Below are 922746 nucleotides of genomic sequence, written 5' to 3'. Positions count from 1 at the left end.
TGCGCACCCGCCTACTGGAGTCCGCCCCCGCCGACACCACCGGATCTTGAACACCTCCCGGACGACAAGAGGACGCGGAAGACGGAGTGGTCGTTCGTCCCAGGAATCCCCCTGCCGTTGCCACGAACCGGCCGGGACCGTCGGCGCCGGCGTGGCACGCAGGGGACACGATGGCACCGCTTGACGCCATCATGCGCCACTCGACACCATCCCGATGCCACTCCGGCATCACTCCGTGCCACTCCGCGCCAGCAGAAGCGCCCGGGCGCGCATGGCGCCACCATCACGCAGGCCGCCCTTGCCGCATTTCCGCAGATCAGAGCGGCCATCCCAACGCCTACCCCCCACAAGGCGCCATTCGGGCTTGCACATGGCGCCATCGTGGTGCCATAGTGGCGTTATGGACCTCACTCCGTATGTCGACACCCTCCGCCGCGAACTCGCGGTGGCCGCCGAAGCCGGCGGTGGCGAAGCCCGCGAGCTGGCCGAGAGGCTCACCGCTCCCCTGGAGTCGGCGGCCCGGCTGACCATGCTCAACGTGCTTTCCGCCGCGATGGACGAGATCACCCGCGAACTCGCCCCCGGCTCGGTCGACGTACGGCTGCGCGGGCTCGACCCCGACTTCGTGGTGACACCGCCGGCCGGCGGCGCCCCCGCGGAGCCCGCCGCGCCCGCCGAACCGCTCAGGGCCCCGGTCCCGGCCGACGGCGACGAGGGCGGCACCGCCCGCGTCAACCTGCGCCTGCCGGCCCACCTCAAGGCCCGCGCCGAGGAGGCCGCGAGCCGCGAGGGCCTGTCGGTCAACGCGTGGCTGGTGCGCGCCGTGTCGGCGGCGGTCGACGGCGGCAACCGGCCGCGCACGACGGAGAAGACCCAGACCATCGGGCAGAGCTTCACGGGCTGGGTGCGCTAGCAGCACCCGGCGCCCACACCACATCACCCACACCACGTCCCACCAGCGGGGACGCCTTGAAGACCCAAGAGGACGGGACAGCCATGCCTTCTTTCGACACCCCCGAACCGATCACGGCCACGGCGCACGTGGAGGCCGGTTCCATCCAGTTCACCGCGGGCGACCGCCCCGACACCGTCGTCGAGGTGCGGCCCCGCGACCCGAAGCGGGACCAGGACGTCCGGGCGGCCGAGCAGACCGAGGTCACGTACGCGAACGGCGACCTGACCGTCAGGACGTCCAAGCAGCGCTATCTCGTCGGGCGCACCGGCACCGTCGATGTGACGGTCGAGCTGCCCGCGGGCTCGCGCGTCGGCGTGACCGGCGCCTGGACCCAGGTGCTCGGCGAGGGCCGGCTGGGCGAGGTCCGGGTGAAGACCTCGTCCGGTGACGTCCGTCTCGACACGACCGGCCCGCTGCGGTTGACCGCCTCCCACGGCTCGATCACCGTCGACCGGGTCGAGGGCACGGCCGAGATCACCACCAGCTCCGGCAGCCTGCGCGTCGGGCTCGTCGACGGTCCCGCCGTCCTGAAGAACTCGCACGGCACCACGACCGTCGGCGTCGCGACCGGCGACCTGCGGGTGAGCGGCGCCAACGGCGACATCGACATCACGCGCGCCGGAGGATCGGTCGTCGCCAAGACCGCCCACGGCACCCTGCGCGTCGGCGAAGTGGCCCGCGGCACCGTCCATCTGGAGACCTCCTACGGCGCCATCGAGGTCGGCATCCGCGAGGGCACCGCCGCCTGGCTCGACGTCAACTCCGGCCACGGGCAGGTGCGCAACACCCTCGCCGTCTCCGAGACCCCGGAGAAGACCGAGGACACCGTCGAGGTCCGCGCCCGCACCCGCTACGGCAACATCGACGTGCGCCGCGCCCGGGCCTGAACACCGGCCCCCATTCGCCCGCCCGCCCCGCCCACTTCCGCCTTCGCAAGGGAGAGCTCCATGGGTACATCTGTCATGTCCACATCCAATCCCCGGTCGGCCGCCGCCGTCTCCGCCGCCGGTCTGCGCAAGTCGTACGGCGACAGGACCGTGCTCGACGGCATCGATCTGCGCATCCCGGCCGGGTCCGTGTTCGCCCTGCTCGGGCCCAACGGCGCCGGCAAGACCACCGCCGTCAACATCCTCTCCACCCTCATCACCGCCGACGCCGGCGACCTGCACGTCGGCGGTCACGACCTGGCCACCGACCCGCAGGCGGTGCGGGCCGCGATCGGTGTCACCGGCCAGTTCTCCGCCGTCGACGGCCTGATCACCGGCGAGGAGAACATGCTCCTCATGGCGGACCTGCACCACCTCTCCCGCCGCGAGGGCCGCCGCACCACCGCCGAACTGCTGGAACGCTTCGACCTCATGGATGCCGCGAAGAAGCCCGCCGCCACCTACTCCGGCGGCATGAAGCGCCGCCTCGACATCGCCATGACCCTGGTCGGCAACCCGCGGATCATCTTCCTCGACGAGCCGACCACCGGCCTCGACCCCCGCTCCCGGCACACCATGTGGCAGATCATCCGGGCATTCGTCTCCGACGGCGTCACCGTCCTCCTCACCACCCAGTACCTGGAGGAGGCCGACCAGCTCGCCGACCGCATCGCCGTGCTCCACGACGGCAGGATCGCCGCCGAGGGCACCTCCGAGGAACTCAAGCGGCTGATCCCCGGCGGGCACATCCGGCTCCGCTTCTCCGACCCGTCCGCCCACCGGAGCGCCGCCCGGACGCTGAGCGCGGCGGGCCTCCCGGAGGCTCCCGACTCGACCGGGACCACCCGGGGCATCACCGCCGACGAGTCCCTCACCCTCCGGATACCCAGCGACGGCACCCCACGCGAGCTGCGCTCCCTCCTCGACTGGCTGGACTCCGCCGGCATCGAGGCCGACGAACTGACCGTGCACACCCCCGACCTCGACGACGTGTTCTTCGCCCTGACCGGCGGCACCGGCACCGACCAGCCCTCCGAGGAGGCCGTCCGATGAGCTCCCTGTCCCTCGCCGTGCGCGACTCGTCCACGATGCTGCGCCGCAATCTCCTGCACGCGCGGCGCTATCCGTCCCTCACCCTGAACCTGCTGCTCACCCCGGTCATGCTGCTGCTGCTCTTCGTCTACGTCTTCGGGGACGTGATGAGCGCGGGCCTCAGGGGCGGCCGGGCCGATCGCTCCGAGTACATCGCCTACCTCGTGCCGGGCCTTCTGCTCATGACCATCGGAAGCACCACGATCGGCACCGCGGTGTCCGTCTCCAACGACATGAGCGAGGGCATCATCGCCCGCTTCCGCACGATGGCGATCCACCGCGGCTCCGTGATCACCGGGCACGTCGTCGGCAGCGTGCTGCAGTCGCTCATCAGCGTGGTCCTCGTGGGCGCCGTCGCCGTGGCCATCGGCTTCCGCTCCACGGACGCCACGGCCCTGGAGTGGATCGCGGCGCTCGGGCTGCTCACCCTGTTCTCCCTGGCGCTCACCTGGATCGCCGTCGGGATGGGCCTGGTCAGCCCGAACGCGGAGGCGGCCAGCAACAACGCACTGCCGCTGATCTTCCTCCCGCTCATCTCCAGCACCTTCGTCCCGGTCGACGCGATGCCGGGCTGGTTCCAGCCGGTTGCCGAGTACCAGCCGTTCACACCGGCCATCGAGACGCTGCGCGGGCTGCTGCTCGGCAGCGAGATCGGCCACAACGGGTGGCTGGCGGTCGCCTGGTGCCTGGGGCTCGCCGTGCTCGGCCACTTCTGGTCGAAGGCGGTCTTCCACCGCGATCCGAAGTAGCGGGCAGGGCGGCCCCCGGGCCGCCCCAACTCCTCCCGCCCCGGGCGGCGTACTCCGGCACCACGCCGGCGCGCGCCGCCCGTCCGCGTTCTCAGGGGAGTGCGTCCTGGGGGCCTGGGGCGGGGTGGTCCCTGCTCCTCTTCCTCCGGCCGTTCCTCCTGAGGGCGCCAAGGCAGCCAGGTGAAGGGGTCGTCAGTGGCGAGCGGGGCGTGAAGGGCGCCCCGATGCCGGGCGTCCGGGCGACGCGCCGGATCGGTCTGCCGGGGCGCAGCCACCGGACGTGAGCCGCCGCGGCGTGACGTCCCGCGCCCGGGGGCCCCGGCGGCGCGGTGCGCCGCCCTCCGCGCCGGCAGCGAGCCGCTCGGCCGGCATTCGGTTCGCGAACCGCAAAGGCACGTCACAGATGACACGACGTCGATGGAAACACTCATTTCCTCCTCCTGACACAGGACCGGATGGCACGGCATTTCCGAATCGGGCCGGACCGAGCGATCCGCACAGGCCGCGGTGTGCTTTTCTCCGCTTCCCCCGCTCATGGCATTTCCTGCACAGCATCGGTCGGCGGGTCTGCTCCGGAATGGGCGAACAAAAGACTAAGTCAACCCCAAGTACGGCACAAGGCTCCCTCAGGCGTCCGGAATGCCCGCGAACGGTCACGCGCTGCCGCCCGCGAACGGGTTTCCTCTTCCAATGCCGTCACGGAAAAGTGCAGGACAGTGCCACCCAAACGAAAACGACGACTTTGCCGCCGCCGGCGAACGCAATTTCAGCCGTGCCCGTATGCCCTTGCCCGGGGACCGATTCGTGCCCGCTTCGCCTGCCCGCCGGGTGAATCGGCGGGTGGCGATATCGGCCCGCTCGGGGCCGGGCCGGCCGGGCGAACCGCCGCGTCCCGGCGGTCCGCCCGGCACAGCGGGTCCGCACAGCACAGCGGGTCCGCACGGGCCGCTGTGCCGCGCGGTCCGCGGGCGCCGGGGTCCCGTGGCCTCACCGGGAGGTGGGCAGCGCGTCCACCGAGGACTGATCGGCCGGAGCCAGCCGGCAGTCGACGCTCCGCGCCGCACGGATGGTGACGCCCGTCTCCAGCGGCACCTCCTCGGCCACCCCGGTGAAGCGGTAGCGCTGCAGGAGCACCGCCACGGTGAGCTTCATCTGGAGCATCGCGAAGTGATTGCCGATGCAGGAGCGCGGTCCGCCGCCGAGCGGGAACCACGCGTAGCGCGACCGGCCGCTCTCCCGCTCGGGCCGGAAGCGCTCGGGGTCGAAGCGCTCGGGCTGCGGCCAGTAGGAGGGATGGCGGTGCGTCACCCAGGGCGACACGTAGACATAGGCGCCCGCCGGTATGGGACGCCCCTCGACGACGGTGGCCCGCACCGCCCTGCGGATGAGGACCGGTGCGGCCGGGTAGAGGCGCATGGCCTCCTTCAGCACGCGCTCCAGGCCGGGCAGTGCGTCCAGGTCGGCGGGGGCGGGCCGGCGCCCGCCCAGCACGGACAGCACCTCGGCGCGCGTGGCGTCCTGGACCTCCCGGTGCCGCGCCAGCAGATACAGGGCGAACGTCAGCGACGTCGCCGTCGTGTCCGACCCGGCCAGGAGGAAGACCAGTACCTGGTCGCGCAGTTCGCGGTCGTTGAGCGGGGTGTCCTCGTCGCTGCGCGCGTTGATGAGCAGGGTCAGCAGATCGTCCGCCCCCTGCTCCCCGACGGTGCCGCCGCTCCTGCGGCGCTGCTCGATGAGCCGGTCGCACAGTGCGTGCAGCTCCGCCTGCGCCGCCCGCGCCCGGCGGTTGGCGGGGGTGGGGACGGACCGGGGGAGCTTCACCGGCATCAGGCCCCGCCGCAGGGTGTACGTACTGAGCGCGGGCATGCAGCGCCGCACCACCTCGGCGGCTTCCTCGGCGTCCGCGCCGAACAGGATGCGGGTGATCATCCGTACGGTCAGCCGGCTCATGTCCTCGTTGAGGTCGGCCCCCGCGCCTCCGTCCGCCTCCCACTGGCCGCACAGGGCGTCGACCTCGTCACATATGGCGTCGGCGTAGTCCGCCACCTTCTTCTTGGTGAAGAGCGGGGAGAGCAGGCGGCGCTGCCGCAGGTGGTCGTCGTCCAGGCTGCTCAGCAGACCGTTGCCGAAGGTCTCCCGCATCTCCAGGGAGAAGGCGTCGTCCTTGCGGAAGTTGGCGGACTGCGAGGCGAGCACCTGCTGGGCTCCGTCGGCGGAGAAGACGAAGTAGATCTTCGTGCGCAGACCGGGGAGCCCGGCCACGATCCGCACCAGGTCGCCGTGCTCCTTCCGGGCTCGTTCGTAGGTTCCCAAAGGATCACGCCGCAGGTCCAGCATGGAGCCCAGGAGCGGCAGTCCGCTTGCCGTGGGCACCTCGGTCGGATTCGTCTGCATGGCCCGCACCCCTCTCAGTAGCTCGGCGGGGCGGCCTTCCCCGCGGAGCTCGGGGGCGCCGGCCTGCCGTTCTCACCGTCCATTCCACGTCGGGCCGGCCGGGTCCGGTAGGGCTGCCGGGCGGGTGCCTGCCGTGCGCGACTCACGCTTGTGCGCTTGTGTGCTCCACGGCGGGCAGGCCAGGCCACCGGTGCGCGGGCTCGGGTCCGGCACCGGAGGGGAAGGCCCGGGGACGGTCTACAGCGCGAGGCTCGCCGGAGGGTTCTGGTAGGCGGAGTAGCCGTCCACGCGGCTGATGGCCGACCGCACCAACGGCCTCCGCACATGGGGCAGCAGCCTGGTACGCAGGCCGCGGAGCCGGCCGGCTGTGCGGGGGCAGCGGATGCGGCCGTAGTTGTCGAGCAGGCGGTCCGTGACCCCGCAGGCGCTGTCCACCCGGCCGTCCAGCAGGAGGACCTCGCCGAGCTGGGCGAGTGTCAGTGCGCGAGCGCGGTGGGCGCGGCCGGGCCGGTGCCGCAGCGAGGCGGCGAGCGCGTTGGCCGCTTTGTCGTAGTCGCCGAGGCTCTGGTAGACGTGACCGCGCTGGTAGTGCAGCGCCGCCACGGGATAGCCGCTGAAGGGAGCGGCGGGATGCTCGTCCCGCCCGCCGTGCAGCTCCATGGCGTCAGAGAGAGCCGTGAGCGACTGGCGCCGCATGCCGGCCGTCGCGTGCACCACGGCGAGATGGCTCTTCAGAAACGCCTTGATGGGGGACGGCGCGTCCTCGGGCACGGCCGACCAGGCGGAGACCCCGAGATACCCGCCCCGGTGGCCCAGTTGGCACAGCTGCGCGCTCATGGCCCGGAGGGTGACGGCGTACAGGGTGCGGTCCCCAGCCTCGATCGCCAGCTGTGCGGCGACGTTGAAGTACTGCTGGGCCGCGCCGCTCTGACCGCAGTCGACGCACATGCGGGCCAGCAGATGCGTCAGCCGGGAGAGCCTGCCGAGCAGCTGTGCGTGGGTCCGCGGGTCGGTCCGGGCGGCGAGGAACGCGGCACCGTCGGTGGCGAGGTAGGCGGCCAGCGCGGTGCGCGCGTGCGCGCCGCCGTAGGTGTCGATGGACTCCGCGTAGTAGGTGATGCTGTGGGTCAGGGCGGCCAGGTCGCCCGCGCCGAGCCGCCAGTCGCCCGGTGTCGGCTGCGGCTCGGCGTCGGTCCAGGCCGGAGGGGTGTTGGCCAGCCGGAAGGGGAGCGCGCGAAAGGCTCCCCGGGTGGCGGCCCCGGTGTCGGCCGCAGTCAGCGTCGCCAGTGCCGCCCGGCCGCTGCCGCCGGTGGTGCGCAGCACGTCGGCAGGTTCGTCGGGGACGAGCGCCAGGCCGGTCTCCTGGATGCTGACGTGCCGTCCGATACGCCGGGTGAGCGTCTCGGCCACCAGCGCGGGAACCGGGGCCGGAGGCCGTGAGCCGGCCAGCCAGCCGGCCACGGACTTGCGGTTGTAGTGCAGAGTTCTGTGATTCTCGGCGGCGGCGAGGTTGATGGACCGGGCGAGCGCTTCACCGGACAGCCCGGCTTCCGCTAAGAGCCGTTTCAGCTTGTGATTCGGATGACTGCGCGCCATGGCGGCTCCTTGGAGTTCGAGTGGGGGGAGGCAGGAAGGGAAACCCGGTGACGGCTCCGGACCCGCGGTTCCGTCGCAGCGGCGGGGGCCCGGCAAGCCTGCACCACGAACTGAAACCCCTTATGCGGCTTACCATGCCCCGGGACACAAAACCGATTGTTTTCGGCCGCACCACGATCCGGGACCAATCCCCGGCCGGAGACCGCACCCCGCAATCACGCATTCACGCTTTCACAAGAAAGCGACTCGTCGGACATCGCCACCGGCAATAGCCCCTTGGCCCGCCGGCACGGCGGGTGTTTGACTGACGGTGTCAGCAGATCGGCGAATCAACCTTCCCGGCACACCGGCGACACCTGAGCGCACACGGGCGCATCGAAGACAAGTCCGGTTTTCCGAATCCTCACACATTCCATAAGAAGAATTCACTGACGCAAAGGACTGCCCTCACCTGTCCGCGGCGCCCCCGGGAAGCGCCGGGGGGCGGAGAGCGCACGACGCCGGGGTGCGGCGTGTTCGGCGCACCCGCCGCACGCGGGCGCCGCACCCGTTCAGGAACCGACGACCGTGGGAGTGGGAGAGAACACCCATGAGCGATGGAACGGTCCTCAGCGACACGGCTGCGGACGTCGTCAAGGAGATACTGGCCGAGTGCCGGGCGGCCACTCTTCCCGCCCTGCGTGAGGCGGTCGGGGAACTCCACCCCCGGCTGGCCCGCATCAGCGCCTACCACCTGGGCTGGTGCGAACCCGACGGCAGGCCCACCGGCGTCCACGCGGGCAAGATGCTGCGCGCCGCCCTGGCCGTGCTCGCGGCCCGGGCGTTCGGCGCGAGCACGAGGACCGCGGTGCCCGGTGCGGTGGCCACGGAGCTCGTGCACAACTTCTCCCTGCTGCACGACGACCTGATGGACGCCGACGAACTGCGGCGGGGCCGGCCGACGGCCTGGGTGGTCTTCGGGCACGGCCCGGCCGTACTGGCGGGCGACGCGCTGCTGAGCAAGGCACTGCGCATGACCGCCGAGATGAAGGGCACACCGGAGCAGCCGGCCGGCAGGATCCTGACGGGAGCGGTGAGCACGATCATCCGGGGCCAGGCGGCCGACCTGGGGCTGGACGGCTTTCCGGTGGACCGGGTCGCCGTCGACGACTATCTGGCGGCCTGCGCCAAGACCAGCGGGCTGCTCGGCGGCTGCGTCGCGGCGGGCGCCTCCCTGGCGAACGCCCCCGCGACCGGGGTGCGCACGCTCCAGGCAGCGGCCTGGGACCTGGGGGTGGCCTGGCAGGTGGCCGACGACGTCGAGAGCATCTGGGGCGATCCCGCCGCCAGCGGCAAGCCCGCCTTCGGCGACCTGCGGCGCGACAAGCGGACGTACCCGGTGATCGCCGCGTTGCGCTCCGGTACCGCGGCGGGTTCCCGGCTGGCCGGGCGACTGAGCTCCTCAGGGGCCCGCGGGGAGGACGAGCTGGCTGAACTCGCCCGCCTCGTCGACGAGGCGGGCGGACGCGCGAAGGCCGAGCGGATCGCACGGGAGCACCTCGACCGCGCCTTGCACCTGCTCGGGAAGACGGGGGGCGACCCGGTGGCCGTGGACGGCCTCGCCGCGCTGTTCCGTCATGTACTGGACCGGCACGGCCGGCGGACCTCGGCGCCCGCGGCCACCCCCGCCATGAGGGGAGCGGCACGGTGACGACAGCAGGCGGAACCAGGACGCGGACCGCGACGGGAGCGGGCACGGCGACGGAACCCCCCGGCGACGCCGGGCCGGAGACCTGGCTGCGCCACGCCAGGGAGGTGACCGATCCGGTGCTGCGCCGAGCGGTCCGCACCCTCCACCCGCAGGCCCGGACCGTCGCCGGTTACCACTTGGGCTGGTGGGACGCGCAGGGCCGGCCCGTCTCGGCCGGCTGGGGCAAGGCCGTACGCCCCGCACTCGTCCTGCTCGCCGCACGGGCCGTCGGAGGCCGCCCCGGCGCGGCCCGCAGCTCCGCCGCGGCGGTCCAGCTCGCCCACGACTCCTCCCTGCTGCACGACGACATCATCGACCGGGACGCCACACGACGGCACCGGCCCGCCGCGTGGCGGGTCTTCGGCCTCGCCGGTGCGCTCCTGGCGGGCGATGCCATGCTCGCCCTGGCGGTCTCCCTCGTCCGGGAGGACGGTCGCGGCACGCCGGCCGGCGCGGCGCTCAACGAGGCCGTGCAGCAGTTCATCGGCGGGCAGTTCGAGGACATCGGCTTCGAGGAGCGCGCCGACGTCTCCCTCACCGAGTGCACCACCATGGCCTCACGCAAGACCGGCGCCCTCATCGGGGCCGCCTGCCGGCTCGGTGCCCTGGCCGGCGGCGCGGACGAGACCCGGGCCGCGGAGCTGGACGCCTTTGGCCGGTCCCTGGGCCTGGCCTTCCAGCACGTGGACGACCTGCTCGGCATCTGGGGGGATCCCGGGGCGACCGGCAAGCCGGCCGGCGCCGACCTCCACGCCCGCAAGAAGAGCCTGCCCGTGGTGGCCGCCCTGAGCTCCGGCACCCCGGAGGCGGCGGAACTGGCCGCGCTCTACGCCCGCGACCCCTCCCTGGACGACGCGGAGACCCTCCGGCGCGCCGCCGCACTGGCCGAGCGCGCGGGCGGGCGGCGGCGGTCCGCCGATCTCGCCCGCCGGCACTTGTCCGAAGCACTGGACCACCTGGACGGGACCGGCCTGCCGAGACCCGGCACACGGCCGCTGCGGACGCTCGCCCAGTGGCTGGCCGGCCGCGACCACTGACGCCACCGGCCCCGGCCCCGGCCCCCGGCCTCCCGGGCGGGCGCTGCGCGGCGTCTCCCCGCGACCTGCGGGCTCCCTCCCGCACCTCCGCGGCGGTCCCCTTCCGGACCCGTCCACCCGTCCACCCGGCCCCGTCCCCTCTTGTCCCCTGTGTCTCCTCTGTTGTCCGCGCCCCTGTCAGTCCCCGGCCGGCGCTCGCCTCACCGGCGGGAGCGAAAGGAGAACCACCGTGCACAGCCCCGTCTCCGATCCGGTCCTCGAGACCGTTCTGCCCCGATGGCCCTTCCCCGCCGCGCCCTCGCGGGACCCCGACGACATCGCGGCCGTCGAGAGCGGCGGTGAGGAATGGGCCCGGCGGTGCGGTCTCATCAACTCCGGCGACGCCCGGCACCCGCTGCGCCGCCTGTGCGCGGGTGAACTGGTCAGCCACGGCTATCCGCACGCGGACACGGGCATACGCGTGCTGATCACCCAGTGGACGATGTGGTACTTCCACCTCGACGACCACTTCGAGGACGGCCCCGCCGGCACCAGCGCCCGTGCCGCCGAGGAGGCGGCCGAGCCACTGCGCCGCATGGTGGACGCGGCCGGGCGGCGCGAGCCGCTGCCCGCCGCCGAGGACTCCCTGCAGCGCGCCCTGTCCGATCTGCTGAGCCGGACCGCGCAGTTCATGGCGCCGGTGCAGTTCCGCGGGTTCCTCGCCCACCTGGACGACTACTTCACCTCCCTGGTGATCGAGTCGGACTACCGGGCGCGCGGCAACCTGCCGGGCGTCGACGCCTACATCGCGCTGCGCCGGGACACCGGTCCGGTGCTTCCGCTGCTGGACTTCGTCGAGCAGGCGGAGTCGGTGCGGCTCCCGGCGCGCTTCTACGGCACACCCGAGTACACCGAGATGATCGGCTGCGCGGCCGACATCGCCTCCTGGATCAACGACCTGTGCTCGGTGTCGAAGGAGCTGGACCGGCCGGACGCCTACAACCTGGTGGTCCTGCTGCACCGCCTGGAGCACAAGTCGCTGCAGGACGCCGCGGCCGAGACGCTGGAGCGGATCGAACAGCGGGTGCGGTCGCTGAAGGCGGCACTGGACCGGGTCAGCGGCCCCTCCGGCCCGTACAACGACAGCGAGACCGCGGCCATCCGGATCTGGGCCGACGGCCTGCTGTCCTTCCAGAACCACGTCGAGTGGTATCTGCGGCACGGCCGGTACGACCGCGACGAACCGCACCCGGAGGTGCCCGCATGAGCGGCCCGGTTCCCGCCCCGCGGCCGGCCGCCGGACCGGACGGACGGCCCCACGTCATCGTGGCCGGCGCAGGCATCGCGGGCCTCACCAGCGCCTTCCTCCTCCAGCGCCGCGGCTGCCGGGTCACCGTGCTCGAAAGCGCGGGGCCGGAGAACGTGGGCGGCCGGATGGGGTCGGTGCGGCACGGCGGCTTCTTCGTCGACACCGGCGCCTCGCTGCTGTCCCGGCGCTACCACGCGATGCTGCGACTGGCCGGGATGGCGGGGGTCGGCGACCGGATCCTGCCGTCCTCCGACACGGTCGGGCTCATGCGCGACCGCCGGGTGCACCACGTACGGGTGGGCTCCCTGCCGCGCATGGCGGCCGGGCTGCTGCGGTTCGCGCCGTTCCCGTCCGACCTGCCCAAGCTGATGCTGGACCACGTCCGCATACGGCGGACGCTGGACTGGTACGACATGTCGGCGGCAGCCCGCCACGACGGGGAGTCCGTAGCGGGTTACGCGGTCCGCCGCGGGCTGCGGCCGGGCACCGTCGACCACCTGCTGGACCCGCTGTGCATGCTCGCCTCGCTGCAGGACGTCGAGCGCACCTCGTCGGTCGCACCGTTCATGCTGCTCAACTCCCTGCTGGGCGGCGGCGGGCTGTTCACCTTCCGCGACGGCGTCGGAATGCTGCCGCGGGCCCTCGCGGCGCAGCTGTCCGTGACCCATCACGCGCGGGTGTGCCAGGTCGAGGAGGACCCGGCCGGGGTCTCGGTCACCTGGCGGGCCCGCGACGGCACGAGCGAGCGGACCGAACGGGCCGACGCCTGCGTGCTGGCGGTGCCCGCCGTGCAGGCACCGGACCTCTACGGCCAGATGGAGGAGCCGTTCGCCGAGTTCTTCCGGCGCGTGGAGTACACCGGCAGCGTCCACGTGGCCTTCGGCCTGGACCGGCCCACGGCCGAGCGGGCCGTGATGGTCAACGTCCCGCGGGCGGAGCACCCCGCGCTGGTGGGCGTGATCCTGCCGCACAACACCGCTCCGGGCCGGGTCCCCGCAGGGCGGGGGCTGGTCATGGCGCACTTCCGCGGCTCCTGGTCGGACCGGCACCGCAACCTGCCCGAGGAGCGGCTCGTCGACCACGCCCGTGAAGCACTGCGGGCGCTGCGGCTGGTACCCGAGGTCGAGAGCCACACCACGATGACCCATGTCCTGCGCCCCGGGCAGTGCGTGGTCTTCCGGCGCCCGGGTGACTACCGCGAGCTGGCCCGGCTCAGCACGGCGTGGCCGAGCTCCTCCCGGGTCCGGCTCGCCGGGGGCGACTTCTTCACCCAGTCCAGTACCCACCACAGCATCTGCTCGGCCGTTCAGGCGGCCCGTCAGCTTTCGGGCCTGCTGCTGCCGGCACACCTGCCGGACCGGTCGGGCGAACTCATCCCCGCCTCCGCTCGGACGAAAGGACAGCCGTGAACGCCACGGGCACCAAGGAACCGATCATCGTCATCGGCGCCGGCATCGCCGGCATGACCGCCGCCTTCCGCCTTCAGCAGGACGGGCATCCGGTCCGGGTCCTGGAGGCCGAGGACCGGGCCGGCGGCCGGATGCGCACGGTGGAGCGCCGGGGCTACCACATGGACCTGGCCGCGATCCTGCTGATCGAGAACTACACGCAGATGCGGGCCCTGGTCCGCGACCTCGGCATCGAGGGAACCACCCAGCGCACCAACAACGTCGTCGGCATCCGCCGCGGCGGACGCATCCATCGCATGCGGGCGAACCGGCCCACCGACCTCAAGCGCTCGGGCCTGCTGCCCTGGTCCTCGCTGCCGGCCATGCTGCGGCTGCAGGCGGACCTGGGCAAGTACGGGAGCCGGCTGCGCTGGGACAGCGACATGGGGGAGGCGGCGGCGCTCGACACCGAGACCGCCGCGGCCTACGCGGACCGCCGCCTCGACGCGGAGTTCCGCGACTGGGTCGTGGACCCGATGAGCGCGATGTTCTTCAACTCGCCTCCCGATCTGTCGGTGGTCAACTTCCTGTTCTCGATGCCGGCCGTCAACGCCGAGTGGTTCAACTTCCACGACCGGGTGGACACCCTCACCACGGCGCTCGCCGCCCGGCTGCCCGTGGAGACCGGCGCCGAGGTCACGCAGGTGGAGGAGACTCCGGACGGGGTCCGGGTGCACTGGCGGCGGGAGGGCGAACCCGAGCACACGGAGGAAGCCGCCGCCGCGGTGGTCGCCCTGCCCGGCCCGGTCGCCGCCCGCCTGTGCCCCGGCCTGGCGCCCGCGGCGCTGGACTATCTGGCGAACGTGCCCTACGTGCCGGACATCCACGTGTACTTCGGCGTGGACCGCCGGCCGAGCGAGACGGCCACCTGCGTGCTGTTCCCGCAGCGGGAACACCCCGACCTGGGCGTGGTGACCTTCAACCACAACTTCGCCCCCGGCCGCGCCCCGCAGGGCCACGCCCTGCTGACCAGCTACTACCGCTACCCGTGGGCGATGCGGCACTGGGACGCGGACGACGAGAAGGTCGTGGAGCTGACCCACGAGGTGCACCGGCAGGCGTGGCCGGAGCTGGCCCGGCACATCGAGGCCCACCAGGACATGGCGTACGTCCAGCGGTGGAAGAACGCGGTCATCCTGCGCAAGCCCGGTGACTACGCGCGGCTGCGCGATTTCAACCGCGGTCTGGACCCCCGCTGCCGCATCCAGCTCGCCGGGGACTACCTGGCCTTCAGCGCCACCAACTCCAGCCTCGTCACGGGCGAACGCGCGGCCGAGCGCGTGCGTGACGTCGTCACCACCGGCGCGGTCTCCGCGGGCCGCGGCTAGCGCCGCGACCGGAGGCGCGCACCGGCTCGCGACGCCCGGCACGGCGGCGGGTTCCGGCCGCTGCGCCCGCCCGGTCCCCGCCCGGCGGGCGCCGGCGGGGAGAGCGGGGCCGGCCTCGACGGGTCCCCACACCATCCGCCCCCGACACGAAGGGAAACCCGGATCATGTCCACGCAATCCGCGTCCGCGACCGAGGCGCGGCGCGTCGCGACGGGCGGGGCGCACGGCAAGGCCATCCTGCTCGGCGAGCACGCGGTGGTCTACGGTGCCCCCGCGCTGGCGCTCCCGCTGCCGGCCCTGAACTGCCGGGCCACCGTACGCCGTTCGGAGCGAGCCCGGCCGGGACCGCTCCGCCTGCGCCGCACCGTTCCCGCCCCCGCCCCACGGGGACTCGCCGAGGAGACGGAGGAGGACGCCCCCGAGGAGTTCCGGCTGCTCCTGGACGCCTTCGCACGCCGGGCCGGCCTCCGCGGAACCCCCTCCCTGGAGGTCCTGCTCGACAGCGGCATCCCCGCGGCCCGCGGTCTGGGCTCCAGCGCGGCGAACGCCCGCGCGCTCGTCCGCGCCCTGGACTCCCTCTTCGCAACCGGCCTGGGCGAACGGGACGTCTTCGAGCTGGTGCAGGTGTCCGAACAGTCGGCGCACGGTCTGGCCAGCGGCGTCGACGCGCTGACCACCGGCAGCACGGGACCGGTGCTGCTGGCGGAGGGCCGCCGCGGCACGCCGCCGGTGGGCACCGGATTCCAGGTCGTGGTGGCGGACAGCGGCAGCGGCTGCGCCACCAGGAAGGCCGTCACCATGCTGCGGGGCGCCTTCGCACGGGACCCCGGCAGCCGTGCGCGGTTCGTGGACCGTTCGGCCGCACTGACCCGGGCCGCGCTCGGCGACCTGGCGGACGGACGGCTCACCGCGCTGGGCCGCCGGCTCACCGCCGCCCACGAACTCCTCGCCGGACTCGGCCTGACGACGGAGCGCACCGACACCCTGGCCGGCGCCGCGCTCGGCGCGGGGGCACTGGGCGCCAAGATGACCGGCGGCGGACTCGGGGGCTGCGTCCTCGCCCTGACCGCGGCCCCGGAGGAGGCCGAGGCCGTGGCCGGGGCGCTCAGCCGCGGGCACGGCGCACGCACCTGGACCGCCCCAGTGGCGAAGGGGGCCGGCCATGGCGGTTTCTGAGCCGGCGTTGGCGGTCGCGCACCCGAACATCGCGCTGGTCAAGTACTGGGGCAAACGCGACGAAGACCTGGTGCTGCCCTTCGCCGACAGCCTGTCGATGACCCTCGACGTGTTCCCCACCACGACGGCCGTCCGGCTCGATCCGGCCGCCGGGGCGGACCACGTCGTCATGGACGGCGCCGCCGCCCGCGGCGAGGTGCTCCACCGGACCGTCCGCTTCCTGGATCTGGTGCGCGAGCGGGCCGGGCGCGGGGAGCGGGCCGTGGTGGACACCCGCAACACCGTGCCCGTGGGGGCCGGACTCGCCTCGTCCGCCAGTGGTTTCGCCGCGCTGGCCCTGGCCGCGGCCCACGCCTACGGCCTGCCCGGCGACTCCCGGGCGCTGTCCCGGCTGGCCCGCCGGGGGTCCGGTTCGGCCGCGCGGTCGGTCTTCGGCGGCTTCGTGGTCTGGCACGCCGGCACCCCGGACGCCCCCGACCCCGACCGGGGCTCCTACGCGGAGCCGGTCACGGACGCCCACCTGGACGCCGCGCTGGTCGCCGTCGTCCTGGAGTCGGGCCCCAAGCCCGTTTCCAGCCGGGAGGCCATGCGGCACACGGTCGCCACCTCCGCGCCGTACCGGGACTGGCTGGCCGACTGCCGTGCCGCCCTGGTCCGGATGCGCGAGGCACTGCGCAGGGGCGACATGACGACCGTGGGTGAGATCGCCGAGCACAACGCCCTCGGCATGCACGCCGCGATGGAAGCGGCACAGCCCGCCGTCCGCTACCGCACGGCCGCCTCGGACGCGGTGCTCGGCCACGTCCGCGCCCTGCGCGAGGAAGGCGTGGGCGCCTGGGCGACGATGGACGCCGGGCCCAACGTCAAGGTGTTGTGCGCCGGCGCCGACGCGGAGAGCATCGCCGACCGGATGCGCGCCGTGACCGGCGCCCCGGTGGTCGTGGCCCGCAGCGGTCCCGGGGCCCGGCTGCGGGCGGAGGACCGGTGATGGCGGGCCGGGCCGTCACCCGCCGGGCACCGGGCAAGCTCCTGGTGGCCGGGGAGTACGCCGTCCTGGAACCGGGGCAGCCGGCCGTGGTGGTGGCGGTGGACCGGTACGTCACCGTCACCGCCCGCCCGGCCGAGGACGCCGGGGTCGTCGTCGACTCCGACCTGCTGGACCACGAGGTGCGGTTGTGCCGCGGCGACGAGGGACTGCGGGCCGTGTCTCCGCAGGACCCCGGCCTCGTCCGCGGTGTGCTGGCGCACCTGGTCTCCGTCGTGGAGACCGTCGAAGGGCTGCGGACGGAACAACGGCTCGGGCTCGCCCCGCTGCGGCTCACCGTGCGCAGCGACCTGCACCACGACGGCGTCAAGATCGGGCTGGGGTCGAGCGCGGCGGTGACCGTCGCGGCCACACGGGCCGTGGCGGACCACTACGGGATGCGGTTGTCCCCGCAGGAGCTCTTCCGGCTCGCCCTGCTGGCCGACATCCGGGTCGACGCGGGCCCCTCCGGCGCCGATCTCGCGGCCGCGGTCCGGCACGGCTGGGTCGCCTACCGGGCACCCGACCGGCACGTCCTGCGACACAGCCTGCACCGGCACGGGATCGCGCGGACGCTGCGCGCCCACTGGCCGGACTTCGCCCTCCAGGAGCTGCCGCCACCGCCCGGCCTCGTCCTGCACGCCGGCTGGAGCGGCAGCCCGGCGTCCACCTCGGACCTGGTCGCCGGCCTCGCCGCGAAGCGGTGGTGGCACGGCTCCGCCCGGAGCGGCTTCCTCACCGACAGCGAGCAGTGCGTGACGGCCGTGGCGGGTGCTCTCCGGCGAGGTGAGCCGGAGGCCCTGCTCGACGCGGTGCGGACCGCCCGCCACCTCCTCGCCCGGCTGGACACCGAAGCCGCCCTCGGCATCTTCACCCCGTCGCTGCGGCGGCTGTGCGAGGTGGCCGAGTCCTGCGGCGGAGCCGCCAAACCCTCCGGCGCGGGCGGTGGCGACTGCGGCATCGCCCTGCTCCCGTCCCACCGCTCCCCCGCGCTCCTGCGGCAGCGCTGGAGCGCGGCCGGCATCACCCCGCTGCCACTCGACGTGACCGCCGGCACCGCGCCGGACTCCGGACCGTACGAAGCCGGTCCCGGCACCCGGCCGGGCTCCGTCTCCCCTTCTCTGCGAGGACACACCTGATGACCGCACACCGGAAGGATGAGCACGTACAGCTCGCCCACGCCCAGTACGCACCGGGGAACCGCGCGGCACCCCCCGGCGCACCGCGGCCGGCGAGCCAGTTCGACGAGGTGCACTTCGTGCACCACGCCCTCGCCGGCACCGACCGCGAGAAGGTCTCCCTGGAGACCCGGTTCGCCGGACTGCACTGGCCGGTCCCGCTCTACATCAACGCCATGACCGGCGGCAGTGCGAAAACCGGGGAGATCAACCGCGACCTGGCCATCGCCGCCCGGGAGACCGGACTCCCCATCGCCACCGGCTCCATGAGCCCCTACCTCAAGGACCCCGGCACCGCACCCACCTTCACACCCGTCCGCCGCGAACACCCCGACGGCTTCGTCCTGGCCAACCTCAACGCCACCGCCACCCCCGAACAAGCCCGGCGCGCCGTCGGCCTGTTGCAGGCCGACGCCCTGCAGATCCATCTCAACACCGTGCAGGAAACCGTCATGCCGGAAGGCGACCGCTCCTTCGGCCACTGGGCCTCCGGCATCGAGCGGATCGCCGCCGCCGTCGAGGTGCCGGTGATCGTCAAGGAAGTCGGCTTCGGGCTGAGCGGCCGGACGGTCCGCGAACTGGCCTCGCTCGGTGTCCGGATCGCCGATGTGGCCGGCAGCGGCGGCACCGACTTCGCCCGCATCGAGAACGGCCGCCGCTCCCGGCCCGACTACGCCTACCTGGAGGGCTGGGGCCTGAGCACTCCGGCCGCGCTGCTCGACGCCCGCGGCTGCGGCCTGCCCCTGCTCGCCTCCGGTGGCGTACGCCACCCCCTGGACGTGGCCCGCGCCCTCGCTCTGGGAGCCGGGGCCGTCGGCGCCTCCGGTCCCTACCTGACCACGCTGCTCGACGGCGGCGTGGACGCCCTGGTGCGGCACATCACCACCTGGCTGGACCAGCTCACCGCCCTGATGACCCTGCTCGGCGCACACAGCCCGGCGGAACTTGCCGACTGCGACGTACTGCTGTCCGGCTCACTGCGCGAATTCTGTCTGGACCGCGGCCTGACCACGGCCGCGGCGAAAGGAGTCACGGTATGACCGTCACGGCCGAGCCACGGACCGACCTCACGACAGCGGGCGTTCCCCTGCGCTGGGCAGGCCCGCTGCGCATCTCGGGCAATGTCGCCACCACCGAGACCGAGGTCCCGTTGGCCACCTTCGAATCCCCGCTGTGGCCCTCCGTCGGCCGCGGTGCGAAAATCTCCCGGCTGGTCGACGGAGGCATCCGCGCCACCCTGGTCGACGAGCGCATGACCCGTTCCGTCCTGGTCGAGGCGGACGACGCCGCCCATGCCTGCACCGCCGCCCGCGCCGTCCACGACCAGTTGCCGCAGCTGCGGGAGATCACCCGCCGCAGCAGCCGCTACGCCCAGCTGCTGGACCTGCGCCACGAGATCACCGGCCCGCTGGTCTTCCTCCGGTTCGAGTTCGCCACCGGTGACGCGTCCGGCCACAACATGGCCACCCTCGCCGCCGACGCCCTCCTGGCCCATCTGCTGGCCACCGTCCCCGGCATCCGCTACGGCTCCATATCCGCCAACTACTGCACCGACAAGAAGGCCACCGCCGTCAACGGCATCCTGGGCCGGGGCAAGAACGTCGTCGCCGAGATCCTCGTCCCCCGGCACATCGTGGCCGAGCGCCTGCGCACCACCGCGGCCCGCTTCACCGCGCTCAACACCAACAAGAACCTCGTCGGCACGCTCCTGGCCGGCGGCATCCGCTCGGCCAACGCCCACTACGCGAACATGCTCCTCGCCTTCTATCTGGCCACCGGCCAGGACGCGGCGAACATCGTGGAGGGCTCACAGGGCGTCACCTACGTCCAGGACCGCGACGGCGACCTGTACTTCTCCTGCACCCTGCCCAACCTCATCCTCGGCACCGTGGGCAACGGCAAGGGGATCGGCTTCGTCGAGGCCAACCTCGCCCGTCTGGGCTGCCGCGAGGACCGTCCCGCCGGCGAGAACGCCCGCCGCCTCGCCGTCCTGGCCGCAGCCACCGTGCTGTGCGGCGAGCTCTCCCTCCTCGCCGCGCAGACCAACCCCGGCGAACTGATGGAAGCCCACACCCGTTTCGAGCGCGCCAACGGAGACACGCATGCCCAGTGACCTCGCCATCGGCATCCACGATCTGTCCTTCCGCACCACCGGCCTCGTCCTCAGCCACACCGAGCTCGCCCGCTGCAACGGCACCGACATCGCCAAGTACCACAAGGGCATCGGGCAGCGCGCGATGAGCCTGCCCACCGCCGACGAGGACATCGTCACCATGGCCGCGGCCGCCGCCGCCCCTCTGGTCGAGCGGCACGGCACCGACCGCATCCGCACCGTCGTCCTCGCCACCGAGAGCTCGGTCGACCAGTCCAAGGCAGCGGGAATCTACGTCCACTCACTGCTCGGGATGGAGCCACACGTCCGCGTCGTCGAGATGAAGCAGGCCTGCTACAGCGCCACCGCCGCCCTCCAGTTCGCGGCCGGGCTGGTGCACCGGGACCCGCAGGAGCAGGTCCTCGTCATCGCGAGCGACATCTCCCGCTACGACCTCGACAGCCCCGGCGAGGCCACCCAGGGGGCGGCGGCAGCGGCCATGCTGGTCTCGGCCGACCCGGCGCTGCTCGAACTCACCCGCCCCTCGGGCCTGTTCACCACCGACGTGATGGACTTCTGGCGCCCCAACTACCGCACCACCGCCCTGGTCAACGGCAAGGAGTCGATTGCGGCCTACCTCGAGGCCGTCGAGGGCGCCTGGAAGGACTACCAGCGCCGTGGCGGCCTGCCGCTGGAGGAGTTCCGCGCCTTCTGCTACCACCAGCCCTACACCCGGATGGCCTTCAAGGCCCACCGCCAGCTGCTGGAGACCTGCGGAGCACCGGCGGACGAGGAGGCGCTGGGCCACGCCCTCGCCGCCACGACCGGCTACAACGAAACGGTGGGCAACAGCTACACCGCCTCCATGTATCTGGCCCTCGCCGCGCTCCTCGACGACGCGGACGATCTGACCGAGCAGACTCTGGGCCTGTTCAGCTACGGTTCGGGCAGCGTCGCCGAGTTCTTCGCCGGCCGGGTCCGCGCCGGCTACAAGGCGCACCTGCGGGGCGAAGCCCACAGGGAAGCGATCGGCTCACGACGGGCCGTCGACTACGGCACCTACCGGGAACTGCGCGAGCAGACCCTGCCCACCGACGGCGGCTGGTACGAACTCCCGCACGAGACGCGGGGCCCGTACCGGCTGGCGGCCCTGCGTGACCACCAGCGCGTCTACGAAGCCGCCTGACCGCCCCGGCCCTTCTCCCCGGCATCGCCCCGGGCCGGGCGCCCACCCCGCGGCCGTGCCGCCGGCACGGGGCCCGCCGGAAAAGCCGCAGGGGATCCGTGTTCCGGGAAGCCACAGCGGTTCCGGGCACCGACCCCCGACCCCACGGTTCCGCGCACGGCCCCGGCCAACGGCCCCTCGTCATCCGCTGAGCCCCGGGCGGCCGGACGCCTTCCTCCCTCTCCCCGGAGGGTCCGGGCCCCGGGGCCTGCTCCGTACGGGAGGCCGGCTGCGGGACCGGGGCGGCGCGGTAGTGCGTTCCGCCCCGGTCCCCGCCCCGGGCCACCGCGGCCGGCGTGCGCCACGGACGCGGCCCCGGGCTCCGGGCCCGCCCGTTCCGCCCCGACATGCCCCGCCCCGACACGCCCCGACACGAGAAGAGGGATCATGACCAGTCGTGCAGCCGCGTCCTCCGCCGAGAGCGCCGTCGGAGTACTCGGCACCGGTTCCTGCCTGCCGGGCAACGTCGTCACCAACGAGGAGGTGGGGGCACCGGCCGGGGTCACGAACGAGTGGATCGTCCAGCGGACCGGCATCCGGGAACGCCGCTGGGCCAAGCCCGACGAGGTGACCTCCGGCCTCGCCGCCACGGCCGCCCGCACCGCGCTGGCCGACGCCCGCGTCCGCGCCGAGGACATCTCACTGATCATCGTGGCGACCTCCACCCCGGACTCCCCGCAACCCCCACCGCCACCGCCGTCGCCCTCGAACTGGGTGTCCCGGCGGGCACGCCCTCCTTCGACATGAACGCGGTCTGCAGCGGTTTCGTCTTCGCCCTGGCCACCGCGGAGCGGATGCTGCACGGCACCACGGGACACGCTCTCGTCATCGGAGCCGACGTCTACTCCCGCACCCTGAAGCCCACCGACCGCCGCACCGTGGTGCTCTTCGGTGACGGCGCGGGCGCGGTCGTCCTCGGACCCGCCCGGGGCCGGGGCGTGTTCGCCACCCGGCTGGCGACCTTCCCCGACAAGCGGGACCTGATCCGGGTCCCGGCCGGCGGCTCCCGCATTCCCCCCTCGCCGGAGTCCCTCGCGGAAGGGCTGCACTACTTCACGATGGACGGCCGGGCCGTACGCGCCTTCGTCGAAAGCCGGGTCGGGCCGATGATCCGCGGCTTCCTGGACGAACACCGCCTCCGTCCGTCCGGCGGCGGGCCGCGCACCCACCTCATCCCGCACCAGGCCAACGGCTGCATGATCGGCACACTCGCGGCAGACCTCGGATTCCCGGCCGCGCGTACCCATACGACGGTACGGGAGTACGGGAACACCGGAGCGGCTTCGGTACCCCTCACCCTCGACCACGCCACCGGCGGCCTCGCCCCTGGCGACCTCGTACTCCTCGCCGGCTTCGGCGGGGGCATGGCCGCCGGCCTCGCCCTCCTCGAGTGGGAACCCCGTGCCCCGGACCCCGGGCTCGACGCATCGCGACCGGTCGGGTGACCGCTCGCAAAGCCGGCACCGGTCCCGGACGAAGCCTCGCCGGCCGCCGTCGGTACGCAGCCGCTGGTCACGGGCGGGAACCTCGCGCACGAGGTGTGCGGCGGGCCGGGCCGTCCGCCTGAGCCGGGCCGGGTGGTCCGGTGTGTGGCGGTGCGGCCCGCTCAGTGTCGGGCAGCGCGGCGGCGCCGTGAGGGTTGTGTCAGGTCAACGAGGACTCCGGCACCCAGACCAGGGGTCTCGTCCCAGGTGCGGATCTTGGTCGCGACCTGTGTCAGACGCGGGTCGCCGGGACGCACGGTGAGGTAAAACAGACCCTCGTACGGGCGACGGTCGTCGCCACCCCACCGGACGACGCCTCCGGTGTCGGCCATGATGTCCCGGATGAGCAGGTGTTGCCCCCCGGTGAAGCCGCCCCGCACGCCGGGCGGGTAGGAGTCCGGCCGGATCACCACGGCTGTGCCCGAGGCCTGATTCGACTCCGGGAGGCCGGCGTCGCGCACCTTCGACGGTGCCACCCAGCCCTCGACCGGCCTGGGCTCTTCCCGCAGGCCGAGGGCGTCGATCTCGTAGTGGAAGCGGCGGATCACATGCACGAGGACCGTTTCCACGTCGCCCTGGCGTACCGAGACCTTCAGCCCGGTGCCGGGCACGGGACGCGTGACGATGTCTCCGCCCGCGTCGACGGCCTTCTGCATCTCCCACCGGTTGGCGGACGGCCGCCCCGTGAGGAGGCGACGGCGTCGGGCTTCGAGACGGCGCAGTGCTTGCTTCAACTCATCGTTCGCGAAGGGCCGAGGTGCCGCGACGGCCGGTACGGCGAGGAGGCCCGTGGACGCGAGGCCCGCGGCGGCGGTGACACCGGCCGTGGTCGTGAGGACGTGTCTGCGAGTCGGACCCGTGTGCCTCAAGAGGTCATCCTTTCCTTGTTGCCGCTGCTCCGGCGCTGTCTGCGGTACAGCAGAGCCGCGGTGATCACGGATGCCAGAGCGAGTGTCAGGAGGGCCGCGATGGACGGGTTGATGTAGCCGGGGATCACGACGGGGTAGCTGCGGCCGTCCGGCAGATGGCACGCGAGCCGCAGGGGGATGAAGTCGGCGGTGATTCCGTCGATGTCCGCCGGACCGCCGGGGTGCGCCCTCGCGCACTCCACGTACCGTTCCTGTCGTCCGAGGACGAGCAGGTGAAGACATCCCCACAGGTAGAGGGCGAGCGACACGGCGACCGCCGCCAGGGATACGTCCCGGCACAGCGCAGCGGGGGTGCAGCGCTTCCTGACCTCTCGTGTGAGCCGTGAGCACAGGTACGCGGTGAGGCTCAGCAAGGTCACCGCGTCGAGAAATATGAGGGTGAGGAGCACTGCGGGATTGTGCTCCTGCCATGGCCCGGATGCCGTGATCACCATTTATCGAGACTCGCGGATGATGCGGTTGTACTTCTCGAAGATCGCATAGAGGGGCATACGCAGTTTCGCGTGAGCCTCGGCCTCGGGTCCGAACCCCTGGTACCGACGCAGTACTTCGTAGATCTCGGTCTCGGTGTAGTCGAGCGCGGGTCGGCGGATCACGGTCTCCTCATGGTCGCCCTTCTTGCCGCCGGCCCCCCAGATGTGCAGATGCGGGACGGTGCTCAGGTTGAATGCGTTGTTCTGGTTGAGTTTCTGCCACATCGCCCACCGGTCGGATTCCTCGGCCGAGTCAAGGGTCTTCCCGTCGAGGATCCCGGACCGGATGGAATGGTTGCGGGAGAGGATGCAGGTGCGTCCGGATATCTTGGCGACACCGGTGCTGCTGTCCACCAGTTTGCTGACGCCGGGAAGATCCTTGCCCCAGTCGGGAATTGCCCCGGTGTGGTACCAGACCACCCCCGCGTCCTGCACCACGTCCACCTGGCTGTAGTGGCAGAACTCCCAGAAGGCCGAGGTCTGGATGAGGGCCTTGCGCATGCGGTACCGGCGGGCCGCCGATGTGATCACATCGTCGTGGGAGATAACCGTTTCCAGACACTGCTTCCTGGTGTACACGTAGCCGTTGCCCGACTCGGAACCCTCGGCCGGCTTGCCGATGGACTCCATGTAGCCATCGGCTTCGTTCAGCAGGGACTCCCAGTAGTCCAGGCTGAAGCCGATATCAAGCTTCCCGGACGGAGCGGGGAGGAAGTCGCCCTGGCCGGTGTCGCGGCCGGAGGCGATGTTGTTGTCGATCTCGATTTCCCCATCGCCGGAACCGATCGTCTTGGTGACGATCTGGTCGAAGGACCAGTTCTCCGGCATCGCGTAGCCCAGGTTGCCGGAGAAACCCGACGACATGTCGGACACGAAGCTCGTGTCCGCGTATCCGGCGGCGGAGACGCGGGAGCACGCGTTGCGCGGCCCGTAGATACCGATCTTGTACGGGCTCCCCATCCGGGTCATCCGCTCCCTGATGCTCTTGAAGTACGGCAGGATGTGCGATGTGACCTCGTGATCGACGGCGTCGTAGTCGACCGCAAAGTAGATCCGGGTCCCGGATCCGAACCCGTGCTCCTCGGCCTTGTACGCGGCGTTCATACAGTCGGTGACACCCTGCTCGACGCTGTAGTAGTCGACCGACCGCGCCCACGTCTGGTAGATCGGGAAGCAGCGCAGCCCGTACTCCTTGATCGTTTCCAGCTCGCCCGGCTGGATCTCCTTCTCCGGAAGGGATGTGGTCGACGGGTTGTAGAGGTAGCGGCCGATGTATTTGTAGCCGGCATCCTTCAACGCCTGCGCACGGGCCGGCGTGACCTTCGTGACTCCGTCGCAGGCCTCTCCCTCACGGGACTGGTCCCCATAGGAGACCAGCAGGGAGGCCCAGGTCTGGAAATCGCCCTTGCCGGTCACCGGCAGCTTGACGAACGACTGGAACTTCCGGACGGCGTCTTCCAGAACACCCTGGAAAGAGCCCGTCATGGCGACCGGTCGCTTGTTGAGCTCCATGGCCGCTGAGAAGAGTTGCACCCACACGCCCGAGTCGCCGGTGGACAGCGTGTGGTTCTTCAGTCCCGCCCGAGTGCCGGGCCCGAAGAATCCGTTGGCGACTCCGTCGGCCATCCCCAGTTCGTACTGGACGGCCAGCAGCAGCGACGTGGCCACGTCGCGGGAATGGTGACCGTCGCACGGGATGACGTAGAAGTCCTTGCGAAGCAGATACTGGCCGTTCAGCCACTGCTGGATGAGGCGGATTCCGTCCGAACCGTTGTTGACGGTGACGTAGGCGTCCATGTTGAACAGCCCTTTGGCCACCTTCGGCCACAGCGCATCATCGGGGTAGGGAACGTATGCGCCCATGTTCTGCTTCAGCTTCACCACGGCGGCCTTGACGCGGGAGTTGTACTTTCCGTCGATCTCGCCGCCGTCATAGCCCTTGCAATATAAGGCGGACTGGATGATCCGGCAGAAGTTCGCCGAGGGGACTGTGGTCTCGTCCAGCTTGCCGTACTTCTCCCGGAGCGCTCCCAGTGTGGCCGGTCCGAAGTTGTTCGAGAGGTTCGTGATACCCATCTCGTACTGCAACGCCCTGGTGAGGGCATACATGACGGTCCAACTGGTCCGCCCGTTCTCCTCCAGCTTGGATATGCCGAGTGTGGCGCCGTCGCCGTACGTGGTGTTGATGAATCTCTGGGCGCGACGAACCATCTCGTCAGCCATGGTGCTCCTTCCACGGGAGGTGCGGCATCAGCGGCCGCCGGCACGTCCTGGCGCGCCGCCGGCGCGCAGGCGGGGGAGTCTCACAGGGGCAGCGGGTGGCCTCACGCGCACCTCGGGGGTTTCGCACAAGGCCCGGCGGGCCGGATCCCGGACGGAAGCGTCCCTGGCCCGTTCCTCCCGGCCGCCCTGCGCAAGCTTCTTGCGGGCAGTGACGAGGGACGCGGCCGCCGCGAGAGCGGAGAGTGCGCGAAGCTCCGGTTCCCCGCGTTCTTCGTCAGTTGCAGGGGAACACGTAGTCGGACTTGTAGTTGATGTAGAAGGTACTGCTGGAGGTCTTGGCCATCTTGGCCGTCACCGGGGCACAGACGAAGTTGGAGACACGGACCGGCCCCGCGTACTGGCTGAAGTTGCCGGCGTCGGTGTCGCAGCTGCCGCCGCCCATCTTGCAGACCTTGAGGTACATGTACTCGGTGTTGCCGACGTTGTTGTCGAGGATGAGGCAGCCCTTCCCGCCGTTCCCGTAGGAGAACAGAGTCGCCAGCCGCTCACTCGGGTCGGTCCCCTTGGGCAGGGGGATGCCCCTCTGCAACTCGTAGCCGGATCCGCACACGTTCGCCGCCGCGGCAACGCTCCCGGGGTCGGCCCGCGCGAGAGCGCGGGTCGCGGGGTCGGCGTTCGCTGCTATCCGGACGGCGGGCTCCTCCACGGCCACGGCCTGGGGAGCGGTCACCACCACCGTGGCCAGTACCGAAGCGGCAAGAGCCGCGCACTTCACACCTATGGATTTGGGCATGACAAACAACCTCTCCGACGGGTGCTCGACGACTGCGCGAGGGGCGGCAGCCCTGCCCGGACGCATCCCGGCCCTCGCGGAACCCGGCCAGCGTAGGCCGGTCCAGACCTCCCCCGGCGACCGGCACGAGCGGGGGGCCTGATCCATCCGCGGACCGGAATGAAGAGGAAGCCCGCGTGATCCGCGCGCGGATCACGCGAACGGCACGGGAGAACGACGGAACGGAATGCTCCCACCTGTCCGAGAATGGCCTGATCATGCCGCCCGGCATCGGCCCGTCCCGGAGACGGGACAGCCGCCACCACCACGCGGGCGCGTGCATGCCAGTTGCAAGCAGGTCGCTTGCAATAGTTAGCATTCGGGTGCACGATGGGGCCATGGCTTCACTCAAGGTCGGCAATCTCGGGGAGTTCCTGCGGGAGCAGCGGCGCAGTGCGCGGTTGTCACTGCGACAGCTCTCCGAAGCCGCCGGGGTGTCGAACCCGTACCTCAGCCAGATCGAGCGCGGGCTGCGCAAGCCGAGCGCGGAAATCCTGCAGCAGCTCGCCAAGGCCCTGCGGATCTCCGCGGAGACGCTGTACGTCCAGGCCGGAATCCTCGACGAGCGGGACCGCGACGAGGTCGAGGTCAAGAGCGCCATCATGACCGACCCGTCGATCAACGAGCGCCAGAAGCAGGTGCTCATCCAGATCTACGAGTCCTTCCGCAGGGAGAACGGGCACACCGCGGACGCCGATGCCCCCGACGGCACCCCCGCCGCGCCGCCGTCCGGTCCGCCGTCCGGTGCCGGCTCGCGGGCCGGTGCCGACGACGACGGCGACAGCGGCGAAGCCAAGCAATCAAGCTGACCGACCGATCCGGGAGGATCCCGCCATGGCCACCACCGACGAACTCCGCAAGACGATCCAGGAATCCACCCCCTTCTACGCCGCCGTCGGCACCGCGGACCTCGCCGCCGAGAAGCTCCGGGAGTTCCCGGCGCTCATCGAGAAGCTGCGCGCGGAGGCCCCGGAGCGGTTCGCCGCCGTCCGGACCACCGACCCCAAGGTGGTCCAGGAGAAGGTGAGCCGGCAGGCCAAGGAGGCCCAGGTCACCGTGCAGACCAAGGTGAACGAGGTGCTCGGCACGCTCGACGGCGACCTCAGGAAGCTGCGCGAGAACGCTCAGCACCTGGCGCTCCAGGGCGTCGGCCGGGCCGCCGAGTACGCGGTCAAGGCCCGCGAGACGTACGACGAGCTGGCCGACCGCGGCCGCGGCGCCGTGCAGACCTGGCGCGGTGAGGCGGCCGAGCAGATGAGCGACATCGCCATCGCCGTCGAGCCCGAGCCGGAGCCCGCCGCGAAGCCGGCCCCGGAGAAGAAGGCCGCCGCCGAGGCGAAGCCCGCCCCGGCCGCCAAGCCGGTCACCGAGGCCAAGCCCGCTGCCGAGGCCAAGCCGGCCGCGGCGAAGAAGCCGGCCGCCGCCCGCAAGGCCCCGGCCAGGAAGACGGCGCCGAAGTCCGCCGAGTGACATCCGGACACACCGGGTGAGGCGACAGCGCCGGACAGCAGCCGGGAGAACGGTCCGGGCACAAGCGACGTGCCCGGACCGTTCTCCCTATACGGTCTGTACGGTGGCCGTCATGCCACCGGCCGCCGGGACCGGCCGCCGGAACGGCGGCACCGACGGACGATACGACGTGACCGACGCGCGCGATAGGACTGGGTGGTGGACGGCGTGCTGGTGCAGGGCTTTCACAACATTCTGAGCTTCCTCTATCTGGCGATTCTGCTCTTCACGGTGTTCGCCTTCATCGACGCCGTGATCCGGCGCGAGGACGCCTTCCGCGCCGCCGACAAGCAGACCAAGCCGTTCTGGCTGATCATCCTGGGCATTGCGGTGGTGGTGAACGTGCTGCCGCTGGGGCTGTTCTTCCTCACCATCATCGGGCTGATCGCCGCGATCGTGTACGTCGTGGACGTACGGCCCGCCGTGCGGGCGCTCTCGGGCGGCGGTGGCGGTGGCCGCGGCCGGCGCGGCAGCAGCTCCGACGGCCCGTACGGCCCGTACAACGGCGGCCGCTGAGCCGTCCCGGCCGGCGCGCCCCGATCGCCCGCCCACCGGGCGCCGGGCCGTCCCGAACCTCCGCCGAGCCACCCGCCGCCGACCGGTCGCGCGGCTCCGGGCCCCGTCATCGCCCCCAGGGCGGACGGGGCCCGCTGCGTGGAGCGGCGGCGGGAGGGGACCACGGGCGCGGCGGAGTATCCGGAACGGACATCCCGGCGAGCCCCACCCGGGCTACCGGCCCCGGGCCCCCGCCCCTGCCCCGGTCCGGGCCCTGGTCGCGGCCCCTGCCCCGGTCGCGGTCCAGCAGGAGCACCGCCACGTCGTCCGTCAGCTCGCCGCCGTTGAGCTCCCGCACCTCGGCCATCGCCGCGTCCAGCAGTTCCTCGCCGCCCAGCCCCCTGTCCCGCAGGCCGCCGATCACCTCGACGATGCCCTCCTGGCCGAGACGCTGCCGGCCCGGACCGACCCGGCCCTCGATCAGCCCGTCGGTATACATCATCAGGCTCCAGGTGCCGCCGAGCTCCACCTGCCGGCGCGGCCAGCGGGCGCGCGGCAGCACGCCCAGCGCGGGCCCGCCGTCGTCGTAGTGCAGCAGCTTCACCCGCCGTCCCTCGCGCACGACCAGCGGCGCCGGGTGCCCGGCGAGGCAGAGCCCGGCGCGGCGGCCGTCGGGGGCGATGTCGAGGGTGCAGAGGGTCGCGAAGATCTCGTCGCAGGCGCGCTCGTTCTCCAGCACCTTCTGCAGCGTGCCGAGGAGTTCGTCGCCGCAGAGCCCGGCCAGGGTCAGGGACCGCCAGGCGATCCGCAGCAGCACACCGAGCGCCGCCTCGTCCGGGCCGTGCCCGCAGACGTCGCCGATCATCGCGTGGACGGTGCCGTCGGGGGTGCGGACGGTGTCGTAGAAGTCGCCGCCGAGCAGGGCGCGGCTGCGGCCGGGCCGGTAGCGGGCGGCGAAGCGCAGCTCGGAGCCCTCCAGCAGGGGCTTGGGCAGCAGCCCGCGCTCCAGCCGCCGGTTCTCCTGGCCGCGCAGCCGCGACTCGGTGAGCTGACGCTGTGCGGCGTCGGCGCGCTTGCGCTCGACGGCGTAGCGGATGGCCCGGCCGAGGGCGCGGCCGTCCAGCTCGTCGCGGAAGAGGTAGTCCTGCGCGCCGACGCGCACGGCCTCGGCGCCCCGCTCCGCGTCCGCCTCGGCGGTGAGGACGAGGACGGCGTGGCCGGGCGCGAGCCGCAGCACCTGGCGCAGGGTGTCCAGCTCCTCGCCGGCCTGCCGGATGTCCAGGGCGAGGTCGAGCAGGATGCAGTCGACGTCGTCGGTGAGCAGCCGTTCGGCCTCGGTGAGATTGCGGGCGGTCCGGACGCGGACCCGGCGGCCCCCGGTGTCGAGCTTGTCCGGAACGGAGAAGGCCACCGACGGATCGTCCTCGATCACCAGCAGGGTGAGCGGCGGTGCCTGCGCGGGCCCGGAGGCCGGCGGCGCCGACGTGGAGGCGGAGGCGGAAACGGATACGGCCGGGGAACCCTCCGCGGAGCGCGGTGAGGGGGCAGCCGGAGCACCTCCCGCGGCCAGGGTTTCCCCCTGCCGAGGCGCGGGTACGGGCATCGCTCTGTTCCTTCCCTCCCCCCGAGGGCAAGACGGCCGCCGGATCGGCACGCCGCCAGGCCCGGCCCACCTGACGGGTCGGCGGTCACACTGTGCCGGGCGCTGAGAGGCGACCATAGCGGCACGCCCTGCCGGAGCGGAATGCCGGGCAACCACTCTGTGATGTCATATGCCAAGCAGAGGTGGCCATTTGCCCCTCTCTGGGCCAAAGCGCCGATGATGAACATCACGCGCTGCGGTTGCCCGCCCGGATCCCGGCGGCCGTACGGCGCTCCGGCCGGCCGTCCGCGGAACGGCACCCGGTGTCGTCGGCCGACCGCTCCGGGTCACGCCCGGCGCCGGTGGGGGACGTGCCGGGGCACCGGGCGGCCCGGCGCCCCGGCGCCCGGCGCACCGCGGCGCCCGCTCTCCGGCCTCACCCGCAGGCGGCCTGCCGACCGCGAGCGCCCGCCCCGCACCGGGACGCCACTGCACCCGCCCGCGGGCCCGCCCACGGCCGGCCCACGCCCCGCGGGCCTACTCCCCGGCCTGCTCCCCGGCCCGCTCGCCCGCCCGCTCGTCCGGCCGTACGACGCCCAGGATCCGCATCGAGCCCGCCCCCGTGACGGTGATCTGCCGGCCCGGACGCGGCGCGTGCACGATGTCGCCGTCCCCGATGTACATGCCGACATGGCTGGCGTCCGAGTGGTAGATGATCAGGTCCCCCGGCCGCATGTCCCGGACGGCGATCCTGGGGAGCCGCTTCCACTGCTCCTGCGAGGTCCGCGGGATGGTCCGGCCGGCCGCCGCCCACGCCTGCGAGGTCAGTCCGGAGCAGTCGTAGGTGTCCGGGCCCTCGGCGCCCCACTCGTAGTCCTTGCCGAGCTGCCCGGTGGCGTACGCGATCGCCTTCTTCCCCTCCGCGGAGGCCCGGGCGTCGATCTCCTCCAGCACACCGGAGTCCAGCCACGCGGCCTGGGCCTTCCGCGCGGCCTCGGCCTCCAGCTCGCGCAGCTTCTCCAGCTCCTCCGCCTGGAGCCGGGACTCCAGCTCCTCGGCCGCCTCGATCCTCGTCTCGACGGCTTTCTTGGCGACGGCCTTCTTCTTCTGCTGCGCGCGGAGCCGGCGGTACTCCCGGTCCGCGTTGTCGGCGTACTCGTCCAGCCGTTCCCGGGTGTTCTCCAGGCTCTTCATGAGGCCCTGCTGCGCCTGCCGGCCCTTGCGGGCGGTGTCGGCGTCGTGCAGAAAGTCTCCCGAGCCGCCTTCCAGGAGCAGTTTCAGGGTGTCGGGCATGCCGGCGCCCCGGTAGTGGGAGCGGACCATCGCGCCGGCCTGGGAGCGCAGCAGCTTCATGCGCTTCTCCGCGGCGGCGCTCTTCTTCTCGATCCGGGCCAGCTTGCGCGACTGCTCGCCCGTCTTCTCCCGCGCGGCGTTGTAGGCTTCCGTCGCGGCCTCCGCCTTGCGGTAGAGGGTCTCGATCTCCTTGCGGATCTCTTCCAGACGCGAGGCCGGTACCGGTTCGGGGTCGTTCGGAGCGGCCAGCGCGGCGCCCGGCGTCAGCAGGCCCCCCACCGCGCACACCAGTGCCGTCGCCGTCACGATCGTCCGCTGCCGCCCCACCGGCCACCTCCGTCTCGTCCACACACCGTCAACTGTCTTGCTGACGCGATGTCTCTCAATCGCGGATGGTCGCACGACTGAGCGGAATACGACAGAGGGGGGCGAGTTCGCGCCATTGCGCAAGAGCCGCCGCTGTGCCGGGGAGGCATCACGCCGACGAAATCCTCACCCCATCCGCCACACCCGTCACTCGGCGTGCCGTACGCCTGAGCGGGTTGCCGCACTGATAGGCGAGGTTCACCCGGTGTTCACCCTCTCCCGTCGATCGATTCACCTGATCTGCCTAATTTCAGCCTTACCGGTCGGCGGGCAGCCGGCGGGTGAACGCAGATCCAGCAGAACCACCGACCTTGCTTCGCCGTCGCCGGCGGGCCCCAGGAAGGAACACACAAAGGTGAAGCTTCAGCGTAGGAACGTCCGCGGTCTGCGGGCCCTCACCGTCGGCGCGGCCGCTGTTTCGACGGCACTCCTTCTCACCGCGTGCGGCTCGGACGACAACACCCAGCCGGGCGGCGAGGACGCGACCAAGGCCGCCGGGAACATCAAGTGCGGCGGCGAGGGCAAGCTGCTCGCCTCCGGCTCCTCGGCCCAGAAGAACGCCATGGACCTCTGGATCAAGAACTACATGGCCGCCTGCCCGGACGTGCAGATCAACTACAACCCGATCGGCTCGGGCGGCGGCATCACCCAGTTCAACCAGGGCACCACCGCCTTCGCCGGCTCCGACTCCGCCCTCAAGGAGGACGAGGTCGAGGCGTCGAAGAAGATCTGCAAGAACGGTCAGGGCATCAACCTGCCGATGGTCGGCGGACCCGTCGCCATCAGCTACAACCTCTCCGGCGTGGAGGACCTCGTCCTGGACGCCCCCACCATCGCCAAGATCTTCGACTCGAAGATCAAGAAGTGGGACGACGCCGCGATCAAGAAGCTGAACCCGGACGCCGAGCTGCCGTCCACCGACATCCAGGCCTTCCACCGCTCCGACGAGTCCGGCACCACCCAGAACCTGGGCAAGTACCTGGCCGAGGCGGCCCCGGACGACTGGAAGTACGAGGCCGAGAAGTCCTGGCCCGCCAAGGGCGGCCAGTCCGCCAGCGGCTCCTCCGGTGTCGCCGCGCAGGTCAAGCAGGTCGAGGGCGCCATCGGCTACTTCGAGCTCTCCTACGCCACCAGCAACAACCTCAAGTCGGTGAAGATCGACACCGGCGCCGCCGAGCCCGTCGAGGCCACGTCGGACAACGCCTCCAAGGCCATCGCCGCCGCGAAGGTCATCGGCAAGGGCGACGACCTCGCCCTGGAGCTCGACTACGCCACCAAGGCCGAGAGCGCCTACCCGATCATCCTCGTCACCTACGAGATCGCCTGCGACAAGGGCAACAAGGCCGACTCCCTGGAGGCCATGAAGTCCTTCCTGACCTACACCGCCAGCGAGGACGGCCAGAAGATCCTGTCCGAGGAGGGCTACGCCCCGATCCCGGCCGAGATCGCCTCCAAGGTCCGCGAGATCATCCCGACCCTCTCCTGACCCGAGCCGGCAGGCCCCGCGGAACCCCGCGGGGCCTGCCGGACGAACCCATCCGGTGCACCGCCGCCAGGGGAATCTCCCCACCCAGACCGGAGCCATCATGACTACCGCATCCAGCGCGTCGACACCGCCGCCGGCGCGCCTCACACCAGAACCGGCCGCGAAGGGAAAGGCCACCCGCCCCGGAGACAAGATCTTCATCGGGATGTCCCGGGGCTCGGGCATCTTCCTGCTGGTCGTCATGGCCGCCATCGCGGCCTTCCTCACCTACCGCGCGTACATCGCGATCTCCGAGAACGAGGCCAACTTCCTCACGGCCTTCGAGTGGAACCCGCAGGGCGACCCCCCGCGGTTCGGCATCGCGATCCTCGCCTACGGCACCGTCGTCTCCTCGATCATCGCCATGGTCATCGCGGTGCCGATATCCGTGGGCATCGCGCTCTTCGTCTCCCACTACGCCCCGCGCCGGCTGGCCGGCCCGCTGGGGTACGTCATCGACCTGCTCGCCGCCGTCCCCAGCATCGTCTACGGCCTGTGGGGCGCGCTGGTGCTCGTGCCGTACCTCGACGGCATGAACATCTGGCTCGACCAGTACTTCGGCTGGACCTACATCTTCGACAAGTCCGGCAGCGGCCCCGCGCGGAACCTCTTCACCGTCGGCATCCTGCTCGCCGTGATGATCCTCCCGGTGATCACCAACGTCACCCGTGAGGTCTTCCTCCAGGTGCCGAAGATGCACGAGGAGGCCGCGCTCGCTCTCGGCGCCACGCGCTGGGAGGTCATCCGCATGTCGGTGCTGCCCTTCGGCCGCTCCGGCATCATCAGCGCCTCCATGCTGGGCCTGGGCCGCGCGCTCGGCGAGACGATGGCCGTCGCCACCGTCCTCTCCCCCAGCTTCCTCTTCTCCGGCCATCTCCTGGATCCCGGCGGCGGCACCTTCGCCCAGAACATCGCCGCCAAGTTCAACGAGGCCAACGAGTTCGGCCGGGACGCGCTCATCGCCTCCGGCCTCGTCCTCTTCGTCATGACGCTGCTGGTGAACGGCGCGGCCCGGCTGATCATCGCCCGCCGCAAGGAGTACTCGGGGGCCAACGCATGAGCCACACCGTCATCGACCACAAGCCCCGGACCGGCGAGGCGCCCCCCGCCCGCAGCCTGGCCCACCGCAGGATGCCCCGCTGGGCCCCCGCGGGGATCGCCCTCGTCTCCGTCGCGCTGGCCTCCGGCATCGGTATGGCCGTCGGCTGGGAGAGCCGGGTGCAGTGGGGCATGATCGCCGCGTTCTTCTTCGTCGTCGGCACCTACGTGATCACGACCGCCGTGGAGGGCTCCCGGCAGGCCAAGGACCGGATCGCCACCAGCGTCGTCTGGGTCTGCTTCGTCCTCGCGATCGTCCCGCTGGCCTCCCTCGCCTGGACGACCGTGGAGCGCGGCTCCCGCATCCTCGACGGGTACTTCCTGTCGCACTCCATGGCCGGGCTGAACCAGAACACCCCCGGCGGCGGCATCTACCACGCGATCATCGGTACCCTGGAACAGGTGGCCATCGCCACCGTGATCGCCGTCCCGATCGGTCTGCTCACCGCGATCTACCTGGTCGAGTACGGCCGGGGTTCGCTGGCCAAGGCCGTCACCTTCTTCGTGGACGTCATGACCGGCATCCCGTCGATCGTGGCCGGTCTGTTCATCCTCTCCACCTGGGTGCTGACCTTCGACATGGGCCCGTCCGGCTTCGCCGGCTCGCTGGCCCTCACGATCCTGATGATGCCGGTGGTCGTCCGCTCCACCGAGGAGATGCTCAAACTCGTCCCCAACGAGCTCCGCGAGGCCTCGCTCGCCCTCGGCGTGCCGAAGTGGCGGACCATCCTGAAGGTGGTCCTGCCCACCGCCATCGGCGGCATCACCACCGGCGTCATGCTGGCGGTCGCCCGTATCGCCGGTGAGACGGCCCCGGTCCTGCTGCTGGTCCTGGGCAGTTCCTTCATCAACAACGACCCGTTCGACGGCACGCAGGCCTCGCTCCCGCTGTACGTGTACCAGGAGTACATGCTCGGCACCCCGCACTCGTACGACCGGGCCTGGGGAGCGGCGCTCGTCCTGATCATCTTCGTGATGGTCCTCAACCTGGTCGCCCGCGGCATCGCCCGCTGGAAGGCACCCAAGACCGGCCGCTAAGGCACCGATATGCGGCTCCGTGCCCGGGGCCATCCCACACGATTGCGAGCAACACCATGGCCAAGCGCATCGACGTCAGCGGCCTCAGTGCCTACTACGGCGGCCACAAGGCGATCGAAGACATCTCCATGACGGTCGAGCCGCGGTCCGTGACGGCCTTCATCGGCCCGTCCGGCTGCGGCAAGTCCACCTTCCTCCGCACCCTCAACCGGATGCACGAGGTCACCCCCGGCGGCCGCGTCGAGGGCAAGGTGATGCTGGACGACGAGAACCTCTACGGCTCCCAGGTCGACCCGGTCGCCGTACGCCGCACCGTCGGCATGGTCTTCCAGCGCCCCAACCCCTTCCCGACCATGTCGATCTACGACAACGTCGCGGCCGGCCTGCGCCTCAACGGCTCCCACAAGAAGCGCGAGCTGGACACGATCGTCGAGAAGTCGCTCAAGGGCGCCAACCTCTGGAACGAGGTCAAGGACCGGCTCAACAAGCCCGGCTCCGGCCTCTCCGGCGGCCAGCAGCAGCGGCTCTGCATCGCCCGCGCCATCGCGGTGGAACCGCAGGTGCTGCTGATGGACGAGCCCTGCTCGGCCCTGGACCCCATCTCGACCCTCGCCATCGAGGACCTGATCTGCGAGCTCAAGGAGCGCTTCACGATCGTCATCGTGACGCACAACATGCAGCAGGCGGCGCGCGTCTCGGACCGTACGGCCTTCTTCAACCTGTCGGCCGTCGGCCAGCCCGGCAAGCTCATCGAGATCGACGAGACCGAGCGGATCTTCTCCAACCCCTCCGTGCAGGCGACCGAGGACTACATCTCCGGCCGCTTCGGATAGCCCGTCTCGCGGTGCTGCATGGCGGTGCCACCGCAAGACGTGGGGCCCGCTCCCGGCTTCCCGGGGGCGGGCCCTGTTTCCTGTGGCGGGACGGGAGGGGCGCGTGCGGGCGGGCGGGCCTCGAGCGGGCGGGCCTCAGCCGAAGAAGAGGCTCACGGCCCAGAAGGAGACCGCCGCGACGAGCGCCGCGGCCGGCATGGTGATGAACCAGCCCATCACGATGTTCTTGGCCACGCCCCAGCGGACCGCCTTGAGCCGCCGGGTCGAACCCACGCCCATGATCGCCGAGGTGATGACGTGGGTGGTGGAGATCGGCGCCTGGAACATGAACGAGGCGGTGTACATCACCGAGGCGGCCGTGGTCTCCGCGGCGAAGCCCTGCGGCGGGTCGAGCTCGATGATCCGCCGGCCCAGGGTCCGCATGATCCGCCAGCCGCCCGCGTAGGTGCCGAGCGAGAGCATCAGGGCACAGGAGACCTTCACCCAGACCGGAATCTGGTCGCCGTAGTCCTCGACATCGGCGATGACCAGCGCCATCACCACGATGCCCATGGTCTTCTGCGCGTCCTGGAGGCCGTGGCCCAGCGCCATGCCGGCCGCCGAGACCGTCTGCGCGATCCGGAAGTGGCGCTTGGCCTTGTGCGGGTTGGCGCGGCGGAACGTCCACAGGATGGCGGTCATGGCCAGATAGCCCAGAGCCATGCCCACCAGCGGCGACAGGAACATCGGGATGACGACCTTCTCGACGACCCCCATCCAGTAGACGGCGATGGAGCCGGCGAGGGCGGCGCCCACCATGCCGCCGAAGAGCGCGTGGCTGGAACTCGACGGCAGCCCGAAGTACCAAGTGATCATGTTCCAGACCACGGCACCCACCAGGGCGGCGAAGAGGATCGCCATCCCGCGCGAGCCGCTGGGCGTCTCGATCAGGCCCTGGCTGACGGTCTTGGCGACCCCGCTGCCCAGGAAGGCACCGGCCAGGTTCATGACGGCGGCCATCAGCAGCGCCGCCCGGGGGGTCAGCGCGCGCGTCGAGACGGAGGTCGCGATGGCGTTCGCGGAGTCGTGGAAACCGTTGGTGTAGGTGAAGCCGAGCGCGACCCCGATGGTGACAATGAGTGCGAAGATGTCCACCGGGGGTCAGGACTCCTTGACGGCGATGGTCTCGACCGTATTGGCCACGTGTTCGAAAGCGTCCGCGGCCTCCTCCAGCACGTCCACGATCTGCTTGAGCTTCAGCACGTCCATGGCGTCGTACTTGCCGTTGAAGAGCTGGGCCAGCAGCTTGCGGTGGATCTGGTCGGCCTGGTTCTCCAGGCGGTTGACCTCGATCCAGTACTCGGTGAGGTTCGTCATGGTGCGGAGGTTGGGCATCGCCTCGGCGGTCAGCTCGGCGGCCCGCGCCAGCACCTCGATCTGCTGGTCGACACCCTTCGGCAGCGTCTCGATCTGGTACAGGACGACCAGGTCGACGGCCTCCTCCATGAAGTCCATGATGTCGTCGAGCGAGGAGGCCAGGGAGTAGATGTCCTCGCGGTCGAACGGGGTGATGAAGGAGGAGTTCAGCTGGTGAAAGATCGCGTGCGTGGCGTCGTCCCCGGCGTGCTCCGCGGCCCGCATCCGGTCGGCGATCTCACTCCGCCCGGCGGGCTCGGCGCCGAGCAGTTCCATCAGGAGCTTCGAGCCGGTGACGATGTTGTCCGCGGAGGCGGCGAACATGTCGTAGAAGCTCGTCTCCCGGGGGGTCAGACGAAAGCGCACGTCGGGTTCCTTGGGGTGCATCGGATGTCGGCCGGAGCCGATGCTAAGCGCATCGATCCGGCCACGGTTAACCGGTCGTCCTCCGCCCGGCACCGGACAGCGTACCCAGCCCGCAGTCCGGGAACCCGCTTCCAAATCCGGTACCCTATACCGGGCAGGGGTATATGTGCCGGTTGCGCCGGTTCCGCCGCCTTGCCCGGTTCACCACCGATGAGGCCGAGCGCCTCGCGCCACCACGGGAGGACGCCATGACAGCCACGGAGACCGGCGTGCACGGCTACAGCCAGCAGAAGGACCAGCACCTCAAACGGCTCCGCCGGATCGAGGGCCAGGTCCGCGGCCTCCAGCGGATGGTCGAGGAGGACGTCTACTGCATCGACATACTCACCCAGGTCTCCGCCTCCACCAAGGCGCTCCAGTCCTTCGCGCTCCAGCTCCTCGAAGAACACTTGCGGCACTGCGTCGCCGCGGCCGCCGCCGAGGGGGGCCCGGAGATCGACGCCAAGGTGGCCGAGGCGACCGCGGCCATCGCCCGCCTGCTCCGCACCTGAGAGCCGGCCCCCGGAGCCCGAGGAGTCCGAGGAGCCCGAGGAGCCCGAGGAGAACGTACGGGATATGCGCCCGGCGCAGGGAGCGCGTACGGGGACGACCGTCCCGGCCCTGGCGCATCCGGGGCGCCGCGCCGGGAGCCGCGCGTGCGCCCGGAACCCCGCCGGGGACCGCCCCGCCCGGGGAGACGGCTCAGTCGCCCCGCGGGGCGATGCACCGGCCCCGCCGGCCCGGCGGCTTCCCGCCCACCTTCAGCACCTCGTCGATGCGGTCCGGGCTGAGCCGCTCCTCCACCGCCGCCGAAGCCGCGATCATCAGCTCCCCGCACAGCTCGATCTCGGCGAGGGCCAGATGGTCCTGGACCCTCCGGGTGATATGGCAGGACATCGACACCCGTGTCACCTCCTCCTCCACGAGCTCCGACCGCTCGTCCTCGCGCACAGCCCAGCGTAGGGAGCCGGACACATAGCGCGCATGGCACGGACGGACCATTTACCCCCGCCCCACCGGGTACCCCCGCCGGTGCGCGGGGCGTACCCCCGGGCGCACTCGGGGCTCTAGGCACCGGTCACGGCGACCGCCCCCGAGTAGATGTCCCGCTCCGGCGGCAGCTCCACGTCCACCCGCGCCCCGTAGGCGTACAGCACGGTCGTGGAGACCACCTGCAACTCCGCGCCGCCCCCGAGATTCCGGGAGAAGGTGAAGCGGTGCCGGACCTTCCGCAGCCGCCCCCGCTCGTCCAGGAAGACGTCGAACGGCACCGAACGGATGCGGAAACCGCGCGCCGCGGCGCGGAGGGCCCCGCGCACGTGCGCCGCCCGTGCTGCGGCCCGGCGGATGTCCGCCGTGCCCCGGTAGTGGCGTACGAGCGTGCCGTCCCGCTCCGCCCGGGCCTCGCCGACATACGTCACCTCGCGGGCGCCGCGCAGGAGCTCGGCCGCCGCCAGGGGGTCCGTCGCACCGCCCGTCACCAGGTTCCCGTCGGCCAGCGCGGCGGTGTGGATCCGCACCCACTTGTCGGCGGGCACCCCCGCGCCGCGGTTCTTCAGATACAGCTCGCCGGGCGCGAGGACTTCGGTGACCGGCCGGTGCCCCGTCTCGCCCGCCGCATCCGCCGGCAGGATCACCGTCAGCCGGCCGAGCCGGGCGCCGTAGTCGAAACCGCCCGCACCCCGGATGGTGACCCGGGTACCGCCGTTGGCGGTCTCCAGGGACGTACGGGCCCGGGAACTCCCGGACCGCACCAGCACATCGGCCGTGCGCTGCACCAGGGCGAGATGGCGGGCCGCCGACCGCTCGTCGGCGGCCACCACTCCCGGGCCGGAACAGCCCGCCGTCAGGCCGGCCGCCAGGCCGAGCACGACAGCCCCGACCTTGCGTCGCTGCACCACCATCGGCTGCGCACCCCCAGGAGACCCGCGGTAACTCGGTGAATTGCCAACGACCGCGCCCGGCCGGTCGTTACGGCGGTACCGTGGCGGGGTGCGCCGGCAAGCTCCTGAGGACCGCTCCGTGCGGGATGAGGACCATCTGACCGAGACCACCGAACGAGGGGCGTTCACCCTGGCCCGCTGCTCCTGCGGCTGGGCCGGCCCCGCGAGACGGGCCCGCGCGAAGGCGCGGGCGGACGCCGCGTCGCATCCGGGGAACACCGCGGCGCGGGATGTGTCCGGGCCGGCGGCCTGACGTCCGCAGCCGTCCCGTGGCGCGCGGCCGGGCCGGGTCCCCGGCGACGGTGGCGCGTGCGGCCCGTACCGGTTCCCCGTACCGGTTGCGGTGACAGGGGGCGCAGGGGCTCGGGCTCGCGCGGGTGTGCGGGTTCGCGCGGGGGCTCAGGCCGCGAGGTTGCTCTCGTGGTCCTCGGCCGGGTGCGTGCCCGTCGAGCCGCCCCGGGGCCCGGCAGCGCGGGCGGCGCGGCTCTGGACGAGCCAGCCGGCCCGCGAACCCGCGACCGTGCGGGTCAGCGGGGTGAGCATGGCCATGGCCAGCGGCGCGAGCAGCAGGGTGACCGCCGTGCCGAGGGCGAAGCCGCCGATCACATCGGTCGGGTAGTGCACGCCCATGTAGATCCGGCAGAAGCCGGCCAGCACCGCGAGGAAGATCGCCGCCAGCCCGAACCTGCGGTGCACGACGAAGACGCCGACCGCCATGGCCATCGCCATCGTGGAGTGGTCGCTGACGAAGGAGTAATCGGTCTTCCCGTCCACCAGGACCTCGAGGCCCTGGTGGTCGAGGAAGGGTCTGGGGCGTTCGACGAAGTTGCGGATGGGGATGTTGACCAGCAGCGCCAGACCGGTGGCGAGCGGCGCCCAGACCAGACCGGCCACGGCGAGCGGCGCGTCCGGCCGCTTCCTGACGGACCACCAGCACCAGACGGCCAGCAGCAGCAGCGCGAAGACGGTGCCGTACTCGCCGGTCCACTCCATGACCCGGTCGAACCAGTGCGGGGTGCCGGCCGTCAGGCCGTTGATGTCGTAGAGCAGGTCCACATCGGGGCCCGGCTCTCCCGTGGTCTCCGACACCGGTGACCCCGCCTCCAGTCCAGCCATGTGCCACGGCCCCTTGTCTCTAGCGCTTGCTGATGTCCGTCGATCCGCCGCCCCCGTCAGAAAGAGGAGTCGCCTCCCGCTGTCCCGGCCGGAGAACGGCGGGGACCGGCCGGGTGTTCCGCTCTCCACCGAACGGGCATCGGGCTGTTACCGAAGGGTGACCCGTCGTCGCAGTTCAACGACGCGGACTCGCGGGGAGTCCGGGAGGCGCGACCTCATCCGTCACTCTACGGGCCGTCAGCCACGGCCCGGCGGCCAGCCGCCGGCCGGCCGGGCCCGCGCGTCGCCGCCGCGCCCGCTAAGCGGAATCCCGCCGGGGCAGGGCCGCCGCGCCGTCCTCGGTCACTCTGGTGGCACCGAAGTAGTCCGGGCTGTCGATCTTGTCGTAACGGATCTCGGCGCCGGTGTAGGGCGCATTGATCATATAGCCGCCGCCGACATAGATCCCCACATGCCGGATCGCCCGCGAGTCCGTCAGATCGTCGGAGAAGAACACCAGATCGCCCGGGAGCAGCTCGTCCCGCGACGGATGGGCTCCGGCGTTGTACTGGTCGTTGGCCACCCGGGGCAGCTCGATCCCGACGCTCGCGTAGGCCGCCTTCGTCAGCCCCGAGCAGTCGAACCGACCGCCGTCCTCCGCCGTCCCGTCGCCGCCCCAGAGATACGGGGTCCCCAGCTTGTCCTTCGCGTAGTAGATCGCCCCGGCCGCCCGCCCCGACGCCGGCACCCTGGCCGCCGGCGCCTCGAAGCTCTTGGCGAGGGTCGTGATCCGCTTCACATAGTTCTGCGTCTCCCGGTACGGCGGCACACCGTCGTACTTCAGGACCGCGTACGGGCCCGCGTTGTACGCCGCCAGCATGTTCGCGGTCGGGTCCCCCGGAGCGTCCTTCACGTAGGAGGCCAGTTTGCAGTCGTACAGGGCGGCCGACGGAATGGCGTCCTCCGGGTCCCAGACATTGGCCCGGCCGTCGCCGTTGGCGTCCACGCCGTGCGTCGACCAGGTGCCCGGGATGAACTGCGCGATGCCCTGCGCGGCCGCGGGGCTCTGCGCCTTCGGGTTCCAGCCGCTCTCCTGGTACAGCTGCGCCGCCAGCAGCGACGGGCTGATCTGCGAGCAGCGCCGGCCCCACTGGTCCACCAGCGCCCGGTACGCGGCCGGGACGGCGTTCTCGGCCAGGCCCCGCACGCTTCCGCCGCCGACGAGGTTCGACGCCGCGGTGTAGACCCCGATCACCAGCAGCCCGAGGAAGCACGAGAGCAGCCCGAAACCGACGCCGACGCCCAGCCAGACCTTCCGCATGCCTCCACCATTCCCCAAAACCCGGCATTCCAGCGGCTGTTCGACGCTGAACGGTACAGCCGGCACCCCGGTGCCCGCGACGGCGCACCGGGGGTCACGCTCGAACACCCGGGCGCATGGCCGGGGGCACGGAGGCAGACCCACGGGTCGCCCTTGACCTGGGAGCGGCGGCGCGGTCCCATGCGAGGGAGACCGGGACCCGCGACCGGGACGCCGGTTCCGGGCCCGATGGCACGTCAAGGAAGGACATCATGCCGGAACTCGACTGGCAGCGGCCGAGCTTCGTGGAGGACGGGCAGGAGGAGTACCTCGAAGTGGCCGTCGGGCCGGACGGGATGGTCCACATCAGACAGAGCACCAGCCCCGAGAAGATCGTGACCACCACCCCCGCCAAGTGGGACGCCTGGGTGAAGGGCGTCAAGGCAGGTGAGTTCGACCACTTCGTGGAGTGATCGTCCGTCAAAGGCCGTTGCCGGACGTCACCCAGCGTGATACACAGAGTGACAAAACACGGCTCGGCCGGTACGGCGGGTGACCTCCGGTGGTGCAACTCCCGCAGATCCGCGCGGGATCCGCCAATAAATGCCACCAAGGCGACGCCCGGCGGAGGAATCGTCGGTGAAGATAGAGAGCGGACCCGTGCCATCCGGCAGGGGCGCACAACTACCCACTAGGGGCGGTGAGTTTCACAATGTTCCTGGCAGCCGAAAAGGGCGACATCACCACCATCATCGGCGGCATCGCTCCCGACTGGGGGCCGTTCGGGAGTCTGGGCAACGAGGCCCGCATCATGATCGAGGTCGTGATGGCGATCGCCATCCTGCTCTGCCTGGGCATCGCGATCTGGGGCGCGGCGAAGCAGCGCATCGGAGCCACGGCACTGCGCGACACCTTCAGCGCGGAACAGGGCAAGGGACTGATCGTCGCCGGGCTCACCGGCGTCTTCATCATCGGCTCCCTCGGCACCCTGTTCACCATCGTCTACGGCATGGCCGTGTAGCGACGCCGGCCCGCGCGTCCGCGACTCCGGCGCCCGCTCCCCGGCCCCTCGACGGGAGCGGTGCGTCCCGATGCCCCGTCCCACCCGTCCGTCGTGCCCACCGGCAGAGGTTGCGTCCTTCTGATGTCCACTCACCACACCCCGCCCCGGCGGAAACCATCGGGGCCGGTGCCGCACCCCCACTCCTCCGGCCTTGCCCGCGGCACGTGCCCCCGGGCCGCCTCCGAGAGGTCGTACCCCGCATGAGCCACGGCGACGGCGGATACCGCGGCGACCACCCGGGCGACGGACCCGGCGGCCACCAGACCCGCACCCGGCTGCCCGACGAGCCGGGCACCGGCACCTACGGCGGCGGCAGGCGCTCCTCCCGCTCCCCGCGCGGGCTCGTGGGTGTCGTCGGCGTCGTCGTGCTGCTGATCGCCGCCATCGCCTTCGCCAACCGCGGCGACGGCGGCGGGGAGAGCCCCGGAAAGGACGGCAAGGGCGGCCCGGCCACCCGGGCGACGGACCCCACCGGCGAACGCCCCGTGACGGGCTCCGAGGCCGGCATCGCCACGGGCTTCCCCCGCACGGAACAGGGCGCGGAGTCGGCGGCGGCCAACTACGTCGTCGCCTTGAGCGGGGACGGGATGTTCGACGCGGAAACCCGCCGGGACATCGTGGAAACGGTCTACAGCCCGCGCGTGGCGAGCGAGCGCCGGACCGAACTGGACAGGGCGTACTCCCGCGAGAAGTTCCTGGCCGGCATCGGCCTGGAGTCGGACGGCAGCGCGCCCGAGGGCATGACGTTCGTCGCTCGCGCCAACCCGGTCGGCACGAAGGTGGAGAAGTTCGGCAACGACTCCGCCACCGTGGCCGTCTGGTACTCCCAGTTGTTCGGCCTCGCCGGTGAGGGGTCCAAGAACCCGGTAACCGAAGGCTGGTACACCAACACCCTCGAACTCCAGTGGCTCGACAACGACTGGAAGGTGGCCGACTTCCAGGAGAAGGACGGTCCGACACCCGTCGGCCGTGACCAGGTCGCGTCGTCGGCCGAAGAGATGGCCGAGGCCGTCGAAGGGTTCGGAGGGTTCACCTATGCCCGGTAATCCCCGCCGCGTGCTCACCTTCGCGGCAGCACTCACAAGTGCTCAAGCTCTCTTCGCCCTCACGGCGACCCGGGCGCTCGCCGAGCCGTCACCCGGCCCCACGGAAGACGGCGATGCCTGTGAAGGGCTGCGCGGCGGAGCCGCGGAGTTCTGCGAACGCGAGGACGGATCGGGCGGCAGCACCCCCGCCGATTCCCTCTCCAACCCCTCGACCCCTCTCCTCCCTCGCCAAGGGTTGCGCCGACGCCGCCGCCTTCGTCGTCGACAAGCTGTCCGAGGCGGTCGAGAAGACCACCGAGGTCGACTTCACCAACACCGAGTTCCTCAAGCAGTACGCGGTCGTCTTCGCCGTCTCCGCCGTCCTCACCCTGCTGCTCTGGCTGTTCGCGGTCGCCAAGCGCGCCATCCGCGGAGTGCCGTTCACCGAGGCGGTCACCGAGGCCGTCGGCTTCCTCTGGCTGACCGTCCTGGCCTCCGCCTTCACCCCGCTGATCCTCTACACGGTGGTGTCCGCGACCGACGGCCTCACCGAGGTGATCGCCTCCGGCACCTCCGACGACACGAACACCTTCTTCGGCTCCTTCGCCGAGGCGCTGAAGAAGGGCGAGGACATCGGCGGCGGACCGATCATGCTGATCATCGTCAGCCTGGTCTCCGTGCTCGCCGCGGGCATCCTCTACCTCGAACTCGTCATCCGGGCCGCGCTCCTCTACGCGGGCGCCCTGCTCGGCGTCGTCGTCTACGCCGGGCTGGTCGACAAGAACATGTGGGGCCATGTCCGCCGCTGGGCGGGCATCATGATCGCCGTCATCCTCGTCAAGCCCGTCATCGTCATCGTGCTCGGACTGGCCGGCGCCCTCAGCGCCAGCGAGGACGGCCCCAACGCCTTCTCCGCGGTCGTCTCCGGGCTCGCCATCATCCTGCTGGCCATCTTCGCCAGCGCGATGATCTACCGCTTCGTCCCCGGCTTCGGTGACGACATCGTCTCCGCCCGCACCAACCGCAAGACGGCCACCGACGGCTCCCAGGCCGCCGCCCTGATCTCGTCCCCGGCCGCCCTGGTCAAGCAGGGGATCAAGACCCACAGCACCCGCGGCGGCGGAGGCGGCGGCGAGGCGGCGGCCCCGTCCCGGCCCGAGCCCCGGCCGGCCTCCGCGGTCTCCGGCGGCGTCGCCGCCCACAGTTCGCGCGGCGGCTCGTCCGGCGGGACGGGCGGCGGTACGCCGGCCGCGGCCGTGCCCCGCGCACGCGACCGGGCCACCGGCAATTCCTCAGGAGGTGAGCGGACGTGACGACCCAGTCCCATCCGATCGCGCCGCGGCGCACCTATCTGATCGGCAGAGCCCGCCCGAACGCGATCATCGGCAAGAACCGGGAGACCGGCGAGATCGCCCTGATCATCGCGGGTGCGTTCCTCGGCATGATGTGCGGTCTGCTGGTCCCCGTGCTGTCACTGCGCATCACACTGCTCACCGGCTTCCCGGCGCTGGCCCTGGCCGCCGTCTACGTGCCGTACAAGCACCGGACGTTCTACAAGTGGTTCGAGATCCGGCGCTCCTACAAGCGGCAGGTGAAGAAGGGGGCCACCTACCGCTCCGCCGCCGCCGAGGCGGGCATACGGTTCGACGGGCGCGAGGTCGAGGTGGGCCCGCCCCCCGGCATCGGCCGGATCAACTGGCTCTCCGCGCCGTTCGGCCCGGACGAGATCGCGGTGCTGCTGCACGCCGACCGCCGCACCGTGACCGCCGCCATCGAGATCGAGGGCCCGGGCGTCGGGCTCCGCGACAGCGAGGACCAGGAGGCGCTGGTCGACCGCTTCGGCACGCTCCTCAAGCACGTGGCCAACGGCGACGGCTTCGTGACGCGCATCCAGATGCTCGCCCGCACCCTCCCCGCCGACCCCGACGCACACGCCAAGGACGTCGAGCGGCGCGGCGACCGCAGGGCCCCGCACTGGCTCCAGGACTCGTACGACCAGCTCCAGTCCATGGTCTCCACCTCCTCCGAGCAGCACCGGGCCTATCTCGTCGCCTGTATGCACTACAACCGCGAACTGGCCGCCGAGGCGCACGCCATGGCCCGCGCGGCCCGCGCGGCGGGGGGCAGGCGCCGGCTCGACAAGGACGCCGGGCTGGCCGTCGTCATGGCCCGGGAACTCACCGACATCTGCGCCCGTCTCGCCGAGGCCGACATCCGCGTCCGGCAGCCGCTGGGCCAGGCGCGGCTCTCCTCCCTCATCCACTCCATGTACGACCCGGACCACCCGATCGACCACATCCAGGCCATGACGAAGCGCAACGCCTGGCCGGCCGAGCTGGACGCCACGGAGCCGACGTACCTCCAGGCCAAGACCCGCGAGTCGGTCACCCGGGCCCCCTGGTGCCACGCCACGGCCTGGGTGAAGGAGTGGCCGATGACCCCCGTCGGTGTCAACTTCCTCGCCCCGCTGCTCGTCCACACCCCCGATGTGATCCGCACGGTCGCCGTCTGCATGGACCTGGAACCCACCGAGGTCGCCATCGAGCGGATGCTGACGGAGAAGACGAACGACGAGGCCGAGGCCAGCCGCGCGGCCAAGATGAACCGCACCGTCGACCCGCGCGACATCGCCGCCCACGGCCGTCTCGACCAGCGCGGCGAGGATCTCGCCAGCGGCGCGGCGGGCGTCAACCTCGTCGGCTACATCACCGTCTCCTCCCGCTCCCCCGAAGCGCTCGCCCGCGACAAGCGCACCATCCGCGCCTCGGCCGGCAAGTCCTATCTCAAGCTGGAGTGGTGCGACCGGGAACACCACCGGGCCTTCGTGAACACGTTGCCCTTCGCGACCGGCATCCGACGTTAGGGGCACTGCCGTGTTCGATCCGCTGTCCGCCGTGACCGAGGCCTTCACCAGCTTCCTCTTCGGGAAGGTGGAAACCACGCGTCTGCCCGTGCGCACCTCCACGGGCCAGGCCCAGGCCGTCTACCTGCCGACCGCCGCCCCCGGCCTCGGCGACTCCGGAGTGATCATCGGACGCGAGGTGTACTCGGGGAAGGGGTACATCTACGACCCCTTCCAGCTCTACGGCCAGCAGCTCCCGGCCCCGCACTGGCTGGTGCTCGGCGAGTCCGGCAACGGCAAGTCGGCGCTGGAGAAGACCTACGTCCTGCGCCAGCTCCGCTTCCGCGACCGGCAGGTGGTCGTCCTGGACGCCCAGGGCGAGGACGGCGTCGGCGAGTGGAACCTCATCGCCGAGCAACTGGGGATCACCCCCATCCGGCTCGACCCCACCTCGGCGATCAACGACGGCATACGGCTCAACCCGCTCGACCCCTCGATCACCGCCACGGGCCAGCTGGCCCTGCTCCGCACGATCATCGAGGTCGCGATGGGGCGCGGGCTCGACGAACGCTCCGGCTTCGCCCTCAAGGTCGCCCACGGATTCGTCACCCGGACGATCACCGACCGCCAGCCCGTCCTCACCGACATCGTCGAGCAGTTGCGGCATCCCAAGCCGGAGTCCGCCGAGGCCATGAACGTCGCCCTCGACGACGTCCGCGCCTGGGGCCTGGACGTCGCCCTGGTCATCGACCGGCTCGTCGACGGAGACCTGCGCGGCATGTTCGACGGGCCGACGACCGTCGGCATCGACCTGGACGCCCCGCTCATCGTCTTCGACCTCTCGCACATCGACCGCAACTCCATCGCCATGCCGATCCTGATGGCCATCGTCGGCGTCTGGCTGGAGCACACCTGGATCCGCCCCGACCGGGTCAAGCGCATCTTCCTGGTGGAAGAGGCCTGGCACATCATCAACTCCCCGTTCGTGGCACAGCTCTTCCAGCGACTGCTCAAGTTCGGCCGCCGACTCGGCCTCTCCTTCGTCGCCGTCGTCCACCATCTCTCCGACGTCGTCGACGGCGCAGCCGCGCGCGAGGCCGCGGCCATCCTCAAAATGGCCTCCACCCGCACCATCTACGCCCAGAAGACGGACGAGGCGCGGGCCACCGGCCGGGTACTCGGCCTTCCCCGGTGGGCCGTCGAGATCATCCCCACCCTCACCCCCGGCATCGCCGTCTGGGACGTCAACGGCAATGTGCAGGTCGTCAAGCACCTCATCACCGAGACCGAACGCCCCCTCGTCTACACGGACCGCGCGATGACCGAGTCCTCCTCCCTGAGCGACGAGGCGCTGGCCCTGGAACAGGCCGCCGAGGCGGAGGCCGAGGAGCGCGCGGCGCTCGCCGTCGAGCAGCACCTCGAGGACGAGGTGGTCGGCTCCTCCGAGTCCACGGTGGCCTGAGCATGGCGGCAGGGAGCAGGGGCGCCGAGCGCCGGCCCGGGAGTGACGGAAGCGGCGGAAGCGGCGGCATCCCGGACGGGCTCCTCGTCGGCCTGCTCGGTTTCCTCGTCACCCTCACCGTGCTGGTCTGGTCGGCCGCGGGCCTCTCCGGACTGCTGGCCCACGGCTCCTGGCCCTCGGGCGCCGGCTTCACCGAAACCCCCCTCGCCATGCGGCACCTGCTGACGGACCCGGGCGATCTGGCCGCCGCCTGGCCCCGGGCCGCGGGAGAACTGTCCGGGCCCGGCCTCTTCTGGGGCCTCCTCATCGGCGAGATCATGGTGCTCACGGTGCTGGCGGTCTTCGCCATCGGCACCGTCGCCCGCTGGCGCGCCACCCGCCGCAGACCCCACACGGCCGGTCCGGACCACACGGGCCGCACCGGCCGTACGGACGGGCAGCACGGCCCGAACGGGCGGAACGGTCCGGACGGACCCAAGGCCCGCGCCGGGGACGCAGCCGCCCGTGACCTCTCCGCCGGCCCGCCGCACCCCGCGAACGGGCAGACGAACGCCCCCACCGGTGCCGCGCCCACCCCTGGCGGACACCCGGCCGGGCTCGGCTCACCGGCCCCGGAAGCCACCCCCACCGGCAAGACGCCCCCGCAGGGTCCCGGACCACCCGGCCCGGGCGCCCCCACCCGCCGCCGCCCCAAACGGCACACCGAGCCACGCCGGTGCCGGTGCCCCGTACGGAACGCGCACCCCAGCCGCCGCCCCGCACAGCCCGGCCCCTCGGCCCCGGCTCCCGGCCGCCACGGCCCGAGCACAGCCTCCCCGGGCCCTGCGACCGCCCCGCACCCCTCACCGCCCGCGCCTGTCCAGGGCATCGCCACCCCGGGACACCGGGCACGATCACCCCGGGCGACCCCGCCGCAGAGAACCTCACCGGTATCCCCGCATGCCGTGAGACCGCCGCTGCCCAGCAGAGTCCGGCCGCATCCGGCACCACCCGCCCGGGAACGGCGTACGGCCCGCAGAACGGCGGCCCGCACCCCACACTCCCCGGCGCCCCGGCTGGAGTTGACGCCTCCGCCCACGTCACCGACGGCCTCCACTTCTTCGGCATCGACGGCACCCGGGACCGCCTCCGGCTGGCCCTGCGCGCCGTCGCGGACGCCGAAGGCCCTCTCCTGGTCGTCACCTCGGACCCGGCTCTCTGGACCGAGAGCAAGGACGCCCGCGCCAAACTGGGCCCCACGCACGTCTATGACCCCGGGCAGCAGCTCGACACCCCCTCCCGGCTCCGCTGGTCGCCCGTCAGTGGCTGCGAGACACGCGGGACCGCAGCGTCGCGCGCGGCCGCCCTGCTCGCCCCCGTACGGCCGCAGCACGCCCTCGACTCCGCCACCGCGGACGCCGCGGAGACCCTGCTGCGCTGCTGGCTGCACGCCGCCGCCGTGGACGACCGTCCGATCCGCCAGGTCCACCGCTGGGCCTCCGGAAGCTCCGCCCATGAGCCGGTCCGCATCCTCCGCACCAACCGACGCGCCGCCGCCGGTTCGGCCGGCGAACTGGAGGCCACGCTCACCGCGCACCCGGAACGCCGGGACATGGCCCTGCAGCTGACGGCCCGTGCCCTTTCGGCGCTCTCCTCTGTCCACATCCGCAACGCGTGTAACCCGACCCGGGCGGATTCCCTCGCACTGGAGTCATTCGTCGCCGAAGGGGGAACGCTTTACGTCATGGGCGAAGCGATCGAGGACCCGCGGACCCACCCGGGCGCGATGCCGTTCCTCACCGCACTCGCCTCGAACGTGGTCGAGCACGGCCGGAGCATGGCCGAACGGTCATCCGCCGGCCGGCTCGACCCACCACTTACCGTCGTCCTGGACGACGTCGCACGGGTCGGCTCCCCTCCCGCAGCTCCCCGGGCTCCTGAGCTCGGGCAGCGAGCGGGGCATGCCCACACTGGCCCTGCTCCGCTCCAAGGAGCAGGCCCGAGCCCGCTGGCCCCGGCACTTCCCGGCCGGCTGAGACCGCCGGGGCACCGGCGACGGGACCTCTCTCCGGAGAAACCACCAAACCTTCTCATCACCCGGGCGGGGAAAGGTCCTCAAACGTGAGAAAGCCCTGTGGGGAACCGGAGTCCCCCACAGGGCTTTCTATCTCAAGAATTGTTCGGCGGCGTCCTACTCTCCCACAGGGTCCCCCCTGCAGTACCATCGGCGCTGAAAGGCTTAGCTTCCGGGTTCGGAATGTAACCGGGCGTTTCCCTCACGCTATAACCACCGAAACACTATGAAACTGCACGAACCGGACGGCAACACAGTTCGTTGTTTCAGAACCAACACAGTGGACGCGAGCATCTGAGGACAAGCCCTCGGCCTATTAGTACCAGTCAACTCCACACCTTGCGGTGCTTCCATATCTGGCCTATCAACCCAGTCGTCTACTGGGAGCCTTAACCCCTCAAGGGGGTGGGAGTCCTCATCTCGAAGCAGGCTTCCCGCTTAGATGCTTTCAGCGGTTATCCCTCCCGAACGTAGCCAACCAGCCATGCCCTTGGCAGGACAACTGGCACACCAGAGGTTCGTCCGTCCCGGTCCTCTCGTACTAGGGACAGCCCTTCTCAAGACTCCTACGCGCACAGCGGATAGGGACCGAACTGTCTCACGACGTTCTAAACCCAGCTCGCGTACCGCTTTAATGGGCGAACAGCCCAACCCTTGGGACCGACTCCAGCCCCAGGATGCGACGAGCCGACATCGAGGTGCCAAACCATCCCGTCGATATGGACTCTTGGGGAAGATCAGCCTGTTATCCCCGGGGTACCTTTTATCCGTTGAGCGACGGCGCTTCCACAAGCCACCGCCGGATCACTAGTCCCGACTTTCGTCCCTGCTCGACCCGTCGGTCTCACAGTCAAGCTCCCTTGTGCACTTACACTCAACACCTGATTACCAACCAGGCTGAGGGAACCTTTGGGCGCCTCCGTTACCCTTTAGGAGGCAACCGCCCCAGTTAAACTACCCACCAGACACTGTCCCTGATCCGGATCACGGACCCAGGTTAGACATCCAGCACGACCAGAGTGGTATTTCAACGACGACTCCACCCGAACTAGCGTCCGGGCTTCACAGTCTCCCACCTATCCTACACAAGCCGAACCGAACACCAATATCAAGCTGTAGTAAAGGTCCCGGGGTCTTTCCGTCCTGCTGCGCGAAACGAGCATCTTTACTCGTAGTGCAATTTCACCGGGCCTATGGTTGAGACAGTCGAGAAGTCGTTACGCCATTCGTGCAGGTCGGAACTTACCCGACAAGGAATTTCGCTACCTTAGGATGGTTATAGTTACCACCGCCGTTTACTGGCGCTTAAGTTCTCAGCTTCGCCATGACGAATCATGACTAACCGGTCCCCTTAACGTTCCAGCACCGGGCAGGCGTCAGTCCGTATACATCGCCTTACGGCTTCGCACGGACCTGTGTTTTTAGTAAACAGTCGCTTCTCGCTGGTCTCTGCGGCCACCACCAGCTCACACCGCAAGGGCGATCACCAGCAATGGCCCCCCTTCTCCCGAAGTTACGGGGGCATTTTGCCGAGTTCCTTAACCATAGTTCACCCGAACGCCTCGGTATTCTCTACCTGACCACCTGAGTCGGTTTAGGGTACGGGCCGCCATGAAACTCGCTAGAGGCTTTTCTCGACAGCATAGGATCATCCACTTCACCACAATCGGCTCGGCATCAGGTCTCACCCTTACACGGAGGACGGATTTACCTACCCTCCGGGCTACACCCTTACCCCGGGACAACCACCGCCCGGGCTGGACTACCTTCCTGCGTCACCCCATCACTCACCTACTACCCCCTTGGATCGTCGGCTCCACCACTCCGACCTCGTCCGAAGACTCAGCCGGCGGCTTCACGGACTTAGCATCAGAAGGTTCAGCGCTGGCGCTTCAAAGCGGGTACCGGAATATCAACCGGTTGTCCATCGACTACGCCTGTCGGCCTCGCCTTAGGTCCCGACTTACCCTGGGCAGATCAGCTTGACCCAGGAACCCTTAGTCAATCGGCGCACACGTTTCCCACGTGTGTATCGCTACTCATGCCTGCATTCTCACTCGTGAACCGTCCACCACTGCCTTCCGGCGCGGCTTCACCCGGCACACGACGCTCCCCTACCCATCAGCACCCCCGTTAGGGGTATATGTGCCAATGACACGACTTCGGCGGTACGCTTGAGCCCCGCTACATTGTCGGCGCGGAATCACTTGACCAGTGAGCTATTACGCACTCTTTCAAGGATGGCTGCTTCTAAGCCAACCTCCTGGTTGTCTCTGCGACTCCACATCCTTTCCCACTTAGCGTACGCTTAGGGGCCTTAGTCGATGCTCTGGGCTGTTTCCCTCTCGACCATGGAGCTTATCCCCCACAGTCTCACTGCCGCGCTCTCACTTACCGGCATTCGGAGTTTGGCTAAGGTCAGTAACCCGGTAGGGCCCATCGCCTATCCAGTGCTCTACCTCCGGCAAGAAACACACGACGCTGCACCTAAATGCATTTCGGGAGAACCAGCTATCACGGAGTTTGATTGGCCTTTCACCCCTAACCACAGGTCATCCCCCAGGTTTTCAACCCTGGTGGGTTCGGTCCTCCACACGGTCTTACCCGCGCTTCAACCTGCCCATGGCTAGATCACTCCGCTTCGGGTCTTGAGCGCGCTACTGAATCGCCCTATTCGGACTCGCTTTCGCTACGGCTTCCCCACACGGGTTAACCTCGCAACACACCGCAAACTCGCAGGCTCATTCTTCAAAAGGCACGCAGTCACGACGCACCGGACAAGTCCGATGCGCGACGCTCCCACGGCTTGTAGGCACACGGTTTCAGGTACTATTTCACTCCGCTCCCGCGGTACTTTTCACCATTCCCTCACGGTACTATCCGCTATCGGTCACCAGGGAATATTTAGGCTTAGCGGGTGGTCCCGCCAGATTCACACGGGATTTCTCGGGCCCCGTGCTACTTGGGTGTCGCACAAGCAAGTTGCTGACATTTCGGCTACGGGGGTCTTACCCTCTACGCCGGGCCTTTCGCATGCCCTTCGCCTACACCAACAATTTCTGACTCGCCCGATGGCCGGCAGACCATCGAAGTACGATCCCACAACCCCGTAAGCGCAACCCCTGCCGGGTATCACACGCCTACGGTTTGGCCTCATCCGGTTTCGCTCGCCACTACTCCCGGAATCACGGTTGTTTTCTCTTCCTGCGGGTACTGAGATGTTTCACTTCCCCGCGTTCCCTCCACATACCCTATGTGTTCAGGTATGGGTGACAGCCCATGACGACTGCCGGGTTTCCCCATTCGGACACCCCCCGGATCAAAGCTCGGTTGACAGCTCCCCGGGGCCTATCGCGGCCTCCCACGTCCTTCATCGGTTCCTGGTACCAAGGCATCCACCGTGCGCCCTTAAAAACTTGGCCACAGATGCTCGCGTCCACTGTGCAGTTCTCAAACAACGACCAGCCACCCGCCACCCCACCCCACACGGAATGAGTACACCGGGACCGGCACCAAAGGACACAAGCTTCACAGCCCGTACCCTCAGACACCCAACAGCGCGCCCGGCACACCCCGACCCCCACCGCGTTCCACACTCCGAAGAGCAGTACTAGCAGCAGCAACCGTGATGCGCCGAATAGTCAACGTTCCACCCATGAGCAACCAGCACCGGACACTCGCCGGTGTTCTGGCCTCTGGACCACCAGGAGTTACCCCCTGCCGGCCGAGAAGTGCTCCTTAGAAAGGAGGTGATCCAGCCGCACCTTCCGGTACGGCTACCTTGTTACGACTTCGTCCCAATCGCCAGTCCCACCTTCGACGATTCCCTCCCTTACGGGTTGGGCCACCGGCTTCGGGTGTTACCGACTTTCGTGACGTGACGGGCGGTGTGTACAAGGCCCGGGAACGTATTCACCGCAGCAATGCTGATCTGCGATTACTAGCGACTCCGACTTCATGGGGTCGAGTTGCAGACCCCAATCCGAACTGAGACCGGCTTTTTGAGATTCGCTCCACCTCGCGGTATCGCAGCTCATTGTACCGGCCATTGTAGCACGTGTGCAGCCCAAGACATAAGGGGCATGATGACTTGACGTCGTCCCCACCTTCCTCCGAGTTGACCCCGGCAGTCTCCTGTGAGTCCCCATCACCCCGAAAGGCATGCTGGCAACACAGAACAAGGGTTGCGCTCGTTGCGGGACTTAACCCAACATCTCACGACACGAGCTGACGACAGCCATGCACCACCTGTACACCGACCACAAGGGGGCGACCATCTCTGGCCGTTTCCGGTGTATGTCAAGCCTTGGTAAGGTTCTTCGCGTTGCGTCGAATTAAGCCACATGCTCCGCCGCTTGTGCGGGCCCCCGTCAATTCCTTTGAGTTTTAGCCTTGCGGCCGTACTCCCCAGGCGGGGAACTTAATGCGTTAGCTGCGGCACGGACGACGTGGAATGTCGCCCACACCTAGTTCCCAACGTTTACGGCGTGGACTACCAGGGTATCTAATCCTGTTCGCTCCCCACGCTTTCGCTCCTCAGCGTCAGTATCGGCCCAGAGATCCGCCTTCGCCACCGGTGTTCCTCCTGATATCTGCGCATTTCACCGCTACACCAGGAATTCCGATCTCCCCTACCGAACTCTAGCCTGCCCGTATCGAATGCAGACCCGGGGTTAAGCCCCGGGCTTTCACATCCGACGTGACAAGCCGCCTACGAGCTCTTTACGCCCAATAATTCCGGACAACGCTCGCACCCTACGTATTACCGCGGCTGCTGGCACGTAGTTAGCCGGTGCTTCTTCTGCAGGTACCGTCACTTGCGCTTCTTCCCTGCTGAAAGAGGTTTACAACCCGAAGGCCGTCATCCCTCACGCGGCGTCGCTGCATCAGGCTTCCGCCCATTGTGCAATATTCCCCACTGCTGCCTCCCGTAGGAGTCTGGGCCGTGTCTCAGTCCCAGTGTGGCCGGTCGCCCTCTCAGGCCGGCTACCCGTCGTCGCCTTGGTAGGCCATCACCCCACCAACAAGCTGATAGGCCGCGGGCTCATCCTGCACCGCCGGAGCTTTCCACCACCATCGGATGCCCGAGATGGTCGTATCCGGTATTAGACCCCGTTTCCAGGGCTTGTCCCAGAGTGCAGGGCAGATTGCCCACGTGTTACTCACCCGTTCGCCACTAATCCCCTCCGAAGAGGTTCATCGTTCGACTTGCATGTGTTAAGCACGCCGCCAGCGTTCGTCCTGAGCCAGGATCAAACTCTCCGTGAATGCTTCACGCAAGAGCGGCGCAGCCCGGAGGAATAATCCAGGCTGCGCACAGCGTCCTCGCTGTAAGATTGCCTCCCGACCGCCACCGAAACGGTGGCACGGGAGGGCTTTTTCAAAGGAACCTCATCCCGGCAGCGAACAAAGAGTTGCCGCCCGGACGGGGTATCAACATATCTGGCGTTGACTTTTGGCACGCTGTTGAGTTCTCAAGGAACGGACGCTTCCTTCGGCCCCGTCTCCGGGCCCTCCGGGCGCTTCCCTTCGGTGTTTCCAACCCTACCAGACACTTTCCGAACCGATTTCCCGATCCGAATTCCGTTTCCGGTCCCCGTTGGAGAGGGTTTCCGCTGCGCCTTCCGGCGCGGCCCCTACGTTAGCGGATTTCCCGGCCGGCTCATAATCGAGCCTTTCGGTATCGAATTCCGGCATGCCGGAACCAATCCCCGATCGGGGAGACCCTGCTTCAGTGGGTGCCGCCGGACGCGGCGGGAAGTGGCCGCCGGGATCCACGGGGATCCGTGGCAACCCGGAGAACACTACGGTCGGCCCCGGAAGGTGTCAACTCGCCTCAGCCGAGGTCGCTGAGGCGACCTTCCGCGTCGGGCTGGGCGTCCTCGACCCGACGGAGAAGGCGCGTGAGCAACTCTCCCAGCAGGGCCCGTTCGGCTGTCGTCAGGTCCTGCAGCAGCCCCTCCTCGAAGACGGTTGCCAGGCGCATCGCCTCAAGCCACTTCTCCCGGCCGGCGGCCGTCAGCTCCACGATGACGCGGACACGGTTGCTCTCGTCGCGTTCCCGGGTGACGAGCCCTTCCCCCACCATGCGGTCGATCCGGTGGGTCATCGCGGCCGGCGTGAGGCCGAGGCGCTTGGCCAGGTCTCCGGGGCCCAGTCGGTACGGCGCGCCGGAGAGGACCAGGGCCTGGAGAACCTCCCACTCGGCGTTGTTCATGCCGAGGGTGGCGGTCTGCCGGCCGTAGGCGACGTTCATCCTGCGGTTCAGCCGCTGCAGCGAGGAGACGACCTGCTCGACCTGGGGGTCGAGGTCGCGGAACTCCCGCTGGTAGGCGGCGATCTGTTCCTCGATGCTCGGCTCGTCCTCGGTGGCGTTGTCAGACATGGCGGGCAGTATGGCACGTATCTCTTTGGCGTCGAAGGCTTCGGACGTGTAGTCTTCATCATCGAAGTTTAGGTTCAAAGTCTTCAGGGCTGGACTCCGCAGGTCCCGCCCTCGCCTTCTTCTCTCTTCCTCCACGACCTGGGCAGGTGAGTGTGACCACCGCAATGAGCGCCGCGCTGCGCCGGATTCAACTGGGCAGTGCGCTGAGCGCGTTCGGCAACGGCTTCACCGTTCCGTATCTGTTCCTCTATGTGGCGCGGGTGCGGGATCTCGGAGCGAGCACCGCGGGGGTCGTGCTCGCCGTCTTCGCCCTGGCCGCCCTGGTGGCGCTGCCGTTCACCGGCCGGATCATCGACCGGCGGGGCCCGCTGCCGGTGGTGGTCGTGGGTTCTGCCGCCGCGGCCGCCGGGTCCGCCGGGATGGGCCTGGCGTCCACCGAGGCGCTGGTCATCGCGGCGGCCGCGCTGCTGGGCACGGGGATATCGGTGATCCAGCCCGCCCTGGCCACGCTCATCGTCTGGTGCTCGTCCCCCGCCACCCGCTCGCGGGCGTTCGCCACGCAGTTCTTTCTGAACAACCTCGGGCTGGGCATCGGCGGTCTGCTCGGTGGGCTGATCGTGGACATCTCGCGTGCCGGCAGCTTCCTGGTGCTGTTCGGGATCGAGGCGGTGATGTTCCTGGTGCTCGGCGCGGCCGTGGCGTCCGTCCGTCCCGCGAACGCCGCAGGCGCGGGGGCGGGATACGGGGAGGCGGTTCCGGCTGCCGACGGTGGCGGGAGCGGCCTGCGGGTTCTCCTCCGGGACCGGTCAATGGTGGGCCTGTGTGTGCTGGGTTTTGTGCTGTTCTTCGCCTGCTACGGCCAGTTCGAGTCGGGGCTCTCCGCCTTCGCGGTCGATGTCGCGCGCATATCGCCCGCCACCCTCGGGGTGGCTCTGGCCGCCAATACCGCGGTCATCGTGCTGGCGCAGTTCGTGGTCCTGCGGCTGGTGGAACGGCGGCGGCGGAGCCGTGTGATCGCTCTGGTGGGGCTGATATGGACCCTGGCCTGGGTGGCGGCCGGTGCGTCAGGACTGCTGAACGGCCGTCACGCCTGGGCAGTGGCGGCGATCATCTCGACCTACGCGCTGTTCGGGCTGGGCGAGGCGATGCTGTCGCCGACCGTGGCCCCGCTGGTGGCGGACCTGGCTCCGCGAGGGCTGATCGGCCGGTACAACTCCGCTTTCGCGCTGGTGAAGCAGCTGGCGCTGGCCGTCGGGCCGGCGGTGGGCGGGCTCATGGCCGGCGCCGGGGCGTACACCGCCTACATCGCGATGCTGGTCGTCTGTTCGCTGGGGATCTCGGTGCTGGCGCTGCGGCTGGGGAGACGGCTCACACCGGAACAGGACAGCCCGCTGCGGGCGACCGCACCGCCGGTTCCGGCAGTGGCCGACGCGGAGACGCACTCTGCGCCACCGGTGCCCGTGGGTATCTGACGGCTCGCCGGTACTCCCTGCTCGGCCGGTGGTTACGGGTCCCCGGGGCGTCGAGGTTGCCGGCCGCGGTCGCGGTTTCCTGCGCCGGCGGGCTCCATCAGGGATGCGGTGTACGGCAGCTGTCGGGGAGAGCGAACTCGCACCAGACGGCCTTGCCTCCGCCCGGGGTCCGCCGGGAGCCCCAGGAGGAGGCGATGGTCGCGATGATCGAGATGCCGCGGCCGGACTCGTCCGCCGGTTCGGCGCGGCGGCGGCGCGGGAGGTGGTCGTCCCCGTCCGTCACCTCGACGATCAGGCGGCGGTCCGTACGGCGCAGCCGGAGCCGCATGGGCGGGATGCCGTGCTGGAGGGAGTTGGCGACCAGTTCGCTCGCGGCCAGGACGCCCAGGTCGTGCAGCTCGGTGGGGAAGCGCCAGCTGGTGAGGACGCCCGAGGCGAACGCGCGGGCGCGGGGAGCCGCTTCGACACCGCCGAGGAGGTCGAGGGCGGCGTTGTGGAAGAGCTCCGCGTCGTGTCCGGTGCGCGCGGGGTGCTGGAGGACGAGGACGGCGACGTCGTCGTCGTGGTCGGCGGTGACGCCCAGGGCGCGGATCAGCCGGTCACAGACGGCCTGCGGGGTGCCGTCGGCGCCCGCGAGGGCTTGTTCGAGCGCGGAGACGCCGTCGTCGATGTCGGCGTCGCGGCGCTCGACGAGGCCGTCGGTGTAGAGCACGGCGGTGGCGCCGGGCTCCAGCGGTACGGAGCCGGAGGTGTGCACCCAGCCTCCGGTGCCGAGCGGAGGGCCGGTGGGTTCGGCGGCGCGGTGGACCCTGCCGTCGGCGTCGCGGACGATGATCGGCAGATGGCCGGCCGAGGCGTGGACGAGGCGGTTCTCGTTGGGGTCGTGGACGGCGTAGAGACAGGTGGCGATCTGGTTGGGGTCGATCTCGGCGGCGAGTCCGTCGAGAAGCTGGAGCACCTCGTGCGGAGGCAGGTCGAGCCGGGCGTAGGCCCGTACGGCGGTGCGGAGTTGGCCCATCACCGCCGCGGCGCGGACTCCGCGGCCCATGACGTCGCCGATGACCAGGGCGGTGCGGCCGGCGCCGAGGGTGATGACGTCGTACCAGTCACCGCCCACCGCTTCGTCGGTGCCGCCCGGCTGGTAAGTGGCGGCGACGCGCAGGTCGTCGGGCTGTTCGAGCTTCTGCGGGAGCAGGCTCCGCTGGAGGGTGACGGCGGTCTCGCGCTGTCGGCGCTCGCTGGTGCGCAGCCGCTCGGCCGCCTCGACCTGGTCGGTGACGTCCGTGGCGAAGACCATGACCCCTTTGCGGGGTGAACCGGGCCGGGCCGGGCGGCGGTCTGCGGCTCCCGCCGCGCGCAGGACGGCCCGGGCCGCCGCGCGGTCGCGGGCGCCGTCGGGTTGACCGTCGCCGCCGGCCGAAGCGGTGCCGCCGGGGGCGGAGCCGGGAGCTGTGCCATCGGGGGACGTGCTGCCGGGTGACGCGCCGTCGGGTGACGCGCCGTCGGGTGACGCGCCGTCGGGTGACGCGCCGTCCGGGGGAGGGCCCGGAGCCGTGCCGGTGGCGCCAAGGGTGGTCGCTCCGTCGGTGTGCGGTTTCCCCTCCGGTCCGTCCGCGGGTGAGAGTTCGACGGGGGTGCAGGTGAAGGTGTAGTGGCCCGAGCGGGACAGCCCGCGGGCGCGGCGGGCCTTGAGGGTGCGGGGCTTCCCGCTGCGCAGGACCTGGTCCATGAGCGGCAGCAGACCGAGCTCCGTGAGCTCCGGCAGCAGCTCACGGGCGGGGCCGCCGAGGGAACGGTCCCCGAAGACGGTGGTGTAGGCGTCGTTGACGTAGGCGATGCGGTGCTCCGGGCCGTGGACGACCGCGACCAGCCCGGGCACCTGGTCGAGGACGTCCCGGGCCAGCAGCTCCCGCCCGGGCGGGCGCCCGCCCGGGGATCCGGCCGGTGGTGGCGTCTCGAACGGCTCCGGCGGCTCCTCCCTGGCGGTGGGCACGGCGCTGCCCGGCGCGGACGGAGCCTGGGGACTGCCGCCGCGGTCGGACCGCACCGCGGCGCGTCGCTGTGTACCGGGGAGCCGGGCGCTCCAGCGCGTGAAGTTCACTGAGATTTGCCTCGTGATGTCGCTTCGGATCAGCGGGACGGCCGGGGAATGCCGCTGGTTTCCTGGTTCGGGAAGGGGAGCGGGGCCCGGCGGTGCCGCCGGTCGCCGCTGTCCCGGGACCGGGAGGCAGCGGCTCTCTCGACGGGTGCGAGCCCACCCTTGATGGTCACATGCCCAGTGTGGCGGACCGGGCTGACATCCGTCAGACGAGGCCGCCGATCGCGTAGTTCCGGCTTCCTTCGTCTTCCGGTCATCTGCCGTCGGACGGGTGATCCGTCCCGGCCGCGAGTTCGAATTCGGCGCGGGGGTGCTCCAGAGAGCCGAGAGAGACGATCTCGCGTTTGAAGAGTCCGGCGAGGGACCATTCGGCGATCACCCGGGCCTTGCGGTTGAAGGTCGGCACCCGGCCGAGGTGGTAGACGCGGTGCATGAACCAGGCCGGATAGCCCTTGATCTTCCTGCCGTACACATGTGCGACACCCTTGTGGAGGCCCAGGGAGGCGACCGATCCGGCGTGCGCGTGCTCGTAGTCCTTGGTCCCGCCGCCGCGGAGGGAGGCGACGAGGTTGTCGGCGAGGGTCCGCGCCTGGCGCACCGCGTGCTGGGCGTTGGGGGCGCAGAGCGCGTCCGGTGTGCCCGCGGCGAGATCCGGTACGGCGGCGGCGTCCCCCGCGGCCCACGCGTGCTCCGTGCCGTCGACGCGCAGGGCCGCCGTGCACCGCAGCCGGCCCCGGTCGTTGAGCGGCAGGCCGCTCGCGGCGAGTACCGGGTGCGGTTTGACGCCCGCCGTCCACACCAGGGTGCGGGTGGGGAAACGGGAGCCGTCGCTGAGCACCGCGACCCGCTTCTCGCAGGATTCGAGCCGGGTGTCGAGGCGGATGTCGATGTTGCGGCCGCGCAGCTCCCGGACGGCGTAGGTGCCCATCTCCTCGCCGACCTCGGGCAGGATGCGCCCGGTCGCCTCGACGAGGATCCATTTCATGTCCTCGGGTTCGACGTTGTGGTAGTAGCGCAGGGCGTAGCGGGCCATGTCCTCCAGCTCGGCGATCGCCTCCACACCCGCGTAGCCGCCGCCGACGAAGACGAAGGTGAGGGCGGCGGAGCGGACCGCCGGGTCGCGGGTCGAGGAGGCGATGTCCAGCTGCTCCAGGACATGGTTGCGGAGCATGATGGCTTCCTCGACCGTCTTGAATCCGATGCCGAATTCGGCCAGGCCGGGGACGGGGAGGGTGCGGGAGACGGACCCGGGGGCCAGCACCAGTTCGTCGTAGCCGATCTCGACCGGGTCGGTGCCCTCCTCCTCGGTGGCGAGGGTCCGTACAGTCGCGGTGCGCGCGGTGTGGTCGATGGCCGTGGCCTCGCCGACCACCACCTGGCACTTCCTCAGCACCCGGCGCAGCGGGACGACGACATGGCGCGGGGAGATCGAGCCCGCCGCGGCCTCCGGGAGGAACGGCTGGTACGTCATGTAGGGCTCGGGGTCGAGCACGGTGATCAGCGCCTCGCCGCGTTTGAGCCTCCGCTGGAGCCGCAGCGCGGTGTACATCCCGACACAGCCACCGCCGACCACGAGAATGCGCGCCGGTTCCGTCACAGAGGGTCTCCTCGCGATGTCGTTCCGCCGTGCCCGCTCCCTGAAAGCGCGGCACCCTCCCATGACGCACCGGCGGCGGCCGTTTGTCCACAGGCCCCGCGAAATGTATGACCGGCGTGCCGCGGCGTACGGAACGGGCAATTCCGCTGGGACGGCCGCAAGCTGCGCAGGTCAGCGCGGGGCCGTTCGCCGTACGGGACATGCCGGCCGGAGCCGGGCGGTCCTCCGCACCGGCCGGAGGGCGGTCTGTGCGGAACTGCCCTCTTCTTTCCGGGCCTGGGCTCAACTATGTTCGTATCCCGTCGGGGGAGCCAGACCGTCTCCCGGCAGTCACGGCGGGGAGTCTCCGGGGGGAGACGTCATTTACCGGGGGAAAACACATGCATACGCAGAGTTCTCACTGGCCGGCCGCTCTCGCATCGGCACCGGACGGCAGCGCGCGGGCGACCGCGGACGGCTCCGACGTCATGGGTGCCGCGCGCTCGACGCCGTTGCGGGTGGACGCACAGCGCAATCTGGAGCACGTCCTGCGCGCGGCGCGCGAGGTCTTCGGTGAGCTGGGATACGGGGCGCCGATGGAGGACGTCGCACGGCGGGCCCGGGTCGGCGTGGGCACCGTCTACCGGCGCTTCCCGAGCAAGGACGTACTCGTCCGGCGGATAGCCGAGGAGGAGACCGCGCGCCTCACCGAGCAGGCGCGGGCCGCCCTGGGCCAGGAGGAGGAGCCGTGGTCGGCGCTCTCCCGCTTCCTGCGCACTTCGGTCGCGTCCGGAGCCGGCCGGCTGCTGCCGCCGCAGGTACTGCGGGTCGGCGTCGGCCCGGAGCCGGAGGGGGCGGGCGCCGCCCGGGTGCCGCAGCAGCGGCAGCCCGCCGTGCCGGGGCAGGGACAGCCGGATCTGCGGCTCGTCGAACGCACCCCGGAGCCGGCCGAGCACGACCCGGGCGCCGCGGTCCTGCTGGACGTCGTGGGGCAGTTGGTCGACCGCGCCCGGGCCGCCGGCGAGCTGCGCGGTGATGTGACCGTCGCCGACGTGCTGCTCGTAATAGCCACCGCGGCTCCGGCGCTGCCCGACGCGGCGCAGCAGCAAGCGGCCTCGGCGCGGCTGCTGGACATCCTCCTGGAGGGGCTGCGCCCGCGCGGGCTCTGAGGGAGGGACCGGCTCCGCGGTCCTTCGGGCACCGGGGCCGGTCCGGCCGGATGTCCGCGGGCCCGGCAGGCAGGGAGGTCTTCGCGGCTTTTTCCGCGAAGTCCCCCTGTCCGGAGGGTGGTTCTGGTTCCTTGTATGGGGCCGGGGCCGGGCATTGTGGCAGTCTTTCCCGGGGGCTCGGGTGTGTCGTCGGGTACGGGGGCTTCTGCCATGGGATCTGAGCAGCCGACGGGCGGACCGCCGCCGGCCGACGCGGATCTGCTCCGGCGGACCGCGGACGGGGACGACACGGCCTTCGAGGAGTTCTTCCGGCGCCACGCGGTGGCCGTCCGGCGCCACGCCCGCGACTGCTGCCACGACACCGACTCCGCAGACGACCTCACCACCGAGGCCTTCGCCCGTACGCTCCGCGGGATCCGCGGCGGTGTCCGCCCCGAGGCACCCGAGCGGATCCATCTGCTGACGACGGTCCGCCGGGTGGCCGCGGAGTGGAGCCGGACGGGGAAGGGCGAGCGGCTCCGCCCCGGATTCGCCGGCTTCGCCGTCCTCGCGGAGGCCACCGGCCCCGCCCGCCCCGCGGGAGGCGCCGGGGTGACCGGCGCGGCCTCGGCACCCGGCACGGCGGGCTTGCCCGGGTGTGCGGACTCGTCGGGGGTTCTCGGTGCGCCCGACTTCGCCGGCGCCCGTTCCGGGAGCGGCGCGGGCCCGGCCGGGCTTCCGGCCGGAGCCGGGGACCGGCGGGCGGAGGCGGCCGCCGGGGTCCGGGCGATGCGGGAGGCGGAGCACTCGGAGGTCGTCCGGGCCTTCCGCGGTCTGCCCGCGCCCTGGCAGACCGTGCTCTGGCACACCCTGGTCGAGGCCGAGTCCCCGGAGAGCGCCGCCCGGCTGCTCGGAATGAGCCCCGAGGCCGCGGCCGCACTGGCGCACCGGGCGCGCAAGGGGCTCGAACAAGCCTGCCTGAGGATCCGGTTGGCGGATGCCTCGGCCGGGGGCGGCGACTGCGCCCGCTCCGCTCCGCTCCTCGCCGCCTACGCCGAGGGCGGTCTGCGGGCGGGCACGGTACGGGGGTTGCGCCGGCATCTCGCGGCCTGCGCGCGGTGCCGCACGGCTGTACGGGACGCGGCCGACGCCGGCGTCCGGCTGCGCATGGCGCTGACCGTCGCCGTCCTCGGGCCCCTGGCCGCGGGATATCCGCGACAGGCGGCCGGGGCCGCCCCGGGGAGGCGTCCGGGTGGCGGAGCAGGAACGGACCGGGTCGTGCCCGAGGCCGGCGGTGCGCCGGTGCGGATGGGGCTGGCGGCCGGGGTGGCGGCCGCCACCGCCGCCGTTCTCGTCGCTCTGGCCGGGGGTGCCGGTGCGCCCGACAGCGGGCCGCGGGCCGGCCGGGCACCGGCGCCGGTGGCTCCCGGGGAGCCGGGTCCGGGCTCCGGAGCGGTCCGCGGCCCGGGGCCGGAAGCGCCCGGACCGGCGGCCACGCCCGCGCAGACGCGGCGGGAGAGTGCCGGCTCCCGGACTCCGCCCGGTTCCGCAGCGGGCGGGTCCACGGGCCCGGCGGGTTCCCGGGGCCGACGCGGTCCGGGGCACCTCCCCGGCCCCTTCCTCCCCGGGGCGGTCGCGTCCCCGTCCGGCGTCCCGTCCTCCCCGCCGGCATCCGCCTCCGGCTCCTCGCCGCCGTCCCCCGGTCCCGTCCCGAGTTCGTCCGGCCCCTCCGTCGAGCCGAAGCCGGCCCCGCTGGCGTACGACCTCGGCGAGCTGGCGTACGACACGCACGGCGACGGCACGGGCCCGGAGGTGCGCAGCGCGGAGAGCTCCTGGCTGTGGCCCCGTCGAGGGATCATGATCGGCCGGGAGCTGTTCCCGGAGGGGGTGACCGTGCAGACCCGGTCGTCGGTCACGGTCGACCTCAACCGGCCGTGCACGACGTACAGCGCACGGGTCGGGCTGGACGACCTGCGACCGGTGCCGGGGGCGGCCCTGTTCTCCGTCTACGGGGACGGCGTGCTGCTGTGGCGTTCGGACGTCCTGCGCGACGGGGACGCGGCTCTGCCGGTCCAGGTCTCGCTGGCGGGTGTCCGGACCCTCCGGCTGGTCGTCGAGCCGTACGGCCGGAGTCCGGAGGCTCTGGCGGACTGGGCCGGGGCGCGCATCAGCTGCCGGTGACCGGCGGCCCGGGAGCGTGCCGGCCGGTGAGGCGGACGCGGTGGCCGTCTGCCGGGCGGCGGCGAGCTCGGAGGCCGCCGGGCGCCCGGCGCGCGGGAAGGCGAGCCGGCCGGCGTCGGGCGGCCTCCCCCGGCGTGAAGCATGCGCACCGGCGCGCGCCCTCCCCCTCCGTGTACGGATCTCCGTACGGGCTTCCGTACAGGCCGGTGGCCCACAATCGTGCAGACGGCTCCCGGGGCCGGGGCCCCGGCCCGGGCCGGGGCCCCCCGGGCAAGCCCGTGGAACGGCTCAGCGCCTCACAGAGCCGGTCGTGAGGTCCCCGGCACTCCTCCGGACACCGCACGCTGCCGCGGCGCCTCCGAGCCCGTCCAGCAGCTCCCCCGGCGCGCGACCAGCCGGCGCAACCAGAGCTCGGTGGAGACCAGTTCGGCCAGGCCGTCCAGCGGTACCGGTTCGCCCTGGGCCGCCGCGCGCAGCGCCTTGCGCACCACCCGGGCCTCCACCAGCCCCGCGTCCGCCAGCAGCGGTGCGTCGAAGAGGGCCACGAGCCCGTCCACCGAGGCGCGCAGCCCGGCCCGGACGGAGGCCGCCTCGGAGGCCTGGGAGGGCGCTCCCCAGCCCGGAGGCAGGTCGTGGATGCCCGCACCCGCCAGCACGGTGCGCAACACCGAGGCGCGCGCCCCCGGTTGGACGCGGAGCGCCTCGGGGAGCGCGCGGCAGGCACGGACGACCTGGTTGTCGAGGAAGGGCGCGTGCAGCCGCTGGTTTCTGATCTCGGCGGCCTGTTCGAAGACCCGGTGGTCGGCCGCGTGCCGGGCGAGCGCGGCGTTGGCGCGCCGCTCGCCCGGGCGTTCCACGGTGCCGGGCCGGGATGCCGCGTCGTGCAGGCGGACCGACACCTCGGCGAGCGCCTCGCCCGTCAGCCAGCGCGCCGCCGGGCCGGGACGGCACCAGGCGAGCGCGGCCAGGGAGGCGTCGACGGCACCCGCGTCGGCGGCCGTCACCGGAAGGCCGCGGACCGGGCCGCCGTGGCCGCCCGCCTCGGTGAAGCGGCGTTCCAGGAGCATCCCCGCCACGTCGCGTACGCCCTCGCGGTAGGGCGTACGGGCGAGCCGGCGCGCCGCACGGTAGACGGTGAAGGGGACGAAGAGCGACTGGGCGCCGGGCCCGTCGGCCCGGACGAGGGCCGCCATCGGGCGGAGCAGCCGCCGCCGTTGGCGGTCGAGGAGCAGGTCGGCGAGGCGGGCGGGGTGGGCGTCGAGGACTTGGCGCGCGCCGTGGCCGACGATGTGGTCGGCGCTGCCCGCGGCGAGCCGGTACCGGTGGCGGGCGGCGGTGACGAGGGACGGGCCGGGCTCGTCGGTGAGGAAGACGGTGTCGAGGCCGGCGTACGGCAGGGCCTCCTCGCCCCCGGTGACGACGACGTGGTGGAGGCGGGGGTTGGCGGCCAGGCCGCGGGCCCGTTCCAGTTCGGCCTCGCGCTCCCGGCCGCCACCCGCGGCGAGGTCGTTGAAGGTGACGGCGAGGAGCCGCTCGCCGGCGCCGGTGCCGTGGTGGCCGAGGATCGTGCCGGGGTTGCCGGGGAGTCCGGCGGCGAGGAGGGCGAGGGTGGAGGAGGCGCTGCCGCCCGAGAGGTCGGCGCCTATGCCGGGGGCGGGGGCCCCGCGCGCCGCGCGGCGTTCCGCGGGGCCCATGCCGGGCACGGGCCCCGGGTCGGCCGGCTCGGCCTCCGGGGCGTGGCGGGGGGCCGCGAGGCGGGCGCGTACGGCTTCGACGAGGGCGTCGCGCACCCCGTCGATGGCCTGGCCGGGGTCGAGTTGGGGCGCCGCGACGGCGAGCGAGGCGGTCGGCTCGTAACCGGTGATCTCACGGGCTCCGTCGCGCAGGACGAGGGCGTGGCCGGGCGGCACCCGTCTGACGCCCCTGTAGGGGGTGCCGTCGCGCAGGGCCTCCGGGGAGTCGGGGCAGGCGAGCAGCGCGGCGAGGTGGCCGACGTCGAGCTGTGCCTCGACGAGGTCGGCGAGCGGCAGGGCCGCGGTGGCGTAGGCGGTGCCGCCGCGCCAGGGGGTGTGGAAGACGGGGCGGGCGCCGGCCAGATCGCCGGTGACGGTGATGCGGCGGCCGACCTGGAGGACGGCGGTGTACCCGCCCGGCCAGGCGGTGAGATGGCGCAGGGCGCCGCCGCGGGCGGCGAACAGCGCGACGCGCAGTTCCTCGTCGGTGGCGCCGCAGCAGCCGAGCACGGCGATCCGGGTGAACGGATCGGCCTGGACGACGCGGATCTCGTCGGGGCGCCAGTCACCGACGGCCCAGAGCGGATCGGGGCCGCTCCAGAGCGGCTGGGAGCCGACGGGGTGGACGGGGGTCTCGCCACCGTCGCCGGTCGTGCTCCACGCGCTGCGGGAAGCGCCTGCGGCGGCACTACTCCACCCCACCAACCACCGCATCGCCGCCTCCACAGCCCGAGGGCAACCCTGTACCCGCCGCACACAGTCATCGTGCACAGTAGTCCGACAGGTCCGGCATCGGCCCGGCGACGCTCCGGGAGCGGCGCGCCCGCCAACTGGCCGCGGGCCGGGGCAATGTGGGTCCCGTCAGGCTCCATGCTGCCACGGGAACGGCGCACAAGGGGCGGTTGAGGGAGCACGCACTCCCACGCCATGCGCCCCGTTGAGAAGGGCGAAAACAAGCCAACTTCGGGCGGCCGTACGGGTGGGCGCCACCGTCGGGAACGGTGCGGCCCGGGAGACGGTCAGCGCCTCCCGGACCGTCCCGCCGCCCGCGGGGAATGAGGCGACGGGGTCCCCCCGGCCCGCTGGATCCGGTGCGGCGGGCCGACCCACGCGCTCCTCATGGAAGCGCTCTCGCGCTGGCCGGGACAGCGCGCACATCCGGGCGCAGGGCGGCACACCCCCGGGGCACGGGCCCGGCCACGCTCCCCGTCACGGCCACATTCTCGCCATCCGGTACTTCGCCCCTTAACGGTCGGGATGTGGGCAACTACGCTGGGCTTACGAATGCCCCGTGCCTATGCCGGGGCGGCCGTCGGTGTGTCGAGGGGTGGCTCATGTCCAGGGAGCAACGCGGGCCGAACGAGAAGCTCGGCACCGTTCTCGCCCTCGCGGGCATCAGTAATGCCGGCCTGGCGCGCCGCGTCAACGACCTCGGAGCACAGCGCGGTCTGACGCTTCGCTACGACAAGACCTCGGTGGCCAGATGGGTCTCCAAGGGCATGGTTCCGCAGGGCGCCGCGCCCCATCTGATCGCCGCCGCCATCGGCAGCAAACTCGGCCGCCCCGTGCCGCTGCACGAGATAGGCCTGGCCGATGCCGATCCCGCACCCGAGGTCGGTCTCGCCTTCCCGCGTGCCGTCGGTGCCGCCGTCCGCTCGGCCACCGAGCTGTACCGCCTCGACCTCGCCGGCCGCCGGGCCGGCAGCGGCGGCATCTGGCAGAGCCTGGCCGGATCGTTCGCCGTCAGCGCCTACGCGACGCCCGCCTCGCGCTGGCTGATCACGCCCGCCGACAGCAACGCCGCCCGCGACCCGAAGGAGGCCGAGGCCGCAGCCGCCGACGGCCCGCCGCAGCGCGTCGGGCACAGCGACGTCACCAAGCTCCGCGAGGCCGCGGAGGACGCCCGCCGCTGGGACTCCAAGTACGGCGGCGGTGACTGGCGTTCGTCGATGGTCCCCGAGTGCCTGCGGGTCGACGCGGCGCCGCTGCTCCTCGGTTCGTACAGTGACGAGGTCGGGCGCTCCCTGTTCGGCGCGACCGCCGAACTCACCCGGCTCGCCGGGTGGATGGCCTTCGACACCGGCCAGCAGGAAGCGGCCCAGCGCTACTACATCCAGGCGCTGCGGCTCGCACGCGCCGCCGCCGATGTGCCGCTGGGCGGCTACGTCCTGGCCTCCATGAGCCTCCAGGCCACCTACCGCGGCTTCGCCGACGAGGGCGTCGACCTCGCCCAGGCCGCCGTCGAACGCAACCGCGGCCTGGCCACCGCCCGCACCATGAGCTTCTTCCGGCTCGTCGAGGCCCGCGCCCACGCCAAGGCCGGCGACTCGCACGCGGCCAGTGCCGCGCTGCGGTCCTCCGAGGGCTGGCTCGAGCGCTCCCGGCCGGGCGACCAGGACCCCAACTGGCTCGGGTTCTACTCCGAGGGGCGGTTCGCGGCCGACGCCGCGGAGTGCTACCGCGACCTCAAGGTGCCCCGGCAGGTACGGCGCTTCACCGAGCAGGCACTCTCGCAGCCGACGGAGGAGTTCGTCCGCTCGCACGGACTGCGGCTGGTGGTCGCCGCGGTCGCCGAACTGGAATCCGGGAACCTGGACGCCGCGTGCGCGCAGGGGACGCGGGCGGTGGAGGTCGCCGGGCGGATCTCCTCGGCGCGGACCACCGAGTATGTACGGGACCTCCTGCACCGGCTGGAGCCGTACGGGGACGAGCCGCGCGTGGCGGAACTGCGGGAACGGGCACGGCCGTTGCTGGTGGCGCCGGCCTAGGCGGAGATCGTCCGGAGCGGGGGGACAGCCGGGAACCCATGAGCGGGAGCCGGCCACCCGGGCACGGACCCGTACAGACCCGCACAGACCTCATCTCACGCTCGGGCGGACACCCGCGTGCGGAGGAAGTCCAGCAGGACGGTGTTGAAGCGCTCGGGCTGTTCGACTCCCGGCAGGTGCCCGGCTCCGTCGATCACGCTCAGCGTGGCGTGCGGGATGAGACGGCTGATGGCCTCGGCCTCGGCGACCGGGGTGTACACGTCGTCCGCGCCGACCACGACCAGGGTGGGGACCCCGACGGCGGCGAGGGTGCCGCGGTAGTCGGGGCGTTCCGCCCGCCCGCGCAGCGCGGCCGCGGCACCTCGGGGGTCGGTGGCGCGCATCATGCCCAGGACGTGTGCGGCCACGTCGGGGAGGGCGGTGACGTTGTAGGAGGCGAGCATCTTGTCGATGACGTCGTCCGCGTAGCCGTCCATGCCCTCGGCGAGCAGCCGGTCGGCCAGGCGGTTGCGGAAGCGTCTGCCCTCCGCCGTTTCCGGGGACGGCGAGGTGTCGGACAGCAGGAGCGCCCGTACCCTCCGCGGGTGGCGGCGGTGGAATTCCATGGCGATCTGGCCTCCCATGGACACGCCGCCGACCACCGCGCGCTCGACGCCGAGGTGGTCCAGGAGGGCGGCGATGTCGTCCGCGAAGCCGGAGAGCAACACCTTGCCCGGCGTGACGCCGCTGCAGCCGTAGCCGCGCAGGTCGGGGGTGATCACCCGGTGCCCGGCCGCGGTGAGCGCGCCGGCCTGGGGAGCCCACAGCGTGCGGTTGAACGGGTGCCCGTGCACCAGGACGACCGGTATGCCGTCCGCCGGACCGAGGTCGTCGTAGTGGAGCGTGGCGTCGTTCACCGTCAAGCAGCTCATCGGGGCACCCCTGGCGTCGGTCACCGGCACGGGGACGGAAGCCTACGCCTCCGGCCCCGGAGGCGGCGTGGACACCCTCCTGACGAACGTGGATCTCCGGATCTCGCCGATCTCGCCGATCTCACCCCCGGGGACCCGGCGGTGGAGCTCCGCCGGCAGGTTTCGGGCGGCTGTCAGTGGGCCAGGGCATCATCGGGAGAGGCGGAGCGCGAGCGGGGAGGTGTGGGGCGGTGTCGTACGACTGCGACGTCCTGATGATCGGCGGCGGAATCGTCGGGCTGTCGTCCGCGTACGCGATCACGCGCGCGGCGCCCGGCACCCGGGTGGTCGTGCTGGAGAAGGAGCCCGGCCCGGCGCTCCACCAGACGGGGCGCAACAGCGGCGTGATCCACAGCGGCATCTACTACCGCCCGGGCTCGTTCAAGGCGCGCTTCGCGGTGCGGGGTGCCGCCGAGATGGTGCGGTTCTGTGCCGAGCAGGGTCTGCCGCACGAGGTGACCGGCAAGCTGATCGTCGCCACCGAACGCGAGGAACTGCCGCGGCTGCACGCTTTGGTGCAGCGCGGCCGGGAGCACGGCATACCGGTGCGCGAGCTGGGACCGGCGCAGATCGCGGAGAAGGAACCGGCGGTGCGGGGGCTGGCCGCGATCCATGTCGGCTCCACCGGGGTGTGCGATTACGGGGCGGTCGCCCGCCGGCTGGCCCGGCTGGCGGAGGAGGCGGGCGCGAGCATCCGGTACGGCGCCGAGGTGCGGGCCATCGGCCGGCGCTCCTCATCGGTGGCGGTGCGCACCGCCGACGGTGCGGTGCTGCGGGCCCGGGCCCTGGTGAACTGCGCGGGGCTGCACAGTGACCGGGTGGCGCGGCTGGCCGGTGACGAGCCGGGCATGCGGATCGTCCCCTTCCGCGGGGAGTACTACGCGCTGGCGCCGAGCCGGGCCGGGCTGGTCCGGGGCCTGGTCTATCCGGTGCCGGACCCGGCGTTCCCGTTCCTGGGCGTCCATCTCACCCGGGGTATCGACGGCCATGTGCACATCGGCCCCAACGCCGTCCCCGCGCTGGCCCGCGAGGGCTACGACTGGCGGACCCTGCGCCCCGCCGAGCTGGCCGGGACGCTGGCGTTCCCCGGTTCCTGGCGGATAGCCCGCCGCCACTGGCGGTACGGCGCCGGTGAGCTGCGCCGCTCGCTCTCGAAGAGGGCCTTCACGGAGGCGGTGCGGAGGATACTGCCCGAGGTGTCCCCCGCGGATCTGGTGCCGGCGCCTGCGGGGGTCCGCGCGCAGGCGGTGCTGCCGGACGGCGGCCTGGTGGACGATTTCCTGTTCGCTGAGGCGCCTCGGACCGTCCATGTGCTCAACGCCCCCTCCCCAGCCGCCACGGCTTCCCTGCCGATCGGACGCGAGGTGGCGCGGCGGGCCCTGGCCGCCCTGGGCATGGTGCGGGTGTAGGGCCTGCCCGCCCCTGGGTGCGTCGGACCGGGCCACGGCGTCCGGTGCCGTGCACCGCACGGCGGAGGGCCGCCCGCGGGCGTGGGCCTGCTCGGGCGTGCGGGGATGCCGTGGGGAATGTCGTGTGGGGATGTGGGGAGGGCCCGGCAACGCGGCGAGGTGCGGCGCCGGGCGCCGCGGACCGATGGGAAGGGGCGGACAGGCCCCGCGCGCCGGCCCCGGGATCCCGGCGGCCGGGCCGGGGCGGGTGCGGGGCCGCCGTAGAATCGGAGGCATTGTGTCCGATTCCCGTAACCACACGTCCCCGCCGGTGCCCGATCCACACGGCGCCACCCGCGTCGAGGCCGCCCCGCCGGCAGCGAACCGCTCCGAGCGGAAGCTGCTGTTCCCCGAAGGCCCCGCGGTCGACCCGGCCGGGTCGCACCACGAGCGCCGGATCCGGAGCTTCCGGCCGCGCCGCGGGCGCGTGACGGCCGGGCAGGGGGAGGCGCTGCGCCGGCTCTGGCCGACGCGGGGCCTGGACATCGACGGGCGGTCCACGCTCGATCTCGACGCCCTGTTCGGCGGCCTGCCCGTGGTGCTGGAGATCGGCTTCGGCATGGGGGAGGCCACCGCGCGGATGGCCGCCGACGACCCCGGCACCGGCATACTCGCCGCCGATGTGCACACCCCCGGCCAGGGCAATCTGCTGGCGCTCGCCGAGCGCGAGGGGCTGACGAACATCCGGGTGGCCAACGGCGACGCGATCATCCTGCTGCGGGAGATGATCGAGCCGGGCGCCCTGGCGGGCCTGAGGGTGTTCTTCCCGGACCCCTGGCCCAAGAAGCGGCACCACAAGCGCCGGCTGATCCAGCCGGAGTTCGTCACGCTGGCCGCGGACCGGCTGCGGCCGGGCGCGCTGTTCCACTGCGCGACCGACTGGGAGCCGTACGCCGAGCAGATGCTGGAGGTGCTGACCGCCTGCCCCGAGTTGGAGAACACCGTGCCCGGCGGCGGCTACGCCCCCCGGCCCGCGTTCCGTCCGGTGACGAAGTTCGAGAACGCCGGTCTCGGCAAGGGGCACCGCGTCCACGACGTCCTGTTCCGCCGCCGCTGACCGAAGGCCGCCGCACCGCCGGGCCCGTCTCGTTAGGGTCGGTGGATGCACCCGTCCCCACCCCCGCAGCGGCCCGGTCCCGCGCAGCCGCCGGTGCCGGAGTACCAGCCGCGTCCCCGGTTCGACGCCGTGCCCGACCGTGCGCAGTGGCGCTACCGTCCGCGCCGCGCGCTCTGGGAGAGCAGAGCGGTGCGCGTCGGCGCCCTGGTCATCCTGCTGGCGCTGTGCGGCCTGGTGATCCTCGCGCTGGTCCGGCAGCAGACCGGCACCCGGGGCTTCGTGGTCGGTCTGGGCCTCGCCGTGCTTCCCGTTCCCCTGCTGGTCGCGGCGTTCTGCTGGCTGGACCGGGTGGAGCCCGAGCCCTGGCGGAATCTGGCGTTCGCGTTCGCCTGGGGAGCGTGTGCCGCCACCCTCGTGGCGATTCTGGCCAACGGTCTCGCGGTGCGGTGGATCGTCGCGCGGGCCGGGGTCTCCTCGGCCGGTGACGCGGACACCTGGGGGGCGGCGGTCGTCGCCCCGGTGGTGGAGGAGAGCGCCAAGGCCGCAGCGCTGCTGTTGTTGTTCGTCTTCCGGCGGCGGGACTTCCACGGCATCGTCGACGGTGTGGTGATCGCGGGGATCACGGCCACCGGCTTCGCCTTCACCGAGAACATCCTCTTCCTGGGCACCGCCTTCGGCGAGGACGAGGCGCTCGGCAACTCGGGGTTCGAGTCCGTGACCGCGCAGACCTTCATCGTCCGCATCGTGCTGTCGCCGTTCGCGCATCCGCTGTTCACGTCGCTGACCGGGATCGGTTTCGGGCTCGTCGCGCAGCTCACGCCGCGGGCACGCGCCGGCCGGGTGCTGCTGCCGCTCTCCGGGCTGGCGACGGCCATGGGCCTGCACAGCGTGTGGAACGGCTCGACGTCCCTGGGAGGCCACGGCTTCATCGCGGTCTACGCCCTGTTCATGGTGCCGCTGTTCGTGGTGCTGACCACCGTGGTGATCCGCTCCCGGGCGGGTGAGCTGCGGGCCGTCCGGGAGTACCTGCCGGCGTATGTGGCGGCGGGCTGGCTCGCGCCCGCCGAGCCGCACGCGCTGTCGTCGATGCGGGCCCGTGCGGTCGCCCGGCGTCTCGCGCGCCGTACGCACGGCGCTCCGGCCGCCCGAGCCGTCTCCGAGTACCAGTCCTTCGCCACGGCCCTGGCCTTTCTGCGGCGGCGGGCCCATCAGGGCGCGGCGGGCGCGGACTTCGCCGTCCGCGAGCAGGAGCTGCTGCACCATCTGTGGCAGCGCAAGGCCCTGGCCCGGCCCGCCCTGCTGCACGCCGCGGCGGTCACGGCACCGGTGGCACCACCGCGGTGGCAGCCGTACGGGCCGGGGATGCCGTACGGGCAGGGGCCCGGCGGACCCGGGGTCCCGTACCAGCCGGGGCAGCCGGGGGCGTGGACGGGACCGCAGCCGGGACCGTGGCCGCCGGGGCAACGGCCGCAGCCGGGGCCGTACGCACCGTACGGTCACGGTTCGTACGGCCCCGGCTCCCGCGGTCACTGAGCCGCCGTTACTGATCCTCCGTTACTGATCCGCGGTTACCGAGGCGCGGTTACCGAGGCTCGGCCACCGCTCCCCGGCCGGGGTTCACCGATCCGGCACGCGGCGCGGCACCGGCGTCAGCCCGCGGTACGGGGCGCCGGTCCCCCCGGGGGCCCCGCTCGGCTCGGCGGTCCGCTGGGAGAGCGGGGTGGCGATGTCCTCCAGCGAACGCCGCTCCGCCGGTACGGCGAGCACGGCGGCCACCACACCGGCCAGGGTCATCAGCGCGGCACCGATCTGGAAGGCCAGCACGGTGTCGCCGACGACGCCCGACCCGGTGAGCTTCGCGAAGACGAGCGGGCCGCTGATGCCGCCCGCGGCGGTGCCGATCGCGTAGAAGAAGGCGATCGCCATGGCCCGGGTCTCCATCGGGAAGACCTCGCTGACCGTCAGATACGCGGAGCTCGCACCGGCCGAGGCGAAGAAGAGCACCACGCACCAGCAGGCGGTGAGGGTCCTGGCGGTCAGATGGCCACCGTCGAAGAGCCAGGCGGTGATGAAGAGGAGCACACCGGAGAGGATGTACGTGCCGGAAATCATGATCTTGCGGCCCACGGTGTCGAAGAGCTTGCCGAGCAGCAGCGGCCCGAAGAAGTTGCCCAGCGCGATCACCGCGAAGAAGTAGCCGGTGGAGCCGGTGCCCACGTCGTAGAACGTGGTGAGGATCGCGCCGAAGCCGAAGGTGATGGCGTTGTAGAGGAAGGCCTGGCCGATGAAGAGCGAGAAGCCGAGGACGGCGCGCCTGCGGTAGTGCGAGAAGACGGTGCGGGCGATCAGCCCGAAGCCGATGCTCTTGCGCTGGTGGATGGTGATCTCGCCGGCCGGCTCCGGGAGTTCCTCGCCCTTCTCGGCGGTGACCTGCTCCTCGGCCTCCCGGACCAGGGCTTCCGCCTCCTCGCCCCGGCCGTGGATGAAGAGCCAGCGTGGACTCTCCGGTACGTGCCGGCGGACGAGGAGGATCACCAGTCCGAAGACGACGCCCAGCCCGAAGGTCAGCCGCCAGCCGAGGTCCTTGGGGAAGATGTCGGTGTCCAGCATGACGATGGACAGCAGGGAACCGCCGACCGCGCCCAGCCAGAAACTGCCGTTGATGATGAGGTCGACCCGGCCCCGGTAGAGGGAAGGGATCAGCTCGTCGATGGCCGAGTTGATGGCCGCGTACTCGCCGCCGATGCCGAAGCCCGTGAGGAAGCGGAAGACGAAGAACCACCAGCTGGAGAAGGAGACGGCGGTCAGCGCGGTGGCGGCCAGATAGACGGCCAGCGTGATGATGAAGAGCTTCTTGCGGCCGTAGCGGTCGGTGAGCCGGCCGAAGAAGAGCGCGCCCAGACAGGCCCCGGCGACGTAGAGCGCCGCGGCGACACCGGTGACCTGGCCGGAGCTGATGGGCAGACCGCTGCCCTCCTCCGAGAGCCGGCCCGCGATGTTGCCGACGACGGTGACCTCCAGACCGTCGAGGATCCACACGGTGCCGAGGCCGATGACGATGGTCCAGTGCCAGCGTGACCAGGGCAGTCTGTCCAGCCGGGCGGGCACGGCCGTGGTGACCGTGCCCGTTCCCGCTCGCGCGTCCAAGGGGTAGTCCGCCGCCATCCCCGCACCCTCCGCTCGGCTCCGGCCCGGGGCGGCGCCCCGGTGCTCATCCGTGCAGGCAGGTTCCCGGCGCCGTGCGATTCACGCCCCCGGGGTGGGCCGGCCGGAGGGATCAGGGGCCGGGCAGGCCGGCGGCCCTGGCGTCGGGGGACGCACCAGGGCTGCCGGAGCAGAGGCCCGCGCTGCGAGTGGGCGGGGCGATGCGGGGAGGCCGGGATGGGGGCGGCCGGGACCGTCGGTGGAAAGCCGCAGGGTACGGGGTTTGCGGCAGACGGGTGGGGCATACGCAGAAGCGGGACACGGGGTAACACCCGGGGGCCGGAGGGCGCGTCTGCGAGCGCGCCCTCCGCTTCCGGCCCCCGGACCGGGCCGAGCGGGCGTGGCCCGTCCGCGAGCGTGCCGCGGGATGCCGGAGGGTGAGGGCTTGGGCCGTGGTGCGATGTCGCGGTTCAGATGTTCTTGCCGTGGTCGCGGAGCCAGGCCGCGGGGTTGACCGGGTCGCCGCCACCGGGCCGGACCTCCAGGTGGAGATGCGGGCCGGAGGAGTTGCCGGTGGAGCCGACGCGGCCGATCGTGTCGCCGGTGGTGACCTCGCCGGAGGTGACGGTCATCGAGGAGAGGTGGCAGTACCAGATCTCCGTGCCGTCATCGAGGGTGAGGATGATGCGGTAGCCGTACGAACCGGCCCAGCCGGCCTCGGTGATCGTGCCGCCGTGCACCGCCTTGACGGGGGTGCCGGTCGGGGCGGCGAAGTCCTGGCCGGTGTGGCTGCTGGACCACATGGAGCCGGACTCGCCGAAGCTCGAGGTGAGGGTGTAGGAGGAGAGCGGAAGCGCGTAGCTGGCGGCCAGCTTGGCCAGCCGCTCCTCCTCCGCCTTGCGCGCGGCTTCCTCTTCCGCCTTGCGCTCGGCCTCCTCCGCGGCCTTCTTCTTGGCCGCCTCGGCCTCCGCCTTCTTGGCGGCGGCGTCCTCGGCGGCCTTCTCCCGCGCGGCCTGCTCGGCGGCCAGCCGCTCGGTGGTCTCGGCGACGCTCTGCTGCTGCTCGGCCTGGCGCATGATGCGGGCCCGCAGGGCCTCTCCGGCGTCGGCGCCCTGAGCGATCTCGTCCGTGGTGAGCCCGGCCTGCGACAGCGGGGCGCGGCTGGCGGTGGCGGAGACGTCGTTGGAGCCGCCGACCAGGGAGTCGATGGCGGGCAGCTTGTCCGTCACCGGGGAGAGGTCGGGCAGCGAGATGGGGGCCGGGGGGCGGTCCTTGGCCGTGGCCATGCCGCCGGCGCCTACAGCCGCGATCACCCCGACGCCCAGGACGGCGCCGCTCCGGGCCATGCCTCCGCCGCGCTGTTTGACGACGCGGTGCCTGCCCCGGACCGGGGCGGTGGAATCGGCGGTGGGGTTCCACTCACCGACGGGCTCTCCGTCGAAGAGGGGACCGGAGGTGGACGGACCGGCCCACGTCTCGGGGGCAGGGCTGCTGGACGCCACGGAGGCGCACTCCTTTCCTTCCTTCTCGCCTACCGGGTTAGCTGACGGGTTCGGAGCAGGAAGGTCTCCTACGGTTCCCTCCTCGCGGAGGGGCCCGATTCACCCCAAGGATTGGTTCCCCGGTTCCCTTGGTGCAGGTGGTGCTGTTCCGCGCATGCGGGATTCGGCGACTGCGCAGGCGGTGCCACCCTTGGTGGCGGCTGGGACGACCGCGCTGCGTTATCGAACGTTAATTGACGGAGCACCCGTATTCCAAGCCGTTCCGGCTGATCTTTTGGTAATGACCGCATGAAGAAAACGGACATCGGCCGCCAGAGCCGGGCGAGTTGACCGGGCGGCGGAAAACCTGTTTCCGCTGATCGTGCATCAGTTGTTATCGCCTGGACACCTGCCGTCACACAGCGTTGCCGTGGCCGGCGGCGGACGTCGGGTTGCGGGCGTGCCGGAGCGGACGGCGAGGGTCCGCGGCCCGCGGTCCGGCAGTCGGGAGATCCGGCGGTGGGGAGGTCCGGCGCTCAGGGGACCCGGCGGTCAGGAGCGCCGCTCGGGGATGTCCGTGACCGCGAGGAGCGCCATGTCGTCATGGGCGCGGCCGCCGGTGTGCAGGGCCACGTCCCCGACGATGGTGTCCAGCAGCTCCTCCGGGTCGCTGAAGGACCGTCCGGTCAGACTGAGTTGGGGATCGTAGAACTCACCGGCACGGTTGCGGGCCTCCGTGACGCCGTCGGTGAAGAGCAGGAGGGTGCACCCGCGCGGAAACACGATCTCCTCCACCCGGTCCGGCTCGGTCCGCAGCCACGCCAGGCCGAGCGGTACGGCGGGCACTAGCGGTTCGACGGCGCACACGGTCCCGTCACCGGTGAGCATCAGCGGGGCCGGGTGACCGCGGTTGAGCAGCCGCAGCCTCCGGGCCGACAGCCCGGAAGCGCTCCCGCCGGGAGCGCCGGATCCACCCGGGTCCGCCCCGAGGGAGCTCTCGTGCGGGATCTCGGCGAGCACGGCCGTGGTGAACCCCTCGCTCCGCTCCAGCCCTTCCCGGCGCTTCGCCTCCCGCACGAGCGCGCCCTCCAGCCGTTCCGCGATCCCCGTCAGCTCCGGCTCCTCCTCGGCCGCTTCCCGGAACGCCCCGAGGACGATCGCGACCGCGCCCACCGCCCCTATGCCCTTGCCGCGTACGTCACCGACGATGAGCCGCACCCCGTGCGGGGTGGACTGGACCGCGTAGAGGTCGCCACCGATTCCCGCGTCCGCCTGCGCGGCCTCGTAGCGGGCGGCGACGCGCAGCCCGCCGATGCGGCCGGCAGGGGCCGGCAGCACGGCCCGCTGGGCGGCCTCCGCGACATTCCGGACGGAGGCCAGCGCGCGGTGGCCGTGGCGCACCACGCGGTTGATGAAGACGGCGAGGCCCGCCACGGTGACCACCGTGGCCGTGTCGAGCAGCGACTGGTACTGCCCGAGCGTGTGGTGCAGCAGAGCGATCCCGAGCATCGCCAGGCTGGAGACGACGGCCGTCAGGATCGTGGCGGGGCCGGTGTAGAGGGCCGCGGCGACCATGGGCGCGGCTGCGAAGAACGGCGAGCCGGTCAGCTCCGGCGGTGCCAACAGGCCGAAGACCAGGCCGCCGACGATCAGGAAGCCCGGGATCCAGCAGGGGAACGGAGCACCGCGGAACCGTGTCCGGCCGTCGCCGCTGCTGCACAGCTGTCCTCGCTGCACCACCTGTGATCTCCTGCCCGGTCCCGGTCCGTCCGGTTACGGAACGACACCGCGCCCCCTGCCACCCTGGGCCGTTCCGGAGCGGAGGGCGAATCCGCGTGCGCCGTTCGGGTGACGGGCCGCGGTGGCAAGCGGTGGGGCCACCGGGCCTCACCGTCGGGCTCCGCCGGAGTCCGGTGACTCCGGGCCCGGTGGTTCTTGCCCCCTTTCGTGTAGCTTCGAAGATATGAGGAGCACATCGCGCAATGCCGTGCTCGGACCGGTGCTCGCCCTGCTAGCGGCCCTTCTGGTCGCGGCCGGGCTCCTCGCTCCGGGTGCCCGGGCGGCCGACGGCCTCGGCGGCGCCGCGGAAGCCCTGCGGAGCGGCCCGGTCTATGTGGATCCCCGGGCCTCCGGCCGGCTCTCCGGCGCCGAGGCCGAGGCACTGGCCGACACCATCGAGAACGCCGACAAGCCCGTCTTCGTCGCCGTCCTGCCGGAGGCCGCGGAGTTCGACCCCGACAGCCTGCTCCGGGATCTGCGGACCCGGGTCGGTGTCAGCGGCGTCTACGCGGTCGCCCTCGGCGACGGCTTCGACGCGGGCGCCGACAGCCGGGTCATGTCCCAGAACGCCGTGGGGAACCTGACCGGCGCCGTCGAGCGGGAACACGGCACCGACACCGCCGCCCTGCTCGACGACTTCGTCGGCCAGGCGGTCCAGCAGGCCAACGGTTCCGCGCCCGGCTCCTGGAGCGACGGCGGCGGCGACGGCGGGACGAACACCGTGGCCGGTGTCGTCACTCTGGTCACCCTCGGCGCTCTGGCGCTGGCGGGCGTCCTGGCGGCCTTCACCGTCTCCCGGCGCAACCGCAACCGCCGGGCGGAACGCGAGAAGGCCGAACTCGAGACCGTACGGCCCCTGGTGGACGAGGACATCACCGCCTTCGGCGAGGAACTGGACCGGCTCGACTTCGACCCCTCCGCGCCGGAGACCGACGAGGCCATGCGCCGCGACTTCTCCCACGCGCTGGACTCCTACGAGAAGGCGAAGGCCGCGATGGCCCGCGCCCACCACCCCGGTGACGTCCGCCAGGTCACCGAGGCCCTGGAGGACGGCCGCTTCTCGCTGGCCACCCTGGACGCCCGGCGCGCCGGCACTCCGCTGCCGGAACGCCGGCCGCCCTGCTTCTTCGACCCCCGCCACGGCCCGTCCACCGAGGACGTCGAGTGGGCGCCCGAGGGCGGAACGGCGCGCACCGTCCCGGTGTGCGCCGCCGATGCCGCCCGGATCGCCGACGGCCACGAGCCGATGGCCCGCACCGTCGAGACGGCGTCCGGCCGCCGGCCGTACTGGGAGGCCGGACCCGCCTACGCCCCCTGGGCCGGGGGTTACTTCGGCGGCGGAATGCTGCCCGGGCTGCTGGTCGGCACCATGCTCGGCAACATGATGTTCGCCCCTCACGCCTACGGCGCCGACGGCGGCGGTGACTACGGTGCGGGCGCCGAGGGCGGCGAGTACACCGGCTCCGACTTCAACCCGGGTGACTTCGGCGGAGGGTTCGACGGCGGCGGCTTCGGAGGCGGAGGGGACTTCGGCGGCGGCGGAGGCTTCTGACCACCCGCCGCCAGCGGGCCCGGGCGGTCCCGGCTGCGCGATCTGCGCGGACCGTCCGGGGTGTCCGGGACGTTCCCGGGGCCCGGGTTCCTCGGACCGTCCGGCGGCCACCCGGACCGGACGAACCCGGGCCGCCCGGCAGTCCGGTCGGCGGCCCGGACCGGCAACCGAGGCCGCCGGCCCGGATCGGCGGCCCGGGTTCGTCCGATGCCATGCCCCGGCCTGGTGTCCGGCGGACCACCGGACACCCCTCACCGCCGCGCCCCCTCAGTTCAGTCGCCGAGGTGCCGCTCGGCATACACCTTCATGGCGTCCCGGACGAACTCCGCGACTCCCTCACCATGCCGGTCGTAGTGGGCGGCGAACCGCGGATCGGCGACGTACATCTCGGCCAGCCCGATGAAGTAATCCTTGGAGGGATCCGGGGAGGCGTCCGACAGCCAGGTGTAGTGGCGCCGGGTGATCGCCTGCGCCTCCTCACTGTCCGGGGAGGCACCGGCCCGCGCGGTTTTGCCGAAGTCCAGGGCGATGTCCAGCTCCCGCTGCTGGAAGGACTGCCGGCCCTCGTCGCCGAGCGAGCGCCACCAGCGGTCGGAACTCTCGTAGGCGTCGCGCCCCCAGCGCTCGATCACCTCCTCCTTGTGCCGGTCGTGGTCGAAACCGTCGAATATTTCGTCGGCCATGAGCTCTTCGCCCTCCTCCGTCTTGCGCAAGGTGGTCCGCACCGATGCGATCTGCCGCCCGATCCGCTCCCGTTCGTGCTCCAGCAGCCGCAGATGCGTGCGGAGCGCGGCGGTCTCGTCGCGCTGTCCGGCCAGCACCTCGGCGATGGCGGGCAGCCCCAGGCCCAGCTCGCGCAGCAGCAGAATCCGCTGAAGCCTGACCAGCGCGGACTGGTCGTAGTAGCGGTAGCCGTTGCCGCCGATCCGGCTGGGCGGCAACAGGCCGATGTCGTCGTAGTGGCGCAGCGTCCGGCTGGTCGTCCCCGCACGGCGCGCGATGTCCTGGATCGACCACTCCATCGCGGCTCCCCCTTGCTGTTTCCACATCCCCGGGCGTCTCTCACCCGGTGCTCACGACCGTAGAACTTGACGTAGCGTAAAGGTCAACCCGAATGCGGACGAACGGCTCGGCTCCCGGCATACGGTCCGCCGGTCGGGCCGCGGCCGGTCCGGATCGCCGGGCCACAGCACCGCGAAAGCGACCGCGGAGGCGACCGCGGAGGCGACCGCGGAGGCGACCGCGGAGGCGAGCGGGACGGGAGACCCGGGCGGCGGGGCCGTACCGGACGGGCCGTGTGCGGCACCGTACGGCGGTGGTGGCGGCTGCGGTGGTGGCGGGGCGGGGCTGCGGCGGTTCCGGCGGTGGACGGCATGACGACGGGGACGGCGGTCCCACCCGCCGTCCCCGTCGCGGAGCCGTGACCGCACCCGTCCCCACGGGCCGGTCCGGAGACCTGCCGGACGTACGGTGCGCGCGGCACCCGGCACGGGTCGTATCCGTGCCCGGTCGCCCAACCGCACGTCCGGCTACCCCAATGTGTCCCGCCCCCACAGCAGGACCCGCATGACCCACCATCGCCGTATCGGCACACGGACGGCAGGGCCCGGTCGGCCCGGGAGAGGGACCATTGGTCCCCCCTCCTCCACGGTCCTCTCCTTCGGCCGGTGCCCGGCCTCCTCCCGCACGGCAATCCGGGACCTCTCCCGGTCATCGGGATCACCGCGATCCCCGGTGTCGTCGGGGTCATCGGTGCGCTGCCGCAGCCACAGCGGCCCCGGCCCCTGCTCGGCCACGGCCCCTGCCCCACGCAACCGCACATCGCCGGCTTCAGGACGGGCGGCGGCCCGGCAGTCCGCCGGCGCCCCAACCGGCGGGGCGGCGGACACAGTTGCCGCGAACGCCACCACCGCACACGCCAACTCGTCCTCCCGGTGCGGGGAGTGGCCGGAATGCCGTGAGGCCCGGATCGGCGTCGGTGCCGGTCCGGGCCTCGGTGGTAGGCCGTGTGGGACTCGAACCCACAACCAATGGATTAAAAGTCCACTGCTCTGCCAATTGAGCTAACGGCCCTTGGTCGTGCTCCCCCGAGCATAGCCCTCCGCGGGCCGCGAACCGATCGGGTATACCCCTGTTCGCCGACAGCGGCTCGGGATTCCGGGCCCGCGTCGCCGCGCCCCCCGTCGGCGCGGACCGGGCACGGTGGCGCGGGCCCGGACACGGCCTCGGGGCCCGTACGACGCAGTGCGTACGGGCCCCGAGGCACGGGTGTTCGGTCAGGTGCCGTCAGCCGTTGCGCTTCCAGCGCGGCTTGTCGGCACGGCGGTCGAACGGACGGCCGCCGGCGGTGTTGGTGCTGCCGCGGTGGTCGTCGCGGCGGGCCGGGCGGTCGTCGCGACTGAAGGGACGGTCGTCACGACGGTCGCGGTTGTGCGGGCGGTCGCCACCCCGGTGACTGAAGCCGGGGCGGTCGTCGCGGCGCTCGTGCGGACGGGCGGCGCCGAAGCCTCCGCGGTCGTCCCGGCGGTCACGGCTGTAGCCGCCGGCCGGACGGTCGTCGCGGCGGTCACGGCTGTAACCGCTGCCCGAACGGCCGGCACCGTAGCCACCGCTCGGACGGTCGTCGCGACGGTCACGGCTGTAGCCACCGCTCGGACGGTCGTCACGGCGGTCGCGGTTGAAGCCGCCACCCGGACGGTCGTCCCGACGGTCACGGCTGAACCCACCGCTCGGACGGTCGTCCCGGCGGTAGCCGCCGCCGGAGCGGTCGTCGCGGCGGTCACCGCGGTCGCGGTTGAAGCCGCCGGAGGAGCGGTCGTCCCGGCGCTCGCGGCCGTAGCCGCCGCGGTCGCCGTAGCCACCGCTGTTGCCACCGCGGTCTCCGTAGCCGCCGGACCGGTCGTCGCGACGGTCACGGCGGTCGAAGTTGCCCCGGTCGTCACGGCGCTCGCCCGCGGCCGCGGACTGGGCCGGCACGGACGCGGCGGCCCGCGACTCCTCCGCCGCGGCTTCCGCCGCCGCGGCGGCGACCATGGCCTCGGCGGCGGCCGCGACGGCCGCCTCCGGGTCCTCGCCCCGCTCGCGCGCGGCCCGCGCCACCAGCCGGTCGGCTTCCCCGCGCAGTTCGGCGGCGCGGCGCTGTGCGCGCTCCAGCTGACGGGTGAGGTCCTGGACCTCGCGCTCGGCCTGCTTCGCGGCGTTGCCGGCCGACTCGGCCTGCACCTCGGTCAGCGAACGGGCACCGGTGATCCGGGCGACGTCCTCGTCGAACGCGCCCGCTCCGCCGACGATGTGGCGCGAGGCGTCGACACCCGCGTCCTCCATCAGCCGGAAGATCTGCTTGCGCTGGTGCGGGAGCGCCAGCGAGACGACGGTGCCGCTGCGGCCCGCGCGGGCCGTGCGGCCGGAGCGGTGCAGGTAGTCCTTGTGGTCACCGGCCGGGTCCACGTTCAGGACCAGGTCGATGTCGTCGACGTGGATGCCGCGCGCGGCGACGTCCGTGGCGACGAGGCAGTTGACGCGACCGTCCTTGAAGTCGGCCAGCGTCCGGGTCCGGGCGCCCTGCGTCATGCCGCCGTGCAGCGCGTCCGCGCGCACCCCGGTGTCGAGGAGCTGCTCGGCGACACGGTCGGCGCCCATCTGGGTCCGCACGAAGATGATCGTGCGGCCCTTGCGGGCGGCGATGGCGGCCGTGACCGGCGCCTTGTCCTTCGGCTTCACGACGAGCACGTGGTGGCTCATGGTGGTGACCGCGCCCTGCGCCGCGTCGACCTCGTGTGTCACCGGGTCGACCAGGTAGCGCTTGACGAGGGTGTCGATCTCGTTCTCCAGCGTCGCGGAGAACAGCAGGCGCTGGCCGCCCGCCGGCACGAGGTTGAGAATCTCGGTGACCTCGGGCAGGAAGCCCATGTCGGCCATCTGGTCGGCCTCGTCGAGGACGGCGACCTCGACCTGGTCGAGCGTCGCGGCACCCCGGTCGATGAGGTCGCGCAGCCGGCCGGGGGTGGCGACGAGGATGTCGACGCCGCGCTCCAGCGCGTAGATCTGGTTGCTCATGGAGGTGCCGCCGCAGACGACCTTCATCTTCAGGCCGAGGACGTCACCGTAGGGCTGGAGGGCGTCGGCGACCTGCATCGCCAGCTCGCGGGTGGGGGTGAGGATCAGGCCGCGGGGGCGCTTCTTCTCGGTGCGGCCCTCGGCGAGGCGGGTGAGCAGCGGCAGACCGAAGGAGAGGGTCTTGCCGGAGCCCGTGCGGCCGCGGCCGAGGATGTCCTTGCCGGCCAGGGCGTCCGGGATGGTCGCGGCCTGGATCGGGAACGGGGTGACGACACCGTTCTGGGAGAGCTTGCGGACGATCGCCTCGGCGAGACCGAGGTCACCGAAGGTGACTCCGGGGTCTCGGGGTCTCGGGGTCTCGGCGGTGGCGGCTTCGGGGGCCGCGCCGATGGCGTCGGCGGTGGCGGGAGCCTCGTCGAGCTCGGTGCCGGCGAGGGCGGTGATCTCCGCGTCCTCGGGCATGACGGCGCGGTCAGTGGCAGAAATGGACATGCGAAATGCAAAACCTTCCGGAGTCTCGGCACGCGCCCAAACTCCGTGTATGCATACGCCCGCCTCTATGCGGTCAGCCACGGTTCGGTACAGGAACGCGCCACACGGCGCGTTCATCACCTCGGTCTGCGAGGAGATACGGTAGCGCCGGGCAAATGGGATCAAACGATCTGTCACCATACGCACTCGGAACCCCGGAGCGCAAATCGGCTCCGGCGGGGGATCCCGGGATGGATGTGGTGGTCGGTCGCGGGGTCGTCGTCGCGGCCTGAACCGCGCTGCACCCAGCGTACCGGACGGGCGCGGCCACCGGCTCTCCGGTGGTGCGGGTCCGGCTCCGAGCCCCGGCCGCCCCGGATGCCCGGGGCCGGAGCCCCGGCCGCGTCGCCCCGCCGGCCGCCTCCGGACGGGCCGCTGCCGCGTTCCTGGGCCGGACGGCGTGGTTGTCCGGCGCTGTCCGTGTCCTGCACGGCGCGGGCGGAGTTGAGCAGAGCGGCCTGCCCGCCCCGTACCCGGAGGTGCCCGCCTGTGCGCCCGCTCCCCATCCGTCTCCCCGGCCCCTCCTCCGTCGCCGGAAACCCTGCCGAGCCCGTGGCGGCCCCGGAGGGCGGGCGCGCAGGCCGTCCCGGCGGTCCGCCCGGCCCCGGCGGCGGCCGGGGCCGGAAACGGGAACGGGTCCGTGGCCGGGTACCCGGCCGGGACCGGGGCCGGGGAGCCCGCTCGGCCGGAGGGCGGGGCCGGGGCAAGGTCCGCAGCCATGCCCCGTACGGAGGGCCGCACGGGTTTCCGCACCCCCCTGCGCGTGGCCGCCGCCGCACTCGCCCTGGCCACCGCGACCGGGTGCATGAGCGTCAGCGACAGGACCGACCCACCCAAGCCCACCGGATCTGCCGGGCAGGAGGACGGATCGGGCGCCGGTCAGCGCTCCGCGGACGGCGAGGGCGTGGAGCAGCCCCACGGAGCGGAGGGCGGGCCGGAGGCGCGGGACGGGCGCGGCAAGGCCGATCGCGGCCGGGACAAGGACGGCCGTGCCGAGGCGGGCCGCCCGGGTTCCCGTACGGAGCGCGAGGCCGGTTCCGGCGGGGCGTCCGGCCGCCCGGACTCGGGCGCCGGGCACGCCTCCGCGCCCGGCTCCGGCCCGGTCACGGGCGGCGGCCGTGGGAAGGACCGCGGAGGGCCCGGCCCCCGCGCACCGCGGCAGCCGGGAGGAGAGGGGGATCCGACCCGCCCGGCACCGGAGCGGCCGTCCCCGGAACCCGAGCCCGAGCCGGAGCCGGAACCGCAGCCGTCGAGCCCGGACCCGGCGCCGACGGGTGAGGAGCCGAAACCCGAGCCCGGTGGCGCGGCGTCGGCGACGGGCGTGTCCCCGGAGTCGGCGCCCGCACCGCTCTCACCGGGCGTCCCGGCGCCGTGAGCGGGCCCGTGAGCAGGACCGTGAGCGGACCGTGGCGAGGCCGACCTTGCGAGCTGGGCCCTTGCGAGCTGAGCCCCTGCGAGGTGAGCCCGGCACCCCGCGCACTCCTCCCGCCACCGGCCGGGGCCGACCGGAGGGCTCAGCCCGGGCCGAGCCCTCCGGTCAGCCCCGCGCCCAGGACGTACGCCCCCAGCCCGCCCACCAGCGACAGGCCGATATTGGCCGCCGCGAGCCCCACGCGCCCCCGCTCGGCCAGCCGCAGGGTCTCGTACGAGAACGTCGAGTAGGTGGTGAGTGCCCCGCACAGCCCTGTCACGAGCAGCAGCCGGGCCTGGTCCGAGCCCGTTCCGGCTCCGAGGGCTCCGGTGAGCAGCCCGAGCAGCAGACTGCCCGTCACATTGACGACGACCGTGCCCCAGGGGAACACCGAGCCGTGCCGTGCCTGGACCGCGCGGTCGGTGAGATAGCGCAGGGGCGCGCCCACGGCGGCGCCCAGGGCGACCAGCAGCCAGTTCACCGGGCCCGCGCCCCCGTTCCCGTACCGTTCCCCGCCCCGGCCTCCGCCTCGGGACCCGTTTCCGCCGCCGCACCGCCGTGGAGGCCCACGGCTTTCCGGGTCAGCACGGCCGCCGCCCCCACGCCGGTCAGCGCGGCGGCGAGCGTGCCCGCCGCGTAGGCCAGAGCGGCCGCGGTCTCGCCCCGCGCCAGCAGCTCCGGCACATCGGCCGCGTACGTCGAGAAGGTGGTGAAGCCGCCGAGCACACCGGTGCCCAGGAACGGCCGCAGCAGCGGATGCGGAGAGACACCCGGCCGCTCGCTCACCAGGGTCATCAGGACGCCGATCAGCGCGCTGCCCGACGCGTTGACCACGAGGATCGCCCACGGGGCCGCGTCGTGCGGCGCGGGCCAGGCGAGCGTCAGCCCGTATCGGGCGCAGGCGCCGAGCGCACCGCCCGCCGAGACGACGGCGAGGATGCCCCACAGGGCGCGGCCGGCGGCCTCGGCCCGCTGTTCCGGTACGCGCAGATCGACGTCGGGGTCGACCGCCCGGGGTGCCCGCCTCGCGGGCGTGGCACCGGCCGCACCGGCGCGGTCCCCCGGGCCGCTGCGGGATCCCGGGGCCGCGCCCGGGCCTCCCGGGTCCCCCGGGCGGGACGGAGACGCCGGCCGCCCCGGACCGTGCCGGTCCCCCGGTGCGGCGGCGGAGCCGTCCCCGCCGGCGGAACCGCCCGCCCCGGCGTCCGTTCCGCTCATCCGTACCCCAGGGCGTGCAGCCGTTCGTCGTCGATGCCGAAGTGGTGGGCGATCTCGTGGACGACCGTGACCTCGGTCTCCTCGACGACCTCTTCCCGGCTCCCGCACATCCGGAGCGTCGGCCCCCGGTAGATGGTGATCCGGTCCGGCAGCACGCCCGCGTACCACTCCCCCCGCTCCGTGAGCGGCGTCCCTTCGTAGATGCCGAGGAGCTCCGGGTCCTCGGCGGGGGGCTCGTCCTCGACGAACACCGCCACGTTGTCCATGAGCCGCGTCAGCTCGGGCGGGATGCGGTCCAGCGCCTCGGCGACCAGTTCCTCGAACTCCTCACGCGTCATCTCCAGCACGCCGCCATTCTGCGCCACACCCGCGCCCCCCGCCGCCGTCCGGCCGGAGACGGCGACCGGGGACGCCGGCCGCGGCCGCGGCCGGCGGAGACCACCGATGGCGACCGGCGGGAACGAACCGGAGGCCGCGCCTGTTGACTTCTCGCATAGCGATCACCGCGGAAGGGCATACGGCTGCAATGGCACGCGAACCACTCCGCCGCCGCTTCCGCATGCCTTTCCGGGGCCGGAGCGGCGGCCTTCCTCCGAAGGGTCCGGCGGTACGGCCGCTCGGCCACACACCGCATCCGTACGCCCGTGCCCTCGGAATGGTGTCCGTCGTGCTGATCGGCGCGTGGCTGGGCCTTCTGGTGGTCGGCAGCGTGCGGACGCCGGTGGGTCCCATGGACACCAAGATGGCGCTGCGCCCGTCGGTCTCGGGCGGCACGAAGATCAACGTGTCACCGCTCGGCGCCCTCGAACTCGACAGCCACCACGCGCCCCTCCGCCTCGACGTGGACGTCGACCAGCTGAACCCGGAGCGTTCGCAGGCGCTGGTCAAGCATCCGGAGCGGCTCGCCGGGCTGCAGGAGGAGATTGCCGACGACGTGGCCGCCGGCACCATCGACCTGGGTGTGCGGTCGGTCGTCGCCGTGGTCTCCGGCGCCACGCTGCTCGGCCTGGCCGTCTACCGGCGCCCGCGGCGCGCGCTGACGGCGGGCGGTCTGGCGCTGGCGCTGCTGGTCACCTCCGGCGCCGCCGCGTACGCCACCTGGAATCCGAAGTCCGTCCTGGAGCCGAAGTTCTCCGGGCTGCTGAGCAGCGCGCCCAGTGTGGTGGGCAACGCCCGCAGCATCGTCAGCGACTTCGACATCTACCAGCAGGAACTCGCCCGCCTCGTCACCAATGTCACCCAGCTCTACGACGCCACGGCGAACCTGCCGACGTACCGGCCGGACCCGACGACCATGCGCGTGCTGCACGTCTCGGACATCCATCTCAACCCGGCGGCCTGGCACATCATCGAGTCGCTGGTCAAGCAGTACGACATCGATGTGATCATCGATTCGGGCGACACCATGGACCACGGCACCACCGCCGAGAACGGCTTCCTCGACCCGATCAGCGATCTGGGCGCCCCCTATGTCTGGGTGCGCGGCAACCACGACTCGGCCGCGACGCAGGAGTACCTGGAGGACCTCGACAACGTCCGGGTCCTCGACGACGGCAAGTCCATCACCGTCTCCGGCCTGCGGATCGCGGGCATCGGCGATCCGCAGTTCACCCCGGACCGCTCGGTGCAGCCGGCCGGTGACGACTCCGAGCGGGCCGTGGGGCGCAGGCTCGCCGCGGCGATGAACCGGCAGCGGGCCAAGGGTGAACCGGCCGACATCGCGGTGGCGCACAACCCGATGGCGGCCCGCGAGACGGCGGGGGCGGTCCCCCTGGTCCTGGCCGGGCACACCCACAACCGCAAGACCCATGAGCTGGACGGGGGGACGCGGCTGATGGTCCAGGGTTCGACCGGCGGCGACGGGCTCCGCGCGGTGGAGGGCGGCGAACCCGCCGACGTCCAGGCCTCCGTGCTCTACCTGGACCGGGAGAGCCGGAAGCTGCAGGCCTGGGACGAGATCACGCTCGGCGGCCTGGGCCTGTCGACAGCCGAGGTGAGCCGCAGGCTGCCGGAGGAGAACACTCCCGGCGGGGCGGAGTCGCCCTCGCCCTCGCCCTCGTCACCGTCCGCCGGACCGGGTTCCGGTACGGCCTCACCGCCCGCCCGCCGGACACCGTCGCCCTCCCCCACGGAGGCGCCGTAAACCGTTTTGGCGATCCCTCCCCGCATCCCATATGCTTCTCACGTCCCCGACGGTGCCGGAAGGCGCTGCAGGCGGGCCATTCAGCCCTCATCGTCTAGTGGCCCAGGACGCCGCCCTTTCAAGGCGGTAGCACGGGTTCGAATCCCGTTGGGGGCACGCATCACCATGTGCGAGACTGGAGAACGTCGCCGGTGCTCGCACGAGCTTGGTCCTGTGGAGCAGTTTGGAGTGCTCGCCACCCTGTCAAGGTGGAGGCCGCGGGTTCAAATCCCGTCAGGACCGCTGCAACCGCGAGGTTGCGTGGCTGGGTAGCTCAGTTGGTACGAGCGTCCGCCTGAAAAGCGGAAGGTCGCCGGTTCGACCCCGGCCCCAGCCACCGCCGCCCACCAGGGCAAAGCCCCCGCCGAGATCATTCGGCGGGGGCTTCTTCGTGCCGATTCGGCAGCGGGGCGTGCGCGAGGGAGCTCCCGGCCCGGCAGCCCCTACTCAGCGGCTGAGAGGAGGGCCAGCAGCCCCGCTCCGGCTCCCAGGACCACCAGTTGCACGATGCCGGGAATGCGCCACCGCAGGCGCAGGAGGCCACCGCCCGTGACGACCGCGCCGCCGGCCAGGATCCACACCCCCCGCAACGCTTCCCCGGGCGCGTCGGGCGGGTTGCCGGGGTCGTAGCCATCAGCCCATCCCGCCATGCCGTAGCGGAACAGCAGCCAGGCGATGACCATCAGGTCGATGACGAGTAGCGCCATGCTCACCCCGACCTGACGGCCGGTTGACGGCTCACTCCCGCTCCCCATCCCCACCACCGCTTCGCCCGCGAGTGACAGTCTTCGGTCGCATGCCGTCCAGCATGCTGCCGTGGCGGGCACCGCACATGAGTACGGCTACTCAGGCACGCGGCCGCTCAGTGGCGAGGCCGATGGCAAGGACACCGCAGGGCGACGGCGACGTCAGCGGGGCCCCGGCGGATACCAGGTCATCCGGCGGGGCCCTGTGCGGTGACCACTGTGCCCTCGGGCCTCGCCGACGGTGCAGGAACGGGGCAGGGGGACGACCCGGGCCTACTCCGCCCCGTGCAGGTCCGGGTCCGCCGGGCTCGTGGTGTAACCGGTGAACCGGACCCTCAGCCCTTCGCGCTCCGGTGAGCAGCAGAACGGGCCCGCCGTCGCCTCCGCGTCCGGGGGCAGGGGCACCAGCCGGAACATCCGCCACGGGCCGTCGGCGCACCGGGCCCGCAGCGTCAGGGCGTCGCCGGCGCGGCTGGCACGGACGGTGACCGGCCTGCCCGCCCACTCCGGCACCGGCGACTGCGACCAGTCCGAGAACTCGCGCGTCACGACGGCGCCCAGATGCGGGGCGCCGTCCGTGTACTCGATCCCCGCCTTGACCCAGTTCGCCTCGTCGACGCGGACCATCAATCCCGCTTGGTCGTACAGGTGTGTGAAGTCGGCCTCGAATGTCACTTCGACCGCGCCGCCCTGCGGGAAGGCGGTCAGCAGGGCGTGTCCGTCGTCGCGCACATAGCCGTAGCTCGTGCGGCGCCAGAAGTCGCTGCGGGCCCCCGTGGTCACGACGAGCGCGCCCGTGTCGTCCGGGGCCGCCTGCGGCGGGTGGTTCAGCCACCGCGCTTCGTCCCATGCCACGTTTCGGTGCTGTGTGTCCGCCACCGTCTCTCCTTGTGTCTGCCGGCTGCCCCGCCGTGCGTCATCCTGTCGGATGCGCCGGGTCCCGGCCAGGGATCCGGGCGGGCGGTGCGGGCCGGGAGTCCCGTGGGCGACCCGCGGGGCCGGTCCCGCGGAGGGAGCTCCCTCCGCGGGACCGGTCGCGCAGCGGTGTCCGTCAGCGGCGGCAGCGGCCCGTCAGCGCGGGTCGTCGGCGGGCGCCTTCCGGGACGGGCCGAGGGCGCTTCCGCCCCTCCGGCCGGATCGTCCTTCCCTTCCCGCCGCGCCCCGCCGTACGGCGAGCAGCGCGATGCCCGCGCCCGCCGCGCCCAGCAGGCCGAGCAGGACCTGGTCCGGTACGGCCGCGCCCACCCGCTGGGCCCACCGTTCCGCCTCGAACGAGCCGTCCACGCCGAGCAGTCCGGGCAGGGCCGTCGTCCCGTCGAAGGCCAGGAACATCGTGCCGAGGGCGATGAAGAACAGCCCGGAGAGAAGGGACGTGGTGTGCAGCTCCAGCCGGCCGACGCGGACGGTACGCCCGCGCAGCCAGCCCTTCCGTCCCAGTTCGAAGCGCTCCCAGAGCAGGGCCAGGACGAACAGCGGTACGGCCATGCCCAGCGCGTACGCCGCCAGCAGCACGCCCCCGTAGACCGGACTGCCGCTCACCGCGGCGACCGTCAGCACACTGCCGAGGATCGGGCCCGCGCAGAAGCCCGCGAGACCGTAGACCGTGCCGAGGGCGTAGACCTTCGCGGCGCTCGTCGGGCGGATGCGGCCGGACGCCTCCTGCAGGCGGCGCGAGGCGAAGCCCAGCCCGAGGATCTGCGCCACGCCCAGCGCGATGATCAGCCAGCCGCTGAGAGCGACGAGCAGATCGCGGTGGCCGTAGAACAGCCGCCCCGCGTACGAGCCGCCGACGCCGAGCGGCACCAGGGTCGTCGCCAGGCCCAGGTAGAAGATGCCGGTGCGGGCGACGAGGCGTGAGGTGCTGTCGATCGAGTAGGCGAAGAACGCGGGCAGCAGCAGTGCGCTGCACGGGCTGAGCAGGGCCAGCAGTCCGCCCAGGAAGGCGGCGAGGTAGCCGATGTCGGTCACTTGTCCGAGCCCTCGGCCGCCTCCGCCTGCTGCGCCGCCGCCTCGATGGCCTCGGCGAAGACCTCCGTCGGCTGCGCCCCGGCGATCGGCTTGCCGTTGACCAGGAAGGACGGCGTGCTGGTGGCGCCGATGCCGTACGCCTCCTCCTGGTCCTTCTCCACCGCCTGCTTCGCCGCGTAGCTCTCCATGTCGGTGTGGAAGCGGTCCATGTTCTTGACGCCGGCCTTCTCGGCGATCGCGTCGAGGCGCTCCTTCGAATACCCCTTCTTCATGTTGTCCTCCTCCGAGAACGCCACCTCGTGGAACTCCCAGAAGCGGCCCTGCTGCCCGGCCGCCCAGCTCGCGTAGGCGGCCTGTGCGGAGTCCTCGCCGAAGACCACGAGGTTGCGCCACTCGATGCGCAGCACGCCCTTGTCGACGTACTCCTTCACCAGTTCGGGCTCGGTGTCACGGGCGAACTTGCCGCAGAAGGGGCACTTGAAGTCGGCGTACTCGATCAGGACGACGGGGGCGTCCGCGCGGCCCATCGCCAGCTTGTCGTCCTTGTCGCGGCGGGCGAGCTCCGCGAGCCGGGCATAGGTGTCGGCGTTGGGGTCGGCCGAGCCCTCCCCGGGCGTCTCGACCGTCACGGCCGGGGAGTCGCCGGACGAGCCGCCGCCCGTCGCGAAGGCCGAGAGGACGCCGAGCACCAGGGCGGCGACCAGCACCAGGGCGCCGATCGCGATGCCGCGGTTCCTGCGGGTGGCCGGGGAGGGGCCGGAGGTGGGGTTGTCGCCGTTCGTGGGCATGGAGGTCTCTCCTGGGGAGCGGCGCGGGGCCGGCACAGGTCGGTGCGGTCCGCGCGTGTACGTGAAGACGGATGGACGGATGGGGAGTTGAGGTGGGCGGCGGAGGCCGGCCCGTTGCGGGCGGGCGCAGCCGGAAGGGGCACGGCGCCGGACACCGGCAGGACGCCGACCGAACGCCGACCGGGCGCTGACCCGGCGGAAGGCTCGGGCCGCGCACAGCACGCGTCTCTGCCGCACCGTGCGCCGTGCGTACCGGCCCAAGGAGCCCCATGGAGCCCCGGGAAGCCCCGCGTGCCGGTCAGCCGCGGCGTGTGTCGCGCGCGTCCGGTGCGGCCGACGGGCCCCGGGCGCCGGACACGGCCGCCGCGGGGGCGGCTCCCGGCAGCGCCCCGCAGGCGACCTCGCCCGCCAGCCGCTGCGCGGTCGCCACGGCCAGCAGCACCACCGAGGCGACCGCCAGCACCGGCTGGACCGGCGCCCAGACCGTCATCGCGCCGGAGGTTCCGAGCAGCAGCAGGACGACCTTGTTGCACACCGGGCAGCCCACGGCCAGGAACGACAGCAGTCCGCCCGCCGTGCCCAGCCGGCGGCGCCGGCGCTCCGGCCCGTCCGGTTCCGGCGGTTCGGTCCGGCGTTCGGCGCCGATCCGTACGTAGGTCGCGAGCAGCAGCCCGCCCAGGACGGCGGTGGCGGCGAGCACCGGGTAGGCCCACCAGGTGGTCGGCACGGTCCGGCCGAAGACCGGGTTCGGGATGACGGCGGTGGGCAGGCCGGCCGCCAGCGCGGTCAGTACGGCCGCGGCCAGGGCGGCGCCCCAGCGGGCGGGTGGCCAAAGGGCGGGGGCGCGCAGCGCCAGCCGCACGGTGGTTCGAGGGTCCTTCACGTCTGCTCCTGTCCGGGGACGGCGGATGCCGGGGCGCGGAGACCGGTGCGGAAGCCGTGCGCGCGACGCGCGGCGGACGACGCCCTGTCCGCGCACCGCGAGAACGGCGGCAGACCCTGCGCGGTGGCGCTACGGGCCGGCACCGGTCCGCGGCATCTACACGCGCAGCAGGACGGAGAGCGTCACAGGAGTGGCGGGGCCGCCCGTCGGACCGCGTACGGCGGGCAGCCCGCGGACCGCCTCGGACGCGTCGCCCTCGGCGTACGCCGGCCGCGCGCCGAGGGCGGGGCACTGGTCATGGGCGGAGGCGGCGGTCGCCGGCACGGCGGCGCCGGTTCCCCTGTCCTGCGGACGCTTGCAGTTCGAGGAGCCGTCGTCGTCCGCCGACCACGTCGGCGCTGCCTCGGCCGGGCCGGTGGTTCCGGGGCCGGCGAAGGCCCGCCCGGACGGCTGTCCGGCCTCGGGCTCGGCGTCCGCCGGTTCCTCGGCCGGTACGGGACTCCGGTCCGCCACCGGGAAGCCCTGTGCCATCGCCGCGGTTCCGCCACCGCCGGGCGCGGCGGCGGGTGCCGCCCGGCCCGGCAGGCACAGCAGCGCCGCCAGAACGGCCATCAGCGCACCGGTGACCGCGCCGGCCGCGAGGCGGCGGCGGTGCGCGGCGTTGCTGCTGATCACTGCGGGGCCTTCCGGAGGAGTGGACTCCACGCATCGTAACCGCCGGCTCGGCACGCCGGGACGGGCCGGGCCCGCCCGATCCGGACCCGGCGACCGGCACCACCGGCCGGGACTCCGGCACGAGACGGCTCGCGCCCGCCGGGGGGGCCTGCCCGGGCGCGGGTACGACGGGCACGGGCACGGCGAACGGACGGGATCGAGAACCGGGACGAGGACGGGCACAGCGTGAGCCGGGCAACGGGCACCCCCCGGGCCGGGTTCGGGCACGGCACCCACCCGCACGTCACCCCGGCCCTGCCCGCGTCACCCCGGCACCCCGCGCGACGCCCGCTTCACCGAGCCGGCGCCCCCGGCTCCCCACCCCGGCTCTCCGCCGCCGCCCCCACCGCCCGCGGGACTTCCGGCAGCACCGCGTAACTCGTTCGCCAGTCGCTTCCGCGAGGTGAGATCCTGGGTTCGGTATGTCTACTTCCTCTCCCCCCGCTTTCGCCGCCCTCCAGGCCCGGCTGCCCGAGCTGATGCTGCGTGACGAGCACCGGCTGGGGCGGCGCCTCGACGGTGCCCGCCGCATCCGCAAGCCCGAGGCCCGGCAGGCGGTGCTGGACGAGATCGCCGCCGAGATGGAGCAGGCCGAGGCGCGCGTGGCGCGGCGGCGCGCGGGCGTGCCGGCCGTGACGTATCCGGAAGCCCTGCCGGTCAGCCAGAAGAAGGACGCGATCCTGGCGGCGATCCGCGATCACCAGGTGGTGATCGTCGCGGGCGAGACCGGCTCCGGCAAGACCACCCAGATCCCCAAGATCTGCCTGGAGCTGGGCCGCGGGGTCCGCGGCCTGATCGGGCACACCCAGCCGCGCCGTATCGCGGCCCGCACGGTGGCCGAGCGGGTGGCCGAGGAGCTGAACACACCGCTGGGCGAGGCGGTCGGCTGGAAGGTCCGGTTCACGGACCAGGTGAGCCCCGCCACGCACGTCAAGCTGATGACGGACGGCATCCTGCTCGCCGAGATCCAGACGGACCGGGAGCTGCGCCAGTACGACACGATCATCATCGACGAGGCACACGAACGCAGCCTCAACATCGACTTCATCCTGGGTTATCTCGCCCAGCTGCTGCCGAAGCGTCCCGACCTCAAGGTGGTCATCACCTCCGCGACGATCGATCCGGAGCGCTTCGCCCGCCACTTCCGCACCCCCGTCCCCGGTGGCGCGGCGGACGCCGGCGACGGCGACGATGACGGCCGGGGCGCCGCCCCCATCGTGGAGGTGTCCGGCCGTACCTACCCCGTCGAGGTGCGGTACCGCCCGCTCCTGGAGGAGGGGTCCGAGGAGAGCGACCGCGACCAGGTCACCGCCATCTGCGAGGCCGTCGACGAACTGCAGGCCGAGGGCCCCGGCGACATCCTCGTCTTCCTCTCCGGCGAGCGGGAGATCCGCGACACGGCGGACGCCCTGGGCAAGCGGAGCCTCCGCTCCACCGAGATCCTGCCGCTCTACGCCCGCCTCTCGCACGCCGAGCAGCACCGGGTGTTCCAGCGGCACGCCGGCCGCCGCGTCGTCCTGGCCACGAACGTCGCCGAGACCTCGCTGACCGTCCCCGGTATCCGCTACGTCATCGACCCGGGCACGGCCCGTATCTCCCGTTACAGCCACCGCACCAAGGTGCAGCGGCTGCCGATCGAACGGATCTCGCAGGCCAGCGCCAACCAGCGCAAGGGCCGCTGCGGCCGGACGGCCGACGGCATCTGCATCCGGCTCTACTCGGAGGACGACTTCCTCTCCCGCCCGGAGTTCACGGACGCCGAGATCCTCCGCACCAACCTCGCTTCCGTCATCCTCCAGATGACCGCGGCCGGGCTCGGCGACATCGAGCGTTTCCCGTTCATCGACCCGCCGGACCGCCGCAACATCAAGGACGGCGTGCAACTCCTGGAGGAGCTGGGCGCCTTCTCCACCGGCCAGCAGGGTGCCGCCGGCTCGGCGCGGGACGCGGGTAAGCGGCTCACGCAGACCGGCCGCAAGCTCTCCCAGCTGCCGGTCGACCCGCGGCTGGCCCGGATGGTCCTCGAAGCCGACCGGAACGGTTGCGTCCGCGAGGTCATGGTGATCGCGGCGGCCCTCTCCATCCAGGACCCGCGCGAACGCCCGGCCGAGAAGCAGCAGCAGGCGGACCAGCAGCACGCCCGCTTCCGCGACGAGACCTCCGACTTCCTCGCCTTCCTCAACCTCTGGCGTTATGTGCGCGAGCGGCAGAAGGAGCTGTCCTCCTCCGCGTTCCGCCGGATGTGCCGCAACGAGTTCCTGAACTACCTGCGGATACGGGAGTGGCAGGACATCTACACCCAGCTCCGGCAGGTGGCCCGGAGCATGGGCATCCACACCGGCGCCGCGGACGAGCCCGCCGCGCCCGCCGACCGGGTCCACACCTCGCTGCTCGCCGGTCTCCTCTCGCACATCGGGCTCAAGGACACCGAGGCGAAGAACGAGTATCTGGGCGCGCGGAGCGCCAAGTTCGCGGTCTTCCCCGGCTCCGCGCTCTTCAAGAAGCCGCCGCGCTGGATCATGTCGGCCGAGCTGGTGGAGACGTCCCGGCTGTGGGCGCGGGTCAACGCAAAAATCGAGCCGGAGTGGGTCGAGCCGCTCGCGCAGCATCTGGTGAAGCGCAACTACAGCGAACCGCACTGGGAGCAGAAGCAGGCGGCGGTGATGGCGTACGAGCGGGTGACCCTCTACGGGGTCCCGATCGTCGCCCAGCGGAAGGTCAACTACGGGCGCATCGACCCCGAGACCTCGCGGGAGCTGTTCATCCGTCATGCCCTGGTCGAGGGCGACTGGCGGACGCACCATCAGTTCTTCCACGACAACCGGAAGCTGCTGAGCGAGGTCGAGGAGCTGGAACACCGCGCCCGCCGCCGCGACATCCTCGTGGACGACGAGACGCTCTTCGACTTCTACGACCAGCGGCTGCCCGACGATGTCGTCTCCGGAGCGCACTTCGACTCCTGGTGGAAGAAGAAGCGCCGCGAGGAACCGGAACTGCTCGACTTCGAGAAGTCGATGCTCATCAACGAGCGCGCCGAGGGCATCTCCAAGGACGACTACCCGGACACCTGGCGGCAGGGCAAGCTCAAGTTCCGCGTGACGTACCAGTTCGAGCCGGGCGCCGACGCGGACGGTGTCACCGTCCACGTTCCGCTCCAGGTGCTCAACCAGGTCACCGCCGAGGGCTTCGACTGGCAGATCCCGGGGCTGCGCGAGGAGCTGGTCACCGAGCTGATCCGCTCCCTCCCCAAGCCCGTACGCCGTAACTACGTACCGGCGCCCAACTACGCCCAGCGCTTCCTGGCCGCCGCCATCCCGGGGCAGGAGCCGCTGACGGCCGCCCTCGGCCGGGAACTCCAGCGGATGGTGGGCGTCCGGATCGACCCGGAGGACTGGGACCTCGCCAAGGTGCCGGACCACCTCAAGATCACCTTCCGGGTGGTGGACGAGCGCCGCCGCAAGGTCGCCGAGGACAAGGACATCGAGGCGCTCAAGCTGCGCCTCAAGCCGAAGACCCAGGCGGCGATCACCAAGGCCTTCGACCAGTCCTTCGAGGCACCCGCGTCCGGTGAACGCCCCGAGGGGGCACCGGCCGGCCCGGTCCAGCGCACCGGGCTCACCTCCTGGACGCTGGGCACCCTGCCGCGCACCTTCGAGACCCGGCGGGCCGGACAGCCCGTCAAGGCGTACCCCGCGCTGGTGGACGAGGGCGACTCGGTCGCCGTACGGCTCTTCGACACCGAGTGGGAGCAGACGGAGGCCATGTGGCGGGGCACCCGCCGGCTGATCCTGCTCGGCATCCCGGTCAACCCCGCGAAGTTCGCCCAGAACCAGCTCTCCAACCAGCAGAAGCTGGCGCTTTCCCGCAATCCGCACGGCAGCGTCCAGGCCCTCTTCGACGACTGCGTGACAGCCGCCGCCGACCGCCTCATCGCCGCCCGCGGGGGCCCCGCCTGGGACGAGGAGAGCTTCCGCAAGCTCTACGACGCCGTACGGGCCGACCTCGTGGACGCCACGATGGACGCCGTCCGCAAGGTCCGCGAGGTGCTGGCCGCCTGGCACGCCTGCGAGCAGCGGCTGCGGTCCACCACGTCCCCGGCGCTCCTCACCTCGGTGGCGGACGTCAAGCAGCAGTTGGCCGGACTGATCAAACCGGGCTTCGTCACGGAGCACGGGGTCGGACGGCTGCCGGACCTCATGCGCTACCTGGTGGCGGCCGACCGCCGCCTGCAGCAGATGCCCGCCCACGCCGAGCGGGACCGGACCCGGATGGCGAAGGTCCACGAAATGCAGGACGAGTACGCCTGGCTGCTGGAGCAGTTCCCGCCGGGCCGCCCGGTGCCGCCGGAGGCGCGGAAGATCCGCTGGATGATCGAGGAACTGCGGGTCAGCTACTTCGCCCATGCGCTGGGCACGGCGTATCCGGTCTCCGACAAGCGCATCGTGAAGGCCGTCGACGCGGCCGCGCCCTCCACCGCGCGCTGACCTCCGGCACGGCCAGGCTCCAGTTCGACTGGGTGCCTGACCTGCTGTAGAGTCTGCCTTCGCAGCGCAACGGAAGACAGCGCGGCAGCAAGGTCCTGTGGAGCAGTTTGGAGTGCTCGCCACCCTGTCAAGGTGGAGGCCGCGGGTTCAAATCCCGTCAGGACCGCACGGATTGGGAGGGCCCGCACCCTGCGAGGGTGCGGGCCCTCCTCCATTCCCGAGCCACCCCACGGCGGAGGCCGCGCCCGCGGCGACAGCCGCGGACCAGCACAGCAAATCCCGTCAGGACCGCACGGATTGGAAGGGCCCGTCCCCAGGGGACGTGCCCTTCCCCGTTCCCGAGCCACCACACGGGGCAGTCCGCGCCCGCGGTGAACGCCTGCCGCCCGCCGCTCACCCGGGTGGTGTAGCCGCCGGTAACTCAGCAAATCCCCTCAGGACCGCACACCGGGCTTCACGCGGGCCTTCAGCGGCCTCACACGCCCCTCTCGCCCCTCTGACCACTCCGGGGCCCGACCGTCTCCGTACGGGCCGCTCTCCGCGCCGCACATCCGCGCGTGTGGCCGGTCCCCGGCGTGGCGGCATCAACTCGGCCGGAACGGCCACAGGTTGGCCGACATGCGCCTGCCCGGCCGGAACTCGGGCCGCGCCGTCTTGACGGTGCCGGGCGCAGGGGGATACCCAAGCGGGGGAGACGGGGCGGCCCATGGAGGGACGGGACCGCAGAGGGCCCGTGGCGAGTCGCCGCCCAGCCGCCGTCCGCGAGGCTCCGGCAGAGGCGCGGGTGCCGCCCCCCGGCCCGCCGCCGACCGGTACGGCGCGGCACCCGGGCTCGGCACCCGGGCTCAACCGGTCCGTCCACGCCGTACCGCCCCGCGCCGGCCTGCCGCTGAGCAGCGGCGGGAAGACTCAATTCCCACTACCGCAAGCCAGTTGGGACGGGCAAGGATGCCGGACTGTGACGGGTGTCACTGAATGAGTTTTTCCACCAGGGGAACTCGGACACCGCTCACGGGCCGTCGATTTAATATGTGCAATTGCACCTACCTCACGGGACTGCGCGAAGGCTTCCCGGGGACCGTCCGAAGGGGCATCCGGAGCCCAACACGGACGCGCAGAACCGATCGCCCGCCACCCCCGCGAGAGCTCGGGACGAAGCCTCCCCGTACCCGCCTCCACCCCTCCGCGACCGCGGGTCCGGACGCCCGCCCCGCACAAACGAAAGATCGCGCTGGACCCGGCGGAGTCCAGCGCGATCGACGACGCGCCCTCAGGAACAAGGGACCGGAGCCTGAAGGGGCAGGCTCCTGTCGTGGGGTGGGGTGTGGGCTCGAACCGGACCGTGGGGGACCCGGAAATGCCCGGTTATGCAGGTGTTTCAGGCCTCGCTGCGCTGCTGCGGGATGCCCGCCAGCAGTGCGCGGACCTCCGCTTCGCGGTAGCGCCGATGCCCTCCGAGCGTGCGGATGGACGTGAGCTTGCCGGCCTTGGCCCAGCGCGTGACCGTCTTCGGGTCCACGCGGAACATCGTGGCGACCTCAGCCGGGGTCAGCAGCGGCTCGGCATCAGGGGTGCGAGCGGTCATGAGCGGCCTCCTCGGGAGAACCGAACCATCACGGTTCTTTCCTCTAAATTCTGCACCTTGACCCGCGTTGCCCGAAATGGCAGACGCGGGCCGAGTCGGTTATAGGACGAACGGCTTGTCCTCGGCACTACAACTACACCATCTGTCCAGCCGCGTCGGCCAAACCGATGGAATTGCCCTCCGAGGTGTCCAAGCTCGACGGATCCCGATGGACCGGCCCAGAACGGACAGTTACCCGCTCGTGACGATCAGTCACACCGTGATCAGTGACCACCAGCCCCACCAAGGAGCGCATAACAGAGCCATCCGCCCATACATGGACGGAAGGAGCCCTTGCGGGACTCCTTGTCCCATTTTGGCACGCAGGTGGGGGAAAAGAGCAAGGCCCTGATTAGTGCTCTCCGTCACGCTTGCACCAATGGCCCGGATCGGGCACTACGCCCGGGATGCCTCGCCCGCGCCGGTGAGGTCTCGATCAGCCGTACGGCCGGAAAGTGCCCGAGCTCCCGGCCCGTTCGCGCCGTTCGTCCCGGAACGCCGCGGAATGCGCCGGACGGCCGGCCCGACGCCCCGCGGGCACCGGCCCGGACCGCCGCGGGACCGGCCCGCCGGAGCGGAACGGGAACGCCCCGGCGGCGCCCGGGTGTCAGCTGGCGAACTCCCGTTCCCGGACCTCGCGCCAGCGCTCCACGAGCCGCTGGTACACCTCCCCGGCCCGCACGCCGTCCCCCGCGCGCAGCGCCTCCAGCCCCTCGGTGACGTCGGCGGCCGAGCGGTCCCCGGCCAGCCAGTCGTCCGTCAGGGCGTGCACCAGACCCCCGTAGTCCAGCTCGACCAGCGAGCGGGGGTGAAACTCCTCCAGCCAACGACCCACATCCTCCAGGCCGTCGATCAACGGACTCTCGTTCAACGCCTCACGCAGAACTCTAAGCCCACGCGCCACGCGCCGTCTCGCCTCGACCATCGGGGTGCGGTAGCGGAGCACCGGCCCCTCGGCCTTCTCCCCCTCGCCCGACCGCTGGACGTACTCCCGCTCCCCCTCCGTGAAGAGCGCGAACCACCGCACCGGCACATGCCAGGTCGCGGTCCGGATCCACGGCCGGGCGTCCGGATTGCGCTCCCGCCAGCGCTCGTGGTCGTCCGCCGCCTGCCGGCGCACCACCTGCGGCAGGGCCGCGTCCAGGACCGGGGCGGGCAGCAGCTCGGGGAGCGCCTCCAGCGCCTCCCAGCCGCGCAGCCGGGTCCGCCAGGGGCAGACGCAGGTGACGCCGTCCACGACCGCCACGAAGGCGTCCCCGCTCTCGTGCACCGGCACCGCGACCGGCGGGGTGGGCAGCAGGTCCACCAGCGAGCGGCGCAGCTCGTCCTGCGCGGTCGGGGGGTCGGCGCGCCCGGCGTAGCGGTACCAGTGCGAGCGCTCCGGCTCGGGAAACGCCGCCAGTGGCTCGTACACCCGCAGATACGCGGCGTACGGCACGAACAGCGATGACGCCAGCCCCACCCGTTCACTCCCGTCCACAAGCCCGGATCCGCCCGCGGGAGGGTCCGGAGCGTCCATGTCCGTTCCGCGTCAGAGCCTACGGACCCGGGGGCCGCCGCGGTCACGGTGCCCCGGAACGCCGGCGCACCACCCGGGGCGTCACCGGCGCGTCACCGGCGCACGACGGGCGCACCGTCGCGGCGGCTCCGGCAGCCCGCTCCGGTCCCCGCCCCGGTCCTCCGCCACGGCACTGGTGATCGGAGCCGGTTGAGGTTCTACTCTGTGCCTCACCGGCCCTCCCCACCCACAGGAGGGCACCCTTCGCGACTCCGGGAGTCACCACCGTGACCGACGCGTCCCACCCCACCGCCGCCGGCGACCTCGGCGCCCTCTCCACCCTCTTCCGCTCCGAGCAGGGCGGCCACGAGCGGGTCCTGCTCTGCCAGGACCGCGAGAGCGGCCTCAAGGCCGTGATCGCCCTCCACTCGACCGCCCTGGGCCCGGCCCTCGGCGGTACCCGCTTCCATGCCTACGCCTCCGACGAGGAGGCCGTGCTCGACGCCCTGAACCTCGCCCGCGGCATGTCGTACAAGAACGCCCTCGCCGGGCTGCCGCACGGCGGCGGCAAGGCCGTGATCATCGGCAGCCCCGCCCCGGTCTCCGAGGGCGGGCTGAAGAGCGAGGCGCTGCTCCGCGCGTACGGCCGCTTCGTCGCCTCCCTGGACGGCCGTTACGTCACGGCCTGTGACGTCGGCACCTATGTCGCCGACATGGACGTCGTCGCCCGCGAGTGCCGGTGGACCACCGGCCGCTCCCCGGAGAACGGCGGCGCCGGCGACTCCTCCGTCCTCACCGCCTTCGGCGTCTTCCAGGGCATGCGGGCCAGCGCTCAGGCGCTGTGGGGCGAGCCCAGCCTGCGCGGCCGGACCGTCGGCGTGGCAGGGGTCGGCAAGGTCGGCCACCACCTGGTGGACCACCTGGTGGAGGACGGTGCCCGGGTCGTCGTCACCGATGTGCGGCCGGAGAGCGTGGAGCGGGTGCGCGCCCGGCACCCGGGGGTGGTGGCCGTGCCCGACACGGAGTCCCTGATCCGCGCCGACCTGGACGTCTACGCCCCCTGCGCCCTCGGCGGTGCCCTGAACGACGAGACGGTGCCCGCGCTGACCGCGCGCGTGGTCTGCGGCGCGGCCAACAACCAGCTCGCCCACCCGGGTGTCGAGAAGGACCTCGCCGGCCTCGGCATCCTGTACGCGCCCGACTACGTCGTCAACGCCGGTGGCGTGATCCAGGTCGCCGACGAGCTGCTCGGTTTTGATTTCGACCGGGCGAAGGCCAAGGCGGCGCAGATTTTCGACACGACGCTGGCCATATTCGACCGCGCCAGGACCGACGGCGTCCCGCCCGCCGTCGCCGCCGACCGGATCGCCGAGCAGCGCATGGCGGAGGCCCGCACGGCCTGACGGCGCTCACCCGGGCACACACGCCGGTGGCCCGCCGGCGGGAGGCGACGAGAGAAGACTCACCACCCGTCGGCGGGTCGATCCGGAAGACTCGGTAAAATCGAGGCTGACCAGCGAGGACGATCCTCCTTGCGGACCCCGCCGCGGGGCGCGTCCTGCGGGCGACGTACCGTATGGCGGCGGAAGCAGGTACCGTTGAAGTCCTACGGGACGGCCTCTTCACGGAGAGTCCGCTCCGGATCATGAACGCGTGTCAAGACTCTGGGGCCGTCGAGCCCCGCAATCGAGGGGGTCGAGCCATGGGGCGCGGCCGGGCCAAGGCCAAGCAGACGAAGGTCGCCCGCCAGCTGAAGTACAACAGCGGTGGGACTGACCTCTCACGGCTGGCCGACGAGCTGGGCGCATCGACGACGAAACAGCCGCCGAACGGCGAGCGCTTCGCGGACGATGAGCCGGACGACGACCCGTACGCACAGTACGCGGAGCTGTACAACGACGACGAGGACGAGGACGAGGAGGCGCAAGCCTCCGACCATTCCTCACGCCGCCGCGCCTGACGCCGCGGCGTCCGCGTCCCCGGCACGCACACAACAGACCCGGTCCGAGGGCCCGCCCCCGGACCGGGTTCTGTGCTGTCCTCCGGCGTCGCCCGCCTCGCGGTACCGGCCATCATCACGACCGGTACCGCGAGGTGTTGCGCCGTTCCGGGGCGACCGTGCATACCGGGTACCGCCCGTCACACGGCGTAGTCGCCGGTCAGGGCCACCGCCTCGGCGTGCTCGCCGCTCTCCCCGCGGTCGGTGATCTCCCCGCAGATCCAGGCGTCCACGCCGCGGTCGGCCAGCGTGGCCAGGGCGGCGTCGGCTCCTTCCGGCGCCACCACCGCGATCATGCCGACGCCCATGTTGAGCGTCTTCTCCAGCTCGTTGCGCTCGACCGATCCGGCCGAGCCGACCAGGCCGAAGACCGGGGCCGGGGTCCAGGTGGCGCGGTCCACGGTGGCGTGCAGGCCGTCCGGGATCACTCGGGCGAGGTTGTTGGCGAGGCCGCCGCCGGTGATGTGCGAGAAGGCGTGCACCTCGGTGGTGCGGGTGAGCGCCAGGCAGTCCAGCGAGTAGATCCGGGTCGGCTCCAGCAGTTCCTCGCCGAGGGTCCGGCCGAACTCGGGGATCTCGCGGTCCAGCGCGTAGCCCGCCCCGTCGAAGAGCACATGGCGGACGAGCGAGTACCCGTTCGAGTGCAGACCGGACGAGGCCATGGCGATCACCGCGTCACCCGCGCGGATCCGTTCGGCGCCCAGCAGGCGGTCGGCCTCGACCACGCCCGTGCCGGCCCCGGCGACGTCGAAGTCGTCCGGCTCCAGCAGCCCCGGGTGCTCCGCGGTCTCCCCGCCGACGAGCGCGCAGCCCGCCAGCACGCAGCCCTCGGCGATGCCCTTGACGATGGCCGCCACCCGCTCCGGGCGGACCTTGCCGACGGCGATGTAGTCGGTCATGAACAGCGGCTCGGCACCGCACACCACCAGGTCGTCCACGACCATGCCGACCAGGTCGCGGCCGATCGTGTCGTACACGCCCATGCGGCGGGCGATGTCGACCTTGGTGCCGACGCCGTCCGTGGCGGACGCCAGCAGCGGGCGCTCGTAGCGCTTGAGGACGGAGGCGTCGAAGAGCCCGGCGAAGCCGCCGAGACCGCCCACGACCTCGGGGCGGGTGGCCTTCTTCACCCACTGCTTCATCAGCTCGACCGCGCGGTCGCCCGCCTCGATGTCGACGCCCGCCGTCTTGTAGGACGCCGTCGGACGGCCGGCAGCGGTGCTCTCGGACATGACGCCTCAGTCTTTCGTCGCTCGGTGGCTGGGGCTCGGGCTTGGGGCTCGGGCCGGGGCTCGGTGGACAAGCGCCCCGGTACGGGCGGGGCGGCGGAACGGCCGGACTACGGGCGGCGCAGGGCGTCCGCGCCGCCGACCCCCGCGGTCGGCGAGACCAGGCCGTCCGCGTCGGTGCGGCCGGGCTCCGCCGTCTCGGACTCCAGCAGGTGCTTGCCCAGCAGCTCCGGGTCCGGCAGGTCCATCGGGTACTCGCCGTCGAAGCAGGCCCGGCAGAGCTCGTTCTTCGGGATCGTCGTCGCCTCGACCATCGAGTCGATCGAGATGTACGCGAGCGAGTCGGCGCCCAGGGACTTGCCGATCTCCTCGACGGACAGCCCGTTGGCGATCAGCTCGGCCCGGGTGGCGAAGTCGATGCCGAAGAAGCACGGCCACTTGATCGGCGGGGAGGAGATCCGGACGTGGATCTCGGCGGCGCCCGCCTCGCGGAGCATCCGGACCAGGGCGCGCTGGGTGTTGCCGCGGACGATCGAGTCGTCGACGACCACCAGCCGCTTGCCGCGGATGACTTCCTTGAGCGGGTTGAGCTTGAGCCGGATGCCGAGCTGGCGGATGGTCTGGCTCGGCTGGATGAAGGTCCGGCCCACATAGCTGTTCTTGACCAGCCCGGAACCGTACGGGATGCCGCTGGCCTCGGCGTAGCCCACGGCGGCCGGGGTGCCGGACTCGGGTGTGGGTATCACCAGGTCCGCCTCGGCGGGGGCCTCGGCGGCCAGCCTGCGGCCCATCTCCACCCGGGAGAGGTAGACGTTGCGGCCGGCGATGTCGGTGTCGGGACGCGCGAGGTAGACGTACTCGAAGACGCAGCCGCGGGGGCGGGCCTCGGTGAAGCGGGAGGAGCGCAGCCCGTTCTCGTCGACGGCGATCATCTCGCCGGGCTCGATCTCGCGGATGAAGCTCGCGCCGCAGATGTCGAGGGCGGCGGTCTCGCTCGCCACGACCCAGCCGCGTTCCAGCCGGCCGAGGACCAGCGGGCGGACGCCCTGCGGGTCACGGGCCGCGTAGAGGGTGTGCTCGTCCATGAAGACGAGGGAGAAGGCGCCCTGGACCTTGGGCAGCACGATCGGCGCCGCCTGTTCGACGGTCAGCGGCTTGCCGTCCTCGTCGACCTGGCCGGCCAGCAGCGCGGTGACGAGGTCGGTGTCGTTGGTGGCGGCGACCTGGGAGGCGCGGCCGTTCTCCCGGGGCAGCTCGGAGACCATCGCGGCCAGCTCGTGGCTGTTGACGAGATTGCCGTTGTGGCCGAGCGCGATGGAGCCGTGCGCGGTGGCACGGAACGTCGGCTGCGCGTTCTCCCACACCGAGGCACCGGTGGTGGAGTAGCGGGCGTGGCCCACGGCGATGTGGCCCCGGAGGGAGCCGAGCGAGGTCTCGTCGAAGACCTGGGAGACCAGGCCCATGTCCTTGAAGACGAGGATCTGGGAGCCGTTGCTCACAGCGATGCCCGCGGACTCCTGTCCACGGTGCTGCAGCGCGTACAGCCCGAAATAGGTGAGTTTGGCGACCTCTTCTCCCGGGGCCCAGACACCGAAGACGCCGCAGGCGTCCTGGGGGCCTTTCTCCCCGGGAAGGAGATCGTGGCTGAGTCGTCCGTCACCACGTGGCACGTCACCGAGTCTAGGACAGGTTGCGGGTTCGTCCGAACCGGGGATTCCGGCGCAAGGGCTTTCCCGGACAGGACGGAAGCGGGGAGGGCTCGGCCGGGCCGCCGTTCTCCGCTGCTCCGGGGCGGGGAGCGTGCGGAGGCCGGCACATCGGCGGAGTCCCTGGTGGGAGAGGTGTACGAGCGCCCGGGCCGGGTGCGGACGGGCTCCGCACGGCCGGACGGGGACCGCTCGGGCCCGCCCGCCGGCGGGCCCCGCGGCCCGGTTCACCGTGGCCGGGAGCGGTGTCGAAGGTCACGGTCCGCCGGAGCCCGCGTCCCCTGCCGGGGGGAGGCACCGCGTGCGGCCGCGGGGGTGCCACCGGACGGCGGTGAGGCCGCCCCCGGCACAGCGGGGAGACCCGGCCGGAGGGTGCGGAGGCGGGCCCGGAGCGGCGGCGCGGGCCGGTCAGCCCAGGACCGGGAGCAGCCCGGAGAGATCCGCGCGCTCGCCGCTCGCGGAGACCTCGGCCGCGTCCAGCGCCTCGGCCCAGGGCCTGCGGCCGGTGGCCAGCCGGATCCAGGTCAGCGGGTTGGTCTCGACGACGTTGGGCGGGGTGCCCCGGGTGTGCCGGGGTCCCTCGACGCACTGCACGACCGCGAACGGCGGGATGCGCACCTCGACGGACCCGCCCGGCGCCTTCGCGGCGAGCGCGTCGGCGGTGAGCCGGACCACCGCGGCCAGCGCCTGCCGGTCGTGGGAGACGGCCGTGCCGGTGGCGGCCGTCAGGTCGTCACCGTGCACCACCGCCTCCAGCAGCCGGGTGACCAGGAAGTCGTCGACGGTCATCACCCCGAAGAGGGTGCGGACCGTGCTGCGGGCGTCCGTCTCCGCGACCGTCCCGGCCAGCCGGGCCGCCGCGGTGTCGAACCGGTCCAGTACGGCCGCGCCGGTGCCGGGCAGGGCGGCGGCCTCCCGCACCGCCGTCTCCGCGACCCCGGCGGCCAGGTCCTTCCCGTCCGACCCGAACCGGGCGAGGTAGCCCTGGAGGTCCAGGTCCGGCTTGGCCGGTCCCGGCTCCTCGGCCAGCCGGCGCGGGAGGAAGTCCAGGCAGACGGCGATGTGCACCACCAGGTCCCGGACCGTCCAGCCCGGCAGCCCGGACGGGGCCTCCAGCAGTTCGGGGGCGTCCGGAGCCGCGCAGAGGACGCGGACGGCCTCCCGTACGGCCCGTACCTCGGCGTCCAGCGCCGCACGGGTCCGGGCGGGGTCGTAGCTGCGGGGGCGTGGCTTGCGCGCTCGCGAGGTCATACGGGCGAGCCTAGAGCCCGGCGCGGGGGCCCCGCCCGGAGGCCGTTCGGATCCGGACCATCCGTCACGCCCCTCTCCGGCCTGCCCCGGACGCGCCCTTCGCCGCGCCGCCCCCGCCGCCTCCGCCGCCCCGCGGTCCCGGAACCGTGAAGACCTCGCCGTTCGCCGGCACACCTGTGCCGCGCCAGTGGAACGGGATGCCCCGGGCCTCCAGGGGGTCGGGGCGGTCCATCAGCTGGAAATGCAGATGCGGCTCGGTCGAGTTGCCGCTGTTGCCGGTCCCGGCCAGCCGCTGCCCGGCGCTCACCCGGTCCCCCTCGCGGACGGCCGCCGACCGGCGGCGCAGATGGGCGTAGAGGGCGTAGGTGCCGTCCCCCAGGTCGAGCACCACGTGGTTGCCGACGACGGCGGCCGGGGTGCCGCAGCCGCGGACCATGGCCTCGGCGAAGAAGTACAGCAGAGCGGGCCAGGAGGTGCGGCTGAGATGGTCGCGGCGCCCATCCCGGACCCGCACCACGGTGCCGTCGGCGACGGCCAGTACCGGCTCCCCGAAAGCGGGGAACTCCTGGTTCCGGCGGACGACGGGCCACCAGCCGAACCCCGGCCGGGCCGGCTCCCCGGGCTCCGCCTCCCGCACGAGGTCGATGGCGTGGGACTGCCCGTAGACGCGGGTGCCGTGGCTGGGCACCTTGTCCGCCGGGCTGTTGAGCGCCCGCCACCGCCCGGAGACCGGCGGCTCCACCTCGGCGGCCGGGGGTTCCCCCGGGTTCTCCCGCCGCTCGGCCCGGGGCCGTCGCTGCGAGCGGGCGGGAAGGAACTCGGCCGCGAGGCCGAACGCCAGGACCAGCCCGATGACCCACAGGGGGACGTCGCGGACGGCGTCGAGCCACACCAGGTCGAGCACGATGAGGAGCGCCAGCAGACCGTAGTAGTACGGCCGCACCTGCTTGAGCGCGTGGATCAAGGACATCGCCGGTTCCCCCTGCGGTGTGTCGGTTCGGTTCACGTGTCGTGCGGACAGCGGTCCCGTGCGGACAGCGGCACCGGCACGGATGCCGGTGCGGGCGGCGTCCCCGGCGTGCTCGGCGCCCGGCCGGACCGGGCCGTGGTCAGTGCCCGGCTGCGGCGAGCGCGACGAGCAGCGGGACCACCCGGCCGGCCGGGACCTCGTATCCCGCACGGCCCGACGACCGCAGCCATCCGGCGGCGGTCAGCTGCCGCAGATGGTGGTAGACCTGCCCGGTCGTGCCGACCTCCGCCAGCTCGGTCAGCTCCGCCGCCGTACGGCGGCCGCCGAGTATCTCCCGGAGCAGCCGCAGCCGCACGGGGCGTCCCAGCGCGGCGAACGCCTCGGCGGCGTCCTCCCACGAGTCCGCCAGCAGCTGTTCCGTGGGCAGTCCGTACTGCCACTCGTACTGCTCACCGGTGGGCAGCCGGACGGACCCGGTGAACAGCACGCCACCGCTCTCCGCTCCGGACTCCGGCAGCCGGGCTTTGAGCCCGTCCAGCGCCCAGAAGTCCGGGCGCTCGGTGACGGCCGGCCGGTCCTTCCGGCCCTCCGTCCCCTCCAGCTCGGCCAGCCGCCGCTCCAGCGCGGTGACCCGCTCCTCCAGTGCCATGGCTTCTCCGCCTTCCACGAGGCCCACCCTACGTAATTACGTAATCCTTGACAACGCTGGGCCGGGAAGGCGGAGGCGGGGACTCCGGCCCGCACGTCGCCCGCGCGCCCGCACACCCCGCCCCCGGACAGCGCGACGGCCCCGCCCACCGGAGTGGACGGGGCCGTGACAACCCGGGTGGCCGGGCGGCCGGGGCGACCGCGCGAAGCGGTTCCGGAGTGCGGGCCGGTCAGGCCAGCAGCGCCGGGATCGTCGCCTCGTGCGCATCGCGCAGCTCGGCCAGCGGGAGGGAGAACTGGCCCTGCACCTCCACCGCGTCGCCGTCGATCACGCCGACGCGGGTGGCCGGCAGGCCCCGCGCGCCGCACATGTCGGTGAAGCGGAGCTCCTCGCTCCGCGGCACCGCGACGATCGCGCGGCCCGCCGACTCGGAGAAGAGGAACACGAACGGGTCCTGACCCTCCGGGACGACCAGCCGGACGCCCTTGCCGCCCTTGAGGCAGGACTCGGTGACCGCCTGGATCAGGCCGCCGTCGGAGAGGTCGTGCGCCGCGTCGATCATGCCGTCGCGGGAGCCCGCGATCAGAATCTCGGCGAGCAGCTTCTCGCGCGCCAGGTCCACCTTCGGCGGAAGCCCGCCGAGATGCCCGTGGACCACCTGGGACCAGGCCGAGCCGCCCAGCTCCTCCCGGGTCTCCCCGAGGAGGTAGACGAGCTGGCCCTCCTCGGCGAAGGCCATGGGGGTGCGGCGGGTGACGTCGTCGATGACGCCCAGCACCCCGACCACCGGGGTCGGGTGGATGGCCGTCTCACCGGTCTGGTTGTACAGCGAGACATTGCCGCCGGTGACGGGCGTGCCCAGCTCCAGGCAGGCGTCGGCCAGCCCGCGGCAGGCCTCCGCGAACTGCCACATGACCGCCGGGTCCTCCGGCGAGCCGAAGTTGAGGCAGTCGGTGACGGCGAGCGGCTTGGCACCGGAGGCGGCGACGTTGCGGTACGACTCGGCCAGGGCCAGCTGGGCGCCCGTGTACGGGTCGAGCTTGGCGTAGCGGCCGTTGCCGTCCGTGGCGACCGCGACGCCGAGGTTGGTCTCCTCGTCGACGCGGATCATGCCGGAGTCCTCGGGCTGGGCGAGGACCGTGTTCCCCTGGACGAAGCGGTCGTACTGGTCCGTGACCCAGCTCTTCGACGCCTGGTTCGGCGAGGCCACCAGCCGGAGCACCTGCTCGCGCAGTTCCGCGGCGTCCGCCGGGCGGGGCAGCCTGCCGGCGTCGTCGGCCTGGAGGGCGTCCTGCCAGTCCGGCCGGGCGTACGGCCGGTGGTAGACGGGGCCCTCGTGGGCGACGGTGCGCGGCGGTACGTCGACGATCTGCTCGCCGTGCCAGTAGATCTCCAGCCGGTCGCCGTCGGTGACCTCACCGATGACGGTGGCGATGACGTCCCACTTCTCGCAGATCTCCAGGAAGCGGCCGACCTTGTCCGGCTCGACGATCGCGCACATCCGCTCCTGCGACTCGCTCATGAGGATCTCCTCGGGCGAGAGGCTGGCGTCGCGCAGCGGCACGGTGTCCAGCTCGACGCGCATACCGCCGGAGCCGGCGCTCGCCAGCTCGCTGGTGGCGCAGGAGAGACCGGCGCCGCCGAGGTCCTGGATACCGGCGACGAGGTCCTCGGCGAAGATCTCCAGGGTGCACTCGATGAGGAGCTTCTCCTGGAACGGGTCGCCGACCTGGACGGCCGGGCGCTTGGCGGGGCCGGTGGACTCGAAGGTCTCCGAGGCCAGCACGGAGACGCCGCCGATGCCGTCGCCGCCGGTGCGGGCGCCGTAGAGGATCACCTTGTTGCCGGTGCCGGACGCCTTGGCGAGGTGGATGTCCTCGTGCTTCATCACGCCCACGCAGAGCGCGTTGACCAGCGGGTTGCCCTGGTAGCAGGGGTCGAAGACGACCTCGCCGCCGATGTTGGGCAGGCCCAGGCAGTTGCCGTAGCCGCCGATACCGGAGACGACGCCGGGCAGCACCCGCTTGGTGTCCTCGTGGTCCGCGGCACCGAAGCGCAGCGGGTCCATGACGGCGACCGGGCGGGCGCCCATGGCGAGGATGTCGCGGACGATGCCGCCGACGCCGGTGGCCGCGCCCTGGTAGGGCTCGACGTACGACGGGTGGTTGTGCGACTCGACCTTGAAGGTGACGGCGTAGCCCTGGCCGACGTCCACGACGCCGGCGTTCTCGCCGATGCCGACGAGCATGGCGTCGTTCTCCGGGGCCTTCTCGCCGAACTGCTTGAGGTGCACCTTGCTCGACTTGTACGAGCAGTGCTCCGACCACATGACGGAGTACATCGCGAGCTCGGCGCCGGTCGGGCGGCGGCCGAGGATCTCCCGGATGCGCTCGTACTCGTCCTGCTTGAGGCCGAGCTCGGCCCAGGGCTGCTCGGTCTCGGGGGTGTCCGCGGCGTGCTTGGTGGTGTCGAGGCTCATGCGCTGACCAGCTTCTTCAGGATCGAGGTGAAGAATCCGAGGCCGTCCGTGCCGCCGGTGCCGACCATCGGGTCGACGGCGTGCTCCGGGTGCGGCATGAGGCCGACGACGTTGCCGGCCTCGTTGGTGATGCCGGCGATGTCGCGCAGCGAACCGTTGGGGTTCAGATCGCGGTAGCGGAAGACGACGCGGCCCTCCGCCTCCAGCATGTCGAGGGTGCGCTCGTCGGCGACATAGCGGCCGTCCACGTTCTTGAGCGGGATGTGGATCTCCTGGCCGGCGGTGAAGTCGGTGGTCCAGGAGGTCTCCGCGTTCTCCACGCGGAGCTTCTGCTCCCGGCAGATGAAGTGGAGGTGGTTGTTGCGCAGCATGGCGCCGGGCAGCAGATGCGTCTCGGCGAGCACCTGGAAGCCGTTGCAGATGCCGAGCACCGGGAGGCCGCCCCGGGCCTCGTCGATCAGCGTCTCCATGACCGGCGAGAAACGGGAGATGGCACCGGCGCGGAGGTAGTCGCCGTAGGAGAAGCCGCCGGGCAGGACGACGGCGTCGACCTGCTTCAGCTCCTTGTCGCGGTGCCAGAGGGTGACGGGTTCGGCGCCGGCCAGCCGGATCGCGCGCCGGGTGTCCCCGTCGTCGAGGCTGCCGGGAAAAGTGATGACTCCGATACGAGCGGTCACGATTCCGCCTTCACGGTTTCCTCGACCCGGACGGTGAAGTCCTCGATGACGGTGTTCGCGAGAAAGGTCTCGGCCATCTCCCGGACCCGGGCGAGCGCGGCGTCGTCGGCCGGTCCGTCCAGTTCGAGTTCGAAGCGCTTTCCCTGGCGTACGTCGGAGATTCCGGCGAAGCCGAGGCGGGGCAGTGCACGCTGCACCGCCTGGCCCTGCGGATCGAGGATCTCCGGCTTGAGCATGACGTCGACTACGACGCGTGCCACTGGCACTCCCGGTGGTGTGGTGGTGCGGCTGTGTCATTCCGGAGGCGCGCCATCGGGCCCAAAGTGATCCGGGGTACGGCCCCGGAGCCCCGAAGTCCTGCGGGGAGCTGACTCCCCGGACCCCCGGCTAGGTGTACCCCAGCCTACCCGGCCGGGAAATCTACGCGGGTAGATATCGCCTCGGCGGTCACATTCGCGTATCGGGCGCCGTAACTGTTGTGGAAAAACCGGCAGAGAAAACGTACGGTCTTGATTGCCCTGTGACGCCCGCATGGGAATTCACAGGGTTTCACCATGCAATGCCCATGCCTGTACAAATGAATTAGCCCTGTCCCCGATCACCACGGCGTACACCATCACCGCATGTCATGGTGGTGACGCCGGCAGAAAGGACCGATATCCGTGGCTCAGCGCGTAGTGGTCACACTCTCCGACGACATCGACGGCGGGGAAGCGGCGGAAACGGTCATGTTCGGTCTCGACGGCAAGACGTACGAGATCGACCTCAGCACTTCGAATGCGAAGAAGCTGCGGGGAGTTCTGGCGCCCTACGTCGAGGCCGGCCGCAAGCGGTCCCGGTCCGGCCGGACGTACCGCCGCACCGCGGTCGCCCCGGACCCGGCCACCGTCCGCGCCTGGGCCCGGTCCCACGGCATGGACGTCCCGCCCCGCGGGCGCATCCCGAAGAAGGTCTACGAGGCCTTCGAGGCCGCGAGCTGAACCGACTTGCGCTCCACCCCCGTTGATCGGCTAAAGTCTGGAGCACGCCGAGGGGCGAGGCCGGAAGGCCGGGCCCCGAGGAGCCACGCGGGTGTAGCTCAGTAGTAGAGCGCCCTCTTTCCAAGAGGGAGGCGCAGTGTGCGATCCCTGTCACCCGCTCTCATTACTCACCGGACCAGTCGACCAGTCGAATGGATCAGGTAGAGTAGTGCTCGCGCCGAGAGGTGAAAGCTTCTCGGAGGCATGCGGACGTGGCTCAGTTGGTAGAGCATCACCTTGCCAAGGTGAGGGTCGCGAGTTCGAATCTCGTCGTCCGCTCGGGTTGAAGGCCCCGGTCATCGCGACCGGGGCCTTCGTCGTTCCGTCTCGCGATCCCCCGCGGCCCGCCGGGGATGGATTCCCCGGTGCCCCGGCCCGCCCCTCATGGCATTTGTCATGCGCGGCGGTGACACCACGCACTTACCGCGCTCCGGCACCGCCGCGAGACTCGGAGGCATGGACAGCGACGCAAGAGTGATCGACGTCACGGACCTGCGGCGGCGGTACGGGCCCGCCGGACGGGGCGGATTCGACGCCGTACGGGGACTCACCTTCTCCGTGGCGCGGGGCGAGCTCTTCGCCCTGCTCGGCACGAACGGGGCGGGCAAGACCTCCACCGTGGAGCTGCTGGAAGGACTGGCCGCCCCCACCGGCGGACGGATCCGTGTGCTGGGCCGCGATCCGTACCGGGAGCGGCCCGCCGTCCGGCCCCGGATCGGCGTGATGCTCCAGGAGGGCGGCTTTCCCTCCGATCTGACGGTGGCGGAGACGGCCCGGATGTGGGCCGGCTGCACCACCGGCGCCCGGCCCCCCGGCGAGGCCCTGGAGATGACCGGGCTGGCGGGACGGGCCCGGGTGCGGGTCAAGCAGCTCTCGGGCGGTGAGCGGCGGCGGCTCGATCTGGCGATGGCCCTGCTCGGCCGGCCCGAGGTGCTGTTCCTGGACGAGCCCACCACCGGGCTCGACGCGGAGGGGCGGCGTGAGACCTGGCGACTGGTGCGCGGGCTGCGCGACGCCGGCACCACCGTCCTGCTCACCACCCACTATCTGGAGGAGGCCGAATCCCTGGCGGACCGGCTCGCCATCATGCGGCAGGGCCGGATCGTCGTCTCCGGGAGCCCGGCCGAGGTGACGGCCTCGCGGCCGTCCCGGATCCGGTTCCTGCTGCCGGACGGGGTGGCGCCGGGCGAGCTGCCGCTGTCGCTGCGCGCCGCCGTCGGGGACGACCGGTGGGTGGAGATCCGGACCGACGGGCTCCAGGAGTCGCTGGGAGTCCTGCTGCGCTGGGCCGGGGAGAAAGGGCTGGCCCTCGACGGGCTGGACGCGCGCTCGGCCTCGCTTGAGGAGGCGTTCCTCGCCATCGCGCGCTCGGACGCGGCGCCGGGCGCGCCGGAGGGCGCCGCGGCGGAAGCGGCCTCCGGAGCGGTGCACGGCGGGGCCGGTGCGAAGGAGACGACGGGGACGGGAGTGGAGCGGTGATGGCCTCGATGAGCGCGACGGCGGCGCGGATGACGGCCCTGGGACGGGCCGAGTTCACCCTCCTCCTGCGGAACCGGACGGCGCTCTTCACGGCGCTGCTGATGCCGATCGGCATGGTCTGGCTGATCAGCACCTCGGTCGCCGAAACGGATCTGGGCGGGACCGGGCTCAGTGCGGGCGGGGTGACGATGACCGGTGGCATCGGTGCCGTCCTGATTCTCGTCGTGTACACCAATCTGGTCGCGGCCTACGTCGCCCGCCGGGAGGAGCTGGTGCTCAAACGGCTGCGGACGGGGGAGCCGACGGACCCGGAGATCCTGGCCGGGACCGCACTGCCCACCGCCGGCCTGGCGCTCGCCCAGTGCGCCCTGCTCGTCGTCGCGGGAACCGCGCTGCTCGATCTCACGGCACCCCGGCGGCCGGAGCTGCTGGTGGCCGGGCTGGTCCTGGGCGTCGTCCTGCTGTCCGTGCTGGCCGCGGCGACGGCGACGGTGACCCGTACCGTGGAGAGCGCTCAGGTCACGGTGCTGCCGCTGATGATGGTGTCGTTCCTGGGCTCCGGGCTGGTGGTGCCCCTGGAGCTGATGCCGGACCGGTTGGCGGACGCGCTGGGTGTGCTGCCGTTCACCCCGGTCGTGGAGCTGGTGCGGACCGGCTGGCTCGGTGAGACCGCGGCGGGCGGCGGGACGGTCCGGGCGCTGCTCCTCGCGGTGGCCTGGACGGCCCTCGCGGGGTACGCCGTGCGACGGTGGTTCCGCTGGGAGCCGCGGCGCTGAGCGCTCGCGGCGCGGGGCGGGACGGGCGGGGCTGCTCCCGGGGACGGCCGGGGACGGCCGGGGACGGCTGCGGAACGACGAAGGGACCGGCGGGTGTTCGGGCGGGTGTTCGGGGCGCGGGGCCGTTGGGGAAGCGCAGCAGGATCGCGCAGGTCGATCTCTACACGCGCGGCTCGCTGTACGTCATGATCTGGCTGATCCCGCCGTACACGCTCTTCCTGCTGGCGGCCACCGCTTCCAAGGGCCTCGGCGGAGCAGTGGAGAACGGGGCGGCCGTCCTGCTCGCCCTGGTCGCGCCGGCGCAGGCGGTGTCCGCGGTGCGGCTGCTGCGGCGGGGGATCGACCAGTACCGGGGCCGGGGCACGGTGCCCCGCGGGGAGACGGTGGCCGGGGTCGCGCTGATGACCGCGGCGCTGGTGCCGGTGGCCGTCCTGGCGGCCGGCGACGCCCTGGGCGACGGGGGCCTGCCCGTGCTGCTGGCGTCCCTGACCGTGATCCCGTTCCTCGCCCCGTACGCGCTGCTGGCGCCGCTGCGCACCGTCGTCCTGGTGGAGGCGGGCTGGGTGGCCGCGGTGCTCGCCGGGTTCGCGGTCGCCGGGGTGGACCGGCAGCTGCTCGCCGGTACCGCCCTGGGGCTGGTCTTCTCCTGCGCCTGGTCCGCCTTCACAGTGCGCTGCTCGGTGTGGATGCTGGCCGTGATGTACGAGCTGGAGGAGTCCCGGACGGTGCAGGCCCGGCTGGCCGTCGCCGAGGAACGGCTGCGGTTCGCCCGGGACATGCACGACGTGATGGGACGGAACCTGGCCGTGGTCGCCCTCAAGAGCGAGCTGGCCGCCCAGTTGTCGCGGCGCGGTTCGGCGGCCGCCGTGGACCAGATGGTGGAGGTCCAGCGGATCGCGCAGGAGTCGCAGCGGGAGGTCCGGGAGGTCGTCCGCGGCTACCGGGAGGCCGATCTGCACACGGAACTGGTCGGCGCGGGCGCCGTGCTGCGCTCGGCCGGCATCGACTGCCGGATCGACGACCGGCATCCCGGCGGGTTGTCGCCGGCGGCCCGCTCGGCGCTGGGCTGGGTGGTCCGGGAGGGCACGACCAATGTGCTGCGGCACGCGGAGGCCCGGCACTGCGCGATCCGGGTACGGCCGGGGAGGGCTCCGGACGGCGGGCGGACGACCGTCCTGGTGATGGAGAACGACGGCGTGCCGGACGGCGGCCCCGGGGGCCCGCCGCGACCGGACGGCGGCCACACGGACACCTCAGCGGGCGCGGACGGTGGTGCGGGCTCGGGTCTCGCGGGACTGCGGCAGCGACTGGCGGAGGCGGGCGGTACGGTCACGGCCGGCCCGCTGGCCGGGTGCGGCTTCCGTCTGACGGCTGAAGTGCCGGACGGCGTGACCGGCCCCGGAGGCTCGGAGACCGGCGCCGCGGCCGGGACGGGCGCCGGTGCGGACACGGAGGCGGGGGTGCGCGGCGTGGACGGGGATTCCTCCGCCCGGACCCCTGCGGGAACCGGGGGGCCCGGGCGGACGTGGCCGTCCCGGCTCCGGGTCGGCCGGCGGCAAACACGATGGGACGGACAGGGGACGGAGGGGCGCGGTGACCGGGGCGGTGGACCCGGGAGCGCCGGTGGCGCGGGGCCGGAGGCGGGATCCGCGAACGCCGGGTCGGCGGACGCGGCGTCCGCCGGGGCGCCGGTACGGGTGCTGCTCGCCGATGACGAGCATCTGATCCGGGGCGCCCTGGCCGCCCTGCTCTCCCTGGAGGAGGACCTGCTGATCGTCGCCGAGGCGGCCACCGGGCCGGAGGCGCTGGCCATGGCCCGGGCGCACCGTCCGGACGTGGCGGTGCTGGATCTGCTGATGCCGGGCCTCGACGGTGTGGCGGTCGCCACATCGCTCCGCACCGAGCTGCCGGCCTGCCGGAGCATGATCGTCACCAGTTACGGCCGTCCCGGCCATCTCAAGCGGGCTCTCGCCGCCGGGGTGCGCGGGTTCCTGCCCAAGACGGTCTCCGCCCGGCGGCTGGCCGAGATCATCCGTACGGTGCACGCCGGACAGCGCTATGTGGACCCGGAGTTGGCGGCCGACGCGATCAGCGCCGGTGACTCGCCCCTGACCGCCCGCGAGGCGCAGCTGCTGGAACTGGCGGCCGACGGGGCGCCCGTCGCCGAGATCGCGCGGCGGGCCGGGCTCTCCCCGGGGACGGTGCGCAACTATCTCTCGGCCGCCGCCGCGAAGCTCTCCGCCGAGAACCGTCACACGGCCGTGCGCATCGCACGGGAGCGGGGTTGGCTATAGTGGGAGGCGCACCGCACGGCGATGTGCGGCGCAGGCGGACGTGGCTCAGTTGGTAGAGCATCACCTTGCCAAGGTGAGGGTCGCGAGTTCGAATCTCGTCGTCCGCTCGTTCCCCGAGGGCCCCGGTCATCACGACCGGGGCCCTCCGGCGTTCGGTTACGACCAGGCCGTGCCGGTCAGCCGCTCGTACGCCTCGATGTACTTCGCCGCCGTGCGCTCGACGATCTCGGCGGGGAGTTCCGGCGGCGGCTGCTCGCTGTGCCGGTCCCAGCCGGAGGCGGGGGAGGTCAGCCAGTCCCGGACGAACTGCTTGTCGAAGGACGGCTGGGCACGTCCCGGCTCCCACTGGTCCGCGGGCCAGAAGCGGGAGGAGTCGGGGGTGAGGACCTCGTCCGCGAGCAGCAGGTCCCGGTCGCCGACGAGCTCGTTGCCGCCCTCGTCGGCGGACCCGGCCCCGCCACCCGTCTCCACGAAGCCGAACTCGAACTTGGTGTCGGCGAGGATGATGCCGCGCTCGCGGGCCACCTCGCGGGCCCGGCTGTAGACGGCGAGGGTGGTCTGCCGCAGCCGGGCGGCGGTGTCGGCGCCGACCCGGCGGGCGGCCTCCTCGTAGCTGACGTTCTCGTCGTGGTCGCCGACGGCGGCCTTGGTCGCCGGGGTGAAGATCGGCGCGGGCAGCTCGGAGCCGTCGGTGAGGCCCTCGGGGAGGGCGAGCCCGCAGACCGTGCGGTCGCGCTCGTACTCGGCGAGGCCGGAGCCGGTCAGATAGCCGCGGGCGACGCACTCGACCGGGACCATCCGCAGCGAGCGGCAGATCGTGGTGCGGCCCTCCCAGTCGGCGGGGGCGCCCTCGGGGAGTTCGGTGCTCAGCACGTGGTTCGGGATGAGGTCGGCGAGGAGGTCGAACCACCACAGGGAGAGCTGGGTGAGGACGCGGCCCTTGCCGGGGATCTCGGTGGGCAGCACCCAGTCATAGGCCGAGATGCGGTCGCTGGCCACCATCACCAGGTCACCGGCCTCGTTCCGGTACAGATCGCGCACCTTGCCGGTGTGCAGATGTACCAGGCCGGGTACCTGCACCGGCTCGGGCTTCCCTACGAATCCGGACACACTGCCCTCCATCGGTCGGTCCTGGACAGCTTCCGATTCTTCCGCATAGGCGTCGGCGCGGCCCGTCCAGGGTGCTCCTGCGAACGGGAAGCCCGTCCGGGGCCGCTCCGGCCGTCCCTCTCCGCCTGCCCGGCGCACTCCGCCGTACCCGGCCGGTGCCCGGCCCCGCCTCAGTCCCGTTTGCAGATGCGGTCGAGGAGGTTGGCCGTGGCCCGCTGGACGCGCGGGTCCGTGTGGCCCGGCCGGTCGAGCGCCGGGGACCAGGCGAAGGTGCCGGAGGCGAAGACCAGGGCGCCGCTGGGGGCGCGGTAGATCGACGTTTCCTGGTGGCGGAGGGCGCCCGCCCCGTCCTCGTACGGGGAGTGGGCCAGGAGCTTCCGGTGGGTGTGCTCGGGCAGGGCGGTGCGGGGGAAGTAGCGGTCGGCCTCGCCCGCGACGAGTCCGGGGAGTTCCTCGCCCTCGCCGGCGCCGGTGGCCTCCCACAGCCAGTGCCCGGCGTTCCGCACGATCAGCGGATGGGGCTCGGGGACATGACCGAGGTACTGGATGCCGAGCAACTGCTGCTCGGGGGCGCCCTGTTCGCGCCAAAGGGCGGAGCGGCCCGGCCCTTGGCGCTTGCGGCAGGTCAGCAGGCGGTCGGGGACGCCGGAGGCCGACGGGGAGAGCTCCACCTGCCAGTACATGGTGTTGGCGGAGAGGAAGACGAGGGAGGTGCCGCCGTCCCGGGCGCGCTCGGCGGCACGGCGCATGGGGACGGTCCAGTACTCGTCGTGGCCGGGGAAGACCAGGCCCCGGTAGCGGCTGGGGTCGACGCGGCCGGCGTGCAGGTCGCGGGTGTCGGCGTAGGCGAGGTCGTAGCCGTAGCGCTCGGCCCAGCGGATGAAGTCGTAGGCGTGGCCGACGTGGAGGGGGAGCCCGGCACCGGCGTAGGGGCGGTCGAAGGAGATGGTGACCGCCGCGTCCTCCTCGCCCAGCAGCCGGCCCTCCTCGTCCCAGGCGTGGTAGAGGCTGGCGCCGGTGCGGCCGTCCTCCGGGAAGAGGTTGTACGCCTGCCAGGTGACCTCGGGCAGTACGAGCAGCAGGTCCGCGGGGTGGTCGTCGCGGACGGTGAACGGGACGTGGCTGCGGTAGCCGTCGGCGGTGGTGAGGACGGCGACGTAGGCGCCGGTGCTCCAGTAGCTGGGGACGTGGAGCCGCCAGGAGAGCCACCAGTGGTGGCAGGAGACCGTGCGGTCGGCGGTGAGCGGGGCGGGCTGGGCGATCCCGGAGAGCCGCGGGCTGGTGGTGATCTTCGCCGCGCCGTCACCGGCGTAGTGGCCGATGCGGTAGATGTCCACGCCGAACTGCTGGGGCGGGTTGACCGCGATGTGGAAGTCCAGGGCCTCGCCCGGGGCCACCGCGCCGGTGGAGACGAATCCCTTGATCTGCTGGTGGACGTCGTCGGCCGTGCGGGGGGAGGAACTGCCGGAGCCGCGGCGGGGCCGGGGGATGCCGGGCTCGTCGAGGGCGACGGCCGGATCGACGTACCAGGGGACGATGCGCCCCGTGTCGTCGAAGTAGTTCTCGCTGCCGCGGAGCCAGGGCAGCGGGCCCTGGCCGAACGGGTCCGTGACCGCGTGCGCGAGGGCCCCCGACTCCCAGCGCCGGATGTGATCGGTACCCATCGAACGTTCCCCTCCCCGCACCGCGTCTTCCGGACCGTGCTCCGCCGCTGCGCCCGTTATTCACGACATTCCCCGGCGCGGCGGGAGACACGGCCATACGTGACAGCACATCACATTCCGCGCGCATTGCGTCACCGGTCGTCGTGAATTGCCGTGTTCGATTCCGTGCGGCCGTCCGACGGCGCCGTACCACCGGCCCGTCAGACGAGGCGCACGGGCTTCTCCGGGCGCACCCCCGCCTCGTTCAGCCAGCTCCGCAGCTCGGTGTCGTCCCCCTCTTCGACGAGGCGCAGCACCGGACCGCCGAGGTCGGCCCCCCGGTTGTCGCCGAACAACAGCACGGGGCCGTCGAGCCAGTCAAGACCCGGTGCCGCGCCGGCGGTGTCCACCGCCGCGCAGCAGACCATGGCCGTCACATGGTCGACCAGCAGTTCCTTGCCGGAGCGCGGAACCTGGAGCGGGAAGAGCGGTACCGCGTCCGCTCCGCGGGGCTCCGCTCCCCCCGGGCCCTCCGCGGAGAGCGCCGGGCCGTCGTCCGCCGCGCCGCCGGGCGCGCCGGGCCGGTCCCGTTCCCGCTCCTCGCGGTGGAGTTCCGCGTCGAGACGCGCGGCCAGCCGCTCGCCCAACCCGCCGTCGTCCGCTGCCCGTCCGCCGGTGAGCCGGTCCAGCACGCGGGCGAGGGTGGGGCCGCCGAAGGGCGGTCCGGCGGCGGCCTCGGCGGGTGTCACCGCGGCCGCCTCCAGGGGCGCCGGCACGGGCGCCGTGTCGGCCGGTTTCCCGGCCGTCTTCCCGGGTGTCACCGCGGGCGCCGCCCCGGCCGCCGCGGGCACCACGTCGGGCGTCGTAGGTGCCGCCTCGGCCGTCACCGCGGCCTTCGGCCCGGCCGGTGTCCGGGGCGTTTCGGGGCCGTCGGCGGGCGGGAGTTCGTCGAGGACCCTCTGGAGGCGGGCGGCGTCCAGCCGCCACTTGCGGTCCACGATCTCCTCCGGGTACGTCTCCCAGTCGACCGGCGCCCAGCCGGGCCCGCGCTCCGCCGGGCCGCCGTGGAACAGCCGGGCCGCCAGCAGCGACGCCGCCTCGTCGACGAGCCCGGGCTCCTCCAGCAGATCGCAGGCCGGGCGCTCGCCCAGCCGGGAGGCGAAGCCCTCGGCGAGCCGGTCGCGCCGGGACAGCTCGGTCAGCGCGGAGACCACCCCGGCGTCGAGCCGGGACGGCCAGCGGCCCATCCGCCAGGCCGGGAGCGCCACCCGGGTCAGCAGCCGGTCCCAGCCCGCGTAGGCGAGGCCGACCTGCTCCTGGGCGACGATCCGCAGGCCGTAGTCGACCGCCTGGGCGCGGGCCGACGCGGCGGCGGCGACCCCGCGCTCCATCTCCGCCGCGTGGGCGCGGCAGGCGCGCAGCAGGGTCCGCGCCGCCCAGCCGGTGACGGCGAGCACACGATGGCGGGCGGCGACGGCCACGGCCGCGTCCAGACCGCGGACGAAGCGCCGGGCGGCCGCTATGTCCGGCTGCGCCGAGGGGCCCGTCCCGGCGACCACCGGCGCGAGCAGCGCCCGCAGTTCGGCCACCCGCATCCACCACAGGAACGGCGAGCCGATGACCAGCTCCGGCGGCTCGGGAGCGGGGCGGCGGAAGCGCCGGTCCCCCGGCGGGACCGCCGGGCTCCCCGGCTTCCCGCTCCGGCGGAGACCGCGGAGGCCGGGCCGGCCGAGGAGGGCGCGGAGGCCGCGGAGGGGCGCCCGGCGCGTGAGATGCGCCCGGTCCTCCAGCCAGCTGTCGCAGTCGGGGGTGGTCGCTATGGCCGACGGCGCGGGGACGCCGAGCCGGTCGGCGAGTTCACGGACGAGCCGGTAGAGATCGGGGGCGGTCTCCTCCCGGATCGCCACGGTCGGGCTGACCGCCGGCCGGGCCCGCGCCACGACGGCCGCGGTGACCACCGCCGGGAGCAGCACGGCCAGCGCCAGCGCGGTGACCGCCCAGCGGGCCGTGTCCCAGCCCGCGCCGGTGGCCAGGCCGGAGGCCGCGGCGGCGAACAGCACGATCGCGACGGCGGCCGGGAGCAGCACGGCGGCCACCGCCGTACCGCGGACGTGGAGGACCGCCAGGGCCCGGGTGCGCGCCACCCGCATTCCGGGCTCCGCACCGGCCGGTTCGGACGCCAACGAAACTCACTCCCTGCTGGTCTGCCGACTGTTCCCCACCCCCACTGTGGCACCGGGCACGGCCACCGCAACGCCGGTGGTCCGGTTGCCGCAACGGGCTACCGTCCGGTCGGGAACCGGTACGGGGCCGTCAGCGGGCACCCTAAGCGGCCGGGCGGGTGTACGTCAGCAGGACCTCCAGGCGGTCACTCGATGGAATGGCTTTGGTCAGAGCTCATTCCCCCGGGTTTGGTTTCCGGGACACTTGCGCGACACCGCGAGGGCCCCGGGCTCCTCCGGCCGCGCGCGGGGGGGCGCGGCGAAGGGGCCCGGGGCCCGTGGCTCCGGCGGCTGGACAGGTGCGTCAGCTCTCCGCGGCCTCCGCGGCCTCCGCCGCCGCCCCGGCCGCGATGTCCGTACGGTGGTGCGAGCCGTCGAGCTGGATCCGGGACACCGCGCGGTACGCCCGGTCGCGCGCCGCGGCCAGGTCCGGCCCCGTGGCCGTCACGGACAGGACGCGCCCGCCCGCGCTGAGCACCTGCCCGGACGCGTCGCGCCGGGTGCCCGCGTGGAGCACGTACGCGTGCTCGTCCTCGGCGGCCACCGCGTCCAGGCCCGTGATCGGGTCGCCGGTGCGGGGCGTGCCGGGGTAGTTGTGGGAGGCGACGACGACCGTGACGGCCGCGCCGCCGCCCCAGGCGAGGGGCGGGAAGTCGGCGAGGTCGCCGGTGGCGGCCGCCAGCAGCAGCCCGGCGAGCGGGGTGCGCAGCCGGGCCAGGACGACCTGCGTCTCCGGGTCGCCGAAGCGGGCGTTGAACTCGATGACGCGCACGCCGCGCGAGGTGATCGCCAGCCCGGCGTAGAGCAGTCCGGAGAACGGTGTGCCGCGGCGGCGGAGTTCGTCCACGGTGGGCTGGAGCACGGTGTCGAGCACCTCGTCGACCAGCTTGGGGTCGGCCCACGGCAGCGGCGAATAGGCGCCCATGCCGCCGGTGTTGGGGCCCTCGTCGCCGTCCAGGGCCCGCTTGAAGTCCTGGGCGGGCTGGAGGGGGACGACCGTCCGGCCGTCGGTGACCGCGAAGAGGGAGACCTCGGGGCCGTCCAGGAATTCCTCGATGACCACCCGGTCGCAGCTCAGCGCGTGCGCGCGGGCGGTCTCCAGGTCGTGGGTGACGACGACGCCCTTGCCGGCGGCGAGGCCGTCGTCCTTGACGACGTAGGGGGCGCCGAAGGCGTCCAGCGCGTCGTCGATCTCCTCCGGGGTGGTGCAGACGTGGCTGCGGGCGGTGGGCACGCCGGCGGCGGCCATGACGTCCTTGGCGAACGCCTTGGAGCCCTCCAGCCGCGCCGCCTCCGCGGACGGGCCGAAGACGGGGATGCCCCGGGCGCGCACGGCGTCGGCGACCCCGGCGACCAGGGGCGCCTCGGGGCCGACGACGACCAGGCCGGCACCGAGGTCCGCGGCGAGATCCGCCACGGCCGCGCCGTCGAGGGCGTCGACCGCGTGCAGCTCGGCGAGCTCCGCGATACCGGCGTTGCCGGGGGCGCAGTGGAGCGCGGTGACGTCGGGATCGAGGGAGAGAGAGCGGCACAGGGCGTGTTCGCGGGCGCCGCCGCCGATGACGAGGACCTTCACGCGGCTCAGGGTAGCCGCCGGCGGTGCGGGCCCGCCGGGCCGTCTCACGGACGCTCGCCCGGGCCGTCCGGGTCCGCGGCGGTACGCGCGCCCGTCCCGGCCCGCCGGGTGGCCCCCGGGACGGCCACGAGCCGTGCTCCACAGGTGAGTTGGGGGAATCCGGAGCCCCTCGGGCCCCACGCGGCACACGCACCGCACCCACGGCCAGCATCGCGGTGGCGCGCGGGGCGTATCCCGTCTTCCGGCGGCCACCACCCTTTCGGGTGATCGAATCGGGCTCTATACCTGATCACAGGCCTCATCTGTGGGTAAATCGAGCCGTATCGCAGGTGAGCCCCACCATTCGGCGGTATGAAGGGTGGCGCGCAGCAGCCGTCACGCGGTTCCCGCCCGTCCCCCGTGTCCCATCGGACGCGGAACGACGGCATCCTTGCGGGCAGCACCGCCGACCACAGAGCGACCACAGAGGGAGCACACGGGTGAGCCAGCCGGAAATGCAGCCCGAGGGGCCTCCCCCGAAGGACGGTGGGCGGCAGGGCGATCTGCTCGGCCGTCCTCTTCCGCTCGGTGACTGGGGAGAGCCCGCGGAACGGCTCGACGAGCTGTACCGCTGGGTGGAGGAGCGTGCGCTGCGCACCTCCGAGTGGTATCTCGCCGACCGCGGCTGGAAGCGCCGCGGCGCCAGACTGCTGCGGACCGGCAGCGCCCTGCTGGCCACGGCCGGCTTCTCGCTGCCGCTGCTGGAGCTGACCGGCGCGGTCGGCCACGGCGCGGCCTGGGGCTGTGCCGCGCTGGTCGGCGCCGCCGCCTGCGTGGTCTGCGACCGCTACTTCGGACTGACGTCCGGCTGGATGCGGAACGTCGCCACGGCGCAGGCCGTGCAGCGCCGGCTGGAGGCGCTGCAGTTCGACTGGGCCTCGGAGAGCGTCCGCGAGGTGCTCGGCCCGACCGAGGGCACGGCGAGCGAGGCCGCCGAGCGCTGCCTGTCGGTGCTGCGGCGCTTCTCGGAGGACGTGTCGGAGCTCGTGCGGTTCGAGACGGCGGACTGGATGGTGGAGTTCCGGTCCGGTTCGGCGCCGCTGCTCACCCAGTCGCTGGTGCCCTGGGGCCGGCAGGAGGGCCGTACGGTCACCCGCTTCCAGCTGCCGCCGGGCACCCGGCCCAACATGCCCCGGCAGCGACCGCCCGAGCCGCCGCGCTAGCGGGCGGGGCCGGGGGCGGCGGCCCGGGGCGGTGGCGCGTCCCCGCCGCGCGGGACGACCGCGGCCCGTACCGCCGGGCTGCGGTACGGGCCGGGCGGGCGCGGGGCCCGGGTGTCCGGTCAGCTGAAGACGATCATCGACCCCTGGCTGAGGCTCCGGGTCGCCGCCGCGTTCAGGCCCAGCCACACATGCCGTTCGCGGGCATACGGGCTGCTGTCCTCGTACGGGACGGTGACCGCGGGCTCCTCCAGGCTGGTGGGGCGGCCCGGCGGCGCGGGCGCCATCGGCGGGTTGACCGGGTCGATACCGATCGCCGGGGCGACCGCCTCCAGTTCGCGGAGCAGGCCGTGGGCGGAGCCCAGCGGACCTCCGCCGCCGAGGAGTTCCTCGTTCGACAGCGGCTGGGTGAAGTCGACCGGGACATAGGCGCCGGCGTGGTCGTAGTGCCAGACCAGGTGCGACTGCTGCGCGGTGGTCTCGAACATCTCCAGCAACTGTTCGTAGTCGCCGCCGAGTTCGTCCACCGGGGTGACCGGCAGTCCGCAGACCTGGAGCAGATAGGCGCGGCGCAGGAAGTGCAGCGCGTCGTAGTCGAAGCCGGCGACGGGGGCGACGTCCCCGCTCAGGCCGGGCATGTAGCCGAACACGGGAACGGGGGGCAGCCCCGCCTCGCGCAGGGCCTTGTCGTAGACCGCGATCTCTTCGGCGAAGGGGTTGTCGGGGCTCTGGCACAGCACATCGACGAGCGGGACGAGCCACAGATCACACGCCACGAGCACTCGCTCTCTGTCCGGGTCGGCACGATGGTCGGATCAGCGTAATGGGCGGGGCCGCCGCGCGGGCGGCGGCACGGGGTGGAGCGGGGCGGAACGGCCGGAAGCGTCGCCTCCGGGCCCCCCGTTGCCCGTTCTGCCCGTTTACGGGACGTCCCAGACCCAGGCGTCGCCGACCGGCCGTCCCGGCTCGTCGAGCAGCCGGTCGAGCGTGGCGCGCAGGGCCGTGTCGTTCGGCTGACGCTGGAGCACCAGGGCGCCCGCCCGCCAGAAGGCGAGGTCCTCGCGGGCGGCCCGGCGCTCCTCGGGTCCGATGGCGGGCACCCGGCCGCTCCAGCGCACGTCCCAGAGCATCTCGCCGGTCGGGCGCGGTACGGCTCCGTAGTAGCCGGGCGGGCTGCCCTGCCCCGGGATCCGCGGGCCGGCCGGACCCATGAAGTAGCCGGCGGGCAGCGGGAAGGCGAAGTCCGCCTCGATCTGCCAGCGCAGCGCGCTCGCCTCACCGGGCGAGGGCAGCGGTACGGGCACCAGCGACTCGCCGGGCTTCACATACGACCGCCAGGCGCCGCTCGCCACCACCGTCGGCACGGTCGGCCGTTCGGTGGTCTCCAGCGGCGTGGGTGCGACGGGCAGCAGCACGGCGCAGAGCGCCAGGGCGCCCGCGACCCGGATGAGGACGGCCCGGTCGCGGCGGGCCCGGTCGTCGGGCGCGGACGACGACGAACGGGCGGCCGCGGCGGCGTCCGAGACGGCGGTCCAGCCGAGCGCCAGCAGCATCCCGAGGGGCGGGGCGCACACCATCGCGTACCGGGACTCGATCACCGATTCGAAGAGCGGCAGTCCGTCGAGGAGCCGCCAGGGGCCGGGGACGGTGGCCGCGCCCTCGGTGCCAGCGAGGGAGATGTCCGAGCCGAGGGAGAGGGCCGCCGCGACGAGCACGGTGGCGGCCAGGGCCTTGACCACGGGGCGCCGCCACAGCGTCACCGTCACGACGAGGAACAGCACGGCCAGCGGCCAGCCGTAGAAGGCGTTCTGCTCGGTCGGGTTGAGGGAGAGCCGGTCGGCGGTCGCGGGGTCGCCCGCGAGGGAGCGTTCGGAGAACTCGACGAGCGCGAGCAGCGGGTTGCCGGTCGGGCCGTGGTTGATGGCCGCGTAGCTCTGCTCGCCGTAGAACTGCCAGTACAGCGGGAACGCCACCAGGGCCAGGCAGACGCCGGCGCCGGTCAGCAGACCGCGCGCCAGCGGGCCGGCGACGGCACGGGCGGCGCTCGGCCGCGCGCTGGCGTAGCCGACGGCGAAGACGACCATGCCGGTGACGGCGAGCAGCAGCGCCTCCTCGCCCAGGAAGATCTGCCAGGTCATCAGCAGACCGAGGACGACCCCGTCGTGGAGGACGCGGCGGCCCGCGCACAGCTTGAGCATCCGGTCGATGACCAGCGGCAGGACGAACAGCACGACCAGATTCGCGTGGGCGTTCGCATGGGCGATCATCGGCGGCGCGAAGGCCGCGACGGCGCCGCCGACGACCGCCGCCGTGCGGTTGCCCGTCAGATGGCGCCGGATCAGCCAGTACCAGGCGGTGGCGGTGGCGGCGAGGCCACCGGTGAGCACGGCGCCCCAGGTGACCGTGGGCCCCAGGACGGCCGTCAGCGGGGCGAGCGGGATGGAGACCCCGAACATGGCGGTGTTCGCCATCAGGTTCGCGCCGAGCGGATAGTTCTGCAGCGTGGTGAAGAGCGGGCTGTCGCCGCTGAGGACGTGGTGGGCGGTGACCGCGAAGAACCACTCCCACTGGTTCTGGTCCCGCCCGCTGTCGACGAGATAGCTCCGGTCGAGATCGGCCCAGAGCCCGGCGTACAGCAGCAGGGACGCCAGGAGGTAGCCGGCCGGCACGGCGAGCGCGGCGGGACGCGGCAGCCGGCGGCGCCGGGCGCTGACGCGCTCGCCGGCGCCGTCCGGGGTGCCGGTGGTGGCGGTGGCGCCGGTGGTGTCCTCGGACGGGCTTTCGGGTGAAGTTCCGGCCGGGGTTTCGGACGGCTCTTCGGATGGCTTCTCGGACAGGGTGTCCGGCCGCGCCTCGGACAGGGGTTCGGGCGACGGGCCGGACGGGACGTCCCCGGGCACGTCCGCCGGGGTGCTTCCCGGTGCGCTCTCCGCCGCGCCCTCCCCGGCCTCCCCGTCCCGGGTCGCGTACGTCTCGCTCACTGTCCTTCTCCCGTCGTGTCGTACCGCCCGGTGGGAAGGACCGGGACGTGGGTGCCGGAGGCCCGTGCGGTGCCGGATCCGTCGGTGGCGCGGTGCGCCGGAGCACCGGCGCGGGCGGTCGTCACGACGGTCCGTAGCGGGCCGTGAAGCGGTCGAGCAGCTCCAGGGAGTGGTCGTTGTAGCCCGTGATGATGAGCCGGGCGGCCTGCTCGTCGCGGGCGGCGACGGCGTCCGCCAGTTCCCCGTGCCCGCTCCACAGCCGCCCCGCGAGATCCGCCTCGCGCCGCAGGTACGGCACCGCGAAGACCCAGCTCTGCACCCGCACCCGGTCGAGCATGTCGCGGATGTACGGATTGCCGACGAGCTGGCCGAGCTCCCGCCAGAAACGCAGATCGTGCCCGATGAGCACGTCCAGGTCGCCCGCGCGGGAGGCGCGCACGGCCTCGTCGGCCCGGCGCCGCAGGGAGCGGAGGGCGGCCGGGGTGAGGGCGTCCAGGATGCGCTGCACCGCGTGCCGGAAGATGCCGTCGACGATCAGGGTGCGCGCCTCCACCATGTCGCGGAAGTCCTGCGGGGTGAACCGGTGCACCTGGAAACCGCGGTGGTGCTCCAGATCGACCAGGCCCTGCGCGGAGAGATCGACCAGCGCTTCGCGCACGGGGGTGGCGGAGACGCCGTACTGCTCGGCGATCTCCTTGACGGCGACGTGCTGCCCCGCGGGCAGACGGCCGGCCAGCACTTCGTCGCGGAGCGCCTCGGCGATCTGCTGCCGCAGTGTGTTGCGGGTGACTGCCGAGCCGCGGGGGTGGCTGCCGCTGCCGGGCATGGGGTCGGTCTCCTTCGCCGTGACACGGGGGGGGCGCTGGTCGCGCGGCCTCCGGGTCACCTTAGGCGACGGCGGGGCACCCGTCTCCGGCGGATTCACACCGTCCCCGCACGTGGGACGGCCCGGCCGGACGAACGGGGCCCGGCCGTGCGGACACGACGGGCCCCGTTCGCACCGTATGCGCGGAGGCGACCGGCGGCTCCTCGTCGAGAGCCGCCCGCCCTTCCTCGGCCTCCGCGGCGGTTGCACCCATGAATACGGGGCGGGGCGGCCCGTGTTCACCGGGCGGGGACGGAAATCCGCGATCCCTCCGGCGTGCACCGGCGCGCCGAGCTCCGCGCCCCCTTCCTCCCTCCGGCCCCGAGCCTGCCGGGCGGCGTTCCGTCCGGGAGGCGTCCCGTCCGGGCAGCGGGGCACCCGTACACCCTCCCTCGATTGACAGCGTGCTGACGAATTGACAGTGTGCTGTCCAAGGCGACCGAGTGCCGCGCGGCCCACGCGCCCACCGGCCCGCCACCGCCGCCCCGGTCCACCGGGTCCGGACACAGGAGAAGCCATGAGCAGCACCACCGTGCACCTCGCCGTCTACGACACCCTCGCCGACTGGGAGTTCGGCTACGCCACCGCCGTCCTCCGCGAGTCCGCCTACCACCGCGCGCCCCGCCGCCCCGTCGGGGTCCGGACCGTCTCGCTCGGCGGGGCCGGCCGCCCCGTCACCACCATCGGCGGCGTGCGGATCGTGCCCGACATGGCGCTGGAGGAGCTGCGCCCCGGTGACAGCTCGCTGCTGATCATCCCGGGGGCACGCCTCTGGGACGCGGGCGAGGAGCTGGCCCCGTTCGCCGGCGCGGCCCGCGCCTTCCTCGACGCCGGTGTCCCGGTGGCCGCGATCTGCGGCGGCACGGCCGGACTCGCCCGCACGGGCCTGCTCGACGACCGGGACCACACCAGCGCCGTCGCCGAGTACCTGGCCCACCAGCCCGGCTACGGCGGGCACGACCGGTACCGCGACGCGGACGCCGTCCGCGACCGCGGCCTGATCACCGCCGGGCCGACCGAACCCGTGGCCTTCGCCCGCGAGATCGCCACCGAGCTGGACCTCATGGAGCCGCATGTCCTGGACGCCTGGTTCCGGCTCTACGCCGCCTCGGACCCGACCGCCTTCCCCGTGCTGATGAGCGCGGCGGAGAGCGCGGCCGCGGACCGCACCGGCGACGACACCACGGGCGGCATCGTGAACGGCACGGCGGAGACGCCGTACCCGGGCGCGGAGTCCGGACGGGTGTCCGCTCCGGGAGACGGCGCCGCGTGAACGAGCCGAGGAGCCGGCGGGAGGGCACGGGGAGCCCGGAGGCCCCGGAAAGCCCGGACGCCGCCGGGGCGCCGACGGCGCCGGCGGAGCCGCAGGGACCGGCGGAGCCGGGGGTACCGTCCGAGCCCGAACTGCTGTCCCGTACCGCCCTGGCCGCCTTCCGCCTCAACGGGCAGTTCCTGGCGGCGGCCGAGGCCATGGCCCGCCCGGCCGGGCTCACCGCCGCCTGGTGGCAGGTGCTCGGCGCGGTGCTCCGCGAGCCGCTGCCGGTCGCCGGGATCGCCCGCGCCATGGGCGTCACCCGGCAGAGCGTGCAGCGCGTCGCCGACCTGCTGGCCGGCCGGGGCCTCGCCGAGTACATACCGAACCCGGCGCACCGGCGGGCCAAGCTGCTGCGCCCCACCGAGGAGGGCCGGGCGGCCGTCCGCCGCATCGACCCGGCGCACGCGGAGTTCGCGCGGCGGCTGGCGGGGTCCATGGGGCCCGGGGAACTGGAGGAAACGGTACGGGTTCTGGAACGGCTCGTGGACGCGATGGACACAATCGGGGGTCGCTGAGCGCGCTGTCGTCCCGCCACCGGACGTCCCGCCCTATTCTCCCCCTGTTGGGGAGAGCACCAGGGGGAAGGGCACGGGGCTTATGGATGAGCTGAGGGATGACGACCCGCAGCGGATCGGCGCGTACCGGCTGCTGGGCCGGCTGGGCGCGGGGGGCATGGGCCTGGTCTACCTCGCCCGTTCCGACCGGGGCCGCACCGTCGCGGTCAAGTTGGTACGGCAGGAGCTGGCGGCGCAGGGCGAGTTCCGGGACCGCTTCCGCCAGGAGGTGCGGGCGGCGCGCCGGGTGGGCGGCCGGTGGACGGCGCCCGTGCTGGACGCGGACACCGAGGCGGCGCTGCCGTGGCTGGCGACCGGCTACATCGCCGGGCCGTCGCTCCAGCGGCTGATCGGCGAGCACGGGCCGCTGCCGGAGCGGTCGGTGCGCATCCTGGCGGCGTCGCTGGCCGCCGCTCTGGAGGACATCCACGCGGCGGGGCTGGTGCACCGGGACCTCAAGCCCTCGAACGTCCTGGTCACCATCGACGGGCCGCGCGTCATCGACTTCGGCATCGCCCGCGCCCTGGAGACCGTCACGGACGGCGGGCTGACCCGCACCGGCGCGATGGTCGGCTCCCCCGGCTTCATGGCGCCCGAACAGGTGCGCGGCGAACGCATCACGCCGGCCTGCGACGTCTTCTGCCTCGGCTCGGTGCTGATGCACGCGGCGACGGGACGGCCGCCGTTCGGCGGTACGGAGAGCGGGGTGCCGGCGGTGCTGTACCGGATCGCGCAGGAGGAGCCGGACCTCACCGGACTGCCGGGCGGCCTGCGGGAGTTGGTGGCGGACTGCCTGGGCAAGGACCCGGCCGGGCGGCCCTCGCCCGCCGAGTTGCGGGAGCGTTCGGGCGCGGACGCGACGCTGGGCGACGGCCGGGCGCTGGAACCGTGGCTCCCGGGCCGGGTGGTGGCCCAGCTCGGACGGCACGCCGTACAGCTGCTGGAGGCCGAGAACCCGGCATCGGCCGACGGCGGCCCGGCCGCGACGGAGCCGGTGGCCGCTTCGGCGGCGGACCGCCCCGCGGCCGGAACCGGACACGCGTACGGGCACGGCCTGGCGCGCGGAACGGACCCGGCACCGGAACAGCCGTACGAGCCGGCGCCGGAGCACACACCGGTGAACGGATCGGGCGAAGACCCGTACGGCGCCGGACCGTACGGGCCCGGCCGGGAGAACGGATCAGGCGGCGGACCGGCGCACGGGGGAGCCCACGGCGCCCCGGGCGCGGGCCACGGCGACAGCCGGAACGGCCACAACGACCGCAACGGCGCGAGCGGGCACGAGGGCCCGACCGGACACGAGGACGGCCCCAGCGGCTGCGGCGGCCAGGGCGGACGGGAGAACCACCGCCACCACACCCCGCACACCGCGCCCACGGCGACCTCGGACGTCCCGGCCCCGCCTCCTCCTCCCCGCCCCGGGGTCCGCACCGCCCGCCTCCACGCCGTACTACGGCCCGCCGCCCCCGGGTTCCGGCTACGGATACGGCACGCAGCAGTACAACACCACGCCGGGCTACCTCCCCCCGTACCGTCCGGACCACGGACTCCATCACGACGGCTCCGCCCGGCCCACCCGCCACTGGCGCATAAGCGCCCTGGTCACCGTCGTGGCCCTGGCGGTGGCCGTCATCGGCGGCACGACCGTCTACACCCTGCTCAAGGACGCGGGTTCCGCAGCCGACCGGAGCCGGAACGGCGCCTCCGGTTCCCAGGGCACCCCGGACACCCCGAACAGCCCGAACCCGGACACCGACGACGCCTCTCCCTCGCCGCAGCCCTCACCCGGCGCCGTCCCGCAGGAGTACCTGGGAACCTGGGAGGCGGCCTTCGGCACGGCGGAGCAGGATGTCCGCCGCTTCACCCTGGTCCAGGGAAGCCCCGGCGACACGGTCTTCCGGCTGGACGCCGACGGCCCCGGCTACCACTGCGAGTTCAGCGCCCGGCTGCGGACCGGCGGCCCTCCGGTCGAACTGGAGGCGTCCACCGTGGAGATCGCCCAGCCGGACACGGCCTGCCAACCCGGCCCGGTCACCACCCTGGAGATGGAGTCCGGCGGCAGCCTCCGCCGCGTCTTCTCCGAGGGCACCGAGAAGCCCCTCGTCTACACGAGGATCGACTGACCCGGCCGAATCCGGGGGCACTCAAACGGCTGGTCCCACCATGACGTCGACGTCGCCGGACCAGGCATCGGCCCGGCGGGCGAGCACGTCTTCGGCGTCCTCCCGGCACGCCTCGGAGAAGTGGAGCTCAAGGGCTTCCGCAATCGCCGCCTTGGCCTCCGCGAGATCCTTGCCCCACCCACGGGCACCGGTCACCGGCTCCAGGGCGCTGTAGCCGCCGCCATCGGGCGTGTAGTGGACGCGGAAGGCAACGCGCTGATCATCAGCCATACGGATTCTCCCGAGGCACAGAGGACGTTCCCTCGACTGTAGGAGCGCTCTGCCCGCGCCACGGCCCGTGCCCAGACCCATGCCCCGAACCGGGCACTACGGCGCCGGCCGCGCGCGTTGAGGACCCATCCTGTCCGCAAGGGCCCATAGCGTGACGGCACGGGCGCGAGCGGAAGGATCTCGCGGTGACGGAAGGATCGACGGTCATGCTGCGAGGTCTCGCCACCGTCAGCTTCTGGGCGGACGACGTCGAAGCGGCGAAGAGCTGGTACAGCGATCTGCTCGGCATCAGGCCGTACTTCGAACGCTCAGGCCCGGACGGCAAGCCGGCCTACGCCGAGTTCCGCCTCGGCGACTTCCAGGCCGAACTCGGCCTGATCGACCGCCGCTACGCCCCTCCCGCCGCAGCGGCCGAAGGCCCGGGCGGCGCCGTCGTCCACTGGCACGTCGACGACGTGCCGGCCGCCGTGGAGCGCCTGCTGTCGATGGGCGCTGCGGAGTACCAGCCCGTCACCCCTCGCGGGGAGGGCTTCGTGACGGCATCGGTGACCGACCCCTTCGGCAACGTCCTGGGCATCATGTACAACCCCCACTACCTGGACGTCCTGGCACGCATCCCCGGCTTCGACCTCCCGGAGCCCGGGTGAGCCGTGCCCGCCGCACCGGGCCGGGGCTCCCCTTCCGGCCATGGCCGGGAACGGAGCGGTCCGGGCAGGGACGGGGGACGCCTGCCCGGACCGGTTCGAGGGCGGCCTACGAACGGCGCGCCGCCGCGTCCTCCCGTTGGTGGCTCCGGCAGTACGGCGTGCCGCCGGGCGGGGTGGTCACGGGCTCGTCGGCGAGGGCGTAGCAGAGCTGCGCGTGCAGCACCTCCGCCTCGGCGACGGAGGGCCGCAGAGCGAGGTCGGTGTCGAACCGGCCGTCCTGCCGCAGCCACAGATGGACGGCGAGCCGTCCGTCCGGCTCCCACGTCACCGGCTTACCGGGAACGCGGCTGACGCAGAGCCCTTGCGCGGGGCCGGAGCTGCCGGGGGTCCGGGTGCTCATCAGGCAGCCACCCCCGCGACGGGAGCCGTCCCGCCGACCGGGCCGTCGGCGCCCTGCGCGAGGAGCGCCGCCCCGAGGTCATAAGCCTGAACGGTCTCGGGGCAGGCGTGACCCCGTCCATCGCCAACGCGAGCGCGGCCCGGCGCCGTTCCTGGCGCCGCTCGTGGGCGGAGGGACGGAACCCCGCGGACGCGTCGGCCCGCCGCCCACCGCCGTCCCGAACCGGCCGTTCCACGGGCCGGTAGTACGGCTGGGGCTCCGGCCAGGGGTGCGGCCGGAGGCGCCCCAGCCGGTACGGCGGGTCACCGGCCCGGACGAGGATCCGCAGACCGGTGGCGGTACGTGCTTCTCGGGCAGGTGCCGGGGCCACGGCCGGTACGGCAGAGGGAACGGGCATGGCCCCGGTGGCGCGCCGCCACCTCATGGTGGGGGCGAGCGGCGCGCGGAGCCGGGCTAGTGCGCGCCGGAGGGCACGCCGGATACGGTGGTTCATGCTGACGCTCCTGGTAAGCGTTGGCCACGCCCCGGGGCGCTGCAACGCCGCCGGGGCACTTTGTGTCTGCGCGCAACGTGATCTCACGTTCCGCGAAGCCGTGAAAACGCTAGCGACAAACAGCAGCTACTTACAACGTGTTGTAATCATGAACTCGATATGGCATATGCCCTGCCCCACCAAAGGGGTAAAGAACGCCCGCCAGGGCGAACGCAGGTCCGGAAATCGATAACGCGAGTCAGAGAAGTGCGTCGAACTCTCCGGCTTTGACTCCCGCGACCAACGTACGAAGACGCTCGGGTGTGGTCGCGATGACCCCCTCCGGGGCATCGCTCTCTCGCATCAGGACCACAGCTTCGCCTGCCGCAAGCTCCAGGCAGTTACCTTCCGGCTGCTCCGAGAACGAAGACTTCTGCCACCGTATGTCCACTCTTGCCACGCTTTCATAGTTCCTGCGCCGCGTCGCGGATGAAGTCTCGCGACCGGCTCGGGCTGAGGGCGCGCTCTTCCATACGGTCCAACACCGAACGGTAGTTCGCCAGATGGGTCTCCGCGTCCAGGAACGACGACCCGACCGGAGTATCGGTCTGCACCGTGTCGAGCTGCGAGACCGGCCCGTGCGCGTACAGAGTCGAACTCGCCGCAGTGGGGAACCCGCCGGCGGCGAACGGCAGAACGCGGACTGTTACGTTCTCCCGCTCGGATTCCTCCAGCAAGTGCCGCAACTGCGTCCTGACCGTCTTGCGGCCACCGAACTCCATCCGCAGAGCCGCTTCGTGAATGATGAACTTGCACTCGGGCGGCTGCGGTTTGCCGAGCAAACCGGAACGTCTGAGCCGGAAGGCGAGCTTGCGCTCGAAGTCGTCCGGTGCCATGGGCGGGACCGCCTCGCCGAAGACGGCCCGCACGTACTCCTCGTGCTGGAGCAGCCCGGGCATGTGCGTGATCTGCGCCGCCCGGAGAGCCACGGCACAGTCCTCCAACTCCGCGAGGTCGAGCAGTGTCGAGACGAGGACGTCCCGATACTCGTCCCACCACTTGATGGCTCCGGCACGGCGCTCCCTGGCCATGTCGGCGAGCGCGTCGATGTATGCGGCTTCGTGGCACGAGTAGTTGGCGGCCCAGACCCGTACCCGATCGGCACTCACCCCGAAGCGGCCGGACTCGACGTTGCTCACGGTCGTCCGGTCCGTGCGGTGCATGACGGCGGCCTCGTTGATCGTCAGCCCCACCCGCTCACGCATCTTGCGCAGCTCCGCCCCGAGCCGCCGCTGCCGCTCGGTCGCTGGCTTCCTGACCGGCATCAGCGCTTCCCCTCCGTCATGGCGCCCCAGCGTAGGACGGCTGCCACGGCGCCGTGCCGAGTGACGGGGAGGCCACGATCAGCCGGACCAGGGAACCGGACCAGCCGGAAGCCCGGAATGCCGTGCCCGGCGGGGCAATGGACACCCCGCCGGGCACGGCGCACCGGGGCTCAGAGGAACGAGTTGATCTCGATCGTCTCCGTGCGGCCCGGGCCCACGCCGATGGCGGAGATCGGGGCGCCGGACATCTCCTCCAGGGCCTTGACGTACCGCTGGGCGTTCTTCGGGAGTTCCTCGAACGTCTTGGCCTTGCTGATGTCCTCGGACCAGCCCGGCAGCATCTCGTAGACCGGCTTCGCGTGGTGGAAGTCGGTCTGGTTGTACGGAAGTTCCTCGACGCGCTTGCCGTCGATCTCGTACGCCACGCAGACCGGGATCCGCTCCCAGCCGGTGAGGACGTCGAGCTTGGTGAGGAAGAAGTCGGTGAGGCCGTTGACGCGGGTGGCGTAGCGGGCGATCACCGCGTCGAACCAGCCGCAGCGGCGGTCGCGGCCCGTCGTCACGCCCCGCTCGCCGCCGATGCGACGCAGCGCCTCGCCGTCCTCGTCGAACAGTTCGGTCGGGAACGGGCCGGCTCCGACGCGGGTGGTGTACGCCTTGAGGATGCCGATGACCCGGCTGATCTTCGTGGGGCCGACTCCGGCGCCGGTGCAGGCGCCGCCCGCGGTCGGGTTGGAGGAGGTGACGAAGGGGTACGTGCCGTGGTCCACATCGAGCAGCGTGCCCTGGCCGCCCTCGAAGAGGACGACCTTGCCCTCGTCGATGGCGTTGTTGAGGACGAGGGTGGTGTCGGCGACGAAGCCGCGCAGCTCGTCCGCGTAGCCGAGCAGTTCCTCCAGCACCTGGTCGGCGGCGATGGCGCGCCGGTTGTAGAGCTTGACCAGCATCTGGTTCTTGAAGTCGAGGGCCGCCTCGACCTTCTGCCGCAGGATCGACTCGTCGAAGAGGTCCTGCACGCGGATGCCGACCCGGTTGATCTTGTCGGCGTAGGTCGGGCCGATGCCGCGCCCGGTGGTGCCGATCTTGCGCTTCCCGAGGAAACGTTCGGTCACCTTGTCGACGGTCGTGTGGTACGGCGTGATCAGGTGCGCGTTACCGCTGAGCAGCAGCTTCGAGGTGTCGACGCCGCGCTCCTGGAGCCCGCTCAGCTCGGAGAGCAGGACCGCCGGGTCCACGACGACGCCGTTGCCGATGACCGGGGTGCACCCAGGCGAGAGGATGCCGGAGGGGAGGAGATGCAGCGCGTACTTCTGGTCGCCGACGACGACGGTGTGGCCGGCGTTGTTGCCGCCCTGGTAGCGCACCACATAGTCCACGGAGCCGCCGAGCAGGTCGGTGGCCTTCCCTTTGCCCTCGTCACCCCACTGAGCACCGAGCAGCACAAGTGCGGGCACAGGCGTACACCCCTTCCGGGCGGGGCATGTCCAACGTGCACGGCGGCGATCGCGCGGCGTTCTCGGCGCGCGCCGTCCGCAGAGCCGTCGAACCGGTGCCCCGGATAGACGAAGCCCCTGGCGCAAGACAGCGACAGGGGCTCTTGCACCGAGAGATTACCTGAGGAAGGACCGAGGTGTCGGCTCCAGCACCCGGCGAACGCCCACTGCTCATCGTCATCGACCCCGTGGCCCGCCGCGACGACGCCGAATCGGTCCGCATCGTGCGGGACGTGCTGTGCGCGGGGGCGTCCGCCAAGGTCTGCCTCCCGGACGGGCCGGAGGACATGGCCCGGCATCTGGCGCACCGGGGGCGGCGGCATCCGGTGGTGGTCGGTGACGATCTCGCGCTGCGCCGGATCGTGGGGCTGCTGCACCGGGAACGGGAGCTGGCGGACGCGGCGCTGGCCTTCGTACCCGTGGGGGCCTCGGCCCGGTCGACCGCGCTGGCGCGCGAGCTGGGGGTGCCGCTGGGCGCGGCGCCGGCGGCGCGGGTGGTGCTGGAGGGCAGGGAGCGGCGGCTCGATCTGCTGATCGACGACAGCGACGGGGTGGTGATCGGCGGGCTGAGCATCCCGGGCAGGGACGGCGGGTTCCCGGGCCGTACGCCCTGGTGGCAGCCGGCGCTGCGCGGCTGCCGGGGACTGGTGCGCGGCCACCGCCGGACGAACGGCAGTGCGGGGACGGGGGCCGGGACGGCGAGGGGCGGGCCACCACCGGCTGCGCGTGGAGGCGGACGGGGTGGTGCTCGTGGACCTCGACCGGCCGGTGCGGGACGTGTCGGTGACGGTGTGCGGCGGCGCCTCCGGATTCCGGCCGGGAGCGACGGAGCCGTGGGGGCGGCGGCGCGGGGAGGGACGGGTCGCGGTGGGACGGGACCGGCGGGGACGGGATCGGCGGGGAAGGAGCGCGGCGCGCGGCGGGCTCCGGCCGGAACGGTCACGGACCGACCGGCCACGGCGCCCCTTCCGGTTCCGCTTCCGGCGCCGGGCAGGGCGGCGCGCCGCGGAACGGGTCCGGCGGTCGCGGGCCTGCCGGTACGGAGGACGGGGGCTGGGCGGGCCGGACGCGGGAGCCGGGCGCCGGGCGGCGGCGGGCGGCGGCCCGGGGCGACGGCGCACGGACCGGATTCCGCTTGCGGCGGGCTCGCGCACATCGTCATCCAGCCGGTGGACGGCGGCCGCGGCGGTGCCCCGGTCACGGCGCACGCGCGGGCGATCACCGTCTCCGGGGCCGACTTCCACTACCGGGCCGACGCGGTGGTCGGCGGACCGGTCCGCACCCGTACCTGGACGGTCCGCCCCGGGGCCCTGCGGCTGACTCTTCCGCATCCGGCTCCGCCCTCGGGTGGGTCCTGAGCAGCCCTGGCGTTCACCGGGGGTCCGGCAGCACCGGGCCGGGGGCACTTCATCCGGGGCACTCCGCCCGGGGAGCACCCCGCCCTCGGGAGCGCCCGGCCCGGCGACACCGCGTCAGCCGGCTCCGCCCTCCCTGCGCCGCTGGTCCCGGTGTTCGATCCAGCGGTCCAGCATCGAGGTCATCTCCCGGCGGAGGAACGCGAAGAAGTCCAGCGTCTCCTCCAGCCGGCGCCCCGCCGCGCTGTCGGTGCCGAGCGCTTCGACGCCCGTGCGCAGGGTGTTCTCCCAGCGGAGGAGGACTTCGTTCCGGCGGCTGAAGGAGAGGTACCACTGGTCGTCGTGGAGCCGGTAGCGCTCGCGCCGGGAACCCGGTTCGCGTTCCCGGCTGATGAGGCTGACCTGGGAGAGGTACCGGATCGCGCCGGAGATCGCGGCCGGGCTGACCTGCAGCTGCTCCCCCAGTTCGGCGGCGGTGAGCTGGCCCTTCTCGGAGGCCATCAGCGCCGCGAAGACCCGGGCCGGCATCCGCGGGACCCCGGCCTCGACGAGTTCCGAGGCGAAGCGCTCCACGAAGCGGGAGAGCCCTTCCGGATCCGGGTCCGTCCGCCGCAGCGGCTGCGGCTGCGGCTGCGGCTGAGCCTGCGCCCGGGTCTCCGGCTTCGCCTCCGGCTCCGGCTGCGTCTCCGGCTGCTGCGGCCACCCGGTCGGCTCGTCGATCACGTCCGCTCCATCTCCCTTGATCAGCATCCTGGGCGGTGAGGGCCGAGTTTATATGCTTCCTTAACTTCACAAGTTTGTGAAGTGCGCGTAGGTTCAGAACCATGACGAAGGCAATCTCCGTAGCCGGCCTCCACAAGTCGTTCGGCCGGACCCACGCGCTCGACGGCCTCGACCTGGCCGTCGAGACCGGCGAGGTGCACGGCTTCCTCGGCCCCAACGGCGCCGGCAAGTCCACCGCGATCCGCGTCCTCCTCGGTCTGCTCCGCGCCGACAGCGGCGCCGCGCAGCTGCTCGGGAAGGATCCCTGGCACCACGCCGTCGAACTGCACCGCCGGCTCGCCTACGTCCCGGGGGACGTCGAACTGTGGCCCAACCTCACCGGCGGCGAGGCCATCGACCTGCTCGCCCGGCTCCGCGGCGGCCTCGACAAGAAGCGCCGGGACGAACTCATCGAGCGCTTCGACCTCGACCCGACCAAGAAGGGCCGGGCCTACTCCAAGGGCAACCGGCAGAAGGTCGCGATCGTCGCCGCGCTCGCCTCGGACGCCGAACTGCTGCTGCTCGACGAGCCCACCGCCGGACTCGACCCGCTGATGGAAGTGGTCTTCCAGGACGTGATCTTCCAGGCGAAGGCCGCGGGCAAGACCGTGCTGCTCTCCAGCCACATCCTGGCCCAGGTCGAAAAGCTGTGCGACCGCGTGAGCATCATCCGGAAGGGCCGGACCGTCCAGTCCGGCACGCTCAGCGAGATGCGCCACCTCACGCGGACGACCGTGGAGGCCGAGACCGAACGGCCCGTCACCGGCCTCGCCGAACTGCCCGGAATCCACACGCCGGTGATCGACGGCACCCGGGTCCGCTTCGCCGTCGACGGCACCCACCTCGACGGCGCCATCCGCAAGCTGAGCGAGTTCGGCATCCACATCCTCACCAGCCACCCGCCGACCCTCGAGGAGCTGATGCTGCGCCACTACGGCGACGAGCTCGCCGCCAACGGCCACTCCAACGGCCACTCCAACGGCGACCTCAACGGCACCGGCAGCACCAGCGGCACCGGCACCGCCGGCGACGGAGGCGTCCGATGACCGGCGCCACCGCCACCGCCGCACCGCGGACCCCGTCACCGCCGCCGCCCGCCACCGCGCGGTCCGCCGCCCTGGCCGGCACCGGCGTCCTCCTCCGCTTCGGGCTGCGCCGGGACCGGATCCGGATCCCCGTGTGGCTGCTCTCGCTGACGCTCGGAACCATGCTCACGGCGAACAGCCTGAGCAGTCTCTACACCACCGAGGCCGAGCGCGCCTCGACCGCCGAGACCATGGGCAGCCCCGCGGCCCTCGCCACCTCGGGCCCGCGCCACTACCTCACCGACTACACCTTCGGCTCGATGATGGGCCACCAGATGCTCGGCTTCACGGCCGTCCTGGTCGGCATCATGAGCGTGCTCATCGTCTCCCGGCACACCCGGGCGGAGGAGGAGACCGGACGCGCCGAGCTGGTCCGCTCCACGGTGGTCGGCCGCCATGCCCAGCTGGCCGCCGCGCTGGGCGTCGCAGTCGTCGCCAACGTCGCCCTGGCCCTGCTGCTCGCCGCCGGGCTGGCCGTCATGGGCATCGAGTCCATCGGCTGGGGCGGCTCGCTCCTCTACGGCTTCGCGCACGCCGCGGCCGGGATCGTCTTCGCCGCGGTGGCCGCCGTCACCGTCCAGATCACCGCGCACGCGCGGGGCGCCTCCGGCATGGCACTCGCCGTGATCGGTCTCGCCTACGCCCTGCGCGCCACCGGCGACGTCGGCACCGAGGCGCTGGCGTGGCTGTCGCCGATCGGCTGGGTCCAGCGCACCTACGTCTACGTCGACGACCGCTGGTGGCCGGTCCTGCTGGCGCTCGCCTTCGCCGCGCTCGTCGCCGCCGTGGCGTTCCCGCTGAGCACCAGGCGGGACGTGGGCGCGGGGCTGCGGCCCACCCGGCTCGGCCGCCCGGCGGCCTCCGACCTGCTGACCCGGCCCGTGGGCTTCGCGCTCCGGCTGCACCGCGGGATGCTGATCGGCTTCGGCGCCGGCGTCTTCGCGCTGGGCGTGATGTACGGATCGATCCTCGGGGACGCCGAGGACATGCTCAAGGACCTGGAGGAGATCCAGGAGGCCATCGAGGCGCTGGGCGGGGCGACGATCACCGAGTCCTTCGCCTCGATCATCGCGCTCATCCTGGCCATCGTCGCCTCCATCTACGTGGTGATGGCCGCCCTGCGGCCGCGCGCCGAGGAGAGCGGGGGCCGCGCGGAACCCCTGCTCGCCACGGGGCTGTCGCGGACCCGCTGGGTGCTGAGCCACGTCACCGTGGCCGCCGTCGGCGGTGTGCTGCTGCTGGCCGTGGCCGGTTTCGGCTTCGGGATCGCGGGGGCGGCGGCGACCGGGGACAACGACCTGGTGGGGAAGCTGACGTGGGCCTCGATCGCCTACGCGCCGGCCCTCTGGTTCACCATCGGTTTCGCGGTCGCGCTCTTCGGCTGGGTGCCGCGGTACGGCACGCTGGCCTGGCTGATCCCGGTGTACTCGTTCGTCGTCGGCTACCTGGGGCAGATGCTCCAGTTCGCCGACTGGCTGAACAACCTCTCGCCGTTCGGCCATGTGCCGCAGCTCCCCGCCGCCGACCTGGAGTGGGCGCCGCTGCTGGTCCTGACCGCGCTCGCGGCGGGGCTGGTGTGGCTGGGGCTCCTGGGCTTCCGGCGGCGGGACCTGGAGACCAAGTAGGCGATATCTCCGCTCCTTGAGACGACGGCCCCGGCGGCTTCCCGCGCCGGGGCCGTTGCCGGGGCCGGTGCCGTTGCCGGTGTATGAGGACCGTCGCGGGGCGGTGATCTCGCGGGCGCCCGGTGACGATTTATCCTGGTTTGCCCTTGAGTGTTCGCGCCGTGCTCCGCAGCGAGAACAGGGCCGAGCTCTCGCCGGGATTCGCTGTCCACAGCCTGTGGACAGATTCCCCGGCTGCCGCGCACAGAACATCGGAAGTCGGTGCATAGCGGGGCGGCGAGGTGTCGGTGGCCGCCGCCCGTGCCGCCTGCGCCCTTTCCCTTTCACACCGGCGACGGTGATGGCGACCCGCCCCGGCTCACATGCTGCCGCCCGGGGTGACCAGGCCGATCTCGTACGCGAAAACGGCGGCCTGGGTGCGGTCCCGCAGGCCGAGTTTGACGAGGACACGGCTCACATGGGTCTTCACCGTCGCCTCCGAGACGGTCAGCCGCACCGCGATCTCCCCGTTGGAGAGGCCCTGCGCGATGAGGGCCAGCACCTCCGTCTCGCGCTCGGTGAGATCCCGGATGCGGTCCATGCGCGGGGCGCGGGGGGCGCCGAGACGGGTGAACTCGGCGAGCAGCCGCTTGGTGACGGTCGGCGCCAGCAGCGCCTCGCCCGCCGCCACGATCCGTACGGCGTCGGCGAGTTGGCGGGCCGAGGCGTCCTTGAGAAGGAAGCCGCTGGCCCCGGCGCGCAGCGCCTCGTAGACGTACTCGTCGAGGTCGAAGGTGGTGAGGATGAGCACGCGCGGGTGACCGCCCTCCTCGCGCTCGGCCGCGATCCGCCGAGTGGCCTCCAGACCGTTGGTGCCGGGCATCCGGACGTCCATCAGCACCACGTCGGGCCGCAGCCGCGCCGCCCGCACGGCCGCCTGCTCACCGTCCACCGCCTCACCGACCACCTCGATCCCGGGCTGGGCGCCGAGGAGCACGGAGAAGCCCTCGCGGACCATCGCCTGGTCGTCCGCGATCAGGACGCGGATGGGGGCGACGGAGTCGCGGGCGGGAACGGGGTGCTGTGCTCCGGGCCGGAGCCGGGGGTGGGGTGGCGTCGGCGTCGTTCACGAGCGCTCCCCGAACGGCCGGTTCCGCGGTCGGCGCTGTCCGGGTTTTCCGGGCTCTCCGAGCGCTCCGAGCGCTCCGAGCGCTCCGAGCTGTCCTCCCGGCTCTCCCGGCTCCCGGCCCGGTCGCCGGGGCCGGCGCTCTCGGAGCGGTCGGCGGTGTCCGCACTCGCGGTGGACGTCCGCCCCCGCGCCCGCCCCACCACGTCGGTCTTGGTCAGGCCCACCGGACCGTCCGGGCGCCGCGGCTCCGGCTCCCGCTCCCGCACCTGCCCCGGCCGGTCCTCCCCCGGGCTCGCGCCGCGCCGCCCGACGGGCGCCTCGCGCTCCTCGTCCTCGACCGGCCCGGCGGGCAGGAAGGCGGCGACCTCGTAGCCGCCCTCGGCGGTCGGTTCGGCCGTCAGTTCGCCGCCCAGCATCACGGCCCGCTCCCGCATCCCCGTCACCCCGTGGCCCATCCCGGGCGAGGGGGACACCGGTCCGGTCGGCGCCGTGTTGACGATGCGCAGCCCGAGGCCGGTCAGGACGTACGCCACCTCGACCCGCACCCGGGAACCCGGCGCGTGCCGCAGCGCGTTGCTCAGCGCCTCCTGGACGATCCGGTACGCGGACAGCTCCACGCCCTGCGGCAGCGGCCGCTCCGCACCCGTGCGGGCGATCTCCACGTCCAGACCCACCTCCCGTACGCCCTGGACGAGTTCGTCGAGGCGGGACAGGTCCGGCTGCGGCGCGTCCGGTACGCCCAGGGAGCCGGCCTCCTCGAACCGCAGCACGCCCAGCACCCGGCGCAGTTCGGACAGGGCTTCGACGGCGCTCTCCCGGATGGTGCCGAAGCTGCGGGTCAGCTCCTCCGGGGCGTCGTCGACGCGGTACGGGGCCGCCTCGGCCTGGATCGCGATCACCGACATGTGGTGGGCCACCACGTCGTGGAGTTCGCGGGCGATCCGGGCCCGCTCCTCCAGCGCGGTGTGCTTGCCGCGCACGTCCGCGACCAGCGTCTCCTGCTCCTCGACCCGGTTCCGCGCCAGCCACCAGCCGCGCATCGCGACCACCGTGCCGAGAACGCAGGCGGAGAAGATGGCCACCGGGAAGACCACATAGGCGTTCGCGGGGTGGAACACGAGGGCGGCCAAGCTCACGGACAGCACGCCGATGGCCCACATCTCCAGGGCCACCCGGGGCCGGGATCGCGTCGCGACCACGACCATCACGCCCAGAAGCGCCAGGACCCCCGGACCCTGCCAGCTGGACGTCACCGTCATGAAGAGGAAGACACCGAGCGACACCCACCAGGCCCCCAGCGGCCGGAACAGAGCGAGCACCAGCGGCACGGTCTGCGCCAGCCCGAGGATCAGCACCAGGAATGCGGGCCGGCCCCAGGGGGCCGCGGCCACGTCCAGCAACAGCAGGAAGACCGCCATGAACCCGGTGAACGCGTGCGCCAGCCAGCGGCCGCCCAGCCACGTCAGCCGCGGGCGCCGCCGCAGCCGCGCCTCACTGGCCGGGGGGAGGGGCCGGAACTTCCAGATGTCCTGGAGGAGGTCCTCCCGCAGGTTGCCCCAGACCGTCCGGGCTATCCGTGACTCGGTCCAGGCCGGCGTCGGCGTCGTCTCGTTCATACGGTGAACGCTACGCACGCGGGCCGTCCGCGTCGTCACCGTGAATGCGGACTTCCCGGCATACGACTTGAGGATGACCCGCGGTCCGGAGCGTCATCCCTGCTCATGGCCGGTTCACGCGGTCCGGGGCGCCGGGCTCGCACCACACCCTTTCGCGGCGCGCGTTGGCCCCGCGTCCCCGCGCCCGAGGAGCCGGGAGGGCAACCCGGGCGGGCCGCCGGGGAGGCACCACGTGGCCGCCCCGGCGGCACCCGGCTCGCGCCGGACGGCGGGTGTGACGAGTACGGGGTTTGACCGAGGTACGCGCCAAAGGGGTAACGCGATGATCTTGAAGCCATGAGTGCTCGGCCCCGTATTTCAGAGGGACACGCGCACTGTTCTGCCGGCGGCAGAACACCGGCCGGACCGGGCTCGACGATCACTACAGTCCGGTCTCATGACGACGATCACGACGCGCACGGTCGAGTACCCGGCGGACGGTTTGGCGATGATCGGGCACCTCGCGCTCCCGGCCGGTGTCGACCGCCGGCCCGCGGTGCTGCTCGGACCAGAGGGCATGGGGCTCAGCGACGTCGAGCGCCGCCGGGCCGATGCTCTCGCCGAGCTGGGATACGTAGCGCTGGCCTTCGACCTTCACGGCGGGCGCTATGTGGGCGACCCCGAGGAGATGCTGGCCCGTTGCCTGCCGCTGCTCGCTGATCCCGGCCGGATGCGGGGCATCGGCCATGCGGCGCTCGACGTGCTGCGCACCGAACCGCGGACCGACCCCGACCGGATCGCCGCCGTCGGCTACGGCACCGGGGGCGCCATCGCGCTGGAACTCGGGCGAGCCGGCGTCAACCTGCGCGCGATCGGGACAGTCAACGCGACTACCACGGGCCGACCGGGCGAGGCAGCGCGCATTCGCTGCCCGGTGTGGGCCGGCGTCGGGTCGGAAGACCCGATCATGCCGCCCGCGCAATGGAACGCGTTCACCGCCGAGATGCAGGCCGCGGGCGTCGACTGGCGCCTCGCGGTCTACGGCGGCGCCTTGCACGCCTTCCACCACCCGCCGGTCGACCACCCCACGGTCCCCGGCGTCGGCTACCACCCACAGCACGCACAGCGAGCCTGGCGCGACGTCGTCGACCTGCTCGCCGAGTGCCTGCCCGTGACGGAAGATCTGCGGGCATGACCCAGGCAAACAGCCTGGCGCCAGGCCTGGTCCGCGTCGGGCACTCACAGTCCCCTCCCCTCAAGTCCGCACAGTGGAACCACATTCGGGCGGATGCTCGACCGCGGAGACGCGTTCGCAACTGCCGCAGTAAATACCGGATTTACTGCGACGGAGCCCCTGCCGTGATCCTCGCGACCTGCGGCGGTCCGTTCCGGCCGCCGGGGCGAGGCATACGCATTCACTGCGGCTTCATTGTGCTGACCACTGCAAAGCCATATCAAGATCAACTCATTGCCTCTTTGGCGCGCACTCGGCTGGACCCCGGTACCGGCTCCGGACGGCGGTGTGACGAGTCCCCCGGGTGGCGCCGGACCGCCCGTCTCACCCGGGGGAGGGCTCCGGTGGGAGGCCCCGCAGCGCGTCCAGCAGCTCGCGGAAGGCGTCGGTGCCCGGCGTGAGCGGTGCGTAGTGCCCGCCGCCGGGGCGCTCCCGGAGCTCCACCCGCGCACCGGCCCGGCGCATGACGTCGGCGTACTCGCGGGAGAGGGCGAGGGGGACGTCCGGGTCGGCGGTGCCGTGCAGGATCGTCACCGGGACCACCGGGGGAGGCAGCAGCAACGGGTCGGCCAGCGGCAGGAGTTCCGCCACGGCACCGGGGCCGCCGAGCAGCCCGGCGACCGCTCCCCGGCTCAGGTCCCGCTCATGGGCCCGCCCCAGCGCGGCGACCGGCGAGACGGCCACGACACGGTCCGGGGCGTCCGGGGCTCCGTACGTCCCGGCTCCGCCCGCGGATCCCTCAGCCGTGCGCATGGAGGCCGCCCAGAGGGCGAGGTGCCCGCCGGCGGAGTGCCCGAGCAGGACGGGACGCCCGCGGCCGTCCCGTCCGGCGGCCGGAACGCCGGGGCGCCCCGCGCTCTCCGCGGCGGCTCCCCCGGCGCGGCCGGAGCGCTCCGGGCCGGCGCGCGGGGCGCCGTCGGGCCCGCCGTCCCGGGGGTCCTGCCCGCCCCATGCCGTGGCGACGATCCGGGAGACGTCCTCGAAGGTGGCGGGCCAGCCGCCGCCGCCCCCGACCCGGCGGTACTCGGCCAGCGCCACCGCGAAGCCCTCCCGGGCCAGCGCGGCGGCGAGCGGCGACAGATGCGTGCGGTCGTACGCCTCGCGCCAGAAGCCGCCGTGCAGGATCGTCACCCGGAGTCCGGGGGCGCCGTCCGGCAGGTGGTAGTCGATCAGCTGGGACGGGTGCGGGCCGTAGCGCACGGTGCGGTGCGGCGCCCGGGGCGCCAGGCCGAGCAGCGCGGCCTCCTCCGCCTCGGCGGCGGCACGGACGGCCTCGGCGCCGGCACCGACGGCCGCGTCGGCGGTGTGACCGGTGGCCTCGGCTCCCTCGTCGGCCCGGACGGCTTCCGCGGTACGGCCGGCCATGGCGGCCCGGACGGCGTCCGCGGATTCTCCGGGGGAGCGGCCGGCCGGGCCGTCGCCGGGGGCCGCCCCGGCGGGCACCCGGGGGCGCCCGCCGGAGCCGCTGTCCGGTGCGGTCATGCCCCGGAGCCGGTGCCCGGGCCGCCCGGGGTGGTCTGCGAACCACCCGGGGTGGTGTGCGAGCCGTCCGCGACGGTGTCCCGAGCGCCCGGGCCGTCGGCGCCGGGACGGCCGCCCCCGGTGCCCGACGCGCCGGGAGGGCCGCCCCCCGGGTGCCGTTCGGCGAGGACGTCCGCCAGGACCCGCGCCGCCCGTTCCGCGTCGGCGTAGCCCACGTAGAGCGGGGTGAAGCCGAAGCGGAGGACGTCCGGGCGGCGGAAGTCGCCGACGACCCCGCGCGCGATGAGCTCCCGCATGACCTCCTCCGCGTCCTCGCAGCGCAGCGCGACCTGGCTGCCCCGCTCGGCGTGCGCGGCGGGCGTCACGCACTCCACCCGCCCGCGTGGCACGTACGCGGCCACGCAGTCCAGGAAGAAGTCCGTGAGCGCCAGGCTCTTGGCCCGTACGTCCTCCACCGCGACCCCGTCCCACACCTCCAGCGCCGCTTCCAGCGCCAGCATCGACAGGATGTCCGGGGTTCCGACGCGGCCGCGCACGGCGCCGTCGGCGGGCGCGTAGGAGGGCGCCATCCCGAACGGGTCGGCGTGTGAGTTCCAGCCCGGCAGCGGGGAGTCGAAGCGGGACTGGAGCTCCCGCCGCACGTACAGGAAGGCCGGTGAACCGGGCCCGCCGTTGAGGTACTTGTACGTGCAGCCGACGGCCAGGTCCACGCCGTGCGCGTCGAGGCCGACGGGCAGGGCGCCCGCGCTGTGGCAGAGGTCCCACACCACCAGGGCGCCCGCCGCGTGCACGGCCGCGGTCGTGCCGGGCAGGTCGTGCAGCCGCCCGGTGCGGTAGTCGACGTGGTTGACCAGCGCCACGGCCGTGCGCGGCCCGCAGGCCGCGCCGATCTCCCCGGCGGGCACGGCGCGGATGCGGCAGCCGGTCATGCGCGCGGCAGACTCGGCGATGTAGCCGTCGGTGGGGAAGGTCTCCGCGTCGACGAGGATCTCGTCGCGCGGCGGCCCGGAGCCCTCACCGCCGGCCACGGCCCCGGCCCCGGCCGGCTGCGGCAGCGAACCGGCCCGCGCCAGCGGACCGTCGGCGGCCGGCGCGGACGGCAGACCGGCCTGCCCGTCCGCGGAGCCCGCCCCGCCCGGGGCACCGGCCGTGCCCGCCGCGCCGGAGCCGCCGAGGGTGCCCGGGGCGCCCTCCTGCGCGATCCGCACAGCCGCGACCAGGGCCTTGTAGAGGTTGACGCTGGTGGAGTCGCCGACCACGATCTGGCCGGGCGCGGCGCCGACGAGCGGGGCGATCCGGTCGCCGATCCGCTCGGGCGCCTGCCACCAGCCGCCCTCCGTCCAGGAGCGGATGCGCAGCCGTCCCCATTCGTGTTCGACGACTTCGGCGATACGGGCGGGCACACCGGCGGGCAGCGCACCGAGGGAGTTGCCGTCGAGGTAGACGGCGGCGTCCCCGTCGGAGGGCCGCTCCAGCAGGAAGCGGTCGCGGAGCCCGGCCAGCGGGTCTCCGGCGTCGAGCCGCGCGGCCCGCTCGGCGAACCCGCCCCGCGGCCCGGGGGCTTCAGGACTTCCGGGGCTCAGGGGGCTCGCGGCCCCGGCGGCGCCCGCCGCCCGGTGATCGGTGGTCTCGGACATGGCTTCCGTGGTTTCAGACATGGCTGCGGGCGGTCCACAGCTCGGGGAAGACGTTCCTCCGGGCCCGCTTCTCCAGCCAGGAGACGCCCGGGGAGCCGCCGGTGCCGGTCTTGGCGCCCATCGCCCGCCGGGTCGCCACCAGATGGTCGTTCTTCCAGCGCCACACCAGCTCGGCGACCTCGGTCAGCGCCTCGCCCAGCCGCACCAGTTCGTCCTGCTGGGAGCCTGCGTAGATCCGCGCCCAGACCTCCTCGACGGCCGGGTGGGCGTCATAGCGCAGCGTGAGGTCGCGTTCGAGGACCTCGGCGGGGACGGCGTGGCCGCGCCGGGCGAGCAGCCGCAGCACCTCGTCGTAGAGGCCGGGCTCGCCGAGCGCCTTCTCCAGCTCGGCGTGGACGCGGGGCGCGCCCCGGTGCGGCACGAGCATGGACGCCGACTTGTCGCCGAGCAGGAACTCCATCCGCCGGTACATCGCGGACTGGAAGCCGGATCCCTCGCCGAGCGCGCCCCGGTAGGCGTTGAACTGGGCGGGGGTGAGGTGCGCGAGCGGCTCCCAGGAGGCGTTGAGGGCGCGCAGCTCGTACTCGGACCGCTTGAGCGCCGCCATGGCAGCCGTCAGGTCGTCCCGGCGGAGGGCCTGCGCGGCCGTCTCCCACTCGTGGACGATCACGGTGAACCACAGCTCCATGACCTGGGTGGTCACCAGGAAGACCATCTCGCCCGGGTCGTCGGAGAGCGGGTGCTGCAGATGGGTGAGGACGTCCGCCTTGACGTAGTCCTCGTAGGGGGTGGTGCCCTGGAAGTCGAGGTTCGGGGTCTCCGGACCGGCTTCGGGCAGGTCGTGCTGTGCCGACATCGCTGTCTCCTCGTACTGCGTGCTCCCGGGTAGCGGTCCGCCCCTTCCTCTCGGCATCGGAGCCCCGGTCCCCTCTCGGGTCCGCCCGCACGGTCGGCGCGGAGCGGAACCCTCCGCGCATCATCCGTGGACTGGGGGCGCGACGGCAAGGGCCGGCCGTGTGACCACGGCCGGCCCGGGGGACGGAGGGTACGCGGCCCGCGCGGGGCCGCCGGGGCCGGACGCGGCCCCGGCCGGGCCGGTGCGGCCCGGTCCTGCTCGTCAGCCGAGAGTCTCGGCGGCGGTCGGGGAGGACTCACGCAGGAAGGTGCTGCACCGCTCGTACTCCTCCTGCTCGCCGATCGCCTGGGCGGCGCGGGCGAGGGCGTGCAGGGAACGCAGGAAGCCCCTGTTCGGCTCGTGCTCGAACGGGACCGGCCCGTGGCCCTTCCAGCCGTTGCGGCGCAGGGAGTCCAGTCCCCGGTGGTAGCCGGTACGGGCGTAGGCGTACGACTCGACGACGCGGCCGTTCTCGTACGCCTCGTCGGCGAGCTGGGCCCAGGCCAGCGAGGAGGACGGGTACTTCGCGGCGACCTCGGCGGGGGCCGAGCCGGAGGCGAGCAGTTCGCGGGGCTCCGGGTCGTCGGGCAGGCGGGTCGGGGGCGGTCCCCCGAGCAGGTTCTCGTGTGTGGCCATGGGCCCAGTCTGCCTGCCGGACGCGCGGAACGGACGGGCGCGGTGGTGTGCGTCCCGTGGTGCGCTCTCCACCGCGGAAGCTCCGGCACGCACGGAAGCCCGGTGGCCGTGACCTGGACGGTCGCGGCCACCGGGCTCCGGCGCGCTCCGCACCGCGGCGGTGCTGCTGCGGTGGTGCAGTGGCGCGATGGTGCTGTTGCGGTGGTGCCGGGGGTTACTTCAGCTTGGTGCCGGTGGAGCGGAGGTTGGAGCAGGCCTGCGCGACGCGCTGCGCCATGCCCTCCTCGGCCTTCTTGCCCCAGCTGCGCGGGTCGTAGGTCTTCTTGTCGCCGACCTCGCCGTCGACCTTCAGCACACCGTCGTAGTTGCGGAACATGTGGTCCGCGACGGGGCGGGTGAAGGCGTACTGGGTGTCGGTGTCGAGGTTCATCTTGACGACGCCGTTCTCCAGCGCGGTCAGGATCTCCTGCTCGGTGGAGCCGGAGCCGCCGTGGAAGACGAAGTCGAACGGGTCGGCCTTGCCGGCCTTCGCGGCCACACCGTCCTGGAGCTGGCGCAGCAGGTCGGGGCGGAGGACGACGTTGCCCGGCTTGTAGACGCCGTGCACGTTGCCGAAGGAGGCGGCCAGCAGGTAGCGGCCGTTCTCGCCGAAGCCGAGCGCGTCGGCGGTCCGCTCCACGTCGGAGACGGTGGTGTAGAGCTCGTCGTTGATCTCGTGCGAGACGCCGTCCTCCTCGCCGCCGGTCGGGGTGATCTCGACCTCGAGGATGATCTTGGCCTTGACGGCCTCGGCGAGCAGCTCGCGCGCGATGGCGAGGTTGTCGTCCAGGATCTCGGCGGAGCCGTCCCACATGTGGGACTGGAAGAGCGGGTTGCGGCCGGCGGCGACGCGCTCCTGCGAGACCTTGAGCAGCGGCCGTACGTAGCCGTCGAGCTTGCCCTTGGGGCAGTGGTCGGTGTGGAGGGCGATGTTGACCGGGTACTTCTCGGCGACGATGTGCGCGAACTCGGCCAGCGCGACCGCGCCGGTGACCATGTCCTTGCTGTACTGGCCCCCGAGGAACTCGGCACCGCCGGTGGAGATCTGGACGATGCCGTCGCTCTCGGCCTCGGCGAAACCACGGAGCGCCGCGTGCAGGGTCTGGGACGAGGTCACGTTGATGGCGGGGTAGGCGAACTTGCCGGCCTTCGCCCGGTCGAGCATCTCGTTGTAGACCTCGGGGGTTGCGATAGGCATCTGTCGGCTCCTTGTGAATGTGCCGGTTATTCGAGTAGGCCCTGACCGTGGGGCGACATCATCGTCTGGGGTCATCCTCCCAGATACGGCGTTCCGCTCCACACCACCCAAGCGGACGAACCGGACACGGGCGGTGCGGGTTTCACGTGAAACCCCTCTTCCCCCGGTGAACTCCCGTTCGTGCAGCGCATTTTCGTCCCTCCGCCCCCGGCCCGGAAGGGCCGAACGGGCCGGGGAGGGGATCGGACGGGCCGGACAGGGGCGGGACGGGGCGGCGCGGCCCACCGGCCGGCCGGAAGGGGCCATCGGCCTGCCCCCGCCGGCCCGGTCGGCCCGGCAGCCCCACCGGCAGGGGCTCAGAGGCCGAGGTCGTCCAGTCCGTATGCCTGGTAGTACGGCAGTCCGGCCTCCGCGATCGCGCCCGCCGCGCCGCGCTCCACGATCACCGCTACCGCCACCACCTCGGCCCCCGCCTCGCGCGCCGCCTCGACGGCCGTGAGCGGGGACCCGCCGGTGGTGGAGGTGTCCTCGACGATCAGCACCCGGCGGCCCTTGATGTCCGGGCCCTCGATGCGCCGCTGCAGCCCGTGGGCCTTGTTCGCCTTCCGCACGACGAAGGCGTCGAGCCGGCGGCCGCGCGCCGCCGCCGCGTGCATCATCGACGTCGCCACCGGGTCGGCGCCCAGCGTCAGCCCGCCCACCGCGTCGTAGTCCAGATCGGCGGTGAGGTCCAGCATCACCTGCCCGGCGAGCGGGGCGGCCTCGCCGTCCAGGGTGATCCGGCGGAGGTCGATGTAGAAGTCGGCCTCCAGGCCCGAGGAGAGGGTCACCTTGCCGTGCACCACGGCCTTGTCCTTGATCTGCCGCAGCAGGGCTTCACGCGCGTCGGTCATGGCCACGAGCCTATCCGGGGCCCCGGTACCCGCCCCGGGCAGCGGCGGTGCCGGCCGCCGGGGCCGGAGCCGGAGCCGCCCGGTCCGGCTGCCCCGGGCCGGTTGCGCGCCGCCGCCGTCCGGAGCCGGCTCAGAGCCGGCGCCATCGCCAGGTGGTGGAGATCTCCAGCGGGTCGATCGGGGTCACCAGGCGCGGGGCCGTGTTGAGGCCGTTGGGCGGACCCGACTGCGGCTCGACGCACACGGCCTCGTCCTGCTCGTCGTAGACCACGACCCACTCGGCCCGGCTGGTGATCCTCAGCTCCAGCCGCTCCGGCCAGGTGAGGGTGACGTCCACGCCGTCGGGCATGCCGAAGCAGTCGTCCCAGGGCCCGGGGCGCGGGTCGGTCCGGCGGCCGGTCGGGAGGTGGTCCTCGCCGCGCTCCTCCTGCCAGGCGGCGTCGAAGGAGATCCGCACGCCCTCGTCCGCGCCGTTTCCGCCACCGGCGAGGTGGCGGAGAAACCAGGGGTGCCACCCGGCCTGCGCCGGAAAGGAGTTGCCGTAGGTCTCGACGCCCATCTTCAGCGTCAGCGCGTCGTCGGCGAGCTCCACGAGCTGGGTGACGCGGCCGGTGTACGGCCAGGGGTCGCCCAGGTCGTAGGTGAAGACGGCCGCCGTGCCGTCCGCGCGGACGGTCCGCCACACCTGGTCGCGGCCGGTGCCGTGGATGGCGTGGGGCGGGGAGTTGAGCGGGAGTTCGTGCCGCTCGGCGCCGTCGCGGAACACGCCGTTCGCGGTCCGGCCGCACCACGGCACCATGGGGAAGGAACCGTATCGGGGGCCCTGTCTCAGCAGTTCGGTGCCGTCGATCCGCAGCGAACCGAGCCGGCAGCCCAGCTCGGGCCGTACGGTCACCTCGGCGTTGCCCGCCGCCAGCAGGACTCCGGCCTCCGGGGCCGCTTCGGTCGTCTCGTGAGTGCTCACACACCGACCCTATGCGAGTCCGGGCCCGCCCCGCGGCCCCGCCTTTTCCGCCACGCGCGCACCCACGGACGCGGGTTGACGCCCCCGCCCCCGCGACCGGGGCAGCGGATCCCCGCCGGAGCCTCAGCGCCTGCGGCGGAGGACGCGGTTGAGGATCACCGCCGAGGCGACCACGGCGGCGGCCACCGGGGCCGCCCAGCGCAGGGTCTCACCGGCCGAGGCGGGCTGGGGCGCCGGTACGGGGGCGTAGCGGCCCCGGGGCGGCGCGTGGTCCACCTCCTCGGCGCTGCGGCCGATCATGGTGCGGCGGGCGTGGGCCGCTTCGGCGGGCGGGGTGTCGCCGTCCGGTTCTGCGAGGTCGTCGGCGAGCGGATCGAGGGAGGAGGGCGGGACGTCGGTCTCGAAGACGGACGCCGCCTCGGGGGCGGTGCCGCCTCCCGCCTCGGCGGCGGCGCTCGCGGCCTCGGCCGTACCGGGCCGGGGCTCCTCGCCCTCGCCGCCGGCTCTCCCGGCTCCGGGCTTCCCGCCGGTGCCGGGCTTCGCGTCCGGCGCCCCGGCCGCGTCGGGGCCCGGCTCGGGCGAGGGGATGCCGGGGATGACGGGTTCGTTGTCGTCGGCCCGGCCGAGGCCGCCGGCCTCCCCGCCGCCGGCCGCTCCGGCCTCGTCCTCCGCTCCGGCCTCGTCCTCCGCGCCGCCGGAGCCGTCCGGGCCGTCGCCGCCGGCTTCCGGGCCGTCCGGGGCCGTGCCGTTGCCGCCGCTGCCACCGGTGCCGTGCGCGTCCTCCCGGCCCTGCTCCCCGGACCGCTTGCCGCCCGGGGCCTGCCCGCCGCCGTCACCACCGTGCTCGCCGCGCCCGGTCCTGCCGTCGCCGTTCTCGCCGGAGGCCGCGGGGGCCGAGGGGGGCGCCGGGCGGACCGGGGTCTCCTCCAGGTCGGCGGCGAGCGCCGCGGCGAACCGGTCGAGCAGGCGCCGCCCGGCGGACGCCGCCGCCTTGCCGTCCACCTCGGCGAGCCGCCCCCGGCTCCGTACGGTCCCGTCGCAGACCAGGGACGTACCGCCGTCGGCGGCGTTCAGCCGCAGGACGAGCGTGACTCCGGCGGAGCCGTCGCCACGCGCCTCCGATCCCTCCGCCTCGACGGCCAGCTCCCCGCCGTCCCGCTCGGTGACGCGGAGCGTGCCGTGGTAGGTGATGGTCGAGCCGCCGGCGCGGAGCCGCAGCCGGCCCGCCAGCGTGCCCGGACCCGAGCCGGCGTCCCACTGGAAACCGGGGACGCAGCGGGCGACGCGCTCCGGGTCCGCGAGCGCCTGCCGCACGGTCCCGGGCGGAAACGGAACGAACACCTCATGCTCCATGGGAGCCGAGCCTACCCAGCGGACGCGCTCCGGCACCCTTGTCCGCGCGAGTTCCGCGGGGCGCCCGGGTCCGCCGGGCGCGGCGCGCCCGTGCCCGGACCGCCCCGCCGGGCCCGTCGGCGGGCCCGGCCCCGCCCCGCGCGGGGCGAATCGTTCCGGCGGAACGGCGGGGAACGGAGGGCCTCAGTGCCGGGGGTGGGTCAGCGTGGACGCCCGCGCCCCCGGGACCCGCAACTCCTCGGCCGTGCGCACCGCGGAGCGCAGCGTGCCGGGGGTCAGCGTGAGCGGTACGGGCGCGTCGGGCGCCAGGCGCGGGCGCTCCGGTGCGCGGGCGGCGAGGAGGAAACCCCAGGTGCGCGGCGGGTGTTCGGCCGCCGCCGAGCGGTCCGGGCCGGCGGCGTAGGCCGACCGCCGGCCGCCGACCGCGTAGGGCGAGGTGCGCAGCCCGGCCGCCCGCAGGCTCGCGTCGACCGTCCAGTAGCTCCGGGGGTGGGTGTCCGGCGCGCCCGCGTGCACGGCCAGCCGTCCGCCCGGCGCGAGGGCGCGCTCCGCGAGCCCGTAGAACTCCTGGGAGTACAGCTTGGTGCTGGCCGTGATGCCGGGGTCGGGCAGGTCCGAGACGATCACGTCGTACGGGCCCGCGGCCGCCGCGCCCGTCCGCAGCCGGCCGAAGACGTCCCCGGTGACCGTCGTCACCCGCGGGTCGGCGAGGGAGCGCCCGTTCAGCCGGGAGAGCCCGGGATCGCTGCGCCCCAGCCGCAGCAGCCCGGGGTCGGGCGCGAGCACCGTGACCGAACGGACGTCCGGGTACCGCAGCACTTCGCGCAGGGCGAGGCCGTCCCCGCCGCCCAGCACGAGCACACGGGCGCGGGGGCCGGCCATGGCCGGGTGGACCAGGGCCTCGTGGTAGCGGCAGGCGTCGCGTCCGCTGAATCTCAGCCGGCCGTCGAGGAAGAGCGAGAGCGGGGCACCACCGCCGGCCCCGCCGGGACCCCCCGTGAGGACCACCTCCTGGTAGTCCGTTCGTATGGCGACCCGTACGTCCTCCCCGTAGACGGCCTGCCGCGCGGCCCGTTCGAAGGAGGGCACGAGGAACGTTCCGGCGGCCAGGACCGCGAGCACCGCGCCGTTCGCCGTGATCAGGACCCACCGGCCCCGGGCGGTCAGATCGCGGCCGAACAGCCACAGCACCAGCGCCCCGCCGGCCAGGGCGTTCACCGCCCCGGTCAGCAGGGCACCGCTCAACTGGCCCAGCACCGGCAGCAGAAGGAAGGGGAAGGCGAGCCCGCCGGCCAGCGCGCCGATGTAGTCGGCGGCGAAGAGGTCGGCGACGGCCCCGCCCGCGTCCTGCCGCCGGACGCGCTGGATGAGGGTCATCAGGAGGGGCACCTCGGCGCCGATCAGCACCCCGATGACGAGCGAGAAGCCGACCAGCACGGCATGGGAGCCGCCGAACCAGACGAAGGAGGCGTACAGCGCGATGGCCGAGCAGCCGCCGACCAGCGCGAGCACCGCCTCCACCAGTCCGAAGGCCACCGCGGCCCGGCACCGCAGCCGCTTGGCGAGCAGCGAGCCGGCGCCCATGGCGGAGACCATCACGGACAGCACGACGGACGCCTGGGTGACGGAGTCACCGAAGAGATACGAGGCCAGCGCCACCAGTTCGAGTTCGTACACCAGCCCGCAGGCGGCGCAGACGAAGACCGCGGCCAGCACCAGAAGTCGTCCCAGCCCGGCCGGTACGGGCAGCCGCACCGGGGTCTCCGGCTCGTCCGGCGCGACCGCGCGGGACAGGAGCCGTGGCTCAGGCGAATCGATCATGCGGGGAACGCTACGTGAGCCGCGTGAACGGCCCTGTCACCCACAAGGGTTGTCTCGAAGGGCGCCCGGGGGCGCACTACAGGGGGGCCATCGTCCGGGCGCCGACCTGGGTGCGCGTGGTGACGAGCGCCCCCTCCTGCGGATACGCGTGCCAGGTGCGCCACCGCACCCGGCCCTCGCACCGCTGGACCAGCATCGCCGTGAAGGCGTGCGGATCGCCGGGGAAGGTTCCGGCCAGGCCGTTGGGATGGTCGGCCACCAGGGCCAGCAGCTCCTGCGCCCGGCCGGCGAACGAACCGCGCGACAGCGTCTCGACGCGCGCCGCGAACTCGTACTCCCAGCCGCCGATGCTCTCGGCGGCTCCGAGGGGCAGCGGGGTGCTGCTGCCGGGTATGCAGGCGACCGTCTCGGAGCACTGGCTCTCCCCTTCCCTGAGGATCACTTGGTGGGAGGCCCCGAGCAGGCGCAACTGCACCTCCGCGGGGCCCAGCCGCAGATCGAGTACGGCCAGCGCGGGCAGTGGCTCCTTGCCGAGACACCAGGCGAGATCGGCTGCGCGGGTGTCGGAATAAGCGGTTTCGAGAGTGGTGAGCATGGGTCGGCTCCGCAAGCACGCAGTGGATGGTGGGCCGGCCCGCCTCGGAGGAGGACCCAAGAAAGATCACTCGCCGGCTCGTGCCCACGTGGGGTGTTCCGATGAATACGGAATCATGAAGTGCACGGTGCCCACAGCGTTTTTACCCATCTTCAACGGGTTTCCATGCCCCAGGGGGTTGTGCTGTTCACCAGTTCAAAAACCATGCGATAAAACGATGTTGGATACGGTCCACGGCATATGCGAGGTGGTATGGGCCGGACGCATGACCCGGCCGTGGCCGCGAAAGTGACGCCGACCGCCCCGTGCCGGTCGGCGTCACTCTCTCCCCCCGCACCCGGCGCGTGGCCGGGCGCCCCCGCGGTGCTCTCCCCGCGGTCAGCTGCCTCCGCCGCAGCCGCCTCCCCGCCGCAGGACGAGGAACCGCCCCCGCAGGACGAACCGCTGTCACCGGACGAACCACCGTCACCGGACGAACCGCTGTCGGCCGCCCACCAGGAGTTGCCGGAGCCGCCGGAGTCTCCCCGCCGCTCCGCCCCCGCGTCCGCTTGCGCTTCCGGTTGCGCCCGGACTGGCCCCGCGCCCCCGCGACCGCCGCCAGCACCACGGCGACCAGCACCCCGAACACCACGATTCCCATCACGCGACTCCCCTTCTCCTCCCCGAAGCGAGCCCCCCGCTCCGCGCTGTGCGGGGGAGATGCCCGTCGCGTCAGGAGGTGAAAGCAGAGTTGAGCAAATCCAGAGGTTCGGCGCCGGAGGACGCGCCCCGGCGCGGGCGCACGGGGTGAACGCCCCGCGGGACGAAGCCCCGTGGCAGCCCCCGGCGACGCCGGCCCGGCCGGCCGCACAGGTCCCACGCGCACGCGCCCGTGGGACCATGGGCCGCATGGGAAGACCACCGCTCAACCGCCGCCTGGCCGAGTTCGGGACGACGATCTTCGCCGAGATGTCGGCGCTGGCGCTCAGCACCGGCTCCATCAACCTCGGCCAGGGCTTCCCCGACACCGACGGCCCCGAGGAGATCCGCGAGGCGGCCGTCCGCGCGCTGCGGGAGGGGAAGGGCAACCAGTACCCGCCGGGCCCCGGCATCCCCGAGCTGCGGACCGCCGTGGCCGATCACCAGCGCGAGCGCTACGGGCTCTCCTGGGACCCGGACCGCGAGGTGCTCGTCACCGCCGGAGCCACCGAGGCCATCGCCGCCGCCCTCCTCGCGCTCCTCGAACCGGGGGACGAGGTGATCGCGCTGGAGCCGTACTACGACTCCTACGCCGCCTGCATCGCGATGGCCGGCGGCACCCGCGTCCCCGTCACCCTCCGCCCGGACGGCGGCGCGTACCGGCTCGACCTCGACGAGCTGCGCGCCGCCGTCACCGGCCGCACCCGGCTGCTGCTGCTCAACACCCCGCACAACCCGACCGGCACCGTCCTCGGCCGCGAGGAGCTGACCGCGATCGCCGAACTGGCCTGCGAGCGCGATCTGCTGGTCGTCACCGACGAGGTCTACGAACACCTGGTCTTCGACGGGGAGCACCTGCCGCTCGCCGCGTTCCCCGGGATGCGCGAGCGCACGGTCACCATCGGCTCGGCGGGGAAGACCTTCTCGTTCACCGGCTGGAAGGTCGGCTGGGTGACGGGCCCGCCGGAGCTGGTCACCGCCGTCCGCTCCGCCAAGCAGTACCTGACCTATGTCTCGGCGGGGCCCTTCCAGTACGCCGTGGCCGAGGCGCTGCGGCTGCCGCGGAGCCACTTCGACGGGCTGCGCGACGATCTGCGGGCCAAGCGCGACCTGCTCGGCGACGGCCTGGCGAAGGCGGGCTTCACCGTCTACCGGCCCGCGGGCACGTACTTCATCACCACCGACATCCGGCCGCTCGGCTTCGACGACGGCTTCGCCTTCTGCCGGGCGCTGCCGGAGCGCTGCGGAGTCGTGGCGATCCCCAACGCCGTCTTCTACGACCACCGCGAGGAGGGCGCGCCCTTCGTCCGCTTCGCGTTCTGCAAGCGGACCGAGGTCCTGGCGGATGCGGTCGAGCGGCTGGGGTGCCTGCGGGAGGGCTGAGACGGCGCGGGCCGCGTGCCGTGCGCCGGAGTGCGCGCCGCGCGAGGCTCGGGAACGCACGCGAGCCCGGCCGGAGGGCCGGGCTCGCGCGGTGCTGTGGTGCTGTGGAACTGCGGTGCCGTGGGGCGGCGAGGCGTGGTCAGGCCTGGCCGTCGTCCTTCTTGTCCTCCGGCTCGGCGGACTCGACCTCGGCCTCCAGGCCGAGCTGTTCGACGAGCCACTTGTCGAACTCGATCGAGGCGCGCACCCAGCTGACCGTGCTGGAGACGAAGTGCTCCAGGCTGACGCCGACGCCGATCAGCATCTGCGCCTCACCGATCAGACGGACGGTGCCGTCGTCATTGGTGTGGGTGTAGACCTTCGGCCACAGAGTGCGGCGGTTCCAGTCGTCGATCGCCTCCAGCAGCTGAGGCTTGGTGCCGATCTCGTGGGCCCGGTCGTAGAACGTCCGCACCGAGAAGACCTGCTGCTCCTCCTCGCCGCGGAACATGAAGTACGTGCGGAACTGCTCCCACGGCGCGGCGAGGTCGCCCTCGTCGTCGACTACGTACTTCAGCTCCATCTGTTCCAGAAGCTGCTTGACCAGGTCCTGATCGGGGACGACGGGACCGGGCGGCGGCCCCGACGGCTGCTGTTCGGGCTGCTGGCCCCCGAAATTCGGAATCGAGGACGGGTCGATGCTCACCGTGGATTTCCCTTCAGACGATTCCTGCCATCCTCCCCCACTGCGGGCGGGGGCTGGCAAGCCCGGGCCGCCGATCCGGCGCCCGGCGTGTCCGGCCGCGTGGCCCGCCCGCCCCCGCGCCCGCCTCCGGCGCGTGCGCGGGCTCGTCGCCCGGCCCTCCCGCGCCCGCCTCCGACGGGGCCCGGGAGGGCCGGGCGGAGGCGGGCTGAGGCGGGCGGCGGGCCGGGCGGGGCTCCGCGTCAGCCGTCCGTCCCGGTCCGGGCGGCCGCGCCGACGGTCAGGCCGCGGCCGTCCTCCGACACGTCGACCCGTACGGTGTCGCCGTCCCGGACGGTGCCGGAAAGGATCTCCCGGGCGAGCTGGTCGCCGATCGCCGTCTGGACCAGCCGGCGCAGCGGCCGCGCGCCGTACGACAGATCCGGCCCGGCCTCGGCGGCCCCGGCCCCCTCCGCACCGGCAACCTCGGCCTTCGGCTCGTGCCCCAGCCGGGACAGCCACTCCAGGGCGTCCTCGCTGACGTCCAGGGTGAGCCGGCGGTCGGTCAGCCGCTGCTGGAGGTGCTCGATCTGCAGCTGGGCGATCCGCTTGAGCTGCCCGGTGCCCAGTGCGTGGAAGACCACCAGGTCGTCCAGGCGGTTGAGGAACTCGGGCCGGAAGGAGGACCGCACGGTCTCCAGCACCCGCGCCTTCTTGTCCTCCTCGCTGATCGCCGGGTCGACCAGATAGTGCGAGCCGAGGTTGGAGGTGAGGACGAGGATGGTGTTGCGGAAGTCAACAGTCCGCCCCTGGCCGTCGGTGAGCCGTCCGTCGTCCAGCACCTGGAGCAGGATGTCGAAGACCTCGTGGTGGGCCTTCTCCACCTCGTCCAGCAGGATCACGCTGTACGGGCGGCGGCGCACCGCCTCCGTGAGCTGGCCGCCCTCCTCGTAGCCGACGTAGCCGGGGGGCGCCCCGACGAGCCGGGCCACCGAGTGCTTCTCGCTGTACTCGCTCATGTCGATGCGGACCATGGCGCGCTCGTCGTCGAAGAGGAAGTCCGCGAGCGTCTTGGCCAGTTCGGTCTTGCCGACACCGGTCGGGCCGAGGAAGAGGAACGAGCCGGTGGGCCGGTCCGGGTCGGAGATCCCGGCCCGCGTGCGGCGCACGGCGTCCGAGACCGCGCGGACCGCCTCCCGCTGCCCGATGAGACGCTTGCCGAGCTCGTCCTCCATCCGCAGCAGCTTCTGCGTCTCGCCCTCCAGCAGCCGGCCGGCGGGGATGCCGGTCCAGGCGGCGACGACGCCGGCGATGTCGTCCGGGCCGACCTCCTCGCCCACCATGCCGCCGCCCTGGAGGTCCTTCTGCGCGGCGGCGGCCTCCTCCAGCTCCTTGCGGGTCTGCGGGATGACCTCGGAGCGCAGCCGCCCGGGGGTGACCCAGTCACCGGTCTCGGGGGCCTTGCGCTCGGCCAGCTCCAGCTCCGTCTCCAGCTCGTCGAGGCGCTTCTTCAGCTCGCCGACCCGGGTGTGGATGGCCTTCTCGCTGTCCCAGCGGGCCCGCAGGGCGCGCAGCTTCTCCTCCTTCTCGGCGCGCTCCCTGCGCAGCTTCTCGAGCCGCTCCCGGGCATCGGGGGAGAGGTCCTTCTCGCGGTCCTGCTTCTTGAGGAACTTGCGCTTCTCGTCGCCCACTTCGGTGGCGAGCAGCGACTCCTCCTCCATCATCTGCCGGTCGACGGCGCGCTGGAGCTCGTCGATCTCGACGGGCGAGGAGTCGATCTCCATCTGGAGGCGGGACGCGGCCTCGTCGACGAGGTCGATGGCCTTGTCCGGGAGGAAGCGGGAGGTGATGTAGCGGTCGGAGAGAGTGGCGGCGGCCACCAGCGCGGAGTCCGCGATCTGCACGCCGTGGTGCGCCTCGTAGCGGCCCTTGAGGCCGCGGAGGATCGCGATGGAGTCCTGCACGCTGGGCTCGGCGACCAGCACCTGCTGGAAGCGGCGCTCCAGCGCCGGGTCCTTCTCGATCCGCTCGCGGTACTCGTCGAGGGTCGTGGCGCCGACCATGCGCAGCTCGCCGCGGGCCAGCATCGGCTTGAGCATATTGCCCGCGTCCATCGCCGAGTCGCCGCCGGCGCCCGCGCCGACGACGGTGTGCAGCTCGTCGATGAAGGTGATGATCCGGCCCTCGCTCTCCTTGATCTCGGAGAGCACGGTCTTCAGCCGCTCCTCGAACTCGCCGCGGTACTTGGCGCCGGCGAGCATCGCGCCGATGTCGAGCGCGACCAGGCGCTTGTCCTTGAGCGACTCGGGGACGTCGCCCTTGACGATGCGCTGGGCGAGCCCTTCGACGACGGCCGTCTTGCCGACGCCGGGCTCACCGATCAGGACCGGGTTGTTCTTCGTACGGCGGGAGAGCACCTGCACGACCCGGCGGATCTCGGCGTCACGGCCGATGACCGGGTCGAGCTTGCCCTCGCGGGCGATGGCGGTGAAGTCGGTACCGAACTTCTCCAGGGCCTTGTAGGTGCCCTCCGGGTCGGGCGTGGTCACGCGTCGTCCTCCGCGGTTGTTCTGGAAGGCGCCGAGCAGCTTCTCGGCGCTCGCGCCCTGCTGGTGGAGCAGCTCACCGGTGCGGCCGCCCTGGGCGGCGAGGCCGATCAGCAGATGCTCGGTGGAGATGTAGGCGTCGCCGAGCTCCTTCGCGCGCTGCGAGGCGTCGGCGGCGACCGCGAGCAGCTCGCGGTCCGGCTGCGGCGGGGCGACGGTGGAGCCCTGCACGGCGGGCAGCGCACCGAGCAGCCGCTCGGCCCCGGAGCGCAGGGCGGCCTGGTCGGCCTCGACGGCGGCCAGGAGGTCCTGGATGTTCTCGTTCTCCTGGCCTTCGAGCAGCGCGAGCAGCAGATGGACGGGGGTGATGTCCGGGTTGCCCGCCGACACGGCACGCCGGCCGGCCGCGCTGATCGCTTCCTGGCTCCTGTTGGTCAGCTCGGCATCCACGTGACCTCTGCTCCTCTCCTGCGGGTCCTGCTCTGGTTCACCTGAATTAAGTTGAGTCTACCCCACTCAAGGGTGGTGCGGGTGCGGCTTCCGGCCCGGATTGGCGGGGCGGCGGAGCACCTCGGCCCTCGTCAGCGGCTACCCGCTCCGCCCCACGATCGGGCGAACTCATCCGCTCTTCCGAACAACGGACCGCCACTGCCTCCTACGGTCGTCGCAACAAGACCGGTGCCACGAGCCGTGGCGCTGGTCATCGAGGAAAGGGAGGGGCAGCATGACGGTCATGGCATACGAGCCGACGCCCACGCAGGAAGAACTCCTCCTGGAGAGCTTTCTGGCCCTGGAGACCCCTGAGGGGGTCCGGGCCGAGCTCATCGACGGGGAGGTTGTTGTGACACCACCGCCGGACGGCGAACACGAGGACTACATCAGCACCATCACCAGGCAGGTGATGAGGCATGCGGCGAAGGACATGGACGTGTCGGGCAACAAGGGCCTGGTTCTGCCGCGCGGCGGACTGTGCCCCAAGAATTACGCGATCCCCGACGCGACCTTCGCCCCGCGAGACCTCCGGCTCTTCCGCGGCGCCGAACCCTGGATGCCCGCCGACGGCGTCGCCATGGTCGCCGAGGTGACCTCCGCCAAGCCGGACGGCGACCGCTTCGCCAAGCGGCACTGCTACGCCCGCGCCGGCATCCCCCTCTACCTCCTGATCGACCGGGAGAAGGGCACGGTCACGCTCTTCGAGGAACCGGAAGAAACCGACTACGCCGAGTCGCACTCCGCGTCCTTCGGCAAGCCCATGCCACTGCCCGAGCCGTTCGGCTTCGACCTGGACACCTCCGAGTTCGCCTGAGGCGAACTCTCGTCTTCCGGGGCCGAAGCGCCCGCCGGGCACCCCGCTCCGCAAGGCACGTCGCCTGGGCTCCTGCCGGTCCGCCGATGTGGTGGCGCCCAACCCGCTTTCGCCGCAACCGAATTGAGGTGCGCCCAAAGGTCCGGGGCACTACCGTCGCTCGTCGCGCCCGCCCCGCCCCCGTTTCCGCACCGCTCCCGCCACACCACAACCGCTCCCCCCCTCGACGAGCACCCGGAGACCCACGTCCCATGGCCATGGCAGCATCCGCCGAGGGGAGTGCCGGGTGCGGCGGCGGGGCAAGCCGTGGCGGGCCCGTGCTGATCGGGGCGCTCGTCGTCGACGCGGTCGGCAACGGGCTGTTCCTGCCGCTCTCCCTGGTCTACTTCCTGCGGCTCACCGACATCCCGGTCGGCCCGCTCGGGGTGCTGGTCAGCGCGGCCAACGTCCTCACCCTGCCGATCCCCGTGTGGACGGGGCTGCTCGCCGACCGGTTCGGCGCACTCCCCGTCGTCGTCGCCTCGCAGTTGCTGCACGGCCTCGGCTATCTCGCGTACGGCCGGGCCGACGGGCCGGTGAGCGTCTTCCTCGCCGTCACGCTGGTCGCGAGCGGCGTCCGCTTCTTCTGGTCGGCCGTCTTCACCGCGATCGCCGACTACGCGGACGGCAGCCGGTCCGCGCTGACGAAGGAGACCTGGTTCGGCTGGGCGACCATGGCCCGCACGGCGGGGTTCGGTGCGGGCGGGCTCCTCACCGGGCTCGTCATCGCCGATGGCCGGGCGGACGCCTACCGCGCCGTCGCGTACGGGGCCGCGGGGTGCTTCGCCGTGGCCGCCCTGGTGATCGCGGTCTTCGTCCGCGCGCCCGGGCCCCGGCACGGCGGCCAGGGGTACGGCAGCGGAGAGGGCGGAACGGGGAGGCGGAGGGGCGCGCCAGTGGGCGCGAGGACGGTACGGGAGCCCCCCGCGCCGGCTACCGCACCATGCTCCGGGACGGCCCCTTCCTGGCCCTGACCGGCGTCAACACCGTCTTCGCCATGACGACCATGATGCTCGCCCTCGCCCTCCCGACCTTCGTGGAGACCGGTCTGCACGGCCCTGCCGGGCTCACCTCGGCGGTCCTGGTCGGCAATACGGTGCTGGTGGCGCTGCTCGCCGCCTCCGTGGCGCGGCGGCTGGCCCCGTACCGGCGGACCCGGGTGCTGGCGGCCGCGGCCGTGCTGTGGGCGGTCTGGTCCTTCGCGTACTCCGGTCTCGTCCCGGACCGGCCGTCGTGGGTCTTTCCGCTGCTGGCCGCCGCCACGCTGCTCTTCACCCTGGCCGAACTGATGCACGCCCCGGTCTCGATAGGCCTGGCGACGGCGGTCTCCCCGCTCGCCGCCCGGGGCCGCTATCTGGCCGCCTACCAGTACAGCTTCACCTTCGCCGGGATCATCGCGCCCGCCTTCTTCACCACCCTGTTCGAGCTGCACCGCTCCCTGCCGTGGGCGGCCCTCGGCGCGGTCAACTGCCTGGCCGCGGGCGCCGTCCTGCTCCTCGAACGGCGCCTTCCGCCCCACGCCCTGCGCACCCGTCCTCCCTCGGACGTGCGGGAGATATCCCGGGAACCATAGGGAACCGGCCGTTCCCGGCCCGATGGGCGGAACCCCGGCCAACCGCCCTTCCCACCCCGGTTACGCTCTGCGGCATGGCCACCGACCTCAGCGCGCTGACCCCCGAGTACCTCGCCTTCTGGGGCGAGCGCCACCTCTGCACCATCACCACGCTCCGCCCCGACGGCACCCCGCACGTCGTGCCGGTCGGCGTCACGTTCGACGCGGAGCAGGGGATCGCCCGGGTGATCACCCGCAAGACCAGCCGCAAGGTCCGCAACATCCTGGCCGCCGGACCGGACGGCGCGCGGGTCGCGGTCTGCCAGGTCTCGCGCGGCCGGTGGGCGACGCTGGAGGGCCGCGCGGTGGTCCGTACGGAGCCGGAGGCGGTGGCCGACGCGGTGAACCGTTACGCCGTGCGCTACGAGCGCATGCCCACTCCGAACCCCGAGCGGGTACTGGTCGAGATCACGGTGGACCGGGCGATGGGCCACTGCTGAGCCCGGGCCGCTCCGCGGGGTGCCGGCCACCTGACGCCTGAATCCGGGGCTTGACCTCAACCAAAGTTGAGGTATCAGGATCTGCGGTATGAAGACCACCGCCTCTCTTCCGCACCCGGATCCCGACGCCCTCGGCCACCCCCCGCTGCACCATCTGCACCGTCTGATGGGCCTGATGACCGGTGACGAGAAGCACGGGCCCGCCGCGACCTCCACCCTCGACGTGCTGTGGGTGCTCTACGACCGGGTCCTGAGAGTCACTCCGGACCGCGTGGACGACCCCGGACGGGACCGGTTCCTGCTGTCCAAGGGGCATGGCCCCATGGCCTATTACGCGGTGCTGGCCGCCAAGGGCTTCCTGCCGGCCGCCTGGCTCCCCGCCTTCGGCTCCTACGACTCCCCGCTCGGCCACCACCCCGACCGCACCCTGGTCCCCGGCGCCGAGATCGGCAGCGGATCCCTCGGGCACGGGCTGCCGATCGCCGTCGGCACCGCCCTCGGCCTGCGGGCCCAGGGGCTGGACGATCCGGCCGTCTGGGTGCTGACCGGTGACGCCGAACTGGACGAGGGCAGCAACCACGAGGCCATCGCCTTCGCCGGCCCCGCCGGGCTGGAGCGGCTGCACACCGTCGTCGTCGACAACTCCTCCGCCTCGCATGCCCGTCCGGGCGGCATCGTCGCCCGCTTCGAGGCGGCGGGCTGGTCCGCCGTCACCGCCGACGGCCGCGACCACGAAGCCCTGTACGCGGCCTTCACGGCCCCGCACCCGGGGCGTCCGCACGTCGTCGTGGCGCGCGTCCAGCCCAAGCAGACCTGAGAAACCTCCCCGCAGCCCTCCGTGATCCGGAAGGACCTCCCCCATGGACACCATGCGCGACCGTTTCGCCCCGGTCGTCTCCCACCTGCTCGACGAGGACCCGCGCGTCGCGGTCGTCCTCGCCGAGATCGGCGTCGACGGCTTTGCAGGAGCCCGGCGGCGGCACCCCGACCGCGTGATCAACGTCGGTATCCGCGAGCAACTGCTCATCGGCACGGGCGCCGGTCTGGCCCTGACGGGCATGCGGCCGGTCCTGCACACCTTCGCCAGCTTCCTTGTCGAAAGGCCCTTCGAGCAGGTGAAGCTCGATCTCGGCCACCAGGGCCTCGGCGCGGTCCTGGTCAGCGCCGCCGCCTCCTTCGACTGGCCCGCCGGCGGCTACACCCACATGGCGCCGGGCGACATCTCTCTTCTCGACACCCTCGACGGCTGGACCGTCCACGTGCCCGGTCACCCCGACGAGGCCGAGACCCTGCTGCGGCACGCCGTCGCGGCCGGTGACGACAAGGTCTACGTCCGGCTGTCCGTCCAGTCCAACACCGACGCCCTGCCCGTCGACGGGGCACGCTTCCTCACCGTCCGCGAGGGCCGCTCCGGCGTCGTGGTCGCCGTCGGACCGATGCTCGACGCCGTACTCACCGCCACCGAGGGCCTGGACCTCACCGTCCTGTACGCCACCACCGTGCGGCCCTTCGACGGACCCGCCCTGCGCCGGGTGACCGAGGCGGCCGGCTCCGATGTCGTCCTCGTCGAGCCGTACCTCGCCGGGACCTCCACAGCCGCCGCGAGTGAAGCCCTCGCCGACATCCCGCACCGCGTACTCGGCCTCGGCGTGGCCCGCCGCGAACTGCGCCGCTACGGCACCGTCCCCGAGCACCTGGCCGCGCACGGCCTCGACCCGCACTCCCTGCGGGAGCGCATCACCGCGTTCCTGCGGGCAGCTTCCGGCGTGCCGGGCCGCCCGCAGACGTGAGCGCGTCTCGATCGAGCACGGCAGATGCCGCTCACGCCAACTGCGGATGAGTTGTGCGCGGCGGCATGGCCGTGCGCCCGAGGCGGGCTCAGCGGGTGCGTGCTGTGCTCAGTGCTGGCTGACCACGTCGAGGTTGATGAACCTCGGCTCATTGGTGCACAGTGCGCGCAGCCGTTCCGCGAAGCTCTGGGTCTCGGGCAGCGAGTTGTTCTTCATCGCCGCCTCGTAGGACGGGAACTCGACGACGTCCACGTAGTGGTTCGGGTTGTCCCGGTCGTGGGCGTGGAACTCGCGCGACAGGGTGCGCTTCCCCTCGGTCGCCTGCTCCCACTCGTCGAACAGCGGCTCCAGCTCCTGCTCGCGGGTCGTCTCGTACTCGATGATCTGCATGAAGGCCATGAGTTCTCAGCTCCTTGGATTTCGTGCGAACGGTTCTCCGGCCGGCTCAGCCCTCAGCCGGACTTGCCCTCAGCCGGACTTGGCGTACTCCGCGGCCATCCCGCCGGCGAAGTCGTACAGGACGACCGGCTCGTCGCCGACGACCCAGGCGTCGTGGCCGGGCGGGCAGACGACGACATCCCCGGGACCTGCCTCGCCCTCGGCGCCGTCGTCCATCCGCATCCGCAGGCGCCCCTGCACCATGTAGGCGTTGTGGTGCACCTGGCAGCTCTCGGTGTCCATCACCGGGCCGACCGACTCCGACCAGCGCCAGCCGGGTTCAAAGGTCGCCACGGCGAAGTCGAGCCCGGTCAGATGCAGGGCTTCGATGTGGCCGCGGGGGAAGTCCCGGCGTTCGTCGGGCTTGTCGACGGTCTTGATTTCCAGTTGCACGGCGGTCATCTCCATCCGGGTTGGGTCGATCCGTGCACGGACCCGGTCGGTTACCGCCGCCACCGGGGCATCGGCTCCGCTGCCGCAGCACGCCGACTGAGCCCCATACACATCCAGTATCGACCCATTTGGCCTATTACGCGACTTGAGCCCGGACGTGGCCAAACGACCGGGGTCCGCCGCTCCGATCGAGCGACGGACCCCGGTCACGCATGCGGCAGGCGCCTCCGCGGAAAGCCCGGAGAGCAGCAGCCCGGCGGTCAGTCGAGCGGCTCCCCGGTGATCTCCTCGGTGATCGCGAACCCCTTGGCCGGCCCGTCGGGGATCTCCACCGCCGTGCCGTACGGCACGCGGATCTCCGCCGCGTAGACGGCCTCCTTCGGGGAGGGGGAGGTCAGGACCGTGACCGTGCCGTGCCCGTCGAAGTCGTCGATCAGCACATAGACCGGAATCCCGGCCCGGGTATACGCCCTCCGCTTCCGCACCCGGTCCCGCTCGGTGACGTCCCGCCCGGACGAGACGACCTCGGCGACGAGGGCGATCCCTTCGGCCGAGACGCCCAGATCGTCGTCACCGGGCACATCGTCCAAGTCCTTGGGGCCGATGAAAAGATCCGGAATGAGGGCTTTCTTCTCGTGGAGAACGTTGCCGTCCTGGTAAGCCGCGTAGTCACTACCGGCCAGATGCGGCACGAGCGCGTCCCGCAGACGGTTGGCAACCATGGTGTGGCGGCGGCGGCCAGTGGGAGACACCTCGATGAACCCCTCGACGATCTCGGCGTGGAAGCCCTCGGGGAGTTCCAGGGTCTTCCACGCCTGCCACAGAGCCCCGTCGAGATCGACTTCGGCCTCACTCGTCATCATGGGAGCCTCGGTCCTCTCACACAGCACAGCGGTCACAGCGCAGCACCTCCTCCGCAAGTGTGGGCTGAGCGGCCTTGCGGCACAAGCAACACCGTCACGCTACGTAGACGATCCGACGCACGGCTCCCGAACGGGTCATCGCCACCCGTCCGGGTGACCCCTCAGCCGAGGCGCTCGAACTCGCCCTCCGTGATCCCGCGCATCAGCACCCGGAGCGACCCCGGTGTGGTCGTCACCACCACACCGGGATCACCGCTCTCCCGGATCCGTATTCGGCCGGCACCGATGACCATCTCCAGACACTCATTACCCGTGGTGCCGCCGGAGAAGGAACTCTTCTGCCACACCGATGAGTTCTCGGCCGCCCGCCGGTCAACCCCTGCACAGACCACGGAGAGAGCGGAACGGGAGAACGTCATGAGTGACACGCAGGCACAGCGGGACGGCACGGCTCAGCGGAGCACGGCGGGCGGGGCGCGGAAGGGACGCGCCATGGCGATCACGGTGCTGGTGCTCCGGATCGTCTTCGGCCTGTTCTTCGTCTTCGCCAGCGCGCTGCCGAAGCTCATCGCGCACCCCTCGGCCGCGGAGGGCTTCGACAAGATCGGCCTCGGCGACTGGTTCATGTACCTGACGGGGGTCCTGGAACTGGCGGGCGGGATCGCGCTGTTGATCCCGCTGCTCTCCGGACTGGCCGCGTTCTCGCTGGTCGCGCTGCTGATCTGCGCGTTCGGTATCACCATGACCGTCTTCGACGGGGAGAACGCCGCCTCACCGCTGCTCTTCGCGATACCGGTCGCCGTCATCGCCTGGCACCAGCGGCACACCGTGCCGGAGCTGTTCACCCGGCTGCGGAGTGCCCTCGGCCGGTGAGAACCGGGCCGGGCGAGCCGGGCCGGATGGGCAGCGGCGGGTCCGGAACGGATCAGAGCCGTTTCGCGGGGCGGGCCGGCGGGGTGCTGTCGCCGTCCCGCGGTGCCGGGGTCCGGGCGTCCGTGCCGCGCTTCGCAGCGGACTTGCCCAGGTGGTGGAGAGCCCCCAGCAGCAGGCCGATGTCGTCCAGGTAGATGGGGTCGGGCAGCAGGTCCACGGGAAAGACGGTGTAGACGATCGCGCCCCAGAACAGGAGCTTGTCGCCGGCCGGGGTGTCCTCGCTGCGCAGCATCCGGTACGTGCGCACCAGCTTCACCACGAGAACGACGGCGACGGCCAGCATCGCCACGGCAAGCAGCACCAGCACCCAGAACACAGGACCGCCGAGCTGGTCGATCACAGGCTTCCACCCTCGTAACGGCCCGGAGCATGCACCGGGGTTGGGACTCGTACCGTCTTGTCCGGATCCTAACCGTGGAGTCCGGTCGTGGCGGTGGTTGTGCCACTTCTTCCCGGGCGGGTGGCCACCACGCGCCTACGCCGTCCGGCGGATGCGGCACGGTACACCTGGGGCCCGCGAACGCCTCGGGCCCGGGAGCGGGATGCTCTCCGGGCCCGGGACGGTGCGCGTGAAGGCACGGGCACGCGGGAAGGACAGGGCCGGCGGCGCGGACGGGGCCGGGCGCGGCGGGACCTGCCGCAGGGTAATAACCCGGTCAGCCGGTGGGCGGAACGGTTCATCTCGTCACCCCCGCCGGGCCGCGGCCCTACTCGCCCCGCCGCTTCGGGCGCCAGACGACCAGCGCGCTGCTCTGCTGGACGTCCGAGTACGGCACCAGGTCCCGGCGGTACGAGGCGTGCACCGCGGCCTCGCGCTGACGCATGGCCATCGCCGCGCCCTCGACCGCCTGCTGGAGTTCGGCCACCCGCGCCTGGAGCGCCGCAACCTGGTTCTCCAGTTCGATAATGCGCTTGATCCCGGCGAGGTTGATGCCCTCGTCCTGGCTCAACTGCTGCACCTGGCGCAGCAGTTCGATGTCCCGGGCGGAGTAGCGCCGCCCGCGGCCCGCCGTGCGGTCCGGGGACACCAGGCCCAGCCGGTCGTACTGCCGGAGGGTCTGCGGATGCAGACCGGAGAGCTGGGCGGCGACCGAGATGACGTACACCGGTGACTCGTCCGTCAGCTGGTACGGGTTCCGGCTGCCGCGGCCGGTGCCCTCGCCGGCGACGCCACCGGAGCCTCCGGTGCCGCCTCCGCCCGCGTTCCCGGCTGCGCGCCCGCCTCCTCGGATGTCCATCTCATGCTCCCTTCGCGGCCTGGAACAGCTCCGCCCGCGGGTCCTCGCCCGCGGTGGCCTCGCGATACGCCTCCAGCGCTTCCCGCGCCTTGTCGCTCAGATCCCGGGGAACGGACACCTCGATGGTGACCAGCAGGTCGCCGCGGGTGCCGTCCTTGCGCGTGGCGCCCCTGCCCCGGGCGCGCATGGTCCGCCCGCCCGGCGTACCGGCCGGCAGCTTGAGCGTGACCGGCGGCCCGCCGAGGGTGGGAACCTTGATCTCGCCGCCGAGCGCCGCCTCCGTGAAGGACACGGGCACGGTCACGGTGAGGTTGTCGCCCTTGCGTCCGAAGACGGGGTGCTTGTCGACGTTCACCACCACGTACAGATCGCCGTTGGGTCCGCCGCGCTCGCCCGGCGCGCCCTTGCCGCGCAGCCGGATCCGCTGGCCGTCGCTGACGCCCGCGGGGATGCGCACCTGCATGGTGCGTGAACTGGTCGCCCGTCCGCTGCCCTTGCACACGTCGCAGGGGGTTTCGGCGATCAGACCGCGGCCCTTGCAGTCGGCGCAGGGATCGGTGAGCGAGAAGCCGCCACCGCCGCCGCGGGTGACCTGCCCGGTGCCGACGCAGGTGGGGCAGACCCGCGGCGTACCGTTTTTGTCGCCCGTGCCGGAGCACGCCTTGCAGGCGGCCGAACTGGACATCCGCAGCGGAACGGTGGCCCCGTCGACGGCCTCGGTGAAGCTGAGCGTCACCTCGGACTCGATGTCCTGGCCACGCCGCGGCTGGGTGCGGGTGCCGGGGCCGGCGCCGCCCCGGTTGAAGATCCCGCCGAAGACGTCCCCGAGGCCGCCGCCGAAGCCGCCGGCCCCCGGAGCGCCTCCGCCCTGGGCGCCCCCGAAGAGGTCGCCCAGGTCGAAGTTGAAGCCGGCGGGACCGCCGCCGCGGCCCCCGGCACCGGGGCGGAAACCGCCGTTGCCGAAGAGCGCGCGCGCCTCGTCGTACTCCTTGCGGCGCTTGGGGTCGGCGAGGACGTCGTTGGCCTCGGAGATCTCCTTGAAACGCTCCTCGGCCTTGACGTCCCCCTTGTTGGCGTCCGGGTGGTACTCGCGGGCGAGCTTCCGGTACGCCTTCTTGATCTCCGCCTCGGTCGCGTCCTTCGGGACGCCGAGAACCTTGTAGTAGTCCTTCTCGATGAAGTCCTTCGTGCTCATTCCCGGCGTCCCTCCTTCCGGTCCGTCATGACGTCAGCCCTCGTCCGGGCCACCGTTCTCCTCGTCGGCCGCCGGTGCCGCCTCCTGGCCGCCGTCGCCCTGGGCCTGGTTGGGCTGGGCGCCCGGCTGGGGTTCGGCGACCGCCACCCGCGCGGGGCGGATCGTTCGTTCGCCGACCCGATACCCAGGCTGGAGGATCGACACGCATGTGGTCTCGGTGACGTCCGGGGCGTAGGAGTGCATCAGCGCTTCGTGGATCGTCGGGTCGAAGGGCTCGCCCTCCTTGCCGAACTGCTGCAGTCCCAGCTTGGCCGCCACCGTCTCCACGGACTCACCGACGGCCTTGAAGCCGCCGACGAGTTCGCCGTGCTCCCGCGCCCGGCCGATGTCGTCGAGCACCGGGAGCAGCTCGGAGAGGAGGCTCGCCGTGGCGAGTTCCTTGACCGTGATCCGGTCGCGCTCCACCCGGCGGCGGTAGTTCTGGTACTCCGCCTGGAGCCGCTGGAGGTCTGCCGTGCGCTCACCGAGCGCCGTGCGGACCTGGTCCAGCTGGGCCGTCAGAGCCGTGATGCGGTTGGCCTGGTCGTCCGTCCCGGCGTCCCCGGCCTGGCCCGCCGGGCCCGCCTGGTCGGCGGGTCCGGCGGCCTGCGCCGCGTCAGGGGTCTGTGCGGCTTCGGCGTCGGCGGGGACGTCGGGCTCCTGGTCGAAGCCCGGGGTCTCCTCCGTCACGCGGCACCGTCCTGTCGCTTGTCGTTCTTGTCGTCGTCCACGATCTCGGCGTCGACGACGTCGTCGTCCTTGGCCTCGCCGCCGGCGGCACCGGCGTCGGCACCGGCCGCCCCGCCCTCGGCCTGGGCGTTGGCGTACATGGCCTGGCCCAGCTTCTGGCTGACCGCGGCGACCTTCTCGGTGGCCTCGCGGATGACGGCGGTGTCCTCGCCCTTCAGCTTCTCCTTGAGGTCCGCCAGGGCGGCCTCGACCTCGGTCTTCACATCGCCCGGGACCTTGTCCTCGTTGTCCTTGAGGAACTTCTCGGTCTGGTACGAGAGCTGCTCGGCCTGGTTGCGGGTCTCGGCGGCCTCGCGGCGCTTGTGGTCCTCGTCCGCGTACTGCTCGGCCTCGCGCATCATGCGGTCGATGTCTTCCTTCGGCAGCGCGGAGCCGCCGGTGACCGTCATGCGCTGTTCCTTGCCGGTGCCCAGGTCCTTCGCGGACACGTGCATGATGCCGTTGGCGTCGATGTCGAACGTGACCTCGACCTGCGGGACGCCGCGCGGGGCCGGCGGCAGGCCGGTCAGCTCGAACATCCCCAGCTTCTTGTTGTACGCGGCGATCTCGCGCTCGCCCTGGTAGACCTGGATCTGCACGGACGGCTGGTTGTCCTCGGCCGTGGTGAAGATCTCGGAGCGCTTGGTCGGGATGGTCGTGTTGCGCTCGATGAGCTTCGTCATGATGCCGCCCTTGGTCTCGATGCCGAGGGACAGCGGGGTGACGTCGAGCAGGAGGACGTCCTTGACCTCGCCCTTGAGCACACCGGCCTGGAGGGACGCGCCGATGGCGACGACCTCGTCCGGGTTGACGGTCTTGTTGGCCTCCTTGCCGCCGGTCAGCTCCTTGACGAGCTCGGCGACGGCGGGCATGCGGGTCGAGCCGCCGACCAGGACCACGTGGTCGATCTCGGACAGCGCGATGCCGGCGTCCTTGATGACGTTGTGGAACGGGTGCTTGCAGCGCTCCAGGAGGTCGGCCGTCAGCTGCTGGAACTGGGCGCGGGTGAGCTTCTCGTCCAGGTGCAGCGGGCCCTCGGCGGAGGCCGTGATGTAGGGGAGGTTGATCGTGGTCTCGGTGGACGAGGAGAGCTCGATCTTCGCCTTCTCGGCGGCCTCGCGCAGGCGCTGGAGCGCCATCTTGTCCTTGGAGAGGTCGACACCGTGGCCGTTCTGGAACTGCTTGACCAGGTACTCGACGACGCGCTGGTCCCAGTCGTCACCACCGAGGTGGTTGTCGCCGTTGGTGGCCTTGACCTCCACCACGCCGTCGCCGATCTCCAGCAGCGAGACGTCGAACGTACCGCCACCGAGGTCGAAGACGAGGATGGTCTGGTCGTCCTTCTCCAGCCCGTAGGCGAGAGCGGCGGCCGTCGGCTCGTTGACGATGCGCAGGACGTTGAGGCCCGCGATCTCGCCGGCCTCCTTGGTGGCCTGGCGCTCGGAGTCGTTGAAGTACGCCGGGACGGTGATGACCGCGTCGGCGACCTTCTCGCCCAGGTAGGCCTCGGCGTCCCGCTTCAGCTTCTGCAGGATGAAGGCGCTCATCTGCTGCGGGTTGAAGTCCTTGCCGTCCAGGGTGGTCTTCCAGTCGGTGCCCATGTGGCGCTTGACCGACCGGATGGTCCTGTCGACGTTGGTGACCGCCTGGCGCTTCGCGACCTCGCCGACCAGCACCTCGCCGTTCTTGGCGAAGGCCACGACGGACGGCGTGGTCCTGGCGCCCTCGGCGTTGGTGATGACGGTGGGCTCACCGCCTTCGAGAACACTGACGACGGAGTTCGTCGTGCCCAGGTCGATGCCGACCGCACGTGCCATGGTTGATTCCTCCAGCTGACTTGAGTGGAACTGACTCAAGGGTGCCGGACCCGCGCGGTTCTGTCAAAGGAGCTGAGCCGCCCCGGCTCAAGTCTTGTGCGGGGGTGTCTGTCACGCGCCGTACGGACCTCCGCGCGGCCGCCGCACGGCCTCTGCGGGACCGTCCCCGGGCCCCTCGCCCCCGGACATCCCCGGCATCCCCGGCTCCGCCGACGCCGCGCACCATGACACCGGCGCCGGCCGGAGGCCATACTTCCGCGTACCTCCGGAGCCCGCGGGGATGCGCGGGAGGGCGCGCCGGAGGGCGCCCGGAGGCCCGGTGAGCGATACAGATCACCGGCCAGCCGACTTCAAGCGGTCCTCGATCCTGGGTAATCTCAGGAATACCGATTAAGTTACCGCTTAGTAGTTACCGCTCTCGCAGGTCCGAGGAGCCCCTATGCAACTCGCCGCGATCATCGTGTCGCTGGTCCTCACGGCGGTCGGCGTTGCGCTCATCGCCCGTGCCGTCGTGCAGCTCTACCGCTTTGTCAAGATCGGCCAGCAGGTTCCCGCGGGCTCCCGCACCGACCAGCCGAAGCAGCGCACCCTCACCCTGGTCAAGGAGTTCCTCGGCCACACCCGGATGAACCGCTGGGGCATCGTGGGCGTGGCGCACTGGTTCGTGGCCATCGGCTTCCTCACGCTGCCGCCCACCCTGGCGCAGGCCTACGGCCAGCTCTTCGCCGCCGACTCCGTGCTGCCGGTCATCGGCGGCTGGCTGCCGTTCGAGATGTACGTCGAGTTCATCGGCCTCGCCACCGTCCTCGGCATCGTCACGCTGATGGCCATCCGGCTGATGAACCTGCCGACCCGGGCCGGCCGCAAGTCCCGCTTCACCGGCTCCAAGGCCTGGCAGGCGTACTTCGTCGAGTACGTCATCCTCACCATCGGCCTGGCGATCCTGGTGCTGCGCGGCCTGGAGGGCGCCCTGCACCACGTCGACGGCTACCAGGCGGCGTACTTCGCCTCGTACCCGCTGGTGCTCGCCTTCGACGGGCTGTCCGCGGCCTCGCTGCAGACCCTGGTCTACCTCTTCGCGATGATCAAGATCAGCGTCTCGATGATCTGGATGATCACCGTCGCGCTGAACACCAACATGGGTGTCGCCTGGCACCGCTTCCTCGCCTTCCCCAACATCTGGTTCAAGCGCGAGTCCAGTGGCGACGTGGCCCTCGGCGCCCTGCCCGTGATGGTGTCCGGCGGCAAGCCGATCGACTTCGAGGACCCGGGCGAGGACGACCAGTTCGGCGTCTCCCAGGTCGAGCACTTCTCCTGGAAGGGCATCCTCGACTTCGCCACCTGCACCGAGTGCGGCCGCTGCCAGTCGCAGTGCCCCGCCTGGAACACCGGCAAGCCGCTCTCCCCGAAGCTGCTGATCATGTCGCTCCGCGACCACGCCCACGCCAAGGCCCCGTACCTGCTCGCGGGCGGCGGCAAGGACGAGGAGGGCAACGAGAAGGCCACCGAGGAGCAGCTCAAGGACGTCCCGGCGGCCGCGCTCGCCGAGGCCGAGCGGCCGCTGATCGGCACCCTGGAGGAGAACGGCGTCATCGACCCGGACGTCCTCTGGTCCTGCACCACCTGCGGCGCCTGCGTCGAACAGTGCCCGGTGGACATCGAGCACATCGACCACATCGTCGACATGCGCCGCTACCAGGTCATGATCGAGTCGTCCTTCCCGAGCGAGGCCGGGACGATGCTCAAGAACCTGGAGAAGAAGGGCAACCCCTGGGGCCTGGCCAAGAAGCAGCGGCTGGAGTGGACCAAGGAGGTCGAGGCCGAGACCGGCTTCGCCGTCCCGGTCGTCGGCCGCGACATCGAGGACCTGAGCGAGGTCGAGTACCTCTACTGGGTCGGCTGCGCCGGCGCCCTGGAGGACCGGGCCAAGAAGACCACCAAGGCCTTCGCGGAGCTGCTGCACACGGCGGGCGTCACGTTCGCGATCATGGGCGGCGACGAGAAGTGCACCGGTGACTCGGCCCGCCGCCTCGGCAACGAGTTCCTGTTCCAGCAGCTCGGCCAGGAGAACGTGGCCATGCTGAACATGGCCTTCGGGGAAGACGACGAGGACGAGTCGACGAAGCTCGACAAGTCCAAGAAGAAGATCGTCGCCACCTGCCCGCACTGCTTCAACACCATCGCCAACGAGTACCCGCAGCTCGGCGGCGAGTACGAGGTCATCCACCACACCCAGCTGCTGCAGCACCTGGTGGACGAGGGCAAGCTCGTGCCGGTGCACCCGGTCGAGGGACTGATCACGTACCACGACCCCTGCTACCTGGGCCGGCACAACAAGGTCTACACACCGCCGCGCGAGATCATCGCCAACGTGCCCGGCCTGCGGAACGAGGAGATGCACCGGCACAAGGAGCGCGGCTTCTGCTGCGGCGCCGGCGGTGCCCGGATGTGGATGGAGGAGCGGATCGGCAAGCGCGTCAACAACGAGCGCGTCGACGAGGCCCTCTCCCTCAACCCGGACATCGTCTCCACCGCCTGCCCCTTCTGCCTCGTCATGCTGACCGACTCGGTCAACGGCAAGAAGAACGACGGCAAGGCGAAGGAGGAGCTGAAGGTCGTGGACGTGGCCCAGCTGCTCCTGGAGTCGGTGAAGACCCCCGCCGAGCCGGACGGCGCCGCCGAGACGACGGACGCGCCGGAGCCCGCGCCGGTCGACTGAGCACCACCCGCCGCGCGGCCCGCGCGGCGGACGGCCCAGGGCGTTCACGGGACGGCCGGTGGCGCAGCACCTCGTGTGCCGCGCCACCGGCCGTCGGCGTTCCTGTGAGCGTGTCTCCTGCCCAGCGCGCCCAGCCTGCGCGGCGAGGGCCGTGCGCGGGGCGCGGCCCGCCCCTCCCGTCCCGTACGACTCCTGACGTACAACCCTCACGCCCCCGCCACCGTCCAACCGGCACCGGGGAACGCCGGGCCCTCCCCGGCCACCCCCGCGCCGCCCGGCCCTGCTCGACGCTCGACCAAGGAGCCGTTCAGTGCACAAGAACCGTCCGGCCGCCGTCACGGCGGCCTCGTTACTCCTGCTGGCCGCCGCGGGGCTCGCCGCGGCCCCCGTGGCGCACGCGGGCGTCCACGACAGCATCCGTGCGGCCGACCGCAACTGCGACTTCAACGGCGACGGCCGCGACGACGTCCTCGTCGGCGCCCCCGGCGGCACGGTGAACGGTGACGCCGGCGCCGGGTACGTCACCGTCCAGTACGGCACCTCCGGCGGTCTCACGACCTCCAACGCCGTGGTCCTCCACCAGGACAGCGCCGGCGTACCCGGCGGGGCCGAGCCCGGCGACGCCTTCGGCCAGGCCCTGGCCACCGGCGACCTGGACGGCGACGGCTACGACGACGCGGCCGTCGGCATCCCGGACGAGGCCATCGGCACCACGGCCCGGGCCGGCGGCGCCGTCGTCCTCTGGGGCTCCCCGCAGGGACTGACCGGCACCGGCTCGGTCTGGCTGGAGTCCACCTCACCCACCAAGGACCAGGCCTTCGGCACCGGACTGGCCGCGGCACGCTTCTTCGACGAGGGCAACGCGGGCGACCTGCTCGCCGTGGTCGACCGCGACGGGCTGCAGCTGTACGCCTTCGAGGCCGCCCGCGACTTCTCCATCCGCAGCGAGGGCCGGGACGGCGCCGGCGCCAAGGCCCGCACACCCGTTCTGCGGAACGACGCCGTGCAGGGCCTCGGCCGCTCCGGCGGCTCCGGCTCCGCACGCCTCACCGCCGCGCCCACGCAGAACATCCGCCCCCGTGCCGTCACCACCGGCGACTACGACGGCAACGGCTGGGCGGACCTCGTCGTCACGGGCCTCGGCACCGGCGCGGAGCCCGGCCACGGCTGGTCGATGTACTTCGCGGGCGGCCAGGACGCCCTGGCGTACCAGCGCGAGCTGCGCGGCGGCCCCGCCGCGGCCTCCGGGGACATCAACGGCGACGGCCTCGACGACCTCGTCACCGGCGAGCCGAGCAGCCCCGACGACGGCGGCGACACGCTCACCGGCGGCCTCGTCGGCGTCTACTACGGCAGCGCGTCCGGTCCGGCCGGACAGGGCGGCGCCGCGGACCCGGAGACCCCGCCGCAGTGGTGGACCCAGGACTCGCCGGGCATACCGGGCGTCGCCGAACAGGGCGACGGCTGGGGCTCCGACCTCTCCGTCGCGGACACCGACGGCGACGGCTACGGGGACGTGGCCGTCGGCGCCCCGGGCGAGGACATCGGTTCCATCGCCGACGCCGGCGCGGTATGGGTGCTGCGCGGCGCGGCGGGCGGGCTGACCGCCACCGGCGTACGGGACGCCAACCAGGACACCGCGAACGTGCCCGGCGTCCCGGAGACCGCCGACCGCTTCGGCGGCCAGGTCCGCCTCGCCGACCCGGACGGTGACGGCCGGCACCTGCTGCTCGCGGCGGCGCCGGGGGAGAACACCGACGACGGCGTGGTGTGGGTGTTCCCGGCGGGCAGCGGCGGCGTGACGGCCGTTGGTTCCTGGACGTACGGCGCGGGCTCCGTCTCGGCACCGTCCGCCAACGCGCGCTACGGGGCGGCGATCGACGAGTAACCACGGCACGACGGCGCTCCGCCACGGCCCGGCCGCGCCCGGGAGCCCGGGACACCCGGACCGGACACCCGGACCGAAGGCCCGGGCCGTGGCGCGGCGCCGTCCCGCCCTCCGGCCCGCGCGGAAGCGCACGGGCGCCCGCTGCGGGACGGTGCGGGATGGTGCATCCCCCCGTGGAAGCACCTTCCCGCCGCCGACTCGCAGGGAGTCTGCCAGCCGCCACTGACACTCCCGCCCCTCGCGCCCGCCGCGTCACTCCGACCCCGGGAACACGGCCCCGGCACCCCTCGCGACCCACCCCGTACGCCCGTTCCCCGAGGCACCGGCAGATACCAACTCCCGTGCCCCTGCGGGCGGATGCGCGCCGGCGCCGCGCGGCGGCAACCCGTCCGTATCGCCATCACCCCTCCCCGCCTGGGGTTTTCCCCACCGGGTCCCCCTAAGGGATGTCACAGGTAGGCAGCAAAGAGGGGCCATTGGGGCCGTGGGCGCACCTCGTCCCCGCCGACCAGGTACGTTCGAATGGTGGCTGGATTCAGGATGGGACGCGGCCGGGACTCCCGCTCCGCGCAGCAGCAGGCCCCGCAGTACCGACAAGGGCAGCGGCAGCAGCCGTACGGACCGCCGTACGGCGGGCAGCCCGCGCCCCCGACCGCACCTCACGCCCCGCACCAGCAGTGGACGGGGCACGGCGGCGGCCAGGGCGGTCCGGGCGAGGGCCCGGAGTACTTCGGCGGTCACGATCCGCACCACGGTCACGGCCCGGTGCACGGCGCCCCCGGGCGGGCGGCGCACGGCCACGACCCGTACGCCAACAATCCGGGCCACACGCAGGCGTTCTCCCTCGGCGACGCCCCGGACGCGTACGGTCCTGGCCACGGCGACGGCTACGACCCGTACGGCGGGGAGCCCGCCCCGCCCGCCGGCCCGCGGCTGCACTGGAAGCAGCTGCTGAGCGGCATCGTGTTCCGCCCGGGCGCCACCTTCTGGCAGATGCGGGACTACCCGGTGTGGGGCCCCGCGCTCACCGTCACCTTCCTCTACGGCATGCTCGCAGTCTTCGGCTTCGCGGACGCCCGCGAGGACGTGCTGAACGCGACCCTCTCCAACAGCGTTCCGTGGGTCATCAGCAGTGGCATCGCGATCGTCATCAGCGCGCTGATCCTGGGCGCCGTCACCCACACCCTCGCGCGGCAGCTCGGCGGCAACGGCACCTGGCAGCCGACCGTGGGCCTCTCCATGCTGATCATGGCGATCACGGACGCGCCCCGGCTCCTGCTCGGGATGTTCATGAGCGGTGACAACACCGTGGTGCAGGTGGTGGGCTGGCTGACCTGGCTGGCGGCCGGCGCGCTGTTCACCTCGATGGTGAGCAAGTCGCACGACCTGCCGTGGCCGAAGGCCCTGGGCGCCTCGGCGATCCAGCTCGCGGCGCTGCTGGCGCTGCTGAAGCTCGGCACGTTCTAGGACGGGCGTCCGCCGGCACATCGCCGCCGGACGTACCGGAGGGCCCCGTTCCGCAACGGACCGGGGCCCTCCTGCATCCTCTGACCGGCTCACCGCGCCGGCGCACCCGCTGTCATCCGGCCGGCCCGGGCTGCGGCGGTACCAGTGCGGCGTCCGCCCGTGACGGGCTCTTCCCGCCCCCGGAGGCCACCCACCGGACCGCGCGCCGTCCCCTCTCGGCCAGGGCCCGGTAGAAGCGGTCCGGCAGGAACACGGCATCCGCGACGATCATCGCGCCGGAGAACAGCGGCAGCCCCATGAGCACGGCGATGCCCAGGTGCATGCCGAGCAGCATGACCAGGACGGGGTACTTGAACCTCCCGAACAGAACGAACGGCAGGGCCAGCTGCAGGAGCACCGTGAGGTAGCCGGCGACGGCGAGGAACAGCCAGCGCTCGTCCACCATCTGCGAGAGCACGGGCCAGGGCCGGAACAGGTCGAGGTTCACGACGTAGTGCAGCGCGGTCCCGTCCGCCCAGAAGCTGCCCTGCACCTTGTACAGACCGGCGGAACCGTAGAGCAGGCACACCTGGGCGGCGATGACGAAGAGACCACAGTTGTGCGCCACGGTGACCAGGAGCCGGCGAGCGGCGCCGAGCTGCGGCAGAAGACGGGACCCGTCCGCCTCCGCCCCGGCCGGCGGGGACCCGGCCCCGCTCGCGGAAGCCCGGAGCCGGCGCCTGCGCGCGTCGAGGGACCAGCGCCGGCCGCAGGCGGTGAAGCAGAGGTAGACGGCCATGAGGAGCATCAGATTGTCTCCCCCGTCCGTCATCAGGATGGCCCGCGCGTGGAAGGAGGCCACCACGACGGCGAACACCACGGACATCGCCCGGGTCCGCCAGCCGAGCATGAAGAGAGCGGAGGTGAGGAGAGCCAGCCCGTAGCAGAACTCGAAGTACACGCGGCTGTCGGACAGCAGGAGGATGCTCGACCAGCCCGTCTGCTCGAACAGCTGAGCCGCGAGGGCGGGGGTCCACGGGGAGCCGGGGCCCCAGATCTCGTGCCGGTGCGGGAACTCCCGCAGCAGGAAGGCGAGATAGAGGAAGCCGTACCCGATCCGCAGCACCGATGCCGCGTAGAGGGAAACCGGCCGCTCGGTCAGGGTGACGCGAAGCGCGGCGACGCGGCCGGACCACCGCCGTGCGCCCGCCCCGGTGGTCCCCGGGTCCGTACGGGACGACGGGGACGCGGGAAGAGAAGCCTGCTCAGCCGGCATGGTTCGTCACCTTCCACCACGGGAGATGCCTGGTGTTCGCGGGGGCGGGGGCGGGGCGGGCGCAGCCGCCGCGGGACCGCCCTCCGGCCGGGGCGGGACGATCGGCTGCGTGACGACCCTCAGCTGGATCGACGTGAAGTCGCCGGGCCCGGGCCGATGGGCGCGGACCCGCTCCACCGCGATGTTGCGCAGGTAGTCCCGGATCATCAGGGCCCGGTCCGAGCGTGCCTCGTCCTCGCCGCCGTATGTCTCGAGATAGGCGGTCCAGGCGCGGCGGAGAGTGTTCTGCGCCGTGTGGCTCGGGAACGGGTTGTGCTCGACGGCGGAGGCGTCGAGGGCCGTCAGGTCGAACCAGCCGCTGACGTCAGCGCCGCCGTCGGCGGAAGTCCGCAGGGTCCGCACCGAGATCCGGTGGTTGACGGACTCCGGGTTCGGCGCGAAGAGCCGCCAGTTCTGTTCGAAGAGAGGGTAGATCCAGGCGTTGATCTGCTTGCCGTAATGCTGCGAGATTCTGTTCGAGGGCGCGATGTGCAGAAACACCAGAAGCACATGGAGCAGGGACACCACCAGGCACAGGATCACCGCGCCACCGACGGCCGTTCTCACCGGCCGCGAGAGTCCCGCGAATCCTCGGCCGGATTCCCGCGGAGAGGGCCTCACGGGGTCCGCGGTGTGGTCTTCGCCGGCCGGTCCGCCGACCGGTGCACCGTCCGGTTCTCCGACGTGAACTGATGGGATGGCACTCGTCACGGCCGCACTCGGTCCTTCCGTCCTGACTGCTCTCGTTCTGCTGCTCGAAACCCCGGCTGCGCGCATCGCCCGACGGCTCCACGCCGAGGCCGTCCCCCTTCCGGGTTTCCGGGTTTCCGGGTTTCCGGGTGGTGCCCTCGAACGGTGCGCGGCGGTATCCCGGGGGATCCGCCGCGCACCGTCCGTCCCACCGCGCCGCGCGTGTGTCCGCGAGCCGCTGAGGGAGGGCAACTGCTCAGGGGGCCGGCAGAGGGGGTGGTGCGGGATGCCGCTTACGCCTTCCCGCTCTCCCGGCCCGAGCCGGGATCAGGCACGCCCCTCGTGATCATCACGCGTGGTTGCCGGTGTGGCCCTGATGGGCCTCATGACCTTGCCGGTCCTTGTGCTTCTCGTGCCCTTGGTGGCCGCAGTGCTGACCGTGGTGCTTGCCGTGGTGGGTGGCGTCCCCGGCCTTGTGCTCACCGTGATGCTTGCTGTGCTCGCCCTTCTGGGCGTGATGCTCGCCGTCGTGCTTGGCGTGCTTGCCGTGGTGCTCACCGTGCTTGGCCTGGTGCTCGCCGCCGTGCTTGCCGTGCTTGCCGGGGTGTTCACACTGCTTGCCACCGTGATCACCGTGGTGCTTACCGTGCTTGCCATGCTTGCCGTGGTCTTTGCCGCCGTCCCCACCACCGATGGTCTGACCGCCGTCGACGCCGCCCGTCGTCCCGGCGATGGTGCCGCCCGGGAACCCGCCCGCTGTGCTGCCCGCGGTGACACCCGTCGTGGTGCCTGTGGTGGCGCCCGTGGTGCCCCCGGTGAAGAGGCCGCCGATGAGGCCGCCGATGAGACCCGTGGTCGTTCCGCCCGTAGTGGTACCGGTGGTGGCACCACCGAGCACACCGCCCGGAGCGCCGCCGATGGTTCCACCGGTGGTGGTCCCGCCAGTGGTCGCCCCGGTGGTTCCCCCAGTGGTCCCGCCGGTGGTCCCGCCGGTGGTGGTGCCCGCGCACGACGGCCGCGTGATCCTGTTGTTGTCCATCGTCACGGAGCCGGTCCGCGCCAGTGCCCGGCCGTTGATGTTCGTCCCCGAAGTGACGGTGATCGACGCCTGGGCCAGGATCGTGCCGACGAAGGTCGAGTCGGTGCCGAGCGTGGCGGAACTCCCGACCTGCCAGAAGACGTTGCACGGCGAGGCACCGTTGACCAGGAGCACGCGGCTGGCGGACGCCGTTGTCAGCGTCGATCCGACCTGGAACACCCATACCGCGTTGGGGTCACCCTGGGCATCCAGCGTGAGTGTGCCGGTGAGCCCGATGGAGGAAGAGGCGTTGTAGACGCCCGGAGTCAGCGTCAGGCCGCCCAGGTCACCCGAGATGCTGGCATCCGGAGCCTGGCTGGCGGCGTTGATGTACGCGGTGGTCAAGTCGGTCTTGGCCTGCAGTGCCACGGCATCGGCGGAATGCACGCTGCCGATCACCAGGCCGGGAGGAAATCCGGTGATCGCCGTTCCCGGGCTCACTCCGAGGTCGCCGACCACCACGGTCGGACCGGTGTTGGTGACCGACTGGCCCGCCAGCACCGCGAAGGAGTCGGCGGTGCCGAGCGGGACGGCCGTTGCGATGGCGTGCGCTCGCGTCGGCATCATGGCCACCGCGAAGGTGGCGACTGCCACGGCGAGGGCTGCCGCGATCCAGGTGGAAAGCGTGCGCCAACGAGGCACACAAGAGATGTTCAGTGTCATGGAGAGCCCTACTCCTGCGCGGAAATATGAGGGATTTTCACGGCTCTTGGCCGGCACGCCGAACCGTTTTGCCTTTCCCCATAACGACGGCATCAGGGTTCAACGCTCTGTTCTTCGATCCCCCGAATCAAACGCCAGATCAGCCACTGAAGAACGTCACAACACGGTGCATATGAGTGAATTACGACAATAATGGCCATAGTGATCGAAATTCATCACATAACCACACGACCATATATGCCCGGCCGAAGATCTCTGTCACACCGAAAAAGCACCCACGAAGGGCCTCATGGCCGAGGCGAAAAGCAAGGGAAGCCCGCGCAAGAGCGATATTGCGCACAACCCGCCGAGAGGCGCGCTGTCACCGCATCAAGGCGGCGGAGGTCTCAGACCTGGGTCCGGTGGAAATTGAGATACGAGCGCGAAGGAGTCGGCCCGCGCTGCCCCTGGTAACGGGAGCCGTATGCGGCGGAGCCGTAGGGGTGCTCCGCCGGTGAGGCGAGCTTGAACATGCAGAGCTGCCCGATCTTCATCCCGGGCCAGAGCTTGATGGGCAGCGTGGCCATGTTGGAGAGTTCGAGCGTCACATGGCCGGAGAAGCCGGGGTCGATGAATCCGGCGGTGGAGTGGGTCAGCAGCCCGAGCCGGCCGAGGCTGGACTTGCCCTCCAGCCGGGAGGCGAGATCGTCCGGCAGCGTGATGACCTCATAGGTCGAGGCGAGCACGAACTCGCCGGGGTGCAGGATGAACGCCTCGTCGCCCTCGGGCTCGACCAGCCGCGTCAGATCGGGCTGTTCGACGGCGGGGTCGATGTGGGGGTACCGGTGGTTCTCGAACACCCGGAAGTAGCGGTCCAGCCGCACGTCGATGCTCGACGGCTGGATCATGGCGGGATCGTAGGGATCGATCCGCACCCGGCCGGCGTCGATCTCGGTCCGGATGTCCTTGTCGGAGAGAAGCACGGACCGAAGGTTACGCGGCCGACGCGGGCCCGGCCCAATCGCCCCGGGCCCACACCCCGCTCTCTCCTCCCGCCCGCGGGCCGCAATCCGCTCAACGACCGCTCACCGGCGGCCGGGAGGCCCCGGCGCCGAGCCCGGACGCCGAGCCCGGACCGGGCACCGGAGCCGAAGCCCGAGCCGGAGACCGCTCCCGCTAACGCTTCCCCTGCCCCACCGGCACCGAGTGACGCAGCCGGGCGCATCGCGGGCACCGCAGCAGCCGGCCGGGCCCGAGCCGGCCCCTGCCGAGGTTCTGCATCGGGAACGAAGCGGTGCTGAAAACGTGCCCTTCGGCACAGCGGACGACGGTGTGCTGCATCGAGTCCTTTTCCCCAATCCCCATGAAGCGTGGACGGACGAAGGCCACATTAGGGGATGGACCCGACGCCACCCGAGGCGGCTCTCCGCCCCACCGTATGCCCCAACTCCCCAGCCCGTAACCGCTCCCCGACGCCTCCCGCGCTCCCCGCCGCACCGAATCCCCGACCGGCCCCGCACACCGGACGCACCCCCTCCAAACAACGCAAAAGACCCCGCGGCTCCTACGCCGGGGGTCACGATGGGGTACAGTATGCGACGGTGAGGCGCCTCCAACGGCCCCTCCTCGCGGGTGTAGTTTAATGGTAGAACATGAGCTTCCCAAGCTCAGAGCGCGGGTTCGATTCCCGTCACCCGCTCCACGACGAAGGCCCAGGTCACAGACCCGGGCCTTGTTTGTTGTCCGCACCTCTCAGCCGTTCTCAGCGTCTCGTGCCAGATCCGTGCCAGAAGGGCCGTCGCCGGACCGCTCCCGCGACGCGCTATCACGTACCATCCGATCCAGCTCGGCGGCGGAGCCTCAAGCCCGGACCGTCTACGGCGCGCGACGACTTCGGTCGACGCCGTCCTCGGCGCGCCGGACTGGGCTCGTTTCAGGCGGCATGCGGAGTGAAGGTGACGGAGGAGTCACCCTCGTCGATGGCCAGGTTCAGGGTGCCGTCAAGCGCCTTGGCCAGGCGTCGCAGCAGCGGGAGAGTGGGCACGGTGTCGCCGCCCTCCATCCGGGATACCTGCGGCTGCGTCATCCCCGCCCGCTCGGCCAGTTCGACCTGGGACAGTCCGAGCTCGATCCGGCGGTCGTAGACCGCCTGTCCGAGATCGCCGGCCAGCCGCGCGTCGACGTACTCCTGGTCGTACTCCACGACCTCACCCGCAAGCTGCCGGGTCCGGCGCGTCCTCCATGTGCTGTGGTTCATCAGCTCTCCTTGCGCCGATCGTAGGTGTGCTCGGCCCGGCCGTGCTCGGCCTCGCAGACCTTCTGGGCCTGATGCGCACGCTCGACTTCCGCCGCCTCACGCATCTTCGTCTTGCGGAACACGGTCAGCAGAACGATGCGCTGCCCGGGGGCGAGCCAGTACGGGATGCGCACGGCGTCACCGTCCAGCTCGAAGCGCAGCTCACGCAGTTTGCCGCCCAGGTGACGCGAATACGGCTCACCAAGCGTCGTCGGCTCGTCCAAGAGACGTTCCGTCTTGTCCTCCACTCGTCGGTAGAGGCGGAACGGAAGCAGATCCAGCCAATCCCGTACCTCGGGCTCGATTTCAATCTCCCACCGCTCCGTCATGCAATCAACGATATATACCTCCGATTGCATAGAGCAAGCCGTCGTCGGTCCGCGACCGTCCGTGCCTCCCTCCTGCCGCGCCGCGCCCTGCGGCATGGCCGCGCCCGACGAGAAGGTTGCGGACCGAAGGTGCCCCGCGTGTCCGATGCGTGCCCGATCGGGGAGCGAACCGCGGTCAACCACGGTCGGCAACGAGTGGTGTCACGGCCACTGGATGGGATCGTTTCAGCAGGTCAGGCGCCGTTCTGCTGCCTAAGTGCCCGGTGATTCCCAAGCTGATGTCTCGCCACTGACTGGCCCGTCAGTCCAGCCAGACGAGCATCGCGTCGCCCACCCTGGCAGCAACCTCGAAGAACTGTGTGAGGCCGTCGTACCAAGGACGCCCCCACTCCAGCGAGCCGGACTCACTCCATCCGAGCGGATACACCTCGGCGCTGGTCAGTTCGGCAAGGTCCACACCGCTGATGAGCTGGGCATAGCTAGCAGCCCGCAGAGCTTCCGCCGCGAGCCGGACCCGCTCAGGCCGCAAGTACCTCGGAGACCCGTAGCCCCAATCCTCTTCTTCGGCGAACGGCTCCTCACCGTGGATCACGTTCACGGGGAACTCGGCGCGCGCCAAGAGGAAGCGGAGCATGTCCCAGGTCTTGTACGTGCTGAAGTGACGCGCTTCGGCCGGCGCGGGCTCCGACTCCTCCTCGGCGTCCTGAACCTCTTCGACGAACCCCAGCGCCCAGTCCGGGTCTCGGATCGCCCGGTCAAGCTCAGCAGCTGTGACACGCAGGTACTCGCCGATCATGCTCATGGCCGGAGACTAGGCGAGGCCACCGACAATGGCCGTCGGACAGACCCCAGGCACACGAGCTCACCGAGGCGCATCAGGACAAGGACAAGAGCGCCCGCGAGCTGCTCACCAACGTCCTCCTCGTGCTGCGGCACGGGCTGCAGCTCTACGACGCGGGACGCAAGGCCCACGTGGCCGACCACGGGAAGGACGTCATCCGCGCGCTGGCGCACGGCGGCCGGGTCACCATCCGCATCCCGGCCCTGGGCGAGGGCGAGTCGCCCACCGCGTTGACGGACTTCCTGGGCGTCACCCGGCCGGGGCAGGGGCGGCCCGGGGAAAGCGAGCTCGGAGAACACGTGAAGCCCCGGGGGTTCGCGACCCACCGCGTCTCCATCGATCCGAACACCGGGGACAAGCGAGGGAAGTTCGAGGAGAAGGGCGAGCTCCCCGCCACCCTGACGAACGCGCTCGCGCCGCCGGTCTCCGGCCTGGGCCCGGACCGTCCGGCTCTGCTGGGGCACGACATCTCCGGCGGCGGCCTCGGTGCCATGGACTGGAACGGCGACGTGATCCTGCCGGACGGGTCGCACGGTCACATGCTGCTGGTCTTCCACAAGCCGACCAGGAACAAGGACGGTGCCCTGATGGTCGGCATCGAGACCATCGGCCCGGGTGCCCCCAGCCCGGTCGGCTACCAACACGGCTTCCGCTCCAGCGAGGCCACGGCCAACCCCGAGAGCGTCCTCCACGGCCACAAAGGCGACAAGATCGGCGAAGGCGGCCTCCGGCAGAACCAACGCATGGTGGACCTGCAGGACATGGGCACCGGGCACGACAGCGGGAGCTGGCTCACGTTCCTGAACGAGATCAAGGAGGAGTGGGTCGACCGCCTGAAGCAGGCCGAGGAGCAGGGTTCGCCGCAGGTCGAGGCTCTGTACCGGGAACTCGTCGGACCGCGCCCGCAGCGGTAGCGCCGCCGGTTGTGCGGACCGCCGCTCCGGGCCCGCCCGAGGCCGCGGAACACCGGGGCGCCGGGATCCCCGGCACGGTCCCGGGGCGACGGGACCGCGTGCTCAGGGTGCCGGGTCCGGGCGGCCGCCGCGGCGCAGGACGCGGGTGCACCAGCCGATGATCGCGGCGTTGACCAGGGCCCCGAAGAGGATCGCCGCGACGAGCATCACGGCGCTCTCCGGCAGGACCAGCAGCACGAGGCTGCCCGGGGCGGCGGCGAAGATCGGGATGACACCCGCCATGGACTCACCCGAGTCGTCGGTCGCGGACACCACGATCGCCCACACGAGCAGGCCTATACAGAGCGCGAGGTAGGCGAGGCCGACGACGCCGAAGGCGCCGCGCAGGCGGTGGAGGACGGATCTGCCGGAAGCGGTACCGGTCACGGGGATGGGCTCCTTGGTTGCGGTGCTGTGCGGTGCTGTGCGGTGCGTTGGGGTGCGGTGCGGTGCGTGGCGGTGCGTTGAGGCGTGGCGCGTCGCGGTGCTCAGAGGTGGGTGCCCGGTGGGTTCGGGCGGGCGAGGCCGAGGTCGTAGGCGAGGATCGTCGCCTGGACGCGGTCGCGCAGCCCGAGTTTGCGGAGCACCGCGTTCACATGGGATTTCACGGTGCCCACGGTGATGCCGAGGTGCTCGGCGATCTCCGCGTTGGTGAGGCCGGACGCGACCAGGGTGAGGACGCCCCGCTGGCTGCCGGTCAGGCTGTCCAGCTCGGGGGAGCTCCCGACCGGGAGCACGGTGCGCGGTCCGGACGCGTAGTGGCTGATCAGGCGGCGGGTCGCGGACGGGGCGAGCACGCTCTCGCCGGACGCCACCACCCGGATCCCGTCCAGCAGTTCGGAGGGGTGGACGTCCTTGAGGAGGAAGCCCGAGGCGCCGGCGCGCAGGGCGTCGAAGACGTACGCGTCGAGGTCGAAGGTGGTCAGGACGAGGACACGGGGCGCGTCCGGCCGGCCGGTGATGATGCGGGTGGCGGCGATGCCGTCCAGTTCGGGCATGCGGACGTCCATGACGACGACGTCGGGTGCCAGTTCTTCGGCGAGCCGTACCGCGTGCGCGCCGTCGGCGGCCTCGCCGACGACCGTCATGTCCTCCTCGGCGTCGATCACGGCGGCGAACCCCGCCCGGACGATGCCCTGGTCGTCGACGACCAGCACCTTGAGGCTCATCGTTCCCTCTTCTCGTCGCCCGGCGCAGCCGCGAGGGGCAGCCGGAGGCGGACGGTGCCCCGCGGGCCGGTGGTCAGGGTGCCGCCGAGTGCCGTGACCCGCGTGGTCAGCCGCTCCCGTACGCCCGGGTCGGCGGCGCGGGGCACTCCGGTGGCCGTGAGCGTCAACCTATCCTCGTCCGCGTCGAGTTCGAGCACCGCCGGTTCCTCGCCGACGGCCGCGAGCACCGTCTCGGCGGCGTGGTAGGCGGCCAGGTCGACGGCGGTGGGCAGTCGTTCCGGTACGCGGCCGGTCAGCCGTATCTCGACGTCGCGGCCGGTGGCGCGGAGCTGGTGGGCGAGCAGGTCGAGTGCCTGGAGGGTGGGCTGCGGCCGCAGGTCGGGCCCCGTCTCGCCCTCCCGTACCGCGTCGAGCAGGGCGCGCATCGCGGCCAGGGCCTCGCGGGCGCGTTCGGCGGTCACGTCGAGCCGGCCCGCCTCCGCCTCCGCGACCATGTCGGCGGTGCGGGAGAGGACGGTGGTCTCCAGCCCGGCGGCGATCCTGCGGCGTTCGGCCCACGCGTCCCGTACGGCCTCCTCGGTCCAGGCGGCGAGGCGTTCCTCCCGCGTGCCCCGGGCGGCCCGGTCGCGCCGCCCGCGCAGGGCACCGGCCCGGCGGGCCGCGCCGACCGCCAGGGACGCCGCGGCCGTCGTCCCCGCGACGACCGCCCAGACGGGGACCGTCGTGCCCCGGTCCAGGACGGCCGCTGTCGCGGCCGCGGCGTGCGCTGCCACGGCCGCGACCGGGAGGGCCGGGAGGGCCGGGAGGAGCAGGCGCGGCCGGTTTCCGGCGGGGGACGGGCCGGCCGCCGTACCGGCGGCGTCCGCCGCGAGCGCCGCGCAGGTGGCCAGCAGGCTGAGCGCGGGGGGCAGCACCACCGGACCGGTGTAGCCGCCCGTGGCCATCGCCACCGGCCAGAGCAGGGCCAGACCGAACAGGATCCCCAGGGCCGCGCGGGGCGCACGGCGCAGCCACAGCAGCGCGACCGCCTGCGCCGCGACCAGCAGCGCGAAGAGCACGCCCGCGGACACCCGCCCACCGCTCGGCATCTCCTCCGCCCGGATGACCAGCAGGGGGAGCAGCGGCTGCACGACCAGGCCGGCGGCGGCCGTCAGCTGCGCCAGGCGATAGCTCCGCGGTAGGGACCGCTCCACCGGGGCCGCGGTCCGGCCGGGCAGGACCGCGTGCACGTCCCAGCCGCCCGCCGCCGTCGGGCCGGTGGTGAGGGTGCCGCCCGCCTCGCGGGCCCGCGACCGCAGGAAGGCCTGGCCGCGGCCGCCGCCGAGCCCCGCACCGTGCGCCACCGCGCCGGGCGGTGGTGCCGCGCTCGTGACCTGGACGTCCGTGCGGGTGTCGCTGTACCGGACGCGCACCCTCGTGTCCGCGCCGGGGGCGTGCCGTGCCACGTTGGTCAGCGCCTCCCGCACGATGCCGTACGCCGCGTCCGCGACGGTGCCGTCCGGCAGGGGGTCGATCTCGCAGTCCACCCGCTGGTCCAGGCGCCGGAACCCGGCGACCAGGTCCAGCAGTCCCTCCTCCGGTGACGGGGCGTCCTCGCGGGAGGGCGCCGGCGCCCGTACCGCGCCGAGCGCGCGGGTGACCTCGCGGCCGGTCTCGGCCGCGAACTCCAGCGCTTCGGCGGCCAGTTCGGGGCGGCGGTCGCGCAGCCCGAGGGCCGCCCCCGCCGTGACCACCACGGCCGTCAGATGGTGGGCGCTGACGTCGTGCAGCTCCCGCTCCATACGGCGCCGCTCGACCGCCGGGAGCCGGTGGCGCTCGGACTCCGCCCGGTGCAGCAGTCGCTCGGCCGCCTCCCGCGCGCGGCGGGCCCGCCGTACGAGGAGGCCGGCGCCGCACGCCGCGGCGTACAGCACCGAGGTCAGCACGAGGTCGAGTCCGTCGCGGTCGCTGAGCCCGTGCAGGCTGAGGTTGTACAGCAGCTGCCAGGCGGCGAGCGCCACCACGCTCAACACGGCGGTGAAGGCGTCGCGTTCGGTCGCGAGGGTGAACAGGGCGAGCGCGACGCCCGCGGTGCCGAGGACCGCCATCGCCCCGGTGGGCAGCGGCCCCGCGCCCAGCGCACAGGCCGCGGCGACCACGACGAGGGTGGTCACCGGGCGGGCACGGCGGAGCGCGAGCGCGGCCGTCACCACGCCGGCGACCAGGGCCGCCACGAGAAGGGCGGACGCGGGCGGGACGGCCCCGCGCACCAGCGCCGCCCCGGGCCACACCACGGCCTGGGCGCAGATCAGCAGGACCGGGAGCAGCCGGTCGTCGGTTCGCTTCATGTCGGAGCAAGGCTATGGCCGCAGGTGAGCGGCCCGGCTCCGGCTGAAGGCGGATTCCGGTCTCTTACCTGAGGTGCAGAGTCCCTGCCCGCGGTTCAACGCGCCGACCGTCCTGCGGCACGAGGACGGCGCCGTACCCCGGCCGGGTCCTCGTCCGGCCCCGCGGGTTCGAGGCTCGACCCGACCGAGGCGGAGCTCCGCTTCGTGGAGAACGCCGAGTGCCGGAACACCTCCGGCGGGACCGCTCGCCGCACCTACACGCTGAAGATCACGGAGCGGGACGCGGCCGGCATCGGAGGAGGGCACCCGGTACGTATCGGCGCGGGCGGAAGCCCAGGACGGGGACACGATGTTCGTGCCCCTGCCGCCACCTTCGACGTCACCCGCCGGGCCGCCTGTCATGAACCCCCGGGCCGTCCGGCCGGCGAGCCGGTCGGTGGTGCGGACTGCCGGCACCGCGTCTGCCCGCGCCGGCCTTACGCGCGTTCGGGGTGGCGGAAAGCCGGCGGAGAGATCACCGGAGGAGTGGAAACGCCTCTCCCGAGTGCGGCCCTTGAGCCGGCCGGGTCCGGAGGGCCCGGCCGACGGGGGGTCTCCTCACAGGCCGCAGGAGCCGCTGTCGAGCTGGAAGTAGCGGCCGTTGGCCCAGCGGCACAGCCGCATGCCGACGACGACGCCGGCGAGCGTGACCAGGGCGGGCAGATAGCCGCTGGAGACCTGGATGATCGGGATGGCCGGACATCCGCCCGAGATCGCCCAGCCCGTGCCGAAGAGCATCGCACCCGGGATCACTCCGGCATGGATGCGGCCCGGGGTGCGGCGGACCCGCAGCAGGGCGAACACGCACACGATGATGCCGACGGCGCCGGCGAAGGCGAGGAACATCCGCAGGTCCTGGAAGGTGAACATGCGGTTCAGTTCGGCGTAGTCGCCGAAGCCGATGTTGGTGACGGTGTAGCCGAGACCCAGTCCGGCGATGATGTTGGCCAGCAGCACGCCGCCCCGGGTACGCATCAGATCACCTTCCACAGGAGGAACGACACCGCGACGGCGGTGCCGAAGAACACGGCGGTCGCCACGAGGCTGACCGGGCGCAGCCGGCCGCAGCCGCTGAGTCCGTGGCCGGAGCTGCACCCGCCCGCCAGCCGGGTGCCGAAGCCGACCAGGATGCCCCCCGCGAACAGCACGGCGGTCATGATGAGCGGATCGGCCGTGACCAGGCTCTCGAAACCGGCGCCCATGTCGAAGCGGAGTTCGAACCGCCCGGAGGTGTACGCGGCGATCCATCCGCCGAGGAGGATCGAGACCAGCAGGGCGGCCTGGGTGGCCACCGGGGCCGGCCGCGGGGCCGCGACCGGGGTGCCGGCGGCCGTCGCCGGCCCGGGCTCGGCGGCCGGGGTCGGCGTGTCGTCCGGGGTGTACTGCACCGGGGGGTACTGCTCCTGGGGGAACTGCGCCGAGGGGTAGTGCTCCTCGGCGAACTGCGCCTGGGAGTACTGCGCCTGGGAGTACTGCGCGTGGGAGTACTGCCCCGGGGGGTGCTGCGGCCCGGCCGGCGCACCGGCGCCCGGCCCGAAGTGCTCCGCGGTGGCCGCGGCGAGCGCGTCGGCGAAAGCCTGTTCGTCGGTGAACTCTTCGTCCAGGCGCTCGAGTTCGCGTTCGCTGCGCCAGTGCAGGACGCGGTCCCACGCCGACGACACCCCGAGGGACCGGTCGGTGGTGAGGGTGTGGACGATGGTGACCAGGGCGAGCCCGGCGGCGCCCGCCCACCAGGGCCAGTAAGGACTCATGCGGGACCTCTCATCCATTCCATCAACCGCGCCCACCGGCCCCGCTTCGTGCCGGGTGCCTGACGGGTGCGCCGGGCGCGGTGGTCGGGTGTCGCGGGAGCTCGTCTGACGGGCACCTGGCCGGGCCGGGCCGGTTCCCACAGGGGTGCCGGTTCGAACCGGGCCGTGGTCTCCGGTGCCGCGGGTCCCCGGCCGTACGGCGCGTAGGGCTCATGGGGCCGCGGTTGTTCCTGTACCGGCGGCCGGAACCAGGGATCCGTTTCCGGTGCCCACGGATCACGCTGTACCGGCTGGGGCGGCTGTGTCTGCCGGGGCGGAGGCGGAGGTGCGTGCTGAGCCTGCCGGGGCGCCTGCTCCGGTATCGCCTCGCCGCACGAAGCGCTGTCGGCCGCGCGCCGCAGGTGGTGCGCGTGGCGTCCGTTGGGCAGCAGACTGATGGGCACGCGCTCGCCGGTGAGCGAAGTCTGGTAGCGCGCGCAGGAGCGCCACTGATGGTCACTGTCGCAGTAGTGGTCGCGCCAGCTCTGCATGCCCGCCTTCAGCAGCGGGAAGAGAGGGCACCCCACGGCGTGTGTGCAGCCCACGTCGCTCCCTTCGGGATCCGGGCGTACCGCCCCCTCGGGGGATGGTTGCCGTCCTCGGTTCTTGATTCCTGCCGCGCCCGTTAGGCGATTTCGAGCCATCCGGGAATTCGGGCACAGCGGTGTGTGCGACTTTCCGTCACCACGTTCATGCGCGACCCAATCATTCTTTCCGCATCGCAAGCAAGTGGCGATGATACGGCACCGTCCGGATTCCCGCCCGAGCAGGGAAAACAAACCCCTAGGGGTATTCTCGACGTAAACGCCTGGGGGTATCGTTCAGAAACGCCCGGGGGTATTGGATCGGACAGCGGGACGGTGAACGCCATAGAGCAGCACCATGCATGACGAACACCCCGCCCGCGCACGCGCCGATACGCGGGCCCGACGGAAAAGCAACCATTCGCATTTTCAACGAGAACACCTCATGGGGAGTTATGTGCCAACGCGCCATCTGTCCGACCTGCCAGAAGGTGACCCATACGGGCTGTGGCAGGCATGTCGAGCAAGTACTCGCGGGCGTGCCGGCGCCGCGGCGCTGCACCTGCGCGCCGGCGCAGGGCGGACGCGCGCGCGAGCGGGCGCCGGAAACGGCCGCCCTCCCGGACCCGGGTTCGTCCCGGCACACGGGAGCACCGGCGCACCGGTCGCGGAGCGGCCTGCGGGACCGGCTCGTCCGCTGGCTGAAAGGCCCCGCATGACGTGACGGCCGGGCGGGAATCCCCGCCCCATCCGGCCTCCCGGCCCCGCGCTTCCCCACACGCCGGACGGGCGGGCGCACACCCGCCCCCGGCCACAGCAGCACAAAGCTCCTGGCAGACACGGGTGTTCTCGGTGCGAGAACGCGTCTGCCAGGAGCTTCGCCGTGGCGTACGGCCTGTGCCCGGCTCCACCCCGCCGCCCTCGGGCGGGCGGGGTGCGCCGGTGATCAGGGCATGGGTCAGAGGGAGACGCTGACGCTGGCGTGGCCGTACTGGCCGACGGTGCCCAGGGCCTGGCCCTTGACCGCGCCGACCTGGGCGAGGACGTCCGAGCCGCTGATCGACGCGGGGCCGGCGGCGACGCTGACGTCCGGGCTCAGACCGCCGGAGACGTTGTCGAGTTCGGCGTCGGAGAGGTCAGCGGTCTCGATCCGGTGAGCGGAGTTCATGATGATATTTCCCTTCGTATGGGTTTCCACAGTGGGGGGGCGGCCCCGCTCGGCACAGATGGCGGGCCTCGGCCGCGGACGCACGGCATCCATTTCCGGAAATACTCGCGCGACTCCGGCGGCTGCCAAGGATCAAAGCACGGAGCTCCGCCGGGTATCCAATCGACTGAGACTCCCGTCACAGCGGTTCGACGCCGGGGTTATCCATTCGTGCAGATACGCACACACATTCGGGGCCGCTTCTTCACATTCCCTGCGGACCCGGTAACACCGCCGGGATTGACACCGCGAAATGGAGCGGGACATTCCGCAGAAACGGCATGCCCGGCGTGGAGTCCTCGCGCGCGGCCCGCGCGTTCCGTGCCGCAGCTGCGCATTCGGTGTGCAGATTCGCTGAAACCGGCCGGCCCGTTCCGCCCGGCCGGCCCACCGCTCGCCCGGCGGACTCCCCGCCCCGGTCGCGAAGTCCGGGCCGCCGCGCTATATTGGACAGATGACCAAGGCGGACGACCAAGGCATGAGCCCCGCACGGCCGACCGCCGCCGCACGGGGCCGGGAGGTGCGGCGGAAGCTGCTGGCCACGGCCGCCGTGCTGATCAGTGAGGTCGGCTGGAACGCGGTCACCACCCGGATGCTGGCCGAGCGGGCCGGTGTCCGGTCCGGGCTGGTGCACTACCACTTCGAGTCCCTGGCGGCTCTGCTCCGGCAGGCCGCGCTGGAGGCGATACGCCCCGCCCTCGACGAGGCCGTGTCCGTGTTCGCCGCCGCGGCCACCCCGGCCGACGGCGCCGAGGCCCTGCTGGTGTCCCTGGACCGGTTCACCGGACGTGACCCGGAGTCCCTCCTCTTCACCGAGACCTATCTGGCGGCCACCCGCGACGAGGCGCTGCGCACGCGGCTCCGCGAGCTGACCGGCGGCTTCCGCGCCGGTCTCACCGCCGGCCCCGGACTGGCCGGGCACCGGGACCCCGAGGCCGCGGCCACCGCTCTGATGGCCGTCCTCGACGGCTATCTCCTCCACAAGGCCGTGGACCCCGGCCTCTCCGCCGCGCGGATCACCCCCCTCGTCCGCGGCCTCATGGCCGACCCACCGAAGCCACCGAAGCCACCGAAGCCACCGAAGGGAGAACGCCCGTGAAGGCGCTCATCTGCGGAGCCGGCATCGCCGGACTGGCGCTCGCCGCGCGGCTCCTCGACCACGGCTGGGACGTCCACCTCGTGGACAAGGCCCCCGGCCCGCGCGGACAGGGCTACATGATCGATTTCTTCGGTCCGGGGTTCGAGGCCCTCACCGCGATGGGCCTCCAGCCCCGGCTCCGTCAACTCGGCCATCCGGCCACGGAGTTCTGCTACGTCGACGGAGAGGGCCGCCGGGTCGCCGGCGTGGACTACGACCGGTTCCGGAAGGCGACGGGCGGCGGACTCGTCAGCATCATGCGTCCCGACCTGGAGCTGCTTCTGCGGGAGGCCGTCGCGGACCGCGCGGTGCTCCAGTACGGCACCACCGTCGAACAGGTGGCGGAGGACAGCGGGTCCGTGACGCTCTCGGACGGCACCCGCACCACCGCGGATCTCGTCGTGGGCGCCGACGGCATCCACTCCCGGATCCGCTCCCTGGTCTTCGGGCCCGAGCGCGACCACTTCCGCTATCTGGGGATGCACACCGGCGCCTTCGTCTTCGAGGACGAGGAGGTGTTCCGGCGGATGCGCGACCGGTTCGCGCTCACCGACACCCTGCACCGGCAGATGGGCTTCTACGGACTGACCGACGGCCGCGTCGCCGTCTTCACCGTGCACCGCACCCGCGACCCGGCACTCCCCGCCGACCCCCGCGAGGCGCTCCGTCGGGAGTTCGGCGGCATGGGCCGGCTGGTCCGCCGGGCCCTGGACCGGTGCCCTCCGGGCGCAGAGGTGTACTACGACCAGGTCGCCCAGATCGACGCGCCCCGGTGGCGGAGCGGCAGGGTGGTGCTGCTGGGGGACGCGGCCCACGCGGTGTCGCTGATCGCCGGGCAGGGGGCCTCGCTGGGGGTCGCCGGGGCCTATGTGCTGGCCGAGCGGCTGCGCGCGGCCGGGGCCGCACCGTCCGCCGGGGTCGCCGGGGCCGCCGCGCCCGCCGGATCCGTCGCCGCGGCGCTCGCCGGGTACGAGGAGCGCTGGCGCCCCGTGGCGGGCGAGGTCCAGGCGCGGGCCCGGCAGCGGGTCGGTGAGTGGTTCCTGCCCACCTCGCCCTCCCGGCTGCTGCTGCGGCGCTGGGGGTTCCGCGCGATGCGGGTGCCGGGCCTGGACCGCCTGCTGACCGGCGCGCTCTTCCCCACGTCCCGCTCCACGGTGGCGCGGCTGAGCGAGTGACCTCCCCGGCCCGTGCGCCGCCGGTCCCGGGGAGCGGCGGCGCACGGGGCCGGGGAGGCGCCGGTCAGGCCGTGGTGCCGGTGACCGAGGTTCCGGTCCTGGTGACGTGGTAGGTGACCGTCACTCCGCTCCAGTAGTGGAAGGTGAGGGTCACCCGGGCTCCCTCCTGGACCTCGGCGAAGAACTCGGGCGTCAGGACGGTTTCGCCGGCGCTGTAGTCCGGCGCGAACGCGCGGTCGAACTCCTTGTAGGACGTCCAGTTGTGCGGTCCGGCGTTGCTGCCGTCGGCGTACCGGGCCTCCATGGTGGCGAGTTGGTCACCACGGAAGTCGGTCGGAACGGCGAAGGAGTCCGTCGTCCCGGTGGCGTCCCGCAGGACGGGTGTGTCGTGCGTGATGAGGCTGATCCGCCACGGGACCCCGGCCGAGAACCGCGCGGACAGCTCCGCGTTGGTGCCGTACTCCCGCGAGCCGCTCAGCCGGGTGAGGGCCGGTGCGGTCAGCGTCAGCTGGTCGCCCTGGACGATGTAGTCCGTGCCGCGCACCAGTTCGGTGCTGCCGTGGCGCAGCCCGGTGAAGGCGGTGCCGTTGAGGTTCAGCGTGAGCGTCTTGGCGGTGACGGGCCCGGAGCGGGCGCTGAACACCTGGTCGGACGAGGCCGTGCCCGACCGGGTCGTCCAGCTCGACCTGATCTGCGCGAACAGCTCCGGGTCGTTCCACCGGAAGCCGGTGCGCTGGAAGTGCTGGCCGTTGTCCCACAGCATGGTGGTGATCTGCCGGGTGCGGGCGTGGTGGCCGAGGTACTCGAAGAACTTCAGCTTCTCGCCCTGCTGGATGGTGCCGGTGTGCCGGTCGAAACCGAGCAGCCCGTACTCGCCGAGGATCACCGGGATGCCGCGGGCCACGAAGGTGTTGTGCACCCGGTCGAAGGCGTCGGTCAGGTCCTTCTGCGCGGTGGCGTCGAAGCGGGTGCCGCCCGCGACGTTGACGCTGAACGGCCAGTACCCGTAGTAGTGCACGGTCGCGGCGAGGTGAGGGTCGTCCAGGGCGTCGAAGGTGGCGGTCAGCTCGTCCAGCCGGGCCTGGTCGGCCGAGGTGTGCAGGGTCGGCAGGACGAGCAGCCTGGTCTCGTTGGCGCCGCCGGAGCCGCGCACGATGCGGTGGAAGGAGGTGTTGAGCTCGTCCAGCAGCTCCGCGTTCTGGGCGTCGCCCGAACTGCCGCTGAACTGGGGTTCATTGATGCTCTCGAACACCAGCTTGGACGAGGAGTCCCGGAAGGTGCCGGACAGCTGCGTCCAGATGGCGTTGTAGCGGGCGAGCACGCCGGCGCGGTCGGCCGGCATGTCCGCGATCCACTGCCAGGAGTCGTGGTGAATGTTGATCATGACGTGGAAGCCGTCGGCGAGCGCCCAGTCGGCCACCTCCTTGACGCGGTTCAGATAGTCCGCGTCCAGGGTGTACCCGGGGGCCGGGCCCTGGTGGCCGCTCCAGGTCACCGGGATGCGGATGCTCTTGAACCCCTGCGCCCGGACGTTGTCGAGCAGTTCCTCCGTGATGCGCGGGTTGCCCCAGGAGGTCTCGTCGCTGCCGGTGGCGTCGAGCGAGTTGCCCAGGTTCCACCCGGGCTGCATCGCGGCGACCTGCGCCATCGCGTCCCCGGAGTCCCGGGCTTCCGGTGCGGTGGCGGGCCGTGCCGTGGCGGGCTGTGCGGGGGTGGCCGCCGACGCGCTGCCGCCCGCGGCCAGCATGCTCAGCCCCGCGAGCAGCGCGACCGCCCATCTCGCCGGCCTGCGGGCCCACCCGCGGACCGTTCCTGTGGTGCCGTGTAAGACGTTCATCATGCTCCTTGTCGGCGCGTGCGCCGGAGTGGGGGAAAGGAACCGAACGTGTCCGGGGCCGGCCGGGGCGGGGCGGCCGACTCCGCTTCGCCGCGATGCTGGCAGTGACGACCCGGGGGCGCAAGAGTCCCGGCCCGCGCCCCCGGTCCGCGCCCCTGCCCCGCCGGCCGCCGGTGGAGGGCGGAGGGACGGCGTCCGGGGGGTGCCGTCCCCCGTCCGGGGTGTACTTGCGTACACCCCTGAACCGGGGTGCCCGGCGGTTGGTGGCGCCAGGGGTGCGCACAGGAGGGTTGTGGCATGACTTCACGACGCATCCGCACCGCGGCAATCGTCCCGGCCGCCGTTCTTCTCTCGCTCGGAGCGCTCGTCTCCGCGGCTCCCGCGCAGGGGGCGCCGGCCGCGCCGCAGACCGTCTCCGCGCAGGAGTCCGTCTCCGCGCGGGAGGGCACGTTCGCTCCGTCCTCCGCCTCCCGCTCCGGGGAGGAGCGGCGCGTTCTGCGCGCCCTCGAACGCGCCGCCCGCCCGCTGCGCTCCACCGAGCCGTACGGAAGCTCGCGGGATCTCCGTCCGCTGAGCCGCATGGTGGGAGACGCCCGGGTGGTGGGGCTGGGCGAGGCCACTCACGGCTCGCACGAGTTCTTCTCCATGAAGCACCGGGTCTTCCGCCACCTGGTGGAGGAGAAGGGGTTCCGCACCTTCTCCCTGGAGGCCCCCTGGAGCACCGGGATGCGGCTCAACGACTACGTCCTGCACGGCAAGGGCGACCCGCGGCAGATCATGGACGAGGAGTTCCAGGGCGTCTACAGGATCATGAGCAAGGCCGAGTACCTGGAGCTCTTCTCGTGGATGCGCGCCCACAACCGCAGCCATCCGCACGACCCGGTGCGGTTCATGGGCAACGACATGGGCCACGTCGGTCCGGAACTGTACGACCGCGTCACCGACTACGTGGCCGAGGCCCATCCGCGGCTGCTGCCGCGCGTCACCGAGCTGTACCAGGGCCTGCGGCCCACGACCTCGGCGGGCACCTGGATGACCGGCTACCCGTCCCTTCCCCTCGCCGAGCGCCAGGAGCGCGCCGAACGCACCGGGCGCGTCCTGGAGCTGCTGGAGAAGCTGCCCGCCGGCTCCGGCTCCGGCGCCGACCGCCGGGACCACCTGTGGGCCGTCCAGCACGCCCGTGCCGTCGACCAGATGACCCGGGGCTACGCCTTCGACGTCGAGGACAGCGAGCAGATCACCGCCATGATGAAGTACCGCGACCGGATCATGGCCGACAACGTGGCCTGGTGGCAGCGGCACACCGGCGACAAGATCCTGCTGTCCGCGCACAACACCCACGTCGCCTACGAAAGCTTCGACGTCTTCTACCCCAAGACCCAGGGCGCCGTCCTGAAGGACCGGTTCGGGCGGGGCTATGTGAGCATCGGCTTCACCTTCGACCGCGGGTCCTTCCAGGGCTTCGGCTCCGAGGAGGGGCCGACCTCGCCGGAGGAGACCTTCACCGTGGGCGCCGCCCGGCCCGGCGGCAACGAGCATCTCCTGGACCGGGTCCGCCACCGCGACTACATCGTGGACCTGCGCACCGCCCCCGCTCCCGCCCGCGCCTGGCTGGCTCAGGCGCGCCCGACCCGCAACATCGGCGCCGCCTGGCCGGTGCCCGAGCAGGACATCGCGCTGGGCGAGGCCCACGACGTCCTCATCCATCTGCACCGGGTCACGGCCGCGAAGCCGCTGCCCGCCTCCTGACGACGCCCGGCCGTGCCCTGGTCCATCCCCGGTCATGCCGCCCCAGGGCACGGCGGTGCCGGTTCGGGCGCACCCGGTGGCGGCCGGTGTGCGGCCGAGCCGGTGCGGAGGGGGCCGGGCGGTCCCGGCGCCCTCCGGCGGCCGGCTGTGGCGGAGAGCACAGCGCAGGCCGGAATCCGGGTCCCGGATCGGGAGTTCACCGAGGCATATACCCCTAGGGGTATTCAGGACTCCCGCTCTCCAAAAGGAGAAAGCCATGCTTCAAGCAGTGACACCGCCCCTCAGGAAAATCCTCCTGCCGGTTCTCCTTCTCACAAGCCTGCTGGCCGTGACGGCCGGCATCACGGCGCCGCGGGCCGCCGCGGCGACGACGGTTTCCGACGCCGTCGTCTACGTCGGGCAGGAGGGCGCCTCCGTCTACGAGCAGTCGCTCGACGGTGTCCTCTACACCGAGAACTCCATCGGTGTCATGGCCGACAGGATCCTGGCGACCGAGAGCGAGATCGGGGAGATGGCCGACCGCATCGTCTACGTCACCGAGGTCTCGCAGTACACCGGCCTCACCGTCGTCTACTACGCCTACGACGTCACGCTGACCGGCATCGAGGAGGCCGGTTACCTCTACGAGCTCTCTCTCGTACCGGTGGCCGCCCTGCCCACCGGCTGGTGACGGTCGGCCGGCTCTGACGGTGTGTCCGGGCCGCTTCCGGGCACCGGGCCCGGGCCCGGCATCGGAAGGTCCCCGCCGGACGACCGGCGGGGACCCTCACGTCCGGGCGGCCGGGGCCGCCGGCCGCGCCGTCAGCGGCGGCGGGTGATCTTCCAGGTACCGTCCGCGAGCGGCTTGTCGGGGTGCTGGACGCTGAAGAAGAGCGTCTTCGGGTCCTTGCCGAAGTAGATGCCGCTGACCTCCGCGCCCGGGTCCTTCAGAGAGGCGAAGAGCTCGGTGGAGTCGGCGGCGCCGTCCCGGTCACGGTCCCGGCCGGCGACCCAGATGTCGCTGGCGTAGTTGTCCTCGACGATCCACAGGCGGCCGTCGGGGCCCTGGGCCAGATTGTCCGGGCTCTTGAAGCCGGTGATGCCGGCGGCGCGGTCCTCGACGGGCGCGTTCACGCCGGCCTGGACGAACGCGGAGAGAACGTTCTTGCGCAGGTTGACCGCGACGACACGGTTCTCGCTGGTGTTGGCGACGTAGAGGGTGTCGCCGATGACCTCGACGTCCTCGGGACGGCCGAACTCGGTGGCGTTCACCGCGTCGGAGGCCGCGTCGGCGTCGGAGAGCACCTGCTCCTTGTCGAGCGGGACCCAGGTGAAGGCGCCGGTCTTCTCGCCGTACGTCTCCGGGTTCCACTTCTGCGCGGCGTCGGAGAGACCGTTGATCTTGAGCGCGTGGAGCCGGCCCTCGGAGAGGTCGCCGCGGCGGGTCGGCACGAACTTGTAGACCGAGCCGCCGTTGAGCTCGTCGATGACGAAGACGGTGCCGTCGGGGAGCACGTCGATGCCCTCATGGCGCAGGATGCCGAGCTGACGGCGCTCCTCGATGCGGGTCACCTCCGTGCGGTCCCTCCGGTCGAGGAACAGCTCGAAGACCCGGCCGCCGTTGGTCTCCTCGGTGACGAGCAGGCTGCCCCAGGGGGTCCAGCGCACGCCGTCGAGGCGGCGCCAGTCCGCGCGCTGCGCGATGACCTTCGCCTCGCCGGTCTTCAGGTCGACGACGGAGACGGCTCCGTTGGAGGAGACCTCGTGGGTGCGGTAGAGGTAGCGGCCCGCCTGGCGGCCGGTTTCGTTGACCGTGTTCATGTCGGTGAGGTCATCGGTGCCTCCCCCGTAGATGTCGAGGACGGTCTCGTCCGCCACGAGCTTCTGGCGGAAGCCCTGGGGGGCGACCAGCGGCTCGGACCAGTCGGCCGACATCCGGTCGTAGGCGGAGCCCTCGATCGGCTGGAACGCCATCGGCCCGCCGTGGGAGCGGCCGTGGCCGTGGCCGTGGGCGGAGGTGGGAGCGGCCGAGAGCAGACCGAGGGGCAGGCCCATGCCGACGGCGAGGGCTGCGGTGATGAGGCGGGTACGGCGGGTGCGGCGCATGGTGTGCGTCCTTCTGTGGGTGACCCTGATGTGCGGGGTGGCTGCGCCGGACGCTAAGAGGACTTCGTTAACGCGCGACCCTCTGGCGGTTACGGGTGGGGGTATCGGCCGGTGAACGTTGCCGTGTCCGGAAACGATCGGCCGGAACCATAGGTCCCGCTGTTGCCGCTCGGGGCCGGGCACGGAGACGCGCTTCGGCCGTGCGCCGTTCCGCGGGCGCTCAGTCCACCGGGGCGAGGGCCACCCAGACCGGGCCGCGGGCGAAGGGGAGGCGGCGGCCCTCGGTGTCGGTGAAGGTGGTGCCGGCGTTCCCCGAGGGGCGGCTCCACTCGGCCTCGTACTCCCGGCCGTCGCGCAGGACCAGGGCGCGGCCGGAGCCCACGGTCTCCGTGTAGGGGGTGACGCTGCCCGAGCGGTCGCCGTAGTCGGAGGGGCGGACCGTCACGTACTGGACGACGACGGTGGCCGCGCCCAGCCGGTCGCTGCCGTTCGTGCGGGCCGGTGACCCGTCCATGGAGACCAGCCAGCGCTTCTCCGAGGAGGACCAGTCGAAGGTGAAGCTCGCGGCCGGGAAGCGGACGGTGTGCTCCCCGGTCTTCCGGCCGCCGTCCGGCGCGGGGCCGAAGCGGAAGCCGATGTCGCGGGGCGCCGAGGCGCCGGACGCGGCGCGCAGGGCGCGGTCCGGGCGGAGATAGAGGTTGTGGGGCGCGGAGCGGCTCGGGTCGCGGACGTACCCGTCGCCGAGCTCGCCCGGCGGGAGGGGGATCAGCGGGGCGGCCTCCACCAGGGGGCGCAGCCTGCTCTGCACACCGGAGTACGCGAGTGCGGGGGTGCCGAACTGGCGCAGCAGTTCGAGGTCCGACTCGCGGGCGCTGCGCACCGGGCCGAGGGACTCGGGCAGGTCGGAGGCGAGGATCGCCAGTATCCGGGTGAGGCCGGCCTCGACCTGCTCGATGTAGACGATGTCGGCCTTGTCCAGGCCCGTGTGGGGCCTGGCCGCCCGCACATTGTCGATCTTGACGGCGAGGACCTTCTCGCCCGCGCCCCGTTCGCCGGTGAAGGGCGAGCGTCCGTCGCCGTCCCCGTCACCGTCCTCCGTCTGGCAGGCCGCTGCCAGCAGCGACAGCGCCGCTGTCAGCAGTACGGTCCGTCGCGTTGCCGTCCTGGCCATGGCTGCCCGCCTCCTCATCCGCGTACTCGAGTGTGCCTCCCCCGCCGCTGAACGGCATCGGCCCATCGGGGTAAAGAAAGGCCCCGGCTGCTTTCCGGGTTCCCGGGCGGGGGCGCCCGGCCCGCCGTGCGCGCGGTCCGCGGCCGGGGCGGGTGGGAGGGACCCGGCTCGGGCGGTCCGGTCGGACCGTACGAGAATCCACTCCTCCGGTCCGTACATACTTCGGCCGGTCTCATGAGTCATGAGTCGTGGAGAGAGTGGAACAGCGCCCGCCCGGCTGTCCGCTGCTGACAGATTCCCGCCGTTTCAGGCCGATTCGGAGCGTGTGAAGTGAGAACCCTCGACAAGGGCCCGCGTGCGCGCGGAGCCGGTGCGCCCCCGCTCGCGCGCGGACGCCGGGCCGCCGCCGTCGTCGTGACCGCCGGTGCCGTCCTGGCCGTACCGGCCGTGGCCACGCCCGCGCAGGCCGCCCCGTCCGGGCCGCCCGCGCCCTCCGTCAGCGCCAAGGGCGCGTTCCTGCTGAACCAGGCGGACGGCTCCAGGATCTACGGCAAGTACGCCGACACCAAGCGGCAGATGGCCAGCACCACGAAGATCATGACGGTCCGCGTGGTGCTCAGCCAGACCAACCTCGACCTGGACCGGAAGGTCACCGTCCAGCAGGCGTACCGCGACTACGTCGCCCGTGAGGGCGCCAGCACGGCCGACCTCAGGACGGGCGACAAGGTCACCGTCCGGCAGCTGCTCTACGCGACGATGCTGCCCTCCGGCTGCGACGCCGCGTACGCCCTCGCGGACACCTTCGGCAGCGGCACCACGCGCTCCGCGCGGGTGAAGTCGTTCATCGGGAAGATGAACAAGAAGGCCGACACCCTCGGCATGACCAACACCGAGTTCGACTCGTTCGACGGCATATCGACGACCGGCAACAACTACACCACCCCGCGCGACCTGGCGAAGCTCGCCCGCAGCGCGATGAAGTACTCGACGTTCCGCACCGTCGCGAAGACGCAGAAGACCGTGCGCTACGCCAAGACGAGCACCGGCGGCACCCGCACCTACACCTGGTACAACACCAACCGGCTGCTCGGCTCCTACTCCGGCGCCGTCGGCATCAAGACCGGCACCGGGACCGCCGCGGGACCGTGCCTCGTGTTCGCCGCGACCCGCGGCGGCAAGACCCTGGTCGGGGTCGTCCTGAACGGCAGCAGCCGCTACACCGATGCCGCGAAGCTGCTGGACTACGGCTTCGGCAGCGACAAGGCCTCCCGGATGACACTGCGCCGGCTGCCCTCGGGCGCGGAACAGGACTGACAGCGTGCCGCCCGCGTGGCGCAAGGCGGTGTACGCCAACCCGGCCGATGCCCTCGCCGACCGCTGACGGGCCCCGAGCCGGGCCGGCCTGCCGCCCCCGAAGGGGCCGGGCTGGACCGACCGGGTCCGGGCCCCTGACGATGTCGACTTCGATATCGGCTTATCGGACTTCTGAACCCTGACGCCCTGTCAGGGTGCTGCCGCAGTCAATGCCGGATTTACCGCGGCGGCCCCCCACCGTGACCATCGCGACCTGCCGCGGGGTGATCCACCGCGGATTACGTGACAACCCTTAGACGGCCTCCCGCTGGTCCAGCCACTTGAGAATGGTCTGGTTCGTTTCTTCCGGCTTCTCCTGCTGGATCCAATGACCGCAATCCAGACTGACCTCTTCCACATTCGGAACGAATTCTGCCAGTCTTTCAGACCTCGCGACCACATCGCGGTCGCCGTAGATCATGAGGGTGGGCTGTTGGATGATCGGGTCCACGTCCGCCAACAAGCGCCAGTTGCGGTCCAGGTTTCTGTACCAATTCACACTGGCCGTGAACCCTGATGATTCAAAAGCGGAGACGAGAACAGTCAGTTCACTGTCGCTCATCACGGGATCACCGAGTGGCGTTTCCGCTCTGGCGAGATCGATCAGCGCCATACCCGGCCGAGGCTCCCTGGGGGGCTCGTTCTTCCGGTACAGGTTGCGAAGGAACTGGAAGGTGTTGTCTTCGAACACGGCGTCCGCGACGCCTGGCTGCCGATTGAAGTGGACGAAATAGAAGTCGCCGCCGAACACATCTTCCATGAACTCGATCCAGGACTTCTCTCCGCGCTCCTGGTAAGGCAGGCTCAGGTTGATCACCTTGTTCACACGGTTCGGATGCAACAGGGTCAGTCCCCAGACCACGAACGCGCCCCAGTCATGGCCGACGAAAGTGGCGTCTTCGTATCCGTAGTGGTCGAGGAGCGCGACGAGGTCACCCGACAGATGCTCGATGTCGTAGTCCGCCACTTCGACCGGGCGGGACGAATTGCCGTAACCCCGCTGGTTCGGTGCGATGACGTGGTAACCGGCTGCGGCGAGGGCGGGCATCTGGTGGCGCCAGGAGAAGGCGTGTTCCGGCCAGCCGTGGCAGAGCACGATGGGCTTCGCCGCGTTCTCTCGGCCTGCTTCGAAGACTTCGAGTTCCACACCGTTGACCGGAATGAGGGTGGGCTTGGGAAAATCGGCTGGATCGAACACTGCATTTCCTCTCCGGGGGGTCGCTGGCGGTCGACCTCCTCGGTGAGGTCATGTCGCCATCCTGCGGCCCGAAACCGGTCACCCCACGACCGGTTTATGTGAGATTTTTGTCGGCATGCGAACCGACCGGCTGGTGGCCATCCTCCTCATGCTGCAACGGCGCGAGCAGGTGACAGCAGCAGAGGTCTCCCGAGAACTCGAGGTCTCCGAGCGCACCGCCCGCCGCGACCTCGACGCACTGGCCATGGCCGGGGTGCCCGTGTACTCCGTGCAGGGCCGAGGCGGCGGCTGGCGCCTCGTGGGCGGCGCCCGTACCGACCTGTCCGGGTTGACCGCCCGTGAGGCCCGCGCCCTGTTCCTGGCTGTCGGCCCGGCCTCGGCTGCGACGCCGGCCGTGAAAGCAGCTCTGCGCAAGCTCGTCCATGCTCTGCCGGAGCCCTTCCGGGTGCAGGCCGAGGCAGCAGCGTCGTCACTGGTCATCGACCCGCAACGATGGGGGGCGAGCCGGGTCGAGCACCGGCCGCCCCGCTTCCTGGACGAACTCCAAGACGCGGTGGTCCGCGGCGTCCAGGTGCGGCTCGGCTACGTCGACAGCAAAGGCGTCGAAACCCGGAGAACCGTCCACCCGCTGGGCATCGTCGCCAAAGGTCCGGCGTGGTACCTCGTCTCCAACACCGAGGCCGGCCGACGGACCTTCCGGATCGACCGCGTGTCGTCCGCCGACCCGACCGACGATCCCGTGCACCGACCCGAGGACTTCGACCTTGCCGAGAGCTGGTACGAGATCGCCGACGAGGTCGACCGCAAACGAACACCGCTGGAGATCCAGGCGGTGTGCACACCCCACGGGATCGGCATACTCCGGATGGCGCTCGGCGGCCGGCTCGACGTGGGAGGTTCCACGACCGACGGCGGCATCGAGGTCGTGATCCGCGGCCACAACGAGTACATGCTCGCCGGCGAGCTCGCCGGGCTGGTCGAATGGCTCGAGGTGACCGGCCCTCCGGGCGTCCGAGAGCACCTGGCCTCGATCGGCAACGCGCTCATCGAGCGATACGGCTGACCGCGCACCAGCGGAGACCTTCACGCTTCTTGAAGCGGACGAGACAGAGTTTCGAGAACAGTTCCGCTCAATAGCGTGGGTTTGTCCGTTCCGGCAGACGCCCGGTCACGACGTCGGCGGGTCCGCCGGCCTGGCTCGCTGCGGGTGGACCGTCTCGTGCCGGACGAGCATCGCCACGCACTCGGCGATCTCCGGGTGCGCGTCTCGGCCCGCTTGGCGGCATTGACCCGGCTGCTGAGGGCGAAGCGGTGGGTCTTGGTGAGCACCTCGAACATCGCCTGCGCCGCCGGGTCGGCGGCGATCGCAGCTCGCAGGTCGGCCGGCACCTCCGCTTCCGATGACGGCGCATAGGCGGCCGTCCACCGCCCGTCGGCCTTCGCGGCGTCCACCGCGGCGCGGCCGGCGGGCAGCATCAGGCCGGCCGCCTCCAACCGGGCCACGTTGGCGACGTTGCGCTGGGACCAGACGCTGCGGGGCCGGCGCGGGGTGAACCGCCTCCGGGGATGGCTCGACGGTCTCAGCGCGTGCTGTCGCCGGGCGGCCTTCCCGTGCCGCCCGGGCGGGCCGGGACGGGCTCGGCCTCCGCCGCTTCCGGGTGGGCCGGTTCTCCCCCGGCGGAATGCGGCACGGCTTCTTCCAGCGGGACGACTCCCAGCGGGACGGAATGGGCCGCCGTCACGGGCTCGGCGGGGTGCTCGGCCGGGCGGACCGGTACGGGCTCGGCCGGGCCCGTGCGGCGCAGCCGGCTCCGGAGGCGGGAGCCGGGCGTTCCGCCGCCGGACGCACCGGACGCACCGGACGCACCGGGCCCGCCGGACAGTCCGAGTTCCGCCGCGATGCTCTCCCAGAGGGCTTCCGGCGGCGCCGTCACCCTGTCGTCCGGGGAGACGTTCCGGGCGGCCCCGATGATCCGGCGCAGCGCGGCCAGGGTGTCCCGGCACTGCGGGCAGGCCGCGAGATGGCGCTCGGCGGCCCGTGGCTCCGTCCCGCCGTCGGCGGAGCCGGCGTCCGCCTCGGTTCCCTCCCCGGCGGACGGCCGGTTGCCGAGGGCCAGTTCGGCCAGCAGGGCCGGGTCAGCGTGCTCCGTCACCGTCCGTCTCCATTCGCGTTCTCAGCCGGCCCAGACTCCGGCGGACATGGGTCTTCACGGTGCCCAGCGGCAGATCCAGCCGTTCCGCGATCTGCGCCTGCGTGAAGTCGTGGTAGAAGGCCAGCCGCAGGATCTGCTGCTGCGGCTGCGGCAGGGCGCAGAGTTCGTCCATCACCAGCACGCTGTCGACGACCCCGTCCACCGGGTCGCCCACCGGCCGGTCGACGACCGCGCCCGCGGCCCGCCGGGCCTTGTCCTGGCGGCTGCTGCGGGCCCGCAGGGCGTCGGCGATCCGGCGGCGGGCGATGGCGAGCAGCCAGCCGGGCAGGGAACCCCGGTCGGGCGAGTAGCCGGCGCGGCCCCGCCAGGCGCTGACGAACACCTCCTGGGTGACGTCTTCCGCCTCGCTCGCGTCACCGAGCGCGCGGCCGGCGAACGTGTGCACCAGTCCGGCCCAGCGGCGGTACGCCTCCGCGAGGCAGCCCTCGTCACCGCGGGCGAAGCCTTCGGCCAGTTCGGCGTCGGTGCGGGTTCCGGTCACCCACGCGACGATAGGGAGCCGGGGGCCCCGATCCTCCGCACCACGGCTATCCGCTCACCCGGGTGGCGGTCACGATCAGGTTGTTCCGGTAGCCGCCCTGCTCGCGGTCGTACGGCAGCGTGCAGGTGATCAGCGTCAGCACCGGGGGGCCGTTGCGGCGGAACAGCTCGCCCGGCAGCCGGTCGCGGTCCCGGACCTCCTGGGACGCCACCGTGTAGCGGACCGCCGGCGCGCCCTTGCGGCGGACGATGACGGCGTCCCCCGCGCGGACGTCGTGGAGCGCGGCCAGCGCGCCCAGCCTGCCCGTGCGCGAGTCGACGTGGCCGACCAGAACGGCGGAGCCGGCGGGGGCGCCGGGGGCCGGGCCGTACCGGTACCAGCCGGTGCCGGCGGCGTCACCGGGCACCGCGACCGTGCCGTCCCGGGCCAGGCCGACCGGTTGGACCTCCGCGTCGACCCGCAGCCGGGGATGCGGAGCCGGACCGGCGGCGTGACCGCGGAGGCCCGCCGGTCCGGCTCCGCGCGGGCGATGCCGTCCGGTGCGTCCCGCGAACGGCCGGGGTGCGCCCCGTCGTCCCCGGGCCGCCGTCCCCGCCGTCCGTCCCTCCGGCGGACCGCCGGTCGCCGAAACCGGGTGGCGGCGCGCCCTCCCGGGTTTCCGGCTCCGGCACGGCCAGCAGGGCCGCCACCACCACGATCGCGGCCATCGCCGCGACGGCGCCGGCCGACAGCCAGGGGCGGAACCCGCGGGAGGCCAGGGCCCGCCGCACCGCCGTCCATGCTCGCGTTCCCGCTCCGGTCCTCACGTTCATCCCAGCTCTCGCCCCTGCTCTCGTCCGGTTCCTCGTCCGGTCCCTCGTCCGGGCTTCCCTCCGGGTTCTCGCCCGGGGTCTCGTCCGGTGGTCTTTCCCCGCGTGGGGTTCCGCTCGGGCCCCTGGCCCCGGGGGCACAGCACGGCCCGTACATCCGCGGCCCGGCCCCGCGCCGCGCGGGCGGCCGCCCGGCGCGCGGGCGCACGCCGGGCGGCCTTGCCGCACCTGCTCGTCCGGTCGCCCCGGTCACCGGTCACCGGCCATCCGGGCCGCGGGTCGCCCGCCATCCGCCGGCCGGAGCCGGCGGCGGGCACCGCGACGCCGAGGGGTGCCGGGGAGGCCGGGGCACGGGCCCCGCCCGGTGCTCAGCCCTTGGAGCGGCTGCCGCGCCAGGCCGTACGGGTGAGCAGCACACCCGCCGCGGCGACGGCGCCCGCACCCGACCAGGCCGCCCAGGCGGAGGCGCCGTCCGAGCTGTCCGCGCCGGCCTGCATCAGCGAGTCGCTCTGGCCGCCCTTGACGCCGCCCGGGGCGCTGTGGAGGCCGCTGAAGGTCTGGGTCTTGAGCGCGAGGTTCTTCTCCTCGGCGCTGCCCCAGGCGTAGACGACGTTGCTCGTGCCCTCCTTCAGGGCGAGCTGCGCCGGGCCGATGACGACATCGTCCGTCCCGGCCAGGGTGACGTCGGCGTTCACCGTGCCCGCGGGCACCGTGGTGGTGGCCTCCTTGGGGTTCTCCAGCCCCTTGACGATCGGTGTTCCGTCGGCCCGCACATCGACGGCCGGTGCGGCCGCGACATGGCGCACGGTGAGCCGGGCCTTGCCGGCGGGCACCTTCGACACGTCGTTGACGTAGGCGTTGAGGGTGGGCTTGCCGTCCGCGGTCAGGTGGGCGGCGACCGTGGCGTTCGCCCCGGCCGGAACCTCCACCGTCTTCTGGATGGCGGGCTCGCCCTCGGGGTCGGCGCCGGCCTCGAAGACCTCGATGTCGTAGCTGCCCGGGTCGAGCGCCTGCGGCGGTGTCAGGGTGCCGGGTTTGAAGTTCGGCAGGAGTTCCTTGCCGTTGGCGTACACATCGACGGTGAGGCCCGGAACGCCATGGAAGACGGATACCTGTGCCTTGCCCTCCCCGGTCTGCGCCGGCCCGGCCTGGGCGGGGGCGGCGGAGAGTCCGAGGGCGCATATGCCCACCGTGGCCGCGATGGCGGCGGCGCTGCGGCAATTCCTCATCGAAATACCCCTTCACGACGACGCTCCGTCCGATTGCGGAGCATTCATCACATATTTCGGGTTGAGGACCGTGTTCGGATGCAGGGAGAGCAGATCTTTCTGCGGGGCTTCTTCCGCGGCCGTCCTTCCCCCGCTCCCCGGCATCCGTTCCGGCATCCGTTCCGCCTCCGCCGGCTGGTCCGGCCCCGCTTCACGGCGTGCCACGCCGGCGCCCGCACCCCGGGGACCGGTGTCCCCGCTCCCCGGGCACCCCATCGGGTCCGGGAGACCGGCTGGTCACCGGTGCGGCGGCGCAGTCGCACCGCCCGGCACGCTCGGCCGGGGCGGCCGGGTGCGGGCGGTGGGGAAGGGTCCGGGACGCGCGGGCCGCGGTCACGCGGCTCAGCGGTCACGCGGCTCAGCGGTCACGCGGCTCAGCGGTCGCGCAGCCGGGCCACGGCCTCGCGGAGCGCGGGCAGCCGCTGGTACAGCGCCTCGCCGGGGCAGTCGGTCTCGTAGCCGTCGCGGTGCCCGGAGATGACGTTGAGTTCGGCCTTGTCGCCCTTGTCGTAGCGGCTCTCGTCGTTGCTGGAGGTCAGCCGCACCGTGCCGCGGGGGTCGGCCCCGGGCCGCAGCTTCCACGCGGCGACCTTCGCCATGCCCGCGATCAACTCCCCCGGCACCGGCACCCCCTCCGTGAAGGTGCCCAGCGCCGCTATGCCCACGGTGTGGGCGTTGAAGCCCTTGGCGTGCGCTCCGCGTACGGGGCGGCTGGCGCTGCCGGCCCGGCCCTCGTAGATGGTGCCGCACCGGTCCACGACGAAGTTGTAGCCGATGTCGTCCCAGCCCTCGTGGGTGACGTGCTCGGTCTGGAGCGAGCGCAGCAGTTCCGGGACGTCGGCGCAGTCGTAGCCGTTGGGGTGCCCGGTGTGGTGGACGAAGACGGCGCTGACGGCGCCGCTGTACGGCGCGCGCTCGCGGACCAGGTCCTCGTCCGCGTCCCACTTCTGTCTGCTGACGATCGCGGGACGGGGTGCCGCCGGGCGTATCGCGGCGGGTTCGTGTCGGCCGGGAGGGTCGGACCGTACGGCCGCGTCCCGCACCGCCAGCAGAGCCAGCGGGAGGACGACGGCCCCGGCGCCCAGGGCCAGTCGGCGTGACCACATGGGACCAGCCTGCGGGCACCGGCCCCCCGGATCCCGGGTAACTGCGCCGTTCGGGTGAAGCCACCTGCTCTGAGCTGCGGGTTTTCCCGAGCGCGCCAGGCGGGCGCCGGACAGCGGCGGCGCGGACGGGGCGGGAGACGCCCGGCTGGAGGGCGGGGACGGGCCGGGGCCCGGTCGTCGCCGACCGGGCCCCGGGTGTCACATGCCGTGCTGTCGTGCTGCTGCCGCGCCGAACGGCCCGCTCAGCCGGCGAAGTTGACGCCGAGGACCGGGGAGCCGGAAGCGGAGACCCCCACGGTGGAGGTGTAGATCGAGACGCCGCTGCCGCCGATCACGGATCCGTTGGACTTCAGCGCGTACACCGCGCCGTTGCCGCCGTTCTCACCCATGGCGCCGACCGTCAGGTCCGCCTTGCCGTCGCCGTTGAGGTCGGCGAGGTGCACGTCGGAGCCGAAGTTGTCGCCCTCCTCGTTGGAGTTGGGGACGCCCGCCGTGTTCTGGTGGAACATCTGCGCGCCGGCGCCGGTGATCCCGGAGCCGTCGGCGGCGCCGTAGAGCACGGTGGCGGCGCCGGTGGCGGCGAAGCCGTCGAGCGACTCACCGGGCGAGCCGACGACCAGGTCGAGGTGGCCGTCGCCGTTGACGTCGCCCAGGTCGAGCTCGGCGCCGAAGGCGTCGTAGCTCTCCGAGCCGCCGGGGACGCCGGGGCTGTCCTGGGTGATGGCGGTGCGGCCGCTGTCCGGGCCGTTGGCCGAGCCGTGGACGATGTTGACCTTGCCGCCCTTCGACGCGCCGGGCACGCCGGAGTCGGCGTCCCAGAACATGCCGATGACGATGTCGCCGTAGCCGTCGCTGTTGGTGTCGCCGATGTCCGTGATGACGCCCGCGGCCAGCTTCGAGCTGCCGGTGATGGTGAGGCCCGAGCCGCTGCCCGGCAGGTAGTAGTTGGCGTTCCAGTGGTTCTCGCCGTCGGACGCCTCGTTCTCGAAGCCGTCGGCCACGAGGTCGGCGATGTCGTCGCCGTTGACGTCACCGGAGTGCAGGTTCAGCGGACCGGTGTCGGAGCCGCTGAGCATGGCGGGACGGACGGAGTAGACGCCGCCGGTGGTGCCGGAGGTCTTGCCGAAGCCGCCGCGGTAGACGCGGATGGTGGCGGAGCTGGAGCCGATCGCCAGGTCGGCCTTGTCGTCGCCGTCGAAGTCGGCGCCTTCCAGGGTGTAGCCGAACCGGTCGTGCGAGGTGGACGCCGGGTCCTTGACGGTGGTGCCGCCGGACAGGCCGCTCGCGGAGCCCCAGACGATCTGGACGGTGCCGCCGTTGACGTCGTCACCGACCTTCTCGTAGGGCGCGCTGACGGCGAGGTCGGTGTAGCCGTCGTTGTTGAAGTCGGCGGCCGTGGTGTCGGCGCCCCAGCGGTCGCCCTTCTCCGAGACTCCGGGGACGCCCGCGCTGTCCTGGCTGAGCACGGTGCGCTTGGCACCCGAGATGCCGTTGGCGGTGCCGTAGAGGACGACGACCTGACCGGCGTGGGCCCGGCCGTTCACATAGGCGCCCGGGGCGGAGACCGCGACATCCAGGTAGCCGTCGCCGTTGAAGTCGGCCGTCGGGCGGGCGCCCTCGGCGGCGGCCGTGCCCGCCGTGGCCGCGAGCAGGCCACCGGTCAGCGCCGCTGCGGCAGCGGTGGCCAGGACCGTACGGAAGTGCTTGTGCATGCGGGGTTCTCCTGTGCATGCGGGATGCGCGACGCATCCGCAGTCGAGTGGGTGCCGAACCACGCGTTCCCTGCCCGGACGTTCCCCGGGCGGGCGGCAGTTGACGCAGAGAAGACCCCGGGTGAACTCGAAGGGTTGTACGAGAAAACGAGACGCCTGGTAAGTCCCTTTCCGCCGCTGCGGCACCACGCGGCACGGCCCGCGGGAGAGCCCCGGACGCGCAGGGGCCCGGCCGGGGCGTGGGGGTCGCGTCCCGGCCGGGCCGTCTTCGGGGTGTGGGTCATGGGCGGCTGCCCTCAGGTGTAGATGATCTGGGCGTTGGCGGCGAGGTTGTAGAAGTCGCCGACGGTGATGATGCCCTGGACCTCGTCGATGAGGTCCTCCTTGTCGAGTTCGAAGAGGTCCACGGACGCCTTGCAGGCGTAGAGGCCCGCGCCCGTGTCGCTGATCATTTCGATGAACTCGGGGATGGGCGGGATGTCGAGCTTGGCCATCCGGCGTTCCATGAGCCGGGTGATCATGTCCGGGGCGCCGGGGAGGGCGCCGACCACGGTCGGGAGGTGCAGTCCGGGGTTGCCGACGGTGGCGAACTTGATGTGCTCGTAGCGCTTCTTCGTGATCGCGTCGAGGCCGAAGAAGGTGAAGAAGAGATCGGCCTCGATGCCTTCGGCGCGGGCGCCGTTGGCCATGATGAGGGCCGGGTAGATCCCCTCCAGGGATCCCTTGGAGACGATGATCGAGACCTTCTCCAGCGTGGCGGTGGTCATCGCGGGTTCTCCTGTATCGGTGAGTCGGTGTACGGCCCGTGGGCCGGTGGAGCGGTGGGCCGTGGCCGCGCCGGCGGGCCGTGGCGCCGGCGCGGCGGGTGCGGGGCGTGGCGTCAGATGCAGCCCTTCGGCTTGGGGATGCCGGCGATCTTCGCGGCGGTCTTCGCCGGGCCCTTCGGGAAGAGCTGGTAGAGCTCCTTGACGCTCACGCCCGACGCCTTGCCGAGCACCCGGACCGTGGGACCGGTGCCCTTCTCGGCGTACTCGGCGCGCATGAAGGTGATGACCTTCCAGTGCCGGTCGGTGAGTTCGTCGATCGCGTGCTCCTTGGCGATCTCCGGCGCCATCGCCTCCGTCCACTGGTCCGGGTCGGCGAAGAAGCCCTCGTCGTCGAGCACGACCGGGGTGCCGGCGTAGGTGGTGGTCATGGCTGTTCTCCGTTCGGTGCGGTCAGGCGGCGGGGTGGGCGGCGTCCGCGGGTGCGGGCCGGGACTTGCCGTGCTCCGGCATGGCCGAGCCGATGCCGGGGAGATCGCGGCCGGGCAGCAGGCTGTGCCAGTAGAGCCATTCGAAGGCGAGCTTGCCGAGATGGTTGGCGCGCGACTCCTTGAGGAGCGGCAGGCCCACGGCGGCGGGGTAGTGGCCCGGCAGCGGTTCGGTCTCGTAGTTGAAGTCGATCAGCAGCGCCTTGTGGAAGCCGGTCTCGATGAAGCAGTTGGTGTGGCCGTCGTAGGAACCGTCCAGCGGTTCGCCCGCCAGATGGCGGCCGATGTTGTGGACGAGCACCTCGCCCTCGAAGTGGGCGACCGAGCCGGCCTTGGAGGCGGGGAGCCCGGCGGCGTCGCCGAGGGCGAAGACGTTCGGGCGGGCCTTGGACTGCAGGGTGCGCTGGTCGACGCGGACGAAGTTCAGCTCGTCACCGAGCCCTTCGGAGCGGCCCACATACGGGGCGCCGCCGTGCAGCGGGACGACCACGGCGAGGTCGAACGGCACCTCGGTGCCGTCGTAGGAGACCAGGCGGCCGCCTCCGCCGGGGCCGGTCTCCACCTCGTCCATCTCGACCGAGCCGAGGGTGAAGTCGGTGACGAGCTCGACGCCCTTCTCCTTCAGCAGCCCGCCCAGCGCCTGGGCCGCCACCGGCTTGGTGAACGCGCTGTCGAGCGGGGTGACGTAGGTGAGCCGCACCTTGTCCCGGATGCCGCGCCGCTGGAAGTACCAGTCGGCGAGGAAGGAGAACTCCAGCGGTGCGACCGGGCACTTGAGGGGCAGGTCGGCGACGTTGACCACCAGCCGGCCGCCCTCGAACTCCTCCAGCGCCCGGTGAAGGGCGGTGGCGCCGGGCAGGTCGTAGAAGGTATGCACCTGCTTGCCCCAGGCGGGGCCGGTCAGGCCCTCGGTCTCCTCGGGCAGCAGGACCGCGCCGGTGGCGACCACCAGGACGTCGTAGCCGAGGGAGTCGCCGTCCGTGAAGCGGACCCGGTCCGCCTCCAGGTCCACCTGGTCGATCTCGGCCCGGCGGTACTCGACCCCGTCCAGCAGCTGCCGTCCGCGGGGACGGACGAGGGCGTGGGGTTCGGCGAGGCCGAAGGGGACGAACAGCAGTCCGGGCTGGTAGACGTGCTCGTCGTTCTGGTCGACGACCACGATCTCGTACTCGCTCCTGTCGTACAGCCGCCGCAGCCGGTTGGCCGTGAGCGTTCCGGCGGTGCCGCTTCCGAGGATCACGATGCGCCTGTTCATGCCTCCACTGTCGTGCGGTGGCGGAGGCGGGGTCAGGGGCCTTTGGTCCCCGGCCAGTTACCCATAGGGGTATATCGGGAGGCGGTCGGTCCCGGGTCGGCGTACACGTACGGGCCGGCGCAGGCCTCGGACGCGGCGGGACGGGCCGGGCCGGGCCCGGCCGCGGGGGAGCGTGCCGTCGGGCGCCGACAGGGAGACGGGCCGACGCAGGGAGGCGGCCCGGACAAGAGGGCAACGGATGACCGGACGCTCCCGTGTTCCCCGGCACCGTCCGGCGCGCGACGATTGCGCCTGGTGGGCGGGGCGTGGGGGCGGGGCGACGACAGGGCTGTCCGAAGGGAACCCACCCCTTGAGGTAGCCAGATGGTAGAGACACGGAAAGCCATCTGTACATCGCGCCGACTGGTGCGAATGTCCTGACATCCGGTGCACTGCTGCTCGCCCCCCACGGCTACAGGTCCCCCCGGAGAGGCAGGCTGACGAATGGCGCACCACGGCGGATTTCTGAGAGTCCTCGGCAGAGGCGATGTCCTGGCACTGGCCTTCGGGGCGATGATCGGCTTCGGCTGGATCGTGCTCACCTCCGACTTCATCAGCGACGCGGGACCGCTCGGGGCGGCTCTGGCCCTCACGGCCGGCGGCGTGGTCGTCGGCCTGGTCGGCCTCACCTACGCCGAGCTGGTCTCGGCGATGCCGCACGCGGGAGGCGAGCACAACTACGCGCTGCGGGCGCTCGGCGGACGGGGGGCCTTCGTGGCCTCCTGGGCCATGGTCCTGGGGTATGTGTCGGTCGCCGCGTTCGAGGCCGTGGCGCTGCCGCAGACCATGCTCTACCTCTTCCCCGACATGCTGGCCGGGCATCTGTGGACCGTCGCCGACTACGACGTCCATGCGAGCTGGGTGGCCGTCGGCATGATCGCGGCGATCGCCGTCACTGTCGTGAACTACATCGGCATACGCCCGGCGGCCGTCTTCCAGACGATCGCCGTACTCTTCCTGCTCTGCGCGGGCGCCGCCCTGCTCGTCGGGGCGCTCAAGGGCGGCTCCGCGGAGAACATGCGACCGCTGGTCAGCAACGGCCTCGACGGAGTCTTCACGGTGCTGGTCGCGGTGCCCTTCCTCTTCGTGGGCTTCGACGTGATCCCGCAGTCGGCGGCTGAGATCAAGCTGCCGTACCGGCAGGTGGGCAGGCTTCTGGTGATCTCCGTGCTGTGCGCGACCGTCTGGTACGTCATGATCATGCTGACCGTGGGCTCCGGTCTGGATGCTGCCTCGCTCGCCGCCGCCGAACTGGCCTCGGCCGACGCCATGGCCGCCCTGTGGAACAGCCAGGCCATGGGCAACCTCCTCATCATCGGTGGTATCGCCGGCATCATGACCAGTTGGAACGCCTTCCTCATCGGCGGCAGCCGACTGCTCTACGCCATGGCCGAGTCGCGTATGCTCCCCGCCTGGTTCGGCCGGGTCCACCCCCGCTTCCGCACACCGGGCAACGCCGTGCTCTTCATCGGCGGACTGTCGGTCCTCGCTCCGCTGTTCGGGCGGCCGATGCTGGTGTGGCTGGTCGACGCCGGCGGCATCAACATCGTCCTTGCCTACGTCGTGGTGGTGCTCTCCTTCCTGGTGCTGCGCCGCCGCGAACCGGCGATGGAGCGGCCCTTCCGCACCCCGGCCGGCACCGTCGTGGGGATCGCCGCGCTGCTGCTGAGCCTGGGACTCGGCGTGCTCTACCTCCCCGGCATGCCCGCCGCACTGGTCTGGCCCTCGGAATGGGTGATCGTCGGCGCCTGGTGGCTGGTCGGCGCCTTCTTCCTGTGGCGGCTGCCCCGCATCGCACCGGGGGAGGACGCCGAACAACGCCTCGTCGAAGCCGTCGCCGCCCGCTGAGGCGAGCGCACTGGGCCGGCCCACGGCACACCTCGGCGTACGCGAGGGGCCCTTTCCGTACGGGAAGGGCCCCTCGACCCGCGGCAGCAGGAACGAGCGGGAGTCAGGTGGTGAGACCGGCTCTGTCGACCTTGCGGTGGAAGTGCATGCCGGCCAGTCCCCCGAGTACGGCGCCGAGCAGGCTGGCCACGGCGACAGCGATCAGCGTGATGATGCCGCCGAGGGTGAGGTCACCCTCGTTGAGCGGGAGGCGGGGCATGCCGTTCAACTCCGCGAGGACATCGTATTTGTTGCCGGCGATGGCCCCGAGTACGGCAATGACCACGGCGATGAGCACCGCCCACAGCCACACGGCCAGGCCCTGTTTGGCACCGTTGAAACGCGCCATCCGCCCGGCGACGTATCCGCCGCAGTAGTAGGCCACGAAGAGAATCACGGTCAGGGCGATGCCGCCGGCGATTCCGATGGTCTGGGGGTCGTCCGCCGCCTCGTCGGCGGCTTTCCCGATGTCGGTGTCCGTGGCGAGACTGAGGACGGCGCCGAGGGCACCGAGCAGGGCGGTGAGCAGGAGCGCCATGCCTGTGGCCGTGAGCCAGCCGAAGAATGCCGCGCCGAACTTGATACCGCCGTAACGTTCGCTCTCCCGGCTGACGACGCTTTCCCGGTCCCGCGCGTCGCCGGTGTCGCCGACCCCCGGGCGGTGGGGGGAACGCTCATGACTCATGGTGTCGGCACCTGGCCCTTCCTTGTTCCGCGGCCGGGGAGTTTTCAGCCGTTCGGTGGTTGCCTGTCAGGTGTGCGTGGCGGCCACTCCCTGCCCGAGCAGCCGCGGTGGTACATCGGACGGATCCGGAGCGGACGCGGGGTGCGCGCTCGGGGCCGGCCCGGCAGGAGGGCGGGTACCCCGAAGGGCTTGGGCCGACACAGGGACTTCCGGGTTCGGTCCCCGGTGGGTGCCGTTGAGATCGACATCTGCCGTTGAGATCGACATCACCCCCCGGGGAACATGAGGCCCACAACGCCCGCAAGCTCCGGCAGGCCGACGAGTGGACAGCCCGCCACAAGATCCGCGCAGGTGTCGGGGGAACCGTCTCCCCAGCAGTGAACGCCTGTGGCCTGCGCCGATCCCGCTACCGTGGGCAGGCGAAGACCAGCCTCCGGCACCAGTTCACCGGCGCCGCGCTCACCCTCCTCCGCATCGACGCCTGGCTCCCCGCCCACCTCCGAGCCCACACCCACCCAGCCCCTGGCAGCCGCCGCCGCAGAGCGGCGGGCGAAGCAGGCCCGGATCAACCAACGGCATCCGGGGAACGGCGGCCCCGGGGTCGTGCCGCGGCGGGCCGGCGGGGTGGGTGCGGGTGCGGTCCGCTGCGGCCGGCCGCCCGGCTCAGCTCTTCGCGCCGGGCTTGGTCGCGAGGTACCAGTCGGCGAGCTTCACGCTGTCGTCGGTGAGCCGGGCGTCGAGCTCGTCCTGCGTCCTCGGGGCGCCGACCACCACGTCGTCACCCGGCTGCCAGTTGGCCGGGCAGGACACCTGGTCGCGGTCGGAGGTCTGCAGGGCGTCGAGGAGGCGCAGGATCTCGGGGATCATCCGCCCGGCGTTCATGGGGTAGTACAGCACCGCGCGGACGGTCTGCTCCGGGTCGATGACGAACACCGCGCGCACGGCCGACGTCCCCGAGGTGTTCGGGTGGAGCATGCCGAAGGCGTGGGAGACCTTCATGTCCAGGTCGGCGATGATCGGGAAGGGGATGCGCACCCCCTGCTTCTCCTCGATGGCCCGGACCCAGGCCAGGTGGCTGAAGACCGAGTCGACCGAGTTGCCCAGCAGGGCCGCGTTGCGGGCCGCGAACTCGTCGGCGAGTTCGGTGAACGCGATGAACTCGGTGGTGCAGACCGGGGTGAAGTCCGCGGGGTGGCTGAAGAGGATCAGCCACTCCCCCGTGTAGTCGGTGAGCTTGACGGTGCCGTGCGTGCTGTCGGCCTCGAAGTACGGGGCCGGGTCGCCGATGAGGGGGAGCCGCCCCTCGGTCGCGGCGGGCGCCTGCTGCTCGGAGACGGTCATGGTCGGAAACTCCTTGTAGTACGGGACGGCATACGGGAATCCGGGCGGGACCGGGAGCGTTACCCCGAGTACTCCCAGCACCCTTCCCATACGGGGGAGGGTATTACCGTCCCAGCCGTGGGGGCAGGGCCGAACGGCCCTTTCCCCGGTACGCAAGGCCCCTGCCTGCCCCATCCCGGCCGGGGTGCACTGGAGAGCACGGTCCCCGGACCGGCCGGTCCGGTCCCACCCGCCCGTCCGGTTCCGCCCGTCCGGCCCAACCGGCCGGGCCGGCGGTGATTCCGGCCACGGCAACCGGTAACCCGTGCGGTGAACCGGTACCAACCGGCACCGGCCGGCCGCACGGTCCCCCGGATGCGCCCGGGGATCCGGCGCATCCGCGAGAAGACCAGGCGTTCAGCAGCACGGCGGAAGGAGACGTGGCCGTGACCCCCAGGACATCCGGCACCACCGCCCCCCAGCGGTCCGCCACCCCACGACAGTCCACCCCCACGGCGCTCCGCACCGGCACCGCGGTCCGCACCGGCACCGCGGAGCGCCCGGTCCGGAGCCGCCACCGCGCGCGACGGCGGCACCACCGGCACACACCGGGGCAACGGAGCCACCGGCACCAACCGCACCACCGAGCAGCCGACGGCGGCGGCCCGCCCCAGCTCCGTCGCCTTCTACGCGGCCCAGCACGGCCCGGCGCACCACACCGGCCACGGACTCAGACCGTGACCGCCGCGCCGCCCGCCCGGCGGTCCGGGCCCTCCGGGGACCCCGCACCCACCACGCCCCTGCTGGAGCGCGTCCGCCGGGGCATCATCGGCGACGACGAGGTGCTGGACGGCCCCTACGGCCCCCGCCGCCTGGTCTACGCCGACTACACCGCTTCCGGCCGGTCCCTCGGCTTCATCGAGGACTTCATCCGGGACCACGTCCTCCCCCGCTACGCCAACACGCACACCGAGAGCTCCAGCACCGGCCTGCAGACCACCCGCCTCCGCGAGGACGCCCGCCGCGTCATCCGCGACGCCGTGGGCGGCACCGAGGACGATCTGGTGATCTTCACCGGCTCCGGCGCCACCGCCGCCGTCAACAAGCTGGTCGGCATCCTCGGCCTGCGGGAACAGCCGAGCGCCGCGGTGCTGCCCGCCGAGCGTCCGGTGGTCTTCGTCGGCCCCTACGAACACCACTCCAACGAGCTGCCCTGGCGCGAGTCGGTGGCCGACGTCGTCGTCATCGACGAGGACGCCGACGGGCACATCGACCCCGCCCGGCTGGAGGAGGAACTGGTCCGGCACGCCGGGCGGCCGCTGCTGATCGGCAGCTTCTCGGCCGCCTCCAACGTCACGGGCATCCTCACCGACACCGACCGCATCGCCCGCCTGCTGCACGCCCACGGCGCGCTGTCCTTCTGGGACTACGCGGCGGCGGGCCCGTACGTGCCGCTGCGCGTCGCGGAGAGCGCGCCCGGCGCGGGCGACCACAAGGACGCGGTCTTCCTCTCGCCGCACAAGTTCGTCGGCGGCCCGCAGACCCCCGGCGTCCTCGTCGTGCGGCGGGAGCTGGTGCGCAATCCGGTGCCCACCGCGCCCGGGGGCGGCACCGTGGCCTTCGTCGGCCCGCTCGGCCACCGCTATCTGGACGATCCGGTGGTCCGCGAGGAGGGCGGCACCCCGGCGATCGTCGAGTCGATCCGCGCCGGGCTCGTCTTCGCGCTCAAGCAGGCCGTCGGCACCGATCTCATCCAGGCCCGCGAGGAGAGCCACTGGCAGTACGCGCTGGAGCGCTGGGAGCGCGACCCCGCCATCGAGATCCTCGGCAACCACCGGGTGCGGCGGCTGTCGATCGTCTCCTTCCGGATCCGGCACGGCGAGCGCTATCTGCACCACAACTACGTGGTGGCGCTGCTCAACGACCTTTTCGGCATCCAGGCCCGGGGCGGCTGTTCCTGCGCCGGGCCGTACGGGCACCGGCTGCTCGCCATCGACACCGCCGCCTCCGACGCCTTCCTGGACGAGATCACCCGGGGCTGCGACGGCGTCAAGCCGGGCTGGGTCCGGATCAACTTCAACTACTTCATCTCCGAGACGGTGCGCGACTACCTCGTCCGTGCCGTCGAACTGATCGCGGGCCACGGCCACCGGCTGCTGCCGGACTACCGCTTCGACCCGCACACCGGCGGCTGGCACCACCGCCGCGCCCCCACGGAGCCGCCGCTGCGGCTGTCCTCCTTCGGCTACGACGCGGAGGGCCGGCCGGTCGTCCGCGACGAGCGGCGCCGGGCGGGCGAGGAGTCGCTCGCCGGCCGGCTCGACGAGGCCCGGCGCCTCTTCGCCTCGCGTCCGGACGGCGTGGACGACGGCCCGACCGGACTGCCCGGGGACTTCGAACGGATGCGCTGGTTTCCCCTCCCGCCGGCGTGCCTGGACCGGGGCGCGGGCCCGGAATGAATCCGCCCCGCCCCCTGTTGGCAGGAATACCCGCCGCAATACCCCAGTGGGTATAGAGAGAAGGAGAGCCGGGCCCATGCCGACCATTGAGCTGACCAAGGACAACTTCGAGGAGACCGTCACGAGCGCGGGCATCGTGCTGGTGGACTTCTGGGCCGCCTGGTGCGGACCGTGCCGGATGTTCGCCCCCGTCTTCGAGAAGGCGGCGGAGAGCCACCCCGACATCGTCTTCGGCAAGGTGGACACCGAGGCGCAGCCGGAGCTCGCCGCGGAGTTCCAGATCTCCTCGATCCCGACGCTGATGGCCATCCGCGACCGCACCGTCCTCTACGCCCAGCCCGGCGCCCTCCCCGCCCCCGCGCTGGAGGAGCTGATCGGCAAGATCCGCGCCGTGGACATGGAGGACGTACGGCGGCAGCTCGCGGCCCGCGCCGGCCAGGGCTGAGCACCGGCCGGGCTGAGCACCGGCCGCCCTCCGGATCCGTCCCGCACGGGACCGGATCCCCCCGCACCACCGCAGCGCATCCGGAAACTCCCCCCCGATTCCGGTGCGGTGCGGTGTGTGTGCGTGCGTGATGCCCCACCGCACCGCGGAAAGCCCTCGCGGCCCATCGGCCCGGGGGCTTTCTGCCGCCCTTTTCACGGCGAACCCGGGCGCCGGTGACGGAAACACGCCCGGTGCCCCGCATCCGGTGGGCCGGCAACGGACCGCCGGAGAGCGGCTCGAACGCCAACGTCAACACCGGCCCGATGCTCCATCACACGGGCTCCTCAAGGGCAGTCCCCCTCGTCCGCCCGTCCGGCAGGCGGGGCCGCGGCCGCCGGGCCCGCGTAACCACGGCGGACTGACCTCCGTCCGGGGCATCGCGCGGACCGGGCCGGAAGAGAAAGGGAAGACGGGAGGCGCCAGTGGGAACGAGCGGAGGAACCATGCCGAAGCAGCCCGGAACGATCAGTTGCGCGCAGACCCGGTCAACAGGGCGGCGAAGAGCATCGATTGACCACCCCTTCACGTCACAACTGAATATCGCACCGCCACAGAAGCCTTCCATCCGTTTAACTGGCTCCGGTTCACGTCAACGGGGGAAGGCAGCGCGTCCGATGGGCAGACACAGCAGACAGACCTCCGCGGGGCACGTACGGAGCACGACCCTGCGGACGGTGGCGGCACTCGGCGTGGCCGGGACGATCGCCGTGGCGTTCCACGCCTCCTCCGGCGACGACAGAACCGCCCGGGTGCGCGCCGACGTCACCGCCCAGGACCGGGGGCCCGACCTCCCGGCGAGCCCCGCCGCATCACCCGGGGAGCCGGGGTCGCGGGAGTCCGGCGACCTCTCCCCCTCGTCCTCCACCACGCCCCGGCCGGTGACGGACGGCTCGGAGGCCGGCTCCCTGCGGAGCGGGGCCGCCGCCGCGGAGAGCACCCCGGACAGCCGTCCCGGCCGGGCCCGCGAGCACGCCGCCGCGGCACGGAAGGCGGAGGGAGCCGGCCGGAAGCCCGGCGGCGGCCCCGCACCCGGCGGTTCCGCGTCCGGTGCCGGCTCCGCGCCCGCCCCCGCCGGGACGGACACCGGAACGAACACCGGGCCGGAGCCCCGCGCGGCCGGGCCGGCCGGCGGCACGGGCGGGGAGAACCGCGACGGCGACGGCACCGCGTCGGCCGGCATCGTGGAGGGCGTCACCGGAGTCCTCGGCGATCTCACCGGGAACCTCACCGGCGGGCTCGGCTGGGGCGGGAACGGCCTGCCCACGGGCTGAGCAGCCGCGCCCGGCCGCTCTCCGCGGAGCCGCGCCGTGCCCCGATCCACGCGCCCCGCGCCGGACACAGGGCCCCCGCTCCCGTATGCCGCTGCCGTGCGCCGGAGCCGCAGGGGTCGGCGCCCCGGCGGCGCCGTCCACAGGGTGGGCACGCTTCCATGCGCCCGTCACCTGCGCGTTAGCCTGCTGTGCATGCGGAAGGACAGCGGGAGCGACGACGGCGGGAGCCCGGACACGGACGGTCACACGGCCACCGGACGGACCCCACCGGGCCCGCTCCTGCGCCGGGCACGCCTGGGGACGTTCGCGTACTTCGCGCTCAACGGCTTCGTGATGGGCGTGTGGGTGGTGCACATCCCCTCCGTCGAGGTCAGGGCGGGCATCTCCCACGCCGTGCTCGGCTGGCTGCTGCTGTGCATGGGCGGCGGCGCCTTCGCGGGGCTGCAGCTCGCCGGCCCGCTGAGCGACCGGTTCGGCAGCCACCGCACGCTGCCGGTGGCCGCGGTGCTGTGCAGCGGCTCCCTGGTGCTGCCCGGTCTGGCGGAGAACGTCTGGGCACTGGGCGCCGCCGTGGTCGTCTTCGGCTTCGGCAACGGCTGTATGGACGTCAGCATGAACACCCACGCGGTGCAGGTCGAACGCGGCTACGGACGGCCCGTCATGTCGGCCTTCCACGCGGTGTTCTCGATCGGCGGTGTCTTCGCGGCCCTGGCCGGCGCCCGCACCATCAGCTGGGGCTGGAGCGTGCCGCTCACGCTCGGCTGCATCGGTGCCCTGTGCGCGGTGGCCTCGGTGCTCACCGCGCCCACCCTGCTGCGGCCGGGCACGCTCTCCGCAGCGGACGCGCGCGACACCGGCACCGTCCCGCAGGAGGCCGGGAAGGCGTCCGGGGCGGCGGCTCCCGTCGAGGCGCCCGGGGCGGACGGCCCGGCGGATCCGCGGACGCCCCTGCCTCAGCAGACCGCAGTCCAGCAGCCCGCGCCCCCGCCGGAGGCACTCCCCGCGCCGCCGGTGAAGCGGCGGCCGCCCCGCCGCGTATGGGCACTGGCCCTGCTGGCCCTGATCCTGATGCTCAGCGAGGGCGTGGCCTACGACTGGAGCGTGCTGCACGTCAAGACGGTGCTGGACGCCCCCGCCGCCACGGCCGCCCTGGCGTACGGCGCCTTCGCCACGGCGATGACCCTCGGACGGCTGTCGGCGGACCGCGTCGCGGCCCGGTACGGCCCGGTCTTCGTGGTCCGTTACGGCGCGGGCCTGGCGGCGGCCGGGCTGACGACCGTGGCGCTGTCGTCCTGGGTGCCGCTCGCCCTGGCGGGCTGGACGGTCTTCGGACTCGGACTGTCCGGCTGCGTCCCGCAGTTCTTCAGCGCGGCGGGCCATGTGGACGAGGACGCCTCCGGGGCCAATGTCTCCCGGGTGGCGGGCCTCGGCTATCTCGGCATGCTGGCCGGACCCGCGATCATCGGGCCGATGACCGCGTTCATGCCGCTCAACCTGACGTTCTTCCTGCCGGTGGCGTTCTGCGTGACGGCCGTCTTCACCGCGGGCATCCTGCGCCCGCCCGCCGCCGCCCGGGCACCCGTCTCCCCCGCACCGGCCCGCACCGGCGCCTGACGGGGCCGTCCGGGGCCGGGAGCCGGGACCTGCGGACGATGGCCGCGGAGATCCCGGCCGGGGAAACTGCTGCCGTGGTCATGGCGACACCCCGCGGGGCTCGTCGGCGCAGGCCCTCCACCGGGCCTCGGCCGGCGGCTGGCCGGACCGGACACACCTCGGTGTCAGCGGCCTCCGGGCCCTCGTCCTGCCGCCGCCGCGGCCCGCTGGTTCCGCTGGGAGTGAGGGGCCGGGCGGGCGGGCGGCCGGGTCCGGGAACGGCGCGCGGCGGTCCGGGGTTCAGGACGCCTCGCGGTAGACGTGCGGGGCGACGCCCGTGACCTTGCGGAAGACACGGCTGAAGTAGGCGCGGTCATGGAAGCCGACGGCGCGGGCGATCGTCTGCACGCTGTCGTCGCTCTGCCGCAGCCGCTCCTTGGCGCGCTGGATGCGCAGCCGGGTGAGGTAGTCCCAGAGGGTCAGGCCGATCTCGCGGTGGAAGAGGCGGCCGAGGTGGTTCTCGCTGACCCCGGCCGCGCGGGCCATCTGGCGGCGGGACAGCGGATGCCGGTAGTGCTGCTCGATGTACGCGAGGGCGTGCCGCACGGGTGCGTGGGCGCGGTGCGCGCCCGGGTCGCCGCGGCGCGTCATCCGGGTCAGCAGGCCGGCGGTCTCCTCCTCCGTCAGGATGTCCCGGCCCAGCAGCATCAGCCCGGGGTGCGGCTCCGCGCGGCGCACGTCGTCGTGGGTGAAGCCCCGGTCGCTGAGCATCAGGACGGGGATCACGGGCTGTTCCGGGCCGCGGTCCTGGCTCGCGATCTCGTACATCCGCTCGACGATGTCGAAGCCGTCCATGTCGGCGGGTTCGCGCGGGACGACGAGCAGGCAGGGCACGTCCTCGGCGAACAGGGCGAGCGCCGCCGTGCCGTCGGCCGCCGTGCGGACGGGGTGGCCGGGCAGCGCTCCGCCGAGCAGCCGCCGGAACCGTTCGCGGGAGGCGGCGTCGCCGTCCACGACGACCACCGGGTCGGCCAGGCCGGGCGGGCGCAGCGCGTGCAGGGCCTGCGCGAGGTCGCGGCCGGAGACCGGCCCGTAGAGCAGGAACGGCGTGTGGCGGAGCGCCGGTTGGTCGTGCAGCCGCTGGACGGGGGACCACTCCTGCGGGCGGGTCCGGTCGGTGTCCCAGGCGACGGCCGCCGGGCCGTGGACGGAAGCGGAGCCGGGGCCGCCGCCGTCGCCGGGTGCGTGGCCGGCGACGAGGGACGCGATGTCGTCGTCCGGGTGCAGGCGGCGCGGATGCAGCCCGCACCGGCGTGCGATCGCGGCGATCTCGCGCGGCGGGGTGCCGGCGGCCGCGACGAGGAGGGTACGGCCGTCCGGGCCGCCGGGCACGGGCGCGGGACGGCGCCGGGCGTCCGCCGGGTGGGGAGCGGCAGTTCGAGCCGGAAGCCGTAACGGCCGCCGTCGGTACGGGCGGTGACCGAACCCCGTGCAGAACGGCGAGGCGGCGGGCGATGGCCAGCCCGAGCCGCATCCCGGGTGCCCCGGAGGCGAAGGGCTGGAACAGATCTTCGGCCTCGGCAGTCGGCGGGGCCGGGTCGGGGCGGGTGATGAGGACGCGGAGCAGCGGCGGCCGGACCTCGGCCTCCAGCGTCAGCCGGACGGTTCCGCTCCCCGGGCCGGTCCCGGAGCGCGGCCCAGGTCCGTCCGCGGGCCCCTCCGGGGGCCCGTCGGCGGCCGCGTTCAGCAGGTTGAGCAGGATCTGCCGGAGGCGCGGGCTGTCCGCGCTGACCGCCGGGAGCCGTCCGGGCAGCCGGAGCCGCCAGCCGTCGCCGCCCGGGCGGGCGCGGGCCGCGGTCTCGAACACCTCGACGAGCAGGGGGCGCGGGTCGAGCAGGTGCCGGGAGAGGTCGAGAGCGTCGATCTCGGAGCGGGAGAGGTCCAGCAGGTCGTCGATGAGCCGGAGCAGCCGCCCGGCGTGCTCGTGCGCGGTCCGCAGGGCGTCGGTCACCCCGGCGGGTTCCCGGCCGGACCGCGGGCCCGGGGACGGTGCGGGGCCCGGGCGGGTGTGGTGGAGGATCGCCTCGACCGGGGTGCGGAGTTCGTCGGTGGCGTTGTCGAGCAGCCGGGTCTTGAGCCGGTTGGCCTGCTCGGCCGCGTCCCGGGCGCGCCGTACCTCGTCGAACAGCCGGATGCCCTTGAGCGCCGCGCTGATCTGGTCCCCCAGCGCCCGGTACAGCGCGCCGTCCCGGTGTGCGGAGTGGCGGCGGCCGCCCGCGTCGAAGAGGGCGAAGCCGAGCTGCTCGTCGCCGATGTGGAGCGGTTCGGCGACCAGCGTGTAGCGCCGGTCGTCCGGCGGCAGCAGGGCGTCGGGGAGGAGGAGTTCGGCCCGGTACGGGGCCTGCGCCGGAGCGGCCGCGCCCGGGCCGGAGCCAGGGCCCGGGACCGCGCCGGAGGCCGCGCCGGCCCGGGCGGCGCGCGACGCCTCCAGTTCCTCGCGGGTGAGGACGGCCCGCGCCGCGCGGGAGACCTCCGGGGGGCCGGCCGGCCGGGAGAGGGCGGAGGGCGCCCCGGGGGCAGCCCGCACCGCGCGGATCGGGAATGCCCCGTCCTCGTACAGCACGAGACGGCAGCCGTTGACGCCGATGTGCGGCAGATGGCGGGAGAGCGCCCCGGTGAGCGCATCGATGTCGACGGCGGTGGTGAGTGCCGTGCCGAGTTCGCGCAGCCGGCGCGACTCCTGCTCCTCCGCCCAGCGCTCGCCCTCCAGCAGCCGGCGGGACTTGTCGGCGACCATCAACCGCGCCTGTCCGAAGAGGCGTTCGGCCCCGGCCGCCCCGTGGCCGCCCCCGCGCCCGGTCCGGTGCCGGCCACCAGGGCGCGGGCGCGCAGCAGCGCGCCGTCCCAGGCGGCGGCGTCCTCGGAGGTGCGGACCTCGCTCCCGATCAGCCGTTCGAGCAGCGGAAGGAACCCGCCGCCGAGCGCGGAGTCCGCACGGAGCGCGGCGGCCAGCTCCGGGCCCGCCCCGGGGAGTCCGGCGAACACCCGGGCCAGCGGCGTCCCCGGGTCCGGCGGGGTGTCCGTCTCCTGGGTCACCAGCGGGGACGGGCAGCCGCAGGACCGGCGCGTCACCAGCCTCCCCGGCACCACGCTCCGCGCCGGCGGGCGCGTACCGCGCAACCGGGCCAGCAGGGTGTCCACGGCCAGCTCCCCGAGCTCGGCGAAGGGCAGGGCCACCGAGGTGAGCGGCGGGTCGGAGAGCCGGGCCTCCGGGGAGTCGTTGAAGCTGATGACCGCCACGTCCTCCGGGACCCGGACGCCCCGGCCGGTGAGGAAGCGCAGGGCGTCGGCCGCCAGGACGTCGCTGCAGGCGACGACGGCGTCGAAGTCGCGGCCCGGGCGGAGCCCGCGGATGTCGAGGAGCACCCGCATCGCCGAGGCGCCCGCCCCGCTGCCGAAGTCGACGGCGGCGGAGACCAGCGACCGGTCGAGGCGGAGGCGGTGCCGGGCCAGGGCGTGGGCGTAGGCGCGGTAGCGGTCGAGGGAGACGGGGTTGGCCAGCGGGCCGCGGATGCAGGCGAGCCGGCGGCGGCCGTGGTGCCCGACGAGATGGCCGACCGCGTCCCGCATCCCCGCGTGGTTGTCGAGGAGCAGGGTCTCGTGGCCGTCGAGACCGCGGTTGAGGCTGACCACCGGGAGCCCATCGAGCCGCCGGGCCAGTCTTTCGGCCCGGTCGCTCGCGGCGGGGAGACCGAGGGTGGAGGTCCAGCAGATGACGCCGTCGAGCCGGTCCGGGCCGATCAGCTCGTAGAGCGCGTTGCGCGGGGCCCCGCCGGGACGGAGCGGGCCGCCGGGTAAGCAGACGAGGTTGACGTCGTTGCGCTCGGCCGCGGCCAGCACGCCGGACCACAGGGTGGCGCCGACGCCGAGGTGGATGTTCGCCGTGACGAGGCCGATGGTGAGGCGCCCTTCACCGGGACGACTGCCGGGATGACTGCTGGGACGGTTTCCGGGACGGCTGCCGCCGGGACGGTCCGGGCGGCCGCCGGGGCGGCTTCCCCGGCCGCCGTCCGGGCCGTCCGGTGGCCGCGCCCGTGGGGGCCCCTGTTCCGCCATGGTGCCTCGCTGGTCGTCGGAAACGACCCCGGGCCGCCGCGCGAGCGGCATACCGGCCGGGGGTCGTGGACGATAGCGGCGGGCCCGCGCCCGGACAAGGCCGGAGAGGTCTCCGGTCCTGCCCGGGCGTTGGCCCGGAGGCCCCGGGCGCGGGCACCGCGGGGTCGCGGTGCCCGTGGTGCCCGGTGGTGCCGCGGGCGGGGAACGGCGCGGTCGTCCCCTCCTCACCCCGCCCGGTGGGAGCTGAACGGCCGGACCGTACCGGCCCGGTGGGCCGGCCGGGTCAGATCTTCCCGACCCCCGCGCCCGCGGTCACGCTCGACTTGACGCTGTCCGCGTTCTCGGCCGAGTAGCCGTACGGGATCGGCGCCACGCTGCCGCCGCTCTGGCCGGCACCGGAGTTGACGAACCTGTTGTTCACGGCGCGGAGCGTGCCCGGTCCGGAGGACGCCTCACCCAGGTGGAAGGGGTCCTCGGTGTTCTCGAAGTAGTTGCCCTCGACGAGCACCCCGGCACCCTCGGTGGACGCCACGCCGTAGCTGCCGACGTTGTCGAAGTAGTTGTTCAGCACGTGCACCGGGTTGCCGAAGCGGACCCGCGGGTTGCGCTGGTTGGTGCCGTCGAACCAGTTGTGGTCGTACGTGACCCGGAGCTTGCCGGAGTCCTCGCCGCCGTTGCTGTCGGAGTGCCCGAGCAGCATGTTCTTGTCCTGGTCGTGGCAGCGGTTCCAGGAGACGGTGATCTGGTCCGAGGCCCGCTTGATGTCGACGCCGCCGTCCTTGGCGCCGGAGATGTCGTTGTGGTCGATCCACACCTTCGTCGAGTACTGGACGTTGATGGCGTCGTCGTTCGAACCCGTGAAGGTGAGGTTCTGGATGATCACGTTGGAGACCTTGCTGATGTTGAGCCCGCTGCCGGTGATCCGGCCGGAGGTGCCCACACCGACGACCGTCTTGTTCGAGGCCACCTTGGTCATGGAGCTCAGCGAGATGGTGCCGTTGACCCGTACGGTCAGCGGGCTGCTGCTCTGCACGGCGTCGATGAAGGCGCTCGCGCTGGAGACGGTGACGGTGGAGCCGCCCGCTCCGCCCGTGGTGCCCGCGCCGAAGCCGACGGGAGAGGCGGCGGCCGCGGGGGCGGCTTCCTTGCCGGCCTGCCGCTCGGCGGCCCCGCCGCTGCCGGCGGTCAGGCCGCCGAGGGCGACGACGGTCGCCGTCACGGCGGCGGCGCCGGCCAGTTTGTATCGCGCGCTCGTCCTGCGCATCGAAATCTCCGTCCGATGTGGGGGATGTGAGGGGGGTGTCGAACTGTTCCTGGGTGCACACCGGTGCCGCGCGGCCGGCATCTCCGACGATGCTAGGGCGGCTCCCGTGGACGATCAGGCGCCCCATGTGGACTATTGCGCGCGGCCGTTGCCCGCCCCGGCCGCCGGGGCCGGGCGGGCGCGGCGGGCCCGTGCGGGGCGGCACACCGGGCTTCCGGGCCGGTGTGCCGCCCGCGAGTTGTGGCGGTCAGCCGCCGTACGGGTGGCCGGCGCGGGCCTCGCGCAGGGCCCGGCCCCACCAGACGAGCTGGTCGAGCAGGGTCCTCGCGGCGGCGCCGGCGCTCTCGTCGTCCCCGTGCAGGCCGTCCTCGCCGAAGCGGTCCCAGGCGTTGTGGAAGCTGACGGTGTCCCGCACCGTCACGGCGTGCAGCTCGGCGAAGACCTGCCGCAGATGCTCCACCGCCCGCAGGCCGCCGGACATGCCGCCGTACGAGACGAAGCCGGCCGGCTTCGCCTGCCACTCCTCCCGGTGCCAGTCGATGAGGTTCTTCAGGGCCGCCGGGTAGCTGTGGTTGTACTCGGGCGTCACCACGACGAAGGCGTCGGCGGCCGCCAGCCGGGGGCGCAGCGCCTCCAGGGAGCGCGCCGTCCCGTCGCCGGGCCGTTCCGTGGGCCCGGTGACCTCCAGCGGCAGCCCGGCCGGGTCGATCACCTCGACCTCCAGATCGGGGCGCTGCCGCGCGGCACCGGCGAACCAGTGCGCCACGGTCGCTCCGAACCGCCCTTCGCGGACACTGCCGATGATGACCGCGAGCCGGAGCGGGGCAGACGAGGGAACAGCGGACGGCGCGACGGACGGGGAGGACACGGTGGTGAGGGACATCGGAGACTCCTCGGGCGAACTGATGGTCGGACGAAGACATGCGGGCCGGCGGCGGAAACCGTCCTCCGGCCCGCGACAACAGCCTCCAACCTCAACAATGGTTGAGGTCAACCGGTACCGGCCGCGGCCCCCGGGCTCCGGCCGCCGGGAGCGGCCCCCGGGGGCCCGGAACACCCGTGCGCTGCGCAAACCGGGGAAATGCCCGCACCCCGCGGCCCTCACGGGACCCGCAGATGCCGTTCAGCACCATCGGTCCCGTTTGCAGAGCAACCTTGCGCCGTGCTGCCCTTGGCGGCTGAACTCACGGAGAGGAGCGGGCGGATGACGAACCTGGAAGCGGTGCCGAAGGAGGCCGGGCCCCGGCGGAAGGCCGAGATCTTCGGCGCCACCCTCGATCTGCTGGCCGAGCGCGGATACGACGAACTCACCATCGAACAGGCGGCCGAGCACGCCGGGGTCAACAAGACCACCATCTACCGCTGGTGGGGCTCCAAGCCGGAGTTACTCCGCGACGCCCTGCTGGACTCCGGCGTCCTCCGCGTCACGGTTCCCGACACCGGAAGCCTCCACGGCGATCTGGCCGCGCTCGCCGACGCCGTGCGCGGCCTGCTCCGCGAGGAGCGCACCCGCGCCCTCGTCGAGGCGGCGCTCGTGGGGGCCGTGCGCCACCCGGCGCTGCGCGAGCTGGTGGTCTCCCTGCTGGACGGCGGCTTCACACGGCGGCAGCCGATCCTGGAACGGGCCGCGGCCCGGGGCGAGCTGCCCGCCGGCTTCGATCCGGGGCCCCTGGCCGACGCCCTGGCCGGAGCGCTGTGGGTGCAGCTCCTGCTGCGGCGGCGTCCGCCGACCGAGGAGTTCGTCCGGGCCCTCCTCGCCCTGCTGCTGGACGGCTGCCGGGCCCGCCACTGACCGGCCTCCGGCCGCGCCCCCCGGAACGTCCACGGCTGTCCGGCACGCGTGCGGGACCCGCCGCGCCCGGAGCCACCGCCCCGCCCAACGCACCGGCCGCGCGGGGGGAGTTTGGCGCGCACCGCCGGGGCAAGGTGCTCAGGGTGAGCGATACGAGCGAGATCCGGGTCGGCAGGCGGACCCTCACCCTTCACCGTCCGGACAAGGTCCTCTTCCCCGACGACGGCATCACCAAGGCGGACCTCGTCGAGCACTACCGTTCGGTCTCCCGGCGGATGCTGCCCCAGCTGCGGGAGCGTCCGCTGATGATGGTCCGCCACCCCGACGGCATCGGCGGCAAGCCACTGGTCCAGAAGAACATCCCGGACCACTTCCCGGACTGGGTGCACCGGGCCGAGGTCCGCCGGGAGAGCGGCGGCACCGTCACCCATGTGGTCTGCGACGACGCCGCCACCCTGGTCTACCTCGCCGACCAGGCCTGCGTCACCCCGCACCGCTGGCTCTCCCGCGCCGACCGGCCGGACCACCCGGACCGGCTCGTCATCGACCTCGACCCGTCCGACGGCTCCGGGTTCGAGGACGTGCGCTGGGCCGCCCACCGGGTGTGCGAACTGCTCGACGGACTCGGGCTCCCCACCCTGCTGATGACGACCGGGTCGAGCGGCCTGCACGTCGTCGTACCGCTGGACCGGCAGGCGGACTTCGGCACCGTACGGGCCTTCGCCGGCCGCGTGGCCGGGCTGCTGGCGGAGCGGCACCCCGGCCGGCTCACCACCGAGCAGCGCAAGGCCGAGCGCAAGGACCGGGTCTACCTGGACATCCAGCGCAACGCCTACGCACAGACGGCGGTCGCCCCGTACGCGGTGCGCGCGCTCCCCGGGGCGCCGGTCGCCACGCCCATAGCACGCCGGGAGCTGGACGACCCGGAGCTCCACGCCCGCCGCTGGACGCTGGCCACCATCGGCGAACGGCTGGCCGGCGACGACCCCTGGGCCGGGATGCCCCGCCGGGGGCGCACCCTGCGGACCGCGGAACGGCGGCTCGCGGAGATGTGACCGGCGCCGCGGCGGCCGCGCCGGCGCCGGGCGCGTGTGCGGCGGGGGAGAGCAACGCCGAGCGGCACCGGCGGGACCGTCTCCGGTCCCGCCGGTGCCGCTCGGTCGTACCAACTCAATTGGTGCCACAGGCCGTTCGGCTCCGCCTCACCGCTCGGCCCCTCCCCGCCGGTCGTCCCGGCCGCCTCCGCCAGGTATCGGCCGGACTGCCCCGCGGGGGTTCGCGTCCGCCGGCTCAGACGCCGATCGCGCCGCCGTCCGCGCGCCAGACGCAGACCACCGACGGGCGGACCAGCTTCCCGGGCCCGTCCGGCCACGCCGAGGCGGGGTTCTCGACCGTCGCGCCGTCCACCTCGCCCGGGTGCTGTACACAGACCAGCACCCGCTTCTCCTGCACGACCGGCCCGCAGGTCTCCGCCCCGGTCGGCACCGTCAGGAACTGCCGCACCTGGCCCTCGTTCCGGCCGCGGTCGGCCACGCCGAAGAGGCCGTCGTGGCTGCCGAGCGCGTTGCCGTCCGTGGAGAGCCACAGATTGCCGTACGGGTCGAAGGTGATGTTGTCCGGGCAGGAGATCGGGCTGACCTCGTCCTTGGGGAAGCCCGCGTAGTAGGTGCCCGGGTCCTCCGGGTCGCCGCAGACCAGGAAGAGCCGCCAGGCGAAGCGCTCGGCCGTCGGGTCGTTCCGGCGCTCGGTGAGTTCCAGCACCTGGCCGTGCTTGTTCTCGTTGCGCGGGTTGGCCTCGTCGGCGGGCGCCTTGCCCGCCAGGCCGCGCTCCTTGTTGTTCGTCAGCGCCACGTAGACGCGGCCGGTGCGCGGGCTGGCCTCGACGTCCTCGGGGCGGTCCATCTTGGTGGCGCCCATCTTGTCGGCCGCGAGGCGGGTGAAGACGTACACCTCCTCGGCGGTCATGCCCGGCACATACGAGGTGTCGCCCTCGGCCAGCTTGATCCACTCGCCGGAGCCGTCGAACTCGCCGTCCCGGGGCGGCTTGCCGCTGCCGTCGATCTCGCTCGCGGGGCTGTCGCCGGTGAGCTTGGCGACGTACAGCGCGCCCTCGTCGAGCAGGGTGAGGTTGTGCTCGCGGGCGGCCCGGCCGTGGCCGCGCATCATCCGCTTGCTCGAGACGAACTTGTAGAAGTAGTCGAACCGCTCGTCGTCACCCATGTAGACGACGGGGCGGCCGTCCCGGGTCAGCCGGGGCTGGGCCGCCTCGTGCTTGAAGCGGCCGAGGGCGGTCCGCTTGCGCGGCACGGAGTCCGGGTCGTACGGATCGAGCTCGACGACCCAGCCGAAACGGTTGGCCTCGTTGGGCTCCCGGCCCAGGTCGAAGCGCTTGTCGAACCGCTCCCACTTGCGCTCGCTGACCGCGTCGGTGATGCCGTAGCGCTTCAGGCGCGCGACGGTCTCCGGGTCGGTGACGGCGTCGGCGTTGCCGAAGTACTGGTTGAAGTTCTCCTCGCCGGAGAGGACGGTGCCCCACGGGGTGGTGCCGCCCGCGCAGTTGTTGAGCGTGCCGAGGACCGTGGTGCCCTTCGGGTCGGCGGAGGTGCGCAGCAGGCGGCTGCCCGCGGCCGGGCCGGTGAACCGGAACGGCGTGGTGGCGGTGATCCGGCGGTTGAGCCGGTGCCGGGTGACGGGGGTGAGCGCGCCGCCGCGGCGCTCCTCGTCCACCACGACGACCGACAGTCCGTGCGCGGCCCAGGCGATCTCGACCTGCTCGCGCGTCGGGTTCTCCGGGTCGTAGCCGGCGAACATCAGTTCTTCGTTGGTGTACTCGTGGTTGGCCACCATGACCTGACGGCACCGCTCGCCGGGCAGGTCCAGCAGCGTCAGATAGTCGTTGTTGTAACCGAACTGACCGGCCTGCGCCCGGGCGGTCTGCCGGTCCGGGTCAAAGGCCGGCGCCCCGCGCAGGATCGGTTCTCCCCAGCGGATGACGACCTGCTGGCGGTATCCCGGGGGGACGGTGACGGCGTCGGCGGTGTTCGGCGGGACCGGCGTGAACCGGAGCCCCCGCGCGGCCCGCCGGCCGTGGTCGTGATGGCCGGATCCCCGCGCCGCGGCGGCGGAGGAGGCGTCCAGGGGGGTGGCCCCGGCGCCGGGCGCCTGCCCCAGCGCCGTCGCTCCGACCGCCGAGGCGACGGTCACCACGGCGCCCGCCCGCAGCATGGAGCGGCGCGACAGGGCACCGGCGATGATGTCGCCCGCGTAGGCGTTGTCACTGGTGTTGGGCACCTCGTGGAAGCAGGCGTTCCCGCACCGGTAGCGGCAGGTCATGGCGGACCTTCCGCCCGGATGCGAACTGATCAGAGGCAGCAGTCTCCGCACGTGATTCTCCTCCGTAGGGTTCCTCCGGTCCCGGCTCCCGGCCGGGTACACGGACAGTCTCCGCGCGTTGACGCTAGGGGCGTAGACCCGCGCGCCGGAAACCCCCGGATGAACCCGGGGTGAAGCCGCGGAGACGGGGGCGGAGCACGGACCGCTGCGCCCGGCAAGCCCCGCACCGGCCGGAGCGGGGCGGAAACCGGACAACGATCCGTACAGGACCGGCTATCCGTGGGGACAAGATCTCGCCACACGCGGCGACTTCTGGGACGCTGTCGCAGAGCCGTACGCCCGGCCGGGCCGGCTCGGCCGATACGACGCGTGGTGCCGCGCGGCGGAGGCGCGAGGAGCACCCGTGATCGACGAACCCCCGACCCCGCTCGAACGGGCCGTTCCGTACGGCCCGTTGACGACGGGGCCGCGGACGGCGGGCACCCCGTTCCGCCCGCCGCGGAGGGCGCCCGCGCCCGGCCGGACCCCTGCTGGCTAGCCTTACATGTCCGTCCTGGTCAGGGACGAATCCCGCACCTCGGACATTCATCGCACCCGATACTTGTAAAGGGCTTCTCCCATGGGCATTCGGAGTCTGCTGCGGAATGTGTTCAGCCGGTCCCGGGCGGGGCGGGAGGAACAGGCACCCCCGGCGGCCGGTACGGCCGGCGCGACAGACGCCACCGGCACGGCCGCTCCGGCCGGCGGCGCCGGCGAGAGCGGCGGCCCGGCCGTACCGGAACAGTCCCGGGGAGCCGGGGAACCGGCGGGCGCCGAGGGCTCCGTCCCGGCACAGTCGCGCCGTACCACCGGGTCCGAGGGCACCGGCCCGGCCGGCAAGGCGGAGCCGGAGAAGGGGAAGGAGACCGGCGGCATCAGCGCCGACCTGATGTCGGCCTTCGACCAGCCCCGGACCCCCGAACAGCGGACGGCGGCATCGGAGGACGCGAAGGACCCGGCGTCCGGCAAGGGCACCGGCGGCGAGGCCGCTGAGCCCGCCGGCACCACCCCCGCCGATACCACCGCCGACACCGCCGCGACGAGCGGGGCCGGCCCCGCGGCCGAGGCCAACCGGGCCGCCGAGGAGGCCATCGCGGAGGCCGGCTCCCTCTCCGTCGGCGCCGTTCCGGACCCCGTCACCGGCCCCGCCGGCCAGGGCACCGGCGGTGCCGGTGACAAGACCGGGGGCACCGGCCGGGATCTGGCGGCGGAGGGTTCCGCCGAGGCGCAGGCGGAGGTCGACGCCGTGACGGCCACGGTCGCCGAACTCTCGGGCGACGCCCCGTCCGAGCCGGTGAAGGACGCCCGGGCCGAGGCCGACGAGGCCACCGAGGGCAAGCCGGCACCCGGCACCGAGGCCGGAGCCGGAGCCGCCGCCGACGAGGCCAGGGCGGAGGCCGCCTCGCTCGCCGGCGACAACGACCCCACGGCCCCGGACCCGGACGCCGAACCGGAGAAGACCCCGGCCGCCGCGGACGGCGCCGGGACCACGGCGAAGAAGGCGGCCGCCGCCAAGAAGACGGCCGCCCCGAAGACGGCCCCGAAGAAGGAGGCCGCACCGGCGGAGGCGCCCGAGCCTGAGCGGTCCGCGACGGAGGCCACCGGAACGGCCGGGAAGGACTCCGGCACGGCGGCCGGGAACGACCCCGCGGCCGGGGCCGTCTCGCCGGAGAGGCTCCGGAAGACCGCCCCCGGCCTGGTCAGCCTCTACAAGGCCGCGTCGGCGGCCCTCGACAAGGAGGGCCTGGCCGGACAGCGCGCCGCCGTCTACCTCGTCCTGGACCGCTCCGGCTCCATGCGCGGCTACTACAAGGACGGCACCGTCCAGCACCTCGCCGAGCAGGCCCTCGGCCTCTCCGCCAACCTGGACGACGACGGCACCGTCCCCGTGGTGTTCTTCTCCACCGACATCGACGGCACCGCCGACATCGCCCTGGACGACTACAAGGGCCGTATCGAGGCGCTCCACGCGGACCTCGGCCACATGGGCCGGACGAACTACCACCGCGCCATCGAGACCGTCGTCGAGCACTACAAGAAGTCCGGCTCCACCGCCCCGGCCTTCGTCATCTTCCAGACCGACGGCGCCCCCACGAGCAAGGCGGCCGCCGAGAAGGCGCTGTGCGAGGCGGCCGAGCTGCCGCTCTTCTGGCAGTTCATCGGCTTCGGCGAGACGGACGCCAAGGGTTTCGACTTCCTCCGGAAGCTCGACAACCTGTCCGTGCCGGAGCGGCGGAAGGCCGACAACGCCGGCTTCTTCCACGCCGGTCCGGAACCGAAGAAGCTCACCAACCGCAAGCTGTACGAGCAGCTGCTCGCCGAGTTCCCGAAGTGGCTGGAGGAGGCCCGGGAGAAGGGCATCCTCGGCTGACAGCCCCCGCACCCGGCGCGCGCCCGTACCCGGAGAACACGGGAGACGGGCGGCCGGCACGACACCGGGCGCGGCCCGGCCGGCTCACCCGCCGGCCGGGCCGCGCCCGTCCCGTCCCCTCCCGTTCCGGTGGCACGGCGCCGCGCCCGGGGTTTCCCGTGGCTCCTCCGGAGCCTTGAGATCCCCGGGCGCGGCTGTCCGCAGGGCGGCCGAGCCGCCGTTCAGCCGGTGACCTCGATCCGCTCCGCGCCCGGCTTGCCGTTCCCGCCGGCCGTCCCGGCGGACCCGCCTTCCGCCGCGGCCGTCCCGCTCCCGGTGTCCGTCCCCGGACCTCCGGCCGCGCCACCCGCCAGCCGGGAGAGCATCGACGCCAGGTCGATCCCGGTCGTGGAGCCCAGCAGTTCCATGCCCTGTGCGACGTTGTCCGCCACCGCACGCGGCAGCTTCCCGGCACCGTCCGTGGAGATCACCGTCAGCTTGTCGATCGCCGCCATCGGCTCCGCGGCCTTCGCGACGACCTGCGGCAGCACCTCGACGAGCATCTGCAGCACGGCCGCGTCGCCGTACCGCTCGAAGGCGTCGGCCTTCTTGTGCATCGCCTCGGCCTCGGCGGTGCCGTGCGCGGCGACCGCCGCGGCCTCCGCCTCGCCCTCCAGCCGTACCGCGTCGGCCAGCGCCGCACGCCGCTGCTTCTCGCCCTCACCGGTGAGCCGGGACTCCTCGGCCTGCGCCTCGGCCTGCTTCACCCGCGCCACCCGGTGCGCCTCCGCCTCCTGCTCGGCCTGGTACCGGGCGGCGTCGGCCGGCTTGCGGATCTCCGTGTCGAGCTGGCGGTCCTTCAGCGCGGCCTGCCGCGTGGCGACCTTCTCCTGCTCGGACAGCACCTCCTGCTGCCGCGCGGCCTCGGCCAGCGGTCCCGCCGCCGCGGCGCGGGCGGCCGCCGCGTCCGTCTCCGCCTTGATCTCGGCCTGACGGAGCGCCAGTACCCGCTGCGCGACCGCGATCTCCTCCTCGGCCCGCAGCCGCGCCTGCTCGGCTATGCGGCGGGCGTCGGCCTCGGCGGTGTCGGCCTCCTGCCGGGCGCGGGCGGCCTCGGGCCGGCCGAGGTCCTGCAGATAGCTGCCCTCGGCGGAGATGTCCTGGATCTGGAAGGTGTCGAGGACGAGCCCCTGGCCGGAGAGGCTGGCCTCGGCCTCCTCCGCGACCTGCCCGGCGAACGCCGCCCGGTCCCGGATGACGTCCTCCACGGACATCCGGCCGACGATGGAGCGCAGGGCGCCGGACAGCACCTCCTGGGTGAAGCCGACCACCCCGTCCTGCTGCTGGAGGAACCGCTGGGCGGCGGCGCGGATCGCGTCCTCGTCGCCGCCGACCTTGACGATGGCGACCCCGTCCAGGTCGACCTTGACGCCGCGCAGCGTCACCGCCCCGCGCACGGCGACCGGGATGTGCCGGCTGGACAGGTCCATCACATGGCGCTGCTGGACGAACGGCACCACGAAGACGCCGCCGCCGACGACGACCTTCTGGCCGCTGGTGTCGTAACTGACGCGGCTGGTGACCGCGTCGACGGACTTCTTGCCCCGGCGTCCGGTGATGATGAACGCCTCGTTCGGCCCGGCCACCTTGTAGCGCGAGATGACGATGACGGCCAGAAGAACAAGGAGTACGGCGACTCCGACCACGGCGACGAGCACTGGGCTCATGGGGTCCTGCCTCTCTGCGGACAACCGGATGATGCACAACAACTGGGGCGAGCCGAGGGCCGGTTCGCCCGTCCCCCCGTGGACGTACGAAACGGCGGCGCCCGGACGGCGGGACGACCCGCGGCGGGGCCGGGGACGGCCTGCGGGCGAGCGGACAGGCGGACGGACCGACGATCGGACAGGCGGACGGACGGGCGGACGGACAACCGGGCAGGATCGCTAGCGCTCCACGGCGCGCACCTCGACCGCCGTGCTGGACAGCGCGGCCGTCACCCAGATCTCCTCACCGAGCGGCTGCGCCACCTCGCTCCGCGCCGCGTACTTGAGGGGCTGGCCGCCGACCCGGAGCAGCACCTCGCCGTAGCCGCCCGGCGGGATGGGCGTCACCACCGAGCCCGGGGTGCCCACCAGGTCGGCGGAGCGGAGCGTCGGCGCGGTCTGGTCCCGCATCAGCGCCCGGCTCAGCCGGACCACGAGCCAGGCCGTGCCCAGCCCGGCGGCCGTCCCGGCCGCGGTCGCGCCGACGGGCCCGGCTCCGGTGGTGCCGAGGACGATGGCGCCGCCGAAGCCGAGCATCGAGACGAACCCGGCCAGGGCCGGCAGCGAGACCATCCCCCCGAAGGCCCCGTCCAGCACACCGTCCAGCACACCGTCGAAGACGAACGCGAGGACCAGCAGTACCAGCCCTGCCGCACCGAGTCCCAGAAACCACGCCATCCGGCCCCCCTCTCCCCGCGTGGAGCGGGACCCCGTACGCGCCCCGCACTTCCCGCGTTCCTGGCAGTCTCGCAGCCGGGAGGGCCCCGGCGCACTGCCGGGTTCCGGCAATCTTCACGCCGCCCTGATGCCGGGGACCGCCCCGGCCGCCCCGCGGTGCCCCGTCCCGCGCCCCGTCGCGTCCCCGTCCGGAGCACCCGGCCGCGGGCGGAGACGCCCGGTCACCGCCCGGCGTCCGCCCACCGGATAGCCGGACGGGTGGCGCCACCCGCTCCGATACGATATTGACCGCCCGCAGAACCCTCTCCATCACTCCGCGCATCCACCTGCTACCCGGGAGCAGCCGCAATGGCTCGACACCTCATCACCAGCGCCCTTCCGTACATCAACGGGATCAAGCACCTGGGCAACATGGTGGGGTCCATGCTCCCGGCCGATGTGTACGCCCGCTATCTGCGGCAGCGCGGTCACGAGGTGCTGTACATCTGCGCGACGGACGAGCACGGCACCCCGGCGGAACTGGCCGCCAAGGAGGCCGGGCTGCCGGTGGACGAGTTCTGCGCCGGGCAGCACGACGCGCAGAAGGCCGTCTACGACGGCTTCGGCCTGGAGTTCGACTACTTCGGCCGCAGCTCCTCCGAGCAGAACATCGAGATCACCCAGCACTTCGCGCGCCGCCTCAAGGAGAACGGCTTCATCGAGGAGCGCGCGATCCGCCAGGTGTTCTCCCTCGCCGACGACCGCTTCCTGCCGGACCGCTACATCGTCGGCACCTGCCCGCACTGCGGCTACGACAAGGCCCGCGGCGACCAGTGCGAGAACTGCACGCGCGTGCTCGACCCCACCGATCTGATCGAGCCCCGCTCCGCGATCAGCGGCAGCGCCGATCTGGAGATCCGCGAGACCAAGCACCTCTTCCTGCTCCAGTCGAAGCTGGCCGGCGAGGTCGAGGCGTGGATCGACGGATGCGGCGACGCGTGGCCGACGCTCGCCTCCTCCATCGCCCGCAAGTGGCTGACCGAGGGCCTGCACGACCGCTCGATCACCCGCGACCTGGACTGGGGCGTCCCGGTCCCGGCCGACACCTGGCCCGAGCTGGCCGCCGAGGGCAAGGTCTTCTACGTCTGGTTCGACGCCCCGATCGAGTACATCGGCGCCACCAAGGAGTGGGCGGACCGTGCGGGCGAGGGCGAGGTCCGGGACTGGAAGTCCTGGTGGTACGAGCCCGCGGGCGCGGACAACGTCCGCTACACCGAGTTCATGGCCAAGGACAACGTCCCGTTCCACACCGTGATGTTCCCGGCCACCCAGCTCGGCACCCGCGAGCCCTGGAAGAAGGTCGACTACGTCAAGGCCTTCAACTGGCTCACCTACTACGGCGGGAAGTTCTCCACCTCCCAGCGGCGCGGCGTCTTCACCGACGCGGCCCTGGAGCTGCTGCCGGCCGACTACTGGCGCTACTTCCTGATGGCGAACGCCCCCGAGTCGGACGACACCTCCTTCTCCTGGGAGCTGTTCTCCTCGGTCGTCAACAAGGACCTCGCCGACACCCTCGGCAACTTCGTCAACCGGGTGCTCTCCTTCTCCCGCAAGCGCTTCGGCGACACCGTCCCGGCGGGCGCGGAGGCCGGCGAGGCCGAGCGGAAGCTGGGCGGGGAGATCGCGGGCCTGCTCGCCGAGTACGAGCGGCACATGGAGGAGCTGCAGTTCCGCAAGGCGGCGCAGGCGCTGCGCGCCCTGTGGAGCGCGGGCAACTCCTACCTGGAGGAGAAGGCCCCCTGGCTGGAGATCAAGACCGACCAGGACGCGGCGGCGCTCACGCTCCGTACGGCCATGAACCTCATCCACCTCTACGCGGTGGTCTCCGAGCCGTTCATCCCGGCCTCGGCCAGGGCCATGCGGGCCGCGTTCGACCTGCAGGACGACACCGCCGCCTGGGTCACCGCCGAGGAGGCCGCGGCCCTGGCCGCCGTCCCGGCCGGCACGGCCTTCACCGTACCGCCGGTCCTCTTCGCCAAGATCACCGAGGACGACCTGGCCGCCTACCGCGAGCGCTTCGGCGGCGAGGAGTAACCCACACGGTCCGCGGACGGGCCGCGGAGGAACGGCCCTCCGCGGCCCGTCCGGCATGTTTCCCCGGTACGGCCTGTCAGGTGATGAGTTCCACGACGCACCGCGTGCCGGACCCCCGGGCCAGCCGCCCGTCGCCGGTCACGAGCGGCACGGTGAGATGCTCGGCCAGCGCCACGTACGCGGCGTCGTACGGCGTGTAGTTGTTGCGCAGTTCCCACATCCTCGGAATCAGGTGCTTGCAGGGCACCCGCTCGATGGGCAGGTCGGGCAGTACTCGCACCGCCCGCTCGGCGACTTCCACGTCGACTTTCCGGGCCCGCAGGAGGTTCCGCAGGGTGTTGAGTGCCTCGTAATCGATCACCCCGGGGGCGACCAGCCGCTCACCGGACATCCGGGCCATGCAGGCCTTGCCCGCCGGACCGGCGTCGACGAGGGACGAGATCAGTACGGAGTTGTCAACGACGATCATTCGCCCCGGCCTTCACGCTGTGCTTCGACAATGGCCTCCATCGGGACCTCCCGCACCAGGTCGGCCCGTACCGCGGTGAGGATGTCCTCGATCGGCTCGTGCGCCGCCTGGTCCTCCAGCATCTTCCGCAGGTACTCCTGGAGCGACCTCCCGGAGTCCGCGGCGCGCCGGCGCAGTATCGCGTAGGCCTGATCATCGACGTTTCTGATCTGAACGGTAGCCATGCATGCATAATAGCGCGACATCGGCGCCGAAGTAGCGCTTCGCCTTCCGAAAAGGAAGCCCGGGACCGCGCGGAACGCGGTCCCGGGCTCCTTACGGCCGCCTACCGCTCCTGCTTCACCTGCGGCTTCCGCAGGCTGAGGTGGAGCTCCCGCAGCCGGGCCTCATCGACCTCGGTCGGGGCGCCCATCAGCAGGTCCTGGGCGTTGCCGTTGAGCGGGAAGGCGATGGTCTCGCGGATGTTGGGCTCGTCGGCCAGCAGCATCACCATGCGGTCCACGCCCGGGGCGATGCCGCCGTGCGGCGGGGCGCCGAACTTGAAGGCGCGCAGCATGCCGCCGAACTCGCGCTCGACCTCGTCCCGCGAGTAGCCGGCGATCCCGAAGGCCTCGTACATGACGTCGGGCTCGTGGTTCCGGATGGCGCCGGAGGACAGCTCCACGCCGTTGCAGACGATGTCGTACTGCCAGGCGAGGATGTCCAGCGGGTCCTTCTCCCGGAGCGCCTCCAGGCCGCCCTGCGGCATGGAGAAGGGGTTGTGGGAGAACTCGATCTCGCCGGTGTCCTCGTTCTTCTCGAACATCGGGAAGTCGACGATCCAGCAGAAGCGGAAGACGTTCTCCTCGAAGTGCCCGGCCCGGCGGGCGGCCTCGACGCGGACGGCGCCCATGATCTTCGAGACCTCGTCGAACTCGCCGGCGCCGAAGAACACCGCGGTGCCGGGCTTGCCGCCGACCTCGGCGATCAGCCGCTCGGTGTCGTCCTCGGTGAGGAACTTCGCGATCGGGCCGGTGAGCTTCGCGTCCTCGCCGATCCGGACCCAGGCCAGGCCCTTGGCGCCCTGCTCGACGGCGAACTCGCCCATCTGGTCGAAGAACTTCCGCGGCTGCTCCGCGGTGTCCGGCACGGCCAGCGCGCGGACGTGCTTGCCGGCGAAGGCCTTGAAGCCCGAGTCCGCGAAGAGGTGCGAGACATCGGTGAGCTCCAGCCCGGCGCGCAGGTCCGGCTTGTCGCTGCCGTACTTGAGCAGCGCCTCGCGGAACGGGATGCGCGGGAACGGGGAGGTGACCTCGCGGCCCTGCCCGAACTCGGTGAACAGGTCGGTCATCACCTTCTCGATGACCCGGAAGACGTCCTCCTGCTCGACGAAGCTCATCTCGATGTCGAGCTGGTAGAACTCGCCCGGCGAGCGGTCGGCGCGGGCGTCCTCGTCGCGGAAGCAGGGGGCGATCTGGAAGTAGCGGTCGAAGCCCGCGATCATCAGCAGCTGCTTGAACTGCTGCGGGGCCTGCGGCAGCGCGTAGAACTTGCCGGCGTGCAGCCGGGAGGGGACGAGGAAGTCGCGGGCGCCCTCGGGCGAGGTGGCCGAGAGGATCGGCGTCGCCATGTCCATGAAGCCGAGGGCGGTCATCTCCCGGCGGAGGTAGGCGATGACCTGGGAGCGCAGGACGATGTTGCGGTGCATGCGCTCGCGGCGCAGGTCGAGGAAGCGGTATTCCAGCCGGCGCTCCTCGTTCACCCCGTCCTCGGTGTTGATCGTGAACGGCAGCGGCTCGGCCTCGCCCAGCACCTCGACCTCGTCGACCTCGATCTCGATCTCGCCGGTCGGCAGGTCGGGGTTGACGTTCTCGGCGCCGCGGGCGCTGACCCGGCCGTCGATCCGGACGACGGTCTCCTTGGTCAGCGAGCCCAGCGCCTCGTTGGCCGGCGTGCCCGGCCGGGCGACGAGCTGGACCAGGCCGTAGTGGTCGCGGAGATCGACGAAGAGGATGCCGCCCAGATCGCGACGATTGTGCAGCCAGCCGCTCAGTCGCACCTCGGTGTCGACGTCAGCGGCGCGGAGTTCGCCGCAGGTGTGGGACCGGTACCGATGCATCGCTCATCCAAGTCGTCGGATCGTCGTCGGATCGTGGTGGGGGGCGCCGGGCGCCCGTGGGACCGGGCCCGTCGGGGGCCCCGTCAAGGGTACCGGTAGCCACCTGCCCCACAGCCGGTCGTCAGAATGCCCCAAAGCTGCCTAAAGTGATGTAATGCGCTCCGAGGATGTCCTGTCCGCCACCGCGACCGGCCTCTGGCGCTGGGACACCGCCTCCAAAGCCCTGCGGGTGGACGCCGAGGCGGCCCGGCTGCTGGGGTTCGACGCGATCGACACCACGCTCTCCCCGGGGGCCACCCGGGCCCGCTTCCACCCGGTGGACTGGGTGGAGATGAACGAGGTCGTGAGCCTCGCCCTCACCGAGGGCACCCTGGCCGAGGTGCTGATGCGGGTGATCGGCGACGACGGCAGGGTGCTCCGCAGGATCCGTGTCCGCGCCCGGCCGCACCGGGACGCCGGGAGGGTCACGCTGATCGGCACCGTCCAGGAGCTCCCCGAGGAGCCGCGGCACGCCGACGACACCGCGGCGCCGCCCCGGGTCACCGGCGACTGGCGGCGGGCCCGCGAGGCCTTCCTGCTGGACGCCGGGCGGGCGCTGGCCGAGGCCCGGTCCACCTCCGAGGTGCTGCGGGTGGCCGGGAACCTCTCCATGCCGGGCTTCTCCCCGAACGGCCTGGTCGTCTTCACCGTCGAGGGGGACTGGCTGAAGATCGTGGGTTTCCAGGGCGACCGCCCCGACGACGAGGAGCCGCCCTTCGAGGAGATGCCGCTGGACACGCCCTACCCGGCCGCCGAGGTGGTGCGCACCGGCCGGGCCGTCTACCTCTCCTCGCCCGGGGAGTTCCGCGAGCGGTACCCCCTCACCTGGCCGCTGGTGTCCCGCTTCGACCTGCAGTCCTGGGCCTACGTCCCGCTGATCACGGCGGGCCGCACCACCGGCGCCTGGCTGGCCACCTTCGACCACCGCGTCGCCTTCACCCCGGACGAGCGGTCGATCCTGGCCACCGTGGCCCGGATGCTGGCCCAGGCGCTCTCCCGGGCCGGCACCCAGGAGTCCCAGCGGGAGCTGGCCGTGGGGCTCCAGCGGGCCATGCTGCCCCCGGTGCCGCCGGAGACCCCGGGGATGACGGTCGCGGCCCGCTATGTACCGACCGGCGGAGGGCTCCAGATCGGCGGCGACTGGTACGACATGATCCCGCTGCCGTCCGACCGCGTGGCCTTCGTCGTCGGCGACGTCCAGGGCCACGACGTGCGCGCCGCGAGCCTGATGACCCAGCTGCGGATCGCCCTGCGCGCCTACGCCTCCGAGGGACACCACCCCGACGCCGTGCTCTCCCGCGGCTCGCGCTTCCTGGCCGGGCTCGCCGACCGGCGGCCGGACGGCGAGGGCGGCGAGGACGACCCGCGCTTCGCCACCGTCCTCTACATCGAGGCGGACCCGGCGTCCGGGACCCTGGACATCGCCCGCGCCGGCCACCAGGAGCCCGTCACCCGGATGTACGACGGCACCATGATGACCCGGACCACGGCCGGCGGGCTGCCGCTCGGCGTCTCCCCGGACGCCGACTACCCGATCACCAGGATCGTCCTGGAGCCGGGGGAGCTGATGATGCTCTTCACCGACGGTCTGCTCGAAACCGGCGGGCACAATCTGGAGACCGGCTGGCAGCGGCTGCGCGAGGCGATCGAGGAGCACGTCTCGGAGGACATGGAGACCATGGCCGACAGCGTGATCCAGGCCGTGCACGGCCCCTCCTCGCACTACCGGCCCGGCCCGCTCTCCGACCGGCGCGAGGACGACATCGTCCTCCTGCTGCTCTGCCGGAACGGGCCCGGCTGCGGCGCCCCCGCCCTGTACCCGCTGCGTCAGATGCGCCGCACGGTCATGACCATCGCCCAGGCCGAGCCGGAGCGCATCTCCCTGGCCCGCCGCCAGCTGCGCGAGCTGATGCACGACTGGTCGGACCCAGAGCAGGTGGACTCGGCCGAGCTCATGCTCTCCGAGATGGTCACCAATGTGCTGGTGCACACGGACGGTGACGCCGTCGCGGTCGCGGAGATCACCGCACCGGAGGGGGACGGCAGTGTGGGCCGGCGGCTCCGCGTCGACGTGGCCGACAGCAGCGACGAGCTGCCGCACCGCCGCCGCCCGGGCGAGCTGGCCTCCTCGGGCCGCGGCCTGGTGCTGCTGGAACTGCTCGCCCACGCCTGGGGGGTCGATCCCCGGGGCGAGGGCAAGACCACCTGGTTCGAGCTGTACGAGAACCCCGGCCCGCCCGGCCCGGACGAGCCGGAGCCGCGCGGGCCGCTGTTCCCCGAGGCCGTCCCGGACTTCGCCGCCTGACCGGCCCGGCCGGCGGGACCGGCCGGCCCGTTCCCGACCGGCCCGGCCGGTGGCGGGGCGAAGGGGCGGGGCCCCGTCCCGGCCTACAGCCCGCCCTCGGACATCCCGTGCACGGCCGGGACCGTGCCCAGCCGCCCCTTCTGGAAGTCCTCGAACGCCTGCTGGAGTTCCTCGCGGGTGTTCATGACGAACGGGCCGTAGTGGGCCATGGGCTCACCGATCGGCCGGCCGCCGAGCAGGACGACCTCCAGATCCGGGGTGTGGGCGTCCTGCTTCTCGTCCGCGCGGACGGTGAGCGAGGAACCGGTGCCGAAGACGGCGGTCTGGCCCAGCCGGACCGGACGGCGCTCGGCCCCGGCCGTTCCGCGGCCCGCGAGGACGTAGGCGAGGCCGTTGAAGTCCTCGCGCCAGGGCAGGGTGATCCCGGCACCGGGGGCCAGCGTCGCGTGGACCATCGTGATCGGTGTGTGCGTGATCCCGGGACCGTGGTGTCCGTCCAGCTCGCCGGCGATGACCCGCAGCAGCGCGCCGCCGTCGGGCGAGGTGAGCAGCTGGACGCTGCCGCCCCGGATGTCCTGGTAGCGCGGCGCCATCATCTTGTCCTTCGCCCGGAGGTTCACCCACAGCTGGAGCCCGTGGAAGAGCCCGCCGGACATGACGAGCCGCTCCGGCGGCGCCTCGATGTGCAGCAGGCCGGCGCCGGCCGTCATCCACTGGGTGTCACCGTTGGTGATGGTGCCGCCACCGCCGTTGGAGTCCTGGTGGTCGAATATCCCGTCGATGATGTAGGTGACGGTCTCGAAGCCGCGGTGCGGGTGCCACGGGGTCCCCTTGGGCTCCCCGGGCTGGTACTCCACCTCACCCATCTGGTCCATCATGATGAAGGGGTCCAGGTGACGGTAGTTGATCCCCGCGAAGGCCCGGCGGACGGGGAAGCCCTCGCCCTCGAAGCCGCTCGGCGCGGTGGTCACGGCCAGCACGGGGCGGGCCGCGGCATCCGCCGGCGCGGCCACGCGCGGCAGGGTCAGGGGGTTCTCGACGGTGATGGCGGGCATGGGTTCCTCCTCGGGGCTTAGTTGAACAGTAAACAACAACCCGAGGCGCCGCCATTCCCGAGACCGGACATCGTCCGCCCGTCCGGCACCCCTTGTGCGGGGAGCATGCCCCATGCACGGCGCGGTGCGCGAGACCGCCTCCGGTCCGCGGCGGACGGCGGACGGAGCCGGCCGCGCCCTCTCATGAGGTCGCAGCCACAGCCCCGCGATCACCGCGCAGGCGGTCCCCTCCCGTCCGCCGCCCCGCCCCGCCCCGCTCCCAGGCGCCGGCCGGCGGGGGTGCCAGTTCGTCCGGAGATCCGTCAGAACGGCGACAGCGTGAGGGTGAAGCCGGTCGGGCGGGTGTCCTGGATGTAGGAGGCGAAGTCCGCGACGTCGTCGAAGGCGAAGCCGTACGCCTTGCCGTCCTCGGTCGCCGCGTGGACCGCCTTCGCGTAGTGGTTGGTCAGCTCGCCCCGGTAGAAGGCGGCCGGGTCGGTGGCCGGCTGGGCGGTGCCGGTGAGCAGGGTCGAGCGGTTGAAGCCCGCGCCGAGGACGGCGGCGACGGGACCGGTGGTGCCGTCGTTGGGCGCGGCGAGGTTGCCGTCGCAGAAGAACACGTCGCGGGTCGAGGGCTTGGCGAAGGACACGGAGGCCGGACCGTCGAAGGTGAACCGCTCACCGCGCACCCGGCCGGTGAACGTGCCGGCGTTGGTGGTGACCTTGAGGTCCTTGCCGGTGTAGGTGCTCCACACCTCGTCGATGTACGGGGCGAAGTAGTCCTCGGGGAAGAGGCCCGCGTCCAGACCGTGGCCGGGAGCGATGATGCGGGTGTCGTCCACGACCAGCCGTGCGAACTCCTCGGTCCGCCGGACGGCGGCGAAGGCGGCGGAGCGCCCGCCCTCGCGCAGGGCACCCGTCGTCTGGTCCTTCTCACCGGTGAGCCGGATGCTCATCGGCACACTGAACATGTCGACCATCGTGGTGTTGCAGAACATGCCGGCCGCGTTGTACGTGAACTCGGCGCAGTCGTGCAGGACGCCGTAGTTGGGGTCCGACTCGACCCACCCGGCCGGGTACTGCAGGGCCGCGTCGCCGTTGCCGTCGGCCACGGCCTTGAACTTGAGCTTCTCGCCGAGGGACACGTAGATGCGGCCCGACATGTGGGGGAGGGACAGCTTCGTCTCGCCGCTGCCCGCCAGGGGGATGGCGTAGTCGGTGAAGCCGTCGGCTCCGTTGTCCGACAGGGCGATGGGCACGACGGTGCCCTCCGGGGTGAGCCGTACCTGCCTGCCGTCGAGATTGCCGACGACGTAGAGGTGCACGGAGGTGTTGCGGAACGAACCGCTGTTGTTGGCGATGGTCACCGGGAGCGAGCCGGCGGCCGAGGTGCCGGCCTCGCCGCCGAGGGCGTACGGGGTGACGGTCGCGATCGCCGGGACGGCGACGGCCGCGCCGCCCAGGGCGAACAGCATCCTGCGACGGGTCAGGTTGCGCTGGTGACGGGGTGCCATGGGTACTCCTTGGGCCCCGGCCGGGGGCCGGGGCACTCGGGGGGATCGGGAGGAAGCGGGAGGCGGCCCGGCGCGGCGCCGCGGGTGCTCAGCCGATGGTCCACTTCTGGTTGGCGGCGCCGGTGCACGTCCAGATCTGGAGGCGGGTGCCGTCGGCCGAGGAGTTGTCCTTGGCGTCGAGGCACTTGCCGGATCCGGTGTTGACCAGGTCGCGGGCGGCGGTGTGGGTCCACTGCTGCGCCGCCGTGCCGTTGCAGGTGTAGAGCTGCACGGCCGCGCCGTCGTCGTGTGAACCGCCCTTGACGTCCAGGCACTTGCCGAGGGCCCGCACGGTGCCGTCGCTGCCCGCCGTCCACTTCTGGGCGTCGTGGCCCGTGCAGTTGTGCAGCTGAATCGGCGTGCCGTCGGCGCTGCTCGCGCCCGCGACGTCGGCGCACATGCCACCGATGCCCTTGATCGCGCCGGTGCGGGGCGTGCCGCCGCCGTCGCCGGAGCCGGAGGTGGTGACGTGGACGTAGTCGATGGTCATCGTCTGCGGGAAGGACGTGCCGGCGTCGGGGCTGCCGGGCCAGTTGCCGCCGACCGCGAGGTTCAGGATGAGGAAGAACGGGTGGTCGTAGACCCACTTGTTGCCGCCCACGTCCGCCGGGCCGCGGGTCTGGTACGCCTGGCCGTCCACGGACCAGGTGATCCCGGAGGGGCTCCAGTCGACGGCGAAGACGTGGAAGTCGTCGGCGAAGGACGCGCCGTTCGGCAGCGTGTACGCGGCGCCGATACCGCCCGAGCCCGAGTAGCCGGGGCCGTGGAGGGTGCCGTGGACGGTGCCGGGCTCGTGGCCGACGTTCTCCATGATGTCGATCTCGCCGCTGTCGGGCCAGCCGACGGAGCCGAGGTCGTCGCCCAGCATCCAGAAGGCCGGCCAGATGCCCCGGCCCCGCGGGATCTTGATGCGGGCCTCGAAGTGGCCGTACTTCTGGGTGAAGGTCTTCGCCGTGTTCAGCCGCGCCGACGTGTACTGGCAGGTGCCGTACCAGCACTGCAGGCCCGGGTCGCTGTTCTTGCGGGCGGTGATGACCAGGTTGCCCTTGCCGTCGAGCGCGGCGTTGTCGGTGCTGTTCGTGTAGTACTGGAGTTCGTTGTTGCCGTTGCCGCTGCCGCCCGTCTCCAGGGTCCACTTCGAGGAGTCGGGCGCGCTGCCCGCGGCGCCGTCGAAGTCGTCGGACCACGTCTGCGCCGCGGCGGCGTTCGCCTGGTTCGTGGCCGGGCCGGACGTGTTGAAGAGGATGGCGGAGGCGAGGGCGGTGGTGATCAGAAGCACCAGCCCTCCGAAGGACCATCGGCGTGCGCGATGAGCTGCCATGGCGTGGACACACCTCGTCTGTGGGGAAGGTTCGGCGTCGGGCGCCGGACGGTGCGCATTGAGCGCACGGACAGACGGACTCTTTCTGAGAGCGCTCTCTTTGTGCGCCGCGCGCCGCCGGTGGGCCACGACGATACGCACGACCAAGGGCCCCGCCAATCGGAAGGCGAAGCCCCAAAAGCCTCTGACCTGCGGATACGCGAGAAGGTGCGGGGAGCTGAGGAACGCTTGAGCCGCGCTTAAGCCAGGCTTAATGCGCCGGCCGCGGACCGTGACGCTTATGTCCGGGATGCGAACCGGACCCGCCCGGGGCCGGCTGCGGGCCCGGCGGGGCGGCGCCGGTCCACCGCGGAGGAGACAGGGACGGCCCTCAGCCGTACATCCGCCGCATCGCGAAGTCGACCATCTGCTCGACGGCCTTCGCGTCGAAGACCATCCGGTGCTCGCCCTCCATGTCCAGCACGAAGCCGTAGCCCGTGGGCAGCAGGTCGAGCACCTCGGCGCCGGTCAGCGTGAAGTACTTGGACTCCTTGCCGGCGTAGCCGCGCAGTTCCTTCAGCGAGGTGAAGAGCGGGATCACCGGCTGCTGGGTGCTGTGCAGCGCCAGGAAACCGGGCCCCTCACCGCGCGGGCAGTAGATCTTCGAGGTCGAGAAGATGTGCTGGAAGTCCTCGGCCGACATCGAGCCCGTGGTGAAGGCGCGCACCGCGTCGGCCAGCGACGGCGGGGACGGCTCGGGGTAGAGCGGCTGGCCCGGCTGGGCGCCGTAGCCGCCGCGCCCCTGCTGCGGGGGTGGCGGAGGGGCCGCGTAGCTCTGCCCGGCGCCCGGGTTCTGGTCATAGCCGTACATGCCCCAAAGGGTAACGAGTCACAGTTGACCGGCGGGGGCTTGCGTCTTATTACTGACGGGTAGCATCATGGCGGAACCACGTTTGGTACGCAGTAGAGGTATGCCGCCTCCCCGAAGCTACGGAGCCGTCGCCATGGGGCACTACAAGTCGAATCTCCGCGACATCGAGTTCAACCTCTTCGAGGTGCTCGGCCGCGACAAGCTGTACGGCACCGGCCCGTTCGCGGAGATGGACGTCGACACCGCCAAGAGCGTCCTGTCCGAGATCGCCCGCCTCGCCGAGAACGAGCTCGCCGAGTCCTACGCCGAAGCGGACCGCAACCCGCCGGTGTTCGACCCGGAGACCAACACCGCACCACTCCCCGAGTCCTTCAAGAAGAGCTACAGCGCCTTCATGGACGCCGAGTGGTGGCGGCTGGGCATCCCGGAGGAGCTGGGCGGCACCATCACCCCGCGCTCCCTGCTCTGGGGCTTCGCCGAGACCATCCTGGGCTCCAACCCGGCGGTCTGGATGTACTCCTCCGGCCCGGCCTTCGCCGGCGTGCTCTACGAGGAGGGCACCGAGGAGCAGAAGAAGATCGCGCAGATCGCGGTGGAGAAGCAGTGGGGCTCCACCATGGTGCTGACCGAGCCGGACGCCGGCTCCGACGTGGGCGCCGGCCGCACCAAGGCCGTCCAGCAGGAGGACGGCAGCTGGCACATCGAGGGCGTGAAGCGCTTCATCACCTCGGGCGAGCACGACCTCTCCGAGAACATCATCCACTACGTGCTGGCCCGCCCCGAGGGCGCCGGCCCCGGCACCAAGGGCCTGTCCCTGTTCATGGTGCCGAAGTACGAGTTCGACTTCGAGACTGGCGAGCTGGGCGAGCGCAACGGCGTCTACGCCACCAACGTCGAGCACAAGATGGGCCTCAAGGTCTCCAACACCTGCGAGATGACCTTCGGCGACAAGCACCCCGCCAAGGGCTGGCTGATCGGCGACAAGCACGACGGCATCCGCCAGATGTTCATGATCATCGAGTTCGCGCGGATGATGGTCGGCACGAAGGCCATCGCCACCCTCTCCACCGGCTACCTCAACGCCCTGGAGTACGCCAAGGAGCGCGTGCAGGGCCCGGACCTGGCCGCCTTCACGGACAAGACCGCCCCGCGCGTCACCATCACGCACCACCCCGACGTCCGCCGCGCCCTGATGACGCAGAAGGCGTACGCCGAGGGCATGCGCTCCCTCGTCCTCTACACCGCCTCGATCCAGGACGAGATCCTGGTCAAGGAGGCCGCGGGCGAGGACGCCTCCGCCATCCACCGCCTCAACGACCTGCTGCTGCCGATCGTCAAGGGCTACGGCTCCGAGAAGTCCTACGAGCTGCTCGCCCAGTCGCTGCAGACCTTCGGCGGCTCCGGCTACCTCCAGGAGTACCCCCTGGAGCAGTACATCCGGGACGCCAAGATCGACACCCTCTACGAGGGCACCACCGCCATCCAGGGCCAGGACTTCTTCTTCCGGAAGATCGTCCGGGACCAGGGCCAGGCGCTGACCGCCCTCTCCGAGGAGATCAAGAAGTTCCTGGGCGACGCCGAGGGCGGCGAGGAGCTGGCCGACGCCCGCGCCGAGCTGTCCAAGGCCGCGGTCGACCTGGAGGCCATCGTCGGCCACATGCTGACCGACCTGGCCGCCACCGAGCAGGACGTGAAGTCGATCTACAAGGTCGGCCTCAACACCACCCGCCTGCTGATGGCCTCCGGCGACGTCGTCGTCGGCTACCTGCTCCTCAAGGGCGCCGCGGTCGCCGCCTCGAAGCTCGCCTCGGCCTCCGCCAAGGACAAGTCCTTCTACGAGGGCAAGATCGCCGCGGCCAAGTTCTTCGCGCACACCGTGCTGCCGGGCGTCTCCGTCCAGCGCACCCTGGCCGAGAAGACCGACAACTCCCTGATGGAGCTGGACGAGGCCGCCTTCTGAGGCTCCCTCCCCCGGCTCCCCCGCATCCAGGTCCCCGTCCGCGGATGAGGCCCTGAAAACCTCGGCCCGCCCAGGCCGTCCGCGCCCCAGCGGCCGAGGTCCCGACCCCCGCCCGGCAGGTCCCACCGGGCGGGGGTCGTCTTCTGCGCACAGCGAGCCCGTTCGGGCCCCTCCGGGCCCTTCCATATGCTGAGAACCATGAGCCGATCTCCCCGCTTCTCCCGCGCCCACACCGACGACCTGATGTCCTACCTCGCGGCGAGCCCGTCGCCTTACCACGCGGTGGCCAACGCCGCGGGGCGGCTGGAGACGGCCGGGTTCCGGCGGGTCGAGGAGACCGAGGCGTGGGACGGCTCGGCGGGCGGCAGGTACGTTCTGCGCGGCGGGGCCCTCATCGCCTGGTACGTCCCGGACGGCGCCGGTCCCGAGACGCCGTACCGGATCATCGGCGCCCACACCGACTCCCCCAATCTGCGCGTGAAGCCCGTACCGGACACCGGCGCGCACGGCTGGCGGCAGATCGCCGTCGAGATCTACGGCGGCACGCTCCTCAACACCTGGCTCGACCGGGACCTCGGCCTCAGCGGCCGGCTCACCCTGCGCGACGGCTCCAGCCGGCTCGTCTGCGCCGACCGGCCGCTGCTGCGGGTGCCGCAGCTCGCCGTCCACCTCGACCGCGCCGTCAACGCCGAGGGCGTCAAGCTCGACAAGCAGCGCCACATGACCCCGATCTGGGGGATCGGCGATGTCCACGAGGGCGACCTCGTCTCCTTCGTCGCGGACGAGGCCGGGGTCGCCGCGGGGGACATCGCCGGCTGGGACCTCATGGTCCACAGCGTCGAACCGCCCGCCTACCTCGGCCGCGACCGCGAACTGCTCGCCGGGCCGCGCATGGACAACCTGCTGTCCGTGCACGCCGGCACGGCCGCCCTGACCGCCGTCGCCCGGGACGGCGGGAAACACCTCACCGCCATCCCCGTCCTCGCCGCCTTCGACCACGAGGAGAACGGCAGCCAGTCCGACACCGGCGCCGACGGGCCGCTCCTCGGCAGCGTCATGGAACGCTCCCTCTTCGCCCGCGGCGGCAGCCACGAGGACCGCGCCCGCTCCTTCGCCGGCTCGTTCTGCCTCTCCTCCGACACCGGCCACGCCGTCCACCCCAACTACGCGGAGCGGCACGAGCCCGGCCACCACCCGATGCCGAACGGCGGCCCGATCCTGAAGGTCAACGTCAACCAGCGCTACGCCACCGACGGCGCCGGCCGGGCCGTCTTCGTCCGCGCCTGCGAGCGGGCGGGGGTGCCGTGGCAGGCGTTCGTCTCGAACAACTCCATGCCCTGCGGCACCACGATCGGCCCCATCACCGCCGCCCGGCACGGCATCGCGACGGTCGACATCGGCGCCGCCATCCTCTCCATGCACTCGGCCCGCGAACTGTGCGGCGCCGAGGACCCGCACCTGCTCGCGGACGCGATCCGGGCCTTCCTGGAGGACTGAGCCGGGGCGGCGTTCCGGCCCCGGGGCGAACGCCCTGACGCACGAGGTACTTGACACACCGCCGGTTCCCCTCCCACCACGCGGCGCATGGAGCCCCCCGCCCCGGGTATCCGGAGGCTACGCACGAAGCCCAGAGAGCCAACGCTTGAGGAGGCGGATCCCATGGGTATCGGCGGATGCATCGGTCTGATGGCGGTGGGTGCCATCCTCACCTTCGCGGTGGACTGGGACATTGCCGGAGTGAACCTCGATCTGGCCGGCCTCATCATGATGGCGGTCGGCCTCATCGGGCTCGCGGCCTACGTGAGCATCCTGAAGCGGCGCAGGGTCCAGCCGCCGGCCCCCGGCGCCCCGGTGGTCGAGGTCGAGGACCACAACCGCTACTACAGGTGACGCGCAACGGCGCGGAGAACGACGGAGAAGCATTCAGCTGCGGGACAACGGCGTCCGCGGTCCCGCACCACCGGGGGCCGCGGACGCGTCCGTACGTCCCGGCGGGCTCACCCGGGCCCGGGCCGTGTCACGGCCGTCAGGGAGCGTCGAGTCCCGCCAGCACCAGGGGAAGCCGGTCCGCGCCGCCCTCGGCCACCGTCACCGGAACACCCCAGTCCTGCTGGTGCACATGGCAGGCCGGATACTCCTGCGCCGGGTCGTCGTCGCAGGACGCCGCCATCGCGGAGACGTGCAGCACGCCCTCGGTGATCCCCTCGGCCAGCGCCAGGTCCCGCCCGAGGCCGGTGTCCGTACCGGAGCCCTCCGCCAGCAGCTCCGGTGGCGTGGCGCTGACGACCAGCCGGGTCGCGGGGCCGTAGCGCTCGTCCAGCTTCTGCCCGGCGGGCGGCCGGAACACCACGTCCAGCCGGAGCCGCCCCGGCGCCACCTCGGTGGCAGCGCGCTGCGTCCGGTGCGCCACCGGCTCGACCCGAACCGCCTCCTCCGGCAGCCGCAGCCGGGTCAGCCGGTGCCGGGCGGACTCCACGACCACGATCGCGTCGCCGTCGAGCACGGCGTCCGAGGGCTCGCGCAGATCGGTGGCGAGGGTGGTCACCTCGCCGGTGGCCGGGTCGTAGCGGCGCAGCGCGTGGTTGTAGGTGTCGCTGACGGCGACCGAGCCGTCGGGGAGCGCGGTGACGCCCAGCGGATGCTGGAGCAGGGCCTGACCGGCGGGCCCGTCGCGGTGCCCGAAGTCGAAGAGTCCGGTGCCGACGGCCGTGCGGACGATGAACTCCCCGCCTTCGGAGCCGGGTTCGGCCGGCTCGGCCTGCTCTTCCGGGGCGGCCCGCTCGATCCAGCGGAGGGCGCTGGTCTCGGAGTCGGCGATCCACAGCCGGTCCCCGGCGGCGGCGAGCCCGGACGGCTGCGCGAACCACGCCTCGGCCGCTGAGCCGTCCACCAGGCCCTCGTTGGTCGTACCGGCGACGACCTCGACGGTGCCGCCGTCCCCGTCCTCGTCCCCGTCCGCCGGCGGGGTCCACGTCCAGAGCTGGTGGACGCCGGCCATGGCGATCCACAGCCGGTCCGCGAACCAGGCCACGTCCCAGGGCGAGGAGAGGTCCGTCTCCCGGGCCGGCCCGGAGGTCGCGGAGCCCTGCCACCACTGGCGGCCGGTGCCCGCGATCGTCGTCACCCGGCCCGTCTCCACGTCCACCGCCCGCAGCGCGTGGTTGACGGTGTCGGCCACCACGACCCTGCCGTCGGGCAACAGCGCCAGGCCCTGCGGCTCACTGAACCGGGCCTCGGCCGGACCGCCGTCGGCCAGGCCGCGCTCACCGCTGCCGATCCGGCCGACGACGGTCTCGCCGTCGGCGGCCAGCTCCACCAGCGCGTGCCGGGTGGAGTCCGAGACGAGGAAGGTGCCGCCGGGCAGCCGGACGGCCTTGCCCGGGAACCGCAGATCGGTCGGCACCGGCTCGGGCGCGACATACGGGCCCTCGCCGCGCCGCAGGGTGCCCTTGGCGGCGTGCTCCTCCTCCAGCTCCGCCACGAGCCGCTCGATGGCGTGGGCGTGGCCCTCACCGGCGTGCTGCGCGACGACATAGCCCTCGGGGTCGATGACGACCAGGGTCGGCCAGGCGCGCACGGCGTACTGCTTCCAGGTGGCCAGCTCGGGGTCGTCGAGGACGGGGTGGTGCACCTCGTAGCGCTCGACGGCGTCCACGACCGCCCGGTGGTCTGCCTCGTGGACGAACTTCGGCGAGTGGACGCCGATCATCACGACCGTGTCGCGGTGCTTCTCCTCCAGCTCCCGCAACTCGTCGAGCACATGCAGGCAGTTCACACAGCAGAACGTCCAGAAATCGAGAATCACGATCCGCCCCCGCAGGTCGGCGAGGGTGTACGAGGTGCCGCCGGTGTTGAGCCAGCCGCCCTTACCGGTCAGTTCGGGAGCGCGGACGCGTGCGTGCTTTGCCATCCGTCCATCGTGCCTGACAACGGGCGAGACCCGGACGCCGGGCACGGGCGTTGGCCGGGGTCGCCCAGAGGGCTCCGCTGAACCCCCGGGTGCGCCCCGGCGCGTAACGCCGGTCAGGCCCCCCGCGTGCCCGGGCGCGGGTCCGGAAGGCCGAGGACGCGGTCGCGGAGGACCGGGAAGTCGGCGCGGGTCTTCGCGACGCGGGAGAGATCGAGGTCGGCGGTGAGGATCTGCTCGTCCTCGCCCGCCTCGGCGATCACCTCGCCCCAGGGGTCGATGATCCGGCTGTGCCCGGCCTGTTCGACGCCGCCGTGCGTTCCGGCGGAGCAGCAGGCGAGGACGTACGCCTGGTTCTCGACGGCCCGGGCGCGGGCCAGCAGGGTCCAGTGCTCCCGGCGGCGGGCGGGCCAGCCGGCCGGGATGACGAGGAGTTCCGCGCCGGCGTCGGTGAGCTGCCGGAACTGCTCGGGGAAGCGCAGGTCGTAGCAGGTGGCCAGGCCGGCCACGGTCTCCGGGAGGCGGATGGTGGCGATCTCCTCGCCACCGCCCATCAGGGCGGCCTCGCCCTTGTCGAAGCCGAAGCGGTGGATCTTGCGGTAGGAGGCGCGGAGGCCGCCGTCGGGGCCGAGGACCACGGAGGTGTTGTAGAGGGTGCCGTCGGGGGCGCGTTCGACGACGGACCCGGCGTGCAGCCAGACCGACGCTTCGGCCGCGGCGGCGGCCATGGCGGTGACGGTGGGGCCGTCGAGGGTTTCGGCGTACTCCTCGAAGAGTTCGTAGGCGAAGGCGCCGGTCGGCCAGAGCTCGGGGAGGACGACCAGGTCCGAACCGGCCTGTTCCCGGACGAGCGAGGCCACCCGTTCCCGGCGCGCTGCGACCGTTTCGCCGGAATTGACGGCAATCTGCAACAGGGAGGCGCGCACGGTACCACCACTCTCGGCCTTCGGCCCGCCGTGACGGGCCTACGATCGTCATACGAAAGCACTGCCGGTGTGCCCACGCGCAGCGTAACTTAACTGCGTGAGCCGGTGGCTCAAGCACCCAGCCCGCGTACGAACCGCCGAGGGGTCACGTGACCGTCCACCCAAGCCTGCAGCCCTACATCGACGCCTGGACCCACTCCATCGAGGCGATATCCGAGCTGGTGACACCGCTCGTCGAGGGTGAGTGGAACCGCGCGACCGCCTGTCCCGGCTGGTCCGTCCGGGACGTCGTCTCCCATGTGATCGGCGTGGAGTGCGAGATGCTGGGCGATCCCCGGCCGATCCACTCGCTGCCGCGCGACCTGTACCACGTGACGGACGAGCTGACCCGCTACATGGAGGTCCAGGTCGACGTACGGCGCTGCCACACGGGGCCGGAGATGACCGCCGAGCTGGAGTACACGATCATCCGCCGCTCGCGGCAGCTGCGGAACGAGGGCCGCGACCCGGGTACGAAGGTCCGGGGTCCACTGGGCGGTGCGGAGATCACTCTGGAGCACTGCCTGCGGCTGCGGGCGTTCGACGTCTGGGTGCACGAGCAGGATCTGCGCCGCGCGCTGCGGCAGCCCGGCAATCTGGACTCGCCGGGCGCGCTGGTCGCCCGCGACCTGATGCTGGAGGGACTGCCGAAGGTCGTCGCCAAGGACGCGGGCGCGCCGCCGAACACGGCGGTGGTGGTCGATGTGCACGGGCCGGTGGAGTTCATGCGCACGGTGCGGGTGGACGGCGAGGGCCGGGCCTCGGTCAGCGGCAGCCCGTCGCTGGGCCCCGCGGTGACGCTCACCCTGGACTGGGAGACGTACGCGCTGCTGGCCTGCGGCCGGGTGAAGCCGGCGGCGGTGGCGGACCGGATCAAGACGGAGGGCGACCAGAAGCTCGCCGAGGCGATCCTGCGGAACTTCTCGACGACGCCGTAGGCGTCCCCGGCCGCCCTCGTACCGGCGGCCGGGGACGCGACCGGCTGCCGCAGGCCCCGTGGCGTCCGGACCGCGGCCCCACCCGCGGTCCGTCCCCGGGCCGGCCGCCGGGCTGCTCCCGCCGGTCCGGGCCGTTCCGGACGGCCCGTCAGCCCTGCCGGACGGCCGGCACGTGCACCGTCTCGACCCGGCTGGCGACGGTCCGTTCCCGCTCGCGCCGGTCCGCCCGGCTCCGGAGCCGCAGGATCTGTGCGACGCCCAGCGCCTGGAGGACGAACACGGAGGCGAAGGCGGCGCGGTAGTTGTCCCCGGTCGCGTCCAGCAGCACGCCGATGGCCAGCAGCGTCGTCATCGAGGCGGTGAAACCGCCCATGTTGACGATGCCGGAGGCGGTGCCGATGCGCTCCGGCGGGTTGGCCGGGCGGGCGAAGTCGAAGCCGATCATCGAGGCGGGGCCGCAGAGCCCCAGCACCAGGCTGAGCGCGACGAGCAGCCAGCCGGGTGCCGTGCCCGGCCAGGCCAGCGCGGTGCCCCAGAAGACTGCGGTCAGGCCGATCGTGCCCAGCGCGAGGGGCATCCGCGCCCGGTGGTGCCGGGCGATGAGCTGCCCGTAGACGAGGCCGACGGCCATGTTGGAGAGCACCACCAGGGTCAGCAGTTCACCGGCCTCCGGCCGGGTGCGGCCCTGGGCCTCGACCAGGAACGGCATCCCCCAGAGCAGCAGGTAGACCATGCCCGGGAACTGGGTGGTGAAGTGCACCCACATGCCCAGCCGGGTGCCGGGCTCGCGCCAGGAGTCGGCGATCTGCCGGCCGACGCCGAAGCGGGGCGCCGCGGCCCTCCCCTTGCGCGCACCGTCCTGCGGGGCGGGGGCGGCGCCCTCCGGGTGGTCCTTGAGGAAGACGAGCACCAGGGCGAGCACGGCCACGCCGCCGGCCGCGCTGCCCGCGAAGGCCGGGGTCCAGCCGAAGGTGTTCAGCAGTCTGGCCAGGACGAGTGTGGAGAGCAGGTTGCCGGCCATCCCGATCAGCGCCGCCACCTGCGCGATCAGCGGGCCGCGACGGGCGGGGAACCAGCGGGATCCCAGCCGCAGCACACTGATGAAGGTCATGGCGTCGCCGCAGCCGAGCAGCGCCCGCGAGGCCAGGGCCATGGCGTACGAGTCGGAGAGGCCGAAGCCGAACTGGCCGGTGGTGAACAGCGCGATGCCCATGATCAGGACGCGCTTGGTGCCCAGCCGGTCGACCAGCAGGCCCACCGGTATCTGCATCCCCGCGTAGACGAGGAGCTGGAGGATGGTGAAGGTCGAGAGGGCGGAGGCGCCCACCTGGAAGCGGTCCGCGGCGTCGAGCCCGGCCACGCCGAGGCTGGTGCGGTAGGAGACGGCCAGGAAGTAGACCAGGACCCCGATGCCCCAGACGAAGGCCGCCCGCCCGCCGCCGCGGGGGTCGGGCACGGCGGAGCCGGGGAAGGCGGGCGCGGGCCCGCCGGGACGCGCGGCGGAGCTCACCGGTCATCGCCTCCGGCCAGCTCCCGCACCCGGCCGATGTGCCGGCCGACGGCTCCGGCGGCGGCGTCGGCGTCCCCCGCGCGCAGCGCGCGGAGGATCTCGGTGTGCTCGGCGATGTTCTTGGCGATGCGGTCGGGGTGGGCGTGCATCACGGCGACGCCCATGCGCAGCTGCCGGTCGCGGAGCTGGTCGTAGAGGCGTTCCAGGATGAGATTGCCGGCGCTGCGCACGATCTCGGCGTGGAAGCAGCGGTCGCTGGCGGAGAAGGCCGGGAGGTCGCCGGCGGCCGCGTGGCGCCGCTGCTCGTCGAGGAGTTCCTCCAGCCGCTCCACCAGGCGCGGGCTCGCGGGAACGGCCTTGCGGGCGGCGTGCTCCTCGACCAGCAGCCGGGTCTCGACCACGTCGCGGATCTCCTGCGCGGAGACCGGGAGCACCAGGGCGCCCTTCTTCGGGTAGAGCTTGAGCAGCCCTTCGGCCTCCAGCCGCAGCAGGGCCTCCCGCACCGGGGTCCGGGAGACACCGGTCACCTCGGCGAGGTGGCCCTCGGTGAGCAGGGTGCCGCCCTCGTAACGGCGGTCCAGGACGGCCTGCTTGACGTGGGCGTAGACCCGGTCGGCGGCGGGCGGCCGCTTGTCGGGGGCGGTGGCGGGGGTGAGGGCGGACAGCATGGACACAGCTTAGATACATGAGATGAACGGGTTCCGAGCGGTCCGGGATGCGGACGGGACGGGCGGCTGAACGGCCGTGGGCGGCCGGAAGTCCGCGGTGGGCCGGGGCCGGGGTGCCCGGGAGAAGCCCGGACGCCGGCGGAACGCCGGGAAGCCCGGACGCGAACGGCGTCCGGGCTTCCGGGTGTTGAGCGGTGCGGGGCGGGCCGGGCCCGCGCGTCGTACGGGCCCCGCGCGGTCCGTATCCGTTCCGTCAGGCCCAGGTGATGAGCCGCTTGGGGTGTTCCAGGATCGCCGCGGTGTCCGCGAGGACCTTGGAGCCCAGCTCCCCGTCGACCAGCCGGTGGTCGAAGGAGAGGCCGAGCGTCGTCACCCGGCGCGGCTTCACCTTGCCCTTGTGCACCCACGGCCGCTCCTTGACCGCGCCGAAGGCCAGGATCGCGGACTCGCCGGGGTTGAGGATCGGCGTACCGGTGTCGACGCCGAAGACGCCGACGTTGGTGATGGTGACCGTGCCGCCCTGCATGGCCGCCGGGGAGGTCTTCCCCTCCCGGGCGGTGGCCACCAGCTCGCCGAGTTCCCGGGCCAGTTGCGGCAGGGTCTTGGCGTGCGCGTCCTTGATGTTCGGCACCATCAGACCGCGCGGGGTGGCCGCGGCGATACCGAGGTTGACGTACTCCTTGTGCACGATCTCCTGGTTGGCCTCGTCCCAGGCCGCGTTGACCTCCGGGTTGCGCTTGATCGCGACCAGCAGGGCCTTGGCGACCAGCAGCAGCGGGTTGACCCGCAGCCCGGCCATCTCCGGGTCCTGCTTGAGCTCCTGGACGAGCTTCATCGTCCGGGTCACGTCGACGGTGATGAACTCCGTGACGTGCGGGGCGGTGAAGGCGCTGCCGGTCACCGCTTGCGCGGTGGCCTTCCGGACGCCCTTGATCGGCACCCGGGTCTCGCGGCCGTCGGCGGAGACGGGCGCTGCGGCCGGCGCGGCGGCGGGGGCCGGAGCGGCCGGGGCCGCCTGCGGTGCCGCCGCGGGGGCGCTCGCCACGGCGGCCGCGGCGTGCACGTCCTCGCGGGTCACGATGCCATCCGGACCGGTCGGGGTGATCGATGCCAGATCGACGCCGAGGTCCTTGGCGAGCTTGCGGACGGGTGGCTTGGCGAGCGGCCGGGGAGCCTCCGGGACACCGGCCGGGACGGCCTGCGCCGGAGCGGCCGGGGTGGTCTGTGCCGGAGCGGACGCCTGGGGCTCCGCGGCGGGCACGGCCGGTCCGCCGCCCGCCTGCCCGGCGCCGGGCTGCGGCTTGCGCGCGCGGCGCTTGGTGGACGCGGCCGAGACGCCGTAGCCCACCAGCACCGGCTGCCGCTCCTGCGGCTGCTCCGCCCCTTCGGGGGCCGCCGCCTCCGCGGCGGGGGCGGGGGCGGGCACCGCTTCCGCGGCCGGCGCGGCGCCGCCGTCACCGTCCGGCTGGGTGTCGACGGTGATGAAGACGGAGCCGACGTCGACCGTCGCCCCCTCCTCGTAGTGCAGTTCGCGCACCACGCCGTCGAAGGGGATGGGCAGTTCCACGGCCGCCTTGGCGGTCTCCACCTCGCAGACGGTCTGCCCGTCGGACACGGTGTCGCCGGGCCCCACGTACCACTTGAGGATCTCGGCCTCGGTGAGCCCCTCGCCCACGTCGGGCATCCGGAACTCGCGGAAGCGCTGGGAAGTCGCTGTCATCGTCACTGTCCCCGTCCCTTCAGTACGCCAGAGCGCGGTCGACGGAGTCGAGCACCCGGTCCAGGCCGGGCAGGTACTCCTCCTCCAGCCTGGCCGGCGGGTACGGCGCGTGGTATCCGCCCACGCGCAGCACCGGGGCCTCCAGGTGGTAGAAGCACCGCTCGGTGATCCGGGCGGCGATCTCCGATCCCGTACCCAGGAATACCGGAGCCTCGTGCACGACGACCAGCCGCCGGGTCTTCTCGACCGAGCGCTGGATCGCGTCGAAGTCGATCGGGGACATCGAGCGGAGGTCCAGGACCTCCAGCGACTTGCCCTCCTCGGCCGCCGCGGCCGCCGCCTCCAGGCAGACCTTCACCATCGGGCCGTAGGCGACGAGGGTGAGGTCGGTGCCCTCGCGGGCGGTGACGGCCTCGTGCAGCGGGCCGGGGGCGGCGGCGGTGTCGACCTCGCCCTTGTCCCAGTAGCGCCGCTTGGGCTCGAAGAAGATGACCGGGTCGTCGCTCCGGATGGCCTGCTGCATCATCCAGTAGGCGTCCGCGGAGTTGGACGGGGAGACGCACTTGAGCCCCGCGACGTGCGCGAACAGCGCCTCGGGCGACTCGCTGTGGTGCTCGACCGCGCCGATACCGCCGCCGTAGGGGATGCGGATGACCACGGGCAGCTTGATCTTGCCGAGGGCCCGCGCGTGCATCTTGGCGAGCTGGGTGACGATCTGGTCGTACGCGGGGAAGACGAAACCGTCGAACTGGATCTCCACCACCGGGCGGTAGCCCCGCAGCGCCATGCCGATGGCGGTGCCGACGATGCCGGACTCGGCGAGCGGGGTGTCGATGACCCGGTCCTCGCCGAAGTCCTTCTGCAGGCCGTCGGTGACCCGGAAGACGCCGCCGAGCTTGCCGACGTCCTCACCCATGATCAGGACCTTGGGGTCGTCCTCCATGGCCTTGCGGAGGGACTCGTTGATCGCCTTGGCGATCGGGAGCTTCACGGTCTTCTCGGCAGCCATGTCAGTTGCCCTCCTCGGCGAAGGACGCCTGGTAGGCGGCGAACTGCGCGCGCTCCTCGTCGACCAGGGCGTGGCCGTCCGCGTAGATGTTCTCGAAGATCGCCATGGTGTCGGGGTCCGGCATCAGCCGGATCGCGTCGCGCACATGGCGGCCCAGCTCCTCGCTCTCCTGGTCCAGCCCGGCGAGGAACGCCGCGTCGGCGATTCCCTCGGCCTCCAGGTAGGCGCGCAGCCGCAGGATCGGGTCCTTGGCCTCCCAGGCCTCCCGCTCCTCGTCCCGCCGGTACTTGGTGGGGTCGTCGGAGGTGGTGTGGGCGCCCATCCGGTAGGTGAACGCCTCGACGAGGGTCGGGCCCTCGCCGCGGCGGGCGCGCTCCAGCGCGGAGCGGGTGACGGCGAGGCAGGCCAGGACGTCGTTGCCGTCGACCCGGACGCCGGGGAAGCCGTAGCCCTGGGCGCGCTGGTAGAGCGGGACGCGGGTCTGCTTCTCGGTGGGCTCGGAGATGGCCCACTGGTTGTTCTGGCAGAAGAAGACCACCGGGGCGTTGTAGACCGCGGAGAAGGTGAACGCCTCGGCCACGTCGCCCTGGCTGCTCGCGCCGTCGCCGAAGTAGGCGATCACGGCGGAGTCGGCGCCGTCCTTGGCCACGCCCATGGCGTAGCCGGTGGCGTGCAGCGCCTGCGAGCCGATGACGATCGTGTAGAGGTGGAAGTTGTTGCTCGTCGGATCCCAGCCGCCGTTGTTCACACCGCGGAACATGCCCAGCAGATTGGTCGGGTCCACGCCCCGGCACCAGGCCACACCGTGTTCGCGGTAGGTGGGGAAGACGTAGTCGTCGTCCCGCAGCGCCCGGCCGGAGCCGATCTGCGCGGCCTCCTGGCCCAGCAGCGAGGCCCACAGGCCCAGCTCGCCCTGGCGCTGGAGCGCGGTGGCCTCGGCGTCGAAGCGCCGGGTCAGCACCATGTCCCGGTACAGCCCGCGCAGCTCCTCGGGGCTGAGGTCGATGGAGTACTCGGGGTGCTCGACGCGCTTGCCCTCGGGGGTCAGCAGCTGCACGAGCTCCGGCTGCCCGGCTGCGCCGGCCGGTGCCGGTGGCTTCTTGGCGCCGGCGCGTTTCGCTGTGGTGCGGCGTGGCTTGCGCCCCGCGGTGCTCTCCACGGTCACGGTGTGCTCCTCCGTCTGTCCGGCCCCCGGGGTCGCCGGTGGCCCAGTAGGTCCCCTTGCCGACGGCAGGGGGGGCTCACCCGATTCGAAACGGCGCACGGGGTGGGTGCGGCCGCCGAACCGGGCGTGACAGGCGCCCGGCTCTGGCCGCAGGACGCACGTTACCCAGTGGTCCGCATTCCTGCGAAACCCCCTCTGACCTGGGATTTTGCTTGGATTTCCAAGTAAATCGGGAAAGCCGGGGAAGACCACTGGTCACAGCCCTGCGGAGCCGGGACAACGGCACGTTAACCCGGGGGGCAAGAGCACGGGAAGAGTTCGCGGGGATAAGCCGGAGCGGGAGCCCGTCTTGTTGAGGCCCCGGTTCCGGATCGAGTACTCAGCGTGATCTAACATTTGACGAGTGCCGCGCTCATCCGTTGCCCCCGCTCCACCGGACCCCGTCCCCGGCCCGGTCACCCCGGTCACAGCCCTCGCACCGGTCCGGCCGGACCCCGATCCCGGCGGCTCCGGCCCCTCCCGGACCGACGGGCCGGACAACACCGGCAACCCCGGCGGGCCCGGCGCGGACACCCCCGGCACGGACGCGCTGACCGTCCTGGTGCGCCGCTACGCCCTCGGCGAGCCGCTCTCCTGCGAACGGGTGACGCACGGCCTGCTCAACCGCGGCTACGCCCTGACCACCACCCGCGGCCGCTTCTTCCTCAAACACCATCTCGACGGCGACAGCCCCGCCATCGCCGGCCAGCACCGCGCGACCGCCCGGCTCGCCGCCCTCGGGCTGCCCGTCGTCCCTCCGCTGGCCGACACCGCCGGCTCCACCGTCACCGTCACCGGCGGCCGCTGCTTCGCCCTGCACCCCTGGATCGACGGCCGGCACCGCTACGGATCCCAGCTCACCCGCGCCGACTGCGGCCGGCTCGGCGAACTCCTCGGCCGGGTGCACACCGCGCTGGAGCGGATCATGCCGCCCGCGCCGGCGTCCGCCCCGGGGCCGGGCGGCACCGGGCCGGGCGACCGCCTCCGCTTACCCGGCCCCCGCCGCCCCGCCTCGCCCACCAGCCCGCCCGCCCTGGCCAGCGCCGAACCCGCCGACACCTACGCCCTGATCGACGAACTCCTGGCACGCGCCCGCCGCCGGCCGCAGCGCGACGCCTTCGACGAACTCGCCGAGCACCGGCTCACCGAACGGCGCGCCCTGCTCCGCCGCCACGCCCACCGCCGCCCGCGCCCCGGCGCCGAACCCGCCGCGGGCTGGGTGCACGGCGACTTCCACCCGCTGAACCTCCTCTACCGGGGCACCGAACCGGCCGCGATCGTCGACTGGGACCGGCTGAGCGTCCAGCCGCGCGCCGAGGAGGCCGTCCGGGCCGCGGCCATCTTCTTCGTCCGCCCCCGCGGTCCCCTCGCCCTGCCCGAGGTCCGCTCCTACGCGCGCGGCTACCGCCGGGCCTCCGGGGCGGACCCGGCCGAACTGGCCGCGGCCGTCCACCGCGTGTGGTGGGAACGGCTGAACGACTTCTGGATGCTGCGCTGGCGCTACGAACTGCGTGACCCGCGCGCCGACGCCCAGTTCCCCGCGGCGGCGGCCCTGGCCGTGTGGTGGACCGAGCACTACGACGCGGTGCGGGACGCGTTCACGGCCTGAGGGCCGGGGGGTACGGCAGCGGGCGGCCGGGGGCCGGGCGCGTCGGCCCGCGACGAAGGCCCCCGTCCGCACCGGGCAGATGGTCCGGTGCGGACGGGGCCGTAGCCATGTACTGCGGTGGGGCAGGGGAGGGGGCCCGGGCCGGTCAGTCTCCGGCGCCCCCGCCGTCGACCGCTCCCACGTCGCCACCGCCGCCGCCCGGGTCACCGCCGGCACCGCCCGGATCACCGCCCGGATCACCGCCGGGGTCACCGGTGTCGCCCGGGTCGCTGCCCGGACCGCTCGGGGTGGTCTGGGACGGGGTCGACGGCGAGGGCTGACTCGGAGTGGTGGAGGGGGTCTCGCCACCGGTCGGCTCCTGGGACGGGGTGTACTCGCCGCTCGGCTGTTCGGGCGTGTAGTCCTCGTTCTGCCCGCCGGTCCCGGGGTTCGTCTCCGTGTCCTGGGTGGTCTCGTCCTCCGGCGACTGAGAGGTCTCCTTGTCCTGGGTCTGGGAGACCGTCGGCGACGGCTTCTGGTCCGGCTCCCGGCCGTCGTTGCCCCTGTCGAGCGCGAAGATGATCCCGACGGTGACCGCGATCAGCGCCAGCGCCGCCACCAGCAGCAGCGGGCCGCGGCTCCGGCGGGAGCCGCCCCGGCCGCCGTCGTGCCGGGTGCCGTCGAAGCCGCCGTCGTCGCCCCGCGGCGGGCCCAGCAGCGGGGCCGGGATCTGCGAGGTGTCGCCGCCGCCCGCCGGCATCATGGCGGTCGTACCGGCCACGGGGGCCGCGCCCGCCATGGCGACCGTGCCGGTGTCCCAGGCGCCGGTGTGGCCGCCGTGCTCGGTCAGCATCTGCAGGGCGTACTGCGCCAGCCCGCGCATCTCCTCGGCGCTCTGGAACCGGTCGTCCGGGTCCTTGGCCAGCGACCGCATCACCAGCCCGTCCAGCTCCGGCGGCACCGCGTCCGACACCCGGGAGGGCGGCACCGGGATGTCCTGGACGTGCTGGTAGACCACCGACAGCGGGCTCTCGCCGGTGAACGGCGGGCGGTGCGCGAGCAGCTCGTAGAGCAGGCAGCCGGTGGCGTACAGGTCGGAGCGGGTGTCCACGGTCTTGCCGAGGGCCTGTTCCGGCGAGAGGTACTGCGGGGTGCCCATGACCATGCCGGTCTGGGTCATCGTGGACTGCGCGCCGTGCAGCGCGCGGGCGATGCCGAAGTCCATGACCTTGACCGCGCCCGTATTGGTGATGATCACATTCGCGGGCTTGATGTCGCGGTGCACGATGCCGTGGTGGTGGCTGTACGCCAGCGCCTCCAGCACCCCCGAGACGATGATCAGCGCCTGGTCCGGCGGCGGTGGCTCGGACTCGATCAGCAGATCCCGGATCGTCCGGCCCTCGACGAGCTCCATGACGATGTAGGGGACGGTGCTGCCGCCGATCACGTCCTCGCCGGAGTCGTAGACCGCGACCACCGCGTGGTGGTTCAGCCCCGCCACCGACTGGGCCTCGCGCGTGAAGCGGGCCTTGGAGACCGGGTCCTCGGCGAGATCGGAGCGCAGAAGCTTCACCGCGACCGTGCGGCCGAGCCGTACGTCCTCGGCGGCGAAGACCTCCGCCATGCCGCCGCGGCCGAGCCGGTGGGTCAGGCGGTAGCGCCCGTCCCCCACCAGTCCGCCGTCGCCCCACAGCTCGGGGGAGTCACCGGAGCCGCCGTTGCCGTTACCGTTGCCGCCGTTCGCCGGTTCGGATTCGGACGGGCCCCCGGAGCGCGTCTGTGCCATCAGTCCTCGCCGTAGTCAGTCTGTCCGCTGTACGCGGTCCGGGATCCCCTCACCGAATCCCCCGCCGCCGGCTCGGGGACCCAGGGGTCTTCCGGTAGGCACGCTACAGCCTCCGCGCGGCGCGCTGTTCCCCGGTGGACAGACCATCCAAACCGCCGGGGGCGCACGGAGGCAAATCCTCCCCCCGTCCATGGTGATGCTGTCACGCTTCCCGAACTCTTCTCGCCCATCCGGTCACGGAACGGGCACCCGGCTTGACGTGGCCGACCCCTGCGGCAGACTTGGCCGGTAATCAAGGTTGTTCGAGCAGCCGGCCAGGACGATCGGCCCGGCCGTCCGCACGGGGGGAATCAGTCACATGAGCGAGGACGGCGGGCAGGGCCGCTACCGGGGGCGCTCGGTCGCGGGCGGGCGGTACCAGCTGCGTGATCTGCTCGGCGCGGGCGGGATGGCCTCCGTGCACCTGGCGTACGACACCGTGCTGGACCGGCAGGTGGCCATCAAGGTCCTCCACACCGAGCTGGGCCGCGAGGAGGCGTTCCGCGAGCGCTTCCGGCGCGAGGCGCAGTCGGTCGCCAAACTCTCCCACACCAACATCGTCTCCGTCTTCGACACCGGCGAGGACGCCCTCTCCGACGCCGAGGGCGGCGGCAAGATGCCGTACATCGTCATGGAGTACGTGGAGGGCCGCCCGCTGCGCTCCGTGCTCGACGAGGACATCGCCCGGTACGGCGCGATGCCCGCCGAGAAGGCCCTGAGGATCGCGGGCGATGTGCTGGCGGCCCTCGAGGTCAGCCATGAGATGGGCCTGGTCCACCGGGACATCAAGCCGGGCAACGTCATGATGAACAAGCGCGACGTGGTCAAGGTCATGGACTTCGGCATCGCGCGGGCCATGCAGTCCGGCGTGACGTCGATGACGCAGACCGGCATGGTCGTCGGCACCCCCCAGTACCTCTCGCCGGAGCAGGCGCTGGGGCGCGGCGTCGACGCCCGCTCCGACCTCTACTCCGTCGGCATCCTCCTCTTCGAACTGCTCACCGGGCAGCTGCCGTTCGACGCGGACTCCCCGCTGGCCATCGCCTACGCGCACGTGCAGGAGGAGCCGCCCGTCCCGTCGTCCGTCAACCGCTCCCTGCCGCCGGCGGTGGACGCGCTCATCGCCCGGGCGCTGAAGAAGAACCCGAACGAGCGCTTCCCGACGGCGGAGGCGATGCGCCAGGAGTGCGAGCGGGTGGCGTCCGCGGCGCGGACCGGCGCCGCCCCGGCGATCGTCGACGGGGCGGGGGCCCGGGCCAGCGGCGCGGGGTGGGTTCGGCGGTCTTCCCGCCGCTGGACCAGCAGAACCCCGCCCTGTCCGCGCAGGGCGTGCAGGGCGTGCAGGGCGTGCAGGGCGTGCAGACGCCGTACCAGCCGCCGCCCGTGCCGGGTCTCGCGGGCCCGGGCGGCTTCGGCCCGTCCACTCCGCCGCCGCCGAGCTATCCGATGGGGCAGCAGGGCTATCCGACGCCCTCCCCCTACGGCCCCTCCGGCCCGGCCGCGCCGTACAACCTCTCGCCGCCGGCCGGCGGGAGCGGCACGGGCGGCGGCAGGAGCAGCAGCATGCCGGTGGTCGTGGGCGCCGTCGTGGTGGTCCTGCTGGCCATCGGCGGTCTGATCACGGCTCTCGTCCTCAACAACGGCGACGACGACGGGAAGCAGGCCGGCCCCGGAACCGGCGAGTCCGCGGACCCGTCCCCCACGGGCGGCGAGACGGGTGACGGCGAGGGCGGCGGCGCCGCGCCGGCCAAGGAGATCGCGGAGGACAAGAGCCGGACGATCGACCCGGAGAAGTGCACGGACGCGTACGAGCACTACGACGACAAGGACGCCGTGTCCATGCCGGATCTGCGCTTCCGCCACATCGCGTCGGTGAAGGACTGCATGAACCAGGCGGGCTGGAAGTACAACGACCTGGAGTACGAGGACTCCTCCATCTGGGGGAAGAACGCCGTCCTGGAGCAGATCCCCCGCAAGGGCGAGCCGTTCGACCCGGACAAGGACACGATCACGCTGACCGTCGCCACGGGCAAGCCCGAGTAGGCGGAACCGGTTCCGGGCGGGGAGTCCGGGCGGGGAGTCGCGGAACGGAGCCGGGAGAGGACTGGGCCGGGGACCGGCACGTACGGCGCGCGTCACACGCCGTACGTGCCGGTCCCCGGCCGTTGCCTGCGCAGCCCGGGGCACGGTAATCCCGCGAGAGGCCCCGCGAACCGTCCTCGAACCGTCCGCGGGGCGTTCCGGCCGATCAGAGATACGGGCCGGAGCGGGCGCCGCCGCCGGGACGGCCGCCCTCCTCCTCACCCTCCTGGTCCGGCAGCTGGACGCCGGGGGGCAGCGCGCGGCGCATCTGCTCCAGCTGGGCACGGGCTGCCATCTGCTGGGCGAAGAGCGCGGTCTGGATGCCGTGGAAGAGGCCCTCCAGCCAGCCGACCAACTGGGCCTGCGCGATGCGCAGCTCGGCCTCGGTGGGCACCACGTCGTCGGTGAACGGCAGCGACAGCCGCTCCAGTTCCTCCACCAGCTCCGGGGCCAGTCCGTCCTCCAGCTCCTTGACGGAGCTCGCGTGGATCTCCTTGAGCCGCACCCGGCTCGCCTCGTCGAGAGGAGCCGCCCGGACCTCTTCCAGCAGTTGCTTGATCATGCTGCCGATGCGCATGACCTTGGCGGGCTGTTCCACCATTTCCGTCAGCGGGGTCTCGCGGGACTCGTCCTGCTCTTCCTCGCCGGCGCCGGCGGCCTTTCCGAGAGCCATTCCGTCCGGCCCCACGACCAGGACATGGGAGCTCTCCTGCGACCGTTCATTCCTCGGCTTCTCCATGCGGCCATTCTCGCGCACACGGCGCGGGGCGGACGGTCAGGGGCCCGGGGAGACGATCCTCACAGACGGCGCGGAGGGGTACCGGATCGGACGGGGGCGCGCAGAGGCGGCGCGGGCGCCGGGCGGACCGCGCGGGCGCCGGGCGGGCGCCGCACGGGCGCGGACGGGGATCCGGTCCCGGACGGGGTCCCGGACGGGCGCGGTTCCGGACAGGAGCGGGTTCCCACGGGCGCGGGACGGGGCGCGGGCTCAGCCGCGGCGCAGGCGGAGGCCGATGAAGCCGAGCCCCAGACCGACCAGCACCAGGCCGGTGCCCAGCGGCAGCACCCGCATCGCCGGGCGGCCGGTCCGCACGGCGGCGGGAGCGCCCGTACCGGAGTCCGTACCGGAGCCCGGGCCGGCGTCCGTGGCGCCGCCGGTGCCGCCCGTTTCCGTGCCGCCGTCCGGCCCCTTCTCCGGCGGGCCCGGCCGGTCCGGGCTCCACTCGTACGGGCGCGGGCCGTACGGATACGCCTCGTCCTCGTACCGGTACCCGTACGGGAGGTCCGGGCGCCGCCCCCCGGCCGCCGCGCCGTGGTCCTCCGCGGGCGGGAACCAGGGGCCGCGCCACCGGGCGGAGGGTGTTCGGGACGGCCGGGCCGGGGCGGGGCGTGTTCCGGCCGGGCCGGGTGCGCCCTCGGCCGCCCGCCGTCCCGCGGCGGTCTCGCCGTCGCGCCGGGCGGTGGGGGAGGACGCGGCCCGCGGCTCCGCGTCGCCGGAGAGGCGGTCGTGCAGGAGGACGAGGGGCGCGGGGACGAGCACCGCGGCTGCCAGCAGTCCCGACGCGAGCCGTGCACGGAACACCGGAGTCACGGTCGGACACCTTCCCGGGCCGAAACGGTAGGACGGTGTCCAGCGTCACACGGGGGGACCCTCCCGGCATCCCGGCCGTCCCGGGCCTTCCCGGCACCGCGGCCGCCCCGGCACCGGCACCGCACCGGCGTCTTCCCGCCGCCCCGGCGGGGAGGCCCCGCTACGGCACCAGCAGGATCTTCCCGACGTGGCCGCCGGCCTCCATCGCCCGGTGCGCCCCGGCGGCGTCCCGCATCGGCACCGTGCGGTCCACGACCGGCCGCACCCGGCCCGCCGCGACCAGCGGCCACACGTGCTCGCGCACCGCCGCGACGATCGACGCCTTCTCCGCCTCCGGGCGGGCGCGCAGCGAGGTGGCGGTGACCGCGCCCCGCTTCGACAGCAGGGCGTTGAGGTTGAGTTCGCCCTTGACGCCGCCCTGCAGGCCGATGATGGCGAGCCGGCCGTTGACCGCCAGCGCCTTCACGTTCCGGTCCAGGTACTTGGCGCCGATGATGTCCAGGATGACGTCGGCCCCGGCGCCCTCGGTGGCCCTGCGCAGCTCCTGGACGAAGTCCTGCTCGTGGTAGTTGATCAGGATGTCCGCGCCCAGCTCCCGGCAGCGCTCCAGCTTCTCCGCGCTGCCCGCGGTGACCGCGACCCGGGCACCGGCCGCCTTGGCCAGCTGGATCGCCATGGTCCCGATGCCGCTCGCCCCGCCGTGCACCAGAAGGGTGTCGCCGGGCCGGAGATGGGCGATCATGAAGACGTTGGACCAGACCGTGCAGGCGACCTCCGGCAGGCCCGCGGCCGTCACCGCGTCGACCCCCTCGGGCAGCGGCAGCAGCTGCCCGGCCGGCACGGCCACCTTCTCCGCGTAACCGCCGCCCGAGAGCAGCGCGCACACCTCGTCACCGACGGACCAGCCCGCGACCCCCGGCCCCAGCGCCGCGATCCGCCCGGAGCACTCCAGACCGGGGTACGGCGAGGCGCCCCGCGGCGGGTCGTAGTAGCCCTGGCGCTGAAGGAGGTCGGCGCGGTTGACGGCACTGGCCGCCACCTCGACCAGCACTTCCCCCTCAGCGGGTACGGGATCCGGGACCTCGGCCCACACCAGGGCCTCGGGTCCGCCGGGTTCGGGGATGGTGATCGCGTGAATGGACATGCCCGCGAGGCTACTCCCGCGGCCGGCGCTCCTCCGGTTCCGCCGGGTGCGGCCGGGGGCGGGCCCGGACGATGGTGATGAGGCGGTCGGTGGAGCGCAGCGGGCTCGCGGTCGGGTCGTCGTAGGCCAGCAGCCGGTGCCCGCGGAGCACGGAGACCACCAGGTCGTCCGTCTCCCGCACGGAACGGCCCACTTCGGACTTGACCACCGGGCGTTCGACGAGGTCCAGTCCGCTGCCCTGCTGGATGAGGTCCTCCATGACCGTGCCCGCGCTCGGGCTGAGGGAGGAGAGGCCGAGCAGCCGGCCGGCCGCGCTGGCGCTGGTGATCACGGCGTCGGCGCCGGACTGGCGGAGCAGCAGAGCGTTCTCCTCCTCCCGGACGGCCGCGACGATCTTCGCCGCCCGGTTCATCTGACGGGCCGTCAGGGTGACGAGGACGGCGGTGTCGTCGCGCTGGGTGGCGATGATGATCTGGCGGGCCTTCTGCGCCTCGGCGCGCAGCAGGACGTCGCTGCGGGTGGCATCCCCGATCACGCCCACGAAGCCCTCGGCGTTCGCCGAGTCGATCACCTTGCTGCTCGGGTCGACGATGACGACCTGGTCCTTCGGCAGACCCTTGGCGTGCAGGGTCTGCACGGCCGAACGGCCCTTGGTGCCGTAGCCGATGATGACGGTGTGGTCGCGCAAGTGGGTCCTCCAACGGGCCAGCCGCCACTCCTCACGGGTGCGCTCCGTGAGGACCTCCAGGGTCGTGCCGACGAGAATGATCAGGAACATCACCCGCAGCGGCGTCACCGCCAGGATGTTGACGAGCCGGGCGCTGTCGCTGGCCGGGATGATGTCGCCGTAGCCGGTGGTGGAGAGGGTGACGGTGGCGTAGTAGGCGGCGTCGAGGAAGTCGACGCTCTCGTCGGTGTTGTCGGTGTAGCCGTCGCGGTCGAAGTAGACGATCAGAATGGTGGTCAGCAGGACCAGCAGCGCCAGCAGCAGCCGCCGCGCCACCTGGCGCAGGGGATGCGCGGCGATGCGGCGCGGCAGCTGGATGCGGAAGCCGGTGGCGTCCGGGGCATCCCGCGCGGCGACGTCGTAACTCGGCAGCTTCACTCGGTCTCCCCCTCGAACCAGGGGAGTTCGAGAATCTCCGCCATGGATCCGTCCTCGGCACCGCCCGGCGGGACGACGGCGAGCCCGTCGGCGGCGGCGATCCCGCGGAGCATAGCCGGTCCGTTGAAGCGCAGCGGCACCGCCCGGTGGCCGGTCTCCGCGCCGGTGTTTCCGCTGCTCCGGGCGCCGGTCCCCCGGCTGCCCGGGGCGCGTCCGCCGGGGTGCCCGGAGCGGCCGGACGGGGACGCCGCCGGGGTGCCGGTGCGGCGCACCACGGGCACCAGGCGGGTGTCCCGGGGGTGGCCCGGCGCGCCCTCCGCCAGCGGGACGTACACGGCGGTGCGCGGGGCGCGGCCGGAAAGCGCGCGGAGCAGCGGCTCGACGAGCGTCAGCAGCCCCGAGACGGCGGCGAGGGGGTTGCCGGGCAGGCCGACGAGGTGCCGGCCGGGCGCGAGCCGGGCCAGCAGCATGGGATGGCCGGGCCGCACGGCGACGCCGTCCACCAGCACCTCGGCCCCGGCCCGGCGGAGCACCGGGTGCACATGGTCGACCGGGCCGGCGGCCGTACCGCCGGTGGTGACGATCACGTCGGCGGCCGACGCGGTGACGGCGGTGTGCAGTACCTCGGCGTCGTCGCCGAGCCGGTACGTCCCGGTGACCTCCGCGCCGAGCGTCTCCAGCCAGGGGCCGAGCATCGGGCCGAGCGCGTCGCGGATGCGCCCGTCGCGGGGGAGCCCGGAGTGCAGCAGCTCGTCGCCGAGGACCAGCACCTCCACGCGCGGGCGGCGGACCGTCCGCAGCTCGTCGTAGCCCGCGGCGGCGGCGAGGCCGAGGACCGCGGGGGTGACCGCCGTCCCGGCCGCCAGCAGCCGGTCGCCGCTGCGGCACTCCTGGCCGCGCGGGCGGATGTCCTGGCCGGGCACGACGGTATGGCCGCCGGTGGTGTGGAGCCGGGCGTCGCCGGGGGCGGGGCTCCGGTGGTGCTGTGCTCCGAGCCGTGGGGGCCGCCGGTCGGGGGGTTCGTCGCGTCGCGGTCGCCGCCGCTGCCCGCGCCGGTGTTCCCGCCGTTGTGCCCGCCGGCCTCGGGGCCCCGGGCCGGGCGCCGGCGGATCTCGCCGTACTCGCTGCGGAGGACACCGGTGGTGCCCGGCGGCACCCGCGCCCCCGTCGCGATCCGGACCGCGTCGCCGTCCTCCAGCGGTACGAGCCCGTCGTCCCCGGCGAGGACACCGTGTCCGCCGGTGGCGATCCGCCAGGGGCCCGGGCCGGACACGGCCCAGCCGTCCATGGCGGAGGAGTCGAAGGACGGCAGATCGGTGAGCGCGGTGAGCGGCTCGGCCAGCACCGTGCCGAGTGCGTCCGGGAGTTGACGGACCTCCGGGGCCAGCGGCCCGCGCACCGCGCGGGCGGCGGTGGCGCGGGCCTCGGACCAGGGCATGGCCCCGTGCCGGTGCCCTGCGCGTGACCCCGGGGCCCCCGGTGCACGGCCGCCGGTACCGGCGGGGCAGCCGTGGTCGCGGTCGTGGCTATGGCTGTGGCCATGCCTGTGGCCGTGGCCGTCCTCCGGCTCTCCGCCGGAGGCCGCTCCTTCCGGGGAGGTCGCCGCCCCCTCGGGGGAGCCGTCGCCGTTGATCCGCTCCCACGGGTCCCAGGCGCCGTCGGCCCCGGCGAGCGGCCCGGCGGACGGTCCGCCGGACCCGCCGGGTGCCGCGGCGGCCGGTTCGGGGCGTGCCCCGGCGGGAGGCGCCGCCGGCTCCGCGACGGATCCCGCGGACGGTGCCGCGGCCGTACGCGGCGACGGCGGGCCGTCGTTGGCGATCGCGAGGGCCTCGTCGACGTCCCGGTCGGCGCCGGCGGCACCGCGGTCCGCTCCCCGGTGTGTCATTCCGTGTTCTTCCCCGGATCCTCGCCCGCCTCCTCGGCCCAGCGCGCGGCGAGTGCCGCGGCCCGGCGGACATTGGCCAGCACCTGCTCGGGACCGCCCCCGGAATGACCTGCCGCGTAGCCCACCAGGAAGGTGGTGAGCGGCGCGGCGGGCCGGGCCACCCCGTGGGCGGCGTCACGGGCGAGATCGAGAAGCGCGGCGGTGTCCACGTCCAGCTCGATGCCGAGTTCCTTCTTGACTTCGGAAATCCATTCGTCCAACACCCGCCCATGGTCCCTGATGCGGGCCCGTGCAGCGGCAAGGTGGTCCCAGGTGTCGCAGTCGAAGGCCGCGGCGGGGTCGGGGGCCGGCAGGCGGCGGAGCGACAGGTCCGCGGTGAGCAGGCGCAGCGGGAGGTGCGCGAGGCCGCCGTGTTCGGCCGCGATCAGGGCGAGTTCGCGGCGCAGCGGCTCGGTGCGGTAGACGGCGACGAGGGGCTGGTCCCGGCCGTCGGCGTCGGTCAGCAGCACGCCGTCGGGGCGGGCCGGGCGGCCGGGCGGTACGGGCTCTCCGGGCGGCGGGCCGGGCGGGCGGCTGCGGGGCGGCGGCCTCCCGGCCCGTGCCCGTCGCCGCGCCCGTGCCGGCCCCCGCGCCCGTGTCCGTCTCCGTGCCCGCGTCCGTGCCGGTGTCCGCGTACGGCACGTCGAGGGCGGTGAGCAGGGCTCGTACGGTGTCCGCCGTCAGAAAGGGGAGATCGGCGGAGAGGGCGAGCACGACCGGGGCGGTGGCGTGGCGGACGCCCGCGTCGAGCGCCGCCAGGGGCCCGCCGCCCGGCGGCTGTTCGAACGTCCAGCGCACAGGCCGTACGGTCGGTCGGCGCGAGCCCACGACGACCGTCCCGGCCGCGTCCGCGCAGGCGTCCAGCACCCGGTCCAGCAGGGGGCGGCCGCCCACCCGCAGTCCGGGCTTGTCGGCCCCGCCCAGCCGCTTCGCGGCCCCGCCGGCCAGCACCACGGCGTCGTACACCAGCACAGTCATGCCCCGAGTATCACCGGGGGCCGGCCGGCCCGGACAACCGGCCGGCCTCCGGCCCCCGCGGCCCCGCCCGGCGTCCCGTGTCCCGCGTGGCGCGTTCCGTTCCGACCGGCACGGGCCGCGTCAGAGCGTGCGCAGGAGCAGGGCCGGTTGCTCCACGCAGTCGGCCACGTGGCGCAGGAAGCCGCCGGCCGTGCCGCCGTCGCAGACCCGGTGGTCGAAGGTGAGCGACAGCTGCACCACCTGCCGCACGGCCAGCTCCCCCCGGTGCACCCAGGGTTTCGGGGCGATCCGGCCGACGCCGAGCATGGCCGCCTCCGGGTGGTTGATGATCGGTGTGGAGCCGTCGACGCCGAAGACCCCGTAGTTGTTGAGGGTGAAGGTGCCGCCGGTCAGCTCGGCGGGGGTCAGCCGTCCCGCGCGGGCGGACTCCGTGAGCCGGGCGAACTCCTCCGACAGCGCGGCGGCGCCGAGGGTGTGGGCGTCCCGGATCACCGGCACCATCAGGCCCCGGTCGGTCTGCGCCGCGAACCCGAGGTGCACGGCCGGGAGCCGGACGACCTCGCGGGCCGCGGTGTCCACGGTCGAGTTCAGCTCCGGGTACTCGGCGAGGGCCGCCGTGCAGATCCGGGCCAGCAGCGCGGGCAGCGACACCTTGGGGCGTCCCGGGGTGTTCATCGCCGACCGCGCCGCCAGCAGTTCGGTGGCGTCGGCGTCGACCCAGGTCGTGGCGTCCGGGATCTCGCGCCGGCTGCGGGACAGCTTGTCGGCTACGGCCCCCCGGATGCCGCGCAGCGGGATCCGCTCGGAGCGCAGGCCCCGCCCGGCCGCCGCGGTCGCCGGTGGGGTCCCCGTACGCGCCGCGGAGGACGGCGGCTCCCCGCCGCCTCCGGCACCGGTCCCGGCCGTGCGCGGCTCCGCGGGGGCCGGCGTCTCCGGTGCCGTGGCCGGAGCGACCGGGCCGGTCCGCCCGGCGGCCCGCCGCACCGCGCTCTCGACATCGGCGCGGAGGATCAGCCCCTCGGGACCGGAGCCCGCCAACTGCCGCAGGTCGAGGCCGTGTTCCCGGGCCAGCCGCCTGACCAGCGGGGAGATGACGGCCACCGGTCCGTCCCGCCCGTCCGTCCCGGCAGCGCCTCCGTCCGCGCCGGCGGCACCGGCCGTGCCGGGGCCGAGGGCAGCGCCGTGCACCGGTCCGGCGGTGGTACCGGGGCCGGTCTCCACCCCGGCTCGCGGAAGCCCGTCCCGCCGTACCCGGTGCGGCCGGAGCCGCCCGCGGGGCGGGAGCCGTTCCGGGAACGGGTGTCTCCCGGGGCCGCCGGGGCGCGGCCCGCCCCGTGGTGCCGCGGGCGCCGAAGCCCGTGGTGGGACGGACCCGGCGGCGGCGCGCGGGAGGCACGCCGGTGCCGTAGCCGACGAGGACGTTGCCGGAGCCTTCACCGGCCGCCCGTCCGTCGCCCGTCCCCGCCGCGGGCGCACGGGAGCCCTCCGGCCCCTGCTCCCCGGAAGCGGCCGGGCCGCCGGAACGGGCGGAGCCGCCGGAGCCCGCGCCGCCGCCCGCCGCGGGCCCCGCGCCCACGGCGACCGTCAGCAGCGCCGCGCCGACCGGGAGTTCCGTGCCCTCCTCGCCGAAGCGGGCCGTGACCACCCCCGCGTAGGGGCAGGGGACCTCCACCATGGCCTTGGCCGTCTCCACCTCGACGACGGGCTGGTCGACGGCGACGACGTCGCCCACCTCCACCAGCCAGCGGACGATCTCCGCCTCGGTCAGCCCCTCGCCCAGGTCGGGCAGCGCGAATTCACGGACGGCGGCCATCAGCGCGCCCCCTCGCGGCCGGTGAAGTCCGCCTCCCACTGGAGCCGGGCCACCGCGTCGAGGACGCGGTCGACGCCGGGCAGATGGTGCTTCTCCAGCATGGGCGGCGGATACGGGATGTCGAACCCGGTGACGCGGAGCACCGGGGCCTCCAGATGGTGGAAGCAGCGTTCGGTGACCCGGGCGGCGATCTCCGCGCCGGGGCCGGCGAATCCGGTGGCCTCGTGCACCACGACGGCCCGGCCGGTGCGGCGGACGGAGGCGGTCACCGTCTCGTCGTCGAACGGCACCAGGGAGCGCAGATCGACGACCTCCAGCTCCCAGCCCTCCTCGCGGGCCGCCTCGGCCGCCTCCAGGCAGACGGGCACGGACGGGCCGTAGGAGATGAGCGTGGCCGAGCGGCCGGTGCGGCGGACCGCCGCGCGGCCGATGGGGGCGACGGTCTCCGGCGACTCCGGCGACCAGTCGGCCTTGGACCAGTAGAGCCGCTTGGGCTCCAGGAAGACCACCGGGTCGTCGGAGGCGATGGCGGCGCGGAGCAGGCCGTAGGCGTCGGCGACCGTGGAGGGGGTGACGACGTGGAGGCCGGGCGTCGCCATGTAGTAGGCCTCGGAGGAGTCGCTGTGGTGTTCGACGCCGCCGATGCCGCCGCCGTACGGCACCCGCACCGTGATGGGCAGCGGCATGGCACCGCGCGTGCGGTTCCGCATCTTCGCCACATGGCTGAGCAGTTGTTCGAAAGCGGGATAGGCGAAGGCGTCGAACTGCATCTCGACGACCGGCCGCAGCCCGTACATCGCCATGCCGACGGCCGTGCCGAGGATGCCCGCCTCCGCCAGCGGGGTGTCGGCGCAGCGGTCGTCGCCGAACTCGGCGGCCAGCCCGTCGGTGATCCGGAAGACGCCGCCCAGCGGACCGACGTCCTCACCGAGGACGTGCACCGCCGCGTCGGCGGCCATCGCGTCGCGCAGGGCGCGGTTGAGGGCCTGCGCCATGGTGGCGGGCCTGCGGGTCGTCGTGGCCGGCCTCTCGGCGGCCGGTGCGGTGGTCACCGGTGGTCCTCCCCCGTCTGCTCCGTCTGCTCCGTCTGCTCCGTCCCGTCCGTCTCCTCGGCGGCTTCCAGCTCGGCGCGCAACTGCTCGGCCTGCTCGCGCAGTTGCGAGGTGCGCCGGGCGTAGACGTGCGCGAAGAGATCCATGGGGTCGGTCACCGGCTCCTCGTTCATCCGGGCCCGCAGGCCGGCGGCCATCTCCTCGGCCGCCTCCCGCGCGGCCGCCACGTCCGCGTCGCCGAGCTGCCCCGCTTCCCGCAACTCGCGTTCCAGCAGCGCTATCGGGTCGTGGCCGCGCCAGGTCTCGACCTCGTCCGCCTCCCGGTAGCGAGTGGCGTCGTCGGCGTTGGTGTGCGCCTCCATGCGGTAGGTGACGGCCTCGACGAGCGTGGGCCCGCCCCCGCCGCGGGCGCGCCGCACCGCCTCGTCCAGGACGGTGTGGACGGCGGCGGCGTCGTTGCCGTCGACCAGGCGGCCGGGGATGCCGTAGCCGACGCCCTTGTGCGCCAGGGAGGGCGCCGCGGTCTGCTTGGCGAGCGGTACGGAGATGGCGAAGCCGTTGTTCTGGACGAGGAAGACGACCGGGGCCCGCCAGACGGCGGCGAAGTTCAGCGCCTCGTGGAAGTCGCCCTCGCTGGTGCCGCCGTCGCCGACCATGGCGAGCGCCACGACGTCGTCCCCCTTGAGGCGGGCGGCGTGCGCCAGGCCCACGGCGTGCGGGAGCTGGGTGGCGAGCGGGGTGGAGAGCGGGGCCACCCGGTGCTCGCGGGGGTCGTAGCCGGTGTGCCAGTCGCCGCGCAGCAGGGTCAGTGCCTGAACCGGGTCGAGACCGCGGGACACGGCGGCGAGGGTGTCGCGGTAGCTGGGGAAGAGCCAGTCGCGCTCGGCCAGGACCTGTCCGGCGGCGACCTCGCACGCCTCCTGGCCGGTGCTGGACGGGTAGACGGCGAGCCGGCCCTGCCGGGTGAGGGCCGTGGCCTGCGTGTTGTAGCGGCGGCCGAGCACGAGGGCGGCGTAGAGGCGCTTCAGCAGCGCCGGGTCGGCGTCGCGGGCCGCGGGCGTGCCCAGCACGCGGAACGGCTCCTGGTCCGGCAGCAGGGGAGCGGGATCGGTGCGGGGCCGCCAGGCGGGCGGCGGGACCGGCCGGGCGGACGCGGCGGTCTGCTGCAGGACCGTCATGGACGAACACCTCCTGAACTGCCCCGGCGGGATGCGCCGGGGGCGGGCGGCTTCGAGCGCGGAGCGGGGTGGACTCCCCTACCGATTGTTCGGTCCGTCGGCACAGTTTGGCTACAGGCGGCCCCAGCCTGTGGACAAACGGTTTTCCACAACGTGGGATGTGTACAGGACGTCCAGGAGGGGGTGGCGCAGGGAAATGCCGGCTGAACAGATGGCCGCCGATGACGGGCCCAGACCCCCCGCGCGGCCGCTCGACTCCATCGACCGCGACATCCTGCAGATCCTGCGCGCGGACGGCCGTGCCTCCATACGGTCCGTCGCCGAGCAGGTGCACGTCTCGCGCGCCAACGCCTACGCCCGCATCAACCGCCTCATCGAGGACGGGGTGATCCGCGGCTTCAGCGCCCGGGTCGACCAGGAACGGGCCGGCCAGGGCGCGTCCGCGTACATCACCCTCAAGATCGTGCAGAACTCCTGGCGCCGGGTCCGCGAACAACTGCAGGAGCTGCCGGGTGCCGCCCACATCGCCCTGGTCAGCGGGGACTTCGACGTTCTGCTGCTGGTGCACACCGAGGACAACCGGGCGCTGCGGGAGCTGGTGCTCACGAAGATCCAGTCGATCCCGGAGGTGCTCAGCACCCGCACCCTGCTCGTCTTCGAGGAGACGGACCTGGGCCCGGAGCCGTAGGGCCCGTCCGGGCCCGGGCCCCGGCGCCCCGCGCGAGTCCGGCACGTCCGGCCGGAACCGGGGCCGGAGCCGGCCCGGCCGGTGCGCTCCGTTCAGGAGGTGCGCAGACCGCCGAAGGCCAGCAGCACCACCGCGTCCGCGACCCGTTCGCGCTCCGCCGCCCCGCCGCCGTCCGGGCGGTACCACTCCGCGATGGAGTTGATCATGCCGAAGAGGAGGCGGGTGGCGAGCCGCGCGTCGACGTCCTCGCGCAGATCGCCGTCCGCCGCCGCCTGCTTCAGCAGGGCCGCGACCCGCTGGTCGAACTCCCGGCGCCGCTCCATGGCCCAGCGCTCGGTGCCCGTGTTTCCGCGCACCCGCAGCAGCAGGGTGACGTAGGGGAGCTCCGCCATCAGCACCTCGGCGGTGCGCCGGGTCACGTGCTCGAGCCGCTCCACCGCCCGGCCCTCCCGGGCGCCCGGTTCGTCGAGCACGGCGAAGAGGCCGTCCAGCGCCCGGCTTATGGCCAGCCGCAGCAGCTCCTCCTTGCCGCGCACATGGTGGTAGATCGACGACTTGGAGATCCCCGCGGCCCGCGAGAGGTGCTCCATGGAGGTGCCGTCGTAACCGCGCTCGTTGAACACCCCGACGGCGACCGCGAGGAGCGATTCGGGCGTGTAGGTGTCGCGCTTGGTCATGGTCACGATTCAAGCAGGTTCTGTCCGGCGGCGGCCCGGCGGAGCAGGTACGGGGACGGGGCGTAGCGGCCGGTGGGGTACACCCGGTGGAGGTTCAGCAGGACGTCCCGCACCCAGCGGGCGCCCAGCGCGTCACCCCACTCCAGCGGCCCGCGGGGGTAGTTGACGCCCAGCCGCAGGGCGGTGTCGGTGTCCTCGGCGCTCGCCACCCCGCGGCCCACCGCGTCGGCGGCGAAGTCCACGAGCAGGGCGACCGTGCGGGCGACGATCAGGCCGGGTACGTCACCGACCACGCTGACCTGCTTGCCCAGCGCCTGGAACAGCCCGATGGCCGCCGCGACCGCCTCCGGACCGGCCCGCTCCGAGGGGGCGAGCGCGATACGGGCCGCGGTGCGGTAGTCCAGCGCGAGGTCGAAGGTGATGAGCGTGCCGGCGGTGTCGGTGGTGGCCGGGGAGCCGTCGGTCAGGGCGAGCCGGGTGCCGCCGGGCAGGGCGATGAACCCCGCCCCGGCGCCGGCGCGGGCGGCCTCGCCGCGGGTGATCCCGATGCCGGCCTCCTCGATCAGCCCGGGCAGCGGCGCGGCCGGGCCGAGGTCACCGTGGACCGTGACCTCGGCGGGGGCCTCGCACGGCGGCGCGGTGTGCGGGGCGGGCCGCTCGGCGTCCTCGCCGTACGCGTACCAGCCTCGGCCGGACTTGCGGCCGTGCAGCCCGGACTCCACCAGCCGCCGCTGGGCGAGGGAGGGCGTGAACCTCGGGTCCCGGAAGAAGGACTCCCACACGGAGCACGTGACGGCCTCGTTGACGTCCTGGCCGATGAGGTCGGTCAGTTCGAAGGGGCCCATCCGGAAGCCGCCGGACTCGCGCAGGACGGCGTCGACGGTGGCCGGGTCGGCGGCCCGCTCCTCGTACACCCGGAACGCCTCGGCGTAGAACGGGCGCGCGACCCGGTTCACGATGAAGCCGGGGGTGTCCGTGCAGCGCACCGGGGTCTTCCCCCAGGCGGCGGCCGTGGCGTACGCGCGGGCGGCCGCCGAGGCGTCGGTGGCGAAGCCGCTGACGACCTCGACGAGCGGCAGCAGCGGCGCCGGGTTGAAGAAGTGCAGTCCCAGGAAGCGGCCCGGCCGCCGCAGGGCGCCCGCCACGGCGGTGACGGAGAGCGAGGAGGTGTTGGTCGCCAGCAGGCAGTCGTCCGCGACGACCTCCTCCAGGGCCGTGAAGAGGCCCCGCTTGACCTCGGCGTCCTCGGCGACGGCCTCCACGACCAGTGCGGCGTCGGCGAGTTCGGCGATCCCGGCGGCGGGGGTGAGGCGGGCGCGGGCCGCGTCGCGGTCGGCGGGCGTCATGCGCCCCTTCTCCACCAGCCGGCCGAGGCGCGCGGCGATGCCCTCGGCGGCCTCTGCGGCCCGGCCGGGCACGGCGTCGTACAGCCGGACGGGATGCCCGGCCACGAGGGCGACCTGGGCGATGCCGGCGCCCATGGTGCCGGTGCCGACGACGGCGACCGTCCGGTCGGTGCCGAGGGGGCGGTGACAGGGGCGGTGCCGGCGGCCGGGGCGCCGGCGGCGCGGGACGGAGGCAGGGCGCGGGGCCGCGGGGCCGCGTCCCCGGAGGGCCGGACGGAGTCCGCCCGGGCCTTCCCACCGGGGGCCGGCGTCGGCTCGGCTGCGGTCATGCGCACATCCCTTTCACCCCGGGGACGAGGGGTTTCCGGAGTTTTCCACAGCCCCTTGTCCCGACCGATCGTTCGGTTACTCTAAAGCCGTTCCCGCATCCACGTCCCACCCGAGACCCCACCGTCCCCGCGGAGCGCTCACGCGCGCCGTCATTCCGGCTCGACGAGGAGTTGGTCAGACATGGCCCCCCATCTCACCGCACACCAGCTCGCCGAGAGGCACCGCCCCACCCTCGACCGGGCCCTGGAGGCCATCCGGACGCGGGCGTACTGGTCGCCCCACCCGGAGCATCCGAAGGCCTACGGCGAGAACGCCGCCGAGGAGGGCAGGGCCGCCTTCGAGGCGCTGCTCGGCCGCCGCCTGGAGCTGGACCAGCCGGGCACCGACGCCTGGACGGGCGGCGAGGTCTCGCCGTACGGCACCGAACTCGGCGTGGAGTACCCGCACCCCGACGCGGAGGTGCTGCTGCCCGCCATGCGGGCCGGCATGGGCGACTGGCGGCGGGCTGGCGCGGAGACGCGCGCCCTGGTCTGCCTGGAGATCCTGGCCCGGATCAGCGCCCGCACCCATGAGTTCGCGCACGCCGTGATGCACACCTCCGGCCAGGCCTTCCTGATGGCCTTCCAGGCCGGCGGACCGCACGCCCAGGACCGGGGCCTGGAGGCGGTGGCGTACGCCTGCGCCGAGCAGACCCGGGTACCGGAGCGCGCGGAGTGGTCCAAGCCGCAGGGCAGGCGCGACCCCCTCGAACTGACCAAGACCTTCACGCCCGTGGCGCGCGGCGTCTCGCTGCTCATCGGCTGCAACACCTTCCCCACCTGGAACGGCTACCCCGGCCTGTTCGCCTCCCTGGCCACCGGCAACCCGGTGCTGGTCAAACCGCATCCGCGCGCCGTGCTGCCACTCGCCCTGACCGTCGCGGCGGCCCGCGAGGTCCTGGCGGAGGCCGGCTTCGACCCCAATCTGGTGGCGCTGGCCGCGGAGCTGCCCGGGGAGGGCCTGGCGAAGACGCTGGCCACCAGGCCGGAGATCCGCATCATCGACTACACCGGCTCCTCCTCGTTCGGCGACTGGCTGGAGGAGAACGCCGTCCAGGCGCAGGTGTACACCGAGAAGGCCGGGGTCAACACGGTCGTCATCGACTCGACCGGCGACTATCGCGGCATGCTGGCCAACCTCGCCTTCTCCCTCTCGCTCTACAGCGGCCAGATGTGCACCACCCCGCAGAACCTCCTCATCCCGCGCGAGGGCATCACCACGGACGCCGGCCCCAAGTCCTACGACGAGGTGGTGGCGGACCTGGCGGCCGCCGTGGACAAGCTCCTCGGTGACGACGCCCGGGCGAACGCCCTGCTCGGCGCCCTCGTCAACCCGCAGGTGGAGAAGCGCGTCGAGGAGGCCGGCGGACTGGGCGAGACCGCTCTCGCCTCCCGCGCGGTCGCCAACCCGGAGTTCCCCGGCGCCACGGTCCGCACCCCGGTCGTGGTCAAGCTCGACGGCGCCCGGAAACGCTGGGAGGGCGCCGGGGACCGGCCGGCCTTCCTCGGCGAGTGCTTCGGCCCGGTGGCCTTCGCCGTCGCCGTGGACTCCACGGCCGACGGAATCGAACTGCTGCGCCGCACCGTCCGGGAGCACGGGGCGATGACCGTCGCCGCGTACACCACCTCCGAGGAGGTGGAACGGCTGGTGGAGGAGGTCTGCCTGGAGGAGTGCGCCCAGCTGTCGCTCAACCTGACCGGCGGGGTCTACGTCAACCAGACCGCGGCCTTCTCCGACTTCCACGGCTCCGGCGGAAACCCGGCAGCGAACGCCGCGCTGTGCGACGCGGCCTTCGTGGCGAACCGCTTCCGCACCGTCGAGGTGCGCCGGCCCGCCTGAGCGCGGAGTCCGGTGCCCCGGTAGGGCGCAGCTGCCGCCGGAGTCCTGTGACCCCGGCGGCGGCTGCGCCGCGGGCGGCCGTTCCCGGGCCGCCCGCGGTCCGCTCAGGTGGCGCGGAAACCGATCGTCGGGGTGGCACGCCGGAGCGGCCAGTCGGCGGTGCCCGCGGGCAGCAGATCGGCGAGGAAGCGGTAGCGCCGCATCACCTCGTCGCTCTGCCCGCCGCACTTGATGGCGTACTGCCACCAGGCGGCGACCTCGGCCCAGCCGGGGGCGGAGAGCGATCCGCCGAAGTGCTGTACGGACAGCGCGGCGGTGAGATTGGCGAAGGAGAGCCGGTCGGCGAGCGGCCAGCCGGCCAGGGTGCCGGTGATGAAGCCCGCCATGAAGACATCGCCCGCGCCGGTCGGGTCGAGGGCGTCCACCCCGAGGGCCGGCACATCGGCGCTCTCCCCGGTGAGGCCGTCGACGGCGACCGCGCCCGCGGCCCCCTTGGTGACCACCGCGACGGGCACCAGCTCGGCCAGCGCCCGCACCGCCGCCTCGGGGCTGTCGGTACGGGTGTAGTGCTGGGCCTCGGTGGCGTTGGGCAGGAAGGCGTGGCAGTGCGTCAGGTCCGCGAGGGTGTCCGGATCCCAGACACCGCTTCCATCCCAGCCCACATCGGCGAAGATCTTGCTTCCCTCGCCATGGGCCCGGCGCACCCAGTCGTCCAGCCGCCGGCCCGGGTCGAGCGAGGCCACACAGGCCAGGGAGCGCGGCCGTTCGGCGACGCTGACGCACGGGGTGGGCGCCTCGTGGCCGTGCGAGACCATCGTCCGCTCGCCCTCGTAGGCCATGGAGACGGTGACCGGCGAGTGCCAGCCCGGCGCGCGATGGGAGGGCCCGAGGTCGATGCCCTCGCAGTCCGCGAGGCTCTCCCAGCAGTAGTCGCCGTAGACGTCGTCGCCGAAGGCCGCCGCCAGTGACGTCCGCAGCCCGAGCCGGCGCAGCGCGGTGGCCATGTTGGCCGCGCCGCCCGGGCTGGACCCCATGCCGCGCGCCCAGGTCTCGGTGCCCCGCACCGGGGCGTGGTCGAGCCCGGTGAAGACGATGTCGAGGAAGACGGTGCCGGTCAGGAAGACGTCCGTCACCGGGTCGTCCTCGCGCCGTACGGAGGCCAGCGGGTCCATCGGCGTCCGCGACGGCGCCGGATGGGCGGTTCCGGTGTTACTCAACGCATTCGTGCCTCTCTCGCTGGACCTGCTCTCACTGGGGCCTGTCCGGCCCCGCCCGCCGGCCGGGCCGCGGCGTCCGGTGCCGTGGTGCACCGCACGGCGGAGGGCCGCCCGCGCACTGGGCGTACACGGGCGTGCCCGGCGGCGCGGCACGGCGCGGTGCCGGGCGTCACGGACCCGAGGGGGACCACCGGACAGGCCCTAGTGTGACGGACACCTTGCGTAGGCGATGGGGAGGTTGTCCAGGCATGAGGCTGACCGTGCTGGGCGGAGGCGGTTTCCGCGTACCGCTGGTGTACCGGGCGCTGCTCGACGACAGCGGTGACCCGGCGGGCCGCTGCACCGAACTGGTCCTGTACGACACCGACCGCGGCCGTCTCGACGCCATCGGCGCCGTGCTCGCCCGCCAGGCCGCCCGCCGCGCCGGGGACGGCCGCGGCACCGGCGGCCCCGCGCCCGCGGTCCGGCTCACCACCGAGCTGGACGACGCGTTGCGCGGCGCCGACTTCGTCTTCTCCGCGATCCGCGTCGGGGGTCTGGAGGGCCGGGTGCGCGACGAGCGGATCCCGCTGGCCGAGGGGGTGCTGGGCCAGGAGACGGTGGGCGCGGGGGGCGTGCTCTACGGGCTGCGCACCCTGCCGGTGGCGGTACGGATCGCGGAACGGGTCGCCGCGGTCGCCCCGGACGCCTGGGTCATCAACTTCACCAACCCGGCGGGCATGGTCACCGAGGCCATGGGCCGCGTCTTCCGCGAACGCGGCCTGCCGGACCGGGTGATCGGCATCTGCGACTCCCCGGTGGGGTTGTGCCGACGTGCCGCGCGCGCCCTGGGAGCCGACCCCGACCGCGCGGACTACGACTACGTCGGCCTCAACCATCTGGGCTGGCTGCGCCGGCTGACCGTGGACGGCCGCGATCTGCTGCCCGGTCTGCTCGCCGACCGCGCCGCGCTGGAGTCCTTCGAGGAGGGGAAGCTCTTCGGCGCCGACTGGCTGCGGGCCCTCGGCGCACTGCCCAACGAGTATCTGCACTACTACTACTTCAACCGGGAGACGGTGGCCTCCGTGACCGCCGCCGAGGCCACCCGGGGCGAGTTCCTCCACCGGCAGCAGGCCCGCTTCTACGCCGGCGAGGCCGCCGGCGGCGACGCCGCGGGGGATCCGTACGAGGCGTGGGAGCGCACCCGCCTCGAACGCGAGGAGACGTACATGGCCGAGAGCCGCGAGGCGACCGGCGGCTGGCAGCGCGACAGCTGCGACCTCGACGGCGGCGGCTACGACCGGGTGGCGCTGGCCCTGATGCGCGCGATCGCCCGCAACGAACGGACCAAGCTGATTCTCAACGTGCCGGGGCGCGGCGCGGTGCCGGCGCTCGACGCGGACGCCGTGGTGGAGGTGCCCTGCCTGGTGGACGCCGGGGGCGCACGTCCGCTGGCCACCGGGGCGGTGGCACCGGACCAGCTCGGGCTGATGCTGACCCTCAAGGCCGTGGAGCGGTCGGCGATCGGGGCCGCGGAGAGCGGCTCGCGCACCGCGGCCCTGCGAGCGCTGGCCCTCCACCCGCTGGTGGACTCGGTGCGGGTCGCGGAGCGGATCCTGGACGCGGCGGGCGGCTTCCGCGGCTGACCGCCGGGAGGACCGGGGACGGGGAAGAACCGGGGACAGGGAAGAACCGGCGACGGGGAAGGGGCGCGGTCGGGGAGGCGCCGCCGCAGCGGAGCCGGGGCGGGCCTCGCAGCCGCGTCACCGCGTCAACGAGGGGTGCCGGGTGGGTGCCCTCAGCCGAACACGTGCGTCTGGACCCAGGCGTGCATGGCGATGGCCGCGGCGGCGCCCGCGTTGATCGACCGGGTGGAGCCGAACTGCGCGATGGAGCAGACCATGGCGGCGTGTTTCCGCGCCTCCTCGGTGAGCCCCGGCCCCTCCTGTCCGAACAGCAGCACGCAGCGGCGCGGCAGGACGGTGGTCTCCAGCGGTACGGAGCCGGGCAGGTTGTCGATGCCGATGACGGGCAGGCCCTCGGCGGCGGCCCAGGCGGTGAGGTCCGCGGTGTCCGGGTGGTGCCGGACGTGCTGGTACCGGTCGGTGACCATCGCGCCCCGCCGGTTCCAGCGGCGCCGTCCGACGATGTGCACCTCCTTCGCCAGGAAGGCGTTGGCGGTGCGCACCACGGAGCCGATGTTGAAGTCGTGGGCCCAGTTCTCGACGGCGATGTGGAAGTCGTGGCGGCGGGTGTCCAGGTCGGCGACGATCGCCTCGCGCGTCCAGTAGCGGTACCGGTCGACGACGTTGCGGCGGTCGCCGTGCGCGAGCAGCTCCGGGTCCCAGCGGTCCCCGGCGGGCCACGGCCTCGGGTGCGGCCCGACGCCGACGGTCCCGGGCGCGTAGCCCTCGTCGTACTGCACGGGTTCGGAAAGGGCTTCCCGGCCGGTCTCCCGGCCGGTCTCCCCCTCGGCTTCCCTCCCGGGTTCCCGTACCGGCTCGTCCGGTGCCGCCGGTGGTTCCGTCCGGGAGGGGTTCTCGCTGCTCACCCGACGAGGGTACGGCGCCGCCGGTCCTCCGGGTCGCCGGCCGCCGGCTTCCCGGACGAGCCGTCCGTGCCGCCGCCGCGCCGCCGCTGGCCGGGCAGCAGCCGGCCGCGGGCCGGGCCGGTGATCCGTCCTGCGATCCGTCCCGCGATCCGTCCGGTGGACCGCAGGAAGCCGGTCGGCAGGAACACCGCGTCCGCCGCGATCATCGCCAGCGAGAAGAAGGGCAGTCCGAGGACGACCGAGATGGCGAAGTGCTCGGTCATCATCGCGGCCAGCAGGACGTTCTTGACCCGGCGGTTGAAGAGCGTGAACGGGAAGGCGACCTGGACGATCACCGTGCCGTAGGTGATGAGCATCACCATCACGCCGTTGGAACCGAGCGCCTCGGAGAGGGCGGGCCAGGGCGTGAAGTAGTCGAGGTGGAGCGGGTAGTGCAGCGCGGTGCCGTCCTGCCAGCGCGAGCCCTGCACCTTGTACCAGCCGGCGGTCGCGTAGATCAGGCAGACCTCGGCCATGATCACGAACAGGGCGGCGTTGTGGACGAGGTTGGCGGTCATGTCGAGGACGGCGCGGAGTTCGCCGCCGGGCACGTACCGGTTCACCGCCCACCACAGGGCGTGCACCAGCCAGAGGCCCCAGAAGACCACCGCCCAGCCGGTGGCCAGGCCGGGGAGGAGGGACGCCAGAGCGAGGACGAGGCCGAGCAGCGACCAGAGGACGACGCCCGTGACGTCCCGCGGGGCCCGGGGCGCCGCGGTTCGGGCGGCCGGAGTGGTCTCCCCGGCCTCCCCGGCCTCATGGACCTCCGCCGCCTCTCCGCCCGCGAAGCCGCTCTCCCGCTCCCGCCTCCGCCGCCGCTCACGGCGGGCGTCCAGCGACCAGACCCTGCCGCAGCGGGTCAGCACCAGGTAGATCGCCATGAGGTGGATGACGTTGTCCCCGCCGTCCCCCATGAAGACACTGCGGTTCTGCAGCGACAGCACGCCCACCATGAACAGCACGGAGACCGTGCGGGTGCGCCAGCCGAGCAGCAGCAGCGCGCTCGCCGCCACGGACAGCAGGTACACCGTCTCGAACCACAGCCGCCCGTCGGACCACATGAGCACCGTGAAGGCGCCGTTGCCGTCGGTCAGCTGCCGGGCCATGTCCCAGCTCCACGGCCCGTCCGGGCCGTACAGCTCCCGGCGGTGCGGCCACTCGCGGAGCAGGAAGACCAGCCAGGTGAAGGAGAAGCCGATCCGCACCACGGCGGACTGGTACGGGCCGAGGGCACCGCCCGTGACACGGGTGATGCCGCGCGCGAGGGCGCCGGCGAGACGGGAGACGCTCATGTGCCGCTCACCACCGCTGCCTGCCCGGGGCGGGCGCTGCCCGGTACGTCACCGGGGCCGACCGGCCACCACGGGAGTTCGCGGTGCACCGTACCGCCGTCCTCCCGCCCGGCCGTCCCGTCCTCGCCAGGGGCCCAGGCGGGCGGGGCCACCGGAGTGGTGGCGGAGCGCACCTGCACGCGGAGTACCTCGGTCCCGGCGGTCTCCGGGCCGATCCGGGAGAGGACGATGCGCCGCAGATACTCCTCGGAGAGCGCGCCCCGCAGCCCGTTCGGCCGGTTCTCGTCGTCGTGCGAGCCGGTGAAGAAGTCCCAGGCACGGCGGAGTTCGTTCTGGTGGACGTGGCTCGGGACGGGGTTGTGGCGGACGGCCTCCGCGTCGCGGGCGGTGAGGTCGGTCCAGCGGGTGACGGAGACGCCGCCGTCGGGCCCCATCACCTCCGCCCGGGCCTGCACGGCGATGTTCTGCTGGAGCGGGTTGGGGGCGAACAGCTTCCAGTTCTGCTCGAACTCCGGGTAGACGTAGCCGTCGATCGTTCCGCCGTGCCGGTCGGAGACCGTGTTCCCGGGGGCGACGTGCAGGAACACCATGGCCAGATGGACCAGGGCGGTCACCGTGACGCCCCCGAGGGCCACCGCGACGGCTATTCGCGCGGGCCACGACAGCGCCCCCACCCCGGCGTGCCCCGCCGCTCCCTGTTCGTGTGCGTCCATCGCGCCTCTCCCTGGCTTCCCCCCGGTCCCGGAGAACGGTACTCAGCGCGCTCCGGACCGGCACAGGCCCGTCAGGTTATCCACAGCCTTGACACCCCACAGCCCTCCCCGCACCATTGAACCGAACGATCGGTCGGTTGGCGGCCCGCCCGGGCCGGAGGACGGTGGCCCACTGGGGCCGGATGTCGGTGGCCGCTTGGGCCGGAGGACGGGAACGAGGGGTGGCATGACGGCGGCTGGGACGACAGCGGCGGCGCGGACCGGGGCGGCGCCCGGCCCGGCGGCGCCCGCCGGGAGGACGGCGCCGGAGACACCCGGCGCCGAGGCCGCGCGGGCGGTCTTCGAGGCGACGGTGGCGGCGGACGAGCGCATCGAGCCCCGCGACTGGATGCCGGACGACTACCGCGCCACCCTGGTCCGGCAGATGGCGCAGCACGCCCACTCCGAGATCATCGGCATGCAGCCGGAGGCCAACTGGATCACCCGCGCCCCCTCGCTGCGCCGCAAGGCGATCCTGATGGCCAAGGTGCAGGACGAGGCCGGCCACGGCCTGTACCTCTACAGCGCCGCCGAGACGCTGGGCGTGAGCCGCGCGGAGCTGCTCGACAAGCTGCACAGCGGCCGCCAGCGGTACTCCTCCATCTTCAACTACCCCACCCTCACCTGGGCCGACGTCGGCGCGATCGGCTGGCTGGTGGACGGCGCGGCGATCACCAACCAGGTCCCGCTGTGCCGCTGTTCGTACGGGCCCTATGCCCGCGCGATGGTGCGGATCTGCAAGGAGGAGTCCTTCCACCAGCGCCAGGGGTACGAACTCCTGCTCGCCCTCAGCCGGGGCACCGAGGCCCAGCACGCGATGGCGCAGGACGCCGTCGACCGCTGGTGGTGGCCCTCCCTGATGATGTTCGGCCCCCCGGACGCCGAGTCCTCGCACAGCGACCGCTCCATGGCCTGGAAGATCAAGCGGCACTCCAACGACGAGCTGCGGCAGCGCTTCGTGGACATCTGCGTCCCGCAGGCGGAGTCCCTCGGGCTGACCCTGCCCGACCCGGAGCTCGCCTGGAACGAGCAGCGCGGGCACTACGACTTCGGTCCGATCGACTGGCAGGAGTTCCGCGAGGTCCTGCGCGGCAACGGCCCCTGCAACGACCAGCGGATCTCCCAGCGCCGCCGGGCGCACGAGGAGGGCGCCTGGGTGCGCGAGGCAGCGGCGGCGTACGCCGCCAGGCACCGCGCGGACGGGCGGGAGCCCGGCGAGCGGCGGACCGGCGAGCAGAGCACCGGCGGGCCGCGGGCCGCCGCACACGGAGAGGCGGACGCATGAGCCACGACGACTGGCCGCTGTGGGAGGTCTTCGTACGGAGCCGGCGCGGCCTCTCCCACACCCACGCCGGCAGCCTGCACGCCCCGGACGCCGAGATGGCCCTGCGCAACGCCCGCGATCTCTACACGCGGCGCGCCGAGGGCGTCTCGATCTGGGTGGTGCCGTCCGCCTCCGTCACCGCCTCCTCCCCGGACGAGAAGGACTCCTTCTTCGAGCCCTCCGCCGACAAGCCGTACCGGCACCCGACGTTCTACGAGATCCCCGAGGGGGTGCGGCATCTGTGAGCACGCCACCGAACGCCCCTGCGCCCCCGGGCGCACCCGCGGCGGGGGACCCGGCCGCCGGACAGCTCCTCACGGGGGCGCCCGCCGCGGCGGCCCTGGCCCTCGGCGACGACGCCCTCGTCCTCTCCCACCGGCTGGGGGAGTGGGCCGGGCACGCCCCCGTCCTGGAGGAGGAGGTCGCGCTCGCCAATATCGCCCTCGATCTGCTCGGCCAGGCCCGGCTGCTGCTCTCCCTCGCCGGTGACGAGGACGAGCTGGCCTTCCTCCGCGAGGAGCGCGCCTTCCGCAACACCCAGCTCGTGGAGCAGCCGAACGGCGACTTCGCCCGGACCATCGCCCGCCAGCTCTACTTCTCCGCGTACCAGGAGCTGCTGTACGGACGGCTGGCCGAGGGCGGCGGGCCGTTCGCCCCGATCGCGGCCAAGGCCGTCAAGGAGGTCGCCTACCACCGCGACCACGCCGAGCAGTGGACCCTCCGCCTCGGCGACGGCACGGAGGAGAGCCACCGCCGCATGGCGGCCGGTGTGACCGAGCTGTGGCGCTTCACCGGCGAGCTGTTCCAGCCGGTGGAGGGGCTCGGTCTCGACGCGGCCGCGGCGGCGGAGCTGGAGGCGGAGTGGTCCGCCCGGATCACGGACGTGTTCCGGCGGGCCGCGCTCCCCCTCCCGGAGGGCCCCCGGCACAGCGCCTGGGCGGCCGGAGCCGGGCGGCAGGGCCTGCACACGGAGCCCTTCGGCCGGATGCTGGCCGAGATGCAGCATCTGCACCGCAGCCACCCCGGAGCGTCCTGGTGACCGCCACGGCGCTGGAGGAGCGGCTGCGCGAACTGGCCGGCTCCGTCCCCGACCCGGAGCTGCCGATGCTCTCGCTGGCCGAGCTGGGCGTCGTCCGCGGGCTCCGGCTGCTGGGGCCCGGCCGGGTCGAGGTCGAACTGACCCCCACCTACACCGGCTGCCCCGCGGTCGGCACGATGGCCGCCGACATCGAGCGGGTCCTCCGGGAGGACGGGATACCCGAGGTCACCGTCCGCACCGTCCTCTCCCCGCCATGGACCACGGACGCCATCAGCGCGGAGGGGCGCCGGAAGCTCCGGGAGTCCGGCATCGCGCCGCCCCGCCCCAGCGGGCCCGCCGCGGCCGGCGGGCCGGTGCCCGTGGAGCTGTCCCTGCGCTGCCCGAACTGCGGCTCGACCGACACGACCCTCCTGAGCCGCTTCTCCTCGACGGCGTGCAAGGCGCTGCGCCGCTGTGACGCCTGCCGCGAACCCTTCGATCACTTCAAGGAGTTGTAGATGACCGCGGCTGCCCGGCACGGCGCGTTCCATCCGCTGCGCGTGGCCGCGGTCGACCGGCTGACCGACGACTCGGTCACCGTCACCTTCGCCGTGCCACCCGGGCTCCGCCCGGCGTTCCGCCACCGCCCGGGGCAGCATCTGACCCTGCGGACGCGGTTCGACGGCGCGGAGATCCGCCGCACCTACTCGATCTGCGCTCCGGTGACCGGCCCGGACGGCCCCGACACCCTGCGCGTGGGCATCCGGCTGGTGGAGGGCGGCGCCTTCTCCACCTACGCCCTCAAGGAACTCTCCGCCGGGGACACCCTGGAGGTGATGACCCCGGCCGGCCGGTTCGTCCTCGACCCGCGCCCCGGGACGTACGCCGCCGTGGTCGGCGGCAGCGGCATCACGCCCGTACTGTCCATCGCCGCGACCCTGCTCGCGCGGGAACCGGAGGCCCGCTTCTGCCTCGTCCGCAGCGACCGGACCACGGCCTCGGCGATGTTCCTGGAAGAACTGGCGGACCTCAAGGACCGCCATCCGCGGCGGTTCCAGCTCGTGCAGACCTTCTCCCGGGAGCAGCAGCAGACCGGTCCGGTCTCCGGCCGGCTCGACGCGGAGCGGCTGACGGCCCTCCTCCCGGCGCTGCTGCCCGTGGACCGTGTCGACGGATGGTTCCTCTGCGGCCCGTACGGGCTGGTCGAGGGCGCCTCCCGGGCGCTGCGCGGACTCGGTGTCCGGCGCGACCGTGTCCATCAGGAGATCTTCCATGTGGACGGCACGGACGGCGTGGACGGCACGAACGGCACCGTGACCGCCGGGAAGGGAACGGCCGCCTCGGCCCCGGCGGCGCCGGGCCCCGAGGAGAGCACGCTGGCCGTGACCCTCGACGGCCGCTCCGGCGACTGGCCGGTCCGGAACGGCGAATCCCTGCTGGAGACGGTGCTGCGCAACCGCTCGGACGCCCCCTACGCCTGCAAGGGCGGCGTCTGCGGCACCTGCCGGGCCCTGCTGGTCTCGGGGGAGGTGCGGATGGACCGCAACTTCGCCCTGGAACCGGACGAGCTCGACGCCGGCTATGTGCTGGCCTGCCAGTCGCACCCCGCGACGGAACGGGTGGCCCTGGACTTCGACCGCTGACCGGCCGCCGGGGCAGAGGGCCTGGGGCAAGGGCCGGGCAGGGGCCGAGGGCTGACGATCCGAGCGCCGGGGCCGTACCGAGGGCCCGGGGGACGCGACCGGGCCTGTGCCGGGCTCCGTGCCCGGCGGCCCGCCCGGGTCCCGGGGCGGCGCCTCAGATCACGCGGGGCTGCCCGTCACCGTCCCCGGTCAGGGGCCGTCCGGCCGCCTCCCACTCCAGCATGCCGCCGTCCACGTTCACCGCGTCCACACCCTGGGCTAGGAGGTACTGCGTCACCCGGGCCGACCGGCCGCCGACCCGGCACACCACGTACACCCGGTCCGTCTCCGCCGCCGCCTCGGTCACCTCCCCGATGCGCGCGGGGATCAGGCCCATCGGAATGTGCAGCGCGCCCTCAGCGTGCCCGGCGGCCCACTCGTCGTCCTCACGGACGTCCAGCAGGAAACCGTCCTGCGGTACGGCCGCGGCGTCCACCGCGGGCACCTGGGCGAAGTGCATGATCAGCCTTTCGTCGAACCCTCGGACCGGTGAAACACCGGGCCGTTATCGAGCACCAGCACCCCGAACCGTCCGGCGCGCTACTCGGCGGCCAGCTTCGCCAGCGCGGCCTCGCGCTCGGAGACCTGTGCCAGCAACTGCTCGGCGATCTCCTCCAGCAGCTTGTCCGGATCGTCGGGGGCCATCTTCAGCATCTGCCCGATGGCGCTCGACTCCAGCTCCGCGGCGAGGCCGGACAGCATCTCCTTCCGCTGGGCGAGCCATTCCAGCCGCGCGTACAGCTCCTCGCTCCGGTCCAGCGTGCGCTCCGCGGGCGGCGGGCCGGACTCCCACTCCGCGGTGAGCTTCCGCAGCGCGTCCTCGTCCCCGATGGAGTACGCGGCGTTGACCCGGACGATGAAGTCGTCCCGGCGCCGCCGTTCGGCGTCGTCCCGGGCGAGGTCCGGGTGGGCCCTGCGCACCAGCTCGCGGTAGATCCGCCGGGCCTCCTCGCTCGGCCGCACCCGGGAGGGCGGACGCACCGGCTTCTCGTTGAGCATGGCCGCGGCCTCCGGCGGGATGCCCTCCGAGTCGATCCAGCCGTGGAACAGCTCCTCCACCCCGGGCATCGGCTGCACCAGGCCGCGCAGCTCCTCCGCCCGGCGCACGTCCTCCGGCTTGCCCGTGCGCGCCGCGACCGCCTCCGCGATCAGCGCGTCCAGCTCGTCCAGCCGGGAGTACATCGGACCGAGCCGCTGGTGGTGCAGCCGGGAGAAGTTCTCCACCTCGATGCGGAAGGTCTCCACGGCGATCTCGAACTCGATCAGTGCCTGCTCCGCCGCGAGCACCGCCCGCTCCAGACGCTGGGTGGCCGCCCGCTCGGCCTCGCGCTGCTCGGGCGTGGGCTCGGTCTGCTCGGCTTCCGGATTCGTCACCGGTACAGCCTACGAGCTACGCCGGCGCGCGTCAGACCCGCGGCCGCCCGCATTCCGCGGCCGTCCCCGCCCGGCGTGCCGCCCGGCCCGCCCGACCCCCTTCAGACCCCCGTCTCCGCCGCGATCCGGCCGCTCCGGACCGCCGCCACGAGGTCCGTGTGGTCCGCCTCCGTCCGGTCCGCGTACGCCACCGCGAACGCCGCCACCGCCTCGTCCAGTTCCTCACTGCGACCGCAGTAGCCCGCTATCAGCCGGGGGTCGGCACTGTGCGCGTGCGCCCGCGCCAGCAGCGCGCCGGTCATCCGGCCGTAGTCGTCGAGCTCGGCCGCCGTCAGCGCCGCCGGGTCCACGCTGCCCTTCCGGTTGCGGAACTGCCGTACCTGGAACGGCCGGTCCCGCACGGTGGACCAGCCGAGCAGGACATCGCTCACCACCTGCATCCGCTTCTGTCCCAGCACGATCCGCCGGCCCTCGTGGCCGGTCTCCGGAGCCGGGCGGCCCAGCCGCGGGTCCAGCGGGGTCTTCTCCAGATACGGCAGGAGCACCGACGGCCGCGCCTCCTTCACCTGGAGCACGAGGGGCGCCCCGCGGTGGTCCAGCAGCAGCACCACATAGGACCGCAGGCCCACGCTGCCGGTGCCCACCACCCGGAACGCCACGTCCTGCACCGAGAACCGCGCGAGCAGCGGCAGCCGGTCCTCCGGGAGCGTCCCCAGGTACTCGCCCAGCGAGCCCGCCACGGCGGCGGCCTCCTCGTCCTCCACCCGGCGCAGCACCGGTGGCGCGTCCGTGAAGCGCCGGGAGCCGTCGGGCAGCCGCTCCGTGGACTTGGCGGCGAACCGCGCGCTCGTGTTGCGCCGCGCCTTCTCCGCGACGCGCCCCAGCGTGCCCAGCAGATCATGGGCGTCGGTGTGCGAGACGAGCTCCTCGTCGGCGATGGCGTTCCAGGCGTCCAGCACCGGGAGCTTCGCCAGCAGCCGCATGGTCCGCCGGTAGGCGCCGGCGGCGTCGTAGGCGGCGGCGCGGCAGCTGTCCTCGGCGGCGCCGCTCTGCCGGCCCGCCAGCACCAGCGAGGCGGCGAGCCGCTTGAGATCCCACTCCCAGGGGCCGTAGGCCGTCTCGTCGAAGTCGTTGATGTCGATGACCAGTCCGCCCCGGGCGTCGCCGTACAGCCCGAAGTTGGCCGCGTGCGCGTCCCCGCAGAGCTGGGCGCCGATCCCGCTGACCGCCGTGCCCACCAGGTCGTACGCCATCAGCCCGGCGGAGCCGCGCAGAAAGGCGAAGGGACTCGCGGCCATCCGGCCGACCCGGATCGGGGTCAGCTCCGGCAGCCGGCCGGTGTTGGACTCCTCGACCGCGCGGACCGCGCCCGGCCGGTCCGGTGCCGTGCTCAGCCCGCCGTGCGCGGACCGTGGTACCCGCTGCCGCAGCTCCTTGCCCAGCCGCTTGGGGGAGACCGCGGAATCCGCCGGCCGGGGGGCGAAGCCCGGCACCGCCGGGATCCGGTGGTGCGGTCGCGCCCGCCCGCGCCGCCGGGCCCCGGCCCGGCAACGGCCCGTCCCGGCCCGGCAACGCCTCGTCCCGGTCCGGCCGCCGGACGGGACGCCCCGGCCCCGCCCGGCCCGGCCCCCGCCGCCCGCGTCTCCACCGGTCCGCCGGCACCCGTCTCCGCCATGTCCTGTCGCCTCCCCGCCGCCGCGCCGCCGTCCGATACGGCGGCCCGCCCTCGACTGCCCACGACCGTACCCCGGCCACCGGCACCGGGCACTCCCCTGTGGACAACTCCTCCACAGGGCTCCCGGCCCCGGTCCGACCTGCGCAAGGTCCTTCATCCCCGGATGCGCGGCCCCGGCTGCACCGCCGTCCCGGCCGCTCCCGGCGCCGCCCGCGTCCCCACCCCTTCCTCCCCGGCCCCGCCCCGCGCTCTACGCCCCCAGCCCCGCGTCCCGTGCGAGCAGCGCCGCCTGGACCCGGTTCTCGCAGTCCAGCTTCGCCAGGATGCGGCTGACGTAGGTCTTCACCGTCGCCTCGCTCATGTGAATCCGCGCGCCCGCGTCCGCGTTCGAGAGCCCCTCGCCCAGCAGGGCCAGCACCTCGCGCTCCCGCGCGGTCAGCGTCTCCAGGCGGCGGCGCGCCTCCTCCGCCCGTGCCGACGCGCGGCCCGCTCCCCCCGACGCCAGCGAGTCGACGACATGCCGCGTCGCCGCCGGCGACAGATAGGCGTCCCCCGCGGCCGCCGCGCGTACCGCCCGGATCAGCTCCCCGGGAGCCGAGTCCTTCAGCAGGAACCCGGCCCCGCCCGTCCCCAGCGTCCGCAGGACGTTCTCCCGCTCGCCGAAGGTGGTGAGTACGAGCACCCGCGCGTCCGGGGCGGCCCGCCGCAGCTCCGGGAGGGCCGACAGCCCGTCCATCACCGGCATCTGGAGGTCCAGCAGCACGACGTCGACGCCGTGCGCGCGGGCCAGTTCGACCGCTTCCCGGCCGTTGCCCGCCTCCGCCACGACGTCGATGTCCTGGTCCGAGGTGAGGATCATTCTGATGCCCGCCCTGATGAGCGGCTCGTCGTCCACGACGAGGACCTTGATCACAGCTCTCCTGTCCGACGGCCGTTTCCTCCGGCGGAGCCCCCGGGGCTCCGCACCCGGTGACGTGCGGGGAACGCTTCCCCCGAGCCGGGCGGAGCGGACCACGGGAGACCGGGCGGAGCGGCCCGCGCGGACGGACCGGCTACAACCGGGCGTCGTAGGACCGCTTCTGCACCAGTTTTCCGTCCCGGAAGCAGAAGCGGAACGCCGGATCGACATGCCAGTCCGCCGAGGTCTCGGTGGACAGCAGCGCCAGGCAGCGGGAGCCCTCCGGCCGGGGTGGCCCCTGCTCCTCCAGTCCGTCCGTCATCCACGAACGCCCCTCCGGCAGCTTCTTCCGCACCTCGGCCTCGGAATCCCCGACCCGCACCGACTGATAGGCCTTGGGCGTGATCATCGACGCCTCCATCGACCGGAACAACGTGACGGACCCCCAGCCGAGGAGCGCCACCACCACCAGCAGCACCAGAACGGCGATCCCGCAGCCGGTGGCCACGCCCCCGGACCTGCTGCCGCGGACCGCGCCGGACCCGCCCTGCGGCCGGTACGCCCAGGGGTCCGGGGGATCCCCGCTCACGGCGCCCGGTACGGGGAGGATGCCCAACCCGGCCGCCCCGCCCGGCCCGTGGAGCTCCGCAGCGCCCTCGGTGCCGTACACGCCCGCCGCACCGGAGCGGCCCTCCCCGGCGCTCCCGGGGTGTTTCCGCGCCGCTCCCTGCTCCGGCCCGTACGGCAGCACGCCCGCCAGCCGGAAGCCGCCGCCGTCCACCGGGCCGGCGTGCACCATGCCGCCGACCAGCCGGGCCCGTTCGCGCAGCCCCGGGAGCCCCTGCCCGCCGCTCACCTCACTGCCGACCGGGACCGCCGCCCGGACGGCCGCGCCGGCCGCCGCACCGTCACCGCGGCCGCCGCGCCCGCCCACCGCGGCGCCGACGGCCGCGGGAACGGAGACGGACCGGGCCGCCGGTACCGCGGCCGGGCCATTGGCGACCTCGACCACGAGCGAGTCCGGCTCATACCGCAGTTGCACGGTGATCGGCGCGCCCGGCGCGTGCTTGTGCGCGTTCGTCAGCCCCTCCTGCGCGATCCGGTACGCCGCGTGCCCGGCGGCCGGCGGCAGGTCCCGCGGCTCACCGGAGCGCACCAGTTCGACCGGTGTCCCGGCGCTCCGCGACGCCTCGACGAGCCCCTCGACGCCCGCCACGCCCCGGGCCGCCGGCCGCGCTTCCCCGGCCGGTTCCGGGCCCTCCGTGCCGTCCCGCAGAATGCCCACGGCCTCCCGCAGTTCGTGCATCGCCGCCACCGACGCCTCGCGCAGCACGCCCACCGCCTCGCGCTGCCGCCCCGTCAGTTCGCGGTCCACCTCCAGCGCCCCGGTGTGGACGGCGATCAGCGCGAGCTGGTGGCCGAGGCTGTCGTGCATGTCCTGAGCAATGCGCTGCCGCTCCCGCAGCCGCGCCTGCCGTACGACCATGGCGCGCTCGCGCAGCAGGTGGGCGTTGTGCTCGCGCAGAGTGTGCAGCAGGGTGCGGCGCTGCGACCAGTGGCGGCTGGCGAGACCGGGCACCACCGTCGTCGCCAGGAAGAAGGCGGCGGAGAAGACGAGCAGGGCCGGCAGCTCCGCCCCGAACCCCGGGTACTCCCTCAGCGCCCCCAGACCCGTGTTGAGGACGAACGCCGCGGCGAACGCCCCCAGGGCCCGGCCCGCCCCGGCAATCCGCCGCCCCCGGACCAGCCCGCGGCCATCAGCAGCAGCGCGAACCCGTCCAGCATCCCGGACCCGGCCCCGGTGACCACCAGCACCGTCGCCGGCAGGGCCCGCCGCAGCAGCGACAGCACCGCCACCGCCAGTGCGGTGGCGGCCACGCGGAGCCCACCGCCGTCCCCCAGCGCCTCCAATCCGGCCCCGGACAGCGCCAGCAGCGCGGCCAGCACCAGTTCCCCCGCGATGCGCCGCCCCGGCCAGTCGGCCCGTGCGAACAGCCGCCCCCGGACGTCCCGCACCCTCTCCCGTACATCCACGGGCCCACGCTAGGCAGCCCGGTGTCCCGGCGGCACCGTCTTTCGTCGCGGTCGCGCGCAACGAAAGTCGTCCTCGGGGGCACCGCGGGCCGGCCCGGCGGGCACCGCGGGGACAAGCCGGGCGGGCGGCGGATTCTGATTCGATGCACTTCTATGTTGACGTTCTTCGATTCAAGCACCACTCTTGATTCCACAACCGTCAATGCAGGATCGATTCCAGGGGAGTGCCCTCATGAACGACCAGTCCGAACTGCGCGAGACCGTCCGCGCCGGATACGCCGCCGCCGCACTCCAGGTGACCCGGGGCGGGACGGCGCGCTGCGGATCCGGGTCCCCGGAGACCGACGAGAGCTTCGGCGCCCGCCCCTACGGCGACGAGGACCTCTCGGCACTCCCCGAGGACGCCGTGGCGGCCTCCCTCGGCTGCGGCAACCCGCTCGCGGTCGCCGAACTGCGCGCGGGCGAACGGGTGCTCGACCTCGGCTCCGGCGGCGGCATCGACGTCCTGCTCTCCGCCCGCCGGGTCGGACCGGAGGGCAAGGCCTACGGCCTGGACATGACCGAGGAGATGCTGGCCCTCGCGCTGGCCAACGCGGAGAAGGCCGGTGCCCGCAACGCCGAGTTCCTCAAGGGCACCATCGAGTCCGTCCCGCTGCCCGCCGGCACCATCGACGTCGTGATCTCCAACTGCGTGATCAACCTGTCCGTGGACAAGGCCGCCGTCTTCGCCGAGATGTTCCGCGTCCTGAGGCCCGGTGGCCGCATCGGCATCTCGGACGTGGTGGCCGAGGACCACCTCACCCCCGCACAGCGCGCGGAGCGCGGCAACTACGTGGGCTGCATCGCCGGGGCGCTGTCCTACGCCGAGTACCGCGCGGGCCTGGAGGCGGCCGGGTTCGGCGAGATCGGGATCACGCCGGCGCACGAGGTCGCCGAGGGCATGCAGTCCGCCATCGTCCGGGCGGTCAAGCCCGCGGACGCTCCCGCGGTCCCGAGCGTCCGGAGCACTCCGGAGACCACCGCCGGCGGCTCCTGCTGCGGCTGACACCGGCCGCCCACGGCACCCGCCGCGCCGCGACGGCGCACGGACGGGCGGACCCGGCCCCCGGGGCCCGACCGGCTCCACGGACCCACGGACCCGCCTCGGGCCGGCACCCGCACGGGTGCCGGCCCGAAGGGATGCCGATGCCGGGGGGTTCGGCGGGCCGCGGCGTGCGGTCCGCTCGGGCCGCCGAGGGCGCTCAGGCCGCCGGTTCCGGGGCGATCTCGGCGATCAGGCCCTCGATCCGGGTCCTGATCTCGTCGCGGATGGGCCGTACGGCGTCGACGCCCTGCCCGGCCGGGTCGTCCAGCTTCCAGTCCAGGTAGCGCTTGCCGGGGAAGACGGGGCAGGTGTCGCCGCAGCCCATGGTGATCACGACATCGGAGGCCCGCACGGCGTCCACGGTCAGCACCTTGGGCACCTCCGCGGACATGTCGACGCCCACCTCGCGCATGGCTTCGACGGCGGCGGGGTTGACCTGGCCGGCGGGGGCCGAACCGGCGGAGCGGACCTCGACGCGGTCGCCCGCGAGGTGGGTCAGCCAGGCCGCGGCCATCTGGGAGCGGCCGGCGTTGTGGACGCAGACGAAGAGCACGGAGGGCTTCTCGGTCATCACGGGTTCTCTCTTGCGTAGGGGCGGACCGTGCGGGAGCACACAGGCGCGGCGAAGAGGGCCCGAGGCAACTGGCATCATCCGCCGCTGATGTGAGAGTATCAGCCCATGATGACGTCAGTCGACACTGAACTGATCCGGGTACTCGCGGACCCGCTCAGGCTGAGAATCGTGACGCTGCTCGCGAGCGAGACGCTGTGCACCACGCATCTGGTCCAGGAGACCGGCGCCCGCCAGACGAACCTCTCCAACCACCTCCGCGTGCTCCGCGAGGCCGGGGTCGTCGAGACCGAGCCCTGCGGCCGCTACACGTACTACAAGCTGCGGCCCGACGTCATCGAAGCCCTGGCCGGCTCGTTCGCCGAGCTGGCCCGCTCCGCCCGCGCCACCCAGGCCACCGACACGAAGAGGTCCTGCCCGTGACCCGCACCGACCCGCCTCCCGCGACGACCGCGGAGGACCCCGGCTCCTCCGTCGTCGCGAAGCTCTCCACCCTCGACCGCTTCCTCGCGGTGTGGATCCTGATCGCCATGGCCGTGGGGCTCGGACTGGGCCGGCTGGTCCCCGGAATGAACGACGCCCTGGCCGCGGTGGAGATCGGCGGCATCTCGCTGCCGATCGCGCTCGGCCTCCTGGTCATGATGTACCCGGTCCTGGCCAAGGTCCGCTACGACAAGCTGGACGCCGTCACCGGCGACAAGCGGCTGATGATCTCCTCACTGGTGATCAACTGGGTCGTCGGCCCGGCCGTGATGTTCGCCCTCGCCTGGATCTTCCTGCCCGACCTGCCCGAGTACCGCACCGGGCTGATCATCGTCGGCCTGGCCCGCTGCATCGCCATGGTCATCATCTGGAACGACCTGGCCTGCGGCGACCGCGAGGCCGGCGCCGTCCTCGTCGCCCTCAACTCGGTCTTCCAGGTCCTGGCCTTCGGCCTGCTCGGCTGGTTCTACCTCGACCTGCTTCCCGGCTGGCTCGGCCTCGGCGACGGCAGCCGCCTCGACATCTCCATGTGGGAGATCGCCCTCAACGTCGTCATCTTCCTGGGCATCCCGCTCATCGCCGGCTTCCTCACCCGCCGCATCGGCGAACAGCGGATGGGCCGCGAGTCCTACGAGGCGAAGGTGCTCCCGAAGATCGGCCCCTGGGCCCTCTACGGCCTGCTCTTCACCATCGTGGTCCTCTTCGCCCTGCAGGGGAAGACGATCACCTCCCAGCCGCTGGACGTCGCCCGCATCGCCCTCCCCCTGCTCGTCTACTTCGCGGTGATGTGGTTCGGCAGCTTCGCCCTCGGCAAGGCCATCGGCCTGCCCTACGCCCGCTCCGCGACCCTGGCCTTCACGGCCGCCGGGAACAACTTCGAACTCGCCATCGCTGTCGCCATCGCGACCTTCGGCGTCACCTCCGGCCAGGCGCTCTCCGGCGTCGTCGGCCCCCTGATCGAGGTCCCCGTCCTCATCGGGCTCGTCTACGTGTCACTGGCCTGGCGCAACCGGTTCGCTTCCCCCCTCCCGGCCGCCGGCCCGGAGGGAAAGCTGTCATGAACTGCCTCACCTGCACCCTGCACGGGGACACCGCCCCGGCCACCGGCCTCTGCCACACCTGCGGCACCGGAGTCTGCCGGGAGCACACCCGGACCGGACTCCAGCACGTCCGCCGCGGCCCGGTCACCGGCCCGGCGCTGTACGGCACCGAGCGCCGGCTCCTCTGCCCGGACTGCGCGACGGCCGGCGCCGAGACCTCGGTGGCGGTCGCCACGGCCGCGTAGCCGCGAGCGTCGGCATCACGGCGGCCCGCGGCGGGCGCACAGGCCCGCCGCGGGCCGCTGGCCGTTCAGCTCCGGGGCGGCCCGGCGGAGTGGAGCGTGTCCAGACGCCGCCGGTACTCCTCGTCGTCGATCTCGCCCCGTGCGAACCGTTCGGCGAGGACCTGCTCCGGCGACGGGGGAACGGACCGCTGCGGCTGCTCCGACCGGCTGCCCAGCGCACGGAAGAGCATCACCGCACCGGTGATGATCAGCACCCAGAAAAGGATCATCCCGGCGGACATCGCGAACCAGCCCCAGCCGCTGACATCGTGGTCGTACCAGAACATCATGATCTCTCACGCCCTTCGGATCCCGGGCTGCGAACACGGGCCGGTCGCCCAGGCCGTCCACCGCCCTCACCCTCCAGACTGCCTCTTCTCCCGGCCGCCCGCATGAGCCGGTGGGGGCCGTGACCCGGGACCAAATACCCCCACCCCGCAAGGGTGAATCCCCCCAAACGGGAGGCCGGGCCGAGGCCGCAAGCCCGCCCCGCCCCGGAACCCGGACGCACGGCCCGGGGACCGGCCGGGGGGCACCGGCCGGCCGCGGGACCCGACGAGCCCGGCCGGGCCGGCCGGCGGCCCCTCGTCAGGCGTCGATGACGACGGGAATGATGAGGGGCTTGCGGCGGTACGTGCGGAACGCCCAGGAGGCCACGGCGCGGGCGATGAGCTGTTCGAGCTGGTGGGCCTCTCCGACCCCTTCCTCCGCCGCCTTCGCCAGCGTCTTCTCGATGACGGGGACGACCGGCTCGAACGTGGTGTCGTCGTGGACGAAACCACGGGCGAGGAAATCGGGGGTCTCCGCCAGGGCTCCGGTGTCGGCGTCGACGATGGCCACGACGGTGACGACGCCCTCCTCGGCGAGCGTGACCCGGTCCTTGAGAGAGGCCTCGGTGGCTCCGCCGACCTCCATGCCGTCCACGTAGATGTTCCCGGCGGGCACCTTGCCGGTGATGGAGGCCCGCCCGTCCACCAGGTCGACGACCACGCCGTCCTCGGCGATGACCACACGGTCGGGGTCGACCCCGGTGCGGACGGCCAGATCGGCGTTGGCCCGCAGATGGCGCCACTCCCCGTGCACGGGCATGACGTTCCGGGGCTTGACGATGTTGTAGCAGTAGACCAGTTCACCGGCGCTGGCGTGCCCCGAGACGTGCACCTTCGCGTTGCCCTTGTGGACGACGTTGGCGCCCCACCGGGTCAGCCCGTTGATCACCCGGTAGATGGCGTTCTCGTTGCCCGGAATGAGGGAGCTGGCGAGCAGCACGGTGTCGCCCTCGCCGATACGGATCATGTGGTCGCGGTTGGCCATCCGCGACAGCGCGGCCATCGGCTCGCCCTGCGAACCGGTGCACACCAGCGCGATCTTGCTCGGCGGCAGCTTCTCCAGCTCCTTCACCGGCACCACCAGCCCCTGCGGGACCTTCAGATAGCCCAGGTCCCGGGCGATGCCCATGTTGCGGACCATCGACCGGCCCACGAACGCGACCTTGCGGCCGTGCTGGTGCGCCGCGTCCAGCACCTGCTGGATGCGGTGCACATGGCTGGCGAAGCTGGAGACGATGACCCGCCGCGGCGCGGTGCGCAGCACCTGCTCGATCGCGGGGTTCAGCTCCTTCTCGGAGGTGGTGAAGCCGGGCACCTCGGCGTTGGTGGAGTCGGTGAGGAACAGGTCGACGCCTTCCTCACCCAGCCGCGCGAAGGCCCGCAGGTCGGTGATGCGGTCGTCCAGCGGGAACTGGTCCATCTTGAAGTCGCCGGTGTGCAGCACCAGACCCGCGCCGGTGCGGATCGCCACGGCCAGGCCGTCCGGGATCGAGTGGTTGACCGCCACGAACTCGCAGTCGAACGGGCCGAAGCCCCGGCGGTCCCCCTCGCGGACCCGCACCGTGCGGGGCCGGATGCCGTGCTCCTTGAGCTTGGCCTCCAGGAACGCCAGCGTCAGCTTGGAGCCCACCACGGGGATGTCCGCCCGTTCGCGGAGCAGGTACGGCACACCGCCGATGTGGTCCTCGTGGCCGTGGGTGAGCACCACGGCCACGATGTCGTCCAGCCGGTCCCGGATCGAGGTGAAGTCGGGGAGGATCACGTCCACCCCGGGCTGGTGCTCCTCGGGGAAGAGCACACCGCAGTCGACGACGAGCAGCTTGCCGGCGTGCTCGAAGACCGTCATGTTGCGGCCGATCTCGCCCAGGCCGCCCAGAGCGACCACCCTCAACCCGCCGTCGGGCAGCGGAGGAGCGGCTTTCAATTCGGGATGGGGATGACTCATTATCCTGACGCTACCGGAGAGTCCGGCAGGCGGCTCCCCGCCCCCACCGCTCGGGCGACCGGGCACCGCCCGATCGGGTAAGGCCGGGGTGTGCGTCCGCCGCGGCGGACGGGGAGGCCGGCACCGCGGCATGCCGGGCGGGCCCGGGCGGTCTCCGTCCCGGCCCCTCCGCGCAAGCGCGGTCGCCACGCCGGCGAGGACGGCAACTCCCGTGCCGGCGTGGGGCGTTCGGCCGGGCCGCCGGAGGGACGCGGCCATGAGCTGCGCCGCCCCCTCGGGGGAAGGAGCGGCGCCGCCCGACGACGACGGCGGCCTGCGGGGCCGCCCTCGTTTCAGCGATTACCAACCTACCCTAACGTCAGGGTAGATTTGTGGCCGGCAAGCATGCCGGGCGGGCGATGCGAGGTGGTGGGCCGTGGGAGATCGGCTGATGCGGATCGGCGAGGTGTCCGAGCGCACGGGTCTGTCCCTGCGCACCATCCGCCACTACGAGGAGGTCGGGGTGGTGGCCCCCAGCGAGCGCAGCCTGGGCGGCTTCCGTCTCTACACCGAGGCGGAGGTGCGCCGGCTGGCGCTGGTGCGGCGGATGCGTCCGCTCGGCTTCTGCCTGGAGGATGTGCGGACGCTGCTGAACGTACTGGAGCGGTTGCCGGACACCGGCGGACCGCTGCCCGCGACCGAGGAACAGGCACACGAGGAACTGGTGACGACCTTGCGGAAGTACTGGGAGAGGGCCGATGCGCGGTGCGAGGACTTGCGCGGTGAGCTGAGGGCGGCCGAGGACTTCGCCGGTTCCCTGCACGGGCATCTCTCGCGGCTGCTGGAGGCCTCGGCGGCGTCCCGGAAGGCGGCCCGGTGAACGCGACCGCGCAGTGGGCGGCGGGTGAGGCGGCCCGGCGGCGGACCTTCGCCGTGATCAGCCATCCGGACGCGGGCAAGTCGACGCTGACCGAGGCGCTGGCCCTGCACGCGCACGCGATCACCGAGGCCGGGGCGGTGCACGGCAAGGCGGGCCGGCGCGGGGTGGCCTCGGACTGGATGGAGATGGAGAAGGCCCGCGGGATCTCCGTGACCTCCGCGGTGCTGCAGTTCGCCCACCGTGACTGCGTGCTGAACCTGCTGGACACCCCCGGGCACGCGGACTTCTCCGAGGACACCTACCGGGTCCTGGCCGCGGTGGACTGTGCGGTGATGCTCATCGACGCGGCCAAGGGCCTGGAGGAGCAGACCCGCAAGCTGTTCGACGTCTGCCGGCACCGTCGCATCCCTGTCATCACCTTCGTCAACAAGTGGGACCGGCCCGGCCGCGAGGCCCTGGAACTGCTGGACGAGATCGAGCGGGAGTTCGGGCTCCGCCCCACCCCCGTCACCTGGCCCGTGGGCATCGCCGGCCACCTGCGCGGGCTCGTGGACGTCCGCGAACCGGAGCGCATGCTGCGCTACACCCGCACCCCCGGCGGGTCCAAGGAGGCCCTGGAGGAACCGGTCTCCGCCGCCGAGGCCGCCTCCGCGGAAGGGACGGACTGGGAACAGGCGGTCGAGGAACTGGAGTTGCTGCAGGCGGAGGGGGCGGGCTTCGACCGCGAGTCCTTCCTGGCGGGGAAGTCCACCCCGGTCTTCTTCGGCGCCGCGATCTCCAACATCGGGGTACGGCTGCTGCTCGACGCCCTCGTCGACTTCGCACCGCCGCCCGGACCCCGCGAGCTGGAGGGCGGCGGCACCCGCCCCGTCGACGCCCCGTTCTCGGGACTGGTCTTCAAGGTGCAGGCCAACATGGACCCCGCGCACCGGGACCGGATCGCGTTCCTGCGGGTCTGCTCCGGGGTGTTCGAACGCGGGGCGACCGTCACCCGCGCCGCCTCCGGCAAGCCGTTCGCGACCAAGTACGCGCACAGCGTCTTCGGCCAGGACCGTTCCATGGTCGACACCGCCTACCCGGGCGATGTCGTCGGCCTGGTCAACGCCGCGGCACTGCGCGTCGGCGACACCCTTTACGCCGGCCCGCCCGCGGTGTTCCCGGCCATGCCCACCTTCGCGCCCGAGCACTTCGCGGTCGCCCGCCCCACCGACATCAGCCGCTCCAAGCAGTTCCGGCGCGGCATCGCACAGCTGGACGAGGAGGGCGTGGTGCAGGTCCTGGTGTCCGAGCTGCGCGGCGACCAGGCACCCGTCCTGGCGGCCGTGGGGCCCATGCAGTTCGACGTGGTCTCCGCCCGCATGGCGGGTGAGTTCTTCGCCCCGGTACGGCTGGAGCCGCTCCCGTACCACGTGGCCAGGGCCACCGACGCCGAAGGGGCCGAAGCGCTCAACGGCTCCCGGCTGGTCCGCGGCGAGGCGCTGACCAGGATCCGCGACACGGCGCACCTGGCCCTCTTCCAGGACCGCTGGCAGGCCAACTCCTTCCGCCGCGCGTTCCCCGACGCCCGGCTGGAACCCCTGCTGGCCGCCCACCAGTAGACCCCCGCCGGCAGCGGCGGAACGGAAACCGGGCCCCCTCGGCCCGGCCTTGCGCAAGGCCGGGACCGAAGGCGGCCGACGGCACCTGGTGGTGCTACTGAGGCGGGCGCCTGCGCGCCGTGCCGTCAGCCGTCCGCGTCAAGCCGCCGACGCAGCGTGGCGGCGAAGTCCTCGGCGGCCATCAGCTGGGCCCGCAGGGTCTCGCAGCGGGCGTCGGCCACTTTGCGGTACGCGTCCAGCCGCTCGCGCAACCGTTCCCTTTCTCCGCCCGTCGGCGGATCACCGGCGCCCGACAGGCGGTCGGTGATCTCCAGCAGGTCCCGCATCTCCTCCAGGGAGAAGTCCAGCGGCTTCATCCGGCGGACGACCATGAGGCGTTCGACGTCGGCGTCGGTGTAGAGGCGGAAGCCGCCCTTGCTGCGGGCGGAGGGGCTGACCAGACCGACGTCCTCGTAGTGGCGGATCGTGCGGAGTGACAACCCGGTCCGCTCGGCCACCTCGCCGATCTGCATCTGCCGCTCCGTCATCGCCGCGCCTGCTCCCTCTGCCGTTCCACCGCTTCGAACGTTCGCATCAATCCAGCCTACGTGTCTGGAATCACATGATCCGAGCGCTTGTTTGCCTGCATTTCACAGTTCCGATTCGCACCCTGCCCTCACGTCAGGGTAGGGTTTTGACGTGGACGCCCGCGCTGTACAGCTGCGGCCCGGGCCCCGCCGCCGGACTGCGGCCCCGACCGGGCCCCGCCGGCATCCGCAGACTTCCGGGCAATGATGCCCGACCGGCGGCCACGACGGCCGCCACCCCCTACCGGCAGGGCCCCCGTCGAGGCCGGGCCGCCGGGATTCCGCACCGGGTGCGGAGGAGAGCACGCGTGGGCATCCAGCGGTTGGACGTCTGCGCCCGAACAGAAACGGTTGCATGTCCTTCTCGCTGTCCGCAGTACCCAAGCTGCGCCTGTCCCGGCCCGACTGGCTCGCCTCCCCCAAGGTGTTCCGCACCGAGGTGCTGGCCGGCCTCGTGGTCGCCCTGGCCCTGATCCCGGAGGCCATCTCCTTCTCGATCATCGCCGGAGTCGACCCCGCCATCGGCCTGTTCGCCTCCTTCACCATGGCCGTGGTGATCTCCGTCGTGGGCGGCCGGAAGGCCATGATCTCGGCGGCGACCGGTGCCATCGCGCTGGTTATCGCACCGCTCAACCACGAGTACGGCCTGGGGCACCTGATCGCCGCGGTGATCCTCGGCGGCCTCATGCAGATCGCCCTCGGCGCGGTGGGCGTGGCCAAGCTGATGCGTTTCGTCCCGCGCTCGGTGATGGTGGGCTTCGTCAACGCCCTCGCGATCCTGATCTTCCTGGCCCAGGTCCCCGAGCTGCGGAACGTGCCCTGGGCCGTCTATCCGCTGGTCACCGGGGGCCTCGTGCTGATGGTGCTCTTCCCGCGGCTGACGAAGGCCGTCCCGGCCCCGCTGGTCTCCATCGTCATCCTCACCCTGATCACCATCGGCGCCGGCCTGGCCGTCCCCACGGTCGGTGACAAGGGCGAGCTGCCCTCCTCGCTGCCGGTACCGGGTCTGCCCGAGGTGCCGCTGACGCTGGAGACGCTCACCGTCATCGCCCCGTACTCCCTCGCCTTCGCGCTGGTCGGCCTGATGGAGTCGCTCATGACCGCCAAGCTGGTCGACGACATCACCGACACCCACTCCAACAAGACGCGGGAATCCATCGGCCAGGGCATCGCCAACGTCGTCACCGGCTTCTTCGGCGGCATGGGCGGCTGCGCCATGATCGGCCAGACGATGATCAACGTGAAGACCTCCGGGGCCCGCACCCGGCTCTCCACCTTCCTGGCCGGCATGTTCCTGCTGATCCTGGTCGTGGTCTTCGGGCCCGTCGTCTCCGACATCCCGATGGCCGCCCTGGTCGCCGTGATGATCCTCGTCTCGGCCGCCACCTTCGACTGGCACTCCGTCCAGCCCGGGACGCTGCGGCGGATGCCGCTGGGCGAGACGGGGGTGATGGTGGTGACCGTCGCCGTGGTCGTCGCCACCCACAATCTCGCCATCGGCGTGATCGTCGGCTGCGTCACCGCGATGGTGATCTTCGCCAAGCGCGTCGCCCACCTCGCCGAGGTCTCCGGCGTGGTCGACCCGGACGGCAACCAGGTGGTCTACGCGGTCACCGGCGAGCTGTTCTTCGCCTCCTCCAACGACCTCGTCTACCAGTTCGACTACAAGGACGACCCGGACGACGTCGTCATCGACCTCACCGACGCCCACATCTGGGACGCCTCCTCCGTCGCCGCCCTGGACGCCATCGAGACCAAGTACGCCCAGCGCGGCAAGAAGGTCACCATCGTCGGCCTGAACAAGCCCAGCGCCGAGATGCACACCAAGCTCGCCGGCCAGCTCACCGCCGGGCACTGACGCCGCCGTCCCGGCCCGCCGCGCCCCGGCGGGCCGGAACGGGCCCTCCTGACCACCGCGGCGGACCGGGACAGGCCGCGACTGACGGCCCCGGCCGGGCCCGTGGCCACCACGGGTACGGGACGATGGGCTGCGGACACCCTCTCGGCCCTCCCCGGCCGCCGGAGGCACGGCTCTGCGAGGACGGCCCCTGAACCGGCCCGCGGAACAAGCCCGTCCGGACGCCCCCGCGCACGCCCCCCACCACGACCGGCAAGCCCTTCCACGGCTGGCGCATCGTCGCCTACTCGGCGCTCGCCATGGCGATGACGGCCCCCGGCCAGACCGCCGGCATCTCCGTCTTCATCGACCCGCTCATCACCGGCCTCGGCATCGGCCGCACCGAGGTGCCCACGGCCTACCTCACCGGTACGCTCATCGGCGCCTGCGCGATGCCGCTGGTGGGCCGCGCGATCGACCGGTACGGCCCCCCGGCGGGTGATCGCCGCCGTCGGCGCCGTCTTCGGGGCGGTGCTCCTCGGCCTGTCCTTCGTCACCGGCCTCACCGGGCTGACCGCCGGGTTCGTCGGCGTCCGCATGACCGGCCAGGGCGCCCTCTCCCTCGTGGCCACGACCACCGTCGCCTACTGGCTCGACAAACGCCGCGGCAGCGCCCACACCCTCACCATCGCCGCCAACGCCTTCGGACCGCTCGCCATCTCCCTGGGCCACGATCTGACCGGCGGATACGGCACCGCGCTCGTCGTACTCACCGTCATCCCGGCCGCCGAGCGAGGGCGAAGGGGCGGGCGGCGCGGCCGCCCGCCCCCAGGTGCACGGACGGCGGATCAGGCCGTCGCGGGCCGGGGTTCCGCCTGCGGCGCGGGCCGTGCCAGGCGGCCACTGCGGTGCAGCCCGTAGAGGGCACCGGAGCAGGCCAGTCCCAGCGCGAGCAGCGCCATCCACGGCAGTGCGGACACTTCCGCCGCGCGGGCCGCGTCCAAGGCGGCACCGGTGAGCAGATTGCCCAGGGTGATCCCGATACCGCAGATGGTGTTGTACAACCCGTAGTGCGTGGCGACGAGACGGTCACCGGAGAGCCGGACGATGGTGTCCATCTCGAACGGGTAAGCGATCATCGTGCCGATGGCCAGCACCAGCGCGGCCAGCGTCGGCGGCACGGCGGCCAGCAGCCACAGCGCCGCACCGTCCTCCGGTACGGGAACGGCCGTGGCAGCCAGCAGCGGCGTGAAGGCGGCGCCCATGACGAGCAGTCCCCAGGTGAGAGCACGACCCGGCTCCATACGGGCCTTGCACCAAGCGGTCACCCTCGTCTGGAAGAGGATCGTGCTCAGCCCGGAGACGGCGAAGAGCAGCGCCACCGCCGCCGTGCCGGAGTTCCCGTCGCCGCCGAGGCGCCGGACCTCCATCGGCAGCGCGAGGTAGACCTGGAACTGCAGGACGTAGAAGCCGATCATGGCAGCGGAGAACAGCAGGAACGGCCGGTTGCGGACCACGCCGCGCCACTGGGACAGCACGCTCTCCCGCCGCTTTCCCGCGTTCTCCGTCTCCGTGCCGCCGGAGTCGCCGGCCCGGCGGGCGGGCAGGCTGCGGATCTGCACGATGCTCAGCACAGCGAAGATCCCTGCCGAGACCAGGCAGGTGACGCGGAAGTCGAACCCGGTCAGCACCATCCCCACCAGCGGGCCGAGCAGAATCCCGGCCTGGTAGAAGACGTTGAACAACGCGAACGCCTCCACACGGCGTTCCCCCGCGTCGGCGGCGAGGTAGGCCCTGACCGCGGGGTTGAACAGCGCCCCGGCGAGCCCGGTGGCCGCTGAAGCGGCCAGCAGGGCCGGGAGCGAGTCGACCAGCCCCAGCATCGCGAAACCCACCGTGCGCAGCACGCACCCGGCGACGATCAGCGGTTTGTAGCCGAGCCGGTCGGCCAGCGTCCCGCCGACCAGGAACAGGCCCTGCTGGCTGAAGTTCCGTACGCCGAGGACAAGTCCGACGATCCATCCGGCCAGCCCGAGCGTGCCCGAGAGATGCGCGGCCAGGTACGGCATCAGCATGTAGAAGCCGAGGTTGATGGTGAACTGGTTCACCATCAGCAGCTGGACGCTGCGCTCGTACGACCGCAGCTGCGTGACGACCGCCTTCACCGGCTCTCCTCCCCTGTTCCGGACCCGCCGTGGGCCTCGGTGCCGGCGCCGGGGGCCTCCGGCCGGTCCGCGGTGGCCCGCGGGGCCGCCGGTTCCGTCTCCCGCGGTTCGCCGGCGGTGAGGGTGAGGGGGTCGGTCACGGTGGTGCACCGCGTCCAGTGGGTGACCTCCTTCTCGTTCAGCCGGCCGATCACCTCCGGTTCGGCGGCCGGCGGGGTCTCCAGGAGTCCGTGGGCGGCGCAGTAGTCGTCGTCGTAGACGGTGCCGAGGTAACGCTGCGGGCCGTCGGGGAAGACCGCCGCGATCCTCGTGTCCGCGGGCAGGGTGCGGGCCAGCCAGCCGGCGACCAGGGCGACCGCTCCCACGCTCCATCCGCCGGTGGCGTAGTGCGAGGCCGCGAGCTGCCGACAGGCCCATACCGCCTCGGCCGGCGCCACCCAGTGCACCTCGGCGAAACTCCCGTAGGCGACGTTGCGGGGGTAGATGCTGGAGCCCAGTCCGCGCATCAGACGGGGACGGGCGGGCTGGCCGAAGATCGTGGAGCCGATGGTGTCGACGCCGACGAGCCGCAACCCCGGGTAGAGGTGCTGCAGCGTCCGGGACACGCCGGCGGAGTGGCCGCCGGTGCCCACGCTGCACACCAGGACGTCGATATGGCCCAGTTGGGAGGCGAGTTCGAGCGCCAGTGGGGTGTACGCGGTGGTGTTGTCGGGGTTGTTGTACTGGTCCGGGCACCAGGAGCCGGGGTGCCGCTCCATCAGCCGGGCGACCCGGTCGCGGCGGGCCTGCTGCCAGCCGCCGGTGGGGTGGGGGTCGGAGACGACGTTGACCTGGGCTCCGTAGGCGGTCAGCAGCCGTGTCATGGACGTTTCCAGGCCCGGGTCGGTGACCAGCGTGACCGGGTGGCGGTGGACCATGCCGGCCAGGGCCAGCCCCAGGCCGAGGGTGCCGCTGGTGGACTCGATGATCCGGCCGCCGGGCCGCAGATCGCCGCGGGCACGGGCTCGTTCCACCATGTGCAGTGCGGGGCGGTCCTTGATCCCGCCGGGGTTGAAGCCTTCCAGTTTCGCCCAGAAGCCGCGGCCCGCCGGAGCGAGCGGCTCGGACACGCGGAGCACGGGGGTGTTGCCGACCAGCCCGGGGAGGGCGGAGCCGGTGGGGGTGTCAGGTCGGTGGTCGGGGGGTTCATCTTCCCGCTCTCGGTCGATGGAGAGGTGCGTCGAGGGTTCGGTGTGCCGCCTCCTCGGCCCGGGCGGTGCCCGGGGGCCGGCCGGCGGCACGCGGCAGCCGGTCTCTCACGGCTGCGGGGCGGTCTAGATGCGCCACCGGCAGACGACGCGGAGCGTGGACCGGCCGGAGAGCGTTCTTCGGGCCTCGGGGGGAGCGGGCCACAGCGCCGTACCGCCGGGCGCCGTCTCCGCGGTCACCGCCGGCAGGGCGGCCGGGGCGGCCGGGCCGGGGACCGGTGACAGAGGACGGCTCTGGGGCACGGCGGCGGGCCCCGGCGGGGAACACGAGTCGCCGGGACGGGCCGGCTCGGCCGGATCCGGCCCCGCGCGCTCTGCTCCGACCGCGTCGTGGTCGGGGTCGGCGTCGGGATCGTGCGCGTCGCGGTGGTCCGAGGGGTGGTGCGGGGCGGGTCCGGAAACGGCGCGGGCCGCCGTGCCGTACGCGTGGCCGGGGCCGTGCAGAAGCACCGCGCAGTCGAAGGCGGTCAGCAGCAGCCCGCCGAGCACCAGCGAGAGAAGCCGGTACGGCCGGGGCCAAGCGGTGGAGACACGGGGTACGGGGGAGATCCGGGGGGTACGGAAGCGGGTCGGCACGGGTCCTCCGCGGAGCGGCCGCCTTCCCGGCATGCGGCCGGAAAAGGGGCGTACGGGCGGTGACGGACGGCTCGGGACACGACGCCACGGCCTACTCGCCCACCCCGCCGAGGGACGCGGGAGGAGAGTTGACGAGAAGCCGGACGCCGGTGACCGGAGGCGCGGAGCCCTGGGGCCGGAGGCGGCCGGGCCGCGGGATGCGGCGGACCAGGGCGTCGGCGTGACCGGTGGGAAGAGCGCCGGATGCTAGATCCGCAGTACGACCGTTCTGGAGGAATCCACCGGCGGTGGCTCGGCGGCCACCGAGCCACCCGGGAAGAGCCCGCTGGGCGCCACGTGCGGGATGTTCCCTTCACCGGCGGGCGAGGAGGCGCACGGAGCTCCCGACCCGGGGCCCTGCTGCGGCTGTCCGGGCACGCATTCCTGCACCGGGTGGGAAGGATCGTGGCCGTGACCACCGCCGGGGCGCTCCGGCGCTGTGCCCTCGATCACCTGCGGCCCGCTGCCGGCGCCGGGCCCCGTCCCGCTCACATGGCTCGCGGGGCTCATGGCGGCCGCCGCGGGCGCGGGTACCGAAAGGTGGCCCGTCACGCCCTCCGTGCTCACCGCGTGGGCGTACACCACGCCGAACACCAGCGCGGCCAACCACAGCACCCGCAGCGGTTCCGCCCAGGAGCGGAACCGCCGCGTACCGAAAGGCGGCCGGGCCGTAATCATGCCGTGATCCTAGCGACTTGACCGTTCCGGTACCGAACTCCGCCCAAGAACGGCGGGTTAACGACGGGTCAAAGGCGGCGGGTCCGGTCCCCCGGTCCGCCGGGAGGGCCCGGTGGCGTCCCCGGCCCCGGGGCCCGCGCGGGACGGGCCGGACGGGCCTCGCGCTCGCGGAGGTCGAGCACGGCCACCGCGTCGTCGTACACCGCGGCGGCCTCGACGGTGATGCCGTGCGGGCCGTCGCCGACCGCCGGGCTCGCCACGACGGAGAAGGGGCGCGAAGCCTGGGCGCGGCAGCCGGCCGGCGGCGGCCCTCCCCGGCCCGGGGCCACGCGTCACGTCCGGCGGCCGGCCGGAGGCCGCACGCCCTCTCGGGCCCTCCGCTCCCCGCCACCGCCGAACCGTCGAACCGTCGAGCGGTCATGCCTTCCTGCGGCCGGTACGGATCACGCCTGCCCGCCGCTCCCCGGCAGCCGCAGCCGTTTCAGGGCCAGGGCGTTGAGAGCCACGACGACGCTGGAGCCGGACATGGACAGCGCGGCGATCTCCGGCCGGAGGACCAGGCCGAACGCCGGCTCGAAGACCCCCGCCGCGATCGGCAGGGCCACGGCGTTGTAGCCGATGGCCCAGCCGAGGTTCTGCCGCATCTTGCGCAGGGTTCCGCGGCCGATGCGCAGCGCGGTGGGCACGTCGAGCGGGTCGGAGCGCATCAGTACGAGGTCGGCGGTCTCGATGGCGACATCGGTGCCCGCGCCGATGGCGATGCCGAGATCGGCCTGGGCGAGAGCGGGGGCGTCGTTGACACCGTCGCCGACCATGGCGACCTTCCGGTCGCCGCGCTGCAACTCGGCGATCCGGGCGGCCTTGTCACGGGGAAGGACCTCGGCGATGACGGTGTCGATGCCGAGTCGCCGCGCGATCCGTTCGGCGGTGGCCCGGTTGTCGCCGGTGAGCATCACCACCTCGACGCCCAGGTCGTGCAGTTCGCGCACGGCGGCGGCGGAGGTCTCCCGGGGCGCGTCGGCGATGCCGATCAGCCCGGCCGCCCGGCCGTCGACACAGGCGATGACGACGGTGCGGCCGGTGGCGGCCAGTTCCTCCCGCCGTGCGGCCAAGGGGCCCAGATCGACGCCTTCGCGTTCGGCCAGGCGGCGGTTCCCGACCGCGACCCGGTGGCCGTCCACGACGGCGGTCGCCCCGTGGCCGGGCACGTTCTCGAAGCCGCCGGCACTCGGGGCCGCCACGGCCCGGTCTTCGGCATAGCGGACGACGGCCTCCGCCAGCGGGTGCTCGGACTCCCGTTCCACCGCCGTGACGAGCCGCAGCAGTTCGTCCTCGCCGGACTCCTGCGTGGTGATGACGTCGGTGACCTCCGGTTCGCCCTTGGTCAGGGTGCCGGTCTTGTCCATGACCACGGTGTGGATCCCGGCAGAGGTCTCCAGGGCGGCGGCGTTCTTGAACAGTGCACCCCGGCCCGCTCCCAGTCCCGTGCCCACCATGATCGCCGTGGGAGTGGCGAGGCCCAGGGCGTCCGGGCAGGTGATGACCACGACGGTGATCGCGAAGAGCATCGCCGCGCCGAAGGTCCGGTCGGTGAGCAGCAGCCAGACGCCCAGCGTCGTCAGGCCGCCGATCAGGGCGAGGAGTACGAGCCAGAAGGCGGCCCGGTCGGCCAGCCGCTGGCCGGGCGCCTTGGAGTTCTGGGCCTCCTGGACGAGCTGGACGATCTGGGCCAGCGCGGTGTCGGAACCGACCCGGCCGGCCCGCACCCGCAGGGTGCCGTTGGCGTTGAGGGTGGCACCGATGACCTCCGAGCCGGGGGCCTTGTGCACCGGCAGGCTCTCACCGGTGACCATCGACTCGTCGACCTCGCTCTCGCCCTCCTCCACGGTGCCGTCGACAGCGATCTTGGCACCGGGGCGGACCAGCAGGAGATCCCCCACCACGACCTCGGCCGTGGGAATCTCCACCGGCTCACCGTCGCGGACGACGAGCGCCCTGGGCGGGGCGAGGTCCAGCAGGGTGCGAATGGCGTCGTTGGCGCCGCCCCGGGCGCGCGTCTCGAACCAGTGGCCCAGCAGCACGAAGGCCGCCAGGACGGTGGCCGCCTCGTAGAAGACCTCACCACCGCCGGTGAGCGTGACGATCAGTGAGTACAGCCAGCCCGAGCCGACGGCGACCGCCACCAGCACCATCATGTCCAGGGTCCGCGCACGCAGGGCCCGTACGGCGCCGCCGAAGAAGACCGTGCACGAGTAGAAGATCACCGGCAGGCTCAGCAACAGCGCCCACACGTCCTGCCGCAGCCCGAACGGCACGGGGGCGTGCAGGCCGAAGACCTCCTCACCGATCGGAGACCAGATCACGATGGGCACCGAGAACAGCACGGCCACAAGGAAGCGGTTGCGCATGCCGGCCGCCATCGCGGCCATGGACGTCTCACCCTGGCCGCCGTGTCCCATCGCCTCCCGCGGTGGACGCGTTTCCCCGGCCCCGGCGGGGGCCCCGGGCTCCGCGGGCCGGCCTGCGGCCCGTTCGGCGGGAGTCCGGCCTGGGTCGGTCAACGGGTCGCAGATGTGAGCGGGGACGGACTGACCCGCGCAGTGATATCCGCACTCGGTCACCCAGCGCCGCAACTCGGCCAATGATGTGCGTTCCCGGTCGAAGACGACGGTGGCCGTCTGCGCGACCGGGTTGGTCTCGACCTCCAGGACGCCGGGCCGGCGTTCCAGGACGGCGGTCACGGTGCTCTGCTGCGAGGCCCAGCGCAGGCCGCCCGTCTCCAGTACGACGGTGCCGTGCCTGCCGCTGTCGCCGGCCGGGCGGTCCGCGGCGTCACGGTGATCACCTGCCGGGTGGGACACGGCCGCTTCCTCCTTCGTTTCCTCAGCGGCCCGTCCGCCGGAGGGCCGCCGGGGACGCGTCCGCCGGAACGGTGAGGCAACCCCGCGGCCCGGCCGGAGCCCGGGCTCCCCACCGCCCGGACGGGCGGACGAGGCCGTCACAGGAGCGCTCCGACGGGATGTGAAGTCCGGCACCGGGCGCCCGTGTACCGGCCCCGGGCCTCCTGGTGACCGGCACCGTCCGAGTGTGGGACGACCACCGGGGCCCCCGGTCACTGACCCGCCGGGGCCGTGCGCCGTTCACCCCCGTGGCCGGGGATCCCGCGCTCCGCCTCCCCGCTCGCCGGTCCCGTGCCGGCGCGGACGGACTCGGTTGAGGTTCTTGAGCCGGCAGGCGGCGAGGGAGGCGGCGAGCAGCTCGGCGGGGCCGGGCCGTCCGGTCGGGGGCTGGGTCCAGCCGGCGTCGACGGGGACGGCCCGGTCGGCCGCCTCGATGCGGGCCGGGCCGTCCGGGGTGGTGCGGGCCCGCACCCGGTAGGGCGCGCGGGCCCGCGGCGTGGCGGTCACCGCCGGTCTCCGGTGAGGTCGGCCGGGCGGTGGCGGGGCCGTGGTGCGGTGCTCGTGGTGCGGTTCCCGCTGTGCTCGGCGTCGTAGCAGGTGGTGCAGGTGATGCGGCGCGCGGGCAGCGGCAGGGTGGCGAGCCCCAGGCCCGCGTTGCGGGTGACGAGCTCGGCGGTGGCGTGGGCGTGCTCGGTGCACACGGCGGCGCCGCAGTGCCGGCACACGGCCGTCGCCGGAACGGTCCGGTCTTCCCGGTCGCAGTCGTAGCAGTTCATGGTCGCCCCTTCTCTCCCTCTGGTGTGTCGGGCCGAAGGCGGCGGGCACCGCGGCGGACGCGACGCGCAGGCCGAGTACGCCGGAAACAGCGGACGTGACGAGTGGTCCCGTCGCCATGGCGAGCACAGTCCCGTCCACCGGAACACCTCCGGCTGACTTCGATGAACGTCGAAGTCACACTTCGATGCTCTGCCGCCCGTACGCGTGGCGGGAGAGCCGCATGGCCCCGGCGGAGGGCCGTTCGGCCCTGGCCACACCCCCCCTCCGGCCCGGGCGGACGGGCCCCCGGGGTCGCCGCGGACCGGCATCGGGCGCCGAGCGAAGGACCGACACGGTCACCCTGAAACAGGTTTCATCTATATAGATGACTAGCTATCATTCACGCCCAAGAGGGCCCTCGTACACCGCCAGTTCATATAGGCCAGCTTCGATCCAAGGGTTCGAACGGGGCGCGCTGCGCACCTGATCCAGACAGCCGGGGGATCCCGGCAGACACGAGGGTCGAGAGTCGTGAACATTTCCACTTCCCTGCGCCGGACCAGGACTCCCCTGGCTCTGACGGCTGCTGTCATGCTGGCCGCGAGCGCGTGCGGCGGCGCCGAGGCCGGCTCCGGTGGCGAAGGCGGCGACAAGCTGTCCGGGAGCGTCAAGGCCGACGGTTCGAGCACGGTGGCCCCGCTGTCCACGGTGGCGGCCCAGCTCTTCCAGAAGGCGAACCCGGCGGTCAAGGTCACCGTCGGCACCTCCGGCACCGGCGGCGGGTTCGAGAAGTTCTGCGCCGGCGAGACCGACATCTCCAACGCCTCGCGCCCCGTCAAGGACGAGGAGAAGGCCGCCTGCGACAAGGCCGGCGTCACGTTCGAGGAGTTCTCGGTCGCCAACGACGGCCTGTCGGTCGTGGTGAGCAAGGACAACGACTTCGTCGAGTGCCTGACCGTCGAGCAGCTCAAGAAGATCTGGGAGCCGGGCTCCAAGGTGAACAACTGGAAGCAGGTCGACCCCGAGTTCCCGGACCAGAAGATGGAGCTGTTCGGCGCGGGCACCGACTCGGGAACCTTCGACTACTTCACCGACGCGATCAACGGTGAGGAAGGCGCCTCGCGCACCGACTACAACCCGAGCGAGGACGACAACGTCACCGTCCGCGGTGTGTCCGGCTCCAAGGGCGGCATCGGCTACTTCGGCCTGTCCTACTTCGAGGAGAACAAGGACAAGCTGAAGGCCGTCCGGATCGACGGCGGCGACGGCTGCGTCGCGCCCAGCGTCGAGACGGTGCAGAACGGCACCTACAAGCCGCTCGGCCGGCCGCTGTTCATCTACCCGAACGCGGCCTCCCTGGACAAGCCGGAGGTCGAGGCGTTCGTCGAGTACTACGTCGAGAACAGCGCGGAGATCGCCGAGAAGGCGCAGTTCGTGCCGCTCAACGCCGAGCAGCAGAAGGAGCTGGAGAAGGACCTCGAGACGCTGCGGGAGCAGCACACGTCATGAGTTCCACCGCTCCTCCACGGCGGGCCGCTTCGGGAAGCCCCGGCTTCCTGAAGCGGTCCCAGCCGCGCTACGGCGAGAAAGCCGTCAAGGTCCTCCTGGTGGCCGCCTCGCTGGTCTCGGTGCTGACCACGATCGGCATCGTCATCGCCCTGATCCCCCCGGCCGGTGAGTTCTTCTCCGAGGTCGGCTTCGGTGAGTTCATCACCGGCACGGACTGGGCGCCGCTGTTCAAGCCACCGTCGTTCGGCGTTCTGCCGCTCGCCGGCGGCACCCTGATGGTCACTCTCATCGCCCTGCTGGTGGCCGTACCGCTGGGTCTCGGTGCGGCGGTGTACCTGAGTGAGTACGCGAACCGGCGCGTCCGCGAGATCTTCAAGCCGATGCTGGAGGTGCTCGCGGGCATCCCCACCGTCGTGTACGGCTTCTTCGCGCTGAAGGCCGTCACCCCGCTGCTGCAGGACGTCTGGCCCGCCGGTGAGGGGCCGCAGATCTTCAACGCGCTCGCCGCCGGCTTCGTCATGGGCATCATGATCATCCCGACGATCGCCTCGCTCGCCGAGGACTCGATGAACGCGGTGCCCCGCGCGCTGCGCGACGGCGCCTTCGCCCTGGGCTCCTCCCGGATGCAGGTCTCCACCCGCGTGGTGTTCCCCGCCGCGCTCTCCGGCATCGTCGCCGCCGTCGTCCTCGGCATCTCCCGCGCACTGGGCGAGACGATGATCGTCGCCATCGCGGCCGGCGGGCAGCCGAACCTGTCGTTCAACCCGCTCGAGGGCATGCAGACCATGACCGCCTTCATCGCCGCGGCCGGCATCGGCGACCTGCCCACCGGCTCGACCGGATACCAGACGATCTTCGCCGTGGGCGCGCTGCTGTTCGTCATGACGCTGGTGATGAACCTGCTCAGCATCCGTCTGGTGCGCAAGTACCGCGAGGTGTACGAATGAGTTCCGAAGTCGTCGACCGCGACGCACCCGTGCACGACGTCCCCGCACAACCCCGTCTCAAGGGGAGGGGCACCCCGCTGCGGGAGCGGTTCTTCCACCTGAGCCTGTGGGCCTCGCTCGCCGTCGCCGTCGTCTTCCTCGTCTCGCTGCTCGCCTACGTGCTCGCCGAGGGCTGGCCGCGGCTGGATCCGCGGCTGTGGACGAACTTCCCCGACTACATCGACCCGGGCCGGGGCGGTGCCCAGTCGGCGATCATGGGCACGGTCTGGGTCATCGGCTTCACCGCCGTCCACTGCCTGCCGACCGGCGTCCTCACGGCCATCTACCTGGAGGAGTACGCCGACCCGGAACGGTGGTGGAACCGCGCGATCGAGATCAACATCCAGAACCTGGCCGCCGTCCCCTCGATCGTCTACGGGATCCTCGGCCTCGGCGTCATCTCCCGCGGCCTGGGGTTCGGGCAGACCGTGCTGACCGCCTCCCTGACGCTGTCCCTGCTGGTCCTCCCCGTGGTGATCATCTCCTCGCGCGAGGCGATCCGGGCCGTACCGCAGTCCATCCGCCAGGCGTCACTGGCCCTGGGCGCCACGCAGTGGCAGACCATCTGGCGCCAGGTGCTCCCCGCCTCCGTGCCCGGCATGGCGACCGGTTCGATCCTGGCGCTGTCCCGCGCCATCGGTGAGGCGGCCCCGCTGCTGCTGCTCGGCGGCCTGACGTTCATCACGTTCAACCCCACCGGCGTGCAGAGCCAGTTCACCGTCCTGCCGATCCAGATCTTCAACTGGATCAGCCAGTCCCGCGCCGAGTTCGTCTCCCTCGCCTCCGCCGCCATCGTCATCCTGCTGGCCATCCTGCTGGTGATGAACTCCCTGGCGATCTGGCTGCGCAACCGCTACTCCCGCACCTGGTGACCGCCATGACCCCCCGGACCGACCGGTTCCGCCGGCCCGCCGACTCTCCGCATCCACAGGAGACCGCCATGACCCCTCCCTCCGACGCCCCGGGCGGCACCCGTTCCCCGCACGTCACCTTCCGCGAGGCATCCTCACTGGACAGCCCCGTCTTCGAGGTCGGCGGTCTCTCCGTCTTCTACGGCGACCACGAAGCGGTCCGTGACGTCAACATGCACATCGGGCACCGCCAGATCACCGCGATGATCGGCCCGTCCGGCTGCGGCAAGTCGACCGTGCTGCGCTGCTTCAACCGCATGAACGACCTGGTCCCCACCGCCCGCGTCGCCGGCAAGGTCCGCTACCACAACGAGGACCTGTACGGCCGGGACGTCGACCCCATCGAGGTCCGCCGCCGGATCGGCATGGTCTTCCAGAAGCCGAACCCGTTCCCCAAGTCGATCTACGACAACATCGCCTACGGCCCCCGCGTCGGCGGCTACAAGGGCAACCTCGACGACCTCGTCGAGGAGACCCTCACCCACGCCGCCCTGTGGGACGAGGTCAAGGACAAACTCAAGACGTCCGCCCTCGCTCTGTCCGGCGGTCAGCAGCAGCGCCTGTGCATCGCCCGCACCATCGCGGTCAAGCCCGAGGTCATCCTCATGGACGAGCCCTGCTCGGCCCTCGACCCGATCGCCACCGCCAAGATCGAGGACCTCATGGAGCACCTCGCCCAGGAGTTCACGATCATCGTCGTCACCCACAACATGCAGCAGGCCGCGCGCGTTTCCCACCGCACCGCCTTCTTCACCGCGGACGTCGACGACCAGGGTGAGCGCCACGGGCGCCTCGTCGAGTACGACGAGACCGAGCGCATCTTCTCCAACCCCTCCGACCAGCGCACCGAGGACTACATCTCGGGCCGCTTCGGCTGACATGCCCGTGTCCTCTTCGATGTCCCCGCCTTTGCGCCGCACGTGAAGGAGTCCCCCAGGGTGAACCCCGACGCACCCCCGCCGCCCAGCAGCACCGCACGACCGGAAGCGAACGGCACGGAATCCCGCAAGGCGCCCGCCCTGCTTCTGGCCGAGCCCGACGAGAAGCTCGCAGCCCGTGCCATGGCGCGCTTCGCGGCGGCCGGTGTCCCGGTGATCGCCTGTCACGACGGTGCCGAAGCCCTGCTCCAGGTCGGAGCGCAGCACCCGGGCGCGGTCCTTCTCGGTGCGCCACTGCCGGTGGTCGGCGCGGCGGTGGTCACCCGGCTCGTCGGGCGCCTCCACCCGGTACCCGTGATCGTGGGGGCCGGTCCGGACGGGGCGGAGGAAGCCACCGCCGCTCTGGCCGCCGGCGCGGTGGCGTATGTGGCCCGGCCCTACCGGACCGAGGAGATCCTGCCGCTGCTCACCGGTCTGACCCGCGGTGACGGGTCGGCCGGCATGCTGGTCGTCGGGGACATCGAACTGGACCCCGCCGGCTTTCACGTCCACGTCCGGGGCCGTTCGCTCCAGTTGCCGGTCCGGGAGTTCATGCTGCTGCGCTATCTGATGGAACACGCCAACCGGCTCGTCTCGCGCGGTGAACTGACCCAGGCCCTGTGGGGCACGGACAACCTGGAGAGCAACACCCTCACCGTCCACATACGCCGCGTCCGCAACCGGCTGCGGGAGGGCCCGGGGAGCTGCTGCACCATCGACGCGATCCGCGGCATGGGCTACCGCCTCGAGTGCCGCTCCTCCTGCCACCCGGGTTCGCAGACGCGGGCTCCCGGCCCGGCGCCAGCGCGGTAGGCACCGGGATCGCAGGGCGGGGGCCCACAGAACCCGGAGCGGTCTGCGTCCACGAACTCCGGCGGGAAGTGAACGGTCGGTGAATTCAGGGCGGTGAGGCGCTCGGGCCCGGGGCATGCCGCCCCCCGGCACTTATGGTGAATAGATGGCTATCACTGCGTTCGAGGCGACGGAGACGGTCGCGGAGGATGACGCGTCGACCTGCGGTTCTCATCTCGCATGCCTGCTGATCGACCGCGAAGAGGCCGAGCGCATGGCCACCGTCCTCAAGGCCATCGCCGATCCCACCAGACTGCAGATCCTGCGGCTGATCGAGCGCGCACCGGCCGGCGAGGCGTGCGTGTGTGACCTGACCCAATGCCTGGGGCTGCGCCAGCCGACGGTGAGCCACCATCTGAAGATCATGACCGATGCCGGTCTGCTCGACCGCGAGCGCAGGGGCACCTGGTCCTGGTTCTCCGTGAACCAGGAGGGCCTGCGCCACATCCGGGACATCCTCGAACCCGCCAGAACCTGAGCAGGCGCTCCCGGCGGTTCGCTCCAGCCCCGGTGACGGCGGCAGGTGCCGGCACCGCCGGCACTCGGTGGCATCATCCGCCACCGGTGTGGAAGCATCAGCCCATGCTGACATCATCTTGCGCTGAAACGACCCGGACCTCCTCGGTTCCGGCACGGCGCACGAAGTGCACGGCCCCGCGGCCGGGTTCATGACCCGGTCCGTTGACGTGGTGGTGATCGGCGGCGGCCAGTCGGGACTGGCCGCCGGTTACCACCTGCGCCGCCTCGGCATCGACTTCGTCGTTCTCGACGCGCAGTCGGCGCCGGGCGGCGCCTGGCAGCACACCTGGGGCTCGCTGCGTCTGTTCTCACCGGCCGAGCACTCCTCCCTCCCCGGCCGCCCCATGCCGCCGCAGGAGGGGGAGACCTACCCGGACGCCGGGCACGTCGTCGACTACCTGACCGACTACGAGACGCGCTACGAGCTGCCGGTCCGGCGCGGCGTCCAAGCCCACGACGTGCACCGCGACGGTGGTCACCGGTTCCGTGTGGAGACCGGCGGCGGCGACTGGTCGGCCGGGGCGGTCGTCAGCGCCACCGGGACTTGGACCCGCCCGTTCCTGCCCGCGGTGCCAGGGCGCGACACCTTCACGGGGCACCAGCTGCACACCGTCGGGTACCGCAGCCCCGCCCACCACGCGGGCCGGCGCGTCATCGTGGTCGGCGGGGGCAATTCCGGGGCACAGATCGCCGCCGACCTCGCCCTGGCCGGCATCGACCTGACCTGGGTCACCCAGCGCCCGCCCCGGTATCTCGCCGACGACATCGACGGCCGGGCACTCTTCGACGTGGCCTCCGCCCGTCGCCGCGCCCTCGATGAAGGCCGCACCGACACCAGGGGCGTCGCCTCGCTCGGTGACATCGTCGTCGTCCCACCCGTACGCGAAGCCCGTGACGCCGGGCTGCTCAAGGCCTCGCCGATGTTCGCCCGCGTCACGGCGAACGAAGTCGTATGGGCCGACGGCACCACCGCCGAGGCGGACGCCATCATCTGGTGCACCGGCTTCCGGCCGGCCCTGACCCATCTCGCGCCCCTCGGCCTGCGCACCGCCCGCGGCCGCATCCCCACCACCGGCACCCGCGCCACCGCCGAACCACGGCTCCACCTGCTGGGCTACGGCGACTGGACCGGCCCCGCGTCCGCCACCCTCATCGGCGTCGGCCGCACCGCACGCGACGCCGCCCGGGAGATCGCGGCGCTCGCAGGAGCCGGGGCGTGATCCCTGGGCCGGAAAAGCCCGCTCACCACCTGACGCACCCGTACCGCGACATTCTCCGGCAGCGGTGCGCAGTGGATACGGGCGAGGCCTTTCCGTCCTTCCTCGCTCGCGGTGTAGGCCAGGAAGGACTTGAGCGCCGGGAGAACATCGGACGGAGAGCCTTCAGCGCAGACGACCTCCTGGGTGACGAGCACGATCGGGTGGGCGCCCGGGGCTTTCCGGCCCTCGGACAAAAACCGCGGAGGCCGGAGAACTCCACCGGCCCCGGATCTCACCGGACACGGCGAAGCGGGCCTCTCCGAGCAACTTCCGTCACTTGGAGAGGCCCGCTTCGCCGGTACCTCTACGTGCGCGAGGGGGGAGTTGAACCCCCACGCCCTTTCGGGCACTGGAACCTGAATCCAGCGCGTCTGCCTATTCCGCCACCCGCGCATGGGTGCTGCCGAACGATTCTCTCACATCTCCCGGACCCTCTCGGGCCGGTGGTGTGTGAGCGCCTTCCGACATCCAGAAGATTAGCACGCCGGCCAGGGTGACTTCACATGCGTTCCGGGGCCCCCGCGCGACCCGGCGCAGGGCCCGCGCCGGCCGTGTTCCCCGCCCCGCGCGTCCGCTCTCTCCCCATCCGTCCCGCGATCTTCTCCCGGAGCTCCGCTTTCCCGCCCCCGACCGCCCGAGCACCCCGCAGGTTGCGGGACACTGTTGGCAGCCGCCTCTACGATCCTGTGAGCGGCGACACTGACAGGCAGGGGCGGGATGTGGAACCAGTCGTGTTTGCGGCTCGTGGATACGATCAGTAGGCAGTACCAGCGGCGGGTTGCGGCACGGGTCAGGGAAGGAGGTGCCCAGTGGGAGTACTGAAGCGCTTCGAGCAGCGTCTCGAGGGTCTCGTGAACGGCACCTTCGCCAAGGTGTTCAAGTCCGAGGTGCAGCCGGTCGAGATCGCCGGCGCGCTCCAGCGCGAGTGCGACAACAACGCGACCATCTGGAACCGCGAGCGGACGGTCGTGCCCAATGACTTCATCGTCGAGCTGAGCGCACCGGACTTCGAGCGCCTCAGCCCGTACTCCGGCCAGCTGGGCGACGAACTGTCCGGCATGGTCCGCGACTACGCCAAGCAGCAGCGCTACACCTTCATGGGCTCTGTCCAGGTCCATCTGGAGAAGGCCGAGGACCTCGACACCGGTCTGTACCGGGTCCGCAGCCGCACCCTCGCCTCCAGCGAGTCCCAGGCCCCGGCCGGCCGCCGCCCCGCCGCGGCGCCGCACCCCGGCGGCTATCCGGCGCAGCCCGGCGGTCCGCCGCCGATGCCGTCCTCGCCGCCGCCCGGACCTCCGCCCGGTCCGGCTCCGGTGTCGCGGCTGCCCGGCGCCGCGCCGCTGCCCGGCGCGCAGACCCGCCGCTGGATCGAGATCAACGGCACCCGCCACCAGATCTCCCGTCCGACGCTGGTCCTCGGCCGCAGCACCGAGACCGATGTCCGCATCGACGACCCCGGAGTCTCCCGCCGGCACTGCGAAATCCGGACGGGTACGCCCACGGTGATCCAGGATCTCGGGTCGACCAACGGCATCGTGGTGGACGGACAGCACACCACCCGCGCTACGCTCCGCGACGGCTCGCGAATCGTCGTGGGCAGTACCACCATCGTTTACCGGCAAGCCGAAGGGTGAAGCGGGGGCAATGTCAGAGCTGACCCTGACGGTCATGCGGCTGGGTTTTCTCGCCGTACTGTGGCTGTTCGTCATCGTGGCCGTACAGGTCATCCGCAGCGATCTGTTCGGCACCCGCGTGACGCAGCGCGCGGCACGCCGCGGCGCCGAACCCGGCCGCGCGGCCCAGGCGGCACGTCCGCCGCAGCCCCCGCGCCAGCAGACGGGCGGCCGCGGCGGGGGCCGGCAGCGGCGTGGCGCCCCGACCAAACTCGTCGTCACCGAGGGCACGTTGACGGGCACGACCGTCGCGCTGCAGGGGCAGACCATCAGCCTCGGCCGCGCGCACGACTCGACCATCGTGCTCGACGACGACTACGCCTCCAGCCGGCACGCCAGGATCTACCCGGACCGGGACGGCCAGTGGATCGTCGAGGACCTCGGCTCCACCAACGGCACCTATCTCGACCGGAACCGACTCACCGCGCCGACGCCGATTCCGCCGGGTGCGCCGATCCGCATCGGCAAGACCGTCATCGAGCTGCGGAAGTAGTAAGACAATGAGCGAGCGGAGCGAGCGCGCCCCGGCGGACACAGCCGCCGGGACCGTCCCGGCAGGGGACTCCCGCGCGCTCCCGACCGGAGGGTGGGCACCGTGCGGATGTACCCGGAGCCGACAGGCGAGGTGCGCATGAGTCTGTCACTGCGCTTCGCCGCCGGATCGCACAAAGGCATGATCCGCGAGGGCAACGAGGACTCCGGTTACGCCGGCCCCCGCCTCCTCGCCATCGCCGACGGCATGGGCGGCCAGGCGGCGGGCGAGGTCGCCAGCTCCGAGGTGATCTCCACCCTCGTCGAGCTCGACGACGACGTGCCCGGCTCGGACCTCCTCACCTCCCTCGGCACGGCCGTGCAGCGCGCCAACGACCAGCTGCGCGTGATGGTCGAGGAGGACCCGCAGCTGGAGGGCATGGGCACCACCCTCACCGCGCTGCTGTGGACGGGCCGCCGCCTCGGCCTGGTCCACGTCGGCGACTCCCGCGCCTATCTCCTCCGCGACGGCGTCCTCACCCAGATCACCCAGGACCACACCTGGGTCCAGCGGCTGGTGGACGAGGGCCGGATCACCGAGGAGGAGGCCACCACCCACCCGCAGCGCTCCCTGCTGATGCGCGCGCTGGGCAGCGGCGACCACGTCGAGCCCGATCTCTCCATCCGCGAGGTCCGGGCCGGCGACCGCTACCTCATCTGCTCCGACGGGCTCTCCGGCGTCGTCAGCCACCAGACGCTGGAGGACACCCTCGCCGGCTACCAGGGCCCGCACGAGACCGTGCAGGAGCTCATCCAGCTCGCGCTGCGCGGCGGCGGCCCCGACAACATCACCTGCATTGTGGCCGACGTCCTCGACGTGGACGGCACCGACACCCTCTCCGGCCGGCTCAACGACACCCCCGTGGTGGTCGGCGCCGTCGCCGAGAACCAGGCGCAGCTCGGCGACAACGGCGCGATGCAGACCCCGGCGGGGCGCGCGGCCGGCCTCGGCCGGGGCGTACCACAGCAGGGCCAGAACCCCGGGGCCCCGGCGGGCGGCTTCGGCCCGCCCGGCAGCGGCGACCCCGTCGGCGACCCGCCCGGTGACGGCGCCTACGGCGACTACGCCGGCGGTGATCTGAGCAAGCCGCGGCGCGGCAAGTGGCTCAAGAGATCCCTGGGGCTCGTCCTCGTCCTGGGCGTCCTCGGCGGCGGTCTCTACGCCGGATACCGCTGGACCCAGACCCAGTACTACGTGGGCACCGAGGGCGAGCACGTCGCGCTCTACCAGGGCATCAGCCAGGACCTCGCCTGGATCAGCCTCAACAAGGTCCACGAGGACCACCCCGAGATCGAACTCAAGTACCTTCCTGTCTACCAGCGCAACCAGGTCAAGGAGACCATCGCGGTCGCGAGCCTCTCGCAGGCCCGCGACAAGGTCGGCGACCTCGGCAAGCAGGCCACCGCCTGCCGCAAGAAGGCCGAACAGCAGGCCGCCGCCGAGGAACAGGCCGCCAAGGAGAAGGAAGCCGAGGAGCGGCAGAAGGAGGCCGGCGCCCCGGGCGACCGGACCGGCACCGAGGACCAGGACAACGACGCCAGCAGGGCCGCCACTCCGTCGCCGGGCCCCAGCCTTTCGGAGGAAGAGCAACGGCTGGCCAAGCAGTGCGACAGCACGCAGCCATAGGGGGCCAGCCATGAGCAGTTCAGCCAACACCACCACCATCGGGCCGATGGGCGCACCGAGCCGGCGCAACACCGAGCTGGCGCTGCTCGTCTTCGCCGTGCTCATCCCCGTCTTCGCCTACGTCAACGTGGGCCTGGCGAAGGAGGGCACCGTCCCCGCGGGGGTCTTCGGCTACGCCGCGGGCCTCGGCCTGCTGGCGGGCATAGCCCACTTCATGGTGCGCAAGTTCGCGCCGTACGCCGACCCGCTGATGCTGCCGATCGCCACGCTCCTCAACGGCCTCGGCCTGGTGCTGATCTGGCGGCTCGACCTGGAGCCGAGCATCACCACCCCGCGGCTCGGCGGCGCGATGGCGCCCGGCCAGCTGATGTGGTCCACCCTCGGCGTCGCCCTCTTCCTCGGCGTGCTGTTCTTCCTCAAGGACCACCGGGTGCTCCAGCGCTACACCTACATCTCCATGGTGGTGGCGCTGATCCTGCTGATCCTGCCCATGTTCTTCCCGGCCCGCTTCGGCGCCCGGATCTGGATCACCATTCCGGGCGTCGGCTCGCTCCAGCCGGGCGAGTTCGCCAAGATCATCATCGCGGTCTTCTTCGCCGGCTACCTGATGGTCAAGCGGGACGCCCTCGCCCTCGCCAGCCGCCGCTTCATGGGCATGTACCTCCCCCGCGGCCGGGACCTCGGCCCGATCATCGTCATCTGGGCGCTCAGCCTGATGATCCTGATCTTCGAGACCGACCTCGGCACCTCGCTGCTCTTCTTCGGCCTCTTCGTGATCATGCTGTACGTGGCCACCGAGCGCACCAGCTGGGTCGTCTTCGGCCTCACCCTCAGCGCCGTGGGCGCCGTCGCCGTCGCCTCCTTCGCCTCCCACGTCCAGAGCCGGGTCCACAACTGGCTGAACCCGCTGGAGCTGCAGGACGGCGGTGTCACGGAGACCGCGCAGGCCATGTACACCTTCGGCGCGGGCGGCATCCTCGGCTCCGGGCTCGGCCAGGGCTACTCCCGCCTCATCGGCGGCATCGCCCCCAAGAGCGACTACATCCTGGCCACCGTGGGCGAGGAGCTGGGGCTCACCGGCGTCATGGCCGTCCTGGTGCTCTACGCCCTGCTGATCGAGCGCGGGATGCGCACCGCTCTCGCCGCCCGCGACCCGTTCGGCAAACTGCTGGCCGTGGGCCTCGCCGGCGCCTTCGCCCTCCAGGTGTTCGTCGTCGCCGGCGGCGTCACCGGCCTCATCCCGCTGACGGGCATGACGCTGCCGTTCCTCGCCCAGGGCGGATCGTCCGTGATCGCCAACTGGGCGCTCGTGGCCATCCTGCTGAGAATCAGCGACACAGCCCGCCGCCCGGCCCCCGCCCCGGCACCGTCCACCGACGCCGAGATGACCCAGGTGGTCCGAACGTGAACAAGCCACTCCGCCGTGTAGCGATCTTCTGCGGCCTGCTGATACTGGCCCTGCTGGTCCGCGTCAACTGGGTGCAGTTCGTCCAGGCCGACGAACTGCAGAGCGACAAGCACAACCGCAGAGTCGCCATCGAGCGGTACAGCGTGCCGCGCGGCGACATCATCGTCGACGGCAAGGCCATCACCGGCTCCACCACCACCGACAGCGGCGACTTCAAGTACAAGCGCACGTACAAGAACGGTGAGATGTGGGCGCCGGTCACCGGCTACGCCTCCCAGGTCTACGACGCCAACCAGCTCGAAAAGCTCTACGACGGCATCCTCACCGGCAACGACGACCGGCTGTTCTTCACCAACACGATCGACATGCTCACCGGCAAGGAGAAGACCGGCGGCCAGGTCGTCACCACGCTCAACGCCAAGGCGCAGAAGGCCGCGTTCGAGGGCCTGGGCGACAAGAAGGGCGCCGTGGCGGCGATCAACCCGTCCACCGGCGCGATCCTCGCCCTCGCCAGCGCCCCGAGCTACGACCCGTCCGACATCGCCGGCATGAGCGAGAAGGAGGGCGAGAACTACCAGAAGCTCCTCAAGGACCCGGACAAGCCGATGCACAACCGGGCGCTGCGCGAGACCTTCTTCCCCGGCTCGACGTTCAAGGTGGTCACCGCGGCCGCGGCGCTCGAGCACGGTCTGATCGACGACATCGACGCCAAGACGGACACCCCCGACCCCTACATCCTCCCGAACACGCAGACCGAGCTGAAGAACGACGGGCCCCACCCGACGTGTGAGAAGGGCTCCCTGCGGGAGGCCCTGCGGGTCTCCTGCAACACGGTCTTCGGCAAGATCGGCGCCGATCTCGGCCGGGACAAGCTGGTCGAGACGGCCGAGAAGTTCGGCTTCAACAACTCCGAGATCGACACCCCGGTCCGGGCCGGCCGCAGCAACGTCTCCACCGAGATGGACAAGCCGCAGACGGCGCTCTCCGCCATCGGCCAGTTCGAGACGGCGGCCACCCCGCTCCAGATGGCCATGGTCGCCGCGGCCGTCGCCAACGACGGCAAGCTGATGCAGCCGTACATGGTCGACGAGCTGCGGGCGCCGAACCTCAATGTGATCGAGCAGACGAGCCCCGAGGAGATGAGCCAACCGCTCTCTCCGGAGAACGCGCAGAAGCTGCAGTCCGCGATGGAGACGGTCGTCGAGAAGGGCACCGGCCAGAACGCCCGGATCCCCGGTGTGACGGTCGGCGGCAAGACCGGTACCGCCCAGCGCGGTGTCGACAACAGCGAGAAGCCGTACGCCTGGTTCATCTCCTACGCGAAGACGGACGAGGGTTCCCCGGTCGCCGTGGCCGTCGTGGTCGAGGACTCCGACGCCGCCCGGGGCGACGTCAGCGGTGGCGGGCTGGCCGCTCCGATCGCGGAAGACGTCATGCGGGCCGTGCTCAAGAAGTGATCTCGGTCACCCCATGAAGCGATCCGCCCTTCTTGTCGTACCGGTCGTGTATCAGCTCGCCCTGACGCCCGGACCGCTTAAGACGCGCCGGGTACGGTATGCCCGGACAGCACACCGCCGGGCCCCATGTCGGTGCGGTCGGGAATGACGGAGAGGGCTGGAGAAGCTATGGAAGAGCCGCGTCGCCTCGGCGGCCGGTACGAGCTGGGCTCGGTGCTCGGCCGTGGTGGCATGGCCGAGGTGTACCTCGCCCACGACACCCGGCTCGGCCGTACCGTCGCTGTGAAGACCCTGCGGGTGGACCTCGCCCGCGACCCGTCGTTCCAGGCCCGGTTCCGCCGCGAGGCCCAGTCGGCCGCCTCCCTGAACCACCCGTCCATCGTCGCCGTGTACGACACCGGCGAGGACTACGTGGACGGCGTCTCCATCCCCTACATCGTGATGGAGTACGTCGACGGTTCCACACTGCGGGAGCTGCTGCACTCCGGGCGGAAGCTGCTGCCCGAACGGTCACTGGAGATGACCATCGGGGTCCTCCAGGCGCTGGAGTACTCCCACCGGGCCGGCATCGTCCACCGCGACATCAAGCCCGCGAACGTCATGCTGACCCGCACCGGCCAGGTCAAGGTCATGGACTTCGGCATCGCCCGCGCCATGGGCGACTCCGGTATGACCATGACGCAGACCGCCGCCGTCATCGGCACCGCCCAGTACCTCTCCCCGGAGCAGGCGAAGGGCGAGCAGGTCGACGCCCGCTCCGACCTCTACTCCACCGGCTGTCTCCTCTACGAACTGCTCACGGTGCGGCCGCCGTTCGTCGGCGACTCACCCGTGGCCGTGGCCTACCAGCACGTCCGCGAGGAGCCTCAGCCGCCGAGCACCTTCGATCCCGAGATCACGCCGGAGATGGACGCCATCGTCCTCAAGGCGCTCACGAAGGACCCGGATTACCGCTACCAGTCGGCCGACGAGATGCGCGCCGACATCGAGGCCGCCCTCGACGGCCAGCCCGTCGCCGCCACCGCAGCCATGGGCGCCGTCGGCTACGGGGCCTACGGCGCCGACCAGCCCACCACCGCCCTCCCGGCCCAGGGCGCGGGCGGCCAGACGAGCATGCTGCCGCCGATGCGCGAGGACGACGGCGGCTTCGGCTACGACGAGCGGCCCGACCGGCGCCGCGGCGCGGCCAAGAAGAGCAACACCTCGACGATCCTGCTCGTCGTCGCGGGGCTGCTGGTCCTCATCGGCGCGATCTTCATCGGCCGGGAACTCTTCGGCAGCAGCCCCGACGACGACCGCCCCGTCCCGAACCTGATCGGAAAGTCCTACGAGGAGGCGGAGGAGCGCGTCCTCAACTCCGATCTGGAGATCGCCAAGGGCGGCAGCGAGCCCTGCGAGAGCGGTGAGAAGGACAGCGTCATCAAGCAGTCACCGGAGCCGGATACCGAGGTGCCCAAGGGCGACACGGTCACCGTGACCGTCTGCTCCGGCCCGGAGAAGATCTCCGTCCCGGATGTCATCGGGGCCAAGTTCGAAGAGGCCAAGTCCGATCTGGAGGACAAGGGCTTCGAGAACATCCAGCGCAAGGACGTGGTCTCCGAGCGCACCCCGGGCACGGTCATCGAGCAGTCCCCCAAGGCGGGCAGCGAGCGGGCGAAGGACGTGACCATCACCCTCTCCGTCGCCAAGGAGGCGGAGCAGTCCACCGTCCCGGATCTCACGGGCAAGCGGCCGGACGAGGCCAAGACGATCCTCGAGGGCGCCGGTCTGGTGCTGGGCGAGCAGAGCGAGGTCGAGTCGGACGCCGAGCCGGGCACCATCGTCTCGCAGAGCTTCGCGCCGGGTGAGCAGGTCGCGGCGGGCTCGACCGTCAACATCCAGATCGCCAAGGCCGCCGAGCAGTTCCCGATGCCGGATGTGAAGGGCCAGAGCGTCAAGGACGCCAAGAAGACCCTGCAGGACGCCGGGCTCACCATCGGCGGCTTCACCGGACCGCAGGACGACAAGGCCGTGGTGATCAACACCTCGCCGGCCGCGGGCGAGCAGGTGAAGAAGGGCCAGGCCGTCACCCTGGTCACCATCGCCGCACCGGGCGGCAACGGCGGCAACGGCGGCGGTGACGGCGGAGACGGCGGCGGCTTCGGCGGCTTCTTCGGCGGTGCCGGCGGCGACGACTAGCCCCGGGCTCCGGAACCGGCCCTCCGGCCCCCGGCGGCCCGTTCCGTCACGCGGAAGTCCCCGGTGCCCCTCGCGGGTGCCGGGGACTTCTCATGAGCGACCGGCGGGACGACGGACCGGCGTTCCGGTGGTGTGCGGGCGCCCCCGCGGTCAGCGCAGTTCCGCCGGCGGGGTGCGGTCGGCGTCGACCTTCTCCGTGCGCTCCAGCTCGGCCCAGACGATGTAGCGGTAGTCCGAGGTGTAGATGGGGGTGCACGTCGTCAGCGTCAGATAGCGGCCGGCCTTCTTCTTCCCCGACACTTCGGGGACGTGGGCGAGCACGTCCACGTTGTACTTGGAGGTCTCCGGCAGCTTCTCGTAGACCCGGTACACGTACCAGGTGTCGCGGGTCTCGAAGACGACCGGATCGCCGTCCTGAAGCTTGTGGATGTTGTGGAACTTGGCGCCGTGGCCGTCACGGTGTGCGGCGAGCGAGAAGTTGCCCTTCTTCTTCCACGGCATCGCGGCCTTCACCGGGTCCGTGTAGTAGCCGGCGACACCCGCGTTGAGCTCCTCGGTGTCGGTGCCCTCGGTGACGAGGATCGCGTCCTCCTCCATCGCCGGGACGTGCAGGAAGCCGATGCCGTCCCCGGTGTCGAGGGCACCGGGGCCGCCCGCCCAGCGGTCCCGGATCTGCTCGCTCTTGCGGTCCGCCTCGCGGTCGGCCAGCACATTGGTCCACCACAGCGAGTAGACGACGAAGAGGGCCAGCACCAGCCCCGCGGTGATGAGCAGTTCGCCGAGCACGCCCACCACCGCCGCGATCCGCCCCCTCCGGCGCGGTCGGGCGGCGGGCCGCGGCGCCCCGGTCTGCTCGTCGTGTTCGGTCGTGGCTGCCACGGCGTCCCCGTTGTCCGTTCTGCTCGGTCCTCAGCCGACGAGCGCGTCGGGCTTGCCCTCGCTCCGCGGCCGTTCATCGACCATCTTGCCCCAGACGATCATCCGGTACGTACTGGTGAACTCCGGGGTGCAGGTGGTGAGGGTGACGTACCTGCCGGGTCCGGTGAAGCCCGACTGCTTCGGCACCGGGTCGATCACGCTGATGTTGGACGGCGGGGTCTGGGGGAGGATGCTCGCCATCGCGTAGATGTAGTACGTGTCCCGCGTCTCGACGATGATCTCGTCGCCCGGCTTGAGCTTGTTGATGTAGCGGAAGGGCTCGCCGTGGGTGTTGCGGTGCCCGGCCACCGCGAAGTTGCCCTTCTCGTCCCAGGGCATGGCCGTCTTCAGCTTGCCCTCGGCATAGTGCCCGGCCATACCGCGGTCGAGCACCTTGTGCTTGTCGATCCCCTCGGCGATCGGGACCTTCACGTCCAGCTTGGGGATGTACATGATCGCGAATCCCTCGCCGGGCGAGAAGACGCCCGGGTCCCGGTTCTCGGTCTTCTCGTCGCCGCCCTTGTCCCATTCCTCCTGGAGGTTGCTGGCGGCGCCGCCGGCCTGCTGGTTCGCCAGGACGTTCGTCCACCACAGCTGGTAGGTGACGAACAGCAGCATCAGCACGCCGACCGTGATGAACGTCTCACCGAGCACCCGGCTGGCGATCACCCCGGGGCTGTCCTTGCGGGCCCGCGCCAGCCGGCGGGCCTCGACCCGGGAACACGGCGCCGCGGCGGCACCGGAGCCGGCCGGAGCCGTGGCAGCGGCGGCGGCCGCTGCCGTCCCGCCGGCCGCGGCGGTTCCGGGGCGGCGGGCACGGCGGCCGCTCCCGTGCCGTCGGCCGCCGCTCTGTGCGGCCTTGCGCCGGGCCGCCCGGCCGCCGGTGGCGGGGACCCCGGTGGACGGGTCGGCGCGGCCGGCCCCGGTGTCCGTGGCCGGGATGTCGGCGATGCGCAGGGCCACCGTGGCCTCGTCCGCGGGCGGTTCCGGGGCGCGCAGGGTGACCGTACGGTCGTCGCCGGGGACCGCGGCGGGGCCGGGCGGAACCACCGGGTCCGGTGCGGCCGGGGTTTCCGGGGCGCCGGAGACGGCCGCCAGCCCGGCGGTGAAAGGGCTGGGGCCCCGCCGGTGCGTACGGGGCGCCTGAGCGCCCTCGTAGGGCTCCGCGGGGGCACTTCCGTAGCCGCTCTGCACCGGGCGGCCGGGGCGCCAGGGGTCCGCCACGGCCCGGAAGGCGGGGCTCCGGGGTACGCCTCGGCCGGGAACTCCTCGTGCGGGCGGGCGGCCGGCGGTGCGTACGGGTCGTCGTACCCCCGGAGTGGGCGGCCGCGGCGTGCGTCTCGCCGTAACCGGGCACGGTGCTTCCGCCGCCGGGACGGGCGTGCCGGGGAGCCGGGGAGGGGACCGTTCAGCGGGTCGGCCGGCCCGCCGTCCGCCGCGAACGAGGCGGGCTCGTCGTACGGCGGTGTCCCGCCGCCCTCGTACGGGGCGCGGGAGCTGTCCCGTTCGGGGCGGAGGGCGGTCACGCGGCGGCCTTGCCGACCACCGGCGCGAGACCCACCGACCGTTCCACCGCGCCGCCGTCCCCGCACTCGGCGAGCCAGTTCGCCAGCATCCGGTGCCCCCATTCGGTGAGGACCGACTCCGGGTGGAACTGCACTCCCTCGACCGGGAGTTCACGGTGGCGCAGCCCCATGGCGATGCCGTTCTCCGGGCCGTCCCCGCCCGTCCAGGCGGTGATCCGCAGCTCGGCGGGCACGGTCTCCCGCTCGACCGCGAGCGAGTGGTAGCGGGTGGCCGTGAAGGGTGTGGGAAGGTCCCGGAAGACGCCCTCACCGCCGTGGTGCACGAGAGAGGTCTTGCCGTGCAGCAGCTCGGGGGCCCGCCCGACGACGCCGCCGAAGGCCACCGCCATGGACTGCATGCCCAGGCAGACGCCGAAGACCGGGACGCCGGTGTCCGCGCAGTGGCGCACCATGTCCACGCAGACGCCCGCCTCTTCGGGGGTGCCGGGGCCGGGGGAGAGCAGGACGCCGTCGAAGCCGTCCCGGGCGTGGCCGAGCTCCACCGCGTCGTTCCGCACCACCTCGCACTCGGCGCCGAGCTGGTAGAGGTACTGGACGAGGTTGAAGACGAAGCTGTCGTAGTTGTCCACGACGAGGATGCGCGCGCTCACCGGGAACCACCCCCGTTGTCGACCGTCACGTCGCCGAACGGCAGCAGTGGCTCCGCCCACGGGAAGACGTACTGGAACAGCACGAAGACGATCGCCAGCACGAGCACGAGCGAGAGCAGTGCCCGCACCCATGTGTTCCCCGGCAGCTGCCGCCAGATCCAGCCGTACATGCTGACCCTTTCCGATCGGTGCACCGACCAGAGTAAGGGGATCCGGGCCCCGGCCGGGGGCCGGCGGGGGAAAGCACCTCTTCCGGTTGACGCCGCGGGACCGCGGCCCCGCGGCGGATCACCTCTCCACCGGGGTCGCGTGCTGGAGGTCGACGGTGCCGGCGTGGCCGCGCAGGGTCACGGCGTCGTGCCGCTCCACCTCCCAGCCCAGGCCGTACGCGTCGACGTAGCGCAGGTAGTTCTCGATCGCCGGGGAGTCGTTGAGCGCCTGCTGGAGGGACCCGGTGTCACCGACCGCGGTGACCACGTACGGCGGCGAGTAGACCCTGCCCTGCAGGATCAGGGTGTTGCCGACGCAGCGGACCGCGCTGGTGGAGATGAGCCGCTGGTCCATGACGCGGATGCCCTTGGCGCCGCCCTGCCAGAGGGCGTTGACCACGGCCTGGAGGTCCTGCTGGTGGATGACGAGATCGTTGGGCTGGGGGTCGGGGGCGCCGGGCGTGCGGGCCGTGGCGTCCGGCGGGGCGTCGGTGAGGGTGACGGTCAGGCCGGGGCCGCTGACCTTCTCGGTGCCGGCGGCCTTCTCCAGCGCGTCCAGCTTCCGGTCCTGGGCGTCGGTGCTGCCGTCGTCGCGCCGGGCCAGCCGGTCGATCTCGGCGCGCACGGCGGCGGACCGGTCGTCGAGCCGGGCGTTCTCCCGGCTGCGTTCCTGGATGAGATCGGAGAGTTCCAGCAGGGAGTCGTCGGTGCGGAGATTGGTACCCTGAGCGGTATTGAAACTGGTCCAGAACAGCAGGCCGGCCAGGGCGAAGATGCCTGCCGTGAGAAGCCGCACCGGATGCCATCCCGGCCTCCGGGGCGCGGGGAGGCGGGGTTCGGGGGCGGGATCCGCCGGATTGCTCACCGTACCCTTATCTCCTTCGAAGCCGCGGAAGCACTACGCTAACGGACGCGCCCGGGGGAGCAAGTGTCCCCGTCGCTCTCAACCGGCCGACAGCCCAGATCCCTGCGCGGCCGCACAGCGCATCGACAGGAGAGTCTCTCGTGCCGAAGTCACGTATCCGTAAGAAGGCCGACTTCACGCCGCCGCCGGCGAAGCAGACCACCGTCAAGCTGTCGAGCGGCCGCAGCTGGGTGGCGCCGCTGATGCTGGCCCTGTTCCTGATCGGGCTGGCCTGGATCGTGGTGTTCTATGTGACCACCGGTGACATGCCCGTCAAGTCGCTCGGCAACTGGAACATCGTGGTGGGCTTCGGGTTCATCGCGGCGGGGTTCGTGGTCTCGACCCAGTGGAAGTAGCGGTCGGTGACCGTACCGGTCAAGCTTTGCCCACACGTTGTCCACAGAGTTATCCACAGCGGGGGAAAAGATACTAAGAGCTGTGGATAACTCAGCCGGGCAGGCCGCCGATACGACTGCCTCGTTGTCGTACAATCCGCAGTCCGGTCCGTAAAAGTGCAGGTCAACCTGGTGTTGACGGAGGGTGCCCGCCCTCCCGCCAACACTGTGCACAAGATCCCGCACCCGCTGTGGACAACGGCCGTCACCCTGCGGAAAACCCCCGGTCCGGGAGTCGCTCAGCCCAGAAGCTGAAGGGTACGGACCCAGAGCACCACGGCGATCGCCAGCAGCACCGCCCCGCAGGTCAGCCACTGCACCAGCTCGCGCCGGCCTCGCGGGGCGTGCACCATGCCGAACGCCACCGCGGCACCGACGACCAGGCCGCCGATGTGCGCCTGCCAGGCGATGTCGGCCCAGGTGAAGGTGATGAACAGGTTCAGCACCAGCAGGATGACCACCGGCCGCATGTCCTGGTTCATCCGCCGCAGCAGCACGACGGTGGCCCCCAGCAGTCCGAAGATCGCGCCGGACGCGCCCAGCGACGGCTGGTTCTGGGCCGCGAGCAGATAGGACAGGGCGCTGCCGCCGAGCGCGGACAGCAGATAGAGCGCCAGATAGCGGACCCGGCCCAGAGCCGCCTCCAGCGGTCCGCCGAGCCACCACAGACCGAGCATGTTGAACGCGATGTGCATCGGCTGCTCGTGCAGGAACGCCGAGGTCAGCAGCCGGTACCACTCGCCGTCGGCGACGCCGACCACCTCTCCCGTACCGCGGTCCACGGCCAGGCCGAGCATGTCGAGGGAGTCGATGAACCGGTCCTGGATCACCAGGGCCGCGATCCAGACCGCCACATTGACGGCCAGCAGGATCTTCGTCACCAGCCGCGGATCGGCGGTCTGCACTCCGCCCGCCAGGGTCCGCGGCCGGTTGGCTCCGGGCGCGTGCCCCGTGCCCGAGCCGCTCCGCACGCAGTCCGGGCACTGGAAGCCGACCGAGGCACTGATCATGCAGTCCGGGCAGATGGGCCGCTCACAGCGGACACAGCTGATCCCGGTCTCACGGTCCGGATGCCGGTAGCAGCCGGGCAGGCCGCCCTCGGCCGCGGGCCGTTCCGGGTTTCCCGGCGCCTGCTCCATCGATCCCCCTCGGTCCTGCGGGCCCTGCGGTCCTGCGTCGTACGGTGCGGCGGCCGGCGGATCACCGGGACCGCCCCGGCCGGCGTTCGCGGACGGGCGGGGCGGTCCTCCGGCGACCTTGCCGGCCGTGGTTCAGCCCTCGCGGGTCTCCACGACGACCGACTCGATCACCACGTCCTGCGTCGGACGGTCGGTGCGCGGGTTGGTGGGGAGCGCCGCGATGGTGTCCACGACCTTCTGCCCCTCCGGGTTCGCGACCTCACCGAAGATGGTGTGCTTGTTCGTCAGCCACGCGGTGGGCGAGACGGTGATGAAGAACTGCGAACCGTTGGTGCCCGGGCCGGCGTTGGCCATGGCGAGCAGGTACGGACGGTCGAACGAGAGGTCGGGGTGGAACTCGTCCCCGAACTCGTAGCCCGGTCCGCCCGTGCCGTTGCCCAGCGGGTCCCCGCCCTGGATCATGAAGCCGCTGATGACCCGGTGGAAGACCGTGCCGTCGTAGAGACGGTCGCTGGTCTTCTTGCCGGTCCGGGGGTGCGTCCACTCACGCTCGCCCCGGGCGAGCTCGACGAAGTTCTTGACCGTCTTCGGGGCGTGGTTCGGCAGCAGCCGTACCTCGATGTCTCCGTGGTTGGTCTTCAGGGTGGCGTAGAGCTGCTCGGCCACGATCTGCCTTCCGTAGTTCTCACTGACGCCCCCGATCCTCGCACGCCCGGCCCCGCGGCGACGAGCAACCACCGATCCGGCCGCCCGCCCGGCCCCACCCGGATGCGCGTCACCGCATGCCGCGCCCCGGCGCCACGGGCATGATCTCTCTTCGGGTGGATAGGCGAACTGCGTCCCTACTGGGGGATCCCCCAGGCACCCGTGTTCCACCACCGAGGAGGAGGATCCCGTGACACGCATCGACAGCGTGCGCGCCGCGACCGACACCGCGAAGGAGAGCGTGCTGCACGCAGCGGAGGTGGTGGCGCCGTACGCCGGCACGGCCAGGCACCAGGCCGCGCACTACGCGCACGAGGCCCGGGTCAAGCTGGCGCCGAAGGTGTCGCAGGCCGCGCAGCAGGCCCGCACCACTGCCCGCGCGCAGTACGGCGCGCTGCAGCCCCGGATCGAGCAGGCCCGCGGCCAGCTGCCGCCCAAGGTCGATCTGGCGGCGCAGAAGGCGGTGGTCCGGGCGCGGGAGACCGCCCGCCAGGCCGCCGACTACGCCGTGCCGAGGGTCGAGCACGCCCTGGCCGACGCCATCGCCGCGGCCGAGCCCGCCCGCACCGAGGCCGCCGCGCGCAGTGCCGCCGCGGTGGCCGCGATTCGCGGGCAGGTCACCTCCGCGGAGATCCAGAAGCTGGTGAGGAAGCGCGAGCGCCGCGCCCGCAACGGCCGGGCCGCGAAGCGGCTGCTGATCCTGGGCGCCCTGGCGGGCGCCGCCGTCGCCGCCTGGAAGTGGTGGGACAAGCAGGCCAACCCCGACTGGCTGGTCGAGCCGCCCGCCGCGACCGAACTCGGCGAGCGGGCGCCCCTGGCGTCCGTGGACGGCAGCGAACAGGCCGAGCTGGACGCGGAGCTCCGGTCCCACCAGACCGGCGTCCCCGAGGGGGAAGCGGGGACCGGCGGCGCTACGGAAAGCGACGAAAAGCGCTGAACCGGTACCCGCGCGAGCGGCCGGGAACAGCGGAACGGCGGGAGACCACTGGTCTCCCGCCGTTCGTCGTGCGCGTGGAGCCTAGGGGAGTCGAACCCCTGACATCTGCCATGCAAAGACAGCGCTCTACCAACTGAGCTAAGGCCCCGGGCCGGTGAACCCCCGTCGCGCGAGCGCGCTCCGGTGTCCGCCGCAGACAAGAGTACCGGGTCCGCGGAGTGATCCCGGCAAAGGACGGGGACTCCCGATCCCCCGTCACGCTCCGTAGGATGGCGGCGCGAGGTTCGCAGCAGCGAAGGGGAGTCGCCATGGAAGCAGCACAGCAGGAAGCCACCGCCAGAGCCCGCGAGATGCAGCGGAGCTGGTACGGGGAACCGCTGGGGGCGCTCTTCCGGCGGCTCATCGACGATCTGGGGCTCAACCAGGCCCGGCTCGCCGCTGTGCTGGGACTCTCGGCACCCATGCTGTCGCAGCTCATGAGCGGCCAGCGGGCGAAGATCGGCAACCCGGCCGTCGTGCAGCGCGTGCAGGCGCTGCAGGAACTGGCCGCGCAGGTCGCGGGCGGCAGCGTCAGCGCCGCCGAGGCCGCGGAGCGCATGGAGGGGATCAAACGGAGCTCGGGCGGCTCGGTGCTCACCCCCACCGGCTCGCAGACGACCTCCAGTTCGGGCGCGCCCACCGTGCGACGGGTGGTGCGCGAGATCCAGTCGCTGCTGCGTTCCGTCGCCGCCGCCGGGGACATCATCGAGGCCGCCGAGGCGCTCGCGCCCTCCCAGCCCGAACTGGCGGAGTTCCTCCGGGTGTACGGTGCCGGGCGGACCGCGGAAGCGGTCGCCCACTACGAGGCGCACCAGAGCTGACCGGACGGTCCGCGAGGGGAGGCGGCACGATGGGTGAGGTCTTCGCCGGGCGGTACGAACTGGTCGACCCGGTCGGCCGGGGCGGGGCGGGCGCCGTCTGGCGCGCCTGGGACCACCGGAGGCGTCGCTACGTCGCCGCCAAGGTGCTGCGGCAGAGCGACGCCCACACGCTGCTGCGCTTCGTACGGGAACAGGCGCTGCGCATCGACCATCCGCATGTGCTGGCCCCGGCGAGCTGGGCCGCGGACGACGACAAGGTCCTCTTCACCATGGACCTGGTGCGCGGCGGCTCGCTGGCCCATCTCATCGGCGACTACGGGCCGCTGCCGCCCCGCTATGTCTGCCTGCTGCTGGACCAGTTGCTCTCCGGGCTGGCCGCGGTGCACGCGGAGGGCGTCATCCACCGGGACATCAAGCCGGCCAACGTCCTGCTGGAGGCCACCGGGGTCCGGCGGCCGCATCTGCGGCTCTCCGACTTCGGCATCGCCCTGCGCAAGGGAGAACCCCGGCTGACGGAGACCGACTACGTGGTCGGCACCCCCGGCTACTTCGCGCCCGAGCAGATGCTGGGCGCCGAACCCGACTTCCCCGCCGACCTGTTCGCCACCGGCCTGCTGGCCCTCTATCTGCTGACGGGGCACAAGCCCGACGCCCGGGCGCTCGTCGAGCGGTTCACGGCGCACGGTGTTCCGGGCGCCCCCGAGGAGGTCCCCGAGCCGCTCTGGCAGGCGCTGGCCGGCCTGCTGCAGCCGGATCCCGGCGCCCGGTTCCGTACCGCCACCGGCGCGCGCAAGGCGCTGGCCGCCGCCGTCGAACTGCTGCCGGAGGGCGCGGTGGACGAGGAGGCCGTGGAGGTCTTCGACCAACTCGGGCCGCTGCCCGAGGGGTTCGGACCCGATGGCCCGTTACGGCCGCGGCGTGCGGCACCGGCAGCCGACGGCGAGGGGGACGGAACCGGGCGTGCCCGGACTCCCGGGCCGGGCGGACCGGCGGCCACCACGACGCCCGGCTCCTCGCTGACGGACACCGGCAGTTTCACCCTGGCGCCTCCGGCCCGCTCCCCGGCGCACCCGGGACCGGCCGCACCGCCGGTTCCCGAGCCGCCGGCCACACCACCGACCCCGGTTCCGGTCCTGGCTCCCGCCCGGCCCCGCGTACACGCCCCCGCCCGGCCCGTTCGCCGGTACCCCGCTCCCCGGCGCCCCCGCCACGGCACGGCGGGGCCCGTGCCCCCGCGGCTTCCCCGGCTCCCCGGTTTCTCCCGGGCCACCACCGCCGACGTACCCGCGACTACGCCGCCACGGGCCCGTACACCGCGCCCGGCGCCCCCGCGGCCGCCGGGCGCCCCGGTGCCGCCGTACGCCGCCCGGCGGCTCACCGCGCTCCGGTGCAGAGGCGGCCGGGGCCGCCCGCGAAGGTGGCCGTTCCGGTGCTCGTTCTGGCGCTGCTGTGCTACGCCGTCGGCATCTGGGCCCTGACCGCCGGGTGAGCCGGTTCCACCGGGTGAGCCGGTGCCGGGGCGTGAGTCAGTGCCGGGGCGGCTGCCCGTAGCCGCCGTGCCGCTCCGGCGGCGTGCTCTCCGGCCCGGGGCCTCCCGGCAGCGGATGCTCCGGCCGCCGGCCCGGTGCCGGCAGGTGCGGAATTCCGCCGGACGCGGTGGTGACAGCGGGTCCGGCGGTTGTGGTGGCTGCGGCGGCGGGTCCGGCCGTACGGCGCCGGGCGGCCAGTGTCCACACCGCGAGCCCCAGCAGCAGCACGGTGCCCGCGCCGATGCCCGCGATCCCGACGGTCCGGAGCGCCCCGTCCCCGTCCGTCTCCCCGTCCTTCTCCCCGCCCGCCTGCTCCGGTGCCGTCGCCCGCCCTTCCGCCGCCCGTTCCCGGTCCTCGTCGGAGACGGCGAATCCGGCCGCGGCCGCGTCGCCGTCGTAGGCCGGCCCGGGCTGCGGTTCGCCCTCCACGGCCAGCCGGAGGGTGAGGTCCACGCCGCCCTCCATGTGCCCGGCCGCCTCCGGCGTCAGGGCCACCGACAGGTGGTACCAGCCGGCGAAGCGCATCTCCCCGACCTTGGCGGTGCCGCTGAACCGGTGGCCGAACGCGGCGGGCGCGGTGGAGAACCCCAGCCTCTTCGGCTGCCCGTCGAAGGCCGCGCCCTGCTCGTGGACGGGGGTGCGGGCCGTGTTGTGGAGCCGCAGCAGCACTCCGCTGCCGAGGTGAGGGGCGCCGCCGCCGGTGAGCTCGGTGCCGCTTACGTCCGCGGTGACACGGAGCCGCTGGCCCCAGTCGACCGGGATCCTGTAGAAGAGCGTCTCACCGGGCTCCAGCCGGTCCCTCCAGCCCCCCGTACCGGTGGCGGCCGCGTCGTTGAATCCGGTGCCGCCCCGCACCTTCCGCGGGAGGCCGCCCGCGTCGCCGGAGGCGGCGGGCGGCTCGGTGCTCCACTCGGCCCCGCCGGGCGCCTGGGTGGCCCCGCCGGTGACACCGGGCTCCGCCAGGAAGGAGATCTCCAGCGGCCAGTCCCCCGGCCCGGAGGCGGCGTCACCGGTGCGCTCCACCGTGAACAGGTACTCACCGGCCTCCTGGCAGCTCGCGTTGGGCCGGACGAGACGGGAGGCGGTGGCGGCGACCGGCAGGCCGAAGCCGCCGGGACCGGCTGTGCCGCGCATACCGTCGCACCGGGCCCCGTCCGCACTCCGCAGCGTCACCTCGATGCCGTCGCCGTAGGCCGTTCCGCCGGCGGGCGGGAGCGCGGCGACCGCGGAGAGATGGGCGTTGGACTCCTCGTCCAGCCGGACCCGGTAGTAGAGGGTCTCGCCGGCACCGATCGCGTCGGTGTAGTGGTGGCGGGCTTTCAGCTCCGGGGCGCCGGTGCCGCTCGCGGTGCCCTCGGTCCGCTCGGCGTCCTCGGCGGTCCGGTACGCCGGCGGGGGGTCCGCCCGGCCATCGGCCGCCGCGGCGGGCTGCCCCGGGACCGGTAACACCCCGCACAGCACCGCCGTGCACAGTGCCGTCACCGCGGCGAGCCGGGTCCCTCCCCCTGCGCCCTGCCTCATCGCACGACCGCCCTCCGTCGTCCCCGGCCGTCCCCGCCGGGCCCCGGACGTACGAGCACGCAGCGTACGGCGGTGCGGGGCGCCGCCGCGCGGCACGGCCGGGGTCCGTCCGCCGCGCCCCGTGCCCCCTCCCGGACCGGCCAGGCCTCTTTGCTTTTGCACCATATTTATTCGCTGGAGCAACAGCAAGAGGCCGCCGTGAGCGGCCGGACAGCACGGAGCCCCGGCCGCTCACGGCGGCCGGGGCTCGTACAGGCTTGGCGTCGGTCTCACACACCGGAACCCGAACCTGCGGGCACGGAGTCGGTCGCCTCCGTCCACAGATCCTGTTCGGCGCGGTCCGCCTGGATCTGGCGGTACACGAGGAGCCCGCCGATGGCGGCCAGTGCGACCAGGAGCAGCTTCTTCACCGCGCTACCTCGTCCTTCTTGACGTAGGGGACCTCTGCCGCCCGACTATACACACCGGCCGATACCCTTCGGTGACCTCCGGCGGAAGCGCCAACCGGCCGCCGGGACAGACGAGATCGGCCCGGACGGGATCCGTCCGGGCCGATGCACAGAGGTGGGGCTAACAGGACTTGAACCTGTGGCCTCTTCCTTATCAGGGAAGCGCTCTAACCGTCTGAGCTATAGCCCCGCGCGCTGCCCCTGAAGATTAGCGCACACCGGGCCCGGTCCCAAAATCGGTTCCGCAGGTGGTGAGGCGCCCCCGCCCGGCCGCTACTCGTCCTCGGCGAGCGTCAGCTCGACACCGCCGACGAACCCGGCGGAGAGGTTGTAGACGAAGGCGCCCAGCGTGGCCAGAGCCGTCGCCAGCACCACATCGATCACCGCGATGACCGAGGTGAACATCAGCACCCGCGGCAGCGACAGGAACGACTCCAGGTCGAAACCGCCACCGCCGCCCTCGCCGGACTGCGTCGCCTGCCCGATCGTCGTACCGACCGTGCTGAACACCCCCATGGCGTCCAGCACCATCCACAGCACCGCCACGGCGATGACGGTGCAGATGCCCAGCGCGATGGACAGCAGGAAGCCGACCTTCATCACCGACCACGGGTCCGCCTTGGCGACCCGCAGCCGCGCCTTGCGCGTCCGCGGGACCGTACGGGCCCCGGCGCCGGTGCGCGGTCTGCGCACCGGCTGCCCCGGTGCCTGGGCCGGGACCGCGACGGGCGGCTGCCCCGCCTCGGCGGGCGACGCGTAGGCCTGCGGCGGGTGGTACGGCTCCGCCGGCTGCTGCGGATAGGGCTGACGCGTGTCCGTCACAGCGGCGGTCCCCCCATGGTGTGTGCCTGCCGGATACGGGGCGGCGTGCGGGGGGCCGCCGGCCGCGGCGGGGCCGCGGGCACCGCCCGTCCCGGTGGCCCCCGGGGGGACGTGTCGCCCCTCGGCCTCCGCACCACCCGCGCCGGTGCCCGTGGCTCCACTCACGGCTTACTCCTCTTGGCTTCCGGCCGAGGACTCCTCGTCCCCGGCCGCCTCGGGCTCGGCCGCGACGGCTGCGTCGGCGATTTCCTCGACCTCTTCAGCCGCACGTCCGGCCTCGGCGTTCCGGGCGATACCGACCACGGCATCGCGCTTGCCCAGGTTGATCAGTTGGACGCCCATGGTGTCACGGCCCGTCTCCCTGACCTCGTTGACCCGTGTCCGGATCACACCACCGCTCAGCGTGATGGCGAGGATCTCGTCGCTCTCCTCGACCACCAGAGCGCCCACCAGCGAACCGCGGTCCTCCACGATCTTGGCGGCCTTGATACCGAGGCCGCCGCGGCCCTGGACGCGGTACTCGTCGACATTCGTCCGCTTCGCGTAACCGCCGTCGGTGGCGGTGAAGACGAAAGTACCCGGCCGGACGACATTCATCGAGAGGAGTTCGTCGCCCGCGCGGAAGCTCATGCCCTTCACGCCCGATGTGGCCCGCCCCATCGGGCGCAGCGTCTCGTCCGAGGCGGTGAACCGGATCGACTGGGCCTTCCTGCTGATCAGCAGCAGGTCGTCGTCGGCCGACACCAGCTCCGCGCCGATCAGTTCGTCCTCGCGGCCGTCCTCCGTCTCCCGGAGGTTGATCGCGATGACGCCGCCCGAGCGCGGCGAGTCGTAGTCCTTGAGCGGGGTCTTCTTCACCAGGCCGGACTTGGTGGCGAGCACCAGGTACGGCATCGCGTCGTAGTCGCGGATGGCCAGGATCCGGGCGATCTTCTCGTCCGGCTGGAAGGCCAGCAGATTGGCGACGTGCTGGCCGCGCGCGTCCCGGCCCGCGTCCGGCAGCTCGTAGGCCTTGATCCGGTAGACCCGGCCCTTGTCCGTGAAGAACAGCAGCCAGTGGTGGGTGGTCGAGACGAAGAAGTGGTCGACGATGTCGTCCTGCTTCAGCTTGGTGCCCCGGACGCCCTTGCCGCCGCGCTTCTGGGAGCGGTAGTCCACCGTCTTGGTGCGCTTGACGTAACCGCCGCCCGTGATGGTGACGACGATGTCCTCCTCGGCGATCAGGTCCTCGATGGACATGTCGCCCTCGAACGGCACCAGCTTGCTGCGCCGGTCGTCGCCGAACCGCTCGACCAGCGCGGTCAGCTCCTCGCTGACGATGTGCCGCTGCCGCGAGGGGGAGGCCAGGATCTCGTTGTAGTCGGTGATCTTGGCCTGGAGGTCGTCGTGCTCCGAGGTGATCTTCTGCCGCTCCAGGGCCGCCAGCCGGCGGAGCTGCATCTCCAGGATCGCGTTCGCCTGGATCTCGTCGATCTCCAGCAGGCCCATCAGGCCGCCGCGGGCCGTGTCGACGGTGTCGCTGCGCCGGATCAGCGCGATGACCTCGTCGATCGCGTCCAGCGCCTTGAGCAGGCCGCGCAGGATGTGCGCCCGCTCCTCGGCCTTCCGCAGCCGGAACCGCGTCCGCCGGACGATGACCTCGATCTGGTGGTCCACCCAGTGCTTGATGAAGGCGTCCAGGGAGAGCGTGCGCGGCACGCCGTCCACCAGGGCCAGCATGTTGGCGCCGAAGTTGGTCTGCAGATCGGTGTGCTTGTAGAGGTTGTTGAGCACGACCTTGGCGACCGCGTCCCGCTTGAGCACGATGACGAGCCGCTGGCCGGTGCGCGAGGAGGTCTCGTCGCGGACGTCGGCGATCCCGCCGACCTTGCCGTCCTTCACGAGGTCGGCGATCTTCTGCGCGAGGTTGTCCGGGTTGACCTGGTAGGGCAGTTCGGTGACCACCAGGCACTGGCGGCCCTGGATCTCCTCGACCTCCACCACTGCCCGCATGGTGATCGAGCCTCTGCCCGTGCGGTACGCCTCCTCGATGCCCTTCCGGCCCACGACGAGCGCGCCGGTCGGGAAGTCCGGGCCCTTGATGCGCTGGATCAGCGCGTCCAGCAGCTCCTCGCGGGAGGCCTCCGGGTTCTCCAGCGCCCACTGCGCGCCCGCCGCCACCTCGCGGAGGTTGTGCGGCGGGATGTTCGTGGCCATGCCGACCGCGATCCCGGCCGAGCCGTTGATCAGCAGATTCGGGAAGCGGGACGGCAGGACCGTCGGCTCCTGGTTGCGGCCGTCGTAGTTGTCCTGGAAGTCGACGGTCTCCTCGTCGATGTCCCGGAGCATCTCCATCGACAGCGGCGTCATCTTGCACTCGGTGTACCGCATGGCCGCGGCCGGGTCGTTGCCCGGGGAGCCGAAGTTGCCGTTGCTGTCGACGAGCGGCAGCCGCATCGACCAGTGCTGCGCCAGGCGGACCAGCGCGTCGTAGATCGAGGAGTCGCCGTGCGGGTGGTACGTGCCCATGACGTCGCCGACGACGCGGGCGCACTTGTAGAAGCCCTTCTCCGGGCGGTAGCCGCCGTCGTACATGGCGTACAGCACCCGGCGGTGCACCGGCTTGAGCCCGTCGCGGATGTCGGGCAGCGCACGCGACACGATGACGGACATCGCGTAGTCGAGATAGCTGCGCTGCATCTCCGTTTCGAGGCCCACCGGCTCGACCCGCATGCCCACGCCCTCGATGGCGACGGGCTCGCCCTCGGGGCTGACGGGAACGGGGACGGCGGGGCCGCCTTCGGAGGGAGGCGGGGTCACGTCGGCCATGGCAGTTCAGAAGTCCTTTCGAGGTACGGCGCGGAGCACCGGCCCGGATCGGGGCTGGCGCCGCGCCGGAGTCCAGAAGCGGATGCCGGAATGCGTCAGATGTCCAGGAATCTGACGTCCTTGGCATTGCGCTGGATGAAGGAGCGCCGCGCCTCGACGTCCTCGCCCATGAGCACCGAGAACAGGTCGTCCGCCTGGGCCGCGTCGTCCAGGGTGACCTGGCCCAGCACCCGGTGGTCGGTGTCCATGGTCGTGATGCGGAGCTCCTCGGCGTTCATCTCGCCCAGACCCTTGAAGCGCTGGACCGAGTCGTCCCTGATCCGCTTGCCGTTCTCCCGGCCGAGGGTGATCAGCGCGTCCCGCTCGCGGTCCGAGTAGGCGTACTCGAAGTCGTCGCGGCCCCACTTGATCTTGTAGAGCGGCGGGCGGGAGAGGTAGACGTGACCGGCCTCGACGAGCGGGCGCATGAAGCGGAAGAGGAACGTCAGCAGCAGGGTGTTGATGTGCTGGCCGTCGACATCGGCGTCCGCCATCAGAATGATCTTGTGATAGCGGAGCTTGGAGATGTCGAAGTCCTCGTGCACCCCGGTGCCGAAGGCCGAGATCAGCGCCTGCACCTCCTGGTTCTGGAGGATCTTGTCGATCCGCGCCTTCTCGACGTTGAGGATCTTGCCGCGGATCGGGAGGATCGCCTGGTATTCCGGGTTCCGGCCGGACTTGGCCGAGCCGCCGGCGGAGTCGCCCTCGACGATGAAGATCTCGCACTTGGTGGGGTCGTTGGACTGGCAGTCGCTCAGCTTGCCCGGCAGCGACGCGCTCTCCAGCAGGCCCTTGCGGCGGGTCAGATCGCGCGCCTTGCGGGCCGCGACCCGGGCCGTGGCGGCCTGGATGCCCTTGCGGATGATGTCCGCGGCCTCGTTGGGGTTGCGGTCCAGCCAGTCCATGAAGTGCTCGTGGACGATCTTCTGGACGAAGGTCTTCGCCTCGGTGTTGCCCAGCTTGGTCTTCGTCTGACCCTCGAACTGCGGCTCGCCCAGCTTGACCGAGATGATCGCCGTCAGACCCTCGCGGATGTCCTCACCCGTGAGGTTGTCGTCCTTCTCCCGCAGCAGCTTCTTCTCGCGCGCGTAGCGGTTGATCAGCCCGGTCAGCGCGGCCCGGAAGCCCTCCTCGTGCGTACCGCCCTCATGGGTGTGGATGGTGTTCGCGAAGCTGTAGACGCCCTCGGTGTACTGGGCGTTCCACTGCATCGCGATCTCCACCGAGAGCAGCCGCTCCTTGTCCTCCGCCTCGATGTCGATGACGGAGGGGTGGACCAGCTCGCCCTTGCGGGAGTTGAGGTACTTCACGAAGTCGACGATGCCGCCCTCGTAGTGGTACCGGACGGAGAGCGGCTTGCCCTCCTCGTCCACATGGTCCGCGCGCTCGTCGGTCAGCGAGATGGCCAGGCCCTTGTTGAGGAAGGCCATCTCCTGGAAGCGCCGCGCCAGCGTCTCGAAGGAGTAGTCGGTGGTCTCGAAGATGTCCGGGTCGGCCCAGAAGGTGACCGTGGTGCCGGTGTCCTCCACCGGCTCGTTCTTCGCCAGCGGCGCCGTCGGCACCCCGAGCTTGTAGTCCTGCGTCCAGCGGTGGCCCTCGGTGCGCACCTCGACGGCGACGCGCGTCGACAGGGCGTTGACCACCGAGACGCCGACACCGTGCAGACCACCGGAGACGGCGTAGCCGCCGCCGCCGAACTTGCCGCCCGCGTGCAGCACGGTCATCACGACCTCGACGGCGGGCTTCCCCTCCGACGGGACGATGCCCACGGGGATGCCGCGGCCGTTGTCGGTCACCCGCACCCCGCCGTCGGCGAGGATCGTGACCTCGATGGTGTCCGCGTGCCCGGCCAGAGCCTCGTCGACCGAGTTGTCGACGACCTCCTGCACAAGGTGGTGCAGGCCCCGCTCACCGGTCGAACCGATGTACATGCCGGGCCGCTTGCGCACCGCGTCCAGGCCCTCCAGGACCGTGATCGCGCTGGCGTCGTACGCGACCTCCTGTGCGGCCTCGTACACGGACGGCGGGCCGTCACCGGAAGCGGTGGGGGGAGCGGTGTTGGTCTCGTTGGGGTTGCCGGAATCGGCCACGAAGCGCCCTTTCTGGCACAGCACACGCCATCTCCCGGCGTGCAGGAGCGGCTGCGTCGTTCGACATGTTCCGCAAGTCGGCGGTATGGCCACCAGTCTACCGGTAGCGCTGACATGAATGGGGGTTTGCCGGTGCCTGGATCGTTGTGTGCCGCCCTGAACCGGCGTCTGCCGACTCCCCATATGCGGGCCCGGGCTCCGAGCGGCCCACAGGGGCACTCAGCGCTTCGGGCTGTCAACCCCCGACCACACAGCGGGACGCCCCGGGAGGCACATCCGTCACAGCGCCCCCGCGGCGCCGCGGGGGCGGTTCCCCAGCGGTTCCGGGGCCCTCCGCGGGGTGGTCGGGGAGGGCTCCGCGGAGGGTTCCGCAGGCGCTGTCCCGGACTCGGATGAACGTCAGCCGTAGGTGTCGCCCGGTCCTCTGCTTCCCGGCGCCCGCAGCGGACCGTAGCCCTGCCGGGGCCCGCCCCCGGGACCCAGGACCTTGATCAGCCGGACCGTTCCCCGGCCCAGGTCGCCATTGAGCCGGGCCACCAGCTGAGGTGCCAGGAGGCGTAGTTGGGTGGCCCACGCGGTGGAGTCGCAGCGCACCGTCAGCACCCGCGCCTCCTCGTCGTACCGCTCGGGCGCGCAGTGCTGCGCCACATCCGGGCCGACCATCTGCGGCCAGCGGCCCATCACCCCGCCCACCGCCGCCGGGGCCTCCCAGCCGCGGTCGGTGATCAGGCGGTCGATCGCCGCGCCCAGCGGCAGCGGATCCCGGCCGTCGGCCCGCGCCCCCGAGCGCAGACCACCGCGGCGGGCCTGCTTCTTCTGCTGGGCGGCCGCGCCCCGGGCCCGGGCCTGTTCCTTCGCCGCCCGCAGGGCGACGCGGGCGAGATCGACCCCGGATGACTGCGGCTCCGCGGGGCGCTCCGGCGGCGTCCCCGCCGGTACCTTGCCCGCGGATCCGGGCCCACCGCTTCCGGGCCCGCCGGAGCCCGGGCCCGAGCCACCGGTTCCCGGCCCGGCCGCGGCCGGGCCCGGCGCTCCGGGGCCGTCCCGGCGGGCCGGCCCGCCCGGTCCGCGCACTCCGCCGTTCGTCATGGCGCCACCCGCTCGACCGTGCCGCCGGCCACCTCGTACCGCGCTCCCGCCAGCACGCCCGGCACGTCCTCCGGCACCGCCGCCGTGACGAGCACCTGCTCCGCCGGGGCCACCAGCTCCGCGAGGCGGTCGCGTCGGCGGGTGTCCAGCTCCGCGAAGACGTCGTCCAGGACGAGCACCGGCTCGCCGGCCCGCCTCCCGCCCCGCCCTCCGGAGCCACCGGAACGCCTGGACCGGCCGGGCTCTCGGCGCGCAGCAGATCGTAGGAGGCGAGGCGCAGCGCGAGCGCGTACGACCAGGACTCCCCGTGGCTCGCGTAGCCCTTCGCCGGGAACCGGCCGAGCTTGAGCACCAGGTCGTCCCGGTGCGGCCCGACCAGCGTCACCCCGCGCTCGATCTCCTGTTTGCGGGCCTCCGAGAGCGCCGCCAGCAGCACCTCGTACAGCTCCTCGCGGTTGCCCGCCTCACCCAGCCGCTCACCCGCCGAGCCGCGGTACTCCAGCACGACCGGGCCGCCCCCGGGCGCCAGTTGCTCGTACGCCTTGTCGGCGAGCGGCTGCAGCGCGGCGATCAGATCCAGCCGCTGGGCCAGCAACTCCGCGCCGGCCCGGGCCAGATGCTGGTCCCAGACGTCGAGCGTGGAGAGGTCCGCCCCGCGGCCGCCGTGACGGCGGGCCATCGCGGCGCTCTTGAGCAGCGTGTTCCGCTGCTTGAGCACCCGGTCGTAGTCCGACCGCACCCCCGCCATGCGCGGGGAGCGGGCGGTGATCAGCTCGTCCAGGAAGCGCCGGCGCTCTCCCGGGTCGCCCTTGACCAGGGCGAGGTCCTCCGGCGCGAACATCACGGTGCGGGTGATGCCGAGGACGTCCCGCGGCCGCACCTGCGAGGAGCGGTTGATCCGGGCCCGGTTGGCCCGCCCCGGATTGAGCTCCAGCTCGACGAGCTGCTGCCGGTCCCCGCCGACCACTGCGGCCCGGATCACCGCCCGCTCGGCGCCCATCCGCACCAGCGGGGCGTCGGAGGAGACGCGGTGGCTGCCGAGCGTGGCGAGATAGCCGACGGCCTCCACCAGATTGGTCTTGCCCTGGCCGTTGGGGCCGACGAAGGCGGTGACGCCCGGGTCGAGGGGGACCTCGACCCGGACGTACGACCGGAAGTCGGCGAGCGACAGATGGGCTACGTGCATCGGGGCCGTCAGCCGCCCACCGGCGGTTCGACGTCCGCGCCCGGGGCGTCGGCGCCCTTCTCGTCCCCCGTTGCGGCCGTGACCGCGTGACCGCCGAACTGGTTGCGCAGGGCGGCGATCATCTTCATGGCCGGGGGGTCGTCCTGGCGGGAGGAGAACCGGGCGAACAGCGAGGCGGTGATCGCGGGCAGCGGCACCGCGTGGTCGAGGGCGGCCTCCACGGTCCAGCGGCCCTCGCCGGAGTCCTGGGCGTAGCCGCGCAGGGCGGTGAGGTGTTCGTCGTCGTCCAGGGCGCGGACGGCCAGGTCCAGCAGCCAGGAGCGGATGACCGTGCCCTCCTGCCAGCTGCGGAAGACCTCGCGCACATCCGTGACGGAGTCGGCGGCCTCCAGCAGCTCCCAGCCCTCGGCGAAGGCCTGCATCATGGCGTACTCGATGCCGTTGTGGACCATCTTGGCGAAGTGGCCGGCGCCGACCCGGCCCGCGTGGACGGCGCCGAACTCGCCCTCGGGCTTGAGGGCGTCGAAGACCGGCTGGACCTTGGCCACGTCCGCGGCGTCACCGCCGTACATGATCGCGTAGCCGTTCTCCAGGCCCCAGACGCCGCCGGAGACACCGCAGTCGACGAAGCCGACGCCCTTCTCGGCGAGCTCCCGGGCGTGCTTCTCGTCGTCCGTCCAGCGGGAGTTGCCGCCGTCGACCACCACGTCCCCGGGGGAGAGCAGTTCGCCGAGTGCGTCGATGGTCGACTGGGTCGCCGCACCGGCCGGGACCATGATCCAGACGACGCGCGGGCCCGTGAGCCGGCCCACCAGCTCCTCCAGGCTGTGGACATCGGCAAGATCCGGATTGTGGTCGAATCCGATGACGGTGTGACCTGCGCGGCGGATGCGCTCGCGCATGTTGCCGCCCATCTTGCCGAGACCGACGAGACCGAGCTCCATCAGTGACCCTCTTCGACGTAGTCGTTGCGATTGGTACCCGGCCGAGCCTACGCCCGGGCACCCGCCGCTCACCTGTGGGCTTCCGGTGCTCAGACGCACGTCGGAGGGGGCGACGGGGACAAAACGCCGGTCCCGGCGCGGTGGCCCGCGCGGACGCCGGCTCCCGCCGGGTACCCGCCGCTCAGCCGCTCAGTCGCACCGGCATGATCAGGTACTTGTAGGCGTCGTCCGCCTCCGCGTCCACGGCGGGCCTGCCGCTCAGCAGGGCGGGCTTCGTGGAGGTGGTGAAGGACAGCTGGGCCACCGGGGAGTCGATGGCGCTCAGTCCCTCCAGCAGGAAGCCGGGGTTGAACGCGATCGAGATGTCGTCCCCGTCGAGCTGGGCGTCCACCCTTTCCACAGCCTGTGCGTCGTCGCTGGAACCGGCCTCCAGGATCAGCACGCCCTGCTCGAAACTGAGGCGCACCGGGGTGTTCCGCTCGGCGACCAGCGCCACGCGCTTGACCGCGTCGACGAACGGAGCGGTCTCGATCACCGCGACGGAGTTGAACTCGGTCGGGAAGAGCGTGCGGTACTTCGGCAGATCGCCTTCGAGGAGGCGGGTGGTGGTGCGGCGGCCGGCGCCCTCGAAGCCGATCAGGCCCTCGCCCTTGCCGGAGCCCGCCAGCGCGATGCTGACGGTGTCGCCGCTGGTGAGCGATTTGGCCGTGTCGAGCAGCGTCTTGGCCGGCACCAGGGCGACGGCGGAGAGGTCGGGGATCTCGGGCTTCCACAGGAACTCACGGACCGCGAAGCGGTAGCGGTCGGTGGCGGCCAGCGTGACCGTGTCGCCCTCGATCTCGATCCGGACGCCCGTGAGCACCGGGAGGGTGTCGTCCCGGCCGGCGGCGATGGCGACCTGTGCGGCGGCCGCGGCGAAGACCTCGCCGGGGACGGTGCCGGTGGCGTCCGGCATGTCCGGCAGCGCCGGGTACTCCTCCACGGGGAGGGTGTGGAGGGTGAAGCGGGATGACCCGCAGACCACGGTCACCCGCACACCGTCCGTGGAGATCTCCACGGGGCGGTTCGGCAGGGCGCGGCAGATGTCGGCGAGCAGCCGGCCGGACACGAGGACCGTGCCGCCCTCCTCCACGTCCGCCTCGACGGAGACGCGGGCCGAGACCTCGTAGTCGAAGCCCGACAGGCTCAGGGAACCGTCCTCGGCCTTCAGCAGCAGGCCCGCGAGGACGGGCACCGGCGGACGGGCCGGGAGGCTGCGGGCCGCCCAGGCCACCGCCTCCGCGAGTACATCGCGCTCAACCCGGATCTTCACCGTAAGCCGCCTCCTGCTGTTGCTGGCTCGCCCTGCTGGCCTTCGTCGTCGGCTGTGTGCCGCCGGTCCAGTCTGACGCACACCACGGACACTCGGTGCGCTCCGGGGTCAAGTCGGGCCGGGAGGCGTGGCGCGGCCCGAGGGCGAGTTGTGCACAGGCCCCACTTCGAAACGGATTTCCCCCTGTAACTACGTGGTCGTAGTAGTAGGGCCTGTGGAAACCGTGGATAACCCGCTTTTCGCAGCTCAGCAGCTGTTTTTTGTCCACGGGCCCTGTGGGCGGGACCGGTGGACAACTCACCGGTCCTGTGGACGGGGAAGAGTTCTGCACACGCCGTACACAGGGAAGGGCGGGTTCTCCCCAGCGGCGTCCCCAGTTTTACCCAGGTTCTGCACAGCCCAATCCGGCGCGTTGATGTGATGCAGTTCACTCTTGGCGGTGACGAGGGGTGTTGTGTTGCCGAACAGTGGACAACGGTGTGGAAAGGCTGTGCACAACAGGGCCTTCCCTGTGGGCGGACGGTGGACAACCGGGCCGCCGCGCGCAGGCCGGGCTGTTCCTCCACAGTCTGTGGAGACCGGATAGCCACAAGTCCACAGGCGCTTGACCTCCCGGTGCCGCCTTCACCGGAGGCCGGCTGTGGACAAGATCTGGACAACTTCCCTCTCCCCAGGGTGTGGACAGCTCATTTGCCCATCCGCTGTGGAGAACCGCCCTGCGGCGGCACGTATTCGAACAGTGCCGGGATGCGCGGAGCACGGCCGCCGGGACGTGTGTGCGGTGTACGCACGTCCCCGGGGAGCCGGAACCGGCCCGGAGACGCGCGGGGAGAGGCAACGGAGACGCGCACGGAGAGGCCACGGAAGGCCACGGAGAGGCGCGCCCCGAGCCGCGGGGCGCGCACCGTCCGGCCCGGCCCGGCGGCTCGGGGCCGGCACAGGCCGGGGAACGCCGAGGGCGCTCCCCGGAGCCGTACTCCCGGGAGCGCCCTCTCGTACCGCCGCGGCGGCCGCGCGGTCCGTCAGCTGTTCTTGATGCGGTTGGTGAGCTCCGTGACCTGGTTGTAGATCGAGCGCCGCTCGGCCATCAGCGCGCGGATCTTGCGGTCGGCGTGCATCACGGTCGTGTGGTCGCGTCCGCCGAACTGGGCGCCGATCTTCGGCAGGGAGAGATCCGTCAGCTCCCGGCAGAGATACATGGCGATCTGGCGGGCGGTCACGAGCACCCGGCTCCGGGACGAGCCGCAGAGATCCTCCACGGTGAGACCGAAGTAGGCGGCCGTCTCCGCCATGATGGCCGAGGCCGTGATTTCCGGTGCCGCGTCCTCGCCGCCCGGGATCAGGTCCTTGAGCACGATCTCCGTCAGCCCGAGATCCACGGGCTGACGGTTGAGACTGGCGAAGGCGGTCACCCGGATTAGCGCGCCCTCCAGCTCCCGGATGTTGCGGGAGATACGGGAGGCGATGAACTCCAGGACTTCCGGCGGGGCGTTGAGCTGTTCCTGGACGGCCTTCTTCCGGAGGATCGCGATCCGCGTCTCCAGCTCGGGCGGCTGCACATCCGTGATCAGGCCCCACTCGAAGCGGTTGCGGAGCCGGTCCTCCAGGGTGACGAGCTGCTTGGGCGGCCGGTCCGAGGAGAGGACGATCTGCTTGTTGGCGTTGTGCAGGGTGTTGAAGGTGTGGAAGAACTCCTCCTGCGTCGACTCCTTGCTCGCCAGGAACTGGATGTCGTCGACCAGCAGGATGTCCATGTCGCGGTAGCGCTTGCGGAACGCGTCCGCCTTGCCGTCGCGGATGGAGTTGATGAACTCGTTGGTGAACTCCTCGGAGCTCACGTAGCGCACCCGCGTGCCCGGGTAGAGGCTCCGCGCGTAGTGCCCGATGGCATGCAGCAAGTGGGTCTTGCCGAGCCCCGACTCCCCGTAGATGAACAGCGGGTTGTACGCCTTGGCCGGCGCCTCGGCGACCGCCACCGCGGCGGCGTGCGCGAAGCGGTTGGAGGCACCGATGACGAAGGTGTCGAAGAGGTACTTCGGGTTCAGCCGCGCGGTGGGCTCACCCGGGCCGGTCGCGGGCGCGGGCTGGGCGGCCAGCGGCCCGGGCGCCCCGCTCGGCGCGGGAAGCCCGGCCGGTCCGCCGGGGCCCCCGTGGCTCCGGCCGGCCGGCGGCTCGGGGAGATCGCGGTGCTGGGAGCCGTACGGCGGGCGGTCGGAGGCGCCGGACCGGTAGTCGCCCTGCTGTGGCACGGAGCGCTGGGGGTCCTCGTAGCGCTGCGGTTCGTCGTAGCGCTGCGACTCGTCGTAGTGCGGGGCGTCCTCGTAGCGGTGCGGGCGGCCCTGCTGCTGGTCCCCGTGCGGGGAGGCATAGGGGTCGCGCTCCGGGAAGCCGCCTGACCGGGGCGGGCGCCAGCCGTAGTCCTCGCGCGGCCGGGGCCAGGCGCCGGGCTCGGGGCGGCCCCGCTGGTAGTCCGGGTAGGCGGGACGGGCCGTGGGCAGGCCGTCGGCGGGCCGGCCGTAGCCGTCGTATCCGCCGTCGTAGTCGTAGACGTCCCGCTGCGGATCCGGGTGCTGCGGCTCCTCGTAGTGCTGGGGGTCCTCATAGCGCTGGGCCTGCTGCGGTACCGGGTTCTGCGCCGGGGCCGGCTCCGCTCCGCCGGCCCCGGCGGCGCTGACGGTTACCGCCAGGCGCACCGTCTGGTTGCACTCGCGGCTGAGGGCCTCACTGATCAGCGGTGAGAGCCGGCCTTCGAGGACGCCCTTGGCGTATTCATTGGGGACCGCGAGCACCGCGGTCCCGGCGATCAGGACGAGTGGCTGGCAGTCCTTCAGCCAGCGGCGGTCCTTGGCCTCGATGCCCTGGGCGTCGTCGCCGAGAAGCTGATCGAGGACGCGGGGCCACACCGCGGCAAGATCAGCAGGTACGTCAGCCACAAGGCACGCTCTCTCACTCACTGGGTGGGTGGCGCCGACGGATCCCACGGATGTGTGGTTCTCGGGGCGGGAGGGAAGAATCCGGAGTTCCGCCACGGTAGTCAGGCCGACGCGCGGGGTTCAAGTCGTTGTCCACAGGGTGTGTACAAATGTGCCATGCTCGGCCCGCCCGCCTTTCCACGGCCTCGCCCGCAGCCTCGCCCGGGGAGACGTGCGGGGGGACGGGCCGCGGCGCGAGGCGGGGCCCCGGTGCCCGGCGTGGACCCGGTTTGACCGGGTGACGTGGCCGCGCGTACCGTGAGCAGGTCGAGTTGTCGATGGCTGCTGCCGCCTGCCTCCGATGGGCGAAGATCGCTTGAGTGTCGATCATGCGGTGCACTCGGGCGTGTGCGAGCTACTCGTGGGCGCACGGTGACAGCCAGATGACGTCACGCAATACCCGAGTCCTAGTGGAGCCCCCGAGTGAGCAAGCGCACCTTCCAGCCGAACAACCGCCGCCGCGCGAAGACCCACGGCTTCCGGCTGCGTATGCGGACCCGTGCCGGCCGCGCGATCCTCGCGACCCGCCGCGCCAAGGGCCGCACGCGTCTGTCGGCCTGAGCAACCAGAGCTCAGGGTCCATGTCGTGCTGCCTACCGAGAATCGGCTGAGGCGGCGCGAGGACTTCGCCACCGCGGTACGCCGAGGGCGCCGGGCCGGTCGCCCGCTCCTCGTCGTGCACCTGCGCAACGGTTCAACCGACCCGCACGCGCCTGGGGAGAAGGTTCCCCCGGTGCGTGCGGGTTTCGTTGTCAGCAAGGCCGTCGGCGGGGCCGTGACCAGGAATCTGGTGAAGCGGCGGCTGCGGCACCTGATGCGGGAGCGGTTGTCCGCACTGCCCGCCGGTAGCCTGGTGGTCGTAAGGGCACTGCCCGGGGCGGGAACGGCCGGTCACCACGAGCTCACCCGCGATCTCGACGCCGCGCTGAGGCGGCTGCTGGGTGGGGCCGTCCATGGCAAGGCCGAGGAGAAGGCGGAGCGATGAAGTATCCGCTGCTCTGGTTGATCAAGCTCTATCAGTGGACCATCAGCCCGTTGCTGGGTCCGGTCTGCAAGTACTACCCGTCGTGTTCACACTATGGCTACGGGGCCATCCGGGTGCACGGCGCGGTGAAAGGGACGGCACTGACCGCCTGGCGCATCTTGCGCTGCAATCCGTGGTCGCCCGGTGGCGTCGACCACGTCCCTCCCCGGAAGCATCCGGTCTGGCACCAACGGCTGCGGAACCGGTGGAGTACTCACTCCGCCGGGGCGCCCGAGGGACAGCCCGAGACTCAGCCCAACGCCCAAGGAGCCTGATTCGTGGACACGATCCTCGGTCCTCTCTATATCGCCGTCTCCTGGATCATCGTCCAGTTCCACTCGCTGTACAGCCTTGTCTTCGACGAGAACAGCGGCTGGGCCTGGGGTCTGTCCATCGTGTCGCTGGTGGTGCTGATCCGTATCGCTCTGATCCCGCTCTTCGTGAAGCAGATCAAGGCGACGCGGAACATGCAGGTGCTCCAGCCGAAGATGAAGGCGATCCAGGAGCGCTACAAGAACGACAAGCAGCGCCAGTCCGAAGAGATGATGAAGCTCTACAAGGAGACGGGGACCAACCCGCTCTCGAGCTGCCTCCCGATTCTGGCGCAGTCGCCCTTCTTCCTCGCGCTCTACCAGGTCCTCAACAAGATCGCGAACAATGAAGCGGTCGGCGTCATGGGCAAGGAACTGGTCGGCAGCGCCCGTAACGCGCACATCTTCGGTGCTCCGATCGCGTCCAAGTTCATGGACAGCGCGGCCAAGGTCGAGAGTCTCGGTGCCACCCTCGCCGACGTCCGCGTGGTCACCGTCATCATGATCGTCCTGATGTCGGCCTCGCAGTTCTACACGCAGCGCCAGCTGATGACGAAGAACGTCGACCTGACGGTCAAGACGCCCTTCATGCAGCAGCAGAAGATGCTGATGTACATCTTCCCGGTCATGTTCGCCGTCTTCGGCATCAACTTCCCGGTCGGTGTCCTCGTCTACTGGCTGACCACCAACGTCTGGACCATGGGTCAGCAGATGTACGTGATCCAGCGCAACCCCACTCCGGGCAGCATCGCCTTCCAGCAGCGCCAGGAGAAACTGCGCGCCAAGGGCAAGCTCAAGGAGGACCCGGCCCAGGCCGAGGCCAAGCGGGCGGTCGAGGAGGCGCGGGCCAAGCGGCAGCAGCCGAAGCGGCAGCCCAAGGCGAAGCGCCAGGCGGCCATTCCCCAGGGACCCGCCAAGCCGGGTACGGGCAAGCAGCCGGCGGGCGGTGAGAAGGCCCAGGAGAAGCCCTCGCTGGAGAAGAAGCCGGCTCAGGGCGACCAGCAGAAGCAGTCCGGGGGCGCGTCCGCCTCCCGCACCACCAAGTCCGGACAGCGCAAGGGCCGGCAGCGGCCCAAGCACCCGACCAAGAAGTGAGGAGCCACCCAGTGACGGAGGGCACCACCGCCACCGACGGCGCCGACACCCTGACCCGCCTGGAGCAGGAGGGTGATATCGCGGCCGACTACCTCGAAGGTCTGCTGGACATCGCCGACCTCGATGGCGACATCGACATGGACGTCGAGGGCGACCGGGCAGCGGTGTCGATCATCAGCGACTCGACCAGCCGTGATCTGCAGAAGCTGGTCGGGCGGGACGGCGAGGTGCTGGAGGCGCTCCAGGAGCTGACACGCCTCGCCGTGCACCGCGAGACCGGCGACCGCAGCCGGCTGATGCTGGACATCGCGGGGTTCCGGGCCCGCAAGCGCGAGGAGCTCGCGGAACTCGGCGCGCGGGCCGCGGAAGAGGCGAAGGGCAGCGGAGAACCGGTCAAGCTGAAGCCGATGACCCCGTTCGAGCGCAAGGTCGTTCACGACGCCGTCGCCGCCGCGGGCCTCCGCAGCGAGTCGGAGGGCGAGGAACCCCAGCGCTGTGTCGTCGTTCTCCCGGTCTGACCACACGCGGATGTGTGCCCCGGCCCCGCCTGTTCGCAGGCGGGGCCGTACTTTGTGAGCCTTGCAAGCCGGCGTCCCGCCGGGCGTCATAGGTCCGGGCAGCGGTGCTCCGGAAACCCGAGGAAGGACGGTCCCGTGACCGAGGCAGCAGAGCTTCCCCCGGCACCTCCCGCCGCGCAGACGGTGTTCGGCGAGCGCCTCCCGGAAGCGGTCCGCTACGCCGAACTGCTCGCGGACGCGGGGGTGCGCCGCGGGCTGATCGGTCCCCGGGAAGTGCCCCGGCTCTGGGAACGGCATCTGCTGAACTGCGCGGTGCTCTCCGAGGCCGTACCCGAGGGGGTGACGGTCTGTGACGTGGGTTCCGGGGCGGGGCTGCCGGGCATCCCGCTGGCGCTCGTCCGTCCTGACCTGCGCATCACTCTGCTGGAACCGCTGTTGCGGCGGACCACTTTCCTGCAGGAGGTGGTGGAACTCCTGGGCCTCGACCATGTCACGGTGGTACGCGGGCGGGCCGAGGAGGTGCTGGGCTCCCTGCCACCCGTGCACGTGGTGACGGCGCGAGCCGTGGCACCACTGGACCGGTTGGCGGGATGGGGTGTTCCACTGCTGCGGCCGTACGGCGAAATGCTGGCCCTGAAGGGGGACACGGCAGAGGAGGAACTCAAGGGGGCCAGGGCGGCGCTGAGCAAACTCGGTGTCGTCCGGACCTCCGTGCTCCATGTCGGAGAGGGCGTGGTGGATCCCCTCTCCACGGTGGTGCGGGTCGAGGTCGGCGAGAGCCCCGGCGGTGTCCGCTTCGCCGCCAAACGGGCCAAGGCCGCGCGGGTTGCCAGGCCCTCACGGAGTACGCGAAGGCGGCGCTGAAACCGTCATTGCTCCATACAAGCTGCCAAAACCACCCAAATCGGAGTGTCGTTGCGCCCGGGGAACCCGGGCGCGTGCATCGTGTTTCACGTGAAACGTCGCTCCCTGTTGCATGGAATCATTAGTCGTGGCCGGGCCGCCGTGCCCCGCCACCACGCCACACCCGAGAAAGCGGCAACCGACCCACCGTCGGACTCGCCCCGGCGGCGGGTCCGGTTTTCCACAGAGGGGTCGTCCGAGGCGGATTCATCCACAGGAGAACGGACCTCGCTGGTTCATAACCCCGAAAGCATGGCAGGCTCTGTCTATCGCGAGCCAGAAGTCGAGGAGAGTGAATCCTTGCGGTCCGACGCCAATATCGCGGGACCGATGACCGATCCGGTCCCCGGTCCCCGTGCCGCTGAGCCCTCCCGGGGGGTGACCTCCGACACCCCGCCACCGGGGGTTGATGTTTCACGTGAAACGCCGCCCTCCCTGGACGGCGCCCCCATCGGCCGCGCCGCTCAACTTGCCGTCGAAGCTCTGGGGCGCGCCGGTGACGGTCTGCCGCGCCCCGAGCAGACCCGGGTCATGGTGGTGGCCAACCAGAAGGGTGGCGTGGGCAAGACCACCACCACGGTCAACCTCGCCGCATCGCTCGCTCTGCACGGGGCGCGGGTCCTGGTGGTCGACCTCGACCCGCAGGGAAACGCCTCAACCGCGCTTGGTGTCGACCACCATGCCGAGGTGCCCTCGGTGTATGACGTCCTGGTCGACAGCAAGCCCCTCTCCGATGTCGTGCAGCCCGTGCCCGATGTCGAGGGCCTTTTCTGCGCCCCTGCGACCATCGACCTGGCCGGCGCGGAGATCGAACTGGTCTCCCTGGTGGCCCGGGAGAGCCGGTTGCAACGCGCCATCCAGGCCTATGAACAGCCGCTGGACTACATCCTCATCGACTGTCCGCCGTCGCTCGGGCTGCTGACCGTGAACGCGCTCGTCGCGGGGGCCGAGGTTCTCATCCCCATCCAGTGCGAGTACTACGCGCTGGAAGGGCTGGGGCAGCTCCTGAGGAACGTCGAACTGGTGCGAGGGCACCTCAACCCCAAGCTCCATGTCTCCACCATCCTGCTCACGATGTACGACGGCCGGACACGGCTCGCCTCGCAGGTCGCGGACGAGGTGCGCAGCCACTTCGGCAACGAGGTCCTGCGGACCAGCATCCCGCGTTCCGTGCGGATCTCGGAGGCCCCCAGCTACGGTCAGACGGTCCTGACCTATGATCCCGGCTCCAGTGGTTCTCTCTCCTACCTCGAAGCGGCCCGGGAGATCGCGTTGCGCGGGGTCGGAGTCAACTATGAGGGTCACAACGCCCACACCATGGGCGGCAACGCTCAGCACGAACAGCACGGCAGGCCGGAGGGGACGCAGTGAGTGAACGACGCAGAGGTCTGGGCAGGGGGCTCGGCGCGCTGATCCCCGCCGCGCCTCAGGGAGGCGACCAGCCGGTCTCGGCGGTGTCCCAGGGGGCCACCTCCCCCACGGCGGTCCCGGTCCTCACCCAGGAGCGCGGTGTGGCGGCGGCCAGGGTGACCGCGCTGCCGCAGAACGGTGCCGATGAGAGCGCGGAGGATGTGCCCGCGGCGACCGAGGTGGTGGCCGAGCAGCCGGCCGGTGCCCATTTCGCGGAACTGCCCCTGGACTCGATCACCCCGAACCCGCGCCAGCCACGGGAGGTGTTCGACGAGGACGCCCTGGCCGAGCTGGTGACGTCCATCCAAGAGGTGGGGTTGCTGCAGCCCGTCGTGGTGCGGCAGGTGGCTCCGGAGCGCTACGAGCTCATCATGGGGGAGCGCCGGTGGCGTGCCTGCCGTGAGGCGGGCCTGGAGCGGATCCCGGCGATCGTCCGGGCCACCGAGGACGAGAAGCTGCTGCTGGACGCGCTGCTGGAGAACCTCCACCGGGCCCAGCTGAACCCTCTCGAAGAAGCGGCTGCCTACGATCAGCTGCTCAAGGATTTCGAGTGCACGCACGATCAGCTGGCGGACCGCATCGGCCGGTCCCGGCCTCAGGTGTCCAACACACTGCGGCTGCTCAAGCTCTCCACCCCTGTCCAGCGTCGTGTCGCCGCCGGAGTGCTGTCCGCCGGGCACGCACGGGCCCTGCTGTCCGTGGAGGACTCGGAGGAGCAGGACCGCCTCGCTCACCGGATCGTGGCCGAAGGGCTGTCGGTGCGGGCCGTCGAGGAGATCGTGACTCTTATGGGGTCCCGGCAGGACAGCGCGGTGAAGCCCAAGGGGCCGCGAGCGGGAAACCGGGTGTCCCCCGCGCTCACCCAGCTGGCCTCGCGGCTCTCCGACCGCTTCGAGACCCGGGTGAAGGTCGACCTCGGGCAGAAGAAGGGCAAGATCGTCGTGGAGTTCGCCTCCATAGAGGATCTGGAGAGGATCCTGGGGACGCTCGCTCCGGGAGAGGACCGGGTTCTGGAACTCGGCCCGGAGGCGGAAGCCGGGAGCGCCGAGGGCAGGTGAACCGAGGCACAGGGCGGGTCACGCGGGTGGTGACCCGCCCTGTGCTCTGCCTTCGGTCCGGATCGGAGGCAGGCTGGTTACGATGCCCGAGGACACGGCGGGCGCTCGGCTTCGCTATCCGCGGGGAGCGCGTGGGACCGACGTGAGCCGCGCTCGAAGTGGTGGAGGGCGGGAGCGAAAGTGAGGAGCAGACTTCATGGGTCGTCGGCTCGTACCGCTCACCCTGGACAACCTTCCGGACGTTCCCAAGCGCTGCCGTACCTGCGTCTTCTGGGAGCTCGATCCGGTCAGTGGTGAGGCCGCGGTCCAGGCCGGCCGGCCGGAGTTGGAGAAGGAGGCCTGGATCTCCGCTGTCCTGCTGGAGTGGGGATCCTGCGGTCGCGTTCTCTACGTCGACGAGGTTCCCGCGGGCTTCGTTCTCTATGCGCCGCCCGCGTATGTGCCGCGGTCGACGGCCTTTCCGACAAGCCCGGTAGCCGCGGACGCCGTCCAGCTGATGACGGCCTCGATCATGCCGGGCTATCAGGGCCAAGGGCTGGGACGGGTCCTCGTCCAGACCGTCGCGAAGGACGTGCTGAGAAGGGGCTTCAAGGCGATTGAGGCCTTCGGTGACGCCCGCTGGACGGAACCGGCCTGCGTCCTGCCTGCGGACCACCTCCTGGCCGTCGGCTTCAAGACTGTGCGGCCGCATCCCCGCTACCCACGGCTGCGGCTGGAATTGAGGACGACGCTCTCCTGGAAGGAGGACGTCGAGATGGCGCTGGACCGCCTGCTCGGTGCGGTGCAGAAGGAACCGGCACTCCGACCGCTGTAGCTCTCTTCTCGGATGGTTCTCCCGTATCGGACGGATCTCCGGTGCCGGGGGTCACGAAGCGGAGAAGGAACAGGGCCTGCCCCCTTGAGAGGGCAGGCCCTGTTTCACGTGAAACCGGTGTGTCAGCCGATGAAGGGCTCCAGGTCGCGCACGATCGCCGCCTTCGGCTTGGCACCGACGATCGTCTTGGCGACTTCGCCACCCTGGTAGACATTGAGCGTCGGAATCGACATGACGCCGTACTTGGCGGCCGTCGCCGGGTTCTCGTCGATGTTCAGCTTCACGATCTCGATCTTGTCCCCGTGCTCCGCGGCGATGGCCTCAAGGGAGGGGGCGATCTGACGGCACGGACCGCACCAGGCGGCCCAGAAGTCCACGAGAACGGGCTTCTCGCTCTTGAGAACCTCTTCATCGAAGTTCGCGTCGGTCACATTCTTGAGGGCGCCGGCCATGGCGATCTCCTAGCTTTCTCGGGAGGGTAAGTGGGATGGTCAGACGGTGGCCGCGGCGGTCTTCTCCGGCTCCGGGGTGTGCTCAGCGGAGGTGTCGGAGAGGGCGGCGAGGTAGCGCTCGGCGTCCAGGGCGGCGGAGCAGCCGGTCCCGGCGGCCGTGATGGCCTGGCGGTACGTGTGGTCGACGACGTCGCCGGCGGCGAAGACACCGGGGAGGTTGGTGTGCGTGGAGGGGGCGTCGACGGTGAGGTAACCCTCGTCGTCCAAGTTCAGCTGTCCGGTGAAGAGCTCCGTGCGGGGGTCGTGGCCGACGGCGATGAAGAGGCCGGTGACGGGAAGCTCGCGGGTTTCGCCGGTCTTGGTGGAGCGCAGGGTGACGCCGGTGAGCTTCGGGTCGCCGTGGATCTCGGCGACCTCGCTGTCGTAGGCGAAGGTGATCTTCGGGTCGGCGAAGGCCCGCTCCTGCATCGCCCGGGATGCACGCAGTGTGTCGCGGCGGTGGATGACGGTGACGGACTTGGCGAACCGGGAGAGGAAGGTCGCTTCCTCCATCGCGGTGTCGCCGCCGCCGACCACGGCGATGTCCTGGTCCTTGAAGAAGAACCCGTCGCAGGTGGCGCACCAGGAGACACCGCGCCCGGAGAGTTCGTCCTCGCGCGGCAGCCCGAGCTTGCGGTGCTGGGAGCCGGTGGCGATGATGACCGCGCGAGCCTTGTGGACAGTGCCGGCGGAGTCGGTGACCGTCTTGATGTCCCCGGTCAGGTCGACAGCCGTAACGTCATCGGGAATGAGCTCGGCGCCGAAACGCTCCGACTGGGCCCGCATGTTGTCCATGAGGTCCGGGCCCATGATGCCGTCGCGGAAGCCGGGGAAGTTCTCCACATCGGTGGTGTTCATCAGCGCACCACCGGCGGTGACCGCCCCTTCGAAGACCAAGGGCTTCAACGAGGCCCGCGCGGTGTAGAGCGCCGCGGTGTACCCCGCCGGCCCGGAGCCGATAATGATCACGTTACGGACGTCGCTCACGGGTGTCTTCCTCGTCTCTGCTGACTGCTGTCCAGGGGTCAATCAGGGGCCCGTTCCGGAGTCCCACCCCACCCAACGGATCCTAGACGGCAGGCATTCCCACTGCTGACCCCGTGGGTTTCCAGGGGTCAGTGTCGGGCATAGACGCGGTTCAGAAGGACGTCGCCACGCGGCTCCGCGGTGGTGATACACGAGGAGTCGACGACGTAGGCGTCCACCCTGTCCTCATCCACGCGGTGGGGCAGGACGACGACGTAGACCCGCTTGCCCTCAAAGGTGCTCTCCCCCGCGGCCAGTGGTTCCGCCTGAGGATCGATGCCGTTCCGTATGCACGGAGGCAGCACCACATCGGCTCCGCTCAACGGCTGAGCAGGGCTCGACTGGGCTCCGAGCGTATCCGGCTCTGTGGTGGAGGGGTTCTCCGCCAGACCTTCCCGGCTCTCGCGGCCCTCGTCGAGCAGGCTCCGTACCTTGCTCTCCAAGGTCGCGGCGCTCAGCCCCGCCTCTTCGCTCTTCGTGTCGGAGGAGGTTTCGCCCGCGGCAGCTGCATCACCCTGCTGGGAGGAGCCCATGGACTGGACGAGGGCCGCACCGCCGACTCCCAGACCCAGGACACAGGCCACGCCGAGGGCCGCCGTCCGCCAGCGGCGCCGTCCGCCGGCCTGCCGTCCGGGACCCGTGCTGCCGTGGGGCCGCGTCCGCCGTCCGCCCGGACGCCTGAGCGGCGACCGGTCCTGCTCTGTTTCACGTGAAACAGGGGAGGGAGCGAGGGAGGCCGTTTCACGTGAAACGGTGCCGGGGGCGTTCGCATCGAGAAGGGACTCCGCGGCGATCGCCGCGTCGATCCGGCTTGCCACGTCGGCGGGCATGCGGGACGGCCCCGGCAGGGTGCCCAGCAGATCGCGGATCTCCTCCAGGGAGACCCGCACCTCCGTACAGAGATCGCAGTCATTGAGATGGCCGCGGACAGCGGAGGTGCGCTCCGGGGGCAGCACTCCTTCCGTGAGTGCGGAGATCTCCGCAACGTCCGGATGCTGGTCCGTGTCGATCGTGGATGTCACGCCCGCCTGCCTCCCTTCACGGCATCTGGATCCCGCGGTGGTGCCGCCGGTGGGACGGATGTCCTCGGCGCACGGTTCCTTCCCTTATTCGAATCCGTACTACCGCTTTCGCCACCGCGGAGATGGGAGAGCAGGGGGAGCAGGCGGGCCCGGCCACGGGCACACCGGCTCTTGACGGTTCCGCTGGGAACACCGAGAACCCGGGCGGCTTCTGCCACGGGGTACCCCTGCATGTCGACGAGCACCAGGGCGGCGCGCTGTTCCGGGGGCAGGGTGCCCAGGGCCTGCAGGAGTTCGCGGTGCAGATCCCCCCGCTCGGCGGGTGCGGAGGCCGATTCGTGGGGCTCCAGGAGTTGCTCCAGCCGCTCGGTCTCGGCGACCGGGGACGTTCTGCGGGAAGCGGTCTTGCGGGCCCGGTCCAGACAGGCGTTGACGGTGATGCGGTGAAGCCAGGTCGTGACGGCCGACTGGCCGCGGAAGGTGTGTGCGGCCCGGTAGGCCGAGACGAGGGCGTCCTGGACCGCGTCGGCGGCTTCCTCGCGGTCCCCGAGGGTCCGGAGCGCCACCGCCCACAGACGGTCACGGTGGCGTCGGACGATCTCTCCGAAGGCTTCCTGATCGCCGGCGATGTGTCGTGCGAGGAGATCCTTGTCGGTCATGGAGCCGCGCATGGCGTCGTCCACGTCGGGCCCTCCCCTCCGCCTCGGCTCCGGCTCAGCCTGTCACAGTGATCTCGGAAATACCGCCCCGGAACTGGTTCGCCGAACCGTCGTGCGGCAGCTCCGTGATGTGGATGAGTACGTACCGGGTCCGGACGGGCTTGCCGGTGCTTATCCTCAGTTCACTGCCGGCCTGCTCCCGCTTGCTGAGTTGCTCGGAGAAGTCGTCCAGTGAGGCGGGGGCGGAGGCGGATTCCGGGGCCGCCAGCACCTGAGCCGTCTGACCGCTGCGGTACATCCCCACCCGGACACCGGTCACGGCCTGCACACTGCCGAGATCGACGATGAGCCCACTGCCGTCCTTGCGGTTCGCGAGATTTCCGAAGTTGGCATAGCCCTTGTAGTGGGGAGTCACCCACGCGGTGCCCGGATCGCCGTCCACGGCGTTGGGCACCTTGCCGGCGGCCACGGGCGAGCCCAGGGGTGAGAACTCGGTCGCGGCCGAGATCTTCAAGGGGGTCGCCTTCTCCTTCTGCTGCGGTTTCTCCTCGGGTTCGCCGCCCTGGGCCAGGTCGGCATCGCCGGGCGCGCGCTGGTCGCGGTTCATCAGGGTGTCCGCGACCTGCCAGCTGCCGAGACCGAGCGCGGTGATCAGCAGGGCCGAGACGGTCCACTTCAGTGCCTTGCCCGTCCGGCTGTGCAGCGGCGGCGGAGGAGGCGGCGGGACGGGCTGGGCCGCCGGCGCCATACCGTTCCTGGAGGAAGTCTGCGGGTAGGCGGCCGGTGGCTGGTACGAGCCGGGCTGATAGGCCGGGGTGGCGAAGGAGGGCTCCGGGGGCCGGATGCGGGGAAGCGCCGCGACGGCCTTGCAGAGTTCTTCCGGGGTGGTGCACGGCTGCTCCAGGCGGAGCGGTGTGGAGCCGTTGTTGACCAGGGCCCGCATCGCGATGTCCGAGAGCCCGCGGTGGACCCCGGCCCGCACCTGGTCGGGAGCGATGAGCCCCGTTCCTCTGGGCAGTCCCGGCAGACCGTAGGCGTCTTCCTCGTACGGCCAGCGCTGGGTGAGGGAGGCGTAGAGGAGGGCGCCGATCGCCTCGGTGTCGTCGCGCTGGGGGTGCTGGGAACTGATGCCGCGCAGGGCGGCCATCACGGCCAGTCCCCGGATCCGGTACTGGCCGGAGTGGGTGCGCAGAACACAGCCGGGGGTGAGCCGCAAGTGGGCGAGACCTTCGCGGTGCGCGGCGGCCATGGCCTGGGACACCTGGGTCACGAGCTGGTAGGAGTCGTGCGGTTCCAGCGGGCCGGCGGCGAGGACGGCGGTCAGTTCGGTGGCATCGGGCAGCCATTCGTGAACGACATAGACCAGGTCGTTCTCCTCGACGGCGTCGAGGACCTGGACGAAGCGGGGGTCGCCCAGCAGGGCGGCGGAGCGCGCGGCGGCGAGGACGGGCCGGGCGCGCGGGTGGTCGGCGGGCAGCACATGCACGCCGACCGCGCGGCGGAGCTTCTCGTCCACGGCACGCCAGCTGCTGAAGCCGTCCAGACGGGTGAGGCACTCCTCCAGCCGGTAGCGCCCGGCGAGCTTGTGCCCGCTGTGCAGTTCGGGAGGGTCGACATCGGCCACGGACGCCGGCCGTGGTCTCGCCGCGTTCCTGGGGCCGGTGTCGGTGCGGGCGGCGTCCGTGTCCGCCGTGCCGGTCGTGTTCTGGGCTTTCACCTCGTCGGCGTTGGCATCTCCCGCCTGGGCGGTCAGCGGGTCCTCGCCGCTGTTGTCTGCCACGTCGACGGCAGCCGTGCTCCGTTCCGCCACCGTCGTTCCTGCCTCCCCATCCGTTGCACGCCGGTCACCACAGCTAAGCAATTGTGCCCACAGTCCGTCCCTCCGCACGACATGCGGCGTCGGACGATGGTTGTACGCGGTCAGCGGCCGAGGCGGCCGCGGACCATTCCGACCATGGCGGTCATCTCCTCGATCCTCATCCGCTTCGCAGCCAGGACGAAGACCGCCAGGAGCGCGATCCCGCCCGCGCCCAGCGACGCCAGCGAGGCGAGTCCGCCGTTGCCGAGAGCCTGTGTGATGCCATAGCTCGCCGCTCCTCCCGCGAGCGCGGCCGGGATACCGGCCCCTGCCAGCCGGGCGTAGGTCCGCGTGACGCGGCGCCCGTCGAGATCGCCGCCGAGCCGCCGGCTCAGCCTCTTCCATGCAACGCCTACCCCGACGATGTAGGCCAACCCATAGGACGCCCCCATGCCGACCACGGCCCAGCGGGCCGGGAGCAGAAGGAAGCTCGCTCCGGCGGCCGCGGCGTTGACCGTGGCGACGATGACCGTGTTGTAGAACGGCGTCCGCGTGTCCTCGTAGGCGTAGAAGCCGCGCAGGACCACGTACTGGACCGAGTACGGGATGAGGCCCAGGCCGAACGCCATCAGGGTGAAGCCGATGTTGCGTGCGCCGGACTCGCCGGAGGCGCCGTAGAGCAGGGTGGCCATGGGGACGCCGAGCGCCAGGAAGGCGAAGGCGCACGGGACGATGGCCACGGCGGACGTGCGCAGTCCGTAGGAGATGTCGTCGCGGACGGCTCCGGGGTCGTCGTCGGCCGCGGCACGGGAGATCCGGGGGAGGACCGCGGTCATCACGGAGACCGTGATGATGGCCTGCGGCATCTGCCAGAGCAGCAGGGCGTAGTTGTACGCGGTGATGCCGGTGCCGGGGTAGCCCTGCTTCTCGGCGACCGTGCCCGCCCAGGTGGCGAGCTGGGTGACCACGATCATGCCGAGCTGGTTGGCGAGTACGAAGAAGAACGTCCACTTGGCCAGCCGGGCCGCCTTGCCGAGGCCGTGGCCGCGCCAGTCGAAGCGGGGCCGGAAGGTGAAGCCCGCCGCGCGGAGGTAGGGGAGCATCGCCAGCGCCTGGACGGTGAGTCCGAGCAGGGTGCCGATGCCGAGGAGCCGGACGCCTTCCGGAGTGATGGTCTCCGCGTCCATGCCGGTACTGGTGAAGCCGCCGAAGGCCCAGATGAAGCCGCCGAAGGTGGCGATGACGACGACGTTGTTGAGAACCGGGGTCCACATCATGGCGCCGAACCGGCCACGGGCGTTGAGGATCTGCCCGAGGACGACGTGGACGCCCATGAAGAACAGGGTGGGGATGCAGTACCGGGCGAATGCGACGGCCACGTCCATCTGCGCGGGCTCGGAGACCCACTTCGCCGACATCATCCTGATGAGCAGCGGGGCGGCGAGCACACAGACGGTGGTGACGCCCGCGAGCAGGACGATGACGAGGGTGAGCAGGCGGTTGGCGTAGCCCTCGCCGCCGTCGTCGTCGTTCTTCATGGCCCGCACCAGCTGCGGGATGAAGACGGCGTTGAGCGCCCCGCCGCCGACGAGGATGTAGATCATCGTCGGGAGGGTGTTGGCGACCTGGTAGGCGTCGTTGAGTGTGCCGACGCCGATGGCTGCGGCCATCACCAGGGTGCGCAGGAAACCGGTGATCCGGGAGACCAGGGTGCCGGCGGCCATCACCGCGCTGGACTTCAGCAGTCCCGAGGCCCGCCCGGCGGACTTCTTCGCCGGCGCCGGTTCGGGATCCGACGGAAGCTCCGGGTTCGGGCCGGTGGCCGGGGCCGGGGCGGGGGCGGAGAGGACTCGGGGCCCGGAAGGCGGGGGACTGGGGCGGCGGAGGCGCTTGGACGGCCGGGGGCGCGTGGGGTGGCCGCTGCGGCTCGTACGGCTGCTGCTGGTCCCGGTAGAGGTGTGCGAAGGCGTCCTGCTGCCCGGCGGTCCCGCGCTCGGGACCGGGTGGGGGCGTCCACGGGGACGGCCCGGGCCCGGCGGGCCCGGCGGGCTGGTGGTCGTGGGGAGCGTCGCCGCCGGGGCCGGCCGAAGGGTCCGGGCCGGGCGCCGGGGTGTACGGGTCCCCGGTGTAGGGGCCGTGGCCGGTGTCCGGGGCGTACGGGTCGTGGCCGGCTTCCCGGGCGTACGGGTCGTGGGCGGGCGGCGGCGCCTGGGCGGCCGGGTCACCGCCCGGGTACCGGCCCCGGTCACCGTCGTACGGCGCGTTCATCGCTTCCCCACTTCATCATCCCGGGCCACCAGACCACGACTTCGCTCAACGCTCCACCCTCTCACCCGGATCGGGAGCTTCGCTCTTCTCCGGTCCGGCCTCCGCGCCCCCGGTCTCGCGCTTGCCGGGTGCCTCGGATCCGGCCGTGTCGTCCCCGCCGGCGGGCGGGGGATCCGCCGGGACGTCCTGCCCGGTCCCCTCCGCCTCCTCGGGCCCCCCGGCGTTCTCCGCGCCCGCGTTCCCGGTGGTCCCGGCGGGCTGCGGCTCGTCCTCCGCGGTCCCCGCTCCCCCGGCGGGCCCGCCCGCCTCCCGGGCCGCGGCCCGCTTGCGCTGCGTGTACATCCGGATGCCGGCCAGGACCAGGAGGAGCACCCCGCCCGCGATGACCAGCATGACGGTGGAGGTGATCTCGGTGACGTTCACCTTGAACGACATCGGGGCGCCGTAGGGCCGTCCGTCCTCCGTGTAGAGCTGGGCCTCGACCCAGACGAGCCCGTTCGCGTTGGCCGTGGTGTCGAACTTGACCGTCTGGCTGTGGCCGCTGCCGATCTCCACCGACTGGGGCTCGCCGGGGTCGAGCCGGTGCGGAGAACTGGACCGGAGCACCAGCTTGAGGTCCTCGACGCCCTGCAGGAGGTTGTTCTGCACGGTGACGGGAATCGTGCCGCTGCGCCCGGACAGCGTCAGCTTCTTCTGGGCCTTCTCGATCAGCTTCACTTCCTGGGTGAGACCCGCCAGATAGTCCTCCACGGACTCCCGGTAGGCCTCGGCGGCCCTGGGCTCGCCCCGCCAGGCGGTGGACATCTCGCGCAGGATCGCGTTGCCGAACGGGGTGATCACCCGGTCCGGCTCGGAGAGGATCACCGTGAAGCCGTTGAGCGCGTTCTGGGTCCGCTGGACGTCCTCGAAAGCCCTGGTGGGCAACTCCTGCTTGCGCAGCGCCTCGGGATAGGAGCGAACGCCCGGGACCCGGGTGGCCGCCCGCGGGTCGGGCTTCTCCTGGATGGCGTCCCGGAGTTCCTGCGGCTGGGTCCAGCCGCCGGCCCGCAGCCCTTCCAGTGCCTCGGCCATCGCCCGGGCCTGGTGCGCGGTGGGCCTGCGCTGCGGAGCGACGACGAGGCTGCGTTCCCGGCCCGGTGCCTCCCGGTTGACCATCAAGGTGTGGGCGAGGAACTCCTGCACGGCGAGTGTGGAGTTCTCCGCGCCGGTCATGTCGCCCTGGAAGGCCGTGGAGAGACGGGTGTCGGCCGCGAGGGCCGTGGTGCCGCCACCGATCGGCCGGACGGCACTGGTGGTGTAGGGCGGCTCGTCCTCCCCGCGCAGGCTGTCGCCGCGGGTGATGACGTTGCGTGCGCCGGCCGAGGTGGCGACGTCGATGACGGAGGTGTCGACGGCCCCGTTCACAGGCCAGGCGAAGTCGGCGCGCGGCTTGCGGCCGAAGATCGTTTCACCGGTCTTCACGGCGAGATCCGTGGCGGTCTTCAGATGACTGATCGATCCGGAGACCTTGGTCCCGCGGTGGGCGAGCGAGGCGAGGTCGGGATCGGCGAACGGCAGCGTGACCAGCTCCCGGCCCTCCACGGCGGCCAGCAGGTCGCTCATCCACTGGCGGGCAACCGCCTGGCCCTCCCCCTTGGTGACCGACCCGTCGGGTTCCCGGATCTCGTACTCCTTGGTCATCATCTCGACACTGACGAGCAGGTCGGGATCGACCACCCAGGTCACGGGGAGGTCCTTGCCGAGGGCCACGAGCTGCTGGAGCCGGCCGCCCGGTGCCAGTTCGGCGGCGAGGGAATCGTCGCGGAACTGCGGGGTCTGCTGCTGGTCCGACCCGGTCCGGGCCGTGAGGTGGGGGGTGGAGATGAGCGGCCAGAGGTACCCGATCTTCGTCGGCTTCCGTGCCTCCCCGGGCTGCCAGGGGAGGAAGGTCCGCTCGATGCCCAGTACCTGGTCGTACTGGCCCGCGGTGCGGCCGCTGAGGGCCACACCGAGCTGATAGACCCCCGCGTCTCCCAGGTTCAGATCCTCGGCGGGGAGCGTCATGCTGAACTTGCGGCTGGCACCGGCCGGCAGCTCGCCGAGCTTCACGGTGTGCTCACCGTCGACAGTGCGGCCGTCCTCCGCTGCGGAGAAGCCCTTGCGCTTGGCGACGATGCCGATGGCGCCCCGGCTGCTCAGAGGCGTCTGGCCGACACGGAGGCCCACGCGGGCACCGTCGACCGCGGATTTCCCGTCGTTGCTGACCCGGCCGGTGACGGTGATCGTGTCGTCTTCCGCGGGTACCACCGGGGTCAGCGAGTTGATGGAGACATCGACGGTCCGGGAGCCGGTGGCCGATGCCGCGGCCTCCGCTCCGGGCGCGGCGGGAAGCTGGACCAGCCCGGCGAGCAGCGGTGTGCCGGCCAGTACTGCGGCAGCCTTCCGCCACCACCGGCGGGCGGGACCGATAGTCGTCCCCTGGATTGCTGCCACCTCGGCCACGCGCTCGCCCGTCCCTCGTCATCGGTGGTGGTCGTCGGATGTGCGTCCACGCATGGTAACGATGCCCGGCCGGGCGAAGTGCTGGGGATGGCCTCACAAGATCCCCGGGGGAGCTGCCGCGGGAAACGTGGACGCCGCGGGGGCGCGGGGGCCGTACCCTGGTCTGTCGTGCCGAACGCGAAGAATGACAGCCTCAACCCGCAGGCCCCGCAGATCTCGAACGCCGCGCAGACGCTGAGCCGGGCGCAGCGCCGCGCTGTGGGGGAGCTGCTACGGGTGTCCCCCGTCGCCGACGACCTGGCGCGCCGTTTCCGGGAAGCCGGTCACGCGCTCGCCCTCGTCGGCGGATCGGTGCGGGACGCGCTGCTGGGCCGGCTGGGCAACGATCTGGACTTCACCACGGACGCCCGCCCCGACGACGTGCTGAAGATCGTGCGCGGGTGGGCGGACTCGGTCTGGGAGGTGGGCATCGCCTTCGGGACGGTCGGCTGCCGGAAGGGCGATTTCCTGATCGAGGTGACCACTTACCGCTCGGAGGCCTACGACCGCACCTCGCGCAAACCCGAGGTGTCCTACGGTGACGCGATCGAGCAGGATCTCGTCCGCCGTGACTTCACGGTCAATGCGATGGCGGTTGCCCTGCCGGAGAAGGAGTTCATCGACCCGCACGGCGGACTGGAGGACCTCGCGGCCCGGATCCTGCGGACCCCGGGCACCCCGGAGGAGTCGTTCTCGGACGATCCCCTGCGGATGATGCGGGCCGCGCGGTTTGCGGCACAGCTCGACTTCGAGGTTGCCCCGGAGGTGGTCGCGGCCATGACCGCGATGTCCGGGCGGATCGAGATCGTCTCCGCCGAGCGCACGCGCGAGGAGCTGAACAAGCTTCTGCTGGCCGACCGGCCGAGGAAGGGGCTCACGCTGCTCGTGGACACCGGCCTGGCCGCGCATGTGCTGCCGGAACTGCCGGCGCTGCGTCTGGAGCGTGACGAGCACCACCGGCACAAGGATGTGTACGAGCATTCGCTGACCGTGCTGGAGCAGGCCATCGAACTGGAGGAGAACGGCCCCGACCTGGTGCTGCGGCTGGCCGCGCTGCTGCATGACATCGGGAAGCCGAAGACGCGGCGGTTCGAGAAGGACGGCCGGGTCTCCTTCCACCACCACGAGGTGGTCGGGGCGAAGATGACGAAGTCCCGGATGGCGAAGCTCAAGTACTCGACCGAGATGATCAAGGATGTCTCGCGGCTGGTCGAACTGCACCTGCGCTTCCACGGCTATGGCACGGGTGAGTGGACGGATTCGGCGGTGCGCCGCTATGTGCGGGACGCGGGCCCGCTGCTGGACCGGCTGCACAAGCTGACCCGGTCGGACTGCACGACCCGGAACAAGAGGAAGGCGAACGCCCTCTCCCGGGCCTACGACGGTCTGGAAGCGCGCATCGCCCAGCTCCAGGAGCAGGAGGAGCTGGACGCGATCCGGCCGGACCTGGACGGCAACGAGATCATGGAGATCCTCGGCGTTCCTCCGGGGCCGGTGGTGGGCCAGGCGTACAAGCATCTGCTGGAGCTGAGGCTTGAGCACGGCCCGATGGAGCACGACGCGGCAGTGGCGGCATTGAAGGAGTGGTGGGCCACTCAGCGGTGAGGCGCCTCCGCGAGGGCCCGTGTTTCACGTGAAACGCGGGCGGGGCGGCGGCCGGTCCGGACCGAGGGCGGGGTGTGTTTCACGTGAAACACACCCCGTCTCTTGTGGTGCCGGCGCTCAGTGGGCCATCCGGAACCGGTGCAAGGTGAGGCCGGTCGCGCCGTAGAGCAGAGCGACCAGGCCGACCAGGAGGGCGGAACGCCCGTCGGGCGGCAGTATCACGGCGGCGAGCCCGGCTGCCCCGACGAAGGCGACGTTGAAGAGCATGTCGTAGACGGAGAAGACCCGGCCGCGGAATGCGTCGTCCACCGTGGACTGGATCACCGTGTCCGTGGCGATCTTGGCTCCCTGGGTGGTGAGGCCCAGGAAGAAGGTGGCGGTCAGGACCGGTACCGGCGCGAAGGTGAGTCCCAGGGCCGGTTCCAGAACGGCCGCCGCCAGCGCGCACGCCGTGATCCAGCCGGAAGGGCCGAGGCGCCCGGCCGCCCAGGGGGTGATGGCGGCCGCGGTGAAATAGCCGGCTCCGGACAGGGCGACCGCCAGGCCGAGCAGGGAGAGGCCGGCGGCGGCGTTCGATTCGTCGACCGGCCCTTCCGTGCCGTCGCCGGTCCAGGCGTAGCGGCAGAGCATGAGGACCATGACGGTCAGCGCTCCGTAGCAGAAGCGCATCAGAGCCATGGCGGCGAGCGCACGTGCGGCCGGACGGCGCCGGGACAGATGCGCGAGCCCGTCCAGGAGCCCGCGTGCCGTGCCGGCCACCGCGGCCCCGAACCGGATCCGGATGAGACCGCGGGGGCCCAGCTGATCGCGTCCGAGCCGGAGCGCCGTCAGGGCTGCCCCGAGGTAGACCGCGGCCCCGAGCAGGACGACTCCCGCGTCGGACTCCCACCCAGTGAGGCGCAGGGCGAAGACCAGGCCGCCCCCGGCGGTGGCGGCGATGGTGCCGGCCGTCGGGGAGATGGCGTTGGCGGTCACCAACTGCCCCTCGTCCGCGACGACATGGGGAAGCGCCGCCGAGAGGCAGGCGAGGATGAAGCGGTTCACGGCCGTGACGGACAGCGCCGAGAGGTAGAAGAGCCAGTCGGGCACCTCCGCGACGATCAGCGCGGCGGTGGCACCGGCCAGTGCCGCCCGCAGCAGATTGCCGTGGAGGAGGACCTGGCGGCGGCGCCAGCGGTCGAGGAGGACGCCGGCGAAGGGGCCGACGAGGGAGTACGGCAGGAGCAGGACCGCCATGGCGGAGGCGATGGCCGCGGCGGACGTCTGCCGCTCGGGGGAGAAGACGACGTACGCGGCGAGCGCGATCTGGTAGACGCCGTCGGCGGACTGCGAGACCAGCCGGACGGCCAGCAGTCGGCGGAAGCCGCGGAGCCGCAGCAGTGTCCCCGCGTCACGCAGAACAGCCATGCTCCACAGCCTCACACAGTGCGGGGACGCGGACGGACCCCGGGCGCGGTGCCCGGGGTCCGTACGGGGAAGCGGGTAAACCGTGCGGCAGAGGGCGCGGCTCAGCCACCGGTCAGTGATCGACCTCGCCGGCGATGAACTTCTCGACGTTCTCGCGGGCCTCGTCGTCGTAGTACTGCACCGGCGGGGACTTCATGAAGTACGAGGAGGCGGAGAGGATCGGGCCGCCGATGCCCCGGTCCTTGGCGATCTTCGCGGCCCGGAGCGCGTCGATGATGACACCCGCGGAGTTCGGGGAGTCCCAGACCTCCAGCTTGTACTCCAGGTTCAGCGGGACGTCACCGAACGCGCGACCCTCCAGCCGCACGTAGGCCCACTTGCGGTCGTCGAGCCAGGCGACGTAGTCGGAGGGGCCGATGTGGACGTTGTCCGCGCCCATGTCGCGGTCACGGATCTGCGAGGTGACGGACTGCGTCTTGGAGATCTTCTTCGACTCCAGGCGCTCCCGCTCCAGCATGTTCTTGAAGTCCATGTTGCCGCCGACGTTCAGCTGCATGGTGCGGTCCAGGATCACACCCCGGTCCTCGAACAGCTTGGCCATCACCCGGTGGGTGATCGTCGCGCCGACCTGCGACTTGATGTCGTCACCGACGATCGGGACGCCCGCCTCGGTGAACTTGTCCGCCCACTCCTTGGTGCCGGCGATGAAGACCGGAAGGGCGTTGACGAACGCCACCTTGGCGTCGATCGCGCACTGGGCGTAGAACTTGGCCGCGTCCTCGGACCCGACCGGCAGGTAGCAGACGAGCACGTCGACCTGGCGGTCCTTGAGCACCTGGACCACGTCGACCGGGGACTCGGCGGACTCCTCGATCGTCTCCAGGTAGTACTTGCCGAGACCGTCGAGGGTGTGGCCGCGCTGAACCGTCACACCGGTGGAGGGCACGTCGGCGATCTTGATGGTGTTGTTCTCGCTGGCGCCGATGGCGTCCGCGAGATCGAGACCGACCTTCTTGGCGTCCACGTCGAAAGCGGCGACGAACTCCACGTCACGTACGTGGTAGTCGCCGAACTGCACATGCATGAGACCCGGGACACGGCTGTCCGGGTCGGCGTCCTTGTAGTACTCGACGCCCTGCACCAGCGAGGCGGCGCAGTTGCCCACACCGACGATGGCTACACGAACCGAACCCATTCCGGTTACTCCCCTTGTTCATTCGACGAGGTCCCGCTGCATGCGGGCCTCACTTGGCGGTGTCGTCGGACGGATCCGGCCGGGAACTACCCCGGTTCCGGGGCAGGCCGCCCGTGTTTTCCGATGGTTCCTGAAACGACGCGCGAGACCGCGGAGGCCGGGATCGCTCCGGCGCGCGCTCTGCGGAGTCCGGCCCGGAGGCCGGTCCGGGCCCGGCCGGTGAGGCCGGCTCCGGTGCGGTGCCCGGCGCGGAGCCCGGCGTGGATTCCCCGGCCGCCGGGCCGGCGCCCGGCACGGCCCGGTTGCGGTCACGCCCGTACCGCTCGCTCTCGATCAGCTCGTTGAGCCAGCGGACCTCGCGCTCCACGGACTCCATTCCATGCCGCTGGAGCTCCAGGGTGTAGTCGTCCAAACGCTCCCGGGTGCGGGCGAGCGAGGCGCGCATCTTCTCCAGCCGCTCCTCCAGCCTGCTGCGGCGGCCCTCCAGCACCCGCATCCGCACATCCCGCGAGGTCTGCCCGAAGAAGGCGAAGCGGACTCCGAAGTGCTCGTCCTCCCAGGCGTCCGGACCGGAGTGGGCGAGGAGTTCCTCGAAGTGCTCCTTCCCCTCGGCCGTCAGCCGGTAGACAATCTTGGCTCGCCGGCCGGCGAGGGTGGCGGCGAGAGCGTCCTCCGGCGCGCTGCCGGACTCCTCGATCAACCAGCCCTGGCGCACGAGCGTCTTGAGGCAGGGATACAGGCTTCCGTAGCTGAAGGCCCGGAACACCCCCAGGGAGGTGTTCAGGCGTTTTCGCAGCTCGTAGCCGTGCATGGGGGACTCGCGGAGCAGTCCGAGAACGGCGAACTCGAGGACGCCGGAGCGTCTGCTCATGCGTCTCCTCCCTCGCCTTCCGCTGCTCCGTGGTCCGCGCTGCCGTCCGCGCTGTCTTCTGCTGCGTCTTCTGCTATGTCCAGTCGATGTATCGGATCGATACATCCAGACGATAGAACGGCGTCCCCGCCGTCACAAGAGGGGCTGGGGTGAACGGCGTCACATCACTGTTTTGACAGAGACAAGTTGCCTGTTATGTACGGAAGATGGCTGTCCAGCGGGTTTTGACCCTGCGTAGTCTGTGCGCCATGCAGACCACCGGGAACCGCGGGGCGCGGCGGAGCGTCCTCGTCCTGGGTGCAGTGCGGCCCGGCGCCCCTCCGGGGTGGCCGCCGGTCCGTACGTCGGGGGTACCGGAAGAAAACTGCCGCTTTCAGGCGATAGCGCCTGCCCGAGGAGTATCTGTTCCATGAGCGAGCACCGTCGCAAGCCACCGCAGTCCGCAGGTGGTGGACGCGCCGCGGCCCGACGCGGGGCGCAGGCCTCAGGCCGCCGTGCCGCGCCGAGGCGTGGAGCCACCGAACCCGAGTCGCCGCCGCCCGGTGAGGGGCGCCCCTACGGAGGGCGCGCCGAGGCCCGGCGGGCGGCGCAGCGCGGAGGCGGCGGACGCCGCCGGGCCGCCGAGGCCGGGGCCACCGCCACCGGTGCGGGTGCCGTGGGGCGGGGCCGCCGCGCGGCCGCGAACGGTCCGCAGAAGAAGCGCCTGATCGACTATCCGCGGTCGGGCCGGACCGGCGCCCGCCGGTGGATCCCGTCCTGGAAACAGGTCGCGGGCACGGCCGTGGGCTTCATGGGCCTGCTCGTGGGCGGCGCGGGGATAGCTTTCGCCGTGGTCGACATCCCCCAGGTCAAGGACGACTCCCAGGTCGAGAAGAACGTCTACTACTGGGCGGACGGCGAGCAGATGGTCGTGGCCGGCGCCGGTGAGTTCAACCGCCAGATCGTCAAGTACGACAGCATCCCCCCGGCGATGCGGAACGCGGTCATCGCCGCGGAGAACGCCTCCTTCGAGGACGACCCGGGCGTCGACCCGATGGGCATCGCCCGTGCCGTCTTCAACATGGCGAAGGGCGGCACCACCCAGAGTGGTTCCACCATCACCCAGCAGTACGTCAAGAACGCCATGCTGAGCCAGGAGCAGACCATCTCCCGGAAGGTGCGGGAGCTGTTCATCTCCATCAAGGTCGGCGCCGTCAAGGACAAGGAAGAGATCCTCGCCGGCTACCTCAACACGGCGTACTACGGCCGGGGCGCCTACGGCATCCAGGCCGCGTCCCGCGCGTATTACGGCAAGGACTGCGACGACCTGACGGCCAGCGAGAGCGCGTTTCTCTCCGCCACACTGAACGGCCCGAACCTCTACGACCCGGCCGGTGGCGTGGGCTCGGCGGCGACGCCGGAGAAGAACCGGAAGCGCGCGGAGGAGCGCTGGGCCTGGACCCTCAAGCGCGAGGTCGAGACCGGCCGGATGAAGGCCGCCGAGCGCAGCAAGTGGATCGCGGACGGCTTCCCGACACCGAACGACCCCAAGCCCGCCACGAACAAGGCCGGCCAGATCGGCTACCTCACCACGCTCGCCGACAACTTCATCACCTCCAAGAGCTCCATCTCCAAGGCCCAGCTGGACCGGGGCGGCTACGAGATCCACACCACCTTCGACAAGAAGAAGATGCTGCAGCTGGAGAAGGCTGTGCAGAAGGTGACGAAGGAGAATCTCAAGCCGAAGGAGCGCGACGAGGACAAGTACGTCCAGTTCGGCGGGGCGTCCATCGATCCCCGAAGCGGGGAGATCGTCGCCATCTACGGCGGCAAGGACGCCACCGAGCACTTCACCAACAACTCCGACTACACCGGCGTCCCCGTCGGGTCGACGTTCAAGCCGTTCGTCCTGGCCGCCGCGATGAGCGACGGTGTGCGCGACCCCGAGGGAGATCCCGACCAGGGGCCCGACCAGCGCACCCCGGTCTCACCCCTGAGCGTCTACAACGGCGACAACAAGGTGAAACTGCTCAACTACGACGGCTCCACCTGGCTGGACAAGGAGAACAAGGAGTGGCACCAGACCAACGACGGTGACAAGAGCTACGGCCAGGTCACCCTCCGCAAGGCGATGCAGCACTCCGTCAACACCCCGTTCATCCAGCTCGGTGTGGACGTCGGCACCGACAAGGTGAAGGAGACGGCGCTGGAGGCCGGTCTGGTCGAGGACCAGCTCGCCGCGACCGTGCCCTCCTTCTCGCTCGGTACCTCCTCCCCCAGCGCCATCCGGCTCGCGGGCTCGTACGCCACCTTCGCCGCCGAGGGCGAGCAGATCACCCCGTGGTCGGTGAAGACGGTCGAGAAGAACGGCCAGCCGGTGTACGAGCACAAGGCCAAGAAGACCCAGGGTCTCGACACCAAGGTCGCCAACAACGTCACCGACGTGCTGAAGAACGTGGTCGAGAAGGGCACCGGCACCTCCGCGCAGCTGCCCGACGGCCGGCCGGCGGCGGGCAAGACCGGTACCACCGACGGCAACAAGTCCGCCTGGTTCGCCGGCTACACCCCCCAGCTCTCCACCGCGATCGGCATGTTCCGGGTGAACGACCGGGCGGAGAAGCAGAAGTTCCTGGAGATGTACGGCACGGGCGGCCAGCAGAGCATCCACGGCTCGTCGTTCCCCGCCCAGATCTGGGCCGACTACATGGGCCGGGCGCTCAAGGGCGAGAAGATCGAGCAGTTCCCGAAGCCCGAGCCGATCGGCAAGAAGGTCTACGGCGACGGCGCCAGCCCGACCCCGACGCCCACCCCACGCCCACCCCGTCGGAGAGCGAGTCCACCGAGCCCTCGCCCAGCGAGACGCCCAGCGAGACGCCGTCCTCGTCGCCGAGCAAGACCTGTGGCTTCTTCGACCCGAAGTGCAAGGACGAGGACGAGCCCACGGGCGGTGCTGACGGAGGCACCGACGGGGGCGTCGACGGCGGAGCCGACGGGGGAGCCGACGGCGGGATCAGCAGTTCGCCGACGACGACGCCGCCGGGCGGCGGCAACGGCAACAACGGTGGCGGCGGCTGGCTCGGCGGCCCCGACGGAGACACCGGATAGGAACGGAGGGGCAGGGGCGCGCCGGCCGCAGGCCACCGGCGCCCCGCTCCTCCCGCGCCGTCAGCGGTGCCCCCGCCCCCATGGAGCGTCATGGGCGGGGGCACCGCCGCGTCCTGGCCCGTACGGCAGGATGGCCCCATGACGAGCGTGCGTGACGAGCAACCCGTACGGCCCACCCTCCAGGACGATGTGGCCGCCGCCGCCGGCGAGGTGATCGGGGGCCCGGCCGGGCGCCGGGCACGGTACGGCACCGGCTGGTGGACTCCCGTACGGATCATCGCCCTGCTCGCCATCGGGATGTTCGCACTCGGCATGGTCCAGAAGCTGCCGTGTTATGACGGCGGCTGGTTCCACGGCGCCGGCACCCAGTACACCCACGCCTGCTATTCCGACATCCCGCACCTGTACAACGCACGCGGCTTCGCGGCCGACCTCATTCCGTACTTCGACCGGCTGCCCGGTGACATGGAGTACCTCGAATACCCCGTGCTGACCGGGGTGTTCATGGAGGTCGCCTCCTGGCTCACCCCGCACGACGGCACGATCCAGCACCGCGAGCAGATCTACTGGCTCGTCAACGCCGGGATGCTGATGATCTGCGCGGCCGTCATCGCCGTCAGCGTGGCCCGTACGCACCGCCGCCGCCCCTGGGACGCCCTGCTGGTCGCCCTCGCGCCGGCCTTCGCCCTCACCGCGACCATCAACTGGGATCTGCTGGCCGTCGCCCTGACCGCCACCGCGATGCTCATGTGGTCCCGCGGCCGCCCGCTCCCCGCCGGTGTCCTGATCGGGCTGGCCACCGCCGCCAAGCTCTACCCCGTACTGCTTCTCGGGCCGCTGTTCCTGCTCTGCCTGCGCGCGGGGCGGATGCGGGCGTACGGCGGCGTGCTGGGCGGAGCGGTCGTGGCCTGGCTCGTGGTGAACGCGCCGGTGATGGCGCTGGCGCCGGAGGGCTGGAAGAAGTTCTACACGTTCAGCCAGGAACGGCCCGTCGACTTCGGCTCGTTCTGGCTGATCATCTCCCAGCGCACGGGCGACCCGCTGGAAGGGGCCAATTCCTGGGCCACGGCCCTGACCCTGCTGTCCTTCGCCGGCATCGCCGTGCTGACGCTCCGCGCGCCCCGCCGCCCGCGCTTCGCCCAGCTGGCGTTCCTGGTCGTGGCCGTCTTCATCCTGTTCAACAAGGTCTACTCCCCGCAGTACGTGCTGTGGCTCGTACCGCTCGCCGCGCTGGCCCGGCCGCGCTGGCGGGACTTCCTGATCTGGCAGGCCTGCGAGGCCGTCTACTTCCTCGGCATCTGGATGTACCTGGCCTACACCTCCAGCGGTGACGCGCACCGGGGGCTCCCGGCCGAGGGCTACCAGCTGGTCATCCTGGTGCATCTGCTGGGCACCCTCTACCTCTGCGCGGTCGTCGTCCGCGACATCCTCTTCCCCGAGCGGGACCCGGTCCGGCGGGACGGCTCCGACGACCCCTCCGGGGGCCTCCTGGACGGCGCCCCGGATGCCTTCGTCCTGCGCCGCCCCGCGCCGCACGCGGAGCAGCCGCCGTCCTTCGGCGGACAGCGGCTGCAGTGGGGCGTGGAGGCGGGCGGGACGGCGCAGCGGGGTGACCCCGGGCTGAGCGGGGTGCCGGGCTGAGCGGGGGTGACCGGGCGGGCAACGGCCTCAGCGGTCGACCATGCGGTCGAACTGGGTGGTGGTGTGCCGCAGATGGGCCACCAGTTCGTCACCCACCTGCGGCGGTGCCACCTCGGAGGGGACGAAGAGGATCGACACCTGCATGTGCGGCGGTTCCGCGAACCAGCGCTGCTTCCCGGCCCACACGAACGGCGACAGATTGCGGTTGACGGTGGCGAGCCCGGCCCGGGCGACGCCCTTCGCGCGCGGCATGACGCCGTGCAGGGCCTTCGGGGCCTCCAGACCCACGCCGTGCGAGGTGCCGCCCGCGACGACCACCAGATGGCCGTCGGAGGTGGCCTTCTGCTGGCGGTAGCCGAAGCGGTCGCCCTTGGTGACACGGGTGACGTCCAGGACCGCGCCGCGGTACTCCGTCGCGTCGTGGTCGCCCAGCCACAGCCGGGTGCCGATCCGGGCGCGGAAGCGGGTCTGCGGGAACTGCTGCTGGAGCTGGGCCAGTTCACCGGCCGCGAGGTGGCTGACGAACATGGTGTGCAGCGGCAGCCGCGCGCTGCGCAGCCGGTCCATCCACCCGAGGACCTCCTCCACCGCGTCGGAGCCGTCCGTGCGGTCGAGCGGCAGATGCAGCGCGAAGCCCTCCAGGCGGACGTCCTCGATGGCCGCGTGCAGCTTGGGCAGATCGTCCTCCACCACGCCGTGCCGCTTCATACTGCTCATCAGCTCGATGACGACCCGTGCGCCGACCAGCCCGCGCACCCCCTCCACGGAGGACACGGACCGCACCGCGCGGTCCGGCAGCGGCACCGGCTCCTCACCCAGCCGGAAGGGGGTGAGGACCAGCAGATCGCCGCTGAAGTAGTCCTTGATCCGGGCGGCCTCGTAGGTGGTGCCCACGGCCAGCATGTCGGAGCGGAAGCGGGTGACCTCCTCCGCGAGCCGCTCGTGGCCGAAGCCGTAGCCGTTGCCCTTGCAGACCGGGACCATGCCCGGGAACTGCTGGAGAACGGACTGCTGATGCGCCCGCCAGCGAGCGGTGTCGACATAGAGGGTGAGCGCCATGGCCGGTCCGGTACCTCTCTCGTGTTTTCGGTGGATGAGCTGTGAACGGCGGTCAGCGGCTGAAGCGGCGGCTGCGGCGGCCCGGGCGGGGTCAGCGCCGCGACATGTAGATGTCGAGCGCCTTGTGCAGCAGCTTGTTGAGCGGGAAGTCCCACTCGCCCAGGTACTCGGCCGCCTGGCCGCCGGTGCCGACCTTGAACTGGATGAGCCCGAACAGATGGTCGTTCTCGTCGAGGGAGTCACTGATGCCGCGCAGGTCGTAGACGCTCGCCCCGAGCGCGTAGGCGTCGCACAGCATCCGCCACTGCATGGCGTTCGAGGGCCGCACCTCGCGCTTGTGGTTGGCGGAGGCGCCGTAGGAGTACCAGACGTGGCCGCCGACGATGAGCATCGTGGCGGCGGCGACGTTCTCGCCCTCGTGCCGGGCGAAGTACAGGCGCATGCGGTTGGGGTCCTCGGCGTTGAGCGCCTTCCACATGCGCTGGAAGTAGCTCAGCGGCCGCGGCCGGAAGCGGTCGCGCTCGGCGGTGGTCTCGTACAGCCGCTGCCACTCGGCGAGGTCGTCGTAACCGCCCTGGACGACCTCCACGCCGGCCTTCTCGGCCTTCTTGATGTTGCGCCGCCAGAGCTGGTTGAAGGACTTGTGGACGTCCTCCAGGGAGCGGTTCTCCAGCGGTACCTGGAAGACGTAGCGCGGCTGGACGTCACCGAAGCCCGCGCCCCCGTCCTCCCCCTGCTGCCAGCCCATCCTGCGCAGCCGGTCGGCCACCTCGAATGCGCGCGGTTCGATGAACGTGGCCTCGACGTCCCGGAGCCGCTTGACGTCCGGGTTCTGGATACCGGCCTTGATCGCGGGGGCGTCCCAGCGGCGGATGACGACGGGCGGGCCCATCTTGACGGAGAAGGCGCCCGCCTGCTTGAGGTGGGCCAGCATCGGCTGCAGCCAGTCCTCGAGATTGGGCGCGAACCAGTTGATGACCGGGCCCTCGGGGAGATACGCCAGATACCGCTTGACCTTGGGAAGCTGCCGGTAGAGGACCAGCCCGGCGCCGACGAGGCGGCCGGATCCGTCGAACCATCCGAGATTCTCCGAGCGCCACTCCGTCTTCACGTCCGCCCACGCCGGAACCTGGCAGTGGCTGGCCGAGGGCAGGCTCTGGATGTACGCCAGATGCTGCTCACGGCTGATGGTCCTCAGGGTCAGGCTCATGCGGGGTGCTCCTCGGCAGGTTCGTCCCCAGGGGGTTGGGGCTCCGGCTCTCGCCGCGAAGCCTACTGCGCCGGGGCGGACCCCGTTCGGGCGTACGGCCCCGAGGGGCCGCGCCGGGAGCGGCCCCGGGCCGGCCCGCACCTGCCGGGGAGCGCGGGCTAACCGATCAGCCCGCCGAAGAGACCGCCGTTCGCCATGCCGAGGAAGAAGCCGAACCCCGCCGCTCCCAGACCGATGATCAGCGCAAAGCGCTCGGCGGTCGTCGCGGAGATCATCTGGCCCCAGGCCCCGCTGAGGATGCCGAGCAGGCCGGTCCAGGAGCTGACCAGGTGCAGGTCGTCGAATTGCGCGGTGATGAAGGCCACCACACCGAGGACCACGGTGGCGGCGACAAAGCTGTTCTCGACGGGGTGGGCCCTGCCGTCGCTGTTGAAGACGGAACTGACGGCGGAGAGGGGGTTGCGGTGATGACGTACTGGCTGCGCCATGAGACACCTCCTGGCGGAAAGCGGCGAACTGTAGCGCCGGTCACACCCGATGTACCCAGATTGCGGGGCCCTGCCACGGGATTTCAACCGGAAGCGGACTTGCGGGTAGGCTGAACGGTCTGCACCGGTGTCCACATGCCCGGCCCTCATCCCCGGCTCCTCCCGGATTCCCGCGGTTGTCAGTGCCGGCGGGTACCGTTGCGCACGCATCACGACCCTCCTGCCACGGAAAGACCGTGGCCGCTGAGTCCAGAGGAGGTGGGTTCCACATGCGTCACTACGAGGTGATGGTCATCCTCGACCCCGATCTCGAGGAGCGCGCAGTCGCGCCGCTGATCGAGAACTTCCTTTCCGTCGTCCGTGAGGGCAACGGCAAGGTCGAGAAGGTCGACACCTGGGGCCGTCGTCGTCTCTCGTACGAGATCAACAAGAAGCCCGAGGGCATCTACTCGGTCATCGACCTCCGGGCCGAGCCCGCGGTCGTCAAGGAGCTCGACCGTCAGATGAACCTGAACGAGTCGGTCCTCCGGACCAAGGTCCTCCGTCCCGAGACCCACTGAGCGCCCGCGCTCCGGCGCACGTTCAGCGGTGATGCCCGGGGCTGAACCGGGCAGCGCTGAGTAGTCCGGTCCACCAGCAATCCGCAGCCAGCAGAACCCGCCGAGAGGTACCCCTATGGCAGGCGAGACCGTCATCACGGTCGTCGGCAATCTCGTCGACGACCCCGAGCTGCGCTTCACCCCGTCCGGTGCGGCGGTCGCGAAGTTCCGTGTCGCGTCCACCCCCCGCACCTTCGACCGCCAGACGAACGAGTGGAAGGACGGCGAGAGCCTCTTCCTCACCTGCTCGGTCTGGCGGCAGGCGGCGGAGAACGTCGCCGAGTCGCTCCAGCGCGGCACGCGCGTCATCGTGCAGGGCCGCCTGAAGCAGCGGTCCTACGAGGATCGCGAGGGCGTCAAGCGCACGGTCTACGAGCTGGACGTCGACGAGGTCGGCGCCAGCCTGCGCAATGCCACGGCCAAGGTCACCAAGACCACCGGCCGCGGCGGACAGGGCGGCTACGGCGGTGGCCAGGGCGGTGGCGGTCAGGGTGGCGGCGGCTGGGGCGGCGGCCCCGGCGGCGGCCAGCAGGGCGGCGGCGGGGCTCCCGCCGACGACCCCTGGGCGACCGGCGCACCGGCCGGCGGCGGACAGCAGGCCGGCGGCGGCGGTGGCTGGGGCGGTGGCTCCGGCTCCGGTTCCGGCGGCGGCTACTCGGACGAGCCGCCCTTCTAAGCCGCGAGGCCCCGACCGGGCGGTCAGCGAAACTTTTTGATCACACTGGAGAGAGACAATGGCGAAGCCGCCTCCGCGCAAGCCGAAGAAGAAGGTCTGCGCGTTCTGCAAGGACAAGACCGCGTACGTGGACTACAAGGACACGAACATGCTGCGGAAGTTCATTTCCGACCGCGGCAAGATCCGTGCCCGCCGCGTCACCGGCAACTGCACCCAGCACCAGCGCGACGTCGCCACGGCTGTGAAGAACAGCCGTGAGATGGCGCTGCTGCCCTACACCTCGTCCGCGCGATAAGGGAAGGGTGACCGGACCATGAAGATCATCCTCACCCACGAGGTCTCCGGCCTCGGTGCCGCGGGCGACGTCGTGGACGTCAAGGACGGCTACGCTCGCAACTACCTGATCCCGCGCGGTTTCGCGATGCGCTGGACCAAGGGCGGCGAGAAGGACGTCGAGCAGATCCGCCGCGGCCGCAAGATCCGCGAGATCGCCACGATCGAGCAGGCGAACTCCGTCAAGGCCCAGCTGGAGTCCGTGAAGGTCCGCCTGGCCACCCGCTCGGGTGACTCCGGCCGCCTCTTCGGCTCCGTCACCCCGGCCGACATCGCCTCGGCGATCAAGCAGGCCGGCGGCCCGGACGTGGACAAGCGCCGCATCGAGCTCGGTGCGCCGATCAAGACCCTGGGCGCGCACCAGGTGTCCGTGCGTCTGCACGCCGAGGTCGCCGCCAAGGTGGGCGTCGAGGTCGTCGCCGCCTGATCGCGGCGCTCGACAGAGCGTGTACGGGGCCGTATCCCCTCCGCGAGGGGGTACGGCCCCGTGGCATGTCCGGGGCCGCGTGGCTTCCGAAGGATCCCGGTGGCTTCCCGGGGGTCCGGGCGGGCGCGGTCTGCCACGCGGCACCCGCCGGGACGGCCGTGCCGTGCCCCGGGCCGCCGTCTCCGTGCCGCCCAGCCCTCCCGGGCGTGGCGACCGGGCCTCCGGGGCGGCTCCGGGCCCCCGCGGGGCTCTCAGCCCCGTACGGCCCCGGTGACCAGCCAGCGGCCGGAGGCGGCGCGCAGGCCCAGGGTGACCAGCCGCACGGCCATCATCAGCCCCATCACCCACCACAGCGCGGTCAGGCCGCCGCCCAGTGCCGGCACGGCCAGGGCGAGCGGGGCGAAGACGGCGAGGGTCGCGAGCATCGCCCAGGCCAGATACGGCCCGTCGCCGGCACCCATCAGCACCCCGTCCAGTACGAAGACGACCCCGGACACCGGCTGGACGAGCGCCACCACCAGCAGCGCGGGCAGCAGCAGGCCGTGGACGGCCTCGTCCGCGGTGAACAGGGGGAGCAGCAGGGGCCGGGCCAGGACGAGGAGCAGGCCCAGGACGACCCCGGAGGCTATGCCCCACTGCACCATGCGACGGCATGCGGCCCGGGCGCCCGCGGTGTCCCCCGCGCCCAGGTAGCGCCCGGTGATGGCCTGCCCGGCGATGGCGATCGCGTCCAGCGCGAAGGCCAGCAGCGACCAGAGGGTCAGCACGATCTGGTGGGCGGCCACTTCCGTGTCCCCGAGGCGGGCCGCCACCGCGGTGGCGATCACGAGGATGGCGCGCAGCGAGAGGGTGCGGACCAGCAGCGGGGCGCCCGCCCGCGCGCAGGCGCGGATTCCCGCCGCGTCCGGCCGCAGCGAGGCGCCGTGCCGCCGGGCGCCCCGGACGACCACGGTGAGATAGGCGGCGGCCATACCGCACTGGGCGATGACGGTGCCCCAGGCGGAGCCGGCGATGCCGAGCCCGGCGCCGTACACCAGCAGGGCGTTGAGCGCCGCGTTCGCGGTGAATCCCCCGACGGCGATGTGAAGCGGGGTGCGGGTGTTCTGCAGCCCGCGCAGCACGCCCGTGGCGGCCAGGACCACCAGCATCGCCGGGATGCCGAGCGCGCTGATGCGCAGATAGGTGACCGCGTACGGGGTCGAGGTGCCGGAGGCGCCGAAGAGGCCGATGAGCCAGGGTGCGGCGGGGAGCGCGACGGCGACGACGGCGGCGCCCAGGAGCAGGGCGAGCCAGATGCCGTCCATGCCCTGCCGGATCGCGGCGGGGAGGTCGCCGGCTCCGACGCGGCGGGCCACGGCGGCGGTGGTGGCGTAGGCGAGGAAGACGAAGACATTGACGGCGGTCATCAGGAGCGCGGCGGCGATGCCGAGACCGGCCAGTTGGGGAGTGCCGAGGTGGCCGATGATGGCGCTGTCGGCCATGACGAAGAGGGGCTCCGCGACCAGGGCGCCGAAGGCGGGGACGGCGAGTGAGACGATCTCGCGGTCGTGGCGGCGGCCGGGCCGGGGCGGCGCGGGGGCCTGGGACATAGGCCGACGGCTCCAATCTTCCACAGGTAAGGGACGGAGTTTATCCCCAGCCCTTACCGGCTCGGTATCCCGGCGGTCCGCCGGGGCCTCTTTCCCGTGATCTCGGCCGGGTTGCGGATTTTTTTCTTCTGCACAGCCGGTGGATGACGAAGCAGCAGGTCAGGACGGTATCAATGGTGTGATTGGCGTACTGTCCACAGGGCTGTCCCCTGGCTCGTGCACAGGTTGGGGCGAGTTCTCCACAGGATGCGATCCGTCGTCCACACACCCTGTGGATAACTTTCTTGGTCCTCCGCTCCACCGGCCCTACGGTGGTCCGGCCACCGCACTGAACTCGACGCGCCGCCACGGCAGTCGAGCATCCCATTTGTCAGAGCCGTGCCGTAAGAAAGAGTCGCACGGCGAGGGGGTCTGCCGGGCGGTGAACAGTCCGCGTCGCGGACGGGAGGAGGTGCCGGAATGACCCAGCCGGACATGGAAGACACCTGGGCACCGGACGTCCGCCCGGGCGAGCGGCTGCCCGCGTCGCGCCCCGCACACCGGGGCGAGCGCGCCCGCACCGACCAGCACGACCGCGGCCGGGAGGATCCGTGGTCCGGCCCGGGCGGAGGGTCCGGCTTCGAGCGGGTGCCGCCCCAGGACCTGGACGCCGAGCAGTCCGTTCTCGGCGGCATGATGCTCTCGAAGGACGCCATCGCCGATGTGGTGGAGGTCCTCAAGGGCAGCGACTTCTACCGCCCCGCGCACGAGACGGTCTACCAGGCCGTTCTCGACCTCTACGCCAAGGGCGAGCCGGCCGACCCGATCACCGTCGCCGCCGAGCTGACCCGGCGCGGCGAGATCACCCGCGTCGGCGGCGCCTCGTACCTCCACACCCTCGTCCAGTCGGTCCCCACGGCCGCCAACGCCGAGTACTACGCCGAGATCGTCCACGAGCGCGCGGTGCTCCGCCGGCTCGTCGAGGCGGGCACCCGCATCACGCAGATGGGATACGCCGCCGACGGCGATGTCGACGAGATCGTCAACAACGCCCAGGCGGAGATCTACGCCGTCACCGAGCAGCGCACCAGCGAGGACTACCTCCCCCTCGGCGACATCATGGAGGGCGCGCTCGACGAGATCGAGGCGATCGGCTCCCGCAGCGGCCAGATGTCCGGGGTGCCGACCGGCTTCACCGACCTCGACTCGCTCACCAACGGGCTCCACCCGGGCCAGATGATCGTCATCGCGGCCCGCCCCGCGATGGGCAAGTCCACCCTCGCCCTGGACTTCGCCCGGGCCTGCTCGATCAAGAACAACATGCCGAGCGTCATCTTCTCCCTGGAGATGGGCCGGAACGAGATCGCGATGCGTCTGCTGTCCGCGGAGGCCCGGGTGGCCCTGCACCACATGCGCTCGGGCAGCATGACGGACGAGGACTGGACCCGCCTCGCCCGCCGGATGCCGGACGTCTCCCAGGCACCCCTCTACATCGACGACTCCCCGAATCTCTCGATGATGGAGATCCGGGCCAAGTGCCGCCGGCTGAAGCAGCGGAACGACCTCCAGCTCGTCGTGATCGACTATCTCCAGCTGATGCAGTCCGGCGGATCCCGGCGGCCCGAGAGCCGCCAGCAGGAGGTCTCGGACATGTCCCGGAACCTGAAGCTGCTCGCCAAGGAGCTGGAGGTCCCGGTCATCGCGCTGTCGCAGCTGAACCGCGGACCCGAGCAGCGGACCGACAAGAAGCCGATGGTCTCCGACCTCCGCGAGTCCGGCTCCATCGAGCAGGACGCCGACATGGTGATCCTGCTCCACCGCGAGGACGCCTACGAGAAGGAGTCCCCCCGGGCCGGTGAGGCGGACCTGATCGTGGCCAAGCACCGCAACGGCCCGACGGCCACCATCACCGTCGCCTTCCAGGGCCACTACTCCCGCTTCGTCGACATGGCACAGACCTGATCCGGCCTGCTGTAGTAGGCCCATGACTGCCTCCTTCGAAGATCTTCTGCCCGAGACGGCCCGTGCGCTGTACCACCGGATCGCCGTGGCCCAGACCGAGGGCCGGACGCCGTCCCTGGTGGCGGCCGTGGTGCGCGGCGGCCGGACCGTCTGGAGCGCGGGGCGCGGTACGGCCGCGGACGGGACACCGGGGGACGGGACGCAGTACCGCGTCGGGTCGATCACCAAGGTCTTCACCGCGGTGCTGGTGCTCCGGCTGCGGGACGAGGGCCTGATCGGGCTCGACGACCCGCTGGAGAGGCATCTGCCGGACACCGGCGTGGGGGAGGTGACCATCGCCCAACTGCTCTCCCACAGCGCGGGTCTGGCCGCCGAGGCGCCCGGGCCGTGGTGGGAGCGGAGCCCGGGGGAGCTGCGGCCCGGTCTCGCGGACGTGCTGGGGGACCGGCCGGTGCTGCATCCGGCGGGCCGGGTGCACCACTACTCCAACCCCGGCTACACCCTTCTCGGCGCCCTCGTGGAGAAGCTGCGCGGAGAGCCGTGGGAGGAGACGCTCCTCCGGGAGGTGCTGGAGCCGCTGGGGATGACGCGCACCGGCGTGCGGCCCCGCGCTCCCTACGCCAAGGGCTGGGCGGTGCATCCGTGGGCGGACGTCATGCTGCCCGAGCCGGCCGAGGACCTCGGGATCATGGCCCCTGCCGGGCAGCTGTGGTCCACCACCGCGGACCTGGGCCGCTTCGCCGCCTTTCTGATGCGCGGCGACGAACGGGTGCTCGACCCGGAGACGGTGGCCGGGATGCGCCGTCCCGCCACCGTGCCGGCACCCGGTGGCTGGGACGCCGGATACGGCCTCGGCCTGCAGCTGTTCCGCCGGAACGGACGGGCGTTCTCCGGACACACGGGGTCGCTGCCGGGCTATCTGGCAACCCTGTGGATCAGCACCGAGGAGGACGTCGCCGGACTGGTGATGGCCAACGTCACCTCCGGCCCCGCGGTCGGTCAGGTGGCGGCAGATCTGGTGGAGATCGTGGCGGAGCGCGAGCCGCCGATCCCGGAGCCCTGGCGGCCGCTTTCCGAGGCCGATCCGGCGCTGCTGGAACTGACCGGCCCCTGGTACTGGGGCCCCACACCCTTCGCGCTGCGGCTGCTCCCCGGCAGCGGGCTGGAGCTCGCCGCACTCGCCGGCGCGGGCCGCACCTCTCGCTTCCGAGCCGCCCAGGACGGTACCTGGACCGGACTGGACGGCTACTACCTCGGTGAAACGCTCCGGGCCGTCCGCCGCCCGGACGGTTCTCTCAGCCACCTGGACCTGGGCAGTTTCGTCTTCACACGGGAGCCGTACGACCCTTCGGCGCCGGTGCCGGGCGGAGTGGACCGGGAGGGCTGGCGGGCGGCCGAAGCCCACCCGCCGCGGTGATGCCCGGCGCGCGGTGCGGACGGGTCCGGAGACGGGTCAGAGCCGGAGCTTGAAACCGATGTGCGAGCCGGTGAAGCCCAGCCGCTCGTAGAAGCGGTGGGCGTCGGTACGGGTGGCGTCCGAGGTGAGCTGTACCAGCCCGCACCCCCGGCGCCGGGATTCATCGACGGCCCACCCGATGAGCCGGGTGCCGAGCCCGCTCCCGCGCTCGTCGGCATGGATGCGGACGGCCTCGATCACCGAGCGGGTGGTACCCCGGCGGGACAGTCCGGGGATCACCGTGAGCTGCAGGGTGCCGACCGGCCGGCCGTCCCGTACGGCCACCATGAGGTACTGGTTGGGGTCCGCGGTGAGCTGGTCGAGGGCGGCGCGGTACGGGGCCAGGTCCTCGGGGGATTCCCGTTGGGCGCCGAGTGGGTCGTCGGCCAGCATGGCCACGATGGGGCCCAGGTCGTCCGGGGTGGCGGGACGGATCGCAAGCGTGCTCATCATCAGGAGTCTAGAAGCGGGGATCACCTGGATCCGTTTCACGTGAAACTGCCTGTTTCACGTGAAACGGACCGGCCCGGAGGCCGGGACGGGGCCTGGGCCCGGGACGGGAGGGCTCAGCCCAGATCCGGCGCGTGAAGGGCCCGTACGCCCTCGATGTTGCCGTCCAGATAGTGCCGCAGTGACAGCGGTACGACCTCCACGGACGCCAGTCCGACGCGGGTGAACGGAATCCGCACGATCTCGTACTCCCCGCTCGGCTCCTCGATCTCGGGGCCGTGCCGCCGGGACGGGTCCATCGACTCCAGCCGGCAGAGGAAGAAGTGCTGCACCTTCACCCCGGCCGCCCCGTCCTCCGTGGCGTGCTCCACGGTGTCGACAAAGGCCGGGACCACATCCGTCACCTTCGCCCCCAGCTCCTCGTCCACCTCCCGGTGGAGAGCATCGACGACGGTGGCGTCCTCCTGCTCCACCCCGCCGCCGGGCGTGATCCAGTACGGGGGACGGCCCGGTTTCGTCCGCTTGATCAGAATCATGTGGTCGCCGTCGAGCAGAATGGCGCGGGCGGTGCGCTTGACCACCAACCGTTCGGTCATGGGGTTGATGTGGCCCAGGGCGGCCCGATCGAAACACCCGCGCCCGGACGCGCTCACCGGCCGACCGCGGGGTGCGCTCTCCCGCTGTCGCCGGCGTGCTGTGCGTCAGCGCCGGGGCGCACCGGCGCGGCACCGCGGGAAGGCGGGCGTCCAGCGGAGGGGCGGAGGCGTCGGGAGGACCGCGAGCCCGGCCGATTCCGGGCGAAACCACCCACGACGGGCGGGCGGCAGGTGCATGTGCCGTGAGGTTGGTGCCGTCAGGGTGATTGGACAATGACTGACTGTCAACTAGCCTTGTGGAAGCGGTTTCTCGCGCGCGGAACCGAGGACGGCTCGAACCATGAGGGGGGAGGTTCGAGCCGTCCGGCCGTCGCGGTCCATCAGCCCTGCGCCGCCGGGCCGGCCGCCTCGTCCAGGGCCCGCAGCACGTCGGTGAGCAGATCGTCCGTGTCCTCGACACCCACCGAGAAGCGGATGAAGCCCTCCGGCACGGCGTCCCCGCCCCACCTCCCGCGCCGCTCGGCCGTGGACCGTACGCCGCCGAAGCTCGTGGCCTCGTCGACCAGCCGCAGGGCGGCCAGAAAGCGTTCCGCGTGCGCCCGGCCGGGCAGGGTGAACGAGACGACGCAGCCGAAGCGCCCCGCACGCATCTGCGCCGCGGCGACCGGGTGCGCGGGATCGTCCGGCAGCCCGGGGTGGCGCAGCCCGGTCACCTCGGGACGTTCGCGCAGCGCCTCGGCCAGCGCCATGGCGGTCACCGCCTGCCGGTCGACCCGCAGCTGGAGCGTGGCCAGCGAGCGGTGCGCGAGCCAGGCCTCCATGGGGCCGGTGACGGCGCCCGCGGTCTTGCGCCACTTCCGCACCGCCGCGGCCCGCTCCGGATCGCGGCAGCAGACATAGCCCAGCAGCACATCGCCGTGCCCGGTCAGCGCCTTGGTGCCGCTGGCCACCGAGAAGTCGGCGCCCAGGTCGAGCGGGCGCTGGCCGAGCGGCGTGGCCAGGGTGTTGTCGACGGCGACGAGTGCGCCCGCCGCATGAGCCGCCCCCGCCAGCCGGCGGATGTCGCAGACGTCGAGGCCGGGATTGGACGGAGTCTCGATCCACAGCAGCTTCGCGCCGTCGAGCACCCCGAGCTGTGCGTCCCCCGCCGTCGGCGCGGTGCGCACCTCGACGCCATAGGCCTCCAGCCTCTCCCGCACCAGCGGCAGCGCCTGGTAGCCGTCGCTGGGCAGCACCACGGCGTCCCCGGAGCGCACCTGGGAGAGCAGCACGGCCGAGACGGCGCCCATCCCGGACGGGAAGACGACGGTCTCGGCCGCGGTGCCCGGGGATTCCAGCTCCCCGATGGCCTCCTCGAGCCGGGTCCAGGTCGGGTTCTCGTCGCGGCCGTAGGTATAGGGACCGACCGGTTCGCCCGGCAGGTGGTAGTGGGCGGCGAACACCGGCCCGGGCAGCGAAGGTTCGTACGCCACCGGCTCGGGAAGCCCGGCCCGGACGGCACGTGTTCCGTCTCCGGTCATCTCGCTCATCCGTCCATCATCGGTCAGTCCCGTCCGGTCCCGGTCAGCGGCCGTCGGGCAGCATCATGTTCACCGCCCAGGAGACGACGGAGATGATCAGGCCGCCGAGCACGGCGGTCCAGAAGCCCTCGACGTGGAAGGGGAGATCGACCAGATCCGCGAGCCAGGAGGTCAGCATCAGCATCAGCGCGTTCACGACCAGCGTGAACAGCCCGAGGGTGAGGACGAAGAGGGGCAGTGACAACAACTGCACCACCGGCTTCACCACGATGTTGACCACGCCGAAGATCAGCGCGACCAGGAACAGCGCCAGCGTCTTGCCGCCTGTGCTGTCCCCGGTGAGCGTGATGTCCTTGAGCAGCCAGATGGCCACGGCCAGAGCGGCCGCGTTGGCGAGCGTCTTGACTACGAAGTTCGTCATGGTGTGATCGTCCCAGATGGAACCGGCTGAGCCGAGGGGTGGAACGAGGGGTGGGCATGAAGGTCTTCCGGCTGGACGAACTGGACGCGGAACGCGCCGCGAACGAGGGCGCGTATCTGCAGTTCCTGCGCGAGCGGAACATGTCGGCGGGGCTGTACGCGCTCGACGCGGGGTCGATCGACCCGCAGCAGCCGCACCGGCAGGACGAGATCTACGTCGTCATCACCGGCCGGGCCTCGATCACGGTCGGCACCGAGACCACCACGGTGGCCCGCGGCAGTGTCGTGTACGTACCGGCCGGGGTGCCGCACAAGTTCCACCACATCAGCGAGGACCTCCGGGTCATGGTGGTCTTCTCTCCCCCGGAGAGCTGACCCACCGCCTCCGGGCCCCGTAGGGGACGGGTCAGGGAAGGACGGGGGCAGCGGCCCCTCCGCCGCGCTCCCGGCGCGTCTAGCATCGGAAGCAGCCGGAGATCCCGGCTCGGCAATCGGGAAGCAGGGGAACGACAGTGGCGGTCAAGGAGATCTTCGAAGGTCTGCCGTGGTGGGTGAAGTGGGTCGCCGTTCCGGTCCTGGCGCTCATCGTGTTCGGCGGCCTGCTCATGAACGTGGTCGGCTTCATCATCGGACTGCTGTTCAAGGTTCTGGTGTTCGTCGCCCTGGTGGCCGGTCTGGTCTACGTCGTCCGGAAGTTCGGCACCGCCTCACGGGACGGGTCCTCGCGCGGCGACTGGTGAAGCTCGCCGCCGGTGCCGGCCGGCGCCGTGGCCACCGGCCGGCCGGGATGCCCGTGTCCGGCCCGCGTCCGAGCCCCGGCCCGCCGGCCGGGGCTCGGCGCCGTCGCGTTCATCCCGTCGTCTTTCTCCGCCCCGACGCCATGGCGGTCAGCAACTCCTTGCGCCGAAACGGCTACGCTGCGCACTGGGCGGACTTCCCTGTGGCCCCGCCCGCACCTGAAACACCTGCACCACCACTCCTAGCGGTCCCGCCGGAGCGTTGAGCACCACGGCGCCGGGAGGACCGAGGAGGCTCCAGGACAGGCCACCCGAGCGACACGGGGCAGTGGACCATGCGCGACACGATTCAGGCAGAGCTGATGATGAGCTTCCTCGTCTCCGAGGAGCTCTCCTTCCGCATTCCGGTGGAGCTGGAGTACGAACCGGCCGACCCCTTCGCGGTCCGCTTCACCTTCCATCTGCCGGGCGACGCACCGGTGACCTGGGCATTCGCCCGCGATCTGCTGCTGGACGGGCTGAGCGCGCCCACCGGTGACGGTGACGTGCACATCGCTCCCGTCACCCCCGGCGTGCTCTCCGACGTCTTCATCCGGCTCCAGGTCGGCGAGGACCGCGCCACCTTCCGGGCGGGCGCGGCCCCGCTGGTGGCCTTCCTCGACCGGACCGACCGCATCGTCCCCATGGGACAGGAGCAGTCCGCAGGAGACTTCGACGACCGTCTGGCGGAGACACTCGACCGCATCCTCTCCCAGGCCCGCAACGCGGGCTGAGTTCGCGGGGCCGCACGGACGGCGGCGGGCCCGGCCGGCCACCGGCCCGGCACACCCGGCGCCTTCGCCCGCGCGGTTACGGCTTGCGGCGGCGCCCGCGCCCGCCCGCCCTCCGCGCGCCGCGGCTGCCCGTCTCCGTCCCCGCACCCGGCGCCGAGACGGCCGCCGCCGACCGGTCCGCCGAGACGACGAGCGCCGCGAGGCCGGTGGTGACCGGCACCGAGGCGATCAGCCCGATGCTGCCCACCAGCGTCCGGACGATCTCCTCGGCCACGACCTCGCTCAGTGCGACCGTGCCGACGCTGCTCCGCGCGATGGAGAACAGCAGCAGCAGCGGCAGGGCGGCACCCGCGTAGGCCAGCACCAGGGTGTTGACCACCGACGCGATGTGGTCGCGCCCGATCCGGATGCCCGCCCGGTACAGCCGCCGCGCCGACATCGTCGGGTCCGCCTGCTTCAGCTCCCACACCGCCGAGGTCTGGGTGACCGTCACATCGTCGAGCACGCCCAGCGAACCGATGATGACGCCGGCCAGCAGCAGGCCGCTCATCTCGATGTCCGGATAGAGGCCGTGGATGAGCCCGGTCTCGTCGGAGGTGTTGCCGGTCAGCCTCGCCCAGTCGATGAAGACGGACCCCAGGACACCGATCAGCAGCAGGGAGATCAGCGTGCCCAGGACGGCCACGGAGGTACGGGCCGTCAGCCCGTGGCAGAGGTAGAGCGCGGCCAGCATGATGGCGCTGCTGCCGATCACCGCGACGAGCAGGGGATTCTCCCCCTGCAGGATCGCGGGGAGGATGAAGAGCGTCAGCACCCCGAAGCTGACGACCAGGGAGACCAGCGCGAACAGACCGCGCAGCCTTCCCACCGCCACCACGGCGAGCGCGAAGAGCCCGGCGAGCAGCGAGATCGGGACCTCGCGGTCCACATCCGTCACCGAGTACTGCAGCTCCCGGGGCGCGTCCGGCGCGTACGCCACGACCACGCCCTGACCCTCGCTCAGCCGGCGGGTGGAGTCCGGCTGGACGATCTCCGTGAACTCGCGTCCCTTGTCGTCGCCGGTGGTGACGCGCACGGTCGCCTTCTCGCAGATGTCGCCGCGGGCTTCCCCCGGTGTGCCGGGCGTCTCCGGCTGCCCCTCGCCGGGCGGCTGTCCGCCTCCCGCGTTCACGTCGGAGCACCTCACCTTCTCGACGTCGACGACTTCGCCCTGCTCCATCTGCCGGTCCATGCCGACCCCGCTCGGCTCGTGCCCCGGCGCGCCACCGGGCCAGAGCACCAGCAGCCCGACGGCGACGGCCGCGGCGAACGGGATCAGCACCGCAGCGATGATCTTGCGCAGTCTCCGGGACACGGGGGCCGCGGGGCCGTGGGCGTGGGTGTGCGCGTGGCTTTCGGGAGTCGAGGTCACTGCCAGATCATCGCAAGAAGAGGGGCCCTCTGGTCATGAACACCGGGGCGGCGTTAGCGTGGGGGCTGCCTTTGCACACGCGGGAGCTCGGAGCACCGGGCTGAGAGGGCGCTGACCTCCGTACACGGAATGGCCGGGACCGGCCGTACCGTCGCGGAAGCCGCTGCGCCGACCGCCGAACCTGGTACCGGGTAATGCCGGCGTAGGGAGTAGGTCTCATGACCGTTCAGGACGCGCACACGTCTGCTCAGGAACCCGGCGGGAACGGGAACGGGCCGATCGGATGGCACAAGGACCATCTGACCGGCTCACGCCCGGACTTGCGGGTTCCGGTACGACGGGTGCACCTCACCAACGGCCGCGACGTCACGCTGTACGACACGTCCGGCCCGTACACCGATCCCACTGTCGACACCGATGTCCGGCGCGGCCTGGCGCCGCTCCGGGAGGGCTGGATCACCGGCCGCGGCGATACCGAGGAGTACGACGGGCGGCCGCCGCGCCCCGAGGACGACGGCCTCAGGGCCACCGGCCCCGGCGGCGGGCTGCGGAATCTCGACGCCGTCTTCCCCGGCGGGCCGCGGCGCCCCCGCCGCAGCCGGGACGGCTCCCCCGTCACCCAGCTCGCCTACGCGCGACGCGGCGAGATCACCGCCGAGATGGAGTACGTCGCGCTCCGGGAGAACGTCCCCCCGGAGACCGTCCGCGAGGAGATCGCCGCGGGGCGTGCGGTGCTGCCGGCCAACGTCAACCACCCCGAGACCGAACCGATGATCATCGGCAAGCGGTTCCTGGTGAAGGTCAACGCCAACATCGGCAACTCGGCCGTCACCTCCTCCATCGAGGAGGAGGTCGAGAAGATGACCTGGGCCACCCGCTGGGGCGCCGATACGGTCATGGACCTGTCCACCGGCCGCAACATCCACACGACCCGCGAGTGGGTGCTGCGCAACTCCCCCGTCCCCATCGGCACCGTCCCGCTCTACCAGGCCCTGGAGAAGGTCGACGGCCGTGCCGAGGAGCTGACCTGGGACATCTACAAGGACACCGTCATCGAACAGGCCGAGCAGGGCGTGGACTACATGACGGTCCACGCCGGGGTCCTGCTCCGCTACGTTCCCCTGACGGCCCGCCGGAAGACCGGCATCGTCTCGCGCGGTGGCTCCATCATGGCCGCCTGGTGCCTGGCCCACCATAAGGAGAGCTTCCTCTACGAGAACTTCGAGGAGCTCTGCGAGATCCTCGCGGCCTATGACGTCACGTTCTCGCTCGGCGACGGGCTGCGCCCCGGCTCGGTCGCGGACGCCAACGACGAGGCGCAGTTCGCCGAACTCCGCACCCTGGGCGAGCTGAACACCGTCGCCAAGGCCCACGGCGTGCAGACGATGATCGAGGGCCCGGGCCATGTCCCGATGCACAAGATCAAGGAGAACATCGACCTCCAGCAGGAGATCTGCGAGGAGGCGCCGTTCTACACGCTGGGCCCGCTGACCACCGATGTGGCACCCGGCTACGACCACATCACCTCGGGCATCGGGGCGGCCATGATCGCCTGGTGGGGGACGGCGATGCTCTGCTACGTCACCCCCAAGGAGCACCTGGGGCTGCCCGACCGCGACGACGTGAAGACCGGTGTCATCACGTACAAGATCGCGGCACACGCGGCGGATCTGGCGAAGGGGCATCCGGGAGCCCAGGAGTGGGACGACGCGCTGTCCGACGCGCGTTTCGAGTTCCGCTGGGAGGACCAGTTCAACCTGGCGCTCGACCCGGACACGGCACGGGCCTTCCACGACGAGACCCTCCCGGCCGAACCGGCGAAGACGGCCCACTTCTGCTCGATGTGCGGGCCGAAGTTCTGTTCGATGAAGATCTCTCAGGACATCCGCCGGCGGCACGGCGGGGAGATGGAGGAGATCGAGGCCGGTATGGCGGAGAAATCCCGGGAGTTCGCGGCGGCGGGCAACCGGGTCTATCTGCCGGTCACCGACTGACCGAACGGGTTCCCGTCCCGTCCGTCCCGCCCCTCCGGCGCGAACGCGCTTCCGGAGGGGCGGGACGGACGGCCGGCGGCCGGGGGCGGCGGCTACTCCGGCTGGTGCTCCGGGCCGCCGTAGTCCGGGCTGGAGAAGCCGGGGCTGTTGAAGCTGGGGCGCGTGCTGCCCCGCCCCGGGTCGTCGCCCGTGGCCGGGCTGCTGAATCCCGGCTTGCTGTAGCCGAGTTGGGGCGTGCGGGCCTCCGGAGCCCCGGCCGGGTCCGGGGCGCCGCCGTACGGGCTTCCGGTGGCCTGCCCGGCCGCCGGCGGCTCCTCCAGGGCCTCCCGCAGGAACGGCACGATGCCGCGGTCGAGCAGGGCTTGCCGCCAGGCCTCCCGGGCCCGGGCCAGCTCGCTCGTCCGGTCCTCCTCGGCCGAGGCCCGCAGGGAGCCGGCGCCGTCGCGCCGCGCGGTGAACAGCAGGCCGAACATCGCGATGACGATGCCCGCGGCGGTCAGCGCGAGGAAGATCCAGCCGGCAGTGATGATCGGTTCTGCCATCGGCTGCTCGGGGCTGACCAGATGGAGCAGGTAGCCGATCAGCAGGAAGATCGCCGCCGCGGCGCCTGCCAGTACCGGAGCCAGCACGGCGAAGACCGCGAGGAGTCCGGCACCGGAGCTCTCGGCGACCTCGCCGACGGCTCCGGCGAAGCCCGCTCCGTTCCCGCCCCTGCCGTCCTTCCCGCTCATCCCCGGGCCCCGCCCCGGCCGTCGTCCTGCGGCGGGACGCGGCGCGACTCGTCGCGGAGCTCGGTGTACTGCCGGTACTCGGCCGCGGCGCGGGCCGCGATCTCCGGGGCCGCGTCCAGGGCTCTGGTGCGCAGCTGCTCGGCGTTGAGCCGCCGGCCGACGGCGCCGAGTTCCGGGCGCCGGTGCGCATGACGCAGAACCTGGTCGAGGACTCGCGCGAAGTCGGGGCGGTCCTCGGGAAGCAGATGCGGTGCGCTGTTCATGTGCATCCCCCGATGCTCCGTAGGCCCTGGCACGCCGATTCTCACCGGGCGGAAGGGCGGAAACGGAGGAGAGCCTGCTGCGGATAAGCCGATGGTAGGGCGCCCACGGCACGCGGTGACAGGGTGTTGCCGGAAATTGACCCGACCGTGGACCTGACTACCTGCCCCCGCAGCGGACCGCGTAATCCTCAGCCCGGCAGCGGCAGTTGCGCGACCAGCATCTTTCCGGCCATGGTGACGCCGCCGTCCATGGCGATGGCCAGCCCGTCGGCGTAGACGTGCGGGCCGTCGACGACGGGCGCGCCGTCGTCCTCGCCGTCCTCGCTGCCCACCTGGCCGGTGAGATACGGGATCGGGCTGTGACCGTGGACGACGCGCCGGCCGCCGTACGCCCCGAGCAACTCGCGGACGGCCTCGGCGCCGCCCTGGTCGCGGAAGGCGAAGCGCTTGGTGAACTTGCGGAACAGGTCCCAGCACTCCTCGGCGTCGGCGCGCTGAAGGGCTTCGGTCACCGCGTCGTTGACGGCCTCGATCGAATCGCCGTAGTCGAGGTAGGCCGTGGTGTCCGAGTGGAGGAGCAGATGGCCGTCCTCCTCGGCCATCGCGTCGAGCCGGGACATCCACTGGACATGGTGGTCCTGCAGCCGGTCCATGTCGCTGCGCTGCCCGCCGTTGAGCAGCCACGCGGCGTGGAAGGACGCGGTTCCCGCGCCGGAGGACACCGGGGTGTCGCCGAAGCGCTTGGCGCCGATGAGCAGCAGCTCGTGATTGCCCATCAGGGCCTTGCAGTAGCCGCCGGCCGCGGCGGCCTCGGCGGAGAGCCGCATGACGAGATCGATGACCCCGATGCCGTCCGGGCCGCGGTCGGTGAAGTCGCCGAGGAACCACAGGCGGGCGTTGCCGGCGGCCCAGCGGTCCTGGGAGTCGATCAGCCCCTGGGCGAGCAGGGCGGCCCGCAGCTCGTCGAGGTAGCCGTGGACGTCGCCGACGACGTACAGCGGGCCGGGGCCGTCCGCGGGGGCGGTGGCGCCCGCCTCGGGTTCGGGTACCGGTGGCATGAGGGGCACCGTCGGCACGTCCGGGGTGGGCACGCGGCCGACCACTGGGAGGTTCCGTTCGGTGGGGGTGTAGCCCTCGTCGGCCGCGTACGGCGGAACCGCAGCGTTCACGGGCTCCACCGGCATGGCCATCATGCCCCGCACCGCGGGTCCCTGACCGGCCCCCTGGATCATCGACCCCTCCACCATCGCGCCGCCGTGCACCGGTCGGACCTGCCTCCCCGCTGCGGGCGGAGGCACTCGCCCCGCCTCAGGGTGGGGAGGCCCCTCGTGGTCAAGGGATCCGCGGTGTCGTGCGCCCATCATAGGAATGCCGCTCGTGGGTTGTGACGCACCAGGGAGCCGGCAATCACCGCGATGGCGTGAGCGCCGGGAGTTTGTGCCGGATTGCCCTGGTGGTCGCGGTGGTTGTGGTGACCGTCCTTCCCGGTGGCAGCGCCGGTCCCGCCGGTCCCGCCGACCGTCGGGACGGCCGGGTGCCCTCCGCGTCAGGCCGGTTCGGCGGGTGACCGGGGCGGGCTGACGGTAGTGCGCGAGGTCCGCGGCTGGGAGGAGGTGCGCACGATCAGCTCGGTCGGTATCACCTGCTCCACCGGCCGCCCCTCGTCCAGGCCCTCGATGGCGTCGATCAGCAGCTGGACGACCGCGGTGCCGATGCGGCGCGGTTTGAGGGAGAGGGTGGTGACGGGCGGCTCGGTGCTGGCGTAGACGGTGGACTCGCTGCAGCAGACCAGCAGCAGGTCGTCCGGGACCCGCAGGCCGTAGCGGCGGGCGGCGGCGAGGAGATCCGTGCCGTTGGGGTCGAAGAGGCCGTAGACGGCGTCCGGCCGGTCCGGGCGGGCCAGCAGCCGGTCGGCGGCCACCGCTCCGGCGCGCGGGTCGTGGGCGGGGTACTTCTCGTAGACCGGGTCCTGTCCGGCCCGTTCGCACCAGGAGAGATAGGCGCTGGTGGAGAGCCGGGTGTAGGTGTCCGTGGTGGTGCCGGTGAGCAGGCCGATCCGGCGGGCACCGGCGTCGGCGAGATGGTCGAGCAGGCCGAGGACGGCGGCCTCGTGGTCGTTGTCGACCCAGGCGGTGACGGGTACGGAGCCGGCGGGCCGGCCGTCGGAGACGACGGGGATGCGCTGCCGGGCGAGCTCGGTGACGACCGGGTCGTGGTCGGAGGGGTCGATGACGACCGTGCCGTCGAGGGCGACGTTGGACCAGACGTCGTGACGGGAGGTCGCGGGGAGGATGACGAGCGCGTAGCCGCGGGCCAGCGCGGCGGAGGTGGCGGCGCGGGCCATCTCGGCGAAGTAGGCGAACTCGGTGAAGGTGAAGGGCTCGTCCCCGTAGGTGGTCACGGTCAGGCCGATGAGGCCGGATCTGCCGGTGCGGAGGGTGCGGGCGGCGGCGGACGGCCGGTATCCGAGCCGCTCGGCCACTTCCCGGACATGGCGTCGGGTGGCGTCGGGGAGCCGGCCCTTGCCGTTGAGGGCGTCGGAGACAGTCGTGATCGAGACACCGGCGGCGGCGGCCACGTCCCGGATGCCCGCCCGCCCCAGCCGACGGCTGGTCGACCGGCTCACCTGGTGCTTCTCTGCTGCTGTCATGGCCAGCCGATACTAGGGCGACTGGGCTCCGGCCGAGGGGGTCGGCGATGAACCGTCAAGAGTCACGTTTCTGCAAGATCGAATCTATCAACTGTCTTTATATCAAAGGTCGTTGGGCGATTCCCCGGCTCTCATTGGGGCCGGGATGTGCTGATGTCCAGTGAACGATGTTTGTTGTGCAGCGGTCTCAAGTCACCTGGAAGAGTGACGCGCACCAGGGCGCGGACCACCGGCGTGCGCCGTGGGGAAGCGCGCGCCTCCCGGTTGTCCCGGCCCATTGCCCGGCGCCGCAATCCTCATAAGGTAAGCAGCATTGATGGCGGTGGGACGGTCGAGGAGGACGGCGATGCACACTGATTCCCGGGGGGACTCCCCCGAGACCCCGGTGATTCCCAGGCTGCGCGGTGTGCTGGAGAGCATTCCGACGTACAAGCCGGGCAAGCCGGCCACGGCGGGGGACGGGCCGGTCACATACAAGCTCTCCTCCAACGAGAACCCGTATCCCCCGCTGCCGGGGGTCATGGAGAGCGTTCTCGGCGCGGCGGGGAGTTTCAACCGCTACCCGGACATGGCCTGCAGCGGGCTGATGGCCGAACTGGCCGAGCGCTTCGACGTGCCGGCCACCCATGTCGCGACCGGTACCGGCTCGGTGGGTGTCGCCCAGCAGTTGATCCAGGCGACGGCGGGTCCGGGCGACGAGGTCATGTACGCCTGGCGGTCCTTCGAGGCGTACCCGATCATCACGCGGATCTCGGGGGCGGCCTCGGTGCAGGTGCCGTTGACCGGTGGGGAGACCCACGACCTGGACGCCATGGCGGACGCCGTGACCGACCGGACCCGGCTCGTCTTCGTCTGCAATCCGAACAACCCGACCGGCACGGTGGTCCGCCGCCCGGAGCTGGAGCGTTTCCTGGACCGGGTGCCGTCGGACGTCCTGGTCGTGCTGGACGAGGCGTACCGCGAGTTCATCCGGGACGAGGAGGTGCCGGACGGGATCGAGGTCTACCGGGACCGGCCGAACGTCTGCGTGCTGCGCACCTTCTCCAAGGCCTACGGGCTGGCGGGGCTGCGGGTCGGCTTCGCCGTGGCGCACGAGCCGGTGGCGGCGGCGCTGCGGAAGACCGCGGTGCCCTTCGGGGTGAGCCAGCTGGCGCAGGACGCGGCGGTGGCCTCGCTGCGCAGCGAGGAGGCGCTGCTGGAGCGGGTGGAGGCGCTGGTGGGTGAGCGGGCGCGGGTGTCCGCGGCGCTGACGGCGCAGGGCTGGACGGTTCCCGGGTCGCAGGCGAACTTCGTCTGGCTGCGGCTGGGGGAGCGGACGGCCGAGTTCGCGGCGGCGTGCGAGCGGGCCGGTGTGGTCGTGAGGCCGTTCCCCGGCGAGGGGGTGCGGATCACCATCGGTGAGACCGAGGCGAACGATCTTCTGCTGGGCGCCGCGGAGGCTTTCCGCAAGGAGTTGTGAACAGCGCCGACCAGCTTCGTCAAGATGCTGGTGGGGGTATAAAAACCGCAGGTAGGGGGGTGTGCCGCAGGGCACACCCCCTGGTTGTGTCGGGGTGGAAAGGGTGCGCCATACTGGTGCTTGTGAATGTGAACGCGTTCACAAGCACCAGCCTGTCTGCCTCCTCGCGGGTGGAGGCAGCGGGACATCTGCCGCATCGAATCACCGCGATGTGAAGGAGAGGAACCGTGGACATAGCCTTGGCGCCCGAGACGCTGGCGCGATGGCAGTTCGGCATCACCACCGTCTACCACTTTCTCTTCGTACCGCTGACGATCTCTCTCGCCTCCCTGGTGGCAGGCCTCGAGACCGCCTGGGTGCGGACGGGCAAGGAGAAGTACCTCCGGGCGACCAAGTTCTGGGGCAGGCTCTTCCTGATCAATATCGCCATGGGTGTCGTCACCGGCATCGTGCAGGAGTTCCAGTTCGGGATGAACTGGTCCGACTACTCCCGCTTCGTCGGTGACATCTTCGGAGCCCCGCTGGCCTTCGAGGCGCTGATCGCCTTCTTCTTCGAGTCCACCTTCATCGGCCTGTGGATCTTCGGCTGGGACAAGCTGCCCAAGAAGATCCACGCCGCCTGCATGTGGATGGTCGCCATCGGGACCGTGCTCTCCGCCTACTTCATCCTGGCCGCCAACTCCTGGATGCAGCACCCCGTCGGCTACCGGATCAACGAGGAATCCGGGCGCGCCGAACTCACCGACTTCCTGGCCGTGCTCACCCAGGACACGACGGTCGTCGTCGTCTTCCACACCCTCACCGCGGCCTTCCTGGCCGGCGGCGCCTTCATGGTGGGCATCGCCGCCGTCCACCTCCGCCGTGGCAGGCACCTCCCGGAGATGCGGACGTCGCTCCGGCTCGGCCTGGTCACCCTCGTGGCCGGCGGCCTGCTGACCGCCGTCAGCGGCGACCGGCTCAGCAAGGTGATGTACGAGCAGCAGCCCATGAAGATGGCCTCGGCCGAGGCGCTGTGGGACACCGAGGCGCCCGCGCCCTTCTCCGTCTTCGCCTACGGCGATGTCGACGAGGGCCACAACAAGGTGGCCATCGAGATCCCCGGGCTGCTCTCCTTCCTCGCCCACGGTGATCTGGAGACCGAGGTCCCCGGCATCAACGATGTCAACGAGGACCTGCGGGAGCAGTACGGGCCCGGCGACTACCGGCCCAACATCCCGGTCGCCTACTGGGGCTTCCGCTGGATGATCGGCTTCGGCATGGTCTCCTTCGCCATCGGCGTGGTGGGTCTCTATCTCACCCGCAACAAGCTGTGGCTGGCGCCCCGGCTCCGTACCACCGAGGAGGAGCCGCCGCGCCTGGCCCTCACCCGGGACCGGGAACTCGGTGCCGTGCTCACCGACTGGTACTGGAAGCTGGCCGTGCTCACCATCGGCTTCCCGCTGCTCGCCAGCTCCTGGGGCTGGATCTTCACCGAGATGGCCCGCCAGCCGTGGGTGGTCTACGGCGTGCTGCGCACCGAGGACGCCGTCTCCCCCGGCGTGACCCAGGGCGAGGTGCTGCTGTCGATGAGCGTCTTCACCCTGCTCTACGCGATTCTCGCGGTGATCGAGGTCAAGCTCCTCGTCAAGTACGTCAAGGCCGGTCCGCCGGAGCTCACGGAGGCCGACCTCAACCCGCCCACCAGGATCGGCGGCGACGGCGACGCCGACGCCGACCGGCCCATGGCCTTCTCGTACTGAGAGTGAGGAGCTGGACATGGAACTGTACGACGTCTGGTTCATCCTGATCGCCGTCCTCTGGACCGGCTACTTCTTCCTGGAGGGCTTCGACTTCGGGGTCGGCGTGCTCACCAAGGTGCTGGCCCGCGACCGGAAGGAGCGCCGGGTACTGATCAACACGATCGGACCGGTCTGGGACGGCAACGAGGTCTGGCTGCTCACCGCGGGTGGCGCGACCTTCGCCGCCTTCCCCGAGTGGTACGCCACTCTCTTCTCCGGCTTCTATCTGCCGCTGCTGCTCATCCTGCTCGCCCTGATCGTGCGCGGCGTCGCCTTCGAGTACCGGCACAAGCGGGATGAGGACCGCTGGCAGACCAACTGGGAGCACGCGATCTTCTGGACCTCGTTGCTGCCGGCGTTCCTCTGGGGTGTGGCCTTCGGCAACATCGTGCGCGGGGTCGCGATCGACCAGGAGAAGGAGTATGTCGGAGGCTTCTTCGATCTGCTCAACCCGTACGCGCTGCTGGGCGGGCTGGTCACGCTCACCCTCTTCACCTTCCACGGTGCCGTCTTCGTCGCCCTCAAGACGGTGGGGGACATCCGGGTCCGGGCCCGGAAGCTGGCCACCGGGGTGGGCCTGGTGACCGCGGTGCTCGCGGTGCTGTGGCTGGGCTGGACCCAGCTGGAGAAGGGCGATGCCGTGAGCCTCGTGGCGATGCTGGCCGCGGCCGGTGCGCTGCTCGGAGCCATCGCCATGAACCAGCAGGGCCGGGAGGGCTGGGCCTTCGCGCTCTCCGGGGTCACCATCGTGGCCGCCGTCGCGATGCTCTTCCTGACGCTCTTCCCGAACGTCATGCCGTCCACGCTGAACGAGGAGTGGAGCCTGACGGTCAGCAACGCCTCCTCCACCCCGTACACGCTGAAGATCATGACTTGGTGCGCCGGTATCGCCACCCCGCTGGTGCTGCTCTACCAGAGCTGGACGTACTGGGTCTTCCGCAAGCGCATCGGCACCCAGCACCTCGCCGACGTGCACTGAGGAACAAACCGAGGGACTGTTTCACGTGAAACCCGTCGACCCCCGCCTGCTCCGTTACGCCCGAGCCACCCGGATCTTCCTGCTGGCCGCCGTAGCCCTCGGACTGGCGGGGGCCGGCCTGGTGGTGGCCCAGGCCGTGCTGCTCGCCGAGGTGATCGTGGGCGCTTTCCAGCAGGGGCTGGACGCCGACGGGCTGACCACTGAGCTGCTGCTGCTCGTGGCCGTGTCCGCCGGACGGGCGCTCGTCTCGTGGCTGACCGAGCTGGCCGCGCACCGGGCCGGAGCCTCGGTCAAGTCCGAGCTGCGAACCCGGCTGCTGGACCATGCCACACGGCTCGGACCCGGCTGGCTGAGCTCGCAGCGCACCGGAGAGCTGACGGCGCTGGCCACCCGGGGTATCGATGCCCTCGACGGCTACTTCGCCCGCTATCTGCCGCAACTGGGGCTGGCGGTCGTGGTCCCGGCCGCCGTCCTCGCCCGCATCGTCACGGCGGACTGGGTGTCCGCGGCGGTCATCCTGGTGACCCTGCCGCTGATCCCTCTCTTCATGGTGCTCATCGGCTGGGCCACCCAGGCGCGGATGGACCGTCAGTGGCAGCTGCTCACGAGGCTGTCGGGGCACTTCCTCGACGTGGTGGCCGGCCTGCCGACCCTGAAGGTCTTCGGCCGCGCCAAGGCCCAGGCCGAGTCGATCCGCGCCATCACCGCCGACTACCGGCGGGCCACCCTGCGAACCCTGCGGATCGCCTTTCTCTCCTCCTTCGCGCTGGAACTCCTGTCCACCCTGTCGGTGGCGCTGGTCGCCGTCGGCATCGGTATGCGGCTCGTCCACGGCGACCTGGATCTCTTCACCGGGCTGGTGGTGCTGATCCTCGCCCCCGAGGCCTATCTGCCGATCCGGCAGGTGGGAGCCCAGTACCACGCGGCGGCCGAAGGACTGGCCGCCGCCGAGCAGGTGTTCACGGTGCTGGAGACCCCGCCGGGGAGCACCGGCGGGACGGCTCCCGCTCCCGACGCCCGGGTCTCCGGGCTGCGGGTGGACGGTCTGGCCGTTCGGCACCCCGGGCGCCCGGAGCCCTCGCTGCCGCGCACCTCCCTGACGGTCCGGCCCGGTGAGACCGTCGCACTGACCGGCCCCAGCGGGTCGGGGAAGACCACCCTGCTCCACGCCGTCCTGGGGTTCGCCGAGGCGGCGGAGGGACGCCTGCTGCTCGGGGACACGGACCTCTCCACCGTGGACCTCGACGGCTGGCGGCGGCAGATCGCCTGGCTCCCCCAGCACCCCTTCCTCTTCGCCGGGACCGTCGCCGAGAACATACGGCTGGCCCGGCCGGACGCGGACGACGCGGCCGTGCGGGAGGCGCTGCGCGACGCGGGCGCACTGGACTTCGTCACCGCGCTGTCCGAGGGGCCCGCCACCGTCCTCGGCGAGGGCGGCGCCGGGCTGTCGGCCGGCCAGCGGCAGCGGATCGCGATCGCCCGGGCCTTCCTCGCCGACCGTCCCGTGCTGTTGCTGGACGAGCCGACGGCCAACCTGGACGGCGAGAGCGAGTCGGCGGTCGTGGAGGCGGTCGCACGGCTGACGGCGGGGCGCACGGTGCTGATGGCGGTGCACCGGCCGGCCCTGCTGGCGGTCGCCGACCGGGTGGTGGAGCTTCCCCGGCCGGCCGGGACGGCGGAACCCGTCGCGGCTCCGGCATCGGCACCGGCCGCCGCGGTCTCCGTCCAGCCGGCGCCGGAGAACGGGGAGGGGACGCCGGCCGCGTCGCCGGAGACACCGGGCGGGCCGGTGGACGCCACCCGTGCCGGCGGCCGGGGCGGCCCGCGGGGCGCGGGCATCGTGGCAGCCGTTCCCGCAGCTGCAGGGGAGCGGCCGGACGGGCCCGGCCGGCCGGGCCGGCCCGGCGGGATCCTCCACCGGCGGGGCCCGGATCCGCTGCGCTGGGTGCGGGACCGGGCCCGGGCACGGCGGGGCCGGTTCGTGCTGGCCCTGGTGCTCGGCAGCCTCGCGCTCGGCAGCGCGGTGGGCCTCATGGGCGTCTCCGGCTGGCTCATCTCGCGGGCCTCCGAGCAGCCGCCGATCCTCTACCTCATGGTGGCCGTCACGGCCACTCGGGCCTTCGGCATCGGCCGGGCCGTGTTCCGCTACGCCGAGCGGCTCGTCGCGCACGACGCCGTCTTCCGGATGCTCGCCGACCTCCGCGTGGCCGTCTTCCAGCGGCTCGAACGGCTGGCGCCGGCGGGCCTCCGCACCACCCGCCGCGGCGACCTCCTCTCCCGGCTCGTCGCCGACGTCGACTCCCTCCAGGACTACTTCCTGCGCCGCCTGCTGCCCGTGGGCGTCGCCCTCCTGGTCTCCGCGGGCTCCGTCGGTTTCACCACCTGGCTGCTGCCGGAGGCGGGAGCCGTGCTGGCGCTGGGGCTGCTCGCCGCCGGAGCGGGGGTGCCGCTGCTCTCCGGGGCCGTGTCGCGCCGGGCGGAGCGGCGACTGGCCCCGGCCCGCGGTGTTCTGGCGACCCGGGTCGTGGACCTGCTGTCCGGCACCGCCGAGCTGACGGTGGCCGGCGCGCTCCGGTCCCGTACGGAGGAGGCCCGGCGCGCGGACGCCGAGCTCACCGGGCTCGCCGGGCGCTCGGCGGCCGCCGCCGGAGCCGGCGCCGGGCTCTCCGCGCTGGTCTGTGGGCTCACCGTGACCGGTACGGCCTGGGCCGGAGTGCAGGCGGTGCACGAGGGGAGGCTCGCGGGGGTCGCGCTCGCGGTGGTGGTCCTGCTGCCGCTCGCGGCGTTCGAGGCGGTCACGGACCTTCCCCTCGCCGTGCTCCACCAGCAGCGGGCCCGACGCGCAGCCGGGCGGATCCGGGAGGTGCTGGCCGCTCCCGAGCCGGTACGCGAGCCGGCCGAGCCCGCCGTACCTCCCGCCACACCGTTCCCGCTGGCGGTGCGGAATCTGACGGCCCGCTACGCCGGTCAGCGGCTGCCCGCCCTCGACGGCCTGGACCTCGACCTCGTACGGGGGCGCCGGATCGCCGTCGTGGGCCCGTCCGGCTCGGGCAAGACGACGCTCGCGCAGGTGCTGCTGCGCTTCCTGGACCCCGAGTCCGGCCGCTACACCCTGGCCGGCACCGATGCCACCGCGCTCGACGGCGACGCCGTGCGGCGGCTGGTCGGGCTCTGCGCGCAGGACGCGCACCTCTTCGACAGCTCACTCCGCGAGAACCTGCGGCTCGCCCGTCCGTCCGCCGGGGAGCCCGAACTGCGCGCCGCCCTGGCCCGGGCCCGGCTGCTCGGCTGGGTGGACGGCCTGCCCGAGGGCCTGGACACGATGGTCGGCGAGCACGGCGCGAGGATGTCCGGCGGCCAGCGCCGCCGACTCGCCCTGGCCCGGGCCCTGCTCGCGGACTTCCCCGTGCTGGTCCTCGACGAGCCCGCCGAACACCTCGACCTGGCGACGGCGGACGCCCTCACGGCCGATCTGCTCGCGGCGACCGAGGGCCGCACGACCGTCCTCATCACCCACCGGCTGGCGGGGCTGGAGGACGTCGACGAGGTGGTCGTGCTGGACCGGGGCCGTGCCGTCCAGCGCGGCACGTACGCGGAGCTGGCGGCCGCCGACGGGCCGTTCCGGCGGATGCGGGAGCGGGAGCGTGCGGCGGACACGGCGGGCGCCCGGCTGCCCCGGGAGCTTCCGGAGGCCGCGCCGGCGGCGTGCTGAGGCCGCTCCGTACGGGCGTCGGGACGGCGCTACGCCTGCTCCTCCAGGATGCGCTCGATGACGACCGCGACGCCGTCCTCACTGTTGGCGGCCGTACGGGCCGCAGTGGCGGCCAGCACCTCCGGATGCGCGTTGGCCATCGCGTACGAGCTGCCCGCCCAGGTCAGCATCTCCAGGTCGTTGGGCATGTCGCCGAACGCCACCACCTCGCCGGGGGCGATCCCGCGCTCCGCGCAGCACTGCGCGAGGGTGGAGGCCTTGCTGACCCCCAGCCCGCTGATCTCCAGCAGCGCGGTCGGACTGGAACGGGTGAACGAGGCGTGCGCGCCCGCCGTCTCCCGGGCCAGGGCGAGATAGTCGTCCGGGGACATCTCCGGGTGGTGGGCCAGCAGCTTGAGCACCGGCGTCTCCGCGTGCCACGCGTTCTCCGAGAGAAGCCGCTCTGCGGCGTCGACCGTGGCCCCGGGATCGAGGTGGAAGGGCGGGTACTCCGGTTCGTAGTGGAGCCCGGTGGTCAGTTCGACGGCGAACGAGGTGCCCGGCGCGGCGACGCGCAGCGCGCCGACCACGTCCATGGCGGCGAGACGGTGCAGCGGGCGGACCTCGACGACTTGGCCGCCCCGGTGCAGGTCGACGACGGCCGCGCCGTTGGCACAGATCGCCAGGCCGTGGCCGTGCACGTGGTCACTGACGACTCCCATCCAGCGCGCGGGCCGGCCGGTCACGAAGAAGACCTCGATGCCGGCCTTCTCGGCGGCCGCCAGCGCGGCGACCGTCCGGTCGGAGACCGTCTTGTCGTCGCGGAGCAGGGTGCCGTCGAGATCGGTGGCGATCAGCCGTACGGGCCCGGTCACGGAGGCCGGGTCACCGGCTCCGGCGAGGGCCGGGTGGTGCGGCTCGGGCCGCTCGGTAGCTGAGGTCACCTCTCCATCTTCGCGCATATGCGCGCACAAGCGTGCGACGGTACGCACAAGGGAGCGTCACGGGGGCCGGGGAGAACGCCGCCGTGCGACTCCGCTGGTCACTTGCGCCCCTGGTGTGCGGGCCGTATGCCGTGCGGAGCCCGTGCCGGACCGTGAGGGGGCAGACCCTGTCCGTCAGCCGAGCTGCGCGGCCGCCTCGGTGGCGATCTTCTCGAAGACAGCCTGGTCGGCGGCGAAGTCCGAGCCGGGTATCGGCCAGTGCACCACGATCTCGGTGAAGCCCAGATCCCGGTGGCGCCCGGCGAAGTCCACGAAGGCGTCCAGGGACTCCAGCGGGCGGGCGCGGTCCGGGGTGAACCCGGTCAGCAGGATCTTGTCCAGCTCCGCGACGTCCCGGCCGGTCTCCGCGCAGGCGGCGGCGAGCCCTTCGAGCTGGCGGCGCATCGCCTCGTCCGACTGCTGCGGCGTGCCCGTCTCGTAGAGCTTCGGGTCACCCGTCGTCACCCATGCCCGGCCGTGCCGCGCGGCCAGCCTCAGCCCTCGCGGCCCGGTGGCGGCGACGGCGAAGGGGAGCCGGGGCCGCTGGACGCAGCCGGGGAGGTTCCTGACCTCTTCCGCGGTGTAGAAGTCGCCGCGCTGCGAGACCGTGCCCTCGGTGAGCAGCCGGTCCAGCAGCGGCAGGAACTCGCCGAAGCGGTCGGCCCGCTCGCGCGGGGTCCACGGCCGCCGGCCGAGCGCCGTGGCGTCGAAGCCGCTGCCGCCCGCCCCGATGCCGAGGGTGATCCTGCCGCCCGAGATGTCGTCGAGGGAGATCAGCTCCTTGGCGAGCGTCACGGGATGCCGGAAGTTCGGTGACGTCACGAGGGTGCCCAGACGGAGCCGGCCGGTCGCCGTGGCGGCGGCCGTGAGCGTGGGCAGGGCGCCGAACCAGGGGCCGTCGCGGAAGGACCGCCAGGACAGGTGGTCGTAGGTGTACGCGGCGTGGAAGCCCAGTTCCTCGGCGCGCTGCCACTTCGCGCGGCCGCCCTCGTTCCAGCGGTCGACGGGGAGGATCACGGTGCTCAGGCGCGGACTCATGGCCCCGAGCCTACGTCGGCCTCCCCACGGCCCCGGTCGTGCGGGGATCGGGCCGGGATCGTGCGGGGCACCGCGCTTCCTCGGCCGAGCACCGTACCGACCGCCCGACCGTCCGACCGCCCGGCTCGGTGCATCGCCCGCCTCAGCGCACCGACCGGCTCAGCCAGGGGGAGAGCACCGGCCCGGAGAGCACGAGCTCCTTGAGGGCGCGGCCTCCCGGCAACGGCACGACGAGCCAGTAACCCGGCGGGAAGAAGCGGCCTTTCACATGGGCCGCTCCCCCGTACACGGAGCGGAGGAAGTCCGGCACCACGTCGCGCGGGAGGTCGTGGAACTCGACCCCCTCGACGGTGACCTTGGCGTCGCCCTCCGAGTACAGCTCGACCTCCACCGCGGGTGAGCCGGACAGTTCGGCATGGGCCTCGTGCGGGAGCGAGCCGTCCTCGTCGGTCACGGCGAAGGCCCCGGCCGCCGTTCGCCGGGCCGAGCGGTCGGCTCCGATGTCGTCGGTGACCCGTACCGTCAACTCGAACTCCCGCGCGATCTCCCGGATGGCGATGACGGCGGCCTCGGTGCTGGGCAACTGTTCGGGCGGCGGCTCCATGCCCCGAGTGTGTCAGCCGGCCGACGGTTCCGTGGCGGGAAAGCCGGAGGAGGCACCGGTCTCCAGAGCGAACTCCGCGATCCAGCCGGCCACCTGCTCCGGCTGTGTCCGGATCACCCAGTGCCCGGCGGCCACGCGCCGGCGGACGAGCCAGGGCGCCCACAGGCCGAGGTCGTCGTAGAGGTGTTCGGAGAGAAAGACGTCCCCGGCGGGGACGACGAGCTGGACGGGCACCCGGGCACGGGCGTCCTCGCGCGGACGGCGGGTGCGCGGGCGGAAGTTGTCGCGGTAGAGCCACGCGCCGTGGGCGGCGTCCCGGGCCAGGGACGGAGTCGGGTAGCCGTCGGCGGGCAGCTTCTCCAGCCTGCGCAGGACGCCGGGCCACCGGCGGGCGAGCGGCCCGCGCCAGGCCAGCTCGGGGAGGACCGGCGTGTGCAGCGCATAGACGTACCAGGACCGCAGGCGCTGGCCGAGCAGTTCGCGGACACCGCGTGCGCCGAGCGCCCCGCTCCGGCGCCGTGCGGCCCAGTGGCCGAAGTGGTCCAGCGAGGGGCCGGAGACGGAGGTGAAGGAGGCGATCCGGTCCGCGGCGGCCGTGGTGACGAACTCCCAGCCCTGCACCGAGCCCCAGTCGTGGCCCACCAGATGGACGGGCCGGCCGGGGCTCACCGCGTCCGCGACGGCGCGGAAGTCGGCGGTCAGCTTCTCCAGGGTGAAGCCGCCCCGCAACGGCCGGGGCGCGGTCGAGCGGCCGCAGCCCCGCAGATCGTAGAGGACCACGTGGAAGCGGTCCGCCAGCTGCCGCGCGACCTCGGTCCAGACCTCCTTGCTGTCCGGATAGCCGTGCACCAGGACCACCACAGGCTGCCCGGAATCTCCCAGTGCGGCCACGCACAGCCGTACGCCGTCCCCGCCCTGCACCCAGCGTTCGCGCATGTCACCGGTCACCCGGCACCGCCTTCCGGCCTCAGGGAGCCGCCGTCTTCCCGGCTCCTCCGCATCCCTGACGTTACCCATGATTATTACCGGTGGTAACAACTTAGGTGTACGGCCCTTACGGGTCCCTACACCTGAAGGGGGACGCGGAGACAGCCGTCAGGGCTGACGCCCGGTGTGGTCCGCGCCACTAGCGTCATGGCCGTGACAGTGATCGTGACCGAAAGCCTCAGCAAGCGGTTCCCCAAGGTGACCGCGCTCGACCGGCTCACCATGACCATCGGCCCGGGCGTGACCGGCCTGGTGGGTGCCAACGGGGCCGGCAAGTCGACCCTGATCAAGATCCTGCTCGGACTGTCCCCGGCGACCGAGGGGCGGGCCGCGGTGCTCGGCCTCGACGTGGCCGGCGAGGGCGGCGCCATCCGGGAACAGGTCGGCTACATGCCCGAGCACGACTGCCTGCCCCCCGACGTGTCCGCGACCGAGTTCGTCGTGCACATGGCCCGGATCTCGGGGCTGCCGCCCTCCGCCGCGCGTGAGCGCACCGCCGACACCCTGCGCCACGTCGGCCTCTACGAGGAGCGTTACCGGCCCATCGGCGGCTACTCGACCGGTATGAAGCAACGGGTCAAGCTCGCCCAGGCGCTGGTCCACGACCCGAAACTGGTGCTGCTGGACGAGCCGACGAACGGCCTCGACCCGGTCGGCCGGGACGAGATGCTGGGCCTCATCCGCCGCGTCCACACCGACTTCGGCATCTCCGTGCTGGTGACCTCCCACCTTCTCGGCGAGCTCGAACGCACCTGCGACCACGTGGTCGTCATCGACGGCGGTGCCCTGCTGCGCTCCAGCTCCACCAGCGACTTCACCCAGAAAACCGCGGTCATCGCGGTCGAGGTCACGGACACCGAGGAGCACCCCGACGGCACGGCCGCGCTGGCGGAGGCGCTGGCCCGCGCGGGCGTCCGCCACGCCGCCGGCGGACACGCGCCCGGCGCGGGCCGGGTGCTGCTCCTGGACGCCGAGGGCGACCGGACGTACGACACGGTCCGCGACACCGTCGCCGGACTGGGGCTCGGCCTGGTGCGCATGGAGCAGCGCCGTCACCACATCGCGGAGGTCTTCCGCCCCGGGGAGCCCCCGGAACCCACTGGGCCCGCCGGGCCGGAGCCCTCCGCCCGGCCGCACGCCAGCAGCACGGACGGACGGAACGGAGGTGGCCGCGATGCCGCCTGAGAGCATGACGCCGACGGCGGCGGACCCGTCCGCCGACCCGACCCGCATCCACAACATCGGCTACCGCCGCTACGACGGCCCCCGCCTCGGGCGCTCCTACGCCCGGCTCTCCCTCTTCTCCCAGAGTCTGCGCGGTGCGTACGGTCTCGGCCGCTCGGCCAAGTCCAAGGTTCTGCCGATGCTGCTGTTCGCCGTGATGTGCCTGCCGGCGGGCATCATCGTCGCGGTGGCCGTGGCGACCGACATGAAGGACCTGCCGCTCGAATACACGCGGTACGCGATCTACCTCCAGGCCGTCATCGGCCTCTATCTCGCCGCCCAGGCCCCGCAGTCCGTCTCCCGCGATCTGCGGTTCCGCACCGTGCCGCTCTACTTCTCCCGTCCGATCGAACGGGTGGACTACGTGGCAGCGAAGTACGCGGCGATGGCCTCGGCCCTCTTCCTGCTCACCGCGGCACCGCTCGTCATCCTCTACGCGGGTGCGCTGCTGGCCAAGCTGGACTTCGCCGACCAGACCAAGGGGTTCGGCCAGGGCCTGGCCTCCGTGGCCGTCCTGTCCGTGCTCTTCGCCGGCATCGGGCTGGTCGTCGCGGCCCTCACCCCCCGCCGGGGCTTCGGCGTCGCCGCCGTCATCGCCGTGATGACCATCTCCTACGGCGCGGTCAGCACCGTCCAGGCGATCGCCTGGGAGCAGGGCAACCAGGACGCCATCGGCTGGCTCGGCCTGTTCTCGCCGGTCACCCTCGTCGACGGCGTGCAGTCGCTGTTCCTCGGCGCGGACTCCGCCTTCCCCGGCGCCGAGGGGCCGTCCGGCGCGCTCGCCGGAATCGTCTACCCGGCGGTGGTCCTCGGGCTGATCGCCGGCTCGTACGCGCTGCTGATGCGCCGTTACCGGAAGGTCGGGCTGTGACCACCCTCAAGATCGACCACGTTTCCCGCTGGTTCGGCAACGTGGTCGCCGTCAACGACATCACCATGACCATCGGCCCCGGTGTGACCGGCCTCCTCGGCCCCAACGGCGCCGGGAAGTCCACCCTCATCAACATGATGGCCGGCTTCCTGGCCCCCTCGACCGGCACCGTCACCCTCGACGACGCGGCCGTCTGGCGCAACGAGGGGGCGTACCGGCAGATCGGCATCGTCCCCGAACGGGAATCCATGTACGACTTCCTGACGGGACGGGAGTTCGTGCTCGCCAACGCCGAGCTGCACGGGCTGAAGGATCCCCGCGGGGCGGCCCGGGAGGCGCTCGCCACCGTCGAGATGGAGTACGCGCAGAACCGCAAGATCGCCACGTACAGCAAGGGGATGCGGCAGCGCGTGAAGATGGCCTCCGCGCTGGTCCACGAGCCGTCCGTCCTCCTGCTCGACGAACCGTTCAACGGCATGGACCCGCGCCAGCGGATGCAGCTCATGGAGCTGCTGCGGCGGATGGGGGACGAGGGGCGCACCGTGCTCTTCTCCTCGCACATCCTGGAGGAGGTCGAACAGCTCGCCCAGCACATCGAGGTGATCGTCGCCGGCCGGCACGCGGCCTCGGGCGACTTCCGGAAGATCCGCCGCCTGATGACGGACCGCCCGCACCGCTATCTCATCCGGTCCGGCGACGACCGCGCCCTGGCCGCCGCGCTGATCGCCGATCCGTCCACGGCCGGTATCGAGATCGACCGGGCGGACGGGGCGCTGCACGTCCAGGCCGTCGACTTCCCCCGCTTCACCGAACTGCTGCCGCGGGTCGCCCGCGAGCACGGCATCCGGCTCCTCACGGTCTCGCCCTCCGACGAGTCCCTGGAGAGCGTCTTCTCCTACCTCGTAACGGCCTGAGCGGCCCAGCGGCTTGAAGGAGCCCGAACCGATGTACAACTCCACGGTCGCCCGGCTCACCTACCGGGGCCTGCTCGGCCGCCGCCGGGCGCTGATCCTCTTCCTCCTCCCCGCACTGCTGCTGCTCATCGCGGTGGCGGTGCGCCAACTGACCGGAGTCGACGACCAGATCGCCGCCGATGTGCTGGGCGGCTTCGCCCTCGCCACGATGGTCCCGCTGATCGGCGTGATCGCCGGCACGGGAGCGATCGGCCCCGAGATCGACGACGGCTCGATCGTCTACCTGCTCGCCAAACCGGTGAAGCGGCCCACCATCATCGTCACCAAACTGCTGGTGGCGATCGGGGTGACGGTCGTCTTCTCGGCGGTGCCCACGCTGATCGCCGGCTTCATCCTGAACGGCAACAGCCAGAACGTCGCCGTCGCGTACGCGCTGGCCGCCGCGGTCGCCTCCGTCGCCTACAGCGCCGTCTTCCTGCTGCTCGGCACGGTCACCCGGCACGCGGTCGTCGCCGGGCTCGTCTACGCGCTGGTGTGGGAATCGCTGTTCGGCAGCCTGATCGAGGGGGCCCGGACCCTCAGCGTGCAGCAGTGGGCGCTGGCCCTCGCGCAGAAGACCGCCGACGGCGGGCTGGTGACCTCGGACGTGGGTCTCGTCCCGGCCGTGGTGCTGCTCTCCGTCGTCACGGCCCTCGCCACCTGGTACGCGGGCCAGAAGCTGCGCGTCCTGAAGCTGGCCGGGGAGGAGTGAGCCGGGGCGACGGCGGGACGGCGGAAGGGCGACGAGAAGGAACGGAACGGGCCGGGGCGCGCACCTGGAGGGGTGCGCGCCCCGGCCTCGGCCCTGCCCGGCCGCGTCGACCGGTCAGTGCGGGCCCCGCGGGTGCGCGGGGCCGTGACCGGTCAGCGCCGGCCGCCTCGCGGGCGCGGGCATCGCGCCGTCTCCTCCTGGAGTTGCCGCAGCCGGACGTCCATGCCGGCCACGCGCTCGCTCATCGCACAGACGACCTGGTTGGTGTTGTCCAGCCGCCGGTCCATGAAGGCGATGCGGCGGTCCATTCCGTCGAGCCGCTCGTCGATCCGGTCCAGCCGGTCGGAGGTCCGGCGCAGTACCGGCCCGAGGTCGCGCAGCGCGGCGCCGACATCGGCGAGACAGGACTCGACGACGGTCATCCTGGCTTCGAGCGAGCGCTCCGCGGACGGGGCGGTCCCGGAGCGTGGCGTGGTGAAGCTCTCCTCGACGTCCAGCAGGTACCTGCGGACCTCACGTGCGACAGGGCTGTCCCGCAGCAGCATCGCCACGTTCAGTACGGCGCGGCGGGTGAAGACGCCCAGGTTCGACCTGGCCTGTGGATAACCTGCTGCGGTATAGCGTGACAGGATGTCACGCTTGAATCGGCGCAGGTCAGCGCCTCGTAGCGTGGTCATACCGTTGGATGACAACTCCGAGCGGTGGCGTGCCGTGAGTTGCCGGACCACTTCTTCACTCACCTCGAAGTACTCGGCGACCATGCGCGTCGTGACGTGCAGCCCGTCCGGCAGCATCGCCAGGACCTTGACCTTGTCGAGCACGCCCGTGCGCGCGGCGAGGCTCTCGCGGAGCGCGCGTGATTCGAGCAGTGCGGATTCGGGTGGCATGAGAGTGCCCTCCCCTTCGTTCCGGAACGGATGTGGGACTGCCCGTATCCAGGGACCAGGAGCGAAGGCTGCTCATATAGCCACGTACTCGATGACCGGTTCTGCCGCCCGGCAATCCGCCACTTCACGCACTCTCGACGTCTCGAACTCCAGTTGCCTCCACGCATGGTGGGCAACGAGCCGTCGGCGCGGCGGTCACGCGGAGCCGGACGTTCGCCGGGGCCGGGGGTCAGCCGAAGAGGCGTTCGACGACGACGGCGATGCCGTCCTCGTCGTTGGAGGCCGTGATCTCGTCGGCGACGGACTTCAGTTCGGCGTGCGCGTTGGCCATGGCGACGCCGTAGCCGGCCCAGCCGAACATCGGGATGTCGTTGGGCATGTCGCCGAAGGCGATGGTGTCCGCCGCCCGCAGTCCGAGCCGGCGGGCGGCCAGGGAGAGCCCCGTGGCCTTGCTGAGCCCCAGGGGCAGCAGCTCCACGATGCCCGCTCCGGACATCACCACGCCCACCAGATGCCCGGCGACGGTGCGCGCGACGTGGGCGAGGGAGTCGTCGTCCAGCTCCGGATGCTGGATGTAGAGCTTGTTGAGCGGCGCGGACCAGACCTCGTCCATGTCCTGGAAGGTGAGGTACGGCAGCGGGCCCTGTGCCTCGTAGCCCGGGCCGACCAGGACCTCGCCGTCCAGGCCGTCCCGGCTCGCGGCCAGCGCCAGAGGCCCGGTCTCCGCCTCGATCTTGGCGACCGCCAGCCCGGCGAGCTGCCGGTCGAGCGTGACGGAGGTCAGCAGCCGGTGCTCACCGGCGTGGTAGACCTGCGCGCCCTGTCCGCACACCGCGAGTCCCCGGTATCCCAGGTCGTCGAGGACGTGCCGGGCCCAGGGCACCGCGCGGCCGGTGACGACGATGTGCGCGGCGCCCGCGGCGGTGGCGGCGGCCAGGGCGTCCCGGGAGCGCGGGGAGACGGTGTCGTCGCCGCGGAGCAGGGTGCCGTCGAGATCGGTGGCGATCAGCCGGTACGGGAGGTGCCCGCCCGGGGCTTCCGGGCGGGCGGTGGCGGGGGCGCTCACGCGGTCACGGGTTCCAGGATCTCGCGCCCGCCCAGGTAGGGGCGGAGCAGCTCGGGGACCCGCACCGAGCCGTCCGGCCGCTGGTGGTTCTCCAGCAGCGCGACGATCGTGCGGGGCACGGCGCAGAGCGTGCCGTTGAGGGTGGCCAGCGGGCGGACGTGCTTGCCGTCGCGCATCCGCACCGACAGCCGCCGGGCCTGGAACTCGGTGCAGTTGGAGGCGGAGGTGAGCTCGCGGTACTTGCCCTGCGCCGGGATCCAGGCCTCGCAGTCGAACTTGCGGGAAGCGGAGGCACCCAGGTCTCCGGTGGCCACGTCGATCACGCGGAAGGGCAGTTCCAGGGCGGTGAGCCACTGTTTCTCCCACTCCAGCAGCCGGCGGTGCTCGGCCTCGGAGTCCTCCGGGGTGACGTAGGAGAACATCTCCACCTTGTCGAACTGGTGGACGCGGAAGATGCCGCGGGTGTCCTTGCCGTAGGTGCCGGCCTCGCGGCGGAAGCAGGGCGAGAAGCCCGCGTAGCGCAGCGGCAGCCGGTCCGCGTCGACGATCTCGTCCATGTGGTACGCGGCGAGCGGGACCTCGGAGGTGCCGACCAGGTAGAGGTCGTCCTTCTCCAGCTGGTAGACGTTCTCGGCGGCCTGGCCCAGGAAGCCGGTGCCCTCCATGGCACGGGGCTTTACCAGCGCCGGGGTGAGCATGGGGATGAAGCCGGCCTCGGTCGCCTGGGCGATGGCGGCGTTGACGAGCGCCAGCTCCAGCAGGGCACCGATGCCCGTCAGGTAGTAGAAGCGGGAGCCGGAGACCTTGGCGCCGCGCTCGACGTCGATCGCGCCGAGCAGTTGTCCGAGCTCCAGGTGGTCCTTCGGCCGGAAGCCCTCCGCCTCGAAGTCGCGCGCCGTCCCGACGGTCTCCAGGACGGTGAAGTCGTCCTCCCCGCCCACGGGCACCTCGGGGTGGACGAGGTTGCCGAGACCGCTCAGCAGGCGCTGGGTCTCCTCGGCGGCCTCGTTCTGCTGGGCGTCGGCTGCCTTGACGGCGGCGGAGAGCTCGCCGGCCTTCTTCAGCAGCTCCGCCTTCTCCTCACCGGAGGCCTTGGGGATCAGCTTGCCGAGCGCCTTCTGCTCGGAGCGGAGTTCGTCGAAGCGGACGCCGGACGACCTGCGCCGTTCATCGGCGGAGAGCAGGGCGTCGACGAGGGCGACGTCCTCTCCACGGGCGCGCTGGGACGCGCGGACACGGTCGGGGTCCTCACGGAGCAGGCGAAGGTCAATCACGGCTCCAGGCTACCGGTGCGGACGCCCGGCCTTCGACTCCGATAATGACCGGAGTGTTTTGTCCCTTTTGCTCCGAAAAGGAAAATCCACGGAGCCGGGCCGGAATGGTGCACGCGGCCGTCCGGTGATGGTGCCGCGGGTGATATGGAGGTGAACGGAGTCGGTCGGCAACGGGACCGGTGCGGCGGGGGCGGACATTTCGCCGGAGGGTTTTCCACAGGTGGGGGCAGGGGTGGAGACTTTATCCACAGGCTGTGCGCGAGAACTGTGGAAGTCGGAATTGATCATTCCGGTCCCTTCTGTGCAGGCCGATGAATTCCCTTCTCAAACTCATTCCACACACTCTTTCGGGCGGTAATGCCTCACTCCAAAGAGTGCCCGCAGAGAATTGTGCTGACGAAAAGGGATCGAAGGTGCTGTGCACAGAAGGAAGGCGACTGGGGCGTTTTGTCTGTCGTGTCCGGTTACCGTGTCGACTTGTCCCCAGGCGGCGGTCCCGGCCTGTGGATAACTCGGCGAGCTGTGCACAGCCTGTCCGCGGACTTCCGTTCCGGAGCCCCGAAGCGCCTGATCGAGTTCCGGTGTCCCCGGGCCCGGCGCGCTCAGCTCCGCCCGTCCAGGCAGCGCGCCAGCCAGTCCGAGGCGGCCGAGAACTCCTCGTCCGTGGTTCCGTGCCGCAGCGGCGGAAGCTCCTCCGGGCTCACACCGGCGCGCGGATACGAGCCGAGGAAGCGCACCTTGGGGCAGATCCTCTTCAGACCCATCAAAGCCTCGCCCACCCGGCGGTCCGTGATGTGCCCCTCACAGTCCACCGAGAAGCAGTACCGGCCGATCCCCTCACCGGTCGGCCGCGACTCGATGCGCATCATGTTGACCCCGCGGGCCGCGAACTCCTGGAGCAGCTCCAGCAGCGCGCCCGGATGGTCGTCACCCAGCCAGATCACCACGGACGTCTTGTCGGCACCGGTCCGCGCCGCGGGCCGGGCCGGCCGTCCGGCCAGCACGAAACGGGTCACCGCGTTCTGCGCGTCGTGGATATCGGTGACCAGCGGCTTCAGCCCGTACGTCCCGGCCGCGAACTCCCCCGCGAAGGCCGCGTCGTACCGCCCCTCCTGCACCAGCCGGGCTCCGTCGGCGTTCGAGGCCGCGGATTCCCACTGGGCGTCCGGGAGGTGTGCCGCCAGCCACTTGCGGACCTGCGGCTGCGCCACCGGGTGCCCGGTCACCGTCTTCACATCGGTCAGCCCCGTTCCGGGCCGGACGAGCAGCGCGAAGGAGATCGGCAGCAGCACCTCGCGGTAGATCATCAGAGGCTTGCCGGTGGCCAGCTCGTCGAGGGTCGCGGTGACCCCGCCCTCGACCGAGTTCTCGATCGGCACCAGCGCGGCGCCCGCCTCGCCGGACCGCACCGCGTCCAGCGCCGCCGGGACGGAGACCATCGGCATCAGTTCGCGCGTCGCCGCCTCGGGCAGGGTCCTGAGCGCGGCCTCCGTGAAGGTGCCCTCGGGGCCCAGGTAGGTGTAGCGGCTGACGGACATCGCTGCGGGGCTCCTTCTCACGGGGAGCCTCCCACCATACCGGCGGCGGAAGAGCCCGGCCCGCCCACCGCGACCGCTCCCGGCGAGGGCCCGTACGGTGGCCGCCGCTCCCCGTACGGACCGTAAGGACTCATCCCTCCAGCAGCTCCCGGCCCACATAGCCGTCCGGCTCGCAGCCGCCCGGCACCGCGAACAGACCGCTCGTCTCGTGCCGGATGAACGGCGACAGCGCGTCCCCCCGGTCGAGCTTGCGCTGCACCGGCACGAAGCCCCGGAGAGGATCCGCCTGCCAGCAGACGAACAGCAGACCCGCGTCCGGTACCCCCTTCTCGTCGAAGCCGTCGTGGAAGGAGAAGGGACGCCGCAGCAGGGCCGCCCCGCCGTTCGTCTCCGGCATCGAGATCCGGGCGTGCGCGTTGGCGGGAACGACGGGCCTGCCGTCGGGGCCGGTCTTCTCCAGGTCCAGGGGGGTGGTCTCGGTGCCGCCGGTCAGCGGCGCACCGGTGTCCTTGCGGCGTCCGATCACCCGCTCCTGCTCCTCCCGCGACAGCTCCTCCCAGTCGTCGAGCAGCATCCGGATGCGCCGGACCACGGCGTATGAGCCGTGGGCCATCCACTCCGGATCCTTCGCCCCGCCGCCCTCGGGGACGAAGACCCGCTGCTCGAAGTCCGCCTCCTCCGGGCGTGGATTCCTGGTCCCGTCGATCTGGCCCATCAGGTTGCGGGTGGTCATGGGCCGGACCGTCGCCCCCGCGGAGCGGTTGAAGCCGTTCATCTGCCAGCGCACCCGGGCCGTTCCCGCGGCGTCCTTCTGGAGGGCGCGCAGGGCGTTGAAGGCGACCAGCGCGTCGTCGGCGCCGATCTGCACCCACAGATCACCGTTGCTGCGCCGCGGGTCCAGGGCGTCCGAGGAGAACGCGGGCAGCGGGTCCAGTGCGGCGGGGCGGCGGTCCTCCAGCCCCGTGCGGCTGAAGAAACTGTGCCCGAAACCGAAGGTGACGGTGAGAGAGGACGGGCCCGCGTCCAGGGCGATCGCCGTGTCGTCCGCGACCGCGCGGCCCGCGGTCAGGCGTCCGGCCGTCCGGGACCAGCGGCGCAGCAGGGCGGCCGCCCCCTTCCGGCCGGTGTCCGGCAGCAGATCGAAGGCGGCCAGATGGCCGCGGGACTGAGGCGCGGTGGTGATGCCGGCCTGATGTTTCCCGTGAAACATCACGCTGGTGGAGCCGACGGTGCTGAGCGGCGGGGTGTCGTCCCCGGCGAGTGCGGTGCCCGCCACGCCGCCCGCCGCACCGGCGACGAGTCCGGCAGCACCGGCCGCGCCGGCGGTTCCGAGCAGTCTGCGCCGGGAGAGGGGAGAAGTCGTCATCAGTTGATCTTCACGTTCCGGGTCTCGGTGATCTGGTCGATGTCGGAGGTCCGCACGGTGAGCGACGCCCTCCAGGTCCCTGTCAGGGGGAGCTGGAAACGAGCGGCCGACCAGTGGCCGGTGGCGAGCTTCGCCAGCTTCACCGGGAGCGGTCCGACGTCCTCGGCGGGGAGGGTGAAGGCGAGCTTCACCTCGGCGACGTCCAACGGCTTGCCGTCCGGGTCCTCGAGCCAGAGGTGGAGGCTGTTGCCGCAGGTGCTGGCCGGGTCGAAGAGGTGGAGCCCGGCCGTACCGGCGCCCTTCTCGCCGCCGGTGTCGAAGGGAATGTCGAGCATGACGGGCTGCCCGGACGCGGCGGACGCGGCGGACGGGGTGCCGGCGGCCGCGCCGGCCGTCCGCACCTCCGTACGGGCCGGTTCGGTGCTCGTCAGGGCTGTGGTGACGGCGAGTACCAGCGCGGCCACGCCGGCCTCGGCGAGCACCGAGCGGCGGAGCCGGGTCCGCTCCGGGTCGGCGTCGCGGACCCGCCGCTCACGGGCCGCCGCCAGGGCGGCACGCTGGCGGGCGAGCTGGGCGGCCCGCTCGGCGTCCACCGGGGCGGTGAGCGAGGAGGCACCGCTCCGGGCCGGCGCCGGCCGGTCCTCCGCCGGGGGCTCCGGCACGGGCACCGGATCCGTCAGCGGCGCGGCGGCGGGTTCGCCAGGACTCTCCCCGGCGGTGCCCGCCGGCCCGTCCGGCAGCCGGCCGGCGCGCTGCCGCGACCAGCGGGCGAAGAACAGCAGCAGGGCCACCATCCCCACCTTGACCAGCAGCAGCCGTCCGAACGAGGTGGTGGTGAGGGCGTCCCAGGAGCCGGCCTGCCGCCAGGACTGGTACAGCCCGGTCGTGGCCAGTACCAGCACACTGCCGAGGGCCACCCGCGAGAACCGCCGCACCACCTGCCGTTCCGCCGCCGGTCCCCGGTGGAGCGTCACCAGGAGGGCCGCCAGGCCGCCGAGCCAGAGCGCCACGGCCAGTAGATGCACTACGTCCACCGGAACGGCGAGCCACGGCTGGAGACCGGTCGACGCGTGCCCGGCGGCGGCCCAGGTGGCCGCCAGGCCGGTGGCGACGACGGCCCCGCCGGCCGCCGCGAGCCAGAAGCGTGCATTCCGGTGCTCCCGCTCCGTCTCCCCGGCGGCTCCTTCCGCGCTTCCGGCGGACCACCGGTCCGGGGAGAGCAGGACCGTCACGCAGAGAGCGGCCACCGCGAGCAGCAGCAGCCGGGAGACCAGCGCGGTTCCGGAGGGGGTCGCCACGACGTCCCGCAGCGCCCCCGGATCGAACATCCCGGCGAGTCCGCTGCCCCCGGTGTACGGTCCGCGCAGCAGAAGCAGCGCGAAGGTGGCCGCGGTGACCACGGCCCAGCCCCGGATCACCAGCCGCCGCAGTGCCGCGATGGAGGCGGCGGACGGCCGGCAGCCCAGGACGAACGCGCCACTGCCGACGAGCAGGACGAAGCCCGCGTAGGCCGCGTACCGCGCGACGGCGTGGAGGAGGCCGGTGAGCCCGCTTCCCGGCCGGTCGTCCGGCAGGGCCGCGGCGGTCGACGACGGGGCGCCGACGGAGAAGGTGTAGGCGCCCGAGACCGGATGCCCGTCGGCCGAGACGGCCCGCCAGGCCACGGTGTAGGTCCCGTCCGGCAGCCCCGGCCGCAGAGCGACGCCGTGCCGGACGGTGCCACCGGTGCCCAGGTCGCGCGGCTCACCGGTGTCGGCCCGTCCGCCGTCCGGAGCCAGTACCCGGATCGAGTCGGCGGACAGGGTGACGCGCGCGGAGAAGGTGAGCACCACCTTCTCGGGCGCCCGGTCGGCCACCGCGCCCTGCCGCGGAACGCTCCCGGTCAGCGCCGCGTGTGCCGAGGCCGGGGCGGCGCCGAGCAGTACGGCCAGCACGGCCGCGGCGCCGAGCAGCAGCACGGCGGTGGCACGCGCGGGGCGCGCGGCTCGCGCGGCGTGCGTGCCGGGCACGGCAGCGGCGGCAGGGGCGGCCGGGCGGTCCCGGCAGGGTGCGGGGGCCATGCCGGTCAGTGCTTCTTCATCGCGGGGTTGTGGGTGGCGGCCTTCACCGGAAGGGTCACCTCGAGGGCGCCCGACTCGGCGAAGTGGAGCGTCACGGAGACCTCGTCGCCCACGGCCGGCTTGTGCTTGAGCTCCTTGAACATGATGTGGTTCGCCCCGCGCTCGAGGACGAGCTCGCCGTTCGCCGGTACCTCGAACGACTTGACCTGCTGCATCTTGCCGTCCTTGGTGCGGTGCAGCTCCACGTCGTCGGAGATGTCGCTGGTGGCGTGGGTGAGCCGGTCGGCGGTGTCACCGGTGTTGGTCACCGTGAGGAACCCGCCGGCCATGTCGGGCATGACGGGCTCCGGGACGTAGCCGCCGCTCGTCCCGAGCTCCGGCCCGGTGGCGCAGCCGGTCAGGGAGAGCGTGGCACCGAGCACCAGTGCGGCGCTGAGGGCGGTAACGGTGGCGGTGCGGCGGTTCACGGGGTCTCTCCCTTGAGGAGCTTGGGCAGGTCTGCGGTGTAGTCGTCGACGGTGGTGTCCTCGCCGTAGAGGACGTGGGCCTTGTCGTCCTCCGGGGAGAAGGCGAGGACCTGGGCGCCATGAGTGGAGACGATGTCGCCGTTCTCGTCCTCGGTCGGCGGTGCGATGCCGATGCCGACACTGCGCGCGCCGGCCTGGATCGCGTCGAAGTCACCGGTCAGGCCGATGAAGTCGGGGTCCTGGCCGCGCAGCCAGGCGCCGAGCCGCTGGGGGGTGTCCCGTTCGGGGTCGGAGGTGACGAAGACGACCCGCAGGTCCTTCCGCTGGTCCTCGCTGAGTGCCTTGCTCGCCACGGCGATGTTGCTCATCGTCAGCGGACAGACGTCGGGGCAGTGGGTGTAGCCGAAGTAGAGGAGCGTCGGGTGTCCCTTGGTCTCCTCGACCAGGTCGTACTCCTGACCGGACGTGTCGGTGAGGACGAGGTCCGGCTTCTCGAACGGATTATCGAGAACGGTCGCGGCTTTGGAGGGTTCCGCGGAGACCTCCGCGGCGGTCCCGGCGCTGCCGTCGCCGCCACCGCCGCATGCGCTGAGGGCCAGAGCCGCGGTGACGGCGAGCATGCCGCCGCGCCACAGAGGTGTCCGCCTCGCGCCGCGCGTGCGGGCGGGGCGATGGGTGGTTCGCATAGGGGTCTTCCTGGTGTGGGTCGTGGTGGGGGTACGGACCGCCGGATCGTCCGCCGGACCGGTGAGGCCCTCGGACGGCGGCGGGCGGCGGGCACGCCGGGTCACACCGGCGGTGCCGGTGAAGACGCGGGGATGCCGGGCCGCGAGCGGTGGTGGCGGCTTCCCCGGGCCCGGCCACCGGACGCGTCGGGCACGTGCGGGAGGCATGCGGGGGAATCCGCATGGGCAGGGGTGGCGAGGGCTCCGAACGCGCGTTCGGAGGCGCGCGGATCCCGGCACACTGCCGGTGGAACCGCCGTTTCACGCCGCCAGGCGGACGTCCGGCGGACCCCTCCTGCTGACGGAGTGCTCCGGATACAGCGGCCGCGGACGCTCTGGTCCGTACCGGCGACAGGGGAGACCGCGCACGCGCGGACCCCCGGCCCCGGGCAGCCCCGCGAGCAGCGCCCGGGCCAGCCCGACGGCGGCACGCAGCGACCGTACGAGCGCCCCCTCGGCCAGCCCCTGTACGGACAGCCGTACGAGACGGAACAGCGCGGCCTCACCCCGCCGCAGCAACAGCCCGAGCAGGACCGCCGCCAGCAGATGGGCCAGCAGCATCTCCGGCGAGGGGAGCAGCGAGGCGGGGAGCGCCGCCCCGTGCCCGCCGGTCCCCCCGGCCGTCGCGGCGGCCGCGTGCACGCCGGGGTCGATGCCCGCGGCGGTCACCACGCGATGGGCCTCGGCGGCCGACAGGGGATGCCCGCCCTCGCCGCACAGCAGCCGCGCGGCGAGCTCCGTCACAGCGTCGGGCGAACCGCCGCCCGCCGGAGCGGCGGCCGGACCGTCGAGTTGCTGGGCGTATCCGAAGAGGGTGTGCAGAAGCACCTGCCCGGTGCCCAGCACCACGGCGATACCGGGCAGCGAACGCTCCCGGCCGGCGAGCCCCGCGGCCACCACGAGGACGGCGAGGAAGCCCCCGCCCAGAGCCCAGAGCGGGACCACGGCGGGGGAGGCGAGGACGTGCCCGGTCGCGGACAGCACGACGCAGACCGCGGCGAACACCGCGGCCCTCACCAGGCGCAGGCCCGTGCCGGCGCGTGCTGTGAAACCAGACATGGCGGACTCATCATCGCACCGCTCCCACCTGCCGCCTCCGTCAGGGTGGGTGGTGCGGAGGCACACGCCGGCCGCACCGGCACGCCCCCGCGCGCCTGCGGGGGCACACCGCCGAACGAGCGGAGTCCCGTCCGGCACAGGCTTACCGGGGAGGGGCCCGGGCAATACGTACCGGTATGTCGAGCCGCAGCCAGGAGGCCGCAGCATGAGCATCTGGTGGTCACTCCACTTGCGGCGCGAGGCGGCGAGTGTGCCGCTGGCCCGCCGGCTCCTCATCGGCACCATGGAGACCGCCGGGGTCCACCCCGAGACGTCCTACGAACTGTCCGTCGCCCTCTCCGAGGCCTGTGCCAACGCGGTGGAACACGGTGGTGGAGGCGGTGCGGACCCGGGCGGCGGGCGGTACCGCGTCACCGCGTACCTGGACGGCGAGAAGTGCCGTATCGAGGTCGCCGACTCGGGCCCCGGTTTCCCCGCCGCGCGTGACGAACCGGGCGGGCCCGCCGCCCGCCACCGCGGCCGGCAGGCGTGGCCGGAGGGCCAGGGCCCGCTCCGGGGCCCCGGCCCCGTGGACGGCACCGGTCACGCCGGTCGTGCGCATCGCACCGGCCATGCCGGCCACTCCGATCACACGGGCCAGGTCGGCCGCACCGACCACGCCGAGCACGGCCGCGGCCTGCTGCTGATCGAGGCCCTCGCCGACCACTTCCACGTCCGGAACCGGCCGGGCAGGGGCGCGGTCGTCTGCTTCAGCAAGATGCTCAAGTGGCGGGACGGTGCCCACCTCGCGGGCGGCCCGGTGGCCGGCCCCGTCCTCAGCCCGTGAACGCCCACCGGAGCAAGCGCCCACGGACCGGGCAACCGCGGGCCGCTCAGCCCTTCAGCCGCGCCATCCAGGACTCCACCTCGGCGGAAGCGCGCGGCAGGGCGGCGGAGAGGTTCCGGTTGCCGTCCTCGGTGACGAGGATGTCGTCCTCGATGCGGACACCGATGCCGCGGTACTCCTCGGGCACGGTCAGGTCGTCCGCCTGGAAGTACAGCCCGGGCTCGACGGTGAGGCACATGCCCGGCTCCAGCGTGCCGTCCACATAGGTCTCGGTCCGCGCCAGCGCGCAGTCGTGCACGTCCATGCCGAGCATGTGCCCGGTGCCGTGCAGGGTCCACCGGCGCTGCAGCCCCAGCTCCAGCACCCGCTCGACCGGGCCCTCGACGAGCCCCCACTCGACGAGCCTCTCGGCGAGGACCCGCTGTGCCGCGTCGTGGAAGTCGCGGTACTTGGCCCCGGGGCGCACGGCGGCGATCCCGGCCTCCTGGGCCTCGTACACGGCGTCGTAGATCTTCCGCTGGAGATCGGTGAAGCGGCCGTTCACCGGGAGGGTGCGGGTGACGTCGGCGGTGTAGAGGGTGTGGGTCTCCACGCCCGCGTCCAGCAGCAGCAGTTCGCCGGAGCGCACGGGGCCGTCGTTGCGCACCCAGTGCAGGGTGGTCGCGTGCGGGCCGGCGGCGCAGATCGAGCCGTAGCCGACGTCGTTGCCCTCGACCCGGGCGCGCAGGAAGAAGGTGCCCTCGATGTAGCGCTCGGAGGTGGCCTCGGCCCGGTCGAGCACCTTGACGACGTCCTCGAAGCCGCGCACCGTCGAGTCCACGGCCTTCTGCAGTTCGCCGATCTCGAACGCGTCCTTGACCAGCCGGAGTTCGCTGAGGAAGACCCGGAGTTCCTCGTCGCGCGCGGGGTCGAGCCGGCCGGCGAGGGCCTCCTCCAGTCCCGCGTCGTGGCCGCGGACGAGGCGGACGGGGCCGGCCGACTCCGCCAGTTCGCCGGCGGCCTTGCGGACGTCGCGGCAGGGCAGCCCGAGCCGCCGCTCGTTCTCGCTCAGGCTGTAGCGGCGGCCGACCCAGAGCTCGCCCTGGCCGTCCAGCCAGAACTCGCCGTTCTCCCGGTCGGAGCGGGGCAGTACGTGGAGCACCGCCTCGTGACCGCCGTCCGCCGCGGGCTCCAGGACGAGTACGCCGTCCTCCGTCTGGTCCCCGGTCAGATAGGCGTACTCCGTGCCGGCCCGGAACGGGTACTCCGTGTCGTTGGAGCGGGTCCGGAGATTGCCGGCGGGAACGACCAGCCGCTCGCCCGGGAAACGCCGGGAGAGCGCGGCGCGGCGGCGGGCGGTCTCGGCCGCCTGGGGCAGCGGCTCCAGACCGCGCAGCTCGGTGTCGGCCCAGCCGCCCCGCATATGGGCGGCGAGTTCGTCGGAGACGGCCGGGTAGAGGCCGTTCTTCCGCTGCTTGATCGGCTGGTGGTCGCCCGCCGGGGCGGTTTCGCTCTGCTGGGCCGGTACGGGCTGCTCGGTCACGGTTTCCTCCTTGAACGGGACCTTCTCCCCATCGTATGGGCGGCGGGAAGGGCGGAGCAGGGGCAGGAGTGAAGGCCGGGGAACCGGCACGAAGCCGCCGCCGGACCACCGCGCGCCGTCCCCGGCGGCGGGGCGGCCGGGGACGGCCGGGGGCGGGAGCCGGAGGGCGGCGCCGGAAGGGCTGCTCCGTAGGGCCGGGCATTATGGCCGGGCCGCGGAGCGATCAGATGGATTCCGGCCACTTTCCGTGAACATGACGTACGCGCGGTCGCCACCCCGGGGTGACGGACCTCCGTTCCGTCCACCCCTTCTGCGGCGATCCGCCCGCCGGGCGGCATATGCCGGGAACGGGTGCGAGGGCGTCCCGTGGTACCCCGGCACGAGGCCGAACGGGACGAACCGGAGCGGTCACCCTCACACTGCCCGGCGCCCCACGGCGAGGAGCCGGACCGGGAGCCCCGGATGCGCGGGGATCCGTGTACCGGGACCGACCTCGGGTATCCGGGTTTGACGAGGCCCGGGAGGCTGCTAGGTTTGGCCGGAAAACGACGTGCTCCAGTCGATGCGCGGTCGACTGAGGCTCGTCGGCAACGCGTTACGTCCACCACGGCGGGTACCTACTCGACAGGGGGCGGGGGCAGTTGGGCGTGCTGGAACCCGGCAGCGGCCGGGCGCGTCCTAGCCTGCGAACGCCGCGCTCCCACTCGTGAGCGGACAGGTGGGGGCACCTCGCCACTGGGGTACGGGGCGGCACGCGCCGAACGGGCGCCACCCCATGCCATGCTCCACGCCGGTCGGCGGTGTGATGCGCTGATCCACGCACAGCCAGGTGTGTTCCGCGCGGCGCGACGGGCCGGGTCCCGGGCGCGCGGTACCCGCAGTGCCACGCAGTTCGTGCAGTTCCGCTCCAGGTAGTTGCCAGACAGTTGCTCCACTGCTCCCCGCAGTCAGACGCAGTTCCACGCGACGGAAACAGCCCTCGGCGTTAACGGAAAGGAACGAGCGCTCATGCGCGAGATCCCCGGAATGCGACGCAGGCTCCTGCTCAAGCGCAGGCGCGGCGGAAGGTCGGTCATGCTCGATGCGGCACTGACCTGCGCCACCGAGTGGCGGTGGCCGGTACTGCCCGGCGTGGGCACCCAGCCGGGAAGGGGCGGCGCGGTCCACTGCGCCTGCCCGCACCCCGACTGCGCCGCCCCTGGTGCACACCCGTTCGATCCGGGGTTGCTCGCGGCGACCACCGACGCCCGCATGGTGCGCTGGTGGTGGACCAACCGCCCCTCCGCACCGGTGATCCTGGCGACCGGGGGCCGCGCCCCGTGCGCCGTCAGCCTGCCGGCCGTCGCGGGTGCCGAAGCGGTCACCGAGCTGGGGCGGATGGGGGTCCGGCTGGGGCCGGTCGTCGCCACCCCGTCCCGCTGGGCGCTGCTCGTGGCGCCGTACTCGCTGCCGGAACTGGGCGAACTCCTCTACAGCCAGGACTGGGTCCCCAGTTCGCTGCGCTTCCACGGTGAGGGCGGGTACCTGGCCCTGCCGCCCTCGGAGACGGGCGCCGGGCAGGTCCGCTGGGAGCAGGCCCCGCGGCGGGGGTCCGCCGGACCGTGGCTGCCGCGGGTGGAGACCGTCGTGGAGGCGCTGGTGGAGGCCAGCGCCGGAACGCCCGGCGGCGGCAGCCGACTGCCCTACTGAGCCCGTCGCATCCACCGGGTCCGCCGGGGATCCGGTCCGCCGGTGCCCTGCGAGGGGCCGGTCCCGGGAACGGGCCCGCTGTGTGTGCTTCCGGCACCGCAGCGGGTCATGTGGCGTGCCGGGGCGGGGAGTTCCCCGCCGCGCTCCCGGTGCTCCGGGGACCGGACGCGAGACCGACCAGGCGTACCCGGCGCCGGACATGGAAAGGCCCGGTCGCTGGCGACGGGGGATGCACCAGCGACCGGGCTCCTAGAACGGTAACAAGAGATCGGCCGTTCGCAAATTCGATCGCGCGGATCCGAGGGGGAATTTACTGCTCGGTAGAAGCTGGTGTGACAGGAATCACTCCTACCGCAGCGGTTGCCATCTCAGGTCAGCTGAGCGTGACTTGACGGTTCGTGAGGCCGCCGCGGGCCCGGCGCTCCTCCGGGCTCAGCGGATCCGTCGCGCCGAGCACCTCACCGAGCCGCTCGGCGAACGCCGCCGCCGGCTTCTCGGTGTCGTCGGCGCTCATGCCGCGCGGCAGGTCCCACACCGGGACCAGCAGACCGTGCGCCCGGAAGGAGCCGACGAGCCGGGTGCCCTCGCCGAGCGAGGAGGTACCCGCGGCGTGCAGCCGTGCCAGCGCGTCGAGCAGCTGCTCCTCGGGGTGGGGCATCACCCACCGCAGATGGTTCTTCTCCGGTGTCTCGCACCAGTACGCGGCGTCGACGCCGGACAGCCGGACGGTCGGGATGGCCGCCTCGTTCGCCCGCTCCAGGGAGGCGGCCACCTCCGGAGTGGTGTTCGAGGCGTCCTCCAGCCAGAACTCGAACCCGTCGTGGATCACCGGCGTGAACGGAGCCCCGGTGTCCAGCAGGTCCTGCAGGCGCGGTCCGCCGGCCGGCACCCGCTCGGCGGCGATCGGGCTGCCCGGCGTGGCGGTCAGGGCGCGGCCGAGCACATCCGCCAGATCGCGGCTGATGTCACCGGAGGCGGTGTCGTTCTGGAGCGCCAGGAGGACGGCGCCGGTGTCCCGGCGCAGCGCGGGCCAGGCCATCGGCAGGACGGTCGCCAGGGTCACCGAGGGCACGCCGTCGGGCAGCGGCTCCTTGAGCCGCAGCTCGGCCGTCGCCGCCGGGACCAGTTCGCGCAGGGCCACCCAGTCGCACTCACCCGGCAGCCCCTCGAAGGGCCGCTGGACGAGTTCGGTCACGGCTTGGGCGGCGGCCCGTCCGTGGCAGGCCTTGTAGCGGCGGCCCGAGCCGCAGGGGCAGGGTTCGCGGGCGCCGACGACGGGGATGTCGGCATCGGCGACGGCCGCCGGGCGGACGCCGGAGCCCCGCGCGGAGGACGACTTGCCGGCCTTGGTCTGAGGTCGCTTCTTCGCCATGGCGTGGCTTTCTCCCGGGTGCGGCGGTAGGTCTTGGCCGCCGAGCCTAGCCTCTCGCAGGGGCTCCGCCCGCCGAACGCGGAGGGCCGGCGGCGTGGCCTGCGTCGGCCGGGGCGGCGAGCGCCGGGCGGGAAGCGGACGGCGGAGCCGGTCCTCGGCAGGCCGCCGCGGAAGGAGGAGCCCGGCCGGACACGCAACGGGTGCCGCACGGCCTCGGCGAGGGGAGCGGCCGCGAAACGTGCCGCCCGGCTGCGTGCACTGCGGCTGTACGGGTCCGTGCCCCCAGCCCCGGGGCGCGCCCGGCTGCCGTGCGCCGGTGCTCGGTGCGGCCGCGTGCCCGTCAGGCCAGATCGTCCAGCAGATCGGCGACCTCGAGCCCGGGCAGCGCGCCCAGGTCCAGCCGGTCACCGAGGCCGTTCCCGCGGTTCCGCGTCACCGGGGCGAAGCGGGCCCAGACGGTCACCTCACCGCTCATCTCGTCCCGGACCCCCCAGTCCTGGGCGAGGGATCTGATGATGTTGAGCCCGCGGCCGCCGCGGGCCGTTACGGACGGAGTGGCCGGAAGTGGTCGGGTCGGACCGCCCCCGTCTGTCACCTCAACGGTCAAACGCCCGAATTCGTCCACCCGCCAGGCCGCGCGCACCGCTTCGCCCTCGCCGCAGCCCGGAAGCCCGGTCCGCAGGGGCCTGCCGTGGCGGCAGGCGTTGCTGAGGAGCTCCGACAGGACCAGGACCGCATCGTCGACGACTCCCTCGGGAACGCCGCTCATGCCCAGTCCCTCGCGCATCCGGCGCCGTGCCATGCCCACGCCCGAAGGCCCATGGGGCACGGCCATGCTCGATGAAGTCGGCACTTCCTGTGCCACCACCAACGCCACCCCCGAGACCTCCTTCGCCCCACGCCAGAGGATGGATGCCCTCCCCCGGTGGGCCGGAAACCGGCCATAAGCGATCCGGTGGCGCACTCCGCGCGATCGACGACGTACTGAACGCGCCGGTGCGCTCCCCACCGGGGAATTCAGCCGTTCCGGGGGCCGTCCGCGCGCCCGAGTTGTGACAGAACTCTCCCGGGCCGGTTGGTGATGATGGCGTCCACGCCGAGGCTCACGCACCGCTCGACGTCGGCGGGGTCGTCGACGGTCCAGACGTGGACCTCGTTGCCCGCCCGGTGCGCGCGGGCGACGTACTCGGGCTGGTTCCGCAGGATCCGCATGCTCGGCCCGGCGATCCGGGCCCCGGCGGGCAGCCGCCCGTCGCGCAGGCGCGGCGAGACGAACTGCATCAGGTAGACGGTGGGTATGCGGGGCGCTGCCACCCGGACGCGGTGCAGGGAACGGGCCGAGAAGCTCATCACCCGTACGGCTGAGTCCTCGCCCCGGGGCGGATCGGTCAGCCCGAACCGGCGGAGCAGGTCCAGCAGCCTCTCCTCGACCTGGCCGGCCCAGCGGGTCGGGTGCTTCGTCTCGATGGCGAGTTCGATCCGGCGGTCGGTGTCGCAGACAAGTTCGAGCAGGCGTTCGAGGGTGAGGACGGATGTGCGTTCCCAGTCCGGTGCCTCGTCCCGGTCCTTCCAGGAGCCGAAGTCGAGCGCGGCCAACTCGGAGAGCTCCAGCGCCGACACGGCTCCCCGGCCGTTGGACGTACGGTCCACCCGCCGGTCGTGGACGCAGACGAGGTGCCCGTCGGCGGTGAGCCGCACATCGCACTCCAGGGCGTCGGCGCCGTCCTCGATGGCTCTGCGGTACGCGGCCAGCGTGTGCTCCGGGGCCTCCTCCGAGGAGCCGCGGTGGGCGACGACAGCGGTGGTGGGGCCCCGGGCGGAGGCCGGGGCCGGGCGCATCGGTCACCGCGTTATGGTGCCACCCCTGCGGGCACACAGGGTGAACGGCCGCTGTCCGGAGACCCGGGCATCATGGAAGCCGTGCGTTATGTCCGGAAGGAAGGGCGGGCGGGTGAGCCGCCGCGCTTACAGCGCCCTGACACGCCGTGGGGAAAGCTGGTGGTGGACATGCAGCACTGTGGGCCGTGACTCGAGATTTTTCGCGCACCCAAGGAGAATGCCGTGAGCACCGAGAACGAGGGCGCCGCCGTTCCGCCGGGAACGGAGCGGCCGGCGCCGGGAGCGCCGCCCAGCCCGCCCTCCGCGCCGCCGCCCGGCCCGGAGGGTCCTTCCGGCGGGAGCGCGGCGCAGTCGGACTACCCGCTTCCGCGGCCCGAGCCCGGCGCGGCGGCGGGCGGTTGGCCGCCGGAGCAGCCGGCCGTACCGGAGCACCAGCCGGCTCCGGCAGACGGCCACGGCGCCGAGGGAGTGCGGGCCGGAGAGGGACAGCAGTACGGCGCTCCCGCCGACGGTGCCGGCCTCGCGGCGCACGGAGCGGCCCAGGGGCCGGGTGCGGGTGCGGGAAGCGCCGCCTGGCCTCCGCCGCCGCCCCTCCGGCGCTGCGGGCTGGGGCGCCCCGGGGCACGTACCCCCGCCGCCCGGTGTCGCGCCGGGTAAGCCGGGTAAGAAGGGCCGCGGCGGGCTGGTGGCGGCCGTACTCGCCGCCGCGCTGGTCGCGGGCGGTGTCGGCGGCGGCCTCGGCTTCTGGGCCGCCGAGCAGAACAACGGAGGCTCGACGACGGTCTCGGCCCCCGGCGACCCGGACGTTCTCGACCGTGCCCCGGACTCCGTCGCCGGAATAGCGCAGCGTGCGCTCCCCAGCGTCGTCACGCTGAACGCCCAGGGCGGCGGTCAGGAGGCCGAGGGCGGCACCGGCACCGGCTTCGTCTACGACAAGGAAGGCCACATCCTCACCAACAACCACGTGGTGGCCTCCGCGGCGGAAGGCGGCAAGCTCACCGCCACCTTCTCCAACGGCAAGGAGTACCAGGCCGAGATCGTCGGCCGCGCCGAGGGCTATGACGTGGCCGTGATCAAACTCAAGAACGCCTCGGACGCGGATCTCAAGCCGCTGCCGCTGGGGGACTCGGACAAGAAGGTCGCGGTCGGCGACGCCACGATCGCCATCGGCGCTCCCTTCGGCCTCTCCGGGACCGTGACCACGGGCATCGTCAGCGCCAAGAACCGCCCGGTCGCCTCCAGCGACGGCGGCAGCAGCAACGCCTCGTACATGAGCGCCCTGCAGACCGACGCGTCGATCAACCCGGGCAACTCCGGCGGCCCGCTGCTCAACGCCCAGGGCGCCGTGATCGGCATCAACTCGGCGATCCAGTCGGCGGGTGGCGGGGGCTTCGGCGAATCGCAGGCCGGCAGCATCGGCCTGGGCTTCGCCATCCCGATCAACCAGGCCAAGCGCGTCGCCGAAAACCTCATCGAGACCGGGGAGCCCATCTACCCGGTGATCGGCGTCCAGGTCGACATGCGGCAGCAGAGCGAGGGCGCCCGCATCCCCGAAACCGGCCAGGGCGGCAGCGATCCGATCACCGAGGGCGGACCGGCCGACAAGGCGGGCCTGAAGCCCGGCGACGTCATCACCAAGCTGGACGACACCGTCATCGACAGCGGCCCGACCCTGATCAGCGAGATCTGGACCCACGAGCCGGGCGAGACCGTGAAGATCACCTACGAGCGCGACGGCAAGGAGACCACGGTCGACGTCACCCTGGGCCAGCGCAAGGGCGACTGACCGGGAGCCCACCGGACGCTCCCCGACACCGACCCCGGCCGATACGGCTGAGCCCGGGGCACGGGAGCCAGGCCGGCAACTCAAGCACCACCCTCGGGGCCCTCCCCGCCACGAACGGCGAGGAGGGCCCCGAACGCACCACACCCCGGCCCGGGGCCGGCGCGGGAAAGGGTTACCCGAGCGGCCTGCGGGGATGGTCCTGAAAGCCGTAGTGGGCATCTCGTCCAGCCCACGACTGCGGAGACCACCCGCTCGACGGCACGGTCATCCGCCTGAGCAAGGCGTGCCGCTTCCTCAACTGCCCCCAGGGAAGCGATCGTGCCGCTTAGCATGGGGACGCCTGCCCGTGGCGCCGAGCGGCCGGAAGCACAGTCTCCGAGGTCACGGCCGAGGGACGGACCAAGAGCCCTACGGCTGGGCCCGCCAGGTAGGCTGTAGGTGCTTCCGCCGCAGGTGGGCGGGGGCGAGGGAGGGTTGCCCGAGCGGCCTAAGGGAACGGTCTTGAAAACCGTCGTGGTGGCGACACCACCGTGGGTTCAAATCCCACACCCTCCGCGCAGGTCATAGACGTTGCAGGTCAGAGAGGGTGTCCCGTCCACCGGGGCACCCTCTCTGCGTTCACCTTGTCTCACCCTGAATCGCCGGTATCCCAACTCTGACCAGCGCGTGCGGCCAACCTGCGGCCAGGTGTCGGGACGGCGTACCGGCCAAGGGCTGCTACTGATCACGCACACATGTGCGGTCTATCGAAGCGTCCGGCTAGTAGCTACGTTTGGAACGTCTCGTCTTCTTCGTAGGGGGAGGGACCGGCCTGACTGGGCGGCTTGCTCAGCTCGGGAGGCCGGTTCTACACCGAAAGGAGGGAGACATGGCCGACGAACCGTCGACCAAGCGGGCGAAGATCCTTCGGGAACTTGCTGCACGGGTAGCGGTAGCCCTGAGCGTTCGCGCTCTGTGGGCTGTCATTGTGGAGCTTGTTCGCGGCGGCGATCTCTGACCGCACCGGCGCGGCGGGCCCCCCTTCCCACGCGCCGGACCAGTGAGGATGACGACTCACGCTCTTTCGGCGCCGCTATCGTGTTCTGCCAGACCCTGCTCAATTAGAGCGTTCATCCTGTCCTCCTCACCGTCCAACACCTTGGCGTAGTAGCGCTGGAGTACAGCGACGCTCTGTCCCGCGCGGCGGGCAGTCTCGGCCAGGCTCACCCCGGAGCGGAGCCAGAACGACACGCACGCGTGCCGCAGGTCGTACGGGATGGCGGCCAGCGGAGAAGCGACCTGCGCGGGCGTGAGCGCCTTCCGGCGGGCCTCCTTCCACACCGCGCCGTACTCCTGCGACCGGACCGGACCGCCACGCACGGCGCTGAACAGCCGGTCGTCGGCCGTAGCCCCGATGGCTTCGAGGTGCTCGCGCAGGATGCCAACCAGTACGGGCGGGATGGGCACGGGACGGACCGCACGACGGGCACGGTGCTTCAACTGCCGTTCCTCGTACGGCTTGCCGTCATCGGTCCAGGCCGAGCCCACCTGGGGCCGGGCGCCGGCCAGCATGAGCCTGCCCCATCCCTCCGAGGGCAGGTCGCACTGTTCGGCGCTGAGCATGGACACTTCTTCCGGGCGCATCGCGGCGTAGTAGATGCACGCGAAGAACCCGACCAGATGGGCACCGCGGGGACCCTGCGCGCGGACGGCCTCCAGCAGCACCCGAGCCTGCGTCGGTGTGGCGACGCTGCGCACGTCCAGCTCTTCCACTGCTTTGGGTGTCTCCCAGTGGACCCGGTGCAGCGGGTTGCCGGGCAGCAGCTCGTGCTCGACGGCCAGGCGCAGGCAGTTACTGAGCACCGCACGGCGGCGCCGGAACGTGTTGGCGGCGGCTGGCTTGCCGTCCTGCCGCTGGGCCAGGTGCTCCAGCACCGTGCGCACGCGTCTGGGGTTGTCCAGGTCGATGACGGCCGGCGCGTTGCGTTCCACCCATGTCAGCGCCTTACTCTCCGCCTCCGGCGGTTCCTGGCCGTGGCGTCCGGCGTTGAACGCCCATTGGTAGAGCGCCCGCCGCAAGAGGTCGTCCGCCGGACGGCCCTTCCCCGTCGGGCACAGAGCCATCGTGGCAATGGTGAGGCTCTCCGCGATGCTCGCGCGGTGCTTTGCCGCTGCGGTTGGCCACTTCCGTGCGGCGTGCTCACGGGCGTGGGCGTACCAGCTCGTGCGGTTCCGCTCGCGCACCTCAGACACGGGAAGCCCGGTCTCCGTGTCGAACGGCTCGCCTTTGCGCGTCGCGGTCAGCAACTCCGCGCGGCGAGCATCCGCGAGCGTCTTCGTGGCGAACTTCTCCTGATGCTCTGTCCCGTCCACCTGCCAACGGAGCTGGAACGGAGCGGCCTTGCTCGGACGCTTTCGGACGCTCCAAATGCGCACGTCGTAGCTGTGCATTGCTCTCCTTCACGATGAAGGGACCCCGCCGTTCGGCGGGGTCCCTTCGGGGCGGTCGTGGATCAGGCAGACATCTCGTGCTTGGCCCACCACGCGTCCAAGTCGCTGCGGCGGCATCGGAGCTGCCCGTTGGGCAGCTTGATCAGCTTGGGGGCCTTGCCGCGGGCGCGCAGGCGGTAGAAGGCGGCGCGGCTCATCTCGATCTCTTCGAGCACTTCGCGGAGCTTGAGCTTTTCGGTGCTGGCCACGGGGCGTCTCCTTCGCAGGGAGGTGGATCCGGCGTGTTGGGTGCGCATTGCTGTGGTTCGCGGCCCTCGACGCCTCAGGGCGTCTTGGGCGGTCGGGGTCGCGTCTGTCCGAGGTGCGGATTTCTGCGTCATTGCGTCATCAGCGTCATTCGCGCTTCTGACCTGCGGTTTTGCGTGACGCAGTGGTTTGGGGGTGCGTCATTGGCGCGTCATGGGCTGCGTCATCCGGTGACGCAGATGACGCAGAATGACGCAGGGACGGCCGTCTGCGTCATGCCTCTAGCCGCAGGTCAGGGGCCGTTTTTCCGGCCTGCATGACGCAGATGACGCAGCGTCTCCCCTCTTAGGACAAAAGAAGGGGGTGGTGTCTGTTGTGGTGCGGGTGCTGCTTCGAGCGTGAAGAAGGAGCCGCTGCGCGGCGCGACCTTCGGGCGGCGTTCCGCCGAACAGCAAGAAGAGCACGCGTCGCCGGGTGCTCTTCTTGCTTGTCCGGTCGAGCACGCGGGGCGCGGGTCAGAACATCCGCTTCGGCTCGCGCGGTGGCGGGTCTTTCGGGCGGGTCATTTCGAGGTAGCGGCCTTCGCTGGTGCGGCCGGAGTCGATGAGGACACCGCGGGCGGCCAGGGTGGGCTGGAGGCGCTTGAGGCGGTCGGAGAGGACCTTGCCCGTGGTGGGCCACCCTTTGGGCAGGGGACGGAAGTCCTCGCCCGTGTAGAGGCGGCTGAGGCAGTGCAGCCACTCGGTGGAGGTCATCCGCTGCTCCGCGCCCGGTCCAAGGGTCTCGGCGTGCCGGAGGACGGTCTGCGCGAGCAAGTCGCCCTCGATCACGTCGTCGTTGAGGTCGTCCAGGCTCCGCCGGTAGGCGTCGAGAGCTCCCAGGCCCGTTGCCGCGTCGAGTTGCGCGCACAGGTGCGCGAAGTCCGCCATCCGCAGGTCGGTGGGGGTCTCCGCTTCAGCCGCGCGGACCTTGACGGTGAGGTCGAGCAGGGACCCGAGAATGGCCGGCAGGGCTTCTGCGTACTCCGCCCATAGCTCTGCCTCGGTGCGGCGGATGCGGGGGCGCTCCAGTCGCAGGGGCAGGAGGCGTTCGGCGAGGTCGGGCCGGATGACGCCGACGTCGATGCCGGTGAGCAGCATGGGGCGGCGGTAGCGGGCTCGGACGACGTCGCCGTCGGTGTACAGGGCGCGTTTGACGTTCTCGGCGCCGGTGACGATGCAGCACATGGCGTCGGAGAGGTCCGGGGTCATGTGGGAGAGGTTGTCCAGGGCGGTGACCCATCCGGCGGCCACGGCCGCGATCAGGTTCTCTTCATCCTTCGGCGCCCGCCGCAGGTCGCCGCTCATGCCCTCAATGATCCGCACGAGCATCCGCCCACCGGTGGACTTCCCCGCACCCTGCGGGCCGGTGAGGAACGGAGCAGGCACCGGCACCGACGGCCCGAGACAACCGATCAGCCAGGCGACGGCCAGGCACTCGGTCTCCGTGCCCGCGAAGTTGCACAGCCTCAACAGCAGATCGATGCCCTTACCCTCGGTGTCCTTGGCCGGCAGGGGCAGTTCGCCGGTGAGCTGGGTGCGCCGCCAGCACACCTCCCGCGGGTCCGGAGTGACGATGTCCCAGCCGGTGGGGTGGATACGGACCGACTGCCCGTCGCTGCGTCCCAGGTCCAGCCACGTCGCCCCGTCGAACCCGGGAGCAACGCGGATGTGAACGGGCTGCACCTCCTCCGCCAGCGCCAGGGCTTCGATCAAGTCCAGCGCTTCCTTCAGGGCGGTGCCGTTGAACACGCCCAGTCCGTCGCGGAAGAGGCCGACCATGAGTTCCTGGCGGTGGCTGCCCGTCGTGCCCTGGGAGCGGATCGGGCGGGCCACGGGATGGCCGTTCTTCTGCGCGTACACGGTCCCATCCGCGGTGCGGAAGTACCGGAAATGCGCCTGCGCGTAGTCGGTGATGACCTCACGCGCCGGGGTCTTGTCGTCATCAGACATGGTCACAGTCCCAACCGGTTGCGAGCGTTCGTCCACGCATCCGCGCAGTGCCGGGGCGATTCGCCCTTGGCCTGCGCGGCGGTGAACAGCCGGGTCATGTGGGCATCGGTGAGGCAGCCGCACCGGCCATGCGTGGACAACACGGCCAGGAACGTCCGGTACACGGTCGCGTGCACCGCACTGCGGGCCTCGGCGATGCGCTGCTCCGCCATGGCGAGGCCACCCTCCAGATAGGCGGGCGTGCGGTGAGGACACGCACCGCCCCCGGCTCCTGCGGGCACGGCGGCGGCGTGCAGTGCCGGCCGGACCGTGGGGGGCTCCTTCACCGGCAGCGCGCGGACGGTCTCCGGGAGGTCGGTCATGGTGCCGGTTCCGGGGCCGAGATAGCGGGCGTAGGACATGGTCGACTTGATGTCGACGCCGGGCCGTACGGCGTTGGCCGACTGCATGGCGCCCCGGTAGATCCAGTGCTCACCGCGCGTCGTCTCCACGGTCCGTGTGCCGAGCAGAGTCTCGCGGGCCCAGTCGACGGCCGCCGCGTCGTCCAGGTCCACCACGGTCAGCCCGGCGGCTCCGGGGTGGTAGGCGACGGTCACGGCCCGCCGCCATGCGGCCCTCCACGCCGGGGAGGTGAGCACGGCCGGGTCGGTGGTGGCGGCGGCCCACGCGTGGCAGACATCCGGGCACTGGCACGGGCCCGCGCTCTTCATGTTCGGCCGGCCGCCGCACGCGTTGTGCGCGCAGGCGGGGCAGTTGCCGAACGGCCTCTTGCCCGCGGGCAGGGGTAGCACCGGCACACCGGTAGCGGCCAGCGTCAGCGCCGCCCGCAGGTGTGCGGGCATGAGGCTCATGCCGCAACCTCCAGCTCGGCGGCGAGGGTGGCGAGGTAGGCGCGGCCGATGTACTCGGTGTAGGCGGGCGGGAGCGCTTCCCGCAGCCGCAAGTGATCGGTCGACCAGTCGATGCCCTTCGCGGCGCGGATCTCCTCCACGGTGGCCTTGCCTCCACCGGCGCCGTAGGCAGCGACGTACGGGCCGTTGCGGTAGACGCCGTGCCGCCAGCCGCGCACGTAGCCCCGGTGCCGGGGATGGGCCAGCTGCGCGGTGGTCCAGCCGCCCAACTCGAAGTAGCGGTGCATGAGCACGCCCAGGCCGAACATCTCTCCGCACAAGCGCAGGTCCTTGCGGACCTCGGAGCCGGCCACGTTCTCGATCACGTACGGCCGCCCCGTCGCCTCCAGCGCGGCCCGGGTCGGGGCGATGAGCCGGGGATAAGTCCGGCCGATGGCCGCGTTGCGCGCACGGTTGGTGCCCTTGGTCGGGGCACCCTCCCCCTGGCAGGGCGGAGAGGCGTGGATGAAGTCGAATTCGTGGCCGTGCGCGCGGATGAACTCGATCGCGTCGCCCTGGTGGAAGACGTCGCCGCAGTAGTCCGGCTGCGCCTGGATGTCGACGCCGGTGACGTGCGCGCCGGGGATGGCGCGCTTGATGCCTTTGGTGGCTCCGCCGATGCACGAGTAGGCGTCCAGCACCCGGAAGGGGCGGAACGTGTCCGGCGCTCGCCGGATGACGGTGGGTTGCGTCATGCTGGGAAACCTCCACAGGTCAGATGAGTGGCCAGGTGGGCAAGGGCGGCCCCGCATTCATTGGCGTGAGAGGGGGGCCGCCCTTGGCGTAGCTAGGCCGCGTCGAGGAGGGGCTGTTGCCAGGGCGGCAGGCCGGCCAGGACGCGGGTACGCCAGCGCATGGCGTAGTCGATGCAGTTGGCGCAGTTTTTGTGGGTGTGGCCGGGCAGTGGGGGCCGTCGGCGGGCGTGGTAGCTCCAGGCGGCGGAGTCGGCGGAGGCGAGCAGGTGCCCGACCCGTTCCAGGCCGAGGGTTTTGAAGCCGAAGCCGTGGAGCTTGAGCCTGCGGGCGGCCATGGCGGTGACGATCGCTGCTCCTTGGTGGGTGGATTGCAGGCGGCAGACGGAGCCGAGTCCGACGGTGGGTTCGCGGGTCAGGTCGACCCCGGCCCGTTCGTACAGTTCGGCGCACCGTTCGTAGTCCGCGATCGTGCGGCCCTGGAGGACGGGGGCTATGCGCAGGTCGGGGGCGAGGGAGCGCAGTTCGAGGAAGTTGGCGACGGTGCGTCGCTGGTGTTCGGGGACGCTGAGGTGGGTGCCGGTGAAGGTGAGGGGTCCGGCCGTGCCGCCGTGGATGATGAGGTCTTCGCACATCCAGTCCTGTGGGGCGGCCCAGTCGTAGGGGCCGACGTGCTCCCAGATGCGCCGCAGGTCGTCGATGTATTGGCGGGGGGTGCGGGTCCAGCGGCCGTGCCGCTGGAGCTCCGAGAATCCGCCGGAGTCGACGGCGTAGGGGCCGCGCGCCTCATCGAGCTTGACCGCGTTGGTGAAGTGCTCGGACTTCAAGAACAACGGCACGTCGGTCAGCCGCACCCAATGTCGCTTGTGCGTGGTCAGGTAGAACCGCAACGTGCCCTCCTCAGCCGTGGAAGTGGTTGCGCTTGAAGACCGCCCGGCGGATGTTGACCGTGGTTCCGTCGCCGTGGCGGCCGGGGCCGAGGACGCGGACGGCGATGGCGCCGCCGAAGATGACGGCGGCCAGGGTGATGAGCTGGGTGACGAGCGTGGCCAGGGCGGTGATGAAGGTGGTGAGCATCAGCAGTCCGCCACAGACCGAGAGGAAGCCGACGCCGCCGAGGGCGACGTTCACCGCCCCACGGGAGACGACCGGCGCCGGGGCGGCTCGTTCGGGCCGGGTGGGTTCGACGGCGTAGCCGGTGACGACCCGGCCGTCGGGCAGGACGACGCTCGCGACGGCCGGCACGGCGTGCGGCTGGGCGGGGACGACCGAGGCGGCCGGTGGGTGCAGGGTGATGGGTTGCGGCTGGTGGACTTTGATGGCCGTGGGCTGTTCGGGGTGGTCCACGGGTGATCCCTCCGGGATGGCGGCGGGCCCGCGCCACGGTGGTGGCGCGGGCCCGTGCGTCAGGGGGTGTCAGAGGACGGCGTCAGGAGCGCGTGACACCGCGTCTGCCTAGGGGTTTGGGTGTCAGGCGGCCGTGACGGTGTCAGGTGTCAGGCGGCCGTCAGGATGGGGACGATGCGCCACCGGCCGGTGGTGTTCGTCGGCTCCAGGCGGCCCTCCAGGGCGGCCTCCTTGAGTCGCGCGGAGACCCACGGGCGGGAGAGGTTGTTCCGGTCGCACCAGTCCATGAAGTCCTTGGGTCCGACGACCATGTGCCCGGCCCGCTCGAACTCCTCCAGTGCCTGAGCGAACAGGCGCCGGGCCTCTTCCGGCGACGGTTTGCGGCTGGTCTCCTGTCCGAAGATCGGGGCGTCGTCGCCCGGTTCGTCGTCGGGGAGTTCGGCTTCGGGGTCGATGTCGGCGTCCTTGGGGTCGACCAGCGGCCCGTACCCGGTGTCGTCCATGTCGTCCTCGTCGGTGGTGGCGTGGGCGGTGGGTGTGTCGCCAGGGGTGGGGCGGCCGGTGTAGGCGTTTCCGGCGACGCTGGAGGCGGCGCCGGCGGTGACGGGGTCGGCGGTGGCGCCGTTGCGCTGGGCCCAGTCGGCGAGGACTTCCATGCGGGAGACGGCGTCGGGGCCGAATCCCCAGGTGCGGCCCGGTGAGGCGTAGCGGGTCTCATCGATGCCGGGGGTGACGAGGTAGCAGTAGCCGGGGCGGCGGTTGCCCCAGGCGCCGGGGTGGGCGCCCGCGTCCAGCACGGTGTCCGGCAGGGAGAACGACTCATCCCGCGGGTCGCAGCCGAGCGCGATCACGGACGGCAGGGAGGCACGGGTGCTGGTGGACATCTGGTCGTAGGACGGCCGCTGGAGGGACACGATCAGCGAGACGCCGGCGGACCGGGCTTCCTGGGCGATGCCGGTGAACGCGTCGTCTCCGAGGTTGCGCAGCGTGCTGGCGGCCTCTTCCATCCAGGCCACCAGGTACGGCATCCCCACGCAGCCGCAGGCCCGGCCGTCGGTGCGGCAGGTGTGCTGGGGGTCGTTCTGCACCTGGGCAGCCGCGGGGATCCACTGGCGGTAGTGGTGCTGGCCCAGCCAGCGGGTGCGGGCGGGGATGACGGCCTGGATCGCTTCCACCATGACTTCGGTGGGGGTGCCGCCCTCGGCGGCCCAGTCGATGCCGGGCAGCAGCGGCCGGAAGTCCTGGAACATCTTCGGATCCGACAGCCACAGCAGCACATCCCGCCGGGACAGAATCTCCGTTTGCAGGTTGAGGGCGGTCTCGCCCTTGCCCGACCCGGTGCCGCCTGCGATGAGCACGTGGGTGCCGTTGCGGCTGGCGTCCGGGTCGCCGGGCAGCCACAGGAACATCGGGGAGCCGTCGTCGTAGCGGCCGATCACCAGGGGATCGGCGATCGAGCCGCCCAGGTTCGACGGACCCTCCCAGTACGCGGCCTCAGCGAGCATGTCCTCGGGCACGATGACCAGTTCGCCGCGGCGGGAGGAGTCGGGGGCGGGCTGGTAGCGCACGGCGGAGGTGGGCAGGTCCAGGGCGGAGGCGATCCGGCTCAGGGCCTTGCTCACGTCGTCGTTGGTCTGCTCACCGGCCTCCACCGCGAGCGGGGCGGTGACCCGGTTGGGCTCCACCTTGGCGTTGCCGATCTGCGCCCGCGCCAGGCCGACCTTCTCCAGCAGGCCCTTGTCGCCGCTCTCTGCGGTGGGGGCGTCGTTGCGGCGCAGGATCATCCGGATGTTCCAGGACAGCGCCACCGCTGGGGCGCCCATCAGGTACAGGTCGGGGAGCGGGCCCGCGGTGGGCCCGGCCAGGCACGCGGCCGTGGTCCACGCGGATGCGGCGGCCACGGTGATGGCGGAGTGGAGGCGCCGCTGGGGGGTGGTGGACTTGCCCATCCACCAAGTGGCGCCGGTGAGCCCGACGGAGGCGAGGGTCAGGCCGACCCCGGCCGCCGCGCTCTCGGACCACTGGAGGCTGCCCAGCCCGCCGGCGATCCCGATACCAGCGGCGGCCACCCACGGCGGCAGATGAGGCATGGCCCGCTGCACGAGGTAGGCGCCCACGCCACCACTGGCGGACTGGCCGGGAAGGAGACCGATACCGGAGTAGGCGCCACCGGCCCGGCCGTCGCCGAGAACGTCGGTGTGCCGCAGACGGTTGCTGCTGTTCCTTGCCATGGGTCGACCTCCTTACTGCTGGGCCCAGTTCATGACCGGCTGCTGCGGCTTGCGGGCACGGTGACGAACGCGGTTGATCTCTTCCTCGAACTCCTGCTGGAACGTCGCGTAGCAGGCGGCGGCGTTCTTCGCGGCGCTGCGCAGGTCATCGGCGGCCCGGTTCATCTTCCGGGCGACCTTCGCCGCGCGGATCCGGGAGCCGAACGCGCGGCCCTCGGGGTCCGGCACGGCCGCGAGCACGCCCTTGAGAATCTCGGTCCCCATGGCCACCTCGATCGACAGCGTCACCGCGGCGGCCCGCAGGGTGTTGCAGTAGTTCCGCACCTGCGCCGGGGAGGTGAAGTCCGGGGCCGGGAGCAGGGCTTCGGCGTGCGGGCGGCGCCCGCTGGAGCCGCCCGTCTGCCTGGCGTTGTTCACGGTGACGTTGATCGGCGGGACGATCGAGCCGCCCAGCGCCCCGACGAACCCGCCGGCGGCGGCCCCGGCGTTGGCGAACTTGCCGGTCTTGGGATCGTTCACGGGCCCGCGCGCACGCTGGCCGTTGGTGTTCTGCGCCATCAGACGATCTCTCCTTCAGGTCAGCGGGACGGGCGGATGATGAGCCATACGGTCTGAGCGGTGATCCCGATGAGCAGCCACAGCAGGACCAGCGGCCCGTTCAGCGGGCCGAACCCGGCGGCCAGGGCCAGCCACACCGCGGCGAGCGTGGCGAGGGCGGCCAGACCGATGCGCCAGGCGAGCGCGGCGGCGCGGGCCGGGCGGCGGCGCTGCATGACCAGCAACCAGACCACCGGCCCGGCCGCCACCGGGGCGATGACGAGAGCGGACCACCAGGCGATCACGTGCAGCAGCCCAGCCACCACGAACGCGGCCACGGAAAGACCGGTGGGGGCGAGGGCGCGGCGGACACTCCACAAGCCACGGCCCACGAAGCCGAGGGCTTCGCGGGTCAGGGAGGGACGCTCGGGGACGACGATCACGAACGGGTCGGAGCGGCGCCCCCGCTGGCGGGGGATACGGACGGTGTGGACGCCCGCGGCCGTCTTCACGGTGCGGGTACGGGTACGGCTGGACACAGCGAAACTCCCAGGAAGGTGAAGGGGTTCAGGCGGCGCGCTGTTCGTCGTCGGGATAGGCGCAGGACACACATCCCGAGTGCGGCAGGGATGACGTATCCGGCGTCGTGGTGGCACTGCGGGCAGGTGCGGCGGGCGGCGTTGGCCCTGGACAGGGCCACCCAGCGAGCCGGGGTCATGGGCCGCACGGGCTGGGCCAGGTCGATGCGGTAGAGGTAGGCGACCAGCGGCCCCCGCCGGCGGCGGGGGCATTCGAGCTGGGCGGCAACGTCCTGACCACCGGGCCGTAAGCCCAGGGCGCGGAGCTGCCGGCGGGTGGCCAACCCGTCCGACGCCAAGCGCCAGGGGTAGACCGGAACGGCGGCCATCAGCGGCTTGCGATGGCCAGCTCAGCCCCACCGTTGCCGGGCTCGCGGTGCTCGGCGTAGCGGGCGGAGACCCACCCGACCGACCAGCCGCACAGCTCGGCGGCGGCCCGTACCGGCAACCCGGCCTCGAACGCGGCCCGCACCATCTGGCGGGCGCGCTCCTCGGGGAGCTTGTCCGCGGCCGGTCCGGCAGCCAGCAGCGCGGCGCGTTCACGCTCGGCCCGCTCCTCGCGCTCGGCCCGTTCACGGCGCTCACGCTCGGCCCGCTCCCGCAGCTCCTGCTCGCGGCGCTCGGCCTCAGCGCGCTCACGACGTTCACGCTCCAGCCGGAGCCGTTCACGCTCACGTTCAGCGCGTTCACGCTCCTCGCGCTCGGCACGCTCGCGAGCCTCCGCCCGCTCCCGTTCCTCGCGCCGGGCCCGCTCTTCCCGCTCGGCCTGCTCGCGGGCCAACCGGGCCTCGTGTTCCCGCTGTTCACGCGCCAGCAGCGCGGCGTGCTCGCGCTCCTCACGAACCCGCCGTGCAGCCGCCTCACGCCGCTCGGCAGCCGCCCTTTCGCGCTCCTCGCGCTCGGCCCGCTGCTTGTCCTCCAGTGCGGTGACGGCGTCGGCGATCGCCCGCCGGTAGGCCAGGCCCGTCTCGGCGGTGACGATCAGCAGCAGTGGCGCGACCGCGTGCACAGCCACCCCGACCAGGTCTTTGGCCAGGGCGGAATCTGCGACGTTCAGGGCCAGAGTCATACAGCCGGTCATCCAGCGCAGGACCACCGGCCACCGGCCGCCGTGCCCGCCCAAGCGGGCCAGCGCCGCATCCAGGCGGACCACGATGACCACGGCCGCATCGACCACGAGCGGCAGGATCGGCGCCGTCCAGTCCCACTCATCCGGCGTGTGCTCGGCCGCGAGCGGGGTGACGGTGAGAATCGAGTACAGCATCGCGCCCGCCACGATCAGCCAAGTACCAGCCGACAGAGCGCGCTCGGCTGAACGGATCTGAACGCCGTTCACGCGCCCACCCCCGCCCATGAACGGACCCGAATCGCGGCGATCAGCAGCACCGGCGAGCACGGGTCGAAGGGGGTTTCGCTGTCCTCGGTCCACTGCCACTGCGCGCCCGGCACCGGCTCGAAGCCGAGCACGCTGAGCGCGTTCACACGGTCCGTGAGCGTCGGCACCGGCCCGCCATGCTCGAAGCTGTACTCCGGCCACCGCGCGGCGTTGTTCATCAACGCCACGTACAGGCGCCACCGGCCCCGACGCCTCGACATCTGCGCCGTGAACTCGCCCGCCATCACGCCACCACCCCCGACACCGTGGCGCCGCGGTTGGTCAGCTCGCGCCGCGCGGCCAGCACCTTGCGGCTGGCCCGCCGCAGCCGGCGCGTGTCCCACTCCGTCGCGGGCCGGTCCAGCAGGCTGATCTGCACGTCCAGCAACTCGACCTCCGCGACGATCAGCGGCGTCTCGTAGGCGATGGCGTCCAGCTCGGCATCCGTCGGCTCGCGGTCGAACTCGTCGGCGGTAACAACCGCCTGAACAGCACCGATGTGCTTCATGGGTCGTGGTGTCCTCTCTCAAGGTGAAACGGCCCGAACCGCGGCTCCCGGGTGGCACCCCGGGAGCCGCTTGCCGTGGCAGCCGGAAACGTCTCGGCTCCCCACACCTCGTCCGTACGGACTCCGCGCGGTACGCGGGCCCGGACGGGCGAGGGAGGCAACCGGCCGCAGCGCTAGCCGCTGCGATGGCAGGAAGAGGGCGGATCGGATTAGCCGCGAGTGCGTGTTCCACTCGCGGACCGGAATGCCGTACTGGCGCTCGCCGGCCGATCCATCACGGCGGCGCCCACCGATGTCGTTGGTACAACGGGGTTCCTCTCAGTCGAGATCACTCGGGGTAAAGCACTGCAAGGGGGATCGCGTCCCCACTCTCCGGCCGTTGCTCGCGGTCACCGGGCCACCTCGCCAGCACGGGCCGAAGCCCTGTTCCACCTGGCCTTTAGCGGGATTGCAGCGTCCCCGCTCCGTGCATAGGCGCAGCCCAAAGAAGGCCGCGACGCTCTGCAGTCCTGGGACTGCGAGGCGCTTGAGAAGACAATGGCCCACAGTCCCAGGACTGTCAACAGTCCTGGGACTGTGTTTCACTGGTCGAAGTCGACGGGAGGTTCTGATGGCGCCGAAGTGGCGAGAGCTTGCGGACCGGATCGCAGAGAAGATCCGGTCCGGCGAATACGCGCCCGGTGAGCAGTTGCCGCAGATCAGGGACTTGGTGGAGGCCGGTGAAGGCTCCAAGTCCACTGTCCACGCGGCCTACAAGGCGCTGGAAGCCGAAGGGCTGGTGACGTCTTCCCGTGGCCACGGCACGGTCGTACGCGACCGGCCGCCGCTCAAGCGGCTCGGAATCGAGCGGTACGACAAAGCCAAGTGGAGGGACGGCGACGAAGTCGCCTTCATCGCGGACCGGGTGGCGTCCGGCCGCGCATACCGGCGTAACGAACAGACGCAGACGGTCAGCAAGGTCCCTGCGCCACCGGTAGTCGCGGCAGCGCACGGCCTGCCCGAGGGAGCCGACGTCTACGCTCGCGCGCGCCTGGTCAAGGAAGGAGCGCAGCCCACGCACACACTGACCAGCTACTACCGCCCGGAGCACGTCGAGGGGACGCGCATTGTCGACCCGACTCCGGGCCCGGCCGGCCGGGGCGGTGGGTTCCGCGTGCTGTACGACGCGGGGTACGAGATCGACCACATGCGAGAGACGCTGTTCGCCCGAGTGCCCACCACTGACGAAGTGCAGCTCCTGCAGCTCGCCCCTGGTGAGTGGGTCGTGGAGCTGCACCGAACGACGTTCACGGCCGACGGCACGGTGGTCGAATTCGCGCTTGGCGTGCACGCGGCCACACGCTTCTCATGGACGTACGACTTCAAGGTGCCCGACTCGGCAGCGGAAGACGGAGACACGAAGTGATCTCGCAGCAGTCATGGGCGGATGCGCGACGACTCTGGGACTTCCAGCAGATGGGGCACGAGGTACGGCCGTGTTCGGTGGCCATCGGCCTGGGGAGCCATGATCTCGGGGTCGCCGACACCACGGTGGCCCTGTATCGGGACGGGATGGCTCCCCTGATCGTCTTCACGGGAGCGACCAGCCGGACCACCCGTGACCGGATGCCGCGCGGCGAAGCAGAGCACTACCGGGAGCGGGCCCTGGAACTCGGGGTGCCGGCGGACGTCATCCTTGTCGAACCGAACGCCCGGAACACCGGAGAGAACATCACGTTCTCGCGTGCGCTGCTTGCTGACCAGGACATCGCCGTTTCGTCTGTCCTGCTCGTCTGCAAGCCGTACGAGGAGCGACGCGCGTACGCAACGGCCCAGAAGCTTTGGCCCGATGTGGAGTGGATCTGCGCTTCCGCACCGATGAGCTTTACGGAGTACATCGCCTCAATAGGCGACGAGCGCCTGGTCATTGACATGCTGGTCGGAGCGCAGCAGCGACTCATGATCTACCCAGAAGAAGGGTTCATGCTCCGTCAGAAGATCCCGGCGGAAGTTGAGATGGCGTATCGCCGTCTCGTTGCTCACGGCTTCACGAGCCGTCTCGTTCCGACGGCCGCGGCACGCGACTGAAGAACCTCGCGGTCGGCCCAGGAGCCTGCGTGTCGACCCGGACAGAGCCGGAAAGTTCTGGTCAGCGGAAGTGACGATCGGTCTTGAACCCGGACGATCCCAGTGCGGTCACCTTTCTCTACAGGCACCCGCCGCGCGCGGCCCGTCGCCCGGGCCTGCGCTCCTGTTTGCGCCCCACTCCAGCCCAGCCGCCTGCCGCACGCCTGACTTGGTTGATGGGCGACGAACTCCCGGGGCAGTTGAGGCGGCACGGCGGCTCAAGACGGTGCCTCCGGCGGGGCGCCCAGACTCCGGGATGGCGGGGGCACCGGACGCGGGTGCCGGCCGGCGGGGTGGTGGTGGGGAGCTCCCATCTGCCGTCGACCCAGGCAGAGCCGAGCTGGCGCTGCACCGGGCGTCCAGGTCGCTCGTGCAGTGGCGCGCTCCACCTGGACGCCCGGTGCCGTGCCTGCTCCACGGTGTGTGGGTCGACGGCGGACGGGATGGGAGTTGAGGTGGCAGTGGTAGGGGAGCACCCCCCACCGATAGCCCCGCAAGTACGAGCCCTCTCTGATATGAGCCCGCCACCTCAGATGTATCCGGATAGGGGCGACCCCCACTCGTTTCGTCCTGAAACGCCCTCACACAGTCGCCACCTGGGGCTAGGCTAGCCCTGATCATGATGCCGCTCGTCCGGTTCAGCACTGAAAGTCCCAGGAGGAGTAATAGTGCAGGGTAGCGCGCCCCAAACCTTCACCATTGCCGAGTTCTTGAAATGGAATGACGACGATGAGTTGAACCTGAACCCGATATTTCAGCGCGGCCCTGTATGGTCCCCACCCGCACGCAGCTACCTCATCGACTCGATCATCCGCGGTTACCCCATTCCAAAACTGCTCCTTCGCACCAACATCGATAGAGATACGCGGCGAACCATTCGCGACGTCGTAGACGGTCAGCAGCGACTCAGGACCATCATTGCGTTCGCCGCAGGGAAGTTCGCATTGACTGCAAAGGCCGGCGAGTACAAAGGGAAGCGATATGCAGACCTCAGCGGCGAAGAAAAGGACAACTTTCTCGCTTACAAGCTCACATGCGAACAGCTGATCAACGCGAGCGACGATGACGTACTGGAGGTATTTCTCCGAATTAACTCATACGCCGTACCGGTTAACGGGCCGGAGTTGCGGAACGCGCGATTCGATACCGACTTTTCCTCGCATGTGAAGCAACTCTCTCACACAGTTCGCGAGGTATGGAGCCTTGGCGTAATCTCGCCTCGCGAGCGCGTTCGAATGGTGGACCATTCGACCGTTGCCGAGTTGATTGGCTATCTAATCAACGGCGTCGGTGAAGGGGCGGACTCCAACATCACAAGACTTTACGAACAGCAGATGACCACTATCGCAGCAGAACTCCCTGGCGAGGACCTGTTCGTAGACATCATCTCGACAGTGGAAGACCTCCTTCAAGAGTTCCGCGGCGAAGCAATTGTCGGCCGCCCTCACTTCCTCATGCTGGCTGCCGCTGTGATGTACGCCAAGGGAAAGCTCCCAGAGGGGCGACTCGACTTCACACGCGTCGAGGACGCAAGCAAGATGCTTCGGGACCGCACCCAGATCATCAAGGCTATTGGCGACCTCAATACGGCGATCGAAACGCCGGCCGAGGACCTTGACCCTAGGGCCCTTCCCTTCATCGAGGCGCGCTCAAGCAGTCAGCGAATGCCCAGCCGCCAGACCCGCTTCGAATACTTCTGCCACGCACTCGCCGGAAAGTCCTTTTACGACCTCTAGGGGGGAATTGTGCCTACACAGCCCCTGAAGGCAATTGGCGCCGGTTTCGCCCGAGAGGCAGACGAGATCGAAGCGGCATTCCATTCGACTTTATCCAGTAGCGTCGTCAACTCCTACAAGATCCCCTACGTCCCAGCCGTAGAGGGGTGCATCACCTCGCTATGGGACGCTTGGGGAAGGTTCAATCGATCAGTCATAATCCTGAGCGCCAGCGGCGATGTTCAAGGAATTTCGGGTGCCATCTACAGTCCTGGACAACCACGCACTGAATCTCAGGCAATTCGAAAGCTTGTAACAGACGCCCCCCTCCAATCGAATAGAATCAAGCTCCTTGGGGGCGAGCCGATCTGGCCCGCCCCGGAGATGCTGCTCGACGTCTGCCAAGCTCTAGACCTAGCTGCAGTCCACCCACTTCACGCCGCCGTAACATCCCACGTTCTGTCCCTGCCGTACAATCAGTCGACATCAAACCCGATCGTCGAGATTCGAGCGGTTCGAAACTACTGCGCACACAAAAGTGATGAAACATATCGAAAAATGCGCCGATTCTTTCGTCCCGGCATGACTAACGTCCACGCTCATGCCCGGCAAAAAGTTTCTGGAATTCCGCGGTTCGTTCATTGGATCGATTGCTTGAAAGTGATCGCAGAGGCCGGGGTCACCTAGCGTACTATCCAACCCGGCGAGCTTGCCCATGAATTCCTCGGGCGAGGCGAATTAAGAACTGTTATCGCGAACACGGGCACATCGGGGGATACGTGAGTCGTCAACTGAGAGTGGGACAGGTATATCGTTATGCCTCTGGAAAGGACCCCCAGCCAGTAGTCCTGGATGGATTTCCCAACTTCCATCACGTGACTCACTCGCCGGGTCTCCCGCGGGCCTTGCTGGAGGCTGGCATCAACGGTGTGGCGAAGGTGCGCACTCCGAGCGGGGAGAGGAGGCCCGTGATCCTCGTGCGGTCAAGCCCTTGGAAGGCTGGTACTGAGCAGACGCCCTGGCACGACGTGTTCGACATGGACAACGGGCACGTCCGCTACTTCGGCGATCACAAAGCCACCACCACGGTCGATCCGGGGAAGACCGTCGGAAACGCCGCCCTGCTTGACACGTTCGCAGGGCATCAGGGACGCACGCCTGAGGAACGGGCTGGCGCCGCCCCGCTGCTGCTGTTCAGGGCGGTGTCCCGCAGCGGGAAGGTCAAGGGACACGTCGAGTTCTGCGGGCTGGGCATTATTGAGCGGGCTGAGCGACTGGTGCAGTGGGGCGGGAGCGACCACACTACGTTCACCAACTACGTGTACGACGTCGCCCTTCTCGACCTCACCGACGAGAACGACAAGGTCGCTTGGGAGTGGATCGACTCTCGTAGGAACAAAACCCTGAGAGATGCGGATACGCTCGAACTTGCACCGCGAGCGTGGCGAGAGTGGGTCAGAAACGGCGGCTCGGAGCTTCCGCGACTCCGTCGGCGGGTTGCACGGGCCAAGGTGACCAAGGTGCCTGACCAACGACCGAAGCCGGGCACGGCCAAGGCTAAGGACCTGGAGCTGATCTACAAGTACTTCGACGGGCGCAAGCACGACTTCGAGGCTGTGGCCTCCGCGGTCGCCGCGCGCGTTCTGCGGGGTGCTGGGAACAGTTACCTCGAAGGGTGGCTGACCCAGCGGTCCGGCGACGGAGGGGCTGACTTCGTCGGAAGGCTTGACATCGGCAGCGGACTGGCAGGCACCAGCCTGGTTGTCCTAGGTCAGGCAAAGTGCGTCCGACTCGATCATGTCGTCTCCGCCGACCAGATTGCTCGTGTCGTGGCTCGGCTCCGCCGCGGCTGGATCGGCGTCTACGTGACGACCGGGGCCTACTCCATGCCGGCGCAGACCGAGATGATCGAGGACCAATACCCGATCGTTCTGGTCAACGGGCTGGATCTGGCGCGGGAGCTCAGGAGCATGGCCCGGGACGATCACGGTGGAGACCTCGAAGCCTGCATCGAGCACATACTGCGTGTCCGCGAGACAGCAGTCACCAATCGCCGACCGGAGGAAATCCTGCTGGAGTAGGTGCCCAGGCGGCTCGCGGCCTATTTGTGGACTTCGGCGGCCTCATCCAACCCGCTGCAGGCCGTTGAGCAGCCGCTATGCCCCTAGCTCACGCGCACTCCGGAGCCGTATACCGATGTAGTCGGGCAGAGACCACGGGAACCTGCCAGGTTCCTACGAATCGTCGTCAGGATCGTCAGTCAAACCACGTAGACAGCAGGCCCGCGACGGTTGCGCATAGCAGGCCGACGGAGGCAAGCACGGCAGGAGCTGTGATCTCTGGTGCCTGTTCGAGGCTTACGAGCTCGATGCGCTCTCGAATGTGCAGGAGGTCACCCCAGGTGCTCTCGCTGGGCACCTCTCGTTCCAGCCTGATCCTACGTTCCTCATCTGAAAGCCCAGCGTCTCCCATGATCTGTTCGTACCTTCGGAGCTTCCGTCTGAGGCGATCTCGTCGGCTGTCAACTCGCCGCCAGAGTAGCCAGACGCCAAGCGCCGGGAGTACGCCGCTGGCCGCAGTAAGGATGGTGATCGCCAGTTTCACTCCTGCACTATGCGGTGCGCACCCAGCGGCAGGGAAGCCGTAGAAACGTTGTGCATGAGCCTGGCCCTTACGTCGGGTGAGTGTCTAACTGCGTGACAATGCCACCACACCAGCGCACACCTGCGGACCATCAACGCAAGTGAGGATCACACCAGCCCAAGGCTGCGTCCCCGCCCAAGTTGCTTCAGGGCGAAGCGGTCGCTCCGCCGGGTGCGCCGCATGACCGACGACACCCCGGCCTGTCCCAAGTGCAGCCAGCACATGACGTCCGGCGGCTTCGTCCTCGTCAAGCGGGAGGACGATGGCCGGCGTGCCTGCCGGACACTACTGAGGTGTACCGGTCGGCACGTTTGGTGGCGTTGGGCCGACCGGTCGGAGGAGCCGCTGGAGGCTTTGCCCGGTGCCTGAGCTGTTCCGTTGACCGCTGACATCAACGACCCTGGACGACGACGGCGCACAGCAGCCCTGGTCGGCTGTCGGCGTCGCTTGAATCGTGCCCCTCTGCGGGCGGTTGAAAGCTGGGCCGTCTGTGGGCCGTCGAAGGGTGGCCCAGGGTGACCAACGACGACCATCAAAGACCCATCGGACAACAGCCGGCGCTGCTCTGGTGCCGCTCGCCCGACGTCGCTCCCGCCCCGCACCACTTTCTGCGCAACAAGAAGGAGGAGTGGCCAACCTCCGGCCAATACGAACCGAACGCGTGGTCCGCGAGGGAAAAAGGGCAGGTCAGAGCTGTATCTCCCTGTGCGGAAGGATGGTCTTGAAAACCGTCGTGGTGGCGACACCACCGTGGGTTCAAATCCCACACCCTCCGCGCGTAAGACGGCCCGTGGCCCGCTCAGCCGGTCACGGGCCGTTCCTGTGTGCGCCGGCTGCCGGCTGCCGGCTCGGCGGTCGGCCGTGTGCCCCAGGCGCAGGCGGGCCGTCCCGTTCGGGTGGCTTCCGTTTCCGTAATCGCCGATCGATACGTGCACCGAGTCCTGCCGGCGACGCGGCCGGGATCTCTGGGTGGCCCTCCTGCCACAGCCGGGCCGGTGCGGCAAGTTCGCGCAGGGCGGGCCGGGGGTGGTGGGGTGTCCGCCCTGGTGGGAGTGGGGGCGCGGTGCTCGGTGGGTTCCGGGACGTCCTTGGTGCAGACGGATGATCTCCATGGTCTCCGTCGCGTGTCCGCCCGCCGCCGTGGCTCCGGAACCTTTTCACTTCCCCGTATGGAACGACGAAAGAAGATCATCCAATACCTCGTGGCCATGCTGACCGCCCTGGCCTCGTTCATCGGGGGACTGCTCTCCGCGCCCACCGCCGCCGCGCCGTCCGCGGCGAGCCCCGCCGGTACCGGTGCGGTTCCGGCCGGTGGTTCCGGCAGCTCCGGCGGCGGGCCGGATGCCGGATCCGGCGATCCGCGCGAGCAGGGCGCGGAGATCTTCCGGGGGTACGGGTTCGACACCTGCCGTACGCCGTCCCTGGGCGCCATGAACGCCTGGCGCAAGTCCCACTACCGGGCCGTGGGCGTCTACTTCGGCGGCAGAGGGCGGGCCTGCAAGCGGCAACCGAACCTCAACCGCCGCTGGACGCTCGCCGTGCACCGCGCGGGCTGGCGGCTGCTGCCGCTCTACGTCGGGTCCCAGTCCCCCTGCGTTCACAGCGACAACAAGAAGCACACCCCCATCGGCGACGATCCCTGGAGCGAGGGCTCGGCGGAGGGCCGTGACGCCGTGCGCCGCGCTGCCGCGCTCGGCATGGCCGAACGCAGCCCCCTCTACCTCGACATGGAGGCGTACGACCACGACGACACCCGGTGCGCCGACACCACCCTGCGCTTCGTCCGGGCCTGGAGCCGCGAGGTCCGCCGGCGCGGGTACCTCCCCGGCTTCTACAGCAGCGCGGGAGCCGGCGTGGCGCACATGGAGCGTGCGCGCCGGGAGGGTGTACGGGATCTCCCCGAGGTGATGTGGTTCGCTCGCTGGGGTGTCGAACCGGCGGTCGACGACGAACCGGTCCTGGACCGGGATGCCTGGCAGCCGCACCGCAGGATCCACCAGTACGCGGGCGACGTCACCGAGCGCCACGGCGGGGTGCCGATGCAGATCGACCGCAACGCGGTGGACGCCCCGGTCGCGGTCATCGGCTGAGCCGGCCACCGCCCTTCTCCGTCCCCGCGGCGTCCCGCCGTACCGGAGACGGCCGGCCCGGACCGCGGTCCTCGCCCCAGGCCGTCCCGATCCCGGGGAACGACACCTCTCCACCCGGAGGGGGTGCACCTGAGTACACCCCTACAACCTGAGGCGGACGCGGCTTCGGCACCTGCGGGCGATCCGCCGCGGTGAGCCCGCTCCTAGCGTTGAGCCATGACCACGCCAGTCCGCACCAGTGCGACCGCGACCCACTTCACGTCCTATGTACGGGCCCGCGGGCCGGTGCTGCTGCGCACCGCCCGCTCGCTGACACCGGACCCGTGCGACGCCGAGGACCTGCTGCAGACCGCGCTGACCAAGACGTATGTCGCGTGGGAGCGGATACAGGACCACCGGGCGCTGGACGGCTATGTCCGGCGCGCCCTGATCAACACCCGCACCTCCCAGTGGCGCAAGCGCCGGATCGACGAGTTCGCCTGCGCCGAGCTCCCCGAGCGCGAGGCCGCCCCCGGGCCGGACCCCGCCGAGCAGCAGGTGCTGCGCGACGCGATGTGGCGTGCCGTGATGCGGCTGCCCGACCGCCAGCGGGCCATGGTCGTCCTCAGGTACTACGAGGACCTGAGCGAGGCGCGGACCGCCGAGGTGCTCGGAGTCTCCGTCGGCACCGTCAAGAGCGCGGTCTCCCGGGCGCTGGCCAAGCTGCGGGAGGACCCGGAGCTGCGGCCCGTGCGCGACTGACCCGCGGCCGCGCCCCCCGGCGGGGGACCGCGGAGCGGCCGGATTGCAGAAGCGTTACCTCAGGGGTAGTGACATACCGAGTGGTATGGCCGCAGAATCAGCGGCACATTACCGCTGCGTAACCGCTGCCCCGGGAGGCCGACGGTGCTGAGCACAATGCAGGACGTACCCCTGACCGTGAGCCGCATTCTGCGGCACGGCTCGACGATCCACGCCACCTCGCAGGTCATCACCTGGACCGGTGAGGGCGCCCCGCAGCGCCGGACCTTCGCCGAGGTGGGGGAGCGCGCCGGGCAGCTGGCTCACGCGCTCCGTGACGAACTCGGCGTACACGGTGACCAGCGTGTCGCCACGCTGATGTGGAACAACGCCGTCCATCTGGAGGCGTATCTCGCGATCCCCTCCATGGGCGCGGTGCTCCACACCCTGAACCTCCGGCTGCCGGCCGACCAGCTCGCCTTCATCGTGAACCACGCCGCCGACCGCGTCATTATCGTCGACGGCTCGCTGCTGCCGCTGCTCGCCCCGCTGCTCCCCGCTCTCAGTACCGTCGAGCACGTCGTCGTCAACGGGCCGGGCGACCGCTCCGTCCTGGACGGCTGCCGGCCCCGCGTGCACGACTACGAGGAGCTCATCGCCGGCCGCCCGTCCGACTACGCCTGGCCGGAGATCGACGAGCGCGAGGCCGCCGCCCTCTGCTACACCTCCGGCACCACCGGTGACCCCAAGGGCGTCGCCTACAGCCACCGGTCGATCTACCTGCACTCGATGCAGTCGAACAGCGGCGAGTCCTTCGGCGCCACCGGTGCCGACACCGTGCTGCCCGTGGTGCCGATGTTCCACGTCAACGCCTGGGGTCTGCCGCACGCCGCCTTCATGGCCGGCACCTCGCTGCTGATGCCCGACCGCTTCCTGCAGCCCGCACCGCTCGCCGAGATGATCGAGAGCGAGCGGCCGACGCTCGCCGCCGCCGTCCCCACCATCTGGCAGGGCCTGCTGGCCGAACTGGACGCCAAGCCGCGCGACGTCTCCTCGCTGCGCAACGTCGTCATCGGCGGCTCCGCCTGCCCGCCCTCCCTGATGCGGGACTTCGAGGAGCGGCACGGCATCACCGTCGTGCACGCCTGGGGCATGACGGAGACCTCGCCGCTCGGCAGCATCGCGCACCCGCCGGCCGGGGCGGACGAGGAGGCGGCCTGGGCATACCGCATCACGCAGGGCCGCTTCCCCGCCTCCGTCGAGGCACGGCTGGCCGGGCCCGGCGGTGACTTCCTGCCGTGGGACGGACAGAGCGCCGGTGAGCTGGAGGTGCGCGGACCGTGGATCGCGGGCGCGTACTACGGCGGCGGGGACGGCGAACCCTTCCGCCCGGAGGACAAGTTCAGCCCTGACGGCTGGCTGCGCACCGGTGACGTCGGCACCATCAGCCCGGACGGCTACCTCACCCTCACGGACCGCGCCAAGGACGTCATCAAGTCCGGTGGCGAGTGGATCTCCTCCGTCGAGCTGGAGAACGCCCTGATGGGACACCCGGAGGTCGCGGAGGCGGCGGTCGTCGCCGTACCGGACGAGAAGTGGGGCGAGCGCCCGCTGGCGACGGTCGTGCTCAAGGAGGGGGCGACCGCCGACCTGGAGGCGCTCAAGACCTTCCTCGGTGAGCGGATCGCCCGCTGGCAGCTGCCGGAGCGCTGGTCGCTGATCGAGTCGGTGCCGAAGACCAGCGTCGGCAAGTTCGACAAGAAGGTGCTGCGCAAGCAGTACGCGGAGGGACAGCTGGACGTCAGCGAGGTGTGACCGGGGTCCGGTTGCCGGACGCCCGCCGGCCCCGGCGCCGGACCGCGAAACGGCCGCCGCCGCTCCGCCCACGGGCGGGGTGGCGGCGGCCTGTCGTCTCAGGGCCGTCGCAGGATCCGGCCAGGGCGCCGGGCCCGCGGGCGGGCGCCGGTCGGGGAGCCGGCCACGGGAACACGGGAACACGGGAACGGCAACGGCGCGGCCGCCGAGCCGGACGGCCCGCACCGAGCGGGAACCGGGGTCCGGCCGGTCAGTTGGCGCCGATCTTCGCGAGCAGATCGACGATGCGGTCCTGCACCTCGGGGCTCGTCGACCGCTCGGCCAGGAAGAGCACCGTCTCGCCCGTGCTCAGCAGCTGCAGATCCGCCGGGTCGATACCGGCCGAGGTGTAGACGACCAGCGGGGTGCGGCTCAGCAGCCCGTTCGCGCGCAGCCAGTCCACGATGCCGGCCCGGCGGCGGCGCACCTGCGTCAAGTCCATCACCACCAGATTCGGCCGCATCTGCGCCGCCGGTGTCACCGCGTCGGCGTCCGAGACGGCGCGCGCCACCTGCATGCCGCGCCGCTCCAGTGTCGCCGTCAGGGCGCCCGCGATCGCGTCGCGCTCCTCGATCAGCAGGACACGCGGCGGGTGCTGTTCGCTGTCCCGCGGCGCGAGGGCCTTCAGCAGCACCGCCGGGTCGGCTCCGTACGCGGCCTCCCGCGTGGCCTGGCCGAGACCGGCCGTCACCAGCACGGGCACCTCGGCGGCCACCGCGGCGGCCCGCAGCGACTGCAGCGCGGTCCGGGTGATCGGCCCGGTCAGCGGGTCGACGAAGAGCGCCGCGGGGTAGGCGGCGATCTGCGCGTCCACCTCCTCGCGGGAGTTGACGATCACCGGGCGGTAGCCGCGGTCGCTCAGCGCCTGCTGGGTGCCCACGTCGGGAACCGGCCAGACGAGCAGCCGGCGCGGATTGTCCAGCGGCTCCGGCGGCAGCTCGTCGTCGAGCGGCGGACCGGTCTGCGCGTCGGTGACGTCGACCGCGCCGTTCGGGCCGTCCAGCGGCTCCGGGCCCTCCGAACCCTCCTGGGGAGCGCCTATCGCGTAGGCGCGGCCGTCACCCTGCGAGTCCAGCAGCCGGGGCGGCTGCTGCGGGTTCGGCTGCGGGGCGGTCTGCTGCCGGGGGCGCCCGGGTGGGGGCGCGGCGGCGGGCGTCCCCGCGGTGGGCTCCGTCTCCGGCGGGGCCGCCAGCTTGCGGCGCCGGCCGCCGGGCTGGGGGACGGCCTGCGGGGACGGCTGCTGGGGAGAGGTCTGCGGCTGCTGCTGTGCCCGGCTGCGCTCGGCGATCTGCTGGACGAACGGCACACCCTGGCCGAGGGTGCGCACGCTGATGGAGCGCCCCTGCGTGGTGTCCGCCTCCTGGGCGGTGGTGACCGGCGGCCGTGTCTGCTGTGACTGCGCGGGCTGCTGCAGCTGCCGGAGAGGTACGGCCTGCTGCCGCGGTGTCTGCGGCGGTGGCGGCGTCCGGTGAGGCGCCGGTGTCTGCTGCCGGGGTGCCGGTTCCGGCACCGCCTGCCCCGCCGGAGCGGGCTGTGTGGGCTGAGCGGGCCGAGGCTGAGCGGGCTGTGCGGACCCCTCCGCCGTCGGCTGAGGTGGCTGGGCACGGCGGCTTGTGGTGGCGGGCCGCCGGGCGGCGGGGTGGCGCCCTCCGGGGCGGGCTGCGGCGGGTACGGATGCGCACCGGTCTGCTGCTGTCCCCTGCGGGCGCGGCGGCCGCGGCGGTTCCGCGTCCGTCCGTACCCCAGCCGCCGGGGTGCGCCGGTGCCTGGGCGGGTGCCGGTGCGGCAGATGCCGGGGCCGGCGTCGCGGCCGGGTGGCCGCCCCGGCCGTCGGTGCCCCAACCGGGCTGCGGCTGCTGCCCGGTGGAGGCGGCGGCCGGCTGCGGAGCCGGGGTGTGCCGCCGGGCACGGGCTGTCCGGCGTCGGGCGCGGGGCGGGCGCGGCGGCGTCCGGTGGGAAGCGGTGCGGCTGCGGAGGGTGTGGTCCCGGTCCGCCCCGGGAGGGAGCTGCCCGTGCGCCTCCTGCTCGTACGGCTGTGCGGGCTGGGGCCGTGACGGCTGTGGTTGCCGCGGCTGCTGCCCGGGACCGGCGGCGGGTGTGCCCTGGGCGTACGGCTGCCCGCCGGCGCTCTCCTGTGCGTACGGCTGCGGGCCGCCCGCACCGCCACCGGGGCCGGGCGGGCGGGGAGCCCGCGGGACCCGGTGGCACCGGGACGGCGACGGCCGGGGCGCCCGAGGGCGGGGGCGGCGGCTGCCGGTCCGCCTCGGCGGGCGGCAGTGCGAACGCCTGTCGTGCGGCGGGGGTTGGGCGGGTCCCGGCTGCCCCTGGGGCCCGGGCTGTACCCGCCCGGACACCGGCTGCTGCGGCTGCGACGGGGGCTGGGCCTGCGGCTGGGGCTGCTCGGGGATCGGCCGGTCGCCCGGGGCGAGGCGCGGCGGGCGCGCCGGCCCGTGGGGGCACCGGCGCTCTGTTGTGGGAGGGCGCCGCTCTGCGCCGCGGGGGCGCCGGTTCCGCCGCCGGGCTGCGGCCCTCCGGCGGCGACCGGCGCGTCCTGGGGTTGTGCCGGGCGCGGCAGCGCGGCCGGGCCGGGCGTGGCCTGCGCGCCCCAGCCCGTACCGGCACCGGCCACGGGTTCCCCGGTGCCCGGTTCGGCGGCCGGCCCGGGGACCCGGCGGGCGCGACGGCCCGCCGGGTTCTGCCGCGGAGCGTTCTCCGCGGACGGGGCCTGGGGCGTCGCGGACGCGTAGTCGTCCTCGCCGCTCACGTCCTCCCGCGGCACCGGCCACTCGGCAGGCGCCGTCGCCACCGCGGCCCGGTGGGGCGGAGCGCTCGGGTGCTCACCGCCGGGCCGCGGATAGGGCTGAGCGGCCGCGGGTGCCGGTGCGGCCGCGGGCAGGGCCGGCCGCCCCTGTTGCGGTCCGGCGGGTCCGGCGCCGCCCGGTGCGGCGGCAGGTGGCCCGCCGTGGCGGGCCCGCCGGCCCTGCGGGGCGGCGGGCTCCGCCTGCGGGGCCGCGGGAACACCGCCCGCGCCGGGCTGCTCCTCGGCGGGGCTGGGACGGCCGCGGCGCCGGCCGGTGGGCCGGGCAGCGGCCGGGTCCGCCGCGTCACCGGACGGCGGTGGTGTCGCGGGGTGCCCCGGTGTCACGGGACCGGCCGGAGCGGCCGGTCCGCCGGGGGAGGGGAGGCCGTTGCCGACCGGGCGCAGTTCGGCCGCGTCCGTTCCGCCCTGCTGCCCGGCGGCGTCGCCCGCGGCCGGGGCAGGGCCGGCATGGCACGCCGGCCGGCGGGGGCGCCGAGGGGCCTGTGCCGGGGTGCGCGGCGGCCTGCGCGGGCGCCGTCGCGCGCGCGGGTGTCTGCGGGCCCGCACCGATCTCCCGGCGCGGGCCGCGACGGGGGCGGGCCGGTCCCGGAACGCCGGGTGCGGTGCCGGCGCCGTCGCCCGGACCGCTCTCCGCTGGCCCACCGCCGGCCGGTGCCGTTGCCGTGGCGTCCGTGACCGGGTTGCCATCGGCTTCGGGAGCCGGAGCGCTCGCCCGCGCGTTCGGCATGCCGGGGGCCCCGGGTGCGTCCGGTGTGCCGCGCGCGGGGGCCGTCGGCACCGGCATGACCGTGGCCGCCGTCTCTCCCTCCCGGTCGCGGTCCGCGTCGCCCTGCGGCCGGACGGCGGAACCGGCGTCGGCGGTGAGCGGCACTTCGAGCACGTACGCGCTGCCGTCCACACCGGGCACCTCGTGGGTCTGCAGCACACCGCCGTGCCGCTGCACGATGCCGCGCACGATCGGCCCGTGCACGGGGTCGCCCGCCGTGTACGGGCCGCGGACCTCGATCCGTACGACTTCTCCGCGCTGGGCGGCGGCCACGACGATCGTGGAGTCACCGGAGCCGCCTCCGGCCATGGTGTTGCCCGTGGAGTCGACGCCCGCCACATCCGCGATCAGATGCGCCAGGGCCGTGGCCAGCCGCTCGCCGTCGACCTCCGCCTCGATCGCGGGGGCGTGCACCGCGAACTGCGCGCGCCCCGGGCCGATCAGCTCGACCGCGCCCTCGACACCGGCCGCGACGACCGCGTCCATCGAGACGGGTTCCCGCCGCAGCTTCGCCTTGCCGGTGTCGAGCCGCTGGTAGGCGAGGACGTTGTCGACGAGGGTGGTCATCCGGGAGTACCCGGCGGCCAGGTGGTGCAGGATCTGGTTGGCCTCGGGCCAGAGCTGTCCGCCCGGGTCGGCGGCGAGCCCGCCGAGCTCACCGCTGAGCTGGTCCAGCGGCCCGCGCAGCGACTGGTCCAGGACGGCCAGCAGCTGGGCGTGCCGGGCGGCCAGGGCGTCGTACTGCCGCCGGTCGGTGAACGCCAGGACGGCGCCCACGAGCTGGTCGCCGTCCCGCACCGGCGCGGTGGTGAGGTCCACGGGCACCGGCCGCCCGTCCTTCGCCCACAGCACCTGGCCGCGCATCCGGTGCTTCAGCCCGGACTTGAGCGTGCCCGCGAGCGGTGTCTCCTCGAAGGGCAGCGGGGAGCCGTCGGCGCGCGAGTGGTGGATCAGCGGATGCAGTTCCTTGCCGCCGAGGTCGCTCGCGCGGTAGCCGAGGATCTGCGCGGCGGCGGGGTTGACCAGGACGACCCGGCCCTCCCCGTCCACGCCGATGACGCCCTCGGCCGCCGCGCGCAGGATCATCTCGGTCTGGCGCTGCTGGCGGGCCAGTTCGGCTTCGGTGTCGAGGGTGCCGGTGAGGTCCCGGACGACGAGCATCAGCAGTTCGTCACCGGTGTAGTGGTGGTGGTCGGCGTAGGCCGCTTCGAACGCGGACTCGTACGGCGTGCGGCCGTCCTCCAGGTTCGCGCTGGTCACCTCGACCGGGAACTCGCTGCCGTCGGTGCGCCGGGCCAGCATCCGCGTCGGCTTGGTGCGGCCCTCGTCGTCCTCGTCGGGGCGCCGCATCGAACCGGGGATGCGCTTGGAGTCGAAGGACGGCAGCAGGTCGAGCAGGCCGCGGCCGACGAGCGCGGTACCGGGCGACTCGAAGGTCTCCAGGGCGATGGTGTTGGCGTTGACGACGGTGCCGTTGCAGTTGACCAGCAACAGGGCGTCGGGCAGTGCGTCGAGTATGGCGGCGAGGCGAGCAGCGCCTCGGGATGGCCTGCTGCTCACGTCGGCGCTTCCTTCCTGTTACCGCGTATTGCCGACAGCCCCGGACATCGTGGCGCGCGTCCCGCGGTCTGTCACTAGAGGGAGTCTACGGGCAGCCGCCCGGCGGTCGGCGGTGGATGAGGCGAGGGGAGAAGATGACCTTGTGCTGGTCGGCCCAGGTCCGCGTAGACCGGACATATGACGTGCGATCGTGCCCGGCCGGTTCCGCGGAGGCCGCCGACGGTGCCGGGCGAGGTGGGGCGGGGCGCGCGGGCGGCCCGTGCGGAGCCGCCCGCGCTCCCCTTCCGGTGCTTCCGGTTCCGTGTCCCCGGTTGTTCCCGGGGTTGACGGGTCCCGGACGCAGGCAGCCCGGCCGGCCCGGTCAGTGGCCCACGTCGGGAAGGACGGGGCGGAGGCGGTTCCAGCGGGCGATCTCGCAGCCGTTGACGCGGTTGTAGCGGGCGTTCACCGGACGTCCGGCCCAGGAGCCGGTGATCCGGGCGGTGGCCGGACCGCCGTAGATCATGGTGCAGTCGGAGCGCGGCGGGACGGGCGCGAAGGGGCTCCTGCCGTACCGGGTGAGTTCGTCCAGCCGCTTGCACGCGGCCCGTGCCCGGGGATGGGTGCCCCCCGGCGGGTGGCAGTCGAGCGAGTACGCGCCCTCCAGGATGCGGTCGCCGCCGCCGTCGCGGACGAGGATGGTCAGCCGGTCCTCCCCTGCCGGGGGCACGCGGTACCCGTCCACCGGTGCGGCCGGGGAAGACGGCGGGGACGGGGCGCGCCGGCACTGGCGGCGGGGCGGCGGTGAGGAGCGCGAGCGCGCAGAGCGCGCCGGCGGCGAGACGGCGGAGCGGCATGGGGTCTCCTGGGGTGCGGTGGACGGCGAGGGGGAAGGGACGGTGCCTCTCGCGCCGTCCCCGCCGGGGCGGACGGGTCCGGCAGAACCCACCGGCCTCGTCTCTCCTAACGCTGGGCGCGCCGTTGCGTTGCGCAATCCGGCCGCGTCCGTACGTACGAGCGGATCCACCCGCGGGCGCACGCACGTGTGAGCGGGTGCTCTCGGCGGGTGCGAGGTTTGGGTGCCGGGCGCTCCGGGGCGCCGGGGGCACGGACACCGGTGCGCGGAGCGGGGGACGGCGGCCCCGGCCGGAAACAGCGCGGCCCGAAGCGGGGGTGGGAGACGCGGGCGAGCGGCCGTCTCCGCGGTGTCCCGTGCTCCGGGGAGCCGGTGCGGACCGGTAAGGGCTTTGCCCTGAGGCCCGCGCGCCGAGTACCGTGGGGTCCGATTGGTGACAGCCCATGAGGCTGTGCCATCATCTGCACACGCCACTCGCGCTCACGCGGGCGGTTGTGGAGGCTTCGCCTAGTCTGGTCTATGGCGCCGCACTGCTAATGCGGTTTGGGGTAACCCCCCATCCCGGGTTCAAATCCCGGAGCCTCCGCTCGATCCCCAGGATCATCGAAGCCCCGGCCGACGGCCGGGGCTTCCGTCGTCCCGGCTGGTCCGCAAGAGGGCCCCGAACGGCCGTTTCCGCAGGTCGGGCGAGGTTCGGACAATGGATTTCGCCTCACGCGACGGGTCATGTAATGTTGTTCCCGCAACGCCGACCGGCCGGAAACGCCGGAAAAGCAAGCGCTCGTAGCTTAACGGATAGAGCATCTGACTACGGATCAGAAGGTTGCAGGTTCGAATCCTGCCGAGCGCGCACAGCTCAGAAGCCCCTCGGAGATCATCCGGGGGGCTTTCGCGTGCCGTACGGCAGTGAAGCGACAGCCGTCGGGATCGGCCCTCGTTGCCGGATGCCACGGGTGGGGCGGAATCCCCGCGCATGAGCAGGGGCGGAGCGGGCTTGTCCTCGCGGTGCCGCCGGTGAGCCGAAGGGCCGGCCCCTCACGTCACGATGGCGTCTCCGGCGCCTTCTCCGGTTCTCCGTCGACCTGCCGGGTCACGTGGCAGGCCACCTCGCGCAGTACCTCGACCTGTTCCTTGGTCAGTCCGTCGATGACGTAACGGCGCACTGCCGCGACGTGCCCCGGAGCCGCCTCGACCACGCGCTGCAGGCCGGCGTCGGTCAGCACCGCGACGGTGTAGCGGGAGTTGTCCGGATCGGGCTCCCTGCGCAGCAGGCCGCGCCGTTCCAGCCGCTTGACGACGTTCGACAGCCGGGACAGTGAGCTGCTGGTGTGGTGGGCCAGGTCGCTGAGCCGCATGGTCCGCCCGGGTGTCATCGACAGGGAGCTGAGCACCAGATAGTCGAAGAGCGTGAGGTCGCTGTCGCGCAGGAGCTGGGCGTCCAGGGCGCCGGGGAGCTTCAGCATGAGGCCAGCCAGGGCCAGCCAGGCCTCGCGCTCCCAGTTGGACAGCCACCGTGGTTCGTCCTGCATGCCGCTCAGCGTAACCGTTCGCTTCACGGGTGAAGTAACAACCTCCGGGTTCAGTTCAAGCTTGAAGTTGAGGTGCTATGGTGACTTCAAGCTTGAATCAATCAATCCGAGGAGGAGCCGTGACCCTGTTCCGGCTGGACGCCAGCATCCGCACGCATGACTCCGCGAGCCGCGAGATCGCGGACATCATCGAGGAGGAGTGGCTCGCCGCCCGCCCCGGGGACACGGTCGCGAGCCGCCACATCGGCGTCGAGACCCTGCCGGCCACCGCCTGGGCGGCGGCCGTGACCGGCGGCATGACGCCGGAGCCCGACCGCACCGCCGAACAGCGGGAGGCCGTCGCTCTGGCAGCGGCGCTCGTCGACGAACTGATCGCCGCCGACGCGGTCCTGTTCGGCGTCCCGCTCTACAACTACGGCGTCTCCCAGCACTTCAAGACGTACATCGACCTCGTCTGCGCCGACCCGCGGGCGGCCGGAGAGCGGTTCCTCGGCGGCAAGCCCGTGGTGCTCGCCACCGTCCGCGGCGGCGCGTACGGCCCGGGCACGCCGCGGGAGGGCTGGGACCACTCCACGCCGTACCTGCGGCGCATCATCGCCGACCACTGGGGCGCCGACCTCACCGTGGTCGAACGCGAGTTCACCCTCGTCGGCGTCAATCCCGCCCTCGACTCCTTCAAGGACCAGGCCGCGCAGATGCAGGCCGGAGCCCTGGAGTCCGCCCACCGGGCCGGCCGCGCGCTCGGCGCCCTGCCCAGCCCGGTCTGAGGGCGCGCGTCGCCGGCACGGCATCCGATGCGGGCACCGGGCCGGTCGGTCCGGTGCCCGGTCGATCAGGGTCTGCTCCGAGAAGGCCCCTCCGAATCGGACCGATGGTGAACGACAACCGAGGAAGGTGAACGGTAGGGATCTGCATCTGCCGGTGCCGGTGCCGGTGCCGGACAAGAGTGACCCAGTCTGGACCGCCGCGCGGGGATTCGCGGTCCGCGAGGCCGAGGGAACCCCCAAGCTGCTCAACGGCGGGAACGAGGCGGCCCGGGGCAAGGTCACCGGGGAACGGACCGGTGGCCGGCTCAGCCTGATGGAGCTCGGCGTCGCACCCGGTTTCGGCAACCAGCCGCACGCCCACGGCGCCGAGGACGAGGCCCTCTACGTGACCTCCGGCGTGTTCCGGTTGCTCAACGGTAACCAGATCTTCGAGGCCGGTCCCGGCGACTTCGTCTATATCCCGCGCGGCACCCGGCACGGTTTCCGGATCCTGGCCACGGAGACGGCGAGTCTGATGGTCTTCTACACCTCGCGGGAGCCGAGCAGTTCTTCCTCCGGCACGGTGACGAACCCGACCCGTCCGGAAACCCGCCACCGGAGTGGACGGCGGAGAGGCGACCGTGGCCGCCCCGGAGGCCACGGTCGCCGACGTACCGCTCGCGCTGAACGGCCGCCCCCGCGTTGGCCCGGCGAGGCCACGGCTGCCGTCCGGATCAGGTGCCCCTCCCGGGCCTGCCGGGTAGGCCCGCGGCGCATACTGGCGGCTCCGTGATCGCCGAGCCGGGGAGCATGTCGTATGACCGGGAGGACCGAGAGGACCGAGCCGTCGGGGCACGCCGGACGGGGCGCCGGCCCGGCCGGGAGCGGGCGCCCGCCGAGGAGAGCCCGGGGAGGGCGGCGGGGCGGAGGTGCGGGAGGTGGCCCGGTTCCGGCAGGAGCTGGGGCTGGCCGGGCTGATCGACGTCCACACGCACTTCATGCCCGAGCGCGTGCTGCGCAAGGTCTGGGCCTACTTCGACGCCGCCGGGCCGCTGACCGGGCGGCCCTGGCCGATCACCTACCGGCGGACGGAGGAGGAACGCACGACCCTGCTCCGGGCCTTCGGGGTCCGCGCCTTCACCTCGCTGCTCTATCCGCACAAGCCGGGGATGGCCGCCTGGCTCAACTCCTGGTCCGCCGATTTCGCCCGCCGCACACCCGACTGCCTGCACTCGGCGACCTTCTTTCCCGAGCCGGGGGCCGGGGAGTACGTGCGGACGGCGGTCGAGGGCGGTGCCCGCGTCTTCAAGTCACACCTTCAGGTGGGGGCGTACGACCCGAACGACCCGCTGCTCGACCCGGTGTGGGGGCTGCTGGCGGAGGCCGCCGTCCCCGTGGTGATCCACTGCGGTTCGGGGCCCGCCCCGGGGAGGTTCACCGGTCCGGGGCCGGTCGGCAGGCTGCTCGCCCGCCACCCGCGGCTGCGCCTGATCGTCGCCCACATGGGCATGCCCGAGTACGCGGACTTCCTGGACCTCGCCGAGCGCCATCCGGGGGTGCGGCTGGACACCACCATGGCGTTCACGGACTTCTCCGAGGAGATCTGCCCCTTCCCTCTCCCGGCACTCCCCCGGCTGGCCGCGCTCGGCGACCGCGTGCTGCTCGGCACCGACTTCCCCAACATCCCCTACCCGTACGCGCACGCCCTCCGCGCGCTGGCCCGGCTGGACCTCGGGGACGACTGGCTGCGCGCGGTCTGCCACGACAACGCCGCCCGCGACTTCGGCATCCGGCCCGCCGGCCCCGCGGCTCCGCCGGTGCGGCGCGGGGGCGGCGGGGCGGAGCGGCGGCGTACGGAGCCCGGAGCGGGCGGCGCGTGAACCGCGGGGCCGCCCGCTCCGGGACCCTTCGCACGGGGATGCGCGGCGGGGCCGTCAGCCGTTCTTCCCGTCCGGCGGGGAGGCCGCGGCGCAGGCCCGCTGGCTGCCGGCCGCGGCGAGGGGGCCCGAGGGCCCGGCGTCCGCGGTGGTTCCGGCCCCGGCGGGGGTCCGGGGCTCCGTCTTCACGGTGTCCGGGCCGGCCGTCGCCGTCACGTCCGCCGTCCGCCGGGCGACGGCCTCCTGGAGGCCGCCGGTCGTCCTCAGCGGAACCTCCTTGATCAGCAGCGTCAGCACCAGCGCCACCAGGGCGACCGGGGCCGCGTAGAGGTAGATGTCCGCGACGCCGTGTCCGTAGGCGCTCTCGACGACCGCGCGCACCGGCGCCGGGAGCGTGTCCAGGTCGGGGATGCCGCCGTCGCCGGACTGCCGGACGCCGATCCCCGCCAGGCCCTCGCGGACGTAGCCGGCGACGCGGTGGCCGAGGACCGCGCCGAGCGCCGAGACGCCGATGGCGCCGCCGAGGGAGCGGAAGAAGGCGACGACGGAGCTGGCCGCGCCGAGGTCGCCCGGCTCCACCTGGTTCTGCGCGGCCAGAACGAGGTTCTGCATCATCATGCCGATCCCGAGCCCGACCAGGGCCATGGAGACGGCGAGCTGCCAGTAGGCGGTGTCGTGGCGCATGGTGCCGAGGAGGCCGAGGCCCGCGGTGAGCAGGACGGCACCCGTCACCAGCCAGCGCTTCCAGCTTCCGGTCCGGGTGATGAGCACACCGGAGACGGTCGAGGAGAGGAACAGGCCCGCGATCATCGGGATCGTCAGCACGCCCGACATGGTCGGCGACTCGCCCCGGGCGAGCTGGAAGTACTGGCTGAGGAAGACGGTGGCGCCGAACATCGCCACACCGACGAAGAGGCTGGCGAGCGAGGTCAGGGTGATGGTCCGGTTGCGGAAGAGGCGCAGCGGGATGATCGGTTCGCTCGCCCGCGACTCGACGAGGACGAAGGCCAGCCCGAGCACGATCGAGCCGCCCACCATGACGGCGGTCTGCCAGGAGGCCCAGGCGTACGTGTCACCGGCGAGGGTCACCCAGATCAGCAGCAGCGACACGGCCGAGGCGATGAGCGAGGCGCCCGCCCAGTCGACCTTCACGTCCCGCTTGACGACCGGCAGCCGCAGGGTCTTCTGCAGGACGATCAGCGCGGCCACGGCGAACGGCACACCGACGTAGAAGCACCAGCGCCAGCCGAGCCACGAGGTGTCGGTGATGACACCGCCGATCAGCGGGCCGCCGACGGTGGCGACGGCGAACGTGGCCCCGAGGTAGCCGCTGTACCGGCCGCGCTCGCGGGGCGAGATCATCGCGGCGATCACGATCTGCGTCAGCGCGGCCATGCCGCCCATGCCCAGGCCCTGGACCGCCCGGAAGGCGATCAGGGTGCCGGTGTTCTGCGCGAGGCCCGCGCCGGCCGAGGCCAGCACGAAGACGACCAGGGACAGCTGGATCAGGGTCTTCTTGCTCGCCAGGTCGGCGAGCTTGCCCCAGAGCGGGGTGCTCGCCGTCATGGTGAGCAGCGACGCGGTGACCACCCAGGTGTACGCGCTCTGCCCGCCCCCGAGGTCGGAGATGATCTCCGGCAGGGCGTTGGAGACGATCGTCGACGAGAGCACCGCGACGAACATGCCGAGCATCAGCCCGGAGAGCGCCTCCATGATCTGCCGGTGCGTCATGGGCGGGGTGTCTCCGGCGGACGAGCCGGTGAGGGCGTCCCTCCGCACACCGGCGGGCGGGGTGGTGGCCATACGCTTCCTTTTCCTCACGGGGGTTTCGGGGATCACGGTGACGAGGGGTGGTGGGGAGAGCCGGGGCGTCCGCCGTGCCGGGCCCCGGGGCGTGCTGGTGCCGTTCACCACGGGCCCGGCAGGTGGTGCCGAAGTCGGCCCGCAGCCGGGCCAGCAGTTCGTTCAGGCGCTCGACGTCCTCGTCGGACCAGTCCGCCAGGGCCTCGGCGAGGGTCGCGGCGCTGCGGGCGGACGCCCCGCGGAGCAGTTCGCGGCCGCGGGGACTCAGGCTGAGCAGCCGGGACCGCTTGTCGAGGGGGTCGGGCGTGCGCTCGATCCAGCCGCGGTCGACGGCATGGGCGACATGCCGGCTGGTCACCGACATGTCGATGTCGAGCAGTTCGGCGAGGCGGCTCATGCGCATCTCCCCGTGGTGGTGGAGCAGCGCGAGCACGGTGGTCGAGGCGGGCTGGCAGTCGGGCGGGAGTGCGCGGGAGAGGCTGCGCTTCACCGCCTCGACGCCGCCGAGCCGGCGGGCCAGCTCCTCGAAGTGGCTCAGCTCCGCCACGCGTCCCTCCCAGGTAGTTGCTCAGGGCAACGGTAAGTTCTGTTGGTTGCTGAAGGCAAGTTCATAACGGGTGATCCGGGTAAAGGAAGCGGAAAGACTGCCGCCGGGGCCGTGCGCTGCCGTGTGCTGCCGCCGGCGTTCCGGCGGAGAGCGGCTGCCGTCCCCGGAAACGGACGAGGTACCCGGGTGCGGCCGGCCCGCGCCGGCCCGGCGGCGGGCGGGCCCCGGACCGCCCCGGGGGTTGGGGCCCGGCCGGTGGTTCGCTAGGGTCCGCCCCATGACGAACAACCCTCACGGCCCCGCGCACCAGCCGGACCCCGCGGGCAGCACCCAGATGTTCCGCGCCTTCGTCGACGAGGGCGCTCCGCAGCGGCAGCCCGCCCCCGCCGCCTCCGGGCCGCGCGTCGGACTGATCGTCGGCGTGGTCGCCGCAATCGCGATCATCGCCGGGGTGGCCTGGCTCGCCATGTCCTGAGCCGCCCGGGCCCGGGCCCCGAGCCCGTTCACTTCCGGGCCGGGGGGTGCGTCTGCGCCGCTCGGTAAGGCCCGGCGCGGGTCCGCGTACGGAGCCGTGCCGGGAGTTCCCGGCGGCCGCGCTCCGCGGGCCCGTCCCTCCCCGCCCTCCTCACCACACGGACGGCCGCCGCGGCGCTTCCCTGCGCCGCGGCGGCCGTCGGTGCGTACGTACGCGTCACCGGCCCCGGGGGCCGGTGGGGGTCACTCCTCCGAGACCAGGCCCTCGCGGAGCTGGGAGAGGGTGCGGGTGAGCAGCCGGGAGACGTGCATCTGGGAGATGCCGACCTCCTCGCCGATCTGCGACTGCGTCATATTGGCGAAGAAGCGGAGCATGATGATCTGGCGCTCCCGGGGCGGGAGTTTGGCCAGCAGCGGCTTCAGCGACTCCCGGTACTCGACGCCCTCCAGCGCCGTGTCCTCGTAGCCAAGGCGGTCCGCGAGGGAGCCCTCGGTGCCGTCCTCCTCGGCGGCGGGCGAGTCCAGGGAGCTGGCGGTGTAGGCGTTGCCCACCGCGAGGCCGTCGACGACGTCCTCCTCGGAGACGCCGAGGCAGGCCGCGAGCTCGGGGACGGTCGGGGAGCGGTCGAGCTGCTGCGAGAGCTCGTCGCTCGCCTTGGTGAGCGCGAGCCGCAGCTCCTGGAGCCGGCGCGGGACCCGCACCGACCAGCTGGTGTCCCGGAAGAAGCGCTTGATCTCTCCCACGACGGTCGGCATCGCGAAGGTCGGGAACTCCACGCCCCGTTCGCAGTCGAACCGGTCGATCGCCTTGATCAGGCCGATGGTGCCGACCTGGACGATGTCCTCCATCGGTTCGTTGCGGCTGCGGAAGCGGGCGGCGGCGTAGCGCACCAGGGGGAGGTTCAGCTCGATCAGGGTGTCCCGGACGTAGGCACGCTCGGGGCTGTCCTGGTCGAGGAGGGCGAGCCGCAGGAACAGGGAGCGGGAGAGGGTGCGGGTGTCGATGGCGGCGCAGTCGTCAAACACATGCGGTGCGTCATTGGTGAGCACCTTCGAGCTGCCCAGTTCTACGGACATGCCACCCCCTTGGGTTGCGGACGAGTCGCAGCGGCATCCTCGCGGAAGAGGAGAACCAGCCTCCACCTGAATACCGGAGGCGGCGCCACGGCAAACACAGTTCCTGCAGAATGTCACATGTCGGCAACGCGCTGTAGTGCCAAGTCGATTTATCTGCGCAGGAATGGCCACTCGTCCCGGTTACGCCTCGATTCTATTGGCGGATCTCAGGCGTGCGAAGCTCCTCGACAGCAGTCGTGACACATGCATCTGACTGACCCCCAGCTCCGCGCTGATCTGCGACTGCGTCAGATTGTTGTAGTAACGGAGCATCAGGATGCGCTGCTCCCGCTCGGGCAGCTGGACCAGCAGATGCCGCACCAGATCGCGGTGCTCGACCCCGGCGAGCGCCGGGTCCTCGTAGCCGAGGCGGTCGACCAGACCGGGCAGGCCGTCGCCCTCCTGGGCCGCCTCCAGCGAGGTCGCGTGGTACGAGCGGCCGGCCTCGATGCAGGCGAGCACGTCCTCCTCGGGGATGCGCAGGCGCTCGGCGATCTCGGCCGTGGTGGGGGAGCGCCCGTGCAGCACGGTCAGGTCCTCGGTGGCGCCGTTCACCTGGACCCACAGCTCGTGCAGCCGGCGCGGTACGTGGACGGTGCGGACGTTGTCGCGGAAGTAGCGTTTGATCTCGCCGATGACGGTCGGCATGGCGAAGGTGGGGAACTGGACGCCCCGTTCGGGGTCGAACCGGTCGATGGCGTTGATCAGGCCGATGGTGCCGACCTGGACCACGTCCTCCATGGGCTCGTTGCGGCTGCGGAAGCGGGCGGCGGCGTAGCGCACCAGCGGCAGGTTCGCCTCGATCAGGGCGGTGCGCACCCGGGCGTGCTCGGCGGTGCCGGGGGTCAGTCCGGAGAGCTTCTGGAAGAGGACCTGGGTGAGGGCGCGGGTGTCGGCCCCGCGGCTCTCGCGGGATCGGCCGATGCCGCTCCGGAAGGGCGTCGCGGGCGCGGTGCGAGCCGAAGCGGTCATGCCACCCCTTCACAGAGTTCATCATCCGGCAAAAGCGGTCATAGCATCACAAGACATGCGCGTCGTGTGCAAGCACCGGATACTGCCGTGTCCGTGGCAAGTTGGGCCGTCGGCGCGGCCGGTGAGGAGCGCGCGGAAGCGCCGTGCGGAGCGGCCGGCCGGGCGGTTCCCGGCCGCTTACGGGCGCGCCCCAGGGGTGTTCGGGGCCGGCCCGGGTGCGGCGGCGGCCCCTCACCCGGGGTGGGTGAGGGGCCGCCCGCGGCCGGAGCCGGCCTCAGAACTCGTAGTCGGCGATCACCCAGGTGGCGAACTCGCGCCAGATCGACGCGGCGGCCTGGTGCGCCGGGTGTTCGAGGTAGCGCCGCAGGGCGTCCGCGTCGGCCACGGCGGAGTTGATGGCGAAGTCGTAGGCGATGGGCCGGTCGGCGATGTTCCAGGCGCACTCCCAGAACTCCAGCTCCGGGATCACTCCGCCGAGCTCCCGGAACGCCTCGGCGCCGGCCACGGCGCGCGGGTCGTCGCGCCGCACGCCCTCGTTCAGCTTGAAAAGGACCAGATGGCGGATCACGGGACGCTCCTCGCGGGGCTCACGGGGCCGGCGGGGACCCCGGCCGGGCACCGTCCGGCTCAGTTGACCAGCCGGGACATGAACTCACCGACGCCCTGGGCGGCGGTGGATATGCCGTCGAAGCCTATCTGGACGAGCTCACCGGCCCGGTCGGGGGAGGTGATGATCGTGTACAGCACGAAGACGATGAGCAGGTACATCCCGATCTTCTTCGCCTGTGCCATGACGAACCGCCTCCCTGCCCCGGTGCCGAGCGTGCTGCCCCCTGAGCAGTCGCGTGAGTCTAGCGCCCGAACGCCGGTGCGGGGCCAGAGCGTACGGTGATCTTGCCGCTCCGGGCAATGGGCCGGTGGCCTGCGGATACCCGCAGGCGCGGAGAGGGGCGGAACGGGACGCGCGAAGGGCCCCGCCGGATCGGCGGGGCCCTTCGACGAGAGCGGTAGCGGAGGGATTTGAACCCTCGGTGACTTGCGCCACACTCGCTTTCGAGGCGAGCTCCTTCGGCCGCTCGGACACGCTACCGGGAGAGAGCTTAGCGGAGGCGGCCCCGGGATCGAAATCCGGTTCCCCGTGCACCGGCCCGGGCGGTCCCGTCAGGCGCCGTCTCCCCGGAAGAAGCGGGTCAGCGGAGCGGCGCACTCCTCGGTGAGCACCCCGGCGATCACCTCCGGGCGGTGGTTGAGCCGGCGGTCCCGTACGACGTCCCAGAGCGAGCCGGCCGCGCCCGCCTTGGCGTCGGGCGCCCCGTACACGACCCGGTCGACGCGGGAGAGGACGGCGGCGCCGGCGCACATGGTGCAGGGCTCCAGGGTCACGACGAGGGTGCAGCCGGACAGCCGCCACCCCCCGCGGGCGCGGGCCGCCTCGCGGAGCGCGAGAACCTCGGCGTGCGCCGTCGGGTCGCCGGCCGCCTCCCTTTCGTTGCGGCCGCGGGCGAGTACGGCCCCGTCCGGGCCGAGGACGACGGCGCCCACCGGGACGTCACCCGTCTCCGGCGCCCGGACGGCCTCGGCCAGGGCCAGGCGCATGGCGGGCCGCCAGCGGTCCCGTACCGGGTCGTGGGGGCTCGGGGCGGCCGTCCGCCGGGGTGTCCGGTCCGGACGGCCGGGGAGGGGTGGGGTCCATGGGGACAGTGTCGGTCAGGGGCGGTGCGGGCCGCTTCTCAGCGGACCGCTTCCAGGACGTCCACGCAGCCGAGGGCGTCGGCGATCGAGCTGAGCGCGTCCGTGTCCAGGGCGAGCAGTTCGCTCTCGGGCATCCCGAGGTCGTCGAGGATCAGCGAGTCCCCGATCGGGCCGGGGGGCACGCCGTCGTCGGCGGTCTCCTCGTCGTCGTCCGGCTCGCCGTCCTCGGTGCCGTCGAGGTCGACCAGGTCGTCGAGGTCGTCCGGGTCCCTGCCGAGCAGTTCGTCGGTGAGCATGATCTCGCCGTACGAGCTGCGGGCGGCGGCCGCCCCGTCGGAGATGAAGATGCGCGGATCCTCCTCGCCGTCGACCCGCAGGAGGCCGAACCAGGCGTCCTCCTGCTCGATGAAGGCGATCACCGTGTCGTCGTCGGTCGATGCCCCTCGGGCCAGATCCATCAGATCGGCCAGGGACTCCACATCGTCGAGCTCTGTGTCGCTCGCTTCCCACCCGTCTTCGGTGCGCGCGAGCAGTGCGGCGAAGTACACCGTGACTCTCCCACTGGTCATAGGCGTGTGCCGGGGCCGTACCGGGCGCGGCTGTTCCGCTGTCCCGTCCACTCGGAATCGTGGCAGAAACAACGCCATTGTGAGAGGTCTTCGACTGTGCGTCGTGTACCAGTCCTGTGATCGGTCTCTTATCGAGCCTGATCGAGACGGTTCGGGGCTGCTCTGAAATGCAAGGAGGGAAGGGCCGTCGGCGGCGTGTCCGGCTCCGCTCACCAGCGGAAGGTGCGCATCCGCATCTGCTGGCGCATCCGGGCGGCGCGGGCGCGCCGCGGCTGCACCCGGTCGCGGAGCTCCCGGGCCTCGTGGAGTTCGCGCAGGAACTGGGCACGGCGCCGGCGCCGCTCCGCGGCGGACTCCGCCGCGGTCGCGGGCGAGGCCTCGTCGGTTCCCCGGTCGCGGTCCGCCATGCAGACACCATCCTCATCCGCTCGCGGCACCGCCCGGACGGCGGTACCGGTCCCGGGCCCCGGCCCGGGGGGGTATTCCTCCCACTTTCCCCGAGCGCGGATATTGATGCGACCGGACGCGGGCGGGGCGGGCCGGAGCGTGCGCCGGGGGCCCGCGCGGCGCACGCCCGGCCGGGGAGCGGTTAGTGTCGGTGCCATGCGGATCCACGTCGTCGACCACCCGCTGGTGGCGCACAAACTCACCACACTGCGCGACAAGCGCACCGACTCCCCCACCTTCCGGCGGCTCGCCGACGAACTGGTGACCCTGCTGGCGTACGAGGCCACCCGTGATGTGCGCACGGAACAGGTCGGCATCGAGACCCCGGTGACCGCGACCACCGGGGTGCGGCTCTCCCACCCGCGCCCCCTGGTGGTGCCGATCCTCCGGGCCGGGCTGGGGATGCTGGAGGGCATGGTGCGGCTGCTGCCCACCGCCGAGGTGGGTTTCCTCGGCATGCTCCGCAACGAGGAGACGCTGCAGGCCTCGACCTACGCGACCCGGATGCCGGACGACCTCTCCGGGCGCCAGGTCTACGTCCTCGACCCGATGCTGGCGACCGGCGGCACCCTCATCGCGGCGATCAACGAGCTGATCACCCGGGGCGCGGACGACGTCACCGCACTCTGCCTGCTGGCGGCGCCCGAGGGCGTGGAGCTGATGGAGCGGGAGTTGGACGGCGCCCCGGTCACGGTCGTGACGGCCGCGGTGGACGAGCGGCTGAACGAGCACGGCTACATCGTGCCCGGCCTCGGCGACGCGGGGGACCGCATGTACGGCACCGCGGGCTGATCCCCGGACCCACGCGGCGGAGCCCGCCACCTCACGGGGTGGCGGGCTCCGCCGCGTCCGGTGGCGGCCGGCTCAGCACTTCGGGGTGGCGGAGGGGCTGGGTGAAGGGCTGACCAGGGCGGTGACCGTCTCGACGGCCTGCGTCTCCGGCGCCAGCCCGGTGAAGGCCTTGCCGATGATGAAGTCGACCTCGGCCGGCTTCTTGCGGCTCTTGTCCTGCTTCGTCCGGGAATCTGTGGCGTGGGCGCCGAGCACCTCGAACGCGCCCTTCTCCGCCGCGGGCGCGCCCAGCAGCAGCGCGGTCTCCTCGACCTTCTTGTCGTACGCGGCCGGGGCGTTGTCCACCTCGCCGATCGTGAAGCCGCGCTTCTCCAGCGCCTTGGCCGTCTTCTTGGCCAGCCCGGCGCGGGTGGTGGCGTTGTAGACGTTGACCGTGATCTCGCCCGGCTTCGGCAGCACCCTCGGCTTCGGCGCGGGGGAGGCGCTCGCCTGGCGGCTCACCGCGCAGTTCTTGGCGGCGTCGGCCGCGCGGGCCTTGCCACCGCCGCCCGTGAAGATGTCGACGACCTGGAGCGTGCCCCACCCGATGAGGGCGACGGCCGCGGTGGCGCCGATCGCCGCGAGAACGACGCGGCGGTGCCGCGGCCTGCGCATGCGGGGGTAACGGTTGCCCGTGATGCGGTACTTCCCGCCCATGCCGGGAGGAGTGAGCATGCTCATGGGCGCAGCGTAGTGCGGGCTGTCATTTCTGCCTACTAAAGGATCAACGTGTGGCGGGCCCCTCAACCCGAAAGGGGCAACAGGCGGGCCGGGCTCAGCCCAGGTCGAGCACGCGGGCGTGGAGCACCTGGCGCTGCTGGAGCGCGGCGCGGACCGCGCGGTGCAGCCCGTCCTCCAGATAGAGATCGCCCTGCCATTTCACGACGTGGGCGAAGAGATCGCCGTAGAAGGTGGAGTCCTCGGCCAGGAGCGTCTCCAGGTCGAGCTGCCCCTTGGTCGTCACCAGCTGGTCGAGGCGGACCGGGCGGGGAGCCACGTCCGCCCACTGGCGGGTGCTGTCCCGGCCGTGGTCCGGGTACGGCCGCCCGTTTCCGATGCGCTTGAAGATCACACGGAAAGCCTACCGGGCCGGGCACTCCGGGCGCAGCCTCGGAGCGCCGGGCGATCCGCGGTGACCCGTCCGGGGCGCCCGCGCGTGCGCCGCGGGTGCCGGGCGGAGGGCCCGGCACCCGCGGTCACCCGGGCGGGGAGACGGCCGGGGTGCTTGTCGGTTCTGCCCGGTTTACTCGGTGGGCCGCTCGTGGGTGTGGCCTTCGTGCAGCCCGCCGCCGCTGCCCGCTTCACCGTCGGTGGGGACGGACTCCACGGGCTCGGTGAGGGAGCGCAGGTCGTGGGCGTAGGTGCCGACGGCGTTGGCGATCACGTCGATGTTGACGTCGAACGCCTCCATGCTGATGTTCGACAGGTCGTCACACGCCTCGTGGTAGCACGGGTCGTACGCGACGCCCGCCTGCCCGCCGAACAGCTCGGCCTGCTGCTCCGTCTTGACGCCCTCGGCGCCGGTGAAGGTGCCGCCCGAGGGGATGCCCGCCTCGATGAAGGGGCCGTAGTCCGAGCGCCCGGTGAAGTCCGTGCCCGCGTGCGGCGTGCCGCGGCGGTCCAGGAAGTCGGTGATCTGGCGCTCGAGCTGGGCCGATCCCTCGGGGCCGGGGCCGGCGCCCACGGCGTCGGAGTCGTCGCCGTCGTAGACGAAGAGGCCGTAGTTGGGCGAGGCGATCATGTCGAAGTTGAGGTAGAGCTCGATCTGCTCGCGCTGCGCCTCGGTCAGGTCGGCGACGTAGTTCTCGGCGCCCTGCAGGCCCAGCTCCTCGGCCGACCACCAGGCGAAGCGCACCTTGTTGGCGGGCTTGGCGTGGGACTTCGCCAGCTGCAGCGCCACCTCCAGCAGGCCGGCCGAGCCGGAGCCGTTGTCGTTGATGCCGGGGCCCTTGGCGACGGAGTCGAGGTGGGCGCCGAGCATCACCGTGCGGTCGGCCCTGCCGCCGCGGGTCTCCGCGATGACGTTGCGGGTGGTGCGCTCCTCCTGGAGGGCCCGGATCTCGTACGAGACGGTCACCTCGCCCTGGGCGGCCTCGGCGGCGAGCGCCTCACCGGCCTCCTGGGTGATGCCGCCGGTGGGGATGCGGCCGGCGTCGGCGGCGCCGAGGGTTCCGGCAAGGGAGCCGTCGGTGTTGTTGTAGATGATCGCCCCGACGGCCCCGGCGTCGGCGGCCGTGGCCTGCTTCTGGGCGAAGGTGCAGCCGCCGCGCTTGATGAGCGCGATCTTCCCGGTGAAGGTCTGGCCGGCGTAGTCGGCGGCGTCGCAGCCGCTGGTGCCGTCCTCGTCCACCGGCGCGGCGGCGACGGGCGCCGTGATGCCGCCCTCGGGGGTGCTGGTGGTGTAGGTCATCGCCGAGACCTCGACGTCCCGCGCCTCCGGCGAGACCACGGAGAGCTTCTCGGCGAGCGTCTCGGTGTAGACGAACGTGAAGTCGTCGTAGGCGACCTTGTAGCCGGCCTTCTTGAGCAGCTTGTAGACGTAGGCGGCGGAGGCGTCGTAGCCGAGCGAACCGGCGGCGCGGTGGCCGCCGGTGGAGTCGGCGATGGCCTGGAATCTCTCCAGGTGGCGGTGGGCGTTCTCGGCGGAGGAGCGCTTGACCAGCTTCTTGGCGAGCTTGGCGGACCGGTGGGCCGGGTCCGGGTGGGCGGTGGCCGGGCCGGCCGAGGCCAGCAGCAGCGGAGTGGCGAGCGCGGCGGCGGCTATGGCCGCTATCGTCCGGCGCGGGTGGCGAACATCCACGGAAGTTCCTTCCGGCAGAGGACTGGGCCGATGGGGGGCGGTCGGCGACGACTGTCCGGCATCCGGTGGATCGGGTCCGTGATGCGAACAGCCGGTGTGGAAGGGAAAGTTAAGGGATGCGGACGGCCGCTGGGAACGGCCGCGACGTTTTCACCTCGAATTTTCACGTTCGGCATCCGGGCCCGCCGGGTGGGTGCGGCCGGACGGGTGCGGCCGGACGGGTACGGCCTACGGGAGCCGCCCGGCGGCCCGGCAACGGCCGTTCCGTCCGCCACCGTGCCCTCTCCCCGCGGGCGTGCCAGGCTGGAGTCGGAAGCTCCGGCAGAGAGCGGTGAGGACGATGCAGGCACAGCTCGGCGACCAGATCGTGGTGGAGAGCGGAACGACGGGCGGCGCCCGGCGCGACGGCGAGATCGTCGGACTGCACCACGCCGACGGCACTCCCCCGTACGACGTGCGCTGGTCGGACACCGGCCGGGTGACGGTGGTCTTCCCGGGGCCCGACGCGCACATCCGTCATCTGCACCACGAGGGCGGACCGGACCGCCGGTCCTGATTCCCCGGTACGTGGACTCCCTGGCCCGGACTCCGCGCTTGAACTCCCGGGTCCGGACGGCCGGGACGGGCCCGGGGCGCCGGCGCTTCCGGGGCGCGGCGCGGCCGCCGCGGCCCGGTCGGCGGGGTGTGTTTCAGCGGCCCGGTGTGCCCAGGACGCGGGTCTCGATCCGCCGGCGGACCTCCCCGGTGAGCCGGACGAGCGCCTCGGACACCCCGGCCTCCGGGGCCTGCGGATCCCTGATCCTCCGTGCGGCGTCCGGGAGTTCGGCCAGATCGGCCTCGAAGCGGCGCCGGGCGGCGTCGAGCGGGGCCGCCGGCGCGGTGCGCCGCCCGCCGGTCATCACGGTCTCCAGCAGCGGTTCGGCGCCCGGCGGCACCGGCTCGTCCCGGAGCGCGATCGTGTCCCGCAGGCCGGGGCGGCGGAAGACCTGCTTGGCCGCCGGCCGGGTGACCTTCCGGCGGGACAGCTTCATCACCGGGCGGCCGTCGTAGGCGACCAGCTTGTAGGCGGAGTCCAGATACGGGGCGTCGGCGGAGACGCCGGCCCGGGTGCCGACCGCGTAGGTGTCGATCGGGGCGCCCGAGGCCACCAGCCGGTCGATCTCGTACTCGTCCAGGCCCCCGCTGGCGGTGATCCGCACCTCGGGCAGCCCGGCCGTGTCGAGGATGTGCCGGGAGCGGACGGCCAGTTCGCCCAGGTCCCCGCTGTCGAGGCGGACCGCGCAGCCGGGCCCGTAGCCCAGGTCGTGCAGGACGCGGGCCGCGGCGTGGACGCCCTCCTCGGTGTCGTAGGTGTCCACCAGCAGGGTGACCGGGCCGGGGTGGGCGCGGGCGAAGGCGTGGAAGGCGGCCTCCTCGTCCTCGTACGCCTCGATGTACGAGTGCGCCATGGTGCCGACGGCCCGCAGGCCGAAGGCGCGGGCGGCGGCGACGTCGCTGGTGCCGGCGAAGCCGGTCAGGGCGCTCAGCCGGGCCATGGCGTGACCGGCCTCGATGCCGTGGGTCCGGCGCAGCGCGAAGTCCACGACCGGGCGGCCACGGGCGGCGAGGACGCAGCGGGCCGTCTTGGAGGCGACCGCCGTCTGGTGGCTGACCTGGTTGAGCAGGATGGTCTCCGCGAGCTGGGCCTGCGGGAGCGGGGCGGTGACCTCCAGCAGCGGCTCGCCGGCCAGCACGATCCGGCCCTCGGGGACGGCGCGGACCTCGCCGCGGAACTCCAGGCCGTTCATCGCCTCCAGCTCCTCGGCGGGCCGGTTCATCGCCGCCGCGAAGGCGGCCGTCTCGGCGGGGCCGACCCGGAGCCGGGAGAGGTGGTCGAGCGCCGGTTCGAGGCCCGCGGCGACCAGGAAGCCGCGGCCCGGCGGGAGCTTGCGGACGAACAGGCTGAAGGTGGCCTCGCCGGTCATGCCCTCGCGCAGATAGGCGAGGCACATGGTCGCCTCGTAGAGATCGGTGGTGAGGACGTCCTGTGACGGCGATTCTCCGGTCATGACGGCAGTATCCGGTCCGGTGGGGTGCGCGGCATGTGCGGCGAGTGCGGCATCGGTGTCCGGTGTGCCCGGACGGCGGCGGGAGGGGAGCGGTCCCTCGCGGCCTACTCCTGCGGGGCCTCCACCGGCAGGGGGAAGCCGGTGGTCGCGCCGCCGTCCACGACGAACTCGCAGCCCGTCGAGTACGTCGCGTCCGCGACGACGAACAGCGCCATCTTCGCGACCTCCTCCGGCCGCCCGAAGCGCGGGATCGGCTGCGTGGCAACCAGGGACGGGTCCAGCCCGGCGGTCATCGGCGTGGCGATCGGGCCGGGGTGCACGGAGCAGACCCGCACCTCGTCCGGGGCCAGTTCCAGCGCGGCCGATTTCGTCAGGCCGCGCAGACCCCACTTGCTCGCCGTGTAGGCGCCGAGGTTGGCGTAGCCCATCAGCCCCGCCGTGGACGAGATGTTGACGACCACGCCCCCGCCCGCCCGGCGCAGGGACGGGACGGCCGTGTGCAGGCCCAGCCAGGCGCCGTAGAGGTTGACGTCCAGGACCCGCCGGAAGGCTTCCGGGCTCTGCTCCCCGACGGTGCCGAAGTCGACGATGCCCGCGTTGTTGACCAGCACGGACACCGGACCGTACGCCTCTTCGGCCGCCGCGACGGCGGCGGACCAGTCGTCCGCGACGGTGACGTCCAGCGGGTGGAAGCGGGCGGCGGGGCCCAGCTCGGCGGCCAGCGCCTCGCCCTCCTCCCGCAGGATGTCGCCGAGGACGACGGAGGCGCCCTCCGCGGTGAAGAGGCGGGCCATGGCCGCGCCGATGCCCCGCGCGGCACCCGTGATGATGGCCGTGCGACCGTCCAAGCGGCCCATGTCAACTCCCGGTTTGTCGGTGCGTCGATCGTCATCCTGCTGCCCGTTGCCCGGTCCCGCCAGAGAAGAGCGGCCCCGGCCGCGGGGCACGGCCGGCCGGTGACGGCGGCGCCCGGGCCTGGGGGAGCGGTGTGCCCGAGGGTGTGCGCGGGCGAGGAGGGTATCCGGAATTTCCTGTTTTGTTTCCGCCGTTCGGGGCTACCCGGGGCGGCATGGCCAGTCAGGATGCCGGGGACATGGTGCGGTGGTTCGAGGACCTCTCGTCCGGCGATGTCGCGGTGGTCGGCGGCAAGAACGCCTCCCTGGGCGAGATGATCGCCCGGCTCTCCGCCCAGGGCGTCCGGGTGCCCCCCGGCTTCGCCACCACCGCCGCCGCCTACGAGGAGTTCCTCTCCACCGGGGACCTGCGCGGCCGGATCCGGGAACGGCTCGACGCGCTGAGCGCCGGGGCCGAGCCGGCCGAGACGGGCCGGGCGATCCGGGAGCTGATCCTCGGCGCGGAGCTCCCGCCACGCCTGACCGCGGCCGTACGGGAGGCGTACCGGGAACTCACCGCCCGGCTGGGGCGGGAGGACCCGGATGTCGCGGTGCGCAGCAGCGCCACCGCCGAGGACCTCCCGGAGGCCAGCTTCGCCGGGCAGCAGGAGACCTTCCTCAACATCACCGGTGAGGAGGCGCTGCTCGACGCCTGCCGGCGCTGCTACGCCTCGCTCTTCACCGACCGCGCGATCAGCTACCGCGAGCACCACGGCTTCGGCCATCTCCAGGTGGCGCTGTCCGTGGGCGTCCAGGAGATGGTCCGCTCCGATCTGGCGGGCGCCGGGGTGGCGTTCACGCTCGACACCGACAGCGGCTTCCCCCGCGTCGTGCTGATCAACGCCGCGTACGGGCTGGGCGAGTCCGTCGTCTCCGGCACGGTGGACCCGGACGAGTACCTGGTCTTCAAGCCGCTGCTCGGGAAGCCGGGGCTGAAACCGGTGATCTCCCGGACGGCCGGCCGCAAGCAGACGAAGATCGTCTACGGCGCCGGGGGCCCGGGCCGGGCGCCGACCGAGACCGTGGAGACCTCCGGGGAGGAGCGGGAGTCCTGCGTCCTTCGCGACGAGGAGATCCTGGCGCTGGCCGAGTGGGCCGTCGTCGTCGAGGAGCACTACGGCTGCCCGATGGACCTGGAGTGGGCCAAGGACGGGCGGACCGGCGAGCTCTCCGTCGTCCAGGCCCGCCCCGAGACCGTGCAGACCCGCAAGGACGCCGGGACCCTCCGCTCGTACCGGCTGACCGGCCACGACGGTCCGCTGGTGACCGGCCTGGCCGTCGGTGACGCCATCGCCACCGGCAAGGTCTGCCGGCTGCGGACCGCCCGGGAGATCGCCGACTTCGAGGACGGGGCGGTGCTGGTCACCGGCGCCACCGACCCCGACTGGGAACCGATCATGAAGCGGGCGGCGGCCATCGTCACCGACCGCGGCGGCCGCACCTCGCACGCCGCCATCGTCAGCCGGGAGCTGGGCCTCGCCGCCGTCGTCGGCACCGGTGACGCCACCACCGTGCTCAGCAGCGGCCAGGAGATCACCGTCTCCTGCGCCGAGGGTGAGGAGGGCCGCGTCTACCCCGGCATCCTCGACTACGACGAACGCGAGATCGACCTCGCGGACATCGCCCCCACCCGCACGCAGGTCATGCTGAACATCGCCAACCCCTCGGCGGCCTTCCGCTGGTGGCGGTTGCCGGCGGACGGCGTGGGGCTGGCCCGGATGGAGTTCGTCGTCAACAACCACATCAAGATCCACCCGATGGCGCTCGTCCACCACGCCACCCTGGAGGACGCGGAGGCCCGGGCCCGCATCGACGCCCTCACCCGCGGCTATGACGACAAGACCGCCTTCTTCGTCGACCGGCTCGCCCACGGCGTCGCCCGGATCGCCGCCGCCTGGTGGCCCAAGCCGGTCATCGTCCGGATGAGCGACTTCAAGACCAATGAGTACGCCCGGCTCATCGGCGGAGAGCCGTTCGAACCTGGCGAGGAGAACCCCATGCTGGGCTGGCGCGGTGCCGGCCGCTACTACAGCGAGGGCTACCGCGAGGGCTTCGCCCTGGAGTGCCGGGCCATCCGCCGGGTGCGCGACGAGATGGGGCTGACGAACACCGTCGTCATGATCCCGTTCTGCCGCACCCTCCAGGAGGCCGACCGGGTGCTGGAGACGATGGCCGCCCATGGCCTGGAACGCGGCCGGGAGGGGCTGGAGATCTATGTGATGGCGGAGATCCCCTCGAACATCGTCCTCGCCGCGGAGTTCGCCGACCGCTTCGACGGCTTCTCCATCGGCAGCAACGACCTCACCCAGCTGACCCTGGGGATCGACCGCGACTCGGAGCTGCTGGCCCGGGAGTTCAACGAGCGCGACCCGGCCGTCACCCGCAGCATCGAGTATCTGATCGAGACGGCGCACCGCAAGGGCCGCAAGACCGGGCTGTGCGGGCAGCGCCCCAGCGACGACCCGGACTTCGCCCGCTTCCTGGTGGGCGCCGGCATCGACTCGATCTCCGTCACGCCGGACAGTTTTCTCCTCGTCAAGGAGAACGTCGCACGGGCGGAGCGGGAGGGCGGAGGCGCGGAGAACGGCGAGGGCGGCCGAGGGCGGGACGGCGGGCGGGCGGGCACGGCGCCTGAACGCGGCCGGGGCGTCCGAGACGGCTTCCGACTCTGCCCTCCGAGGTGCCGTCCGAGGTGCCGTACCGGCCGGGGACGGGCTAGCGTGACGGCATGTCCGATCCGGAGGGAGCGACGCGGGTGCGCCCGGGGCCGCCCCGGCACGTCCTGGTGGCCACCGACCTCTCCGCGCACGCGGAGCGGGCCGTCGGGCGGGCGGCGGCGCTCTCCGCGGAGCACGGCGCCGCGCTGACCGCCGTCCACGTGACCGACCCGGATCTGGACCCCGGCCTCCTGGCGCACGCACGTGAACGGCTCCGTGCGCAGCTCGACCGGTGCGCGGGAGCGGTGGAGGCGCACGCCGTGGTGCGCTCCGGAAGAACCGCGGCCGAACTCCTGGAGGAGGCGGCGGAGCGGGGCGCGGACCTGCTCGTCGTCGGGGCGCACGGCGGGCACCGGAGGGCCGAGGGTCACCTCGGCGGCACCCCTCAGGACCTGGTGCGGGCGAGCGACATCCCGGTGCTGGTCGTCCGGATCCCTCCCGAGGGGTCCTACGGCAGGGTGCTGCTCGCCGTCGGCACGTCCGAGTCCTCCTTCGTCACGGCCGGGGCGGGTATCGCGCTGACCCCGGGCGCGGAGCATCTGCTGGCCCACGCCATCACCGTCCCCGGCGAGCACCTGCTGCTGATGCGGGGGATGGGCGAGCACGAGCTGGAACAGCTGCGGGGCACGGCCGCCGAGCGGTCGCGGACGGAGATCGAGCGCAGGGCGGCCGGGCTCGTGCCGCCGCCCGCGCAGGTCCTGGTGACCCCGGGCCGGGCCGAGGACGCCGTCCCCGAGCTGGCCGACCGCTACGGCGCCGACTTGGTCGTGGTCGGCACCGGCGCCCGGCACGGCCGGCTGGGCCGTGCGCTGCTCGGCGGCGTCGCCCGGCACGTGACACAGGAGGCGGTCTGCGACGTCCTCGTCGTCCCGGCGGCGGCCGAGGGGCCGTGACGGTGTCTCAGACCACCCCGGCCGGAAGCCCGAGCAGCGTCCGCATCGACTCCGCCGCCCGGACGGCCGCGCCACCGCAGCAGTTGTTGAACAGCACGTGCAGCCGCTCCGCCCGCTCCGCCATCCCCCGCACCTCCGGTATCCAGGCGGCCAGTTCGTCCTCCGTGTAGCCGTGCCGGAACCGGTCCTCCTTGCTGCCGGTGCCCCAGGCCGTGCTGCGGCCGTGGAAGCGGACCACGCCCAGCCGTGGCGACGTCACCGGGGTGACCGGGGGCACCGAGGCGGGCAGACCCTGCGCCATGTCCACCGCCACGGCCGCGAAGCCGAGGCGCGTCAGCAGGGCGGCCGTGGCCTCGCGGGTGTCCGCGTGCCACCAGTCCGGGTGCCGGAACTCGACCGCGACCGGCCAGCCCGCGGTGCGCTCCGCACAGGCGCGGAGGGCGTCTCCGGCCCGCGCGCCGGGCGCGAACCACGGCGGGAACTGGAACAGCACGGTGCCCAGCCGGCCTGCCTCGCGCAGGGGTTCGAGCGCCGTGGTGAAGCGCTGCCACACCTCGTCGAGCAGCGCCGGGTCGGTACTGCCGGGGCCGCGGCTCCGCTGCCGGGGGAGCGCGGGCCGCAGATCGGCGGGCAGGGATGCCTGCGGTGTCGGATGCCCCGTCAGCAGGGAGAACGCCTTGACGTCGAACACGAAGCCGGGCGGGGTGCGTTCGGCCCAGAGCAGGCTGTTGCGACGGCTCGGGAGGGCGTAGTACGAGGCGTCGACCTCGACGACGGGGAACCGTTCGGCGTAGTGCCGCAACCGCCCCTCCGGATCGCGGCGGCCCGGCGGGTACCAGCCCGAGGCGATCAGCGCGCGGTCCGTCCAGGAACACGTCCCCACCAGAATCTCGCCCATGACCGCTCGGCTACCCGGCCCGGGGCGGGACACGGCACGCTGCGCCGGGGTGAACTGGGGGCAGCGGCGGCGAGCCCGGAGCCGGCCCCGGGGGCGGTACCGGCGAACGCGCGGACGGGCGTCACCGGTGCTCGGGCGCACGCCGGGCCGGTTCCGCGGCCGGTCGGTCCCGGCCGTCACCGGTCTCCGGACCCGGCTCCGGACCGGGCTCCGCTGCCGCGCCGACGGCCCGGCGGGTGCGGCGGAGGAGGAGCACCGCCGCCAGCAGCCCGGCGAACACCGCGGCCACCACGGGCACACCGATCTCCGCCAGCGCCCCCGCCAGCAGCCGCTGCACGGCGCCCGCGCCGTCCACCACGGGGTCGGCGACCGGACCGCCGTCCAGCGCCCGGATCTCGTACCAGCCGTAGTACGCCACATACGCGCCGGCCAGGAGCAGCAGCCCGCCGCCCAGCCGGGACGCGGCCCCGCCGAGCCGGCGCAGCCCGCCCACCCGCGCGGTGCGGGTCAGGGCCACCGACAGCGCGGCCGCACCGGTGATCAGACCCATCCCGGCCGCGTAGGCCGCGAAGAGCGCCACGCCCGCCGGCACCGAGCCGCCGCGGAACGCGGAGACCACGATGGCGAGGAACGGCGCGATGGTGCAGCCGAGGGAGGCGATCGCGTAGGCGCCGCCGAACAGGGCCATGGACGGCAGGGAGCGGGAAACGGTGGGCGCGCGGCGGAGCTTGGGGAGCAGCGCGGGCAGTTGGCGGCCGGCCAGCAGCCAGACGCCGACGAGGCCCAGCAGCAGTCCGAAGACGATGGTGAACCAGGGCAGGTGCCGCTGCACCTGTCCCGCGACGGGGGCGACGGCAAGCCCGAACACGGCGAACACGGCCGTGAAGCCGGCCGTCATGGCGGCGGTCGCGGTCAGCGCGCGGCCGACCAGGGTCGCGCGGGAGGGGGTGTCCCCGCCGTCGCCCAGGACCAGCAGGGAGAGATAGGCGGGCAGCAGTGCGAATCCGCAGGGGTTCACGGCGGCGAGCATGCCCGCCGTCAGGGCCAGCGCGAGGGGGAGGTCCGGCACGGCGGATCAGCCGACCAGCTCGCGGACCTTGCCGGCCAGTCCCTCACCGGCCGGCAGATTGCCGGTGAAGACCGTCTTGCCCTTGCCGTCGAGCACCACGTAGACGCTCTGCTCGGTGACCCCGAACTTGCGCCACAGCGCGCCGGGTTCGTCGTTGAGCTGGGGGAAGCCGCCGACCTTGGCGGAGCTGACGAAGTCCTTCATGGCCGCCGGCTTGTCGAGGCCCGCGACGCCGACGACGTGTGCCTTCCCCTCGAACTCCTGTGCCACCTTCGCCGTTTCCGGGCCCTGTGCCTTGCACTTGGGGCACCAGGGGGCCCAGAACCACAGCACGGTGGGCTTGCCCGCGAGCTCCGCCCCGTCGAACTTCTGTCCGTCCAGGGTCTGCCCGGTGAACCGGAAGGCGTCGGGCACCTCCGCCGACCCGTTCGCGTCCCCGCCCTCCGTCCCGCCGTCCGTACCGGCCCCGTCGGCCGGCTCGTCGCCGGACCCGGCCTCCGGCGAGGAGCCGGCGGCGGTGCCCGCCTCCCCCGATCCGCCGGACGCGCCGGACTCCCCGCCGGAACCGCACCCGGCGACTGCGAAGAGGACGGCGGCCGCGAGGGCCGGAAGGGACGAGCGGCGGACGGGGACACGGACGCGCATGGCAGCTCCCAGGATTCGGTGTGTGAGCTGCGAATCTAGGCGCCACCGGCCCCGGAAACGGGCCGCCGAGTGCTTACGGTTCCATGACACCGCCGCCGCACCGGCCGCCCCGCACGCAGGTCCCCGATGCCCCGGCCTCCGGCTGTGCGCCCCCGGGTCCCGCCGTCCAAGTGACCGCCCTGGCCGTGGAGTTCCCCCTCCGTACCGGACCCGCGACCGATCGCCACTAGGCTTCCCGCGGAGGACGACGTGGACAGAGAGAGCCGAACGACCGGCACGAGCACGGGAATCGGCACCGGCCCCGGCACCGGCCCCGGCACGGGCACCGCCGTCGGCCCGCCGCCCTGTGACGGGACCCCGGTCGGGGAGCACGGCGCCTGCCTCGCCCATCTCACCGACGCCGACCGGGCCGCCTATCTGGCCTCCCTGGCCCCGGGCGCCGATGTCGACCACCGCGGCACCCCCTTCACCCAGGAACTGCTCACCGCCCTCCTCACCGCGCTGCGCGACCCCGCCATCCGGCGGCCGCGGATCGGCACCGCCCGGTTCGACGGGGCGCGGTTCGCGGGCGGAGCCGACTTCGGCGGGGCGTGCTTCACCGGCGACGCCTGGTTCTCCGGGGCGCGGTTCGCGGGCGACATGTCGTTGTCCGGGGCGGAGTTCGCCGCCGACGCCTGGTTCCAGGGGGTCCGCTTCGCCGGGACCGCGGGCTTCGGCGCCGCCCAGTTCCGCGGCAGCGCCTGGTTTCACGACACGCGGTTCGGCGGCGACGGGTGGTTCGGCAGTTCCCGGTTCCACGGGGCGTGCTGGTTCACCGGCGCCCGGTTCCGGGGGCGGGCCCGGTTCGGCGCGGCACGCTTCGCCGGCGACGCCCGCTTCAACGACACCCGGTTCCAGGGCGACGCCTACTTCACCGTGACCCGGTTCTCCGGCGCCGCCGGCTTCGACGGAACGGAGTTCCGCGGATCGGCGGGCTTCGGCGGGGCACAGTTCTCCGGGCAGACCTTGTTCCACGGCGCACGCTTCGCGGGCAACGCCCGCTTCGACATGGCACGGTTCGACGAAGCGCCCGTACTCGGCCCGCTGACCTGCGCCGACACCCTCGTCCTCTCCGGTGCGGTGTTCGCGGCGCCCGTCGTCGTCGAAGCGGCGGTCACGAAGGCGGTCTGCGTCCGGACCCGCTGGTCGTCCACGGCGACGCTCCGGCTGCGCTACGCCGGCGTCGACCTGACCGACGCCGTCCTCGAATACCCCCTCACCGTGGCCGCGGCCCCGGCCCCCTTCACCGCCCCGGAGGGCGGGACGGTCCCCGAGGCGGAACTGCCCGACGGCGACCCGGCGGTCCGGATCCTCTCGCTGACCGGAGCCGACGCCGCGCATCTGACGCTCAACGACGTGGACCTCACCGCCTGCCGCTTCTCCGGCACCCTCCACCTCGACCAGCTGCGCCTGGAGGGCCGGTGCGTCTTCGGCAGGAGCCCGGCCGGCCGGACCGGGATCCTGCCGCGCCGCTGGGCCCGGCGCAGCACCCTGGTGGAGGAGCACCACTGGCGGGCCGGGCGGGAATCCGGCCGCCGCCCCGGACGGCCGCACGGCTGGGAACCGCCGCCCGACGGCACGCGCCCCCCGGAGCCCGCCGCCCTGGCCGTGCTCTACCGCCAACTGCGCAAGTCCCTGGAGGACGGCAAGAACGAACCGGACGCCGCCGACTTCTACTACGGCGAAATGGAGATGCGCCGGCACGACCCCACCCGGGCCTCCGCCGAACGGAGACTGCTGACCACCTACTGGGCGCTCTCCGGCTACGGGCTGCGCGCCTCACGGGCTGTGTGCTGGCTGCTGGGCGCCATCTCCGTCACCGTGCTGACGCTGATGCTGTGGGGCATACCCGCCGCCGTTCCCGAGCCGGGGCAGGCAGCCGGACCCGACCGCGAGAGCGCGCAACCGGCCGCCGAACCAGCGGCCCCGGACGGCCCGTTGGCCGAACGCCTCACCACCGAACGGTGGGAGAGGTCGGTACGGGTCGCGATCAACTCGGTGGTCTTCCGCTCCGCCGAAGCCGAACTGACCACCGCGGGCGTCTACATCGAGATGGCCTCCCGCCTCACCGAACCCCTCCTGCTCGGCCTCGCCGTCCTGGCCGTCCGCGGCCGCGTCAAACGCTGAGGCACCCCCGCGAGCTGCCGGAAACCGGACTTTGCCCGCTCTTTACAACCCGCTCCGCCGCCGCCTCGTCTCTCCGCTCGACCGTCACCCAGTCCCCCGAGCACCCGGGCGGACCGACGAAAGAGAGCGATCCCATGCGCCGAACTGTCCTCAGTGCCCTCGCACTCGCGTGCACCGCCGTGCTGGCGGGCACCGGGCCCGCGTTCGCCGGCGGGGCGGCCGAGGCCCTCACCGCCCGTCCGGCCGCGGACGCCTCCCCGACCCCCACGGCCGTCCCCACCGAGGCGCCGGCCCCGGACTCGCCGACGGACGGGGCCGAAGCGTCCGAGGCGCCGGCTCCCGCCTCCCCGGTCCCCACCGTCGAACCGTCCCGCGAGCCGGCCGACGGGCAGGTCTCCGTGGTTCCGTCGGGCGCTCCCGACACCGGAGTGACGGCGGAGTCCTCGCAGTCCGGGACCGGCGGCGGGCTGATCGGCGGCGCCGCCGCGGTGCTCGTCGCGGGCGGCGCGGGGGCCTTCGTCGTACGCCGCCGGCGGGCGACCGGGGCCTGACCCGTGATGCCGCTCTCCAGGCGCGCCTTCGCCACCGCGGCGGTGTCCTCCCTGCTCGTGGGCTGCGGAGGCCGCGGGGCCGCGACCCCGTCCTCCGGCAGCACCCCGCCCCGGTCCCCGCCACCGTCCTCACCCGCCACCGGGAAGCCGGGGCAGGCCTCCGGGCGGCCGGCGGCAGTGCCGGTCGGGCTGCGGATTCCGGCCATCGGGGTCGACACCCCGGTCATGCGGCTGGGGCTGGCGGCGGACGGCACCGTGCAGGTGCCGCCGGCCACGGCGGACGACCGGGCCGGCTGGTACCGGCACTCGCCGCCCCCCGGGCGGACCGGCCCCTCGGTCATCCTCGGCCACGTCACGGTCGGCGAGGGCCGGGACGGGGTCTTCCGCCACCTGGCGCGGCTGCGCCGCGGCGACCGGATCGAGGTGCGCCTGGAGAACGGCACGACGGTGGCCTTCGCCGTCAGCACCGTACGGACGGTCGCCCGGGCGGACTTCCCGGCCGACGACGTCTACGGGGACGTGGACCGCCCGGAGTTGCGGCTGATCACCTGCGGCGGCCCCCGCACCGCCGACGGCTACCGCGACAACGTGATCGCCTTCGCCGCACCGAGCCCGTAGGACCCCTGACCCCGGAACGAACCCCCTTCCGGAACGAACCCCGACCCCGGAACGGGCCCGGGCCCGCCGAGAACCGCGACCCCGGAACGGACGCCGGGCCGGCGGAACGCACACCGGCGGCCCGGCATCTTCCAGCCGGGCACGCACGGCACACCCCACGACCCTGGAGAGCGTTGAAACGGTCCCGTGACGAGGCGGCGTCCGAGCTGTTCGCCGCCCTCTACCCGCGCCTCGCCGGCTGGTGCCGGCGTCTCGTGGACGACGACGAGACGGCCCACGAGATCGCCTCGGAGGCGTTCACCCGGCTCTGGGCCCGCTGGACGTCCGTGGAGGAGCCCCGCGGCTTCCTCTACGTCACCGCGGCCAACCTCGTCCGGGACCACTGGCGCAAGCTGGAGCGCGAACGCAAGGCGGTGCGCCGTGCCACCACCGAGGCCGCCGTCCGCCCGCACACCGAACAGTCCGACCCGTCGGTGCGCCTGCTCGTGCAGTCGCTGCCGCAGCGGCTGCGGGTCCCGATCCTGCTGCACTACTACGCTGACATGCCGATCCGGGAGGTGTCCGCGCTGACCGGGCGCAAGGAAGGAACCGTCAAGGCCGACCTCCACGCGGCCCGCGAACTGCTCCGCGCACACCTGAGGAGAAGCCTTGACCACACGCTTTGACGACGGTCCGGAGCCCGGCCCCTTCGAGCCCGACGACCCCCTCGCGGTGATCCTGCGGCCCGCCTCCGACCGCCTCGGCCCGCCCCCCGGCCGCTACGAGGCGATCCGCCGCGCCGCGTCCCGCCGACGGCTGCTGCGCACCGCGGCCGGCGCCGCCTGTCCGCCGCCGTCGCGGCCCTCGTCGCCCTGCCGTTCTACCTGGCGTCACCAGGGGCGCCCGCGTCCCCGACGGTCCCCAGGCGCCGGCGCCCACCCACGGCCGGGTGACGCCCTCCACCCCGCCGGCGGAGCCCACCCCGTCGGCCGCGCCGGAGACCCCGGCCTTGTTCCCTCCGGCAGCCCGCGCCCCCAGGAGTCCGGCCCGCCGACCGGCCCGGGCACCGCCACGCGGGAACCGGCGGACACATGGGCGACCCCCACCCCGACCGAACCACCCGCGAACCGGACCGGAACGGCCGCCGCCACACCCGGCGGACAGGCCCCGCCGTAGTCGCCAAAGACCTTGACCTGACCGAGACCGCGGTGCGGGACCGGGTGAAGCAGGCCGAGGTCGACGCGGGCGAAACGGGACGGCCTGGCCAGCAGTGAACGCGAGGAACTGGCCGCGTTGCGGCGGGAGAACCGTCGGCTGGGGGAGGACGTGGAGATCCTCAAGCGTGCGACGGCTTTCTTCGCGAAGGAGACCCGGTGACGGTGCACTCGTTCACCGAGGCGGAGAAGACCGCAGATCACAGCGTCAAGCGGGCGTGTGAACTGCTCAAGGCCTCCCGGGCCGCCTTCTACGCCCGCCGCAACGGCGGCCCTGGTCCCCGCGCGATCCGGGACGCCGAGCTGACCGAGCAGATCGTCGCCGTGCACGAGCGGTCCCGTGGCACCTACGGGGCCCCGCGCGTCCACGTGGTCCTCAAACGCCAGGGCCAGGAGTGCGGGCGTCGCATGTCGGCCCGACTGATGCGGCAGGCGGACTGTCCGGCCGGACGGCGGCGACCGTCGGTACCGCTCCCTCCGGTACCGACTGCCATGCCGGATTGCCTACGCCTGACCGTAAAGACTGTTCAGGCCGACGAGTTGAACGCTCGGTGAGGCTTCGGCGGCTGCGTATGCCGCCCGCAGTGGTACCTCTTGAGCAGAGCCGTGCCCGAGGTTCGCCGGGGCGGCGAACCGCTCCGGGTGAGAAGAACGTCTTGAATGCCGGAAATGAATGAGACCAAGAATTGAGACCAGAGCACACCGAGAACCCCGGGCCGCTCAGCGGTCCGGGGTTCTCGTTTCGCCTGTTCAGGCGGGTGCGGAGGATACGAGATTCGAACTCGTGAGGGGTTGCCCCCAACACGCTTTCCAAGCGTGCGCCCTAGGCCACTAGGCGAATCCTCCGCCGCAAACAATACAAGACGCGAGGCAGTGCTAGCGAACCCGTACCCCGGGCTCCCGGCGGACGCCGGCCGGGGCTGTCGCCGGGTGCCGTGCGGGTGTCCGGTGGGTACCCCCGCCGGTTCGAATCGGGGTCCGGGATCCGCTAGGGTGGGGGCCAGCCCCTCACGTGGCGCTATCTCACCGAACTCCCCCAGGGCCGGAAGGCAGCAAGGGTAAGTGGGCTCTGGCGGGTGCGTGGGGGCGTTGACGTTCCCGGACCGGCCGGTGAGCGGGGCGGCCAGGGGCGGGGCGCGCGAGGCGCCGGGGTCGTGTGCGCGGGGTCATTCGCGGGTGGGGCCGGTTGTCGGCGGCGGCCGATATCGTCGTATGCGTGTCGTCCCTCGCGCTCTACCGCCGCTACCGTCCCGAGACCTTCGCGGAGGTCATCGGGCAGTCGCATGTCACCGACCCGCTGCAGCAGGCGCTGCGGAACAACCGGGTCAATCACGCGTATCTGTTCAGCGGGCCGCGCGGCTGCGGCAAGACGACCAGCGCCCGGATCCTCGCCCGCTGCCTGAACTGCGAGCAGGGGCCGACGCCCCGGCCCTGCGGCGCGTGCCCGTCCTGCCGCGACCTCGCCCGCAACGGGCCCGGTTCGATCGATGTCATCGAGATCGACGCCGCCTCGCACGGGGGCGTGGACGACGCCCGTGACCTGCGCGAGAAGGCGTTCTTCGGCCCCGCCTCCAGTCGTTACAAGATCTACATCATCGACGAGGCGCACATGGTCACCCCGGCGGGCTTCAACGCCCTGCTGAAGGTGGTCGAGGAGCCGCCGGAGCACCTCAAGTTCATCTTCGCGACCACCGAGCCCGAGAAGGTCATCGGCACGATCCGGTCGCGGACGCACCACTATCCGTTCCGGCTGGTGCCCCCCGGCACCCTGCGGGACTACCTCGCCGAGGTCTGCGAGCGCGAGGCCATCCCCGTCGAGGAGGGCGTGCTGCCGCTGGTCGTACGGGCCGGGGCCGGCTCCGTGCGGGACTCGATGTCCGTGATGGACCAGCTCCTCGCGGGCGCCGCCGAGGACGGCGTGACCTACGCCATGGCCACCGCCCTGCTCGGCTACACCGACAGCTCCCTCCTCGACGCCATCGTGGACGCCTTCGCGGCGGGGGACGGCAGCGCCGCCTTCGAGATCACCGACCGCGTCATCGAGGGCGGCAACGACCCGCGCCGCTTCGTCGCCGATCTGCTGGAGCGGCTGCGCGACCTGGTGATCCTGGCCGCCGTGCCGGACGCCGCCGACAAGGGGCTGATCGACGCCCCCGCCGATGTCCTCGACCGGAGGCGGGCGCAGGCCGAGCGGTTCGGCGCGGCCGAGCTGAGCCGGGCCGCGGACCTGGTGAACACCGGGCTCATCGAGATGCGCGGGGCCACCTCCCCGCGGCTCCAGCTCGAACTGATCTGCGCGCGCGTCCTGCTGCCCGCCGCCTTCGACGACGAGCGCTCCTTCCAGGCCCGGCTGGACCGGCTGGAGCGGGGGGCCCTCGCGGGCGGCGCGGCCATGGGCGCGGGCGCGAGTGCGGGCCAGGTTCCGGGGCCCGGCCCGGACGCCTACGCGGCCCCGGCCGGCGGCCCGTCCGGTCCGGCGGGGCCCGCCGCGGCCCGGGCCGCGCTGCCGAACCGGGCCGCGCAGCAGCCGCCGGCTCCCGGTCAGGAGCCCACGGCCCCGGCGGCTCAGGGACCGCCTCCGGTCTCCCCCGGGGCGGGCGGCCCGGGCCAGGGGCAGGGAAGAGCGACGGCTCCGGGCGGTGCCCCGGGGCAGCAGGGCGGAGCGACCCCGGCCGGTCCCGGTGCGGGCCCCGGAGGGTGGCCGAGTGGTGCGGCTCCGGCCGCGGCGCCCCCTGCCGCGTCCGCTCCGGGAACGGGTGCGGGCCTGGGCGCCGGTGAGGAGCGGCGGCCTGCCGGAGCCCGGCCCGGTCAGGGTGGCGGGTCCGCCGAGGGCGGGCAGCGACCCGGTGGACGGCCCGGCGCGGGAGCGGGCGGCCCGGGTGCCGCACAGGGCGGTGCTCAGAGCGCGGCTCCCGGTACAGCCGGTGCGGAGGGTGCGGGCCACCGTCCCGGCGGCTGGCCCACGGCCGCCGCGCTCGGCCAGGGGTCGCGAGGCGGTGCCGCCGGGCCCGGCGGAGCCGGAGCGCCCGGGCCGCAGCAGCCCGCACCGGCGCCGGACGCCGCCGCGTCCGCTCCCGCGCCGGGGTCGGCCCAGGGCGCCGCCCAGGTGCGGCAGATGTGGCCGGACATCCTGGAGGCGGTCAAGAACCGCCGCCGGTTCACCTGGATCCTGCTCAGCCAGAACGCCCATGTCATGGGCTTCGACGGCACGACCCTGCAGATCGGCTTCTCGAACGCGGGTGCCCGTGACAGCTTCGTCAGCGGCGGCAGCGAGGACGTGCTGCGGCAGGCGCTGGCCGAGTCGCTTCATGTGCAGTGGAAGATCGAATCGGTGGTCGACACCACGGGGGCGGCGGGGCGGTTCGGCCCCGCCCGCCTCCGGGCCGGGCTCGGGCTTCGGCGGCGGAAGCGGCTACGGCGGCGGGAGCGGCGGAGGTGGCGGAGGCGGTTTCGGGGCGGAGCCCCGTCCGCGCCCCGGCAGTCCGCTCCGGCCCAGCCCTCCGCCGCACCGGCGCCCGCCGCGGATCCGGGGTCGCCGGTGGCGGCCCCGGCCCAGCCCCGGTCCCGCCCGGAGGCGACTGCTCCGGTCCCTCCCAGCCCGCGCGCGAGCCGAGGCGCACCCCGGTGGCCCCGGAGGACGACATGCCGGCCGCCGACGACCCCGACCTCGACGATTCGGCCCTCTCCGGGCACGAGTTGATCGTCCGCGAACTGGGGGCGACGGTCGTGGAGGAGATCACCCACGAGTAGCGGCCCGAAGCGCCCACCGGCCCGGAGTGCCTTCAGCCCCTTGAGCGCACTGGCTCACCGGGCGCCCCGGGGAGCCAGTGAGCGGTGGTCCGTGGGTGCGGGCCCGGGTTTCGGCCCGGCGGTGTGGACCTGCCGTGCACATCCGGGATGGGGTGGGAGGGATGTTCCGCCGGGTCTTGCGGCCCCCCGTCAACCGGTGTGGGGAGTACCACTGCGCGCAGCGTGCCGCCGCGGCCGGGCGGCGCATGCAACGTGCCGGCCCGGGGGTCGGCCCGGGGCGATCCGGGGGCGTGGAGGCGTTGAGTGCGCCCGGCGGAGGCCCCGGTGTCCCGTGGTGTACGGACGGTTGACGGCCCTCATACGCAGCGGAGCGGAAGCCGGGGCGGTGGCGCACGGGTCGGTGCCCCGTACCGCTTTCTCCTTCTTGCGGTGTAGAGCGCGGCGCCCGGGGACCACGTAGGCTCGTCAAGCGAAGACCGAACCGTTGTCGATGCCAGGAGCGAACTCGCGTGTTTCCCGGTGGTGGCCAGCCCGATATGCAGCAGCTGCTGCAGCAGGCCCAGAAGATGCAACAGGACCTCGCCGAGGCGCAGCAGGAGCTGGCCGAGTCGTCGGTCGAGGGCTCCGCGGGCGGTGGGCTCGTCAAGGTCACGGTGTCCGGATCCGGTGAGCTCCAGGGTCTGGTCATCGACCCCAAGGCGGTGGACCCTGAGGACACGGAGACCCTCGCCGACCTGATCCTGGCGGCGGTGCGCGATGCCACCGCCGCCGCGAGCGCGCTCCAGCAGGAGAAGCTGGGCCCGCTGACCCAGGGGCTCGGCGGAATGCCGGGCCTGCCCTTCTGAGCCGGCCGGCCCGGACCCCGGCCGCGGTCTCCCCGCCGGGTCCCCGCCCGGCCAACCGCGGCCGCCCGGCCACCGGTTGAGCACAGCAGCACCGCAGCAGGACGGCACGCAGCAGCAGGACGGCAACACGGCAGGACGGCAACACCGCAGAACGGCAACACCGCAACACAGCAGGACAGCGGCACAGCACCGCCGCCGGCCGCTCCGGGCACCGGTCCGGTGAGGCGGCGGGAAGAGAAGAAGGAGAAGGCGGCCCGTGTACGAAGGCGTGGTCCAGGACCTCATCGACGAGTTGGGCAGGCTGCCCGGCGTCGGTCCCAAGAGCGCGCAGCGGATCGCCTTCCACATCCTCCAGGCGGAGCCCACCGATGTCCGCCGGCTCGCCCAGGCGCTGACCGAGGTGAAGGCCAGGGTCCGGTTCTGCGAGGTGTGCGGCAATGTGGCGCAGGAGGAGCGGTGCCGGGTCTGCCAGGACCCGCGCCGCGATCCGACCGTCATCTGCGTGGTCGAGGAGCCCAAGGACGTCGTCGCCATCGAGCGCACCCGTGAGTTCCGCGGCCGCTATCACGTCCTCGGCGGAGCGATCAGTCCGATCGAGGGTGTAGGGCCCGATGATTTGCGTATACGGGAATTGTTGGCCAGGCTCGCCGACGGCACCGTCACCGAGCTGATCCTGGCCACCGACCCGAACCTTGAGGGAGAGGCCACGGCCACCTACCTCGCGCGCATGATCAAGCCCATGGGCATGAAGGTCACACGACTGGCCAGCGGCCTCCCGGTCGGGGGGGACCTGGAGTACGCCGACGAGGTCACCCTCGGGCGTGCCTTCGAAGGGAGACGACTGCTCGATGTCTGACGCCACGCTGCACAACCCCCAGATGAACCCGGACGACTTCTCCGTTCAGATCGCGGACCAGATCGAGAGTTTCCTGGTCGCGGTCACGGAGGTGGCGAAGGGCGACGAACCCGGCAGCGCGATCCCGTTCCTGCTGCTGGAGGTCTCGCAGCTGCTGCTGGCCGGCGGGCGGCTCGGCGCGCACGAGGACTTCGTCCCCGTCGAGCGGTACGAGCCGGACACCGGCCCGGAGCCCGACATGGACGAGCTGCGCGAGCGGTTCGCCGTGCTGCTCGAACCGGCGGACGTCTACTCCGAGGTCTTCGACCCGTACGTGCCGCGCAGCGAGCCGGTGCCGCACCGGATCTCCGACGACCTCGCCGACATCATCAGCGACCTGCGGCACGGCATGGCCCACTACAAGGCCGGCCGGGTCGCCGAGGCGCTGTGGTGGTGGCAGTTCTCGTACTTCAACACCTGGGGTCCGACGGCCTCGGCCGCGCTCCGCGCGCTCCAGTCGCTGCTCAGCCACATCCGGACCGGCAGCCCGCTGGAGGAGCTGGACGGCCTCGACCTCGACGCCGAGGCCAAGACGGACGACGGTTCGCTGGAGGAGGAGGCGGGCCGGGTGATGGCCGCCGAGATCGGCATCCCGCTCGGCGTCACCATCGAGTCCGGCCGGTCCTGAGTCCGGCCGGTGTCCGGAGGACCTGCCGCGGGTCGAGGGCGGGAGACGGACCGGACCTCAGGGATCGCGCTGCCCGGTCCGGGCGGCGGCCGCGGCCCAGGCACGCCGGTCGCCGCCCGGCTCGTAGCGCCGTAGCGGCTGTGTGGTCGCGACCAGCCGGCGCAGCGCGGAGCGGTCGTCCCCGACGACGCCGTGGGCACGGGCCTGGATGAGGAGACTGCCGATGGCCGTGGCCTCGGCGGGTCCGGCCACGACGGGCAACCCGGCCGCGTCGGCGGTGAGTTGGCACAGCAGTGCGTTGCGCGAGCCGCCGCCGACCAGATGCGCCACGGTCACGTCCCGCCCGGTCAGCTCCGCCGCCCGCCGCACCGTCCGGGCATGGGCCAGGGCCAGCGCCTCCAGGATGGTGCGCACCAGCGAGCCCGGGCTCTCCGGGGGTGTCTGCCCGGTGCGCTCGCAGAAGGCCGCGATCCGGGCGGGCATGTCACCGGGGGGCAGGAACTCGGGCGCGTCCGGGTCGATGACGGCGGCGAACGGCCGGGCCCGCGCCGCCTCGTCCAGCAGCGGGCCGAGAGCGTGCGGCAGGCCCCGCGCCGCCCAGGTGCCGAGGGTCTCCGTCAGCAGCCACAGGCCCATGATGTTGCGGAGGAAGCGGACGGTGCCGTCCGTGCCCAGCTCATTGGTGAAACCGGCGGTCCGGGCGGCCTCGGTGAGCACGGGTGCGTCCAGCTCCAGACCGGCCAGGGACCAGGTGCCGCAGGAGACATAGGCGAAGTCCGGTCCGCGGGCGGGCACGGCGGCGACCGCCGAGGCGGTGTCGTGCGAGGCCACGGTGGTGACGGCTGTCGAGGACGGCAGCCCGGTGTACGCGGCGACGTGCGGCAGCAGGGTCCCGGCCGGATCGCCGGGGAGGCGCAGCGGCGGCAGCAGTCCGGGCCGGATGCCGAGCCGGTCCGCCAGCCCGGCGGACCAGGTGCGGGTCGTGGCGTCGAACAGTCCGGTGGTGGAGGCGTTGGTGGCCTCCGCGCCGACGGTGCCGGTCAGCCAGTGCACCAGCAGGTCGGGGACGAGCAACAGGGTCCGTGCGGCGTCCAGTTGGGCGCTGCCCCGGGCCGAGGCGAGCTGGAAGACGGTGGTGAACGGCAAGTGCTGCAGACCGGTGATCCGGTACAGCTCCTCGCGCGGCACCACGGCGAACACCTGCTCGGGCGCGTGCTCCGTGCGCTCGTCCCGGTAGTGGTGCGGATTGCCGAGCAGCCGGCCGTCGGCGTCCAGCAGTCCGTAGTCCACGGCCCAGCCGTCGATGCCGACGGACGTGACGCCGCCCGCCCGCGCCGCCGCGCGCAGCCCGTCCAGGACGCCTTGGTGGAGGGCGAGGACGTCCCAGTGCAGCCCGCCGGGCAGCCGGACGGGGATGTTGGGGAAGCGGTGCGCCTCGGTCAGGTCGAGCCGGTCCGGGCCGAACCGGCCGAGGATCACCCGGCCGCTGGTCGCCCCGAGGTCCGCCGCGGCGAACACGGGCGGTACGGCGGCGGAGTGCGAGCGCGAGGATGAGGGGAGGGCGAGGGGGAGGGGAGGACGGAGCGGTGGACGTCATCGGCACCTCGGATGGGGAGGCGGGAAAGGGGGACGGCTGCGGTACGGATGCGGAACGGCCGGCCCGTGGCAGCCGGACGGCGTACGGGTAGGGGCGCGGACGGCGTGCGGCGTACCCGGGCGGCTTCACGGGCGCACGGCTCGCGGGGCACGCGCTCCGTCACCGGGCCGCGCCCGGCCGGAGAACGCACTCCCGGCCCGCGGCCCTGCCCCCGGTTCACCGCAGGAACGCCGCCGCCACTTCGCGTCCACCGGGATGTGCAACCCGGTGGTGTGGCTCAACTCCCCGCCCGACAGGGCGAAGACGGCGTTCGCGACATGCTCGGGCAGCACCTCCCGCCCCAGCAGCGTCCGCCGGGCGTAGAACTCGCCCAGCTTCTCCTCCGGCACCCCGTACACCGCGGCCCGCTGCGCGCCCCACCCCCCGGCGAAGATGCCGGAGCCGCGCACCACGCCGTCCGGGTTGACGCCGTTGACGCGGATGCCGTGCCGGCCCAGCTCGGCGGCCAGCAGCCGCACCTGGTGGGCCTGGTCGGCCTTGGCGGCGCCGTAGGCGATGTTGTCGGGGCCGGCGACGACGCCGTTCTTGGAGACGATGTAGACGATGTCGCCGCCCAGGCCCTGTTCGGTCATGATCCGGGCGGCCTCGCGGGAGACGAGGAAGGAGCCGCGCGCCATGATGGCGTGCTGCCGGTCCCAGTCCGCGGCCGTCGTCTCCAGGAGCGGCTTGGAGACGGAGATCCCGGCGTTGTTGACGACGAGGTCCACCCCGCCGAAGGCGAGCGCCGCCGCGCGCAGGGCGTCCGCGATGCCCTGCTCCGAGGTGACGTCGGCGGTGACGGCGACGGCCCGGTCCGGCCCGCCCAGTTCCCCGGCGACCGTCCGCGCCCGCTCCCCGTCCAGATCGGCGACGGCCACGGCCGCGCCCTCGGCGGCCAGCCGGTGGGCGATGGCCCGCCCGATGCCCGAGCCGCCGCCGGTGACCAGCGCGATCCGCGCCGCCAGCGGTTTGGGTGCCGGCATCCGCCGCAGCTTGGCCTCCTCCAGCTCCCAGTACTCGATCCGGAACTTCTCGCTCTCCTCGATGGGCGCGTACGAGGAGACGGCCTCGGCGCCGCGCATCACATTGATCGCGTTGAGGTAGAACTCACCGGCGACCCGGGCGGTCTGCTTGTCCTTTCCGAACGAGAACATGCCGACGCCGGGGACGAGCACGATCGCCGGGTCCGCGCCGCGCAGGGCGGGGGAGCCCTCCGTCGCGTACCGGGTGTAGTAGGCCGCGTACTCCCGGCGGTAGGCGGCGTGCAGGTCCCGCAACCGGGCGGCGGCCTCGGCCGGGGGTGCGCCGGGCGGCAGGTCCAGCAGCAGCGGGCGGACCTTGGTGCGCAGGAAGTGGTCGGGGCAGGAGGTGCCCAGGGCGGCCAGCCGCGGATGTGCGGCGCGGGAGAGGAAGTCGAGGACGGCGGGGGAGTCGGTGAAGTGGCCGACTTGGCGGGCGTCGGTGGAGACCAGCCCGCGGATCAGCGGGGCGAGGGCGGCGGCGCGTGCGCGGCGCTCCTCCTCGGGCAGTGGTGCGTATCCGTCGAGTACGGGCCCGAAGGGCTCCGCCCGGCCGCGCTCGGCGAGGAACTCCTCGGCGCCCCGGATGATGCGCAGCGCGTTGCGCTCGCACTCCTCGGAGCCGGCACCCCAGGCGGTGATGCCGTGCCCGCCGAGGACGACGCCGATCGCCTCCGGGTGGGCGGCCTCGACGGCGGCGATGTCCAGGCCGAGCTGGAAACCGGGGCGGCGCCAGGGCACCCACACCACGCGGTCGCCGAAGCACTCCTTGGTCAGCGCCTCGCCGTCGGCGGCGCAGGCGAGCGCGATGCCGGAGTCGGGGTGCAGATGGTCCACGTGGGGGGCGCGGAGGAGGCCGTGCATGGCGGTGTCGATGGAGGGCGCGGCGCCGCCCCGGCCGTGCAGGCAGTAGTCGAAGGCGGCGACCATCTCGTCCTCGCGTTCGACCCCGGGGTAGACCTCGCGCAGGGCGCGCAGCCGGTCCAGGCGGAGCACGGCGAGCCCGGCCTCGGTGAGGGTGCCGAGATCACCGCCGGAGCCCTTGACGTACATCAGCTCGACCGGACCGCCGGTGACCGGGTCGGTGGCGGTGGCCTTGACGGAGGCGTTGCCGCCCGCGTAGTTGGTGTTCCGGGGGTCGGAGCCCAGCCGGTGCGCGCGTTCGAGCAGGGCGGCGACCTCGGGGTGGACGGTGGAAGCCATGGCGGGACCCTTCGGTACGGGGACGGGCCGGTGCGGGGAGGCGTGAGGCGTGCGGACTCGCGGGAGCGGAGTGGCGGGGAGGACACGGGAGAGACGGTGCGGGGAGCCGGGGTGCCGGCGCGCGGGCGGCGTACCGGCGGGGCGGACGGTGGAACAGGCGGGCGAACGGGCCGGGTGTACCGGCGGACCGGCGGACCGGGGGCGCGGGTGAGCCGGGGGCGCGGGCCGGGCGGCTCAGGCCCCCAGCCGGCCTGTTCGCCCCCCACCCGCTCCGCGACGATCCGTTCCTGCCAGCCGGATTCCCGGTAGGCGGCCATCGGGTCCGGGTGCAGCCCCTGTTCCTCGCGGAGTCCGGCGAGCAGCGGGCGGACATCGGTGTTGTAGGCGTCCATCAGGACGGCGTTCGCGCCGAGGACGTCACCGGCCTGCTGTGCGGCGCGCAGCGCGTCGAGGTCGACCAGCAGGGCCTTGGCGGTGGCCTCCTGGACGTTCATCACCGAGCGGATCACCCCGGGGATCTTGGCCTCGATGTTGTGGCACTGGTCGAGCATGAAGGCGACGCCCTCCATGCCGTCCCCGTCCCCGAAGCCGCCGTTCTTGGCCACCTCGTGCAGGATGCGGAAGAGCTGGAAGGGGTCGGCGGCGCCCACCATCAGGTCGTCGTCGGCGTAGAAGCGGGAGTTGAAGTCGAAGCCGCCGAGTCTTCCCTCGCGCAGCAGGAGGGCCACGATGAACTCGATGTTGGTTCCGGGGGCGTGGTGCCCGGTGTCGACCACCACCCGCGCCCTGGGCCCGAGTTTGAGGCAGTGCGCGTAGGCGGTGCCCCAGTCCGGCACGTCCATCGTGTAGAAGGACGGTTCGAAGAGCTTGTACTCCAGCAGCATCCGCTGCCCCTCGCCCAGCCGTTCGTACACCTCGGCCAGTGCCTCGGCGAGCCGACCCTGGCGGGTGGCGGTGTCGTCCTGGCCGGGGTAGTTGGTGCCGTCGGAGAACCACAGTTTCAGGTCCCGCGATCCCGTGGCGTCCATGATGGCGACGCACTCCAGCAGGTGGTCCGTGGCCTTGCGGCGCACGGCCGGGTCGGGGTGGGTGACCGAGCCGAGCTTGTAGTCGTCGTCCTGGAAGACGTTGGAGTTGACCGTGCCGAGCCGCAGTCCCCGCTCCCGGGCGTACGCGGCGAGCGCCGCGTAGTCGTCCACCCGGTCCCAGGGGATGTGCAGGGCGACGCTCGGCGCGACGCCGGTGTGCCGGTGCACCTGGGCGGCGTCGTCGAGCTTTTCCCGGACCGTGCGCGGGACGCCGGGCTGCGCGAACACCTTGAACCGGGTGCCCGAGTTGCCGTACGCCCATGAGGGCGTCTCGATGGCCTGGGACCTCAGAGCCGCCTTCACGGCGGATACGGCGGCAGTCATGGATCGGCGCTCCCCGGGCCTCGGTATTGAATCGTTTTGACACGGAAGCTAAGGGCGCCCTCCAGGGCTGTCAAGGGTGCGGAAGGCCCGCCCGGACCCGTTAACCCGTGGCACCCGCAGAGGATCGAGAACTTCCGTGTGCACGCCCATTGACGCCGCCGTCGGGGCGGTTCTACGTTCCCCGGCAACTGGATGAATCCTTTCATCCACCCTGCTCGTTTCCGACCCCTTCACCGTCCCGGCCCCGGAACCGTCGAGCCGCCCCCGCCGCCGAGGAGCCCCCATGAACGAGTCCGACCCGGGCGCGGGACCCGCCGGGGCCCCGGAGACCCGGAAGCCCCCGGAGCCCGGCGCCCCCGCCGAACCCGTCCTGGCCCTGCGCGATGTGCACAAGTCCTTCGCCGCCGTCCGCGCCCTGCGGGGCGTCTCCCTGGAGCTGCTCCCCGGTGAGGCCCACGCCCTGGCCGGGGAGAACGGCGCGGGCAAGTCCACGCTCATCAAGATCCTCGCGGGGGTCCACCGCCCGGACGCGGGCGAACTGCTGCTCGACGGCCGCCCCGTCGTCTTCCACGGTCCCGCCGACGCCCGGCACGCGGGCATCGCGGTGATCCACCAGGAGCCGACGCTCTTCCCGGACCTCTCCGTCGCGGAGAACATCTTCATGGGCCGCCTGCCGCGCGTGTCCCGCCACTCCCGCCCCTCCCGTGCCTCGCACATCTCCCGTGCCTCGCACACCTCTCACGAGTCCCGGACCTCCCGCCCCTTCCGCCCCGCCCTCGGCCGCATCGACCGCGCGGCCGTCCGCGACGCCACCGCCTCCCTCATGCGACGGCTCGGCGTGGAACCCGACCCGGACCGGCCCGCCCGCGGCCTGTCCATCGCCGACCAGCAGATCGTCGAGATCGCCAAGGCCCTCTCCTTCGACGCCCGGGTGCTCGTCATGGACGAGCCCACGGCCGCCCTCACCGGCACGGAGACGGCACGCCTGTTCGGGGTCGTGGAGAGCCTGCGCGCCGAGGGCACGGCCGTGCTCTTCATCTCCCACCGGCTGCGGGAGATCTTCGAGCTGTGCCGGCGGGTCACGGTCCTGCGTGACGGCCAACGGGTCTCCTCCGAGCCGCTGGCCGGCCTCACCGAGGACGACCTCGTCCACCGCATGGTCGGCCGTGAGCTCGGCGACCTCTATCCCAAGCAGCCCGCGGACGTCGGGGAGACGGCCCTGTCGGTGCGCCGGCTCACCCGCGAGGGCGTCTTCCGCGACGTCTCCTTCGACGTGCGCCGCGGCGAGATCGTCGCCCTCGCCGGTCTGGTGGGCGCCGGGCGCTCGGAGGTGGCGCGGGCCGTCTTCGGCATCGACCGCCCGGACGCCGGAGAGGTGCGCGTCAACGGGCGGCCGCTGCGCGCGGGTTCCCCCGCCGCCGCCATGGCGGCCGGGCTGGCGCTCGTCCCCGAGGACCGCCGCCGCCAGGGCCTGGTGATGGACCTCTCCATCGAACGCAACATCGGGCTGACCGGTCTCGGCCGGCTCGGCGGAGCCGGCCTGGTGCGCCGCTCCCTCGAACGCGGACGGGCCGCCGACTGGGCCGTGCGGCTGCGGCTGCGGTACGGCCGCCTCTCCGACCCGGCCGGGGTGCTCTCCGGCGGCAACCAGCAGAAGGTCGTCCTCGCCAAGTGGCTCGCCACCGGCCCCTCGGTGCTCGTCGTCGACGAACCCACCCGCGGCATCGACGTCGGGACCAAGGCCGAGGTGCACCGCCTGCTGTCCTCGCTCGCGGCCGACGGGCTCGCGGTGCTGATGATCTCCTCTGATCTCCCGGAGGTGCTCGGCATGGCGGACCGGGTCCTCGTCATGCACGAGGGCTGGCTGACCGCCGAAATCCCCCGGGAACGGGCCACCGAGACCGCCGTCATGGCCGCGGCCACCGGGCTCGCCGGGAAGGAGCGGGCGGCATGACCACCACCCTCCGGCCGCCCCCGCGGCCCCGCCCGCCGCCGGCCGCTCGGCACGCGCCCTCGCCGACGCCGTCTTCCGGGCCCGGGAGATCAGCATCGCCGGCGCCCTTGCCCTGCTGATCCTCGGCACCTGGGTGGCCAACCCCCGCTTCCTGTCCGACCAGGGCGTCAAGGACCTGCTGCTCAACGCCTCGATCCTGGTGCTGCTCGCGGTCGGCCAGGCGGTCGTCGTCATCACCCGGAACATCGACCTCTCGGCCGGTTCGGTGGTCGGCCTCTCCGCCTTCGCCTGCGGCACCTTCGCCGCCGGTACGGAGCACGGGCCGCTCACCGTCCTGCTGGTCGGTACCGGAATCGGGCTGCTGGCCGGGCTGGTCAACGGCGTCCTCGTCAGCTTCGGCCGGGTGCCCGCGCTGGTCGTCACCCTCGGAACGCTGTACATCGTCCAGGGCGTCGACTACTGGTGGGCGCAGGGCGAGCAGATCAGCGCGGGCGAGGTGCCCGGCGCCGTGCTGCGGCTCGGCAGCGGCAGCATCCTCGGCGTGCCGTATCTGCCGCTGATCACCGCGGCCGTGCTCGCCGCCACCGCCTTCTACCTGCGTTCCTACCGCGGCGGACGGGAGCTGTACGCGATCGGCTCCAGCCCGGAGGCCGCCGGCCTCGCGGGAATCCCCATCCGCCGCCGCGTCCTCGCCGCCTATCTCTTCTCCGGGGCGGTCGCCGGCTTCGCCGGAGCCCTCTGGCTGGCCCGGTTCGGGACCGTCGTCGCCGACAACGCCCGCGGCTGGGAACTGACGGTCGTCAGCGCGGTCGTCGTCGGCGGCGTCGCCATCACCGGCGGCGTCGGCACCGTCTGGGGCGCGGCGCTCGGCGCCCTGCTGCTCACCACCATCGGCAGCGCCCTGGTCGTCCTCAAGGTCGACGCCTTCTGGCAGGGGGCCATCACGGGCGCGCTGCTGCTGGCGGCCATCAGCGTCGACCGCGTCGTCCACCTGCGCGTCACCCGCGCCCTGCGGAAGAGGAGCCCCCACCATGCCGACGGCGTCTGACACCGCGGCGGGGCGGCCGCACCCGGAGCAGCGCCCCGGCGGACGTTCCGGCGGCCCCGGCGGAGGCCCCTCCCGCCCCGGGCCGGCCGAGCGGGCGAAGGGGGTGGCCCTGCGCTGGGACACGGTGATCGGCATCCTGCTCACGGCCGTCCTCGCCACCGGGCTCGCCACCACCGAGGGCTTTGCGGACCCCGGCAACCTCGCCTTCGCGCTCAACGACATCGCCGAGGTGGCGCTCATCGCCCTGCCGATGACCCTGCTGGTGGTCGCCGGGCAGGTGGACCTCTCCGTCGCCTCCGTGCTCGGCCTGGCCAGTGCCCTCACCGGCGCCCTCTGGGAGGCCGGATGGGCGTTCGAGCTGATCGTGCCCGTGGTGCTGCTGGCCGGTGTCGCGGGCGGGCTGCTCAACGGCTGGCTGGTCACCCGGATCGGGCTGCCGCCGCTCGCCGTCACCATCGGCACCCTCGCGCTCTACCGCGGTCTCGCCTCGGTCGTCCTCGGCAGCAACGCGGTGACCGGCTTCCCCGAGACGTACGCGCGCTGGGCGAGCGACACCACGACCCTCCCCGGCACCTTCCTGCCGTACCCCGTGGTGCTGTTCCTGGCGCTGGCGGTGGTCACCGGCGTCGTGCTGCACGCCACCGCCCTCGGCCGGGCGCTCTTCGCCATCGGCGCCCAGGAGGAGGCCGCGTACTTCGCCGGCCTCCGGGTGAAGCGGATCAAGCTGCTCCTCTTCACCGTCACCGGGCTCTTCGCGGCCTTCGCCGGGATCGTCTTCACCCTCCGCTACGGCAGCGCCCGCGCCGACAACGGCTTCGGCTTCGAGATGCTCGTCATCGCCGCCGTGCTCCTCGGCGGGGTCGACTTCAACGGTGGCAAGGGCACGCTCGCCGGCGCCGTCTGCGGGGTGCTGCTGATCGGCGTCCTCAAGAACCTCCTCACCCTCAACGACGTGGCGAACGAGGTCCAGGTGATCGTCACCGGGCTGCTGCTCGTCGGCTCCGTCCTCACCCCCCGCGCCGTCGCCGTGGCCGCGGAACGGCGGCACCGGCGCGCGGCCGCGGCCACCGCCGCCCGCCGCCCTGATCCGCCGTCCCGCTCCCGAAGCCCGCCGCGGCACCCCCGACGTCCAGTCCCGTCCTCCCGAAAGGCCCACCGCCATGTACGCGAACCTCCCCGCCCGGCGCCGGGCCGCCGCGGCGACCGCCGCCGCCTGCGCCCTGGCCACCGTCCTGGCCGGCTGCTCCGGCACCACCAAGAACTCGGAGGAGAAGGCCACCGCCTCCCGGGACTCCGGCGCCACCGCCGACCCGGACGCCCCGCTGAAGAAGGGCCTCAAGCTGGCCTTCCTGCCCAAGCAGATCAACAACCCCTACGAGAAGATCGTCGACGAGGCGGGCATCGCCGCGGCCGCGGAGTTCGGCGGCACCGGCAAGGAGGTCGGCCCCTCCGACGCCGGAGCCTCCTCCCAGGTCTCGTACATCAACACCCTCGTCCGGCAGCGGCAGGACGCGATCCTCATCGCCGCCAACGACCCCAACGCCGTGTGCGGACCGCTCAAGCAGGCGATGCGGAAGGACATCAAGGTCGTCGCCTACGACTCCGACACCGCCAAGGACTGCCGCCAGCTCTTCATCAACCAGGCGAGCACCGAGGAGATCGGCCGCAGCCTCGTCCGCGACATGGCGGAGCAGATCGGCCACCAGGGCAAGATCGCGATCCTCTCCGCCACGCAGAACGCCACCAACCAGAACGCGTGGATCCGCTACATGAAGGACGAGCTGACGAAGCCCGCCTACCGGAAGATGGATCTGGTCCGGGTCGCGTACGGCGACGACGCCGACCAGAAGTCCTTCCAGCAGACCCAGGGGCTCCTCCAGGCGTACCCGGACCTGAAGGGCATCATCTCGCCCACCACCGTCGGCATCTCCGCGGCGGCCCGCTACCTCAGCGACTCCTCGTACAAGGGGAAGGTCGTCCTGAACGGCCTCGGCACGCCCAACCAGATGCGCAAGTACATTAAGGACGGCACGGTGGAGCGGTTCTCCCTGTGGGACCCGGAGAAGCTGGGCTACCTCGGCGCCTACGCCGCGGCGGCCCTCGCCTCCGGGCAGATCACCGGTGCGGAGGGCGAGACGTTCACGGCCGGGGAGCTCGGTGAGTACACGATCGGCACGGACGGAGAGGTCGTTCTCGGCCCTCCGGCGGTCTTCACCGAGGACAACATCGACGACTTCGACTTCTGAGCCCGGCCGACGGGGACCGGAAGGGGACCGGACATGCGGCGTGTCTGCTTTCTGCTCCAGGTCCGCCGGGAGCGCCTCGACGAGTACCGGGAGCGGCACGCCGCCGTCTGGCCGGAGATGCTCGACGCGCTCTCCGCGGCCGGCTGGCGCAACTACTCGCTCTTCCTGCGCGAGGACGGCCTGCTCGTCGGCTATCTGGAGACGGAGGACTTCGAGGCCGCCCTGCGGGCGATGGCGGAGACGGAGGTCAACGCCCGCTGGCAGGCGGAGATGGCGCCCTTCTTCGAGGCGCCCGACGGGACGCGGCCGGACGAGGCCATGCGCCCGCTGGCCGAGGTGTTCCATCTCGACTGAGGCGCCGCGCCCCGGCGCTCGCCCCGGCCCTCACCGCGGTGCCCGCCCTCGTGGACGCCCCCACCCATGCCCCTGCCCCTGTTCCGCCCCGCACCCGCCCCAGTTCCAGGAGTCCCGGATGGCCACCCGCGTCCCCGCCGTCACGCGCGCACCGATCGGCCCCGGAAGCGGGGCGGACGGGGCCGGAACCGGGGCCCGGGCCGGAGTTCCCGGGGCGGTGCTCTGATGGCGGCGCAGTCGGTGGGCATCAAGGACGTGGCCAGGGCCGCCGGAGTCTCCGTCGGCACGGTCTCCAATGTGATCAACCGCCCGGACGCGGTGGCGGTGGAGACCCGCGCCCGGGTCCAGTCCGCCATCGAACGGCTGGGCTACGTCCGCAGTGAGTCGGCCCGCCAGTTGCGGGCCGGCCGGAGCCGTATCGTCGCCCTGCTCGTCCTCGACATGGGCAACCCCTTCTTCGTGGACGTCGCGCGCGGCGCCGAACGCGCGGCGCGGGCGGCCGGGATGCGCGTCATGGTGTGCAACAGCGCACAGAGCCCGGAGGAGGAGGCCGAGTACCTCTCCCTCTTCGCCGAGCAGCGGGTGCGCGGCGTCCTGCTCACCCCGGCCGACGCCACCGGCCGCAACCTGGACGCCTTCCGCCGGCACGGCATCCCGTTCGTGCTGGTGGACCGGGTGGCGGCGGACGCGGCCGAGTGCTCCGTCTCGGTCGACGACGTGGCGGGCGGCGCCCTGGCCGTCCGGCACCTGGTGGCGGCCGGCCACCGCTCCATCGCGTACATCAGCGGACCGCCGCACCTCCAGCAGATCCGCGACCGCCGCGAGGGCGCCCTCCGGGCCCTCGCCGAGGCCGGACTGGATCCGGAGACGCTCCGCGAGATCCCCACCGAGAGCCTGGACGTCCCCGCCGGACGCGACGCGGGAGCCAGGCTGCTGGGCCTGGCCGACCGCCCCACCGCCGCGTTCTGCGCCAACGACCTGCTGGCGCTGGGCCTGCTCCAGTCGATGTTCGCCGCCGGTGTGGCCGTGCCCCGGGACATGGCCATCGTGGGCTACGACGACATCGAGTTCGCCGCGGCCGCGACCGTCCCGCTGACCTCGGTCCGCCAGCCGGCCGTCCGGATGGGCACGTTGGCCGCCGAACTGCTCCTCCAGGAGTCCGGCGGCGACGTGGCGGACCACCGCCACGAGCACATCGTCCTCCAGCCCGAACTCGTCGTCCGCGACTCGAGCCTGCCGCGCCGCTGACGCCGACCGGGTGACCGGGGAATTTGAGGCGGGGCGGTCCGCCGCTGCCCTTCCGCCCGCCGGCGCACACAGGCCCGGCCGACCGGGCCGACCGGACCGTACGGACACGGACGAGGAGCCGGTCCGTACGGCGCGCGGCCGGTGCGCGGAGGCACGGAGGGCCGTACGGAGGCGACGGATGTAGGGGGCATCCCCAGGGCGCTTCCCGCCCGCGGTCCGGGGCCGTCCCGGGACGGCCCGGATGCCCGCCGCGAGCCCGGACGGACAGCGTTGCCCGTATGGCATCCACACCGAGTCCGTTCACACCGAACCCGTCCACCCCGGAACAGCCCGCCCGGCCCGGCCGTCCGGGCCGGGCCCGCCCGGCCGGACCGTATCGCCGCCCCGCCGTCGGCTGCTGCTGCCGGGCGCGGCCGCCCTCACCGCCGCGGCCCTGCTGGCCGGTGCCGCGCCGCCGGCGAGTGCGGTGGCCGGCCCCGTCCGTTACCGGCCCACGCCGCCCCGGGCACTCCCGCGGAGCCCGCCTCCGCCCTGCCCCTGTCGGCCCCGCCCCGGCGGGACGCCCGGCGCCCTCCGCGCCCGTACCGGTCCTGAACCCGTCCGCGCTCCGCGCCGCGATCGACGACCTGGAGCACCCGCCGGTGACCGCCGCGCAGGTGCGGATCAGCGGTTCGGCCGGCTCCTGGTACGGCGCCTCCGGCGTGGCCGACCTGCGCTCCGGCCGGAAGGTGCGGCCGGACGACCGGTTCCGGGTCGGGAGTGTCACCAAGGTGTTCGTGGCCACGGTGGTGCTCCAGCTCGTCGCCGAGGGCCGCGTGGACCTGGACACCCCGATCCAGCACTACCTGCCGGATGCGCTGCCCGCCTCGTACGCCCCGGTCACCGTCGAGCAGCTCCTCAACCACACCAGCGGGCTGCCCGCCGAGGTCGGATGGCCCGACATGAGCACCCCGGAGGCGGTCTTCGAGCACCGGTTCGACCGCTGGACGCGGGAGCAGCGGCTCGCCACCCTTCCTCCCGGTCCGATGAAGTTCGAGCCCGGCGAGCGGCAGGAGTACCGGGGCATCAACTACGTCCTGGCCGCTCTCCTCGTCGAGAAGGTGACCGGCCGCCACTTCGGCGAGGCGATCGGCGCCCGCCTGCTCCGCCCGCTCGGCCTGCGCCACACCTCCGTGCCCGTCGACGACCCGGGGATCCGCGGACCGCATGTGCACGGCTATCTGGAGATGTCCGACGGAACCCTGCGGGACATCACCGCGTTCGACCCCTCGGCCTCCTTCGGCCAGGGCGAGATGATCTCCACCACCGGCGACCTCACCCGCTTCATCACCGCCCTCTTCTCCGGACGGCTGCTCCCGCCCCGGCTGCTGGACCGGATGTTCACCCTGCCCGAGGGCGTGCGGATGACGGACGGGAGCCCCGCCCGCTACAGCACCGGCCTGCAGACCGCGACCGTCAACGGAGTCACCTTCTGGGGCAAGACCGGTGAGCGCTACGGCTACGCGGGCGGCATGTTCGCCATGCGCGACCAGCAGCGCCGTCTCGTCTACGCCTTCAACCCGACCCATCGCGACGACACCCAGACCGAGATGACCCTCCGCATCGCGGACGCGGCCACCCGCGCCCCGGGGGCCGCCGGCTGATCACCGCCGGTTACCGGCGGACGGCCCCGGAGCCGGCGCGCACCCCGCGCTCCGGGGCCGTACCGTCCGGACGGGACCGGACCTCAGGGGCACATCTCCTCCGGAACCGGGCAGAAGCACGGAGACCGACGCCCACCCCTGCGGAACCGGCACCGCACACCGCCACCGCCGGACGGGGCCGGGCGCGAGCACTGCGGGAGGAGCGACCGATGGACGGCACCGCCGAGACGGAGACCGCCGGGACAGACACCGGCGGCCCCGAGGCGAACGGCCCCAACAGCAATAACGGCCCCAACAGCAACACGGCCTACGGACACCGGCCCTTCCGGCGCTCGAAGAGCCACTTCACCGACCGGATCACGGCCGACGCCCGCGACGGCTGGCCGGTCGAGGCCGGCCGCTACCGCCTGGTCGTCAGCCGCGCCTGCCCCTGGGCGAGCCGTGCCCTGGTCTCCCGGCGGCTGCTCGGCCTGGAGGACGCGCTGTCGCTCGCCGTCGCGGACCCCATCCAGGACGACCGGAGCTGGCGTTTCACCCTCGACCCGGACGGCCGCGACCCCGTCCTCGGCATCCGCTTCCTCGGCGAGGCATATGAGGCGCGGGAGAAGGGCCACCCGGGCGGCGTCAGCGTTCCCGCGGTCGTCGACACACACTCCGGCAGGCTCGTCACCAACGACTACCAGCGCCTCACCCTGGACCTCGCCACCGAGTGGACGGCCCTGCACCGCCCCGGAGCCCCCGACCTCTACCCCGAGCCCCTGCGCGACGAGATCGACGAGGTGATGGAGGGCGTCTACCGGGACGTCAACAACGGCGTCTACCGTGCCGGTTTCGCCACCGGCCAGGACGAGTACGAGGAGGCGTTCCGCGACGTCTTCCGCCGCCTGGAGCTGGTATCCGAACGCCTGGCCGACCGCCGCTACCTGGTCGGCGACAGCATCACGGAGGCGGACATCCGGCTGTTCACCACCCTCGTGCGCTTCGACGCCGTCTACCACGGCCACTTCAAGTGCAACCTGCGGAAGCTCAGCGAGGACCCGGTGCTGTGGGGCTACGCCCGCGACCTCTACCAGACGCCCGGTTTCGGCGACACCGTGGACTTCGACCACATCAAGCGCCACTACCACCGGGTCCACACCGGCATCAATCCGACGGGCATCGTCCCCGCCGGCCCCGATCTCTCCGGCTGGCTCACCCCCACCACCGCGAACAGCTCGGCGGCCGTCCCTTCGGCGACGGCACCCGCCGGGCCCGCCCCCGACCGCCGAGCGCATCCCCGGCGGGACGCCCGTGACCGGTCCGTTCATACTGAGGGCGGGTGCGGTCATACGCCCGCCCGCACTGCCCCGCCCGGCCCGGGGTACAGCAGGTGAGCAGCGCGGCAGCATGAAGGGTCCCGTGTCGCGCAACGCGGAACAGAGCGCGGAGCGGAGTGCGGAGCGGTGTGCGGAGACGTGACGTGCGGATCATGACGGCCGCGGCGGGGCGGCCGGACGGGAACACCGGCTCCGCCCACGCGGCTGCCCCGGCCGCCCCGGCGGTGCCCCGGTGACCGGCATCGTGGCGAAGCGCTTCGGACGGAGCGGTTACCGCCCCGGGGTGGCGGCCCCGCTGCGCCATCCGGGGCAGATTCTCGTCGGCGGGTTCGCGGCGGCGGTGGCGGTCGGCACGGTGCTGCTGTCGCTCCCCGTGGCCACGGAGACCGGGGAGCGCACGCAGCTGGTCGACGCGGTGTTCACGGCCACCTCCGCGGTGTGCGTGACGGGTCTGGTCACCGTGGACACCGCCGGGCACTGGTCCACCTTCGGGGAGGTCACCATCCTGGTGCTCATCCAGGCCGGCGGTCTGGGCATCATGACGCTGGCCACGCTGCTCGCGGTGCTGGTGTCGCGCCGGCTGCGGCTGCGCACCCGGCTCCTGGCGCAGATGGAGACCAAGACGCTCAGCATGCGGGGGATGCGCCGCGTCGTGCGCAACATCGTGCTGTTCAGCCTGGCCGTCGAGGCGGTGGTGGCGGCTGTGCTCGCGGCGGTGTTCCTGACCGTCCACGACCGTCCTCTCGGCGCCTCTCTGTACGATGCCGTCTTCCACGCGGTCTCCGCCTTCAACAACGCCGGTTTCTCCCTCAACTCCGACAGCCTCATGGGATACGTGGACGACCCGTGGGTGTGCCTGCCGATCGCGGCGGCCGTTGTCGTCGGCGGTCTCGGGTTCCCCGTCGTCTTCGAGCTGGCGCGGGGATGGCGGCGGCCGCGGGCGTGGTCGGTGCTGACCCGGATCACCGTCGTGCTGACGTCGGTCCTGCTCGTCCTGGGCACCCTCGTGATCACCTCCGCCGAATACACCAACCCCCGGACGCTGGGTCCGCTGGACACTCCCGGGAAATGGCTGGCGGGCTTCTTCGCCTCGGTGATGTCCCGCACGGCGGGCTTCAACAGCATCGACACCTCGGCCCAGGTGCCCGAGAGCCTGCTGGCGACCGATGTCCTGATGTTCATCGGCGGGGGCAGCGCGGGCACGGCCGGCGGGATCAAGGTGACCACGTTCGGGCTGCTCGCCTTCGTGCTGTGGGCGGAGATGCGGGGCGAGCCGGGGGTGCAGGTCGGGCGGCGCAAGGTGCCCGAGAGCAACCAGCGGCAGGCGCTCGCCATCGTGCTGCTGAGCGTCGGCGGTGTGGCGCTGGCGACCTTCAACCTGCTGGTCCTCACCTCCTACAGCCTGGACCGCGTACTGTTCGAGGCGATCTCGGCCTTCGCCACGGTGGGCCTGTCCACCGGGATCACCGGCGATCTGCCACCGGCCGGGAAGGTGCTCCTGACCGTCCTGATGTTCGTGGGCAGGCTCGGCCCCCTGACCGTGGCGTCCGCCCTCGCCCTGCGCGAGCGCGCCCGCCGCTACGAGCTTCCCGAGGAGAGGACCATCGTTGGCTGACAACAGCAGGGAACCGGTCGTCGTGATCGGCCTGGGCCGCTTCGGGAGCTCCCTGGCCCTGGAGCTCACCAGCCGGGGCACCGAGGTCCTGGCCGTCGACAGCAGGCCCAAGGTGGTGCAGAGCCTGTCGGGCCGGCTCACCCACACCGTCACCGCGGACTGCACGGACATCGAGGCGCTGCGTCAGCTGGGCGTGCCCGACTTCTCGCGTGCCGTGGTCGCCATCGGCTCGGACATCGAGTCCAGCATCCTGGTCACCTCGCTCCTGACCGAGCTGGAGATCGAGAACATCTGGGCCAAGGCGATCAGCATCCAGCACGGCCGGATCCTGGACCGGATCGGCGCCCACCACGTCGTCTTCCCCGAGCACGACATGGGCGAGCGGGTGGCCCATCTGGTCTCCGGCCGGATGCTCGACTACATCGAACTCGACCCGGCTCACGCGCTCGTCAAGGTCAGCCCGCCCCGGGAGCTCGTCGGCGTGCCGCTGCGCGAGGCCCGGGTGCGGAACCGGTACGACGTCACCGTGGTCGCCGTCCAGCCCTCCGGCGGCGAATTCACCCACACCACCCCCGACACCGTCCTGGCCTACGGGGACGTCATCCTCATCCTCGGCCGCATCGACAAGGTCGAACGTTTCGCCAATCTCCCCTGAGACGACTCTCCCGCAGCCCGTCCCCGGTGCGGGACCGTGAGCACTCCGTTACGCGCCGTCTCAGTACGTGAGCTGCGTCTCGTTCCCGTGTGGGGTGCCGGAAACCGGGCAGGGGTCGTCGCTGGAGCGGGTGGGGACGCCCGCCCGGTGATCATGTTCTGAGACGGTGTCTCAGTGAGTGAAACCCGGGCGTCCGTTTTCACCCGCTCGATAAACTGAGCCGACCGCAGGGTTCCGCTTCGCCGCGGGGCCCCCGGAAGACAAGAGTTGCGAGGAGCGCACCGTGGGCCTTGTCGTACAGAAGTACGGCGGCTCCTCCGTCGCCGATGCCGAGGGCATCAAGCGCGTCGCCAAGAGGGTCGTGGAAGCCAAGAAGAACGGCCACCAAGTGGTCGTCGTGGTGTCCGCGATGGGCGATACGACGGACGAGCTGATCGAACTCGCGGAAGAGGTGTCCCCGATGCCCTCGGGGCGCGAGTTCGACATGCTGCTGACCGCCGGAGAGCGGATCTCCATGGCCCTGCTGGCGATGGCGATCAAAAACCTGGGCCACGAGGCGCAGTCCTTCACGGGCAGCCAGGCCGGTGTCATCACCGACTCGGTCCACAACAAGGCCCGGATCATCGACGTCACGCCCGGCCGGATCCGCAGCTCGGTGGACGAGGGCAACGTCGCCATCGTGGCCGGCTTCCAGGGCGTCTCCGCGGACAAGAAGGACATCACCACCCTCGGCCGAGGTGGTTCCGACACCACCGCCGTCGCCCTCGCCGCGGCGCTCGACGCCGAGGTGTGCGAGATCTACACCGACGTCGACGGCGTCTTCACCGCCGACCCGCGGGTCGTCAAGAAGGCCCGGAAGATCGACTGGATCGCGTCCGAGGACATGCTGGAGCTGGCGAGCTCCGGCTCCAAGGTGCTGCTGCACCGCTGCGTCGAGTACGCACGCCGATACAACATCCCGATCCACGTGCGGTCCTCTTTCTCCGGACTGCAGGGAACATGGGTCAGCAACGAACCGCGAGGGGACCAGCCGATGGAGCAGGCGCTCATTTCCGGTGTCGCGCACGACACGTCCGAGGCGAAGGTCACGGTCGTCGGGGTGCCCGACAAGCCGGGCGAGGCCGCCAAGATCTTCCGGGCGATCTCGGACGCCGAGATCAACATCGACATGGTCGTGCAGAACGTGTCGGCGGCCACCACCGGCCTCACCGACATCACCTTCACGCTGCCGATGACGGACGGCAAGAAGGCCATCTCGGCGCTGGAGCGGACCAAGGACGCCGTCGGCTTCCAGTCCCTGCGCTATGACGACCAGGTCGCCAAGGTGTCGCTGGTCGGCGCCGGCATGAAGACCAATCCGGGTGTCACCGCGACCTACTTCGAGGCGCTCTCCAAGGCCGGGGTCAACATCGAGCTGATCTCCACCTCCGAGATCCGCATCTCCGTGGTCATCCGCGCCGACGAGGTCAACGAGGCCGTGCGCGCCGTGCACACCGCCTTCGGCCTGGACAGCGACAGCGACGAGGCCGTCGTCTACGGAGGGACCGGCCGATGAGCGCCGCCGGCACAGGAACCGGCACAGGCGCCGGCGGCGGGGCCGGCCGCAAGCCGACCCTCGCCGTCGTCGGGGCGACCGGTGCCGTGGGCACGGTCATGCTCGGCATCCTCTCCGAGCGCAAGGACGTCTGGGGCGAGATCCGGCTGATCGCCTCGCCGCGCTCGGCGGGGAAGAAGCTCACCGTGCGCGGTGAGGAGGTCGAGGTCGTCGCGCTCGGTGAAGAGGCGTTCGAGGGCGTCGACGTCGCGATGTTCGACGTGCCCGACGAGGTGTCCGCGCAGTGGGCGCCGATCGCCGCCGCCAAGGGCGCGGTCGCCGTGGACAACTCCGGCGCCTTCCGGATGGACCCGGACGTGCCGCTGGTCGTCCCCGAGGTCAACCCGCACGCCGCGAGGATCCGTCCGCGCGGCATCATCTCCAACCCCAACTGCACCACGCTGTCGATGATCGTCGCGATGGGCGCGCTGCACGCCGAGTTCGGCCTCAGCGAGCTGATCGTCTCCTCGTACCAGGCCGTCTCCGGCTCGGGCAAGGAGGGCGTCGACACGCTGCGCGAGCAGATCGGCAAGATCGCGGGGACGGAGCTGGGCACCCAGCCGGGCGACGTCCGCCGCGTGGTCGGCGACCTCGGCCCGTACCCGGCGCCGATCGCCTTCAACGTGGTGCCGTTCGCCGGCTCGCTCAAGGAGGACGGCTGGACGTCCGAGGAGCTGAAGGTCCGCAACGAGTCCCGGAAGATCCTCGGCCTGCCGGATCTGCGGGTCACCGCGACCTGCGTCCGGGTGCCCGTCGTCACCACGCACTCGCTGACCGTCCACGCGCGCTTCGAGAACGAGGTCACCGTCGCCCAGGCGCACGAGATCCTCGCCGCCGCCCCCGGTGTGGTGCTCTACGACAACCCGGCCGCGGGGGAGTTCCCCACCCCGGCCGATGTCGTGGGCACCGACCCGACCTGGGTCGGCCGGGTGCGCCGGTCCATGGACGACCCCCACGCGCTGGAGCTGTTCGTCTGCGGCGACAACCTCCGCAAGGGCGCGGCGCTCAACACCGCCCAGATCGCCGAGGTGGTCGCCGCGGAGCTCACGGCCGCGGTGTGACGCGGACGCGGGCCCGGACGCTGGGGAGTGCGAAGGGACGGGACCCGGTGCCCGCTCAGCGGACGGAAACCGGTCGACAAGGTTGACCCAGGCGATAAGATGTGGACGCTTTGCGGGTTCTGTGAAGGCTTTGTGATCGTAACGATGATCAAGGGCGCTTGAACTGGATCATCATTCTGTTCGACGATGCGCTCCCCGCCTCGCCGCAACCGCGGCCGGGCGGGGAGCGTCTTTGCAGCAGTCCCTCGAAGTCGCTCAACTCAATGGGGCATTGGGGGATGAACTGTGCACATGAGGGCATTCGATGCATCGGCAAACGTGGCGGAGCGCGCGTACAACCCTGACGGGGGGTCGCGTGTCCAACAGGCGTGGCAGAGGCATTCGGTATGGCATCAACCCCTGGGGGCGGCGCGGCGGTTCTGCGCCCGCCCCGTTCGCGCACGCTCGGCGGGATGCCGGTGATCGCCCCGATGCCCGCAGCGCGGCCCGCCCGCATCCCGACCCAGCGCGAGGGCGCTGACGACGTGACGGCAGCGGGCACCACAGTCGACCACCTCACCGAGACCTACCGCGCGCACTACCGCTCCCTGCTGGGTCTCGCCGCACTGCTGCTCGACGACACCGCCTCGTGCGAGGACGTTGTCCAGGAAGCCTTCATCCGGGTGCACTCCGCCCGCAACCGTGTCCGCGATCCGGAGAAGACCCTCGCGTATCTGCGGCAGACGGTCGTCAACCTCTCGCGCTCGGCCCTGCGCCGCCGCATCCTCGGGCTCAAGCTGCTCTCCAAGCCCATGCCCGACATGGCGAGCGCCGAGGAAGGCGCCTACGAACAACTCGAGCGGGACCAGCTCATCCGCGCCATGCGGGGGCTGCAGCGCCGGCAGCGCGAGGTCCTCGTCCTGCGCTACTTCGCGGACATGACCGAAGCGCAGGTCGCGGACACACTCGGCATATCGCTCGGCTCGGTCAAGGCATACGGATCACGGGGGATCGCGGCGCTGCGCGTCGCCATGGAGGCCCCGGCATGACAGATCTGCAGCATGGAGCGGACGGCCCCGAGAGGCCGGACCGTTCCCATAATGCGCCGCGCCCCGAAGAGCCGGAACCCTCGGGCTCCCCGGAGAGCGCGGACCGCACGGACGGGCCCGCGGAGGAACCCTGTGGGTCGTCCGGTGTCGAGGAGTTGCTGAAAGCCCTGAGAGCGACCGGGGAGCCCGGGGCGACCGGAGCGCCGGAGAGCGGGGCGGAACCGGAGTCCCCGGAGAACACCGGCCCCCGGGGCGACCGCCCGGAGCCGTCCGGCGGCCCGGACGGCTCCGACGGCTCCGACGGTTCCGACGGCAGGGGTGGCCCGGACGCCGCCGAGCCGGACTCGGCCATGGACGAAGAGGCACTGCGGCGGCTGCTGCGGACCGTCGTGGAGGACATCGAACCGTCCCGCGATTCCCTGGACCACCTGCGGCACGCCGTACCGGCCCGCCGTGCGCGCAAGCGGCAGGCGCTGGTCGGTGCCGTCGCGGCCGTACTCCTCGTCGGCACCGCCGTACCGGGCCTGCTCCGGGTCGCGGACTCCGGCACGACCGACGAGGACCAGCGGGCCAACGCGGCCAGCAGCCAGCGGACCCAGGGCGGCGCCGACGGCACCGGTGGCGACTCCGCAGCCGACGAGGCCGATGAGCGCAAGCCCGGCAAGGCCGCGGAGAAGGACGGCGGCAAGGACGCCGAGGGCGGCGGGGAGAGCGAGCGCGACCGGCAGCGGAACAGCAGCGGTGCGAGCGCGGGCGCCACCCCCTCCCAGGGCATGGCCGCCAGTTCGCCCAGCTGCGAACGCACCCAGCTCGGCAGCGGAACGGCGGTCAAGGGCGAACCGGACTCCGAGAGCAAGATCTACGGCAGCTTCCGTCTCGTCAACGTCTCCGACACCACCTGCACCGTCTCCGGTCCCGGGCTGGTGACCGCCGCACCGCAGGGCACGGCGGAGAACATCCAGGTCGTCGACCACACGCTCGGCGACGCGGCCACCGGCCTGCCGGACCCGGCAGCGGACACGCAGAAGCTCATCCTCGAACCCGGCCAGGCGTACGAGGTCAGATTCGCCTGGGTGCCGGCCGAGGGCGGTGCCGGAGGGTGCCCGACCCCGGGCACGTCCCCGGAGCCGGAGACCTCCGACAGCCCGAGCGGAGACGGCACCATGTCCGACGGCGGCAACCAGACCATGGGCGCGCCGACGGAGGAGGAGCCGCCGCCGAGCGGGAGCGTGCTGCTCACGCACATCCCCGAGGCGGGTGAACCGGCCGCGTCCACGGTGACGATCGGCAATGTCTGCGCGGGAACGGTCTACCGCACCGGCGTCATCGCCGGCTGAACGCCCGGTCGCACTCCGGCTGCCCGTCCCCGCCGGACGAGGCGGTGCGTCCGGGGGGACGGGCCGGGGCCCCGCACACCCCGGCATCCGCTCCGCGGCCGTCTCCCCGTACCGTGGGTGTGTGTACCGGTTTCTGCTGACTCCCCGATGGTGGGGAATCAATGTCTTCGCCGCACTCGCCATTCCCTTCTGCCTCTTCATGGGCAGCTGGCAGCTCGGCCGGTTCGAGGCGCGCGCCGACTCGCACCGGGAGCAGCAGCAGAGCGCGGAGTCCACGGCGCGGCAGACCGCCGAGCCGCTGGCCGGCCTGCTGCCGGTCACCCAGCGGACCACCGGCCGGATCGCCGAGGCGACCGGCACCTACGGCACCCAACTGCTCGTCCCGGAACGCCGGCTGGACGGCCGGGACGGCTTCTACGTCCTGACCCTGCTGCGCACCGGTGACGGTCCCGCCCTGCCGGTCGTCCGGGGCTGGCTGCCCGGCGACGCGAACACCGCGGAGGCACCGGCGCCACCGGAGGGCGAGGTCACGGTCGTCGGCGCGCTCCAGGCCCCGGAGAACCGGAGGTCCGAGGGAGCGCGCGCCGGCGGCCTGCCCGAGGGGCAGATCGGCATCATCAGCGCCGCCGCGCTCGTCAACGTGGTGCCGGACGACGTGCACAACGCCTGGATCACCCTGACCGAGGGCAGCGACGGCCTGCGCCCGGTGCCCCCGGCCGTCGCCCAGAACACCGGACTCGACCTCAAGGCGTTCCAGAACCTCGGCTACACCGGTGAGTGGTTCGTCTTCGCCGGCTTCGTGCTCTTCATGTGGTTCCGCCTGTTCCGCCGCGAGGTGGAGACCCAGCGCGACCTGGCCCTCGGACTGGTCCCGGACGCGCCGACTCCGCCCGCCGGACCGGCACCCTCCGCCACACCGTCGCCGGAGGGAGAGCCCGCACCCTCCGCCGAGCCCGGAGGCGGGTCCGCCGGGGCCGGTGGATCCGCCGGGCCCGCGCCCGAGGCCGAGCCCGTCTCTCCGTCCCCGGCGGGGAAGGCCACCGCCGGGGAGAGCGGACCCACGGCGAAGACCTGACCCCTCCCCGGCTGCCTCCCGTCCGTCCTCCTCGGGACCCGGCCGGCTGGTTACACCCCCAGGTGCCGCCGCACGAAGTCGATCTCCATCCGCAGCTGCTTGATCCGCTCCTCCACCACGAGCGACCCGTGCCCGGCGTCGTAGCGGTAGACCTCGTGCGGCACGCCGCGCTGTTCCAGGCGGCGGACGTAGTTCTCCACCTGGCGTATCGGGCAGCGCGGGTCGTTCACCCCGGCCGAGATGTAGACCGGGACCCGCACCTCGTCGACGTAGGTCAGCGGCGACGAGGCCTCGAACCGCTCCGGGACCTCCTCCGGCGTTCCGCCGAGGAGCGTCCGGTCCATCGCCTTGAGGGCCTCCATCTCGTCGTGGTACGCCGTGACGTAGTCCGCGACCGGCACCGCCGCCAGCCCCAGCGACCAGGACTCCGGCTGGGTGCCCAGACCGAGCAGGGTCAGATAGCCGCCCCAGGAGCCGCCGGACAGCACCAGCCGCTCCGGGTCGGCGAGCCCCGACTCCACGGCCCACTCCCGGACGGCCGCGATGTCCTCCAGCTCGATCAGCCCGACGCGGTGCTTGAGGGCGTCGGTCCACTCCCGGCCATAGCCGGTGGAACCGCGGTAGTTGACGCGGACGACGGCGAAGCCGTGGTCGACCCAGGCGGCCGTGCCGGAGGCGAAGGCGTCGCTGTCGTGCCAGGTGGGCCCGCCGTGGATGTCGAAGACGCAGGGGAACGGCCCCTCGCCGGCCGGCTTCTGCACCAGCGCGTGCACCCGGCCGCCCGGCCCGTCCACCCAGGCGTCGGTGACCGGCACCGAGCCCGGCGCCTTCGCTCCCGGCGGATCGAGGACGACCCGGCCGGTGGTCGAGCGGATCTCGGGCGGCTGCGCCGCCGAGGACCACAGGAACTCCACGGTGCCGTCCGGCCGCGCCGTCGCGCCGGAGACCGTACCGGCGGGCGTGTCGATCCGGGACAGCTCGCGGCCGGCGAGGTCGTACCACCACAGCTCGCCGCGGGCCTGGTGGCTGTGTTCGACCAGTAGCGCCGAGCCGTCGGGGGACCAGCCCGCGCCGATGTCCCCGGGGAGGTCGATGGCGAGGGCGGTCTCCTCGCCGGTGACCGGGTCCCAGATCATCGGCTCCCAGCGGCCGCCGCGCTGGTGCCCGACCAGCAGCCGGGAGTCGCCGGCCACCGGCGCGAAGCCCATCACCATCAGCCCGAGCTCCTCGGAGCCGTCCTTGGTGTCGTCCAGCTCGGCGACCGTCTTCCCGTCGAGCGTGACGACGCGGATCGCCGAGTGCATGGCGTCGCCGTGCTCGGTGTGCTCAATGGCGATCAGGGAGCTGTCGTACGACAGATCGCCGACCCCCGCGGACTCCGGATGCCGGTAGATCTCCACCGGCTCACCGCCGGGCCGCACCACATGGAGGGACGAACCGCCCTCCCCCTCGCCGTCCGCGGACTCGTCCACCGACCGGCCGACGACCGCCGTGCCGTCCCGGCCCAGGGCCAGCCCCGCCGGGTACGAGGGGTCGAGGCCGGGCACCGCCGGTACGTCCTCCCCGCCCTCGAACGGCTGCCGCATCCAGACGCCGAACTCGTCCCCGTCCGTGTCGCGGAACCACCAGATCCACCGGCCGTCCGGGCTCAGCACGCCGTCCGTCGTGCCGTTCGGCCGGTCCGTGACCTGGCGCTGCGCGCCCGTCGAGCGGTCCCAGGCGTACAGCTCGAAAACGCCCGTGGCGTTCGAGACGAACAGCGAGCGGTCCGGGGCGTCCTCCGCCCATTCGGGGAGGCCGACCCGCGCGGCCCGGAACCGCAGCTCCCAGTCGGGCACACCGGGCCCGGAGGGCGCGGCGGCCCCGGTGGCGGCGGACGCGGGCAGGGCGGAGGAGCGGGCAGAGGTCTCGTCGGTCATGCCCCCATTCTGCGGGAGGCGTGGGACAAGCCGCTGGTGCGGTCCGCCGCCTGTGGATAACGTGCCCGGCATGCATGCGAGACGCGCCGCCCCCGACGACTGGCCCGAGCCGGAGGATTCCGACGACCTCGACGCCTTCCGGCACGGACAGGACACGATCCGAGAGATCGAGGCGTCCGGGGTCGGGGACGTCACCGGCAGAACACTGCTGCACCTGCGCTGCCGCAGTGGCCTGGACACCCTCTCCTGGGCGCGGCAGGGAGCCCGGCACGTCGTCGGCCTCGACAGCTCCGAGGCCGCCGTGGAGGCCGCCCGGGAGCTCGCCGCCGACCTGGGCCTCGGCCCGGACCGCGCCGCCTTCGTCACCGCCCCCCTCTACGACGCGGCGCAGGCCGTGCCGGACCCCGCGTACGACATCGTCCACACCGGCGCCGGAACCCTCTCCCGCCTCCCCGACCTGCGGCGCTGGGCCGAGACCGCGGCGGCCCTGGTCGCCCCGGGAGGCTTCCTCCACCTCACCGAGTTCCACCCGCTCACCGGCGTCCTCGACGACGAGATGGGCGCCCGGATAGTGCGCGACCACTTCAGCCGCGACCCGTTCGACGACACGCCGGACAGCCACCCGGACTTCGACACCCAGGCCGTCCGCCACCCGATGGGCGAGGTCGTCACCGCCGTCGCCGAGGCGGGCCTGCGCGTCGACTTCCTCCACGAGCACGACATCACCCGCTTCCAGCGCTTCGGCTCCCTCGAACCCCGCCGACCCGGCCCCCGCCGCCCAGCCGACCGCCCCTCGTCCCCTGCTCTACTCACTCCGCGCCACCCGGCTGTGAGGGGACGACACCCGCCCGGTGCATGATCGGACCAGCAGCAGTGGCGGGACACCCGGGCACTTGAGCACCCGAGAACCGAGGGAGTGATGACCGATGATCGTCGCGTTTTCCGTGACGCCGATCGGATCCGGCGAGGACGTCGGTGAAGACGTTGCCGAGGCCGTACGCGTCGTACGGGAGAGCGGCCTGCCGAACCGCACCGACGCGATGTTCACCAGCATCGAAGGTGAGTGGGACGAAGTGATGGACGTGGTGAAGCGCGCCGTCCAGGCGGTCGAGGCCCGCGCGGGCCGCGTCAGCCTCGTCCTCAAGGCCGACATCCGAGAGGGCGTCACGAACGGCCTCACCACCAAGGTGGAAACGGTGGAACGGCTACTCGGAGACGGGTGAGCGGTACCCGGCCGACCGCACGCCCGTGCACCGGCGGCCGCGGCTGGATATCGGCGGAGGCGGCCACTGGCGGCCGCGTTGACCACCGAGGGCATGTCCGCCGCCGTACAGAGGCGGGGGAGCCAGAGGGCACCACCGGCCTCACAGCTTGCCGAAGAGCACTCCCCGCCAGGTCCAGCCCGACTTCAGGACGGCCTCCCGCAGGGGGTCCCGCAGGCCGGCGCCGTCGAAGCGGAAAGTCTCCGTCGCTTCGAGACGTCCGCTGTCCCCGCGGCCGAGCGTCCAGTGGCGGGTGACGGTCCTGTTCGGTCCGCGCGAGTACTCCGACGAGATCGCAAGCCGCGGCGGATTCCCGACTCGGGTGACTCCCCACTGCTCCTCAAGGGCACGTACCTCGTGGTTCTCCGGCGTCAGGCGCATGCGTATCCGCACGGCGTGCGTCAGCTGGGACTGGATGAAGAAGGGCTGCCAGATGGGCTCCGCGATGCGCCACTCCGCCACCAAGTCGGCGCGGTCCGCGGCACCGTTGCGGATGACGTACGGCACATCAGGCTGGTTGAGGCCGAGCAGGGCCGCCCGAACCTCCTCGGCCGAGCCGTGAGCTACACCCTCGGGAGGACGCTTGGTCCCGGCCAGCTTGTCGAAGAGCCCCATGGAAGCAACCTATGAGGGGGCACGACACCGGTGCAAGATCTACAGTCTCTGCCGGACGCGCTACGAAGCGGCGCCGGTGTCCGGATGGACTGTGCGCAGAAACTCCTGGAAGTCGGACAGGACGGCGCTGTGTTGGGAGGCGGTGGTGGTTAGCACCAGGCGGACGACCACCCGCTTGCGTAGATCACCGGGGTCGAGCATGGACAGGTACACCTGCACCTGGATCAGTTCGCGCCGCACGCCGGCGGCGACGGCCGAGATGGCTAGGCTCTGCGTGAGGCCCGGGGCATCCGCCGAGCCGATCTCGCGGTGTTCGGTAACGTCGACCGATGTAGAGGCCCGGCGCACGCGCTCCACGGACTCGTGAGCCATCTCCTGCAGCGTCGCCGTGTCCGGGCGATATTCGCCGTCGATCGTGATGTTCGCGGTGAAGCCCGCATCCGGATGTGGATGTAGCGCAACGAAGGCCGCGCCCGGTGCGCCCACTTCATCTGGAGGCGCAGCGCGCCAACCTTCTGGCAACTGGAACTTGATCGGTACAGGTAGAGGTTCTGGCATCTCGTATCCTCGTCAATCACGGCAGTGCACCTGTCGAAACTTGCGCTAAAGGACGCTGTCGAACATGTCCCCTACAGCGTCGGCGGCATCCCCCGCGGTGTCGGCGACCTTCCCTGGGTCAACGGTGAACTCAAAGCCCAGAGCGCCACCAACGATGGGGGATATACCCGCTTTAGCAGAGAATGCCCATAGGCCGCTATTGTCCTTGCTGTAGTTCAGGTTTGCTTCAGCACCAGCTCCGGCCCATCCCTCGGCTGTGACGCCCACCCCGATTCCCCCGAGGTCCGCACCGGTGGCGACGGACCCCTTGGCGCCCGCAAACGCCTCAGCGCCCGCTCCCAGGTCATCAAGAGAGACTCCGGAATTAACACTCGCCTCAGCCCCCGCAGTGGTCCCGGTTCGCCCGTAGACGCCGACGGGGCCGACATCGGCGCGGCCTGAGGCCGTGGCCTCGCCACCTGCAAAGACCCCTGCGCTGCCTTTGATTCCCTCGTTGGTGATGCCGCCGCTAGCGGAAGCTTTGGCGCCTGCGAAGGCTTCGGCGGTTCCGGCGAGCTTCATCGGCCCGTTGGTGAGTGAGCCCTCCGCACCTGCGCGGCCTAGGTCGGCATGCGCCCCAATCTCCCGCATCTTGCCGGATCCGGTGTCGGGCCCATTGGCGGACGTGCCGACGCCGGGGCCGGAACTGGATGCCTGACCGTCGGCGACCCATCCGTTAGTCTTCGTTCGGGCATCTTTGGTCGCTGCGGCCTCGTACTTCTCAATGTCGCCCAATGCCTGGCCGTTGAAGCCGGTAAAAGATCCGTCGCTCCCCTCGGAATCGATCACTACCGCATGAAGAGCGATCTCGACGCCACGGTCGGCATCTCCGATGTCTTTCACAAGCTTGTCAATGCGAGCCTGCCAGGAGCTGACGGCCGTGCGCACGGATTGCTGATAACCGGGGTCGTGGTGCAGTGCGGTGCGCTGGCTGTCGCTGAACTTTTCTGTGTCGAAGGCGACCACGCCCTCTTCCGAGACCGTCATGTCGGCCGCAAGAGCATCCGCTCGGGCCGAATCGAGCTTCTTACGCAGATCCGTGAACTGTGTATGCGCGTCGCGCAGCAGCGAAGCCACCGCCTTGGCTTGGACCTGCGCGTTCTGCAGTTCCTTCAGGGTCGCCGCAAAGCGGTGGTTAGCGGCTTCCGCGCTCAGTCCAGTCCAGGTGTTGCCCATCGAAATGCCGTGCACATCCCGCTTGTAGGCGATCTCCTGGTTGCGGAACTGCTTCGCCATTCCATCCCAGCGGCTGGCGGCAGTGGTGAGTAAGGACAGGTCTGTGTTCCTGATCTCGTGATATGTCGGCATGAATTCCCCCGTTCTTCCTTGCCCGACGGCCCGTCGGCCGGTGCAGATCTACAGGACCGAGTCCTTCGCGCAGCCCTTTCAGTACCCCTCGATCACCGACACTGAGCGCGTACTCGCCCCGGCTTCAAGATCCGTGCCCGTCAGCACAGTGTTGGCACTCCGCAGCGCCGCCTTCTCCGACGCGAGTCGATTCATGAGATTTCGGACCTGTTCGCCCCACGTCTCATGTGCCTTCTTCAAAGCCCCTGAGGTGAGCCATCCGTCACGAAAACCCTTGACAGCCTCGCCGGTGTCCGTGTCCGCCCAGTTGCCAGCCTTGCGGGTACCGGGCTCGATGTGGTTCTCGATGGCCTTCGCCGCAGCCTTTTTTTCGGCCGACGAGGATGTGAGATCCTTCCCTCCTGCGGCGGATCCCGAGGAACCGGTAAACCATCTGCGGTCGTCAGGTAGCTCGTTCAGCCGCATCGTTCCGGTGGGGGGACCCCATCCGTTGCTGTCCGTCTGTCCTGCTCCCGGATTTGCCATGGCTCTATCTCTCCCCCGTGGGGCTACAGAAATTGCCCGATGCGCAAGGGGCCCCCTGGAGAGGCTTCTCACCTCGCCGCCGGGTGGACAGCACCACTACCTGGCGCGCTGCAATCACCGACACTCGAATCTGTTCAGACCTGCAGAGTCTTGGGTGGACCCGGCGTGAAGTGGCGAGGGCGTCAGTTCTTAGCCGGGGATGCTTTGTCATCGGCTTTGATGTCGAAGTTGATCTGGTCGCCCTCGACCGAAGTCACCTTGACCGACACACCCAGGGTGCTGCCGTCGTCCGCAGTGAGCTTGCACCGAGTGGTGTTACCAACCTGACCGGCGAGGTTCTCAGGACAGTCAATGCGTGGCTTCGGCTGACCGGTTGTGGCGGCGAGCTTCTCGGAGACGGTGGTCGCCAGCTTGTCCGCGGACAATTTGGGCGTGGACTTGTCGACGTCAACCGAGGCTGAGCAACTAGTGAGCAGCAAGCTGGCAGCCACAGCCGAGAGGATCGTGGCTGCTGCGGACAACCGGGTTACGGTCATGGTGGGCTCCGGCCTGGGCTATCGCGGTAGGAAGACGCGGGAAGCATACTGGGCAGAGGTGCCCAGGGCATGATTGAGTGCTCTTCAGCACAGTTGGCGCGGGGCCTCAACTCATCCAAGCACATTATCCGTTGGGTGATCGCTGTCGCTTCTGGGCGCGCTCGGCTCCGCCACTTGGCTGCCCGCGCTGATGCACCGCCATCGGCACCGCCCCGGTGCCCATCCTTGGCCGGTGGCCTGGATCAGTAGGGGGCAAGGCCCGGCTCGGCAGAGGACGCGCCTGCGCTGGGTGGCTACGGCTCCCCTCAGTACGGGCCGCGTACTCGCATCCCGGAAGTCTCGATTGGGGAGCCTCAACCATGTCCGACGCCAACGCTGAACGGCCTGCCGAACCGCACCGACGCGATGTGCACCAGCAGGTGGAACGCCTCCTCGCCGAGGACGATCCATCCTCGCCTCCACCTGACGGCTCCGATCACCGAATCCGGTCAAGCCTCCAGAATGTTCGCTCACTGGCACCACGGCCACCCGTACGTCCTCGCCGTGATCGCCACCGGCTGTCTCCTCATGTACCGCGGCTTCAAACGCAACGACTGGCTGTGAGGGGCCCCGGCGGGCGAGTCCGTATCCGGAACCCGTGCCCACCGGGCGGGTCAGGGATCCTCGGTGATCTCCACGCGGTCGCTCTCCTTGTCGGAGAGGAACAAAGCCAGTGCCCGGCCCTCTTCGGCGACGTCGGAGCGTTCCGTGCGGGAGAGGCGGCGCAGCGGGGTGACGGTGACGGTGGCGTCCCGGTCGGTGGTCCAGGTCGCGCAGACCCGGCCGTCGACCAGGACGACGCGCTCGCCGGCGACCGACAGGCCGCGGTGGGCGTCGTCGATGATCCTGGCGCGGTACTGGTAGCCGAGGACGGCGTTGTCGAAGGCGGGCAGGAACCGGGCCGGGGCGGGGTGCCGGGATCGGGGCGGGGAGCGTCGGGCAGGTCGAGGAGTTCCCGGCCGCGCTCGTCGCGGAAGGTGACCAGTTCTTCGCGTATCGCGGCGATCGCCGCGGGCAGTCCCGCGAGGCCGCACCAGGCGCGCAGATCCGCCGAGGTGGCGGGTCCGTACGCGGCCAGGTAGCGCCGTACGAGGGCCTGGCCGACGGGGTCGGTGCCGTGCGGGGCGGACGGGGTGACCTCACGGCCGAGCCAGGCGGAGAGCAGGACGTGGCGCACACCGGCTCTGGTGCGCCACAGCCCGCGCGGCGGGATCTGCGCGGCGGGCACCAGGGCCGGGACCAGCATTTCGCCCAGTGCGCGGCGTCGCCGCCCCGCCGTCGGCCACTGCCCAGCGGCCGGCCGTCGCTCCTCGACGGCTTGCAGCAGTTCGCTCATGGTGCGGGGCTCGCCGTCGGCCATCACCGCCCGGCCCGTCGCGGCGAGTTCATCGAGATCGACCCCGGCGAGTTCGCCGCGGTAGACGCCGAGGACCCGCTGGCGCAGCATGCTCTCGTGGCGGGAACGCCAGTCCAGGGCGTCGTCGGCGGTGAGCAGGTGCACGGTGCGGCGCATGAGGTGGGTCCGCACCACGCGCCGCCCGGTCAGCAGGCCGGACAGGTGCGACGGCTCGAAGGCGCGCAGCCGTGACCAGAGTCCGGTGAACGGTTCCTGGGGCTCCTGGGCCTGCAGACCGCCGAGATGGGCGATGGCGTCTTCGGCCGGCAAGCCGGCCCGGTCGAGCAGCAGTTGCCGGGCGAGTGTCGCGCGGCCCAGGGCCCTGTCGTCCAGAACGGTCATACGGGTCTGCCTTCTTCCCGGGGTCTGCCCCAGCGGTTCCCCGTGTGGTACCCGGGGAGCCGGGTGCGGCTTTCCTGCGGCTGCCGACGTGGACTCCGGTCCGCCCCGGCGCGCATCTTCATCAGCGTTCCTTGCCGTCGGGCCGTCGTGGTGTCGGGCCGTCCTGGTGTCGTGTCGCCGATCTCCGGCGAGCCGGTGGTCGGGCATTGCCCGGGAGGCGGCGGGTGTCCGCCTGCCCGGGCCGGGGCCGGTCAGCCCGCGGGGTATGCGACGGCGACGTCGACGACCCAGGTGACGCCGAAGCGGTCCTTGAGCATGCCGTAGAGCGGCGCCCACTGCGCGGGGCCCAGCGGTTGCAGGACGGTCGCGCCCTCGGTGAGCCCGTCCCAGTAGGCGGTGACCTCTTCGGCCGTATCGCCGCGCAGCGAGAGGAAGAACGCGTTCTCGCCCTGGTCCCACGGCTTGCTGGAGGGAACGTCGTAGGCCATCACCCGGAACCCGTTGTCGGCGGTGACCTGGCCCCACATCACCTGGTCCGCCTCCGCCGGGTCCTGGACGTTGTCGGCGTCCTTGTAGGTGACCACGGTCAACTGCCCGTCGAAGACGGACTGGTAGAAGGCCAGGGCGGCGCGGGCTTCGCCTCGGAAGTTGAGGTGGGTCACTGCGTTGACGGACATGATGGGCTCCCTCGCCTCGGAACAACACAAGATGGCTGACACGCCCGGTCTCAAGGGCCGTTGAGCGCGCCGGTCCACCGGGACCGGGCCCTTCGCCGCGAGAGCCAAAGCCCTCACGGACCGGCGGTGGCGGTACGGGTCCCCGGGCCCGGCGGCCCGGTCGATTCGAGGACCACCGTCGCAGCAGTAGCGGACAGGATGTGTCCTCTTCCCGGGGCAGCATGGAGAACATGCAGAAGACTTCCGCGCGGCTGCTGTCGTTGCTCTCCTTGCTCCAGACGCGCCGTGACTGGCCGGGGGCGTTGCTGGCCGAACGGCTGGACGTCAGCCCGCGCACCGTGCGCCGCGACGTCGACCGCCTGCGCGAACTCGGCTACCCCGTCGAGGCCGCCAAGGGCCCCGACGGCGGATACCGGCTCGGCGCCGGCACGCAACTGCCACCGCTGCTGTTCGACGACGAGCAGGCCGTCGCCCTGGCCATCGCGCTGAAGACCGCCGCCACCGGCGGTGCCGGTATCGAGGAGGCCGCGGCCCGCGCGCTGACCACCGTCCGGCAGGTCATGCCCGCCCGGCTGCGCCACCGCGTCGACACCCTCCGCCTCACCGCCGTCGAGCCGCCGGCCGATCGGCCGGCCCCGCGGGCCGGCGGTGAGCTGCTGATGACGCTCAGCGCCGCCGTCCGCGCCCGCGAGACACTGCGCTTCGACTACATCTCCGCGCCTGGGTCCGTGTCCGCGTCCGTGTCCGCTTCCCCGTCCGTGCCGGGCGCCGACGACAGCACCGGCGCGCCGCCACCGCGCCGGGCCGAGCCCCACCACCTGATCACCTGGGGCGGGCGCTGGTACCTCGTCGCCTGGGACCTCGACCGCGAGGACTGGCGCACCTTCCGCGCCGACCGCATCACCCCGCGCACCCCCACCGGCCCCCGTTTCACCCCCGCGAACTGCCCGGCGGTGACGTGGCCGCCTTCGTCACCGCCAGGTTCCGGGGCTCGGAGAACCCCGTCGGCCCCGGCGACCACGGGAGCTCCGACAGCACCGACAGCCCCGGCGACCACGGCTGGCCCTGCCGGGGCGAGGTGATCCTCGGCCTGCCCGCCGCCGAGGTGGCCCCGTACGTCCACGACGGAACGGTCGAGGATCTGGGGCCGCACCGCTGCCGGCTCGTCCTGGGCTCCTGGTCCTGGCCGGCTCTCGCCGCCGCCGTCGGCAGGTTCGACGCCGACTTCGAGGTCGTGGGCCCCGCGGAACTCACCGACGCCTTCGCGCGCCTGGCCCGCCGCTGCGCCGCCGCCTCCCGATGAGCCGGGCGCCGTGCCGGGCCGACCGGTGATCTGCGCTGCCTGCCGCGACCCTAGGCGGGCAGGCCGCTGTCCCCGCCCGGGACGGAGTCCCGGGCGAGGTCCTGGAGGCCGACCACGCGCAGCAGTTCGAGCCGCTCGTAGGACCTGCTGCCCGGACGAGCGGTGTAGACGATCAGCCGTTGGTCGTGCTCCGGATTCAGCAGGACCTCGCAGTCCAGCTCCAGCAAGCCGACGACGGGGTGCAGGAAGCGTTTGACGTCGGTGCGGCGCACGGCGACGTGGTGGGCGTCCCACAGCGCCGAGAACTCCTCGCTGCGGGCACGGAGTCGGCGTACGAGCCCCGCCAGCCGGGCGTCGTCCGGGCGGCGGGCCAGGGTGGCGCGCAGGTCCGCCACCGCCGCGCGACCGGCGTGGTCACGGTCCTCGGCCGGGAAGAGCTCCCGCGCGGTGGGGTCCGTGAAGTACCGCCAGACGATGTTGTGTTCCGCTTCGGGGCGGGTGGAGACGTCACCGTGGAGTGCCCTGGCCATCGCGTTCTGCGCGAGGATGTCGCCGCGGTCGCTCACCACCTGGGCGGGCGTGTCCGTCAGCCGGTCGAGGACGAGCAGCAGGCCGGGGCGGACGTGCTCCGTGACCGGCCGATGGCGCGGGGGCTCCTCACCGGCCAGGTGGAAGAGGTGGTCCCGTTCGTCGCGGGTCAGCCGCAGCGCGCGGGCGACGGCGGCGAGCATCTGGCGGGACGGGCGCGAGCCCCTGGCCTGCTCCAGCCGCGTGTAGTGATCGGCGGACATGCCCGCCAGCTGCGCCACCTCCTCGCGGCGCAGTCCCGGGGTGCGGCGCCGCGCGCCCTGCGGCAGGCCCACGTCGGCGGGGGCGAGCCGGGCACGGCAGTGGCGCAGGAAGTCGGCCAGTTCGGTTCTGTCCACGCCCCCACTGTGCCCCGGCCCGCCGGGCGCAGCCAGGGACCGCCCGTCCCCGGACAAGGACGTCTCTCCCGCCGCCGCCCGCACCGCCGCACGCTGGAGCCCGGCGCGGCAGACCGCTGTCGTCCGCACGGCAGTTCATCCGCCTCCGCGAGGTCTGCCGGGCGCTGTCGTGCAGTCGTGCACTCCCTCTTCCCAGCGAACAAAGGACTGTCCCCCATGCGATACCGCACACTCGGGCGAACCGGGATCAAGGTCAGCCCTTACGGGCTCGGCGCGCTGATGTTCGCCACGTCCGTCGGCAACCCCGACCCCGGCGACTCGGCCCGCATCATCCACAAGGCGCTGGACGCGGATATCAACCTCATCGACACCGCCGACGCCTACGGCGACTCGGAGGAGGTCGTCGGCAAGGCGCTGCAGGGCCGGCGGGACGGCGTCGTCCTCGCCACCAAGGTGAGCCGGCCGATGGGGGACGACCCCAATCACCAGGGGGCCTCACGGCGCTGGATCATGACCGCGGTCGAGAACTCGCTGCGCCGTCTGCGGACCGACCACATCGACCTCTACCAGATTCAGCGGCCGGACCCCACCACGGACATCGAGGAGACGCTCTCCGCGCTCTCCGACCTGATCCGCAGCGGGAAGGTCCGGGCGATCGGGACGTCCACGATGCCGGCGTCCGACATCCTGGATGCCCAGTGGGTCGCCGAGCGGCGCGGTCTGGCACGCTTCCACACGGAGCAGCCGCCGTACTCGCTGCTCGACCGCGGTATCGAACGCGAGGTGCTGCCGGTCGCCCAGCGCCACGGCGTGGGGACGCTGGTGTGGGGCCCGCTCGGGCAGGGGCTGCTCACGGGGCGCGTCCGCAAGGGTGGGCCGAACGAACTCCGCCGCGCCGGCTTCTTCCGGCACATGACCGACGAGCGCCGTGTCGACGCCGTCGAGCGGTTCACCTCGCTCGCAGGGGAGGCGGGCCTGCCGCTCACCCACCTCGCCATGGCCTTCGCCATCGCCCATCCCGGTGTGACGAGCGCACTCGTCGGACCGCGCACCATGAACCATCTCGACGACCTGCTCGCCGGCATCGACGTGACGCTCACCGACGACCTCCTCGACCGGATCGACGAGATCGTCCCGCCGGGCACCGACGTAGGCCCGCTCGACCAGGCCTACGTGCCGCCGGCTCTCCAGCAGCCGGGCCTCCGCCGCCGGCCCGCCGGTGAACGCGGCGCCGCCTGAGGCGTCTTGACACCGGCCACCGCCACCGGCCACGGACGGCGGGACCACCGACCGCAGCGTCCCGGACGCACCTGTGGAAGGAGCAGCCGGTCCGCATTCTGGACCTGAGTCCTTGAGCGTGAGAGGCGGGCAGCCCCAACCGCCCGTCAGGGCCACGTGCGTTCGATGCGGTCGTGCCGCACCGCGCAAGCCGCCGGGCCGCCCTTCTCGACGGCCCGGTGGATCGCATCGCGGCGCGCGACGAGCCGTTCGACCATCTCTTTGCTGCGAAGCTGCTGGTTGTCCAGGTAGAACAGCACCGCCTCGCGCTCCAGGACGGGCTGGATCTCCAGATCCCGGGTCTTGATCCGTCCGTCCTTCGACAGCGGCACCCAGGACCGGTCGGGCCCGTGGGTGATCCACTCCTCGTCGGGAACGTCCTGCCCGTCATCCGGGAAGACCTCGCCGATCCGGTGAACGATCCACCCGCAGGACCTCAGCCCTTCGGCGACACGGCGGCCGAGGTTCCGGTCGAGGAAGAACTCAGGCGGCAAGGCGCACCACTGCATGGCACAGGGCGTCGACCTGTTCCGGCGTCATGTCGAAGTCGTACGCGATGTCCTCGACGGTCTCCCCGGCCTCCCAGAGATCGGTGATGGCCTTCACCGGGACGCGGTTGGCGGCCACGACGGGGCGGCCGTGCCCGAACCGGGGATCGATCAGGACCGGCACGGAGTCCGGGTACTGCCTCAGCCGCAGACTGGAGGGGAAGTCGTCGTCCGGCTGCCAGGTCAGATAGCGAAGGTAGTCGGAGACCACCTCCTGGATCGGTGCTTGACCATCTCTGGCCCGGCGAAGATCCCCGAATCCGTGCTCCACGAAGATGTCCACGCCATCCGTGGCGATCCGCTTCGAAACAAGGCCGTAAGGAGTGTCGAAGGCATCCCGCACGGCGGCTGCGGCTTCCCTGATCTCGCTCATCCGCAGGCCCAGGGAGCGCAGAGAACGGAGTACGTGTGCCTCGGCGACGGCGATGAACGGTACCGATGGCTGCCCCGTCCGTACGGGCTCCACCTGGTGGACGAGGGGCGCTCCGGCGGCCTGGCCCTTCAGCCACGACTTGAGGGTCGACTGCGGGATCTCAAGGTAGGAGGACGTTTCCGTGGGCGTCAGGAGTCCGTCCGTGAACCGGTCGACCATGATCCAGCTCTTTCCCGTGCCGAGGCTCGCATGGTCGCACACCAAGCCTTCCACCTGCGGCCCGAGCGCACATCGGCTCACCGTCTCAACCGGCCGCACGCAGCGCCTCCTCGGAGCGACAGTCCCGGCAGCGTCCGGGCACCGGGGCGCGGAACGCGCGTTCGCAGCCGTCGCAGGTCTGGAAGGGCAGGACGGCCGGGTGGTTCACGGGGTGCGCCGGTGGGGGTGGAGATTGGGCGGGGAGGGGTGTTTCGCGCAGTCGGAAGGCGAGGATGCCTGCCGGGCGGGCGTGGAAGCGGTCCGGGAGCCCGGTGGTCAGCAGTTCGGTGATCTGTGGTGCTTCGACGCCCGCAGCGAGCCACTGGGCGACGGCCGGTGCGAGACGCGCGGCCTCCTGCGTGGAGAGGACCAGACGCGGATCGGCTCGGCGCAGGGCGGCAAGTACGGCGATGGCTCGGGGGTCGGTGGCTGCTTGCGGGTTGCCGGGTTCCCGGGACTGAGCGGCAAGCCCCGGGCCGGTGGCGGGCTGCGGTGCGGCGTCGGTGAGCGGGGTCGGCCGCTCCGCCTCACTCCGCGCGGGCGGCGGAGCGGGCGCGGACGCCGGTACGGGTGCGGGTGCGGCCGCCGCCGGGACCGACCGCTTCCGGGGTCCGGTCCGGCGCGGCCTCGGCGGCCCGGGAGGAGGCCCGTCCGGATCGGGGCCGGAGCCCGGCACGTCGCGGACGTACGTCCGGGTGCGGATCCGCCCGGAGGGCAGCCGCTCGCGTCGGCGTTCCAAGTACCCCGCCCGCTCAAGCTCCTTCAGCGCCCGGGAGATCAGGATCTCCCCCTCGGTGAAGTGCTCGCAGAGCGCGGCGATGCTCACGGGGGAGCCGTCGGGCAGGGAGAGGATGTAGGCCGCGACGCCGATCGTGACCGCGCTGCCGCGCCGCTGGGCGAGGGCGTTGGAGATCACGGTGAAGTCGGCCGTGAGGCGGGTGCGGAGGTGGATCACGCCGGAGGTCGGAGCTCCGGCGGCGGCGCGCAGGCGCGCGTTAGACTGCGGGTCAGCCATCGGGAAGGCGCTACTTCCTGATCGGTCAGGCCCTCGATCGGGATTGCCGTCCCGGCCGGGGGCCGTCTCTGTTTGCGGTTGTCCCGGTGAACGTAACGGCCCAAATCCCGCCCCGGCAAGCCGGTCACCCGGACGGGTGACACGGGCCGGGAGGGTGGGTGGGCGGGTAGTTCTGTTCCCGGTTCTTTGGGAGGTCAGCGGCCCGCCGGTCCCTGGTGGACAAGGAACCGGCGGATCCGGGAGACGGCCTTCGACCGGCGACCGGTTGGCTCAGACCCGGTGCCGGCCGGCCTTCAGCTCGGCTATGAACGTCGTCCAGGAGCGGGCCTCGAAGGCCAGGGCGGGGCCGTGTGGGGCTTTGCTGTCACGGACGGGCACGACGCCGGGGAATCCGTCCGCCACCTCCACGCAGTCGCCCCCTTCCTGATTGCTGTAGCTGCTCTTGCGCCACGCGGCGCCGTTCAGATCGGGACGGGACTTTCGCTCCACGGTTGTCCTCCATCACGGATCGGATCATGTCGAGCGACATGAGCGGGGGCAGAGCTGCCGCCCGCAGCCGATCGTAGGTCAGGACGAACTGCCTCACCTCGGTTGGTTCCTCGACGAGTTGGCCGTAATGCGCGCCTTCCGTGTAGGCGACATCCGAGCCGTCGAGCAGCGTGAGCATCGTCAGCGAGCCGCCCATCGCGTCGTGCGCACCCTGCTCGAACGGCAGCACCTGCACGGTGACGTTGGGCGTCGCTGCGGCCTCCAGCAGCCGCTCCAACTGCCCACGCATCACCGCCGGACCGCCGATCGGACGCCGCAGCACTGCCTCGTCGAGGACGGCCCACAGGGCCGGCCGGTCGGCTGTGTGGAGCCGTTCCTGTCGTCCCATGCGTGCGGCGACACGCTCCTCCAACTGCGCGTCGCTGCTCAGCGTGAGTCCGACGCTCAGGACCTCCCGCGCGTACTCCTCGGTCTGGAGCAGGCCGGGCACCACATGGGCCGCGTACTGGCCGATGAACACCGCCCGTTCCGCATGTGCCATGAACGCCCGCGACCAGTCCGGGAACGCTTCCCGGTACACATACGGCCACAGGTCGACCAGCAGGTTGTCCGCGCCGAGGACTGCGTCGAGCGACCGTGCCAGCGCCAGCGTCGGTTTCGCCCCGGAGGCCCGTTCGATCTGGGTGATCCGGGTGCTCACGACGTGCGTTTTCTGGCCGAGTTCCGCCTGCGTCAGCCCGGCCGCCGTACGGAGCCGCCGCACCCGTGCGCCGAAAAGGGCCGCCATGGACGCGCTGGGGTCAATTCCCTTGGCCATTGCGTTACTTCCGTTCCTTACATGCTGAAAGATATGGATGAATCCTCTTCCTGAGCCTAGGACCGGCGGGCCACTCTTGGGTACTCAACGTGACGACTCGCGTACACCGCGAGCTGTACCAAGGCTCAACAGGCAAGGACGGAAACCGCTGTGCTGACAGGAACGACGACCTCGGGCGAAGGATCACGGAGGGGCACCGGATCCCCGGTGGCGGAGGCCGTCGAGCCCGATGGCGAGACCGGCGAACGCCCAGCACCTGCACCGCAGTTCTCGGCGCAGTTCGCGTCCTCGCCCCGAGGCGCGCGGCTCGCCCGGCGTCTCGCCGTGCGGCGCATGGAGGACTGGGGGTACCCGCCGGAGTCCGACGTGTCCTGCGCGGTCGCGCTCGTCGTCGGGGAGCTCGCCGCGAACGCCGCGCGGCACGGCCGCGTACCGGGGCGGGACTTCGGCCTCCGGCTCGGCCTGGACGGCGCGGCGGGCCTGGTCCGGATCGAGGTCGCCGACGCGGCCTCCGGGAAGCGGCCGCCCGCCGCCCCGCCTCCGTCGTGCCCCGAGGGTGAGTCGGGCCGCGGGCTGCTGCTGGTGGACGTCCTGGCCGTGCGCTGGGGCTGCGCGCCCCGTCACCCGGTGGGCAAGACGGTCTGGGCGGAGGTGCCGACGGACGCCTCGACTGGCTTGCTCGGCACGTGATCCATGCCGTTCTGCCCCATCGCCCTCGGGCGCGGAGAGCGCTGTCGAGCTCGCGCATGGGTTCCCCACGCGCCCGCCTCCACAGGGCACGCGGGGCAGAGGTCAGGCGCCCGGGGCGGGGCGCGGTGACGACCGGCGCGGACCCGGGTCAGTCCGGCGCGTGGGCGTCGGGCGGGCCGGGCGGGCGGCCGCGGTGGCCGCGTTCCGGAGGGCGTCGAGGAGCGCGAGCAGGGCGGGCTGCTCCAGGGAGGTCTTCCGGGCCGCCGCCGAGATGACCCTGACCGGTTCGGGGTTGCGGACGCGCCGTACGACGACGCCGGGGTGCGGGGTGCGCAGCGCCAGCCCCGGCATCAGGCCGACGCCGAGACCGGCTGCCACGAAGCCCTGCGCGGTCGCGTAGTCCTCGCTCTGGATCACGAAATCGGGGCTGAAACCCGCCGCCGCACAGGAGCCGAGTACCGGTTCGAGGCAGGGCCCCGGTGGCTCGCTGCCGACCCACTGCTCCCCGGCCAGCTCGTGCAGGTCCAGCACCTCCTGCTCGGCGAGCGGATGTCCGGCGGGCAGCACGGCGGCGTACGGGTCGTCCAGGAGGTGCACCACACGGACGCCGCCGTCGTCGGTTCGGTGGCCCGAGGCCCGCACGACCACGGACACATCCGCCCGGCCCTGCGCCACCTCCCGGTACGGGTCCCCGGGGTCGGCAAGTCGGAGGTCGATCCGGACACCGGGGTGATCCTCGCGGAGCCGGGCCAGCGCGGGCGCCACCAGGGTGGAGCCCGCCGTGGCGAAGTAGCGCACCGACAGCCGGCCGGTGCGCCCGGCGCGCAGATCGGCCAGGGCCGTCTCGGCCCGGGCGACGGCCGCACTGATCAGCGCGGCGTGCTCGGTGAGCAGCAGGCCCGCCGCCGTGGGCCGTACCCCCCGGCCGACCCGCTCCAGCAGCGCCGTACCCGCCTGCTTCTCCAGCGCCGACACCTGCTGGCTGACGGCGGACGGGGTGTAGCCGAGGTGCGCGGCGGCAGCGGTGACGGTTCCGCTGGTGACGACCGCGCGTAGGACCTGGAGTCGCCTGACGTCGAGCATGCAGCTCAGCTTAACGGTGTGTGCAGAACTTTTTGCTTGTCCTGAAACTTCGGATGGGCCACCGTCGAAGCACCGGCGGACGGACCGGCCGACCGGGGGCGATGGACCGATGGAGGAAACGCTGTGAACAGCGGCACGCGGAGCCTGGTGGGCGGCGGGGCGCGGGTGGCCGTGCTCGCCCTGCTGTGGGGATCGACGTTCCTGTGGACGGAGCTGGCGCTGCGCGGGCTGTCGCCCCTTCAGGTCACCCTCGCCCGCTGCACGCTGGGCGCCCTCGTCCTCGTCGTCGCGGGACTCGCGACGGGCCGGCGGCTGCCGCGGGGACGCGCCGTCTGGCGGCACATCGTCATCGCCGCGCTCTTCTGCAACGCCCTGCCGTTCGCGCTGTTCAGCCTGGGCCAGCAGACCGTCGGCTCCGGCCTGGCCGGCGTCCTCAACGCGACCACCCCGCTCTGGTCCCTGACCCTCGGCCTCGTCCTCGGCACGGAACGCGGACCGCGCCCCGTACGCCTGGCCGGACTGCTGCTCGGCTTCGCGGGCACCGCCGTCATCTTCGCCCCCTGGCAGGACAACGGCCCCGTCGGCTGGGGCGCCCTCGCCATCGTCGCCGCCGCGGCGAGCTACGCCGTCGCCTTCACCTACATGGGCCGCACCCTCGTCGGCCGGGGCATCCCCACCCTCTCGCTCTCCGCCGCCCAGCTCACCGCCGCGACGGGCCTGGTCGCGTTCGCCCTGCCCGCCGGGGGCCTGGAAGCACCGGAGTTGGGCACGACGACGCTGATCGCGGTCGTGATCCTCGGCGTCTTCACCACCGGGATCACCTTCCATCTCACCTACCGCATGATCGCCGAGGAGGGCGCCACCAACGCCGCCGTGGTCGGCTATCTGCTGCCGGTGGTCTCCGTACTGCTGGGCGCGCTCGTCCTGAACGAGGACATCGGCCCGCGGGTGGTCATCGGCATGGTGGTCGTCCTGGCCGGGGTGGGGATGACGCGGCGGAAGGGGGAGCGGCAGGACGAGCGCACGGCCCCGGCGGCTTCCCGCACCGCGGCCGGAGAACACCGCGCGGACAACGGAGCCGTGGAGAACGCTGCGGCGAGCGCTTGCCGGCCGGGCTTTCCCGCTGGGTGAAGGAGGCCCGGGCGGCCGGCCCGTCCGCGCCCGGCGGTGGTGCCGGCGCCGTCTCGTCGCCGCGGACGGTCACGGCGTACCGGCCCGACGGGGGCGCTCGGCGGTGCCGAGGATGTGGGTGCTCGCGGGGGAGGGGAAGCCGCTCTCGGGGAAGGGGAACTTCTCCAGCGAGGTGACCGTGAACCCGGCGGCGACGACGGCCGCCCCGGTGTCGCGGCCGGTGTGGCAGCCGCCCGCCAGCAGGGGCCAAAGAGTGGCGTCCAGGGCCCGCTGGATACGGCGCATCCCGGGCGTATCGGCGCGTACGTGTTCGAAGAAGCGGAGCTGCCCGCCGGGGCGCAGGACCCGGTGGAGCTCGGCGAGGGCGGCGTGCGGGTCGGCCACCGAACACAGGGTGAGGCAGGCGACAGCGGCGTCGAACGAGCTGTCGGAGTACGGAAGTTGCTCGGCGACGGCGCCGACGACGTCCACCGGGACCGGTGCCGTGCGGGCGCTCAGCCCAGCCAGGGACCGCAGGCGCGGCTCGGGTTCGACGGCCACCACCCGCTGCACCCCGGGCGGGTAGTGGGCGAAGTTCAGCCCGTTGCCCGCGCCGATCTCGACGACCTCACCGGTGAGGCCGGACAGCAGGCGTTTGCGGTATTGCGTGATGCCGGCCCGGTCCAGGGCGGGCCCCGCGTACTTCGCGTAGACGCGGGCGAAGACCGGATGGCTTCTGGCCCGCGCGGCGGTCTGTGGGGTCATGGTGGGTCACCGTCCTGCTCGGCGGCAGTGTCTCGGGGCTACGATGGAGCGTGGAGGTGCTACATAGTGAAGCCACTTCACGATAGGCCCGGGGAGACCGCTTCCGCCAGCGCCTCGCTGAACCGGCTCTTCGAACTCGCCGAAGTGCTCGGCGCACTGATGGAGCGTGGCGTCGCCGAACGCGGACTGACCCGGGCCCGGGCCGGGCTGCTGTGGGCGCTCCTCCACCACGGACCGATGACGCAACGGGCCCTGGCCGCGCACCTGCGCGTCACCCCGCGCAACGTCACCGGCCTGCTGGACGCCCTCCAGGCCGACGGCCTGGTCGCCCGCGAGCCCCACCCGGACGACCGCCGCGCCACCCTGGTCACCCTCACGGAACCGGGCCGCACCCTGACCGCCGGCCTGCAAGCCGGCCGCGACGAACTGGCCACGCACCTCTTCGGCGACATACCGACGGCACAACTGACGGCCATCCAGGACGGCTTGGAGACGGTCATCGCCCGCCTGCGCGCCACGGACGAGGCAAGCCGCCGGGAGTGACGGGCGCGCGCATACTGCCGTGCGTGTGCGCTACCGAGACCGGGTTGCCCCCGCCGCGACGAGGAGACCGGCCGTCTCCGGGTGGGGGCCGGCGTCGGCCCACGCCAGCGGGGAAAGGCCGGTGCCGTGGTCCTCGCGCTGGTTCGGATCCGCGCCGTACGCCAACAGCTCCCGCACCGTCTCGGCGTGCCCCCAGCAGGCGGCTGCGCACAACGGCGTGCCCTCCGAGCCGGGTCCGCGGCTCTCGGTGTCGGGGGAGGCCCCGGCCGCCAGGAGCAGGCGAACGATGTCCGCGGCACCCTGCACGGATGCCGCGTAGAGAGGGGTGACGCCGTCGCCGTCCCTCCGCTCCGGATCGGCTCCGGCGCGCAGAACCGCCTTCACCTGGGCGGCATCACCCACGAGAACCGCTCCGAAGAGACGCCGGGAGAGCTTCTTCCGCTGCCGCTGGTTCATGAGGGCCGAGGGTAACGGCGGGGCCCGGGGCCGGGCACAAGGATTTCCCGCTCGATGACCACCCCCGGCACGGCCGCCACCGTCACGGCCGGAGTCTCATGCGGAGGCCCCAGCAGCCGAGGGAACGGCCGATTCCTGCCTGGTGCCGCTGATGAGACACCACGCATTGCCAACCGACCTGGTCACTATGGCACTGAGCTCTCCAGGGCTCCGCTCCGGATGAGTGGATCAGCGCAGTCCGGCGAAGAGATCGTTCTCGGGTACGGCCTCGCCGGTGGCGTCCTGGACACGTACGAAGGTCTCCATGCCCATCAACTCGGCGAACCTCTCCTTGCCCATCCTGAGGAAGAAGATGTTCTCGCCCTGACTGGCGTGCGCGGCCAGCGCGTCGAACTTCTGGGCGCTGAACGCGGTGGTGTCCACCCACGTGGTGATCTCATCGTCGGGGAGGCCGATCTCGGCCATCGCGGCGGCCTCGGCAGGATCCGGCTCCGGCATGTCCGGATGGAACTCGCGCATGATCTCGCCGAACCGCTGCATCCCCGAGCGGGGCATCGTGGTCCAGTACACCTTCGGTGTCAGCGCGGTCATCTCCAGCGCCGCCATCGTGATGCGGTTGGCCTGGATGTGGTCGGGGTGACCGTAGAAGCCGTTCTCGTCGTAGGTGACGACCACATCAGGTCGGTAGTGCCGCATGAGCTCCGCGAGTCGGGCCGCGCCTTCCTCCACGGGGGTCTGCCAGAAGGATCCGGGGGCGTCGTTGCTCGGCCAGCCCGTCATCCCGGAGTCGGCATAGTCCAGCATCTCCAGATCGCTGACCTTCAGGACGTCACAACTCGCCCTGAGTTCTTGACGGCGCATCAAGGCGACGGCCGCCGGATCGTGCCCGGGATCGCCCGGCTTGACACCCCCCGGTCCGTCACCGCAACCGCCGTCGGTACACGTCACGAGAACCGTGCGGATGCCTTCCGCCGCGTACCGCGCGAGGACCCCTCCGGTTCCGGTGGCCTCGTCGTCGGGGTGGGCGTGAACCGCCATGAGCGTCAAGGGCCGGTCAGTCATCGAGCAGTCCTCCTGCAGAAATACGTCTTGGTCCGAGTGCGCGGCGGGCGTACCGCGATCCCGGGGCCCGGATCCTGTCGGGGCAGACGACTTTGTGGTCTCCGAGTTCTTCGCCCGTGCAGCGCCCGTCCCTCGGTCGATGCAACAGTGCCGGCCGGACCCGCTGTTCCCGGCGTGGCCGTGCGTCTCAGCGCCGGGTCGGATCCATCCGGCACAAGGCGTGAGATTCCGACGCGAAACGTAAGAACCCACATGTCCATCCATCCACCGCCACAGGAGGACAGGAAAGATCTAGAAACGGCTGGTGAGCGGCTGCGCAGCGACAAACCTGCCGGACCCGGTGTACTGGGTCACCCCGCGTCATCCGGCCGGTGACGACGGTGTGCGCGCCGAGCGGATCGACGACACCCTGTCCGACCTCGACTGGCGCATGTGGCCCACCTTCATCGAGGACGCCGACCGCGTCCCGCCCTGGTGGGCCGGCAGGCGCGGGCGGACCCTGTTCCCGGCGCCCCGTACCTGTGGTGTGCCGGCTTCAGCGCCGGCGTCCCCCTTCGCAACCATCGCCCGGTCCAACTTTCCTTTGATGATTGAAGAGTTGTTCCATCCCTGCCCGGTCGGCGCGGAAAGTCACTGGGTGGCCGAGTCGACGCCGCTACGTCCGCCGGTACATCCCATACGCGGCCAGGAGATCGTCGGATCCAGTCCGAACTTGCGCCCATGACTGCTGACCCATTGCCCCCTGCACGCGGTGACCGGTGCCGTCAAGCGCGTGTCCCGCCTACTGTGGGGGAGTTGCCGAGAGGGGGTGGGGGGTTCGATGAAGCAGGGCGATGCCGAGTACCTGTCTGCGCTGGACGGGACGATGGAAATCCTTCGGCGCTGGGCACGACAGGGCCGTACCGACGGCTGGTACAAGTCCCTCAGCGAAGAACTGAAGGAGAAGGGGCACAATGTCCACTACCGCGGTCTGATCATCAGCCTCTTGCTGGGCGACGCTTGCCGACGAGACAGCCAGGGGCCGGAGCCGATGCTCTCGTCCATTGTGATTCTCAAGGCAACCGGCAGGCCCGCCAGCCAGTTCTTTGAGTTGGCCAAAGGAGCGCCGTTCTACCGGACGGCGGCGGAGTGGACCTGGGAGCAGGAGCGCTCTCGCGTCTTCGCGCGCTATCGCGAGCGCTGATCGGTATCGATGTCGCTGCCGGAGTGCTGCCGACGTAGCCTCGCATGACAGCCCAATATCTGACTCTTGCTGGTGATGGTGTGTCGAGATCACAGGGGCGACGGCATGCGTTTGAGCACATGCTTCCGGACCCACCGGGAGGGCGGGCGAGACAAGAAGCGACAGAAGAACTGGTGACTGGCTGAGGAAGTCGGAGGAGTCCGACGACCGCAGCTGGTCGATGGGCTCGGCGCAAGGAATACGGGAGCCGCCGGGGAGCCGCATCCCGAACTTGGCTCCCAAACGGCTCCCGAAACGCCCCCCGGAACCACTCAGGGGCCCGACCCGCGATGCGGATCAGGCCCCTGACCTGGTGTTTCTTCAGTCGGGGTGGCGGGATTTGAACCCACGACCTCTTCGTCCCGAACGCGATGAGGCCCCTTTGCGACCTCGTCTCGCGGTCGCTGACCTGCTCATTCAGCTCCAGTGCCGTTCACTACCGTCCGGGACAGTCCTGGCGTGGCTGCCTGGTTTGGCCCCCCGATTGGCCCCCGCCGGAGGAACATTTCCCCTGTTCAGGCATGGTCTGAGGGGGGTATCACGCAGTATCCGAATGACTCTGCATCTCGTGCTCCGCCTTGTCGCGGCCCGTTCCGGGAGCTCCCCACCCAGCTTGGGCCCGCTCAACTGACGGCCGGGATCTTCGACATGCCCCGTCAGAACCTTCGTTGACGACAGTCAGCCCCGATGGCGGGGAAGTCGACTGCACACAGCCCCAGTCCTCACCGTCCTGAGGCTGTCGCATGTCATTCGGTACCGACACCCTCCACGCTCCGATGAGTCTGGTCGCCGCGGGACAGAGCGGAGGCCCGCGGCGTCTGCGGAGGGTGGAGTACCGGGCGCAGTACTCACGCAGGCTGCCGGTCCATGTCCAGCCGTGCGTGCACGCTGCCGTCTCGGCGGTGCGGGTTCGCATCTCGGAGATTTGCTTGCGACTTGACGAGCTGTCAACTAACCTCTCTGAGGCAGGGTTGACGGAGGCGAGAGTTGGACGCAACGACGGGGGATCGGGTGCTGCATGAGCGCGAGTGCAGAGTGCGGGATTACTACGCTTCGGAACTGGCCCAGCACCGTCCGGGCGAGTTGCTTATCGCCCGGGAGAACAGTTACGACGGCACGGCCGTGCGCGGGGATATGCGCACCATTGACCGGAGCAACGTCACTCGCCTGTGGGAGTTCAAGATCAGTGCGAGTTACGAGGCGCTTGGGCAGATCCTGGTCTACGTGGCCATGGCGCGCCGGGCTGAGGAAGCCGCCGGCAACGACTGTTTGATCCGTGGCGTCATCGCAGCGTTCAACTTTCAGCCCGAGCTTCGCTACACCGTTGAGAGGATGAACCTTTCGATCGAGCTAGTCGATCTGCCTCCCGCCCTTGCTCACGCAGGTGGCATCCCGACCTTCGCAGAGCCCACATCGCTTCCCGTGATTCCAGGCCAGTCCGGGCTGCTCGCCTCGACGGGCGCCGAGCCCTCCCAGCAGGAGACGCCATGAGTACGCCGTTCATCAGTCAGCAGAAGCTGATCAACACCGACGAAATCCCTGAGGATGAGACATACGGGGGCCTGCGCATCCTGCGTGTCAGCTCGGACGAGGAGGCACGAGCCAACTTCGAGCAGCATCGCTACCGCTTCCAGCATGAGAGTGAGAAGCGGCACGCTATCCGCGGCACGCTGTGCCTTAAAGGTGCGGAGGGCGGGTACCGCATCTGCGTCACAGTCCATCCCAGCCTGCGGCAGTTTACGGACCTCGTAAGGTATAACCCTTCCGATCCGCCACGAGCTGTCGACTACGAGGCCAACGGCATGAAGGCCGCCCACCTCAAGACGCAGAGCGACTTCAAGGGCGCGAAGGCCGCCAACCGTGGTGACTTCAGTCGGTACATCTTGGAGGCCGTCCGCGGTGAGCGGGTCGCCTACCTGCCTACAGTCACCGGATGGCAGTCGGTCGAGGAGTTCGAGGAGGACCCTCAGCCCATTTTCGTCGCATTCGATGAAGCGAACCCGGCGGCCCTCTACGGCGAGATCTACCTGCCCAAACGGCCCATCATGCAGGCCGACGGACAGACCCAGACCGCCGCCCTCTTCGAGGCAGCGCAAAATCGTCTCGCTCTCCAGAATGGTGCACTTGACACCTTCTTCGTGACACTTGAGGTCGAACTAAAGGTTGACGTCGACGCGGCGGCCCAGAGTTTCGCAGATCGCAATGGACGCGGCACGAAGAAGAACACCAACCTGGTGGCGACCTTCGACACCTCGTCCGCCCTGGCCAAGCTGCGCAACCAGGCAGTCAAGGGCACCATCTTCGAGAACCGCGTCGCCGATGGCCGCAGTACGGGAGCCACGCTCACCGCGGTGCAAAATATCGTCGACGCATCGACGCTCGAGCAGATGCTGCTCAACGTGATCTCCCACGGCAACCGCAAGCGCGAGCACATCAAGCACCACCACATCGAGGCGGTGCTGCCGTACTGCCGTGAGTTCCTGCAAATGTTGGAAGGTCAATTCGGTGGTGCCTGGAACGACACCAAGCAGGCGGACACCTACCGACGGCTGTATGTCCATGGATGGGCATTCGCCCTCAAGGCCCTCGCACTGGCCTACAACCAGGTGCGGCGCGACAAACTCGGTCCGATCATGGACGCGATGCAGAAGGAGACTGCAACCGGAGACGATACGACTGAGCAGTTGGTGAAGAGGTTCACCGAAATCATCGGGGAACAGTCGGTGCCTACTCCGGCGGTGTCCTTTGACGAGTTCAAGCAGCGTCTGGCTGCCATTGACTGGCGGCGTGACCGCCGGCATTGGATTCGGATCACGGGTTGTCTGCAGGAGAAGAACGGCACCAAGAAGACGGTGAAGCTGAAGAGCACTGGGGAGACCGTCGTCGCAGCGGCAGCCTCGAACACCCCGGCGCACATCAGCCAGGTCGAGAACAAGATCCTCTCCGACACCTGGACCGAGCTCACTAGTGGCGAACCCGAGCCCATCAACTAGACACCCACGCCCCGGTCGGCGCTGATCTAGTAGCCGTCGGTCCCTAGCCTCGATCTTGCGTGACGGTCCGCCGACGAAGTCGGTGGACCGTTTTCGTTCTGAGGGGTGAGGTTGGGCAGGCTGCGGGCCCGAGTGTCGTCTCGGGTGGACGCCGGGTTCCACTGCTCCGGCTGGAGGATTTCTCTCGCAGACGGGTGGATCCGCTGGTCAGCCGGGGTTCGGCAGGAGTGCGAGCCGTTCGAGGGCGGCGGTGATGTGGCTGGTGAAGGGCCAGTGCCGGGCCAGGCGGAGGATCCGCCGGCGGCCGGTGGTCACCAGATGTCCCGCGGTGGCGAACAGGCGGAGTCGCAGGCGTCGGGGCTCCCAGAGTCTCGCCTTGCCGGTCAGAGCGAGCATCGGCATCCAGGCCAGCAGATCGAGAGCGATCTGCACGATCTCCAGCCAGATCCGGTTCTGGGCGGTGCGGTGCAGAGGAAGATTCCGCAGGCCGGTGGCCCGGGCGGCCCGGATCCGGTCCTCCGCGCGTGCCCGCAGCCGGTGACGGAGCTCGAGCTCGGCGATCGGCCGGTCGGCGGTGTTGGTGGCGAAACACGTCAGCCGCATGCCGTCCGCGTCCGTGAGCCTCAACTGTGCACCCGGGTGCGGCCGTTCCTTCCTGACGATCAGCCGCATGCCCTTGGGCCAGCCGTGAAGGACGTCGCCGGTGAGTTCGGCGACCCAGGCGCCGTCCCGGATCTCGCCGTCCGCCTCGACGGCCGCCGTCCAGGCCGAGGCCGGAATGCGCAGGACATGCTGGTGGATCGCATCGGTGATCACCATGCTGACCGAGTAGGACAGCCATCTCCCACGCTGGGCAAGCCAGGTCACGAAGTCGTGGGTGCCGCCCGCGGAGTCGGTGCGGATCAGGGTCCGGCGCCCGCGCCGGTACTTCTTCGGCAGCTGGACCAGGGCCAGCCGGGCGGCGGTGATGTGGTCGGATGCGGTGTTCGAGCCCGCGTTGCCCGGCCTGAGCAGACCGGCGACCGGCTCACCGGTGCCACCCTGCCCGTGGTCGACGAAGGCCATGAGCGGGTGATGCCCGTAGGTCCGCTTCCAGGTCGGGGCCGCGTCCTCCTTGTCCGAGTGCGCGACCACCAGCACCCCGTCGAGGTCAACGGTCACCGTCCCGTCCGCATCAGGCGCACTGCTGTCGGCCAGCTTCCAGACCCGCTCGCGTGCTTCGGCCCGCGCGGAGCGGATCGCCGCCAAAGCCTTCTCGCCGGAGCCGGTGAGGGTGTCGACGAGGCGGGAGACCGTCGGGTCGGAGGCGACCCGTCCGAACACGGCCGCTCGGCCCGCAGCATGCCGACGTCCGCTAGGCAGTCCCCGCCCAGCGCCACCGCCAGTGCGACGTCCAGCAGGATCTTCCCCGGATCGTGGACAGCCCGCGGCTTCCGCCACGGCGTCAGCGCCGCGGATATCGCGGTGTCCAAACCGGCCTTGCGGACGGTCTCGACCAGCAGCACGCCCCCGGCCTGCGAGACCACCGCCCGGCCGCCGCCCTCGATGCGGACACGCGGGTACGACCCGATACGCTTCTTCACCTGGAGAGTGCTTCTTTCCGTGCAGCCAACAGGACCCTCGACAAGTCCCATCGTTGCAGGTCAGGAGCACTCTCCGCTTATCTGATCAAGCCTCGGACGCCCCACCTCGTGAAAGCGCGAGGCTAGAGCCGAAAGACGGCATCCCGCCCCACGTCGCGGTGTGGCGCTCGGTGCGCAAGCACGGCGAGACGAAGACCAGGAGGAGCCGCCGGACCATCGCTCTACCGAAGCAGGTGGTGGACGTCCTCGAAGAGCACATGCGATGGCAGAAGCAGGAGCGGGCATCGAGAGGATTGGAATGGAGTCCGACCGGCCGCGTCTTCACGACCCGGAGTGGCGAGCCGCTTGATGCAGCCAACGTCCGGCGCGACTTCAAGGCCATCGTCAAGAAGGCCGGGCTGAAGCCGGAGTGGACACCGCGAGAGCTTCGCCGCAGCTTCGTGTCGATCCTGTCGGACAACGGGGTCCCGTTGGAGACCATCGCCCTCTTGGTCGGTCACAGCAGCCAGGCCACGACAGAGGCGGTCTACCGGAAACAGCTCCGGCCCGTGATCACGACCGGGGCCGAAGCGATGGATGGCATCTTCGCCAAAGATCAGGAAGAGGGGAGGGCGGAAGGCCGGCAAGAGGGCGACGCGGTGGCCTGATCAAATCCGTTTGGCCCCCCGTTCGGCCCCCGGGTATGCCAGAGGGCCTGGTGCAACTTACACACCAGGCCCTCTGACCTGTGTCGGGGTGGCGGGATTTGAACCCACGACCTCTTCGTCCCGAACGAAGCGCGCTGCCAAGCTGCGCTACACCCCGAAGCAACGAGCTCTACTTTAGCGGACCCGGAGCCACAGGAGAAATCCGATATCCGGGGGCGGTGCCGCGGTCGCCCAGGCCAGGGGCCCGGGGGACCGTCCAGGCCGTTCAGGCCGCTCATCCCGGGCCCCGCGGACCATCGGCCCGGCCGAGCGCCCGCTCAGTCCCGCCGTTCCACCAGCGTCAGCAGCGTCGCCTCCGGGGGGCAGGCGAAGCGGACCGGGGTGTAGCGGTTGGTGCCGCAGCCCGCCGAGACGTGGAGGTAAGCGGTGTTGCCGGCCGCACGGTGGGTGGAGAGGCCCTTCACGCGCTCGGTGTCCAGGTCGCAGTTGGTGACCAGGGCCCCGTAGAAGGGGATGCAGAGCTGCCCGCCGTGGGTGTGGCCGGCCAGGATCAGCGGGTAGCCGTCCGCCGCGAAGGCGTCGAGGGTGCGCAGATACGGGGCGTGGACCAGGGCGAGGGAGAAGTCCGCGTCCTGCTCCGGGCCGCCGGAGACCTCCTCGTAGCGGTCCCGCTTGATGTGCGGGTCGTCGAGGCCGGTGAGGGCGATCTCGATGCCGTTCAGCTTCAGCCGCCCGCGCGAGTTCGACAGGCCGACCCAGCCGGCGGCGTCGAAGGCGTCCCGCAGGCCCTCCCACGGGTTGCGGCGGACGCCGATCGCCGGATCGTTCTTGCCGTTCAGCCCGTGCTCTCCGCGGACCTTCTCCAGCAGATAGCGGCCGGGGTTGCGCAGCTTGGGCGCGTAGTAGTCGTTCGAGCCGAAGACGTAGGTGCCGGGGAACTCCATCAGCGGGCCGAGCGCGTCCAGCACCTCCGGCACGCCCTCCGGGTCGGAGAGGTTGTCGCCGGTGTTGACGACGAAGTCGGGCCGCAGCCCGGCCAGTTCGCGCAGCCAGCGCTGCTTCTTCCGCTGCCCGCCCACCATGTGGATGTCGGAGACCTGCAGGACGCGCAACGGCCGCATCCCGCGCGGCAGGACGGGCACCGTCACCCGCCGCAGCCGGAACGAGCGGACTTCGAAGCCGGCGGCGTAGGCGACTCCCGCCGCGCCGACTGCCGTGATTCCCAGAGGTACTGCGTATCGCGCGCGCATCCCTCCATGGTCGCAGAGCCGGAGGGATGCGGTGCGACGAGGCGGCCGGTGCCCGGCGGGCCCCAGGCGCCGACGGACGCGCACGGTGAGCCCGGGGCGAGTCCCGGGGCCGGTGAGCCGAGGGGGACGGGGCTAATGAGCTGGGCGGATCGGCGCCCCTCCTGGCACACTCACGGCATGACCACGCTCAAGAACCGCCTGCAGGAGGACCTCACCGCGGCCATCCGGTCCCGCGACGAGCTGCGCTCCTCCACGCTCCGGCTGACCCTCACCGCGATCACCAAGGAGGAGGTCTCGGGCACCTCCGCCCGCGAGCTCTCCGACGACGAGGTGCAGAAGGTGATCGCCCGCGAGGCGAAGAAGCGCCGCGAGTCCGCGGACGCCTTCGAACAGGGCGGTCGTACCGAGTCGGCCGCGCGGGAGAGGGCCGAGGGCGAGGTGCTGGCCGAGTACCTGCCGAAGCAGCTGTCCGACGAGGAACTGGTGGCGATCGTCGACGAGGCCGTGAAGGAAGCGGTGGCCGGCGGTGCCGAGGGCCCCCGGGCGATGGGCGCGGTCATGAAGATCGTCAACCCGAAGATCGCGGGCCGGGCCGAGGGCGGCCGGGTGGCGGCCGAGGTCAAGAAGCGGCTCGCCGCCGGCTGAGAGCCGGACAGCGGCCCCGCGCACCCGGACGGACGGCCCCGCTCCCCTCTCCCGCAGGAGGGTGAGCGGGGCCGTCCGCGTCGGATACGGGCCGGGCTGGGCCGGCTCAGCGGCGTCCGCCGGAGCCGTTCCCCGGGCCCTGGATGAAGCCCTCCGGGATGGAGAACGTCGGGTTCGGCTCGGCGCCTCCATCGCCACCGCCACCGATGAGACCGCCGTTGCCGCCGCCCGGGAAACGGCCGCGCGGCTTCCGGTCGTCCTCGTCCTTCTCCTTGTCGTCCTTCTTCGGCGGGTCGGCGATCGGCACCTCGACGAAGCCCGGCGCCTCCTTGCCCTCCAGCGCTCCCGCCATCGCGTCCCGCCAGATCGGGCCGGGGACCCCGCCACCGAAGACCTTGGGGTGGTAATCGCCGCCGATGGTGATGTCGATCATCTTGCGCTGGTGCTGCGGGTCGCCCACCCAGACGGCCCCGGCCATGTTCGGCGTGTAGCCCACGAACCAGGCCGCGTACCGGGAGTCGGTGGTACCGGTCTTGCCCGCGCTGGGCCGTCCGCTGAGACCGGCCTGGGTGCCCGTGCCGTCCTCGACAACGCCCTTCAGCAGGGTGTTGATCGTGTCGGCGGTCCGCTCGCTCATCGCCCGGGTGCACTTGCTCTTGGGGACGTCCAGGGACTTGCCGTTGGCGTCCTTGATCGACTCGATGGCGACCGGGGTGCAGTACGTGCCGCGGCTCGCGAAGGCGGCATAGCCGGCGGCCATGGTCAGCGGCGACATCTCCTGGACGCCCAGGGTGACGGACGGCACCTGCTTGAGCTCGTCACCGCCGGCCGGCTCGATGCCCATCTTCTCCGACATCTCGACCACCGGGCAGATGCCGATGTCGCTGATCAGCTGCACGTAGTAGGTGTTCACCGACTTCGCGGTGGCCTCCCGCATGCCGTACGGGCCGACCTCGGACTCGTTCTCGTTCGCGACCTTGGGCGGGTTCGCCGACGACCACTGGCCCTCGCACTTCGGCACCGGGCTCGGGTAGGTCATCTCGTACGGCGAGGGATACGACCGCGACGGGTTGACGCCCCGCTCGAGCGCGGCCGCCGCGACGATCGGCTTGTACGTCGAGCCGGGCTGGTAGCCCATGCCACCGCCCATGCTCTTGTTGACCGAGTAGTTGATCGTGGTCTCGTTCTTCGCGAGACCGTACGGCCGGGACTGGCCCATGCCGAGGATCTTGCCGGTGCCCGGCTCGACCAGCGAGACCGCGGCGGCCACCTCGTCGCTCTGGTAGACGTGCTCCTTGACCGACGCCTGCACGGACTTCTGGGCCTTGGGGTCGAGGGTGGTGCGGATGGTCAGCCCGCCCTCGTTCCAGCGCTTGCTCCGCTCCTCGCGAGTCCTGCCGAACTCCTCGCTGCCCAGGAAGACCTTGCGGACGTAGTCGCAGAAGAAGCCGGCGCCGTTCACGGCGGTGATGCAGCCGTTCTGCGGTTTGCTGACGTCGAGGCCCAGGTCCTTCTTCTTGGCCTCGGCGGCCTCGTCCTTGCTGACGTGGCCCTGCTCGGCCATCCGGTCGAGGACCAGATTGCGCCGCTTGAGCGCCTGGTCGCCGTTGGCCACCGGGTCCCAGCGGCTGGGCGACTGCACGATGCCGGCCAGCAGCGCGGCCTCCTGCAGTTCCAGATCCTTGGCGGACTTGCTGAAGTAACGCTTCGCCGCCGCCTCCACGCCGTAGGCCTGCTGGCTGAAGTAGGTGATGTTGAGGTAGTTCTCCAGGATCTTCTTCTTGCCGAGCTCTTCCTCGACCTGGATCGCGTACTTCAGTTCCTTGATCTTGCGCCCGAGGGTCTGCTGGGTGGCGGCCTCGAACTTCTCCTCGTTGTTGCCCGCCTCCTCGACGAAGACGTTCTTCACATACTGCTGGGTGAGCGTCGAGGCGCCCTCGGAGACCTCGCCCGACCGGGCGTTCTTGTTGAGCGCGCGGAGGATGCCCTTGAGGTCGATCGCACCGTGCTCGTAGAAGCGCTCGTCCTCGATCGCGACGATCGCCTTCCGCATGTAGGGCGAGATGTCCTTGAGCGGGACCACCGTGCGGTCGCGCGAGTAGACGGTGGCGATCAGACCGCCCTCGGAGTCGAGGATGCTGGTCTTCTGGCTCAGCGGCGGGCGTTTGAGGTTGGCGGGGATCTCGTCGAAGCCCTCGACCGAACCCTTGGCCACCAGTCCGAGCGCGCCGGCGGCCGGAAGCGCGATGCCGGCCAGCACGGCTCCGGAGAGCACACTGACACCGAGGAACTTGGCGGCCTGTCGCGAGGTCGAGCGGCCACCGCCGGGGCGCTTGTTAGCCATAGAGGCAGCCTACGTTCTCATTCGCCGGACAGGTACGCATCCCTTGGCCTAAGCTCATCACGAGCGTAACGACGCTGTCATCGCGTACTCTCTTCCGCTCCTTCGGGTGCGACATCTGTCATCAATGCGGACATGTACCCCCCGATCTCCGTCGGGGTGAGCCTGAACCACCCCCCTCTGACCGGGATTTCCGTGATGTCCCCGGCTCACTCCGTTGGGTGATCTGCCGCGTACGCATAGTCCGTTCGGGCCATTCAAGATTGGGCCCGCTGGGGGTGTTGCGCTCTGTCCACCTTCCGTAACGTCCTCAACTGGCAACGGTGAATATGCCGCTGCCGCCGTGGGGGAGCCTCGATTCGGGAGAGGACGGCGCCAGCATGGGCTGGGTAACCGACTGGAGTGCGCAGGCAGCCTGCCGCACTACCGATCCGGATGAACTGTTCGTTCAAGGAGCGGCTCAGAACAGGGCCAAGGCCGTCTGCACCGGCTGTCCGGTGCGCACGGAGTGCCTTGCCGACGCTCTGGACAATCGCGTCGAATTCGGCGTCTGGGGGGGGAATGACGGAGCGGGAGCGGAGAGCACTGCTGCGCCGGCGGCCGACGGTCACGTCCTGGCGCAGGCTGCTGGAGACCGCACGCGCGGAGTACGAGCAGAGCTCGGGCCTGCTGCCCGTGGAGCTCGAGGAGGCCGGTAACTACGCCGCCGCCGGCTGACCCGCCAACTGCTCCCCTATGGCACGCAGACCCGCCAGGTCGTGTACGTCACCGGGCAGTGCGGCCACCTCCGTCACCGGCACATCCGGGTGGACGGCGGTGAAGCGCTCCCGGGTGCGCTGCTCCCGGGCCAGGGTCCGCATGCGCTCGGCGTGCAGCCGCAGCAGCCTCGCGGCGAGCTGATCCGCCGTGGGTCCGTCCACCGTGTCCGCCGCCGCGGGCCGTGCCGTCGCCGGCTCGCCGGAGGCGCCGCCCTCGGCGGTGTCCGGGGTGGCGGGGGAGTCCGCGGGCCGGCCATCGCCGGGAACCGTCCCGGTGGAGTCAGCCTGCCCGCCGGCGGCGTCGGCGATGCGGCCGTTCTCAAGATTTTCCGACTCGTTCTCCGCTTCGAGCTGCTCCGCGGCGGCCAGGGCGCGCTCGGCGCTGATCCGGTCGGCCCCGCTGCCGTGCACCCGGTTCAGCACCAGCCCGGCCAGCGGCATCTTCTCGGCCGCGAGCCGCTCCACGAAGTACGCGGCCTCCCGCAGCGCGTCCTGCTCCGGCGCCGCCACCACGAGGAACGCCGTACCGGGCGCCTGCAGCAGCCGGTACGTGGCGTCGGCCCGGGTGCGGAAGCCGCCGAACATGGTGTCCATCGCGGCGACGAACGTCTGGACGTCCCGCAGCAACTGCCCGCCCACCAGCTTGCTGAGCGTGCCCGTCATCACCGACATACCGGCGTTGAGGAACTTCATCCCCGCCCGGCCGCCGACCTTCGCCGGCGCCATCAGGACCCGGATGAACTTGCCGTCCAGGAAGGAACCGAGCCGCTTGGGCGCGTCCAGGAAGTCCAGCGCGGACCGGCTCGGCGGGGTGTCCACGATGATCAGGTCCCACTCGTCGCGCGCCCGGAGCTGGCCCAGCTTCTCCATGGCCATGTACTCCTGCGTGCCCGCGAAGCCGGCGGAGAGCGACTGGTAGAAGGGGTTCGCCAAAATCGCCCGTGCGCGCTCGGGGTCGGCGTGCGCCTCGACGATCTCGTCGAAGGTGCGCTTCATGTCGAGCATCATGGCGTGGAGTTCGCCGGATGCCCCGGCTCCGGTCTCGCCGGCCTCGCCGGTGTCCCCGGCACCCCCGGCGGACAGTCCCTCCACCCGGCGCGGGATGTTGTCGAGGGAGGCGATCCCCATCGACTGGGCCAGCCGCCGGGCCGGGTCGATGGTGAGCACCACGACCCTGCGCCCGCGCTCCGCGGCCCGTACGCCCAGGGCCGCGGCCGTCGTCGTCTTCCCCACCCCGCCCGAGCCGCAGCACACGATGATGCGTGTCCCCGGGTCGTCCAGGAGGGCGTCCGTGTCCAGCCGGGGCACCGGCCCGTCGAGGACCGAGTGCCCGGTGGACTCCGGCCGCTGACGCTCGCCGCTCATCCGGCCACCCCCGGCACTCCCTGCTTCCGTATGTCCTTGGCCAGCCGGTAGAGACCGGCGATGTCCGCGCCCTCGTCCAGGAACTCCAGTTCGGGCGCGGGAAGTCCGAGACCGGCTATCTCCTTGCGCTGCTCCCGCTCCAGCCGGACCCGTACGACATGTTCCCGGGCCTGCTCCAGCAGCGGATCGACCAGCCGCTCGGCCAGCCCGCCGCGGCGTGCCCCGCCGAGACCGGCCCGGGAGAACGCCTTGGCGACCGCCGGGCGCTCGCCGTCCGCGGCCCGGCGCAGCTCCTCCTCGCCGAGCAGCGGCGGCCGCACCATGTTGATGAAGATCCCGCCCACCGGCAGCGAGGCGGCACGCAGCTCCGCCACCCCGTCCACCGTCTCCTGGACGGGCATCTCCTCCAGCAGCGTCACCAGGTGGACGGCCGTCTCGGGGGACTTCAGCACCCGCATCACGGCCTGCGCCTGGTTGTGTATCGGCCCCACCCGGGCCAGCCCGGCGACCTCGTCGTTGACGTTCAGAAAGCGGGTGATGCGGCCGGTCGGCGGCGCGTCCAGGATCACGTGGTCGTAGACGGGGCGGCCGTTCTTCCGCTTGCGGCGGACGGCCTCGCACACCTTGCCGGTCAGCAGGACGTCTCGCAGGCCCGGCGCGATGGTCGTGGCGAAGTCGATCGCGCCGAGCTTCTTCAGCGCCCGGCCGGCGCCGCCGAGCTTGTAGAACATCTGCAGATAGTCGAGGAGGGCCCGCTCGGCGTCCACGGCGAGGGCGAACACCTCGCCGCCGCCCGGACCGACCGCGATCTTGCGCTCCTCGTAGGGCAGGGCGTCCGTTTCGAAGAGCTGCGCGATACCCTGCCGGCCCTCCACCTCGACCAGCAGGGTGCGCCGCCCCTCATCGGCCAGGGCGAGCGCGAGGGCAGCGGCGACCGTGGTCTTCCCGGTACCGCCTTTGCCGCTGACGACGTGGAGCCTGCTCATGCAAGGGAGCCTAACCAGTCGGGGCCCGGGCTACGCACGAGCCCGGGTGTCGCAGGCATTACAGTCACCACCATGACCAAGTGGGAATACGCGACCGTGCCGCTGCTCGTCCATGCCACCAAGCAGATCCTCGACACCTGGGGTGAGGACGGCTGGGAACTCGTCCAGGTCGTACCGGGCCCCAACACGGAGCAGCTCGTGGCCTACCTGAAGCGTGAGAAGACCGCGTGAGCGCCGTCGAGGACAGGATCGCGGAACTCGGGCTGACGCTGCCCGGCGTGGCCGCGCCGGTCGCCGCGTACATCCCGGCCGTGCGGACCGGCCCGTACGTCTACACCTCCGGGCAGGTGCCGCTCGTCGAGGGCAAGCTGCCGCTGACGGGGAAGGTCGGCGCGGAGGTCACCGCCGACGAGGCCAAGGATCTGGCCCGCACCTGCGCGCTGAACGCCCTGGCGGCCGTCAAGTCCGTGGTCGGTGACCTCGACCGGATCGTCCGTGTCGTCAAGGTCGTCGGCTTCGTGGCCTCCGCCCCGGACTTCACCGGCCAGCCGGGCGTCGTCAACGGCGCCAGCGAGCTGCTGGGCGAGGTGCTGGGCGAGAAGGGCGTGCACGCGCGGAGCGCGGTCGGCGTGGCGGTCCTGCCGCTGGACGCGCCCGTCGAGGTCGAGATCCAGGTGGAGGTCGAGGGCTGAGCCCGGGGCCGGCCCGGGGCCGGGCCGGTCGCGGGGCCGGGTCCTCCGGGAGCCGGCCGCTCGCTTCCCGGCCGGGCGCGGAGGCCCGAGATTGCCGGCCGGGCCGGCGGGCCGTGCGGCCTGCCGCCCTGCCCTGTCCGGTCGCCGCAGGCCCCTCACCTGCCCGGCCGCCCTCGTCACCTGCCCGGCCGCCCTCGAACATCAGCCCGGGAGCGCATAGCATCCGGCCATGTCCGCAACGAATGGCCAGTGGTATCCGCCCGAGTGGCCCGAACGCATCCGGGCCCTGGCGAACGGCGAACTCACCGCCGTGACGCCGCGCCGGGCCGCGACCGTCCTGCTGCTGCGGGACGGCACCGCCGGGCCCGAGGTCCACATACTCCGCCGGCGCACGTCGATGGCGTTCGCCGGCGGCGTGTACGCCTACCCGGGCGGCGGTGTCGACGCCCGCGACGAGCGCCCCGTCGGCTGGGCCGGCCCGTCCCGCGCGGACTGGGCGCGGTGGCTCGGCACCGACGAGCCGGCGGCCCAGGCCATCGTCTGCGCGGCCGTCCGGGAGACCTTCGAGGAAGCCGGGGTGCTCCTCGCCGGATCGAGCCCCGGCACCGTCGTCGAGGACACCACGGGCGAGGACTGGGAGGCCGACCGGGCCGCGCTCGTCGCCCGCGATCTCTCCTTCGCCGACTTCCTCTCCCGGCGCGGACTGCTGCTCCGCAGCGATCTGCTGGCGCCCTGGGACCGCTGGATCACCCCCGAGTTCGAACCCCGGCGCTACGACACCTGGTTCTTCGCCGCGGTCCTGCCCCGCGGCCAGCGCACCCGCGACGTCTCCACCGAGGCGGACCGCACGGTCTGGATCCGTCCCGCCGAGGCCGCCGCCGGACACGACCGGGGCGAACTGACGATGATGCCGCCGACCATCGCCACGCTGCGCCGCCTCCAGCCGTACGCGTCGGCCGCCGAGGTGCTCGCCGCGGCCGCGGACCGCGAGCTGACGCCCGTCCTGGCGGTGGCGGAGCTGCGCGACGACGGCATCGTGCTGAGCTGGCCGGGCAACGACGAGTTCACCACCCACATCCCGGGCGGGCCCGGAGCGCCGCCGTCCTTCCCGGATCCGGCTCCGTCCCCGCCTCCGTCCTCGTCCGCCCCGGCCGAGGGGACGGGCGCATGACGGACGCGGCGGCGCTGCCCGGACAGCCGCGCGGCCGGGTCGTCTCGGGCCCCGCCACGAAACGGGCCGTCTGCGTCCTGGCCCCCAACCCCTCGCCGATGACGCTGGACGGCACCAACACCTGGATCGTCTCCGAACCGGACTCGGACCTCGCCGTCGTCATCGACCCGGGACCGCTGGACGACACCCATCTCACCGAGGTCGTGGCGACGGCCGAGCGCGCCGGCAAGCGGATCGCGCTGACGCTCCTCACCCACGGGCACGCCGACCACGCGGAGGGCGCGGCCCGTTTCGCCGCGCTGACCGGCTCGGCGGTACGGGCCCTGGACCCGGCCCTGCGCCTCGGGGACGAAGGGCTCGGCGCGGGGGACGTCGTCACCACCGGCGGTCTCGAACTGCGGGTCGTCCCGACCCCCGGGCACACCTCCGACTCCCTCTCCTTCCATCTGCCGGCCGACGCGGCGATCCTCACCGGCGACACGGTGCTCGGCCGGGGCACGACGATGGTGGCCCACCCGGACGGGCGGCTGGGGGAGTATCTGGACTCGCTGCGGCGGCTGCGTTCCCTGACGGTCGACGACGGGGTGGACACCGTGCTGCCCGGCCACGGCCCCGTGCTCGACGACGCCCGGGGCGCCCTGGAGTTCTATCTCGCCCACCGGGCGAGCCGGCTGGCGCAGGTCGAGACGGCGGTCGAGGCCGGCCACCGGTCGGCGCCGGACGTCGTGGCCCATGTGTACGCCGACGTCGACCGCACGCTGTGGCCGGCCGCCGAGCTGTCGGTCCGCGCGCAGCTCGACTACCTGCGGGAGCACGGACTGATCTGAGGACACGGCCCCGCGGCGGACCGGTACGGTCGTGGGGCGGTTCGGCTGTGGTGGGTCCGCGTCCGCGCGGCCGGGGGCCGCTGAAGGTCAGCGGGAGCGCTTCGCGAGCCGCTCGACGTCCAGCAGGATCACCGCGCGCGCCTCCAGCCGCAGCCAGCCGCGGCCGGCGAAGTCGGCGAGCGCCTTGTTGACCGTCTCGCGGGAGGCGCCGACCAGCTGGGCCAGTTCTTCCTGCGTCAGGTCGTGCACCACGTGGATGCCCTCCTCCGACTGCACGCCGAAGCGGCGGGAGAGGTCCAGCAGGGCCTTGGCGACACGGCCCGGAACATCGGAGAAGACCAGGTCGGACATGGTGTCGTTGGTCCGGCGCAGCCGCCGCGCGATGGCGCGCAGCAGTGCCGTCGAGACCTCGGGCCGGGCGTTCAGCCAGGGCTGCAGGTCGCCGTGGCCGAGGCCGAGGAGCTTGACCTCGGTGAGAGCGGTGGCCGTGGCCGTCCGCGGGCCCGGGTCGAAGAGCGACAGCTCACCGATGAGTTCACCCGGGCCGAGCACGGCGAGCATGTTCTCGCGGCCGTCGGGGGAGGTGCGGTGGAGCTTCACCTTGCCCTCGGTCACCACGTACAGGCGGTCGCCCGGGTCGCCCTCGTGGAACAGGGCCTCACCTCGCGCGAGGGTGGCCTCGGCCATCGAGGCGCGCAGCTCAGCGGCCTGCTCGTCATCGAGCGCCGCGAAAAGCGGGGCGCGCCGCAGAACGTCGTCCACGAGATCTCTCCTTGTCGACATGCCCAGAGGACCTTGGTCCCCATGATGCCGGACGGCAAAACTGTGTGATCAAACACAAGTGTGGCGCATCGCTGCCGCAAGCCATACGGCAGGGGGCCGATTGGGGGGTGATTCTTTGTGGCCGGGGCGGATGACGGTGCCTGGCCTTAGGCTGGCCGGGTATCCAATACGCCTTTGAGAGCACAGGATAAGGGGGCCGGACGGGTGACTGAGGCGCCTGATTCCGCTGTGGGCGAACGTAAGCCCGCGGCAGCACGGAAAGCCGCGAAGGGTGGCCGGGCGGCCAAGTCCGCCGGGGCGGCGAAGCCCGAGTCGCGGCTGGCCCTGGTCCGCCGGGCGCGGCGGATCAACCGCGAACTCGCGGAGGTCTACCCGTACGCCCACCCCGAGCTGGATTTCCGTAATCCCTTCGAGCTGCTGGTGGCCACGGTCCTCTCCGCCCAGACCACGGACCTCCGGGTCAACCAGACCACTCCCGGTCTCTTCGCCGCGTACCCCACCCCGGAGGAGATGGCGGCAGCCCACCCCGAGGAGCTGGAGCAGATCATCCGGCCCACGGGCTTCTTCCGCGCCAAGGCCAAGTCGCTGCTGGGCCTCTCCGCCGCGCTCCGGGACCGCTTCGGCGGCGAGGTGCCGGGCCGGCTGGAGGACCTGGTCAAGCTGCCCGGCGTCGGCCGGAAGACGGCCAATGTGGTGCTGGGCAACGCCTTCGGGGTGCCGGGGATAACGGTCGACACCCACTTCGGGCGGCTGGTCCGCCGCTGGAAGTGGACCGAGCAGGAGGACCCGGAGAAGGTCGAGGCCGAGATCGCCGCCCTCTTCCCGAAGAGCGAGTGGACGATGCTCTCGCACCGGATCGTCTTCCACGGCCGCCGCATCTGCCACGCCCGCAAGCCGGCTTGCGGGGCCTGCCCCATCGCCCCGCTCTGCCCGGCGTACGGCGAGGGCGAGACGGACCCGGAGAAGGCGAAGAAGCTGCTCAAGTACGAGATGGGCGGGCAGCCGGGCCAGCGTCTGAACCCGCCCGCGGACTACCCGGGCCGGCCGGCGCCGCCGCTGGGGGCGGAGTGACGGGCTCCGCGAGTCCCCGGCCGGCCCGCGCGGGCGACATCACCGTCACCGCCGACGGGCTGCCCGGCTGGCTGGATCCGGTGGTGCAGGCGGCCCGTACCGTCCAGCCGCGGCAGCTCAGCCGGTTCCTGCCGCCGGAGTCCGGCGGCCGGCAGTCCGCCGTGCTGATCCTCTTCGGGGAGGGCGACGGCCGCGGCGGGGACGGCGGAGGTGGCCACGGCCGCGGAGGTGACGGCCGGGGTGCCGGTGACGGCCGCGAGCCGGAGTTGCTGCTCATCGAGCGCTCCAGCAGCCTGCGCTCGCACGCCGGGCAGCCGTCGTTCCCCGGCGGGGCGCTCGACCCGGAGGACGGCGATCCGCAGAGCGACGGCCCCCTGCGCGCCGCGCTGCGGGAGGCCGAGGAGGAGACCGGCCTCGACCCGGCCGGGGTGCAGCTCTTCGGCGTCCTGCCGCGGCTCTACATCCCGGTGAGCGGCTTCGTGGTGACTCCCGTGCTCGGCTGGTGGCGCGAGCCCACGCCCGTCGCCCCCGTCGACCCGGCGGAGACGGCGCGGGTCTTCACCGTCCCCGTGGCGCATCTCACGGACCCCGGCAACCGGGCGACCACCGTCCATCCCAGCGGCCACCGCGGCCCCGCGTTCCTGGTCGGAGAGGCGCTGGTGTGGGGATTCACGGCCGGCGTGATCGACCGGATCCTGCACCACGCGGGCTGGGAGCGGCCGTGGGACCGCGGCAGACAAGTGCCGCTCGACTGGCGCGCGTGAGACGGTGTCCCGGTGAATGTGCTGGACATCCTGTTGCTGCTCGCCGCCGTGTGGTTCGCGGTCGTGGGCTACCGCCAAGGCTTCGTGGTCGGCATCCTCTCGGTGGTCGGCTTCCTCGGCGGCGGTCTCGTCGCCGTCTACCTGCTGCCGGTGATCTGGGACCGGCTCACGGACCGCTCCCCGCCGGGCACCGCGGCGGTGGTCGTGGCCGTCGTCATCGTGATCGTCTGTGCCTCCGTCGGACAGGCCTTCACCACGCACCTCGGCAACAAGCTGCGCCGGCACATCACCTGGTCACCGGCGCGCGCGCTGGACGCCACGGGTGGCGCGCTGGTCAACGTCGTCGCGATGCTGCTGGTCGCCTGGCTGATCGGCTCGGCGCTGGCCGGCATAGCGCTCCCGCCGGTGGGCAAGGAGGTCCGCAACTCCAAGGTGCTGCTGGGCGTCGAGCAGGTGATCCCGGACGCCGCGAACAGCTGGTTCTCGGAGTTCGGTTCCGTCCTGGCGCAGAACGGCTTCCCCCAGGTCTTCAGCCCGTTCTCCAACGAACCCATCACCACCGTGGAGCCGCCCGACCCCGAGCTGGTGAACAGCCCGGTCGTCGCCCGCGCGCAGCGCAGCATCGTCAAGGTACTCGGCACCGCGGACAGCTGCAGCAAGGTCCTGGAGGGCACCGGCTTCGTCTTCGCGCAGAACCGCGTCATGACGAACGCCCACGTCGTCGGCGGTGTGGACGAGCCGACCGTGCAGATCGGCGGCGAGGGCAGGCTGTACGACGCCACGGTCGTGCTCTACGACTGGGAGCGCGACATAGCCGTGCTCGACGTCCCCGGCCTCGACGCGCCGGCGCTGGAGTTCGCCGAGAAGGACGCCGAGCGCGGGGACGGCGCGATCGTCGCGGGCTTCCCGGAGAACGGCGGATTCGACGTCCGCGCGGCGCGCGTCCGCAGCCGCATACAGGCCGACGGCCCGGACATATACCACCGGGGCACCGTGAGCCGCGACGTCTACTCCCTCTTCACGCTGGTCCGCCAGGGCAACTCCGGCGGCCCGCTGCTGACCCCCGACGGCCGGGTCTACGGCGTGATCTTCGCCAAGTCCCTCGACGACGAGGACACCGGGTACGCGCTGACGGTCGACGAGGTGCGTGAGGACATCAGCCGGGGCCGCACCGCCGAGCAGACCGTGGACAGCCAGGGCTGCGCCCTGTAGCGGCGGTGCCGGGAGCGCCGTACGCATGAGGGCCGCCCCGGTCCCGTGGGGCCGGGGCGGCATCGGATGTCGTACGGGACGGTGGTGCGGTGGCGCGGGGTACCGGAACCGCACTGCGCGAGTCGGTCCGGGGTCCGGCGGCCGGCCGTCAGCGGTCGGCGATCAGTCGCGCGGATGGCGCAGGCGCGCCGACACCCAGCGGGCGCGGCGGCGGAGAATGTGCGGGATACCGAGACCCGGAGGCTCCAGATGGAAGGCCACGGACGGGTTTTGGGCCCGTTTTCCGGAGGATCCGGGGGAGACCACCCCCTGGGGGGTGTTCCGCACGATGGCGGCGCGGTGATCACGAGATACGTCACGGTAGTCGTGCGTCCAACCCATACCGGGGGCTTTCCCGGGACCGGTGGTCGGTAACCGCCCGGGACTCGGCCAGTTGGCCTATGCGCCGGGCAATTGGCCGGTCCCCCGCGCGGCCGCGGCCCGGCCGGTGGCGGCTGCCGGGCCTACCGGTCCGGTTCCGTGTCCTTGAGCCAGCTGATCAGCTCGTGGGAGAAGGCCGCCGGATCCTCCTCGTGCGGGAAGTGGCCGAGGCCGTCGAACAGCCGCCAGCGGTATGGCGCTTCGACGTACTCGCCGGAACCGGCGGCGCTCCGCGTCCGCATCACCGGGTCGAGTGAGCCGTGCAGATGCAGGGTCGGGACCCGGACCGGGCGCTTCATCCGGCGGTTGAACTGGATGCCGTCGGGGCGGGCCATCGAACGCACCAGCCACCGGTACGGCTCGATCGAGCAGTGTGCGGTCGAGGGGATCGACATGGCCCGGCGGTAGGCGTCCACCGTCTCGTCCTCCGGCAGCCGCGGGCCGGACCACTCCCGTATCAGCCGGCCCACCAGCGCGGCGTCGTCGGCGAGGAGCTGCCGCTCGGGAACCCAGGGGCGCTGGAAGCCCCAGACATACGAACCGGCCCGGGTCTGCCGGACGTCCGTGAGCATCGCCGAGCGCCAGCGGCGCGGATGCGGCATGGAGGTGACCGCGAGCCGGCGCACCAGCTTGGGGCGCATCACCGCTGCGGTCCACGCCAGATAGCCGCCGATGCCGTGGCCGACGAGGGCGGCGTCCGGTTCGCCGAGGGAGCGGATCACCCCGGTGACGTCGAGGGCGAGGTTGGCCGGGTCGTAGCCGCGCGGGGTGCGGTCACTGCCGCCCACGCCGCGCAGGTCCATGGCGACGGCCCGGAAGCCCGCGTCGGCGAGGGCGGTCAGCTGGTGCCGCCAGGCCCACCAGAACTCCGGGAAGCCGTGGAGCAGCAGGACCAGTGGCCCGTCGCCGGCCTCGGCGATGTGGAAGCGGGCGCCGTTGGCGGCGACGTCCCGGTGGGTCCAGGGACCGCCGATCCTGACGGCCGTGGCGGGGGTCTCGGGCGAGGTCATGCGGAGAGCGTGCCACACACTCCCGCTACGGCGCCGGTTCGGCGGGCACGGCCGCCCGGGGGCGCGGGTGGGGTTTGGCGTTGCCGAGCACGGCCGCCGTCTCCCGGGCGGAGGCCATGCTCTTCTCCGGCTTCTTCACCTTCTTGAACTTGGCGACGGCGAAGACGCCCAGGAGCGCGGCCAGCAGCAGATAGGCGCTGCCCACGATGAGGAAGGACCAGGCCAGCCCGAGCCCCAGGTTGTGGATGCCGTACGCGGCGGCGAAGCTCAGCACGGGCAGGGAGAACAGGGCCAGGACTCCGGCGGTGGTGATGGCGAAGCCGCCGATGCCCGCCCGCTTCGCGTCCTGCCGCAGCTCGGCCTTGGCCAGCGCGATCTCGTCGTGCACGAGCGCGGACAACTCGGTGGTCGCCGTGGCCATCAGCTGTCCGAGGCTGCGGTCGGTGTCCTGTTCGACTGGGCTCATCGCTTCATCCCTCAATTCCGGTCTGCTGGGACTCCCTGGCGGGACTCAGCGGTCGGTTGCCCCCGATCATGCCGGATCATCACCGGCCGCGCGTTCCGCGGCGGCGAGTTCCGCCTGCTTCCGATGCTCGGCGGCTTTTTTTTCGTGGATCGCCGCCATCCGGAGGTGGTACGCGGGGTCGTGCCGCTCGTAGATGTCCGGGATGCCGGACTCGTCCTCGTCAAGGTTCTCCTCGTCGTAGAGCCGCTTGTACCTGTTGTTGCGGAGCTTGAGGAGGATGCCCGCGGCGACGGCGGAGATCAGGGAGCCGATGAGGACCGCGGCCTTCACCTCGTCCGCGAGGGCGGGGTCCTCGGTGAACGCCAGCTCGCCGATGAGGAGGGAGACGGTGAAGCCGATGCCCGCGAGCGAGGAGACCGCGAAGATGTCCGCCCAGGCCAGCTCCTCGTTGAGTTCGGCCCGGGTGAAGCGGACGGCCAGCCAGGAGCCTCCGAAGATGCCGACGACCTTGCCGAGGAAGAGGCCGAGGACGACGCCGAGCGGCTCGGGCTTGGTGAAGACGTCACCGAGGGCCCCGCCGGAGACCGAGACGCCCGCCGCGAAGAGCGCGAACAGCGGCACGGCGACGCCGGCGGAGAGCGGGCGGACCAGATGCTCGATGTGCTCGGCGGGGGAGTGGCTCTCGTTGTCGCGGACGGTGCAGCGCAGCAGCAGGCCCATCGCGACACCGGCGACCGTGGCGTGCACGCCGCTGGCGTGCATCAGCGCCCAGATCACCGCGACCAGCGGGACGTAGACGTACCAGCCGCGGACACCCTTGCGGTGCAGGAACCAGAAGAGGGCCAGCCCGGCCAGGGAGAGTCCCAGGGCGGGGAGGCTGATGTCGGTGGTGAAGAAGAGGGCGATGATGAGGATCGCGCCGAGGTCGTCGACGACCGCCAGGGTCAGCAGGAAGGCCCGCATCGAGGCGGGGAGCGAGGTGCCGAGCACGGCGAGAACGGCGAGGGCGAAGGCGATGTCGGTGGCGGTGGGCACCGCCCAGCCGTCGAGGCTGCCGCCCAGGCCGGACGCGGTGGCGAGGTAGACGAGCGCGGGGACGATCATGCCGCAGAGCGCCGCGACGACGGGCAGGGCCGCCGCTCTCGGATCGCGCAGCTCACCGGCGACCAACTCCCGCTTGAGCTCGATACCGGCCACGAAGAAGAAGATGGTGAGGAGGCCGTCCTTGGCCCAGTCGCCGATCGAGAGGTCCAGGTGGAGGGACTCGGGACCGACGGTGAAGTCCCGCACGCTCTGGTAGAAGTCGCTCAGCGGGGTGTTCGCCATGACCAGGGCGACGATCGCGGCCGCGAGCAGCAGCACACCGCCGACGGTCTCGGTCCGCAGCGCGTCGGCGACGAAGTTGCGCTCCGGGAGCGACATGCGGCCGAGGAACTTGGGGTGCTGGGGCGTGGCCACGGAAAAGGAACCCTCCGGTCGGTGACATGGAGACCAGCCGGAGCCGCGCTTTCCGGGCACGACTCGGCGGTTGCCGACCAGACTTCCCGGCGCACCTGAGGACTATCGAACGACTGCTGTGTTCTTCACCCTACCCGGGAGAGCCGGGAGAAACCGTCCTGGTCGGCGGCGTCTCCCGGCTCTCGGCCGGTCAGGGGTGGTGCCCGGTGGTCAGTCCTCGCTGGAGGCGGCGCCGGGCAGCCGGGTCTGGATGAGGTCCATCACCGAGGAGTCGGTGAGGGTCGTGACGTCACCGAGGGCGCGGTTCTCCGCCACGTCGCGCAGCAGCCGCCGCATGATCTTGCCGGAGCGGGTCTTGGGCAGCTCCGCGACCGGCAGGATGCGCTTGGGCTTGGCGATCGGACCGAGGTGCTTGGCGACATGGGCGCGGAGCTCCTCGACCAGTCCCTCCTCCTCGCTGTCCACGTTGCCGCGCACGATGACGAAGGCGACGATGGCCTGCGTGGTCTGCGGGTCCGTGGCGCCGACCACGGCGGCCTCGGCCACCTTGGGGTGCGAGACGAGCGCCGACTCCACCTCGGTGGTCGAGATGTTGTGGCCGGAGACCAGCATGACGTCGTCGACCCGGCCGAGCAGCCAGATGTCGCCGTCGTCGTCCTTCTTGGCGCCGTCGCCCGCGAAGTAACGATTCTCGAAGCGGGACCAGTAGGTGTCGAGGTAGCGCTGGTCGTCACCCCAGATCGTGCGGAGCATCGACGGCCACGGCTCGGTCAGGACGAGGTAACCGCCACCGCCGTTCGGGACCTCCTTGGCCTCGTCGTCGACGACGGTCGCGGAGATGCCCGGCAGCGGGATCTGGGCCGATCCCGGCTTGGTGGCCGTGACACCCGGGAGCGGGCTGATCATGATGGCGCCGGTCTCGGTCTGCCACCAGGTGTCCACGACCGGGGTGCGGTCACCGCCGATGTGCTTGCGGTACCAGATCCAGGCCTCGGGGTTGATGGGCTCACCCACGGAGCCGAGGATGCGCAGCGACGACAGGTCGAACTTGGCCGGGATGTCGTCACCCCACTTCATGCAGGCACGGATCGCGGTGGGCGCGGTGTAGAGGAGCGTGACGCCGTACTTCTGGACGATCTCCCACCAGCGGCCCTGGTGCGGGGTGTCCGGGGTGCCCTCGTAGATGACCTCGGTCGCGCCGTTGGCCAGCGGGCCGTAGACGATGTACGAGTGGCCCGTCACCCAGCCGACGTCGGCGGTGCACCAGTAGACGTCCGTCTCCGGCTTGAGGTCGAAGACGGCCCGGTGGGTGTAGGCGACCTGGGTGAGGTAGCCGCCGGTGGTGTGCAGGATGCCCTTCGGCTTACCCGTCGTACCCGAGGTGTAGAGGATGAACAGCGGGTGCTCGGCGTCGAAGGCTTCGGGGGTGTGCTGGTCGGACTGGCGGTCCACCAGCTCGTGCCACCACACGTCGCGGCCGTCGGTCCAGGCGGTGTCCTCACCGGTGCGCCGGACGACGAGGACGTTGCGGACGTTCTCCGTGCCGGGGCGGGTCAGGGCCTCGTCCACGGCCGGCTTGAGAGCGGAGGGCTTGCCCCGGCGGTAGCCGCCGTCGGAGGTGATGATCACCCGGGCGTCGGCGTCCTCGATGCGGGTGGCCAGCGCGTCCGCGGAGAAGCCGCCGAAGACGAGGGAATGCGGGGCGCCGATGCGGGCGCAGGCCAGCATTGCGAAGACCGCCTCCGGGATCATCGGCAGGTAGATCGCGACCCGGTCGCCGGCCTGGACGCCGAGCTCGGTGAGGGCGTTGGCGGCCTTGGAGATCTCGCGCTGCAGTTCGGCGTAGGTGATGGCGCGGGTGTCGCCGGGCTCGCCCTCGAAGTGGATGGCGACGCGGTCGCCGTTGCCCGCTTCCACGTGGCGGTCCACGCAGTTGTAGGCGACGTTCAGCTTGCCGTCGGCGAACCACTTCGCGAATGGCGGGTTGCTCCAGTCGAGGGTCTGGGTCGGCTCGGTCGCCCAGGTCAGCTGACGGGCCTGCTCGGCCCAGAAGCCCAGCCGGTCAGCCTTGGCTTGTTCGTATGCCTCGGCGGTGACATTGGCGGCCGCTGCCAGGTCGGCCGGCGGTTCGAACCGCCGCTCTTCTTTCAGCAGGTTGGCCAGGCTTTCATTGCTCACGACTACTCCCATTCCCTGGGTGTCCGCTGTGGTCCCGGCGATAGCACATCAGGCCACCGCCGGGCCTGACAAGAGCTTGCCACAAGAGGTCTAGACCTGTAGAGGTGGAGATTCCGCCGACTCACCGGCACCGGTGGACCAGGCCTCCGGCTGTACGGGTGCGAAGGTTTTGCCCTGGTTCATGAGCAAGTACGCCTGTGCTTCCGCCACGTGGAAGTACATTCCGTGCAGCGTGAGGGTGCCCTCGGTCACCCGCCGGGCAACCGAGGGATGCGCCGACAGATGCTCCAACTGCTGGATCACATTTGTGATACAGAGGCGCTCAACTGAGTCCCCGACGGGCCTGCCGGAGATCACCGGTTCCGGCTCCCCGCCGCGCAGCCGTTCCAGGCTGGGGACCCCGTGGCGCAGCCAGCGGCCCAGCGGGGTGGCGAAGCCGCCCGGCGGTGACTCCAGCAGCGCCTGCATGGCGCCGCATCCCGAGTGACCGCAGACCGTGATACTGCTCACCCCCAGGACGTCGACCGCGTACTGGATGGCCGCCGCGACGGAGTCGTCGGCGGAGTCCGCTCCCGGTGGCGGCACGAAGTTGCCGACGTTGCGGACGGTGAAGAGGTCGCCGGGCCCGCTGGACGTGATCATGCTGGTGACGAGCCGTGAGTCGGCGCAGGCCAGGAAGAGCTGGGACGGCCGCTGGCCCTCCCGCGCCAGACGGGCCAGCTCCTCCCGGACCAGGGGTGCGGTGTTGCGCTGGAAGGCCCGGAGTCCGCCCGTGAGCTGAACGCTGCCGGCCGTCGGCCGCCTCTCCCCGCGGGGCACCGCCTCCCCGGCCGGCCCCTGCACGCACTGGTGGTTGCGCCACGGGGTCCAGGGCCTGCAGCCGTGCCCCGAGGAGGGCTCGCAGATGTCCTGCCCGGCCCGTCCCGTCACGGCGACCCGTCCGCCCCGCGCGACATGTGTCTCGCGCCAGTGCTGCAGGGTTTCGTACGCCGCGTGGTCCATGAACGAGCCGTCCAGTTCGACGAGCGCGGTGGCCCCGGGCGGCACCCGGCCCAGGGCGCGGCTCAGCCGCGGCACCGCCAGGAACGTCAACTGGCCGTGCGCGCGGACCCGGTGGACGCCGCGGGCCTCGGCCACGGAGATACGGGTCCGGGCCAGCCGGTGCAGGGACACGGCCAGGGCGGCGGCGATCCCCAGCAGGACCCCTTCCAGGACGCCGGCCAGCACCACCCCCGCGATCGTCGCCGCGTAGACGGGGAACTCGCGGTGCCGGTGGACGTTGCGGATGTGGGCGTAGCTCACCATCTGCACGCCCACCACGGCCACCAGCGCGCCGAGGGCCGCCAGCGGGATCTGCTCCAGCACCGAGGCCAGGAGCCCGGCGGCGAGCAGCACCCAGACCCCGTGCAGCACGGTGGACCAGCGGCCGGCGGCTCCGGCGCGGACGTTGGCCGAGCCCCGCATCGCGCCACCGGAGACCGGCAGTCCGCCCAGCAGGCCGGAAACGGTGTTGGCCGTCCCCTGTCCGCGCAGTTCGCGGTCCAGGTCGGCCTGGGGCGGGACGGCACCCGCAGGGCGGTCGCGGGCCAGCCGGTCGACGGCGACCGCGGAGAGCAGTGACTCCAGGGCGCCGACGAGCGCGACGGTGAGCACCGCGGCGAGCAGCCCCAGCAGTGCGCCGTCCGGTGCCTCCGGCAGGATGTAGGCCCGCCAGGTGGGCAGATCGACGCGGTCCAGCTCCGGAGCGGCCACGACCGTCACGAGCGTGGCGGTGGCGACCGAGGCCAGGGCGGCGGGGAGGCGGCGCAGCGCCCTGCCCGCGCGGCCCGGCAGCCGCGGCCAGCCGATGAGGACGGCCACGGTCAGCGCCCCGACGGCGAGCGCGGCGGGCGGGGCCCCGGCCAGTTCGCCGGGGAGGGCGCGGAGATTGCCGAAGACCGTGCTGTGCGGCTCACTGCCGAAGACCACGTGCAGCTGTCCGAGCGCGATGGTGACGCCGATGCCGGCGAGAGTGCCGTGCACGATGGCAGGGCTGACGGCGAGCGCCGCGCGGGCCACCCGGAGCCAGCCGAGGGCGAGCTGCAGCAGGCCGGCGAGAACGGTGATGCCGCAGGTGGCCGGCCAGCCGTAGACCTGGATCAACTCGGCGGTGACGACGGTCAGTCCGGTGGAGGCGCCGGTGACCTGGAGGGGAGCCCCGCCGAGCAGCCCGCCGAGGATGCCGCCGACGGCGGTGGCGACCAGGCCCGCCTGCAGCGGGGCGCCCATGGCCACGGCGAGGCCGAGGGACATCGGAACGGCGATCAGGAAGACGGTTACGGAAGCGGCGAGATCGCCGGACCGGGGCGGGTGCAGGGGACACGGGGACGGCCTCCTGGGCTCTGCCATACGCGGTATGCCAACTCTTGGTAAACGAACCGTAATGCAGAGTAAAGAACGTGGAGGGTGATCCAGAACAAAGTGCCTGTTGATTGACTCAATGGGGTGAATACGTATGTTTATCGGCTTGTCGGTCTGAACCGTTCTTCCTCCCATGCGACCTTGGTCCGCGCTGTGTCGGCAGCGCACGAGGCGGAGGAAAGAAGGTGGGCCGATGGCCGCCCCGCGGAGAGTGACCACAGGGACCGTCGCCACCGTTCTGGCGCTGGCGGTCACCGGCTGTTCCGCCACCGGGGAGCGGGAAGAGGACGACGCGCGGCAGGGATCCGCGGAGCACGGGGCGGTCTCGGGCCCGGTCAGGCTGATCGGTGACGGGTCGACGGCCTTCACCGGCCGCCAGCCGAACCAGCCCCTCCCGAAGCGGCTGGAGGCCGGCCACCGCCCGCCCCAGTTCGTGGTCTTCTCCTGGGACGGGGCCGGCGAGGACGGTCAGAAGCTCTTCTCCCACTTCCGCCGGATCGGCCGGGAGTACGACGCGAAGATGACGTACTTCCTGAGCGGTGTCTACGTCCTTCCGCACGCCCGGCGCGAGGTCTACAAGCCGCCGCGGCACGCCCCCGGCTCCTCGGACATCGGCTTCAACGACATCGCGGGGATCAAGGCCACCCTGGAGCAGTTGCGCGGGGCCTGGCAGGAGGGCAACGAGATCGGTACCCACTTCAACGGGCACTTCTGCGGCCCGAACGGCGGCGTCGGGACCTGGACGACGGACGAGTGGCGCCACGAGATCCGGCAGGCCGAGGCCCTGGTCAAGAGCTGGAAGACGCACGCGGGCCTCGACGGCGCGCCGCCACTGCCCTTCGACTACGACCGGGAACTCGTCGGCGGCCGCGCCCCCTGCCTGGAGGGGCAGCGGAGCCTGTTGCCGGCGGCGAAGGCCGAGGGCTTCCGCTACGACGCCAGTTCGCCCGGGGGCCTGCAGGTCTGGCCGTCGAAGAAGGGCGGCCTCTGGGACTTCCCGCTCCAGCAGATCCCCATGCCGGGACGCGGTTTCGAGACGCTCTCGATGGACTACAACTTCCTCGCCAACCAGTCGGGCACGGTCCGGGGCGACCCCGCGCAGCACGCTTTCTGGAGCCGCCAGATGCGCGACGGGCTCCTCCAGGGGTTCCGGCGGGCCCACGAGGGCAACCGGGCGCCCTTCTTCATCGGCAATCACTTCGAGTCCTGGAACGGGGGCGCCTATATGAGCGCCGTCGAAGAGGCCATCAAGGAGATCTGCCCGAAGAAGGACGTCCACTGCGTGACCTTCAAGCAACTGGCGGACTGGCTGGACGTCCAGGACCCCGGGGTGCTGGCGAAGCTGCGCACGCTGGGAGTCGGGGAGCGGCCGGAGGGGGGCTGGAAGGCCTTTCTCAGCGGCGGGCCGCCCGCCGGTCCCGCCGGTTCCTCGGAGCCCCGGCGCCCCGCGGAACCGGCGGGACCGGCCCGGCCGGCGGGCGGACCGGCCCGGATCAGGCAGGCTGCGGACTGACCGCCCGCTCGTCCAGGACGAAACCGGGGTCCACCTGGGCCGCCAGATCGGTACCCGTCCGCGTATTGCCCCAGCTCTCCGCGTTCCGCAGGTGGAAGTGGACCATCTGGCGGGTGTAACGCCGCCAGTCGCGGCGCTCGTACGAGCCGTCCGCGGCCTCGTGCAGTGTCCGCAGGGCCTCGCGGTTGGGCTCCTCCAGCAGGTCGAAGCGGGGCGGGCGGCCCTTCTCCATGGCGCGGACCCAGTCCGAGTGGCCGAAGGCGGTCAGCAGGTCGTCCCCGGCCTCCTCGCGGAGGAAGGCCAGGTCCTCGGGGCCCTGCACCTTGTTGCCGACCACGCGCAGCGCGACGCCGAAGTCGCGCGCGTACTCCTTGTACTGGCGGTAGACGGCGACGCCCTTGCGGGTCGGCTCAGCCACCAGGAACGTCATGTCGAAGCGGGTGAACATCCCGGAGGCGAAGGAGTCCGAGCCGGCCGTCATGTCGACGACCACGTACTCCTGCCGACCGTCGACCAGGTGGTTGAGGCAGAGTTCGACCGCCCCGGTCTTCGAGTGGTAGCAGGCCACGCCCAGGTCGGCCTCGGTGAACGGGCCGGTGACCATCAGCCCGGCCTCGCCCTCGTCCAGCGGGACCGGCCGGACGCAGGCGGCGAAGACGGGGTTGTCCTCGGACAGCCGGAGCAGCCGTGAGCCCGTGCCCGGCGGGGTGGTCTTGATCATGGTCTCGGCCGAGCCGATCCGCGGGTTGGTGCCCCGCAGCCAGTCCTTGATCAGCGACAGCCGGGCGCCCATGGCCGGCAGCGCGGCCGCCTCCTCGTCGCCGAGGCCGAGGGCGGTTCCCAGGTGCTGGTTGATGTCGGCGTCCACGGCGAGCACCGGGATCCGGGCGGCGGCGAGCCGGCGGATGAAGAGCGAGGACAGCGTCGTCTTGCCGCTGCCGCCCTTCCCAACGAAAGCGATCTTCATATTCAACAAGCGTAGTGGACCGGAAGCGCGGAGTGAGGGACGCCAGTGAACAACACCACTCCATCGGGAGCGCCGGCCTCCGAGTGCGTAGGGTCGTTCCCATGCGTACGAATGCCGATCCGCTCGCCGCTCTCGGCGCCCTCCCGGGCGTGACCGACTCCGTGGACTCCGTACGGAAGGCCGTGGACCGGGTCTACGGCCACCGGGTGATGCGCCGCCGGAGCACCGAGATCACCTCCGAGGCCGCCCTGCGCGGCGCCCGCGCTTCCGCGGCGCTGGCCGGCGCCGACTGGGCGCTGGAAGAGGTCCGCAGGCGCACGGACTTCAGCGCCGCCGGGGAGCCCCGGGTGGTGGGCGCGGCCCTGCGGCTGACCGCGGAGGCGGGGCAGCTGCTGGGCGTGTGGCGGCAGTCGCCGCTGCGCGTGCTGGCCCGGCTCCATCTGGTGGCCGCCTCGGGCGCGGCGCCGGAGGACTCGGTGGGCCGGCCGCGGCTGGCGGGCGAGGCCGTCGACGAGCCGCTGGTGACGCTGCCGCTGCCGGGGGCGGACGAGATGGCGGGACGGCTGGAGGGGCTCGCCGGACTGCTGCCGGCCGGGGGTGGCGCGCCGGCCCTGGTGACGGCGGCGGTCGTGCACGGCGAACTGCTCACCCTCCGCCCGTTCGGCTCGCACAACGGGCTGGTGGCGCGGACCGCTGAGCGGATCGTGCTCATCGGCAGCGGACTCGACCCCAAGGCGGTGTGCCCGTCCGAGGTCGGGCACGCGGAGCTGGGATCCGCCGCGTACGCCGAGGCGCTGGCGGGCTATGCCTCCGGTACGCCCGAGGGGGTGGCGGCCTGGATCGCGCACTGCGGACGGGCGGTCGAACTGGGGGCCCGGGAGAGCACGGCGGTCTGCGAGGCCCTCCAGCGGGGCGCGGCCTGACCGGGGAGGAGGCCGGGCCGATCCGGATCCGGAATGCGACGGGTGCATTTCCGGCAGTGCCGCGGAGCGGGATGCGGAGAGTATTCCCCACAACTCCGGGCGGGCATTGATGCGGCGGTACCTCGCGGTACCGCCGCTGGCACGTCCGCCGGGTTACCAGTGCGTGCACGAGATGCGCATCAGGTCGGGCCTGAGCCCGTGACCTGTGCGACTGGCCCGTAATCGACGGGTCGGCGTCGCGTGGGTGCCCGGCTTCCGTGCTTCGGTCCGTGGGGCCGTGGACAATTGCGGAAGACCTCTTGGAAAGGTCTCCCCGGTCTCACGGGCCGGTAATTCCTTTGTACTCCTCCAGCCCGGTAAGTGGAAGCCCGGACCGGGATTCCTTGCCCGGTTCTCATGCCGGCGGGCAGGCGGCCGCACGGCGCCGGCCGGCGTACCAGACGAGTCCGGCGGCCGCTGCCGCCGCCGTCACCGCGACCGCGCCGACGACGAGGGGGCGGCTCGGGGACGTCCAGGCCGGTCCCCAGGCGGGGAGGGAGAGCGACGGCGCGCGCTGCTTCAGCCGGACCGGCCGGTCGAAGGAGAGAACGGGCCAGCCCCGGGCGACGGCCTCGCGGCGCAGCCCGCGGTCGGGGTTGACGGCGTGCGGATGGCCGACCGCCTCCAGCATGGGTATGTCGGTGATCGAGTCGCTGTAGGCGTAGCAGCGGGTCAGGTCGTATCCCTCGCTCTCGGCGAGCCGGGTGATGGCCTCGGCCTTCGCGGGCCCGTACGCGTAGTACTCCACCTCGCCGGTGTAGCAGCCGTCCTCGACGACCATCCGTGTGGCGACCGCGCGGTCCGCACCGAGGAGCCGGCTGATCGGCTCGACCACCTCGGCGCCCGAGGTGCTGACGATCACGACATCGTGGCCCGCGGTGTGGTGGCGTTCGATCAGCGAGGCCGCCTCGTCGTAGATGATCGGGTCGATCAGGTCGTGCAGGGTCTCGGCGACGATCTCCCGCACCTGCTGCACGTTCCAGCCGCGGCAGAGCGCGGAGAGGTACTCCCGCATCCGCTCCGTCTGGTCGTGGTCGGCCCCGCCGAGGAGATAGACGAACTGGGCATAAGCGGTGCGCAGGACGGCCCTGCGGTTGATGAGGCCGCCCTGGTAGAAGGACTTGCTGAAGGCCAGTGCGCTCGACTTGGCAATCACTGTCTTGTCGAGGTCGAAGAAGGCGGCTGTGCGCGGCAAGGAGGGGTTTTCCACGGGTTGAGCATAAGGCCCTCCATTCGGCGTAAGCTGAGGCGTGTGGGTTTGCCTGAGAAGGCCCTCGGGTACACCATGGAAGTCACGGATCGTTCGCGACCGTGCTAACCCGGCCCGACTCCTCCCCCCCCGAGTCGGCCGTGGGGACGACCCCGCTCTCCCCCCCGGCGGGGGTCGTCGCATGTCCGGACGCATTTTGCCGTCCTCCCGCCCGCCGCTCGGCGCTCTGTCCGGTTCTCTGTCGGACCGCTTCCCCCTGCCCTCTGATGTTACAGAGAGTAATCGTCATGCTGCGGATGGAAGTCACCGGTATAGGTGGTCCGGATATTCACAACCGCCGAGTTGTCCACAGATTTAGACCAAGATCCACGGGATTTCCCGGATCGCCGCACGCTGATTCCCGCGAGGTTCGCGCAGTGAGAGTGCTGAAGCGAGAGGGGATCCGCCATGAACGGACTGAACACTTCCGATCGGCTGGAAAGTGCCGTAACAGGAGCGGGGCCACCCCTGGTGGTCACGGAGGACGCGGAACTCCTGGACGAGCTCCTGCGGTTGTGCGCCGCGGCGGGTGCCGAGCCGGAGGTCTGCCACGGCGTCCCGGAGCGCGGTGGCTGGGAGCGCGCCCCTCTGGTGATCGTCGGCGACGACGCCGTGCCCCGGCTGCGCAACGCCGTACGGCGGGCCGGGGTCCTGCTGATCAGCCGGGACCCGGGGGACCACGGCATCTGGCAGCGGGCCGTCGGCGTCGGCGCCGACCACGTCGTTCCTCTCCCCGGCTGCGAGGCCTGGCTGGTGGACCGGATCGCCGACGCACTGGAGGGCACCGCCGCACCGGCGCTCGCCGTCGGCGTGATCGGAGGCCGGGGTGGCGCCGGGGCCTCCACCCTGGCCTGCGCGCTCGCCGTCACGGCGGCCCGCGACGGCCGGCGCACCGTGCTCGTGGACGGTGATCCGCTCGGTGGCGGGCTGGACGTGCTGCTCGGCGGGGAGAGCGTCGAAGGGCTGCGCTGGCCGGCGTTCTCCCAGTCGCGCGGCCGGGTGGCCGCCGGCGCGCTGGAGGAGTCGCTTCCGCGGCTGCGCTCCCTGCGCCTGCTCAGCTGGGACCGGGGCGACACGGTGGCCGTCCCGCCCGAGGCCATGCGTTCCGTGCTCTCCGCCGCGCGGCGGCGGGGTGGTGCCGTGGTCGTCGACCTGCCCCGGCGGCTGGACGAGACGGTCGCCGAGGCGCTGGCCCAGCTCGATCTGGGGCTGCTGGTGGTGCCGTCCGGGCTGCGTTCGGTCGCCGCGGCGCACCGGGTGGCGTCGGCCGTCCGCACCGTCCTCCCGGATCTCCGGGCCGTGGTGCGCGGGCCCTGCGGCGCGGGTCTGGAGGACGAGGAGATCGCCGCGCTGCTCGGGCTCCCGCTGGCGGGGGAGATCCCTCCGGAGCCGGGACTCCCCGCGGAGGCTCCGGGCGAGTCCGTCCCGGGCGACAACACCCGCGGACCGCTGGCCCGGTTCTGCTCGGCCTTCTGGGACCGGGCCCTGCCGAGTGGCGGGGGTGCCGCCGCATGAACGGTACGGAGACGAACCAGAGGCCCACGCTGCCCAGTTGGGCGAGGGAACCCGGGGAGCCCGGGGGACCCGGAGGACGCGGCGTGGGACCGCCGAGTCCCGGGCGCGCCTGCCGGGCGCCTGCCGCAGGGCCGGAAGCGACGGGGAGCTGGTGGCAGCGGCAGCCGGTACCACCGTCCCTGGTCGACGCGGTCCGGTTGCGCCTCGCCGAGACGGGGGCCGAGCCCACACCGGCGCGAGTGGCCGCCGCGCTGCGGGCCGAGGGCCGGCTGCTGGGCGACGCGGGTGTGCTCGCCGTGGTGACGGCGCTGCGCTCGGAGCTGGTGGGAGCCGGTCCCCTGGAACCGCTGCTCGCCGATCCCACGGTCACCGATGTCCTGGTCACGGCGCCCGACCGGGTGTGGGTGGACCGCGGCCGCGGGCTGGAACTGACGGATGTGGGTTTCCCCGACGCCGCGGCGGTGCGGGCACTGGCCCAGCGGCTGGCCGCCGTGGCCGGGCGCCGGCTGGACGACGCACGGCCCTGGGTGGACGCCCGGCTTCCCGGCGGAACCCGGCTCCACGCAGTGCTGCCCCCGGTGGCCGTCGGCTCCACCTGTCTGTCGCTGCGGGTGGTCCGCCCCCGGGCCTTCGGCCTGACGGGGCTGGTCGCCGCGGGAACGGTTCCGCCCGGTGGCGAACGGCTGTTGCGAGCACTGCTGGAGGCCCGGCTGTCCTTTCTGGTCAGCGGGGGTGCCGGAGCGGGGAAGACCACCCTGCTCTCCAGCCTGCTGAGCCTGGTGGATCCCGCCGAGCGCATCGTGCTCGCCGAGGACTCGGCGGAACTGCGCCCCGAACACCCGCATGTGGTCCGTCTGGAGACCCGGCCGCCGAACCAGGAGGGCACCGGCCGGGTCACCCTGCGGGATCTGGTGCGGCAGGCGCTGCGCATGCGGCCCGACCGGCTGGTCGTCGGGGAGGTCCGCGGTCCGGAGGTGACCGATCTGCTCGCCGCGCTGAACACCGGTCACAGCGGTTGCGGCACGGTGCACGCCAATGCCGCCGCCGATGTTCCCGCCCGGCTGGAGGCCCTCGGCTCCACCGCGGGGCTCGACCGGGCGGCGCTGCACAGCCAGTTGGCGGCCGCCCTGTCGGTGCTCATCCATCTGGTGCGGGACCGGCGAACGGGTCTGCGCCGGATCGCCGAGATGCATGTGCTGGAGCGGGGCGGCACCGGCCTCGTCACCACGGTCCCGGCGGCGGTCTGGGGTACGGCGGGCGGCGAGCCCGTGCTCGGTCCCGGATGGCCGCGGCTGAACCGGCTGCTGGCCGTGTCCGCCGGCGCGAGCCCGGAAGAGGGAGGCACGTGGTGACCGGGGTGACGGGACCCGCCGCCCAGGTGACGGTCTGCGCGGCTCTGGTGTCCGCGGGTCTGGCCGTGTGGCGGTCGGCGGGGCGGCGGGGCCAACGGCGCCGTGCGCGGTTGCTGTTGCCCGGAGCGGGCCCGGTGGTCCACGGGGACGGCCGCCTCCGCCGGTACGCGCGATGGCCGGCCGCGGCCCGGGCGTGGTGGGAGCGGATCCGGCCCCGGCTCGGCCAGGAGTGGCTGTGCCTGCCGGCCGGGTGCCTGATCGGTTGGTTCGGGGATTCCCCGCTCCCACCGCTCGCGGCTCTCGGGGCCGTACCGCTGGTGCGGCGCCGGCTTCGGCGGCGGGACGGGAGGCGGGCAGCGGAACGGCGTGCCGGGGAGGTCATCGAGTGGTGCGCGGTGATGGCCGGGGAGGTGCGGGCCGGCCGGCAACCGGCCGAGGCACTGCTGGCCGCGCCGGTCCGGCCGGGGCCCTCCCAAGCCTCGGTGACGGCCGCGGCCCGGTTCGGCGGCGACGTGCCCGGAGCCCTGCGGCAGGCCGCCCGATGGCCGGGCGCGGAGGGCTTGGCCGGGGTCGCGGCCTGCTGGCAGGCGGCGGCCGACACCGGGGCCGGGCTCGCGGGCGGGCTCGACCGGGTGGCGGCCGCCCTGCGAGCCGAACGGGAGCAGCGGGAGGACCTCCGCGCCCAACTGGAGGGGACGAGATCCACCGCGCTTCTGCTGGCCCTGCTGCCCGTCTTCGGGTTGCTGATGGGCGGCCTGCTCGGCGCGGATCCGCTCCGGGTGCTGCTGCACACACCGGCCGGCCTCGCCTGTCTGCTGACGGGGGCGGCGCTGGAATCCGCCGGACTGGCCTGGACGGCGCGGATCGTACGGGCCGCGGAGGGGGCCGGCGGAGCGCGGCCGGATGCGATGGAGCATCCGGGGCCCGCACACGGCCGGTACGGCGGGGGCGCCGGGGGTGCCGCGTATACCGACGGGCCGGGCAACGGCCGGGGCATCGCGGTCGGACACGGGAGGACGGCGTGAACACGGAACTCGTCCACAGCCTGTGGGCGGTGGCGCTGGCGGGTGGGGCGGTCTTCGCGGCAGCGGTGCTGCGGGGCGCGCGGTCCCGGGCCTCCCGGCGGCGGCTTGCCCTGCTGCTGACCCCGGCCCGTGCCCCGGGGCGCGACGGTGCCGCGCTGCGCCGCCCACCCGGCCACGGCATGTCCTGGCGGGGCCGCCGTCGCTCCGGCCGCGCCCGCACGGCGCGGTGGACCGGGGCGGCCCGGGAGTGGTGGCCGGTGGTCGGTGCGGGACTGGCCGCGCTGGCGGTCATCGGCGGAGCGGTGGGCTGCGCGGTGGGGATCGCGACCGGATACGCCGTCCGGAGACGGGCCCGGAGGAGACCCGATCCAGGAGCCCGGCGGAGTACGGAGGCGGCCGGGCTGCCGCTGGCCGCGGATCTGCTGGCGGCCTGCCTGGCGGCGGGTGCGGAGCCGCGAGAGGCCGCCTTGGCCGTGGGCCGTTCGCTCGGCGGGCCGGTCGGTGAGCGGCTGAACCGAGTGGCCGCCGAACTGCGCCTGGGCGGTGATCCGGAGGAGGCGTGGGGACGGCTGGCCGAGGTGCCGGGGGCGGCCGGGCTGGCCCGGTGCCTGGCGCGAGCGCAGGTCACGGGCGTGTCGGCGGTGGAGCCGGTGGCTCGGGTTGCGGCCGAGTGCCGGGCCGGAGGGGCGCGGGCGGCGGCAGCGTCGGCGCGGCGGGCGGCGGTGCTCGCCACCGCGCCCCTGGGCCTGTGCTTCCTGCCCGCCTTCCTGACCGTCGGGGTGGCGCCGGTGCTCATCGGTCTGGCCGGCGACCTGCTGAGCGGTCCCCGATGAGCCGTCGGACACGGCCCAGGGCCCCTCCCCACGAAGGGGGCTCAGGCGGTATCGGCACGGAACGACGCATGAACGGACGCCCCGGGAGCGGGCGGGACAAGGGGTGGGCATGTACACCTGGTTGCGGGACCGCAGGCGTGCGCTGCGCGGGAAGGACACGCAGGCCGGTATGACGACCGCCGAGTACGCGGTCGGCACCATCGCGGCCGCCGGCTTCGGCGCCGTCCTCTACAAAGTGGTGACCAGTGACACGGTCACGGGTGCCCTGCAGTCCGTGATCGGAAAGGCGCTCGATGCGCAGTTCTGACCGCGGATATGTGACGGCGGAGGCGGCCGTGGCGCTGCCGGTGCTGGCACTGTTCGCCATGATCCTGATCTGGGGTCAGATGGCCGCGTCCGCACACATCCGGTGTGTGGACGCGGCACGGGCGGGGGCGCGGGCCGCCGCCCGGTCCGAGCCCCGGGAAGCCGCGCTGGCAGCGGCCCGCGCGGCCGCGCCCCGAGGCGCGGAGATCGGCCTGCGCCGCGGGGACGGGCTGGTCCGGGTGACGGTCGCGGTCCGGGCTCCGGGCCCGGGGCCGCTGGGCCTCCGGCTGCGGTCGGAGGCCGTCGCCTTGGACGAGTCCGTGGGCGGACCACCGGAGGAGACGGAGCCCGGCCGGTCCGGCACCGGCCCTCCGGCACCGGATGGTGGTGCCGCGGAACCGGTGGACCCGGCAGGCCGGCCGGAGAAGCCCGGGGGTGGACGGTGAGAGCGGGAGGAACACCGGATGCGGACCGGGGCTCGGCCACGGTGTGGACGGCCGTGACGGCCACGGCTCTGTGCGCCGTGTTCGCGGCTGTGCTGGCCCTGGGGCAAGCCGTGGTCACCCGCCACCGGGCGGGCGGCGGCGCGGACCTCGCGGCCCTGGCGGCGGCCGACCACGCACTGTCGGGCCAGGACGCGGCCTGTGGACTGGCCCGGCGGGTCGCCGAGGCTCAGGGAGTCCGGCTGGTGCGCTGTGTGGTGCGCGGTGAGGTCTCGGACGTGACCGCCGAAGCCACTACCGGACCGTTCGCGTCCCGGGTCCGGGCCCGCGCGGGCCCGGCGGACCACCTGGTGGGAGGCGCGCACCCGGAGAGGGACGGCCCCGGCCGTCCCCGGGAACGGATACCCGGTTCGGGCGGGGGATGACCCGGGACGGCAACCGGTACGACGGCCTGCACGACGAGCGGCAAGGCGACCGGCACAGCGACCGACGGCCGGCACGGCAGTGTCCGCGCGCACGGGGACGCCGGGGCCCGGCGGCCCCGGCCGTCACTCCGCGGGGGCTCCGGCCAGGAGAACGGAGAGCAGCCGGACGGCGGCGTTCTTGTCCAGGGGGTCGTTCCCGTTGCCGCACTTCGGTGACTGGACGCAGGACGGGCAGCCCGACTCGCACTCGCAGGCCGCGATGGCCTCCCGGGTGGCCGTCAGCCAGCGCCGGGCGGTGTGGAAGGCGCGTTCGGCGAAGCCCGCGCCGCCGTGGTGGCCGTCGTAGACGAAGACGGTCGGCAGCAGGGTGTCGGGGTGCAGAGGCACGGAGACACCGCCGATGTCCCACCGGTCGCAGGTGGCGAAGAGCGGCAGCATGCCGATCGAGGCGTGCTCCGCGGCGTGCAGCGCGCCCGGGAGCTGCTCCGGGGAGATCCGGGCGGCCTCGAGCTGGTCCTCGGTGACGGTCCACCAGACGCCGCGCGTCCGCAGGGTACGGGGCGGCAGATCGAGTCTGGACTCGCCGAGCACCTCCCCGGTGATGAGTTTGCGGCGGAGAAAGGAGACCACCTGGTGGGTGACCTCGACCGAACCGAAGCACAGCCGGGAGCCGCCCCAGGGCACCTCGGTGGTGGTGTCGAGGACGGTGACGGCCGTGGTGTCCCGCGCGGTGGTCGAGTAGGGCGGGTCCGCCTCCTCGACCAGGGCCACGGAGTCCTCGAGGTCCAGCCGCTTGACGAGGTAGGTGCGGCCCTGGTGGAGGTGGACGGCGCCGTCGTGGACGGCGGTGTGGGCGGAGGAGGCGTCCACGGTGCCCAGCAGGCGGCCCGTCGCGGCCTCGACGACCTGGACGGGGGTGCCGCCCTCACCGCGGATGTCCGCGAGATCGGCCGCCCGCTCCCGGCGGGTCCAGTGCCAAGCGGTGGCCCGCCGGCGCAGCAGCTTGCGGCGCTCCAGCTGCGGGACGAGATCGGGCGCGGCGGGGCCGAACAGCTCCATGTCCGCCGCGGTGAGCGGGAGTTCGGCCGCCGCGGCGCAGAGATGGGGGGCGAGGACATACGGGTTGTCCGGATCGAGGACGGTGGATTCCACGGGCTGCCGGAAGAGTGCCTCGGGGTGGTGCACCAGAAAGGTGTCCAGCGGGTCGTCCCGGGCGACCAGGACCGCGAGGGCGCCCTGCCCGGCGCGGCCCGCCCGGCCTGCCTGCTGCCACAGCGAGGCGCGGGTGCCGGGGTAGCCGGCGATCACGACGGCGTCGAGCCCGGCGATGTCCACGCCGAGTTCCAGGGCGTTGGTGGCGGAGAGCCCCAGCAGGTCCCCCCGGTGCAGGGCGTTCTCCAGGGCGCGGCGCTCCTGCGGCAGATAACCGCCGCGGTAGGCCGCGACACGCCCGGGAAGCGAACGGTCCACGGCGGCCAGCCGCTCCTGCGCGATCACGGAGATCAGCTCCGCGCCGCGCCGGGACCGTACGAAGGCGACGGTGCGCACGCCACGGGCGACCAGGTCGGTCAGCAGGTCGGCGGTCTCCGCGGTGGCGGTGCGCCGGACCGGCGCACCGTGTTCGCCGTGCAGTTCTGTCAGCGGGGGCTCCCAGAGGGCGAAGACGAGCTCTCCTCGGGGCGAGGCGTCCTCGGTGACCTGGGCGACCGGCAGGCCGGTCAGCCGGCCGGCGGCCAGCGCGGGTTCGGCGGACGTGGCGGAGGCGAGCAGGAACACCGGGTCGGAGCCGTAGCGGGCACAGACCCGGCGGAGCCGGCGCAGCACCTGCGCCACGTGCGAGCCGAAGACCCCGCGATAGGTGTGGGCCTCGTCGATGACGACATGGCGCAGCGCCCGCAGAAAGGAGGCCCAGCGCGGATGGGCGGGGAGGATGCCCCGGTGCAGCATGTCCGGGTTGGTCAGCACGTAGTTGGCGTACTGGCGCACCCACTCGCGCTCCTCCACCGGGGTGTCACCGTCGTACACCGCGGGGCGCACGGCTCGGCCCAGGGGAGCGGCGAGTTCGCCCACGGCCCGGCGCTGGTCCGCGGCGAGCGCCTTCGTCGGCGCGAGGTACAGCGCCGTCGCCCCCCGCCCGTTCGGTGCCTCGGAACCGTCCAGGAGGGAGCTGAGGACCGGTGTGAGATACGAGAGGGATTTCCCGGAGGCGGTACCGGTGGCCACGATCACAGACTCGCCGCGCAGGGCGTGTCCGGCGACCCTCGCCTGGTGCTCCCACGGCCGCTCCATTCCGGCACTCCGGAGGGCTTCCACGACTTCTTCCCGGATCCCCCGCGGCCAGTCCGCATGGCGGCCCACGCGCGGGGGCAAGTGCTCCGTATGAGTGACGCGTGCAGCCCGGTCCGCCGTGCCGGCGAGCAGGCCGAGTACCGCCCGTGGGGCGGTGCGCGTGCCCGCAGACTGCGGGAGTTGGTCGTCGGCCATCGGCACCGAGTGTGTCACTGGCCTGATGAAGAATGGGCTCAAGGCGTCGTGCGCGCCTGCCGGTAAGTGATTGAATGCCATCGCGGCTGCCGATCCATGGGGGGCGACCGCTCGTTGCAAGGTGCTGGAGGATCCGTGGACCTGTCTCTGTCGACGCGTACCGTTGGCGACCGCACGGTCGTCGAGGTCGGTGGCGAGATCGATGTATACACCGCGCCCAAGCTGCGTGAGCAGCTGGTCGAGCTTGTCAATGAGGGCAGCTACCACCTGGTGGTCGACATGGAGGGCGTCGACTTCCTCGACTCCACCGGTCTCGGCGTCCTCGTCGGTGGTCTCAAGCGCGTCCGCGCGCACGAGGGCTCGCTGCGCCTGGTCTGTAACCAGGAGCGCATTCTGAAGATTTTCCGTATCACCGGTCTGACCAAGGTGTTCCCGATTCACACCTCGGTCGATGACGCCGTCTCGGCCACCGACTGACAGCTTCCGCACCCCGGGTCGCGTGCCGTCCGATGGTCGCGCGTCCCGGGGGTGGGAGTGACGGGGGTCGGCGGAGGGCCGCCGCGGTCCGCCTCCATGACGCAAGCCTGTATGACCGAGGGGGATGGCATGGCCACCGTGGAGCTCTTGTTCAGCGCTCTGCCCAATCACGTCCGCACAGCGCGCCTGGTGGCGGCGGCGGTGGCGCGCCGGGCCGGGGTCGACGAGGCCGTGCTGGACGAGGTGAGGCTCGCCGTCGGCGAGGCATGCAGCCGCGCTGTCGGTCTGCACCTCAGCAACAACGTTTCGGCACCCGTACGCGTCGTCCTGGTCGAGGACGAGAAGAAGTTCTCCATCGAGGTCGCCGACGAGGCCGCCCACCGGCCCACCGGCCCCCGGCGGGACGAGCACGGCGGGCCCGTCGCCGTGACCCCGGGTGAGGCCGTCGCCGAGGACGAGGACGAGATGGGTCTCGCGGTCATCAGCGGTCTTGTCGACGATGTCGAGGTGTCCGCGGACGAAACGGGCGGCCGGATCAGGATGAGCTGGCCGACGACCCCCGACGCTCTCCTGTCGTAGCTCTCGCGGCCTCACGCCCCCCGGGGCTCCCAGCACGCACCGCCCAGCCGATGCTCGCGGCCCTTCCGGGTCTCGCGGCCGCCGGCCCCGGGCCGCTACGGGCCCGTACCGCCGGCCCGTCCGCGCAGTGTCTGCCGCTCCGCGCCGCTCTCCTCCCTCTCCCCTCTTCCCCGCGGGCTCCGGCTGCCCACTGCGGGTGGCTCCGCACCGCAGCCATGGCCGCGGCACCGGACCCGGTGTGATCCACGTCTCTCGCAGACCGCCGCTGAGCTGGCTTTTCGTAGGATTTGAAGATCCAGCAAATGGCAATATTCGACCGTCAGCGAATGGATCAATTTCCTTCGTCCGGGCGAATTATTCGCGGGCTCTCCGGCTCATCTCCCCCGGTGGGAGTCAATTGCCCCTCATGGCCCCTGTCTTGATCCCGGTCCGGATCCCTAGAATCCGTTCACAATCTTTGCTCAGGACGCCTGAGTGCCGCGGCAGTTCCCTGTGCTGCGCGCCCATGTGCCAAACGTCAAGGAGGACGAATGGCGGGGCCCGTTACCCCTCTTCAGCAAGACCTCTCCCCATCCCTGCCCCTCGCGGCCGCCGAACTGACCACCGACAACCGGCTGATCGTCGTGGTCGTCGCGCTCGTCGCGCTGGCCGCGCTGGGTGTCGCCGTGATGCTGGTGCGTCAAGTGCTGGCGGCGGGCGAGGGAACCGACAGTATGAAGAAGATCGCGGCGGCTGTACAGGAAGGAGCGAATGCCTATCTCGCCCGGCAGCTGCGCACCCTCAGCGTATTCGCGGTCGTGGTGTTCTTCCTGCTCATGCTGTTGCCGGCCGATGACTGGTCGCAGCGCATCGGGCGGTCCGTGTTCTTCTTGATCGGCGCCTTGTTCTCCGCGGCGACCGGCTATATCGGAATGTGGCTGGCCGTACGGAGCAATGTGCGGGTGGCCGCCGCGGCGCGCGAGGCCACTCCGGGCGAGGGCGAGCCGGCCAAGGACCTCACGGACGTCTCGCACAAGGCCATGAAGATCGCCTTCCGTACCGGAGGCGTCGTCGGCATGTTCACCGTCGGCCTCGGCCTGCTGGGCGCCTGCTGTGTCGTGCTGGTCTACGCGGCCGACGCGCCGAAGGTGCTGGAAGGCTTCGGCCTCGGTGCCGCGCTGATCGCCATGTTCATGCGAGTCGGCGGCGGCATCTTCACCAAGGCCGCGGACGTCGGCGCCGACCTCGTGGGCAAGGTCGAGCAGGGCATCCCCGAGGACGACCCGCGCAACGCCGCCACCATCGCGGACAACGTGGGCGACAACGTCGGCGACTGCGCCGGCATGGCCGCCGACCTGTTCGAGTCCTACGCCGTGACGCTGGTCGCGGCGCTCATCCTCGGCAAGGTGGCCTTCGGCGACGCCGGTCTGGCCTTCCCGCTGATCGTTCCCGCGATCGGTGTGCTCACGGCCATGATCGGTATCTTCGCGGTGGCGCCGCGCCGCACCGACCGCAGTGGCATGACCGCCATCAACCGCGGCTTCTTCATCTCCGCGGTGGTCTCGCTCGTGCTGGTGGCCGTGGCGGTCTTCACCTATCTGCCGTCCTCCTACGCGGACCTGGACGGCGTGGACATTGCCATCGCCGGGCACGAGGGCAACCCCCGGGTCCTCGCGCTCGTCGCGGTCGCGATCGGCATCGTGCTGGCCGCGCTCATCCAGCAGCTCACGGGGTACTTCACCGAGACCACCCGGCGTCCGGTCCGGGACATCGGGAAGTCCTCGCTGACGGGGCCGGCGACCGTCGTCCTGGCCGGGATCTCGGTCGGTCTGGAGTCCGCCGTGTACACGGCGCTGCTGATCGGCCTGGGCGTCTACGGGGCGTTCCTGCTCGGCGGTACCTCGATCATGCTGGCGCTGTTCGCGGTCGCCCTGGCCGGGACCGGCCTGCTGACCACGGTCGGCGTCATCGTCGCCATGGACACCTTCGGGCCGGTCTCCGACAACGCCCAGGGCATCGCGGAGATGTCCGGCGACGTGGAGGGCGCGGGCGCCCAGGTGCTCACCGACCTCGACGCGGTCGGCAACACCACCAAGGCGATCACCAAGGGCATCGCCATCGCCACGGCCGTCCTGGCCGCCGCCGCGCTGTTCGGCTCCTACCGGGACGCGATCGCCACGGCGGTCGCGGACGTCAACGCCCGGGCGGGCGAGATGAACCTCAGTCTGGACATCTCGCAGCCGAACAACCTGGTCGGCCTGGTCCTCGGCGCCGCGGTCGTCTTCCTCTTCTCGGGGCTGGCGATCAACGCGGTGTCGCGGTCGGCGGGCGCCGTGGTCTACGAGGTGCGGCGGCAGTTCCGCGAGCACCCCGGGATCATGGACTACACGGAGAAGCCGGAGTACGGCCGGGTCGTCGACATCTGCACCAAGGACGCGCTGCGCGAGCTCGCCACCCCCGGCCTGCTCGCCGTGCTGGCGCCGATCGCCATCGGCTTCAGTCTCGGGGTCGGTGCCCTGGGCTCGTTCCTCGCCGGTGCCATCGGCGCGGGCACGCTGATGGCCGTCTTCCTCGCCAACTCCGGCGGCGCCTGGGACAACGCCAAGAAACTGGTCGAGGACGGCCACCACGGTGGCAAGGGCAGCGAGGCGCACGCCGCGACGGTCATCGGCGACACCGTCGGCGACCCGTTCAAGGACACGGCGGGCCCCGCCATCAACCCGCTGCTGAAGGTGATGAACCTGGTGGCCCTGCTGATTGCGCCGGCCGTGGTGCAGTTCAGCTACGGCGACGACACCAGTCCGGCCATCCGGGCGCTGGTGGCGCTGGTGGCGATCGGGATCATCATCGGCGCCGTCTACATCTCCAAGCGGCGGGGAATCGCCGTGGGTGACGAAGACAACAACGCCGACCGGGTGTCCGAGCCGTCGGATCCCTCCTCCGGGGCCGCGGTGGTGTCCTGAGCACCGGACCGGTTCCGGCCGGTCCGTGCCAGGTCAGGCGGTGGACGGGCGGTGTGCTGCGGCGCACCGCCCGCCCGTCTGCCCGGCCCCGGAAGCGGAGGCGGACGGCCCGCACCGGCCTGGTGCAGAAGACCGCAAAAACCCCTTCGGGGATATCGGGCTCGCGATCCCGGGCCTTTGGCCGTGTATGTTCCGGGGCCGAGAGTCATGGAAGGGGCCATCCGGTGAACAAGAAGCTCGCGGCCGCGCTGTCCGGTGGTGCGGCACTCGTACTCGCGCTGTCGGGCTGTGGCGACGACACCGACGAGAAGGTCGACGCCTACGCCAAGAAGGTGTGCGACCAGGTCCAGCCGCAGCTGGAGAAGATCGCTCAGGCGAACCAGTCCATCACCTCCACGGCGGCCGACGGCAAGCCCGAGGAGATCAAGAAGGCCGACTCGGCCGCGTTCCAGAAGATCTCGGACGCCTACGCCGCCATGTCGGACTCGGTCGAGAAGGCGGGCGTCCCGCCGGTCGACGACGGTGAGAAGACGCGGCGGGAGGCCGTCAAGGAGCTCGACGACACCGCCGGGGCGTACGCGGGCCTGAAGACCTCCGTCGACAAGCTGGACACCAAGGACCAGGCCAAGTTCGCCGAAGGGCTGAAGGGCGTCGCGGAGGACCTCGACAAGGTCAACAAGGTCGGCGGCGACGCCATCCGGAAGCTGCAGTCCGGGGACATCGGCGCCGCCATGAGCGAACAGCCCGGCTGCCGGCGCCCGTCCGGCTCGCCCAGCGCGAGCACCTGACCGGGCCCCGGCCCGCCGGGCCCCGCCCGCGCCGCACGGCCCGGAGCCCCGGGAAGACGTCCCGGGGCTCCGGGCCGTCGCCGTTCCCGGTCCGGAGCCCCGACAATGGGCCGGTGAGTACGCACGAGCACCCCCAGCCCGGCCGGCCCGAGCAGCCCGGCCCTTCCGGTCCCTCCGGCGCACCCGGGTCCGGTGGCGCCGCGCCGCACGGCTCCCTCGCCGCGCCGCCCCGGTCCGGCACCGGCCTCCCGGCCCGGCTCCGTGAGGCGTTCCTGGCCGCGGCCTTCACCGCGGACGGGCTCCTCGACCTGCTCGGCGCCCCGGCCTACGCGGCCCTCGCCCGCAGCGAGAGCGTGCCCGCCCTGCGGGCGACCCGCGGCGGATCGCCGCTGGAAACCCTGGTCCGGCTGTTCCTGCTGCAGCGCCCGGTGGAGTACGGACAGGCGTCGGCGGCGCTGCCCGCGGACGACTGCCTGGCCGAGGGCTGGCTGCTTCGGGACGGCGGCGAGGTGCGGGCGGCCGTGGACGTCCGCCCGTACGGCGGGCCGGAGGGCGAGGACTGGTGGATCGTCTCCGACCTCGGCTGCGCCGTCGGCGGAGCGGGGGGCGCGAGCGCTGCCGCGGGGCGGTCCGCCGGTGAGGACCGCGCCGCGCTCGTCCTCGGGGTGGGCGGGGCCTCCACCACGCTCGCGGGTCTCACCGTGCGGACCCCCGTCGGGCGGGCACTGGATCTCGGCACCGGCTCCGGTCTGCAGGCCCTGCACGCCGCTCGGCACGCCACCCGCGTCACCGCCACCGACGTCAATCCGCGGGCCCTGGGCTTCGCCCGGCTCACGCTGGCGCTCTCCGGCGCGCACGAGGCCGATCTCCGCGAGGGCTCGCTCTACGAGCCGGTGGCCGGCGAGGAGCCGTACGACCTGATCGTCTCCAATCCGCCCTTCGTCATCTCCCCGGGCGCCCGGCTGACCTACCGGGACGGCGGCATGGCCGGTGACGACCTCTGCCGGACCCTGGTCCGGCAGTCGGCGGATCACCTCGCCGACGGCGGCCACTGCCAGCTCCTCGCCAACTGGGAGCACCGGGAGGGCGAGGACTGGCGGGACCGGGTCCGAGCCTGGGTGCCGCCCGGGTGCGACGCCTGGATCGTGCAGCGCGAGGTACAGGACGTCACGCAGTACGCGGAGCTCTGGCTGCGCGACGCCGGTGACCACCGGGCCGGTCCGGAGACCTACGCCGCGCGCTACGACGCCTGGCTGGAGGAGTTCGAGGCGCGCGGGACCACGTCCGTCGGCTTCGGCTGGATCACCGTGCGCAAGTCGGGCGCCGCCCGGCCGTCCGTCATCGCGGAGGAGTGGCCGCACCCCGTCGAACAGCCGCTGGGGCAGACGGTGCTGGACCACTTCGCGCTCCAGGACTTCCTGCGGCGCACGGACGACGCGGCGCTGCTCGCCGCGCGGTTCCGGCTGGCGGACGACGTGGTGCAGGAACAGGTCGGGCTGCCCGGGGCGGAGGACCCGGAGCACGTGGTGCTCCGTCAGAACCGCGGCATGCGCCGGGCGACGAAGGTGGACACGGTCGGTGCCGGCTTCGCGGGGGTGTGCGACGGGACGCTCAGCGCGGGCCGCATCCTCGACGCCATCGCCCAGCTCGTCGGCGAGGACCCGGTGCTGCTGCGGGACCGGACGCCGGAAGCCGTCCGTCTGCTCGTCGAACAGGGGTTCCTCGTCCCGGTGGAGTGACCGGGGCCGGGCTCCAAGGTCCGGGCTCCGGGCTCCGGGCTCCGGGCTCGGGCGGTGGCGCGGGGGACGCCGGGGCGCACGGCGGAGGCTGCTGTTCACCGGGCGTTCGCTCCCGCGCCGCGCGGACGTGCCACGCTCCGGCACACCATGCCCGGTGCTAGGGGGTACGCAGCGATGGAGAGCGGGCCGGCCATATTCGCCGGAACAGTGTTCGTCCTGTTCGGAGCGGCATTGCTGGTGTGGGCGGGAACGCGCCTGCGCAGCGGTGCGCCGGTGGTCGAAGGGGTGAGCTCCCCGCTGCCGGTCCCACTGGTTCTGCTCTTCGGCCCGGCCGCGCTCCTCACGGGGGGCTGGCTCCTGCTGTCCGTCTGACGGCGGGTCCGCCGCGCACGGAGGGCACGGCGGGCCGGAGCCCGTGTGGACCCCGGAGCCCGGTGTACAACCGGCGGCATGCGCGCGGCCCGCGTCCGTACGATCCGGAACGCGGGCCGCGGCGGGGAGCCGGCGGTGCGTCAGCCGCGCAGGATGCGGCCCTCGCTGTCCGTACGGTCGTTGCTGGTCAGGAAGAGGATGCCGTCGATCAGCGCCCAGATGCCGCAGCCTCCGAGGGTGAACAGCTGACCGAGGGCCATCCCCGTGTGACCCGTGTAGAACCGGCCGATGCCGAGGGTGCCGATGAAGAGCTGGAGGATGCCGGCGACGATCTTCGACTTCTCGGAGTACGGCTGCCCGTTGGGGGCCACGGCCGGCGGCTGAGCGGGGTACGACATGAGGCGGGACTCTTCTCTCACGAATGAATGTTCCGCGCGGGACCTGGGGACGTGCCGCGACGATCAAATGACCCGGGAGAGAGCCGATCAGTTGTGCGGCTCGACGCATTGTGATCGTTCGGTGATGCAACGGCGGGGAGAAGGGGGACGGTGCGGGCGGCCGGATCCGGCGGGGGAGTTCACGGTGGCTCGTCCTCAGCCCGCGCTTCGGACCGCGCGTCAGCCCACCAGGTTGCGTTCGATGCCCCAGAGCGCGGTGAGCGTCAGCGCCACCGCGGTGAGCACCCGGCCGGGTGAGGGACGGTAGCGCCGCCCGCGCAGCCCCTCGCGCACCCAGCGCCAGCCGAGGAACAGGCCGACGGGGACGCCGAGGACCAGCAGGGCCGCGTTGTCGTGGAAGGCCGCGACCACATCGCCGTGCATCAGGTCGTACACCATGCGGGTCGCGCCGCAGGTGGGGCAGTCCAGGCCGGTCAGCCAGTTGAAGGGGCAGCGCAGCAGCCACTGCCCCGCCTCATGGGGGTTCGTGCCGTAGAGGTGGACGGCCCCGGCAGCCCCGGCCGCCAGCACCGAGAGCGGTGCCGCGGCCGGGTGCGAGGCCGCCTTGCGGAGCGCCGTCCGCACGCCTCCGCCGTCAGCGCCTCCGCCGGCAGGGCCTCCGCCGACCGCGCCGCCGGTGACCGTGGAGCCACCGGCCGCACCGCTGCCGGCCATACCGCCGTCAGCCACGCAGCGGACGGCCCTGGGCGTCGGTGGGCTGGCCGGTGAGCAGCATGATGCCGTCGATCAGGGCCCAGATGCCGCAGCCGCCCAGGGTGAACAGCTGGCCGAGCGCCATGCCGGTGTGGCCGGTGTAGAACCGGCCGATGCCGAGGGTGCCGATGAAAAGCTGCAGGACCCCGGCGACGATCTTCGACTTGTCCGAGTAGGGCCGGCCGAAGGGGTCGTAGCCGTACGGGGCGTTGGGGTCGCCGGTGTACTGGCCGGGGGCCACGGGCTGCTGCTGCGGGTAGCCGTAGCCGGGCTGCTGGCCCTGCTGCGGGTAGCCGTAACCGGGCTGGCCGTACGGCTGCTGGCCGCCCTGCTGCTGGCCCTGCTGCGGGTATCCGTAGCCGCTGTTGGGGTCCTGCGGCGGCGGGCCGTAGGGATTGGACATGGGCTTCCCCCCGTGAGTGCGAATGACTGAACGCGCGGCGCGCGCCGCCGGGGACGCCCCCGACACCCGCCATCCTGCCAGCCGGGCTCCGGGCGCTGGCAAGCACCTGTGGGCTCCGGGCCCCGGGATGTGAGGTTGGCGGGGTCCTCGCGGTACGGCGGCACGCACGCCCCTTGTCGGGTTACCGTTCGAGTGGCGTTGCGGGCTTTTTCCGCTTGACAGCGGGGCGGGAGGTACCGTCACACTCCGCACCGTCATGACAACGCCGTCACAGAAGTGGCAGTGATATTCACCGAGCGTCGACCGGAGAGAAGAGCGAAGTTGTCCCCGACCAGCGAGACCGCGAAGGGCGGCCGCCGACTCGTCATCGTCGAGTCGCCTGCCAAGGCGAAGACGATCAAGGGCTATCTCGGCCCGGGTTATGTCGTCGAGGCGAGCGTCGGGCACATCCGCGATCTGCCCAAAGTCGCCGCAGAGATCCCCGCGAAGTACAAGGGCGAGTCCTGGGCCCGGCTCGGCGTCAACGTCGACCAGGACTTCCAGCCGATCTATGTCGTCAACGCGGACAAGAAGAGCCAGGTCAACAAGCTCAAGGAGCTGCTGGCGGAGTCCGACGAACTCTTCCTGGCCACCGATGAGGACCGCGAGGGCGAGGCCATCGCCTGGCATCTGCAGGAAGTCCTCAAGCCCAAGGTCCCCGTCCGCCGGATGGTCTTCCACGAGATCACCAAGGACGCCATCCAGGCCGCCGTACGCAGCCCGCGCGAGCTGAACAAGCGCCTCGTCGACGCCCAGGAGACCCGCCGGATCCTCGACCGCCTGTACGGCTACGAGGTCTCCCCGGTGCTGTGGAAGAAGGTCATGCCGCGGCTGTCGGCCGGCCGGGTGCAGTCCGTCGCCACCCGGCTCGTCGTCGAACGGGAGCGCGAGCGCATCGCCTTCCGCTCGGCCGAGTACTGGGACCTCACCGGCACCTTCGCCACCGGCCGCACCGGTGACGCCACCGACCCCGGCACCTTCGGCGCCCGCCTCACCACGGTCGACGGCCGCCGCGTCGCCACCGGCCGCGACTTCGGCTCCACCGGCACGCTCAAGGAGGGCTCGCAGGTCCTCCACCTCGACGAGACCGCCGCGCGCGAGCTGGCCGCCGCCCTGGAGGGCGCCGCCTTCACCGTCCGCTCGGTCGAGTCCAAGCCGTACCGGCGCTCGCCCTACGCGCCGTTCCGCACCACCACCCTCCAGCAGGAGGCGTCGCGCAAGCTGGGCTTCGGCGCCAAGTCGACGATGCAGGTCGCGCAGAAGCTGTACGAGAACGGCTTCATCACGTACATGCGTACGGACTCCACGACGCTCTCCGAGACCGCCGTGGCCGCCGCCCGTGCCCAGGTCACCCAGCTCTACGGCGCCGACTACCTGCCGGAGAAGCCGCGGATGTACGCGGGCAAGGTCAAGAACGCGCAGGAGGCGCACGAGGCGATCCGCCCCTCCGGCGACCGCTTCCGCACCCCCGCCGAGACGGGCCTCACCGGCGACCAGTTCCGGCTGTACGAGCTGATCTGGAAGCGGACCGTCGCCTCCCAGATGAAGGACGCCGTCGGCCAGTCCGTCACCGTGAAGACCGGCGGGCGCGCGAGCGACGGCCGGGACGCCGAGTTCTCCGCCTCCGGCAAGATCATCACCTTCCACGGTTTCCTCAAGGCCTACGTCGAGGGCGCCGACGACCCCAACGCCGAACTCGACGACCGCGAGCGCCGCCTCCCGCAGGTCTCCGAGGGCGACCCGCTCACCGCGCGGGAGATCACCGCCGACGGCCACGCCACCAAGCCCCCGGCCCGCTACACCGAGGCGTCGCTGGTCAAGGAGTTGGAAGAGCGTGAGATCGGCCGCCCGTCGACCTACGCCTCGATCATCAGCACCATCCTCGACCGCGGTTACGTCTTCAAGAAGGGCACGGCCCTGGTGCCGTCCTTCCTCTCCTTCGCCGTCGTCGGCCTGCTGGAGAAGCACTTCGGCCGCCTCGTCGACTACGACTTCACCGCCCGCATGGAGGACGACCTCGACCGCATCGCCGCGGGCGAGGCCCAGTCCGTGCCGTGGCTGCGCCGCTTCTACTTCGGCGCAGCCGAGGCCGGCAGCGGTGCCGCGGCCGAGGCGGGCAACGGCGACGGCGACCACCTCGGCGGCCTCAAGGAACTGGTCACCGACCTCGGTGCGATCGACGCCCGCGAGGTCTCCTCGTTCCCCGTCGGCAACGGCATCGTCCTGCGCGTCGGCCGCTACGGGCCCTACGTCGAGCGCCCCGCGCCGCCCGCCGAGGAGGGCGGCAAGCCGGAGCCGGGTCAGCGCGCCGACGTCCCCGACGACCTCCCCCCGGACGAGCTGACCGTCGAACTCGCCGAGGAGCTGCTGGCCAAGCCGAGCGGTGACTTCGAACTCGGCACCGACCCGGAGACGGGCCGCAAGATCGTCGCCAAGGACGGCCGCTACGGTCCGTACGTCACGGAGATCCTGCCCGAGGACACGCCCAAGACGGGCAAGAACGCCGTCAAGCCGCGCACCGCCTCGCTCTTCAAGTCGATGTCCCTGGACACGGTGACGCTGGAGGACGCCCTCAAGCTGATGTCGCTGCCCCGGGTCGTCGGTACCGACCCCGCCTCGGGCGAGGAGATCACCGCGCAGAACGGCCGCTACGGCCCTTACCTCAAGAAGGGCACCGACTCGCGCTCCCTGGAGCGGGAGGAGCAGCTCTTCACCCTGACGCTCGAAGAGGCGCTGGAGATCTACTCCAAGCCCAAGCAGCGCGGCCGGGGCGCGGCCAAGCCGCCGCTGAAGGAGCTCGGCACCGACCCGGTCAGCGAGCGGCCCGTCGTCGTCAAGGACGGCCGCTTCGGCCCGTACGTCACGGACGGCGAGACCAACGCGACGCTGCGCCGGGACGACGACATCGAGACGCTCACCCCGGAGCGCGGGTACGAACTCCTGGCCGAAAAGCGTGCCAAGGGGCCCGCCAAGAAGACGGCCAAGAAGGCGCCGGCGAAGAAGAGCGCCGCCACCGCCAAGAAGGCCCCGGCGAAGAAGGCCGCGGCCAAGAAGACGGCCGCGAAGAAGACGACAGCGGCCAAGAAGCCGGCGGCGAAGAAGACCACCGCCAAGACCGCCAAGAAGGCGGCGGCCAAGAGCAGTTCCGCGGCCGACGGCACCGAGTAGCCGAAGCGGCGGGCGGGGTCCGCGCGGGCCGGACGTGCCGCGTCCGGCCACCGGACCACCGCCCGCGGTGGGCCCGCGGCGGGCTCGGGGCCGGCCGCGGCCGGCCGTTTCCGGAAAGTACGGCCGCATGTTCGGACGGGGCGGCATGGATTCGGCCAGTCCGGATAGGCTGGCCGGATGACGCGAGCCGAGCAGCCAACGGTCGTGAGTCCCCCCTCGGACCACCTTGCCGCAGACTCCCGCGAACGCGCCGTGCGAGCCCTGCTGCGGTTCCCGCCGCTGAGGCGGCTCTGGAGCGCCCAGCTCGTCGGCGGCGTCGGAGACGCACTGGCCCTGCTGGTGCTGCTGGTGCTGACCTATCAGGCGGCGGTGTCGGCGGGCACCTTCGGCACCGGGTACCGCGGCGCGGCCTTCGCGGTCGCGGCGGTGTTCGGGGCCCGTATCCTGGCGACGCTGCTCTTCGGGGCGGTACTCCTGGGGCCGCTGACCTCCCTGATCGGGACCGGTGAGAAGAGGCCGGAGCCCGGACGGCGGGAGACGCGGGAGGAGCCGGACGGCGAGTCCGGACCGGAGAAGCCCGGCGGGCCCGGGAAACCGGAGAAACCCGAGAAGCCGGGGAAGCCCGGGAAGGGCGCCGAGGGAACCACGGCCCGGAAGAAGAGCGGGACCGGCGGCGGACCGCTCGACCGCCGCTGGACCATGATGACCGCCGACGGTCTGCGGGTGGCGCTCCTCGTCGTCGCCCCGCTGTGGATCGACTGGACACCCGGCGAGGCCACCGCCGTCCTGCTCGTCACCGTCTTCGTCACCGGGGTCGCCGAACGCCTCTGGACCATCTGCCGGGAGAGCGCCGCCCCCGCGCTGCTGCCGTCCGTACCGGCCGGCGACGCCGCCGTACGGCCGCTTCCGGACAATCTCGACGCGCTGCGCCGGCTCTCGCTGCGCACCGGCTTCGTGGCGCTGCCGCTGGCCGCCGCGGCCTTCGTCACCATCACGCTCTTCAGCAACCTGCTCGGTGCCGTCGTCGCGTGGTTCCATCTGCACCAGGCCGCGCTCGGCTCCTATGTGGCGGCCGGGCTCTTCGCCGCCTGCGTGTCGATCCTCTACTTCGTCGAACTGCCCGGCGGGCGGACGCCCCGCGTGCGCTCCCCCCTGGAAGGGCTGCGCCGGCCCAGGAGCGGCGGCACGGGCGACAAGGGACGCACGGCCGACAAGGGACGCACGGGCGCCGTCCCGCTGCTGGTGGCCGCCTCCGCGACCGTCGCCGCCGCGATCGCCGCGGCCGTCGCGGTGTCCCTGCTGCACATCGACGACCTGGGCGGGGGCCCGGTCGGCTTCGCCCTGCTCGTGCTGGCCCTGACCGGCGGCACCGTCCTCGGCATCCGCAGCGCGCCCAAGGTGCTGCCCGCGCTGTCGCGGCGGCGGATGCTGGCCCTGTCCATCGCGCTCACCGGGCTGGCGCTGCTCGCGGTCGGCCTCACACCCGACCCGGCGACCGTCCTCTTCCTGGCCCTCGTCGCCGGCACCGCCGCGGGCATCGCCGCGAACACCGGGCACACGCTGCTCGACCAGGAGACCGAGGAGAGCCGGCGAGGTCGGACGACCGATCATCTGCACGCCGTCGTACGAGTGTTCGTCGCCGTCGCGGCGGTGGCGGCACCGCTGCTCGCCGGGGCGATCGGGGAACACCGGCTGGAGAGCGGCTCGTTCGTCTTCGCGCACGGCGGCGCCGGCTTCGCGCTGATGCTGACCGGCGCGCTACTGCTGCCCGTCGCCGCGCTGGTCCTGATCCGGACCGACGACCGGTCCGGCGTACCGCTCCGCCGCGACCTGCGCGACGCGCTGCGCGGCGGCGACCCCGACCGGCGGGCACCGGCCGGCAACGGCTTCTTCATCGCCCTGGAGGGCGGCGACGGAGCGGGCAAGTCCACCCAGGTCGAGGCGCTGGCCGACTGGATCCGGGCCAAGGGTCACGAGGTCGTCGTCACCCGGGAGCCCGGCGCCACGGCGATCGGCAAGCGGCTCCGCTCGATCCTGCTGGACGTCTCCTCGTCCGGGATCTCGCCGCGTTCGGAGGCCCTGCTGTACGCGGCCGACCGGGCCGAGCACGTCGACAGCGTCGTACGGCCCGCGCTCGAACGCGGCGCCGTCGTCATCAGCGACCGCTACATCGACTCGTCCGTCGCCTACCAGGGCGCGGGCCGTGATCTGTCACCGACCGAGATCGCCCGGATCAGCCGGTGGGCCACCGACGGCCTCGTACCGCATCTGACCGTGCTGCTCGACGTCTCTCCCGAGACCGCCCGCGAGCGCTTCACCGAGGCACCGGACCGGCTGGAGTCCGAGCCGCCCGAGTTCCACCAGCGGGTGCGGTCCGGCTTCCTGGCACTGGCCGCCGCCGACCCCGCGCGCTATCTGGTCGTGGACGCCGGGCAGGAGCCCGAGGCCGTCACCACCGCCGTACGGCACCGGCTCGACCAGGTGCTGCCGCTCTCCGAGGCCGAGATCCGGGCCCGCGAGGAGGCCCGGCGGGCGGCCGAGGAGGAGGCCCGCCGCCGCGCAGAGGAGGAGGCCGCGCGCAAGGCCGAGGAGGAGCGGCTGGAGCGGGAGCGGCAGGAGCAGCTCGCCCGGCTGCGCGCCGAGGAGGAGGAGCGCAAGCGGCGCGAGGCGGAGGAGGCCCGGGTCGCGGAGGCCCGCCGCCAGGCGGACGAGGCCCGCCGGCTCGCCGAGGAGGCGCAGCGCCGCGCCGAGGAGGAACGCGTCCGCCGCGAGGCCGAGGAGGCGGAGCGCCGCGCCGAGCAGGAGCGGGTCCGCCGCCAGCAGGCCGAGGAGGAGCGGCTGCGCCGGGAGGCCGAGGAGCGCCGGCTGGAGAAGCAGCGGAAGGCCGAGGAGGCGCTGCTGCGGGCGGAGCGGGAACGGCAGGCGGCCGAGGCCGCCACCGCCGCCGCGGCCGGAACGGCGGGCGGCGAGGCGGGCGGGACCGCTGCCGCCCCGCCGGACGACGCGCCGACGGTGCAGACGCAGACGCCCGCCGCGAGCGAGCCGTCCCCCCGGAAGCCGGACGCCCCGCGCGCCCCGGAGGCGGAGGCCACACAGCCGGTCCCCACGCCCCGGGGACCGGCGACGCCGACGCCGAGACGGCCGTCCCCGCCGGTGCGTCCCGGGGACGGCGAGCCGCGCGGGGAGCGGTCCGGAGCGCACCCGGCGCCGTCCGCCCGTCCGGACCGGCAGGGTGACGCGGCGGGCCGCGTACCGCCGTGGCTGTTCCGCGAGGAGGACGGGAACGGCCGGGGGCCCGGCCCGGAAGCGGGCCCGGACGATGCCGAGCGGACCCGGGAACTCCCGCAGGTCAATCCGGACGAGGACACCTCCCGGGGCACCACCGCAGGCCGCACGGGACGGAAGCCGGGACGCCGCGGCGGCCGGCCCCGCCCGGACTGGGCGGAGGAGACCCCGCTCGACGACCTCCCGACTCTCGCCGACGAACTCCTCGGCCCGAGGGACGACGAGGACGACGGCCGACGGCGGGGCGGCCGCAGAGGCTGACACGGCCGGCCGGGGGGCCGGTCCCGGTCCGCCGGGTCGCCGCTTCCCGCTTCGCCGCCCCACCGAGCGCCCGGTCGGCCAAGTGCCCCCGGGCGCCGGTGCGTTGAGGGCTGTTCGGGTCGGCTCGGCCGGGGCCGTCCGGGCTCGGCCGGAGCCGGCGCAGCCCGGTCTTTCCGGAGCCTGCGCGGGCGGTGGCCCGTACGCCCTGGTGCGGCGCGCAGCACCCGGGCGCGCAACCAGAGGCCCGGTCGCCGGGGACGGCGGCCGACCGTGCGGATGGCCGTGCCCGGCCGCAGCCGCCCCCGCCCCGCGCACAGGCGCGACGCCACTGGCCGGCCCCGGCCGGCGCCGGTTGTCGGCGCGGTGCACCACAATGGGGAGCCGCGAGGGCGTACGGACGAGAACCGGTGGAGAGGGGTGGCGGTCATGGCGGTGTGGGACGACCTGGTCGGCCAGGACCGGGTGACGGAGACGCTCACCGCGGCCGCCCGGGACGCGGACGCGTACGTCACGGCGGCGGAGGCCGCGGGCGCCGAGGAGCGCGCCGACCACCGCTTCGGCACGGGCAGCCGTCACACCGGGGCAGCGGCGGAGGCGGAGGCCCCGGCTCCGTTCCCGGCCTCCGGGCCCCCGGACGGCGACCGTTCGACCTCCCGGATGACCCACGCCTGGCTGTTCACCGGACCGCCCGGTTCCGGCCGCTCCACCGCCGCCCGCGCCTTCGCCGCCGCGCTGCAGTGCGTCAGCCCCGACCGGGCCCTGGGCGCGGCCCCCGGCTGCGGCTTCTGCGACGGCTGCCACACCGCCCTCATCGGCACCCACGCCGATGTGGAGATCGTCCGCACGGATCTGCTCTCCATCGGCGTCAAGGAGACCCGCGAACTCGTACGGCGCGCGCAGCTCTCCCCGTCCGCCGGCCGCTGGCAGGTGATCGTCCTGGAGGACGCCGACCGGCTCACCGAGGGCTCGGGCAACGTCCTGCTGAAGGCCGTCGAGGAGCCCGCGCCCCGCACGGTCTGGCTGCTGTGCGCGCCGTCGGTGGAGGACGTCCTGCCGACGATCCGCTCGCGCTGCCGCCATCTCACCCTGCGCACCCCGCCGGTGGACGCCGTCGCCGACCTTCTGATGCGCCGGGACGGCATCGAGCCGGAGCTCGCCCACGCCGCGGCCCGCGCCACCCAGGGCCACATCGGCCGCGCCCGCCGGCTGGCCACCGACGAGCGGGCCCGGTCCCGCCGCGCCGCCGTGCTGAAGCTGCCGCTCCGCGTCGACGACATCGGGGGCTGCCTCAAGGCCGCCCAGGAGCTGGTGGACGCCGCCGCCGAGGACGCCAAGCAGGTCGCGGAGGAGGTCGACACCAAGGAGACCGAGGAGTTGCGCGCCGCCCTCGGCGCCGCTGCCGGGCCGGGCGGACGGCTGCCGCGCGGCACGGCCGGGGTGATGAAGGACCTGGAGAAGCGGCAGAAGACCCGCGGCACCCGCACCCAGCGCGACACTCTCGACCTCGCGCTGACCGACCTCACCGGCTTCTACCGCGATGTGCTCGCCCTGCAGTTCGGTTCCCCGGTGGCCATCGCCAACACCGAGCAGCGCGACGCCCTGGAGCGGATAGCCCGCGGGTCCACCCCGGAGCGGACGCTGCGCCGGATCGAGGCGATCCTGGCCTGCCGCCGCGCCCTGGACCGCAATGTCGCCCCGCTGCTGGCCGTGGAGGCCATGACGCTGGCGCTGCGCGCGGGCTGATCCGGGCGTCCGCCTGCCCGGGCGCCCGAGCCCGCGGTGCGTCCGGGGCTCGCTCTGCCACCCGGCCGTCCTGCGTCTCTCCGCCCGTCCGCCGTTCTCCTGCCCGCCCGTCCACAGCCCCCGCCCGCCCGTCCGTCGTCCCTCTGCCCGGCCGCGCCCTCGCTCACTCGTACGGGCCCCATGGGCCGCGTCCCCGAGGGCCCGTACGGTTACGCTCCGAACAGAAGCCGCAGATCGTCACGCGCCGCCGAGGCGGTGCCCGGGCAACCGGTGACACCACCCGCGCCGCGCGTGCCGCCCCGGTGGCACCTCCGCGCCGCACGCGCCCCGCGCACCGGCCCGGCGTACGCCGAGAAGCGCCGCACACCGAGAACGCGCCGACCCGAGGGGTACCCATGGACACCAGCCGCCGACCGCGCCGTACCGCCGGTGCCCTCCTCGTGTCCGCCCTCCTGCTGCTCTCCGGCTGCTCCTCCGGCGCCGACACGGAGATCTCGGCCTCGGGCCCCGGCGGCCCCGGGCGCATGCCCGGCACCAGCGAGGTGCTGAAGCCCTTGCCCGCCGCCGTCCCGCCGGCCCTCAAGCCCTACTACGAACAGAAGCTGCGCTGGCGGGCCTGCGGAGTCGCCGGATTCCAGTGCGCCACCCTCAAGGCGCCCCTCGACTACGACAAGCCGGACGAGGGCCGGGACGTCCGGCTCGCCGTATCGCGCAAGAAGGCGGCCGGCCCGGGGAAGCGCCTCGGATCGCTGCTGGTCAACCCGGGCGGCCCGGGCGGCTCGGCGGTCGGCTACCTGCAGTCCTACGCTGCCGTCGGCTACCCGGAGCCGGTGCGCGCCCGCTACGACATGGTGGCCGTCGACCCGCGCGGGGTGGCCCGCAGCGAGCCGGTCAAGTGCCTCACGGACCGGGCGATGGACGCCTACACCCAGGTCGACATCACCCCCGACGACAAGCGGGAGACGGGCGCGCTCGTCGCCTCGTACAAGAAGTTTGCCGAGGGCTGCGAGCGGCACACGGGTGACGTCCTGGGGCATGTCTCCACCACGGAGTCGGCCCGCGACATGGACCTGCTGCGGGAAGCGCTGGGCGACGAGAAACTGACCTACGTCGGGGCCTCGTACGGCACCTTCCTCGGCGCGACGTACGCCGGGCTCTTCCCGGACCGCGTCGGCCGGATGGTCTTCGACGGCGGGATGGACCCCTCCCTGTCGTCCGTGCAGATGAACCGCGACCAGACCGCCGGCTTCGGCACCGCCTTCACCGCCTTCGCCGAGGACTGCCTGCGCGGCGACGACTGCCCGCTCGGCGACAAGAGCGTCGACGACGCGCGCAAGCGCCTCCGCGCATTCTTCGAGAAGCTCGACGCCCGCCCCGTCCCCGCGGGCAACGGCCGGGAGCTGGGCGAGTCGCTGGCCACCACGGGCGTGATCGCCGCGATGTACGACGAGGGGGCGTGGCCCCGGCTCCGCATGGCCCTGCAGTCCGCGATGGAGGGCCGCGGTGATGCCCTCCTCCAGCTCGCGGACCTCTACTACGAGCGGGATGAGGACGGCTCGTACGAGAACCTCATGTACGCGAACCCGGCTGTCAACTGCCTGGACCTCCCGGCCTCCTTCACGAGCCCGGAGGAGGTGCGGAAGCACACGGCGTCGTTCCGGAGGGCGTCCCCGGTCTTCGGCGAGGGGCTGGCGTGGTCGGCGCTGAACTGCGCGTACTGGCCGGTCGAGCCGACGGGCAAGCCCCACCGCATCGAGGCGAAGGGCGCGGCGCCGATCGTGGTCATCGGCACCACCCGCGACCCGGCGACCCCGTACATCTGGTCCCGCGGCCTGGCCGGCCAGCTCTCCTCGGGCACCCTCCTGACCTACGACGGCGACGGCCACACGGCGTACGGGCGCGGCAGCGCCTGTGTGGACCAGACGGTCAACACGTACCTGCTGCAGGGCAAGCCTCCGTCGGACGGCACGAAGTGCACCTGAGACGGTGGCCGGACAGGGTCCCGCGCAACGGAGCGCGAAGACGCGGGCCGCACGGCGGCCCGGGTCGGGACGGGTAAGGCAGCCGCCGGGCCGGCCACAACCCGGTACGGGGCACCCTCCCGCACTGTGTAGACTTGGCGCTGTTGCCGACACCCCCCGTGTGCCGCGAGGCCGGGTCGTCGCCGCAGCTCGCCGCCTTAGCTCAGATGGCCAGAGCAACGCACTCGTAATGCGTAGGTCTCGGGTTCGAATCCCGAAGGCGGCTCCACGAAAACCCAGGTCAGACAGTATATGGCCTGGGTCTTTCCCTTTTCTTCGCGATTCGCGGGCGGCCGGAAGAGATCGGCCGGAGGTGGCGATCTCAGGGGTGGCCAGCAAGGGGTGTCCGTTGGACAGGGACGGAATGTGCCGATGCCAGGGGGTCGCTGTGGTTGGCCGAGTAACTATTGCCGACAACGGAAATGGCACAGGTATGTGACGCGCCTGAGCCTCGGGAAGCCGTCCCAAGGTTCTGCTGCTGTCATTGCGCCCAGCGAACATGCCCGGATTCGATGGTTCGAAACCGATGCCGTACCCGAGGACTTCGTGGACACCACTGCCAGCGCGTCCCACTACCTGGGCCGGGCCCGGAAGTCTCCCTCGACGGCTGGTGATGGACACCTGTTTCGGGAATTCTTGTACGGGTTGCCACCTGATGACGTATGTATGTGAGAGTCGGCCCGCCGCGAGGCCGACTTCGGTGCCTTGCGCCCTCCTGACAGCATCCGTGAGGGTCAGTAGAGTTGGTGGCTCGCCGGATCGCAGATGGCCGCTGCGGGGGGAGGGCGATCGTGATCACTGGGGAGTCACAGGCCACGGTGTCCGCCGTGCTGCAGAACGACCTGACGGTGCCCGGCCAGGATGTCGGAGCTTCCCACACGACGGGCAATCCTCACCTTGAGAGACATGCGACCGTTCTCTCGGATCAGGCGAAGGAGTCCGCCGCCTGGATGACTCCCGCCTCTCCGCTGGACAACTTGCCCGCGCTGCCCGCGCAACCCCTCATCGGCCGTGCCCTCGACCTGTCGCGACTCAGCGCTTCCTTGCTCGCCGGCGGCGGGGTCGTCACCCAGACGACCACGGTGAGCGGTTTGGGCGGCATCGGCAAGACGGCTGTGGCTCTCCGGTATGCGCACGACCAGCGCGACCGGTACCAACTCGTCTGGTGGATCGTCGCCGAGACCGAGGAGCAGATCACCTCCGGATTCGGCGATCTCGCGATGCGCCTGCACCCGACGTGGGCGCACGAGGCCACCGCCAAGGAACGGACCGAGTGGGCGCTGACGTGGCTGGAGACCCACTCCGACTGGCTGGTCGTTTACGACAACGTGGAGCGGCCCGAGGAACTCACCCCTTTTCTGGGGCGATTACTTGGCCATGGCCACCAACTGGCCACGAGTCGACTTGGCACCGGCTGGCCCGCGAACACCGCGCTGGTCAGTCTGGACGTACTCGGTCACGAGGACGCTGTCCACCTGCTGCATCTCACGTCCGGGCTCGGCGAGGACGTGGCCGCAACCGGATCCGTTGCTGCCCCCTCACAGGCATCCCTGCTCGCGGCGGACCTCGGGCATCTGCCCCTGGCCCTCGCCCAGGCAGGCGCGTACCTGCGGGAGACCGGCATCGGCTTCGCCGCCTACCGGGACAAGCTGGCCCGGCTGCCCGACACGGTTCTGGGCGACGGCGCGGGCAGCGCGGACCAGACCATTGCCCGGATCTGGCGGGCCAGTCTGCAGTCGATCCGAGCTGTTCACCCCTTGGCCGTCCCTCTCCTGCACACCCTGGCCTGGTACGCGCCCGAGGCCATACCGCGCGAGGTGATCGACCGTCTGGGGCACACCGAATCCGCGCTCACCGCGCTTTCGGCCTACCACTTGGTCACCATCGATCCCGAGGGACCGACGCTGCACCGGCTCGTCCGGCGGACCCTCCAGCGTGCCGACCCGGCCGAGGTGCCCGAGGCCCGTGACTTGGCCGAGGCCGCGCTGGCCGCCGAGCTCTCGGGCGCCTCCGCCGAGCACCTACGGCGATGGCTGGTGCACATCCAAGCTCTCGCGGAGACCGGGCCGGCCGCCGAACCGGACGAGGCGGCCGTCGGGATGTACCGGCGGGGGACCCACGAACTCCTCGTACGGGAACAGCACGTCCTGGCGATCCCTTTGATGACACAGACCGTCGACGGCAGCTCGCGGCTGTTCGGCGTGGACCACGAGATCACACTCGATGACCGGGACCGCCTGGCGGAGCTGCACGCCAAGGCCGGCGACCCGGCCCGAGCGGTCAAGCTTTGCCAGGATGTCTACCTTGACCGCGCCCAGTCCCACGGCCAGGAAGCCGTGGAGACTCTCGCCGCCAGGGAACGGCTGGCGTACGCGTACCGCAAAGCCGGCGAGGTCTCCAAGGCCGTAGAGGAACTGACGGCCGTGGTCGCCGACCGCCGCCGGATCCAGAGCGACGAACACCCGGACACGCTCACCAGCCGCAACAACCTGGCCTACGCATTGCAGACGGCGGGCCGGTACGAAGCGGCTGTCGAGGAGTTCCAGGCGGTTGTCGCCGACCGCGAACGCTTTCTAGGGGCCCGGCACAAGGACACGCTCGCCAGCCGCACCAACCTTGCGTACGCCCATCTTCAGGCCGGTGATCACCGCACCGCGCTGAGCCTCTACGAGCAGGCGGTCGCGGACCGGCAACGTGAGCATGGTCCGGACCACCCCGACACGCTGACCAGTCGCGGCTGGCTGGCCTCCGCGCACAAGGACTCGGGAGACCCGCGCACGGCGGTCGCGCTGTACCGCGGGGTGATCGCCGACCGGACTCGGGTACAGGGTGCCGACCACCCGGACACCCTGCGCAGCCGCCACGAACTGGGCTGGGCACTGTCGGAGGCCGAAGGACCGGATGCGGCTTGGCGGGAGTTCGAGTCGCTGGCGGCTGACAGCGCCCGGGCGCAGGGGCCCGACCATCCCTCCACGCTCAACTACCGCGACGACATCGCGGAGGCCCACCGAGACCGGGCGGACTATGCCCGGGCGACCAACGCGTACGAGGCGGTGATCGCCGACTACACCCGCGTCTGGGACGAGGATCATCCGGAGACGCTGCGGGCCCGCGCTGCGCTCGCCTACACCTGGCAACTGGCTGGGGACCACCAGCGTTCGATACGAGAGCGCCGAACCCTGGTCGCGGACCGGACAAGGGTGCAGGGCAGCCGGCATCCGGCGACACTCACCGCTCGGGCCAACCTGGCCTTCGCTCATCGTGCGGCGTCCGAGTATCCGGCCGCGATCGGACTCCTTGAGGACGTGTTGCGGGATCGCCGCGCCATCCTGGGCCCCGAGCATCCTGACGTCTTCGCCACGCGCGAAGCTCTGGCCCGCACACTGCAGTGGGCCGACCGCCACTCCCGCGCGGTCCGGGAACTGAAGTCACTGCACGCGGACATGGAAGGGCTCCTCGGTCCGGACCACCCGCGGGTGCTCGGCGTCCGGCTCGCACTCGGCTGGGTGTACGCCGAGGAGGGCCGTCTGGAGCAGGCTCTGGAGCTCTACGAGCCCCTGGCCGAGGACTACGAGCGGATCTGCGGTTCCGACCACCCGATGTCCCTCGTCGTACGGCTGTGGACAGGCGCCGCGCACCGCTCGGCCGGCCGGTACGACCGGGCGGGCGAGGTGTTCGACGCACTGATCGACGATCACACCCGCATTTGGGGTCCGGACCATCCGGACACGCTGAATGTGAGGAGTTGGCGAGCCCTCGTCTTCCGGTCCGCCGGGCAGCACAAACGGGCGATCACGGCGTACCAGGAACTGATCGACGACCACACCCGGCTCCTGGGCCCGAGTGCCCGAGAGACCCTGCACGACCGCAACGGGTTGGCGCTGGCCCGGCTGGGCGACCGCGACCACGCGGGCGCGGTCGCCGGATTCACCGCACTGCTCGACGACCGGCGCAGGCTCCTGGGGGGCGACGCCCCGGATACCCTGCTGACGCTGGAGAACCTGGCAGACGCCTGTTCGGCGGACGGGCAGCACGACCGCGCCATCGCTTTGTACGAAGAGGCCGTCGAAGCGTGGACCCGGAAGTGGGGAGCCGCACATCCGCGCACCCTGCGTTCGCGGCGGGACCTTGCGATGGCCCAGCGAGCGGCGGGTCGGCACCGGTCGTCACTTAGCACGCTGGAGGCTCTGGTCGGAGAGCGTGAGCGCGCCGACGGGCCCGATCACACCGCCGTGCTGTCCCTCCGCTACGACGTGGTCGGGGGGCACAACGCCGCGGGCGACCATGTCCGGGCGGCGGAGCTCGCCGAGCAACTGCTGACCGATGCCGCCCGAGTGCGCGGCCGCGACCATGTCACCACGCTGAACGCCCGCATGCAGTTGACGCACGCGTGGCAACAGTCCGGTCAGTACCAGCGGGCCGTGGTCGGGTACGAGACGTTGGTGGAGGAGTGCACACGGTTCCACGGCCAAGCGCACCCCGAGACACTCGCAACCAGGAGTCTGCAGGCGTTCTCCTACTCCGAGCGGCTCGACTGTGAGAAGGCCATAACGCTCGGTCAGGCACTGGTGAACGACCGCATCCGTATCCAGGGCGCCGAGCATCCCAGCGTCCTGCGGGAGCGGTGCGGCGTGGCCCGATGGCGGGAGTGGGCCGACGACCGTACGGGAGCACTGCGGGACTTGGACCTTCTGCTGCGCGATCACGAACGGATACTGGGCGCCGAGCATCCCGACACCCTCGCCGTGCGAGGCACTGTCGTCTGGGTGCTGCTGGGCGAATCCATGGCCGTTCGTGCCGTCGAGGCCGCCACAAGGCTGTTGGAGGATGTCACCCGGCTGCTGGGGCCGGACGCCGTCACGGCTCTCGACACACGGCGCCGTCTCGCGAACGCACACGAGTACGCGGGCCATCTCCCCCAGGCCCTCGCCCTCCGCGAGTCGCTGGTGGACGACTGCACCCGCGTTCAGGGCTCCGGCCACAGTGCCACCCTGAGCGCCCGCAGGCGCCTGGCTTGGTCCCGGCGTCTGCTCGGCGACCGTGTACGGGCGGTCAGGGACCTCCTGGGCCTGGTCGACGACTACGACCGGGAACAGGGTGCCGACCACCCGGATTCCCTCAGCTGCCGCGGGGCCCTGGCAGCCGCCTACCGGGAGATGGGCGACCCACGGCAGGAAAGGGTGGTTCTCGAAGACCTCCTCAAGAGGTGCGAGGCGGCTCTTCCCGAGGAGCACCCGATGACGCGCGCGGTACGCGGCAGTCTGGCCTGGCTGGAAGCAGACACCGGCACCGCGGAGCGAGCGGTGCTGATGGCCCGCGACCTGATCGACGACTGCACACGGTTGTACGGCGCCCGTCACCGGCAGACATTGGAGCACCTCCCGGTCCTGGCGCACACGCTGTCCCAGGCGGGTCGGCCGGAGGAGGCCCTGGAAGTCTTCGGTGAGCTGCTGCGTTCCTGGGCCCGGCTGGTGGCAGGCCACTTGGAACTGCCCGGAACGGCCGAGGCCATCGCCCGGGCCCATCTCAAAGCCTGCGGAGCGAGCGGTGACCGCATGGCGTCCGAGGACTCCGACGAACGCATACGCCTGGGCACGGTTGTCGAGATCTTCGCCCGGGAATACGAGGCGTTGCGTCCCACACTCGCCGTCCAGCTGGCCGACACCCTCGCGCATGCGGGTGATCAGGCGGCGGCAATAGCGCTGCTGAAGGCCGTACATGCCGGCCGCTCCCACGTGTTCGGCCCGGACCACCCCCTCACGCTGGAGAGTCTCGCCACGCTCGCCCTCGCGTCCCTCGATGCCGGCGAACCCGACTCAGCTCCGCCCCACGCGGAGTTGATGGACCGCTGGGAACGGGTCTTCGGGCCCGGCCACCCCGACACGGAGGAGCTGCGTTGGCGGCTGCGCAGCGCGCGCCCGGCGTGGCGGGTCCGGGTGTCGCTGCCTGTGGACGGCGAGCCTGCCGAGGGCAGCCCGACACCTGTCGAGATCAGCCTGGTCCGCGAGGGCGGGAGTACGGCGCCCACGCCGGCCACGATGATGATTGTCCCGTCCTGGCAGACGGACGCCTCGGTGGAACCGGCCTTGGCACAGTACGACCCCGAAGGTGATCCGGCGCGCTTCGTGCTGACCGCGCACGAGCCGGGGGACCACGACATCCGTTTCACGCTGTACGACCACGTGTCCGGACTGGTGTTGCAGGACCTGCGGACGACCGTCCCCATCTCGGGCTCCACCCGGAACGAGGACGCACAACACAGTTCTGGGGAGGACTGACCCGGATGACGCAGGATCCCGCCGTGGAAGTGCTCCAGGACCCCTCCCACGGTTTCACGGGGATACCACACCAGCGAGAGCATTTCTCCGCCGAGCTGCGCGTGAGGCTGTACCGGAGCGGCACGGGCCTCAGGATGCTGGCCATCCCCAGAGGCCTGTCGGCGTCCGACACCGCGGAGTGGCACGAGGCCCTTCTGGAGGTACCGGCCGAGGAGCTGCTGGATCGCGCGAACCGGCTGCTGGCGATTTGGCGCGACCAGGTGGTTGGCCGTATCGGCACAGGTTTTGGGGACGGACAGCAAGTGGGCGGCCACCCCTTGGCCGAGTCCGTCGACCTGAGCGAACTGCGGCAGCTGACTGACCCGTTGGTGACGCAGCTGGCCGACGAAGGCTTCGAACTGCTCCAAGTCGTGCTCGACGGGACGGGCTACGACCTCGGCCGTTTCCGCGAGTTCCTGCTGGACACCCTCGCCGGCGGTCGGCAGCTGCGGGTCAGTTTCGACTCCGAGTGGCAGCTGCCCTGGCCCATGCTCGCGGTGGACCCGGCGGAGTGCGACAGTCCCTGGGAGGCGTTTCTGGGCTACCGGCACCAGGTCGAACAGGCCCGTACCGGCTACCCCTGGGACCATGCCCCGCTCGGCCGGCGCGAGCGAGCCACCGCCAGTCTCAACAAGGACACGTTCCTCGATCACGTGAACCGGTCGCACGAGGTGCAGAAGCTGTTGGAGGAGCGTTCGCTGCTGACCGTCCGCACCCGCGGCAGCGAGCTCCTGGAAGCTCTTTCATGTTCCGTGCTGCAGGAGGACCTCATGTACTTCTGGTGCCACGGTCGTTTCGTGAGCACCGGCGCCTCCGGCCAGGTCCTGGCTGTCCGGCTCTCCGACTCTGAGGACATCGACGGTCCTGTGGTGAAGCGCAAACGGCGCCGCTACATCCGTAGCCCGCAGTCCCGCTTCAAGCCCTTCGTCCTGCTGAATGCCTGTCACTCGGCGAAGGCAGCGGCCCCGGGGAGGCTGAAGCATCTCGGACAGGAACTCATCGACCAGGGCGCCGAGGGTGTCCTTGCACCGCAGATCGAGATTCCGGAGGACTTCGCGGCGGAGTACGCGTACGCCTTCCTCGATCGCTATCTGACCGGCGCGCACACGGCCGGTGCGATAGGCCAGTGGCTGGTGCGGCGCTTCGCACGGGAGTTCCACAACCCGCTTGCCCTCGTCTACGCGCTGAACAGCGGCATCAACACCCGTCTGGACCTCGTCTCATGAGCACACCCCGAAGGCGGCGGAAGCCGCCGGGACTCGCGCCACCGGCAGAGATCGATCTCAACGAACAGGGCCGCCTGACGCTGCCCGGCAGTGATACCCCCGTGCCGGTCGACCGGGTCGCCGAGCAGTTGGCCCGCCGACTGCGCGTCCCCGACCGGGTCACCGACATCCATGTGTACGTTCACGGTTGGCGGACTCCACCGGCCCGGGCGACCCGCACCGCCGTACAGCTGCTGGAGCAGGCCGTCGAACTGTACGCTTCGGCCCCGGACCGCTACCCGGCTTTGTTGTCTGGCTACCGCCCCTGGTGCGTTGTGGTCCGATGGCCGTCTTCCAGCCTGCCCGGGATGAAGGGCTACGAGAGGATCAAAGACCGGGCACATGCCATGAGCGCCGAGGGACAGGGGCATGCCCCCTACGTCATCGGGCACTTGCTGGGCTACCTGGACGCCGAACGGGCCGACCCTTCGGGCCCCGCGGTGCTGGCCAACCGGGCCGGCCAGTACCTGCATCTGATGGGCCACTCCTTCGGCGGCCGTTTCCTGTGCGAGGCGGTGCAGCGGGCGGCCGAGCGACCTCCGGTGCTTGGCTGGAGCACGCCGTACGACCCTCGTCGCCCCTTCACCGTCGACAGCATGCTGATCTTCCAGATGGCAGCCCCGCGCGACGCGTTTCTCCGCCAATTCGACACGCTGTTCCCGACGGCCACGCGCCCTGGCGCGCCCCTCCGCGGCCCGATTGCCTTGACCTACTCCCGCTGGGACCGTGCCACCGGCTTCTGGCACCTGCGCGCCGAGAAGGCGCCCGGCATCGGCCACTCCGGGGCGGGGGCGGCCCCGATTCCCCAGTTCTCGACCCGGCTGCTGCCCACGGACACCAATTATCCGCAGCAAGTCCTGGACCACCGCTTGGTCAACATCGACGCCGACTGGCTCTACCGCGGCAGCCGCCGCACCCGCCTCCACCCCTCGGGTGCCCACTCCGCCTTCCTCCGCCCGGAATCGGCTCACCTCCTGCTGACCCTGGCGGAACGCTCCCGCTGACCGGCATCGGTCAGAGGCCGACCGCTGCCCGCAGCGTGATGCCGACGCGTCCCATCCGCTCGGCGGGAGCATCGTCGAGATGATGTCTCTCGAACTGCAGCACCACGGTTCCGTTGGTAGATCTTCGTGGGTGCTGATGGGAGGGCCGCGGGGCGCTTCGATGCAGCGCATGGCTGCCCGTCTTTCACTGGACTCCTCGACCTTCGGCGAGCCTGCGTTCACGGCGCAGGGGGCCGCCGCTGACTCACCACAACGGCGCGACGTGGAAGTCCCGGATCATCACAGGAGTGCAGCGGCCGTCGTCGACGGTATCGGCGTCCGGACTTTCCGGGGGCCGACGGCAGGACGGTTGCTGGGGCAGGCCGGTGGTTCACGGTTTCTGCCCGGTCGGCCGGTCGGCGTAGTCCTCGACCAGGTTGCTGATGAGCGCAAGCAGGGCGTTGGCCCGGTGCCGGTCCTCGTGCTGGTTGCGCAGGGCCTCGTGGGCTGCCCGGAGGCGGGCCAGGGCGGCCGGGTTCCGGTCCCTCACCTCGTAGAGCAGCGGCGTGGTGGTCAGGTCCAGGCAGGCGGTGAGCAGCCGACGGGTGGTGGGAGAGGGCGGGTTGGGGTCGGGGTAGCGAACCCCGTGGTCAGGTACCGGGCCGGGTCGGTCAGGCTCCAGCCGACGACGGTGCCGTGTTGGACGAGGAGAGCTACGTCGGGGGCGATGCCGACGCGGGCATCCAGCGGCTCGGCCAGGACGTCGAGGTCACTCAGACAGGTCAGCACGGTGTCCCCGGGCGCGCGGCAGAGATCCGTGGCCACTTCCAGGCGGAAGTCCCGGGCCTCGTCCGCGCGAAGGCCGCCCGGATGGACGGGGGGTGTGGCGGGAACGCGGGCGCGGTCCTCGGCGGTAGGGGACTCATAGGGCAGCCGGAACCCGGCGCCGGCCAGTTCGCGGGTGTCCGGGGCGAACCGGAGCTCGTCGGGATCGTCCCACAGCCACGCGTGGCTGCCGAAGGTGTCCGTGAGGAACCGCTGCCATTCCTCCACGTTCGCGTACTCCGCGATGTGTACACATTGGCCCGGGAAGTCGAAGCGCGGGGTGATGCGCAGGGGATCGCCTGTCACCGTCGCGTTCCAGTCGCCGTCGAGGGTGAGTCTCATGGCGAGTGCCGCCTCGTCCCGGACGTCTTCACGGCACGGAAACGCCCGGCATCGAACTCGGTCACCAGTTTCCGTAGTCGTCGACCATGGTGGCGATGAGCTCGCGCAGGGCGTCGGCCCGGTGCCGGTCCTCTGGTTGGTTGCGCAGGGCTTCGTCGGCGGCCCGGAGGCGGGCCAGGGCGGCCGGTTCGCCGTCGACCAGGTCGTCGACCAGTGGCGTGGTGACCAGGTTCAGGCACTCGGTGAGCAGGCGACGGGTGGCGGGGAGGGCGGGTCGGGGTCGGGGTCGGCGTAGGCGGTGGTCAGGTAGCGCGCGGGATCGGTGAGGCTCCAGCCGACGACGGTGCCGTGCTGGACGAGGAGCGCCACGTCGGGCGCGATGCCGATGCGGGCCTCCAGCGGCTCGTCGAGGACGTCGAGATCGCGCAGGCAGGTCAGCACGGCATCGCCGGGAGCCCGGCACAGCACTGTGCACATTTCGTGCCGGAAGTCCTTGACCTCGTCCGCGCGGAGCCCGCCCGGGCGTACTTCGGGCGTGACGGGAAGGCGGGCCGAATCCTCGGCTGAGGCGGACTCTTCCGGAATCCGGAATTCAGCCCCGACCAGCCGTCGGCCGCTCGGGGCGAAACGGAAAACGTCAGGAAGATCCCACAGCCAGTCCTGGCTGCCGAACGTGACCGCGAGGAATTTCTCCCGTTCCACCCTGTCCGCATAAGGGGAAACGATCAGGAAGGTACCGAGGAGACGGGGCACGAGGTCGAGCGGTTCGCCTGTCACCGTCGCGGACCAGCCGCCGTCGAACTTCAGTTTCGTCGTCATCACTACCTCATCTGATCTGTACTGCCGGAGGCTGGAAGCGGCCGTCCTTGGCGGGAATCCTGCCGTTCACGATGTCCTCGTGCGTCACCGGGGCGCCGGGGTCCGTGGGTTTACCGCCGAGCGCCGTGGCCCCGGACTCGCCCTTGATGCCCGACGGTCCGTACGCCGTGATGGCCTGACCCTGGGTGTTGCCGGGGCCGTCGATCACCACGATGTCGTCACCCTGTCTGAAGGTGAACGTCCCGGCTGTGCCTGTCGAGTGGTACACGGCGTCCGGGTTCTTGAGGATTTCGACGACCCGTTCGTCGCTGAAGGCGTGCCGGGTGTCCCCGTGGTAGTCGTGGCGCTTCTTGAACCCGTCGTCCTGTGCTTTCTCGACGATGTCGTCCACGATCTTGTTGATCCGCTTCTGGGCCCGCTCCTCCTTCGTGTACTTGGGCATGAGGCCCAGCGGGTCGCACCCGATGAGCGGGTTGTCCACGTAGCCGACGGGATTCGGCGCGGGGGCCAGGCCGAGGGGGTCGGGGGAGGTGTAGCGGCCGGTTTCCGGGTCGTAGTGGCGGAAGTAGTTGTAGTGGAGGCCGGTCTCGGGGTCGTAGTACTGGCCCGGGAAGCGCAGCGGGGTGTAGGCGCTGCTGTTCCGGGGCCAGGCCGTGGTGCCCCAGAGCGTGCTCCGGGTGCGCCAGGCGATGTCGCCCGTCTCGTCGATGAGTTCGGTCGGTGTGCCGATGAGGTCCGTGGCGATGGCGAAGAACCGGCGGTCGATCTCCTCCTGGCGGGCGCCGGCCGTGAGGATGCGCTCGGTCTGCGCCAGGGGGACGACGTCCCGGTGGTCCCAGGTGAGGGCGACCACGGTCGGGTCGTCCGGCCGGTGGCTGGTCTGTTCGCACAGGGTCAGGCCGTCCCAGGTGAACCGGGTCTCCTCCAGCACGGTCTCGCCGTCGGCCGCCAGGCGCTGTTTCGCGGTGCGGCGGCCGAGCGGGTCGTAGCGGTACCTCCACCGGGTCCCGTCAGGGGTGGTCACCGAGGTGAGGCGGTTCTCCGTGTCCCACGCGTAGCGCCAGGTGTCCGGCTTGCGGGAGAGGCGGGTCTTCTGGCGCAGGGTGACCCGGCCGAGGGCGTCGTACTCGAAGCGGACGTCTCCGGCGCGGGTGAGGGTGGTGCCGGTGTAGGCGCGCGGTCCGGTTGCCTCGCTGCCGGGGTGGCGGGACGGCCAGGACGCCGAGGTCTGGTTGCCGGCGTCGTCGTAGGCGTAGCGCTCCGTCCAGCCCCGGGCGTGGACGGCGGTGACCCGGCCCGCACGGTCGAGATCGAAGGCGCGGGTGCCCGACAGCGGGTCCGTGACGGAGACCAGCTGGCCGTCGGCGCGGTAGGTGTAGGCGCGGCTGCTGACGTCGCGCCCTCCGGCGGTGATGTGCTGCGTCGAGAGCCGTCCGGCCGCGTCCCGGGCCGACGTCATGGTGATCGCGTCGCCGAAGACCCGGGCGAGTTCCCGGCCGGCCGCGTCGTGCGTGAAGTCGATCCGGTGCCCTCCGCTGGTCAGGCGGTGGGGCAGGCCGTCGGCGCCGTAGGCGTAAGACGTGACGTGACCGGTGGGTGTCGTGCGGCGCGTACGGCGGCCGAGGACGTCGTAGGCGTACAGGATGGGCCGGCCGTCGACCAGTTCCGCCTTGGTGAGTCCGCGGCGGTCGTACTGGTAGCGCAGTTCACTGTCCGGTCCGACGGCCTCCACCAGGCGCCCGGCCCGGTCGTAGGCGTAGGTCGTCACCCGGCCGTCGACGTCCTTGCGGACCACCTGGCCGAGCCGGTCGCGCTCGAACGAGATGGTCCCGCCGAGCGCGTCGACGCGCTCGGCGAGCCGGCCCGCGGCGTCCGTCCGGTAGGTGAGGGTGCGGCCGTCGAAGTCGGTCTCGGAGACGACTTCGCCCGCGGGGTCGTACTCGTAATTCCAGGTCAGCCCTTGCGGGTTGGTGACGCGGGTGAGGCGCAGTTCGGCGTCGTGCTCGAACTCGTAGCGGGCGCCGTCGGGCCGCGTGCGGGCGGCCGGCAGGTCGAAGTGCGTGTACTCGAAGCGGGAGACGCCACCGGACGCGTCGGTGTGGGTGAGGCAGTTGCCCTCGCCGTCGTAGGTCCATGACTCCGTGGCGCCGTCCGGGCCGGTGCGCCGGGCGAGCTGCCCGTCGGCGTGCCACTCCAGGCGGGTGACGCCGCCCGCCGGGTCGGTGACACGGACCGGCCTGCCGAGGCCGTCCCGCTCCGTGCGGGTGACCGCGCCGCCGGGATCGGTCACCTCCACGGGCAGCCCCGCCGCGTCGCACACCACGCGCGTCGTGGCCCCGAGGGCATCGGTGACCGAGGTGAGCCGGCCCGCGTGGTCGTAGGTGTAGTGGGTGGTGGCACCGGCCTGGTCGGTGACCGCCGTGCGGTTTCCCCGCTCGTCGAACGCATGGACCATACGGGTGCCGTCCGGCCCGACGACCTCCACCGGCAGGCCGAACGGGCCGCGCACCGTGCGCAGTTCGCTGCCGTCGGGGCGGGTGGCGGAGACGACCCGGCCGTCCTCGTCGTAGGAAAACGCGGCGGTGAGGCCCAGCGGGTCGGTGCGGGTCAGAAGGTTGCCGCGCGGGTCGTAGGTGAACCGGGTGGTGTGGCCGAGCGGATCGGTGACGGCCAGGAGACGGCAGCCGGGGCCGAACAGGTGGCGGGTCGCGTGCCCGTCGGCGGTGGTGAGCGTGGTGGTGCGGTGGCCCGTCCCGGGGTCGGGTCCGGTGTAGGCGAGGGTGATCTGGACGTGGCCGGCTTCGCCGCCTTCGGCGATGACGCGGTCGCGGTCGTCGTAGACGTAGTCGTAGCGGCTGTTGTTGGAGTCGATCCAGGCGATGACGCGGCGGCGGTCGTCGTAGAGGAAGGTGGTGGTGGCCCCGGAGGGCTTGGTGACGGCGGTGAGGTTGCCGTCCTCGTAGCCGTAGCGCATCAGGGGCAGGTCCGCGCCGTTCTCGCCCGCGCCGGCCAGGGACAGGGAGGTGACCAGGCCGTCGGTGACGGACAGCTTCACCTCGTGGCCCGCCGAGTGGGCCAGGGCCAGCGGCAGGCCGTCCTCGGCGCGGTCGATGGTGATCGTGTGGCCGTTGCGTTCGGTGATGGATGTGAGCCAGGCGACGCCGTCGCCCCCCGGTTCGCTGCCGGCCGGAGCGGTGAAGTGGAACGTCAGGCCGCTGTCGGGGTCGGCGACCGTGTAGTCGCCGTCCGTGTCGCGGGCCAGCAGGGTGCGCGACCGCCCCGACTCCGGCGTGGTGGACGCGCCGGGGACCGGATGCGGATACGGAACCAGCAGCCCCTCGGCGGTGACATGCACGACGCCGATGGCGTCGATCTGCAGACGCTCGTCGACGGTGGACGTCCAGGCGGGACCCAGGAAGCGGCCGACCGCGCAGCCGGACTCGGTGCGGCGGGTGAAGACCAGCGGCAGGATGCCGGGCAGTTCGACGTCGGTCTGGGGCAGGTACATCCGGCCCGTGGCCAGGTCCACCGGGTCGCCGCCCTGGTCGCGGTCGCCGTCCGGGGTGTTGTGGGTGCCGTCCGGGTCGTCGTCGATCAGCTTGCGCGCCCGTGCGGCGTCGGCCGCCTCCCCGGCGACCCGCACGCCCTTCACCGCGGCGCCACCGCCACCCGTGGCGACGGTCAGCAAAACGTCGGGAGCCAGCCGGCCGAGACCCTCGGACGGGTCCTTCATGAACTCCTTGACCATCTGGGTCCCGGTACCGACCGGGTCGTTGGCGGCGACCACCAGACCCGCGGCCAGGTTGTTGAGGTTCGTGGCGTACTCGGCCGGGTGGGTGAGGTTGTACGGGTCCAGCGGATTGATGCCGCGCGCGAAGTTGAGGAGTCCTGCCGTGCCCTTGATCAGCCCGCCGCCGACATGGTCGCCCATGATCTGCAGTTCCTGGAGGCCGTCGCCCAACTGGTCGGCGTACGACGGCTTGGCGGGGGCCTTGTCGCGGGCGGCGCGGACCGCGCTGCGGGCGGTCTCCGCGGCGGTGTTCCGCTGCTTGCGGGCCTCGGCGAGGATGTCCTGCGCCTCCTGCATCAGCTTCTTGCCCGGATCGGCGAACGTCGGCGCCGGGCAGGGCGGGAGCGTGGAGGGGTCGCGCTGGTCGGCGGGCTGGGCGTTGTAGCGGTCGACGGCCTTGTTGTAGGAGTCGACCTTCTTGCGGTGGGCGTCGGCGGCGTCCTCGGACGCTTTGACGCCCTCCTTCCACTTGTCGATCGCCGTCTGCGCCTGTCCCTGCGCCCAGGTGACGGTGCCGGCGAACGCCGACAGGGCGGAGGCCGCCTTCTCGCACGCGTCCGCGCCGGTGAACCACTTCGGCGGCTGCGTGCTCACCGCCTTGCGCAGAGCCTCGGCCGCCTCGCCCTTCAACTGCGAGGAGTCCAGGCCCTTCAGACCGCCGCCGGCGTCGTCGAACGCCGTCTGGAAGCCGCGCAGCTTCTCCGCGGTGGAACGGATCTTCTCCGCACTGCCGTGGACCAGCTTCGTCTTGTCCTCGGTCTGCCCGAGGTCCATCTCGTCGACCTCGGCACCCATCCGGTTGGCGACCGAACGGGACTGCTCGCGCACCCAGTCCGCACCGGACTCCCAGCCGACGTCGTCGAGCCGGTCCGCGGTCCAGTTCCCGGCGTCCTCGACCCGGTTGCCGGCCCACTCGACACCGTCCTCGACCGCGTCCTCCACCGAGTCGGGCGTGATGTCCTTGATGAAGTCGCCGAAACCCATGGTCAGTTCCCCCCGGACTCACCCTGCTGCTGCCCCTGCTGCCCCTGCTGGGCGCGTTCCTCCGGCGACGGGCCGAAGGTGTCGTCCAGCGCCTGGTTCCACTGGTCGTCCGAGATGCCGAGCCGTTCGTTGAGCATCTCGGACTGCCGGCCGCCCTGGCCCTCGGTGAGGACGGTGCGGCCGGTGTCCTTCCAGGTCTGTTCCATGTCCTGACCGGCCCGCTCCCAGGACTCGGCGCTCCAGTCCGGATCCAGGTAATCGGGAGTGAACGTCTCACCCCAGTCCTGCTGGGCGATCTCCTCCTCGGTGGCGTGCGGATTGCCGCCCATCACCGAGTTGACGCCCACCTTCAACGCGCCCTCGACGTACTGGTCGTGCTCCCACTGGGTGCCCGCCGCCAGGCCGAGGCGGTTCGCGATCGCGCTGGCATCGTTCACCAGGGCGCGCACACCCCACGCCCAGCGCTCGCAGAAGTCCTCGAAGTCGACGGAGAGGCCGTGGTGCCCGGCCTCCATCCCCGTCATCGACAGTGCCGAGAAACCCTTGCCCATCACCGAACCGGTGGCGCCGCCGAGATCACCGAGCCCGTCGATGGTCGCGCCCACGCCCCGCGTGAACTTCGCGACCGCCGCCTTGTCGAACTGCAGATCGCTCCCGTCACCGCCCATGGCCCCGCCCCTCCTGTGCCCCGACGGTGTCGACGGCGTCGATGGCGACACCGTCCGGAACGATGCCGGCGACCGGCGGGAAGAACATCGACCCGTCCTCGGTCGCGATGTCGACGGCCAGACCGGCGGGCTCGTCCAGGGACGGCACGACCTCGTCGACGATCCGGGCGCCCAGCAACGCCGCGTAGTCCATGGGCCGGTCACCGGATCCGTGACGCAGGGCGAACCGGGCCAGCGCCGCCTCGTCGGTGAACCCGCAGATCCACCGCACCCCGCCCGACCGCGCCGACCACAGGCCCCCACCGGCCACCGGCACCAGAAGCACCGAACGCCGCATCTCACCGACCAGCGCCCGAGGGTCACCCACACCCCTCCGCCGCTCGGCGATGCGCTCGGCGAGCGCTGTTCTCGTCTGCTCCACGAACTCTCCCCCGTCGCAGGTGACTGATGGCACCGTAGATCCAGACGTGCGCAGGCCGGGGGCGGTTCTTGTGAACGTCTGCCGGAGCCGAACGGTCTCAGGGCACGGGCGCCGCCGACTGGTCAGCCGTGCCGTGGACCGGACCGGCCCGGAAGGACTGGCGGGTCCGGACGAGCGCTTCGCGGCATCGGAGCCCAAGGGCCACACCGTGGTCCGCGACTGGCTGCGCGATGCAGCCGCGGAACCGTGCGCCGGGTCATCTGGCGACGAGGGCCACCCGGTACATCCTGGGCCACCATTTGCCGGTGAGCAGGAACTCATCGGTGCCGGGGACGGCGGCGATGCCGTTCAGGACGGCGGCGTGCCGCTGCTTCCCCGGGACCGGCAGCCCCGACGCGTCGATCTCCGCGGTCACCCTGCCGGTGCCGGCGTTGACGCGCACGATCCGGCTGGAGGGCCAGACATTGGCGTACACGCTGTCGCCCACGCACTCCAGCTCGTTGAGCTGGGGCACGGGGCGGCCGTGGAGGGTGACGGCGACCTCACCCGTCGGGGCCAGCGTCCGCGGGTTCCGGAAGGTGAGCCGGGAGGAACCGTCACTGGTGACCAGCCGGCCGCGCCCGGGCTGGTGGCACACACCCCAGCCCTCCTGCGCGTACGGGACCCGGCGCAGCTCCGCCAGTGTCCTGGCGTCGCGTTCGATCGCGATGTGGTCGAGCCAGGTCAACTGCCACAGCGTCGGCCCGAGGACGGTGATGCCCTCCCCGAACAGCGGTTCCGGCAGGTCGGCGCGCACGGTGGGAGGCCGGCCGGGCGGGCCCAGACGGACCGACGACTCCCCGGCCATGCCGGTCGACTCGTAGAGGGTGCCGCCCACCATCTCGAGGCCCTGGGTGTAGGCCCTGGGATCATGCGGCATGACGTCGAGGACCTCGGCCCGCAGTTGATCGACGCGATCGGCGGCGGGCGGGGCCGCGGCCTCCGGCCGGAGCGGTGAGCCCCCGTCCGTTCCACAGGAGGGGACGAGCACGGCTCCGGCCACAGCCACGGCGGCGACGGCCGGGTACGCCAGGAGTGCACGCAAGGGCTGAGACCGGCACGCCGGCCGGGAGCCACCGTGCGCCGCGCCGGATCCCGGGCGCGGACGACGACCCGGTCCACGGCACCACGCCCGCGTGCCGCCCTCTCCGGTCAGTGACGGTCTCCGCTCTCGTTCGCGGCCGACGGAGCGGAGCGGTTCTCCGCCGGGTCCGGGGAGCCGTCCCCGGAGCTGTCGCCGCGCAGGGGCGGGGAGCCGTGCACGGCCGGTGCCGCCGGCGCGGGGAAGGCGTCCATCGGCGCGGGCCTGCCGCGGCGCCGGAGCCGGGCTCGGCGTCCCTGGCTCTTCGGCTTGTACGTGTAGCCGTAGCCGTACTGCTCGGTGTCGCCCTTCGCCGGGGACATGTTGAGGATGCCGCCCAGCACCGTCGTGCCGACCTCCTGCAAGGCCCGCACGGCCTCGGTGATCTGGCCCGTGGTGCTCTTCCCGAACCGGGCCACCAGCAGGTAGCCGTCCACCGACGAGGCCATGGCCGGAGTGTCCGCCACCGGGAGCACCGGCGCGGTGTCGATCACGACGTGGTCGAACTTGTCGGCCAGCGAACGCACCACGGTGCGGAACTGCCCCGCGCCCAGCATCTCCGCCGGGTTCGGTGGCAGCACCCCACTGGCCAGCACCGTGAAGGAGCCCGCCGACTGCAATACCTCCTCGGCACTCGCCTGACCGATCATCACGGTGGTCAGTCCGGCGCCCTCCACCAGGCGAAGTGTCCGAGCGACGTTGGGGCGCCGCAGATCCGCGTCGACGAGACAGACGGAGGACCCGAACTCGGCGAGCGCGGCGGCCAGGTTGATCGAGACGCTCGTCTTCCCCTCGCCGGGCACCGCGCTGGTGACCGCGATGACCTTGGGGGGCCTGTCGATGTCCACGAACCGGAGGCTGGTGCGCAGCCGTCTGAAGTCCTCCGCCCGCCGGCTGAACACGTCATCGTCCGTCGCCACCGGGTGCCGGGATACGCGCTGGTCGTAGACGACGCTGCCGAGTACGGCCGGTCCACCGGCCGCGGCGAGGCACCGGGTCATGTCGTTGCGGCTGCGGACCGAGGTGTCCAGCGACTCCCGTGCGAACGCCAGTCCGGTACCGAGGGTCAGCCCGGCCACGAGCCCGAGGGCCACGTTGAGCACGGGCGTGGGCGAGGCCGGCGACGACGGCCTGGTGGCGGGCTCGGTGACGCTCAGCCGGACGGGTGAGCTCCGGGCGCCCACCGGTCGTTCGATGTCGGTGATGACCTCGGCGAAGCGGTGGGCGACGGCATTGCTGATCCGGGCCGCCCGGGACGGTTGCGTGTCCAGGACGGTGATCTTGAGAAGCACCGTGTCGAGCGGCACCTCCGTGGTGATTCTCCGAGCGAGCTGGGAGGGCGTCAGGTCCAGGTGAAGCGCCTGTGTCACGGGCTTGGTCACCCGGGGGCTGGAGACCACTTCCGCGTAGGAACGGACGCGGGCCTGGGCGAAGCTGTTGCCCTGGTTGAGCTTGACCGTGTCGTCCCAGTCCTGAAGAGACACGAAGAGCGTTGAGGTGGCCCGGTACTGAGGAGTGGCGGCGTAGGTGACGAACGCACCGATCACCGTTCCCAGCAGCCCCAGAGCGGCGATGGCGCGCCAGCGCCTGACGAGGAACCGGAGGTAGTCGGACAGATCCACGATACCCATCCCCAGATGTGCACAAGATCGACAAAACGGAACTTGAGAGGTGGAGCGAGCATATCCGTGAAATCTGCGCAAAGGGTGCAGGGTGGCGGCTCTGTCGCCGTTGAGCCGAGCGGGGCCGGTCGGGCCATTCGCGTAAGCCATCTGGCGACTACCCAAGTGCAAGGTGTTAGTCAAGCCTATCTGGCGTTATATATGAACATGTCTTTATTGACCCTTACGTCCTATTGGTCGGATGCCACCTGAGGAGAGTGAACGAGATGAATGCGCCATCGAAGTGGCGTACCGCTGTGGCGGCCGTGGCGGCTTCCGCTGCTTTCGCCGCCGTGCCGGTCCTGGGCGCCCAACCCGCCCACGCCCAATACCCACCACCGTCCCCGGGCCTCACCCTCAGTTCCACGGCCGTGTACCAGGGGAGCAAGATCGCTTTCATCGGGAGGGGGTTCGCTTCCGAACAGGCGGTCGTGGCCGAACTGCTTCCGGAACAGACCAGGCTGGGGTACTTCAGGGCCAACAGGCTCGGCGCGGTCTGGGGATCGGTGCGTATCCCCCGGTGCACGACGCCGGGTAATCACGTCTTCCGGCTGCGGGCGTGGAACCCGGCACGGGTCCTTGAGGCCGGGATCACCGTGCTCAAGCGCCCCGGGGACGATCCCTGCACGGCCAAGGCGGTACCGAAGCAGCAGGCCCGTGCCGCCGCGCTCCCCGCCGGACAGCGGAACCTGGCCGACACCGGTGACGACAAAACGCCTCTCCTGATGGGCGGGGCCGCGGGCCTGGCGGCCCTGGGCGGTGGCGGGATCCTCCTCGCCCGTCGGCTCCGGAAGCACTGACCGCCCTTCGCCTCACCCCACTCCGCGGCCTCCACGGCAGTGCCCCGCACGGCCCGGCGCCACGTCCGCCCGGTGACGGAAGGTCCGTCACCGGGCGGACGGGTGCCGTCGGCCGCGCTGCTGAGAGCTGATGGCGGGGGAACAGCCGGCTCGCATGGCCGCGGCGATCGTGTTCACCGACTCCTCGATGCGCATCGCGCACTGCCGTGCGCTCCGAACGTCCGCACCCAGGGGGTCGGCCACGTCGTCATCGCCCCCCTGTACCCGTTCGGTTCCACGCCGGCCGGCCGCGCCCCGGACCAGCGAGGTGAGCCGGGCGAAGGGAGCCGTCGCGTCCGCCGCGTCCTCGGCCCGCAGCAGCCGGGCGAATTCGCGCAGCGTGAACGCACGGGACAACGCCCGTACGGGGGACAGTCCCACGGCCGCCTCACGATGTTCCGCCGCGGCACCCAGCACCAGATCCGCTCTCTCGACCAGCTCGGCGGTGAGCCGGCGGGAGACGGTGCCCGACGGATCCCCACCCCAGCCGGCGAGGACGGAGGCGGCCTCGGCCGCCATCGGCCCGCCCGGCACGGCGTGTGTTCCCGCGCTGCTCACACGGATCACCTCCCGAGCCGCGGCCAGCCGTTCCCTCAGCAGGCACTCGGCGAGCGGCGAGCGGTACAGATTGGCGGTGCACACGACGAGTACGCGGAACAACGGCGGAGGCGAGGCGCCCTCGGCCGGAACGGGGAGAAAAACGTCCGACATGGCGTCAGTGCTCTCTTGCTCGGTGGGGCATCAGGCTCCGCACGGACCGTTCTGGCGCACCGTGGCCCGCAGGGGACGCACCAGTGGCTGACGCAGCACGACCGGAGCACGGCCGGTGGGCGGCTCCAGCAAGTGGAGGACGAGAGTGCGCGTGCTGCGCGCGGGCAGTTCCAGATCGAGGGTGAAGACCGGGTGGCCGCGCTCCGTGGCGTGGTTCACCAGTGCCGGGCGGCCGTCCAGCGTGGCCCGGGACAGCATCGCCCCCGCGCTCGCGTAGTAGGAGACCAGCAGGCGATTGTCGCCCGGCCGGGTGTCGTGGAGCGGGTCGTCCACCCGTTGGGTGACATACGGCGGGAGCCCCGACTCCGGTGCCCGGTTGGTCAGGCGGGCCGTCACGGTGATCTCGCGCCGGCCGTCGACGCACCGTCCCGGTGCCCAGACGAGCTCGCGGTCCAGGTAGTAGTCCAGCTTCGTGCCCGCCGCGTTGTTGACCACCAGTCCGGCCAGCGGGACGGACCCGTCGGGCAACGCTCCGCCGAACGACCCCGCCAGGAGTTCGCGTTCCTCGGCGGGGTGGGCACTCCACACCTTGATCCGCCCCGCCGCCAGTTGCCGGTGCAGCGCCGCGACGAGGGCGGGCCGGCGGGCCGGATCCTCCGCGGCGTCGAGCAGCCGGGTGGCCACGGCACGCGCGACGTCGAGGAAGAATGCCTTGCGCCGCGCGGTGTTCCGATGAACCGCGTAGCTGGCGCGCTCGGTGAGGTCCACCACGTTACCGGCGGTGACGGTGTTCCCGTCGGGCAGCCGGACGGGGCCGGAGGCGGCGAGAAGTGCCGACACCACACTGGGATCCAGGGAGATCGCGCCGTTCACCCTCTGGCCGCTGTGCCGGTGCCATGCGGCGGCCCAGATCCGTGCCGCATAGGGGAAGTGCGGGCTGACATTGGAGTTGACCCAGGTCGCGGCCGGGGCGCTGGGGCCGTACAGCGCGTCGTACTCGGCTCCCAGGTCCACATCCGCTTTGACCGAGGCCAGTTCGGTGTCGTTCCCGAAGCGCTCGAAACTCATCCGGCCCCGGTCCGCCCTGAGCACCGCGAAGGCTCCGGGCAGCCCGCCGGTGCCGCGTGCCTCGGCGGTGTTCTCGAACACCACGAGGTACCGTCGCGGTCCGTCCGCTCCGAGCATCGACGGCAGCACCCGGGCCGCCGCGGCGGCGTCTCCGGTGAGAGGACGGAGCCGGTCGAGCCGGCGGGCGAGCCGGGTACGCGCCCGGTCGGCGGCCGGCAGCCATGTGCGGTGCGGGAGGGCGTCGACCTCGGTCCGCACCCGTGCCGCGCTGCGCGAGGCGTGATCGAGGAGAGGAGCCGCACGGCGCACGGCGGAGAGGTTCAGCAGCCCGCCGTCGTCCCCCGGGCCGGCGCCGACCTCGCCGGCGGTGCGCGCCAGCGGGGACAGCACGTCGCCGGCCAGCCGGTCGGAGGCTTCCGCGATACCGCGGACGGTACGCAGCGGGGCGCCGAGCACGGGTAGTTGAGCCGCCGGGTACCAGGCCGGGCCGGTGGTGAGGCGATGCGCCCGTGCCGCATGCTCGGCGGCGCCGCGCACCGCGGCTTCGGCGGTCCGGGTCTTCGACGCGGCGGCCTCGGCGGGTGTGCCCGCCGCTGACTGCGACGCGGCCGTCCGCGGGCGCAGCGTTTCCAGCTTCCGCTGGGCGGCCAGGAGTTCCTGGGCGGCGAGCACACCGGTCACCGCGATCCAGGCGGCACCGGCCAGGAGCAGCCCGGCCGTCGCGTACGCCAGCACCTTGACGCGGCGTCCGTGCGGCCAGGGGAGGCCGGCGGCGCGTCGGCCGTCGTTCGTCCGCCGAGGCGGCATGCGTACCCGGCGCCTCCACCCGGCCCGGGGAGGGGGCGCCTGGCTGTGCGGCGTACCAGAGCGGAACTCGGGCATCCGGTGTCCCTTTCCTTCGCTGATCCCGTTGGCCGGGTCCGGCGGCCCGCGCTGGGTGGCCTCGCCGGTGCCCGGCCTGGATGTGACGGTCGCCTTGCGACTCGGTGGGCACCCCTCAGTAGGCGCCGTCACCGCGCAGCACGGCGGGCAGGGTCCGGAGGAGGATCATCAGGTCCAGCCTGACCGACCAGGCGTCGACGTACTCCAGATCCAGGCGCAGGGCGTCCTCCCAGGCGAGGTCGGACCGGCCGCTGATCTGCCACAGACCGGTGAGCCCCGGGCGGACCAGGAGACGGCGGCGGGCCTCTCCGGTGAACGCGGAGTCCCCGACCGGGAGCGGCCGGGGGCCGACCAGGGACATCTGTCCCTTCAGCACATTCACCAGCTGCGGCAGCTCGTCCAGGGAGTAGCGGCGCAGCCACCGTCCGACCGCGGTCACCCGGGGGTCTTCACGGATCTTGAACAGGTGTCCGTCCGCCTCGTTGCGGGCGGACATGGCTGCCCGCAACCGCTCGGCTCCGACTCCCATGGTGCGGAGCTTGAGGACCTCGAACTCCTTGCCCCGCCAGCCGGTACGGCGCTGGCGGAACAGCAGCGGGCCAGGGGTGTCGATCTTCACCGCGATGGCCGCCGCGAGGAGTACCGGTGCCACCAGCAGGAGCAGGACGGCGGCGCCCAGCACATCGATGGCCCGCTTGGCCGTCCTGCCCCCCCGGCGCGCCTGCCGGTACGGGGACGGTGGGCGGTGAGCCGTTTCGGCCGTGGACACCGGCATGTAGCACCCCTTCTCCTGACTGCGGCAGACGGGTGGAACATGCCGTACACAGGAGCGTTACCGCCCTGATAATGACAAATACACCCATATCAGATAAACGAATAGAAACATGACTTCAGTCCGAGTCTCGGCAGTGACACTGCGGCTTGCCGCCGCCCAGCTGCCCGGGCGGGACGGCCGAGAGGATCTGCATGCGTGCGGTAGTGACGGGTGGGGCCGGATTCATCGGCTCGCATCTGTGTGAGCGGCTGCTTCAGCAGGACCACGAGGTGGTCTGCGTCGACAGCTTCCTGACCTCCAGCCCCGACAACATCGAACACCTCACAGGCAACCGGCATTTCCAGTTCCAACACCGGGACATCACGCAGGGCCTGGACGTGCCGGGGCCCGTGGACGCCGTGCTCCACCTGGCCTCACCGGCCTCGCCGGCGGACTACCTGAGGCTGCCCCTGGAGACACTCCGTGTCGGCTCGGCCGGCACGTGGCACGCCCTCGACCTGGCCGCGGGGAAGGGCGCCCGTTTCCTGCTGACGTCCACCTCCGAGTCGTACGGAGACCCGCAGGTGCACCCGCAGCCGGAGAGCTACTGGGGGCACGTCAACCCGGTGGGCCCGCGCGCGGTGTACGACGAGGCGAAGCGCTTCGGCGAGGCCCTGACGATGACGTACCGCAGGGAACGCGGCGTGGACGCCAAGATCGTGCGCATCTTCAACACCTTCGGGCCCAGGATGCGACCGGACGACGGCCGGGCGATCCCCACGTTCATCCGCCAGGCCCTGCGGGGAGAGCCGATCACGGTCACCGGGGACGGCAGCCAGACCAGGTCGCTGTGCTACGTGGACGACCTGGTCGACGGGCTGATGCGGATGATCGGGAGCAGCCACGGCGGCCCGGTCAACCTCGGCAACCCCCACGAGATCACGATGCTCGAACTGGCCCAGTGGATCAGCAAGCTCACCGAGTCCCCGTCCGAGATCGTGCTGGTCCCCCGGCCGCAGGACGACCCCGAGAAACGCCGTCCGAGCATCACGCTGGCTCGCGAACTGCTGGACTGGAGCCCTACGACCCCGGTGGAGCACGGCCTGCGCGAAACCGTCGGGGACTTCCGCCGCCGTATCGACTTCGACGGCACCACCCCCCGGCGGCACCCCGTCACCGTGGTGAACGGCAGGGCCCGTCGATGACGGCGGTCGGCGAAACGGCGAGCGGCACAGCCTCCGTACCCGTCGTCTCGTGTCTGGGCGTGCCCGTCACGGCGCACACCCGTGAGGGCGCCGCCCGCCGGGTGGTGCACCGCGCCCTGCACACCCGGGAGGCACGCGAGGCGCACCGGTCGGCACAGGCCGGCACAGCCGCCTTCGCCCCCGCGGGGAGCGACGTGCACCTGTGCAACGCCTACACCCTCGCCCTGGCCGACCGGGACCCGGCGCTGCTCAGGACCCTCCGCTCGGCGTTCCTCAACCTCGCCGACGGGCAGCCGGTGGTCTGGGCGAACCAGCTCCTCCACCGGGGCACGGCGCTGCCGCGCGGGCGCGTCTACGGCCCCGACCTGATGCTGGACGTCTTCTCCATGAGCCAGGGCACGGGGTTGCGCCACTACCTGCTGGGCTCCACGCCCGAGGTGCTGGCCGCGCTGCAGCGCGAACTGCGGAGGCGCTTCCCCCGGGCCGTGCTCGCCGGTTCCTGTTCCCCGCCGTTCCGGTCGCTGACCGCCCAGGAGCTGCGGGATCAGGAGGAGGACATCCGCGCATGCGGGGCCGACATCGTCTGGGTGGGTCTCGGCACCCCGCTGCAGGACCACCGGGCCGCCGAGCTCAGCGCCGCGCTGCCGGTGGTGACCATGGCGGTGGGCGCCGCGTTCGACTTCATCGCGGGCAGCAAGCGGCAGGCGCCGTCCTGGATGCAACAGGGCGGACTGGAGTGGCTGTTCCGGCTGGGCTGCGAGCCGCGCCGGCTGTGGCGGCGCTATCTGTTCGGCAACGCCCGGTTCGTCGGGGCCGCCGTCCGGCAGGCGGCCCTCCGGCAGGCTCCGCGGGCGTCCGCCCCGCCGGCGCGGCCTTCGGACGTCGGGACGGGACTCACCGGCAGACGGGAGAGGGCGCGTTGACGGCCCCGACCGGCCAGGCCCCGGACGTACGCCACCGGAACGACGTCCCGCCCCCGCCCCCACCGCGCGGGCGCTGCGCATCGTCCTGGCGTCGTACGCGTGCGACCCGAGCCGCGGCACCGAGCCGGGCATGGGCTGGGCCTGGGCCGAGGCGCTGGCCCGGCGCGGACACACGGTCGAGCTGCTGACCCGTCCCCACGGCGGCAACACGGAGCACATCGGCAGGCGGATCGAGGCCCTCGGCCCGGTGGGGCGGCGGATCAGGACCCACGTCGTCCCCACCCCGCCCCGGCCCTGGTGGGTGCGCGTGCTGCCGGGCTTCCTGCGCGGCCAGGCCCTGGAGTTCGTCCACTACGACGGATGGCAGCGGCGCGCCCTGGAACACGCGCGCGGCCACGGGCTCGGCTGCGCCGATCTGGTGCACCACGTGTCGTACGGCTCGCTCGTGGGCGGCAGCGCGCTGCGGCGGCTCGGACCGCCGCTGGTGTTCGGCCCCGTGGGCGGCGGGCAGACCGCGCCGCGCAGCCACCGCCGCTGGCTGGGACCCGCGTACTTCCAGGAGATGGTGCGGGAGTTGCTGTGGGTGCGGGGCATGAGCCTGCGTCCGACGTGCCGCGCGACGCTCCGGGAGGCGGCCCTGGTCCTCACCACCAATCGCGACACCGCGCGACGGGCCCGCCGCCTGGGCCGCGCCGATCCCCGCATGGTCCTCAGCGACGGTGTGCCCGACGAGTTGCTGCGGGAGCCCGCGCGGGAGGGGCCGGAGCGGCCGGACCGCCCGCCGACCGTGCTCTGGGTCGGGAGGCTCACCGCCATCAAGGCGCCGGAACTGGCCCTGAGGGCGTTCGCGCTCCTCTCGGCCCGCGTTCCCGACGCCCGTTTCGTGGTGCTCGGGGACGGCCCGCTCCGCGCGGACCTGGAGCGGCTCACCGTCCGGCTGGGGCTCACCGGGTCCGTGTTCTTCCGGGGCCGGCTGCCCTGGAAGGACACCCTCGCCGCGTACGACGACGCGGACGTGCTGCTCTTCACCAGCCTCCGCGACTCCTTCGGCGTGCAGAACCTCGAGGCGTGGGCCCGGGGGCTGCCCGTGGTGCATCTCGACCACCAGGGAGTCGGGGACTTCTCCGCGCCGGGCTGCGCGGCTCCCGTGCCGCTGGGCGACCCGGCGGACCTGCCCAGGCGCCTCGCCGACGCGCTGGCGGGAATGCTCGCCGACGAGGAGGCCCGCCGCCGCACGGCGGAGGCCGGGCCTCGGTGGGCCAGGCAGCACACCTGGGCCTCGAAGGCCGAGTTCGCCGAGCGGCTGTACGAGGCCGTGCTGAACCGTCGTTGACGTGCCGGGCCGGGGCCGGCCGTCGTCCGACGGCCGGCCCCGCCGCCCACCGCGCGCCGCCCACCGCCCATCCGCGACCGGAAAGAGCAGCAGACCGCATGCCAGCACAAGAGGCACCCCGTCCCCGGACGGACCGTCCACCGGGCAATCTGTCGGCCCACCGCGTGGCGCTGGTGCACAGCTTCTACTCCTCCCGCCGGCCGAGCGGGGAGAACGCCGCCGTGCTCGACCAGGCGGAGGCGCTGCGCGCCGCCGGGCACGACGTCACCCTGGTCGCCGCCCACACCGACGCGCTGGAGACCGAGCGCGGCTACACCCTGCGTGCGGCGGTCCGGGTCGCCACGGGCCGCGGCAGGTCGCCGCTGGCCGAACTCCGCCGGCTCGGCCCCGACGTGGTGCACGTGCACAACCTGTTCCCCAACTTCGCCACCGACTGGCTGGACCGCTGGCCCGGCGCCGTGGTCGCCACGCTCCACAACTACCGGCCGGTGTGCGCGGCCGCCACGCTCTTCCGCGACGGGAAGACCTGCACCGCGTGCCCCGACGGCGACCGGTGGACCGGACTGCGGCACGGGTGCTACCGGGGCCGGCGCGGCGCGACGCTCCCCCTCACCTGGGCCGGTCGGCGCGGGGCGGCGGCCCATCCCCTGCTGCGGCGCGCCCAGCGGCTGGTGGCGCTCTCCGAGCGCAGCCGGGACCTGTACCAGCGGTTCGGGGTGCCGCCGGAAAAGCTGGCCCTGGTACCCAACTTCGTCGCGTCCGGGAGCCCGGCTGCCCCGGAGGACTGGACCGCGCCGGCCCCGGGCGCGGGCACGCGATGGGTGTACGTGGGCCGGCTGAGCGAGGAGAAAGGCGTTCTGCCCCTGCTCCGGAGCTGGCCGGAGGGCGAACCCCTCGACCTGATCGGCTCCGGACCACTGGAGCCGGCCTGCAGGGAAGCCGCCCCCGGCGGGGTCAGGCTGCTCGGCACGCTCTCGCGCCGGGAGATCGCCGCCCGGCTGCCCCGCTACACGGGTCTGGTCTTCCCCAGCGTCTGCCCCGAGTCCGCCACGGCCCTGGTCTGTCAGGAGGCGCTGGCGGCAGGAGTACCCGTGCTGGCCCTCGCCGGATCGGCGGCGGCGGACAGTGTGCGCAGGGACGGTACGGGGGCGGTCTACGGCGCCTCGGGCGAGCTGCCGCACGCCCTCGTGACGGCACGCGAGCGCTTCCCCCTGCTGCGTGAGCACTGCCGCCGGGTGCACGCCGAGCGGTACAGCGCACGGTCCTGGACGGCCGGCATCGAGGCCGTGTACGCCCAGGCCCTGGCGCGGGCCGCGAGCCGGCCGGCGGCCGCTGTCGCGGAGCCGTCGTGGTGACCGCCGGAAGCGGCCGGCGCCGCGTGGTCGTGGTGCAGCCGTACGTCGCGGGCTACCGCACGTCCTTCTTCGACCGGCTGCAGACACGGCTGGCCGCCGAGGGCGTGGAACTCGAAGTGCTGCACGGGCCCGCGCCCGCGCACCAGGCCGAACGCGGGGACGCCGCGTCCTGCGCCTGCGCGACCCAGGTCGACACCCGGCGCGTCGCCCTGCCGGGAGGACGGTCCCTGCTCTGGCGCAGAGTGCAGCGCCGGGCCGCCTCCGCCGACCTCGTCGTCCTGGAGCAGGCGCTGCACAACCTGGAGGCGTACCCCCTGCTCCTCCGGTCGACGGGCCGCCTGCGGTGCGCCCCCCGGGTCGCGTTCTGGGGGCACGGCCGGACCTACACCAAGCCGCCGAGCCGCGTGGAAGCCGTCGCCAAGGGCGCCCTGACCCGGCTCGGATCCTGGTTCTTCGCCTACACCGAGGGCGGAGCGGCGCACGTCGCCTCCCGGGGCTTCCCCCGCGACCGGATCACCGTGGTGCGCAACTCCGTCGACACCGCGGAGCTCGTCGCCGCGCGCGCCCGGGCCGTGCGGCCGGGGACGGCGGAGTTCGCCGAGGCGGCGCTGCTGCGCGAGCGGTACGGCCTGACCGAGGGGCGCACCGCCCTGTACCTCGGAGGGCTGGACGCGCCCAAGCGGATCCCGTTCCTGTTGGAGTGCGCCGACCGCATCGCCGCCGAACTCCCGGGCTTCCGGCTGCTGGTGGCGGGCGACGGCGCCGACCGCCACCTGGTCGAGGCCGCAGCGAACCGGCCCGGCAGCCCGGTCGTCGCGGTGGGCCGGCGGGGCGGAGCGAGCGCCGGGCCGCTCGGGGCGGTCGGCGACGTCATGCTGATGCCGGGCCGGGTCGGACTCTGCGCGGTGGACTCCTTCGCCCTGCGCACGCCCGTCGTCACCACGGACTGGCCCTGGCACGCCCCTGAGTTCGAGTACCTGGCCGACGGCCGCAACGCGCTGGTCGCGCCGGACGACCCCACGGCCTACGCCGGCGCCGTGACCGCGCTGCTGCGCGACCCCGCACGGCTGGACGCCCTCCGTACGGCCTGCCGGAGCGATGTCGCGGCGTACACGACGGAGGGCATGGCGGCGCGTTTCGGCGACGGGCTGCTGCAGGCGATGGAACGAGACCAAAGGAATCCGCATGCAGGTACATGAAGCCGGCCTCCTCGGCCGGACCGCCAAGGCCGCGGCGCCCCAGCTGTGCCGGCTGGCGAGCAGCCGGCGGATGCGGCAGGGGACCCGTCTGCTCGAGATCTACTTGGAGATCCTCCAGGGAAGGGGCGCCGGGACCGGCTGGGACCTGCGTGGCGAAATCCACGCCGCGCGGCGCTGCCTCCGGGGCGTCGAGGCCCCCGTGGTCTTCGATGTGGGTGCGAACTACGGCCAGTGGTCGGCCGGGCTGCGCTCCGCCCTCGGCACGCGGGACGGCCGCTTCTTCCTGTTCGAACCGCAGCCCGCGTGCCGGTCGGCGCTGGCCGGGGCCAGGATCCCGAACCAGGTGGTCATTCCCGCCGCGGTGAGCGACGAGGAGGGCTCCGCGACGATCTTCGCCGACACTCCGGGCTCGGGCGTGGCGTCCGTCCACCGCCGCAGGGACTCCTACTTCGGCGACATGACGGCTCATCAGGAGAAGGTGCCGGTCACCACCATCGACCGGGAGGTGGAACGTTGGGGGGTCGAGCGGATCGACCTGCTGAAGCTCGACATCGAAGGAGCGGAGTTCCAGGCGCTGCGCGGAGCGGCCGGCAGCCTCCGGGACGGGAAGGTGACGTCCATCGCCTTCGAGTTCGGCTCGGCCAACGTGTACTCCCGCACCTTCTTCCGCGACTTCTGGGACCTGCTCTCCCCGCTCGGCTACCGGCTGTGGCGGATCTGCCCCGGCGGGGTCCTGCTGCCCGTGCGGGAGTACACCGAGGAACTCGAGCACTTCCGCGGGGTGAGCAACTACGTGGCGTCCGTGAGGCCCGCGTGAGGACCCGGGCCGCCGCGGATGCCGCGTCCGCTCGGCGGAGCAGGGCATCCGCGGCGGCCCGGGCGGTCGTCCGGACGGCGGCGCGGGCCCGTCCGACGTCTCCTACGCGTAGGCGAAGCAGGCGATCTCCGAGAAGACGGTCGGGTACCGGCGGGCCAGCCGGGTCCCCACACGGGCGTTGATGGGCCGCGGGCCGATGAAGTAGCCCGTGCGTTCCACCCGGGAGAAGCCGCAGCGGCCGGTCAGCATGAGCTCCAGTGACCGGTAGGTGAAGTAGTGGAGGTGGCCCTCGTCGTGCAGGTCCACCTCGCGGCCGGCGTACGTGGTGAGCCCTTCGTTGTCGGAGGCCGTGGAGGGGAAGCGCCCGAGCGCGAGCTTCACCCGGCGGGTCCACTTGGCGATGTTGGGCGTGTCCACGTACACGAATCCGCCGGGCTTGAGGAGCGAGCAGACGTCGATCATGGCCCGGAGCGGATCGACCAGATGCTCGATCAGGGCCACCATCAGCACTGCGTCGAAGGGCCCCTGGACGGTCGCGGAGGGCCGCTCCGCGTCCGTCTGCGCGAACCGGAACCGGGGGTCGGTGAAGTTCCGCCGCAGTCCGGCCATCCGGGCCTCGGACAGGTCGCCGAGGGTGTACGACCCGAACGGCACGCCCCCCGCGAGCAGACTCCGGGCGATCAGGCCGTTGCCGGCGCCGAGTTCCAGGACGTCCGCGCCTTTCGGGAGCCTCCGGGGCAATTCGGCCACGGCCGCGGCGAACCGGTCCCTGGGCAGTGGCTGGTCGAGGCTGAGCGGGACGGGTGCCTCGCTCGTCGCGTCCGCCGCGTACTTGGTGTCGTAGTGCCTCGTGAGCTGGTGCTGTGACATGGGCCCTCCAGAGCCGGTTCGCGCGTGCGTCGGGATTCGATGGGGAGGAGGCCGGTGGTGGTGGACGCCCGCCCGGCGTACGGGGCCCGGGCGAGAGGCGACGGGCGGTGCGGCGAGTGGTCAGCAGGCCGTACGGAACCAGTCGACGTAGGCACGGGCCACGTCCTGGAGCCGGAAGTCGCCCTCGACGCGCTTCCGGGCCCGCTCGGCGAGCAGTGCCCGCCGCTCGTGGTCCCGGGCGAGCTCCGTCATGGTCGAGGCAAGCACCGCTGGGTCGTCGACGTCCGTCAGGGCGCCCGCGCGACCGCTGTCGAGTACCCAGGGCACCCCTCCGCTCCGGGCACCCGCCACGACCGGCACGCCGATCGCCATGGCCTCGAGGATCGTCAGGGGGAGGTTCTCCGCGAGGGACGGGTGGACCAGCACGTCGGCCTCCCGGGCGAGGCGCTGCGCCATGAGCGGATGGTCGGTGCGTCCGACGAAGTCCACCCCGTGGTGGAGCTCCTTCGCCACGGCCCATCTCTCGGCGGGCCCGCCGGGGCCGAATCCATGGCCGAACGCCAGCAGTCGTGCCGTGGGAAGCCGGACGCGCACGAGACGGAAGGCCTGCAGCAGCCCGGTTCCGTTCTTCAGCCGGCCCCACCCCTGCAGCGCCGACGCGAACACCGGTTCCGCGTCGCGGCGGGGAGCCCCGGCCCGTGGCAGGGAGTCGAGCAGCACGCCGTTGGGGATCACCTGGACGTGTCGCCGCACGCCCAGACAGCGCCGCAGATGCCGCACCGTGTACGGGCTGACGGCGCTCAGGGCGGTGGCCCGGTGCACGGCGGGCAGGGCCAGGCTGTGGCGCGTCCAGCGAAACGCACTGCGCATCTCCCAGGCGGCGCGGAGGGGCGCGTCGTGGGCGGTGACGCAGGACGGCAGTCCGCTGTCCGCCGCCGCGAGGGCGAACTCGTAGGTCCAGTGGGCGCTGATCACGTCGGCGGGGTGCGCACGTATGGCCGCGGCCAGCTCCCGGCGCTCGCGGCGGAAGAAGTCGCGCGCGCGGTGCCGGGCCTGGGGGCGCTGCGGTACGACGACGATCCGCAGCGGATCGCCGTCCCCGTACACACGACGCTCGCTCACCTCGGCGCTCAGGGCGTAGGCGGTTACCCGGTGTCCTTGTTCCAGCCAGGTGCGCACCAGCCAGCCGGTGTACGGGAACGCGTAGACGGGTGGGACGCCCTCCGGCAGCCGGTCGCGGAGCGTCGTGAGGTCCACGGGACCGGCAAAGCCGATGTGCATGGTCAGCTTCCTTTCACGTCGTCACGGGCCACGGCTGCGAACCGGACTCCCGCTCCGAGTGGTTCGGGGTCGGCGTGCCTTGCTCGGGGGGAACGCAGCATCCCCGTCGCGGCGGCCACCGCGTACAGCGGAATCCGGCGGCGCAGGAGGGCGCAGAGCAGGACGACCGGCAGCATGCAGACGAGGCCGTAGCCGAATCCGGCGGCCGGGGGACGGCCCGCGCCCCCCAGCGCGGCCGCACCACCCAGCCCGGCACCGATGACGGCGTGGATCGCGTGCATGCGCAGCGCCGTCCCCGTGTGAAGCAGGCCGGCCCGGTGCCAGCCGCCGATCTGCACCAGGTGCCCGGCCGCCTGCCCCAGCGCCGCCGCGCCGGCGAGGAGGACGAGGCTCTGCTCGGCGACCGCGACGGCGATCCCGGCGAACGTGGTGGAGAGCGCGGTCAGTTGGGTCGTCAGCACCACCCCGCCCGCGTGCCGGGTCTGGTCGACGATCATTCCGGACCGGCACAGCAGAGCCATGCCGGCCCCTGCCGCCGTGAGGGGCACCAGGGCGGTGGCGAGCGTCCAGCCCGGACCGAGCAGCAGTCCGAGCGCAGCCGGCCCGAGGCCGCACAGTGCCCCGAAGCCGACGAAGGTCGCCGCCGACGCGGCGCACACGACGTGCTCCGCCGCCCGGCCACCGACGAGGCGATCCGAGGCCCGGCGCTCGGCGAGCAGCGGGGTGGCCGCCGCGTTCAGGCCCTGGAAGAGGACTTGGGAGGGGAGGCCGACGAAATAGGAGGCGCGGGAGTAGGCACCGGTGGCGCCCGCCCCGAAGAAGTGGCCGGCCGTCCAGGTGGGCGAGCTGGTGCCGATGAACTCCAGGAGGCCGAAGCCAGCCAGGAACCCCGAGGGCGCCAGCAGTTCTCGCGCCCGGACCGGAGGGCCGGGGGCAGCGCGGGCGGGCGGTGGGCCGGAGCGTGACGATTGCCAGGGTGACGGCCGCCGCCGCGGGCTGTGCGGCGGCCAGCCCGAGGGGGTTCCACCCGAGGGCGATCAGTGCCACACCGACGGCGATGCCGCTCGCCTGGCCTGCGAGTTCGCAGGTGACCGCCGTGCGGGCTCGCCCGGTGCGACGCAGCGTGGCAATCACCACCGTGGCCGCCGGCTGGACGAGGAACTGGCAGCCGAGCAGGCGGAGCAGCGGCGTCATCTCGGGCATGTCCCACAGCGAGCCGACCAGGGGGGCCGCCGCCTGAACCACCAGGAAGCAGAGGACCCCGCAGGCCGTCCCGAGTCGCCAGGCGGCGCGCGCGGCGGGCCGCGTCAGCACCCCGGCCCGCAGTACATAGGTGGCCAGCCCGCCGTTGGACACGTACCCGAGCAACTGGATCATGGTGAGGGCGATGGCGTACGCGCCGAACGCGCCGGGCGTCACCGTCCGCCCGGTGTACATGGTGTACGCGAGCTGGAGCACCAGGAGCACGGCGGAGCCGGACCAGTTCCACCCCAGCCAGTGGAGGGCGGACCGGGCCCCGACCGAGGGGGCGTGGTCGGCGTCAGCGGGTTTCACGCAGGAACCACCTCATGCCGCACGAAGGGGAACGGCCGTACCGTGACCGGCTTCGGGAGGTCAGAGCGAGGGTGCCTTGCAGACGAGGACGAGGCCCTCGGAGAACGCCGGGCGCAGTCTGACGGCGGCGTGGGAGGCGGCCCGCAGAAAGCGCTCCCGGACACGCTTTCCCGACCCGAGAACGTGGTAGAAGAGCCACCGGCTCGGATGCAGTCCGCAGTCCGAGACCAGGCGGGCCAGGGAAGCGGGGGTGAACACGTACACGTGGTCCGGGTGAATGCTCTCCCACCCCCTCATGGTGTTGACCATTCCCTTGAACGCGAGGCCGTTGGGAGTCGAGAGGATCAACTCGGCCCCGTTGCCCGCCTCCCGCATCAGGTCCGCGATGCCCCGGAGGAACGAGGCGGCGTCCCGTACGTGCTCGATGACGTCGCCGGCCAGGACGATGTCGGGCTTGAACGCGGCGGCGACGGACCTGTCGGCCGGGTCGGAGACGTCCATCACGGTGTACTCCCCGCCCAGCCGGTTCCACAGGAGTTCGATGCCCTCGGCGTCGATGTCCGCCCCAAGCACCGCGGAGGCGGTCTTGAGCAGCCTGGCGTGGAGGATCGATCCGTCCTCCAGTCTCTCCTCGGTCAGCGGTGAGTCGGCACAGCCGATGTGCAGCACCCGGCGCCCGGCGCAGAGTTCGAGCAGGAGCGCGTCCCGCTCGGGCATGACCGGCCCCACGGGCAGACGATGGACGAAGAATCCGGGATGTGGCATGACGCCTCTCCTCAAACTTGCTGCACATTGCGCCGGGCGGATGGGATACGACGCCGGCACGCCCGAAAGGAAACGGATATCGGCATGCACGGATGCAGCCGCGCCGAATCCACAGGCTATCCCAGCGCTCTTTCGGCTCTGAACTGACACGCCCTCGTCATGACTCGGTCCGCAAACGCCACCCCGGGGAATTCTCCACAACGCGGAAATACCGGCCGGATCAACGGAGGAAGTCCGTGTCGTGAACGTCCGCCTGCTGCGGTGATCCGTGCACCGGGACATACGGACACCCGGAGCCCTGTTCCCGGGGCTGCACCAGCCCGTCCTCCAGCGGGCCGCCTTGGCGTTCGGGGTCTCAGAAGGCCCGAGTCCCGTGTGCGGGTCTCCCGCTCCCATCGTGCGAGGCCGGCGCCACGGGTCGCAGAACGCGGCACGGGACTCCCCCGGCCACCACACCGGGGGGGAGCGAGGACGTGACGACGGTGCCTGCGCCGACAACGGTCCCGGCACCGATCTCGACGCCCTTGAGGATGATGCTGCGCGCGCCCAGGAACACGTCGTCACCGATCACGACCGGGGCGGCTGCGGCCCGGGACTCGGGCTCGAATCGACGGGGAACCATGTCGACCGGATGGAAGTCCGTATCCGCGATGAGCACGTCGGCACCCATCAGAACGCGATTTCCGATCGTCACGGAAATCGATGCGCAAATCGTCGCTCCGCTCAGTCCGGCGTTCTCCCCGATCACCATGCGGGCGCCAGGTCGCAGAGTGCGCAGGATGACCGGACGGGCCACTCCGAGGGGAGTGTTCGGTGCCCGCGAGATCAGCGTGGTACCGGAGCCGATTTCGATACTGGACCCCTCGGCCAGACACACGATCGGACGGCCGATCGCCGTCACTTTCGGGGCCACTGTCACCCTCGAAACAGCAAGGGTGGCCCATCCCGCGATTCGCTGAGCGATGGTTCCCGCAGTGCGTGTCCACTCCACCGGTGTTCTCCTCGCTCCGCAGTCGACGACGCCGACACGTCCGTCTCGTCAATCCGTCCGTGAAGGTCAGATCTACCCTCCGCGGCTTTCCGGAGCGTGGAACAACACGATGCCCGGGGCGGCTCCGGCATTCTCGCCCCGTACGCGAAACCCCGGACGGGAACGGCCCGACGCAGGCCGCGTGACGCCGTTGCGTGCGGATCGCGGTGTTCACACGCCGGGTCGTCCGTGTCCGCCGGGCCACCGCGCCCCGGCAGGGGCGTGCGCGGCGCCCACCGCGTCGCCGCCCGGGACAGCCGACGGTCCGGGCACGCCGGTCGCGGGAGCGGGAAGGTGCCCCGGCGGAGGCACAGGCATGCCGGCGCCGACGGGGGACGGCCGGCGGGCTGCGTCCGCCTCCGAGGCGCGTGCCTGCCACAGGCACCATCCGAGGAGCACCGCCTGCTCCGGCGGCGCCGAGTAGGCGACGAAGAGCACCAACTGGCCGATGATCACCAGCCGCAGGGCCAGGTTCCCCTCCCCTCCGCGGCCGAGCCGACGCCACACCACCACGTACAGGGCGAGCAGCGCGACCAGTCCGACCAGGCCCAGGCGCAGCACGAGGTGCAGGTAGTAGTCGTGCGGGGAGACCGTGACGAGCCCTCCCTCGATGGAGCGCGCGTAACCGGATCCGAACGGGGATCCCAGGAACCACTGCATCGGTGTACGCGCCGCGTTCAGCAGTTCCTGCCAGCCGAGCACACGCCACACGAACGAACTGCGGGTGCCCTGGGTCTCGTTGAAGGAGTCCGCGAGCGACGCGCCGATCGAGCCGAACGCGCCGATGGAGTACAGCAGTGCCGCGAAGGAGAGCACCACTGCCCCAGCGATCGCGGAGGTCATGCGCTGACCGGCGCGGGCGGGACGCAGCGCCCACCAGCCGAGCGCCATGGCCGCGGCCCCCGCCCACACCGTGCGGTGCTGCAGCAGGGCCACGAGCACGAGGAGGAGGAAGGCCGCCGGCACCGCGAGCACACCCCGCCGTGCGGCCTTCCGCGTGCCGGGTTCCGACGAAGCGGGCCCTGAGCGGCCGCGCGCCGGGTGGCACAGGAGCAGCATCGCGCCCTGCGCGATCACCAGCGCCGCGCCGGCGGGCACGGGCCTCGGGTCTACCGTCACCCCGTCCACCGCCACGTGCGTGGTCAGCGAGTGCAGTCCTCGGCCCAGCCAGCCGGCCAGACTGAGCAGCACGTACGCCGCCGCGGAGGCCAGCCAGGCCCGGCGGACGATCCTGCTCAGCGGGGCGTTCAGGGGGAGGGTGGCCACGTACAGGGCGAAGGCGAGGAAGTGCCAGAAGTAGACCCGGGCGTCGTTGCCCGCGGCCTCGATACCGAAGGCGGCGACTCCCCGCAGGGTCGACCAGCCGGCCAGCGCGACCAACACCAGGACGGGCAGCAGTCCCGAACGGGCCCACAGGTCGCGACGCGGCAGACGGGCCGCGGCGACGCACAGGGCGCATGCGGTCAGGACGTCCGCCGGATACAGGCGGACGCCGAGGTCCAGACTGGCCGTCTGCCCGTCGACGGCGACGGACCACACGGGCACGGCCAGCAGCAGCCCGATCGCGATTCCGCAGTGCCGGGCGAAGACCCACAGCAGCAGCCCCACGAGCGGGGGCGCCGCGAGGAGCACCAGCAGGGCCTGCGGGTCAGCGGGTAGGAGTTGCACCGTGATCCGTTCTGGGATGGGGGAACGCGCTGGGGGTGAACCCGGCCGGGCGGTGCGGTCGGCCGTCCGGCCCGGCCGCGTGCCCGACCGGTCAGGGTTCGGCGCGGAGGGACGACTGCCGGTGCCGCGGTACGGCTCCCGGCAGGCGCACGCCGGCTCTCAGGACGGTCTTCACGTACGGGGAGCAGAAGACCAGCGGGGCCCAGGGGCCGAGATGACGGCGGCAGTACCGCCACCACGGCGCGGGCGGCTGCTCCCGCACCGAGGCCAGCCTCCGCAGCGCGGTGCGCGCGTCGAGCCCGGGTTCGGCCGAAGTCCCCCGCACCGCACCAGAGTTGTCGTCGCAGATGCCGACGTGGCCCGGTGCGAGCAGCAGCGGGATACCGGCGCTGCGGGCACGGAGCCCGTAGTCGTGGTCCCCCATGCGGTGCGGGAAGGCGGGGTCGAGGTCGCCCAGCACCCGCCGGGCGGGGGCGGTGACCAGGACCGCGTTGCCGTTGCAGGTGTCGCACGGCTTCGCGTGCCGGTCGTCCGGCTCGACCCGTTCCAGAACCGGGGGGCGGAGCCGGGGCCGGACGAGGCGGTAACCGCTGTAGGTGGTGCGGGTTCCGTCGCCGGAGCGCATGGCGCCGACGGCCACGGCCGGGCGGTCCAGGGGTGCCGCGGTGCGCAGCAGTGCGGCGAGGGCCCCCGGGGCGAGGACCACGTCGTCGTTGAGCCACAGCACATGGGCGGCGGGATCGGCGCGGGTGGCGGCGATCCCGGTGCCGGTGCCCCAGTGGACGTCCGTGCCGACCGTCAACACGTCGGTGCGGGGGAAGGCGGCGCGCACCTCGTCGGCCGTGCCGTCGGAGCTGCCGGCGTCGACGAGGTGGACCGTACAGCGGGTGCCTGCCGGGAGGCCGGTCTGGGCGTGCACCGAGGCGAGGGCCGCGAGCGTCCTGTCCCGGCGGTTGTGACAGGTCATCAGAACGGCTACGCCGGGCGGGGCGCCTCCGGGCGGGATGCGATCGGCGAGCACCGGGTCACCGCGCGGCCGGGGCGGGAACGGGGGTCGGCGCGGCCTGGTCTCCCGGCGTGAGGCCGTTCGGGAGGACGTCGAGCTCCGCGTCGACCATCAGGCGGGCCAGCTCGGGTGCGCGGACGGTCGCTCGCCATCCGAGTTGCGACTCCGCCTTGGAGGCGTCGCCGATCAGGTGGTCGACCTCGGTCGGGCGCAGATAGCGCTCGTCGAAGCGCACGTGGTCGCGCCAGTCGAGGCCGACGTGGGCGAAGCACTGCTCGACGAAGTCGCGCACGCTGTAGCTGACACCGGTCGCGACCACATAGTCGTCGGGTTCGTCCTGCTGGAGCATCCGCCACATCGCCTCGACGTACTCGGCCGCGTAGCCCCAGTCGCGCCGGGCGTCGAGATTGCCGAGGTAGACCACGTCCTCCAGGCCCGCTTTGATGCGCGCGGCGGCCGTCGCGACCTTGCGGGTGACGAAGGTGGGGCCGCGGCGCGGCGACTCGTGGTTGAAGAGGATGCCGTTGACCGCGTACATCCCGTAGGCCTCCCGGTAGTTGCGGGTGACCCAGTACGCGTACACCTTCGCCGCCCCGTAGGGCGAGCGGGGATGGAAGGCGGTCCCCTCGTTCTGGGGCGGTGGGGCGGCGCCGAACATCTCCGAGCTGGACGCCTGGTAGAAGCGGCAGGGGAGGCCGGTGGTCCGGATGGCCTCCAGCAACCGCGTCGTCCCCAGACCCGTGGAGTCCCCTGTGTATTCCGGTTCGTCGAACGACACGCGGACATGTGACTGGGCGGCCAGGTGGTACACCTCGTCCGGTTGCACCTGCTTCAGCAGACCCGCGATCCGGGTCCCGTCGGTGAGGTCCCCGTAGTGCAGAAAGAGACGGGCCTCCGGATCGTGCGGATCCCGGTAGAGGTGGTCGATGCGCTGCGTGGTGAAGGTTGAGGCGCGGCGGACGATTCCGTGCACCACGTATCCCTTCCGCAACAGCAACTCCGCGAGGTAGGAGCCGTCCTGGCCGGTGATGCCGGTGATGAGCGCGGTCTTGACTGTCATGGGGCCTTCTCTTGCTGGGCTGTCGGGGTGGGCAGACGGCGGCTCAGATCGCGAGCACCTCAGGACACCCGGCCAGGATACGGAAATCCTATTCTTTGTCCTTATTATTGTGGTGTGTCGCGTATGCCATGACGTGGCTCCGGTTCCATTCGGCGCACTCGGCGTAAGTTCCCCCGGGGCCCGCACCGGGGACGGCTCTCGTCCCGACCGGCAGGCCATGGCCCGGCGATGGCGCGGACGGCTCCGCGGCCCGTGCGCGCCTCACACGTCCGCCGGACCCGGACGGGGATGCTCTTCGCAGACGCGAGGCCCAGCCCTTCCGCCCTCGTCGAGAACTCGGCATCACGCCGGTGAAGGAGGACAGCGATGCCCATGGTCACCTGTACACATACCGGTGCCACCCGCCCGGTCGCCGCGGAGCAGAGCGCCCCGGGTGCGAGGTGGCGCCCCCTTGACCGCTCCGCACGGGTGTTCGTGGCCGGAGGGCGGGGGCTGGTCGGCTCGGCGGTGTGGAGGGAACTGCTCCGGGAAGGGTTCACCGATGTGGTCGGGCCCGGCTCCGCGGAGCTGGACCTGCGGGAGCGCGGGGCGGTCTTCGACTGGTTCGCGGAGACGCGCCCGGACGTGGTGGTCCTGGCCGCGGCGCGCGTGGGCGGCATCAAGGCGAACGCCACCCGGCCCGCCGAGTTCCTCTCCGAGAATCTGCGCATCCAGGTCAATGTGCTGGACGCGGCCCTGGAGCAGGGGGTCGAGCGGCTCCTCTTCCTGGGCTCCAGCTGCATCTACCCCAAGTTCGCCGACCAGCCCATCCGGGAGGAGGCGCTGCTGACGGGCCCTCTGGAGCCGACCAACGACGCCTACGCCATCGCCAAGATCGCCGGTGTCCTGCAGGTGCAGGCGGTCCGGCGGCAGCACGGTCTGCCGTGGATCTCCGCCATGCCGACCAATCTGTACGGGCCCGGGGACAACTTCCACCCCGAGCACTCCCATGTGCTGCCGTCACTCATCCGGCGCTTCCACGAGGCCCGGCAGACGGGGGCGCGGCGCGTGGTGAACTGGGGCTCCGGGACTCCCCGCCGGGAGTTCCTGCACGTCGACGACCTGGCCAGGGCGTGTCTGCACCTCCTGGAGCACTACGACGGGGACGAACCGGTCAACGTGGGAACCGGCACCGACCTGTCCATCCGGGAACTGGCACAGATGGTCGCCGAAGTGATCGGTTACCGGGGGCGCATCGAGTGGAACGCCGACCAGCCCGACGGCACCCCCCGCAAACTCCTCGACATCTCCCGCATCACCGCACTGGGCTGGGCCCCTCGGATCGGCCTGCGGGAGGGCGTGGGCGATGTGTACGCGTGGTACGCGGACCGCCTCGGGTCCGGTGACGTGCGGCAGTGAGCGGGCTCGGGGCTTCTTGACCGCGGGCACCCGCCCCGGCCGGAAACGGAGCTGCCTCTCCTGATCCCGGCTCACCGCAGGCCAGAGGGCTCCGTCGGCTGCCGGCCCGTGCCGGTCAGCCGCTCACGGTCTCGCGCAAGGCGTCCACCACCGCGGTGGCGCGGAGGTCCTCGTCCGCCTCCATCTGGTTGGTGAGGAACGCGAAGCCGATCTCCGCGCCGGGGTCCGCGAAGGCGACCTGGCCGCCTGCTCCGTCGTGGCCGAAGCTGCCGGGGGTGAGGTAGCGGCGGGCCGCGGAGTCGAGTTGGAAGCCCATGGCCCAGCGCGGCCACGGCCCCGGCACGCCGAACACGGGAGCGCCCTCGGTCTGGACCGCGAGCGCGCTCTCCAGGGTCGTGTCGTCCAGGAGACGGACGCCCTCCGTGGCGGTGACCGTGGCCGACCAGAGGGTGGCCAGCGCCCGCGCGGTCGCCACCCCGCCGGCGCCGGGGATCTCGGCGGCGCGGACGGCGGGGTCGTTGAAACCGCCGTCCGGGGTGACCAGTTCGGGTGGGAAGGCGCCGCCGAGCGTCATCGCCCGGCCGGGCCAGTCCGGATCGCCCGGCACGCGGGCAGCCGCCTGCCGGGCCACGTGCCCGACGAGGCCGGCCCCCGCGTGGAGGTGGGCCACCCGCTCGTCGAGGTGCCCGGGCAGGCCGACCCAGGCGTCGGCGCCGAGCGGTTCGGCCAGGAACCGGGCGAACGCCTCGCGCACCGGCAGGCCGGTGATCCGCCGGATGACCTCGCCGATCAGCCAGCCGTGGGTGAGAGCGTGGTAGGCGTACCCGGTGCCCGGCTCCCACAGCGGCTGCTGCTCGGCCAGGGCGCCGGTGACGGTGTGCCAGTCCAGGACGTCCGACGGCGAGAGCGCGCGGCGGGGCGCGGAGAGCCCGGAGCGGTGGGCGAGGATGTCCCGCACCCGTATGTCCCCCTTGCCGGCCTGCGCGAACTCCGGCCAGTAGGTGGCGACCGGCGCCCGGTAGTCGAGCCGGCCCTCCGCCACGAGCCGCGCGGCGAGGACGGACATCAGCCCCTTCGTGCAGGAGAAGATCACGCTCGCGGTGTCCCGTTCCCACGGGCGGCCGGTGCGGGGGTCCGCGAAGCCTCCCCAGAGGTCGACCACCAGTTCGCCGTGGTGGCGGACGGCCAGGGCCGCCCCCATGCGCGGGTTGCCGTCGAAGGCCCGCTCGAAGGCGCGTCGCACCGGCTCGTAGCCGGGGTCCGTCCGGCCGTGGACGGTGGGGATCGCCGGGTTGGCGGGGCTCGCGGGGGTCATCGGACCTCCTGCAGGCGTGCGACGGACAGATGCCCGTCGGGGGACCAGCCGAGCGGGAGGGGGTCGGATATCCGGCCGGTGAAATCGGTGTCCGGGCCGGTGTTCTCGAAGGCGAGCAGCACCCATCGCCCGTCGTGGGTGCGGACGGCGCGCCCGCTGTAGAGCTCCTCGCCGGTGAGGAGGGTCGCGTCCCCGGCGGGCACGGGGCCCGTCGGGTCGGTGACGGGGACGGCCCAGACGCCGCCGCGCTCCCCGCGGGTGCGGCGCTCGCCCACGACGTGCGCGGTGTCGCAGGAGAAGAGCACCGCGTGCCGGCCCTCGATGGTGACGAGCTGCGGGACCTCCAGATGGGCGAAGCCCGCGCCGGGGGAGCTGAGCGGCTCCCGGACGGACCAGGTCTCCAGGTCCGGGGAGGTGGCGTGGCCGATGACGCCCCGGTCGAGCGGGTCCCCGTGCGCGGCGCGGGCGGTGATCAGCATGTGCCAGCCGTCACCGGAGGGGTCGGGGAAGACCCACGGGTCGCGCCAGGTCTCCTCGCGCCAGGTCCCGTCCGCGTAGGTCTCGTAGTGGAGCGGGTCGGCGGAGACGACCGTCGCGGGCTCCTTGGTCCAGGTGCGGAGGTCGGCTGAGACGGCCACGCCGATGGTCTCGATGTTCGCCGCGGAACCGGACACCGGGAAGCGGGCGCCGGTGTAGAACATGCGCCAGCGGCCGTCCGGGCCCCGCACGACGGAGCCGGTCCAGGTGGCCGTCTCGTCGTGGTCCCCGGGGCCGCCCGGCCCGAGCACCGGGCCGAGATCGTCCCAGTGGCGCAGGTCCGTGGAGACCGCGTGGCCGATGGCGGCGTTGCGGTGGCGGAGGTGCTGGTCGCCGAGGGAGCGGGGCGCGTGCAGGTAGTAGAGGTGGTGGAGGCCGCCGGAGTCGGCGAGCCAGAAGTCCCAGACCCAGTGGTCGTCGAGGGCGAAGGTCACGTGTGCTCGTTTCGGTGGTTCGCGGGGGGCGGGGCCGCACGGGCCCCGGAAGTCAGCTCTTGACGGCGCCGGAGAGCAGCGCCTTGACGAACTGGCGCTGGAAGATCAGGAACACGATGATCACCGGTGTGATGACGATCAGCGCGCCCGCGTTGAGCAGCGGGATGCTCAGCGAGTACTGGCCCTGGAAGAAGGTCAGCGCTCCCGCCGCCGTCCGGTCGAGCGGGTTGTCGATCAGCACCACCGGCAGCAGGAACTGGTTCCACGTCCACAGGAAGTAGAGGATCGCCAGCGCGGACACCGCGGGCAGCGCCAGCGGCAGCTGGATCCGGCGGAACTCCTGCCACAGCCCCGCGCCGTCGACGCGGGCGGCCTCCGACAGCTCGCGGGGCACGTTGACGAAGTGCGCGCGCATCCAGAAGACGCCGAACGGCATGAACAGGCCGATCAGCGGCAGGATGACCGCCCACCGGGTGTTGAGCGTCCCCAGCGTCTGCGCCTGGTAGTAGAGCGGGATGATCAGGGACTCGAACGGGATGGCGAGCCCCAGCACCAGGAAGATCAGCACGGCGCCGCCGCCCCGGACGCGCAGCGAGCCCAGGGCGTAGCCGGCGAGCGTGGCGGCCAGCAGGGCGGCGGGGACGACCCCGGCCACGATCAGCAGGCTCGATCCCATGAGCTTGCCGACGTGCCCGGTCTCGAACGCGGCGGCGAAGTTGCCCCACTGCGGGTCGGTGGGCCAGGCGAGGCCGGTCGGGTTGACGTCCGCCGGCTGGAGCGCCGCCGAGACCATGTTGAGCAGCGGCAGCAGCGTGAGCACCAGGGCGAGGACGAGGAGGACGCGGCCGGTCAGGGTTTCGGTGCGGCTGGTGTTCATCGGTCACCCGCCCGGGCGAGTCGCTGGACCGGCAGCACACAGGCCACCACGAGGATCATGAGCACGATGCCGAAGGCCGAGGCGAGCCCCACGTCGCTCTGGGTGAACCCGATCCGGTAGATCGAGATGGCCGGGACGAGCGTGGAGCGTCCGGGGCCGCCCTGGGTCGAGGTGTAGATGATGTCGAAGCTGCTCAGCGCGGCGATCATGCTGAGCGTGACGAGAACGGCGATCTCCTGGCGCAGACCGGGCAGCGTGATGGCGAAGAACTCCCGCCACCAGCCGGCACCGTCGATCCGGGCGGCCTCGTAGAGCGAGCGGTCGATCTTCCCGATCCCGGTGAGCAGCAGCACCGTGCACAGACCGGTCAGTACCCATGAGCCGATCAGCCCCACCGCGGGCAGCGCGGTGCCGTAGTCCGACAGCCAGGGGCGGGCGAGCCACCCCAGGCCGGCCGCCCGGAGGATCTCGTTGACGGCGCCGGTCTGCGCGTACATCCAGGACCAGGCGATACCGGCCGCGGCCAGCGGGATGACCTGCGGCAGGAAGAGGATCGTCTGGGACGCCCGCGCGAAGCCGCCGGACCGCAGCGAGCGGATGAGGGTCGCCAGCACCAGCCCGGCTCCGACGGGGATGACCGTGAAGAAGACCAGCAGAACGAACGCGTTGCCGATGGCGCCGAGCAGTTCCGGGTCCGTGAACACGGTGGCGTAGTTGCCGAGCCCGACCCAGGTCGCCGTGCCGACGCCGTTCCAGTCGTAGAACGAGTACTGCACGCCCACGATCAGGGGCCAGACCACGAAGCCGACGTAGGCGCCGAGGGCGGGGAGGAGCAGCAGCCACCCGCGCGCCGCCCCGCGCCGGGGACCCTTGGGGGAGCGTGCCCGGCCGGAGCGGTGCAGGAGGGCCGGGGCGCCGGTCACTGCGGCCCTCCCCGTGCGGGGCGCCCCGCCCGCCCGGGCGCGGAGGCCGGGCGGGGGACGGGGCGCGCGATGCCCGTGCTCATCGCTTGCCGACCTCCTTCTCGTAGAACTTCTGCACGCGCCGGACGAACTCCTTGCCGCTGAGCTTGCTCGTCACCAGGAGCTGGGACTCCGGAATGATCGAGCCGGAGTAGATGCCGGCCGTGGTGTTCGCCATGAAGTCCACCTGTCCGCCCTCCTCGGCGAGCTGGGCGGACATCTCCAGCGCCGCCTCGGCGAGCGAGCCGGCCTCCGCCTTCGGCTGGGGCAGGTCCGGGTCGCCGCCGGCCGAGGCCCCCGAGACGTCGAGGACGATCTGGCGGGCCTTCTCGTCGCTGTGGACCCAGTTGAGGAAGTGGACGATCTCGTTCTTGTGCGGGGACTTCGCGGCCACGGAGAAGGAGTTGGCGGCGCCCATGGCCACGTGCTTGCCGCCCTTCTTCTCCGGCGGCACCAGGAAGAAGGTCACGTCGTCCCCGAGCGCCTTCTGGTAGTTGGCGGCCTCCCAGTTGCCGTTGAAGGTGAAGAGGCCCTTGCCCTCGGAGAAGCGGCTGACGAAGGCGAAGTAGTCGAGGGAGTTGATGTCCTTCGGGAAGTACCCGGCGTCCGCCCACTTGCGGACCAGCTCCGCGCCCTTCCGGTTGCCCGGGGTGTCGTAGCGCGCGCCGGGCTCGTTGTACATCCAGGAGAGGAACTCGTCCTTGTCGGCGTACTGGTTCATCGCCGCCTGGACGACGAAGTTCACCACGCCGTCCTTGTCGCCGGCGACGATGGGGAGCACGCCCTCCGCCTTCGCGGTCGCCAGGTCCTCCTCCAGTTCGGCGAGGGTCCCGGGCGGGCCGTCGATGCCGAGTTCCCCGGCGAGCTTCGTGTTCATGTAGATGCCGGTGACGCTGTAGCCGAGGCCGAGCTGGTAGAGCGGGCCGGAGCCGCGGACCCCGTCCTCGTTCATCCGGAGCGGTTCGAGCTGGGCCTCGGGCCAGGAGTCCCAGCCGTACGCCTTGTGGTACGGGTCCAGATCGGCGAGCAGGCCGTCCTTGACCGTCTCGCCCATGGTGGGCAGCCGGATCAGGTCCGGCGGGTTGTCGCTGGCCAGCAGCCGGGGGGCGTTGGCCGTGAGGTTCTGGAACGTGTCCCGGTTGATGTCGAAGGTGATGTTCGGGTGCTGCCGGGTGTACTCCTCGGTCAGCTTGTCCGTGAGCGGGAACCCGGTCTCGTCGGCAATGGTGAGCTCGACCTTCTCCTTGGTCAGCTCGGTGCTGACGTCGGTGGCGTCGGGCGTGTCCGGCGAGCCGCCGTTCCCGCCCGGCGCGCAGGCCGCGAGGACCAGCCCCGTGGTGACGGCCGCTGCTATCGCGGCCGGGGCGCGCCGCCCGCTGCGTCGGCGTGGGCGCCGTTCGTCCCTGTCTGCCATCTCGGCTCCTTCCGGGAGCGTCCGCGGACCGGCCGGCCGTTGCGGGGCGGGAGACGGTCGCCCCGCGGCGTCCACCACGGGAACCGTTCGCTCCAGTTTGCGTCGCTCCACTGCTAAAAGGTTTTAGCTTGCGTGTTAGGCTCACGGTGCCAACGGCGTCGTGTCAAGGGGCGTGACGCATTCGTCCTCAACGGCCGCAGCGGGGACGGGAGGGAGCGCGATGCCGCGGAAACGGGTCACCCTCGTCGACGTGGCGCGCCGGGCGGGGCTGTCCACCACCGCCGCCTCGATGATCCTCAACGGCCGGCCCGACACCCGGCTCTCCAAGGACGCCCACGAGCGGGTCCACGCGGCGGCGGCCGAGCTGGGCTACCGCCCCAATGTCGCGGCCCGGGGTCTGCGCACCGACAAGACGCTCACCATCGGCTTCGTCTCCGACGTGGTCGCCACCACGCGCTTCGCCGGCGGACTCATCCAGGGCGCGCTGGACGCCGCGCAGCAGGCCGGGCACGTGGTGCTGGTGACGGAGACCGGCGGGGACACCCGGCGCGAGACGGAGGCGATAGCGGCACTCCTCGACCGGCAGGTCGACGGGATCATCTTCGCCACCGTGCGCGCACGCGAGCTGTTCGTGCCGGAACTGCCCGAGGGCACCGACGCCGTCATGCTCAACGCCACCAACGCCCGCCACCCGACGGCGGTGCTCCCCGACGAGGCGGCGGGGGGCCGCGCCGCCGTCCGGCTCCTGGTCGAGGCCGGGCACGCGGAGGGCATCGCGCTGATCGGCCAGAGCGACGAGGCCGAGCGGGGCGTGTTCCGGTCCAGCACCGTCGCCCGGCGGGTCGCGGGCATCCGGGGCGCCATGGCCGAGCACGGCCTGGAGTTCGTGGCCGAGGAGTCCATCTGGGACTGGGAGCCGCACCACGGCTACGAGACGACCCTGGCGCTGCTCCGCCGGCGCCCGGACGTCCGGGCGCTGCTCTGCCTCAACGACCGCCTCGCCTTCGGTGCGTACCAGGCCCTCGCCGAGCTGGGGCTGAACGTCCCCGCGGACGTCTCCGTCGTCTCCTTCGACAACGACGAGATCGCCGCCTACCTCCGCCCGGGGCTCACCACCGTCGCCCTGCCGCACGAGGCCATGGGCCGCCGCGCGGTCGAACTCCTGCTGGGCAGGGCAGAACCGGCCGAGGTGCTGCTGCCGATGCCCGTGGTCGCCCGCGAGTCGGTGGCACCGCCCCGGGAGCGTGAGCGGCACAGCTGATCAGGGCAGCACGGCGACCGGCCCACCGCGAACCGTTTCTCCGGTCGTCGTCGCGGCATCGCCGGGCCCGGCCGCGCGCCGTGTCAGCGGCCCGTCTGCGATCCGGAGGGCTGGAGGAGCTGGTCAACGGGGGCGTGGTCGTCGGTGAGCGGCCGGGCGCCGCCGGTCCAGGAGGCGAGGTCGTCGCCGGTGGCGATCTTCCAGCCGGTGCGCCGGGCGTCCAGCGCCTCCTGGGCCGCTCGCAGGTCGAGCGGTCGGTCGGAGGCGATCGCCACCATGTTGCCGCCCTCGGAGGCGGAGGCCGGGCCGAGGCCGATGTCGGCGGGGTCGCCGTCGTCGCGGCATCGCCGGGCCCGGCCGCGCGCCGTGTCAGCGGCCCGTCTGCGATCCGGAGGGCTGGAGGAGCTGGTCAACGGGGGCGTGGTCGTCGGTGAGCGGCCGGGCGCCGCCGGTCCAGGAGGCGAGGTCGTCGCCGGTGGCGATCTTCCAGCCGGTGCGCCGGGCGTCCAGCGCCTCCTGGGCCGCTCGCAGGTCGAGCGGTCGGTCGGAGGCGATCGCCACCATGTTGCCGCCCTCGGAGGCGGAGGCCGGGCCGAGGCCGATGTCGGCGGGGTCGCCGACGAGAGCGACGTGCTCGAAGACTGCGCCGAGGGTGGCCACTTCGGCCCGTGCGAAGGCCAGCTCACCGTGGTCGATGAGGTTGGCGACGTACAGGCCGTCCTCGGTGAGAACCCGCCGTATACCGGACATCGCTTCCACCGTGGTGAGGTGCCACGGCACGCTCACGCCCCCGAAGGCGTCACCGACGACGAGGTCACGGCTGCCGGCGTCCAGCCGCCGCAGGCCGAGCCTGCCGTCCTCGGCGCGTACCTCGATACCGGCTTCCGGCTCCAGACCGAGCCGGTCGCGGTTGATCCGCACGATGTCCCCGTCGATCTCGGAGACGAGGCTGCGGGTCCCGGGCCGCGTGGCCGCGAGGTAGCGGGGAAAAGTGAGCCCGCCGCCGCCCAGGTGGTGGGCGGCGAGTGGTTCGCCTTCGGGAAAGGCGGCATCGACCACCGAGGCCACGGCGCGCACGTAGGTGAACTTCAGGAAGGTCGGGTCGTCGGTGTCGACGTAGGAGTGCCGCAAGCCGTCCAGAACGAGTGTGCGGCCGCTGTCCCGCTGGGGGTCCGTGACGATCCGCGCGCAGTGGTACTTGGTCTCGGCGTCGCAGCCACCGGGCGCGACCGCGGTGGCCAGGCCGCCGGCAACGACCACGAGCGTCAGGGCGGGGGCGCCGCTCCACCCGCGCGTCCGCCACTCCGCCAGCGCCGAGCCGACGACCAGCAGTGTCCCCAGGCCGAGCAGTATGCCGCTGACCGGCAGCCGCGATACGAGGACGAAGCCGGTCAGGACGGTGCCGACGATGGCGCCGACGGTGCCGACGCCGGACAGCCGGCCGACCACCGTCCCGGTCTCGGCGAGACTGGTGAGACGCAGCTTGGTCACGATCGGCGTCACCGCGGAGAGCAGCGCGCCCGGCACGAGGATGGTCAGCGACGCGATCAGCAGGAGCAGCGCGGGCGCCCACTCCGCCGTGGTGCGCAGCACGGCGGGGGTGAGCGCCACGACCGCACCGGACACCCCGAGCGCCGGGCCGATGAGCCGGCGGGGATCGACCTGGTCGGCGATGCGCCCGCCCAGCCAGGAGCCGAGGGCGATGGCGGTGAGGGCGATGCCGATCACCAGAGTGCTGGTTTCGAGAGTGAGGCCGAGGTAGGGGGCCAGCAGCCGCAGGGCGACGATCTCCACCACCAGGACTGCGGCCGAGGATCCGAACACCAGCACGGCAGCGGCACGGGGCCCCAAACCGCGGGTACGAGACGGGACTTCGGCGGCGGACGGGGGAGACGATCCGGTCACGCGTTACATCCTCGCACGCGATGCGCCGGGCGGGTGCGGTCATTCCCGGAGCAGCCGACTGCTTGCGACGGCGCGCCACCGCCGCTGACGGCCTGCCCCCGCATCGTGCCGGATCTCCCGGGAACTCCGCCGCCGATCGCTCGTGCGCAACGCTGCTGCGCCATGCGGAATATTGCATTGCGGCCGACCTTCGTTCCGGGACAGCCTTTCCGGATGATTGAGTTGCGCGTTCTCACAGCGGACGACTGGTCCGCGTGGCGTGCGTTGAGGCTGGCCGCGCTGGCCGAGGACCCGGATGCCTTCGGGGCCATGCTCGCGGACTGGCAGGGGGAGGGCGACCGGGAGCAGCGCTGGCGCGCCCGGCTGAGCATCGCCGGCTCGCGCAATCTCCTGGCTGTGCTCGACGGGAAACCGGCCGGGATGGTCAGCGGTGTTCCCGGCCCACGGCTCGGCGTGGTCGAGTTGATCTCCCTGTGGGTGAGCAAGGAGGCGCGGGGACGCGGTGTGGGGGACCACCTGGTCCGGGCGGTCGTGCAGTGGGCCGTGGAGGAGCGGGCAGAGACCCTGCGGCTCGCGGTCATGCCCGGCAACGAGCACGCGACCGCCCTGTACGGCCGTCACGGCTTCGTGGACGCCGGACCACTCGGTGACGTGTTGCCCGGCGGGCGGAGAGAACACGTCATGACGAAGCGGCTCCCGGCCGGCTGACCCCCGGGCAGCCCGCACCGGTGTGGGGGGCTGGGACTGCTGGGTGGCAAGTCAGGGGTGGCTCTGAGAGCCGCAACGGCAAGCCGGGCGGTATCAGACGGAAAGGGCTCCGGTCTTCACGGCGGTGACGAAGGACGACCAGTTGGGGGACGGGAAGACAAGGGCCGGGCCGTGGGGGTTCTTGGAGTCGCGGACGGGGACGCCCGCGGGGTGGTCGTCCAGTACTTCGAGGCAACTGCCGCCTTCGTTGTTGCTGTGTGACGACTTGCGCCAGCAGCCGCTCAGGGCGGCAGCCTCATGGGGTATGTGCTCAGTCATGGTGCCCGAACTCCTTAGCGATGGCCCTCATCAGAGTCAGCGACTCCCGTTGCGGGAGCGCCTCGCCCATCGCGAGAGCGTAGGCGTTGCGGAGGCGGTCGACCACGGAAGGCGAGTCGTGCAGTCTCCCCACTGACACGGCCTCGCTGTAGGCGACCGGGGGCTGGTCCTCGAAATCCATGAGCGACAGCATGCCCAGGAGGAGCGGATGGGCGCCCAAGTCCAGGGGCAGGGTGTGGATGCGCACTCTTCCGCTCTCGGCGAGCCGGGCCATGTGCGTGATCTGGTCCGCCATGACGGCCGGGCCGCCGATCGGGCGGCGTAGTACCGCCTCGTCCAGCAGAGCCCACACCGCCGGCTTCACCGGGTCGGTGAGGACCTTGGCTCGTTCGAGACGTGTGACGACGTGCCGGTCACACTCCTCATCGCTCCATGGCGGAAAGCCAGAGGCGAGAACCGCACGGGCGTACGCCTCCGTCTGGAGGATGCCCGGGATGTAGGAGAGGGCGAACTCCCGGATGATCGTCGCCTGTTGTTCGAGGAGGCGGGCGGGTTCGAAGTAGTCCGCTACCGCCATCTCCGTCTGCGGAAGGAAGTTGCTCAGCACATTCCCCGTGTTCAGGGCCTTGTCCAGGCGGCGGGCGTCGTCCTTGGACGGGATGCGGCGGCCCGCCTCGATGTGGGAGATGTGCGAGCGCGTCATGATCGCCGCGTCCGCCAGCTCCTGCTGCGTCATGCCCGCCGCCTCGCGCTGTGCCCGGAGCCAGTCCCCGTACGCGTTGCCCATCGCCGCCCCCCTTGTGCGACAAAACCCCCGTCACCTGCTGGTCTCTAGCGAGCCTAGCCCGTGTGGTCTCACAGTGTGAGGAGATCGCTACAGAGCGACAGATGAGACCTCAGGTGTGCAGGAGTTGAACATGTTGGATCGCATGGCCCGCGTCCTCGAACCGTTGTGGCGGTTCCTGTGGTGGGGGTTGGCGGGGTGTGGGCGCGGGCGCCGGACCGGGGCGGCATCGGGCCTCCGGAGCGTCCGGGGTGTCCGGGGCGCGTCTCGGTCCGTCCGCCCCGCCGCCCGTGATCCCGTTGCCGCACGGTGCCATGGTGCGGCGGTCGGCGGCCCCCGGTTCCGGGTGCCCGGCCGCCTGCGTCTGTGCGGCTGCGCCGCCGCGGGGCACGGCGCCGCGGCGGCGGGTGCTGTGGGTGGTCGAGGACGGGTTCGGGCTGAGGGCGTGGCCGGGATATGGGCCGCGTCCCCTCCGTGCCGAAGAGGTGGCCCGGTGAGTGAAGAGGCCGGGGCGGCGCGGCTGCTGCCGTGGTCGAACGACGGCAAGCCGTGCTATCTGCTCGGCGGCGGCAGCGGGCATGTCTCGCGGCTCGCCGACGACATGGAGCGCGTGCAGCTCGGTATGGCCGGTGCACTGCTCGGGCACGCCGCCGACCTGCTCGGTGACCCGCGGGCCACCCTGCCGCAACTGCGCTTCCTCGCCGCCCGGTTGGCCGATTCCCTGCGCGATGTCCACCGGATCGCGGGGAGCCGCGGCGCCCGGCTCCCCGTACGGGAGGGCGACGCTGCGGGGCCCAACGGGCGGTCCGAAAAGGACGGTTGAGGCGGACACCGTGTGCGGAGCCTTCACGGGAATGGGTGAAAGCTGTACGGTCGCCGGTCAGTCCCTGTTTCCTCATCGTGGACGAACTTTTCCGCAAGCCGCGTGGAGGAGAACCGTATGGCCCCACTTCTCGTCCCTGGTGTGCTGCAACGCTCCCGCTGCGTCGCCCCGCCGGGCTGGAGCCGCTGGCTCGTGCCGCCCGCCGCGCTCTCCATCCACCTCGCCATCGGGCAGGCCTACGCGTGGAGCGTCTTCAAACCCCCGCTGGAGGAATCGCTCGGCCTCTCCGGGACCGCCTCCGCACTCCCGTTCCAGCTCGCCATGGTGATGCTCGGGCTCTCCGCCGCGTTCGGCGGCAAGCTGGTCGAACGGAACGGGCCGCGCTGGGCCATGGCCGTCTCCGCCCTCTGCTTCTCCTCCGGGTTCCTGATCTCGGCGCTGGGCGCCGGGACCGAGCAGTACTGGCTGGTCGTCGTCGGCTACGGGTTCGTCGGTGGCATCGGGCTCGGTATCGGCTACATCTCCCCGGTGTCGACGCTGCTGAAGTGGTTCCCCGACCGCCCGGGCATGGCGACCGGTATCGCCATCATGGGCTTCGGCGGCGGGGCGCTCATCGCCTCGCCCTGGTCGGCGCAGATGCTCTCCGCCTTCGAGCCCGGGTCCGCGGGGATCGCACGGACGTTCCTCGTCATGGGCCTGGTCTACGCGGTCTTCATGACGCTGGGCGTGCTGCTGGTCCGGGTGCCCGCCGACGACTGGCGGCCGCCCGGGTGGGTGCCGTCCGCCGCCGTCGCCAAGCCTCTCGTCACCACCGGTCACGTCTCGGCGGACAACGCCCTGCGGACCCCGCAGTTCTGGCTGCTGTGGGTGGTCCTGTGCACGAACGTCACGGCGGGCATCGGGATCCTGGAGAAGGCGGCCCCGATGATCACGGACTTCTTCTCCGGCACCTCCGCCCCCGTCGGCGTGACGGCCGCCGCGGGCTTCGTCGGCCTGCTGTCCCTGGCGAACATGCTGGGCCGCTTCACCTGGTCCTCCACCTCCGACCTGGTGGGGCGGAAGAACATCTACCGTCTCTATCTGGGTGTGGGGATGCTGATGTATCTGGCCATCGCCCTGCTCGGCGACTCCTCCAAGGCCCTGTTCATCATCTGCACGGCGGTGATCGTGTCCTTCTACGGGGGCGGTTTCGCGACCGTTCCCGCGTATCTGAAGGATCTGTTCGGGACATTCCAGGTGGGCGCCATCCATGGCCGGCTGCTCACCGCCTGGTCCACGGCCGGCATCCTCGGCCCGCTGATCGTCAACGCCGTCGCGGACGCCGGGGAGTCCGCCGGGCGCACCGGGCCCGGCCTCTACACCTTCTCCTTCTATCTCATGATCGGCCTGCTGGTGGTCGGCTTCCTCGCCAACGAGCTGGTCCGGCCGGTCCATGAACGCCACCACGAACCGGACCCGTCCGGACCGGCCCGCTCCGGGCCGGAGGCGCAGTTCCCGACCGCCCGGCCCGAGGAGGCGGCTCAGTGACGGACCCCGGCTCCACCGCACCCGCCCCGTCGAACACGCCGCCGGACACGCGGCCCGAAGCCGGTGGGCGGCGGCCGCTGATGGCCCTCGCCTGGCTCTGGGTCGGGGCGCCCTTCGCCTACGGCGTCTACGAACTTCTGCTGAAGATGCGGCAGTTGTTCACCGGCTGATCGCCCCCTCCTGCCCCGCCCGCCCCGCACCCGCCGGGCCTCCGTTCGCCGTCCTCCCCCGGCGCGGAGGCCCGGCGGCTCTCTTCCGCCGCCGCGCGTGTCCACCCGCAGGGGCGCCGCACGCCTCCGCCGTGTGCTCCTGCCCGTCCGGGCGCCGTATGTCGAACACCTGACGGATTTTCGCCGTGTCCCGCCTCGCGCCTGCATCCGTATGGCGCTCCCCTGCGGAATGCTGGGAGTCCGCGGCCACCGCGCCGGGCGCCGGACCGAGGGACGAAGACAGCAGGACCGGCTTCCGCCGCCGGCCCGCGGTGTACGTCCGCAGTCCGCCGAGCGGCAGGTGAGGAGAGAGAGTCGTCGTGTACGACACGGAGGTCGCCATCGTGGGGGCCGGGGCCGCCGGGCTGTCGCTCGCGTACCGGCTGTGCGACGCCGCCAAACCCGGGGGGCGGCTCGGGCCCGAGGTGACACTGGTGGACGCTCCGGCCGGGCCCCTCCGGCCGCCCGAGCGGACCTGGTGTTTCTGGGAGGAGCCCGGGGGAGAGTACGACGGCGTCCTGGCCGCCTCCTGGGACCGGTTGCGGGTGCGCGGGGCCGGCGGCGCCGAAGTCGTCGGGCAGCCCGCCCCGCTGCGGTACAAGATGCTGCGCTCCCGGGACTTCGAGGCGGCGGTGGAGCGGCGGCTCGGTCCCTCCCCCTTCTTCCGGCGCCTGACCGCCGACGTCACCGATGTGGCGGAGCTGCCGCAGGGCGCCGAGGTGCGCGGGACGACCGCGGGCGGCGAGCCGGTGCGGCTGCGGGCGCGGTGGGTGTTCGACTCCCGGCCGCCGCAGCGGCTGCCACCCGCGCGGACCGTGCTGCTCCAGCACTTCCGCGGCTGGTTCGTCCGCACCGAACGGCCCGTGTTCGACCCGGCGGTCGCGGACCTCATGGACTTCCGGACCCCGCAGCCCGCGCACGGACTCTCGTTCGGATACGTGCTGCCGACCGGCCCGGACGAAGCCCTCGTCGAGTACACCGAGTTCTCGGCGACCGCACTGGCACGCGAGGAGTACGAGCAGGCGCTCCGGCACTACCTGGGCGAGGTGCTCAAGGCGGGGCCGTACGAGGTGACCGCCGCCGAGCAGGGGGTGATCCCGATGAGCGACGGCCGGTATCCCCGGCGCGTGGGGCAGTCCGTGTTCCGCATCGGTGCCGCCGGGGGTGCCACCCGGCCGTCCACCGGGTACACCTTCGCCGCCGTGCAGCGGCAGACGCGGGCCGTCGCCGAGGCGTACCACCAGGGCCGCACCCCCGTGCCGCCCTCTCCCCACCCGGCGCGCTCCCGCGCCATGGACGCGGTGATGCTGCGTGCGCTCGACAGCGGGCGGGTGGACGGTGACCGGTTCTTCACCGGACTCTTCGAACACGTGCCCATGGAGCGGCTGTTGCGCTTCCTCGACGGGCGCACCCGGATGCGCGAGGACTTCGCCATCGGACTGCGCACCCCCGTCCTTCCCATGCTGCGCACCGTGGCCGAGCTGCCCTGGCTGCGAAGACGTTCCCTCCCGCTCCGCGCCGGCCCGGGCGACGGGCGGCCGTGACGCGGCGCGGCGCGCACCGCACCGGCATCCCTTCCCGTCCCGTTCCGCGCACGCCCCGAGGCCGTGCCGGTTCGCCTTCCCGTCCCGTCACCCGCTGTTCGAAGAGGAAGAGACCCGCTCATGGTTCCGCCCGCCTCCGGCCCCGGCTCCCCAGTTCCGTCCCCGTCCGCTTCCGGAGGTTCCGGAGGACGCCCGGTGAGCCCCCCGCGCCGGGGACGGGACCGGCGGGCCCGCATCCTGCCCGCGCCGTCCGGCCGCCCCCGGATCACCGGCGAACCGCCCCGGACGGCCGTCATCGGCGGCGGCATCGCCGGGCTGGCGGCGGCCACCGGGCTGGCCGAGCGCGGCGTCCGCGTCACCCTGTACGAGCGCGAACCCGGCCTCGGCGGGCGCCTCGCCGGGTGGCCCGTCGAGCTCTCCGACGGCTCGTCCGCCACCATGAGCCGCGGCTTCCACGCCTTCTTCCGCCAGTACTACAACCTGCGGGGGCTGCTGCGGCGGGCCGACCCCGGGCTCTCCGCGCTCACCGGCCTGCCGGACTACCCGCTGCAGCACAGCGGCGGTCTGCGCGACAGCTTCGCCCGCGTCCCGCGCACCCCGCCGTGGAGCGCCCTCGGCTTCGCCGCCCTCAGCCCCACCTTCGGCTGGCGCGACCTCGCCCGGATGAACCCGCGCGCGGCCCTGCCCCTGCTCGACGTGCGGGTGCCGGAGGTCTACGAACAGCTGGACGGCATCAGCGCCGCCGAACTGCTGTCCCGCATCCGCTTCCCGGAGGCCGCGCACCATCTGGCGTTCGAGGTGTTCTCCCGGAGCTTCTTCGCCGACCCGCGCAGGCTGTCGGCCGCCGAGATGGTGCTGATGTTCCACATCTACTTCCTCGGCTCCAGCGAGGGGCTGCTCTTCGACGTGCCGGACGAGCCGTTCCCGCAGGCGCTCTGGGAGCCGCTGGGCGGCTATCTCGCCGGACACGGCGCCGAGCTGCGCACGGCGCGCGCCGTGGAGTCCGTGGAGCCCGGCCCGGAGGGCGGCTTCACCGTCGCCGCGGCGGACGGACGGCAGGACTGCGACGCCGTGGTGCTCGCCCTGGACACCGGCGGCCTGCGCGAACTCGTCGGCCGCTCGCCCCGGCTGGGGAACGAGCCGTGGCGCGAGCGGATCGCCCGGCTGCGCACCGCGCCGCCCTTCCTGGTCTCCCGGTTCTGGCTGGACCGCCCCGTGGCCGCCGACCGGCCCGGCTTCCTCGGGACGAGCGGCTACGGGCCGCTGGACAACGTCAGCGTGCTCGACCGCTGGGAGGGCGAGGCCGCGCGCTGGGCCGCCCGTACCGGCGGCTCGGTGGTCGAACTGCACGCCTACGCCGTCGACCCGGCCGCCGACCGGAAGGTGGAGGAGAAGCGGCTCCTCGCCGAGCTGCACCGGGTCTACCCGGAGACCGGCGACGCGAAGACCGTGGACGTCCGGCACGAATGGCGGGCGGACTGCCCGCTGTTCCCCGTGGGCGGCTACCCGGACCGGCCCACCGTGCACACGCCCGATCCGGCGCTGGTGGTGGCCGGCGACCTGGTGCGCACGGGGCTCCCCGTGGCGCTGATGGAGCGCGCCGCGACCTCCGGCTTCCTCGCCTCGAACGCCCTGCTGGAGCGGTGGGGAGTGCGCGGCCAGACGCTGTGGACGGTGCCGGAGAAGGGGCGCACGGCGCTGCTGCGGGCGCTGGCCGGCCGGCTGGGGTGAGAGGGACGGGCCGTCCTCCCCCACATCGTTCGTCTGTTCGGGCGCGTGTCGAGGACGGGCCCCGGGGTATCCGAAGCGCGCCGTGACCGACCGCAGAGAGGCTGGAGTCCACCGAGTGCTCGAACAGATCAGTGGTCAGTGGTCGGTGGGCTGGAGCATCGCGGCCTTCGTCATCGCCGGCGCGGCCACGGTGGTGTGCGGCATCCGGCTGACCGCCCTGGGGGACACCCTCGCGGACCGGACGGGTTGGGGCGAGGCCCTGTTCGGCGCGGTCTTCTTCGGGCTGGCGACCTCCCTGTCGGGAATCGTCATGACCGGTGTCAGCGCGGCGGACGGGCACCCCCAACTGGCGTACGGCAACGCCGTGGGCGGCATCGCCGCCCAGACGCTCGCCGTCGTCGTCGCCGACGCCGTGTACCGCGGGGTGAACCTCGAACACGCGGCGTCCTCCTCGCAGAATCTGCTGTTCGGCTCCCTGCTGCTGGCCATGCTCGGGATCGCGCTCATGGCGTCCCTCGGCCCCCAGGGGACGTTCCTGGGGGTCCATCCGGCGTCCGCCGTTCTGGTGGCCGTCTACCTCGGCGCGCTCCGGCTGATCCAGAACGGTGAACGGCCGTTGTGGCGTGCCGTGCGCACCAAGGACACCGTGGCGGACGTGCCCGACGACTCCCCCTCCTTCCCCGAGCGCCGTACCGGGAGCCTCTGGACCGAATTCGCGGGCGTCGCGGCCGTCGTGGTGGTGGGCGGCTGGGCGGTGGCGCGCGCCGCGGAGAGCCTGGTGGAGGCAACCGGCCTGAACGCCGGACTGGTCGGAGGCGTCTTCATGGGCGTCGTCAACGCCCTGCCGGAGACGGTGACCGCGATCGCCGCCGTCCGGCGGGGCGCGGTGACCCTGGCGATCGCCGCTGTGATAGGCGGGAACTGCCTCGACGTGCTGAACCTTGCCGTCGGTGACGTTGCCTACCGGGGCGGTTCACTGTACGAGGCCGCGGGAGCCGATCAGTTGTTCATGACCAGCGGTGCCCTGGTCATGACCGCCGTCCTGCTCGCCGGGCTGCTCGTACGGCAGCGGCGGGGGTGGCTGCGGCTGGGCTTCGACGGCATCCTGCTGATCACGGTCTACGCGGTCATCGTGGTGGCCCTGGCCGTGTGAATCCTCCGCGTGCCGCCGGAACGGTGCCGCGCGGGGCGGGGCGGGCGGCTTGCTCGCGCGCGGCGGGCGGTCGCGGGCCGACCCCCGCCGTCGCCCACCGGCTGCGCCGGGCAGTGCGCGAGAGGCCCGGTGGGCTCCGAGTGACGGCTGTGCGGTCCCGTTCAGCCCGGAAAACGCCCCGTGCTGCGCAGTTCCCAGCGGCGTTCCGCGTAGGCCAGGTCGTCGCGCCACAGGCGGCCCGCCGCGGCGCGCATCAGCGGGCGGAGCAGCGGCGCCGCCGCGCGGGCCAGCGCGAAGCCCCTGCGGTCCGAGGCGGCGACCACCGCTTCGATCACCGCCGTGCGCGGGGGGCGTCCGGACGCGGGGTCCGGGGCCGTCAGCGGCGTGGCGTGCGTCTCCACGACCGATCCCCGGCCCTCGCCCTCCGCGATGCGCATGACGACGGTGCGCGGCTCGGGCGCGGTGAACACCGCCCGCACGGGAACCACGGCCCGGCCCGCCACCTTGAACGACACGTCCACGGCGAAGCCGTCCTCGTCGGCCCCCTCGCCCGCCGTGCCCTCCCCGTCCGGGGTGCCCACCACGGTGAGGTCCACGAACGAGTACGGGTGGAACCAGGCGCCGTGCCAGGGGTCGAGCCGGTTGGCCACGATGTCCTCCGGCTCGCACCGCCCGACGCCCTGAAAGACGGCGGGCAGCGCGCCCCCCGGCTCCGGCCGGACCGGCACCACCGGCCGCTCCAGCGGTTCCTCGCCCCCGGTCGCGTCGAGGCGCACCCAGACCAGCAGCCCGTCGTCGTGCACCGGATACGGCTCCCAGCCGGCGAACGGGACGCCGGTCAGGGCCAGTCCGTGCCAGTGGCAGACGAGGGTGCCGCAGCGCACCGGGCTGTCCTTCAGGGGCGCGCCGAGGTGCGGGCAGGCGCCCGGCCCGGCGCGCAGCCGCCCCTCGGCGTCGCGCCAGGCGACGACCTCGGTGCCCGCGACGGTGCGGCCGAGCGGGCGGTCACCGGCGATGTCGCGGGTGGCGCCCAGGACGTACCAGTTGCCGGAGGGGCGGGCCTGTGAGCGCTTCAGCGCGTCGGCGATCAGCGCCGGTCCGGCGTCGCGCCAGGTCGGCCGCTGCCGGTCCCAGGGGACGGGGTCGCGGCGCAGACGGAGCGGGAAGCGGCCGCGGCGTCGCCGGTTGCCGTCCGCCGCCGTGGGCATCAGGCCGCCTCCCCGTGGGCCCGCTCGGCGGTGACGGCCGGGCGGGGCCGCGTGGTCCGCCACGGGGCGGACGCGGTGGACGGGGACCGGCCGGTACGCGCCCGCAGCCGGGCCGCCGTCACCCGGGCCAGCCCGTCGAGCGCCACGGCCGCCCGGCGCCGGCGCGGGACGACCGCCCGGCGGTGCAGCACCGCGTAACCGTCGTCGGCGACCGCCTCCAGGATGCCGCCGTACAGCACGAACGCGGTACGGATGCAGGGCCGCGCGACCGGGTCGAGCATCGGGATGCCGGGCGCCGCCTCCCGGTACACCCCGCGGGTGAGGTCGGCGGCGGCCATCAGGGCCGCCGTGATGCGGGGGTCGCGGGCGCCCGTCGCGCGGCTCCACTGGAGGAGGTCGCGGTCGACACCGTGGGCGGCGAGGAGGTCGGCGGGGAGGTAGACCCGGCCGCGGTCGAGGTCCTCGCCGACGTCCCGCAGGAAGTTGGTGAGCTGGAACGCCACTCCGAGCGCGGCGGCGTGCGGCGCCGCCTCCTCGCGGGGCACGACGGTGCCCAGGACCGGCAGCATCTGCAGGCCGATGACCGCCGCCGAACCGTGCATATAGCGCCGCAGGTCGTCGTAGGCGGGATAGTCGGTGACCTCCAGGTCGCTGCGCATCGAGTCCATGAAGTCGGTGAAGTGGCGGTGGTCGATGGCGTAGCGGTGCGCGGTGTGCGCCAGGGCCCGCACCACCGGCTCGTCGTCGGCGCCAGCCGGGGCGCTGTCCCCGTACCGGCCCCCGTCCCGCAGCCCTGCCGTGAGCCGCTCGCGCAGCCGTTCGAGCGCCAGGGAGCGTTCGCTGGGGGAGGTGTCACACGCCAGGTCGTCCACGATGTCGTCGGCCCAGCGGGCGAAGCCGTACAGGGCGTGCACGGCGGGGCGCCGTTCGACGGGGAGCAGCCGGGTGGCGAGGAAGTAGGTCTTGCCGTGGCGGGCGTTCAGCCGGCGGCACTCGCGGTAGGCGGCGCGGAGAGCGGGGTCGGTGATGCCCGCCGCGTCCAGTTCGCGTTCGGTCATACGTGCGTGCCTTTCCTGGCGGGGCCGGGGATGCGGCCGGTGGCGGAGCGCGGCGGGGAGAGCGGCCCGGTGACGCGGGCGGCGGCGAGCTTCCCCGAGATCAGTACGGTCGGCACCCCCACCCCGGGGGTGGTGCCGCAGCCGGCGAGCACGGCGTTCTCCGTGCCGCGGACGAGGTTGCGCGGGCGGAACGGGCCGGTCTGCGCGAAGGTGTGCGCGGCCGAGAACGGCGTTCCGGCGGCGTGCCCCTCGGCGGTCCAGTCGGCGGGGGTGACCAGGCACTCCTCCTCGATCGCCGCACCGAGGCCGGTGAGGCCGCGGCGCTCCAGTTCGGCGAGGAGACTGTCCCGGTAGCGGGGCGCGAGATCCGTCCACGCGCGGACACCGGGGCCGATGTCGGTGTTGGGGCAGGGCGCGAGGACGTAGTGCAGATGGCGGTCCGGGGGCGCGAGCGAGGGGTCCGTGGCGGTGGGCCGGGTGATGAGCAGCGAGGGGTCGCTCATCAGGCTTCCGGTGCGGGTCAGTTCGCGGAAGGTGCTCTTCCAGGCGGCGCCGAACGAGATGGTGTGGTGGGCGAGTCCGGGCCAGGTGCGGTCGGTCCCCGCGTGCAGGATCACCGCCGAGGGGGAGTGGCGCAGGGCGACCGGGCGGCGCGGGCCGCGGCCCAGCAGCCGGTACGTCACGGGCAGGTCGGGGGTGAGGACGACCGCGTCGCAGGGGATGCGGTCCCGGTCGGTGACGACGGCGGTGATCCGGTTCCCCGAGCCCGGGCCCGACCGGGAGCCCGGTCCCGAGCGCTCCAGCTCCGTCACCTCCTCCCCGTAACGGAAGTCGGCCCCGGCGTCGGCCGCCGCGTCCGCCAGCGCCCGCGGCAGGGCGTGCATGCCGCCTCGGGGGAAGTACACCCCGGCGACCGTGTCCATGTAGGCGATGACGGCGTACGCGGCGAGGGCGCGGGCCGGCGGCACCCCGGCGTACAGCGCCTGGAAGGAGAACACCCGGCGCAGCCGCTCGTCGGAGAGGAAGCGGCCGATCCGGGCGTCGAGCCGGCCGAAGCCGCCGAGCGCGGCGAGACGCGCCAGGTCGGGGTGGAGGAGCTGGAACGGGGAGTCGAAGTTGGCGTCGATGAAGCGGCGCATCTGCACCGCGTACAGCTTCTCCAGCCAGCCGCGCAGCCGCCGGTAGCCGACGGCCTCGCGGGCGCCGGCGAAGCGTTCGACCTCGGCCTCCATCGCCTCGGCGCCGGTGTGCACGTCGAGTCGGGACCCGTCGGCGAACCGGGCCCGGTAGGCGGGGTGGAGCGGTACGAGGTCCAGCCGGCCGGCGAGGCTGTCGCCGACGGCGGCCAGCGCGTCGTCCACCAGTTCGGGCATGGTCAGCACGGTGGGACCGGTGTCCATGCGGTAGCCCCCGCGGTCGAGGCGGCCCGCGCGGCCACCGGGGAGGGTGCCGCGCTCGACGACGGTCACCCGCCGGCCCGCGCCCAGCAGGTGCAGCGCGGCGGCCAGTCCGGCCAGTCCGGCGCCGACCACCACCACATGGTCGGTCCGGCCCGGGACGGTCCTCATCGGTGTCATCGGCGGTCTCCTTCGGGGGCGGCGGAGAGGAGCAGCGGTACGGGCATGCCGTCCGGCGCTCCAGCGGGGGCACGGCGGCCGGGTGCGGGGTCCGCGCCGTCCGGCCACGCGCCCACCCCCGCCACGGCGGAGAGCAGGGCCCGCAGGCGGCGGCCCGCGGCGGGCTCCACGGCGGCCCCCGCCAGATGACGCGCGCTCTGGCCGACCAGCCGGTCGATCTTGGTCTCGGTCAGGGCGCGTGCCCCGGTGCCGGTGAGCACGGCCCGTACCCGGCGCAGGTCGTCCGCGGACAGGCCGGGGTCGCCGAGGGCGCCGTCGAGGACGGCGAGCGCCGCGCCGTCGCCGTCCGCCTCGGCGCGCGCCCGGGCCACGGCGACGAGATAGGTCGGCTTGCCCTCGCGGATGTCGTGCCCGGACGGCTTCCCCGTCCGCTCCGGATCGCCGAACACGCCGAGCAGGTCGTCGCGGAGCTGGAAGGCGATGCCGGCGCAGCGGCCCGCCGAACAGAGCGCACGCGTGGTGCGGTCACCGGCGCCGGCGAGCGCGGCGCCGAGTGCGATCGGGCGTTCGACGGAGTACAGGGCGCTCTTCAGACAGGCGGTGCGGATCGCGCGCACCATGGAGCGCGAACCGGTGGCCTGCCCGTGCAGGTCGAGGTACTGCCCGGCGACCATCTCGGTGCGCATGGCCCGCCAGATGCCGCGCACCCTGCGGCGGGTGTCCGGCGCGAGCGGTGTCTCGGCGAGGGTGTCGTCCGCCCAGGCGAGGGCCAGGTCCCCGGCGAGGATGGCGGCCGCCCGGCCGAAGGGCTCGTCCGGTCCGGCGGCCGCTCCGTACCGGGACGGCCGGTGCCCGCCCGCCGTGCGGCCGGCGGCCCCGCGCCCAGACCTCCCGTACTGGGCCGCCAGTTCGACGTGGACGGTGGCCCGGCCGCGGCGCAGCGGGGAGTCGTCCATCACGTCGTCGTGCACCAGCGCGCAGGTCTGGATCAGCTCCAGCCCGGCCGCGACGCGCAGTGCGGCCTCCGCCGCCTCCGGATCGCGGCCACCGCCGCAGGCCCGCAGCCCCCACCACAGGAACTGGCTGCGCATGCGCTTGCCGCCGCCGAGCGTGAAGCGCATGACGCGCTCGGCGATGTCGCGGGCGAACACGTCGTCGATGCCCGCCGCGGCCGTGACCCGCTCCCGCAGAACGCCGTCGAGTATGTGTCCGACGGCGCTCGCGACATCCGCGTCCACGGCGCCGGGTTCCCTGAGGTCCGCCTCCGCGGTGTTCGATTCCACGGGGGCCGGGTACCCCGGCTCGGCATCCGAACCCCGTTCGTCCCCCCGGCCGTTGACGGCGTCGTCGAACGGCTCCCGCGGACCGCCCGGCGGCCTGGGCGCTGCGGACGGACCCGGGTGGCGGCCGGTGGCCGGGGGCTCCTCTGCCCGTGTGCGGCGCAATTCGCACATCCTCTCGTCGCGTCGATCGGCTGCGGTCCCATCTCATTCGGAGCAGAGGTGCCCCGCGGATGCGGCCGGGCGGGCACGTCGCCGATGTGGCTCGGAGGCGGCGCCGGACGCCGCCGTTCCAGTCGATCACGTCGGACCCGGCCGCGCCCCGCGCCACGTCCGGCGGAGGACCGTTCGGAGGACGCCGCCGCCCTCCCGAGCCCGGGCGGCGGCCGCGGAGCGGCGGTACGGGCACGATGGGCGGCGGGCACCGCGACGCCGCGGGCACCGCCGGCACGGGGCGGTACGGCACGCGGGGTCCGCCCGGGCCGCGGCGCCCGGACCACCCGAGCACTCCCAGCCGGAGGGGCGCCATGACCGTCTCGGTCGTCCTGTTCACCGCCGACCTGCGGCTGCACGACCACCCGCCGCTGCGGGCGGCACTCTCCTCCGCGGACGCGGTGGTGCCGCTCTTCGTCCGCGACGACGGCATCGAGGCGGCCGGGTTCGCCGGGCCCAACCGGCGGGCGTTCCTCGCCGACTGCCTGGCCGCGCTCGACGCGGGCCTCCGCGACCGGGGCGGCCGGCTGGTGGTGCGCTCCGGCCCCGTCGTCGAGCGGGTGTGCGAGATCGCCGCCGAGACGGGCGCGGTGGAGGTGCACACGGCGGCCGGCGCCAGCGGCTACGCCCAGCGCCGCGAGGAGCGGCTGCGCAGGGCGCTCGAAGCCGGCGGGCGGCGGCTGGTCGTCCATGACGCGGTGGTCACCGTGGTCCCGCCCGGAGCGGTGACCCCGGCCGGGTCGGACCACTTCGCGGTGTTCACCCCGTACTTCCGGCGATGGTCGGCCGAGTCCCCGCGGGCGCCGCTGGCCGCACCGCGCGTCGTGCGCGTGCCGGACGGGCCGGGCTCGGAGCCGCTGCCCTCCCGTTCCGCCGTTTCCGGTGTCTCCCCGGGGCTCGCCGCGGGCGGTGAGACCGAGGGGCGGCGGCGTGCCGCGGCCTGGCTGCGGAACGGCCTCGCGGCCTACGAGGACCGGCACGACGACATGGCCGGCGACGCCACCTCACGCCTCTCGCCGCACCTCCACTTCGGCACCGTCTCCGCGGCCGAGCTCGCCCACCGGGCGCGGAGGGCGGGCGGCCCCGGCGCCGAAGCCTTCGTACGGCAGCTGTGCTGGCGGGACTTCCACCACCAGGTGCTGGCCGCACGGCCCGCCGCCGCGCACGCCGACTACCGCACCCGTCACGACCACTGGCGCACCGGGCCGGAGGCCGCGGCGGACATCGCGGCCTGGAAGGAGGGGCGCACCGGCTATCCGGTGGTCGACGCGGCGATGCGCCAGCTCGCCCACGAGGGCTGGACGCACAACCGCGGCCGGCTGCTCGCGGCGAGTTTCCTCTCCAAGACCCTGTACGTCGACTGGCGCACCGGCGCCCGGCACTTCCTGGACCGGCTGGTCGACGGAGACCTCGCCAACAACCAGCTCAACTGGCAGTGGGTCGCCGGAACGGGCACCGACACCCGGCCGCACCGGGTGCTCAACCCGGTCGCCCAGGGACGCCGCTTCGACCCCGGCGGCGCCTATGTCCGCCGCTGGGTCCCCGAACTGGCGGACGTCGAACGCAGGTTCGTCCACGAGCCGTGGCGGATGCCGGCGGCCGAGCGTGCCCGGTACGGCTATCCGGAGCCGGTCATCGGCCTCGCGGAGGGCCTGGCCCGCTTCAAACGGGCCCGCGGCCGCGACTGACCGTGCGGTCGGCGGCTCCCGGCCACCGCACCGGCTCGTTCCCGCGCCGCGATGGTGCCCGTGCCCGGCGTGCCGCAGGCGCCCGCCGGCCACTCCCACGGGCCGCCGTGGCGGCCGGAGCCGACTGCCGGTACCCGGCTCGGGCGTGACGGCAGGGGCGGGTGCGGACCCGCGACGGGCCGGCGGAGGGCCCACCGGCCGGGCGGCCGGGCCGAGGCGGCCGCGGTCCTCCGCTACGGCACCGCCGGCCCTGCCGGCACCGTGCGGCGCAAGCGGCCGAGCGCCTCCAGCGCCTCCCGCAGCCCGAGCGGCCGCAGCGTCCCCGGGACGGACGGCCCCGCCCAGCCCGGACCGGCGAGCAGCACCGCCGGATGGGTCCGCGCACCCTTCACCCCCCACTCGCTGGCGGCGACGTGCCGTGCCAGCGGGCGGTTGGCGGTCGAACGGCTCTGCGACCACAGGACGACGGCCGCCGGACCGGTGCGCCGCACCGCCGCGTCCAGTGCCTCCGCCGGCAGCGCCGCGCCGAACATCCGCACGGGGAACCCCTGTTCGATCAAACCGGCCGCCAGCGCCTCCAGCGGCAGAGCGTGCTGCTCGTCCGGGACGCAGGCCAGCAGCACGGGCGGAGTCCGGGGCACCCCGGGTGGCGAGGGCGGGGCGGACGGCACCCGGCGCAGCGCCGAGGAGACGTGCCAGGACAGCAGGTGCTCCACCTCGACATAACGGTCCCCGGCCGTCTCCCACTTGCGGCCCGCCGCGCGCAGGGTCGGCACCATCACCTCCTCCCAGGCCGTGACCAGGCCGTGCTGTTCGACGGCGGACGCCAGCAGTTGCTCCACGGCCGCCGCGTCCAGGCGCACAGCGGCGCGCGCGAGACCGCGGCACTCCTGCCGTACGTCGCCGAGCGGCAGCCCGTTGCCGGAACCGGGCTGCCGGGCGGCACCGCGGGGGGCCGGTACGGGGGACTCGCCGGCGGTTGCGGCGGCCGGTGTCGTGGGCGGCGGTGCGGCGGGAGCGTGGCCCGCGGCGGGGGACGGTGCGCCGGACGGGCCGCCGGGTGACGCGCCAGGTGTTGTGGCGCTTGGCGAGGCGGGGGAACTCTCCGCGTCGCCGGGAAGGGAGCGGCCGGCGGCGCGGGCGGCGCGGGCCGCCTCGGCCGGGGGGATGCCCGAGGCGGTGAGCCGGCACATCTCCTCCAGCACCGCGATGTCGCGCGGCGCCCACCGGCGGTGCCGGCCGTCCCGCCGGACCTCCGGCCCGATGCCGTAACGGCGGTCCCAGGAGCGCAGGGTGGCGGGGGAGACCCCGAGCCGGCGCGCCACCGCCCCCGTGGTCGTCCCCGCCGAGTCCGCCGGGTCCGCCGGGTCCGCAGGGGCCGGGCCCGCCCCGGTCACCGTGTCCGGCTCCGGCCCCGTATCCGTCGTGCCGGTCCCGGCAGCTGCCGGGACCCGGCGTTCCGATGCGCTCATGGCATCACCATACGTTGCACAAACGATGCGAGTTGCTCGCTTCCGCGTTCCCTTCCGATGCTGGCCGGGCCGCGGCGCCGCAGAGGCGTCCGGCGGTGCCCCGTGTCCGCCACCCGGCCTCCGGCGGACGCGGGGCCGCCCGTCGCACCGGCCGGCTCCGAACCGGCAGGAGGAGCAGTTCGTCATGACCGCACAGCACACCGCCCCGCGGAGCGTCCCCGCGCCGCCGCACGGCACACCGGCCCCCCGCGCCCGGGACGAACTCCGCCTTCCGGAGCAACTGTCCGACGAGGAGGTGGCCACCGGTCTCGCCGCCGGGGACGAGCACTGCCTGGCCGCCGCCCACCACCGCTGGGGAGCCCTGGTGCACACGCTCGCCCGGCGGGCCCTGGGGGACGACCGCGAGGCCGAGGACGTCACGCAGCAGGTCTTCATCGCGGCCTGGCGGGGCCGCGCCGGCTACCGGCCGGAGCGCGGCTCCCTGCCGGGCTGGCTGACGGGCATCACCCGGTTCAAGGTCGCCGACGCGCTGGCGCACCGTACGCGGCGTGCGGAACTGGTGGCGGCCGCGGGCACGGTCCGGTCCGGTTTTCCCGATACCGCGGCCCGCCCGGAAGCGGTGATCGATCGCGTGCTGGTCCACCACGAACTGGAACGGCTCCCGGCCGCACAGCGCCTGGTGCTGCGCCTGGCGTTCTACGACGACCTCACCCAGGCCCAGATAGCGGTCCGCACCGGGCTGCCGCTCGGCACCGTGAAGAGCCATGTCCGACGTGGTCTGCTCCGTCTGCGCGACGCCCTCGGCCCGGAGCTCCCCGGCACGGAGGAGGCGGCCTGACGCCGGCGCACGGGCGCACGGGCGTGCGAGCCTGGCCGCCGCCGGACGCCGCGCGCCGGGCACGCTCGCCGCGGGACCCGGTGCGTGCGCCGGGCCGGTAAACGCGGCACAAACGGTGCACACGGAATCCGCTCTCCCGCAGCAGTCCGGCCCGCTGCCCGCTGCCCGCGGGAGTGCGGGCCGCTACGCCCGGCCGCCCCGCCGCCCGGGCCCGCCCCGGCTCCGCGTCGGAGAGGTTGTCCGGGAGGCGCAACCCCTGCCGCAGGGGCACCAGTTCGGTCTGCAGCACCATGGTCGCCGCCCCGATGGCCGGTGCCGTGGCCGCCGAGGTGGACAGCCGTACGGCGACGGGATGGGTGGCGCGGGAGAAGAAGGAGCGGTCCAGTTCCTCCTGGACGACCGGGAGATACGTGGCACCCGCGATCGCCAGGCTCGGTCCGGTGAGCACCAGCAGTTCGAGGTCCATCACATTGGCCAGAGTGCGGGCCGCCACCGCCAGATAGCGCGCCGACCGCTCCAGCAGCGCCCGGGCCGCCGGCTCACCGCCGCGCGCGGCCCGCGCGACCGCCGCGAACTCCGCGACCACCGACGGCCGGGCGCCCCTGGCGCCGTTCTCGCCGGTCAGCCCGGTGACCCGGGCGAGATGGGTGTCCGCCCGGGCGGCGGCGACGACGGAGGCCGGCCCGGCCATCACCTCCGTGCAGCCGCGCGCCCCGCACCAGCACTCCGGCCCCTCCACATCGAGGCAGATGTGGCCGATCTCGCCGGCGTTGCCGCTGGCGCCGCGGTAGGCGAGGCCGTTGATGAGCAGCCCGGCGCCGATGCCGGTGCCCATGTAGAGGGCGGCGAAGGTGGAGGTGCCGCCGACGACTCCGGACCAGTGTTCGCCGAGCGCCGCCGCGGTGGCGTCGTTGTCGAGGACGACGGGCAGCCCGGTGGCCTTCTCCAGGGCGCGGTCGAGGGGGTAGTCCTCCCAGGGCCGCATGGCGGGCGGGGTGAGCCGCATCCCGCTGGTGGGGGTGAGCGGACCGGGGGAGACGAGGCCGAGGCCCAGCACCCGGTCGCGTTCGACGCCGACGCCGTCGATCAGCGCGTCGACCTCCCGGGCCATCCGTTCGACGACCACAGGCGGGTCCTCGGCGCCGACCCCGGCGCGGGACATGCGGGCGACGACCGAGCCGCCGAGGTTCGTCAGGACGTAGGTGATGCCGGCCTGGTCGAGGTGGACGCCGACCGCGTACCGCGAGGACTGGTTGAGCTGGAGGAGCACCCGCGGCTTGCCCCCGGTGGACTCGGCGCGGCCGGTCTCCACCACCAGCCCGTCGTCGATGAGGCGGCGGACGACGGTGGAGATCGTGGCCCCGGTGAAGCCGGTGGCCCGGACCAGCCCGACCCGGCTGATGGTGCCCGCGGCCCGGATCACGTCGAGTACGGCGGATCTGCTGCTCGTATGGGGTGTGGCCTGCGCCGGTCCGCTGGGTCCGCTCACTGAATCCTCCGCCCGCGCTCGCTGTGCGCGCTCACGATATCGATGCCCTCCACAGCGGATCGCACCGCGCGAGCCTGCTTAGTTTAGCCGCTTGACGAAGTCCCCGCCGGGGAGCGGGAACCGGGGTGGCCGTCGGAGCGGAAGCCGGAGCCCGTCCGCCGCCTCCGGGGTCCGTGCGCGCTGCGGGATCACGGCGTGGCCACGGAGCGGCCGGGTGGCGTGGGAGCCGCCGCATCCCGCGATCGCCGGGGTATTGACTTTCTTTATTCGGCGTCTTAACAATCTCGACACAACGACAGACGCCCCCGACGGGGCGGGCGCACCGGGCCCATCGGCGTGCCGGCCAGCGAGTGAGAGGACCGACTATGTTCCTGCAGGCAAACCGCCGGCGCGCACGCACGGCAGCGGTCGGCGCGGTGGCGGCGGCCGCGCTGCTGGCCGGGTGCTCCGGGGGCGGCGGCTCCGGAGCGTCCGACGAGACGCTGGTCGTCTACACCGGCCAGTCGGGCGACTACCAGGCCAACTTCAACCCGTACTCGCCGTCCCGGCTCGACGGCGACGGCACCATCTTCGAGCCCCTCTTCTTCTACAACCTCACCAAGAACGAGGAGCCGACCCCCCGGCTGGGCACCGAGTACGCCTGGAACGAGGACGGCACCGAGCTGAGCATCACCCTGCGCTCCGACGTGACCTGGGGCGACGGAGAGAAGTTCACGGCCGACGACGTCGTCTTCACGCTCGACATGATCACCAAGCACCCGACCATGAACGGCACCGGGTACAAGGGCAAGGCCACCGCCGTCGACGACACCCACGTCAGGATCACCTTCGACAAGCCCTCCTTCATGGAGGCCCCGCAGGTCCTCGGCCGGGTCTGGATCGTGCCGGAACACATCTGGGGCAAGATCGACGATCCGTCGAAGGACGTCATGAAGAAGCCGGTCGGCACCGGCCCGTTCGCCCTGGACACCTTCAAGGCCCAGGCGTTCACCCTCAAGGCCAACGCCGACTACTGGGGCGGCGAGCCGGACGTCAAGAAGATCCGCTACCTCTCCCTCTCCGGCAACCAGGCGGGCGCCGACGCCCTCGCCGCCGGGAAGATCGACTGGCAGACCGGGCCGGTGCCCGACATGCAGAACGTCGAGAAGAACTACCCCGGCTACAAGGCGATCACGGTCCCGATGAACCAGACCGTGCTGATGACCTGCGCCGCCACGGACAAGGGCTGCAAGGGCCCGCAGACCGACCCGGCCGTCCGCAAGGCGATCCACCACGCCCTGGACCGCACACAGATCAACAAGCTCGCCTTCCAGGGCACCTCCTCGCCCATATCCCCCGGCTTCGCCCTCCCCGAGCGCGACAAGGCCCTCATCTCCGGCGACCTGGAGCAGCAACTCGCGCCGATGGAGCCGGACACCGCCCAGGCGACCGCGGTCCTGGAGGACGCCGGCTACCGGAAGAACGGCGAGGGGATCTACGCCAAGGACGGCAAGCCGGTGGAGCTGACCATCAAGGTGGTCACCGGCTGGACCGACTACATCACCGCGGTCGACACCATGGGCCAGCAGCTCGAGAAGGCCGGCATCAAGGTGACGGCCCAGCAGCTCTCGTGGAACGAGTGGTCGGACGCCCGCGGCCAGGGCGAGTACGAACTGCTGATCGACTCGCTGTACCAGGGTCCGTCGGCCGACCCGTACTACCTCTACAACTACTTCTTCTCCTCCGCGACCACCGCGAAGGTCGGCGAGGCGGCGAATCCCAACTACTCGCGCTGGAGCAGCGAGAAGGTGGACCGGGCGCTCGACGAGCTGAAGGGCATCGACCGCGAGGACACCGCGGAGCGCCAGAAGCGGTTCGACACCATCCAGACGGCCATCGAGAAGGGCATGCCGTACATCCCCGTGCTGACCGGCGGCACCACCAGCGAGTACAACGCCGAGAAGTTCACCGGCTGGCCCACCGAGGACAACATGTACGCCTTCCCGGCGGTGTGGAGCCGTCCCGACCACTCGCAGATCTTCATGAACCTCAAGCCCGCGAAGTAGGAGCTGAGCGGACCGGGTTCGGCGGGATCAGCGAGCGGTTTCGAGGAGGAGCCATGGTGATGGGCGGCAACCGATGAGGTACTACATCCGGAAGCTGGCGTTCTATGTGGTCGCCCTGTGGGCCGCGCTGACGCTGAACTTCTTCATCCCGAGGCTGATGCCGGGCAATCCGGTGGACACCCTGATGGCGAGGCTCGCGCAGCGCGGCGGCTCCGTGGACCCGTCGGTCCGCCGGTCCTATGAGCTCCTCCTCGGCACGAGGACGCAGGAACCCCTGTGGGACCAGTACCTGTCGTATCTGGTCAACCTCTTCCGGGGGGACCTGGGGATCTCGGTCAGCGTCTACCCGACGCCCGCCGCCGAGGTCATCCGGCAGTCACTGCCCTGGACCATCGTCCTCGTGGGGATCGCGACCCTGCTGTCCTTCCTCATCGGCGTCACGCTCGGCATGCTCGTCGGCTGGAAGCGCGGCACCTGGCTGGACTCGCTGGTGCCCGCCACCACCGTTCTCGCGGCGGTGCCGTACTTCTGGCTGGCGCTCATCCTGGTGGCCGTGTTCGGCTCGGCCCTGCGGTGGTTCCCGCTGCTCGGCGGCTACGACGTGATCCTCGACCCGGGCTGGAACCCGGAGTTCATCGGGTCCGCGATCTACCACGGCACGCTCCCGGCGCTGACCATCGTCATCTCCTCGGTCGGCGGCTGGCTGCTGGGGATGCGCAACATGATGGTCTCCACCGTGGACGAGGACTACGTCCTCACCGCCCGCGCCAAGGGCCTGCGCGAGCGCCGCATCATGACCCACTACGCGGCGCGCAACGCGGTCCTGCCGTCGGTCGCCGGCTTCGCGATCTCCCTCGGCTTCGTGGTCGCCGGATCGATCATCACCGAGCAGGTCTTCTCGTACCCGGGCATCGGCGGAAAGCTGCTGCAGGCGGTGCAGAACAACGACTACGCCCTGATGCAGGGGATCTTCCTGGTGATCACGGTGGCGGTGCTGGGCGCCAACCTCGTCGTCGACCTGCTGTACGGACTCATCGACCCCCGCACCCGAGCCGGCGCTTGAGCCGAGGAGCCGACACCGTGACGAATCTCAGCCCGGCCCTCACCGAGACGGCCGAATCCGGCGCGCCGGCCCCGGCGCCCGGCCCCGGCGGCACCGCCCCCTCCACGCGGGCGAGGAGCGGCTGGCACTCCCTGGTGCCGAGGTGGTCGCCCAAGCTCGGCGTCGGCCTCGGCCTGGTGCTCTCCATCGCCCTCTTCGGCCTGATCGGCCCACTCCTGGTGGGCGACCCGGACACCGTCCGCAACTCCGGGATGGCCCCGCCGGGCGACGGCTTCCTCCTCGGCACCACCCAGACCGGCCAGGACGTCTTCGCCCAACTGGCCTACGCCACCCGGGGGTCGCTCCAGATCGGCCTGCTGGTCGGCGTCATGGCGACCCTGCTCTCCGCTTTCTTCGGGATCATCGGCGGCTACATCGGCGGCGCGGTGGACGAGAGCTTCTCGCTGATCTCCAACGTCATGCTCGTCATCCCCGGCCTGCCGCTGGTCATCGTCATCGCCGGCTTCGTCCCGGCGGCGCAGCGCGGCTGGTGGACCATCGCGATCGTCCTGGCGATCACCGGCTGGGCGGCCTCCTCCCGGGTGCTGCGCGCCCAGACCCTCTCCCTGCGCAACCGCGACTACGTCGCCGCGGCGCGGGTGGCGGGGGAGAAGCCCTGGCGGGTGGTCTCCGTGGAGATCCTGCCGAATCTGCTGCCGCTGCTGGCCTCGCAGTTCGTCTTCGCGGTGATCCTGGCCATCCTCAGCGAGGCGGGCCTGTCCTTCCTGGGCCTCGGCGCCTCCAACTCCTCGACGCTCGGCACGATGCTCTACTACGCACAGAACGGCTTCGCGCTGCAGCGGGAGGCCTGGTGGTGGTTCGTACCGCCCGGCCTGATCATCGCGGCCTTCGGCTGCGGGCTCTCGCTGATCAACTTCAGCATCGACGAGATCATCAACCCCAAGCTGCGGAACATCCCCCGGAAGAAGGCCGGCGCGGTACGGAGTACGCGGCGGACACGGCCGTCCGAGACCCCGGTCGTCCCGGCCGGCGCGGACGCTCCCGCGGCCGCCGGGCGGGGCGGGGCCGAGGGCACCGGCCACCGGGACCCCGTCCTCACCGTCCGGAACCTCAACGTCGTCTACGACGTCGAGACCCCCGTCCACGCCGTCAAGGACGTCTCGCTGACCCTGGGCCGCGGCGAGATCCTGGGCCTCGCCGGCGAGTCCGGCTGCGGCAAGACCACCCTGGCCTATGCCGTCAACCGGCTCCATCTGCCGCCCGCCGAGGTCACCTCCGGCTCCGTGGTCTTCCACGACCGCGACGGCGGTGACATCGACGTCCTCGCCCTGGAGCGGGAGGAGTTGCGCACCTTCCGCTGGTCGAAGCTGTCGATGGTGTTCCAGGGCGCGATGAACGCCCTCAACCCCGTCATCTCCGTTCACGCCCAGCTCGACGACGTCCTCACCACGCACCGCCCGGAGATGACGAGGGCCGAGCGCGCCGGGCGGTGCGCGGAGGTGCTCCGCCTCGTCGGGGTCGACCCGCGCCGGCTGGACTCGTATCCGCACGAGCTCTCCGGCGGGATGCGGCAGCGGGTCATGATCGCCATGGCGCTGCTGCTGGACCCGCAAGTGATGATCATGGACGAGCCGACCACCGCGCTCGACGTGGTGGTCCAGCGCGGCATCCTCCGGGAGATCCTGCGGTTCCGCGACGAACTCGGCTTCGCCGTCATCTTCATCACCCACGACCTGCCGCTGCTGCTGGAACTGAGCGACCGCATCGCCGTGATGCGGGAGGGCGAGGTCGTCGAGTACGCGGCCGCCGGGGAGATCAAGGACCACCCGCGCCACCCCTACACCCGCCAGCTCCTCGACTCCTTCCCCAGCCTCACCGGCGAGCGCGGATCGTTCGTCCGCACCGGGGAGTCCAGCGCCCGCGACCACACCGCCGCGGCGCAGACGCCCGCGCCGGAAGCCGCCGGGACGGACCTGGCCGCGGCGGACGTCCCCGCCCCGGCCGGTGACGCCGGACCGCCCGAAGAGCAGCAGCACCCGAACGAGAGGGCCCCCCGATGACCACCCTGGAGGTACGCGATCTGGTCAAGGACTTCTCCGTCCGCTCCGGCTTCCGCCACTCCCGGCTGCGCGCGGTGGACCACGTCTCCTTCACCCTCGTGCCGGGCCGCACCGTCGCGCTCGTCGGGGAGTCCGGATCGGGCAAGTCCACGGTGGCCCGCATGATCGCCCGGCTGGAGAAGCCGACCGCGGGCACGATCGAGGCCGAGGGGCCGGACGGCAGGCGGGTGGGCGACCGCTCGTACCGACACCACGTCCAGATGGTCTTCCAGGACCCCTTCGCCTCGCTGAACCCCTTCCACACCATCGAGCACCATCTCGTCCGCCCGCTGAGGCTGCACGGCCGGGCGAAGGGGAGGGACGAACTCCGGCAGCAGGTCGAACAGTTGCTGGAGCGGGTCAATCTGACGCCGGGGGCGTCCGTCGCCCGGCGCCGTCCGCACGAGCTCTCCGGCGGGCAGCGGCAGCGGGTCGCCATCGCCCGCGCGCTGGCGCCCGGCGCCCAGGTCGTCATCGCCGACGAGCCCGTCTCCATGCTGGACGTCTCCATCCGGCTGGGTGTGCTCAACCTGCTCGCCCGGCTCCAGCGCGAGGACCGGCTGGCCGTCCTCTACATCACCCACGACCTCGCCACCGCACGGCACTTCTCCGACGAGATCCTGGTGATGTACCGGGGCCGGGTCGTGGAACGCGGCGCGGCGGACGACGTCATCCTCCGCTCCCGGCACCCGTACACCCGGCTGCTGGCCTCGGCCGCCCCCGACCCGGAGTCCGGACGCGGCCGTGCCGAACTCCTCGCCGGGACGGGCGTGGAGCCGGCCGGGACCGGGAGCCTGCCCACCACCGACTCCGGCTGCACCTTCCGCGACCGCTGCCCGCAGGTGATGGACATCTGCTCCCGCCCGGTGCCCGACCACACGGCCGGCGACGGCCACATCGCCAAGTGCTGGCTGTACGCGGAGGAGGCGAAGGACGCCCGCCCGGCCGGTCCCTCCGCACGCGGGTGATCGTCCACCGACGGCCGTTCCTCCTCCCTGTGGCCGGAAGACCGGCCGCGGGGAGGAGCCGCCCCCGCGCCGGCTCTCCGTAGCGTCGAGCCACACGACGAACGGCGAGAGGTGAGCATGCCGATGCGCGACGCGGCGGTGACGACGGCGGGCGGGGCCGGCGGAGCGGAGGACGACCTGCCGGACCAGGCGATCCGGGTGCGGGGGCTGCGGAAGTCCTACGGCACGGTCGAGGCGGTGCGCGGGCTGGACCTCACCGTGCGGCGCGGCGAGGTGTTCGCGTTCCTCGGCCCGAACGGGGCCGGCAAGACCACCACGGTGGAGATCCTCGAAGGCCACCGGCACCGCAGCGGCGGCGAGGTGTCCGTCCTCGGCACCGACCCGGCCCGCGCGACGCCCGACTGGCGGGCGCGCGTCGGCCTGGTGCTGCAGACCTCGCGGATGCCTCCCGAACTCACCGTGCGGGAACTGGTCGCCCGTCACGCCGGTTTCTACCCCGCGCCACGCGGCATCGACGAGACGATCGAGCTCATCGGGCTGGCCGGCCAACGCGACTGCCGGGCGGGAAGGCTCTCCGGCGGTCAGCAGCGCCGGCTGGACGTGGCGCTGGCGCTGGTCGGCGACCCCGAACTGGTCTTTCTCGACGAGCCCACCACGGGCTTCGACCCGGCGGCGCGCCGCCAGGCCTGGTCCATGATCGAGGCGGTGCGGGAACTCGGCAAGACCGTCTTCCTGACCACCCACTACCTCGACGAGGCGGAGGCCCTGGCCGACCGTCTCGCGGTGGTCGTCGACGGCCGGGTGGTGGCGCTGGGGACGCCCGCCACGCTCGGCGGCCGGGAGACGATGCCCTGCGAGATCCGCTTCAGCCGCCCGGAGGGGATGCCTCCGGCCCTGCTGGACGGCGCCGCCCCGGCGGGGGCCGGCGAGACGGTGGTCCTGCGCACCCCGGACCCCGTCGGCCGGCTCGGTCCGCTCCTGGACTGGGCCCGCGGCAGCGGCGCCGGTCTGCCGGGGCTGGAGATACGCCGGCCGACGCTCGAGGACATCTATCTGGCCGTCACCGAGGCCGCCCGCACCACCCCTGCGGAGGAGACGCGATGAGCACCCGCACCCCCGCGCTGCTGCTGCTGCGCGAGACCGGCTGCGCGGCCAGGATCGCGGTGCGCAACCCGCAGACCACGTTCCTGGTCGTCGTCCTGCCGCTGCTGTACCTGCTCGTCATCGCCTCGATCTTCGACGGGGAGGAGGTCCATGCCCCCGACCGGTCCCGGCTGCTCGACGTGTCCACCATCATGACCGCCTCCGTCGTGGTGATCGGAGTCGTCTCCGCGACGTTCCAGAACCTGACGATGACCCTCGTCGAGGACCGCGAGTACGGCGTGCTCAAACGCTTGCGCTCCACCCCGGTGCCCGCCCCGGTCTTCCTGGCGGGGCACGTGGTGACGGCCACCGTGATGTCGCTGCTGCTCGCCGCGCTCGTCACCGCCCTGGGCGTGCTCGTCTTCGGCGTGCCGTTCCCGGGGACGCGCATCCTGGCCGGCGCCGTCACCGTGCTGGCCGGAGCGCTCGCCTGCGCTCTCGTCGCCTTCCCTTTCAGCGTTCTGGTCAGAAAGGCCTCCGCGTCCCTCCCCATGGCCTTCGGGGCGGGCCTGACGATGTTCTTCCTCTCCGGGAACTTCTTTCCCGGCAAGGACCTGCCCGTCGCGATGGAGAGGGTGGCGGACCTCCTGCCGGTCCGCCACTTCTTCCTCGCCATGCTGACCGTGTTCGATCCGCACACCACCGGCACCGGATTCGAGGGGGGCCACCTGGCGGTGCTCGGGGTCTGGGCGGTCGCGGGCGCGGTCCTCGCGGTCGTGTTCTTCCGCTGGACACCCACGGGGGACGAGTGACCGCGGTGCGTCACCGGGGCGGTGTGACGCCCGACCGGGCAGCCAGCACCGCCAGCCGGACCCGGTTGGTGGCGCCCGTCTTGGCCATCAGGCTGGAGACATGCGTTTTGACGGTGGTCACCCCGAGGTGCAGCCGCTCGGCGATCTCGCCGTTGGACAGCCCGGCGCCCAGCAGGGAGAGCACCTCCCGCTCCCGCCGCGTGAGATCGGCGGGCGGTCCGGGGCGCCGCTCACCCTCGCCGTTCCTCGCCCGTACGGCCCGGCCGACCAGACGGCGCAGCACGGACGTACTGAACGGGTCGTCCCCTCCCGCGGCGCGCCGGATGCCGTCCAGCAGCTCGGCCGGTGCGGCGTCCTTGACGAGGAAGCCGCACGCACCCGCGGCGAGCGCCGGATAGAGGTGGTCGTCGTCGTCGAAGGTGGTCAGCGCGACGACACGGGTGGCCGGGTGCGCGGCCAGGATCCGGCCGGTCGCGGTGATGCCGTCGACGAGGGGCATGCGCAGGTCCATGAGGATCACATCGGGCCGCAGCTCCCCGGCGAGGTCGATGGCCCGGCGCCCGTCCTCGGCCTCGCCGACGACCAGCACGTCGGGGGCGGCCTCGCAGAGCATCCGCAGCCCGGCACGGACCAGCCGCTGATCGTCCACGAGCAGCACGCGGATCACCGGCGGACTCCCTCCTCGAGGTCCTCGTGTTCCTCGTGGTCCTCGTGGTCTTCGTGCGAGCCTCCGGCCCGCACACCGCCGGGACGAGCGGGGCCGTCGTCCAAAGGCGCCGGATCGGCCGGGAGCACGGCGGTGAGGTACCAGCCGCCGCCGGCCGGTCCCGCCCGCAGCGATCCGCCGAGCAGCCGGACCCGCTCCCGCATGCCGACCAGCCCGAGCCCCGTCCCGGGCGGGGCGGGCACGGTCCGGTCCTCGCCGCGCACCGGGCCGTCGTCCCGGATGTCCAGTCGGACGGCGCCGGCCCCGGTCATCTCCACCGACACCACGGCGTGCGCCGAGGGACCGGCGTGCTGGGCGACATTGGCCAGTCCCTCCTGTACCAGCCGCAGCACGGCGAGCCCGCGCACCGCGTCGAGGCGGCCGGTCTCCGGATCCGTCGACTCCTCGATGTCCAGCCCGGTCCGCCGGCCGTGTTCGACGACCGTGTGCAGGGCGGCCGGCAGCCCGCCGGGGGTCACCGGCGGGGCCTCCCCGCCGTCCCCGGGAACCTGCTCCGGGTCGCGCAGGACGGCCACCAGGCGGCGCAGGTCCGTCAGGGCGGCGGTGCCGGTGGTGTGTAGATCGTCGAGGACGGCGGTCACCCGCTCGTCCGTGACCGGCAGCGTGTGGCGGGCCACCCCGGCCCTCAGCACCATGGAGGAGACATGGTGGGCCACCAGGTCGTGCAGTTCCCGTGCGATCGCGGTGCGCTCGGCCACCCGCGCCGCGCGGACGCGCAGTTCGTGGCTGTGCCGCTCCTCCTCCGCTCGCTTCCGGGCGTGCCGGGCGGACTGGCGGGTGGCACGGACGGCACCGCCCAGCAGCAGCGGGCCGGCCACCGTCACCGCCACCCGGTACAGCAGCGAGGGCAGCTCCGCGGGCATGCCGTCGGCCGTGTGCACGACGTACACCGCGGTCAGGGCGGCGGCACCGATCAGCGCCCTCGGCCAGGGCCGCCGCACCGCCAGCTCCAGCAGCGAGAAGCCGGCGATGTACTTCACCACGGCAGCCGGACCGTGGGCGAAGCTCCCGCCGTACGCGTCCGCGGCGAGCAGCAGGGCCGCCTGGCCCAGCGCGGTGGTGAGCGGCCGGACGGCGCCGAACAGCCCGAGGGCCACCGTGGCGAGGGCGAAGACCCAGTCGGCCGCGGACGGCCCGGGGCCGCCCCGCAGCAGCAGGAGGTAGCCGACCGTGACCAGCAGCAGGATGACAAGGCGGGGTATCACGTGCGGCTTGTCAAGAACGCGTTCGGGCCATGAGGGCGACACGCCTCGATCGTCGCACACCAGTCCGGCACCGGGCGGTGCCGCGGAGTCCGCCTCCGTCGGCCGGAGGCCGGCCCTCTTGGACGGACCGGCCCTCCGGGACGGATCTTGCCGCGGACGGCCGCGGTCAGGTGTGCGCCGGGGCTGCCGGGGGCGCCGAGGGCGCCGGGGGCGCCGAGGGCGTTCCCACCCGTACCGCGCTCAGCAGCACCAGCCGCTCCGGGAACAGCACCGGCGCCTGCAGCCCCGCCGCCGCGAGCACGCGCCCGGGCAGCTCGACACCCTCCGGGGTCCACCACGGCAGTTCGACGCCCCACCGGTGCGCGTTGCCGTCCGGTACGTCACCGGGGGGCAGCGGGCGCACCCGGTAGACGGCGTCCGGGTCAAGTCCGGGCAGCCGTACGGCGCCCGTCGGGTAGTTCGCCGAGGTGGCGGTGGCCACCAGGGCGTAGACGGCCTCGGAGCCGTCCCCGGCGACCACGCCGTGCAGCTCGTGGGAGGGGTCCGGGTGGTCGGCGTGCACGGCGGTGCCCGAGTGCAGCAGCGGGCGCAGCTCCTTGTAGAGCGCGACCCACTCGGCCAGCCGTTCGACGTCCGCCGGCTCCGCCCGCGTCAGGTCCCATTCGATGCCGAAGTGGCCGAAGAGGGCCGTCCCGGCGCGGAAGTCGAGCGGGTGGCGGCGGTCGGTGGTGTGCGCGGTGCCCGAGCCGACATGGGTGCCCATCAGCTCCAGCGGGATCAGCGTGTTGGTCCACCGCTGGATCCGCTGCCGCTCCAGGGCGTCGATGCAGTCCGAGACCCACACCCGGTCGGTGCGCTCCAGGATGCCGAGGTCCACGCGGGCGCCGCCGGAGGAGCAGGACTCGATCTCCACGTGCGGATGGCGGCGGCGCAGCTCGTCGAGGAGCCGGTGGACGGCGAGGGTCTGGCCGTGCACCCCGGCGCGTCCGGTGGGCCGGTGGCCGGCCTCCACCAGATCGCGGTTGTGGTCCCACTTGAGGTAGCCGATGGGGTGGGCGGTCAGCAGCTCGTCCAGCCGCTGAAGGATGTACGCGTACGCCTCGGGCCGGGCCAGGTCCAGCACCTGCTGGGAGCGGGCGACGCCGGGGAGCCGGCCGCCGGTTGCCATGATCCAGCCGGGGTGGGCGCGGGCCAGGTCGGAGTCCTCGTTGATCATCTCCGGCTCCACCCAGAGCCCGAACTCCATGCCGAGGCCGGTCACATGGTCCGTCAGCGGCCCCAGTCCGTCCGGCCAGACCTCGTCGGAGACGTACCAGTCGCCCAGGCCCCGGCGGTCGTCGCGGCGGGAGCCGAACCAGCCGTCGTCGAGGACGAAGCGCTCGGCGCCCACGGCGGCCGCCGCGTCGGCCAGCTCGCGCAGCCGGGTCAGATCGTGATCGAAGTAGACGGCCTCCCAGGTGTTGACCACCACGGGGCGCGGGGCGGAGGGGTGGTGCGCGCGGGCGCGCAGATGGCGGTGGAAGCGGGCGGACAGCTCGTCCAGCCCGGTGCCGTGGGAGCCGTACTGCCACGGACTCGTGTACGACTCCCCCGGGGCGAGCACCACCTCGCCGGGCAGCAGCAGCTCGCCGGAGCCCAGGAGCGACACGGCGTGGAAGGTGCGTTCGGCGAAGGTGCGGTGGTTGCCGGACCAGGCGGTGTGGACGCCCCAGACCTCCCCCGAGCGGTTGCCGAAGCCGGCGCTTCCGGCGACCAGCAGATACGCCGAGTCGTAGCCGGTGCGGCCGGTGCGGTTCTCGCGCATCCGCAGGCCCTGGGTGAAGGCGGTGCGCTGCGGGCTGCGCTCGCGCAGATGGCGGCCGGTGAAGTCGAGCAGTTCGACCGCCTCGGCGGGCACGGGCAGCGTGAGGCTGACGGCGTCGACGGTGTAGGGGGTGGAGCCCTGGTTGGTCACGGTGGCGCGCTGGCGCACCAGCCCCGAGGGGGTCAGCTCGATGGTGAGGTCGAGCCCGAGCCCCGCGGTGCCGTCGGCGGCCCGCACGGTGAGCCGTCCGCCCCCGCCGCCCTCCGGCGCGTCCTCGCCGGGAGTGAGGTCGGCCCGCTCGACCCGGAAGGCGGCGGAGAAGTCCGTACCGCCGCGGTGGCCGGAGAGCCCCGGGGTGCCCAGCCAGCCGGCCGACTGCTCGGGCAGCACGGCGACCTCCACCGGCCCGTCGACGGAGAAGCCGATGGGCTGGCAGCGCCGGGCGAGCCGCAGCGCGTCGAGCTGCGGGCCGGTCGGTTCGCCGAGGCAGGGGCCCCAGTGCAGCACCCGGGGGAGAGTGGAGCCGGAGAGGTCGAGGACGAGGCTCACCCCGGCCGCGCGCAGGTGGGTGAGGCCGGAGCCGGGCTGTCCGTGCTGTTCGGAGGGCGGCGCGGTGGTCATGTGCATCCCTTGCTGTCGGTCGCCGGGGGGACGATCGCAACGCTGTTGACTTACTTAATTCAGTGGCGTAAGAATCCAGGACGGTCCCCGGCCCGCACAAGAGGACGCACCGGCCGAATCCCTTCACCTCCGCGGGCGCCCGCCGCGCCCCGCGGAGCCGACCTTGGAGTGATTGAGGATGATCCGTCAGACCCTGCACGTGGGATGGCAGTTGACGGCGGCCGCCGGGCCGGTGCCCGCGGACGTGGCGGGCCGGACCGTCCCCGCCCGGGTGCCCGGCAGCGCTCATCTCGATCTGCTGGCCGCGGGCCTGATCGCCGACCCCTACCTCGACCGCGCCGAGGAGGAGCTGGTCTGGGCGCACCGCACCGACTGGCGCTACGCGACCACCTTCGAGGCGGAGGCGGCGCGCCCCGGCGAACGCGTCGATCTCGCCTTCGACGGGCTGGACACCATCGCCACCATCGAGCTGAACGGCCGGGTGCTGGGCCGCACCGCCAATATGCACCGCTCCTACCGCTTCGACGTCCGCGAGGCCCTCCGCGAGGGCGCGAACGACCTGGTGGTCACCTTCCGCTCCGCCCTGGAGCACGCCGAGGAGATCGAACAGCGGCTCGGCCGGCGCGACCACGTCTATCCGCACCCCTTCAACATGGTCCGCAAGATGGCCTGCAGCTTCGGCTGGGACTGGGGGCCGGACCTGCAGACCGCGGGCATCTGGAAGCCGGTCCGCCTGGAGCGCTGGACCACCGCCCGCATCCACCGGCTGCGACCGCTGGCCACCACCGGCGCGGACGGCACCGGCCGCGTCGAACTCCACGCGGACATCGAGCACGCCGACCCGGCCGCCCCCCGCGAGCTGCGGCTGACCGCCACCGTCGCCGGCCGCGAGGGTGACGTCACCGTCCCCGCCGGTGAGACCTCCGCGGTGCTCACCCTGGACGTCCCCGGCGTCCGCCTGTGGTGGCCCGCCGGCTACGGCGACCAGCCGCTGTACGAACTGGGCGCCGAGCTCCGCGCGGGCGGCGGCGGCCCGGCCCTCGACTCCGCCGCCCGCCGCGTCGGCTTCCGCACCGTCACCGTCGACACCACCCCCGACGAGACCGGCACCCCCTTCACCCTCACCGTCAACGGCACCCCCGTCTTCGCCAAGGGCGCCAACTGGATCCCCGACGACCACTTCCTCACCCGCGTCACCCGCGAGCGCGTCACCCGCCGCGTCGAACAGGCCCTCGGCGCGCACATGAACCTGCTGCGGGTCTGGGGCGGCGGCATCTACGAGACCGAGGACTTCTACGACGTCTGCGACGAGCGCGGCGTCCTCGTCTGGCAGGACTTCCCCTTCGCCTGCGCCTCCTACCCCGAGGAGGAGCCGCTGTGGAGCGAGGTCGAGGCCGAGGCCCGGGAGAACGTCGCCCGGCTCTCCTCGCACGCCTCGCTCGCCCTCTGGAACGGCGCCAACGAGAACATGTGGGGATACCGCGACTGGGGCTGGCCCGAGCAGCTGCGGGGCCGCACCTGGGGTCTGCGCTACTACACCGAGCTGCTGCCGTCGATCGTCGCCGAGCTCGACCCGACCCGCTTCTACTCGGCCAACAGCCCCTACAACCCCGGCGTCCCGCTCGACGAGGTCCACCCCAACGACGAGAACCACGGCACCCGCCACGAGTGGAGGGTGTGGAACGAACGCGACTACACCACCTACCGCGACCACATCCCCCGCTTCTGTTCCGAGTTCGGCTTCCAGGGGCCTCCCACCTGGGCCACCCTCACCGACTGGGTGCACGACGAGCCCCTGACGCCCACCTCGCCCTCCTTCCTGCTCCACCAGAAGGCCGAGGACGGCAACGGCAAGCTCGACCGCGGCTTCGCCCCGCACCTCCCCGCGCCCGCGACCTTCGAGGACTGGCACTGGACGACCCAGCTCAACCAGGCCCGCGCGGTCGCCTTCGGCGTCGAGCACTTCCGCTCCTGGTGGCCCCGGACCGCCGGCAGTGTCGTCTGGCAGCTCAACGACTGCTGGCCGGTCACCTCCTGGGCCGCCGTCGACGGCGGCGAGCGCCCCAAGCCGCTCTGGTACGCGCTGAAGCACGCCTACGCGCCCCGGCTGCTCACCCTCCAGCCGCGCGACGGGGCCACCGTGCTCGTCGCGGTGAACGACACGGCGGAAGCCTGGACGGGCCCGGTGCGGGCGGAGCGGCAGGCGTTCGACGGCACCGTCCTGGGCACGGCTACCATCGAGCTGGACGTGAAGCCCCGGTCGGCCGTTCCGTACGCCCTCGCCGAGTCCCTGCTCGCGCCCGCCGATCCCGCCCAGGAGGTGCTCGTGCTGACGTGCGACGACGCGCGCGCCGTCCACCTCTTCCGGGAGGACGTCGAACTGGCCTATGAACCGGCGCCGTTGACGGCCAAGGCCGTCGCCGTGACCGGCGGCTACCGGATCGACGTCACCGCCGCCTCCTTCGCGCGCGACGTGGCCGTGCTCGCCGACCGGCTCGCGCCCGACGCCGAGGTGGACGACATGCTGGTGCCGATCCCCGCGGGCGAGACGCACTCCTTCACCGTCCGCACCGCCGCACGGCTGGACCCGGAGCAGCTGACCGGGCCGCTGGTGCTGCGCAGCGCCAACGCCCTCCACGCCCCGGCGGTGTCTTCCTGAGTGGCCGGAGCGGAGCGTGAGCTGACGGGAACGGGTGCGGTCGGGCTGGTGCTCGCCCGCCCCGCCCGGCTGCTCGGCGTCGAACCCTTCTTCATGGAGTTCATCGCGGGCATCGAGGAGAGCCTGGCGGAGCGCGGCATGTCCCTGCTTCTCCACGTCGTCCCCGCCCAGGACGCCGAGCTGGCCGCCTACCGGCGGTGGGCCGAACGGCGGCTGGTGGACGCCGTCGCGGTCGTCAACCTCACCGCCGGCGACCGGCGGCCCGCCTGCTTGCGCGAGCTCGGCCTGCCCGCCGTGCTCGTCGGCACCTGGGAGGAGGACCCGGCCGCGCCCGCCGTCCGCACCGACGACGCCGGGCCCGTACGGGAGGCGCTGGCGCGGCTGCTGGACCTGGGCCACCGGCGCATCGCACGGGTGAGCGGCCCGGCGGAGCTGCTGCACACCCGGGCGCGGACCGCCGCCCTGGAGGACGGCTCCCGCGCGGCCGGCCTGGAACCCCCGGTCATCGCCGAGGGCGACTACTCCGCCGAGGCGGGGGAGCGGCTGACCGCCCGGCTGCTGGGCGCGGAAGCGCCGCCCACCGCGATCCTCTACGACAACGACGTGATGGCGGTCGCCGGGCTGGCCACCGCCAAGGAGCTCGGCTTCGCGGTGCCGGAGCGGCTCTCCCTGATCGCCTGGGACGACTCCACCCTGTGCCGGCTGGCCTCCCCGCCGCTGACCACCATGAGCCTGGACGTGCACCGGTACGGCGTCCTGGTGGCCCGATCCGTACTCGAACTGGTCGACGGACGCCCGGTCGCGGAGCGCTCGCTGCCCACCGCCCGCTATGTGGAGCGCGGCAGCACCGCTCCCTGCGCGGCAGGCGCCGAGGGCGCCGCCGGTGTCGCCGGAGCCGCCGGTACCACCGGCGCCTGAGCCGTCCGGCGGGGCGCGCGGCCGGCGGCGCGCCGCCGTCATCCGCCCGCTGCGCCCCCCTCACCGTACGGACACCGGGCATTGGGCGGTGCCCGGCACAGTCATGGCATGCTCTCGACACCGACCGCTTCGGCGGGCACGTCCTCGTACATCATGGCGATAGCCGACACCGATGAGCTGATCCACGCCGCGCAGCGACTGCGCCACCAGGTCTTCGCGGAGGAGCTGGGCGCCCGGCTGCGCCCGACGGCCGACGGGCGGGACACCGACGCCTTCGACGACGTGATGGACCACCTCGTCGTCACCGACACGGCGACCGGCGAGGCCGTCGGCACCTACCGGCTGCTGCCCCCGGGCCGCAGTGAGCACCTGTACTCCGAAACCGAGTTCGATCTGCGCACCCTGCCCGCCGAGGTGCGCTCCTCCATGGTCGAGGCCGGCCGGGCCTGCGTGCACCCCGCGCACCGCTCGGGCGGCGTCATCAACCTCATGTGGTCGGGGCTCGCCCGCTACGTCCTGCTGTCCGGGCACCGCTATCTCGCCGGCTGCGCCTCGGTGCCGCTGGGCGACGGCGGGCAGGCGGCGGCGAACGCCTGGCTGCTGGGCACCACCCGGCACGCCGCCCCGCCCGCGCTGCGCGTCCAGCCGCTCGACCCGTGGACGCCGCCCCGCCCGGTGGACGCCCGGCCGGACCCGCTCGCCCTGCCCCCGCTGCTCCGCGGCTATCTGCGGGCCGGTGCCTGGATGTGCGGACCGCCGCAGCACGACCGGGTGTTCGGCGACGCCGACTTCTTCGTCCTGCTCGACACCGAACGGATGAACGACCGCTACCGGCGCTTCTTCCTGGGCGACCTCCGGTGAACCCCTGGGCCCCCGGCTCGCCCTGCACCCCGTCCGGCTGCGTCGCGCACACCGCTCCGCCCGTGCGCCCGGCGCCCGCCCTTCGCCGCGCGGCCGCCTTCACCCGGGAACTGGCCGGAGCACTGCGCGACGGCGACGGCATCGCCCGGCCCGAGGTGCTGCGCGGCCGGGCCCGCGCCCTGCTCGACGCCCTCGGCGTGCGGCTGGAGATCCCGGACGGCACCGTCCTGAGCGCACCGGGCGCACGCGGCGCGCGGGGCGAGCCCGCGCCCGGCACCCTCGTCGTCGCCAACCACGTCTCCTGGCTCGACGCGGTCGTCCTGCTGGCCGTCGAACCGGTGACCCTGCTCGCCAAGCGCGAGGTCGGCGACTGGCCGGTGCTCGGACCGATGGTCCGGCGCGCCGGTACGCGCTTCATCGACCGCGGCAGCCTGCGCGGCCTCCCCGGCACCGTGGAGACCCTGGCCGGACTGTTGCGCGCCGGGCGGTCCGTGGCCGTCTTCCCCGAGGGGATCACGCACTGCTCCGCCCCCGGCGGCCGGTTCCGCCCGGCCGCGTTCCAGGCGGCGCTCGACGCCGGGGCGCCCGTGCGGCCCGTCACCCTCGGCTATGAGCAGGCGGGCGTCCCGAGCACCGTGGCGGCGTTCGTCGGCGAGGACGGTTTCGGCGGTTCGCTGGGCCGGGTGCTGACCGCCCGCGCGCTCACCGTCCGGGTCCGCGTCCACCCGCCGCTGCGGACGGCGCCCGGCGCGGAGGGCCGGCGCTCCCTGGCCGCACGCGCACAGGCGCTCGTACGGGGCACGGACCCGGCCGCGCACCCCGCCGCCCGCACCCCTCCGCCCTCTGCCCCGCGGGTCCGCGCCCGGCGGACGGTCCTCCGGGCCGGGCACCCGCGGCCGTCCCCGCCGGCCGGGCGGGGCGGGATCCGGCCCGGACCTGAACCCGTACCCGGACCCGGAACGGCAGATGGGGTGGCGGGCACGGCAGAGGCCCGGACCACTGGTCGGCGAGTGGTCCGGGCCTCTGGAACATCCTCTGATCGGTCCTCCACCGGCGGTGGGACCGGTGCTCCCCGGCCCGCCCCTAACCCGGAGGCGGCCGGTGCCCGCGCGGTCAGGTCCGTGCCTTGGCGCGGTCGAGCGCGGCGACACCGGCGGCGGCCAGCGCGATCTGGATCAGCCACTCGATCCAGTCGGGGCCGTCCGTGTCGGAGACGCCCAGCGCACCCGCGAGAGCCGTGCCGATCAGCGCGGCGACGATACCGACGAGGATCGTCCACAGCACGCCGATCCGCTGCCGGCCGGGGATGACGAGCCGGCCCAGCACACCGATGATGATGCCGATGATGATCGCACTGATGATGCCCGAGATCTCCATGTCTGCCTCTCCGTAATGACTCCGTAGTGATGTGCGTCTGCCCCGACATGTGCGCGTCACTCCGCGCCGCCACGGCCCCGGTCTCCGCGCCCGCCCGGCCCCTTCGTCAACCCACCGCGTACAGCGCCCGTACGGCGTCCACGGTGTCGGCCTCGGACGCCTGTTTGTCCTCGCGGTAGCGGAGCACCCGCGCGAAGCGCAGGGTGATGCCCTCCGGATAGCGGGACGAGCGCTGCACCCCGTCGAACGCGATCTCGACGACCAGCTCCGGCCGGACGACCACCCCCCACGGTTCCCGGGCGGTGGCCAGATCCAGCAGCCGCTCCGTCTGCCAGGCGAGCAGCCGGTCGGTGAGCCCCTTGAACGTCTTGCCGAGCATGGCGAACGAGCCGTCGGGCCGCCGCGCGCCGAGATGGAGGTTGGAGAGCTTGCCGCTGCGCCGCCCGTGGCCCCACTCCGCGGCGAGCACCACCAGGTCGAGGGTGTGCACCGGCTTGACCTTCAGCCAGGAGGAACCGCGCCGCCCCGCGTTGTACACCGAGTCCAGCGCCTTCAGCACGACCCCCTCGTGCCCCCGCTCCAGGGTCTCCGCGGCGAACTCCCGTACCGCACGCCGGGTCTTCTCCGTCTCCGGCGCGGCGGCCTCCAGACGCCGTACGCGCAGGGGCTCCGGCACCACCCGGGCCAGTTCGGCGTGGCGCGCGGAGGCGGGGAGTTCGAGCAGGTCGCGGCCGTTCACCGACAACAGGTCGAAGAAGACGGCGGAGAGCGGCAGCGACAGCCGGGCGGCGGAGACGTCCGCGCGCGAACCGACCCGTCCGGAGACCTCCTGGAAGGGCCGCGGCCGGCCGTCCTCCCGCAGGGCGATCACCTCACCGTCGAGCACGGCGCTGCGGGCCGCCAGTGCCCGGGCCGCCTCGGTCACCTCCGGCAGCCGGTCGGTGATCTCGTCCAGGGTGCGGGTCCAGATCCGTACGGAGTCGCCGTCCCGGTGCACCTGCACCCGGATGCCGTCGAGCTTCTCCTCGACCGCGCACGGGCCCAGCTTGTCCAGCGCCTCGTCCACGCTCTTCGCGGTGTGCGCCAGCATCGGCAGCACCGGCCGGCCGACCCGCAGCCGGAAGTCGGCGAGCGCGGCCGGCCCCCGCTCCAGCAGCACCTCGGCGACTCCGCCGAGCGAACCGCCCAGCATCACGGCGCGGCGCACCTCGGCCGGCTCCGCGCCGGTGGCGGCGGCCAGCCCTTCCACGGCGAGCGCGTCCAGCGCGCCCTGCCGCGGTTCGCCGGAGAGCAGCCCGAGCAGAAACCGCTGCTCTTCCTCGGTCGCCGCCTCCAGCAGCGCGCCCACCAGCCGTTTCCGTTCCGCCAGCGCGCCGGTGCCGGAGACGGCCGCGATGGTGCCGAGCGCGGCGTCGACCTCCAGGACGGACAGCCGCGGCTCGGGCGCCGGCGGCCGGTGCTCCTTGAGGACGCTCCAGCCGACCCCGATCCGCCGCTGGGGCAGCCGGCCCGCCAGATAGGTGATGATCAGAGGAGCCTCGGCGGGCTCGGCGTCCCGGAACAGCCGGGCGAGCAGACGCGTCTTCTCCGAGCGGGCGGAGGTGGCGGCGACGTCTCTGGACGTCTCCGCGAGTTCGGCCAGCAGCATGCCGTCATCCCTACCCCCGCTCCCGCACCGCAGCCCGGGGCACCGGCATTCGGCCGCATACCGGGGATGCCTCTTCTGCTTCTTCCCAGCGGTTCCGCGGGGATGTGACCCCGGGTCCATTGCCCCTTGCCCAGCGCGACGAAGCGCGGCGCAAGGTGCGACGAAAACGGGGGCGGTGTCCACGGAGAAAAGCCTCCGTGCACCCTCTCCGAAGAAACCGGGGAAATTCCCGGCCGGGAACCAACCAGATGAACGTTCTTCACGTCATCCATATCGACCAGGAGACCTGCATTGAGTTGCCGGCCTTCTTCTCCTGCCCCGGGGGAAGGCCCGTGGGGGTGGAGTGACGCATGTCACGGCGTGGAGTAACGGTGCTGACGTGCGCCCCCGGGAAAGCGGCGAGGGCTGGAGCGGTACCCCGCCGCTCCAGGGAAAAGGGGGAATTGCGGACTCCGCGGAAACCGTGCGGAGTGGTTCGCATACCGATGGTGCACGTGCAAAGGCTCATGCATGGGCATGTGAACGCGGTTATGATCCGGGCAGCCCACAACCCCCCACACATACGGCGGGATACCGCCGAGCCATTTCGGGAGAGTCCTGTGCATCACGCGTACAACGGTATGGCCGCCACGGAACTGAGGGAGGTCGTGTGGCAGAAGAGCCGGCACAGCAATTCACAGGGTGCTTGTGTGGAGTTCGCCAAGCTGCCCGGAGGTGACGTCGCGGTGCGCAACTCGCGCCACCCCGACGGGCCCGCGCTGATCTACACGCCGGCCGAGGTCGAGGCGATGCTGCTGGGCATCAAGGACGGGGAGTTCGATCACCTGATCAGGGACTGACCCGCTCCGCGGCAGGCAGGCAGGCAGGCAGGCAGGCCGGGTCGCCGTCCCCGGCCGGTCCCCGGGCCTCACGGACCACCCCGCAGATCCCCCACCTCCCGTACGCCCGGTCGCCGGACGCCCTGCACACTCCCTCATGCCGCGCCCGCCGGCCGGACGCCGGCGCGTACCCGGGCGGGAGCCGGCGGATCACGCGGCCGAGCAGGTCGTCGCCGGCGAGCTCCGCCACGACGCCGAGCACCGCGCCGACCTCCCACCGGCCGGTCGCCGCCATGGCGCCTTCGATCCCGGCGGCGACGCTGTCGACCCCAACCCGACCCAAGATGGGGAAATCCAGCTCAGATCGGCTACTCGGTCGGACTTGCTGCGTCCGGCTCCGGCGCTTCCGCACCGCCCGAGTCGGCCGCCGGACCGAGGGCCAGTGCCAGCTCGCCGTCCTTGACATCGGCGACGACGGTGTCGTCCGGATTGAGCGAGCCGCTGAGCAGCATGTTCGAAAGGCGGTTGTCGAGCTCCGTCTGGATGGTACGGCGCAGCGGCCGGGCCCCGAACTCCGGCTGGTAGCCACGATTGGCCAGCCACTCCTTGGCGGTCTCGGTGACCTCGAGGTTGATCTGCTGGGCGTGGAGCCTGCGCCTGCTGCGTTCCAGCAGAAGGTCGACAATGCGCACCAGGTCCGCCCGGGTCAGGGCGTGGAAGACGATGATCTCGTCGATGCGGTTGAGGAACTCGGGCCGGAAATGCCCCTGGAGTTCGGCCATCAGGTCATCCCTGATGTCGTCGACCTCCCCCCGGTGGTCCAGGATGCGCTGGGAGGCGATGTTGCTGGTCATGATGACCACGGTGTGCCGGAAGTCGATCGTGCGTCCCTGGGCGTCCGTGAGCCGTCCGTCGTCCAGTACCTGCAGCAGCAGGTTGAAGACGTCCGGGTGGGCCTTCTCGACCTCGTCGAACAGCATGACGCTGTACGGCTTGCGGCGCACCGCCTCGGTGAGCTGCCCGGCCTCCTCGTAACCGACGTATCCGGGCGGGGAGCCGACGAGCCGGGAGACGGTGTGCTTCTCCTGGAACTCGCTCATGTCGAAGCGGATCATCCGGTCGGTGTCTCCGAAGAGCAGTTCCGCAAGTGCCTTGGCCAGCTCCGTCTTGCCGACACCCGTGGGTCCGAGGAAGAGGAAGCTGCCGGTTGGCCGGTCGGGGTCTCCCATGCCCGCCCGCCCGCGGCGCACGGCCTGGGAGACGGCAGTGACTGCCTCGTCCTGGCCGACCACGCGTTCGTGCAGGGCCTCTTCGAGCTTCGTGAGCCGCTCGCGCTCGGTCTCGGTGAGCTGGGAGACGGGGATGCCGGTGCGCGCGGAGAGCACATCGGCGATGTCCTCGGGAGTCACGCTGCCGGCCTCTTCCCGCTCCCCGCCGGCGCCGGCGAGTTCCCGCTCCGTCTGCCGGATCTGCCCCTTGAGCTGTGCTGCGCGTTCGTAGTCCTCGGTGCTGACGGCCTCGTCCTTCTCCCTGCGGAGCTTGGTGAGGCGGTCTTCCAGGCTCGCCGTCCCGGCCGGGGCGCCGAGGCCGCGCAGTCCCACCCGGGCTCCTGCCTGGTCCATGAGGTCGATCGCCTTGTCCGGCAGGAAGCGGTCGGTGATGTAGCGATCGGACAGGGCGGCCGCGGCGTCCAGGGACTCGTCCGTGTAACGGACCTGGTGGTGGGCCTCGTAGGAGTCGCGGAGCCCGTGCAGGATCTCGACCGTCTCCTCGACGGTGGGCTCGCGCACCATGACCGGCTGGAAGCGGCGTTCGAGGGCGGCGTCCTTCTCGATGTACCTGCGGTACTCGTCGATGGTGGTGGCGCCGACGACGCTGAGGTCGCCCCGGGCGAGCGCGGGCTTGAGGATGTTTCCGGCGTCCATGGCGCCTTCGGCGCCTCCGCCGGCGCCGACGACCGTGTGCAGCTCGTCGATGAACAGGACGATGCCGCTCTCGGACTCCGTGACCTCGTCGATCACCTTCTTCAGCCGCTCCTCGAACTCTCCCCGGTACTTGGACCCGGCGACCAGGCCGGCCATGTCGAGGCTCACGACGCGGCGGTCGCGCAGAGCCTTCGGGACCTCTCCGGCGACGATCCGCTGCGCCAGCCCTTCGACGATGGCGGTCTTGCCGACGCCGGGATCCCCGGTGAGCACGGGGTTGTTCTTGGTGCGCCGGGAAAGGACCTCCACGGTCTGCTCGATCTCCTCGGCCCGGCCGATCACCGGGTCGAGGCGTCCGCTGCGGGCCTCGTCGGTGAGGTCGCGCCCGTATTCGTCCAAGGTGGGGGTGTCGCTGTGCCCGCCCGACGGCGCCTTCCGGCCGGCTCCGCCGCCGCTCAGCGCGCCGGGGGAGACCCCCTCGGATTCCAGCGTGCGGGCGAGGTCCGAATCGTCCAGCAACGCGGTGAGGATGTGCTCCGGACCGATGTACGAGGCACCGGCCGCCTGGGAGTGGGCGTGGGCGGCAAGCAGGGCGCGCTTCGCCGCCGGGGTGAGCCCGGGGCCGCCGGTTCCGGTGGGAAGGTTCTCCTGCAGGTCCGCAGCCAGCTGGTCCGGATCAGCGCCTGCCTGCTCCAGCACCTGCCGGGCGGTCGGCACCTGCGTGGCGGCCCACAGCAGGTGCACAGTGTCGAGATCGGCCCCGTCCTCGGCCGCCCGGCCGCCTGCCGCCGCCAGCAGCTCGTGAGAGGAATCGCTGAGCAGTCGCCCGATGGGCACGCGCTGTACGGCCGGCGGCGAGGCTCCCGGACTCATGCCGAAGAAACGGTTGAAGAGATCGGAGAACGGGTCGCCGGACCCGAAGGGCGAAGTTGTCACAAGGACCATCCCGTCATGCGGGCGCCACCGCAGCGCGCAGCCTGCCGTAGTCGAAATATCCCTTACGTGGCTACTCTCCGCCGGATTGTCCCGGCGCGCGAACGCGGCAGGTGAGCGACGGGCGTCCTGATGCGGAGCCGCAGATGTCACAGGCGATCGGGCACGAGGCGGCCGTGGCTCCGCGCGATTGGGGAGTCGACCGACACCGGCAGTCGATGTCTCCGGCCGCATCCACCCTCGCCCGTGCGGCCCGGAGTATCCGGGTGAACGTGCCGTCTACGGCTCACCGGCGGAGCAGCGGCTGGGACTCCCGCTCTGCATCGGACAGTTCATGGCGACGTGCCACCCGACCATGATCCATCGGCCGAGATCATGTGACGACAGGCCCCTGGCGCACCCGGAGCGCCGGCAGCCGGAACAGTGCCCAGACGACCTTCCCGCGCAGCGTCCCCGCGAGCGGATGCCAGCCCCAGTTGTCGCTGAAGGCCTCGACGAGATGGAGACCGCGGCCGGACTCCCCGGCGCGCTCGGGGTCCTCCGGCAGATGTCTCCCCGTGACCGGGCTGTCCCGGCTGGGGTCCCGTACGGCGCAGACCAGATGAGTGCTCCAGCGCATCAGATGCAGCCGCACGGCCGGTTCCGCCGTGCGCGTCCCCGCGGCCGGGTCCTGGCGGGCGGCGGTGGACAGGGCGTCCGGCAGGGCGTGCCGCAGCGCGTTGGTGACCAGTTCCGAGACGACCAGCGCGACCGTGTCGAAGTGGTCGTCGAGATCCCACTCCGAGAGCGCGGACCGGGTGAACCGGCGTGCGCCCCCCACCGATTCGTAGTGCGGCGCGAGCGAGCAGGTGGCGCTGCTGGAGACCGCCTCATAGCCGATGGGCGGAAGCTCCCGCCGTAACGGCTCGAGCATGGTCGATCCTTTGGTCCCCATGCGAGGCACTCCTGGCCCAAGTGGAATCGGTCGAGGCAGCCGTGCTGTGGTGCTGGGGACCATCGTTCCCAATGCGTACGTCAGATGCAAGGGCAGATGCACGTGCAGCTGACGGTATTGCCCGGGATTGCGGTGGATTGAACCGTTAATCTTCGGGCCCGGCTCCACCGGACTTCCCGTCCGTCTCCGCTTTGTGTAACCGGACCGGCACGCAACGGAGCCCGGAAGTGGCAGACTTCGCCTGTTGACGGTCGCAGTGCATCAACTACGGAGACAGGTAGTCGGCACATGAGCACAGGGCAGCCGGGAAGCGGAACGGGCGGGGCAGGAGGATCCAGTGGCTCGATGGTGCGCCGCATCCTCCTCGGCTCGCAGCTCAGACGGCTCCGCGAATCCAGGGGCGTCACCCGCGAGGCCGCGGGGTACTCGATCCGCGCCTCCGAGTCCAAGATCAGCCGGATGGAGCTGGGCCGGGTGAGCTTCAAGGCCCGGGACGTCGAGGACCTGCTAACGCTCTACGGAGTCACCGACCCGGCCGAGCGCGACGCCCTCCTGGGCCTGGCCCGGGAGGCCAATGTCGCCGGCTGGTGGCACAGCTTCGGCGATGTGCTGCCGGGCTGGTTCCAGACCTACGTCGGCCTGGAGGGCGCGGCCTCCGGCATCCTCGGCTACGAGGTGCAGTTCGTGCCCGGTCTGCTGCAGACCGAGGCCTACGCCCACGCCGTCGTCACCCGCGGCCAGCCCGACGCGCCTCCGTCGGAGATCGACCGGCGCGTCGCCCTGCGCCTGGAGCGGCAGAAGCTGCTCGTCGCCGAGCGCGGACCGGAGTTCCACCTCATCCTGGACGAGGCGGCGCTGCACCGGCCCTACGGCGACCGGGAGGTGATGCGCGGCCAGCTCCGCCATCTCACCGAGATGTCCGAGCACGCGCGGGTGACGCTCCAGATCATGCCGTTCTCCTTCGGCGGCCACGCCGGCGAGAGCGGGGCCTTCACCCTGCTGCGGTTCCCGGAGTCCGATCTCTCGGACATCGTCTATCTGGAGCAGCTCACCAGCGCGCTCTACCTCGACAAGCCCGAGGACGTCCGGCAGTACCGGCGCGTGCTGGACCGCTTGCGCGCGGACAGCCCCGACCCGGCCGCGAGCCGCGAACTCATCGGTAAAATCCTCCGGGACTACTGAGACATCAGTACGATGACAATCCGTCAGGAGTCCGATCCCTCCGCGTGCGCCCCGCCCGGCGCTCCGGTCTCCACGTCAGGGGTGGCATGTCCTACTTCGCAGATTTGGCCCACCAGTACATAGCCGGTGAGTGGAAGTCCGGCACCGGCTCGTGGGACATCATCGATTTCAACCCCTACAACGGGGACAAGCTGGCGGCCATCACCATCGCCACCGTCGACGAGGTCGACGAGGCCTACCGGGCCGCCGAGCGGGCCCAGCGCGCGTGGGCGGCCACCAACCCGTACACCCGCCGAGCGGTCTTCGAGCGGGCGCTCACCCTCATCGACGAGCGCCAGGAGGAGATCACCGAGGCGATCATCGCGGAGCTCGGCGGCACGCGCCTCAAGGCCGCCTTCGAACTCCACCTCGCCAAGGAGTTCCTGCGTGAGGCGATCCTGCTGGCGGTCCGGCCCGAGGGGCGGATCCTCCCGGCGGCCGCCGACGGCAAGGAGAACCGGGTCTACCGGCAGCCGGTCGGCGTCGTCAGCGTCATCAGCCCGTTCAACTTCCCGTTCCTGCTGTCGTTCAAATCCGTCGCCCCGGCCCTCGCCCTCGGCAACGCCGTCGTCCTCAAGCCGCACCAGAACACCCCGATCGTCGGCGGTTCCCTGGTCGCGAAGATCCTGGAGGACGCCGGTCTGCCGCCCGGTGTGCTGAACGTCGTCATCACCGACATCGCGGAGATCGGCGACGCCTTCATCGAGCACCCGGTGCCCAAGGTCATCTCCTTCACCGGCTCGGACAAGGTCGGCCGCCATGTGGGCACCGTCGCCGCCTCCCACTTCAAGCGCTCGGTTCTCGAACTCGGCGGCAACAGCGCCCTGATCGTGCTGGAGGACGCGGACCTCGACTACGCGGTCGACGCGGCGGTGTTCAGCCGCTTCGTCCACCAGGGGCAGGTCTGCATGTCCGCCAACCGCGTGCTGGTGCACCGCGCCGTCCTCGACGAGTTCACCGAGAAGTTCACCGCCAAGGTCCGCTCCCTCAAGGTGGGCGACCCGGCCGACCCGGAGACCCAGATCGGCCCGCTCATCAACCCCGCGCAGGCCGAGGCCGTCACCTCGCTGGTGGAGCGCACCATCGAGGCCGGCGCGACCGCCCTGGTCCGCGGCGGGAGCGAGGGCACCCTGGTCTCGCCCACCGTCCTCACCGATGTGCCGGAGGGCTCGGACGCCCTCTGCCAGGAGATCTTCGGTCCGGTGGTCGTCCTCGTCCCCGTCGAGGACGAGGACGAGGCGGTACGGATCGCGAACGACACCCCGTACGGGCTCAGCGGCGCCGTCCACACGGCCGACGTCGAGCGCGGCGTGCGGGTCGCGCAGCGGATCGAGACGGGCATGATCCACGTCAACGACAGCACGGTGCACGACGAGCCGATCGTGCCGTTCGGCGGGGAGAAGCACTCCGGCCTCGGCCGGCTCAACGGTGACGCCATGATCGAGTCCTTCACCACCACCAAGTGGATCTCGATCCAGCACGGCAGGAGCGTCTTCCCCTTCTGACCCCGCCACCGGCCCGGCGCGGGGGAATCGCCGGGGCGCGAGCGGACGGCCGTACGCACAGCCGGCGACCGCACCACCGCACAGCACAGCCGCACCGCACAGCAGCACCGAGGCCCGGGCCCGCCGCCCGGGCCTCGGTGCTTTTGCCGTTCCCCCGTATGTTGCGGACAGGAGCTGACCGCAAGTACCCGTAGCGTGAGGGACGTTCCGAACAACCGGTACGCATCCGGCGGGACCGGAGCGTACGCGTACAGAAAGGCCCTCCCAACATGCCCACTCTCGTGGAAGCCGAGGCCCGCGGCGACGAGCGCAGCGCCCTCCTCGCCTACCTGGAGGCACAGCGCGGGGCGGTACGGCGCTCGCTGCTCGGTCTCACCGAGGAGCAGGCGGCGCGGAAGCCGAGCGTCAGCGAGCTCTCCCTCTCCGGCCTGCTCAAGCACCTGGTGGAGACGGAGGACGGCTGGGTGCGGACGGCCCGGGGCCTGAAGTACGCGACGGAGCGCGACGCCTCCAACTGGCACGAGAGCTTCGAACTGATCGGCGACGAGACGATCGCCGGCAAACTGGCCGAGTGGGACGCGGTCGCCGCCCGCACCGAGAGCTTCGTCCGCGAGGTGCCCGATCTCAACGCCGCGTTCGCGCTGCCCGAGGCGCCGTGGTTCCCGCCCGGGGCGGAGCGGTCGATGCGCTGGCTGGTCCTGACGCTGATCCAGGAGGTCGCCCGGCACGCCGGCCACGCCGACATCATCCGTGAATCCCTGGACGGGAAGACGGCGTTCGAACTGGTCGACATGGAGGTCGAGGCGGAGGCGGACCGCGACCGCCGCAACCGGGCCACCGCCTGAGAGACGGCCCTCCCGGCCCCGGCCGGGCCCCGCCGTCTTGGCTAGGGTGACGCCGTACGGACCGGCGGCGGGAAGCGGCAGGGGGAGGACGGGCCGATGTCGGCGACACGTCTACTGGTGCTGGGCGCCGTCCGCCAGCACGGCCGGGCGCACGGCTACCAGATCCGCGGCGACCTGGAGTACTGGGGTGCCCACGAGTGGTCCAACGTCAAGCCGGGGTCGATCTACCACGCCCTCAAGCAGATGGCGAAGGAGGGCCTGCTGCTGGCCCACGACACCGAGCCCAGCCCGGCCGGCGGCCCGCCGCGCACCGAGTACGAACTGACGCCGGAGGGGGAGCGGGAGTATCTCGCGCTGCTCCGCGAGGCCCTGGTCCGGCACGACCAGAAGCCCGATCTGCTGACCGCCGGGGTCGGCTTCCTCGTCGACCTGCCCCGCGAGGAGGCCGTCTCCCTGCTGCGGCGCCGGCTGGCGGCGCTGGAGGCGTGGCGGGACGAGGTCGAGCGGGAGTGGCTGCCGACGGCGCCCCCCGAGGAGTGGGGCCACATCGGGGAGATCATGAAACTCTGGACCCATCGCGCCGAGAGCGGCGCGGAGTGGACGCGCGGACTGATCGCCCGGCTGGAGGGCGGCGCCTACGTGATGGCCGGCGAGGGCGAGCGGTCCGTGCAGGTCCTGCCGGAGGGCGCGGAGAATCCGTTCGCGGACCGGGACGGGAAACGGGGCAAGAACCGGGACCGGCACCGGGACCGGAGCCGGGACGCCTGAGGGGGCACGGGAGGGCAGGCGGCCCGGGACCGGAGCCCGCCGGTCCCGGGCCGCCCCCGTCCGGTCGTCCCCCGTCCGGTCACCCTCCGTCGGCGGCGGCCCCGGCCTTGAGCGCCCGGGTGAGCCGCACCACCCGCTCGGCCTGCACCCGTGCGGCCCGCAGCGTGGTCTCGTCCACCGGGCTCTCCCCCTGGGCGTCCACGTGCGAGGTGCCGTACGGATTGCCGTCCGCGAACTTCGACGGATCGGTGTAGCCGGGGGCCACCACCACCCCGCCGAAGTGGTAGATCGTGTTGTAGAGCGCGAGCAGGGTGGACTCCTGGCCGCCGTGCAGTGTCGCCGACGAGGTGAAGCCGCTGTAGACCTTGTCGGCCAGCTTCCCCTCGGACCACAGCCCGCCGAGGCTGTCGAGGAACTGCTTGAGCTGCGAGGACACATTCCCGTAGCGGGTCGGGGTCCCGAAGATCACCGCGTCGGCCCAGACCATGTCGTCCGGTCCGGCCTCGGGGATGCCGGCCGTCGCATCGGCGTTCGCGGCCCACGCCGGGTTGGAGTCCACCGCGGCCCGGGGCGCGAGCTCGGCCACCCGGAGCAGCCGCACCTCGGCCCCCGCCTTCGCCGCGGTGTCCGCGATCTCCTTGGCGACGGTGGTGTTGGTCCCGGTGGACGAGTAGTAGATGACGGCCAGACGCACGGCACTGGTCATGGAACGGCTCCTCTCACGTGACGAACCCCCCTGATCAGAGGGCGGACATTACCGCCTGCCCGGTACACCGCCATGCAAGCCCGCACCGGTGTCCGCCGGCCCCGCACAACGGACCGGACCCCGGTCGGGGCTCCGGAACCCCCCGCATTCGCGGGGCGTTGGTAGCTTGGGAGGGCTGTACAGTCGCCCCACGAACCGCGCCCGGGCCCCGCTTGAGCCTGCGCCCCGAACCTGGAGTCTCCCCTTCGTGACCACCATCGCGCTCGGCCCCAGCTGGCTCGACCCGGACTATCTGATCCAGACCTTCGGCCTGATCGGCGTGCTGGCGATCGTGTTCGCCGAGTCGGGCCTGTTCTTCGGCTTCTTCCTGCCCGGTGACTCGCTGCTCTTCACCACCGGTCTGCTGGTGGCGACGGACACGCTCAGCTATCCGCTCTGGCTGATCTGCACCCTCGTCGTGGTGTCCGCGATCCTGGGGGACCAGGTCGGCTACCTCTTCGGGCGCAAGGTCGGGCCCGCGCTGTTCAAGCGGCCGGACTCCCGGTTCTTCAAGCAGGAGAACGTCGAGAAGGCGCACGACTTCTTCGAGAAGTACGGCCCGAAGTCCCTGGTCCTGGCCCGCTTCGTGCCGATCGTGCGGACGTTCACGCCGATCGTCGCCGGTGTGAGCCGGATGAACTACCGCTCGTTCATCACCTTCAACGTCATCGGCGGCGTGCTCTGGGGCGCCGGTGTGACGGTCCTCGGGTACTTCCTGGGCCAGATCGACTTCGTGCACGCGCACATCGAGAAGATCCTCATCCTGATCGTGCTGCTCTCGGTGCTGCCCATCATCATCGAGGTGCTCCGGGCCCGCGCCCAGTCCCGCCGGGCCGTGCCCCTCCCCGAGGAGCCGGCCCTGGTCCGTCCCGAGCCCGCGCCCGGGCCGCACGACGGCCCGGAGGCGGCGTTCGGACAGCCGGCGCAGCCCGCACCCGCGTACGGCGGGCAGCAGCCCCACGGTCAGCCGGGCCAGTACGGCCGGCCGGACCAGCAGGGGCAGCCCGGCCAGTACGGCCAGCCCGGCCAGTACGGTCAGCAGCCCCAGCAGTACGGTCAGCCGGATCAGTACGGTCAGCCCGGCCAGTACGGCCGGCAGCAGTATGGGCAGCAGCCGCAGCAGCCGCAGCAGTACGGTCAGCAGCCGCCGGATCAGTACGGTCAGCAGCCGCCCCAGCAGTACGGGCAGCCGGGCCAGTACGGCCAGCAGCAGTACGGTCAGCCGCAGCCGCAGCCGCAGCCCTACGGCGGGCCGGACGAGTACGGCCGGCAGCCGCAGCCGCAGCCCTACGGCCGGCCCGACCAGTACGGCCGGCAGCCCGACGAGTACGGACAGCCGGCTCGATACGGCGAGCCCGGCCGGTACGGGCAGCCGGAGCAGCCCTGACGGCCGGGAGCGGGCGGCCCGCCGGCCCTTCACCGCCGCGGCCCGCCGCCCGCTCCCCTCCGCGCCCGCCCGGTGGCCGGGACCCGGATCAGAATCCGCGGGTGCGCTTGGCCGCCCGCCGCTCGCCCGTCTCGGCCTCCACCGTCGGCCGCTTGAGGAAGAGCCGGGCCAGCTCGCCACCGAGGTTCACCCCGATGGCGATGGCCAGCGCCAGCGCCACGGCCTTCGTCAGCGAGCCGAGTCCCGCGTTGAGATCGCCCTGCGCGACGCCGAGCAGACCGAAGTAGGTCGCGCTACCGGGCAGCAGCGGCCCGATCGCGGCCGTGACGTACGGCAGCGCCGAGGCGTACCGGTAGCGGGACAGCAACTGCCCGAAGAGGCCCACCAGCCCGGCCGCCACAGCGGTCGCCGCCACCGGCGAGATCTCGCCGACGTCGTGCAGCGCGCCGTAGACGATCCAGGCGACGCCGCCGTTGAGGGTGGCCGCCAGCACGGTGGAACGTTCCTGCTGGAGCATGATGCAGAAGGCCAGCGCCAGCAGCATGGCCGCGACGATCTGGGTCACCGGCCGGTAGGCGCTGCCCAGTGACTCGTCCGGGCTGAGTTCGGCGCCCAGCTCCACGCCCACCACCAGGACCAGCAGCACCCCGGTCACGATGCCCACGATCAGGTACACGACCTCCAGCAGGCGGGCGGAGGCCGTGATGTAGTAGCCGGTCAGCCCGTCCTGCACCCCCGCGACCAGAGCCCGCCCCGGGATCAGCGCGAACAGGCCACCCGTGATCACCGCGGACGGTTTGACCTCCGCGTGCACCAGCACCAGCGTCACGCCCATCGCGGCGGGCGGCATCGCGGCCACCACGAACTGGTAGAACTCCGGCAGCCCGCGGCCCGAGGCCAGCCAGGCGAGCCGGTCGCCGAGCATGGCCCCGGCCGCCGCCGCGAGGAAGACGAGCCAGCCGCCGCCGACGAGGGTGCTCGCCGACCCCGACAGCAGCCCGCCGGCCAGGGTCAGCGCCCAGCCGGGGTAGGGGTGGCGGTTCCGGCGGATGTCGGCCAGCCGCCGGTACGCCTCCTCCAGCGTGATCTCGATGTCGTCCGAGGTGATGTCGTCCACCAGCCGGTAGACGGCCGACAGCCGGGTGTAGTCGGTCCCCCGGCGGCGCACTGTCCGGCTGGCCGTCACCGGGTCGTCCACCAGGGACGGCTGGTAGGTGACGGAGAGCAGGGTGAAGGTGACGGTCGGCTCGCAGCGGTCCAGCCCGTAGGCGTGCGCGACGCCGAACATCGCCGCCTCGACGTCCTCGGCTCCCTCGCCGCCCGCCAGCAGCAGTTCTCCGATCCGCAGCGAGATGTCCAGGACCCGGGGGACGGCGGGCCCCGATTCGTCCTCGTGGCGCTCCGCCCGCTCGGGCACCGGACGGTCGCCCACCGGCATCCGCAGCATGGTGCGCATCCGGTCCTGCCAGGGCTGTGCCTTGGACAGCCGGACGGCGGGTATGCCGTTCGGGGGAGTGAAGGCGGGGAAGGAGCTGGGCCGGTCCCGGCCGGCCGCCTCCGGCTGCCGCCCGCCCGGCGGCGCGAAGGCCGAGCCCTCGGGCTCGGGCGGCGGCTCCGGCGCCAGGCCCGTGGGGAGGGCGAACTCCGAGGTGGGGTGCTCCTCCTCCCGGGGGTGGCGGCAGGGGGACGCCGAGCGGTGAGGTGAAGGCGCTGCGCGCCTCGTCGGACTGCGGTTTGCGGTTCTCGGGGTCCTCCCGCTCCGACCCGGGGGCACCGCCGTGCCGCTGGGCGTCCGCCACCACGTGCTCCGTTCCTCCTCGTAGAACTCGAATGCGTCCCGCGCCCCTCAGGCCACCATGGCGCATTCCCGGGGCGCTCGCCCGGTATGTCCCGTCCGCCGGGGCCGGGCAGCGAGCGGGCGGCGCACCGAGGAGTGCGCCGCCCGCCCGTACCACCGTCATACGGTGCCGCCGCGCCGGCGGGACCGTGGCCGGATCACTCCGGCGCGACCGTCGTCAGTGCGCCCCTCCGGAGGCCTCCAGGCGCTTGATCGACGCCTCGACCTCGGCCTCGGCCTCGGCGCGGCCCACCCAGTTGGCGCCCTCGACCGACTTGCCGGGCTCCAGGTCCTTGTAGACCTCGAAGAAGTGCTGGATCTCCAGGCGGTCGAACTCCGAGACATGGTGGATGTCGCGCAGGTGCTCGACGCGCGGGTCCGAGGCCGGCACGCACAGGAGCTTGTCGTCACCGCCCGCTTCGTCCGTCATCCGGAACATGCCGATCGCGCGGCACTTGATGAGACAGCCGGGGAAGGTCGGCTCGTCCAGGATGACCAGGGCGTCCAGCGGGTCGCCGTCCTCGCCGAGGGTGTTCTCGACGAACCCGTAGTCGGCCGGGTAGCTCGTCGAGGTGAAGAGCCGGCGGTCCAGGCGGATACGGCCCGTCTCGTGGTCCACCTCGTACTTGTTGCGCGAACCCTTCGGGATCTCGATGGTGACGTCGAACTCCACGGGTGGCTCCTCCATGATCAGGCCATAATTCTGATGGTTAAGTGTCCCTTACGCGGGGGCGTGGGTGCGAAAGGGGCTGGTCCGAAGTGCCCGAGGCCGGATGGTGGCGGTACAGGTGGCCCGTAGGCGGGTGGTTGGCCCTGCCGCCGTGGCACCTGGCGGCGGGTTCCGCCGTACTCGGGCTCGTCATGGCGGCCGGAGCGGTGACCGCGGCCGGCCCATGGGACTCCGGACAGCGTACGGCCGAGCGGACCCGCGCGGCCCACTGGAACGGCGAGGGTGGTGAGCGTCACGATGGCCGCTCACCCGGTACGTCGGCCACGGACGAGTCGGCGCCCGCGGCCACCGCGGTCCTCGCCGCCCTCGGCGGCGCCGCCGGCTCGTCCGGAGCCGCCCCGCCGCCCACCGCGACGGGTCTGGAGGACGCCCTCACCCCGCTGCTGGAGGACCCGGCCCTGGGCTCGCTGAGCAGCACCGCGGTGGCCGACGCCGCCACCGGCGAACTGGTCCACGGCACCCGGGCGCACACCCCGGCGGTACCCGCCTCCACCATCAAGATCGCGACGGCGGTGGCCGCCCTCACCGCGCTCGGTCCCGACCACCGGCTGACCACCGAGGTCGTCACCGGCTCCGGCGACGGCGAGATCGTGCTGGTCGGCGGCGGCGACCCGACCCTCACCGCCCGCGGCTCCCGGCAGCCCGGCAGTCCCGCGAGCCTGCGCGACCTGGCCGACCGCACCGCGCGCGCCCTCAAGGAGGACGGCATCGGGAAGGCCGTCCTGGCGTACGACACCTCGCGCTGGTCCGGACCCGACCGGCACCCCATAGGGCTCAACGACAACATCGCCCCGGTCGTCCCGCTGAGCACCGACGCGGGCCGCCTCGACGACAGCCACCGCGGCCCGGCGCCCCGCTCCGCCGACCCCGCCGCCGACGCCGCGAAGACCTTCGCGGACCTCCTCCGCGACCGCGGCGTCAAGGTCGAGGGGGAGCCCCGCCGCGCCAAGGCCGGAAAGGACGCCGAGCGGGTCGCCGCCGTCCGCTCCATGCCCGTCTCCGCCCTCGTCGAACGGGCCCTGACCAACAGCGACAACGACATCGCCGAGGCTCTCGCCCGGGAGACGGCGGTCGCCGACGGCGGACCGGCGAGCTTCACCGGCGCCGGCAAGGCCGTACGGGACCGGCTCGCCGAGCTGGACCTGCCGCTCAAGGGCGCCCGGTTCGCCGACGGCAGCGGCCTCGACCGGGACGGCAGGATCTCCGCGGCCCTCCTCGCCCAGCTGCTGGTCCGGGCCACCGACCCCGAGCGCCCCGAGCTCCGCCCGGTCCTCACCGGACTGCCCGTGGCCGGATTCAGCGGCACCCTCCGCAGCCGCTACGCGGACGCCTCCGCGGGCACCGGCATGGTCCGCGCCAAGACCGGCACCCTCACCGGCGTGAACGCCCTCGCCGGCACGGTCGTCGACGCCGACGGCCGGCTGCTGGCCTTCGCGTTCATCACCAACGGCAGCACCGACGCCCACGGTGCCCAGGCGGCCCTGGACCGCCTGGCCTCGGCCCTGGCCAACTGCGGCTGCCGCTGACCGCCCCGGCACGGCCGGCCCGCCCGGAGCGCCGCAGCGGCGGCCGCCCGCGCGTCGCCCGCCCCTCGTCCGGCGGAACGGACGGGACGGACGGGCGCACCGGCCCGCCGGACCCCCGGACCCGCGGGAGCCGCCGGGCCGCACCCCCGACGTGCACTCCTCCCGCTCTCTCCGCGCGCCACGTACGGTGAAGTCATGACGAGTTTCGGCGGTGCCCAGATGGTCGACTGGAATCTCGCGGTCGCGACCGCGACCCGGCTGGTACGGCCGGGCCCCGAGGTGAGCCGTGACGAGGCACGCGCGGTCGTGTCCGAGCTGCGCCGGCACGCCCGCTCCTCCGAGGAACACGTGCGCGCCTTCACCCGGATGGCGGCTCCGCCCGCCGACGGTGTGGCACCGGCCCCCGGCGACGGCACCCCGGTCCTCGTCATCGACCGGCCGGGCTGGATCCGCGCCAATGTGGCCGGCTTCCGCGAGCTGCTGAAACCTCTGCTGGAGAAGGTCGAGGGCCGCCGGGCCGGCCGCCCCGGCGGAGCCGTGCTCAGCGCCGTGGGCTCCAAGGTGACCGGCATGGAACTGGGGGCGCTGCTCTCCTTCCTCGCCTCCCGCGTCCTCGGCCAGTACGAGACCTTCGCCCCGCCCGGCCGCGACCTGCCCGCCGGGGCGAACGGCGGCCGGCTTCTCCTGGTCGCCCCGAACATCGTCCACGTCGAGCGCGAACTCGACGTCGAACCGCACGACTTCCGGCTCTGGGTCTGCCTGCACGAGGAGACCCACCGCACCCAGTTCTCGGCCGTCCCCTGGCTCAGCGATCACATCGAGGGCGAGATCCAGACCTTCCTCGCCGAGACCGACATCGACCCCGGCACCCTCCTGGAACGTGTCCGCGAGGCCGCCCAGTCCCTCGCCGGCGGCCGGACGGAGGGCGAGGCGGACGGCGGGCGCAGCTTCGTCGAACTGGTGCAGACCCCCGCCCAGCGGGAGGTCCTCGACCGCATCACCGCCGTGATGTCCCTGCTGGAGGGCCACGCCGACTTCGTCATGGACGGGGTCGGCCCGGACGTCGTCCCCTCCGTGGCCGAGATCCGCGAGAAGTTCCAGCAGCGCCGGGCGAGCGGCGCGGGACGGCTGGACCAGGCCCTGCGCAAGCTCCTCGGGCTCGACGCCAAGCTCCGCCAGTACCGCGACGGCGAGCGTTTCGTCCGGGCCGTGGTGAAGGACGTCGGCATGGACGGCTTCAACCGGGTGTGGACCTCGCCCAACACCCTGCCGACCAAGGCGGAGATCGCCGCCCCGGCCGAGTGGGTCGCCCGGGTGCACCGCAAGGAGAGCTGACCCGCAGGTCCGCCCCCGTCCGGCCCCGCCCGCGAGCACCTCCTCCGGTCCGGGGCCGATCCGGACCGGAGCCGGGGGCCGGGAGCCGAATGGAAGTCCTGCAGATCACCCGTCCGAGGGACCGTGCGACCCCGGAAGGCGTGCGATGCTCGGGTAATGGCTCGCCTCTGTCACCATCTACACACACAGTGTGACGGAAGGCCGAGTGCCGTCGGGCGGTCCACCGCCCCCGGTCCGCACGGCCCCCGAGACATCTCCCCCTGACAGGAAGGGAACCGGACATGGGTCCCCATCCAGCGGTCGCGGCGATACGCCTGGCGGTCCGCCGCACGCTCCACGACCTCCTCGCCGAGCTCGCCGGCGTCGGCACGCTCGGCACTTCTTCCCCGCCCGCCTCTCCCTCCGCTCCCTCCGCCTCCACGTCGCCCCCGCCCTGCCCGCCGGACGCCCGAGCCGTCCGGCCGCCCGGCCCCGAGCGCCCCGGCGCCCCGCTGGTGCTCGCCGCCTGCAGCGGCGGCGCCGACTCCGTCGCGCTCGCCTCCGCGCTCGCCTTCGAGGCCCCCAAGCTGGGCATCCGTGCCGGCGGGGTCACCGTCGACCACCGCCTCCAGCCGGGCTCCGGGAAGCGCGCCGAGGAGGTCGCCGCGCGCCTGCTCGAACTCGGCCTCGACCCCGTCGAGACGGTCGCGGTCGACGTCGGCCGGTCCGGCGGTCCCGAGGCCGCCGCCCGCGACGCCCGCTACGCCGCCCTCGACTCCGTCGCGGACCGGTACGGCGCCCGCGCCGTCCTGCTCGGCCACACCCGCGACGACCAGGCCGAGACGGTTCTCCTCGGGCTCGCCCGCGGCTCCGGCATCCGCTCGCTCTCCGGCATGGCGGCCGTCTCCGGCAGGGACGGCCGCTACCGGCGCCCCTTCCTCCGGCTCGACCGGCAGACGGCGCGTACGGCCTGCCTCGCCCAGTCGCTGCCCGTCTGGGACGACCCGCACAACAGCGACCCCTCCTACACCCGCTCCCGGCTGCGCCACGAAGGGCTGCCCGCCCTGGAGAAATCCCTGGGCAAGGGCGTGATCGAGGCCCTCGCCAGAACCGCCCAGCTCTCCCGTGACGACGCCGACGCCCTGGACGTCTGGGCGGACGACGCCGAACGCACCGTCCGGTCCGCCCCGGGCGGCGGTTCCGGCGAGGGCGATCCGGCCGGCGGCCTGGACGTCGCCAAGCTCGCCGTGCTGCCGCCGGCCATCCGCCGCCGGGTGCTGCGCCGTGCGGCCATCGCGGCCGGTTCGCCCGCGGGTTCGCTCTTCGCCCGGCACATCGAGGAAATGGACCGGCTGGTCACCGACTGGCACGGCCAGGGCGCACTCAACCTCCCCGGGCGCGTCGAGGTCCGCCGGCGGTGTGGCAATCTGGTCATCGGGCGGCGCGACCAGACCGCCGCCGAGCACTGAGCCGCCTCCCGACACATCCTCCGGCCACCGCCGGGAACGAGTGCTGCCGGGACCGGGCCGTAACGACCGAGAGTGACGCGGGTGGACGACAAGGACATGGGCACCGACCTTCAGTCGGTGCTCATCACCAAGGAAGAGATCGACACCAAGCTGGCCGCGCTGGCCGCGGAGATCGACGCCGAGTACGCGGGCCGCGATCTGCTGATCGTCGGGGTGCTCAAGGGCGCGGTCATGGTGATGGCCGACCTGGCCAGGGCGCTGTCGACCCCCGTGACCATGGACTGGATGGCGGTCTCCTCGTACGGAGCGGGCACCAAGTCCTCCGGCGTGGTCCGGATCCTCAAGGACCTGGACACCGACATCGCCGGCCGCGACGTCCTCATCGTCGAGGACATCATCGACTCCGGGCTCACCCTCTCCTGGCTGCTGTCCAACCTCAGCTCGCGCGGACCGGCCTCGCTCAACGTGTGCACGCTGCTGCGCAAGCCCGAGGCCGCCAAGGTCGACATCGACGTCAAATACGTCGGCTTCGACATCCCCAATGAATTCGTCGTCGGCTACGGCCTCGACTACGCGGAGAAGTACCGCAACCTCCCCTTCGTCGGGACCCTGGCGCCGCACGTCTACGGCGGCTGAGCGGCCGGAAGCGCCCGGCGGGAACGCCGGGAGCCGTCGCGGCGTTGAGGTTTGTACGGACGGTGGTCATTCACCGCCCGGGCAGCGCCCGGGGCGGAAGCTGAGGTACCGTCCGAAGGCAAGTCTTCAACAGGTCGAGTAATTCACCGTACGCACGGCCGGCTCACCGCGAAGCCGGCGTGCCTCACTGTGGCAGGAGGGACGGGGCGCCCGCGCCCCGTATGGATGGACGTGAAGCGCTACTTCCGTGGGCCGGTCATGTGGATCGTGCTGGCCGTCCTCGCCGTGGTCGTGTTGATGCAGGTCGTCGGTTCGTCCGGCGGCTTCAAGACGGTGGACACCGGCCAGGTCGTCAACGCGATCGCCGACAACAAGGTCAAGTCCGCCGAGCTCACCACCGGCGACGAAAGCAAGATCAAGATCGAGCTCAAGGACGACGTCGAGATCGAGGGCAGCGACAAGCTGCAGGCGAGCTACATCGGCGATCAGGGCACCGAGCTCGCCAAGGACCTCCAGGCGAGGGTCAACGACGGGGACAAGAGCACGCTGCCGGACGGGTACACCGTCTCCCCGCAGTCGCAGAACGCCTTTGTCGGCGTCCTGCTCTCGCTCCTGCCCTTCGTCCTCATCGTGCTGGTCTTCCTCTTCCTGATGAACCAGATGCAGGGCGGCGGCTCCCGGGTCATGAACTTCGGGAAGTCCAAGGCCAAGCTGATCACCAAGGACACCCCGAAGACCACCTTCACCGACGTGGCCGGGGCCGACGAGGCGGTCGAGGAGCTCCACGAGATCAAGGAGTTCCTGCAGGAGCCGGCGAAGTTCCAGGCCGTCGGCGCCAAGATCCCCAAGGGCGTGCTGCTCTACGGCCCGCCCGGCACCGGCAAGACGCTGCTCGCGCGCGCCGTCGCCGGCGAGGCGGGCGTCCCGTTCTACTCGATCTCCGGCTCCGACTTCGTCGAGATGTTCGTCGGTGTCGGTGCCTCCCGGGTCCGGGACCTCTTCGAGCAGGCCAAGCAGAACGCCCCCGCGATCGTCTTCGTCGACGAGATCGACGCCGTCGGCCGGCACCGCGGCGCCGGTATGGGCGGCGGCCACGACGAGCGCGAGCAGACGCTCAACCAGCTGCTCGTCGAGATGGACGGCTTCGACGTGAAGGGCGGCGTCATCCTGATCGCCGCCACCAACCGGCCGGACATCCTCGACCCGGCGCTGCTCCGCCCGGGCCGCTTCGACCGGCAGATCGCCGTGGACCGGCCGGACATGCAGGGCCGGCTGGAGATCCTCAAGGTGCACCAGAAGGGCAAGCCGGTCGCGCCCGACGTGGACCTGCAGGCGGTCGCCCGCCGGACCCCCGGCTTCACCGGTGCCGACCTCAGCAACGTCCTCAACGAGGCCGCCCTGCTGACCGCCCGCAGTGACGCCAAGCTGATCGACAACCACTTCCTGGACGAGGCGATCGACCGTGTCGTGGCCGGACCGCAGAAGCGGACCCGGATCATGAGCGACAAGGAGAAGAAGATCACCGCGTACCACGAGGGCGGACACGCCCTGGTGGCGGCGGCCTCCCCGAACAGCGATCCGGTGCACAAGATCACGATCTTGTCGAGAGGCCGGGCCCTCGGCTACACCATGGTGCTGCCGGAGGAGGACAAGTACTCCACCACCCGCAACGAGATGCTCGACCAGCTCGCGTACATGCTGGGTGGCCGCGCCGCGGAGGAACTGGTCTTCCACGACCCGACCACCGGTGCCGCGAACGACATCGAGAAGGCCACCACCACGGCCCGCGCGATGGTCACCCAGTACGGCATGACCGAGCGGCTGGGCGCCATCAAGTTCGGCAGCGACAACTCGGAGCCCTTCGTCGGCCGTGAGATGGGCCACCAGCGCGACTACTCCGAAGAGGTCGCCGCGCTGGTCGACGAAGAGGTCAAGAAGCTCATCGAGACGGCGCACAACGAGGCCTGGGAGATCCTGGTCGAGAACCGCGACGTCCTGGACAACCTCGTGCTCCGGCTGCTGGAGAAGGAGACCCTGAACAAGGAGGAGATCGCCGAGATCTTCGCCCCGGTGGTCAAGCGCCCGGCCCGCCCCGCGTGGACCGGCTCCTCCCGCCGTACGCCCTCCACCCGGCCTCCGGTGCTCTCCCCCAAGGAGCTCACCATGGCCAACGGCTCCCAGTCGGCCGGAGCCTCCTCCAAGATCTCCACGGAGAAGGCCGAGCTGCCCGAGGAGACGCGTCCGGAGAGCTGAGCCGCCCGGTCCGGAATGAGTGCCGTGCCCTCCTGGGTTCTACCCTGGGAAGGCGCGGCATTCGTCGTACGAGGGTTCGTACGGCACGTACCAGGAAAACGAGGCACCACATGACCGACCCGGTGACGCTGAACAGCGGGCGCGCCGTCGGCGAGTTCGACGAGAAGCGGGCCGAGAACGCCGTCCGCGAGCTGCTCATCGCGGTCGGCGAGGACCCGGACCGCGAGGGGCTGCTGGAGACCCCGGCCCGGGTGGCCCGCGCGTACCGGGAGATCCTGGGCGGACTGCGGCAGGACCCGGAGGACGTCCTGACCACGACCTTCGACCTCGGCCACGACGAGCTGGTGCTGGTCAAGGACATCGAGATCGTCAGCCTCTGCGAGCACCACCTGCTGCCGTTCCACGGGGTCGCCCACGTGGGCTACATTCCGGCCGAGACCGGCAAGATCACCGGACTGTCGAAGCTGGCCCGCCTCGTGGACGTGTTCGCCCGCCGGCCGCAGGTGCAGGAGCGGCTGACCACGCAGGTCGCCGATTCGCTGATGCGCATCCTGGAGGCGCGGGGCGCGATCGTCGTCATCGAGGCGGAGCACATGTGCATGTCGGTCCGCGGCATACGCAAGCCCGGGGCGAAGACCACCACCTCGGCCGTCCGCGGCCAGCTCCGCGACGCCACCACCCGCGCCGAGGCGATGAGCCTCATCCTGGCGCGCTGAGACCCGCGCCGGGACCGGGCCGGGAGCCGCGCCGGAACCCGCGCGGGGATCGTGCCCGCCCCCGGCGTGCGCCGGGGCGCACCCCTCGGGGACCGGCGTCCGGATTCCGCCGGGAGCGCGCCCCGGCGCGGTGCCCCGGACGGGACGCGGGCCCTCCGGGGCCTAAGGTGGAGGGATGAGGAGCTTGCGCGGCGTGGTGACCGGTCTGCCGGAGTGGGACCGCTGCGCGGTGATGGGCGTGGTGAACGTCACGCCCGACTCCTTCTCGGACGGCGGCCGGTGGTTCGACACCGGGGACGCGGTCAAGCGCGGTCTGGAGCTCGTCGCCGAGGGTGCCGATCTGGTCGATGTCGGCGGCGAGTCGACGCGGCCGGGAGCCTCCCGGGTGGACGAGGCGGAGGAGCTGCGCCGGGTTCTCCCCGTGGTGCGCGGACTGGCCGCCGAGGGCGTGACCGTCAGCGTGGACACCATGCGGGCCTCGGTCGCGGAGCAGGCGGTGGCCGCCGGGGCGGCGCTGGTCAACGATGTGAGCGGCGGCCTCGCCGACCCGGCGATGGTGCCGGTGGTGGCCGGGGCGGGGGTGCCGTTCGTGGTGATGCACTGGCGTGGTTTCAGCCAGGACATGAACGCCCGTGCCGTCTACTCCGACGTGGTCCGCGAGGTCGTCGGCGAACTGCGGGAGCGGATGGACGCGGTGGTCGCCGGGGGCGTCGCGCCGGAACGGATCGTGATCGATCCCGGGCTGGGCTTCGCCAAACAGGCCGAGCACGATCTGGCCCTGCTCGCGGCCCTTCCCGAGCTGCGGAGCCTGGGCCGTCCGCTGCTGGTGGCGGCCTCCCGCAAACGCTTCCTCGGCCGGGTGCTGGCCGGCCCCGGCGGCAGCCCGCCGCCCGCCCGGGAACGGGACGCGGCCACCGCCGCCGTCTCCGCGATCTCGGCGCGCGAGGGCGCCTGGGCCGTACGGGTCCACGAGGTGCGGGCGACGGCCGACGCGGTGCGCGTGGCGCGCGCCGTCGAGGGGGCCGGGTGAGCAGGCCCGCCCGTAGCACCGACTACGAGCAGGTCGAGCAGGCCAACACGGCCCTCTACGAGGCCATGGAACAGGGCGACTTCGAGGCGCTCTCCGCGATGTGGCTCCCCGGTGACGTCAGTTGCGTGCACCCGGGGTGGCCGGTGCTGCGGGGCAGCGGCGAGGTGCTGCGCTCGTATGCGCTGATCATGGCGAACACCGAGTACATCCAGTTCTTCCTGACGGATGTCGAGGTGGAGATCGAGGGCGACACCGCGCTGGTGACCTGCACCGAGAACATCCTCAGCGGCGGGCCGGCCGAGGAGGAGGGCGAGCTGGGGCCGCTGGTGGGCCAGCTCGTCGTGGCCACCAACGTCTTCCGCCGCACCGGGGACGGCTGGCGGATCTGGGCCCACCACGGCTCGCCGGTGCTGGCGGACACCGCGGGGGAGGACGGCGAGCCGGACGAGGACGAGGAGCCGGGCGGCGCGGGCGGCACCGGGCTCGTCTAGGCGTTCGGTCCGGTGAGCGCTGTACGGGCGCCGTGCGGGTGCCGTCCGGGTGCCTTACGGGAGAAGTCCCGTGTTCTCCCGGGCTTCCCGCTCGCTCCCGGAAGGGTGTCGCAGTTCACCCGTTCGAGTCGCGCGGTGGCCGGGTAAGGGGTGAGAGCGTAGGTCACGGACCCCGGCGGGTCCGGCGGCGGCGAACCGAGCCGAGCCCCGCTCCCGGCGGCACCGTGGCACACGCGGGCACGGCCCGGGACGGGTGCTGTCGGTGGCCGCCGGTAGGTTTCCATCAGCGCGGCGCACCGGTCCCGGAGCGGGGCGGGGCCGCGGGGGACACCTGCGGCACACTCCGCCCGGCGTCCGTCCGTCCGTAACCGACAGCGGGAGTGATAGGCGTGGACCGAGTCGCGCTGCGCGGCCTCAGGGCACGCGGACACCACGGGGTCTTCCCCGAGGAACGGGAGAAGGGCCAGGTCTTCGTCGTGGACCTCGTCCTGGGTCTGGACACCCGCCCCGCGGCGGCCGCCGACGACCTCACGCTGACGGTGCACTACGGCGTCGTGGCCGAGGAGGTCGTCACCGTGATCCAGGGCGAGCCGGTCGAGTTGATCGAGACGCTCGCCGAGCGGATCGCGGAGCGCTGCCTCCGGCACGAGCCGGTACGGGAGGTGGAGGTGGTCGTCCACAAGCCGGACGCGCCGATCACCGTGCCCTTCGACGACGTGACCATCACCATTACCCGGAGCCGCCCATGACCACGAGCGACCCGACCGTGCAGCCCGTCCCCGCCTCGGTGGCCGACTGGGTGGACGCGGCGGACACCACGCTCTCCAATCCGAAGCGGGCCGTGATCGCTCTCGGCAGCAATCTCGGCAACCGCCTGGAGACCCTGCAGGGTGCGGTCGACGCGCTGGAGGACACCCCCGGTGTCCGGGTCAAGGCGGTCTCCCCGGTCTACGAGACGGAGCCCTGGGGCGTGGATCCCGGCACCCAGCCGTCCTACTTCAACGCCGTGGTGCTGGTGAGGACGACCTTGCCGCCGGGCTCCCTGCTGGAGCGGGCCCACGCCGTCGAGGAGGCGTTCGAGCGGGTGCGCGACGAACGCTGGGGCCCCCGGACGCTGGACGTCGACATCGTCGCCTATCAGGGCGTCCTCTCGGACGACCCGGCGCTCACGCTGCCGCATCCGCGGGTCCACGAGCGCGCTTTCGTGCTGGCGCCGTGGCACGACGTCGACCCGGCCGCGGAGGTACCCGGCCACGGCCCCGTGGCGGAGCTGCTGGACGAGGTCCCCGGCCAGGGGGTGGAGCGGCGCGCAGACCTGGAACTCCGACTGCCCGAGTAGCCGTTACCCTCGTGTCCACCTCCGGTGACCCGTGGTGCGGGGGTCGGTTCCCGTCCATCAGGAAGAGCGAGGCGAGCACTCGGTGAGGCAACTTCGGATCAGAGTGCTGGGCGGGATCTTCGCCGTCGCCGGTGTGCTGGCCTGGGCGGTGGCCGGTCTCTGGGACGCCTTCGGCTCGCTGCCGGGCGTGCCCTTCGCCGCCCCCGTGGTGCTGGCGGCCATCGCCGCCGTCCTCGCCGCCACCGCGCTGTCGCTGCGGAGCCGGCTGAAGGCCCAGCGGGAGCGGCAGCCGGGCGCGAAGGGCGTCGACCCGATGGTCGCCGCCCGGGCGGTGGTCTTCGGCCAGGCGAGCGCGCTGGTCGCCGCCCCGGTCGCCGGGATGTACGGCGGCGTCGGGGTCTTCCTGCTGACGAACGGCCTGGACGGCGGCAGCCGCGGCGACCAGGCCCTCTACGCCGGCCTCGCCGTCCTGGCGGGGCTGGCCGTGGTGGCGGCGGGCCTGCTGCTGGAACGGGTCTGCAAGCTCCCCGAGGACGAGGACGACGAGGGCGGCCCGGGAACGGCCCCGGCGTAACGGTCCCGGGGGTCCGGGCCGCCGCTCGGTGACAGCCGGCGGAGGCCACCGCCGTCGCGGCACCCGGCCGCCGCCCGCCCGGCGTCCATGGGGTGTTCGTACGGTGACCCGGAGGCGCCACCCCGGTCCGGGGCCACGGCTCACGGGGCGGACCGGGGAACCGCTCGGGGCCGCGCGGACCGCGGGAGACGGAACGGCGTGCGAGCGGTGCGATCCCGTCCGGCCCGTACGGCGCCCGGTCCGGCGACCCGTTGGACCGGACGCGACCCCGTCGGGGAGGGAGCCGGAGCCGGAGTACCCACGGTTCAGCGGCGGCGGGTGGTGCGCGGAGCCGGCTCGTGCACCGCCCCGGGAGGCGGCCGGTGGGCGAGAGCGCGGGAGGCCGAGGACTGCTCCGCGGCAAGGGAGTGCACCCGGCCACCGGAGATCCCGGTGCGCAGCCCCGCCGCTGCGGGCACGCGCGAGGTCCGGGCCACGTCGCCCGAGAGCCGGGACCGGAGCCCGGCGACGTGCGCCAGATGACTCCGCAACTGCTCCGGTGACATGTGCTCCACCGGCATGCGGGCCGCGGCGGACACGGCCGCCGGATGCACCGGTACCGGCGCGGCCCCCCGGCTCGCACCGCGCGGGTCGAGACCTGCCGAGCGCAGGGCGGCCGCGCGGGCGGCGGTGTCGGGGGTCTTTTCCGGAGAGGCGGGACCCCGTCGCTGTGGCTCGGCGGTATCCGGCCGTTCTCCGGCAGGGCGGTGGAGGTTCCGGTGCGCGGGGATGCGCCAGCTCACCGTGGCGTTGAGTTCGTTCACCGACACCTCCACCCGTACCCGCGCCGACCGCGCGCGGGCCGCCCTCGCCCGTGAGAGCGCCCGGTCCCGGTCGTGTCCCCGGGCGTGCCGGCGTTCCCGCTCGCGGTCGTGGAGCGCGGTGTCCGTCCCGCGGTGCCGGTCCTCGGGCGGACGTTCCCGCCCCGGGGCGGAGCGCCGGGTTTCTGATTCCGGTGTGCTCATGGCTGGATTCCTCCCGGGCGGCACGAGATCACGAGAGTATCGGTCAACTCCCGGGCACCGGCGGTCTTTTGCCCCGGAGGTCAGGAACCGCCCCGGCAGCGGGCCGGAAGCGGGGGAAAAGGGCGGTCACCGCCGGCTGCCCGTGTCACGAGGGGGATGACATTGTTCACATCCGTATGGCGCCGCGGCCCGCGCCGCGCCGCCGCTCTGCTGTCCTGTGCCGTGCTCACGGCGTGCGGTGGCGGCAACGGCACGACGGACGGGGCCGCGGCGGACGACGCCGCGCCGCGGGCGCGGGAGAGCAGCGCCGCACCGTCCCCGGTGCCGGCTCCTCCCGAACCGCGCGGCCCGGAACTGCGCTTTTCGGCGAAGAAGACGGCCGGATACCCCTTCATGGCCCGGGTCGTGTCGGCGCGGGTGACCCCGGACATCCCGCCCAGGGTCCCCTTCGCCGTTCCGGCCTCGTCCGGTACCACGTACGTGGAGGTCGTGGTCAAGCTGAGGGCGGCCGAGGCCGGACGGCGGACGATCGCTCCGCCGGCGGGCGTGTGGCTGGTGGAGTACCCGGCCTGCGACAAGGGGCGCGTCGCCGGCGAGAGGAGCGTCGCCTGCATGTCGGCCGAAGTGACCGATGGGTTCTACACCGAGCAGACCATGGCTTATCAGGGCATGGAGGGTGCTTACGACGTGGAGCCGTCCGGCACCATGCTCCGCGCCGACACCTCGTACTACACCCGGTTCTGGCAGATCGTTCCGGAGGACGCCGATCTCGGGGACTCCAGGCTGTGTGTGTCCCACACCCAGCCCAGGATCTGCGTTCCCCTCGGGGAGGTCGAGCAGTCCGGCGCCTGATCACGGCTCCCGGGGCGCCGACGGCTCCGAAGACCCCCGGGCCTGTCCGGCCGCCCGCTCGGCCAGCCGCCCCATGCGCCGCCGGGCCGCCTCCAGCTGCGTGATGTCGGCGGCGGCCGGACCGGCCACCGAGGCGAGCTCGGCCCAGAGGGCGAGCAACTCCTCGCCCAGCCGCAGCCCTTCGCGGGCATCGGTGACGGCACGCCAGGCGGCCGCCGCCTGGAGCACGCTCTGGTAGGCGCGCGGATCGCCCCGGTGGTGCCAGGCGCGGGCGGTGTCGAGGGAGATCGCCAGGGAGCGGGTGGGATCGCCGGCCAGATAGGCCACATAGGCGGACAGTTCCCGGAGGTGGAGCACATGCGGATGCCCCTCGCCGAAGGCCTGGACGGCGGAGGCCCCGCTCTGCTCGGCCATGGCCGCCGCCGACGTGATGTTGCCCAGGCGGATCGCCTCGTTGATCCGGGTGACCGCCTCGGCGAGGAACGCCGGGACCTCCGGCACGGCCTCCGGAGCGGTACCGGAGGGCTGTTCCGCGGAGGCCACGGGTACGGCCGGTGACGGCTCCGGGGCGGCGGCCGGCGGCTCCGGCAGCGGGGCGGGTGCGGGGAGGGCTCGGCGGCCCGGCCGGCCCGGCCGCGGCAGGGGGGTGGGGAGCCGGCGCGGGCGCGGCTTCCGTCACCAGCTCCGGCCGGTGGACCGGCTCGCCCGCGAACCGGCTCGAACCGTCCACCCGCACCTCGATGGGGGTGACATAACCGCTGCGCCCGTCGTGGACGGTGGCGAGCACCGCGTGCCCCGTGGCCATCGCCAGCCGGTAGAGGTAGTCGAGGACCGCTTCGTGCAGGGGTTCGCCCTCGGCGGAGACGACCGCCGTTCCGCCGACGGTGCACCTGCCGTCGGCACTGATGCGCACCTCGAAGGGCGCGGGTGCGGGCTGCGGGGCGGGTGACGGGGTGGTACCCCGCTGCCGGCGGCGGATCATGGCCATCTGGTGCTCACTCGGATCGGTCGGGAGAAGCGGTGGGCTGCGGACTCGGCACGGTGGCCGCCTCGACGACATTGACCTTCGAGACCCGCCAGGGCTTGCCCGCGCCGTCCCGTACGAGTTGCACGAAGGCGTGCAGCCGCGGCCCGGGGCCGCTCCAGCCGTCCCGGCCGCGGGCCTTGCCGGTGACGGCGAGCTGCCGCCATGCCGTGGTCGCGGTGTCGGTGGGTGCGTCGCCGTCGGTCTCCAGGGAGGTCTTCACCTGGGTCCACGCCTTGTGCTCCGCCCAGACGAGCCACTGGCCGCCCGCGCCGGCGGCGGGCCGGTACTCGCGCTCGGCGGCGGCGAGCTTCTCGGTGGCGTACCGGGCGGCCCTGAGGACGGCGTCGTGCGGGCTGGTGTCGTAGGCGGTGTCGTGGCTGTGGGCGGTGACCGCCCAGGCCGTGGCGACGGAGGTGGGGTCCTGGAAGTCGGCGTCCGGCGGATCCGGGACCTTCGCGCCGGGACCGAGCGGTTTGCCGCTGGGGACGGGGGCCTTGGCGGTGAAGGACGCCTCCGGCGAGACCTTGGGCGCGGGCTCCGCGGAGCCGCCGCCGAGCCCCGGCAGACCGCATCCCGCCAGCGCGAACAGCGCGGCGGCGGACACGGCCGCGGACACGACGGCGGAGCCGGCCCGCGGGGTGGCGCGGCGTGCGCCCGTCCGGTGCGTTGCCATGACCGTCCCCCTCATTTCCCGATCCATGGTGCCGGATTGACGTACTGGCCGTTCTGCTGCACCTCGAAGTGGAGATGCGCGCCCGTTGAGTATCCGGTGCTGCCCACGGCGCCGACGGGGGCACCCACCGTGACCTTCTGGCCCTTGGCGACGTTGATGGCCGACATGTGGTTGTACGTGGTGGCGATCGTCTTTCCGTCCATGGTGCCGTGGGAGATCACCACCCGGTTGCCGTATCCGGTGCTCCAGCCGGCGAAGGTCACGGTGCCGTCGAGGGCGGCGCGGACGGGAGTGCCGGAGGGGACTCCGAAGTCGATGCCCGTGTGGAGTTTGTTCACGCCGGTCACGGGGTGGACGCGCATCCCGTACGGCGAGGTCATCGGCGGGTTGCCGGCGAGCGGCATGGCCATCTTCCGGCCCGAGGGGATGGTCCCGCCGGTGCCCCCGCCCGCGGCCACGTCCTCGTACTTGGCGATGAGGGACTTGATGCGGGTGACATAGCCCCGGGTCTCGGTGTAGGGCGGTATGCCGCCGTACTGCTCGACGGCGCCCGGCCCGGCGTTGTACGCGGCGAGCGTCAGGTCGAGGGTGGGGCCGGCGGCGATGCCCCGGTCCTTGTAGCGCTCGACCTGCTTGGCCAGCGAGCAGTCGTAACGCCCCTGGGCCATGATCGCGTCACCGGGATCGAACGGCGAGACGCGGCCGTTGCCGTCGTCGTCCCGGCCCCAGGAGGTCCAGGTGCCGGGCATGAACTGGGACAGGCCCTGGGCCCCCACGGGGGATTCGGCGCCGGGGTTCCAGTTGGACTCGGCCTCGATCTGCGCCGCGATGACGGCGGGGCCGATCTCGGGGCACATCGCGCCGGCCCGGAGGACCCACGGTACGTACTCGGGGGGCACCGTTCCGGTCTTGAGGGCACCCCCGCCGGTGGCGCCGGCCTCCGTCCCCCCGCCGCTCACCGCCAGGAACAGCAGCACCGGCGCGAAGACCATGGCCCCCGCGCCGAGGGCCAGCCCTGCCAGCGCCCCCTTGTTGCCCTCGGACATCGCTCCCCCGTGTCTGCGCAGCCCTCAGTCGCACGAACTGACGTGCCGTGAGTAATATCCGGTGTTCACGTCACGAAATTATCTTGATGATGCTACTGATGCGCTCGAACTCCTGCTCGGGCGCGGTTCGTTGGGATGATGGCGTCGGCGAACACGGGGGAGAGATGAACCAACTGGTGGAGCGGGCTGCCCGGGGTGCGCCCTACGGTCCCGAGATCTGGGTGCGCGGCCCGCGGGCCGGAGCCGCCGGTGGCGGTGCCGGCCCGAGCGCCGGTGCGGTCGCCGCGGCGGAGGAACCCGCGCGGCCCACCGCTTTCGCCTGGGTGAACGCCCATGGCGGCGCGGGCGCGTCGACGCTGTCCGCGGTCCTGGGCGGCGCCGACTGCGGGAACCGCTGGCCGGACCCGGCGGAGGGCGAGCCGGTGGCGGTACTGCTGGTGGCCCGCACGCATGCGGCCGGTCTCCAGGCGCTGTCACAGGCCCTTGATACGTTCCGGCGGGAGAAGCAGCGGCAGGGTCTCGCTGTGGCCGCGGCCGTGCTGGTCGCGGACGCGCCCGGGCGGACGCCGCGTCAACTTGCGCAGCGCATCAAAGTCATCGGCTCGGTTGTCGAGGTCCACCGGGTTCCGTGGATCCCCCAGTGGCGCACCGGCAATCTCGACGCGCCTCTGCCGCGGGAACTGTCGTCCCTGGCCCGTCTCGTCTCCGGTCCGCACCAACCAACGGGGGGAACACAGTGATGCAGGCATGGCCCAGCGGGGTGCTGCTCGCTCAGCCCCCTTCCACCGTGACCGGGCCTCTCAACGAGGTGCTCGCCGCGATCGCCTGGCTGGCGACGGCGGCCGGCGTCGCCGGTCTGCTCTTCGTGGGCATTCGTATGGCCATCTCGCTGCGGCAGGGGGAGGGCCAGGAGCACCTGGTCCAGTTCGCCATGGTGATGGGGGCGTGCATCATCGCCGCGACGGCGGGGCCGATCGTCGCTTTCGTGAAATGACGCCTCTTCCTCGCGGGTGTGCGTCTGTCATGAGCGCATCACCCATCCCGGCATCCGCCTGATCACCCACGACGGGCGCGTTACCCCTGCCGCGTCGCGCGGCAAACCGAGTCAACCGAAGGAGCAGCACGTGCTGAGGGAACGCATGTACCGGTACCTGGCGGACGGCGGCGTCCCCGATCCCAGCCCCAACGCCCCCGACGCCCTGACGAACAAGGTCGACACGGTCCTGGGCATCGTGGCCTGGGCCGGCACCGCGGCGGGTGTCGCCGGCGTCCTCATCACCGGCGCCATGATGTCGATCTCCATGCGGCGGGGTGAGGGCTCGGAGCACATGGGGCGGCTCGGCATGGTGCTCGGCGGCTGTGTGCTCGTCGCCGCGGCCGGTCCGCTGGTCAATTTCGTCTTCGTCTGATCCCACGGAGGGCTGAGCGATGGTCAGGATGAACCGCGGGCGTGGCGAGAGCGGTGAGTGGGAGAAGCCCTTCTGGCAGCAGCGGGGGTGGGTCCTGTCCGCCGGGTTCCTCCTCTCACTCGCCGCTCTCGGCGGTGTCGCCGCCCTGGCGGGCGGCGGTGAGGACGGTAGCCGCGGCACCGAGGCGGCTCCCGCCGGCACGCCATCGGCGCCGCCGACCGCCGGAGGCGGCTCGGACGGGCGCCCGGAGGGGTGCGGCACTGACGACAGCGATCAGGACACTCCTACGGAGCCGCCGAAGGACCTGAAGTGGAAGAGCGTGGGATCCTCCCGGGTCCCCACATCCGCCTCGGTCGGTCCCACATCTTTCGAGGGGCGGGTGTGGTCCTGCTACGCCCGGACACCGATGGGTGCCGTCATGGCAGTGCACGGTATCTCGAGCCAGATGAGCTATCCGGGATGGCGGGATGTGGTCGAGAAGCAGTTCGTCCCGGGGAATGGCACGGACGCCTTTGTCGAGAAGAGGTCCAAGCTCAAGGACACTCCGCTCACCGAAGGCCCGGACAAGGGCAACTATGTGGGCTTCTCGGTTCTTTCATACTCCGAAAACCAGGCTGCCGTCATGATGCTCATGGAGATCGATGGCGACCACCTGAGCACCTCGCTCTCGGTCAAGTGGGAGGCAGGCGACTGGAAGCTGCTCCCGCAGTCCAACGGATCCATTACCTCGGCCTTCTCCCGTGCGAGCGGGACAAACGGATTCGTCCTGTGGGAGACGCCCGATGAGTAGCCGCGAAGATCTTCCAAGTCCGGGTGAGGTGGCCGACTGCGCGACCAGTCCGTTCGAGTGCGCCGGCAAAGTCACGGACAAGGTGACCGACGGCATCTCAGGCGCTGTCGACGACGCGGCCAACTCGGTCGTCGGCAGCGCCGTAGAGGCGTTCGCCCGGGCCATCGGCAAGGCGGTGTCGAGCATCCTCCAGGAACTCCACGGAGTATGGCTCGACATCGACATGGAGTCGACCGATCCGGCGAACAAGATCGCAGACCAGGTCGACTGGCTCGTTTGGTACATCGCCGTCGCGTCCCTCCTGATCGCGGCGATCAGAATGGCGGTGGACCGCAAGGGCCAGCCCATGCAGCAGGCCTTCAACGGCTTGTGGAAAGTCATTCTCGTGGGCGCCACCGCCACCTGGGCGGTGCAGAAACTGTCCCAGGCCTCCGATGCCTACGCCAGGTACCTCTTCGACCAGTCCTCCATGGGCGCCGATGGCGCGGAGTTCATCGGCGCGGGGGTCATCGGGGCGATGGTGACCGGGAATCCAGGGCTCATCATCATTCTGGGACTCCTCATCGTCCTGGCCACCTTCGTCCAGATGATGCTGATGTACCTGAGGATCGGTGTGGTCCTGATCCTGGTCGGCACGCTGCCACTCGCGGCCGCCTCATCGATGACCGGCTGGGGCGCCGGCTGGTGGAAGAAACACATCGGGTGGCTCGCGGCCTGGCTGCTCTACAAGCCGGCGGCGGCACTGATCTTCTTCTCCGCCGCCAAGATGACGGAGGAGGGCTCCGACGTCAGCCAGGTCGTCGCCGGCCTCGGCATGATCCTCATGGCCGTGTTCGCGCTGCCCGCCCTGCTCAAGCTGATCGTCCCCGCCACGGCCGCCCTCGGCGGGACCTCCGGCGGGACGGTCACCGTCAGTGCCGTCAACAACGTCGCCAGCGGCGCCGTCAGCATCGCGGGCGGTGCGGTCGGCGGCGGCGGCGGTGGCGGAGGCGCCGTGATGGGCTCGGGCGGCGGCAAGAGCGGCGGATCCGCCTCCAGCGGCCCGAAGGGCTCCCCGTCCACCGGTGCCGGACAGTCCGCCGGCGCTTCGGGCGCCGGCGGCAAAGCGGCCGGAGCGGGAGCGGGAGCGGCCGGGGGAGCGGCGACCGCCGGGGCGGCCGCCGGTGTGCAGGCCGCGGCCGTGGCCGCGCAGACGGCCGTCGCGGCCGGTACCCAGGTGCTCAATTCGCTGGATGACAACGACGGAAACAAGGGCCACAACGAGTAGTCGTTCCCTCGTTGCCTCCGGCCCGACACGGAAGGAAGTTCATGTCCACCGACGCCGCAACGCGTCCTACGTACGGCAACTGGCGGCTGCCCCGCCGCCCCGGCCTGGGGCCGCTCGGGCTGCTCGGCACCGTGATCTCCTTCGGCGGGCTGGTCGTCGTCCTGCTCGCGTCCCTCATCTCGCTGGCCGCGGCGGTCACCGTCCTGGTGCCGCTGCTGCTGATCGTCGCCCCGCTGGCGCTCCGCACGGTGGACGGCCGGAACGTGTACCAGCTCCTCGCCGTCCGCATCGGCTGGGCCCGGCGCAAGGCCAAGGGCTCCCACGTCTACGTCTCCGGTCCGCTCTCCCGCCGGCCCGGGGGACGCTTCTCCCCGCCCGGCATGCTGGCCCGCGTCAGGATGCGGGAGGGCCGGGACGCGTACGACCGGCCGTTCGGCGTGATCCATCACCCGGGCCGCAACTTCTACACCATCGTGCTCTCCTGCGAGCCCGACGGCGGTTCCCTCATCGACGCGGAGCAGATCGACATCTGGGTGGCGTCCTGGGGCGACTGGCTGGCCCGGCTCGCGCACGAGCCCGGCCTGCGCGGTGCCTCCGTCGTCGTCGAGACCGCACCCGACACCGGGACCCGGCTCGCGGCCGAGGTCCTGCCGAGGATCTCCCCGGACGCCCCGCCCGCGGCCCGCGCCGTCATGGAGGAGGTCGTCGAGCGCTACCCCGCGGCCTCCTCCGAGATGCACACCTACATCACGCTCACCTACGGCACGGTCGGCACCCGCCGCGATCCCGACGAGGTCATCACCGACCTCGCCATGCGGATTCCCGGCCTGCTCTCCGGGCTGGTCGCGGCGGGCGGCGGCGCTGCCGCGCCGCTCTCCGCCGAGCGGATCGCCGAGGTGGTCCGGGTCGCCTACGACCCGGCGATCGCCCCCGACGTGCTGACGGCCCGGGCAGAGCACGGCGGAACCGGCCTGGAGTGGGAGGACGCGGGGCCCGCCGCCGCCGTCGAGACGGCGACCTCCTACGAACACGACTCCGGTGTGTCCCGGAGCTGGCTGCTCACGCTGGCGCCCCGCGGCACTGTCCGCTCCAGCGTGCTGCGCGGGCTGCTGGAGCCCGCGCAGGGCACCCGCCGCAAGCGGGTCGCGCTGATCTACCGGCCGATCGACCCGGCGACCTCCGCCCGGATCGTCGAGGCGGACCGGCGCACCGCCCACTTCTCCGCCTCCTCCGGGCGCGGCCTCGTCCAGGCGCGGGCCTCGTCGGAGATCCGGGCCGCGGAGCAGACCGCCGCCGAGGAGGCGTCCGGCGCGGGACTCGTGGAGTTCTCCCTGATGCTCACGATCACCGTGGACACCCCGGAGCAGCTGGACGACGCCGCGACCACCGTACGGAATCTCCAGGCCTCGTCACGCGTCATGATGCGGCCCGCCGACCGCATGCAGGCCTCCGCCTTCACCTGCACCCTGCCCGTCGGCATCCTGCCGTGGGAGCACACCCTGATGCCGCGAGAGATCCGGGAGGCGCTGTGAGCACGCGCAAGCGGCAGCCCCGGCAACAACCCGCCCCGCGGGCACCGTTCGTGCCCTCCAGGGGCTGGCCGGGGCCGGGCGGCGGGCAGGTCGCCCACCTGGACCCGCCGGCGATGTGGCGCGCGACGACCGTCCAGGCCTGCGGGCTCTGGCCGTTCGCGGCCGGATCCGGCGCGCCCATGACCGGCGTACCGCTGGGCCAGCATCTGCACACCGGCGCGACGGTGTGCGGGGACCCCATCTCCTGGTTCACCCGGGCCCGCTACATCTCCAACCCGTCGCTGTTCATGCTCGGGATGCCCGGTCTCGGCAAGTCGACCCTGGTCAACCGGATGCTGATCGGCCTGGCCGCCACCGGCGTGGTCCCGCTGGTGCTGGGCGACCTCAAGCCCGACTACGCCGTCACCGTACGGGCCCTGGGCGGACAGGTGATCTCCATCGGCCGGGGGGTCGGCGGCATCAACGTCCTCGACCCCGGTGCCATGGGCGAGGCCGCCGAGCGCATCGGCGGCGACGCGGGCCGGGTCCTGCTGGCCGAGGCCCACGGCCGGGTACTCAACATGGTCGCGGCGCTCGTCACCATCGTCCGCAACCGGCCCATGGACGACCACGAGCAGTCGGTGCTGTCGGCCTGCCTGCACCATCTCCGCGAGCGGACGAAGCCGGGACGCGCGCCGCTCCTGCCCGACCTGCTCAAGGTGCTCGACGAGGGACCGGACCGGGTGCGCGCGGTCACCCTGGACCGCGGTGACGAGACCCGCTACCGCCAGGCCGTGGACCCGCTGCAGCGCTCGCTGCTCGGCGTCCTCGACGGCCCGCTCGGCGACACCTTCTCCTCGGAGACGTCCACCCGCATCAACCCGAACGCGCCCGCCGTCTGCATCGACATCTCCCGCATCGGCGAGGCAGACACCCAGCTCACGGCGGCGGCGATGCTCGCGGCCTGGTCGGACGGGCTCGGCACGGTCGCCGCCGCGCACGCCCTGGCGGACGCCGGACTGGCGCCGCAGCGCTGGTTCTTCACCGTGCTCGACGAACTGTGGCGGCCGCTCCGCGCGGCCTCCGGCATCGTCGAACGGATCGACGCCCTCACCCGGCTCAACCGCTCGCTCGGTCTGGGGGACGCCAAGATCACGCACACCCTCAAGGACGCCGAGGCGCTGGGCAACGAGTCGGACCGGGCCAAGGCCCGCGGCTTCGTCGAGCGGGCCGGCATGGTCGTGTGCGCGGGGCTGCCGCGGAACGAGATGCAGGAACTCGGCAAGGTCGTCGGCATGTCGGAACGGGAGATCGACCTGGTGTCCTCCTGGTCCTCGCCCCCGGGATGGGCCTCCGCGAGCGGGAACGAGGAGCCACCCGGGCGGGGCCGCTTCCTGATCAAGGTGGGCGGGCGGCCGGGTATTCCGATCAAGGTCGCCATCACCGAGACCGAGCAGCGGCTGCACGACACCAACACGCGCTGGGCGGGCAAGGACGACCCGGCCCACGAGAGTCTGGAGGGCCGCCGATGACCGCCCGTTCGGGGCGCAAGGGCACCGGGGCGGGCGCCGACGAGATCCTGCCGTGGTTCATCGTCGGTGCGGCAGCCCTCGTCGGTCTCGTCTTCTCCGGTGTCTGGCTCGGCGGCACGCTCGGGGCCGCGGTCTCCGGGGCCGGCTGGAACCCGCCGCCGTTCTCCCTGTCGACCCTGACGGCCCTCACCCGTGAAGGCCCGGGCGAGCTGTGGCCGGGCGCGTCGCCGGGAGCCGTGGTCGCCGGCATCGCGGTGCTGTTCGGCTCGGGGGTGGCGCTGGTCGTCCTGGCGCTCCTGGCGGTACGGCGCCGGCTGTCGAAGCCCGCCGGGCTGGCGGGGCGGCGGGAGCTGGCGGCCATGCTTCCCAAGGGCGCCGAAGCCCGTGCCAGGGAACTGCGGCCGGCGCTCGCCGGGCAGAAGCGGATCGACGCCGACGACACCGGGAACCTGCTGGGCAACCTGGAGCCGGGCGGACCGGAACTGCGCTCCTCGTACGAGGACGTGGAACTCGACCTGATGGCGCCGCGCTCCGGCAAGTCCACCGGTATCGCCGTACCGCGCGTGCTGCGCGCCCGGGGCTCCGTCCTGCTCACCTCCAACAAGGCGGACGTCTACAGCGTCACCAGGGCCGAACGCGAACGCACCGGCACCGTCTGGACGTTCGACCCCCAGGGCATCGCCCACACGCCGCGCGGCATGTGGTGGGACATGCTCGCCGACGCCGGCACGATCGAGGGCGCGCGGCGGCTGGCCGGCCACTTCGTCGCCGCCGTCAACGACGACGCCTCGAAACGCGACTTCTGGATCTCCGCCGCGCAGAACACGCTCACCGCGCTCTTCCACGCGGGGAACCGGGGCGGCCGGACGGTCTCCGACGTGCTGGGCTGGCTCGCCGACCCGGCCGACCGCACCCCCATCGATCTGCTCAACGACGCCGGCATGACCGCTCTGGCGGACCAGTTGCGCGGCACCATCCAGGGCGCGGTGGAGACCCGCGACGGCATCTACGAGACGGCACGCCAGTGCGCCGCGTGCCTGCTCGACCCGGCCATCGCCGCCTGGGTCACCCCCGACCCGCGGGTGCCGCAGTTCCGGCCGGAGCGGCACGCGCTGAGCCGGGACACGCTCTACCTGCTCTCCAAGGACGGCGGCGGATCGGCGGCCGGCGTCATCGCGGGCCTGGCCGACTCCGTACTGCGCGCCGGTGTCGTCGCCGCGGAGCGCCAGGGCGGCCGTCTGGAACCGCCGATGACGGCCGTGCTGGACGAGGCGGCCAACGTCTGCCGGATCTCCGATCTGCCCGACCTCTACAGCCACTTCGGCTCCCGCGGCATCAACATCGTCACCCTGCTGCAGAGCTACCGGCAGGGCAGCCGGGTCTGGGGCGAGGCGGGCATGGACGCGCTGTGGAGCGCGGCGACGGTGAAACTGCTCGGCGCGGGGCTGGACGACGCGGACTTCGTCGAGAAGGTGTCCCGGCTGGTCGGTGAGCACGACGTCAGCACGGTCAGCTACTCGCGCAGCAAGGACGGCCGGTCCCGCTCCACCTCGTACCGGCTGGAGCGGGTGCTTCCCGCCGACCGCATCCGGGCCCTGCCCAAGGGGACGGCCCTGCTGCTGGCCACCGGCGTCAAGCCGGCCCTCATCCGGCTCCGCCCCTGGTACAAGGAGCCGGGCGCCGAACGGATCCAGGCCGCGGCTCGGGCCGAGATGCAGGCGATCACCGCACGGGCGGCGCAGGAGGTGCTGAAGTGACGACGGAACTCCGGCCGGCCGGTGAGCAGGGCCGGGAAGACGGTGGGCAGGGCGGGGAACAGGACTCGGGGCCCGCGTTCATCCTCTACCTGGACGGCGAGGACTACGCCGTGGCCATGGAAGGGCTCACCACCTGGGTGCACGATCTGCTGCTGCCGGTGTACGGCCGGGAGGTCTCCTCCTCCTCGCCGTGGTGCCCGCAGTGGTGGGAGCACCTGGAGGCGGTGGCACAACTCCACGCCCTGTGGATGGCCTGGCAGGAACTCACCGATCCGGCGGCGGGGATGAGCGGTCCGGCGGTGTGGCACCGTGACTACCTCTGGCCCCTCATGCACACGCTCCGCGACCCGAACGGCCCGTTCGCCGGCTGCCGCGCCGGCGGCCACCGGCCGAAGGGGATGCCGCCCACGGAGCCGTATCCGGGCTGAGCGGGATCATGCTGGTGTCCGACGAATACGGGGGCCGGGCCGTTGCGGCCCGGACGGCAGCGAGGAGTTGTGTGTGAACAGCAGCGGGCAGCAGGACTTGGCGGAGAGCTTCGAGCGGGTTTACCAGGCGGCTTGCCGGATGCTGTGGGCGCAGGGTCGGCCGTCATGGCGGTCGGATCGGCGGACCAAGAGGTGGCCGGATGACCGGTGTACGGCGTTCCAGGAGCTGGAACGGGTGCTGCGGAGTGTGGACAGCGGCTCTTCGCAGCCGGGGGAGTTGTCGGACCCTGCCCGGCATGTGATTGCCCGGCGTGCTCCGGGTGGTGCGGACCGGCCGCTGACGTTCGACGAAGCGCTGCGCGACTGGGAGGAAAGGCTCGCGGCTGACCCGGGCTATCTGGTGGAGCGCAAGGAGGGTGGCTTCACGGACTTGTTCATGGGCCCGGGTTTGTGTGTGGTGATCCCGCATGCGCGGCAGTTGAAGACGCTTTCCATTCTGCGGGAGTTGTACCGCCGGCTGGCGCCCGGGCGGCCTGCCGTGGTGATCGGCTCCGAGGCCGCGGAGCTGAGTGGATTGGCTCATGAGGCGGCTGATGCTTTGCGGGCGCCGTTGGGAGTGGAAGTCCCGACGCCGCATCCGGGGAAGGCGCCGTGGATTTCTCCGGTTTCTCGGCCGGTGTCCGAGGTGCCGGACCTCGAAGCACGCCTGGAAGAGTTGCGGCGTGCGGCGTGGCGTGCGGCGGAAAATGTACCTTCTGTCGAAGAGCTGATGGCTGCGGGGGATCTGTCGGTTGCCAGGTCCGTTGCCGAGGCGGCTGCCGCCCTGCGGGAGTTGTTGGCCGGGCGACCCGCTGTGGTGTGGCAGGAGAAGCACGAGTCCATCGACCCGGCACGCCACCTGGTGTCGGGTTCTGTCCCGGGCAGTACGGGTGGGCAGCCCACGTCGTTCGCTCAGGAAGCCAGTTCCTGGCGGAAGCAATTTGCGCTGGTTCCCGTGCCGTGGACTCCCCCCACGTACCGCCGGCCTCCTGCTCCGGAGATGGGGGACAGGGATGTGGTGCTGTCGTCCACACGGGCCCTGGTCTTCGCGGAATTGCTCGACGAGTTCGCGGCACGCCTGTATCCCGGCAGGCGGTCCGGTGTCATTCATTACGGCGCCTACGACTTCGGCCATTCCCTCATGTGGGGATTCGGGCGGGAGTTGAAGGACATCAGCATCTGACGGAAGGCAGTCCGTGACGGGCCAGCGGTATCGCATCCTTGCGGTCTGCACGCGCAGTGGCATGGGTAAGGGCGGAATTCCGGTCTTCAATGAGCAGATCGCGGTTGCCCTGGGGAGGGAACACGAGGTCACGGTGCTCACGGGGCGGAGCGACACCGCGCCCCACGAGGGTGTCCGCGTGCTCACGATGCCTGACCCCCCCAAGGGCGTGGAGGAAGAGGACTGGCTCAAGCAGCAGGTCGCGCAGGACCCGCGGATTTTCGGCCTGCCCGATCCGCGAGAGCAGTCGTTCGACCTCATCATCGGTCATTCCCGGTTCTCCGGGCCTGCGGCCGTCGTTCTGCGGGACGCCTGGTTCACGGACGCGCGCGTCGCGCATTTCCTTCACACCAGCCCGGAGCGGCTGGCGGAGGTCAAGTACGAGCTGGATCCGGAAAGAGCGCGGACCAAGGCACTGACGGACTCGGCGATTGAACGCGACGTGATGGCGCGTGCCGATATTGTCGTCGGCGTCGGGCCGCTTCTGACCGAGGAGGCGAAACGGCTCGCCTCAACGGGCCCGCATGTGCCCGATGCGCACGAACTGATACCCGGTACGAAGATCGAAGAACTGGTCCAGCACACGGCGTCCAGCGGCAGGCTCAATGTGCTGGCGATGGGACGCGCCGGCGATCCTCTCAAGGGATTCGAGAGCGCCGCAGAAGCTGTCGCGTTGCTGAACGAGTGGGGCCACGAGGTCCACCTCACCATCCGTGGTGCTCCTCCGGAGGAGATCGAGGATGTGCGCGCGGAGTTGCGGGAGATCGGCGGTGATCACGTCGCCGTTGAGCTCTTCACCAAGGATGCCGCCGAGCTTCAGAACGCGGTCGGACAGGCTGATCTCGTCATCATGCCCTCCAAACACGAGGGTTTCGGCCTCGTGGCCACCGAGGCATTGGGGCACGGAATTCCCGTGCTGGTCAACGAGGAGAGCGGCGCGGCGAAGTTCCTCGGCGACGAGCGGCGTTTCGGCCCCGAGCTCGGCAAATCCTGCATCGTTCCCGAACCCGCGGACGCGGAGGACCGTCCGCTCGAGTGGGCAGCGGCAATCCAGCGCGTCCAGGCCGAGCTTCCCGAACGCCGGGAGCAGGCGCGGCAGTTGCGGGAGGTACTGCGTTCGTACTCCTGGGACCACGCGGGCAAGGCGCTGGTCGAGGCCGCCATGCGGGTGCCGGAGGACCGGACGGCGCGGGCCGCGGCGACGCGGGACGTGCAGCAGAAGGTCGTTCCCGGGGCGACCACGCAGGGCCCGGACGGAGCCCTGGTCACCCTGGACCCGGGTGGTTCCGGCGTGGGTAGTGCCGGACCGGGGGGTTCCGGACCGGACGTCCCGCAGCAGGCCGCCGCGGCGGCGCGGGCCCGGGCCCCGGGCCCGCAGACGCGGCTCGCGAAAGCCGCCGGCCTGACGTCACAGGGCCGGCGGACCACGGGGACGGCGGGAGCCGCGGATCAGCAGAAGGCCCGGCCCGGTCCGGCGCCGGGTCAGGGTCAGGGCCAGGGTCAGGGAATCGCACAGCCGGCCCGTCCGCAGATGCCCGGACTGCCCAAGCAGCCGGGGGCTCCGGGGCCGGGTGCTCCGGGGCCGGGCGACAGCCGGAAGCGGTAGAGCCATAAGCCGTACGGACAACCGAGGGGGCGGTATGACGACGCGATGGCGTCCGGACGAAAGCACCGAGTACGAGGTGGCGGCGGAGGTGGTGCACCAGCTCTGCGCGCTCTGCTCGGCGCGCGAGCTCCGGGAGGGGGAGGACCCCCGGACGGTCCGGCACTGGGCGGAGGTCCGGGAGGCCCGGACACGGGAGTTGCGCGCGCTGGACCCGGCGGACCGGGAAGGCGTCGCGCGGTTCACCGGTGAGGTGCGGGAACTCATAGCGGAGTTGCGGCGGGGGACGGCGTGAGCGACGAGACGGGCAAGTGGAAGCTGCCCGACGGCGAGAACCGGCGCATCTTCGAGGAGGTGATCGCTCCCCGTGCGCTGGAGGGGGTGATCCGCCCCGAGCAGCCGCGCATCGTCTTCATCGGAGGCCAGGCCGCGTCGAGCAAGACCACCGGACAGCGCACCGCCCTGGAGAGACTCGGGGAGGAGAGCGGTGTGATCGCGGACTTCGACGCCCTGCTGACCGATCACCCCGACTACGCCGGACTCCTCGCCAGGGACGACCGGACGGCTTCCCAGCTGGCGGGCGGCGACGCCTATGTGTGGATGCGGGATCTGATCCAGCTGGCCAAGGAGGAGCGGCTCAACATCATCCGCGAGGGCCATATGGGCGGCGGCTCCACCGAGCGCGAAGCGGTGGAGTTCCGGGGGCTGGGCTATGCGACCGAGGCCGATGTCATGGCCGTTCCGGCGGCGATCAGCAGGACGGCGAATCTCCACCGCTACCAGGAGATGCGGGAGATGTCGCTGCACGGCCGCCTGGTCGCGACGGAGATCCACGACAAGGCGTACCAGGGGATTCCCAGGACGCTCCAGGGCGTCGACGAACGGAAGTTCCTCGACGCGGTGAGGCTGCACCGCTGGGGCGGCGGCGTCGTCCACGAGAACGCTCTCGGAGCGGACGGTGAGTGGAGAGCTCCGGCGCAGGCCCGGGAGGCGCTGGAGCGGGAGCGGACGCGTCCGCTGGACCGCGAGCAGGCGGCGTGGCTGCAGGAGCGGTTCGACCATTTGAGCCGGGCGCTTCCCGCCGATCTCCGTCCCCAGCTCCAGGAGATCCGGGCTCTCGCCCGCCAGGTCGGGGTGACGGACCTCGGGCAGGGCAGCAGTGTGTCGGTCGCCGCAGCCGCCGGGTTGCACCGCAGGACGGCGGCGCGGGCCGAGGGCGGTCCGGCGCAGGGCGGAGCTGCTCAGGGGAGTCGGGCTCAGGGCGGTCCGGCGCAGAGCGGGCCCGCTCAGGGGGCACGAACCCAGGGGGGTCCGGCGCAGGGCGGACGAACTCAGGGCGGTCCGGGCAGCCGGGTTCCGCCGCCCGCCGCGCCGGGAACGGGGCGCCAACTGCCGCCGCAGCAGGGCCGCCCGTCCGGGCCGCAGGGCGGCCCGGGTGGCGGACCCGGCCGCTGAGCGGCCTCCCCTCCCCGGCTCTCCCCGTTCCGGCCGCATCCGGCCACCGGTGCTGCGGCCGTCGGCTCTCGGCCCTCGGCGTGGCCCGGGCGGGGAGGTCAGCGGTCGGGAACGGTCTCCACGGTGACCTCGGTGCGGGCGAGCGCGTTCGCGTCCGCGCCGATCGAGCGGCGCAGGGCCTCGTGGAGGCGGGCCGGGGTGAGGACGCCCAGGAAGTGGTCGCCGTCCAGTACCGCGATCCAGCCGGCGTCGTGCTGGAGCATGGTGGCGAACGCCTGCTTGAGCGAGGAGCCGACCGGAAGCCACGCCTCCATCCGGCGGGTGTGGTGCCGGACGGTGTTGTCGTCCCCGGCGTCCCCGGCCGCCCCGGCGGAACCCCTCGCGTCGCTTCCCAGCCCGGCCCCGGAGCCGGTCCCCGGACCGGAGGGGGTGGCTCCGGCGGCGGCTCCGGCCCGGGCCGCGTCGGCCGGCAGCCAGCCGTGGAGCCGTCCCGCGTCGTCCAGGACGACCGCCCAGCGCGCCCCCTCAGCCGTCAGCCGGCGCACGGCCGTGCCGAGCGGGTCGTCGAGGCGGACCATGGGCGGCCGCTCCAGGTCGCCCGCTTCGACGGGGGTGACCGAGAGCCGTTTCAGGCCGCGGTCCGCGCCCACGAAGCCGGCGACGTACTCGGTGGCCGGGGCGCCCAGCACGGCGGCCGGGGCGTCGAACTGCTCGATCGTCCCCTGCCCGTAGACCGCGATGCGGTCGCCGAGACGGACGGCCTCCTCCAGGTCGTGGGTGACGAAGAGAACCGTCTTGCGCAGCGTCGCCTGGAGCTTCAGGAACTCGTTCTGCAGCCGCTCGCGGACCACCGGGTCGACGGCTCCGAACGGTTCGTCCATCAGCAGGACGGGCGGGTCGGCGGCCAGCGCGCGGGCGACTCCGACGCGCTGGCGCTGCCCGCCGGAGAGCTGGTCGGGATAGCGGTCGCCGTACACGGCCGGGTCCAGGCCGACGAGGTCGAGGAGTTCGGCGGCGCGCTCGCGGACCGCCTTCCGGGGGCGGCCCAGCAGGCGCGGCACGGTGGCGGTGTTGTCGAGGACGGTGCGGTGCGGGAAGAGGCCGACCTGCTGGATGACGTAGCCGATGCGGCGGCGCAGCCGTACCGGGTCGGCCGCGGCGATGTCCTCCCCGTCCAGCAGGATCCGGCCGGAGGTGGGCTCGATCAGCCGGTTGACCATCTTCATCGTGGTCGTCTTGCCGCAGCCCGACGGACCGACGAGGGTGACGAGTTCACCCTCCGCGACCTCGAAGGAGAGATCGTTCACGGCGGTCGTGCCGTCGGGATAGCGCTTGGTCACCTGCTCGAAGCGGATCAAGGGTCCCCCCGGGACGACGGCTCCGGCTCTCCGGCCGGGCGACGGGCGCCCGTGCCGGATCCGGCGGCCCACGATACCGGCGCGCCACCGTTTCCCGGGGAGTTGTCCGACCCGGGGGATAGGGTCGCCGCACAGTGAGCATGAGGAGAACGTGACGCGGGACCACGCACGGGCACCACGGGCACCACGGGGACGGGCAGGCGGAGAGAAGCGCGGAGAGAACGGCTGACAACGCACCGCGAGGGGGACGGTCGTGAGCGGGCAGAGCTGTCTGACGGCGAACGAATGGATCTGCGGGGAGTATCTCCGCACGCGCTCGCAGGAGTTGCTGGACGCCACCGCGCAGCATGTGCTGATCGCGCTCTCCTCGGTGGTGATCGGGCTGCTGGCCGCCTTTCCGCTGGCGCTGCTGGCCCGCCGGTGGCGCGGGCTGGCCGGCCCGGTGCTGGGGCTGACGACCGTCCTCTACACGGTTCCGTCGCTCGCCATGTTCGCCCTGCTGATGCCGGTGTTCGGGCTGTCGGCCTCGGTGGTGGTGACGGGGCTCGCCCTGTACTCGCTGACGGTGCTGGTGCGGAACATCCTGGCCGGGCTCGACGCCGTCCCCGACGGCGCGCGTGAGGCGGCGCGCGGGATGGGATACGGCCCGGCCCGGCTGCTGTTCGAGGTGGAGATACCGCTCGCGCTGCCCGCGCTGATGGCAGGACTGCGGATCGCCGCGGTCTCCGCCGTGTCCCTGACGACGGTCGGCGCGATCGTCGGCCACGGCGGTCTGGGCAATCTCCTCTACGCGGGTCTGGACAGCTTCTTCCGGGCCCAGGTGCTGACCGCCTCGGTGATCTGTGTGCTGCTGGCCGTGCTGGCGGATCTGCTGCTGCTCGGGGCGCAGCGGCTGCTGACGCCCTGGACGCGGCACATACGGTCCGCCGGGGCGTCCGCACGGCCGGGTGGCGCCGGGCCGTCCTCCCCTCCCGCGGTCCCCCGGGCGGCGGCTCCGGCGTCCGATCCTTCCGCCGCCCCGGCGGCGAAGGCGGGCTGAGCACATGGACGTCCTGGCGGAAGCCTGGAACTGGCTGACCACGGAGGCGCATTGGGCCGGTGGCGCGGGCGCGGGGCGGCGGCTCACCGAGCATCTGTGGCTGACGGCGGTCAGCCTCGGGCTCGCCTGCGCCGTCGCGCTGCCCGTGGCGCTGTACCTGGGGCACCGGGGGCGGGGCGGAGCGCTGGCCGTCAACATCTCCAACGCGGGGCGCGCGGTGCCGACGTTCGCGGTGCTGGTCCTGCTCACGCTCACCCCGCTGGGCCGCCACGGCGACCTGCCGACGGTCATCGCGCTGGTGCTGTTCGCGGTGCCGCCGCTGCTGACCAACGCCTACGTCGGGATGCGCGAGGCGGACCGGGACGTCGTGGAGGCCGCGCGGGGCATGGGGATGTCCGGCGGCCAGGTGTTCGCCCGGGTCGAACTCCCGCTGGCCTTCGCACTGATCATGACGGGGGTGCGGTCGGCGGCGATCCAGGTCGTCGCCACGGCAACCCTCGCCGGGCTGGTGGGCGGCGGCGGGCTGGGCCGGATCATCACGGCGGGGTTCAACACCTACAGCACCCCGCAGGTGGTGGCCGGGGCGCTGCTGGTCGCCGCGGTGGCGCTGGCCGTCGAGGCGCTGTTCGCGCTGGCGCAGTGGCTGCTCGACCCGATCCGGCGCAGGGGCTCCGCGGCGGGGCCCGGGGCGGCGGCGGGCGGTACCCGGGTGGCGCCGTGACCGGGGTGCGCCGCCTCCGGCCCCGGCTTCGGGTGCGCCGGGTGCCCGGGGCCTCCGCCGGCGCCCGGGCCACGGGCCGCCCGCGTCCGTCCCCGGTCCCGTCCTCCCGGTCCGCGGGCCCCGCCTGCTGTCCCGTGGACCGGCCCGCGCGGCAGCCTCCCGGCCGCCCACCGGGCCCGTACGCCGATCACCACGCTTCCGTATCCCCGTCCCCACCCCGTCCCCATCTCCTCCCCGTCCCCGTGAACGAGCAGGAAGGTCTCCCGATGACCCGAATCGCGCACTCCGTCCGCTTCCGCCGCGTCCTCTCCGCGGCCGCCGGCCTCGCCGTCCTGACCGCGGGGCCGACCGGCTGCGGAGGCGGGAGCCTGGAGGAGAAGGGCGGTGGTGGAACCGGTGATTCCGGCAAGGGCTCGCTGGTCATCGGCTCGGCCGGCTTCACGGAATCCGCGCTGATGGCCGAGTTGTATGCGGCGCTGCTGGCGGATGCCGGTTACGACACCACGGTCAAGACGCTCAAGAACCGGGAGTTGTACGAACCGGCGCTGGAGAAGGGCGAGATCGATGTCGTGCCGGAATACGCGGCCACGCTCGCCGAATTCCTCAACGCCAAGGAGAACGGCCCGAAAGCCGAGCCCGTCGCCTCCAACGATGTCGGCGAGACCGTCGCCGCGCTGAAGAAGCTTGCCGGGCCGCGCGGTCTGAAGGTACTCCGTGCGGGTGAAGCCGTGGACCAGAACGCCTTCGCCGTCACGGAGGAATTCGCGGAGAGGAACGATCTTGAGACGCTCTCCGATCTGGGGGCCTCCGGGAAGCCCATCAGGCTGGCCGCGGGCGACGAGTGCGACATCCGCCCGTTCTGCCGGCCCGGTCTGGAGAAGACCTACGGCATCGACATCACCGCCGTCGACCCCAAGGGCGTCGGCACCCCGCAGGCCAAGCAGGCGGTCAAGGACGGCACCGACCAGATGGTGCTGACCACGACCACCGACGCCACGCTGGAGGAATTCGGGCTGGTCCTGCTCGCCGACGACAAGGGACTCCAGAACGCCGACAATGTGCTCCCCGTGGTGAACGCCGAGGACGCCGGCGGCAAGGACATCGAGACGGCGCTCGGCCGGCTCACCGACACCCTCTCCACCCGCGATCTCGTCGAACTCAATCGCCGGGTCGACGCCGACCGGGAGAAGCCCGCGGATGTGGCGGCCGACTACCTCAAGTCCAAAGGACTGCTTGACACGTAACCGGCGGAAAACAGATTGTCGTCGTGGTCCCCATCTACGTCAGGCGCACGGTAAGTTTCTGGCCATGCCACGTGGACGCCACCGCCATTCGCCACCCCTGCACCGGCTTCTGCCCCCGTCGACCGTCATCGGTGTCTCGGCCGCCTGTGCCGTCGGCGCCCTGCTCACCGACGATCCGGTGGGGCTCCGGTTGCTGGTGGTGGCCGCGGCGGCCACCGCCGTCACCGGCGCGGTGCTCATGCGCGCCTGGGACCGGGCCGCCGGCAAGCAGGTCGCCGACCTCCACCGGGCCCGCACGCGCGACGAGTGGCGCGCCGAGGAGCGGATCGCCGAACTGGAGTCGGACGTCGAGGAGTTCCGCGAGCTCCGCGGGGAGCTGGAGGCCAAGCTGCGCGCCAAGCGCACCGAACTGGCCCGGCTCCGCAACGAGCACGCCGGGCTGCTGCGCCGCTACGCCACCGCGGAGACCGAACGGGCCAGCGCCCTGGAGGGCCGCCGCCTGCTCGCGATCGAGGCCGGGCCCGCCAGGCCCGTCCTCGGCGGGGACGGCACCCCGACACCGGCGGCCTACCTCCGGGCCTCCGAGGCGCTGCGGCGGCTGGCCCGCAACGGCGCCCGCCAGCAGGCCGAGCGCACGGTCACGGCCGCCCGCAGGCGGGAGGCCGAGCAGGCCGGCCACGGTGAGGCGGACGAGCCCCGGGGGAAGCACGCGGCGGCCGCCGGGAGCGACGGCGGTGACCGCACGGCCGCCGATCCCAGCACCCCCGCGCCGCGCGAGCAGCACACGATGCCGGCCGCGGCGGCCGTGGTGCCGTACGAGCCCCGGCGCGGCAGCGCACCGCGCACCGAAGGCGGTTTCGACTTCTTCGGTACGCAGTCCGAACGGGCCGCGCGGCAGCGCCCGGAGCTGACGGCCGTCGCCCCGGAAGATGATCTGGCCGATGTGGTCGGCGCCGAGGCGCTCGCCGAGCACGAGGCGCGGCAGGGGCCGGCCGGGCAGGACGAGCCGGCCGGGCAGGACGAGCCGGCCGGACAGGAGGAGCCGACCGGGCAGAGCGAGCCGACTGGGGAGGACGAGCGGCCCGCCCGGCGCGACGACGGCTCCGCGCGGGCCGGCGGGTCCGGACGGCCGCAGCCGGCGAAGCGGACCCGGCAGACGCCTCCGCGGGGCAAGCGCACCGGGCAGCGGGACGAGCCGCGTTCCGGGCAGGGCCGCGGACCGCAGCCGCTCTCCCGGAAGCAGCAGTCCGAGCGGCGGCAGCCGCCGCGGCAGACCGGCCCGGCCTCCGCGACCCCGGAGCCCGAGGAGCCGGAGCACGCGCAGAACGAGGTCATCGACCTGACCGAGCACGACGAGACCGAACAGCTCAACCTCAGTGAGCTGCGCGCCCACTCCTCCTGACCGCCGTACCGGAGCCCCGCACCAGTGAGCCCTCGCCCGGGCTCCGCACGGGCCGTGCCGCACGGACCACACCGGCATCACCGCCGCTCCGACGCTCCCGTCGGGGCGGCGGTGCCATGTGACAGCGGGGCGGCACCGGGCGGCCGGGCACCCGGACGTATGGACACACGGAGAGGGCTCCGGCGCCGCGGACCGTCCCCGCACACAAGGCGGGGCGGCGGCCCGGGCCCGGTGGGGACACGGCCGCGGTCCGGTCCGGGCCGCAGTCCACCCGGCCGCGACCCCGCCCGCCCGGACCCCGTTACTTGTCGACGTCGCCGACGACGAAGAAGAGCGACCCCAGGATCGCCACCATGTCCGCGACCAGTGTCCCCGGCAGCAGTTCGGCCAGCGCCTGGATGTTGTTGAACGAGGCCGAGCGCAGCTTCAGCCGGTACGGCGTCTTCTCGCCCTTCGACACCAGGTAGTAGCCGTTCAGCCCGAGCGGGTTCTCCGTCCAGGCGTAGGTGTGCCCCTCGGGCGCCTTGAGCACCTTGGGCAGCCGCAGGTTGACCGGCCCGGGCGGCAGCGCGGTGAGCCGGTCCAGACAGGCGTCGGCCAGGTCCAGCGCGACACGGGTCTGCTCCAGCAGGCATTCGAAGCGGGCCAGGCAGTCGCCCTCGTCACGGGTGACCACCTTCAGCACGTCGCCCAGCTCGCCGTAGGCCAGATACGGCTCGTCGCGGCGCAGGTCGAAGTCGACCCCGGAGGCGCGCGCGATGGGCCCGCTGATCCCGTAGGCGTGCACCGCCCCGGGCGACAGCACACCCACGCCGCGGGTGCGGCCGCGGAAGATCTCGTTGCCGAGCACCAGGTTGTCGTAGTCGCTCATCCGGGACCGCACGGAGGCCACGGCCTGCCGGACCCGGCCGGTCCAGCCCGCGGGCAGGTCCTCCTTGAGCCCGCCGACCCGGTTGAACATGTAGTGCATCCGGCCGCCGGAGATCTCCTCCATGACGGCCTGCAGGTCCTCGCGCTCCCGGAAGGCGTAGAACACCGGGGTGATCCCGCCGAGTTCGAGCGGGTACGAGCCGAGGAACATCAGATGGTTCAGCACCCGGTTCAGCTCGGCGAGCAGGGTCCGCGTCCACACGGCCCGCTCGGGTACCTCCATGCCGAGCATGCGCTCGACGGCGAGCACCACGCCCAGCTCGTTCGAGAACGCCGAGAGCCAGTCGTGCCGGTTGGCGAGCACGATGATCTGGCGGTAGTCGCGCGCCTCGAACAGTTTCTCCGCGCCCCGGTGCATATAGCCGACGACCGGCTCGGCGGAGAGGATGCGCTCCCCGTCCAGCACGATCCGCAGCCGCAGCACGCCGTGCGTGGACGGATGCTGCGGGCCGATGTTGAGCACCATGTCCGTGCTCTCCGCCGCGCCGCCGATCCCGACTGTCGTCTCCGTCATGGGAACAGTCTGGCAGTTGCGGAGTCCGCCTACGCTGGGGGCATGGACACGGGGACGGACACGGCCGGTGACACGAGCGCGGACGACGGCACCGCGGGCGACGGCACGGCGGCCGGCATCGACGCCGACTGGACCCCGCTGCCGCGCGGACTGCTGCGGCTGCGCCGCTTCGTCCTCGCGGCGACGGTGCCCGTACTGACCGCCGGCCCGGGCGCCCTGCTGTGGTTCACCGCCGGGCCGGTCTGGGCCCTCTTCGCCGTGCCGCCGGCGCTCCTCGGAGGCTGGGGCTGGTGGCTGCTGGAGCGCAACTGGCGCTCCTGGCGGTACGCCGAGCGGGCCGACGACCTGCTGATCAGCCGGGGGGTGCTGTGGCGGGAGCTGACCGTGGTGCCGTACGGGCGGATGCAGCTCGTGGAGGTCACCTCCGGGCCGCTGGAACGGCACTTCGGTCTGGCGAGCGTGCAGCTGCACACCGCCGCGGCCGCCTCCGATGCCCGTATCCCCGGTCTGCTGCCGTCGGAGGCCGCCCGGCTGCGCGACCGGCTCACCGAACTCGGCCAGTCCCGATCGGCGGGGCTGTGACCGGCGCGGGGCCCGGCACCGAACGGAACGGCGGCGGGGCGGGCCCGGGGCCGGACCCGGAGCCCGGCAACGGCACCGGCACTGGCACTGGCACTGGCAACGGCACCGGAGCCGGCACCGGGCCGGGCGGTCCCGCTCCCGCTCCCGGTCCCGGCTCCGGTCCCGCTCCGGGCTCCCGTCCCGGCCCACGCCGCAGCGGCGGGCCGGACCACGGCCCCGGTACGGGGAGCCCGCTGCCCGCCGGACGCGGCCCCGGCCGCCCCTCCCGGGGACCGGGCCGGCCCCCTCCGCCGGCCCGGCCACCGAAGTCGCGCCCGCCCCCGGCACCACTCCCGCCCCGGCACCGGTGCCGCCCTGCCTTCGGCCGCGGTGCCCCCGGCGAGCGCCGGCTCCACCCCGTCACCCCGCTGCGCCGCGCCTGGGCGCCGATCGCCATCGCCGTCGGGTGGGTGATCCACGATCTCGACCAGGCACAGAAGTGGATCGACGCGCTGACCCTCACCCATGCCCTCCTCGGCCTGCTGGTGATCATCCCGGCCGCGGCCGCGTACGGCTTCCTCAGCTGGTGGTTCACCCACTTCTCCGTGACCGACACCGAACTGCGCATCCGTACCGGCCTGTTGTTCCGGCGCACCGCGCACATCCGGCTCGACCGGCTCCAGGCCGTGGACGTCACGCAGCCACTGCTGGCCCGCGTCATCGGCGTCGCCAAGCTCAAGCTCGACGTCCTGGGCACCGACGCCAAGGACGAACTGGCGTTCCTGAGCAACAAGGAGGCCCGGGAGCTCCGCGCCGAGCTGCTGGCCCGTGCGGCAGGCATCGCCCCGGAGTCCGCGCGGGACGTCGGCGAGGCGCCCGCGCGGCAGCTCGCGCGGGTCCACCCCCGGACCCTCGCCGTGGCGATCCTGCTGCTCGCCGGGGTCTGGGTGGGCCTCGCCGCCGCGGCCGGCGTCACGGCGGTCGTCTGGGCGCTCAGCGGCAGCCCCTGGCCGGCTCTGGCGGCGGCGATTCCGTCGATGGGCGCCTTCTGGGCGGCGAGCGCGGGCCGGTACATCACCGAGTACGACTGGACGGTGGGTGAGTCCCCGGACGGGCTCCGGCTCGACCACGGGCTCCTCGACCGGACGCACGAGACGGTGCCGCCGGGGCGCGTGCAGACCGTGCGGATCGTCGAACCGCTGTTGTGGCGGCGGCGCGGCTGGGTCCGGGTCGAACTGGACGTCGCCGGTTCGAAGAACACCGTGCTGCTGCCCGTGGCGGACCGGGACACGGCGGGCATGGTGATCGCGCGTGTGCTGCCGGGGGTGGACGTACGGGCGGTCGCCGGCGCGATGCGTCCGGTGCCGCGCCGGGCGCGCTGGTGCGTGCCGCTGTGGTGGCGGGGCTACGGATTCACGGCCGAGGGGCCGGTGTTCGCGGCCCGGCACGGACTGGTGAGCCGCACGCTGTCGCTCGTCCCGCACGCGAAGGTGCAGAGCGTACGGCTCCGCCAGGGGCCGTGGACGCGGGCGCGCGGGCTGGCCGACGTCACCGTGGACACCGGCGCCAACAAGTCGGTGACGGCCCGGCTCCGCGACGCCGCCGAGGCGCGGGCCGTGATCCGGGCCCAGGCCGACCGCTCCCGGACGGGCCGCCGCGAGGCACTGCCGGACCGGTGGATGACGGGCCGCTGACGGAGCCCTGCCGGACAGCCCTCATGGCCGTCTATGGCCGCCTCCCCGCCGTGCTCTCCGCCTCTCCCGCCGTCAGGTCCGCCGGCAGTGCGATGCCGACCGGCTGGAGCAGCCAGCCGAACGCGCCCAGGCCGGCCGGGTCGGTGAGTTCCGCCGCCTCGCCGGCCCGGCTCAACGCCCGCACATACGCCGCCGGATGGTGCGACGCGAGGGCGAGGGGCGGCCTGCCGCCGCTGACGCCGAGCGCCCGCAGTGCCTCCCGCTGGGTCAGCAGGACCGGAGCACCGGACGACGGCGGTCCGGAGCCGCGCGCGGTTTCCCGCCCGTCCTTGTGCCCGCCCTCCCGCCGGCTGTCGTGCCCCGCTTCCCCACCGCTCTCCCGCCGGGCTCCCGGCCCCGGTTCCCGCCGGCCGTCTGCCGCGGCCGGACGCGCGCCCCTTCGCGCGCCCTCGCGCGCGTCCCTCTCCGCGACCGTCCTCCGTCCCGCCTCCGCACAGGCGTCCAGAGCGACATGGGCCGTGATGTCGCAGGAACCGTCCGGCACGGGCGGCACCTCGCGGCCGGCCCGGAAGCCCGTCAGCGTGCCCCGCGGCGGCCGGGACGCCCGCGTGTGGGCGTAGTCGGCGGCCACCGCCAGGCCGCTCTCCAGGGCACGCACGGCCCGCGCCCAGGCCGCGTCCCTCGGGCGGCCGATCTCCGCGCGCGTGCCCGGCCCGGAGTCCGCGGGCCACCACCGGCGCAGCCATTCCGCGTCCGGTCCGGTGACGGGTCCGCCCAGGGTCTCCCGCCCGTCCGGGCCGGCGAGGACCAGCCGCGGGGTCCCCCGGGGGTCCGTCTCCGCCACGTCGACGGGGATGTTGTCCAGCCACTCGTTGGCGAACAGCAGTCCCCGCAGCCCCTCTTCCGGAGCCGGGAGTCCCCGCCGCCAGACGATCCGGGGATCGAGCCCGCCGGGGCGCGCGGCGCGCTCCACGGCGTACGGGCGCAGCCGTGCGCCCAGGGCCGGCGGGACGGCCGCGAGAACGCCGGTGAGCAGTTCGCCGCGTCCCGCGCCGACATCCACCAGTGCCAGGTCCGCCGGCCGCCCCAGTGCGCGGTCCACCCGTGCCAGCAGCTCCGCCACCGCGTCCGCGAAGAGGGGCGAGGCATGGACGGAGGTACGGAAGTGGCTCGCGGGCCGCTCGCGCAGATAGAAGCCGCCCGGTCCGTAGAGCGCCCGCTCGGTGGCCTGCCGCCACCCCCGCGGGCCGGACGGGACCTCCGGGCCCGGCGAGCAGCCGCCCGGGAGCGGCCCCGGCGCCCCGCCGCGCCGCCCCGCCACGGCCCCTCCCGCCACGGCCGCCGCCCCGTCACCGCTGCCGCCGTCCCCGCCCGCGCCCTCGCTCGTCATCCGACCACGGTATGCGCGCCCCGCGGAGGCGCCGGTGATGGGTGATGTGTCCACCTTGGGGAGTAGGCCCGCGAACCGAGGATCGGCCGTCCGGTTGACCCCTACACCTACCCGCCGTCCCTACGCTGGGTCACGTGCAGCGTCTCTACGACTTCCTCCGCAGGCACCCGACGGGTGTCGACAGCTTCTGGGCTGCCATCCTGCTGATGCTCGGCGGGCTGTGGGTCGCGGAGGAGACGGCCGGCCGTCCCGGGCAGCGGCTCGCCGGGATCCTCGTGATGGCCGCGCTGTGCACGGTGGTCGCCCTGCGCCGCCGGGCGCCGGAGCTGATGCTGCTGATCGCCGCGGGAGCGGGCGTGGTGCAGCTCCTCACCGACATCCGGCAGAACCCGGCCGACTTCGGGATGCTGGTGATCGTCTACACCGTCGCGGCCAACGGGGCGCGCTGGGCGTCCCGGCTCGCCCTGGCGGCGGGTCTCGCGGCGCCGACGATCTACAACCTCCGCTGGCCCCCGCACGGCCCGGACATGGGCTCGTTCCTGATCGTCGTCATCTTCATGACTGTCCCCTTCGCCCTCGCCTGGGTGCTCGGCGACTCGATCCGCACCCGCCGCGCCTACTACGCCCAGCTGGAGGAGCGCGCCGCCCGGCTCGAGAAGGAGCGCGAGGCGCAGGCCAAGATGGCCGTGGCCGCCGAACGCTCCCGGATCGCCCGGGAGCTGCACGACGTGGTGGCACACAACGTGTCGGTGATGGTCGTCCAGGCGGACGGCGCGGCCTATGTCCTGGAGTCCAGTCCGGAGCAGGCGAAGCAGGCGCTGGAGACCATCTCCGGCACCGGGCGCCAGGCGCTCGCGGAGATGCGCCGGCTGCTGGGCGTGCTGCGCACCGGTGAGAGCGAGGAGTGCGGGGAGTACGTGCCGCAGCCGGACGTCCGGCAGCTCGGCGATCTCATCGAACAGGTGCGGGGCGCCGGGCTCCCGGTCGACTTCCGGGTCGGCGGCAAGCCGCGTCCGCTGGCGAGCGGTGTGGAGCTCACCGCGTACCGGATCGTCCAGGAGGCGCTGACCAACACCCGCAAGCACGGCGGCCCGGACGTCGGGGCGTCCGTGCGGCTCACCTACGGCGACAGTGAGCTCGAACTGCTGGTCGAGGACGACGGCCGGGGCGCCCAGCGGCAGGTGTACGAGAAGGGCGGCTCGGACGGGCTCGGCCAGGGCCTGATCGGCATGCGGGAACGCGTCGGCATGGTCGGGGGCAAGCTGGACGCGGGACCGAGACCCGGCGGGGGCTTCCGGATCAGCGCGGTGCTGCCGCTGAAACCGGTGGGCTGAGGCGGCCCCCGGCCGGGCGCCGTCCCCGGGCCTCCGGGCGCCGCCCTCGCGCACACCTCACGTCCCCCATGTCCCACCAGCTCCCGATCCCCCCGCTCGCACCGCCCTCAAGCACCGCTCCAGCACGACCCCACCCCTCGGAAAGGGAACACATGTCCATCCGCGTGATGCTCGTCGACGACCAGGTGCTGCTGCGCACCGGCTTCCGCATGGTGCTGGCGGCACAGCCCGACATGGAGGTCGTCGCCGAGGCGGGCGACGGAGCGGAGGCCCTGGAGGTGCTCGGCCCGGCCGCTCCGGACGTCGTCCTGATGGACGTCCGGATGCCCCGGCTGGACGGGGTGGAGGCCACCCGGCGGATCTGCGCCCGGGAGGGCGCGCCCAAGGTGCTGATCCTGACCACCTTCGACCTCGACGAGTACGCCTTCTCCGCGCTCAAGGCCGGCGCGAGCGGGTTCATGCTCAAGGACGTGCCGCCGGCCGAACTGCTGTCCGCCATCCGCGCCGTGCACAGCGGGGACGCGGTGGTCGCCCCGAGCACCACCCGCCGCCTTCTCGACCGCTTCACGCCCATGATGCCGGGCCCCGCCGACGTCCCCGCGAAGGGCCGCATCGGGCGGCTCACCGAACGCGAGCGCGAGGTGATGCTGCTGGTGGCGCAGGGGAAGTCGAACGGCGAGATCGCCGCCCGGCTGGTGCTCTCCGAGGCCACGGTGAAGACCCATGTGGGCCGCATCCTCACCAAGCTGGAGCTGCGCGACCGGGTGCAGGTGGTCGTCCTGGCCTATGAGACCGGCCTGGTCCGGGCGGGCGGAACGCCGTAGCCGCGCCGCGGGCCGGCGGCCGGGCGGCCGCGGGCCCGGCTCAGCCCTCCGTCCGCTCCAGGAAGCCGAGGAATCCCGCAACCGCCTCGGTGACGTCCCGCGCCGTCCACTCCAGCCCCGGACCGGCGACCGTCACCTCGGTCATCGCGACCCCCGGGACCCGCTGCTCGTCCCACCAGGCCCGGAACAGCAGCGTCCCCGTCTCCTCGGCCTGCCGCGTCCCCGCCTCGGTCAGCGCGTCCGCCGGGTACGGCAGCCACACCTGGAACTCGTGTGTGTGCGGCGGTTCCGGGTGCACCCGGAACCACGGCACCCCGGCGGCCGCCAGCCCCTCGCGCAGCGCGCCCGCGACGACCCCGGCGTGCGCGGCGTACGACGGCAGCCTCGGCAGTTCCCGGTCCAGCCCCGCCAGCGCGGAGAGCACCGCGGGCCACTGCTGGTAGAGCTGCCCGCCGTACCGGTGCCGCCACGCCTTCGCCTCCGCGACGAGGCTCTCCGGGCCGGCCAGCGCGGCCCCCGAAAGACCGCCGAGCGACTTGTAGAACGACACGTACACGCTGTCCGCGAGGGCCGCGATCTCCGGCAGCTCCCGCCCCAGATGGCGGGCGCACTCCCAGATCCGCGCGCCGTCGACGTGCACCACCGCGTCCCGTTCCCGCGCCGCCCCGGTGACGGCCTCCAGCTCCTCCCAGGAGGGAAGGACGAACCCCGCCTCGCGGAGCGGCAGTTCGAGCATCAGCGTGCCGAACGGCTCGTCCATCTCCCGCACCTCGTCCGCCGTGGGCTGCCGGGGCTCCCGCGTCGGGTGGACCGTCCGCAGTCCGCCCAGCACCGACAGGGCGTCCCGCTCGTGCCGCACCGGGTGCGCCAGCGGGTGGAGGGCCACGGTCGCGTTCCCCGTCCGGCCGGCCCAGCAGCGCAGGGCGATCTGCTGGGCCATCGTGCCGGTCGGGAAGAACGCGGCGGCCTCCGTGCCCAGCAGCCCGGCGACCCGGCGCTCCAGGGCCTCCACGGCGCCGTCGCCGTAGACGTCGGTCCGCTCGGACAGGTCGTACGCGGCGGGCGCCTCCGCGGCCAGCCGCGCCAGCCGACCGCCGATGGTCTCCGCCGACGCGACCTCCGCCAGCCTCCGGCGGGCCCCGCCCCAGGCGGCGAGTCTGCGGGCCCGCTCCTCGTCACTCGTGTCGTCCACCATGCGCCGATGATGTCGCACCGGCCACGGGCCCGCCCGGCCCCGGCCCCGTCCCCGGCTCCCGGCTCCCGGCCCCGGCGCGCAGCGCGGAAAGGCGGCCGACCGTCCTCGCGTAAGCTGGCCGGGACACGTCCGGTACCGCCCCTGGCCCTCCCGAACCGGGCCAGCGGACTGGAACGGAAGGCCGTATTCCGTGAACACACCCCCTCTCCCCGAGGCCAAGGACCGCCCCGCCAGGCTCGCCGTCGGGGTCGTCGGCGCGGGCCGGGTCGGCCCCGCGCTCGCCGCCGCGCTGCGGCTCGCCGGGCACCGCCCGGTCGCCGTCTCGGGCGTCTCCGACGCCTCGGTGCGCCGGGCGGCGGCCCTGCTGCCCGAGGTGCCCCTGGTGTCGCCGGCGCAGGTCCTGGCCCGTTCGGAGCTCGTCCTGCTGACGGTTCCGGACGACGCCCTGCCCCGGCTCGTCCAGGGTCTGGCGGAGACCGGCGCCGTACGCCCCGGACAGCTCCTGGTGCACACCTCCGGCCGCTACGGCACAGCCGTACTGGACCCCGCCCGGAGCGCCGGCGCCCTGCCGCTGGCGCTGCACCCCGCGATGACCTTCACCGGCACCGCCGTCGACGTCCAGCGGCTGGCCGGCTGCTCCTTCGGCGTGACCGCGCCGGAGGAACTGCGGCTCGCCGCCGAGGCCCTGGTCATCGAGATGGGCGGCGAGCCCGAGTGGATCGAGGAGTCCGCCCGCCCGCTGTACCACGCGGCCCTGGCGCTCGGCGCCAACCATCTCGTCACGCTGGTGGCCCAGTCGCTCGAACTGCTGCGCGCCGCCGGGGTGGGCGCCCCCGACCGGATGCTGGGCCCGCTCCTGGGCGCGGCCCTGGACAACGCCCTGCGCTCCGGTGACGCGGCCCTCACCGGCCCCGTCGCGCGCGGTGACGCCGGCACGGTCGCCGCGCACGTCGCCGAGCTGCGCGAGCACGCGCCGCAGACCGTCGCCGGCTATCTCGCCATGGCACGCGCCACGGCGGACCGCGCCATGGCCTCCGGGCTGCTGAAACCGGAGCTGGCCGAGGACCTGCTGGGCGTGCTCGCGGACGGAGGCACCCGATGACGGGCGACCGGAACACGACGGACGCGACGACCACCGCCCCCGGCGGCGCGACCGGCGCCCCCGGCGGGCACGTTGACGTGGACGCGGCCACCGCCGCCACAGGACCCGGGCCCGCCCTGATCCGTACGGCGGCCGCACTGCGCGCCCTGGACCGGCGCGGCGAGCGCGCGGTCGTGATGACGATGGGAGCCCTCCACGCGGGGCACGCCGCCCTGATCCGTGCCGCCCGCGACCGGGTCGGCCCGGACGGCCAGGTCGTCGTGACCGTGTTCGTCAACCCGCTGCAGTTCGGTGCCGGTGAGGACCTCGACCGCTATCCGCGCACCCTCGACGCCGATCTCCTCGTCGCCGCGCAGGAGCGCGCGGACGTCGTCTTCGCGCCGTCCGCCGAGGAGGTCTACCCGGGCGGGGAGCCGCAGGTCCGGATCTCCGCCGGCCCGATGGGGGAGCGGCTGGAGGGCGCCAGCCGCCCCGGGCACTTCGACGGCATGCTCACCGTCGTCGCCAAACTGCTCCACCTCACCGCCCCGGATCTCGCCCTCTACGGCGAGAAGGACGCCCAGCAGCTCGCGCTGATCCGGCGCATGGCGCGCGACCTGAACTTCCCCGTCCGGATCGCCGGCGTCCCGACCGTCCGCGAGCCCGACGGGCTGGCCCTGTCCAGCCGCAACCGCTATCTCTCCGGGCCCGAGCGGGTCACGGCGCTGGCGCTGTCCCGCGCCCTGGCGGCGGGCCGGGAGGCGGGGACCGCCGCGGCGGCCGGGACGGAACCGGCGGCCGGGAAGCCCGCGCCGGCCGGGGACCGCGCACCGTCCGCGACTCCCGGCGTGCCCGTACCGGTACCGGCGCCGGAGCCGTCCACCGTGCCGGTCGCGGACCCGGACGCCGTACGCTCCGCCGCCCGCGCCGTGCTCGACGAGGCGGCGGAGCGGCAGCCGCCGCTGGTGACCGACTACCTGGCCCTCGTCGGCCCTTCCGACTTCACCGAGGTCCCGGCGGACCACCGGGGCGAGGCCGTGCTGGCCGTGGCGGCCCGGGTGGGCACCACCCGTCTGATCGACAACATCCGCCTGCAGTTCGGAGCCACCCGATGAGCTTGTCCGGCCCGATGAGTCCGTCGCGCACGCCGCGCCGGCACCCGAACCGGCGGCCCGCCGCCCGGCAAGCCCTCGCCCCGGCCGGGCCGGCGCCGAGGCCCCGGACGGCCGCTCCGGCGCCCTCCCGCACCCACGCGCCTTGTGTCACGCCCCCGGCGCCCCGCCCGGCCGCACTCCCGGCCCCGGCTGTGGTCCCCGCGCCTCCCGCATCCCGGGGAGCACCGCAACGCGGCCCGGACCACGCGCCCGCCGCCCGTCCGGAGCCGCCCTGTGAGTACTCCCGACAACGGACACCGGGCCGACGGCGCCGACCGGGCCCGCCAGGACGACCACCCCGCCATCCCGACCAGCCCCGCCCCCGCACCGCGCCCACCACATCCAGCGGCCCCACCACCCGCACCAGATCCACCAGTCCGACCGGGTCCCCCCGGCCGACCGCCCCGGCGGCCCTGCCGTCCCCGAGGCGCTCGCGCTGACCGCCCCGGCACCCGGCTGGGCCATCGACGCGGATGTCGTCGTGGTGGGCTCCGGCGTCGCCGGGCTGACCGCCGCCCTCCGCTGCGCCGCCGCCGGCCGGAAGACCGTCGTCGTCACCAAGGCGCGGCTCGACGCCGGTTCCACCCGCTGGGCGCAGGGCGGCATCGCGGCCGCCCTCGGCGACGGGGACACCCCGGAGCAGCATCTGGACGACACCCTGGTCGCGGGCGCCGGGCTGTGCGACGAGACGGCCGTGCGCGCCCTGGTCACCGAGGGCCCCGACGCCGTACGCCGGCTGATCGGCAGCGGCGCCCGGTTCGACACCGACGCCGGCACCGGCGAGATACTGCTGACCCGCGAGGGCGGCCACCACCGCCGCCGGATCGCCCACGCCGGCGGCGACGCGACCGGCGCGGAGATCTCCCGGGCGCTGGTCGAGGCGGTCCGCGAGGCCGGGGTGGAGACGGTCGAGAACGCCCTGGTGCTCGATCTGATGAAGGACGTCCGGGGCCGTACCGCGGGCGTCACCCTGCACGTCATGGGCGAGGGGCAGCGGGACGGCGTGGGCGCCGTGCGCGCCCCCGCGGTGGTGCTCGCCACCGGCGGCATGGGGCAGGTGTTCTCCGCGACGACCAATCCCGCCGTGTCCACCGGCGACGGGGTGGCGCTGGCGCTGCGGGCCGGCGCGGAGGTCTCCGATCTGGAGTTCGTCCAGTTCCACCCGACGGTGCTGTTCCTCGGCCCCGGCGCCGAGGGGCAGCAGCCGCTGGTGTCGGAGGCGGTCCGCGGCGAGGGCGCGTACCTGGTGGACGCCGACGGTGTGCGCTTCATGCGGGGGCAGCACGAACTCGCCGAGCTGGCGCCCCGCGACATCGTCGCCAAGGGCATCATGCGCCGCATGCGCGAGACCGGCGCAGACCACATGTACCTCGACGCCCGCCACTTCGGCGCCGAGATGTGGGAGCACCGCTTCCCGACCATCCTCGCGGCCTGCCGGTCGCACGGCATCGACCCGGTGACGGAGCTGATCCCGGTCTCCCCGGCCGCGCACTACGCCAGCGGCGGGGTGCGGACCGACCTGCGCGGACGGACGACCGTCCCCGGGCTCTACGCCTGCGGCGAGGTCGCGTGCACCGGCGTGCACGGCGCGAACCGGCTCGCGTCCAACTCCCTTCTGGAGGGCCTGGTATTCGCCGAGCGCATCGCCGCCGACATCTCCGGCACCCCGGACAGCACCGAGGCCGCCCGGGCCGGGACCGGCACCGGACCCGCGGAGACCACCGGCACCGGCACCCCGGACGGCGGCTCCGGCCCCGTCCCCGACGCCGCCCCCGGCGGCCCCTCCCCGTCCCCGAGGCCCGCTACGAGATCCAGCGCATCATGACGGCCGGCGCCGGCGTCCTCCGCAGCGCCGCCAGCCTCGCCGGCGCCGCCGCCGACCTGGAGCGCCTGCACACCACGGCCGCGGCCGAGCTGAGCGTGGACGGCAAGACGGCCGAGCCCTGTGTGGAGAGCTGGGAGGCCACGAACCTCCTGCTGGTCTCCCGCGTCCTGGTCGCCGTGGCCCGCGAGCGCGAGGAGACCCGCGGCTGCCACTGGCGCGAGGACCGCCCCGACCGCGACGACGAGCACTGGCGCCGCCACCTCGTCGCCCGCCTCGGGCCGGATGCCGAACTGGCGATCATCTCCACGGACACGGCAGACTTCCCGCCCGTACGCCCCGGCGCGCGCGCCGGGGCCGGAACCGGCACGGATTCCCCCGGAGCCTCCCGCGGCCCCGCCGGCCGGACGGACGCCTCCGCGGCCGTCCACCACGATCCACCCCGAAGGGACAACTCGTGAACACCCCTGACCGTCCACAGCCCGTGGACCTTCCGCTGCTCCAGATCGGCGGCCCCTCCGCCGGGGCGGACGGTGGCGGGTGCGGCGACTCCTGCGGCTGCGGTGACGGCGGCGAGGGCTACGACCTGGACCCCCTGGAATGCGGTCTCGACCCCGCGCTCGCCGAACTGCTGGCGCTGGGCGGGCTCGACCCCGTCCAGGTGGAGGACCTGGCGCACGTCGCCATCGAGGAGGACCTCGACCACGGCGTGGACGTGACGACGGTGGCGACGATCCCCGAGGACGCCGTCGCCACCGGTGACTTCACCGCCCGCCAGGCCGGCACCGTCGCGGGCCTGCGCGTCGCCGAGGCGGTCCTCTCGGTCGTCTGCACCGACGAGTTCGAGGTCGAACGGCATGTGATGGACGGCGACCGGGTCGAGCCCGGCCAGAAGCTGCTGACCGTGCGCACCCGCACCCGCGATCTGCTCACCGGCGAGCGCGGCGCCCTCAACCTCCTCTGCCGGCTCTCCGGCATCGCGACCGCCACCCGCGCCTGGGCCGACGCCCTGGAGGGCACCGGCGCGGCCGTCCGCGACACCCGCAAGACCACCCCCGGGCTGCGCTTCCTGGAGAAGTACGCGGTCCGCTGCGGCGGCGGCCTCAACCACCGCATGTCGCTCTCGGACGCGGCGCTCATCAAGGACAACCACGTCGTGGCGGCGGGTGGGATCGCGGCTGCCTTCAAGGCCGTGCGGAGCGAGTTCCCCGACGTGCCCGTCGAGGTCGAGGTGGACCGCCTCGACCAGATCGAGCCGGTGCTCGCCGAGGGCGCCGACCTGATCCTGCTGGACAACTTCACCGTCGAGGAGACCCGCGAGGCCGTCGCCCTCGTCGCGGGCCGGGCCCGGCTGGAGTCCTCCGGCCGCCTCACCCTCGACAACGCGCGCGCCTACGCCGCGACCGGGGTCGACTACCTCGCGGTCGGGGCGCTCACCCACTCCTCCCCCATCCTCGACATCGGTCTCGACCTGCGCGACGAGCCGCAGGCCGGTGCCGGTGCCGGTGCCGGGGCGGGCGCCGCCGACGACCGCCCGGAGGCGTGAGAGACGATGCTGCTCACCATCGACGTCGGCAACACCCACACCGTCCTCGGCCTGTTCGACGGCGAGGACATCGTCGAGCACTGGCGGATCTCCACGGACGCCCGTCGCACGGCCGACGAACTCGCCGTGCTCCTGCAGGGCCTGATGGGCATGCACCCGCTGCTCGGCGACGAGCTGGGCGACGGCATCGAGGGCATCGCGATCTGCTCCACCGTCCCCTCCGTGCTGCACGAACTGCGCGAGGTCACCCGCCGCTACTACGGCGACGTGCCCGCCGTGCTGGTCGAACCGGGCGTCAAGACGGGTGTGCCGATCCTCATGGACAACCCGAAGGAGGTCGGCGCCGACCGGATCATCAACGCCCTGGCGGCCGTCGAGCTGTACGGCGGCCCCTGCGTGGTCGTCGACTTCGGCACGGCCACCACCTTCGACGCGGTGTCGGTGCGCGGCGAGTACGTCGGCGGCGTGATCGCCCCGGGCATCGAGATCTCCGTGGACGCCCTCGGGGTGCGCGGCGCCCAGCTCCGCAAGATCGAGCTGGCCCGCCCGCGGAGCGTCATCGGGAAGAACACCGTCGAGGCCATGCAGTCCGGCATCCTCTACGGCTTCGCGGGCCAGGTCGACGGTGTCGTGGGCCGGATGGCCACCGAACTGGCGGACGACCCGGACGACGTCACCGTGATCGCGACCGGCGGCCTGGCCCCCATGGTGCTCGGCGAGTCGGCGGTGATCGACGAGCACGAGCCCTGGCTGACGCTGATCGGCCTCCGCCTGGTCTACGAGCGCAACGTCTCCCGCACCTGACGCACCGGCCGGGACGGCGCCGGGCGGGGCCCGTACGACCCCCGGCGCCCCCGCCGGACCGTTCCGTCCGCGCCCCACCACGGCCGGGGCCCGCCGCCGGCGGCCCGTGAACGCACACACCCCCCCGGGGCACGCCCGACGGCGCCACACGCGGCGAATAATGTCCGTTAAGTGGTAAAAATCTGCTTATGCCCATGCCTCTTGATTCCCGCGGCGCCCTGGCGTTCAGCGCCGACGAAGTGTCCGTCCTGCGCCGGGCCCTCGCCCTCGCCCTGCGGCCCGGCCCGGCCCCGCCCGCCCCGGCCCCGAGCGGGCCGGGGAGCGCCGGAACTGGAGCGCCTCGCCGAGGACATGGCCGAGGCGGTGCGCGAGAGCGACAGGCTCCGCGCCTTCCTCCACGCCGATCTGGCCCGCTACCGGGCCGCCCTCCCGGGCTCGTCGGCCGGCTATCTGGACCGTCTCCGGGAGGCCGCCGACGCCGGCCGCCCGCCCGGGGAGGAGGATCTCGCCGCGCTCCGCTCGCTCTGCGCCGACCCGTCGGTGAGCCCCGCCGACGCGGCCCGCGGCCGCGCGCTGCTGCGCCGCGGTGGGGCCCCGCCCGCACCGCTCGTCCCACCGCTCGTCCCGCCGCCCGGACCACCGCCCCGGAGGCGGCCGCCCGGCACCGGCCCCCGGCCGCCGCCCCCACCGGCCCCCGGCGCCCGCGCAGGCCCGGCTCGCGGCCGTGCCGGGCCCCGCCCGGCGGGCTGCCCGGCGGCTGCTCGCCGTACCGGCCCTCCCCGCCCCGTCGGCCCCGCCCTTCCGGCTCCTCTGTCACCTCCGGCCCTACCGGTGCCACCTCCGGCCCTTCCGGCCGTTCCGGGCAGCCGCGCGGCGACGGCCGCCGAACCGGCGAAGCGGCCCCGCCCGCGGCGGGACACCGGCCCCGCGGAGAAGCCCCGGCCGGCCGCCCCGAGCCGGAGCGCCCGGCCGGTCCCGAGTCCGAGCCCCCGGCCCGCCCGGTGCCGACTCCGGCCGAGGTCTTCCCGCCGCGCCGGCGCCCGGCCCCCGCGCCGCCCCAGCGGCCCGAGGAGGGGCGTTCGGCCGGCTGAGGGTGCCGGAGGCCCGGCGGCGCGCCCGGCTCGTTACCCTGGTCGGTATGGAATACGTTGCCGCGCTTCTGCCCTCCACGGTCATGGCCGTGGCCTTCATCGCGCTGATCGTGACGATCGTGAAGAGCCAGGGCGGAGCCAACAAGGCCAAGGAGGACGCCGCCGTCGACGCGGCGCTGGCCCGGGCCGAGGCCGCCCGCCCCGGTACGCCGCCGGAGGGCACCGCCTCCTGACGGCTCCGCCGGCCGCATGACCGGCCGCGCCGGCCGCACCGGCCGAAGGGGCGCGGCCCGGGACCGCACGTCCCCGGGCCGCGCCCTTTTTCCTGTCCGAATAGCCGGAATTCGTAGGTTTTGCCGCTAGGGTTTCCGGGTGCCTCGACCATTGGGTGAGCTGGAAGACGCCGTGATGACGCGGGTGTGGCGATGGAACCGCCCGGTCACCGTCCGCGAAGTTCTGGAGGACCTCCGGAAGGAACGCCCCATCGCCTACACGACGGTCATGACCGTATTGGACAACCTGCACCGGAAGGGCTGGGTGCGCAGAGAAGCGGAAGGCCGGGCCTATCGATATGCGGCCGTCTCCACCCGGGCCGCCTACTCCGCCGCCCTCATGAACGAGGCGTGGGCCGCCAGCGACAACCGCGCCGCCGCCCTTGTCGCCTTCTTCGGGATGATGTCGGAGGAAGAGCGGGAAGACCTCCGGGACGCCATCCGCGTGGTGCGGCTGGACCGTCCCGATGAGGGACCGGAGGCCGCGGAACGATAGCGTCCGTGCATGTCCCCAGTATCAAATGAGGTCACTGTCCGGCGGGCGCGGACGGGCGATGTCCCGGCGATCCGCGGTCTCATCGACGGCTACGTCCGCGACGGTATCCTGCTCGACAAAGCGACGGTGACCCTTTACGAGGACATCCAGGAGTTCTGGGTCGCCGAACGCGTGGCGGACGCCCGGGTCGTCGGCTGCGGCGCACTCCATGTGATGTGGGAAGACCTCGCGGAGGTCCGCACCCTGGCCGTGGATCCCGCCGTGCAGGGCCACGGGGTGGGCCACCGGGTCCTCGGGAAATTGGTACAGACCGCCCGCCGCCTCGGGGTTCGCCGTATTTTCTGCCTTACCTTCGAAGTCGACTTCTTCACCAAGCACGGCTTCACGGAGATCGGTGACGCCCCCGTCGACGGCGATGTCTACAGCGAGCTGCTCCGTTCCTATGACGAGGGCGTGGCCGAGTTCCTCGGGCTCGAACGGGTGAAGCCGAACACCTTGGGCAACAGCCGGATGCTTCTGCACCTGTGACCGCGAGGTTATTCGCGCGTCTTCGTTCAGTCGTCTTCGGCAGTCCTTGCCCCACGCCTTCCGTACGCCTTCCGCAGCCCTTCCCCGGCGGAACCCATACCCTATGTCCGAAACGCGCACCTTTCTCGTGCCGATGCCGCACTGAACCCCACCCGGGGGTTTGTGTTTTTCCCTGAAAGGCGGTTTGCTTTCCGTCGTACTGCTTTTTCGATGAAAGGGAATCCGGTGGCACAGAAGGTTCAGGTCCTTCTTGTTGATGACCTCGACGGTGGCGAGGCGGACGAGACCGTGACGTTCGCTCTCGACGGCAAGACTTACGAGATCGACCTCACCACCGCCAATGCGGACAAGCTCCGGGGTCTTCTGGAGCCGTACACCAAGAGCGGGCGGCGCACCGGCGGCCGTTCGGCCGGCGGCCGCGGAAAGGCCCGGGCGGCCTCCGGGGGCGGCGGCCAGGACACCGCGAAGATCCGCGCCTGGGCGAAGGAGAACGGCTACGAGGTCAACGACCGCGGCCGTGTCCCCGCCACCGTGCGGGAGGCCTACGAGAAGGCGAACGGCTGACCCCGGCCGCGCAGCAGCCGGGCCCGGTGGCACTCCGTCGCCGCCGTGCCCAGGAGCCGTACGAGATCGGGGGCGGACGCACCGGCGCCCCCGGCCCGCGTCCCGCCGCGCACCGTCGCCGCGGGCAGGGCCGGCTCCACCTCGCGCCCCGGCACGGGCGGGCGCAGCCAGACGGGCCCGCCGCCCGCCCCGCGGGCCAGGGGAGCGGCCGTCCGCCCGCCCGCGCCGAGCGCGCTGAGCCCCAGGGGCACTCCGCCCCACTCCAGCCAGCGGAGCAGCTCCGGCAGCTCCTGGGCGCTCCCGGGCGCCACGAGCAGCCGCATCCGTGTGCCGTGCAGTGCGACCGGTCCGGTGCCCGGCACGCGCCGCAGCACGGCGAGCCCCGCGGCGGCGGGCAGCTCCAGGACGTCGAAGCGCACCCCGGTGAGCAGTTCCAGCGGCGTGCCGCCCGCCGTGGGCCAGCCCAGCCCGTGCTCGTACCAGTCGCGGGCGGCGCGTTCGTCGGCGGGCACCGTGCGGGGCCGACCGGGGGCCGTGGTCATGCCGGGAGCAACTGAGCGGACCCGTACGGGTTACGCAGAGTTGGCAAACGGGTACGCAACGTGGTAGCGACGGGGGCGTACAAGGCGCCCGAGGGGGCGCAATGGTGTTCGCCCGTAGCTGAGCGACGGGGGTCGCGCTGCATGGACTGTCGGTCCCCGGGGGTAAGACTTGCCTTGTGGGGAGGGACGGAGCGCGGTTGTCGCGGGTCCGGGCACGGCCCAGCGTTCGCCATCGGCGTACTGCCGAGGTGGATAGATGCCTGGCCTGCGGGAACATCGTCTCGCACCATCGGGTTGGAGCTGTTGTCGGCTGTCCGGGGCAGGAGACTTGTGGGAGTAAGTCCCCGTAACCAGCGGGGGAGACCGGACGGGTGTCGGCAGATGGAATGAGCTGTCCCCTGTTGCGGGACTAGCATGCGGAAGGACAGGGAGGGGACCGTCCCCGATCTGCCCGACCGCTCTGAGGAGCGATTAACGATGTTCGAGAGGTTCACCGACCGCGCGCGGCGGGTTGTCGTCCTGGCTCAGGAAGAAGCCCGGATGCTCAACCACAACTACATCGGCACCGAGCACATCCTCCTGGGCCTGATCCACGAGGGTGAGGGTGTCGCCGCTAAGGCCCTGGAGAGCCTCGGGATTTCGCTCGAGGCGGTCCGCCAGCAGGTGGAGGAGATCATCGGTCAGGGCCAGCAGGCCCCGTCCGGCCACATCCCCTTCACTCCCCGTGCCAAGAAGGTCCTGGAGCTGTCGCTCCGCGAGGCCCTCCAGCTCGGCCACAACTACATCGGCACCGAGCACATCCTGCTCGGCCTGATCCGCGAGGGCGAGGGTGTCGCCGCCCAGGTCCTCGTGAAGCTGGGCGCCGACCTGAACCGGGTCCGGCAGCAGGTCATCCAGCTGCTCTCCGGCTACCAGGGCAAGGAGGCCGCCACCGCCGGCGGCCCGGCCGAGGGCACGCCCTCGACCTCCCTCGTCCTGGACCAGTTCGGCCGCAATCTCACCCAGGCGGCCCGCGAGTCCAAGCTCGACCCGGTCATCGGGCGCGAGAAGGAGATCGAGCGGGTCATGCAGGTGCTGTCCCGCCGGACCAAGAACAACCCGGTCCTCATCGGCGAGCCCGGCGTCGGCAAGACGGCGGTCGTCGAGGGCCTGGCCCAGGCGATCGTCAAGGGCGAGGTGCCCGAGACCCTCAAGGACAAGCACCTCTACACCCTCGACCTCGGCGCCCTGGTCGCCGGCTCCCGCTACCGCGGTGACTTCGAGGAGCGCCTGAAGAAGGTGCTCAAGGAGATCCGTACCCGCGGCGACATCATCCTGTTCATCGACGAGCTCCACACCCTGGTGGGTGCGGGCGCCGCCGAGGGCGCGATCGACGCCGCGAGCATCCTCAAGCCGATGCTCGCCCGCGGTGAGCTGCAGACCATCGGTGCCACCACGCTCGACGAGTACCGCAAGCACCTGGAGAAGGACGCGGCCCTGGAGCGCCGCTTCCAGCCCATCCAGGTCGCGGAGCCGTCGCTGCCGCACACCATCGAGATCCTCAAGGGTCTGCGCGACCGCTACGAGGCGCACCACCGCGTCTCCATCACGGACGCAGCGCTGGTGGCCGCCGCGACGCTCGCCGACCGCTACATCTCCGACCGCTTCCTGCCGGACAAGGCGATCGACCTGATCGACGAGGCCGGCTCCCGGATGCGCATCCGCCGGATGACCGCTCCGCCGGACCTCCGCGAGTTCGACGAGAAGATCGCGAACGTCCGCCGGGACAAGGAGTCGGCGATCGACTCCCAGGACTTCGAGAAGGCCGCGTCGCTCCGCGACAAGGAGAAGCAGCTCCTGGCCCAGAAGGCCAAGCGGGAGAAGGAGTGGAAGGCCGGCGACATGGACGTCGTCGCCGAGGTCGACGAGGAGCTGATCGCCGAGGTCCTCGCCACGGCCACCGGCATCCCGGTCTTCAAGCTCACCGAGGAGGAGTCCTCGCGGCTGCTCCGCATGGAGGACGAGCTCCACAAGCGCGTCATCGGCCAGGAGGACGCCATCAAGGCGCTCTCCCAGGCGATCCGGCGCACCCGCGCCGGCCTCAAGGACCCGAAGCGTCCCGGTGGCTCGTTCATCTTCGCCGGCCCGTCCGGTGTCGGTAAGACCGAGCTGTCCAAGACGCTCGCCGAGTTCCTCTTCGGCGACGAGGACGCGCTGATCTCCCTCGACATGTCGGAGTTCAGCGAGAAGCACACCGTCTCGCGGCTCTTCGGCTCGCCCCCGGGCTACGTGGGCTACGAGGAGGGCGGCCAGCTCACCGAGAAGGTGCGCCGCAAGCCGTTCTCCGTGGTCCTCTTCGACGAGGTCGAGAAGGCCCACCCGGACATCTTCAACTCCCTGCTGCAGATCCTGGAGGACGGCCGGCTGACCGACTCCCAGGGCCGGGTCGTGGACTTCAAGAACACGGTCATCATCATGACGACCAACCTCGGCACCCGGGACATCTCCAAGGGCTTCAATCTCGGCTTCGCGGCCCAGGGTGACGTCAAGAGCAACTACGAGCGGATGAAGAACAAGGTCAACGAAGAGCTCAAGCAGCACTTCCGCCCCGAGTTCCTCAACCGCGTCGACGACACGGTCGTCTTCCACCAGCTCACCGAGGAAGACATCATCCGGATCGTCGACCTGATGATCGACAAGGTGGACGAGCGCCTCAAGGACCGCGACATGGGCCTGGAGCTCAGCGGTGAGGCCAAGTCGCTGCTCGCCAAGAAGGGCTACGACCCGGTCATGGGCGCCCGGCCGCTGCGCCGGACGATCCAGCGCGAGATCGAGGACCAGCTCTCGGAGAAGATCCTCTTCAGCGAGCTGCGCCCCGGTCACATCGTGGTCGTGGACACCGAGGGCGAGGGTGACCAGAAGAAGTTCACCTTCCGCGGCGAGGAGAAGTCGGCACTGCCGGACGCCCCGCCGATCGAGTCCGCCGCCGGCGGCGGCTCGGGCCCGAACCTCAGCAAGGACGCGTGACCGCTCGCGCGGGACGCTGAACGGCAGGGCAAGGCCGAGGGGCGGCCCCGGAACCGTAACGGTTCCGGGGCCGCCCTCTTGCTGTGTCCGGTGCCCGCGGCCCGGGTTGTCCTGATGGCCCTCGGCCGGGTCAGTCGGACCTGATGACTCGCACCGATTCCGGGAGGCGGTCGGTGCCACGGGCCGGCACGGTGTGGGGGGTCAGGCTGACGACCTCCAGATGGGGCAGGTCGGCCAAGATGGCGAGGTCTTCCGGCTCCTGGGTGGCTTTCCCCCAGGCGAGGTCCAGGCGGCGGAGTTTAGGGAAATGCGTGACGACCTGGGACAGGTTCATGGAGTGGCCGGGTACGCGGAGGACCAGCAAGCGCTCGACGCCGTCGAGGACCGTCTCCGGTCCGCACTGCCCCAGGGACGCGCCGCTGACCTCAAGGCCACGCAGCTCGGGCAGTCCACCGATCTCCTCCCATTCGGCCGGGGTGCGAGGGCTGCTCCTCAGCCCGAGGCCGAGGCGCCGCAGCGTTCGCCACCGGCCGATTCCCCAGAGCCCTCTGTGGGGCCGGGGCCCGGCGAGGGAGAGGAACAGGCTTTCCAGCGGTGCGCTGGAAGGGAGGTCGGTCAGATCCCAGTCGCCGTCCAGCGGGCTGAGCTCCAGCGACGTCAGGGAAGTCAGTTCCCGTAACGCGGTCAGGCTCTTGCCCGGCACGTCGTTCAGGGAGAGGTGTTCCAGCGGCAGCCGCGAGAGAGCGGGGAGATCCGTGACGGAGTGCCGGGTGAGCCGTAGGTTCCTGAGATCGCCCAGCCCCCGAAGGGGATTCAAGCGGCCAAGTCTGAACGGTGTGTGGAGTGCCAGATGGGTTAGGGGCGTCCGGCGTGCGTATACGGGCAGGTAGTTGGCCGCGTCCCGGTCCCGGATTTCCAGCATCGGGCGTCCGCCCAGGCCCAGCAGAGTCCGAAGGTGGTCCCGGGTTGGAGCCGTGAAGTAGAGGCCGTCCGGGTCGAGATGGGCGATCACCTCGTCGGCGTAGCGGCGGAGGTCGAACCGCTGCCAGCTCCATGCGAGCTGTGACCGCACCAGCAGCGCGGGGTGGGAGCGGAAGCGGGCGAGGAAGTCGATCGCCGCGTCGGACTGCACGTGGGACGCGGCGGTGACGACGGACACGGCCTCCTTCTCCGTCAACCCCTCGGGACCGGGCAGCAGTTCCAGAACCAGGGGGCCGGCCGCGGCGAGATCCCGGGCCTGCTCTGTGTTGCGCGGCGGGATCAGGGCGGCGGCGCGCTCCTCGACCACCGTGCGCACCGCCGGGTCGAGTTCCGCCGCGTGCTCCAGGCAGGCCATGGCCAGCAGATTGACCTTCGTCTGGAGGGTGCCGGGTGCCGAGTCCCCGTACGCCAGCAACTCCCGCAGGATCTCCGCTCGCTCGCGGGGCCGGGCGTGGGCGACGGCCATGCGGATGACGTCCTCCCACTGGGCGTCGGCCGCGTTGCGGATCAGCAGGCCGATGTCCCAGTCCTCCACGGCGGCCTTGGCGCCCAGGTAGTCCTGGAAGGTGCGGTGCACGAAGTCGACCGTGCCGTCAGCCGGTTCGCGGAGAAGACCGCTGCGGAGCAGAAGATGGCGGAAGACCCGCCCGGGGTCGCCCTGCCGGGCCGCGGCCGGTACGGAGGGGAGGGCGTCGGCGATCATGCGTTCCGCGTGCTCGCGGTCGAGCTCGGTGCGGCCGTTGCGGATGAGCCAGTAGGCGAGCCGCTGGAGGAGCTGGATCTGGGGTTCCTCGGTGAGCTGGATGTCGTCCGGGGCCGGGATGTCCCGCTCCACGTCGCGCCGGGAGAGGAGCATCCGCAGCGCCTCCTCGTACAACTCCTTCCGGCCGGGCGGCAGATAGCCGTTTCTGGCGCGGTGCAGGGCGCAGACCATGGCGCACATCAGCGGGTTGGTGACCAGTCGGCCGAGGTCCCGCTTGGTGCGTACGGCGGTGTGCAGGGCGGCGCGGAAGCGGTCCAGCTCGGCGGCGCGCTCGGCGTTGTGCCCGGGGGTGCGGCAGCCGGCCTTGGCGGCGTCGTGCCAGCGGTCGACGAAGGCGGCCACGTCGTCACCGCTCATGGGGGCGAGGGCCAGCTCGGAGAAGCCCTGGGCTGCGAGCCAGCCGTCGCCTACGGCCGAGGGGCGGGAGGTGACCAGCCAGAGGTTGCCGGGATAGGCGATCAGCAGGTCCGCCAGCCAGCGGCGGGCCCGTTCCCGTTCCTTCTCCGGGATCTCGTCCAGCCCGTCGACCAGCAGCAGTCCCCGGCGGGCGCGCAGCACGCGGTCCGCCCAGCCCTCCGGCTGCGCGGCGTGGAGGGGGTTGTGGGCGGCGGAGAGGAAGGCATCGGGCAGCGGGAGCGTCCCGGCGCGGATGACGCTGCGCAGGGGCAGCACGAAGGGCACTCGGCCGCGCAGTTCCGCCATGTCCTCGGGCAGTTCCCCATGGGCGGTGGAGACCGCCAGCCACTGGATGAGGGTGGTCTTGCCGGATCCTGCGGCGCCGCGGAGCAGGACACGGTCCCGGCCGGAGAAGATCCGGTCGGCCGGCAGCGGTGTGGCGGGGGCTTCGAGGGGCGGCGGGGCCCAGCCGTCGCCGTATGGCGGGGCCGAGTCCCCGTGCGGCGAGTCCGGGGAGCTCGCGTCCGGGGGCGACCAGCGGTCGTGCCCCGGAAGCCAGTGGGAGGACGGACCGTGCTCCTGTAGCTCCAGGCTCAGATACGCCGTGTCCAGCGGCCAGGCCGCCTCCGTGTGGTGGAGGTCGATGCCGACGATCGTCAGTGTGCCGTGCTTTTCCGCCACGTAGGCCGCGTAGCGCTCCTCGAACGCGGTGTCGCGGCCGTCCGGGCGCGGGACGCGGGCCAGCAACTCGTCCGTTTTCGCGATCAGTTCGGCCTGGCTGCGGGCCTGCTCGACGGCCGAGCGCGCGACGAAGGACGAGCGCTGGGTGAAGAAGTGCAGGATGTGCAGGCAGGCCGTGCCGAGCAGGCGCTCGAAGAGGCCGGCCGCGTCGGCGGACAGCAGGCGGTCCGGGCGGTCCGCGGCGCTCCGCAGTTCTCGGGCCAAGCGGGTGTGGCCGAGGCGGACGGCCTGGACGTCGTCCATGGCGAGGTCGCCGAGGGCGTGCAGGCTGCGGGCCAGGGCGTCCGCGACCGCCTCCTCCTCGTCCTCCGGGACCGGGCGTTCCCCGGACGCCACGGCCCGCCGTACGAGTTCGGAGGCGAGCTTGCGCAGGTCCCGCTCGGTGAGGGTCCGCTTCTCCCCGGTGAAGGAGAGATGGCCGGAGAGGCGCACGGGACGGTCCAGCAGGCCCGCGCCCGGGCCCTCGCGGACGAAGAGCCTCTTGATGAGCGGTGCGACGGCGGCGGACGCGACGCGTGCGCCCACGACTGCGGGATCCATCCCCCGGTTCCCCCCGGTTGTGCGTGCGGATGCGTGGCTGTGCGGCCATCGGCGGTCCGGCGGGCTGCTGCGGGCCCGTGCCCCCGACCCGTTGCCGCCCTCCGCCGCCGGAGCGTCAGCTTAGGGCGCCGCCCGTCGCGGGCGCAGACGATGCCGGAAGCCCGCCGGTACGGCGGGGAGGCGGCGGGGGAGGCCGGTCCCGGCCCGCCGGTCAGACCGTCACCAGGTGTATGCCCTCCGGAACCCCGTGCACCGGGAGGGCGTGGCGGCTCACGCTCAGGGTGTGCAGCCGGGGGAAGGAGCTCAGCCACTCCAGGGGGGTGCCCAGGTCGTAGGCGAGCCACAGGTGCGTCAGCTTCTCGGCGACCAGTCCCTCGACCAGCTGCCCCGCGGTGAACCGTCCGGCGATCTGGACGGCCGGGCGGCCCCCGAGGCGGCGCAGCGCGTGCAGCTCCTCCAGGTCGGACACGGGGAAGTCCAGGGCGCGCTCGTCGAGGTGGGCGATGATCTCGTCGGCGTACCGGTCGGTGTCGTACCGGCGCCAGGCGCCCGCGAGCAGGGAGCGGAGGTGCCAGGACTCGCGGTGCCGCAGTCGCACCAGGTAGTCGATGGCACGGTCGTCGGCGATGGACGTGGCCGTGACGGCCAGCAGATACGCCTCGCGGTCGGGGAGGCCGGCCGGGTCGGGCAGCATCTCCAGGGCGATCGGGCCGATCCAGCCGAGGGCGCGGGCGGCCGCCTCCGTGGTCGGGCGGACCATGTTCTTGGTGTACTGGTGCACTCTGGCCCGCACCCCGGGGTCCAGTTCGGTGACGTGCTCCAGGCAGGCCGCGGCGAGCAGCTTGCGGTGCCGGGCCTCCACGGGCTTGGCGCCCGGCCGGGCGGCCAGCAGCCCCTCCAGCAGCTTGGCGCACTCGTCCGGCCTGGCCAGGGCCACGGCCATCCGGACGACCTCCTCCCAGTCGTCCTGGTGGGCGTGGCCGATGAGGAAGTCGAAGTCGTGGCGCTCCACGGCGGCCCGCGCGCTCAGGTAGTCCTGGAAGGTGCGGTGGACGAAGTCCACCGAGCCGGGCGTGGGCTCCCGCAGCAGCCCGGTGCGGTTGAGCAGATGCCGGTAGATCTCCGCGGGCCCGCCCTGTTTCAGGGCCTCCGGTATCGCCGGCAGATGGCGTTCCAGGATGTCCACGGCCGTGCCGACGTCCATCTCCGAGCGCTCGTGGACCAGCATCCAGTGGGCCAGTTTCTGGAGCAGCTGGACCTTCGACTCCTGGGCCAGGTCGATGCCGTCGGTCGTGGCCATGTCCCGTTCCCGGTCGCGCCGCTCCAGCAGCATGGAGAGCGCGGCGTCGTACAGGGCGCGGCGGCCGCGCGGCAGATAGCCGCGCCGGTCGCGGTGGAGGGCGCAGAGCAGGCCGCACATCAGCGGATTGGTGGCCAGCCGGCCGAGTTCGCGGGTGGTCCGCACGGCTGCCAGCAGGGTGCGTTCGTACTCGTCCAGCCGGTGCAGGTCCTTGGGCTCCTCCGCCCGCGCCGCGGCGTGCCAGCGCTGGATGAACGCGGCCACGCCGTCCCGGCTCAGCGGGGCCAGCTTGAGCTCGGTGAAGCCGTCGGAGGCGAGCCAGGCGTCGGGCACGGCCGAGGGCCGGGAGGTGACGAGCCAGATGTTGCCCGGGTGGGTGGCGATCAGCGTCCGCAGTTCGGCCCGGAGCTGCTCGCGGAGGCCCTCGGGGGCCTCGTCGATCCCGTCGATCAGCATCAGCCCGCGCCCGTCGGCCAGGACGCGCACGGCCCAGCCCGGCGGCTGGTTCTCGGCGCACGGGTGCCGTACGGCGGTCAGGAACTCCTCGGGAGCCGGGAACCCCTTGTGCGGGAAGCGCCGTACGGGCAGGACGAACGGCACCCGGTCGCGGAGCGGCGCGAGCTGGTCCGGCAGTTCGTCCCGGGCCGTGGAGACCGCCAGCCACTGGACCAGGGTGGTCTTGCCGGAGCCGGCCACCCCGCGCAGCAGCACCCGGTCCCGGCCGGCGAGGGCCTGTTCGGCGGGGAGGGCGGGGTACGGCTGCGGGCCCGCCGTTCCGGAGCCGTCCGGGCCGAGCTCCGCTTCCAGGCTGAGGTACGCGGCGTCCAGCGGCCAGGTGTCGGGCGAGTGGTTGAGATCGATGCCGAGGTCGAGATCGTCTCCCGCCGCGTCGACCAGATCGGCGGCTCCCTCGATCTGCCGCCCGCCACCGACGGCCTGGCCGAGATACGGCGGGTGGTCACGGTCTTCCGCGAACTCCGCGACGGCGTCACGGCGGACGGCCGCACCAAGCTCAAGTCGCCCTCGGGCACGCTGTCCACGGCCGAGGCGATCTCCGTCGTCACCGGCGGCCTGGCCCTGGCCGCCCACTTCGGCGACGGGGTGCTGCGCCCGTCCGACGTGGCGGCCGGTCTGCTGGGAGCCGTGGTGCGCGATCCGTCCGCCGACCAGGTGGTCTGGCAGGAGTATCTGGAAGCGGTGGTCCGGGAGCGCGAGGGCTGGAAGGACTTCTACCGCGCCTGCCGGGAGGTGGCCGCCTGATGGCCGGACGACAGCCGTTCGGGGCGTGCGGACTCCGCCGCCGGGCCGGGGAGGTGGAGCGCGGTGGCACGGCCCGATGAGCCGCTGCTGCTGGGCGTGCGGCACCACGGGCCCGGTTCGGCACGGGCCGTCCGCGCGGTGCTGGACGCGTACGAGCCGCCCGCGGTGCTGATCGAGGGGCCGCCCGAGGCGGACGCGCTCGCCCCGCTCGTGTGCGAGGAGGGCATGCGGCCGCCCGTCGCCCTGCTCGCTCATGTCGCGGGGGAGCCGGCGCGCTCGGCCTTCTGGCCGCTGGCCGAGTTCTCCCCGGAGTGGGTGGCGCTCCGCTGGGCGGTGGAGCGCGGGGTTCCGGTCCGCTTCATCGATCTCCCGGCGGCCCATGTGCTGGCCTGGGAGGAGCCGGGCGGCGGCGGGGCGCCGGACGCCGGCCGCCCCGGGGGTGGCGGACCGCCGGGCGGTACGTCCGGCGCGGAGGCCCCGGGCGGCCCGGCCGGTTCCGCCGAGGGCGCCGGGGAGACGGCGGACGAGGTGCGGATCGATCCGATCGCCGTCCTCGCCGGGGCCGCCGGATACGACGATCCGGAGCGCTGGTGGGAGGACGCCGTCGAGCACCGGGCTTCCCTCACCGGGGCATCGCTCACCCGGGCGGTGGCGGAGCCGGCAGCCGCCCGGTCCGGCACGGGGAGCGGGCGTCCGGGTACGGACGGCCGCGGCGGCGACAGCGACGGCTGCTCCGACTCCGGTTCCCGCTCCGGCCGCGGCGGCCGCGGCGCGGAATCCGCCGGCGCCTCCCCGGCGGGAGACGGTCCGGCCGGGGGCGGTCCGGCGGGAAGCGGTCCGGCCCCGGGCGGTCCGGAGGCCGCCCTCGCGCCGTTCACCGCGCTCGCCGAGGCGATGGGCGTCCTGCGAGAGGTCTGCGGCGACGGCGGGCACACGCGTGACCTGGTGCGCGAGGCCCATATGCGGCTGCGGCTGCGGGAGGCGCGGCGGGAGTTCGGGGGCGGGTGGCCGTGGTCTGCGGGGCCTGGCACGTCCCCGCGCTGGCCGCGCGGACCACCGCGGCCGCGGACCGGCGGCTGCTCCGCGGGCTGCCGAAGGCCAGGGCGGAGATCACCTGGGTGCCCTGGACGCATCGGCGGCTCGCCCGGCACAGCGGCTACGGCGCCGGGATCTCCTCCCCGGGCTGGTACGAGCACCTCTTCCGGGCGCCGGACCGTCCCGTCGAGCGGTGGATGACCAAGGTGGCCCGGCTGCTGCGGGGTGAGGACTACCCGGTGTCCTCCGCCCATGTCATCGAGGCGGTGCGGCTCGCGGGCACCCTCGCCGTCCTGCGCGGACGGCCGCTCGCCGGGCTCACCGAGACGACCGACGCCGTCCGGGCGGTGATGTGCGAGGGGTCCGACGTGCCGCTGGAGCTCGTCGCGCGGCGCCTGGTGGTGGGGGACGCGCTGGGAGAGGTGCCGCGGTCCGCTCCGGCCGTGCCCCTGCAGCGCGATCTCGGTGCCGTGCAGCGCCGGCTGCGCCTCAAGCCGGAGGCGGCGGAGCGGCAGCTCGACCTCGACCTGCGCCGGGAGACCGACGCCGGGCGGAGCAGGCTGCTGCACCGGCTGCGGATCCTCGGCATCGACTGGGGCGAGCCGGTGCGCGGACGCGGCGGACTGGGGACGTTCCGGGAGTCCTGGCGGCTGCGCTGGGAGCCCGAGCTGTCCGTCCGGGTCTCGGAGGCGGGGGTGTGGGGCACCACCGTGCTGTCCGCGGCCACGGCCCGGGCGGAGTCCGAGGCGGTGTCGGCCGCGTCGCTGCCGGAGGTCACGGCCCTGGCCGAACGGTGCCTGCGGGCCGGGCTGTCCGACGCGCTGCCCGCCGTGATGCGGGCGCTCGCCGACCGGGCCGCTCTCGACGCGGACGTCGGCCGGCTGGCGGAGGCCCTGCCGGCCCTGGCGCGGTCCGTGCGCTACGGGGACGTGCGCGGCACGGACGCCTCGGCGCTGACCGAGGTGGCGGCCGGCCTGGCCGACCGGGTGTTCGTCGGCCTGCCCCCGGCGTGCGCGGGGCTGGACGGGGACGGCGCCGCGGTGATGCGCGGTCATGTGAACGCGGTTCAGGGAGCGGTGAGCCTGCTCGCCGGTGCGCCGGCGCAGAGCGGCGGGCCCGGTCGGGATCCGGGTGCCACCGCGCCCGCCCGGGGCGAGGGGATACGGGACCGGTGGGCCGGGGTGCTGCGGAATCTGGCCGGGCGGGAGACCGCGGCGCCCGGCATCCGCGGGCGGGCGGTGCGGCTGCTGCTGGACGACGGGCGGCTGGACGAGGGAGAGGCGGCCCGGCTGATGGGCCTGGCCCTCTCACCGGGCACCCCGCCCGCGGCGGGCGCCGCCTGGATCGAGGGGTTCGTCGGCGGGGAGTCGGGGGGCGGGCTGCTGCTCGTGCACGACGCACGGCTGCTCGCCCTCGTCGACGGCTGGCTCACCGGTGTGCCGGACGCCGCCTTCACGGACGTCCTGCCGCTGCTGCGGCGCACGTTCGCGGCCTACGAGCCCGCGGTCCGGCGCACCCTGGGCGAACTGGTCCGGCGCGGCCCGGCGGCCGGGCGCGGCCCGGGGGCGGACCGGGCGGAGGCCCCGGGCGCGCCCGGTTTCGGACCCGGTCTGGACGAGGAGAGGGCCTCGGCGGTCCTCCCGGTCCTGCGGATGCTGCTCGGAAGCGCTCACAACGACCTGACGGAGGTGGCCCCTTGAGCACGGTCCACGACAGCACGGTCCACGACGGTGCCCCGGCGGCCGGGGCCGTCCCGGTGGACGGCGAGGAGCGGCTGCGGCGGTGGCGGATGGTCCTCGGCGGTGAGGGCGCCGACGGGACGGGGTACGAACCGTCCGGCCGGGACGCCGCGATGGACCGCACCCTGGCCGCCCTCTACGGCGGCGGGGCGCGGGCGCGGGCCCGGGCGCCGGGGTGAGGGCGGCGGCCGGGAGGGCGGGCTCGGCGGTTCCGCGCCGCGCATGGCGCGCTGGCTCGGGGACATCCGCACCTATTTCCCCACCTCCGTCGTGCAGGTCATGCAGCGGGACGCGATCGACCGGCTCGGGCTCTCGGCGCTGCTGCTGGAGCCGGAGATGCTGGAGGCCGTGGAGGCGGACGTCCATCTGGTCGGCACGCTGCTGTCGCTCCACCAGGCCATGCCGGAGACGACGCGGACCACCGCGCGGGCCGTGGTCCGCACGGCGGTCGACCGGCTCGAGCGGCGGCTGGCCGCCCGGACCCGGGCCACGGTCACCGGCGCGCTCGACCGGTCCGCCCGCACCAGCCGTCCGCGCCACCGCGACATCGACTGGGACCGCACCGTCCGGGCCAACCTCCGGAACTACCTGCCGGAGTACCGCACCGTGGTACCGGAACGGCTGGTCGGCCACGGGCGTGCGGCGCACGGCGTGAAGAAGGACATCGTGCTGTGTGTGGACCAGTCCGGGTCGATGGCGTCCTCCGTGGTGCACGCCTCCGTCTTCGGCGCGGTGCTGGCCTCGATGCGCTCGGTCTCCACCCGGCTCGTCGTCTTCGACACCTCGGTCGTGGACCTCACCGAGCAGCTGGACGATCCGGTGGACGTGCTGTTCGGCACCCAGCTCGGCGGCGGCACGGACATCAACCGGGCGCTCGCGTACTGCCAGTCCCGCATCACCCGGCCCGCCGAGACCGTTGTCGTGCTCATCAGCGATCTCTACGAGGGCGGGATACGCGACGAGATGCTGGGGCGGGTGGCCGCGATGAAGAAGTCCGGGGTGCAGTTCGTGGCCCTGCTGGCGCTCTCCGACGAGGGGGCCCCGGCGTATGACCGTGAGCACGCCGCCGCGCTGGCGGCGCTGGGGGCACCGGCGTTCGCCTGCACCCCGGACCTCTTCCCGGAGGTGATGGCCGCGGCCATCGAGAAGCGTCCGCTGCCCGTCCCGGAGGAGCCGGCCGCGCGATGACCGCCGGGTGCGCCGGACACGGGGGCCGGTGACCGCCCGGGCGGGGCCCTGTCAGGTGGGCTCCGCCCGGACGGCGTTCCATGGTTTCACCAACCGGCTTGCCCGGAACGGCTGTTGGCCGGATCACGCGTACGGTGGCGGGATGCCGGTCCCGTCGGGCCCCGGCCGCCGGTTCCGTCGGGCCGGCCCGTCCGGCCCGGGCGCCCGCGCCCGGCGCGCGTGCCGTCAGACGTTGGGGACCTTCAGCTGCTTCCAGCTCGTGGCCCCCGGGATGCCGTCCGCGTCGGAGCCCGAGTAGCCGAGCTTCCGCTGCCAGGCGGCGTAGGACTGCCGGTCCGCCTCGGACCACCGCGGGCCCGGGCCGACCCGGTAGCGCCCGCAGCCCTGGGCGACGAGCCGCTTCCCCATCGCCGTGATGATCTTGCTGTTGCGGCCCGCCCGGAAGAAGTCGGCGCCGGGGAAGGGCTCGTACCGCGGCGGCGGCTTCGGCGAGGTCTTCGGCGGTCCGTCCGGTTTCTTCCCCAGGCGCCCGGCGATCCGGTTCCGCAGGGTGTTCATCGAGAAGCCCCGGGGATCGACCTTCCCCGGCTGCCACTCCAGATGCCCGATCACGGACCGGTGGGTCCAGCCGTGCGCGCGGCAGATCGCGGCCGACACCTTCTCGATCGCCAGCTTCTGCGCCTCCGGCCACGGGTCCCTGCCGTCACCGAGGTTGACGCACTCGAAGCCGTAGAAGCGGCGGTTGCCATCGGTGTCGGCCTCGTTGTCCCGGGGCAGCGCTGTCTCGTTCATGACAGCCCGCAGGACGTCGCCGTCGCCGAGGCCGGCGTGGTTCGCCCGGCCGTTGCCGACCAGGTGGACCACGCCCTTCTTGTCGATGACGCCGTGGCAGAGCGGGCCCGGCAGCGAGGAGTAGATGGTGAGGTGGTTGTGTCCGGCGATGATGTCGTGGGCGTAGCGCTCCTCGAACGCGGCGTCCTCGGGATGCATGTCCCGTCCCCCCGGGGTGGCTGTGGCGACAGCTCTACAGCTCTCTCTGGGCACCCAGGGTAGGGGAGCGGGGCGCTGCGTGAACCGGCTTGCGCCGGTTCGGGGAACGGCCCGGCGGGGCGGTGGGAGCTCCGGTCCGGAGGGCCGGGAGCGTGCGGAGAAGTCGTTGATCTCGGTTTCCGGTGACGTGCCGCACGTGGTCCGGCTCACCTCCTACCCGCCTTAGGAGACGGTGCGGGGGAGCCCGGGGCGCCCGGCGCGGAGGGGTGCGCGCCGCGTGACCGGACGGCTTCCGAAGTGGGGCGTTTACGGGCGGGCGAGCGGGAGGGGGCGGCGCCCGCGGGGCCCGGAGGCGGGGAGGGTCCCGCGCCTCCCCGGCGGCGCGTTCGGCGGAAGGAGGAGCCGGGTGCGGCTACGGCCTCCGGTAGGAGTGGGGGTGCTTGAACCCCTGGGCGGGGCGGGTTACCAAGGTAGGGCGCAAGCGGACGAAATCCGCGAAACGCGCAAACCCCCCACTCCGGAGGTAACTCCTGATGTTCAAGCACGCTCAGATCCTCACCGACATGACTCCCCTGCGCCGCCGCGCCGCCTTCATGGCCGCCGGTGTCGGAGCCACCGCCGTGCTGGGGACCGGAGTCGCGCTGGGCACCCAGGGCGAGACCGGGAACCCCGCCCCGCAGACGGGGATGACCTCGGCCGCCACGTCCAAGTCCGGTATCAAGGCGCTCACCGCTCAGGCCGAGGCGCAGAAGAAGGCCGCCGAGGGCAAGGCCGCGGCCGAGGCCGCCGCCGCCGAGCGTGCCGGCCAGGAGGCCGCCGACCGTTCCGAGCGGAAGGCCGCCCCGGAGGCCGCCAAGGCCCCTGCCAAGGCCGAGGCTCCCGTGAAGGCCGCCGCGAAGGCTCCCGCTTCCTGGGTGAAGCCGGTGGACGGCTATGTGAAGGGCTCCACCTTCGGTATCGGTGGTGACCGCTGGGCGAACAAGCACTCCGGCCAGGACTTCGCCGCGCCGACCGGTACCTCGGTGAAGACCGTGCACCAGGGCACCGTGGTCCAGGCCGGCTGGGGTGGCGCGTACGGCAACAACATCGTGGTCAAGCACGACGCCGGCACCTTCACCCAGTACGCCCACCTGTCGAAGATCACCGTTCCGGTCGGCACCCAGGTGACCACCGGGCAGGAGATCGGCAAGGTCGGTTCCACCGGTAACTCCACCGGCCCGCACCTGCACTTCGAGACCCGCACCACCCCGAACTACGGCTCCGGCATCGACCCGGTGGCCTTCCTGAAGCAGCGCGGCGTCACCCTGTGACGGACGCGGGGCGCACCGCGCGGCCGCGGGGTCACTGAGACCGCTTGAGGGGGCGGCCGGCATCCGCCGCGGCGATCAGATCGAGGGCGACTTCGAGGACGGCAGCACGCTTGTCCTCGGGGTCGCCCTCGATGTCCTTCAGCGCGAACATCCCGGCGTGGATGGTGAAGAGCGCGCTGACGGAGCGGACCTGGTCGGTGAGGCTCGCGTCCGGCTCCTTCACCAGCTCGAAGAGCGCGAACATCCGTTCCTTGACGTTGCCGCCGATGCTCAGGTCGCGCACCGTCGCCTGGTTCTCCTGGACGAAGCGGAAGACCGGGGCGGCGTCGTGGAGCGCGGCGCTGTAGCGGCGGAGCAGCTCACGCTTGGTCTCCTGGTTCCGCGGCTGTTCCCGGCCCCAGGCGATCAGCTCGTCGAGGGGCCGGGTCCGGTCCTCGAAGATGCTGATGAGGATGTCCTCCTTGGTTTTGAAGTGGTAGTAGAGCGCCGCCTTGGTGACGTCCAGCTGTGCGGCGATCTCGCGCAGCGAGGTCTTCTCGTACCCCTGCTCGACGAAGAGGGAGAGCGCGGCATCCTGGATGCGCCGGCGGGTGTCCCCCCGGCGCGTGCGCGGTGTGGCCACGATGGCTCTCCTGCTCCCTGCTCGTGTGCGTACCGGTCCGGCCGGCCGTGACGGGCCGGCCGCCGTGGGGCTCCCTGCCCGGCGACGGTGCCGTCCGGCCGCCACCGAATTTACTTGACGCCCGACAAGTGAGCGGGCTAGCTTCCGGGATATTCTGCTAGCCGGGCGGCAAGTAAGTTTACCCCGGCGGCCGGCACACGCCTCCGCGCGCCCGCCGCCTCCACGCGCCGGTACCCGGCCGGCGCCGAAGCCTTCTTCTCGCGCACTCCCGGGGGAGCGACCACCATGACCCAGGCCACACCCGACACCGTCCACGAGGAACCACCCGCCGGCCCGCCGGCCACGGAGCCGCCCCGGCGCAGCGTCCGCGTGGTGCTGCTCGCCCTCATGATCGCGATGCTGCTCGCCATGCTCGACAACATGATCATCGGGACGGCGATGCCAACCATCGTCGGTGAGCTGGGCGGGCTCGAACACCTCTCCTGGGTGGTGACCGCCTACACCCTCACGACCGCGGCCTCGACCCCGGTCTGGGGGAAGCTCGGTGACATGTACGGCCGCAAGGGCATCTTCATCACCTCGATCGTGGTGTTCCTGCTCGGCTCCGCGCTCTCCGGCATGGCCCAGACCATGGGCCAGCTCATCGGCTTCCGCGGTGTCCAGGGCCTGGGCGCGGGCGGCCTGATCGTCGGCGTGATGGCGATCATCGGCGATCTCATCCCGCCCCGGGAACGCGGCCGGTACCAGGGCATGATGGCCGGGGTCATGGCCCTGGCCATGATCGGCGGGCCGCTCGTCGGCGGCACCCTCACCGACACGCTCGGCTGGCGCTGGAGCTTCTACATCAACCTCCCGCTCGGCGCCGTCGCCCTCGCCATGGTCACGACGGTGCTGCACCTGCCGAAGAAGCGGACGAAGGCGCGGATCGACTACGCGGGCGCCGCGCTGCTCACCGTGGCCATCACCTCGATGGTGCTCGTCACCACCTGGGGCGGCCTGGAGTACGCCTGGGACTCCGGCGTCATCACCGGCCTCGCCGGCACCGCCGTCGTCACGACGATCGCGCTGCTGGTGGTGGAGAGCAGGGTCGCGGAACCGGTGCTGCCGCTCGGCATCTTCCGCAGCCGCAACTTCTCGCTGATGACCCTCATCGGCTTCCTGGTCGGTTTCGTGATGTTCGGCTCGATGACCTTCCTGCCGCTCTACCAGCAGACCGTGCAGGGCGCCTCGGCGACCAACTCCGGGCTGCTCCTGCTGCCGCTGCTGCTGGCGATGATGGTGGTCTCGCTGATCGCCGGCCGGGTCACCACCCGGAGCGGCAGGTACAAGATCTTCCCGGTTCTCGGCGGCGGGCTGATGGTCGCCGGGCTGTTCCTGCTGTCGACGATGGACACCGGCACCTCCCGGTTCGTCTCCGGCTGCTACATGGCGGTCCTCGGCGCCGGCCTCGGTTTCCTGATGCAGATCACCATGCTCGTCGCCCAGAACAGCGTCGAGATGAAGGACATGGGTGTCGCCTCCTCGACGGCGACCCTGTTCCGCACGGTCGGCGGCTCCTTCGGCGTCGCGATCATGGGCGCGCTCTTCACCCACCGGGTCCAGGACGGCATGGCCGGCGGAGCCGGGCCCGGTGCCCCGGCCGTCACGGAGGGAGCCGCGCAGCTCGACGCGGCGAGCCTGGCGAAGCTGCCGGACGCGGTGCGGGAGGCGTACCAGTCCGCGGTGGCCGGTGGTACGCACATCGTCTTCCTGGTGGCCGCGTTCGCCGCCGTGGCCGGCTTCCTGGCGGCCTGGTTCGTCGAGGAGGTGCCCCTGCGGGGGGCCGGCCCGGACGGGCCGGGAGCGGGCCCCGGGGACGGGCGGCGGGGGCCGGGGCGGACGCCGGGGACGCGGGTGCGCAGGCGGGCGCCGGTGCCGTCGGCGGCGGCGACGGCACCGGACCGGGTTCCGGCGGTGGTGTCCGGGCGGGCGGGTTCCCGGCGGCGAAGCCCGTCTGAGCCGAGTGGGAGCGAGCCCTCACACCACCCGTGCGGGTTCCGGTGCGGGGCGGCCGTGCGTTCCCGCCGTACGTCCGGCGTACGTCCGGCGTACGACCGCGTCGTGCGTCCGTCCCCCCGGGACCCGCTCCCGGGCCGTGCCGCTCCGTACGCGCGGGTGCCGTCCCCGGCCGTGCGTCCCCGGCCGTGCGTCTCGGGCGGAGCGTGCGGCCCGGTGCTCAGGTCCGGGGGCGGGCAGGGTCACGACGGGGATGCCGCCGGTGTCCGTGGGTGCCGTTCCCGGCAGCCACAGCACGGCGACCGCACCGCCGTCCTGTGCGTTGCGGAAGGTGAGGGCCGCGCCCAGCACCCGGGCCTGGCCGGCCGCGATGGTCAGGCCCAGGCCGTGGCCCCGCCCGGCCCGGTCGGCGCTGCCGGTGCGGAACCGGCTCGGCCCCTCCGCCAGCAGCGCCGGCGGGAAGCCCGGCCCGTGGTCCCGTACCCGCAGGACCCGGCCCTCCACGGTGACCCGGACCGGTTCCCGGCCGTGTTTGGCGGCGTTGGCGAGCAGATTGCCCAGGACCCGCTCCAGCCGCCGCGGATCGGTCTGCACCCGCGCGTCCCGTACGACCTCCATCCCGGCCTCCGGGGCGAGGACGCGGACCCGGCGGGCGACGAACTCGCCGAGCGCGACCTCCTGGAGCTCGGCCCGCTCGGTGGCGCTGTCCAGCCGGGCCACCTCCAGGACGTCCTCCACCAGGGTCCGCAGCGCCTGCGCACGGTCCCGCACCAGCTCCGAGGGGCGGCCGGGCGGCAGCAGCTCGGCCGCCGTGACCAGCCCGGTCACCGGGGTGCGCAGTTCGTGCGCGATGTCGGCGGTGACCCGCCGCTCGGCCTCCAGCCGCTGCTGGAGCGCGTCGGCCATGGCGTCCACGGCGCGCGCCAGATCGTCGGTCTCGTCCCGCACCCGGCCGCCGATCGCGTCCCGTACCCGGACGTCCGTATCGCCCTGGGCGACCCGGCCCGCGGCCGTCGCGGCCTGCCGCAGCCGCCGGGAGAGCTGGCCGCCGACGAGGACGCCCAGCAGGCAGCCGCCGCCGATCACCGAGACGGAGCCGATGGACAGCGCCCGGTCCAGATCGCTCAGCACGGCGTAGCGGTCCTCGAAGCGGGTGTGGATGGAGAGGACCCGGCCGCCGGCCAGCGGTACCGCCGCCCACACCTCGGGAGGGCCCTCGCCGGTGTCCTCCAGATACGTGGCGCGCTGCCCGCCCCGCACCGCCTCCCGGAGCTCGGGGGGCAGGGCGGGGTCGTCGATGTGCGCGTCGAAGTTGAGCCGGCCGGTGGACTCGTAGATCCGCTGGGCGAAGGTGACCCGCTCGTCCTGGATGTCGCGGCTGCCGTTGAGCAGCGAGACGCGGGCGGCGTTGTGGACGGCGAGGCTGAGCGCGAGGGCGACCAGCGCGCCCACCGCGGCGATGGCGGCGCTGAGCTTCCAGCGCAGCCCCGTGCGCGGACGGAAACGGCCGGAGGGGACGCGGCGCGCGAGACGGCGGAGCAGGGCGCGGAGCCGGCCGGTGCCCGGATCCCGGCCGGGCCCGTCCGCGCCGCGGCCACGGAGGGTGGGGACGGCGGGGAGCGGACGGCTGCGAGGGCGTCGCGGACGGCCCGGGCGGGGAGGGGTCGCGGATCGGCACAGGCGGTCCCCCGCTCAGCCGCGCAGTTTGTAGCCGAAGCCGCGAACCGTGTCGATGCGCTCCTGGCCGATCTTGGTGCGGAGCCGCTGCACATGGACGTCCACGACGCGGGTGTCGCCACCCCAGTCGTAGTCCCAGACCCGCTCCAGCAGCCGGTCGCGGGAGAGCACCGTGCCCGGCGCGGAGGAGAACTCCAGCAGCAGCCGCATCTCGGTCGGGGTCAGCGAGACCGGCTCGCCGTCCCTGCGGACCTCCATGCCGCCCGTGTCGATCTCCAGATCGCCGAAGCGCAGCGGTTCCTCGCCCGCCTCCCCGTCGGGCCCGGCCCCCGCGGGGCCGTCCGGGCCGCCGGCCGCGTGGCCGAAGCGGCGCAGCACCGCCCGGATCCGGGCGACCAGGACCGCGCTGTCGAACGGCTTGGTCACGTAGTCGTCCGCGCCCGCCTCCAGGCCCAGCACCACGTCGATCGAGTCGGCCCGCGCCGACAGCATGATCACCGGCACCGCCGACTCGTCCCGGATGTGGCGGCACAGACTCACCCCGTCCAGGCCCGGCAGCATCACGTCGAGCAGCGCGATGTCGGGCCGGTCGCCCCGGAAGAGCTCCAGGCCGGTCAGCCCGTCCGGTGCCGCCGTGACCACGAGTCCGGCGCGCTCCAGGGCGAGTTGGGTCGCCTCCCGGATGACGTCGTCGTCCTCGACGAAGAGCACATGCGTCGTGGCCATCGCCCGCCCCTCAGTCGGCCGGCCGCGGGCTGGGCGGTGCTTCCTCGCGAACGCCGCCCGCGGACTTGCTGTAATCGTTGTGTATGCGCGCCCGCTCGGAGAAGGCCCCGTCACGCCACCGGTAGGTGATCACTTCCTCGCCGGAGGGGCAGCAGACCTTGTCACCTCTCGCGTAGACCTGCTTCTTGACCTCCAGCTCACCCCCGATGATCTCGGCGTAGACCGGGGAGATGTCGTCGGCGAAGACATTGCGGTACCAGCGGCCGTCCACGCTGACGGATTCGCGGAGGTCCTTCCCGGTCTCGCCGTCGTTCCCGCCGGGACGGACCGTGGCGGGGCCCTGCTCGCGGTAGACGTAGGCCGCGATGCCGAAGGAGTCCTGACAGGTCAGCACGTTGATCACGACATCGGGCACGTCGTTCCCGGTGAGGGTGCCATAGCTGACGTCGACCGGGTACTCGTCCCCGGCGCACGGTTCGAGGCCCTTGCGGATCTTGGCGTCCACTGTGGGGTCGTTCTTGATGATCTCGACCGGATCGACCTTGCGGGGCGACGCGGAGGACGGCGCCGGGGAAGGCGTCGGCGCCGACTCGGTCCGCGCGGGCCCCTCCTCGCGCACCCCCGTCCCCGGGGCGCTGCACCCCGCCAGGACCAGTGCGGTGGCGGACGCGGCGGCCACCACCGCCCCGACCCGCACGAAACCCGCCGGGACGGTGCGCGTCCGGGCGGGTCCGGGTGCGGTACCGGCGGGCTCCGGGAGCCCCCGGGGGCGTTCGGTGTCCGTCACGCCGCGCACTGCGGCTGCCCTCGTTCCATGCGTTCTCTGCGTTCCGTCGCCCGCGCGTCCAGCTCGCGGTTCTCCAGCTCCTGGCGCATCCGGGCCAGCGCCCGGTGCAGTGTGCTCTTCACGGTTCCGGTGGACATGCCCAGGGCCGCCGCCGTCTCCTGTGTGCTCATCTGCTCCCAGTGTCGCAGGACCACCACACTGCGCTGCTTCGGGGCCAGCACCCGCAGGACGTCCATCAGCAGCGCCCGGTCCGCGCGCTGCTCGGAGCCGTCCTCCAGGCTGGCCTCCGGCAGCTGGTCGACGGGCACCTCGTCGAGCTTGCGGGCCCGCCACCACTCGGTGCGGGTGTTGATCATCACGCGCCGGAGATAGGCGTCGGCCAGGGACTTGTCGGCGATGCCGTCCCAGCGGCCGAAGGTGCGGGCGAGCGCGGTCTGCAGCAGGTCCTGTGCGTCGACGGGGTCCCGGACGAGCCTGCGGGCGCTGCGCAGCAGGGCGTCCTGCCGGGTCCGTACGTACTCCTCGAAGCCCAGCACCTCGTTGTCCGCCATCGCCGACCGCCTCCGTCCCCGCTCTTCCCGCCCCGTGTGTGGCCGGTCTCCCCGGCACGCAAGCAAGCTACTGAGCGGCTGTAACGGAGCGGTCCGGTCTGCCCCTCGGCGGGCGCACGGCAACCCATCGGTTGTGTAACAACTCCCCCGGGACGGGCGGTCCGTGGAACCGGACGGGGTCAGGAGGCGGCTGTGGAACGGCACTTGACCGGTTCGGATCGGCTGTTGACCAACTCCGAAGGGTTTCGCAGGCTTTCGATCGGTGTGGATCGCGCAACCGGTTCCGTGCCGTTCCCCCTCGGCCCGGCCCGGCCCGGCCCGGCCCGGCTCGGCGTGGCTCGGCTCAGGTCGGTTCGGCTCGGCTCAGCGGCAGCCGGTAGCCGCCGTCCGCCAGCGGTTCGACCAAACCGTCCGCGACGAGCCCGTCCAGCGCGCGGGCCCGCTGCACCGGTTCGTCCCACACCGCGTCCAGCACTCGCTGCGGAACCGGCGCCGTCGCCTCGCGGAGCACCGCGAGCAGTTTGCCGCGCACCTGGCGGTCCGTACCGGCGTAGGTCTGCCCGCGGCGCGGCGGGCCGTCGTGCGGCGGCGAACCGGCCAGCCGCCAGGCGCACCGCGCGGCGATCGGGCAGCGCCCGCAGCCGGGGCTGCGCGCCGTGCACACCAGTGCGCCGAGCTCCATCGTGGACGCCGCCCAGCGGGCCGCCGTGCCGTCGTCCTCCGGCAGCAGGGCACGGGCGAGGCGGCGTTCGGCGGCGGTCGTGGCCGTCGGCGGGTACTGGACGCCGGTCACGGCGCGGGCGAGGACCCGGCGGACGTTGGTGTCCAGCACGGCGTGCCGGCCGCCGTACGCGAACGAGGCCACGGCGGCGGCCGTGTACTCGCCCACACCCGGCAGCGCCAGCAGCTTCGCGTGGTCGCGCGGCACGTTCCCGCCGTGCCGTTCCGCTATCGCCACGGCGGCTCCGTGCAGCCGCAGCGCGCGGCGCGGGTAGCCGAGCCGGCCCCAGGCGCGCACCGCCTCCCCGGGCGCCTCGGCGGCCAGGCCGGCCGGGCGGGGCCAGCGCGCCAGCCACTGTTCGTAGACGGGCAGCACGCGCGCCACCGGGGTCTGCTGGAGCATGAACTCGCTGACCATGACACCCCACGCGCCGGCTCCGGGGCGGCGCCAGGAAGGTCGCGGGCGTGCTCGTCGAACCAGTCGATCACGGCGGAGTGGAGGGCGGCGGGGAGGCGACCGGGGGCGGGGCGGCGGAGTCGGCGGTCGCCGCGCTCGCCGTCGCCCCGCTCGCTGCCGTCGTGTTCTCGGGTGCCGCCGTGTGCTCCGGGGCTGTCGTGCTCTTCGGGGGTGCGCTCTTGGAGGGCTTCGGGATCGCAGTCATGACATCCCCGATCCTGCCAGAGCCCTCCGACGCCAGGGGGCTCCGCCACCGGCGCCGTCCGGCGCCCGGTGCCGCACAGGGCGGAAGGGGGTGCCGCCGCCGCTCTCCGTCACGCCCGTCTCCCGTACGCCGCACGGGAGTTACGGGGAGCGGGCGCGCCGTCACCCCGGGTGCACGGGACGGGAACCGCGCGCGCAGGGAACGGCGCTCGGAGGGCCCGTCCGAGACCGAACCGGAATGATGATCGTCAAAAGTTGCGGTGACGGCGGCGGGTATACGCCTGAACGGGCCCTCTTCTCTCGTAAGGTTTCCGGCGTGGGTTCTCTGCGCAATCCTGTCGGGCCGCTTCCCTCCTCCATCTACTGGCGCCGGAGGGCGGTAGCCCTGTGCGTGGTCGCGTTGCTGGCCGTGCTCGTCGTCTGGGCCGTCCGGTCCACCGGGGGCGGCGGCGGTGACGGAGACGGCGGAGCCAACGGCAAGGGCCCCGCGCAGTCCATCACCCCCGGCCCCTCCTCCTCCGGGCCCGCGATCAGCGAACGGCCCGGTGGCCGCGACGACTCGGGCGGCACCGGGGCGGCACCGGGGCGGCGACGGCGGCGGTGACAGCGGCGGCACGGGCGGCTCGGCCGCTCCGGCGGCGGCTCGGCGGGGACGCCGGCAGCGGTGGCTCCGGCGGCGGTGGCGGCGGCGGTGCGGCGGCGGCTCGGGCTCGGGGCAGCGGCGGCGGGAGCGGCATCCCGGCGGGAACGGCCCTCCCCGACTGCGGCGCCGGGGACGTGGAACTGCGGATCCGCACCGTCGAGAACCGCTACGAACCGGGCGAGAAGCCGGAGTTCGAGCTGACCGCCGAGAGCACCTCGAACCGCTCCTGCGAGGTGGACTTCGGCGAGAAGAGCGCGGTGCTCACCATCACCCCGGCCGACGAGGACGACCCGCTGTGGGCGTCCGACGACTGCCTCAAGGAGAGCCGGGAGATCCGGCTGCGGGTACCGGCCGGCGGCGAGGCCACGTACACGGTCGAATGGGACCGCAGGCCGAGCGCGCCCGAGTGCGCCACGCCCGGGGGCGGTTCGGCGAAGGCGGGCACCTATCTGATCGAGGCGGAGGCCAAGGGCATCGACAAGGCGGAGGTCTCCTTCGTCCTGACCAAGGACTGAGCCGGCCGGTCCGGCACACCGACCGGCCCGCGGCACGCCCGCTCCCGGCACACCGGCCCGCGGCGCGCCGGCCCGCGGAACGGCGGCCGCCGGAGAAAGCTCCGCCTCCCTCAGACGTAGCGTTCGAGGATCGAGGACTCCGCCAGCCGGGACAGGCCCTCGCGCACCGAGCGCGCCCGGGCCTCGCCCACCCCGTCGACCGTCTGCAGATCGTCGACGCTCGCGGCGAGCAGCTTCTGCAGCCCGCCGAAGTGCTCCACCAGCCGCTCGATGATGGTGTTCGGCAGCCGCGGCACCTTGGCCAGCAGCCGGTAACCCCGCGGCGACACCGCCGAGTCGAGCGTCTCGGGGGAACCGCTGTAGCCCAGGGCGCGGGCCACCACCGGCAGTTCCAGCAGCTCGGTGTGCGACAGCTTGTCGAGCTCGGAGAGAGCCTCGGGGACCGTGCGGGTCCGCTTGGCGGTCGGCTCGGGCACGTAGTCCCGCACCACCAGCTCACGCTCCGGCTCGACGCCCGCGATCAACTCGTCCAGCTGGAGCGAGAGAAGCCGGCCGTCGGTGCCCAGCTCGACGACGTACTCGGCGATCTCGGTGGCGATGCGGCGGACCATCTCCAGCCGCTGCGCCACGGCGGAGACGTCCCGGACCGTCACCAAGTCCTCGATCTCCAGGGCGGAGAGGGTGCCCGCCACCTCGTCGAGACGGAGCTTGTACCGCTCCAGCGTGGCGAGGGCCTGGTTGGCGCGGGACAGGATCGCCGCCGAGTCCTCCAGCACCCGGCGCTGCCCGCCGACGTAGAGCGCGATCAGCCGCATCGACTGGCTGACGGAGACCACGGGGAAGCCGGCCTGGATCGAGACGCGCTGCGCCGTGCGGTGCCGGGTGCCCGTCTCCTCGGTCGGGATCGAGGCGTCGGGGACCAGCTGCACCCCCGCCCGCACGATCTTGGTGATGTCCTTGTCGAGGATGAGCGCGCCGTCGAGCTTGCACAGCTCGCGCAGGCGCGTCGCGGAGAACTCCACATCGAGGACGAAGCCGCCGGAGCACATGGCCTCGACGTGCTTGTCCATGCCCAGCACGATCAGTCCGCCGGTGTTCCCGCGGAGAACGCGCTCGAGTCCGTCGCGCAGGGCGGTACCGGGCGCGACAGCGCTCAGCGAGGCGCGCATCAGGCCCTCGGTACCGGAGCTCCCGCCGGATTTGCCGGGAGTCGCTGCCCGGTCATTGGCTGCCACTGCACTCCTCCGGTCGCAGAATTCGGGGCCCGGGTGCGTACGTACGGGCGAGACCAGGGCAAAGTCTACCGGCGGCCGGACGACTTGTGTGGTGCGTCTCGGCTCGGGCGTGCGCGGCGCCCCCGGCGTGCGCTCCGGAGCGCACGCCGGGGAGCGTGGTGCGGAGCCGCCCGGAGTTCCCGCCGGAGTGCGCCCCGGACGGGCCGCCGCGGGCCTGCCCGGGCTCCGGGAACACCCGTCGGCGAGAGTTCGGCGGAGCGCTCGGCGGCGGCGTTCGCGGGGACGGGCGGCGGACCGGGCGGAGGGGCGGGAGGAGGGCGGAGGGGCGGCCGGCCGGCTCGCCGGGGCCTCAGCCGGAGGCGCCTCCCGAGAGCGGCGAGGACTCCGCCGCACCGCGATCCGGCCGCCCCGACCGGCCCGGCCGCCCGGACCGCTCCGCTCCGTCGGCTCCCTCCGGCCGCTCGGGCCGCTCCCGGCGCGGCCGGCGCGGCAGCACCCGCAGTGCCTCCCCCATGTCCGCGACCTCGATGACCCGCATGCCCTCCGGCACCCGCCCCGGATCGGTCGGCACCAGCGCGTGGGTGAAGCCCAGCCGGGCCGCCTCCGACAGCCGGCGCTGCACCCCCGTGACCCGCCGGACCTCGCCCGCCAGGCCGACCTCGCCGATCGCGACGAGGTTCTTCGGCAGCGGGGAGTCGCTCGCCGCGCTCGCCAGGGCCAGGGCGATCGCGAGATCCGCCGCCGGCTCCGACAGCTTCACCCCGCCGACCGTGGCGCTGTAGATGTCGCGCTTCCCCAGCTGGGAGATCTTGCCGCGCTGCTCCAGCACCGCCAGCATCATCGACACCCGCGAGGTCTCCAGGCCCGAGGTCGTCCGGCGCGGTGACGGGATCTGCGAGTCGACGGTGAGCGCCTGCACCTCGGCGACCAGCGGCCGGCGCCCCTCCAGCGTCACCGTCAGACAGGTGCCCGGGACCGGCTCGGCGCGGCGGGTGAGGAAGAGACCCGACGGGTCGGCGAGGCCCGTGATCCCCTCGTCGTGCAGTTCGAAGCAGCCCACCTCGTCCGTCGTGCCGTAGCGGTTCTTGACGCCCCGGACCAGCCGCAGCCGGGCGTGCCGGTCGCCCTCGAAGTGCAGCACCACGTCGACGAGATGCTCCAGCAGCCGCGGTCCCGCGATGGCGCCGTCCTTGGTGACGTGGCCCACCAGCAGCGTGGACATCCCGCGCTCCTTGGAAGCCCGGATCAGCGCCCCCGCCACCTCCCGCACCTGCGCCATGCCGCCGGGCGCGCCGTCGATCTCCGGGGAGGCCACCGTCTGCACGGAGTCCAGGACCAGCAGCGACGGCTTGACGGAGTCGAGATGGCCGAGCACGGCCGACAGATCCGTCTCCGCCGCCAGATACAGATGGTCCGAGATCGCGCCGATCCGGTCGGCGCGAAGCCGCACCTGGCTCGCGGACTCCTCGCCGGTGACGTAGAGCGTGCGCTCCTGGTCGGTGGCCGCCTTGGCCGCGACGTCCAGCAGCAGCGTCGACTTGCCCACGCCCGGTTCGCCGGCCAGCAGCACGACGGCGCCCGGCACCAGGCCGCCGCCCAGCACCCGGTCCAGCTCGGGCACGCCCGTGGCCCGCGCGGTCGCCCGGCGGCCGTCGACCTGGCCGATGGGCAGCGCGGCGGTGGACACCCGGCCGGGCGCGGTCGTCCGCACGGCGGGGGCGCCGCCGGCTTCCTCGACCGTGCCCCACGTCTGGCACTCGGGGCAGCGGCCGAGCCACTTGGCGGTGGTCCAGCCGCACTCGGTGCAGCGGTAGGAGGGACGGTCCTTGGCGGACGTACGGGTGCGGGAAGCCATGCCGCAACGCTAGCGCCGGGCGGTGACAACGCGCGGGGCGGTACCGGAACGGGGCAGGGGCCGCGCGGGACGCCCGACGCGGGACGAAGTCCCCGGGCGAAGCCCCGGGACGGAGCGAGGGGTACCGGGCGCGGCGGCACCGGACGCGGGCCGCCCCCGAAGCCGCCTCCGAGCGCGGGACCGACGGCGTCCATCACCCGTAGGGATGAAAAGCGCCGGAGCGGGGCGAGCGGGCCGGTCCGTCCCCCTACCGTCGCCGGGTGATGAACAGCAGGCCCGAGCACCCGACCCACGCCACCGGCGGCGCGCGCCACGAGCCGTACCTCGACGGGCTGTTCACGTACTGCCTCGCCGCGATGTGCGACCACGACGCGGCGACCGCCGTACTCGGCGAGGTCCTCGCCCACGCGGAGCGGCGCCACCGCCGCTCGCCGGCCGAGCCGGAGCGGCAGCGTGCCCGGCTCTACGCACTGGCCCGCTGGACCTGTCTGCGGCACCTCGCCGTCCGGCCCCGCCCGTCCGCGCGGTCCGGCTCCAGGGGCCGGCTCGTCCCGCACGACCCGTCCGACCGCGCCCACGACCCCGCTCACGCTCACGCCGACGATCCGTCCGGCCCCTCCGCGGAGACCGCCGCCCGGCGCCGCCGGGAACTGTCCGCGCTCGTCTGGCCGGAGGCCGCAGGCACCACCCGCGAGCAGCGCGAGGCTCTGGAACTCGCCGTGCGGCACCGGCTGACGCCACCGGAAATCGCCGCCGTGCTCGGCACGGACGAGGAGAAGGCGCGGCGCCTGCTGACGGCGGGCGCCCGCGAGGTGGAGCGCACCCGGGCGGCGCTGTCCGTCGCGGAGGGCGGTGGCTGTCCCACCGTCAACCGGATGACCCGGGACACCCGGGCCCTGATGGGCAGCGATCTCCGCCGCGAACTGCTGCGCCACATCAAGGACTGCGACGCCTGCCGCGACACCGTCCAGTGCTCTCCGGCGGACGCCCGCGGGCCGGGCACCACCACCACGGACGTGCTCCCCCTGGTCCCGGCACCGCGCGCTGCGGCGGCCGCCGCGATGCGCGCCGCGCTCCGCGCCCGCCCCCGGGACCTCCCCGCCGGCAGGCCGCGCCACGACCGGCAGGGCTTCCCGATGGACCCCGGACGCCTCGCCGTGCGCCGCCGGGCCGTACGCCGCCGCGTCGCCACGGCGGCCGTGGTGGCGGCTGCCGTGGCCGCACCGGTGGTCGCGCTGTGGGCGGCGTACCGGGGCGCGCCGCCCGGGCAGGACCGGTACGCCGGTCCCGTCTCCGCCGCCGAGGACGGCCATCCCGGGGCACATCCGTACGATCCGGCGGACGGCTCGGGCGGCGCCCCGGGCGGCCGGGGCGGGAACGGGCAGCCGGGCGGCGCCGCGGAGCGCGGCGGCGACAGGGGCGGCAACGACGACGCGGCCCGCGAGGACGGCCGGTCCGGCTCGGAGGAGGACGGCTCCGGCGGCGACGGCCGGGACGGGGCCGGGCTGACGGTCGCCAGCCGGAGCGGCGGAGGATCCACCCTCATCACCCTGACCGCCTCGGGCGGCGCACCGGTCGACTGGTCGGCGCGCACCGGCGCGCCCTGGCTGCGGCTCAGCGACACCGGGGGCACGCTCCGCCCCGGACGCTCGGTGACGGTCACCGTGACGGTGGACCGGGCGCGGCAGCCCGGCGGCGCGTGGACGGGCCGGGTGACGATCGGGCCGTCCGGCACGGTGGTCACCGTGACGGGCCGCGGCGCCCCCTCGCCGGAGGACCCGGTGGAACCGCCGCCGACCGCACCGGCGGACCCGGACCCGGAGCCGGAGCCCGCTCCGTCACCCCCGGCGCAGGAGCCGTCGAGCGAGCCGCCGGACTCCGGGGACGCCGGAGAGGCCGGGGACGCGGCCGAGTGAGGCGGCGGCGCGCCGCCGCTCCGCTGCCGCCCGCGAGTCGGACGCCCTGCGGGGCCGAGGGCCGTAGGAGGCCGTAGTCGTAGGAGGCCGTACAGGTCGTGTGCGCCGCCGGCCGGGCCGTACCGGTGGCCGTGGCGCCCGCACCGGGGTGACGGCCCCGTCGGAGCCGGGAGATCCGCCGGTGCCTATCGGTCCGCCGGGTGCGGCGCGACCGGCAGCTCCGCCGCCAGCCGTTCCGCGCAGAGCCCGGCCAGCCGCTCGTAGGCCGCCTTGCCCATGAGCTCCGTCAGTTCGGGCCGGTACGAGACGTAGACCGGTTCCCCCGCGCCGTGCGCGCTGGTCGCCGAGGTGCACCACCAGTGCAGGTCGTGGCCGCCCGGGCCCCAGCCCCGGCGGTCGTACTCGCCGATCGACACCTGCAGGAATCTGGTGTCGTCCGGGCGGTCGATCCACTCGTACGTCCGCCGGATCGGCAGCTGCCAGCACACGTCCGGCTTGGTCTCCAGCGGCTCATGGCCCTCGCGCAGCGCGAGCCGGTGCAGGGCGCAGCCGTGGCCGCCGGGGAAGTCCGGGCCGTTGTGGAAGATGCAGGCGCCGCCGAAGCGGCGGGTCTTGCGGGCGCCGTCCTCGTCGCGTTCGGTCCAGCCGCGCGGGCCGGTGCCCTCGGCGTGGTGCTGCCAGGTCTCGGGTGTGAGCCGCGCCATGTGCCCGGCGACGCGCCGCTCGTCGTCCTCGTCGGAGAAGTGCGCGCCCAGGGTGCAGCAGCCGTCGCTCGCGCGTCCGGCCTCGATGCCCTGGCAGCCGCTCCCGAAGATGCACGACCAGCGGGAGGTGAGCCAGGTCAGATCGCAGCGGAAGACCTGCTCGGGGTCCTCCGGGTCGGTGAACTCGACCCACGCCCGGGGGAAGTCCAGCCCCTGCTCGTCGGCGGGAGCGGACCGCGGCGGCTTCTTCGGGACCCGGGCCGGTTTGCCCCGGTCCGGCTTCACCCTCTTCGTCTTCGACACCTCTTCAGCGTAGGCGGACGGATCCCGTACGGGCCGCTCACCTGCCGCGTTGCCGTGAGCCATATGAGAATGTGCACGCTATGAGACTCGGTGTCCTCGACGTGGGATCGAACACGGTGCATCTGCTGGTCGTGGACGCACACCCCGGTGCCCGCCCGCTTCCCGCCCATTCCCACAAGGCGGAACTGCGGCTTGCCGAACTGCTGGACGAACGCAGCGCGATAGGCGACGCGGGCGTCGACCGGCTGGTCGCGGTGGTCGGCGAGGCGCTGCAGGCCGCCGAGGACAAGGGGGTGGAGGAGGTACTGCCGTTCGCCACCTCCGCCGTCCGCGAGGCGCCCAACGCGGACGACGTGCTGGCCCGGGTGGCCGGCGAGACGGGCGTGCGGCTGACCGTGCTGTCGGGCGAGGAAGAGGCCAAGCTCACATTCCTCGCGGCCCGCCGCTGGTTCGGCTGGTCGGCGGGGAGGCTGCTGGTGCTCGACATCGGCGGCGGCTCCCTGGAGGTCGCGTACGGCGTCGACGAGGAACCGGACAAGGCGGTGTCGCTGCCGCTCGGCGCGGGCCGGCTCACCGCCGCCCGGCTGCCCGGGGACCCGCCCGAGCCGGAGGACGTGCGGGCGCTCCGCCGCCATGTGCGGGCGGAAATCGCCCGGATCGTCGGCGAGTTCAGCCGCCTGGGCACGCCGGACCACGTGGTCGCCACCTCCAAGACCTTCAAGCAGCTCGCGCGGATCGCGGGCGCGGCGCGCTCGGCCGAGGGCGTCCATGTGCAGCGCCTGCTGAGCCGCGCGGCGCTGGAGGAGTGGGTGCCGAAGCTGGCGACGATGACGGCGGAGCGGCGCGCGGAGCTGCCCGGCGTCTCGGCGGGACGGGCACCGCAGCTGCTCGCCGGCGCCCTGGTCGCGGAGGCGGCGATGGACCTGTTCGGCGTGGACGAGCTGGAGATCTGCCCCTGGGCGCTGCGCGAGGGCGTCATCCTGCGGCGCCTGGACCATCTGCCGGAGTGACCCGGCCGCCCGCCGGACGCGGCACCGGTCCCGCGGGCCGCGGGCCACCCGCCCGGTGTGACGAACACCGCACCGCCGCGGCCGCCCCGCCGGGGGAACACCCGTACGGGCCGCTCACCGCCCCTGTCGCCCGGCGCCGCGCCTCCCGGAAGCGGACCCGGGGCATCCGCCGCCCGGGCGCACACGCTCCGGTGGCCCCTTCGGGCCGATCGCACACGCCGTACGCTGTTTCCCGTGGCTCAACCAGTGGTGCGCACCCCGGAAGTGAAGGTCGCCCTGTCCACCGCCTCCGTGTACCCGGAGTCGACGGCGACGGCCTTCGAGATCGCCGGACGCCTGGGTTACGACGGCGTCGAGGTCATGGTCTGGACGGATCCGGTCAGCCAGGACATCGAGTCGCTGCGCAGACTCTCCGACTACCACGGTGTCCCGATCCTCGCGGTGCACGCGCCCTGCCTGCTGATCACCCAGCGGGTGTGGTCCACCGATCCGTGGACGAAGCTGGAGCGGGCCCGGGCCGCCGCCGAGAAGCTCGGCGCGTCGGCCGTCGTGGTCCACCCGCCGTTCCGGTGGCAGCGCAACTACGCCCGCGACTTCGTGGAGGGCATCTGGCGGATGGCGGACGAGACGGACGTCCGGTTCGCCGTCGAGAACATGTACCCCTGGCGCTACCGCGACCGCGAGATGCTCGCCTACGCCCCCGACTGGGACGTCACCAACGACGACTACCGCCACTTCACCGTCGATCTCTCCCACACCGCCACCGCCCGCAACGACGCCCTCGACATGGTCGGGCGGATGGGGGACCGGCTGGCCCATGTCCATCTGGCCGACGGCAGCGGCTCCGGCAAGGACGAGCACCTGGTGCCCGGCCGCGGCACCCAGCCCTGTGCCGAGCTGCTGGAGAAACTCGCCACCAGCGGGTTCGACGGCCATGTGGTCGTCGAGGTCAACACCCGCCGCGCCATGTCCGGCGCCGAGCGCGAGGCCGATCTCGCCGAGGCCCTGGCCTTCACCCGGCAGCACCTGGCGACGGCCTTCCGGGTGCCCGGCGCGCCCAGGACCCCCGGGACGCCCCGGCCGTGACGGACCCGGCCACCCCGGAACCCGGCCCCGGTTCCGCCGCCACGCCCGCACCCCGCCGCGGCCGCGGCCGGCCCTCCGCGCGCGACGGCGGCTCGGGGCCCGGCGCCCGCGACCGCATCCTGCAGGCCGCCCGGGCCGAGTTCGCCGACCGCGGGTACGACAAGACGTCCATCCGCGGCATCGCGAAGAAGGCGGGGGTGGACGCCGCCCTGGTGCACCACTACTTCGGCACCAAGGAACAGGTGTTTGAGACCGCCATCGAGCAGTCCTTCGAACCGGCTCTCGACCTGCCCGATCTGATCGCGCAGGACCCGGCCGGCGCCGGTGAGCGCCTGGCTCGCCACTTCGTCGCCATCTGGGAGAACCCCGTCACCCGCGCCCCGCTGCTGGCCGTGGTCCGCTCGGCCGTCACCAACGAGACGGCGGCCGCCCTGCTGCGCGGCTTCGTCCTGCGCAGGCTTCTGGGACGGGTGGCGGGGGAGCTGGACGTACCGGACGCGAGATTCCGGGTCGAGCTGGCGGTGTCGCAACTGCTCGGCATCGTGATGCTGCGCTACGTCGTCAAGGTCGAGCCGATGGCGAGCGCGGACATCGAGGACATCGTCGCGGCCGTCGCCCCGGTGATCCAGCGCCACCTCACCGGGCCGTGAAAGGGCCGGGGAGCCGGACGCGGGCCGCCGTCCGGACCCCGCTCCGGACGGACCGCCGGATCCCGCGCGGCTTCGCCGGGTCCCCGCCGGACGCCCGTGCGCGAACCGGGAAAATCCGTCTCGGATTCCGGACGAACCGTCCGGATCGTGGCGTCGAGGCGTAGGCTCGTAGGATCCCCGGACCTCTGGCGACCGCCGGTGGTCCCGAGCAGTACCGCGAGAATCCAAGGGAGTGACCACCGTGCCAGAGCTGAGGTCCCGCACTGTCACCCACGGCCGCAACATGGCGGGCGCCCGAGCCCTCATGCAGGCCTCCGGCGTAGCGCGCGAGGACTTCGGCAAGCCGATCATCGCGGTGGCCAACAGCTTCACCGAGTTCGTGCCCGGGCACACCCACCTCCAGCCCGTCGGCCGGATCGTCAGCGAGGCGATCCACGCGGCGGGCGGCATCGCCCGCGAGTTCAACACCATCGCGGTCGACGACGGCATCGCCATGGGCCACGGCGGAATGCTCTACTCCCTCCCCTCCCGCGACCTGATCGCCGACTCCGTCGAGTACATGACCGAGGCGCACTGCGCCGACGCGCTGATCTGCATCTCCAACTGCGACAAGATCACGCCCGGGATGCTGATGGCCGCGCTGCGCCTCAACATCCCCACCGTCTTCGTCTCCGGCGGCCCCATGGAGTCCGGCCGCGCGACCCTCGTCGACGGCACGGTCCGCAAGCTCGACCTGATCTCCGCGATCTCCGAGGCCGTCAACGACCAGGTCTCCGACGAGGACATCGCCCGCATCGAGGACAACGCCTGTCCCACCTGCGGATCCTGCTCCGGCATGTTCACGGCCAACTCCATGAACTGCCTGACCGAGGCGATCGGCCTCTCCCTCCCGGGCAACGGCTCGGTGCTGGCCACCCACACCGCCCGCAGGGCGCTGTACGAGAACGCCGGCCGCACGGTCGTCGAGATCACCAAGCGCCACTACGAGCAGGACGACGCGACCGTCCTGCCCCGCGCCATCGCCTCCCGCGCGGCCTTCGAGAACGCCATGGCCCTCGACATCGCCATGGGCGGCTCGACCAACACGATCCTCCACCTCCTCGCCGCCGCCCAGGAGGCCGAGCTCGCCTTCGACATGAAGGACATCGACGAGCTCTCCCGCCGCCTGCCCTGCCTGGCCAAGGTCGCGCCCAACGTCGCCCCCGGCGGCGTCTACTACATGGAGGACGTCCACCGGGCCGGCGGCATCCCCGCCATCCTCGGCGAGCTGTACCGGGCCGGCCTTCTCAACGAGGACGTCCACACCGTCCACAGCCCCTCCCTCGCCGACTGGCTCAAGCAGTGGGACGTGCGCGGCGGCTCCCCGTCCGCCGAGGCCGTCGAGCTCTTCCACGCCGCACCCGGCTGCGTCCGCTCCGCGACCGCCTTCTCGCAGTCCGAGCGCTGGGACACCCTCGACACCGACGCCGCCGGCGGCTGCATCCGCGACGTCGAACACGCCTACTCCACCGAGGGCGGCCTCGCGATCCTCTACGGCAACCTCGCCGAGGACGGCTGCGTCGTGAAGACCGCCGGCGTCGACGAGTCCATCTGGACCTTCGAGGGCCCGGCCGTCGTCTGCGAATCGCAGGAGGAGGCCGTCGACAAGATCCTCACCAAGCAGATCAAGGAGGGCGACGTCGTCGTCATCCGCTACGAGGGCCCCAAGGGCGGACCGGGCATGCAGGAGATGCTCTACCCGACCTCCTTCCTCAAGGGCCGCGGCCTCGGCAAGGCCTGCGCGCTGATCACCGACGGCCGCTTCTCCGGCGGCACCTCCGGCCTCTCCATCGGCCACGCCTCCCCGGAGGCCGCGTCCGGCGGGACCATCGCCCTCGTCCGGGACGGCGACCCCATCCGGATCGACATCCCCGCCCGCAGCATCGAACTCAAGGTCGCCGACGAGGAACTGGCCGCCCGCCGCGAGGCACTCGGCGGCCGGTACGCCCCCGAGAACCGCGAGCGGAAGGTCTCCCAGGCCCTGCGCGCGTACGCGGCGATGGCGACCAGCGCGGACAAGGGCGCCGTCCGCGACGTCGGCCTGCTCGGCGGCTGACCGCACCCAGGGGCCGTGCCCGTCCCGCCCCGTGACGACGGCGACCAGGAGGCAGGGGCAGGGGCACAGGCGTACGTCACACCGTCCCGGCCGGGACCGATCCGGCCGGGACGGGCCATAATCGGCCGCATGAGCGACACGCGGCAGCCCCCGGGCTCCCAGGCCCCCCGGCCCGAGCCCATCCGGTTCTTCGGCACCACCTGGGTCGACCACGACGGCCGGTACGCCCTCCGGCGCGCGGGTCTCGCCGCGGGCTCCCTGCTGGCCGCCGCCGTGGGCACGTTCCTGCTGAAACTCGGCTTCGAGGGCCTCCTCATCGCCGACGTCGGCTCCACCCTCAGCTGGATCATCGTGGTGATCTTCGCGATCTCCGCCGCCCTCGCCTTCCGGCACACCTGGAAGGGGTTCACCGCGGGCCCCGGCGCGGACGCCGACCCCACCGTCGAGAGTTCCATGCGGAACATCAAGGCCATCGGCTTCATCGGCGTCCTCCTCGCCTGGTTCTGCCGCAGCCTGATCGAGGCCCCGGGCGAGAAGCGGCGCCGCGCGGAGTACGAGCGCGCCCGCGAGCTGTACGAGCGGCGGCGCGCGACCCGCACCGGCAACCCGGCCGCCCGCAAGCGCCAGGGCAAGCGGCGCGGCTGACCCCGGGCCGCCGGACGGGACGCCCGGAGCCGGGGCTCGCGCCGCGGCACCGCCGCGCCCCGCCCGGTCATCCCGGCGCCGTCACCCCCGACGCCTGTGTGCCGCACGTCACCGGCCGCCGTGTCACACTCCGGCCGGCCACTCCGTCCCCCTTCCGAGCGGACCGGATCGCAGGGCGCCCGCGCCGACGACAGGCGTTCGGCGACCGGTGAGGGACGCCCGGTGCCGGACGACCGGCGAGGGGAAAGGGAGGCCCAGTGGCACGGCTGAGCGAATTCGAGGAGCACCGCGGACGTCTCTGGGGCGTCGCCTACCGCATCACCGGCTCCGTCGCGGACGCCGACGACGCCGTACAGGAGGCATGGCTGCGCTGGCAGGCCCTGCCCGACGGCGGGGCGTCCGAGCCCCGCGCGTATCTCACCACCGTCGTCAGCCGAATCTGCTACGACCAGCTCGGCTCCGCCCGCTCGCGCCGCGAGACCTACGTCGGCTCCTGGCTGCCCGAACCCGTCCTCGGCAGGGACGGAGGCGCCGCCCTCCCCGAGGACCGGGTCACCCTCGACGAATCCGTCGGCATGGCGCTGCTCGCGGTGCTGGAACGGCTGACTCCGGCCGAGCGGACCGCCTTCGTCCTGCACGACGTGTTCGCCGTACCGTTCACCGAGATCGCCGAGATCGTCGGCCGCACCCCCGTCTCCGTACGGCAGTTGGCCTCGCGTGCCCGCCGGCGGGTCCGCGCCGAGAGCCCGCGCCGCTCCGTCGACCGCGACGAACACCGGCGGGCCGTGGACGCCTTCCTCGCCGCCGCCACGGGCCGGGACCTCGACGCGCTCATGAAGGTTCTCGACCCCGACGCCGTGTGGCGGGCGGACGGCGGCGGCAAGGTGTCGGCGGCGCGCCATCCGGTGCACGGCCGGGACAAGGTGGCCCGCATGGTCGAGGGACTGCTCCGCCGCTGGGCACCGGGCAGGGTGACGGCGGAGGTACGGGAGGTCAACGGCGCACCCGGACTGGTGCTCAGCGACCCCGGCAGCGGACAGTCCGCGGTCGTCGCGTTCACGGTGCACCGCGGCCTCATCACCGAGATCGACATCGTCGTCAACCCCGACAAGCTGCGCCACCTCGGCCTGGGCGGCTGAACGCCCGCCCGCGTGAACGGGGTTGACGTTGACCGGTCGGCTGCCCGGTCATCCTTCCGTCTGCCTGTGGCGAGGCCGTGTGCCCCGGCGCGGGGCCCACCGGGCTGGTCCGTCCTGCCCGTCCGTCCCGTCCCGCCCGTGCGTTCCGCCGGTCCCGCTCCTGCCGTCCGGGCGTCCGTCCGTCCGGGCGGACGGGCGGACGGCGGGCGGGCCCGGAAGCGCGGAACCGGCAGCTCGCCGCCCCGCCTCCCGCCCGCGGAGCCGTCCTGGCGCCCCGACCTCCCCTGCTGCCGCAACTCCGCCTGTCCCGCGTCCGCCGAACCACCGGCCCTCGTCCGTGTCACACTCCGGCCTCCCACGTCGTCTCCCCGGTGAACGTGAGGAAGAACCGGACCACCACAGGCTCCGGCCCCCGCCCAGGACCCGGCCCCGCCAGGCCCGGGCCCGTACACCCGAGGGAGACGAGACCCCATGCCGCAGCAGCACCCGGCCCGGCCGGGCGACCACGAGACCACCGCTGGCCCGGCCCTGGATCCCGGCCGTCCGGATGGCCGTCCGGGCGGCCGCCCGGCGGACCACCGCATCGTCGTCATCGGCGCCGGCTACGCCGGCCTGCTGGCCGCCCTGCGCCTGGCGCCGCACCACAAGGTCACCCTGGTCGATCCCGCCGACCACTTCACCGAACGGGTACGCCTCCACCAACTGGCCGCCGCTGGAACGGAGGTGACCCACCCGCTCAGCCGCTTCCTCCGCCGCCGCCCCGGCATCGCACACGTGGCCTCCCGCGCCACCGCCCTCGACACCGGGAACCGGCTGGTCCACACGGACGACGGACGCGCCCTCCCGTACGACCGGCTCGTCTACGCCCTCGGCAGCCGCACCGACACCCGAGGCGGTGCCCTCGGCACCGGCGACCGTGCGTACACCGCCGAGACGGCCGCCGAACTCCGGAAGCGGCTCGACGACGGCCGCGGCACGCTCACCGTCGTCGGCGGTGGGCTCACCGGCATCGAGACGGCCGCCGAACTCGCCGAGAGCCGCCCCGACTGGGAGATCCGGCTCCTCACCGCCGGCGAACCCGGTGCCGGACTCTCCCGCAAGGGCCGCGCGCACGTCCGGGCCTTCCTCCGCGACCACGGGGTCCGCGTCGAGGAGGGCCACCGGGTGGGCACGGCCGACGAGGTCGACGCCGACGCCGTCTTCTGGGCGACCTCCATGACGCCCCGTACGGAGATCGCCGAGCGGGCCGGGCTGGATCTCGACTCCGCCGGCCGGATCCGCGTCGACCCGACTCTGCGCTCCCTCTCCCACCCGGAGATCTACGCCGTCGGCGACGCCGCGGCCGCGTCCACCCCCGGCTCCGGGCCGCTCCGCATGGCCTGTGCGACCGCCGTCCCCACGGGCCTGCACGCGGCGGGCGCCATCACCGCCGAACTGCGCGGCCGGGAGCAGCGTCCGCTGAGCTTCCGCTACGCGATCCAGTGCGTCAGCCTCGGGCGCGACGACGGCCTGATCCAGTCCGTGCACCGGGACGACAGCCCGCGCGAACGTGCCCTCACCGGCCGCCCGGCGGCCCTGCTGAAGGAACAAGTGGTGCGCTCGACGGTGCACGCCCTGAGCCTGGCCGCCCGCCACCCGGCCGCACTGCGGCTCCTGCCGGGCTCCGGCTGACGCCGCCCCAGCCCCCCGGGCACGTCGAGAACGCCGGGGTCCGCCAAGCCGGACAGGCCCCGGGCACCCGTGCGCCCGTCCGGACCGGCGGGCCCCGCCCGCCTCCACCGCCCGCCTCCCGCACGCCCCCAGCGCGCGATCCCCTTCCTTGACCGCGCCGGGCTCCGGGAGCATTATTCAACACATGATGAATAACTCCGGGGAGCCCGCTGTCCGGGCCCGCGGCCTCCGCGTGGTCCGCGGCGGGCGCACCGTCCTCGACTCCCTCGACTTCGACCTCCACCACGGCCAGGTCACCGGCCTCCTCGGCCCCAGCGGGTGCGGCAAATCCACCCTGATGCGGGCCATCGCCGGCACTCAGGCCAGGGTCTCCGGCACCCTCGACGTCCTCGGCAGCCCGGCCGGCACCGCGCCCCTGCGCTCCCGCGTCGGCTACGTCACCCAGGCGCCGTCCATCTACGACGACCTCTCCGCCCGCCAGAACCTCGACTACTACGCCTCCGTGCTCGACCCGGCCCTCTCCCGCGCCGAACGCGCGGACCAAGTGGCCCGCGCCCTGGCCGAGGTGGACCTGGAGGACCACGCCGAGCAGCTCACCGGCAACCTCTCCGGCGGCCAGCGCTCCCGCGTCTCCCTCGCGATCGCCCTGCTCGGCTCCCCGGAACTCCTGGTCCTCGACGAGCCCACCGTCGGACTCGACCCCGTACTCCGCCGGGACCTCTGGAACCTCTTCCACCGCCTCGCCGACGAGCGCGGCACGACGCTCCTCGTCTCCTCGCACGTCATGGACGAGGCCGAGCGCTGCCGCCGTCTCCTCCTCATGCGCGCCGGCCGCGTCCTGGCCGACGACACCCCGGAGGAACTCCGCCGCCGCACCGGCTCCGCGACCGTCGAGGACGCCTTCCTGCGCCTGGTCGACGCCGAGAGGGAAGCCGAGAAGGAAGCCGAGCGGAACACCGCGAAGGGGCCCCGCAACGAGAAGGGGACCGGGGACGGGAACCCGGGCAACCCGGCGGCCCGCCCGGCCGCCCGCGGCAACGAGCCCGGGAACGACCCCGCACCCCACCGCACCCCGGACGCCGGAGGAACAGCGCAGTGAACCTCTCCCGCACCCTCGCCACCACCCGGCGCGTGCTCCGCCAGCTCCGGCACGACCCGCGCACCGTCGCCCTGATGCTGGTCGTCCCCCTGGTCCTGCTCTCCCTGCTCTACTGGGTCTACGACGACAGCCCGGGCACCTTCGACAACATCGGCGCCTCACTCCTCGGCATCTTCCCGATGATCACGATGTTCCTGGTGACGTCCATCGCCACGCTCCGCGAACGCACCTCCGGCACGCTGGAGCGGCTGCTCTCCATGCCGCTCGGCAAGGCGGACCTGATCGTCGGCTACGCCCTCGCCTTCGGGCTGCTCGCCATCGTCCAGGCCGGCCTCGCCACGGCCCTCGCCATCTGGGGCCTCGACCTGGACATCACCGGATCCCCGTGGCTGCTGCTGGTCGTCGCCCTGCTCGACGCGCTCCTCGGCACGGCGCTCGGGCTGTTCGTCTCCGCCTTCGCGGCCTCCGAGTTCCAGGCCGTCCAGTTCATGCCGGCGATCATCTTCCCCCAACTGCTGCTCTGCGGACTCCTCGCGCCCCGCGACTCCATGCAGCCGGTCCTGGAAGCCATCTCGAACGTCCTGCCGATGTCCTACGCCGTGGACGCCATGAACGAGGTGCTCCGGCACCCGGACGTCACGGGCGACTTCTTCCGCGACGTCGGCATCGTCGCCGGCAGTGCCCTGCTCGTCCTCGGCCTCGGCGCGGCAACTCTCCGCCGCCGCACGGCCTGAGCGGCCGCAGGGCCCGGGGACCGCTCCCGGCGGGGGGGGAGGGCGGGCCGGAGCAGGGCGGGGCAGGGCGACGACGACCCGCCCTGCCCGCCACTCGGACACGCCACACCCCGATCCCGCTCCGGTGCGAGGATGGCCCGCGCAGAACAAAGGCAGCCAGAGGCAGCCCTTACCTCCTTGTCACCACCTGCATGTCACCACCGGCATGTCATCGCACCGGATGGGGTGAACCCGCACCATGACCCAGAAAGTGGCCGTGCTCGGCACCGGCAAGATCGGCGAAGCGCTCCTGAGCGGCATGATCCGCGCCGGCTGGCCGAAGAAGGACCTGCTGGTGACCGCCCGGCGCCCGGAGCGCGCCGCGGAACTGCGTGAGCGGTACGGAGTGGAGGCTGTCTCGAACGCGGAGGCCGCCAAGACCGCCGACACCCTGATTCTCACGGTGAAGCCGCAGGACATGGGCCGCCTCCTGGACGAGCTCGCCCCGCACGTCCCCGCCGACCGGCTGGTCGTCAGCGGTGCGGCCGGCATCCCCACCGCCCTCTTCGAGGAACGGCTCGCCCCCGGCACCCCGGTCGTCCGGGTCATGACCAACACCCCGGCCCTGGTGGACGAGGCCATGTCCGTCATCTCGGCCGGCAGCCACGCCACGGAGGAACACCTCGCGCACACCGAGGAGATCTTCAACGGCGTCGGCAAGACCCTCCGCGTCCCCGAGGCCCAGCAGGACGCCGCCACCGCCCTCTCCGGCTCCGGGCCCGCGTACTTCTACTTCCTGGTCGAGGCCATGACGGACGCCGGGATCCTCCTGGGCCTGCCCCGCGACAAGGCGCACGACCTGATCGTCCAGGCCGCCATCGGCGCCGCCGTCATGCTGCGCGACAGCGGGGAGCACCCGGTCAAGCTGCGGGAGGCCGTCACCTCGCCCGCCGGAACCACGATCAGCGCCATCCGGGAGCTTGAAAGCCACGGTGTCCGGGCAGCGCTCATCGCGGCCCTGGAAGCGGCACGCGACCGCAGCCGCGAGCTGGCCTCCGGCCAGGGCTGACCGGGCCATGGCTTCAGTCCGCCGGGGACCTGCGGGAGCCGATTTGATGACCATCGGCGTGTCGTGTAGTGTCCTTCGAGTTGTCGGGGCCGCACGTGGTCCCCGGCGGCCACTTCCCGCCGCGTCCGGCGGCACCCACTGAAGCAGGGTCTCTCCGATCGGGGATTGGTTCCGGCATGCCGGAATTCGATACCGAAAGGCTCGATTATGAGCCGGCCGGGAAATCCGCTAACGTAGGGGCCGCGCCGGAAGGCGCAGTGGAAACCCTCTCCAACGGGGACCGGAAACGGAATTCGGATCGGGAAATCGGTTCGGAAAGTGTCTGGTAGGGTTGGAAACACCGAAGGGAAGCGCCCGGAGGGCCCGGAGACGGGGCCGAAGGAAGCGTCCGTTCCTTGAGAACTCAACAGCGTGCCAAAAGTCAACGCCAGATATGTTGATACCCCGTCCGGGCGGCAACTCTTTGTTTGCTGCCGGGATGAGGTTCCTTTGAAAAAGCCCTCCCGTGCCACCGTTTCGGTGGCGGTCGGGAGGCAATCTTACAGCGAGGACGCTGTGCGCAGCCTGGATTATTCCTCCGGGCTGCGCCGCTCTTGCGTGAAGCATTCACGGAGAGTTTGATCCTGGCTCAGGACGAACGCTGGCGGCGTGCTTAACACATGCAAGTCGAACGATGAACCTCTTCGGAGGGGATTAGTGGCGAACGGGTGAGTAACACGTGGGCAATCTGCCCTGCACTCTGGGACAAGCCCTGGAAACGGGGTCTAATACCGGATACGACCATCTCGGGCATCCGATGGTGGTGGAAAGCTCCGGCGGTGCAGGATGAGCCCGCGGCCTATCAGCTTGTTGGTGGGGTGATGGCCTACCAAGGCGACGACGGGTAGCCGGCCTGAGAGGGCGACCGGCCACACTGGGACTGAGACACGGCCCAGACTCCTACGGGAGGCAGCAGTGGGGAATATTGCACAATGGGCGGAAGCCTGATGCAGCGACGCCGCGTGAGGGATGACGGCCTTCGGGTTGTAAACCTCTTTCAGCAGGGAAGAAGCGCAAGTGACGGTACCTGCAGAAGAAGCACCGGCTAACTACGTGCCAGCAGCCGCGGTAATACGTAGGGTGCGAGCGTTGTCCGGAATTATTGGGCGTAAAGAGCTCGTAGGCGGCTTGTCACGTCGGATGTGAAAGCCCGGGGCTTAACCCCGGGTCTGCATTCGATACGGGCAGGCTAGAGTTCGGTAGGGGAGATCGGAATTCCTGGTGTAGCGGTGAAATGCGCAGATATCAGGAGGAACACCGGTGGCGAAGGCGGATCTCTGGGCCGATACTGACGCTGAGGAGCGAAAGCGTGGGGAGCGAACAGGATTAGATACCCTGGTAGTCCACGCCGTAAACGTTGGGAACTAGGTGTGGGCGACATTCCACGTCGTCCGTGCCGCAGCTAACGCATTAAGTTCCCCGCCTGGGGAGTACGGCCGCAAGGCTAAAACTCAAAGGAATTGACGGGGGCCCGCACAAGCGGCGGAGCATGTGGCTTAATTCGACGCAACGCGAAGAACCTTACCAAGGCTTGACATACACCGGAAAGCCGTAGAGATACGGCCCCCCTTGTGGTCGGTGTACAGGTGGTGCATGGCTGTCGTCAGCTCGTGTCGTGAGATGTTGGGTTAAGTCCCGCAACGAGCGCAACCCTTGTTCTGTGTTGCCAGCATGCCTTTCGGGGTGATGGGGACTCACAGGAGACTGCCGGGGTCAACTCGGAGGAAGGTGGGGACGACGTCAAGTCATCATGCCCCTTATGTCTTGGGCTGCACACGTGCTACAATGGCCGGTACAATGAGCTGCGATACCGCGAGGTGGAGCGAATCTCAAAAAGCCGGTCTCAGTTCGGATTGGGGTCTGCAACTCGACCCCATGAAGTCGGAGTCGCTAGTAATCGCAGATCAGCATTGCTGCGGTGAATACGTTCCCGGGCCTTGTACACACCGCCCGTCACGTCACGAAAGTCGGTAACACCCGAAGCCGGTGGCCCAACCCGTAAGGGAGGGAATCGTCGAAGGTGGGACTGGCGATTGGGACGAAGTCGTAACAAGGTAGCCGTACCGGAAGGTGCGGCTGGATCACCTCCTTTCTAAGGAGCACTTCTCGGCCGGCAGGGGTTAACTCCTGGTGGTCCAGAGGCCAGAACACCGGCGAGTGTCCGGTGCTGGTTGCTCATGGGTGGAACGTTGACTATTCGGCGCATCACGGTTGCTGCTGCTAGTACTGCTCTTCGGAGTGTGGAACGCGGTGGGGGTCGGGGTGTGCCGGGCGCGCTGTTGGGTGTCTGAGGGTACGGGCTGTGAAGCTTGTGTCCTTTGGTGCCGGTCCCGGTGTACTCATTCCGTGTGGGGTGGGGTGGCGGGTGGCTGGTCGTTGTTTGAGAACTGCACAGTGGACGCGAGCATCTGTGGCCAAGTTTTTAAGGGCGCACGGTGGATGCCTTGGTACCAGGAACCGATGAAGGACGTGGGAGGCCGCGATAGGCCCCGGGGAGCTGTCAACCGAGCTTTGATCCGGGGGTGTCCGAATGGGGAAACCCGGCAGTCGTCATGGGCTGTCACCCATACCTGAACACATAGGGTATGTGGAGGGAACGCGGGGAAGTGAAACATCTCAGTACCCGCAGGAAGAGAAAACAACCGTGATTCCGGGAGTAGTGGCGAGCGAAACCGGATGAGGCCAAACCGTAGGCGTGTGATACCCGGCAGGGGTTGCGCTTACGGGGTTGTGGGATCGTACTTCGATGGTCTGCCGGCCATCGGGCGAGTCAGAAATTGTTGGTGTAGGCGAAGGGCATGCGAAAGGCCCGGCGTAGAGGGTAAGACCCCCGTAGCCGAAATGTCAGCAACTTGCTTGTGCGACACCCAAGTAGCACGGGGCCCGAGAAATCCCGTGTGAATCTGGCGGGACCACCCGCTAAGCCTAAATATTCCCTGGTGACCGATAGCGGATAGTACCGTGAGGGAATGGTGAAAAGTACCGCGGGAGCGGAGTGAAATAGTACCTGAAACCGTGTGCCTACAAGCCGTGGGAGCGTCGCGCATCGGACTTGTCCGGTGCGTCGTGACTGCGTGCCTTTTGAAGAATGAGCCTGCGAGTTTGCGGTGTGTTGCGAGGTTAACCCGTGTGGGGAAGCCGTAGCGAAAGCGAGTCCGAATAGGGCGATTCAGTAGCGCGCTCAAGACCCGAAGCGGAGTGATCTAGCCATGGGCAGGTTGAAGCGCGGGTAAGACCGTGTGGAGGACCGAACCCACCAGGGTTGAAAACCTGGGGGATGACCTGTGGTTAGGGGTGAAAGGCCAATCAAACTCCGTGATAGCTGGTTCTCCCCGAAATGCATTTAGGTGCAGCGTCGTGTGTTTCTTGCCGGAGGTAGAGCACTGGATAGGCGATGGGCCCTACCGGGTTACTGACCTTAGCCAAACTCCGAATGCCGGTAAGTGAGAGCGCGGCAGTGAGACTGTGGGGGATAAGCTCCATGGTCGAGAGGGAAACAGCCCAGAGCATCGACTAAGGCCCCTAAGCGTACGCTAAGTGGGAAAGGATGTGGAGTCGCAGAGACAACCAGGAGGTTGGCTTAGAAGCAGCCATCCTTGAAAGAGTGCGTAATAGCTCACTGGTCAAGTGATTCCGCGCCGACAATGTAGCGGGGCTCAAGCGTACCGCCGAAGTCGTGTCATTGGCACATATACCCCTAACGGGGGTGCTGATGGGTAGGGGAGCGTCGTGTGCCGGGTGAAGCCGCGCCGGAAGGCAGTGGTGGACGGTTCACGAGTGAGAATGCAGGCATGAGTAGCGATACACACGTGGGAAACGTGTGCGCCGATTGACTAAGGGTTCCTGGGTCAAGCTGATCTGCCCAGGGTAAGTCGGGACCTAAGGCGAGGCCGACAGGCGTAGTCGATGGACAACCGGTTGATATTCCGGTACCCGCTTTGAAGCGCCAGCGCTGAACCTTCTGATGCTAAGTCCGTGAAGCCGCCGGCTGAGTCTTCGGACGAGGTCGGAGTGGTGGAGCCGACGATCCAAGGGGGTAGTAGGTGAGTGATGGGGTGACGCAGGAAGGTAGTCCAGCCCGGGCGGTGGTTGTCCCGGGGTAAGGGTGTAGCCCGGAGGGTAGGTAAATCCGTCCTCCGTGTAAGGGTGAGACCTGATGCCGAGCCGATTGTGGTGAAGTGGATGATCCTATGCTGTCGAGAAAAGCCTCTAGCGAGTTTCATGGCGGCCCGTACCCTAAACCGACTCAGGTGGTCAGGTAGAGAATACCGAGGCGTTCGGGTGAACTATGGTTAAGGAACTCGGCAAAATGCCCCCGTAACTTCGGGAGAAGGGGGGCCATTGCTGGTGATCGCCCTTGCGGTGTGAGCTGGTGGTGGCCGCAGAGACCAGCGAGAAGCGACTGTTTACTAAAAACACAGGTCCGTGCGAAGCCGTAAGGCGATGTATACGGACTGACGCCTGCCCGGTGCTGGAACGTTAAGGGGACCGGTTAGTCATGATTCGTCATGGCGAAGCTGAGAACTTAAGCGCCAGTAAACGGCGGTGGTAACTATAACCATCCTAAGGTAGCGAAATTCCTTGTCGGGTAAGTTCCGACCTGCACGAATGGCGTAACGACTTCTCGACTGTCTCAACCATAGGCCCGGTGAAATTGCACTACGAGTAAAGATGCTCGTTTCGCGCAGCAGGACGGAAAGACCCCGGGACCTTTACTACAGCTTGATATTGGTGTTCGGTTCGGCTTGTGTAGGATAGGTGGGAGACTGTGAAGCCCGGACGCTAGTTCGGGTGGAGTCGTCGTTGAAATACCACTCTGGTCGTGCTGGATGTCTAACCTGGGTCCGTGATCCGGATCAGGGACAGTGTCTGGTGGGTAGTTTAACTGGGGCGGTTGCCTCCTAAAGGGTAACGGAGGCGCCCAAAGGTTCCCTCAGCCTGGTTGGTAATCAGGTGTTGAGTGTAAGTGCACAAGGGAGCTTGACTGTGAGACCGACGGGTCGAGCAGGGACGAAAGTCGGGACTAGTGATCCGGCGGTGGCTTGTGGAAGCGCCGTCGCTCAACGGATAAAAGGTACCCCGGGGATAACAGGCTGATCTTCCCCAAGAGTCCATATCGACGGGATGGTTTGGCACCTCGATGTCGGCTCGTCGCATCCTGGGGCTGGAGTCGGTCCCAAGGGTTGGGCTGTTCGCCCATTAAAGCGGTACGCGAGCTGGGTTTAGAACGTCGTGAGACAGTTCGGTCCCTATCCGCTGTGCGCGTAGGAGTCTTGAGAAGGGCTGTCCCTAGTACGAGAGGACCGGGACGGACGAACCTCTGGTGTGCCAGTTGTCCTGCCAAGGGCATGGCTGGTTGGCTACGTTCGGGAGGGATAACCGCTGAAAGCATCTAAGCGGGAAGCCTGCTTCGAGATGAGGACTCCCACCCCCCTTGAGGGGTTAAGGCTCCCAGTAGACGACTGGGTTGATAGGCCAGATATGGAAGCACCGCAAGGTGTGGAGTTGACTGGTACTAATAGGCCGAGGGCTTGTCCTCAGATGCTCGCGTCCACTGTGTTGGTTCTGAAACAACGAACTGTGTTGCCGTCCGGTTCGTGCAGTTTCATAGTGTTTCGGTGGTTATAGCGTGAGGGAAACGCCCGGTTACATTCCGAACCCGGAAGCTAAGCCTTTCAGCGCCGATGGTACTGCAGGGGGGACCCTGTGGGAGAGTAGGACGCCGCCGAACAATTCTTGAGATAGAAAGCCCTGTGGGGGACTCCGGTTCCCCACAGGGCTTTCTCACGTTTGAGGACCTTTCCCCGCCCGCGCGACCGGGACGGGTGTCCGGACCGGCCGTTCTACAGTGAGTCCATGCGCTACGACCTGGTCATATTCGACAACGACGGTGTGCTGGTGGACAGCGAGCCGATCTCGAGCCGGGCCCTCGCCGCTCATCTGACCGAGCTCGGCCACCCCACCACCTACGAGGACTCCCTCCGCGACTACATGGGCTCCGCCCTCCACCGGGTCCATGACCTCGTGTACGAGCGCTCCGGGCGCCGGCTCCCGGACGACTTCGACGACACCTTCCACCGCCGGGTCTTCGCGGAGTTCCGGCGCGGGCTCCAGCCCGTCCCCGGGGTGGCCGGCGTACTGGCGGGGCTGGGCACGGCCGGTGTTCCGTATTGCGTCGCCTCCTCCGGCAGCCATGAGCGGATCCGGGTCACCCTCCGCACCACCGGGCTGTACGAACTCTTCGGCGAGGAACGTATCTTCAGCTCGCAGGACGTCGGACGCGGCAAGCCCGCGCCGGACCTCTTCCTGCACGCGGCCGCCGCGATGGGCGTGGAGCCGGGCCGTTGCGCGGTGGTCGAGGACAGCCCGCTCGGTGTGCGCGCGGCCGTGGCCGCCGGGATGGACGTCTACGGCTTCACCGCCATGACCCCGGCCGCCGAACTGACGGAGGCCACCGCGCTGTTCTCCGCGCCGGCCGAGCTGCCGGTCCTGCTCGGACACGGCCGGGACGCGGCGGATGCGGCCATCTGAGCCATCCGGGCCGCCACTCCCCGGTCTCACCACGCCCGTTTGGTTCGGCTCTCAACGGGACCGATACGGTGGTCGGTATGAGCGGTCGCGCGCAGCTGATGTGGGACGAGGCGGTCACCCGCTATGACTTCGGTCCCGACCATCCGATGGATCCGGTGCGGCTCGCGCTGACCATGCGCCTGGTCGAGGCTTTCGGACTCGACCGCGAACTGCGGGTCACGTCGGCCCGGTCGGCCGGGGAGTCGACACTGCGGCTGGTCCACCGCGCGGACTACGTGGACGCCGTGCGCCGGGCCTCGGCCGATCCCGCCTCGGCGGACGGCTCGTACGGTCTCGGTACCGAGGACGACCCGGCCTTCAGCGGGATGCACGAGGCCTCGGCACTGATCGCCGGGCAGTCCGTGGGCGCCGCCGAGGCGGTGTGGCGCGGGGACGTCCGGCACGCGGTCAACTTCTCCGGGGGCCTGCACCACGCCATGCCGGGCGCGGCGGCCGGTTTCTGCATCTACAACGACGCGGCGCTGGCCATCGCCCGGCTGCTGGAGCTCGGTGCCGAGCGCGTCGCGTACGTCGACGTGGACGTGCATCACGGGGACGGCGTCCAGGCGGCGTTCTGGAACGACCCCCGGGTGCTGACCATCTCCCTCCACGAACACCCGCGCACCCTCTTCCCGCAGACCGGCTGGCCGGAGGAGACGGGCGGCGAGGGAGCCGAGGGCAGCGCGGTCAATGTGGCGCTGCCCGCCGGGACCACCGACGAGGGCTGGCTGCGGGCCTTCCACGCGGTGGTGCCCGAGATGCTGTCGGTGTTCCGCCCGCAGGTCCTGGTCACCCAGCACGGTGCCGACACGCATTTCGAGGACCCCCTCGCGCATCTGGCCGTCAGTCTCGACGCGCAGCGGGCCGTGCAGGCGGCCTGCCACGACCTGGCGCACAAGCACGCGGAGGGCCGCTGGATCGCTCTGGGCGGTGGTGGATACGCCGTCGCGGAGGTCGTGCCGCGTTCCTGGACCCATCTGGTGGCGATCGCCGCGGGACGGCCGATCGACCCCAAGGCGGAGACCCCCGAGGACTGGCGGCAGGAGGTCTACGCCAAGACCCGGCAACTGGCCCCGCGGCGGATGACGGACGGACGCGAGCCCTGGTGGCGCGACTTCGAGGACGGTGGCTACGACCCGGCGGACCGGCTGGACCAGGCGGTGCTCGCCACGCGCCGCGCGGTGTTCCCGGCGCACGGGCTGCTGCCGTAACCCCGGCCGTAACCCCGGCCGTGATCCCTGCCGGAGCCCTTGCCGCGCGGTGTCCGGTGCTCCGGAACCCCCGTGTGCTGGGCCGCCCGTGGGAGGTCTGCCCGATACGACGGCGGGGCCGGCGCCCGTACGACACCATGAGCGGGTGCTGACGCCCCCGGAGCCGGCCTCCGGCGCACCGTGTCCCCGGGCCCCGAGCCGCGGAGCGCTGCGCGCGTATCTGCGGGCCGTCGGGCTGGCGGGGACCGTGGCCACTCCGCGCGAGCGGAGCCTGCGCAGTTACCGTCTCTTCGCGGCCCGTGATCCCCGGCTGCTGCTCGGGCTCGACCCCGAAGGCGACTGGGGGCAGCGGGAGTTGCTGCGGATGATGGCCGACCGGTGTGGAGTCTCCCGCGATCCCTCCTATACGGTCGGCCCCGAGACCATTGATCCGGACCGGACGCTCGCGGCCCTGGACGCCTTCGCGGACCGGCTCGCCGCGGCGGCCGCGGCCCGCCTCCCGGTGCTGTTCGGGACCGGCCATCCGCACCGGCTCCTGGAGTTCTACGCCTCTTTGGCGGCGGCCCTCTCGGCGGCGGGATGTGCTGTCCTCAGTCCGGCGCAGGGGAGATGTGTCGACATAACGACCCGGTTCGGTCTACGCATCCACCGCATCGACTACGTACGCGGGGTCGCCCTCGTCCGGGAAACCGGCGGACCCGAACCCGGCGCGGGGGCGCCCGCGCACAGTCATTCGCCGCTCCCGGTTCGTATGGTTCTCGCCGCGGCCGCCGACTCCTCCGGGCCGTTGCCCGCGCTGGTGATCGGTGACCACGGCTGGATCTGCGGCGCAGGTCAGGTGGGTCTTGAGACCATGGGGCCGGCCGATGCGGACGACCCCGCGCCGTTCGTGGGTGAGGCCGAGGGGCGGGTCGCGGTCGCCGTTCCGCTTGATGACGGAGTGCGGTCCGCTTACTACCGGCCGCTTACGCGCTATGTACTCAATCGGGCGTGTCTGTCCCAGTAGGAGAGCGAACGCTGCTCCTCTTCCCCACTCGTACCACCCGCCCCTACTCTGGGAGTGAGCGCGCAGCGACAAGGAGTCACCGGAGGGGAAGCCGGTGGCCGTCAGGTGCGGAAGGTTCAGGTGTCTCTATGGCTGGTGGCGAAAGGCCTCTCAACGAGGTCGTGTTCCTGACCGTGGCGGAAGTCGCCGCGGTGATGCGAGTGTCGAAGATGACCGTGTACCGCTTGGTGCACAGCGGTCATCTGCCTGCCATCCGGGTGGGGAGGTCCTTCCGCGTCCCGGAACAGGCGGTCCACGAATACCTCCGCGAGTCCTATGTGGGGGTGGAGACCGCCTGACGGCGCCCCTCGGATTACGTCCATCACGCGGCGGCGGGTAGGCTGGGCCGACGTAGGTAGTGTGGGCTCGGACGCCCCGCACCGAGTGATGCGAAGTAAGCGAGGGTAGTCGTGGGCTCTGTTATCAAGAAGCGGCGCAAGCGGATGGCCAAGAAGAAGCACCGCAAGCTGCTCAAGCGCACCCGCGTCCAGCGTCGCAACAAGAAGTAGGACACAGGCGACAGCAGGACGTCAGCCGCCCTTCCGCCCACGGCGGGAGGGCGGTTCTGCTGTTCCGCGCGCTGCCGTTCCCGGAAAACGCTGCCGTTCCCGGAAATGGCCGCTTCCCGCGCCGGGGGTCATCACAGGGCAACAACCACGGGATACGGTGACGGAAAGAACCGTCGCAGCGTGACCGGAGCTCGGAAGGAAGGCGCGGATATTGGGCAAAGTCGTGCTCGTCACGGGTGCCGGCCGGCAACTCGCGGGCCGGTTCGTACGGCGCGTCCAGCGGGAGCCCGATGTCGCCCGGGTGATCGCCGTGGACTCCGTGCCGCCCGAACGCCACCTCGGCGGAGCCGAGTTCATCCAGGCCGACATCCGGCAGCCCACCATCGCGCGGGTGCTCGCCGAGTATGCCGTCGACACCGTCGTCCATCTGGACGTCACCGGCACGCCGGCCCCGACCTTCGGCGTCGGCTCCGCCAAGGCGCCCCGGGGCCGGGCGACGCTCAAGGAGACCAACGTCATCGGCACGATGCAGCTGCTCGGCGCCTGCCAGAAGGCGCCGTCCGTGCAGCGGCTCGTGGTGAAGTCCAGTACCAATGTGTACGGTTCGGCGCCGCGCGATCCGGCCGTCTTCGACGAGTCCACCCCGCCCAAGTCGCTGCCCAGCGGAGGCTTCGCCAAGGACACCGTCGAGGTCGAGGGCTATGTCCGGGGCTTCGCCCGGCGGCGCCCCGATGTGGCGGTGTGCGTCCTGCGCTTCGCCAACATCCTCGGGCCGTACGCCGACACCCCCCTCGCCGAGTACTTCTCCCTCCCGGTGCTGCCGACGGTCCTGGGATACGACCCGCGGCTCCAGTTCGTCCACGAGGACGACGTGATGGAGGTGCTGCGCATCGCGTCCTCCGAGCCCCGGCGCGGGACCCTCAACAGCGGCACCTTCAACATCGCGGGGGACGGCGTGCTGCTGCTGTCCCAGACCGCCCGCAGACTGGGCAAGCCGACCCTGCCGCTGCTGCTGCCGGCCCTCGCCTGGGTCCGCTCGGCCCTGCGCGTCGTCGGCATGACGGACTTCTCGCCCGAGCAGGTCCGGCTGCTCACGCACGGCCGGGTCGTCCGGACCGCCGAGATGCGGCAGACCCTGGGGTTCGAGCCCGCGTACACGACGGCCGAGACGTTCGCCGACTTCGCGCGCAGCCGGCGGCCCGGCCTGCTGCCCCCGGAGCGGCTCGCCCACACCGTCGACCGTCTCGCCGAGGCGCTGCTGGACCAGCCGGCGGACGCCGCGGGCGGTGACGGCCACCATCGATCCCACGCCACCTGAGGAGCGCAGCCAGCATGGCGGACGCCAAGGTCATCCCGTTCGGTGAGGACCGGCCCCGAGGGTCGGGTGACCGTTCGGCACGACGCCGTACCGGGCGGAGACGGAGCACCGACACGGGCGGGGCCACCGGGGCGGGCGGTGCGGCTCCGTGGGGCCCGGCGGCCCGGAGCCGGGTGAGCCGCCGCTGAGCGCCGTTCCGGACGGGAGCGGAGACGGGTCCGGCGGCGCCGCGGGCCCGCCGGAGGCGCCGCCGCAGGGGCACGGACCGGAGGGCTGGGAGCGGCGCCTCGCGCACGGCCTGGCCTTCCTCCGCCGCCGAGTCACCGGCGAGTACGAGGTGGACGAGTTCGGCTACGACGCGGACCTCACCGAGCACGTCCTGATGTCCGCGCTGCGGCCGGTGTACGAGAAGTACTTCCGGGTCGAGGTGCGGGGCATCGAGAACATCCCCGACGAGGGCGGGGCGCTGGTCGTCTGCAACCACTCCGGGACGCTGCCGCTGGACGGGCTGATGCTGCAGGTGGCGGTCCACGACAACCACCCGGCGGGCCGCAATCTGCGGCTGCTCGCGGCCGATCTGGTGTTCATGCTGCCGGTCGTCAACGAACTGGCGCGCAAGGCCGGTCATACCCTCGCCTGCGCCGAGGACGCCGAACGGCTGCTGGAGCGCGGCGAGGTGGTCGGGGTGATGCCCGAGGGCTTCAAGGGCATCGGCAAGCCGTTCTCCGAGCGCTACAAGCTCCAGCGGTTCGGGCGGGGCGGCTTCGTCTCCACGGCGCTGCGGGCCGGCGCGCCGATCGTGCCGTGCTCGATCGTCGGCGCGGAGGAGATCTATCCGATGGTCGGCAACGCCCGCACGGTCGCCCGGCTGCTGGGGCTGCCGTACTTCCCGATCACGCCGACCTTCCCCTGGCTCGGCCCACTGGGAGCCGTGCCGCTGCCGACGAAGTGGACCATCCAGTTCGGCGAGCCGATTCCGACGGACGGCTATGCACCGGAGGCCGTCGAGGACCCGATGCTGATGTTCAACCTCACCGACCAGGTGCGGGAGACCATCCAGCACACCCTGTACAAGCTGCTGGTCGAGCGCCGCTCGGTCTTCTTCTAGCTGTATCGCCCCGCCCGGCACACCCCGGTCCCCTCCCGGCGCGTTGCCGGGAGAGGACCGGGGGCGGCATGGCGGTGCCGATCACGGGAAGCCGCTGGGGCCTCGTGTGGATCAAGCCCCGGCGCTCGCGGGGCCGGCCTGATCCGAACGGAAGACGCCAAGGGTTGTCCCGTAATCCCCGGCGGGCGCCCGACGCCGGCTACGGCACTCCCCCAGCCTGTGCCCCCACGCCGCGTTGTCGGAACGTCCGCACACATCCAGCATGCGGACGCCCCTCCGCCTTGCGATGCACCGCATCCGACGCCGCGCGCTGCCCCACCGCGGATTACGGGACAACCCTTAGCCCGGGGGATTCTCGTCGAAGCCGAATTCCGTGAGCAGGCCCGGGAAGAGGGGCGGGATGGTGATGTCCGGTTCCTCCGGGGTGCTCACCCCGCCCTCGTCGGAGGGGTCGGACGGCGCGCTGGTCTCGGGCGGGTCGAGCAGATCGCCCGTACCGCCGATGAGCCCGTCCTCCTCCTGTTCGCCGGAGCCCGAGCCGGAGCCGGAGGGCAGGGGCTCGCTTCCGCCCGTGGCACTCACGGAGGGGCCGGTGCGGGGCGATGCCGATTCCGGGGCCCCGCTCTCCGGACCGGCCGGGAAGGAGGAGCGGCCGGAGGAGTCCCGGGGATCGGGCCCGCCGGGGTCCGGAGGGTCGGGGAGCAGGGACATCAGGGGGCCCAACTCCCGCTCTATGGCCTCCATGACGGCCGTCACGCCGTCGCGCACGTCGACGAGCTGGTGCGGCAGCCGGTTGCTGAGTGAACGCCAGCCCTCGCCGTGCGTGCGGGTGAAGGAGTCGAGCGCCTCGATGGGGGCCAGGGAGCCGTTCCGCTCGTAGACGGAGCTGAGCAGGCGGTGGCCCTCGGCGGCGTCGTGCCGCATGCCCGTCAGGGCGCGACGGAGCTCGCCGAGCGACTCCTCGTCCAGCTCTCCCGCGCGGCCGCGCTCCATCAGCCGGGCGGCCTCGCGCAACCGGGTGGAGGCCTGGTCGAGGTAGAGCTTGCCCGTCTCGCGGTCGTCGTCGGCCATGCCGCGCTTCAGGTCCTCCATGCCGCGCTTGAGGCCGTAGAGCGAATCGCCGGGCAGCGCCTCGGAGCTGGCGGCGGCCACGCCGCCGAACGCCCCGGCGGCGACCCCCACCGTCAGCCCGCCGGCCGCGAGCCCCTTGGACCAGCGCGAGCGTGGGCGCAGCCTGCTGAGTCTCTTGCGGCGGCGGGCGTGCGCGCCGGCGCGCTGGCCGGGCACGGACGCGCGTGCGGCCTCGCCCTCCCCGCTCCCGGAGCCCTCGGCGCCGTCGGCGAGCATGGCTTCCATGGCGGCGACCAGCCGGGCCCGTTGGACCGTTCTGACCTCCGGGTCCAGCCGGGGTTCCGGCAGTTCACCGAGCCCGGTGGCCAGGGCCAGCAGTCTCCCCAGCTCGGGGTCGTCCGCCGGCGGTTCGGGCCGCTGCTCGTCCAGGGCCTCGGCGAAGGCGTTCGCCCGCCGGTGCGCCGATACGGATCCGATCACAGGCGGCACCTCCTCTCCTCGTCAGCTGCGACTCCCGGGCCGGTGGAGGCGGTTGCCGGACTTGAGCACGACCACTCGAAAGAGTGACGTGTAGCAAGCATGGCGCAACCGCTGGGAGTCTGCATTCCGCACAACGAGCGGCTCCACCATGGGGTTACGCGGGAACGGCGGCCGTTCCACGCCGGGGGGCGCACAGTGCGCCGTCCGGCGGAGCCGACGGGGGCGGCCGGCCCGGTCAGCGGGTGTCTTCGGGCAGCAGGCGTGCCAGGGTGCGGACCGCCCGGTACTGCAGGGTCTTGATGGCGCCCTCGTTCTTGCCCATCGCCCGCGCCGTCTCCGCGACCGACATGCCCTGGAGGAAGCGGAGGGTCACGCACTCCTGCTGCTGGGGGTTGAGCCGGCGGACGGCGTCCAGCAGCGTGGCGTTGGAGAGGGACTCCAGGACGGAGTCCTCCGGGCTGCGCTCGACCTCGTTCGCGTCGAGCATCTCGCCGGTGGTGATCTCCAGGCGGAAGCGGCTGGACTTGAAGTGGTCGGCGACGAGGTTGCGGGCGATGGTCACCAGCCAGGCGCCGAAGTCCCGGCCCTGCCAGGTGAAGGTGGAGATGCGGCGCAGCGCCCGCAGGAACGTCTCGCTGGTGAGGTCCTCGGCGTTGGCCCGGCTGCCGACGCGGTAGTAGATGTAGCGGTACACGGTGTCGGCGTACTGGTCGTAGAGGCGGCCGAAGGCCTCGGCCTCCCCGTCCTGGGCCCGCTCGACCAGGTCCATCATGCGGCGGCTGTCGCCGTCGGCCGCGGGCCGGCGGGCCGTGGAGGTGCGGCCGCCTCCGGCACCCGCGGCGCCGGAGGTGAGCGGGACCCTTCTGTTGACGGCGGCGGGGACACCGGCCGCGATGGACGGCAGGGCGAAGGCGGGGACGGCGAGGGCCGGCGCGGCGCAGGCGGAGGGGACGAGGTCGCGCAGCTGGTCGAGGACCGCGGCGCGGAGTGTGGCCAGGCCCGAGGCGTCAACCCCGACATGTGGGTACACGGGACTCCCAGAGGCAGAGCTTCCATCACGTGCAGTGCGGAACCGTTCACCCGGTGCAGGGGATCGTGGGAACCGGTATTGCGTCTGAGGAGAATAACGCTTCGTGTAGGCGGTGCTACGCCGAGTTGCTCAAATCGCCGATTAGTTCCCGTGCGTTATGGAATGCTGATCGATTGAATATCGAACGAGGCCCGTGGTGCGACTGTTTCAGTGCACCTTCTGTCCGATTCCGGTGCGGGATGTGGCGATGCGCGGATTCCGGTCCGGGCCCGGCGCGGACGGGCGCGGCTCCGTCACCGCCGCCGGCGGTGCAGGGCGGCGGCCGCCGCGGCCCCGCCCGCCAGCGCCCCCACACCGGCGGCCGCGGGGATGCCGACCTTGGCGGCCTTGCGCGCGGTGCGGTAGTCGCGCAGCCGCCAGTCGTGCTCCCGGGCGTGCCGCTTCAGTTTGGTGTCCGGATTGATCGCGTACGGATACCCGACGATCGACAGCATCGGGATGTCGTTGTGCGAGTCGCTGTACGCGGCGCAGCGCGTCAGGTCCAGATACTCGGCCAGCGCCAGGGCCCGTACGGCCTCCGCCTTGGCGGGGCCGTGCAGCGGCTCGCCCACCAGCCGGCCGGTGTAGACGCCGTCGACGGACTCGGCGACCGTGCCCAGCGCGCCGGTGAGGCCGAGCCTGCGGGCGATGATCGTCGCGGCCTCCACCGGGGCGGCCGTGACCAGCCACACCTTCTGGCCCGCGTCGAGATGGGCCTGGGCCAGCGCCCGGGTGCCGGGCCAGATCCGGTCGGCCATGTACTCGTCGTAGATCTCCTCGCCCATCTCCATGAGCTCGGAGACGTGGTGGCCGCGGACGATGGACAGCGCACTGTCTCGGGCGTCCTCCATATGGGCCGGATCCTCGACGCCGGCCAGCCGGAACCAGGTCTGCTGCCAGGCGAACCGGGCGAGTTCGCGCTTGCTGAAGAACTCCCGCTTGTAGAGGCCGCGGCCGAAGTGGAACAGGGCCGCGCCCTGCATGACGGTGTTGTCCAGGTCGAAGAACGCCGCCGCGCGGACGTCGCCGACGACGGGGAACTCCGGTTCGGCCTTCGCCGCCTCCGGCGCGGCCTCGGCGACCCCGGGTGCCAGGGACGTCTTGCGCGCGGCCTCGGCCGCCGCCTCGCCGGCCAGCACGCTGCGGGCCGTGGCGGAGCGCTTGCGGTGGGGGAGCCATCCCAGAGAGGCCATGGAGCCGAGCATAGTCACTGATCATGCCCTCATGGAGACGGGAGAATTGCGGCGCGTGAACAACCGCCGGCGCGGATGTGACCCGGCCCGGGAGTGCTCCGGGTGTGTCCCCCCGGGGGCCGGCGCGGGGCCCCGGAGCCCGGGTTTCCTCAGCCGCGCAGGGCCTTCCGCAGGCGGTCCGGGTTGACCCGCCAGAAGTCGTGCTGGGCCCCGTCCACGAGCACCACCGGGATCTGCTCCCAGTACATGCGGTACAGCTCCTCGTCCCGGGTGATGTCCTTCTCCTCCCAGGTGGCCCCGAGCTCCCCGCAGACGGCGCTGATCACGTCGCGGGCGTCGTCGCACAGATGGCAGCCGGGCTTGCCGATCAGGGTGACGACGCGGTCGGCGGGGTCGCGGTGGGAACGGCGCGGCAATGGGCTCATGCAGTGCATTGTGCCGGGCGGGCGCGGCGCCGCGCGGGGAGGTGGCCCGCCGGCTTCCGGCCCGGGTGCCGTCCCGCCGCGTTCCGGCTGCTGGGCCGGGCATCTGGGGCCGTACGACGGGTGGGAACCGGCCAGGTACTCCACTAGCATCGGGGCCCGTTCCGGTGCGCTCGGGGGTGGAGTGACGAGGAAGGGTGGGCCGGTGCCCCCGTGGGTGGCGCGATGTGGTGGTGCGGTGAAGGCCGTGCCCGGTTCCCCGGTGGCGCGATTCCATCGCGTGAGCCCGGTCACTTTGCAAGGACAAAACGGACACCATCTTTGTGCACACGTTCACAAAGACATAGCCTGCAAAAGACGGGGCGGTCCGTGGAGACGAGGCCGCCCACAGCCTCGCTCTACCCGCAGGAGCACCGTGGCAACTGGCCGAACGCACCGACCGGCGACCCGAAGCCGAGGGATTCCCGAGGCCACCGTCGCCCGGCTACCGCTGTATCTGCGCGCTCTGACCGCTCTGTCCGAGCGTTCGGTTCCCACCGTCTCATCAGAGGAACTCGCGGCCGCGGCCGGGGTCAACTCCGCGAAGCTCCGCAAGGACTTCTCGTACCTCGGTTCCTACGGCACCCGGGGCGTGGGCTACGACGTCGAGTACCTCGTCTACCAGATCTCCCGCGAGCTCGGCCTGACCCAGGACTGGCCGGTAGTGATCGTCGGTATCGGTAACCTCGGTGCCGCGCTCGCCAACTACGGCGGTTTCGCCTCCCGCGGTTTCCGGGTCGCCGCGCTCATCGACGCCGATCCGTCCATGGCGGGCAAGCCCGTGGCCGGCCTGCCGGTGAAGCACACCGACGAACTCGAGGCGATCATCGAGGACAACGGCGTCTCGATCGGCGTCATCGCGACCCCCGCCGGCGCCGCCCAGCAGGTCTGCGACCGGCTCGTCGCGGCCGGGGTCACCTCGATCCTCAACTTCGCGCCCACCGTCCTCTCCGTTCCGGACGGGGTGGACGTGCGCAAGGTCGACCTCTCCATAGAGCTGCAGATCCTCGCCTTCCACGAGCAGCGGAAGGCCGGTGAGGAGGCCCTGGCCGCCCCCGCGCGCCCGGCCCCCGCCGTCCGCGGCGGCACCACCGGAGGAAAGGGCCCGGACGGGGACGTCCCCGCCGTGATGCCGGCATGAGTCTCCTGGTCGTCGGTCTGAGCCACCGCAGCGCGCCGGTCAGCGTGCTGGAGCGGGCCGCCCTCGCCCCCGAGGCGCGCGGCAAGCTGCTCCAGGACGCGCTCGCCGCCGAGCCGGCCGCGGAGGCCGCGGTGCTCTCCACCTGCAACCGCATCGAGCTCTACGCCGACGTGGACAAGTTCCACGCCGGGGTCGCCGAGCTGTCCACCCAGCTCGCCGTGCACAGCGGTGTCGAACTGGACGAGCTGACCCCGTATCTCTACGTCCACTACGAGGACCGGGCCGTCCACCACCTCTTCTCGGTGGCCTGCGGACTGGACTCGATGGTCGTCGGCGAGGGGCAGATCCTCGGCCAGATCAAGGACGCGCTCGCCCTCGGGCAGGAGCTGCACACCGCCGGGCGGCTGCTCAACGACCTCTTCCAGCAGGCCCTGCGGGTCGGCAAGCGGGCCCACAGCGAGACCGGGATCGACCGGGCCGGCCAGTCGCTGGTCACCTTCGGGCTGGCGGAGCTCGCCACCGCCGAGGGGGCCGCGCAGGTCACCGACTGGGCGGCGGGCAAGCGGGCGCTGGTCATCGGCGCCGGCTCGATGTCGTCCCTCGCGGCGGCGACCCTCGCGCGCGCGGGCGTCCGCGAGATCGCGGTGGCCAACCGCACCCTGGAGCGGGCCGAGCGGCTCGCGGCCGGACTGGCCGAGCAGCGGACGGCCGCCGCGGCCGGGACCGCCGCCGGGCCGGCCGCGCGTGCCGTCCCGATGGAGAGCCTCCCCGGTGAGCTGGCGCTGGCCGACGTCGTCGTCTCCTGCACCGGCGCCACCGGACTCGTCCTGACCGCCGACGACCTCCAGGACGCCCTCGCCGCCAGGACCGGGCCCCCCTCACCGGCGGCCGGCCCCGGGCTGCGGCTGCTGGACCTGGCGATGCCCCGCGACATCGACCCCGCCGCGCACCGCGTCCGGGGCGTACGGCTCGTGGACATCGAGACCCTCGCCGAGGCCTCCGCCGACGCGCCGATGGCGGCCGACGTCGACCGGGTGCGGACCATCGTGTCCGAGGAGGTCGCGGCCTTCGGCGCCGCGCAGCGGGCCGCCCACATCACCCCCACCGTGGTGGCCCTGCGCACCATGGCCGCCGACGTGGTCCGGAGCGAGATGGCCCGGCTCAACGGCCGTCTCCCCGGCCTGGACGACAAGGAGCGCGCCGAGATCACCCAGACCGTGCGCCGTGTCGTCGACAAGCTCCTGCACGCGCCCACCGTGCGGGTCAAGCAGCTCGCGGGCGAGCCCGGCGGCGCCGGGTACGCGGACGCGCTGCGTGAACTCTTCGACCTCGACCCCAAGGCGGTCGCCGCCGTCAGCCGGGCCGACAGCGGCGACTCCGAACGGGAGCGGGCATGACCGACAAGGGCACCATGAGCACCACCGGCACCACCAGCAGGATCACGAACAGCACGACCACGACAAGCACGACGGGCACCACCGCCGCCGGCACCGTCACCGACTCCGGGGCCCTCGCGGGCAGCGGACCGCTCCGGCTCGGCACCCGGCGCAGCAAGCTCGCCATGGCCCAGTCCGGCATGGTGGCGGACGCCGTCAGCGGCCTCACCGGCCGCCCCGTCGAGCTGGTCGAGATCACCACCTACGGCGACGTCTCCCGTGAGCACCTCGCGCAGATCGGCGGCACCGGCGTCTTCGTCTCCGCCCTGCGCGACGCGCTGCTCGCCGGCGACATCGACCTGGCGGTCCACTCCCTGAAGGACCTGCCGACCACACAGCCGGCGGACCTCGTCGTGGCGGCCGTACCGGTCCGCGAGGACCCGCGCGACGCCCTGGTGGCGCGCGACGGCCTCACCTTCGAGGAACTGGCCGCCCTCGGCCGCGACGGCCGCCCCGCGCCGAAGGTCGGCACCGGCTCGCCGCGCCGCATGGCGCAGCTCAACGCCTGGGCCGCCGCACTCGGCGGCGCCGTCGAGACCGTACCGATCCGGGGCAACGTCGACACCCGCATCGGCTACGTGCGCTCCGGCGAGCTCGACGCGGTCGTCCTCGCCACCGCCGGCCTCAACCGGGTCGGCCGCGCCGGCGAGGCGACGCAGACGCTTCCCGTCGACGCCGTCCTGCCCGCTCCCGGCCAGGGGGCGCTGGCCGTCGAGTGCGCCGCCGTGCACCAGGTGTACGGCACCGGCCTCGCGGCCCGGCTCGCCGAGCTCGACGACCCGCACACGCGGGCCGCCGTGACCGCCGAGCGTTCCCTGCTCGCCGCCCTGGAGGCCGGCTGCAGCGCACCCGTCGGGGCGCTGGCCGACCTGTTGGCCGACGGGCAGACTGTCACCGAATTGCGCCTGCGCGGCGTCGTCGGCACGACCGACGGCTCGACGCTGGTGCAACTGTCCACCACCGGTCCCGTACCCTCGTCGCTCGACGACGCCGCGGCTCTCGGCCGCGAACTCGCCGCCGAGATGCTCGCCAAGGGTGCGGCCGGTCTTATGGGGGAGCGAGCACTGTGAGCCCCACCGCCGTAAATCTCCGTTCCGCACACCAGCCGCCCCTCGGTCACGTCACCTTCCTCGGTGCCGGGCCCGGAGACCCGGGACTGCTGACGCTGCGCGCCGTGGAGGCGCTCACCCACGCGGACGTGCTGGTCGCCGACCCGCAGGTGCTCGACGTCGTGGTCACCCACACGCGGGCAGGGGTGGACATCCCGCAGCTGCAGGCGCATGACGGCACATCAAACTCCACGGCGGTACACGCCTTGGAGGGTGCCGCCAATCTTGTCATGGAGGCCGCGCGGAGCGGCAAGCGGGTGGTGCGTGCGCTCTGCGGCGACCCCGGCCTCGACGGCGACGCCGCCGAGGAGATGCTCGCCTGCGCCGCCGAGGGCATCGTCTTCGAGGTCGTGCCCGGAGTGGCGACCGCCGTGGGCGTGCCCGCCTACGCCGGTGTGCCGCTGCGCTCCGCCCGGGGCGCCGACGTCCGGTTCGTCGACGCCGCCACGGCCTCCGAGCGATGTTGGACCGAGGTCGGCTCCAGCGACGCCACCGCTGTCGTCTCCACCACCCTGGAGACCGTCGCGGCCGCGGCCGCCGAACTGGTCTCGGGCGGGCGGAAGCCCGACACCCCGATGGCCGTCACCGTCGCCGGCACGACCACCCGCCAGCGCACCTGGACCGCCACGCTCGGCACCATCGGACAGGTGCTCAAGGCCGCCAAGGTGCTGCCCTCGGCGGACGGCGGGCAGCCGGTCATAGCCGTCGTCGGTGAACACAGCTGCGACGACCGGCGGGACCAGCTCTCCTGGTTCGAGTCCAAGCCGCTCTTCGGCTGGAAGGTCCTGGTGCCGCGGACCAAGGAGCAGGCCGCGTCCCTCTCCGACCAGCTCGGCTCCTACGGCGCGGTGCCCAGCGAGGTGCCGACCATCGCCGTCGAACCGCCGCGCACCCCGCAGCAGATGGAGCGCGCGGTCAAGGGCCTGGTCACCGGTCGCTACGAGTGGATCGCCTTCACCTCGGTCAACGCCGTCAAGGCCGTCCGGGAGAAGTTCGAGGAGTACGGGCTCGACGCCCGCGCCTTCGCCGGGATCAAGGTCGCGGCGGTGGGCGAGCAGACCGCCAAGTCGCTGGTCGAGTTCGGCGTGAAGCCCGACCTGGTGCCGAGCGGCGAGCAGTCGGCCGCCGGGCTCCTGGAGGACTGGCCGCCGTACGACCCGGTGTTCGACCCGATCGACCGCGTCTTCCTTCCGCGCGCCGACATCGCCACCGAAACCCTGGTGGCCGGGCTGATCGAGCTGGGCTGGGAGGTGGACGACGTCACGGCCTACCGGACCGTGCGCGCCTCGCCGCCGCCGGCCGAGACCCGGGAGGCCATCAAGAGCGGCGGCTTCGACGCCGTGCTCTTCACCTCGTCCAGCACCGTGCGGAACCTCGTCGGCATCGCCGGCAAGCCGCACAACGTCACCGTCATCGCCTGCATCGGCCCGGCCACCGCCAAGACGGCGGAGGAGCACGGCCTGCGGGTCGACGTCCTGTCGCCCGAGCCGTCCGTCACCCGGCTCGCCGAGGCGCTCGCCGACTTCGGCGCCAAGCGCCGGGCGGCCGCCATCGAGGCGGGCGACCCCGTCACCCGTCCGAGCGAGCGCAGGCCCGGATCGCGCAGGAGGCGCGCCACTTCATGAGCAACGACCGCCAGCAGGGAGCGGACACCGTCGGACTGGAGCATCTGGGAGTGCGGCCGCGCCGGCTCCGCACCAGCCCGGCCATGCGCCGCATGGTCGCCGAACACCGGTTGCACCCCGCCGAGTTGATCCTCCCCGCCTTCGTACGGGAGGGGATCGGCGAGCCCGTGCCGGTGTCCTCGATGCCGGGCGTCGTCCAGCACACCCGGGACAGCCTGCGGAAGGCCGCCGCCGAGGCGGCCGGGGCGGGGCTCGGCGGGATCATGCTGTTCGGGGTGCCGCTGGAGAAGGACGCCTGCGGCACGGCGGGGACCGACCCGGAGGGCATCCTCCAGGTCGCCATCCGCGATGTGCGGGCCGAGGTCGGCGACGACCTCGTCGTCATGTCCGACCTGTGCCTCGACGAGTTCACCGACCACGGGCACTGCGGGGTCCTGGACGCGGCGGGCCGCGTCGACAACGACGCGACGCTGGAGCGCTACGCCGAGATGGCGCGCGTGCAGGCCGAGGCCGGCGTCCATGTGGTCGGCCCCAGCGGCATGATGGACGGCCAGGTGAAGGTCGTCCGGGAGGCGCTGGACGGCGCCGGGTACCAGGACGTCTCGATCCTCGCCTACACGGCCAAGTACGCGTCGGCCTTCTTCGGCCCGTTCCGCGAGGCCGTCGACTCGTCGCTGAAGGGCGACCGGAAGACCTACCAGCAGGACCCGGCCAACGCACGGGAGTCGCTGCGCGAGCTGGCGCTGGACCTGGCCGAGGGCGCCGACATCGTGATGGTCAAACCGGCCCTGCCCTACCTGGACGTGCTGCGCCGGGTCGCGGACGCGGTGGACGTGCCGGTCGCGGCGTACCAGGTGTCGGGGGAGTACGCGATGATCGAGGCCGCGGCGGCCAACGGCTGGATCGAGCGCGACCGCACCATCATGGAGACCCTGACGGGCGCGAAGCGCGCCGGGGCGAACATGATCCTCACCTACTGGGCGGTGGAGACCGCGCAGCGGCTGGCCCGGGGAGTGAGTCGGGAGGGCCGGGGGCGGCCGGTGACAGCAGGGCGGTCGGGGGCCGGGGAGTGACGACGGTTCTGTGACTCTGTGACGGACCCTCCGGGCCCCGTCCTCGCTCGGTGCGCCGGGTGGGGACGGGGCCCGGAGGTCTGTACGTCTGCCTGTCTGCCTGGTGGTCCGGCCGCCTGGCGGAACGGGGATCCGCCGGCGGAGAACCGGCGGAAAGGGGCATGGACGCACGAGCGGTTCTCGTGTTGCGTGAACAGCATGGTGTCCACCGACCGGCTTATGGCCTTCGCGGCCATGTCCCTCCTGCTGATCGTGATCCCCGGCCCCAGCGTGCTCTTCGTGATCGGACGGGCTCTGGCGCAGGGACGCCGCGCCGCGCTGGCCACGGTCGCGGGCAACACGCTCGGCTCCTGCGTTCTCGTCGTGGCCGTGGCCCTCGGGGTCGGGGCTGTGGTGGAACGGTCGGTCCTGGTCTTCACGGTGCTGAAGCTCGCGGGTGCCGCGTATCTGGTGTACCTCGGCATCAGGGCGGTGCGGCAGCGGGGAACGCACCATGGGGCCGAGGCGTCGCCATCGTCGGGCGCCGTTGACGGACCGGGAGGGGGACCGGGGCCGGGACCGGGACCGAAACCGGGACAGGAACGGGGGCGCGGTGGTCTGCGGCGCACGGTGTGGGAGGGGTTCGCGGTTGGCGTGGCCAATCCCAAGACCATCGTGTTCTTCGCCGCCGTGCTGCCCCAGTTCGTCGACCGCGGCCAGGGGTACGCCGCCCTCCAGATGATGCTGCTCGGACTGGTCTTCAATGTCATCGCGGTGAGCTGCGACAGCGTATGGGGGCTGGCCGCGGCCGCCGCGCGAAGCTGGTTCGCCCGCTCGCCGAGGCGACTAGCCCTGATCGGCGGAGCGGGCGGGTTCGCGATGATCGGCCTTGGGGTCACCGTCGCCGCGACCGGCCGGAAGGAGTAGCCCGGGGGGCTCGCATTCGTCCTCCGGGAGTCCCGAGGGTTCCGGGAGTCCCGAGGGTTCCGGGAGTCCCGGGGGTTTCGGGAGTCCCGGGGTTTCGGGAGTACAGGCGGTCGGTGGCTTGCCCCGTCCAGGGCACCGCCGCCCGCAGCCGACGGCGGGGCGGGGTGGTCGAGGCGGGTGCGTCGCGGGCTGTCCGGTGCCGTGCTGGTTGGGGTTACGGCGCCGGGTGGGCGGCGCGTTGGTGGTGGCGGGTGCGTCGCGGGCTGGCGGGTGATTCTCGGGTGGGGGTTACGGCATCCGTGCTGGGGTGGGCCGGTGGTCGGTCGTCTATCCGGTGCCGTGCGCGCCCGGGGTCGTTGGGAAAAGCGATGGCGTGGCTGGTGCCGGTGGGTGGTTGCGGGGGCACACGCGTGCCTGGGTTGTTCGGCTTTCCCGTTCGTCGTGGCGGGCTGTCGGTGGTGGCGGTGGTGTCCGGCTGTCGTGGCTGCTGTGGGGGTGTCGGCTGCCGCTGGGGTTGGGGTCTGGGTGGTGGCTCTTCCGGGTGGGCGAGCTGTGGCCGGTGGCGGTCGCTCACGGTGATGACACCCGGCTGAGGAGGCGCCGCCCGGGCGCGCGTGCCCTGTCCCTCGGCTCTGCCGCTGCCGTGGCGGGCCCTCGGTCGTGGTGGCGGTCGTGGGTGGCGTTGTTGGTGTTTGGTGTGGGCCATGGGTGGAGTTCCCGGGTCCGCTTTCGATCACTCGTTCGGGTGGTTCCGCGCTCTGGACCTGGATTCATCACCGTCCGTGACGGAAAATAGAGGTGCGAACTCGCTCCGTGAGGGCGGGAGTTCACGTGCGAATCCGGACGGGGGGACATCATGCAGGCCACGCTGCTCGACCACGACGAGACCGAAACCACTGGCCCGCCGGAACAGCCGGTGACGGCGGATGAGTGGGCCGCGTATCTGGCGTCGGCCACCCCTGGTCCGCAGACGGCGGCGATGCTCGCTCTGCTGGAGCGCGGGCAGCTCTCCACCACTGGGCGGATCGACGCCCTGAAGGCCTGGGAGCGGCATGTGGCGTGGATCCAGGCGCAGCAGGTTGGTCTGCTGGCCGATATCGAGGCGGATGCTTTGGATGCGACGCCGAATGAGGTCGGCTGGGTGGATTATGACTGGAACTTCGCCTGTGAGGATGTGGCCTGTGCGTTGAAGCTGTCGGGGAACACGGCCGCGGACCGCCTGGCGGTGGCCACGGCCCTGGAGGGGCGGTTTCCCACCACGGTGGGCCTGTTGGAGCGCGGGGAGATCTGCTACCTGCAGGCGAAGGCGGTGGCCGAGGTGACTGGCACCCTCGACCCCGAGGCCGCAGGGGTGGTGGAGGCCCTGGTGGTGCCCAAGATGCCCGCCCAGTCCGTCGGCCAGACCCGGCGCGCGCTGAACCGTGCGGTGCTGAAGGCTGATCCGCAGGGGGCGGAGCGGCGGCATCGCCGGCGGCGGGAGGACCGGACGATCTGGCACCGGGCCACCGAGGACGGCATGGCCACCTGGACCGCCTTCCTCCCCACCCCGCAGGCCGCCCAACTGGACGCGGCCGTCGACGCGCATGCTGCCACGTTCACCGAGGACGGGCGCACCCTGAATCAGAAGCGGGTGGACGCCCTGTATGACCTGGTTGTCAACCGCCCCACCGGGACGGACACCCCCGCCGGAGGCACAACCCGGGGCGGCCGGTCGGCGGCGGTGGTGCAGGTGACGGTGTCGATGGACACGTTGATCGGAGTGGATGAGGAGCCCGCACAGCTCAAGGGCTATGGGTCGATCAGTGCCGGGCAGGCACGGGAGGTGGCTTTCGCTCCGGGCACGATCTGGCGGCGCTTGATCACCCATCCCGTCACCGGGCTGCTGGTCAAGACCGACCCCACCACCTACAAGCCCACCGCCGAAACCCAACGCCACGTCATCGCCCGTGACATGACCTGCACCTTCCCCTCCTGCCAGATGCCCGCCCACCGCTGCGACCTCGATCACATCGAGCCGTTCAACCACCAGGACCCGCAAGCGGGCGGCAGGACTGAGCCGGACAATCTGATGCCGCTGTGCCGACGCCACCACCTGTTGAAACACCGCACCGAATGGCAGGTGCAGCGCGACCCCGACACCGGCGAGGTCCGCTGGACGGCACCGACCGGCCACACCTACACCAACCCACCCCACACCCCTAGCACCAACCCCGGCCCCGGCCGCCGCCGAGCGGCTCCGGCCACCGGCACCAGCCCCTCCGCCACCACGCGGAGGGGCCCACCCCTGCCCAACACCCGGAACCCACCCCGGGCCACCACCGGGTGGGCAACACCTGCCGTTGACCAGGCGCGCACCTTGGCGCCGACGGGCACCAGCGACAGCGCACAACCTCGGCATCGACGCACACGATCGGCTTCCAGCACCCACCAACCGGTAACCGGCTACCGGCTACCGGCTACCGGCAAAAGAGAGAACCGAGCCCGCCACACCACCACCCGCCACGACCGTTACCACCGACAGCCCGCCACGACGGCGGGAAAGCCGAGAAGCTCAGGCGCGCGTGTGCCCCCTCAACCACCCACCGGCACCAGCCACGCCATCGCTTTTCCCAACGACCCCGGGCGCGCACGGTCCCGGATAGACGACCGACCACGGGGCCGCCCCCGACACGGATGCCGTAACCCCCACCCGAGAATCACCCGCCGGCCCGCAACGCACCCGCCACCACCATCGCGCCGCCCACCCGGCGCCGTAACCCCAACCAGCCCGGCACCGGACAGCCACGGAAGCACCCGCCCCCGCGGCCACCGTGCCGCCCACCTGGCGAACCTCCCATGGCGTGTGGACAGTCCGTTGCCTTCCGTTGTCTTCTGCGGGGACTCAGTCGAAGCGGCTTGCGGCGGGGCGGGCCGTGAAGGCGGCCTGGGTGTTGTCGGCGGGGAAGGCCGGGGCCGACCGTCCGCGTTCTTGCCCCGCGTATGGGGGTAACGTCGGGGATGCCGTCGGCGACCTCGGCCGTGTCCTTCCGGCCTTCCGGCCTCTCGGCCTTTCTCCCGCCGGTGCTACTCCTCCGGGCCCGACCAGGCCGCCTCTGCCGCCGTGGAGGCGGCGTCCAAGTCGGCGCGGACGCCTGCCGCGTTCAGGGCCTCGGCCAGCGCTGAGAGGACGCGGACGACAGTGCCCGGGGTGGCGTCGGGCCCGTAGTGGTTGACCCTGATCATCTCGCCGCCCAGGGCTCCGCCGCCCGCGGCCAGTGGCGGGGCGGGGGAGCCGGACGGGGCGACGGCCAGTGCGGCGGCGACGAGTTCGCGGGCGTCGAGGGAATCGGGGGCGCGCAGGGTCGTGGCGACCGGGGCGGCGTCGCGGGCGTCGGTCACGTACGGGCGCAGGCCCTCCGCGCTCTGGTCGGTCAGGGCCTCGACACCGGCGCGCAGAGCGGCGGCCGTGGCGCGGTGGCGGGCGATGGACGCGTCCAGCCCGCCGGTCTCCTCGATGCGCCGGACGCACGCCTCCAGGGCCAGCATCTCCAACTGCGCGGGTGCGTGCGGCAGGGCGATGCGGCCGGGGTTGATCCAGCGCTCCTTCCAGTCCAGGAGGGAGAGGTACGAGCGGCGCGGCGCGCCCGGGTTGGCGTGGATCCGCTCCCAGGCCCGCTCGCTCACCGACACGGCCGAGACACCGGCGGGGCCGCCCATCGCTTTCTGCGCGCCGATCACGCACAGGTCGACACCCCAGGCGTCGGTGTGCAGTGGCTCGGCGGCGACGGAGGCCACCGCGTCGAGCATCAGGAGGGCGCCGTGTTCGCGGACCACCGCGCCGACCGGTGCGACGGCGTTGGTGTTGCCGGTCGCGGCCTCCGCGTGCACCAGGGACACGAGTTCGGTCTCCGGGTGCTCTTGGAGGGCCCTCCGGACGGTCTCGGCGGAGACGGAGGTGTCGTACGGGACCTCGATGTCGACGACTGTGGCGCCGCTGTCGCGCAGCCAGCCGCCGAACGTCTGCCCGTACGGGCCCGTGATGACGTTGAGCGCGGTGGAGCCGGGGCGGGCCGCGCCGCGGATACAGCCCTCCAACGGCAGCAGTGCCTCCCCCTGCATGACGATCACGTCGGCGTCGGTGCCCATCACGGAGGCGACCTGCCGTTCGATGGCGGCGAAGTGCTCGGCGGGGAGCGGTGCGAGGTCGAGGAGGGTGGGGCATGGGGCTCGCTCACTCGTTTCGTTCGGTGGGGTTGGGGGCTGTGGGGACGGTGCGGGGATTTTGTGCCGGGTGGTGCGGTATCGGTTGCCGGGGTGAGCGTACCGCCGTGATCCACTCCGGGCCGCGTACGCACGGTCGTGCGGGCAGGCGGGGTGCGTCGCAAACCCGGGGCCCGGCGTCTGCGGTGTTTGCCCGCGTGCACTTGCCCGCGCATGTCACTCGCGTACCCGGTTCCCGAGGTGCGGAGGCCCGCCGCCGGGCGTGTATCCGGCGGCGGGCGGTGGCGGACGATTCCGGCCGGGTGGGACGCGGCGCGGACCGCGTTGCCGGCCCACCGATCGCGGCCCACGGCCCGAGGTCCACGGCACGGTGATGCGGCCGCCGCGCGGTGCCGCGCGATGCCACACCCGCGCGATGCCCCGCCGTGCGGGGCCCCGGCGCGGCCCCGTTCTAGTGGGCCCGCAGGTCGTCCACGAGAAAGCTGCCGGCCGTGCCGGTGGCGCCCTCCGCCTGGTTGATGAAGAGGTTGAACTGGGAGAGGTTGCGGAGGTCCTCCGGGGTGATCCGCCGGTCGGCGTTCCCGGTGTCCCAGGGGGCGGGGCGGAAGTCGGCGAACGGGATGTCGACGACACCGGCCTCGGTGCCCGTCATCGACGGGTACGCCTCGTACGCGACGCCGCCCGCGACGAGTTGCAGCACCAGTTTCTGGTTCGAGCCGTCCGGTTCCAGCCAGAGGGAGAAGGTGTCGTACGACGACCAGTCGCCCTCGATGCGCTTGCCGACGCCCGTGTAGGTCTGGTGGGCGAAGTCGTAGTCGAACCTCAGCGCGTACTCGCCGGAGCCCTTGGGGTCCCGGGAGAGCGAGATGGTGTTGGTGCCGTAGGGGCTGTACTCGGAGCGGAGCGCCAGGTCGTCGGCGTGGCCTTCGAAGTCGTCCACGACACCGGGCGCCAGTGGGGGCTTCTCGCCGAGGACCAGGCGGCTGGTCTCCTCCAGCGGCGGGTGTCCAGCGAGGACGGCGCGGACGTGCAGCTCGGTGACGGTGTTGTCGAGGTTCTCCTCGCCGATGTTCCACTCAGCGGTCCAGTAGCCCGTCGCACGGTCGTAGCGCAGCCGGTGGCGGGTGCCGTCGCCTCCGCCGCCGGTGGCCGTGTAGGAGACGGGGTTTGAGGAACCGGCCCCCGGCAGCCGCTTCGTCCCGTGAACGGCGGCGATGATCCGGACCGGATGACGTCGTAGGCGCGGACGGCGCCGGTGTGGATGGCGCCGATGATCCGCAGGATGTCCTCCCAGCGCCGTTCGATCCGGGCGAGGTCGATCCGGCCGCGGGCGGCGTCCTGGAAGGCGCCGTAGTCGGCGGTGCGGTCGATGCGCCACATCTTCTGGTCGGGCAGGTCCGCGAGCTGCGGGGCGTAGGCGAACCCGGCTAGGGTGAGCAGCCCGAACACGATGTCGCTGTAGCTCGGGGTATCGGTGACGATCATCTCCGGGCGCTTGCCGCCGTCGCGGTCGTAGAGGACATCCAGCACGTACAGGGAGTCGCGCGGGATGCCAGCCACGACCTTCCCGCCGAGACCCGCGGCCTGGCCGTTGATCATGTTCAGCCACGTCGCGCCGCCCCGGCGCCCGAAGTACTTCGGATTCGGCCGCGCGTACACGCTGGGGACTGGGACGACGAACCGCATCCCGTCGACCGAGGCGACCAGGCCCCGCCCCAGCTCTGTGCGAGGCCGATGGACGCCTGGTGGCCGATGAGGGCGGCGTTCGCGGCCCGGTAGGCCGCCAGCCGCAGATATGTCTGGTCGACGTGGGACAGCCGCCCGTACTTCAGTGCGTCCGCGCCGCCCAGGACCGGGGTGTAGCCGACGTTGCAGCCGTGGGCGACCAGCAGCGCGGCGATCCTGACGTGCAGGTCCTTCAGTCTCGCCTCGCCGCCGGTGACCGAGGTGAACGCCTGGTCGGCGCCGGTCCAGGAGAACACCTCCAGCAGCACCTCGGGCAGGTCCGCCCGGGGCAGCATCGCGTTGACGGCCGCCCGCAGGTCCAGCAGGGAGGCCGGTTCGGGCTCCGGCTCCAGGGCGGCGAAGTGCAACCTGCCGTCGTCGTCGAAGACGATCTGCGCGTTGTCCGGGACCCGGGCGGCAACCTCCCGGTAGGTGCCGTCCAACAGCGCGGCCCGCGCCGCCAGGTGCCCGCCCGCTTCCCCGGGCAGGTTCAAGGAGGCGAGTACGGTGGGCCTCGCCTGCTGCCACGCCTCGCCGGCCAGCAGCTTCGCCCGCGGGTCGCCCCACTTGGAGGAGTTCCGAGCGAACACCTGCTTGCTCCGCAGCATTCGGTGCAGCTGCTCCAGCACGCAGAACGTGTACGCCTTCCAGTCCACCGTGCGGAAACGCCGCGGGCCCCCGCCCGCCGGCCGGTCGCCGGTGGAGGGGGCCCGTTGGATCCTGATGTCCGGTGGCCGCCCGGGCCGCCGCGCCGCCCGGGTGCCGCCCGCCGGACCCGCAGGAGCCGCGACGGGTGGCGGACCGTCCCGTCAGAGCCGCTCGGGGGTGCGGATGCCCAGCAGCGCCATGCCCTGCCGCAGGGTGCGGGCGGTGAGGTCGCAGAAGAAGAGGCGGTTCTCCACCAGCTCCGGGGAGTTGTCCTTCTTCAGCACCGGGCACTGGTCGTAGAACGTGGTGAACGCGGAGGCCAGCTGGTAGAGGTAGGCGGCCAGCTTGTGCGGTTCGTACGTCTCGGCGACCGCCGCCAGCGTCTCGGCGAACTCGTCCAGATGGAGCCCCAGCGCCCGCTCCGCCGGGGACAGCGGCAGCTCGGGGCGGGCCTTCGGGACGGCCGTGCCGGCCTTGCGGAGGATGGACTGGATGCGGGCGTAGGCGTACTGCAGGTAGACGCTGGTGTCGCCGTTCAGGGACACCATCCGGTCCAGGTCGAAGATGTAGTCGCGGGTGAGCGAGGTGGAGAGGTCCGCGTACTTCACCGCGCCGATGCCGACCTGCGCGGCGCGTTCGGAGATCTCCTCCGCCGTCAGGTCCGGGGCCTTCTCGGCGACGACCACCGCGGCCCGGTCCACCGCCTCGTCGAGCAGGTCGACCAGCCGTACGGTCTCGCCCTCACGGGTCTTGAACGGCTTGCCGTCCTTGCCGAGGACCGTGCCGAACGGGAGCTGCCGCGCGGCCCCCTCCGGCAGCCAGCCGGCGCGGCGGGCGGTCTCGAACACCATTTTGAAGTGAAGGGCCTGCCGGGCGTCCACGACGTACAGCAGGGTGTCGGCCTTGAGGCTGCCGACGCGGTCGCGGATGGCGGCGAGGTCGGTGGCCGCGTAGCCGAAGCCGCCGTTGGACTTCTGGACGATCAGCGGCACCGGCTTGCCGTCGGGACCCTTCACGTCGTCGAAGAAGACGCACAGCGCGCCCTCGGAGCGGACGGCGACCCCGGAGGACTCCAGCTCCCGGCAGACCGCGTGCAGATCGTCGTTGTAGGCGCTTTCGCCGACGACGTCCTCGTCGCGGATCTCCACGTCGAGCTTGGTGTAGACGCCGCGGAAGTAGATCTTCGACTCGTCGACGATCTTGTGCCAGAGGGCCAGGGTCTCCTCGTCCCCCGCCTGGAGGTCCACCACCCGGCGGCGGGCCCGGTCCTTGAACTCCTCGTCGGAGTCGAACAGCGCGCGGGACGCCTTGTAGAGCCGGTTGAGGCGGGACATCGCGGCCTCGCCCTCGGCGGTCGCGTCCGCGGCGTCGGAGGCGTGGTCCAGCTCGTGCGGGTGCTCGATCAGGTACTGGATGAGCATGCCGAACTGGGTGCCCCAGTCGCCGATGTGGTGCCGGCGGACCACCGTCTCGCCCCGGTGCTCCAGGATCTGCACGATGGCGTCACCGATCACCGTGGAGCGGAGGTGGCCGACGTGCATCTCCTTGGCCACGTTGGGCTGGGAGTAGTCGATGACCGTGGTGCCGGGGCGCTCCGCGTACGGCACGCCCAGCCGGTCGTCCGCCGCGCGCAGGGCCAGCGTGGAGGTGATGGCCGAGTCGGCGACGGTGATGTTGAGGAAGCCGGGGCCGGAGACCTCGATCGCCCGGACGACCGGGTCCGGGTCGGCGTCGTCCGCGGTGGGGATGCGGTCCACGACCTGCCCCGCCAGCTCCCGTGGGTTGCCGCCCAGCTTCTTGGCCAGCGCCAGCATGCCGTTGGCCTGGAAATCCGCCCGGTCGCTCCGTCGCAGCAGCGGATCGGCGGCGCCGGCCTCCGGCAGGGCGGCGGCGAGGGCCTCGGCGAGACGCTGGTGGACGGTTGCGGAAAGGGAAGGGACCGGGGCCATGAGGAGCTAGCGCCTTCTTTCGCGGTGGGGTGCGGGGCCGTGGCGGCCGCTCGGCGGACTGCGCAGCCCGGTGCCGCTCCGGCGCTGCCGGGCCGCGGTGCCGGGCGGACCGGCGGCGTTCGCCGCCAGTATCCCACGGCGCTCCCGTGGCACCCGGGGCATTAACGGGTCTGGGAGAATGGCGGCGTCGGGCTCACCGCCGGACTCACCGCCGGGCGCACCGCCGGGCTTCCGAGCGCAGGAAAGCGAAGAAAGAAGAGGACGTGCCGATCGTGGCTCAGAGCACTGAGACCGACTGGGTCTCCCGTTTCGCGGACGAGGTCATCGCCGAGGCGGAGCGCCGTGCCCCCGGCAAACCGATCGTCTGCGCCTCGGGGCTGAGCCCGTCCGGCCCGATCCACCTCGGCAATCTCCGCGAGGTGATGACCCCGCACCTCGTCGCGGACGAGATCAAGCGGCGCGGACACGACTGCGTCCACATCCTCTCCTGGGACGACTACGACCGCTTCCGCAAGGTGCCGGCCGGTATCGACCCGTCCTGGTCGGAGCACATCGGCAAGCCGCTGACCAGCGTGCCCGCGCCGCCCGGCAGCGAGTACGCCAACTGGGCCGAGCACTTCAAGGCGCCGATGGTGGCGGCGCTGGAGCAGCTCGGCATCGAGGTGCACCCGATCAGCCAGACGCTGCAGTACACCTCCGGCGCGTACCGCGACCAGATCCTCTTCGCCATGCGCGAGCGGGCGCGGATCGACGCCGTCCTGGACCGCTACCGCACCAAGGAGAAGAGCGGGGCCGGGAAGCCGGGGGCGCAGAAGGCGGGAGCGGGCGGGCAGCAGAAGGGCAAGAAGCTCGACGAGGCCGAGGCCGCCGCGGCGGAGGCCGCCGCCGAGGGCTCGGGCGCGGCGGCCGAGGACGACGGCTCGGGCGCCGGTGCGGGCTACTTCCCGTACAAGCCGTACTGCTCGGTCTGCGGGACGGACTTCACGACCGTCACCGGGTACGACGACGAGACCACCGAGCTGACGTACGTCTGCCGGTGCGGGCACTCCGAGACGGTGCTGCTCTCCGAGCACAACCGCGGCAAGCTGGTGTGGAAGGTCGACTGGCCGATGCGCTGGGCCTACGAGGGCGTGGTGTTCGAGCCGTCCGGGGTGGACCACTCCTCGCCCGGCTCGTCGTACGTCGTCGGCGGGCAGCTGGTGAAGGAGATCTTCGGCGGCGAGCAGCCGATCGGGCCGATGTACGCCTTCGTCGGCATCAGCGGCATGGCCAAGATGTCGAGTTCGAAGGGCGGTGTGCCGACGCCCGAGGACGCCCTGCAGATCATGGAGGCGCCGCTGCTGCGCTGGCTGTACGCGCGGCGGAAGCCGAACCAGTCCTTCAAGATCGCGTTCGACCAGGAGATCCAGCGGCTCTACGACGAGTGGGACGCCCTGGAGCGGAGGATCGCCGACGGCTCGGCGCAGCCCGCGGACGCCGCCGCGTACCGCCGTGCCACGCGCACGGCCGTCGGCGAACTCCCGCGGACGCCGCGCCCGTTGCCGTACCGGACGCTCGCCTCGGTGGTGGACGTCACCACGGGGCACGGCGAGCAGACCCTGCGCATCCTGCGCGACCTCGACCCGGAGAACCCGATCAACTCCCTGGACGAGGCCCGGCCCCGGCTGGACCGCGCCGAGAACTGGATCCGGACGCAGGTGCCGGCCGAGCAGCGCACCCGGGTCCGGGAGGAGCCGGACACCGAGCTGCTGGCCTCGCTCGGGGAGACGGAGCGGGAGTCGCTGCGGCTGCTCCTGGACGGACTGGACGAGCACTGGTCGCTCGACGGGCTGACGGCCCTGGTCTACGGGGTGCCGAAGCTGCAGGCGGGCCTCCCGGCGGACGCGAAGCCGACGCCGGAGCTGAAGGCGGCGCAGCGGTCGTTCTTCGCCCTGCTGTACAAGCTGCTGGTCGGCCGGGACACGGGGCCGCGGCTGCCGACGCTGCTGCTGGCGGTCGGCGCGGACCGGGTGCGGAAGCTGCTGGCGGCCGGGGTGTAGGGCGCTGTGGGGTGACGCGCGGCGGCGCGGTGGTGCGGCTCGGGCCGTGGCACCGCGCCGCCGGCGTACCGGGCGGTCGGGGCCGTACCGGGCGCGGGTGAGCCGCGGGGCGGGCCGGCGGAGCGGGCCGGCGCGGGCCCGTCAGGCGATGTGCTCGGTGTCCATCTCGGCCGTGTAGCGGTGGCGGAACTCGCGGAGGTAGCCGCGGAGCGAGCTCTCGCTGAGCGGGCCGCCGGTGCGGCCGCGGATGCCGTAGAGGTCCATGAGGTAGAGGCCGAACTGGCGGGCGTTGGGAAAGTCGCCGCGCTCGGCGACGTACCGGCGGAACGCGCCGAAGTACGCCTCCTCGCGGGACATGTCGTCGGGCAGGCCCGGGGCGGCGGCGGTCTCCTCCTCCGCGGCGGGGCCCGGCTCGGCCGGGAAGGGGCCGCTCTGCGCCGGGACGTACGGCTGGGGGCTGCCCAGGGGCGCTCGCGGCCCAGGGCGACCGGCACGGTCACCCGGGGAGACCGGCTCGGCCGGGGAGAGGGTTCGCGGGCGGGGCCGGGGGCGGCGGGGTACTCGGAGGCTCCGTCGTGGTGCGGGGCTCCGTCGTGGTGCGGGGATCCGTCGTACCGGGGGGTTCCGGTGTACTCGGGGCCGGCGGCGGTGTGGTCCGCGGCGCCGTATCCGGCGGTCGGTGCGGACTCCCCGGCGGTGGTGTGCTCCGCCGGGCGTTCGTGGCCGGGCGCCCGCCCGGCCTCGGCCCCGGAGTGGTGTTCCCCGGCGGTGAGTTCGGGGCGGCGCGGGGAGGGGCGCACGGCGGCCGGTGCGGCCGGGTCGATGCCGGCGGCCGCGAGCCCGTCGGGCGCGGTCTCGGCGAGCGGGACGCCGTAGCGGGCCAGCCGGAGCGGCATCATCGACTCGACGGGTGCCTTGCGGCGCCAGGCGCGGCCGTAGCGGGCGCGGAGGCGGGCCTGGTAGACGAGGCGGTCCTGTTCGAGGCGGATGACCTCGTCGTAGGAGCGCAGTTCCCACAGCTTCATCCGGCGCCAGAGCCGGAAGGTGGAGGGGAAGGCCAGCAGCCAGCGGGAGAGGCGTACGCCCTCCATGTGCTTGTCGGCGGTGATGTCGGCGATCCGGCCGATGGCGTGCCGGGCGGCCTCGACGGAGACGACGAAGAGGATGGGGATGACGGCGTGCATGCCGACGCCCAGCGGGTCGGGCCAGGCCGCGGCGCCGTTGAAGGCGATGGTGGCGGCGGTGAGCAGCCAGGCGGTCTGGCGCAGCAGCGGGAACGGGATGCGGATCCAGGTCAGCAGCAGGTCCAGGGCGAGCAGGACGACGATCCCCGCGTCGATCCCGATGGGGAAGACGACGGAGAAGGCGCCGAACCCTTTCTGCTCGGCGAGGTCGCGGACCGCCGCGTACGAACCGGCGAAGCCGATCGCCGCGATCAGCACGGCACCGGCGACCACCACCCCGATCAAAATGCGGTGTGTGCGTGTCAGCTGCATGGCGGCCACCCGCGCTCCCCTTCCGGTGTCGACAACTGGCGGGCACAGCCTGGCACATGTGTGCGAGTGCGAGGAGCCCGGACCTGTCGCGGGCCCGGGCTCCCGGGCGGTATCCCCGGTTACGCGCGGTATCTCATGGGCGGTTCGGGCGGAAGCCCGTCCGGATCCCGGTCCGGGGGCGGCGGCCGTCGCTCACTTGTTGGCGCCGGCGACGGCCTTGACGGCCTCCTTGGCGGCCTTCTCGGCGTCCTTGAGCAGCTCGTCGGCGCTCGGGGGCTTGGCGTCCTCGTAGCCGGCGCCGTTGTAGTTCAGGGTGATGACGACGTTCTCGGTGCGGGTCACGACGGTCTGGTTCTTGAAGCCGTCGCCGTCCTTGGTGATGTCGTAGCGCACCGTGGCCGCCTCGTCGCCGATGCCGGACGGTGTCGCGTTCTTCACGTCCTTGCCGCCCTTGACGGACTTGGCCTCGCCGACCTGCTTGGTGAAGTACTCCTGGGCGCGCGACTCCGCGCTGCCGAGCGTCGCGTCGGAGTCGAAGCGCTGCAGGGAGATGTCCAGCCAGCGGTACTGGAAACCGTCGAGGCCGTACCAGGAGCAGGTGCTGCGCGCGTTGACGTCGCTCGACTTGCCGGCCGTGCCGGTCTCGCTGTCGGCCTTGGGGACGAGGTCCTCGATGGTGTCCTTGCCGACGGCCTTGCACGCCTTGGGCAGTTCGGCGTATTTCGCGGGGGCCGTGGTGGGCGAGGCGCTCGCCTCCGCCGATGACGCGGACGGCTTGGTCTCCGCCTCGTCACCGGAGTCCGAGGAGCAGCCGGCGACGAACATCATGGGTATGACGGCTGCGGCGGCGAGAAGTCGCGTGGCTGATCGGTGCATGGTTCCTTCGCTCATCTGTCATCCAGGGGCGGTGGTACCACCCGTACGCCGCACCACCGTAAGGGAGGACGGCGGGACGGGCGGCGGTCATGCGTCGAAGGTGTCCGACAGCTCACGGGCCAGGCGCTGCGCCCTGGCCTGGAGCTCCCTGCTGCCCGGGATGTCCGAACGGCGCGTCGACCACTGGTCATACGTGATGGTCACCAGGACGTTCGAGGCCCGGAAGACGATCGTGATGTCGCGGTGGGCGCCGGAATCGGCGGTGCCGAGATGGTCGTCGATGTAAGCGACATCACCCAGCCCGTCGAGGGCCCGGGGGCGGTGGAGGGTCGGCGGAGGGAGGACGCGGGGATTCCTCGCTTTCCTCCTCCTTCTCCCCTTTTTCGCCGTTCTCCCCGGATGTGCCGTTGCCTCCGGTGTCCGTGCCGCCTTCCCCGCCCTTGTCCCCGCTGCCCTGCTCGCCGTCCCCGGCGTTCTCGCCCTCTCCGCTGTCCGCCGCGCCCGTGGTCTCGACCGGGTCGGCGTTCCCGGCCTGGGACTCGGAAGCGGCGGCGGACGGCTTGCCGTCCTCCGGCTTCTCGTCGACGGGGGCGGGGATGCCGGCCTCGGCGGCCTTCTTGTCGTACAGCTGCTGCGCGCGGTCGTCGTCGCTGAGGGCCGGGTCGTAGGAGACGACCCGCTCGAAGTCGATGACCAGGTTGCGGGTGCCGTCGGAGAGCCCGGTGGCCCAGCGGCAGCCGGTGCGGCGGTCGGTGTCGTAGGTGAGCGCCGGCTGGCCGTCGTACGCCTTCTCGCGCGTCGTGCCCTCCAGCTTGTCGAGGCCGGGGAGGAGGACGCGCAGGGTGCCGCGCTCGACGGCGCCGCAGGCCTCGGGGAGGGTGCGGTACTTGCCGGCCCCGGCGGAGGAGGCGGCGGAGGGGTCGCCCTGCTCGGAACCGTCCCCGCCGTCGTCACCGGAGGAACCGGTGCACCCCGTCAGCCCGACGAGCAGCGCGGCTGCCACGGCGCTCGTTCCGTACGCCCATCGCTGCACGGTGCCCGGCTCCCTTCGGAAAAGCTGTTGCCGCCGGTCGGCGGCCGATGGAGACAATGTGTACCGCACGCGCCGCCGCCTCCGCCGGGCCGATGCCGGTTATCCGGGGGGATGGAGGGTTTTGTACCGTGCGCTTTCGACCAGCGGGAGACATCAGTCCCGGTCACGGGGGGACCCCGGCCGGCGGGGGAATCGAGGACGTCGTGGGATACACCGAGCTGCCCGGTGCGCGGGTGCCGATCCGGATGTGGGCCGACCCGGCCACCGTCGAGGACGGCGCGATGCGCCAGCTGGAGAACGTCGCCACGCTGCCCTGGATCAAGGGCCTGGCCGTCATGCCCGATGTGCACTACGGCAAGGGCGCGACGGTCGGTTCGGTGATCGCGATGCGGGGCGCCGTCTGCCCGGCCGCGGTCGGGGTGGACATCGGCTGCGGGATGTCGGCGGTGAAGACCTCGCTGACCGCCAACGACCTGCCCGGTGACCTCTCCCGGCTCCGGTCGAGGATCGAGCAGGCGATACCGGTGGGGCGCGGGATGCACGACGAGCCCGTCGACCCGGGGCGGCTGCACGGCTTCCCGACGGCGGGCTGGGAGGACTTCTGGTCCCGGTTCGGCGGGGTGGCCGAGGCGGTCAGGTTCCGCCGGGAGCGGGCCGCGAAGCAGATGGGTTCGCTCGGTTCGGGCAACCACTTCATCGAGTTCTGCCTGGACGAGTCCGGCACGGTCTGGCTGATGCTGCACTCCGGCTCCCGCAACATCGGCAAGGAGCTGGCCGAGCACCACATCGGTATCGCGCAGCGACTGCCGCACAACCAGGGCCTCGTGGACCGGGACCTCGCCGTGTTCGTCGCGGACACCCCGCAGATGGCGGCCTACCGGAACGACCTGTTCTGGGCGCAGGAGTACGCCAAGCACAACCGCGCGATCATGATGGGCATCTTCCAGGACGTGGTCCGCAAGGAGTTCAAGAAGGCCCGGCCCGTCTTCGAACCGGTCATCTCCTGCCACCACAACTATGTGGCCGAGGAGCGGTACGACGGCATGGACCTGCTGGTCACCCGGAAGGGGGCGATCCGCGCGGGCGGCGGGGACTACGGCATCATCCCGGGCTCCATGGGCACCGGCTCGTACATCGTGCGCGGGCTCGGCAACGAGGCGTCCTTCAACTCCGCCTCCCACGGCGCGGGCCGGCGGATGAGCCGCAACGCGGCCAAGCGGCGGTACACGGCCCGGGACCTGGAGGAGCAGACCCGGGGCGTGGAGTGCCGCAAGGACTCCGGGGTCGTGGACGAGATCCCGGCCGCGTACAAGCCGATCGAGCAGGTCATCGACCAGCAGCGCGATCTGGTCGAGGTCGTGGCCAAGCTCAAGCAGGTCATCTGCGTGAAGGGCTGAGGGCGCCGCCCGGGCCCATGGATTCGGGCCCGGGCGGCTGCCGGGCTCACCTCTCGCGGTGGACCTTGGTGTTGGACGCCTGTGCGCGCGGGCGGACGACGAGCAGGTCGATGTTGACGTGCGGGGGGCGGGTGACCGCCCACGCCACGGTGTCCGCCACGTCCTCGGCGGTGAGCGGCTCCGCCACGCCCGCGTAGACAGCCGCCGCCCGCTCCTCGTCACCGCGGAAGCGGGTCATCGCGAACTCGTCGGTGCGCACCATGCCGGGGGCCACCTCGATGACCCGGACCGGTTCGCCGCACAGCTCCAGCCGGAGGGTCTCGGCGAGGGCGTGGGCGCCGTGCTTGGCGGCCACATAGCCGCCGCCGCCCTCGTAGGTGCCGTGTCCGGCGGTGGAGGTGAGCACGACGACCGTGCCGTCGCCGGAGGCGGTCAGGGCCGGCAGCAGGGCCTGGGTGACGTGCAGGACGCCGAGGACGTTCACCTCGTACATCGCCCGCCAGTCGGCGGGGTCGCCGGTGGCCACCGGGTCGAGGCCCAGTGCGCCGCCGGCGTTGTTGACCAGTACGTCGCAGCGGTCGAGGGAGGCGGCGAAGGCGTCGACGGCCGCGCGGTCCGTGACGTCGAGCGGGTGGGCGGCGGCCTCCAGCCCGGCCGCCGTCAACTCGGCCGCCAGCGCCTCGATGCGGTCCGCGCGGCGCGCGGTGAGCAGTACCCGGTATCCGGCTTCGGCCAGTCTGCGGGCGGTCGCCGCGCCGATTCCGCTGCTGGCGCCGGTGACGACTGCGGTACGCGTGCTCATGGTGCCTCCGTTGCGAGCCTGGCTTGGCTGTGATCGTCCGCACGAAGGATATGCCGCTGCTGATCGGATCAGAGGAAGGTCTGATCGGGGGACGAGATGCATATTCCATGACAGACCGTCAGGCGGGCGGGGAAAGGTGCGGTCGTCCGGCATCACCGGACGGATCGGATCCCGACATCGAGGAGCACCTTTCATGCCCGTAACGGACCCTGCCCTCCGCCGTTCGCGCACGGTCGCCCAGCGGCTGGGCGCCGCGGTCACCGGTCTGGTCGCCGCCGCCGCTCTGGTCGCCGGAGTCCCGGCGACGGCCTCGGCCCACGACCAGCACCGCGGTCACGGTCACCACGCCGGTCACGGCCACGGCCACCACTCCGGCCACGGCCACGGCCGCTGCCACAAGCACCACGGCCACCACGGCAAGCACGGCAAGCAGAACAAGCACGGCCGGCACGGCCACGCGCACCCGGTGGAGATCCGCGAGGCGATCACGATCGCCGAGGGCGCCGTGCCCGGGAAGGTCACCGCGGCCGAGGTGGAGGAGGAGAGGCTCCACCCGAAGGACAAGAAGAAGCGGAAGGTCTGGGAGGTGGAGGTCAAGCGCGGCAAGATCACGTACGACGTGCTGATCGACCCGAGGACCGGCTGCATCCTGAAGGTCGAGAAGGACGACTGAGACACCGGAGAGACACCCGGGGACACACCCGGGGGACGGCCCGGTTACGAGGCCGGAGCACGACGGCCGGGACCGGAGCCGCACACAGCGCCTCCGGCCCCGGCCCCCCGCTCCCGGCGCCCTTCACCGCCGTCCGGCGCCGGCGGGCCGTGTGGCAGGGTTCTTGACGCGCGGCCCCGCTGACGCGACCGCGCCGTCCGTTCCGCCACGTCGGCCCAGTGAGGCCGGAAAAAAGGGGGTCACCGTGCCGGCACCACGCATGAGCACGACACCACTGCCCGGCATTGGTGTCCAATACGACCTGACCACGCGCGAACAGCGCCATCTGTCCGTGGTCGCCCACCGGGACGGCACCCGCACCTTCAACGCCTACCGGTCCGACGATCCCGACGCCTGCGCGCTGTCGCTGCGCCTCACCGGCTCCGAAGCGGCCCTCCTGGCGGACACCATGGCCCCGCAGGACCACAGCCCGAGCCTGCTCTACACCACGGACCTCGGCCTGGTCGCGGAACGCATCCCGCTGAGCGGGTCCTCGCACTGGAACGGACGCGTCCTGGGCGACACCTGCCTCCGCACGGAGACGGGTGTCTCCGTCGTCGCCGTGCTGCGCCGCTCCGAGGCGATCCCCTCGCCGACCCCCGACTTCCGCCTGGCCGGGGGTGACACGCTCATCGTCATCGGGACCCGCGAGGGCGTGGACGCCGCCGCCGCGATCCTCGAACGGGAATGAGCGCATGCACGGAGCCATATTCCTGATCGAACTCGGCGGCCTCATCCTCGCGCTGGGCCTGCTGGGACGCTTCGCCGGCCGCTACGGCTTCTCGCCGATCCCGCTCTACCTCCTCGCCGGTCTGGCCTTCGGCCACGGCGGGCTGCTGCCGCTGGGCGCGAGCGAGGAGTTCGTCGCCCAGGCCTCGGAGATCGGCGTCGTCCTGCTGCTGCTGATGCTCGGCCTGGAGTACACCGCCGCGGATCTGGTGGGCAACCTCCGCAAGCAGTACCCGGCCGGGATCGTCGACTTCGTCCTCAACGCGCTGCCGGGCGCCGCCGCGGCGCTGCTGCTGGGCTGGAGCCCGGTCGCCGCCGTGGTGCTGGCGGGCGTCACCTGGATCTCCTCCTCGGGGGTCATCGCCAAGGTCCTCGGCGACCTCGGCCGGGTCGGCAACCGGGAGACACCGGTCATCCTCAGTGTCCTCGTCTTCGAGGACCTGGCGATGGCGGTCTACCTGCCGCTGCTCACGGCGCTGCTCTCCGGGCTGAGCATCGCGGCCGGCAGTGTGACCCTCGGTGTCGCGCTGGCTGTCGCGGGCTTCGTCCTGTTCGCCGCGGTCCGCTACGGCCGGGTGATCTCGCGCTTCGTCTCCAGCGACGACCCGGAGAAGCTGCTGCTGGTCGTGCTGGGGCTGACGCTGCTGGTCGCGGGCGTCGCCCAGCAGTTGCAGGTCTCGGCGGCGGTCGGCGCGTTCCTGGTCGGCATCGCGCTCTCCGGCGAGGTGGCGGAGGGGGCGCACGCGGTACTGGTCCCGCTCCGTGACCTCTTCGCGGCGGTCTTCTTCGTCTTCTTCGGGCTGAACACCAATCCGGAGAGCATCCCGCCGGTGATCGTCCCGGCGCTGATCCTGGCGGTCCTCACCGCCATCACCAAGATCGCGACGGGCTACTGGGCGGCGAAGCGGGCGAGGATCGGCGAGAAGGGCCGCTGGCGGGCCGGTGGCGCGCTGGTGGCCCGCGGCGAGTTCTCCATCGTCATCGCGGGGCTCGCGATCAGCTCCGGAGTCGAACCGCGGCTCGGCGCCCTGGCGACGGCGTACGTGCTGCTGCTCGTCATCATCGGCCCGCTGACCGCCCGTTACACCGAGCCGGTCGCCCTGCGGCTGTTCGGCGGCCGGAAGCCCCCGGCCGCGCCCGCGGAGGGCGGTGCCGGTACGGACGCGTCGGCCGCGGCGGGCAGCAAACCCTGACGCGGGGCGGCGGGCACCCGGACACGGCCGGCCGTCAGCTGCCGGGGCCGGGCGGGGACGGTGGTCCGGCCCAGCGGTGGAGGGCCGTGCGGAGGCCGGACGGGGACGGGGCGTCCGAGGCCCAGGCCACGTAGCCGTCGGGGCGGACGAGCAGGGTGGTACGCCGGTCACCCGCCCAGTGCACGGGCCGGACCCGGCTCCCGTATCCGGCCGGCGCCTCCCTCGGCCCGGCCTGCCCGGGTCCGTCCGCCGGAGCCACGAGGACGAACCGGCCCCCGCGCAGGGCCTCGTGGAGCCGGGCGGGGGCGTCGGTGCCCGCGGCGGCCCCGGGCGGAGCCGCGAGCCGGAGGTCCGGGGCGCGCCGCCCCGTCAGGACGTGCGCTCCGCGTCCGGCGCGGTAGGCGACGCCGATGCCGGTGACGTTGCCGAGCGCGCGCCGGCCCACGGGGCGGATCCGGCCGACGGCCAGCGCGGCCAGCCGGCGCGCGCCGAGCCCGGCCGGGCCCGAGGCCATCGCCAGGCGCAGGATCGCGCCGCTGCTGCGCAGCACCATGCGGCCGACCGGGTGCCGTTCGTCGTGGTAGGTGTCCAGCAGGCTGTCGGGTGCTCCGTCGCGGAGGACGGCGGTGAGCTTCCAGCCGAGGTTGGCCGCGTCCTGCAGGCCGGTGTTCATGCCCTGTCCGCCGGCGGGGGAGTGCACATGGGCGGCGTCGCCCGCGAGCAGCACCCGCCCGGTGCGGTAGGCGGGGACCTGACGCTCCTCGCTGTGGAACCGGGACAGCCAGCGCGGGTCCCGCATCCCGAAGTCGTCGCCGAGCGCGCGGCGCACGGTGTCCCGCACCTCCGCCAGGTCCACCGGCGCGTGGTCGGGCACCTGGCGGTGCCGGTTCCAGCCGCCCACGCGGTACCAGCCGTCGCCGAACGGGATGACGAGCGCGAAGTTCTCGCCGTCGCCCCGGAGCGCGAGCAGCTCCGGCGGCTCCCGGTCCAGCCGCACATCGGCGAGGACCAGCGAGCGGATCACGGAGCCGCCGGGGAAGGGCAGGCCCAGGGCGCGGCGGACGGTGCTGTGGTGGCCGTCGGTGCCGGCGAGGTATGCGGCGCGGTGGGTGGCCGTGCCGTGCTCCTCGGCGGCGGTCACCTCCACTCCGCCGGGGTCCTGGCGCAGGCCGGTGACCTCGGAGCCGTACCGGAAGCGGACCCCGCGCTCCGCGGCGCGCCGCTCCAGCAGCCGTTCGACCTCGTACTGCGGCGTGACCAGGAGGAACGGGAAGCGGCTGGGGAGCCGGCCGAGGTCGAGGGAGAGGGTGCCGAAGAGCTCGACGCGCTCCAGGGGCGTGCCGCGCGCGACCAGGTCGTCGGCGAGGCCGCGGGCGTCGAGCTGTTCCAGGGTGCGGGCGTGCACGGCGAAGGCCCGGGTCAGCGAGGAGCGGCCCGGCGGGCGTTTCTCCAGGACGGTGACGGAGAGCCCGGCCGCGGCGAGGTCACCGGCCAGCAGCAGCCCGGTGGGGCCGGCGCCGACGACGAGGACGTCCGAGGTGGTGAGGGGGGTGCGCATATCCGCCTCCTGGGAACGGCGCGGTCATGCCCCCATGATCCGGGGGCCGCGCCCGCCGATGATGTCAACGCTTGTTGGCCAACACTTGTTGGCAAGCGTAGGTGTGCGGTTCGGCGCGGTCAACAGCGGTGGTCCGTACGAACGTTGGCGTGCCACCGCGGTGCGCGGCCGTCGGCCCACGGCTGTTGGCCCACAGGCGTGGGCCTAGGCTGACCGGTATGGATCCCGCACCCGCCCGCCGCTCCCAGGCCACCCGCGACGCGATCCTCGCCGCGGCCCGCGTGCGCTTCGCCGCGGACGGGTACGAACGCGCCACCATCCGCGCCATCGCCCGGGAAGCGGGGATCGACCCGTCGATGGTGATGCGCTACTACGGCAACAAGGAGGGCCTGTTCGCCGCGGCCTCCTCCGCCGTCGACCTCCGCCTCCCGGACCTCGGCGCCGTACCGCGCGAGGAGATCGGCACCGTCCTCGTCGCCCACTTCCTGGAGCGCTGGGAGGAGGACGAGGCGATGACGGCGACCCTGCGCGTCGGCGTCACCAACGCGGCGGGCGCCGAGCGGACCCGCGCGATCTTCCGGGAGCAGCTCGGCCCGGTCGTCGCCGCCGTCTGCCCCGACCCCGGCCAGGCCGCGGTCCGCGCGGGACTCACGGCCTCCCAGATGCTCGGCATGGCGCTGACCCGCTATGTGCTGCGGCTGCCGCCGGTGGCGGAGATGCCCCGCGAGGAGGTCGTGGCCTGGCTCGCGCCGACGGTGCAGCGCTATCTGACGGCGGCGGCGCCGTGACGGCCGCGACCGGGGCGGCCGTGACCGGGGTGCCGCTGACCGGGCGGTGCGCCTGTCCGGCCGCCGGACGGCAGCGGTGGGCACGGACACCTGCTGCCCGCGGGACTGCGGCTCAGGGCCAAACGAGGCAGTACGGCTGGTGGCCCGCGTGGTGGAGGCGTTCGGAGAAGTCCTGCCACTCGTGGAGCAGCTGGTAGACGGTGAAGGCGTCGCGCGGGCCGCCGCGGTCGGGGACGGTGGACCAGATGAAGGCCGCCGCGCCCACCGCCTCCTCGCCGACCCCGCGCAGCGGGTCGACGGCCGTCACCGGCAGTTTGACCACGGCGTAGTCGGGGTGGAGGACGACCAGTTCCAGCGGCGGGACCTTGTGCAGCGGTACGCCCTCGATGCCGGTGAGGACCATCGCGGCCATCGTCTCCGGCTTGATCTTGGTGAACATGCCGCCCATGCCGAGCTCGTCGCCGCCGAGTTCCTCCGGACGCATGGAGACCGGGACGCGGGCGGCGGTCGCTCCGTCGGGCGCCCCGAAGTACTTGTAGGTCACCCCCACGCGGCCACTCCTGCTCCCCCTCGGTGCCTCGGGATCACGCTCGCCCCGGTGCCGGCCCCTCCCCCGGCGGGCCGCACGGGAGGCGCGGGCGCGCTCGGGGTCCAGGTCGTCGGTCCCCTCGCCCAGTCCGCCACCGCGATGCATAGTCTCCACCCGATAAGTCGCGGCACAGGCCGCGCAACCCGATCATCGTCTCAGAGACATCCCCAGCGACCGGCGGCCGAAACGCCCGGCCGCACACGATCCTGCGGGGCTCTGAGACCATGGCTTGTGTGACTTACTCCTGCATGCCCCAGTCTCGCAGACGTACGGACGGCTGAAGGTCTCGTCTCAGTGTCGGAGGAAAGTCCCGCACCTTTGTCAGCCGGGCGCGGCCGCCGCCGTCCCTCACCTACGTACCCGCAGGTCAGGATCAAAGTGTCTTTTCCGTATGAAGCTCCCGTCTCGCAGGCGCTCTTCGACCGTGCGGCCGCCGTGACACCGGGTGGTGTGAATTCCCCGGTCCGCGCCTTCGGTGCCGTGGGCGGTACGCCCCGGTTCATGGTGTCCGGTACGGGTCCGTACCTCACCGACGCCGACGGCCGCGAGTACGTCGATCTGGTGTGCTCCTGGGGCCCGATGATCCTGGGCCACGCGCACCCCGGTGTTCAGGAGGCCGTACGGGCGGCGGTCGCGCGCGGTACGTCCTTCGGCACACCCGGTGCGGACGAGGTCGAGCTCGCCGAGGAGATCGTGGCCCGGGTGGCGCCCGTGGAGCAGGTGCGGCTGGTGTCCTCCGGGACCGAGGCGACGATGTCCGCGATCCGGCTGGCCCGCGGCTTCACCGGCCGCGCCAAGGTGGTCAAGTTCGCCGGCTGCTACCACGGCCACGTGGACGCGCTGCTGGCCTCGGCCGGCTCCGGGGTGGCGACCTTCGGGCTGCCGGACACCCCCGGGGTGACGGGCGCGCAGGCGGGCGACACGATCGTGCTGCCGTACAACGACCTGGACGCCGTGCGGGCCGCGTTCGCCGCCCACCCGGAGCAGATCGCCTGCGTGATCACCGAGGCGTCCCCGGGCAACATGGGCGTCGTCCCGCCGCGGCCCGGCTTCAACCAGGGCCTGGCCGACCTCTGCCGGGAGAACGGCGCGCTGTACGTCTCGGACGAGGTCATGACGGGCTTCCGGGTCTCGAAGGCCGGCTGGTACGGCCTCGACGGGGTGCGGCCGGACCTGATGACCTTCGGCAAGGTCATGGGCGGCGGCTTCCCGGCGGCGGCCTTCGGCGGCCGGGCCGACGTCATGGCGGCGCTCGCCCCGGCGGGTCCCGTCTACCAGGCGGGCACCCTCTCCGGTAACCCGGTCGCCACCGCCGCCGGCGTCGCGCAGCTGCGGCTGCTGGACGACGCCGCGTACGAGACGCTCGACGCGGTCTCCGCCGAGGTGCGGACGCTGGTGACGGAGGCGCTGGCCAAGGAGGGCGTCGCGCACCGGCTGCAGACCGCGGGCAGCATGTTCTCCGTCTTCTTCACCGACGAGGCCGTGACGGACTACGCGACGGCGAAGACCCAGGCCGTCCACCGGTTCACCGCCTTCTTCCACGCGATGCTCGCGCACGGGGTGTACCTCCCGCCGTCGGCCTTCGAGTCGTGGTTCGTCTCCACGGCGCACGACGGGGCCGCGGTGGAGCGCGTCGCGGCCGCGCTGCCGGCCGCGGCCCGCGCCGCCGCGGCGGCGGCCCCGGGGGCGGATGCGTGATGGCCGGTCCGGGCGGACGCGAACGGAACGGGAGAGCGGAAGGGGAGCGGAACGGGATGGCAGCCAGCAACGGCAGCACCGGTGGCGGCAGCACAGCCGGTGGCGGCAGTGGCTCGGGTGGCGGCAGTGGCTCCGGTGGCCCGGCCGGCGGCGACGAGATCACCGTCGTCCATCTGATGCGCCACGGCGAGGTGCACAATCCGGACGGCGTGCTCTACGGGCGCCGGGCCGGTTACCACCTCTCGGAACTCGGCCGGAAGATGGCCGAACGGGTGGCCGAACACCTCGCCGGCCGCGACCTCACCCATGTCGTCTCCTCCCCGCTGGAGCGGGCCCAGGAGACGGCCGGACCCGTCGCCAAGGCGCACGCGCTGACCGTCGCCACCGACGAACGGCTGATCGAGGCGGCCAACGTCTTCGAGGGCAAGACCTTCGGCGTCGGGGACGGCGCGCTGCGCCGGCCCGCCAACTGGCGGCACCTGACCAACCCGTTCCGGCCCTCCTGGGGCGAGCCGTACGTCGAGCAGGTCGTCCGGATGATGGCGGCGCTGCACGCCGCCCGCGACGCCGCGCGGGGGCACGAGGCGCTGGCCGTCAGCCACCAGCTGCCGATCTGGACGGTGCGCAGCTTCGTCGAGAAGCGGCGGCTCTGGCACGACCCGCGCAAGCGGCAGTGCACCCTGGCGAGCCTGACCACGTTCACCTTCCAGGGTGACCGGGTCGTCTCGGTCGGCTACACCGAGCCGGCCCGGGACCTCGTCCCGGCCCATCTGCTCGCGGGCGCCAAACCGGTCAAGGGCGCCAAGGGCTTCGGCGCCTGAGAGGGACTCCGGGGGGCCCCGGCCACAGGCGGTTTCCGGGCGGGCAGGGGGTGCGGAAGATCGGCCAATCGGTCATGCGAAACTTTTCACATGAGTGCCTGCCACACCCCCCGAGGCCGCACGCCCCGCCGCCGCACCGCCGCCCTCGCAGCCGCCGCCGCGGCGGGAATGCTGCTGCTGACGGCCTGCGGGGGCGGAGAGACGTCCGGGGGCTCGGGCAACACGGGCTTCGTCGCGGGCGACGGCGGCGTCGACCGCGCGGCGAAGGGCGACCGGCAGAAGGCGCCCGACCTGTCCGGTGAGACGGTGGACGGCGGGCGGGCCGCGCTCGCCGACTACAGGGGCGAGGTCGTGGTCGTCAACGTCTGGGGCTCCTGGTGCGCCCCCTGCCGGGCCGAGATGCCGCACCTGGTGAAGGTCGCGAACGACACGAAGGACGAGGGCGTCCGCTTCCTCGGCATCAACACCCGCGACCCCAACATCACTCCGGCGAGAAAGTTCGAGGAGGAGTTCGAGGTGCCGTATCCGAGTCTCTACGACCCGGTCGGCAAGCTCATGCTCCGCTTCCCCAAGGGCAGTCTCAACCCCAAGGCCATCCCGTCCACGCTGGTCATCGACCGGGAGGGCAAGATCGCCGCCCGTGCGCTCAAGCCGCTGGGCGAGGACGAGCTGCGCGAGATGATCGAACCGCTGATCGCGGAGAAGTGATTCCGTGACGACGCTTCTCGCCGCGGAGACGTTCAACCAGACCGTGCTCAGCGGGGCCCTGCTGCTCGCCCTGCCGATCGCCGTGCTCGCCGGACTGGTCTCCTTCTTCTCCCCCTGCGTGCTGCCCCTGGTGCCGGGCTATCTCAGCTACGTCACCGGCGTCAGCGGCAGCGATCTCGCCGAGGCCCGCAAGGGGCGGATGGCGGCCGGCGCCTCGCTGTTCATCCTCGGCTTCACCGCCGTCTTCGTCTCCTACGGCGCCCTCTTCGGGAACTTCGGCTTCACGCTGGAGGAGTACCGGGAGACGATCACCAAGGCCCTCGGCGCCCTCACCATCGTGATGGGCCTCGCCTTCATGGGCGTGCTCGGCGGCTTCACCCAGCGCGAGTTCCGCTTCCACCGCAGACCCGCGATGGGCCTGGCCGGGGCGCCCCTGCTGGGGGTGCTCTTCGGCATCGGCTGGACGCCGTGCATCGGCCCGACCCTCGCCGCCGTCAACACCCTCGCCTTCAACGAGGCCAGCGCCGCCCGCGGCGCGCTGCTCACCGTCGCGTACTGCCTGGGGCTGGGGGTGCCGTTCCTGCTGGCCGCGGTCGCGTTCCGGCGGGCGCTCGGCGCCTTCTCCTGGGTCAAGCTGCACTATGTGTGGGTGATGCGGGCGGGCGGCCTGATGATGATCGCCGTCGGCCTGCTGCTCGTCACGGGCGTCTGGGACCGTCTGATCGGCGGCCTCCAGGTCTGGTCCTCCACCTTCACCCCGGGAATCTGATCCATGGCCGAGACGACGAAGAACGCCGAAGCCGGCACCAGGGCCGGGAACGGCCCCGACCCGGCGGCCGGGCCGGACGGTCCCCCGTCCTCCGGGCTCGGCGCGGCGGGCTCCCAGCTGTCCACCGCCCCCGACGAGAGCGCCCCGCTGCCCGGCCTGGGCGTCATCGGCTGGGCCCGCTGGTTCTGGCGGCAGCTCACCTCGATGCGGGTGGCGCTGCTGCTGCTCTTCCTGCTGTCGCTGGGCGCGATCCCCGGCTCGCTGATCCCGCAGACCGGCGTCGACCCGATGGCGGTCGAGGAGTTCCGGGCCGAGAACGAGACGCTGGCGCCGCTCTACGACAAGCTCGGCCTGTTCCACGTCTACAGCTCGGTGTGGTTCTCGGCGATCTACATCCTGCTGTTCATCTCCCTCATCGGCTGCATCGTGCCGCGCACCTGGCAGTTCACCGGCCAGCTCCGCGGCCGCCCGCCGGCCGGCCCGAGCCGCCTCACCCGGCTCCCCGCGTACACGACCTGGCGGACCGCCGCCGCGCCGGAGGAGGTGCTGGACGCCGCCCACCGGACGCTGCGCCGGCGGCGCTTCCGCGCGTGGCGCGGCGGGGACACCGCCGCCGCCGAGAAGGGCTATCTGCGGGAGGCGGGGAACCTCGTCTTCCACATCGCGCTCATCGTGATGCTCATCGCCTTCGCGGCGGGCAGCCTGTGGAAGGCCGAGGGCGGCAAGCTGATCGTCAAGGGCGACGGCTTCACCAACACCCTTCCCCAGTACGACGACTTCCGCGCCGCGAGCCTCTACGACACCGACGAGCTCACCCCGTTCGGTTTCCGGCTGGACGACTTCGAGGCCACCTTCGAGCGCGGCGGCCCGCAGAAGGGCACCCCGCGCACCTTCCGCGCCGACGTCACCCACTGGGAGGGCGCGGACGGCGCGGAGAAGAAGGGGAGCATCGAGGTCAACCATCCGCTGGAGGTCGACGGCACCAAGGTCTATCTGATCGGCTACGGCTACGCGCCCGTCGTCACCGTCAAGGACGGCCAGGGCGACATCGCCTACCGGGGGCCGGTGCCGTTCCTGCCGCAGGACACCAACAACACCTCCGTCGGCGTCATCAAGGTGCCCGACGCCCGCGACAAGGACGGCGAGAAAACCCAGCTCGGCTTCCAGGGCCGCTTCCTGCCGACCTTCGCCCTGGACGAGGTGCGGGGCCCGCACTCCACCTTCCCGGCGCTGGACTACCCGGTGCTGTCGATCAACGCCTTCATGGGCAGCCTCGGCGTCGACGCGGGCATCCCGCAGAACGTCTACCAGCTCGACACCCGGAAGATGAAGCAGTTCAAGGAGAACGGCGACCTCTACCGGAAGTTCCTGCGGCCCGGCGAGACCGCGCAACTGCCCGACGGCCAGGGCTCGCTGACCTTCGACCGCGTCGAGGAGTGGGCCAGCTTCCAGATCTCCAGCCAGCCCGGCAAGGGCTGGGCCCTGGGCGGCGCCGTCGCGGCGCTGCTGGGACTCGCGGGCTCCCTCTTCATCCAGCGGCGCCGGGTGTGGGTCCGGGCGCGGCCGGCCGCGGACGGCTCCGGCACCGTCGTGGAGATGGCCGCGCTGGGCCGCAGCGAGTCCGCCCGGCTGCCGGAGGAACTGGCCGATCTGGCCGTGGCCCTCCGGGAGACGGCCCCGCCGGTACCCGAGCCGGACGCAGAAACCGCCGCCGGGAAGCCGGCCGAAGAGACAGCCGCCGGAGAACCTGCCGGCGACGACCGTGAGAACCCCGATCCCGCTGGTCCCGCCGAAGGAGCGCGCGCGTGAACCTGGCAGCCGCAGCCAATGAGAACCTGGCCACCATCAGCAATGTGCTGATCTACTCCGCGATGGCCGTCTACGTCCTGGCCTTCGGCGCCCACATGGCGGAGTGGGTGCTGGGCGGCCGAAGCAAGGTCGGCCGCACGGCCGCCGCGCTGACCGAGAGGCCCGCCGGGCAGGCCGGGGCCGCGTCCGCGCCCGCCGTCCGGGTCACCGGCCGGGGCGGCACCACCGTGCTGGAGCGCCCCCGGGTCGTGACCCGGGGTGCGGCCGGCAGCCGGGACGTGCCCGACGGGCCGGGCGCTGCGGGAGGTGACGAGGGCGGCGACCTCTACGGCCGGATCGCCGTGTCGCTCACCACCCTCGCGTTCCTGCTGCACGCCGGCGGGGTGCTGACCCGCGCCCTGTCCGTGGAGCGCGCCCCCTGGGGCAACATGTACGAGTTCTCCACGGCCTTCTCGATGGTCGTGGTCGGCTCCTACCTCGCTCTGCTCCTCGCGAAGAAGCCGGTGCGCTGGCTCGGCCTGCCGCTGGTCACGACCGTGCTGCTCGACCTCGGCCTCGCCGTCTCCGTGCTCTACACGGAGAGCGACCAGCTCGTCCCGGCCCTGGACTCGTACTGGCTGTGGATCCACGTCTCCTGCGCGATCATCTCCGGCGGGGTGTTCTACCTCGGTGCCGTCGCCACGGTGCTCTTCCTCTTCCGCGACCGCTACGAGGCCAAGCTGGCGGCCCCGGAGGGCAAGCAGCCCGGCGCCTTCGCCGACTCGGTGCTGAGCCGGCTCCCCGCGGCCGCCACGCTCGACAAGTTCGCGTACCGCGTCAACGCGCTGGTCTTCCCGCTCTGGACCTTCACGATCATCGCGGGCGCCATCTGGGCCGAGGCCGCCTGGGGCCGCTACTGGGGCTGGGACCCCAAGGAGGTCTGGTCCTTCATCACCTGGGTCGCCTACGCCGGCTATCTGCACGCCCGCGCCACGGCCGGCTGGAAAGGCCGGAAGGCCGCGTACATCGCGCTGGCCGCCTTCGCCTGCTTCCTCTTCAACTACTACGGCGTCAACATCTTCGTCACCGGCAAGCACTCCTACGCCGGGGTGTGAGCGGGCGGCCCTCCGCTCGACAGCGCAACGGGAGGGCGCCCTCCGGTCACCGGGGGGCGCCCTCCCGTTGCGCTGTACGGGTCCCGGGTCCGGGCCCGCGGGTGTTCCCGGGCGGTCAGGCCGCCGGGCCGTCGTCCGGGCCGTTCCCGTCCTTCTTGCGGTCCTTGTGCTCGTCGTCGAGCGAGCGGAGGAAGTCCGGGTTGTCGTCGGGCGCGATCCACTGGCCGCCGCCGCGCACTCCGCGCCCGCCCCAGCCGCCGCCCGCCCCCGCGGTGCGCCGCGGCCGGCCGGCCAGCAGCCACGCGAGCGAGCCGAACAGCACATAGCCGAAGAGCACCACGATCAGCACCCACACCGGCTTCGGCAGCTTGCGGACCTGGTCCTCAGGCGTGTTGAGGCAGTCGATGAACGCGTAGATCCACAACGCCAGGACCAGGAGAAACGGCAGATACCTCAACATGTCGGAGCAGGCCCCCTGAAGTACGGTGGCGGATCCGGGACAGCCCCGGTGACAACTCCAGCGTACGGGGTGACGGATACTGGTCCGCATGGCTTACGACGATCTGCGCTCGCTGCTGCGGGCGCTGGAGCGCGACGGTGACCTCAAGCGCGTCAAGGCCGAGGTCGATCCCTACCTGGAAGTGGGGGAGATCACCGACCGGGTCAACAAGGCCGGCGGTCCCGCACTGCTCTTCGAGAACGTCAAGGGCTCCTCGATGCCGCTGGCGATGAACGTCTTCGGCACCGACCGCCGGCTGCTCAAGGCCCTCGGCCTGGCCTCCTACGCCGACATCAGCGACAAGATCGGCGGGCTGCTCAGGCCCGAGCTGCCGCAGGGCTTCACCGGGATGCGCGAGGCGTTCGGGAAGCTCGCCGGCATGACGCACGTACCGCCGAAGAAGGTCAAGGACGCCCCGGTCCAGGAGACCGTCCTCACCGGCGACGACGTCGATCTCGACCGGCTGCCCGCGCTGTTCACCTGGCCGGAGGACGGCGGCTCCTTCTTCAACCTCGGCCTCACCCACACCAAGGACCCGGAGACCGGGATCCGCAACCTCGGCCTCTACCGGCTCCAGCGGCACGACCGGCGCACCATCGGCATGCACTGGCAGATCCACAAGGACAGCCGCAACCACTACCAGACGGCCGCCCGGCGCGGTGAGCGGCTGCCGGTCGCCATCGCCTTCGGCTGCCCGCCGGCGGTGACGTACGCCTCCACGGCGCCGCTCCCCGGCGACATCGACGAGTACCTCTTCGCCGGTTTCGTGCAGGGCAAGCGGATCGAGATGGCCGACTGCAAGACGGTGCCGCTGCAGGTGCCGGCGCGGGCCGAGGTGGTACTGGAGGGCTGGCTGGAGCCGGGACGGATGCTGCCGGAGGGGCCGTTCGGCGACCACACCGGCTTCTACACCCCGCAGGAACCGTTCCCCGCACTGACCATCGACTGCGTGACGATGCGGAAGCGGCCGCTGCTGCAGTCGATCGTGGTGGGCCGGCCGCCGACGGAGGACGGTCCGCTGGGCCGGGCCACCGAGCGGTTCTTCCTGCCGCTGCTCAAGATCATCGTTCCGGACATCGTGGACTACCACCTCCCCGAGGCGGGCGGCTTCCACAACTGCGCGATCGTCTCGATCGACAAGAAGTACCCGAAGCACGCGCAGAAGGTGATGCACGCCATCTGGGGCGCCCACATGATGTCGCTGACCAAGCTGATCGTCGTGGTCGACTCCGACTGCGACGTGCACGATCTGCACGAGGTGGCCTGGCGGGCGCTGGGCAACACCGACTACGCCCGCGACCTCACGGTGGCCGAGGGCCCCGTGGACCATCTCGACCACGCCTCCTACCAGCAGTTCTGGGGCGGCAAGGCCGGTATCGACGCCACCGCGAAGCTGCCCGAGGAGGGCTACACGCGTGACGGCGGCTGGCCGCGGATGGTGCTGCCGGACCCGGAGACCGCCGAGCTGGTGAGCCGGCGCTGGGCGGAGTACGGGCTGTGAGCGCGGAATCCGCGGCCTCCGGGCGCCCCCTGCCGGAGCGGGAGCCCGTCCCGGCGCGGCCCGCCGCTAAGGGCGGTGTCCGGGCGTTCCTGCGGCTGGTGATGATCGAGCACTCGGTCTTCGCGCTGCCCTTCGCCTACATCGCCTCGCTCACCGCGATGTTCCTGGACGACGGGACCGTCCACTGGTGGGAGCTGTTCCTCGTCACCGTGGCGATGGTCGGACTGCGGACCTTCGCCATGGCCGCCAACCGGATCATCGACCGCGAGGTGGACGCCCGCAATCCGCGCACCGCGGGGCGGGAACTGGTGACGGGCGCGGTGTCGGTGCGCTCCGCCTGGACCGGCGCGCTGATCGCCCTCGCCGTCTTCCTGGGCGCGGCGGCCCTGCTCAACCCGCTCTGCCTGGCGCTGGCGCCGATCGCCGTCGTCCCGATGGTGGTCTATCCGTACGGCAAGCGGTTCACGGACTTCCCGCACGCCATCCTGGGGCTGGCCCAGGCGATCGGCCCGGTCGGGGCGTGGATCGCGGTGACCGGGGCCTGGTCCTGGGACGCGGTGGTCCTCGGGCTCGCCGTCGGCGTCTGGATCGGCGGCTTCGACCTGATCTTCGGCAGCCAGGACGTGGCGGCGGACCGCGCCGAGGGCGTGCGCTCCGTCCCCGCCCGCTTCGGCGTCCCGGCCGCGCTGCACGGGGCGCGCGGCGCGCACGTCGTCACCACGGGGTTGCTGGCCTGGTACGGGGCGCTGACCGGCGCGGGCGCGTTCTTCTGGGCGGGCCTGGCGATCGTGGCGGTGGCGTTCGTCTACGAGCACTCGATCGTGCGGCCGCACGACCTCTCCCGGCTGAACCGGGCGTTCTTCACGGTCAACGGCGTGATCGGTGTGGTGCTGTTCCTGTTCACCCTGCTCGACCTGGTGGTGCGCGGACTGACCGTGTGAGGCGGGCGGGGCATGTGAGGCGGCTCGGCTTGCGCGGCGGCCGGGCGGGTGAGCGGCGCCCGCACGGGGAGGGGGCGCCGCCCGTGCCGATCCTGCCGGGGACGTCAGCCGACGATGGTCTCCCGCCGCCCGCCCGCACCGGCCCGGCGGCGGAACACCACCGCCGCGATCACTCCGCCGATCAGCCCGAAGAGGTGGCCCTGCCAGCTCACGGAGCCCGCGGTGGGCAGCACGCCCCAGATGATCGAGCCGTACAGCACGGCGATCACCAGGCCGACGATGACGTCCGTCACCACCCGGTCGATGAAGCCCCGCACCACCAGATAGCCGAAGAGGCCGAAGACGACGATCGAGGCGCCGGCGGTGACCGACCCGGCGGGGGCCGTCAGCCAGACCCCGAGCCCGCCCGTCACCACGATCACCGCGACGACGGCCAGGAAGCGGCCGATGCCGCGCAGTGCGGCGAGGAAGCCGAAGAGGGCCAGCGGAACGGTGTTCGCCGCGACGTGGTCGAAGCCGAAGTGGAGGAACGACGCCGGCACCACGTCGCGCAGCTCGCCCGTGTCGCGCGGGGAGACGCCGTAGGTGTCGAGGGAGTTGCCGGTGGCCACGTCGATGAACTCCAGCAGCCACAGCAGCGCCACCCAGACGGCCATCAGACCGGCCGCGGCCTTCGCCTTCTGGCCGCCGCTCGGCTCGGGCCGCCGGGCGGGCCGCCCCGGTGGCGGCCAGCCGGATCCGTAGCTTCCGTAGCTCATGGTTCCCCCTCACGCTCCGTGTACTTCTGCCCAGAAGAACGGCCGGGGTACCTTGTCCTGTTCCGGCCGGGGGCTCCCGATAGGCTCGAACCGTGGAGCCGCCGCACGGAGAACAGTACGAGACGACCGGCGCGCCCCCGGTCCGCGCGGGGCGCCGCCCCTGGGTCGTGGGGGTGTCCGGGGCGTCCGGCACGCCCTACGCCGCCGCGGTGCTGCGGGCGCTCCTGCACGCCGAGGAGACGGTGGACCTGGTGGTCAGCCGGGCGTCCCGGCTGACCCTGCTGGACGAGACGGGGATCTCCTTCCGGGACGCGCACTGGCGGGAGGACCTGCGCCGCTGGCTCGCGCGGGGAGCCGACGGCACCCCCGACCGCTTCGAGGCGTCCCTGCCGGACCTGGATGCGGTGCGGTACTGGCCGGCCGGGGATCTCGCCGCGGGGCCGTCCTCGGGCTCGTACCCGGTGCGCGGAATGCTGGTCGTCCCGGCGAGCACGGCCTCCGTTGCCGGGATCGCGCTGGGGCTGTCGAAGGATCTGCTGCAGCGGGTGGCGAGCGTCACGCTCAAGGAGCGCCGCCCGCTGGTGATGGCCGTGCGGGAGACGCCGCTGAGCGGGCCGACGCTGCGCCAGCTGGTGGCGCTGGACGAGGCCGGAGCGGTGGTGCTGCCCGCCTCCCCGGCCTTCTACGCGGGCGCGACGGACATCCAGGACCTGGTCGACTTCGTGGCGGGCCGGGTGCTCGACGCGGCGGGCGTACCGCACAAGCTGTACCGCAGGTGGGACGGAGCGCTGGGCGGGGCCGCCGGGAACGGGACCGGAGCGGCCGGCGCGGTGGGCCGGACCGGCGGGGCGGCCGGAGACCGCCCCGGGCCCCGGACGGGCGGCGCGGGTGAGTGAAACCCGCATCCGAAGGCCCGTCCCCGATGGGCCGGGTGCTTCGCAGGCCGCACGCCCTGCGATTCTTGGATTCACAACTCCCATCCACGATCTTCGCGCATCGCGCGACAGTGCTGAGCATCGGAAGGCTTCAACGTCATGGACGCGGTGGACAGGCAGCTCATCCAGGCTCTGCGGGAGAACGGCAGGGCCTCGTACGCGGAGCTGGGGCGGCTGGTGGGGCTCTCCGGCCCGAGTGTCACCGACCGGATCAACCGCCTGGAGGGGGCGGGCGTGATCACCGGCTACCGGGCGACCGTCGACTCCGCGTCCCTGGGCCTCGGCGTCACGGCTCTGATCGGCATCTCGCTCTCGGACGCCACGGACCACGAGGACATGGCGCACCGGCTGCGCGATCTGGGCGAGATCGAGGACTGCTGGTTCATCGCCGGTGACGACTCCTACATGCTCAAGGTGCGCGCCACCGACGTGGACGGACTGGAGTCGATCATCCGCCGCCTCTCCGCGATCAAGGGCGTCTCCCGCACCCGCACCACGATCGTGCTCTCCACCAAGTGGGAGGACCGGGTCGGGGAACTGCCCGGGGAGTGAGCGCCGGACGGGAAGGCGTAGGCTCGACGGAGTCCGATTGACGAGGTAATGGGAGGCTGCCGCATGGCTGCATCTGCTCAAGACGAGGGCCTCAAGCGCGAGCTCGAGCAGAAGGTTCTCGCCGGGGAGCGGCTGACCCGGGAGGACGGCATCGCCCTCTACGAGAGCGACGACCTGGCCTGGCTCGGCGGCCTGGCCCACGAGGTGCGCACGCGCAAGAACGGCGACGTCGTGCACTTCAACGTCAACCGGCACCTCAACATGACGAACGTGTGCACCGCGTCCTGTGCCTACTGCTCCTTCCAGCGGAAGCCGGGCGAGAAGGACGCGTACACGATGCGCATCGAGGAGGCCGTCCGCCTCGCCACGGCGATGGAGGGCGAGAACCTCACCGAGCTGCACATCGTCAACGGACTTCACCCGACGCTGCCCTGGCGCTACTACCCGCGCTCGCTGCGGGAGCTGAAGAAGGCGCTGCCGGACGTCTCGCTGAAGGCGTTCACGGCCACGGAGATCCACCACTTCGAGACGATCTCGGGCCTGTCCGCCTCGGAGATCCTCGACGAGCTGATCGACGCCGGTCTGGAGTCGCTGACCGGCGGCGGCGCCGAGATCTTCGACTGGGAGGTGCGGCAGCACATCGTCGACCACCGCACCCACTGGGAGGACTGGTCGCGCATCCACCGCCTCGCCCACTCCAAGGGGCTCAAGACGCCCTCCACGATGCTCTACGGGCACATCGAGGAGCCGCGCCACCGCGTGGACCACGTGCTGCGGCTGCGTGAACTCCAGGACGAGACCGGCGGGTTCCAGGTCTTCATCCCGCTCCGCTACCAGCACGACTTCGTGGACATGAAGGACGGCAAGATCCGCAACCGGCTCCAGGCCCGGACCACCATGGCCACCGGCGCCGAGGCGCTGAAGACCTTCGCGGTCTCCCGGCTGCTGTTCGACAACGTGCCGCACGTCAAGGTCTTCTGGGTGATGCACGGCGTGCAGACGGCGCAGCTCGCGCTCCAGCACGGGGCGGACGACATGGACGGCTCGGTCGTCGAGTACAAGATCACGCACGACGCGGACAACTACGGGACGCCCGACAAGCTGACCCGTGAGGACCTGCTGGAGCTGATCCGCGACGCCGGCTTCCGCCCCGTCGAGCGGAACACCCGCTACGAGATCATCAAGGAGTACCCGGGCCCGGACCCGGACCGGCGCGAGACGCCGCAGGCGATGCGGGTCTGAGCCGCCCCGGCTCTCCGCTCCCGGGCTCTCCGTTCCCCGGGTCCTCCGTTTCTCCGGCTCCGCTGTTCCTTCGTTCCGTCCGCCCCGGATGCGCGTACGACGCGTCGCGCCTCCGGGGCGGACGTGCGCCCGGACTGGTCCCGTGGCGGCCGGGTACCCGCGCCGTATGGGACGCACCGAGAAGACCCGGGGCAGCGAGAAGACCCGGGGCAGCGGGACCGGCGGTGGCGGCGGCCCGGAGGAGCGGTACGACGCCGCGCCGTTCGTGCCGCGCGGGGCGGACCTGGCTGCGCTCCGCGAGTCCGTCGCCGGCTGCCGCGGCTGCCCGCTGCACCGGGACGCGACGCAGGCCGTCTTCGGCCGCGGTGACGCCTCCGCCCGGATCGTCCTCCTCGGGGAACAGCCCGGGGACCAGGAGGACCGGCGCGGGGAGCCGTTCGTCGGCCCGGCGGGCCGGGTGCTGGACGAGGCCCTGGCCGAGGCGGGCATCGACCCGGGGGAGGCGTATGTCACGAACGCCGTCAAGCACTTCAAGTTCGAGCGCCGGGCCGAGCGCGGCAAGCGGCGCATCCACAAGCCGCCGACCCTGCGGGAGATGACCGCGTGCCGCCCCTGGCTCGCGGCCGAACTGGAGCTGCTGGACCCGGAGGTGATCGTCGCCCTGGGGGCGACGGCGGGCAAGGCGCTTCTCGGCTCCGCGTTCCGGGTGACGAAGGAACGCGGCCGGCTGCTGACCTGGTCCGCCCCGGAGCCGAAGCCGGGGCCGGAGAGCGGTGATGGTGAGGGGCACGGGGGCCGGGCCGGCGGTGGCGGGGAGGCCGCGGGTGCGGCCTGGGAGGGCCCGCTGGTGGCGACGATCCATCCGTCCGCCGTGCTGCGCGCGGAGGACGACCGCGAGGCGGTGCGTGCGGGGCTGGTCGCGGATCTGCGGATCGCGGCCGGAGTGCTGGACGACTGAGGGCCGGCGGTCGCGGGCGCCCGAGGCCCGACGCACGGCTCATGGCTCGCGCTCGCGGCTCCCGGCGGTCCGGCCGGACCGGGGTGTCCCACAGCGTTCACCGTGCCGATTGAGTGTCGATCGGGTAAGGGCTAGTATCGCACCGTGCCACTTACCTTCACCCTGGATCCCCCCGTGTCCCCCGAACTCCGGGAGGGCATCCTCTCGCTGTGGGCGGACGTCTCCAACGCCGGGGGCGCCGTCGGCTTCCTGCCACCGGTGACCCCCGGGGAGATCCGGCCGGAGCTGGTCAGGCAGCTGGTGGCGATGGTCGAGGGGCGCAGCCGTCTGGTCGTCGGCACCGACCAGCGGGGCCGTCCGATGGCGACGGCCTTCCTCACCCTCAACACCCACCGGCTCATGCGCCACTGGCTGTGGGTGTACACCGTCATGGTGCACCCCTCCCTCCAGGGGCAGGGCGCGGGAAGGGAGTTGATGGCCGCCGTCGCGGACGCCGCGCGCGGTGCCGAGGGCATCCGCGGTCTCCGGCTCACCTGCCGGGGCGGCACCGGCGCCGACCGCTTCTACGCCGCCTGCGGCTACAAGGAGGTCGGCCGGGTGCCCGACGCGATCAAGGTCGCGGAGGACGACTACCGGGACGACATCACCATGTGGCTGCCGCTGGATTGACGGCAGGGGCGCTGTGCTTCACTTGGAGGACAGCCATACCAGCCATACCGGCCCATTCGGTCGCCGCCGCGAAGAAGGTTCCTCCCGTGAGCAGCAGCACGAGCAGCAGTAGCACCAGTGGCAGCAGCGCCAGTGGCGGGCAGAACGCCGCCATCCGCTACACCGTCCTGCGCTTCGCCCTGTTCGCCGCCTGTTTCCTGGCGGCCTGGGGACTGAGCTATCTCGGTGTGGTCCCGGCGGGGGTCGGGGACTCGCAGGTGTTCTGGGTCATCCTGCTCGGTCTGGTGCTCTCCGCGCCGCTGAGCTGGGTGCTGCTGCGGAAGCAGCGTCTGGCGATGTCCGAGCAGGTGGTGGAGAAGGTGGAGCGGGCCAAGCAGCGGCTGGCCGCCGACCAGCGCCAGGAGGACGGCGCCGACGACGCCGCCCACGCCCAGGGCTGAGCCCGCCGCCCGGGGCGTGAGCCCGCTCCGGGCCCGCCGCCCCGGCTCGTCAGGGCTTCCTGCGGAGAGCGCTCCGAAGGGCGCTCCGGGCGACCCCGCACCCCGCCGTCGAAGCGACCGCTTCCGGCGGGGTTCTTGCTGCTCAAATGGATGATCTCCAGGCTGGATCGTCTCCGAGCCTTCGATGTGAAGCGATACCGTCGCTCATCTTTGCGGTTCCCAGGTCCGGTGTTACGGTGGTGCGCATGACGACGACCGCGCGCCACTGCACACCGGGCATCCCGCTCGTGGCACGCCTTCATGTCGATCTCTGCCGCTGCCTCTCCGCGGCCTGTCGCCGCCACTGACGCGACCGAGCAGCCGTGCTGCCGCCCCGTACCGCCCGAGTGAGGGCGCGGGGTGCGACCACGGCCGCCCACCGCCCCGGGTCCCCGGTTCCCGCACGCCCGCGCGTTTCCGGCGCGGTCTGCCCCGGGTCCGTCCGGCCGGGCGGCGGCCGCCCTCCACGGCCGTCCGTCGCCGGAGTCCGTCCCGCCCCCGTGTCCGTGCCGCCGTCCTCCGCGCGCCCGCGCCGCCGTGGTCCGCTGCGGTTGGGGCGCGGTCCGGGCCGGTGCGGCCCGTCCCCCTCCTCCCCTTCCACCTCTTACCGACGGGTGTGTCCGTGACCACCGCTTCCTCCCCCAACGCCCCTGATGCGCCCGAGCCCTCCGGCTCTCCCGGCCCGGCCGGCTCCCCGGGCCCGTCCGGCACAGCACGAACCCCCGGCCGGACGCCTCGACTTCCCCGCGTGCCCTTCTGGGCCCAGATACTTCTCGGTCTCGTCCTCGGTGTGCTGCTCGGCTGGGCCGCCCGCACCTGGGACATCGCCTGGCTGGCCGCCACCCTGGAGCGCACCGGCGGCCTCTTCGTCCAGCTGCTGAAGCTGGCGGTGGCCCCGCTCGTCTTCTTCGCGATCCTCGTCTCGATCACCAATCTGCGGAAGGTCAACAACGCCGCCCGGCTGGCCTCCCGCACCCTGCTCTGGTTCATGGCGACCTCGCTGATCGCCGTGGCCATCGGCCTCACCATCGGCCTGCTCACCAACCCCGGCGAGGGCACCGGCCTCACCCCCGCCGACGGCGCCCGCCCGGAGAGCGCCGGCTCCTGGCTCGACTTCCTGACCGGCATCGTCCCGACCAACGTCATCACGCCGTTCACCGAGCTCAACGTGTTGCAGATCGTCTTCATGGCCGCCGTGGCGGGCATCGCCGCCCTGAAGACCGGCGAACGGGCCCGCCCCGTCCTGGAGTTCAGCGAGTCGGTGCTCGCCCTGCTGCAGAAGGCCCTGTGGTGGGTCATCCGCCTCGCCCCGCTCGGCACCCTGGGCCTGATCGGGAACGCCATCGCCTCCTACGGCTGGGATCTGATCGGCAAGTACGCGACCTTCACCGCGGACGTCTACATCGGCTGCGCGCTGGTGATGTTCGGCGTCTACCCGCTGCTGCTGGCGACGGTCGCCAGGGTCAGCCCGCTGCAGTTCTTCCGCGGCGCCTGGCCCGCGATCCAGCTGGCGTTCGTCTCCCGCTCCTCGGTCGGTACGATGCCCGTCACCCAGCGGGTCACCGAACGCCTGGGCGTGCCGCGCGAGTACGCGTCGTTCGCCGTCCCGTTCGGCGCGACGACGAAGATGGACGGCTGCGCCGCGGTCTACCCGGCCCTCGCCGCCATCTTCATCGCGGAGATCTTCGGTGTGCAGCTGGGCATCGGGGACTATCTGCTGATCGTCTTCGTCTCGGTCATCGGCTCGGCGGCCACCGCCGGACTGACCGGTGCCACCGTGATGCTGACCCTGACCCTCTCCACGCTGGGCCTCCCGCTGGAGGGTGTGGGCCTGCTGCTGGCCATCGACCCGGTGCTGGACATGATGCGCACCGCGACGAACGTGGCCGGGCAGTCGGCCGTGCCGATCGTCGTCGCGGCACGGGAGAAGATCCTCGACCGGGAGGCGTACGACAACGCCACCCTGTTCGACCCGGACGGCACCGACGCGGTGCGGGACGGGGAGAACACCGGGGACGGCGGCCCCGGGCGGGAGCCCGTGGGGGCCGCCGCCGGACGGGCGTAGCGGGGAGCCGTCCTCCGAGGGGAGGGCGGGACCGCCCGGTCCGCGGGTCCGGACGGTTCGGGGCCGTCGGGGCCGGTGAGGGCATCACCGGCCCCGGCGGCCCTCGCCGTTGGCCCGGTCGGGCTGGTCGGGGGTCCGGCGGGTCGGGCGGCAACTCGGGTGCCGGTGACGGCAATCGGCGTAGGGGAGACGTCGCGGGCGCCACCGCCACCGCTCCGGACTGTCGCGTGCGCCACATCTCCCGGTCGGGACCGAGAAGTTACCGGTGAGTTGCCATATGGACACCCGCGTGCCCTGGAATGCGGCGTACGCCCTCGCAACGGCGGGCCGCACCACCCCCGCCACCGCCGCCCCGAGCGGGCCGTCCGCCCCGCCACCGCGGGGACGGGCCCGCCGCCGGTGCCGTCCCCGCGGAACCGGGACCGGTACCGGAAGCCGAGGACCGTCCCCTCCCCTCCCCCCCGCCCGCCGTCCGGTTCCCACCGGGCGGCGGCCCAGCCCCACCCGGAGCCCTCATGCCCCCACCGACCGGTCCCGCTGGTCCCGCCGCTCGTTCCTCGCCACGGTCGCCGGCGGCGCCGGCGGCGTCATCGTCGGCCCCGGCGCCTCCACCGCCCGCGCCGCCGGTGCCCGTCCCGCCGGCCGGCTGCGCACCTACGTCATCGTCGTCGACGGCTGCCGGCCCGACGAGATCCGGCCGCTGTTCATGCCCCGGCTGTCCGCGCTGCGCGACACCGGCACCACCTACCCGGCCGCCCAGTCGCTGCCGGTCATGGAGACCATCCCCAACCACGTCATGATGATGACGGGCGTGCGCCCCGACCGTTCCGGTGTCCCCGCGAACGCCGTGTACGACCGCACCGAGCGCACCGTGCGCGACCTGGACCGCCCCGCCGACCTGCGGGCCGTCACCCTCTTCGAACTGCTCCGCGCCACCGGCCGCACCAGCGGCTCCGTGCTGTCCAAGCGCTATCTGCACGGGATCTTCGACACCCGGGCGGACTTCCACTGGAAGCCGGAGCCGATGCTGCCGATCACGGAGCACGCACCGGACGGCTTCACGGCCGACGCGGTGATCTCGATGATCGACAGCGCCGACCCCGACCTGATGTTCGTCAACTTCGGTGACGTCGACCGGGTCGGGCACAGCGACCTCACCGGCGGCACGCTCGAGCTGGCCCGCAGGGCCGCCCTGGTGAGCACCGACTACCAGATCGGCCGGGTCGTTCGGCACCTGAAGGACACCGGCCGCTGGGAGGACTCCGTCCTGATCGTGCTCGCCGACCATTCGATGGACTGGTCGCTGCCGTTCGCGATGGTGAGCCTCGCCCCGCTGCTGGCGGAGGACCCGCTGCTGAAGGACCGCTGCGTCATCGCGCAGAACGGCGGCGCGGACCTCCTCTACTGGACCGGGCCGGACGCCGACCGGGGCCGGGCCGTGGCCCGGATGCGGGAGATCGTCCTCGCGGAGGAGGGGGTGCTGTCCGTGCACGCCCCCGGGGAGCTGCGGCTGGGCCCGGAGGCCGGTGATCTCGTGGCGTATGTGCGCCCCGGCTACCGTTTCTCCGACCCGCTGCCGATCTCCAACCCCATCCCCGGCAACCACGGCCACCCGGCCACGCTGCCCATCCCCTTCTTCGTGTCCGGCGGTTCCCCGCTGGTCCGGCGCGGCGCCGTCAGCGACGCCCCGGCCCGCACCATCGACGTCGCCCCCACGGTCGCCGCCCTGTACGGCCTGGGCCGGCCGCCCGGCGGCTGGGACGGCACGGCCCGCCGGGACGCCTTCGTGCGGTAGGGGGCGTCCGGGGGTTCCCGGCGGAGTCGCCGGTGCCCGGGCGGCTCTGCCGGGGCCGGCGGTGTTTTCCGGCGGGCGGGGAAGCCGTTTGGCATATGCGGCCGGAGGGCGGGCCGTAAACTTACCTCTCGGTAGGCACGGTGGAGGGGCGGACAGTGACGGGCACCAGGGGCAAGCGGATGCCGCGGGCGGTGCGGGAACAGCAGATGCTGGACGCGGCCGTGACGATCTTCGCCCGGCGCGGCTACCGGGCCGCCTCGATGGACGAGATCGCCGAACTGGCCGGTGTCTCCAAGCCGTTGGTCTATCTGTATCTCAACTCGAAGGAAGAGCTGTTCAGCGCCTGCATCCGGCGGGAGGCGGCGGCCCTGGTGGACGCCGTGCGGGCGGCCGTCGAGCCGCAGGACGCCCCGCCGGACCAGCAGCTCTGGAGCGGACTGCGCGGCTTCTTCGCCCACACCGCCGAACGCCCCGACGGCTGGGCCGTGCTGCACAACCAGGCCCGTACGCACGGAGAGCCCTTCGTCAGCGAGTTCGCGGCCATGCGGGAGGAGATCGTCACCTTCGTGACGCAGCTGATCGCCGCCGCGGCGCGGGAGGACGACTGCGTTCCGGATCTGGCCGACCGGGAGGTGGCCGGACTGGCGCACGCCCTGGTCGGGGCCGCCGAATCGCTGGCCGGATGGGCCAACGACCCCGGCGGCGAGGGGGGCGGCGGTACCGGCGCCCTCACCGGCGGCGCGACCGGTGACGGCGCGGACCGGCCGTCGGCGAAGGAGACCGCGGCGCTGATGATGAACTTCGCCTGGGCGGGCCTCGCCAATCTGATGGAGGGCCGCCCCTGGCACCCGCGCGGCAAGGCCACCGCCCGGAACCCCTGAGCGGGGGCGGGCCGGCCGGGCCGGTCAGGCCCCGCCGGGGGTGGTCACCGTCCCCGTGAGGTGCAGCCGGGAGCCGTCCCGGCCGCCGCGCAGTTCGAAGGCGGAACCGAGGCGGCCGAAGGCGACGGTCGACGGAAGCAGGACCGGCGCCCTGAACTCCGCCCGCACGGTGACGCGTTCCGCGCCCGGCGTGCCCGTCTCGGCCACGCAGCGGGCGAACGTCCACATGCCGTGGGCGATGGCCCGGGGGAACCCGAGGGGCCGCGCGGTCAGCGGGTGGAGGTGGATCGGGTTGTAGTCGCCGGAGACGGCGGCATGGCGGCGGCCCAGATCGGCGGGGAGTTCCCACTCGGCGACGGAGGGGAGCACCTCCGCGCCGGCACCGCGGGAGGCGTCCGGTCCCCGGCTTTCCCCGGTGGCGCGGCCGGGCTCGGTGGTGCGGCCGGGCTCCGGGGCGCCGCCGGGCTCCGGGGTGCGGTGGCGGGCCAGATAGGTACTGCGGTCCGTCCAGACCGGTTCGCCGTCGATCCGGGCCTCCGTGACGACCACGGCCTCCGTGCCGCGGCGGTGGGGGAGGAGCCGGGGGATGCCGACGGTCAGCTCGGGACGGTCGTGCGGGTGCAGCGCCCGGTGCTGCGTGATCTCGATGCCGGTGTGCACCAGGCCGAGGAGGGGCAGCGGGAAGGCCCGGTCGCCCATGAGGCGGGCGGCGAGGGGGAAACCCAGGATGTGCGGATAGGTGATCGGCAGCGGATCGGTCTCCCGGAAGCCGCACACGCGGGCGTAGCGGAGGACGCGGCCGGTGTCGATCCGGGCGGCCGGCAGCAGGAGCCGGGTGCCGGGGAGCGGCGCGCCGGCCGAGGGGCGCTTGCCGATCCCGGTCAGCACACCCCGGCCGAGGGCGGGCATGAGGCGCGGGAGCGGGTGAGGCGCCGGGCGGTCGGGTGGTCATGGGGGCTCCGTCGGAATCGTGGCTGGTGGGTCTGTCAGGTCCCGCTCGGTCCGGGCCGGTTCCGGAGGGCCCTGCCGCGGTGGCGGTTCGCCGCCGGTACGGGGTGTCGGGGCGGGAGGGCAACACCCGCGCGAAGCGCGGAGGAACGGGCAGCGGTGCCGCGGCCGCCGGACCCGCACGGGGCGCCCGGAACCGCACCCGGGCAACCCGTGCGACACCGCCGCCCGGAGCCACCCCACCCCGCCGGAGGCGTTACGCCCCGAGCAGGCTCTGCCCGCAGACCCGGACGGTCTGCCCGTTGACCCCGCCGGAGGCGGGCTGCGCCAGCCATGCCGTGGTCTCGGCGACGTCCACCGGCAGGCCGCCCTGCGCGAGGGAGTTCATCCGCCGCCCCGCTTCCCGGATCAGCAGCGGCACCGCCGCCGTCATCTTCGTCTCGATGAAGCCGGGGGCGACCGCATTGACCGTCACCCCGTACTCGGCCGCCGCGCGCGGTGCCAGGGAACGGGTGAAGCCGATGATCCCGGCCTTGCTCGCCGCGTAGTTGGTCTGCCCGGCGTTGCCGGCGATGCCGGCGATGGAGGCGGTGGCGATGATCCGGCCGGTGCCCCGGCGCACGGCACCGGCCTTCAGCAGACGGTCCGTCACCCGCAGAACGCTGCCCAGATTGACGTCGATCACCTGGTCCCAGCGGTCGGCCGCCATATTGGCGAGCCTGCGGTCCCGGGTGATGCCGGCGTTGTGGACGAGGATGTCGAGCCCGCCGGGCACGGCCGCCGCGATGCGGTCGGCGGCCTCGGGCGCCGTGATGTCCAGGGGCAGGGCGGTGCCGCCGAGACGTTCGGCGAGGGCGGCCAACTCGCCTTCCGCGGACGGTATGTCGAGGCAGACGACCCGTGCGCCGTCCCGGGCGAGGGTCTCGGCGACCGACTCGCCGATGCCGCGGGCGCAGCCGGTGACGAGCGCGGTCGTGCCGGCCAGCGGCCGGGTCCAGTCCGTCGCGGCGGCGCCGTCGGATGCGCCGTCGGTTGGGCCACCCGCCCCGGCCGGCTGCGGTCCCTCGGGCCCGTCCGCCCCGTCCGCCCCGACGACGTCCGCGCGCACCGTGATCGGCTGGCCGCTCACATACGCCGACTTGGGCGAGAGCAGGAAGCGCAGCGTCGACTCCGCCGCCGCTGCCGCCGCGCCCAGGGCGGCAGTCCCCTCCGCGCCGGGGTCGAGCCGCAGCAGGTTCACCGTGCAGCCCTTGCCGATCTCCTTGCCCAGGGAGCGGACGAAGCCTTCGAGGGCCTGCTGCGCGGCGGCCCGGTGGTGGTCCGCGGGGCCGGGCGCGGTGCCGAGGACGACGATCCGGCCTCCGGTGGCGACCGAGCGCACCACGGGGTGGAGTGCGGCGTGCACCTCGTGCAGCGCGTCCGGGCCGTCCACGCCGGTGGCGTCCACGACGACCGCGGCGTACGGGGCGGTGCCCCGGTGCCCGGTGCCGGCGGTTCCGTCGCCCTCCCGGTGCTCCGTGCGCACCGGCGGTCCGGTCCGGTTCAGCACCCCGGCGAGACCGGGGCAGGGCGCGGCCACCGTCAGCCGGAGCAACGGACCGTCCAGGGAAGGCCGTTCGGGCGACCAGCGGTGCAGGGGCGCGGGGCGGGGCAGGCCCAGCCGGCGGGTGAGGAACCGGCCGGGAGCGGTCCCGGTGAAACGAAGATAGCGATCGGCCATTGGCCAACTCCTCACCGTGGCGTAAATTTACTTCGCAGTAAGGTTACTCCCGGGTCAGGAGTTGGTCGAGATGAGTCCCCGCACCACCCTCCTCGCCACCGAGGCGCGGCGCGTCGCCGTCCTCGGCGGCAGCAGGATCCCCTTCGCGCGGGCCGACGGCCCGTACGCCACCGCCTCCAACCAGCGGATGCTGACCGCCGCCCTCGCCGGCCTGGTCGAGCGCTTCGGCCTCGGAGGCGCACGGCTCGGGGAGTTCGCCGCGGGCGCCGTCCTCAAGCACAGCCGGGACTTCAACCTCGCCCGCGAAACCGTGCTCGGCAGCGAACTCGACCCGCGCACCCCCGCCTACGACGTCCAGCAGGCGTGCGGCACCGGGCTCCAGGCCGTCATCGCCGCTGCCAACAAGATCGCGCTGGGGCAGATCGACTCGGCCGTCGCCGGCGGCGTGGACTCGGCCAGCGACGCCCCGCTCGGCGTCAACGACGAACTGCGCCGGCTGCTGCTGGCCGCCCGCCGCGCCCGCTCCCTCGGCGGGCGGCTCGGGGCGCTGGCCGGGGTCCGCCCCCGTCACCTCGTCCCCGACATCCCGCGCAACGCCGAACCCCGCACCGGCCTGTCGATGGGCGAGCACGCCGCCCGCACCGCCAGGGAGTGGAGCATCGGCCGCGAGGAGCAGGACGAGCTGGCCGCCACCAGCCACCGCCGCCTCGCCGCCGCCTACGACCGCGGCTTCCTCGACGACCTGGTCGTCCCCTTCCGCGGCCTGGAACGGGACCAGAATCTCCGCCCCGACTCGAGCCCGGAGAAACTCGCGCGCCTGAAGCCGGTGTTCGGCGTCGCGGACGCGGACGCGGACGCGGACAGGGACGGGGACGGGGCGGGGACGGGGACGCCACCATGACGGCGGGCAACTCCACCCCGCTGTCCGACGGTGCCGCGACCGTCCTGCTGGCGAGCGAGGAGTGGGCCGCCGAACGCGGCCTCGAACCGCTGGCCTACCTCACGGCGTACGAGACGGCGGCCGTCGACTACGTCGGCGGCGAGGACGGCCTGCTGATGGCACCCGCGTACGCCGTGCCGCGGATGCTGGAGCGCGCCGGGCTCGGGCTCGACGACTTCGACCTGCTGGAGATCCACGAGGCGTTCGCCTCCCAGGTGCTGGCCACGCTGGCGGCCTGGCGGAAGCAGGGCCTGCCCGAGGCCGACCGGGACCGGCTCAATGTCGCCGGTTCCTCACTGGCCACCGGCCACCCCTTCGCCGCGACGGGCGCACGGATCGTCGCCACGCTCGCCAAGCTGCTCGCCGAGCGCGACGCACCGGGGCGCGGCCTGATCTCCATCTGCGCGGCAGGCGGCCAGGGGGTGACGGCGATCCTCGAACGGCCCTGATCCGGCGGGCGGTTCCGCCCGCGGGCCCGGAAAGCCCCGCCGCAGCACCGGACCTCCGCAGCCCGGCCCCGGCCCCCGGCCCCGACCTCGCAGCCGAAACCGACACCCGGCACCGACTCCCGACTCGCGCGCATGAGCCAACCCCCACGCCTCGTACGACCGCCCGCCCCGCACGCCCCCGCTGATCCCGCCGCCCCGCTCCCCTCCCCACGGAGCCGGGGCCTCCGCCCGCCCGCGGCCGCCCCGGACCCCGTCCGGTGCCGCCCGCCCGGGCGGCCGAGACAAGAGGAGCCGCCCGTGTCCCGTTCCCGCCTCCGCCCCCGCCGCGGCGCGGTGCCGCCCGAGTCGCCGGAGCCGGCGCTGACCGTGGTCGACGGCACCGTCCGCGAGGTCGCCGTCCCCGCGCTCGTGGCGCCCGTCGAGCAGGGCTCGCTCGCCGACATCCCGTTCCACAACGCCGTCGAGGCCCCGGGGGAGATCGTCCTCAGCCGGGTCCGGGAGGACGGGAGCTGGCGCGACGTCAGCGCCGCGACCTTCGCCCAGGAGGTGCTGGCCGTCGCCAAGGGCCTGATCGCCCACGGTCTCGCCCCCGGCGAGCGGCTGGCCATCATGGCCCGCACACGCTACGAGTGGACGCTGCTGGACTTCGCCGCCTGGGCGGCCGGCCTCGTCACCGTCCCGATCTACCCGACGTCCTCGGCCGAGCAGACACGCTGGATCATCGAGGACTCCGGCGCCGTCGCCTGCGCAGTCGAGGACGTCACCCAGACCCGGCTGATCAGCGGCATACGTCCCGACGTGCCGGGGCTGAAGCACCTCTGGCAGTTCGACACCGACGCCGTCCAGCTGCTCGTGACGGCCGGCAGGGACGTCCCCGACTCCGAGGTGGCCGCCCGCCGGGCCGGCCTCGGCCCGGACACCATCGCCACCCTCATCTACACCTCCGGCACCACCGGGCGTCCCAAGGGCTGCGTGCTGACCCACGGCAACTTCTTCGCCGAGGTCGACAACGCCATCGAACTGCTCCACCCGGTCTTCAAGTCGGTCAGCAAGGACCCCGCCTCCACCCTGCTCTTCCTGCCGCTGTCGCACGTCTTCGGCCGGATGGTGGCCATCGGCTGCCTCCGCGCCCGGGTCCGCCTCGGGCACCAGCCCAGCATCCGGACCGAGGACCTGCTGACCGCGCTGGCCGGCTTCCAGCCGACCTTCCTCCTCGCCATCCCGTACGTCCTGGAGAAGGTCTACAACACCGGCCGCGCCACCGCGGAGAAGATGGGCCGGGCCTCCTCCTTCGACCGGGCCGCGAAGATCGCCCAGCGGTACGGGGAGGCGCGGGAGGCCGAACAGCACGGCACCGGACCCGGCCCGGGCCCCGGCCTGCGGGCCGCCCGCGCGCTCTACGACCCGCTGGTCTACCGGCGGATCCGGGCCGCGCTCGGCGGCAGGGTGCGGTACGCCATCTGCGGCGGCTCCCCGCTCGGCCGCCGGCTCGCCGCCTTCTACGCGGGCGCGGGCATCGAGATCTTCGAGGGCTACGGGCTCACCGAGACCACCGCCGCCGCCACCGTCACCCCGCCCCTCAAGCCGCGGCTCGGCACGGTCGGCATGCCGCTGCCCGGCGCCGCGGCCCGGATCGCCGAGGACGGCGAGGTGCTGCTCCGCGGCGGCCAGGTGTTCAGCGGCTACTGGGACGCGGCGCGGGGCGCGGCCGTCCGGGGCGCCGAGACCGACGCCGGGGGCTGGTTCGCCACGGGCGACCTGGGAGCCCTCGACGAGGACGGCTATCTCAGCATCACCGGCCGGAAGAAGGAGATCATCGTCACCGCGGCCGGGAAGAACGTCGCCCCGGCACCGCTGGAGGACCGGCTGCGGGCCCACCCGCTGGTCGGCCAGTGCCTCGTCATCGGCGACGACCGCCCGTACGTCACGGCCCTGGTCACCCTGGAGCCGGACGGGCTGCTGCACTGGCGGCGGATGCGGAAGAAACTGGACGTGCCGCTGGGCGAGCTGGTGCGGGACGAGGAACTCCTCGCCGACATCCAGCGGGCCGTCGACGACGCGAACGCCTCGGTCTCCCGGGCCGAGTCGATCCGCCGCTTCCGGGTGCTGCCGGTGGACTTCACCGAGGACAGGGGCCATCTGACCCCCTCGATGAAGCTGAAGCGCCAGGTGATCCTGCGGGACTTCACGGAGGACATCGAGGAGCTGTACCGGCGTTCCTGAGCCCGCCCCCGGGCGGGCGGACCCGGGTGCCGGTCCGCTCGGGAGCCGGCACCCGGGGTCCGGCCGTCCGCGGCCCCGGCCCGCCCGGACGGGCAGGAGCCCCGCCCCCGCCGAAGCGGGGGAGCGGGGCTCCTTGGGTACTGCGCGTCAGCCGCGATGGGCCGACCCGGAGATCCCTGCGGGATCAGACCGGGGTGACGTTCTCCGCCTGCGGGCCCTTCGGGCCCTGGGTGACGTCGAAGTTCACGGTCTGGTTCTCCTCCAGGGAGCGGAAGCCAGACGCGTTGATCGCGGAGTAGTGGACGAAGACATCGGGGCCGCCGCCGTCCTGGGCGATGAAACCGAAGCCCTTTTCGGCGTTGAACCACTTGACGGTTCCGGTAGCCATAAAGCCCTCCTTGGGCCAAAGGGTTGCCCTGCTCCAGAACCTGCAAGAAGTCTGAAAACAAAAGCCCGCGGAGTCACATGATCCGCAGGCTCTGTACTGCAAGGGAAACCAAACTGCAACTTGCGGCGAGCCTAGCACGGGCTCTCTGCGGCAGGAAAGAGGCGAAGATCACTCGTTCGTGGGGTGTATCCGGGAGCCGTCGCGACAGCCGTGACCTGCACCGGACCTCCGCCCGTACCGGCCGGTCGGCCGACACGTGCCCGCTCCTCGTCCGTTACCGGCCGGCTTCCCCACGGGACGCGCGCGAGCGGAGTGCCGGTCCGCCGTACACACCGCTGCGCCCGCCCGCGTCCGCCGTACGGCCCCGCTCCCGAGCCTGCCGGGAGACGGAGTTAGCCTCATGGAGTGGACCATTCCGACCGAGCAGACGAATCCGGCCGAGCAGACCGGGCAGACAGCACAGAGCGAGCGGACCGGGCAGCGGACCGCGCCGGCCGGACAGCCGGGGACGCCGCCACCGGCGGTGACCACAGCCGTGACCACAGCCGCGACCGTCCCCGGGTCGGCCACATCCAGTTCCTGAACTGCGTGCCCCTCTACTGGGGCCTCGCCCGCACGGGCACCCTGCTCGACCTCGACCTGCGCAAGGACACCCCCGAGAAGCTCAGCGAGCAGCTGATCCGGGGCGACCTCGACATGGGCCCGGTCACGCTCGTGGAGTTCCTGCGCCACGCCGACGAGCTGGTCGCGCTCCCCGACATCGCCGTCGGCTGCGACGGCCCGGTGATGTCCTGCCACATCGTGTCCCAGGTCCCGCTGGAGCAGCTCGACGGGGAACGGGTCGCGCTCGGCTCCACCTCCCGCACCTCCGTCCGCCTCGCCCAGCTGCTGCTGGCCGAGCGCTTCGGCATCCGGCCCGACTACTACAGCTGCCCGCCCGACCTGGGCCTGATGATGCGCGAGGCCCAGGCCGGGGTGCTGATCGGCGACCCGGCGCTCCGCGCGTACCTGCACGACGCCCCCCGGTACGGACTGCAGGTCCACGATCTCGGACAGCTGTGGAAGGAGTGGACGGGGCTGCCCTTCGTCTTCGCCGTCTGGGCGGTACGGCGCGACTACCTGGCCAGGGAGCCGGAGGTGGTGCGCCGGGTGCACGAGGCGTTCCTGGCCTCCCGCGACCTGTCGCTGGAGGAGGTCGGCAAGGTCGCGGAACAGGCCGCGCGCTGGGAGGCCTTCGGCCCGGAGGTGCTGGAACGGTACTTCACCACACTCGACTTCAGCCTCGGCCCGCGCCAGCTCGCCGGCATCGCCGAGTTCGCCCGCCGCACCGGGCCGACGAGCGGATACCCGGCGGACGTCCGGGTGCGGCTGCTCGGCGACGAGGACGAGGGCGACGGCGAGGAGGACAGGAACGGAGAGGACGGGGAAGCCGGCGGCCGGTCCGCGCCGGGCGCACTGCCGCGGCACTAGCCGGCCCGGGCCCGGCCGACCCGCGGAACCCGGGCGCGGGTCACCACACTCCCGGACGGCCCCTCCGGATGCGCCGGACCGCTGACGTACGCTGGATCGGTCCACAGAATCTTCCGGAAGGGACGCCCCGGTGCCCGAGAACTCCGAGCTTGCGGGTACGAACCGCGCAGCCGTACTCGCCCGTGCCGCCGAGGGCGGCCGGATCACCCCGGAAGAAGCGCTCGACCTCTACCGCCACGCGCCGCTGCACGCCCTGGGCGCCGCGGCCGACGCCGTACGCCGCCGCCGCTACGCCGGCACCGAGCACATCGCGACGTACATCATCGAGCGCAACATCAACTACACCAACGTCTGTGTGACGGCGTGCAAGTTCTGTGCCTTCTACGCCGCGCCCAAGGACACCGCCAAGGGCTGGACCCGCGATCTCGACGACATCCTGCGCCGCTGCGCCGAGACCGTCGAGCTGGGCGGCACCCAGATCATGTTCCAGGGCGGTCACCACCCGGACTACGGGGTGGAGTACTACGAGAAGCACTTCGCGGCGATCAAGAAGGCGTTCCCGCAGCTGGTCATCCACTCCCTCGGCGCCTCCGAGGTCGAGCACATGGCCCGCATCTCGGGCGTCACGCCGGAGGAGGCGATCCGCCGCATCCACGCCGCCGGCCTCGACTCCTTCGCGGGCGCGGGCGCCGAGCTGCTGCCCGCGCGGCCGCGCAAGGCCATCGCGCCGCTCAAGGAGTCCGGCGAGCGCTGGCTGGAGATCATGGAGACCGCGCACCGGCTGGGCGTCGAGTCGACCTCCACCATGCTGATGGGCACCGGCGAGACCAACGCCGAGCGGATCGAGCACCTGCGGATGATCCGGGACGTCCAGGACCGGACCGGTGGCTTCCGCGCGTTCATCCCGTACACCTACCAGCCGGAGAACAACCATCTGAAGGGGCGGACGCAGGCCACGCTCTTCGAGTACCTGCGGATGATCGCCATCGCCCGGCTCTTCCTCGACAACGTCGCCCACATCCAGGGCTCCTGGCTGACCACCGGCAAGGAGGTCGGCCAGCTCTCGCTGCACTACGGGGCGGACGACCTCGGCTCCGTGATGCTGGAGGAGAACGTCGTCTCCTCGGCCGGCGCCAAGCACCGCTCCGACCGGCTGGAGCTGCTCCACCTGATCCGCGCCGCCGGGCGCGTCCCGGCACAGCGCGCGACGACGTACGAGCACCTCGTGGTGCACGACGACCCGGCGAACGACCCGGTCGACGACCACGTCGTCTCCCACTTCTCCTCCACGGCCATCGAGGGCGGCACCGCCCACCCGGAGCTCAAGCTCGTCGACGCGGGCTGAGCCCGGCGGGGCGGCCGGAACACTCCGATCGGGAAGGACGGGCCGGTGCTGACGATCCACCGCGCACGGGTGGTGCGGCGCACGCCGGAGGGCGAGCCGCTCCCCGGGCACGCGCTGGTCGTGGACGGCGACCGGATCGCGGCCATCGGCCCGTACGAGGAACTGCTCGGCGAGTACGGCGGACGGGCCCGGGTCCGGGAATGGGACGGCGAACTCACCCCGGGCCGCCACGAGCCCGGCGCCCGGACCCTGCTGGAGTCGGTTTACCACCCCGACGACCCGTATGAGGTGGACGAACTGGGCAGCGCCCCGCTCACGGGCGAGGCCGTGGCCGCCCTGGAGATGACCGACACCCGGTGGGGCCAGAGCGCCCGGCGCGCCCTCCAGAAGCTGCTGGCCACCGGCACGACCGGCCTGACCGGGCCCTTCACCCGCCCGAGGGTCCGCACCGTCGTCTCCCGCTCCGGGCTCCGCGTCCTGCCGCCGGGCGGCCCCGCCGCACCTCCGCCGCTCACCCCGGGCGCCCGCGCGGACTTCGCGGTCTTCGCGGCCCCGGGCACCTCTGCCCTGCGGCCCGCCGCCCCGGACACCCCCGGCGGGGAGCCCGTCCGCTGCCTGGCCACGGTCATCGCGGGGCGCCTGGTCCACCGCCGGGCCTGAGTCGCGGGTCCTTTCCGGGCGGGTGCCCGTCAACAGCGCGGAACACCTCGCCATCACTTCGGGTGAGGGTACGGTCGTACCTGTAAACCGTGATCCGCACGCCCGTCCATGATGCGTCCCATGGGAGTAGCGATGGTCGCCGAACGGCAGAAGGCCACTCCGGACACCTGGATGTACCCGCCGGAAGAAGGCTGGAGCTTCGACCAGGTGAAGGACCTGGAGCTGCCCTTCGACTGGCAACTGGTGGACGGGAACATCGTGGTTCGTGGGATGACGGCCCTGTGGCACGACGGGGTCCGGGACGGGACGTACGACCGGCTCAAGAGCGCACGGCGAGAGCCCTTCGCCGTCAACGTGGAGCGTCGCGTCCTCATCGACGAGCGCAACGTCACCAAGCCCGACATCACCGTCTACGACAAGCGGGATCTGGACTTCTTCACGGCCGAGTGCGTGCCCGTCGGGAAGGTGGCTCTGGTCGTGGAGATCGTCACACCGGGTTCGCGCCAGGAGGACCGGGTGCGCAAGCCGGCGATGTTCGCGGAGGCCAAGGTGCCGTATTACTGGCGGGTGGAGCGGGGTGACGACGGCCTCCCGGTGGTGCACGAGCTGTGGCTCCACCACGACCTGGGCATGTACGTCCCCGCCCCCGCGCACCCGTCCCACAGCGGGAAGCTCGACACAAATCTTCCGTTCCCCGTGACGATCGACCTCCACAGCCTTGTGGAGCTGTGACAGGCGCGGCGGAGAGCGGTGCGCCCCCGCCGCACCGGTCCCCGCCGGCACCGGCCACAATGGAACGGTGACCCGAGCCTCCCTGGACAAGCAGCCGCACGAAGTCGCCGCCATGTTCGACGACGTGGCGCCCAAGTACGACCTGACGAACGACGTGCTGTCGCTGGGCCAGACCCGGCTCTGGCGCAAGGCCGTGGTGCGGGCCGTGGACGCCCGCCCGGGGGAGCGGGTGCTCGACCTGGCCGCCGGCACCGGCACCTCCTCCCAGCCCTTCGCCGCCGCCGGAGCGCACGTCGTCCCCTGCGACTTCTCGCTCGGCATGCTCCGCGAGGGGCGCAGGCGGCAACCGCATCTGCCGTTCACCGCCGGTGACGCGACGAGGCTGCCCTTCGCCGACGGGGTCTTCGACGCCGTGACGATCTCCTTCGGCCTGCGGAACGTTCAGGACACCGACACCGCCCTCGCCGAGCTGCTGCGGGTCACGAAGCCCGGCGGCCGCGTGGTGATCTGCGAGTTCAGCCACCCCACCCTGGCCCCGCTGCGCACCGTCTACACCGAGTACCTGATGCGCGCCCTGCCGCCGATCGCCACCACGGTCTGCAGCAACCCCGACGCGTACGTCTACCTGGCCGAGTCGATCCGCGCCTGGCCCGACCAGCCGGCGCTGGCGGCCCGGCTGCAGAAGGCGGGCTGGTCGAAGGTGGCCTGGCGCAATCTGACCGGCGGCATCGTGGCCCTGCACCGGGGCATCCGGGCCTGAACCGGGCCGGCCTTCCGAGGCACACGGCAGGCCGGCGCGGCGGAACCGGTGTTGCGGGAGCGGGACCGCTGCCGGTCAGCGCTCGAAGCGGCTCGGGAAGGGGGAAGTACTCCTCCAGGAAGGCGTGCAGCCGGGCCGCCACCCGCTCCTGTTCGGCCGCCGGGGTGTCGACGTCGTTCAGGCAGAAGAAGTCGAAGCGGCGGGTGCTCAGCAACTCGGTCAGGCGCTCCTCCGCGTCCGCCCGGGCCACGTCGACGTACCGCAGTTTGTACGGTCCGGGGACCTCGCGCCCCCGTGAGGTAGGCGTGATGGTGGTGGAGGGACGCTCCCACTGCTCGGTGGCCTGCGCGACTGGTGGAAGAACACCCGCGCCGCGAAGCGGTACGCATCCTGCGAGGCCAACAGCTTGCGGGGAGCCGGGAGTCGGGGGATGAAGGTCGGGCACGCCGTTGGGAAGAATGGCGAGAATGGGAAGGGCGAGAACTTGAGCGGGACGTGGTCATTGGCCATGCTGCCTCGGTCTCAATGTGGGACAGTTGGAGTCGAGATGAGCAGATCGAGATCCTTGGCGTCTACTGTTCGCCCTTCTCGGTGACTGCCGGTGATCTCGAAAAGTTGCGGTTGGAAGTGGAACGGAATCGTCAGTCCACCCGCTGACGGCGGAGTCTGGGGCGGCGCCGATGGCAACCTGGATGAACGAGGGGTCAGACCGACTCATCTGGAGAACGCGGCACCACCCAATGCCCTCACCCGCCCGGCCGAAATCCGTCGTCGATGCCGCCCCGGCCGCGCTTGCCGGCTTCTGGCGCAGCCAGGCTTCACGCCGGGTCCGGCGCCCTCGCCCAGTTCCCGGCTCGCGAACCACCGCCCTTCCGCGGCACCGGCATAACGCGGGCACCGGCCGGTGTCAGCCCCCGATCGGCAACCCCTGCGGCTCCTTGATGCGTTTCATCACGATCTGGGAGTTGACCTCCGTCACCCCCGGCAGGGCCGTGATCTTCTCGATCCAGAGCCGCTCGTACGTCTCGATGTCCGCGACCGCGATCCGCAGCAGGCAGCCCGGGCTGCCGAAGAGGCGGTAGGCCTCGACCACGTCGGGGAGGTCCTGGAGGGCGTCCTCGAAGGCCTCCACCGTCTCGCGGTCGCGGCGGACCTCGACGGAGACGAGGACCTCGAAGCCCCGGCCCACCGCCGCCGGGTCGAGCAGGGCGCGGTAGCCGCGGATCGCGCCGTCCTGTTCGAGCTGGCGGACCCGGCGCAGGCAGGGGGAGGGGGAGAGGCCCACGCGCTGGGCCAGTTCCTGGTTGGTGAGCCGGCCGTCCTTCTGGAGTTCGCGCAAGATGCTGCGGTCGATGGCGTCCATAGCGTCATTGTCTGCCAAATCAAGGCGCGTAGACCACAGGACTTGGCAACTTATTTTGGGCAAAACTGGCTATTCTTGCTGGTAGGACGAGGTTACTCGTCCGTATGGGTCTTCTCCGGGCGCGGGCCCCGGGCCGCCCACGGGACTCCGGGTCCCGGGGGCGCCGGGCCGTCGGCCCGGGTGCTCTTCAGTGTTCTTCTCCGGCATTCCGGACGGGCGAGGGGGCAGTATGCGACGTGTCGTCGTGGTCACCACGGGCGGGACGATAGCCAGCCGCTGGCAGGGCAAGGGGTACGCGGCGGACGCGGCCGGGCAGGACGTGCTCGCCGCCGCCGACCTCCCCGAGGACGTGACCACCGAAGTGGTCGATCTCTTCACGGTCAACAGCCCCCGGCTCACCACCGCGCACCAGATCACGCTGTTGCGCGCGGTCCACGAGGTGCTGGAGGACCCGGGCGTCGACGGTGTCGTCGTCACCCACGGCACCGACACCCTGGAGGAGTCCGCCTTCCTCCTCGACCTGCACCACGCCGACCGCCGCCCTGTCGTCTTCACCGGCGCCCAGCGCCCGCTGGAGGACGCCGAGGGCGACGCCGCCGGCAACCTCTACGACGCCCTGCTGACCGCCTCCTCCGTCGAGGACCTGGGCACCCTGGCCGTCTTCGCGGGACGGATCCACGCCGCCCGCGGCACCATCAAGACCCACACCACCGCCCCCGACGCCTTCCACGACCCGTCCTGCGACGCGGTCGGCAAGGTCGGCTGGGGCCGGGTCACCGTACGGCGCCGACCCGAGCGCACCGAGGCGCTGCCGCTGCCGCCGGTCGAGGCGCCCCTGCCGCGCGTCGACATGGTCATGCACCACGCCGACGCCGACCCGCTGCTCTTCGACGCCGCGGTGGAGGCCGGTGCCCGCGGCATCGTGCTCGTCGCCACCGGCGCGGGCAACGCCACCCCGGCGTTCACGGAAGCGGTGGCGCGAGCCGTCGGGCGGGGGGTGCTGGTCGCCCTCACCACCCGCGTCCCGGCGGGCCCCGTCACCCCCATCTACACGGGCGGCGGGGCCGTGGACCTGATCGAGGCCGGCGCGGTGCCCACCGGCTCCCTGCGCGCCGGACAGTCGCGCATGGCGGTCCTGGCCGCCCTGATGTCCTCCACGGACACGGCGGAGCGGACGGCCACCCTGCGCCGGATCGCCGACCCGAGCGGGGCCCCGGTCCCGGCCTGACGGATCAGGGCGGCCGGGTACGGCCGGTGGCGGCCGGTGCGGCTCCGGGAGCGGTACGGGCCCGTACCCGGCCCGGTGAACCGATACGGGCCCGTACCGGCCCGGTGCGGCGGACCGCCCCGACACCCGGCCCCAACTGCCGTGCGCCCGGCCCCGGTTCCGTGTGAACCGGGGCCGCCGCCCGTCCGGGACACCTCCGCGCCCGGGGCGCCACCGCGCCCGTCGGACCATCCGGTCACCGTTCCCCGGCCGTTCCCCGGCCGCCCGGCCCGGCGGCCCGCCCACCGGCCGCCCGCCCGGGCCCTGCCGCCCGTCCTCCGCGAACCCGGGACAGTCGGCACCGCCGGCCGGGGCGCCGGCCGGCAGCGGCAGCCGGGCCGGCAGCCGCCGGTACCCGACCCGCCCAAGCGCCGTCCGTCCCCCTGCATAGACTTGAGCCGTTCCCCGCAGGCCGCCCCGACGAGGGCCTGCGCTCCGCCTCTCGCCGGGAGTGCCGACGTGACCGACACCGACCTCAACGAGCGCAGCGCCGATGTCATCGTCGTCGGGGCCGGCCCCGCCGGCTCCACGACCGCGTACCACCTGGCGAAGTCCGGGCTCGATGTCCTGCTGCTGGAGAAGACGGCCTTCCCCCGAGAGAAGGTCTGCGGCGACGGCCTGACGCCGCGCGCCACCAAGCAACTCGTCGCCATGGGCATCGACATCTCCGAGGAAGCCGGCTGGCTGCGCAACAAGGGCCTGCGGATCATCGGCGGCGGTGTCCGGCTGGAGCTGGACTGGCCGGAGCTCGCCTCCTTCCCGGACTACGGGCTGGTCCGCAAGCGCGACGACTTCGACGAGCAGCTCGCCCACGCCGCACAGAAGGCCGGGGCGCGGCTCCACGAGCGCTGCAACGTCGGCGCCCCGGTCCTCGACCCCCGCACCGGCCGCATCACCGGCGTCGAGGCGAAGCTCGGCGAGGAGAAGACGCCCGTCACCTTCCACGCCCCGGTCGTGGTGGCCGCCGACGGCAACTCCACCCGGCTGTCGGTGGCGATGGGCCTGCACCGGCGCGAGGACCGCCCGATGGGCGTGGCCGTCCGGACGTACTTCACCTCCCCGCGCCACGACGACGACTACCTGGAGTCCTGGCTGGAGCTGTGGGACCGGCGCGGCCCGCAGGACCGGCTGCTGCCCGGCTACGGCTGGATCTTCGGCATGGGCGACGGCACCTCCAACGTCGGCCTCGGCATCCTCAACAGCAGCTCGGCCTTCAAGGAGCTGGACTGGCGCGAGGTGCTCAAGGCCTGGTGCGCCTCGATGCCCGAGGACTGGGGTTATGTCCCGGAGAACATGACCATCCCGATCCGGGGCGCCGCGCTGCCGATGGCCTTCAACCGGCAGCCGCACTACCACCGCGGGCTGCTGCTGGTCGGTGACGCGGGCGGCCTGGTCAACCCGTTCAACGGCGAGGGCATCGCCTACGCCATGGAGTCCGGGCAGATCGCGGCCGAGGTGATCGTCCAGGCGCACGCCCGGCAGACCCCGGCCCAGCGCGAACTGGCCCTCCAGCGCTACCCGAAGGTGCTCAAGGACACCTACGGCGGCTACTACACCCTGGGCCGCGCCTTCGTGAAGCTGATCGGCAACCCGAAGGTCATGAAGATCGCGACCGAACGCGGCCTGACCCACCCGCTGCTGATGCGCTTCACCCTCAAGATGCTGGCCAACCTCACCGACCCGACGGGCGGCGACGCGATGGACCGCGTCATCAACGGCCTCAGCAAGGTGGCTCCGCGGGCCTGACGGACGCGCCGAGGGCCGTCATCCCCGAGTGGGATGACGGCCCTCGGCGCGTGCGTTGCGTGCCCTGACGGGCGCGTGTGGCGGTTGCGGCTGAGGTTGCCGCGGGGTAACGCCGTGTCAGAGGACGCGGACGGCGCCCGTCGGCGGGTCCCAGTCGAGGGTGCGCTCGACGACGCCCGTGCTGGAGTTCTGCGCGCCGACGTACTTGCCGTCACCGATGTAGACGGCCACGTGGTACGCGCTGCCGGCGCCGCCCCAGTAGAGGATGTCGCCCGGCTGGAGGGCGTTCAGCGACACCGGGGTGCCCGCCGTCGACTGGTCCTGGGAGACCCGCGGCAGGGAGACGCCCACGGTGCGGAACGCGGCGGTGGTGAGGCCCGAGCAGTCGTACGCGGAGGGGCCGACGGCGCCGCTGACATACGCCTTGCCGACCTGGGCCTTGATGAAGTTCACCACGGTCGCGGCGCTGCCCGTGGCGGAGGAGCCGGCCGACGAGGCGGTGGACGCGGCGGAGGTGGTGGCGGTGGAGAGCGTCGTGCGCTCCTCGGAGCGGTCGGAGCGCTCCGCGGCGGCTTCGCGGGCGGCCTCGGCGCGCTCCGCGGCGGCCCTGGCCTTGGCCTTGCGCTCGGCCTCGGCCTTCCGTTCGGCCTCGGCGCGGGCCTGCTTCGCGGCCTTCTTCTCGGTGGCGGCGAGGGCGTCCCGCTCGCTCGCGATCTCCAGGTTCAGGGCCGCCTGCTGGGTGGCGGCGGTGGACATCGCGGCGTCCTCGGCGAACGAGGCGCTGATGGTGGGCATTTCGGCCGTCTGGGCGGCCGGCGCGGCGTTGGCGGAGGAGGCCGCTGCCGTCACGGCGATGGTGCTGAGGACGCCACCGGCAACTCCGGAACGCAGCGTTCTGGTGGAGACGTTGCGCCGGGGTTTCCGGTGGCTGGGTATGTGAGCGGTATGGGCCATGGGGTCCTGGCTATCAAAGACCCTCGCCGCGATCAACAGGAGTGGGATGGGACACAGTTGACGCGTACGCGACGGCAATAGCCGGAATTCGATCTTCGGCTGCCGTTACCGCCCTGTGATAGCGGATTCACAAACCCGTCATGAGCAAGACGTTTCAATGATTCGCCCGTTTTGTTCCGGGGTTTACCACCCCTCGGCCCACGGGCCAATCGCCGGATCCGTTCACCGGAAGCGGCGTGGGAAAGGTCACGTATTCCGGCCTTCCGGGGCGGCCGGCGGCGCCGCGTGCCGCCGGGGGCCGTCACCGCGGGGGCGGAAGCCGTCCCGTCGCTCCCCGGAATCCGGCACGTGGTGATCCGGGGAGCGGCGTCGCGGCCGTACGTGAATCCGTGCACACACCAACGATCTTGGTGCCCCGGCGGGCGGTGTGTTCCGCCGGCGTCCGCCGGCGGCCGTGGCCGGACCGTGACTATCACTTGCCGGCCGTCCAGCGCCAATTTGTTTCGGGACGACGGTTCTTGATAGTGCAAGCACCGCTCCGACCTGCGGTGACCGGCGAGGGTATTGCGGTCTGTGGCCGTGGAAACGCGCAGGGTGCAAGCCGTTTCCGGGTTCCGCTTTGCTGTCGAACGCCCGGGTGGTGGAGATCACAAAGGCCGAGGTGACCCCCGTGTCGCAGCTCACAGACCCCCGGGCATAAGATGCCCTCGGCCTGGGCTTGTGAACTGCCTCACATAATCACGATCTTGGTGGGGCGGCCACGGTGCGGCCACCCTCCGCCCAGGGCGGGGGAGCAGCAGTCACCGTCGACTGGAAGGAGCGAGCAGCGTGAACGCCTATGCACCCATCCTCGTGCTCGGCGCCCTCGGTGCAGGCTTCGCGATCTTCTCCGTGGTCATGGCGTCGATCGTCGGCCCGAAGCGCTATAACCGGGCCAAGCTCGAGGCGTACGAATGCGGGATCGAGCCCACGCCGCAGCCGGCCGGCGGCGGCCGGTTCCCGATCAAGTACTACCTGACGGCGATGCTCTTCATCATTTTCGATATCGAGATCGTCTTCCTTTACCCCTGGGCCGTCTCCTTCGACATGCTCGGGATTTTCGGACTCGTCGAGATGCTCCTCTTCGTGCTCACCGTCTTCGTCGCCTACGCCTATGTCTGGCGCCGCGGCGGACTGGACTGGGACTAGGGGAACGGAGGAGAAGCCATGGGTATCGAAGAGAAACTTCCGAGCGGCTTTCTGCTGACGACCGTCGAGCAGGCCGCGGGCTGGGTCCGCAAGTCGTCGATGTTCCCGGCCACGTTCGGGCTCGCCTGCTGCGCCATCGAGATGATGACCACCGGAGCCGGCCGCTACGACCTCGCCCGCTTCGGCATGGAGGTCTTCCGCGGCTCGCCGCGCCAGGCCGACCTGATGATCGTGGCCGGCCGGGTGAGCCAGAAGATGGCCCCGGTGCTGCGCCAGGTCTACGACCAGATGCCCAACCCCAAGTGGGTCATCTCCATGGGTGTCTGCGCCTCCAGCGGCGGCATGTTCAACAACTACGCGATCGTGCAGGGCGTCGACCACATCGTCCCCGTCGACATCTATCTGCCCGGCTGCCCGCCCCGCCCCGAGATGCTGCTCGACGCCATTCTCAAGCTCCACGAGAAGGTCCAGGGCTCCAAGCTCGGCGTCAACCGAGAGCAGGCGGCCCGCGAGGCGGAGGAAGCGGCGCTCAAGGCGCTGCCGACGATCGAGATGAAGGGCCTGCTGAGGTGAGCGAGAAGAACGAGAACGCCCCCACGGGCCGCGAGGCGGGGGCCAGCGGGGTCAACCCCGACCAGGACCTCAACACCCAGAACCTGCCCGGCAACCGCGGCGACCGCGGTGAGGCCATCGGCGTCCGCCGCGGCATGTTCGGCGCCGACGGCCCCGGCGACACCTCCGGCTACGGCGGCCTGGTCCGCACCGTACGGCTGCCCGGCCCGTCCGTCCGCCCGTACGGCGGCTGGTTCGACGAGGTCGCGGACGAACTCGAGGGCGCCCTGGACGAGCAGGGCCTGCTCCCGGAGAACGCCATCGAGAAGACCGTCGTCGACCGCGACGAACTGACCTTCCACATCGCCCGCGAGCACCTGCCGCGGGTGGCCCGCACCCTCCGCGACGACCCGGCGCTCCGCTTCGAGATCTGCACGGGCGTCAGCGGTGTGCACTACCCGGACGACAAGGGCCGCGAGCTGCACGCCGTCTACCACCTGCGCTCCATCACCCACAACCGGGTGATCAGGCTGGAGGTGAGCGCCCCGGACGGCGACCCGCACATCCCCTCGATCGTCGAGGTCTACCCGACCAACGACTGGCACGAGCGCGAGGCCTACGACTTCTTCGGAATGATCTTCGACGGCCACCCGGCGCTGACGCGGATCATGATGCCGGACGACTGGCAGGGCCACCCGCAGCGCAAGGACTACGCGCTCGGCGGCATCCCCGTCGAGTACAAGGGCGCCCAGATCCCGGCCCCCGACCAGCGGAGGTCGTACCACTGATGCCGCGTATCCCCGGGGGGCGACCGGCCCCCGAGAAGCACCAGCAGCCGCCGGCCGCGGCCCCCACGGGGCACGGCACGCCGGCCACGACCACGCGGGGAGGGACCCGATGACGACCTCGCACGCGCAGGAACGCGAGACCACCGAAGGCAAGGTCTACACCGTCACCGGCGGCGACTGGGACGAGCTCGCCCAGGCCGCGGCCCAGGCGGACGACGAGCGCATCATCGTCAACATGGGCCCGCAGCACCCGTCCACGCACGGGGTGCTCCGGCTCATCCTGGAGATCGACGGCGAGACGGTCACCGAGGCCCGCTGCGGCATCGGCTACCTGCACACCGGCATCGAGAAGAACCTCGAATACCGGAACTGGACGCAGGGCACCACCTTCGTCACCCGCATGGACTACCTCACGCCGTTCTTCAACGAGACGGCGTACTGCCTGGGCGTGGAGAAGCTGCTCGGCATCGAGGCGGACATCCCCGACCGGGCCAGCGTCATCCGGGTCATGATGATGGAGCTCAACCGGATCTCCTCCCACCTGGTGGCTCTCGCCACCGGCGGCATGGAGCTGGGCGCCACCACGATCATGATCTACGGCTTCCGCGACCGCGAACTGGTCCTGGACCTCTTCGAGCTGATCACCGGCCTGCGGATGAACCACGCGTACATCCGCCCCGGCGGCCTCGCCCAGGACCTGCCGGCCGGCACCGTCGACGCCGTCCGCGAGTTCATCAAGCAGATGCGGAAGAACCTTCCGGAGTACGACGCCCTGGCCACCGGCAACCCGATCTTCAAGGCGCGCCTCCAGGGCATCGGCCACCTCGACCTGACGGGCTGCATGGCCCTCGGCGTCACCGGTCCCGTCCTCCGCTCCACCGGCCTCCCGCACGACCTGCGCAAGGCCGACCCGTACTGCGGCTACGAGACCTACGACTTCGAGGTGGCGACCGCCGACACCGCCGACTCCTACGGCCGGTTCCTGATCCGGCTGGAGGAGATGCGGCAGAGCCTGCGGATCGTCGAGCAGTGCCTGGACCGGCTGGAGCCGGGCCCGGTGATGGTCGCCGACAAGAAGATCGCCTGGCCCGCGCAGCTCGCGCTCGGCCCGGACGGGCTCGGCAACTCCCTGGACCACATCAGGAAGATCATGGGCACCTCCATGGAGGCCCTCATCCACCACTTCAAGCTGGTCACCGAGGGCTTCCGCGTGCCCCCGGGCGAGGCGTACACGGCGGTGGAGTCCCCGAAGGGCGAGCTGGGCGTCCACGTCGTCAGCGACGGCGGCACCCGCCCGTACCGGGTCCACTTCCGGGATCCGTCCTTCACCAACCTGCAGGCCGTGGCGGCGATGTGCGAGGGCGGCCAGGTCGCCGACGTCATCGTCGCCGTCGCATCCCTCGACCCCGTGATGGGAGGCGTGGACCGGTGACCACACCAGCCAACCGGGAGGTGGCGCTCGGCATCCCCGAGATGCCCGCCCCCGACTACCCCGCCGAGGTCCGCACCCGGCTGGAGACGGACGCCGCGGAGGTGATCTCCCGCTACCCGGACAGCCGTTCCGCGCTGCTGCCGCTGCTGCACCTCGTGCAGTCCGAGGAGGGGTACGTCACCCGCACCGGCATCAAGTTCTGCGCCGAGATGCTCGGGCTGACCACGGCCGAGGTCACCGCCGTCTCGACCTTCTACACGATGTACCGCCGCAAGCCCTCCGGCGACTACCAGGTCGGCGTCTGCACCAACACGCTCTGCGCGGTCATGGGCGGCGACCAGATCTTCGACGAGCTGAAGGAACACCTGGCCGTCGGCAACCAGGAGACCACCGAGGACGGCAAGGTCACCCTGGAGCACATCGAGTGCAACGCCGCCTGCGACTACGCGCCGGTCGTGATGGTCAACTGGGAGTTCTTCGACAACCAGACCCCGGACAGCGCCAAGGCCCTCGTCGACGACCTGCGGGCCGGCCGCGAGGTCGCGCCCACCCGCGGCGCCAAGCTCTGCGACTTCAAGGCGACCGCCCGCATCCTGGCCGGCTTCCCCGACGAGCGGCCCGGCGCGGTCGCGGAGAGCGGCGGCGCCGGCCCGGCCTCGCTGGCCGGACTCCGGCTGGCCAAGGGCGAACCGGAACCCGGCCGCCCCGGGCCGTCCCGCGGCGCGGCACCCACCGGCGAGGAGCGGGACACCCACCCCAGCTCCCACGACGCCCCGCAGAAGACCGCCGCGTCCGATCCGGCCAACCCGGCCGGACCGGTGTCCGAGGAGGGCGAGCGATGACCGAGTCCGCCCGCACCGACGGAAACGGAGACGGGATGGGCCACGAGAAGCTCCTCTCCCCGGTGCTCTCCGCGTTCTGGGACGAACCCGAGTCCTGGACGCTGGAGACCTACCGCCGCCACGAGGGCTACGAAGGGCTGCGCAAGGCCCTCGCCATGGACCCCGACGACGTCATCGCCTACGTCAAGGAGGCCGGCCTCCGCGGCCGCGGCGGCGCCGGTTTCCCCACCGGGATGAAGTGGCAGTTCATCCCGCAGGGCGACGGCAAGCCGCACTACCTCGTCGTCAACGCCGACGAGTCGGAGCCCGGCACCTGCAAGGACATCCCGCTCCTCTTCGCCAACCCGCACTCCCTCATCGAGGGCATCGTGATCGCCTGCCACGCGATCCGCTCCAGCCACGCCTTCATCTATCTGCGCGGCGAGACGGTCCCCGTCCTCCGCCGGCTCCACGAGGCGGTGCGCGAGGCGTACGCGGCGGGCATCCTCGGCCCGGACGCCCTCGGCAGCGGCAAGAACCTCGACATCACCGTGCACGCCGGCGCCGGCGCGTACATCTGCGGTGAGGAGACGGCGCTGCTGGACTCCCTGGAGGGCCGCCGCGGCCAGCCCCGGCTGCGGCCCCCGTTCCCCGCGGTCGCCGGCCTCTACGCCTGCCCCACCGTGGTGAACAACGTCGAGTCCATCGCCTCCGTGCCCGCCATCTTCGCCCGCGGCAAGGAGTGGTTCCGCTCGATGGGCAGCGAGAAGTCCCCGGGCTTCACGCTCTACTCGCTCTCCGGGCACGTCGCCCGCCCCGGCCAGTACGAGGCCCCGCTCGGCATCACCCTGCGCCAGCTCCTCGACATGAGCGGCGGGATGCGCCCCGGCCACCGGCTGAAGTTCTGGACCCCCGGCGGCTCCTCCACCCCGCTCCTCACCGACGAGCACCTCGACGTCCCCCTCGACTACGAGGGCGTCGGCGCCGCCGGCTCCATGCTCGGCACCAAGGCGCTCCAGTGCTTCGACGAGACCACCTGCGTGGTCCGCGCCGTCACCCGCTGGACCGAGTTCTACGCCCACGAGTCCTGCGGCAAGTGCACCCCCTGCCGCGAGGGCACCTACTGGCTCGTCCAGCTCATGCGGGACATCGAGGCCGGCAAGGGCAAGATCTCCGACCTCGACAAGCTGAACGACATCGCCGACAACATCAACGGCAAGGCGTTCTGCGCGCTCGGGGACGGCGCCGCCAGCCCGATCTTCTCCTCGCTCCAGTACTTCCGCGAGGAGTACGAGCAGCACATCACCGGCCGGGGCTGCCCCTTCGACCCCGCCCGCTCCACCCTCTGGGCCGACGGCCCCTCGACCTCTCACCTGGAGGTGAACGCATGACCGTCACCGCCGCAGCGTCCAACAGCGGCTCCCCCGGGTCCTCCGGGAGCGGTGAGGCGGCCGTGCCGCCGGAGGACCTCGTCACGCTCACCATCGACGGCATCACGACCAGCGTGCCCAAGGGCACGCTCGTCATCCGCGCCGCCGAGGAACTGGGCATCGAGATCCCGCGGTTCTGCGACCACCCCCTCCTCGATCCGGTCGGTGCCTGCCGCCAGTGCCTGGTCGAGGTCGAGGGCCAGCGCAAGCCCATGGCCTCCTGCACGATCACGTGTACGGACGGGATGGTGGTGAAGACTCAGCTCACCTCACCCGTCGCCGAGAAGAGCCAGCGCGGGATGATGGAGTTCCTCCTCATCAACCACCCGCTGGACTGCCCGGTCTGCGACAAGGGCGGCGAGTGCCCGCTGCAGAACCAGGCGATGAGCACCGGCCAGGCCGACACCCGCTTCGACGGGCAGAAGCGGACGTACGAGAAGCCCGTCCCGATCTCCACCCAGGTGCTGCTGGACCGTGAACGCTGCGTCCTCTGCGCCCGCTGCACCCGCTTCTCCAAGGAGATCGCCGGCGACCCGATGATCGAACTGCTGGAGCGCGGCGCGCTGCAGCAGATCGGCACCGGCGAGGACGTCCCGTTCCAGTCCTACTTCTCCGGCAACACCATCCAGATCTGCCCGGTCGGCGCGCTCACCTCGGCCGCGTACCGCTTCCGCTCCCGCCCGTTCGACCTGATCTCCTCGCCCAGCGTCTGCGAGCACTGCGCGGGCGGCTGCGCGACCCGCACCGACCACCGGCGCGGCAAGGTCATGCGGCGCCTCGCGGGCCACGACCCGGAGGTCAACGAGGAGTGGCTGTGTGACAAGGGCCGCTTCGCCTTCCGCTACGCGCAGCGGCCGGAGCGGCTCACCACCCCGCTGGTGCGCGGCGCCGAGAGCGGTGAACTGGAGCCGGCGAGCTGGCCGGAGGCCCTGGAGGCGGCGGCCCGCGGGCTCGCCGCCGCCCGCGGCCGCACCGGTGTGCTCACCGGCGGCCGGCTCACCGCCGAGGACGCCTACGCGTACGCCAAGTTCGCCCGGATCGCCCTCGACACCAACGACATCGACTTCCGAGCGCGGGTCCACAGCACCGAGGAGGCCGACTTCCTGGCCTCCCGGGTCGCGGGACGCGGCACGGACCTCGACGGCACCGGTGTCACGTACACCGCGCTGGAGAAGGCGCCCGCCGTCCTGCTGGCGGGCTTCGAGTCCGAGGAGGAGGCCCCCGGGGTCTTCCTGCGGCTCCGCAAGGCCATGCGCAAGCACGGCCAGAAGACCTTCTCCCTGGCGCCCTACGCCACCCCGGGCCTGAACAAGGCCGGCGGCATACTGCTGCCGGCCGCGCCGGGCACCGAGGCGGAGTGGCTGGACGCCCTCGCCGGGCGGGTCGGCCTGGAGGAGGACGGCAACGCCGCCGCCGACGCGCTGCGCGCCGAGGGCGCCGTCATCGTCATCGGCGAACGGCTGGCCGCCTCCCCGGGCGCGCTCTCCGCCGCCGTACGGGCCTCGACCGCCACCGGTGCCCGACTGGTGTGGATTCCGCGCCGGGCCGGGGAGCGGGGCGCGGTCGAGGCTGGTGCCCTGCCCGGGCTGCTGCCCGGCGGCCGCCCGGCCACCGACCCGCGCGCCCGTGAGGAGACCGCCGCCGCCTGGGGCGTCTCCGCCGCCGAACTGCCGCACCGCCTCGGCCGGGACACCGGCGAGATCATCGAGGCCGCGACCACCGGCGGACTGGCCGCGCTGCTCGTCGGCGGCGTGGAGGTCGCGGACCTCCCGGACCCGGCGGCGGCCCGGCGGGCCCTGGACGAGGTGGGCTTCCTGGTCAGCCTGGAGCTGCGGCCGTCGGAGGTCACCGAGCGGGCCGATGTGGTCCTGCCGGTCGCCGCCGTCGCGGAGAAGGCCGGCACCTTCCTCAACTGGGAGGGCCGGGCGCGCATGTTCGAGGCGTCCATCAAGCCCGACCAGATGACCCGCCGCCACGTCGTCCCCGACAGCCGCGTGCTGCACATGCTCGCGGACACCCTCGCGGACCTCGGCGCCGGTGACGGCGAGCGCGGCACCGAGCGGTCCGCCGCCCGGCTCGCCCTGCCCGATCTGCTCGCCGTGCGCCGGGAGATGGACCGGCTCGGCGGCTGGGCCGGCGCCGTGCCCGCCGGGCCCGGTGACTCCGACTACGGCGGCCCGGCGGGCGGCACCACGCGGTCCGCGGCCCGCCCGTCCGCGGGCGAGGCGGTCCTCGCGGGTCACCGGCTCCTGCTCGACCAGGGCGTCCTGCAGGTCGGTGACGAGGCGCTGGCCGGCACCCGGCACGAAGCGGTCGCCCGGCTCTCCGCGGTCACGGCCGCCGAGGCCGGGATCGCCGAGGGAGAGCCGCTGCGGGTCTCCGGACCGGCCGGTTCGACCGAACTGCCGCTGCGGATCACGGAGATGCCCGACCGCGTCGTCTGGCTGCCGCTGAACTCCGTCGGGGGCGGCGTCCTGGCCGACACCGGGGCCCGCCCCGGTGAGGTCGTCCGGCTCTCCGCGGCCACCGCCGCGGCGGGCACCGAAGCCGAGGAGGTGCGCTCATGAGTTCCGTCACGCTGTGGGACGCGGCCGCCGAGCCGGGCCGGGCCGTGCACCTCGCGGCCGAGGACCTGTCGGTGTTCGGCGGCGATCCCTGGTGGCTCGTCGCGCTCAAGGCGGTCTTCTGCTTCGCGTTCGTGCTGCTGACCGTGCTGTTCTCCATCGTGTGGGAGCGCAAGGTCGTCGCCTGGATGCAGCGGCGCATCGGCCCCAACCGGCACGGCCCCTGGGGTCTGCTGCAGTCGCTCGCCGACGGCGCCAAGCTGATGCTGAAGGAAGACATCATCGTCAAGCGGGCCGACAAGCTCGTCTACGTCCTGGCGCCGATCGTCGCGGCGGTCCCCGCCTTCATGGCGATCGCGGTGATCCCCTTCGGCCCGCCCGGCAACGAGGTGTCGATCTTCGGCGAGCGCACCGCGCTGCAGCTGACCGACCTGCCGATCGCCGTGCTGTACATCCTGGCCGTCGCCTCCGTCGGCATCTACGGCATCGTGCTCGCCGGCTGGTCCTCCGGCTCGACGTACCCACTGCTCGGCGGTATGCGCTCGGTCGCCCAGGTGATCTCCTACGAGATCGCGATGGGCCTCTCCTTCGCGGCCGTCTTCCTCTACTCCGGTTCGATGTCCACCTCGGCCATCGTCGACGCGCAGGGGGACCGCTGGTTCGCGATCCTGCTGCCGGTGTCCTTCCTCATCTACATGGTGTCGATGGTCGGTGAGGTCAACCGGGCGCCGTTCGACATGCCGGAGTCCGAGGGCGACCTCGTCGGCGGCTTCAACACCGAGTACTCGTCGATCAAGTTCGCGATGTTCATGCTCGCCGAGTACATCAACATGGTCACCGTCTCGGCGGTGGCGGTCACCCTCTTCCTCGGCGGCTGGCGCGCCCCCTGGCCGGTCAGCACCTTCTGGGAGGGCGCGAACCACGGCTGGTGGCCGATGCTCTGGTTCGTCATCAAGGTCAACCTCCTGCTCTTCGGCTTCATCTGGCTGCGCGGCACCCTCCCCCGGGTCCGCTACGACCAGCTGATGAAGCTCGGCTGGAAGGTCCTCATCCCGGTCGCGATGGTCTGGCTGATGATGGTCGCCACCGTCCGGGCCCTGCGGAACGAGAACTACGACTTCCAGGAGATCGCGTTCTATGTGATCGGCGCCGTGCTCGTCGTGCTGCTGCTGTCCTTCGTCGCGGATCTCTTCCGCGGCAGGCAGGACGAGCCGGACGGCCCCGGCGCGGACGGCAAGGGCGCCGGGGGCGAGTTCGACCCGATGGCCGGCGGCTACCCCGTACCGCCGATGCCGGGGCAGACCCTGCCACCGGTTCCGCGCCGGCGCCCCCGTCACGAGCAGCCGCCCGTGACCGTCGCCGCCGGTTCCGACGCGACGACCAACGGAGAGGAGGCCGACAATGCCCGATAACCCCGTGGCCGGCTTCGGCGTGACCTTCAAGGCCATGTTCAAGAAGCGGCTGACCGAGCAGTACCCGGAGGAGAAGAAGCCGACGGCGCCCCGGTTCCACGGCCGGCACCAGCTCAACCGGCACCCGGACGGGCTGGAGAAGTGCGTCGGCTGCGAACTCTGCGCCTGGGCCTGCCCCGCCGACGCGATCTACGTCGAGGGCGCCGACAACACCGACGAGGAGCGCTACTCGCCGGGCGAGCGCTACGGCCGCGTCTACCAGATCAACTATCTGCGCTGCATCCTCTGCGGTCTCTGCGTCGAGGCGTGCCCCACCCGGGCGCTGACGATGACCAACGACTACGAGCTCGCCGACCGGACCCGCGAATCGCTCATCTACACCAAGGAGGAGCTGCTCGCGGGGCTGAAGGAGGGCATGGTCGACTCGCCGCACGCCATCTTCCCGGGCATGACCGAGCAGGACTACTACCGGGGCCTCGTCACCGAGGCCGCCCCCGGGACCGTTCAGCAGCCGGCCGTCTCCAAGGGCGAGATGCCGCAGGACGCGGCGTCCGACTTCGGCCCGGGGGAGCCCGCCTCGGAGAAGGTGGTCGAACGATGAGCACGCTCGCCGCCTACTCCACCTCCACCGGGGAGGCCGTCCAGTTCTGGGTCCTGGGCACCGTGGCCGTTCTCGGGGCGCTCGGCACGGTCCTGCTGCGCCGGGCGATCCACTCCGCGCTCTGCCTCGCCGGGACCATGATCATCCTCGCGGTGTTCTACCTGGCCAACGGCGCCTACTTCCTGGGCGTCGTCCAGATCGTCGTCTACACCGGCGCGATCATGATGCTGTTCCTGTTCGTGGTGATGCTCGTCGGTGTCACCGCGGCGGACTCGCTGAAGGAGACCCTGAAGGGCCAGCGCTGGCTCGCCGCCCTCACCGGCCTCGGCTTCGGCGTCCTGCTGATCGCCGGCATCGGCAACGCCTCGCTGGAGACCTTCGCCGGACTCGGCACGGCCAACGCCGGCGGGAACGTCCAGGGGCTGGCGGAGACCATCTTCACCCAGTACGTCTTCGCCTTCGAGCTCACCGGCGCGCTGCTGATCACCGCCGCCGTCGGCGCGATGATCCTGACCCACCGCGAGCGCACCGAGCGCCTGCCCAGCCAGCGCGAACTCGCCGAGCGCCGGGTCCGCGAGGGGAAGCAGGTCCCGCCGCTGCCCGCGCCCGGTGTCTACGCCCGGCACAACGCCGTGGACATCCCCGGGCTGCTGCCGGACGGCACACCCTCGGAGCTCACCGTCAACCCGACGCTGCGCGCCCGCGGCCAGATCCGCGACGTGTCCGGGCGGGCGCTGGCCGATCTGGCCGCTCTGGAGCAGCGCTCCGAGGTGCGCCTGGAGCGCCGGGACGCCACTTCTGAGGAGGCCGGCAAGTGAACCCGGTGAACTACGTCTATCTCGCCGCGCTGCTGTTCACCATCGGCGCCGCCGGGGTGCTGCTCCGGCGCAACGCGATCGTCGTGTTCATGTGCGTCGAGCTGATGCTCAACGCCTGCAACCTGACGCTGGTCGCCTTCTCCCGGATGCACGGCAACCTCGACGGGCAGATCATCGCCTTCTTCACGATGGTCGTCGCCGCGGCGGAGGTCGTGATCGGTCTGGCGATCATCGTGATGCTCTTCCGTACCCGCCACTCGGCCTCGGTCGATGACGCCTCTCTGATGAAGCTGTAAGGGGTCGAAGAAGTGGAGAACCTCATCGGATTGCTCGTCGCGGCGCCGCTGCTCGGCGCGGCCGTGCTGCTGTGCGGCGGCCGGCGGCTGGACCGCGCCGGGCACTGGATCGGCACGGCGCTCGCGGTGGCCTCGTTCGTCGTCGGCGCGGTGCTCTTTGCCGACATGCTGGGCCGGGACGGCGAGGACCGCGCCCTGCACCAGCGCCTGTTCAGCTGGGTGCCCGTGGAGGGCTTCCAGGCGGATGTCGCCTTCCAGCTGGACCAGCTGTCGATGACCTTCGTACTGCTGATCACCGGTGTGGGTTCGCTGATCCACATCTACTCGATCGGTTACATGGAGCACGACGAGCGGCGCCGCCGATTCTTCGGCTATCTCAACCTGTTCCTCGCGGCGATGCTGCTGCTGGTCCTGGCCGACAACTACCTGCTGCTGTACGCGGGCTGGGAGGGCGTCGGCCTGGCGTCCTACCTGCTGATCGGCTTCTGGCAGCACAAGCCGAGCGCGGCGACCGCCGCGAAGAAGGCGTTCATCGTCAACCGCGTCGGCGACGTCGGCCTGTCCATCGCGATCATGCTGATGTTCACGACCTTCGGCACCTTCGCCTTCGAGCCGGTGCTGGCCTCGGCGGGCGAGACCTCCGAGGGGATGCTGACGGCCATCGGCCTGATGCTGCTGCTGGCCGCCTGCGGCAAGTCGGCCCAGGTGCCGCTGCAGTCCTGGCTGGGTGACGCGATGGAGGGCCCGACCCCGGTCTCGGCCCTCATCCACGCCGCCACCATGGTCACCGCCGGCGTCTACCTGATCGTCCGCTCCGGCGCCATCTTCAACGGCTCGCCGGACGCCCAGCTCGTCGTCGCCATCGTCGGCGCGGTCACGCTGCTCTTCGGTGCGATCGTCGGTAGCGCGAAGGACGACATCAAGAAGGCGCTGGCCGGCTCGACGATGTCGCAGATCGGCTACATGGTGCTGGCCGCCGGTCTCGGCCCCATCGGCTACGTCTTCGCGATCATGCACCTGGTCACCCACGGCTTCTTCAAGGCCGGGCTCTTCCTCGGCGCCGGTTCGGTCATGCACGGCATGAACGACGAGGTGGACATGCGGAAGTACGGGGGCTTGCGGAAGTACATGCCGGTCACCTTCGTCACCTTCGGCCTCGGCTATCTGGCGATCATCGGCTTCCCGGGCCTCTCCGGCTTCTGGTCCAAGGACAAGATCATCGAGGCCGCCTTCGCCAAGGGCGGCACCGAGGGCTGGATCCTCGGCGGCGTGGCCCTGCTGGGCGCCGCGATCACCGCGTACTACATGACCCGCGTCATGCTGCTCACCTTCTTCGGCGAGAAGCGCTGGGGCCCGGCGCCCTCCGCGGACGCGCCGGACGTGGAGCCCGCCGCCGAGACGGCCGGCGACCACGCGACGCCGCATCCGCACGAGTCGCCCAAGTCCATGACGATCCCCATGATCGTGCTGGCCTTCGGGTCCGTCTTCGCGGGCGGGCTGTTCAGCTGGAACAGCTCCTTCCTGCACTGGCTGGAGCCGGTCACCGGACACGACCACGGCCACTCCCCGCTGAGCGCGGCGGCCGTGACCGGCGCTACCGTCGTCGTCCTGCTGCTCGGTGTGCTGGTGGCCTGGCTGCAGTACGGCCGCAAGCCCGTGCCCGTCACCGCGCCGCGCGGCTCGCTGCTCACCCGGGCCGCCCGCCGCGATCTGCTCCAGGACGACTTCAACCACGTCGTACTGGTGAAGCCCGGCGAGTATCTGACCCGCGGTCTGGTCTACGTCGACAACAAGGGCGTGGACGGGGTCGTCAACGGCACCGCGGCGGCGGTCGGCGGACTCTCCGGCCGGATGCGGCGGATGCAGAACGGCTTCGTCCGCTCCTACGCGGTCTCGATGTTCGGCGGTACGGCGGTCCTGATCGCCGCGACCCTGCTGATGAGGGCGGTCTGATCATGTCTTCTGTTGTCAACGAGGGCTTCCCGCTGCTGACGGCCGCGGCCGTGCTGCCGGCGCTGGGAGCGATCGCGACCGCGGCGGTGCCCGCCGCGAAGCGCACCGCGGCCAAGTGGACGGCGCTGCTCTTCTCGCTCGGCACCCTGGTGCTGGCGGGGATCGTGCTGGCCCGCTTCGACCCGGGCGGCGAGCGCTACCAGCTCGCCGAGTCCCGGGCCTGGATCGCCGACTTCGGCGTCCGCTACGAGCTGGGCGTGGACGGCATCGGTGCCGCCCTGATCGGGCTCACCGCGCTGCTGATGCCCTTCATCATCCTGGCGGCCTGGCGCGACGCCGACCCGGCGGCCGAGGAGAGCGGCGACGGGGCCGGCCGGCGCTGGCGGCCGGTGCAGGGCTTCTTCGCGCTGATCCTGATGGTCGAGGCGATGGTGATCATCTCCTTCGCCGCGACCGATGTCTTCCTCTTCTACATCTTCTTCGAGGCCATGCTCATCCCGATGTACTTCCTCATCGGGGGCTTCGGGGACCGGGCGCACGCCCAGAGCGACGAGGAGGCGGCCAAGCAGCGCACCTACGCGGCCGTCAAGTTCCTGCTCTACAACCTGGCGGGCGGCCTGATCATGCTCGCCGCGGTCGTCGGGCTCTACGCCGTCACCGCCGACCAACTCGGCGAGGGCACCTTCTCGCTCCAGCAGATCACCGAGGCCCGCGCCTCCGGTGAGCTGACCATGGCGACCACCACCGAGCGGCTGCTCTTCCTGGGCTTCTTCTTCGCCTTCGCGGTGAAGGCGCCGCTGTGGCCGCTGCACACCTGGCTGCCCAACGCCATGGGCGAGTCGACGGCCCCCGTCGCCGTGCTGATCACCGCGGTGATGGACAAGGTCGGCACCTTCGCGATGCTCCGCTTCTGCCTCGGGCTCTTCCCGGAGGCCAGTGCGTGGGCGACGCCGGTGGTTCTGGTGCTGGCCCTGGTCAGCATCGTCTACGGCGCGCTGCTGGCGGTCGGCCAGCGGGACATGAAGCGGCTGATCGCCTACGCCTCGGTGTCCCACTTCGGCTTCATCATCATGGGCATCTTCGCGATGACGAGCCAGGGCCAGAGCGGGGCGACCCTCTACATGGTCTTCCACGGGATCTCGACGGCGGTGCTGATGCTCGTCGCCGGCTTCCTGATCTCGCGGCGCGGCTCGCGGCTCATCGCCGACTTCGGCGGGGTGCAGAAGGTGGCCCCGGTGCTGGCCGGCACCTTCCTGATCGGTGGTCTGGCGACGCTGTCCCTGCCCGGACTCGCCCCGTTCGTCAGCGAGTTCCTGGTGCTGGTCGGCACCTTCAGCCGGTACCCGGTGATCGGGATCATCGCCACCATCGGCATCGTCCTCGCCGCGATCTACGTCCTGGTGCTCTACCAGCGCACCATGACCGGACCGGTGAAGGAGGGCGTGCTGAAGATGCCCGATCTGCGGCTGCGGGAGCTGGTGGTCGTCACGCCGCTGATCGCTCTGCTGATCTTCCTCGGCGTCTTCCCCAAGCCGCTGACGGACATCGTCAACCCGGCTGTCGAGCACACCATGTCGGACGTGCGGAAAACGGATCCGAAGCCCGACGTCGACATCCCGTCACCTGATGTGGAGGCCGCGAAGTGAGCCCCATGGCATCCGTCCACAGCCTGTGGACGATCTCGGCCGAGGCGCCGTTGAAGATCGAGGCGCCGGACATCGAGTACGCGCAGATCGCCCCGGTGCTGATCGTGCTGGGCGCGGCGGTCGTCGGGATCCTGTTCGAGGCGTTCCTGCCGCGCCGGGCCCGCTACTACGCCCAGGTCGGGCTGACCGCGGTCGGCCTGGCCGCCGCCCTCGCCTCCGTGATCGGCCTGGCGGCCGGCGGGCACGGCACGGACAAGGCGCAGGTGGCGGCGATGGGCGCCCTGGCGGTCGACGGCCCGGCGCTCTTCCTCCAGGGCACGGTCCTGCTGGTGGCCCTCGTCTCGGTCCTCATTTTCGCCGAGCGGCGGCTGGACCCGGCGGCGCACGGCAACCGGGTGGACTCCTTCGCCGCGCAGGCCGCCGCCGCCCCCGGCGGGGCGGCCGAACAGGCGGCGGTGAAGGCCGGGTTCACCACCACCGAGGTCTTCCCGATGCTGCTGCTGGCGGTCACCGGCATGCTGGTGTTCCCGGCGGCCAACGACCTGCTGACGCTCTTCGTGGCCCTGGAAGTCCTCTCGCTGCCGCTGTACGTGCTGTGCGCGCTGGCCCGCCGGCAGCGGCTGCTGTCGCAGGAGGCGGCGGTCAAGTACTTCCTGCTCGGCGCCTTCTCCTCGGCGTTCCTGCTCTTCGGCATCGCGCTGCTGTACGGCTACGCGGGCACCGTCACCTACGGCGGCATCGCGCAGGTGATCTCCGGCGACCTCCAGCAGGTGGAGCCCTCCGTGGCCGCCACCATGGGCAATGACGCGCTGCTGCTGATCGGCGCCGCGCTGGTGCTGATGGGCCTGCTCTTCAAGGTCGGCGCGGTCCCGTTCCACATGTGGACCCCGGACGTCTACCAGGGCGCCCCGACCCCGGTCACCGGCTTCATGGCGGCGGCCACCAAGGTCGCGGCCTTCGGCGCGCTGCTGCGGATCCTGTACGTGGTGCTGCCCGGTCTGCGCTGGGACTGGCGGCCGGTGATGTGGGGCGTCGTCATCGTCACGATGATGGTCGGCGCGATCGTCGCGGTCACCCAGACGGATGTGAAGCGGCTGCTGGCGTACTCCTCGATCGCCCACGCCGGGTTCATCCTGGCGGGCGTCGTGGCCACCACGCCGTCCGGCATCTCCTCGGTGCTCTTCTACCTGCTGGCCTACTCCTTCGTCACGGTCGGCGCCTTCGCCGTGGTGACGCTGGTCCGCGACGCGGGCGGCGAGGCCACGCACCTGTCGAAGTGGGTCGGTCTGGGGCGGCGGTCGCCGCTGGTCGCGGCGGTCTTCGGAGTCTTCCTGCTGGCCTTCGCGGGCATCCCGCTGACCTCCGGGTTCGCGGGCAAGTTCGCGGTGTTCAAGGCGGCGGCGGAGGGCGGCGCGGGCGCGCTGGTCGTGGTCGGTGTGGTCTCCTCGGCCATCGCGGCGTTCTTCTACATCCGCGTCATCGTGCTGATGTTCTTCAACGAGCCGCAGGCGGGCGGCCCGACGGTCGCCGTGCCCAGCGCGCTGACCTCGACGGCCATCGCGGTGGGCGTCGTCGTCACGCTCGTGCTCGGCATCGCGCCGCAGTACTTCCTGGACCTGGCCGGCCAGGCGGGGGTCTTCGTGCGCTGAGCACCACGGTGCGGCGCGGTTCGCCCGCGCCGCGCACCCGGCACGGCGGTGGGCCGCCGCCCCCGAAGCAGGGGGCGGCGGCCCACCGGCATGTCCGGCCGGCCGCTGCCGGGGCAGCCGGAGCGGTCGGAGGGTGCTACGCCGGGACGATCCGGCCGGTGACCTCGCCGAGGCCGAGGCGGGTGCCCTCCGGGCCGGGGGCCCAGGCGGTGAGGGTGACCTCGTCGCCGTCCTCCAGATAGGTGCGCTTGCCGCCGGGCAGGTCGAGCGGGTCGCGGCCGTTCCAGGTGAGCTCCAGCAGGCAGCCGCGCTGGTGCGGCTCCGGGCCGCTGACGGTGCCGGAGGCGAACAGGTCCCCGGTGCGCAGGGAGGCGCCGCCCGAGGTCAGATGGGCGAGCTGCTGGGCCGCCGTCCAGTACATGGCGGAGAACGGCGGTTCCGCGACGGTGTGGCCGTTGACGGCGACCGTGATGCGGAGGTCGAAGCCGCCGGGCTCGGCCCCCGCCGTGTCGTCGAGGTACGGCAGCGGCCGGGGTCGCGCGGGGCGGCGGGACCCGGGCCGCGTCGAGGGCGTCGAGGGGTGACCCAGGCCGAGACGGAGGTGGCGAAGGACTTGCCGAGGAACGGCCCGAGGGGGCGGTACTCCCAGGACTGGATGTCCCGGGCGGACCAGTCGTTGAGGAGGCAGAGGCCGAAGACGTGCTCGCGGAAGGCGGAGAGCGGCACCCGCTCGCCGAGCCGTGAGGGCGCGCCGACGACGAAGCCGACCTCGGCCTCGATGTCGAGCCGCTGGGTGGGGCCGAAGACGGGCGCGTCGCCCGCGAGGCGCTGGCCGCTGGGGCGGATGACCGGGGTGCCGGAGACGACGACGGTGCCGGCCCGGCCGTGGTAACCGATCGGCAGATGCTTCCAGTTGGGGGTGAGCGGGGCTCCGTCCGGCCGGAAGATCCGCCCGACGTTGGTGGCGTGGTGCTCGCTGGAGTAGAAGTCGGCGTAGTCGGCGACCTCGAAGGGGAGGTGCAGCGTCACCTCGGTGAGCGGGTGCAGGAACGGCTCGATGGCGGGATAGCCCACCCAGGTGGCCACGCTCGCCCGGACGGCCCGCCAGGTGGGGCGTCCGGCGGCCATCAGCGGGTTGAGGGTGGGGTGGGCCAGGATGTCGGCGTGCGGGGAGCCGAGGGCGGTGGCGGCCGTGTGCACGTCCAGGACACGGTCGCCGTAGCGCACGCCGATGCGCTTGCGGCCGGGCTCGTCGGGGGTGCTGAAGACGCCGTACGGCAGGTTCTGCGGACCGTAGAGACCGTCGCTGTCGTGCGCCGAGGGTCTTGGGGGATCGAACGGATCCTGCTGGGGCATGGACACTGCCTCGCCTTCGTATCGCCCGGATCGTGCTCGGCCTCAGATTACGGGGCGGATGGGGCGGTGTGCCGAGCCCGGGGGCCGATCGGGGGCCGGGCCGATGCGGTCCCAGGCGAAGGGCTTGCGTTGTGAAGTGAGCGGAAACAGTACACAGAGTGTGCAATGTCCGGAAAAGGATTGCTGGAACTGGACATTCCGGCGTACGTTCCCTGACGGGTCACGGACAGCGGGGGCCGCTGGCCGCTGTGGCCGAGGGGGCGGGGAGTGGCGAGCCGAAGCATGCCCTTACGGGCCGACCGGGCCGTGCCCGGACTGATCGTCAAGATCGGGAACTACCCACTGCACCACGGCGGCGTGGGCGCCATCCGCAGTCTCGGCAGGCTCGGCGTGCCGATGTACGCCCTCACGGAGGACCGCTGGACGCCCGCGGCCGTCTCCCGCTATCTGCGGCGGGCCTTCGTCCGCCCCACGACCGGCCGGGAGGCACCGGAGCGGCTGGTGGGCCAACTCCTCGACGTCGGGCGGGAGATCGGCCGCCCGGCGGTCCTGGTGCCCACCGACGAGGAGGCGGCGGTGCTCATCGCCGAGCACGCCGGGCCCCTCGCCGAGCGCTTCCTCTTCCCCCGGGTCGAACCGGGGCTGCCGCGCCGGCTGGCCAGCAAGCAGGGCCTGCACGAGCTCTGCGCCGAGCACGGGGTGCCCTCGCCCGCCGCCGCCTTCCCCGACTCGTACGCCGACGTCGAGGAGTTCGCGGCCACGGCCCGCTTCCCCGTCGTCGCCAAGAACCGGGAGGCGTTCGTCCGCCGCAGCGCCCCGGCGGTGGCCGGGACCACCCGGATCGGCGGCGCCGCCGAACTCCTGCGGCTCGCGGAGGGCTGGGGGCCGCGGCCGGGGGTGGTGCTCCAGGAGTACCTGCCGCGCGAGGAGGCGGAGGACTGGATCGTCCACGGCTACTTCGACGCCGACGGCGACGCGCTCGCCCTCTTCACCGGCGTCAAGGTCCGCTCCTGGCCGCCGCACGCGGGCATGACCGCCAGCGCCTACGTCGTCGACAACCCGGAACTGGCCGCGCTCGCCGCGCGCTTCGTCAAACGCATCGGCTTCACCGGCGTCGTCGACCTCGATCTGCGGCACGACCGCCGCGACGGCCGCTACAAGCT

General features: G+C 72.4%; 738 protein-coding genes, 19 tRNA genes, 6 rRNA genes, 1 other RNA gene, 51 pseudogenes and 2 riboswitches (1 of these 817 only partly in view). Of the genes and pseudogenes, 419 read left to right on the top strand and 396 right to left on the bottom strand.

The annotated features are described in order from the left end of the window. Positions 1-400 precede the first annotated feature (400 nt). The 4 genes from E4N63_RS17585 (at position 401) to E4N63_RS17570 (ending at position 3722) form a co-directional block, all read left to right on the top strand. A complete protein-coding gene (locus E4N63_RS17585) occupies positions 401-913 on the top strand; it encodes a toxin-antitoxin system HicB family antitoxin (RefSeq protein WP_125625904.1) in 513 nt (170 codons plus the stop codon). A gap of 83 nt (positions 914-996) precedes the next feature. Then, positions 997-1842 (top strand): DUF4097 family beta strand repeat-containing protein, encoded by an 846-nt coding sequence (locus E4N63_RS17580; RefSeq protein WP_125625905.1) that lies wholly within the window; start codon positions 997-999, stop codon positions 1840-1842. Positions 1843-1902: 60 nt separating this feature from the next. Further along, positions 1903-2934 carry an ATP-binding cassette domain-containing protein gene (locus E4N63_RS17575; protein WP_230241120.1) on the top strand — a complete coding sequence of 344 codons (1032 nt, stop codon included), beginning with the start codon at positions 1903-1905 and terminating at the stop codon, positions 2932-2934. Next, positions 2931-3722, top strand: a complete 792-nt coding sequence (locus tag E4N63_RS17570; protein WP_230241119.1) for an ABC transporter permease — start codon at positions 2931-2933, stop codon at positions 3720-3722. Before E4N63_RS17575 ends, E4N63_RS17570 begins: the two co-directional genes overlap by 4 nt. A gap of 987 nt (positions 3723-4709) precedes the next feature. Here E4N63_RS17570 and E4N63_RS17565 read toward each other — a convergent pair. After that, positions 4710-6116, bottom strand: a complete 1407-nt coding sequence (locus E4N63_RS17565; RefSeq protein ID WP_230241118.1) for a cytochrome P450 — start codon at positions 6114-6116, stop codon at positions 4710-4712. A 237-nt stretch (positions 6117-6353) separates the two neighbouring features. Then, positions 6354-7712, bottom strand: coding sequence for a tol-pal system YbgF family protein (locus E4N63_RS17560; RefSeq protein ID WP_125625048.1), 1359 nt, complete (start codon positions 7710-7712; stop codon positions 6354-6356). A 589-nt stretch (positions 7713-8301) separates the two neighbouring features. Here E4N63_RS17560 and E4N63_RS17555 point away from each other — a divergent pair. The 13 genes from E4N63_RS17555 (at position 8302) to E4N63_RS17500 (ending at position 22682) form a co-directional block, all read left to right on the top strand. Beyond that, entirely contained in the window at positions 8302-9402 is a 1101-nt protein-coding gene (locus E4N63_RS17555) for a polyprenyl synthetase family protein (RefSeq protein ID WP_230241117.1), read from the top strand. Continuing rightward, positions 9399-10478, top strand: coding sequence for a polyprenyl synthetase family protein (locus tag E4N63_RS17550; protein WP_221772652.1), 1080 nt, complete (start codon positions 9399-9401; stop codon positions 10476-10478). The genes E4N63_RS17555 and E4N63_RS17550 overlap by 4 nt, the downstream gene beginning before the upstream one ends. Before the next feature lie 229 nt (positions 10479-10707). Then, positions 10708-11724, top strand: a complete 1017-nt coding sequence (locus tag E4N63_RS17545; RefSeq protein ID WP_230241116.1) for a terpene synthase family protein — start codon at positions 10708-10710, stop codon at positions 11722-11724. Continuing rightward, positions 11721-13175, top strand: a complete 1455-nt coding sequence (locus E4N63_RS17540; protein ID WP_230241115.1) for an NAD(P)/FAD-dependent oxidoreductase — start codon at positions 11721-11723, stop codon at positions 13173-13175. The genes E4N63_RS17545 and E4N63_RS17540 overlap by 4 nt, the downstream gene beginning before the upstream one ends. Further along, positions 13172-14542, top strand: coding sequence for an NAD(P)/FAD-dependent oxidoreductase (locus E4N63_RS17535; RefSeq protein WP_125625040.1), 1371 nt, complete (start codon positions 13172-13174; stop codon positions 14540-14542). The genes E4N63_RS17540 and E4N63_RS17535 overlap by 4 nt, the downstream gene beginning before the upstream one ends. A gap of 165 nt (positions 14543-14707) precedes the next feature. Then, a complete protein-coding gene (gene mvk, locus E4N63_RS17530) occupies positions 14708-15718 on the top strand; it encodes a mevalonate kinase (protein WP_230241114.1) in 1011 nt (336 codons plus the stop codon). Then, positions 15705-16706 (top strand): diphosphomevalonate decarboxylase, encoded by a 1002-nt coding sequence (gene mvaD, locus E4N63_RS17525; protein WP_230241113.1) that lies wholly within the window; start codon positions 15705-15707, stop codon positions 16704-16706. Before mvk ends, mvaD begins: the two co-directional genes overlap by 14 nt. After that, complete coding sequence (locus tag E4N63_RS17520) at positions 16706-17881, top strand: phosphomevalonate kinase (protein ID WP_230241112.1); 1176 nt, start codon at positions 16706-16708, stop codon at positions 17879-17881. Before mvaD ends, E4N63_RS17520 begins: the two co-directional genes overlap by 1 nt. Then, positions 17881-18960: a type 2 isopentenyl-diphosphate Delta-isomerase gene (fni, locus tag E4N63_RS17515; RefSeq protein WP_125625032.1), complete on the top strand. Its 1080-nt coding sequence runs from the start codon at positions 17881-17883 to the stop codon at positions 18958-18960. The genes E4N63_RS17520 and fni overlap by 1 nt, the downstream gene beginning before the upstream one ends. Next, complete coding sequence (locus E4N63_RS17510; protein WP_230241111.1) at positions 18957-20033, top strand: hydroxymethylglutaryl-CoA reductase; 1077 nt, start codon at positions 18957-18959, stop codon at positions 20031-20033. The genes fni and E4N63_RS17510 overlap by 4 nt, the downstream gene beginning before the upstream one ends. Further along, positions 20023-21198, top strand: a complete 1176-nt coding sequence (locus E4N63_RS17505; protein WP_230241110.1) for a hydroxymethylglutaryl-CoA synthase — start codon at positions 20023-20025, stop codon at positions 21196-21198. The genes E4N63_RS17510 and E4N63_RS17505 overlap by 11 nt, the downstream gene beginning before the upstream one ends. A gap of 426 nt (positions 21199-21624) precedes the next feature. Then, entirely contained in the window at positions 21625-21984 is a 360-nt protein-coding gene (locus tag E4N63_RS31175) for a hypothetical protein (RefSeq protein ID WP_308188707.1), read from the top strand. Beyond that, positions 21981-22682, top strand: a complete 702-nt coding sequence (locus E4N63_RS17500; RefSeq protein WP_308188706.1) for a 3-oxoacyl-[acyl-carrier-protein] synthase III C-terminal domain-containing protein — start codon at positions 21981-21983, stop codon at positions 22680-22682. The genes E4N63_RS31175 and E4N63_RS17500 overlap by 4 nt, the downstream gene beginning before the upstream one ends. 161 nt (positions 22683-22843) lie before the next feature. Here E4N63_RS17500 and E4N63_RS17495 read toward each other — a convergent pair whose 3' ends face one another. The 4 genes from E4N63_RS17495 to E4N63_RS17480 form a co-directional block, all read right to left on the bottom strand. Continuing rightward, a complete protein-coding gene (locus E4N63_RS17495; protein ID WP_230241109.1) occupies positions 22844-23590 on the bottom strand; it encodes a hypothetical protein in 747 nt (248 codons plus the stop codon). Beyond that, entirely contained in the window at positions 23587-24039 is a 453-nt protein-coding gene (locus tag E4N63_RS17490) for a hypothetical protein (protein ID WP_228429467.1), read from the bottom strand. The genes E4N63_RS17495 and E4N63_RS17490 overlap by 4 nt, the downstream gene beginning before the upstream one ends. A 45-nt stretch (positions 24040-24084) precedes the next feature. Continuing rightward, positions 24085-26346 (bottom strand): glycoside hydrolase domain-containing protein, encoded by a 2262-nt coding sequence (locus tag E4N63_RS17485; protein WP_230241108.1) that lies wholly within the window; start codon positions 26344-26346, stop codon positions 24085-24087. A gap of 274 nt (positions 26347-26620) precedes the next feature. Beyond that, positions 26621-27139 carry a hypothetical protein gene (locus E4N63_RS17480; RefSeq protein WP_125624593.1) on the bottom strand — a complete coding sequence of 173 codons (519 nt, stop codon included), beginning with the start codon at positions 27137-27139 and terminating at the stop codon, positions 26621-26623. Positions 27140-27516: 377 nt separating this feature from the next. Between E4N63_RS17480 and E4N63_RS17475 the strand changes: the two genes are divergently transcribed. The 3 genes from E4N63_RS17475 to E4N63_RS17465 all read left to right on the top strand — a co-directional run bounded on the left by E4N63_RS17475 (position 27517) and on the right by E4N63_RS17465 (position 29203). Then, positions 27517-27987 (top strand): helix-turn-helix domain-containing protein, encoded by a 471-nt coding sequence (locus tag E4N63_RS17475; protein WP_125624585.1) that lies wholly within the window; start codon positions 27517-27519, stop codon positions 27985-27987. Between the two features lie 25 nt (positions 27988-28012). After that, positions 28013-28648, top strand: a complete 636-nt coding sequence (locus tag E4N63_RS17470) for a hypothetical protein (RefSeq protein ID WP_125624584.1) — start codon at positions 28013-28015, stop codon at positions 28646-28648. Between the two features lie 195 nt (positions 28649-28843). After that, a complete protein-coding gene (locus E4N63_RS17465; protein WP_030545914.1) occupies positions 28844-29203 on the top strand; it encodes a DUF2516 family protein in 360 nt (119 codons plus the stop codon). Between the two features lie 106 nt (positions 29204-29309). Here the strand turns inward: E4N63_RS17465 and E4N63_RS17460 are convergent, their stop codons facing one another. After that, positions 29310-30785, bottom strand: a complete 1476-nt coding sequence (locus E4N63_RS17460; RefSeq protein WP_230241107.1) for a PP2C family protein-serine/threonine phosphatase — start codon at positions 30783-30785, stop codon at positions 29310-29312. A 516-nt stretch (positions 30786-31301) separates the two neighbouring features. Continuing rightward, complete coding sequence (locus E4N63_RS17455) at positions 31302-32384, bottom strand: NlpC/P60 family protein (protein WP_230241106.1); 1083 nt, start codon at positions 32382-32384, stop codon at positions 31302-31304. A gap of 394 nt (positions 32385-32778) precedes the next feature. Between E4N63_RS17455 and pstS the strand changes: the two genes are divergently transcribed. The 4 genes from pstS to pstB (E4N63_RS17435) all read left to right on the top strand — a co-directional run bounded on the left by pstS (position 32779) and on the right by pstB (E4N63_RS17435) (position 36917). Then, positions 32779-33909 carry a phosphate ABC transporter substrate-binding protein PstS gene (gene pstS, locus E4N63_RS17450; RefSeq protein ID WP_230241105.1) on the top strand — a complete coding sequence of 377 codons (1131 nt, stop codon included), beginning with the start codon at positions 32779-32781 and terminating at the stop codon, positions 33907-33909. Positions 33910-34009: 100 nt separating this feature from the next. Beyond that, positions 34010-35008: a phosphate ABC transporter permease subunit PstC gene (gene pstC, locus E4N63_RS17445; protein WP_230241104.1), complete on the top strand. Its 999-nt coding sequence runs from the start codon at positions 34010-34012 to the stop codon at positions 35006-35008. Continuing rightward, positions 35005-36084: a phosphate ABC transporter permease PstA gene (gene pstA / locus E4N63_RS17440; RefSeq protein WP_230241103.1), complete on the top strand. Its 1080-nt coding sequence runs from the start codon at positions 35005-35007 to the stop codon at positions 36082-36084. The genes pstC (E4N63_RS17445) and pstA (E4N63_RS17440) overlap by 4 nt, the downstream gene beginning before the upstream one ends. Before the next feature lie 56 nt (positions 36085-36140). Next, positions 36141-36917: a phosphate ABC transporter ATP-binding protein PstB gene (gene pstB, locus E4N63_RS17435; RefSeq protein ID WP_019707122.1), complete on the top strand. Its 777-nt coding sequence runs from the start codon at positions 36141-36143 to the stop codon at positions 36915-36917. 135 nt (positions 36918-37052) lie between these two features. On the opposite strand, the gene E4N63_RS17430 is transcribed toward pstB (E4N63_RS17435), so the two are convergent. Further along, positions 37053-38051, bottom strand: a complete 999-nt coding sequence (locus E4N63_RS17430) for an inorganic phosphate transporter (RefSeq protein WP_228429463.1) — start codon at positions 38049-38051, stop codon at positions 37053-37055. A 6-nt stretch (positions 38052-38057) separates the two neighbouring features. Further along, the gene (locus E4N63_RS17425; RefSeq protein ID WP_030545898.1) at positions 38058-38678 is read right to left on the bottom strand and encodes a DUF47 domain-containing protein; all 621 of its coding nucleotides are present in this window, start codon (positions 38676-38678) and stop codon (positions 38058-38060) included. A gap of 248 nt (positions 38679-38926) precedes the next feature. Here E4N63_RS17425 and E4N63_RS17420 point away from each other — a divergent pair, with 248 nt between their 5' ends. After that, positions 38927-39229 carry a metal-sensitive transcriptional regulator gene (locus tag E4N63_RS17420; protein ID WP_019707125.1) on the top strand — a complete coding sequence of 101 codons (303 nt, stop codon included), beginning with the start codon at positions 38927-38929 and terminating at the stop codon, positions 39227-39229. 190 nt (positions 39230-39419) lie between these two features. Here the strand turns inward: E4N63_RS17420 and E4N63_RS17415 are convergent, their stop codons facing one another. Then, positions 39420-39614 carry a hypothetical protein gene (locus tag E4N63_RS17415; RefSeq protein ID WP_039820188.1) on the bottom strand — a complete coding sequence of 65 codons (195 nt, stop codon included), beginning with the start codon at positions 39612-39614 and terminating at the stop codon, positions 39420-39422. A 170-nt stretch (positions 39615-39784) separates the two neighbouring features. Then, positions 39785-40621, bottom strand: coding sequence for a hypothetical protein (locus tag E4N63_RS17410; protein ID WP_125625710.1), 837 nt, complete (start codon positions 40619-40621; stop codon positions 39785-39787). A gap of 118 nt (positions 40622-40739) precedes the next feature. Here E4N63_RS17410 and E4N63_RS17405 point away from each other — a divergent pair, with 118 nt between their 5' ends. Continuing rightward, positions 40740-40913, top strand: coding sequence for a hypothetical protein (locus tag E4N63_RS17405; protein ID WP_185831319.1), 174 nt, complete (start codon positions 40740-40742; stop codon positions 40911-40913). A gap of 146 nt (positions 40914-41059) precedes the next feature. On the opposite strand, the gene E4N63_RS17400 is transcribed toward E4N63_RS17405, so the two are convergent. Together E4N63_RS17400 and E4N63_RS17395 are read right to left on the bottom strand one after the other, a co-directional pair. Then, entirely contained in the window at positions 41060-41776 is a 717-nt protein-coding gene (locus E4N63_RS17400) for a phosphatase PAP2 family protein (RefSeq protein ID WP_125625709.1), read from the bottom strand. Between the two features lie 298 nt (positions 41777-42074). Further along, positions 42075-43076, bottom strand: coding sequence for a bifunctional lytic transglycosylase/C40 family peptidase (locus tag E4N63_RS17395; protein WP_125625708.1), 1002 nt, complete (start codon positions 43074-43076; stop codon positions 42075-42077). A gap of 251 nt (positions 43077-43327) precedes the next feature. Between E4N63_RS17395 and E4N63_RS17390 the strand changes: the two genes are divergently transcribed. The 7 genes and pseudogenes from E4N63_RS17390 to E4N63_RS17355 all read left to right on the top strand — a co-directional run. Beyond that, positions 43328-43528 (top strand): DUF397 domain-containing protein, encoded by a 201-nt coding sequence (locus E4N63_RS17390; RefSeq protein ID WP_125625707.1) that lies wholly within the window; start codon positions 43328-43330, stop codon positions 43526-43528. Between the two features lie 239 nt (positions 43529-43767). Further along, complete coding sequence (locus E4N63_RS17385; protein WP_019707132.1) at positions 43768-44076, top strand: hypothetical protein; 309 nt, start codon at positions 43768-43770, stop codon at positions 44074-44076. A gap of 242 nt (positions 44077-44318) precedes the next feature. Beyond that, positions 44319-45164: a hypothetical protein gene (locus E4N63_RS17380; protein WP_230241102.1), complete on the top strand. Its 846-nt coding sequence runs from the start codon at positions 44319-44321 to the stop codon at positions 45162-45164. Continuing rightward, positions 45154-46456 (top strand): annotated as a pseudogene (locus E4N63_RS17375) (hypothetical protein). The gene E4N63_RS17380 and the pseudogene E4N63_RS17375 overlap by 11 nt, the downstream one beginning before the upstream one ends. Beyond that, positions 46453-48006 (top strand): SCO6880 family protein, encoded by a 1554-nt coding sequence (locus E4N63_RS17370; protein ID WP_125625704.1) that lies wholly within the window; start codon positions 46453-46455, stop codon positions 48004-48006. Before E4N63_RS17375 ends, E4N63_RS17370 begins: the two are co-directional and overlap by 4 nt. 10 nt (positions 48007-48016) lie before the next feature. Then, entirely contained in the window at positions 48017-49447 is a 1431-nt protein-coding gene (locus tag E4N63_RS17365) for an ATP-binding protein (protein WP_125625703.1), read from the top strand. Positions 49448-50591: 1144 nt separating this feature from the next. Then, positions 50592-51462: pseudogene (locus E4N63_RS17355) on the top strand (hypothetical protein); the annotation flags it as partial. Between the two features lie 142 nt (positions 51463-51604). Here the strand turns inward: E4N63_RS17355 and rrf (E4N63_RS17350) are convergent. The 4 genes from rrf (E4N63_RS17350) to E4N63_RS17335 form a co-directional block, all read right to left on the bottom strand. Next, positions 51605-51721: ribosomal RNA gene (gene rrf / locus E4N63_RS17350) — 5S ribosomal RNA — on the bottom strand. 75 nt (positions 51722-51796) lie between these two features. Continuing rightward, positions 51797-54922: ribosomal RNA gene (locus tag E4N63_RS17345) — 23S ribosomal RNA — on the bottom strand. Between the two features lie 320 nt (positions 54923-55242). Continuing rightward, positions 55243-56768 (bottom strand): 16S ribosomal RNA (locus E4N63_RS17340). 568 nt (positions 56769-57336) lie between these two features. Further along, positions 57337-57885: a MarR family winged helix-turn-helix transcriptional regulator gene (locus E4N63_RS17335; RefSeq protein ID WP_125623039.1), complete on the bottom strand. Its 549-nt coding sequence runs from the start codon at positions 57883-57885 to the stop codon at positions 57337-57339. 152 nt (positions 57886-58037) lie between these two features. On the opposite strand from E4N63_RS17335, the gene E4N63_RS17330 reads away from it, so the two are divergent. Beyond that, positions 58038-59357, top strand: a complete 1320-nt coding sequence (locus E4N63_RS17330; RefSeq protein WP_230241101.1) for an MFS transporter — start codon at positions 58038-58040, stop codon at positions 59355-59357. 97 nt (positions 59358-59454) lie between these two features. On the opposite strand, the gene E4N63_RS17325 is transcribed toward E4N63_RS17330, so the two are convergent. Together E4N63_RS17325 and E4N63_RS17320 are read right to left on the bottom strand one after the other, a co-directional pair. Further along, positions 59455-61458 carry a SpoIIE family protein phosphatase gene (locus E4N63_RS17325; RefSeq protein ID WP_230241100.1) on the bottom strand — a complete coding sequence of 668 codons (2004 nt, stop codon included), beginning with the start codon at positions 61456-61458 and terminating at the stop codon, positions 59455-59457. Between the two features lie 250 nt (positions 61459-61708). Then, positions 61709-63052 carry an NAD(P)/FAD-dependent oxidoreductase gene (locus E4N63_RS17320; RefSeq protein WP_228429461.1) on the bottom strand — a complete coding sequence of 448 codons (1344 nt, stop codon included), beginning with the start codon at positions 63050-63052 and terminating at the stop codon, positions 61709-61711. Positions 63053-63432: 380 nt separating this feature from the next. Here E4N63_RS17320 and E4N63_RS17315 point away from each other — a divergent pair, with 380 nt between their 5' ends. Then, positions 63433-64200 carry a TetR/AcrR family transcriptional regulator gene (locus E4N63_RS17315; protein ID WP_125623035.1) on the top strand — a complete coding sequence of 256 codons (768 nt, stop codon included), beginning with the start codon at positions 63433-63435 and terminating at the stop codon, positions 64198-64200. 210 nt (positions 64201-64410) lie between these two features. Continuing rightward, on the top strand, positions 64411-66360 hold the full coding sequence (locus E4N63_RS17310) for an NPCBM/NEW2 domain-containing protein (protein WP_230241099.1): 1950 nt from the start codon (positions 64411-64413) through the stop codon (positions 66358-66360). Positions 66361-66656: 296 nt separating this feature from the next. Here the strand turns inward: E4N63_RS17310 and E4N63_RS17305 are convergent, their stop codons facing one another. Continuing rightward, entirely contained in the window at positions 66657-68807 is a 2151-nt protein-coding gene (locus E4N63_RS17305) for an asparagine synthase-related protein (protein ID WP_125623033.1), read from the bottom strand. A 620-nt stretch (positions 68808-69427) separates the two neighbouring features. Between E4N63_RS17305 and E4N63_RS17300 the strand changes: the two genes are divergently transcribed. Continuing rightward, entirely contained in the window at positions 69428-70861 is a 1434-nt protein-coding gene (locus tag E4N63_RS17300) for a hypothetical protein (RefSeq protein ID WP_019707144.1), read from the top strand. 95 nt (positions 70862-70956) lie between these two features. Here E4N63_RS17300 and E4N63_RS17295 read toward each other — a convergent pair whose 3' ends face one another. Next, on the bottom strand, positions 70957-71772 hold the full coding sequence (locus E4N63_RS17295; RefSeq protein WP_230241098.1) for an alpha/beta fold hydrolase: 816 nt from the start codon (positions 71770-71772) through the stop codon (positions 70957-70959). Positions 71773-72026: 254 nt separating this feature from the next. Between E4N63_RS17295 and lhgO the strand changes: the two genes are divergently transcribed. The 3 genes from lhgO to E4N63_RS17280 all read left to right on the top strand — a co-directional run bounded on the left by lhgO (position 72027) and on the right by E4N63_RS17280 (position 75849). Next, the gene (gene lhgO, locus E4N63_RS17290; RefSeq protein WP_230242523.1) at positions 72027-73220 is read left to right on the top strand and encodes an L-2-hydroxyglutarate oxidase; all 1194 of its coding nucleotides are present in this window, start codon (positions 72027-72029) and stop codon (positions 73218-73220) included. A gap of 310 nt (positions 73221-73530) precedes the next feature. After that, positions 73531-74316, top strand: a complete 786-nt coding sequence (gene trmB / locus E4N63_RS17285) for a tRNA (guanosine(46)-N7)-methyltransferase TrmB (protein ID WP_374112790.1) — start codon at positions 73531-73533, stop codon at positions 74314-74316. Between the two features lie 45 nt (positions 74317-74361). Beyond that, complete coding sequence (locus E4N63_RS17280; RefSeq protein WP_125623031.1) at positions 74362-75849, top strand: PrsW family intramembrane metalloprotease; 1488 nt, start codon at positions 74362-74364, stop codon at positions 75847-75849. An 84-nt stretch (positions 75850-75933) separates the two neighbouring features. On the opposite strand, the gene E4N63_RS17275 is transcribed toward E4N63_RS17280, so the two are convergent. From E4N63_RS17275 to E4N63_RS17265, 3 genes are all read right to left on the bottom strand, one after another. After that, on the bottom strand, positions 75934-77481 hold the full coding sequence (locus E4N63_RS17275; RefSeq protein WP_125623030.1) for an MFS transporter: 1548 nt from the start codon (positions 77479-77481) through the stop codon (positions 75934-75936). Between the two features lie 449 nt (positions 77482-77930). Next, positions 77931-78962, bottom strand: a complete 1032-nt coding sequence (locus tag E4N63_RS17270) for a M23 family metallopeptidase (protein ID WP_228429459.1) — start codon at positions 78960-78962, stop codon at positions 77931-77933. 11 nt (positions 78963-78973) lie between these two features. Beyond that, positions 78974-79141, bottom strand: a riboswitch (cyclic di-AMP (ydaO/yuaA leader). Positions 79142-79493: 352 nt separating this feature from the next. Further along, complete coding sequence (locus E4N63_RS17265; RefSeq protein ID WP_374112875.1) at positions 79494-80678, bottom strand: PP2C family protein-serine/threonine phosphatase; 1185 nt, start codon at positions 80676-80678, stop codon at positions 79494-79496. A 226-nt stretch (positions 80679-80904) separates the two neighbouring features. On the opposite strand from E4N63_RS17265, the gene E4N63_RS17260 reads away from it, so the two are divergent. Then, on the top strand, positions 80905-82272 hold the full coding sequence (locus tag E4N63_RS17260) for a hypothetical protein (RefSeq protein WP_125623029.1): 1368 nt from the start codon (positions 80905-80907) through the stop codon (positions 82270-82272). Between the two features lie 272 nt (positions 82273-82544). Here the strand turns inward: E4N63_RS17260 and E4N63_RS17255 are convergent, their stop codons facing one another. The 3 genes from E4N63_RS17255 to E4N63_RS17245 all read right to left on the bottom strand — a co-directional run bounded on the left by E4N63_RS17255 (position 82545) and on the right by E4N63_RS17245 (position 86820). Beyond that, positions 82545-83294 (bottom strand): MerR family transcriptional regulator, encoded by a 750-nt coding sequence (locus E4N63_RS17255; RefSeq protein WP_230241096.1) that lies wholly within the window; start codon positions 83292-83294, stop codon positions 82545-82547. 975 nt (positions 83295-84269) lie between these two features. Next, positions 84270-84345: transfer RNA gene (locus E4N63_RS17250), tRNA-Lys, on the bottom strand. A 213-nt stretch (positions 84346-84558) separates the two neighbouring features. Then, positions 84559-86820, bottom strand: a complete 2262-nt coding sequence (locus E4N63_RS17245) for a DEAD/DEAH box helicase (RefSeq protein WP_230241095.1) — start codon at positions 86818-86820, stop codon at positions 84559-84561. Positions 86821-87577: 757 nt separating this feature from the next. On the opposite strand from E4N63_RS17245, the gene E4N63_RS17240 reads away from it, so the two are divergent. After that, positions 87578-88234 carry a hypothetical protein gene (locus E4N63_RS17240; RefSeq protein WP_230242728.1) on the top strand — a complete coding sequence of 219 codons (657 nt, stop codon included), beginning with the start codon at positions 87578-87580 and terminating at the stop codon, positions 88232-88234. Positions 88235-88373: 139 nt separating this feature from the next. On the opposite strand, the gene crcB is transcribed toward E4N63_RS17240, so the two are convergent. The 3 genes from crcB to E4N63_RS17225 are packed head-to-tail and all read right to left on the bottom strand — an operon-like array spanning position 88374 to position 89835. Further along, complete coding sequence (gene crcB, locus E4N63_RS17235; RefSeq protein ID WP_125623024.1) at positions 88374-88751, bottom strand: fluoride efflux transporter CrcB; 378 nt, start codon at positions 88749-88751, stop codon at positions 88374-88376. Beyond that, complete coding sequence (locus E4N63_RS17230) at positions 88748-89488, bottom strand: CrcB family protein (RefSeq protein WP_374112789.1); 741 nt, start codon at positions 89486-89488, stop codon at positions 88748-88750. The genes crcB and E4N63_RS17230 overlap by 4 nt, the downstream gene beginning before the upstream one ends. Further along, entirely contained in the window at positions 89485-89835 is a 351-nt protein-coding gene (locus tag E4N63_RS17225) for a metallopeptidase family protein (protein WP_030547706.1), read from the bottom strand. The genes E4N63_RS17230 and E4N63_RS17225 overlap by 4 nt, the downstream gene beginning before the upstream one ends. Before the next feature lie 212 nt (positions 89836-90047). On the opposite strand from E4N63_RS17225, the gene E4N63_RS17220 reads away from it, so the two are divergent. The 4 genes from E4N63_RS17220 to E4N63_RS17205 all read left to right on the top strand — a co-directional run bounded on the left by E4N63_RS17220 (position 90048) and on the right by E4N63_RS17205 (position 92007). After that, positions 90048-91631 carry a metallophosphoesterase gene (locus E4N63_RS17220; protein WP_374112874.1) on the top strand — a complete coding sequence of 528 codons (1584 nt, stop codon included), beginning with the start codon at positions 90048-90050 and terminating at the stop codon, positions 91629-91631. 83 nt (positions 91632-91714) lie between these two features. Continuing rightward, positions 91715-91787: transfer RNA gene (locus E4N63_RS17215), tRNA-Glu, on the top strand. A gap of 51 nt (positions 91788-91838) precedes the next feature. Then, positions 91839-91913 (top strand) — tRNA-Asp (locus tag E4N63_RS17210). 20 nt (positions 91914-91933) lie between these two features. Beyond that, positions 91934-92007, top strand: a tRNA-Phe gene (locus E4N63_RS17205). Between the two features lie 106 nt (positions 92008-92113). Here the strand turns inward: E4N63_RS17205 and E4N63_RS17200 are convergent. The 6 genes from E4N63_RS17200 to E4N63_RS17175 form a co-directional block, all read right to left on the bottom strand. Beyond that, positions 92114-92425: a DUF6234 family protein gene (locus E4N63_RS17200; protein ID WP_228429457.1), complete on the bottom strand. Its 312-nt coding sequence runs from the start codon at positions 92423-92425 to the stop codon at positions 92114-92116. Positions 92426-92689: 264 nt separating this feature from the next. Continuing rightward, on the bottom strand, positions 92690-93271 hold the full coding sequence (locus E4N63_RS17195) for a DUF1349 domain-containing protein (RefSeq protein WP_230241092.1): 582 nt from the start codon (positions 93269-93271) through the stop codon (positions 92690-92692). 216 nt (positions 93272-93487) lie between these two features. Beyond that, entirely contained in the window at positions 93488-94384 is an 897-nt protein-coding gene (locus E4N63_RS17190) for a cytochrome c biogenesis CcdA family protein (protein WP_230241091.1), read from the bottom strand. Further along, complete coding sequence (locus E4N63_RS17185; RefSeq protein ID WP_125623013.1) at positions 94381-95172, bottom strand: DsbA family protein; 792 nt, start codon at positions 95170-95172, stop codon at positions 94381-94383. Before E4N63_RS17185 ends, E4N63_RS17190 begins: the two co-directional genes overlap by 4 nt. A 298-nt stretch (positions 95173-95470) precedes the next feature. Next, complete coding sequence (locus E4N63_RS17180; protein WP_230241090.1) at positions 95471-96055, bottom strand: hypothetical protein; 585 nt, start codon at positions 96053-96055, stop codon at positions 95471-95473. Between the two features lie 156 nt (positions 96056-96211). After that, positions 96212-96730, bottom strand: a complete 519-nt coding sequence (locus E4N63_RS17175) for a hypothetical protein (protein ID WP_125623012.1) — start codon at positions 96728-96730, stop codon at positions 96212-96214. 461 nt (positions 96731-97191) lie between these two features. Here E4N63_RS17175 and hrpA point away from each other — a divergent pair, with 461 nt between their 5' ends. After that, positions 97192-101253 (top strand): ATP-dependent RNA helicase HrpA, encoded by a 4062-nt coding sequence (gene hrpA / locus E4N63_RS17170; RefSeq protein WP_230241089.1) that lies wholly within the window; start codon positions 97192-97194, stop codon positions 101251-101253. Between the two features lie 91 nt (positions 101254-101344). Next, positions 101345-101419: transfer RNA gene (locus E4N63_RS17165), tRNA-Asp, on the top strand. 1212 nt (positions 101420-102631) lie between these two features. Here E4N63_RS17165 and bldC read toward each other — a convergent pair. Then, entirely contained in the window at positions 102632-102838 is a 207-nt protein-coding gene (gene bldC / locus E4N63_RS17160; protein WP_003949541.1) for a developmental transcriptional regulator BldC, read from the bottom strand. A gap of 646 nt (positions 102839-103484) precedes the next feature. Further along, positions 103485-104339, bottom strand: coding sequence for a hypothetical protein (locus tag E4N63_RS17155; protein WP_125625458.1), 855 nt, complete (start codon positions 104337-104339; stop codon positions 103485-103487). 323 nt (positions 104340-104662) lie between these two features. Between E4N63_RS17155 and E4N63_RS17150 the strand changes: the two genes are divergently transcribed. Together E4N63_RS17150 and E4N63_RS17145 are read left to right on the top strand one after the other, a co-directional pair. Then, positions 104663-105778 (top strand): Glu/Leu/Phe/Val dehydrogenase dimerization domain-containing protein, encoded by a 1116-nt coding sequence (locus E4N63_RS17150; protein ID WP_125625457.1) that lies wholly within the window; start codon positions 104663-104665, stop codon positions 105776-105778. Between the two features lie 299 nt (positions 105779-106077). Continuing rightward, positions 106078-106335 (top strand): DUF3073 domain-containing protein, encoded by a 258-nt coding sequence (locus E4N63_RS17145; RefSeq protein WP_019707171.1) that lies wholly within the window; start codon positions 106078-106080, stop codon positions 106333-106335. A 179-nt stretch (positions 106336-106514) separates the two neighbouring features. Here E4N63_RS17145 and purM read toward each other — a convergent pair whose 3' ends face one another. From purM to purS, 8 genes are all read right to left on the bottom strand, one after another. Next, on the bottom strand, positions 106515-107606 hold the full coding sequence (gene purM / locus E4N63_RS17140; RefSeq protein ID WP_230241088.1) for a phosphoribosylformylglycinamidine cyclo-ligase: 1092 nt from the start codon (positions 107604-107606) through the stop codon (positions 106515-106517). Between the two features lie 107 nt (positions 107607-107713). After that, complete coding sequence (purF, locus tag E4N63_RS17135; RefSeq protein ID WP_125625455.1) at positions 107714-109273, bottom strand: amidophosphoribosyltransferase; 1560 nt, start codon at positions 109271-109273, stop codon at positions 107714-107716. A 444-nt stretch (positions 109274-109717) separates the two neighbouring features. Further along, on the bottom strand, positions 109718-110560 hold the full coding sequence (locus E4N63_RS17130) for a sterol carrier family protein (RefSeq protein WP_125625454.1): 843 nt from the start codon (positions 110558-110560) through the stop codon (positions 109718-109720). A 64-nt stretch (positions 110561-110624) separates the two neighbouring features. Then, entirely contained in the window at positions 110625-111530 is a 906-nt protein-coding gene (locus E4N63_RS17125; protein ID WP_230241087.1) for a M23 family metallopeptidase, read from the bottom strand. Positions 111531-111669: 139 nt separating this feature from the next. Beyond that, positions 111670-112179: a helix-turn-helix transcriptional regulator gene (locus E4N63_RS17120; protein ID WP_230242521.1), complete on the bottom strand. Its 510-nt coding sequence runs from the start codon at positions 112177-112179 to the stop codon at positions 111670-111672. Positions 112180-112408: 229 nt separating this feature from the next. Continuing rightward, positions 112409-114658 (bottom strand): phosphoribosylformylglycinamidine synthase subunit PurL, encoded by a 2250-nt coding sequence (gene purL / locus E4N63_RS17115; protein WP_125625452.1) that lies wholly within the window; start codon positions 114656-114658, stop codon positions 112409-112411. Beyond that, the gene (purQ, locus tag E4N63_RS17110) at positions 114655-115335 is read right to left on the bottom strand and encodes a phosphoribosylformylglycinamidine synthase subunit PurQ (RefSeq protein WP_043463575.1); all 681 of its coding nucleotides are present in this window, start codon (positions 115333-115335) and stop codon (positions 114655-114657) included. The genes purL and purQ overlap by 4 nt, the downstream gene beginning before the upstream one ends. Then, positions 115332-115595 carry a phosphoribosylformylglycinamidine synthase subunit PurS gene (gene purS / locus E4N63_RS17105; protein WP_019707179.1) on the bottom strand — a complete coding sequence of 88 codons (264 nt, stop codon included), beginning with the start codon at positions 115593-115595 and terminating at the stop codon, positions 115332-115334. The genes purQ and purS overlap by 4 nt, the downstream gene beginning before the upstream one ends. Positions 115596-115997: 402 nt before the next feature. Here purS and E4N63_RS17100 point away from each other — a divergent pair, with 402 nt between their 5' ends. The 8 genes and pseudogenes from E4N63_RS17100 to E4N63_RS17065 all read left to right on the top strand — a co-directional run bounded on the left by E4N63_RS17100 (position 115998) and on the right by E4N63_RS17065 (position 121010). Beyond that, positions 115998-116315 (top strand): Lsr2 family protein, encoded by a 318-nt coding sequence (locus tag E4N63_RS17100; protein ID WP_043463578.1) that lies wholly within the window; start codon positions 115998-116000, stop codon positions 116313-116315. A gap of 87 nt (positions 116316-116402) precedes the next feature. Further along, positions 116403-116474 (top strand) — tRNA-Gly (locus E4N63_RS17095). Positions 116475-116560: 86 nt separating this feature from the next. After that, positions 116561-116633, top strand: a tRNA-Gly gene (locus E4N63_RS17090). A gap of 177 nt (positions 116634-116810) precedes the next feature. Continuing rightward, on the top strand, positions 116811-117833 hold the full coding sequence (locus tag E4N63_RS17085) for an ABC transporter ATP-binding protein (RefSeq protein ID WP_125625451.1): 1023 nt from the start codon (positions 116811-116813) through the stop codon (positions 117831-117833). Beyond that, complete coding sequence (locus E4N63_RS17080; RefSeq protein WP_228429455.1) at positions 117833-118609, top strand: ABC transporter permease; 777 nt, start codon at positions 117833-117835, stop codon at positions 118607-118609. The genes E4N63_RS17085 and E4N63_RS17080 overlap by 1 nt, the downstream gene beginning before the upstream one ends. A 185-nt stretch (positions 118610-118794) precedes the next feature. Next, positions 118795-119553 (top strand): annotated as a pseudogene (locus E4N63_RS31170) (histidine kinase); the annotation flags it as partial. 753 nt (positions 119554-120306) lie between these two features. Next, complete coding sequence (locus E4N63_RS17070) at positions 120307-120903, top strand: response regulator transcription factor (protein ID WP_228429592.1); 597 nt, start codon at positions 120307-120309, stop codon at positions 120901-120903. A gap of 34 nt (positions 120904-120937) precedes the next feature. Then, positions 120938-121010: transfer RNA gene (locus E4N63_RS17065), tRNA-Gly, on the top strand. Positions 121011-121059: 49 nt separating this feature from the next. On the opposite strand, the gene E4N63_RS17060 is transcribed toward E4N63_RS17065, so the two are convergent. The 4 genes from E4N63_RS17060 to purD form a co-directional block, all read right to left on the bottom strand. After that, positions 121060-122013 (bottom strand): phosphoribosylaminoimidazolesuccinocarboxamide synthase, encoded by a 954-nt coding sequence (locus E4N63_RS17060; protein ID WP_125626211.1) that lies wholly within the window; start codon positions 122011-122013, stop codon positions 121060-121062. A gap of 170 nt (positions 122014-122183) precedes the next feature. Continuing rightward, positions 122184-123677 (bottom strand): N,N-dimethylformamidase beta subunit family domain-containing protein, encoded by a 1494-nt coding sequence (locus E4N63_RS17055; RefSeq protein WP_125626212.1) that lies wholly within the window; start codon positions 123675-123677, stop codon positions 122184-122186. A gap of 200 nt (positions 123678-123877) precedes the next feature. Beyond that, positions 123878-125806 carry a hypothetical protein gene (locus E4N63_RS17050; protein WP_230242520.1) on the bottom strand — a complete coding sequence of 643 codons (1929 nt, stop codon included), beginning with the start codon at positions 125804-125806 and terminating at the stop codon, positions 123878-123880. Positions 125807-126182: 376 nt separating this feature from the next. After that, the gene (purD, locus tag E4N63_RS17045) at positions 126183-127454 is read right to left on the bottom strand and encodes a phosphoribosylamine--glycine ligase (RefSeq protein WP_230241086.1); all 1272 of its coding nucleotides are present in this window, start codon (positions 127452-127454) and stop codon (positions 126183-126185) included. Between the two features lie 479 nt (positions 127455-127933). On the opposite strand from purD, the gene E4N63_RS17040 reads away from it, so the two are divergent. Next, entirely contained in the window at positions 127934-128656 is a 723-nt protein-coding gene (locus tag E4N63_RS17040) for an SLATT domain-containing protein (RefSeq protein ID WP_227959077.1), read from the top strand. A 119-nt stretch (positions 128657-128775) separates the two neighbouring features. On the opposite strand, the gene E4N63_RS17035 is transcribed toward E4N63_RS17040, so the two are convergent. The 3 genes from E4N63_RS17035 to E4N63_RS17025 all read right to left on the bottom strand — a co-directional run bounded on the left by E4N63_RS17035 (position 128776) and on the right by E4N63_RS17025 (position 132460). Beyond that, positions 128776-129429, bottom strand: coding sequence for a hypothetical protein (locus tag E4N63_RS17035; protein WP_039820239.1), 654 nt, complete (start codon positions 129427-129429; stop codon positions 128776-128778). Positions 129430-129573: 144 nt separating this feature from the next. After that, complete coding sequence (locus tag E4N63_RS17030) at positions 129574-131634, bottom strand: glycosyl transferase (RefSeq protein WP_230241085.1); 2061 nt, start codon at positions 131632-131634, stop codon at positions 129574-129576. A 121-nt stretch (positions 131635-131755) separates the two neighbouring features. After that, entirely contained in the window at positions 131756-132460 is a 705-nt protein-coding gene (locus E4N63_RS17025; RefSeq protein ID WP_230241084.1) for a GntR family transcriptional regulator, read from the bottom strand. A 556-nt stretch (positions 132461-133016) separates the two neighbouring features. Between E4N63_RS17025 and E4N63_RS17020 the strand changes: the two are divergent. From E4N63_RS17020 to E4N63_RS17005, 4 genes and pseudogenes are all read left to right on the top strand, one after another. Beyond that, positions 133017-133643, top strand: a pseudogene (locus E4N63_RS17020) (DJ-1/PfpI family protein); the annotation flags it as partial. 260 nt (positions 133644-133903) lie between these two features. Continuing rightward, on the top strand, positions 133904-134329 hold the full coding sequence (locus E4N63_RS17015) for a MarR family winged helix-turn-helix transcriptional regulator (RefSeq protein ID WP_227962798.1): 426 nt from the start codon (positions 133904-133906) through the stop codon (positions 134327-134329). A gap of 82 nt (positions 134330-134411) precedes the next feature. Further along, positions 134412-135149 (top strand): annotated as a pseudogene (locus tag E4N63_RS17010) (serine/threonine-protein kinase); the annotation flags it as partial. Between the two features lie 829 nt (positions 135150-135978). After that, the gene (locus E4N63_RS17005; protein WP_228429453.1) at positions 135979-136491 is read left to right on the top strand and encodes a hypothetical protein; all 513 of its coding nucleotides are present in this window, start codon (positions 135979-135981) and stop codon (positions 136489-136491) included. A 21-nt stretch (positions 136492-136512) separates the two neighbouring features. Here the strand turns inward: E4N63_RS17005 and E4N63_RS17000 are convergent, their stop codons facing one another. Beyond that, a complete protein-coding gene (locus E4N63_RS17000) occupies positions 136513-136761 on the bottom strand; it encodes a hypothetical protein (protein ID WP_125626698.1) in 249 nt (82 codons plus the stop codon). Positions 136762-136946: 185 nt separating this feature from the next. Here E4N63_RS17000 and E4N63_RS16995 point away from each other — a divergent pair, with 185 nt between their 5' ends. Beyond that, positions 136947-137408, top strand: a complete 462-nt coding sequence (locus tag E4N63_RS16995; protein ID WP_308188705.1) for a VOC family protein — start codon at positions 136947-136949, stop codon at positions 137406-137408. A gap of 106 nt (positions 137409-137514) precedes the next feature. Here E4N63_RS16995 and E4N63_RS16990 read toward each other — a convergent pair whose 3' ends face one another. The 4 genes from E4N63_RS16990 to E4N63_RS16975 form a co-directional block, all read right to left on the bottom strand. Next, positions 137515-137808, bottom strand: a complete 294-nt coding sequence (locus tag E4N63_RS16990; protein ID WP_230241083.1) for a hypothetical protein — start codon at positions 137806-137808, stop codon at positions 137515-137517. 731 nt (positions 137809-138539) lie between these two features. Then, positions 138540-138731, bottom strand: coding sequence for a DUF397 domain-containing protein (locus E4N63_RS16985; protein WP_308188783.1), 192 nt, complete (start codon positions 138729-138731; stop codon positions 138540-138542). Positions 138732-138744: 13 nt separating this feature from the next. Next, complete coding sequence (locus E4N63_RS16980; RefSeq protein ID WP_230241081.1) at positions 138745-139605, bottom strand: Scr1 family TA system antitoxin-like transcriptional regulator; 861 nt, start codon at positions 139603-139605, stop codon at positions 138745-138747. Between the two features lie 170 nt (positions 139606-139775). Further along, positions 139776-141059: an adenylosuccinate synthase gene (locus E4N63_RS16975; RefSeq protein WP_125626694.1), complete on the bottom strand. Its 1284-nt coding sequence runs from the start codon at positions 141057-141059 to the stop codon at positions 139776-139778. A gap of 176 nt (positions 141060-141235) precedes the next feature. Here E4N63_RS16975 and E4N63_RS31520 point away from each other — a divergent pair, with 176 nt between their 5' ends. After that, positions 141236-142456 (top strand): diacylglycerol kinase, encoded by a 1221-nt coding sequence (locus tag E4N63_RS31520; RefSeq protein ID WP_230241080.1) that lies wholly within the window; start codon positions 141236-141238, stop codon positions 142454-142456. A gap of 114 nt (positions 142457-142570) precedes the next feature. On the opposite strand, the gene E4N63_RS16965 is transcribed toward E4N63_RS31520, so the two are convergent. Then, positions 142571-143068, bottom strand: coding sequence for a GbsR/MarR family transcriptional regulator (locus E4N63_RS16965; RefSeq protein ID WP_228429591.1), 498 nt, complete (start codon positions 143066-143068; stop codon positions 142571-142573). 209 nt (positions 143069-143277) lie between these two features. Between E4N63_RS16965 and E4N63_RS16960 the strand changes: the two genes are divergently transcribed. Both E4N63_RS16960 and E4N63_RS16955 read left to right on the top strand, forming a co-directional pair. Continuing rightward, positions 143278-144261, top strand: coding sequence for an ABC transporter ATP-binding protein (locus tag E4N63_RS16960; RefSeq protein ID WP_125625751.1), 984 nt, complete (start codon positions 143278-143280; stop codon positions 144259-144261). After that, positions 144258-145925, top strand: coding sequence for an ABC transporter permease (locus E4N63_RS16955; protein WP_125625752.1), 1668 nt, complete (start codon positions 144258-144260; stop codon positions 145923-145925). The genes E4N63_RS16960 and E4N63_RS16955 overlap by 4 nt, the downstream gene beginning before the upstream one ends. Positions 145926-146283: 358 nt before the next feature. Here E4N63_RS16955 and E4N63_RS16950 read toward each other — a convergent pair whose 3' ends face one another. Beyond that, a complete protein-coding gene (locus E4N63_RS16950; RefSeq protein ID WP_050930661.1) occupies positions 146284-146922 on the bottom strand; it encodes a response regulator transcription factor in 639 nt (212 codons plus the stop codon). A gap of 17 nt (positions 146923-146939) precedes the next feature. Next, positions 146940-148649, bottom strand: coding sequence for a sensor histidine kinase (locus E4N63_RS16945; protein ID WP_230241079.1), 1710 nt, complete (start codon positions 148647-148649; stop codon positions 146940-146942). A gap of 436 nt (positions 148650-149085) precedes the next feature. Between E4N63_RS16945 and E4N63_RS16940 the strand changes: the two genes are divergently transcribed. Continuing rightward, a complete protein-coding gene (locus tag E4N63_RS16940) occupies positions 149086-149823 on the top strand; it encodes a dienelactone hydrolase family protein (protein ID WP_125625754.1) in 738 nt (245 codons plus the stop codon). 363 nt (positions 149824-150186) lie between these two features. On the opposite strand, the gene E4N63_RS16935 is transcribed toward E4N63_RS16940, so the two are convergent. From E4N63_RS16935 to E4N63_RS16890, 10 genes are all read right to left on the bottom strand, one after another. Then, the gene (locus E4N63_RS16935) at positions 150187-151098 is read right to left on the bottom strand and encodes an alpha/beta hydrolase (protein ID WP_230242519.1); all 912 of its coding nucleotides are present in this window, start codon (positions 151096-151098) and stop codon (positions 150187-150189) included. A 242-nt stretch (positions 151099-151340) separates the two neighbouring features. After that, complete coding sequence (locus E4N63_RS16930; protein WP_230241078.1) at positions 151341-153002, bottom strand: aminotransferase class V-fold PLP-dependent enzyme; 1662 nt, start codon at positions 153000-153002, stop codon at positions 151341-151343. Further along, positions 152995-153837: a tryptophan 2,3-dioxygenase family protein gene (locus E4N63_RS16925; protein WP_125625755.1), complete on the bottom strand. Its 843-nt coding sequence runs from the start codon at positions 153835-153837 to the stop codon at positions 152995-152997. The genes E4N63_RS16930 and E4N63_RS16925 overlap by 8 nt, the downstream gene beginning before the upstream one ends. 261 nt (positions 153838-154098) lie before the next feature. Then, complete coding sequence (locus E4N63_RS16920; protein WP_019707210.1) at positions 154099-154512, bottom strand: DUF3151 domain-containing protein; 414 nt, start codon at positions 154510-154512, stop codon at positions 154099-154101. A gap of 214 nt (positions 154513-154726) precedes the next feature. Then, positions 154727-155749 carry a class II fructose-bisphosphate aldolase gene (gene fbaA, locus E4N63_RS16915; RefSeq protein WP_019707211.1) on the bottom strand — a complete coding sequence of 341 codons (1023 nt, stop codon included), beginning with the start codon at positions 155747-155749 and terminating at the stop codon, positions 154727-154729. A 356-nt stretch (positions 155750-156105) separates the two neighbouring features. Further along, positions 156106-156642, bottom strand: a complete 537-nt coding sequence (gene pyrE / locus E4N63_RS16910; protein ID WP_043463775.1) for an orotate phosphoribosyltransferase — start codon at positions 156640-156642, stop codon at positions 156106-156108. Between the two features lie 130 nt (positions 156643-156772). After that, entirely contained in the window at positions 156773-157561 is a 789-nt protein-coding gene (locus E4N63_RS16905; RefSeq protein WP_267133808.1) for an aldose 1-epimerase, read from the bottom strand. Positions 157562-157729: 168 nt separating this feature from the next. Beyond that, positions 157730-158959, bottom strand: coding sequence for an SRPBCC family protein (locus E4N63_RS16900; protein WP_230241077.1), 1230 nt, complete (start codon positions 158957-158959; stop codon positions 157730-157732). Between the two features lie 183 nt (positions 158960-159142). After that, the gene (locus tag E4N63_RS16895; protein ID WP_230241076.1) at positions 159143-160780 is read right to left on the bottom strand and encodes a polyamine aminopropyltransferase; all 1638 of its coding nucleotides are present in this window, start codon (positions 160778-160780) and stop codon (positions 159143-159145) included. Positions 160781-160856: 76 nt separating this feature from the next. Continuing rightward, a complete protein-coding gene (locus E4N63_RS16890; protein ID WP_125626723.1) occupies positions 160857-161375 on the bottom strand; it encodes a DUF2617 family protein in 519 nt (172 codons plus the stop codon). Positions 161376-162263: 888 nt separating this feature from the next. On the opposite strand from E4N63_RS16890, the gene E4N63_RS16885 reads away from it, so the two are divergent. Beyond that, positions 162264-163436 (top strand): pyridoxal phosphate-dependent aminotransferase, encoded by a 1173-nt coding sequence (locus E4N63_RS16885; RefSeq protein ID WP_230241075.1) that lies wholly within the window; start codon positions 162264-162266, stop codon positions 163434-163436. Positions 163437-163575: 139 nt separating this feature from the next. Here the strand turns inward: E4N63_RS16885 and E4N63_RS16880 are convergent, their stop codons facing one another. After that, on the bottom strand, positions 163576-164121 hold the full coding sequence (locus E4N63_RS16880) for a YbjN domain-containing protein (RefSeq protein ID WP_227959052.1): 546 nt from the start codon (positions 164119-164121) through the stop codon (positions 163576-163578). Between the two features lie 239 nt (positions 164122-164360). Continuing rightward, positions 164361-167093: an ATP-dependent Clp protease ATP-binding subunit gene (locus E4N63_RS16875; protein WP_125624726.1), complete on the bottom strand. Its 2733-nt coding sequence runs from the start codon at positions 167091-167093 to the stop codon at positions 164361-164363. Between the two features lie 283 nt (positions 167094-167376). Here E4N63_RS16875 and E4N63_RS16870 point away from each other — a divergent pair, with 283 nt between their 5' ends. The 6 genes from E4N63_RS16870 to E4N63_RS16845 all read left to right on the top strand — a co-directional run bounded on the left by E4N63_RS16870 (position 167377) and on the right by E4N63_RS16845 (position 171830). Beyond that, the gene (locus E4N63_RS16870; RefSeq protein WP_125624737.1) at positions 167377-167949 is read left to right on the top strand and encodes a Uma2 family endonuclease; all 573 of its coding nucleotides are present in this window, start codon (positions 167377-167379) and stop codon (positions 167947-167949) included. A gap of 251 nt (positions 167950-168200) precedes the next feature. Beyond that, positions 168201-168962: an MFS transporter gene (locus tag E4N63_RS16865; RefSeq protein ID WP_230241074.1), complete on the top strand. Its 762-nt coding sequence runs from the start codon at positions 168201-168203 to the stop codon at positions 168960-168962. Then, the gene (locus tag E4N63_RS16860; RefSeq protein WP_230241073.1) at positions 168932-169561 is read left to right on the top strand and encodes an MFS transporter; all 630 of its coding nucleotides are present in this window, start codon (positions 168932-168934) and stop codon (positions 169559-169561) included. The genes E4N63_RS16865 and E4N63_RS16860 overlap by 31 nt, the downstream gene beginning before the upstream one ends. A gap of 74 nt (positions 169562-169635) precedes the next feature. Then, the gene (locus tag E4N63_RS16855; RefSeq protein ID WP_125624727.1) at positions 169636-170040 is read left to right on the top strand and encodes a pyridoxamine 5'-phosphate oxidase family protein; all 405 of its coding nucleotides are present in this window, start codon (positions 169636-169638) and stop codon (positions 170038-170040) included. Positions 170041-170206: 166 nt separating this feature from the next. Beyond that, positions 170207-170857 carry a transketolase gene (locus E4N63_RS16850; protein ID WP_230242518.1) on the top strand — a complete coding sequence of 217 codons (651 nt, stop codon included), beginning with the start codon at positions 170207-170209 and terminating at the stop codon, positions 170855-170857. A gap of 43 nt (positions 170858-170900) precedes the next feature. Next, a complete protein-coding gene (locus tag E4N63_RS16845) occupies positions 170901-171830 on the top strand; it encodes a transketolase family protein (RefSeq protein ID WP_230241072.1) in 930 nt (309 codons plus the stop codon). Between the two features lie 108 nt (positions 171831-171938). Here the strand turns inward: E4N63_RS16845 and E4N63_RS16840 are convergent, their stop codons facing one another. From E4N63_RS16840 to E4N63_RS16825, 4 genes are all read right to left on the bottom strand, one after another. Further along, positions 171939-172229, bottom strand: a complete 291-nt coding sequence (locus tag E4N63_RS16840; protein WP_125624729.1) for a hypothetical protein — start codon at positions 172227-172229, stop codon at positions 171939-171941. Positions 172230-172298: 69 nt separating this feature from the next. Continuing rightward, positions 172299-172670: a cupin domain-containing protein gene (locus E4N63_RS16835; protein WP_374112787.1), complete on the bottom strand. Its 372-nt coding sequence runs from the start codon at positions 172668-172670 to the stop codon at positions 172299-172301. 251 nt (positions 172671-172921) lie between these two features. Further along, positions 172922-173524: a Uma2 family endonuclease gene (locus tag E4N63_RS16830; protein WP_230241071.1), complete on the bottom strand. Its 603-nt coding sequence runs from the start codon at positions 173522-173524 to the stop codon at positions 172922-172924. A 161-nt stretch (positions 173525-173685) separates the two neighbouring features. Then, positions 173686-173871 carry a DUF397 domain-containing protein gene (locus E4N63_RS16825; RefSeq protein WP_230241070.1) on the bottom strand — a complete coding sequence of 62 codons (186 nt, stop codon included), beginning with the start codon at positions 173869-173871 and terminating at the stop codon, positions 173686-173688. Between the two features lie 70 nt (positions 173872-173941). Here E4N63_RS16825 and E4N63_RS16820 point away from each other — a divergent pair, with 70 nt between their 5' ends. After that, a complete protein-coding gene (locus E4N63_RS16820; protein WP_230241069.1) occupies positions 173942-174397 on the top strand; it encodes a DoxX family protein in 456 nt (151 codons plus the stop codon). A 52-nt stretch (positions 174398-174449) separates the two neighbouring features. Here E4N63_RS16820 and E4N63_RS16815 read toward each other — a convergent pair whose 3' ends face one another. The 5 genes from E4N63_RS16815 to dnaK all read right to left on the bottom strand — a co-directional run bounded on the left by E4N63_RS16815 (position 174450) and on the right by dnaK (position 179475). After that, positions 174450-174797: a YkvA family protein gene (locus tag E4N63_RS16815; protein ID WP_308188704.1), complete on the bottom strand. Its 348-nt coding sequence runs from the start codon at positions 174795-174797 to the stop codon at positions 174450-174452. A gap of 367 nt (positions 174798-175164) precedes the next feature. Then, entirely contained in the window at positions 175165-175695 is a 531-nt protein-coding gene (locus E4N63_RS16810; RefSeq protein WP_228429447.1) for a heat shock protein transcriptional repressor HspR, read from the bottom strand. A gap of 1 nt (position 175696) precedes the next feature. Further along, complete coding sequence (gene dnaJ, locus E4N63_RS16805) at positions 175697-176890, bottom strand: molecular chaperone DnaJ (RefSeq protein WP_230241068.1); 1194 nt, start codon at positions 176888-176890, stop codon at positions 175697-175699. Positions 176891-176923: 33 nt separating this feature from the next. After that, positions 176924-177619, bottom strand: coding sequence for a nucleotide exchange factor GrpE (gene grpE / locus E4N63_RS16800; protein ID WP_125624734.1), 696 nt, complete (start codon positions 177617-177619; stop codon positions 176924-176926). Beyond that, entirely contained in the window at positions 177616-179475 is a 1860-nt protein-coding gene (dnaK, locus tag E4N63_RS16795) for a molecular chaperone DnaK (RefSeq protein WP_125624735.1), read from the bottom strand. The genes grpE and dnaK overlap by 4 nt, the downstream gene beginning before the upstream one ends. 439 nt (positions 179476-179914) lie before the next feature. Here dnaK and E4N63_RS16790 point away from each other — a divergent pair, with 439 nt between their 5' ends. The 3 genes from E4N63_RS16790 (at position 179915) to E4N63_RS16780 (ending at position 185549) form a co-directional block, all read left to right on the top strand. Next, entirely contained in the window at positions 179915-182194 is a 2280-nt protein-coding gene (locus E4N63_RS16790) for a (Fe-S)-binding protein (protein WP_125624736.1), read from the top strand. A gap of 310 nt (positions 182195-182504) precedes the next feature. After that, entirely contained in the window at positions 182505-184082 is a 1578-nt protein-coding gene (locus tag E4N63_RS16785; RefSeq protein WP_230241067.1) for an FG-GAP-like repeat-containing protein, read from the top strand. Positions 184083-184607: 525 nt separating this feature from the next. Further along, a complete protein-coding gene (locus tag E4N63_RS16780; RefSeq protein WP_230241066.1) occupies positions 184608-185549 on the top strand; it encodes a Yip1 family protein in 942 nt (313 codons plus the stop codon). Positions 185550-185661: 112 nt separating this feature from the next. On the opposite strand, the gene E4N63_RS16775 is transcribed toward E4N63_RS16780, so the two are convergent. From E4N63_RS16775 to dcd, 4 genes are all read right to left on the bottom strand, one after another. Further along, positions 185662-186804 carry an HTTM domain-containing protein gene (locus tag E4N63_RS16775; RefSeq protein ID WP_230241065.1) on the bottom strand — a complete coding sequence of 381 codons (1143 nt, stop codon included), beginning with the start codon at positions 186802-186804 and terminating at the stop codon, positions 185662-185664. A gap of 6 nt (positions 186805-186810) precedes the next feature. Then, positions 186811-187410: a DUF5819 family protein gene (locus tag E4N63_RS16770; protein WP_230241064.1), complete on the bottom strand. Its 600-nt coding sequence runs from the start codon at positions 187408-187410 to the stop codon at positions 186811-186813. Positions 187411-187882: 472 nt separating this feature from the next. Next, positions 187883-189274, bottom strand: a complete 1392-nt coding sequence (locus E4N63_RS16765) for an ice-binding family protein (protein ID WP_230241063.1) — start codon at positions 189272-189274, stop codon at positions 187883-187885. 386 nt (positions 189275-189660) lie between these two features. Continuing rightward, positions 189661-190236 (bottom strand): dCTP deaminase, encoded by a 576-nt coding sequence (dcd, locus tag E4N63_RS16760; protein ID WP_125623515.1) that lies wholly within the window; start codon positions 190234-190236, stop codon positions 189661-189663. A 645-nt stretch (positions 190237-190881) separates the two neighbouring features. Here dcd and E4N63_RS16755 point away from each other — a divergent pair. After that, positions 190882-190955: transfer RNA gene (locus tag E4N63_RS16755), tRNA-Gly, on the top strand. Between the two features lie 231 nt (positions 190956-191186). Here E4N63_RS16755 and E4N63_RS16750 read toward each other — a convergent pair. The 3 genes from E4N63_RS16750 to E4N63_RS16740 all read right to left on the bottom strand — a co-directional run bounded on the left by E4N63_RS16750 (position 191187) and on the right by E4N63_RS16740 (position 192680). Next, positions 191187-191510, bottom strand: a complete 324-nt coding sequence (locus E4N63_RS16750) for a helix-turn-helix domain-containing protein (RefSeq protein WP_230241062.1) — start codon at positions 191508-191510, stop codon at positions 191187-191189. Beyond that, positions 191510-191878, bottom strand: a complete 369-nt coding sequence (locus tag E4N63_RS16745; RefSeq protein ID WP_230241061.1) for a type II toxin-antitoxin system RelE/ParE family toxin — start codon at positions 191876-191878, stop codon at positions 191510-191512. Before E4N63_RS16745 ends, E4N63_RS16750 begins: the two co-directional genes overlap by 1 nt. Before the next feature lie 301 nt (positions 191879-192179). After that, positions 192180-192680, bottom strand: a complete 501-nt coding sequence (locus tag E4N63_RS16740; protein WP_230241060.1) for a YfbM family protein — start codon at positions 192678-192680, stop codon at positions 192180-192182. A 95-nt stretch (positions 192681-192775) separates the two neighbouring features. On the opposite strand from E4N63_RS16740, the pseudogene E4N63_RS16735 reads away from it, so the two are divergent. Further along, a pseudogene (locus E4N63_RS16735) lies at positions 192776-193633 on the top strand (PE-PGRS family protein); the annotation flags it as partial. A 102-nt stretch (positions 193634-193735) separates the two neighbouring features. Here the strand turns inward: E4N63_RS16735 and E4N63_RS16730 are convergent. The 3 genes from E4N63_RS16730 to E4N63_RS16720 all read right to left on the bottom strand — a co-directional run bounded on the left by E4N63_RS16730 (position 193736) and on the right by E4N63_RS16720 (position 197168). Next, positions 193736-194059: an SCO4225 family membrane protein gene (locus E4N63_RS16730; protein WP_230241058.1), complete on the bottom strand. Its 324-nt coding sequence runs from the start codon at positions 194057-194059 to the stop codon at positions 193736-193738. A gap of 101 nt (positions 194060-194160) precedes the next feature. Beyond that, complete coding sequence (locus E4N63_RS16725) at positions 194161-194841, bottom strand: response regulator transcription factor (protein ID WP_125623503.1); 681 nt, start codon at positions 194839-194841, stop codon at positions 194161-194163. Continuing rightward, complete coding sequence (locus E4N63_RS16720; RefSeq protein ID WP_230241057.1) at positions 194838-197168, bottom strand: histidine kinase; 2331 nt, start codon at positions 197166-197168, stop codon at positions 194838-194840. The genes E4N63_RS16725 and E4N63_RS16720 overlap by 4 nt, the downstream gene beginning before the upstream one ends. Before the next feature lie 84 nt (positions 197169-197252). On the opposite strand from E4N63_RS16720, the pseudogene E4N63_RS31515 reads away from it, so the two are divergent. After that, positions 197253-197453 (top strand): annotated as a pseudogene (locus E4N63_RS31515) (DUF5707 domain-containing protein); the annotation flags it as partial. A 312-nt stretch (positions 197454-197765) separates the two neighbouring features. Here the strand turns inward: E4N63_RS31515 and E4N63_RS16715 are convergent. The 3 genes from E4N63_RS16715 to E4N63_RS16705 all read right to left on the bottom strand — a co-directional run bounded on the left by E4N63_RS16715 (position 197766) and on the right by E4N63_RS16705 (position 200689). Further along, positions 197766-198182 (bottom strand): YeeE/YedE thiosulfate transporter family protein, encoded by a 417-nt coding sequence (locus E4N63_RS16715; RefSeq protein ID WP_043463676.1) that lies wholly within the window; start codon positions 198180-198182, stop codon positions 197766-197768. After that, positions 198182-198958, bottom strand: coding sequence for a YeeE/YedE family protein (locus E4N63_RS16710; RefSeq protein ID WP_125623501.1), 777 nt, complete (start codon positions 198956-198958; stop codon positions 198182-198184). Before E4N63_RS16710 ends, E4N63_RS16715 begins: the two co-directional genes overlap by 1 nt. Before the next feature lie 1521 nt (positions 198959-200479). Then, positions 200480-200689, bottom strand: coding sequence for a hypothetical protein (locus E4N63_RS16705; RefSeq protein ID WP_230241056.1), 210 nt, complete (start codon positions 200687-200689; stop codon positions 200480-200482). Between the two features lie 493 nt (positions 200690-201182). On the opposite strand from E4N63_RS16705, the gene E4N63_RS16700 reads away from it, so the two are divergent. After that, positions 201183-201827: a TetR/AcrR family transcriptional regulator gene (locus E4N63_RS16700; protein ID WP_230241055.1), complete on the top strand. Its 645-nt coding sequence runs from the start codon at positions 201183-201185 to the stop codon at positions 201825-201827. Then, positions 201824-203041, top strand: coding sequence for an FAD-dependent monooxygenase (locus tag E4N63_RS16695; protein WP_230241054.1), 1218 nt, complete (start codon positions 201824-201826; stop codon positions 203039-203041). The genes E4N63_RS16700 and E4N63_RS16695 overlap by 4 nt, the downstream gene beginning before the upstream one ends. A 64-nt stretch (positions 203042-203105) precedes the next feature. On the opposite strand, the gene E4N63_RS16690 is transcribed toward E4N63_RS16695, so the two are convergent. Beyond that, on the bottom strand, positions 203106-204878 hold the full coding sequence (locus tag E4N63_RS16690) for a cellulase family glycosylhydrolase (RefSeq protein WP_230241053.1): 1773 nt from the start codon (positions 204876-204878) through the stop codon (positions 203106-203108). A 297-nt stretch (positions 204879-205175) separates the two neighbouring features. Here E4N63_RS16690 and E4N63_RS16685 point away from each other — a divergent pair, with 297 nt between their 5' ends. Beyond that, positions 205176-206627, top strand: coding sequence for an erythromycin esterase family protein (locus E4N63_RS16685; protein ID WP_230241052.1), 1452 nt, complete (start codon positions 205176-205178; stop codon positions 206625-206627). A 256-nt stretch (positions 206628-206883) separates the two neighbouring features. Next, positions 206884-207297, top strand: a complete 414-nt coding sequence (locus E4N63_RS16680) for a hypothetical protein (protein WP_125623495.1) — start codon at positions 206884-206886, stop codon at positions 207295-207297. A gap of 131 nt (positions 207298-207428) precedes the next feature. On the opposite strand, the gene E4N63_RS16675 is transcribed toward E4N63_RS16680, so the two are convergent. After that, positions 207429-208712: an alkaline phosphatase PhoX gene (locus E4N63_RS16675; protein ID WP_125623494.1), complete on the bottom strand. Its 1284-nt coding sequence runs from the start codon at positions 208710-208712 to the stop codon at positions 207429-207431. 220 nt (positions 208713-208932) lie between these two features. Beyond that, complete coding sequence (locus tag E4N63_RS16670; RefSeq protein ID WP_228429443.1) at positions 208933-209883, bottom strand: DUF3048 domain-containing protein; 951 nt, start codon at positions 209881-209883, stop codon at positions 208933-208935. Positions 209884-210297: 414 nt separating this feature from the next. Here E4N63_RS16670 and E4N63_RS16665 point away from each other — a divergent pair, with 414 nt between their 5' ends. After that, positions 210298-211197 (top strand): D-alanyl-D-alanine carboxypeptidase family protein, encoded by a 900-nt coding sequence (locus E4N63_RS16665; RefSeq protein WP_228429590.1) that lies wholly within the window; start codon positions 210298-210300, stop codon positions 211195-211197. 292 nt (positions 211198-211489) lie between these two features. Here the strand turns inward: E4N63_RS16665 and E4N63_RS16660 are convergent, their stop codons facing one another. After that, on the bottom strand, positions 211490-212434 hold the full coding sequence (locus E4N63_RS16660) for an alpha/beta fold hydrolase (RefSeq protein WP_230241051.1): 945 nt from the start codon (positions 212432-212434) through the stop codon (positions 211490-211492). Between the two features lie 115 nt (positions 212435-212549). Here E4N63_RS16660 and E4N63_RS16655 point away from each other — a divergent pair, with 115 nt between their 5' ends. After that, positions 212550-213497 (top strand): YafY family protein, encoded by a 948-nt coding sequence (locus E4N63_RS16655; RefSeq protein ID WP_230241050.1) that lies wholly within the window; start codon positions 212550-212552, stop codon positions 213495-213497. 20 nt (positions 213498-213517) lie between these two features. On the opposite strand, the gene E4N63_RS16650 is transcribed toward E4N63_RS16655, so the two are convergent. The 10 genes from E4N63_RS16650 to E4N63_RS16605 form a co-directional block, all read right to left on the bottom strand. Beyond that, complete coding sequence (locus E4N63_RS16650) at positions 213518-213937, bottom strand: YdeI family protein (protein WP_230241049.1); 420 nt, start codon at positions 213935-213937, stop codon at positions 213518-213520. A 77-nt stretch (positions 213938-214014) separates the two neighbouring features. Next, positions 214015-214587: a hypothetical protein gene (locus E4N63_RS16645; RefSeq protein ID WP_230241048.1), complete on the bottom strand. Its 573-nt coding sequence runs from the start codon at positions 214585-214587 to the stop codon at positions 214015-214017. Beyond that, entirely contained in the window at positions 214571-215128 is a 558-nt protein-coding gene (locus E4N63_RS16640) for a sigma-70 family RNA polymerase sigma factor (protein WP_230241047.1), read from the bottom strand. Before E4N63_RS16640 ends, E4N63_RS16645 begins: the two co-directional genes overlap by 17 nt. 46 nt (positions 215129-215174) lie before the next feature. After that, entirely contained in the window at positions 215175-215558 is a 384-nt protein-coding gene (locus E4N63_RS16635) for a class F sortase (RefSeq protein ID WP_268271421.1), read from the bottom strand. A 747-nt stretch (positions 215559-216305) separates the two neighbouring features. After that, complete coding sequence (locus E4N63_RS16630) at positions 216306-217166, bottom strand: DUF4397 domain-containing protein (protein ID WP_125626346.1); 861 nt, start codon at positions 217164-217166, stop codon at positions 216306-216308. Between the two features lie 413 nt (positions 217167-217579). Further along, on the bottom strand, positions 217580-218311 hold the full coding sequence (locus tag E4N63_RS16625) for a peptidoglycan recognition protein (RefSeq protein ID WP_125626348.1): 732 nt from the start codon (positions 218309-218311) through the stop codon (positions 217580-217582). 242 nt (positions 218312-218553) lie between these two features. Further along, positions 218554-220023, bottom strand: a complete 1470-nt coding sequence (locus tag E4N63_RS16620) for an FG-GAP-like repeat-containing protein (protein WP_125626924.1) — start codon at positions 220021-220023, stop codon at positions 218554-218556. 296 nt (positions 220024-220319) lie between these two features. Then, entirely contained in the window at positions 220320-220790 is a 471-nt protein-coding gene (locus tag E4N63_RS16615) for a DsrE/DsrF/DrsH-like family protein (protein ID WP_125626925.1), read from the bottom strand. Positions 220791-220903: 113 nt separating this feature from the next. Next, positions 220904-221218, bottom strand: coding sequence for a TusE/DsrC/DsvC family sulfur relay protein (locus tag E4N63_RS16610; protein ID WP_230241045.1), 315 nt, complete (start codon positions 221216-221218; stop codon positions 220904-220906). 22 nt (positions 221219-221240) lie between these two features. Continuing rightward, positions 221241-222530 carry an NAD(P)/FAD-dependent oxidoreductase gene (locus E4N63_RS16605; RefSeq protein WP_125626927.1) on the bottom strand — a complete coding sequence of 430 codons (1290 nt, stop codon included), beginning with the start codon at positions 222528-222530 and terminating at the stop codon, positions 221241-221243. A gap of 483 nt (positions 222531-223013) precedes the next feature. On the opposite strand from E4N63_RS16605, the gene E4N63_RS16600 reads away from it, so the two are divergent. Next, positions 223014-224417 carry an APC family permease gene (locus E4N63_RS16600; RefSeq protein ID WP_125627022.1) on the top strand — a complete coding sequence of 468 codons (1404 nt, stop codon included), beginning with the start codon at positions 223014-223016 and terminating at the stop codon, positions 224415-224417. A 103-nt stretch (positions 224418-224520) separates the two neighbouring features. Here E4N63_RS16600 and E4N63_RS16595 read toward each other — a convergent pair whose 3' ends face one another. After that, positions 224521-225141, bottom strand: a complete 621-nt coding sequence (locus tag E4N63_RS16595; RefSeq protein WP_125627023.1) for a hypothetical protein — start codon at positions 225139-225141, stop codon at positions 224521-224523. A 663-nt stretch (positions 225142-225804) separates the two neighbouring features. Beyond that, a complete protein-coding gene (locus E4N63_RS16585) occupies positions 225805-226482 on the bottom strand; it encodes a peroxiredoxin (RefSeq protein WP_125626624.1) in 678 nt (225 codons plus the stop codon). Positions 226483-227198: 716 nt separating this feature from the next. Between E4N63_RS16585 and E4N63_RS16580 the strand changes: the two genes are divergently transcribed. The 4 genes from E4N63_RS16580 (at position 227199) to E4N63_RS16565 (ending at position 232292) form a co-directional block, all read left to right on the top strand. Next, entirely contained in the window at positions 227199-228920 is a 1722-nt protein-coding gene (locus E4N63_RS16580) for an aminotransferase class V-fold PLP-dependent enzyme (protein WP_125626626.1), read from the top strand. A gap of 76 nt (positions 228921-228996) precedes the next feature. Next, a complete protein-coding gene (gene trxA, locus E4N63_RS16575; RefSeq protein WP_043470998.1) occupies positions 228997-229365 on the top strand; it encodes a thioredoxin in 369 nt (122 codons plus the stop codon). Positions 229366-230081: 716 nt separating this feature from the next. Next, entirely contained in the window at positions 230082-230678 is a 597-nt protein-coding gene (locus tag E4N63_RS16570) for a hypothetical protein (protein WP_230241044.1), read from the top strand. A gap of 333 nt (positions 230679-231011) precedes the next feature. Next, entirely contained in the window at positions 231012-232292 is a 1281-nt protein-coding gene (locus tag E4N63_RS16565) for an MFS transporter (RefSeq protein ID WP_230242516.1), read from the top strand. A gap of 279 nt (positions 232293-232571) precedes the next feature. On the opposite strand, the gene E4N63_RS31160 is transcribed toward E4N63_RS16565, so the two are convergent. From E4N63_RS31160 to E4N63_RS16545, 5 genes and pseudogenes are all read right to left on the bottom strand, one after another. Further along, a complete protein-coding gene (locus E4N63_RS31160; protein ID WP_230241043.1) occupies positions 232572-233663 on the bottom strand; it encodes a DNA-binding response regulator in 1092 nt (363 codons plus the stop codon). 544 nt (positions 233664-234207) lie between these two features. After that, positions 234208-235068, bottom strand: a pseudogene (locus E4N63_RS31510) (hypothetical protein); the annotation flags it as partial. Then, positions 235068-236387: a LacI family DNA-binding transcriptional regulator gene (locus E4N63_RS16555; RefSeq protein WP_230241042.1), complete on the bottom strand. Its 1320-nt coding sequence runs from the start codon at positions 236385-236387 to the stop codon at positions 235068-235070. The gene E4N63_RS16555 and the pseudogene E4N63_RS31510, both read right to left, overlap by 1 nt. Positions 236388-236670: 283 nt before the next feature. Next, the gene (locus E4N63_RS16550) at positions 236671-237651 is read right to left on the bottom strand and encodes a polysaccharide lyase family 1 protein (protein ID WP_125623565.1); all 981 of its coding nucleotides are present in this window, start codon (positions 237649-237651) and stop codon (positions 236671-236673) included. A gap of 247 nt (positions 237652-237898) precedes the next feature. Continuing rightward, on the bottom strand, positions 237899-238534 hold the full coding sequence (locus E4N63_RS16545; protein WP_125623566.1) for an NADPH-dependent FMN reductase: 636 nt from the start codon (positions 238532-238534) through the stop codon (positions 237899-237901). A gap of 321 nt (positions 238535-238855) precedes the next feature. Between E4N63_RS16545 and E4N63_RS16540 the strand changes: the two genes are divergently transcribed. Further along, positions 238856-239443 carry a TetR/AcrR family transcriptional regulator gene (locus E4N63_RS16540; RefSeq protein WP_230241041.1) on the top strand — a complete coding sequence of 196 codons (588 nt, stop codon included), beginning with the start codon at positions 238856-238858 and terminating at the stop codon, positions 239441-239443. 143 nt (positions 239444-239586) lie between these two features. Next, positions 239587-240498 (top strand): non-homologous end-joining DNA ligase, encoded by a 912-nt coding sequence (gene ligD / locus E4N63_RS16535; protein ID WP_125623568.1) that lies wholly within the window; start codon positions 239587-239589, stop codon positions 240496-240498. A 235-nt stretch (positions 240499-240733) separates the two neighbouring features. Here ligD and E4N63_RS16530 read toward each other — a convergent pair whose 3' ends face one another. Continuing rightward, positions 240734-242827, bottom strand: a complete 2094-nt coding sequence (locus E4N63_RS16530; RefSeq protein ID WP_125623569.1) for a PhoX family phosphatase — start codon at positions 242825-242827, stop codon at positions 240734-240736. Between the two features lie 568 nt (positions 242828-243395). Between E4N63_RS16530 and E4N63_RS16525 the strand changes: the two genes are divergently transcribed. Next, complete coding sequence (locus E4N63_RS16525) at positions 243396-245186, top strand: VWA domain-containing protein (protein WP_230241040.1); 1791 nt, start codon at positions 243396-243398, stop codon at positions 245184-245186. Positions 245187-245407: 221 nt separating this feature from the next. On the opposite strand, the gene E4N63_RS16520 is transcribed toward E4N63_RS16525, so the two are convergent. Next, entirely contained in the window at positions 245408-246892 is a 1485-nt protein-coding gene (locus E4N63_RS16520; protein ID WP_230241039.1) for a flotillin family protein, read from the bottom strand. A 219-nt stretch (positions 246893-247111) separates the two neighbouring features. Beyond that, complete coding sequence (locus E4N63_RS16515; protein WP_125623572.1) at positions 247112-247609, bottom strand: hypothetical protein; 498 nt, start codon at positions 247607-247609, stop codon at positions 247112-247114. A 348-nt stretch (positions 247610-247957) separates the two neighbouring features. On the opposite strand from E4N63_RS16515, the gene metG reads away from it, so the two are divergent. Next, positions 247958-249682, top strand: a complete 1725-nt coding sequence (metG, locus tag E4N63_RS16510; RefSeq protein WP_125623573.1) for a methionine--tRNA ligase — start codon at positions 247958-247960, stop codon at positions 249680-249682. A gap of 76 nt (positions 249683-249758) precedes the next feature. Here the strand turns inward: metG and E4N63_RS16505 are convergent, their stop codons facing one another. The 3 genes from E4N63_RS16505 to aspS form a co-directional block, all read right to left on the bottom strand. Then, a complete protein-coding gene (locus E4N63_RS16505; RefSeq protein ID WP_125623574.1) occupies positions 249759-250151 on the bottom strand; it encodes a type II toxin-antitoxin system VapC family toxin in 393 nt (130 codons plus the stop codon). Further along, positions 250148-250375 (bottom strand): hypothetical protein, encoded by a 228-nt coding sequence (locus tag E4N63_RS16500; RefSeq protein ID WP_125623575.1) that lies wholly within the window; start codon positions 250373-250375, stop codon positions 250148-250150. Before E4N63_RS16500 ends, E4N63_RS16505 begins: the two co-directional genes overlap by 4 nt. A gap of 101 nt (positions 250376-250476) precedes the next feature. Beyond that, complete coding sequence (gene aspS / locus E4N63_RS16495) at positions 250477-252249, bottom strand: aspartate--tRNA ligase (RefSeq protein WP_125623576.1); 1773 nt, start codon at positions 252247-252249, stop codon at positions 250477-250479. A gap of 154 nt (positions 252250-252403) precedes the next feature. On the opposite strand from aspS, the gene E4N63_RS16490 reads away from it, so the two are divergent. After that, the gene (locus E4N63_RS16490; protein ID WP_230241038.1) at positions 252404-254593 is read left to right on the top strand and encodes a SpoIIE family protein phosphatase; all 2190 of its coding nucleotides are present in this window, start codon (positions 252404-252406) and stop codon (positions 254591-254593) included. Between the two features lie 83 nt (positions 254594-254676). On the opposite strand, the gene E4N63_RS16485 is transcribed toward E4N63_RS16490, so the two are convergent. The 4 genes from E4N63_RS16485 to E4N63_RS16470 form a co-directional block, all read right to left on the bottom strand. Continuing rightward, complete coding sequence (locus tag E4N63_RS16485; RefSeq protein WP_230241037.1) at positions 254677-255648, bottom strand: pirin family protein; 972 nt, start codon at positions 255646-255648, stop codon at positions 254677-254679. Between the two features lie 302 nt (positions 255649-255950). Further along, positions 255951-257141: a glycoside hydrolase family 64 protein gene (locus E4N63_RS16480; RefSeq protein WP_125623579.1), complete on the bottom strand. Its 1191-nt coding sequence runs from the start codon at positions 257139-257141 to the stop codon at positions 255951-255953. Between the two features lie 88 nt (positions 257142-257229). Then, positions 257230-258501, bottom strand: coding sequence for a glycoside hydrolase family 16 protein (locus E4N63_RS16475; RefSeq protein WP_125623580.1), 1272 nt, complete (start codon positions 258499-258501; stop codon positions 257230-257232). A 370-nt stretch (positions 258502-258871) separates the two neighbouring features. Further along, positions 258872-259351: an SseB family protein gene (locus E4N63_RS16470; protein WP_019707299.1), complete on the bottom strand. Its 480-nt coding sequence runs from the start codon at positions 259349-259351 to the stop codon at positions 258872-258874. Positions 259352-259484: 133 nt separating this feature from the next. Between E4N63_RS16470 and E4N63_RS16465 the strand changes: the two genes are divergently transcribed. The 3 genes from E4N63_RS16465 (at position 259485) to E4N63_RS16455 (ending at position 263201) form a co-directional block, all read left to right on the top strand. Then, positions 259485-261311, top strand: a complete 1827-nt coding sequence (locus E4N63_RS16465) for an acyl-CoA dehydrogenase (RefSeq protein ID WP_125623587.1) — start codon at positions 259485-259487, stop codon at positions 261309-261311. 198 nt (positions 261312-261509) lie between these two features. Further along, positions 261510-262808, top strand: coding sequence for a M18 family aminopeptidase (locus E4N63_RS16460; RefSeq protein ID WP_125623581.1), 1299 nt, complete (start codon positions 261510-261512; stop codon positions 262806-262808). Between the two features lie 162 nt (positions 262809-262970). Continuing rightward, positions 262971-263201 carry a hypothetical protein gene (locus tag E4N63_RS16455; RefSeq protein ID WP_125623582.1) on the top strand — a complete coding sequence of 77 codons (231 nt, stop codon included), beginning with the start codon at positions 262971-262973 and terminating at the stop codon, positions 263199-263201. Positions 263202-263337: 136 nt separating this feature from the next. Here E4N63_RS16455 and E4N63_RS16450 read toward each other — a convergent pair whose 3' ends face one another. Both E4N63_RS16450 and E4N63_RS16445 read right to left on the bottom strand, forming a co-directional pair. Next, positions 263338-265221, bottom strand: coding sequence for an NHL domain-containing thioredoxin family protein (locus tag E4N63_RS16450; RefSeq protein ID WP_230241036.1), 1884 nt, complete (start codon positions 265219-265221; stop codon positions 263338-263340). Positions 265222-265334: 113 nt separating this feature from the next. Then, positions 265335-266144, bottom strand: a complete 810-nt coding sequence (locus E4N63_RS16445; protein ID WP_125623584.1) for a carbon-nitrogen family hydrolase — start codon at positions 266142-266144, stop codon at positions 265335-265337. A 149-nt stretch (positions 266145-266293) separates the two neighbouring features. Between E4N63_RS16445 and E4N63_RS16440 the strand changes: the two genes are divergently transcribed. Further along, the gene (locus E4N63_RS16440) at positions 266294-267121 is read left to right on the top strand and encodes a maleylpyruvate isomerase family mycothiol-dependent enzyme (protein ID WP_125623585.1); all 828 of its coding nucleotides are present in this window, start codon (positions 266294-266296) and stop codon (positions 267119-267121) included. A gap of 148 nt (positions 267122-267269) precedes the next feature. Here E4N63_RS16440 and E4N63_RS16435 read toward each other — a convergent pair whose 3' ends face one another. The 5 genes from E4N63_RS16435 to pdhA (E4N63_RS16415) all read right to left on the bottom strand — a co-directional run bounded on the left by E4N63_RS16435 (position 267270) and on the right by pdhA (E4N63_RS16415) (position 273193). Next, entirely contained in the window at positions 267270-268631 is a 1362-nt protein-coding gene (locus E4N63_RS16435; protein WP_374112781.1) for a nitrate/nitrite transporter, read from the bottom strand. Next, positions 268628-269299, bottom strand: coding sequence for a GntR family transcriptional regulator (locus E4N63_RS16430; protein ID WP_228429438.1), 672 nt, complete (start codon positions 269297-269299; stop codon positions 268628-268630). Before E4N63_RS16430 ends, E4N63_RS16435 begins: the two co-directional genes overlap by 4 nt. A 253-nt stretch (positions 269300-269552) precedes the next feature. Further along, positions 269553-271019 (bottom strand): dihydrolipoamide acetyltransferase family protein, encoded by a 1467-nt coding sequence (locus E4N63_RS16425; protein ID WP_125626848.1) that lies wholly within the window; start codon positions 271017-271019, stop codon positions 269553-269555. Positions 271020-271038: 19 nt separating this feature from the next. Further along, complete coding sequence (locus E4N63_RS16420) at positions 271039-272028, bottom strand: alpha-ketoacid dehydrogenase subunit beta (RefSeq protein ID WP_125626849.1); 990 nt, start codon at positions 272026-272028, stop codon at positions 271039-271041. A 1-nt stretch (position 272029) separates the two neighbouring features. Then, positions 272030-273193, bottom strand: coding sequence for a pyruvate dehydrogenase (acetyl-transferring) E1 component subunit alpha (gene pdhA, locus E4N63_RS16415; RefSeq protein ID WP_125626850.1), 1164 nt, complete (start codon positions 273191-273193; stop codon positions 272030-272032). A gap of 598 nt (positions 273194-273791) precedes the next feature. On the opposite strand from pdhA (E4N63_RS16415), the gene E4N63_RS16410 reads away from it, so the two are divergent. Next, positions 273792-274841, top strand: a complete 1050-nt coding sequence (locus E4N63_RS16410) for a phosphotransferase (protein ID WP_230242514.1) — start codon at positions 273792-273794, stop codon at positions 274839-274841. A gap of 145 nt (positions 274842-274986) precedes the next feature. On the opposite strand, the gene E4N63_RS16405 is transcribed toward E4N63_RS16410, so the two are convergent. Beyond that, positions 274987-276606, bottom strand: a complete 1620-nt coding sequence (locus tag E4N63_RS16405) for a protein kinase (protein WP_230241035.1) — start codon at positions 276604-276606, stop codon at positions 274987-274989. A 358-nt stretch (positions 276607-276964) separates the two neighbouring features. Between E4N63_RS16405 and E4N63_RS16400 the strand changes: the two are divergent. Further along, positions 276965-278688 (top strand): annotated as a pseudogene (locus E4N63_RS16400) (protein kinase). Between the two features lie 205 nt (positions 278689-278893). Here E4N63_RS16400 and E4N63_RS16395 read toward each other — a convergent pair. The 9 genes and pseudogenes from E4N63_RS16395 to pdhA (E4N63_RS16355) all read right to left on the bottom strand — a co-directional run bounded on the left by E4N63_RS16395 (position 278894) and on the right by pdhA (E4N63_RS16355) (position 289512). Further along, complete coding sequence (locus tag E4N63_RS16395) at positions 278894-279466, bottom strand: bacterial proteasome activator family protein (RefSeq protein ID WP_125624370.1); 573 nt, start codon at positions 279464-279466, stop codon at positions 278894-278896. A gap of 249 nt (positions 279467-279715) precedes the next feature. Next, the gene (locus tag E4N63_RS16390; RefSeq protein ID WP_230241034.1) at positions 279716-280318 is read right to left on the bottom strand and encodes a hypothetical protein; all 603 of its coding nucleotides are present in this window, start codon (positions 280316-280318) and stop codon (positions 279716-279718) included. A gap of 160 nt (positions 280319-280478) precedes the next feature. Next, positions 280479-281456, bottom strand: a complete 978-nt coding sequence (locus E4N63_RS16385) for an NAD(P)H-quinone oxidoreductase (protein WP_125624382.1) — start codon at positions 281454-281456, stop codon at positions 280479-280481. 16 nt (positions 281457-281472) lie between these two features. Further along, on the bottom strand, positions 281473-282567 hold the full coding sequence (locus E4N63_RS16380; RefSeq protein WP_125624374.1) for a TrkA family potassium uptake protein: 1095 nt from the start codon (positions 282565-282567) through the stop codon (positions 281473-281475). A 17-nt stretch (positions 282568-282584) separates the two neighbouring features. Next, positions 282585-284005: pseudogene (locus E4N63_RS16375) on the bottom strand (molybdopterin molybdotransferase MoeA); the annotation flags it as partial. Positions 284006-284448: 443 nt separating this feature from the next. Next, positions 284449-285442: pseudogene (locus E4N63_RS16370) on the bottom strand (DUF6457 domain-containing protein). Positions 285443-285589: 147 nt separating this feature from the next. Beyond that, positions 285590-287282 (bottom strand): annotated as a pseudogene (locus E4N63_RS16365) (dihydrolipoamide acetyltransferase family protein). Next, positions 287282-288277 (bottom strand): alpha-ketoacid dehydrogenase subunit beta, encoded by a 996-nt coding sequence (locus E4N63_RS16360; RefSeq protein WP_125624384.1) that lies wholly within the window; start codon positions 288275-288277, stop codon positions 287282-287284. The pseudogene E4N63_RS16365 and the gene E4N63_RS16360 overlap by 1 nt, the downstream one beginning before the upstream one ends. A 53-nt stretch (positions 288278-288330) precedes the next feature. Next, positions 288331-289512 carry a pyruvate dehydrogenase (acetyl-transferring) E1 component subunit alpha gene (pdhA, locus tag E4N63_RS16355; RefSeq protein WP_230241033.1) on the bottom strand — a complete coding sequence of 394 codons (1182 nt, stop codon included), beginning with the start codon at positions 289510-289512 and terminating at the stop codon, positions 288331-288333. A gap of 196 nt (positions 289513-289708) precedes the next feature. Here pdhA (E4N63_RS16355) and E4N63_RS16350 point away from each other — a divergent pair, with 196 nt between their 5' ends. Then, positions 289709-290200, top strand: a complete 492-nt coding sequence (locus E4N63_RS16350; RefSeq protein ID WP_125624378.1) for an Lrp/AsnC family transcriptional regulator — start codon at positions 289709-289711, stop codon at positions 290198-290200. A gap of 92 nt (positions 290201-290292) precedes the next feature. On the opposite strand, the gene E4N63_RS16345 is transcribed toward E4N63_RS16350, so the two are convergent. Then, positions 290293-290883, bottom strand: coding sequence for a TetR/AcrR family transcriptional regulator (locus E4N63_RS16345; protein ID WP_125624379.1), 591 nt, complete (start codon positions 290881-290883; stop codon positions 290293-290295). After that, positions 290880-292388 (bottom strand): annotated as a pseudogene (locus tag E4N63_RS16340) (3-hydroxyacyl-CoA dehydrogenase); the annotation flags it as partial. The pseudogene E4N63_RS16340 and the gene E4N63_RS16345, both read right to left, overlap by 4 nt. A gap of 345 nt (positions 292389-292733) precedes the next feature. On the opposite strand from E4N63_RS16340, the gene paaN reads away from it, so the two are divergent. After that, a complete protein-coding gene (gene paaN / locus E4N63_RS16335; protein WP_125624381.1) occupies positions 292734-294431 on the top strand; it encodes a phenylacetic acid degradation protein PaaN in 1698 nt (565 codons plus the stop codon). 104 nt (positions 294432-294535) lie between these two features. Here paaN and E4N63_RS16330 read toward each other — a convergent pair whose 3' ends face one another. Continuing rightward, the gene (locus tag E4N63_RS16330) at positions 294536-295603 is read right to left on the bottom strand and encodes a carbohydrate kinase family protein (RefSeq protein ID WP_019707327.1); all 1068 of its coding nucleotides are present in this window, start codon (positions 295601-295603) and stop codon (positions 294536-294538) included. Positions 295604-295896: 293 nt separating this feature from the next. Here E4N63_RS16330 and E4N63_RS16325 point away from each other — a divergent pair, with 293 nt between their 5' ends. Continuing rightward, positions 295897-297273: a 6-phospho-beta-glucosidase gene (locus tag E4N63_RS16325; protein ID WP_230241031.1), complete on the top strand. Its 1377-nt coding sequence runs from the start codon at positions 295897-295899 to the stop codon at positions 297271-297273. 152 nt (positions 297274-297425) lie between these two features. On the opposite strand, the gene E4N63_RS16320 is transcribed toward E4N63_RS16325, so the two are convergent. From E4N63_RS16320 to E4N63_RS16310, 3 genes are all read right to left on the bottom strand, one after another. After that, a complete protein-coding gene (locus E4N63_RS16320) occupies positions 297426-298052 on the bottom strand; it encodes a TrmH family RNA methyltransferase (RefSeq protein WP_125626239.1) in 627 nt (208 codons plus the stop codon). 122 nt (positions 298053-298174) lie between these two features. Continuing rightward, positions 298175-299509, bottom strand: a complete 1335-nt coding sequence (locus E4N63_RS16315; protein ID WP_230241030.1) for an HTTM domain-containing protein — start codon at positions 299507-299509, stop codon at positions 298175-298177. Continuing rightward, complete coding sequence (locus E4N63_RS16310; RefSeq protein WP_230241029.1) at positions 299506-300222, bottom strand: DUF5819 family protein; 717 nt, start codon at positions 300220-300222, stop codon at positions 299506-299508. The genes E4N63_RS16315 and E4N63_RS16310 overlap by 4 nt, the downstream gene beginning before the upstream one ends. A 226-nt stretch (positions 300223-300448) precedes the next feature. Here E4N63_RS16310 and paaA point away from each other — a divergent pair, with 226 nt between their 5' ends. The 5 genes from paaA to E4N63_RS16285 are packed head-to-tail and all read left to right on the top strand — an operon-like array spanning position 300449 to position 304246. After that, positions 300449-301546, top strand: coding sequence for a 1,2-phenylacetyl-CoA epoxidase subunit PaaA (paaA, locus tag E4N63_RS16305; RefSeq protein WP_230241028.1), 1098 nt, complete (start codon positions 300449-300451; stop codon positions 301544-301546). After that, positions 301543-301830, top strand: a complete 288-nt coding sequence (gene paaB, locus E4N63_RS16300; protein ID WP_019707329.1) for a 1,2-phenylacetyl-CoA epoxidase subunit PaaB — start codon at positions 301543-301545, stop codon at positions 301828-301830. Before paaA ends, paaB begins: the two co-directional genes overlap by 4 nt. Beyond that, a complete protein-coding gene (paaC, locus tag E4N63_RS16295) occupies positions 301827-302624 on the top strand; it encodes a 1,2-phenylacetyl-CoA epoxidase subunit PaaC (RefSeq protein WP_125626234.1) in 798 nt (265 codons plus the stop codon). The genes paaB and paaC overlap by 4 nt, the downstream gene beginning before the upstream one ends. Then, complete coding sequence (gene paaD / locus E4N63_RS16290; RefSeq protein WP_230242513.1) at positions 302618-303121, top strand: 1,2-phenylacetyl-CoA epoxidase subunit PaaD; 504 nt, start codon at positions 302618-302620, stop codon at positions 303119-303121. Before paaC ends, paaD begins: the two co-directional genes overlap by 7 nt. Beyond that, a complete protein-coding gene (locus E4N63_RS16285) occupies positions 303122-304246 on the top strand; it encodes a 2Fe-2S iron-sulfur cluster-binding protein (protein WP_230241027.1) in 1125 nt (374 codons plus the stop codon). A gap of 154 nt (positions 304247-304400) precedes the next feature. On the opposite strand, the gene E4N63_RS16280 is transcribed toward E4N63_RS16285, so the two are convergent. The 5 genes and pseudogenes from E4N63_RS16280 to E4N63_RS16260 all read right to left on the bottom strand — a co-directional run bounded on the left by E4N63_RS16280 (position 304401) and on the right by E4N63_RS16260 (position 310266). After that, positions 304401-304745, bottom strand: coding sequence for a rhodanese-like domain-containing protein (locus tag E4N63_RS16280; RefSeq protein ID WP_125626232.1), 345 nt, complete (start codon positions 304743-304745; stop codon positions 304401-304403). Positions 304746-304825: 80 nt separating this feature from the next. Next, positions 304826-305659: a hypothetical protein gene (locus tag E4N63_RS16275; RefSeq protein ID WP_125626231.1), complete on the bottom strand. Its 834-nt coding sequence runs from the start codon at positions 305657-305659 to the stop codon at positions 304826-304828. Positions 305660-305760: 101 nt separating this feature from the next. Continuing rightward, entirely contained in the window at positions 305761-307161 is a 1401-nt protein-coding gene (locus E4N63_RS16270; RefSeq protein WP_230242512.1) for a DUF2252 domain-containing protein, read from the bottom strand. 423 nt (positions 307162-307584) lie between these two features. Further along, positions 307585-308247, bottom strand: coding sequence for a response regulator transcription factor (locus E4N63_RS16265; RefSeq protein ID WP_043466356.1), 663 nt, complete (start codon positions 308245-308247; stop codon positions 307585-307587). 139 nt (positions 308248-308386) lie between these two features. Further along, a pseudogene (locus tag E4N63_RS16260) lies at positions 308387-310266 on the bottom strand (sensor histidine kinase). Positions 310267-310498: 232 nt separating this feature from the next. Here E4N63_RS16260 and arsM point away from each other — a divergent pair. Further along, a complete protein-coding gene (gene arsM / locus E4N63_RS16255) occupies positions 310499-311311 on the top strand; it encodes an arsenite methyltransferase (protein ID WP_228429432.1) in 813 nt (270 codons plus the stop codon). Positions 311312-311507: 196 nt separating this feature from the next. On the opposite strand, the gene E4N63_RS16250 is transcribed toward arsM, so the two are convergent. After that, complete coding sequence (locus tag E4N63_RS16250; RefSeq protein WP_125623303.1) at positions 311508-311921, bottom strand: arsenate reductase ArsC; 414 nt, start codon at positions 311919-311921, stop codon at positions 311508-311510. Between the two features lie 108 nt (positions 311922-312029). Here E4N63_RS16250 and E4N63_RS16245 point away from each other — a divergent pair, with 108 nt between their 5' ends. The 3 genes from E4N63_RS16245 to E4N63_RS16235 are packed head-to-tail and all read left to right on the top strand — an operon-like array spanning position 312030 to position 313689. Then, on the top strand, positions 312030-312344 hold the full coding sequence (locus E4N63_RS16245; protein WP_019707340.1) for a helix-turn-helix transcriptional regulator: 315 nt from the start codon (positions 312030-312032) through the stop codon (positions 312342-312344). Further along, positions 312341-313465: an ACR3 family arsenite efflux transporter gene (gene arsB, locus E4N63_RS16240; protein WP_125623302.1), complete on the top strand. Its 1125-nt coding sequence runs from the start codon at positions 312341-312343 to the stop codon at positions 313463-313465. The genes E4N63_RS16245 and arsB overlap by 4 nt, the downstream gene beginning before the upstream one ends. After that, positions 313462-313689, top strand: coding sequence for a DUF2180 family protein (locus E4N63_RS16235; protein ID WP_230241026.1), 228 nt, complete (start codon positions 313462-313464; stop codon positions 313687-313689). The genes arsB and E4N63_RS16235 overlap by 4 nt, the downstream gene beginning before the upstream one ends. Before the next feature lie 65 nt (positions 313690-313754). Here E4N63_RS16235 and E4N63_RS16230 read toward each other — a convergent pair whose 3' ends face one another. Together E4N63_RS16230 and E4N63_RS16225 are read right to left on the bottom strand one after the other, a co-directional pair. Further along, positions 313755-314018 carry an SHOCT domain-containing protein gene (locus E4N63_RS16230; RefSeq protein ID WP_227958941.1) on the bottom strand — a complete coding sequence of 88 codons (264 nt, stop codon included), beginning with the start codon at positions 314016-314018 and terminating at the stop codon, positions 313755-313757. A gap of 298 nt (positions 314019-314316) precedes the next feature. Continuing rightward, the gene (locus tag E4N63_RS16225; protein ID WP_228429431.1) at positions 314317-316002 is read right to left on the bottom strand and encodes a ribonuclease J; all 1686 of its coding nucleotides are present in this window, start codon (positions 316000-316002) and stop codon (positions 314317-314319) included. 415 nt (positions 316003-316417) lie between these two features. On the opposite strand from E4N63_RS16225, the gene E4N63_RS16220 reads away from it, so the two are divergent. Both E4N63_RS16220 and E4N63_RS16215 read left to right on the top strand, forming a co-directional pair. Further along, positions 316418-316861, top strand: coding sequence for a MerR family transcriptional regulator (locus tag E4N63_RS16220; RefSeq protein ID WP_230241025.1), 444 nt, complete (start codon positions 316418-316420; stop codon positions 316859-316861). Then, the gene (locus tag E4N63_RS16215; protein ID WP_230241024.1) at positions 316858-318459 is read left to right on the top strand and encodes a peptide chain release factor 3; all 1602 of its coding nucleotides are present in this window, start codon (positions 316858-316860) and stop codon (positions 318457-318459) included. Before E4N63_RS16220 ends, E4N63_RS16215 begins: the two co-directional genes overlap by 4 nt. A 125-nt stretch (positions 318460-318584) precedes the next feature. On the opposite strand, the gene E4N63_RS16210 is transcribed toward E4N63_RS16215, so the two are convergent. Beyond that, on the bottom strand, positions 318585-318986 hold the full coding sequence (locus E4N63_RS16210) for a MerR family transcriptional regulator (RefSeq protein WP_125623298.1): 402 nt from the start codon (positions 318984-318986) through the stop codon (positions 318585-318587). A 394-nt stretch (positions 318987-319380) separates the two neighbouring features. Between E4N63_RS16210 and E4N63_RS16205 the strand changes: the two genes are divergently transcribed. Together E4N63_RS16205 and E4N63_RS16200 are read left to right on the top strand one after the other, a co-directional pair. Further along, positions 319381-320883 (top strand): SulP family inorganic anion transporter, encoded by a 1503-nt coding sequence (locus E4N63_RS16205; protein ID WP_125623297.1) that lies wholly within the window; start codon positions 319381-319383, stop codon positions 320881-320883. Between the two features lie 477 nt (positions 320884-321360). Then, positions 321361-321783: a hypothetical protein gene (locus tag E4N63_RS16200; RefSeq protein ID WP_230241023.1), complete on the top strand. Its 423-nt coding sequence runs from the start codon at positions 321361-321363 to the stop codon at positions 321781-321783. On the opposite strand, the gene E4N63_RS16195 is transcribed toward E4N63_RS16200, so the two are convergent. The 8 genes from E4N63_RS16195 to E4N63_RS16160 form a co-directional block, all read right to left on the bottom strand. Further along, entirely contained in the window at positions 321711-323027 is a 1317-nt protein-coding gene (locus E4N63_RS16195; protein WP_125623296.1) for an MFS transporter, read from the bottom strand. The two genes, E4N63_RS16200 and E4N63_RS16195, sit on opposite strands and share 73 nt — an antisense overlap. Continuing rightward, positions 323024-324235, bottom strand: coding sequence for a PLP-dependent cysteine synthase family protein (locus tag E4N63_RS16190; RefSeq protein WP_308188782.1), 1212 nt, complete (start codon positions 324233-324235; stop codon positions 323024-323026). Before E4N63_RS16190 ends, E4N63_RS16195 begins: the two co-directional genes overlap by 4 nt. Positions 324236-324340: 105 nt before the next feature. Next, positions 324341-324850, bottom strand: a complete 510-nt coding sequence (locus E4N63_RS16185) for a hypothetical protein (RefSeq protein ID WP_230241022.1) — start codon at positions 324848-324850, stop codon at positions 324341-324343. Positions 324851-325096: 246 nt separating this feature from the next. Beyond that, the gene (locus E4N63_RS16180; RefSeq protein ID WP_230241021.1) at positions 325097-325567 is read right to left on the bottom strand and encodes a hypothetical protein; all 471 of its coding nucleotides are present in this window, start codon (positions 325565-325567) and stop codon (positions 325097-325099) included. Between the two features lie 68 nt (positions 325568-325635). Then, positions 325636-325827 (bottom strand): hypothetical protein, encoded by a 192-nt coding sequence (locus E4N63_RS16175; protein ID WP_185831161.1) that lies wholly within the window; start codon positions 325825-325827, stop codon positions 325636-325638. A gap of 183 nt (positions 325828-326010) precedes the next feature. Then, positions 326011-328428, bottom strand: coding sequence for a cation-translocating P-type ATPase (locus E4N63_RS16170; protein WP_230241020.1), 2418 nt, complete (start codon positions 328426-328428; stop codon positions 326011-326013). 279 nt (positions 328429-328707) lie between these two features. Further along, a complete protein-coding gene (locus E4N63_RS16165) occupies positions 328708-328974 on the bottom strand; it encodes a hypothetical protein (protein ID WP_125623291.1) in 267 nt (88 codons plus the stop codon). Then, complete coding sequence (locus E4N63_RS16160; RefSeq protein ID WP_125623290.1) at positions 328971-329243, bottom strand: DUF2180 family protein; 273 nt, start codon at positions 329241-329243, stop codon at positions 328971-328973. The genes E4N63_RS16165 and E4N63_RS16160 overlap by 4 nt, the downstream gene beginning before the upstream one ends. A gap of 511 nt (positions 329244-329754) precedes the next feature. Here E4N63_RS16160 and E4N63_RS16155 point away from each other — a divergent pair. The 7 genes from E4N63_RS16155 (at position 329755) to E4N63_RS16125 (ending at position 336137) form a co-directional block, all read left to right on the top strand. Next, entirely contained in the window at positions 329755-330732 is a 978-nt protein-coding gene (locus tag E4N63_RS16155; protein ID WP_228429429.1) for a PstS family phosphate ABC transporter substrate-binding protein, read from the top strand. Beyond that, entirely contained in the window at positions 330729-331679 is a 951-nt protein-coding gene (gene pstC, locus E4N63_RS16150; protein ID WP_230241019.1) for a phosphate ABC transporter permease subunit PstC, read from the top strand. Before E4N63_RS16155 ends, pstC (E4N63_RS16150) begins: the two co-directional genes overlap by 4 nt. Then, complete coding sequence (pstA, locus tag E4N63_RS16145) at positions 331676-332590, top strand: phosphate ABC transporter permease PstA (RefSeq protein WP_125623288.1); 915 nt, start codon at positions 331676-331678, stop codon at positions 332588-332590. Before pstC (E4N63_RS16150) ends, pstA (E4N63_RS16145) begins: the two co-directional genes overlap by 4 nt. Before the next feature lie 68 nt (positions 332591-332658). Continuing rightward, positions 332659-333507 carry a phosphate ABC transporter ATP-binding protein PstB gene (gene pstB / locus E4N63_RS16140; protein ID WP_125623287.1) on the top strand — a complete coding sequence of 283 codons (849 nt, stop codon included), beginning with the start codon at positions 332659-332661 and terminating at the stop codon, positions 333505-333507. Positions 333508-333567: 60 nt separating this feature from the next. Then, positions 333568-334359 carry a response regulator transcription factor gene (locus E4N63_RS16135; RefSeq protein ID WP_230241018.1) on the top strand — a complete coding sequence of 264 codons (792 nt, stop codon included), beginning with the start codon at positions 333568-333570 and terminating at the stop codon, positions 334357-334359. A 145-nt stretch (positions 334360-334504) separates the two neighbouring features. Continuing rightward, complete coding sequence (locus E4N63_RS16130; protein ID WP_230241017.1) at positions 334505-334876, top strand: helix-turn-helix transcriptional regulator; 372 nt, start codon at positions 334505-334507, stop codon at positions 334874-334876. Positions 334877-335066: 190 nt separating this feature from the next. Further along, positions 335067-336137 (top strand): ArsO family NAD(P)H-dependent flavin-containing monooxygenase, encoded by a 1071-nt coding sequence (locus tag E4N63_RS16125; RefSeq protein ID WP_230241016.1) that lies wholly within the window; start codon positions 335067-335069, stop codon positions 336135-336137. Positions 336138-336485: 348 nt separating this feature from the next. Here the strand turns inward: E4N63_RS16125 and E4N63_RS16120 are convergent. Next, a tRNA-Leu gene (locus E4N63_RS16120) sits at positions 336486-336569 on the bottom strand. A gap of 416 nt (positions 336570-336985) precedes the next feature. Here E4N63_RS16120 and E4N63_RS16115 point away from each other — a divergent pair. The 6 genes from E4N63_RS16115 to pknB all read left to right on the top strand — a co-directional run bounded on the left by E4N63_RS16115 (position 336986) and on the right by pknB (position 345050). Beyond that, entirely contained in the window at positions 336986-337810 is an 825-nt protein-coding gene (locus tag E4N63_RS16115) for a DUF3662 and FHA domain-containing protein (protein WP_043466396.1), read from the top strand. A gap of 10 nt (positions 337811-337820) precedes the next feature. Further along, complete coding sequence (locus E4N63_RS16110) at positions 337821-338342, top strand: FHA domain-containing protein (protein ID WP_230241015.1); 522 nt, start codon at positions 337821-337823, stop codon at positions 338340-338342. 138 nt (positions 338343-338480) lie between these two features. Further along, entirely contained in the window at positions 338481-340007 is a 1527-nt protein-coding gene (locus tag E4N63_RS16105) for a PP2C family serine/threonine-protein phosphatase (RefSeq protein WP_230241014.1), read from the top strand. A 10-nt stretch (positions 340008-340017) separates the two neighbouring features. Beyond that, positions 340018-341415, top strand: coding sequence for an FtsW/RodA/SpoVE family cell cycle protein (locus E4N63_RS16100; RefSeq protein WP_125623281.1), 1398 nt, complete (start codon positions 340018-340020; stop codon positions 341413-341415). Beyond that, positions 341412-342872 (top strand): penicillin-binding protein 2, encoded by a 1461-nt coding sequence (locus E4N63_RS16095; RefSeq protein WP_230241013.1) that lies wholly within the window; start codon positions 341412-341414, stop codon positions 342870-342872. Before E4N63_RS16100 ends, E4N63_RS16095 begins: the two co-directional genes overlap by 4 nt. Positions 342873-343040: 168 nt before the next feature. After that, complete coding sequence (gene pknB, locus E4N63_RS16090; RefSeq protein ID WP_230241012.1) at positions 343041-345050, top strand: Stk1 family PASTA domain-containing Ser/Thr kinase; 2010 nt, start codon at positions 343041-343043, stop codon at positions 345048-345050. Between the two features lie 150 nt (positions 345051-345200). Here the strand turns inward: pknB and E4N63_RS16085 are convergent, their stop codons facing one another. The 5 genes from E4N63_RS16085 to E4N63_RS16065 form a co-directional block, all read right to left on the bottom strand. Beyond that, positions 345201-345929, bottom strand: coding sequence for a class E sortase (locus E4N63_RS16085; RefSeq protein ID WP_125623278.1), 729 nt, complete (start codon positions 345927-345929; stop codon positions 345201-345203). A 30-nt stretch (positions 345930-345959) separates the two neighbouring features. Beyond that, positions 345960-347192: a class E sortase gene (locus E4N63_RS16080; RefSeq protein ID WP_230241011.1), complete on the bottom strand. Its 1233-nt coding sequence runs from the start codon at positions 347190-347192 to the stop codon at positions 345960-345962. Positions 347193-347490: 298 nt separating this feature from the next. Next, entirely contained in the window at positions 347491-348144 is a 654-nt protein-coding gene (locus tag E4N63_RS16075; protein WP_125623276.1) for an aminodeoxychorismate/anthranilate synthase component II, read from the bottom strand. Next, positions 348141-348338, bottom strand: coding sequence for a hypothetical protein (locus tag E4N63_RS16070; RefSeq protein WP_227962988.1), 198 nt, complete (start codon positions 348336-348338; stop codon positions 348141-348143). The genes E4N63_RS16075 and E4N63_RS16070 overlap by 4 nt, the downstream gene beginning before the upstream one ends. A gap of 94 nt (positions 348339-348432) precedes the next feature. After that, positions 348433-349218: a DUF881 domain-containing protein gene (locus E4N63_RS16065; RefSeq protein WP_125623275.1), complete on the bottom strand. Its 786-nt coding sequence runs from the start codon at positions 349216-349218 to the stop codon at positions 348433-348435. Between the two features lie 140 nt (positions 349219-349358). Here E4N63_RS16065 and crgA point away from each other — a divergent pair, with 140 nt between their 5' ends. Beyond that, the gene (gene crgA, locus E4N63_RS16060; protein WP_019707360.1) at positions 349359-349613 is read left to right on the top strand and encodes a cell division protein CrgA; all 255 of its coding nucleotides are present in this window, start codon (positions 349359-349361) and stop codon (positions 349611-349613) included. Between the two features lie 278 nt (positions 349614-349891). Here the strand turns inward: crgA and E4N63_RS16055 are convergent, their stop codons facing one another. Beyond that, entirely contained in the window at positions 349892-350791 is a 900-nt protein-coding gene (locus E4N63_RS16055; RefSeq protein WP_125623274.1) for a rhomboid family intramembrane serine protease, read from the bottom strand. A gap of 132 nt (positions 350792-350923) precedes the next feature. Further along, on the bottom strand, positions 350924-351457 hold the full coding sequence (locus tag E4N63_RS16050) for a peptidylprolyl isomerase (protein ID WP_019707362.1): 534 nt from the start codon (positions 351455-351457) through the stop codon (positions 350924-350926). Positions 351458-351686: 229 nt separating this feature from the next. Here E4N63_RS16050 and E4N63_RS16045 point away from each other — a divergent pair, with 229 nt between their 5' ends. Then, the gene (locus E4N63_RS16045; protein WP_185831160.1) at positions 351687-352433 is read left to right on the top strand and encodes a DUF5324 family protein; all 747 of its coding nucleotides are present in this window, start codon (positions 351687-351689) and stop codon (positions 352431-352433) included. Positions 352434-352508: 75 nt separating this feature from the next. Here the strand turns inward: E4N63_RS16045 and E4N63_RS16040 are convergent. Then, positions 352509-352581, bottom strand: a tRNA-Ala gene (locus tag E4N63_RS16040). A 160-nt stretch (positions 352582-352741) separates the two neighbouring features. Between E4N63_RS16040 and E4N63_RS16035 the strand changes: the two genes are divergently transcribed. Both E4N63_RS16035 and E4N63_RS16030 read left to right on the top strand, forming a co-directional pair. Beyond that, positions 352742-353293 (top strand): DNA-binding protein, encoded by a 552-nt coding sequence (locus E4N63_RS16035; protein WP_230241010.1) that lies wholly within the window; start codon positions 352742-352744, stop codon positions 353291-353293. Positions 353294-353322: 29 nt separating this feature from the next. Continuing rightward, entirely contained in the window at positions 353323-354771 is a 1449-nt protein-coding gene (locus E4N63_RS16030; protein WP_230241009.1) for a serine/threonine-protein kinase, read from the top strand. Positions 354772-354819: 48 nt separating this feature from the next. On the opposite strand, the gene E4N63_RS16025 is transcribed toward E4N63_RS16030, so the two are convergent. From E4N63_RS16025 to dnaA, 11 genes and pseudogenes are all read right to left on the bottom strand, one after another. Continuing rightward, the gene (locus tag E4N63_RS16025; RefSeq protein ID WP_230241008.1) at positions 354820-356343 is read right to left on the bottom strand and encodes a hypothetical protein; all 1524 of its coding nucleotides are present in this window, start codon (positions 356341-356343) and stop codon (positions 354820-354822) included. 269 nt (positions 356344-356612) lie between these two features. After that, a complete protein-coding gene (locus E4N63_RS16020) occupies positions 356613-356753 on the bottom strand; it encodes a DLW-39 family protein (protein ID WP_019706276.1) in 141 nt (46 codons plus the stop codon). A gap of 155 nt (positions 356754-356908) precedes the next feature. Beyond that, positions 356909-356982: transfer RNA gene (locus E4N63_RS16015), tRNA-Ile, on the bottom strand. A gap of 83 nt (positions 356983-357065) precedes the next feature. Next, positions 357066-357779 (bottom strand): DUF3566 domain-containing protein, encoded by a 714-nt coding sequence (locus E4N63_RS16010; RefSeq protein WP_095757104.1) that lies wholly within the window; start codon positions 357777-357779, stop codon positions 357066-357068. A gap of 3 nt (positions 357780-357782) precedes the next feature. Further along, complete coding sequence (gene gyrA / locus E4N63_RS16005) at positions 357783-360422, bottom strand: DNA gyrase subunit A (RefSeq protein WP_125623991.1); 2640 nt, start codon at positions 360420-360422, stop codon at positions 357783-357785. 95 nt (positions 360423-360517) lie between these two features. Continuing rightward, positions 360518-362575, bottom strand: coding sequence for a DNA topoisomerase (ATP-hydrolyzing) subunit B (gene gyrB, locus E4N63_RS16000; RefSeq protein ID WP_125623990.1), 2058 nt, complete (start codon positions 362573-362575; stop codon positions 360518-360520). Between the two features lie 375 nt (positions 362576-362950). Then, positions 362951-363640 (bottom strand): DUF721 domain-containing protein, encoded by a 690-nt coding sequence (locus E4N63_RS15995; protein WP_228429426.1) that lies wholly within the window; start codon positions 363638-363640, stop codon positions 362951-362953. Next, positions 363637-364826: pseudogene (gene recF, locus E4N63_RS15990) on the bottom strand (DNA replication/repair protein RecF). Before recF ends, E4N63_RS15995 begins: the two are co-directional and overlap by 4 nt. An 8-nt stretch (positions 364827-364834) precedes the next feature. After that, positions 364835-365770 (bottom strand): phosphogluconate dehydrogenase (NAD(+)-dependent, decarboxylating), encoded by a 936-nt coding sequence (gene gnd, locus E4N63_RS15985; protein WP_125623988.1) that lies wholly within the window; start codon positions 365768-365770, stop codon positions 364835-364837. A gap of 181 nt (positions 365771-365951) precedes the next feature. Continuing rightward, complete coding sequence (dnaN, locus tag E4N63_RS15980; protein ID WP_230241007.1) at positions 365952-367082, bottom strand: DNA polymerase III subunit beta; 1131 nt, start codon at positions 367080-367082, stop codon at positions 365952-365954. A gap of 1022 nt (positions 367083-368104) precedes the next feature. Beyond that, positions 368105-370015: a chromosomal replication initiator protein DnaA gene (gene dnaA, locus E4N63_RS15975; protein ID WP_308188700.1), complete on the bottom strand. Its 1911-nt coding sequence runs from the start codon at positions 370013-370015 to the stop codon at positions 368105-368107. A 462-nt stretch (positions 370016-370477) separates the two neighbouring features. Between dnaA and rpmH the strand changes: the two genes are divergently transcribed. The 9 genes from rpmH to E4N63_RS15930 all read left to right on the top strand — a co-directional run bounded on the left by rpmH (position 370478) and on the right by E4N63_RS15930 (position 377187). Further along, on the top strand, positions 370478-370615 hold the full coding sequence (gene rpmH, locus E4N63_RS15970) for a 50S ribosomal protein L34 (protein ID WP_019707372.1): 138 nt from the start codon (positions 370478-370480) through the stop codon (positions 370613-370615). A 25-nt stretch (positions 370616-370640) separates the two neighbouring features. Further along, positions 370641-371039 (top strand): ribonuclease P protein component, encoded by a 399-nt coding sequence (gene rnpA, locus E4N63_RS15965; protein ID WP_125623986.1) that lies wholly within the window; start codon positions 370641-370643, stop codon positions 371037-371039. Beyond that, entirely contained in the window at positions 371036-371353 is a 318-nt protein-coding gene (gene yidD / locus E4N63_RS15960; RefSeq protein WP_125623985.1) for a membrane protein insertion efficiency factor YidD, read from the top strand. The genes rnpA and yidD overlap by 4 nt, the downstream gene beginning before the upstream one ends. Before the next feature lie 3 nt (positions 371354-371356). Then, a complete protein-coding gene (gene yidC / locus E4N63_RS15955) occupies positions 371357-372484 on the top strand; it encodes a membrane protein insertase YidC (protein ID WP_125623984.1) in 1128 nt (375 codons plus the stop codon). Between the two features lie 11 nt (positions 372485-372495). Beyond that, the gene (locus tag E4N63_RS15950; protein ID WP_125623983.1) at positions 372496-373002 is read left to right on the top strand and encodes a R3H domain-containing nucleic acid-binding protein; all 507 of its coding nucleotides are present in this window, start codon (positions 372496-372498) and stop codon (positions 373000-373002) included. 135 nt (positions 373003-373137) lie between these two features. Next, positions 373138-373866 carry a 16S rRNA (guanine(527)-N(7))-methyltransferase RsmG gene (gene rsmG / locus E4N63_RS15945; protein ID WP_125623982.1) on the top strand — a complete coding sequence of 243 codons (729 nt, stop codon included), beginning with the start codon at positions 373138-373140 and terminating at the stop codon, positions 373864-373866. 291 nt (positions 373867-374157) lie between these two features. Continuing rightward, the gene (locus tag E4N63_RS15940) at positions 374158-375276 is read left to right on the top strand and encodes a ParA family protein (protein ID WP_125623981.1); all 1119 of its coding nucleotides are present in this window, start codon (positions 374158-374160) and stop codon (positions 375274-375276) included. Next, on the top strand, positions 375273-376373 hold the full coding sequence (locus tag E4N63_RS15935) for a ParB/RepB/Spo0J family partition protein (protein ID WP_125623980.1): 1101 nt from the start codon (positions 375273-375275) through the stop codon (positions 376371-376373). The genes E4N63_RS15940 and E4N63_RS15935 overlap by 4 nt, the downstream gene beginning before the upstream one ends. Before the next feature lie 196 nt (positions 376374-376569). Then, a complete protein-coding gene (locus E4N63_RS15930; RefSeq protein ID WP_125623979.1) occupies positions 376570-377187 on the top strand; it encodes a GNAT family N-acetyltransferase in 618 nt (205 codons plus the stop codon). Positions 377188-377309: 122 nt separating this feature from the next. Here the strand turns inward: E4N63_RS15930 and trxA (E4N63_RS15925) are convergent, their stop codons facing one another. The 7 genes and pseudogenes from trxA (E4N63_RS15925) to E4N63_RS15895 form a co-directional block, all read right to left on the bottom strand. Next, complete coding sequence (gene trxA / locus E4N63_RS15925; protein WP_043464439.1) at positions 377310-377639, bottom strand: thioredoxin; 330 nt, start codon at positions 377637-377639, stop codon at positions 377310-377312. Positions 377640-377678: 39 nt separating this feature from the next. Then, positions 377679-378665: a thioredoxin-disulfide reductase gene (trxB, locus tag E4N63_RS15920; protein ID WP_125623978.1), complete on the bottom strand. Its 987-nt coding sequence runs from the start codon at positions 378663-378665 to the stop codon at positions 377679-377681. A 128-nt stretch (positions 378666-378793) separates the two neighbouring features. Further along, positions 378794-379726 (bottom strand): hypothetical protein, encoded by a 933-nt coding sequence (locus E4N63_RS15915; RefSeq protein WP_230241006.1) that lies wholly within the window; start codon positions 379724-379726, stop codon positions 378794-378796. Beyond that, positions 379723-380397 (bottom strand): RNA polymerase sigma factor SigM, encoded by a 675-nt coding sequence (gene sigM, locus E4N63_RS15910; RefSeq protein WP_230242507.1) that lies wholly within the window; start codon positions 380395-380397, stop codon positions 379723-379725. The genes E4N63_RS15915 and sigM overlap by 4 nt, the downstream gene beginning before the upstream one ends. Positions 380398-380440: 43 nt before the next feature. After that, positions 380441-382195, bottom strand: coding sequence for a protein kinase family protein (locus tag E4N63_RS15905; RefSeq protein ID WP_230241005.1), 1755 nt, complete (start codon positions 382193-382195; stop codon positions 380441-380443). A gap of 110 nt (positions 382196-382305) precedes the next feature. Continuing rightward, positions 382306-384451, bottom strand: a pseudogene (gene murJ, locus E4N63_RS15900) (murein biosynthesis integral membrane protein MurJ). Between the two features lie 45 nt (positions 384452-384496). After that, the gene (locus tag E4N63_RS15895) at positions 384497-386932 is read right to left on the bottom strand and encodes a DUF6049 family protein (RefSeq protein WP_230241003.1); all 2436 of its coding nucleotides are present in this window, start codon (positions 386930-386932) and stop codon (positions 384497-384499) included. A gap of 168 nt (positions 386933-387100) precedes the next feature. On the opposite strand from E4N63_RS15895, the gene E4N63_RS15890 reads away from it, so the two are divergent. Beyond that, on the top strand, positions 387101-388576 hold the full coding sequence (locus E4N63_RS15890) for a CCA tRNA nucleotidyltransferase (protein ID WP_230241002.1): 1476 nt from the start codon (positions 387101-387103) through the stop codon (positions 388574-388576). A 117-nt stretch (positions 388577-388693) separates the two neighbouring features. Here the strand turns inward: E4N63_RS15890 and E4N63_RS15885 are convergent, their stop codons facing one another. From E4N63_RS15885 to E4N63_RS15875, 3 genes are all read right to left on the bottom strand, one after another. Then, on the bottom strand, positions 388694-389983 hold the full coding sequence (locus E4N63_RS15885; RefSeq protein ID WP_230241001.1) for an MFS transporter: 1290 nt from the start codon (positions 389981-389983) through the stop codon (positions 388694-388696). 112 nt (positions 389984-390095) lie between these two features. Further along, complete coding sequence (locus E4N63_RS15880; protein ID WP_043464451.1) at positions 390096-391178, bottom strand: inositol-3-phosphate synthase; 1083 nt, start codon at positions 391176-391178, stop codon at positions 390096-390098. Positions 391179-391227: 49 nt separating this feature from the next. Next, the gene (locus tag E4N63_RS15875) at positions 391228-392049 is read right to left on the bottom strand and encodes a helix-turn-helix transcriptional regulator (RefSeq protein WP_230241000.1); all 822 of its coding nucleotides are present in this window, start codon (positions 392047-392049) and stop codon (positions 391228-391230) included. Positions 392050-392458: 409 nt separating this feature from the next. On the opposite strand from E4N63_RS15875, the pseudogene E4N63_RS15870 reads away from it, so the two are divergent. Then, positions 392459-395133: pseudogene (locus E4N63_RS15870) on the top strand (transglycosylase domain-containing protein). 138 nt (positions 395134-395271) lie between these two features. Then, positions 395272-396774, top strand: coding sequence for a glycosyltransferase family 87 protein (locus E4N63_RS15865; RefSeq protein ID WP_230240999.1), 1503 nt, complete (start codon positions 395272-395274; stop codon positions 396772-396774). 27 nt (positions 396775-396801) lie between these two features. Here E4N63_RS15865 and E4N63_RS15860 read toward each other — a convergent pair whose 3' ends face one another. The 3 genes from E4N63_RS15860 to E4N63_RS15850 all read right to left on the bottom strand — a co-directional run bounded on the left by E4N63_RS15860 (position 396802) and on the right by E4N63_RS15850 (position 399531). Next, positions 396802-397833 (bottom strand): alanine racemase, encoded by a 1032-nt coding sequence (locus E4N63_RS15860; protein ID WP_230240998.1) that lies wholly within the window; start codon positions 397831-397833, stop codon positions 396802-396804. A gap of 91 nt (positions 397834-397924) precedes the next feature. Continuing rightward, positions 397925-399043: a peptidoglycan bridge formation glycyltransferase FemA/FemB family protein gene (locus E4N63_RS15855; protein WP_230240997.1), complete on the bottom strand. Its 1119-nt coding sequence runs from the start codon at positions 399041-399043 to the stop codon at positions 397925-397927. 158 nt (positions 399044-399201) lie between these two features. After that, a complete protein-coding gene (locus E4N63_RS15850) occupies positions 399202-399531 on the bottom strand; it encodes a hypothetical protein (RefSeq protein WP_043464464.1) in 330 nt (109 codons plus the stop codon). A gap of 269 nt (positions 399532-399800) precedes the next feature. Between E4N63_RS15850 and rpsF the strand changes: the two genes are divergently transcribed. The 4 genes from rpsF (at position 399801) to rplI (ending at position 401566) form a co-directional block, all read left to right on the top strand. Further along, positions 399801-400091: a 30S ribosomal protein S6 gene (rpsF, locus tag E4N63_RS15845; protein WP_019707397.1), complete on the top strand. Its 291-nt coding sequence runs from the start codon at positions 399801-399803 to the stop codon at positions 400089-400091. A gap of 115 nt (positions 400092-400206) precedes the next feature. Beyond that, positions 400207-400806, top strand: coding sequence for a single-stranded DNA-binding protein (locus tag E4N63_RS15840; RefSeq protein WP_125622581.1), 600 nt, complete (start codon positions 400207-400209; stop codon positions 400804-400806). 58 nt (positions 400807-400864) lie between these two features. After that, positions 400865-401101, top strand: a complete 237-nt coding sequence (rpsR, locus tag E4N63_RS15835) for a 30S ribosomal protein S18 (RefSeq protein WP_004950692.1) — start codon at positions 400865-400867, stop codon at positions 401099-401101. A gap of 18 nt (positions 401102-401119) precedes the next feature. Next, the gene (gene rplI, locus E4N63_RS15830) at positions 401120-401566 is read left to right on the top strand and encodes a 50S ribosomal protein L9 (protein WP_019707399.1); all 447 of its coding nucleotides are present in this window, start codon (positions 401120-401122) and stop codon (positions 401564-401566) included. 251 nt (positions 401567-401817) lie between these two features. Here rplI and E4N63_RS15825 read toward each other — a convergent pair whose 3' ends face one another. Beyond that, on the bottom strand, positions 401818-403155 hold the full coding sequence (locus E4N63_RS15825) for an MATE family efflux transporter (protein ID WP_125622580.1): 1338 nt from the start codon (positions 403153-403155) through the stop codon (positions 401818-401820). 474 nt (positions 403156-403629) lie between these two features. On the opposite strand from E4N63_RS15825, the gene dnaB reads away from it, so the two are divergent. Together dnaB and E4N63_RS15815 are read left to right on the top strand one after the other, a co-directional pair. Beyond that, positions 403630-405096 carry a replicative DNA helicase gene (dnaB, locus tag E4N63_RS15820; protein ID WP_039820362.1) on the top strand — a complete coding sequence of 489 codons (1467 nt, stop codon included), beginning with the start codon at positions 403630-403632 and terminating at the stop codon, positions 405094-405096. A 22-nt stretch (positions 405097-405118) separates the two neighbouring features. Further along, positions 405119-406513 carry a serine hydrolase gene (locus E4N63_RS15815; protein WP_125622579.1) on the top strand — a complete coding sequence of 465 codons (1395 nt, stop codon included), beginning with the start codon at positions 405119-405121 and terminating at the stop codon, positions 406511-406513. A gap of 36 nt (positions 406514-406549) precedes the next feature. Here the strand turns inward: E4N63_RS15815 and E4N63_RS15810 are convergent, their stop codons facing one another. The 4 genes from E4N63_RS15810 to E4N63_RS15795 all read right to left on the bottom strand — a co-directional run bounded on the left by E4N63_RS15810 (position 406550) and on the right by E4N63_RS15795 (position 409539). Beyond that, positions 406550-407002 (bottom strand): GNAT family N-acetyltransferase, encoded by a 453-nt coding sequence (locus tag E4N63_RS15810; RefSeq protein WP_230240996.1) that lies wholly within the window; start codon positions 407000-407002, stop codon positions 406550-406552. 116 nt (positions 407003-407118) lie between these two features. Continuing rightward, positions 407119-407598: an NUDIX domain-containing protein gene (locus tag E4N63_RS15805; protein WP_019707403.1), complete on the bottom strand. Its 480-nt coding sequence runs from the start codon at positions 407596-407598 to the stop codon at positions 407119-407121. A gap of 380 nt (positions 407599-407978) precedes the next feature. Next, a complete protein-coding gene (locus E4N63_RS15800; protein WP_230242506.1) occupies positions 407979-409118 on the bottom strand; it encodes a cystathionine gamma-lyase in 1140 nt (379 codons plus the stop codon). Between the two features lie 43 nt (positions 409119-409161). Further along, complete coding sequence (locus E4N63_RS15795) at positions 409162-409539, bottom strand: phage holin family protein (protein ID WP_227958888.1); 378 nt, start codon at positions 409537-409539, stop codon at positions 409162-409164. Between the two features lie 56 nt (positions 409540-409595). Here E4N63_RS15795 and E4N63_RS15790 point away from each other — a divergent pair, with 56 nt between their 5' ends. The 3 genes from E4N63_RS15790 (at position 409596) to E4N63_RS15780 (ending at position 411048) form a co-directional block, all read left to right on the top strand. Continuing rightward, a complete protein-coding gene (locus E4N63_RS15790; RefSeq protein ID WP_043464479.1) occupies positions 409596-409913 on the top strand; it encodes a cupin domain-containing protein in 318 nt (105 codons plus the stop codon). Positions 409914-410050: 137 nt separating this feature from the next. Then, positions 410051-410278 carry a DUF5326 family protein gene (locus E4N63_RS15785; RefSeq protein ID WP_019707407.1) on the top strand — a complete coding sequence of 76 codons (228 nt, stop codon included), beginning with the start codon at positions 410051-410053 and terminating at the stop codon, positions 410276-410278. Between the two features lie 332 nt (positions 410279-410610). After that, complete coding sequence (locus E4N63_RS15780; RefSeq protein ID WP_030543712.1) at positions 410611-411048, top strand: SsgA family sporulation/cell division regulator; 438 nt, start codon at positions 410611-410613, stop codon at positions 411046-411048. Positions 411049-411124: 76 nt separating this feature from the next. Here the strand turns inward: E4N63_RS15780 and E4N63_RS15775 are convergent, their stop codons facing one another. Further along, the gene (locus tag E4N63_RS15775) at positions 411125-412459 is read right to left on the bottom strand and encodes a YibE/F family protein (RefSeq protein WP_230240995.1); all 1335 of its coding nucleotides are present in this window, start codon (positions 412457-412459) and stop codon (positions 411125-411127) included. A 69-nt stretch (positions 412460-412528) separates the two neighbouring features. Then, positions 412529-412685, top strand: a riboswitch (TPP riboswitch). Between E4N63_RS15775 and thiC the strand changes: the two genes are divergently transcribed. Continuing rightward, on the top strand, positions 412678-414453 hold the full coding sequence (thiC, locus tag E4N63_RS15770; protein WP_230240994.1) for a phosphomethylpyrimidine synthase ThiC: 1776 nt from the start codon (positions 412678-412680) through the stop codon (positions 414451-414453). Its footprint overlaps the riboswitch before it by 8 nt. A gap of 92 nt (positions 414454-414545) precedes the next feature. On the opposite strand, the gene E4N63_RS15765 is transcribed toward thiC, so the two are convergent. The 4 genes from E4N63_RS15765 to E4N63_RS15755 all read right to left on the bottom strand — a co-directional run bounded on the left by E4N63_RS15765 (position 414546) and on the right by E4N63_RS15755 (position 418097). Further along, positions 414546-415184 (bottom strand): hypothetical protein, encoded by a 639-nt coding sequence (locus tag E4N63_RS15765; protein WP_308188699.1) that lies wholly within the window; start codon positions 415182-415184, stop codon positions 414546-414548. Continuing rightward, positions 415181-415447 carry a hypothetical protein gene (locus E4N63_RS31150; RefSeq protein WP_308188698.1) on the bottom strand — a complete coding sequence of 89 codons (267 nt, stop codon included), beginning with the start codon at positions 415445-415447 and terminating at the stop codon, positions 415181-415183. The genes E4N63_RS15765 and E4N63_RS31150 overlap by 4 nt, the downstream gene beginning before the upstream one ends. A gap of 188 nt (positions 415448-415635) precedes the next feature. After that, on the bottom strand, positions 415636-416694 hold the full coding sequence (locus E4N63_RS15760; protein ID WP_125622590.1) for a metallophosphoesterase: 1059 nt from the start codon (positions 416692-416694) through the stop codon (positions 415636-415638). A gap of 299 nt (positions 416695-416993) precedes the next feature. Beyond that, on the bottom strand, positions 416994-418097 hold the full coding sequence (locus E4N63_RS15755; RefSeq protein WP_230240993.1) for a LacI family DNA-binding transcriptional regulator: 1104 nt from the start codon (positions 418095-418097) through the stop codon (positions 416994-416996). Between the two features lie 346 nt (positions 418098-418443). On the opposite strand from E4N63_RS15755, the gene hisC reads away from it, so the two are divergent. The 4 genes from hisC (at position 418444) to cydD (ending at position 426025) form a co-directional block, all read left to right on the top strand. Next, on the top strand, positions 418444-419556 hold the full coding sequence (hisC, locus tag E4N63_RS15750; RefSeq protein ID WP_230240992.1) for a histidinol-phosphate transaminase: 1113 nt from the start codon (positions 418444-418446) through the stop codon (positions 419554-419556). Positions 419557-419783: 227 nt separating this feature from the next. Further along, a complete protein-coding gene (locus tag E4N63_RS15745; protein ID WP_125622571.1) occupies positions 419784-421295 on the top strand; it encodes a cytochrome ubiquinol oxidase subunit I in 1512 nt (503 codons plus the stop codon). Between the two features lie 16 nt (positions 421296-421311). After that, positions 421312-422313, top strand: coding sequence for a cytochrome d ubiquinol oxidase subunit II (gene cydB, locus E4N63_RS15740; RefSeq protein WP_125622570.1), 1002 nt, complete (start codon positions 421312-421314; stop codon positions 422311-422313). Between the two features lie 25 nt (positions 422314-422338). Next, on the top strand, positions 422339-426025 hold the full coding sequence (gene cydD, locus E4N63_RS15735; RefSeq protein WP_230240991.1) for a thiol reductant ABC exporter subunit CydD: 3687 nt from the start codon (positions 422339-422341) through the stop codon (positions 426023-426025). Positions 426026-426054: 29 nt separating this feature from the next. On the opposite strand, the gene E4N63_RS15730 is transcribed toward cydD, so the two are convergent. From E4N63_RS15730 to E4N63_RS15715, 4 genes and pseudogenes are all read right to left on the bottom strand, one after another. Next, positions 426055-426966, bottom strand: coding sequence for an HAD hydrolase family protein (locus E4N63_RS15730; protein WP_125622568.1), 912 nt, complete (start codon positions 426964-426966; stop codon positions 426055-426057). A gap of 156 nt (positions 426967-427122) precedes the next feature. After that, entirely contained in the window at positions 427123-428025 is a 903-nt protein-coding gene (locus E4N63_RS15725; protein WP_230240990.1) for an LLM class flavin-dependent oxidoreductase, read from the bottom strand. A 142-nt stretch (positions 428026-428167) separates the two neighbouring features. Continuing rightward, positions 428168-428629, bottom strand: a complete 462-nt coding sequence (locus tag E4N63_RS15720) for a hypothetical protein (RefSeq protein ID WP_125622566.1) — start codon at positions 428627-428629, stop codon at positions 428168-428170. Positions 428630-428656: 27 nt separating this feature from the next. Next, positions 428657-429565: pseudogene (locus E4N63_RS15715) on the bottom strand (alpha/beta fold hydrolase); the annotation flags it as partial. Positions 429566-429763: 198 nt separating this feature from the next. Between E4N63_RS15715 and E4N63_RS15710 the strand changes: the two are divergent. From E4N63_RS15710 to E4N63_RS15695, 4 genes are read left to right on the top strand one after another with little or no spacing between them, the layout of a single operon-like run. Further along, positions 429764-430801: an ABC transporter ATP-binding protein gene (locus E4N63_RS15710; protein ID WP_185831101.1), complete on the top strand. Its 1038-nt coding sequence runs from the start codon at positions 429764-429766 to the stop codon at positions 430799-430801. Further along, entirely contained in the window at positions 430791-431711 is a 921-nt protein-coding gene (locus tag E4N63_RS15705) for an ABC transporter permease subunit (protein ID WP_185831100.1), read from the top strand. The genes E4N63_RS15710 and E4N63_RS15705 overlap by 11 nt, the downstream gene beginning before the upstream one ends. Further along, on the top strand, positions 431708-432625 hold the full coding sequence (locus E4N63_RS15700) for an ABC transporter ATP-binding protein (RefSeq protein ID WP_125622565.1): 918 nt from the start codon (positions 431708-431710) through the stop codon (positions 432623-432625). Before E4N63_RS15705 ends, E4N63_RS15700 begins: the two co-directional genes overlap by 4 nt. 31 nt (positions 432626-432656) lie before the next feature. Further along, entirely contained in the window at positions 432657-433376 is a 720-nt protein-coding gene (locus E4N63_RS15695; protein ID WP_019707424.1) for an ABC transporter permease subunit, read from the top strand. Between the two features lie 152 nt (positions 433377-433528). On the opposite strand, the gene E4N63_RS15690 is transcribed toward E4N63_RS15695, so the two are convergent. From E4N63_RS15690 to E4N63_RS15650, 9 genes are all read right to left on the bottom strand, one after another. Then, complete coding sequence (locus tag E4N63_RS15690) at positions 433529-434263, bottom strand: hypothetical protein (RefSeq protein WP_230240989.1); 735 nt, start codon at positions 434261-434263, stop codon at positions 433529-433531. 229 nt (positions 434264-434492) lie between these two features. Beyond that, the gene (locus tag E4N63_RS15685) at positions 434493-435329 is read right to left on the bottom strand and encodes an HAD family hydrolase (RefSeq protein ID WP_050363753.1); all 837 of its coding nucleotides are present in this window, start codon (positions 435327-435329) and stop codon (positions 434493-434495) included. Continuing rightward, positions 435326-436603, bottom strand: a complete 1278-nt coding sequence (gene serS, locus E4N63_RS15680; RefSeq protein WP_230240988.1) for a serine--tRNA ligase — start codon at positions 436601-436603, stop codon at positions 435326-435328. Before serS ends, E4N63_RS15685 begins: the two co-directional genes overlap by 4 nt. Positions 436604-437205: 602 nt before the next feature. Continuing rightward, positions 437206-438141 (bottom strand): prephenate dehydratase, encoded by a 936-nt coding sequence (gene pheA, locus E4N63_RS15675; protein ID WP_019707428.1) that lies wholly within the window; start codon positions 438139-438141, stop codon positions 437206-437208. A 130-nt stretch (positions 438142-438271) separates the two neighbouring features. Next, positions 438272-439507 carry an iron uptake transporter deferrochelatase/peroxidase subunit gene (gene efeB, locus E4N63_RS15670; RefSeq protein WP_230240987.1) on the bottom strand — a complete coding sequence of 412 codons (1236 nt, stop codon included), beginning with the start codon at positions 439505-439507 and terminating at the stop codon, positions 438272-438274. Continuing rightward, complete coding sequence (locus E4N63_RS15665) at positions 439507-441567, bottom strand: copper resistance protein CopC (RefSeq protein ID WP_230240986.1); 2061 nt, start codon at positions 441565-441567, stop codon at positions 439507-439509. Before E4N63_RS15665 ends, efeB begins: the two co-directional genes overlap by 1 nt. Positions 441568-441572: 5 nt before the next feature. Beyond that, on the bottom strand, positions 441573-442034 hold the full coding sequence (locus E4N63_RS15660; protein ID WP_125622560.1) for a copper chaperone PCu(A)C: 462 nt from the start codon (positions 442032-442034) through the stop codon (positions 441573-441575). Next, positions 442031-442654, bottom strand: a complete 624-nt coding sequence (locus tag E4N63_RS15655) for an SCO family protein (RefSeq protein WP_230242505.1) — start codon at positions 442652-442654, stop codon at positions 442031-442033. The genes E4N63_RS15660 and E4N63_RS15655 overlap by 4 nt, the downstream gene beginning before the upstream one ends. Before the next feature lie 366 nt (positions 442655-443020). Beyond that, positions 443021-443818: a hypothetical protein gene (locus E4N63_RS15650; RefSeq protein WP_230240985.1), complete on the bottom strand. Its 798-nt coding sequence runs from the start codon at positions 443816-443818 to the stop codon at positions 443021-443023. Between the two features lie 205 nt (positions 443819-444023). Between E4N63_RS15650 and E4N63_RS15645 the strand changes: the two genes are divergently transcribed. Continuing rightward, complete coding sequence (locus tag E4N63_RS15645; protein WP_230240984.1) at positions 444024-444644, top strand: ATP-binding protein; 621 nt, start codon at positions 444024-444026, stop codon at positions 444642-444644. A 46-nt stretch (positions 444645-444690) separates the two neighbouring features. On the opposite strand, the gene E4N63_RS15640 is transcribed toward E4N63_RS15645, so the two are convergent. Further along, the gene (locus tag E4N63_RS15640; RefSeq protein ID WP_230240983.1) at positions 444691-446166 is read right to left on the bottom strand and encodes an aminopeptidase P family protein; all 1476 of its coding nucleotides are present in this window, start codon (positions 446164-446166) and stop codon (positions 444691-444693) included. A 1008-nt stretch (positions 446167-447174) separates the two neighbouring features. Between E4N63_RS15640 and E4N63_RS15635 the strand changes: the two genes are divergently transcribed. Next, positions 447175-447855 (top strand): bifunctional DNA primase/polymerase, encoded by a 681-nt coding sequence (locus E4N63_RS15635; RefSeq protein ID WP_125622555.1) that lies wholly within the window; start codon positions 447175-447177, stop codon positions 447853-447855. A gap of 373 nt (positions 447856-448228) precedes the next feature. Here E4N63_RS15635 and E4N63_RS15630 read toward each other — a convergent pair whose 3' ends face one another. The 3 genes from E4N63_RS15630 to E4N63_RS15620 all read right to left on the bottom strand — a co-directional run bounded on the left by E4N63_RS15630 (position 448229) and on the right by E4N63_RS15620 (position 451066). Beyond that, positions 448229-449227 carry a DUF5926 family protein gene (locus E4N63_RS15630; RefSeq protein ID WP_230240982.1) on the bottom strand — a complete coding sequence of 333 codons (999 nt, stop codon included), beginning with the start codon at positions 449225-449227 and terminating at the stop codon, positions 448229-448231. 340 nt (positions 449228-449567) lie between these two features. Beyond that, positions 449568-450191 carry an ATP-binding protein gene (locus E4N63_RS15625; RefSeq protein ID WP_125622553.1) on the bottom strand — a complete coding sequence of 208 codons (624 nt, stop codon included), beginning with the start codon at positions 450189-450191 and terminating at the stop codon, positions 449568-449570. Between the two features lie 53 nt (positions 450192-450244). Then, positions 450245-451066: a glycerophosphodiester phosphodiesterase gene (locus tag E4N63_RS15620; RefSeq protein ID WP_230240981.1), complete on the bottom strand. Its 822-nt coding sequence runs from the start codon at positions 451064-451066 to the stop codon at positions 450245-450247. A gap of 222 nt (positions 451067-451288) precedes the next feature. Here E4N63_RS15620 and E4N63_RS15615 point away from each other — a divergent pair. The 3 genes and pseudogenes from E4N63_RS15615 to E4N63_RS30640 all read left to right on the top strand — a co-directional run bounded on the left by E4N63_RS15615 (position 451289) and on the right by E4N63_RS30640 (position 453849). Then, positions 451289-452852: pseudogene (locus E4N63_RS15615) on the top strand (S1C family serine protease). 468 nt (positions 452853-453320) lie between these two features. Beyond that, positions 453321-453407 (top strand) — tRNA-Ser (locus E4N63_RS15610). A gap of 313 nt (positions 453408-453720) precedes the next feature. Continuing rightward, positions 453721-453849, top strand: coding sequence for a hypothetical protein (locus E4N63_RS30640; protein WP_268271014.1), 129 nt, complete (start codon positions 453721-453723; stop codon positions 453847-453849). Positions 453850-453905: 56 nt separating this feature from the next. Here E4N63_RS30640 and E4N63_RS15605 read toward each other — a convergent pair whose 3' ends face one another. The 14 genes and pseudogenes from E4N63_RS15605 to E4N63_RS15540 all read right to left on the bottom strand — a co-directional run bounded on the left by E4N63_RS15605 (position 453906) and on the right by E4N63_RS15540 (position 465677). Further along, a complete protein-coding gene (locus tag E4N63_RS15605) occupies positions 453906-455282 on the bottom strand; it encodes a site-specific integrase (RefSeq protein ID WP_230240980.1) in 1377 nt (458 codons plus the stop codon). A 62-nt stretch (positions 455283-455344) separates the two neighbouring features. Beyond that, positions 455345-455530, bottom strand: a complete 186-nt coding sequence (locus tag E4N63_RS15600; RefSeq protein ID WP_125626736.1) for a helix-turn-helix domain-containing protein — start codon at positions 455528-455530, stop codon at positions 455345-455347. Between the two features lie 513 nt (positions 455531-456043). Then, entirely contained in the window at positions 456044-457519 is a 1476-nt protein-coding gene (locus tag E4N63_RS15595) for an ATP-binding protein (protein WP_230240979.1), read from the bottom strand. A 2-nt stretch (positions 457520-457521) separates the two neighbouring features. Further along, positions 457522-458361 (bottom strand): bifunctional DNA primase/polymerase, encoded by an 840-nt coding sequence (locus tag E4N63_RS15590; RefSeq protein WP_374112873.1) that lies wholly within the window; start codon positions 458359-458361, stop codon positions 457522-457524. A 5-nt stretch (positions 458362-458366) separates the two neighbouring features. Further along, positions 458367-459104, bottom strand: coding sequence for a DNA methylase (locus tag E4N63_RS15585; RefSeq protein WP_230240977.1), 738 nt, complete (start codon positions 459102-459104; stop codon positions 458367-458369). A gap of 92 nt (positions 459105-459196) precedes the next feature. Continuing rightward, on the bottom strand, positions 459197-459991 hold the full coding sequence (locus E4N63_RS15580; protein ID WP_230240976.1) for a hypothetical protein: 795 nt from the start codon (positions 459989-459991) through the stop codon (positions 459197-459199). A gap of 10 nt (positions 459992-460001) precedes the next feature. Continuing rightward, positions 460002-460448: a hypothetical protein gene (locus tag E4N63_RS15575; RefSeq protein WP_230240975.1), complete on the bottom strand. Its 447-nt coding sequence runs from the start codon at positions 460446-460448 to the stop codon at positions 460002-460004. A gap of 149 nt (positions 460449-460597) precedes the next feature. Next, positions 460598-462679 carry a plasmid transfer protein TraB gene (gene traB / locus E4N63_RS15570; RefSeq protein ID WP_230240974.1) on the bottom strand — a complete coding sequence of 694 codons (2082 nt, stop codon included), beginning with the start codon at positions 462677-462679 and terminating at the stop codon, positions 460598-460600. A gap of 12 nt (positions 462680-462691) precedes the next feature. After that, positions 462692-463237: a plasmid transfer protein TraA gene (traA, locus tag E4N63_RS15565; RefSeq protein WP_230240973.1), complete on the bottom strand. Its 546-nt coding sequence runs from the start codon at positions 463235-463237 to the stop codon at positions 462692-462694. Between the two features lie 20 nt (positions 463238-463257). Continuing rightward, positions 463258-463755 carry a hypothetical protein gene (locus tag E4N63_RS15560; protein ID WP_230240972.1) on the bottom strand — a complete coding sequence of 166 codons (498 nt, stop codon included), beginning with the start codon at positions 463753-463755 and terminating at the stop codon, positions 463258-463260. Positions 463756-463783: 28 nt separating this feature from the next. Continuing rightward, positions 463784-464123, bottom strand: a pseudogene (locus tag E4N63_RS15555) (RRQRL motif-containing zinc-binding protein). Beyond that, positions 464123-465130: a DUF2637 domain-containing protein gene (locus tag E4N63_RS15550; protein ID WP_230240971.1), complete on the bottom strand. Its 1008-nt coding sequence runs from the start codon at positions 465128-465130 to the stop codon at positions 464123-464125. Before E4N63_RS15550 ends, E4N63_RS15555 begins: the two are co-directional and overlap by 1 nt. Beyond that, complete coding sequence (locus tag E4N63_RS15545; RefSeq protein ID WP_230240970.1) at positions 465127-465414, bottom strand: DUF6303 family protein; 288 nt, start codon at positions 465412-465414, stop codon at positions 465127-465129. The genes E4N63_RS15550 and E4N63_RS15545 overlap by 4 nt, the downstream gene beginning before the upstream one ends. Further along, positions 465414-465677 (bottom strand): DUF6284 family protein, encoded by a 264-nt coding sequence (locus E4N63_RS15540; RefSeq protein ID WP_230240969.1) that lies wholly within the window; start codon positions 465675-465677, stop codon positions 465414-465416. Before E4N63_RS15540 ends, E4N63_RS15545 begins: the two co-directional genes overlap by 1 nt. 610 nt (positions 465678-466287) lie before the next feature. Here E4N63_RS15540 and E4N63_RS15535 point away from each other — a divergent pair. From E4N63_RS15535 to E4N63_RS15520, 4 genes are all read left to right on the top strand, one after another. After that, positions 466288-467082, top strand: coding sequence for a GntR family transcriptional regulator (locus tag E4N63_RS15535; protein WP_230240968.1), 795 nt, complete (start codon positions 466288-466290; stop codon positions 467080-467082). Continuing rightward, a complete protein-coding gene (locus E4N63_RS15530; RefSeq protein ID WP_230240967.1) occupies positions 467079-467744 on the top strand; it encodes a YdcF family protein in 666 nt (221 codons plus the stop codon). Before E4N63_RS15535 ends, E4N63_RS15530 begins: the two co-directional genes overlap by 4 nt. Positions 467745-468451: 707 nt before the next feature. Continuing rightward, positions 468452-469519: a DUF262 domain-containing protein gene (locus E4N63_RS15525; protein ID WP_230240966.1), complete on the top strand. Its 1068-nt coding sequence runs from the start codon at positions 468452-468454 to the stop codon at positions 469517-469519. 854 nt (positions 469520-470373) lie between these two features. After that, positions 470374-471579 carry a restriction endonuclease gene (locus E4N63_RS15520; protein ID WP_230240965.1) on the top strand — a complete coding sequence of 402 codons (1206 nt, stop codon included), beginning with the start codon at positions 470374-470376 and terminating at the stop codon, positions 471577-471579. A gap of 175 nt (positions 471580-471754) precedes the next feature. Here E4N63_RS15520 and E4N63_RS15515 read toward each other — a convergent pair whose 3' ends face one another. After that, positions 471755-472102, bottom strand: coding sequence for a hypothetical protein (locus E4N63_RS15515; RefSeq protein WP_230240964.1), 348 nt, complete (start codon positions 472100-472102; stop codon positions 471755-471757). 146 nt (positions 472103-472248) lie between these two features. Further along, on the bottom strand, positions 472249-472392 hold the full coding sequence (locus E4N63_RS15510) for a hypothetical protein (RefSeq protein ID WP_230240963.1): 144 nt from the start codon (positions 472390-472392) through the stop codon (positions 472249-472251). Between the two features lie 918 nt (positions 472393-473310). Here E4N63_RS15510 and E4N63_RS15505 point away from each other — a divergent pair. From E4N63_RS15505 to E4N63_RS15495, 3 genes are all read left to right on the top strand, one after another. Then, positions 473311-474231 carry a DUF1906 domain-containing protein gene (locus tag E4N63_RS15505; protein WP_125624827.1) on the top strand — a complete coding sequence of 307 codons (921 nt, stop codon included), beginning with the start codon at positions 473311-473313 and terminating at the stop codon, positions 474229-474231. Positions 474232-474447: 216 nt separating this feature from the next. Next, on the top strand, positions 474448-474972 hold the full coding sequence (locus tag E4N63_RS15500) for a SigE family RNA polymerase sigma factor (protein ID WP_125624828.1): 525 nt from the start codon (positions 474448-474450) through the stop codon (positions 474970-474972). A 144-nt stretch (positions 474973-475116) separates the two neighbouring features. Continuing rightward, entirely contained in the window at positions 475117-476766 is a 1650-nt protein-coding gene (locus E4N63_RS15495) for a long-chain fatty acid--CoA ligase (RefSeq protein ID WP_230240962.1), read from the top strand. Between the two features lie 250 nt (positions 476767-477016). Here the strand turns inward: E4N63_RS15495 and E4N63_RS15490 are convergent. Together E4N63_RS15490 and E4N63_RS31145 are read right to left on the bottom strand one after the other, a co-directional pair. Next, positions 477017-481952 (bottom strand): annotated as a pseudogene (locus tag E4N63_RS15490) (PAS domain-containing protein). Between the two features lie 361 nt (positions 481953-482313). Beyond that, positions 482314-482661 carry an SSI family serine proteinase inhibitor gene (locus tag E4N63_RS31145; RefSeq protein WP_230240961.1) on the bottom strand — a complete coding sequence of 116 codons (348 nt, stop codon included), beginning with the start codon at positions 482659-482661 and terminating at the stop codon, positions 482314-482316. A gap of 622 nt (positions 482662-483283) precedes the next feature. Between E4N63_RS31145 and E4N63_RS15480 the strand changes: the two genes are divergently transcribed. Next, positions 483284-483373 (top strand) — tRNA-Ser (locus E4N63_RS15480). Between the two features lie 191 nt (positions 483374-483564). Further along, positions 483565-483637, top strand: a tRNA-Arg gene (locus E4N63_RS15475). A 190-nt stretch (positions 483638-483827) separates the two neighbouring features. Here E4N63_RS15475 and E4N63_RS15470 read toward each other — a convergent pair. Further along, the gene (locus E4N63_RS15470) at positions 483828-484316 is read right to left on the bottom strand and encodes a MarR family winged helix-turn-helix transcriptional regulator (RefSeq protein ID WP_230240960.1); all 489 of its coding nucleotides are present in this window, start codon (positions 484314-484316) and stop codon (positions 483828-483830) included. A gap of 119 nt (positions 484317-484435) precedes the next feature. Here E4N63_RS15470 and E4N63_RS15465 point away from each other — a divergent pair, with 119 nt between their 5' ends. From E4N63_RS15465 to E4N63_RS15455, 3 genes are all read left to right on the top strand, one after another. Next, positions 484436-485083, top strand: a complete 648-nt coding sequence (locus E4N63_RS15465; RefSeq protein WP_230240959.1) for an FMN-dependent NADH-azoreductase — start codon at positions 484436-484438, stop codon at positions 485081-485083. A 127-nt stretch (positions 485084-485210) separates the two neighbouring features. Then, positions 485211-485855 (top strand): cupin domain-containing protein, encoded by a 645-nt coding sequence (locus E4N63_RS15460; protein WP_230240958.1) that lies wholly within the window; start codon positions 485211-485213, stop codon positions 485853-485855. Between the two features lie 205 nt (positions 485856-486060). Then, entirely contained in the window at positions 486061-486942 is an 882-nt protein-coding gene (locus E4N63_RS15455; RefSeq protein WP_374112872.1) for an amidohydrolase family protein, read from the top strand. Positions 486943-486996: 54 nt separating this feature from the next. On the opposite strand, the gene E4N63_RS15450 is transcribed toward E4N63_RS15455, so the two are convergent. Both E4N63_RS15450 and E4N63_RS31505 read right to left on the bottom strand, forming a co-directional pair. Continuing rightward, positions 486997-488742, bottom strand: coding sequence for an MDR family MFS transporter (locus E4N63_RS15450; RefSeq protein WP_374112777.1), 1746 nt, complete (start codon positions 488740-488742; stop codon positions 486997-486999). A gap of 79 nt (positions 488743-488821) precedes the next feature. Further along, positions 488822-489289 (bottom strand): annotated as a pseudogene (locus tag E4N63_RS31505) (MarR family winged helix-turn-helix transcriptional regulator); the annotation flags it as partial. A gap of 277 nt (positions 489290-489566) precedes the next feature. Between E4N63_RS31505 and E4N63_RS15440 the strand changes: the two are divergent. Continuing rightward, the gene (locus E4N63_RS15440; RefSeq protein WP_019707461.1) at positions 489567-489764 is read left to right on the top strand and encodes a hypothetical protein; all 198 of its coding nucleotides are present in this window, start codon (positions 489567-489569) and stop codon (positions 489762-489764) included. A 242-nt stretch (positions 489765-490006) separates the two neighbouring features. Here E4N63_RS15440 and E4N63_RS15435 read toward each other — a convergent pair whose 3' ends face one another. The 8 genes from E4N63_RS15435 to E4N63_RS15400 all read right to left on the bottom strand — a co-directional run bounded on the left by E4N63_RS15435 (position 490007) and on the right by E4N63_RS15400 (position 494519). Then, on the bottom strand, positions 490007-490840 hold the full coding sequence (locus E4N63_RS15435; protein ID WP_019707462.1) for an RNA polymerase sigma factor SigF: 834 nt from the start codon (positions 490838-490840) through the stop codon (positions 490007-490009). Between the two features lie 180 nt (positions 490841-491020). Continuing rightward, the gene (locus E4N63_RS15430) at positions 491021-491851 is read right to left on the bottom strand and encodes an RNA polymerase sigma factor SigF (RefSeq protein WP_019707463.1); all 831 of its coding nucleotides are present in this window, start codon (positions 491849-491851) and stop codon (positions 491021-491023) included. A gap of 274 nt (positions 491852-492125) precedes the next feature. After that, on the bottom strand, positions 492126-492419 hold the full coding sequence (locus E4N63_RS15425; RefSeq protein ID WP_230240956.1) for a Dabb family protein: 294 nt from the start codon (positions 492417-492419) through the stop codon (positions 492126-492128). Between the two features lie 59 nt (positions 492420-492478). After that, positions 492479-492643 carry a hypothetical protein gene (locus E4N63_RS15420; protein ID WP_019706288.1) on the bottom strand — a complete coding sequence of 55 codons (165 nt, stop codon included), beginning with the start codon at positions 492641-492643 and terminating at the stop codon, positions 492479-492481. Positions 492644-492856: 213 nt separating this feature from the next. Then, positions 492857-492941: transfer RNA gene (locus E4N63_RS15415), tRNA-Ser, on the bottom strand. 71 nt (positions 492942-493012) lie between these two features. Next, on the bottom strand, positions 493013-493447 hold the full coding sequence (gene tadA / locus E4N63_RS15410; protein WP_125625749.1) for a tRNA adenosine(34) deaminase TadA: 435 nt from the start codon (positions 493445-493447) through the stop codon (positions 493013-493015). A 134-nt stretch (positions 493448-493581) separates the two neighbouring features. Further along, positions 493582-494112 carry a hypothetical protein gene (locus E4N63_RS15405; protein ID WP_185831353.1) on the bottom strand — a complete coding sequence of 177 codons (531 nt, stop codon included), beginning with the start codon at positions 494110-494112 and terminating at the stop codon, positions 493582-493584. 209 nt (positions 494113-494321) lie between these two features. After that, complete coding sequence (locus E4N63_RS15400; RefSeq protein WP_019707465.1) at positions 494322-494519, bottom strand: hypothetical protein; 198 nt, start codon at positions 494517-494519, stop codon at positions 494322-494324. A gap of 196 nt (positions 494520-494715) precedes the next feature. On the opposite strand from E4N63_RS15400, the gene upp reads away from it, so the two are divergent. Then, complete coding sequence (upp, locus tag E4N63_RS15395; protein WP_125626199.1) at positions 494716-495351, top strand: uracil phosphoribosyltransferase; 636 nt, start codon at positions 494716-494718, stop codon at positions 495349-495351. Between the two features lie 72 nt (positions 495352-495423). On the opposite strand, the gene E4N63_RS15390 is transcribed toward upp, so the two are convergent. The 3 genes from E4N63_RS15390 to E4N63_RS15380 all read right to left on the bottom strand — a co-directional run bounded on the left by E4N63_RS15390 (position 495424) and on the right by E4N63_RS15380 (position 498163). Next, complete coding sequence (locus tag E4N63_RS15390; RefSeq protein WP_230240955.1) at positions 495424-496071, bottom strand: LytR C-terminal domain-containing protein; 648 nt, start codon at positions 496069-496071, stop codon at positions 495424-495426. A gap of 94 nt (positions 496072-496165) precedes the next feature. Next, positions 496166-496462, bottom strand: coding sequence for a type II toxin-antitoxin system VapB family antitoxin (locus E4N63_RS15385; protein ID WP_019707468.1), 297 nt, complete (start codon positions 496460-496462; stop codon positions 496166-496168). A 171-nt stretch (positions 496463-496633) separates the two neighbouring features. After that, positions 496634-498163 carry a M28 family metallopeptidase gene (locus E4N63_RS15380; protein WP_230242503.1) on the bottom strand — a complete coding sequence of 510 codons (1530 nt, stop codon included), beginning with the start codon at positions 498161-498163 and terminating at the stop codon, positions 496634-496636. Between the two features lie 367 nt (positions 498164-498530). Between E4N63_RS15380 and E4N63_RS15375 the strand changes: the two genes are divergently transcribed. Continuing rightward, positions 498531-498746, top strand: coding sequence for a DUF1918 domain-containing protein (locus tag E4N63_RS15375; RefSeq protein WP_043471845.1), 216 nt, complete (start codon positions 498531-498533; stop codon positions 498744-498746). Between the two features lie 133 nt (positions 498747-498879). Here the strand turns inward: E4N63_RS15375 and E4N63_RS15370 are convergent, their stop codons facing one another. Together E4N63_RS15370 and E4N63_RS15365 are read right to left on the bottom strand one after the other, a co-directional pair. Beyond that, positions 498880-500238: a nicotinate phosphoribosyltransferase gene (locus tag E4N63_RS15370; RefSeq protein WP_230240954.1), complete on the bottom strand. Its 1359-nt coding sequence runs from the start codon at positions 500236-500238 to the stop codon at positions 498880-498882. Between the two features lie 104 nt (positions 500239-500342). Beyond that, on the bottom strand, positions 500343-501095 hold the full coding sequence (locus E4N63_RS15365; protein ID WP_230240953.1) for a glucose 1-dehydrogenase: 753 nt from the start codon (positions 501093-501095) through the stop codon (positions 500343-500345). Positions 501096-501307: 212 nt separating this feature from the next. Between E4N63_RS15365 and ppsA the strand changes: the two genes are divergently transcribed. Together ppsA and E4N63_RS15355 are read left to right on the top strand one after the other, a co-directional pair. After that, complete coding sequence (ppsA, locus tag E4N63_RS15360; RefSeq protein ID WP_230240952.1) at positions 501308-503998, top strand: phosphoenolpyruvate synthase; 2691 nt, start codon at positions 501308-501310, stop codon at positions 503996-503998. Beyond that, positions 503887-504741: a universal stress protein gene (locus E4N63_RS15355; protein WP_230242502.1), complete on the top strand. Its 855-nt coding sequence runs from the start codon at positions 503887-503889 to the stop codon at positions 504739-504741. Before ppsA ends, E4N63_RS15355 begins: the two co-directional genes overlap by 112 nt. Positions 504742-504748: 7 nt before the next feature. Here E4N63_RS15355 and E4N63_RS15350 read toward each other — a convergent pair whose 3' ends face one another. From E4N63_RS15350 to E4N63_RS15340, 3 genes are all read right to left on the bottom strand, one after another. Next, on the bottom strand, positions 504749-505639 hold the full coding sequence (locus E4N63_RS15350; RefSeq protein ID WP_230240951.1) for a DUF72 domain-containing protein: 891 nt from the start codon (positions 505637-505639) through the stop codon (positions 504749-504751). A gap of 121 nt (positions 505640-505760) precedes the next feature. After that, complete coding sequence (locus tag E4N63_RS15345; RefSeq protein ID WP_125626630.1) at positions 505761-506708, bottom strand: cytochrome c biogenesis protein CcdA; 948 nt, start codon at positions 506706-506708, stop codon at positions 505761-505763. Positions 506709-506714: 6 nt separating this feature from the next. Continuing rightward, positions 506715-507353 carry a redoxin domain-containing protein gene (locus E4N63_RS15340; protein WP_125626629.1) on the bottom strand — a complete coding sequence of 213 codons (639 nt, stop codon included), beginning with the start codon at positions 507351-507353 and terminating at the stop codon, positions 506715-506717. 249 nt (positions 507354-507602) lie between these two features. Here E4N63_RS15340 and E4N63_RS15335 point away from each other — a divergent pair, with 249 nt between their 5' ends. The 6 genes from E4N63_RS15335 (at position 507603) to E4N63_RS31135 (ending at position 512436) form a co-directional block, all read left to right on the top strand. Next, on the top strand, positions 507603-509519 hold the full coding sequence (locus E4N63_RS15335) for a pentapeptide repeat-containing protein (protein WP_228429416.1): 1917 nt from the start codon (positions 507603-507605) through the stop codon (positions 509517-509519). Between the two features lie 134 nt (positions 509520-509653). Continuing rightward, positions 509654-510070: a Tat pathway signal sequence domain protein gene (locus E4N63_RS15330; RefSeq protein ID WP_230240950.1), complete on the top strand. Its 417-nt coding sequence runs from the start codon at positions 509654-509656 to the stop codon at positions 510068-510070. A 6-nt stretch (positions 510071-510076) separates the two neighbouring features. Continuing rightward, entirely contained in the window at positions 510077-510688 is a 612-nt protein-coding gene (locus E4N63_RS15325; protein ID WP_268271011.1) for a class F sortase, read from the top strand. A gap of 173 nt (positions 510689-510861) precedes the next feature. Further along, a complete protein-coding gene (locus E4N63_RS15320; protein WP_125627011.1) occupies positions 510862-511353 on the top strand; it encodes an RNA polymerase sigma factor in 492 nt (163 codons plus the stop codon). 405 nt (positions 511354-511758) lie between these two features. Beyond that, a complete protein-coding gene (locus E4N63_RS15310) occupies positions 511759-511941 on the top strand; it encodes a hypothetical protein (protein ID WP_230240948.1) in 183 nt (60 codons plus the stop codon). Between the two features lie 99 nt (positions 511942-512040). Continuing rightward, a complete protein-coding gene (locus E4N63_RS31135; protein ID WP_230240947.1) occupies positions 512041-512436 on the top strand; it encodes an IS3 family transposase in 396 nt (131 codons plus the stop codon). Between the two features lie 206 nt (positions 512437-512642). Here E4N63_RS31135 and E4N63_RS15300 read toward each other — a convergent pair. Continuing rightward, a tRNA-Ser gene (locus E4N63_RS15300) sits at positions 512643-512727 on the bottom strand. A 152-nt stretch (positions 512728-512879) separates the two neighbouring features. On the opposite strand from E4N63_RS15300, the gene ffs reads away from it, so the two are divergent. From ffs to E4N63_RS15275, 5 genes are all read left to right on the top strand, one after another. Further along, positions 512880-512979, top strand: an RNA gene (gene ffs / locus E4N63_RS15295) — signal recognition particle sRNA small type. Positions 512980-513097: 118 nt separating this feature from the next. Then, positions 513098-515581 carry a DNA polymerase III subunit gamma and tau gene (locus E4N63_RS15290; protein ID WP_230240946.1) on the top strand — a complete coding sequence of 828 codons (2484 nt, stop codon included), beginning with the start codon at positions 513098-513100 and terminating at the stop codon, positions 515579-515581. 559 nt (positions 515582-516140) lie between these two features. After that, positions 516141-516476, top strand: coding sequence for a YbaB/EbfC family nucleoid-associated protein (locus tag E4N63_RS15285; RefSeq protein ID WP_125626500.1), 336 nt, complete (start codon positions 516141-516143; stop codon positions 516474-516476). A 256-nt stretch (positions 516477-516732) separates the two neighbouring features. Next, complete coding sequence (gene recR / locus E4N63_RS15280; protein WP_030543791.1) at positions 516733-517332, top strand: recombination mediator RecR; 600 nt, start codon at positions 516733-516735, stop codon at positions 517330-517332. Continuing rightward, the gene (locus tag E4N63_RS15275; RefSeq protein WP_019707484.1) at positions 517325-517999 is read left to right on the top strand and encodes a DUF5063 domain-containing protein; all 675 of its coding nucleotides are present in this window, start codon (positions 517325-517327) and stop codon (positions 517997-517999) included. Before recR ends, E4N63_RS15275 begins: the two co-directional genes overlap by 8 nt. 57 nt (positions 518000-518056) lie before the next feature. Here E4N63_RS15275 and E4N63_RS15270 read toward each other — a convergent pair whose 3' ends face one another. The 3 genes and pseudogenes from E4N63_RS15270 to rhaI form a co-directional block, all read right to left on the bottom strand. Beyond that, positions 518057-519517, bottom strand: a complete 1461-nt coding sequence (locus E4N63_RS15270; RefSeq protein ID WP_230240945.1) for a rhamnulokinase family protein — start codon at positions 519515-519517, stop codon at positions 518057-518059. A 295-nt stretch (positions 519518-519812) separates the two neighbouring features. Then, a pseudogene (locus E4N63_RS15265) lies at positions 519813-521857 on the bottom strand (bifunctional aldolase/short-chain dehydrogenase). Between the two features lie 239 nt (positions 521858-522096). Continuing rightward, a pseudogene (rhaI, locus tag E4N63_RS15260) lies at positions 522097-523269 on the bottom strand (L-rhamnose isomerase); the annotation flags it as partial. 283 nt (positions 523270-523552) lie between these two features. On the opposite strand from rhaI, the gene E4N63_RS15255 reads away from it, so the two are divergent. The 15 genes and pseudogenes from E4N63_RS15255 (at position 523553) to E4N63_RS15185 (ending at position 541443) form a co-directional block, all read left to right on the top strand. Continuing rightward, positions 523553-525223: a sugar ABC transporter ATP-binding protein gene (locus E4N63_RS15255; RefSeq protein ID WP_230240944.1), complete on the top strand. Its 1671-nt coding sequence runs from the start codon at positions 523553-523555 to the stop codon at positions 525221-525223. Between the two features lie 88 nt (positions 525224-525311). Continuing rightward, a complete protein-coding gene (locus E4N63_RS15250; protein ID WP_230242499.1) occupies positions 525312-526271 on the top strand; it encodes an ABC transporter permease in 960 nt (319 codons plus the stop codon). A gap of 103 nt (positions 526272-526374) precedes the next feature. Continuing rightward, positions 526375-527340: pseudogene (locus E4N63_RS15245) on the top strand (ABC transporter permease); the annotation flags it as partial. 91 nt (positions 527341-527431) lie between these two features. Beyond that, complete coding sequence (gene rhaS / locus E4N63_RS15240) at positions 527432-528517, top strand: rhamnose ABC transporter substrate-binding protein (RefSeq protein ID WP_230240943.1); 1086 nt, start codon at positions 527432-527434, stop codon at positions 528515-528517. Between the two features lie 33 nt (positions 528518-528550). Beyond that, on the top strand, positions 528551-528871 hold the full coding sequence (locus tag E4N63_RS15235; protein ID WP_125626788.1) for an L-rhamnose mutarotase: 321 nt from the start codon (positions 528551-528553) through the stop codon (positions 528869-528871). A 225-nt stretch (positions 528872-529096) separates the two neighbouring features. After that, on the top strand, positions 529097-530119 hold the full coding sequence (locus tag E4N63_RS15230; protein WP_125627105.1) for a LacI family DNA-binding transcriptional regulator: 1023 nt from the start codon (positions 529097-529099) through the stop codon (positions 530117-530119). A 641-nt stretch (positions 530120-530760) separates the two neighbouring features. Then, a complete protein-coding gene (locus tag E4N63_RS15225; protein WP_230240942.1) occupies positions 530761-531762 on the top strand; it encodes a serine hydrolase in 1002 nt (333 codons plus the stop codon). A gap of 209 nt (positions 531763-531971) precedes the next feature. Then, a pseudogene (locus tag E4N63_RS15220) lies at positions 531972-533040 on the top strand (glutathione S-transferase family protein); the annotation flags it as partial. A gap of 270 nt (positions 533041-533310) precedes the next feature. Continuing rightward, positions 533311-534693: a TrkH family potassium uptake protein gene (locus tag E4N63_RS15215; RefSeq protein WP_308188696.1), complete on the top strand. Its 1383-nt coding sequence runs from the start codon at positions 533311-533313 to the stop codon at positions 534691-534693. After that, a complete protein-coding gene (locus E4N63_RS15210) occupies positions 534686-535348 on the top strand; it encodes a TrkA family potassium uptake protein (RefSeq protein WP_125626037.1) in 663 nt (220 codons plus the stop codon). The genes E4N63_RS15215 and E4N63_RS15210 overlap by 8 nt, the downstream gene beginning before the upstream one ends. 283 nt (positions 535349-535631) lie before the next feature. Beyond that, the gene (locus E4N63_RS15205) at positions 535632-536903 is read left to right on the top strand and encodes an aspartate kinase (RefSeq protein ID WP_019707498.1); all 1272 of its coding nucleotides are present in this window, start codon (positions 535632-535634) and stop codon (positions 536901-536903) included. After that, on the top strand, positions 536900-538003 hold the full coding sequence (locus tag E4N63_RS15200) for an aspartate-semialdehyde dehydrogenase (protein WP_125626036.1): 1104 nt from the start codon (positions 536900-536902) through the stop codon (positions 538001-538003). The genes E4N63_RS15205 and E4N63_RS15200 overlap by 4 nt, the downstream gene beginning before the upstream one ends. Before the next feature lie 386 nt (positions 538004-538389). Then, positions 538390-539031 (top strand): SigE family RNA polymerase sigma factor, encoded by a 642-nt coding sequence (locus E4N63_RS15195; RefSeq protein ID WP_228429407.1) that lies wholly within the window; start codon positions 538390-538392, stop codon positions 539029-539031. Then, the gene (locus E4N63_RS15190; RefSeq protein ID WP_230240941.1) at positions 539028-540368 is read left to right on the top strand and encodes a hypothetical protein; all 1341 of its coding nucleotides are present in this window, start codon (positions 539028-539030) and stop codon (positions 540366-540368) included. The genes E4N63_RS15195 and E4N63_RS15190 overlap by 4 nt, the downstream gene beginning before the upstream one ends. A 121-nt stretch (positions 540369-540489) precedes the next feature. Then, positions 540490-541443, top strand: coding sequence for an SURF1 family protein (locus tag E4N63_RS15185; protein ID WP_230240940.1), 954 nt, complete (start codon positions 540490-540492; stop codon positions 541441-541443). 50 nt (positions 541444-541493) lie between these two features. Here E4N63_RS15185 and E4N63_RS15180 read toward each other — a convergent pair whose 3' ends face one another. Beyond that, positions 541494-543362, bottom strand: a complete 1869-nt coding sequence (locus tag E4N63_RS15180; RefSeq protein ID WP_230240939.1) for a prolyl oligopeptidase family serine peptidase — start codon at positions 543360-543362, stop codon at positions 541494-541496. 70 nt (positions 543363-543432) lie between these two features. On the opposite strand from E4N63_RS15180, the pseudogene E4N63_RS15175 reads away from it, so the two are divergent. Both E4N63_RS15175 and E4N63_RS15170 read left to right on the top strand, forming a co-directional pair. Then, a pseudogene (locus tag E4N63_RS15175) lies at positions 543433-544195 on the top strand (class I SAM-dependent methyltransferase). 93 nt (positions 544196-544288) lie between these two features. Further along, entirely contained in the window at positions 544289-544585 is a 297-nt protein-coding gene (locus tag E4N63_RS15170) for an MTH1187 family thiamine-binding protein (RefSeq protein WP_230240937.1), read from the top strand. Positions 544586-544726: 141 nt separating this feature from the next. On the opposite strand, the gene E4N63_RS15165 is transcribed toward E4N63_RS15170, so the two are convergent. The 8 genes and pseudogenes from E4N63_RS15165 to E4N63_RS15135 form a co-directional block, all read right to left on the bottom strand. After that, positions 544727-545239 carry a hypothetical protein gene (locus E4N63_RS15165; RefSeq protein WP_230240936.1) on the bottom strand — a complete coding sequence of 171 codons (513 nt, stop codon included), beginning with the start codon at positions 545237-545239 and terminating at the stop codon, positions 544727-544729. Positions 545240-545299: 60 nt separating this feature from the next. Then, entirely contained in the window at positions 545300-545797 is a 498-nt protein-coding gene (locus E4N63_RS15160) for a hypothetical protein (RefSeq protein WP_230240935.1), read from the bottom strand. A gap of 45 nt (positions 545798-545842) precedes the next feature. Then, the gene (locus E4N63_RS15155; RefSeq protein WP_230240934.1) at positions 545843-547072 is read right to left on the bottom strand and encodes a hypothetical protein; all 1230 of its coding nucleotides are present in this window, start codon (positions 547070-547072) and stop codon (positions 545843-545845) included. A 150-nt stretch (positions 547073-547222) separates the two neighbouring features. Then, positions 547223-547609: a hypothetical protein gene (locus tag E4N63_RS15150; protein WP_230240933.1), complete on the bottom strand. Its 387-nt coding sequence runs from the start codon at positions 547607-547609 to the stop codon at positions 547223-547225. Positions 547610-547851: 242 nt separating this feature from the next. Beyond that, positions 547852-548205: a DUF4333 domain-containing protein gene (locus E4N63_RS15145; protein WP_230240932.1), complete on the bottom strand. Its 354-nt coding sequence runs from the start codon at positions 548203-548205 to the stop codon at positions 547852-547854. A 353-nt stretch (positions 548206-548558) separates the two neighbouring features. Beyond that, complete coding sequence (locus tag E4N63_RS30625) at positions 548559-548684, bottom strand: hypothetical protein (protein WP_268271010.1); 126 nt, start codon at positions 548682-548684, stop codon at positions 548559-548561. 174 nt (positions 548685-548858) lie between these two features. Beyond that, a pseudogene (locus tag E4N63_RS15140) lies at positions 548859-549982 on the bottom strand (winged helix DNA-binding domain-containing protein). Positions 549983-550233: 251 nt separating this feature from the next. Continuing rightward, positions 550234-550659 (bottom strand): VOC family protein, encoded by a 426-nt coding sequence (locus E4N63_RS15135; protein ID WP_230240931.1) that lies wholly within the window; start codon positions 550657-550659, stop codon positions 550234-550236. A 230-nt stretch (positions 550660-550889) separates the two neighbouring features. Between E4N63_RS15135 and E4N63_RS15130 the strand changes: the two are divergent. Continuing rightward, positions 550890-551962, top strand: a pseudogene (locus E4N63_RS15130) (helix-turn-helix transcriptional regulator). Positions 551963-552012: 50 nt separating this feature from the next. Here E4N63_RS15130 and E4N63_RS15125 read toward each other — a convergent pair. Next, positions 552013-552888: a helix-turn-helix transcriptional regulator gene (locus tag E4N63_RS15125; protein ID WP_125626947.1), complete on the bottom strand. Its 876-nt coding sequence runs from the start codon at positions 552886-552888 to the stop codon at positions 552013-552015. Positions 552889-553104: 216 nt separating this feature from the next. Between E4N63_RS15125 and E4N63_RS15120 the strand changes: the two genes are divergently transcribed. Continuing rightward, positions 553105-554127 (top strand): aldo/keto reductase, encoded by a 1023-nt coding sequence (locus E4N63_RS15120; RefSeq protein ID WP_230240930.1) that lies wholly within the window; start codon positions 553105-553107, stop codon positions 554125-554127. 146 nt (positions 554128-554273) lie between these two features. Here the strand turns inward: E4N63_RS15120 and E4N63_RS15115 are convergent, their stop codons facing one another. The 5 genes from E4N63_RS15115 to E4N63_RS15095 form a co-directional block, all read right to left on the bottom strand. After that, a complete protein-coding gene (locus tag E4N63_RS15115) occupies positions 554274-554660 on the bottom strand; it encodes a toxin-antitoxin system, toxin component, PIN family protein (RefSeq protein WP_125626945.1) in 387 nt (128 codons plus the stop codon). Beyond that, on the bottom strand, positions 554650-555306 hold the full coding sequence (locus E4N63_RS15110) for a DUF433 domain-containing protein (RefSeq protein WP_043464844.1): 657 nt from the start codon (positions 555304-555306) through the stop codon (positions 554650-554652). Before E4N63_RS15110 ends, E4N63_RS15115 begins: the two co-directional genes overlap by 11 nt. 85 nt (positions 555307-555391) lie before the next feature. Continuing rightward, positions 555392-556360 (bottom strand): hypothetical protein, encoded by a 969-nt coding sequence (locus E4N63_RS15105; protein WP_230240929.1) that lies wholly within the window; start codon positions 556358-556360, stop codon positions 555392-555394. Between the two features lie 270 nt (positions 556361-556630). Then, complete coding sequence (locus E4N63_RS15100; protein ID WP_230240928.1) at positions 556631-556762, bottom strand: DUF397 domain-containing protein; 132 nt, start codon at positions 556760-556762, stop codon at positions 556631-556633. After that, on the bottom strand, positions 556725-557636 hold the full coding sequence (locus E4N63_RS15095; protein ID WP_230242494.1) for a helix-turn-helix transcriptional regulator: 912 nt from the start codon (positions 557634-557636) through the stop codon (positions 556725-556727). Before E4N63_RS15095 ends, E4N63_RS15100 begins: the two co-directional genes overlap by 38 nt. A 237-nt stretch (positions 557637-557873) precedes the next feature. Between E4N63_RS15095 and E4N63_RS15090 the strand changes: the two genes are divergently transcribed. Continuing rightward, positions 557874-558356 carry an ATP-binding protein gene (locus E4N63_RS15090; protein ID WP_230240927.1) on the top strand — a complete coding sequence of 161 codons (483 nt, stop codon included), beginning with the start codon at positions 557874-557876 and terminating at the stop codon, positions 558354-558356. 102 nt (positions 558357-558458) lie between these two features. Here the strand turns inward: E4N63_RS15090 and E4N63_RS15085 are convergent, their stop codons facing one another. Continuing rightward, positions 558459-559439, bottom strand: coding sequence for a LysR family transcriptional regulator (locus tag E4N63_RS15085; RefSeq protein WP_230240926.1), 981 nt, complete (start codon positions 559437-559439; stop codon positions 558459-558461). Positions 559440-559562: 123 nt separating this feature from the next. On the opposite strand from E4N63_RS15085, the gene E4N63_RS15080 reads away from it, so the two are divergent. Continuing rightward, positions 559563-560570 carry a DMT family transporter gene (locus tag E4N63_RS15080; RefSeq protein WP_230240925.1) on the top strand — a complete coding sequence of 336 codons (1008 nt, stop codon included), beginning with the start codon at positions 559563-559565 and terminating at the stop codon, positions 560568-560570. Positions 560571-560639: 69 nt separating this feature from the next. Here E4N63_RS15080 and E4N63_RS15075 read toward each other — a convergent pair whose 3' ends face one another. Beyond that, positions 560640-561314: a class I SAM-dependent methyltransferase gene (locus tag E4N63_RS15075; RefSeq protein ID WP_230240924.1), complete on the bottom strand. Its 675-nt coding sequence runs from the start codon at positions 561312-561314 to the stop codon at positions 560640-560642. A 66-nt stretch (positions 561315-561380) separates the two neighbouring features. On the opposite strand from E4N63_RS15075, the gene E4N63_RS15070 reads away from it, so the two are divergent. Continuing rightward, on the top strand, positions 561381-561857 hold the full coding sequence (locus tag E4N63_RS15070; protein WP_221772592.1) for a MarR family winged helix-turn-helix transcriptional regulator: 477 nt from the start codon (positions 561381-561383) through the stop codon (positions 561855-561857). 30 nt (positions 561858-561887) lie between these two features. Here the strand turns inward: E4N63_RS15070 and E4N63_RS15065 are convergent, their stop codons facing one another. Both E4N63_RS15065 and E4N63_RS15060 read right to left on the bottom strand, forming a co-directional pair. Continuing rightward, the gene (locus E4N63_RS15065) at positions 561888-562313 is read right to left on the bottom strand and encodes an ankyrin repeat domain-containing protein (RefSeq protein WP_230240923.1); all 426 of its coding nucleotides are present in this window, start codon (positions 562311-562313) and stop codon (positions 561888-561890) included. Between the two features lie 228 nt (positions 562314-562541). Next, positions 562542-563375, bottom strand: a complete 834-nt coding sequence (locus E4N63_RS15060) for a PIG-L family deacetylase (protein WP_230240922.1) — start codon at positions 563373-563375, stop codon at positions 562542-562544. Between the two features lie 304 nt (positions 563376-563679). Between E4N63_RS15060 and E4N63_RS15055 the strand changes: the two genes are divergently transcribed. The 4 genes from E4N63_RS15055 to E4N63_RS15040 all read left to right on the top strand — a co-directional run bounded on the left by E4N63_RS15055 (position 563680) and on the right by E4N63_RS15040 (position 567590). Then, positions 563680-564099, top strand: coding sequence for a hypothetical protein (locus E4N63_RS15055; RefSeq protein ID WP_230240921.1), 420 nt, complete (start codon positions 563680-563682; stop codon positions 564097-564099). A gap of 96 nt (positions 564100-564195) precedes the next feature. Beyond that, positions 564196-564558 (top strand): hypothetical protein, encoded by a 363-nt coding sequence (locus E4N63_RS15050; protein ID WP_230240920.1) that lies wholly within the window; start codon positions 564196-564198, stop codon positions 564556-564558. 1026 nt (positions 564559-565584) lie between these two features. Further along, complete coding sequence (locus E4N63_RS15045; RefSeq protein ID WP_230240919.1) at positions 565585-566088, top strand: hypothetical protein; 504 nt, start codon at positions 565585-565587, stop codon at positions 566086-566088. Then, positions 566085-567590 (top strand): DNA sulfur modification protein DndB, encoded by a 1506-nt coding sequence (locus E4N63_RS15040; RefSeq protein WP_230240918.1) that lies wholly within the window; start codon positions 566085-566087, stop codon positions 567588-567590. Before E4N63_RS15045 ends, E4N63_RS15040 begins: the two co-directional genes overlap by 4 nt. 207 nt (positions 567591-567797) lie before the next feature. On the opposite strand, the pseudogene E4N63_RS15035 reads toward E4N63_RS15040, so the two are convergent. Further along, a pseudogene (locus tag E4N63_RS15035) lies at positions 567798-569173 on the bottom strand (IS1380 family transposase). 170 nt (positions 569174-569343) lie between these two features. Between E4N63_RS15035 and E4N63_RS15030 the strand changes: the two are divergent. Further along, positions 569344-569820, top strand: coding sequence for a tyrosine-type recombinase/integrase (locus E4N63_RS15030; protein WP_308188695.1), 477 nt, complete (start codon positions 569344-569346; stop codon positions 569818-569820). 83 nt (positions 569821-569903) lie between these two features. On the opposite strand, the gene E4N63_RS15025 is transcribed toward E4N63_RS15030, so the two are convergent. Then, a tRNA-Pro gene (locus tag E4N63_RS15025) sits at positions 569904-569977 on the bottom strand. A gap of 160 nt (positions 569978-570137) precedes the next feature. Further along, complete coding sequence (locus E4N63_RS15020) at positions 570138-571070, bottom strand: metallophosphoesterase (RefSeq protein ID WP_043464713.1); 933 nt, start codon at positions 571068-571070, stop codon at positions 570138-570140. A gap of 177 nt (positions 571071-571247) precedes the next feature. Between E4N63_RS15020 and E4N63_RS15015 the strand changes: the two genes are divergently transcribed. Continuing rightward, positions 571248-571715, top strand: a complete 468-nt coding sequence (locus E4N63_RS15015; RefSeq protein ID WP_230240917.1) for a GatB/YqeY domain-containing protein — start codon at positions 571248-571250, stop codon at positions 571713-571715. 106 nt (positions 571716-571821) lie between these two features. Here the strand turns inward: E4N63_RS15015 and E4N63_RS15010 are convergent, their stop codons facing one another. Next, positions 571822-574059, bottom strand: coding sequence for a transglycosylase domain-containing protein (locus E4N63_RS15010; protein ID WP_230240916.1), 2238 nt, complete (start codon positions 574057-574059; stop codon positions 571822-571824). 377 nt (positions 574060-574436) lie between these two features. Between E4N63_RS15010 and E4N63_RS15005 the strand changes: the two are divergent. Then, positions 574437-574773, top strand: a pseudogene (locus E4N63_RS15005) (WhiB family transcriptional regulator). Here the strand turns inward: E4N63_RS15005 and E4N63_RS15000 are convergent. Then, entirely contained in the window at positions 574755-576179 is a 1425-nt protein-coding gene (locus tag E4N63_RS15000) for an ArsA family ATPase (protein WP_230240915.1), read from the bottom strand. The pseudogene E4N63_RS15005 and the gene E4N63_RS15000 overlap by 19 nt on opposite strands. Then, positions 576176-577165, bottom strand: a complete 990-nt coding sequence (locus E4N63_RS14995; protein ID WP_230240914.1) for an ArsA-related P-loop ATPase — start codon at positions 577163-577165, stop codon at positions 576176-576178. Before E4N63_RS14995 ends, E4N63_RS15000 begins: the two co-directional genes overlap by 4 nt. Before the next feature lie 72 nt (positions 577166-577237). Here E4N63_RS14995 and E4N63_RS14990 point away from each other — a divergent pair, with 72 nt between their 5' ends. The 4 genes from E4N63_RS14990 (at position 577238) to E4N63_RS14975 (ending at position 579855) form a co-directional block, all read left to right on the top strand. After that, on the top strand, positions 577238-577396 hold the full coding sequence (locus tag E4N63_RS14990; protein WP_019707547.1) for a DUF4177 domain-containing protein: 159 nt from the start codon (positions 577238-577240) through the stop codon (positions 577394-577396). Next, entirely contained in the window at positions 577393-577857 is a 465-nt protein-coding gene (locus E4N63_RS14985) for a RidA family protein (protein ID WP_043464702.1), read from the top strand. Before E4N63_RS14990 ends, E4N63_RS14985 begins: the two co-directional genes overlap by 4 nt. A gap of 229 nt (positions 577858-578086) precedes the next feature. Beyond that, positions 578087-579028: an NUDIX hydrolase gene (locus tag E4N63_RS14980; RefSeq protein ID WP_230240913.1), complete on the top strand. Its 942-nt coding sequence runs from the start codon at positions 578087-578089 to the stop codon at positions 579026-579028. After that, the gene (locus E4N63_RS14975) at positions 579025-579855 is read left to right on the top strand and encodes an MBL fold metallo-hydrolase (RefSeq protein WP_230240912.1); all 831 of its coding nucleotides are present in this window, start codon (positions 579025-579027) and stop codon (positions 579853-579855) included. Before E4N63_RS14980 ends, E4N63_RS14975 begins: the two co-directional genes overlap by 4 nt. A gap of 87 nt (positions 579856-579942) precedes the next feature. On the opposite strand, the gene E4N63_RS14970 is transcribed toward E4N63_RS14975, so the two are convergent. After that, positions 579943-580617, bottom strand: a complete 675-nt coding sequence (locus E4N63_RS14970; RefSeq protein WP_019707551.1) for a Crp/Fnr family transcriptional regulator — start codon at positions 580615-580617, stop codon at positions 579943-579945. 249 nt (positions 580618-580866) lie between these two features. On the opposite strand from E4N63_RS14970, the gene nth reads away from it, so the two are divergent. The 3 genes from nth to E4N63_RS14950 are packed head-to-tail and all read left to right on the top strand — an operon-like array spanning position 580867 to position 583685. Then, positions 580867-581709, top strand: a complete 843-nt coding sequence (gene nth / locus E4N63_RS14965; protein ID WP_374112775.1) for an endonuclease III — start codon at positions 580867-580869, stop codon at positions 581707-581709. Next, positions 581706-582473 (top strand): CoA pyrophosphatase, encoded by a 768-nt coding sequence (locus E4N63_RS14955; RefSeq protein ID WP_125622407.1) that lies wholly within the window; start codon positions 581706-581708, stop codon positions 582471-582473. Before nth ends, E4N63_RS14955 begins: the two co-directional genes overlap by 4 nt. A 12-nt stretch (positions 582474-582485) precedes the next feature. Next, complete coding sequence (locus E4N63_RS14950) at positions 582486-583685, top strand: MarP family serine protease (RefSeq protein WP_125622405.1); 1200 nt, start codon at positions 582486-582488, stop codon at positions 583683-583685. A 162-nt stretch (positions 583686-583847) separates the two neighbouring features. Here the strand turns inward: E4N63_RS14950 and E4N63_RS14945 are convergent, their stop codons facing one another. The 6 genes from E4N63_RS14945 to E4N63_RS14920 form a co-directional block, all read right to left on the bottom strand. Next, positions 583848-584066, bottom strand: coding sequence for a hypothetical protein (locus E4N63_RS14945; RefSeq protein ID WP_078649557.1), 219 nt, complete (start codon positions 584064-584066; stop codon positions 583848-583850). Between the two features lie 122 nt (positions 584067-584188). Continuing rightward, the gene (locus tag E4N63_RS14940) at positions 584189-585115 is read right to left on the bottom strand and encodes an alpha/beta fold hydrolase (RefSeq protein WP_019707555.1); all 927 of its coding nucleotides are present in this window, start codon (positions 585113-585115) and stop codon (positions 584189-584191) included. Positions 585116-585140: 25 nt separating this feature from the next. Next, the gene (locus E4N63_RS14935) at positions 585141-585581 is read right to left on the bottom strand and encodes a phage holin family protein (RefSeq protein ID WP_230240911.1); all 441 of its coding nucleotides are present in this window, start codon (positions 585579-585581) and stop codon (positions 585141-585143) included. 66 nt (positions 585582-585647) lie between these two features. Then, complete coding sequence (gene nhaA / locus E4N63_RS14930) at positions 585648-587003, bottom strand: Na+/H+ antiporter NhaA (RefSeq protein ID WP_230242491.1); 1356 nt, start codon at positions 587001-587003, stop codon at positions 585648-585650. 246 nt (positions 587004-587249) lie between these two features. Further along, positions 587250-589217 carry an acetate--CoA ligase gene (acs, locus tag E4N63_RS14925; RefSeq protein ID WP_230240910.1) on the bottom strand — a complete coding sequence of 656 codons (1968 nt, stop codon included), beginning with the start codon at positions 589215-589217 and terminating at the stop codon, positions 587250-587252. 90 nt (positions 589218-589307) lie between these two features. Then, a complete protein-coding gene (locus E4N63_RS14920; protein ID WP_230240909.1) occupies positions 589308-591605 on the bottom strand; it encodes a SulP family inorganic anion transporter in 2298 nt (765 codons plus the stop codon). A 205-nt stretch (positions 591606-591810) separates the two neighbouring features. Between E4N63_RS14920 and E4N63_RS14915 the strand changes: the two genes are divergently transcribed. After that, positions 591811-593130: a hypothetical protein gene (locus E4N63_RS14915; RefSeq protein ID WP_230240908.1), complete on the top strand. Its 1320-nt coding sequence runs from the start codon at positions 591811-591813 to the stop codon at positions 593128-593130. On the opposite strand, the gene E4N63_RS14910 is transcribed toward E4N63_RS14915, so the two are convergent. Next, positions 593111-594097 (bottom strand): ATP-binding protein, encoded by a 987-nt coding sequence (locus tag E4N63_RS14910; protein WP_125622397.1) that lies wholly within the window; start codon positions 594095-594097, stop codon positions 593111-593113. The genes E4N63_RS14915 and E4N63_RS14910 overlap by 20 nt on opposite strands. A gap of 101 nt (positions 594098-594198) precedes the next feature. Between E4N63_RS14910 and E4N63_RS14905 the strand changes: the two genes are divergently transcribed. Further along, entirely contained in the window at positions 594199-595020 is an 822-nt protein-coding gene (locus E4N63_RS14905; protein WP_125622395.1) for an oxidoreductase, read from the top strand. Between the two features lie 394 nt (positions 595021-595414). On the opposite strand, the gene E4N63_RS14900 is transcribed toward E4N63_RS14905, so the two are convergent. Further along, positions 595415-596269, bottom strand: coding sequence for an HAD family phosphatase (locus tag E4N63_RS14900; protein WP_125622393.1), 855 nt, complete (start codon positions 596267-596269; stop codon positions 595415-595417). A gap of 447 nt (positions 596270-596716) precedes the next feature. Here E4N63_RS14900 and ssd point away from each other — a divergent pair, with 447 nt between their 5' ends. From ssd to E4N63_RS14865, 7 genes are all read left to right on the top strand, one after another. Beyond that, positions 596717-597823, top strand: a complete 1107-nt coding sequence (gene ssd / locus E4N63_RS14895; RefSeq protein WP_230240907.1) for a septum site-determining protein Ssd — start codon at positions 596717-596719, stop codon at positions 597821-597823. Positions 597824-598062: 239 nt separating this feature from the next. Then, positions 598063-599175, top strand: a complete 1113-nt coding sequence (locus E4N63_RS14890) for a TadA family conjugal transfer-associated ATPase (RefSeq protein WP_374112773.1) — start codon at positions 598063-598065, stop codon at positions 599173-599175. Continuing rightward, positions 599172-600200 carry a type II secretion system F family protein gene (locus E4N63_RS14885; RefSeq protein ID WP_308188694.1) on the top strand — a complete coding sequence of 343 codons (1029 nt, stop codon included), beginning with the start codon at positions 599172-599174 and terminating at the stop codon, positions 600198-600200. Before E4N63_RS14890 ends, E4N63_RS14885 begins: the two co-directional genes overlap by 4 nt. Beyond that, the gene (locus E4N63_RS14880) at positions 600197-601033 is read left to right on the top strand and encodes a type II secretion system F family protein (protein WP_125622385.1); all 837 of its coding nucleotides are present in this window, start codon (positions 600197-600199) and stop codon (positions 601031-601033) included. Before E4N63_RS14885 ends, E4N63_RS14880 begins: the two co-directional genes overlap by 4 nt. 109 nt (positions 601034-601142) lie before the next feature. Beyond that, positions 601143-601340 (top strand): DUF4244 domain-containing protein, encoded by a 198-nt coding sequence (locus E4N63_RS14875; protein WP_230240905.1) that lies wholly within the window; start codon positions 601143-601145, stop codon positions 601338-601340. Beyond that, positions 601327-601785 (top strand): TadE family type IV pilus minor pilin, encoded by a 459-nt coding sequence (locus tag E4N63_RS14870; protein ID WP_125622381.1) that lies wholly within the window; start codon positions 601327-601329, stop codon positions 601783-601785. Before E4N63_RS14875 ends, E4N63_RS14870 begins: the two co-directional genes overlap by 14 nt. Continuing rightward, positions 601782-602207 (top strand): Rv3654c family TadE-like protein, encoded by a 426-nt coding sequence (locus E4N63_RS14865; RefSeq protein ID WP_185831089.1) that lies wholly within the window; start codon positions 601782-601784, stop codon positions 602205-602207. Before E4N63_RS14870 ends, E4N63_RS14865 begins: the two co-directional genes overlap by 4 nt. A gap of 123 nt (positions 602208-602330) precedes the next feature. Here E4N63_RS14865 and E4N63_RS14860 read toward each other — a convergent pair whose 3' ends face one another. Continuing rightward, the gene (locus E4N63_RS14860) at positions 602331-604772 is read right to left on the bottom strand and encodes a DEAD/DEAH box helicase (RefSeq protein WP_230240903.1); all 2442 of its coding nucleotides are present in this window, start codon (positions 604770-604772) and stop codon (positions 602331-602333) included. A 54-nt stretch (positions 604773-604826) separates the two neighbouring features. Between E4N63_RS14860 and bldG the strand changes: the two genes are divergently transcribed. From bldG to E4N63_RS14830, 6 genes are all read left to right on the top strand, one after another. Then, on the top strand, positions 604827-605168 hold the full coding sequence (bldG, locus tag E4N63_RS14855; protein WP_019707568.1) for an anti-sigma factor antagonist BldG: 342 nt from the start codon (positions 604827-604829) through the stop codon (positions 605166-605168). Between the two features lie 129 nt (positions 605169-605297). Next, positions 605298-605747 carry an ATP-binding protein gene (locus E4N63_RS14850; RefSeq protein ID WP_230242489.1) on the top strand — a complete coding sequence of 150 codons (450 nt, stop codon included), beginning with the start codon at positions 605298-605300 and terminating at the stop codon, positions 605745-605747. 530 nt (positions 605748-606277) lie between these two features. Continuing rightward, positions 606278-608689: a sodium-translocating pyrophosphatase gene (locus tag E4N63_RS14845; RefSeq protein ID WP_125622375.1), complete on the top strand. Its 2412-nt coding sequence runs from the start codon at positions 606278-606280 to the stop codon at positions 608687-608689. 224 nt (positions 608690-608913) lie between these two features. Beyond that, the gene (locus tag E4N63_RS14840; RefSeq protein WP_063831702.1) at positions 608914-609477 is read left to right on the top strand and encodes a hypothetical protein; all 564 of its coding nucleotides are present in this window, start codon (positions 608914-608916) and stop codon (positions 609475-609477) included. Positions 609478-609749: 272 nt separating this feature from the next. Further along, positions 609750-611216, top strand: coding sequence for a methyltransferase (locus E4N63_RS14835; protein WP_374112871.1), 1467 nt, complete (start codon positions 609750-609752; stop codon positions 611214-611216). Between the two features lie 207 nt (positions 611217-611423). After that, the gene (locus tag E4N63_RS14830) at positions 611424-611588 is read left to right on the top strand and encodes a hypothetical protein (protein WP_374112772.1); all 165 of its coding nucleotides are present in this window, start codon (positions 611424-611426) and stop codon (positions 611586-611588) included. Positions 611589-611728: 140 nt separating this feature from the next. Here the strand turns inward: E4N63_RS14830 and E4N63_RS14825 are convergent, their stop codons facing one another. From E4N63_RS14825 to E4N63_RS14815, 3 genes are all read right to left on the bottom strand, one after another. After that, on the bottom strand, positions 611729-611986 hold the full coding sequence (locus tag E4N63_RS14825) for a TM2 domain-containing protein (protein WP_043464661.1): 258 nt from the start codon (positions 611984-611986) through the stop codon (positions 611729-611731). 219 nt (positions 611987-612205) lie between these two features. After that, positions 612206-612610, bottom strand: a complete 405-nt coding sequence (locus tag E4N63_RS14820) for a DUF2752 domain-containing protein (RefSeq protein ID WP_230240901.1) — start codon at positions 612608-612610, stop codon at positions 612206-612208. Between the two features lie 97 nt (positions 612611-612707). Beyond that, entirely contained in the window at positions 612708-613142 is a 435-nt protein-coding gene (locus tag E4N63_RS14815) for a TM2 domain-containing protein (protein WP_125622373.1), read from the bottom strand. Between the two features lie 321 nt (positions 613143-613463). On the opposite strand from E4N63_RS14815, the gene topA reads away from it, so the two are divergent. The 8 genes from topA (at position 613464) to E4N63_RS14770 (ending at position 632245) form a co-directional block, all read left to right on the top strand. Continuing rightward, positions 613464-616349 (top strand): type I DNA topoisomerase, encoded by a 2886-nt coding sequence (gene topA, locus E4N63_RS14810; RefSeq protein ID WP_125622371.1) that lies wholly within the window; start codon positions 613464-613466, stop codon positions 616347-616349. Positions 616350-616526: 177 nt separating this feature from the next. Further along, a complete protein-coding gene (gene tmk, locus E4N63_RS14805; RefSeq protein ID WP_230240900.1) occupies positions 616527-619895 on the top strand; it encodes a dTMP kinase in 3369 nt (1122 codons plus the stop codon). A gap of 426 nt (positions 619896-620321) precedes the next feature. Continuing rightward, complete coding sequence (locus E4N63_RS14800; protein WP_230240899.1) at positions 620322-621638, top strand: DNA polymerase III subunit delta'; 1317 nt, start codon at positions 620322-620324, stop codon at positions 621636-621638. 395 nt (positions 621639-622033) lie between these two features. After that, entirely contained in the window at positions 622034-623620 is a 1587-nt protein-coding gene (locus E4N63_RS14795) for an alpha/beta hydrolase (protein WP_230240898.1), read from the top strand. Positions 623621-623811: 191 nt separating this feature from the next. After that, positions 623812-623888: transfer RNA gene (locus E4N63_RS14790), tRNA-Thr, on the top strand. Between the two features lie 721 nt (positions 623889-624609). Beyond that, complete coding sequence (gene fxsT, locus E4N63_RS14780; RefSeq protein ID WP_230240897.1) at positions 624610-629937, top strand: FxSxx-COOH system tetratricopeptide repeat protein; 5328 nt, start codon at positions 624610-624612, stop codon at positions 629935-629937. A 5-nt stretch (positions 629938-629942) separates the two neighbouring features. Then, entirely contained in the window at positions 629943-631202 is a 1260-nt protein-coding gene (locus tag E4N63_RS14775) for a CHAT domain-containing protein (protein WP_230240896.1), read from the top strand. Continuing rightward, positions 631199-632245: a hypothetical protein gene (locus tag E4N63_RS14770; protein WP_230240895.1), complete on the top strand. Its 1047-nt coding sequence runs from the start codon at positions 631199-631201 to the stop codon at positions 632243-632245. Before E4N63_RS14775 ends, E4N63_RS14770 begins: the two co-directional genes overlap by 4 nt. 370 nt (positions 632246-632615) lie before the next feature. On the opposite strand, the gene E4N63_RS14765 is transcribed toward E4N63_RS14770, so the two are convergent. The 8 genes from E4N63_RS14765 to E4N63_RS14730 all read right to left on the bottom strand — a co-directional run bounded on the left by E4N63_RS14765 (position 632616) and on the right by E4N63_RS14730 (position 642824). After that, positions 632616-632774 (bottom strand): hypothetical protein, encoded by a 159-nt coding sequence (locus E4N63_RS14765; RefSeq protein ID WP_230240894.1) that lies wholly within the window; start codon positions 632772-632774, stop codon positions 632616-632618. A gap of 23 nt (positions 632775-632797) precedes the next feature. Next, a complete protein-coding gene (locus E4N63_RS14760; RefSeq protein WP_230240893.1) occupies positions 632798-633391 on the bottom strand; it encodes a hypothetical protein in 594 nt (197 codons plus the stop codon). 231 nt (positions 633392-633622) lie between these two features. Beyond that, positions 633623-634210: a hypothetical protein gene (locus E4N63_RS14755; RefSeq protein ID WP_230240892.1), complete on the bottom strand. Its 588-nt coding sequence runs from the start codon at positions 634208-634210 to the stop codon at positions 633623-633625. Between the two features lie 7 nt (positions 634211-634217). Continuing rightward, positions 634218-638984: a putative T7SS-secreted protein gene (locus E4N63_RS14750; protein ID WP_230240891.1), complete on the bottom strand. Its 4767-nt coding sequence runs from the start codon at positions 638982-638984 to the stop codon at positions 634218-634220. A 2-nt stretch (positions 638985-638986) separates the two neighbouring features. Further along, positions 638987-639652 carry a hypothetical protein gene (locus tag E4N63_RS14745; protein ID WP_230240890.1) on the bottom strand — a complete coding sequence of 222 codons (666 nt, stop codon included), beginning with the start codon at positions 639650-639652 and terminating at the stop codon, positions 638987-638989. Then, complete coding sequence (locus tag E4N63_RS14740) at positions 639642-640073, bottom strand: hypothetical protein (protein ID WP_230240889.1); 432 nt, start codon at positions 640071-640073, stop codon at positions 639642-639644. The genes E4N63_RS14745 and E4N63_RS14740 overlap by 11 nt, the downstream gene beginning before the upstream one ends. Before the next feature lie 256 nt (positions 640074-640329). Further along, positions 640330-641157: a glutaminyl-peptide cyclotransferase gene (locus tag E4N63_RS14735; RefSeq protein WP_230240888.1), complete on the bottom strand. Its 828-nt coding sequence runs from the start codon at positions 641155-641157 to the stop codon at positions 640330-640332. Between the two features lie 107 nt (positions 641158-641264). Then, positions 641265-642824: a polysaccharide biosynthesis tyrosine autokinase gene (locus E4N63_RS14730; protein WP_125622361.1), complete on the bottom strand. Its 1560-nt coding sequence runs from the start codon at positions 642822-642824 to the stop codon at positions 641265-641267. A gap of 257 nt (positions 642825-643081) precedes the next feature. On the opposite strand from E4N63_RS14730, the gene E4N63_RS14725 reads away from it, so the two are divergent. Beyond that, positions 643082-643654 carry an LPXTG cell wall anchor domain-containing protein gene (locus E4N63_RS14725; protein ID WP_230240887.1) on the top strand — a complete coding sequence of 191 codons (573 nt, stop codon included), beginning with the start codon at positions 643082-643084 and terminating at the stop codon, positions 643652-643654. A gap of 87 nt (positions 643655-643741) precedes the next feature. On the opposite strand, the gene E4N63_RS14720 is transcribed toward E4N63_RS14725, so the two are convergent. The 3 genes and pseudogenes from E4N63_RS14720 to E4N63_RS14710 all read right to left on the bottom strand — a co-directional run. Beyond that, on the bottom strand, positions 643742-644404 hold the full coding sequence (locus tag E4N63_RS14720) for a low molecular weight phosphatase family protein (protein ID WP_230240886.1): 663 nt from the start codon (positions 644402-644404) through the stop codon (positions 643742-643744). A gap of 30 nt (positions 644405-644434) precedes the next feature. Next, a complete protein-coding gene (locus E4N63_RS14715; protein ID WP_230240885.1) occupies positions 644435-646279 on the bottom strand; it encodes a DUF4012 domain-containing protein in 1845 nt (614 codons plus the stop codon). Positions 646280-646469: 190 nt separating this feature from the next. Continuing rightward, positions 646470-647066: pseudogene (locus E4N63_RS14710) on the bottom strand (sugar transferase); the annotation flags it as partial. 254 nt (positions 647067-647320) lie between these two features. Between E4N63_RS14710 and E4N63_RS14705 the strand changes: the two are divergent. From E4N63_RS14705 to E4N63_RS14680, 6 genes are all read left to right on the top strand, one after another. Next, positions 647321-648313 carry a UDP-glucuronic acid decarboxylase family protein gene (locus E4N63_RS14705; RefSeq protein ID WP_230240884.1) on the top strand — a complete coding sequence of 331 codons (993 nt, stop codon included), beginning with the start codon at positions 647321-647323 and terminating at the stop codon, positions 648311-648313. After that, positions 648310-649236, top strand: a complete 927-nt coding sequence (locus E4N63_RS14700) for a WecB/TagA/CpsF family glycosyltransferase (protein WP_125622351.1) — start codon at positions 648310-648312, stop codon at positions 649234-649236. Before E4N63_RS14705 ends, E4N63_RS14700 begins: the two co-directional genes overlap by 4 nt. A gap of 130 nt (positions 649237-649366) precedes the next feature. Beyond that, the gene (locus tag E4N63_RS14695; protein ID WP_228429394.1) at positions 649367-650569 is read left to right on the top strand and encodes a glycosyltransferase family 4 protein; all 1203 of its coding nucleotides are present in this window, start codon (positions 649367-649369) and stop codon (positions 650567-650569) included. Positions 650570-650667: 98 nt separating this feature from the next. Continuing rightward, positions 650668-651924: a glycosyltransferase family 4 protein gene (locus tag E4N63_RS14690; protein WP_230240883.1), complete on the top strand. Its 1257-nt coding sequence runs from the start codon at positions 650668-650670 to the stop codon at positions 651922-651924. Beyond that, entirely contained in the window at positions 651918-653123 is a 1206-nt protein-coding gene (locus tag E4N63_RS14685) for a glycosyltransferase family 4 protein (RefSeq protein ID WP_230240882.1), read from the top strand. The genes E4N63_RS14690 and E4N63_RS14685 overlap by 7 nt, the downstream gene beginning before the upstream one ends. Further along, complete coding sequence (locus E4N63_RS14680) at positions 653110-653940, top strand: FkbM family methyltransferase (protein ID WP_230240881.1); 831 nt, start codon at positions 653110-653112, stop codon at positions 653938-653940. Before E4N63_RS14685 ends, E4N63_RS14680 begins: the two co-directional genes overlap by 14 nt. Before the next feature lie 102 nt (positions 653941-654042). On the opposite strand, the gene E4N63_RS14675 is transcribed toward E4N63_RS14680, so the two are convergent. The 9 genes and pseudogenes from E4N63_RS14675 to gmd all read right to left on the bottom strand — a co-directional run bounded on the left by E4N63_RS14675 (position 654043) and on the right by gmd (position 663174). Further along, positions 654043-654810, bottom strand: a complete 768-nt coding sequence (locus E4N63_RS14675) for a bifunctional 2-polyprenyl-6-hydroxyphenol methylase/3-demethylubiquinol 3-O-methyltransferase UbiG (protein ID WP_125621984.1) — start codon at positions 654808-654810, stop codon at positions 654043-654045. Positions 654811-654930: 120 nt separating this feature from the next. Next, positions 654931-656091, bottom strand: coding sequence for a glycosyltransferase family 4 protein (locus E4N63_RS14670; protein ID WP_230240880.1), 1161 nt, complete (start codon positions 656089-656091; stop codon positions 654931-654933). A gap of 2 nt (positions 656092-656093) precedes the next feature. Then, positions 656094-656750, bottom strand: a complete 657-nt coding sequence (locus E4N63_RS14665) for a hypothetical protein (protein WP_230240879.1) — start codon at positions 656748-656750, stop codon at positions 656094-656096. 334 nt (positions 656751-657084) lie between these two features. Continuing rightward, positions 657085-657468: pseudogene (locus E4N63_RS31500) on the bottom strand (oligosaccharide flippase family protein); the annotation flags it as partial. Positions 657469-657705: 237 nt separating this feature from the next. Continuing rightward, positions 657706-658410 carry a bifunctional 2-polyprenyl-6-hydroxyphenol methylase/3-demethylubiquinol 3-O-methyltransferase UbiG gene (locus tag E4N63_RS14660; RefSeq protein ID WP_185831076.1) on the bottom strand — a complete coding sequence of 235 codons (705 nt, stop codon included), beginning with the start codon at positions 658408-658410 and terminating at the stop codon, positions 657706-657708. A gap of 355 nt (positions 658411-658765) precedes the next feature. Beyond that, entirely contained in the window at positions 658766-659311 is a 546-nt protein-coding gene (locus E4N63_RS31125) for a DapH/DapD/GlmU-related protein (RefSeq protein ID WP_125621992.1), read from the bottom strand. Between the two features lie 300 nt (positions 659312-659611). Further along, positions 659612-661108: an O-antigen ligase family protein gene (locus tag E4N63_RS31120; protein WP_230240878.1), complete on the bottom strand. Its 1497-nt coding sequence runs from the start codon at positions 661106-661108 to the stop codon at positions 659612-659614. A gap of 91 nt (positions 661109-661199) precedes the next feature. Then, positions 661200-662129, bottom strand: a complete 930-nt coding sequence (locus tag E4N63_RS14645) for a glycosyltransferase (protein ID WP_308188693.1) — start codon at positions 662127-662129, stop codon at positions 661200-661202. A 4-nt stretch (positions 662130-662133) separates the two neighbouring features. Beyond that, a complete protein-coding gene (gmd, locus tag E4N63_RS14640) occupies positions 662134-663174 on the bottom strand; it encodes a GDP-mannose 4,6-dehydratase (RefSeq protein ID WP_230240876.1) in 1041 nt (346 codons plus the stop codon). A 372-nt stretch (positions 663175-663546) separates the two neighbouring features. Between gmd and E4N63_RS14635 the strand changes: the two genes are divergently transcribed. Beyond that, positions 663547-664572, top strand: coding sequence for a GDP-L-fucose synthase family protein (locus E4N63_RS14635; protein ID WP_374112870.1), 1026 nt, complete (start codon positions 663547-663549; stop codon positions 664570-664572). Positions 664573-664687: 115 nt separating this feature from the next. Here the strand turns inward: E4N63_RS14635 and E4N63_RS14630 are convergent, their stop codons facing one another. The 5 genes from E4N63_RS14630 to E4N63_RS14610 all read right to left on the bottom strand — a co-directional run bounded on the left by E4N63_RS14630 (position 664688) and on the right by E4N63_RS14610 (position 670111). Beyond that, a complete protein-coding gene (locus E4N63_RS14630; protein WP_230240874.1) occupies positions 664688-665887 on the bottom strand; it encodes a serine hydrolase in 1200 nt (399 codons plus the stop codon). Continuing rightward, positions 665884-666858 (bottom strand): glycoside hydrolase family 68 protein, encoded by a 975-nt coding sequence (locus tag E4N63_RS14625; RefSeq protein WP_230240873.1) that lies wholly within the window; start codon positions 666856-666858, stop codon positions 665884-665886. The genes E4N63_RS14630 and E4N63_RS14625 overlap by 4 nt, the downstream gene beginning before the upstream one ends. A 52-nt stretch (positions 666859-666910) precedes the next feature. Then, on the bottom strand, positions 666911-667735 hold the full coding sequence (locus E4N63_RS14620; protein ID WP_125622004.1) for a carbohydrate ABC transporter permease: 825 nt from the start codon (positions 667733-667735) through the stop codon (positions 666911-666913). Next, entirely contained in the window at positions 667732-668658 is a 927-nt protein-coding gene (locus E4N63_RS14615) for a carbohydrate ABC transporter permease (RefSeq protein WP_228429385.1), read from the bottom strand. Before E4N63_RS14615 ends, E4N63_RS14620 begins: the two co-directional genes overlap by 4 nt. Positions 668659-668737: 79 nt before the next feature. After that, positions 668738-670111, bottom strand: a complete 1374-nt coding sequence (locus E4N63_RS14610; RefSeq protein WP_125622006.1) for an ABC transporter substrate-binding protein — start codon at positions 670109-670111, stop codon at positions 668738-668740. Between the two features lie 220 nt (positions 670112-670331). On the opposite strand from E4N63_RS14610, the gene E4N63_RS14605 reads away from it, so the two are divergent. Next, positions 670332-671372 carry a LacI family DNA-binding transcriptional regulator gene (locus E4N63_RS14605; RefSeq protein ID WP_230240872.1) on the top strand — a complete coding sequence of 347 codons (1041 nt, stop codon included), beginning with the start codon at positions 670332-670334 and terminating at the stop codon, positions 671370-671372. 83 nt (positions 671373-671455) lie between these two features. Here the strand turns inward: E4N63_RS14605 and E4N63_RS14600 are convergent. Beyond that, a pseudogene (locus E4N63_RS14600) lies at positions 671456-671662 on the bottom strand (spermidine synthase); the annotation flags it as partial. Between the two features lie 79 nt (positions 671663-671741). Next, the gene (locus tag E4N63_RS14595; RefSeq protein WP_230242485.1) at positions 671742-673196 is read right to left on the bottom strand and encodes a fused MFS/spermidine synthase; all 1455 of its coding nucleotides are present in this window, start codon (positions 673194-673196) and stop codon (positions 671742-671744) included. 294 nt (positions 673197-673490) lie between these two features. Here E4N63_RS14595 and E4N63_RS14590 point away from each other — a divergent pair, with 294 nt between their 5' ends. Further along, positions 673491-673985 (top strand): GNAT family N-acetyltransferase, encoded by a 495-nt coding sequence (locus E4N63_RS14590; protein ID WP_125622010.1) that lies wholly within the window; start codon positions 673491-673493, stop codon positions 673983-673985. 93 nt (positions 673986-674078) lie between these two features. On the opposite strand, the gene E4N63_RS14585 is transcribed toward E4N63_RS14590, so the two are convergent. Further along, a complete protein-coding gene (locus tag E4N63_RS14585; protein WP_230240871.1) occupies positions 674079-674303 on the bottom strand; it encodes a DUF397 domain-containing protein in 225 nt (74 codons plus the stop codon). Next, positions 674296-675090: a helix-turn-helix transcriptional regulator gene (locus E4N63_RS14580; protein ID WP_230240870.1), complete on the bottom strand. Its 795-nt coding sequence runs from the start codon at positions 675088-675090 to the stop codon at positions 674296-674298. The genes E4N63_RS14585 and E4N63_RS14580 overlap by 8 nt, the downstream gene beginning before the upstream one ends. 490 nt (positions 675091-675580) lie before the next feature. On the opposite strand from E4N63_RS14580, the gene E4N63_RS14575 reads away from it, so the two are divergent. The 6 genes from E4N63_RS14575 to E4N63_RS14550 all read left to right on the top strand — a co-directional run bounded on the left by E4N63_RS14575 (position 675581) and on the right by E4N63_RS14550 (position 682074). Next, a complete protein-coding gene (locus tag E4N63_RS14575) occupies positions 675581-675910 on the top strand; it encodes a testis-expressed protein 44 (protein WP_230240869.1) in 330 nt (109 codons plus the stop codon). A 117-nt stretch (positions 675911-676027) separates the two neighbouring features. Beyond that, entirely contained in the window at positions 676028-677437 is a 1410-nt protein-coding gene (locus tag E4N63_RS14570; RefSeq protein ID WP_125622018.1) for an OFA family MFS transporter, read from the top strand. Next, entirely contained in the window at positions 677434-677607 is a 174-nt protein-coding gene (locus tag E4N63_RS14565; protein WP_185831078.1) for a hypothetical protein, read from the top strand. The genes E4N63_RS14570 and E4N63_RS14565 overlap by 4 nt, the downstream gene beginning before the upstream one ends. Positions 677608-677966: 359 nt before the next feature. After that, positions 677967-679190, top strand: a complete 1224-nt coding sequence (locus E4N63_RS14560; protein ID WP_230240868.1) for a lycopene cyclase family protein — start codon at positions 677967-677969, stop codon at positions 679188-679190. Positions 679191-679310: 120 nt separating this feature from the next. Beyond that, positions 679311-680921, top strand: a complete 1611-nt coding sequence (locus E4N63_RS14555) for an FAD-dependent oxidoreductase (protein ID WP_374112769.1) — start codon at positions 679311-679313, stop codon at positions 680919-680921. Positions 680922-681036: 115 nt separating this feature from the next. Next, positions 681037-682074 (top strand): sodium:calcium antiporter, encoded by a 1038-nt coding sequence (locus tag E4N63_RS14550; RefSeq protein ID WP_125622084.1) that lies wholly within the window; start codon positions 681037-681039, stop codon positions 682072-682074. A gap of 161 nt (positions 682075-682235) precedes the next feature. On the opposite strand, the gene E4N63_RS14545 is transcribed toward E4N63_RS14550, so the two are convergent. Genes E4N63_RS14545 through E4N63_RS14530 form a run of 4 tightly spaced genes read right to left on the bottom strand, consistent with a single transcriptional unit; the run spans position 682236 to position 687371 of the window. Beyond that, positions 682236-683282, bottom strand: coding sequence for a DUF5914 domain-containing protein (locus tag E4N63_RS14545; protein WP_230240866.1), 1047 nt, complete (start codon positions 683280-683282; stop codon positions 682236-682238). After that, complete coding sequence (locus tag E4N63_RS14540) at positions 683282-684340, bottom strand: phytoene/squalene synthase family protein (protein ID WP_230240865.1); 1059 nt, start codon at positions 684338-684340, stop codon at positions 683282-683284. Before E4N63_RS14540 ends, E4N63_RS14545 begins: the two co-directional genes overlap by 1 nt. Further along, positions 684337-685908, bottom strand: coding sequence for a phytoene desaturase family protein (gene crtI, locus E4N63_RS14535; protein ID WP_230242483.1), 1572 nt, complete (start codon positions 685906-685908; stop codon positions 684337-684339). Before crtI ends, E4N63_RS14540 begins: the two co-directional genes overlap by 4 nt. A gap of 5 nt (positions 685909-685913) precedes the next feature. Beyond that, a complete protein-coding gene (locus E4N63_RS14530) occupies positions 685914-687371 on the bottom strand; it encodes a polyprenyl synthetase family protein (protein ID WP_125622028.1) in 1458 nt (485 codons plus the stop codon). 353 nt (positions 687372-687724) lie between these two features. Here E4N63_RS14530 and E4N63_RS14525 point away from each other — a divergent pair, with 353 nt between their 5' ends. Further along, the gene (locus tag E4N63_RS14525) at positions 687725-689098 is read left to right on the top strand and encodes a deoxyribodipyrimidine photo-lyase (protein ID WP_230240864.1); all 1374 of its coding nucleotides are present in this window, start codon (positions 687725-687727) and stop codon (positions 689096-689098) included. Between the two features lie 233 nt (positions 689099-689331). Here E4N63_RS14525 and E4N63_RS14520 read toward each other — a convergent pair whose 3' ends face one another. Continuing rightward, complete coding sequence (locus E4N63_RS14520; RefSeq protein WP_230240863.1) at positions 689332-690570, bottom strand: MerR family transcriptional regulator; 1239 nt, start codon at positions 690568-690570, stop codon at positions 689332-689334. A 184-nt stretch (positions 690571-690754) separates the two neighbouring features. Here E4N63_RS14520 and E4N63_RS14515 point away from each other — a divergent pair, with 184 nt between their 5' ends. After that, complete coding sequence (locus tag E4N63_RS14515; RefSeq protein WP_125622034.1) at positions 690755-691408, top strand: sigma-70 family RNA polymerase sigma factor; 654 nt, start codon at positions 690755-690757, stop codon at positions 691406-691408. Between the two features lie 292 nt (positions 691409-691700). Here E4N63_RS14515 and E4N63_RS14510 read toward each other — a convergent pair. Next, positions 691701-692678: pseudogene (locus tag E4N63_RS14510) on the bottom strand (ROK family protein); the annotation flags it as partial. A 584-nt stretch (positions 692679-693262) separates the two neighbouring features. Between E4N63_RS14510 and E4N63_RS14505 the strand changes: the two are divergent. The 6 genes from E4N63_RS14505 (at position 693263) to E4N63_RS14475 (ending at position 700967) form a co-directional block, all read left to right on the top strand. Further along, positions 693263-694942, top strand: a complete 1680-nt coding sequence (locus E4N63_RS14505; protein WP_125622038.1) for an ABC transporter substrate-binding protein — start codon at positions 693263-693265, stop codon at positions 694940-694942. Between the two features lie 73 nt (positions 694943-695015). Further along, positions 695016-696005 carry an ABC transporter permease gene (locus E4N63_RS14500; protein ID WP_125622040.1) on the top strand — a complete coding sequence of 330 codons (990 nt, stop codon included), beginning with the start codon at positions 695016-695018 and terminating at the stop codon, positions 696003-696005. A gap of 17 nt (positions 696006-696022) precedes the next feature. After that, positions 696023-698065: a dipeptide/oligopeptide/nickel ABC transporter permease/ATP-binding protein gene (locus tag E4N63_RS31495; protein WP_374112767.1), complete on the top strand. Its 2043-nt coding sequence runs from the start codon at positions 696023-696025 to the stop codon at positions 698063-698065. Beyond that, on the top strand, positions 698062-699072 hold the full coding sequence (locus tag E4N63_RS14485; protein WP_230240862.1) for an ABC transporter ATP-binding protein: 1011 nt from the start codon (positions 698062-698064) through the stop codon (positions 699070-699072). The genes E4N63_RS31495 and E4N63_RS14485 overlap by 4 nt, the downstream gene beginning before the upstream one ends. Positions 699073-699189: 117 nt before the next feature. Continuing rightward, the gene (locus tag E4N63_RS14480) at positions 699190-700176 is read left to right on the top strand and encodes an ABC transporter ATP-binding protein (protein ID WP_228429378.1); all 987 of its coding nucleotides are present in this window, start codon (positions 699190-699192) and stop codon (positions 700174-700176) included. Continuing rightward, complete coding sequence (locus E4N63_RS14475) at positions 700173-700967, top strand: ABC transporter permease (protein ID WP_230240861.1); 795 nt, start codon at positions 700173-700175, stop codon at positions 700965-700967. Before E4N63_RS14480 ends, E4N63_RS14475 begins: the two co-directional genes overlap by 4 nt. Before the next feature lie 10 nt (positions 700968-700977). Here the strand turns inward: E4N63_RS14475 and E4N63_RS14470 are convergent, their stop codons facing one another. From E4N63_RS14470 to E4N63_RS14460, 3 genes are all read right to left on the bottom strand, one after another. Further along, complete coding sequence (locus E4N63_RS14470; RefSeq protein WP_230240860.1) at positions 700978-701634, bottom strand: response regulator transcription factor; 657 nt, start codon at positions 701632-701634, stop codon at positions 700978-700980. Further along, positions 701631-702899, bottom strand: coding sequence for a sensor histidine kinase (locus E4N63_RS14465; RefSeq protein WP_230240859.1), 1269 nt, complete (start codon positions 702897-702899; stop codon positions 701631-701633). Before E4N63_RS14465 ends, E4N63_RS14470 begins: the two co-directional genes overlap by 4 nt. Positions 702900-703065: 166 nt before the next feature. Further along, positions 703066-705324 carry an alpha-galactosidase gene (locus E4N63_RS14460; protein ID WP_230240858.1) on the bottom strand — a complete coding sequence of 753 codons (2259 nt, stop codon included), beginning with the start codon at positions 705322-705324 and terminating at the stop codon, positions 703066-703068. A gap of 178 nt (positions 705325-705502) precedes the next feature. On the opposite strand from E4N63_RS14460, the gene E4N63_RS14455 reads away from it, so the two are divergent. The 4 genes and pseudogenes from E4N63_RS14455 to E4N63_RS31115 all read left to right on the top strand — a co-directional run. Next, positions 705503-707983, top strand: coding sequence for a glycoside hydrolase family 2 protein (locus E4N63_RS14455; RefSeq protein WP_230240857.1), 2481 nt, complete (start codon positions 705503-705505; stop codon positions 707981-707983). Beyond that, the gene (locus tag E4N63_RS14450; RefSeq protein WP_230240856.1) at positions 707984-708901 is read left to right on the top strand and encodes a LacI family DNA-binding transcriptional regulator; all 918 of its coding nucleotides are present in this window, start codon (positions 707984-707986) and stop codon (positions 708899-708901) included. A 108-nt stretch (positions 708902-709009) separates the two neighbouring features. Then, positions 709010-709762 (top strand): GNAT family N-acetyltransferase, encoded by a 753-nt coding sequence (locus E4N63_RS14445; protein WP_230240855.1) that lies wholly within the window; start codon positions 709010-709012, stop codon positions 709760-709762. Beyond that, a pseudogene (locus E4N63_RS31115) lies at positions 709648-710307 on the top strand (lysophospholipid acyltransferase family protein); the annotation flags it as partial. The gene E4N63_RS14445 and the pseudogene E4N63_RS31115, both read left to right, overlap by 115 nt. Before the next feature lie 568 nt (positions 710308-710875). On the opposite strand, the gene E4N63_RS14435 reads toward E4N63_RS31115, so the two are convergent. Next, entirely contained in the window at positions 710876-711139 is a 264-nt protein-coding gene (locus E4N63_RS14435) for a GlsB/YeaQ/YmgE family stress response membrane protein (RefSeq protein ID WP_125622061.1), read from the bottom strand. A gap of 106 nt (positions 711140-711245) precedes the next feature. Continuing rightward, positions 711246-712787, bottom strand: coding sequence for an ATP-dependent DNA ligase (locus tag E4N63_RS14430; RefSeq protein ID WP_230240854.1), 1542 nt, complete (start codon positions 712785-712787; stop codon positions 711246-711248). Positions 712788-713386: 599 nt separating this feature from the next. Here E4N63_RS14430 and E4N63_RS14425 point away from each other — a divergent pair. Then, positions 713387-713626 (top strand): DUF397 domain-containing protein, encoded by a 240-nt coding sequence (locus E4N63_RS14425; RefSeq protein ID WP_030543907.1) that lies wholly within the window; start codon positions 713387-713389, stop codon positions 713624-713626. Positions 713627-713973: 347 nt separating this feature from the next. Here the strand turns inward: E4N63_RS14425 and E4N63_RS14415 are convergent, their stop codons facing one another. Beyond that, the gene (locus tag E4N63_RS14415; protein WP_230240853.1) at positions 713974-716475 is read right to left on the bottom strand and encodes an ATP-dependent Clp protease ATP-binding subunit; all 2502 of its coding nucleotides are present in this window, start codon (positions 716473-716475) and stop codon (positions 713974-713976) included. A 361-nt stretch (positions 716476-716836) separates the two neighbouring features. Then, complete coding sequence (locus tag E4N63_RS14410) at positions 716837-717397, bottom strand: ATP-binding protein (RefSeq protein ID WP_078843359.1); 561 nt, start codon at positions 717395-717397, stop codon at positions 716837-716839. 345 nt (positions 717398-717742) lie between these two features. On the opposite strand from E4N63_RS14410, the gene E4N63_RS14405 reads away from it, so the two are divergent. From E4N63_RS14405 to E4N63_RS14390, 4 genes are all read left to right on the top strand, one after another. Continuing rightward, positions 717743-718579, top strand: a complete 837-nt coding sequence (locus E4N63_RS14405) for a helix-turn-helix transcriptional regulator (RefSeq protein WP_019707641.1) — start codon at positions 717743-717745, stop codon at positions 718577-718579. 86 nt (positions 718580-718665) lie between these two features. Continuing rightward, entirely contained in the window at positions 718666-720123 is a 1458-nt protein-coding gene (locus E4N63_RS14400; protein WP_230240852.1) for an aldehyde dehydrogenase family protein, read from the top strand. 269 nt (positions 720124-720392) lie between these two features. Next, positions 720393-720968, top strand: a complete 576-nt coding sequence (locus E4N63_RS14395; protein ID WP_125622067.1) for a DinB family protein — start codon at positions 720393-720395, stop codon at positions 720966-720968. Positions 720969-721064: 96 nt separating this feature from the next. Further along, positions 721065-721736, top strand: a complete 672-nt coding sequence (locus E4N63_RS14390; RefSeq protein WP_125622069.1) for a PadR family transcriptional regulator — start codon at positions 721065-721067, stop codon at positions 721734-721736. A gap of 79 nt (positions 721737-721815) precedes the next feature. Here the strand turns inward: E4N63_RS14390 and wrbA are convergent, their stop codons facing one another. Continuing rightward, positions 721816-722442 (bottom strand): NAD(P)H:quinone oxidoreductase, encoded by a 627-nt coding sequence (gene wrbA / locus E4N63_RS14385; protein WP_125622071.1) that lies wholly within the window; start codon positions 722440-722442, stop codon positions 721816-721818. Positions 722443-722689: 247 nt separating this feature from the next. Between wrbA and E4N63_RS14380 the strand changes: the two genes are divergently transcribed. Beyond that, a complete protein-coding gene (locus E4N63_RS14380; protein WP_230240851.1) occupies positions 722690-723868 on the top strand; it encodes a DedA family protein in 1179 nt (392 codons plus the stop codon). An 88-nt stretch (positions 723869-723956) separates the two neighbouring features. On the opposite strand, the pseudogene E4N63_RS14375 reads toward E4N63_RS14380, so the two are convergent. Then, positions 723957-725667, bottom strand: a pseudogene (locus E4N63_RS14375) (threonine/serine exporter ThrE family protein). A gap of 216 nt (positions 725668-725883) precedes the next feature. After that, the gene (locus E4N63_RS14370) at positions 725884-726378 is read right to left on the bottom strand and encodes an inorganic diphosphatase (protein WP_019707647.1); all 495 of its coding nucleotides are present in this window, start codon (positions 726376-726378) and stop codon (positions 725884-725886) included. A gap of 188 nt (positions 726379-726566) precedes the next feature. On the opposite strand from E4N63_RS14370, the gene dacB reads away from it, so the two are divergent. The 11 genes from dacB to E4N63_RS14315 all read left to right on the top strand — a co-directional run bounded on the left by dacB (position 726567) and on the right by E4N63_RS14315 (position 737783). Beyond that, entirely contained in the window at positions 726567-727961 is a 1395-nt protein-coding gene (gene dacB / locus E4N63_RS14365) for a D-alanyl-D-alanine carboxypeptidase/D-alanyl-D-alanine-endopeptidase (protein WP_125622092.1), read from the top strand. Between the two features lie 195 nt (positions 727962-728156). After that, positions 728157-729296 carry a zinc-dependent metalloprotease gene (locus E4N63_RS14360; RefSeq protein WP_230240850.1) on the top strand — a complete coding sequence of 380 codons (1140 nt, stop codon included), beginning with the start codon at positions 728157-728159 and terminating at the stop codon, positions 729294-729296. Positions 729297-729577: 281 nt separating this feature from the next. Further along, positions 729578-730744 (top strand): tRNA lysidine(34) synthetase TilS, encoded by a 1167-nt coding sequence (gene tilS, locus E4N63_RS14355; RefSeq protein WP_230240849.1) that lies wholly within the window; start codon positions 729578-729580, stop codon positions 730742-730744. A 96-nt stretch (positions 730745-730840) separates the two neighbouring features. Continuing rightward, a complete protein-coding gene (gene hpt, locus E4N63_RS14350) occupies positions 730841-731380 on the top strand; it encodes a hypoxanthine phosphoribosyltransferase (RefSeq protein WP_125626153.1) in 540 nt (179 codons plus the stop codon). A 225-nt stretch (positions 731381-731605) separates the two neighbouring features. Further along, positions 731606-733633 carry an ATP-dependent zinc metalloprotease FtsH gene (gene ftsH / locus E4N63_RS14345; protein ID WP_019707652.1) on the top strand — a complete coding sequence of 676 codons (2028 nt, stop codon included), beginning with the start codon at positions 731606-731608 and terminating at the stop codon, positions 733631-733633. Between the two features lie 110 nt (positions 733634-733743). After that, positions 733744-734349 (top strand): GTP cyclohydrolase I FolE, encoded by a 606-nt coding sequence (folE, locus tag E4N63_RS14340; protein WP_019707653.1) that lies wholly within the window; start codon positions 733744-733746, stop codon positions 734347-734349. Between the two features lie 175 nt (positions 734350-734524). After that, the gene (gene folP, locus E4N63_RS14335; RefSeq protein ID WP_230240848.1) at positions 734525-735379 is read left to right on the top strand and encodes a dihydropteroate synthase; all 855 of its coding nucleotides are present in this window, start codon (positions 734525-734527) and stop codon (positions 735377-735379) included. Continuing rightward, a complete protein-coding gene (locus E4N63_RS14330) occupies positions 735376-735870 on the top strand; it encodes a nuclear transport factor 2 family protein (RefSeq protein ID WP_043467296.1) in 495 nt (164 codons plus the stop codon). The genes folP and E4N63_RS14330 overlap by 4 nt, the downstream gene beginning before the upstream one ends. 389 nt (positions 735871-736259) lie before the next feature. Further along, positions 736260-736619, top strand: coding sequence for a dihydroneopterin aldolase (folB, locus tag E4N63_RS14325; RefSeq protein WP_125626150.1), 360 nt, complete (start codon positions 736260-736262; stop codon positions 736617-736619). Then, on the top strand, positions 736616-737209 hold the full coding sequence (gene folK / locus E4N63_RS14320; protein ID WP_125626149.1) for a 2-amino-4-hydroxy-6-hydroxymethyldihydropteridine diphosphokinase: 594 nt from the start codon (positions 736616-736618) through the stop codon (positions 737207-737209). Before folB ends, folK begins: the two co-directional genes overlap by 4 nt. An 82-nt stretch (positions 737210-737291) precedes the next feature. Then, positions 737292-737783 (top strand): DUF3180 domain-containing protein, encoded by a 492-nt coding sequence (locus tag E4N63_RS14315; RefSeq protein ID WP_043467305.1) that lies wholly within the window; start codon positions 737292-737294, stop codon positions 737781-737783. 305 nt (positions 737784-738088) lie between these two features. Here E4N63_RS14315 and E4N63_RS14310 read toward each other — a convergent pair whose 3' ends face one another. Continuing rightward, positions 738089-738787, bottom strand: a complete 699-nt coding sequence (locus E4N63_RS14310) for a hypothetical protein (RefSeq protein ID WP_230240847.1) — start codon at positions 738785-738787, stop codon at positions 738089-738091. A gap of 156 nt (positions 738788-738943) precedes the next feature. Here E4N63_RS14310 and E4N63_RS14305 point away from each other — a divergent pair, with 156 nt between their 5' ends. Further along, complete coding sequence (locus E4N63_RS14305) at positions 738944-739639, top strand: hypothetical protein (RefSeq protein WP_230240846.1); 696 nt, start codon at positions 738944-738946, stop codon at positions 739637-739639. On the opposite strand, the gene E4N63_RS14300 is transcribed toward E4N63_RS14305, so the two are convergent. The 3 genes from E4N63_RS14300 to E4N63_RS14290 all read right to left on the bottom strand — a co-directional run bounded on the left by E4N63_RS14300 (position 739640) and on the right by E4N63_RS14290 (position 742385). Continuing rightward, positions 739640-740182 carry a hypothetical protein gene (locus tag E4N63_RS14300; RefSeq protein ID WP_230240845.1) on the bottom strand — a complete coding sequence of 181 codons (543 nt, stop codon included), beginning with the start codon at positions 740180-740182 and terminating at the stop codon, positions 739640-739642. Positions 740183-740634: 452 nt separating this feature from the next. Next, on the bottom strand, positions 740635-741339 hold the full coding sequence (locus E4N63_RS14295) for a hypothetical protein (RefSeq protein WP_230240844.1): 705 nt from the start codon (positions 741337-741339) through the stop codon (positions 740635-740637). An 11-nt stretch (positions 741340-741350) separates the two neighbouring features. After that, positions 741351-742385, bottom strand: a complete 1035-nt coding sequence (locus E4N63_RS14290; protein WP_125624971.1) for a M23 family metallopeptidase — start codon at positions 742383-742385, stop codon at positions 741351-741353. A gap of 164 nt (positions 742386-742549) precedes the next feature. On the opposite strand from E4N63_RS14290, the gene E4N63_RS14285 reads away from it, so the two are divergent. The 13 genes from E4N63_RS14285 to E4N63_RS14225 all read left to right on the top strand — a co-directional run bounded on the left by E4N63_RS14285 (position 742550) and on the right by E4N63_RS14225 (position 755398). Beyond that, on the top strand, positions 742550-743125 hold the full coding sequence (locus E4N63_RS14285) for a DUF6668 family protein (protein ID WP_230240843.1): 576 nt from the start codon (positions 742550-742552) through the stop codon (positions 743123-743125). Then, a complete protein-coding gene (locus E4N63_RS14280) occupies positions 743125-743379 on the top strand; it encodes a hypothetical protein (protein WP_125624975.1) in 255 nt (84 codons plus the stop codon). Before E4N63_RS14285 ends, E4N63_RS14280 begins: the two co-directional genes overlap by 1 nt. Positions 743380-743524: 145 nt before the next feature. Next, the gene (locus E4N63_RS14275) at positions 743525-743794 is read left to right on the top strand and encodes a hypothetical protein (protein ID WP_043467395.1); all 270 of its coding nucleotides are present in this window, start codon (positions 743525-743527) and stop codon (positions 743792-743794) included. A gap of 19 nt (positions 743795-743813) precedes the next feature. Beyond that, positions 743814-744584, top strand: a complete 771-nt coding sequence (locus E4N63_RS14270) for a hypothetical protein (protein WP_125624977.1) — start codon at positions 743814-743816, stop codon at positions 744582-744584. Next, positions 744577-745851, top strand: coding sequence for a hypothetical protein (locus E4N63_RS14265; protein ID WP_230240842.1), 1275 nt, complete (start codon positions 744577-744579; stop codon positions 745849-745851). The genes E4N63_RS14270 and E4N63_RS14265 overlap by 8 nt, the downstream gene beginning before the upstream one ends. 41 nt (positions 745852-745892) lie before the next feature. Beyond that, a complete protein-coding gene (locus E4N63_RS14260) occupies positions 745893-747383 on the top strand; it encodes an SCO6880 family protein (protein ID WP_125624979.1) in 1491 nt (496 codons plus the stop codon). Then, positions 747380-748894 carry an ATP/GTP-binding protein gene (locus E4N63_RS14255; protein ID WP_308188692.1) on the top strand — a complete coding sequence of 505 codons (1515 nt, stop codon included), beginning with the start codon at positions 747380-747382 and terminating at the stop codon, positions 748892-748894. The genes E4N63_RS14260 and E4N63_RS14255 overlap by 4 nt, the downstream gene beginning before the upstream one ends. Continuing rightward, positions 748891-750651: a type IV secretory system conjugative DNA transfer family protein gene (locus E4N63_RS14250; protein WP_125624981.1), complete on the top strand. Its 1761-nt coding sequence runs from the start codon at positions 748891-748893 to the stop codon at positions 750649-750651. The genes E4N63_RS14255 and E4N63_RS14250 overlap by 4 nt, the downstream gene beginning before the upstream one ends. Positions 750652-750767: 116 nt before the next feature. Next, positions 750768-751079: a DUF4913 domain-containing protein gene (locus E4N63_RS14245; RefSeq protein ID WP_125624998.1), complete on the top strand. Its 312-nt coding sequence runs from the start codon at positions 750768-750770 to the stop codon at positions 751077-751079. 73 nt (positions 751080-751152) lie between these two features. Beyond that, the gene (locus E4N63_RS14240) at positions 751153-752301 is read left to right on the top strand and encodes a hypothetical protein (RefSeq protein ID WP_125624984.1); all 1149 of its coding nucleotides are present in this window, start codon (positions 751153-751155) and stop codon (positions 752299-752301) included. Between the two features lie 13 nt (positions 752302-752314). Beyond that, positions 752315-753946: a glycosyltransferase family 4 protein gene (locus tag E4N63_RS14235; RefSeq protein ID WP_230240841.1), complete on the top strand. Its 1632-nt coding sequence runs from the start codon at positions 752315-752317 to the stop codon at positions 753944-753946. Between the two features lie 34 nt (positions 753947-753980). Beyond that, entirely contained in the window at positions 753981-754238 is a 258-nt protein-coding gene (locus E4N63_RS14230; RefSeq protein WP_230240840.1) for a hypothetical protein, read from the top strand. Then, entirely contained in the window at positions 754235-755398 is a 1164-nt protein-coding gene (locus tag E4N63_RS14225; RefSeq protein ID WP_230240839.1) for a zeta toxin family protein, read from the top strand. Before E4N63_RS14230 ends, E4N63_RS14225 begins: the two co-directional genes overlap by 4 nt. Positions 755399-755496: 98 nt before the next feature. Here the strand turns inward: E4N63_RS14225 and E4N63_RS14220 are convergent, their stop codons facing one another. Beyond that, on the bottom strand, positions 755497-756756 hold the full coding sequence (locus E4N63_RS14220; protein WP_230240838.1) for an ABC transporter ATP-binding protein: 1260 nt from the start codon (positions 756754-756756) through the stop codon (positions 755497-755499). 253 nt (positions 756757-757009) lie between these two features. Between E4N63_RS14220 and E4N63_RS14215 the strand changes: the two genes are divergently transcribed. The 4 genes from E4N63_RS14215 (at position 757010) to E4N63_RS14200 (ending at position 761162) form a co-directional block, all read left to right on the top strand. Then, a complete protein-coding gene (locus tag E4N63_RS14215; RefSeq protein WP_230240837.1) occupies positions 757010-757795 on the top strand; it encodes an ABC transporter permease in 786 nt (261 codons plus the stop codon). A gap of 4 nt (positions 757796-757799) precedes the next feature. Next, complete coding sequence (locus E4N63_RS14210) at positions 757800-758516, top strand: ABC transporter permease (RefSeq protein ID WP_230240836.1); 717 nt, start codon at positions 757800-757802, stop codon at positions 758514-758516. A 266-nt stretch (positions 758517-758782) separates the two neighbouring features. After that, on the top strand, positions 758783-759760 hold the full coding sequence (locus tag E4N63_RS14205; protein ID WP_125626870.1) for an ABC transporter substrate-binding protein: 978 nt from the start codon (positions 758783-758785) through the stop codon (positions 759758-759760). Between the two features lie 64 nt (positions 759761-759824). After that, positions 759825-761162 carry a hypothetical protein gene (locus E4N63_RS14200; RefSeq protein WP_308188691.1) on the top strand — a complete coding sequence of 446 codons (1338 nt, stop codon included), beginning with the start codon at positions 759825-759827 and terminating at the stop codon, positions 761160-761162. A gap of 301 nt (positions 761163-761463) precedes the next feature. Here the strand turns inward: E4N63_RS14200 and E4N63_RS14195 are convergent, their stop codons facing one another. Continuing rightward, the gene (locus E4N63_RS14195; protein ID WP_125626872.1) at positions 761464-762606 is read right to left on the bottom strand and encodes an NADH-quinone oxidoreductase subunit D; all 1143 of its coding nucleotides are present in this window, start codon (positions 762604-762606) and stop codon (positions 761464-761466) included. A gap of 42 nt (positions 762607-762648) precedes the next feature. Between E4N63_RS14195 and E4N63_RS14190 the strand changes: the two genes are divergently transcribed. Next, positions 762649-763188, top strand: a complete 540-nt coding sequence (locus tag E4N63_RS14190; protein ID WP_125626873.1) for a PH domain-containing protein — start codon at positions 762649-762651, stop codon at positions 763186-763188. A 233-nt stretch (positions 763189-763421) separates the two neighbouring features. Continuing rightward, positions 763422-764861, top strand: coding sequence for a PH domain-containing protein (locus tag E4N63_RS14185; protein ID WP_230242481.1), 1440 nt, complete (start codon positions 763422-763424; stop codon positions 764859-764861). A gap of 31 nt (positions 764862-764892) precedes the next feature. Here E4N63_RS14185 and E4N63_RS14180 read toward each other — a convergent pair whose 3' ends face one another. Beyond that, positions 764893-766251, bottom strand: a complete 1359-nt coding sequence (locus tag E4N63_RS14180) for an SAM-dependent methyltransferase (protein WP_230240835.1) — start codon at positions 766249-766251, stop codon at positions 764893-764895. Positions 766252-766385: 134 nt separating this feature from the next. On the opposite strand from E4N63_RS14180, the gene E4N63_RS14175 reads away from it, so the two are divergent. Next, the gene (locus tag E4N63_RS14175; RefSeq protein WP_230240834.1) at positions 766386-767585 is read left to right on the top strand and encodes a sensor histidine kinase; all 1200 of its coding nucleotides are present in this window, start codon (positions 766386-766388) and stop codon (positions 767583-767585) included. Positions 767586-767737: 152 nt separating this feature from the next. Then, on the top strand, positions 767738-768409 hold the full coding sequence (locus tag E4N63_RS14170) for a response regulator transcription factor (RefSeq protein ID WP_019707665.1): 672 nt from the start codon (positions 767738-767740) through the stop codon (positions 768407-768409). Positions 768410-768449: 40 nt separating this feature from the next. Here E4N63_RS14170 and E4N63_RS14165 read toward each other — a convergent pair whose 3' ends face one another. Further along, on the bottom strand, positions 768450-769604 hold the full coding sequence (locus tag E4N63_RS14165) for a low specificity L-threonine aldolase (protein WP_230240833.1): 1155 nt from the start codon (positions 769602-769604) through the stop codon (positions 768450-768452). Between the two features lie 190 nt (positions 769605-769794). On the opposite strand from E4N63_RS14165, the gene E4N63_RS14160 reads away from it, so the two are divergent. The 9 genes and pseudogenes from E4N63_RS14160 to E4N63_RS14120 all read left to right on the top strand — a co-directional run bounded on the left by E4N63_RS14160 (position 769795) and on the right by E4N63_RS14120 (position 778962). Then, on the top strand, positions 769795-770706 hold the full coding sequence (locus E4N63_RS14160; RefSeq protein WP_043467358.1) for a Rossmann-like and DUF2520 domain-containing protein: 912 nt from the start codon (positions 769795-769797) through the stop codon (positions 770704-770706). Next, positions 770703-771800, top strand: coding sequence for a pantoate--beta-alanine ligase (gene panC, locus E4N63_RS14155; RefSeq protein WP_230240832.1), 1098 nt, complete (start codon positions 770703-770705; stop codon positions 771798-771800). Before E4N63_RS14160 ends, panC begins: the two co-directional genes overlap by 4 nt. Before the next feature lie 475 nt (positions 771801-772275). Continuing rightward, positions 772276-773990 (top strand): annotated as a pseudogene (locus E4N63_RS14150) (L-aspartate oxidase); the annotation flags it as partial. A 128-nt stretch (positions 773991-774118) separates the two neighbouring features. Next, a complete protein-coding gene (gene nadC / locus E4N63_RS14145; protein WP_230240831.1) occupies positions 774119-775207 on the top strand; it encodes a carboxylating nicotinate-nucleotide diphosphorylase in 1089 nt (362 codons plus the stop codon). A 6-nt stretch (positions 775208-775213) separates the two neighbouring features. Beyond that, on the top strand, positions 775214-776011 hold the full coding sequence (locus E4N63_RS14140) for a type III pantothenate kinase (protein WP_019707669.1): 798 nt from the start codon (positions 775214-775216) through the stop codon (positions 776009-776011). 1138 nt (positions 776012-777149) lie between these two features. Further along, positions 777150-777335 (top strand): hypothetical protein, encoded by a 186-nt coding sequence (locus E4N63_RS14135; RefSeq protein ID WP_230240830.1) that lies wholly within the window; start codon positions 777150-777152, stop codon positions 777333-777335. Positions 777336-777474: 139 nt separating this feature from the next. Further along, positions 777475-777870, top strand: a complete 396-nt coding sequence (locus E4N63_RS14130) for a BlaI/MecI/CopY family transcriptional regulator (protein WP_125625983.1) — start codon at positions 777475-777477, stop codon at positions 777868-777870. Positions 777871-777879: 9 nt separating this feature from the next. Further along, a complete protein-coding gene (locus tag E4N63_RS14125; RefSeq protein ID WP_230240829.1) occupies positions 777880-778398 on the top strand; it encodes an amino-acid N-acetyltransferase in 519 nt (172 codons plus the stop codon). Between the two features lie 225 nt (positions 778399-778623). Then, positions 778624-778962: an Lsr2 family protein gene (locus E4N63_RS14120; RefSeq protein ID WP_125625981.1), complete on the top strand. Its 339-nt coding sequence runs from the start codon at positions 778624-778626 to the stop codon at positions 778960-778962. Here the strand turns inward: E4N63_RS14120 and E4N63_RS14115 are convergent. Continuing rightward, positions 778941-779504, bottom strand: a complete 564-nt coding sequence (locus E4N63_RS14115) for an SCO3374 family protein (protein ID WP_230240828.1) — start codon at positions 779502-779504, stop codon at positions 778941-778943. The genes E4N63_RS14120 and E4N63_RS14115 overlap by 22 nt on opposite strands. 477 nt (positions 779505-779981) lie before the next feature. On the opposite strand from E4N63_RS14115, the gene E4N63_RS14110 reads away from it, so the two are divergent. Next, entirely contained in the window at positions 779982-782510 is a 2529-nt protein-coding gene (locus E4N63_RS14110; protein WP_125625979.1) for an ATP-dependent Clp protease ATP-binding subunit, read from the top strand. Between the two features lie 130 nt (positions 782511-782640). On the opposite strand, the gene E4N63_RS14105 is transcribed toward E4N63_RS14110, so the two are convergent. Then, positions 782641-785931 (bottom strand): NACHT domain-containing NTPase, encoded by a 3291-nt coding sequence (locus tag E4N63_RS14105; protein ID WP_230240827.1) that lies wholly within the window; start codon positions 785929-785931, stop codon positions 782641-782643. 211 nt (positions 785932-786142) lie between these two features. Then, the gene (locus E4N63_RS14100) at positions 786143-787942 is read right to left on the bottom strand and encodes an NACHT domain-containing NTPase (protein WP_230240826.1); all 1800 of its coding nucleotides are present in this window, start codon (positions 787940-787942) and stop codon (positions 786143-786145) included. 147 nt (positions 787943-788089) lie between these two features. On the opposite strand from E4N63_RS14100, the pseudogene E4N63_RS14095 reads away from it, so the two are divergent. The 3 pseudogenes from E4N63_RS14095 to E4N63_RS14085 all read left to right on the top strand — a co-directional run. Next, positions 788090-788491, top strand: a pseudogene (locus E4N63_RS14095) (ATPase); the annotation flags it as partial. 63 nt (positions 788492-788554) lie between these two features. Further along, positions 788555-791226, top strand: a pseudogene (locus tag E4N63_RS14090) (DUF5682 family protein). Between the two features lie 89 nt (positions 791227-791315). Then, positions 791316-792453: pseudogene (locus E4N63_RS14085) on the top strand (VWA domain-containing protein). A gap of 225 nt (positions 792454-792678) precedes the next feature. On the opposite strand, the gene E4N63_RS14080 reads toward E4N63_RS14085, so the two are convergent. Continuing rightward, positions 792679-793497, bottom strand: coding sequence for a peptidoglycan-binding protein (locus E4N63_RS14080; protein WP_374112763.1), 819 nt, complete (start codon positions 793495-793497; stop codon positions 792679-792681). Between the two features lie 479 nt (positions 793498-793976). Between E4N63_RS14080 and E4N63_RS14075 the strand changes: the two genes are divergently transcribed. Further along, on the top strand, positions 793977-794753 hold the full coding sequence (locus tag E4N63_RS14075) for a M23 family metallopeptidase (protein WP_230240824.1): 777 nt from the start codon (positions 793977-793979) through the stop codon (positions 794751-794753). A 31-nt stretch (positions 794754-794784) separates the two neighbouring features. Here E4N63_RS14075 and E4N63_RS14070 read toward each other — a convergent pair whose 3' ends face one another. Beyond that, entirely contained in the window at positions 794785-795378 is a 594-nt protein-coding gene (locus E4N63_RS14070; RefSeq protein ID WP_043471597.1) for a TetR/AcrR family transcriptional regulator, read from the bottom strand. A gap of 282 nt (positions 795379-795660) precedes the next feature. On the opposite strand from E4N63_RS14070, the pseudogene E4N63_RS14065 reads away from it, so the two are divergent. Further along, a pseudogene (locus E4N63_RS14065) lies at positions 795661-797226 on the top strand (MDR family MFS transporter); the annotation flags it as partial. 378 nt (positions 797227-797604) lie between these two features. Here the strand turns inward: E4N63_RS14065 and cseC are convergent. The 6 genes and pseudogenes from cseC to E4N63_RS14035 all read right to left on the bottom strand — a co-directional run. Further along, a pseudogene (cseC, locus tag E4N63_RS14060) lies at positions 797605-798912 on the bottom strand (two-component system sensor histidine kinase CseC); the annotation flags it as partial. Positions 798913-799062: 150 nt separating this feature from the next. Then, entirely contained in the window at positions 799063-799773 is a 711-nt protein-coding gene (cseB, locus tag E4N63_RS14055; RefSeq protein ID WP_125625232.1) for a two-component system response regulator CseB, read from the bottom strand. Between the two features lie 10 nt (positions 799774-799783). Then, complete coding sequence (locus tag E4N63_RS14050) at positions 799784-800560, bottom strand: hypothetical protein (RefSeq protein WP_230240823.1); 777 nt, start codon at positions 800558-800560, stop codon at positions 799784-799786. After that, the gene (locus tag E4N63_RS14045; RefSeq protein ID WP_125625230.1) at positions 800557-801111 is read right to left on the bottom strand and encodes a SigE family RNA polymerase sigma factor; all 555 of its coding nucleotides are present in this window, start codon (positions 801109-801111) and stop codon (positions 800557-800559) included. Before E4N63_RS14045 ends, E4N63_RS14050 begins: the two co-directional genes overlap by 4 nt. Before the next feature lie 343 nt (positions 801112-801454). Beyond that, positions 801455-802320, bottom strand: a pseudogene (locus E4N63_RS14040) (A/G-specific adenine glycosylase). Then, positions 802317-802493 carry a hypothetical protein gene (locus E4N63_RS14035; protein ID WP_228429354.1) on the bottom strand — a complete coding sequence of 59 codons (177 nt, stop codon included), beginning with the start codon at positions 802491-802493 and terminating at the stop codon, positions 802317-802319. The pseudogene E4N63_RS14040 and the gene E4N63_RS14035 overlap by 4 nt, the downstream one beginning before the upstream one ends. 315 nt (positions 802494-802808) lie before the next feature. On the opposite strand from E4N63_RS14035, the gene E4N63_RS31110 reads away from it, so the two are divergent. Both E4N63_RS31110 and E4N63_RS31105 read left to right on the top strand, forming a co-directional pair. Next, positions 802809-803096, top strand: a complete 288-nt coding sequence (locus E4N63_RS31110) for a hypothetical protein (RefSeq protein ID WP_308188690.1) — start codon at positions 802809-802811, stop codon at positions 803094-803096. A gap of 173 nt (positions 803097-803269) precedes the next feature. Continuing rightward, positions 803270-803650 (top strand): hypothetical protein, encoded by a 381-nt coding sequence (locus E4N63_RS31105; RefSeq protein ID WP_308188689.1) that lies wholly within the window; start codon positions 803270-803272, stop codon positions 803648-803650. 110 nt (positions 803651-803760) lie between these two features. Here E4N63_RS31105 and disA read toward each other — a convergent pair whose 3' ends face one another. Continuing rightward, positions 803761-804885, bottom strand: a complete 1125-nt coding sequence (gene disA / locus E4N63_RS14025; protein WP_019707684.1) for a DNA integrity scanning diadenylate cyclase DisA — start codon at positions 804883-804885, stop codon at positions 803761-803763. Positions 804886-805234: 349 nt separating this feature from the next. Beyond that, positions 805235-806740, bottom strand: a complete 1506-nt coding sequence (gene radA / locus E4N63_RS14020) for a DNA repair protein RadA (protein ID WP_228429353.1) — start codon at positions 806738-806740, stop codon at positions 805235-805237. 263 nt (positions 806741-807003) lie between these two features. Here radA and E4N63_RS14015 point away from each other — a divergent pair, with 263 nt between their 5' ends. Next, positions 807004-808656 carry a hypothetical protein gene (locus E4N63_RS14015; RefSeq protein ID WP_230242478.1) on the top strand — a complete coding sequence of 551 codons (1653 nt, stop codon included), beginning with the start codon at positions 807004-807006 and terminating at the stop codon, positions 808654-808656. A gap of 185 nt (positions 808657-808841) precedes the next feature. Here the strand turns inward: E4N63_RS14015 and E4N63_RS14010 are convergent, their stop codons facing one another. After that, positions 808842-809663, bottom strand: coding sequence for a hypothetical protein (locus E4N63_RS14010; protein ID WP_230240822.1), 822 nt, complete (start codon positions 809661-809663; stop codon positions 808842-808844). A gap of 80 nt (positions 809664-809743) precedes the next feature. On the opposite strand from E4N63_RS14010, the gene E4N63_RS14005 reads away from it, so the two are divergent. The 20 genes from E4N63_RS14005 to E4N63_RS13910 all read left to right on the top strand — a co-directional run bounded on the left by E4N63_RS14005 (position 809744) and on the right by E4N63_RS13910 (position 832640). Continuing rightward, on the top strand, positions 809744-810673 hold the full coding sequence (locus tag E4N63_RS14005; RefSeq protein WP_230240821.1) for a Ppx/GppA phosphatase family protein: 930 nt from the start codon (positions 809744-809746) through the stop codon (positions 810671-810673). A 234-nt stretch (positions 810674-810907) separates the two neighbouring features. Continuing rightward, positions 810908-811759 carry a sugar phosphate isomerase/epimerase gene (locus E4N63_RS14000; protein ID WP_230240820.1) on the top strand — a complete coding sequence of 284 codons (852 nt, stop codon included), beginning with the start codon at positions 810908-810910 and terminating at the stop codon, positions 811757-811759. Beyond that, the gene (locus tag E4N63_RS13995) at positions 811756-812409 is read left to right on the top strand and encodes a TetR family transcriptional regulator (RefSeq protein ID WP_125625220.1); all 654 of its coding nucleotides are present in this window, start codon (positions 811756-811758) and stop codon (positions 812407-812409) included. The genes E4N63_RS14000 and E4N63_RS13995 overlap by 4 nt, the downstream gene beginning before the upstream one ends. A 241-nt stretch (positions 812410-812650) precedes the next feature. Continuing rightward, on the top strand, positions 812651-814504 hold the full coding sequence (gene ilvD / locus E4N63_RS13990) for a dihydroxy-acid dehydratase (RefSeq protein WP_125625218.1): 1854 nt from the start codon (positions 812651-812653) through the stop codon (positions 814502-814504). Between the two features lie 129 nt (positions 814505-814633). Further along, positions 814634-815149, top strand: a complete 516-nt coding sequence (locus E4N63_RS13985; RefSeq protein ID WP_125625216.1) for a hypothetical protein — start codon at positions 814634-814636, stop codon at positions 815147-815149. 257 nt (positions 815150-815406) lie between these two features. Further along, a complete protein-coding gene (sigJ, locus tag E4N63_RS13980; protein WP_230240819.1) occupies positions 815407-816288 on the top strand; it encodes an RNA polymerase sigma factor SigJ in 882 nt (293 codons plus the stop codon). A 471-nt stretch (positions 816289-816759) separates the two neighbouring features. After that, the gene (locus E4N63_RS13975; protein WP_230240818.1) at positions 816760-817959 is read left to right on the top strand and encodes an NAD(P)/FAD-dependent oxidoreductase; all 1200 of its coding nucleotides are present in this window, start codon (positions 816760-816762) and stop codon (positions 817957-817959) included. Between the two features lie 184 nt (positions 817960-818143). Continuing rightward, positions 818144-819058, top strand: coding sequence for an ABC transporter ATP-binding protein (locus E4N63_RS13970; protein ID WP_230240817.1), 915 nt, complete (start codon positions 818144-818146; stop codon positions 819056-819058). Then, positions 819055-819792 carry an ABC transporter permease gene (locus tag E4N63_RS13965; RefSeq protein ID WP_019707693.1) on the top strand — a complete coding sequence of 246 codons (738 nt, stop codon included), beginning with the start codon at positions 819055-819057 and terminating at the stop codon, positions 819790-819792. The genes E4N63_RS13970 and E4N63_RS13965 overlap by 4 nt, the downstream gene beginning before the upstream one ends. Before the next feature lie 238 nt (positions 819793-820030). Next, positions 820031-820840 carry a pyrroline-5-carboxylate reductase gene (gene proC / locus E4N63_RS13960; RefSeq protein WP_125627107.1) on the top strand — a complete coding sequence of 270 codons (810 nt, stop codon included), beginning with the start codon at positions 820031-820033 and terminating at the stop codon, positions 820838-820840. A 605-nt stretch (positions 820841-821445) separates the two neighbouring features. Next, positions 821446-822971 (top strand): 16S ribosomal RNA (locus tag E4N63_RS13955). Between the two features lie 320 nt (positions 822972-823291). Beyond that, positions 823292-826418: ribosomal RNA gene (locus E4N63_RS13950) — 23S ribosomal RNA — on the top strand. A 75-nt stretch (positions 826419-826493) separates the two neighbouring features. Continuing rightward, positions 826494-826610, top strand: a 5S ribosomal RNA gene (gene rrf, locus E4N63_RS13945). Between the two features lie 125 nt (positions 826611-826735). After that, positions 826736-827410, top strand: a complete 675-nt coding sequence (locus E4N63_RS13940; RefSeq protein ID WP_230240816.1) for an HAD family phosphatase — start codon at positions 826736-826738, stop codon at positions 827408-827410. Positions 827411-827487: 77 nt separating this feature from the next. Further along, entirely contained in the window at positions 827488-828660 is a 1173-nt protein-coding gene (locus E4N63_RS13935) for an acetoin utilization protein AcuC (protein ID WP_125625074.1), read from the top strand. A 148-nt stretch (positions 828661-828808) separates the two neighbouring features. Next, the gene (locus E4N63_RS13930; protein ID WP_230242476.1) at positions 828809-829666 is read left to right on the top strand and encodes a phosphatase; all 858 of its coding nucleotides are present in this window, start codon (positions 828809-828811) and stop codon (positions 829664-829666) included. 128 nt (positions 829667-829794) lie between these two features. Further along, positions 829795-830004, top strand: a complete 210-nt coding sequence (locus E4N63_RS13925; RefSeq protein WP_019707698.1) for a helix-turn-helix domain-containing protein — start codon at positions 829795-829797, stop codon at positions 830002-830004. 111 nt (positions 830005-830115) lie between these two features. Then, complete coding sequence (locus tag E4N63_RS13920) at positions 830116-830214, top strand: 30S ribosomal protein bS22 (protein WP_003948845.1); 99 nt, start codon at positions 830116-830118, stop codon at positions 830212-830214. Positions 830215-830425: 211 nt separating this feature from the next. Further along, a complete protein-coding gene (locus E4N63_RS13915; RefSeq protein ID WP_230240815.1) occupies positions 830426-831532 on the top strand; it encodes an NAD-dependent epimerase/dehydratase family protein in 1107 nt (368 codons plus the stop codon). Positions 831533-831680: 148 nt separating this feature from the next. Further along, on the top strand, positions 831681-832640 hold the full coding sequence (locus E4N63_RS13910) for a lysophospholipid acyltransferase family protein (RefSeq protein ID WP_374112762.1): 960 nt from the start codon (positions 831681-831683) through the stop codon (positions 832638-832640). Positions 832641-832979: 339 nt separating this feature from the next. On the opposite strand, the gene E4N63_RS13905 is transcribed toward E4N63_RS13910, so the two are convergent. From E4N63_RS13905 to E4N63_RS13890, 4 genes are all read right to left on the bottom strand, one after another. Continuing rightward, positions 832980-834191, bottom strand: a complete 1212-nt coding sequence (locus E4N63_RS13905) for a DUF5667 domain-containing protein (protein ID WP_230240814.1) — start codon at positions 834189-834191, stop codon at positions 832980-832982. Positions 834192-834426: 235 nt separating this feature from the next. Next, positions 834427-835221, bottom strand: a complete 795-nt coding sequence (locus E4N63_RS13900) for an ECF subfamily RNA polymerase sigma factor, BldN family (RefSeq protein ID WP_019707974.1) — start codon at positions 835219-835221, stop codon at positions 834427-834429. Positions 835222-835514: 293 nt separating this feature from the next. Then, positions 835515-836453 (bottom strand): HAD family phosphatase, encoded by a 939-nt coding sequence (locus E4N63_RS13895; protein WP_043473466.1) that lies wholly within the window; start codon positions 836451-836453, stop codon positions 835515-835517. Positions 836454-836602: 149 nt separating this feature from the next. Beyond that, positions 836603-836878: a glutaredoxin family protein gene (locus E4N63_RS13890; protein WP_230240813.1), complete on the bottom strand. Its 276-nt coding sequence runs from the start codon at positions 836876-836878 to the stop codon at positions 836603-836605. Between the two features lie 412 nt (positions 836879-837290). Between E4N63_RS13890 and E4N63_RS13885 the strand changes: the two genes are divergently transcribed. The 7 genes from E4N63_RS13885 (at position 837291) to E4N63_RS13855 (ending at position 847193) form a co-directional block, all read left to right on the top strand. Further along, the gene (locus tag E4N63_RS13885; protein ID WP_125625064.1) at positions 837291-838055 is read left to right on the top strand and encodes a redox-sensing transcriptional repressor Rex; all 765 of its coding nucleotides are present in this window, start codon (positions 837291-837293) and stop codon (positions 838053-838055) included. Continuing rightward, the gene (locus E4N63_RS13880; protein ID WP_125625062.1) at positions 838052-839452 is read left to right on the top strand and encodes a glutamyl-tRNA reductase; all 1401 of its coding nucleotides are present in this window, start codon (positions 838052-838054) and stop codon (positions 839450-839452) included. Before E4N63_RS13885 ends, E4N63_RS13880 begins: the two co-directional genes overlap by 4 nt. Beyond that, a complete protein-coding gene (gene hemC / locus E4N63_RS13875; RefSeq protein WP_228429349.1) occupies positions 839449-840561 on the top strand; it encodes a hydroxymethylbilane synthase in 1113 nt (370 codons plus the stop codon). Before E4N63_RS13880 ends, hemC begins: the two co-directional genes overlap by 4 nt. Beyond that, positions 840558-842225 carry a bifunctional uroporphyrinogen-III C-methyltransferase/uroporphyrinogen-III synthase gene (locus E4N63_RS13870; protein WP_125625060.1) on the top strand — a complete coding sequence of 556 codons (1668 nt, stop codon included), beginning with the start codon at positions 840558-840560 and terminating at the stop codon, positions 842223-842225. Before hemC ends, E4N63_RS13870 begins: the two co-directional genes overlap by 4 nt. Beyond that, the gene (gene hemB, locus E4N63_RS13865) at positions 842222-843298 is read left to right on the top strand and encodes a porphobilinogen synthase (RefSeq protein ID WP_230240812.1); all 1077 of its coding nucleotides are present in this window, start codon (positions 842222-842224) and stop codon (positions 843296-843298) included. The genes E4N63_RS13870 and hemB overlap by 4 nt, the downstream gene beginning before the upstream one ends. Before the next feature lie 198 nt (positions 843299-843496). Then, entirely contained in the window at positions 843497-844204 is a 708-nt protein-coding gene (locus E4N63_RS13860; RefSeq protein ID WP_230240811.1) for a LysE family translocator, read from the top strand. A gap of 856 nt (positions 844205-845060) precedes the next feature. Then, positions 845061-847193 carry an HNH endonuclease signature motif containing protein gene (locus E4N63_RS13855; RefSeq protein WP_230240810.1) on the top strand — a complete coding sequence of 711 codons (2133 nt, stop codon included), beginning with the start codon at positions 845061-845063 and terminating at the stop codon, positions 847191-847193. Positions 847194-847267: 74 nt separating this feature from the next. Here the strand turns inward: E4N63_RS13855 and E4N63_RS13850 are convergent, their stop codons facing one another. The 4 genes and pseudogenes from E4N63_RS13850 to argS all read right to left on the bottom strand — a co-directional run bounded on the left by E4N63_RS13850 (position 847268) and on the right by argS (position 852726). Beyond that, complete coding sequence (locus tag E4N63_RS13850) at positions 847268-848329, bottom strand: aminotransferase class V-fold PLP-dependent enzyme (protein WP_268271364.1); 1062 nt, start codon at positions 848327-848329, stop codon at positions 847268-847270. Between the two features lie 526 nt (positions 848330-848855). Then, positions 848856-849344, bottom strand: a complete 489-nt coding sequence (locus E4N63_RS13845; RefSeq protein ID WP_230240808.1) for a carbohydrate binding domain-containing protein — start codon at positions 849342-849344, stop codon at positions 848856-848858. Between the two features lie 284 nt (positions 849345-849628). Further along, positions 849629-850788 (bottom strand): annotated as a pseudogene (locus E4N63_RS31100) (Tn3 family transposase); the annotation flags it as partial. Positions 850789-850938: 150 nt separating this feature from the next. Next, positions 850939-852726, bottom strand: coding sequence for an arginine--tRNA ligase (argS, locus tag E4N63_RS13835; RefSeq protein ID WP_230240807.1), 1788 nt, complete (start codon positions 852724-852726; stop codon positions 850939-850941). Positions 852727-852989: 263 nt separating this feature from the next. Here argS and lysS point away from each other — a divergent pair, with 263 nt between their 5' ends. Further along, positions 852990-854765: a lysine--tRNA ligase gene (gene lysS, locus E4N63_RS13830; protein ID WP_228429344.1), complete on the top strand. Its 1776-nt coding sequence runs from the start codon at positions 852990-852992 to the stop codon at positions 854763-854765. Positions 854766-855570: 805 nt separating this feature from the next. Here lysS and E4N63_RS31490 read toward each other — a convergent pair. The 3 genes and pseudogenes from E4N63_RS31490 to E4N63_RS13815 all read right to left on the bottom strand — a co-directional run. Beyond that, positions 855571-856270: pseudogene (locus E4N63_RS31490) on the bottom strand (DUF2637 domain-containing protein); the annotation flags it as partial. A gap of 183 nt (positions 856271-856453) precedes the next feature. Continuing rightward, on the bottom strand, positions 856454-857137 hold the full coding sequence (locus tag E4N63_RS13820; protein WP_185831211.1) for a DUF3558 domain-containing protein: 684 nt from the start codon (positions 857135-857137) through the stop codon (positions 856454-856456). A gap of 292 nt (positions 857138-857429) precedes the next feature. Next, the gene (locus E4N63_RS13815; protein ID WP_230240806.1) at positions 857430-858170 is read right to left on the bottom strand and encodes a hypothetical protein; all 741 of its coding nucleotides are present in this window, start codon (positions 858168-858170) and stop codon (positions 857430-857432) included. Positions 858171-858373: 203 nt separating this feature from the next. On the opposite strand from E4N63_RS13815, the gene E4N63_RS13810 reads away from it, so the two are divergent. Further along, positions 858374-859567 (top strand): RtcB family protein, encoded by a 1194-nt coding sequence (locus E4N63_RS13810; RefSeq protein ID WP_125624078.1) that lies wholly within the window; start codon positions 858374-858376, stop codon positions 859565-859567. A gap of 46 nt (positions 859568-859613) precedes the next feature. On the opposite strand, the gene E4N63_RS13805 is transcribed toward E4N63_RS13810, so the two are convergent. After that, on the bottom strand, positions 859614-860369 hold the full coding sequence (locus E4N63_RS13805) for an SDR family NAD(P)-dependent oxidoreductase (RefSeq protein ID WP_125624079.1): 756 nt from the start codon (positions 860367-860369) through the stop codon (positions 859614-859616). Positions 860370-860562: 193 nt separating this feature from the next. Here E4N63_RS13805 and E4N63_RS13800 point away from each other — a divergent pair, with 193 nt between their 5' ends. From E4N63_RS13800 to E4N63_RS13790, 3 genes are all read left to right on the top strand, one after another. Continuing rightward, on the top strand, positions 860563-861042 hold the full coding sequence (locus E4N63_RS13800) for a PepSY domain-containing protein (RefSeq protein WP_185831212.1): 480 nt from the start codon (positions 860563-860565) through the stop codon (positions 861040-861042). 244 nt (positions 861043-861286) lie between these two features. Then, positions 861287-861772 carry a TrkA C-terminal domain-containing protein gene (locus E4N63_RS13795; RefSeq protein WP_125624081.1) on the top strand — a complete coding sequence of 162 codons (486 nt, stop codon included), beginning with the start codon at positions 861287-861289 and terminating at the stop codon, positions 861770-861772. Positions 861773-861776: 4 nt separating this feature from the next. Next, positions 861777-863003, top strand: a complete 1227-nt coding sequence (locus E4N63_RS13790) for a cation:proton antiporter (protein ID WP_125624082.1) — start codon at positions 861777-861779, stop codon at positions 863001-863003. 34 nt (positions 863004-863037) lie between these two features. On the opposite strand, the gene E4N63_RS13785 is transcribed toward E4N63_RS13790, so the two are convergent. Continuing rightward, positions 863038-864561: an FAD-dependent oxidoreductase gene (locus tag E4N63_RS13785; RefSeq protein WP_230240805.1), complete on the bottom strand. Its 1524-nt coding sequence runs from the start codon at positions 864559-864561 to the stop codon at positions 863038-863040. A gap of 218 nt (positions 864562-864779) precedes the next feature. On the opposite strand from E4N63_RS13785, the gene E4N63_RS13780 reads away from it, so the two are divergent. After that, positions 864780-865349 (top strand): TetR family transcriptional regulator, encoded by a 570-nt coding sequence (locus E4N63_RS13780; RefSeq protein WP_230240804.1) that lies wholly within the window; start codon positions 864780-864782, stop codon positions 865347-865349. Positions 865350-865461: 112 nt separating this feature from the next. Here the strand turns inward: E4N63_RS13780 and E4N63_RS13775 are convergent, their stop codons facing one another. Next, positions 865462-866043, bottom strand: a complete 582-nt coding sequence (locus tag E4N63_RS13775) for a hypothetical protein (RefSeq protein ID WP_185831215.1) — start codon at positions 866041-866043, stop codon at positions 865462-865464. Between the two features lie 273 nt (positions 866044-866316). Between E4N63_RS13775 and hemL the strand changes: the two genes are divergently transcribed. The 6 genes from hemL to ccsB all read left to right on the top strand — a co-directional run bounded on the left by hemL (position 866317) and on the right by ccsB (position 872837). Then, a complete protein-coding gene (gene hemL, locus E4N63_RS13770; protein ID WP_185831213.1) occupies positions 866317-867636 on the top strand; it encodes a glutamate-1-semialdehyde 2,1-aminomutase in 1320 nt (439 codons plus the stop codon). A 176-nt stretch (positions 867637-867812) separates the two neighbouring features. Beyond that, the gene (locus tag E4N63_RS13765) at positions 867813-868457 is read left to right on the top strand and encodes a histidine phosphatase family protein (RefSeq protein ID WP_228429574.1); all 645 of its coding nucleotides are present in this window, start codon (positions 867813-867815) and stop codon (positions 868455-868457) included. A gap of 90 nt (positions 868458-868547) precedes the next feature. Further along, positions 868548-869165: a TlpA disulfide reductase family protein gene (locus tag E4N63_RS13760; RefSeq protein WP_125624087.1), complete on the top strand. Its 618-nt coding sequence runs from the start codon at positions 868548-868550 to the stop codon at positions 869163-869165. A 4-nt stretch (positions 869166-869169) separates the two neighbouring features. Then, positions 869170-869934 (top strand): cytochrome c biogenesis CcdA family protein, encoded by a 765-nt coding sequence (locus E4N63_RS13755; RefSeq protein ID WP_230240803.1) that lies wholly within the window; start codon positions 869170-869172, stop codon positions 869932-869934. Positions 869935-869937: 3 nt separating this feature from the next. Next, complete coding sequence (locus E4N63_RS13750; protein WP_230240802.1) at positions 869938-871743, top strand: cytochrome c biogenesis protein ResB; 1806 nt, start codon at positions 869938-869940, stop codon at positions 871741-871743. Then, on the top strand, positions 871740-872837 hold the full coding sequence (gene ccsB, locus E4N63_RS13745; protein WP_125624090.1) for a c-type cytochrome biogenesis protein CcsB: 1098 nt from the start codon (positions 871740-871742) through the stop codon (positions 872835-872837). The genes E4N63_RS13750 and ccsB overlap by 4 nt, the downstream gene beginning before the upstream one ends. Before the next feature lie 115 nt (positions 872838-872952). Here ccsB and E4N63_RS13740 read toward each other — a convergent pair whose 3' ends face one another. Beyond that, entirely contained in the window at positions 872953-873297 is a 345-nt protein-coding gene (locus E4N63_RS13740) for a PLDc N-terminal domain-containing protein (protein ID WP_125624091.1), read from the bottom strand. Between the two features lie 88 nt (positions 873298-873385). Between E4N63_RS13740 and E4N63_RS13735 the strand changes: the two genes are divergently transcribed. Together E4N63_RS13735 and mqnP are read left to right on the top strand one after the other, a co-directional pair. Then, entirely contained in the window at positions 873386-874837 is a 1452-nt protein-coding gene (locus tag E4N63_RS13735; protein ID WP_230240801.1) for a menaquinone biosynthesis decarboxylase, read from the top strand. Beyond that, positions 874834-875778 (top strand): menaquinone biosynthesis prenyltransferase MqnP, encoded by a 945-nt coding sequence (gene mqnP, locus E4N63_RS13730; RefSeq protein WP_374112761.1) that lies wholly within the window; start codon positions 874834-874836, stop codon positions 875776-875778. The genes E4N63_RS13735 and mqnP overlap by 4 nt, the downstream gene beginning before the upstream one ends. Before the next feature lie 104 nt (positions 875779-875882). Here the strand turns inward: mqnP and E4N63_RS13725 are convergent, their stop codons facing one another. Continuing rightward, on the bottom strand, positions 875883-876434 hold the full coding sequence (locus E4N63_RS13725; protein WP_228429572.1) for a rhomboid family intramembrane serine protease: 552 nt from the start codon (positions 876432-876434) through the stop codon (positions 875883-875885). A 194-nt stretch (positions 876435-876628) separates the two neighbouring features. Here E4N63_RS13725 and E4N63_RS13720 point away from each other — a divergent pair, with 194 nt between their 5' ends. The 9 genes from E4N63_RS13720 to E4N63_RS13680 all read left to right on the top strand — a co-directional run bounded on the left by E4N63_RS13720 (position 876629) and on the right by E4N63_RS13680 (position 886112). Beyond that, entirely contained in the window at positions 876629-877432 is an 804-nt protein-coding gene (locus E4N63_RS13720; protein ID WP_230240800.1) for a UbiX family flavin prenyltransferase, read from the top strand. Between the two features lie 138 nt (positions 877433-877570). Beyond that, positions 877571-878023, top strand: coding sequence for an Lrp/AsnC family transcriptional regulator (locus tag E4N63_RS13715; protein ID WP_019707731.1), 453 nt, complete (start codon positions 877571-877573; stop codon positions 878021-878023). A 63-nt stretch (positions 878024-878086) separates the two neighbouring features. Beyond that, entirely contained in the window at positions 878087-879265 is a 1179-nt protein-coding gene (gene mqnE, locus E4N63_RS13710) for an aminofutalosine synthase MqnE (RefSeq protein WP_125624096.1), read from the top strand. A gap of 166 nt (positions 879266-879431) precedes the next feature. Beyond that, a complete protein-coding gene (locus E4N63_RS13705) occupies positions 879432-880223 on the top strand; it encodes a UdgX family uracil-DNA binding protein (protein ID WP_125624097.1) in 792 nt (263 codons plus the stop codon). Between the two features lie 144 nt (positions 880224-880367). Next, positions 880368-880892 carry a GNAT family N-acetyltransferase gene (locus E4N63_RS13700; RefSeq protein ID WP_230240799.1) on the top strand — a complete coding sequence of 175 codons (525 nt, stop codon included), beginning with the start codon at positions 880368-880370 and terminating at the stop codon, positions 880890-880892. Between the two features lie 86 nt (positions 880893-880978). Next, positions 880979-881332: a DUF4229 domain-containing protein gene (locus E4N63_RS13695; protein WP_185831214.1), complete on the top strand. Its 354-nt coding sequence runs from the start codon at positions 880979-880981 to the stop codon at positions 881330-881332. Between the two features lie 787 nt (positions 881333-882119). Next, on the top strand, positions 882120-883436 hold the full coding sequence (locus E4N63_RS13690) for a dicarboxylate/amino acid:cation symporter (RefSeq protein WP_374112760.1): 1317 nt from the start codon (positions 882120-882122) through the stop codon (positions 883434-883436). A gap of 289 nt (positions 883437-883725) precedes the next feature. Beyond that, a complete protein-coding gene (locus E4N63_RS13685; RefSeq protein WP_230240797.1) occupies positions 883726-885231 on the top strand; it encodes an alkaline phosphatase family protein in 1506 nt (501 codons plus the stop codon). A 179-nt stretch (positions 885232-885410) separates the two neighbouring features. Further along, entirely contained in the window at positions 885411-886112 is a 702-nt protein-coding gene (locus E4N63_RS13680) for a TetR/AcrR family transcriptional regulator (RefSeq protein ID WP_125627016.1), read from the top strand. 24 nt (positions 886113-886136) lie between these two features. On the opposite strand, the gene E4N63_RS13675 is transcribed toward E4N63_RS13680, so the two are convergent. Then, complete coding sequence (locus E4N63_RS13675; protein ID WP_230240795.1) at positions 886137-887021, bottom strand: MaoC/PaaZ C-terminal domain-containing protein; 885 nt, start codon at positions 887019-887021, stop codon at positions 886137-886139. A 295-nt stretch (positions 887022-887316) separates the two neighbouring features. Next, positions 887317-888780 (bottom strand): 3-oxoacyl-ACP reductase, encoded by a 1464-nt coding sequence (locus E4N63_RS13670; protein WP_230240793.1) that lies wholly within the window; start codon positions 888778-888780, stop codon positions 887317-887319. A 70-nt stretch (positions 888781-888850) separates the two neighbouring features. On the opposite strand from E4N63_RS13670, the pseudogene E4N63_RS13665 reads away from it, so the two are divergent. Next, positions 888851-890169: pseudogene (locus tag E4N63_RS13665) on the top strand (acetyl-CoA C-acetyltransferase). A 132-nt stretch (positions 890170-890301) separates the two neighbouring features. Beyond that, a complete protein-coding gene (locus tag E4N63_RS13660; protein WP_374112759.1) occupies positions 890302-892392 on the top strand; it encodes an AMP-binding protein in 2091 nt (696 codons plus the stop codon). 184 nt (positions 892393-892576) lie between these two features. Here E4N63_RS13660 and E4N63_RS13655 read toward each other — a convergent pair whose 3' ends face one another. Then, positions 892577-892780, bottom strand: a complete 204-nt coding sequence (locus E4N63_RS13655) for a cold-shock protein (RefSeq protein WP_019707740.1) — start codon at positions 892778-892780, stop codon at positions 892577-892579. 400 nt (positions 892781-893180) lie between these two features. On the opposite strand from E4N63_RS13655, the gene E4N63_RS13650 reads away from it, so the two are divergent. From E4N63_RS13650 to E4N63_RS13625, 6 genes and pseudogenes are all read left to right on the top strand, one after another. Continuing rightward, positions 893181-893363, top strand: a complete 183-nt coding sequence (locus E4N63_RS13650) for a hypothetical protein (RefSeq protein WP_230242727.1) — start codon at positions 893181-893183, stop codon at positions 893361-893363. Further along, a pseudogene (locus E4N63_RS13645) lies at positions 893360-894154 on the top strand (menaquinone biosynthetic enzyme MqnA/MqnD family protein); the annotation flags it as partial. The gene E4N63_RS13650 and the pseudogene E4N63_RS13645, both read left to right, overlap by 4 nt. A 226-nt stretch (positions 894155-894380) precedes the next feature. Next, positions 894381-895595 carry a cyclic dehypoxanthinyl futalosine synthase gene (mqnC, locus tag E4N63_RS13640; RefSeq protein ID WP_230240791.1) on the top strand — a complete coding sequence of 405 codons (1215 nt, stop codon included), beginning with the start codon at positions 894381-894383 and terminating at the stop codon, positions 895593-895595. A gap of 45 nt (positions 895596-895640) precedes the next feature. Next, positions 895641-896255 (top strand): hypothetical protein, encoded by a 615-nt coding sequence (locus E4N63_RS13635; RefSeq protein WP_230240790.1) that lies wholly within the window; start codon positions 895641-895643, stop codon positions 896253-896255. Positions 896256-896375: 120 nt separating this feature from the next. After that, positions 896376-896987 (top strand): Uma2 family endonuclease, encoded by a 612-nt coding sequence (locus E4N63_RS13630; protein WP_230240788.1) that lies wholly within the window; start codon positions 896376-896378, stop codon positions 896985-896987. Between the two features lie 67 nt (positions 896988-897054). Next, the gene (locus E4N63_RS13625) at positions 897055-897747 is read left to right on the top strand and encodes a demethylmenaquinone methyltransferase (protein WP_230240787.1); all 693 of its coding nucleotides are present in this window, start codon (positions 897055-897057) and stop codon (positions 897745-897747) included. Positions 897748-897895: 148 nt separating this feature from the next. On the opposite strand, the pseudogene E4N63_RS31095 reads toward E4N63_RS13625, so the two are convergent. Both E4N63_RS31095 and E4N63_RS13615 read right to left on the bottom strand, forming a co-directional pair. Further along, positions 897896-897997, bottom strand: a pseudogene (locus E4N63_RS31095) (hypothetical protein); the annotation flags it as partial. A 657-nt stretch (positions 897998-898654) separates the two neighbouring features. Continuing rightward, positions 898655-899110 carry an Lrp/AsnC family transcriptional regulator gene (locus tag E4N63_RS13615; protein WP_030548149.1) on the bottom strand — a complete coding sequence of 152 codons (456 nt, stop codon included), beginning with the start codon at positions 899108-899110 and terminating at the stop codon, positions 898655-898657. Between the two features lie 229 nt (positions 899111-899339). On the opposite strand from E4N63_RS13615, the gene E4N63_RS13610 reads away from it, so the two are divergent. Together E4N63_RS13610 and E4N63_RS13605 are read left to right on the top strand one after the other, a co-directional pair. Next, positions 899340-900338, top strand: coding sequence for an asparaginase (locus E4N63_RS13610; protein ID WP_095757011.1), 999 nt, complete (start codon positions 899340-899342; stop codon positions 900336-900338). 498 nt (positions 900339-900836) lie between these two features. After that, positions 900837-902123: a geranylgeranyl reductase family protein gene (locus E4N63_RS13605; RefSeq protein ID WP_125622905.1), complete on the top strand. Its 1287-nt coding sequence runs from the start codon at positions 900837-900839 to the stop codon at positions 902121-902123. Between the two features lie 117 nt (positions 902124-902240). Here the strand turns inward: E4N63_RS13605 and E4N63_RS13600 are convergent, their stop codons facing one another. After that, on the bottom strand, positions 902241-903077 hold the full coding sequence (locus E4N63_RS13600; protein WP_125622906.1) for a C40 family peptidase: 837 nt from the start codon (positions 903075-903077) through the stop codon (positions 902241-902243). 828 nt (positions 903078-903905) lie between these two features. On the opposite strand from E4N63_RS13600, the gene E4N63_RS13595 reads away from it, so the two are divergent. The 14 genes from E4N63_RS13595 (at position 903906) to nuoN (ending at position 920227) form a co-directional block, all read left to right on the top strand. After that, on the top strand, positions 903906-904265 hold the full coding sequence (locus E4N63_RS13595; protein ID WP_019707756.1) for an NADH-quinone oxidoreductase subunit A: 360 nt from the start codon (positions 903906-903908) through the stop codon (positions 904263-904265). Between the two features lie 18 nt (positions 904266-904283). Next, positions 904284-904838, top strand: a complete 555-nt coding sequence (locus E4N63_RS13590) for an NADH-quinone oxidoreductase subunit B family protein (RefSeq protein WP_019707757.1) — start codon at positions 904284-904286, stop codon at positions 904836-904838. Continuing rightward, positions 904835-905605 (top strand): NADH-quinone oxidoreductase subunit C, encoded by a 771-nt coding sequence (locus E4N63_RS13585; RefSeq protein ID WP_125622907.1) that lies wholly within the window; start codon positions 904835-904837, stop codon positions 905603-905605. Before E4N63_RS13590 ends, E4N63_RS13585 begins: the two co-directional genes overlap by 4 nt. Before the next feature lie 109 nt (positions 905606-905714). Beyond that, on the top strand, positions 905715-907037 hold the full coding sequence (locus E4N63_RS13580) for an NADH-quinone oxidoreductase subunit D (protein ID WP_125622908.1): 1323 nt from the start codon (positions 905715-905717) through the stop codon (positions 907035-907037). 41 nt (positions 907038-907078) lie between these two features. Continuing rightward, a complete protein-coding gene (gene nuoE, locus E4N63_RS13575) occupies positions 907079-907879 on the top strand; it encodes an NADH-quinone oxidoreductase subunit NuoE (protein ID WP_125622932.1) in 801 nt (266 codons plus the stop codon). After that, positions 907876-909249 carry an NADH-quinone oxidoreductase subunit NuoF gene (nuoF, locus tag E4N63_RS13570; protein WP_228429328.1) on the top strand — a complete coding sequence of 458 codons (1374 nt, stop codon included), beginning with the start codon at positions 907876-907878 and terminating at the stop codon, positions 909247-909249. Before nuoE ends, nuoF begins: the two co-directional genes overlap by 4 nt. Beyond that, a complete protein-coding gene (locus E4N63_RS13565) occupies positions 909246-911855 on the top strand; it encodes an NADH-quinone oxidoreductase subunit G (protein ID WP_230240785.1) in 2610 nt (869 codons plus the stop codon). The genes nuoF and E4N63_RS13565 overlap by 4 nt, the downstream gene beginning before the upstream one ends. After that, positions 911852-913264 (top strand): NADH-quinone oxidoreductase subunit NuoH, encoded by a 1413-nt coding sequence (nuoH, locus tag E4N63_RS13560; RefSeq protein WP_125622910.1) that lies wholly within the window; start codon positions 911852-911854, stop codon positions 913262-913264. Before E4N63_RS13565 ends, nuoH begins: the two co-directional genes overlap by 4 nt. Then, positions 913254-913865, top strand: coding sequence for an NADH-quinone oxidoreductase subunit NuoI (gene nuoI / locus E4N63_RS13555; protein ID WP_125622911.1), 612 nt, complete (start codon positions 913254-913256; stop codon positions 913863-913865). The genes nuoH and nuoI overlap by 11 nt, the downstream gene beginning before the upstream one ends. Continuing rightward, positions 913862-914683, top strand: coding sequence for an NADH-quinone oxidoreductase subunit J (locus E4N63_RS13550; RefSeq protein ID WP_230240783.1), 822 nt, complete (start codon positions 913862-913864; stop codon positions 914681-914683). Before nuoI ends, E4N63_RS13550 begins: the two co-directional genes overlap by 4 nt. Next, the gene (nuoK, locus tag E4N63_RS13545; RefSeq protein ID WP_019707766.1) at positions 914680-914979 is read left to right on the top strand and encodes an NADH-quinone oxidoreductase subunit NuoK; all 300 of its coding nucleotides are present in this window, start codon (positions 914680-914682) and stop codon (positions 914977-914979) included. Before E4N63_RS13550 ends, nuoK begins: the two co-directional genes overlap by 4 nt. Before the next feature lie 12 nt (positions 914980-914991). Next, positions 914992-916932, top strand: coding sequence for an NADH-quinone oxidoreductase subunit L (nuoL, locus tag E4N63_RS13540; protein WP_125622913.1), 1941 nt, complete (start codon positions 914992-914994; stop codon positions 916930-916932). 2 nt (positions 916933-916934) lie between these two features. Beyond that, a complete protein-coding gene (locus tag E4N63_RS13535; protein ID WP_125622914.1) occupies positions 916935-918578 on the top strand; it encodes an NADH-quinone oxidoreductase subunit M in 1644 nt (547 codons plus the stop codon). Next, positions 918575-920227, top strand: coding sequence for an NADH-quinone oxidoreductase subunit NuoN (gene nuoN, locus E4N63_RS13530; RefSeq protein WP_230240781.1), 1653 nt, complete (start codon positions 918575-918577; stop codon positions 920225-920227). The genes E4N63_RS13535 and nuoN overlap by 4 nt, the downstream gene beginning before the upstream one ends. Before the next feature lie 136 nt (positions 920228-920363). Here the strand turns inward: nuoN and fahA are convergent. Further along, positions 920364-921583: pseudogene (gene fahA / locus E4N63_RS13525) on the bottom strand (fumarylacetoacetase). 282 nt (positions 921584-921865) lie between these two features. Here fahA and E4N63_RS13520 point away from each other — a divergent pair. Beyond that, positions 921866-922746, top strand: a pseudogene (locus tag E4N63_RS13520) (ATP-grasp domain-containing protein) (its annotated part continues 337 nt past the right edge of the window); the annotation flags it as partial.

Origin of the sequence: Streptomyces sp. MNU89, from assembly GCF_020982505.1 — a bacterium.
Classification (GTDB): domain Bacteria; phylum Actinomycetota; class Actinomycetes; order Streptomycetales; family Streptomycetaceae; genus Streptomyces; species Streptomyces xinghaiensis.
Note: the sequence above shows the minus strand (reverse complement) of the source record. Positions and strands in the feature narration are given on the sequence as shown.

Coding starts and splice junctions, on each gene's coding strand:
- E4N63_RS17585 (WP_125625904.1), top strand. CDS start 401: ATGGACCTCACTCCGTATGTCGACACCCTCCGCCGCGAACTCGCGGTG.
- E4N63_RS17580 (WP_125625905.1), top strand. CDS start 997: ATGCCTTCTTTCGACACCCCCGAACCGATCACGGCCACGGCGCACGTG.
- E4N63_RS17575 (WP_230241120.1), top strand. CDS start 1,903: ATGGGTACATCTGTCATGTCCACATCCAATCCCCGGTCGGCCGCCGCC.
- E4N63_RS17570 (WP_230241119.1), top strand. CDS start 2,931: ATGAGCTCCCTGTCCCTCGCCGTGCGCGACTCGTCCACGATGCTGCGC.
- E4N63_RS17565 (WP_230241118.1), bottom strand. CDS start 6,116: ATGCAGACGAATCCGACCGAGGTGCCCACGGCAAGCGGACTGCCGCTC.
- E4N63_RS17560 (WP_125625048.1), bottom strand. CDS start 7,712: ATGGCGCGCAGTCATCCGAATCACAAGCTGAAACGGCTCTTAGCGGAA.
- E4N63_RS17555 (WP_230241117.1), top strand. CDS start 8,302: ATGAGCGATGGAACGGTCCTCAGCGACACGGCTGCGGACGTCGTCAAG.
- E4N63_RS17540 (WP_230241115.1), top strand. CDS start 11,721: ATGAGCGGCCCGGTTCCCGCCCCGCGGCCGGCCGCCGGACCGGACGGA.
- mvk (WP_230241114.1), top strand. CDS start 14,708: ATGTCCACGCAATCCGCGTCCGCGACCGAGGCGCGGCGCGTCGCGACG.
- mvaD (WP_230241113.1), top strand. CDS start 15,705: ATGGCGGTTTCTGAGCCGGCGTTGGCGGTCGCGCACCCGAACATCGCG.
- E4N63_RS17520 (WP_230241112.1), top strand. CDS start 16,706: ATGGCGGGCCGGGCCGTCACCCGCCGGGCACCGGGCAAGCTCCTGGTG.
- fni (WP_125625032.1), top strand. CDS start 17,881: ATGACCGCACACCGGAAGGATGAGCACGTACAGCTCGCCCACGCCCAG.
- E4N63_RS17510 (WP_230241111.1), top strand. CDS start 18,957: ATGACCGTCACGGCCGAGCCACGGACCGACCTCACGACAGCGGGCGTT.
- E4N63_RS17505 (WP_230241110.1), top strand. CDS start 20,023: ATGCCCAGTGACCTCGCCATCGGCATCCACGATCTGTCCTTCCGCACC.
- E4N63_RS31175 (WP_308188707.1), top strand. CDS start 21,625: ATGACCAGTCGTGCAGCCGCGTCCTCCGCCGAGAGCGCCGTCGGAGTA.
- E4N63_RS17500 (WP_308188706.1), top strand. CDS start 21,981: ATGAACGCGGTCTGCAGCGGTTTCGTCTTCGCCCTGGCCACCGCGGAG.
- E4N63_RS17485 (WP_230241108.1), bottom strand. CDS start 26,346: ATGGCTGACGAGATGGTTCGTCGCGCCCAGAGATTCATCAACACCACG.
- E4N63_RS17480 (WP_125624593.1), bottom strand. CDS start 27,139: ATGCCCAAATCCATAGGTGTGAAGTGCGCGGCTCTTGCCGCTTCGGTA.
- E4N63_RS17475 (WP_125624585.1), top strand. CDS start 27,517: ATGGCTTCACTCAAGGTCGGCAATCTCGGGGAGTTCCTGCGGGAGCAG.
- E4N63_RS17470 (WP_125624584.1), top strand. CDS start 28,013: ATGGCCACCACCGACGAACTCCGCAAGACGATCCAGGAATCCACCCCC.
- E4N63_RS17460 (WP_230241107.1), bottom strand. CDS start 30,785: ATGCCCGTACCCGCGCCTCGGCAGGGGGAAACCCTGGCCGCGGGAGGT.
- pstC (WP_230241104.1), top strand. CDS start 34,010: ATGACTACCGCATCCAGCGCGTCGACACCGCCGCCGGCGCGCCTCACA.
- pstA (WP_230241103.1), top strand. CDS start 35,005: ATGAGCCACACCGTCATCGACCACAAGCCCCGGACCGGCGAGGCGCCC.
- pstB (WP_019707122.1), top strand. CDS start 36,141: ATGGCCAAGCGCATCGACGTCAGCGGCCTCAGTGCCTACTACGGCGGC.
- E4N63_RS17420 (WP_019707125.1), top strand. CDS start 38,927: ATGACAGCCACGGAGACCGGCGTGCACGGCTACAGCCAGCAGAAGGAC.
- E4N63_RS17415 (WP_039820188.1), bottom strand. CDS start 39,614: ATGTCCTGCCATATCACCCGGAGGGTCCAGGACCATCTGGCCCTCGCC.
- E4N63_RS17410 (WP_125625710.1), bottom strand. CDS start 40,621: ATGGTGGTGCAGCGACGCAAGGTCGGGGCTGTCGTGCTCGGCCTGGCG.
- E4N63_RS17400 (WP_125625709.1), bottom strand. CDS start 41,776: ATGGCTGGACTGGAGGCGGGGTCACCGGTGTCGGAGACCACGGGAGAG.
- E4N63_RS17395 (WP_125625708.1), bottom strand. CDS start 43,076: ATGCGGAAGGTCTGGCTGGGCGTCGGCGTCGGTTTCGGGCTGCTCTCG.
- E4N63_RS17390 (WP_125625707.1), top strand. CDS start 43,328: ATGCCGGAACTCGACTGGCAGCGGCCGAGCTTCGTGGAGGACGGGCAG.
- E4N63_RS17385 (WP_019707132.1), top strand. CDS start 43,768: ATGTTCCTGGCAGCCGAAAAGGGCGACATCACCACCATCATCGGCGGC.
- E4N63_RS17380 (WP_230241102.1), top strand. CDS start 44,319: ATGAGCCACGGCGACGGCGGATACCGCGGCGACCACCCGGGCGACGGA.
- E4N63_RS17335 (WP_125623039.1), bottom strand. CDS start 57,885: ATGTCTGACAACGCCACCGAGGACGAGCCGAGCATCGAGGAACAGATC.
- E4N63_RS17315 (WP_125623035.1), top strand. CDS start 63,433: ATGCATACGCAGAGTTCTCACTGGCCGGCCGCTCTCGCATCGGCACCG.
- E4N63_RS17310 (WP_230241099.1), top strand. CDS start 64,411: ATGGGATCTGAGCAGCCGACGGGCGGACCGCCGCCGGCCGACGCGGAT.
- E4N63_RS17305 (WP_125623033.1), bottom strand. CDS start 68,807: ATGCGGTGGTTGGTGGGGTGGAGTAGTGCCGCCGCAGGCGCTTCCCGC.
- E4N63_RS17300 (WP_019707144.1), top strand. CDS start 69,428: ATGTCCAGGGAGCAACGCGGGCCGAACGAGAAGCTCGGCACCGTTCTC.
- E4N63_RS17295 (WP_230241098.1), bottom strand. CDS start 71,772: ATGAGCTGCTTGACGGTGAACGACGCCACGCTCCACTACGACGACCTC.
- lhgO (WP_230242523.1), top strand. CDS start 72,027: ATGATCGGCGGCGGAATCGTCGGGCTGTCGTCCGCGTACGCGATCACG.
- E4N63_RS17280 (WP_125623031.1), top strand. CDS start 74,362: ATGCACCCGTCCCCACCCCCGCAGCGGCCCGGTCCCGCGCAGCCGCCG.
- E4N63_RS17275 (WP_125623030.1), bottom strand. CDS start 77,481: ATGGCGGCGGACTACCCCTTGGACGCGCGAGCGGGAACGGGCACGGTC.
- E4N63_RS17260 (WP_125623029.1), top strand. CDS start 80,905: ATGAGGAGCACATCGCGCAATGCCGTGCTCGGACCGGTGCTCGCCCTG.
- E4N63_RS17255 (WP_230241096.1), bottom strand. CDS start 83,294: ATGGAGTGGTCGATCCAGGACATCGCGCGCCGTGCGGGGACGACCAGC.
- E4N63_RS17245 (WP_230241095.1), bottom strand. CDS start 86,820: ATGTCCATTTCTGCCACTGACCGCGCCGTCATGCCCGAGGACGCGGAG.
- E4N63_RS17240 (WP_230242728.1), top strand. CDS start 87,578: ATGCCCCGTACGGAGGGCCGCACGGGTTTCCGCACCCCCCTGCGCGTG.
- E4N63_RS17230 (WP_374112789.1), bottom strand. CDS start 89,488: ATGAGCGGAACGGACGCCGGGGCGGGCGGTTCCGCCGGCGGGGACGGC.
- E4N63_RS17220 (WP_374112874.1), top strand. CDS start 90,048: ATGCCTTTCCGGGGCCGGAGCGGCGGCCTTCCTCCGAAGGGTCCGGCG.
- E4N63_RS17200 (WP_228429457.1), bottom strand. CDS start 92,425: ATGGGGAGCGGGAGTGAGCCGTCAACCGGCCGTCAGGTCGGGGTGAGC.
- E4N63_RS17185 (WP_125623013.1), bottom strand. CDS start 95,172: ATGCCCACGAACGGCGACAACCCCACCTCCGGCCCCTCCCCGGCCACC.
- hrpA (WP_230241089.1), top strand. CDS start 97,192: ATGTCTACTTCCTCTCCCCCCGCTTTCGCCGCCCTCCAGGCCCGGCTG.
- bldC (WP_003949541.1), bottom strand. CDS start 102,838: ATGACCGCTCGCACCCCTGATGCCGAGCCGCTGCTGACCCCGGCTGAG.
- E4N63_RS17145 (WP_019707171.1), top strand. CDS start 106,078: ATGGGGCGCGGCCGGGCCAAGGCCAAGCAGACGAAGGTCGCCCGCCAG.
- purM (WP_230241088.1), bottom strand. CDS start 107,606: ATGTCCGAGAGCACCGCTGCCGGCCGTCCGACGGCGTCCTACAAGACG.
- E4N63_RS17130 (WP_125625454.1), bottom strand. CDS start 110,560: ATGACCTCGCGAGCGCGCAAGCCACGCCCCCGCAGCTACGACCCCGCC.
- E4N63_RS17125 (WP_230241087.1), bottom strand. CDS start 111,530: ATGTCCTTGATCCACGCGCTCAAGCAGGTGCGGCCGTACTACTACGGT.
- E4N63_RS17120 (WP_230242521.1), bottom strand. CDS start 112,179: ATGGCACTGGAGGAGCGGGTCACCGCGCTGGAGCGGCGGCTGGCCGAG.
- purL (WP_125625452.1), bottom strand. CDS start 114,658: ATGAGCCTCGACACCACCAAGCACGCCGCGGACACCCCCGAGACCGAG.
- E4N63_RS17085 (WP_125625451.1), top strand. CDS start 116,811: ATGGACAGCGACGCAAGAGTGATCGACGTCACGGACCTGCGGCGGCGG.
- E4N63_RS17080 (WP_228429455.1), top strand. CDS start 117,833: ATGGCCTCGATGAGCGCGACGGCGGCGCGGATGACGGCCCTGGGACGG.
- E4N63_RS17055 (WP_125626212.1), bottom strand. CDS start 123,677: ATGGGTACCGATCACATCCGGCGCTGGGAGTCGGGGGCCCTCGCGCAC.
- E4N63_RS17050 (WP_230242520.1), bottom strand. CDS start 125,806: ATGCGGGTGGCGCGCACCCGGGCCCTGGCGGTCCTCCACGTCCGCGGT.
- E4N63_RS17025 (WP_230241084.1), bottom strand. CDS start 132,460: ATGCCCGGCAGCGGCAGCCACCCCCGCGGCTCGGCAGTCACCCGCAAC.
- E4N63_RS17000 (WP_125626698.1), bottom strand. CDS start 136,761: ATGGCTGATGATCAGCGCGTTGCCTTCCGCGTCCACTACACGCCCGAT.
- E4N63_RS16990 (WP_230241083.1), bottom strand. CDS start 137,808: ATGAGCACCCGGACCCCCGGCAGCTCCGGCCCCGCGCAAGGGCTCTGC.
- E4N63_RS16980 (WP_230241081.1), bottom strand. CDS start 139,605: ATGCCGGTCAGGAAGCCAGCGACCGAGCGGCAGCGGCGGCTCGGGGCG.
- E4N63_RS16960 (WP_125625751.1), top strand. CDS start 143,278: ATGACGAAGGCAATCTCCGTAGCCGGCCTCCACAAGTCGTTCGGCCGG.
- E4N63_RS16955 (WP_125625752.1), top strand. CDS start 144,258: ATGACCGGCGCCACCGCCACCGCCGCACCGCGGACCCCGTCACCGCCG.
- E4N63_RS16950 (WP_050930661.1), bottom strand. CDS start 146,922: ATGGTCCGCGAGGGCTTCTCCGTGCTCCTCGGCGCCCAGCCCGGGATC.
- E4N63_RS16945 (WP_230241079.1), bottom strand. CDS start 148,649: ATGAACGAGACGACGCCGACGCCGGCCTGGACCGAGTCACGGATAGCC.
- E4N63_RS16940 (WP_125625754.1), top strand. CDS start 149,086: ATGACGACGATCACGACGCGCACGGTCGAGTACCCGGCGGACGGTTTG.
- E4N63_RS16930 (WP_230241078.1), bottom strand. CDS start 153,002: ATGTCTGAAACCACGGAAGCCATGTCCGAGACCACCGATCACCGGGCG.
- E4N63_RS16925 (WP_125625755.1), bottom strand. CDS start 153,837: ATGTCGGCACAGCACGACCTGCCCGAAGCCGGTCCGGAGACCCCGAAC.
- E4N63_RS16920 (WP_019707210.1), bottom strand. CDS start 154,512: ATGGCCACACACGAGAACCTGCTCGGGGGACCGCCCCCGACCCGCCTG.
- fbaA (WP_019707211.1), bottom strand. CDS start 155,749: ATGCCTATCGCAACCCCCGAGGTCTACAACGAGATGCTCGACCGGGCG.
- pyrE (WP_043463775.1), bottom strand. CDS start 156,642: ATGACCGACGCGCGTGAAGCCCTGCTGCGGCAGATCAAGGACAAGGCC.
- E4N63_RS16900 (WP_230241077.1), bottom strand. CDS start 158,959: ATGGAGCATGAGGTGTTCGTTCCGTTTCCGCCCGGGACCGTGCGGCAG.
- E4N63_RS16895 (WP_230241076.1), bottom strand. CDS start 160,780: ATGATCGATTCGCCTGAGCCACGGCTCCTGTCCCGCGCGGTCGCGCCG.
- E4N63_RS16890 (WP_125626723.1), bottom strand. CDS start 161,375: ATGCTCACCACTCTCGAAACCGCTTATTCCGACACCCGCGCAGCCGAT.
- E4N63_RS16885 (WP_230241075.1), top strand. CDS start 162,264: ATGGGAAGACCACCGCTCAACCGCCGCCTGGCCGAGTTCGGGACGACG.
- E4N63_RS16870 (WP_125624737.1), top strand. CDS start 167,377: ATGGCATACGAGCCGACGCCCACGCAGGAAGAACTCCTCCTGGAGAGC.
- E4N63_RS16865 (WP_230241074.1), top strand. CDS start 168,201: ATGGCCATGGCAGCATCCGCCGAGGGGAGTGCCGGGTGCGGCGGCGGG.
- E4N63_RS16860 (WP_230241073.1), top strand. CDS start 168,932: ATGCTCCGGGACGGCCCCTTCCTGGCCCTGACCGGCGTCAACACCGTC.
- E4N63_RS16855 (WP_125624727.1), top strand. CDS start 169,636: ATGGCCACCGACCTCAGCGCGCTGACCCCCGAGTACCTCGCCTTCTGG.
- E4N63_RS16850 (WP_230242518.1), top strand. CDS start 170,207: ATGGGCCTGATGACCGGTGACGAGAAGCACGGGCCCGCCGCGACCTCC.
- E4N63_RS16845 (WP_230241072.1), top strand. CDS start 170,901: ATGGACACCATGCGCGACCGTTTCGCCCCGGTCGTCTCCCACCTGCTC.
- E4N63_RS16840 (WP_125624729.1), bottom strand. CDS start 172,229: ATGGCCTTCATGCAGATCATCGAGTACGAGACGACCCGCGAGCAGGAG.
- E4N63_RS16835 (WP_374112787.1), bottom strand. CDS start 172,670: ATGACCGCCGTGCAACTGGAAATCAAGACCGTCGACAAGCCCGACGAA.
- E4N63_RS16830 (WP_230241071.1), bottom strand. CDS start 173,524: ATGATGACGAGTGAGGCCGAAGTCGATCTCGACGGGGCTCTGTGGCAG.
- E4N63_RS16820 (WP_230241069.1), top strand. CDS start 173,942: ATGAGTGACACGCAGGCACAGCGGGACGGCACGGCTCAGCGGAGCACG.
- E4N63_RS16810 (WP_228429447.1), bottom strand. CDS start 175,695: ATGGACATCCGAGGAGGCGGGCGCGCAGCCGGGAACGCGGGCGGAGGC.
- dnaJ (WP_230241068.1), bottom strand. CDS start 176,890: ATGAGCACGAAGGACTTCATCGAGAAGGACTACTACAAGGTTCTCGGC.
- dnaK (WP_125624735.1), bottom strand. CDS start 179,475: ATGGCACGTGCGGTCGGCATCGACCTGGGCACGACGAACTCCGTCGTC.
- E4N63_RS16790 (WP_125624736.1), top strand. CDS start 179,915: ATGCAACTCGCCGCGATCATCGTGTCGCTGGTCCTCACGGCGGTCGGC.
- E4N63_RS16775 (WP_230241065.1), bottom strand. CDS start 186,804: ATGCCGGCTGAGCAGGCTTCTCTTCCCGCGTCCCCGTCGTCCCGTACG.
- E4N63_RS16765 (WP_230241063.1), bottom strand. CDS start 189,274: ATGACACTGAACATCTCTTGTGTGCCTCGTTGGCGCACGCTTTCCACC.
- E4N63_RS16750 (WP_230241062.1), bottom strand. CDS start 191,510: ATGAACCACAGCACATGGAGGACGCGCCGGACCCGGCAGCTTGCGGGT.
- E4N63_RS16745 (WP_230241061.1), bottom strand. CDS start 191,878: ATGACGGAGCGGTGGGAGATTGAAATCGAGCCCGAGGTACGGGATTGG.
- E4N63_RS16740 (WP_230241060.1), bottom strand. CDS start 192,680: ATGAGCATGATCGGCGAGTACCTGCGTGTCACAGCTGCTGAGCTTGAC.
- E4N63_RS16725 (WP_125623503.1), bottom strand. CDS start 194,841: ATGAGCCTCAAGGTGCTGGTCGTCGACGACCAGGGCATCGTCCGGGCG.
- E4N63_RS16720 (WP_230241057.1), bottom strand. CDS start 197,168: ATGAAGCGAACCGACGACCGGCTGCTCCCGGTCCTGCTGATCTGCGCC.
- E4N63_RS16715 (WP_043463676.1), bottom strand. CDS start 198,182: ATGCGTACCCGGGGCGGCGTGCTGCTGGCCAACATCATCGCCGGACTG.
- E4N63_RS16710 (WP_125623501.1), bottom strand. CDS start 198,958: ATGAGTCCTTACTGGCCCTGGTGGGCGGGCGCCGCCGGGCTCGCCCTG.
- E4N63_RS16705 (WP_230241056.1), bottom strand. CDS start 200,689: ATGAACTCCGCTCACCGGATCGAGACCGCTGACCTCTCCGACGCCGAA.
- E4N63_RS16700 (WP_230241055.1), top strand. CDS start 201,183: ATGACCAAGGCGGACGACCAAGGCATGAGCCCCGCACGGCCGACCGCC.
- E4N63_RS16690 (WP_230241053.1), bottom strand. CDS start 204,878: ATGAACGTCTTACACGGCACCACAGGAACGGTCCGCGGGTGGGCCCGC.
- E4N63_RS16685 (WP_230241052.1), top strand. CDS start 205,176: ATGACTTCACGACGCATCCGCACCGCGGCAATCGTCCCGGCCGCCGTT.
- E4N63_RS16680 (WP_125623495.1), top strand. CDS start 206,884: ATGCTTCAAGCAGTGACACCGCCCCTCAGGAAAATCCTCCTGCCGGTT.
- E4N63_RS16675 (WP_125623494.1), bottom strand. CDS start 208,712: ATGCGCCGCACCCGCCGTACCCGCCTCATCACCGCAGCCCTCGCCGTC.
- E4N63_RS16670 (WP_228429443.1), bottom strand. CDS start 209,883: ATGGCCAGGACGGCAACGCGACGGACCGTACTGCTGACAGCGGCGCTG.
- E4N63_RS16655 (WP_230241050.1), top strand. CDS start 212,550: ATGCGAACCGACCGGCTGGTGGCCATCCTCCTCATGCTGCAACGGCGC.
- E4N63_RS16630 (WP_125626346.1), bottom strand. CDS start 217,166: ATGAGGAATTGCCGCAGCGCCGCCGCCATCGCGGCCACGGTGGGCATA.
- E4N63_RS16625 (WP_125626348.1), bottom strand. CDS start 218,311: ATGTGGTCACGCCGACTGGCCCTGGGCGCCGGGGCCGTCGTCCTCCCG.
- E4N63_RS16620 (WP_125626924.1), bottom strand. CDS start 220,023: ATGCACAAGCACTTCCGTACGGTCCTGGCCACCGCTGCCGCAGCGGCG.
- E4N63_RS16615 (WP_125626925.1), bottom strand. CDS start 220,790: ATGACCACCGCCACGCTGGAGAAGGTCTCGATCATCGTCTCCAAGGGA.
- E4N63_RS16610 (WP_230241045.1), bottom strand. CDS start 221,218: ATGACCACCACCTACGCCGGCACCCCGGTCGTGCTCGACGACGAGGGC.
- E4N63_RS16605 (WP_125626927.1), bottom strand. CDS start 222,530: ATGAACAGGCGCATCGTGATCCTCGGAAGCGGCACCGCCGGAACGCTC.
- E4N63_RS16600 (WP_125627022.1), top strand. CDS start 223,014: ATGGCGCACCACGGCGGATTTCTGAGAGTCCTCGGCAGAGGCGATGTC.
- E4N63_RS16595 (WP_125627023.1), bottom strand. CDS start 225,141: ATGAGTCATGAGCGTTCCCCCCACCGCCCGGGGGTCGGCGACACCGGC.
- E4N63_RS16585 (WP_125626624.1), bottom strand. CDS start 226,482: ATGACCGTCTCCGAGCAGCAGGCGCCCGCCGCGACCGAGGGGCGGCTC.
- trxA (WP_043470998.1), top strand. CDS start 228,997: ATGCCGACCATTGAGCTGACCAAGGACAACTTCGAGGAGACCGTCACG.
- E4N63_RS16565 (WP_230242516.1), top strand. CDS start 231,012: ATGGGCGTGTGGGTGGTGCACATCCCCTCCGTCGAGGTCAGGGCGGGC.
- E4N63_RS16555 (WP_230241042.1), bottom strand. CDS start 236,387: ATGGCGGAACAGGGGCCCCCACGGGCGCGGCCACCGGACGGCCCGGAC.
- E4N63_RS16550 (WP_125623565.1), bottom strand. CDS start 237,651: ATGCGCAGGACGAGCGCGCGATACAAACTGGCCGGCGCCGCCGCCGTG.
- E4N63_RS16545 (WP_125623566.1), bottom strand. CDS start 238,534: ATGTCCCTCACCACCGTGTCCTCCCCGTCCGTCGCGCCGTCCGCTGTT.
- E4N63_RS16540 (WP_230241041.1), top strand. CDS start 238,856: ATGACGAACCTGGAAGCGGTGCCGAAGGAGGCCGGGCCCCGGCGGAAG.
- E4N63_RS16525 (WP_230241040.1), top strand. CDS start 243,396: ATGGGCATTCGGAGTCTGCTGCGGAATGTGTTCAGCCGGTCCCGGGCG.
- E4N63_RS16520 (WP_230241039.1), bottom strand. CDS start 246,892: ATGAGCCCAGTGCTCGTCGCCGTGGTCGGAGTCGCCGTACTCCTTGTT.
- E4N63_RS16515 (WP_125623572.1), bottom strand. CDS start 247,609: ATGGCGTGGTTTCTGGGACTCGGTGCGGCAGGGCTGGTACTGCTGGTC.
- metG (WP_125623573.1), top strand. CDS start 247,958: ATGGCTCGACACCTCATCACCAGCGCCCTTCCGTACATCAACGGGATC.
- E4N63_RS16505 (WP_125623574.1), bottom strand. CDS start 250,151: ATGATCGTCGTTGACAACTCCGTACTGATCTCGTCCCTCGTCGACGCC.
- E4N63_RS16500 (WP_125623575.1), bottom strand. CDS start 250,375: ATGGCTACCGTTCAGATCAGAAACGTCGATGATCAGGCCTACGCGATA.
- aspS (WP_125623576.1), bottom strand. CDS start 252,249: ATGCATCGGTACCGGTCCCACACCTGCGGCGAACTCCGCGCCGCTGAC.
- E4N63_RS16490 (WP_230241038.1), top strand. CDS start 252,404: ATGCGCTCCGAGGATGTCCTGTCCGCCACCGCGACCGGCCTCTGGCGC.
- E4N63_RS16485 (WP_230241037.1), bottom strand. CDS start 255,648: ATGCCCGCCATCACCGTCGAGAACCCCCTGACCCTGCCGCGCGTGGCC.
- E4N63_RS16480 (WP_125623579.1), bottom strand. CDS start 257,141: ATGGCACCCCGTCACCAGCGCAACCTGACCCGTCGCAGGATGCTGTTC.
- E4N63_RS16475 (WP_125623580.1), bottom strand. CDS start 258,501: ATGGCAGCTCATCGCGCACGCCGATGGTCCTTCGGAGGGCTGGTGCTT.
- E4N63_RS16470 (WP_019707299.1), bottom strand. CDS start 259,351: ATGTACGGCTATGACCAGAACCCGGGCGCCGGGCAGAGCTACGCGGCC.
- E4N63_RS16465 (WP_125623587.1), top strand. CDS start 259,485: ATGGGGCACTACAAGTCGAATCTCCGCGACATCGAGTTCAACCTCTTC.
- E4N63_RS16460 (WP_125623581.1), top strand. CDS start 261,510: ATGAGCCGATCTCCCCGCTTCTCCCGCGCCCACACCGACGACCTGATG.
- E4N63_RS16455 (WP_125623582.1), top strand. CDS start 262,971: ATGGGTATCGGCGGATGCATCGGTCTGATGGCGGTGGGTGCCATCCTC.
- E4N63_RS16450 (WP_230241036.1), bottom strand. CDS start 265,221: ATGGCAAAGCACGCACGCGTCCGCGCTCCCGAACTGACCGGTAAGGGC.
- E4N63_RS16430 (WP_228429438.1), bottom strand. CDS start 269,299: ATGCTGTCCGCCCTCACCCCCGCCACCGCCCCCGACAAGCGGCCGCCC.
- E4N63_RS16425 (WP_125626848.1), bottom strand. CDS start 271,019: ATGACAGCGACTTCCCAGCGCTTCCGCGAGTTCCGGATGCCCGACGTG.
- E4N63_RS16420 (WP_125626849.1), bottom strand. CDS start 272,028: ATGGCTGCCGAGAAGACCGTGAAGCTCCCGATCGCCAAGGCGATCAAC.
- E4N63_RS16405 (WP_230241035.1), bottom strand. CDS start 276,606: ATGGCACAGACGCGCTCCGGGGGCCCGTCCGAATCCGAACCGGCGAAC.
- E4N63_RS16395 (WP_125624370.1), bottom strand. CDS start 279,466: ATGGAGAAGCCGAGGAATGAACGGTCGCAGGAGAGCTCCCATGTCCTG.
- E4N63_RS16360 (WP_125624384.1), bottom strand. CDS start 288,277: ATGGCGCAGGCCCTCAACCGCGCCCTGCGCGACGCGATGGCCGCCGAC.
- pdhA (WP_230241033.1), bottom strand. CDS start 289,512: ATGACGGTCCTGCAGCAGACCGCCGCGTCCGCCCGGCCGGTCCCGCCG.
- E4N63_RS16350 (WP_125624378.1), top strand. CDS start 289,709: ATGCCGGCTGAACAGATGGCCGCCGATGACGGGCCCAGACCCCCCGCG.
- paaN (WP_125624381.1), top strand. CDS start 292,734: ATGGCCCCCCATCTCACCGCACACCAGCTCGCCGAGAGGCACCGCCCC.
- E4N63_RS16330 (WP_019707327.1), bottom strand. CDS start 295,603: ATGGACCCGCTGGCCTCCGTACGGCGCGAGGACGACCCGGTGACGGAC.
- E4N63_RS16325 (WP_230241031.1), top strand. CDS start 295,897: ATGAGGCTGACCGTGCTGGGCGGAGGCGGTTTCCGCGTACCGCTGGTG.
- E4N63_RS16315 (WP_230241030.1), bottom strand. CDS start 299,509: ATGAGCGTCTCCCGTCTCGCCGGCGCCCTCGCGCGCGGCATCACCCGT.
- E4N63_RS16310 (WP_230241029.1), bottom strand. CDS start 300,222: ATGGACGCACACGAACAGGGAGCGGCGGGGCACGCCGGGGTGGGGGCG.
- paaA (WP_230241028.1), top strand. CDS start 300,449: ATGACGGCGGCTGGGACGACAGCGGCGGCGCGGACCGGGGCGGCGCCC.
- paaB (WP_019707329.1), top strand. CDS start 301,543: ATGAGCCACGACGACTGGCCGCTGTGGGAGGTCTTCGTACGGAGCCGG.
- E4N63_RS16285 (WP_230241027.1), top strand. CDS start 303,122: ATGACCGCGGCTGCCCGGCACGGCGCGTTCCATCCGCTGCGCGTGGCC.
- E4N63_RS16280 (WP_125626232.1), bottom strand. CDS start 304,745: ATGCACTTCGCCCAGGTGCCCGCGGTGGACGCCGCGGCCGTACCGCAG.
- arsM (WP_228429432.1), top strand. CDS start 310,499: ATGAACGACCAGTCCGAACTGCGCGAGACCGTCCGCGCCGGATACGCC.
- E4N63_RS16250 (WP_125623303.1), bottom strand. CDS start 311,921: ATGACCGAGAAGCCCTCCGTGCTCTTCGTCTGCGTCCACAACGCCGGC.
- E4N63_RS16245 (WP_019707340.1), top strand. CDS start 312,030: ATGATGACGTCAGTCGACACTGAACTGATCCGGGTACTCGCGGACCCG.
- E4N63_RS16235 (WP_230241026.1), top strand. CDS start 313,462: ATGAACTGCCTCACCTGCACCCTGCACGGGGACACCGCCCCGGCCACC.
- E4N63_RS16230 (WP_227958941.1), bottom strand. CDS start 314,018: ATGATGTTCTGGTACGACCACGATGTCAGCGGCTGGGGCTGGTTCGCG.
- E4N63_RS16225 (WP_228429431.1), bottom strand. CDS start 316,002: ATGAGTCATCCCCATCCCGAATTGAAAGCCGCTCCTCCGCTGCCCGAC.
- E4N63_RS16210 (WP_125623298.1), bottom strand. CDS start 318,986: ATGACGGAGCGGCAGATGCAGATCGGCGAGGTGGCCGAGCGGACCGGG.
- E4N63_RS16205 (WP_125623297.1), top strand. CDS start 319,381: ATGTCCTTCTCGCTGTCCGCAGTACCCAAGCTGCGCCTGTCCCGGCCC.
- E4N63_RS16180 (WP_230241021.1), bottom strand. CDS start 325,567: ATGATTACGGCCCGGCCGCCTTTCGGTACGCGGCGGTTCCGCTCCTGG.
- E4N63_RS16160 (WP_125623290.1), bottom strand. CDS start 329,243: ATGAACTGCTACGACTGCGACCGGGAAGACCGGACCGTTCCGGCGACG.
- pstC (WP_230241019.1), top strand. CDS start 330,729: ATGAGTTCCACCGCTCCTCCACGGCGGGCCGCTTCGGGAAGCCCCGGC.
- pstA (WP_125623288.1), top strand. CDS start 331,676: ATGAGTTCCGAAGTCGTCGACCGCGACGCACCCGTGCACGACGTCCCC.
- pstB (WP_125623287.1), top strand. CDS start 332,659: ATGACCCCTCCCTCCGACGCCCCGGGCGGCACCCGTTCCCCGCACGTC.
- E4N63_RS16130 (WP_230241017.1), top strand. CDS start 334,505: ATGGCTATCACTGCGTTCGAGGCGACGGAGACGGTCGCGGAGGATGAC.
- E4N63_RS16125 (WP_230241016.1), top strand. CDS start 335,067: ATGACCCGGTCCGTTGACGTGGTGGTGATCGGCGGCGGCCAGTCGGGA.
- E4N63_RS16110 (WP_230241015.1), top strand. CDS start 337,821: ATGTCAGAGCTGACCCTGACGGTCATGCGGCTGGGTTTTCTCGCCGTA.
- E4N63_RS16105 (WP_230241014.1), top strand. CDS start 338,481: ATGAGTCTGTCACTGCGCTTCGCCGCCGGATCGCACAAAGGCATGATC.
- E4N63_RS16100 (WP_125623281.1), top strand. CDS start 340,018: ATGAGCAGTTCAGCCAACACCACCACCATCGGGCCGATGGGCGCACCG.
- pknB (WP_230241012.1), top strand. CDS start 343,041: ATGGAAGAGCCGCGTCGCCTCGGCGGCCGGTACGAGCTGGGCTCGGTG.
- E4N63_RS16055 (WP_125623274.1), bottom strand. CDS start 350,791: ATGGAGCAGGCGCCGGGAAACCCGGAACGGCCCGCGGCCGAGGGCGGC.
- E4N63_RS16035 (WP_230241010.1), top strand. CDS start 352,742: ATGGAAGCAGCACAGCAGGAAGCCACCGCCAGAGCCCGCGAGATGCAG.
- E4N63_RS16030 (WP_230241009.1), top strand. CDS start 353,323: ATGGGTGAGGTCTTCGCCGGGCGGTACGAACTGGTCGACCCGGTCGGC.
- E4N63_RS16025 (WP_230241008.1), bottom strand. CDS start 356,343: ATGAGGCAGGGCGCAGGGGGAGGGACCCGGCTCGCCGCGGTGACGGCA.
- gyrA (WP_125623991.1), bottom strand. CDS start 360,422: ATGGCCGACGTGACCCCGCCTCCCTCCGAAGGCGGCCCCGCCGTCCCC.
- E4N63_RS15995 (WP_228429426.1), bottom strand. CDS start 363,640: ATGACGAACGGCGGAGTGCGCGGACCGGGCGGGCCGGCCCGCCGGGAC.
- gnd (WP_125623988.1), bottom strand. CDS start 365,770: ATGGAGCTCGGTCTCGTCGGTCTCGGCAAGATGGGCGGCAACATGCGC.
- yidD (WP_125623985.1), top strand. CDS start 371,036: ATGAAGTATCCGCTGCTCTGGTTGATCAAGCTCTATCAGTGGACCATC.
- E4N63_RS15940 (WP_125623981.1), top strand. CDS start 374,158: ATGGCAGGCTCTGTCTATCGCGAGCCAGAAGTCGAGGAGAGTGAATCC.
- E4N63_RS15930 (WP_125623979.1), top strand. CDS start 376,570: ATGGGTCGTCGGCTCGTACCGCTCACCCTGGACAACCTTCCGGACGTT.
- trxA (WP_043464439.1), bottom strand. CDS start 377,639: ATGGCCGGCGCCCTCAAGAATGTGACCGACGCGAACTTCGATGAAGAG.
- sigM (WP_230242507.1), bottom strand. CDS start 380,397: ATGCGCGGCTCCATGACCGACAAGGATCTCCTCGCACGACACATCGCC.
- E4N63_RS15885 (WP_230241001.1), bottom strand. CDS start 389,983: ATGGCTGTTCTGCGTGACGCGGGGACACTGCTGCGGCTCCGCGGCTTC.
- E4N63_RS15880 (WP_043464451.1), bottom strand. CDS start 391,178: ATGGGTTCGGTTCGTGTAGCCATCGTCGGTGTGGGCAACTGCGCCGCC.
- E4N63_RS15875 (WP_230241000.1), bottom strand. CDS start 392,049: ATGAGCAGACGCTCCGGCGTCCTCGAGTTCGCCGTTCTCGGACTGCTC.
- E4N63_RS15865 (WP_230240999.1), top strand. CDS start 395,272: ATGACGAGCGTGCGTGACGAGCAACCCGTACGGCCCACCCTCCAGGAC.
- E4N63_RS15860 (WP_230240998.1), bottom strand. CDS start 397,833: ATGGCGCTCACCCTCTATGTCGACACCGCTCGCTGGCGGGCGCATCAG.
- E4N63_RS15855 (WP_230240997.1), bottom strand. CDS start 399,043: ATGAGCCTGACCCTGAGGACCATCAGCCGTGAGCAGCATCTGGCGTAC.
- E4N63_RS15850 (WP_043464464.1), bottom strand. CDS start 399,531: ATGGCGCAGCCAGTACGTCATCACCGCAACCCCCTCTCCGCCGTCAGT.
- rpsF (WP_019707397.1), top strand. CDS start 399,801: ATGCGTCACTACGAGGTGATGGTCATCCTCGACCCCGATCTCGAGGAG.
- E4N63_RS15840 (WP_125622581.1), top strand. CDS start 400,207: ATGGCAGGCGAGACCGTCATCACGGTCGTCGGCAATCTCGTCGACGAC.
- rpsR (WP_004950692.1), top strand. CDS start 400,865: ATGGCGAAGCCGCCTCCGCGCAAGCCGAAGAAGAAGGTCTGCGCGTTC.
- rplI (WP_019707399.1), top strand. CDS start 401,120: ATGAAGATCATCCTCACCCACGAGGTCTCCGGCCTCGGTGCCGCGGGC.
- E4N63_RS15825 (WP_125622580.1), bottom strand. CDS start 403,155: ATGTCCCAGGCCCCCGCGCCGCCCCGGCCCGGCCGCCGCCACGACCGC.
- dnaB (WP_039820362.1), top strand. CDS start 403,630: ATGGAAGACACCTGGGCACCGGACGTCCGCCCGGGCGAGCGGCTGCCC.
- E4N63_RS15815 (WP_125622579.1), top strand. CDS start 405,119: ATGACTGCCTCCTTCGAAGATCTTCTGCCCGAGACGGCCCGTGCGCTG.
- E4N63_RS15810 (WP_230240996.1), bottom strand. CDS start 407,002: ATGAGCACGCTTGCGATCCGTCCCGCCACCCCGGACGACCTGGGCCCC.
- E4N63_RS15805 (WP_019707403.1), bottom strand. CDS start 407,598: ATGACCGAACGGTTGGTGGTCAAGCGCACCGCCCGCGCCATTCTGCTC.
- E4N63_RS15800 (WP_230242506.1), bottom strand. CDS start 409,118: ATGACCGGAGACGGAACACGTGCCGTCCGGGCCGGGCTTCCCGAGCCG.
- E4N63_RS15795 (WP_227958888.1), bottom strand. CDS start 409,539: ATGACGAACTTCGTAGTCAAGACGCTCGCCAACGCGGCCGCTCTGGCC.
- E4N63_RS15790 (WP_043464479.1), top strand. CDS start 409,596: ATGAAGGTCTTCCGGCTGGACGAACTGGACGCGGAACGCGCCGCGAAC.
- E4N63_RS15780 (WP_030543712.1), top strand. CDS start 410,611: ATGCGCGACACGATTCAGGCAGAGCTGATGATGAGCTTCCTCGTCTCC.
- thiC (WP_230240994.1), top strand. CDS start 412,678: ATGACCGTTCAGGACGCGCACACGTCTGCTCAGGAACCCGGCGGGAAC.
- E4N63_RS15765 (WP_308188699.1), bottom strand. CDS start 415,184: ATGAGCGGGAAGGACGGCAGGGGCGGGAACGGAGCGGGCTTCGCCGGA.
- E4N63_RS31150 (WP_308188698.1), bottom strand. CDS start 415,447: ATGAACAGCGCACCGCATCTGCTTCCCGAGGACCGCCCCGACTTCGCG.
- E4N63_RS15760 (WP_125622590.1), bottom strand. CDS start 416,694: ATGGTGGAGGGGTCGATGATCCAGGGGGCCGGTCAGGGACCCGCGGTG.
- E4N63_RS15755 (WP_230240993.1), bottom strand. CDS start 418,097: ATGACAGCAGCAGAGAAGCACCAGGTGAGCCGGTCGACCAGCCGTCGG.
- hisC (WP_230240992.1), top strand. CDS start 418,444: ATGCACACTGATTCCCGGGGGGACTCCCCCGAGACCCCGGTGATTCCC.
- cydB (WP_125622570.1), top strand. CDS start 421,312: ATGGAACTGTACGACGTCTGGTTCATCCTGATCGCCGTCCTCTGGACC.
- E4N63_RS15730 (WP_125622568.1), bottom strand. CDS start 426,966: ATGCGCGAAGATGGAGAGGTGACCTCAGCTACCGAGCGGCCCGAGCCG.
- E4N63_RS15725 (WP_230240990.1), bottom strand. CDS start 428,025: ATGAGTCCGCGCCTGAGCACCGTGATCCTCCCCGTCGACCGCTGGAAC.
- E4N63_RS15720 (WP_125622566.1), bottom strand. CDS start 428,629: ATGGAGCCGCCGCCCGAACAGTTGCCCAGCACCGAGGCCGCCGTCATC.
- E4N63_RS15710 (WP_185831101.1), top strand. CDS start 429,764: ATGGCCGTGACAGTGATCGTGACCGAAAGCCTCAGCAAGCGGTTCCCC.
- E4N63_RS15705 (WP_185831100.1), top strand. CDS start 430,791: ATGCCGCCTGAGAGCATGACGCCGACGGCGGCGGACCCGTCCGCCGAC.
- E4N63_RS15695 (WP_019707424.1), top strand. CDS start 432,657: ATGTACAACTCCACGGTCGCCCGGCTCACCTACCGGGGCCTGCTCGGC.
- E4N63_RS15690 (WP_230240989.1), bottom strand. CDS start 434,263: ATGCCACCCGAATCCGCACTGCTCGAATCACGCGCGCTCCGCGAGAGC.
- pheA (WP_019707428.1), bottom strand. CDS start 438,141: ATGTCCGTCAGCCGCTACACCTACCTGGGCCCCGAGGGCACCTTCACG.
- efeB (WP_230240987.1), bottom strand. CDS start 439,507: ATGACGACTTCTCCCCTCTCCCGGCGCAGACTGCTCGGAACCGCCGGC.
- E4N63_RS15665 (WP_230240986.1), bottom strand. CDS start 441,567: ATGGCCCCCGCACCCTGCCGGGACCGCCCGGCCGCCCCTGCCGCCGCT.
- E4N63_RS15655 (WP_230242505.1), bottom strand. CDS start 442,654: ATGCTCGCCGTCACCGCGGCTCTGGCCCTCAGCGCATGCGGCGGTGGC.
- E4N63_RS15650 (WP_230240985.1), bottom strand. CDS start 443,818: ATGTCTGGTTTCACAGCACGCGCCGGCACGGGCCTGCGCCTGGTGAGG.
- E4N63_RS15645 (WP_230240984.1), top strand. CDS start 444,024: ATGAGCATCTGGTGGTCACTCCACTTGCGGCGCGAGGCGGCGAGTGTG.
- E4N63_RS15635 (WP_125622555.1), top strand. CDS start 447,175: ATGCGCGAGATCCCCGGAATGCGACGCAGGCTCCTGCTCAAGCGCAGG.
- E4N63_RS15630 (WP_230240982.1), bottom strand. CDS start 449,227: ATGGCGAAGAAGCGACCTCAGACCAAGGCCGGCAAGTCGTCCTCCGCG.
- E4N63_RS15620 (WP_230240981.1), bottom strand. CDS start 451,066: ATGCGCCCGGCCCCGGCCTCCGCCCGGGGCCCCACCACCGCTGTCGTC.
- E4N63_RS30640 (WP_268271014.1), top strand. CDS start 453,721: ATGGCCGACGAACCGTCGACCAAGCGGGCGAAGATCCTTCGGGAACTT.
- E4N63_RS15605 (WP_230240980.1), bottom strand. CDS start 455,282: ATGCACAGCTACGACGTGCGCATTTGGAGCGTCCGAAAGCGTCCGAGC.
- E4N63_RS15595 (WP_230240979.1), bottom strand. CDS start 457,519: ATGTCTGATGACGACAAGACCCCGGCGCGTGAGGTCATCACCGACTAC.
- E4N63_RS15590 (WP_374112873.1), bottom strand. CDS start 458,361: ATGCCCGCACACCTGCGGGCGGCGCTGACGCTGGCCGCTACCGGTGTG.
- E4N63_RS15585 (WP_230240977.1), bottom strand. CDS start 459,104: ATGACGCAACCCACCGTCATCCGGCGAGCGCCGGACACGTTCCGCCCC.
- traB (WP_230240974.1), bottom strand. CDS start 462,679: ATGGCAAGGAACAGCAGCAACCGTCTGCGGCACACCGACGTTCTCGGC.
- traA (WP_230240973.1), bottom strand. CDS start 463,237: ATGGCGCAGAACACCAACGGCCAGCGTGCGCGCGGGCCCGTGAACGAT.
- E4N63_RS15545 (WP_230240970.1), bottom strand. CDS start 465,414: ATGGCGGGCGAGTTCACGGCGCAGATGTCGAGGCGTCGGGGCCGGTGG.
- E4N63_RS15540 (WP_230240969.1), bottom strand. CDS start 465,677: ATGAAGCACATCGGTGCTGTTCAGGCGGTTGTTACCGCCGACGAGTTC.
- E4N63_RS15535 (WP_230240968.1), top strand. CDS start 466,288: ATGGCGCCGAAGTGGCGAGAGCTTGCGGACCGGATCGCAGAGAAGATC.
- E4N63_RS15505 (WP_125624827.1), top strand. CDS start 473,311: ATGGAACGACGAAAGAAGATCATCCAATACCTCGTGGCCATGCTGACC.
- E4N63_RS15500 (WP_125624828.1), top strand. CDS start 474,448: ATGACCACGCCAGTCCGCACCAGTGCGACCGCGACCCACTTCACGTCC.
- E4N63_RS15470 (WP_230240960.1), bottom strand. CDS start 484,316: ATGCAGGACGAACCACGGTGGCTGTCCAACTGGGAGCGCGAGGCCTGG.
- E4N63_RS15455 (WP_374112872.1), top strand. CDS start 486,061: ATGCCCGAGCGCGTGCTGCGCAAGGTCTGGGCCTACTTCGACGCCGCC.
- E4N63_RS15450 (WP_374112777.1), bottom strand. CDS start 488,742: ATGGCCACCACCCCGCCCGCCGGTGTGCGGAGGGACGCCCTCACCGGC.
- E4N63_RS15440 (WP_019707461.1), top strand. CDS start 489,567: ATGACGAACAACCCTCACGGCCCCGCGCACCAGCCGGACCCCGCGGGC.
- E4N63_RS15435 (WP_019707462.1), bottom strand. CDS start 490,840: ATGTCCGTAGAACTGGGCAGCTCGAAGGTGCTCACCAATGACGCACCG.
- E4N63_RS15430 (WP_019707463.1), bottom strand. CDS start 491,851: ATGACCGCTTCGGCTCGCACCGCGCCCGCGACGCCCTTCCGGAGCGGC.
- E4N63_RS15420 (WP_019706288.1), bottom strand. CDS start 492,643: ATGGCACAGGCGAAGAAGATCGGGATGTACCTGCTCATCGTCTTCGTG.
- tadA (WP_125625749.1), bottom strand. CDS start 493,447: ATGCGCCTGGCCCTGGCCGAGGCCGTCCGGGCGCCGGAGACGGGTGAC.
- E4N63_RS15405 (WP_185831353.1), bottom strand. CDS start 494,112: ATGACCAGTGGGAGAGTCACGGTGTACTTCGCCGCACTGCTCGCGCGC.
- E4N63_RS15400 (WP_019707465.1), bottom strand. CDS start 494,519: ATGGCGGACCGCGACCGGGGAACCGACGAGGCCTCGCCCGCGACCGCG.
- upp (WP_125626199.1), top strand. CDS start 494,716: ATGCGGATCCACGTCGTCGACCACCCGCTGGTGGCGCACAAACTCACC.
- E4N63_RS15390 (WP_230240955.1), bottom strand. CDS start 496,071: ATGAGCATGCTCACTCCTCCCGGCATGGGCGGGAAGTACCGCATCACG.
- E4N63_RS15375 (WP_043471845.1), top strand. CDS start 498,531: ATGCAGGCACAGCTCGGCGACCAGATCGTGGTGGAGAGCGGAACGACG.
- E4N63_RS15370 (WP_230240954.1), bottom strand. CDS start 500,238: ATGACCGGAGAATCGCCGTCACAGGACGTCCTCACCACCGATCTCTAC.
- E4N63_RS15365 (WP_230240953.1), bottom strand. CDS start 501,095: ATGGGCCGCTTGGACGGTCGCACGGCCATCATCACGGGTGCCGCGCGG.
- ppsA (WP_230240952.1), top strand. CDS start 501,308: ATGGCCAGTCAGGATGCCGGGGACATGGTGCGGTGGTTCGAGGACCTC.
- E4N63_RS15350 (WP_230240951.1), bottom strand. CDS start 505,639: ATGGGCGAGATTCTGGTGGGGACGTGTTCCTGGACGGACCGCGCGCTG.
- E4N63_RS15340 (WP_125626629.1), bottom strand. CDS start 507,353: ATGCGCGTCCGTGTCCCCGTCCGCCGCTCGTCCCTTCCGGCCCTCGCG.
- E4N63_RS15330 (WP_230240950.1), top strand. CDS start 509,654: ATGCGCCGAACTGTCCTCAGTGCCCTCGCACTCGCGTGCACCGCCGTG.
- E4N63_RS15325 (WP_268271011.1), top strand. CDS start 510,077: ATGCCGCTCTCCAGGCGCGCCTTCGCCACCGCGGCGGTGTCCTCCCTG.
- E4N63_RS15310 (WP_230240948.1), top strand. CDS start 511,759: ATGGGCGACCCCCACCCCGACCGAACCACCCGCGAACCGGACCGGAAC.
- E4N63_RS15275 (WP_019707484.1), top strand. CDS start 517,325: ATGTCTGACGCCACGCTGCACAACCCCCAGATGAACCCGGACGACTTC.
- E4N63_RS15255 (WP_230240944.1), top strand. CDS start 523,553: ATGAACGAGTCCGACCCGGGCGCGGGACCCGCCGGGGCCCCGGAGACC.
- rhaS (WP_230240943.1), top strand. CDS start 527,432: ATGTACGCGAACCTCCCCGCCCGGCGCCGGGCCGCCGCGGCGACCGCC.
- E4N63_RS15235 (WP_125626788.1), top strand. CDS start 528,551: ATGCGGCGTGTCTGCTTTCTGCTCCAGGTCCGCCGGGAGCGCCTCGAC.
- E4N63_RS15230 (WP_125627105.1), top strand. CDS start 529,097: ATGGCGGCGCAGTCGGTGGGCATCAAGGACGTGGCCAGGGCCGCCGGA.
- E4N63_RS15200 (WP_125626036.1), top strand. CDS start 536,900: ATGAGCGCCGCCGGCACAGGAACCGGCACAGGCGCCGGCGGCGGGGCC.
- E4N63_RS15195 (WP_228429407.1), top strand. CDS start 538,390: ATGGCATCAACCCCTGGGGGCGGCGCGGCGGTTCTGCGCCCGCCCCGT.
- E4N63_RS15190 (WP_230240941.1), top strand. CDS start 539,028: ATGACAGATCTGCAGCATGGAGCGGACGGCCCCGAGAGGCCGGACCGT.
- E4N63_RS15180 (WP_230240939.1), bottom strand. CDS start 543,362: ATGACCGACGAGACCTCTGCCCGCTCCTCCGCCCTGCCCGCGTCCGCC.
- E4N63_RS15170 (WP_230240937.1), top strand. CDS start 544,289: ATGATCGTCGCGTTTTCCGTGACGCCGATCGGATCCGGCGAGGACGTC.
- E4N63_RS15165 (WP_230240936.1), bottom strand. CDS start 545,239: ATGGGGCTCTTCGACAAGCTGGCCGGGACCAAGCGTCCTCCCGAGGGT.
- E4N63_RS15160 (WP_230240935.1), bottom strand. CDS start 545,797: ATGCCAGAACCTCTACCTGTACCGATCAAGTTCCAGTTGCCAGAAGGT.
- E4N63_RS15155 (WP_230240934.1), bottom strand. CDS start 547,072: ATGGCGAAGCAGTTCCGCAACCAGGAGATCGCCTACAAGCGGGATGTG.
- E4N63_RS15150 (WP_230240933.1), bottom strand. CDS start 547,609: ATGCGGCTGAACGAGCTACCTGACGACCGCAGATGGTTTACCGGTTCC.
- E4N63_RS15145 (WP_230240932.1), bottom strand. CDS start 548,205: ATGACCGTAACCCGGTTGTCCGCAGCAGCCACGATCCTCTCGGCTGTG.
- E4N63_RS15135 (WP_230240931.1), bottom strand. CDS start 550,659: ATGTCCGTCAACGCAGTGACCCACCTCAACTTCCGAGGCGAAGCCCGC.
- E4N63_RS15120 (WP_230240930.1), top strand. CDS start 553,105: ATGCGATACCGCACACTCGGGCGAACCGGGATCAAGGTCAGCCCTTAC.
- E4N63_RS15110 (WP_043464844.1), bottom strand. CDS start 555,306: ATGGTCGACCGGTTCACGGACGGACTCCTGACGCCCACGGAAACGTCC.
- E4N63_RS15105 (WP_230240929.1), bottom strand. CDS start 556,360: ATGGCTGACCCGCAGTCTAACGCGCGCCTGCGCGCCGCCGCCGGAGCT.
- E4N63_RS15095 (WP_230242494.1), bottom strand. CDS start 557,636: ATGGCGGCCCTTTTCGGCGCACGGGTGCGGCGGCTCCGTACGGCGGCC.
- E4N63_RS15085 (WP_230240926.1), bottom strand. CDS start 559,439: ATGCTCGACGTCAGGCGACTCCAGGTCCTACGCGCGGTCGTCACCAGC.
- E4N63_RS15075 (WP_230240924.1), bottom strand. CDS start 561,314: ATGACCCCACAGACCGCCGCGCGGGCCAGAAGCCATCCGGTCTTCGCC.
- E4N63_RS15065 (WP_230240923.1), bottom strand. CDS start 562,313: ATGAACCAGCGGCAGCGGAAGAAGCTCTCCCGGCGTCTCTTCGGAGCG.
- E4N63_RS15060 (WP_230240922.1), bottom strand. CDS start 563,375: ATGACTGACCGGCCCTTGACGCTCATGGCGGTTCACGCCCACCCCGAC.
- E4N63_RS15050 (WP_230240920.1), top strand. CDS start 564,196: ATGAAGCAGGGCGATGCCGAGTACCTGTCTGCGCTGGACGGGACGATG.
- E4N63_RS15040 (WP_230240918.1), top strand. CDS start 566,085: ATGAGTACGCCGTTCATCAGTCAGCAGAAGCTGATCAACACCGACGAA.
- E4N63_RS15020 (WP_043464713.1), bottom strand. CDS start 571,070: ATGCGCGCGCGATACGCAGTACCTCTGGGAATCACGGCAGTCGGCGCG.
- E4N63_RS15015 (WP_230240917.1), top strand. CDS start 571,248: ATGACCACGCTCAAGAACCGCCTGCAGGAGGACCTCACCGCGGCCATC.
- E4N63_RS15010 (WP_230240916.1), bottom strand. CDS start 574,059: ATGGCTAACAAGCGCCCCGGCGGTGGCCGCTCGACCTCGCGACAGGCC.
- E4N63_RS15000 (WP_230240915.1), bottom strand. CDS start 576,179: ATGAGCGGCGAGCGTCAGCGGCCGGAGTCCACCGGGCACTCGGTCCTC.
- E4N63_RS14995 (WP_230240914.1), bottom strand. CDS start 577,165: ATGAGCAGGCTCCACGTCGTCAGCGGCAAAGGCGGTACCGGGAAGACC.
- E4N63_RS14990 (WP_019707547.1), top strand. CDS start 577,238: ATGACCAAGTGGGAATACGCGACCGTGCCGCTGCTCGTCCATGCCACC.
- E4N63_RS14980 (WP_230240913.1), top strand. CDS start 578,087: ATGTCCGCAACGAATGGCCAGTGGTATCCGCCCGAGTGGCCCGAACGC.
- E4N63_RS14975 (WP_230240912.1), top strand. CDS start 579,025: ATGACGGACGCGGCGGCGCTGCCCGGACAGCCGCGCGGCCGGGTCGTC.
- E4N63_RS14945 (WP_078649557.1), bottom strand. CDS start 584,066: ATGGGTTGGACGCACGACTACCGTGACGTATCTCGTGATCACCGCGCC.
- E4N63_RS14940 (WP_019707555.1), bottom strand. CDS start 585,115: ATGACCTCGCCCGAGACCCCCGCCACGGCCGTCAGGATCGGCGGTCCC.
- E4N63_RS14935 (WP_230240911.1), bottom strand. CDS start 585,581: ATGAGCCCAGTCGAACAGGACACCGACCGCAGCCTCGGACAGCTGATG.
- nhaA (WP_230242491.1), bottom strand. CDS start 587,003: ATGTCGCTCCCGGAGCGCAACTTCGTCGCCGACGCGCTGCGGACCGAG.
- E4N63_RS14920 (WP_230240909.1), bottom strand. CDS start 591,605: ATGGCAGAGCCCAGGAGGCCGTCCCCGTGTCCCCTGCACCCGCCCCGG.
- E4N63_RS14915 (WP_230240908.1), top strand. CDS start 591,811: ATGGCCGCCCCGCGGAGAGTGACCACAGGGACCGTCGCCACCGTTCTG.
- E4N63_RS14910 (WP_125622397.1), bottom strand. CDS start 594,097: ATGAAGATCGCTTTCGTTGGGAAGGGCGGCAGCGGCAAGACGACGCTG.
- E4N63_RS14905 (WP_125622395.1), top strand. CDS start 594,199: ATGCGTACGAATGCCGATCCGCTCGCCGCTCTCGGCGCCCTCCCGGGC.
- ssd (WP_230240907.1), top strand. CDS start 596,717: ATGAACGGACTGAACACTTCCGATCGGCTGGAAAGTGCCGTAACAGGA.
- E4N63_RS14875 (WP_230240905.1), top strand. CDS start 601,143: ATGTACACCTGGTTGCGGGACCGCAGGCGTGCGCTGCGCGGGAAGGAC.
- E4N63_RS14870 (WP_125622381.1), top strand. CDS start 601,327: ATGCGCAGTTCTGACCGCGGATATGTGACGGCGGAGGCGGCCGTGGCG.
- E4N63_RS14860 (WP_230240903.1), bottom strand. CDS start 604,772: ATGGCATTCAATCACTTACCGGCAGGCGCGCACGACGCCTTGAGCCCA.
- E4N63_RS14850 (WP_230242489.1), top strand. CDS start 605,298: ATGGCCACCGTGGAGCTCTTGTTCAGCGCTCTGCCCAATCACGTCCGC.
- E4N63_RS14845 (WP_125622375.1), top strand. CDS start 606,278: ATGGCGGGGCCCGTTACCCCTCTTCAGCAAGACCTCTCCCCATCCCTG.
- E4N63_RS14825 (WP_043464661.1), bottom strand. CDS start 611,986: ATGTCGTACCCCGCTCAGCCGCCGGCCGTGGCCCCCAACGGGCAGCCG.
- E4N63_RS14815 (WP_125622373.1), bottom strand. CDS start 613,142: ATGTCCAATCCCTACGGCCCGCCGCCGCAGGACCCCAACAGCGGCTAC.
- tmk (WP_230240900.1), top strand. CDS start 616,527: ATGACGCGAGCCGAGCAGCCAACGGTCGTGAGTCCCCCCTCGGACCAC.
- E4N63_RS14800 (WP_230240899.1), top strand. CDS start 620,322: ATGGCGGTGTGGGACGACCTGGTCGGCCAGGACCGGGTGACGGAGACG.
- E4N63_RS14795 (WP_230240898.1), top strand. CDS start 622,034: ATGGACACCAGCCGCCGACCGCGCCGTACCGCCGGTGCCCTCCTCGTG.
- fxsT (WP_230240897.1), top strand. CDS start 624,610: ATGACTCCCGCCTCTCCGCTGGACAACTTGCCCGCGCTGCCCGCGCAA.
- E4N63_RS14775 (WP_230240896.1), top strand. CDS start 629,943: ATGACGCAGGATCCCGCCGTGGAAGTGCTCCAGGACCCCTCCCACGGT.
- E4N63_RS14770 (WP_230240895.1), top strand. CDS start 631,199: ATGAGCACACCCCGAAGGCGGCGGAAGCCGCCGGGACTCGCGCCACCG.
- E4N63_RS14760 (WP_230240893.1), bottom strand. CDS start 633,391: ATGAGACTCACCCTCGACGGCGACTGGAACGCGACGGTGACAGGCGAT.
- E4N63_RS14755 (WP_230240892.1), bottom strand. CDS start 634,210: ATGACGACGAAACTGAAGTTCGACGGCGGCTGGTCCGCGACGGTGACA.
- E4N63_RS14750 (WP_230240891.1), bottom strand. CDS start 638,984: ATGGGTTTCGGCGACTTCATCAAGGACATCACGCCCGACTCGGTGGAG.
- E4N63_RS14745 (WP_230240890.1), bottom strand. CDS start 639,652: ATGGGCGGTGACGGGAGCGATCTGCAGTTCGACAAGGCGGCGGTCGCG.
- E4N63_RS14730 (WP_125622361.1), bottom strand. CDS start 642,824: ATGGGTATCGTGGATCTGTCCGACTACCTCCGGTTCCTCGTCAGGCGC.
- E4N63_RS14725 (WP_230240887.1), top strand. CDS start 643,082: ATGAATGCGCCATCGAAGTGGCGTACCGCTGTGGCGGCCGTGGCGGCT.
- E4N63_RS14720 (WP_230240886.1), bottom strand. CDS start 644,404: ATGTCGGACGTTTTTCTCCCCGTTCCGGCCGAGGGCGCCTCGCCTCCG.
- E4N63_RS14715 (WP_230240885.1), bottom strand. CDS start 646,279: ATGCCGCCTCGGCGGACGAACGACGGCCGACGCGCCGCCGGCCTCCCC.
- E4N63_RS14705 (WP_230240884.1), top strand. CDS start 647,321: ATGCGTGCGGTAGTGACGGGTGGGGCCGGATTCATCGGCTCGCATCTG.
- E4N63_RS14700 (WP_125622351.1), top strand. CDS start 648,310: ATGACGGCGGTCGGCGAAACGGCGAGCGGCACAGCCTCCGTACCCGTC.
- E4N63_RS14695 (WP_228429394.1), top strand. CDS start 649,367: ATGGGCTGGGCCTGGGCCGAGGCGCTGGCCCGGCGCGGACACACGGTC.
- E4N63_RS14690 (WP_230240883.1), top strand. CDS start 650,668: ATGCCAGCACAAGAGGCACCCCGTCCCCGGACGGACCGTCCACCGGGC.
- E4N63_RS14680 (WP_230240881.1), top strand. CDS start 653,110: ATGCAGGTACATGAAGCCGGCCTCCTCGGCCGGACCGCCAAGGCCGCG.
- E4N63_RS14675 (WP_125621984.1), bottom strand. CDS start 654,810: ATGTCACAGCACCAGCTCACGAGGCACTACGACACCAAGTACGCGGCG.
- E4N63_RS14670 (WP_230240880.1), bottom strand. CDS start 656,091: ATGCACATCGGCTTTGCCGGTCCCGTGGACCTCACGACGCTCCGCGAC.
- E4N63_RS14660 (WP_185831076.1), bottom strand. CDS start 658,410: ATGCCACATCCCGGATTCTTCGTCCATCGTCTGCCCGTGGGGCCGGTC.
- gmd (WP_230240876.1), bottom strand. CDS start 663,174: ATGACAGTCAAGACCGCGCTCATCACCGGCATCACCGGCCAGGACGGC.
- E4N63_RS14635 (WP_374112870.1), top strand. CDS start 663,547: ATGGTCACCTGTACACATACCGGTGCCACCCGCCCGGTCGCCGCGGAG.
- E4N63_RS14630 (WP_230240874.1), bottom strand. CDS start 665,887: ATGACCCCCGCGAGCCCCGCCAACCCGGCGATCCCCACCGTCCACGGC.
- E4N63_RS14620 (WP_125622004.1), bottom strand. CDS start 667,735: ATGAACACCAGCCGCACCGAAACCCTGACCGGCCGCGTCCTCCTCGTC.
- E4N63_RS14610 (WP_125622006.1), bottom strand. CDS start 670,111: ATGGCAGACAGGGACGAACGGCGCCCACGCCGACGCAGCGGGCGGCGC.
- E4N63_RS14605 (WP_230240872.1), top strand. CDS start 670,332: ATGCCGCGGAAACGGGTCACCCTCGTCGACGTGGCGCGCCGGGCGGGG.
- E4N63_RS14590 (WP_125622010.1), top strand. CDS start 673,491: ATGATTGAGTTGCGCGTTCTCACAGCGGACGACTGGTCCGCGTGGCGT.
- E4N63_RS14585 (WP_230240871.1), bottom strand. CDS start 674,303: ATGACTGAGCACATACCCCATGAGGCTGCCGCCCTGAGCGGCTGCTGG.
- E4N63_RS14580 (WP_230240870.1), bottom strand. CDS start 675,090: ATGGGCAACGCGTACGGGGACTGGCTCCGGGCACAGCGCGAGGCGGCG.
- E4N63_RS14570 (WP_125622018.1), top strand. CDS start 676,028: ATGGCCCCACTTCTCGTCCCTGGTGTGCTGCAACGCTCCCGCTGCGTC.
- E4N63_RS14555 (WP_374112769.1), top strand. CDS start 679,311: ATGGTTCCGCCCGCCTCCGGCCCCGGCTCCCCAGTTCCGTCCCCGTCC.
- E4N63_RS14545 (WP_230240866.1), bottom strand. CDS start 683,282: ATGCCCACGGCGGCGGACGGCAACCGGCGACGCCGCGGCCGCTTCCCG.
- E4N63_RS14540 (WP_230240865.1), bottom strand. CDS start 684,340: ATGACCGAACGCGAACTGGACGCGGCGGGCATCACCGACCCCGCTCTC.
- crtI (WP_230242483.1), bottom strand. CDS start 685,908: ATGAGGACCGTCCCGGGCCGGACCGACCATGTGGTGGTGGTCGGCGCC.
- E4N63_RS14530 (WP_125622028.1), bottom strand. CDS start 687,371: ATGTGCGAATTGCGCCGCACACGGGCAGAGGAGCCCCCGGCCACCGGC.
- E4N63_RS14525 (WP_230240864.1), top strand. CDS start 687,725: ATGACCGTCTCGGTCGTCCTGTTCACCGCCGACCTGCGGCTGCACGAC.
- E4N63_RS14520 (WP_230240863.1), bottom strand. CDS start 690,570: ATGAGCGCATCGGAACGCCGGGTCCCGGCAGCTGCCGGGACCGGCACG.
- E4N63_RS14515 (WP_125622034.1), top strand. CDS start 690,755: ATGACCGCACAGCACACCGCCCCGCGGAGCGTCCCCGCGCCGCCGCAC.
- E4N63_RS14505 (WP_125622038.1), top strand. CDS start 693,263: ATGTTCCTGCAGGCAAACCGCCGGCGCGCACGCACGGCAGCGGTCGGC.
- E4N63_RS14500 (WP_125622040.1), top strand. CDS start 695,016: ATGAGGTACTACATCCGGAAGCTGGCGTTCTATGTGGTCGCCCTGTGG.
- E4N63_RS14485 (WP_230240862.1), top strand. CDS start 698,062: ATGACCACCCTGGAGGTACGCGATCTGGTCAAGGACTTCTCCGTCCGC.
- E4N63_RS14480 (WP_228429378.1), top strand. CDS start 699,190: ATGCCGATGCGCGACGCGGCGGTGACGACGGCGGGCGGGGCCGGCGGA.
- E4N63_RS14475 (WP_230240861.1), top strand. CDS start 700,173: ATGAGCACCCGCACCCCCGCGCTGCTGCTGCTGCGCGAGACCGGCTGC.
- E4N63_RS14460 (WP_230240858.1), bottom strand. CDS start 705,324: ATGACCACCGCGCCGCCCTCCGAACAGCACGGACAGCCCGGCTCCGGC.
- E4N63_RS14455 (WP_230240857.1), top strand. CDS start 705,503: ATGATCCGTCAGACCCTGCACGTGGGATGGCAGTTGACGGCGGCCGCC.
- E4N63_RS14445 (WP_230240855.1), top strand. CDS start 709,010: ATGCTCTCGACACCGACCGCTTCGGCGGGCACGTCCTCGTACATCATG.
- E4N63_RS14435 (WP_125622061.1), bottom strand. CDS start 711,139: ATGGAGATCTCGGGCATCATCAGTGCGATCATCATCGGCATCATCATC.
- E4N63_RS14430 (WP_230240854.1), bottom strand. CDS start 712,787: ATGCTGCTGGCCGAACTCGCGGAGACGTCCAGAGACGTCGCCGCCACC.
- E4N63_RS14415 (WP_230240853.1), bottom strand. CDS start 716,475: ATGGTCCTTGTGACAACTTCGCCCTTCGGGTCCGGCGACCCGTTCTCC.
- E4N63_RS14410 (WP_078843359.1), bottom strand. CDS start 717,397: ATGGGGACCAAAGGATCGACCATGCTCGAGCCGTTACGGCGGGAGCTT.
- E4N63_RS14405 (WP_019707641.1), top strand. CDS start 717,743: ATGGTGCGCCGCATCCTCCTCGGCTCGCAGCTCAGACGGCTCCGCGAA.
- E4N63_RS14400 (WP_230240852.1), top strand. CDS start 718,666: ATGTCCTACTTCGCAGATTTGGCCCACCAGTACATAGCCGGTGAGTGG.
- E4N63_RS14395 (WP_125622067.1), top strand. CDS start 720,393: ATGCCCACTCTCGTGGAAGCCGAGGCCCGCGGCGACGAGCGCAGCGCC.
- E4N63_RS14390 (WP_125622069.1), top strand. CDS start 721,065: ATGTCGGCGACACGTCTACTGGTGCTGGGCGCCGTCCGCCAGCACGGC.
- wrbA (WP_125622071.1), bottom strand. CDS start 722,442: ATGACCAGTGCCGTGCGTCTGGCCGTCATCTACTACTCGTCCACCGGG.
- dacB (WP_125622092.1), top strand. CDS start 726,567: ATGGCGGCCGGAGCGGTGACCGCGGCCGGCCCATGGGACTCCGGACAG.
- E4N63_RS14360 (WP_230240850.1), top strand. CDS start 728,157: ATGACGAGTTTCGGCGGTGCCCAGATGGTCGACTGGAATCTCGCGGTC.
- tilS (WP_230240849.1), top strand. CDS start 729,578: ATGGGTCCCCATCCAGCGGTCGCGGCGATACGCCTGGCGGTCCGCCGC.
- hpt (WP_125626153.1), top strand. CDS start 730,841: ATGGGCACCGACCTTCAGTCGGTGCTCATCACCAAGGAAGAGATCGAC.
- ftsH (WP_019707652.1), top strand. CDS start 731,606: ATGGACGTGAAGCGCTACTTCCGTGGGCCGGTCATGTGGATCGTGCTG.
- folE (WP_019707653.1), top strand. CDS start 733,744: ATGACCGACCCGGTGACGCTGAACAGCGGGCGCGCCGTCGGCGAGTTC.
- folP (WP_230240848.1), top strand. CDS start 734,525: ATGAGGAGCTTGCGCGGCGTGGTGACCGGTCTGCCGGAGTGGGACCGC.
- folK (WP_125626149.1), top strand. CDS start 736,616: ATGACCACGAGCGACCCGACCGTGCAGCCCGTCCCCGCCTCGGTGGCC.
- E4N63_RS14310 (WP_230240847.1), bottom strand. CDS start 738,787: ATGAGCACACCGGAATCAGAAACCCGGCGCTCCGCCCCGGGGCGGGAA.
- E4N63_RS14305 (WP_230240846.1), top strand. CDS start 738,944: ATGACATTGTTCACATCCGTATGGCGCCGCGGCCCGCGCCGCGCCGCC.
- E4N63_RS14295 (WP_230240844.1), bottom strand. CDS start 741,339: ATGGCAACGCACCGGACGGGCGCACGCCGCGCCACCCCGCGGGCCGGC.
- E4N63_RS14290 (WP_125624971.1), bottom strand. CDS start 742,385: ATGTCCGAGGGCAACAAGGGGGCGCTGGCAGGGCTGGCCCTCGGCGCG.
- E4N63_RS14285 (WP_230240843.1), top strand. CDS start 742,550: ATGAACCAACTGGTGGAGCGGGCTGCCCGGGGTGCGCCCTACGGTCCC.
- E4N63_RS14280 (WP_125624975.1), top strand. CDS start 743,125: ATGCAGGCATGGCCCAGCGGGGTGCTGCTCGCTCAGCCCCCTTCCACC.
- E4N63_RS14275 (WP_043467395.1), top strand. CDS start 743,525: ATGTACCGGTACCTGGCGGACGGCGGCGTCCCCGATCCCAGCCCCAAC.
- E4N63_RS14270 (WP_125624977.1), top strand. CDS start 743,814: ATGGTCAGGATGAACCGCGGGCGTGGCGAGAGCGGTGAGTGGGAGAAG.
- E4N63_RS14265 (WP_230240842.1), top strand. CDS start 744,577: ATGAGTAGCCGCGAAGATCTTCCAAGTCCGGGTGAGGTGGCCGACTGC.
- E4N63_RS14260 (WP_125624979.1), top strand. CDS start 745,893: ATGTCCACCGACGCCGCAACGCGTCCTACGTACGGCAACTGGCGGCTG.
- E4N63_RS14250 (WP_125624981.1), top strand. CDS start 748,891: ATGACCGCCCGTTCGGGGCGCAAGGGCACCGGGGCGGGCGCCGACGAG.
- E4N63_RS14245 (WP_125624998.1), top strand. CDS start 750,768: ATGGAAGGGCTCACCACCTGGGTGCACGATCTGCTGCTGCCGGTGTAC.
- E4N63_RS14230 (WP_230240840.1), top strand. CDS start 753,981: ATGACGACGCGATGGCGTCCGGACGAAAGCACCGAGTACGAGGTGGCG.
- E4N63_RS14210 (WP_230240836.1), top strand. CDS start 757,800: ATGGACGTCCTGGCGGAAGCCTGGAACTGGCTGACCACGGAGGCGCAT.
- E4N63_RS14205 (WP_125626870.1), top strand. CDS start 758,783: ATGACCCGAATCGCGCACTCCGTCCGCTTCCGCCGCGTCCTCTCCGCG.
- E4N63_RS14200 (WP_308188691.1), top strand. CDS start 759,825: ATGCCACGTGGACGCCACCGCCATTCGCCACCCCTGCACCGGCTTCTG.
- E4N63_RS14195 (WP_125626872.1), bottom strand. CDS start 762,606: ATGACGGAGACGACAGTCGGGATCGGCGGCGCGGCGGAGAGCACGGAC.
- E4N63_RS14190 (WP_125626873.1), top strand. CDS start 762,649: ATGGACACGGGGACGGACACGGCCGGTGACACGAGCGCGGACGACGGC.
- E4N63_RS14180 (WP_230240835.1), bottom strand. CDS start 766,251: ATGACGAGCGAGGGCGCGGGCGGGGACGGCGGCAGCGGTGACGGGGCG.
- E4N63_RS14170 (WP_019707665.1), top strand. CDS start 767,738: ATGTCCATCCGCGTGATGCTCGTCGACGACCAGGTGCTGCTGCGCACC.
- E4N63_RS14165 (WP_230240833.1), bottom strand. CDS start 769,604: ATGGTGGACGACACGAGTGACGAGGAGCGGGCCCGCAGACTCGCCGCC.
- panC (WP_230240832.1), top strand. CDS start 770,703: ATGACGGGCGACCGGAACACGACGGACGCGACGACCACCGCCCCCGGC.
- E4N63_RS14140 (WP_019707669.1), top strand. CDS start 775,214: ATGCTGCTCACCATCGACGTCGGCAACACCCACACCGTCCTCGGCCTG.
- E4N63_RS14135 (WP_230240830.1), top strand. CDS start 777,150: ATGGAATACGTTGCCGCGCTTCTGCCCTCCACGGTCATGGCCGTGGCC.
- E4N63_RS14125 (WP_230240829.1), top strand. CDS start 777,880: ATGTCCCCAGTATCAAATGAGGTCACTGTCCGGCGGGCGCGGACGGGC.
- E4N63_RS14115 (WP_230240828.1), bottom strand. CDS start 779,504: ATGACCACGGCCCCCGGTCGGCCCCGCACGGTGCCCGCCGACGAACGC.
- E4N63_RS14110 (WP_125625979.1), top strand. CDS start 779,982: ATGTTCGAGAGGTTCACCGACCGCGCGCGGCGGGTTGTCGTCCTGGCT.
- E4N63_RS14105 (WP_230240827.1), bottom strand. CDS start 785,931: ATGGATCCCGCAGTCGTGGGCGCACGCGTCGCGTCCGCCGCCGTCGCA.
- E4N63_RS14075 (WP_230240824.1), top strand. CDS start 793,977: ATGTTCAAGCACGCTCAGATCCTCACCGACATGACTCCCCTGCGCCGC.
- cseB (WP_125625232.1), bottom strand. CDS start 799,773: ATGGCCACGACGCATGTGCTCTTCGTCGAGGACGACGACGTCATCCGG.
- E4N63_RS14045 (WP_125625230.1), bottom strand. CDS start 801,111: ATGGCGGACAACGAGGTGCTGGGCTTCGAGGAGTACGTACGGACCCGG.
- E4N63_RS14035 (WP_228429354.1), bottom strand. CDS start 802,493: ATGACTGCGATCCCGAAGCCCTCCAAGAGCGCACCCCCGAAGAGCACG.
- radA (WP_228429353.1), bottom strand. CDS start 806,740: ATGGCTTCCCGCACCCGTACGTCCGCCAAGGACCGTCCCTCCTACCGC.
- E4N63_RS14015 (WP_230242478.1), top strand. CDS start 807,004: ATGAACAGCAGGCCCGAGCACCCGACCCACGCCACCGGCGGCGCGCGC.
- E4N63_RS14005 (WP_230240821.1), top strand. CDS start 809,744: ATGAGACTCGGTGTCCTCGACGTGGGATCGAACACGGTGCATCTGCTG.
- E4N63_RS13985 (WP_125625216.1), top strand. CDS start 814,634: ATGAGCGACACGCGGCAGCCCCCGGGCTCCCAGGCCCCCCGGCCCGAG.
- E4N63_RS13975 (WP_230240818.1), top strand. CDS start 816,760: ATGCCGCAGCAGCACCCGGCCCGGCCGGGCGACCACGAGACCACCGCT.
- E4N63_RS13970 (WP_230240817.1), top strand. CDS start 818,144: ATGATGAATAACTCCGGGGAGCCCGCTGTCCGGGCCCGCGGCCTCCGC.
- proC (WP_125627107.1), top strand. CDS start 820,031: ATGACCCAGAAAGTGGCCGTGCTCGGCACCGGCAAGATCGGCGAAGCG.
- E4N63_RS13940 (WP_230240816.1), top strand. CDS start 826,736: ATGCGCTACGACCTGGTCATATTCGACAACGACGGTGTGCTGGTGGAC.
- E4N63_RS13935 (WP_125625074.1), top strand. CDS start 827,488: ATGAGCGGTCGCGCGCAGCTGATGTGGGACGAGGCGGTCACCCGCTAT.
- E4N63_RS13925 (WP_019707698.1), top strand. CDS start 829,795: ATGGCTGGTGGCGAAAGGCCTCTCAACGAGGTCGTGTTCCTGACCGTG.
- E4N63_RS13895 (WP_043473466.1), bottom strand. CDS start 836,453: ATGGCCTCTCTGGGATGGCTCCCCCACCGCAAGCGCTCCGCCACGGCC.
- E4N63_RS13890 (WP_230240813.1), bottom strand. CDS start 836,878: ATGAGCCCATTGCCGCGCCGTTCCCACCGCGACCCCGCCGACCGCGTC.
- E4N63_RS13880 (WP_125625062.1), top strand. CDS start 838,052: ATGAGTCTCCTGGTCGTCGGTCTGAGCCACCGCAGCGCGCCGGTCAGC.
- hemC (WP_228429349.1), top strand. CDS start 839,449: ATGACCGACAAGGGCACCATGAGCACCACCGGCACCACCAGCAGGATC.
- hemB (WP_230240812.1), top strand. CDS start 842,222: ATGAGCAACGACCGCCAGCAGGGAGCGGACACCGTCGGACTGGAGCAT.
- E4N63_RS13860 (WP_230240811.1), top strand. CDS start 843,497: ATGGTGTCCACCGACCGGCTTATGGCCTTCGCGGCCATGTCCCTCCTG.
- E4N63_RS13855 (WP_230240810.1), top strand. CDS start 845,061: ATGCAGGCCACGCTGCTCGACCACGACGAGACCGAAACCACTGGCCCG.
- E4N63_RS13850 (WP_268271364.1), bottom strand. CDS start 848,329: ATGGGCACCGACGCCGACGTGATCGTCATGCAGGGGGAGGCACTGCTG.
- argS (WP_230240807.1), bottom strand. CDS start 852,726: ATGGCCCCGGTCCCTTCCCTTTCCGCAACCGTCCACCAGCGTCTCGCC.
- E4N63_RS13820 (WP_185831211.1), bottom strand. CDS start 857,137: ATGCACCGATCAGCCACGCGACTTCTCGCCGCCGCAGCCGTCATACCC.
- E4N63_RS13805 (WP_125624079.1), bottom strand. CDS start 860,369: ATGAGCACGCGTACCGCAGTCGTCACCGGCGCCAGCAGCGGAATCGGC.
- E4N63_RS13800 (WP_185831212.1), top strand. CDS start 860,563: ATGCCCGTAACGGACCCTGCCCTCCGCCGTTCGCGCACGGTCGCCCAG.
- E4N63_RS13790 (WP_125624082.1), top strand. CDS start 861,777: ATGCACGGAGCCATATTCCTGATCGAACTCGGCGGCCTCATCCTCGCG.
- E4N63_RS13785 (WP_230240805.1), bottom strand. CDS start 864,561: ATGCGCACCCCCCTCACCACCTCGGACGTCCTCGTCGTCGGCGCCGGC.
- E4N63_RS13780 (WP_230240804.1), top strand. CDS start 864,780: ATGGATCCCGCACCCGCCCGCCGCTCCCAGGCCACCCGCGACGCGATC.
- E4N63_RS13775 (WP_185831215.1), bottom strand. CDS start 866,043: ATGCATCGCGGTGGCGGACTGGGCGAGGGGACCGACGACCTGGACCCC.
- E4N63_RS13765 (WP_228429574.1), top strand. CDS start 867,813: ATGCGCCACGGCGAGGTGCACAATCCGGACGGCGTGCTCTACGGGCGC.
- E4N63_RS13760 (WP_125624087.1), top strand. CDS start 868,548: ATGAGTGCCTGCCACACCCCCCGAGGCCGCACGCCCCGCCGCCGCACC.
- E4N63_RS13750 (WP_230240802.1), top strand. CDS start 869,938: ATGGCCGAGACGACGAAGAACGCCGAAGCCGGCACCAGGGCCGGGAAC.
- E4N63_RS13740 (WP_125624091.1), bottom strand. CDS start 873,297: ATGTTGAGGTATCTGCCGTTTCTCCTGGTCCTGGCGTTGTGGATCTAC.
- E4N63_RS13735 (WP_230240801.1), top strand. CDS start 873,386: ATGGCTTACGACGATCTGCGCTCGCTGCTGCGGGCGCTGGAGCGCGAC.
- E4N63_RS13725 (WP_228429572.1), bottom strand. CDS start 876,434: ATGGCCGTCTGGGTGGCGCTGCTGTGGCTGCTGGAGTTCATCGACGTG.
- E4N63_RS13715 (WP_019707731.1), top strand. CDS start 877,571: ATGGACGCGGTGGACAGGCAGCTCATCCAGGCTCTGCGGGAGAACGGC.
- mqnE (WP_125624096.1), top strand. CDS start 878,087: ATGGCTGCATCTGCTCAAGACGAGGGCCTCAAGCGCGAGCTCGAGCAG.
- E4N63_RS13705 (WP_125624097.1), top strand. CDS start 879,432: ATGGGACGCACCGAGAAGACCCGGGGCAGCGAGAAGACCCGGGGCAGC.
- E4N63_RS13680 (WP_125627016.1), top strand. CDS start 885,411: ATGCCGCGGGCGGTGCGGGAACAGCAGATGCTGGACGCGGCCGTGACG.
- E4N63_RS13675 (WP_230240795.1), bottom strand. CDS start 887,021: ATGCCCGCCCTCGGCCGGGGTGTGCTGACCGGGATCGGCAAGCGCCCC.
- E4N63_RS13670 (WP_230240793.1), bottom strand. CDS start 888,780: ATGGCCGATCGCTATCTTCGTTTCACCGGGACCGCTCCCGGCCGGTTC.
- E4N63_RS13660 (WP_374112759.1), top strand. CDS start 890,302: ATGAGCCAACCCCCACGCCTCGTACGACCGCCCGCCCCGCACGCCCCC.
- E4N63_RS13655 (WP_019707740.1), bottom strand. CDS start 892,780: ATGGCTACCGGAACCGTCAAGTGGTTCAACGCCGAAAAGGGCTTCGGT.
- E4N63_RS13650 (WP_230242727.1), top strand. CDS start 893,181: ATGGAGTGGACCATTCCGACCGAGCAGACGAATCCGGCCGAGCAGACC.
- E4N63_RS13630 (WP_230240788.1), top strand. CDS start 896,376: ATGGGAGTAGCGATGGTCGCCGAACGGCAGAAGGCCACTCCGGACACC.
- E4N63_RS13615 (WP_030548149.1), bottom strand. CDS start 899,110: ATGGACGCCATCGACCGCAGCATCTTGCGCGAACTCCAGAAGGACGGC.
- E4N63_RS13610 (WP_095757011.1), top strand. CDS start 899,340: ATGCGACGTGTCGTCGTGGTCACCACGGGCGGGACGATAGCCAGCCGC.
- E4N63_RS13600 (WP_125622906.1), bottom strand. CDS start 903,077: ATGGCCCATACCGCTCACATACCCAGCCACCGGAAACCCCGGCGCAAC.
- E4N63_RS13590 (WP_019707757.1), top strand. CDS start 904,284: ATGGGTATCGAAGAGAAACTTCCGAGCGGCTTTCTGCTGACGACCGTC.
- E4N63_RS13580 (WP_125622908.1), top strand. CDS start 905,715: ATGACGACCTCGCACGCGCAGGAACGCGAGACCACCGAAGGCAAGGTC.
- nuoE (WP_125622932.1), top strand. CDS start 907,079: ATGCCCGCCCCCGACTACCCCGCCGAGGTCCGCACCCGGCTGGAGACG.
- nuoF (WP_228429328.1), top strand. CDS start 907,876: ATGACCGAGTCCGCCCGCACCGACGGAAACGGAGACGGGATGGGCCAC.
- E4N63_RS13565 (WP_230240785.1), top strand. CDS start 909,246: ATGACCGTCACCGCCGCAGCGTCCAACAGCGGCTCCCCCGGGTCCTCC.
- nuoH (WP_125622910.1), top strand. CDS start 911,852: ATGAGTTCCGTCACGCTGTGGGACGCGGCCGCCGAGCCGGGCCGGGCC.
- nuoI (WP_125622911.1), top strand. CDS start 913,254: ATGCCCGATAACCCCGTGGCCGGCTTCGGCGTGACCTTCAAGGCCATG.
- E4N63_RS13550 (WP_230240783.1), top strand. CDS start 913,862: ATGAGCACGCTCGCCGCCTACTCCACCTCCACCGGGGAGGCCGTCCAG.
- E4N63_RS13535 (WP_125622914.1), top strand. CDS start 916,935: ATGTCTTCTGTTGTCAACGAGGGCTTCCCGCTGCTGACGGCCGCGGCC.